The 767,769-nt window shown below is 71.3% G+C and carries 682 protein-coding genes, 12 tRNA genes, 1 other RNA gene, 20 pseudogenes and 1 riboswitch (1 of these 716 cut by a window edge); of the genes and pseudogenes, 319 read left to right on the top strand and 396 right to left on the bottom strand.

The window, feature by feature from the left end; genetic code table 11:
• Window positions 1-270: 270 nt before the first annotated feature.
• Window positions 271-771, top strand: a pseudogene (locus PJ985_RS03815) (ATP-binding cassette domain-containing protein); the annotation flags it as partial.
• 107 nt (window positions 772-878) lie between these two features.
• On the opposite strand, the gene PJ985_RS03810 reads toward PJ985_RS03815, so the two are convergent.
• Window positions 879-1,592 (bottom strand): TetR/AcrR family transcriptional regulator, encoded by a 714-nt coding sequence (locus PJ985_RS03810; protein ID WP_271682036.1) that lies wholly within the window; start codon window positions 1,590-1,592, stop codon window positions 879-881.
• Between the two features lie 92 nt (window positions 1,593-1,684).
• Between PJ985_RS03810 and PJ985_RS03805 the strand changes: the two genes are divergently transcribed.
• On the top strand, window positions 1,685-2,392 hold the full coding sequence (locus PJ985_RS03805; protein WP_271682035.1) for an NAD(P)-dependent oxidoreductase: 708 nt from the start codon (window positions 1,685-1,687) through the stop codon (window positions 2,390-2,392).
• Between the two features lie 10 nt (window positions 2,393-2,402).
• Here PJ985_RS03805 and proC read toward each other — a convergent pair whose 3' ends face one another.
• The 9 genes from proC to PJ985_RS03760 all read right to left on the bottom strand — a co-directional run bounded on the left by proC (window position 2,403) and on the right by PJ985_RS03760 (window position 11,869).
• Window positions 2,403-3,215 (bottom strand): pyrroline-5-carboxylate reductase, encoded by an 813-nt coding sequence (proC, locus tag PJ985_RS03800; protein WP_271682034.1) that lies wholly within the window; start codon window positions 3,213-3,215, stop codon window positions 2,403-2,405.
• 156 nt (window positions 3,216-3,371) lie between these two features.
• Window positions 3,372-4,028, bottom strand: coding sequence for a class F sortase (locus tag PJ985_RS03795; protein ID WP_271682033.1), 657 nt, complete (start codon window positions 4,026-4,028; stop codon window positions 3,372-3,374).
• Window positions 4,029-4,124: 96 nt separating this feature from the next.
• Window positions 4,125-4,754, bottom strand: a complete 630-nt coding sequence (locus PJ985_RS03790) for a hypothetical protein (RefSeq protein ID WP_271682032.1) — start codon at window positions 4,752-4,754, stop codon at window positions 4,125-4,127.
• 306 nt (window positions 4,755-5,060) lie between these two features.
• Window positions 5,061-7,301: an MMPL family transporter gene (locus PJ985_RS03785; RefSeq protein WP_271682031.1), complete on the bottom strand. Its 2,241-nt coding sequence runs from the start codon at window positions 7,299-7,301 to the stop codon at window positions 5,061-5,063.
• Between the two features lie 181 nt (window positions 7,302-7,482).
• Window positions 7,483-7,743: a hypothetical protein gene (locus tag PJ985_RS03780; protein WP_271682030.1), complete on the bottom strand. Its 261-nt coding sequence runs from the start codon at window positions 7,741-7,743 to the stop codon at window positions 7,483-7,485.
• 2 nt (window positions 7,744-7,745) lie between these two features.
• Complete coding sequence (locus PJ985_RS03775; protein ID WP_271682029.1) at window positions 7,746-8,168, bottom strand: ArsR/SmtB family transcription factor; 423 nt, start codon at window positions 8,166-8,168, stop codon at window positions 7,746-7,748.
• A 199-nt stretch (window positions 8,169-8,367) separates the two neighbouring features.
• Window positions 8,368-8,874, bottom strand: a complete 507-nt coding sequence (locus PJ985_RS03770; protein ID WP_271682028.1) for a hypothetical protein — start codon at window positions 8,872-8,874, stop codon at window positions 8,368-8,370.
• 92 nt (window positions 8,875-8,966) lie between these two features.
• Window positions 8,967-10,811, bottom strand: a complete 1,845-nt coding sequence (gene ilvD / locus PJ985_RS03765) for a dihydroxy-acid dehydratase (protein ID WP_271682027.1) — start codon at window positions 10,809-10,811, stop codon at window positions 8,967-8,969.
• 218 nt (window positions 10,812-11,029) lie between these two features.
• Window positions 11,030-11,869, bottom strand: coding sequence for a hypothetical protein (locus PJ985_RS03760; RefSeq protein WP_271682026.1), 840 nt, complete (start codon window positions 11,867-11,869; stop codon window positions 11,030-11,032).
• 86 nt (window positions 11,870-11,955) lie between these two features.
• On the opposite strand from PJ985_RS03760, the gene PJ985_RS03755 reads away from it, so the two are divergent.
• Window positions 11,956-12,888 carry a Ppx/GppA phosphatase family protein gene (locus PJ985_RS03755; RefSeq protein WP_271682025.1) on the top strand — a complete coding sequence of 311 codons (933 nt, stop codon included), beginning with the start codon at window positions 11,956-11,958 and terminating at the stop codon, window positions 12,886-12,888.
• A 156-nt stretch (window positions 12,889-13,044) separates the two neighbouring features.
• A complete protein-coding gene (locus PJ985_RS03750; protein ID WP_271682024.1) occupies window positions 13,045-13,869 on the top strand; it encodes a sugar phosphate isomerase/epimerase family protein in 825 nt (274 codons plus the stop codon).
• A 57-nt stretch (window positions 13,870-13,926) separates the two neighbouring features.
• Here PJ985_RS03750 and PJ985_RS03745 read toward each other — a convergent pair whose 3' ends face one another.
• Window positions 13,927-15,624, bottom strand: a complete 1,698-nt coding sequence (locus PJ985_RS03745) for a BACON domain-containing protein (RefSeq protein WP_271682091.1) — start codon at window positions 15,622-15,624, stop codon at window positions 13,927-13,929.
• 145 nt (window positions 15,625-15,769) lie between these two features.
• Between PJ985_RS03745 and radA the strand changes: the two genes are divergently transcribed.
• The 3 genes and pseudogenes from radA to PJ985_RS03730 form a co-directional block, all read left to right on the top strand.
• The gene (radA, locus tag PJ985_RS03740; RefSeq protein WP_271682023.1) at window positions 15,770-17,194 is read left to right on the top strand and encodes a DNA repair protein RadA; all 1,425 of its coding nucleotides are present in this window, start codon (window positions 15,770-15,772) and stop codon (window positions 17,192-17,194) included.
• 41 nt (window positions 17,195-17,235) lie between these two features.
• Window positions 17,236-18,354, top strand: a complete 1,119-nt coding sequence (gene disA / locus PJ985_RS03735; protein WP_271682022.1) for a DNA integrity scanning diadenylate cyclase DisA — start codon at window positions 17,236-17,238, stop codon at window positions 18,352-18,354.
• 47 nt (window positions 18,355-18,401) lie between these two features.
• Window positions 18,402-18,707 (top strand): annotated as a pseudogene (locus tag PJ985_RS03730) (mycothiol transferase); the annotation flags it as partial.
• Window positions 18,708-19,005: 298 nt separating this feature from the next.
• On the opposite strand, the gene PJ985_RS03725 reads toward PJ985_RS03730, so the two are convergent.
• Entirely contained in the window at window positions 19,006-19,854 is an 849-nt protein-coding gene (locus PJ985_RS03725) for a hypothetical protein (protein ID WP_271682021.1), read from the bottom strand.
• Between the two features lie 280 nt (window positions 19,855-20,134).
• On the opposite strand from PJ985_RS03725, the gene PJ985_RS03720 reads away from it, so the two are divergent.
• Entirely contained in the window at window positions 20,135-21,061 is a 927-nt protein-coding gene (locus PJ985_RS03720; RefSeq protein ID WP_271682020.1) for an A/G-specific adenine glycosylase, read from the top strand.
• A 153-nt stretch (window positions 21,062-21,214) separates the two neighbouring features.
• Here PJ985_RS03720 and PJ985_RS03715 read toward each other — a convergent pair whose 3' ends face one another.
• The 5 genes from PJ985_RS03715 to pip form a co-directional block, all read right to left on the bottom strand.
• Window positions 21,215-21,628, bottom strand: coding sequence for a GNAT family N-acetyltransferase (locus tag PJ985_RS03715; protein WP_271682019.1), 414 nt, complete (start codon window positions 21,626-21,628; stop codon window positions 21,215-21,217).
• A gap of 189 nt (window positions 21,629-21,817) precedes the next feature.
• Window positions 21,818-22,390, bottom strand: coding sequence for a DNA-3-methyladenine glycosylase I (locus PJ985_RS03710; protein ID WP_271682018.1), 573 nt, complete (start codon window positions 22,388-22,390; stop codon window positions 21,818-21,820).
• Window positions 22,391-22,476: 86 nt separating this feature from the next.
• Window positions 22,477-22,698 (bottom strand): hypothetical protein, encoded by a 222-nt coding sequence (locus tag PJ985_RS03705; RefSeq protein ID WP_271682017.1) that lies wholly within the window; start codon window positions 22,696-22,698, stop codon window positions 22,477-22,479.
• A gap of 135 nt (window positions 22,699-22,833) precedes the next feature.
• Complete coding sequence (locus tag PJ985_RS03700; protein ID WP_271682016.1) at window positions 22,834-23,262, bottom strand: ATP-binding protein; 429 nt, start codon at window positions 23,260-23,262, stop codon at window positions 22,834-22,836.
• A 289-nt stretch (window positions 23,263-23,551) separates the two neighbouring features.
• Window positions 23,552-24,499 (bottom strand): prolyl aminopeptidase, encoded by a 948-nt coding sequence (pip, locus tag PJ985_RS03695; protein WP_271682015.1) that lies wholly within the window; start codon window positions 24,497-24,499, stop codon window positions 23,552-23,554.
• Between the two features lie 145 nt (window positions 24,500-24,644).
• Here pip and PJ985_RS03690 point away from each other — a divergent pair, with 145 nt between their 5' ends.
• Entirely contained in the window at window positions 24,645-27,806 is a 3,162-nt protein-coding gene (locus PJ985_RS03690; protein WP_271682014.1) for an NACHT domain-containing protein, read from the top strand.
• 70 nt (window positions 27,807-27,876) lie between these two features.
• Window positions 27,877-31,029: an NACHT domain-containing protein gene (locus PJ985_RS03685; RefSeq protein ID WP_271682013.1), complete on the top strand. Its 3,153-nt coding sequence runs from the start codon at window positions 27,877-27,879 to the stop codon at window positions 31,027-31,029.
• Window positions 31,030-31,174: 145 nt separating this feature from the next.
• On the opposite strand, the gene PJ985_RS03680 is transcribed toward PJ985_RS03685, so the two are convergent.
• The 13 genes from PJ985_RS03680 to PJ985_RS03620 all read right to left on the bottom strand — a co-directional run bounded on the left by PJ985_RS03680 (window position 31,175) and on the right by PJ985_RS03620 (window position 44,136).
• Window positions 31,175-33,697, bottom strand: a complete 2,523-nt coding sequence (locus tag PJ985_RS03680) for an ATP-dependent Clp protease ATP-binding subunit (RefSeq protein WP_271682012.1) — start codon at window positions 33,695-33,697, stop codon at window positions 31,175-31,177.
• 612 nt (window positions 33,698-34,309) lie between these two features.
• Entirely contained in the window at window positions 34,310-34,645 is a 336-nt protein-coding gene (locus PJ985_RS03675; RefSeq protein WP_271682011.1) for a histone-like nucleoid-structuring protein Lsr2, read from the bottom strand.
• Between the two features lie 158 nt (window positions 34,646-34,803).
• Window positions 34,804-35,331 carry an amino-acid N-acetyltransferase gene (locus tag PJ985_RS03670; protein ID WP_271682010.1) on the bottom strand — a complete coding sequence of 176 codons (528 nt, stop codon included), beginning with the start codon at window positions 35,329-35,331 and terminating at the stop codon, window positions 34,804-34,806.
• Window positions 35,332-35,341: 10 nt separating this feature from the next.
• Window positions 35,342-35,731, bottom strand: coding sequence for a BlaI/MecI/CopY family transcriptional regulator (locus PJ985_RS03665; protein WP_271682009.1), 390 nt, complete (start codon window positions 35,729-35,731; stop codon window positions 35,342-35,344).
• Between the two features lie 276 nt (window positions 35,732-36,007).
• Window positions 36,008-36,166, bottom strand: coding sequence for a hypothetical protein (locus tag PJ985_RS03660; protein ID WP_271682008.1), 159 nt, complete (start codon window positions 36,164-36,166; stop codon window positions 36,008-36,010).
• 62 nt (window positions 36,167-36,228) lie between these two features.
• Window positions 36,229-36,426 (bottom strand): hypothetical protein, encoded by a 198-nt coding sequence (locus PJ985_RS03655; RefSeq protein ID WP_271682007.1) that lies wholly within the window; start codon window positions 36,424-36,426, stop codon window positions 36,229-36,231.
• A gap of 78 nt (window positions 36,427-36,504) precedes the next feature.
• A complete protein-coding gene (locus PJ985_RS03650) occupies window positions 36,505-37,302 on the bottom strand; it encodes a type III pantothenate kinase (RefSeq protein WP_271682006.1) in 798 nt (265 codons plus the stop codon).
• Window positions 37,302-38,411, bottom strand: coding sequence for a carboxylating nicotinate-nucleotide diphosphorylase (gene nadC, locus PJ985_RS03645; RefSeq protein ID WP_443033382.1), 1,110 nt, complete (start codon window positions 38,409-38,411; stop codon window positions 37,302-37,304). Before nadC ends, PJ985_RS03650 begins: the two co-directional genes overlap by 1 nt.
• On the bottom strand, window positions 38,412-40,124 hold the full coding sequence (locus tag PJ985_RS03640; RefSeq protein WP_271682005.1) for an L-aspartate oxidase: 1,713 nt from the start codon (window positions 40,122-40,124) through the stop codon (window positions 38,412-38,414).
• Window positions 40,121-41,026 carry a pantoate--beta-alanine ligase gene (gene panC, locus PJ985_RS03635; RefSeq protein ID WP_443033381.1) on the bottom strand — a complete coding sequence of 302 codons (906 nt, stop codon included), beginning with the start codon at window positions 41,024-41,026 and terminating at the stop codon, window positions 40,121-40,123. The genes PJ985_RS03640 and panC overlap by 4 nt, the downstream gene beginning before the upstream one ends.
• The gene (locus PJ985_RS03630; protein WP_271682004.1) at window positions 41,023-42,015 is read right to left on the bottom strand and encodes a Rossmann-like and DUF2520 domain-containing protein; all 993 of its coding nucleotides are present in this window, start codon (window positions 42,013-42,015) and stop codon (window positions 41,023-41,025) included. The genes panC and PJ985_RS03630 overlap by 4 nt, the downstream gene beginning before the upstream one ends.
• A gap of 145 nt (window positions 42,016-42,160) precedes the next feature.
• Window positions 42,161-42,835 (bottom strand): response regulator, encoded by a 675-nt coding sequence (locus tag PJ985_RS03625; RefSeq protein WP_271682003.1) that lies wholly within the window; start codon window positions 42,833-42,835, stop codon window positions 42,161-42,163.
• 71 nt (window positions 42,836-42,906) lie between these two features.
• Window positions 42,907-44,136, bottom strand: a complete 1,230-nt coding sequence (locus tag PJ985_RS03620; RefSeq protein WP_271682002.1) for a sensor histidine kinase — start codon at window positions 44,134-44,136, stop codon at window positions 42,907-42,909.
• Window positions 44,137-44,282: 146 nt separating this feature from the next.
• On the opposite strand from PJ985_RS03620, the gene PJ985_RS03615 reads away from it, so the two are divergent.
• Entirely contained in the window at window positions 44,283-45,350 is a 1,068-nt protein-coding gene (locus tag PJ985_RS03615; protein ID WP_271682001.1) for an SAM-dependent methyltransferase, read from the top strand.
• Window positions 45,351-45,366: 16 nt separating this feature from the next.
• On the opposite strand, the gene PJ985_RS03610 is transcribed toward PJ985_RS03615, so the two are convergent.
• A complete protein-coding gene (locus PJ985_RS03610; protein WP_271682000.1) occupies window positions 45,367-46,539 on the bottom strand; it encodes an NADH-quinone oxidoreductase subunit D in 1,173 nt (390 codons plus the stop codon).
• Window positions 46,540-46,692: 153 nt separating this feature from the next.
• Between PJ985_RS03610 and PJ985_RS03605 the strand changes: the two genes are divergently transcribed.
• Window positions 46,693-47,208, top strand: coding sequence for a PH domain-containing protein (locus PJ985_RS03605; protein WP_443033379.1), 516 nt, complete (start codon window positions 46,693-46,695; stop codon window positions 47,206-47,208).
• 5 nt (window positions 47,209-47,213) lie between these two features.
• Entirely contained in the window at window positions 47,214-48,866 is a 1,653-nt protein-coding gene (locus tag PJ985_RS03600; protein WP_271681999.1) for a PH domain-containing protein, read from the top strand.
• Window positions 48,867-48,910: 44 nt separating this feature from the next.
• Here the strand turns inward: PJ985_RS03600 and PJ985_RS03595 are convergent, their stop codons facing one another.
• Together PJ985_RS03595 and folP are read right to left on the bottom strand one after the other, a co-directional pair.
• Window positions 48,911-49,408, bottom strand: a complete 498-nt coding sequence (locus tag PJ985_RS03595) for a nuclear transport factor 2 family protein (protein WP_271681998.1) — start codon at window positions 49,406-49,408, stop codon at window positions 48,911-48,913.
• The gene (gene folP / locus PJ985_RS03590; protein WP_271681997.1) at window positions 49,405-50,292 is read right to left on the bottom strand and encodes a dihydropteroate synthase; all 888 of its coding nucleotides are present in this window, start codon (window positions 50,290-50,292) and stop codon (window positions 49,405-49,407) included. The genes PJ985_RS03595 and folP overlap by 4 nt, the downstream gene beginning before the upstream one ends.
• A gap of 349 nt (window positions 50,293-50,641) precedes the next feature.
• On the opposite strand from folP, the gene folB reads away from it, so the two are divergent.
• The 3 genes from folB (at window position 50,642) to PJ985_RS03575 (ending at window position 52,183) form a co-directional block, all read left to right on the top strand.
• Window positions 50,642-51,001: a dihydroneopterin aldolase gene (gene folB / locus PJ985_RS03585; RefSeq protein WP_271681996.1), complete on the top strand. Its 360-nt coding sequence runs from the start codon at window positions 50,642-50,644 to the stop codon at window positions 50,999-51,001.
• Window positions 50,998-51,609 (top strand): 2-amino-4-hydroxy-6-hydroxymethyldihydropteridine diphosphokinase, encoded by a 612-nt coding sequence (folK, locus tag PJ985_RS03580; protein WP_271681995.1) that lies wholly within the window; start codon window positions 50,998-51,000, stop codon window positions 51,607-51,609. Before folB ends, folK begins: the two co-directional genes overlap by 4 nt.
• A gap of 88 nt (window positions 51,610-51,697) precedes the next feature.
• Complete coding sequence (locus PJ985_RS03575) at window positions 51,698-52,183, top strand: DUF3180 domain-containing protein (RefSeq protein WP_271681994.1); 486 nt, start codon at window positions 51,698-51,700, stop codon at window positions 52,181-52,183.
• Between the two features lie 34 nt (window positions 52,184-52,217).
• On the opposite strand, the gene PJ985_RS03570 is transcribed toward PJ985_RS03575, so the two are convergent.
• Window positions 52,218-53,366 (bottom strand): ABC transporter ATP-binding protein, encoded by a 1,149-nt coding sequence (locus PJ985_RS03570; protein ID WP_271681993.1) that lies wholly within the window; start codon window positions 53,364-53,366, stop codon window positions 52,218-52,220.
• A gap of 41 nt (window positions 53,367-53,407) precedes the next feature.
• On the opposite strand from PJ985_RS03570, the gene PJ985_RS03565 reads away from it, so the two are divergent.
• The 4 genes from PJ985_RS03565 to PJ985_RS03550 all read left to right on the top strand — a co-directional run bounded on the left by PJ985_RS03565 (window position 53,408) and on the right by PJ985_RS03550 (window position 56,950).
• Entirely contained in the window at window positions 53,408-54,097 is a 690-nt protein-coding gene (locus tag PJ985_RS03565) for an ABC transporter permease (protein WP_271681992.1), read from the top strand.
• Window positions 54,098-54,149: 52 nt separating this feature from the next.
• On the top strand, window positions 54,150-54,920 hold the full coding sequence (locus PJ985_RS03560) for an ABC transporter permease (protein ID WP_271681991.1): 771 nt from the start codon (window positions 54,150-54,152) through the stop codon (window positions 54,918-54,920).
• A 101-nt stretch (window positions 54,921-55,021) separates the two neighbouring features.
• Complete coding sequence (locus PJ985_RS03555) at window positions 55,022-55,993, top strand: ABC transporter substrate-binding protein (RefSeq protein WP_443033378.1); 972 nt, start codon at window positions 55,022-55,024, stop codon at window positions 55,991-55,993.
• A 120-nt stretch (window positions 55,994-56,113) separates the two neighbouring features.
• Window positions 56,114-56,950, top strand: a complete 837-nt coding sequence (locus PJ985_RS03550; protein ID WP_271681990.1) for a hypothetical protein — start codon at window positions 56,114-56,116, stop codon at window positions 56,948-56,950.
• Between the two features lie 65 nt (window positions 56,951-57,015).
• On the opposite strand, the gene folE is transcribed toward PJ985_RS03550, so the two are convergent.
• The 6 genes from folE to dacB form a co-directional block, all read right to left on the bottom strand.
• Window positions 57,016-57,621 carry a GTP cyclohydrolase I FolE gene (gene folE / locus PJ985_RS03545; protein WP_271681989.1) on the bottom strand — a complete coding sequence of 202 codons (606 nt, stop codon included), beginning with the start codon at window positions 57,619-57,621 and terminating at the stop codon, window positions 57,016-57,018.
• Between the two features lie 134 nt (window positions 57,622-57,755).
• Window positions 57,756-59,819 (bottom strand): ATP-dependent zinc metalloprotease FtsH, encoded by a 2,064-nt coding sequence (gene ftsH / locus PJ985_RS03540; protein WP_271681988.1) that lies wholly within the window; start codon window positions 59,817-59,819, stop codon window positions 57,756-57,758.
• A gap of 265 nt (window positions 59,820-60,084) precedes the next feature.
• Complete coding sequence (gene hpt / locus PJ985_RS03535) at window positions 60,085-60,624, bottom strand: hypoxanthine phosphoribosyltransferase (RefSeq protein WP_271682086.1); 540 nt, start codon at window positions 60,622-60,624, stop codon at window positions 60,085-60,087.
• A 34-nt stretch (window positions 60,625-60,658) separates the two neighbouring features.
• The gene (tilS, locus tag PJ985_RS03530) at window positions 60,659-61,762 is read right to left on the bottom strand and encodes a tRNA lysidine(34) synthetase TilS (protein ID WP_271681987.1); all 1,104 of its coding nucleotides are present in this window, start codon (window positions 61,760-61,762) and stop codon (window positions 60,659-60,661) included.
• Window positions 61,763-61,937: 175 nt separating this feature from the next.
• Window positions 61,938-63,086, bottom strand: a complete 1,149-nt coding sequence (locus PJ985_RS03525) for a zinc-dependent metalloprotease (RefSeq protein ID WP_271681986.1) — start codon at window positions 63,084-63,086, stop codon at window positions 61,938-61,940.
• Between the two features lie 79 nt (window positions 63,087-63,165).
• Window positions 63,166-64,647: a D-alanyl-D-alanine carboxypeptidase/D-alanyl-D-alanine endopeptidase gene (gene dacB, locus PJ985_RS03520; RefSeq protein ID WP_271681985.1), complete on the bottom strand. Its 1,482-nt coding sequence runs from the start codon at window positions 64,645-64,647 to the stop codon at window positions 63,166-63,168.
• Window positions 64,648-64,734: 87 nt separating this feature from the next.
• On the opposite strand from dacB, the gene PJ985_RS03515 reads away from it, so the two are divergent.
• On the top strand, window positions 64,735-65,232 hold the full coding sequence (locus PJ985_RS03515; RefSeq protein ID WP_271681984.1) for an inorganic diphosphatase: 498 nt from the start codon (window positions 64,735-64,737) through the stop codon (window positions 65,230-65,232).
• Window positions 65,233-65,288: 56 nt separating this feature from the next.
• Here the strand turns inward: PJ985_RS03515 and PJ985_RS03510 are convergent, their stop codons facing one another.
• Window positions 65,289-67,052, bottom strand: a complete 1,764-nt coding sequence (locus PJ985_RS03510; RefSeq protein ID WP_271681983.1) for a threonine/serine ThrE exporter family protein — start codon at window positions 67,050-67,052, stop codon at window positions 65,289-65,291.
• A gap of 137 nt (window positions 67,053-67,189) precedes the next feature.
• On the opposite strand from PJ985_RS03510, the gene PJ985_RS03505 reads away from it, so the two are divergent.
• Window positions 67,190-68,131, top strand: a complete 942-nt coding sequence (locus PJ985_RS03505) for a DUF368 domain-containing protein (RefSeq protein WP_271681982.1) — start codon at window positions 67,190-67,192, stop codon at window positions 68,129-68,131.
• 90 nt (window positions 68,132-68,221) lie between these two features.
• Window positions 68,222-68,833 (top strand): PadR family transcriptional regulator, encoded by a 612-nt coding sequence (locus PJ985_RS03500; RefSeq protein WP_271681981.1) that lies wholly within the window; start codon window positions 68,222-68,224, stop codon window positions 68,831-68,833.
• A gap of 66 nt (window positions 68,834-68,899) precedes the next feature.
• On the opposite strand, the gene PJ985_RS03495 is transcribed toward PJ985_RS03500, so the two are convergent.
• Both PJ985_RS03495 and PJ985_RS03490 read right to left on the bottom strand, forming a co-directional pair.
• Complete coding sequence (locus PJ985_RS03495) at window positions 68,900-70,357, bottom strand: aldehyde dehydrogenase family protein (RefSeq protein ID WP_271682085.1); 1,458 nt, start codon at window positions 70,355-70,357, stop codon at window positions 68,900-68,902.
• Window positions 70,358-70,409: 52 nt separating this feature from the next.
• Window positions 70,410-71,276, bottom strand: a complete 867-nt coding sequence (locus tag PJ985_RS03490; protein WP_271682084.1) for a helix-turn-helix domain-containing protein — start codon at window positions 71,274-71,276, stop codon at window positions 70,410-70,412.
• Window positions 71,277-71,575: 299 nt separating this feature from the next.
• Here PJ985_RS03490 and PJ985_RS03485 point away from each other — a divergent pair, with 299 nt between their 5' ends.
• A complete protein-coding gene (locus PJ985_RS03485) occupies window positions 71,576-72,061 on the top strand; it encodes an ATP-binding protein (RefSeq protein ID WP_271681980.1) in 486 nt (161 codons plus the stop codon).
• A gap of 145 nt (window positions 72,062-72,206) precedes the next feature.
• Here PJ985_RS03485 and PJ985_RS03480 read toward each other — a convergent pair whose 3' ends face one another.
• From PJ985_RS03480 to rpmG, 5 genes are all read right to left on the bottom strand, one after another.
• The gene (locus PJ985_RS03480) at window positions 72,207-72,422 is read right to left on the bottom strand and encodes a DUF397 domain-containing protein (RefSeq protein WP_443033394.1); all 216 of its coding nucleotides are present in this window, start codon (window positions 72,420-72,422) and stop codon (window positions 72,207-72,209) included.
• Between the two features lie 193 nt (window positions 72,423-72,615).
• Window positions 72,616-72,852 carry a 30S ribosomal protein S18 gene (rpsR, locus tag PJ985_RS03475; RefSeq protein WP_271681978.1) on the bottom strand — a complete coding sequence of 79 codons (237 nt, stop codon included), beginning with the start codon at window positions 72,850-72,852 and terminating at the stop codon, window positions 72,616-72,618.
• Window positions 72,853-72,916: 64 nt separating this feature from the next.
• Window positions 72,917-74,059, bottom strand: coding sequence for a CobW family GTP-binding protein (locus tag PJ985_RS03470; protein ID WP_271681977.1), 1,143 nt, complete (start codon window positions 74,057-74,059; stop codon window positions 72,917-72,919).
• Complete coding sequence (locus tag PJ985_RS03465; RefSeq protein ID WP_271681976.1) at window positions 74,059-74,313, bottom strand: type B 50S ribosomal protein L31; 255 nt, start codon at window positions 74,311-74,313, stop codon at window positions 74,059-74,061. The genes PJ985_RS03470 and PJ985_RS03465 overlap by 1 nt, the downstream gene beginning before the upstream one ends.
• Before the next feature lie 9 nt (window positions 74,314-74,322).
• Entirely contained in the window at window positions 74,323-74,487 is a 165-nt protein-coding gene (gene rpmG, locus PJ985_RS03460; protein WP_271681975.1) for a 50S ribosomal protein L33, read from the bottom strand.
• A 51-nt stretch (window positions 74,488-74,538) separates the two neighbouring features.
• Here rpmG and rpmB point away from each other — a divergent pair, with 51 nt between their 5' ends.
• The 10 genes from rpmB to PJ985_RS03410 all read left to right on the top strand — a co-directional run bounded on the left by rpmB (window position 74,539) and on the right by PJ985_RS03410 (window position 82,829).
• On the top strand, window positions 74,539-74,775 hold the full coding sequence (gene rpmB / locus PJ985_RS03455) for a 50S ribosomal protein L28 (RefSeq protein ID WP_271681974.1): 237 nt from the start codon (window positions 74,539-74,541) through the stop codon (window positions 74,773-74,775).
• A complete protein-coding gene (gene rpsN, locus PJ985_RS03450; protein ID WP_271681973.1) occupies window positions 74,775-75,080 on the top strand; it encodes a 30S ribosomal protein S14 in 306 nt (101 codons plus the stop codon). The genes rpmB and rpsN overlap by 1 nt, the downstream gene beginning before the upstream one ends.
• 120 nt (window positions 75,081-75,200) lie before the next feature.
• Entirely contained in the window at window positions 75,201-76,163 is a 963-nt protein-coding gene (locus PJ985_RS03445; protein WP_271681972.1) for a DUF3048 domain-containing protein, read from the top strand.
• A 135-nt stretch (window positions 76,164-76,298) separates the two neighbouring features.
• Window positions 76,299-78,251: an ABC transporter ATP-binding protein gene (locus PJ985_RS03440; RefSeq protein ID WP_271681971.1), complete on the top strand. Its 1,953-nt coding sequence runs from the start codon at window positions 76,299-76,301 to the stop codon at window positions 78,249-78,251.
• Window positions 78,252-78,354: 103 nt separating this feature from the next.
• On the top strand, window positions 78,355-79,380 hold the full coding sequence (locus tag PJ985_RS03435; RefSeq protein WP_271681970.1) for a rod shape-determining protein: 1,026 nt from the start codon (window positions 78,355-78,357) through the stop codon (window positions 79,378-79,380).
• Between the two features lie 77 nt (window positions 79,381-79,457).
• Entirely contained in the window at window positions 79,458-79,955 is a 498-nt protein-coding gene (locus PJ985_RS03430; protein ID WP_271681969.1) for a fluoride efflux transporter FluC, read from the top strand.
• A gap of 29 nt (window positions 79,956-79,984) precedes the next feature.
• A complete protein-coding gene (crcB, locus tag PJ985_RS03425; protein ID WP_443033393.1) occupies window positions 79,985-80,329 on the top strand; it encodes a fluoride efflux transporter CrcB in 345 nt (114 codons plus the stop codon).
• Window positions 80,330-80,660: 331 nt separating this feature from the next.
• Window positions 80,661-81,041 (top strand): DUF2267 domain-containing protein, encoded by a 381-nt coding sequence (locus PJ985_RS03420; RefSeq protein ID WP_333909824.1) that lies wholly within the window; start codon window positions 80,661-80,663, stop codon window positions 81,039-81,041.
• A 109-nt stretch (window positions 81,042-81,150) separates the two neighbouring features.
• Complete coding sequence (locus PJ985_RS03415; protein WP_271681966.1) at window positions 81,151-81,573, top strand: Hsp20/alpha crystallin family protein; 423 nt, start codon at window positions 81,151-81,153, stop codon at window positions 81,571-81,573.
• A 164-nt stretch (window positions 81,574-81,737) separates the two neighbouring features.
• Complete coding sequence (locus PJ985_RS03410; RefSeq protein WP_271681965.1) at window positions 81,738-82,829, top strand: NAD-dependent epimerase/dehydratase family protein; 1,092 nt, start codon at window positions 81,738-81,740, stop codon at window positions 82,827-82,829.
• Between the two features lie 441 nt (window positions 82,830-83,270).
• Here the strand turns inward: PJ985_RS03410 and PJ985_RS03405 are convergent, their stop codons facing one another.
• Window positions 83,271-84,185, bottom strand: coding sequence for a SigB/SigF/SigG family RNA polymerase sigma factor (locus PJ985_RS03405; protein ID WP_443033376.1), 915 nt, complete (start codon window positions 84,183-84,185; stop codon window positions 83,271-83,273).
• A 259-nt stretch (window positions 84,186-84,444) separates the two neighbouring features.
• Here PJ985_RS03405 and PJ985_RS03400 point away from each other — a divergent pair, with 259 nt between their 5' ends.
• From PJ985_RS03400 to PJ985_RS03380, 5 genes are all read left to right on the top strand, one after another.
• A complete protein-coding gene (locus PJ985_RS03400; protein ID WP_271681964.1) occupies window positions 84,445-85,407 on the top strand; it encodes a TIGR03557 family F420-dependent LLM class oxidoreductase in 963 nt (320 codons plus the stop codon).
• Between the two features lie 132 nt (window positions 85,408-85,539).
• Window positions 85,540-86,424: an SDR family oxidoreductase gene (locus PJ985_RS03395; protein WP_271681963.1), complete on the top strand. Its 885-nt coding sequence runs from the start codon at window positions 85,540-85,542 to the stop codon at window positions 86,422-86,424.
• 124 nt (window positions 86,425-86,548) lie between these two features.
• On the top strand, window positions 86,549-86,902 hold the full coding sequence (locus PJ985_RS03390) for a hypothetical protein (protein ID WP_271681962.1): 354 nt from the start codon (window positions 86,549-86,551) through the stop codon (window positions 86,900-86,902).
• Between the two features lie 10 nt (window positions 86,903-86,912).
• A complete protein-coding gene (locus PJ985_RS03385) occupies window positions 86,913-87,236 on the top strand; it encodes a DUF6480 family protein (protein WP_271681961.1) in 324 nt (107 codons plus the stop codon).
• A gap of 102 nt (window positions 87,237-87,338) precedes the next feature.
• The gene (locus PJ985_RS03380; protein ID WP_271681960.1) at window positions 87,339-88,532 is read left to right on the top strand and encodes a zinc-dependent alcohol dehydrogenase; all 1,194 of its coding nucleotides are present in this window, start codon (window positions 87,339-87,341) and stop codon (window positions 88,530-88,532) included.
• 22 nt (window positions 88,533-88,554) lie between these two features.
• Here PJ985_RS03380 and PJ985_RS03375 read toward each other — a convergent pair whose 3' ends face one another.
• Window positions 88,555-88,914 (bottom strand): DUF6343 family protein, encoded by a 360-nt coding sequence (locus PJ985_RS03375; protein WP_271681959.1) that lies wholly within the window; start codon window positions 88,912-88,914, stop codon window positions 88,555-88,557.
• A gap of 105 nt (window positions 88,915-89,019) precedes the next feature.
• Window positions 89,020-90,570 (bottom strand): protein kinase domain-containing protein, encoded by a 1,551-nt coding sequence (locus PJ985_RS03370; protein WP_271681958.1) that lies wholly within the window; start codon window positions 90,568-90,570, stop codon window positions 89,020-89,022.
• 172 nt (window positions 90,571-90,742) lie between these two features.
• Here PJ985_RS03370 and PJ985_RS03365 point away from each other — a divergent pair, with 172 nt between their 5' ends.
• Entirely contained in the window at window positions 90,743-91,162 is a 420-nt protein-coding gene (locus PJ985_RS03365; protein ID WP_271681957.1) for a DoxX family protein, read from the top strand.
• A gap of 148 nt (window positions 91,163-91,310) precedes the next feature.
• Here PJ985_RS03365 and PJ985_RS03360 read toward each other — a convergent pair whose 3' ends face one another.
• From PJ985_RS03360 to PJ985_RS03340, 5 genes are all read right to left on the bottom strand, one after another.
• On the bottom strand, window positions 91,311-92,516 hold the full coding sequence (locus tag PJ985_RS03360) for a glycoside hydrolase family 6 protein (RefSeq protein ID WP_271681956.1): 1,206 nt from the start codon (window positions 92,514-92,516) through the stop codon (window positions 91,311-91,313).
• Between the two features lie 188 nt (window positions 92,517-92,704).
• Window positions 92,705-93,556 (bottom strand): fumarylacetoacetate hydrolase family protein, encoded by an 852-nt coding sequence (locus PJ985_RS03355; RefSeq protein WP_271681955.1) that lies wholly within the window; start codon window positions 93,554-93,556, stop codon window positions 92,705-92,707.
• 189 nt (window positions 93,557-93,745) lie between these two features.
• The gene (locus PJ985_RS03350; protein ID WP_271681954.1) at window positions 93,746-93,937 is read right to left on the bottom strand and encodes a hypothetical protein; all 192 of its coding nucleotides are present in this window, start codon (window positions 93,935-93,937) and stop codon (window positions 93,746-93,748) included.
• 16 nt (window positions 93,938-93,953) lie between these two features.
• Window positions 93,954-94,517 carry a hemerythrin domain-containing protein gene (locus tag PJ985_RS03345; protein ID WP_271681953.1) on the bottom strand — a complete coding sequence of 188 codons (564 nt, stop codon included), beginning with the start codon at window positions 94,515-94,517 and terminating at the stop codon, window positions 93,954-93,956.
• A 219-nt stretch (window positions 94,518-94,736) separates the two neighbouring features.
• Window positions 94,737-95,573: a UbiA family prenyltransferase gene (locus PJ985_RS03340; RefSeq protein ID WP_271681952.1), complete on the bottom strand. Its 837-nt coding sequence runs from the start codon at window positions 95,571-95,573 to the stop codon at window positions 94,737-94,739.
• A gap of 27 nt (window positions 95,574-95,600) precedes the next feature.
• Here PJ985_RS03340 and PJ985_RS03335 point away from each other — a divergent pair, with 27 nt between their 5' ends.
• From PJ985_RS03335 to PJ985_RS03325, 3 genes are read left to right on the top strand one after another with little or no spacing between them, the layout of a single operon-like run.
• Window positions 95,601-96,329 (top strand): methyltransferase domain-containing protein, encoded by a 729-nt coding sequence (locus PJ985_RS03335; protein WP_271681951.1) that lies wholly within the window; start codon window positions 95,601-95,603, stop codon window positions 96,327-96,329.
• A gap of 2 nt (window positions 96,330-96,331) precedes the next feature.
• Window positions 96,332-97,528: an acyl-CoA dehydrogenase family protein gene (locus PJ985_RS03330; protein ID WP_271681950.1), complete on the top strand. Its 1,197-nt coding sequence runs from the start codon at window positions 96,332-96,334 to the stop codon at window positions 97,526-97,528.
• The gene (locus PJ985_RS03325; RefSeq protein WP_271681949.1) at window positions 97,522-98,595 is read left to right on the top strand and encodes a type III polyketide synthase; all 1,074 of its coding nucleotides are present in this window, start codon (window positions 97,522-97,524) and stop codon (window positions 98,593-98,595) included. Before PJ985_RS03330 ends, PJ985_RS03325 begins: the two co-directional genes overlap by 7 nt.
• A gap of 96 nt (window positions 98,596-98,691) precedes the next feature.
• Here the strand turns inward: PJ985_RS03325 and PJ985_RS03320 are convergent, their stop codons facing one another.
• Window positions 98,692-99,471 carry a helix-turn-helix transcriptional regulator gene (locus tag PJ985_RS03320; RefSeq protein WP_271681948.1) on the bottom strand — a complete coding sequence of 260 codons (780 nt, stop codon included), beginning with the start codon at window positions 99,469-99,471 and terminating at the stop codon, window positions 98,692-98,694.
• Between the two features lie 763 nt (window positions 99,472-100,234).
• Between PJ985_RS03320 and PJ985_RS03315 the strand changes: the two genes are divergently transcribed.
• The 3 genes from PJ985_RS03315 (at window position 100,235) to PJ985_RS03305 (ending at window position 102,281) form a co-directional block, all read left to right on the top strand.
• Window positions 100,235-100,630, top strand: a complete 396-nt coding sequence (locus tag PJ985_RS03315; protein ID WP_271681947.1) for a thiol-disulfide oxidoreductase DCC family protein — start codon at window positions 100,235-100,237, stop codon at window positions 100,628-100,630.
• Window positions 100,631-100,836: 206 nt separating this feature from the next.
• Window positions 100,837-101,796 (top strand): aldo/keto reductase, encoded by a 960-nt coding sequence (locus PJ985_RS03310; RefSeq protein WP_271682082.1) that lies wholly within the window; start codon window positions 100,837-100,839, stop codon window positions 101,794-101,796.
• A 176-nt stretch (window positions 101,797-101,972) separates the two neighbouring features.
• Window positions 101,973-102,281 (top strand): immunity 53 family protein, encoded by a 309-nt coding sequence (locus PJ985_RS03305; RefSeq protein ID WP_271681946.1) that lies wholly within the window; start codon window positions 101,973-101,975, stop codon window positions 102,279-102,281.
• Between the two features lie 60 nt (window positions 102,282-102,341).
• On the opposite strand, the gene PJ985_RS03300 is transcribed toward PJ985_RS03305, so the two are convergent.
• Both PJ985_RS03300 and PJ985_RS03295 read right to left on the bottom strand, forming a co-directional pair.
• Window positions 102,342-102,545, bottom strand: coding sequence for a DUF397 domain-containing protein (locus PJ985_RS03300; protein ID WP_271681945.1), 204 nt, complete (start codon window positions 102,543-102,545; stop codon window positions 102,342-102,344).
• A gap of 7 nt (window positions 102,546-102,552) precedes the next feature.
• Window positions 102,553-103,347, bottom strand: a complete 795-nt coding sequence (locus tag PJ985_RS03295) for a helix-turn-helix domain-containing protein (RefSeq protein WP_271681944.1) — start codon at window positions 103,345-103,347, stop codon at window positions 102,553-102,555.
• A 334-nt stretch (window positions 103,348-103,681) separates the two neighbouring features.
• On the opposite strand from PJ985_RS03295, the gene PJ985_RS03290 reads away from it, so the two are divergent.
• Window positions 103,682-104,215, top strand: coding sequence for an ATP-binding protein (locus PJ985_RS03290; RefSeq protein ID WP_271681943.1), 534 nt, complete (start codon window positions 103,682-103,684; stop codon window positions 104,213-104,215).
• A 127-nt stretch (window positions 104,216-104,342) separates the two neighbouring features.
• Here the strand turns inward: PJ985_RS03290 and PJ985_RS03285 are convergent, their stop codons facing one another.
• From PJ985_RS03285 to PJ985_RS03250, 8 genes are all read right to left on the bottom strand, one after another.
• Window positions 104,343-105,326: an aldo/keto reductase gene (locus PJ985_RS03285; protein WP_271681942.1), complete on the bottom strand. Its 984-nt coding sequence runs from the start codon at window positions 105,324-105,326 to the stop codon at window positions 104,343-104,345.
• A gap of 91 nt (window positions 105,327-105,417) precedes the next feature.
• A complete protein-coding gene (locus PJ985_RS03280; protein ID WP_271681941.1) occupies window positions 105,418-106,566 on the bottom strand; it encodes a cytochrome P450 family protein in 1,149 nt (382 codons plus the stop codon).
• On the bottom strand, window positions 106,530-107,996 hold the full coding sequence (locus PJ985_RS03275) for a cytochrome P450 (protein WP_271681940.1): 1,467 nt from the start codon (window positions 107,994-107,996) through the stop codon (window positions 106,530-106,532). Before PJ985_RS03275 ends, PJ985_RS03280 begins: the two co-directional genes overlap by 37 nt.
• On the bottom strand, window positions 107,993-108,586 hold the full coding sequence (locus tag PJ985_RS03270; protein WP_271681939.1) for a GTP-binding protein: 594 nt from the start codon (window positions 108,584-108,586) through the stop codon (window positions 107,993-107,995). Before PJ985_RS03270 ends, PJ985_RS03275 begins: the two co-directional genes overlap by 4 nt.
• Entirely contained in the window at window positions 108,567-108,935 is a 369-nt protein-coding gene (locus PJ985_RS03265; protein WP_271681938.1) for a DUF742 domain-containing protein, read from the bottom strand. Before PJ985_RS03265 ends, PJ985_RS03270 begins: the two co-directional genes overlap by 20 nt.
• Window positions 108,932-109,336 carry a roadblock/LC7 domain-containing protein gene (locus PJ985_RS03260; RefSeq protein ID WP_271681937.1) on the bottom strand — a complete coding sequence of 135 codons (405 nt, stop codon included), beginning with the start codon at window positions 109,334-109,336 and terminating at the stop codon, window positions 108,932-108,934. Before PJ985_RS03260 ends, PJ985_RS03265 begins: the two co-directional genes overlap by 4 nt.
• A complete protein-coding gene (locus PJ985_RS03255; RefSeq protein WP_271681936.1) occupies window positions 109,333-110,733 on the bottom strand; it encodes an ATP-binding protein in 1,401 nt (466 codons plus the stop codon). Before PJ985_RS03255 ends, PJ985_RS03260 begins: the two co-directional genes overlap by 4 nt.
• 816 nt (window positions 110,734-111,549) lie before the next feature.
• Window positions 111,550-112,107 (bottom strand): YceI family protein, encoded by a 558-nt coding sequence (locus PJ985_RS03250; protein WP_271681935.1) that lies wholly within the window; start codon window positions 112,105-112,107, stop codon window positions 111,550-111,552.
• Window positions 112,108-112,202: 95 nt separating this feature from the next.
• Here PJ985_RS03250 and PJ985_RS03245 point away from each other — a divergent pair, with 95 nt between their 5' ends.
• The 3 genes from PJ985_RS03245 to PJ985_RS03235 all read left to right on the top strand — a co-directional run bounded on the left by PJ985_RS03245 (window position 112,203) and on the right by PJ985_RS03235 (window position 114,026).
• On the top strand, window positions 112,203-112,679 hold the full coding sequence (locus PJ985_RS03245) for a MarR family winged helix-turn-helix transcriptional regulator (protein WP_271681934.1): 477 nt from the start codon (window positions 112,203-112,205) through the stop codon (window positions 112,677-112,679).
• Between the two features lie 329 nt (window positions 112,680-113,008).
• Window positions 113,009-113,869, top strand: coding sequence for a PASTA domain-containing protein (locus tag PJ985_RS03240; RefSeq protein ID WP_271681933.1), 861 nt, complete (start codon window positions 113,009-113,011; stop codon window positions 113,867-113,869).
• Between the two features lie 80 nt (window positions 113,870-113,949).
• Window positions 113,950-114,026 (top strand) — tRNA-Met (locus PJ985_RS03235).
• A gap of 44 nt (window positions 114,027-114,070) precedes the next feature.
• Here PJ985_RS03235 and PJ985_RS03230 read toward each other — a convergent pair.
• The 5 genes from PJ985_RS03230 to PJ985_RS03210 all read right to left on the bottom strand — a co-directional run bounded on the left by PJ985_RS03230 (window position 114,071) and on the right by PJ985_RS03210 (window position 120,346).
• On the bottom strand, window positions 114,071-114,292 hold the full coding sequence (locus PJ985_RS03230; RefSeq protein ID WP_271681932.1) for a DUF2945 domain-containing protein: 222 nt from the start codon (window positions 114,290-114,292) through the stop codon (window positions 114,071-114,073).
• A 111-nt stretch (window positions 114,293-114,403) separates the two neighbouring features.
• A complete protein-coding gene (locus tag PJ985_RS03225) occupies window positions 114,404-116,599 on the bottom strand; it encodes a bifunctional serine/threonine-protein kinase/ABC transporter substrate-binding protein (RefSeq protein WP_271681931.1) in 2,196 nt (731 codons plus the stop codon).
• A 66-nt stretch (window positions 116,600-116,665) separates the two neighbouring features.
• The gene (locus PJ985_RS03220; RefSeq protein WP_271681930.1) at window positions 116,666-118,813 is read right to left on the bottom strand and encodes a bifunctional serine/threonine-protein kinase/ABC transporter substrate-binding protein; all 2,148 of its coding nucleotides are present in this window, start codon (window positions 118,811-118,813) and stop codon (window positions 116,666-116,668) included.
• Window positions 118,810-119,589, bottom strand: coding sequence for a hypothetical protein (locus PJ985_RS03215; protein ID WP_271681929.1), 780 nt, complete (start codon window positions 119,587-119,589; stop codon window positions 118,810-118,812). Before PJ985_RS03215 ends, PJ985_RS03220 begins: the two co-directional genes overlap by 4 nt.
• A 226-nt stretch (window positions 119,590-119,815) precedes the next feature.
• Window positions 119,816-120,346, bottom strand: coding sequence for a GNAT family N-acetyltransferase (locus PJ985_RS03210; protein WP_271681928.1), 531 nt, complete (start codon window positions 120,344-120,346; stop codon window positions 119,816-119,818).
• A 163-nt stretch (window positions 120,347-120,509) separates the two neighbouring features.
• Here PJ985_RS03210 and PJ985_RS03205 point away from each other — a divergent pair, with 163 nt between their 5' ends.
• Window positions 120,510-122,477, top strand: a complete 1,968-nt coding sequence (locus PJ985_RS03205; protein ID WP_271681927.1) for a hypothetical protein — start codon at window positions 120,510-120,512, stop codon at window positions 122,475-122,477.
• A 20-nt stretch (window positions 122,478-122,497) separates the two neighbouring features.
• Entirely contained in the window at window positions 122,498-124,048 is a 1,551-nt protein-coding gene (locus tag PJ985_RS03200; RefSeq protein WP_271681926.1) for a hypothetical protein, read from the top strand.
• Between the two features lie 101 nt (window positions 124,049-124,149).
• Here the strand turns inward: PJ985_RS03200 and PJ985_RS03195 are convergent, their stop codons facing one another.
• The 6 genes from PJ985_RS03195 to PJ985_RS03170 all read right to left on the bottom strand — a co-directional run bounded on the left by PJ985_RS03195 (window position 124,150) and on the right by PJ985_RS03170 (window position 131,983).
• Complete coding sequence (locus PJ985_RS03195) at window positions 124,150-125,334, bottom strand: ABC transporter ATP-binding protein (protein WP_271681925.1); 1,185 nt, start codon at window positions 125,332-125,334, stop codon at window positions 124,150-124,152.
• A gap of 15 nt (window positions 125,335-125,349) precedes the next feature.
• Window positions 125,350-126,192, bottom strand: coding sequence for a carbohydrate ABC transporter permease (locus tag PJ985_RS03190; RefSeq protein WP_271681924.1), 843 nt, complete (start codon window positions 126,190-126,192; stop codon window positions 125,350-125,352).
• Window positions 126,192-127,172, bottom strand: a complete 981-nt coding sequence (locus PJ985_RS03185; protein WP_443033375.1) for a carbohydrate ABC transporter permease — start codon at window positions 127,170-127,172, stop codon at window positions 126,192-126,194. The genes PJ985_RS03190 and PJ985_RS03185 overlap by 1 nt, the downstream gene beginning before the upstream one ends.
• A complete protein-coding gene (locus PJ985_RS03180) occupies window positions 127,169-128,503 on the bottom strand; it encodes an ABC transporter substrate-binding protein (RefSeq protein ID WP_271681923.1) in 1,335 nt (444 codons plus the stop codon). The genes PJ985_RS03185 and PJ985_RS03180 overlap by 4 nt, the downstream gene beginning before the upstream one ends.
• Before the next feature lie 370 nt (window positions 128,504-128,873).
• Window positions 128,874-131,093 (bottom strand): NADP-dependent isocitrate dehydrogenase, encoded by a 2,220-nt coding sequence (locus tag PJ985_RS03175; protein WP_271681922.1) that lies wholly within the window; start codon window positions 131,091-131,093, stop codon window positions 128,874-128,876.
• 215 nt (window positions 131,094-131,308) lie between these two features.
• A complete protein-coding gene (locus tag PJ985_RS03170; protein WP_271681921.1) occupies window positions 131,309-131,983 on the bottom strand; it encodes a hypothetical protein in 675 nt (224 codons plus the stop codon).
• A 413-nt stretch (window positions 131,984-132,396) separates the two neighbouring features.
• Here PJ985_RS03170 and PJ985_RS03165 point away from each other — a divergent pair, with 413 nt between their 5' ends.
• The 5 genes from PJ985_RS03165 to PJ985_RS03145 are packed head-to-tail and all read left to right on the top strand — an operon-like array spanning window position 132,397 to window position 138,094.
• A complete protein-coding gene (locus PJ985_RS03165; RefSeq protein WP_271681920.1) occupies window positions 132,397-133,683 on the top strand; it encodes a helix-turn-helix domain-containing protein in 1,287 nt (428 codons plus the stop codon).
• Window positions 133,684-133,697: 14 nt separating this feature from the next.
• Window positions 133,698-134,471 carry a toll/interleukin-1 receptor domain-containing protein gene (locus PJ985_RS03160; RefSeq protein WP_271681919.1) on the top strand — a complete coding sequence of 258 codons (774 nt, stop codon included), beginning with the start codon at window positions 133,698-133,700 and terminating at the stop codon, window positions 134,469-134,471.
• Window positions 134,468-136,462 (top strand): hypothetical protein, encoded by a 1,995-nt coding sequence (locus PJ985_RS03155; protein WP_271681918.1) that lies wholly within the window; start codon window positions 134,468-134,470, stop codon window positions 136,460-136,462. The genes PJ985_RS03160 and PJ985_RS03155 overlap by 4 nt, the downstream gene beginning before the upstream one ends.
• Entirely contained in the window at window positions 136,459-137,616 is a 1,158-nt protein-coding gene (locus PJ985_RS03150; RefSeq protein ID WP_271681917.1) for a hypothetical protein, read from the top strand. Before PJ985_RS03155 ends, PJ985_RS03150 begins: the two co-directional genes overlap by 4 nt.
• Complete coding sequence (locus tag PJ985_RS03145; protein WP_271681916.1) at window positions 137,606-138,094, top strand: hypothetical protein; 489 nt, start codon at window positions 137,606-137,608, stop codon at window positions 138,092-138,094. Before PJ985_RS03150 ends, PJ985_RS03145 begins: the two co-directional genes overlap by 11 nt.
• Before the next feature lie 74 nt (window positions 138,095-138,168).
• Here PJ985_RS03145 and PJ985_RS03140 read toward each other — a convergent pair whose 3' ends face one another.
• Complete coding sequence (locus tag PJ985_RS03140) at window positions 138,169-139,998, bottom strand: SpoIIE family protein phosphatase (protein ID WP_271682080.1); 1,830 nt, start codon at window positions 139,996-139,998, stop codon at window positions 138,169-138,171.
• A 443-nt stretch (window positions 139,999-140,441) separates the two neighbouring features.
• Between PJ985_RS03140 and PJ985_RS03135 the strand changes: the two genes are divergently transcribed.
• The gene (locus tag PJ985_RS03135; RefSeq protein WP_271681915.1) at window positions 140,442-141,398 is read left to right on the top strand and encodes a PASTA domain-containing protein; all 957 of its coding nucleotides are present in this window, start codon (window positions 140,442-140,444) and stop codon (window positions 141,396-141,398) included.
• 102 nt (window positions 141,399-141,500) lie between these two features.
• On the opposite strand, the gene PJ985_RS03130 is transcribed toward PJ985_RS03135, so the two are convergent.
• Complete coding sequence (locus PJ985_RS03130; RefSeq protein WP_271681914.1) at window positions 141,501-142,331, bottom strand: TlpA family protein disulfide reductase; 831 nt, start codon at window positions 142,329-142,331, stop codon at window positions 141,501-141,503.
• 123 nt (window positions 142,332-142,454) lie between these two features.
• Window positions 142,455-143,048 carry a TetR/AcrR family transcriptional regulator gene (locus PJ985_RS03125; protein ID WP_271681913.1) on the bottom strand — a complete coding sequence of 198 codons (594 nt, stop codon included), beginning with the start codon at window positions 143,046-143,048 and terminating at the stop codon, window positions 142,455-142,457.
• Window positions 143,049-143,211: 163 nt separating this feature from the next.
• On the opposite strand from PJ985_RS03125, the gene PJ985_RS03120 reads away from it, so the two are divergent.
• Window positions 143,212-144,447: a GTP-binding protein gene (locus PJ985_RS03120; RefSeq protein WP_271681912.1), complete on the top strand. Its 1,236-nt coding sequence runs from the start codon at window positions 143,212-143,214 to the stop codon at window positions 144,445-144,447.
• A 69-nt stretch (window positions 144,448-144,516) separates the two neighbouring features.
• On the opposite strand, the gene PJ985_RS03115 is transcribed toward PJ985_RS03120, so the two are convergent.
• Together PJ985_RS03115 and PJ985_RS03110 are read right to left on the bottom strand one after the other, a co-directional pair.
• The gene (locus PJ985_RS03115) at window positions 144,517-144,813 is read right to left on the bottom strand and encodes a hypothetical protein (RefSeq protein ID WP_271681911.1); all 297 of its coding nucleotides are present in this window, start codon (window positions 144,811-144,813) and stop codon (window positions 144,517-144,519) included.
• Window positions 144,814-144,937: 124 nt separating this feature from the next.
• Window positions 144,938-145,315 (bottom strand): DUF1330 domain-containing protein, encoded by a 378-nt coding sequence (locus tag PJ985_RS03110; RefSeq protein ID WP_271681910.1) that lies wholly within the window; start codon window positions 145,313-145,315, stop codon window positions 144,938-144,940.
• 327 nt (window positions 145,316-145,642) lie between these two features.
• Between PJ985_RS03110 and PJ985_RS03105 the strand changes: the two genes are divergently transcribed.
• Window positions 145,643-146,080: a hypothetical protein gene (locus tag PJ985_RS03105; protein WP_271681909.1), complete on the top strand. Its 438-nt coding sequence runs from the start codon at window positions 145,643-145,645 to the stop codon at window positions 146,078-146,080.
• Window positions 146,081-146,160: 80 nt separating this feature from the next.
• On the opposite strand, the gene PJ985_RS03100 is transcribed toward PJ985_RS03105, so the two are convergent.
• The gene (locus tag PJ985_RS03100; protein ID WP_271681908.1) at window positions 146,161-146,766 is read right to left on the bottom strand and encodes a helix-turn-helix domain-containing protein; all 606 of its coding nucleotides are present in this window, start codon (window positions 146,764-146,766) and stop codon (window positions 146,161-146,163) included.
• 94 nt (window positions 146,767-146,860) lie between these two features.
• Here PJ985_RS03100 and PJ985_RS03095 point away from each other — a divergent pair, with 94 nt between their 5' ends.
• Together PJ985_RS03095 and PJ985_RS03090 are read left to right on the top strand one after the other, a co-directional pair.
• The gene (locus PJ985_RS03095; protein WP_271681907.1) at window positions 146,861-147,487 is read left to right on the top strand and encodes a class I SAM-dependent methyltransferase; all 627 of its coding nucleotides are present in this window, start codon (window positions 146,861-146,863) and stop codon (window positions 147,485-147,487) included.
• 28 nt (window positions 147,488-147,515) lie between these two features.
• Complete coding sequence (locus PJ985_RS03090; RefSeq protein WP_271681906.1) at window positions 147,516-148,016, top strand: DinB family protein; 501 nt, start codon at window positions 147,516-147,518, stop codon at window positions 148,014-148,016.
• Between the two features lie 194 nt (window positions 148,017-148,210).
• On the opposite strand, the gene PJ985_RS03085 is transcribed toward PJ985_RS03090, so the two are convergent.
• Window positions 148,211-148,660, bottom strand: a complete 450-nt coding sequence (locus PJ985_RS03085) for a DUF5707 domain-containing protein (RefSeq protein WP_271681905.1) — start codon at window positions 148,658-148,660, stop codon at window positions 148,211-148,213.
• 234 nt (window positions 148,661-148,894) lie between these two features.
• On the opposite strand from PJ985_RS03085, the gene PJ985_RS03080 reads away from it, so the two are divergent.
• The 3 genes from PJ985_RS03080 to PJ985_RS03070 all read left to right on the top strand — a co-directional run bounded on the left by PJ985_RS03080 (window position 148,895) and on the right by PJ985_RS03070 (window position 152,294).
• Window positions 148,895-151,249 (top strand): sensor histidine kinase, encoded by a 2,355-nt coding sequence (locus PJ985_RS03080; RefSeq protein WP_271682079.1) that lies wholly within the window; start codon window positions 148,895-148,897, stop codon window positions 151,247-151,249.
• Window positions 151,246-151,929 carry a response regulator gene (locus PJ985_RS03075; RefSeq protein ID WP_271681904.1) on the top strand — a complete coding sequence of 228 codons (684 nt, stop codon included), beginning with the start codon at window positions 151,246-151,248 and terminating at the stop codon, window positions 151,927-151,929. The genes PJ985_RS03080 and PJ985_RS03075 overlap by 4 nt, the downstream gene beginning before the upstream one ends.
• Window positions 151,930-152,000: 71 nt before the next feature.
• Window positions 152,001-152,294 carry an SCO4225 family membrane protein gene (locus PJ985_RS03070; RefSeq protein WP_271681903.1) on the top strand — a complete coding sequence of 98 codons (294 nt, stop codon included), beginning with the start codon at window positions 152,001-152,003 and terminating at the stop codon, window positions 152,292-152,294.
• A gap of 201 nt (window positions 152,295-152,495) precedes the next feature.
• Here PJ985_RS03070 and PJ985_RS03065 read toward each other — a convergent pair whose 3' ends face one another.
• Window positions 152,496-154,016, bottom strand: coding sequence for a pectate lyase family protein (locus PJ985_RS03065; protein ID WP_271681902.1), 1,521 nt, complete (start codon window positions 154,014-154,016; stop codon window positions 152,496-152,498).
• 826 nt (window positions 154,017-154,842) lie between these two features.
• On the opposite strand from PJ985_RS03065, the gene PJ985_RS03060 reads away from it, so the two are divergent.
• Together PJ985_RS03060 and PJ985_RS03055 are read left to right on the top strand one after the other, a co-directional pair.
• Window positions 154,843-155,433: a hypothetical protein gene (locus tag PJ985_RS03060; protein ID WP_271681901.1), complete on the top strand. Its 591-nt coding sequence runs from the start codon at window positions 154,843-154,845 to the stop codon at window positions 155,431-155,433.
• A gap of 302 nt (window positions 155,434-155,735) precedes the next feature.
• The gene (locus PJ985_RS03055) at window positions 155,736-156,356 is read left to right on the top strand and encodes a hypothetical protein (RefSeq protein WP_271681900.1); all 621 of its coding nucleotides are present in this window, start codon (window positions 155,736-155,738) and stop codon (window positions 156,354-156,356) included.
• A gap of 305 nt (window positions 156,357-156,661) precedes the next feature.
• Here the strand turns inward: PJ985_RS03055 and PJ985_RS03050 are convergent, their stop codons facing one another.
• Complete coding sequence (locus PJ985_RS03050) at window positions 156,662-158,209, bottom strand: carboxylesterase/lipase family protein (protein ID WP_271681899.1); 1,548 nt, start codon at window positions 158,207-158,209, stop codon at window positions 156,662-156,664.
• Between the two features lie 410 nt (window positions 158,210-158,619).
• On the opposite strand from PJ985_RS03050, the gene PJ985_RS03045 reads away from it, so the two are divergent.
• On the top strand, window positions 158,620-158,898 hold the full coding sequence (locus PJ985_RS03045; RefSeq protein WP_271681898.1) for a hypothetical protein: 279 nt from the start codon (window positions 158,620-158,622) through the stop codon (window positions 158,896-158,898).
• On the top strand, window positions 158,895-159,287 hold the full coding sequence (locus tag PJ985_RS03040; RefSeq protein WP_271681897.1) for a type II toxin-antitoxin system VapC family toxin: 393 nt from the start codon (window positions 158,895-158,897) through the stop codon (window positions 159,285-159,287). Before PJ985_RS03045 ends, PJ985_RS03040 begins: the two co-directional genes overlap by 4 nt.
• A gap of 326 nt (window positions 159,288-159,613) precedes the next feature.
• Here the strand turns inward: PJ985_RS03040 and PJ985_RS03035 are convergent.
• The 6 genes from PJ985_RS03035 to topA form a co-directional block, all read right to left on the bottom strand.
• A tRNA-Thr gene (locus tag PJ985_RS03035) sits at window positions 159,614-159,687 on the bottom strand.
• A gap of 110 nt (window positions 159,688-159,797) precedes the next feature.
• Window positions 159,798-161,381 (bottom strand): alpha/beta hydrolase, encoded by a 1,584-nt coding sequence (locus PJ985_RS03030; RefSeq protein ID WP_271681896.1) that lies wholly within the window; start codon window positions 161,379-161,381, stop codon window positions 159,798-159,800.
• 57 nt (window positions 161,382-161,438) lie between these two features.
• Window positions 161,439-162,647, bottom strand: a complete 1,209-nt coding sequence (locus PJ985_RS03025; RefSeq protein ID WP_271681895.1) for a DNA polymerase III subunit delta' — start codon at window positions 162,645-162,647, stop codon at window positions 161,439-161,441.
• A 184-nt stretch (window positions 162,648-162,831) separates the two neighbouring features.
• Window positions 162,832-163,674, bottom strand: a complete 843-nt coding sequence (locus tag PJ985_RS03020) for a right-handed parallel beta-helix repeat-containing protein (protein ID WP_271681894.1) — start codon at window positions 163,672-163,674, stop codon at window positions 162,832-162,834.
• A 225-nt stretch (window positions 163,675-163,899) separates the two neighbouring features.
• Window positions 163,900-166,929, bottom strand: a complete 3,030-nt coding sequence (tmk, locus tag PJ985_RS03015; RefSeq protein WP_271681893.1) for a dTMP kinase — start codon at window positions 166,927-166,929, stop codon at window positions 163,900-163,902.
• 316 nt (window positions 166,930-167,245) lie between these two features.
• Window positions 167,246-170,092 carry a type I DNA topoisomerase gene (gene topA, locus PJ985_RS03010; protein ID WP_271681892.1) on the bottom strand — a complete coding sequence of 949 codons (2,847 nt, stop codon included), beginning with the start codon at window positions 170,090-170,092 and terminating at the stop codon, window positions 167,246-167,248.
• Window positions 170,093-170,360: 268 nt separating this feature from the next.
• Between topA and PJ985_RS03005 the strand changes: the two genes are divergently transcribed.
• Both PJ985_RS03005 and PJ985_RS03000 read left to right on the top strand, forming a co-directional pair.
• The gene (locus tag PJ985_RS03005) at window positions 170,361-170,744 is read left to right on the top strand and encodes a TM2 domain-containing protein (RefSeq protein WP_271681891.1); all 384 of its coding nucleotides are present in this window, start codon (window positions 170,361-170,363) and stop codon (window positions 170,742-170,744) included.
• A 45-nt stretch (window positions 170,745-170,789) separates the two neighbouring features.
• The gene (locus tag PJ985_RS03000) at window positions 170,790-171,224 is read left to right on the top strand and encodes a DUF2752 domain-containing protein (protein WP_271681890.1); all 435 of its coding nucleotides are present in this window, start codon (window positions 170,790-170,792) and stop codon (window positions 171,222-171,224) included.
• Window positions 171,225-171,267: 43 nt separating this feature from the next.
• Here the strand turns inward: PJ985_RS03000 and PJ985_RS02995 are convergent, their stop codons facing one another.
• The 5 genes from PJ985_RS02995 to bldG form a co-directional block, all read right to left on the bottom strand.
• Window positions 171,268-172,791 carry a DUF7059 domain-containing protein gene (locus PJ985_RS02995; RefSeq protein WP_271681889.1) on the bottom strand — a complete coding sequence of 508 codons (1,524 nt, stop codon included), beginning with the start codon at window positions 172,789-172,791 and terminating at the stop codon, window positions 171,268-171,270.
• Window positions 172,792-172,826: 35 nt separating this feature from the next.
• A complete protein-coding gene (locus PJ985_RS02990; protein ID WP_271681888.1) occupies window positions 172,827-173,537 on the bottom strand; it encodes a small secreted protein in 711 nt (236 codons plus the stop codon).
• A 208-nt stretch (window positions 173,538-173,745) separates the two neighbouring features.
• Window positions 173,746-176,166 carry a sodium-translocating pyrophosphatase gene (locus PJ985_RS02985; RefSeq protein ID WP_271681887.1) on the bottom strand — a complete coding sequence of 807 codons (2,421 nt, stop codon included), beginning with the start codon at window positions 176,164-176,166 and terminating at the stop codon, window positions 173,746-173,748.
• A gap of 207 nt (window positions 176,167-176,373) precedes the next feature.
• Window positions 176,374-176,784 carry an ATP-binding protein gene (locus tag PJ985_RS02980; protein WP_271681886.1) on the bottom strand — a complete coding sequence of 137 codons (411 nt, stop codon included), beginning with the start codon at window positions 176,782-176,784 and terminating at the stop codon, window positions 176,374-176,376.
• Between the two features lie 115 nt (window positions 176,785-176,899).
• A complete protein-coding gene (gene bldG, locus PJ985_RS02975; protein ID WP_271681885.1) occupies window positions 176,900-177,241 on the bottom strand; it encodes an anti-sigma factor antagonist BldG in 342 nt (113 codons plus the stop codon).
• A gap of 21 nt (window positions 177,242-177,262) precedes the next feature.
• On the opposite strand from bldG, the gene PJ985_RS02970 reads away from it, so the two are divergent.
• Complete coding sequence (locus PJ985_RS02970; protein ID WP_271681884.1) at window positions 177,263-179,881, top strand: DEAD/DEAH box helicase; 2,619 nt, start codon at window positions 177,263-177,265, stop codon at window positions 179,879-179,881.
• Here PJ985_RS02970 and PJ985_RS02965 read toward each other — a convergent pair.
• The 7 genes from PJ985_RS02965 to ssd form a co-directional block, all read right to left on the bottom strand.
• The gene (locus PJ985_RS02965) at window positions 179,802-180,176 is read right to left on the bottom strand and encodes an Rv3654c family TadE-like protein (RefSeq protein WP_271681883.1); all 375 of its coding nucleotides are present in this window, start codon (window positions 180,174-180,176) and stop codon (window positions 179,802-179,804) included. The two genes, PJ985_RS02970 and PJ985_RS02965, sit on opposite strands and share 80 nt — an antisense overlap.
• Window positions 180,160-180,501 carry a TadE family type IV pilus minor pilin gene (locus PJ985_RS02960; protein ID WP_271681882.1) on the bottom strand — a complete coding sequence of 114 codons (342 nt, stop codon included), beginning with the start codon at window positions 180,499-180,501 and terminating at the stop codon, window positions 180,160-180,162. The genes PJ985_RS02965 and PJ985_RS02960 overlap by 17 nt, the downstream gene beginning before the upstream one ends.
• Window positions 180,488-180,709: a DUF4244 domain-containing protein gene (locus PJ985_RS02955; protein ID WP_333909825.1), complete on the bottom strand. Its 222-nt coding sequence runs from the start codon at window positions 180,707-180,709 to the stop codon at window positions 180,488-180,490. Before PJ985_RS02955 ends, PJ985_RS02960 begins: the two co-directional genes overlap by 14 nt.
• A gap of 361 nt (window positions 180,710-181,070) precedes the next feature.
• Window positions 181,071-181,667 carry a type II secretion system F family protein gene (locus PJ985_RS02950; protein ID WP_271681881.1) on the bottom strand — a complete coding sequence of 199 codons (597 nt, stop codon included), beginning with the start codon at window positions 181,665-181,667 and terminating at the stop codon, window positions 181,071-181,073.
• Complete coding sequence (locus tag PJ985_RS02945; protein WP_271681880.1) at window positions 181,664-182,515, bottom strand: type II secretion system F family protein; 852 nt, start codon at window positions 182,513-182,515, stop codon at window positions 181,664-181,666. Before PJ985_RS02945 ends, PJ985_RS02950 begins: the two co-directional genes overlap by 4 nt.
• Window positions 182,512-183,756, bottom strand: coding sequence for a TadA family conjugal transfer-associated ATPase (locus tag PJ985_RS02940; RefSeq protein ID WP_271681879.1), 1,245 nt, complete (start codon window positions 183,754-183,756; stop codon window positions 182,512-182,514). Before PJ985_RS02940 ends, PJ985_RS02945 begins: the two co-directional genes overlap by 4 nt.
• Complete coding sequence (ssd, locus tag PJ985_RS02935) at window positions 183,753-184,832, bottom strand: septum site-determining protein Ssd (protein WP_271681878.1); 1,080 nt, start codon at window positions 184,830-184,832, stop codon at window positions 183,753-183,755. Before ssd ends, PJ985_RS02940 begins: the two co-directional genes overlap by 4 nt.
• A 532-nt stretch (window positions 184,833-185,364) precedes the next feature.
• Here ssd and PJ985_RS02930 point away from each other — a divergent pair.
• Window positions 185,365-186,192, top strand: a complete 828-nt coding sequence (locus tag PJ985_RS02930) for an HAD family hydrolase (protein ID WP_271681877.1) — start codon at window positions 185,365-185,367, stop codon at window positions 186,190-186,192.
• A 476-nt stretch (window positions 186,193-186,668) separates the two neighbouring features.
• On the opposite strand, the gene PJ985_RS02925 is transcribed toward PJ985_RS02930, so the two are convergent.
• Window positions 186,669-187,523, bottom strand: coding sequence for an oxidoreductase (locus tag PJ985_RS02925; RefSeq protein ID WP_271681876.1), 855 nt, complete (start codon window positions 187,521-187,523; stop codon window positions 186,669-186,671).
• Between the two features lie 105 nt (window positions 187,524-187,628).
• Here PJ985_RS02925 and PJ985_RS02920 point away from each other — a divergent pair, with 105 nt between their 5' ends.
• The 5 genes and pseudogenes from PJ985_RS02920 (at window position 187,629) to PJ985_RS02900 (ending at window position 194,473) form a co-directional block, all read left to right on the top strand.
• The gene (locus tag PJ985_RS02920; RefSeq protein WP_271681875.1) at window positions 187,629-188,636 is read left to right on the top strand and encodes an ATP-binding protein; all 1,008 of its coding nucleotides are present in this window, start codon (window positions 187,629-187,631) and stop codon (window positions 188,634-188,636) included.
• Between the two features lie 339 nt (window positions 188,637-188,975).
• Window positions 188,976-190,478 (top strand): annotated as a pseudogene (locus tag PJ985_RS02915) (SulP family inorganic anion transporter); the annotation flags it as partial.
• A 297-nt stretch (window positions 190,479-190,775) separates the two neighbouring features.
• A complete protein-coding gene (gene acs / locus PJ985_RS02910; protein WP_271681874.1) occupies window positions 190,776-192,740 on the top strand; it encodes an acetate--CoA ligase in 1,965 nt (654 codons plus the stop codon).
• Between the two features lie 345 nt (window positions 192,741-193,085).
• Window positions 193,086-193,541: a phage holin family protein gene (locus PJ985_RS02905; RefSeq protein ID WP_271681873.1), complete on the top strand. Its 456-nt coding sequence runs from the start codon at window positions 193,086-193,088 to the stop codon at window positions 193,539-193,541.
• Complete coding sequence (locus PJ985_RS02900; RefSeq protein WP_271681872.1) at window positions 193,538-194,473, top strand: alpha/beta fold hydrolase; 936 nt, start codon at window positions 193,538-193,540, stop codon at window positions 194,471-194,473. The genes PJ985_RS02905 and PJ985_RS02900 overlap by 4 nt, the downstream gene beginning before the upstream one ends.
• A gap of 445 nt (window positions 194,474-194,918) precedes the next feature.
• Here PJ985_RS02900 and PJ985_RS02890 read toward each other — a convergent pair whose 3' ends face one another.
• The 3 genes from PJ985_RS02890 to nth are packed head-to-tail and all read right to left on the bottom strand — an operon-like array spanning window position 194,919 to window position 197,779.
• Window positions 194,919-196,118 carry a MarP family serine protease gene (locus tag PJ985_RS02890; RefSeq protein ID WP_271681870.1) on the bottom strand — a complete coding sequence of 400 codons (1,200 nt, stop codon included), beginning with the start codon at window positions 196,116-196,118 and terminating at the stop codon, window positions 194,919-194,921.
• Window positions 196,119-196,130: 12 nt separating this feature from the next.
• Window positions 196,131-196,844, bottom strand: a complete 714-nt coding sequence (locus tag PJ985_RS02885; RefSeq protein WP_271681869.1) for an NUDIX hydrolase — start codon at window positions 196,842-196,844, stop codon at window positions 196,131-196,133.
• A complete protein-coding gene (nth, locus tag PJ985_RS02880) occupies window positions 196,841-197,779 on the bottom strand; it encodes an endonuclease III (RefSeq protein ID WP_271681868.1) in 939 nt (312 codons plus the stop codon). The genes PJ985_RS02885 and nth overlap by 4 nt, the downstream gene beginning before the upstream one ends.
• 149 nt (window positions 197,780-197,928) lie before the next feature.
• Between nth and PJ985_RS02875 the strand changes: the two genes are divergently transcribed.
• Window positions 197,929-198,603, top strand: a complete 675-nt coding sequence (locus tag PJ985_RS02875) for a Crp/Fnr family transcriptional regulator (protein WP_271682077.1) — start codon at window positions 197,929-197,931, stop codon at window positions 198,601-198,603.
• An 84-nt stretch (window positions 198,604-198,687) separates the two neighbouring features.
• Here the strand turns inward: PJ985_RS02875 and PJ985_RS02870 are convergent, their stop codons facing one another.
• From PJ985_RS02870 to PJ985_RS02835, 8 genes are all read right to left on the bottom strand, one after another.
• Window positions 198,688-199,539, bottom strand: a complete 852-nt coding sequence (locus tag PJ985_RS02870; RefSeq protein ID WP_271681867.1) for an MBL fold metallo-hydrolase — start codon at window positions 199,537-199,539, stop codon at window positions 198,688-198,690.
• The gene (locus PJ985_RS02865) at window positions 199,532-200,491 is read right to left on the bottom strand and encodes an NUDIX hydrolase (RefSeq protein ID WP_271681866.1); all 960 of its coding nucleotides are present in this window, start codon (window positions 200,489-200,491) and stop codon (window positions 199,532-199,534) included. Before PJ985_RS02865 ends, PJ985_RS02870 begins: the two co-directional genes overlap by 8 nt.
• Window positions 200,492-200,607: 116 nt before the next feature.
• Window positions 200,608-201,843 (bottom strand): cytochrome P450 family protein, encoded by a 1,236-nt coding sequence (locus PJ985_RS02860; protein ID WP_271681865.1) that lies wholly within the window; start codon window positions 201,841-201,843, stop codon window positions 200,608-200,610.
• Window positions 201,840-203,042 (bottom strand): cytochrome P450, encoded by a 1,203-nt coding sequence (locus tag PJ985_RS02855; RefSeq protein ID WP_271681864.1) that lies wholly within the window; start codon window positions 203,040-203,042, stop codon window positions 201,840-201,842. Before PJ985_RS02855 ends, PJ985_RS02860 begins: the two co-directional genes overlap by 4 nt.
• A complete protein-coding gene (locus PJ985_RS02850; protein WP_271681863.1) occupies window positions 203,039-203,647 on the bottom strand; it encodes a GTP-binding protein in 609 nt (202 codons plus the stop codon). The genes PJ985_RS02855 and PJ985_RS02850 overlap by 4 nt, the downstream gene beginning before the upstream one ends.
• The gene (locus tag PJ985_RS02845; RefSeq protein ID WP_271681862.1) at window positions 203,604-203,987 is read right to left on the bottom strand and encodes a DUF742 domain-containing protein; all 384 of its coding nucleotides are present in this window, start codon (window positions 203,985-203,987) and stop codon (window positions 203,604-203,606) included. The genes PJ985_RS02850 and PJ985_RS02845 overlap by 44 nt, the downstream gene beginning before the upstream one ends.
• Window positions 203,984-204,421, bottom strand: a complete 438-nt coding sequence (locus PJ985_RS02840) for a roadblock/LC7 domain-containing protein (RefSeq protein WP_271681861.1) — start codon at window positions 204,419-204,421, stop codon at window positions 203,984-203,986. Before PJ985_RS02840 ends, PJ985_RS02845 begins: the two co-directional genes overlap by 4 nt.
• Complete coding sequence (locus PJ985_RS02835; protein WP_271681860.1) at window positions 204,418-205,968, bottom strand: hypothetical protein; 1,551 nt, start codon at window positions 205,966-205,968, stop codon at window positions 204,418-204,420. The genes PJ985_RS02840 and PJ985_RS02835 overlap by 4 nt, the downstream gene beginning before the upstream one ends.
• Window positions 205,969-206,582: 614 nt before the next feature.
• On the opposite strand from PJ985_RS02835, the gene PJ985_RS02830 reads away from it, so the two are divergent.
• The gene (locus PJ985_RS02830) at window positions 206,583-206,918 is read left to right on the top strand and encodes a deoxyxylulose-5-phosphate synthase (protein ID WP_271681859.1); all 336 of its coding nucleotides are present in this window, start codon (window positions 206,583-206,585) and stop codon (window positions 206,916-206,918) included.
• A gap of 39 nt (window positions 206,919-206,957) precedes the next feature.
• On the opposite strand, the gene PJ985_RS02825 is transcribed toward PJ985_RS02830, so the two are convergent.
• Both PJ985_RS02825 and PJ985_RS02820 read right to left on the bottom strand, forming a co-directional pair.
• Window positions 206,958-207,149: a hypothetical protein gene (locus tag PJ985_RS02825; protein ID WP_271681858.1), complete on the bottom strand. Its 192-nt coding sequence runs from the start codon at window positions 207,147-207,149 to the stop codon at window positions 206,958-206,960.
• An 11-nt stretch (window positions 207,150-207,160) separates the two neighbouring features.
• On the bottom strand, window positions 207,161-208,012 hold the full coding sequence (locus tag PJ985_RS02820) for a helix-turn-helix domain-containing protein (protein ID WP_271681857.1): 852 nt from the start codon (window positions 208,010-208,012) through the stop codon (window positions 207,161-207,163).
• Between the two features lie 485 nt (window positions 208,013-208,497).
• On the opposite strand from PJ985_RS02820, the gene PJ985_RS02815 reads away from it, so the two are divergent.
• Entirely contained in the window at window positions 208,498-208,821 is a 324-nt protein-coding gene (locus PJ985_RS02815) for a hypothetical protein (RefSeq protein ID WP_271681856.1), read from the top strand.
• Window positions 208,822-209,333: 512 nt separating this feature from the next.
• Here PJ985_RS02815 and PJ985_RS02810 read toward each other — a convergent pair.
• Together PJ985_RS02810 and PJ985_RS02805 are read right to left on the bottom strand one after the other, a co-directional pair.
• Window positions 209,334-210,233: a GNAT family N-acetyltransferase gene (locus PJ985_RS02810; RefSeq protein ID WP_271681855.1), complete on the bottom strand. Its 900-nt coding sequence runs from the start codon at window positions 210,231-210,233 to the stop codon at window positions 209,334-209,336.
• Window positions 210,234-210,415: 182 nt separating this feature from the next.
• Window positions 210,416-210,677: pseudogene (locus tag PJ985_RS02805) on the bottom strand (ISL3 family transposase); the annotation flags it as partial.
• 153 nt (window positions 210,678-210,830) lie between these two features.
• On the opposite strand from PJ985_RS02805, the gene PJ985_RS02800 reads away from it, so the two are divergent.
• The 5 genes from PJ985_RS02800 to PJ985_RS02780 all read left to right on the top strand — a co-directional run bounded on the left by PJ985_RS02800 (window position 210,831) and on the right by PJ985_RS02780 (window position 219,660).
• Window positions 210,831-211,571, top strand: coding sequence for an ABC transporter ATP-binding protein (locus tag PJ985_RS02800; RefSeq protein ID WP_271682076.1), 741 nt, complete (start codon window positions 210,831-210,833; stop codon window positions 211,569-211,571).
• The gene (locus tag PJ985_RS02795) at window positions 211,568-214,102 is read left to right on the top strand and encodes an FtsX-like permease family protein (RefSeq protein WP_271681854.1); all 2,535 of its coding nucleotides are present in this window, start codon (window positions 211,568-211,570) and stop codon (window positions 214,100-214,102) included. The genes PJ985_RS02800 and PJ985_RS02795 overlap by 4 nt, the downstream gene beginning before the upstream one ends.
• 100 nt (window positions 214,103-214,202) lie before the next feature.
• Window positions 214,203-215,333, top strand: coding sequence for a sensor histidine kinase (locus tag PJ985_RS02790; protein ID WP_271681853.1), 1,131 nt, complete (start codon window positions 214,203-214,205; stop codon window positions 215,331-215,333).
• The gene (locus PJ985_RS02785) at window positions 215,330-216,031 is read left to right on the top strand and encodes a response regulator transcription factor (protein WP_271681852.1); all 702 of its coding nucleotides are present in this window, start codon (window positions 215,330-215,332) and stop codon (window positions 216,029-216,031) included. Before PJ985_RS02790 ends, PJ985_RS02785 begins: the two co-directional genes overlap by 4 nt.
• Before the next feature lie 203 nt (window positions 216,032-216,234).
• Window positions 216,235-219,660 carry a hypothetical protein gene (locus tag PJ985_RS02780; protein ID WP_271681851.1) on the top strand — a complete coding sequence of 1,142 codons (3,426 nt, stop codon included), beginning with the start codon at window positions 216,235-216,237 and terminating at the stop codon, window positions 219,658-219,660.
• A gap of 152 nt (window positions 219,661-219,812) precedes the next feature.
• Here PJ985_RS02780 and PJ985_RS02775 read toward each other — a convergent pair whose 3' ends face one another.
• On the bottom strand, window positions 219,813-220,244 hold the full coding sequence (locus tag PJ985_RS02775; RefSeq protein WP_271681850.1) for a hypothetical protein: 432 nt from the start codon (window positions 220,242-220,244) through the stop codon (window positions 219,813-219,815).
• Window positions 220,245-220,429: 185 nt separating this feature from the next.
• On the opposite strand from PJ985_RS02775, the gene PJ985_RS02770 reads away from it, so the two are divergent.
• The 4 genes and pseudogenes from PJ985_RS02770 (at window position 220,430) to PJ985_RS02760 (ending at window position 227,979) form a co-directional block, all read left to right on the top strand.
• A complete protein-coding gene (locus tag PJ985_RS02770) occupies window positions 220,430-222,487 on the top strand; it encodes a GNAT family N-acetyltransferase (RefSeq protein ID WP_271681849.1) in 2,058 nt (685 codons plus the stop codon).
• Window positions 222,484-222,966, top strand: coding sequence for an ASCH domain-containing protein (locus PJ985_RS02765; protein ID WP_271681848.1), 483 nt, complete (start codon window positions 222,484-222,486; stop codon window positions 222,964-222,966). The genes PJ985_RS02770 and PJ985_RS02765 overlap by 4 nt, the downstream gene beginning before the upstream one ends.
• Window positions 222,967-223,522: 556 nt before the next feature.
• Window positions 223,523-223,798 (top strand): annotated as a pseudogene (locus tag PJ985_RS23425) (ATP-binding protein); the annotation flags it as partial.
• A gap of 953 nt (window positions 223,799-224,751) precedes the next feature.
• Window positions 224,752-227,979, top strand: coding sequence for a hypothetical protein (locus tag PJ985_RS02760; RefSeq protein WP_271681847.1), 3,228 nt, complete (start codon window positions 224,752-224,754; stop codon window positions 227,977-227,979).
• Window positions 227,980-228,156: 177 nt separating this feature from the next.
• Here the strand turns inward: PJ985_RS02760 and PJ985_RS02755 are convergent.
• A tRNA-Pro gene (locus tag PJ985_RS02755) sits at window positions 228,157-228,230 on the bottom strand.
• A gap of 73 nt (window positions 228,231-228,303) precedes the next feature.
• Window positions 228,304-229,230 carry a metallophosphoesterase gene (locus PJ985_RS02750; RefSeq protein WP_271681846.1) on the bottom strand — a complete coding sequence of 309 codons (927 nt, stop codon included), beginning with the start codon at window positions 229,228-229,230 and terminating at the stop codon, window positions 228,304-228,306.
• Between the two features lie 217 nt (window positions 229,231-229,447).
• Between PJ985_RS02750 and PJ985_RS02745 the strand changes: the two genes are divergently transcribed.
• Both PJ985_RS02745 and PJ985_RS02740 read left to right on the top strand, forming a co-directional pair.
• Window positions 229,448-229,990, top strand: coding sequence for an antibiotic biosynthesis monooxygenase (locus PJ985_RS02745; protein WP_271681845.1), 543 nt, complete (start codon window positions 229,448-229,450; stop codon window positions 229,988-229,990).
• Between the two features lie 32 nt (window positions 229,991-230,022).
• Window positions 230,023-230,478 carry a GatB/YqeY domain-containing protein gene (locus PJ985_RS02740; protein ID WP_271681844.1) on the top strand — a complete coding sequence of 152 codons (456 nt, stop codon included), beginning with the start codon at window positions 230,023-230,025 and terminating at the stop codon, window positions 230,476-230,478.
• A 167-nt stretch (window positions 230,479-230,645) separates the two neighbouring features.
• Here PJ985_RS02740 and PJ985_RS02735 read toward each other — a convergent pair whose 3' ends face one another.
• The gene (locus PJ985_RS02735; protein WP_271681843.1) at window positions 230,646-232,898 is read right to left on the bottom strand and encodes a transglycosylase domain-containing protein; all 2,253 of its coding nucleotides are present in this window, start codon (window positions 232,896-232,898) and stop codon (window positions 230,646-230,648) included.
• 394 nt (window positions 232,899-233,292) lie between these two features.
• On the opposite strand from PJ985_RS02735, the gene PJ985_RS02730 reads away from it, so the two are divergent.
• From PJ985_RS02730 to PJ985_RS02715, 4 genes are all read left to right on the top strand, one after another.
• Entirely contained in the window at window positions 233,293-233,616 is a 324-nt protein-coding gene (locus PJ985_RS02730) for a WhiB family transcriptional regulator (RefSeq protein ID WP_271681842.1), read from the top strand.
• Between the two features lie 401 nt (window positions 233,617-234,017).
• The gene (locus PJ985_RS02725; RefSeq protein ID WP_271681841.1) at window positions 234,018-234,173 is read left to right on the top strand and encodes a hypothetical protein; all 156 of its coding nucleotides are present in this window, start codon (window positions 234,018-234,020) and stop codon (window positions 234,171-234,173) included.
• Complete coding sequence (locus PJ985_RS02720) at window positions 234,170-234,649, top strand: RidA family protein (protein WP_271681840.1); 480 nt, start codon at window positions 234,170-234,172, stop codon at window positions 234,647-234,649. Before PJ985_RS02725 ends, PJ985_RS02720 begins: the two co-directional genes overlap by 4 nt.
• A gap of 87 nt (window positions 234,650-234,736) precedes the next feature.
• The gene (locus PJ985_RS02715) at window positions 234,737-236,569 is read left to right on the top strand and encodes a S9 family peptidase (RefSeq protein ID WP_443033370.1); all 1,833 of its coding nucleotides are present in this window, start codon (window positions 234,737-234,739) and stop codon (window positions 236,567-236,569) included.
• On the opposite strand, the gene PJ985_RS02710 is transcribed toward PJ985_RS02715, so the two are convergent.
• From PJ985_RS02710 to ffs, 9 genes are all read right to left on the bottom strand, one after another.
• Window positions 236,505-237,452, bottom strand: coding sequence for an SURF1 family protein (locus PJ985_RS02710; RefSeq protein ID WP_271681839.1), 948 nt, complete (start codon window positions 237,450-237,452; stop codon window positions 236,505-236,507). The genes PJ985_RS02715 and PJ985_RS02710 overlap by 65 nt on opposite strands.
• A gap of 85 nt (window positions 237,453-237,537) precedes the next feature.
• Window positions 237,538-238,737, bottom strand: a complete 1,200-nt coding sequence (locus PJ985_RS02705) for a DUF4232 domain-containing protein (RefSeq protein ID WP_271681838.1) — start codon at window positions 238,735-238,737, stop codon at window positions 237,538-237,540.
• On the bottom strand, window positions 238,734-239,309 hold the full coding sequence (locus tag PJ985_RS02700; protein ID WP_443033369.1) for a SigE family RNA polymerase sigma factor: 576 nt from the start codon (window positions 239,307-239,309) through the stop codon (window positions 238,734-238,736). Before PJ985_RS02700 ends, PJ985_RS02705 begins: the two co-directional genes overlap by 4 nt.
• 365 nt (window positions 239,310-239,674) lie before the next feature.
• Complete coding sequence (locus tag PJ985_RS02695; protein WP_271681836.1) at window positions 239,675-240,946, bottom strand: aspartate kinase; 1,272 nt, start codon at window positions 240,944-240,946, stop codon at window positions 239,675-239,677.
• A 290-nt stretch (window positions 240,947-241,236) separates the two neighbouring features.
• A complete protein-coding gene (locus tag PJ985_RS02690) occupies window positions 241,237-241,884 on the bottom strand; it encodes a DUF5063 domain-containing protein (RefSeq protein ID WP_271682074.1) in 648 nt (215 codons plus the stop codon).
• A gap of 122 nt (window positions 241,885-242,006) precedes the next feature.
• Complete coding sequence (gene recR / locus PJ985_RS02685; protein ID WP_271681835.1) at window positions 242,007-242,606, bottom strand: recombination mediator RecR; 600 nt, start codon at window positions 242,604-242,606, stop codon at window positions 242,007-242,009.
• A gap of 82 nt (window positions 242,607-242,688) precedes the next feature.
• Window positions 242,689-243,027: a YbaB/EbfC family nucleoid-associated protein gene (locus tag PJ985_RS02680; protein ID WP_271681834.1), complete on the bottom strand. Its 339-nt coding sequence runs from the start codon at window positions 243,025-243,027 to the stop codon at window positions 242,689-242,691.
• 167 nt (window positions 243,028-243,194) lie between these two features.
• Entirely contained in the window at window positions 243,195-245,381 is a 2,187-nt protein-coding gene (locus PJ985_RS02675) for a DNA polymerase III subunit gamma and tau (protein ID WP_271681833.1), read from the bottom strand.
• 115 nt (window positions 245,382-245,496) lie between these two features.
• An RNA gene (ffs, locus tag PJ985_RS02670) (signal recognition particle sRNA small type) lies at window positions 245,497-245,595 on the bottom strand.
• 96 nt (window positions 245,596-245,691) lie between these two features.
• Here ffs and PJ985_RS02665 point away from each other — a divergent pair.
• A tRNA-Ser gene (locus PJ985_RS02665) sits at window positions 245,692-245,776 on the top strand.
• Window positions 245,777-245,841: 65 nt separating this feature from the next.
• Here the strand turns inward: PJ985_RS02665 and PJ985_RS02660 are convergent.
• The 10 genes from PJ985_RS02660 to PJ985_RS02615 all read right to left on the bottom strand — a co-directional run bounded on the left by PJ985_RS02660 (window position 245,842) and on the right by PJ985_RS02615 (window position 254,639).
• Window positions 245,842-247,122, bottom strand: a complete 1,281-nt coding sequence (locus tag PJ985_RS02660) for a tyrosine-type recombinase/integrase (RefSeq protein ID WP_271681832.1) — start codon at window positions 247,120-247,122, stop codon at window positions 245,842-245,844.
• An 80-nt stretch (window positions 247,123-247,202) separates the two neighbouring features.
• Window positions 247,203-247,436 carry a helix-turn-helix domain-containing protein gene (locus PJ985_RS02655; protein ID WP_271681831.1) on the bottom strand — a complete coding sequence of 78 codons (234 nt, stop codon included), beginning with the start codon at window positions 247,434-247,436 and terminating at the stop codon, window positions 247,203-247,205.
• A 451-nt stretch (window positions 247,437-247,887) separates the two neighbouring features.
• The gene (locus tag PJ985_RS02650; protein WP_271681830.1) at window positions 247,888-249,360 is read right to left on the bottom strand and encodes an ATP-binding protein; all 1,473 of its coding nucleotides are present in this window, start codon (window positions 249,358-249,360) and stop codon (window positions 247,888-247,890) included.
• Between the two features lie 2 nt (window positions 249,361-249,362).
• Window positions 249,363-250,217, bottom strand: coding sequence for a bifunctional DNA primase/polymerase (locus PJ985_RS02645; protein WP_271681829.1), 855 nt, complete (start codon window positions 250,215-250,217; stop codon window positions 249,363-249,365).
• A gap of 93 nt (window positions 250,218-250,310) precedes the next feature.
• Complete coding sequence (locus PJ985_RS02640; RefSeq protein ID WP_271681828.1) at window positions 250,311-250,502, bottom strand: hypothetical protein; 192 nt, start codon at window positions 250,500-250,502, stop codon at window positions 250,311-250,313.
• Entirely contained in the window at window positions 250,499-250,762 is a 264-nt protein-coding gene (locus PJ985_RS02635) for a hypothetical protein (protein WP_271681827.1), read from the bottom strand. The genes PJ985_RS02640 and PJ985_RS02635 overlap by 4 nt, the downstream gene beginning before the upstream one ends.
• Before the next feature lie 149 nt (window positions 250,763-250,911).
• Window positions 250,912-253,107 carry an FtsK/SpoIIIE domain-containing protein gene (locus tag PJ985_RS02630; RefSeq protein WP_271681826.1) on the bottom strand — a complete coding sequence of 732 codons (2,196 nt, stop codon included), beginning with the start codon at window positions 253,105-253,107 and terminating at the stop codon, window positions 250,912-250,914.
• A 214-nt stretch (window positions 253,108-253,321) separates the two neighbouring features.
• Entirely contained in the window at window positions 253,322-254,185 is an 864-nt protein-coding gene (locus tag PJ985_RS02625; RefSeq protein ID WP_271681825.1) for a DUF2637 domain-containing protein, read from the bottom strand.
• On the bottom strand, window positions 254,182-254,382 hold the full coding sequence (locus PJ985_RS02620; RefSeq protein ID WP_271681824.1) for a hypothetical protein: 201 nt from the start codon (window positions 254,380-254,382) through the stop codon (window positions 254,182-254,184). The genes PJ985_RS02625 and PJ985_RS02620 overlap by 4 nt, the downstream gene beginning before the upstream one ends.
• A complete protein-coding gene (locus PJ985_RS02615; RefSeq protein ID WP_271681823.1) occupies window positions 254,379-254,639 on the bottom strand; it encodes a hypothetical protein in 261 nt (86 codons plus the stop codon). Before PJ985_RS02615 ends, PJ985_RS02620 begins: the two co-directional genes overlap by 4 nt.
• 518 nt (window positions 254,640-255,157) lie before the next feature.
• Between PJ985_RS02615 and PJ985_RS02610 the strand changes: the two genes are divergently transcribed.
• Entirely contained in the window at window positions 255,158-255,952 is a 795-nt protein-coding gene (locus tag PJ985_RS02610) for a GntR family transcriptional regulator (protein WP_271681822.1), read from the top strand.
• Window positions 255,949-256,614: a YdcF family protein gene (locus PJ985_RS02605; protein WP_271681821.1), complete on the top strand. Its 666-nt coding sequence runs from the start codon at window positions 255,949-255,951 to the stop codon at window positions 256,612-256,614. Before PJ985_RS02610 ends, PJ985_RS02605 begins: the two co-directional genes overlap by 4 nt.
• A 271-nt stretch (window positions 256,615-256,885) precedes the next feature.
• On the opposite strand, the gene PJ985_RS02600 is transcribed toward PJ985_RS02605, so the two are convergent.
• The 5 genes from PJ985_RS02600 to PJ985_RS02580 all read right to left on the bottom strand — a co-directional run bounded on the left by PJ985_RS02600 (window position 256,886) and on the right by PJ985_RS02580 (window position 263,550).
• Window positions 256,886-258,037 (bottom strand): DNA adenine methylase, encoded by a 1,152-nt coding sequence (locus PJ985_RS02600; protein ID WP_271681820.1) that lies wholly within the window; start codon window positions 258,035-258,037, stop codon window positions 256,886-256,888.
• Between the two features lie 14 nt (window positions 258,038-258,051).
• Entirely contained in the window at window positions 258,052-259,422 is a 1,371-nt protein-coding gene (locus tag PJ985_RS02595) for a hypothetical protein (RefSeq protein ID WP_271681819.1), read from the bottom strand.
• On the bottom strand, window positions 259,412-261,520 hold the full coding sequence (locus tag PJ985_RS02590) for a helicase HerA domain-containing protein (RefSeq protein WP_271681818.1): 2,109 nt from the start codon (window positions 261,518-261,520) through the stop codon (window positions 259,412-259,414). Before PJ985_RS02590 ends, PJ985_RS02595 begins: the two co-directional genes overlap by 11 nt.
• A gap of 249 nt (window positions 261,521-261,769) precedes the next feature.
• Window positions 261,770-262,864, bottom strand: a complete 1,095-nt coding sequence (locus PJ985_RS02585; RefSeq protein ID WP_271681817.1) for a hypothetical protein — start codon at window positions 262,862-262,864, stop codon at window positions 261,770-261,772.
• Window positions 262,865-262,974: 110 nt separating this feature from the next.
• Window positions 262,975-263,550 (bottom strand): DUF4365 domain-containing protein, encoded by a 576-nt coding sequence (locus PJ985_RS02580; protein WP_271681816.1) that lies wholly within the window; start codon window positions 263,548-263,550, stop codon window positions 262,975-262,977.
• Between the two features lie 1,151 nt (window positions 263,551-264,701).
• Here PJ985_RS02580 and PJ985_RS02575 point away from each other — a divergent pair.
• On the top strand, window positions 264,702-265,559 hold the full coding sequence (locus PJ985_RS02575) for a phosphotransferase (RefSeq protein ID WP_271681815.1): 858 nt from the start codon (window positions 264,702-264,704) through the stop codon (window positions 265,557-265,559).
• On the opposite strand, the gene PJ985_RS23310 is transcribed toward PJ985_RS02575, so the two are convergent.
• From PJ985_RS23310 to PJ985_RS02560, 4 genes and pseudogenes are all read right to left on the bottom strand, one after another.
• Window positions 265,547-265,687, bottom strand: a complete 141-nt coding sequence (locus tag PJ985_RS23310) for a hypothetical protein (protein WP_333909823.1) — start codon at window positions 265,685-265,687, stop codon at window positions 265,547-265,549. The two genes, PJ985_RS02575 and PJ985_RS23310, sit on opposite strands and share 13 nt — an antisense overlap.
• 127 nt (window positions 265,688-265,814) lie before the next feature.
• A complete protein-coding gene (locus PJ985_RS02570; protein ID WP_333909822.1) occupies window positions 265,815-266,378 on the bottom strand; it encodes an aldo/keto reductase in 564 nt (187 codons plus the stop codon).
• Window positions 266,312-266,632 (bottom strand): annotated as a pseudogene (locus PJ985_RS02565) (JmjC domain-containing protein); the annotation flags it as partial. The pseudogene PJ985_RS02565 and the gene PJ985_RS02570, both read right to left, overlap by 67 nt.
• Before the next feature lie 125 nt (window positions 266,633-266,757).
• Window positions 266,758-267,615: a nuclease-related domain-containing protein gene (locus PJ985_RS02560; RefSeq protein ID WP_271681814.1), complete on the bottom strand. Its 858-nt coding sequence runs from the start codon at window positions 267,613-267,615 to the stop codon at window positions 266,758-266,760.
• A gap of 334 nt (window positions 267,616-267,949) precedes the next feature.
• Between PJ985_RS02560 and PJ985_RS02555 the strand changes: the two genes are divergently transcribed.
• Both PJ985_RS02555 and PJ985_RS02550 read left to right on the top strand, forming a co-directional pair.
• On the top strand, window positions 267,950-272,449 hold the full coding sequence (locus tag PJ985_RS02555) for an AAA domain-containing protein (protein ID WP_271681813.1): 4,500 nt from the start codon (window positions 267,950-267,952) through the stop codon (window positions 272,447-272,449).
• The gene (locus PJ985_RS02550) at window positions 272,446-273,291 is read left to right on the top strand and encodes a hypothetical protein (RefSeq protein WP_271681812.1); all 846 of its coding nucleotides are present in this window, start codon (window positions 272,446-272,448) and stop codon (window positions 273,289-273,291) included. The genes PJ985_RS02555 and PJ985_RS02550 overlap by 4 nt, the downstream gene beginning before the upstream one ends.
• 992 nt (window positions 273,292-274,283) lie before the next feature.
• Here the strand turns inward: PJ985_RS02550 and PJ985_RS02545 are convergent.
• Both PJ985_RS02545 and PJ985_RS02540 read right to left on the bottom strand, forming a co-directional pair.
• Window positions 274,284-274,697, bottom strand: a complete 414-nt coding sequence (locus PJ985_RS02545) for a DNA-binding protein (RefSeq protein ID WP_271681811.1) — start codon at window positions 274,695-274,697, stop codon at window positions 274,284-274,286.
• Window positions 274,679-274,831, bottom strand: a pseudogene (locus tag PJ985_RS02540) (hypothetical protein); the annotation flags it as partial. The pseudogene PJ985_RS02540 and the gene PJ985_RS02545, both read right to left, overlap by 19 nt.
• Window positions 274,832-275,313: 482 nt before the next feature.
• Between PJ985_RS02540 and PJ985_RS02535 the strand changes: the two are divergent.
• From PJ985_RS02535 to PJ985_RS02525, 3 genes and pseudogenes are all read left to right on the top strand, one after another.
• Complete coding sequence (locus tag PJ985_RS02535; RefSeq protein WP_271681810.1) at window positions 275,314-275,640, top strand: hypothetical protein; 327 nt, start codon at window positions 275,314-275,316, stop codon at window positions 275,638-275,640.
• A gap of 48 nt (window positions 275,641-275,688) precedes the next feature.
• A pseudogene (locus tag PJ985_RS02530) lies at window positions 275,689-275,985 on the top strand (PIN domain nuclease); the annotation flags it as partial.
• A 249-nt stretch (window positions 275,986-276,234) separates the two neighbouring features.
• Complete coding sequence (locus tag PJ985_RS02525) at window positions 276,235-276,675, top strand: hypothetical protein (RefSeq protein ID WP_271681809.1); 441 nt, start codon at window positions 276,235-276,237, stop codon at window positions 276,673-276,675.
• Between the two features lie 586 nt (window positions 276,676-277,261).
• Here the strand turns inward: PJ985_RS02525 and PJ985_RS02520 are convergent.
• Both PJ985_RS02520 and PJ985_RS02515 read right to left on the bottom strand, forming a co-directional pair.
• A pseudogene (locus PJ985_RS02520) lies at window positions 277,262-279,075 on the bottom strand (TerD family protein).
• Between the two features lie 146 nt (window positions 279,076-279,221).
• Window positions 279,222-280,031 (bottom strand): tetratricopeptide repeat protein, encoded by an 810-nt coding sequence (locus tag PJ985_RS02515; RefSeq protein ID WP_271681808.1) that lies wholly within the window; start codon window positions 280,029-280,031, stop codon window positions 279,222-279,224.
• A 168-nt stretch (window positions 280,032-280,199) separates the two neighbouring features.
• On the opposite strand from PJ985_RS02515, the pseudogene PJ985_RS02510 reads away from it, so the two are divergent.
• The 4 genes and pseudogenes from PJ985_RS02510 to PJ985_RS02495 all read left to right on the top strand — a co-directional run.
• Window positions 280,200-280,558 (top strand): annotated as a pseudogene (locus tag PJ985_RS02510) (HNH endonuclease); the annotation flags it as partial.
• A 263-nt stretch (window positions 280,559-280,821) separates the two neighbouring features.
• Window positions 280,822-281,457: a hypothetical protein gene (locus PJ985_RS02505; protein WP_271681807.1), complete on the top strand. Its 636-nt coding sequence runs from the start codon at window positions 280,822-280,824 to the stop codon at window positions 281,455-281,457.
• The gene (locus tag PJ985_RS02500) at window positions 281,454-281,900 is read left to right on the top strand and encodes a hypothetical protein (protein WP_271681806.1); all 447 of its coding nucleotides are present in this window, start codon (window positions 281,454-281,456) and stop codon (window positions 281,898-281,900) included. Before PJ985_RS02505 ends, PJ985_RS02500 begins: the two co-directional genes overlap by 4 nt.
• Window positions 281,901-282,190: 290 nt before the next feature.
• Window positions 282,191-282,544, top strand: a complete 354-nt coding sequence (locus PJ985_RS02495) for a tRNA-binding protein (protein WP_271681805.1) — start codon at window positions 282,191-282,193, stop codon at window positions 282,542-282,544.
• A gap of 54 nt (window positions 282,545-282,598) precedes the next feature.
• On the opposite strand, the gene PJ985_RS02490 is transcribed toward PJ985_RS02495, so the two are convergent.
• The gene (locus PJ985_RS02490) at window positions 282,599-283,786 is read right to left on the bottom strand and encodes an ROK family transcriptional regulator (RefSeq protein WP_271681804.1); all 1,188 of its coding nucleotides are present in this window, start codon (window positions 283,784-283,786) and stop codon (window positions 282,599-282,601) included.
• Between the two features lie 263 nt (window positions 283,787-284,049).
• Between PJ985_RS02490 and PJ985_RS02485 the strand changes: the two genes are divergently transcribed.
• From PJ985_RS02485 to PJ985_RS02455, 7 genes are all read left to right on the top strand, one after another.
• Entirely contained in the window at window positions 284,050-285,534 is a 1,485-nt protein-coding gene (locus PJ985_RS02485; protein WP_271682073.1) for a sugar ABC transporter ATP-binding protein, read from the top strand.
• On the top strand, window positions 285,531-286,619 hold the full coding sequence (locus PJ985_RS02480; protein WP_271681803.1) for an ABC transporter permease: 1,089 nt from the start codon (window positions 285,531-285,533) through the stop codon (window positions 286,617-286,619). The genes PJ985_RS02485 and PJ985_RS02480 overlap by 4 nt, the downstream gene beginning before the upstream one ends.
• A gap of 122 nt (window positions 286,620-286,741) precedes the next feature.
• On the top strand, window positions 286,742-287,806 hold the full coding sequence (locus PJ985_RS02475; protein WP_271681802.1) for a substrate-binding domain-containing protein: 1,065 nt from the start codon (window positions 286,742-286,744) through the stop codon (window positions 287,804-287,806).
• Window positions 287,807-287,846: 40 nt separating this feature from the next.
• A complete protein-coding gene (locus tag PJ985_RS02470) occupies window positions 287,847-289,124 on the top strand; it encodes a Gfo/Idh/MocA family protein (protein WP_443033366.1) in 1,278 nt (425 codons plus the stop codon).
• Window positions 289,121-290,128, top strand: a complete 1,008-nt coding sequence (locus PJ985_RS02465; protein ID WP_271681801.1) for a sugar phosphate isomerase/epimerase family protein — start codon at window positions 289,121-289,123, stop codon at window positions 290,126-290,128. Before PJ985_RS02470 ends, PJ985_RS02465 begins: the two co-directional genes overlap by 4 nt.
• A gap of 379 nt (window positions 290,129-290,507) precedes the next feature.
• Entirely contained in the window at window positions 290,508-292,088 is a 1,581-nt protein-coding gene (locus tag PJ985_RS02460; RefSeq protein ID WP_271681800.1) for a GNAT family N-acetyltransferase, read from the top strand.
• A gap of 175 nt (window positions 292,089-292,263) precedes the next feature.
• Window positions 292,264-293,220, top strand: a complete 957-nt coding sequence (locus PJ985_RS02455; protein WP_271681799.1) for a LysR family transcriptional regulator — start codon at window positions 292,264-292,266, stop codon at window positions 293,218-293,220.
• On the opposite strand, the gene PJ985_RS02450 is transcribed toward PJ985_RS02455, so the two are convergent.
• From PJ985_RS02450 to PJ985_RS02415, 8 genes are read right to left on the bottom strand one after another with little or no spacing between them, the layout of a single operon-like run.
• Window positions 293,171-294,460: a vWA domain-containing protein gene (locus PJ985_RS02450; protein WP_271681798.1), complete on the bottom strand. Its 1,290-nt coding sequence runs from the start codon at window positions 294,458-294,460 to the stop codon at window positions 293,171-293,173. The two genes, PJ985_RS02455 and PJ985_RS02450, sit on opposite strands and share 50 nt — an antisense overlap.
• On the bottom strand, window positions 294,457-295,275 hold the full coding sequence (locus tag PJ985_RS02445) for an SRPBCC family protein (RefSeq protein ID WP_271681797.1): 819 nt from the start codon (window positions 295,273-295,275) through the stop codon (window positions 294,457-294,459). The genes PJ985_RS02450 and PJ985_RS02445 overlap by 4 nt, the downstream gene beginning before the upstream one ends.
• Before the next feature lie 31 nt (window positions 295,276-295,306).
• The gene (locus PJ985_RS02440; RefSeq protein ID WP_271681796.1) at window positions 295,307-296,215 is read right to left on the bottom strand and encodes an AAA family ATPase; all 909 of its coding nucleotides are present in this window, start codon (window positions 296,213-296,215) and stop codon (window positions 295,307-295,309) included.
• Window positions 296,212-296,808, bottom strand: coding sequence for a nucleotidyltransferase family protein (locus PJ985_RS02435; RefSeq protein ID WP_271681795.1), 597 nt, complete (start codon window positions 296,806-296,808; stop codon window positions 296,212-296,214). The genes PJ985_RS02440 and PJ985_RS02435 overlap by 4 nt, the downstream gene beginning before the upstream one ends.
• Before the next feature lie 3 nt (window positions 296,809-296,811).
• Window positions 296,812-297,780, bottom strand: a complete 969-nt coding sequence (locus tag PJ985_RS02430; protein ID WP_271681794.1) for an XdhC family protein — start codon at window positions 297,778-297,780, stop codon at window positions 296,812-296,814.
• A 59-nt stretch (window positions 297,781-297,839) separates the two neighbouring features.
• Complete coding sequence (locus PJ985_RS02425) at window positions 297,840-300,236, bottom strand: aerobic carbon-monoxide dehydrogenase large subunit (protein ID WP_271681793.1); 2,397 nt, start codon at window positions 300,234-300,236, stop codon at window positions 297,840-297,842.
• Window positions 300,233-300,778 carry a (2Fe-2S)-binding protein gene (locus PJ985_RS02420; RefSeq protein ID WP_271681792.1) on the bottom strand — a complete coding sequence of 182 codons (546 nt, stop codon included), beginning with the start codon at window positions 300,776-300,778 and terminating at the stop codon, window positions 300,233-300,235. Before PJ985_RS02420 ends, PJ985_RS02425 begins: the two co-directional genes overlap by 4 nt.
• Window positions 300,779-300,780: 2 nt before the next feature.
• Window positions 300,781-301,659: an FAD binding domain-containing protein gene (locus PJ985_RS02415; RefSeq protein WP_271681791.1), complete on the bottom strand. Its 879-nt coding sequence runs from the start codon at window positions 301,657-301,659 to the stop codon at window positions 300,781-300,783.
• Between the two features lie 321 nt (window positions 301,660-301,980).
• Between PJ985_RS02415 and PJ985_RS02410 the strand changes: the two genes are divergently transcribed.
• A complete protein-coding gene (locus PJ985_RS02410; protein WP_271681790.1) occupies window positions 301,981-303,078 on the top strand; it encodes an XdhC family protein in 1,098 nt (365 codons plus the stop codon).
• Window positions 303,079-303,191: 113 nt separating this feature from the next.
• On the opposite strand, the gene PJ985_RS02405 is transcribed toward PJ985_RS02410, so the two are convergent.
• Window positions 303,192-303,653 carry a DUF3618 domain-containing protein gene (locus tag PJ985_RS02405; protein WP_271681789.1) on the bottom strand — a complete coding sequence of 154 codons (462 nt, stop codon included), beginning with the start codon at window positions 303,651-303,653 and terminating at the stop codon, window positions 303,192-303,194.
• Complete coding sequence (locus PJ985_RS02400) at window positions 303,650-304,069, bottom strand: phage holin family protein (protein ID WP_271681788.1); 420 nt, start codon at window positions 304,067-304,069, stop codon at window positions 303,650-303,652. Before PJ985_RS02400 ends, PJ985_RS02405 begins: the two co-directional genes overlap by 4 nt.
• A 324-nt stretch (window positions 304,070-304,393) precedes the next feature.
• Here PJ985_RS02400 and PJ985_RS02395 point away from each other — a divergent pair, with 324 nt between their 5' ends.
• Window positions 304,394-305,371 (top strand): glycoside hydrolase family 16 protein, encoded by a 978-nt coding sequence (locus PJ985_RS02395; protein WP_271681787.1) that lies wholly within the window; start codon window positions 304,394-304,396, stop codon window positions 305,369-305,371.
• A gap of 257 nt (window positions 305,372-305,628) precedes the next feature.
• Window positions 305,629-305,865, top strand: coding sequence for a hypothetical protein (locus PJ985_RS02390; RefSeq protein ID WP_271681786.1), 237 nt, complete (start codon window positions 305,629-305,631; stop codon window positions 305,863-305,865).
• Between the two features lie 51 nt (window positions 305,866-305,916).
• On the opposite strand, the gene PJ985_RS02385 is transcribed toward PJ985_RS02390, so the two are convergent.
• The gene (locus PJ985_RS02385; RefSeq protein WP_271681785.1) at window positions 305,917-306,327 is read right to left on the bottom strand and encodes a hypothetical protein; all 411 of its coding nucleotides are present in this window, start codon (window positions 306,325-306,327) and stop codon (window positions 305,917-305,919) included.
• Window positions 306,328-306,488: 161 nt separating this feature from the next.
• Here PJ985_RS02385 and PJ985_RS02380 point away from each other — a divergent pair, with 161 nt between their 5' ends.
• The gene (locus PJ985_RS02380) at window positions 306,489-307,187 is read left to right on the top strand and encodes a hypothetical protein (protein WP_271681784.1); all 699 of its coding nucleotides are present in this window, start codon (window positions 306,489-306,491) and stop codon (window positions 307,185-307,187) included.
• A gap of 193 nt (window positions 307,188-307,380) precedes the next feature.
• On the opposite strand, the pseudogene PJ985_RS02375 reads toward PJ985_RS02380, so the two are convergent.
• Window positions 307,381-307,526, bottom strand: a pseudogene (locus tag PJ985_RS02375) (IS21-like element helper ATPase IstB); the annotation flags it as partial.
• 109 nt (window positions 307,527-307,635) lie between these two features.
• On the opposite strand from PJ985_RS02375, the gene PJ985_RS02370 reads away from it, so the two are divergent.
• Complete coding sequence (locus tag PJ985_RS02370; RefSeq protein WP_271681783.1) at window positions 307,636-308,358, top strand: spermidine synthase; 723 nt, start codon at window positions 307,636-307,638, stop codon at window positions 308,356-308,358.
• A gap of 76 nt (window positions 308,359-308,434) precedes the next feature.
• Here PJ985_RS02370 and PJ985_RS02365 read toward each other — a convergent pair whose 3' ends face one another.
• Window positions 308,435-309,694: a lipase family protein gene (locus PJ985_RS02365; protein ID WP_271681782.1), complete on the bottom strand. Its 1,260-nt coding sequence runs from the start codon at window positions 309,692-309,694 to the stop codon at window positions 308,435-308,437.
• A 345-nt stretch (window positions 309,695-310,039) separates the two neighbouring features.
• On the opposite strand from PJ985_RS02365, the gene PJ985_RS02360 reads away from it, so the two are divergent.
• The 6 genes from PJ985_RS02360 to PJ985_RS02335 all read left to right on the top strand — a co-directional run bounded on the left by PJ985_RS02360 (window position 310,040) and on the right by PJ985_RS02335 (window position 315,687).
• Window positions 310,040-311,650, top strand: a complete 1,611-nt coding sequence (locus PJ985_RS02360) for a peptidoglycan-binding domain-containing protein (RefSeq protein ID WP_271681781.1) — start codon at window positions 310,040-310,042, stop codon at window positions 311,648-311,650.
• On the top strand, window positions 311,647-312,354 hold the full coding sequence (locus tag PJ985_RS02355) for an ABC transporter ATP-binding protein (protein WP_271681780.1): 708 nt from the start codon (window positions 311,647-311,649) through the stop codon (window positions 312,352-312,354). The genes PJ985_RS02360 and PJ985_RS02355 overlap by 4 nt, the downstream gene beginning before the upstream one ends.
• 23 nt (window positions 312,355-312,377) lie before the next feature.
• On the top strand, window positions 312,378-313,646 hold the full coding sequence (locus PJ985_RS02350; protein WP_443033390.1) for an ABC transporter permease: 1,269 nt from the start codon (window positions 312,378-312,380) through the stop codon (window positions 313,644-313,646).
• 166 nt (window positions 313,647-313,812) lie between these two features.
• A complete protein-coding gene (locus PJ985_RS02345; protein ID WP_271681779.1) occupies window positions 313,813-314,205 on the top strand; it encodes a hypothetical protein in 393 nt (130 codons plus the stop codon).
• Between the two features lie 37 nt (window positions 314,206-314,242).
• On the top strand, window positions 314,243-315,178 hold the full coding sequence (locus PJ985_RS02340) for a hypothetical protein (protein WP_271681778.1): 936 nt from the start codon (window positions 314,243-314,245) through the stop codon (window positions 315,176-315,178).
• Entirely contained in the window at window positions 315,175-315,687 is a 513-nt protein-coding gene (locus PJ985_RS02335; protein ID WP_271681777.1) for a hypothetical protein, read from the top strand. Before PJ985_RS02340 ends, PJ985_RS02335 begins: the two co-directional genes overlap by 4 nt.
• A 20-nt stretch (window positions 315,688-315,707) precedes the next feature.
• On the opposite strand, the gene PJ985_RS02330 is transcribed toward PJ985_RS02335, so the two are convergent.
• Window positions 315,708-317,021, bottom strand: a complete 1,314-nt coding sequence (locus PJ985_RS02330; protein ID WP_271681776.1) for an MFS transporter — start codon at window positions 317,019-317,021, stop codon at window positions 315,708-315,710.
• Window positions 317,018-318,382: an MBL fold metallo-hydrolase gene (locus tag PJ985_RS02325; RefSeq protein WP_271681775.1), complete on the bottom strand. Its 1,365-nt coding sequence runs from the start codon at window positions 318,380-318,382 to the stop codon at window positions 317,018-317,020. Before PJ985_RS02325 ends, PJ985_RS02330 begins: the two co-directional genes overlap by 4 nt.
• Window positions 318,383-318,469: 87 nt before the next feature.
• Here PJ985_RS02325 and PJ985_RS02320 point away from each other — a divergent pair, with 87 nt between their 5' ends.
• Both PJ985_RS02320 and PJ985_RS02315 read left to right on the top strand, forming a co-directional pair.
• Window positions 318,470-319,135, top strand: coding sequence for a metalloregulator ArsR/SmtB family transcription factor (locus PJ985_RS02320; RefSeq protein ID WP_271681774.1), 666 nt, complete (start codon window positions 318,470-318,472; stop codon window positions 319,133-319,135).
• Between the two features lie 124 nt (window positions 319,136-319,259).
• The gene (locus PJ985_RS02315) at window positions 319,260-319,856 is read left to right on the top strand and encodes a GNAT family N-acetyltransferase (protein ID WP_271681773.1); all 597 of its coding nucleotides are present in this window, start codon (window positions 319,260-319,262) and stop codon (window positions 319,854-319,856) included.
• A 61-nt stretch (window positions 319,857-319,917) separates the two neighbouring features.
• On the opposite strand, the gene PJ985_RS02310 is transcribed toward PJ985_RS02315, so the two are convergent.
• The 10 genes from PJ985_RS02310 to PJ985_RS02265 form a co-directional block, all read right to left on the bottom strand.
• Complete coding sequence (locus PJ985_RS02310) at window positions 319,918-321,519, bottom strand: ABC transporter ATP-binding protein (RefSeq protein WP_271681772.1); 1,602 nt, start codon at window positions 321,517-321,519, stop codon at window positions 319,918-319,920.
• Window positions 321,516-322,412, bottom strand: coding sequence for an ABC transporter permease (locus PJ985_RS02305; RefSeq protein ID WP_271681771.1), 897 nt, complete (start codon window positions 322,410-322,412; stop codon window positions 321,516-321,518). The genes PJ985_RS02310 and PJ985_RS02305 overlap by 4 nt, the downstream gene beginning before the upstream one ends.
• A complete protein-coding gene (locus PJ985_RS02300) occupies window positions 322,409-323,362 on the bottom strand; it encodes an ABC transporter permease (RefSeq protein ID WP_271681770.1) in 954 nt (317 codons plus the stop codon). Before PJ985_RS02300 ends, PJ985_RS02305 begins: the two co-directional genes overlap by 4 nt.
• Window positions 323,359-324,960 carry an ABC transporter substrate-binding protein gene (locus PJ985_RS02295; RefSeq protein ID WP_443033363.1) on the bottom strand — a complete coding sequence of 534 codons (1,602 nt, stop codon included), beginning with the start codon at window positions 324,958-324,960 and terminating at the stop codon, window positions 323,359-323,361. The genes PJ985_RS02300 and PJ985_RS02295 overlap by 4 nt, the downstream gene beginning before the upstream one ends.
• Before the next feature lie 232 nt (window positions 324,961-325,192).
• On the bottom strand, window positions 325,193-325,987 hold the full coding sequence (locus tag PJ985_RS02290) for a class I SAM-dependent DNA methyltransferase (protein WP_271681769.1): 795 nt from the start codon (window positions 325,985-325,987) through the stop codon (window positions 325,193-325,195).
• A complete protein-coding gene (locus tag PJ985_RS02285) occupies window positions 325,984-327,273 on the bottom strand; it encodes an MFS transporter (protein WP_271681768.1) in 1,290 nt (429 codons plus the stop codon). The genes PJ985_RS02290 and PJ985_RS02285 overlap by 4 nt, the downstream gene beginning before the upstream one ends.
• Window positions 327,270-328,370 (bottom strand): dipeptide epimerase, encoded by a 1,101-nt coding sequence (locus tag PJ985_RS02280; RefSeq protein WP_271681767.1) that lies wholly within the window; start codon window positions 328,368-328,370, stop codon window positions 327,270-327,272. The genes PJ985_RS02285 and PJ985_RS02280 overlap by 4 nt, the downstream gene beginning before the upstream one ends.
• Window positions 328,361-329,479, bottom strand: a complete 1,119-nt coding sequence (locus PJ985_RS02275) for a PLP-dependent cysteine synthase family protein (protein ID WP_271681766.1) — start codon at window positions 329,477-329,479, stop codon at window positions 328,361-328,363. The genes PJ985_RS02280 and PJ985_RS02275 overlap by 10 nt, the downstream gene beginning before the upstream one ends.
• Window positions 329,476-330,342, bottom strand: a complete 867-nt coding sequence (locus PJ985_RS02270) for a Rossmann-like domain-containing protein (RefSeq protein WP_271681765.1) — start codon at window positions 330,340-330,342, stop codon at window positions 329,476-329,478. The genes PJ985_RS02275 and PJ985_RS02270 overlap by 4 nt, the downstream gene beginning before the upstream one ends.
• Window positions 330,339-331,619, bottom strand: a complete 1,281-nt coding sequence (locus tag PJ985_RS02265; protein ID WP_271681764.1) for an ATP-grasp domain-containing protein — start codon at window positions 331,617-331,619, stop codon at window positions 330,339-330,341. Before PJ985_RS02265 ends, PJ985_RS02270 begins: the two co-directional genes overlap by 4 nt.
• Window positions 331,620-331,872: 253 nt before the next feature.
• Between PJ985_RS02265 and PJ985_RS02260 the strand changes: the two genes are divergently transcribed.
• From PJ985_RS02260 to PJ985_RS02250, 3 genes are all read left to right on the top strand, one after another.
• Complete coding sequence (locus PJ985_RS02260) at window positions 331,873-332,286, top strand: ester cyclase (RefSeq protein WP_271681763.1); 414 nt, start codon at window positions 331,873-331,875, stop codon at window positions 332,284-332,286.
• A 127-nt stretch (window positions 332,287-332,413) separates the two neighbouring features.
• Window positions 332,414-333,280, top strand: coding sequence for an AraC family transcriptional regulator (locus PJ985_RS02255; protein ID WP_271682069.1), 867 nt, complete (start codon window positions 332,414-332,416; stop codon window positions 333,278-333,280).
• Window positions 333,281-333,700: 420 nt separating this feature from the next.
• A complete protein-coding gene (locus PJ985_RS02250) occupies window positions 333,701-334,972 on the top strand; it encodes a vWA domain-containing protein (protein WP_271681762.1) in 1,272 nt (423 codons plus the stop codon).
• 109 nt (window positions 334,973-335,081) lie between these two features.
• On the opposite strand, the gene PJ985_RS02245 is transcribed toward PJ985_RS02250, so the two are convergent.
• Together PJ985_RS02245 and PJ985_RS02240 are read right to left on the bottom strand one after the other, a co-directional pair.
• Window positions 335,082-336,119, bottom strand: coding sequence for a MerR family transcriptional regulator (locus PJ985_RS02245; protein ID WP_271682068.1), 1,038 nt, complete (start codon window positions 336,117-336,119; stop codon window positions 335,082-335,084).
• Window positions 336,113-336,892 carry a HEAT repeat domain-containing protein gene (locus PJ985_RS02240; protein WP_271681761.1) on the bottom strand — a complete coding sequence of 260 codons (780 nt, stop codon included), beginning with the start codon at window positions 336,890-336,892 and terminating at the stop codon, window positions 336,113-336,115. The genes PJ985_RS02245 and PJ985_RS02240 overlap by 7 nt, the downstream gene beginning before the upstream one ends.
• A gap of 274 nt (window positions 336,893-337,166) precedes the next feature.
• On the opposite strand from PJ985_RS02240, the gene PJ985_RS02235 reads away from it, so the two are divergent.
• Window positions 337,167-339,770 (top strand): rhamnogalacturonan lyase, encoded by a 2,604-nt coding sequence (locus PJ985_RS02235; RefSeq protein WP_271681760.1) that lies wholly within the window; start codon window positions 337,167-337,169, stop codon window positions 339,768-339,770.
• A 211-nt stretch (window positions 339,771-339,981) separates the two neighbouring features.
• Window positions 339,982-340,560, top strand: coding sequence for an HhH-GPD-type base excision DNA repair protein (locus PJ985_RS02230; RefSeq protein ID WP_271681759.1), 579 nt, complete (start codon window positions 339,982-339,984; stop codon window positions 340,558-340,560).
• Between the two features lie 12 nt (window positions 340,561-340,572).
• On the opposite strand, the gene PJ985_RS02225 is transcribed toward PJ985_RS02230, so the two are convergent.
• Together PJ985_RS02225 and PJ985_RS02220 are read right to left on the bottom strand one after the other, a co-directional pair.
• Window positions 340,573-341,262, bottom strand: coding sequence for an HAD family hydrolase (locus PJ985_RS02225; RefSeq protein WP_271681758.1), 690 nt, complete (start codon window positions 341,260-341,262; stop codon window positions 340,573-340,575).
• Window positions 341,263-341,602: 340 nt separating this feature from the next.
• Window positions 341,603-342,550, bottom strand: a complete 948-nt coding sequence (locus PJ985_RS02220) for a ScbA/BarX family gamma-butyrolactone biosynthesis protein (RefSeq protein WP_271681757.1) — start codon at window positions 342,548-342,550, stop codon at window positions 341,603-341,605.
• A 102-nt stretch (window positions 342,551-342,652) separates the two neighbouring features.
• On the opposite strand from PJ985_RS02220, the gene PJ985_RS02215 reads away from it, so the two are divergent.
• The 3 genes from PJ985_RS02215 (at window position 342,653) to PJ985_RS02205 (ending at window position 345,552) form a co-directional block, all read left to right on the top strand.
• The gene (locus PJ985_RS02215) at window positions 342,653-343,306 is read left to right on the top strand and encodes a ScbR family autoregulator-binding transcription factor (protein ID WP_271681756.1); all 654 of its coding nucleotides are present in this window, start codon (window positions 342,653-342,655) and stop codon (window positions 343,304-343,306) included.
• 206 nt (window positions 343,307-343,512) lie between these two features.
• The gene (locus PJ985_RS02210) at window positions 343,513-343,887 is read left to right on the top strand and encodes an SH3 domain-containing protein (RefSeq protein ID WP_271681755.1); all 375 of its coding nucleotides are present in this window, start codon (window positions 343,513-343,515) and stop codon (window positions 343,885-343,887) included.
• Window positions 343,888-344,016: 129 nt separating this feature from the next.
• On the top strand, window positions 344,017-345,552 hold the full coding sequence (locus tag PJ985_RS02205) for an ATP-dependent DNA ligase (protein ID WP_271681754.1): 1,536 nt from the start codon (window positions 344,017-344,019) through the stop codon (window positions 345,550-345,552).
• Between the two features lie 42 nt (window positions 345,553-345,594).
• Here PJ985_RS02205 and PJ985_RS02200 read toward each other — a convergent pair whose 3' ends face one another.
• The 5 genes from PJ985_RS02200 to PJ985_RS02180 form a co-directional block, all read right to left on the bottom strand.
• Complete coding sequence (locus tag PJ985_RS02200) at window positions 345,595-346,422, bottom strand: carbohydrate ABC transporter permease (protein ID WP_271681753.1); 828 nt, start codon at window positions 346,420-346,422, stop codon at window positions 345,595-345,597.
• Window positions 346,423-346,535: 113 nt separating this feature from the next.
• Window positions 346,536-347,939, bottom strand: a complete 1,404-nt coding sequence (locus PJ985_RS02195; protein ID WP_271681752.1) for an ABC transporter permease — start codon at window positions 347,937-347,939, stop codon at window positions 346,536-346,538.
• 16 nt (window positions 347,940-347,955) lie between these two features.
• The gene (locus PJ985_RS02190; protein ID WP_271681751.1) at window positions 347,956-349,278 is read right to left on the bottom strand and encodes an ABC transporter substrate-binding protein; all 1,323 of its coding nucleotides are present in this window, start codon (window positions 349,276-349,278) and stop codon (window positions 347,956-347,958) included.
• Window positions 349,279-349,295: 17 nt separating this feature from the next.
• Entirely contained in the window at window positions 349,296-351,050 is a 1,755-nt protein-coding gene (locus PJ985_RS02185) for a glycoside hydrolase family 13 protein (protein ID WP_271681750.1), read from the bottom strand.
• Between the two features lie 260 nt (window positions 351,051-351,310).
• Complete coding sequence (locus PJ985_RS02180) at window positions 351,311-352,588, bottom strand: ABC transporter substrate-binding protein (RefSeq protein ID WP_271681749.1); 1,278 nt, start codon at window positions 352,586-352,588, stop codon at window positions 351,311-351,313.
• Between the two features lie 171 nt (window positions 352,589-352,759).
• Here PJ985_RS02180 and PJ985_RS02175 point away from each other — a divergent pair, with 171 nt between their 5' ends.
• The 3 genes from PJ985_RS02175 to PJ985_RS02165 are packed head-to-tail and all read left to right on the top strand — an operon-like array spanning window position 352,760 to window position 356,367.
• Window positions 352,760-353,266, top strand: a complete 507-nt coding sequence (locus PJ985_RS02175; RefSeq protein WP_271681748.1) for a PadR family transcriptional regulator — start codon at window positions 352,760-352,762, stop codon at window positions 353,264-353,266.
• Window positions 353,263-354,033: an ABC transporter ATP-binding protein gene (locus PJ985_RS02170; protein ID WP_271681747.1), complete on the top strand. Its 771-nt coding sequence runs from the start codon at window positions 353,263-353,265 to the stop codon at window positions 354,031-354,033. Before PJ985_RS02175 ends, PJ985_RS02170 begins: the two co-directional genes overlap by 4 nt.
• Window positions 354,034-354,039: 6 nt before the next feature.
• Window positions 354,040-356,367, top strand: a complete 2,328-nt coding sequence (locus PJ985_RS02165) for an ABC transporter permease (RefSeq protein WP_271681746.1) — start codon at window positions 354,040-354,042, stop codon at window positions 356,365-356,367.
• Window positions 356,368-356,400: 33 nt separating this feature from the next.
• Here PJ985_RS02165 and PJ985_RS02160 read toward each other — a convergent pair whose 3' ends face one another.
• Window positions 356,401-356,781, bottom strand: coding sequence for a hypothetical protein (locus tag PJ985_RS02160; protein ID WP_271681745.1), 381 nt, complete (start codon window positions 356,779-356,781; stop codon window positions 356,401-356,403).
• A 75-nt stretch (window positions 356,782-356,856) separates the two neighbouring features.
• The gene (locus PJ985_RS02155; protein ID WP_271681744.1) at window positions 356,857-357,309 is read right to left on the bottom strand and encodes a YbhB/YbcL family Raf kinase inhibitor-like protein; all 453 of its coding nucleotides are present in this window, start codon (window positions 357,307-357,309) and stop codon (window positions 356,857-356,859) included.
• An 82-nt stretch (window positions 357,310-357,391) separates the two neighbouring features.
• Between PJ985_RS02155 and PJ985_RS02150 the strand changes: the two genes are divergently transcribed.
• The 5 genes from PJ985_RS02150 to PJ985_RS02130 all read left to right on the top strand — a co-directional run bounded on the left by PJ985_RS02150 (window position 357,392) and on the right by PJ985_RS02130 (window position 359,977).
• On the top strand, window positions 357,392-358,411 hold the full coding sequence (locus PJ985_RS02150; RefSeq protein WP_271681743.1) for a ketopantoate reductase family protein: 1,020 nt from the start codon (window positions 357,392-357,394) through the stop codon (window positions 358,409-358,411).
• A gap of 125 nt (window positions 358,412-358,536) precedes the next feature.
• Window positions 358,537-358,743 carry a CsbD family protein gene (locus PJ985_RS02145; protein ID WP_271681742.1) on the top strand — a complete coding sequence of 69 codons (207 nt, stop codon included), beginning with the start codon at window positions 358,537-358,539 and terminating at the stop codon, window positions 358,741-358,743.
• A gap of 66 nt (window positions 358,744-358,809) precedes the next feature.
• Window positions 358,810-359,049 (top strand): DUF2277 domain-containing protein, encoded by a 240-nt coding sequence (locus PJ985_RS02140; RefSeq protein ID WP_271681741.1) that lies wholly within the window; start codon window positions 358,810-358,812, stop codon window positions 359,047-359,049.
• Window positions 359,050-359,090: 41 nt separating this feature from the next.
• Entirely contained in the window at window positions 359,091-359,291 is a 201-nt protein-coding gene (locus tag PJ985_RS02135) for a hypothetical protein (RefSeq protein WP_271681740.1), read from the top strand.
• A 35-nt stretch (window positions 359,292-359,326) separates the two neighbouring features.
• Window positions 359,327-359,977 (top strand): TetR/AcrR family transcriptional regulator, encoded by a 651-nt coding sequence (locus PJ985_RS02130; protein WP_271681739.1) that lies wholly within the window; start codon window positions 359,327-359,329, stop codon window positions 359,975-359,977.
• A 95-nt stretch (window positions 359,978-360,072) separates the two neighbouring features.
• Here the strand turns inward: PJ985_RS02130 and PJ985_RS02125 are convergent, their stop codons facing one another.
• Both PJ985_RS02125 and PJ985_RS02120 read right to left on the bottom strand, forming a co-directional pair.
• Window positions 360,073-360,627, bottom strand: a complete 555-nt coding sequence (locus PJ985_RS02125) for a tetratricopeptide repeat protein (protein WP_271681738.1) — start codon at window positions 360,625-360,627, stop codon at window positions 360,073-360,075.
• Window positions 360,624-362,300 (bottom strand): DUF885 domain-containing protein, encoded by a 1,677-nt coding sequence (locus tag PJ985_RS02120; protein WP_271681737.1) that lies wholly within the window; start codon window positions 362,298-362,300, stop codon window positions 360,624-360,626. Before PJ985_RS02120 ends, PJ985_RS02125 begins: the two co-directional genes overlap by 4 nt.
• Window positions 362,301-362,407: 107 nt before the next feature.
• Between PJ985_RS02120 and PJ985_RS02115 the strand changes: the two genes are divergently transcribed.
• On the top strand, window positions 362,408-365,593 hold the full coding sequence (locus tag PJ985_RS02115) for an ATP-binding protein (protein ID WP_271681736.1): 3,186 nt from the start codon (window positions 362,408-362,410) through the stop codon (window positions 365,591-365,593).
• Between the two features lie 103 nt (window positions 365,594-365,696).
• Here the strand turns inward: PJ985_RS02115 and PJ985_RS02110 are convergent, their stop codons facing one another.
• The 3 genes from PJ985_RS02110 to PJ985_RS02100 all read right to left on the bottom strand — a co-directional run bounded on the left by PJ985_RS02110 (window position 365,697) and on the right by PJ985_RS02100 (window position 368,233).
• Window positions 365,697-366,551, bottom strand: a complete 855-nt coding sequence (locus PJ985_RS02110) for an ABC transporter permease (protein ID WP_271681735.1) — start codon at window positions 366,549-366,551, stop codon at window positions 365,697-365,699.
• A complete protein-coding gene (locus PJ985_RS02105) occupies window positions 366,548-367,567 on the bottom strand; it encodes an ATP-binding cassette domain-containing protein (RefSeq protein ID WP_271681734.1) in 1,020 nt (339 codons plus the stop codon). Before PJ985_RS02105 ends, PJ985_RS02110 begins: the two co-directional genes overlap by 4 nt.
• A 72-nt stretch (window positions 367,568-367,639) precedes the next feature.
• Entirely contained in the window at window positions 367,640-368,233 is a 594-nt protein-coding gene (locus PJ985_RS02100) for an NADPH-dependent FMN reductase (protein WP_271681733.1), read from the bottom strand.
• Between the two features lie 346 nt (window positions 368,234-368,579).
• Between PJ985_RS02100 and PJ985_RS02095 the strand changes: the two genes are divergently transcribed.
• From PJ985_RS02095 to PJ985_RS02080, 4 genes are all read left to right on the top strand, one after another.
• Window positions 368,580-369,848, top strand: a complete 1,269-nt coding sequence (locus tag PJ985_RS02095) for an ice-binding family protein (protein ID WP_271681732.1) — start codon at window positions 368,580-368,582, stop codon at window positions 369,846-369,848.
• A 156-nt stretch (window positions 369,849-370,004) separates the two neighbouring features.
• Complete coding sequence (locus PJ985_RS02090; protein WP_443033362.1) at window positions 370,005-370,730, top strand: DUF5819 family protein; 726 nt, start codon at window positions 370,005-370,007, stop codon at window positions 370,728-370,730.
• The gene (locus tag PJ985_RS02085; protein WP_271681731.1) at window positions 370,717-371,859 is read left to right on the top strand and encodes an HTTM domain-containing protein; all 1,143 of its coding nucleotides are present in this window, start codon (window positions 370,717-370,719) and stop codon (window positions 371,857-371,859) included. Before PJ985_RS02090 ends, PJ985_RS02085 begins: the two co-directional genes overlap by 14 nt.
• Before the next feature lie 159 nt (window positions 371,860-372,018).
• Window positions 372,019-374,262: an ATP-binding cassette domain-containing protein gene (locus PJ985_RS02080; RefSeq protein WP_443033389.1), complete on the top strand. Its 2,244-nt coding sequence runs from the start codon at window positions 372,019-372,021 to the stop codon at window positions 374,260-374,262.
• Window positions 374,263-374,290: 28 nt separating this feature from the next.
• Here the strand turns inward: PJ985_RS02080 and PJ985_RS02075 are convergent, their stop codons facing one another.
• From PJ985_RS02075 to PJ985_RS02065, 3 genes are all read right to left on the bottom strand, one after another.
• Window positions 374,291-374,866: a flavodoxin family protein gene (locus PJ985_RS02075; protein ID WP_271681729.1), complete on the bottom strand. Its 576-nt coding sequence runs from the start codon at window positions 374,864-374,866 to the stop codon at window positions 374,291-374,293.
• A 105-nt stretch (window positions 374,867-374,971) separates the two neighbouring features.
• Window positions 374,972-376,600 (bottom strand): MFS transporter, encoded by a 1,629-nt coding sequence (locus PJ985_RS02070; protein WP_271681728.1) that lies wholly within the window; start codon window positions 376,598-376,600, stop codon window positions 374,972-374,974.
• A 163-nt stretch (window positions 376,601-376,763) separates the two neighbouring features.
• Window positions 376,764-377,762, bottom strand: a complete 999-nt coding sequence (locus PJ985_RS02065) for a GlxA family transcriptional regulator (protein WP_271681727.1) — start codon at window positions 377,760-377,762, stop codon at window positions 376,764-376,766.
• A gap of 70 nt (window positions 377,763-377,832) precedes the next feature.
• On the opposite strand from PJ985_RS02065, the gene PJ985_RS02060 reads away from it, so the two are divergent.
• Window positions 377,833-379,182, top strand: a complete 1,350-nt coding sequence (locus PJ985_RS02060; protein WP_271681726.1) for an MFS transporter — start codon at window positions 377,833-377,835, stop codon at window positions 379,180-379,182.
• On the opposite strand, the gene PJ985_RS02055 is transcribed toward PJ985_RS02060, so the two are convergent.
• Both PJ985_RS02055 and aspS read right to left on the bottom strand, forming a co-directional pair.
• Window positions 379,163-379,948 carry a class I SAM-dependent methyltransferase gene (locus PJ985_RS02055; RefSeq protein ID WP_271681725.1) on the bottom strand — a complete coding sequence of 262 codons (786 nt, stop codon included), beginning with the start codon at window positions 379,946-379,948 and terminating at the stop codon, window positions 379,163-379,165. The two genes, PJ985_RS02060 and PJ985_RS02055, sit on opposite strands and share 20 nt — an antisense overlap.
• Before the next feature lie 213 nt (window positions 379,949-380,161).
• Window positions 380,162-381,949 carry an aspartate--tRNA ligase gene (gene aspS, locus PJ985_RS02050; protein WP_271681724.1) on the bottom strand — a complete coding sequence of 596 codons (1,788 nt, stop codon included), beginning with the start codon at window positions 381,947-381,949 and terminating at the stop codon, window positions 380,162-380,164.
• Between the two features lie 118 nt (window positions 381,950-382,067).
• On the opposite strand from aspS, the gene PJ985_RS02045 reads away from it, so the two are divergent.
• Window positions 382,068-384,158, top strand: a complete 2,091-nt coding sequence (locus PJ985_RS02045) for an ATP-binding SpoIIE family protein phosphatase (protein ID WP_271681723.1) — start codon at window positions 382,068-382,070, stop codon at window positions 384,156-384,158.
• 35 nt (window positions 384,159-384,193) lie between these two features.
• Here the strand turns inward: PJ985_RS02045 and PJ985_RS02040 are convergent, their stop codons facing one another.
• Window positions 384,194-385,156: a pirin family protein gene (locus PJ985_RS02040; protein WP_271681722.1), complete on the bottom strand. Its 963-nt coding sequence runs from the start codon at window positions 385,154-385,156 to the stop codon at window positions 384,194-384,196.
• Window positions 385,157-385,262: 106 nt separating this feature from the next.
• Complete coding sequence (locus PJ985_RS02035) at window positions 385,263-385,787, bottom strand: SseB family protein (RefSeq protein ID WP_271681721.1); 525 nt, start codon at window positions 385,785-385,787, stop codon at window positions 385,263-385,265.
• A 166-nt stretch (window positions 385,788-385,953) separates the two neighbouring features.
• Here PJ985_RS02035 and PJ985_RS02030 point away from each other — a divergent pair, with 166 nt between their 5' ends.
• The 3 genes from PJ985_RS02030 (at window position 385,954) to PJ985_RS02020 (ending at window position 390,295) form a co-directional block, all read left to right on the top strand.
• Window positions 385,954-387,780, top strand: a complete 1,827-nt coding sequence (locus PJ985_RS02030; RefSeq protein ID WP_271681720.1) for an acyl-CoA dehydrogenase — start codon at window positions 385,954-385,956, stop codon at window positions 387,778-387,780.
• A 116-nt stretch (window positions 387,781-387,896) separates the two neighbouring features.
• Window positions 387,897-389,186: a M18 family aminopeptidase gene (locus tag PJ985_RS02025; protein ID WP_271681719.1), complete on the top strand. Its 1,290-nt coding sequence runs from the start codon at window positions 387,897-387,899 to the stop codon at window positions 389,184-389,186.
• Window positions 389,187-389,470: 284 nt separating this feature from the next.
• Window positions 389,471-390,295, top strand: a complete 825-nt coding sequence (locus PJ985_RS02020; RefSeq protein ID WP_271681718.1) for a maleylpyruvate isomerase family mycothiol-dependent enzyme — start codon at window positions 389,471-389,473, stop codon at window positions 390,293-390,295.
• 85 nt (window positions 390,296-390,380) lie between these two features.
• Here the strand turns inward: PJ985_RS02020 and PJ985_RS02015 are convergent, their stop codons facing one another.
• A complete protein-coding gene (locus PJ985_RS02015; protein WP_271681717.1) occupies window positions 390,381-392,045 on the bottom strand; it encodes a protein kinase domain-containing protein in 1,665 nt (554 codons plus the stop codon).
• A gap of 186 nt (window positions 392,046-392,231) precedes the next feature.
• Here PJ985_RS02015 and PJ985_RS02010 point away from each other — a divergent pair, with 186 nt between their 5' ends.
• Both PJ985_RS02010 and PJ985_RS02005 read left to right on the top strand, forming a co-directional pair.
• Window positions 392,232-393,893, top strand: coding sequence for a protein kinase domain-containing protein (locus tag PJ985_RS02010; RefSeq protein WP_271681716.1), 1,662 nt, complete (start codon window positions 392,232-392,234; stop codon window positions 393,891-393,893).
• A 72-nt stretch (window positions 393,894-393,965) separates the two neighbouring features.
• Entirely contained in the window at window positions 393,966-395,009 is a 1,044-nt protein-coding gene (locus PJ985_RS02005) for a phosphotransferase (RefSeq protein ID WP_443033388.1), read from the top strand.
• A 28-nt stretch (window positions 395,010-395,037) separates the two neighbouring features.
• Here PJ985_RS02005 and PJ985_RS02000 read toward each other — a convergent pair whose 3' ends face one another.
• Window positions 395,038-395,466, bottom strand: coding sequence for a hypothetical protein (locus PJ985_RS02000; RefSeq protein ID WP_271681714.1), 429 nt, complete (start codon window positions 395,464-395,466; stop codon window positions 395,038-395,040).
• A gap of 112 nt (window positions 395,467-395,578) precedes the next feature.
• Entirely contained in the window at window positions 395,579-396,241 is a 663-nt protein-coding gene (locus PJ985_RS01995) for a response regulator (protein ID WP_271681713.1), read from the bottom strand.
• Between the two features lie 342 nt (window positions 396,242-396,583).
• Between PJ985_RS01995 and pdhA (PJ985_RS01990) the strand changes: the two genes are divergently transcribed.
• Genes pdhA (PJ985_RS01990) through PJ985_RS01980 form a run of 3 tightly spaced genes read left to right on the top strand, consistent with a single transcriptional unit; the run spans window position 396,584 to window position 400,186 of the window.
• A complete protein-coding gene (gene pdhA, locus PJ985_RS01990; protein WP_271681712.1) occupies window positions 396,584-397,756 on the top strand; it encodes a pyruvate dehydrogenase (acetyl-transferring) E1 component subunit alpha in 1,173 nt (390 codons plus the stop codon).
• 1 nt (window position 397,757) lies between these two features.
• Window positions 397,758-398,738 (top strand): alpha-ketoacid dehydrogenase subunit beta, encoded by a 981-nt coding sequence (locus tag PJ985_RS01985; RefSeq protein WP_271681711.1) that lies wholly within the window; start codon window positions 397,758-397,760, stop codon window positions 398,736-398,738.
• A gap of 23 nt (window positions 398,739-398,761) precedes the next feature.
• Window positions 398,762-400,186, top strand: coding sequence for a dihydrolipoamide acetyltransferase family protein (locus tag PJ985_RS01980; RefSeq protein ID WP_271681710.1), 1,425 nt, complete (start codon window positions 398,762-398,764; stop codon window positions 400,184-400,186).
• 192 nt (window positions 400,187-400,378) lie between these two features.
• On the opposite strand, the gene PJ985_RS01975 is transcribed toward PJ985_RS01980, so the two are convergent.
• The 6 genes from PJ985_RS01975 to PJ985_RS01950 all read right to left on the bottom strand — a co-directional run bounded on the left by PJ985_RS01975 (window position 400,379) and on the right by PJ985_RS01950 (window position 406,817).
• Entirely contained in the window at window positions 400,379-400,954 is a 576-nt protein-coding gene (locus PJ985_RS01975) for a bacterial proteasome activator family protein (protein WP_271681709.1), read from the bottom strand.
• A gap of 21 nt (window positions 400,955-400,975) precedes the next feature.
• Window positions 400,976-403,765: an FtsX-like permease family protein gene (locus PJ985_RS01970; protein ID WP_271681708.1), complete on the bottom strand. Its 2,790-nt coding sequence runs from the start codon at window positions 403,763-403,765 to the stop codon at window positions 400,976-400,978.
• A complete protein-coding gene (locus PJ985_RS01965; protein WP_271681707.1) occupies window positions 403,762-404,496 on the bottom strand; it encodes an ABC transporter ATP-binding protein in 735 nt (244 codons plus the stop codon). Before PJ985_RS01965 ends, PJ985_RS01970 begins: the two co-directional genes overlap by 4 nt.
• On the bottom strand, window positions 404,493-405,122 hold the full coding sequence (locus PJ985_RS01960; protein ID WP_271681706.1) for a PadR family transcriptional regulator: 630 nt from the start codon (window positions 405,120-405,122) through the stop codon (window positions 404,493-404,495). Before PJ985_RS01960 ends, PJ985_RS01965 begins: the two co-directional genes overlap by 4 nt.
• A 103-nt stretch (window positions 405,123-405,225) precedes the next feature.
• Window positions 405,226-405,741, bottom strand: coding sequence for a hypothetical protein (locus PJ985_RS01955; RefSeq protein ID WP_271681705.1), 516 nt, complete (start codon window positions 405,739-405,741; stop codon window positions 405,226-405,228).
• A 98-nt stretch (window positions 405,742-405,839) separates the two neighbouring features.
• Window positions 405,840-406,817 (bottom strand): NAD(P)H-quinone oxidoreductase, encoded by a 978-nt coding sequence (locus tag PJ985_RS01950; protein ID WP_271681704.1) that lies wholly within the window; start codon window positions 406,815-406,817, stop codon window positions 405,840-405,842.
• Between the two features lie 195 nt (window positions 406,818-407,012).
• Here PJ985_RS01950 and PJ985_RS01945 point away from each other — a divergent pair, with 195 nt between their 5' ends.
• Window positions 407,013-407,900, top strand: a complete 888-nt coding sequence (locus tag PJ985_RS01945; RefSeq protein WP_271681703.1) for a helix-turn-helix domain-containing protein — start codon at window positions 407,013-407,015, stop codon at window positions 407,898-407,900.
• 9 nt (window positions 407,901-407,909) lie between these two features.
• Here the strand turns inward: PJ985_RS01945 and PJ985_RS01940 are convergent, their stop codons facing one another.
• From PJ985_RS01940 to pdhA (PJ985_RS01915), 6 genes are all read right to left on the bottom strand, one after another.
• Window positions 407,910-409,043, bottom strand: a complete 1,134-nt coding sequence (locus PJ985_RS01940) for a potassium channel family protein (RefSeq protein ID WP_271681702.1) — start codon at window positions 409,041-409,043, stop codon at window positions 407,910-407,912.
• The gene (locus PJ985_RS01935) at window positions 409,040-410,362 is read right to left on the bottom strand and encodes a molybdopterin molybdotransferase MoeA (protein WP_271681701.1); all 1,323 of its coding nucleotides are present in this window, start codon (window positions 410,360-410,362) and stop codon (window positions 409,040-409,042) included. The genes PJ985_RS01940 and PJ985_RS01935 overlap by 4 nt, the downstream gene beginning before the upstream one ends.
• A complete protein-coding gene (locus PJ985_RS01930) occupies window positions 410,359-411,261 on the bottom strand; it encodes an NTP transferase domain-containing protein (protein ID WP_271681700.1) in 903 nt (300 codons plus the stop codon). The genes PJ985_RS01935 and PJ985_RS01930 overlap by 4 nt, the downstream gene beginning before the upstream one ends.
• Before the next feature lie 167 nt (window positions 411,262-411,428).
• Window positions 411,429-412,760, bottom strand: a complete 1,332-nt coding sequence (locus PJ985_RS01925; RefSeq protein ID WP_271681699.1) for a dihydrolipoamide acetyltransferase family protein — start codon at window positions 412,758-412,760, stop codon at window positions 411,429-411,431.
• Complete coding sequence (locus PJ985_RS01920) at window positions 412,757-413,737, bottom strand: alpha-ketoacid dehydrogenase subunit beta (RefSeq protein WP_271682066.1); 981 nt, start codon at window positions 413,735-413,737, stop codon at window positions 412,757-412,759. The genes PJ985_RS01925 and PJ985_RS01920 overlap by 4 nt, the downstream gene beginning before the upstream one ends.
• 113 nt (window positions 413,738-413,850) lie before the next feature.
• On the bottom strand, window positions 413,851-414,996 hold the full coding sequence (gene pdhA, locus PJ985_RS01915; RefSeq protein WP_271682065.1) for a pyruvate dehydrogenase (acetyl-transferring) E1 component subunit alpha: 1,146 nt from the start codon (window positions 414,994-414,996) through the stop codon (window positions 413,851-413,853).
• Window positions 414,997-415,195: 199 nt separating this feature from the next.
• On the opposite strand from pdhA (PJ985_RS01915), the gene PJ985_RS01910 reads away from it, so the two are divergent.
• Window positions 415,196-415,675 carry an Lrp/AsnC family transcriptional regulator gene (locus PJ985_RS01910; protein WP_271682064.1) on the top strand — a complete coding sequence of 160 codons (480 nt, stop codon included), beginning with the start codon at window positions 415,196-415,198 and terminating at the stop codon, window positions 415,673-415,675.
• A gap of 99 nt (window positions 415,676-415,774) precedes the next feature.
• Here the strand turns inward: PJ985_RS01910 and PJ985_RS01905 are convergent, their stop codons facing one another.
• Window positions 415,775-416,377, bottom strand: coding sequence for a TetR/AcrR family transcriptional regulator (locus PJ985_RS01905; protein WP_271681698.1), 603 nt, complete (start codon window positions 416,375-416,377; stop codon window positions 415,775-415,777).
• A gap of 196 nt (window positions 416,378-416,573) precedes the next feature.
• Here PJ985_RS01905 and paaN point away from each other — a divergent pair, with 196 nt between their 5' ends.
• Complete coding sequence (paaN, locus tag PJ985_RS01900) at window positions 416,574-418,268, top strand: phenylacetic acid degradation protein PaaN (RefSeq protein ID WP_271681697.1); 1,695 nt, start codon at window positions 416,574-416,576, stop codon at window positions 418,266-418,268.
• Window positions 418,269-418,411: 143 nt separating this feature from the next.
• Here paaN and PJ985_RS01895 read toward each other — a convergent pair whose 3' ends face one another.
• From PJ985_RS01895 to PJ985_RS01885, 3 genes are all read right to left on the bottom strand, one after another.
• Window positions 418,412-419,197 carry a TrmH family RNA methyltransferase gene (locus PJ985_RS01895; RefSeq protein ID WP_271681696.1) on the bottom strand — a complete coding sequence of 262 codons (786 nt, stop codon included), beginning with the start codon at window positions 419,195-419,197 and terminating at the stop codon, window positions 418,412-418,414.
• 121 nt (window positions 419,198-419,318) lie between these two features.
• On the bottom strand, window positions 419,319-420,758 hold the full coding sequence (locus tag PJ985_RS01890) for an HTTM domain-containing protein (protein WP_443033360.1): 1,440 nt from the start codon (window positions 420,756-420,758) through the stop codon (window positions 419,319-419,321).
• On the bottom strand, window positions 420,755-421,459 hold the full coding sequence (locus PJ985_RS01885; protein ID WP_271681695.1) for a DUF5819 family protein: 705 nt from the start codon (window positions 421,457-421,459) through the stop codon (window positions 420,755-420,757). Before PJ985_RS01885 ends, PJ985_RS01890 begins: the two co-directional genes overlap by 4 nt.
• A gap of 144 nt (window positions 421,460-421,603) precedes the next feature.
• On the opposite strand from PJ985_RS01885, the gene paaA reads away from it, so the two are divergent.
• The 7 genes from paaA (at window position 421,604) to PJ985_RS01850 (ending at window position 427,445) form a co-directional block, all read left to right on the top strand.
• Window positions 421,604-422,566: a 1,2-phenylacetyl-CoA epoxidase subunit PaaA gene (paaA, locus tag PJ985_RS01880; RefSeq protein WP_271681694.1), complete on the top strand. Its 963-nt coding sequence runs from the start codon at window positions 421,604-421,606 to the stop codon at window positions 422,564-422,566.
• Complete coding sequence (paaB, locus tag PJ985_RS01875; RefSeq protein ID WP_271681693.1) at window positions 422,563-422,853, top strand: 1,2-phenylacetyl-CoA epoxidase subunit PaaB; 291 nt, start codon at window positions 422,563-422,565, stop codon at window positions 422,851-422,853. Before paaA ends, paaB begins: the two co-directional genes overlap by 4 nt.
• An 8-nt stretch (window positions 422,854-422,861) precedes the next feature.
• Entirely contained in the window at window positions 422,862-423,587 is a 726-nt protein-coding gene (gene paaC, locus PJ985_RS01870; protein ID WP_271681692.1) for a 1,2-phenylacetyl-CoA epoxidase subunit PaaC, read from the top strand.
• The gene (paaD, locus tag PJ985_RS01865) at window positions 423,584-424,213 is read left to right on the top strand and encodes a 1,2-phenylacetyl-CoA epoxidase subunit PaaD (RefSeq protein ID WP_443033359.1); all 630 of its coding nucleotides are present in this window, start codon (window positions 423,584-423,586) and stop codon (window positions 424,211-424,213) included. Before paaC ends, paaD begins: the two co-directional genes overlap by 4 nt.
• Window positions 424,214-425,275, top strand: a complete 1,062-nt coding sequence (locus PJ985_RS01860; protein ID WP_271681691.1) for a 2Fe-2S iron-sulfur cluster-binding protein — start codon at window positions 424,214-424,216, stop codon at window positions 425,273-425,275.
• 27 nt (window positions 425,276-425,302) lie between these two features.
• A complete protein-coding gene (locus tag PJ985_RS01855) occupies window positions 425,303-426,541 on the top strand; it encodes an aminotransferase class I/II-fold pyridoxal phosphate-dependent enzyme (RefSeq protein ID WP_333909821.1) in 1,239 nt (412 codons plus the stop codon).
• Window positions 426,542-426,659: 118 nt separating this feature from the next.
• On the top strand, window positions 426,660-427,445 hold the full coding sequence (locus PJ985_RS01850; protein WP_271681690.1) for a YqjF family protein: 786 nt from the start codon (window positions 426,660-426,662) through the stop codon (window positions 427,443-427,445).
• A 118-nt stretch (window positions 427,446-427,563) separates the two neighbouring features.
• Here the strand turns inward: PJ985_RS01850 and PJ985_RS01845 are convergent, their stop codons facing one another.
• From PJ985_RS01845 to PJ985_RS01805, 9 genes are all read right to left on the bottom strand, one after another.
• The gene (locus tag PJ985_RS01845; RefSeq protein WP_271681689.1) at window positions 427,564-428,427 is read right to left on the bottom strand and encodes an immunity 49 family protein; all 864 of its coding nucleotides are present in this window, start codon (window positions 428,425-428,427) and stop codon (window positions 427,564-427,566) included.
• Complete coding sequence (locus PJ985_RS01840; protein ID WP_271681688.1) at window positions 428,424-431,141, bottom strand: hypothetical protein; 2,718 nt, start codon at window positions 431,139-431,141, stop codon at window positions 428,424-428,426. The genes PJ985_RS01845 and PJ985_RS01840 overlap by 4 nt, the downstream gene beginning before the upstream one ends.
• A gap of 284 nt (window positions 431,142-431,425) precedes the next feature.
• Entirely contained in the window at window positions 431,426-432,322 is an 897-nt protein-coding gene (locus PJ985_RS01835) for an RNA polymerase sigma-70 factor (RefSeq protein ID WP_443033358.1), read from the bottom strand.
• The gene (locus tag PJ985_RS01830) at window positions 432,319-432,891 is read right to left on the bottom strand and encodes a carboxymuconolactone decarboxylase family protein (protein WP_271681686.1); all 573 of its coding nucleotides are present in this window, start codon (window positions 432,889-432,891) and stop codon (window positions 432,319-432,321) included. The genes PJ985_RS01835 and PJ985_RS01830 overlap by 4 nt, the downstream gene beginning before the upstream one ends.
• Before the next feature lie 149 nt (window positions 432,892-433,040).
• Window positions 433,041-433,805 carry a hypothetical protein gene (locus tag PJ985_RS01825; protein WP_271681685.1) on the bottom strand — a complete coding sequence of 255 codons (765 nt, stop codon included), beginning with the start codon at window positions 433,803-433,805 and terminating at the stop codon, window positions 433,041-433,043.
• Window positions 433,802-436,834 carry a hypothetical protein gene (locus tag PJ985_RS01820; RefSeq protein WP_271681684.1) on the bottom strand — a complete coding sequence of 1,011 codons (3,033 nt, stop codon included), beginning with the start codon at window positions 436,832-436,834 and terminating at the stop codon, window positions 433,802-433,804. Before PJ985_RS01820 ends, PJ985_RS01825 begins: the two co-directional genes overlap by 4 nt.
• A gap of 300 nt (window positions 436,835-437,134) precedes the next feature.
• Window positions 437,135-437,473 carry a rhodanese-like domain-containing protein gene (locus PJ985_RS01815; protein ID WP_271681683.1) on the bottom strand — a complete coding sequence of 113 codons (339 nt, stop codon included), beginning with the start codon at window positions 437,471-437,473 and terminating at the stop codon, window positions 437,135-437,137.
• A gap of 15 nt (window positions 437,474-437,488) precedes the next feature.
• Window positions 437,489-438,349, bottom strand: a complete 861-nt coding sequence (locus tag PJ985_RS01810; protein ID WP_443033357.1) for a J domain-containing protein — start codon at window positions 438,347-438,349, stop codon at window positions 437,489-437,491.
• Window positions 438,333-438,722 carry a winged helix-turn-helix transcriptional regulator gene (locus PJ985_RS01805; protein ID WP_271681681.1) on the bottom strand — a complete coding sequence of 130 codons (390 nt, stop codon included), beginning with the start codon at window positions 438,720-438,722 and terminating at the stop codon, window positions 438,333-438,335. The genes PJ985_RS01810 and PJ985_RS01805 overlap by 17 nt, the downstream gene beginning before the upstream one ends.
• Window positions 438,723-438,840: 118 nt before the next feature.
• On the opposite strand from PJ985_RS01805, the gene PJ985_RS01800 reads away from it, so the two are divergent.
• Window positions 438,841-439,491: an FMN-dependent NADH-azoreductase gene (locus PJ985_RS01800; protein WP_271681680.1), complete on the top strand. Its 651-nt coding sequence runs from the start codon at window positions 438,841-438,843 to the stop codon at window positions 439,489-439,491.
• A 127-nt stretch (window positions 439,492-439,618) separates the two neighbouring features.
• Here PJ985_RS01800 and PJ985_RS01795 read toward each other — a convergent pair whose 3' ends face one another.
• Complete coding sequence (locus PJ985_RS01795; RefSeq protein ID WP_271681679.1) at window positions 439,619-440,899, bottom strand: NAD(P)-binding domain-containing protein; 1,281 nt, start codon at window positions 440,897-440,899, stop codon at window positions 439,619-439,621.
• 208 nt (window positions 440,900-441,107) lie between these two features.
• The gene (locus tag PJ985_RS01790) at window positions 441,108-442,415 is read right to left on the bottom strand and encodes a carboxylate--amine ligase (protein WP_271681678.1); all 1,308 of its coding nucleotides are present in this window, start codon (window positions 442,413-442,415) and stop codon (window positions 441,108-441,110) included.
• 181 nt (window positions 442,416-442,596) lie between these two features.
• On the opposite strand from PJ985_RS01790, the gene PJ985_RS01785 reads away from it, so the two are divergent.
• Window positions 442,597-443,814, top strand: a complete 1,218-nt coding sequence (locus PJ985_RS01785; RefSeq protein ID WP_271681677.1) for a glycoside hydrolase family 26 protein — start codon at window positions 442,597-442,599, stop codon at window positions 443,812-443,814.
• A gap of 35 nt (window positions 443,815-443,849) precedes the next feature.
• Here the strand turns inward: PJ985_RS01785 and PJ985_RS01780 are convergent, their stop codons facing one another.
• From PJ985_RS01780 to PJ985_RS01730, 11 genes are all read right to left on the bottom strand, one after another.
• The gene (locus tag PJ985_RS01780; protein WP_271681676.1) at window positions 443,850-444,746 is read right to left on the bottom strand and encodes a hypothetical protein; all 897 of its coding nucleotides are present in this window, start codon (window positions 444,744-444,746) and stop codon (window positions 443,850-443,852) included.
• Window positions 444,747-444,754: 8 nt separating this feature from the next.
• Window positions 444,755-445,879: a glycosyltransferase gene (locus tag PJ985_RS01775; RefSeq protein ID WP_271681675.1), complete on the bottom strand. Its 1,125-nt coding sequence runs from the start codon at window positions 445,877-445,879 to the stop codon at window positions 444,755-444,757.
• Window positions 445,876-446,727, bottom strand: coding sequence for a polysaccharide deacetylase family protein (locus PJ985_RS01770; RefSeq protein ID WP_443033356.1), 852 nt, complete (start codon window positions 446,725-446,727; stop codon window positions 445,876-445,878). Before PJ985_RS01770 ends, PJ985_RS01775 begins: the two co-directional genes overlap by 4 nt.
• A complete protein-coding gene (locus tag PJ985_RS01765) occupies window positions 446,717-448,348 on the bottom strand; it encodes a lipid II flippase MurJ (RefSeq protein ID WP_271681674.1) in 1,632 nt (543 codons plus the stop codon). Before PJ985_RS01765 ends, PJ985_RS01770 begins: the two co-directional genes overlap by 11 nt.
• Window positions 448,345-449,745, bottom strand: coding sequence for an O-antigen ligase family protein (locus PJ985_RS01760; protein ID WP_271681673.1), 1,401 nt, complete (start codon window positions 449,743-449,745; stop codon window positions 448,345-448,347). Before PJ985_RS01760 ends, PJ985_RS01765 begins: the two co-directional genes overlap by 4 nt.
• Before the next feature lie 83 nt (window positions 449,746-449,828).
• The gene (locus tag PJ985_RS01755; RefSeq protein WP_271681672.1) at window positions 449,829-451,343 is read right to left on the bottom strand and encodes a sugar transferase; all 1,515 of its coding nucleotides are present in this window, start codon (window positions 451,341-451,343) and stop codon (window positions 449,829-449,831) included.
• A complete protein-coding gene (locus PJ985_RS01750) occupies window positions 451,340-452,566 on the bottom strand; it encodes a glycosyltransferase (RefSeq protein WP_271681671.1) in 1,227 nt (408 codons plus the stop codon). Before PJ985_RS01750 ends, PJ985_RS01755 begins: the two co-directional genes overlap by 4 nt.
• Before the next feature lie 22 nt (window positions 452,567-452,588).
• A complete protein-coding gene (locus tag PJ985_RS01745; RefSeq protein WP_271681670.1) occupies window positions 452,589-453,746 on the bottom strand; it encodes a DUF3344 domain-containing protein in 1,158 nt (385 codons plus the stop codon).
• Window positions 453,747-454,016: 270 nt separating this feature from the next.
• On the bottom strand, window positions 454,017-454,475 hold the full coding sequence (locus tag PJ985_RS01740; RefSeq protein ID WP_271681669.1) for a DUF4383 domain-containing protein: 459 nt from the start codon (window positions 454,473-454,475) through the stop codon (window positions 454,017-454,019).
• 265 nt (window positions 454,476-454,740) lie between these two features.
• Window positions 454,741-454,968 (bottom strand): DUF397 domain-containing protein, encoded by a 228-nt coding sequence (locus tag PJ985_RS01735; RefSeq protein ID WP_271681668.1) that lies wholly within the window; start codon window positions 454,966-454,968, stop codon window positions 454,741-454,743.
• Window positions 454,965-455,783, bottom strand: a complete 819-nt coding sequence (locus tag PJ985_RS01730; protein ID WP_271681667.1) for a helix-turn-helix domain-containing protein — start codon at window positions 455,781-455,783, stop codon at window positions 454,965-454,967. The genes PJ985_RS01735 and PJ985_RS01730 overlap by 4 nt, the downstream gene beginning before the upstream one ends.
• Window positions 455,784-455,926: 143 nt before the next feature.
• On the opposite strand from PJ985_RS01730, the gene PJ985_RS01725 reads away from it, so the two are divergent.
• The 3 genes from PJ985_RS01725 to PJ985_RS01715 all read left to right on the top strand — a co-directional run bounded on the left by PJ985_RS01725 (window position 455,927) and on the right by PJ985_RS01715 (window position 456,880).
• Window positions 455,927-456,178, top strand: coding sequence for a hypothetical protein (locus PJ985_RS01725; RefSeq protein ID WP_271681666.1), 252 nt, complete (start codon window positions 455,927-455,929; stop codon window positions 456,176-456,178).
• Window positions 456,175-456,321, top strand: coding sequence for a hypothetical protein (locus PJ985_RS01720; protein ID WP_271681665.1), 147 nt, complete (start codon window positions 456,175-456,177; stop codon window positions 456,319-456,321). Before PJ985_RS01725 ends, PJ985_RS01720 begins: the two co-directional genes overlap by 4 nt.
• 115 nt (window positions 456,322-456,436) lie before the next feature.
• Window positions 456,437-456,880, top strand: coding sequence for a hypothetical protein (locus tag PJ985_RS01715; RefSeq protein ID WP_271681664.1), 444 nt, complete (start codon window positions 456,437-456,439; stop codon window positions 456,878-456,880).
• 58 nt (window positions 456,881-456,938) lie between these two features.
• Here PJ985_RS01715 and PJ985_RS01710 read toward each other — a convergent pair whose 3' ends face one another.
• The gene (locus PJ985_RS01710; protein ID WP_271681663.1) at window positions 456,939-457,475 is read right to left on the bottom strand and encodes a DUF2087 domain-containing protein; all 537 of its coding nucleotides are present in this window, start codon (window positions 457,473-457,475) and stop codon (window positions 456,939-456,941) included.
• 306 nt (window positions 457,476-457,781) lie between these two features.
• A tRNA-Leu gene (locus tag PJ985_RS01705) sits at window positions 457,782-457,865 on the bottom strand.
• Window positions 457,866-458,227: 362 nt separating this feature from the next.
• On the opposite strand from PJ985_RS01705, the gene PJ985_RS01700 reads away from it, so the two are divergent.
• The 6 genes from PJ985_RS01700 (at window position 458,228) to pknB (ending at window position 466,174) form a co-directional block, all read left to right on the top strand.
• Entirely contained in the window at window positions 458,228-459,037 is an 810-nt protein-coding gene (locus PJ985_RS01700; protein ID WP_271681662.1) for an FhaA domain-containing protein, read from the top strand.
• Between the two features lie 10 nt (window positions 459,038-459,047).
• The gene (locus tag PJ985_RS01695) at window positions 459,048-459,551 is read left to right on the top strand and encodes an FHA domain-containing protein FhaB/FipA (protein WP_271681661.1); all 504 of its coding nucleotides are present in this window, start codon (window positions 459,048-459,050) and stop codon (window positions 459,549-459,551) included.
• Window positions 459,552-459,623: 72 nt separating this feature from the next.
• Window positions 459,624-461,084, top strand: a complete 1,461-nt coding sequence (locus PJ985_RS01690) for a PP2C family protein-serine/threonine phosphatase (RefSeq protein ID WP_271681660.1) — start codon at window positions 459,624-459,626, stop codon at window positions 461,082-461,084.
• An 11-nt stretch (window positions 461,085-461,095) separates the two neighbouring features.
• Window positions 461,096-462,517 carry an FtsW/RodA/SpoVE family cell cycle protein gene (locus PJ985_RS01685; RefSeq protein WP_271681659.1) on the top strand — a complete coding sequence of 474 codons (1,422 nt, stop codon included), beginning with the start codon at window positions 461,096-461,098 and terminating at the stop codon, window positions 462,515-462,517.
• On the top strand, window positions 462,514-463,977 hold the full coding sequence (locus PJ985_RS01680) for a peptidoglycan D,D-transpeptidase FtsI family protein (RefSeq protein ID WP_271681658.1): 1,464 nt from the start codon (window positions 462,514-462,516) through the stop codon (window positions 463,975-463,977). The genes PJ985_RS01685 and PJ985_RS01680 overlap by 4 nt, the downstream gene beginning before the upstream one ends.
• 235 nt (window positions 463,978-464,212) lie before the next feature.
• The gene (gene pknB, locus PJ985_RS01675) at window positions 464,213-466,174 is read left to right on the top strand and encodes a Stk1 family PASTA domain-containing Ser/Thr kinase (protein WP_271681657.1); all 1,962 of its coding nucleotides are present in this window, start codon (window positions 464,213-464,215) and stop codon (window positions 466,172-466,174) included.
• A gap of 146 nt (window positions 466,175-466,320) precedes the next feature.
• On the opposite strand, the gene PJ985_RS01670 is transcribed toward pknB, so the two are convergent.
• On the bottom strand, window positions 466,321-467,139 hold the full coding sequence (locus PJ985_RS01670) for a DUF5324 family protein (protein WP_443033387.1): 819 nt from the start codon (window positions 467,137-467,139) through the stop codon (window positions 466,321-466,323).
• Window positions 467,140-467,311: 172 nt separating this feature from the next.
• Between PJ985_RS01670 and PJ985_RS01665 the strand changes: the two genes are divergently transcribed.
• On the top strand, window positions 467,312-467,851 hold the full coding sequence (locus PJ985_RS01665) for a peptidylprolyl isomerase (RefSeq protein WP_271681655.1): 540 nt from the start codon (window positions 467,312-467,314) through the stop codon (window positions 467,849-467,851).
• A gap of 182 nt (window positions 467,852-468,033) precedes the next feature.
• Window positions 468,034-468,909 (top strand): rhomboid family intramembrane serine protease, encoded by an 876-nt coding sequence (locus tag PJ985_RS01660; protein WP_271681654.1) that lies wholly within the window; start codon window positions 468,034-468,036, stop codon window positions 468,907-468,909.
• 277 nt (window positions 468,910-469,186) lie between these two features.
• Here PJ985_RS01660 and crgA read toward each other — a convergent pair whose 3' ends face one another.
• A complete protein-coding gene (crgA, locus tag PJ985_RS01655; RefSeq protein WP_271681653.1) occupies window positions 469,187-469,450 on the bottom strand; it encodes a cell division protein CrgA in 264 nt (87 codons plus the stop codon).
• A gap of 103 nt (window positions 469,451-469,553) precedes the next feature.
• On the opposite strand from crgA, the gene PJ985_RS01650 reads away from it, so the two are divergent.
• From PJ985_RS01650 to PJ985_RS01630, 5 genes are all read left to right on the top strand, one after another.
• Window positions 469,554-470,291 (top strand): DUF881 domain-containing protein, encoded by a 738-nt coding sequence (locus tag PJ985_RS01650; RefSeq protein ID WP_271681652.1) that lies wholly within the window; start codon window positions 469,554-469,556, stop codon window positions 470,289-470,291.
• A gap of 121 nt (window positions 470,292-470,412) precedes the next feature.
• Complete coding sequence (locus PJ985_RS01645) at window positions 470,413-470,607, top strand: hypothetical protein (RefSeq protein WP_271681651.1); 195 nt, start codon at window positions 470,413-470,415, stop codon at window positions 470,605-470,607.
• A complete protein-coding gene (locus tag PJ985_RS01640) occupies window positions 470,607-471,278 on the top strand; it encodes an aminodeoxychorismate/anthranilate synthase component II (RefSeq protein ID WP_271681650.1) in 672 nt (223 codons plus the stop codon). Before PJ985_RS01645 ends, PJ985_RS01640 begins: the two co-directional genes overlap by 1 nt.
• Window positions 471,275-472,555, top strand: a complete 1,281-nt coding sequence (locus tag PJ985_RS01635; protein ID WP_271681649.1) for a class E sortase — start codon at window positions 471,275-471,277, stop codon at window positions 472,553-472,555. The genes PJ985_RS01640 and PJ985_RS01635 overlap by 4 nt, the downstream gene beginning before the upstream one ends.
• Window positions 472,539-473,360, top strand: a complete 822-nt coding sequence (locus tag PJ985_RS01630; protein WP_271681648.1) for a class E sortase — start codon at window positions 472,539-472,541, stop codon at window positions 473,358-473,360. Before PJ985_RS01635 ends, PJ985_RS01630 begins: the two co-directional genes overlap by 17 nt.
• Before the next feature lie 80 nt (window positions 473,361-473,440).
• Here PJ985_RS01630 and PJ985_RS01625 read toward each other — a convergent pair.
• Window positions 473,441-473,513 (bottom strand) — tRNA-Ala (locus PJ985_RS01625).
• A gap of 139 nt (window positions 473,514-473,652) precedes the next feature.
• Between PJ985_RS01625 and PJ985_RS01620 the strand changes: the two genes are divergently transcribed.
• Window positions 473,653-474,213, top strand: coding sequence for a helix-turn-helix domain-containing protein (locus tag PJ985_RS01620; RefSeq protein ID WP_271681647.1), 561 nt, complete (start codon window positions 473,653-473,655; stop codon window positions 474,211-474,213).
• A gap of 102 nt (window positions 474,214-474,315) precedes the next feature.
• Window positions 474,316-475,650 carry a serine/threonine protein kinase gene (locus PJ985_RS01615; RefSeq protein ID WP_271681646.1) on the top strand — a complete coding sequence of 445 codons (1,335 nt, stop codon included), beginning with the start codon at window positions 474,316-474,318 and terminating at the stop codon, window positions 475,648-475,650.
• On the opposite strand, the gene PJ985_RS01610 is transcribed toward PJ985_RS01615, so the two are convergent.
• The 12 genes and pseudogenes from PJ985_RS01610 to dnaA form a co-directional block, all read right to left on the bottom strand.
• Window positions 475,633-476,949: a hypothetical protein gene (locus tag PJ985_RS01610; RefSeq protein WP_271681645.1), complete on the bottom strand. Its 1,317-nt coding sequence runs from the start codon at window positions 476,947-476,949 to the stop codon at window positions 475,633-475,635. The two genes, PJ985_RS01615 and PJ985_RS01610, sit on opposite strands and share 18 nt — an antisense overlap.
• On the bottom strand, window positions 476,949-478,910 hold the full coding sequence (locus PJ985_RS01605; protein WP_271681644.1) for a vWA domain-containing protein: 1,962 nt from the start codon (window positions 478,908-478,910) through the stop codon (window positions 476,949-476,951). Before PJ985_RS01605 ends, PJ985_RS01610 begins: the two co-directional genes overlap by 1 nt.
• Window positions 478,911-479,156: 246 nt before the next feature.
• Window positions 479,157-479,294, bottom strand: coding sequence for a DLW-39 family protein (locus PJ985_RS01600; RefSeq protein WP_271681643.1), 138 nt, complete (start codon window positions 479,292-479,294; stop codon window positions 479,157-479,159).
• A 227-nt stretch (window positions 479,295-479,521) separates the two neighbouring features.
• A tRNA-Ile gene (locus PJ985_RS01595) sits at window positions 479,522-479,598 on the bottom strand.
• A gap of 70 nt (window positions 479,599-479,668) precedes the next feature.
• Window positions 479,669-480,439 carry a DUF3566 domain-containing protein gene (locus tag PJ985_RS01590; protein WP_443033353.1) on the bottom strand — a complete coding sequence of 257 codons (771 nt, stop codon included), beginning with the start codon at window positions 480,437-480,439 and terminating at the stop codon, window positions 479,669-479,671.
• A 29-nt stretch (window positions 480,440-480,468) separates the two neighbouring features.
• Complete coding sequence (gene gyrA, locus PJ985_RS01585; protein ID WP_271681641.1) at window positions 480,469-483,072, bottom strand: DNA gyrase subunit A; 2,604 nt, start codon at window positions 483,070-483,072, stop codon at window positions 480,469-480,471.
• 61 nt (window positions 483,073-483,133) lie between these two features.
• Complete coding sequence (gene gyrB / locus PJ985_RS01580; RefSeq protein WP_271682059.1) at window positions 483,134-485,188, bottom strand: DNA topoisomerase (ATP-hydrolyzing) subunit B; 2,055 nt, start codon at window positions 485,186-485,188, stop codon at window positions 483,134-483,136.
• Between the two features lie 372 nt (window positions 485,189-485,560).
• Window positions 485,561-486,097, bottom strand: coding sequence for a DUF721 domain-containing protein (locus PJ985_RS01575; RefSeq protein ID WP_271681640.1), 537 nt, complete (start codon window positions 486,095-486,097; stop codon window positions 485,561-485,563).
• Window positions 486,090-487,235, bottom strand: coding sequence for a DNA replication/repair protein RecF (recF, locus tag PJ985_RS01570; protein WP_271681639.1), 1,146 nt, complete (start codon window positions 487,233-487,235; stop codon window positions 486,090-486,092). The genes PJ985_RS01575 and recF overlap by 8 nt, the downstream gene beginning before the upstream one ends.
• A 27-nt stretch (window positions 487,236-487,262) precedes the next feature.
• Window positions 487,263-488,150: a phosphogluconate dehydrogenase (NAD(+)-dependent, decarboxylating) gene (gene gnd, locus PJ985_RS01565; protein WP_271681638.1), complete on the bottom strand. Its 888-nt coding sequence runs from the start codon at window positions 488,148-488,150 to the stop codon at window positions 487,263-487,265.
• A gap of 49 nt (window positions 488,151-488,199) precedes the next feature.
• Window positions 488,200-489,330: a DNA polymerase III subunit beta gene (gene dnaN, locus PJ985_RS01560; protein WP_271682058.1), complete on the bottom strand. Its 1,131-nt coding sequence runs from the start codon at window positions 489,328-489,330 to the stop codon at window positions 488,200-488,202.
• An 814-nt stretch (window positions 489,331-490,144) separates the two neighbouring features.
• Window positions 490,145-491,737: pseudogene (gene dnaA / locus PJ985_RS01555) on the bottom strand (chromosomal replication initiator protein DnaA); the annotation flags it as partial.
• 467 nt (window positions 491,738-492,204) lie between these two features.
• Here dnaA and rpmH point away from each other — a divergent pair.
• The 9 genes from rpmH to PJ985_RS01510 all read left to right on the top strand — a co-directional run bounded on the left by rpmH (window position 492,205) and on the right by PJ985_RS01510 (window position 498,568).
• Window positions 492,205-492,342: a 50S ribosomal protein L34 gene (rpmH, locus tag PJ985_RS01550; protein ID WP_271681636.1), complete on the top strand. Its 138-nt coding sequence runs from the start codon at window positions 492,205-492,207 to the stop codon at window positions 492,340-492,342.
• 24 nt (window positions 492,343-492,366) lie between these two features.
• Window positions 492,367-492,735 carry a ribonuclease P protein component gene (gene rnpA, locus PJ985_RS01545; RefSeq protein ID WP_271681635.1) on the top strand — a complete coding sequence of 123 codons (369 nt, stop codon included), beginning with the start codon at window positions 492,367-492,369 and terminating at the stop codon, window positions 492,733-492,735.
• Window positions 492,732-493,046 (top strand): membrane protein insertion efficiency factor YidD, encoded by a 315-nt coding sequence (gene yidD, locus PJ985_RS01540; RefSeq protein ID WP_271681634.1) that lies wholly within the window; start codon window positions 492,732-492,734, stop codon window positions 493,044-493,046. Before rnpA ends, yidD begins: the two co-directional genes overlap by 4 nt.
• 12 nt (window positions 493,047-493,058) lie before the next feature.
• Window positions 493,059-494,204 (top strand): membrane protein insertase YidC, encoded by a 1,146-nt coding sequence (gene yidC / locus PJ985_RS01535; protein WP_271682057.1) that lies wholly within the window; start codon window positions 493,059-493,061, stop codon window positions 494,202-494,204.
• Between the two features lie 20 nt (window positions 494,205-494,224).
• Entirely contained in the window at window positions 494,225-494,728 is a 504-nt protein-coding gene (locus tag PJ985_RS01530) for a Jag family protein (protein ID WP_271681633.1), read from the top strand.
• Window positions 494,725-495,450, top strand: coding sequence for a 16S rRNA (guanine(527)-N(7))-methyltransferase RsmG (gene rsmG / locus PJ985_RS01525; protein ID WP_271681632.1), 726 nt, complete (start codon window positions 494,725-494,727; stop codon window positions 495,448-495,450). Before PJ985_RS01530 ends, rsmG begins: the two co-directional genes overlap by 4 nt.
• A 285-nt stretch (window positions 495,451-495,735) precedes the next feature.
• Window positions 495,736-496,797, top strand: a complete 1,062-nt coding sequence (locus tag PJ985_RS01520; protein ID WP_271681631.1) for a ParA family protein — start codon at window positions 495,736-495,738, stop codon at window positions 496,795-496,797.
• Entirely contained in the window at window positions 496,794-497,900 is a 1,107-nt protein-coding gene (locus PJ985_RS01515) for a ParB/RepB/Spo0J family partition protein (RefSeq protein WP_271681630.1), read from the top strand. The genes PJ985_RS01520 and PJ985_RS01515 overlap by 4 nt, the downstream gene beginning before the upstream one ends.
• A 50-nt stretch (window positions 497,901-497,950) precedes the next feature.
• The gene (locus PJ985_RS01510; protein ID WP_271681629.1) at window positions 497,951-498,568 is read left to right on the top strand and encodes a GNAT family N-acetyltransferase; all 618 of its coding nucleotides are present in this window, start codon (window positions 497,951-497,953) and stop codon (window positions 498,566-498,568) included.
• 78 nt (window positions 498,569-498,646) lie between these two features.
• On the opposite strand, the gene trxA (PJ985_RS01505) is transcribed toward PJ985_RS01510, so the two are convergent.
• The 7 genes from trxA (PJ985_RS01505) to PJ985_RS01475 form a co-directional block, all read right to left on the bottom strand.
• Window positions 498,647-498,976, bottom strand: a complete 330-nt coding sequence (gene trxA / locus PJ985_RS01505) for a thioredoxin (RefSeq protein WP_271681628.1) — start codon at window positions 498,974-498,976, stop codon at window positions 498,647-498,649.
• Between the two features lie 48 nt (window positions 498,977-499,024).
• Window positions 499,025-499,981 carry a thioredoxin-disulfide reductase gene (gene trxB, locus PJ985_RS01500; RefSeq protein WP_271681627.1) on the bottom strand — a complete coding sequence of 319 codons (957 nt, stop codon included), beginning with the start codon at window positions 499,979-499,981 and terminating at the stop codon, window positions 499,025-499,027.
• A gap of 103 nt (window positions 499,982-500,084) precedes the next feature.
• A complete protein-coding gene (locus tag PJ985_RS01495; RefSeq protein WP_271681626.1) occupies window positions 500,085-500,951 on the bottom strand; it encodes an anti-sigma factor family protein in 867 nt (288 codons plus the stop codon).
• Entirely contained in the window at window positions 500,948-501,625 is a 678-nt protein-coding gene (gene sigM / locus PJ985_RS01490; RefSeq protein ID WP_271681625.1) for an RNA polymerase sigma factor SigM, read from the bottom strand. Before sigM ends, PJ985_RS01495 begins: the two co-directional genes overlap by 4 nt.
• Before the next feature lie 9 nt (window positions 501,626-501,634).
• Window positions 501,635-503,317 (bottom strand): protein kinase family protein, encoded by a 1,683-nt coding sequence (locus PJ985_RS01485; protein ID WP_271681624.1) that lies wholly within the window; start codon window positions 503,315-503,317, stop codon window positions 501,635-501,637.
• A gap of 175 nt (window positions 503,318-503,492) precedes the next feature.
• Window positions 503,493-505,667: a murein biosynthesis integral membrane protein MurJ gene (gene murJ / locus PJ985_RS01480; protein WP_271681623.1), complete on the bottom strand. Its 2,175-nt coding sequence runs from the start codon at window positions 505,665-505,667 to the stop codon at window positions 503,493-503,495.
• A gap of 33 nt (window positions 505,668-505,700) precedes the next feature.
• Window positions 505,701-507,893, bottom strand: coding sequence for a DUF6049 family protein (locus PJ985_RS01475; RefSeq protein ID WP_271681622.1), 2,193 nt, complete (start codon window positions 507,891-507,893; stop codon window positions 505,701-505,703).
• Window positions 507,894-508,091: 198 nt separating this feature from the next.
• Between PJ985_RS01475 and PJ985_RS01470 the strand changes: the two genes are divergently transcribed.
• Window positions 508,092-509,591 carry a CCA tRNA nucleotidyltransferase gene (locus PJ985_RS01470; protein ID WP_443033351.1) on the top strand — a complete coding sequence of 500 codons (1,500 nt, stop codon included), beginning with the start codon at window positions 508,092-508,094 and terminating at the stop codon, window positions 509,589-509,591.
• Between the two features lie 163 nt (window positions 509,592-509,754).
• On the opposite strand, the gene PJ985_RS01465 is transcribed toward PJ985_RS01470, so the two are convergent.
• From PJ985_RS01465 to PJ985_RS01455, 3 genes are read right to left on the bottom strand one after another with little or no spacing between them, the layout of a single operon-like run.
• A complete protein-coding gene (locus PJ985_RS01465; RefSeq protein ID WP_271681621.1) occupies window positions 509,755-511,068 on the bottom strand; it encodes an MFS transporter in 1,314 nt (437 codons plus the stop codon).
• On the bottom strand, window positions 511,065-512,549 hold the full coding sequence (locus PJ985_RS01460; RefSeq protein ID WP_271681620.1) for a glycosyltransferase family 87 protein: 1,485 nt from the start codon (window positions 512,547-512,549) through the stop codon (window positions 511,065-511,067). The genes PJ985_RS01465 and PJ985_RS01460 overlap by 4 nt, the downstream gene beginning before the upstream one ends.
• A gap of 47 nt (window positions 512,550-512,596) precedes the next feature.
• Entirely contained in the window at window positions 512,597-515,287 is a 2,691-nt protein-coding gene (locus PJ985_RS01455) for a transglycosylase domain-containing protein (RefSeq protein ID WP_271681619.1), read from the bottom strand.
• A gap of 479 nt (window positions 515,288-515,766) precedes the next feature.
• Here PJ985_RS01455 and PJ985_RS01450 point away from each other — a divergent pair, with 479 nt between their 5' ends.
• Together PJ985_RS01450 and PJ985_RS01445 are read left to right on the top strand one after the other, a co-directional pair.
• A complete protein-coding gene (locus tag PJ985_RS01450; protein ID WP_271681618.1) occupies window positions 515,767-516,375 on the top strand; it encodes a PadR family transcriptional regulator in 609 nt (202 codons plus the stop codon).
• 52 nt (window positions 516,376-516,427) lie between these two features.
• The gene (locus PJ985_RS01445) at window positions 516,428-517,510 is read left to right on the top strand and encodes an inositol-3-phosphate synthase (RefSeq protein ID WP_271681617.1); all 1,083 of its coding nucleotides are present in this window, start codon (window positions 516,428-516,430) and stop codon (window positions 517,508-517,510) included.
• 94 nt (window positions 517,511-517,604) lie between these two features.
• On the opposite strand, the gene PJ985_RS01440 is transcribed toward PJ985_RS01445, so the two are convergent.
• From PJ985_RS01440 to PJ985_RS01430, 3 genes are all read right to left on the bottom strand, one after another.
• Window positions 517,605-518,636 carry an alanine racemase gene (locus PJ985_RS01440; protein ID WP_271681616.1) on the bottom strand — a complete coding sequence of 344 codons (1,032 nt, stop codon included), beginning with the start codon at window positions 518,634-518,636 and terminating at the stop codon, window positions 517,605-517,607.
• Window positions 518,637-518,716: 80 nt separating this feature from the next.
• Window positions 518,717-519,835 (bottom strand): lipid II:glycine glycyltransferase FemX, encoded by a 1,119-nt coding sequence (locus tag PJ985_RS01435; protein WP_271681615.1) that lies wholly within the window; start codon window positions 519,833-519,835, stop codon window positions 518,717-518,719.
• A gap of 119 nt (window positions 519,836-519,954) precedes the next feature.
• Window positions 519,955-520,254: a hypothetical protein gene (locus PJ985_RS01430; RefSeq protein WP_271681614.1), complete on the bottom strand. Its 300-nt coding sequence runs from the start codon at window positions 520,252-520,254 to the stop codon at window positions 519,955-519,957.
• 232 nt (window positions 520,255-520,486) lie between these two features.
• Here PJ985_RS01430 and rpsF point away from each other — a divergent pair, with 232 nt between their 5' ends.
• The 4 genes from rpsF (at window position 520,487) to rplI (ending at window position 522,212) form a co-directional block, all read left to right on the top strand.
• Window positions 520,487-520,777, top strand: a complete 291-nt coding sequence (gene rpsF, locus PJ985_RS01425; protein WP_271681613.1) for a 30S ribosomal protein S6 — start codon at window positions 520,487-520,489, stop codon at window positions 520,775-520,777.
• A gap of 84 nt (window positions 520,778-520,861) precedes the next feature.
• A complete protein-coding gene (locus tag PJ985_RS01420) occupies window positions 520,862-521,461 on the top strand; it encodes a single-stranded DNA-binding protein (RefSeq protein WP_271681612.1) in 600 nt (199 codons plus the stop codon).
• A 45-nt stretch (window positions 521,462-521,506) separates the two neighbouring features.
• On the top strand, window positions 521,507-521,743 hold the full coding sequence (gene rpsR, locus PJ985_RS01415; RefSeq protein WP_003978893.1) for a 30S ribosomal protein S18: 237 nt from the start codon (window positions 521,507-521,509) through the stop codon (window positions 521,741-521,743).
• Between the two features lie 19 nt (window positions 521,744-521,762).
• Complete coding sequence (gene rplI / locus PJ985_RS01410; protein WP_271681611.1) at window positions 521,763-522,212, top strand: 50S ribosomal protein L9; 450 nt, start codon at window positions 521,763-521,765, stop codon at window positions 522,210-522,212.
• 126 nt (window positions 522,213-522,338) lie between these two features.
• Here the strand turns inward: rplI and PJ985_RS01405 are convergent, their stop codons facing one another.
• Window positions 522,339-523,697 (bottom strand): MATE family efflux transporter, encoded by a 1,359-nt coding sequence (locus PJ985_RS01405; RefSeq protein ID WP_271681610.1) that lies wholly within the window; start codon window positions 523,695-523,697, stop codon window positions 522,339-522,341.
• Window positions 523,698-524,149: 452 nt separating this feature from the next.
• On the opposite strand from PJ985_RS01405, the gene dnaB reads away from it, so the two are divergent.
• Window positions 524,150-525,580 carry a replicative DNA helicase gene (gene dnaB, locus PJ985_RS01400; protein WP_271681609.1) on the top strand — a complete coding sequence of 477 codons (1,431 nt, stop codon included), beginning with the start codon at window positions 524,150-524,152 and terminating at the stop codon, window positions 525,578-525,580.
• 22 nt (window positions 525,581-525,602) lie between these two features.
• Here dnaB and PJ985_RS01395 read toward each other — a convergent pair.
• A pseudogene (locus PJ985_RS01395) lies at window positions 525,603-525,938 on the bottom strand (GNAT family N-acetyltransferase); the annotation flags it as partial.
• Between the two features lie 88 nt (window positions 525,939-526,026).
• Between PJ985_RS01395 and PJ985_RS01390 the strand changes: the two are divergent.
• The 3 genes from PJ985_RS01390 to PJ985_RS01380 all read left to right on the top strand — a co-directional run bounded on the left by PJ985_RS01390 (window position 526,027) and on the right by PJ985_RS01380 (window position 527,670).
• Window positions 526,027-526,710 (top strand): maleylpyruvate isomerase N-terminal domain-containing protein, encoded by a 684-nt coding sequence (locus tag PJ985_RS01390; protein WP_271681608.1) that lies wholly within the window; start codon window positions 526,027-526,029, stop codon window positions 526,708-526,710.
• Between the two features lie 98 nt (window positions 526,711-526,808).
• A complete protein-coding gene (locus tag PJ985_RS01385) occupies window positions 526,809-527,153 on the top strand; it encodes a hypothetical protein (RefSeq protein ID WP_271681607.1) in 345 nt (114 codons plus the stop codon).
• Between the two features lie 154 nt (window positions 527,154-527,307).
• The gene (locus tag PJ985_RS01380; protein ID WP_271681606.1) at window positions 527,308-527,670 is read left to right on the top strand and encodes a DUF2332 family protein; all 363 of its coding nucleotides are present in this window, start codon (window positions 527,308-527,310) and stop codon (window positions 527,668-527,670) included.
• A 247-nt stretch (window positions 527,671-527,917) separates the two neighbouring features.
• Here PJ985_RS01380 and abc-f read toward each other — a convergent pair whose 3' ends face one another.
• Window positions 527,918-529,516, bottom strand: coding sequence for a ribosomal protection-like ABC-F family protein (gene abc-f, locus PJ985_RS01375; protein WP_271681605.1), 1,599 nt, complete (start codon window positions 529,514-529,516; stop codon window positions 527,918-527,920).
• A gap of 234 nt (window positions 529,517-529,750) precedes the next feature.
• On the opposite strand from abc-f, the gene PJ985_RS01370 reads away from it, so the two are divergent.
• Window positions 529,751-530,431 carry a helix-turn-helix domain-containing protein gene (locus PJ985_RS01370; protein ID WP_271681604.1) on the top strand — a complete coding sequence of 227 codons (681 nt, stop codon included), beginning with the start codon at window positions 529,751-529,753 and terminating at the stop codon, window positions 530,429-530,431.
• Here the strand turns inward: PJ985_RS01370 and PJ985_RS01365 are convergent.
• Together PJ985_RS01365 and PJ985_RS01360 are read right to left on the bottom strand one after the other, a co-directional pair.
• Window positions 530,415-530,816, bottom strand: a complete 402-nt coding sequence (locus PJ985_RS01365) for a VOC family protein (RefSeq protein WP_271681603.1) — start codon at window positions 530,814-530,816, stop codon at window positions 530,415-530,417. The two genes, PJ985_RS01370 and PJ985_RS01365, sit on opposite strands and share 17 nt — an antisense overlap.
• A 9-nt stretch (window positions 530,817-530,825) precedes the next feature.
• The gene (locus tag PJ985_RS01360) at window positions 530,826-531,299 is read right to left on the bottom strand and encodes a nuclear transport factor 2 family protein (protein ID WP_271681602.1); all 474 of its coding nucleotides are present in this window, start codon (window positions 531,297-531,299) and stop codon (window positions 530,826-530,828) included.
• A gap of 161 nt (window positions 531,300-531,460) precedes the next feature.
• Between PJ985_RS01360 and PJ985_RS01355 the strand changes: the two genes are divergently transcribed.
• A complete protein-coding gene (locus tag PJ985_RS01355) occupies window positions 531,461-532,840 on the top strand; it encodes a serine hydrolase domain-containing protein (protein WP_271681601.1) in 1,380 nt (459 codons plus the stop codon).
• An 18-nt stretch (window positions 532,841-532,858) separates the two neighbouring features.
• Here PJ985_RS01355 and PJ985_RS01350 read toward each other — a convergent pair whose 3' ends face one another.
• Window positions 532,859-534,580 carry a serine/threonine-protein kinase gene (locus PJ985_RS01350; RefSeq protein ID WP_271681600.1) on the bottom strand — a complete coding sequence of 574 codons (1,722 nt, stop codon included), beginning with the start codon at window positions 534,578-534,580 and terminating at the stop codon, window positions 532,859-532,861.
• 293 nt (window positions 534,581-534,873) lie between these two features.
• Here PJ985_RS01350 and PJ985_RS01345 point away from each other — a divergent pair, with 293 nt between their 5' ends.
• Both PJ985_RS01345 and PJ985_RS01340 read left to right on the top strand, forming a co-directional pair.
• Window positions 534,874-536,088, top strand: coding sequence for a globin domain-containing protein (locus PJ985_RS01345; protein ID WP_271681599.1), 1,215 nt, complete (start codon window positions 534,874-534,876; stop codon window positions 536,086-536,088).
• Between the two features lie 4 nt (window positions 536,089-536,092).
• Window positions 536,093-536,917, top strand: coding sequence for a pyridoxamine 5'-phosphate oxidase family protein (locus tag PJ985_RS01340; RefSeq protein ID WP_443033349.1), 825 nt, complete (start codon window positions 536,093-536,095; stop codon window positions 536,915-536,917).
• Between the two features lie 42 nt (window positions 536,918-536,959).
• Here PJ985_RS01340 and PJ985_RS01335 read toward each other — a convergent pair whose 3' ends face one another.
• The 3 genes from PJ985_RS01335 to PJ985_RS01325 form a co-directional block, all read right to left on the bottom strand.
• Entirely contained in the window at window positions 536,960-537,454 is a 495-nt protein-coding gene (locus tag PJ985_RS01335) for an NUDIX domain-containing protein (protein WP_271681597.1), read from the bottom strand.
• Window positions 537,455-537,725: 271 nt separating this feature from the next.
• Window positions 537,726-538,847, bottom strand: coding sequence for a cystathionine gamma-lyase (locus tag PJ985_RS01330; RefSeq protein ID WP_271681596.1), 1,122 nt, complete (start codon window positions 538,845-538,847; stop codon window positions 537,726-537,728).
• Between the two features lie 148 nt (window positions 538,848-538,995).
• On the bottom strand, window positions 538,996-539,367 hold the full coding sequence (locus PJ985_RS01325; protein WP_271681595.1) for a phage holin family protein: 372 nt from the start codon (window positions 539,365-539,367) through the stop codon (window positions 538,996-538,998).
• Window positions 539,368-539,419: 52 nt separating this feature from the next.
• Here PJ985_RS01325 and PJ985_RS01320 point away from each other — a divergent pair, with 52 nt between their 5' ends.
• Together PJ985_RS01320 and PJ985_RS01315 are read left to right on the top strand one after the other, a co-directional pair.
• Window positions 539,420-539,737, top strand: a complete 318-nt coding sequence (locus PJ985_RS01320) for a cupin domain-containing protein (protein WP_271681594.1) — start codon at window positions 539,420-539,422, stop codon at window positions 539,735-539,737.
• Window positions 539,738-539,920: 183 nt separating this feature from the next.
• Window positions 539,921-540,130, top strand: a complete 210-nt coding sequence (locus PJ985_RS01315; protein WP_271681593.1) for a DUF5326 family protein — start codon at window positions 539,921-539,923, stop codon at window positions 540,128-540,130.
• 10 nt (window positions 540,131-540,140) lie between these two features.
• Here PJ985_RS01315 and PJ985_RS01310 read toward each other — a convergent pair whose 3' ends face one another.
• Window positions 540,141-541,439: a YibE/F family protein gene (locus PJ985_RS01310; protein ID WP_271681592.1), complete on the bottom strand. Its 1,299-nt coding sequence runs from the start codon at window positions 541,437-541,439 to the stop codon at window positions 540,141-540,143.
• Between the two features lie 73 nt (window positions 541,440-541,512).
• Window positions 541,513-541,626: riboswitch (TPP riboswitch) on the top strand.
• On the opposite strand from PJ985_RS01310, the gene thiC reads away from it, so the two are divergent.
• A complete protein-coding gene (gene thiC / locus PJ985_RS01305; protein ID WP_271681591.1) occupies window positions 541,619-543,388 on the top strand; it encodes a phosphomethylpyrimidine synthase ThiC in 1,770 nt (589 codons plus the stop codon). Its footprint overlaps the riboswitch before it by 8 nt.
• A gap of 90 nt (window positions 543,389-543,478) precedes the next feature.
• On the opposite strand, the gene PJ985_RS01300 is transcribed toward thiC, so the two are convergent.
• Window positions 543,479-544,528 (bottom strand): BRO-N domain-containing protein, encoded by a 1,050-nt coding sequence (locus PJ985_RS01300; RefSeq protein ID WP_271681590.1) that lies wholly within the window; start codon window positions 544,526-544,528, stop codon window positions 543,479-543,481.
• Window positions 544,529-544,745: 217 nt separating this feature from the next.
• On the opposite strand from PJ985_RS01300, the gene PJ985_RS01295 reads away from it, so the two are divergent.
• Window positions 544,746-545,039 (top strand): MTH1187 family thiamine-binding protein, encoded by a 294-nt coding sequence (locus tag PJ985_RS01295; RefSeq protein ID WP_271681589.1) that lies wholly within the window; start codon window positions 544,746-544,748, stop codon window positions 545,037-545,039.
• Window positions 545,040-545,172: 133 nt separating this feature from the next.
• On the opposite strand, the gene PJ985_RS01290 is transcribed toward PJ985_RS01295, so the two are convergent.
• The 7 genes from PJ985_RS01290 to hisC all read right to left on the bottom strand — a co-directional run bounded on the left by PJ985_RS01290 (window position 545,173) and on the right by hisC (window position 556,098).
• Entirely contained in the window at window positions 545,173-545,427 is a 255-nt protein-coding gene (locus PJ985_RS01290; protein WP_271682055.1) for a helix-turn-helix domain-containing protein, read from the bottom strand.
• Window positions 545,428-546,043: 616 nt separating this feature from the next.
• Window positions 546,044-546,787, bottom strand: coding sequence for an SDR family NAD(P)-dependent oxidoreductase (locus PJ985_RS01285; RefSeq protein WP_271681588.1), 744 nt, complete (start codon window positions 546,785-546,787; stop codon window positions 546,044-546,046).
• Window positions 546,788-546,869: 82 nt separating this feature from the next.
• Window positions 546,870-548,570 carry a GAF domain-containing sensor histidine kinase gene (locus PJ985_RS01280; protein ID WP_271681587.1) on the bottom strand — a complete coding sequence of 567 codons (1,701 nt, stop codon included), beginning with the start codon at window positions 548,568-548,570 and terminating at the stop codon, window positions 546,870-546,872.
• Between the two features lie 65 nt (window positions 548,571-548,635).
• Window positions 548,636-552,118: a thiol reductant ABC exporter subunit CydD gene (gene cydD / locus PJ985_RS01275; protein ID WP_271681586.1), complete on the bottom strand. Its 3,483-nt coding sequence runs from the start codon at window positions 552,116-552,118 to the stop codon at window positions 548,636-548,638.
• Between the two features lie 3 nt (window positions 552,119-552,121).
• A complete protein-coding gene (gene cydB, locus PJ985_RS01270; protein WP_271681585.1) occupies window positions 552,122-553,165 on the bottom strand; it encodes a cytochrome d ubiquinol oxidase subunit II in 1,044 nt (347 codons plus the stop codon).
• Window positions 553,166-553,204: 39 nt separating this feature from the next.
• Window positions 553,205-554,716, bottom strand: coding sequence for a cytochrome ubiquinol oxidase subunit I (locus tag PJ985_RS01265; protein WP_271682054.1), 1,512 nt, complete (start codon window positions 554,714-554,716; stop codon window positions 553,205-553,207).
• A 290-nt stretch (window positions 554,717-555,006) separates the two neighbouring features.
• Entirely contained in the window at window positions 555,007-556,098 is a 1,092-nt protein-coding gene (hisC, locus tag PJ985_RS01260) for a histidinol-phosphate transaminase (RefSeq protein WP_271681584.1), read from the bottom strand.
• Between the two features lie 314 nt (window positions 556,099-556,412).
• On the opposite strand from hisC, the gene PJ985_RS01255 reads away from it, so the two are divergent.
• The 3 genes from PJ985_RS01255 (at window position 556,413) to PJ985_RS01245 (ending at window position 559,733) form a co-directional block, all read left to right on the top strand.
• On the top strand, window positions 556,413-557,528 hold the full coding sequence (locus PJ985_RS01255; RefSeq protein ID WP_271681583.1) for a LacI family DNA-binding transcriptional regulator: 1,116 nt from the start codon (window positions 556,413-556,415) through the stop codon (window positions 557,526-557,528).
• 173 nt (window positions 557,529-557,701) lie between these two features.
• Window positions 557,702-558,646, top strand: a complete 945-nt coding sequence (locus tag PJ985_RS01250) for a metallophosphoesterase (RefSeq protein ID WP_271681582.1) — start codon at window positions 557,702-557,704, stop codon at window positions 558,644-558,646.
• Window positions 558,647-558,896: 250 nt separating this feature from the next.
• Window positions 558,897-559,733, top strand: a complete 837-nt coding sequence (locus tag PJ985_RS01245; RefSeq protein ID WP_271681581.1) for a hypothetical protein — start codon at window positions 558,897-558,899, stop codon at window positions 559,731-559,733.
• Window positions 559,734-559,790: 57 nt separating this feature from the next.
• Here PJ985_RS01245 and PJ985_RS01240 read toward each other — a convergent pair whose 3' ends face one another.
• On the bottom strand, window positions 559,791-560,636 hold the full coding sequence (locus PJ985_RS01240) for a Cof-type HAD-IIB family hydrolase (protein ID WP_271681580.1): 846 nt from the start codon (window positions 560,634-560,636) through the stop codon (window positions 559,791-559,793).
• 167 nt (window positions 560,637-560,803) lie between these two features.
• Between PJ985_RS01240 and PJ985_RS01235 the strand changes: the two genes are divergently transcribed.
• The 6 genes and pseudogenes from PJ985_RS01235 (at window position 560,804) to PJ985_RS01210 (ending at window position 566,059) form a co-directional block, all read left to right on the top strand.
• Window positions 560,804-561,733, top strand: coding sequence for an LLM class flavin-dependent oxidoreductase (locus PJ985_RS01235; RefSeq protein ID WP_271681579.1), 930 nt, complete (start codon window positions 560,804-560,806; stop codon window positions 561,731-561,733).
• Between the two features lie 62 nt (window positions 561,734-561,795).
• Window positions 561,796-562,374, top strand: coding sequence for a PspA-associated protein PspAB (gene pspAB / locus PJ985_RS01230; protein WP_271681578.1), 579 nt, complete (start codon window positions 561,796-561,798; stop codon window positions 562,372-562,374).
• Window positions 562,375-562,507: 133 nt separating this feature from the next.
• Window positions 562,508-563,491, top strand: coding sequence for an ABC transporter ATP-binding protein (locus PJ985_RS01225; RefSeq protein ID WP_271681577.1), 984 nt, complete (start codon window positions 562,508-562,510; stop codon window positions 563,489-563,491).
• Window positions 563,481-564,392, top strand: a complete 912-nt coding sequence (locus tag PJ985_RS01220) for an ABC transporter permease (RefSeq protein ID WP_271681576.1) — start codon at window positions 563,481-563,483, stop codon at window positions 564,390-564,392. Before PJ985_RS01225 ends, PJ985_RS01220 begins: the two co-directional genes overlap by 11 nt.
• Before the next feature lie 68 nt (window positions 564,393-564,460).
• A pseudogene (locus PJ985_RS01215) lies at window positions 564,461-565,312 on the top strand (ABC transporter ATP-binding protein); the annotation flags it as partial.
• 24 nt (window positions 565,313-565,336) lie between these two features.
• Window positions 565,337-566,059: an ABC transporter permease subunit gene (locus PJ985_RS01210; protein WP_271681574.1), complete on the top strand. Its 723-nt coding sequence runs from the start codon at window positions 565,337-565,339 to the stop codon at window positions 566,057-566,059.
• A gap of 60 nt (window positions 566,060-566,119) precedes the next feature.
• Here the strand turns inward: PJ985_RS01210 and PJ985_RS01205 are convergent, their stop codons facing one another.
• The 9 genes from PJ985_RS01205 to PJ985_RS01165 all read right to left on the bottom strand — a co-directional run bounded on the left by PJ985_RS01205 (window position 566,120) and on the right by PJ985_RS01165 (window position 575,793).
• Complete coding sequence (locus tag PJ985_RS01205) at window positions 566,120-566,947, bottom strand: HAD family hydrolase (RefSeq protein WP_271681573.1); 828 nt, start codon at window positions 566,945-566,947, stop codon at window positions 566,120-566,122.
• Window positions 566,944-568,233, bottom strand: coding sequence for a serine--tRNA ligase (gene serS, locus PJ985_RS01200; protein WP_271681572.1), 1,290 nt, complete (start codon window positions 568,231-568,233; stop codon window positions 566,944-566,946). The genes PJ985_RS01205 and serS overlap by 4 nt, the downstream gene beginning before the upstream one ends.
• 441 nt (window positions 568,234-568,674) lie before the next feature.
• Window positions 568,675-569,616 (bottom strand): prephenate dehydratase, encoded by a 942-nt coding sequence (gene pheA, locus PJ985_RS01195; protein ID WP_271681571.1) that lies wholly within the window; start codon window positions 569,614-569,616, stop codon window positions 568,675-568,677.
• 60 nt (window positions 569,617-569,676) lie between these two features.
• Window positions 569,677-570,936 carry an iron uptake transporter deferrochelatase/peroxidase subunit gene (gene efeB / locus PJ985_RS01190; RefSeq protein ID WP_271681570.1) on the bottom strand — a complete coding sequence of 420 codons (1,260 nt, stop codon included), beginning with the start codon at window positions 570,934-570,936 and terminating at the stop codon, window positions 569,677-569,679.
• A 9-nt stretch (window positions 570,937-570,945) separates the two neighbouring features.
• A complete protein-coding gene (locus tag PJ985_RS01185; protein ID WP_271681569.1) occupies window positions 570,946-572,913 on the bottom strand; it encodes a copper resistance CopC/CopD family protein in 1,968 nt (655 codons plus the stop codon).
• Between the two features lie 3 nt (window positions 572,914-572,916).
• Window positions 572,917-573,381 (bottom strand): copper chaperone PCu(A)C, encoded by a 465-nt coding sequence (locus tag PJ985_RS01180; RefSeq protein WP_443033347.1) that lies wholly within the window; start codon window positions 573,379-573,381, stop codon window positions 572,917-572,919.
• Window positions 573,378-574,043: an SCO family protein gene (locus PJ985_RS01175; protein ID WP_271681568.1), complete on the bottom strand. Its 666-nt coding sequence runs from the start codon at window positions 574,041-574,043 to the stop codon at window positions 573,378-573,380. Before PJ985_RS01175 ends, PJ985_RS01180 begins: the two co-directional genes overlap by 4 nt.
• A gap of 186 nt (window positions 574,044-574,229) precedes the next feature.
• Window positions 574,230-574,973, bottom strand: a complete 744-nt coding sequence (locus tag PJ985_RS01170) for a YcnI family copper-binding membrane protein (protein WP_271681567.1) — start codon at window positions 574,971-574,973, stop codon at window positions 574,230-574,232.
• An 82-nt stretch (window positions 574,974-575,055) separates the two neighbouring features.
• Window positions 575,056-575,793 (bottom strand): hypothetical protein, encoded by a 738-nt coding sequence (locus tag PJ985_RS01165; protein ID WP_271681566.1) that lies wholly within the window; start codon window positions 575,791-575,793, stop codon window positions 575,056-575,058.
• Between the two features lie 304 nt (window positions 575,794-576,097).
• Between PJ985_RS01165 and PJ985_RS01160 the strand changes: the two genes are divergently transcribed.
• The gene (locus tag PJ985_RS01160; RefSeq protein WP_271682052.1) at window positions 576,098-576,532 is read left to right on the top strand and encodes an ATP-binding protein; all 435 of its coding nucleotides are present in this window, start codon (window positions 576,098-576,100) and stop codon (window positions 576,530-576,532) included.
• Window positions 576,533-576,795: 263 nt separating this feature from the next.
• Here the strand turns inward: PJ985_RS01160 and PJ985_RS01155 are convergent.
• Window positions 576,796-577,272, bottom strand: a pseudogene (locus PJ985_RS01155) (tyrosine-type recombinase/integrase); the annotation flags it as partial.
• Window positions 577,273-577,455: 183 nt separating this feature from the next.
• Here PJ985_RS01155 and PJ985_RS01150 point away from each other — a divergent pair.
• Entirely contained in the window at window positions 577,456-580,077 is a 2,622-nt protein-coding gene (locus PJ985_RS01150; RefSeq protein WP_271681565.1) for a DEAD/DEAH box helicase, read from the top strand.
• 152 nt (window positions 580,078-580,229) lie between these two features.
• Here the strand turns inward: PJ985_RS01150 and PJ985_RS01145 are convergent, their stop codons facing one another.
• From PJ985_RS01145 to PJ985_RS01115, 7 genes are all read right to left on the bottom strand, one after another.
• Window positions 580,230-581,498 carry a lanthionine synthetase C family protein gene (locus PJ985_RS01145; RefSeq protein WP_271681564.1) on the bottom strand — a complete coding sequence of 423 codons (1,269 nt, stop codon included), beginning with the start codon at window positions 581,496-581,498 and terminating at the stop codon, window positions 580,230-580,232.
• Complete coding sequence (locus PJ985_RS01140) at window positions 581,482-584,373, bottom strand: lantibiotic dehydratase (protein WP_271681563.1); 2,892 nt, start codon at window positions 584,371-584,373, stop codon at window positions 581,482-581,484. The genes PJ985_RS01145 and PJ985_RS01140 overlap by 17 nt, the downstream gene beginning before the upstream one ends.
• An 84-nt stretch (window positions 584,374-584,457) precedes the next feature.
• The gene (locus PJ985_RS01135) at window positions 584,458-584,667 is read right to left on the bottom strand and encodes a hypothetical protein (RefSeq protein ID WP_271681562.1); all 210 of its coding nucleotides are present in this window, start codon (window positions 584,665-584,667) and stop codon (window positions 584,458-584,460) included.
• Between the two features lie 104 nt (window positions 584,668-584,771).
• On the bottom strand, window positions 584,772-585,998 hold the full coding sequence (fxlM, locus tag PJ985_RS01130) for a methyltransferase, FxLD system (protein ID WP_271681561.1): 1,227 nt from the start codon (window positions 585,996-585,998) through the stop codon (window positions 584,772-584,774).
• 57 nt (window positions 585,999-586,055) lie between these two features.
• Window positions 586,056-586,562, bottom strand: coding sequence for an NUDIX domain-containing protein (locus PJ985_RS01125; RefSeq protein WP_271681560.1), 507 nt, complete (start codon window positions 586,560-586,562; stop codon window positions 586,056-586,058).
• A gap of 179 nt (window positions 586,563-586,741) precedes the next feature.
• Window positions 586,742-586,948: a hypothetical protein gene (locus PJ985_RS01120; protein WP_271681559.1), complete on the bottom strand. Its 207-nt coding sequence runs from the start codon at window positions 586,946-586,948 to the stop codon at window positions 586,742-586,744.
• Between the two features lie 20 nt (window positions 586,949-586,968).
• On the bottom strand, window positions 586,969-587,508 hold the full coding sequence (locus PJ985_RS01115; protein ID WP_333909820.1) for an ATP-binding protein: 540 nt from the start codon (window positions 587,506-587,508) through the stop codon (window positions 586,969-586,971).
• A gap of 114 nt (window positions 587,509-587,622) precedes the next feature.
• Here PJ985_RS01115 and PJ985_RS01110 point away from each other — a divergent pair, with 114 nt between their 5' ends.
• The 3 genes from PJ985_RS01110 (at window position 587,623) to PJ985_RS01100 (ending at window position 590,725) form a co-directional block, all read left to right on the top strand.
• The gene (locus PJ985_RS01110; protein WP_271681558.1) at window positions 587,623-588,891 is read left to right on the top strand and encodes a helix-turn-helix domain-containing protein; all 1,269 of its coding nucleotides are present in this window, start codon (window positions 587,623-587,625) and stop codon (window positions 588,889-588,891) included.
• Complete coding sequence (locus PJ985_RS01105; protein WP_271681557.1) at window positions 588,888-589,442, top strand: GNAT family N-acetyltransferase; 555 nt, start codon at window positions 588,888-588,890, stop codon at window positions 589,440-589,442. Before PJ985_RS01110 ends, PJ985_RS01105 begins: the two co-directional genes overlap by 4 nt.
• Window positions 589,443-589,513: 71 nt before the next feature.
• Entirely contained in the window at window positions 589,514-590,725 is a 1,212-nt protein-coding gene (locus tag PJ985_RS01100) for a hypothetical protein (RefSeq protein WP_271681556.1), read from the top strand.
• Window positions 590,726-591,379: 654 nt separating this feature from the next.
• Here the strand turns inward: PJ985_RS01100 and PJ985_RS01095 are convergent.
• The 3 genes from PJ985_RS01095 to PJ985_RS01085 all read right to left on the bottom strand — a co-directional run bounded on the left by PJ985_RS01095 (window position 591,380) and on the right by PJ985_RS01085 (window position 593,485).
• On the bottom strand, window positions 591,380-591,742 hold the full coding sequence (locus PJ985_RS01095; RefSeq protein ID WP_271681555.1) for a hypothetical protein: 363 nt from the start codon (window positions 591,740-591,742) through the stop codon (window positions 591,380-591,382).
• A gap of 236 nt (window positions 591,743-591,978) precedes the next feature.
• The gene (locus PJ985_RS01090; protein WP_271681554.1) at window positions 591,979-592,152 is read right to left on the bottom strand and encodes a hypothetical protein; all 174 of its coding nucleotides are present in this window, start codon (window positions 592,150-592,152) and stop codon (window positions 591,979-591,981) included.
• Between the two features lie 466 nt (window positions 592,153-592,618).
• Window positions 592,619-593,485, bottom strand: coding sequence for a GNAT family N-acetyltransferase (locus tag PJ985_RS01085; RefSeq protein WP_271681553.1), 867 nt, complete (start codon window positions 593,483-593,485; stop codon window positions 592,619-592,621).
• A 226-nt stretch (window positions 593,486-593,711) separates the two neighbouring features.
• Here PJ985_RS01085 and PJ985_RS01080 point away from each other — a divergent pair, with 226 nt between their 5' ends.
• On the top strand, window positions 593,712-594,590 hold the full coding sequence (locus tag PJ985_RS01080) for an LLM class flavin-dependent oxidoreductase (protein ID WP_271681552.1): 879 nt from the start codon (window positions 593,712-593,714) through the stop codon (window positions 594,588-594,590).
• Between the two features lie 78 nt (window positions 594,591-594,668).
• Here PJ985_RS01080 and PJ985_RS01075 read toward each other — a convergent pair whose 3' ends face one another.
• A complete protein-coding gene (locus PJ985_RS01075; RefSeq protein ID WP_271681551.1) occupies window positions 594,669-595,232 on the bottom strand; it encodes a GNAT family N-acetyltransferase in 564 nt (187 codons plus the stop codon).
• Window positions 595,233-595,704: 472 nt separating this feature from the next.
• Window positions 595,705-595,992 carry an SCO5918 family protein gene (locus PJ985_RS01070; RefSeq protein WP_271681550.1) on the bottom strand — a complete coding sequence of 96 codons (288 nt, stop codon included), beginning with the start codon at window positions 595,990-595,992 and terminating at the stop codon, window positions 595,705-595,707.
• A 320-nt stretch (window positions 595,993-596,312) separates the two neighbouring features.
• Between PJ985_RS01070 and PJ985_RS01065 the strand changes: the two genes are divergently transcribed.
• The gene (locus PJ985_RS01065; protein ID WP_155343844.1) at window positions 596,313-596,516 is read left to right on the top strand and encodes a cold-shock protein; all 204 of its coding nucleotides are present in this window, start codon (window positions 596,313-596,315) and stop codon (window positions 596,514-596,516) included.
• A gap of 205 nt (window positions 596,517-596,721) precedes the next feature.
• A complete protein-coding gene (locus PJ985_RS01060; RefSeq protein ID WP_271681549.1) occupies window positions 596,722-598,230 on the top strand; it encodes a DEAD/DEAH box helicase in 1,509 nt (502 codons plus the stop codon).
• A 132-nt stretch (window positions 598,231-598,362) separates the two neighbouring features.
• Here the strand turns inward: PJ985_RS01060 and PJ985_RS01055 are convergent, their stop codons facing one another.
• From PJ985_RS01055 to PJ985_RS01025, 6 genes are all read right to left on the bottom strand, one after another.
• Complete coding sequence (locus PJ985_RS01055) at window positions 598,363-599,916, bottom strand: bifunctional phosphatase PAP2/diacylglycerol kinase family protein (RefSeq protein WP_271681548.1); 1,554 nt, start codon at window positions 599,914-599,916, stop codon at window positions 598,363-598,365.
• Window positions 599,917-600,197: 281 nt separating this feature from the next.
• A complete protein-coding gene (locus PJ985_RS23305; RefSeq protein ID WP_333909819.1) occupies window positions 600,198-601,832 on the bottom strand; it encodes an RICIN domain-containing protein in 1,635 nt (544 codons plus the stop codon).
• 211 nt (window positions 601,833-602,043) lie between these two features.
• A complete protein-coding gene (locus PJ985_RS01040; RefSeq protein WP_271681547.1) occupies window positions 602,044-603,069 on the bottom strand; it encodes a hemolysin family protein in 1,026 nt (341 codons plus the stop codon).
• Window positions 603,066-604,403 carry a hemolysin family protein gene (locus PJ985_RS01035; protein ID WP_271681546.1) on the bottom strand — a complete coding sequence of 446 codons (1,338 nt, stop codon included), beginning with the start codon at window positions 604,401-604,403 and terminating at the stop codon, window positions 603,066-603,068. Before PJ985_RS01035 ends, PJ985_RS01040 begins: the two co-directional genes overlap by 4 nt.
• Before the next feature lie 351 nt (window positions 604,404-604,754).
• A complete protein-coding gene (locus PJ985_RS01030; protein WP_443033345.1) occupies window positions 604,755-606,218 on the bottom strand; it encodes an aminopeptidase P family protein in 1,464 nt (487 codons plus the stop codon).
• 157 nt (window positions 606,219-606,375) lie between these two features.
• Window positions 606,376-607,758 (bottom strand): PP2C family protein-serine/threonine phosphatase, encoded by a 1,383-nt coding sequence (locus PJ985_RS01025; RefSeq protein ID WP_443033344.1) that lies wholly within the window; start codon window positions 607,756-607,758, stop codon window positions 606,376-606,378.
• A gap of 569 nt (window positions 607,759-608,327) precedes the next feature.
• Between PJ985_RS01025 and PJ985_RS01020 the strand changes: the two genes are divergently transcribed.
• Entirely contained in the window at window positions 608,328-609,020 is a 693-nt protein-coding gene (locus PJ985_RS01020) for a bifunctional DNA primase/polymerase (RefSeq protein WP_271681543.1), read from the top strand.
• A 309-nt stretch (window positions 609,021-609,329) separates the two neighbouring features.
• Here PJ985_RS01020 and PJ985_RS01015 read toward each other — a convergent pair whose 3' ends face one another.
• From PJ985_RS01015 to PJ985_RS01005, 3 genes and pseudogenes are all read right to left on the bottom strand, one after another.
• A complete protein-coding gene (locus PJ985_RS01015; protein ID WP_271681542.1) occupies window positions 609,330-610,298 on the bottom strand; it encodes a DUF5926 family protein in 969 nt (322 codons plus the stop codon).
• A gap of 64 nt (window positions 610,299-610,362) precedes the next feature.
• A pseudogene (locus PJ985_RS01010) lies at window positions 610,363-610,851 on the bottom strand (ATP-binding protein); the annotation flags it as partial.
• A gap of 78 nt (window positions 610,852-610,929) precedes the next feature.
• On the bottom strand, window positions 610,930-611,700 hold the full coding sequence (locus PJ985_RS01005; protein ID WP_271681541.1) for a glycerophosphodiester phosphodiesterase family protein: 771 nt from the start codon (window positions 611,698-611,700) through the stop codon (window positions 610,930-610,932).
• 163 nt (window positions 611,701-611,863) lie between these two features.
• On the opposite strand from PJ985_RS01005, the gene PJ985_RS01000 reads away from it, so the two are divergent.
• The 5 genes from PJ985_RS01000 (at window position 611,864) to PJ985_RS00980 (ending at window position 617,367) form a co-directional block, all read left to right on the top strand.
• Window positions 611,864-613,357: a S1C family serine protease gene (locus PJ985_RS01000; RefSeq protein ID WP_271681540.1), complete on the top strand. Its 1,494-nt coding sequence runs from the start codon at window positions 611,864-611,866 to the stop codon at window positions 613,355-613,357.
• 82 nt (window positions 613,358-613,439) lie between these two features.
• Window positions 613,440-613,529, top strand: a tRNA-Ser gene (locus PJ985_RS00995).
• Window positions 613,530-613,728: 199 nt separating this feature from the next.
• Window positions 613,729-614,307, top strand: coding sequence for a hypothetical protein (locus PJ985_RS00990; RefSeq protein ID WP_271681539.1), 579 nt, complete (start codon window positions 613,729-613,731; stop codon window positions 614,305-614,307).
• 627 nt (window positions 614,308-614,934) lie between these two features.
• Window positions 614,935-615,504 (top strand): SigE family RNA polymerase sigma factor, encoded by a 570-nt coding sequence (locus tag PJ985_RS00985; protein ID WP_271681538.1) that lies wholly within the window; start codon window positions 614,935-614,937, stop codon window positions 615,502-615,504.
• 207 nt (window positions 615,505-615,711) lie between these two features.
• On the top strand, window positions 615,712-617,367 hold the full coding sequence (locus tag PJ985_RS00980; protein ID WP_271681537.1) for a long-chain fatty acid--CoA ligase: 1,656 nt from the start codon (window positions 615,712-615,714) through the stop codon (window positions 617,365-617,367).
• 106 nt (window positions 617,368-617,473) lie between these two features.
• Here the strand turns inward: PJ985_RS00980 and PJ985_RS00975 are convergent, their stop codons facing one another.
• Both PJ985_RS00975 and PJ985_RS00970 read right to left on the bottom strand, forming a co-directional pair.
• Window positions 617,474-620,854, bottom strand: a complete 3,381-nt coding sequence (locus PJ985_RS00975) for a response regulator (RefSeq protein WP_271681536.1) — start codon at window positions 620,852-620,854, stop codon at window positions 617,474-617,476.
• A gap of 184 nt (window positions 620,855-621,038) precedes the next feature.
• Window positions 621,039-621,449, bottom strand: a complete 411-nt coding sequence (locus tag PJ985_RS00970; protein ID WP_271681535.1) for an SSI family serine proteinase inhibitor — start codon at window positions 621,447-621,449, stop codon at window positions 621,039-621,041.
• A 198-nt stretch (window positions 621,450-621,647) separates the two neighbouring features.
• Between PJ985_RS00970 and PJ985_RS00965 the strand changes: the two genes are divergently transcribed.
• From PJ985_RS00965 to PJ985_RS00955, 3 genes are all read left to right on the top strand, one after another.
• Window positions 621,648-621,737: transfer RNA gene (locus tag PJ985_RS00965), tRNA-Ser, on the top strand.
• Between the two features lie 229 nt (window positions 621,738-621,966).
• Window positions 621,967-622,042, top strand: a tRNA-Arg gene (locus PJ985_RS00960).
• 176 nt (window positions 622,043-622,218) lie between these two features.
• Entirely contained in the window at window positions 622,219-622,407 is a 189-nt protein-coding gene (locus PJ985_RS00955; RefSeq protein ID WP_271681534.1) for a hypothetical protein, read from the top strand.
• Between the two features lie 75 nt (window positions 622,408-622,482).
• Here the strand turns inward: PJ985_RS00955 and PJ985_RS00950 are convergent, their stop codons facing one another.
• Window positions 622,483-623,775: a lectin gene (locus PJ985_RS00950; protein ID WP_271681533.1), complete on the bottom strand. Its 1,293-nt coding sequence runs from the start codon at window positions 623,773-623,775 to the stop codon at window positions 622,483-622,485.
• 267 nt (window positions 623,776-624,042) lie between these two features.
• On the opposite strand from PJ985_RS00950, the gene PJ985_RS00945 reads away from it, so the two are divergent.
• The gene (locus tag PJ985_RS00945; protein ID WP_271681532.1) at window positions 624,043-624,246 is read left to right on the top strand and encodes a hypothetical protein; all 204 of its coding nucleotides are present in this window, start codon (window positions 624,043-624,045) and stop codon (window positions 624,244-624,246) included.
• Between the two features lie 86 nt (window positions 624,247-624,332).
• On the opposite strand, the gene PJ985_RS00940 is transcribed toward PJ985_RS00945, so the two are convergent.
• The 3 genes from PJ985_RS00940 to PJ985_RS00930 form a co-directional block, all read right to left on the bottom strand.
• Entirely contained in the window at window positions 624,333-625,199 is an 867-nt protein-coding gene (locus PJ985_RS00940; protein ID WP_271681531.1) for an RNA polymerase sigma factor SigF, read from the bottom strand.
• A 204-nt stretch (window positions 625,200-625,403) separates the two neighbouring features.
• A complete protein-coding gene (locus tag PJ985_RS00935) occupies window positions 625,404-626,222 on the bottom strand; it encodes an RNA polymerase sigma factor SigF (RefSeq protein ID WP_443033343.1) in 819 nt (272 codons plus the stop codon).
• Between the two features lie 151 nt (window positions 626,223-626,373).
• Window positions 626,374-626,538: a hypothetical protein gene (locus PJ985_RS00930; protein WP_271681530.1), complete on the bottom strand. Its 165-nt coding sequence runs from the start codon at window positions 626,536-626,538 to the stop codon at window positions 626,374-626,376.
• A gap of 507 nt (window positions 626,539-627,045) precedes the next feature.
• On the opposite strand from PJ985_RS00930, the gene PJ985_RS00925 reads away from it, so the two are divergent.
• On the top strand, window positions 627,046-629,022 hold the full coding sequence (locus PJ985_RS00925) for an alkaline phosphatase (protein WP_271681529.1): 1,977 nt from the start codon (window positions 627,046-627,048) through the stop codon (window positions 629,020-629,022).
• 130 nt (window positions 629,023-629,152) lie between these two features.
• Here the strand turns inward: PJ985_RS00925 and PJ985_RS00920 are convergent.
• The 4 genes from PJ985_RS00920 to PJ985_RS00905 all read right to left on the bottom strand — a co-directional run bounded on the left by PJ985_RS00920 (window position 629,153) and on the right by PJ985_RS00905 (window position 630,565).
• Window positions 629,153-629,239, bottom strand: a tRNA-Ser gene (locus PJ985_RS00920).
• 78 nt (window positions 629,240-629,317) lie between these two features.
• On the bottom strand, window positions 629,318-629,755 hold the full coding sequence (tadA, locus tag PJ985_RS00915; protein WP_271682049.1) for a tRNA adenosine(34) deaminase TadA: 438 nt from the start codon (window positions 629,753-629,755) through the stop codon (window positions 629,318-629,320).
• Window positions 629,756-629,787: 32 nt separating this feature from the next.
• On the bottom strand, window positions 629,788-630,315 hold the full coding sequence (locus tag PJ985_RS00910; protein WP_271682048.1) for a tRNA adenosine deaminase-associated protein: 528 nt from the start codon (window positions 630,313-630,315) through the stop codon (window positions 629,788-629,790).
• 79 nt (window positions 630,316-630,394) lie between these two features.
• Window positions 630,395-630,565 (bottom strand): hypothetical protein, encoded by a 171-nt coding sequence (locus PJ985_RS00905; RefSeq protein ID WP_271681528.1) that lies wholly within the window; start codon window positions 630,563-630,565, stop codon window positions 630,395-630,397.
• A gap of 133 nt (window positions 630,566-630,698) precedes the next feature.
• Between PJ985_RS00905 and upp the strand changes: the two genes are divergently transcribed.
• Entirely contained in the window at window positions 630,699-631,331 is a 633-nt protein-coding gene (gene upp, locus PJ985_RS00900) for a uracil phosphoribosyltransferase (RefSeq protein WP_271681527.1), read from the top strand.
• Window positions 631,332-631,365: 34 nt separating this feature from the next.
• Here upp and PJ985_RS00895 read toward each other — a convergent pair whose 3' ends face one another.
• The 4 genes from PJ985_RS00895 to PJ985_RS00880 form a co-directional block, all read right to left on the bottom strand.
• Window positions 631,366-632,013 carry a LytR C-terminal domain-containing protein gene (locus PJ985_RS00895; protein WP_271681526.1) on the bottom strand — a complete coding sequence of 216 codons (648 nt, stop codon included), beginning with the start codon at window positions 632,011-632,013 and terminating at the stop codon, window positions 631,366-631,368.
• 130 nt (window positions 632,014-632,143) lie between these two features.
• The gene (locus PJ985_RS00890; RefSeq protein WP_271681525.1) at window positions 632,144-632,440 is read right to left on the bottom strand and encodes a type II toxin-antitoxin system VapB family antitoxin; all 297 of its coding nucleotides are present in this window, start codon (window positions 632,438-632,440) and stop codon (window positions 632,144-632,146) included.
• Between the two features lie 238 nt (window positions 632,441-632,678).
• A complete protein-coding gene (locus PJ985_RS00885; RefSeq protein WP_271681524.1) occupies window positions 632,679-634,259 on the bottom strand; it encodes a M28 family metallopeptidase in 1,581 nt (526 codons plus the stop codon).
• Between the two features lie 287 nt (window positions 634,260-634,546).
• The gene (locus tag PJ985_RS00880) at window positions 634,547-635,635 is read right to left on the bottom strand and encodes a MerR family transcriptional regulator (protein WP_271681523.1); all 1,089 of its coding nucleotides are present in this window, start codon (window positions 635,633-635,635) and stop codon (window positions 634,547-634,549) included.
• 129 nt (window positions 635,636-635,764) lie between these two features.
• Between PJ985_RS00880 and PJ985_RS00875 the strand changes: the two genes are divergently transcribed.
• The 5 genes from PJ985_RS00875 to PJ985_RS00855 all read left to right on the top strand — a co-directional run bounded on the left by PJ985_RS00875 (window position 635,765) and on the right by PJ985_RS00855 (window position 640,274).
• The gene (locus PJ985_RS00875) at window positions 635,765-636,388 is read left to right on the top strand and encodes an RNA polymerase sigma factor (RefSeq protein WP_443033386.1); all 624 of its coding nucleotides are present in this window, start codon (window positions 635,765-635,767) and stop codon (window positions 636,386-636,388) included.
• 134 nt (window positions 636,389-636,522) lie between these two features.
• Entirely contained in the window at window positions 636,523-637,368 is an 846-nt protein-coding gene (locus PJ985_RS00870; RefSeq protein ID WP_271681521.1) for a DUF4397 domain-containing protein, read from the top strand.
• A gap of 172 nt (window positions 637,369-637,540) precedes the next feature.
• Entirely contained in the window at window positions 637,541-638,227 is a 687-nt protein-coding gene (locus tag PJ985_RS00865) for a class F sortase (protein WP_271681520.1), read from the top strand.
• A 330-nt stretch (window positions 638,228-638,557) separates the two neighbouring features.
• Entirely contained in the window at window positions 638,558-639,445 is an 888-nt protein-coding gene (locus tag PJ985_RS00860) for a DUF3152 domain-containing protein (RefSeq protein WP_271681519.1), read from the top strand.
• A 112-nt stretch (window positions 639,446-639,557) separates the two neighbouring features.
• Window positions 639,558-640,274 (top strand): 4'-phosphopantetheinyl transferase family protein, encoded by a 717-nt coding sequence (locus PJ985_RS00855; protein ID WP_271681518.1) that lies wholly within the window; start codon window positions 639,558-639,560, stop codon window positions 640,272-640,274.
• Window positions 640,275-640,453: 179 nt separating this feature from the next.
• Here PJ985_RS00855 and PJ985_RS00850 read toward each other — a convergent pair whose 3' ends face one another.
• On the bottom strand, window positions 640,454-640,711 hold the full coding sequence (locus PJ985_RS00850) for an SHOCT domain-containing protein (protein WP_271681517.1): 258 nt from the start codon (window positions 640,709-640,711) through the stop codon (window positions 640,454-640,456).
• A gap of 229 nt (window positions 640,712-640,940) precedes the next feature.
• On the opposite strand from PJ985_RS00850, the gene PJ985_RS00845 reads away from it, so the two are divergent.
• Complete coding sequence (locus tag PJ985_RS00845; protein WP_271681516.1) at window positions 640,941-641,651, top strand: SDR family NAD(P)-dependent oxidoreductase; 711 nt, start codon at window positions 640,941-640,943, stop codon at window positions 641,649-641,651.
• 106 nt (window positions 641,652-641,757) lie between these two features.
• Here the strand turns inward: PJ985_RS00845 and PJ985_RS00840 are convergent, their stop codons facing one another.
• From PJ985_RS00840 to PJ985_RS00820, 5 genes are all read right to left on the bottom strand, one after another.
• Entirely contained in the window at window positions 641,758-643,836 is a 2,079-nt protein-coding gene (locus PJ985_RS00840; protein ID WP_271681515.1) for a hypothetical protein, read from the bottom strand.
• Window positions 643,833-647,573, bottom strand: a complete 3,741-nt coding sequence (locus tag PJ985_RS00835; RefSeq protein ID WP_271682047.1) for a vWA domain-containing protein — start codon at window positions 647,571-647,573, stop codon at window positions 643,833-643,835. Before PJ985_RS00835 ends, PJ985_RS00840 begins: the two co-directional genes overlap by 4 nt.
• Window positions 647,574-647,632: 59 nt before the next feature.
• Window positions 647,633-648,796: an ATP-binding protein gene (locus PJ985_RS00830; RefSeq protein WP_271681514.1), complete on the bottom strand. Its 1,164-nt coding sequence runs from the start codon at window positions 648,794-648,796 to the stop codon at window positions 647,633-647,635.
• Window positions 648,797-648,952: 156 nt separating this feature from the next.
• Window positions 648,953-653,863 carry a DNA-binding protein gene (locus PJ985_RS00825; protein ID WP_271681513.1) on the bottom strand — a complete coding sequence of 1,637 codons (4,911 nt, stop codon included), beginning with the start codon at window positions 653,861-653,863 and terminating at the stop codon, window positions 648,953-648,955.
• Window positions 653,860-654,726, bottom strand: coding sequence for a DUF4132 domain-containing protein (locus PJ985_RS00820; RefSeq protein ID WP_271681512.1), 867 nt, complete (start codon window positions 654,724-654,726; stop codon window positions 653,860-653,862). Before PJ985_RS00820 ends, PJ985_RS00825 begins: the two co-directional genes overlap by 4 nt.
• A gap of 274 nt (window positions 654,727-655,000) precedes the next feature.
• Here PJ985_RS00820 and PJ985_RS00815 point away from each other — a divergent pair, with 274 nt between their 5' ends.
• A complete protein-coding gene (locus PJ985_RS00815) occupies window positions 655,001-655,723 on the top strand; it encodes a restriction endonuclease (RefSeq protein WP_271681511.1) in 723 nt (240 codons plus the stop codon).
• Between the two features lie 48 nt (window positions 655,724-655,771).
• On the opposite strand, the gene PJ985_RS00810 is transcribed toward PJ985_RS00815, so the two are convergent.
• The 5 genes from PJ985_RS00810 to PJ985_RS00790 form a co-directional block, all read right to left on the bottom strand.
• On the bottom strand, window positions 655,772-656,242 hold the full coding sequence (locus PJ985_RS00810) for an NUDIX domain-containing protein (RefSeq protein WP_271681510.1): 471 nt from the start codon (window positions 656,240-656,242) through the stop codon (window positions 655,772-655,774).
• A gap of 155 nt (window positions 656,243-656,397) precedes the next feature.
• Entirely contained in the window at window positions 656,398-656,763 is a 366-nt protein-coding gene (locus PJ985_RS00805) for a PH domain-containing protein (RefSeq protein ID WP_271682046.1), read from the bottom strand.
• 90 nt (window positions 656,764-656,853) lie between these two features.
• Window positions 656,854-657,207 (bottom strand): STAS domain-containing protein, encoded by a 354-nt coding sequence (locus tag PJ985_RS00800; protein WP_271681509.1) that lies wholly within the window; start codon window positions 657,205-657,207, stop codon window positions 656,854-656,856.
• Window positions 657,204-658,493 (bottom strand): SpoIIE family protein phosphatase, encoded by a 1,290-nt coding sequence (locus tag PJ985_RS00795; RefSeq protein WP_443033342.1) that lies wholly within the window; start codon window positions 658,491-658,493, stop codon window positions 657,204-657,206. Before PJ985_RS00795 ends, PJ985_RS00800 begins: the two co-directional genes overlap by 4 nt.
• Entirely contained in the window at window positions 658,490-659,293 is an 804-nt protein-coding gene (locus tag PJ985_RS00790) for an alpha/beta fold hydrolase (RefSeq protein WP_271682045.1), read from the bottom strand. The genes PJ985_RS00795 and PJ985_RS00790 overlap by 4 nt, the downstream gene beginning before the upstream one ends.
• A gap of 488 nt (window positions 659,294-659,781) precedes the next feature.
• Here PJ985_RS00790 and PJ985_RS00785 point away from each other — a divergent pair, with 488 nt between their 5' ends.
• The 3 genes and pseudogenes from PJ985_RS00785 to PJ985_RS23415 all read left to right on the top strand — a co-directional run bounded on the left by PJ985_RS00785 (window position 659,782) and on the right by PJ985_RS23415 (window position 660,922).
• Window positions 659,782-660,006, top strand: a complete 225-nt coding sequence (locus PJ985_RS00785) for a hypothetical protein (protein ID WP_271681507.1) — start codon at window positions 659,782-659,784, stop codon at window positions 660,004-660,006.
• Between the two features lie 42 nt (window positions 660,007-660,048).
• Window positions 660,049-660,473 (top strand): annotated as a pseudogene (locus PJ985_RS23420) (IS5 family transposase).
• Window positions 660,398-660,922: an IS5 family transposase gene (locus PJ985_RS23415; protein ID WP_443033385.1), complete on the top strand. Its 525-nt coding sequence runs from the start codon at window positions 660,398-660,400 to the stop codon at window positions 660,920-660,922. The pseudogene PJ985_RS23420 and the gene PJ985_RS23415 overlap by 76 nt, the downstream one beginning before the upstream one ends.
• Before the next feature lie 21 nt (window positions 660,923-660,943).
• Here PJ985_RS23415 and PJ985_RS00775 read toward each other — a convergent pair whose 3' ends face one another.
• The 3 genes from PJ985_RS00775 to PJ985_RS00765 form a co-directional block, all read right to left on the bottom strand.
• Window positions 660,944-661,846 (bottom strand): carbohydrate ABC transporter permease, encoded by a 903-nt coding sequence (locus PJ985_RS00775; RefSeq protein ID WP_271681506.1) that lies wholly within the window; start codon window positions 661,844-661,846, stop codon window positions 660,944-660,946.
• Window positions 661,843-662,745 carry a carbohydrate ABC transporter permease gene (locus PJ985_RS00770; protein WP_271681505.1) on the bottom strand — a complete coding sequence of 301 codons (903 nt, stop codon included), beginning with the start codon at window positions 662,743-662,745 and terminating at the stop codon, window positions 661,843-661,845. The genes PJ985_RS00775 and PJ985_RS00770 overlap by 4 nt, the downstream gene beginning before the upstream one ends.
• A 127-nt stretch (window positions 662,746-662,872) precedes the next feature.
• Entirely contained in the window at window positions 662,873-664,168 is a 1,296-nt protein-coding gene (locus PJ985_RS00765) for an ABC transporter substrate-binding protein (RefSeq protein ID WP_271681504.1), read from the bottom strand.
• Window positions 664,169-664,503: 335 nt separating this feature from the next.
• On the opposite strand from PJ985_RS00765, the gene PJ985_RS00760 reads away from it, so the two are divergent.
• The 6 genes from PJ985_RS00760 to PJ985_RS00735 all read left to right on the top strand — a co-directional run bounded on the left by PJ985_RS00760 (window position 664,504) and on the right by PJ985_RS00735 (window position 671,468).
• Window positions 664,504-665,622, top strand: coding sequence for an ROK family transcriptional regulator (locus PJ985_RS00760; RefSeq protein ID WP_271681503.1), 1,119 nt, complete (start codon window positions 664,504-664,506; stop codon window positions 665,620-665,622).
• On the top strand, window positions 665,619-666,785 hold the full coding sequence (locus tag PJ985_RS00755; protein ID WP_271681502.1) for a substrate-binding domain-containing protein: 1,167 nt from the start codon (window positions 665,619-665,621) through the stop codon (window positions 666,783-666,785). Before PJ985_RS00760 ends, PJ985_RS00755 begins: the two co-directional genes overlap by 4 nt.
• Complete coding sequence (locus PJ985_RS00750; protein ID WP_271681501.1) at window positions 666,782-667,564, top strand: ATP-binding cassette domain-containing protein; 783 nt, start codon at window positions 666,782-666,784, stop codon at window positions 667,562-667,564. The genes PJ985_RS00755 and PJ985_RS00750 overlap by 4 nt, the downstream gene beginning before the upstream one ends.
• Window positions 667,561-668,781, top strand: a complete 1,221-nt coding sequence (locus PJ985_RS00745; protein WP_271681500.1) for a sugar ABC transporter permease — start codon at window positions 667,561-667,563, stop codon at window positions 668,779-668,781. Before PJ985_RS00750 ends, PJ985_RS00745 begins: the two co-directional genes overlap by 4 nt.
• Before the next feature lie 126 nt (window positions 668,782-668,907).
• Window positions 668,908-669,369 carry an NUDIX hydrolase gene (locus tag PJ985_RS00740; protein WP_271681499.1) on the top strand — a complete coding sequence of 154 codons (462 nt, stop codon included), beginning with the start codon at window positions 668,908-668,910 and terminating at the stop codon, window positions 669,367-669,369.
• A gap of 377 nt (window positions 669,370-669,746) precedes the next feature.
• Complete coding sequence (locus tag PJ985_RS00735; protein ID WP_271681498.1) at window positions 669,747-671,468, top strand: cellulase family glycosylhydrolase; 1,722 nt, start codon at window positions 669,747-669,749, stop codon at window positions 671,466-671,468.
• 345 nt (window positions 671,469-671,813) lie between these two features.
• Here PJ985_RS00735 and PJ985_RS00730 read toward each other — a convergent pair whose 3' ends face one another.
• Both PJ985_RS00730 and PJ985_RS00725 read right to left on the bottom strand, forming a co-directional pair.
• Window positions 671,814-672,500, bottom strand: coding sequence for a glycoside hydrolase family 11 protein (locus PJ985_RS00730; protein ID WP_271681497.1), 687 nt, complete (start codon window positions 672,498-672,500; stop codon window positions 671,814-671,816).
• Window positions 672,501-672,940: 440 nt separating this feature from the next.
• On the bottom strand, window positions 672,941-673,204 hold the full coding sequence (locus PJ985_RS00725; protein ID WP_271681496.1) for a hypothetical protein: 264 nt from the start codon (window positions 673,202-673,204) through the stop codon (window positions 672,941-672,943).
• 112 nt (window positions 673,205-673,316) lie between these two features.
• Here PJ985_RS00725 and PJ985_RS00720 point away from each other — a divergent pair, with 112 nt between their 5' ends.
• Window positions 673,317-673,535 (top strand): DNA-binding protein, encoded by a 219-nt coding sequence (locus tag PJ985_RS00720; protein ID WP_271681495.1) that lies wholly within the window; start codon window positions 673,317-673,319, stop codon window positions 673,533-673,535.
• Between the two features lie 135 nt (window positions 673,536-673,670).
• Here PJ985_RS00720 and PJ985_RS00715 read toward each other — a convergent pair whose 3' ends face one another.
• Entirely contained in the window at window positions 673,671-674,558 is an 888-nt protein-coding gene (locus PJ985_RS00715; RefSeq protein WP_271681494.1) for a DUF4429 domain-containing protein, read from the bottom strand.
• 201 nt (window positions 674,559-674,759) lie between these two features.
• On the bottom strand, window positions 674,760-675,296 hold the full coding sequence (locus PJ985_RS00710) for a GNAT family N-acetyltransferase (protein WP_271681493.1): 537 nt from the start codon (window positions 675,294-675,296) through the stop codon (window positions 674,760-674,762).
• 450 nt (window positions 675,297-675,746) lie between these two features.
• On the opposite strand from PJ985_RS00710, the gene PJ985_RS00705 reads away from it, so the two are divergent.
• Complete coding sequence (locus PJ985_RS00705; RefSeq protein WP_271681492.1) at window positions 675,747-676,265, top strand: hypothetical protein; 519 nt, start codon at window positions 675,747-675,749, stop codon at window positions 676,263-676,265.
• 493 nt (window positions 676,266-676,758) lie between these two features.
• On the opposite strand, the gene PJ985_RS00700 is transcribed toward PJ985_RS00705, so the two are convergent.
• Together PJ985_RS00700 and PJ985_RS00695 are read right to left on the bottom strand one after the other, a co-directional pair.
• Window positions 676,759-676,896 carry a hypothetical protein gene (locus PJ985_RS00700; RefSeq protein WP_271681491.1) on the bottom strand — a complete coding sequence of 46 codons (138 nt, stop codon included), beginning with the start codon at window positions 676,894-676,896 and terminating at the stop codon, window positions 676,759-676,761.
• 250 nt (window positions 676,897-677,146) lie between these two features.
• Window positions 677,147-678,223, bottom strand: coding sequence for a GNAT family N-acetyltransferase (locus PJ985_RS00695; RefSeq protein WP_271681490.1), 1,077 nt, complete (start codon window positions 678,221-678,223; stop codon window positions 677,147-677,149).
• 31 nt (window positions 678,224-678,254) lie between these two features.
• Here PJ985_RS00695 and PJ985_RS00690 point away from each other — a divergent pair, with 31 nt between their 5' ends.
• Window positions 678,255-678,746: a MarR family winged helix-turn-helix transcriptional regulator gene (locus tag PJ985_RS00690; RefSeq protein WP_271681489.1), complete on the top strand. Its 492-nt coding sequence runs from the start codon at window positions 678,255-678,257 to the stop codon at window positions 678,744-678,746.
• Between the two features lie 184 nt (window positions 678,747-678,930).
• Window positions 678,931-679,413 carry a hypothetical protein gene (locus PJ985_RS00685; protein ID WP_271681488.1) on the top strand — a complete coding sequence of 161 codons (483 nt, stop codon included), beginning with the start codon at window positions 678,931-678,933 and terminating at the stop codon, window positions 679,411-679,413.
• Between the two features lie 148 nt (window positions 679,414-679,561).
• Here the strand turns inward: PJ985_RS00685 and PJ985_RS00680 are convergent, their stop codons facing one another.
• On the bottom strand, window positions 679,562-680,338 hold the full coding sequence (locus PJ985_RS00680) for an SGNH/GDSL hydrolase family protein (protein ID WP_271681487.1): 777 nt from the start codon (window positions 680,336-680,338) through the stop codon (window positions 679,562-679,564).
• Window positions 680,335-680,928 carry a PadR family transcriptional regulator gene (locus tag PJ985_RS00675; protein ID WP_271681486.1) on the bottom strand — a complete coding sequence of 198 codons (594 nt, stop codon included), beginning with the start codon at window positions 680,926-680,928 and terminating at the stop codon, window positions 680,335-680,337. The genes PJ985_RS00680 and PJ985_RS00675 overlap by 4 nt, the downstream gene beginning before the upstream one ends.
• Before the next feature lie 323 nt (window positions 680,929-681,251).
• Here PJ985_RS00675 and PJ985_RS00670 point away from each other — a divergent pair, with 323 nt between their 5' ends.
• From PJ985_RS00670 to PJ985_RS00655, 4 genes and pseudogenes are all read left to right on the top strand, one after another.
• Complete coding sequence (locus PJ985_RS00670; RefSeq protein ID WP_271681485.1) at window positions 681,252-681,530, top strand: type II toxin-antitoxin system Phd/YefM family antitoxin; 279 nt, start codon at window positions 681,252-681,254, stop codon at window positions 681,528-681,530.
• Complete coding sequence (locus PJ985_RS00665; protein ID WP_271681484.1) at window positions 681,527-681,793, top strand: Txe/YoeB family addiction module toxin; 267 nt, start codon at window positions 681,527-681,529, stop codon at window positions 681,791-681,793. The genes PJ985_RS00670 and PJ985_RS00665 overlap by 4 nt, the downstream gene beginning before the upstream one ends.
• Window positions 681,794-682,288: 495 nt before the next feature.
• Window positions 682,289-682,674: pseudogene (locus tag PJ985_RS00660) on the top strand (hypothetical protein); the annotation flags it as partial.
• Window positions 682,675-683,217: 543 nt separating this feature from the next.
• Window positions 683,218-683,372: pseudogene (locus PJ985_RS00655) on the top strand (IS30 family transposase); the annotation flags it as partial.
• Window positions 683,373-683,459: 87 nt separating this feature from the next.
• Here PJ985_RS00655 and PJ985_RS00650 read toward each other — a convergent pair.
• On the bottom strand, window positions 683,460-684,851 hold the full coding sequence (locus PJ985_RS00650; protein ID WP_443033340.1) for an RICIN domain-containing protein: 1,392 nt from the start codon (window positions 684,849-684,851) through the stop codon (window positions 683,460-683,462).
• Between the two features lie 31 nt (window positions 684,852-684,882).
• Complete coding sequence (locus PJ985_RS00645; protein ID WP_271681483.1) at window positions 684,883-686,331, bottom strand: endo-1,4-beta-xylanase; 1,449 nt, start codon at window positions 686,329-686,331, stop codon at window positions 684,883-684,885.
• Window positions 686,332-687,467: 1,136 nt separating this feature from the next.
• Here PJ985_RS00645 and PJ985_RS00640 point away from each other — a divergent pair.
• Window positions 687,468-688,937, top strand: a complete 1,470-nt coding sequence (locus PJ985_RS00640; protein ID WP_271681482.1) for a non-reducing end alpha-L-arabinofuranosidase family hydrolase — start codon at window positions 687,468-687,470, stop codon at window positions 688,935-688,937.
• 170 nt (window positions 688,938-689,107) lie between these two features.
• Here the strand turns inward: PJ985_RS00640 and PJ985_RS00635 are convergent.
• Window positions 689,108-689,181, bottom strand: a tRNA-Gly gene (locus tag PJ985_RS00635).
• Window positions 689,182-689,580: 399 nt separating this feature from the next.
• On the opposite strand from PJ985_RS00635, the gene PJ985_RS00630 reads away from it, so the two are divergent.
• Both PJ985_RS00630 and trxA (PJ985_RS00625) read left to right on the top strand, forming a co-directional pair.
• Window positions 689,581-690,033: an OsmC family protein gene (locus PJ985_RS00630; RefSeq protein ID WP_271681481.1), complete on the top strand. Its 453-nt coding sequence runs from the start codon at window positions 689,581-689,583 to the stop codon at window positions 690,031-690,033.
• A gap of 92 nt (window positions 690,034-690,125) precedes the next feature.
• Window positions 690,126-690,524 carry a thioredoxin gene (trxA, locus tag PJ985_RS00625; RefSeq protein ID WP_271681480.1) on the top strand — a complete coding sequence of 133 codons (399 nt, stop codon included), beginning with the start codon at window positions 690,126-690,128 and terminating at the stop codon, window positions 690,522-690,524.
• Window positions 690,525-690,637: 113 nt separating this feature from the next.
• On the opposite strand, the gene PJ985_RS00620 is transcribed toward trxA (PJ985_RS00625), so the two are convergent.
• The 5 genes from PJ985_RS00620 to PJ985_RS00600 form a co-directional block, all read right to left on the bottom strand.
• Window positions 690,638-690,832: a hypothetical protein gene (locus PJ985_RS00620; RefSeq protein WP_271682092.1), complete on the bottom strand. Its 195-nt coding sequence runs from the start codon at window positions 690,830-690,832 to the stop codon at window positions 690,638-690,640.
• A gap of 156 nt (window positions 690,833-690,988) precedes the next feature.
• Complete coding sequence (locus tag PJ985_RS00615) at window positions 690,989-692,512, bottom strand: ricin-type beta-trefoil lectin domain protein (RefSeq protein ID WP_271681479.1); 1,524 nt, start codon at window positions 692,510-692,512, stop codon at window positions 690,989-690,991.
• 254 nt (window positions 692,513-692,766) lie between these two features.
• The gene (dcd, locus tag PJ985_RS00610; RefSeq protein WP_271681478.1) at window positions 692,767-693,342 is read right to left on the bottom strand and encodes a dCTP deaminase; all 576 of its coding nucleotides are present in this window, start codon (window positions 693,340-693,342) and stop codon (window positions 692,767-692,769) included.
• A gap of 17 nt (window positions 693,343-693,359) precedes the next feature.
• Complete coding sequence (locus tag PJ985_RS00605) at window positions 693,360-694,190, bottom strand: Yip1 family protein (protein WP_271681477.1); 831 nt, start codon at window positions 694,188-694,190, stop codon at window positions 693,360-693,362.
• A 208-nt stretch (window positions 694,191-694,398) separates the two neighbouring features.
• Entirely contained in the window at window positions 694,399-696,681 is a 2,283-nt protein-coding gene (locus PJ985_RS00600) for a (Fe-S)-binding protein (RefSeq protein ID WP_271681476.1), read from the bottom strand.
• 479 nt (window positions 696,682-697,160) lie between these two features.
• Between PJ985_RS00600 and PJ985_RS00595 the strand changes: the two genes are divergently transcribed.
• The 6 genes from PJ985_RS00595 (at window position 697,161) to PJ985_RS00570 (ending at window position 704,747) form a co-directional block, all read left to right on the top strand.
• Entirely contained in the window at window positions 697,161-697,814 is a 654-nt protein-coding gene (locus PJ985_RS00595) for a response regulator (protein WP_271681475.1), read from the top strand.
• 206 nt (window positions 697,815-698,020) lie between these two features.
• Window positions 698,021-699,889, top strand: a complete 1,869-nt coding sequence (dnaK, locus tag PJ985_RS00590; RefSeq protein ID WP_271681474.1) for a molecular chaperone DnaK — start codon at window positions 698,021-698,023, stop codon at window positions 699,887-699,889.
• Window positions 699,886-700,596, top strand: coding sequence for a nucleotide exchange factor GrpE (gene grpE, locus PJ985_RS00585; protein ID WP_271681473.1), 711 nt, complete (start codon window positions 699,886-699,888; stop codon window positions 700,594-700,596). The genes dnaK and grpE overlap by 4 nt, the downstream gene beginning before the upstream one ends.
• A 30-nt stretch (window positions 700,597-700,626) precedes the next feature.
• Window positions 700,627-701,847: a molecular chaperone DnaJ gene (gene dnaJ / locus PJ985_RS00580; RefSeq protein WP_271681472.1), complete on the top strand. Its 1,221-nt coding sequence runs from the start codon at window positions 700,627-700,629 to the stop codon at window positions 701,845-701,847.
• Window position 701,848: 1 nt separating this feature from the next.
• Window positions 701,849-702,304 carry a heat shock protein transcriptional repressor HspR gene (locus PJ985_RS00575; RefSeq protein ID WP_271681471.1) on the top strand — a complete coding sequence of 152 codons (456 nt, stop codon included), beginning with the start codon at window positions 701,849-701,851 and terminating at the stop codon, window positions 702,302-702,304.
• Between the two features lie 217 nt (window positions 702,305-702,521).
• Window positions 702,522-704,747: a molybdopterin oxidoreductase family protein gene (locus PJ985_RS00570; RefSeq protein WP_271681470.1), complete on the top strand. Its 2,226-nt coding sequence runs from the start codon at window positions 702,522-702,524 to the stop codon at window positions 704,745-704,747.
• Between the two features lie 82 nt (window positions 704,748-704,829).
• Here PJ985_RS00570 and PJ985_RS00565 read toward each other — a convergent pair whose 3' ends face one another.
• On the bottom strand, window positions 704,830-705,843 hold the full coding sequence (locus tag PJ985_RS00565; RefSeq protein ID WP_271681469.1) for an NADP-dependent oxidoreductase: 1,014 nt from the start codon (window positions 705,841-705,843) through the stop codon (window positions 704,830-704,832).
• A gap of 409 nt (window positions 705,844-706,252) precedes the next feature.
• On the opposite strand from PJ985_RS00565, the gene PJ985_RS00560 reads away from it, so the two are divergent.
• The 11 genes from PJ985_RS00560 (at window position 706,253) to PJ985_RS00510 (ending at window position 714,826) form a co-directional block, all read left to right on the top strand.
• Entirely contained in the window at window positions 706,253-706,435 is a 183-nt protein-coding gene (locus tag PJ985_RS00560; RefSeq protein WP_271681468.1) for a hypothetical protein, read from the top strand.
• A gap of 47 nt (window positions 706,436-706,482) precedes the next feature.
• Window positions 706,483-706,653, top strand: coding sequence for a hypothetical protein (locus tag PJ985_RS00555; RefSeq protein WP_271681467.1), 171 nt, complete (start codon window positions 706,483-706,485; stop codon window positions 706,651-706,653).
• Window positions 706,650-706,835 (top strand): hypothetical protein, encoded by a 186-nt coding sequence (locus PJ985_RS00550; RefSeq protein WP_271681466.1) that lies wholly within the window; start codon window positions 706,650-706,652, stop codon window positions 706,833-706,835. The genes PJ985_RS00555 and PJ985_RS00550 overlap by 4 nt, the downstream gene beginning before the upstream one ends.
• Window positions 706,836-706,906: 71 nt before the next feature.
• A complete protein-coding gene (locus tag PJ985_RS00545; RefSeq protein WP_271681465.1) occupies window positions 706,907-707,104 on the top strand; it encodes a hypothetical protein in 198 nt (65 codons plus the stop codon).
• Between the two features lie 186 nt (window positions 707,105-707,290).
• The gene (locus tag PJ985_RS00540) at window positions 707,291-709,216 is read left to right on the top strand and encodes an alpha/beta fold hydrolase (protein WP_271681464.1); all 1,926 of its coding nucleotides are present in this window, start codon (window positions 707,291-707,293) and stop codon (window positions 709,214-709,216) included.
• The gene (locus PJ985_RS00535) at window positions 709,213-709,872 is read left to right on the top strand and encodes a hypothetical protein (RefSeq protein ID WP_271681463.1); all 660 of its coding nucleotides are present in this window, start codon (window positions 709,213-709,215) and stop codon (window positions 709,870-709,872) included. The genes PJ985_RS00540 and PJ985_RS00535 overlap by 4 nt, the downstream gene beginning before the upstream one ends.
• A gap of 94 nt (window positions 709,873-709,966) precedes the next feature.
• Window positions 709,967-710,782 (top strand): class I SAM-dependent methyltransferase, encoded by an 816-nt coding sequence (locus PJ985_RS00530; protein ID WP_271681462.1) that lies wholly within the window; start codon window positions 709,967-709,969, stop codon window positions 710,780-710,782.
• Window positions 710,769-712,613, top strand: coding sequence for an ABC transporter ATP-binding protein (locus PJ985_RS00525; RefSeq protein WP_443033339.1), 1,845 nt, complete (start codon window positions 710,769-710,771; stop codon window positions 712,611-712,613). Before PJ985_RS00530 ends, PJ985_RS00525 begins: the two co-directional genes overlap by 14 nt.
• A gap of 193 nt (window positions 712,614-712,806) precedes the next feature.
• Window positions 712,807-713,007 carry a hypothetical protein gene (locus PJ985_RS00520; protein WP_271681461.1) on the top strand — a complete coding sequence of 67 codons (201 nt, stop codon included), beginning with the start codon at window positions 712,807-712,809 and terminating at the stop codon, window positions 713,005-713,007.
• A gap of 116 nt (window positions 713,008-713,123) precedes the next feature.
• Window positions 713,124-714,590, top strand: a complete 1,467-nt coding sequence (locus PJ985_RS00515) for a phytoene desaturase family protein (protein WP_271681460.1) — start codon at window positions 713,124-713,126, stop codon at window positions 714,588-714,590.
• A complete protein-coding gene (locus PJ985_RS00510; protein WP_271681459.1) occupies window positions 714,587-714,826 on the top strand; it encodes a hypothetical protein in 240 nt (79 codons plus the stop codon). Before PJ985_RS00515 ends, PJ985_RS00510 begins: the two co-directional genes overlap by 4 nt.
• 65 nt (window positions 714,827-714,891) lie before the next feature.
• Here the strand turns inward: PJ985_RS00510 and PJ985_RS00505 are convergent, their stop codons facing one another.
• Complete coding sequence (locus tag PJ985_RS00505; protein ID WP_271681458.1) at window positions 714,892-715,890, bottom strand: helix-turn-helix transcriptional regulator; 999 nt, start codon at window positions 715,888-715,890, stop codon at window positions 714,892-714,894.
• 210 nt (window positions 715,891-716,100) lie between these two features.
• Window positions 716,101-718,119, bottom strand: coding sequence for an N-acetylmuramoyl-L-alanine amidase (locus tag PJ985_RS00500; protein ID WP_271681457.1), 2,019 nt, complete (start codon window positions 718,117-718,119; stop codon window positions 716,101-716,103).
• A 281-nt stretch (window positions 718,120-718,400) separates the two neighbouring features.
• On the opposite strand from PJ985_RS00500, the gene PJ985_RS00495 reads away from it, so the two are divergent.
• Together PJ985_RS00495 and PJ985_RS00490 are read left to right on the top strand one after the other, a co-directional pair.
• A complete protein-coding gene (locus tag PJ985_RS00495) occupies window positions 718,401-719,231 on the top strand; it encodes a trypsin-like serine peptidase (RefSeq protein ID WP_271681456.1) in 831 nt (276 codons plus the stop codon).
• 171 nt (window positions 719,232-719,402) lie between these two features.
• Window positions 719,403-719,525: a hypothetical protein gene (locus PJ985_RS00490; protein WP_271681455.1), complete on the top strand. Its 123-nt coding sequence runs from the start codon at window positions 719,403-719,405 to the stop codon at window positions 719,523-719,525.
• 132 nt (window positions 719,526-719,657) lie between these two features.
• Here PJ985_RS00490 and PJ985_RS00485 read toward each other — a convergent pair whose 3' ends face one another.
• The 3 genes from PJ985_RS00485 to PJ985_RS00475 form a co-directional block, all read right to left on the bottom strand.
• Window positions 719,658-720,704: a hypothetical protein gene (locus tag PJ985_RS00485; RefSeq protein WP_271681454.1), complete on the bottom strand. Its 1,047-nt coding sequence runs from the start codon at window positions 720,702-720,704 to the stop codon at window positions 719,658-719,660.
• Window positions 720,705-721,108: 404 nt separating this feature from the next.
• Window positions 721,109-722,428, bottom strand: a complete 1,320-nt coding sequence (locus PJ985_RS00480; protein ID WP_271681453.1) for an RNA polymerase sigma factor — start codon at window positions 722,426-722,428, stop codon at window positions 721,109-721,111.
• Between the two features lies 1 nt (window position 722,429).
• Entirely contained in the window at window positions 722,430-722,780 is a 351-nt protein-coding gene (locus PJ985_RS00475; RefSeq protein ID WP_271681452.1) for a YciI family protein, read from the bottom strand.
• A gap of 245 nt (window positions 722,781-723,025) precedes the next feature.
• Between PJ985_RS00475 and PJ985_RS00470 the strand changes: the two genes are divergently transcribed.
• From PJ985_RS00470 to PJ985_RS00460, 3 genes are read left to right on the top strand one after another with little or no spacing between them, the layout of a single operon-like run.
• Window positions 723,026-723,694 carry a TetR/AcrR family transcriptional regulator gene (locus PJ985_RS00470; protein ID WP_271681451.1) on the top strand — a complete coding sequence of 223 codons (669 nt, stop codon included), beginning with the start codon at window positions 723,026-723,028 and terminating at the stop codon, window positions 723,692-723,694.
• A complete protein-coding gene (locus tag PJ985_RS00465; protein WP_271681450.1) occupies window positions 723,684-724,301 on the top strand; it encodes a hypothetical protein in 618 nt (205 codons plus the stop codon). The genes PJ985_RS00470 and PJ985_RS00465 overlap by 11 nt, the downstream gene beginning before the upstream one ends.
• Window positions 724,294-724,902 carry a GNAT family N-acetyltransferase gene (locus tag PJ985_RS00460; RefSeq protein WP_271681449.1) on the top strand — a complete coding sequence of 203 codons (609 nt, stop codon included), beginning with the start codon at window positions 724,294-724,296 and terminating at the stop codon, window positions 724,900-724,902. Before PJ985_RS00465 ends, PJ985_RS00460 begins: the two co-directional genes overlap by 8 nt.
• Before the next feature lie 153 nt (window positions 724,903-725,055).
• On the opposite strand, the gene PJ985_RS00455 is transcribed toward PJ985_RS00460, so the two are convergent.
• On the bottom strand, window positions 725,056-725,250 hold the full coding sequence (locus tag PJ985_RS00455; RefSeq protein ID WP_271681448.1) for a DUF397 domain-containing protein: 195 nt from the start codon (window positions 725,248-725,250) through the stop codon (window positions 725,056-725,058).
• Window positions 725,247-726,194 (bottom strand): helix-turn-helix domain-containing protein, encoded by a 948-nt coding sequence (locus PJ985_RS00450; RefSeq protein ID WP_333909818.1) that lies wholly within the window; start codon window positions 726,192-726,194, stop codon window positions 725,247-725,249. The genes PJ985_RS00455 and PJ985_RS00450 overlap by 4 nt, the downstream gene beginning before the upstream one ends.
• 339 nt (window positions 726,195-726,533) lie before the next feature.
• Here PJ985_RS00450 and PJ985_RS00445 point away from each other — a divergent pair, with 339 nt between their 5' ends.
• Genes PJ985_RS00445 through thpR form a run of 3 tightly spaced genes read left to right on the top strand, consistent with a single transcriptional unit; the run spans window position 726,534 to window position 727,743 of the window.
• Window positions 726,534-726,773, top strand: coding sequence for a DUF7848 domain-containing protein (locus PJ985_RS00445; RefSeq protein WP_271681447.1), 240 nt, complete (start codon window positions 726,534-726,536; stop codon window positions 726,771-726,773).
• Entirely contained in the window at window positions 726,767-727,171 is a 405-nt protein-coding gene (locus tag PJ985_RS00440; RefSeq protein WP_271681446.1) for a hypothetical protein, read from the top strand. The genes PJ985_RS00445 and PJ985_RS00440 overlap by 7 nt, the downstream gene beginning before the upstream one ends.
• Window positions 727,168-727,743 (top strand): RNA 2',3'-cyclic phosphodiesterase, encoded by a 576-nt coding sequence (gene thpR / locus PJ985_RS00435; protein WP_271681445.1) that lies wholly within the window; start codon window positions 727,168-727,170, stop codon window positions 727,741-727,743. Before PJ985_RS00440 ends, thpR begins: the two co-directional genes overlap by 4 nt.
• A gap of 49 nt (window positions 727,744-727,792) precedes the next feature.
• On the opposite strand, the gene PJ985_RS00430 is transcribed toward thpR, so the two are convergent.
• The 3 genes from PJ985_RS00430 to PJ985_RS00420 all read right to left on the bottom strand — a co-directional run bounded on the left by PJ985_RS00430 (window position 727,793) and on the right by PJ985_RS00420 (window position 730,308).
• Window positions 727,793-728,242, bottom strand: coding sequence for a pyridoxamine 5'-phosphate oxidase family protein (locus tag PJ985_RS00430; RefSeq protein ID WP_271681444.1), 450 nt, complete (start codon window positions 728,240-728,242; stop codon window positions 727,793-727,795).
• Between the two features lie 73 nt (window positions 728,243-728,315).
• Window positions 728,316-729,512, bottom strand: a complete 1,197-nt coding sequence (tgmC, locus tag PJ985_RS00425) for an ATP-grasp peptide maturase system methyltransferase (protein WP_271681443.1) — start codon at window positions 729,510-729,512, stop codon at window positions 728,316-728,318.
• 220 nt (window positions 729,513-729,732) lie between these two features.
• The gene (locus PJ985_RS00420; protein WP_271681442.1) at window positions 729,733-730,308 is read right to left on the bottom strand and encodes a Uma2 family endonuclease; all 576 of its coding nucleotides are present in this window, start codon (window positions 730,306-730,308) and stop codon (window positions 729,733-729,735) included.
• Between the two features lie 300 nt (window positions 730,309-730,608).
• Here PJ985_RS00420 and clpB point away from each other — a divergent pair, with 300 nt between their 5' ends.
• Complete coding sequence (gene clpB / locus PJ985_RS00415; protein WP_271681441.1) at window positions 730,609-733,215, top strand: ATP-dependent chaperone ClpB; 2,607 nt, start codon at window positions 730,609-730,611, stop codon at window positions 733,213-733,215.
• A gap of 45 nt (window positions 733,216-733,260) precedes the next feature.
• Complete coding sequence (locus tag PJ985_RS00410; protein ID WP_271681440.1) at window positions 733,261-733,854, top strand: YbjN domain-containing protein; 594 nt, start codon at window positions 733,261-733,263, stop codon at window positions 733,852-733,854.
• 137 nt (window positions 733,855-733,991) lie between these two features.
• On the opposite strand, the gene PJ985_RS00405 is transcribed toward PJ985_RS00410, so the two are convergent.
• The 5 genes from PJ985_RS00405 to PJ985_RS00385 form a co-directional block, all read right to left on the bottom strand.
• Window positions 733,992-735,071 (bottom strand): ABC transporter ATP-binding protein, encoded by a 1,080-nt coding sequence (locus tag PJ985_RS00405; protein ID WP_443033337.1) that lies wholly within the window; start codon window positions 735,069-735,071, stop codon window positions 733,992-733,994.
• Window positions 735,068-736,231, bottom strand: a complete 1,164-nt coding sequence (locus PJ985_RS00400; protein ID WP_271681439.1) for an ABC transporter ATP-binding protein — start codon at window positions 736,229-736,231, stop codon at window positions 735,068-735,070. The genes PJ985_RS00405 and PJ985_RS00400 overlap by 4 nt, the downstream gene beginning before the upstream one ends.
• The gene (locus tag PJ985_RS00395) at window positions 736,231-737,235 is read right to left on the bottom strand and encodes an ABC transporter permease (protein WP_271681438.1); all 1,005 of its coding nucleotides are present in this window, start codon (window positions 737,233-737,235) and stop codon (window positions 736,231-736,233) included. Before PJ985_RS00395 ends, PJ985_RS00400 begins: the two co-directional genes overlap by 1 nt.
• 13 nt (window positions 737,236-737,248) lie before the next feature.
• Window positions 737,249-738,760 carry an ABC transporter permease gene (locus PJ985_RS00390; RefSeq protein ID WP_271681437.1) on the bottom strand — a complete coding sequence of 504 codons (1,512 nt, stop codon included), beginning with the start codon at window positions 738,758-738,760 and terminating at the stop codon, window positions 737,249-737,251.
• Window positions 738,761-738,931: 171 nt separating this feature from the next.
• A complete protein-coding gene (locus PJ985_RS00385; protein WP_271681436.1) occupies window positions 738,932-740,725 on the bottom strand; it encodes an ABC transporter family substrate-binding protein in 1,794 nt (597 codons plus the stop codon).
• A 419-nt stretch (window positions 740,726-741,144) separates the two neighbouring features.
• On the opposite strand from PJ985_RS00385, the gene PJ985_RS00380 reads away from it, so the two are divergent.
• The 10 genes and pseudogenes from PJ985_RS00380 to PJ985_RS00335 all read left to right on the top strand — a co-directional run bounded on the left by PJ985_RS00380 (window position 741,145) and on the right by PJ985_RS00335 (window position 749,957).
• Window positions 741,145-741,732, top strand: a complete 588-nt coding sequence (locus tag PJ985_RS00380) for a DUF2617 family protein (RefSeq protein WP_271681435.1) — start codon at window positions 741,145-741,147, stop codon at window positions 741,730-741,732.
• A 72-nt stretch (window positions 741,733-741,804) separates the two neighbouring features.
• Window positions 741,805-742,569, top strand: a pseudogene (locus PJ985_RS00375) (spermidine synthase); the annotation flags it as partial.
• Between the two features lie 75 nt (window positions 742,570-742,644).
• Window positions 742,645-743,703 carry an SRPBCC domain-containing protein gene (locus PJ985_RS00370; RefSeq protein WP_271681434.1) on the top strand — a complete coding sequence of 353 codons (1,059 nt, stop codon included), beginning with the start codon at window positions 742,645-742,647 and terminating at the stop codon, window positions 743,701-743,703.
• Window positions 743,704-743,850: 147 nt separating this feature from the next.
• The gene (locus PJ985_RS00365; RefSeq protein WP_271681433.1) at window positions 743,851-744,675 is read left to right on the top strand and encodes an aldose epimerase family protein; all 825 of its coding nucleotides are present in this window, start codon (window positions 743,851-743,853) and stop codon (window positions 744,673-744,675) included.
• A 10-nt stretch (window positions 744,676-744,685) separates the two neighbouring features.
• Entirely contained in the window at window positions 744,686-745,222 is a 537-nt protein-coding gene (gene pyrE, locus PJ985_RS00360) for an orotate phosphoribosyltransferase (RefSeq protein WP_271681432.1), read from the top strand.
• Between the two features lie 263 nt (window positions 745,223-745,485).
• The gene (gene fbaA / locus PJ985_RS00355; RefSeq protein WP_271681431.1) at window positions 745,486-746,508 is read left to right on the top strand and encodes a class II fructose-bisphosphate aldolase; all 1,023 of its coding nucleotides are present in this window, start codon (window positions 745,486-745,488) and stop codon (window positions 746,506-746,508) included.
• Window positions 746,509-746,580: 72 nt separating this feature from the next.
• Complete coding sequence (locus tag PJ985_RS00350; RefSeq protein ID WP_271681430.1) at window positions 746,581-746,994, top strand: DUF3151 domain-containing protein; 414 nt, start codon at window positions 746,581-746,583, stop codon at window positions 746,992-746,994.
• Window positions 746,995-747,104: 110 nt separating this feature from the next.
• Window positions 747,105-747,941 carry a tryptophan 2,3-dioxygenase family protein gene (locus PJ985_RS00345; RefSeq protein ID WP_271681429.1) on the top strand — a complete coding sequence of 279 codons (837 nt, stop codon included), beginning with the start codon at window positions 747,105-747,107 and terminating at the stop codon, window positions 747,939-747,941.
• Entirely contained in the window at window positions 747,934-749,214 is a 1,281-nt protein-coding gene (gene kynU / locus PJ985_RS00340) for a kynureninase (protein ID WP_271681428.1), read from the top strand. Before PJ985_RS00345 ends, kynU begins: the two co-directional genes overlap by 8 nt.
• The gene (locus PJ985_RS00335) at window positions 749,211-749,957 is read left to right on the top strand and encodes an alpha/beta hydrolase family protein (protein ID WP_443033336.1); all 747 of its coding nucleotides are present in this window, start codon (window positions 749,211-749,213) and stop codon (window positions 749,955-749,957) included. Before kynU ends, PJ985_RS00335 begins: the two co-directional genes overlap by 4 nt.
• On the opposite strand, the gene PJ985_RS00330 is transcribed toward PJ985_RS00335, so the two are convergent.
• The 4 genes from PJ985_RS00330 to PJ985_RS00315 form a co-directional block, all read right to left on the bottom strand.
• Complete coding sequence (locus PJ985_RS00330) at window positions 749,950-750,846, bottom strand: sortase domain-containing protein (protein WP_271681427.1); 897 nt, start codon at window positions 750,844-750,846, stop codon at window positions 749,950-749,952. The genes PJ985_RS00335 and PJ985_RS00330 overlap by 8 nt on opposite strands.
• A gap of 9 nt (window positions 750,847-750,855) precedes the next feature.
• A complete protein-coding gene (locus PJ985_RS00325) occupies window positions 750,856-751,392 on the bottom strand; it encodes a hypothetical protein (RefSeq protein WP_271681426.1) in 537 nt (178 codons plus the stop codon).
• A gap of 222 nt (window positions 751,393-751,614) precedes the next feature.
• Window positions 751,615-753,285, bottom strand: coding sequence for an ABC transporter permease (locus PJ985_RS00320; protein ID WP_271681425.1), 1,671 nt, complete (start codon window positions 753,283-753,285; stop codon window positions 751,615-751,617).
• Complete coding sequence (locus PJ985_RS00315) at window positions 753,282-754,271, bottom strand: ABC transporter ATP-binding protein (protein WP_271681424.1); 990 nt, start codon at window positions 754,269-754,271, stop codon at window positions 753,282-753,284. Before PJ985_RS00315 ends, PJ985_RS00320 begins: the two co-directional genes overlap by 4 nt.
• An 82-nt stretch (window positions 754,272-754,353) precedes the next feature.
• Here PJ985_RS00315 and PJ985_RS00310 point away from each other — a divergent pair, with 82 nt between their 5' ends.
• Window positions 754,354-754,944, top strand: a complete 591-nt coding sequence (locus tag PJ985_RS00310; protein ID WP_443033334.1) for a GbsR/MarR family transcriptional regulator — start codon at window positions 754,354-754,356, stop codon at window positions 754,942-754,944.
• Here the strand turns inward: PJ985_RS00310 and PJ985_RS00305 are convergent.
• Window positions 754,888-755,685, bottom strand: coding sequence for a diacylglycerol kinase family protein (locus PJ985_RS00305; protein WP_271681423.1), 798 nt, complete (start codon window positions 755,683-755,685; stop codon window positions 754,888-754,890). The two genes, PJ985_RS00310 and PJ985_RS00305, sit on opposite strands and share 57 nt — an antisense overlap.
• 102 nt (window positions 755,686-755,787) lie before the next feature.
• On the opposite strand from PJ985_RS00305, the gene PJ985_RS00300 reads away from it, so the two are divergent.
• Window positions 755,788-757,071 carry an adenylosuccinate synthase gene (locus tag PJ985_RS00300; RefSeq protein WP_271681422.1) on the top strand — a complete coding sequence of 428 codons (1,284 nt, stop codon included), beginning with the start codon at window positions 755,788-755,790 and terminating at the stop codon, window positions 757,069-757,071.
• A gap of 141 nt (window positions 757,072-757,212) precedes the next feature.
• On the opposite strand, the gene PJ985_RS00295 is transcribed toward PJ985_RS00300, so the two are convergent.
• The 3 genes from PJ985_RS00295 to PJ985_RS00285 form a co-directional block, all read right to left on the bottom strand.
• Window positions 757,213-759,027 carry a protein kinase domain-containing protein gene (locus PJ985_RS00295; RefSeq protein ID WP_443033333.1) on the bottom strand — a complete coding sequence of 605 codons (1,815 nt, stop codon included), beginning with the start codon at window positions 759,025-759,027 and terminating at the stop codon, window positions 757,213-757,215.
• Between the two features lie 76 nt (window positions 759,028-759,103).
• Complete coding sequence (locus PJ985_RS00290) at window positions 759,104-759,577, bottom strand: MarR family winged helix-turn-helix transcriptional regulator (RefSeq protein ID WP_271681421.1); 474 nt, start codon at window positions 759,575-759,577, stop codon at window positions 759,104-759,106.
• Window positions 759,574-760,212 (bottom strand): DJ-1/PfpI family protein, encoded by a 639-nt coding sequence (locus PJ985_RS00285; protein WP_271681420.1) that lies wholly within the window; start codon window positions 760,210-760,212, stop codon window positions 759,574-759,576. The genes PJ985_RS00290 and PJ985_RS00285 overlap by 4 nt, the downstream gene beginning before the upstream one ends.
• Before the next feature lie 236 nt (window positions 760,213-760,448).
• On the opposite strand from PJ985_RS00285, the gene PJ985_RS00280 reads away from it, so the two are divergent.
• Complete coding sequence (locus tag PJ985_RS00280) at window positions 760,449-761,123, top strand: GntR family transcriptional regulator (protein WP_271681419.1); 675 nt, start codon at window positions 760,449-760,451, stop codon at window positions 761,121-761,123.
• Between the two features lie 75 nt (window positions 761,124-761,198).
• Window positions 761,199-761,849, top strand: coding sequence for a hypothetical protein (locus PJ985_RS00275; protein WP_271681418.1), 651 nt, complete (start codon window positions 761,199-761,201; stop codon window positions 761,847-761,849).
• A gap of 81 nt (window positions 761,850-761,930) precedes the next feature.
• Here the strand turns inward: PJ985_RS00275 and PJ985_RS00270 are convergent, their stop codons facing one another.
• The gene (locus PJ985_RS00270) at window positions 761,931-762,677 is read right to left on the bottom strand and encodes an SLATT domain-containing protein (protein ID WP_271681417.1); all 747 of its coding nucleotides are present in this window, start codon (window positions 762,675-762,677) and stop codon (window positions 761,931-761,933) included.
• Between the two features lie 166 nt (window positions 762,678-762,843).
• Between PJ985_RS00270 and purD the strand changes: the two genes are divergently transcribed.
• From purD to PJ985_RS00250, 4 genes are all read left to right on the top strand, one after another.
• Complete coding sequence (gene purD, locus PJ985_RS00265; protein WP_271681416.1) at window positions 762,844-764,100, top strand: phosphoribosylamine--glycine ligase; 1,257 nt, start codon at window positions 762,844-762,846, stop codon at window positions 764,098-764,100.
• Window positions 764,101-764,326: 226 nt separating this feature from the next.
• Complete coding sequence (locus PJ985_RS00260) at window positions 764,327-765,853, top strand: hypothetical protein (RefSeq protein ID WP_271681415.1); 1,527 nt, start codon at window positions 764,327-764,329, stop codon at window positions 765,851-765,853.
• 156 nt (window positions 765,854-766,009) lie between these two features.
• The gene (locus tag PJ985_RS00255; protein ID WP_271681414.1) at window positions 766,010-767,518 is read left to right on the top strand and encodes a N,N-dimethylformamidase beta subunit family domain-containing protein; all 1,509 of its coding nucleotides are present in this window, start codon (window positions 766,010-766,012) and stop codon (window positions 767,516-767,518) included.
• A 141-nt stretch (window positions 767,519-767,659) separates the two neighbouring features.
• A protein-coding gene (locus tag PJ985_RS00250; protein WP_271681413.1) for a phosphoribosylaminoimidazolesuccinocarboxamide synthase crosses the window boundary here: on the top strand, window positions 767,660-767,769 show its 5' portion. 805 nt of this gene lie beyond the right edge of the window; the window shows 110 of its 915 coding nt (coding positions 1-110); it begins with the start codon at window positions 767,660-767,662; its stop codon lies off the right edge, out of view.

The following is a 767,769-nucleotide window of genomic DNA, read 5'->3' as shown; positions in this document are numbered from 1 at the left end:
CCGGATCCTCTTATGGCGAACATATGCACGCCAAATCAGACCCGGACGGGTTCTTCTCGCAGTGAGCTGCTGCCGACCTGGGACGCGAGTACGTCACTTGGGGAACCGCGCGGGCTCCGTGGCAACTCGGGGAACCATACGGATCGGCCCCGGCCGTGTCAAACCCACTCCCGCACCGCCGCTCGGTCCATGACCGCCGATTCCAACCTGCCCTGACAGAAGCGGAGTTGCGCCGTCCCGAGCCGGGGAAACCGGTGGCCGGCGGGGTGCATCAAGATGCTGACCGGCATCCTGACGCCCAGCGGGGGCCGCATTCGCGTCGCCGGAATCGATCCGTCGCGGGAGCGGACGAAGCTGGCGCGGCGCATCGGGGTCGTCTTCGGGCAGCGCACCACCCTGTGGTGGGACCTGCCGCTGCGCGACTCCTACGCGCTGGTGCGGCGGATGTACCGGGTGCCCGAGGCCCGCTTACGGCTCAACCTGGAGCGATGCGTCGAACTGCTGGAGCTCGGCGAGCTGCTGGACGTTCCGGTGCGCCAGCTGTCCCTGGGCCAGCGCATGCGCGGCGACATCGCGGCAGCGCTGCTCCACGACCCGGACGTCCTGTACCTGGACGAGCCCACCATCGGGCTGGACGTGGTCAGCAAGGGAAAGGTGCGGCAGTTCCTGCGGGAGCTCAATGCCGAGCGCGGCACCACCGTACTGCTGACCACACACGACCTGACCGACATCGAGGAGGTGATCGCCCGGATGTACGCCGAGGGCGGCCGGAGCTGACGCCCACCGCCCGGCAGGTTCGGCGGGAGTGAGGATCGGGCGCGTTTCCCCGTCCGGAAGGGCTGTTTCGGCGTGGAAACGCGCCCTGCGAGTCCCGGGCATCAGGCATCGGTCTCTCGGACGACAGCTTCCTGTTCCCGCGTGTTCTCGTCCGGACGCAGGGCGTCGAGGATGAGGGTGAGGCCGAAGGTGAACTCCTCGGCGTAGTCATAGCCGGGCTTGAGGGCATGCTCGGTGACGAGCTCGGTCAGGTGAGGGTAGATATCGGCGGGCATCTCGCGCATGAGGGCGTCCGCCATCCCCTCCAGCTCCGTGGAGTCGCGGAACGGCAGGCTCAGCTCCTGGAGCACGAAGCCGTACAGGTAGCTGTCGATCAGTGAGACGGCGTGTGCGGCCATCGGGACGGAGAACCCTCCGGTGCGCAGCGCGCCGAGGACGGCGTCGTGGTGGCGCAGGGTCGCCGGACCGGGCCGGGCGCGGGAGTCCATCAGGGCGACAGCCCATGGATGGCGCCGGAGCACGGCACGGGCGGAGACCGCACGGTGGCGCATGGCGTTCCTCCAGTCCGTGTCGCTCGGGGGCAGGTCGATCTCGTCGAACACCGCGTCCACCATGCCGTCGAGGATGTCTTCCCGGCCGGCTACATGGTGGTAGAGGGACATCGCCTCGACGCCCAGCGGTTTGGCGATGGCCCGCATGGTGAGCGCGTCCGAGCCCTTCTCGTCCGCCACCGCCACCGCTGTGCGGATCACGCGCTCACGGCTGAGCGGGGTGCGCCCCGACCCCCCGCGTCGGACCTTTCCTCCCTCTCGCATGCGCCCCTCCTTCACTTCCCTTGACTGCCTTACGGCATAAGGTTAACGTACCTTACAACATAAGGTCAGCGGGTCGGCGAAGGAGCTGCGTCATGGTCACGGATCGCGTGCAGAAGGTCTGCATCATCGGAGCTTCGGGGAAGCTCGGGCAGTACATGGTCCGGCACGCGCTGGACCGCGGCTACGAGGTGGTCGGCGTGTGCCGGGAACGCAGCGTGCCGAAGCTGGCCGGGTTCGACGGCCGGATGACCATCGTCCCCGGGCCGACGAACGACCCGGAGGTGATCCGGCAAGCAGTCGCCGGGTGCGACGGGGTACTGACGGTGCTGGTGCCCTGGGGCGTGCGGCAGTACGCGTCGGGCACCGCGCAAGCGGTGCTCGACCACGCACGGCCGGACGCGCGCCTGGTCTTCTCCTGTGGCTGGCACATCACGCGCGACGGCAAGGACAGGTACTCGCGGACGTTCAGGGCGGGCCTGCGGATCGCCACCCGGCTGGCGAAGCTTCTCCGCTACGCCGAGATCGACGACCAGGTGGAAGCGTGCCGCCGGGTGTTCGCCAGCGACACCCGGTGGACCGTGGTGCGCGGCAGCACCCTGGAGGAGGGCGAGAGCCAGGGCCTGCCCGTGTGGAGCCGGCACGTGGGTGACCCGGTACTGGCCGGCAATCTGATGCGCAGGGTGGACTTCGCGCTGTTCATGGTGGCGGCACTCACCGACGACTCACTCGTCCGGGAGGCGCCGGCGATCGTCGGCTGCCGGACGTCCGGCGCCCTCGCCCGCGTCGGCGACCCGCACTGACGCGGCGTCCTCAGTTGCCGTCGCCGGAAGCGAGCTCCCGGCTGCGGTCGCGGGCGGCCTCCAGGGCGGCGATGAGGGCGGCCCGGACACCGTGGTTCTCCAGTTCGCGAATCGCGCTGATCGTGGTGCCCCCGGGCGAGGTGACGGCCTCGCGGAGCGTCACGGGGTGTTCCCCGGTGTCCCGGAGCATCAGCGACGCGCCGTAGGCCGCCTGCACGATCAGGTCGTGCGCCTTGTCCCGGGGCAGGCCGAGGAGGATCCCGGCGTCGGTCATCGCCTCGACGAGGAAGTAGAAGTAGGCGGGTCCCGAGCCGGAGAGCGCGGTGGCGGCGTCCTGCTGTGACTCGGGGAGGCGGAGTGTCTTGCCGACGCTGTCGAAGAGTTCCTCGGCGTGGGCCAGATCGTCCTCGGTGGCGTGCGCGCCGGCCGAGATGACCGACATGGCCTCGTCGACGAGCGCGGGGGTGTTCGGCATCGCGCGGACCACCGGGGTCCCCGGAGCGAGGCGCTGTTCGACGAACGCGGTGGTGATGCCCGCGGCCGCGCTGATCACCAGCCGGTCGGCGGGTGTGTGCGGGGCGAGCTCCTCCAGGAGGGCGGCCATGTCCTGCGGCTTGACGGTCAGGACCAGGGTGTCGGCGGCTTTGGCGGCCTCGGCGTTGCTGACGACGCGGACGCCGTGCCGGGCGCGCAGAATCTCGGCGCGCTCGGGCCGGCGGACGCTGACCAGCAGGTCGGCCACGTCCCGGCCGCCCCGCAGCAGCCCCGTGAGGAGGGCCTCGCCGATCTTTCCGGTACCGAGTACGGCGATCTTCTGGGTCATGGGGTGGCTCACCTTGTCGCGTGGGATCCGCACCGTCGCCTGGCTGAACGCGAACGGCGCAACGGGTTCGCAGCCATCCTGACACCGTCCGGGCCCCTCCTGCGGCGTCGGTCCACGGGGCGGTACGCGGGGCGCGGTTGCCCGAGTTCCGCAAGGTCAGTGTGGTCCGGCGGTTCCGGTGAGGTGGGCGTACACGACCACGTTGCCGTCGTATCCGTCGGTTCCGGAGAAGGTGCCGCCGCAGGTGATCAGACGCAGCTCGGGCCGCGAGCTGTGGCGGTAGACACGGTCGTCCGGGAAGTTGTCGCGGGGGTGGACCTCCACGGCGAAGACGGTGAAGACGGCGGTGCGGCCGTCCGCACGCTCGACTTCCACCGTGTCGCCCTTCCTGAGCGCGCCGAGGCGGAAGAACACGGCCGGTCCCTCGGCGTTGTCGACATGCCCGGTGAGGAGCGCGGTACCGGCGACTCCGGGCGGGACGCCCTCGCTGAACCAGCCGACGAGATTCGTCTCGCGCTGCGGTGGGACGGCGAGGCTGCCGTCGGGTTCGAGCCCGACGCCGGTCAGCGGGGACCGCACGCCGATGGCGGGGATGCGGAGGGCGGTGGGTGCGGCCGCGGGCAGGGCCTGCAGGGAGCCGCCGGGCAGTCCGGACGCGGGCAGGCCCGGTCCGCTGTCCAGGCGCTGGGCCGCGGAGGGCTGGGGCGGCACGGGACGGTCCCCGCCGTCCAGGAGCCAGGCGGCCAGGGTGAGGGAGGCGGCGGCCGCCGTGGTGGCGAGCGCCGCCCGGATTATCTGGGCGGTTCTTGTCATGTCGTCTCCCGGGCCGGGTTTGCTCACGGTCGGCGTCCGCGCAGCTCCCGCCGGAGGAGCTCCCGCCGGGCGGGCCTGCGGGCGGTGACTCCGCTGTCAGCAGCGCTCTCCGGCGTGCCGGCGACGCAGTACCCACACGCCGCCGATCGCCGCCGCCGCGAGGAGAGCGGAACCGCCGGCCAGGAGCGCCGTCTCCCGGTCGCCGGCGCCCTCGGCACCTCCGCGCACGCTGCCCGAGGGGGTCGCGGGTGGGTCATCCGGTTCCTGCTCGGCAGCCGGGCCGGGGGCGGCGTCGGCGTGGGGTGCCGGATGCGCGGAAGCGGGGGCGGGCGCACCGGTCGGCGGCGCGGCGGTGGTGGCCGGGGTGTCCGGGGCGGCGGCGACCCGCAGGGTGCCGGTGGCCAGCGCGCCGTCGGAGCAGGTCACGCCGATGCCGTAGTCACCGGCCGCCGCGTGCACAGGCACCCGGAACTGGCCGGTGAGCACATCGGGGCGGCTCGCGGAGCCGAGCGCGAAGGTGCCCGCGCCCACCGCGACCGCGGTTCCTTCCGCCTTCAGGTCCCCCTCGCAGAAGGCGGTCTTCACCGCGACCACGTCCCCGGGAAGGGCGGGGTCCGGATAGAGGTCGACGGTTCCGAAGTCCTGCGCCAGGGCCGGGCCGATCGAGGGTCCCAGGAAGGTCAGGCCGAGGGCGCCGGCGGCGAGAGTACGCGGTGCACGTCGCATGGGGTTCCTCCGCGGGGAGCGCAGCCACGGTGCCTTGGCGCACCGCTCGTGTCGATCTCATCGGTGACGGCCGGTTCCCGCGCGTCGAGGGCTGCCGGATCGCGGGGTCCGGTTGCCGGGCGGGCGGACCCGGCTGAGGGGCATCATGGCTGGTCACGAGGGTGTCGCGAGGACGCACGGCCCGGTCCGGAAGAGGAGGCGAACGGCCGACGCCCGAACGGCGCAGCGGGCCGGCCCGGCACGTTTCCCCGTCGCGTCGGCCCTCGGGCACGGGGAAACGCGCCCTGTCCCCGATCACCGGCCGGATCAGGTCTCGGTGGTGCCGGCCCGCTCCTGCTTCCGTTCCGGAGCCGGAGGGCGTCCGGTCCCGTCCCGGTCTTCGCCCTGGGCGCCCGGGGGCGGCAGGGGGCCGGTACGGGACAGCTCGCCGGGCCACCAGCTGCGGCGTCCGAGGTCCAGCACCGCTCCGGGCACGAGCACGGAACGGATGAGGATGGTGTCGATGAGGATGCCGATGCTGACGACGATGCCCAGCTGAGCCATGGGCACCAGCGGCAGGGTGGCGATTACTGCGAAGGTGGCCGCCAGCACGATGCCGGCGCTGGTGATCACCCCTCCGGTCGAGGTCAGTCCCGCGATCACGCCGCGTTCGTGGCCCTGGATCCGGACCTCCTCCCGTACCCGGGTCATGAGGAAGATCGTGTAGTCGATCCCCAGGGCGGTGAGGAACACGAAGCCCATCAGGGGGACGGACCAGTCGACACCGGCGAACCCGAACACGTGGGTGAACAGCAGGTACGCGGCTCCCAGCGCGGCGACGTTCGAGAGCACTGCGGCCCCCAGGAGCAGCGCGGGGGCGGTGAGGGAGCGCAGGAGCACGATCAGTACGGCGAGCACCACTGCCAGCACCGCCGGGATGACGACCTTGAGGTCGCGCTCGGAGGCCCGCTGGGTGTCCAGGAGTTCCGCGGTCGCGCCGCCCACCGCGGCGTCCGCGCCGTCGACGGAGTGCACGGCGTCACGGAGGCGTTCGACGGTGCGTTTCGCGGCTTCGCTGTCCGGCTCGTCCTCCAGGACGACGGTGAGCAGGACCGACGCGTTGTCGGCCGAACGGGCGTCCGTGGTCACGGCGGCGACCCCGGGCACCTCTTCCGCGGCGGCGGCGACCCGTGGCCCGGTGTCCGCGGCCGTGATGACTCCGGCCGGGTCGGAGGCGCCCGCGGGGTAGTGGTCGGAGATCCGCTCCTGGGCGGTCACCGACTCCGGCGCGGTGCGGAAGAGGTCGGCGTGGGTGAGCCCCAGGGTGATGCCGGTGACGCCGAGGGCGAGGCTGCCGGTCAGACCGACGGCCATCAGCCAGGACCAGCGGGGGCGGCGCGAGATCACCCGGCCGATGCGCTGCCACAGGGTGGTCCGGCTGCGGTAGGGGGTGCCGTACCGGGGAACGACCGGCCAGAAGACCCAGCGGCCGGTCGCGACGAGGAGTGCGGGCAGCAGGGTGACCAGGGCGAAGAGGGTGCAGATCGCGCCGACCGCACCGACCAGGCCGAGGGACCGGGAGGAGTTGACGTCCGCCAGGGCCAGGCAGGAAAGCCCCAGGGCGATGGTGCCGGCGGAGGCGAGCACGGCCGGGAGGCAACGGCTCAGGGCGAGGCGCATCGCGGCGTGCCGGTCCTCGTGCCGGTGGAGTTCTTCCCGGTAGCGGGCGATGAGCAGCAGGGCGTAGTCCGTTCCGACGCCGAAGACCAGGACCATGAGGATGCCTGCGCTCTGCGGGTCCACGGGAAGATTCGCGTACTCCGCGAGCAGGTAGGTGGCGGCCTGGGTGAGGACGGCGGCGAACGCGACGGCTGTCAGCGGCAGGAGCCACAGCAGTGGGCTGCGGTAGATGAGCAGGAGCAGCACGGTGACGACCAGGGCCGAGCCGGCCAGCAGCTTGGTGTCCAGGTCCTGGAAGACGGCGACGTTGTCCTGGAGGCTCGGGGAGGGGCCGCCGACGTGAGCCTCGGTGCCGGGCGGAAGGCCGGCTGCCACGAGGGCGCGGATCTCGTCCACCGTGTCGAACAGCTGGTCGTCGTGGGCGACCGGGACGACGACCATCAGCGCCTCCCCGTCCTCGGAGGGGAGGGGCGGGGGGAGCTCTTCCCCGGGTGCGGTGTGCTGCCGTGCGGCAGCGTGGTCGGCGGCGGCTTTCCGCTCTCCCTCGGGGCTCAGCTCGCCGCCCTCGGCGGCGGTGTAGACGATGACGGCCGGCATGAGCGCGTCGTCGCTGCGGAACCTCTCCAGCGCGGTGTTGTACTCCGTGGACTCCGCCGACCTCGGGAGGAAGGCGTTGGCGCTGGTGTCCTCGACCTCGCCCAGTTTGCCGGCGAGCGGGCCGAGGCTCATGGCCAGGAGCAGCCACAGCCCGAGGACGAGCGACTTGCCGCGCCGGCCGCCGGCGGCGGAGAGCCGGGAGGTGAAGCGCCGGATCCCCGAGGGGTGCTCTGCGTCGGGGATACCCGGCTCGCCCGGGGGGCGGGGGATGGGGGTGCGAGGGCCGCGCATGGTCCGGTCTCCTTTGCTGGGCAAAGCGCGTGCGGGTGTCCAGCCGCGTCTCGGCGAGGGGGTGGCGACCGTGCCTGGCCAGGTCGGGGGCGGGATAGTGGGGGTTGCTCGCCGCGGCCGGCGGTTGCCGCTGCCGGCCGCGGGTCCTGCGGCGCGCCGGATGCCGCTCCGGCGTCGGTGGTCAGCCGACCTCCCGCATCATCCGTTCCATGGCGGCGACGGAGGTGCGGGTTTCTGCCAGCTCGGTGGTGATCCGTTTCTGCTGGTCCGTGAGCTCCAGCATCAGCCGGGTGTTCTCCTGGGCGAGTTCCTGATAGCTGCGCTCGTCCTTGAGGGCGGCGCGCACCTTGACGGTGGCGAAGAGCTGCCACACGAGCACGGTGGCCAGCGTGAACACGGCGATCACGGCGACCGACGCGACGATTGCATCGGGGTAGTCCATGGCTACTCACCTTCTCCGGCGGTCCGGGGACCGCCGCTCTGGTCCGGGGTGCTCCCGGACTGCCTACCGGTCCGGGGAGGGGCTGGTCCGCGGCTCCTGGTGTCCGCGCCGAGCGTGGCCACCGCCTCGGTGATGTCCTGCGGCGTGAGGTGGAGAACGAAGGGCGCCGCCTCGACGTACTTCATGGCCTTGCCGTCCTCGGAGACCTCCATGGAGCTGGTGATCAGGCCACTGGCCTCCAGCCGCTGGAGGTGCATGTGCAGCAGCGGCCTGCTCATCCCGAGGTCGCGGGCGAGCTGGCTGATGTAGTTCCGCTCCGCCGCCAGCGCCGCGATGATCCGCAGGCGGTGCGGATTGGCGAGCGCGGCGAGCTTCTGCAGCAACTCGTCTCCGGACAGGGCCGGGGCTGACTCGCTCGCGCTCATGGCGACCGCCTTCACTTCCGTGTGTAAGAAAAAGCTGACACATGACCGACACACCCGTCAACTTTTCCTGACACATGTCAGGGTTCTCTCCGGGTCCACTCCGGGATTTCCCTGATCCGCGCGAGGACGCCCTCATGCCGCTGCCCCCTCCCGGTGTCGGGAGGGGGCAGCGGCATGAGGAAGGGCAGGTGGCCGGCGGTCAGCTCCGCCGCTTCTTGCGACGGGCGGGGTTCCCGGTGCGCTTGGAGTGCAGCCGGTCGTGCTGTTCGACTGCCGTCTCGTAGTCCCGCCGCAGCAGCTTCTCGCCCGGCGCCTCGTAGGCGCTGCGCATCGCGTAGGCGAGCAGCACACCGAGGAAGCCGATCACCTTGATGCTGCGGAAGGAGAGTTCGTCGGCGCGGCCCCGCATCGGGCGCACGTAGGAGGACCAGGTACGGGTGAAGGCCATCGAGGAGCAGATCGCGAAGGCGACGACGGCCATGATGTTCAGCCAGGCCGCGGCATCGGAGACTTGCAGGCCCGCGTAGGCGACCCGCAGCACCACCACCCCGCACACGGTCAGCAGCACGGCTCCCAGACCCAGCGCGAACCTGCGCAGGGTGTACATGCGGGAATGGTCCACCCAGCTCGTGCCGTAGAAGCGGATCGGCTCCGGCTGCGGTCGGTCGGTCGGCTCGTCGGTGACGGCCGGCGGCTCCTTACTCATGCCGTCGATTATGGCCAATGCGTTCGAGTGGCCCGCCTCCCGGTCTCCCCGCACCGACCGGTCTCCTCCGTGACCTCCCGGTGCCACGGCCCTCAGCCGCCCAGCAGGGTCACGTCGCGCACCGCGCCCTTGTCGGCGCTGGTGGCCATCGCGGCATACGCCCGGAGTGCCTGGGAGACCTTCCGGTCACGGGACACGGGGGCGTAGCGGCCACCCAGAGCCTCGCGGCGGGCGGCCAGCTCGGACGCGGAGACCTTGAGCTCGATGGTCCGTCCCGGGATGTCGATGCGGATCAGGTCGCCGTCCTCGACCAGCGCGATGGTGCCGCCGGCGGCCGCCTCGGGGGAGGCGTGGCCGATGGACAGGCCCGAGGTGCCGCCGGAGAAGCGCCCGTCCGTGACCAGCGCGCACTTCGCGCCGAGGCCGCGGCCCTTCAGGAAGGCGGTGGGGTACAGCATCTCCTGCATGCCCGGCCCTCCCTTGGGCCCCTCGTAGCGGACCACGACCACGTCCCCCTCCGACACCCGCTTGGTGAGGATGGCGTCCACCGCGTCCTCCTGGGACTCCACGACGACCGCCGGCCCCTCGAAGGTCCAGATCGACTCGTCGACGCCGGCCGTCTTCACGACACAGCCGTCCTCGGCGAGGTTGCCGTAGAGCACGGCCAGGCCGCCGTCCGCGGAGTAGGCGTGCGCGGTGTCATGGATGCAGCCGTCCGCCGCGTCGGTGTCCAGGGTGTCCCAGCGCTCGGACTGGGAGAACGCGGTCGCGGAGCGACGGCAGCCGGGGGCGGCGTGGAACATCTCCAGCGCCTCCGGGGACGGGGAGCCGCCCCGGATGTCCCAGGTCTTGAGCCACTCGTCGAGCGAGTCGGCGTGCACGGCGCGCACGTCCTCGTTGAGCAGCCCGCCACGGTGCAGCTCCCCGAGAATGGCCGGGATGCCGCCGGCCCGGTGCACGTCCTCCATGTGGTAGACGCCGTTCGGGGCGACCTTGCACAGGCACGGAACGCGCCGGGAGACGGCGTCGATGTCCGTCATGGTGAAGTCCAGGCCCGCCTCCTGCGCCGCGGCCAGCAGGTGCAGCACGGTGTTGGTGGAACCGCCCATCGCGACATCCAGCGCCATCGCGTTCTCGAACGCCGCACGCGAGGCGAGGGCACGGGGCAGGACCGTCTCGTCGTCCTGCTCGTAGCGCCGGCGCGTGATGTCCACGACCGTACGGCCGGCCGCCTCGTACAGCTCCTTGCGGGCCGTGTGGGTGGCGAGGACGGAGCCGTTGCCGGGCAGGCCCAGCCCGAGGGCTTCGACCAGGCAGTTCATGGAGTTGGCGGTGAACATGCCGGAGCAGGAGCCGCAGGTCGGACAGGCGGCTTCCTCGATGCGGGTCAGGTCCTCGTCGGAGATGGTGTCCGAGACGGCCTCGGACATGGCGTGCACCAGGTCGAGGTTGCTGCGGACCGTGCCGTCGACGAGTGTGGTCTTGCCGGCCTCCATGGGCCCGCCGGAGACGAAGACGGTGGGGATGTTCAGGCGCAGGGCGGCCATCAGCATGCCCGGGGTGATCTTGTCGCAGTTGGAGATGCAGATGAGCGCGTCGGCGCAGTGCGCCTCGGTCATGTACTCCACGGAGTCCGCGATGAGGTCCCGGGAGGGCAGGGAGTACAGCATCCCGCTGTGCCCCATGGCGATGCCGTCGTCCACCGCGATGGTGTTGAACTCGCGGGGAATGCCGCCCGCCGCCTGGATGGCGGCGGACACGATGCGGCCGACGGGCTGCAGGTGGGTGTGTCCGGGAACGAACTCGGTGAAGCTGTTCGCCACGGCGATGATCGGCTTGCCGAAGTCCTCCCGGGCTACGCCCGCGGCACGGAGCAGGGCGCGCGCGCCCGCCATGTTGCGTCCGTGGGTGACAGTGCGGGACCTCAGTGTCGCCATGCTCGCTCTCCCTGAAGATGTACCGGCCGGAAGGTGTACGGGCGGCCGGGGGGTGGGTCCGGGGGCTGAGCTTCCGAGAGTACGCCGCGGGACCGATGGGTGAAACGCACGTACCGGATGCCGAGACATGGGCATGTCGCACCGGACGGGACACCCCGCGGCGCCCCGGGCACCGTGCGGAGCAGTACCGGGGCGGGGCCGGACGGAAACCCGAGGGGTCACCCGGGGTCGGCCGGGTGCGGGGCGAGCAGCGGGAGCGGCGTGGCGCCCGGCGGTACCGCCGCGTGCGCCGCGAGGCGCTGCGCACACAGCTCCGCCAGCACCTCGTAGCCCTCCCGGCCCATCATCTCGGTCAGCTCCGGACGGTACGAGAGGTACACCGGTTCGCCCGCGCCGTGCGCGGACGGCGCCCCCGTGCACCACCAGTGCAGGTCATGGCCGCCCGAGCCCCAGCCGCGGCGGTCGTACTCCCCGATCGAGACGCACAGGACCTGGCGGCCGTCCGGCTGCTCCACCCACTCGTAGGTCCGCCGCACCGGAAGCTGCCAGCACACGTCCGGTTTCGTCTCCAGCGGTTCACGGCCTTCCTTCAGCGCCATGGTGTGCAGCGCGCAGCCCTGGCCGGCCGGAAAGCCGGGGCGGTTGAGGAAGATGCAGGCCCCGTCCACCCGGCGGGTGCGCCGGTCGCCGTCCTCGTCGGTCTCGGCCCAGCCGTCCCCGGCCTGCGCCTCGGCGTGGAACTGCCAGCTCGCGGGCGTCAGCCGGGCCGCGTGCGCGGCGACCCGCCGTTCGTCGTCCTCGTCGGAGAAATGCGCCCCCAGCGTGCAGCAGCCGTCGGTCGCCCGGCCGGCCTCGATGCCCTGGCAGCCCTGGCCGAAGATGCAGTTCCAGCGGGAGGTCAGCCAGGTCAGATCGCAGCGGAACACCTGCTCCGGGTCGGCCGGGTCGGGGAACTCCACCCAGACCCGGGCATGTTCGAGCGCCACCTCGTCGCCCGCGGCGCGCCGCTTCGCACCGTCGAGGTTTTTGACCGGCTTCGCCCTCTTCGTCTTCGCCACATGCTCAGCCTACGGGCGGGCGCGCACCGGTGCCGAACGGCGGACATCTCCTCGGACAGCCGTGGAGCGGGCTAGCGTTGGCCGGCATGAGACTCGGTGTGCTCGACGTGGGATCGAATACGGTCCACCTGCTGGTCGTGGATGCGCACCCCGGTGCGCGCCCGTTGCCGGCCTCCTCCTACAAGGCGGAGCTGCGGCTGGCGGAGCTGCTCGACGAGGCCGGAGCCATCTCTCCCGGCGGGATAGACCGGCTGGTGGTGACCGTGCAGCGGGCACTGGAGGCGGCCGAGGAACAGGGCGTGGCCGACCTCCTGCCGTTCGCCACCTCGGCGGTCCGGGAGGCCGTGAACGCCGACGCGGTGCTCGCCCGGGTCGCCGAGGAGACCGGGGTCTGCCTGCAAGTACTGTCCGGCGCGGACGAGGCGCGGCTCACCTTCCTGGCCGCCCGGCGCTGGCTGGGCTGGTCCGCCGGGCGGCTGCTGCTGTTCGACATCGGCGGCGGATCCCTGGAGATCGCCTACGGCCTCGACGAGTCGCCGGACGCCGCCGTGTCACTTCCGCTGGGGGCCGGCCGGCTCACCGCGGCCCGCCTCCCCGGCGACCCGCCGGACCTCCTGGACGTGAAGGCGCTGCGCCGCGAAGTGCGGACCGACATCGCCCGAGTGGTGGGCGAGTTCACCCGGTACGGGCACCCGGACCGGGTGGTGGCCACCTCCAAGACGTTCAAGCAGCTGGCCCGGCTCACCGGAGCGGCCCGCTCCTCCGAGGGCGAGTACGTGCGGCGGGAGCTGGAGCGGGAGGACCTGCGGGCCTGGGTTCCGAAGCTGGCGGTGATGCCTTCCCAGGAACGCGCCGGGCTGCCCGGGGTCTCGGAGGGGCGGGCCCGGCAGCTGCTGGCCGGGGCGGTCGTGGCCGAGGCCACGATGGACCTGTTCGCCGTGGAGACGCTGGAGGTCTGCCCGTGGGCGCTGCGCGAGGGCGTGATCCTGCGCCGCCTGGACCGGCTGCGTGAGGCATAGCCGTCGGGCCGTGCGGCGGGGAGTGACCCGCGCCGGGGCCGGGGCCGGGGCCGTGCGCTGCGGAGACACCCACCGCGTGCGGCACCCGGAGCAACAGTGACCGGGACGGCGCGCGGAACGCCCCGAGCGCCTACGGGCACGCCGTAGGCTTGCCGCGTGGTGCATCAGGCTTCCCTCCCGGGCGCGAAGGTCGCGCTGTCGACCGCTTCCGTGTATCCGGAGAACACCGCGGCGGCCTTCGCCATCGCCGCACGGCTCGGCTACGACGGCGTCGAGGTCATGGTGTGGACGGACCCGGTGAGCCAGGACATCGATGCGCTCCGGCGCCTGTCCGACACCCACGGCGTTCCCGTCCTTGCCGTGCACGCCCCCTGTCTCCTGATCACGCAGCGGGTGTGGTCCACCGACCCGTGGCAGAAGCTCCAGCGGTCCCGCGTGGCGGCGGAGAAGCTGGGAGCCTCCGCTGTCGTCGTGCACCCGCCGTTCCGCTGGCAGCGCTCATACGCCCGCAACTTCATCGACGGCATAGCGCGGATGGCGGACGAGACCGATGTCCGCTTCGCGGTGGAGAACATGTACCCCTGGCGGTACCGGGACCGGGAGATGCAGGCGTACGCACCTGCCTGGGACCCCACCGAGGAGGACTTCCCGCACTTCACCCTGGACCTCTCGCACACCGCCACCTCCCGCTCGGACGCGGTCCGCATGGCCACCCGGATGGGCGACCGGCTCGGGCACGTGCACCTCGCCGACGGCACCCCCTCGGGCAAGGACGAACACCTCGTGCCGGGCCGCGGCGACCAGCCCTGTGCCGAGGTGCTGCAAGCACTGGCCGCGCAGGGGTACGACGGACACGTCGTCGTCGAGGTCAACACCCGGAGCGCGGGCTCCGCCGCCCAGCGGGAAGCCGACCTGGCCGAAGCCCTGGCGTTCACCAGACGGCACCTCACTCCCCCGCTGCCCGGGCGGGAGACCCGGTGAGCGCCTCCCGCCGGTGAGCGCACCCCGCGAGCACCGCCGGCCGCCTCACAACGGTGGTCAGCTGCTCCACACCTCCGGGCCGATCCCGGGCACGGGGCCGGTCCCGGGGCCACCGAACCGGTAGCCGGGGCCGTGATCCGGCCCGGAGGCCGTACCGGTCGGACGCGGCTCCGGGTCCTCCGGCGGCGGGTCGGACGGCGGCGGGTCCGGGTCCGGAGCCGGTTCTTCGGGACCCGTGCCCTCCACCGTGATGACCGCGTCGCCCGGCCCGAGGGTGATGCGCCCGCGCCACGCCCCCGGCGGCTGCCGGTCCTGGTCCACCGTGACCGTGACCGTCGCCGTCTCACCGGGCCGCAGCGTGCCCGAGGTACCGCTGAGCCACAGCCATGAGGCGTCCGTGGCAGCGGTCCAGTGCACCGGCGACCCACCGGAGGCGGTCAGCGTGATCTGCGTGCCGTCGTCCGTGGACACCGCCTCCACCGTCAGCCGGCCCGGCCCCGGCAGCCCGGAGTCCTCCGGGTGCGGGGCCGTCGTCTCCGGGGGGCCGTCTCCCGGCGCGCCCTCCTGCTCCGCGCCCCGGCCCCCGGACGGCTCCGGGGACCGGCCCAAGCGGTCTCCGTGCCCCGCGGACGGCCCCGCGTCGTCCGCTCTCCCGTCCGGCCCCCCGGCGCTGCCAGGACTGTGGTCCGGCCCGGCACCGGTGCCGTCGCGCTCCCCCGGCCCCTGGCCGCTTCCCGCGTCCCCCTCGTGCTCCGCGGCTACCGAGGAGCCCCCCGAGGCCTCCCCGGTCACCGGGGCGCCCCGATAGGCGGCCCACAGCGCCAGCACCGGAGCTGCCAGCACCGTGGCGACCACCGTGGTCGTCACGGCCCGGCTGCGCAGCCGCTCCCTGCGCGCGGCGCGCTCCCGGTCCTCCTGCGGAAACCCGGCCCGGTCGAAGCGCGGCAGGTGCTGCGCCCGGGCCCGCAGCACGGCCAGCCGGGCCGCGTGCACCGCCTGGCGGGGAGCGCACAGCACGGCCAGCCGGGACGTTCCCGCAGAGGTGCCGGGCCAGCGCGCCGAGGCCATCGCGCGCTGCGCGGCACGGCGGCAGCCCCCGCACGCGTCCACGTGCCGCACCAGGTCACGGCGGAGGCCGGTGCTGAGCACCAGCCGGTCCCGGCCGGACCCGGCCAGCGCGACGATGCCGCGGCAACCGCCGGCCTCGACCACCGCCAGCGCGGCCCGGGTCCGCTCCACCTCGCAGGCTCCGCTGGTCAGCAGGGCCCGCGCGGCCTGGGTGGACAGCCGCAGCACCTCCGCCACCTCCGCCACCGCGAGCTGGTGACGGACCGCAAGCTCCAGCGACTCACGCTGCTCGGGGCTGGTGCCCGCCGCTTCCGGCCAGGCCAGCGCGGCCAGTTCACGGCGCCTGTGCTCCGCGTCCGGCCCGCCGGCCCGCGGGATGACCGGCCCCGGCCGGCGCTCCCGCTGCGCGGTGAGCCGGCGCAGACAGGCCCAGCGGGCCAGCGCGTACAGCCAGGGGCGGTGCAGCTCGGGATCTCCCGGGCGCCGGCCGCGTTCGTGCTGCCGCTCGGCGAGCACCAGCGCCTCGGCGAGCGCCGCGGTGGCCGCGTCGTGCTCGCACATGACGGACAGGCAGTAGGTGAACAGCCCGTCCAGGTGGCTGTCCTCGTAGGCGGGCAGGCGGACCGGGCCGTCCGGGCCGCCGCGCGAGCGGGGAGGATGCGGGGAACGCTGGAGACTGCTGGTCATCACTCCGTGACGGTAGGCGCCCGGGGCGCACCCGTCGGGGCGGCGGCGAGGAGATTCCTCCTAATGGGTGACGACGCGCGCGCGGCCGTGTCCCGGAACCGGGGTCCGGTCCGGCGGTGTCGGCACCCGGGGATAACGTCGCGGCATGGCCCGAAAAGCAGACCGCCCCTCCTACCGCTGCACCGAGTGCGGCTGGTCCCCCGCGAAGTGGCTCGGCCGGTGCGCGGAGTGCCACGCCTGGGGCACCATCGAGGAGGTCGGCGGAGCCCCCGCGGTGAAGACCACCGCGGCCTCCCGGGTGATGTCACCCGCACTGCCCATCGGGAAGGTCGACGGACGGGGGGCCACCGCGCGCGGCACCGGGGTGCCGGAGCTGGACCGGGTGCTCGGGGGCGGGCTGGTTCCGGGCGCCGTGGTGCTGTTCGCCGGCGAGCCGGGAGTCGGCAAGTCCACCCTGCTGCTGGACGTGGCGGCCAAGTCGGCCTCCCCGGAGCGGCCGACGCTGTACGTCACGGCGGAGGAGTCGGCCGGCCAGGTACGGATGCGGGCGGACCGGATCGGGGCCCTCGACGACCACCTGTACCTCGCCGCCGAGACCGACCTGTCCGCGGTGCTGGGTCAGCTCGACGTGGTGAAGCCCGGGCTTCTCGTGCTGGACTCCGTGCAGACGGTCGCCTCCCCGGAGATCGACGGCGCACCGGGCGGGGTGGCCCAGGTGCGGGAGGTGGCCGGGGCACTCATCCGGGCGTCGAAGGAGCGGGGGATGTCCACCCTGCTGGTCGGTCACGTCACCAAGGACGGCGCGATCGCCGGGCCCCGGCTGCTGGAGCACCTGGTGGACGTGGTGCTGCACTTCGAGGGCGACCGGCACGCCAGGCTGCGGATGATCCGCGGGGTGAAGAACCGGTACGGCGCCACGGACGAGGTCGGCTGCTTCGAACTGCACGACGAGGGCATCACCTCCCTCGCCGATCCGTCGGGGCTCTTCCTCACCCGCCGGGCCGAGCCGGTCCCCGGCACCTGCCTGACCGTCACCCTGGAGGGGCGCCGTCCGCTGGTGACCGAGGTGCAGTCACTGACCGTCGACAGCCAGATCCCGTCCCCGCGGCGCACCACCTCCGGCCTGGAGACCTCCCGGGTATCGATGATGCTGGCCGTCCTGGAGCAGCGGGGGCAGATCACCGCGCTCGGGAAGAACGACATCTACACCGCTACGGTGGGAGGGGTGAAGCTCTCCGAACCCGCGGCGGACCTCGCCATCGCGCTGGCCCTGGCGAGCGCCGCGAGCGACACTCCGCTGCCGAGCAATCTCGTGGCGATCGGCGAAGTGGGCCTGGCCGGGGAGGTCCGCCGGGTCACCGGGGTGCAGCGGCGGCTCGCCGAGGCGTCCCGGCTCGGCTTCACGCACGCCCTGGTACCGGCCGATTCCGGGCAGGCGCCGCCGGGCATGCGGGTGAAGGAGGTCGCCGACATCGGGGAGGCTCTGCGGGTGCTGCCGTCCGCCCCGCGCAGGTCCAAGCCGCCCGCCGCGCGGCGGGATACCGACCGGCCCGCGGAAGCACGCCGGTAGACTCATCGGGCGCAGGGCATCGACAGTCAGCGGAGGAACGCATGGCAGGCAGTGACCGGCCGGCCGGCACCGGCAGGCACGGAGCCGGAACGGACGGGCTGCTGCGTGCTTCGTTGAGCGCGATCGCTCCGGGGACGCAGTTGCGGGACGGCCTGGAGCGGGTGCTCCGCGGCAACACCGGCGGGCTGATCGTGCTCGGTGTGGACCGCACCGTGGAGTCGCTGTGCTCCGGCGGGTTCGTGCTGAACGTCGAGTTCAGCGCGACCCGGCTGCGGGAGCTGTGCAAGCTCGACGGGGCCATCGTCCTGGACCGCGAGATCACCAAGATCGTGCGGGCCGGGGTGCAGCTCGTGCCGGACGCCAGCATCCCCACCGAGGAGACCGGAACCCGGCACCGTACGGCCCAGCGGGTGTCCATCGAGACCGGCTTCCCGATCATCTCGGTCAGCCAGTCGATGCGGCTGATCGCCCTCTACGTGGACGGCCAGCGCCGGGTCCTGGAGGACTCCGGCGCCATCCTCTCCCGGGCCAACCAGGCGCTGGCGACGCTGGAACGCTACAAGCTGCGGCTCGACGAGGTGGCGGGCACCCTGTCCGCGCTGGAGATCGAGGACCTGGTCACCGTGCGGGACGTGGCCGCGGTGGCGCAGCGGCTGGAGATGGTCCGCCGGATCGCCGCCGAGATCGCCGAGTACGTCGTGGAGCTCGGCACCGACGGCAGGCTGCTGTCCCTGCAACTGGACGAGTTGATCGCCGGTGTGGAGCCGGAGCGGCAGCTGATCGTCCGGGATTATCTCCCGGAGGCCGGCGGCAAGCGGTCCCGGAAGGTGAGCACCGCGCTGTCCGATCTCGACGGGCTGACCCACCCCGAGCTGATCGAGCTCTCCATGGTGGCCCGGGCGCTGGGCTACAGCACGTCCCCGGAGACGCTGGACAGCGCGGTCTCGCCGCGCGGTTTCCGGCTGCTGGCGAAGGTCCCGCGCCTCCCCGGTGCGGTCATCGACCGGCTGGTCGACCACTTCGGCGGGCTGCAGAAGCTGCTGGCGGCCAGTGTGGACGACCTCCAGGCAGTGGACGGCGTGGGCGAGACCCGGGCCCGCTCGGTGCGCGAAGGGCTGTCCCGGCTGGCGGAGTCGTCGATTCTCGAGCGCTACGTCTGAGCCGGACACCTACCTCCCGCGAGAGGCAGGGGGAGTGCGGCGGCTGATGGGAACACGCGGACGCGACGGTCAACGAGCTTGCCCTTGATGCCCCCGGGCACGTGCCCTGGTGGTCGGAGCCTTCTCCCCACACCAACCTGTTCGCCATCATGGTCCATGTCCTCGGCGAGACCATCCGGTATGCCGGGCACGCCGGCATCCTGCGCGAGGGCGTCGATGGCCGGACCGGGGTGCGTGCCGAAAACGAGCAGCCTCTCGACGAGGAGGCCCGTGCGGCCTGCTGCGCGAAGATCGAGCAGGCTGCCAGGGGTGGCCGCGCCGACCGGCGCTTGGGGGTCTGCTCCACGACGTGACGTGATGTTCGAGCGGCATGATGCCGGTCGTGAGTGCTGATCTGTCGAAACGTCTGGTTCCTGTTGAACTCCGGGAGCTGGTTGCCCGCCGTCGTTCGCGGCTCGGCCGCAAGGTGGTGGGACCGCTCGCGGTGACGAACGGGCCGTGTTCACGGCAGTGGTGTACGTGCTGACCAGCAGCTGTGCCGGGCGGCGTCTGCCGCCGACGCCGGCACGTCCTCCGCCACCGCGCATCGCCGCTTCACGGTGTGCCGCTGGTCGCCGGCGCCCTGGAGTACAGAGGGGTGCCGCCACGGGGTCAGTCCTTGTCGAGACGGAACGAGATCGGGGTCACGGTGAAGCCGGGCAGCTCCGCCTCGGCGAGGTAGGTGGTGCCGGTGGCGGCGGCCCGGCCCCGGGAGCCGTCGCAGTCCTCCGGGGAATGCCGGCGGTCCCAGACGACGGTGTGCACAGCGGTGCCGTTCGCGGGCACCCGGAGGAGTTCCGACTCGTCACCCTTGGGGCAGCGCTGGGAGTTCCACACCTCGTCGTCGCCCTGGGAGAGCGTCAGCTCCAGTGCCCCGTGGCCGACGTCGATCCGGCAGTCCGTCCCGGACTCGTTGCGCAGGGTCAGCTGCAACTCGGGTCGCTCGCCCGGAGGATAGGCGTTCTCGGCACTGCGCAGCGAGAGGGTCAGCCGACTCGGCCGGCAGTCCGGGAGGCCCGCCACGGCGGCCCCGGCGCCGGCCTGAGCCTCCCCGGATCCGCCGCCGTCACCGGCCTCGCCGTCCTCGCTGTCCCGGCCGTCACCCTCCGGTCCGTCACCGTCGTCCGCGTCGCCGCCCGTGCCGTCCTCGCCGGAGCCGTCCCCGGACCCTCCGCCGTCGCCGTCGCCGTCCTCGTCGGCGTCCTCCTCGTCGGAATCCTCGCGCCCACCCGGCCGTTCGTCGCTGTGCGACTCCCCGTCAGTGGGACCGGGCGTCAGGGACGGCGCGGGGCCGCCGGCCGCGTCGTCCGCTCCGGATCCGGTGGAGTCGGTACCTCCGGACGTGCGGAGCGCCCAGAAGACGAGCAGCGCGAGGACGGCGAGGAGCAACAGCATGACGGCTCTCCGCCGCCAGTAGATGGAGGAGGGGAGTGGTCCGATCGGAGTGCGCAGAGATCCCACGCTGAAACCTTACGAGACGGCGGGACTGCCCCCTGGCCCTACCCACCGCTTGGCAGAGCACCGTTTGGCATCGGAGTGCGGACACGTCCGCCGGAAACGCTCACACCGCCCCGAACGGGCCCGGCGGCGGCTCCCGGGGCCGGCCGCCGGCACCCGTGTCCCACCCGGGCGGATACCCCCGAACGGCGACGCCCGGTCCGGTCACCGTCGGGTGCTGTGGCCACCGGGTGCGTGGCGCTTCCCCCGGGCCCCGGCCCGGCGTGCCAGGATCGGAACCGTTATGACTGCGACTACCGCGGCGCACCCCGCCACACCGGATGCCGAGCCGACCGCCCTCCACTCCCCCGTCATCGACTGGTTCGCGGCCCACTCCCGCGACCTGCCGTGGCGGCGGCCCGAAGCCGGGGCCTGGGGAGTCATGGTCAGCGAGTTCATGCTCCAGCAGACGCCGGTCAACCGGGTGCTGCCGGTCTACGAGCAATGGCTGGAGCGCTGGCCCCGGCCCGCCGATCTGGCCGCCGAATCTCCCGGCGAGGCCGTGCGGGCCTGGGGCCGGCTCGGCTATCCGCGCCGGGCCCTGCGGCTGCACGGCGCGGCCTCCGCCATAGCGGAACGGCACGGCGGCTCGGTGCCGACCAGCCACCACCAGCTGCTGGCGCTGCCCGGCGTCGGGGAGTACACCGCCGCGGCGGTCGCCTCCTTCGCCTACGGTCAGCGGCATCCGGTGCTGGACACCAACGTGCGGCGGGTGTTCACCCGGGCGGTCACCGGGAAGGAGTTCCCGCCGAACGCCACCACGGCCGCGGAGCGCAAGCTGGCTCGGATGCTGCTGCCCGAGGAAGACGCCACCGCGGCCCGTTGGGCGGCGGCCACGATGGAGCTCGGCGCACTGGTGTGCACCGCCCGGAAGCCGGCCTGCACGAGCTGCCCGATCGCCCGGCTGTGCGCCTGGCGGCAGGCCGGTTCCCCGCCCCACGAGGGCCCGCCGCGCCGCGCCCAGACGTACGCGGGAACGGACCGGCAGGTCCGGGGCAAGCTGCTGGCGGTGCTGAGGGAGGCCGCGGGGCCGGTCCCGCAGACCGCGCTCGACCAGGTGTGGGACGAACCGGATCAGCGGGCCCGGGCCTTGCGCGGGCTGGTCACCGACGGCCTGGCCGAACAGTTGCCGGACGGCCGTTACCGGCTGCCCGGCGCCGGCCCCCGCTGAGCACCGGTCGCCCGCCCCAGCTCACCGGGTCGTCCCGGAGCGTGCCCGCGCCTGCTCACCTGCGCGGGGGTACGCAGGGGTCCGGGCGTCGCGGGACATGGCATCGGGTGCCGTGCCTTCCGGAGGGTCGCCGGGAGGCTCGCACGCAGACCGTCACTCGAGCTCCCAGGTGAAGACGGTCGTCGGCCCGTCGTCGCTGCCTCCGGCGGACCGGTAGGTGGCCCGGGCGGCCTCGTTGTCGGTGTCGGCGGCCACCCACATGCCGTGACAGCCTCGCGTGCGGGCCAGCTCGGCCAGCGCCAGGACGAGCCCGCGGCCGATGCCCCGGCCGCGGTACTCCTCCTCGACCCCGAGCTCGTAGAGGAACATTTCCGTGCCCTGGTCCGGGTGCGTCATCTCCACACCCGTGACCATGCCGGCCGGGGTGCCTTCCACCCGGGCCACCAGCAGGTGGTGCCCGGGCTCCCGGACGAACTTCTCCGCCCAGTCCGCCCGCACCGGCCCGTCGAAGAGGGCGTCTGCCGCCATGACCCCGGCCACCGACGTCACCCGCTGTATGTCCGTCATGCTCGTCCTGTCTCCGTGCCGGCCCCCGCCGGGACCGGTGGGGGCCATGTGCTCCGCGCGCCGTTCCCGGCGGTGCGGCCGGCCAAATCTACGCCGGACCCGCCGGGAGCCGTGGCCCCGGGTGGGTGATCTCCCCGGCGGCTGCGGGCGGTTGCCCCGACGGGGCCCACCGCAGCCGGACAGGGCCGGTCACCGGGCGTGACAGTCCGCCAGGTGGTCGTTGACGAGCCCGCAGGCCTGCATCAGCGCGTAGGCGGTGGTGGGTCCGACGAAGCGGACTCCGCGCTGCTTCAGCGCCTTCGCCAGGGCGACGGACTCCGGCGTGGTGGCCGGGACGTCCGCGAGCCGGCACGGAGCCGGGCCGGCCGGCGGAGCGTGCGACCAGATCAGCTCGGTCAGCTCGCCCTCCGCCCACTGCCCGAAGAGCCGGGCGTTGCCCAGCGTGGCGTCGATCTTGGACCGGTTGCGGATGATCCGCGGATCGGCCAGCAGCCGGTCCGCGTCCGCCTCGCCGAAGGCCGCGACCTCGGCGATCCGGAAGCCGGCGAAAGCCTCGCGGAATCCTTCCCGGCGGCGCAGGATGGTCAGCCAGGACAGCCCGGACTGGAAGGCCTCCAGGCACAGCCGCTCGAACAGGGCGTCGTCCCCGCGGACCGGGCGCCCCCACTCGTCGTCGTGATACGCGCGGTAGTCGTCCTGCTCCGCGCCCCACGGGCAGCGCAGCAGGCCGTCCGGCCCGGCCACGGCCGATGAACTCTCCATGCCCGCCAGTGTGCCGCAGCCCTGTGACACCGCCCCGTCCCGGCGGACCGCCGCCGTAACCGGGGGACCGGCGCGGGAGCTGCTGGTCAGGGCACCTCGCGCAGATAGAGGGCACCGCAGGTGTGGCAGAACGGCTCCTCGGTGCTCCCCCAGGCATCGTCCGACCGGGTCTCGGCGTGCGGGGCCAGCTTCCGCCCGCACATCGCGTCGATGTCGGCGCCCCGGCTCATGTGCCAGGTCTTCACTGCTCCGCGGTCCCTCTCCCGGGCCTCGTCGTCCTCGTACTCGGCGCGCGCCACATGCTTCATCGCGGCCCACCTCCCTGTCTCCCATCCTGGCCCCCGCCGGGCCGTCCGGCGACCCGGCGGCACGGTGAGAGGGACCGCAGCCGCCCGGGCCGAAGGCGTCGCAGCCCGGGCGGGCCCGTCGGCGCCGGGCAGGCCCTACAGCCGGAACCAGACGGTCTTGCCGGGGTCGTGGAGGTGTCGGCGGATGTCCCAGGCGCGGGCACAGCAGCTGAGCAGCCGCAATCCGCGCCCGTGCTCCGCGCCGAGCGCAGCCGGCCGGTCCGGTGACGTGAGCACCCCGGGTGCCCGGTCGTGTACGAGCACGTGCAGCTCGCCGGGAGAGGTAGAGGTCCAGTAGCAGTGGAGGCCGACCGGCGGCGGGACCGGGCAGCGCAAGGAGGCAGCGACCGCGTTGCTGACCACCTCCGAGGTCAGCAGGACGGCCGTGTCGATCAGCTCCGGGTCACCCGGGACCTCGGACCCGAGGTGGGTGCGCATCGCCTCTCGGGCGTTGCGCACCCACCTCGGGTCCGAAGGGAAGAGCAGGGTGAAACCGGTCGCGGAGCGGACCGAAGCAGAATGCATGTGGTGCTCCTCAGGGGCGGGTGGGACGCGGACAGGACAGATACGGACAACGGGCACGTGACGGGACGAGTGCCACGGCAGCACCTTCTGATGCGCCGTTCGGGCCGATTTACCGACCTGCCGAGCAACGCCAGGACCAGGAGTATCACTTGGGGAAGAAGCTGTTCCCCGCGAGTACGGCACCGGGGCACAGATACCCGAAGGAGGGGGAGAGACTCGTCACTGTCCGCGACCCCCGACCTCAGCTCCCGCCCGCCCGCCGCGCCCCCGCCCGCTCGGCCGGTTCCGGCTACCGGAGGGCGAAGCGGTCGGTGGCCGCCAACAGAGCGTCTGAGATCCCGGGCGCGCCGGCGAAGTGCCCCGCCTCGTCGACGAGGACGAGCTCACCCTCCGGCCAGGCACGGACGAGTTCCCAGGGGGTGCCCAGCAGATTGCCCAGGTCCAGGGTGCCCTGGACGATGACCCCGGGGATGCCCGCCAGCCGGCCGGCCTCCCGCAGCACGATGCCCTCCTCGAGCCAGGAACCATGACTCCAGTAGTGGGTGACGAGGCGCGCGAACGCCATCCGGAACGCCGGATCCTGATACCGGAGGAACGGTTTGGGAGCGGCCGGCACGATGGCTTCCTCCCAGGCGCACCAGTCCCGCGCGGCCTTGTCCCGGACGGCGGGGTCGGGGTCGTGCAGCAGGCGACGGTAGGCGGCGGCCAGGTCGCCGTCACGCTCGGCGGCGGGCACGGCGGACCGGAAGCGCTCCCACTCCTGCGGGAACACGTGCCCCAGTCCGCGGGTGAGCAGGTCGGTTTCCGCCCGCCGGCCGGTCGCCAGCCCGGTCAGCACCAGCTCGGTCACCCGCTCCGGATACCGCTCGGCGTAGAGCAGTCCGAGTGCCGCCCCCCAGGAACCGCCGAACACCAGCCACCGGTCGATGCCCAGGCGCTGCCGCAGTTGCTCCATGTCGGCCAGGAGATGAGGGGTGGTGTTGCTGTCGAGGCAGGTGTCCGGGTCGCTCGCGTGCGGCGTGCTCCGGCCGCAGTTCCGCTGATCGAACAGCACAATGCGGTAGGCGGCCGGATCGAAACAGCGGCGCATCCCGGCGTTGCAGCCGGAGCCGGGACCGCCGTGCACGAACACGGCCGGCTTGCCCCGCGGGTTCCCGCAGACCTCCCAGTACACGAGGTTGCCGTCACCTACGTCGAGCATCCCGTGCTCGTACGGCTCGATCTCCGGATAGCTCATCCGTTCCCCGTGTTTCTGTCCGGTGTGATGGGCGGCCTGCTGTGCGGATGCCGCGACCGTCCGACCGTAGCCGGGTGGCCCGACGCGCCGCAGCGGGATTTACGATCGGTCAACGGCTTGGTGGGCGCGCGGGGTTGGGGGAGACATGGATCCGTCCGGGGTGGGGCTGCGGCTCGGCACGAGTCTGCTGACCGCGATGGCCAAGAAACTGTTCCGGCAGGACGGGCCGGGGGCCGGACTGGTGGACCGGCCCGTGCGGGTCTCCGCACTGGTGTCCTTCCGGGGCGAGCAGCGCACCCTGGCCGAGGAGGATCTCGTCCGGCTGGCCCGGGAGCTGGTGGACCGGGCGGCCCGGACCGCCGGACCGCACGACGCCCTGCCGCCCGGCGAGACCGAGCCCCTCGTCACCGCCCTTGCCCGGAGCCTGCACGGCCTGGGCGACCTGGACATGGACGACGTGCAGGCCGTCCGGCTCGGCCCGGCGGCCCTGGCGGCGGAGCTGCGCCGAGGGCAGCGGCAGCGGGGAGGCGAACAGCTCTCCGGGGACGCGGAACTCCTCCTCGATGCCCTCCTGGAGGCCGCCTGCCTGCACATCCTGCACTTCTTCACTCAGCGCTCCACCTTCGTCGCCCGGACGCTCGTCCAGCAGAGCCGGGACCTGGACACGCTGCGGGCCAGGACCGACCTGCTGCTGGAGCGGACCCCGCCGAAATCGGCCGAGAACAGCACCTTCGAGGCCCGGTACGCCGAGTACGTCGTGCGGGAGCAGAGCCGGCTCACGGTGTACGGGCTGGACCTGCGCCGAACCCGGGAGTGGAAGCTCGACGACGCCTACCTCAGCCTGGAGGCGGCCGGCCGGGAACCGGAGGCCGATGACCGGGGCAATCCCAGCGCGCTCGGCGCTCCCGCAACACCGCAGCGCGCCGACCGGGCGCTGAGCGGCCTCCCCCGGGTACTGCTGCGGGGCGGCGCGGGCTCGGGCAAGACCACACTGCTCCAGTGGCTGGCGGTGTGCGCGGCCCGGCAGGAGACCCGGCAGAGCATGCACCACCTGCTCGGCAAGGTCCCTTTCCCGCTGCCGCTGCGCACCCTGACCCGGACCGGCCGCCCGCTGCCCGCCCCGGAGGACTTCCTGTCCGCGGTGAACTGCCCGCTGGCGGGAGCGCAGCCACCCGGCTGGCCGGACCGGGTGCTGGCGGCGGGGCGGGGACTGCTGCTGGTCGACGGAATCGACGAAGTGCCGGAAGGCGAACGGGAGGAGGTCCGGCGCTGGCTGCGCCGCCTGGACACCGCGTACCCGGGCAACCTCTGGATGGTCACCGCCCGGCCGTCCGCCGTGCGGGCGGACTGGCTGGACGCCGAGAACTTCACCGAGCTGTCCATGACGCCGATGGGCAGCCGGGAGTTCGAGGCCTTCGTCCACCGCTGGCACCGGGCCGTCGGCGCGGAGCCGGAGGTCGAGCAGGCACTGCTCGACCTCGTCCGCTCCCGCCCGGATCTCAGCGCGCTGGCCACCAGCCCGCTGATGTGCGCCCTGCTCTGCGCGCTGCACCGAGAGCGCAACGGGTACCTCCCACGGGGTCGCAAGGCGCTGTACGACGCCGCGCTGGCCATGCTGCTGGAGCGCCGCGACCGGGAACGCCCCGACCCGCCGCGCGGCGCACTCGAACTCGACGCGGACACCCAGATCTCGCTGCTGCAGAAGCTCGCCCACTGGCTGATCTTCAACGGCCGTTCCGAGATGGCCGGCTCCCTGGCCGCCCGGCTCATCGGCCAGACCCTGCCCGCCCTCCACCAGGGCACCGGACTCGGCACGGGAGAGACGGTGCTCCGGCACCTGCTGGAGCGCTCCGGCGTCCTGCGGGAACCCGTCGACGGAACCGTGGACTTCGTGCACCGCACCTTCCAGGACTACCTCGGGGCGCGGGAGGTCGTCGACTGGCAGCACTTCCCGGCCCTGGTGGACAAGGCGCACCTGGACCAGTGGGAGGACGTGGTGCGCATGGCGGTCGCCCACGCGCAGCCCGCGCAGCGGGGCGAACTGCTCCAGGCACTGCTGGAGCGGGGCGACCGCGAGCCCGAGCACGCCGTGCGGCTCCACCTGCTGGCCGCCGCCTGCCTGGAGCACGCCACCCAGGTGCGGCCCGACATCCGGGAGGCCGTGCTGGCCCGCGCCGCCGACTACCTCCCGCCCCGCACCAACGACGAGGCACGGACCCTGGCCCGCACCGGCCCGGTGGTGCTGGGTCTGCTGCCGGGCCCGGAAGGGCTGGACGACGACGAGGCGGAGGCCGTGGTCGTCGCCGCCTCCCGGCTCGCCACCGACGGGGCGCTCAAGACGCTGCGTGCCTACCGGGACCACCCGTCCCTGGCGGTGCAGCGCCAGCTGGCCTACAGCTGGCACCGCTTCGACACCGGACGCTACTTCGACGAGATCGTCACCCACCTGCCGCGTGACGGCGAACTTCAGCTCCAGGCGAGCAACGCGGAGGAGCTTGCCCTGCTGGCTGAACTGCCAGGGCTGCGGCGGATCAACCTCGACGGTTCCTTCAGCGAGGAGCAGATCCGTACGGCACTGGCGCACCACCCGTTGACCGCATTGACCCTGCAAAACTGTGAGTTGCACAGCCTCTGCCTTCTCCGGGACTTCGGTGGCCTGGAGGAACTGAAGCTGACCGGGTCCTCCGCGGTCACGGACTTCACACCGCTGGCCGGGGCTCCCCTGCGTTCCCTGCTCTTCGGCTCACCGCCGGGAGCAAGAGTCAGTGGACTCGGCGCTCTCGAGACGCTGGGAGGTCTCTTCCTCCTGCCCGGCACCGAGCTGCCGTCCCTGCGCGAACTGCCACTGCGAGCTCCCTTGCGACAACTGGCCCTCCCGGATAATCCCCCCGACCTCCGCGACCTCCGGTCCTGGCCCGGCCTCACCCGTCTGTCCCTCCAGGTCGTCGAGCGACCCATTGACCCCGAAGAGTGGGGAGCCCTCGCCGGTCTGGAGCGGTTGAGGTTCCTGGCGGTCCGCCCGGTGACGTTGCGCAACCTCGCGGAGACAGGGGTTGTCCTTCCCCGGATAACGCACACTCACCTCTGGTCGACCGACCGTTCGACCCCCCTGCCCGTCGATGTGCTCGAAACGATGGCAGGCTCCCTGCCGGGCCTGACTTCATCGACTTTCACCGCCGACGCGGAGGACCTGGCGCCGCTGGCCCGGCTGGAGTCCCTCCGGTCCCTGCACATCTCCGCGCCCAGCGGCCGGGTGAACTGTCCGCCGCATGTAACGCTGACGGACCGTCCCGCCTCCCGTTACTGACTCGCCGAACCACAGGCCCCGCGTCCTGTACCCAACTCCCTGTCAGCGCACTTCGTTACGCTCGGGCTGCATGGATCCCGCACACTTCGGCTTGCGGCTGGCCTCGGGGGCCGTCGGCCCGCTGATCACACGCCTGTTCCGGCAGGACGGACCCGGCGCCGGGCTGGTGGACCAGCCCGTCCGGGTGTCCTCGCTGGTCTCCTTCGCCGGCGAGACCCGGACCCTCACCGAGCACGAGCTGCGCAAGCTGACGGGCCGGCTGGTGCAGCGGGCGGTGCAGGCCGCGGGCCCGCACGATCCCGTCGTCCCCGAGGACGAACAGGAAGCCCTCACCGGCGCCGTCGTCCGCACCCTCACCGGTCTCGGTGATCTGACCATGGACGACGCCCATGCCGTGGGGCTCGGGCACGAGCAGTTCGCCCGTCAGTTGCGCGCCCGCACCCCGGAGGCCACCCGCGCGCTCTCCGCGGACGCCGCCCGGTTCCACGACCGGCTCATCGACACCGCAAGCCTGCACATCCTCCATTTCTTCACCCAGCGCTCCACGTTCATCCCCAGCGCTCTCGTCGAGCAGACCCGCATGCTGCGGCGGCTGATCGCGCTGACCGATTCCCTGCTCGGTCAGCTGCCGCCGTCGCTCCGGGTGCAGGACCTGGAGTTCGAGGAGCGGTACGGGCGCTATCTGGTGGGCAAGCACAGCCTGCTCACCATCTACGGCATCGACCTCGACCATGCCCGGGAGTGGCCGCTGGACGCCGCCTACCTGAGTCTGGAGGCGGTGGAGCGCAGGCCCTGGCGCGGAGGAGGCGGCGGCACCCCGCCGGACGAGGACGACCAGCCGCCGGCTCCGCAGCCCGCGGAGCGGGCACTGGCCGGGCGGGAGCGGGTGCTGCTGCGTGGCGTCGCAGGCTCCGGGAAGACCACGCTGGTGCAGTGGCTCGCGGTCACCACCGCACGGCAGGAGCTCGGCGAGGGCATGCAGCATCTGCGGGGCCGGGTGCCCTTTGTGCTGCCCCTGCGGACCCTCACCCGCAGCGGGAAGGAGCTGCCGGCGCCGGCCGCCTTCCTGACCGCGGTGGGCTGCCCGCTCTCTCCGCCGCCGGGGTGGGCCGAGCGGGTGCTGAGCGCCGGGCGGGGGTTGCTGCTCATCGACGGGCTGGACGAGGTCCCGGAGCAGGAGCGGGAACACGCCCGGCGCTGGCTGCGCGAGCTGCTGCACGCCTTCCCCGGGAATCTGTGGCTGGTCACCGCGCGGCCCTCCGCGGTGCGGGAGGGCTGGCTCTCCGCCGAGGACTTCTCCGAGCTGTCGCTGACCCAGATGAGCCGGGACGATGTCGCGGCGTTCATCCGCCGGTGGCACCGTGCCGTGCGGGCGGACCCACTGTACGAGGTCAAACTGCTCGACGCGGTGCGCCTGAAGCCGGACCTCGGGCGGCTCGCCACCAACCCGCTGATGTGCGGGCTGATCTGCGCGCTGCACCGGGAGCGGCGCGGCTACTTGCCGCGCGGCCGGAAAGCGCTGTATGACGCGGCGCTGACGATGCTGCTGGAGCGCCGGGACCGCGAGCGGGACATGGGCAGCCCGAGCGGTGTGGAGCTGGACGCCGAGGCGCAGGTGCAGTTGCTGCAGAAGCTGGCGTACTGGCTGATCCGCAACGGGCGTTCGGAGATGGACCAGGAGGTCGCGGTGGGCCTGCTGGAGCGGGTGCTGCCGTCCATGCCGCATGTGGGCGCGCCGGAGTCGGCGCGGGCCGTCTACCGGCACCTGCTGGACCGGTCGGGCCTGCTGCGGGAGCCGTCCCCCGGGGCGGTGGACTTCGTGCACCGCACCTTCCAGGACTACCTGGGCGCCAAGGAGGCTGTGGAGGAGCAGGACTTCCCGCTGCTCGTGGACCACGCGCACCTCGATCAGTGGGAGGACGTCATCCGGATGGCGGTCGCCCACTGCCGGCCGGAGGAGCGCGCCCGGCTGCTCCGGGCGCTGGTGGCCCGCGGAGACGCCGACGCCGAGCAGCGGGTGCGACTGCACCTGCTCGCCATGGCCTGCCTGGAGCATGCGACGCAACTCGACCCGACGGTACGGAAGCTGGCGGAACAGCGGGCCTCGGAGGTCATGCCGCCGCGGACCCTGGGCGAGGCCGAGTCGCTGGCCGCGGTCGGCCCGGTGGCGCTGGAGTTGCTGCCGGGTCCGGAAGAGCTGACGGACGAGGAGGCCCGGGCGGTCGTGGTCACCGCCGGCCGAATCGCGACCGATGCCGCCCTGACAAAGCTGGCCCGGTTCGCCCACCACCCCGGGCGGGGCGTCCGCAATCAGCTGGCCTGGGCCTGGAACCGTTTCGACGCCACGCACTACGCGACGGAGATCATCCGCCATCTCCCGGAGGACGACAGCTGGTATCTGGTTGCCCGCACCCAGGAGGAGCTGCGGGTGTTCCACGAGGTGGTGGACCACGCCTGGCTGCATGTTCTCGGGGACTTCGACGCCGAGGACATCATGGGGGCGGTGGCCGGGAAGCGGATCACCCGGCTCAACATCCGGGACAACAGCCGGCTCACCGGCCTCTCCTGCCTGTCGGCCCTGCCTCACCTGGAGTCACTCGCGCTGGTCAACTGCCCGGCGGTCACCGACCTGCGGCCGCTCACGGGCGTCCCCGGGCTGACCCGGGTCACGTTGGAGGCCTGCCAGGGGCTGCGGAGCCTGGAGCCCCTCGACCGGGTGCGGCGACTCGACATGCTGCACCTCCGGCTGACGCAGCCCCTCGACCCGCCCGAGCGTGCCCCCTTGCACACCTTCGAGCCGCCTCCCACCGTCCCGCTGACCCGTCTGGCGGCGTGGCCCCGGCTGCGGCACCTGGCTCTGCAGTCACACCGGGCCCGGCCCTCTCCCGAGGAGTGGGACGCCGTGGCCGCCCTGCCTGAGCTGGAGTCCCTGGCCCTGACCCTGCCGCAGCTGCGGGCCCTGGAGCTCCGGGCGGAGGCCCTTCCACGGATCACTCACCTGTATCTGCACCCGCCGGACGAGGGCGCCGGGCTGGAGCGGCTGCCGCGGCTCTTCCCGGGTCTCGCACACCTGACCATGCGGCATCCGCGGCATGTGGACCTGACGCCGCTGGTGGCCCTGGGCGGGCTGCGGTCGGTGGTGATCGAGGAGGCCGAGAGCCTCCGGGGGACCGACCGGCTCGCCGGCGTGGAGCTGAGCGTGGAGCATCCCTCCCGCTACTGACCGCTGTCCCCGAGGTCCCCTGCTGTCCCGGCGGGCCCCATCCCCGCGGTTCCCGGCCGGCCCCGGAACGGGCGAACGCCCCGCCGGCCGGATGGCCGTCGGGGCGTTCGCCGCAGAGTGTACGGAGCGCGCGGGGCGCTGCCGGTCACTCCTTGTTGAGGTTGGGGCCCTTGCCTGCGGGGGCGTCCACCGGGGGGATGTCGGGGAGAGCGGCCTTCTCCTCGCCCCGGAAGGTGAACTTCTGCTCCTTGTCCTCACCCTCCACATCCACGACCACGATCTGGCCGGGCCGCAGGTCACCGAAGAGGATCTTCTCCGAGAGGATGTCCTCGATGTCCCGCTGGATGGTGCGGCGCAGCGGCCGGGCGCCGAGCAGCGGGTCGTAGCCGCGCTTGGCGAGCAGCTGCTTCGCGTCGTGGCTCAGCTCCAGTGCCATGTCGCGGTCCTTCAGACGCTCGTCCAGGTGCGCGACCATCAGGTCGACGATCTGGATGATGTCCTCCGGGGTCAGCTGGTGGAAGACCACCGTGTCGTCGACACGGTTCAGGAACTCCGGGCGGAAGTGCTGCTTCAGCTCGTCGTTGACCTTGGCCTTCATCCGCTCGTAGCCCGCGTGGACGTCGCCGGCGACGGCGAAGCCCATGTTGAAGCCCTTGGAGATGTCCCGGGTGCCGAGGTTGGTCGTCATGATGATGACGGTGTTCTTGAAGTCCACGACCCGGCCCTGGGAGTCGGTCAGCCGACCGTCCTCCAGGATCTGCAACAGGGAGTTGAAGATGTCCGGGTGGGCCTTCTCGACCTCGTCGAACAGCACGACCGAGAACGGCTTGCGGCGCACCTTCTCGGTGAGCTGGCCGCCCTCCTCGTAACCCACGTATCCGGGCGGCGAGCCGAACAGCCGGGAGACGGTGTGCTTCTCGCCGAACTCCGACATGTCCAGGGAGATGAGCGCGTCCTCGTCGCCGAAGAGGAACTCGGCGAGCGTCTTGGACAGCTCGGTCTTACCGACACCCGAGGGGCCGGCGAAGATGAACGAGCCACCGGGACGCTTCGGGTCCTTCAGGCCCGCCCTGGTACGGCGGATGGCCTGCGAGAGCGCCTTGATGGCGTCCTGCTGCCCGATGACGCGCTTGTGCAGCTCGTCCTCCATGCGCAGCAGCCGGGAGGTCTCCTCCTCGGTGAGCTTGAACACCGGGATGCCGGTGGAGACGGCCAGGACCTCGGCGATGAGCTCCTCGTCGACCTCGGCCACGACGTCCATGTCGCCGGCCTTCCACTCCTTCTCCCGCTGCGTCTTGGCGGTCAGCAGCTGCTTTTCGTCATCGCGCAGCGAAGCGGCCTTCTCGAAGTCCTGCGAGTCGATCGCGGACTCCTTCTCCCGGCGCACGTTCGCGATCTTCTCGTCGAACTCGCGAAGGTCCGGCGGTGCGGTCATCCGGCGGATCCGCATCCGGGAACCGGCTTCGTCGATCAGGTCGATCGCCTTGTCCGGCAGGAAGCGGTCCGAGACGTACCGGTCGGCCAGCTGCGCGGCCGCGACCAGGGCGGCGTCGGTGATCGAGACGCGGTGGTGCGCCTCGTACCGGTCGCGCAGGCCCTTGAGGATCTCGATGGTGTGCGGGAGCGAGGGCTCCGCGACCTGGATGGGCTGGAAGCGGCGCTCCAGCGCCGCGTCCTTCTCCAGGTGCTTGCGGTACTCGTCCAGCGTGGTGGCACCGATGGTCTGCAGCTCGCCGCGGGCCAGCATCGGCTTGAGGATGCTGGCGGCGTCGATGGCGCCTTCGGCGGCGCCGGCGCCGACCAGGGTGTGCAGCTCGTCGATGAACAGGATGATGTCGCCGCGGGTGCGGATCTCCTTGAGCACCTTCTTCAGGCGCTCCTCGAAGTCACCGCGGTACCGGGAGCCGGCGACCAGTGCGCCGAGGTCCAGGGTGTAGAGGTGCTTGTCCTTCAGGGTTTCGGGCACCTCGCCCTTGACGATGGCCTGGGCCAGCCCTTCGACGACGGCCGTCTTGCCGACGCCCGGCTCGCCGATCAGCACCGGGTTGTTCTTGGTGCGGCGGGACAGCACCTGCATGACCCGCTCGATCTCCTTCTCGCGCCCGATGACCGGGTCGAGCTTGGACTCCCGGGCGGCCTGCGTCAGGTTGCGGCCGAACTGGTCCAGGACGAGCGAGGTGGACGGCGTGCCCTCGGCGGGCGCGCCGGTGGCGGCGGTCTCCTTGCCACCGGAGTACCCCGAGAGCAGCTGGATGACCTGCTGCCGGACCCGGTTCAGGTCGGCGCCCAGCTTCACCAGGACCTGGGCTGCGACGCCCTCGCCCTCGCGAATGAGACCGAGCAGGATGTGCTCGGTGCCGATGTAGTTGTGGCCGAGCTGGAGGGCTTCGCGGAGCGACAGCTCCAGCACCTTCTTGGCCCTGGGGGTGAAGGGGATGTGGCCGGACGGGGCCTGCTGCCCCTGGCCGATGATCTCCTCCACCTGCTGGCGGACCGCCTCGAGCGAGATCCCGAGGCTCTCCAGGGCCTTAGCGGCGACACCCTCACCCTCATGGATGAGTCCCAGGAGGATGTGTTCAGTGCCGATGTAGTTGTGGTTGAGCATCCGGGCTTCTTCCTGAGCCAGGACGACAACCCGCCGCGCGCGGTCGGTGAACCTCTCGAACATCGTTAATCGCTCCTCAGAGCGGTCAGGCAGTAAGGGGTCGGTCCCCTCCCTGTCCTTCCGCAGCTTAGTCCCGCAACGGGGGACCGCTCATTCCGACTGTTACCCGCTGTTCCCGGCCTCCTGCCCGAACAGTCACAACAGTTCCAACCCGATGGTGCGAGACGATGTTCCCGCAGGCCGGACGATTTGCCTGTAAGGGCTACGCCGTCGGCGAACGCCGATGACCCACACGCCGGACCCGCTGTCACCGCCCCCTTCATCCACTTGCGAGTTACCTACCCGTCCAGGCTGACACTCCATGCGGGACAGGTCTTCCACATCCGCTATCGGCGAACGGACTTGCCTCCCGGAGGGCCGTCCGCAAGAGCTCTCGGCACGTTCCGCGACATCTCTGCGACACAGCGTAACCCGAGGGGGCCCGGCGGCGCGGGGACCCGGCACGCGACAGTCGGCCGCACATGCCTCGAGGGGCCGACCCCGCCATGGGCACGACCCCCCGTTCCAGGACACGGACGGACCGACGCGTCTCCCCGCCGGACCGCCGCCGGACGGGAACACCCGTCGCGACGGAGCCACCGGCGGGCCGCATCCGTGACGCCCGGCCGCGGCCGGTCAGGCCCCGGCGTCCTCGTAAGCCTTGCGGATCTCGGCGGGCACGCGGCCGCGGTCGTTCACCTGGAAGCCGTTCTCCTTCGCCCAGGCGCGGATCTTCGCGGTGTCCTGGCTGCCGCCGGCTGCCGCGCGGCTGCCGCGCGGGGCGCGCGCGGCACGGCCGCCGGCCCGGCGCCCGGCCTTCAGGTAAGGCTCCAGAGCACTGCGGAGCTTCTCTGCGTTGGCGGATTTGAGGTCGATCTCGTAGGTCTTTCCATCGAGCGCGAACGTAACGGTCTCGTCCGCCTCACCCCCGTCGAGGTCATCGAGGAGAAGGACCTGAACCTTCTGTGCCACTTGACTACTCCCCATTCATAGTCGCCGAATAGTTTCGCTACTGCGGGCGCAATCAAACCGCCCTTCTCAGGAAAACACAAACCCTCTGCCGGGATTGCTCTGCATCGATCCGAAGACACGATGGGATGATTCGGACATAAACCCCACCTCTCCGGCAATCAGAGATGCAACAGCATCCGACTGTTACCCAAAGTGTTAGGTTTCACTCGCTCCAGCCCGAGGAACTCGGCCACTCCCTCGTCATAGGAACGCAGCAGCTCACTGTAGACATCCCCGCCGACCGGCGTATCGCCGATCTCGACGAACCCGTGGCGGGCGAAGAACTGCACTTCGAAGGTCAGGCAGAAAATGCGGCTGACCCCCAGTTCTCGTGCAGTGTCCAGCAACTTCTCGAGTACCCGGTGCCCCACTCCCTGCCCCTGGAGAGCCGGATCGACGGCGAGCGTGCGCACCTCGGCAAGGTCCTCCCACATGACGTGCAGAGCCCCGCAGGCCACCACACGGGCGTCCGGACCGCCCTCCGCCACCCAGAACTCCTGAATGTCCTCGTAAAGGGTCACCATCGCCTTGTTGAGCAGGATCCGGTCCTTGGCGTACACCTCGATGAGCCCGCGCACTGCCGGCACATCGGTAGTCCGGGCACGGCGGACGGTGACTTCGGTTACGGCACTCTCATCTTCTGTCACGAACGAGAGGCTATCGCCCGTGATCGTCCACGTGCACTCCGGCCACATCCACCACCCGCAGCGCATCGTGCAATGCCTCGGCCTGCTCGGGGGACATCATGCTCAGGAATGCCACAAGAGCCGCCGCCGGGTTGTCGCTCTCCCCCCAGGCGTCGTGTATCAATGCGGCGGCGTAGGCAGCCCGGGTGGACACCGCCTCATAGTGATAGGCCCGTCCCTCCTGCCTCCGCCTGACCCAGCCCTTCTGATGCAGGTTGTCCAGGACTGTCATCACAGTCGTATAAGCGATCGACCGCTCTTGACGCAGATCCTCAAGAACTTCTCGGACAGTGACGGAACGGTTCCACTCCCAGACGCGGCTCATCACCGCATCTTCGAGGTCTCCCAAGGGCCGCGGCATGCGGCAACAATAACGGCGGGGGTGCGAATTGCCGGGTCACCGGGCCACCAGGCCGCGTCGCGGGCCGGTGAGCCGCCTCGACGGGCCCGGGAGCGGATGCCCCGGCCGCCGGCGGGCCCACGAGAGCGGGACGGGGCGGCGCGGCCGGGCAGAAGCCGTAGCGGCCGCGGGCCGGGCCTGCGGGCAGCCCAGGGGAAGGACACGGGGGCGGGAACAGGTGCCGGGCAAGCCGGCACGGAGGCCCCGGCCGGCGGCCGGGGCAGAAGGAAGGGGGCGCTACTTCGCCTCGGACTGCTCCGCACGGGCCATCGCCTCGGCGGCCTCGTCCTCCTTGTACTTGTTCGCCCCGCCCTGCGATTTCACGATGGTCACGATCAGCCAGGTGAAAGCCACCGCCATCACCGTCGGCGGGAAGAGTGCGGCGAGGTAGTCCATGACTTCCGTTCTCCTTGGTGCGCGTGCGTGCTCAGGCAGCAGGCACCCACCAGAGTACCGACCTACTCGTCCCCGGACCCCGGCGGATCCGGTGCCTCCGGCCGCGGATCGGCGGACGGCCGCTTGCGCCCCGGCGGAAAGACCTCCGCCGGGGTCGGCATGGGCCGCGCGGGCTTCGGCGGCTTCGCCGGGTCCTCGCGGCGCTCGCGCTCACCGTCCCGGTCGCCCTCGTCACCGTTGGTGCCATCTGACGTACGCATAGACCGAGATTAGCCATTAAACGGACAAATCGCACGAGTTCTCGGCCGGTCGGCGTGGCTGCCGCGCAGAACCCGGGCTCAGGAGCGGCCGATGTTCCTCTCGTAGACCAGCCGCAGACCGATCAGGGTCAGCCAGGGCTCGTGCTCGTCGATCGCCGAAGCCTCGCCCAGCATCATCGGCGCCAGGCCCCCGGTGGCGATGACGGTCACCGTGCCCGGATCGTCCGCGAGCTCCCGGGCCATCCGGCCCACCACGCCGTCCACCTGCCCGGCGAAGCCGTACAGGATGCCGGACTGCATCGACTCCACGGTGTTCTTCCCGATCACCTGCCGCGGGCGGGCCAGCTCAACCTTCCGCAGCTGCGCGCCGCGCAGCCCCAGCGCCTCCACCGAGATCTCGATGCCGGGAGCGATCGCCCCGCCCGCGTACTCGCCCCGCCCGGTGACGGCGTCGTACGTGGTGGCCGTTCCGAAGTCGACAACGATGCACGGGCCGCCGTACAGCTCGATCGCCGCGGCTGCGTTGATGACGCGGTCCGCCCCGACCTCCTTGGGGTTGTCCGTCATGATCGGCACCCCGGTCTTCACACCCGGCTCGACCAGGACCGCGGGGATGTCGCCGTAGTAGCGGCGGGTCACCTCGCGCAGCTCGTGCAGTACGGAGGGCACGGTGGAGCAGATGGCGATTCCGTCCACCCCGTCCCCCAGCTCGTCACCGAGCAGCGGGTGCGTGCCCATCAGGCCCTGCAGCAGCACGGCCAGCTCGTCCGCGGTGCGGCGGGCATCGGTGGAGATCCGCCAGTGCTCGACGATGTCCTCACCGTCGAAGAGCCCCAGGACCGTGTGCGTGTTGCCGACATCGATGGTGAGCAGCATCAGGCACCTTCCCCTGCGTCCCGCGCGGACAGGGGCTCCGCCTCCGGGCCGGCCCGGAGGTCCAGGCCGATGTCGAGGACCGGGGCGGAGTGGGTGAGCCCGCCGACCGCCAGGTAGTCGACGCCCGTCCCGGCGTAAGCGCGGGCGTTGCCGAGGGTCAGCCGGCCGGAGGACTCCAGGGTGGCCCGGCCGGCAACGAGCTCCACCGCCTGCCGGGTCTCCTCCGGGGTGAAGTTGTCCAGCAGGAGCAGATCCGCCCCGAGGGCGAGCACCGGCTCGATCTGGTCGAGCCGGTCCACCTCCACCTCGATGGGCGTACCGGCGCTGCCGGCTTCCTCCAGGGCGGTGCGGACCGCGGTGAACGCCTCGGCGACCCCGCCGGCCGCGAGCACGTGGTTGTCCTTGATCAGCGCGGCGTCCGACAGCGACATCCGGTGGTTGACGCCGCCCCCGCAGCGGACCGCGAACTTTTCCAGGGCGCGCAGGCCGGGGGTCGTCTTGCGGGTGTCGCGGACCTTCGCCCCGGTGCCCTCCAGCGCGTCCGCCCAGGCCCGGGTGGCGGTGGCGATACCGGACAGCCGGCCGAGCAGGTTGAGCGCGCTGCGCTCACCGGTGAGCAGGTCGCGGGTGCGGGCGGTGACTGTCAGGAGCACCTGGCCGGCGACCACCCGGTCACCGTCGGCGACGTGCCGCTCGACCTCGAACTCCTCGGTGCAGACCACCGAGAGCACCGCCTCGGCGACCCGCAGGCCGGCGACGGTGCCCGCCTCCCGGGCGGTCAGGTCAGCGGTGGCCACCGCCTCCTCGGGGACGGTGGCCACCGTGGTGACGTCCACCCCCTGGTCGAGGTCTTCCTCGATCGCCAGGTGGGCGATGTCCTCGACCTGCACCGGGTCCAGCCCGGCGGCGGCCAGCAGCTCGGCCAGCTCCGGATCGAGGCCGCACTCCAGCGGGTCGAAAGCGAAATCGTCGGCGTCACCGGCGCCGCAGCCGCAGGCGTCGCCGCAGCCGCCGTCCTGCTGCGCGGCGTCGCCGGGACGGACACCGATCGGCAGCAGACTGATCTCCACCGGCTCGGGTCGGGGCGTCTCGGGGCGGGCGGTACTCACTCAGGTCTCCTCGGGGGCGACCGCGTGGATCGGGGGGAACGCGGTCGAGTCGGTCGTGCGGATGTCGAGGGCGGGGCCCGCGCCGGAGGGGCGCAGGCCGACGATCAGGTGACGCCGCCAGACGGCATCGTCCCGCTCGGGGTGGTCCTCACGCCAGTGGCAGCCCCGGGTTTCGGTACGGTGCCGTGCGGCGGCCACCAGCACCCGGGCGACCAGGTGCAGGTTGGCCGTCTCCCAGGCGTCCGTTCCCGGCTCGGCTGGCTTGGCCGGGGTCAGGGCTTCCAGCTCCCCGGCCGCCCGGGCCAGGCTTTCCCCGGAGCGCAGCACCCCGGCGCCCCGGGTCATGATGCGCTGGATCTCACGCCGGGCCTCGGGGGCCGGCAGTGGCGGGGGCGGCAGCGCGGGCGGCGGCACGGGGACCGGCCGGGCTGCCCGGGACGGCGCGCCGTCCCGGCGGGCGGCCCGGGCGATGCGCTCGGCGAACACCAGCCCTTCCAGCAGCGAGTTGGAGGCCAGCCGGTTGGCGCCGTGCACCCCGGTGCAGGCCGCCTCGCCGCAGGCGTAGAGGCCCGGGACCGTGGTGCGGCCGTGCAGATCGGTGCGGATGCCGCCGGAGGCGTAGTGCGCGGCGGGCGAGACGGGGACCGGCTCCGTCACCGGGTCGATGCCGTGCGAGCGGCATGCCTCCAGGATGGTGGGGAAACGGTGCTCCCACATCGCCGCACCGAAGTGGCGCCCGTCCAGGTACATGTGCGCGGTGTTCTGCTCCCGCATCCGGCGCATGATGCCCTTGGCAACGATGTCGCGCGGTGCCAGCTCGCCCAGCTCGTGCTGCCCGGTCATGAAGCGGACACCGTCGGCGTCCACCAGGTGGGCGCCCTCGCCGCGCACCGCCTCGGAGATCAGCGGCTGCTGTCCCTCCGCTCCGGCACCCAGGTACAGCACCGTCGGGTGGAACTGCACGAACTCCAGGTCGGACACCTCGGCGCCGGCCCGCAGCGCGAGGGCCACGCCGTCCCCCGTGGAGACGGCCGGGTTGGTGGTGGCCGAGAAGATCTGGCCGATGCCGCCGGTGGCGAGGACCACGGCGGGGGCGTGCACCGCTCCGACGCCGTCGTGCTGGCCCTCGCCCATGACGTGCAGGGTGACGCCGGCGGTGCGGCCTTCCGCGTCCTTGAGGAGGTCCAGGGCCAGGGCATTCTCGATGGTCTCGATCCCGGCCGCCTGGACGGCTTCCACCAGCGCCCGGGAGATCTCGGCCCCGGTCGCGTCGCCGCCGGCGTGCGCGATCCGGCGGCGATGGTGGCCGCCCTCCCTGGTCAGCTCGATCTCGCCGGTCGCCGAGGTGTCGAACCTCGCGCCGCTGGCGATCAGCCGCCGCACCGCCGCGGGGCCCTCGGTGACCAGCGTCCGGACGGCCTCCTCGTCGCACAGCCCGGCGCCCGCGACCAGGGTGTCAGCGCTGTGCTGCCCGGGGGTGTCGCCGTCGCCGAGCGCCGCGGCTATCCCGCCCTGGGCCCAGCGGGTCGAGCCGTCGTCGAGCTGCGCCTTGGTCACCATGACCGTCCGCTGCCCGTCGGCGGCACAGTTCAGGGCGACGGTGAGGCCCGCCACGCCCGACCCCACGACCACCACATCGGCGTCGATCGCCCAGCTGGGGGGCGGGGCGAGCAGGGAACACGGCAGCGCGGGCGCGCCGGGAGAGCCGGTCACGAGGACGCTCCGAAGTGCAGGCGGACGTTGTCGATGAGGCGGGTGCCGTCGACGCGGGCGGCCACGGCCAGCAGTGCTTCGCCGGTGTGGTCCCCGGGGACGTCACGGAAGTCGGCCGGGTCGACCAGCGCCAGATAGTCGAGGAGCAGCGGGGGGTCGTGCGAGGCCGCGCCGTCCAGGACCTCCTGGGCGGCGGCGCGGGCAGCGGCGGGGCCCGCCGCGGAACCCGACATGCCGCCGGACACGGGGCCGGAGCGGGTGACGGCGCGGGCCGCGGACAGCGCGCGGAACAGCCCGAGTGCCGTCCGCCGGGCGGACGCGGAGAGGTAGCGGTTGCGGCTGGAGCGGGCCAGCCCGTCGTCCTCGCGGACCGTGGGCACGCCCGCGATCTCCACCGGGAAGTCGAGGTCCCGGACCATGCGGCGGATGAGCATGAGCTGCTGGGCGTCCTTCTCCCCGTACAGCGCGACATCCGGCCGGGTGAGGTGCAGCAGCTTGGCGACCACGGTCAGCATGCCGTCGAAGTGGCCGGGGCGGTGCACGCCCTCCAGGCGCTCCCCGGCCGGCCCGGCACTGATCCGCACCTCCGGTTCGCCCGCGGGGTAGATCTCCTTCCCCGCGGGGGCGAACACCAGGTCGGCGCCGGCCTCCGCGGCGAGCCGCGCGTCCTCGGACAGCGTGCGCGGATACCGGTCGAAGTCCTCCCCCGCCCCGAACTGCAGCGGGTTGACGAAGACGGTCACGACAACCTGGCCCCGGGGACCGACGCGCTGCCGGGCGGCCCGGATCAGCGAGGCGTGCCCTTCGTGCAGGGCGCCCATCGTCATCACCACGGCCCGTACGGAACCGGGTCCCCCCGCACCGGGCAGCTCGGCCGCCCGGTGCGCCACGGGCGCGCTCACCGCTCTCCCCCGTCGGGGCCGTCCGCGGGGCCGTCACCGGGACCGGGGCGAGGGCCGGTGGCTGCGTCGGCCAGCACACCCAGCAGCTCCTCGGCCAGCTCCGGCTTCAGCAGCCCGTGGTCCAGGGCCCGGTCGGCGGTGGTGCGGGCCATCGCCACGTAGCCGGCCAGTGCCTGCGGTGCGTGCGCGCGCAGCTCCGCCACGTGGGCCGCGACGGTGCCGGCGTCCCCCCGGGCGACCGGCCCGGTCAGTGCGGCGTCCCCCGAGCGGAGCGCGTTGTCCAGGGCGGCGCCGAGCAGCGGGCCGAGCATCCGGTCGGGGGCCGAGACCCCGGCGGACCGCAGCAGCTCCATGGACTGGGCGACCAGGGTGACGAGGTGGTTGGCGCCCAGTGCCAGGGCGGCGTGGTAGAGCGGGCGGGAACCCTCCGCCACCCATTCGGGCTCGCCGCCCATCTCGATGACCAGGGCCTCTGCGGCCAGTCGCAGCTCCGGCGGGGCGGTCACCCCGAAGGCGCAGCCCGCGAGCCGCTGCACGTCCACCGGGGTGCCGGTGAAGGTCATGGCCGGGTGAAGGGCCAGCGGGAGGGCACCGGCCCGGGTCGCGGGGTCGAGGACCGCCGTGCCGTACCGGCCGGAGGTGTGCGCCAGCAGCTGGCCGGGGCGGACCGCCCCGGTGCCGGCGAGCCCGGCGACGAGACCGGGCAGCGCGTCGTCGGGGACCGTGAGCAGCACCAGGTCGGCGCGGGCCAGTACTTCGGCGGGCTCGGTCATCGGCACCCCGGGCAGCATGGTGGCGGCCCGGCGCCGGGAGGTGTCCGAGACCCCGGAAGCGGCGACCGGCCGGTGGCCGGCGAGCGCGAGAGCGGCTGCCAGGGCGGGCCCGACCCGGCCGGCGCCGACGACGCCGACGGTGAGCCGGGCAGGCCGGTCCCCGGCCCGGCCGGAGGTTGCGGGGGGCGGGGTGTCAGGGGGGTGCGGTGCGTTCACAGGGCCTTCCGTTCCAGTCCGCGGGATCGGTACCGGACGTACCTCGCCATGCTACGCGCCCCGCCGGAGCCCGGGACCGGGCCTCCTGCCGGGTGGGCCGGCTGCCCGCGCGGCGGGCGCACCTGCCCGCACGAAGGCCTCCCGGCTACCCGCCGGCCTGCACCAGCCCGGTCTCGTAGGCCAGCACCACCGCCTGCACCCGGTCACGGAGGTGCAGCTTGGCGAGTATGCGGCCGACGTGGGTCTTCACCGTCGCCTCCGAGACGAAGAGCTTCCTGGCGATCTCGCCGTTGGACAGGCCCTGGGCGATGAGGGTGAGGACCTCGTGCTCGCGGTCGGTGAGCTGCTCCAGCTCGGGGTGGTCCGTCGCCCGGGTCACCGGGAGCATCGAGGCGAAGCGGTTCAGCAGCCGGCGGGTGGTGGAAGGGGCCACCACGGCGTCGCCGCTGTACACGGACCGGATCCCGGACAGCAGCTCGTCCGGCGGCACGTCCTTGAGCAGGAAGCCGGCCGCCCCGGCCTTGAGCCCGGTGAAGGCGTACTCGTCGAGATCGAAGGTGGTCAGGATGAGGACCTTCGGATTCCCGGGACCGCCCTGTCCCTCCCGGCAGATCCGGCGGGTCGCCTCGACGCCGTCGAGGCGGGGCATCCGGACGTCCATCAGCACCACGTCGACGGTGTGCGCACGCAGGACCTCCAGGGCCTCGGCGCCGTCTCCGGCCTCGGCGACGACCTCCATGTCCGGCTGGGCGGCGAGCACCATCTTGAAGCCGGTGCGCAGCAGCACCTGGTCGTCGACGAGCATGACGCGGATCGGCATGGCGGCGGTTCCTCCTGGGACGGGGACGGGGGGCGGACGGTGCGGGCCGCCGCCGGGGGCGGGGAGCGGGTTCAGCTCGGGCATCTGTCGCCGTTCAGAGGCAGGGTCGCACTGATCCGGAAGCCGCCGCCCGGCCGGGGCCCGGCTTCCAGTGCCCCGCCGACCATCCCGACCCGCTCCCGCATGCCGATGAGGCCGTGGCCCAGGCCGTCGGCCCCCCGTGCGTCGTACAGCTCACGCCCGGCCCCCCGCCCGTCGTCCTCCGCCCGTACGGTCAGCAGGTCACCGCTGTACGCGAGCCGCACCGTCGCGCCGGCCTGCGGTCCGCCGTGTTTGCGGGTGTTGGTCAGGGCCTCCTGCACGATGCGGTAGGCGGTCAGCTCCACGCCGCTGGGCAACGGCCTGGGCGTGCCCTCGATCCGGAAGTCGACGGGCAGCCCGGCGTCGCGGGCCTGGTCGATGAGCTCGGCGAGCTGCTCCACTCCGGGCTGCGGGACATACGCGCCGGTCCCGGCCGGCGGGGTCTCCCCGGTGCGCAGCACACCCAGCAGCCGCCGCATCTCGGCGAGCGCCTGGCGGCCGGTTCCGGAGATCGTGTGCAGCGCGTTCCGGGCCTGGTCGGGGGCGCTGTCGAGGACGTAGGCGGCACCGTCGGCCTGGACCACCATCACGGACACGTTGTGGGCCACGACATCGTGCAGTTCTCGCGCTATCCGGGCACGTTCGGCGGCCACCGCCATCCGGGACCGGGTTTCCCGTTCCCGCTCCAGCCGGGCGGCGCGCTCCTCCAGCTCCGCGTAGTAGGCGCGCCGGGTGCGCAGCGAGTCGCCGAGGACCCAGGCCAGCAGGAAGGTGACGGTCACCAGGACGGTGTCGAGGACGGTGGCGGCCAGGGAGCCGCCCGGCGTCTGCTCCGCCCAGCGGGCGGCGGCGACGGTCGGTGCCAGCAGGGCTGCGGCCAGGGCGTACCGGGAGGCCCAGCGCGTGGTGCGGGAGGCGACGGTGTAGATGATGATCAGGAATGCGAGGTTGCCCGGGTTGGGTGGCACGTCGGCCAGGAGCTGGAACAGCCCGACGGCGGTGGAGAGCAGCAGCATCTGGCGCGGCCACCTGCGGCGCACGGTGACCACGAGGGTGAGCGCCAGCACGGTGAGCACGGCTCCGGCCACCCAGAGCCCCGGGCGCGGGCGCTCCCCCGCCTCGACGATCACCCAGATCGCCCCCGGGCCGAGGAGCACGAACCCCCAGAAGCCGTCGACCCAGGTCGGGTGACGGCGGAGGAATTCGTAGAACCTGTTCACGTCACCCAGCGTAAACAGGGACACTGCTCGGGGGAGTCAGCCGCTGGGGCGATACACATCACCACCGGCTAGTCCTCAGGGTGGACGTCGGAGGCGGTGCCCTGCCCCGCGGGGCGCCGACGGGCCACCGCCGTACCGTGTCCCCCGTGAACCCTGTCGACCCTGTGCACCCCGAGGACTTCGGCGGGGGCACCGCCGCGACGACCTGGCGGGCGGCCGCCGAGCGTGCGCTGTACGGCCCCGGCGGCTTCTTCGTGCGGGAGTCCCCCGCCGCGCACTTCCGTACGGCCGTGCACGTCTCCCCGCTCTTCGCCGAGGCGGTGGCGAGGCTGCTGCTCCGGGTCGACGCGGCCCTCGGCCGGCCGGCGGAGCTGGCGTTGATCGACGTGGGGGCGGGCCGCGGGGAGCTGCTGCACGGGGTGCTGGACGCGCTGCCGCCCGGGGTGACCGCGCGGTTGCGGCCGTGCGCGGTGGAGCGGGCCGGACGGCCCGGCGGTCTCGATCCACGGATCGTCTGGCGGGACCGGGTGCCGGACGGGGTGGTGGGCCTGCTGTTCGCCAATGAGTGGCTGGACAACGTGCCGGTGGATGTGGTGGAGCGGGACGCGGCCGGGGTGCCCCGGTACGTCACGGTGGACGGATCGGGCCGGGAGTCGCTCGGGGCGCCGGTCGGCCGGGAGGACGCGGAGTGGCTGCGGCGCTGGTGGCCGCTGTCCCCGGAGCCGGGTTCGCGGGCGGAGCCCGGCCGGCCCCGGGATGCCGCGTGGGCTCGGGCGGCCGGCCGGGTGGCCCGCGGCCTGGCGGTGGCCGTCGATTACGCGCACCGCCGCGGGAACCGTCCGCCCTGGGGCTCACTCGCCGGCTACCGGGAAGGCAGGGCGGTGCGGCCGGTGCCCGACGGCAGCTGCGACCTGACCTGGCATGTCGCGCTGGACGCCTGCGCGGCGGCGGCGCCGGGCGGCGAGCGGGCGGTGCTGCTCCCGCAGCGGGAGGCGCTGCGGGAGCTGGGGGTGCGGGGCGGGCGTCCGCCGCTGACGCTCGCCTCGAGCGATCCGGCTGCCTATGTGCGTGCGCTCGGCCGGGCCGGGGAAGCGGCCGAGCTGACGGACCCGGCGGGGCTCGGCGGGTTCACCTGGCTGGTGCAGCCGGTGGGTGTCCCGCTTCCGCTCGGGGCGGAGGGCCCGCCGCCGGCCGTCGGCGGGATCGACAAGTGACTGCCCGGCAGTGCGCTCACTTGTCGATGTCGCCGACGACGAAGAAGAAGGAGCCGAGGATGGCGACCATGTCGGCCACCAGGGTGCCGGGCAGCAGCCGGCTCAGCACCTGGATGTTGTTGAACGACGCCGAGCGCAGCTTCAGCCGGTGCGGGGTCTTCCCGCCCTTGGAGACCAGGTAGTAGCCGTTGAGTCCCAGGGGGTTCTCGGTCCAGGCGTAGGTCGCGCCCTCCGGTGCCTTGAGCACCTTCGGGAGCCGCTGGTTCACCGGCCCGGGGGGCAGCTCGGCGAGCCGGTCGAGGCAGGCGTCGGCGAGATCCAGAGCGTTCCGGGTCTGTTCCAGCAGCACCTCGAAGCGGGCCAGGCAGTCCCCGGAGGTCCGGGTCACCACCCGCAGAGTGTCCTGGAGCTCCCCGTAAGCGAGGTACGGCTCGTCGCGCCGCAGGTCGAAGTCGACGCCGCTGGCCCTGGCGATCGGCCCGGACACCCCGTAGGCGTGCACGGTCTCCCGGTCCAGCACTCCGACGCCCTTCGTGCGCGCCCGGAACACCTCGTTGCCCAGCACCAGGTCGTCGAAGCGCCCCATCCTGCCGCGCACCGAGGCCACCGCCTGCCGGGCCCGTCCGGTCCAGCCCGCCGGCAGGTCCTCCTTCAGCCCGCCGACGCGGTTGAACATGTAGTGCATCCGGCCGCCGGAGATCTCCTCCATGACGTGCTGGAGGTCCTCACGCTCGGTGAACGCGTAGAACATCGGGGTGATACCGCCGAGCTCCAGCGGGTAGGAGCCGAGGAACATCAGGTGGTTCAGTGCCCGGTTCAGCTCGGCGAGCAGGGTGCGCAGCCAGACCGCCCGCTCCGGGACCTCCATGCCGAGCATGCGCTCGACGGCGAGCACGACACCGAGTTCGTTGGAGAACGCCGACAGCCAGTCGTGCCGGTTGGCGAGCACGATGATCTGCCGGTAGTCGCGCGCCTCGAAGAGCTTCTCCGCACCCCGGTGCATGTAGCCGACCACGGGTTCGGCATGCGAGATGCGTTCCCCGTCCAGCACCAGGCGCAGCCGCAGCACGCCGTGCGTGGAGGGATGCTGCGGGCCGATGTTGAGCACCATGTCGGTGCTCTCGGCGGCGCCGCCGACCCCGACCGTCATCTCGTTGCCTGCCGCACCCGCCGCGCTCTTCTGTGCCATGGGCGTCAGTGTGGCAGCTCCGGCACCCGCTCGGCGAGATGCCCGCGGGAACACCGGACCCCGGCCGGGAACGCCCCGTCCGGCCGGAACCAGCGGGCCCGGAAGGCCCTTACGGCCACCGGGAGTCGACCCGCAGCCCGTAAGCTCGGCACCATGGACACGGTGGCGGAAGAACCGCAGCCCAGCGGGGAGCCCGGCGCGCAGGCCGGGGAATGGCAACGCATCCAACGAGGTCTGCTGACCATGCGCCGGCTCCTGCTCGTGGTGTGGCTCGGGCCGCTGACCGTGCTGGCAGCCGCGCTGCCGCCCCTGCTCGGCGCACCGGGCTGGACGGTGGTTGCGGGGCTTCCGTGGCTGCTGCTCGTCGTCTGGGGCTGGTGGGTGCTGCAGCGGCATTACCGCTCCTGGCGCTACCTGGAGCGGGCCGACGATCTGCTGATCCACCGGGGCGTGCTCTGGAAGCAGCTCACCGTGGTGCCGTACGGGCGGATGCAGCTCGTCGAGGTCACCTCCGGGCCGCTGGAACGCAAGTTCAATCTGGCGCGGCTCCAGTTGCACACCGCGGCGGCGGCCAGTGACGCGGCGATCCCGGGGCTCGACCCGCGGGAGGCCGAGCGGCTGCGGGACCGGCTGACCGAGCTGGGCGAAGCCCGCTCAGCAGGGCTGTGAGCGGCATGCCGGGACCGGACCGGGCACACCGGACGCAAGGGGCGGACGACAGCTCCGCCCTTCCGGAGTCCGCTGAGGTCCGTGGCCCCGGGCCCGCGGACGCGGAGGGAAGTCCGGGGACCTCCGGGGGTGGCCGGGGAGACGCGCCGCACGGCGAGCCGCCGGACGTGCCGGGCGGCGAGCGGCACGATCAGCTTCCGGTTCCGGAGCAGCCGGACCCGGGGCACGCCCACCCGGAGCCCGCCGAACACGCGCTCCCGGAGCCCGCCCCGGGCGACACCGCAGGCCCCGGGCACCCGGAGCCGCTGCCCGGTGACGAGCCGCGGGAGGAGCCCGCCGACAACCGGCAGGCCTTCCCCTCCGGGCAGGGCAAGCGGCTCCACCCCGTCACCCCCTGGCGGCGCGCCTGGGCTCCGCTGGCCGGCCTGTTCGCCCTCGGCGTCCAGGACCCGGAGCGGCTGCGGGCAGCCGCCGACCTGGGCATCGGCTGGCTGCTGGTGCTCACTGCCGTGATCCTGTCGGCAGCGGCCGCCTACGGCTATCTGTCCTGGCGCGTCACCCGTTACCTGGTGACCGACACCGAGCTGCGGATCCGCACCGGGCTGCTGTTCCGCCGCACGGCGCACCTGCGGCTGGACCGTATCCAGTCCATCGATGTGACCCGGCCGCTGCTGGCCCGGGCGCTGGGTGTGGCGAAGCTGAAGATGGACGTCGTGGGCTCCGGCGACAACGACGAGCTGGCCTTCCTCGGGGACGCCGACGCCCGGCAACTGCGCGCCGAGCTGCTCGCCCGGGCAGCCGGGATCGCGCCGGAGGCCGCGCCGACCGCCGGGGAGGCCCCGGCGAACGAGCTGTACCAGGTGGAGGCGAAGACCCTGGCCTGGGCGCTGGCGCTGCTGGGCAGCGGCTGGGGCGCGCTGCTGGCCGTGCTGGTCGTCGGGCCGGTGATGTGGTTCCTGACCTCCAGCGTGTTCGCCGTGGTCGTGGTGGTCCTGCCCATCCTCGCCACCATCTGGCGCAGCACCCTGGGCGGCTTCCTGACCCAGTACGGCTGGACGGTGAGCGAGTCTCCGGACGGGCTGCGGCTGGACCACGGCCTGCTGCAGAAGGACCACGCCACGGTGCCGCCCGGCCGGGTGCAGTCGATCCGGATCGTGGAGCCGATGCTCTGGCGGCCCCGCGGCTGGGCCCGGCTGGAGCTGGAGGTCGCGGGCGCGGGGAACGAGAGCGGGCTGCTGGTGCCGGTGGCGCCGCGGGCGGTGGCGGCCGCACTGATCACGCGGATCCTGCCGGACGTGAACATCGACGAGGCGGTGGCCTCCGTGCGCTTCGCCCCGCGGCGGGCCCGCTGGGCCGTCCCGGTGTGGTGGCGCGGCTACGGCCACGGCGTCACCGACGCCGTCTTCGTGTCCCGGCACGGCAGGCTGAACCGGGTGCACACGCTGGTGCCGCACGCGAAGGTGCAGAGCGTCCGCATGACCCAGGGCCCGTGGGAGCAGCGGCTGCGGCTGGCCGACATCCATGTGGACCACGGGGCGAACGGCACGGCCACGGCCCGTCTGCAGGACGCGGGCCGGGCGGCCGATGAGGTGGCCGCCCAGGCGGACCGCTCCCGGCTGGGCCGCAGGTCCGCGGCGCCCGAGCGCTGGCTGACCTGACGGCCGCGGCTGCCGGTGGCCCGCCGGCGGCGGCCGCCGCCGCGTCAGGCGATGGGGGGCGGACCGGGCTCGCCGTCCTCGTCCGCCGCTTCGGCGCCCGGCCCGTCGTCCTCGCCGTCCTGGTCGATGAGGACCGGGGAGCCGTGGTGCGACCAGAGTTTCCAGCCGCCGTCCTCGGTGCGGCGGAAGACGTTCGTGGCCACCACCAGCCCGCCGATCAGCGGGCCGGCGGAGCCGTCGTCCTCCGCGGGGCCGCCGCTGAGGATGTTCTCCGTGCAGGTGACCAGGGCGGTGTCGCCGAGCACCGAGATCTTGACGTCCGTCAGGAAGAACTGGATGTACTCGGTGTTGGCCATGATGAGGGCGTAGGAACGCATGACCTCCGCACGGCCGCTGATGACGGGCCAGCCGGGATGCACCACACTGACCTCGTCGTCGAGCCAGCGTGCGGTCATGGCGTCCAGGTCGCCCGCCTCCAGGGCGTCGTACAGGGCGGTGTTCGCGTCCTCCACGGCCTCGATCTCCGTACGGGCCCCACTCATGCGTCTCCCTCGGTGTCGTGGGCTGCTTCGCCTGCGCTGCCGATCGCCTGGACCACCCTGACCGCGTCCGCGCTGGCCCGCACTTCGTGCACCCGCACCGCCCAGGCGCCCGCGTGCGCCGCGAGCGCGGAGACCGCGGCGGTGGCGGCGTCCCGTTCCCGGGCGGGCGGCGGTGCTTCACCCGGCCGGGCCAGCACCCGGCCCAGGAAGCGTTTGCGGGAGGCGGCCACCAGCAGCGGCCGGTCCAGTTCCCGGCGGAAGCGGTCCAGCGCGCCGAGCAGCGCCAGATCGTGGTCGGCCTGCTTGGCGAAGCCCAGGCCCGGGTCGATGATGACGCGGTCCGCGTCGACGCCTCCGGCGACGGCCTGCTCCACCGCGTCCCGCAGCTCGTCGAGCACCTCGCTCACCACGTCGGTGTAGGTGGCGCGCTCGTTCATGTCGAGGCTCCGGCCACGCCAGTGCATCACCACGAAGGGCACTCCGGCGGCGGCGACCACCGGAACCATCCCGGGATCCGCCCGGCCCCCGCTCACGTCGTTGACCAGTCGCGCCCCGGCCGCCACCGCCTGCTCGGCCACCGAGGCCCGCATGGTGTCGACGCTGACGGTCACGCCTTCGGCTGCCAGCTCCCGGACCACGGGGATCACGCGGCGCAGCTCCTCGGCCTCATCGACCCGGGAGGCGCCCGGCCGGGTGGACTCACCGCCCACGTCGACCAGGTCGGCGCCCTGGGCCACCAGCCCGAGCCCGTGTTTCACCGCCGCCGCGGGGGTGAACCACAGGCCACCGTCCGAGAACGAGTCGGGTGTGACGTTCACCACCCCCATCACCGCGCAGCGGTCCGGGAGCGGCAGGCCGGCCACGTGGCCGCGCGGGCTGTTCATGTGTCCAGGGTAGATCCTGCGCCGGGGCGGGGTACGCCTCCGCTCGCCTGCGCTGCGTCACCGCTCTCTGACGTTGAGCTGCGCGACTTCGGCAGACCACCGGGGGCGGCAGCACGGGACCCCCGTTCAGGGCTTGCGCGTCCGGGACGGCGTAGCCTTCCGGTCCGGTGGGTAGGCGCCGCCTCCGGCAGCACCGCCGTTCCGCCCGGCGCCCGCCCCCGGGCGCTCCGCAGTCTGTCTCCCGCAGGTAGATTCGCCTCACGGACAGGGACCCGGAGAATCGCCGCCGGGCCCCGGGTCCGGTGAACACACATGCCGGCGGCACCCGACCGGAAGGGAGTGACGCACAGTGGACCGGATCGCTCTGCGCGGGCTGCGGGCCCGCGGCTTCCACGGCGCGCTCCCCGAGGAACGAGCCCTGGGCCAGACCTTCCTCGTCGATCTCGTGCTGGGCCTGGACACCCGCCCGGCCGCGGAGGCCGACGATCTCACCAGAACCGTGCACTACGGCGTGGTGGCGGAGCAGGTTGTGGCCGTCGTCAGGGGAGAGCCCGTCAAGCTGATCGAGACGCTCGCTCAGCGGATCGCCGACCAGTGTCTGGTACACGAGGCGGTGCAGGAGGTCGAGGTGACGGTCCACAAGCCGCAGGCCCCGATCGCTGTTCCCTTCGAGGACGTGACCCTCACCATCAAGCGGAGCCGAGCATGAGTCCGAAACGCAGCGCCTCATCCCCCGATCCCACGGTCCAGCCGGTACCCGCTTCCGTGGTGCAGCAGGTCGACGCGGCCGACTCGACCCTGCACAACCCCAAGCGGGCCGTGCTCTCCCTCGGCAGCAACCAGGGCAACCGCCTGGACACCCTGCAGGGCGCGATCGACGCGCTGGAGGACACGCCCGGGCTGCGCGTCAAGGCGGTCTCCCCGGTGTACGAGACGGAGCCCTGGGGTGTGGAGCCGGGCAGCCAGCCGACGTACTACAACGCCGTGGTTCTGGTGAAGACCACCCTCCCGCCCTCGTCCCTGCTCGAACGGGCCCAGGCGGTCGAGGACGCGTTCGCGCGCGTGCGGGACGAGCGCTGGGGTCCGCGCACCATCGACGTGGACATCGTCTCCTATCAGGACTTCTCCTCGGACGACCCGGTGCTGACGCTGCCGCACCCGCGGGCGCACGAGCGCGCTTTCGTGCTGGTGCCGTGGCACGATGTCGAGCCGGGTGCCGAGGTGCCCGGCCACGGCCCGGTCGTGGAGCTGATGGTCGCGCTGCCCGATCAGGGCGTGACGCTGCGCGGTGACCTGAAGCTCGTCCTGCCGGACTGACACCGTCCGCCCGGCGGTGCCGGGCGAACCGGGACCCGGCAACCCTGTTGCCGGACACCGAGACACCCGAAGGGGGGCGTGCGTTGCCGTGACACACCTGCGCATCCGGACGCTGGCCGGTCTGTTCGCCGCGTCGGTGGCCCTGGCCTGGGCCGGGGCCGGTCTGTGGGACTCCGTGGGCACGCTGCCGGCCGTGCCGGTGCTGGCCCCGGTCGTGCTGGCGCTGATCGCTGCCGCGCTGCTGGCGACCGCGCTGTCGGTGCGGAGCAGGCTGCGGGCCCAGCGGGAGCGGCGGCCGGACGCCCGGGGCGTCGACCCGATCACGGCCACCCGGGCGCTGCTGTTCGGCCAGGCGTGCGCACTGGTCTCGGCGGTGGCCGCCGGCATGTACGGCGGAACGGCTCTCTTCCTGCTGCAGGAGCTGTGGGACGTCCCCAACCGGCGCGATCAGGGCATGTACGCGGGCCTGGCCGTGCTGGCGGGCCTGGCGGTGTGCGCGGCGGCGGTGTTCCTGGAACGGGTCTGCCGGCTTCCGGAGGACGACGAGGACGGACCGCTCGGCGAGGCGCTCTGATCCGGGGCCTGATGCGTCCCGGGCCCGGGGCGCATCAGGCATTCGTGACGGTCTCCAGCCGTACCGCTGCCCGGTCGATGCGCTGCGCGTCGGCGTCGATCGACCGGCGCAGCGCCTCGTGCAGCCGTGCCGGGGTCAGCACCCCGAGGAACCGGTCGCCGTCGAGCACCGCGACCCAGCCCGCGTCGTCACTCAGCATGACGCTGAACGCCCGCTTCAGCGGGGCTCCCACCGGCACCCAGTGCTCCATCCGGCGGGCGTGGTCGCGGACCTCTCCGCCGTCCGCGGTCACCGGCACCCATCCGCGCAGCGTGCCGTCCTCGTCCAGCACCACGGCCCAACGGGCGTCCTGGGCCCGCATGACACCGGCCGCCGCGGCCATCGGGTCGGCCGGCCGGACCACCGGCGGCTGTACCAGGTCCGCCTCCTCCACCGGAGTGACGGACAGCCGCTTCAGCCCTCGGTCGGTTCCCACGAAGGACGCCACGTACTCGTTGACGGGCGCGCCCAGTACCACGGCGGGCGCGTCGAGCTGCTCGATGCGCCCCTGCCCGAACACCGCGACCCGGTCGCCGAGCCGTACCGCCTCCTCCAGGTCATGGGTGACGAAGAGCACCGTCTTGCGCACCTCCGCCTGCAAGCGGAGGAACTCGCTCTGCAGGTGTTCCCGGACCACCGGGTCCACCGCGCCGAACGGTTCGTCCATGAGCAGCACCGGCGGATCCGCGGCCAGCGCCCGGGCCACCCCGACGCGCTGCCGCTGCCCGCCGGAAAGCTGGTCGGGGTACCGGCTGCCGTGCACCGCCGGGTCCAGACCGACCAGTTCCAGCAGTTCCGCGGAGCGGGCCCGGGCCTCGGCACGGGGCCGGCCGAGCAGCAGCGGGACGGTGGCGGTGTTCTCCAGCACCGTCTTGTGCGGAAACAGGCCGACCTGCTGGATGACGTAGCCGATCCGGCGCCGCAGCCGCACCGGGTCGCTGAGCGCGATGTCCGCACCGGCCAGCAGGATCCGGCCTCCGGTGGGCTCCTCCAGCCGGTTGACCAGCTTCATCGTGGTGGTCTTGCCGCAGCCCGAAGGCCCGACGAGTGTCACCAGCTCGCCCTCGGCAACCTCGAAGGACAGCCCGTCCACAGCGACGGTGCCGTCCGGATAGCGCTTGGTGACGTCCTCGAACCGCAGCATGTGCCCAGTCTGGCAGGCGCAACCCGATTAGTGTTCGGTAAGTGAGTGCGACGAGCTGCCTGGAGGCCAACGCGTGGCTGTGCCCGGAGTATGTCCGCACCCGTGGCCCCGAGCTGGTCGAGGCGACGGCGCAGCACGTGGGGATCACCGCGGCGGCGGTCGGCATCGCGACCGTGATCTCCCTGCCCCTCGCGCTGCTTGCGCGGCGCCGGGCGGCGGCCGGCCCGGTCCTCGGTCTGACCACCGTGCTGTACACGGTGCCGACGCTGGCCATGTACGCCCTGCTGGTGCCGGTGTTCGGGATCTCCGCGGCCACGGTCGTCTGCGGGCTGGTGCTCTACTCGCTGACGGTGCTGGTGCGGAACATCCTCACCGGCCTGGAGACGGTGCCCGTGGAGGTCCGGGAGGCCGCCCTGGGGATGGGGTACGGCCCCGTGCGCATGCTCTTCGGCGTGGAACTGCCCCTTGCGCTGCCGGCCCTGACGGCCGGTCTGCGGATCGCCACCGTCTCGGCGGTCTCGCTGACCACGGTCGGGGCGATCGTCGGTCACGGCGGGCTCGGCAATCTGATCTACCGTGGCATGAACAGCTACTTCAAGGCGGAGGTCCTCACCGCCTCCGTGCTGTGCGTGGTCCTCGCCGTGACCGCGGACCTGCTGCTGCTCGGACTGCAACGGCTGGCGACCCCCTGGGCCCGGCCCCGCAACCGGACCGGGGAGCCGGCCCGGTGACCGCTCAGCGCGCTGTCCCCCCGCCCGCCGCTTCCGCCGGGGGTCGAGAACGATGCAGGTGACGGAAACCGCCGCCGACGCCTGGGCCTGGCTGACCACGGCCGCGCACTGGAACGGTCCGGGCGGCGTGTGGCAACGGCTCGCTGAGCACCTGTACCTGACGGGCGTGAGTCTGGCGCTGGCCTGCCTGCTGGCACTGCCCCTCGCCCTGTGGCTGGGCCACACCGGCCGCGGCGGGGCGCTGGCCGTCAATCTCTCCAACGTCGGGCGGGCGGTGCCCACCTTCGCGGTACTGGTGCTGCTGACCCTCGGCCCGCTGGGCGCGCACGGCAACCTGCCCACCGTCATCGCCCTGGTGCTGTTCGCCGTGCCACCGCTGCTCACCAACGCCTACGTCGGGGTCCGGGAGGCGGACCGGGATGTGGTGCGGGCCGCCCGGGGGATGGGGATGTCGCCCTGGCAGCTGCTCACCCGGGTCGAACTCCCGCTGGCCTATCCCCTTCTCATGACCGGGGTGCGCACCGCGGGCGTCCAGGTGGTGGCGACCGCCACCCTCGCCGCGCTGCCGGGCGGGGGCGGTCTCGGCCGCATCATCACCGCCGGGTTCGCCACCAACCACACCGCGCAGGTGGTGGCGGGTGCGGTGCTCGTCGCCCTGTTGGCCCTGACCGTGGAGCTGACGCTCGCCCTCACACAGCGCCTGCTCGATCCGCTGCGCCGTCGCACGCCTTCCGCTCCGCCCGCCGCGGGGGCGGCCCGCCCCGGCAGCCCGGCGCCTCCCGCGGCCCGCGGGGACCGGGCCGTTCCGTCCCCGTCCGGCTGACCGTTGCCCCTCGGTGGCACGCTGCCGCACGCCACCGTTGATCCGTGTCCGACCTCTGACCACCGCAACCACCGCAATGTGAACCCCGGAGGGTGAAACCCGTGACCTCGACTGCCCGCTCCGCCCGCTCCTCCCGTGTCCGCCGCCGCGGCCGACCGGTGCTCCGCACGCTCGCCGGTGCGGTGCTCGCCCTGTCGCTGACCGCTGCCTGCGGCGGCGACGGTGACGGGGGCGGGGGGCCGACACTCACCATCGGCGGCGCCACGTTCACCGAGGCCGCCCTGATGGCCGAGCTGTACTCCGGTGTGCTGGAGGAGGCCGGGTACTCCACCGACATCGTCAGCGTCGACACGCGGGAGCTGTACGCTCCCGAGCTCGAGCGCGGCGAGATCGACGTGGTGCCCGAGTACGCGGCGACCATGGCGGAGTACCTGAACGTGCAGGAGAACGGCCAGGGCGCCGAGCTGGTCGCCTCCAGCGACGTGCAGGCGACCGTGGAGGCCCTGCGCGACCTGGCCGAACCGCGCGGACTGAAGGTGCTGGACGCGGGGGACGCCGTCAACCAGAACGCCTTCGCCGTCACCGAGGACTTCGCCGGCGAACACGGGCTGACCACTCTCAGCGACCTCGGGGCGTCCGGCCTGCCGATCCGGCTCGCCGCGGGCGACGACTGTCCCGAGCGGCCGTTCTGCCAGATCGGGCTGGAAGAGACCTACGGGATCGACATCACCGGTATCGACCCCAAGGGCGTGGGCACCGTCCAGGCCAAGCAGGCCGTCCAGGACGGCACCGACGACATGGTGCTGGTGACCACCACGGACGCCACGCTGGAGCAGTTCGGTCTGGTGCTGCTGGAGGACGACCAGGGCCTCCAGCTCGCGGACAACCTCCTGCCCGTCGTCAACGCGGACACCGCCGGGGCGCAGGACATCGCCGACGCACTCGACGCGCTGACCCGCGTCCTCACCACCGAGGACCTGATCGAGCTGAACCGCCAGGTCGACGCGGAGCGGCAGCAGCCCGGCGAGGTGGCCCGGGCGTATCTGGCGGACCAGGGCCTGACCGGCTCCTGACCGCAGCGGCCGCCGGCGGCCCCGCAGCGACCGCCGGCGGCCTTCCCGTGAGGTAACCACCTCAGAACAGTCCGCCGAACGGACTCCCGTCCGCGTCGTACATCACGGTAAGTTTCCGGCATGGCACGTGGACGTCATCGACACACACCGCTGCACCGGCGGCTGGTCCCCTCCGGTATCGGCGGCTTCGCCGTGCTCTGCGCCGCCGCCGGCTGGCTGGTGGTGGGGGACGCCGAGGCGCTGACGCTGCGCGTCCTGATTACCGTGACAGCGGGGGCCGCCGTCGCCGCCGCGGTGCTGTTGCACCAGTGGGACGTCGACGCGAGCCGCCGGGTGGCCAAGGAACGGGCCGGCCGGGCGGCGGAGTCCTGGCGGGCCGAGGAGCGGCAGGCCGAGCTGGAGGAGGCCCAGGAGCTGGTGGGCACGCTCGAGGACAAGGTGCGGGCCAAACGCCTCGAGCTGGGCCGCCTGCGCAGCGAGCACGCCGCGCTGCTGCGCCGCTACGCACACGCGGAGAACGAACGGGCCAACGCACTGGAAGGCCGCCGCCGGCTCGCGCTGGAGACGGCCTCGCAGCCCAAGGCGCTCGCCGCCCGGGCCACCGATCACCGCACGGCCGGGGGCGCCCCGACGCCGCTGACGTACCTGCAGGCGTACGAGGCGCTCGGCCGCCTTCCGCAGAGCCTGGCCCGTCAGCGCCGGGCAGCCGCACCGCAGCCGCTCCTGGGGCCGCAAGCGCCGTCCGCTCCTGCGGCCCGGCCTGCCGGACCGGGGGCGGCGCCGCTGTCCCCGGTGGCCGGCCGGGAACGGAACGGCCAGGACGCCGGCGGCTTCGACTACTTCGGCACCCACGCCGACCCGCCCGCGGACGCCCCGCCGCCACCCTCCGCTCCGCCTCCCGGCCCGTCCGAGGGTGACGCGCCCGGGACGACGTCCCAGTGGCTCACCAGCCGCTGACCGCACAGCTGACCGCCCGGGGAACGCGCCCGGTTCCCCCGGGACGTGCCGCACCTGACCGCCGCTCAGCGGGCGAGGATCAGGCTCATCGCCTCGGCCCGGGTGGTGGCGTCCCGCAGCTGACCGCGGACCGCCGACGTGGTGGTCTTGGCGCCGGGCTTGCGGATCCCGCGCACCGACATGCACATGTGCTCGGCCTCGATGACGACGATGACGCCCCGGGCCTCCAGGATGCGCAGCAGTGACTCCGCGATCTGCGTGGTGAGCCGCTCCTGGACCTGCGGGCGGCGGGCGAAGACATCGACCAGCCGGGCGATCTTGGACAGCCCGGTGATCTTTCCCGTCGCCGCCGGGATGTAACCCACGTGGGCGACGCCGTGGAAGGGCAGCAGGTGGTGCTCGCACACGCTCATGATCTCGATGTCCTTCACCAGGATCAGCTCGTCGTGCCCCAGGTCGAACGTCGTGGTCAGGACGTCCTCCGGCTTCTGCCAGAGGCCGGCCAGGATCTCCCGGTAGGACCGTGCGACGCGGGCGGGGGTGTCCCGCAGACCCTCACGGTCCGGGTCCTCACCCACCGCGATGAGGAGTTCCCGCACGGCGCTCTCCGCGCGCTTCTCATCGAACTCGCCGATGGAGCCCTCGCCTGCCAGCGTCACCGGGTCGGTCATACGGTCCTCGATCCTTCGTCTGCGTGCGGTCACGTGTTCGCACACGCGTGCGCCCCTCAGGGTAAACCTGAGGGGCGCGGCGGGCATTCCGCGGGCCGTCCCAAGGCCGCCCGGACCGGCGGCGGGGGCCCGGCTCAGTTGTCCCGGGGCCGGTCCTGCGGTGGGCGGTCGGCGGCGGGCTCGGAGTATTCCGAGGCCGGCGGGGTGTGGTCACCGGACAGCTGCTTGTCCAAGGAGGTCTTGCCCGGCTCGGAGGAGCTGCCGTTCGCCATGGTCAGCTCCTTGGACGGGAAGGTGACCGGCGGCCGGGTCGACGGGGAGCGCCGCGAGGAGCCCGTCCAGGCCGGGCGGGCCGGGCGCTTCACGACCGGCGTGAAGATCTCCGCCAGGTCGTCCTTGTTGAGGGTCTCCCGCTCGAGCAGCTCCAGCACCAGGTTGTCGAGCACGTCACGGTTCTCGACCAGGATCTCCCACGCCTCGTTGTGCGCGGTCTCGATCAGCTTCTTGACCTCTTCGTCCACCAGGCCGGCGACCTCCTCGGAGTAGTCGCGCTGATGACCCATGTCCTTGCCCATGAAGGGCTCGGAGCTGTCGGCACCGAACTTGATGGCACCGAGCCGCTCGGTCATGCCGTACTGGGTGACCATGGCCCGGGCGGTGGCGGTGGCCTTCTCGATGTCGTTCCCCGCACCCGTGGTCGGGTCGTGGAAGACCAGCTCCTCGGCCGCGCGGCCGCCCATCATGTACGCCAGCTGGTCGAGCATCTCGTTACGGGTGGTGGAGTACTTGTCCTCGGTCGGCAGCACCATGGTGTAGCCGAGTGCCCGGCCGCGGGACAGGATCGTGACCTTGTGCACCGGGTCGCTGTTCGGAGAAGCCGCCGCGACCAGGGCGTGCCCGCCCTCGTGGTACGCGGTGATCATCTTCTCCTTGTCGCTCATGATCCTGGTGCGCTTCTGCGGACCGGCCACCACCCGGTCGATCGCCTCGTCCAGGAAGTGGTTGTCGATCATCTTGGCGTCGCCGCGCGCGGCCAGCAGCGCCGCCTCGTTGAGCACGTTGTTCAGGTCGGCACCGGTGAAACCCGGAGTACGCCGGGCGACCGCCTGCAGGTCGACGTCCGGGGCGACCGGCTTGCCCTTCTGGTGAACCTTGAGGATCTCCAGCCGGCCCTGCATGTCGGGACGGTCGACGGCGATCTGCCGGTCGAAGCGGCCGGGGCGCAGCAGCGCGGGATCGAGGATGTCGGGACGGTTGGTGGCGGCGATCAGAATGACCCCGCCCTGCACGTCGAAGCCGTCCATTTCGACGAGCAGCTGGTTCAGGGTCTGCTCCCGCTCGTCGTGGCCGCCGCCCATGCCCGCTCCGCGGTGCCGTCCGACGGCGTCGATCTCGTCGACGAACACGATGGCCGGGGCGTTGGCCTTGGCCTGCTCGAAGAGGTCCCGGACCCGGGAGGCGCCGACACCGACGAACATCTCGACGAAATCGGAACCGGAGATGGAGTAGAAGGGCACGCCCGCCTCACCGGCGACGGCCCGCGCGAGGAGGGTCTTGCCGGTGCCGGGCGGACCGTACAGCAGCACGCCCTTGGGGATCTTCGCGCCGACGGCCTGGAACTTTCCGGGCTCCCGCAGGAACTCCTTGATCTCGTGGAGCTCCTCGACCGCCTCATCGGATCCGGCCACGTCGTCGAAGGTCGTCTTGGGGGTGTCCTTGGTGATGAGCTTGGCCTTGGACTTGCCGAAGTTCATCACCCGGGAGCCGCCGCCCTGCATCTGCTGCATCAGGAACAGGAAGACCAGGATGATCAGCAGGAAGGGAAGGATCGACAGCAGCATGCCCACGAACGGGTTCTGCGACTGCGGCGAGACGGTGTACCCGCCGGTCAGCTCCTCGTTCTGGTACTTCTGCTGCAGGGTGTAGGCGAGCTCGGTGCCCTGCTCCTCGATGTAGCTGGCCTGGATCTGGTCGCTGCCCTCGATCTCCTCACCGTCCTTGAGCTGCACCTTGATGCGCTGCTCATCACCGGTGGTGAGCTCGGCGGACTGCACACGGTTGTCCGCGATGGCCTGGACGACCTGGCCGGTGTCGACCGTGGTGTAGCCCTCGGAGGTGCGGAACACGTTCATGACCAGGATCACGGCGAGCACGGCCAGCGTGATCCACAAGATCGGCCCACGGAAGTAGCGCTTCACGTCTCTCCATTACGGGGCTGCGCGGCCCCGTCCCTCCTGCCACATCAAGGCACAGCCCCCGGACGGGATCTGCTGTGCGTGCGGTGTCCTCAACCCCGCCGGTGCGCGTCCGGCGCGGGAACAGCTGACTCATCGCGACGGTACCCCAGCATTGTGGCCCACGACTGCCGGGGACCGGGAACGGACCGCATACCGGCCCGCCCCTCCTGCCCTCCGCCCTGCTGCTCCAACGCCGGGCGGCGGGCGGATGTTCCTGGAGTCGCGGTCAGCCCCCGTACACGTGCGGGGCGAGGGTACCGACGAAGGGCAGGTTCCGGTACTTCTCCGCGTAGTCGAGGCCGTAACCGACCACGAACTCGCTCGGAATGTCGAAGCCCACCCAGCGCACATCGATGTCGACCTTCGCGGCCTCCGGCTTGCGGAGCAGGGTGACGACCTCCAGTGAGGCGGGCTCCCGCGAACCGAGGTTCGACAGCAGCCAGGAGAGCGTCAGCCCCGAGTCGATGATGTCCTCGACGATCAGGACGTTCCGGCTCTTGATGTCGGTGTCCAGGTCCTTCAGAATCCGGACGACGCCGGACGACTGGGTGCCCGCGCCGTAGGAGGAGACCGCCATCCAGTCCATGGTGACCGGCGTGGACAGGGCCCGCGCCAGGTCGGCCATGACCATCACCGCGCCCTTGAGGACCCCCACGACGAGCAGGTCCTTGCCCGCGTACTCCGCGTCGATCGCGGCTGCCAGCTCCGTGAGCTTGGCATCGATTTCTTCCTTGGTGATGAGCACCGACCGAAGGTCGTCGCCCATGTCCTTCTCGTGCACCCGCGCCACTCTCTGTCGGCTATCGGTCCGCCTGCTCCAGCACCAGTCTGCCACCCTGCCGTCGGGCTTCGACGCGGCCCGGCAGATTCAGCGGACGCTGGCCGCGCCAGGCGGTGATGAGACGGTCGGTCTCCTCGATGTGGCGGGCGAACAGCGAGCCGGCCGGAGCGCCCGCCGCGATGGCGGCCCGGCGGAGCACGCGGCGGCGGACCGCCGGGGGCAAGGCACCCAGCGCGGCGATGTCCAGGGCTCCGTCGGGGCCGACGACGGAGCGCTCGGCCTGCCTGGCCCAGGAGTCGAGTGCGTCCGCGTCGTCGCGGGAGAGCTGCGCGGTGCGGGCCAGCGCCTCCACCACGCCGCGGCCCAGGGCCTTCTCGAGCACCGGCAGTGCCTCGTGGCGCACCCGGGACCGGGTGTACGCGGGGTCGGTGTTGTGCGGGTCGTCCCAGACGGGCAGCTGCTGCTCCAGGCAGGCCCGGCGGGTGGTCTGCCGGTCGGTGCGCAGGAAGGGGCGGCGGTACCGCTGCGGGGCCTGCTCCCCGCCGGACAGCCCGGCGGAGACGTCGGCCATGCCGGACAGCGACCGGGTGCCGGACCCGCGGGCCAGGCCCAGCAGGACCGTTTCGGCCTGGTCGTCGCGGGTGTGGCCGAGCAGGACGGCATCGGCGCCGTGCCGCTCGGCGGCGGCGTCGAGGGCGGCGTAGCGGGCGGTGCGGGCAGCGGCTTCCGGGCCGCCGTCCCGGCCGACGGCCACGGTGACGGCCTCCGCGGGATCCAGACCGAGCGCGGTCATCCGGTCGGCGACCTCCCGGGCCCGCAGCTCCGAGCCGGACTGCAGCCCGTGGTCGACGGTGATGCCCCCGGCTCTGATGCCGAGCCGGGGGGCTTCGAAGGCAAGGGCGGAGGCGAGGGCCATGGAGTCGGCGCCGCCGGAACAGGCGGCCAGTACCAGGAGGGGCCGCCGCGCGGCCGGCGGGGCGGCTGCTCCCCGGGGGTCCGGGGAAGGGGCGTGCGGGTCGAACGGGTCGTGGGGGGGGCGCGCGGTGGTTCGGGTGTGGAGCATGTCATGCAGAACGCGGCGGACCGCCAGGCGTATCGCCGCGACCGCGGGATGGGGACCCATGTCCGAATCACTTCCTCGGGAGCATCGGGGGGCATTACTCAGCGTGTGTCGATGGTGACAGAAAAGCGGGGCTTCCTGAGCATCGCACGCCGGGTACGGGCCGACGGTCCCTCGTACGAGTGATTGTGGTGGCATTCGGGGGCCGGGCGGCCGTTCCGCGCTCCAGCCTTCGCTCCTATGCCGAGCCGGCACGCACCCGGGCGACCCAGTCCTCAGGTTTGGCGATTTCGTCCTTGGTCGGCAGTGTGTTCGGGGAGGTCCACACTTTGTTCAGACCCGCCATGCCGGCCTCGGCGACCACGGCCCGGACGAACCGCTCGCCCTCCTTGTACTGCCGGAGCTTCGCGTCCATGCCGAGAAGCTTGCGCAGCGCCCGGTCCAGGGTGCCCGCCCCCTGCTGACGGCGCCGGGTGAACTTCTCCCGGATCTCCGCCACCGTGGGGACCACCTGCGGCCCGACCCCGTCCATGACGAACTCCGCGTGCCCCTCCAGCAAGGACATCACCGCGGTGAGCCGGGCCAGAATCTCCCGCTGGCGCGGGGTCTGCACCAGCTCGACGAGGCTGCCTCCGGAGCCGTCGCCGCCTGCCGCGCGGTCCTGCGGCTCCTCGGCCTCCGAACGTCCCGCCAGCGACTGGGCGGCCTTCCGCAGGCGCTCGACCAGCGTCGCGGGATCCACGTCGGCCTCCAGCAGGAACGCCTGGATCTCGCTCTCCAAGTGGTCACGCAGCCACGGGACGGCGGTGAACTGGGTGCGGTGGGTCTCCTCGTGCAGGCAGACCCAGAGCCGGAAGTCGTGCGGCTGCACGTCCAGTTCCCGCTCGACGTGGACGATGTTCGGCGCGACGAGCAGCAGCCGGCCGCCGGGCCGGCTGCCGTCCGCGGCAGCGGGCAGCTGCGGGGAGGGCGGCGCGAAGGCCTCGTACTGGCCCAGGACGCGGGACGACAGGAAGGCCAGCAGCATCCCCACCTCGACACCGGTGACCTTGCTGCCGACGGCGGCGAGGGCCGGTCCGCCGGGCGCCGCCTCCCGGCGTTCGCGCATCTTGCCGATGAGGGGGTGGAGCAGCTCCCGGAAGCCGGCCGCGTTGGCCTTCACCCAACCGGGACGGTCGACGATCAGCACGGGGGTGTCCGCCCCGCCGGTGTCCATGCCGGTGAAGGAGCGCACGTGTTCCTGGGAGGCGGCGGCATGCCGCCGCAGCTCCGCCACCACCGCTCTGGCCTCCTCCCGGCTCGCTTCGGGGCCGGGGCGGGCCAGGCGGGTGGCGGTGGAAACCGCCAGATTCCAGTCGACCAGATCCGTACCACCGAGACGCGTCATGTCCTCAACCGTACGGTGCCCGCCACGGCTACGGATAGTGGTGACGGGGTGCGGCGGACCGGGGCGCGGGACCGGGAGGTCACCGGCAGCCGCACACCGTCAGGGCCGTGACGGCGCGGTCGAGGGCGGCCTCGGCCGCCCGGGGGGCCTGCGTTCCGTTGGCCATGAAGGAGAAGCCGAGCAGCCGCCCCTCGGCGTCGACGAGCGTGCCGGAGAGTGTGTTGACACCCGTCAGCGTGCCGGTCTTGGCGCGGACCACGCCCGCGCCGCCCTCCGCGTACCGGCCGCTGAGCGTCCCGCTGAACCCCGCGACCGGCAGGCCGGTCAGGACCGGCCGCAGCTCGGGCCGGCCGGGGTCGGCCGCGGTGGCGAGCAGCCCGGTCAGCAGCGCGGCAGTGACCCGCGCCCCCCGGTCGAGGCCGCTGCCGTCCACGATCCGCACGTCGTCCACCGCCAGCCCGAGATCCGCGAGCTGCTCGGCCGCGGCGGCTTCGATCCCGGCGAAGTCGGGGGCATGGCCGGTGGCGACGGCGGTGTGCCGGGCGAGGCTCTCGGCAAGGTCGTTGTCACTCGTGGTGAGGAACCGCTCGACCAGTGCCGAGACGGGCGCGGAGCGGTGCCCGGCCAGCCGCTCGGCGCCGGGCGGGGCGTCGCGCGGGGCGGCCGAGGCGCCCTTCACCTCGATACCGGCGTCCCCGAGGTGGCCGACGAAGTCGGCGGCGGCCCGGGCGGCGGGGTCCGCGGCCCGGGGTGCCGGGCCGTGGGTGCTGTCGTCCAGGCGGCCGGCGTTGACCATCAGCGAGGTCAGCGGAGCGATGTTGCTGTTGACACCGATGGGGTGCAGGGCCGGGCCGCTGTAGCGGTCCGCGTCATAACCGACGCCGACCGTGGCGATACCGCGGTCCGCCAGCGCGTCGGCGGTCTCCTCGGCGAGCTTCCGCAGATCGCCGGCGGTCAGCGTGGTGTCCCCGCCCCCGACCAGGACCACCCGGTCGTGCGCGCCGTCCCACACGACGCGGGTGGCGAGCCGGTGGTCCGGGCCGAGGGCCTGCAGGGCGGCGGCCCCGGTGACGAGTTTGACGCTGGAGGCGGGCGGCCTGACGGTGTCCGGGGCGGCCCCGTACAGCTGCCGGCCGGTGGTGAGGTCCACGACGGAGGCCGAGATGCCTCCCGCGAGAGCGGGGTCCCGCAGCAGCGGGTCCAGTACCTCGGCGAAGGCCCGCTGACCGGACGGGCCGTCTGCGCTGTTCGGGCCTTCCGCGCCCCCCTCGCGGTCCGCCGCGGCCGCCGCACCGTCCGCGGCGGAGGAGCCGGCCGCGGGGAGCACGGGCCCGGCGGACGGGGCGGCGGGCAGATCGTCCGGGAGCGGCTCGATGTGCGCCTCGTCACGCTCTGGGCTCACCTCGCCTGCCAGGGCCCGCTCAGCCGTACGCTGTCCCGAGTCCCAGGGTCCGGCCACGGCGACGGCTCCCGCGGTGACCGCGAGACCGGCGGCGGCGGCGCAAGCCGTCAGCCGCCACAGATCCCGGTGCCGCCGGACCGCCTCCGCCGCAGCACGCACCCTGGACCAGCCCCTTTCGCTCGTGTGTACCTGCGTGAGGGACACTTAATCACCTGTTTCCCTGTTCAGACGCTTAAGGAGCCACCCGTGGAGTTCGACGTCACCATCGAGATCCCGAAGGGTTCACGGAACAAGTACGAGGTGGACCACGAGACGGGGAAGATCCGGCTCGACCGGCATCTGTTCACCTCGACCGTGTATCCGGCCGACTACGGATTCGTGGACAACACCCTCGGCGAGGATGGCGACCCGCTGGACGCGCTGGTGCTGCTCGACGAGCCGACCTTCCCCGGCTGCCTGATCCGGTGCCGCACCATCGGCATGTTCCGGATGACCGACGAGGCGGGCGGCGACGACAAGCTGCTGTGCGTCCCGGCCGCGGACCCGCGGGTGGAGCACCTGCGGGACATCCACCACGTCAGCGAGTTCGACCGGCTGGAGATCCAGCACTTCTTCGAGGTGTACAAGGACCTGGAGCCCGGCAAGTCCGTCGAGGGTGCGAACTGGGTGGGCCGCACCGAGGCCGAGGCCGAGATCGAAGCCTCGTTCAAGCGGCTGGCGGACTCCGGCGGCGAGCACCGCTGAGCCAGGACGCGGGGGCGCGGCACCCAGCCGCACCCCCGCGGAGCGCCCCACCGGAGTCAGAATCCGCGGGTGCGTTTCGCCCCGCGCCGGCCCGTCGGCGAGGTGAGCCGGCCGGGGGATCTGATGAACAGCCGGGCGATCTCGCTGCCGAGGTTGACGCCGATCGCGATGGCCAGCGCCAGGGTCGCCGCCCGCAGCAGGTACTCACCGCCGGTGGCGACGTTGCCCTGCGCGAAGCCGAGCAGACCGAAGTAGACGGCGCTGCCCGGCAGCAGCGGGCCGATCGACGCGGTGACGTACGGCAGCGCCGAGGTGAACCGGTACCGGGCCTGCAACTGCCCGAACAGGCCGACCATTCCGGCGCCCACGGCGGTCGCGGCGAACGGCGAGAGGTTCGCGGTGTCGTGCATCGCTCCGAATATCAGCCAGGCGACGCCGCCGTTGAGGGTGGCTGCGAGCACCGTCGCCTTCTCCTGCTGGAGCAGGACGCAGAACGACAGCGAGAGCGTCATCGCCGCCAGCAGCTGCGTCACCGGCCGGGTCTGCCGCTCCACCGTCTCCGGGTTGAGGGTGACGCCGGACGTCTCCCCGATGTAAAGGATCGCCAGCACGCCCACCACGATGCCCGCGATGAGGAACATGACCTCCAGCAGGCGGGCGGAGGCGGTGAGGTAATAGCCGGTCAGCCCGTCCTGCACGCTGGCGACCAGGGCCCGCCCGGGGATCAGGGCGAACAGCCCGCCGGTGATGACCGAGGCAGCCCGGATCAGGCCCTCCCGCTCGGGCTGCACCGCGGCCAGCACCACCCCGAACGCGGCGGGGGCCATCGCGGCGGCCACGAACTGGTAGAACTCCGGGAGCCCCCGGCTGGACAGTATCCAGGCCAGCCGGTCGCCGAGGATCGCCCCGAGCGCGGCCAGGATGAAGACCAGCCAGCTGCCGCCGACCAGGACGCTCGCCGCACCGGCGAGCAGCCCGGCGGCCAGCGAAACCTGCCACTTCTTGTACGGGTGCCGGTTGCGCCGTATCGCGGCCAGCCGCCCGTATGCCTCCTCCAGGGAAACGCCGCCCGAGGTGATGTCGTCGACGAGCCGGAAGACCGCGGCGAGCCGCGTGTAGTCGGTGCCCCGGCGGCGGACCGTGCGGCCGAGCGAGACCGGGTCCTCGACGAGGGAGGGCTGGTGGGCGATGGAGATGAGGGTGAAGGTGACGTTGGCCTCGCAGCGGGCGAGGCCGTAGGCGTGCGCGATGGCGAACATCGCCGCCTCCACGTCCTCGGCGCCCTCACCACTGGCCAGCAGCAGCTCGCCGATGCGCAGCGTCAGGTCGAGGACGCGCGGCACCGGCGGGCCCGGCTCGTCGTCCTCGCCGCGTGGCACCCGCTCCGGTGCGGGCCGCTCGGCCAGCGGCAGCCGCACCATCGAACGCATCCGGTCCTGCCAGGGCGCGCTCATGGTCTGCCGCAGGGCCGGAATGCCCTCGGCCGGGGTGAAGCCGGCGGCGCTTTCCTGCGGCCCGTAACGGAACTTGCTGTGCGGCTCCTCGGGACGGCTCCGGGCCACGCCCTCGGGCACCTCGAAGCCGGACCCCGGCTGCTCCTCCTCCGGCGGCTGCACCCGCAGCCCTTCCGGAACCGCGAACTCGGAGGTCGGATGCTCCTCCTCCGGCGGCCGTATGACCGGCATCAACTGGGGAGAAGTGAACGCGCTCTGCGCCTCGTCGAACCCCCCGCGTGCGGAGTCCGAGGGCTTCGGCGCCCCCGGCTCGTCCTCCGGCTGACGCCCCGGCTGGTCACCGTTCCGCTCGCTGTCCCCAGCCACTTCTGCACTCGCTCCTTCGCCTCCGTATCCCCTGCACCGCCAACGGGTCGGCCCCGCTCGGGGGGCATCCTTGCGAAGCATAGGATGAACCCCGGCGTACCGCCCGAAGGGCACCCCGTACCGCAGGAGTGGAGACCATGGCGATGTCGGCCGAGACCCGCGGCAGCCGCGTGCTCAACGCTCTGCGGGGTTCCCTCATCGGGGCGGCTGAAGCACTTCCCGGGATCAGCGGCGGCACGGTCGCACTGATCGTCGGGGTGTACGAGCGGCTGATCGGGGGCGCCGGCCATCTCACCAGCGCGCTGCGCATCGCGGTCACCGACGTGTCCACGGGCCGCGGTGGCCGCCGGGCGCGGGAGGAGGCGATGCTGGCCGGCTGGGGGCTCCTGCTGCCGCTCGGCGCCGGGATGGTCATCGGCCTGCTGCTGAGCGCCAAGCTGCTCGCGCCGCTGGTGACCAACCACACGCAGTACGCGTACGCGGTCTTCTTCGGCCTGGTGCTGGCCTCCCTGTGGATCCCCTACACCAACTCGGGCCGGCGGTGGCTGCCCAAGCACTACGTGCTGGCGGTGGCCGTGGCGGTGGCCGCCTTCGCGCTCACCTCGATGTCCCTGGGCGGCAACGCGGACAACCCGCTGGTCGTGCTGGGCTCGGGGGCGGTGGCGATCTGCGCCCTGGTGCTGCCCGGCCTGTCGGGCTCGTTCCTGCTGCTCGCCATGGGCATGTACGAACCGACCGTGGATGCCGTCAACAACCGCGACCTGGGCTACATCGCCCTGTTCGCCTTCGGCTGCCTGGCCGGTCTGGCAATGTTCGTGAAGCTGCTGCGCTGGCTGCTGGAGAACCACCACCATCTGACGCTGGTGGTGCTGACCGGCGTGATGGCCGGTTCGCTGCGCGCCCTGTGGCCCTGGCAGGGCGACGACCCGCACGACCGCACGCTGCACGCCCCGGACGGCGGCATCCCGCTGACGCTCCTGCTGTTCCTGCTCGGCTTCGCCGTGGTCGCCACGGTGCTGGTGGCAGCCCACCGGAAGGCCCACCCGGTCCGTCGCGGCCGGCACGCCCGCGTCGGCTGACCGGCGCCACGGGATCGTCACCGACCCGGCGTCAACAGCGCTCCCGGTACGCTGAGCGCCGATTTCCCGCGCGAGAGACGGAGTGACGCCATGTCGGTCGTGCGGCTGCTGGTCCTGGGAGCGGTACGCCAGCACGGGCGTACGCACGGCTACCAGGTGCGCAACGACTTGGAGTTCTGGGGGGCACACGAGTGGTCCAGTGCCAAGCCCGGCTCCATCTACCACGCGCTGAAGCAGCTCGCCAAGCAGGGACTGCTGCTGGCTCACGAGGTCTCGCCCAGCAGCGCGGGCGGACCTCCGCGCACGGAGTACGAGGTCACGCGGGCCGGTGAGGAGGTCTATCTGGACCTGCTGCGCGACGCGCTGCGCCGGCACGACCAGAAGCCCGATCTGCTGACGGCGGGGGTCGGGCTGATCGTCGACCTGCCCCGGCAGGAGGCGATTGCCCTGCTGCGGGAACGGGTGGCGAGGCTGGAGGAGTGGCGCGAGGAGGTCGACCGGGACTGGACCCCGCAGACGGACCCGGCGGAGCCGGGGCACATCGGGGAGATCATGCGGCTGTGGGTGCACAACGCGGAGAGCGGCGCCGAGTGGACCCGGGGACTGATCGGACGGCTGGAGGACGGTGCGTACGTGATGGCCGGGGAGGGCGAGCGCAGTGTCGACGTCCTGCCCGAGGGGGTGGCGAACCCGTACGCCTGACGGCCGGCCCTTGCGCCGGGCTCCGGACAGCCGGGCCGCCCCAAGCGGCGGCCCGGCGCGCTCGGCTCAGAACGGGAAAGGGCTGCGGCCGTGCTGGACGCTGATGGTCTTGGTGGTGGTGAACGCCTCCACGGTGGCCTCGCCGTTCAGCCGGCCCACGCCGGACGACTTCTCGCCGCCGAAGGAGACGATCGGCTCGTCGGCGATCGTGGAGTCGTTGATGTGGATCATCCCGGTCCTGATCCGCTTCGCCACCCGGACGCCGCGGTCGGTGTCCGCGGTGTGCACGGCCCCACTGAGACCGTAGGGGGTGTCGTTGGCGAGGCGGACGGCCTCGTCCTCCCCCTCGAAGGGGATGATCAGCGCCACCGGGCCGAAGATCTCCTGGCCGAGGACGGCGGAGCCCTCGGGGATCCCGGTGAGCACGGTGGGCGGCACGATGTTGCCCTGGGTCTCGCCGCGCAGGAGCGCGGTGGCACCGCCCCGCACCGCCTCATCGATGAGGGTGGTGACCGCCTCGGCCTGGTTGGAGTTGATCAGCGGGCCGATGTGGGTCCCGGGGTCCGTGGGGTCACCGACCTTCAGAGTCTTCACCTTGGCGACGAACTTCTCGGTGAACTCCTTTTCCAGCCTGCGGTCGACCAGCACCCGGTTGGCCGCCATGCAGACCTGCCCCTGGTGGACGTAGCGGCTGAAGACGGCCGCGTCCACCGCGTAGTCCACGTCGGCGTCGTCCAGGACGATGAGGGCGCTGTTGCCGCCCAGCTCCAGCACGCAGCGCTTGAAGTTGGCGGCGGCGACGGTGGCCACGTGCCGGCCGACCTTGTCCGAGCCGGTGAAGGAGATGAGCTGCGGAACCGGGTGGTCGATCAGGGCGTCACCGATCTCCGCGATGTCGGTGACGACGACGTTGAGCAGACCCTTCGGCAGACCCGCGAGCTCGAAGAGCCGGGCGATCAATGAGCCGCCGGTCACCGGGGAGTTCTGGTGCGGCTTGAGCACCACCGCGTTGCCGAGGGCCAGCGCGGGGGCGACCGACTTGATGGAGAGGAAGAGCGGGAAGTTGAAGGGGGATATCACGCAGACCGTGCCCACCGGCAGCCGGTATACGCGGTTCTCCTTGCCGTCGGTCATGGAGGGCAGGATCTGCCCGACCGGGGACAGCGCCCAGTTCATGGCCTCCCGGAGCATCTCCTTGACCAGCATCAGCTCGAACCCGGCCTTCAGCCTGGTACCACCGAGCTCGGCCATGATCAGGTCGGCGATCTCCGCCTCATGCTCCTCGACCAGCTTGATCATCCGCTCGATGACCTGCCGCCGGGCGTACGGATTGGTCTCCGCCCAGGCCGGCTGGGCCCGTTCCGCCGCACGGTAGGCCTGGTCGACCTCATCGACCGTGGCGACGGTGACGGCTGCCAGCTTGTCACCGTTGTACGGGTTGAAGTCGATGATGTCCCAGGAGCCGCTGCCGGAACGCCATTCACCATCGATGTACTGCTGCGCCAGGTCCGCGAAGGAAAGCATGCCCGTCCCCATCATGTGGATTTCCCTGATGGCCGGTCATGCTACGGCGCAATTACCGAAGTTGACGAATCCTGTGGAGAAGCTCGCGAGTTTCGGACGGTGACAGAGCGGCGCCGACGATGTGGTCCATTACTTGCTGGTATTCGGCTACTTCTTCGCGCTTGTCCAGGTAGAGCGCGCTGGTCAGCTGCTCGACGTAGACGACGGCGGGAAGCTCCTGCTCGGCGAAGCGCAGGAGTGTGAACGCGCCGCTCTCCGCCGCGTGTCCGCCGTGCGCGAAGGGGACCACCTGAAGAGTGATGTGGGCCTGTTCGGAGAGGTCCGCCAGCGCCCTGAGCTGTTCGTCCATCACCTTGCGTCCTCCGTAGGGCCGGTGGAGGGCGGCCTCGTCGAGTACACAGTGGAAGGACGGCGCCCGGTCCGAGACGAGCAGCTTCTGCCGCTCCATCCGCAGGGCCACACGTCGCTCCGCCTCGTCGGCCGAGAGGTCCGTGCGGTGCCCGGAGGTGACGACGGCCCGCGCGTAGCGCTCGGTCTGCAGCAGACCGTGAATGAACTGCAGCTGGTAGGAGCAGATTTCGGAGGCGGCGGCTTCCAGGCCGACGAAGGTCTGGAACCATCCCGGCAGGACGTCGTTGTAGGTGTGCCACCAGCCGGCCAGGCTCGAACTCCGGGCGAGGCTCAGCAGCGGTTCGCGGTCGGCCTCGTCGGTGACGCCGTACAGCGTGAGCAGGTCGGCGACATCCCGCTGCTTGAAGCTCACGCGCCCCAGCTCCATCCGGCTGATCTTGGACTCGGAAGCGCGGATGGAGTATCCCGCCGCTTCGCGGGTGACCCCGCGGGATTCCCGCAGACGGCGCAGCTGGGAGCCGAGCAGGATGCGTCTCACCATGGAGCCACTGGCGTCGGCAGCGCTCACGGACCGGGCACGCTCCGACATCGGCTGTTCACTCATGCGGTCAACCTCCACTTTGGGCAGAGCGCAGTCTGCCATCTCCGGGCTCCGTTGTGTGCCCAGCCGGTTACACACGATCGATTTTTGCAGATGCACGTGCATCTGCCCTTGCATTCAGCGTGCGCCTTGGGAACGATGAGCGGACGCGCTGCTCACGTGGCGCGTTCTGCCCAACCCTGTCGTGAGCTGCCTGGCGACGACAGGGCCCCGGGGGCCGCCCCTCCCCGGGTTCTGTCACACGCGAACGCCAGGAGTGCCGCGCCATGGGATTCAAGGGAACGCCCGTGCTCGACCAGTTAGGGCAACAGTTTCCGCTCATCGATCCGCGCTCGCTGGCAGGTTCCGCGGTCATCCGGCTTCCGGGCCGCCCCGAATCCGTGCGTCGCGCCCGTGACTTCACCCGCAGCACGCTGCGGGACTGGCTGCTTCCGGAGCAGTTCGACGCGGTGGCGCTCGTGGTGTCCGAACTGGTCACCAACGCGCTGCGGCACGCGGCCGGCCCGGCGCATGCGGCAGACGGCTGCGGCCTCCCCCCGGTGGAGATGGAACTGATGCGCAGCGCACGACGACTCGTGTGCGCGGTGCAGGACGGGGAGAACTCCGTCCCGAGGATTCGTCGTGCGGACTCGGCGGCGGAGTGCGGCCGCGGGCTCCATCTCGTGGAGTGTTTCAGCGATGGCTGGGGCTGGCGTCCGCTGACGGACGGCCGGCCCGGCAAGGTGGTCTGGGCCGCCTTCCGGATCGCCTGAGCCGCCTCCGGCACGGGCCGGCGGCTCCCCCCGGGGGCGGGCACCCCTGCCCGAAGAAGTCTGGCGGGCGCGCGGCCCCGTGTGTGAGCCACGCCGTGCGCGAGGCGGGCGGGCAGGTGCGGGCGCGCCGCCGGTCGTGGAATCCTCAGGCGATGAGGTGGTCGAACTCACCTTCCTTGGCGCCGAGCAGCAGCGCCCGTACCTCACCGGGCGTGTAGACGAGCGCAGGACCGTTGGGGAAACGGGAGTTGCGCATCGCCACCTCGCCGCTCGGCAGCCTTGCAAGCTCGGCGCACTCGCCCTGGGAGTTGCTGTGGCTGCTCTTGATCCACACTGCGCCGCGCAGCTCGTAAGCGGCCATGCCGTTATGTGCCTTCTTCACAGGCGTCTCCCGGATCGTGCATGAGGCATTGCGTGGGGGTCACTGACCGAGCCGCACAGTTGCGCGGCTCAATCTCCCGCGATCATAACGCCTTCAAATGCATATGCACGCGCATCTGCACGTGCACGACGCCGGGTCGCAGCCCCGTCACCCCGGGTAGGAGGCCCGCCCTTCAGCGCGTCGCATACGGCAGCAGCGCCATTTCACGGGCGTTCTTGATCGCCCTGGCCACATCCTTCTGCTGCTGCACGGTGACCCGGGTGACCCGGCGGCTGCGGATCTTCCCCCGGTCGGAGATGAATTTCCGCAACAGCGCGGTGTCCTTGTAGTCGATATACGTGATACCCGCCGCGTCCAGCGGGTTGGGGCGATGCTTGACGGGCTTGCGTTCCTTCGGGTGTCGTGCCATGACGAAGCGCCTCCTCGGGGCGTGATCGGAAAACCGGGCCGGGCTGCGGGTCCGGGGACAGTGGTCAGGAAACGGGGTCGAGCAGCTCGTCGAAGGCCCCCGACAACGACCGCCAGGAACCCGGACCTCCCGCGTACTCGTCATCGGTGAGCACGCAGGAGTCGAGCAGCGCCCGCAGCCCTTCGGCATCCAGCCCCGGCGAGACGAAGACCAGGTGCTGCCCGCGGTCCCCGTGCTCGGGGTGCCAGTCCAGGGCGGCGGCGGCCCGGCGGACCGGGGGCACCATCTCCCAGGCCGCGTCCGGCAGGGCCGCCAGCCAGGGACCGGCGTTGTCCACGCACAGGGCTCCGCCGGCCGCGTCCCAGGAGAGCAGGGTGTCCGGCCGGTCGGCGAGCCAGAACCGGCCGCGGCTGCGCGCCGCGGCACACGCCAGGTCCTCCAGCGCGGTGTAGAGCCGGCCGGGGTGGAACGGCCGCCGGTGCTGCCAGACGAGGGTGGCGACGCCGTGCTCGTCGGCTTCCTGCGGAAGCAGGGCACAGGCCGGGTGCTGCCGGGACGCGGCAGCCTCGGGGTCGAAGCCCGCGGCGGCCAGGCGCGGGAAGTCCGGATCGTCGAGGCTGATCCGGCGGGCGGTCGGATGCAGCTGGCCGAGCAGCGCGTGGTCCGCCGGGTCGGCGGCTTCCTCCCCCTCGGCCAGCACCAGCACCGGGGCGTACTCCAGCTGGCGGGCCCAGGTGTCCCCGACCGTGCGCTGATCCGTCGCGGCGGTCGCCAGACCGGCCTCGGCAAGGTCGTCCCCGCTGCCGAGATACGCCAGCACGAGGGCGGGGTCGACGGCCGTGACCACCCCGGCCACCCGCACCCGCTCGTCCGCGTGCCTGCTGATCACCTCGGCCATCGACCGGGGCTCCACGGAGTCCCACAGCTCGACGACCGCAAGGCTGCACAGCCCGCTGCCGGCCAGCCTTTCCAGCTCGGGGACCAGGTCCTCCCGCAGCGCGCAGCAGGCGCAGTCGTTGACGAGGGGCGCGGCACCGCTGCCGGTGACGCCGGTGCTGTCCCGTACCACCCGGGTCACGGCACCGTCGGCGACCTCGGACAGGTCGTGGTGGAGGGCGAGGCTGCCGGGAACTGCGGCCAGCAGCCGGTCCACAGCGGCCCGGCGGGCGTCGGAGTGCAGCCCGGCGATGATGACAACGGGCAGCATCAGCGCCCCTCGCGCTTCCCGTAGCGCCGTTCGAACCGCTCGACCCTGCCCGCGGTGTCCAGGACGCGCTGGTTGCCGGTGTAGAAGGGGTGGCTCGCCGAGGAGACCTCGACATCGATCACGGGATAGGTGTTGCCGTCCTCCCAGTCCACGGTCCGTTCGCTGGTGGCGGTCGACCGGGTCAGGAACGCGTAGTCGGCGGCCCGGTCGCGGAAGACGACGGGCCGGTAGGCGGGATGGATGCCTGGCTTCATGGGTGTCTCCTAGCGCTCTTCGCGGAACATGACGTGCCGGCCGGCGACCGGGTCGAACTTCTTGAGCTGAAGCCGGTCCGGGTTGTTCCGGCGGTTCTTGCGGGTGACGTAGGTGTAGCCGGTACCGGCCGTGGACTTGAGTTTGATCACCGGGCGGATGTCGTTGCGGGCCATGGCGCTACTATACAGAAACGAGAATCGTTTTCATTAAGGAGGTACGCACCCGTGTCCGCCCACTGCCAGCTGACCGGCCGCAAGCCCGGTTTCGGCAACGCCATCTCGCACTCCCACCGCCGCACCAAGCGCCGGTTCAACCCCAACGTCCAGCGCAAGCGGTACTGGCTGCCCAGCGAAGGCCGCCACGTGCGGCTCACCCTCAGCACCAAGGGCATCCGGACCATCGACACGATCGGCATCGAGCGGGCCGTGGCCCGCATCCGCGACAGGGGAGGAAAGGTCTGATGGCCAAGAAGAGCAAGATTGCCAAGAACGAGCAGCGCAAGGTCGTCGTCGCCCGGTACGCCGAGCGCCGGGCCGAGCTGAAGGCCGTCATCCGCAGCCCGCAGTCCTCCCCCGAGGACCGGCAGGCCGCCGAGCGCGAACTGCGGCGCCAGCCCCGTGACGCCAGCGGCACCCGGGTCCGTAACCGGGACAGCGTGGACGGCCGGCCCCGGGGCCACTTCCGGGCCTTCGGCCTCTCCCGGGTGAACCTGCGGCAGCAGGCGCACGCCGGATATCTCCCGGGGGTGCGCAAGTCGAGCTGGTGACCGGCGTACCGCCGCCCGGACGGCGGCCGGAGGCTTCCCGGTCCGGAGAGGGCCGCACAGCCCTCTGGCCGCCGTCCGGTGCGCGTGGTCCACTGGGAAGACCTGCGAGAGGCAGAGGTGATGACGGTGTCCGGACACCGGGGACGGAGAGTGCGGGCCCTCGCCGTGCTGGGGGCAGCGTTGCTCACACTGTCGGTGGGCTGCCAGGTCGAGGACAACGGAGCACCCGACGGGCAGCATCCGTTCACCGGCGGGGCCCCCGCCTCCGGACCGGTACTCGCCGTCAAGATCGACAATGTGCGCGCCGCCCGCCCGCAGACCGGGCTGGACCAGGCGGACCTGGTGTACGTCGAACAGGTGGAATCGGGCCTGAGCAGGCTGCTCGCCGTGTACTCCGGCTCCCTTCCGGAGCACATCGGCCCGGTCCGCAGCGCCCGGGAGGCCGACCTGGAACTGCTGGAGCAGTTCGGCAGCCCCGCTCTCGGCTACTCCGGTGCCCAGTCGGCCCTGCTGCCGGACATCGCGGCGGCCCCGCTGTACCCGGTGGCGCCCGAGAACGCCCCCGGCGCGTTCGAACGCCGGCCCCAGCGCGCGGCACCGCACAACCTCTATCTGGACCCCACCGCGGTACTGGCCGCCGCACCCGACGCGGATCCCCCGCAGGACATCGGATTCCGCTTCGGTGACGCCCCCGAAGGCGGAGAGCCGACTCCGGAGTACTCCGTCGGTTTCCCCAACGCCGATTTCTCCTTCACCTGGTCCGGCCAGGAGGACCGCTGGCTGATCGGCATGGACGGCACCGCGGCGCTGACCGAGCAGGGCGACCGGCTGACGGCCGCCACCGTCGTCGTCCAGCACGTGCTCATCCGGCCCTCCGAACTGCAGGACCGCTGGGGCAACGTCACTCCCTACTCCGAGACCGTGGGCTCGGGCACAGCCCAGGTACTGCGGGACGGCCAGGCGTTCCAGGCCACCTGGGAGCGTCCCGACGCCGGCGGCGGCACGGAGTTCACCGACCCGGACGGAGAACGGCTGCCGTTCTCCGAGGGTCCGGTATGGGTCGTCCTCGCTCCCGCGGAGTGACCACGGCCACCGTGCGTTCCCCCCGGGCGTTCCCCCGGGCGCCGCGCGTTGACTTCACCTTCACTTGAAGTTCTAGGGTTACGAGGCAGTCACCCGCCGCACCCGCGTCTTCGCGTCACAGCCCTGGAGTGCCTCATGAGCATGGAGATCACCGCCTGGAACGCGCTGTACAACCAGCGCTACGCCAAGGACGACCAACGGCCGTTCTCCCGCGCGACGATCCGGCGGATCGCGGAGTTCGCCCGCCCGCACCGCCGGGAGCTCCTGCTCTTCCTGGTGCTCAGCGTCGCCACCGCACTTCTCGCGGTGGCCACCCCGGTGCTCGCCGGACGGGTGATCAACGCCATCGTGGACGACGCCGCGGTGTCCGTCGTCGTCACCCTGGCCGTGCTCATCGCCGGCATCGCGCTGGCCGAGGCCGGCATCGGACTGCTCGCCCGCTGGCTCTCCGCCCGGATCGGCGAAGGACTGATCTTCGACCTGCGCAGGGCCGTCTTCGACCACGTGCAGCAGATGCCGGTGGCGTTCTTCACCCGCACCCGCACCGGCGCTCTGGTCAGCCGGCTCAACAGCGATGTCATCGGCGCCCAGCGCGCGTTCAGCAACACCCTGTCGGGGGTGCTCAGCAACGTCGTCATGTTGCTGCTCGCCCTCGGCGTGATGCTCAGCATCTCCTGGCAGATCACCCTCCTGGCGCTGCTCCTGCTGCCCGTCTTCGTCCTCCCGGCCCGCCGGATGGGCGCCCGGCTCGCCCAGCTGTCCCGGGAGGCGGCGAACCACAACGCGGTGATGAGCACCCAGATGACCGAACGCTTCTCCGCCCCCGGAGCGACCCTGGTGAAGCTGTACGGGCGCCCCGAGGAGGAGTCCGGCGAGTTCGCCGAGCGGGCCCGCCGGGTACGGGACATCGGCGTCCGCACCGCCATGCTGCAGATGGTCTTCATCACCGCGCTGACCCTGGTCTCCGCCCTCGCCCTGGCGCTGGTCTACGGCCTCGGCGGCTTCTACGCGCTCCGCGGCTCACTGGATTCCGGCGCGGTCGTCTCGCTGGCGATGCTGCTCACCCGGCTGTACGCCCCGCTCACCTCCCTGGCGAGCGCCCGGGTGGAAATCATGAGCGCCCTGGTCAGCTTCCAGCGGGTGTTCGAGGTGCTGGACCTCACCCCGCTGATCGCCGAGAAGCCCGCCGCCCGCCCGGTTCCCGCGGGCCCGGTGTCCGTGGAGTTCGACGGGGTGGGCTTCGCCTACCCGGCGGCCGAGAAGGTCTCGCTGGCTTCCCTGGAAGAGGTCGCCACCCTGGACACCCGTGGCGGTGAACAGGTCCTGCACGACGTGTCGTTCCGCGCCGAGCCCGGACAGCTGGTGGCACTCGTCGGCTCCTCGGGGGCCGGCAAGTCCACCATCGCCCAGCTGACCCCCCGCCTGTACGACACCGACACGGGTGCGGTACGCATCGGCGGCGTGGACGTGAAGGACCTGACCGCCGCCTCGCTCCGGCAGACCCTCGGCATGGTCACCCAGGACGGACACCTCTTCCACGACTCGATCCGCGCCAACCTGCTGCTGGCCAGGCCCGAGGCGACAGAGGACGAGATCTGGGACTCGCTGCGCCGGGCCCGGCTGGAGGAGCTGGTCGTCTCGCTTCCCGACCGGCTGGACACCGTCGTCGGCGAACGCGGCTACCGCCTGTCCGGCGGCGAACGCCAGCGGCTCACCATCGCCCGGCTGCTGCTCGCGCGGCCCCGGGTCGTGATCCTCGACGAGGCGACCGCCCATCTGGACTCGACCTCCGAGGCCGCGGTCCAGGAAGCCCTGGGCGAGGCCCTGGCCGGCCGCACCTCGGTGGTGATCGCCCACCGGCTGTCCACGGTCCGGACGGCGGACCAGATCCTGGTGCTGGAAGCCGGCCGCATCGTGGAACGCGGCACCCATGAGGAGCTGCTGGCCACCGGCGGGCGGTACCAGGAGCTGTACCGGACCCAGTTCGCGGAGCCCGGGAACGGCACCCTCCCGGAGGGCACCACCGGGGGCGGCGCTCCGGACCGGGCCGCGGGCGAGACCGCCGACGGGGCGTCCGCCCTCGCCTGACACCGGCCGGTGTCCTCCGGGGCACCCCCAGCGGAGGACACCGTTCGACCGAGCGGAGTACGTGGACGAGCGGGGCCTCCCCCCGGCCCACAGGGTGATCAGTATGACCCTCAGCCTGGAAAACCTGCGCCGCTGCGGCGTTGCCGTCGACCTCGGGGCAGCGCGGACCCGCGTCTATCTGAAGCAGTCCGGACTCATCGTCGACGAGCCCTCGGTCGTCGCCGTCAACACCCGCACGCGAGGGCTCATCGCGGTGGGAACCCCCGCCGAGCGGATGGACGGACGCACTCCCGCGGCCATCCGGGTCATCCGCCCGGTCAACGGGGGGACGGTCGTCGACATCGAGATGGCCCAGCGCATGCTGCGCTCCATGGTCGGCACCCGGCTGGGCCGCTCCTGGCGGCGCAGGGTGCTGCGAGCGGCGGTGTGCGTGCCGCACAACGCCGATCCGCTCGCCCGGCGAGCCGCCTACGAGACCATGCTCGGGCTCGGAGCCCGGCGGGTCGAGCTGGTGGACGGCCTGATCACCGCGGCCCTCGGTGCCGGGCTGTCCGTGGAACAGCCCGAGGCGACCATGATCATGCAGTGCGGCGCGGCGACCACCGAGGTCGCGGTGCTCGCGCTCGGCGCGGTGGTGGCCGCCGAGAAGGTGCCGACGGGCGGGGACACCGTCGACCGGGCCCTCGTCCAGCACCTGCGCAACCAGCATGAGCTGCTGCTGCTCAGCCATGCCGTGCGGCCGCTGCATCTCGCCCTGACCGGGGCCCGGGCGGGGAGCACCGAGGTGCAGGGCCGGGACGTGGTCACCGGCAGGTCCCGGACCGTCCGCATCGACAACGAGAGCCTCCGGGCGGCCGTCCGGACCCCGGTGACCTCACTGCTCGACGCCATCCGTTCGGTGCTGCACGCGAGCCCTCCGGACCTGGTGGCGGACCTCGTCGACCGCGGCGTGGTGATGACCGGCGGCGCCGCAAGGCTTCCCGGCCTCGACCGGGCCGTCGCGGAGCACACCGGGATGCCGGTGACGGTGGCGGAGGAGCCCGCGCTGTGCGCCGTGCTCGGGCTGGGCGCCCTGCTGGAGGGCCGGGTGCACCCGCTGCGGGTGACGCCGCAGACGTCCGTGGGCTGAGCGGCCGGGACGGCCGGTGTGCGCCCGGCGCTACCCTCGGGACGAGGTGCCGCCGACCGAGTAGGAGCAGCCCGCCCATGGAAGGCCCCGCCCGGCCGACGGCCGGCGAACCGCGCGCGGCCGGCTCGCCTGCGCGCGCGGCGCGGCAGGGCAGGCGGCTTCCCGGCGGGTCCGAGGTCCCGGTCGTCGCCGCGGTCTCACTCGGCGGCGGTCTGGGGGCCGCAGCACGGTACGGTGCGACGCTGGTGTGGCCGACCGGTACCGACGGCTTTCCCTGGACCATGCTGGCGGTCAACGCACTGGGGTGCGCGCTGCTCGGGGTGCTGATGGTGCTGATCACCGAGGCGCGGACCGCGCATCCGCTGGTGCGGCCCTTCCTCGGTACCGGCGTTCTCGGCGGATTCACCACCTTCTCCCTGTTCGCCGAGGACATCGAGCGTCTCGTGGGCGGCGGTCAGGCCCGGCCGGCCCTCGCCTACCTGGGTCTGACGCTGGTGGCCGCGCTGGCGGCCGTGTGGCTCGGTGCGACGGCGGCCCGCCGGATGACCGGCGGAAGAACGGGTTCGACCCCTTGACGAACTGGCTGCTGGTGATCATCGGCGCGATGGCCGGCGCCCCGTTGCGCTACCTGACCGACCGGGCCGTGCAGCGCAGGCACGGTTCCCTCCTCCCCTGGGGCACTTTCGCCGTCAACGTCACGGGGTGCCTGGTGCTGGGGGTTCTGACGGGCGCGGTGGTGGCCGGGGCCGCCTCCTCCTCGACGCAGCTCCTGATCGGTACCGGCTTCTGCGGGGCCCTCACGACCTACTCGACGTTCTCCTACGAGACGCTGCGTCTGTTCGAGACCGGGGCCCGGCTTCTCGCCCTGGTCAATGTCCTGCTCAGTGTGGCCTCGGCCATGGCTGCGATGTATCTGGGGCTCGCCCTGTCCCAAACCCTCTGGCCCTGACCGCGACGGGAGAAGGGACATCAGGCTTCTTGAGTCGAAGCTTGTCAACTTCCCTGATCTGCGTTATATACATATGCGAGGGCATCGCACCAGGGTGGGGCGGCCCAGGAGGAAGGAGGGGCGTGGGTGCTCAGGCGTTTCCGGAGGTTCCCGTGGAAGCGGGTGGACAAAATACGCCGATCGGGCATGGTTCAGCTGCCGACGGGGACTCGGCACCCACCGGACGAGGTGCCCTCGGGAACCGGTACCGGTCCCTGTGGCGCAGCACCGGCCCTGGGGTGACGCGTGAGGCCCGACGAATGAGGAGCTGCTGATGCGGTGGAGCGAATGTGTGACACAGGTACGCGAGAACGGCGAGTACACGACCGCGCGTGAGGCCGAACGGGTCACCCGGGTCGTCCTCTCTGCCCTCGGCGGCCACCTGGCCGCACCGGAGCGCTTGGAGCTCGCGGCCCGCCTGCCGCAGGAAGCAGCCCGGATACTGACCGTCCAGGTGCCGGCCACCCAGCCACTGGGGGCCGCCGAGTTCGTCGGCAGTGTCGCGCTCCGGCTGGAGGGCGCGAGCCCGGACACCGCGCGCTGGGACGTCAGCTCCGTGCTGAGTACGGTCGCGGAGCTGGCCGGGCCGGAGCTCCTCGGCCGGATCCTCGGCCAGCTGCCGCCGGGCTACGCCCTGCTCTTCGGCCGGGCGGAGCTGCTGGCCTCCCGGTGACCCGGCCGCCCACCGCAATCCGCAAATCCGCAAATCCGCAATCCGCAATCCGCAATCCGCACAGCCGGACGATCACCTGAACCTGTCCAACGAGAGGAGACGAGCTGTGATGCTCATGCGCACCGACCCCTTCCGTGAACTCGACCGTCTCACCCAGAACCTGATGGGCACGCCCGCCCGTCCGGCAGTGATGCCGATGGACGCCCGCCGCCGCGGCGACAACTTCCTCGTGGAGTTCGACCTGCCGGGAGTCTCCCCCGACAGCATCGACCTGGACGTCGAGCGCAATGTGCTGACGGTTCGTGCGGAGCGCAAGCGGACCATCACCGAGGAGGACGAGATGGTGGCCGACGAGCGCCCCTCCGGGGTGTTCAGCCGGCAGCTCTTCCTCGGGGACACCCTCGACACCGAACGCATCGAGGCCACCTACGACGCGGGCGTGCTCACCCTGCTCATCCCGGTGGCCGAACAGGCCAAGCCTCGCAAGATCTCGGTGACCGGCAAGGACTCCCGCCAGGAGATCAGCGCCTGAGCCGGGCACCTTCCGGCTTCTGCCGCGCGCCTCGGCCCCGGACCCCGGCGGTCCGGGGCCGAGGCGCGGTTTCGGCACCTGCGCCCCGGGTAACTCGCGCGGCACCGCCCGCATGCTGCGCGCCGGGGCCGGGCGGCGGTCAACCGAGCGGAGAGGAAGACGCGATGAGCGAACCGGACGCGGCGTCCCGCGGGCTGCGGGTGGTGGTCGTCGGTGCCACCGGGAACGTGGGCAGCAGCCTGGTGCAGACCCTCTCCCAGGATTCCCGGGTGGCCTCCGTGCTGGGACTGGCCCGCCGGCTGCCCGACTGGCCACTCGATCGGACGGCGTGGGCCCGCGTCGACCTGAGCACCGGCAGCGTCGCGGAGGCCGACCTCACGGGGTACTTCCGCGCGGCGGACGCCGTGGTGCACCTGGGCTGGCTGATGCAGCCGACCCACGACCCCCTGACGACGTGGCGCACCAATGTCCTGGGGACCGTCCGCGTGCTGAACGCGGTGGCGGCGGCCGGGGTGCCCGCCCTGATTCACGCCTCCTCGGTCGGTGCGTACTCCCCCGGCCCCAAGGACCGGCCGGTCACCGAGTCCTACCCGACGCATGGTTGGCCGCAGGCCGCGTACACCCGCGAGAAGGCTTACCTGGAGCGGGTCCTCGACATCTTCGCGCGTGATCACCCCCGCACCCGGGTGGTGCGGATGCGGCCCGGCTTCATTTTCAAGCGGGAGTCAGCGATGCAGCAGCGCCGGCTGTTCATGGGTCCGCTGCTTCCGCACCGGCTGGTGCGCTCCTCGCTCCTGCCCTTCGTGCCCGACCTGCCCGGCCTGCGCCTGCAGGTGCTGCACACCAGCGATGCCGCCGATGCCTACCGGCAGGCCGTCGTCCGGGATGTGCGGGGAGCATTCAACGTGGCGGCGGGGCCGGTGGTCGACGCGGAGATGCTGGCCCGGATCCTCGGCGCCCGCACGGTGCCGGTGTACCGGCCCCTGGTGCGCGGGGCGGTGGCGGCAGCCTGGCACGCCCGCCTCCTGCCCGCTTCCCCGCAGCTTTTCGACGCCATGGTGCGGATGCCCGTCATGGACACCACCCGGGCGATGGACGAGCTGGGCTGGTCCCCCCGGTACACGGCGGAGGAGACGCTGACGGAGTTCCTGCACGGGCTCCGCGAGGGTGCCGGGATGGACACTCCGACGCTCACGGCCCGGCTGCCCGGCGGCCGGCTGAAGGAGATGGCTACGGGCGTCGGCGGGCGCGACTGAGCCGTGCTGCGGGTGCGGAGGCAGAAGCCCGGCCGCTCCCGGCGGGCGGACGGCGGGCGGCCCGGCGCTGAGTCAGCGCCGGGCCGCAGATCCGGGACCGCGAGTGGTGCCGCGGAAGGTTCAGCCCGGACGGGCGGTGAACCGCAGCACGAAATGCATCCTCGTTGAACCGGCGGCGTTCGGGCCGCACGTCGGAGGAGGCGATGAGGGAGCCGTGCGGCTGGAGCCGGGACGCCGCGCCGCGCCTTTCCCAGGTTGCGGGCGAGAAGGGCTCGTTGCTCGACGCCAGGACCAGGGCCAGGTCAGCGGGGTCGGCCACGTCGGCGGGGTCCAGCGTGAGCGGCTCGGACGCCGCCATGTCACAGTGTCGTCGGAGGGTGACACCTTCGGTGAGCTTCGGGAGCAGCACGCGGGTGGCGCTCCGGACTTCGTCAGCCGCGCTCACTCCGGGAAGCCGCTGCCTGCGACAGCCCGGTCCCTGGCTGGTTCGCGAGCCCCGGCTGTGGCATCAGCGCCTCCAGCCTGCCGGTGCGCGGTCGGATGTGTCTCGGCCTCGAGTTCGGCGTCCACCTCGGCCCGTATTCGCTCACACGTGCGACTGAGCAGCCGGGAGACGTGCATCTGCGAGATGCCGAGCTGTTCAGCGATCCGGCTCTGCGTCATTTCGCGGAAGAACCGGAGGTACAAAATGCGGCGTTCACGCTCGGGCAGCTCACGAAGTTTAGGCTTGACCGCTTCGCGGTACACGACCTGGTCGTAACCCGGCTCGGAGGATCCGAGGGTGTCGATCAGGGAGTAGCCGTCCTCGGATCCCGGAAGTTCGGCGTTGAGGGAGAGCGGACTATAACTCTCCATCGCCTGCATTCCAACTTTCACCTCGTCCTCGGTGAGTCCGCTGTGCTTCGCGATCTCCGAGATGGCCGGCGAACGGTCGTCCAGACGGTAATCGAGCTGCCTGCTCGCCGCTCGCACACGATTGCGCAACTCCTGCGTTCTCCGCGGGACGTGGAGCCCCCAGAGGTGGTCGCGGAAATGCCTCTTGACCTCCCCGACTATCGTCGGGACGGCGTAACTCTCGAAAGCGCTGCCCCGGTCCGGCTCGTAGCGGGTGACCGCCTTGACCAGGCCCAGAGCGGCCACCTGCTCCAGGTCCTCCAGCGATTCACCGCGGTCTCGGAAGGTCCGGGCCAGCCGGCCCGCCATCGGCATCCACGCGCAGACAACCCGTCGGCAAAGCTCCTCGCGCTCCGGTCCGTCCGGCAGCGCAGCTATCCGCCGGAATTCCTGCGTCGTGTCCGGAGCGTCATCGTGCGGATGCTTACCGCGCTTTGCCCGTGTACGAACAGTTGTGCTCATAGCACTCTCCCACAGCATTGAGCGTACTCGTGCAATTGCTCTGTGTGTCTGTCGCGGGAAAGCCACCACCACACCCTGACAAGGGGCCCCCGGTCGGGGGTTCGGTGCGGTCCCGCAAACCACAGTCTGATTGGGATGCCCCTCGTCAGACGCCTCAAACGGGGTTTTCCAAATGCTACTCCGGCTACTCGGCAGCCGCACGTGCTGTTCACTCCGTCGGCACGTACGGCTACAGAGGGACAGAGAGGTTCGGCATCACATGGCGACCGCGTACGGATATTTCCTGGCCAGCGAGGACTACGGGCCGCAGGAGCTGGTGGAACAGGCCCGGATGGCGGAGGAGTCAGGATTCACCTCGCTGTGGATCTCCGATCACTACCACCCGTGGATCGAAGAGCAGGGGCACAGCCCGTTCGTCTGGTCGGTCATCGGTGCGCTTTCGGCCTCCGTGACACTGCCGGTGGAGACCGCCGTCACCTGCCCCACCGTCCGGATTCATCCGGCCGTCATCGCCCAGGCCGTCGCGACCTCCGCCGTCCAGCTGAACGGCCGCTTCCGCTTCGGGGTGGGCACCGGCGAAGCGCTCAACGAGCACATCCTCGGCGACCACTGGCCGCGGGCCGCGATCCGGCAGGAAATGCTGGAGGAGGCCGTCGACATCATCCGGCGGCTTCTCACCGGCAAACGGATCAGCCACCGGGGCCGCCACTACACGGTGGAGAACGCCCGCCTCTACACCGTCCCCGACGAGCCGGTGCCCATCGACATCTCCGCCTTCGCCCCGGCCGCCACCGACCTGGCCGCCCGGATCGGCGACGGCTTCCTCACCATGGGACCCGAGTCGGACCTGGTCGAGCAGTTCCGCGCGGCCGGTGGCGGCGACAAGCCCGCGGTGACCGGTGTGAAGGTCTGTTACGAGCCCGACCGGGATGCCGCGGTGCGCACCGTGCTGCGCCGCTGGCCGAACCTGATGCTGCCGGGGGAGCTGGCCGCGATGCTGCCCGAGCCCCAGCATTTCGAGCAGGCCTGCCGCATGGTCACCGAACAGCACGTGCTCGACTCACCGATCATCGTCGGCAACGATCCCGACGAGTACGCGGAGGCACTGTCCGTCTACTCCGAGGCCGGCTTCGACCGGGTGCACATCAACCAGATCGGGGCCGACCAGCGCGGCTTCTTCGACTTCTTCCGCAGCGAGGTGCTGCCACGGCTGAACCGCTGAGGCATGCCCGGTCCCGCAAGCCGCGGCAGCCGCCATCGCCCGCTCCCCCGCTGCCCTCCCCCGGGCGGCGCCCGCCTGTTCGGCCCGCAGCCGAGCCGGGCACCACGGACACCAGCACGAGAAGGAGTGACCATGGGCCAGCCGGAGCAGCAGAACCCGGTCGATCAGTACCCCACCCCGGAGTACCCGCAGCAGCAGCAGACCCCTCCCGGGGACACCGAGAAGATGAACCCGCGTCCCGACCACGGGGAGGACTCCTACCGCGGCTGTGACCGGCTGCGGGACAGGCGGACCGTCATCACCGGAGGGGACTCGGGCATCGGCCGGGCGGTCGCCCTGGCCTTCGCCCGGGAGGGTGCCGACGTGTTGTTCACCTACCTCGAGGAGGAGCGCGCCGAGGCCGAGGAAACCACCCGGCTGGTGACGGCCGAGGGACGGCGGGCCGTCGCGCTCGCCTGCGACCTGCGGGAGGAGGACGAGTGCGACCGGGTCGTCGACCACGCCGTCGAGGAGTTCGGCGGCATCGACGTGCTGGTGAACAACGCCGCCTACCAGATGGGACAGCCCGAGAGCATCGAGGCGATCACCACCGAACAGTTCGACCGGGTGATGCGCACCAACTTCTACAGCGTGTTCTGGCTGTCCAAGAAGGCACTGCCGCACATCCCGGCCGGCGGCAGCATCATCAACACCACCTCCGTGCAGGCGTACCAGCCCAAGCCGCACCTGCTCGACTACGCGGCGACCAAGGGTGCCCTCGTCACCTTCACCCAGGGGCTCGCCGCGCACCTCATCCGCCGCGGCATCCGGGTCAACGCCGTCGCCCCCGGCCCGGTGTGGACGCCCCTCATCCCGTCGACGCTGCCGGACACCTCGGAGTTCGGCGCCCAGGCCCCGATCGGCCGGGTGGCGCAGCCGGCCGAGATGGCCCCCGCCTTCGTGTTCCTCGCCTCGCAGGAGGCGAGTTATGTGACCGCGGAAATCCTCAACGCCACCGGCGGCACCCCCCTGCCCTGACGCACGGCGCTCCGGGCGCGGCGTGACCGCCGCGCGGGGAACAGCGAAGGGCCGGTCCCGGTGCCCCGGGTGCCCCGGGTGCCCGCGGAGGTTTCCGGTCCGGCCTCCCGGGGACCCGTGGCGCATGACCACTTCCGACTCCGGCGATCTGCCGCTCCCCGACTACGACCAACTCGCCCTGGGCGAACTGGAGCACCGCATCCGCTCCCTCGCACCGGACGAACTGGAGCGACTGGCCCAGTACGAACGCGAACACGCCAATCGCACACCGGTGAACGAACGCCTCGCCGCCCGGCTCGCCGAACTGCACGCCGGCGCCGTGCCCTCGCCGGGCGGTAACCCCCGGCCCGGCCAGGCTGCCCCGACCCGGGGCACCTCCCCGGTGGACCCCTCCACCTCCCCGCAGCCCTTCTCCGCACCGCCGCACGGCTCCCCCCACCAGCGGGGGCAGCCCAAGGGCGACGACCGCAGGCCGTGAGTGAGTGACCATGAACGAACCGACCCCGGACCGGCCGGGTCCGCGCCGCACGCGGAGCGATGAGCCGCGGCCGGAGGACTCCGCAGGCTCCCCGAGACAGGGCGGGCCGAGCACCGACCCCCGCCCCGAGCACACTCCCGGCCTCGAACCGGGAGGCTCCGTGCCCCCCGGGGAAACACCCCCGTCCGAGGGGGGCATGTCCGAGACGGGACCGCAGGAAACGCACAACCCCACCCGCGGCTGGGCCGCACTGCCGTTGGCCCTGATCCTGGTGGTCAGCGCGATCTTCGTGGCGTTCTTCCTGACCTATGCCCTGCTGATCCTGATCGATTGACCGCGTGGCCCGGCTGACCCGGCCGACCGCGCCGTCGAGCGGCCGTGCCGTCCTTCCCGCCGGAACGACCTGCACAACCCGAGAGATCCGAGGTGAGCGACCGTGAAGGCAGTGGTGTGGCACGGCAAGCGCGATGTCCGGGTGGAGGAGGTGCCCGACCCACGCATCCAGGAGCCGACGGACGCCGTCATCCGCGTCACCTCCACCGGGCTGTGCGGATCGGATCTGCACCTCTACGAGGTGCTCACACCCTTCATGACCCCCGGGGACATCCTCGGCCACGAGCCGATGGGTGTGGTCGAGGAGGTCGGCAGCGAGGTGACCCGGCTCCGGCCCGGCGACCGGGTGGTCGTCCCGTTCCAGATCGCCTGCGGCTCCTGTTTCATGTGCGACCGGGGCCTGCAGACCCAGTGCGAGACGACCCAGGTCCGCGAACACGGCATGGGCGCGGCCCTGTTCGGCTACACCAAGCTGTACGGGGCGGTGCCCGGCGGTCAGGCCGAGTACCTGCGGGTGCCGCAAGCGCACTACGGGCCCGTGAAGGTGCCGGAAGAGGTGGCCGCCGACGTCCCCGACGACCGCTTCCTGTACCTCTCCGACGTCCTGCCCACCGCCTGGCAGGCCGTCGAGTACGCGTCCGTCCCCAAGGGCGGCAGCCTCGTCGTGCTGGGGCTCGGCCCCATCGGCGACATGGCCGCCCGCATCGCCCTGCACCAGGGCGCCGAGCAGGTCATCGGGGTGGACCTGGTACCCGAACGGCTCCGGAGGGCCCGGGAACGGGGCGTGGAAACGCTCGACCTCTCCGCGGACGAGGACGTGGCGGGAAAGATCCGTGACCTGACCGGTGGACGCGGCGCCGACGCCGTGATCGAGGCCGTGGGCATGGAGGCCCACGGCAGCGCGGGCGGCAGACTGCTCCAGCAGGTCGGCGGCCTGCTGCCGGACGCGCTCGCCGAGAAGGTGTTCACCCGCGCGGGCGTGGACCGGCTGTCCGCGCTGCTGCTCGCCATCGACGCCGTGCGCCGCGGCGGCACCATCTCCATCTCCGGCGTCTACGGTGGCACCGTCGACCCGCTGCCGCTGCTCACTCTGTTCGACAAGCAGATCCAGCTCCGTATGGGCCAGGCCAACGTCCGCCGCTGGGTGCCCGACATCCTGCCGCTGCTGCACGAGGACGACCCGCTGGGGGTGGAGGGCTTCGCCACCCACCACGTCCCGCTCAGCGCGGCACCCCAGGCGTACGAGAAGTTCCAGCGCAAGGAGGACGGCGCCGTCAAGGTCGTCATGCGGCCCTAGCCGGGAACCCGCCGCCCGTCCGTCAGCCGGCCCCGGTGCCGCCCTCCGGGGGCGCCCCGGGGCCACTGCCGCGTTCGCGGCGGAGGCGGCGCAGCACCACCGCCAGGTCGACGGCCGCCAGCAGGCTCAGCCCGCCGCACAGCAGGGTGAGCAGCCGGAGATCCTCGGGCCGTGGGCTGTCCCCCGCACCTGCGCCGGCCCACCAGACGGCGAACACCACGGTCGCCAGCACGAACAGCGGCAGGAACACGAGCGACAGCAGCAGCCGGACCTGAAGGTGGCTCTGTGCGGTCACCGGCTCGGTGCCGGTGCGCGGAGAGCGGCGCCCGATGAATCCGGACCGCGACCTGGGGACGGGCTCCCGCCGGGGATCGTTGCTCATGTCCGGCTCCTTCCCGATGGCGTGCCCGGCGCCCTCGCGCGGCCGTTCCGGCACGTCCCGCCCGGACAGCGGACTGCCCGGGCGACTCGCCCCCGTCCGGACAGCTCAGACGTTCACCCCGTGCGCCACGGCGATCTGTGCAAGACCACCCGGGTATCCACGGGTCACGGCGTGGAAACCCCAGCCGCTGTCGCCCCGGAACAGCTCGCCCAGGCTCACCCCGACGGCCTGCGGCGGGCCCTCCGGAAGCCGGTAGCTCAGCAGCTCCTCCCCGCTCCCGGGCTCCAGGAAGCGCAGCGTGAGATCGCGCAGCAGGGCGAAGTCGTGGCCCCGGTCCTCGCCCTCGTGAATGCTCAGTGCGAGAACGACCCGGTCCGCCCCGTCCTGCATCTGCGGGAAGCTGATCTCCAGCCGCCCTTCCTCCGGACGGTCATCGGTGTCGAGCCAGATGCTCCGGTCACCCGGGCCGATGTTGTTGTAGAAGACGAAGTGCCGGTCGCTGAGCACCTGCCCGGCGGCGTCGACGACCAGCGCACTGACATCCACCTCCGGCCGCACCTCCGCGCCCGGGGCCACGTCCCAGCCGAAGGTGACAGTGAGCCTGCCCAGCTCGGGCAGCACATCCGCCAGCCAGGCGCGCTGCCCGGAAACCACCCGCAGCGCCCGCTCGCCCTCCGGCGGCGCGGTGGCCACCGGAGCCACCCGCGGGTCGATTCGGGTCGGCGGGTACGGCGCGCCGCCGGCCGCGACCGGGTACGCGGCGACCGGCACGGGGGGCGGAACCTGCGTCGCGAGCTCGGGGCGCGGGAGCTGCCCGATCCGCTCGGCGAGCTCGGCGGCACTGCCCGGCCGCTCCTCGGGCAGCTTGGCCAGCAACGCCAGGATGAGGTCGTCCCACTCCTCGGGCAGTCCGGCGCGCAGCGCGCTGGGCGGTGCGGGGGTGTCGAGCATCTGCTGGCGCATCAGCGCGTACAGGGCCTCTGCCTGGAACGGTGGGCGGCCGGTGGCCAGCGCGTAGAGCATGCAGCCGAGGGCGTACAGGTCGCTGCGCGCCTCCACCCGGCCGGTCTCGATCTGCTCGGGGGCCATGTAGGCGGGGGTTCCGACGACCAGTCCGGTCGAGGTGAGCCTGGCGTGGTCGCCGGAGTCGGCCAGCACGGCGGCGATCCCGAAGTCCAGGACACGTACCAGACCGTCGGCACACACCATCACGTTCGCGGGCTTCAGGTCCCGGTGAACGACCCCACCGTCATGGGCCACCGCGAGCGCCCGGCAGATCTGCTCGCCCCAGCGCCCGACCTCGGCCAGTGGCGGCAGGTCGTGCGCGAGGACCTCGTCCATCGAGCGGCCGTGCAGCCGCTCCATGACGAGGTAGAGCACGTCGCGGCCCTCGACCTCCGCCTCCCCCGCGTCGTGCACGGTCACGATGAACGGGCTGCTGAGGCCGGCCAGCAACTTGGCCTCCCGGTCGAAACGCTGCTTCGCCCGGGGGTCGTGGCGCACCGCGGCGCCGCTCATGACCTTGACCGCCACCTGCCGTTCCAGCCGCAGGTCCACGGCCTCCCACACCGTGCCCATGCCGCCCTCGCCGAGCTGCTGCCCCATCCGGTACCGGCCGTCCAGCATCAGCCCGTCCATGACCGCCCCCTGTCGCACCGCTCATCCACCGGTCAGTCGGGCTCCATCCAACTGACCGGAGCACCGGCAGTCAACGCGGGGGCCTTTGCCGCCACCCGGATGCTGCCTCCGCCCACCCGCTGTAACCTCGGAAGGAGAGCACGCGGCATCCGATGACCTCTTCCGTCGACCGCGACCTGGAGACCCGATCATGGACATCCTGGTGCTTATCGGCCGCATTCTTTTCTCAGTGATCTTCCTGTCCTCAGCGGTGGGGCACTTCACACAGACCAAGCAGATGGCGGGCTACGCCCGCTCCCGCGGAGTGCCGTCCCCCGAGCTCGCCACGGTGGCCAGTGGTGTGCTGCTGGCCGTCGGCGGGCTCATGGTGCTGCTCGGCATCTGGCCGGACCTCGGTGCTCTGCTGCTCGTCCTCTTCCTGCTGCCCAGCGCGGTGCTGATGCACGCCTTCTGGAAGGAGTCCGACGCCGGAAGCAGACAGGCGGAGATGCTCCACTTCAACAAGGACATCTCGCTGGCCGGCGCGGCGCTCGCGCTCTTCGCGCTCTTCGCCTACGCGGGCAGCGATCTGGGACTGACCCTCACCGGCCCGCTGTTCAGCATGAATTGACCGGGGGTCCGCCGGCACAGCCCGGTTCGCCCGGCATGGGCCTTGCGCGGTCCGGCCGCGCCGGACGTGGAGCCGGCCGCCGCCCGCCCCGGTCAGCGGGGTGGACGGCGGCCGGAGCACGGTGCCGCGGACTGCCGTGCGGCGGGCCTCAGCGCAGGAGCGGCGGCTGGGCGTAGCGCGCCAGCTCGAGCGCCTGCTCGGGGAACCACTGGCCGGCGCCGGGGAGCACCATGCCACGCTCGGGATCCTCGGGTCCGTCGGTGCCGCGCAGGCACTCACCGTCCGACTCCCCCGGGATCTTGATCCACAGGTGCGCGTCGATCAGCGGGTCACCGGTGTCCGTCGTCGGGCGCATGCCCGCACCACGGTCCGGCGGGTTGCACCAGTCCTGGGCGTCCGGGTAGGTGTCGGCCGGGGGTGTCCACGGGCCCAGGCCGTTGCGGCTGGTGTCGGTGACGAAGGAGGGCCAGTCGGCAGGGTCGGCGGTGACGTTGCTGTCCAGCCAGTCCTGCGCCTCCTCCTGCTCCCACCACTGGTTGGGGCAGTCCTCCGGGTCCCCGCCGGCCGAGGCGTACGCGAGGCAGCCGGAGATCAGCCGCCCGTACCGGGCCAGGTCCTCGTCGGTCTGGTAGTTCGACGGGTTGAGGTAGTACCCGCGGGCGTTGTCCACGCCGCCCTCGATGAGCCGGGGCACGATGGAGTTCACGCTGTGCCAGCCGCTGTGTCCGCCGTCCAGGTACACGGTGGTACCAGGGAGAGCGCCCAGCGTGTCCACGGCGTAGTTGATCTCGTCGAAGCGGGCCGCGGTGAGCGTGCCCTCCTCGTCGTCCTGGCCGCAGTCGGAGGGCATCAGGGCCAGCGAGTCCGGCTCCAGGATGATCAGTGCCCGGCGTTTGCCGATGCCCTTGGCGACCTCGTCGACCCATTCCTGGTACTCGGCGGTGTCGGAGGCGCCGCCGTCCGAGTACTGGGCGCAGTCCCGTCCGGGCACGTTGTAGAGCGAGAGCACCGGCAGCGCGCGCTGCAGCTTGGCGGACTGCACGACCCGGCGGGCGTCCTTCCTGACGTCGTGGCCCTCCTGGCCGGTCAGCCACACGGCCTGCGGTGTGGTCACCATCCGGGTGATGAGCGCCGCGTCCTTCCACTGGCCGGCCTTGACCAGCGAGGCGATCTGCTGGAGTGCTCCGGGGTTGGCGGGCGGGATGTGCAGCCGCTCCGTGGCCTGTCCGCCCTTCCCCTTGCCCGCGCTGTCCGGGCCCGCGCCCGCGGCTGCCGCGGTGGGACCGGTGAGCAGCGCGACCGCGGCGGCACCGGCGATGACCCCTTTGATCCTCGCGCTTCTTCGACTGTGCACGTTTTCGGCTCCTGACGTCGGCGAGTTCATCAGTGGGAGCGCTCCCATTCCCGGGCCGACTCTCCAGCGGACCGCGCCGCACGTCAAGACATCCCGCAGGGTCAATTGGCGAAACCGGCATCCGGTACGGCGCCGCCGGCCGCGACCGGGGCCCGAGGGCCGGGCACCTCCGGTGGCGACGGCGCGGGTCAGTCCGCGGGCCGGCAGCGGCTCCGCTGCCGGCCGAGCCCTTCGATCTCCAGCTCGACCACGTCACCGGGCGCCAGATAGGGGAACCGCCCGGACAGCGCCACCCCCTCCGGGGTCCCGGTGTTGATGAGGTCACCGGGCTCCAGCACCAGGTACTGCGACAGCTCGTGGACCAGCTGGGCGACGCCGAAGATCATGTCGGCGGTCCGGGAATCCTGCCGGGGCTCGCCGTTCACCCAGGAGCGCAGCCGCAGGCTCTGCGGGTCGCCCGCCTCGTCCGCGGTCACCAGCTCCGGACCGAGCGGGTTGAAGGTCTCGCAGCTCTTGCCCTTGGACCACTGCCCTCCCGACTCCTCCAGCTGGAAGGCCCGCTCGGACACATCATTGCTGACCGCGTAGCCGGCGATGTGCGCGGCGGCCTCCGCCGGTGAGTTCAGGTAGCGGGCCCGACGGCCGATGACGACCGCGAGCTCCACCTCCCAATCGGTCTTCCGGGAGCCGCGCGGGATCCGGATGTCGTCCTGCGGACCGACCACGGTGTTGGGCGACTTGTAGAAGAGGATCGGCCGCTCAGGCGGCTGGGCGCCCGATTCGGCAGCGTGCGCGGCGTAATTCTGGCCGATGCACAGCACGGCCGAGGGCCGGGCGACGGGGGCGCCGGTCCGTTCCCCGGCGATGTCCGTCCGTGGCAGCCGGGACACCTCCGGCACCAGCCCTGGATCCTCGGCCAGAGCAGCCAGGAACGGGCCGTCGATGTCGTCGGTGACGGTTCGCAGGTCGTAGTGGCTGCCATCGCCGGCGGCCAGCACCGGGCGCTCCCGGCCCGGTTCGCCGATACGCATCAGACGCATGTGAGAGGTCTCCGTGTCTCCGGTGGTCCGTGGCCCCGAGGGTCACCGGGGCTCGCCCGACGATACGGCGGCCCCGCCCCGGCCGGCCCTGTGCCCTCACCGGACCGCCCCCTCACCACGTGGGCGCCCCACCGGAAGGAGGCACGGGGCCCGCCGGTCCCGTGCCTCCCGCGTCCGTGGCGGAGGTGCCTAACCCGTGAGATCCTCCCGGTTCAGACCGGCCTCCTTCATGGCGTTCTTGAGCTCCTCCCCCACCACCGGACCGGTCTCCAGCTCAGTGGTCTCCTGCTCCGGGGCGCGACCCGCTTCGGGCGCATCGGCTCTCCCACCGGCCTCGCCGGTCCTGGGGGTCTTCGGACGGTTCTCCTCGGGCGTGGTCACGACGCTTCTCCTTGGTTCAGGGCTGTTTCCCGCGGCCCGAGAGGGCATCGCGGGCCCGGTCGACGAGACCGGCCCCGGGGGCGAGCAGCTTGTTCCCGGGCGGGGTGTCCGGCGCGGACGGGTGGGGACGGGTCGGGGCCAGCTTCTTGGCCGTGCGGACCTGCTCGCCCAGCTCCTCCAGCCGCTCCGGGGAGAGCGCCGCCCGCAGCTGCGGAAACAGGTGGGCTTCCTCGTCCTCGATGTGGGCGCGGATCTCCGTCATCAGCCGGCCGATCAGATCGTCGAAGACCGGGTCATCGGCTCCGGCGCCCTCAAGGTCCTTCATGAGCTGCTCGGCTGTCGCGTGCTCCTCGATCTCCCGGTCGGCGATGCGGTCACCCTCCGGGAGGAACTCACGGGCTGCCGGGTAGACGTGCTGCTCCTCGGCGACCGAGTGCCGGACCAGCTCGATGGTGGCCTGCTCGGCGTACACCTTGCGCTGTGGATCACCCGCCGGGAGCGCCTCGATCCGCTGGAAGAGGTCCTCCACCTCGCGGTGGTCCGTGATGAGCTCGGCGACGACGTCCCCACCGTGTCCCATGATCAAGTTCCTCCTTGCTCCTGGTCCGCTTCCCGGTGCCGGAAGACCTCCCGGCACCGTCGGGCACGGCGTCCGCAGTACCCGGGGACCGGCTGCCCAAACGGCTCCGCCGCCGGTCACGGGCCAGCCCGGGGCCTCCGGCGGCATACCACGGCGAGGCGAGGACCACGGCGAGCGCCGGCGTCACGGCGTCCCCGCCGTGCCCGTACGGCGACGGCCTCAGCCGGCGGTGATGCCCGCGGAGAGCAGCAGGCCGACGTCGAGCACCGCGACGAGCAGCACCGCGCGGAACGCCGCCTGCGAGCCCCGGCGGTGCCCCAGGACCAGCCCGCCGCCCAGCAGAAGCACCGCGAGCGGGAGCGCCAGCAGCCGTCCGTCGGAGGGCGCGCCGGCCGGCCCGAGCACCAGCAGCACCGAGGCGGCCAGCACCAGCAGCGCCGCCACGACCCGGCTCGCGTACGCCCCCAGCCGGTGCGGCAGACCGTGGACACCGACGGCCGCGTCGTCCGCGAGGTCGGGAATCGCGTTGACGAAGTGCGCCGCGGAGCCCAGCAGCGCGCCCGCGGCCACCAGCCACAGCGGCGGCAGGGGTGCCTCGGGCAGGCCGAGGACCACGAAGGCGGGCAGCAGACCGAAGGAGACCGCGTAGGGCGCCACCGACAGGGCGGTGGCCTTCACCCCGAGGTCGTAAGCCCAGGCGGACACCAGGGCGAGGAGGTGGGCCACCGCGGCGAGCACCCCGGACAGCAGGGAAAGACCCACGGCGAGCAGGGCCGCGGTCACCACGGCCGCACGCACCAGCCGTGCGGGAACCCGGCCGTCGGCCACCGGCTTGTCCGGCCGGCCGGTCCGCGCGTCGCGTTCCGCGTCCACCAGGTCGTTGAGCCAGCCGACCGACAGCTGTCCGGCGAACACCGCGGCGGTCACCGCGAGCACGCCGGGGGCGTCACGGCCGGTGCCCGCCGCCAGCCCTCCGGCGACCGCGGTGACGGCCACCACGGGCAGAGGGTGCGAAGCCTGAAGGAGTGCCAGGGCCGTGTCCGGAGTACGCCGCATGAGCAGCGAGTGTGCCAGCCTGGCGGCATGCTGCGCTCCTTGCGAAGCCCGCACCCGCCCCTGCGCCCCAACGACCCCGCCCTGTACGAACACCTGGCCGATCACTGGTGGCGGCCCCGCGGCAAGTTCGCGATGCTGCACTGGCTGGCCGCCGCACGCGGCCGGCTGGTGCCGCCCGCCGGCCGGCCCGGGGCGGTACTGGTGGACCTGGGCTGCGGTGCGGGCCTGCTCGCCCCCCATCTGGCCGGGAAGGGCTACCGGCACCTCGGGGTGGACCTGTCGGAGACCGCGCTGCGCCTGGGCCGGGACCACGGCATGCAGGGCGTACAGGGTGATGTGCTCGCCGTACCCCTGGCCGACGGGTGCGCGGACGTGGTCGTCGCCGGGGAGATCCTCGAACACGTCCCCGATCTGCCGGCGGCGGTCTCCGAGGCATGCCGGCTGCTGCGGCCCGGCGGGCTGCTGGTGATCGACACGCTGGCAGACACGGCGCTGTGCCGGGGGATCGCCATCCACCTCGGGGAGCGGCTGCCGGGGATCGCTCCCCGAGGGGTGCACGACCCCGCGCTGCTGGTCGACCGCGTGGTGCTGACCCGCGAATGCGCCCGCCACGGTGTACACCTGACGATGCGGGGTATTCGCCCGTCGATGTCCGGTCTGCTCGCCTGGGCCGTGCGCCGCCGGAGCATCGTCCGCATGGTTCCGGTACCGACCACCGCGGTGCTGTTCCAGGCGCGCGGCCGCAAGGAGGACTGACGTTGTCACTGCCGACCGAACCGGCCACCGCACTGGCGCGCGCCCGCGCGCTGGCGCCACGGCTCGCCGACCGGGCCCACGACCACGACACCGCGGGATCCTTCCCCTCGGCGGACTTCACCGATCTGCGGGAGCACGGCCTGCTCGGGCTGCTGGTGCCCACCCGGCTGGGCGGCTCGGGGGCGTCGTTCGCGGACTACGCGGCCGTCGCGGCGGAGCTCGCCCGCGGCGCGGGGGCCACGGCCCTGATCTTCAACATGCACGCCTCGGTGACCGGAGCGCTGGCCCACGCCCCGGACGACCTGATCCGTCAGCTCGGGGCCGGTGACGGCTTTTTCGCCTCCCGGGACCGGCTGCTCGCCCGGGCCGCCGAGGGCGCCCTGTACGCCGTCGCCATGAGCGAACGCGGGGCAGGTTCGCGGCTGTCCCGCATCACCACGAGGTACCGCAGGACCGCCGGCGGGTTCCGGATCACCGGCAGCAAGACCTTCGTCTCCGGGGCGGGGCATGCCGACGCGTATCTCGTCGCCGCCCGGGACGCCGACGACAGCGGGAACGGGAACGGGCCCCGGATCTCCTACTTCCTGGTGCCGGCCGGTGACGGCCTGCGGGTCGAGCAGACCTGGGACTCCCTGGGCATGCGCGCCACCGGCAGCCACGATCTGCACCTCGACACCGAGGTGGAGCCCGACGCGCTGCTGGGCGGCATCGAGGGTCTCGCCGTGCCACTGGCGCAGATCATGCCGCAGTGGCTCGTCGCCAGCTATGCCGCGGTCTACGCCGGAGTCGCCCGCGCGGCGGTGCAGGCCGCCGCCGCTCACCTGCGCGACCGTGGGCTGCACGAACTGCCCGCGGTGCGCTCCCGGATGGGCCGCGCGGACGCCGCGGTGTCGGCCGCCGAGCTGGTGGTCGCCGAGGCCGCCCGGCGGGTCAGTGAGCAGCCCGGCACCCCGGAGACCAACCAGTGGGTGTGGCGGGCGAAGCTCGTGGCAGGTGACACTGCGGCCGACGTGGCCTCCCGGGTGCTGGAGGCGGCGGGTGCCTCCGCGACCCGGCGCGGGAACCCCTTGGAGCGCCTGTACCGGGACGCCCGCTGCGGGGCGTTGCAGCCGGCCACCTCCGACGTCTGTGCCGACTGGCTGGGCATCGCGGCGCTGGCCGGGGACCCCGATCAGGACTCGGAGATCCCCAGGTGGTGAGAGCAACCGTCACGGGTACGGGTGCCGCCCTGCCCCCGGTGACGGAGCAGCAGCTCCTGTGGGACCGCTACTTCAGTGACCATTTCGCGGGCAGCCGGATCGCCCGGCGGGTCTTCTCCGAGGCGGGCGTCCGACGGCGGCACACCGTCGTCGACCCGCTCGTCGAGGACCCGTCCGGCTGGTCGACCGGGCGGCGCATGCGCCGCTACGCGCAGGAAGCCCCGGCGCTGGCGCACCGGGCCGCGGAGGCCGCGCTGGCGGACGCCGGCCTGGCGGCGGAGGAACTGGGGCTGCTGACGGTCGCCTCCTGCACCGGCTACAGCACGCCCGGGCTGGACATCGGGCTGGCGGCCTCGCTCGGGCTTCGTCCCGACACCCAGCGGCTGCTGGTCGGTCACATGGGCTGTTTCGCGGCGCTTCCCGCGCTGGGCAGCACCGCCGACTTCGTCGCGGCCCGGGGCCGTCCGGCGCTGCTGGTGTGCGTGGAGCTGACCTCGCTGCACGTGCAGCCCCCGACCCGGGATCCGCAGCAGGTGGTGTCGCACGCGCTGTTCAGTGACGCGGCCGCCGCCCTGGTCGTCCAGCCGCCCGCCGTGGACCTCGGCGGGCTGGAGCTGGTGGACATCGCCGCGCTCACCGACTCCGGCAGCAGCGGGCACATGACGTGGGACGTCACCGACCTGGGGTTCCGCATGGGGCTGTCCCCCCGGGTACCCGAGGTCCTGGCCAAGCATGTCCGGCCGGTCACCGAGGAGCTGCTGGCGCGCCACGGCCTCGACATTCCCGACGTCCGGAGCTGGGCGGTGCACCCCGGAGGGCCGCGCATTCTCGACACCGTGGAGGAGCAGCTGGCGCTGCCCCCGGAGGCGCTGGCAGCCTCCCGTGCCGTGCTGGCCGAACACGGCAACTGCTCCTCCCCGACGGTGCTGCTGGTGCTGCGGGAGGTGGTTCGCCGGCCGGGCCCCGGTGAGGCGCCGGCCCCCGGCACACCCGTGGTCGCCATGGCTTTCGGGCCCGGCCTCACCCTCTACGCCGCGCTGTTCCGGGTCCGGCCGGGCGCCGGCTGACCGGGCGGGCCGGGCCCGGCCCGCCGTGGCAGGGCGCGCGGGCCGACGGGACTGAAGCCGTGTCAGAGGGTTTGCGCCGGCACAGCCTGAGGGGCACTAGCCCGACTTGGGCAGCAGGCCGAGCTCCACGGCACGGAACCCCGCCTGGAAGCGTGAGGCCGCCCCGAGAGCGCTCATGATCTCCGCGACATGCCGGCGGTAGGTGCGCAGCGACATGTCGAGCTCCGCCGCGGCCACCTCGTCGGTACGGCCGGTGCGCAGCTCTGTCAGCACCTGCTGAGCGGGGAGGCTGAGCCGGTACGGGCTGACCCCCTGGTGGACCGAGGGCGGCACCGCGGCCTGCCAGGTCCCGGCCATGAGCAGGTCCAGGGTGCGGACGGTCGCGAGGTCCTCGATGACCGAGCCGGGCCCCGCGGTCCGGTCCGGCCCGCCGAACACGAGGGCCACCCGGCTGTCCACCACGAGTGCGTCGTGGAGGTCGTCGCCCGCCACGCGGAACGCCCAGTCGGGTTCCGCCCGGACCAGGGACCGCAGCTCGTCGGTGCCCAGTGCACGGGCGGAGCACAGTGCCCGGATGACGACGCCGCGCTGTCCTGCCGCGCGCAGCAGGCTGAGCACCGTGGCGGCGTGCGGATAGGACAGCGAGTCCCCGGGCACCGAGATGCTGATGGTGTGCCGGGCCCCTCCGATCATGCCGCGGATGACCTCCAGAGCCGCTTCCTCCTCGGCCGGCAGGGGCACCAGCGAGCCGGCGGACGGGCCGTTGCGGTGCAGGGATACCGTGGATTCGATGAGCTGACGGGCCTGCAGCAGGGCGTACTCGACTTCGTCCCCGTAGGCTTGGCCGTCCCCGACAGCACATAATGACTCGTTCACGGTTCTCCCTGAGCACATGGCCTCGCAGGACGATAGGACAGCACGAGCCGCGCGAGGTCAAGGGTCGCCCTGGTTCCTCCGGTACGCGCCACGTGCCTTCCCCCACATCTCGACGACCGCCCCGGCCCGGGCCCGCCGGACCCGCGCACCGGGGCCCGGAAGCGCGGCACCGCCCACCCGCGCACACCGGCCGACGACCGTGTGCGCGAGCGAAGTCTGATCTTGGCTCCCCGGCGGTAATGAGGCCGGATGCACCGGTCGCGGTTCTCCCCGCGGCAGCAACCTGCCATCCCGGCTGCCCTCCACCCCTCCCCGAGCCCTTCTGTTCCACCCCTCGCAAGCAGCTGATGACATGCGATCACCGACGGACCCCCGGTGGCCGGATCATGCCAACACCGGAAAGGGGAGGGACCTCCTCCGGCCCTGGCCGGACCGAAAGGACACTCTCCGTACCCTCTGTACATGACAGTTTCTTGACAGGAGGTGTCCGCAAGCAATCTCGCAAGAACTTGCAACGATGCTCACGGAGTGAGCGGTGCGCGGCAGACGGCTCCCCGTCCGCCGGCCACCACCGGACGGGCGTCCTACCGCGACCGGGCGGAGGCACCGTCCCCGGCACCGCGCACGGCGCCTCCGGCCCGGTCGCGGCGAGGCTGGACGAGCCGCTGGTCCGGCACGTGCAGCGGCCCCACCGGATCCGCCGGCCGTGCCCGAGCTCCGGATGGTTCCCCGGCACCGGCACGGAGCAGGCCATCATGGAGGCATGAGACAGCGACCGGTCCTGGTGTACGACGGTGACTGCGGCTTCTGCACCACCTCCGCGCGATTCGTCGAGCGGCGCATCCGGCCCCGCGCCGAGGTGACCGCTCGGCAGTTCACTGATCTGGAGGCGCTCGGCGTGTCCCCGGAGCGGGCCGAGCACGAACTGCTGTGGGTCACCCCGACCGGCACCGTGTACGGCGGCGCACAGGCCGTGGCCAAGCTCCTGCTGAGCGGCGGGGGCGGCTGGGCCGTCGCGGGCGCACTGCTTCAGCTGCCTCCGCTGCGCTGGGCCGGGCCCCCGGCCTACCGGCTCGTGGCGGACCACCGGCAGCAGATGCCGGGCGGCACCCCCGCCTGCGCGCTGCCGACCGGCCGCCGGCCGGGCACCGCCTCCTGAGCCCCACCGACCGCGAAATCCCCAACCCCTGAGCCGTTCCGCGCCGTTGCTCCTTCCCCGGAAAAGCCCAGCTCACGAGCGCCCCGGCGCGCCGCAAGCCCCTTGTAGGATGCGGCGCGGCCACCACCGGCCGGACCCGGCCTGTCCCCCGCCCCACTGTGAGGAGCTCCGTGACCTACGTCGCCACCGAGTCGCGTTACGCCACCATGCCCTACCGCCGCACCGGTCGCAGCGGGCTCAAGCTGCCCGCCGTCTCCCTGGGCCTGTGGCACAACTTCGGCGACGCCACGCCGCTGGGTGACCAGCAGGCGATCCTGCGCCGCGCCTTCGACCTGGGGATCACCCACTTCGACCTGGCCAACAACTACGGACCGGCGCCCGGCGCCGCCGAGCGGAACTTCGGCGACCTCTTCGCCCGGGACTTCCGCCCGTACCGCGACGAGATCCTCGTCTCCACCAAGGCCGGCTACCACATGTGGGACGGCCCGTACGGCGAGTGGGGCTCCCGCAAGAACCTGCTGTCCAGCCTGGACCAGAGCCTGGGCCGGCTCCGCATGGACTACGTCGACATCTTCTACTCGCACCGGCCGGACCCGGATACCCCGCTGGAGGAGACGATGGGTGCCCTGCACTCAGCCGTCCAGCAGGGCAAGGCCCTCTACGTCGGCATCTCCAACTACTCCCCCGAGCAGACCCGGGAGGCGGCCCGGATCCTCGACGGTCTCGGCACCCCGCTGCTGATCCACCAGCCGAAGTACTCCATGTTCAACCGCTGGGTGGAGGACGGTCTGCTCGACACCCTGGACGAGATCGGCGCCGGTTCGATCGCGTACTCCCCGCTGGCACAGGGCCTGCTCACCGACCGCTACCTGACCGGCGTCCCGGAGGACTCCCGGGCGGGCGGTGCAAGCCCCTTCCTCACCCCCGAGGGGATCACCCCCGAGATGCTGGATCGGGTCCGGGCGCTCAACGGTGTCGCCGAACGGCGCGGCCAGACCCTCGCCCAGCTTGCCCTGGCCTGGGTCCTGCGCGGTGGCCGGGTGACCTCCGCGCTGGTGGGCGCCAGCAGCGTCCGGCAGCTCGAGGACAACGTCCGGGCCGTGCAGAACCTGGACCTGAACGACGCGGAGCTCCGCGAGATCGAGGCCCACCTCCGCGAAGCCTGACCGGTCGTCCCACCCGGTGGACGGAGCGCCGCCTCACGGCACTCACGACGCCCGCATGGCGCATTTCCACGTCGAAACGGCCCTCCCGCACGTGGAAATGCGCCCGATGCGACGACCCCGCCGACGACGCGCCCCGGACACAGCCCGATTGAACGCGCGAACTAGCATCTGCGTTCATGTCCGTCCCCGAACATGTCCTTGACTGGTTGCAGAGCTGGTATGCCGCCCAATGCGACGGCGGCTGGGAACACGAGTGGGGCGTGACAATCGATACGCTCGACAACCCGGGCTGGACCGTCAGGATCGATCTCGACGGGACGGAGTTGGCGGGCCGGGTGTATCCCCGGCAGTGGGTCACGCGTGGCGAGGACGACTGGGTGACGGCCTGGTCGTCCGAGAAGACGTTCCATGTCGCGTGTGGGCCCGGCAACCTGACCGAGGGGCTCACGCTGTTCCGCACCTGGGCGTCGGAAGGTGCCGTGTGAGCACGGCGACGGAGGTCTCGTTCCGCGAGCGTGACTGCGGCCCCGACGGCCCCGGAGCGGTCAGTGACCGGGGCGGGCCAGCCGGCCGGCCTTGACGCCGGCGAGCAGAGCACCGAACGCGGCCCGGTCCATGGCAACCACCTGTCCAGGATCCTCGCTCTCACGGAGGGCTATGCCCTCCCCCACGGCAGCAACCTCCACGCAGTTGTTACCGCCACCTCCGCAGAACGAGGAGCGCAGCCAGTCAGTTGCCAGGTGCTTCATCGTGCCCTCACAGGTCGCGTGCGATCGAATGGATGAAGTCCTGTGAAGCATCAGCCCTCAGGGAAGAACGCTTCATCAACTCCAGCAAGGAACGATAGTTGGCCAGCGGGGTAGGGGCGTCCGCAAAGTGGGCTCCGTAAGCACTGTCCAGCTGCACGGTGTCGAGCTGAGGAACGGGACCTTCGGCGTGCAGGATGGATTGCCCCGCCCCGTGGAAGCTTCCGGCGCTGAACGGGATGACGAACAGACTGACGTTGTCACGGTCGGCGGCTTCAGTCAGGTGCTCGAGCTGCCGACGCGCAACGTCTGGACCGCCGAACTGCATACGCAGCGCCGCTTCATGGATGATGCCTACGTACGTGACAGGGTCGTCCCGATCGATGACTCGCTGGCGGCCGAGGCGATGAGCGACACGCAGTTCCACCTCCAGGCGTGGGAGCGCTGGCACCACGAGGTCGAAGAGGGCTCGTGCGTGCGCCTCCGTCTGGAAGAGGCCGGGCAAATGGACTGTCTGCGCAGTTCGGATACCCACTGCGTAGTGCTCGATCTCGGAGACATCGAGGAAGTCATCGGGGAGCTTGCCTCGGTACTCGTCCCACCAGTGACGGACCTTCCGGCTGCTCGCCATCTCCGCCAAGGCATCGACCAGACTTGCGTCAGGACACTGGTAGTGGCGTGCGAGTTGTCGCACACGCTCCTCACTGACGCCTGTCCGTCCGACCTCGATGTTGGAAATCATGGTGCGGTCCGCGCCCAAGAGACCAGCTGCCTCCTGGATCGAAACCCCCGCCTGCTCTCGCATGCGGCGAAGTTCGGTGGCAAGCCGTCGTTGGCGACCGGTAGGTGCGTTTCGCTGGGCCATGGGACCTCTCTCGTGCGCAGTCACTCTGACAGGGGCGGACAGACAGGTCCAGCGAGTCGCCCACCAAGTCACTCGTTCGTGTACTGCGACTCACATGTGAGTCGCCCTTAGGTTAGCTTGTGACGCGTGGCACTCGCGTGATCACTGAGAGGAAGCGCACCGGTTCGTGCTGCCGCCCGCCCGGGAGGGGGCAGCGCGTCCGGCATGACACCGCTCAGCGGCAACCACCAGTGGCACTGGATCGCTTCGTCAGTAACGCACCACTGGAGGTGCCGTGCACCAGGACCCCGCAACGCAACCGCCCGCCAACGACCCGCTCCCGCTTCCGCCGCCACCGGAGCTCGCTCCGCTTCCCTTCGCTGAGCCCTGGGGCTATGAGATCCACTTTCCCCGCGACCCCCGCGGGCCACGGGTCGCGCGGATCGCTCTGCGGGCCGTCCTCGCCTCCCACGGGCTCGACGAGCTGACCGAACGGGCTGAGCTGCTGGCCACCGAGCTGGCCACCAACGCCGTGCGGCACACCGCCGGTCCGGCGTCCCTTCACCTCGACTGGACGTGCCCGGCGCTCCGCGTGAGTGTCCGCGACCGGAGTCCCGGACTCACCTTCGCCCGGGGCGGCGTCCCGGGCGGGCCGCACCCTCTTCCCCCGCAGGACGCCATCGACGGGAGAGGCCTCCTGCTGCTCGATGTCCTCGCGGACCGCTGGGACGGGTGCGCTCTCGGTGACGGCCCCTGGGGGCCGGGCGGCAAGACCATCTGGTTCGAACTGCTGTGGGAAGGCAAGCCGCCCCCGGCCCTGGCGGCCTGACCGCCCCCCACGGCTCCCGCAGAGCGCGTTTCCACGTCGAAACGGCCCTTTTCCCCGTGGAAACGCGCCCGATTCCCGCAACCCCACCCGGCCACTCCCCGGCCACCCCCGCCAGGCGGGCGGCGGCTTACCAGCGGTGGTGGATCTGGGCGCGGAAGCGGCGGTCGTACAGCTCGCGGACGCTGTCCAGGGTGGCGGCCGGCAGGGGCGGCAGGTCTGCCGCCGCAGCGTTCACCCGCGCCTGCTGCGGCGAGCGGGCGCCGGGGATGACGGTGCTGACCCCGGGCTGCTGGATGATCCAGCGCAGCGCGGTCTGCGCGGAGGTGGCTCCTTCGGGGGCAAGCGCGGAGAACTCCGCCGCCGCTTCGATGCCGGTGGCGAAGTCGACGCCGGAGAAGGTCTCGCCCTGGTCGAAGGCCTCGCCGTGCCGGTTGTAGGTGCGGTGGTCGTCCGCGGCGAACACCGTCTGCTGCGTGTAGCGGCCGGAGAGCAGGCCGGAGGCCAGCGGCACGCGGGCGATGATGCCCACCCCCGCGGCCTGCGCCGCGGGCAGCACCCGCTCCAGCGGCTTGAGACGGAACGGGTTGAAGATGATCTGAACGCTCACCGTCCCCGGGCGCGCGATGGCCGCCAGGGCCTCCTCGCAGGTCTCGACGCTGATGCCGTAGCCCTTGATGCGCTGCTCGTCCACCAGGGTGTCGAGTGCCTCGAACATCTCGTCCGAGGAGTAGACCGCGGTGGGCGGGCAGTGCAGCTGCACCAGGTCCAGGACGTCCGCTCCGAGGTTCGTGCGCGAACGGTCGGTCCAGTCACGGAAGTTGTCCAGGACGTAGTTGTCCGGGAGCTGCTCGGCCCGGCGGCCCATCTTGGTGGCGACCAGGACCTCCGCGCCGGGATTGCGGCGCAGCCAGTCGGCGATCAGCCGCTCGCTGCGCCCGTCGCCGTAGACGTCCGCGGTGTCGAAGAACGTCACCCCGGCCCCGGCCGCCGCGTCGAGGACGGCGAGGGCGTCCTGCTCCCGGACCTCTCCCCAGTCGGCACCGAGCTGCCAGGTGCCCAGCCCGACGACCGACACCTGCTGTCCTGACCGTGTGAATGCGCGCTGCTCCATGGCCGCATTCTCGCAGTGCCACTGCCCGGCGGGCGGCGGCGTCCGCGCGGTGGGACACCGCGTCGGTGCGCTGCCGCCCGGCCGGGCCGGGTCAGGCCGCCGGTGCGGCGGGGACGGCGGGGCGCAGGAGAACGGGAAGTTCCTCGTGGCCGTTGGCGATGAAGGAGGGCTGCGGGCGCAGTTGCTCCTCGTCCACGGCCAGCCGCAGGTCGGGGAAAGTACCGAAGAGGGCGCGCAGCGCGATGTCTGCTTCCATCCGGGCGAGTGCGGCGCCCAGGCAGTAGTGCGCGCCGAAGCCGAAGGCCAGGTGGTCCTTGTCCGGGCGGGTCGCGTCGAAGACGTCGGCGTCCGCGCCGTGCAGGGCGGGGTCGCGGCCTGCCGCGCCGAAGCCGAGGATGATGGGCTCGCCCTTGCGGATGACGACGCCCTCACCGAGGTCGATGTCCTCCACCGCGAAGCGAAGGGGCATGTGCATGATCGGGCCCTCGGTGCGGAGGGTCTCTTCGATCACGTCGTCCCAGGCGACCGTCCCGGTGTCCAGCAGCTTCCGCTGGTCGGGGTGGGTGAGCAGGGCGTGCGTCGCCTTGGCGATGAGGTTGACCGCGGTCTCGCTGCCCGCGCCGATCATGAGGAGCAGCGTGGAGATGAGCTGCTGCTCGTCGAGCTTCATCTCGCCGTCACGGGCGGCGATCAGGTCACTGGTCATGTCCGGGCCGGGTTCGGCGCGCTTGACCGCGACGAGCGCGGCCATGCAGGCCAGCAGGTCGTCGAAGTCCTTCTTGGCCTGCTCGGGGGAGGAGCCGGTGTGCAGGGCGGCGTCGATGCAGCGGCGGGTCTCGGGCCGCATGTGCTGCGGAACCCCGAAGAGACCGCAGATGACCTCGGTGGGAATCATGTAGGCGAAGCGGCTGCGGAGGTCCACCGCTTCGCCCGGCGGGACCTTCTCCAGGTCGCGTATCAGCCCGTCGACCAGGTCCTGCACCATGGGCCGCAGCGCTTCGGTGCGGCGGGGGGTGAACGCGGTGGAGATGAGCTTCCGCAGCCGCCGGTGTTCCTCCCCGTAGGAGGTGAACGCGCTCACCACCCGCACCCAGACGTTCAGCGGCCAGTCCTCGGGCATGTCGTCGAGCGACGGCCAGTGCTTGCGGGGGTCCCGGGAGACCCGCCGGTCACCGGCGAGCTCCCGGATCGTCTCGTGACGGGTTACCGACCACGCCTGAATATCGCCGGGAAGCTCCACCAGCGTCGCCGGCCCTTTTGCCCGGAGGCGGGCTGCTTCGGCGTGGGTATCTGTTCCTGTGGGGTCGAGGACGGGGCAGGACTCGTGTTCCATGTCGGTGCTCCTGAGGTCGGGTCGGCGTGCGAGGTCGTCGCACGTGCCGGGACAGCGGGGAAGCGCACGGGCAGAGCGGTGAGAGTGCGGTGGAAGGGGCCGGGGCGCCAGGTCAGCGCCCCGGGTTCGCAGTCGAGCTCCATGTCGGGGAGCCGGTCGAGCAGCGTCTCAATGGCGACATCGGCGATGATTCCGGCGATGTCCTGGGCGGGGCAGACATGCGGGCCGCCGCTGAACGCGAGGTGGGAGAGGTTGGCGGCGCGCTGTTCGTGGCTGGCCGCGAGCGCCGGGTCGGTGTTGGCGGCGGCGAGGGAGACCAGGACCGGCACCCCGGCCGGGATGACGAACTCCGTGCGGTCGGTCTCGTCCCGCAGCGGAAAGTCCTGGGTGGCGAAGTGGCAGCAGAAATTCGCCATCGGCGACTTGCTCCACAGCACCTCGTTGAGGGCGTCCGTGACCGTCATGCTGCCGCCCGACAGGTCGCTGCCGAAGCGGTCGTCGGTGAGCAGCATCATGGTGGCCGTGGAGATCCAGGCCGACTGCGGCACGGTTCCGGCCCCGATCAGCACGACGAGCTGGTGGACCATCTCCGTGTCGTCGAGCTCGGCGTGGTGGCTGAGCAGCCAGGAGGTCACGTCCGCCCCCGGGCTGCGGCGCTTCTCGGCCACCAGCTCGCCCAGACAGCGCGCCAGATCGATGCTGCCCTGCTGCGCTGCCGCGGGCTCGGCATCGATCATCTGACCGCAGGCGGTGGCCATCCGGACGGCGAGCTCGTCCGGGCAGCCGAACAGCTGCGTGAAGACGCGGGCCGGAAGCCGGGCGCAGTACTGGGAGACCAGGTCCGCGGTGCCCTCGGCGGCGAACTCGTCGATGAGCGCGACGGCGCTGCGCTGCACGTAGCCGCGCAGTCGGTGCGGGTTGACGCGGGCCAGCGTGTCGTCGACGGAGGCGCGCAGCCGCAGGTGTTCATGCCCGTCGGCGAACATCAGGCTCGGCCGGTAACCCAGCATGGGGACGACCTGGTTGTCCGACGGGACCCGGCCCTCCGCCAGGGCGGTCCAGCGGCGGGCGTCCTTGCTGAACTGCGGGTTGCGCAGCACTTCCAGGCAGGCGTCGTAGGCGGTCACCAGGACGGCCTCGACGCCGGGCGCGATCTCGACCCAGTGGGCCGGCCCCCGCTCGCGGAGCGCGGAGTACACGGCGTCGGGGTCAGCGGCGAACTCCGGCCCGTACAGGGCCGGGGGCCCGTCGGCGGGGAGGCCGGCACCCGGGAAGGGCTGGTGGGCGGGACAGCCCGACGGCGGCACCGGGCCGGTTTCGGAGGGCGCGGAGGTCATGACTGCTCCTGTTGGAGGGCGTACAGGTGTTGGATGAGGGCGATCAGTGCCTGCTTCGCGGAGTCGCTGTCACGGGCGTCGCAGGTGATCAGGGGGGTGCGGGGGTCGAGGTCGAGGGCCTCGCGCAGCTCTTCCTCGGGGAAGTCCGGGGTGTCGGGGAAGAGGTTGAGCGCCACCACGTAGGGGAGTTGGTGCTGCTCGACCAGCCCGAGTGCTTCGAAGGACTGGTCGAGGTACCGGGAGTCGGCGAGCACCAGGGCGCCGTACGCCCCGCGGGCCAGGTCGCGCCAGATCTGCGAGAAGCGTTCCTGGCCGGGGGTCCCGAAGAGGTACAGGGCCAGGTCGTCGGCGACGGTGAGCCGTCCGAAGTCCAGGGCGACCGTGGTGGTCTTCTTGCCCTGCACCCCGGTCAGGTCGTCGACGACCGCCCCGGCCTGGGTCATGACCTCTTCGGTGCGCAGCGGCTCGATCTCGCTGACGGTGCCTATCAGCGTGGTCTTGCCGACCCCGAAAGGGCCGACGACCAGGAGTTTCGCGGAGATCTGAACACTGTCGCGCACATAGATGCCGTCAGAGAGCCTGGAGGCCATGCAGCAACCTCCCCAGGATGTCGGCGTCGGTGAGTTCGGCGGTGCCGGGCGCCGACTCGCGGGCCCGGATGACGAGGTGACCGGTGTCCAGCAGGTCTCCGAGGAGGACCCGGGTGACCGTGAGCGGCTGCCGGAGATGGCCGGCGACCTCGACGACCGACAGGTAGCCGCCGCGGCACAGGTCGACCATGGCGCGCTGCTCCGGCCCTAACCCGGTCACGGGCTTGTCCTGAGTGGCGGTCACCATGGTGATCACGTCCAGGACATGGGTGTTGCGGCTGGGCCGAGAGCGGCCTCCGGTGATCACGAAGGACCGCACCAGGTCACCGCGTCTGCGCTGCGGCGTCATGCGCGGCTGCCGAGGTCATGACGGGGCTCGCTGGCCATCTCGCGGCCCAGCTGGGCGACGACCTCGTGCATCCGGAACGTCACCTGCTCGATGTCCACGGCCCCGGAGGTCGCGACGGACAGGAACGACTGGTCACCGGCTCTGATGGTGATGACGAAGCCGCCGGTGAACTCGACCAGGCTCTGCTGCCAGGAGTCGTCCGGGGCCCGGCAGAACATGGCCGTCGCGCTGCTGGTCGACTGCACCCCGGACAGCGCGGCGGCGATCCGGTCCGCCTGGTCCTGGCCCAGCCCGGAGGAGAAGGCCTTCACCAGGCCGTCCGCGGACACCAGGATCGCGTCGTACACCTCGGGCTGGTCCAGTACCTGCTTGAGCATCCAGGCGTCACGGTTCTCGGTCATGAGTGGGCGGGTCCCTTCGGTTCTTGGGTCTGGCTGGAACGGCGAGCCGCCTTCGCCCCGCGAAGGAAGCCGCCGAACGGCGCCGCGGACTCCTCGGGGGAGCGAGCCGGTGACGCGGGGTGGTGCGAAGCGGAGGAGAGCGGGGGCACGGGGCGTGCGCCCGCCTGCCCGGTGGCCGACGGGGTGTGCCGGGTCCGCTTGGGCAGCCCGCTGACGGTGGTGGAGCGCGGTGCGTCGCCCTGGCCGGCCCCGGCTTCGGGGGCGGCGGGAGCCGCGGACCCTGCGGGGGCCGCAGGGGCCCCTGGGTCCTGGGCAGGGGTCTGCCGGGCACCCTGGGCGGGTACCCGGGCGGCGGCCGGAGCCGCCACGGCTACCGGGGGGGCCGGCACGGGGGCGCTCTCGGTCAGCAGGGCACTGGGCAGGTTGACGACGGCCCGCACGCCGCCGAAGGGCGAGGCGGAGTCGACCGAGACGGTGAACCCGTACCGCTTGGCGAGCAGGCCGCAGACCACGAGCCCGAAACGGGGCGGGTTGCCGAGGTGGGTGATGTCGAGTGTCTCCTGGGTCAGCAGGCCGGAGAGCCGGTTCCGCTCGGAGGCGTTCAGACCGATTCCGGCGTCCTCGATGACGATGGCCAGGCCGTTGTGGGTGAGCTGGACGTGCACCTGCACGGCCGTGTTGGGGTTGGAGTAACGGGTGGCGTTCTCCAGCAGCTCCGCGAGCGCGACCACCAGGCCCTCCACCGCGCGTCCCTCGACGGCCCGGTGGTCTTCCAGCCGGGTGATCTGCACCCGCTTGTAGTCCAGGATCCGGCCGACCGCCCCGCGGACGACGTCGTACAGGGGGGTCGCGTTGTGCTGACGTCCGGGCCACGCCCGGCACGCCACGGCCATCCCGGCGGCCCGGCGGAGGATCTGGGCGTTGGTGTGGTCGACGTCCATGAGGTCCTGGATGAACGCCGGGTCGTCGTGCCGTCTGGTCATCTCCGTGATCTTCAACTGCTGGCTGTTGGCCAGGCCCTGAAGTTTGCGGGCCACGGCCAGCAGCATGGACTGGGTGGCCTGCTCGGCCTGGCTGTGCGCTTCGCCGAGAACGTGGCTGAATCCCTCCTCCGCGATGCGCAGGTGCTGGCCGAAGGACGTGCCGGACAGATCCGTGTGCCGCCACTCGTGTGGGCTGACGGGCTCCTTCCGGTCGTCCACTTCGCCGACCCGCTGGGCGACGGTGGCCGCCCAACGGCCGAGCTCCTCGTCCTGTGCCGCGATGCGCCCGTTCACCGCAGCAAGGTCATGGCGGAGAGCACGGACCCTGCGGTGGGAAACGATCAGCATCACTGCCAGTAGGAGGAGCAGGGCTGCGGCCACGAGGAAACGTGCGTCCGCAAGGTCAGAAGTCATGGGTTCCTCGTGCTGCGTCGTGCGGGCAGGGAAAGGAGAGCCGACCGCGGCGGCGGGGCTTCGCGAAGCCTATGCGGGAAGGCGAACCTAAGTGGCCGATCCCTAAAAAGGATTGGCTGATTACGTGCGCTGCATGGCCGCAATTTCGCCTCCGGGGGGTGGTCGCGTGCCCGGGAACCTGCCCGGCGCGACCCCGGACGGGGGACGGGGTACGGGGTACGGGCAACCGTCCGGCCGCTCCCCGGAATGCGCCGGACCGGAACACTCCCCGGGGTGCCGTCAGGCACCGGGACATGCCGGTTCCTTCCCTGCTCGGCTGCCGAGGTCGCCGATTCCGTAAGAGGCATCCCAGGGCCCGGACGCGTCATCAGCCCGCGTGGCAGGAAGGGCTCGCAGTCCGGGGAAAAGGTTTCTTCGCTGCGGAGAGCCGGAGAGCACGGGAGCGGGAAGCCCGCTCGCGACCCGAGAACGTCACCTCGCGGTGTACTTACCGGCACCTTTTCACCGGGTACACACGTGGTCCTCCGGGCGGGCACGGAATAGCCTTCGTCTTCCCACCGGCCGGTGGCACCACAAGCGATGCGGAGGTACCTCCGCGCAGCGGGAGGCAGCGGGGAAACTGGCCGGAACAGTTCTCAGTCTCCGGCCGTCACCCACCCGAGAAGTGCGGGGATCGGCCGGCCGGGCCGGCATATCCAGGGAAATGCACGTGCAAACGAACGCGCACACGCACGGCCGAGCCGCCGGCCGCGCCAGGAGGCGTGGCAGGCGGCTCGGGGACAGGCGGCTCGGGGACAGGCGGCCCTGGTGCCGTCGTCAGCCGGCCTTGATCGCGGAAACCTCGAACTCCAGCCCGATCTTTTCGCTGACCAGCACGCCGCCTGCTTCCAGCGGGGCGTTCCAGGTGACGCCGTAGTCCTTGCGGTTGATCGTCACCGAGCCCTCGAAACCGACGCGCAGGTTGCCGAACGGGTCAGTCGCCGCACCCTCGTAACTGAAGGGGATGGTGACCGGGTTCGTGACACCCCTGATCGTCAGGTCACCGGTCACGTCGAACTCCGCGTCCGCGGTCTGCCGGATTCCGGTGGAGACGAAGGTGATCTCCGGGTGGGACTCCATCGCCAGGAAGTCGTTGCTGCGCAGGTGCTCGTCCCGCTGACCGTTCCGGGTGTCGATGCTCGCCGCCTTGATCGCCAGCCGGACCTCCGAGCTCTCCGGGTTCGCTCCGTCGAGCCTGGCGGTGCCCTCGAACTCGTTGAACGCGCCGCGGACCTTGGTCACCATCGCGTGCCGGGCACTGAAGCCGAGGCGGGTGTGGTCCGGGTCGATGGTGTAGGTGCCGGTGAGCTGGGTGAGATCGGTCGAGGTGGTCATGAGTTTCCTCCGTGCCGGGACGTGAACTGAATGACGTGTCATCTACACACTCCAAGGTACATGACGCGTCATTTATTCCGAGTACCATGGGACCCATGAACAGCACCCGATGGCTCGACGAGGACCAACTGCGTGCCTGGCGGGCCTATCAGCGGATGCAGAGCCGTCTGGCCGCCCACCTCAACCGGCAGCTGCAGACCGACTCCGGTCTGTCACTGGCCGACTACGAAATCCTCGTGCACCTCACCGACGTCCCGGAAGGACGGCTGCGGCCGTTCGAGCTCCAGCGGAGCCTGCACTGGGAGCAGAGCCGCCTGTCCCACCACCTGACCCGGATGCAGCGACGCGGCCTCATCAGCCGCGAGGGGTGCCCGGACGACCGCCGAGGAGCGTTCATCGCCCTCACCGAGGACGGCCGCCGCGCCATCGAGGAGGCCGCACCGGGCCACGTCGAGGCCACCCGCCGGCTGTTCTTCGACCAGCTCGCCCCCGAGCAGGTGGCGCTGCTGGAGCAGCTCGCCACCACCGTCCTCCAGCGGCTCGACACCGCCGCTCCGCAGTCCGCGCCGTAACACCCGCACCGGCGCGCTACCAGGGCCGCACCGGCGCGGCATCCCCGGGCGAGGCGCAGCCGCCCCGCCGGGCGCGCCCGGCGGGGCCGCATCCGGCCCCGCTCCGCCCCTCGCCCCGGATGCGCACGTCACAGGACTACAACAGCCTGTGACAACGGGTCGCTGAATGGCCACCACTGCGGCATGGTTCCGGCCATGACCTCCCCTCCTCGACGCGGCCGGCCCTGCTGACCCCGCCTGCCGGACGGTGGTGCGCGCCCCGGCGGACGACCGAGCCGCCACCTCCTGTCGCCCCCTGCCCGTCCTCTCCTCCAGACAGGAGCCGCGCCATGCCCACCTCTCCACCGTCCGCGCACCCCCGTCGGCGGTTGCACCGGCGCACTGTCACCCCGGCCCGCGCTGCGTGGACGGTGGCGCTCGTGATGTCCCTGGCGGCCTGCGGCTCGCTCGACGCCGACCCCATGGCGTCGCCGCTGACGACGGAAACCGTGACTCCGCCCCCGGACCCGTCCACCGGCGAACCGGACTATCTGGAACTTCCTCTCGACGAGGCCCGGGCCAAGGCGCGTCTGGACGGATTCACCCCCGTCGCGCACAACGCCTCGGGGAAGAACGACGCGATCTCCTGGGCGGAGGGCGCCTGGCACGTCTGCTTCCAGGAGTTCCCGGACGCCGAGGAAGAACCGCAGTTCCCGGAAGCGGAGTCCCCGGAAGCTGAGACGGGGGGCGGGGAAGCGGAGGACCCGGCCGCACCGGAGACGGGGGAGGAGCCAGGCACGGACGGGGAGCCGGTGGCAGGGCAGGAGCCGGACGAGGAAGAGGATGCCGGCTCCTCCTCCGAGACCTTGAGCAGACCGACGTTGAACCTCGGGGTCGTCCCGATGACCGACTCCTGCCCGGACAGCCCGCAGCCCGCTGTCGAGTGGCCGGGCTTCCCGGACCTGACCGGGAAGAGCTACGCCCAGGCGGCAGCGGTGGTCCGGGCGCTCGGCGTGCAGAAGATCTCCGCGACGAGCGCCTACAGCAACGTCGACGACCCCGACGACGCGGCGAGTTGGCTGGTCTGCTTCCAGTCCCCCGAGCCGGGGAGGAAAGCCCCCTACCGGGAGGTCATGAGCGTCCGCCTGTATGTGGCGCTGTCCGGCCCTGGATGTCCCGAACGGAACGGAGCAGAGCTCCCGTCCGGATAGCCGGGTGACGGCGTGCGGGTGCCGGGCCTGCGGGCCGGTCCCCGGTGCCCCGCGGATGCCGTAGGATGATCCACACACGACGCGGGGTGGAGCAGCTCGGTAGCTCGCTGGGCTCATAACCCAGAGGTCGCAGGTTCAAATCCTGTCCCCGCTACCACGGCCCGCAGGCCCGGCACTTCGGTGCCGGGCCTGCGGCGTTTCTCAGTCGTCCCGCTTCGTCAGCGACTCCGGCCGGTGCACGGCGTCCCGTCCGGACTTGTCGCTGCGCACCCGGTACTGCGGCTCCTCCGGTGACGCGTCCACCGTGCGGCCGGCCGCCTCGGTGCGTTCGGTGATCTCTTCCTCCACCGCGCCGCTCGTCTCACCTCCGGGGCTCTTCCAGGTGACCTTGTCGCCCTTGCGGAACTTCTTCGCCTCGCTCATGGCTCTCACCTCCCGTATCAGCCATGCTCCGGCAGGGGCCCGGCCTCCGCACGCGGGCAGGGTCCGCACCTCCGGCAGGGGGCACCTCAGCTCCGGGGCTCCGGGGCCGCCTCAGCTCCGGTGCGGGCCCAGGAAACGCGGGCGGCCGTTCTCGGCCCGGTAGTGGAAAAGCCCGTGGTCCAGGTGCAGCGAGCGCTGGTGCCACCGAATGGTCTTGGTGATGCCTTCGTGGGTGATGCGCCACAGCCTGCTGCGCAGGGCGTCCCGCAGTTGCGGAGTGCCTGCCGGGCTCTCGGCCAGGCCTTCCAATCCGTGGGTGAGGAACTGCAGGGCGTCATAGGCCTCGGCCGCGTGGCGGGGGACTTCCCGCACTCCGAAATGCTCGCGGTAGGCGGTCACGAACTCCCCGGCCTCCGGGTGTGCCGCCGGGTCGACATGAGTGGCGGTGAAGGCCCAGCCCTCGGCCGCCTCCCCGGCTTCGGCGAAGAAGGCGTCCGTCATGACCGGCTCGAGCGTCACCCGTGGACCGGTGAAACCCGCCTCGTGCAGCGCACGGGCACAGGCGGCGGCACGGTGCGGGGAGTCCCCCACGAAGACCAGCCCTTCGGGCTCCGTCGCCAGCGCCACCTCCACCACGGCACCGAAGTCCTCGCTCCCGGCCTCGACCGGATGGCTGGTGGCGGTGCCCTCCGCGGGCGGCACCTGGGTCAGGCTCGCGGCCAGCCGCCGAATGCCGGGAGCCGCCGCCCGGTCCTCGACGATCGCCGTCCGGGTGCTGCGTTCCCGCTCGGTGAGGTAGGAGATCACCGCGACGGCGTACGACGACTCGTACTGCCGGAGCCGGAAGAAGCCCGGGTACCGCGTGCTGGAGACACGTGTGGTGGCGACGGAGACGGACGCCACCGGCAGCAGCGCCCCGTCGTACACCGCGAGTGCCTCCTCGGCCACGGCGTCCGCGGTCGGGCCGATCACCGCCACCACCTCCGGCCGCTGGGCGAAGTACTCAGCGGTCCGGGCGGCCAGCGCCGGGTCCCCGGCATCGTCACGGACCTCGAGGAGGAGATCGAAGGAGCGGTCCGGCCTGGCCCGGTGCTCCCGAAGCGCCAGGCGCACCCCGTGTTCCTGGGCGGCACCGTCCGGGCCGTTACCGCCGGACAGGTCGGCGTGCAGGCCGATGGTGTACTGCGGCAGGGGACCGTCCGCCCCGCCCCTTCCCCCGCCACCCGCCGCCCGGGCCCACAGGGCCGCGCCGCCCAGCGCCGCGGCACCGGCCGCCGGGACCAGCAGACCCAGCAGCCGCCGGCGGGAGGGCCGCCCGCCCGGGGCGGAGGGCTCCCCCTCCGCCGGTGCGCCGTCCGCCCGGGTCGGGTCCGGCACCGGGACGTCCAGGGCCTGCGCCGACCTCTCGGCGATGAGCCGGGGCAGCGCGGGCGGCAGCCAGCCGCCCTCCTCCGTCGCCCGGGAGCCGGAGCCGGGGACCTCCCTCGGGTCCGGGGACAGTCCGGGGCCCGCCGTGAGTTCCCGTACCCGGCCGGCGGTCGGTCTGTCGCCGGGGTCCTTGGCAAGGCAGCCGCGCAGCAGGGGCAGCAGCGCCCCGGGGGCGCCGTCGAGGTCCGCCTCCTCGTGCACCGTGCGGTACAGGACGGCTGCCGCCGCGCCACCGCCGAACGGGCGCCGGCCGGTCGCGGCGTGGGCCAGTACGCACCCGAGCGAGAAGATGTCGCTGGGCGGGCCGGTCTCCGCCGTACGGGCCTGCGCCTGCTCGGGCGAGAGGTAGCCGGGGGAGCCGACGACCACGCCCGAGGCGGTGAGCGGGACGGCCCCGACGGGCCGTGCGATGCCGAAGTCGATCAGCCGCGGACCGTCCAGGGCGAGCAGCACGTTGCCGGGTTTGACGTCCCGGTGCACCAGACCGGCGGCGTGCACCTCGGCGAGGGCCTCGGCCAGCCGGGCACCGAGGATCCGGACGGTGTGCGGCGGCAGCGGGCCGTGCGCCGCGAGGGCCTCGGCCAGGGAGGGCGCGGGGACATAGGCGGTGGCCAGCCAGGGTTCGGGGGCCTGCGGGTCGGCGGCGGTGACCGGCACCAGCCACCGGCCACGCAGCGAAGCGGCCAGCTCCGCCTCCCGGCGGAACCGGATCCGGAAACCGGGCTCGTCGGCGTATTCCGTGCGGATCAGCTTCAGGGCCACCAGCGCACCGCCGGGTGAGCGTGCGAGGTACACCACGCCCATGCCGCCCGCCCCGAGCCGGCGCAGCAGCCGGTGCCCTCCGACCCACAGCGGGTCGGAGGGCTTCAGCTCCCGCACGGCCGTGGTCCCCCGAGCGCGCCGGACCGGACGGGCCGGTGCCGGGCCGAGGCGGGCCGGGCGGGGTCAGACCGGGCCGAGGAAGGTGAAGCGGCCGTCCCGCACCTCATGGGCGAACCGGCCCTCCCCGGCGAAGTCTCCGGTGTCCGGGTCAAAGGCGAACTCCTTCGTGATGCCCGCATAGGTGCTCTCCCGCAGCAGAGGGGCGAGCGCCGCCCGGGAGGGCATCTCGCCGTCCGCCGCCGCGGCCGCCAGGTGCTGGATGACCATCCCGGCGGCGTCGTACGCCTCAGCCGCCCGGTAGCCGGGCCCCGAGCCGTGTTCCTCCCGGTAGGCGGTGCTGAACCCCTCGGCGGCCGGCAGCCCGGCGGCGTCCACGAAGGAAGCGTGGACCAGCCAGCCCTCCGCGGCGTCACCCGCCTGTTCCAGGAAGAGCGGGTCGAGCACACTCTGCGGGGCGATCCGTGGGCCGGTGAAACCGGCCGCGGCCAGTTCGCGCGCCACGGCCGCCGCCCCTTCGGGCAGACCGGCGAAGACGAAGGAGTCGATGCCCGCCTCCAGCATCTCCGTGACGACCGGCCCGAAACCCTCCGCCTCGTGCACGCCGGGCGGCACCACCCGGGGGTGCAGGACATGCCCGGCGTCGCGTGCCATCACGCTGGTCGCCAGGGCGACGGCACTGCTCTCCAGGTCCGTGGAACGGTCCTGGATGAGCCCGGGCCGCTGCACCCCGGCCTGCTCGAACAGGTGAACGCCGATGGGTACGGACAATGCCAGATCCGAGGGCCGCAGGTGCAGCAGAACCCGGCTCTGTCCACCCGGCAGGGCGACGCCGGCGAGTGAGGGGTGCCCCGGCGAGACAGCCAGCAGGGGCAGCATCGCCTCCTCGTACCTGGGCAGCGCGGCCTCTGCCTCCGGGTCGCCGGTGGGGCCGATCACGGCGAGCAGCCGGGGCTCGTCGGCCAGTTCGGACGCTGCCCCGACGGCTCGCTCCGGGCTGCCGCCGTCGTCCGCCGTCGTCACCGCGAGCTCGAAGAGCCGGTCCGGCCGGGCATTGTACTCCTCGACCGCGAGGCGCACGCCGCGCTCCTGCTCCCGGCCGCTCACCCGGCCGGGGCCGGAGAGGTCGGCATGGACGCCGATGATCCACCGGTCCGCTGCCGCGGACGGGCCGCCGGCCCCACGGAGTGAGTTCCACACCACCGCGGCTCCTCCCCCGGCGGCGAGCACCGCGGCGCCGCCCGCCGCGACGGCGAGCAGGCGGCGCCGGCCGGGCCGGGCGGTGGGCGCCACGGGCTCGGCCCGGGTGGGTTCGACGTCCGGCAGGTCCAGCATCCGGGCAGAACGCTCGGCGATCAGCAGCACCACGCTCTCGGGCAGCCAGCCGAGCGGGTCCGCCGCAGGGTCCCCGGCCAGCCGCCCGGCCAGCTCCCGCGGAGCCGGGCGCAGCTCCGGGTCCTTGGCGAGGCACTCGCGCACCAGCGGGCGCAACTCCTCGTCGAGACCCTCCAGGTCCGGCTCGTCGTGCACGGTCCGGTACAGCAGTGCGTCGGATGCGCCGGTGCCGAACGGCGGGCGCCCGGTCGCCGCGTAGGCCAGGAGGCAGCCCAGGGAGAAGACGTCACCGGCCGGCCCCGGCTCCGCGCCGCCGCCCGCGGCCAGTTCGGGGGCCAGGAAGCCGGGCGTGCCGACGACCATTCCGGCCGAGGTCAGCGCCGTGGTGGCGTCGGCGGCGCGGGCGATGCCGAAGTCGATCAGCCGCGGGCCGTCCCGGCCGAGCAGCACGTTGCCGGGCTTGACGTCCCGGTGCACCAGACCGGCCGCGTGCACCGCTTCCAGCGCGCGGGCCAGGGCCGTGCCCAGGACGCGCACGCTGCGGGCCGGCAGCGGGCCGCAGCGGGTGACCGCCTCGGCGAGGGACGGGCCCGGCACGTAGGCCGTGGCCATCCAGGGCCGCTCCGCCTCGGTGTCGGCCCCCAGCACCGGGACCGCCCACTCGCTCTCCACCCGGCGGGCGGCCGACACCTCCCGCCGGAAGCGGGCCAGGAACTCGTCGTCGTCCGCGTACTCGGCCTGGATCACCTTGACCGCCGCGAGTGCCCCGGCCTCCGTGCGGCCGAGGTAGACCACCCCCATCCCGCCCGCTCCGATCCTGCCGAGCAGCCGGTACCCGGCCACGGAGGAGGGGTCGGACGGGTGCAACTGCCCGGTCACGCGCGGTCCTCCTCGTCGGCTTCCAGCACCTGCTGGATGCGGGTCGCCATGCTTCCGGCGGCGCGCGTCCCCGCTTCGCTGATCTCCTGCGGGGTGCGGCCCTCCGCCCCCCTGGCGGAGACCGCGAAGGTGACCGGTCCCAGCCGCCCCCGGGTCCACTCGAAGGTGTGCGGGCCGCCCAGCACGTCGCTGTGGAACTCCCCGGCCTCGGTCAGGAAGTCCTCGGCGTAGTCGTTGCCCAGCGTGCCCTGGGAGAAGCCCAGCGAGAGCAGGCCCGTGACCCACTCATCCGTGCGCAGCTGCTGGTCCGGGCAGCGCAGGGCGTCCTCCACGGAACGCGCCATCTCCCATTCCGCGCCCCGGGTGTCCCGGTGCACGGTCACCACGGCCGACACCCGCACCGGCCCGGCACCGTCCTCCGCGGGGAGCTCGGCGTACCGGGTCAGGCTGGCGAGTACCCCGTCGGGGAGCGGCTCGCGCTGCCACGCGCAGTCGGCGTCGAGTACCGCCCAGCCGGCGGGATCGGTCTCGGCGGGCTCCTGCGCCACATAGTCCGGGCCGTACGCCTCGGGGTCCGCCGTGACGGCACGGACCAGCTCGACGGCTGCCGGTACGTCCTGCGGCACCCGGTCGGGATCGAGCACGAAGTCGAGCCCGCCGCCGCCCTCCGGGGCCCCGGACTCCTCGGACGCACCGGCTTCCGGGGCGTCCGGTAAGGCCCCGTCGCCGCCGGAGCATCCCGCCAGCAGCACTCCCGCCAGCACTCCGGCACACATGATCCTGCTTCTCGCGCTTCCCACGAACCCCCCACAGCACAGTGCGACGTGGTGCCGTCCCCTGCGGCACGGCCGGAAAGACTACGCGGCGACCACGGGCCCTGCACCCCACTCCCGGCGACGGCCGTCCGCAATTTGCCCCGGCACCGTACGCCCCACGGGGCCGCCGGGGCTCCCGCCCCCGGCCGGCGGAGCGACGTGAGCCGGCTCGACGCGCCGGGCGCGTTCACTCGCCGGACGGCGCCCGCGTGTCGCGCGGTCCGTCCGGAGCGCGGTACTCCAGAACATGCCCGGTCGCCGGGAACGCCTCGTTTCCCACCAGACGACCGCTCCTGGTCTCCCGGATCGTGAACCCGGCCCGCAGGTAGAAGCCGATCGCCCGCTCATTGCCGGCCAGCACCGTGGCCTCGACGCACGGGCCTCCGCGGGAGACCGCGTGCCGCAGCAGAGCGGTGCCGGCGCCCTCCCCGTACCGGGCGGGGTCCACATACAGCCAGGACACCTCGTCCTCGTCCAGCGCCACGAAACCCACCACGTCCCCGGGCCGCTCCCCCGCGGTCTCCTCGGCCACCCACACCCGGCCGTCGAACAGCCCTTCGCTCTCGTAGGTGTCCGCCAGGGACAGAAACGCCTCGGTGCCCACCGAGTCCCGCAGTTCGTCGAGCCGGGCCGCGTCATGGACACGCGACACCGCCTCCCAGTCCTCCGGCCGGTAATCCCGGATCCGCCACCGGGCCGCACGCTGATCTGCCGTCATGCCCGAACGATGACTGCCCGGCCGGGCTCACGCAACAGCATTTGTGCCGTGGCCGGCAGGCGTCCGGAAGCCGGTGCCGTACGTAACAAGTTGGTGAGAAAGCGTCAGCTTTTCGTGTCAACTCCGCCCAGCGGTAACAGGCTCAACAGTCAGGAGGGGACGCATGGCGCAGAAGAGACAGCCGGTCTTCGACCGGCAAGTGGCCATCAGGGGGGCTCACGCACTGATCCAGCCGTCCTGGCCGCTGCCTCCCGGCCGGCGACGGCCGGTCGCGGTCTTCGAGGGAGGGCACGGCAGCGGCAAGACCATACTGCTGGACACGATCGCCGCCCGGGTCGAGCAGTGGGTGCCCTACGGCCGCGTCGACTTCACCGAAACCCAGTACGACGACATTCCGCACACCCTGTCCGTGCTGGCCGGGCGGCTCGCCCGCTACCGCCCCCGCTACCGCAGGCTGCGTTTCCCCCGGCTGCTCATCGCCCTGCTCGTCCTGGAGCAGGACCTCAGCCTCCACGACTTCGAGCAGGCACGGAAGGCGGTGTCCCAGCTGCTGCGGGAACGGCGCAGCGGAAGCTGGCCGCAGCGGTTCCTGGCGGAGATCACCGGCGAGCCGATGGAGGTGGACCTGCGATGGGGCGTCATGGTCTCCGTGCTGCGGCTGCCGCTCAACACGGTCGCCGCGCTGGCGGGACACACCTTCACCAGCCGCTCCCAGCGGTGGTTCGGGCACCGGGACCGCGGGCTGAACGACCAGGCGGAGGACACGCTCGTCGAGCTGAACACCTGGGCGCGGGAAGCCCGCGAGGACCCGGACGGGCCGCGCGCCCGGGGGGCCCGGGACCGGGTGGCCGGTCTGCTGTGCGAGGCGTTCCTCGCCGACCTGCGGGACTGCCCGCGACGGGTGCACCGGCTGCAGACGCCGCTGCTGCTCCTGGACAATGTCGACACCACGTCCGGCCGGGCCTTTCTCCGGCAGTTCGTGGAAGCCGCCCCGCCGCTGGCGGCCGAGGACCGTGCCGAGCCGCTGACCGTGATCGCCACCTGCCAGGATCCGACGGCCGGCCTGGGCGAGGGCCCCGTGCTCCCGCTGGAGGACGTCGTCCGTGGCTCCGGCGGCGACTCACCCGGCGACCACCCCGCGTGGCTGCGCTACCGGCTTCCCGACCTCGACCGGGGTGACGTCCAGACGCTGATGAACAGCGCGTCCGGTCACGGCCGGGTCGACCGGCGGCTGGCCCGGCTCGTGCACGAGTTCACGGCCGGGCATCCGGCGACCGCCGGCCTGCTGACCGCTGCCGCCGCCGACCTCCCGCACCCCGCGAGCAGTGTGAGTGAGCTGCTCCGGCAGCCGCTGCCGTACGCCGGGGGGTTCCGGTCGGCGGAGGCGCCGGGAGCAGCCGGGGCCCGGACCGTCGAGGAAGGGCTGCTGCGGCTGCTGCTGCCGGCCGAGGACTCCAAGGTCGACGCGTTCGTCTCCTGCTCGGCCGCCCGTACGGCGGCCGACGGGCTGTGGCTGAGCCACCAGTCCGACCTGGTGGACGCGGCCTGGGCGGACGGCGTCCGCCGGACAGCGCCCTGGAGCCCCGGCGGCAGAGCCGGGGAGACGGTACTGCGCCGGCTGCTGCTGCGCCGGCTCGCGGTCCGCTCGCCGGCGGACCCGGCGGACTGGACGACGGTGCACCTGCGGCTGCGCGGCTTCTGCCGGAAGAACGAAGACCTGGCCGGAGAGCTGTACCACCGGCTGGCCGCCGACGACCTGACGACCGTCGCCCTGGAGTTCGCCCGGCTCCTCCCGGAGATGGCGGGCCAGGACTGGCTGGACCTGCTGCAAGCCGCCAGCGAGGCGCCGAGCAGGAGGATCGGGCGTTCCCTGGAGCAGCCCTACACCCTGTTCCACGAGCTGGTGGACGAGGCGGCCGTGGCCTCCGCCGATGTCACGACCACCCGCATCGTGCACCTCCTGGCAGCCCTGCGCATCGTCAACGACCCGTCGGGCGGCGTGGCACGGGAGTTTCTGCACACCCAGATAGCCGGCACCCTGAGCGCTCTCGCTCCGCACTCCCCGCACGGGCTGGTGGTGCTGCACCGGGCTGCCGCCGAGTACGAGCAGCAGGCGCAGTGGTGGACCTGACACGGAATGCGAGGACCCGTATGCCCCTCTCCCCCGGCCCGTCCGACGAGGCGTGGCAGAACCCTCCGCGGCGCTGGCTGCGGGTTTCCCTGCTGGTGGCGGGAGCGGGAGCGGCCGGGTTTCTCGCCTTTCTGGCCTTTGTGCTTCCGGAGCGCCTCGACTGCGGCGGCTGGGGCTCCGGGCTGACCCGGGAGGGCGGCGAGTGCGTCGGCGTCACCGACGGCTCCTACGCCTTCGCCCCGCTGGACGGGGCGGGGCCGGCCGCGGAGTTCGCTGACGTGCAGAAGCTGATCAAGGCGGAGAACGACCGGGTCGCGGCGGCGGACACCGAGTACGTCAAGGTCGGGTTGCTCGCCACGCTGACCCCGGCGGAGAACGGCCCGCTGGCTCCGCAGCGGGTGCTGCACGCCCTGCAGGGCGCCTACACGGCGCAGATGCGTGCCAACCACACGGCGGACATGGGGGACAAGCAGCCGCTGGTGCAGCTGCACCTCGCCAACGCGGGCAGCCGGCACGAGACATGGGAGCCCGCGGTGGAGCGTCTGGTGGCGATGGCCGGGGACGAGTCCCCGCTCGTCGCCGTGGTGGGCCTGTCCATCAGTACCGAGGCGAGTCAGGCGGCCGCGGAGGAGCTCGCCGCCCATGAGATCCCGATCGTCGCCTCGTCGGCGAGCGCGGACGGGCTGAACATGAGGATGCGGGACGGCATGATCCGGGTCACCGGCAGCAACACCGACTTCGTCAACGCTCTGGAGAGGCACGTGCGGGCCGCCGGCGGTGATCTGAGCCGGGCGATGCTGGTTTCCGACCGCAATGACCCGGACCTCCATGTGGCCACTCTGACCGATGCGTTCGCGCGGCTTCTGGAGCAGGAGGACGACGTCATGCCGAGGAAGTCCTTCTCCGGAACAACGCTCCGGTCGAGCGGGCCGGTAAGCCTTTTCCGGCCCATCACTGACAGCATTTGCGGCACGGGCGCCGAGATGGTGCTCTTCTCGGGACGCACCGGCGATCTGCACGCCTTCCTGGAGGCCCTGCACGTGCGGGACTGCCGGGCGCAGCAGCCGCTTTCCGTGCTCTTCGTGGAGACCGGGCCGGTGGAGGACGTGAGTGCGGCGGCGCGGCCCGACCGGCTGGAGGAGAACGGGATCACCATCGTCCAGGCGTCCGCAATGGATCCGCAGTGGTTCGGCGAGGAGGACGCCGGTTCACCGGCACCGAATGGGTTCGAGCACTTCCACCTGGCCTTCGCCGAACACGTGGGCCACCGGACGGAGGCCCAGGTCAAGGCCGCGCTGCGGGACGGTTATGCGGTGGCGAACCACGACGCGATGTACGCCGCGGTCCGGGCCATCCGGACTGGCCATGGGGAGCGCCAGGAGCGTGGGGAGCCGACGACGCCGGCCGGGGTGAGAGAGGCGCTGTTCAGACTGGAGAATGTGCAGGCGGCCAGCGGCACGCTGTCCTTCCCGGAGGAGCGTGGCGGCGACCCGGGCGGCAAGCCGCTTCCGGTGATAGAGCTCCCGGCGGGCGGGGCCGGCGGGGAGACCTACGTGACCCCGGTCCGCTGAGCGGCGGGGGCCGGCGCCGGGCGCCCCGACGCGCAGCGGGCCGGGGCGCCCCGGGACCGTACCGGCCGGCCGTCGGTCCCGGGGCGACGCGGTGAGCCGGATCAGCTCTCCCGGGTGAGGTTGCTGCCGGATTCCGGGTCGAAGATCACCAGCCGGTCGGGGTCGAACCACACGTCGAGCGGGGCGTTCTCCCGGGCCTCGGTGGCGGCGGAGAGCCGGGTGACGAGCTGGGCGACGCCTCCGGTGGGGACGTCGGCCGAGCCGGTGACGGCGGCGAGGTCGGCGAGCTGCTGGGAGTGCGCCCCCTCGCCCTCGAGTTCGAAGTAGGCGTACTTCTCCGATCCGAGGGACTCCAGCACCTCCACCTGCCCGGTGAACGTGCGGCCCTCCTCCCGGAGGTGCTCCTCCACCAGGGCGGCGTCCTCGAAGTGTTCCGGCCGGATGCCGGCGATGAGCTCATGCGGGGCGCCGGCCGCCTCCAGGTGACGGCGCAGCCGGTCGCTGAGCGGGATGACGCCTATCGGGGTGGCCAGCCGGCCGTCCTCCACCGTCACGGGCAGGAAGTTCATCGAGGGGGAGCCGATGAAGCCGGCCACGAACAGGTTGACGGGCTGTTCGTAGAGGTGCTGGGGGGATCCGATCTGCTGCACGTGCCCGGCCTGCAGGACGACGATCCGGTCGCCCAGCGTCATGGCCTCCGTCTGGTCGTGGGTGACGTAGACGGTGGTGGTGCCGAGTTGCTTCTGCAGCCGGGACAGGGAGGTGCGCATCTGGCCGCGCAGCTTGGCGTCCAGGTTGGACAGCGGCTCGTCCATCAGGAAGGCCTTCGGGCTGCGGACGATGGCGCGGCCCATCGCCACCCGCTGCCGCTGCCCGCCGGAGAGGTTGGCGGGCCGGCGGTCCAGGTGTTCCTGCAGGTCGAGTACGGCCGCGGTCTTCTCCACTTTTTCGCGCACGGTGGCGTCGGGCACCTTGGCCAGCCGCAGCGGGAAGGCCATGTTCTCGCGCACCGTCATGTGCGGGTAGAGCGCGTAGGACTGGAACACCATGGCGATGTCCCGGTCCTTCGGCGCGGCCTCGTTCATCCGGTCGCCGTCGATGCGCAGTTCGCCGTCGGTGATGTCCTCCAGCCCGGCCACCATGTTGAGCGTGGTGGACTTCCCGCAGCCGGAGGGGCCGACGAGGATGACGAATTCGCCGTCCTCGATGGTCAGGTTCACTTCGGACACCGCGAGCGCGCCGTCCGGGAAGCGCTTGGACACGTTGTCGAGCACAATCTCAGCCATGGCAGTTACCCCTTGTCAGCCCTTCACCGCGCCGGAGGTGAGCCCTGCGACGATGCGGCGCTGGAAGAAGAGCACGAACAGAACGATCGGGACGGTGATCACCACGGCCGCGGCCGAGATGGTGCCGGTCGGATCCTCGAACTGGGAGGCGCCGGTGAAGAACGACAGGGCGGCCGGCACGGTCCGCGCGCTCTCCGAGGCGGTCAGCGAGATGGCGAACAGGAAGTCGTTCCAGCAGAAGATGAACACCAGGATCGCGGAGGTGAACACGCCGGGAGCGGCCAGCGGCACGATGACCCGGCGGAACGCCTGGACGGGGGTGGCGCCGTCCATCTTGGCGGCCTTCTCCAGCTCCCAGGGGATCTCCCGGAAGAAGGCCGACAGGGTGTAGATCGCCAGCGGCAGCGCGAAGGTGATGTACGGCAGGATCAGCCCCGGCCAGGTGTCGAACAGGCCCAGTTCGCGCTCGATCTGGAACAGCGGGGTGACCAGCGAGATCTGCGGGAACATCGCGATGAGCAGGGACACCCCGATCAGCGCCCGCTTGCCGGGGAAGTCGAGCCTGGCGATGGCGTAGGCGGCCATGGTCGCGAGCACCACCGCGATGAACGTGGAGATCAGTCCGATGCCGATGGAGTTGATCAGGGCCCGGAGGAACTCGGTGGTGGAGAAGATGTCGGCGTAGTTGTCGAGGGTCCACTCGCGCGGGATGAAGTTGCCGTCGGTGATCGTCTCCTGGGTCTTGAAGGAGAGCGAGGCGATCCACAGCACGGGGAGCAGCGCGTAGATGACGACGACGGTGTTGATGAACACCCAGGTGGACTTGCGCCGGGCGAGCGGCTGCCGGTGCGCGGTCATCAACGGCCCCCTTCCCGGTCACTGCCGGGCGCGGCGGTGCCGAACAGTTTCACGAACAGGAAGGCGAAGATCGCCACCGTGAGGAAGATCAGCACCGACATCGTGGAGCCGATGCCGAGGTTCAGCCCTCTGATCAGGTTGTTGTAGGTGATCATCGAGACGGACGAGGTGTCGTTGGCCCCTCCGGTCAGCACGAAGATGTTGTCGAAGATCCGGAACGCGTCGAGCGTGCGGAACAGCAGCGCCACCAGGATCGCGGGCTTCATGACCGGCACGGTCACCTTGATGAACCGCTGCCAGCCGTTGGCCCCGTCCATCGCCGCGGCCCGGTTCAGGTCGTCGGGGACGAGCGCGAGTCCGGCCATCAGCAACAGGGCCATGAACGGCGTCGTCTTCCACACCTCGGCGAGGATGATGATCGCGATCGAGGCGGTGCGTTCGGTCAGCGGCGCGGAGTCCCCGGCGAACATCTCCGCCAGATAGCCGGTCTCGGGTGTCCATGCGTAGTACCAGGAGAACGCGGCGACGACGGTGACGATGCCGTACGGGATGAGGGTGGCGGTGCGCACCAGCCCGCGGGCCAGCAGCGTGCGGTGCATGATCAGGGCCAGCGCCATGCCCAGCACCAGTTCGATCGCCACCGAGATGACCGTGATGATCATCGTCACGCTGAAGGCCGTCCACCAGAAGTCGTTGGTGAGGACGACCACGTAGTTGTCCAGGCCGATGAACTCCCGCTGGTCGGGGAGGCGCAGGTCGTAGCTGTGCAGGGACAGCCAGATCGAGTAGAGGATCGGCCAGCCGGTGACCGCGATCATCACCAGGGCGGCCGGGGCGCACAGCAGCCAGCCGAGCCGCCGCTCGGCGCGCTTGCCCTCGCTCATCTCCTTCCGGCCGTTGCCGTTTCCGGTGCCGTTGCCGTTTCCGGGGGACGGCTCCGCCGCCTTGCCGGAGGCGGCGGGGCCGGAGGAAGTGGTCACGGAAGCACCCCCTGGGCCTGGAGCGCCGCGTCCAGTTGCTCGCGCAGTTCGTCCGCGGTCCGCTCGGGATCGATGGCCGACGGCGGGGAGAGAATCTTGGCGGTGACGGTGGAGAGGTTCTGGTAGACGGGAGTGAGCGGGCGCACCGCGGCCGTCTCGAGCGCCGCGCGGATGTCCTCCCGGGGCGGGTACTCGGTCACCATCGTCGGATTGGTCTCCGGGTCGGCGGGCTGGTCGGGGTCGAGCGGGGTCTCGTCGTCGTAGACGGAGTCGATGCTGGGCGGCAGTCCGGAGAGGAGCGCCTGGTACTTCTGGCTCTCCTCGCTGCGCAGGCACAGCGCGGCCTCGAACGCCGCGGGCTTGTTCTGCGAGTAGCTGCTGACCGCGAGGTTGTATCCGCCCGCGGTGGCGCGGCTCTCGTCGCCCTCGTTCACCACCGGGTACCTGGCCCACCGCAGGTACTCCCGCTCGTCCGGCTTCTCCTGGGCCCAGGAGGCGTACACGAAGGGCCAGTTGAACTGGAAGGCGCCCCCTCCGCCCTGGAAGGCGAGCCGCACCTCGTCCTCCTGCTGGTTGGACAGCGAAGGGTCGGTGATGCCGGAGTCGGCGATCTCCTTGAGGATGCCCAGCGCCTCGACCACGCCCTCGTCCACGATCGCCTCCGTGCCGTCCTCGGAGAGCAGTTGGCCGCCGGTCGAGGCCACCAGGCTGTTGAAGAAGACCACCAGTCCTTCGTACTGGGCACCGGTGAACAGCACCCGGTAGGGCTCGCCCTCCTCCCGCAGCCGCTGGGACATCTCGATCATCTCGTCCCAGGTCTCCGGCGGTTCGGGAGTGATGCGCTCGTCGTACCAGAGGAGCTGGACGTTGGTGTTCTTCGGTGCGCCGTAGACCTTGTCGTCCCAGGTGGCCGTCTCCAGCGGCCCCGGCAGGACGTCGCGGACGGCCTCCTCCCGGTTCTCGCCGGTCCACTCCTCGATCCAGTCGGCCTCGGCGAACTCCGGGATCCAGGTGACGTCGAGGCCCAGGATGTCCAGCCCGGAGTCCTCCGCGGCGAGCCGCCGCACCAGCTGCTCCCGCTGGCCGTCCGCGTCCCGCGGCAACTCGTGGTAGACGATGCGGTATTCACCGTCGGCTTCCTCGTTGCACCGGGCGACGACCTCCGGGAGGCTCTCCTCCGGCGAGAGGTAGAGGTTGACCACGGCGCTGCCCCCGCCGTCGGTCCCGCATCCGGCCAGCAGCCCCAGCGCCACCACCGAGGCACCGGCTGCGGCGGCGAGCCGGCGCCTCGGTGGCCGGCCGGGCCTCGTCCCTATACGCGCTTTCCCCATCGCGATCAGGCCTCCTTGCCTGCGCTCCTGCCCCGAGCAGCTCCGGCCCCGAGAACGGCCGCCACCCGGATGACGCCTGTTATGAGGCACCTTGCGTGGATATGCACCCTACGTCAAGGGAACGTGCACCGTCGGCTGCCCGGGTGCCCGTGTCGTCAGCGGGTCGGGTCCGCGGCGGGGTACCCCGCTCCGGCCGCTTCACTCCACCGGTTCTGCGCCCGGCCGGGGCGCGTGCCCGCACCCGGGAGGAGCCGGTGCCGGAGGGGGCGGGCAGGGGGCGCCGCGCACGCCGAAGGGCCCATGCTCCCTTTCGGGGAGCATGGGCCCTCGTCCGCCGCCCGGAGGCAGCGGGAGCTCGTCCTGCGGCGGCTCAGCCGAGGATGGCCAGCGCCTGACTGAACGTCTTCGACGGGCGCATGACCGCGGCGGCCTTGGCCGGGTCGGGCCGGAAGTACCCGCCGATGTCGGCCGGGGAGCCCTGCACCGCGATCAGCTCGTCGGTGATGGTCCCCTCCTGCTCGGCCAGCGTCCGGGCGAGGCTCTCGAAGAGCTTCGCCAGCTCCGTGTCCTCGGTCTGCCGGGCCAGCTCCTGGGCCCAGTACAGCGCCAGGTAGAAGTGGCTGCCGCGGTTGTCGATGCCGCCCAGCCGCCTGCTGGGCGACTTGTCCTCGTTCAGGAAGGTGGCGGTGGCGCGGTCCAGGGTGTCGGCGAGCACCTGGGCACGCGGGTTGTCCGTCGTCTGCGCGAGGTGCTCGAAGCTGACGGCGAGCGCGAGGAACTCGCCCAGGCTGTCCCAGCGCAGGTAGTTCTGCTTGACCAGCTGCTGGACGTGCTTGGGCGCGGAGCCGCCGGCCCCGGTCTCGAAGAGTCCACCGCCGTTCATGAGCGGGACGACCGACAGCATCTTCGCGCTGGTCCCCAGCTCAAGGATGGGGAACAGGTCGGTCAGGTAGTCACGCAGCACGTTGCCGGTGACCGAGATGGTGTCCTCGCCCCGGCGGATCCGCTCGAGCGAGAACGCGGTCGCCTCGACCGGCGTCATGATCTCGATCCGCAGGCCCTCGGTGTCGTGCTCGGGCAGGTACGCCTTGACCTTGGCGATGATGTTCGCGTCGTGCGCGCGGCCCTCGTCGAGCCAGAACACCGCCGGGCTGCCGGTCGCGCGGGCGCGGGTGACGGCGAGCTTGACCCAGTCCCGGACCGGCAGGTCCTTGGTCTGGCACATGCGGAAGATGTCCCCGGTGCTCACGGTCTGTTCGAGCACGGCGGTGCCCGCCTCGTCGACGACCCGCACGGTGCCCGTGGTGGGGATCTCGAAGGTCTTGTCGTGGCTGCCGTACTCCTCGGCCTTCTGCGCCATCAGGCCGACGTTCGGCACCGAGCCCATCGTCGACGGGTCGAAGGCGCCGTGCGCGCGGCAGTCGTCGATCACGACCTGGTACACACCGGCGTAGCTGCTGTCGGGCAGGACCGCCAGCGTGTCGGCCTCCTCGCCGTCCGGACCCCACATGTGGCCGGAGGTGCGGATCATGGCCGGCATGGAGGCGTCGACGATCACATCGCTCGGCACGTGCAGGTTGGTGATGCCACGGTCGGAGTCGACCATCGCCAGCTCGGGGCCCTCGCCGAGCTCCGCCTCGAAGGACGCCTTGATCGCGGCACCGTCGGGCAGCCCTTCGATCCCCTTGAGAATGCCGTCGAGCCCGTCGTTGGGGCTCAGGCCGGCCGCGGCGAGCGCCTGGCCGTGCGCGGCGAACGTCTTCGGGAAGAAGGTCCGCACCACGTGGCCGAAGATGATCGGGTCGGAGACCTTCATCATGGTGGCCTTCAGGTGCACCGAGAACAGCACGCCCTCGGACTTGGCGCGGGCCACCTGGGCGGCGAGGAACTCGCGCAGCGGTGCCACGCGCATCACGGAGGCGTCGACGATCTCGCCGGCGAGTACCGGTACCGACTCGCGCAGCACCGAGGTGCTGCCGTCGTCCCCGGCCAGCTCGATGCGCAGGGAGCCCGCCTCGGCGATGACCGCGGACTTCTCGGTGGAGCGGAAGTCGTCGGCCGTCATGTGCGCGACATTCGTCCGGGAGTCCGCGCTCCACTGACCCATCCGGTGCGGGTGCGCCTTGGCGTAGTTCTTGACGGACGCGGGGGCCCGGCGGTCGGAGTTGCCCTCGCGCAGCACCGGGTTGACGGCGCTGCCCTTGACCTTGTCGTAGCGGGCGCGGGTCTCGCGCTCCTCGTCGGTCTTCGGGTCGTCCGGGTAGTCCGGCAGCGCGTAGCCCTGCTCCTGGAGCTCGGCGACCGCGGCCTTCAGCTGGGGAATGGAAGCGGAGATGTTCGGCAGCTTGATGATGTTGGCACCAGGGGTCTTCGCGAGCTCACCGAGCTCGGCGAGTGCGTCATCGATGCGCTGGTTCTCCTCGAGACGCTCGGGGAAGCTCGCGATGATCCGCCCCGCCAGAGAGATGTCGCGGCTCTCCACGGCGACCCCAGCCGTGGAGGCGTACGCCTCCACGACAGGCAGGAAGGAATAGGTCGCCAGGGCAGGCGCCTCATCGGTGTGTGTGTAGATGATCGTCGGGTCAGTCATCGGATACTCCACTCCACGTCTGCAACATAGCTCGACATCAAGATATCTCCCGGAGGTCCCCCTGGCGAAAGGACCCCACGATCCGCGCCCCCGGCACGCCTGCCCGGGGGCGGACAGGCATGCCGACGGCGAGTGTCCCGGGGACCGGATGTTCTGGTTCCGGGACACTCGCCGCTGCGATGCGTTCCGCTGGGTCCGGCCACTGCCGGGGCGTGTCAGGCGGCCGCGGGCTCCTTGGCTTCCGTCCGGCGCCGGCCGTAGCTGACCCAGACCACGCCGCCTCCGGCGATCACCAGGGTGACGCCGATGCCGGCGAACAGGCCGGCCAGGGCCAGTCCCATCTGGAGGGCGGAGTGAGTGACGGTTCCGACGCCGAGCTCACCGAACAGTCCGTGCACGGTTCCCGTCCAGGCCATTTCCCGGGCCGGGCCCTCGATCGGGTGCTCACGGTCGAAGTCGTTCCAGTAACGGCCGTCGATGTTGAACTCGTGCGTCCCGGCCTCGAAGGTCTCACCGTTGTACTCGACGGCCTCTTCGAGCTCCACCGTGTGCGTGCCGTTCAGGACGTGGTAACCGACGGTAGCCATCTGGTACATGTACTCCGTGGCGGTGTTCACCAGCGGGTCATCGGGGTCGAGGTCCGACTCGACGACCGGGTAGCCCCAGTCCTCCTCCAGCAGCTGTCTGATGGCGTCGGCACCCTCCGTGGTACCCCGGTCGATGAGCTGCCCCTCGTCGTTGTACGTGAGGTTCACGTCCTGCACCTCGCTGAACGACTGGAGGGAGCCGTACCCGTCCTGCACCTGGGAGTAGGCGACGCCGCCGGCGACCAGGAACACCGCGCCGATCAGGCCCAGCACCACACCCAGAATCCTCAGACGTCCCGTCACGATGAGCTCCTCATATTGTCGTTCTGCGCTGTCCCCCATACCTTCGCTCCCCGGACGCTCCCGGTGGCAGGGCCGACGAGGCGCCGCCCCGGGGCCGTTGGTCCCGCCCCGGCTGCCTCACCCGGCCCCGGCCGCCGGCTTCCCCGCCGCCACCCGGGCCACCCGGCCGCTGTGGCGCCACGGTCAGCCGCTCCCGCTCCGAGCAACCGCCACGGCGACCGGCCCCCTTCCCACGCCCGCGTGATGCCGCACGCCACCGATCCGGCCCTCTCGACACACCGGGCCGTAGCGCGTTGTCTTCCGATCAGGAAACGGGAAACACCCGCATTCGCCTTGTCCATCCGGTGACAGCTGCCGCAGTCTGTCGTGCGGCACCCCTGTTCCCCCGGATGGACGGTACGGAGGTGTACGTGATGCAGCCGTCCACTGCGTTCGGACAGGAGCTTCGGAAACGGCGTCTTCTCGCCGGACTCAGCCTCACCGGTCTTTCCGGGAAGGTCCATTACAGCAAGGCCCAGTTGAGCAAGGTCGAACGCGGCCTCAAAGCCCCCAGCCGGGATCTCGCCCGTTTGTGCGATGCCACGCTCGCGGCGGACGGGGAACTTGTTTCCCTGCTCCCGGAAACTCCCGGCGCCCCCGACTTTCCAGCAACAGAAAGCATCGACGAGGAGGTATGGACGATGCAGCTGTCCGCAGAAGGCCCGAGCTGGTTCCAGCCCGTCGGCAGACGAGAGGTGGTGGCCGCCGGAGCTGCCTCGCTGATGAAACTGGGCGGCGGCACACCGAACGCTCTGCCGGGTACCGGGAGCGAACAGCTGCTGGCGGCTTCCCGCTCACTGTTCGACCACTACCGGCGGCTCGGCCAGACAGTCGGTCCCGGGTTCCTGCTCCCCGGGCTGATCGCCCAGACCCATGCGCTGCGGGAAGTCTCCGCCTCCGCCGACCCGCGCAACCGGCAGGAGCTGCTCGCCCTGGGCTCCCGCTACGCCGAGTACGTCGGATGGCTGGTCCAGGAGACGGGCGACGACCGGGCCGCCCTGTGGTGGACCCAGCGGGCCGTCGACCTCGCGACCGCCGGCGGTGACCGGACGCTTGCCGGATACGCGCTGGTGCGCCGTGCGCTGGTCACGCTGTACCGCGAGGAGGCCGGGGAGACCGTGGCGCTGGCACAGCGGGCCCAGGACGGTGCCCTGCCGCCGCGGATCCGCGGGCTGGCCGCCCAGCGGGAGGCGCAGGGGCACGCCATGGCAGGCGACCGGGACTCCTGCCTGCGCAGCCTGGACCGGGCCCGCCCCCTTCTCGCGCAACAGGCGGAATCCGGCGGCGCCCCCGTCATCGGCAGCATGCACCTGCCCGATCCCGTCGGCATGATCACGGGCTGGTGCCTGTACGACCTGGGCCGCCCCCAGGAGGCGGCAGAGGTCCTGGACCGGCAACTGGCCCAGGTGCCGTCACACGCCCTCCGCACCCAGGTCCGCTACGGGGTGCGCCGCGCGCTGGCCCACGCCGCGGCCGGGGAGATCGACCACGCCTGTGAGCTGGCCGGCCGGCTGATCGACAGCGCCACCGCGGTGAGCTCCGCGACCATCGCCGCCGATCTCCGCCGCCTCGCCCGGATCCTGTCCCGCCATCCGGGCAACCCCGCGGTGCGCGCGCTGGCACCGCGGCTCAGCACGTCCTTACCCCTCACCCTTCCGTAGAAAGGACATGTCTCATGCCCGAGGTGTTCATCAACTACCGCACCGGCGACGGAGAAAAAACAGCCGCCCTGATCGACCACGCACTCTCGCAGCGTTTCGGCGCGGACCACATCTTCCGCTGCACCCGGTCCCTCGCTCCCGGCAAGCGGTTCACCGACGAACTGCTTCCCCAGGTGCGGCGCAGCGCCCTTCTCCTGGCGGTGATCGGCCCGGAATGGATTCACTCGGCCGGGCTGCACCATCCCGACGACTGGGTCCGCCAGGAAATCCTTGCGGCGTTCGACTGCGGGCTGCCGGTCCTTCCCATCATGGAAGGACGGAAAACGGAGCGCCTGCGAAGCAGCGACCTCCCGCCCGAACTGGCACGGCTCGGTGAAGTGCAGTCGATGCGGCTGGACATGCAGAACAGTGAGGCGGATCTCGCGCGCATCGGTGACCAGGCCGCCGACTTGGTCCCCGCACTCTCCGCAGCGGACCGCACCGGCCGCGCCGACCGCAAGCCCGCACGCTCCCGCCCGGTGGGCAACTCCGCGGAGGAGGTGCACGGCACCGTGGTGCAGAGCAGGGACATCACCGGGGACGTGACCACCGGGGGCGCAAGCACGGTGGTCGAGAACAGCTCCGGTCCGGTACACACCGGCAAAGGGGACATCTACCAGAACTCCCGGCACGTCTCGGGTGGGCGGCACTACACCGGTGACGGCATGGCGAACATCGAGGGCGACAACCACGGCGGCATCCAGCACACCTTCGGCGGCTCACGCGCGCGTGAGGACAACGACCGGTGAGCGACCTCACCACCCGGGTCATCGACCCGCAGGCACCGGTGCACACGGGGAGCGGGGACCAGTACAACCTGCTCGTCCATACGCTCACCGAGGACTCCCGGGGGCGAAGCCCACGCCGGTACGCCGAGGATCAACTGCGCCTGCTGACACAGCGGTTCGTGTACCCGACCGGATTCAGCGAAGCGCGCCGGATCCTGGCCGGGACCAGCACCGTACTCCTGGACGGCGTACCGGGAAGCGGGAGAACCTCTGCCGCACGCATCCTGCTGCACGAACTCCACCGCACCACCGGGATGTTCCACGAGCTGGTGGCCGACGACCAGGACCGGTCCGTCCTGGATCCGGCACTGGTCGGGGCCGGCGACCGGCTGCTGCTGGACCTGTCGGCCGCTCAGGAGCCCCAGTGGGACGCCGTGCGGACGGAACTCTCCTCCTTCCGCGAGACAGTGCGCGATCAGGGGGCCCACCTCGTCGTCGTCATGCCGCGCCACCGGGGCGGCCGGCTGGAGGCCGACCTCAGCCCGTACCACGCGGAGATTCTGCGGCCGCCCGCAAAGGAGGTGTTGCGCCGCTACCTGCGCACCGAAGGAGTGCCGCTGGACCGGACCGACCAGCCGGCCCCGGCCCTGGACGACTTCCTGGCGGAGGAACGCCCGATGCGGGAGGTCGCACAGTTCGCCGGCTACGTCGTCAAGGCGCAAGCGGCCGGCACCTCCGGGACCGGCTTCGCCGCCTGGTGCGAGAGCGCCCGGGCAACCCTGACCGACCGCGGCCCCCAGGTCGCCCGGTGGGTCGCCGCCCTGCCGGAAGGACCGCAGCGGGCACTGCTCCTCAGCACCGCCATGCTGCACGGAGCCCACCCCGACATCGTGGACCGCGGCACCACCGTCCTGCTCCGTACGCTGAAGCACCCCGAGGACGAGCGTCCCCTGCTGGCCCGCGCCGATCTGTCCGAACGTTTCGGTGCCCTCTCCGTCGGTCTCGACCCGGCCGGCCGGGTCCGTTTCCGGGAGCTCGACCAGGACGCGGCGGTCCGGGCACACTTCTGGGACCACATGCCTGATCTGCGCCCCCACCTGTGCACCTGGGCCGGCCGTACGGTGGATCTTGCCGACCCCTTCTTCTCCCCGGCCGAGCGCGACCGGCTCGTGGAACGGCTCACGAGCCAGTACCTGCGTACCGGGCGCTGGGACGGCGTGGCGTCCCTCGCAGAACAGTGGACCGCGCCCCCCACCACGGCACGCCGCATGAGAGCGGCAGCGCAGGCACTGGTCCACGGCCTGCGCGACGAGAAACACGGCCAGCCGCTCCGGCAGAAGATCTATCACTGGTCTCTCAGCGGCCAGCTGCGCGCGGAGCTCGCGCAGGTGCTGGTGGAGGTCTGCGCCCAGGAGATCGCCGTGCACCATCCCGACCAGGCCATGGTCCGGCTCCACCACCTGGCCCACCGGGAACGCGACACCCGCCGTGCGCAGGACGCGCTCTGCCGGCTGGTGGACACGCACCACCGACTGCGTCGGCGCATGCTGTACCGGATCGCGGAGGGCCGGGAGCATGTCAGGGCGGAAGACCTGGGCCTGTTCCTGCGGATCGCCGACCCCGGGCCTCTTCACGCCTCTTGGGGAAACGGCCGTTCACTCCTGATGGAAGCGGCGGTGCGGGGCTGGCTCATCACCGGGTGGGCCAGTGTGTTCGGCGACCTCCCGGTCACCGCCTGGCAGGCACCGGCAACGCGCTGGCTCCACGCAGCGTGCGGCACGGACGGCCGGCACCGGGAACTGCTCCTCGACGTCCTGGTCGCAGGAGCCGGGCACCGGGGCGAGGTGTACGCCCGCCTGTACCGGCTCGCCCGGCAGGCGGAGCCCTCAGCGCCGGAAGGCCCCGGGCAGGGCTCCGAGATCACCGAGTTGCTGCTCAGCAAGATCTCCGCGGCGCAGGAGCTCCGCGCCCGGGCGACACCATCCCAGCCATCCAGGGAGACCGCACCGTGAGCACCGGATACAAGACCATGGCCGTCTTCGTCACCGTTCTCTCCGGCCTGCTGCTCACCATCATCGGAGTGACGGCGGAGTGGCCCCCATGGGCGTGGCCGGCGCTGGCCGTGCTGATGGCCGGCGCTCCCGCGCTGGTCCTGAAGGTGGCCGCACTGCGCCGCACCTCGCTGCCCGCCGATCTGGTTCCCTACCTGCCCGCCGTCCCGGTGGAGCGCAGGGAACAGCAGGTCGTCGACGTGGCGTTGCCGAGCCAGTGGGACGACTACGACTTCCTCTTCTCCGGCACCGTTCGGTGGTGCCCGAGGGGCACCACCGGCACGGACCCGCTCGTCAACCCGGCCGGGCTGGCGGTGGAAGCGGTCCTCGCCCGGGCCCGGACGCTCACCGAGCAGCGCGAGCCGGCCCGGGTGTCGCTCGTGCAGCACGAGCTGAGCGGCGCGCTGAGCACGATGCAGCCGGAGCCGACGGGACACCTCCAGGTCATGGCCGAGGGCATCACGCTCACGCTCACCGAGCAGGACCACGCAAGGCTGGAAACGCTCGCGGAGGTGCGCAAGGACGAGTCGCTGTGGGAGCACCGGAGGAAACACGAGCAGAGCAAGCGGCAGTACCTGGGCGAGGACGTGCTCAAAGACACCGGGAGCGCGGTGATCTGGTGGCTCGCCAAGAACGAGGACCAGGTGGAGAAGGCAGTCGGGGACATCGGCCTTCTCGCCCAGCTGACCTCCGCGGCCAACGACGCGGACATTCCCGAGCGGCTGCGGCACCTCGTTCCCGGCCAGGACCCGGCCGAGCCGGAGCAGTCCCCTGCCCCCTTCCCGGACGACGACCCCCGGGTGCCGGACCCTCGCGCTTCTGCCGCGGACCACTACGACGCGTTCCTCCGCGGCATGGGCCTGAGCGAGGGAGACGTCCGGCGGACCCTCCTGACCAAGCAGATCGCCCACTACCTCCGCACCCAGGACCGGCACGAGACCGCGGACGAGATCAGCCGGCGCTACGACCCGCCGGCCGCCCAGGCCGCCCAGGAGTGGGGCACACACCTGAACGGTACGAACGGAACAACGGTCTCCGGAGATCGGCCCTCCGCCGCCCGGCCCGCGCACGGCATCGGCCGGACGCTCTTCATGGAGGAGAAGGATGAGCAGTGAAATGGCCGCGCTGGCGGCCTCCGGGGCCACCACCCTGGTCGGGCTGATGCTCACGGACGCATGGGAGCAGGCACGGGACAGAGCCGCGCGGTTCCTCTCCCGGAACCGTGAACAGCCCGGCGGAGCCGTCGGGGCCGCAGCCGCGCTGGACACGGCACACCGCAGTCTGCTCGCCGCCCGGAACACGGCGGACGAAGCTCTCCTGAGTGGCGCCACCGCCCAATGGCGGGCGCGGCTGGAGGTCCTCCTCCGGTGTCAGCCCGGCGGTGTGCAAGGGCTGCGCGAGCTGCTCGACTCGCTGGAAGCCCTGGAGGTGCCGGCTGCCGGGCGGGAGCAACCGGGCGTCCGCAACGTGATCAGCGGGGGGATCCAGCACGGCCCCGTCATCCAGAGCGGTCACATCGGTGGCCTGACGCTCCCCTCGCCCGCGCCCCGGCAACAGGAACAGCCCCAGCACCGGCACCCGGGGGACGACTGACGCCGCACCGCACTGGCCCTCTCCTGAGGGCACGGGCAGCACATGCCCCGGACGCTCCGGCCGGGCCGGCGGGGTCACGGGCCGCTGCTGGGGTCCGTCACTTCGGGGTGCTCCTTCTGCGAGCCGGGGGCGGCCCGGTCGGGGGCGGCGGGGCTGCCTCCTCGCTGGGGAGGAGGCGGCGGCCGGGTGTCGCTCTCGGTACCGGCCCCCGCCCCCGGCAGCCGCATGACCAGCAGGGCGACGTCATCGCCGCGGGGGTCCATGCGTACGAGAAGCTCGTCGCAGAACTCGTCCACCTCCAGGCCGACCAGGGCCGCGGCATGGCGGCGCAGCTGGCCCAGGCCGACGTCGATGGGGCGGGTGCGGCTCTCCACCAGGCCGTCGGTGTAGAACAGGACGGTCGACTCCGGGGGGAGGTCCTCACGGGCGTCGGGCCAGTTCAGGCCCAGCTCCAGGGTGGCGCTCATGCCGAGCAGCGGACCGTGGCCGCCCTCCAGGTACCGGGTGGTCCCGTCGGAGGTGATCAGCAGGGGCGGGGGATGCCCGGCGTTGACCCAGTGCAGCTGCCAGGGGCCGCCCTCCTCGCCTTCCACCCGCGCGAAGACGACCGTGGCCATGGGGGCGTCACTGGTGTTCGTCATGGCCTCGTCGAGCCGGCGCATGATCACGCTGGGCGGCTCCTGGCGGTCCCAGGCCAGCGCACGCAGCATGTTGCGGACCTCGGCCATATGGGCCGCGGCCTGCAGATCGTGGCCGACCACGTCCCCGATGATCATCGTGGTGCATCCGTCGGCGAGCAGGAAGGCGTCGTACCAGTCCCCGCCCACCTCCCCGGCGCTCTGCGCGGGCTGGTACCGCGCGGCCATCCGGAGGTGGTCCACCTGGGGCAGCGGGGTGAGCAGTTGGCGCTGCATGGTCTCGGCGACGTGCCGTTGCTGGTGGTACAGCTGCGCGTTGTCCATCGCCAGCCCGGCACGGCGTCCCACGTCGGCCAGGAGGAGCAGCTCGGCGTCGTCGAAGGGCGGGGAGTCCCCGGTACGGGCCACGGTGAGCGCGCCGAACACGTGCTGGCGGGCGCGCAGCGGCACCACCACCGCGGAGTGCCCGCCGAGCCGGTCGAAGACGCTCCGGTAGGCCTCGGCGAGGAGCGAGCCGGACCGGGGATGGCAGTCCTCGGCGGTGAGCACGGCGGGGTGCCCGCTCTGCACGACACGGGACAGCGCCGACCGGGAGCTCGCCCGGAGCGGGGGAAGCGGCCCTTCCAGTGAGTCGGTCCGCTCGTTGCCCTCCGCGCTGTACACGGCGACCCGCTCCACTTCGGTGGCGTACTCGCTGTGCAGGTCGGCCGCGGCCCAGCCCGCCAGGTCCGGAACCAGCAGGCGGACCAGCCGGTGCAGCATCTTGGACACGTCCACGGTGGCGCTGATCACGGAGGAGATCTCCGCCACCATGCTCAGCCGGGTGGTCAGCTCCTCCAGCGCCGCCAGATGCGCGGCCGTCTGCTCGGCGGCGCTGCGGTGCAGGCTGAAGTCGTGGAAGACGACGACTCTCCCACTCTCCCGGCCCTCCAGCCGCAGTGGAGTGGCCGCCCAGATGATCGGCACCAGGGAGCCGTCCGCCCGGACGAAGTACTCCTCGCTACCCCACACCGCCCGGTCGTCGGCGGCTGTCGCGAGCAGCTTGCACTCCTCTCGGGGCACCGTGCCGCCGTCCGCGTCGCGGTGCAGCAGCTCGTGGGCGTCGCTGCCGATCAGCTCTGCCGCGGACCTGCCGACCAGTCGCCCGGCCCATGGGTTGGCCGAGGTGATCCGACCGGTGTGGTCGGTGGTGTAGACGCCCGCCCCGAGATCCTGGAACACGGCCGCGAAGAGGGTCCGGTCGCCCGGCTGCTCGCTTGCACTCATCATCTGGTCTCACCCCTCACTCGCGTCACGCCGGCGTCGCTTGCCGGGTCCGCTGTCCCCGGGCTCTTCTCCGCTTCCAGCTCTCCCCGATGCGGTGGGACCCGGGTGAGTCCGGCCATTCGTGCCGCCATGCTCGCACTTCTCGGGTGGGCCACGCGGGAAGGCACAGCGCACACTTCTCTCCGGACCGCCGTCCACGGCTCTCGCGTGCCGCTGCGGAAGCGGACAGGGAAGCCCACCGGTCTCCGCGGCGCTTGTGCCGCACCCCTCCGCCCACCACCGCCTCCGTGCGAAGCCGGGCGACAGCCTCGCACATCACGGACGAGCCACAGCATCACCGTTATGCCCGTACGCGGAGTTTGCGGGGTGATCTACTGCTCCTCCCCCACACCACCTCCGGCCGTCAGCCGACGGCCCGGTCCCGCACGTGGAGAGGAACCACCATGATCCGTGCCGCCCTGCCGGGCCGCGGAAGACGTGCCGCGTTAGGTGTTGCCGGCATCTTCCTGCTGGGGGCCTGCGCGACGGACACGTCCGCACAAGCCGGGGAAGCGACCCCGGCGGTCACCGTCACCGCGACGGCCACCGAGACGGCCGAACCGGAGCGAATATCCTCCCAGAAGGGCGAGCGGCTGGGTGACGCCCGGCAGGCCGCCGAGGCCGCCGGGTACACCGTCACCTCGTACGACGCCGGCAAGGGTGACGCCAAGGCGGCGAAGGGCTGGACGGTCTGCTTCGAGACCATCGGCTACGGCACCGTCGACTTCGGCGCGGTCACCGAGGGCGCGCTGTGCCCGAAGAAGGCCGGCGACGCCCTCACGTGGCCGGAGGCCCCGGACGTCACCGGCATGACGTATGCCAAGGCCGTCACCGCACTGACGAAGGCGGGCCTGGACCGGGACGGCATCAGCGTCGACTCGGCGTACGAGGACGTGACCGTCCCGGCCGGCAAGGTGGCGGACGACGGGGACAGCTACTGGGTCTGCTTCCAGTCTCTGAAGTCCGGCAGCGACATCAAGCCGGACACCGAACTCACGCTGTCCCTGGTCAAGGGCGATTCCTGCCCGTCCGCGCCGGGTACCTACCAGGACGAGACGAAGGACCCCGCCTGGACCCCTCCGCCTCCTCCGGACAGCAGCACCGGCGGTGGCTCGGACAGCGGCACGGGCGGTGGCACAGGCGGCGGGTCCACGGACGGCAGCTCCGGCGGCAGCACGGGCGGCGGCGGGTCCACCGGCGGCTGGGACGGTACCTGTGAGCTGATGTCCCCGGCCGGGAACTGTTACCGGGCAGGCCAGTTCTGCGCCAACGCACATGTCGGCCTGCACACCCACGACGCCCAGGGCACCGTCATCCACTGCAAGGTGCGGGACGACGGGCAACGCTGGAACTACCACTGAGCCGGCCGCACGGAACGGGGCGGCGCGCGGTGCCGCCGCCGTCAGTATGACCGGCCGGCCGCCGGCCGAGGGGCGTGAGCCCTGCTCGCCCGCCCCGGGCGTTCAGCGGAACGTGCCCAGCGCCAGGACCAGCGCCGCAGCCGCAGCCACCCCGAGCGTGGCTGCGGCTGCGGGGCCGCGACGGTCGGTGGGCAGGCGGGTGAAGAGGCGCGACAGCCGTCCGAGGACGGCCAGCGGCGGTGCCGCCCGCCACACGTCACGTTCGACCTGACGTCCGGCGAAACGCACCACGCCGGGCAGGTGCCCCACAGCCCGCAGGAGGGGACCGGCCATGGCTCTGCTGCGTCCGCGCCGCGGCGCGCGCCCGGCGGTGAGGTCGGCCAGCGCCGCGCGCAGCCCGGCCTCGTCGTTGGCCCAGTGGGCGCGGTAGCGGATCACGCCGGTGGGGTCGATGAGGTAGGCGGAGTTGGGTTTCGGGCTCATGGCCCGGTGCAGCCGCCCGTCGATGTCGTCCACCGCCACCTCGAACGCCACGGAGTGGTGGTCGCGCAGGTGCTCGGCGTGCGTGAGCTTCTCCGCATAGGTGCGTGGCTGGCCGAAGACCTCGCCCGGATGCGCCTCGCGGGTGTTGACCCACACGAACCGGACCCGGTCGCCGTACCGCGTGTGCAGCCGGCGCAGAACCGGTCCGGCGCTCTCGGTGACCGGGCAGGTGCGTGACCCGAATACCAGCAGCACCGGCAGCGCACCGAGATCACCGGACCGGATCCGGCCGCCGTCGAGGGTGGCCAGGTCGAAGGCCGGGACCCGGTCGCCCGGGCCGGGGGCCTGCCGGCCGAAGGTCAGGTCGTCGATGAGCAGCGAGGTGCGGAACCGCGCGAAACGGTAGGCATCAGCGGCGTGGGCTTCCGTGGTGACGGGTGACGAGGTCATTGGGTGGTTCCTCCCGGGGAATTCCTTGACCGAACAGTCAAGTTGACCGTCCGGTCAAGTCGAAGGGGTGAGGGGAAAGGGGCGAGCAGGGGTGGGTGACGGGCGCGTCGCGGGGAGCGGGGCTCAGCCCGGTGCTTGCAGCAGCATCCGCAGGTCCGCCTTGCCCTGCAGCATGAGTTCCGGGTTGTCGTAGGCCTTGGCCAGCAGGGCCAGCCCCTGCAGGTGGGCGAGCAGGCGGGTGGCGGCCTCCGCCGGGTCCACGTCCGAGTGGATCTCGCCGCGCACCTTCGCCTGACTGATCGCGTCCGTGAAGTAACCCGTCCAGGCGTTGAGTATCCGCGTAACCTGCGAGCGGGCCTCGTCGCCGTGACCGGCGAACTCGGCGGCCAGGCCGCCCAGCGGACATCCGGGCGTGACACCCCACTTCTCCCGCGCCATGGCCAGCCTCCGGGTGAAGGCGTCGATGAAGCGGTCGATGCGGGCCAGCGGTGCGACATCGTCGGCGAAGGCCTCTTCGAGCACCGCGTCCATCAGCTCCCAGTTGCGCGCCAGCACCGCGGCACCCAGGGCCTCCTTGGACGGGAAGAAGTGGTACAGGCTGCCCTTGTGCACGCCGGCCGCCCGGCAGACGCCATCCATGCTGACCTCCGACAGGGAAGCGCCATGCACAAGATCACGGGCCACCGCGACGATGCGTTCCCTGGTGTCGCTCGCCATCCCACTCCTTCACTTGACCGAACGACCAAGAACCTAGCCGTGTCTTGACCGCTCAGTCAAGACACGACCGGGGGAACCCTCCGAGAGCCCACCCCCCGTCGCCGCAATGGAAATCATTGTCAACTAAGCTTCCTGTCCCGCCCGCATTCGGAGGTTGCTCACCATGTCCGCACCCGTGCCCCCCGCGGCAGAACCGTTCACCACCGCACCGCCGGTCCCCACCAGGCTCCCGGTGACCGTTCTCTCCGGCTTCCTGGGAGCGGGCAAGACGACGCTGCTCAACCACGTCCTGACCAACCGCGAGGGCCTGCGGGTGGCGGTCATCGTCAACGACATGAGCGAGATCAACATCGATGCCGCTCTGGTGCGGGACGGCGGATCACTGTCCCGCACCGAGGAACGGCTGGTGGAGATGACCAACGGCTGCATCTGCTGCACCTTGCGGGACGACCTGCTGGAGGAGGTGGACCGGCTGGCCCGCACCGGCCGCTTCGACTACCTGCTGATCGAATCCAGCGGCATCTCCGAGCCGATGCCGGTCGCGGCGACCTTCTCGTTCCCCCGGGACGACGGAGCGACCCTGGGCGATCTGGCCCGGCTGGACACCATGGTGACGGTCGTGGACGCAGTGCACTTCCTGCCCGAGCTGGACCGCGGGGACGCGCTCACCGACCGCGGGCTCGACCAGTACGAGGAGGACGACCGCACGGTCAGCGATCTGCTGGCCGACCAGGTCGAGTTCGCGGACGTGATCGTGCTCAACAAGACGGACCTGGTCGCCACCGAGGAGGCCGACCGGCTCACCGCTACCCTGCGGCGCCTCAACCCGGCCGCCCGGGTCATCCGCTCCTCGCACGGCCGGGTGCCGGCGGCGGAGATTCTCGGCACCGGCCTGTTCGACCTCGACAAGGCGCAGCAGGCGCCCGGCTGGGTGGCCGAGCTCAACGGCGACCACGTGCCGGAGACCGAGGAGTACGGCATCTCCAGCCTCCTGTTCCGGGCGGCACGCCCGTTCCACCCCGGCCGGCTGTGGGACCTGGTCACCGAGGAGCTGGACAGCGGCCGGTTCGGCACGGTGCTGCGTTCCAAAGGCTTCTTCTGGACCGCCGCCCACCCGCAGGTGACGGGCCTGTGGTCCCAGGCCGGTTCCGTCGCACGCTTCGAGCCGTCGGGCATGCGCCGGGCCGACGGGGGCACCGAGCACGGCCAGGAGCTGGTTTTCATCGGCACCGCACTGCGACAGGACCCGCTGCGTTCCGCTCTGGAGGAGTGCCTCCTCGACGACGCCGAGTGGTCCGCCGGGCCGGACGCCTGGGCCCGCTACCCCGACCCCTTCCCGCACTGGGACACCCCGGGCCTGCACGACCACCCCCACGACCGGATGGTCACCGCCCCGTAGTGACAAGAGGCGGGGCGAAGGGCGGGCGGGCCGCGCCGTGGCCCCCGGAACCGGATCAGTGATCAGTGATCAGTGATCATCCCAGTGCCCGTCATGGGCGGCGTGCCGGTGGCCCTCGTGCAAGTAGTCGGTGTGATCGCCATGCGGCACCGCCACGTGCCCGCACCCTTCACCGTGCTGGTGCGGGTGCTCCTCGTGCACCTCGTGTTCCTCGGTCTCGCACTCATCCACGTGCGTGTCGTGAAGCCGGTGCAGATGGCCGTCATGCGCGTAGTCCACATGATCCTCGTGCGGAACGGCCACATGCCCGCAGCCCGCGCCATGCCGGTGACTGTGTTCCTGGTGCATGACATGAGTGGGAGACATGGCCCATTCCTTTCGCCGGGTTTACCACGTACCTCCATACTCGTCCGTCGGCCAGCCCGGAACAAGCAACGGCCGGTGATCGTCGGCCCCTTTTCTCGCACGCGGCGCCCGGCGGTCTTCCTCCCTACGCCTCGCGGCGGGAGGTCCAGGGGACGGTCGCCTGCAGGACGGCCTCCTCCAGAGCCTCCGCGCGAAGGCCGGTGATCGCCTGGTACTCAGGGTCGGTGACCATACGGCAGAACGTCTCCCGGCTGGGATAGCGGACGATCAGCACCGCGTCCCAGGCCTGGCCCGCTTCTGCGACCAGAGGGGTCGAGCCGTCACCCGCGTAGAGAACCTCGGCTCCGTAACGCTGCAGAAAGCCGCTCGCCTGCCGTGAGTACTCGTGGTACGAGGCGCGACCGTCACGAGCAAAGCGAAGGAGGTTGAGCATGACGACGGGCCCACCCGGGTCCTCCGCCATCAGCTGGGTGAAAGCGGTTCCTGAGGGATCGACCGCCATGCTGCTCTCCTTTTTCGTCTTCACTTCACGGTTTTCGTCATCGCCACGGGGCGGCAGCGAACCACCGAGGCCCGTCGCTCCTGGTGTCGGCAGCAGCTTAGGCGCCCGCACGCCAGCCGCATACCGTCTGGTCGGTCTCCACTTCTCCGGACATCGCAGTTCCGGGCTCGCAGTTCCGGGCACCGCAGTTCCGGACATCGCAGTCATGCACTGAGGCACTCTTGACGCGGCGTTGGCGATGAGGGCGGGAATCCGGGCGGCCTCGCACGCGTCGCCCCGGCGGGCAGCCGCCGCAACCCGCCGGTCAACGAAGGGATCACGTTCTCAGTGAGCGCCATCACGGCAGCGTCCGTCATCTTTCTCCCTCCGCTGATCCTGGCGTTGGTCGCGCTGAGCCTCTGGAAGACGGGGCGCGGCCTGGCCGCCCGCGGATGGGAACGCCCCGGGTGGTGGGTCTTCCCCGCGGTCGTGCTGGCCAGCGCGGGTTGCGTCACCTGGTACATCGGCGTCTTCTCCGGCGGTTTCGACCCCGAGGAGACCTGCCGGGAACGCGGCGTTCGTTACGACAACGCCTACCGGACGGAACACGCGCGCGAGCCGTCGCAGTGGTTCCCCCTGCGCAACAAGTGCCACGCCGGCCACGACCTGGTCCCCGCCTTCGTCAACCCGACGCTCGTCGCCGTCGCCGTGCTGCTCCCCGGCTGCGCCGCAGGGGCCGCTGCGGCGCACGCCACCGTAAGGAAGAAGCACGCGACACAGCATTGACCGGCACCGGCACCGGCACCGGCACCGGCACCGCGAGATGCCTGTCGAGGTGGACGGACACGGGCATGCAGCCCGCCGAGTCACTGCTGGGTTTCGCCGTGCGGTGACCGGCCGGGCGCCGTGCGCAGATGCGCGCGGGTGCCCTGCGGGCCGAACAGGATGAGCAGCTCGACCGTGCCACCGTCCGCGCTGCCGAGCCAGTGCGGCAGGTGGGTGTCGAACTCGGCCGCCTCGCCGGGCGACAACGTCAGGTCCCGGTCCCCGAGCAGCAGCCGCAGGCGCCCGCTGAGCACATACAGCCACTCGAAGCCCTCGTGGGTCTGCGGGGTGGGTTCGAGCGGTTCCGGCCGGGCAGGAATGATCATCTTGAAGGACTGCGTGCCGCCCGGCCGCCGGGACAGCGGAATGAAGATCATCCCGAACCGCCGGATCGGCTTCAGATGGATGCGGGGATCACCGGTGCGCGGTGCACCGACGAGGTCGTCCAGCGGAACGTTGTAGGTGCTGGCCAGCGGCAGCAGCAGCTCCAGAGTCGCCCGGCGCTGCCCGTTCTCCAGCCGGGACAGCGTGCTCTCCGACACGCCGGTCACCGCCGCGAGGTCCGCGAGGGTGATCCCTCGTTCGCGACGCAGAGCCCTCAGCCGGGGCCCCACGGAGCCGAGTACCTCGTCCGAGTCACCACTCACGGGACCATCTTGCCGGAACCGCAAGATTCCGTGCCAGGTCGCGCGGTGCGGTCAAGACTGGGACGCCCCGGCAGAAGGACCTGAGGAGGCCCCGATGAGCACCATCGACGCGGACACGTTCTGGGACGGCGTCCACGCGGCCCGGCCACCGGCCGGGGATCCGCGGCCCAACGTCCGGCTCACCGAGTCCGTCACGGGTCTGCCGCCCGGCGACGCACTGGACCTCGGCTGCGGCGACGGCGGCGATGCTCTGTGGCTCGCCCACCAGGGGTGGCGCGTCACCGCCGTCGACGTCTCGGCCGTGGCGGTCGACCGGCTCACCGGCCTCGCCCGCTCCCGCGCACTGGGCCACCGGATCACCGCCGCGCGGCACGACCTGGGGGAATCCTTCCCGCAGGGCACGTTCGACCTCATCTGTGCCCACTACCTGCACACACCCTTCGACCTGGACCGGGCGACCGTCCTGCGCACCGCCGCGCACGCGCTGCGCGGGGGTGGGCGGCTGCTGGTCGTCGACCACGGCTCGACCGCTCCGTGGTCGTGGGACCAGGACCCCGATGTCCGGTACCCGACGCCGCAGGAGGTCGCCGCGGGCATCGGCCTGGACCCGGCGACCTGGACGGTCGAGCGGGCCGCCACGACCCGCCGGACCGCGACCGGACCGGGCGGGCGCACCGCCGAGGTCACCGACCACGTCCTGATCATCCGCCGCACCGCCTGAACCGGCGCGGTTCCCGTGAGGAGGCACGATGTCCACCGTCCCCAGCCGCAGACGCCACGGCGACACCCCGCCGCCCCGGACCGGCAACAGCGAGAGCGAGGTGCTGCGCGGCTTCCTCGGCTACCTCCGGAACTCGGTCTCCGCGAAAGTCGAGGGCGCCCCCGAACCGGAGGTCCGCACCGCCGGAGTGCCGTCCGGCACGAACCTGCTCGGCCTGCTCAACCACCTCACCTTCGTCGAGCGGGCGACCTTCCTCGGCGAGCGGGTCACTGACTGGCAGGCGACCTTCCACGCCGCACCCACGGACACCGTGGCCGACGTCACCGCCCGCTACCGCAGGGCCGTCGCACAGGCGGACGACGTGCTCGACGGGTGCCCCGACCTCGGCGCACCGCTGCCCCGCGCCCGGCCGAACAGCCCCGCGCCCAGCGTCCGCTGGGCACTCACCCACCTGATCGAGGAGACCGGCCGCCACGCCGGCCACGCGGACATCCTCCGCGAACTCATCGACGGCTCCACCGGACGCTGACCTCCACATCCCTGCCGGGAAACAGCCCGGAGCGACGGGTTGCCAAGCTCCCCACCACCTTCACCGACCTGGCCACACATCACCTTGACTGCACGTCACTCCGGCCGACGGTGATGAACGCCATCGTGGATTGCTGCCTATCGGTGAGGGTTGTGGTGAGAGGACGGCTCGAAGCCGCCGGCGGACGGAGCGGATCAGTGCGTGAACGCGAATGTGGCCGCCTCGGGCAGGAACGTCGTGTCGCCGTCGTTCGCCGTGGCCAGCACCGACACGTACCACGTTCCCTCCGGTAGCTCGTCCACCTCCTGCTTCGCCACCTCCAGCTCGTAGGTGCAGTGCGATGTCTCGTCCGAGGTGCTGCGGCAGGTGGCCTCGTCCACGAGCTGAAGCTCCTCCTCGGTCGGGTCGAGCCCCCCACTCGCCGGCCACGCGATGACGTGGAGGCTGAGGATCCCCGAGTCGTCACGCACGTCCGCGGTGTACGTGAACTCCCCCGCGCCGTCCTCGGACGGAGCGAGGTAGCGGGCCGACCCGTTCGCCACGGTCGGCTCGGTGGTGGTCGAGGCCATCACGAAGCCGCCGGCAGCGATGGCACCGACGGTGACGACGCCGAAGAGGGACGGGACGAGAACGTGCTTGAACATGAGTGACCCCCGGGCCGGTTGAAGAGCTGATCTGTCGAGAAGCGTGAGAAGCCGGTGGTCGGCCGCTTTCTCGATGCGATCGAGCCTATGGTCGGGGGCACACCGCGATCCTCACGCTGCGGAATGATTGCCGTGTCGAACCGCGGGTGCAGCATCTGTAACCCAGGTAAGAGAACCGGTTCCGCCTTCAGGCGGAGGAACCCCGCTCACCTGCAGCCATAGCCTTTTCCTGTGATGACTCGAAGCGACGACCGGTTGCTCCCGCTCCTGGTGCTCTGCGCCCAGGCCGCGGCGTGGCCGGGGGCGGACCTGATCCGCGGGATCGTCCCGGCCGGCACCGCGCTTCTCGTGGCGGCGCTCGTCGCCGGACTGGTGACGGCTGCGCTCTCGCTGCGCCGTTCGAAGCCGGTGACCGTCCTCGTCCTGATTGCCGCCGCCTGTGCGCTGGGGGCCGGGCCGTTGCCCCCCGGGGCGGTGGCGGTCCTGGGAACAGCGGGCGTCGCGCTGGCTCTCTTCACCGTGGCGTGCGAACGCGACACCTTCACCGCCCTGCTGTGCCTGGGAGCACTCGCCACCTGGCAGTTTCTGCACAACCTCAGCCTGCACGGGCTCAGTGACCGGAACGGACTCGACCTCGTCCTGACAGTCGTGCTGTACGCCGCCGCGTCTGCCGCCGGACTCCTGGTGCGGCGAGCCCGTCGTGCGCGACAGGCTTCCGAACACCTGCTGAAACGAGCCGAGACCGAGCGCCACCGGCTCCCCGCGGCCGAACGGCGCCGCATGGAAAGGGAACTGCACGACGTCAGCGCCCACCATCTGACGGCCGTGGTGGTCACGGCGGGTGCGGCGCTGGGGCTGCGCGACCGTCGTCCCGAACTGGCCGGTGAAGCGCTCCGGTTCGCTGCCGAGACCGGCCGGGAGGTCACCCGGGCGCTCGGCGCGGTGCGGGCGCCGACGCCCTCCCGGGAAGAAATGCCGTCGCCCAGGGAACGGCTGCTGGGTCTGGTCACCGGGTTCTCCCAGTTGGGACAGCGGGTGGAGAGCGAGATCGACCCGCTGCCGAACGGCGCCGTCGCGGACGCGGCGTACGGCATCGTGCGCGAGTCACTGACCAACGTGGCGCGGCACGCACCCGGTGCGCCCACGACCGTGAGATGCCGGTACGGCGATGCCCGCACGGAGGTCGTGGTCACGAGCGGGGCACCACCGGCCGGATCGGCGGCGCACGCCGCAAACCTCGGCTCAGGACGCGGCCAGGGCTTCCTGCGGTCGCGGGCCCGGGAAGCGGGTGGCACCCTGACGAGCGGTCCGACCGAGGAGGGCGGCTGGGAGGTGCGTGCGGTCCTCCCCGGCCGGACCGCCGCCGCCTCGGTGGAGCGGTCCGTTCCGTGGAACTACCGCCTCGCGCAGGTGACGGCCGCTGCCGGCCTCGTCCTGCAACCCCTGCTTCCCGTGCTGGTCATCCGGGCGGATGCCGCCTCGAGCGAGCAGCAGGTGTCGGCAGGCATGCTCTTCGCCCTGCTGGCCGCGGCACAGGCGCTCGCGCTGCTGTGGCAGCGCCGGGCACCCGCTGCCACCCAGGCAGCCGTGTTGGGGCTGGCGCTGCTCTGGCCGGTGGCAATGGTCATGGGCGAGTACACCGGCTGGGTACTCCTGCCGCCCTTGCTGAGCATGATCGCCACCTGCGCTGCGGTCTCCTCCGCCGCGGTCCGCACGGCCACCACCGGCCCTCTCGACGCCGTCCCGCTCGACACCGAGAGCCGTCCGCGCGTGCCGCTGTGGGCCGGCCCGGTGGTGGCCGTGGTGGTACACGCGGCGGCCACCACAGCTGCCGTCCTGCACCGGGGCACGACCGTCCCCCTCTGGGCACTGATCGCGGGGGCGACGGCCCAGGCGGCCATGGTGATCGGCGCGGCATGGTGGGGCGGAGCCCTGCGCGGGCGCCGCGGCCGGGCCGCCCGCACCTCACAGGCCAGGCACCTCGCGGCCTGGACCGAGGAGGCCGTGCGGGACGCCTGGGCGGAGCGGCGCCGGATCGCCACCGGGCTGGAGACCACTGTGCTGGCGCGCACTGCCGACATGGTCGCGCAGGCCGAGGCGGGCCGGCTCGAAGCGGTCGCCGAACGCGCCCGCGAAGCCCTCGCCGCGATGCGGGCCCTGCTCGACACCGTCCGTGACGCGGAGACGACGCCCGCGCTGCGTCCGCAACCCACCCTGCAGGCCCTCGACCTCCTCGCCCACCAGATCCGGGCCACGGGCCGCGACGTCGAGATACTACTGACCGACCGCATACCGAGACGGCTGCCCACCACCGTGGACCTGGCTGCCTACCATGCCTGCGAAACGGTACTCGCGGCCGGCGACGAGCCCGTCGTCATGGAGCTCGACGCGGACGAAGCCGCCTTGACGATCACGGCGACCGGTGTGCCGGACCCCGTCCGGCCCGCCCTCTGTCAGCAACTCGCGGTGCGGGCCGCGGTGATCGGCGGAACTGCCACCACCAGCCCAACGGCCCGGGGCCAGGTGCGCATCCGGCTGCCGCTGACCGCGCCGGCTGTGCGCCAGGACGACGAAGAGGAACAACGATGAGCCTCAACGTGCTGGTCGTCGACGACCAAGGCATCGTACGGGCGGGGTTCGCCGCCGTGATCGACGCCGAGGAGGACATGACGGTGGTCGGCGAGGCCGCCGACGGTGCCGAAGCGGTACGGCTCGCCGAGGAACTGGCCCCCGACGTCGTCCTCATGGACGTCCGCATGCCCGGACTCGACGGAATCGCCGCCACGCGGATCATCACCGGACGCCCCCACGCACCCCGCGTCCTGGTGCTGACCACCTTCGACCTCGACGCGTACGTGTTCGACGCACTGCGTGCCGGCGCTTCCGGTTTCCTCCTCAAGGACGTCCACCCCGGTGAACTGCTCGACGGCATCCGCGTAGTGGCCGTCGGTGAAAGCGTCCTCGCCCCGTCCGCGACCCGCCGGCTCATCGGACACTACGCGTCCGGACCAGGCACCGGCCTTCCGAGCAGCAGCACCCCCCGCGAGCTGAACAGCCTGACCACCCGCGAACACAGCGTCCTCACCCTGATCGCCGCCGGGCTCACCAACCCGGAGATCGCCGAACACCTCGGCATCACCATCGGCACCGTGAAATCCCATGTCAACGCGCTGCTCCGCAAGCTCGGACTACGCGACCGGGTGCAGGCGACGATCCTCGCCTACGACCTCGGACTCGCCCACCCGAACCCGCCCCACTCCCCCGCCTGACCAGGCGCCGGCCACCACGTTCGCCGCATGCAGCAGCCGCTCCACGGCCACCATCACCCGGGAGTCCCACCATGAACGGTCCAGGCCCTTCCCTCCTCCGCCGAGTCCGCCGCAATCTCGGCGACATCACCGCCCTCATCTACCTCATCGTCTGCGCCCTCCTGCTCGGGTGGGCACTGGTGGTCGCCTCCGACGAATCCATGGGAGGTGTCATCCCGCTCCTCGCCACCGCCCCGGCCAGCATCGTGCTGCTGGTCGCCCTGCCCGAGGGCATCGCGACGTTCTTCGTCTCCATCATTTTCGGAGCACTGATCAACGCCCTGGTCATAGGCTGGTGCGCCCGCGCACTGCGCCGCGGCGCGTGACCCGATCGCCGCGCGCGTTCCGGCTCCGCAGGTCCCGGACCCGAGGGTCCGGGACCTGCGGAGCCGTCGCATCCGACCGCCACGTTCCGGGTGACCGGCGGTGGGGTGGTGAGGGGTGGCCACCACTCCGAAGCCGGGTGCGTTGCATTGCCCGGTGGGCGCATGGGGCTGCTGTTCCCGGACGGACAGTGGTGCCTGCCGCTACCCGGCGTAGGTCTCGTACTCGGCGACCCTCGGTGTGCCGGACGCGCTGATGATCTCAAAGGTGATCTTGCGCAGTGAGGTCTGGGGGAAAGTGATGACGCCCGCCCCGCTGCCGGAGGTCAGGACAGCGCCGGTGTCGTGGTTGATGACCCTCCAGGAACCGATGGTCCCCACGGAGCCTGCCGCCTCCCGGATGTTGATCCTGGAAACCGTGGTGGCCGAGCCCCACTTGATCGAGATGGACCCTGTCGAGCCGTTCGGTGACCAGTAGCTGTTCATGTCACCGTCCCGCACATCGCCGTAGCTCGTCCCACTGGCCTTGCTGGAGCCGTCGGAGCCGGCGCCGATGCTGAGGTTGTTCCCGCTGGGCGGAGTCGGCCCCGGCGGGGGGTCGGTCGGAGCCGGTGTCTGCGGGGAGCAGGCGCCGTCCGACACCTGCAGGCCCTTGTTGGCGCCTGCTGTCTGACGCACGATGTTCGGCACGCAGTCGGCACGGTCCAGGCTGTAGGAGTACGGGATGTTGACGCTGGTGTTGGACTGCGGGTTGGGACCGGCGGGGTTGTTGTCGCCGCTGCGGCTGGACCAGGTCACATTGTCGAAGGTGTTGCCGCTGACCTGCCAGTAGCCGGCCGCGCTGGTGTAGAAGGTGCCCAGCACGTCCTTGGAGTCCTTGAAGTGGTTGTTGTCCACCCTGGCACGGGCTCCGGCCCGGGAGTTGATGCCGGACATGCGGATGTTCACGAAGGAGTTGTTGTAGACGTGGGCTATGCCGCCACGCAGCAGGGGCACGCGGGAGTCGATGTTCTCGTACAGGTTGTGGTGGTACGTGATGAAGCCGTTCGAGAGGTCGCTCTCACTGGACCCGACGAGACCACCGCGGCCGGAGTTGCGCAGGATGCTGTAGGAGAGGGTCACGTACCGGGTGTTGTTCTTCAGGTCGAAGAGGCCGTCGTATCCCTCCGACTCCCCGCCGGATGCCTCCAGGGTGACGTGATCGACCCAGACGTTGCGGACATCCATCTCCATGCCGATGGCGTCACCACCGTTGGACGTGGGCGAGCCGGACTTCTTGACGTTCCGGACGGTCACGTTCTGGATGATGATGTTGTTGGCTTCCCGCACGTGGATGCCCAGCTGGTCGAAGAGGGCGCCGCGGCCGACGCCGACGAGCGTGACATTGCTGATCTGCTTGAGCTCGATCTTGTCGTCAGCGGTGTTGCAGCTGCCGCCGGACACCTTGCTGGTGTTGCCGTGGTTGATGGTCCCCTCGACCTCGATGATGATCGGGGTGCTGCTGCTGGCCCGGCTGCACAGCGCCGCATGGATCGCGGTACCCGTGGTGGCCCGCACGGTCTGCCCGCCCGCGCCGCCGGTGGTCCCGCCGTTCTGGGTCGCGTAGCCGGTGACGCCGCCGGTCGCTGCTGATGCCTTGGGCGTCGCCATGTACACACCGCCCGCGATCGCCAGAGCCATGATGGCCAGCGCCGCACAGAGTCGCATTGCGACTGTTTGTCTCATCCTCGCATCGCCTTTCGTCTTTCGTCTTTGCACGCTTGGGTGTTGCTGCTGCCGTGTCGTGGTCTCCCGGTCGTCCGGCGGACCACCGGGACGGCCGTTCCGTCACCGGCGCCGGCCCGTGCATCCCGGGCGGCGCCGGCCCGTGCATCCCGGGACGCTCGTCGAGCGTGCCCCGGGGCGGTGAACGAGCCGCAGCCGTTCGGCCGGTGAGGGTGCCTCGGGCGCGAGCCGGGTAGCCGGTCCGGGCCACGTGACCGCGGTGACGCACCTGTCTGCGCATGGACATGCGGAATCCTCCTGCCGGCGGAGGTGAGTACGGATCGAGGGGTGGGGGGCACCTCGCTCCTCCGGCATGGACCCATTACTGCAACCGCTTGCATGGGGAGCTGGCAACAGCGTTGTCTCTTGTCCGTACCCTGTCAAGACATGCAGCAGTTTCACGGCGTTCACCGAGCAGAAATGAGCGGCCTGACGACAACCGCTTGCACCTACCGGCCGCATGTCGCTCCACCTGCGGGCGAGGCGAGGCCGGGGAATGCACAGGGGCCTGTTCGACGGCCGGGGGCTCGTGTCGACGCGGTGAGGGCAGCGAGAGCGAGGAGGGTGGGCGATATACCCGAGCCCGTGAGGACAGCCCCGGAGGCCGGAGTTCTCCCTCCGCTCGCAGGACAGACCGGCGGCGTCCCGGCGAGGTACTGCTGGAACCTGCTGCCCCACAGCGTCACGCTTGACCCCACTACCTCACCCGTATCTGCCTCACCCTCACTTACGTAAATACGGCCGTATTACCTGAGAACCATCCGGCTGGTGTAGTAACATCCCGCGCATGCCGTGGATAGTTGTCATTCTCGCTGTGATAGGTGCTCTACTGGTCGTGGCAGTCGGTGCACTCGCGGGTTTCCTTCTCTATGCCCGAGGCCGGATGCGTCGAGGCTTCAAGCTGCAGCACTCGCAGCGGGAAGGGTTCCCGGAATGGGCCTCGGCGCGTGGCTTCACTTACGCCGAACTGGAGGGGGCGTCGACCGAGGAGGTGGCCGAGCACCTGCCGGTCGACGAGCTGGTCAGGCTCATGCCGATCCGCGACTTCATCGGGCCGGGAGCCACAATCACGCACCTGTGCGGCGGAATGATCAGAGGTCACGAGACGCACGTGTTCCAGTTCGCCGTGGTCGCCAATTTTCTCCAGCCGGGCGCCCTGCCCTCCGCGATATTCACCGTAGCTGCCGCGCGCCTGCCGGAGCCGACTGATTCCGCAACGGAAGAACACATCAGCGGAGATAGCCGCCGCACCCCGATCATTCACCGGCACAAGGGTTGGGTGACGTGCTACATCACGGCCCCGTTCACCCTGGAAAGCGCGAATACCGTTTGTGACGACCTGGCGGAACACCTCGACCATGCCGGCAGCAAACCCTGAGTCAACGTGATCTCCGGGAATCCCCCTACCGCGCACCGACCCGCCGACCCGGCCTGCCACGCGCGCGAGCAGGGCTCGGCAGGATGCGGGAAGCCTCTCGGCGGGGAAGGAGCCGGCCGCGTTCTCGCCCACGCGGAGAAGGCCCTTCGCCGCCGCCGCACCAGCCGTCCGGCGGGCGGACGCGATCTGCTCAGCGCGTACGGGCCCCACCCGGCTCTCCGAAGCCTCCCACTGCGATCCGACCCACCCCTTCGTCGCCGCGACGGAGCCTTCTGCCCCTCCCCCTTGCCGGAGACTCAGCGTTGAGCACCTTCACACCCCCCGCCCCGCCGTCCTACGCGGAGGCTTCTCCGCGCGTGCGCGCGGCAAAGCTCGTCACGGACGTGCTCGCACCTGCCAACCTGGTGATCGTTCTGCTTCTCGTCGTGGGCTGGCACAGCACCCACAGCGTCACCGGAGCCGGCTGGGGTCTGCTCGCCGCGTTCTTCTGCGGTGTCCTCCCGATCACCATCGTGCAGCTGGGCGTGCGGCGCGGGCGCCTGACGGACAAGCACATCCGTATCCGCAGGCAGCGCATCCTGCCGCTCGGCGCCAGCCTGCTCTCCGTCGTGGTGGGTATCGCACTCCTTCATGCGCTCCAGGCACCCCGTGATGTCAGCGCCCTCCTCATCGCCATGCTCGTCGGTCTCGCATCGACCCTGCTGGTCACGGTGTGGTGGCAGGTGTCGGTGCACAACACGGTCGCGGGCGGTACCGTCATGATCCTCATGCTGGTCTTCGGGTGGCCGGCCTCCCCCTCCGCGGTGATCGTCCTGCTGATCGGCTGGTCCCGGCGGGTACTGAAGGCGCACACCCTCGCGCAGCTCGTGTGCGGAACAGCCCTCGGCGCCGTCGCCGCTGCCGTGTTCACCTTCCTGCGCTGACCGAAGGCCCCGGCCTGCCGGGCGGCCCACCCGGATACGGCCCGCACCACCGGTGAGCAGTACACGCCGGGGCAGGCCATGGCACCCGTGGGCCCAGCCCATCGCCACGTCCCTATGGTGCAGCACGTTGCGGGACGGGACCGTCGTGGGAGCGGATGCCGATGAGGTCGCCTTCCTCCAGCGGCGGACGCACTCGGTCTTCAGGGTGTACAGCGCGCCCCGAGCGGCCGGCGCCCTCCGTCCAGCTCGACCACCTCGCTCTGCGCCCCGGCGACCGCCCCGTCCTTCTCCACAGAAGTTGGGCCTCAAGTACCGGAAAGCCCACGTGAACGGTGCCCGGCCGTCGGCCCGGGGCGCAGTAGGTCGAACCGGACGTCGCGCCACAAGGCGCGAAGGCCGGACGCGTCGCCGGCGGTCAGGTGGTCGCCGGGGACGGTCCAGGACTTGACTGGCGTGGTGTCGGCGGTGACCGCCGGCCAACCCGGTTCACCGGTGGCCGAAAAGCCGGCCCAGGAGTGGAGCATGCGGCGGGACAGGGCGCGGTCGTGGTCGTCAGGGGCACCGCCGATGAGGAAGTCGGCGCCGATAGCGTCCAGGTTGCCGAAGGCGAAGGGGATGTCCGCGGTGTGCCAGGGCCTTGCCTCTCCGCGCCTGCGGGCGAAGCGGGCCAGGTACGCCCGGCCGCCGGCCCTCGCGTGGTGCTCGGCGAGGCGGGTGGTGTACTCGCCGAAATGCGCGTCGCTGAAGATCGCGAGGTAGCGGTCGAGTACCGGGGCGCCCGGCATCAACGCACGGTAGCCGTCGACCAGGTGGACCGGGAGGTGCAGGGCTTCGGTGAAGTCCGCCAGTTCCGCTTCGGTGGTGACCTCTCGTACGGCTCCCACCGTGTGGAGGAACCAGTATTCCTCCAGCGTGTGGCACACCAGCAGGTCTACCTCCCGCGCCGCCCCGGAGGCGAGCGCGCGGAGCGGGTCCGCGGGCAGTACCTGGCCATCGACGACAGGTTGGAAGATCACGGGGTCAAAGGCGTGAATCGCCGCCACGGGGTCGGTCCCGCAGCTCGCGGTGGCCTTGTCGGAGGCGGCCACCAGCGCCTCGGGCGGCACGGACCGCAGTCCGTCCGCCGTCGGGGCAACCCCACCCTCCGCCGCGATCCGCTCGGTGACCGCCACGGCGAGTTCGACCGTGCAGAAGGCATTGGGCACGCTGTGGGCAATGGCCCGCTGGAACAGCCCCCGTGTCTGCTCCATGGCCATCAGGCAGGTCACCGAGCCTCCTCCGGAGGAGTGCCCGGCGACGGTGACGTTCCCGGGATCGCCGCCGAAGGCCGCGACGTTCTCCCGGACCCAGCGCAGCGCGGCGGCCTGGTCCAGCAGCCCGCGGTTGTCCGGAAACCCCGATACATGGCCGAAGCCCTCGAAGCCCACCCGGTAGTTGCAGCTGACCACGGCCAATCCGGCGCGGGCCAGGGCTGTTCCGTCGAAGTCGGGCTGGGCGGAGGAGCCGAAGGTGTAGGCGCCACCGTGGATCCAGAAGAACACTGGCAGCGCGCCGCCGTCCGCACGCTCGGGCACCCACACATTGACGGTGAGGATGTCCTCGTCGCCGGGGCGCCATACCGGCGCTCCGGGCAGCTCCGCCGACTGCGGGGCGATGGGGCCGAAGGCCGTGCCGTCCCGGACCTCGCCCCAGGACGGCGCCGGCTGTGGCTCCCGGAACCGGCGGGCGCCGAAAGGCGCGGCTGCGTAAGGGATACCAAGCACAGCGATGACGCCGTCGCCGGCTCCTCTGCCCCGCACACGGCCGCTCGTTGTCCGAAAGGCTGCTTCAGCACCGCATGGTTGCTCACTCATCGCGTCTCACTCTCATCATCAACACGCAACCGTGCCAACAAATTTGGCCTCCGCCAGAGACACCACAACGGGCAGATCACATGGACGATGCCCCTCACTCGCAAGGTCCTCGCTCACGTCCCTCCTGTCGAGAAGCACAGCGGTGCACACAAGCAACAGCAGCTCGGCAAGGAGCCGCCCACTTCCTCCTGGGGCGTCGCAGCCGCCTCCTCTTCGATGCCTGGGCTCGCGTACGTCGATGTGGAGCAGCTTGAGCAGGTTGGCGGTGACGACCCTGTAGGCGTTACCCAGACGCAGGACCGTGCACGGGTACCGGCCACGCTTGGCAAGGTCGTACTCCTACCTCCGATCAAGGCGCACCGCCGCAGAGTCACCCCACTCAATAACAAGAGTTTTGTTAATATGCCTCCATGGCTACCACCCACTCCCCCGCTGCCGGCGAAGGTCCCGTCCGCCCGGTCTCCGTCTCCCTCCACGAGGGCACCATCGCGGCACTCAAGGCACGCACCGGCAAGCGCGGCATGTCCGCCTACGTCGAAGCCCTCATCCAGCGCCAGCTGGAGCGCGACCGGCTGCGCGAACTCATCGAAGACGCGGAATCCGAACACGGCCCAGTCGACCAGGCAGCGATCGATGCCAAGCGAGCACTCCTGCGCGGCGACGCGGCCAGCTCGGCGGACGCAGCGTGAGTGGCACCCTCGTCCTGGACTGCGAAGGCCTGGCCAAGCTCGTACGACGCACACCCGAACTCACCGAATGGCTAGCCGCCGCCGAGGCCGAGGACATCCGCGTCATCCTCAGCTCCGTCACCCTCGTCGAAGCCCGCGACCCCAAGACCAACGAGGCCCGCTTCGACTACGCCGTCTCGCGCGTCAACATCGTCCCGCCCACCGAGACCATCGCCCGCCACGCGAGCAAACTGCTTGCCTCAGCCGGCCTGCACGGCCACAAGTACGCCCTCGACGCCCTCGTGGCCGCCACCGCACTCACCTCACCCGGCCCGGTAACCGTCTTGACCTCCGATCCCGAGGACCTCCTGATGCTGTGCGGCCCCGGCATCCGCGTGGTGAAAATCTGAACCGCGCCGCACCTCGTGGCCGAGATGTCTGCTCCGACAACATCCCTCTTCGTCATGACGCGAGGCAACAGCCTCAGTCCGTCTCGCTGAGTTCTTCGGTCCCGCCGAGAAGAACGCAGCTCAGCGCCAGCTTCGCTGAAAACTTCTTAACCAGTACGACGGTACGCGCGCGGTGCGACACCGCGCGCGTACCCCGCCGCACCCGCTCCGGTTGGATGCGCTCCCCTGGACTTGCTGGCATCAGCGGGACTGCAGAAATGATGCCTTGTCAGGGCGCGAGAAAGGGAAAAGCCAGGTCAGATGGGGTCTGACCTGGCCTTTGGGGGAGCCGCCTAGGGGAGTCGAACCCCTGACCTACGCATTACGAGTGCGTCGCTCTGGCCGACTGAGCTAAGGCGGCGGATGCTTTGCCAGCGTGGCAGGCGCAGCGCGGACAAGTCTACACAGATTCGAGGGGTGCCCCGCACGGGGTCGGAAGCGGACCCGGTGCGGGGCAGCGCGGGGCCGCTTTCAGTCGCAGGTGGTGCCGTCCTCGGGGGTGACGCCGTCGAGGAGGTAGGTGCCGACGGCGGCGTCGATGCAGGGGCTGGCGTTGTAGGCGCCGTGGCCGTCGCCCTCGTAGGTGAGGAGGACGCCGGACTCGAGCTGTTCGGCGAGGCCGACGGACCAGGCGTAGGGGGTGGCGGGGTCCCGGGTGGTGCCGATGACCAGGATGTCCGCCGCGCCCTCGGCCTCGATGCTGCGCGGGCCGCCGACCGGTTCGACGGGCCAGGCGGCGCAGAGCAGGGTGGCCCAGGCGAAGTCCCGGCCGAAGGTGGGGGACGCCTCCTCGAAGGAGGCGAGTTCCCCGCGCACGTCCTGCGGGGTGTCCAGGGCGGCCGGGTTGTCCAGGCAGCTGATGGCCGGGAACGCGAACATGATCGAGCCGTAGGAGCCGTCCTCCTCGCGGTCGTGGTACGCGTCGGAGAGCGCGAGGAGCTGGGTGCCGTCGCTGTCGTCGAGGGCGGCGGTCAGGGCCACGCGGAGGTTCTGCCACAGGTGCGGGGAGTACATGGCCTGCGCGACGCCGCTGGTGGCCAGGGACTCGGTCAGCGGCCGGTCGTCCTTGGTGGGCAGCGGGTTCTCGTCGAGTTGCTCGAAGAGGGCGCGCAGCCGTTCGGACGCCTCGTCCGGGCCGTCGTGCCCGAGCGGGCAGGCGGGCTGCCCGGCGCAGTCCTCGGCGAAGGAACGGAAGGCGGTCTCGAAGCCGCCGGCCTGCTCGCGGTCGGTCTCCAGGGTGGTCAGCCGGGGGTCGATGCCGGCGTCCAGGACGAGCCGGCCGACGCGGGAGGGGAAGAGACCGGCGTAGGTCGCGCCCAGGTAGGTGCCGTAGGAGGCTCCGTAGAAGTGGAGTTGCTCGTCGCCGAGGAGGGCGCGCAGCAGGTCGAGGTCACGGGCGGACTCGACGGTGGAGATGTGCTCCAGGAGCGGGCCGGAGCGTTCCTGGCAGCTCTGGGCGAACTCCTCGAAGGCGGTGACGAGTTCCTCGATCTCCCGGTCGTTGTCGGGGGTCCGGTCGACCTGGGTGAACTCGTCCATCTCCTCATCCGTCAGGCACTCCACGGGCTCGCTGCGGCCGGTGCCGCGCGGGTCCATGGCGACCATGTCGTAGCGCGCCCGCACCTCCTGGGGGAATCCGGTGCCCGCGTAGCCCTGGAGGTAGTCGATGGCGGAGGCGCCCGGGCCACCGGGGTTGACCAGCAGGGAGCCGATCCGCTCGCCGGGGGTGGTGGCGCGCACCCTGGCCACCGCCAGCTGGACGTCCTCCGCGGGCTGCACGTCGTCGTAGTCGAGAGGGGCGGCCAGGGTGGCGCACTGGAACCCGGCCACTCCGCAGTCCCGCCAGCTCAGGCGCTGCTCGTAGTACGGCTGGAGGTCCTCGTTGATGTCCTCCGGCAGCGCCTCCAGCACGGGCAGGACGGTGGAGGCCGTCCGATCGGAGGGGCTGCGGAGGTCGTCCGGCCGGTCCCGGGTGTCGGTGCTGCAGCCGGAGAGCAGCAGGCCGGCGGCTGCGAAGGCGACAACGGTGCGGCGGAACGGTCGTGCGGTGCGCATGGGTCCCCAGGGGCGGCAGTGGTGACGGATCCCTGGAGGCTAGCGGAAAGCGGGCGGCTATCCCGCACGCAGCGCCATGGTCATCGCCTCGATGGCCAGCAAAGGAGCGACATTGCGGTCCAATGCGGTGCGGCAGGCCAGGATGGCCTCCATGCGGCGGAGGGTTTGCTCCGGCCGGGAGCCGGCCGCCACGCGCTCCACGGCTTCGGCGCTGTGGCCGCCGGCGAAGGCCACGGTCGCACCGAGTTGCCGGGCGAGGACGTCCCGGTAAAAGCTCGTCAGGTCGGTGAGTGCCAGGTCGAGCGCGTCGCGCTGGGCGCGGGTGGAGCGGCGTTTCTGTTTGTCCTCGAGGTCTTTCATGGCCCCGGCGGTGCCGCGCGGCATCCGGCGGCCGTCCCCTCCGCCGAGGGCGGCGCGCAGCTCCTCGGTCTCCCGTTCGTCGTACTCCTCGGCCAGCTGTTTGGCGTCCTCGGTGGCGACGTCCATCAGCTCCTGGGCGGCGCGCAGGCAGCCGCCGATGTCGGAGACCCGCTCGGGGAGGAGGAGGACGGCGTCCCGGCGGGCCCGGGCACGTTCGTCGGTGGCGAGCCGCTTGGCGCGGCCGATGTGGCCCTGGGTGGCGCGGGCCGCCGCGGCGGCGACCTCGGGGTCGACGCCGTCGCGCCGGACGAGGATGTCGGCGACCGCGGAGACCGGCGGGGTGCGGAGGGAGAGGTGACGGCAGCGGGAGCGGATGGTGGGCAGCACGTCCTCGGTGGACGGTGCGCAGAGCAGCCAGACGGTGCGGGGCGCGGGCTCCTCGACGGCCTTGAGCAGGACGTTGCCGGCGCCTTCGGTGAGCCGGTCGGAGTCCTCCAGGACGATGACCTGCCAGCGTCCGACGGCCGGGGAGAGCTGGGCCCGCCGCACGAGGTCACGGGTTTCCTTGACGCCGATGGTCAGCAGGTCGGTGCGGATGACCTGGACGTCGGCGTGGGTGCCGATCAGAGCGGTGTGGCAGCCGTCGCAGAAGCCGCAGCCGGGCACGCCCCCGAGTGCGCGGTCGGGGCTGACGCACTGCAGGGCGGCGGCGAAGGCCCGGGCGGCGGTGGACCGGCCGGAGCCCGGCGGCCCGGTGAAGAGCCAGGCGTGGGTCATGGCGGAGCCGCTGAGCGCGGGTTCGGCGCCGGCGTGGACGGCGGTGATGTACTGGTCGGCGTCCCGCGCGGCGGCGCTGAGCTGCGTGACCACCCGGTCCTGCCCCACCAGGTCGTCCCAGACGGCCATCCGCCCCTCCTTCCGTCGCGCGCGTGCGGTCCATTCTGCGGCACGCGGCCGACAGTCCTTGCCGCGGTGGGCCGTGCCTCGGTGGGCTGCGGGTCCGGCCGCTCCAGGGGTGGGCGGGTGGGTGGTGCGCGACAGCCCAGAAGTTGTGCACAGGCTGTGCACAACTTCTGGGCCCGAGTGCGGATCAGGGCAGCCGGGCTGCGGTGGACGGTGGCCCGGCGGCCGGGACGGCGGGCAGCGGGGGCTGGCGGGGTGGCGCGGAGGGGACGGGACCGGGGGCCGGCCCGTCCGGGAGGATGTTGTCGCGGATGACGACTCCGGGCGCGCGGCCCCCGGAGAGGTCGGCGATGCCGAGGCGGTTTCCGCTTCCGTGGTTCTCCCGCACCGTCAGCCCGTGGGAAGCGTGGCCGAGGGCGATACCGCGGGCGTTGCGCTCGGTCAGGTTGTCCCGCACCACGGTGTGGCAGGGCGCGCAGTGCTCGAGGTGGATCCCGGCGTGCGAGTGCCCGGAGGCGTAGCTGTGCTCGATCACTCCGCGCCGGGTGTGGGTGGCCCGGACGCCGTGCCGCGCGTTGTCGTGAACGGTCAGGTAGGAGGCCCGGTAGCCGAGCAGCGGCCGTCCGGGGGTGCCGGTGAAGCGGACACCGGCCGCGGTGTGGCCACGGACGGTCAGGTTCTCCACGGTCACCTCATCGGCGGTCACGGTGACGCCGGCCCTCCGCTGCGACTGGCCGTCGATGACGACACTGTTGCGGTCCGTGCCGCGGAGCACGATCCGGGGGGTGCGGACCACGACGTCCTCCCGGTAGACGCCTTCGGCGATGAGCACCAGGTCGCCGGGGACGGCCGCGTCCACCGCCTGTTGCAGGGTCGCCGCGTCCTCGGGCACGGCGATGGTCGCCTGGTGGCCGGGCGGGCCGGGCCGGGCCTCGTTCGGCTCCGGGCTCAGGGCGCCGCAGCCGGTCACCGTAGTGGTCATCAGCACGGCGGCGAGGAGAGCGACGACAGCAGAGGGTGACAGTTCCATGACGGACAGCTGTATCGGTAGTCGGACAGGAACACCAACCGATGTCACCGTGGTGCGCGGTCCGCAACACTCGGACGGCCTCCTCGGCGGGGGCCGGCCGGGACGCGACGAAGGCCTCCGGCCGGCGGGGCTGCCCGGAGGCGGCCCGGCCGGCCGGAGGCCTTCAAGCGTGCGGCATGCCGGTACGGCGGCCCGGCGCCGCCGGGCGGCACCGGGCCGTCGGACTCAGCGCCGGCGGGCTCCGCCGGAGCCGCCCCGGCCTTCGTCCGAATCGGCGTCCGAGCCGGAGTCGGCGTCACTCCGGTCGGTCTCCCGCGGCCCCAGCAGCTCATCGGCCAGGGTGGGGAGATCGTCCAGCGGGGTCTCCTCCGCCCACTCGGGACGGGAACGGGGCCGCCGGACCTCCTCCTCGCTCACCTGAGGCAGCGGCGCAGTCTCGGACACCCCGGCACCACCGACCTGCGGCAGCACCGTGGTCTCGTCGTCGTCCGGCCCGGGGGCCACCTGCGCCCTGGGCAGCACCGCGGTCTCATCGTTGGGCGAGACCTTCGGCCGGTCGTCCTGGACCTTGGGGATCCGCACGGTGTCCGGAGCCGGATCGGCCGACGCCGGCGGCGGGGCCGGTGCGGCCGGCGGGGCCTGCTTCTTCGCCGCCTCCGCGGCGAGCCGGGCCTCCTCCGCGCGCAGCAGTGCCTCCTCGGCCTTCCGCTGCTTCTCCTTGCGGCGCTCCTCGGCCTGGGCCCGCAGCCGGGCCTCCTCCTCCGCCTCGCGCCGGCGGCGGTCCTCCTCCTCGCGTCGGAGCCGTTCCTCGGCCTCCCGGCGCCTGCGCTCCGCCTCGGCCTTCCGGCGGGCCTCCTCCGCCTGCTTGCGGGCCTCCTCGGCCTGCCGTGCCTCCTCCGCGCGGCGGGCCTCCTCGGCCTCGCGGCGCTTGCGCTCCTGCTCCTCGGCCCGGAGCCGGGCCAGCTGCTCCTGGCGCTCGCGCTCCCGCCGCTCCTCCTCTTCCTTCCGCTGGCGCTCTTCCTCGGCTTTCCGCCGGGCCTCCTCCTCAGCCTTGCGCCGGGCTTCCTCCCGGGCCCGCACCTCGGCCTCGGAGAGCGGCAGCACCTGGTCCAGGCGGTGCCGGGCGGCGGTGGTGACGGACTCCGGGTCCTGCCCGGCGTCGATCACCAGGTAGCGCGCCGGGTCGGCGGCGGCCAGCGCGAGGAATCCGGCACGCACCCGCTGGTGGAACTCCGAGGGCTCCGACTCCAGGCGGTCCGGCGCCTCGGTGAACCGCTCGCGGGCCGTCTCCGGGGACACGTCGAGCAGCACGGTCAGATGCGGCACCAGGCCGTCGGTGGCCCAGCGGGAGATCCGGGCGATCTCGGTCGGCGCCAGGTCCCGGCCCGCGCCCTGGTAGGCGACGGAGGAGTCGACGTACCGGTCGGAGATGACGACCGAGCCGCGCTTCAGGGCCGGGAGGATCACCGAGTCGACGTGCTCGGCCCGGTCGGCCGCGTACATCAGGGCCTCGGCCCGGTGCGAGAGCCCGGCGGAGGAGACGTCCAGCAGGATGGACCGCAGCCGCTGGCCTATGGCGGTGGCACCGGGCTCGCGGGTGATCACCACCTCGTGGCCCTTGCTGCGGATCCACTCGGCGAGCGCTTCGACCTGGGTGGACTTGCCGGCCCCGTCACCGCCCTCGACAGCGATGAAGAAACCACTGGCCGCTGTTGCCTGCGCGGGCCGGCTGTCGCGCACCGCCGCGGTCAGGTCCTTCAGCAGCGGGACGCCGCGCCGGTCGTCGGTGCCGCGCAGCAGCAGCGCGGCCACCGGCAGCAGCAGCGCACCGATGATCATCAGGGTGTAGGCGGCGCCCCCGTGATCGATGGCGAAGTCGCCGCGCTCGACCCGCTGCGGGCCGATCAGGGCGGCCAGGAGCGGGGCGGCGATCACGGCGAAGGGGATGACGAGGCGCAGCACCGCGTGCAGGTGCTGCGTGAGCCGCGGACGGCGGAACTCCTCGGTCTCCTGGTCCAGCAGGACGTGCCCGGTGCGGGCCGCGATGCCGGCCGTGAGACCGGTGGCGAACGCGCACAGCAGGACGGTGGCCGGGTCGGAGATCAGGCCGGTGCCGAACAGGCCGAGGCCGGTGGCCGCGACCGCCAGGGCGAGCAGCCGCCGCCGGGACAGTGCGGGCAGCACCCGGTGGGCCCAGCGGATACCGGCGGTCACGCCTCCGGTGAGGGCCAGCACCAGCAGGCCGAAGTACACCGGGCCGCCGAAGAGGTCACCGGTGTGGAGCACAGCCAGCGCGGCGGCGGCGGCGATGCCGGCGGCCGGTGCGGCGCAGCCGAGGACGAGGACCGGGACCGCTCCGGTGCGGCCCTTGTCGGGGGTGGTCCCGGCGGACGGGCGGCGCAGCCCTTCCAGCGGGGAGCGCGGGCCCGGGGTGTCGGTGTCGGGCAGTTCGAGGAAGTACAGCACCGATACGGAGGCCGCGAAGAAGCCCGCGGCGACGTAGGAGCCCAGGGCCGCCTGGTGGGTGCCGAACCAGCCGATGCCGGTGGCCAGCAAGTTGTTGACCAGGGACACCACCACCAGAGCGGCGGCCGCGAGGGGCAGGGCGACGAAGGTGCTGCGCAGCCACAGCCGCCGCAGCGCCCCGTGGTGGTCGGGCAGCGGCCGGACGGCGGCGCCCTCCGGGGGCGGAGGCGGCAGCAGGGCGGGGGCCGCGCTGTCCCTGGCGACGGTCCAGAGCCGCTCGGCGATCCCGATGAGGAAGACGCTGAGCAGCACGTAGAGGAACGCGGCGCCGGGCACCCAGTCGATCCACAGGGGCGCGGCGATCAGCACGGCGACCCGGAGGCCGTCCGCGCCGATCATCGTCCACCGGCGGTCGAGCGGGCCGGAGGCGGCGACCAGCTTGGCGACCGGTCCGAGCACCAGCAGGCCCACGAGGGAGCCGGCGGCCAGCCGGACGGCGAGCGCCACCGCGACGGCCACGGCCGCGCCTCGGTAGCCGCCGCCGAACACGGCGTCCGACGGCACACCGCCGGGCGGGACGTACAGGGCGGCCTGCACCGCGAGGAGGAGCAGGACCAGCATGGCGAGCGCGTCACCGATACTGCCGGTGAACTGGGCCTCCCACAGGCGTCGCAGCGCCGGTACGCGCAGAAGTGCGCGGGTTGCCCGGCGGCGGGAGTCCGCGGCGAGTGCCTCGTCGGTGGCGTCGCAGGCGGGGTCAACAGCCTCGTGTTGCTCTGCTCGCGTCATGTCGGCCAGCGTAACCGTCACCGATGACCCGCGAACCACCTCCCCGAACATTTGCGCTTGGGCCGGGTGGGTGAGTGCGGTGTGGCGGGTGGGACGGGTGGGGCGATCCGGCGCGTTCCGGGCTCTCCCCGCGTTCCGGCAGGCGGGAGGGCGGGAGAGCGGACGGGCAGGACAGGCGGGTAGGGCGGGACAGCGGACGGGCAGGGCGGACGGGCGGTCGGGGCCGAGGCCCCAGGACTACGGCGGCCCTCCCGGGGGCGGGGCGCGCGCCGGCCCGCCCCGCCCCCGGTGGGCGGGGCGGGGGCCGTCGGCCTGGTTACTCGGAGTCCGGCGCGGACGACTTGGCGGCGCTCGCCTTCGTCGCCCCGGCCGTCGCCTTCTTGGCGGTCGTCTTCTTGGCGGTCGTCTTCTTCGCCGCGGTCTTCTTCGCCGCGGTCTTCTTGGCGGTCGTCTTCTTCGCCGCGGCCTTCTTCGGAGCGGCCTTCTTCGCCGTCTTCTTCTTCACCGGACCCTTGGCACGCTTGTCCGCCAGCAGCTCGAAGCCCCGCTCGGGGGTGATGGTCTCCGGGTCGTCGTCGCGGCGCAGGGTGGCGTTCGTCTCCCCGTCCGTGACGTACGGGCCGAAGCGGCCGTCCTTGACGACCACGGGCTTCTCGGTCTCCGGGTCGACCCCCAGCTCCTTCAGCGGCGGCTTGGCCGCCGCCCGGCCGCGCTTCTTCGGCTGCGCGTAGATCGCCAGCGCCTCGTCCACGGTGACTGTGAAGAGCTGCTCCTCCGACTCCAGGGAGCGGGAGTCCGTGCCCTTCTTCAGGTACGGGCCGTAGCGGCCGTTCTGCGCGGTGATCTCGTCACCGCTCTCCGGGTCCACCCCGACCACCCTCGGCAGGGACAGCAGCCGCAGCGCGTCCCGCAGAGTGACGGTGTCCAGCGACATCGACTGGAACAGCGACCCGGTGCGCGGCTTGACCGCGTTCTTGCCGGTCCGGGGAGTGTCCTCGGGCAGCACCTCGGTGACGTACGGTCCGTAGCGGCCGTCCCGGGCGACGATCGGGCGCCCGGTCACGGGATCCGTGCCGAGCTCGATGTCCCCGCTCGGCTTGGCCAGCAGCTCCTTGGCCAGCTCGACGGTCAGCTCGTCCGGCGGCAGCTGGTCGGGAATGTCGGCGCGCTTCGCCTGCTCACCCTCCTGCTCGGCGGGAGCCTCGACGTACGGGCCGTAGCGGCCCACCCGCAGCATGATCCCCTCGCCGATGGGGAATGAGGAGATCTCCCGGGCATCGATCGCACCCAGGTCGTTGACCAGGTCCTTCAGCCCGCCGACGTGACCGCCGTCGCCGTTCCCGGCGTCCGCGGCGGCGTGGCCGGGGCCGTCGCCGCCCTCGCCGAAGTAGAAGCGGCGCAGCCACGGCACGGACTCCGCCTCACCGGCGGCGATGCGGTCGAGGTCGTCCTCCATCCGCGCGGTGAAGTCGTAGTCCACGAGCCGCCCGAAGTGCTGCTCGAGGAGATTGACGACGGCGAAGGACAGGAAGGACGGGACCAGCGCCGTGCCCTTCTTGAAGACGTAGCCGCGGTCCAGGATGGTGCTGATGATCGAGGCGTAGGTGGAGGGGCGCCCGATCTCCCGCTCCTCCAGCTCCTTGACCAGGGTGGCCTCGGTGTAGCGGGCCGGCGGCTTGGTGGCGTGGCCGTCGACGGACATCCCCCGGGCGCCCAGCGCGTCGCCCTCGCTGACCTGCGGCAGGCGCCGCTCCCGGTCGTCGAGCTCGGCGTTGGGGTCGTCGGAGCCCTCGACGTACGCCTTCAGGAAGCCGTGGAAGGTGATGATCTTCCCGGAGGTGCTGAACTCGCAGTCCCGGCCGTCGGCGGCCCGGCCCCCCACCTTCACGGTGACGGACTGGCCGACCGCGTCCTTCATCTGGGAGGCGACCGTGCGCTTCCAGATCAGCTCGTACAGCCGGAACTGCTCGCCGCGCAGGCCGGTCTCGGCCGGGGTGCGGAAGCGCTCCCCGGAGGGACGGATCGCCTCGTGCGCCTCCTGGGCGTTCTTCACCTTGCTGGCGTAGGAGCGGGGCTTGTCGGGCAGGTAGTCGGCGCCGTAGAGCTGGGTGACCTGGGACCGGGCGGCGGCCACCGCGGTGTCGGACAGGGTGGTGGAGTCCGTCCGCATGTAGGTGATGAAGCCGTTCTCGTACAGCCGCTGGGCCACCTGCATGGCGATCTTCGCGCCCATGCCGAGCTTGCGGGACGCCTCCTGCTGCAGGGTGGTGGTGCGGAACGGCGCGTAGGGCGAGCGACGGTAGGGCTTGGACTCGACCGAGCGGACGGCGAACTGCGTGTGCTCCAGGCCGGCGGCCAGTGCGCGGGCGCCCGCCTCGTCGAGGTGCCGCACCTGGCCGGGGTTCTTCAGCCGGCCGTCCGGACCGAAGTCGCGGCCCTGGGCGACGCGCAGGCCGTCGATTCCGGCCAGCCGCGCAGTGAACGTCTCGGGGTCGGAGCCCCGGGCGAAGGTGCCGGTGAGGTCCCAGTACTCGGCGGAGCGGAAAGCGACGCGCTCGCGCTCCCGCTCGACGACGAGACGGGTGGCCACCGACTGCACCCGGCCGGCCGACAGCCGCGGCATGACCTTCTTCCACAGCACCGGGGAAACCTCGAAGCCGTAGAGCCGGTCGAGGATGCGCCGGGTTTCCTGTGCGTCGACCAGCCGCTGGTTCAGCTCGCGGGGGTTGGCCACCGCTGCCGCGATGGCATCGCTGGTGATCTCGTGGAAAACCATCCGGCGGACCGGAACCTTGGGCTTGAGCACCTCCTGGAGGTGCCAGGCGATGGCCTCGCCCTCACGGTCCTCATCCGTGGCGAGGTAGAGCTCATCGGATTCAGCCAGCAACTGCTTGAGCTTCCTGACCTGGTCCTTCTTGTCGCTGTTGACCACGTAGAGCGGCTGGAAGCCCTCGTCGACGTTGACTCCGAGCCGTGCCCACGGCTGCCCCTTGTACTTGGTGGGCACCTCCGCGGCGTTGCTGGGCAGGTCACGGATGTGCCCGACGCTGGCCTCGACCACATAGCCGGGACCGAGGTATCCCTTGATCGTCTTCGCCTTGGCCGGCGACTCGACGATCACAAGTCGGCGTCCGCTGTTCGCGGTCTCGCTGGTCGGGGACAACTTCTCGCTCTTCTCTCCGGTGATTGTCTCGGCATTTTTCACGGTGGTCCGGTGGTGCGGAGTGTGACGCTACCTCCCGCCTCCGTGTCAAGCGGCAATGCCGGGCGCCGCTTCCGACGGTAACCCGCCGACCGCCGTTCCCGCCGCCGGATACCACTGGCAGGATGGCGGTGAGCCGGCGCGGCACCCGGCCCCGGCCGGGCGGCAGGCCCAGCTCACGCCGCTCCGGCCGGCTCCGCGCACCGGCTCACCGCTCAGGGGGAAAATCATGTCCGACGACCACACGTACCCCAACCAGCCGCACGATGATCAGCGGGGATGGGACGGTGCGCCGTACGGCACGTACTACGGCCCGCAGCCGGGATACGGCTATCCCCCGCCGGGCATGTACCGCGTCGACCCGCACGCGCCCTACGGGTACGACCCGTACGGACGGGTGTACTCCGCCAAAACGAAGCTCGTCGCCGGGCTCCTGCAGATCTTCGTCGGCACCTTCGGCACCGGCCGCTGGTACACCGGGCACTACGGACTGGCCGTCGCCCAGCTCCTCACCTGCGGCGGGTTCTTCATCTGGGCGCTGATCGACGGCATCTACCTGCTGGCCAAGGAAGGCATCACCGACTCCGACGGCCGGGTGCTGCGCACCAGCTGAGGCTGCGCGGCACCAGGAGCGAGCGACCACGGCGCGGAGGCCACGATGAGCACGTCACCAAGAACCGCACCGGGGCCCGTCGGCCGGCTCCGCAACCGGCTGTCGCACCCGGCCGTGGCCCCGCTGACCGCGCTGGCCGGGGGCCTGGCGGCAGCCGCCTACCTGCGGAGCACCAACCCGCACGAGCCGGGGCAGCTCCTGCCGCGCTGCCCCTTCAACTGGCTGACCGGCCTGCTGTGCCCGGCCTGCGGCGGCACCCGGATGGCCTACGACCTGCTGCACGGTGACGTCGCCGCGGCCTTCCAGGACAACGCGGTCCTGCTGCTCCTCGGCGTCCCGCTGGCTGCCTGGATGGTGGGCCGCTGGCTCTACGAAGGGCTGCGGGGCCGCCGTTACCGGCCGGTGCTCAGCTCACGGGGAAACGCGGTGGTGCTCGGTGTGGCGGTGGTGTGGATGCTGGCCCGCAACCTGACGGGTTGACAGATTTTTGTCCGGCCGCGCCACAGCCCCGCACGGCCGGGGCTCAGTCCACGGCGTTCAGGAAGCCCTGTTCGACGAGGCCGCGCAGCAGCTCGGGGGTCCGGTCGCGCAGCACCACCGCGTCCTCGCCGAGGAGCTGGGCGATCGCGTCGATGATCGTCCCGGCCCGGAGCGTCCCGTCGCAGCTTCCCGCCAGGCCCGCGCCGACGGTGTCCAGCGTGGTGGCGCGCATCATGCCGTGCCGGCGGCGCAGCACCACATGTTCGGGGTCCTCGGCCCCCGGGCGTCCGATCTGCTCCTGGATGACGTCTTCCGCCAGGGTGTAGCGGCACTCCAGCAGGGCCGCGTCATCGTGCGTGCGCAGGAAGTCCTGGCGGACGAAGTGCGCCCGGATCTCCGGGCCGAGCGGCTGTTCGACGGCGTGCGGCCAGTCCTCGATGATGACGGACGGCCGCGCTGCGCCGGACCTGCGCAGCGAGATCCAGCCGAAGCCGACGGCGCGGGTGCCGCGCTCGGCGAACGCGTCCAGCCACTCCTCGTACCGGGCGGCGTAGGCAGCCGGGTCCCCGCGGTGCTCACCGGCGTCGCGCAGCCACAGCTCGGTGTACTGGCTGACGTCCTGCTGCTCACGCTGCACGATCCAGGCGTCGCAGCCCGGGGGGATCCAGCCTGCCAGCCGGTCCCGCCAGTCCTCGCCCTCCAGGTGTTCCCAGTTCGCCAGCAGCTGGCAGTGTCCGCCCTCGGCGAGCAGCTCGCCGGACTGCCGCACGAGGGTGCGGCAGAGCTCGTCGCCGGTCATGCCGCCGTCCCGGTAGGTCAGCCGGTCCTCGGGGGACGGCAGCGGGGAGATCACGAACGGCGGGTTCGACACGATCAGGTCGAACGGCCCGTCGTCGGCCACGGGTTCGAACAGCGAGCCCTGACGGAGGTCGGCCTCAGGGGCGCCGGAGAGCGCGAGGGTGAGACGTGCCATCCGCAGCGCGCGGGGATTGAGGTCGGTGGCGGTCACCCGGGTGGCGTGCAGGGAGGCGTGCAGGGCCTGGATCCCGGAGCCGGTGCCCACGTCGAGGGCGCGGGCCACCGGCTCCCGGACGGTCAGCTGGGCGAGGGTGGTGGAGGCACCGCCGACTCCGAGCACGACGTCCCCGCGGGTCTCCCCGGTGGTGCGGATTCCGGCCGCGCCGCCGACCGCGCAGCCCGGGTCGGAGACGATCCACCAGTCCTGGCCGTCGGGGCCGGAGAAGGGGCGTACGTCCACGGCCGCCCGCAGCCGGTGCCCGTCGCGCACCAGCCAGCCGTCGGCCAGGGCGGGCTCCATCGGCAGCGCGGCCTTCGCCTGCTCGGGCGTGACGTCCTGCTGGAGCAGGAACAGCCGGGTCAAGGTGGCCAGGGGGCCGTCCTGACGGGTGGCGCGCAGGGCGGGCACGCTCTCGCTTCTGGCCAGGGCGGCGTAGGCGGAGGCACCGAGCAGCTCCAGCAGCCCGTCGGCGGTGAAGGAGGCAGCGAGCAGGGCGTCCCGCAGGCGTGCCGTGTCCGGACCGGGGGAAGGCAGATCAGCGATACTCACGTCTTCATTGTGACGGGCGTTCGGCAGTCCGTTCGTCAGCCGGCGCGGCCGCTGCCCTCGTCGTCGTCCTCGGCGGCGTCGTCACGGGAGGTGTCCGCGCCCGCGTCGTCGGTACGGTCCTCCGCGTCCTCGCCCCCGGCGTCCTCGCCGTCCTCGTTCCCGGCGTCCTCGTTCCCGGCGTCGTCACCGTCCCCTTCGCCGTTGCCGTCCCCGGGGACGACCGGCGCACCCTGGCACCCCTCCTGCTCCGCCATGGCGCTGCCCAGCTCGCCGGACTGCAGCCGGCTCAGCGCCTCGTCGCCGGTCTGGCTCAACTCCTCCAGCCGTCCGACCATGTCGCGCAGCCCGTCGGCGAACTCCCCCCGGTCGGAGGTGTCCAGCCCGTCGCTGGCCTCCTTGATACCCGCGTACGCCTCGGAGGTGCCGTTGAGTTCGGCGACGGCGTCCTCCCGCAGCTGCTCCCCGTCCTCCACGGGCGGGTCACCCGCCTCGTCAACGGCGGTGGCCAGGCCCGCGAAAGCATCGGAGAGATCCTGGTAGGCGGACGAGTAGACCTCCTGCACCTCAGCCGGCTCGTCCTCCCCCTCGCTGGCTTCCGCGATGGCCGCGTTGGCGGCCTGGATCTTCTGCACCTCCGGCTGCATACCGTCACAGACGTCCTCGGCCCACGCCTCGGTCCGCGCGCCGTTCTCGCCGGAGCAGCCGGCCAGGGTCAGGGCCAGCACCGCGCATCCGGACCATGCCATCGCGAGCTTCTTGTTCACCGTTTCTGGTCCCTTCGTGCCACCGGGGGGCGGGTCGCGTGCCGCCCCGGCCACCGGATGCGCGGCGGACTGCGCTGCTGTGCGAATCGCCCCCGTGCGGGAACCTACACCGGACGGCGGGCGGCGTGCACAAGGCACACCGCCCGCCGTCCTTCCGCCCGGCACACCGTGCCGGTCAGCGGAGCCGCGGTCAGGACCGGTTCGCGGCCCCGGCCGGTGAGTCGTCCCGCTCGGGGGCCGGCCCTTCGGCTTCGGTGTCGGAGTCGTCCACCGCGATGCCGCGCCGCTTGGAGGCGTACACCGCGCCGATGATGACAGCCAGGGCGAGCCCGGCGATCAGGGCGCGCAGCCCGGCGCTGGCGTCGTCACCGTAGGACAGTGTGACCACCGCCGGGGCGATGAGCAGCGCCACCAGGTTCATGACCTTCAGCAGCGGGTTGATGGACGGACCCGCGGTGTCCTTGAACGGGTCACCCACGGTGTCGCCGATGACGGTCGCCTCATGCGCGGGGCTTCCCTTGCCCCCGTGATGGCCGTCCTCGACGAGCTTCTTGGCGTTGTCCCAGGCGCCGCCGGAGTTGGCGAGGAACACGGCCATGAGGATGCCCGCGCTGATCGCCCCCGCCAGGTAGGCGCCGAGGGCGCCGACGCCCAGGCTGAAGCCGACGGCGATGGGCGCCATCACGGCGAGCAGGCCGGGGGTGGCCAGCTCCCGCAGCGAATCCTTGGTGCAGATGTCGACGACCCGGCCGTACTCGGGCTTCTCCGTGTAGTCCATGATCCCGGGACGCTCCCGGAACTGGCGGCGCACCTCGTAGACCACCGACCCGGCGGAGCGGGAAACGGCGTTGACGGCGAGTCCGGAGAACAGGAAGACCACCGAGGCACCGATGATCAGACCGAACAGGTTGTTCGGCTGCGAGATGTCCATCGACAGGGTGACGATGTCGGCCTCCACCAGCCGGACGTCCGCCACCGCTTCGGTGATGGCGTCCCGGTACGCGCCGAAGAGCGCGGCGGCGGCGAGCACCGCGGTGGAGATGGCGATGCCCTTGGTCACGGCCTTGGTGGTGTTGCCGACCGCGTCGAGGTCGGTGAGCACCTGCGCGCCCGCGCCCTCGACGTCACCGGACATCTCGGCGATGCCCTGGGCGTTGTCGGCCACCGGCCCGAAGGTGTCCATGGCGACGATGACGCCCACGGTGGTGAGCAGACCGGTGCCGGCCAGGGCCACCGCGAACAGCGCCAGCATGATGGTGCTGCCCGCCAGCAGGAAGGCCGCGTAGAGGCTGAGGCCCACCAGCAGGGCGGTGTAGACGGCGGACTCCATGCCGAGCGAGAAGCCGGACAGCACCACGGTGGCCGGTCCGGTGCGGGAGGTTTTCCCGATGTCCCGCACGGGCTTGCGACTCGGCTCGGTGAAGTAGCCGGTGAGCTGCTGGATCAGGGCGGCGAGCACAATGCCGATGGAGACGGCGATCAGTGCGAACAGCCGGGGGTCGCCGTCGTGGCCGAGGATCTCCGCACTCGCGCCCGTCAGGTCGGCGAAGCTGTTCGGCAGGGAAACGAAGGCGGCGACCGCGACCAGCACCACGGAGATGCCCGCGGAGATGAAGAACCCGCGGTTGATGGCCGTCATGCTGTTGCGGTCGGTGCGCCGGGGAGCCACCACGAAAATGCCGATCATGGCGGTGATCACGCCGATGGCGGGCACGATGAGCGGGAAGGCCAGGCCGGCGTTGCCGAATGCGACCGCACCGAGGATCAGGCTCGCGACCAGCACCACGGCGTAGGACTCGAACAGGTCCGCGGCCATGCCGGCGCAGTCGCCCACGTTGTCACCGACATTGTCGGCGATGGTGGCGGCGTTGCGCGGATCGTCCTCGGGGATGCCTTTCTCGACCTTGCCGACGAGGTCGGCACCGACGTCCGCGGCCTTGGTGAAGATGCCGCCGCCGACCCGCATGAACATGGCCAGCAGTGCGGCGCCCAGACCGAAGCCCTCCAGCACCTTGGGCGCGTCGGCGGCATAGACGAGGACCACGCAGGAGGCACCGAGCAGGCCGAGGCCGACCGTGCACATCCCGACCACGCCGCCCGTGCGGAAGGCGATCTTCATGGCCTGGTGCCGGACGGTGATGACGTCCTTGGTGGCCCCGCCCTCGGTGGACGCCGAGGGATTGGCCTCCCGGGCGGCTGCCGCCACCCGGACGTTGGCGCGGACCGCGAGCCACATTCCGATGTAGCCGGTGGCCGCGGAGAACAGCGCGCCGATCACGAAGAACAGCGAGCGGCCGATGCGTTGATTCCAGTCGTCCGCCGGCAACAGAAGGAGCAGGAAGAAAACAATGACGGCAAAGATGCTGAGCGTGCGCAACTGACGGGCGAGGTAGGCGTTGGCGCCCTCCTGCACCGCCGCCGCGATTTTCTTCATACTGTCAGTGCCCTCGCCGGCAGCCAGGACTTGCTTGGCCAGCACGACGGCGAGCGCCAGGGCCGAAGCAGCGATGACCGCGATCACGAGGACCACGATGCGGTTGCCACTCGTGAGCTCGGCGGCTAGCTCGATGGCGTGCGGATGGTCCCCAAGAGGGGTGTACGGCCCCACCATTCGTCCTCCTTGACGCTCAGGCTGATCCGAAACGGATGTGGCCGGAGTGTAGAGAGGCGCACCGGAGGAAAACAGGGGCCAGGAAGGGTAATTCACCGGCACTGATGAAGATTACCGCCGTTCGGCGGAGTTATATGATCTTCGATTGAAGATCATATCCCGGTGATTTCCCTGATCAGGGGACAGAACCCACTCCATCGGAGGGGGTCAGGACACGATGGCCGGAACAGCCGGCCACGTCATCCGGATCAAGCCACCGTGCTCGTCCGCCGTGACGTCGACATCGTCGACCAGCCCGCTGATGACGGCGAGGCCGAGCTCGTCCGCGCTGTCGGCCGCGGAACCGTCCCGGGGGGTGGGCACGGTGTGCGGCGCGTCGTCACCGACCTCGATGGTGAAAGTCTTCTCCCCCTCGGTCAGCGACACCCGCACCGGGGTTTCCAGACCGTGGAGGGCATGCAGCCCGACGGCTCTGCTGCACGCCTCGCCGACGGCGAGACGCAACTCGTCGAGCACCGACTCGTCCACTCCCGCCCGCCTGGCGACGGCCGCGGCCACCAGCCTGGCGGTCCGCACATGCTCCGGCGACGCGCTGAAGCGAAGTTCGACGGTGGCCATGCCATCCCCTTGGTCGTACCGAGACGCCGCACCCGGTCGCCGCCGGCTGTGCCGGCCGGGCGACCGGGGACGGTGGCTCTCATGTCCTGATGGTCGGATGAGTCGGTCGGACGCTTCAGTCCGTGGCCGCGACGGCCTCGTCCACCGAGTCATGGATCGGGAACACCTTCGTCAGACCCGTGATCCGGAAAATCTTGAGGATGCGCTCCTGGTTGCAGACCAGGCGCAGCGAACCCTCCTGGGCCCGCACCCGCTTGAGACCACCCACCAGGACTCCCAGACCGGTCGAGTCGAGGAAGTCGACACGCTCCATGTCCACCACCAGGTGGTGGTTGCCGTCGTTGACCAGCTCCACCAGCTGTTCACGCAACTTCGGCGCGGTATACACATCAATCTCGCCGCCTACCTCGACGACCGTTCGGTCGCCGACGGTACGGGTCGACAGGGACAGGTCCACGGATCCTCCAGCACCTAACTCATGAGCGGTCGCCCCCTGAACACCCCACCGGAGGCAGGGGACGGATCGGCAGCCGCCTGGGCATTCAATCACTTACTCACTGCCCAGCACGATGCCTTACAGCCATTGTGCCCCCGGCCAGTGACACACTCGCTGGTGATGCCCCCCGAACCAGCCCTCCCGGACTCCGGCGCGTCACCCGCTCGCGACTCCCCACGTGCCCTGTTGCGGCACCTGGGAAACACCGGGGACCGCGCGGACCGGCTGACCCACACGGAACACCTGCCCGCCCGCCCCGGCCGCACCGCCGCCTGGCCGGAAGAACTGCGGGCGGAAGTGGTGGCTGCTTTCGGTGCCGCCGGAATCGAGCTGCCCTGGGAGCACCAGGCCCGAACCGCCGCCGCCGCGCTGCGCGGCGAGTCGGTGGTGGTCGCCACCGGCACCGCCTCCGGCAAGTCCCTCGCCTACCTGGCACCGGTGTGCAGCGCCCTGCTCGACGGCTCCGCGGCCCCGAACGGGCGCGGCACCACCGCCCTCTACCTGGCCCCCACCAAGGCACTGGCAGCAGACCAGCGACGCGCCGTACGGCAGCTCACCGGACCGCTGGGCCACGCCGTGCGCCCGGCCACCTACGACGGGGACACACCGGCCGAGGCCCGGCGCTGGGCCCGGGACCACGCCAACCTGCTGCTCACCAACCCCGACATGCTGCACCGCAGCCTGCTCCCCGGGCACCGCGGCTGGTCCTCCTTCCTGCGCGCCCTGCGGTACGTCGTCATCGACGAGTGCCACGTCTACCGCGGGGTCTTCGGCTCCCACGTGGCGCAGGTGCTGCGCCGGCTGCGGCGGGTCTGCGCCCACTACGGCGCGCAGCCGGTGTTCCTGCTCGCCTCGGCGACCGTCGCCGACCCTGGCGCGTCCGGAGCCCGCCTCACCGGCGTCGAACTCACCGAGGTGACCGAGGACACCTCGCCACGCGGGGAGCTGGTCTTCGCCCTGTGGGAGCCCCCGCTCACCGAGCCCTCCGAACCGGCCGGCGGGACCGGAACGGCCGACGGGGCCGACGGAGCCGCGGGGGCCGACCGTCCCCTAGGGGAGAACGGCGCCCCGGTCCGCCGCTCGGCCGCCGCGGAGACCGCCGAGCTGCTGACCGACCTGGCCGTGCAGGGGGTGCGCACGGTCGCTTTCGTCCGCTCCCGGCGCGGCGCCGAACTCGTCTCGGTCATCGCCCAGGACCGGCTGGCGGCCGTCGACCGATCCCTCTCCGGCCGGGTGGCCGCCTACCGCGGCGGCTACCTCCCGGAGGAACGCCGCGCTCTGGAACGCGCCCTCCACAGCGGAGCACTGCTCGGTCTCGCCGCGACCTCCGCGCTGGAACTCGGCGTGGACATCGCCGGGCTGGACGCGGTACTGCTGGCCGGCTACCCCGGCACCCGGGCATCCCTGTGGCAGCAGGCCGGGCGAGCCGGGCGCCGACGGCAGGGGGCCCTTGCCGTACTGATCGCCCGCGACGACCCGCTCGACACCTACCTCGTGCACCACCCCGAGGCCCTCTTCCGGCAACCGGTGGAGGCCACCGTCCTCGACCCCGGCAACCCCTACGTGCTCGCGCCGCACCTGTGCGCGGCCGCCGCCGAGCTCCCGCTCACCGAGGCCGACCTGACCCTCTTCGACCCCGCCGCGGCCGGGCTGCTCCCGAAGCTCGAGGCCCGGGGGCTGCTGCGCAGCCGGGGCAGCGGCTGGTACTGGACACGCCGCGAGCGCCCGGCCGCGCTCGTGGACATCCGGGGGCAGGGCGGGGATCCCGTCCAGGTGGTCGAGGCGGACACCGGGCGGCTGCTCGGCACCGTCGACGCGGCGGCGGCGCACAGCGCCGTCCACGAGGGCGCCGTCCACCTGCACCAGGGCCGCAGCTACGTCGTCCGGGAACTGGACCTCAACGAGTCGGTGGCCCTGGTCGACGAGGGGAACCCGCCCTGGACCACCTGGGCCCGGGACGTCACCCGGATCTCGGTGCTGGACTCCGGGACCGAGATCCCGTGGGGAGCGGCCCGGCTGTGCCTCGGCGACGTCGAGGTCACCCACCAGGTCGTCTCGTACCTGCGGCGCAGAATCCTCACCGGCGAGGTGCTCGGGGAGACCCGGCTGGACCTCCCGCCCCGGACGCTCCGCACCCGGGCCGTGTGGTGGACGGTGACCGAGGACCAGCTGGACGCCGCCCGGATCACCCCGGCCATCCTGGCCGGGGCCCTGCACGCAGCCGAGCACGCCTCGATCGGCATGCTGCCGCTGTTCGCCACCTGCGACCGCTGGGACATCGGAGGCGTCTCCACCGCGCTCCACCCCGACACCCTGCTGCCCACGGTCTTCGTCCACGACGGCCACCCGGGCGGTGCCGGCTTCGCCGAACGGGCCTTCCACACCGCCCGGTCCTGGCTGACCGCCACCCGGGACGCCATCGCGGCCTGCGAATGCGACAGCGGCTGCCCGTCCTGCGTCCAGTCCCCCAAATGCGGCAACGGCAACGAACCCCTGCACAAACGCGGCGCCGTCCGGCTGCTCACCGAACTGCTGCGGCAGGCGGACCCGCCCGCGAACGCACCCGCACCCGGTACGGACCCGCCCTCACCTCCGCAGTGAGATCAACCACCTCCCCCCACGCCCCGTCCACCGCGCAGCGCACCACGCGGGCGCCCTGTGCCCCGGCCACCTCGCCGGCCAGAGCGCAGGCCCGCTCCGGCCCGGCCAGCGCCCGGTCGGCGCCGGCCAGTGCGGCCAGGTCCGCGGCGCCCGCCGCCCGGTGCCGGACCTCCACCACCTGGGCCAGCGCCAGCACCGCCAGGCAGGCCAGGCTGATCAGCGCCGAGCAGGCCACCGCCCACACGGTCGCGGAGCCCCGGTCGTCCCGGCGCGGGCCCTCACTGGGGCTCCGCATGCGCCACCGCCCCCGCTGCCACCCGCACCCGCAGCGGACCGGGACCCGGGGCACGGGCTGCCACCTCGACCCGGTGCAGTGAGCCGTCCCGGGAGACCCGGACTTCGGCCCCGGCCGGGGCCGAAGTCCGGGCCACCGCAAGGACGGTGTCGGCCGGTTCCCCCCGGGCCACGGCCCGGGCTCCGGCGCGCGCCGCGTCACCGCACTGGAGCTGGGCGGCCAGGGCCGCCGGCCCCCACAGCAGCATGGCGACCAGCAGCACGAGCGCGGGCACCACGCAGGCGGCCTCCGCGGTGACATAGCCGCGGTCGTCACAGCTCGGCATTGAGGGCCCGCTCGACCAGCGCCTGCAGAGCACCGGTCACGGCCCCGGAGGTGACGACCTGGTAGAGCACGGCTGCCAGAGCCGCCGCGGCGAGAGTCCCCACCGCGTACTCGGCGGTGCTCATCCCCGCATCGCCCCGGTGTGCCGCCCGGAGCCGCAGGGCGGTGAGCCGGCCGAGCCCGCGGGCCGGGCGGCCGAGGGCCCGCAGGGACCACCGCGGCTGCCAGGAGCGGGGGACGCGGCCCCGCAGGTTCCGCAAGGAGCGGATGGCACCATCCCGCAGGAACCGCAGGGGGCGGACAGCGCGGTCTCGCGAGGAGCGGGGAACCCGGGCCGCCGCACGCGGGCCCGGCGGGAGGTGGTGGGGGACGTGGACGAGGCGGCGGCTTGGCACGGAGAACCTCCAGCAGTGCGGGGTGGGGTGGGTACGGCACGGGTGCCGGTTCGGAACAAACGGGGACGCGGGAAACGGAACCGTGCGGGGCAGCGGGAGCCGGTGGCCGGGAGCACGGTTGCCGGGGGTCCGGTGACCGGAAGGCCGGTGACCGGAAGGCCGTCGGCCGGGCGGCTCACCACAGGGTGCGCAGCAGGCCGATGACCACCGGGGCGACGCCGATGAGCAGGAACGCCGGCAGGAAACACAGGCCGAGCGGGCCGGTGATGTGGACGGCAGCCCTCCGGGTGCGGATGACGGTGTCCCGGGTGCGGCGGGCACGGAACTCGGTGGCTTCCCGGCCGATCGCAGTGCCGGCCGGGACGCCGCTGGTGTCGGCGAGCTCCAGACTGCGGGCCAGCCCGGCGGCCCCCGGAAGCGCGCCGAGCCGGCCCCAGGCTGCTGACGGCTCGGCGCCCAGGCGCAGCTCCGTCACGGCCCGGCGCAGCCCTTCGGCGAGCGGCCCGTCGAGCGAGCCGCCGACGGCCGCCGCGGCCGCGGCAGGGGAGGCGCCGGTGGCCAGGCAGGCGGCAAGCAGCTCCGCCACCACGGGGAGCCGGCCGTCCGCGGCTTCCGCTTTCCGGGTGCGCGGCCACCGGATCGGGCGGGCCACGGCCGGGGACGGTCCGGGGCGGAGCCGGGTCAGCCGCCCGCGCACCCGGTGGTCGTGACGGGCGGCGGCGGCCGGCGCCAGCAGGAAGCCGGCCGCGAGGAGGACGAGGGCCACGGTCATGCGGCTGCCCGTTCGGCGGAGCGGACGATCGCCGCCACCCAGGCGAGCCCAGCCCATTCCAGGAGGGCGCCACCCACCAGGCAGGCCAGTCCGGCCGGGGAGTGCAGCAGGACCACCAGGGGCTGCACGCCCATGGCCGACCCGAGCAGCAGTCCGAACACCGGCAGTGCGGCGAGCACCAGGGCGGTGGCCCGGGGGCCGGAGAGCTGGGCCCGCAGTTCCTCCCGCTGATCACGTTCGGCACGCAGCGAGTCGGCGACCCGGTCCAGGCCGGAGGCGAGCGAGGCGCCGCCGTCGACGGCGACCTGCCAGCAGGCGGCCACCGCCCGCAGCCCTTCGGCACCGGGCTGTCCGGCGGCCTGCCGTAGCGCGGCCGGGACGTCTCCGCCGTACCGGGCGGCGGCCGTCACGGCGGCGGCGGGCGCACCGAGGTGTCTCGGGCCGGCGGCGCGCAGGGCCTGTTCGGGCTGCCGGCCGGCCCGTACCTCACCCGCCACCGCCGCGCAGAACCCGATCACGGCGTCCGCCCGCCGCGCGGCGTCCCGGGAGCCGCACCTGCCGCGCCACCAGCGCGCGGCGAGCGGTGCCAGCAGCGCGGCGGCGGCCAGCGGCAGCAGCGACCGGCCCCAGAGGGCCACCACCCCGCCGGCGGCCAGGCAGCACAGGACACTGGTGAGGGTCCCGTCTGCGCGTGAGGGCAGGCGGAGCCGCCGCCGTCCGGGTGCGGCGCCCGGCGGGAGCAGCCTGGCGGCGGGCGCGCCCGTACGTCCGCCGGTCAGCAGCCAAGCGGCTCCTCCGGCGGACAGTGCCGCCGCGCACGGGAGAAGCTGCGCTGCGGGCCCGGTCACAGCGCCGCGCCGTTCCGGGCGCAGAGCGCCGCCAGGCGCGGCCAGCCGGGCTCCCGGACGAATCCCTCGGCTGACCAGCGGGCCGCCGGGAGGGTGGTCACCAGACCGGTGTCGTCGCGGTCCAGGACGTGGATCTCGGCGATCCGCCGCCGGCCGGTGGCACGGTCCCGGACGAGGTGCACGACCAGGGACAGGGCCGCCGCCAGCTGGCTGTGCAGGGCGGCCCGGGGAAGCCCGGCGGTGCTTCCGAGCGCTTCCAGCCGGGCGGGCACATCGGCCGCAGCGTTGGCATGCAGGGTCCCACAGCCGCCGTCGTGGCCCGTGTTGAGGGCCGCCAGCAGCTCGGACGCCTCGGCGCCCCGCACCTCGCCGACCACCAGGCGGTCCGGCCGCATCCGCAGGGCCTGGCGCACCAGCTCCCGCAGGCCGATCCGTCCCGCACCCTCCTGGTTGGCGGGCCTGGCTTCCAGCCGCACCACGTGAGGATGGCCGGGCCGCAGCTCCGCGGAGTCCTCGACGAGCACGATCCGCTCCCCCGGCCCCACGAGCCCCAGCAGCGCTGCCAGGAGGGTGCTCTTCCCGGAGCCGGTGCCGCCGGTGACCAGGTAGGACAGCCGGGCCTCGAGCACGGCTCGCAGCAGCCGTTCGCCGCCCGGCGGGATCGTACCCGCCGCGGTGAGCTCCGCGAGGCTGAACGCCCGTGGCCGCACCACTCGCAGGGACAGGTACGGGTGGCCGACGGCCAGGGGCGGGAGTACCGCGTGCAGCCGGGTGCCGTCGGGCAGCCGGGCGTCCACCCAGGGGCGCGCGTCGTCCAGCCGCCGGCCCGCGGCCGAGGCCAGCCGCTGTGCGAGCCGGCGCAGGGCGGCCGCGTCGGAGAACCGCACGTCGGTCCGGCAGACCCCGGCCCCGCGGTCCACCCAGACCTCGTCGGGGCCGTTGACGAGTACGTCGGTGACGTCCGGGTCGGCGAGCAGTGGCTGCAGCGGCCCCGCGCCGACCAGTTCGGAGCGCAGGGCCCGCACCACGGACAGCACGGCGCTGTCCCCGAGGAGCCTGCCCTGTTCGCGCAGGGCCTCGGCGACCCGGGCGGGCGTGGGCTCGGCACCTTCCTCGGCCAGCCGCAGCCGGACGCTGTCGAGCAGGTCAGGAAGAGTCGCCGGAGTTTCCGGGGCAGGCGTGCGCGGGACGGAAGTGCGCGGGGAGGTAGTGCGGGCGGTGTTGGCGGACACGGGGGTCATGCGGCCACTCCCCGGCCCGGCAGCGCCCGGTGCAGCAGGGCGGAACAGAACTCCGCCAGCGGGCCGGAAGGGTCGGCGCCGGGTGGTTCCCCGGTGTCGGCAGCCGCAGGGAGGCCAGGCTCATCGGGCAGCTCCCCGGCGAGCGGCAGCCCCAGCAGCCGGCCGATCGCCTCGCCGTCCAGCGCCCCGCTGCCGGGTCCCCGGGCCACAACCCGGAGGTCACGGAGGAGAGCACCGGAGCTCTCCACGACCCGCCGCGCCGCGGCAACCGCCCGCAGCTCGGCCGGCACGACCAGCAGGCCGAGGTCGACGTGCGCCAGGGCCTCGGCGGAGGCCTCGCCCAGGGTGCGGGGGAGGTCGAGGACGACCGCACCGCCGCGGCGCCGGGCCGCGGCCAGTACGGACCGCATCGCGTCCCGGGGAAGCGGTACGGCACCGGCCGCGTCGCCCCGGTCCCAGCTGAGCAGGCTCAGCCGGCGCAGTCGCGGCAGCGACTCCTCCAGGGCGGCGGCGGGCAGGCGGCCCCGGGAGGAGGCGAACGCGGGCCAGCGCAGCCCCGGCGTGCGCTCGGCGCCGAGCAGCACGTCGAGACCGCCGCCGAGCGGGTCGCTGTCGATGAGCATCGTCCGCTGTCCGTCCCGGGCCGCGGTGACCGCGAGCGCGCAGGCCAGGGTGGAGGCACCGGCGCCGCCCCGGCCGCCGAGCACGCCGAGGGTCAGCGCCGGCCCGCCCCCGTCCTCCGCGGAGTCCGCGATGCGATCCGCCAGCCATGCCTCGTCGCCCGGCAGCTGAAGCACCTGCTCGGCCCCCAGCGCCACACCGCGGGCCCAGATCGAGTGGTCGTCGGGATCCCGCCCGACAAGCAGCACTCCGGCCCTGCGGTCCGGTGGCCGGCCGGTCTGCTGCCGGGCGGCCCAGTCGTCGCCGGCGAGCACCAGGGGTGCCCGCTGCCACTGCTCGGAGTCGACCGGAGTGCCGTGCAGCACCTCGGTTTGGGCTCCGGCCGCGGCGCAGAGCCGCAGCAGGTCGTCGAGCAGCTCTTCGTCCTCAGTGAGGATCAGGACGGATTCCGCCATGCGTGCCGTCTCCCTTCGCGATGCGCACTCCGTGACGGAAGTGCGTCGGACAGCGACGGGATTCACTGTGGCGCTTGCCGGAATTCCCTGGTGATCACTGGGGAAATCTGTGGACAGGCCGGCGGCTGGGGAAAAGTCGTTCACTCCGACGGGTGAGTTGCGGGCATGCGACGGCCGGGAAGTGGCCGTCAGGTGAACGGCGGGGAGGGACCGGCGGGGGGCCGGGGAAGGCCGGCAGGGCCGGGCACGGGGAGGCCCCGGGGGCCGGCGCGGGGCAGGGAGGCCGGCACGGGAGGGTCGGAGGCCCGAGGGTGCCGGGCAGCAGAACGCTGTCCGGATCCGGACATGCGACGACCCCCGCCGGGGGGGAGAGCGGGGGTCGTCTACCTCGGCCCGACTCGGGGGGGGAGGAGCCGGACCGGGGTGAGCACGGTCGCGAACGATCCGTGACTTCCATGGTGTACCCGAGAGCCTTCTCAGGCAAACCCACGCGCCAAGCCTACGCCGAATGGCGGCCGTTTATGCTCGGTGCGTGGAAATACTGCCGCCGCCGCGTACCGCCGCCTTCTTCGACCTGGACAAAACGGTCATCGCCAAGTCGAGCACGCTCACCTTCGGCAGATCGTTCTACCAGGGCGGTCTCATGAACCGCCGGGCCGTGCTGCGCGCCGCCTACGCGCAGTTCGTTTACCTGGTCGGAGGGACCGATCACGACCAGACCGAACGGATGCGGAAGTATCTGTCCGACTTGTGCCGGGGCTGGAACGTCCAGCAGGTCAAGGAGATCGTGGCGGAGACGATCCATGACGTGATCGACCCGATCATCTATGACGAAGCGGCCTCGCTGATCGAGCAGCACCACGCGGCGGGCCGCGATGTGGTCATCGTCAGCACCTCGGGCGCCGAGGTCGTGGAGCCGATCGGGGAACTGCTGGGCGCGGACCGGGTGGTGGCCACCCGCATGGTGGTCACGGAGGGCCGCTACACCGGCGAGATCGAGTACTACGCCTACGGCCCGGCGAAGGCGGAGGCGATCGCCCGGCTGGCCGAGTCCGAGGGATACGACCTCGAGCGCTGCTACGCCTACAGCGACTCCGTGACCGATGTGCCGATGCTGGAGGCCGTGGGGTATCCGCACACGGTGAATCCGGACCGCGGGCTGCGCCGGGAGGCCGCGGCCCGGCAATGGCCGGTACTCACCTTCAGCCGTCCGGTCCGGCTGAAGCAGCGGGTCGCCGCGCTGCCGCCCCGCCCGGCGATCGCCGCCGGCGCGGCCGTGCTCGCGGCGGTCTGCGCCGCGAGCCTGGTCTGGTACGCCAGCAGGCGCCGGAGCAGCACTGCCCGTCCGCGGCTTCCCTGAACAGCCGGGCGAGGGGCCGTGCATGGGTCGGGACGCAGGGCATGGCGCGGGCGGACGGGGGCGCGCGGCGGGGCGTAAGTAAAATCTCCGGGCTCCGCTTCCCCTTTGCCGAAGGCAGGAGTACAAAGGAGGTGAAGGCCCGCGAGACCAACGGAATCGAAGAAGGATTCCGCACAACGGCCCACGGACCTCACACATGAATACCGGGCACCCACGCGTAGCAGACCCGCGATAGGGCCGGCCGCACCAGGGAGCGGGCGAGAAGACCCCGCCCTGATCGGCTAATTTGTGCACGCCTGATAACCCGGTGGACATGTCGGGCGGTGGCGCAGCCTCGAGCGGCGCCACCGCTGCGTGTGCGCCGCCGATACCCGGCGCCCTCCCCGCAACCCGCCCCCGTGCGGCTCCGCTCCCCGGTCCGGGCGCCCGCTACGGTCCGGTCTCCGCCAGGGTCCGGCCGGATACGGGCACCGGGTTCAGGCTGCTCCTCGCTGCAGGGCCTCGCATACCGCCACCGACTCCCGGGCGCCGAGCTCCACGGCCTGCCCGCAATGAGTGAGCCAGGCAGCCATCCCGTCCGCCGTGCCGGAGGCGTAGCCCGCCAGGGCCCGCAGGTAGGCATCCCGCCCCAGCTCGGCGTGGCCGACCTCGGCCGGGGCGACGGCCTTGGGGTCCAGGCCGCTGTTGATGAGAACGATGCGCTCGGCCGTGCGGGCCACCAGACCGTTGTGCGAGCCGAACGGCCGCAGCGCCAGCAGCTCCCCGTGCACCACTGCCGCGTTCACCAGCGCGGGCGCCTGCGACCCTGCAACGATCAGCCGGCTGAGGCCGTCCAGCCGGACCGCCACCTCCTCCGCGCCGGGGAGCGGGAGGGAGGAGGGGACATCGAAGGGCTCGGTCACCGGCTCACCCGCCAGCCGGGGACGGCCGACGGTGTCCTCGGGTACCGCCCCGCCTGCCGCGACCAGGTGCAGCCGGGCGAGCACCCGCAGCGGGGAGTTCCGCCAGATGTCCAGCAGCTGGCCGGCCTCGGCGGTGAGGCGCAGCGCCGCCCCGACCGTGCGGGCCTCGTCGTCGGATCCGAAGTCACTGCGTCTGCGTACTTCTTCCAGTGCCCAGTCGGCGCCGGCCAGGGCGGCGGAGGCGCGGGCGCCGCGCAGGGCCGCCTCGCCGGTGATCTCGGAACTGCGGCGGCGCATCACCCGGTGCCCGTAGGCCCGGTCCACCGCTTTGCGGACGGCGTCCACCGCCTCGGTCACCCCGGGCAGGGCGGCGAGCGGGGCAAGCGGATCGGAAGGGCCGGAGGGACCGGCCGACGGGTTCGCCTTCATGAGTGCGCAGCCTAAGCCCGCAGGGGTGCCGGGCAGACGTCCACCTTCGAGTGGTCTTCTTCACGCCGTGCGACTCCGGCGGTCGGCTCGCCCTACGCTCTGAACATGAAGATCGGTTTCGTTGGCAAAGGGGGCAGCGGGAAGACCACGCTGTCCTCGCTTTTCGTCCGCCACCTCGCTGCCCGGGGCGTACCGGTGACCGCGGTGGACGCGGACATCAACCAGCATCTCGGCGTCGCCCTCGGCCTGGACGAGGAGGAGGCCGCCGGGCTGACCCCGATGGGCGGCAGTCTGCCGCTCATCAAGGAGTACCTGCGCGGCGACAATCCCCGGATCACCTCGCCGGAGGTGATGATCAAGACGACGCCGCCTGGCGAGGGTTCGCGGCTGATCCGGCTGAGCGAGTCCAATCCGGTCTTCGACGCCTGCGCACATACCGTTCCGCTGGAGGACGGCCAGGCACGGCTGCTGGTCACCGGCCCGTTCACCGAGGCCGATCTGGGGGTGGCGTGCTATCACTCCAAGACCGGCGCGGTCGAGCTGCTGCTCAATCACCTGGTCGACGGGCGGCACGAGTACGTGGTCGTCGACATGACGGCCGGCAGCGACTCCTTCGCCTCGGGGATGTTCACCCGCTTCGACATGACCTTTCTGGTGGCGGAGCCGACCCGCAAGGGGGTGTCCGTCTACCGGCAGTACCGGGACTACGCGCGGGACTTCGGGGTCCCGCTGCGGGTGGTGGGAAACAAGGTGCAGGACGAGGAGGACCTCGCGTTCCTGCGGTCCGAGGTGGGTGAGGACCTGCTGGTGGCCTTCGGTCACTCCGACTGGGTGCGGGCCCTGGAGCGTGGTGTGGCCCGCCCGTTCGCCGCTCTGCACGAGGAGGACCGTCAGGCTCTCCGGACCCTGCACGACACGGCCGACGCGGCCCACGCCCGGCGCGACTGGGAGCGTTACACCCAGCAGATGGTGCACTTTCACCTGAAGAACGCCGCCAGTTGGGGCAACGACAAGACCGGGGCCGACCTGGCCGCGCAGGTCGATTCCGGCTTCGTGCTGCACGAGGCCCTCGCCGGCCGGGCGGGCGCGGAGCTCAGTCCGCAGTCCGCCTGAGCGGCCCGGCCCTCCCGGTACGGCAGATCCCTCGGGGCGGCCGGCACGAAGACGCATCCCTGGCGGTTCCGTCGCACTGACGGGCGGTCAGGGGCGCGGTGCTGCCCGCACGCCTGCCGTCCCGCCACCCTGCCACCTTGCCTGGAAACGACATCTCTCGGACAGTCATTCCGTCCTACTTTGTAGACCAATAGGCGTCATACCTGCATCGGACCAGTGTGCGAGGTAATACAGAGCTTTGCCCTGCATTACCCTTCGTTTACCTACGCTTGAGCGTAGCCATAACGTCACGTTCCGCGACATGCGTCATGCCTGCCCTACGGACGGAGAGATTCACCGATGCCCACACGCGCCCCCGCGCCCGGCGCCGCACCGCACCGCAATGACCTGACGGCCTCGGTCTCGGTGTTTCTCATCGCGCTCCCGCTGGCCCTCGGCATCGCCCTGGCCACCGGTGCACCGCTGCAGGCCGGGCTCGTGGCCGCGGTCGTCGGGGGTGTGATCGCCGGGCGCCTGGGCGGCGCACCCCTGCTGGTGACCGGTCCGGCGGCCGGGCTGACCGTGGTCACCGCCGAGCTGATCCAGCTCTACGGCTGGCGCACCACCTGCGCGATCACCGTCCTGGCCGGCCTCACCCAACTGGCCCTTGCCACCCTGCGCGTGGCCCGCTCCGTACTGGTCGTCAGTCCGGCCATCGTGCACGGCATGCTCGCCGGCATCGGGATCACCATCGCGGTGGCCCAACTGCACGTCGTGCTCGGAGGCAGCCCGCACAGCACGGTGCCGGCCAACCTGGCCGCCCTCCCCGGCCAGCTGGCGAACCCGCACCCGCCGGCGGTCGTCGTGGGAGGCCTCGCCCTGGCGGTGCTGCTGATCTGGCCCCGGCTCCCCGGGCGCGGCGGCCAGTGGGTGCGCCGGGCCATGCCCGCCGCACTCGCCGCCGTCGCCCTGGCCACCGCCCTGGCCGCCACCGCGGCGCTTCAGCTCCCCCGGGTGGACCTGCCCTCCTGGAGCAGCCATGCTCTGCCCGGACAGCCCGAAGGGCCGGTGCTCGGCCTGCTCGCCGCGGTCCTGACCGTCGCCCTGGTGGCCAGCGTGGAATCACTGCTCTCCGCAGTCGCGGTCGACAAGCTGGCCGCCGAACGGCACCGGAAGGGCGGGCCGCCCGCGTCCACGGCCGACCTGGACCGGGAGCTGCGGGGTCAGGGCGCGGCCAATGTGGTCTCCGGGGCCCTGGGCGGCCTGCCGGTCACCGGGGTGGCGGTGCGCAGCGCGGCCAATGTGGCGGGCGGCGCCGTCAGCCGCTGGTCCACGATCCTGCACGGCTGCTGGCTGCTGCTCGCCACCGTGCTGCTGGTCCCGGTGCTGGAGCTGATTCCGCTGGCCGCTCTCGCGGCCCTCGTGATGGTGATCGGCATCCAGCTGGCCGGCCCCGCTCACCTGCGCACTCTTGCCCGGCACCGGGAGCTCCCGGTGTACGGCGCCACCACGGCCGGCGTGGTGCTGTTCGGCGTCCTGGAAGGGGTCGGCATCGGCATCGCCGTGGCGGTGGCGATGACCCTGCACCGGCTCACCCGCACCGTGATCACTGCCGAGGAGGAGCCGGACGGCACGTATCGCGTGCGGGCCCACGGCAGGCTGACGTTCCTGGCCGTGCCGCGGCTCAGCCGGGTGCTCGCCCACATTCCCGCCGGGGCGACCGTCACGGTGGCTGTCGACGACACCCGGATGGATCATGCGGCGCACGAGACGCTGCACGACTGGCGGTCGGCGCACCTGGGGCACGGCGGCCGGGTGATCATGGCCGGTGAACCGGCGGAACCGGCGGCGGTCCCCTCCTCCCGTGCCACGCCCGGCGCGCTGCCCACCGCGGAGAAGGCCCGCGCGGCAACGGGGACGGGCGGGGGCCGCGACCGGCCGGACGGCCGCCGGCCGACGCGGTGAAGTCCCCGACCCCGGCGAACGCTGCGGACGAATAGTTCCACCGGTCCGCCATTCAGCGCGCCCGACTGCCGCTCGGCGCGTCCCTCACCCGCTCGGCGCAATAGGTCTACACCACCGCCCCGGAAGCCCTTGTCAAAGGTCAGCCGGGCTGATGAGGTGAGCCGTGGGACACAGCTGCGCCGCAAGGGAGATGTTGTGAGCAACAAGAGCCTGGCCAACCTCATGTCGGAGGAACGGAGGTTTCCGCCCCCCGCCGAACTGGCCGCCCACGCCAACGTCACCGAGAGCGCCTACGCGGCGGCCGAGGCGGACCGGCTGGGGTTCTGGGCCGAACAGGCCCGACGCCTGAGCTGGTCCACCGAACCCACCGAGACGCTCGACTGGTCGAATCCCCCGTTCGCCAAGTGGTTCGCCGACGGCAAGCTCAATGTCGCGTACAACTGCGTGGACCGGCACGTGGAGGCCGGCAACGGCGACCGGGTGGCCGTCCACTTCGAGGGGGAGCCCGGCGACTCCCGTTCGCTCACCTACGCCGAGCTCCAGCGAGAGGTCTCCAGGGCGGCTCACGCCCTGACCGAGCTGGGCGTGAACAAGGGTGACCGGGTCGCCGTCTACCTGCCCATGATCCCGGAGGCGGTGATCGCGATGCTGGCGTGCGCCCGCATCGGAGCCCCGCACTCGGTGGTCTTCGGCGGCTTCTCCGCGGACGCCCTGGCCACCCGGATCCGGGACGCCGACGCCCGCGTCATCATCACCGCGGACGGCGGGTACCGCCGGGGCAAGGCCACCGCCCTCAAGCCGGCCGTCGACGAGGCCCTGACCCGGCCGGGCACGGAGAACGTGCGCAGTGTCCTGGTCGTGCGGCGCACCGAGCAGGACACCGACTGGACCGAGGGCCGGGACGTCTGGTGGCACGACATCGTCGACCGGCAGCCCGCGGAGCACACCCCGGAGGCGTTCGACGCCGAGCACCCGCTGTTCATCCTCTACACCTCGGGCACCACCGGTAACCCCAAGGGCATCCTGCACACCTCCGGCGGCTATCTGACCCAGACCGCGTACACCCACCATGCCGTCTTCGACCTCAAGCCGGAGTCGGACGTCTACTGGTGCACCGCGGACGTCGGGTGGGTCACCGGCCACTCGTACATCGTGTACGGCCCGCTGGCCAACGGCGCCACCAGCGTGCTCTACGAGGGCACCCCGGACTCGCCGCACAAGGGCCGGTGGTGGGAGATCGTCCAGAAGTACGGCGTCACGCTCCTCTACACGGCACCGACCGCGATCCGGGCCTGCATGAAGTGGGGCGACGACATTCCCGCCCGCTTCGACCTCTCCAGCCTGCGGATTCTGGGTTCGGTCGGCGAGCCGATCAACCCGGAGGCGTGGATCTGGTACCGGGAGAACATCGGCGCGGGCCGCACTCCGGTGGTGGACACCTGGTGGCAGACCGAGACCGGCGCCATGATGATCTCACCGCTGCCGGGCGTCACGGCCACCAAGCCGGGCTCCGCCCAAGTGCCGCTGCCGGGCATCTCGGCGACGGTCATCGACGACGAGGCCAACGAGGTGCCCGACGGCGGTGGCGGCTACCTGGTGCTCACCGAGCCGTGGCCGTCGATGCTCCGCACCATCTGGGGCGACGACCAGCGGTTCCGCGACACGTACTGGGCGCGTTTCGAGCACCGGTACTTCGCGGGGGACGGCGCCAAGAAGGACCAGGACGGCGACATCTGGCTGCTGGGCCGGGTGGACGACGTGATGCTGGTGTCCGGCCACAACATCTCCACCACGGAGGTGGAATCGGCGCTGGTCTCGCACCCGAAGGTGGCCGAGGCCGCGGTCGTGGGAGCCACCGACCCGCAGACCACGCAGTCCATCTGCGCGTTCGTCATCCTGCGCGGCACGGCCAAGGAGGACGACGGGCTGGTCGAGGAGCTGCGGGCGCACGTCTCCAAGCAGCTCGGCCCGATCGCCAAGCCGAAGCGGATCCTGCCGGTCGCCGAGCTTCCCAAGACCCGGTCCGGGAAGATCATGCGCCGCCTGCTGCGCGACGTCGCCGAGAACCGGCAGCTGGGCGACGTCACCACCCTCACCGATTCCTCCGTCATGGACCTCATCCAGACCAAGCTTCCGGGGGCGGCCAGCAGCGACGACTGACTCCGCTCCGGCCGGTGTGCCGGTCCTGAGCCCGCGAGGGGGTGCACGGCGAGAGCCGTGCACCCCCTCGGTCCGTTGTGCCACCCCACCGCTCGTACGCACGCCCCCCGCGGGCATCCCGGACCTCCCCGCAGGCGACAGCCGGAATACCATGCGCGCATGGCCGAGTTGCCGTTGAGGCATGAGACGCAAGGCCGGCGACCGGTGGTTGCCGCCGCGGGTACGCCCTCACCGGAGCAACGGCCGGGTGTCTGACTGACGGGGCTCCCTCGCGGCACTACTGTCACAACAGCACCGGCAACCAGACTCCGGGTCCACCCGGGATGCGAGGAAGAGGGATAAGCAATGAGCGCAGCCGACGAGGGCCGCAAGCTGGGGGAGTTGGTGGCCTCAGCCACCAGCGAGCTGTCCGCGCTCGTCCACGACGAGATCGCCCTGGCCAAGGCCGAGCTCAAGCAGGACGCGCAGCGGGCGGGCATCGGTGCCGCGGCCGGGATCGTGGCACTGGCCCTGCTGCTTCTGTCGCTCCCGGTGTTCAGCTTCGCCCTGGCCTATTGGCTCCACAACTGGTGGAACGTCCCGCTGGCCATCGCCTTCCTGATCGTCGGCGGCCTGTTCGTGGTGCTCGCGGGGGTGCTGGGGCTTGCCGCCAAGGTCGTGGTGGGCAAGATCTCCAAGCCGCAGCGGTCCATCGATTCGGCCAAGGACTCCATGGCGGTGCTGTCCCACGTCAAGCCGCATCCGCGGCGGACCGCCGCGCCGGAGGCGCAGGCCCGCTCCGTGTCGGACTCCGCGGTATGACCGCCGGCGGGCACTCCGAGGCACGGACCACGGTGGTCCAGCAGGACGGTCCCTGGACGCACCGGGATGTCGCCGCGAACGGCGCCCGGTTCCACATCGCCGAGATGGGCGAAGGGCCTCTGGTCCTGCTGCTGCACGGCTTTCCGCAGTTCTGGTGGGCCTGGCGGCACCAGCTCCCCGCCCTCGCCGGGGCGGGGTACCGCGCGGTCGCGATGGACCTGCGCGGGGTGGGCGGCAGTGACCGCACCCCGCGCGGCTACGACCCGGCGAATCTGGCGCTGGACGTCACCGGCGTGATCCGGTCGCTCGGGGAGCCGGACGCCGCCCTGGTCGGTCACGACCTCGGCGGTTACCTGGCGTGGACGGCCGCCGTGATGCGGCCGAAGCTGGTGCGCCGGCTGGCCGTGTCCTCCATGCCGCATCCGCGGAGCTGGCGCGCGGCGCTGCTGCGCAACCCGCGGCAGACCGCGGCAAGCTCCTACGTCTGGAACTACCAGCGGCCCTGGCTCCCGGAGCGGCACCTGGTCGCGGACGACGCGGCGGCGGTGGGGGAGCTGCTGCGGAAGTGGTCGGGGCCCCGGCAGCCCGAGCCGGAGGCCGTGGACATCTACCGCAAGGCGATGTCGATCCCCTCGACCGCGCACTGTGCGATCGAGCCCTACCGCTGGATGGTCCGCTCGATCGCCCGGCCGGACGGCGTGCAGTTCAACCGCCGGATGAAGCGGCCGGTGCAGGTGCCCACGCTGCATCTGCACGGCTCGCTGGACCCGGTGCTGCACACCCGCTCCACGGCGGGCTCCGGGGAGTACGTGGAGGCTCCGTACCGCTGGCGGCTCTTCGACGGGCTGGGGCACTTCCCTCACGAGGAGGACCCGGCCACGTTCAGCACCGAGCTGATCGAATGGCTGCGGGACCCCGAGCCGGACCGTTGAACGGTGCCCCCGGCGGACCGGCTTCCGGTCCGCCGCAGCCCCCGCACGTCCGGGCGCCGTCGCACAGCCGACGGCCGAGGCCCCCGCACGGCCGGACCCTCGAGTGCGACACATGCCCGACGCATGGGCCAATTGGCCGACCCCGGCACGATTACCGACCACACACTCCGGGCAGGGACCACAGTATGGGCTGGACTCACGACTACCGTGACGTGGCACGTCTTCGCAGCGGCAAGGGAGCCGCCGCCCGGGTGCAGAGCACCGTGCGGCTGCCCTCTCGTCGCCTGGATCCGGATTCACACACCATCGGCTTTCCGCACATCCTGCGCCGCCGCGCCCGCTGGGTGAGCACGCGGCTCAGGCATCCCAGGAGCTGAACCGTGGGGGCGGAGGCAGCTGCCTCCGCCCCCACGGACGGGCCCACACGCTCACCTCGCGCACGACCTCACATCGCGCACGACTGCGTGTCGACCGGCCGCTGCGTGGCCTGACCGCGGTCGGCGACCTCCCGCACCTCGTCGTACGTGAGGGCGTACCCGGTGTGGTCGTCGTCGAGCGACTTGGCGAAGATCACCCCGTAGACCCGGCCGTCCGGGGCCAGCAGCGGGCCGCCGGAGTTGCCCTGCCGCACAAAGGCGTGGAGCGAGTACACATCGCGGTTGACGGTGCCCCGGCGGTAGATGTCGGGCCCGTTGGCCTGGATGCGCTCGCGGACCCGGGCCGCGCGGACATCGAAGGGGCCGTTCTGCGGGAAGCCCGCGACGATGGCGTCGTCCCCGCCGGAGGCGGCTGCGTCAGCGAACTCCAGCGAGGGCGCGTCGAGCTGCGGGACGTGCAGGACCGCGACGTCGCGTTCCCAGTCGTAGAGCACGACCTCCGCGTCGTAGAGCTGCCCCTCACCGCCGATCTGCACGGTCGGCTCGTTCACCCCGCCGACCACGTGAGCGTTCGTCATGACCCGCTGGTCGCCGTAGACGAAGCCGGTGCCCTCCAGGACTTTTCCGCAGCCGGGGGCGGTTCCGGCGACCTTGACGATGGAACGGCGGGCCTCGGCCACCACCGGGCTGTTCACCAGCTCCTGGTCGGGCGCGGGGACATCGGTGATCGCCTCCTGGGTGAACGGCGCGAACACCTGCGGGAAGCCCTGCTGAGCCAGGGTCGAACTGAAGTCGCTGAACCAGGTGTCGGCGTGGTCGGGGAGCACCTGGGAGACACCCTGCAGCACCTGGGAGTTGCGAACCTCCCGGCCGACCGTCGGCAGCGTGGTGGTGGCCAGCGCCGAGCCGATGAGCCAGGCCACCAGCAGCATCGCCAGCACGTTGACCAGCGCGCCGCCGGTCGCGTCCAGTGCCCTGGCGGGGGACCAGGTGATGTACTGCCGCAGCCGGTTGCCCAGATGAGTGGTGAGGGCCTGCCCGACCGAGGCACACACGATCACGATGACGACCGCCGCGAGCACCCCTGCGGTGCCGGGCTCCGTCCCGTTGCTGACCGCCTCCCAGATCCGGGGCAGCAGGAAGACGGCGAGCAGTCCGCCACCCAGGAACCCGATGACGGACAGCACCCCGACGACGAAGCCCTGCCGGTACCCCACGACCGCGAACCAGATGGCAGCGAGCAGAAGCAGCAGGTCGAGGACGTTCATGCGGCCACCGTCTCACGCCCCGCCGGGCAACGGGATCTCCCGGGAGCGATCCCACGGCAGCTCCCACTCGGCGTGATGCAGAATCCGGTCGATCACGCCGGCGGTGAATCCCCAGACCAAGGTGTCCGCCACGGCGAAGCACGGCCCGCGGTAGCCGCTGGGGTGCACGGCGACCCCGCGGCTGGCCGGGTCGGCCAGCTCATCGACCAGGACGGTGAAGACCCGGGCGGTCTCCGCCAGGTCCACGGCCGTGACCGGTGACGGCTCGTGCCACCAGCCCAGCACGGGCGTGACGATGAAGTTGCTGAAAGGGATGTACAGCCTCGGCAGGGTGCCGAACAGGCGGACCCCCGACGGGTCGAGCCCGGTCTCCTCCTCGGCTTCGCGCAGCGCGGCGCGCAACGGCCCCACCGTGTCCGGGTCGCCGTCCTCGGGGTCCAGGGCACCTCCGGGGAACGAGGGCTGGCCCGCGTGGTTGCGCAGGCTGGAGGCGCGCTGCATGAGCAGCAGCTCCGGCCCCTGCCGGCCGTCGCCGAAGAGCACCAGGACGGCCGAGGGCCGTCCGCCCTGCTCCGGCGGGAGAAACCTGCTGAGCTGCGCGGCCTCCACCGTGCGGGACAGCTGCGCGACAGGCTCCAGCCAGGCGGGCAGCCCGTCGGGGTCGAGGGAGCAGGCGTGGGCGGCAGCCCCGGAGGCGGCCCCGGCCGCTCGCGTGCGTCCGGTCATGCGGCTCCCATCGGCGGTGCGGGGAGGCCCGGGTAGTCGGCCGGCGGCTTGAGCCGCTGGCCGGGCTTGCCCGCCATCTCGTACTTGAGCAGCTTCTTCGCCTTTTCCGGGTCGGTTTCGCCCTCACCGAAGGAAGGGCACAGCGGAGCTATCGGGCAGGCGCCGCAGGCGGGCTTGCGGCTGTGGCAGATCCGGCGGCCGTGGAAGATGGTGCGGTGGGAGAACATCGTCCAGTCCTTCTCGGGCAGGATCGCGCCGATCTCCGCCTCGACCTTTTCCGGGTCGGTCTTCTCGGTGAGCCCCCACCGGCGCACCAGCCGCCCGAAATGCGTGTCCACGGTCAGACCTGGGACGTCGAAGGCGTTGCCGAGCACCACGAACGCCGTCTTGCGCCCGACGCCGGGCAGCGACACGAGGTCCTCCAGGCGGCCCGGCACCTCTCCGCCGAAGCGGTCGCGCAGCGCCGCTGAGAGGCCGAGCAGGCTCTTGGTCTTGTTGCGGAAGAAGCCGGTCGGGCGGATCAGCTCCTCCAGGGCCGCCGGGTCGGCGGCCGCCATGTCCTCGGGAGTGGGGTACTTGGCGAACACCGCGGGGGTCGTCTGATTCACCCGCAGGTCGGTGGTCTGCGCCGACAGGACCGTCGCGACCAGGAGCTCGAAGGGGTTCTCGAAGTCGAGCTCGGGGTGGGCGTAGTAGTAGACCTCTCCCAGCTCGCGGTTGATCTTCCGTGCCCTGCGCACCACGGCCAGCCGGGATACCGGTTTCGCCGGACCCGACCGCCTCGACGCTCTGACCGACCCCTGTTCGCCCTCAGCAGAATCCCGGGTTGCGTTCACCCACTCGGCCCCTTCCCCGCGCAGCGATCGTCCGGTCGTGGGCCGCTCGGCGGCCACCCGGCCAGCGTAATTGGCCGGGCGCCCGGTTGCCCCGCTCATCCACCATTCCCGGCCCGAACAGCCCCCTGCCGGGCGCCCGGCTGTCCGGGTACGTCAAACTTGGGACTGATGGCACCGCTGCGAAGTCCGGCATGATGAGGGACACCCTCCCGCACGCCCGGCCGGCAGCCGAGAAGGAGAGAGAACTCGTGGACGACGTTCTGCGACGCGCCCCGCTCTTCGCGGCGCTCGACGATGAGCAGGCCGCAGAGCTGCGCGCCTCCATGGCTGAAACAACACTCGCCCGCGGCGACGCCCTCTTCCACGAGGGGGACCCGGGCGACCGCCTCTACGTCGTGACCGACGGCAAGGTCAAGCTGCACCGCACCTCACCGGACGGCCGGGAGAACATGCTCGCCGTGCTCGGCGCCGGCGAGCTGATCGGTGAGCTCTCGCTGTTCGATCCGGGGCCGCGCACCGCCACCGCCACCGCGCTGACCGAGTGCCGCCTGCTCGGGCTGGGCCACGGCGACCTGCAGCCCTGGCTGAACGCGCGCCCCGAGGTGGCCGGCGCCCTGCTCCGCGCCGTCGCCCGCAGGCTGCGCCGCACCAACGACAACATGTCGGACCTCGTCTTCTCGGATGTTCCCGGCCGCGTCGCCAAGGCCCTCCTCGACCTGTCCCGCCGCTTCGGCGTGCAGTCCGACGAGGGCATCCATGTCGTGCACGATCTCACCCAGGAGGAGCTTGCCCAGCTGGTGGGCGCCTCCCGGGAGACCGTCAACAAGGCACTGGCCGACTTCGCCGCCCGCGGGTGGCTGCGGCTGGAGGCCCGGGCCGTCATCCTGCTGGACATCGAACGGCTGGCCCGCCGCTCGCGCTGACCGACCGCCGCGCTGCCCGTGCGGGCCTGACCGACTCGCCCCTGACCGACCGCCCCGCCGACCGGCACGGGTCACCCGGCACTGTCACCCGGCGGGCGGCCCGTCCGGAATCAGCCCGTGCGCCCGCAAGTACGCGAGCTGCGCCCGCACCGACTGCTCCGCCGCAGGCCAGAGCACCCGGTCGACGTCGGCGTACACCCGCGCCACCACCTCCTCAGCGGTGACCAGGCCGGCTTCCACGGCCGTCTCCACCTGCGCCAGCCGCTTCGCCCGGTGCACCAGGTAGTAGTCGACGGCGCTCTGGGCGTCCTCCAGCACCGGGCCGTGACCGGGCAGCACGGTGTGCACCCCGTCGTCGGCCGTCAGCGAACGCAGCCGGCGCAGGGAGTCCAGATAGTCGCCCAGGTCGCCCTCCGGGTGACTGACCATGGTTGTCCCGCGCCCCAGCACGGTGTCCCCGGTCAGCACCGCCCGGTCAGCCATCACCTGGAAGGACAGCGAGTCAGCCGTGTGCCCCGGGGTCGGGACCACCCGCAGCTCCAGGCCGTCGACGGTGAGCACCTGGCCCGCGGACAGCCCTTCGGAGCCGAGCCGCAGCTCCGGGTCGAGCGCCCGGACGGCGCTCCCGGTCAGCTCGGCGAACCGGCCGGCGCCCTCGGCGTGGTCCGGATGGCCGTGGGTGAGCAGCGTCAGCCCGACCCGGCGGCCGGTGCGCTCCACCGCCGCCACCACGTTCCGCAGGTGCTCCTCGTGCAACGGGCCGGGGTCCACCACCACCGCCGTCCGCCCGTCCGGCTCGGCGAGGATCCAGGTGTTGGTGCCGTCCAGCGTCATCGGCGACGGGTTCGGCGCCAGCACGCAGGTGGCCCGTTCGGTGGCCGGTCCGCCGATCGTGCCGGTGCGCGGTCGCCCCGGCAGCGCCCCGGGCTCAGTCATCGGTCCGCGCCCCTTCCCCGGCCCGGGTTCCCCGGCCGGCCCGCGACCCCACCTCGTCCGTGTCCCGGGCCCGGTCCGTGGACCCGCCGCCGTCCTGTCCGGCGACCCGCTTCTCGAACTCGTCGTGACCCGGCCAGCTGAGCACCACCTGGTCCCCCTCCAGACGGGCCCGGGCGAGCACCGGTGTCAGGTCCTGGCCCGGCGCCGCTGCCAGGGCGTCTGCGACCGTCGGACAGGCCGCCAGCCGGCGCAGCGTGGCCACGGTCGGCGGCATCATGACGAGTTCCGCCCGCTGGTAGCCGGCGAGGGCCTCCCCGGGGGTGATCCACACGGTGCGGTCCGCTTCCGTGGAGGCGTTCCTGGTGCGCTGCCCGGTCGGCAGGGCCGCCACGAAGAACCAGGTGTCGAAGCGCCGGGTCTCGAACTCGGGGGTGATCCAGCGGGCCCAGCCGCCGAGCAGGTCGCTGCGCAGGACGAGAGACCGGCGGGCGAGGAACTCGGCGAACGACAGCTCCTTGGCGACCAGCGCCAGCCGGTCCCGTTCCCAGTCCTCCCCCGTCGTGTCGGCGACGATCTCCGAGGCGGACGGGCCGGCCAGCAGCACCCCCGCCTCCTCGAAGGTCTCCCGGACGGCCGCGCACACGACGCTCTGCGCCGTTGCGGTGTCCGCTCCGAGCCATGCCGCCCACACCTCCCGGTCCGGCCCGGCCCAGGCGACATCGCCCTCGTCGCGCGGGTCGACGGACCCACCGGGGTAGGCATATGCCCCGCCGGCGAACGCCATCGACGTCCGGCGACGCAGCATGTGCACCTCGGGGCCGGCCGCACCGTCCCGCAGCAGCATGACGGTGGCCGCCCGCCGCGGCACGGCCGGCACCAGCGCGCCGCTTGCCAGCGCCCGGATGCGCTCCGGCCACTCCGGGGGAAACCACTGCCCGTTCGTCGACTCCATGCCCGGATGCTACGGGCCTGCCGGAACCGCCGCTGTGCGGAACGCCACACCGGCCGCGGCGGACGACACCGGCCACGGCCGGGTCCGGCAGTCCCGTCCCAGCTCCAGTCCCCGGCTCAGTCGCCGGAGGTTCCGGGAGCCACCATCAGCCGGCCCCAGCCGTACGTCAGACAGGAGACGGTGGGCTCGGGCTCGGCGGCCAGGTGCAGCCCGGGAAAGCGCCCGAACAGGGCGGGCAGCGCGATCCGGGCTTCGAGCCGGGCGAGCGGCGCCCCGATGCAGTGATGCACGCCGTGCCCGAACGCCAGGTGGTTCTTGTCCTCGCGGGCCAGGTCGAACTGTTCGGCGTCCGGCCCGTAGTGGCCGGGGTCGGTGTTCGCCGCCAGCAGGCCCGCCAGGATCGCGTCCCCCTTGGCGATGACAGTGCCCCCGTCCAGCGGGATGTCCTCGACGGCATAGCGCAGCGGGAGGTTGGCGACCGAAGGGGCCCCGCGCAGCGTCTCCTCGATGACGTCGTCCCAGGTGTGGGTGCCGTTGCGGACGAGTTCGTGCTGGTCGGGGTGGGTCAGCAGGGCATGGGCCGCGTTCCCGATGAGGTTGACGGTGGTCTCGAACCCGGCGCCGATGACCAGCAGCAGGGTGTAGAGCAGCTCCTCCCCGCTCAGCCGGGAACCGTCCTCGTCGCTGGTGCTGATCAGCACGCTGGTCATGTCCTCGCCGGGCTGCTCGCGCTTGCGCTCGATCAACCCGCCCAGTACCACGGGTATCGCCTCGAAGGTGGCCTGCGCCTCCTCGGGGGAGAGCGTGGTGTCCATCACCCGGCCGATCAGCTCCACGGCGGACGGCCGCAGATCGTCCGGGACGCCCATCAGCCGGCAGATCACCTCCAGCGGCAGCGGGTGGGCGTAGCCCCCGATGAGATCCACTGTCCCTTCGCGGCCGGCCTCCTCCGCCATCGCGTCGAGCAGGCCGGTGGCGATCTCCTCGATGTCACCGGCCATCGCCTGGATGCGCCGGGCGGTGAACGCGGGCGCGACCAGGCGGCGCAGACGGCGGTGGTCGGCGCCGTAGGCGGTGAACATGTTGGTGACGCCGATCCACGACATCAGCCAGGAGGCTTCCGGGGGCAGCCCGGCCTGGAAGAGCGGGTAGTGCCGGCGGGGGTCCTTGGACACCCGGTCGTCGGTCAGCAGCTCCTTGAGCAGGTCGTGGCCGGTGATCGCCCAGGCGGTGACGCCGCCGGGCAGCTCGACCGGGCAGGCGGGTCCACGTCGGTGCAGTAAAGCGGTCTCGGCCCGCAGGTCCGAGCCGGCCGGGTCGAGGCGCAGCGGGGTCATGGGGGTGGTCGTCATGTCAGGCCTCCGGAGGGCGTGAAGCGGGCGGGCAGGGCGACCAGGGAGCGGTGGAAGGCGGCAGGGCGCCACTCCAGCCGGCTCCGTGGCAGGTCGGCGCGCAGGTCGGGCAGGCGGGAGACGAGGTGCTCGATCGCCGTGGTGGCGATGAGGGTGGCGGGCTGCTGTGCCGGGCAGGCGTGCGGGCCGGCCGACCAGGACAGGTGGGCGCGGGTACCGCCGCGCGGCGCTGCGCCCGGCCCTTTCGGGTCGGCACCGGCCGCCGCGAAGCTGACCATCACCAGGGCGTGCGCGGGCAGGTCCACGCCGTGGAAGTGGAGGTCCCGCCGGGGGTAGTGCACGCCGTAGTTGGCCACCGGCGTCTCGTGGCGCAGGACCTGTTCGACCGCCTCCCGGGGGGTGTGGATGCCGTCGGTCCAGGAGGCCCGGTAGCTGTCGTCGGCCAGCAGCCGCGACAGGGCGTTGGACACCAGGTTGGTCGTCGGCTCCTGGCCCGCTCCGACCGTCAGCACGAGCTGGTGAAGCGATTCTTCAGGGGTGAGCTGATGGGGGTGGTCCAGGAACCAGGAGGTGATGTCGTCCCCGCGCTGCGCGGTCTTGAGCATGAGCAGCTCACCCATGTACCGCTCGAACAGCGCGGTGGCCTCCGGGCCGGTGCCCTCCATGAGGCCGGCGAGCGCCTCGACGAGGTGCGGGGCCCGGTCATCGGCCAGCCCGAAGAGCCGGTTCATCACGTACAGGGGGATGGGCCGGCAGTACTGGCTGACCAGGTCCACCCTCCCCTCCTCGATGAACGAGTCGATGAGGAGGTCCGCGAGCTCCTGGGTCATCGTCCGCAGCCGGTGCGGCTCGATCCTGGCCAGGGAGTCGGTGACCACCTGGCGGTAGCGGGCGTGCGTCTCACCGTCGTTGAAGAGCAGGTTGGGCCGCCACCCGAGCATCCCGAGCACCGGGTGGTCCGGCGGCACGGTCTCCATCCACACCCGGGAGTCCTTCGTCCAGCTGCGGGTGTCGTGCAGGAGATCCAGCGCGGCCCGGTAGTCCAGCACCAGCCATCCGCTGATGCCGGGTGCGAGCTCGATGGGTGCGATGGCCCCGCACTCGGCGCGCATGCGCTCGTACACGGCGTACGGATCGCGCACGAACTCCTCGTCGTACAGCGGGTACGGGGTGCGCACGGGGGATACTTCGGCGGTCACGCGGCAACCTTCTGCTGGTGGGTCATGGCGTGCTGCAGCAGCTCGATCAGTGCCTCGAGTACCGACGCCGGGTCCAGGGCGCGGCAGCGGACGACGGGGGTGCCCCCGGCCAGGTCCAGGTGGTCGCGCAGGACCGGTTCGGACACCTGGGGGGAGTCCGGGAAGTCGTTGACGGCGACGATGTAGGGCAGTCCGGTCATCTCCGCCAGGTCCAGGGCGTCGAAGGACACGTCCAGGCGGCGGGTGTCCACCAGCACCAGGGCGCCCAGCGCGCCGGACGCGACGTCCCGCCACAGGCTCGCGAAGCGCTTCTGCCCACCCGTGCCGAACAGGTAGAGCACCAGGTCGTCGGAGAGTGTGCGGCGGCCGAAGTCCATCATCACGGTGGTGGTGGACTTGTCCGGCAGGTGCGCCAGGTCGTCCATCGGCCGGCCGGCCTCCGTCATCGTCTCCTCGGTGTGTGCGGGAGCTATTTCGGAGACCGACGAGATCAGCGTGGTCTTGCCGGTCCCCAGCCCTCCGCAGATGACGATCTTGACGAGGTCCTGACGCAGGTCAGGATCAAGATGCGCCGGCCGGGTCGGTTCTGAGGGCGAGGAGTCCATCAAGCACCCTTCTGAGCAGGTCGGAGTCCAGTTGGTCGGTGTGCAGGACGGGCGCCCGGGCCTCGAGCACCCCCCCGTCGATCAGGTCGGCGGCCAGCACGCGCACGGTGCCGGAGGGAAGCCCCAGGTGCGCCGCGGCCTCGGCCAGGGTCAGCGGCCCGGGAGCCAGGGCCTCCGCGAGGCGGCGCAGCGCCGGGGCGAGCACCGGGGGCACCCAGTCACCACGGCGCTGCAGGACCGTGAGCGGGTCCCGGAGCGGAGGGTGCGAGCGCGGGGTGCCCAGTCCGTTGAGTGCGGTGTAGGCCGGGACGAGCCGTCGCCGGCTTCCCGGGGACGTCACCGCTCGTCGCTCCGCGCCGGTGCGGTCAGCAGGCCGGACAGACTGCCGGCGTGCACGGTCATCCGGTGCGCGATGATGCCGATGTCGGCGTCCGGACCGGCCCACACCGCCAGGGCGATGTTGTGGCCGGTGCCCATGATGATGGCCCAGCCCCGTGGACCGCCGTCGGTGCTCGAGGTCTCCGTGATCACCTGGCTGATCGCGAGGTCCTCGGTGCCGGCCAGGGCCTGGGTGGCGGCCCGCGCGGCGGACAGCAGCCCGGCGGACATGGCCGCGGCCCGGTCCTGGTCGTCCTCCCCCAGCTCACCCGCGACCGCGGCCTTGAGGCCGTCCGTGGTCAGTATCAGTACGTGCCGCACGCCGGGCACCTCGGCGAGCAGTCTCTCCGCCACCTGGTCCAGGTGGGGCTTCATGGATTCCGACAGCTTGCTCACTGCGCCTCCTCGTCTGCGGTGTCTGCAGTGCCTGCGGTGCCTCGGTTGCCTGCGGTGCCTGCGGTGCCTGCGGTGCCTGCGGTGTTCTGGGCACGAGCGGCGTTGACCGCCCGTTGCAGGCCGCTGTAGCGCTGCCCGACGGCTTCCGGTGTCGTGCTGGGCGGGCACAGCGCGACGGCCGGCGTCGCGTCGGCGACACCGGCTTCGTCGGTGGTGGCCGAGCGACGGCGGCGACGGGGCAGGTTCATCGGCGCTTCCTCCCGGGCCGCGTCTCCGCCCGACGTGTCCGGCACGGTGCGGGGCGGTGCCGCGACGGCGGACATCGGCACCTCTTCGGGTATGAGGGCCAGCGCCGCGGTCGGCAGATGCATCACCGTGCGGATGCCGCCGTACGCGGAGGGCTCCCAGTCGATCCGCAGCCCGTGCGGGCGTGCCATGCGGCCGGCCGTCACCAGCCCGAGCCGCGGCGGGTCCCCGAGCGCGGCCAGCAGCGTCGGCTCGCCGGTGATCATGCGCCGCGCGTAGGCCAGGGCGTCCGCGTTCATCCCCAGCCCGGAGTCGTCAATGGTCACCACCGCGCCACCGGGCACCTCGTGCAGGGTGACCTGGACTCCGAGCGTGCCGGGCGAGTAGTGCGCCGCGTTGCGCAGCAGCTCGGCCAGGATGACCGCGACCGGCTCGGCGGCCGGCGCTGTCACACCCAGCCTCCGCGTCATCAGGTTGTGGGCGGTCACCCGCTCCCCGCCCTCGATCCGGGAGAGCGCCCCGGCCACCAGGTCGGGAAGGTGGCAGTCCTCGCGCACCAGCCGGGCTGTGCCCCCGGCGGCGATTCCGGCGCGCTGCAGCAGGCTGCGGCTCGTCTCATTCAGCCGGTCCGCCCGCTGCACCAGGTCGAACAGCTGCTCGTCGTGCTGGGTGCGCTCCTCCAGTTGCAGCAACAGGTCCTGCAACCGGTAGGACAGCGCCTGCCCTTCCGCGGTCACGGCCCGCACCACCGCCGCACCACCGGCGTCTCCGGCCTCCCGCCCGCGGGCCACCGCCCGGGTCGCCTGCTCCAGCACCCGCTGGCTCTGCGTGGCGCCCGCCTCCTGACCGGGGTGCAGCGGGGCGGGCACCGGTACCGGAACCTCCGGGGTGCGCGCCTGCTCCAGCGCGGCCGGCAGGCGCGCCGCGACCAGGTGCTCCAGCTCCTCCGAGAGCGCCCTGTGCGCCGCCAGAGCCGTGGCGCGTCGCGCGTCGGCCTCCGCCGCACGTGCCTCGGCCTCACCGGACCGCAGCTCGGCGGCCGCCGCCCGGGCCTCGGCGGCCTTCCAGTCCCGGCTCTGACGCTTCAGCAGCGGGGCCATCACCCCCGCGCCGAACGTCCCGGCCCCCAGCACGGCCAGGGCGACCCGGCCGACCGGCTCCATGGCCTGCGCACTGCCCAGGACCAGGAACGCCGCCCCCAGCGCCAGCACGGTCGCAGCCGCCACGGCAATACCGAACTGCGCGGTCAGGAGGGAGTTCTGTCCGCTGCGAGGCGGCTGTTGCGATGTTGAATCCGTCATTGATCCTTCACAGGGTTGTTCTGTTCCTTCGCCAAGTCGCTGACGAGACGAGGAATGGCCCGGCGCCCCGGCCCGGCGAGGTCCGACCCGAACACCGAGGCCTATCGCGTCCGTTCACCCTCCGTACTGGCCATCGGACTATCGCCGCCTCACCGGCAGCAACGGTCCGCCGGGAGCGTCCGCACGTCCGCCGGGCGCCTCGCTGCCACTGCGCGTCCGGCCACGCTGCCGGGAAGGTGCTCCGTCGCTCCACCACGGCCCAGCAGGCACGGCAAGCACACCCTCCTTGAGTCACTCTGAGTGATCATCAACGACTTGCAGCATATCCTTTCGAGTCAGGAACGGAAGAGTGAAACAACATCCAGCAATAGTCCGTTGGTCCCTACTCCAGCCGTGGGCACACCCTTTACCCGGCGGCTTCCCACAGGTGTGCACGAAGACGCACTCAGCCTCCTCGCTCCCTTCACCCCGACGCCACCGGAGACCCACCGCGCGCGGGAGGAAAGGCACGTGCGACGCGGCCCGGACACTCGTGCTCGCGGCGGGGTCAACGAGGAGCGAGCGATACGGAAACCCCGTCGCCGGTCGGCGAGGGGGGCGACTAGCCTGGCCCCATGCCGCCGCCCCCCACGAAGACTTCCTTCGTCTGCCTCCCGTGCCGGGCGTCCTACAAGCAGTTCTACCGGGGCGACCACGAACGCCGCTGCCCACAGTGCCGCCAGTTGCTGATGTATACCGGCTCGGCCTTCGAGACTCCACGTAAACGGGACAACGAGGGCTGGCGGGTGCTCTCCGTCCTGCTGCACGCCGGAATCCGCTTCCCCAAGGGCTGTTGCAGCGGTCCTGGCTACCGCCCGCGCACACTGCGGGAAGTGCGGGAACGCATGGCCCATGCCAAGGCCACGGGCGAGCCGATCGCCCAAGCGCTGGTGCGCCCGGAACTGCCGTAGCCGTCGCACGCACCCCGGCAGGCTCCCCCGCCCGGCCCGCTACAGAAGGTGGTCCGCCTTACCGGCCTTGATGTCCCGGATCAGAGTGCTCAGGGCCTCCCGGGTGTCCGTGAGGTAGCTCTCCTCCTGCCCGGCAACCGCTATGTAGGCCTGCCCCCTTGCGTCGGTGCCGATGCGGAAGCAGTTGTTGCCTTCCCCGCAGAAGGGGTCTTCCCAGTTGATCTCCGCCACGGTCGGGCTCCTCACAGGTCGTGGATGATGCCGTTGATGAGGTCGCGCGATGCCTCTGGCGACAGACTTGCGTCGTCCATCCAGTCCAGGTGAGCGCGGTACTTCGCCAGTTGCAGCTCCGCATGCAGGAACTCAGGGCCGTGGGCCGAGTCGAGTTGCACCGTGTCGAGGCGCGGTACTGGTCCTTCCGCGTAGAGCAGGGCATGCCCCGCTCCGGGGAAGCTGCCGCGTTCCAAAGGCAGTACGCGCACGAGGACGTTGTCCCGTTCGCTGGCCTCGATCAGTGACTTGAGCTGGCCCCTGGTGGTGTCGCGACCGCCGAAGAGCATGCGGACAGCCATCTCGTGCACGTATCCGACGTAGGCGACCGGGTGGTCCCGCGTCAACACGCTCTGCCGCTCCATGCGATGGGCCACGCGTACCTCCACTTCGAGGCGTGAGAGTGCGGGCAGCACTGCCGCGAAGATGCTGCGGGCGTACTCCTCGGTCTGAAGGAGGCCGGGCACATGGATCGTCTGAACGGTCTGGATCCGGGTGGCATGCCACTCCAGTTCAGCAATGTCCAGCAGACCCAGAGACAGCTTCCCCCGGTACGCGTCCCACCAGTGCGGCTGCGGTGACCCGGTGAGCTCGACCAGCGCGGACAGATAGTCCTCGTCCGCGCACTCGCAGTGGGTTGCCAGAGTGCGCAGCCGCTCAGGGCTGATGTTTCGGGTGCCCGACTCGATGTTCGAGACCTTGCCCCGATCGAGCCCGAGCAGCCCGGCAACGTACTCGGCGGTGAGGCCCGCCTCGGTCCGCATCCTCTTGATTTCCGCGCCAAGTCTGCGCTGGCGCTGAGTAGTTGTGGTGCGCGGGGGCATCGAACGCCTTTCCTCCAAGGTGCGGCCCAGTCTGCCGGGGAAAGGCACAGCTCTCCATAGGTGGCTCAGTTCCACTGGAGTGGTGGCGCGTGTACCACTTCTTGGTTTACCTTACGTGATGCGGCGCTCACGCAAAGGCGAGATCGAAGAGCATCGCGTGGGCCTGCCCGTGTCCTCCTGCCCTGGGAAGGGCGGGCCCGCGCCAGGGAGACGAGCCACTGTCTCGCCCCTCCCGTGACCGCGCCCGCACATCCGCCCGCCCCACCATCGCACCAGTCAGCGGAGTTGCCACGCCCGAAAGCGCACGCCCACCCGTTCCGGTGACACAGCACGTCACCGGCGAGACATCCCCGCGTACCCCATCCGGCTACGCTCCCCACGCCACCGCCGCGCCGTTCCTCCCTCAGATGGTCCCGAGGTTCACCCAGTGCCCGCCACCGCCCCCGGACCTGACGGAACCGTCCCCCACGAACCTCGTCTACGGGATGACACTGCCCTCAGCCCTCGGGACTCCCGACGTCGCGCAGGCGTCCGCAGAGGTCATGCTGGACGTGCACGAGGTCGAGGAGAAAGCGATCGACCCAGCGCTTCTCCTCGTGCACGCGCTCGCGGTACACGCCTGCCGCTTCACCGGAGCAGGCGAGATGATCCACCTCGGGCTCCACCGCCTGGACAACGTCCTCCAAGTCACGGTCCACGACACCCACACCACTCACACCCATCGCCGCTTGGCCGCCGCGTGTGACAAACGACGCCGGACCTCCCTCGCAGGAGTCCGCGAACTGGCGGAAGCCCACCAGGGCACGTAGGGGTTCGCAGCCGCGCACGCACCCGCCGCCGGTGTCTGCACCTGGGCCACACTCGTCCAACTGAGGTAGTAGATGCCATCGGCTGCGGCCAGGCGGGCGAACACCTCCCGCTGCAGATCTGCCTCCGGCTCGGTGGGCACGTTCCAGAGCGGATCGAACCACTCCCCAGGATCTGCACGGCCTTCTCCTGGCTGATGGACTCGTACAGGTCGGGAGTGATCAACCGCAGCCAGTACGGACCGTGCCGGGGCCCGTCCGGCAGCACTCCGCCACCCGCATAGTCGTCCCGGAACTGCTCATGCCCAATCAGTGCGGCAAGCAGCCCCTATCATCCACCGACTCTGCAGAGAAGCGGAGCTGCTTGACGTCAACCCACCGAAACCCGTGCTCCTTCGGATCCCGGACGTAGCATCGAGAGTTGATGAAGGCGTTTTCCTCGTGAGTGAGCCCGTGGTCCATGTCGCCAGCCTAGAAGGCAGGCAATGAGATCCTGCCGACTCACCGGACAGGCCCTAGGCCGCTTGGCCCGCCGGGTGGAAGTTGATGCGTTCACTGATGACGGGGAAGCCAGCCCTGGCGAAGTTCGCGGCCATGGGGAAGTTGCCTTGGTCCGTCGCTCCGCTGACGAACTCGGCGCCCTGCTCGACGAGGAAGTGGGTGCACTCCGCGAGGAGGTCGTAGGCGTAGCCGCGACCGCGCTGTTCAGGGACGACTCCGATGAAGCCGATCGTCGGGCCGGAGGGGTTGTGGGCCGGGATGTGGATGCCGGCCAGGTCACCCTCCGGCGTGTGTGCGATCTGCCACCATTCCCGTGGGGAGGGGCACCAGTGGAAGAAGTCCAGTTCTTCCTGGGCCGCCTGGTCGAGGCCGCCCTCCTCGATGGCCCTGAGCGCGTGGGCGTCCAGGGTGGCGGAGTGGATGCGGCGCAACGCGTCGAAGAACACGGTGTCGTCGGGTTCGGCGCGGAAGCGCAGGCGTCCGGGCCGCTCGGGCAGACCTCGCTCGGGGGTCCAGCGGTACACGAAGCGTTCCACCAGGAGTTCGTACCCTGCGGCCCGTGCGGCAGCGAAGCGCGCCTCGGCTCCGGCGCGCAGGGGGGTCTTTTCCCGCCAGCCGCCGGGCAGGTTGATCTCGAGTTCGACCTGCCAGGGAGCGGAGCGCAGGAGTTCGGCCCCGGCCTCCTCCTCGCCCTCGGCCACGTCGAACCAGTTGATGTTGACGGGCTCCGAGTCGTCGGGGCCGCCCCACCACGCACCGCGTGCGACGACCTCGCCGTCACGCAGGGCGACGCGCTTCCAGTCGGGGCGGAACCGGGTACGCCGGTGGCCTTCACCGGTGCCGAGGGGGTCGGGGTGTGCGTCGAAAAGATGTGCGTCGCTCGCGGAAAGCGCGCGGATGACCGTATCGGTCATGGATTCCTCCGGGATACAGGCTGCTTGGAGCGCTCCCGGTCAGAACTGACGAACCACGCCGGGATAGCGGAAGAGGGAGCGCTGGAAAGGTGTGAACCGCACGGCACTCGCCTCCTTCCATCCATCTCAGGGCGTGAAGCCACACAGTACGTGCCCTTCCGCGGGTCCGTCCACGGATTTCCGCGCCCCTTGATGGCCTCAGCGGGTCCGTGGGACGTGCCGGGTCGGCCGAAGTAGGCCAGCACGTCAGCGGCGCGCTTCTTCAGGTCCGCCTGAGGGTGGTGACCTCGCTCAGCGCGGCCGGGACTCCACGGCTGAGGGTCTCGATCAGCTGGTCATCATGGTCCGGCCGGCGGCGCGGTCGGGGTCGCGGTAGGCGGCGATGACGGCCCGGTGGACACCCCGGGTGACTCGACGGCGACGTGGCTCGTCGGCGAACAGGGCGGCATGTAGTCCCGCGCGAGTACGCGTCGCCTCCTGTGGACGGATGCGGCCGCCGGCGGCCGCCAGCATCGTGGCGGACACCAACCACTCATCGGAGGTCTCGTGTCCCCACATCCGAATTCCCCGGTCGTCGACGGGCAGTCCGGGAGCGCGCTGTCATCCCACGCTGATGACGTTGCGGCCAGGCTTGTCGGCGCAGTCAAGCGATACGGCTCCGGCCAGTCGGCCGTCGTCGCTCTCGACGACGTCACCATCGCGTTCCCGGCGGGGAAGTTCACGGCTGTGATGGGCCCGTCGGGTTCGGGAAAGTCGACGATGATGCACTGCGCCGCCGGGCTGGATCAACTGACGTCGGGCCGCGCCTTCATCGGCAACACCGATCTGTCGACCCTCGACGACCGCGAACTGACCATGCTGCGCCGAGAACGGATCGGGTTCGTGTTCCAGACGCTCAATCTCGTGGGGACCCTCACGGCCGAGGAGAACATCCGCCTGCCGTTGACGTTGTCGGGCCGCCAGCCGAGCGAGGGAGTGCTCGATCAGATCGTGTCGATGCTGCGCCTCGGTGATCGCATGCATCATCGGCCGACGGAGCTCTCGGGCGGCCAGCAACAGCGCGTCGCCATCGCCCGGGCGCTGCTCGCCCGGCCACACGTGGTGTTCGCCGACGAGCCCACCGGCAACCTCGACACCCGGTCCGGACAGGAGATCCTCGGATACCTGCGATCAGCGGTCGACGAACATCATCAGTCGATCGTGATGGTCACGCACGATCCCAACGCCGCTGCCTGGGTGGACCACGTCGTGTTCGTCGTCGACGGCAGAGTGCACGACGTGATGGATCGCCCGTCGGCCGATTCGGTGCTCGACGTGATGAAGGGCCTGGGGCGATGAGCCAGATGGTGCGGAGCGCGGCCCGGGGCGTGTTCGCGAGCCGGGGTCGGTTCCTGCTCACGGGCACGGCGATCGCACTGTCGGTGGCGTTCCTCGCCGCGACGCTGGTGCTGTCCGACTCGATGCGCGGCCGAGCGGCCAGCGATATCGCCGAAGCGTTGGCCGGAACGGACGCCGTGGTGCAGGGCGTTTCCCTCGGCGAGCCCGGCGGAGGACCGGGAGATCCCGCCAGGTCGGTTCGGCGATCGCTGGATCCCGACATCACCGAGCGCGTGGTCGCGGTCGACGGCGTCGACGGGGCCGCCTCGCAATGGGTCGGCTTCGCGAAGCTGGTCGTCGACGGATCGACGGTCGGAACCGGCACGGCGAGCGACGTCGGTCGCAACTGGGTCGCCAACCCGGCACTCAATCCGTTCCGGCTCGCGAGCGGGCGACCACCGACCGAGGTCGGAGAGATCATGATCGATCGATCGCTCGCCGACGACGCAGGCGTGGCTCCGGGTGACGTCGTACAGGTCCTGACCGCGACGGGGATGCACGAGGCGACCATCACCGGTATCGCGGCGTTCGCGTCGGCGGACGCGGCACCGCTGCAGCGAACGGTTCTGTTGGCCGACGGAGCGGTGTCAGCCTGGCTCGACACGGCGGCGCCGACCGAGGTGCTCGTCGACGTCGCGGAGGGTGCCGACCGCACCGAGGTGCTCGGCCGACTGTCGGCGGTGTCCGATGCCGATGTCGTCGACGGACCCGACTACATCCGGACGGTGCAGGACGACGCGACGTCACCGCTGCAGTTCCTGAACGTGTTCCTCCTGGCCTTCGCCGTGGTCGCATTTCTGATCGGCGTGACGATCATCTTCAACACGTTCGCGCTCACCGTCGCCCGCCGCCGGCGGGAGTCGGGACTGCTGCGTGCGATCGGTGCGGAACGACGCCAAGTGCTCGGCGGAGTGGTGATCGAGGCAGCGTTCGTCGGAACGATCGCCACGCTCGCCGGCCTCGTATGCGGGGTCGCGGGAGTGGGCGCGCTGCGCTGGGTCGTCGGACTCACCGGGGTCAGCCTGATCACCGGGCCGACGATCGTGAGCCCGACCTCGATCGCGATCGCCGCGACCGCCGGTATCGGCGCAACGATCCTCTCGGCATGGATCCCGGCTCGCCGCGCGGCGGCGACACCACCGATCGAGGCGCTGCGCGAGAGCGCGGCGGAGCCCCGGGTCGTGAGCCGAGCGCGGACTGCAAGCGGACTCGTGCTCGCCGCGGCGGCGATCGCTGGAGGAGCTGTGGCTGTGGTGGGCTCGAACCCGGTGTGGCTCATGCTCGCTGGTGCCATTGTCCCGGCGCTCGTGCTGTGCGGCCCGGCGATTGTGACGGCTTCAGCACGTGGGAGCTCTCCGGCTGCCCGCCGCGCCGCCGGTGTGTCCGGCTCTATCGCAGCGGGAAACCTGGCTGCGAGCCCCCGCCGATCGGCATCGACGGCGCTCGCGCTCATGCTCGGAATCGCCATGGTGTCGGTGTTCTCGATCTTCGCGAGCTCACTGACGAGCGCGATGGGAACGGACGTCCGTGAGGGACTGCAGGCGGACCTGGTGGTCACGTCGGCGACCCCCGACTTCTCGACGATCGACCCCACCCTGGTCGGCCGGATAGCAGCGCTGCCCGACGTCGACTCGGCAACTGCGCTGTCGATCGCCGAAGGGATCGTGGCAGGGAAAGCCGAGGCGATCGGCGGCATCGACCCGACGGCACTGCCCACCATGTACGACCTCGACCCGATCGCCGGCGACCTCGCCGATCTGAGCTCGGGAGGCGTGGCCGTGGTCGGTGACGACCCGGCGCGGCTTGGCGGAAGCCTGAAGATCGAGTTCGAACGATCGACCGTCGAAGCGCCGATCGTTGCCGTGGTCGAGAGGAGCACCGGCGGTTTCGAAGCGCCGGCGTACTTCGTCGACCATGCGACACTCGACGCCTCGGTCGGTCGTCTGCTCGATGCGCAGGTGTTCGTCGACCTCGCCGACGGAGCGGGGGCGGACACCGAGGAAGCCGTGAGCGCCCTGGTCCGGGAGGCGCCCGGGTCGTTCCTGGCGACCCGCGAAGAACACGTCGCCAGCAGCGGGAGCGAGATCGCGGCGTTCGGGTACTTCATCGACGGGATGCTCATTCTGGCGAGCTTCATCGCGCTTCTTGGAGTCGCCAACACCACGGCGCTCGCGATCAATGAACGCTCTGGAGAGATGGGGCTGCTGCGAGCGGTCGGGGCGTCTCGGCGGGAACTGCGTCGCATCGTGCGGCTCGAGGGGGCACTCCTGTCGTTTGTTGCCGCATCGATCGGTATCGCCGTCGGAGCCGGCTTCGGCTGGGCGATGATCGATGTCACTGGAGGCACGGAGATCCCGTCCATCGTCGTACCCTGGGCCCGTCTGGCAGTGACGCTGATCATCGCAGTCGCAGCGGGCGTGGTCGCTGCGGCGTGGCCCGCGTTCCGGGTCTCCCGGGTGCCTGTGCTCGAGCTGGTGAGCCGGGACCGCTGATGCGCCCCAGCACCTGGGCCGGGTGGCCCATGACCGGTCCAGGTGCAGAGACCTCCCGTGGGAGTATGCGCCCGCTGTCGGCCGCGAGGATGATAGTGCCATGACGCACACGGAGCACCGCACCGGTCGCGCCGATCTCGTTGCGCTCGTCGCCGCGTTGGCGGTGTCGATCGGCGTGTTCGTCCTCGATCCGGACGTCCTGGCCGGGCGGGAGCTCCTGGGCGTCGCGATCGCGGCCGTCGCCGCAGTGCTGCTCGTCGTCGCCGGCCGGTTCGGTCGGGTCACCGTCGTGGCGATCGGCGTGCTGACCGTCGTCACCTTCGCATGGACGGCCAGCCCGGTCGCGCTGGGACCGATGCTCGCCCTGGCGCTGTTCCGTCTCGTGCGCCGGAGCGACGATCGCTCTGTGATCTGGTTCGGATCGTTCGTCGCGGTCGTCGTCGCCGGCTTCGGGGCGCTGGCCGGTGATGACCCGTTCTGGTTCGAATGGGTCACCTACTCAGCCGTTCTCCTGCTGCCGATCGCCGCGGCCGACGCCCGTCGCTCCAACCTGCGGCGTCGAGCCGACGGATTGGAACGCCAGGTCGCCGAGCGGCTCCAGGCGGAACGCCTTCGCATCGCGTACGACCTGCACGACATCGTCGCCCATTCGCTGTCGGCGATCACCGTCCAGTCCGGCATCGCCGCCCACAGGTTCGAGCGCGATCCCGCCGCCGCTCACACTTCGCTCGTCGAGATCAACGACGCGGGCAGACGATCGCTCGACGAGCTGAGATCCCTGCTCGGGCTCCTCCGGTCCGACGAGTCGGTCCCGCTTCGCCCGGTACCGGCGGCCACCACCACCCTCAGCGAGGTCGTCGCTGCCGCCGGGCACTCGACGGAGGTCGAGGTGGTCGAGGACGGTCACTATCCTGCGGGCGTGGCGGAGAGCACCGTGGTGACGGTGCACCGCATCGTGCACGAGTGCCTGGTCAACGTCGCCCGCCACGCCGGCGACGTCCCCACGGTCGTCCGGCTCCGGCACGCAGACGGCGGCGTGCACGTCACCGTGTCGAACGAGGCCCCGGCCACCGCACGCGTCACAACGCCGGGCACCGGCATCGGTCTGGTAGCGATCCGCGAGCGCGCGGAGCTCCTCGGTGGCACCGTCCACGCCGGACCCACCGACAACGGCAGGTTCACGGTGCACGCGTTCGTGCCGTACCACATACCCGGCGGGTGGGAGGTATGACCCCTCGGCTCGACGCGCCTGCCGTGACGAGGCGCGACATCCGCGTGCTGCTCGTCGACGACCAGGAGTTGGTGCGCCGCGGGTTCGCAGCCCTGCTCGCCAACGAACCCGGCATCAAGGTCGTCGGTGAGGTCGGCGACGGCGCGCAGGCGATCGCCGAGACCTGGCGGACACGCCCCGACGTCGTGCTGATGGACATCCGCATGCCCCGCATGGACGGGCTCGACGCGACGCGAGCGATCTGCGGCGACGAACGGCTCAACGCCACCAAAGTGCTCGTGCTCACCACCTTCGCGCTCGATGAGTACGTCTACGAGGCGCTCAGATCCGGTGCCTCCGGTTTCCTGCTCAAGGACACCCCACCGCGGCTCCTGCTCGAGGCTATCGCCGCCGCCGCCGACGGTGACGTCCTCATCTCACCGGCGATGGCCAAGCGGTTGGTCGCCGACTTCGTTCGCCGGCCGATCAACCGTCCCGGCGACTCGGGTCCTCTCGATCTCCTCAGCGAGCGCGAGCGCGAAGTACTCGCCGAGGTCGCACGTGGCAAGACCAACTCCGAGATCGGCGAGTCGCTCCACATGTCGCCGCTCACGGCGAAGACGCACGTCAGTCGCATTTTCGGCAAGCTGAACGCGCGCGACCGCGTCCAGCTCGTGATCATCGGATACGAGACCGGACTCGTCAGCCTCGGCGAGTGAGCACCGCGAGCGTCGTGGCAATCGGCTCTGTCGATGTCGGCGCCGGGATCGGCCACCCACCCCGACGGCTCGGCGCTACGTGCGAGCGAACCGCCTCGCGACGCCGGGGAACGTTCCGCACGCCGAGCAGTGCACCGGCCGGGTGGGCGGGCCGCGCGAAACGGGTTGGTGCGTGGGCCCGGCGGCCCCACAGAATGGCGCACATGTCCACCGAGCTTCACAGCCCCCGCGCCGCCGTCGACGCCCTCTGCTCCTCACTCGACCCGCTCGCCTACCCCGCCCGCATGCGCGCGTTCGCCGCGTGGACGCGGGACCGTGTCCGGAACGGCGACGTCAACGGTGGACTCCGCGCACTGCTCGACGAGTTGGACACGCGCGGGCTGCACGGACGGAGGCTGGCCGTCGTCGCCGCGACGATCGGGCGGGACATCCAGTTCCTGGAGGCCCGCACCGCGGACCCCGATCCGACCGTGCGCGGCCACGCGCTGAAGTCCTCGCGTCACCTGCCGATCAGCGACGCTGCCCTGGAACGGGCCATGGACGACGCCCCGGAAACCGTACGCCGGCAGATCGCCACCGCCGTCGTCCTCGGGGGACGCACCGCTCTCGCCGAGCGGCTGATCGTGTCCCTTCGTGAGCAGTGGGGGGACGGGGAAGCCGCCCGGCTGCTGCCGGGCTGCGGGGCCGAGACCGTGGCGCGGCTGCTTCCGGAGCTCTTCCCCGCCGTGCCGCGGTGGCAGGCCCTCGGCCGCCACTGCCCGGACGTGGTGCTCGACGAGGCGGCACGTCAGCTCGCCGAGCTGCCCGAACAGTCACGCACCGACTGGTGGCAACGCCATGCGAGCGTCTTCCCGGCCACCGTGGAGGCCCGTCCGCTGCGCGTACTGGAACTGCTGGAGCGGCACTGCCCGGCCCACCTCCCCGAACCCGTGCGCGTCTGCCTGGGCCCGCTGATGAAGGCGGCCCCGGGACGGACCGTCCGGCTGATCACTGCGCCGGAGTTCCCCGTCCGCCACCCGCGGGCCCTGGTGTCCCGCACCGCTCTGAGCCGGGTCGCCCGGCTCGGGCCGCCGGAGCTCATCGACCTCGGCCGGGCCTGGAGCCACGCCCCCGACTCCCTCACGCTGCTGCTCCGCGCGCTGCCCCCGTCCCGGCGCGACGCCTTCTACGATGCCGCGACCGCCGGCCAGGACCTGAGTCACAGCACCCTCAGCAACGATCTCCTCAACGCACTGCCCCGCCGACGCGCGCAGGCCGAGGCACGGCGGATGGCCGCGCAGGCCGCCGAGCGCGGGGAACCCTGGCACACCGTTCTGGCAGCTGTCGCCCACCTGCCGGTTGCTGAGGCCAGGGCGCAACTGCTCGCCGCCACCCGCCGCCCTGCGGCGGACGACCGGGCGTGCGCGTACCCCCTGCTGATTCAGAACGCGGCCAGGTCCGGAGAAGCCGCTGCGATCGGCACGCTGCTCGAGGACCTCCAGCGGCTCCGCAACGAGCAGGATTCCGTCCGGTCATCCGCGCTCACCGCTCTTGCCGAAGTCCCGCCGATACTCTTCACCGGCGCGGACGCCACCCCGCTCACCCGCATCACCACCGATGCGATCGAGGCACGTGACAGCTCCGTGTGGACCCGGCAGGCCTTGTCCACGCTGGCATTCGCGGTGCTGCGGGAGCATGCCGCGGACAGCGAGCGGTCACCACTGGCGGGATGGGCGCTGGGCACCGTCACGCAACTCTCCGGACACACCGGAGGCGCCAACCTGGGCCGTCTGGACACCACTCTGCGCCGGGGACAGGAGTTCCAGGTCTTCGAGGCGCTCCGGCCCTGGCTGGAAGCCGGTGCGGACAACTGCGACCACTCACTGACCTTCGCGCTGGCCCGGGCTCTCGGAAAGCGCGCCCGCCGCATGCCGGAGCTCCAGGAGCTCCTGTGGCAGGCGATTCAGTTCGGCAGCGACGCCACAGTGCGCCACGCGGTGAGCCTGTGGCTCGACGACCCCTCCACCAGGGACGAACGCACCGCCCACGTGCTGCAAGTCGAACCCTCGGCCGCCGTACTGTCCCCCGTGCTGCGCACTCTGACGCACCGGCGCACGGACCTGCTGGACAGCGTCCTCGCCGACACGCCACCGTACGGGCGCTTCCTCACCCCGGGGGCCCACTGGATACCTCCTGTCGACGGCGCCCACACCTGGCTCCCGCGCCAACAGGCCGCCGCCGCCCACCTGCTGGCCCGTGCAGCGGACGACGCGTCCTTGCCCAAGCGCACGCGGGCCGGATACCTCCGGGCTGCTGCCGGCATCCCCGACCTCGGCTTCCAGATCGTCCACCGGTACCTCAACTCCCCGGACGCCGTCCTCGCTGAGGCCGCCCTCGGGGCCCTGGCCTGGACGGAACGCCCCGCCGAAGCGCTGCCGCTGCTGCTCGCGCACGCCGCGGACGACAGGGCAAGGGTTGCCCTCTACGCAGCGCACCGGGTGACCGGATTCGTCGCCCCGTCCCAGCTGGAGACGCTGCTGCGCGCCGCGCTGCTGCCGGCGAACGACGACACGCCCGCCCCCGCGGCCAAAATCACCAGCCGCAAGGAACTCGTCCGGCTCGCCGCCTCCCGGCTGCCCGTCAACATCGCCGCCGCCGTCCTCGCCGACACCTTCGACCTCCCCGGGCAGCACCCCGACGTGCAGGCAGCGTGTGTTTCCGTCGCCCCCTCACTGCTGCGCTCGCCGGCCGCCTGGAGACTGCTGGAACAAGCCGCCGACGGCCCACCGGTCACCCAGGCCGCCGTCCTGCGCATCCAGCCGTACGAGCTCCAGGCCGGTGACCGCGCTCGCTGTGCGCGGCTGGTCGGAAAGGTGTCGGACAGCGAGGACCCGCAAACCGTGCACCTGGCAACGGGTCTCCTCGCGCGCTGGTCACCGTGGTACCCGGAGGCCGCACGGCTGCTCCTGGCCAAGACCATCGACCTGGACAACCGCTCGTCCTGGCCCACGGCGGCAGCCGGACTCGTGACGCTGGCCTCCTCGGCCGAGGGTGCGGGCCCCCTGCTCGATGCACTCGCCCGGCTCGTCGCCGCCGAACCCGAGGCCTCCGCGGTTCCCCTCGATGCAGAGAGCGACCGGGACCGCCCCGCCCGGCAGCGGATCGGCCACCTGGTCGCGCGGCTGTCCGACGCCACGGACCTGCCGCGGGCCGAAGCAAGCCGGGCGGCAGCTCTCCGCGCCTCCGCACTTCTCTGCGACACCGACGACTATGTGCCCCAGGGCACGCATCTCTTCGTCATGTGCCTTGACCTCGATGCGGAACCGGCACACCTGCTCGACGCGCTGGAACACCTGGCGGGCCTCCATACCGGGCGCCCTGCCCTGGCCGCCCGCACCGCGGAGACCCTCGGCGACCGGCTCGACAGCGACCGCAACCCCGGCGACCCGTCGGTGCTGCTGCGGGCGGTCGAGCAGCTCACCGCGAACGCCGACCATGCCGCCGGCCTGCTTGCCGTCGCCCTCACCGAGGCACTGGGGGACCGCACCGGCTGGCCCCTGGACTGGCGCACCCGTCTCCGTGCTCTCCGACGCCACCCCGAGCCCGACGTCCGAGAGGCTGCCCTCACGGTGCTGACGGCAACGGAGTAGCGCGGAGAACGCCTTGCCGGATGCTGCGGGCAGCATCCGGCAAGGCGCCGTGGCCAAGCCGTCCGGTGCGCTGATCCGGGTGCGGAGCATGGCGAGCCGCACCACCCGGTGACTGGTCGCAGAGCGAGCGACGCGCTGTCCCGTTGCCGGGCTCAGACCGGACGCACAAGGTCCTTCCACCGGGCATGAACAGCCTGCCACTGCGGCACACGGCGACTGACGCCCAAGACCCACTCGCCGCTGTCGATCGCCTCGATCGCGACGTGACAGCCCTCGAACGCCTCCCGTTCGAGCCGGTTCAGGTCCGCAGGAGACCGACCGTCCACGGCCACCAGGACGCAGTCACAGACCTGGTGCAGGCGCTGCGCGAACCCTCGGAGCTCGGGCCAGGAGAAGAGGTACCCGCCTGGTCGGCCGGCCTGATCCTCGAAGTCCTCCATCGTGCTCTGCTTCGGCGCCTGGCCCATGCCGGAGAAGTGCAGCATCCGCCATGCCCATGCGTTCTCCGGCAGCGCACCGAGGACGTGGTGAAGCTGGATCACGTCGCTGTCCACCCACATGGGCAGAGAGGTCCGCTCGATCACTGCACCCCTTCCACCGGTCCGGCCGCGCGTGCTTCCATGTTCCCCGCCTCGGCGACAGCGGTAGTGCGGGGGGGGCGGCTTCCCGGACCATCCAGCAGAAGGGGGCTACCTCAGCCTGGTCGCATGGCTATGCACTGAGTGAGTGGTCGGACACACTCGGTGGAACCGACACGGAGGGGGAGTCGATGGCGATCAAGGTACTGCCGGTATCGGGAGAGCAAACCGATCTACTTGGCGCGGTCGTGGCTTTGGGGGATCGATACACCAAGTGGCTGGGGCTGCTCACGCCGCCTGCCTACCGTGCGGCTGCCGAGGACGGCGGTCTCCTCGTCGCTGTGGAAGGGGAGGAGGTTGTCGGGTACGCACTGTTCGGACTGCCGAAGCGCAGCACCCACGTGCGCCTTGCCCATCTATGCGTACCCGAGGAACACCGAGGCAAGGGCATCGCCCGTCGACTGATTCAGTCCCTTTGTGAGCGGCACCCGGAGCGGCTTGGGATCAGGGCCAGGTGTCGGCGTGACTATGACCTCAGCGGGATGTGGACCAGCCTGGGCTTTGTCCCCCTTGGTGAAGGGCTGGGCCGGGGCCGGGACCAGGCGACCCTGGACACCTGGTGGCTCGACTTTGGGCACCAGGATCTGTTCGCAGAGGTCAAGAGCGACGCCCTGCTGGTGGTAACCGTGGACCACAGCGTCTTCGCCGGTCTACGAGGTATGGGCAACGCGTCCGACGTCGCGGAGTCGCGTGCTCTGGAAGCCGGCTGGCTTGCCGACCTGATCGAGCTCGCATTCACACCGCAATTGCTGCACGACGTGCGGGATGTCGCCGATCGAACCGCGCGGCAGCATCTGCGTGCTGGGCTGCCGAGCCTTCGGCAGATTAGCCCTGACCCGGCCACCGTGACCTCCCGGCACAAACAACTCCTGGCCGCCGTGGAACAGAAGCTGCCGGAGCTGTCGCTCGACGCAAAGATGCGGAGCAGACTCAAGTACGTGGCCGAGACGTCCTGCGTCGGGCTCCAGGTTCTGGTGACCCGCGACCTGGCGCTGGCTCGTCTGGCCGACATCGCCTGGGATGTCGCCGGCGTCAGGGTGGTGGCTCCGTCCGTGGTGACCCTCCACGTCGACGAGCTGCGGCATGCTCAGCTCTATCGGCCGAAGGACCTTTTGGGCACCGCGTTCTCCGCAGGTGAAGTGGCGCCGGGCGGCGAGGGCGAGCTGGTCGTCTTTTTCGGTCAGGCGGACCGCGACGACGGATCTGCCTTCGAAGAGCAGCTCAAAGGCTTCGCCAACGATCAAGTCCTGTGGCGACGGGTACTACTGAGGGACGGAGAGCGACGCCCAGTAGCCCTGTACATCTGGGCCATGGATGGGCGGGAGCTGAACATCCCGTTGCTGCGTACCGCGACGCATCCACTCGAGGAGTCGCTCGCCCGTCAGCTACTCCTGATGCTCAAACGCCTGGGGCGGGACCACGGTGCTCAGGCCATCCGCATCACCGATCGCTCTCTCTCGCCCGCAACGCGGGCGGCGGCCGGCGCGGACGGTTTCACCGAGCACTCCGGCGACCTCATCACACTGCTTGTGGACGTCTGCGGGTCTGCCGCTGAAGTGTCCGGTGCGGCGGCCGGGATCGCGGGGCGTCTGGGGCTTGCCGTACCCGAACTGCACGCCGGGCTCCCCGCTGAAGTGGCGAGCATCGCCGAGCGTGCCTGGTGGCCTGCGAAGATCATCGACGCCGAACTACCCTCGCTCAGTGCACCCATCGAGCCCCGGTGGTCGGCCGAACTTTTCGACTTCCCCACCATGCTCGTTCCACGCGGCGAGGTACTGGGCATCAGCCGCGAGCATGTCTATTACCGCTCGCCGGGCCACCGGGGTGAAAGCGTCCCTGCCCGCCTTCTCTGGTACGTGAGCAAGGGCAGGTCGGGACCGCAGGGCCAGATGGTCATCGGCTGCTCGCGCCTGGACGAGGTGGTGATCGACGAGCCGGACACCCTCTTCTCGCGATTCGAACACCTGGGCGTATATGGTCGTGAGCAAGTCCGTGCGGTGGCCGAACCCTACGGTAGGGCGATGGCGTTGAGGTTCTCGGACACCGAACTCTTCCCGATGCCGGTGCCCCTCGGACGTTTCAAGGCGTTGGCAGAGAGTCTGGGACTACCGTTGTCGCTGATCTCGCTGTCCAAGATCAGCAACGCGCTTTTCCAGGCGGTCTACGAAGAGGGGCACCGAAAGACGTGAGCGATACGGAACGCGCAATGCTGCTGTCCGTCCACCCCCGGTTCGCGTCGGCGATCCTGGCGGGCAGCAAGACGGTGGAGATCCGGCGGCAGCGCGTGGGGGCGCCTCCCGGCACCCGCGTGCTCCTCTACGCAACTGCGCCGACCATGGCCATCGTCGGCATGGCCCACATTGCCTCCGTGCAGGTGGCTTCGCCTCGCGACGTGTGGTCCGCCAGCCGCACCCGCGCTGGGATCAGCAGGCGTGAGTACGACGCCTACATGAGCGGCGCAGCACAGGCCAGCGGCCTCACTCTTGAGCACCCCGTGACGTTCCAAGAACCAGTTCCGCTGAGCGCCCTCAGGGCCGCGGGCGCCTTTCATCCACCGCAGAGTTACCGATACCTGAAGGGGAGCGATCTGCGGCAATTGGCCGCAGCGGCGCAGACCGGTGGCGAGGAGGCCCTGCGCTGTGTGCTCAACGACGTCGTTTCGCCCTGAGGGCCACACTCATCGTGCTGTCAGGGGCCAGGTCACCCACCAGCACGGCGAGGGGTGCCTCCTCATGGTTTGCGGCGTCAAGCGCGGTCTACTTGGCGGCGAGGCCCGGATCCCAGTCCGCCTCGACCGGCCACCCGTCGAGTGGTAGCTGCGGGTTGCCCTCGGCCTGGCTGCGAGCGGCAAGGCACTGGCCGCCTCTCCACGCACGTCAGGCCCGGCCTGCTCTCTCTCAGTACCGGGCCTGGCATGTGGTTTAAGAACCTACCAAGAAGCCTACGGGTGCCCGGCTCTGGCGGAATTTCGCCGGTCAAGGTCAGGTGGATCGTCCTCAGCCCCGACGCTTGGGCTCGTCGCATGGGGAAGCGCCCTCGATAACGTCTCCCCCGGGGAGGATGTCCAGGTGAACGATGACGAGGCCCTCAACGCGGCCGTGCGAGCGCTGCTGTCGGACCCATGGACGGATCCAGGCATCAGCGTGGAGACCGTTGGGCAGGCCGCCCGCGCGGTGGAGCTACTGGACAAGGGCCTTCGGAACGGGCCCGGCGTCTTCCGTCTGATGGCCGAGGGAGGGCAAAGGGGTGCCGAGACCCTCTCGTCGGATCGGCTGCAGGTCCTGTCGGAAATGGTGCAGAACGCCGACGACATAGGGGCCAGCCAAGTCCGGTTCGTCTGGCGTCCTGAGGAGCTGCTGATTGCCCACGACGGCAAGGGCGTGCGGCTGGCCGACGTCCTGCTGCTCGGTCTGCCGTGGCTCAGCGGGAAGACCTCCGACGCGGAGGCCACTGGGCGATTCGGCATTGGGCTGGCAACCTTGCGCGCCCTCGCCACCACCTGGGAGGTGCACTGTCACCCCTTCCACGTGAGGTTCGCCGACCTCACCATCCGGGCGGTTGAACCGCTACTGGCGCCGGAGCAACTCGCGGGGCCTCAGTGGACGGTCTTCCGTATCCCGCTGGCCCCCGCCGAGCTATCCGCCTCGGAACTCTTCGAGTGGTTCGAGACCTGGAACGACAGTTCCTTGCTTTTCCTCCGGCATGTGAGGCGGGTCGAGGCCTCTGGTGACTTCCCTGATGAGCAGAGGCCCGACGAAAAGCCACCGGTGACGCTTAGGCTGAGCTGGACGGAGATCGACAGGCGAAGGCTGCCCATCGACGGTGAGGATGCGGGTGTCCGGATCCGTGAGGCCCGGACAACCAGTGGGGCATTGTGGAGGGTCTACGACGCCCAAATCGCGCCCCACGGCACCAGCACGCGTCGGCACAAGGCGGTCGGAGTCTCAATGCCGGTCGCCGTCGCGTTGCCGGTGCACGGCCCGGAGACGGGCAGTGTGCACGCGGGGCTACCAGTTGTGGAGTTGAGAGCCGCGGCCCGCGTGCACGCCCAATTCGACCCCGTCGTCAGCCGTGAAGGCTTCGCTGCCAGTCGATGGAACGACGAGCTCATCCCGCTCGTCACGGACCTCTGGGCCGCTGCCGCCCTCGATGTGCTCAGCGACGTCGAACCGTCGGCTTGGCACCTAGTCCCGCTGCCCTCACTTTCCGATCCCTCGTCACCCACTCGAATCCAGGACAGCATCCGTGCGGCGCTTATCGACCGGTCCCGCACGTGGCTGGCTTCCCGGCTCTCCCTGCCCTGCCCGGACGGGACCAAGAAGCCGCTCTCGGCGCTCGCTGTCGAGGAACCGCAACTATGGGGCGTGCTGGATGACCAGGACATCGCACGGCTCGCCGAGCTGCCGGGCACCTTTCCGCACCGCGCCCGTGACAGCGCCACCAGTGGCGTGCGGTGCTCACCGACTGGCGCGACGATGGCACCGCGGAACTCTCCGATGAAGTGCGGGTCAGTGACGCGCTTTTTTCCCTTGACAGCACCGAGTACGACATCGGGCAGACGATCCATCTCACGGCGGTCGCCATCGAGGAGGGCCTCGACTACCTGGTGCGCAACCAGCCGTGTGTCATCACAGCCGATGGCCAGCGTCTACGGCCTTCGGCAGTCGGCGTCGCATTGGCGGAGCACCAGGAAACCGAGCCACGTGGCACGGCCCCGCTCGATGCGCTGGGCATCGTCGTCAGCCTCCACGCCGACTACACGCAGGACGCACAGTTGTCCCAACCTGTCCTCGACTGGCTGCGCAGAGAGGACCTTTTGGTACGTCGCGACGACACCGCGGCCGTGCTGCGGCGAATCGGACGCATGGGACGCGCCAGCCAGCGGATCGGCGGTGAGGCGGGATGCGGGATCCAGCAGCTCGTGGCCATCCAGCGAGCCTTGGGAGAAGTGTCGGCGAAGGTACGTGAGCGACTCGGCCCCGGCATCGGACAGGCCGTACTCCTCGACGGCTACACATACGACTCCGAAGGCAACGAAAAGCCGTGCAAAGTGCAGCCCGCACACGCCTACCTCCCCCAGACACTCGAGAGCACTGACGGAGATCGTTTCGCCATCGCCGCGGGAAAGACCTCCGGTATCAGGTGGGCGCACCGCTCCTACGCACGCACTTTGCTGTCCCAAGCAGACTGCGGGTTGAGCCGCACGGCCTTCCTGCGCCTCCTCGGAGTGTCGGACACACCCCGGCTCAAGGAGGTTCAGCCAAGCTGGGAGACCAAGGAGTACGAGACGGATTCCCGGATCGGCCTCCCACGCGACAGCCAGCTGTCGCCGGCCACCCGCACGAGGGAACTGCGCCGGCTGGGCGCGTACTACACGCTGGACGACTGCATAAGTTCGGACCTGGACGCCGTGGTGCAGCACATCATCTCCGAGCAGAACCCGCAGGAGCGTAGGCGTCGTACGGCGGCCTTGCTGCAGACGTTGGGCAAGCCAGGCATGATCACATCCTCCGATCACGCGGAGGTACAGGCGGCGAAGGCGCACTACCGATGGAACGTGTGTGGCCAGACAGCAGCCCTGTGGGTCTTGCGCCTACGGGAGACCGCCTGGTTGGAGGACAGCAGCGGCACCCTTCGCACGCCGGAGGAGGTGCACTTGTGCACGCGCGACGCGAAGGCGCTTTACGGAGACGACGACCCGGGTTATCTGCACTCCTCGATCCATCAGGCCGTGTCCAATCGCATCGATGTCCTGGCGGCTCTTGGAGTGAACGGCGACCCTGATGTTCCTCAGCTGGTCAAGCGACTGCGTGAGCTACGACAGCGCTCCCCGGCTTCCGGCCCGTTGGACGACCGTCTCAGGCCCGAGGTGTATCTCGTCTATCAGGCGCTGGCAGGGCGGCTGCGCGGTCAGGCGTCGGGCACGTCCCGCATCGAGCTGCGCAAGAAGATCCGGGATGCATTCAGCGGCACCGATCTCGTCCTCACCGACCAGGGGTGGCAGCGGGCGGGAAACTGCTTCCGTGGCCGCACGATCCTGCGCGGCTTCCGGCCTTTCACCATCCCTCACCCTGAGCTGAACCCGCTCTGGGACGATCTCGGGATCGAAGAGCCGAGGCTTGAGGACCTCGCCGATGTACTGAAGGAGATCGGACAGTCCGGCACCAACCTCCAAGCGGACCAGCAACGCGTGATGCTGGAGGCGCTCAGGTCCCTTGCCGACATGGTCACCTCTGCTGAGGGCCGCGTCTCGCTCGGCCTGCGTTCCAAGCTGCGCTGGCTGCGGCTGTACACCACCCTCGGCTGGACGAAGGAGCGGCCTGTCTACGCGGTGGACCACCCCGCCATCGTGCGCACGCTCGGCGAGCGCCTGCCCGTCTGGCAGCCGGGAGGAGATCTGCAGCAATTCGTCGGCCTGCTGGGTCTCCTCAAGGTGCACAGGCTGGAGACGTCCGAAGCTTGCGTCGTCGCCCGGGACCGCGCGCGTCCTGACCGCCAGCTCACTGAGGACTTCCGGTGGGCGGTGACGAGCCTGCAGGACACCCTCGTACGCGACGAGCCGGCCGCCGCCGAGGCTTTCACCGGCTGGGCCTGGCTAATGGAGCTTGAGGTGCGAGTCTTGCCAGGACTACAGATCCGGCTGGACCTGGCCGAGGGCCACAAGACGATCGAGGTCCGGGTCGACGCACACGTCGACCCGGAAGCCAAGGCCCTCTTTCTGGCTGCCCCCGAGGCAATGCGTAGCAGGGGAGGAGGGCTGGCCGTGGCCTCCCTGTTCCCTAGCGAGCGCGCTCACGTCGGGCACCGCTGGCGTGACCTCTGGGAAGAAGGCCGACCGCAGGACGCCCTCGTCGCTCCGCTCGTCCCATCCGCTCAGCAGGATCACCAGGACCGCGAGCGTCTGGCCTCACAGTTGCGGGAGCGGAAATTGTCGCAGCCCCCAGGCCCAACGGTGCCGGTACAGACACGCGTCCCGGTGACCCCGCCCATCGGCGTCCCGTCCCCTACGCCTCCGTCGGCTCCTGTGCCCTCGCCCGCCCCTGCACCTCCGTCTGCTCCCACTCCATCCAGCACGGCGTCCCCGTCTGCCCCGCCGATGGCCGAACCCCGCAAGCTATTCTCTCTGGCCGAACTGCAGGCGCGTACCCCGCAGGCCGTCCGTACCACTACCGCGTCGCAGCCCCGTCCCACGTCCGCCTCGGGAAGGCGACGTGCCGCCTCACTGCCGCAACCGCGTGAGGGTGGGGCCGTGCCGAACGAGCGTTGTGGACCGCTTGGCTACCGGGACCAAGACAAGGAGAAGATCGTCCTGCAACTGCTGATGCGAATTCTTCACGAGCAGGGTCGGACGCTGGAGGACCAGCGAGGTCTATTGCGGTTGGGCGCGGACGCCGTCGATTCGGCAGACCACTTCTACGAGATCAAGGCACACGGTGGGGCAGAGCCCACCGAAGTCACCCTCACCAGCGCGGAGCTCATGCGAGCGCTCACGGAGGGAAGTAACTACTCGCTTGTCATCGCCTCGAACCTGGAGGAAGGCAGGGGCACTCCGACGCTCCGGATCATCTCCGATCCGTTGCGCTTCTTTGATGTCGAAGCGACGGCTGAGGTGAAGCTCAAGGGTGTGCGGGACAGCGCTGTCGAAGCGACGGTGTGGCAGTGGCCGGACTCCGGGGTGTGACAACGGGAGGTCGCGCTCGGCGTGTGGTCAAGCGGGCCTCTGGCGGGCGGGCTGATGGGAGCCAATCGGGAGCCGGATGTCGAGGTTGGCTCCCGATGGCTACCAAAGTGGCCTCTCCACGCACGTCAGGCCCGGCACTGATCTCTCAGTACCGGGCCTGACCTGGTGTTCCTTCAGTCGGGGTGGCGGGATTTGAACCCACGACCTCTTCGTCCCGAACGAAGCGCGCTGCCAAGCTGCGCCACACCCCGAAGCAACGTCGACTACTCTAGCCGACGCCCGCGTGTACGCGAAATCAGCTTTCGCCGCCGCCGACCTGCGGTCTCAGGGCCGTTCGACGAGGGTGAGCAGGGTGGCCTCCGGGGGGCAGGCGAAGCGGACCGGGGTGTAGCGGTTGGTGCCGCATCCGGCCGATACGTGCAGGTAGGAGCGGTGCCCACCGGCTTCGTGCGCGGACAGGCCGCTCACCCGCCGGGTGTCGAGATCGCAGTTGGTGACGAGCGCCCCGTAGAAGGGGATGCACAGCTGTCCGCCGTGCGTGTGCCCGGCGAGGATCAGCGGGTACCCGTCGGCGGTGAAGGAGTCGAGCACCCGGAGGTAGGGCGCGTGCACCACCGCGAGGGAGAGGTCCGCGTCCGGGTCCGGGCCGCCGGCGACCTCGGCGTAGCGGTCCCGGCGGATGTGCGGGTCGTCCAGGCCGGTGAGGGCGACCTCGACGCCGGCGGCCTTCAGCCGCCCCCGGGTGTTGGTGAGGTCCGCCCAGCCGGCCTCGTCGAAGGCGTCGCGCAGCTCCCACCAGGGGTTGCGGGGCACCCCGACGGGACGCGCGTTGCCGTTCAGGCCGTGCCGGCCGGTGGTGCGCTCCAGCAGGTACTTGGCGGGGTTGCGGAGCTGGGGGGCGTAGTAGTCGTTGGAGCCGAAGACGTAGGCGCCGGGGAACTCCATCAGCGGACCCAGTGCGTCCAGCACCTCGGGCACGCCTTCGGGGTCGGACAGGTTGTCCCCGGTGTTGATGACGAAGTCCGGGCGCAGGCCGGCGAGGGACTGCAGCCAGCGCTGCTTCTTGTGCTGGCCGCCCACCATGTGGATGTCGGAGACCTGCAGCACCCGGAGCGAGGGCGTTCCGGGCGGCAGTACCGGCACGGTCACCCGACGCAGCCGGAAGGAGCGGGCTTCCACTCCCGCGGCGTAGCCGACGACGGCGGCGCTCAGTGCGGCCAGGCCAAGGGGTACTCCGTATCGCGCGCGCATGCCTCCATGGTTCCAGAACGCCGGGGTACCGGACGCCACCGGGCTCTGCCCGGGTACCAAGGAGTCAGGACCAGGAGGAATCCGGAAGAAACCGGAGGAAGACCGGAGGAACACCGCGGGTGCTCAGGGCGCTGAACCCGGCGGGAGCGCCCGGAACCGCCAGGCCTCGGCAACGTCCGTAACCGTCCGGAACCGCAGCGAAGGAGTGACACCGCTCATGGCGTCGCAGGAGCCTGCCACCGTCGTGTTCACCTGGTATGTCACGCCGGGACGCGAGGAGGAGTTCGAGGACTGGCTGCACGGCATCACCCAGGTGGGCATCACCTACCCGGGGTCGCTGGGCTCCACCATTCTGCGGCCCCGCAGTGCGGGGGATCCGTACCACATCGTTGTCCGGTTCTCGGACACCGAGCGGCTCACGAGCTGGCTGGAGTCGGACGAACGCCGGGCCTGGCTCGATGATGTGCGCGGCAGCGCCGGCCACCACACCCAGCAGCACACCGGGCTGGAGACCTGGTTCAGCCTGCAGGGCACCGCGGTGCGGCCTCCGCCGCGCTGGAAGATGACCGTGATGACCTTTCTCGCGGTCTATCCGCTGAGCGTGCTGCTGAACTGGCTCGTCGCTCCGCATCTCCAGGACGTGCAGCTGCTGCTGCGGTCGCTGCTCTTCCCGGTCGTGGTGCCTCCGCTGCTCACGTATCTGATCATGCCGGCGTTCAGCCGGGTGTTCCGGCGCTGGCTGTACCCCTCGCAGCGCTGAGCCGCCCGGCCGCCGCCTGCCACAATGACGTCATGACCACGTTCAAGTCCCGGCTGCGGGACGACCTGACCGCAGCGATCAAGGCGCGCGACGAGTTGCGTTCCGGCACGCTCCGGATGACTCTCGCCGCCATCAGCAAGGAGGAGGTCTCGGGCAAGACGGCCCGTGAGCTCTCCGACGAGGAAGTGCAGAAGGTCATCGCGCGGGAGGCCAAGAAGCGCCGCGAGGCGGCCGAGGCCTTCGATCAGGGCGGCCGGGCCGAGTCGGCGCGGCGGGAACGGGCGGAGGGCGAGCTGCTCGCCGAGTACCTGCCGAAGCCGCTCACGGACGAGGAGCTGGACGGGCTGGTGGCGGAGGCCGTCACCGAGTCCGGGGCCGAGGGGCCGCGGGCCATGGGGGCGGTCATGAAGATCGTCAACCCGAAGGTCGCGGGCCGGGCCGACGGCGGCCGGGTGGCTGCCGCGGTGAAGAAGGCCCTGCAGGGCTGACCGAGCCGGCTGGGAGGCGCTGCGTGCCCGGCGGGAGGGGTGAGAGCTTCGGGCCCTCGCCCCTCCGGAAGCGGCCTTTCCTGAAGCGGCCTTTCCGGGAGCCACCCTTCCGGGAGCCGCGGCAGCGGGTGCCGTGGCGGCGTGAGCCGCCCGGTGCCGCGGGGTGGTCAGTCGCCCCGGCCGCGGTTGCCGTTCGGCCCGCCGTTGGCACCTCCGCTGAGGAAGTCCGGCCAGGTGTCGGGGTCCTCCCAGTCCCAGTCGCCGCCCCCGTTGGCCTGGCCGCCGGGCCTGCCGCCGCCGGGCCGGTTGTCGTCCTGGTCCTCTTCCTCGTCGTCGTCCATGTTGCCGCGCGGGACTTCTTCGTGGTTGAAGGAGGATGCCGGCACCCCGTCGAGCGCGCCGTTCATCGCTTCCTTCCAGATCGGCCCGGGCAGACCGCCACCGGTGACCTTGTCGTAGTACTGACCGCCGATGGTGATGTCGTACATGCGGAGCAGATCGCCGTCACTGCCGACCCGCACGGCGGTGGACACGTCGGGGGTGTAGCCGACGAACCAGGCGTCGTGACGGCCGTCCGTGGTGCCGGTCTTACCCGCGTTGTCGCGTCCGGTGAGCCCGGCAGCTTGGCCCGTGCCGTCCTGGACGACGCCGAGGAGCATCATGTTGATGTAGTCGGCGTTGAGCTCCGACATCACCCGGGAGCAGTCGGCCTCCGCGATGGGCAGCTCGTCGCCCTCGGCGTCCGTGACACCGGTGATGGCGACGGGGCTGCAGTAGACGCCGCGGTTGGCGAAGGTCGCGTAGGCGTTGGCCATCTGCAGCGGGGCGATGGTCTCACCGCCGAGGGTCATCGACGGGTTGACCCCCAGCGGGTCGTTGTCGCCACGCTCGACACCCATCTCCGCGGCGAGGAGAGCGGTCTCGCACATCCCCGCGTCCTGCTGGAGCATGGCGAAGTAGGTGTTCACCGAGCGGCCGAGGGCCTCGGTCATGTCCCAGGTGCCCTCCATGTCCTCCGACTCGTTCTGGAGCTCCCAGGTGTGGTCCTCGCTGTTGCCGAGCGGCTGGCCCTCGCAGTTCTGGAAGTCCCGCATGGGCAGCTCGAGCTCGTTGCCCGAGGAGTAGGTCTGGTCCGGGTTGATGCCCTTCTCCAGGGCCGCGGCGGCCGTGATGGGCTTGAAGGTGGAGCCCGGCTGGAAGCCGTACGTGCTGCCGCCCATCGCGTGGGAGACGTTGAGGTTGATCGTCGTCTGGTGCTCGTTCGGATCGTTGCCGTACGGGCGGCTCTGTGCCATGGAGAGGATGTGCCCGGTGCCCGGCTCCACCTGCACCACCGTGGCGGCGACGGAGTCGTCGGGGTTGACCCGGCTCACCGCGGCGGAGGCCGACGCGGCCTGGGCCTTGGGGCTGAGCGTGGTCCGGATCGTCATGCCGCCCAGGTCCCAGCGGGCGCGCCGCTCGGCCTCGTCGTCGCCGAAGATCTTGTTGCTGAGGAACTCCTGGCGCACGTAGTCACAGAAGAAGCCGGCGTCGTGGACGGCGGTGATGCAGCCGTTCTGCGGACGGCTGACCTCGAGCCCGAGGTCTCTCTCCCTGGCCTCCGCGGACTCCTCCGGGGTGATGTCCCCGACTTCCTCCATCCGCTGGAGAACGACGTTGCGGCGCTTCTTGGCTTCCTGTTCGTCGTTGACGGGGTCGTAGCGGCTGGGTGACTGCACCAGGCCGGCCAGCAGGGCCGCCTCGTGGAGCTCGAGATCGGCGGCCGACTTCGAGAAGTAGCGCTGGGAGGCGGCCTCGACCCCGTAGGCCTGCTGCCCGAAGAACGTGATGTTGAGGTAGTTCTCCAGGATCTGGTCCTTGGTGAGCTCCTCCTCGAGCTGGATCGCGTACTTCAGCTCGCGGATCTTGCGGCCGACGGTCTGCCGGGTCGCCTCGGCGACGGCGTCGGCGTCGTTCCCCGCCTCCTCGACGAAGACGTTCTTCACGTACTGCTGGGTGAGGGTGGAGGCTCCCTCGGAGGTGGTGCCCTCCTCGATGTTCCGGTTCAGCGCCCGGAGCACTCCGCGGAGGTCGATCGCACCGTGCTCGTAGAACCTCGCGTCCTCGATCGCGATGATGGCCTGCCGCATGTGCGGGGCGATCTCGTCGAACCCCACGACGGTACGGTTCCGGGAGTAGACGTCCGCGATCTTGCCGCCCTCGGCATCCAGGATCGTGGTCTTCTGGCTCAGCGGGGGGCGGGTGAGCTGGGTCGGGATCTCGTCGAACCCCTGGATCGTGCCCTTGGCCGCCAGGCCCAGGGCACCCACCGCGGGAAGCGCGAGCCCGGCCAGTACGGCCCCGGACAACACGCTGACCCCGAGAAACTTCGCTGCCTGCTGAGCCGTGCTCAGTCCGCCGCCAGGACGCTGCCTTCCCATGCCGGCCAGCTTACGTTCTGAAAAGCCGGACAGGGCGCCACCCGGTCACCTAAACTGACTGCGCGTCTCACACAAACGGACGACAGTCAAGCTCGCCGTCACTCTTTGGAGTGAAGTCGCTGCACCGACGTGCGGGGGGACTCCGCAGTCACACCTCCCCACCCCCGCGCCCGAATTGCGAGAAATATACCCATTGGTGGAGTGGTGACACCCACCGCCTTCTCACTCTGACGGGTGACCCCCCAACCACCCATAGTCCGAATGGGCCATTCAAGATTAGGCCCGCTGGGGGTGTTGCGCTCCGTCGACCTTCCGTAACGTCCTCAACTGGCAAGGGTGAATATGCCACTTGCCGCCGTGGGGGAGCCTCGATTCGGGAGAGGACGGCACCGGAATGGGCTGGGTAACCGACTGGAGTGCGCAGGCAGCCTGCCGCACGACGGATCCGGACGAACTGTTCGTACAAGGAGCGGCTCAGAACAGAGCCAAGGCGGTGTGCACCGGTTGCCCGGTGCGGACCGAGTGTCTCGCTGACGCACTCGACGACCGTGTCGAGTTCGGGGTCTGGGGCGGAATGACCGAGCGGGAGCGACGCGCGCTGCTGCGCCGCAGACCCACGGTCACGTCCTGGCGCCGTCTGCTGGAGACGGCCAAGTCGGAGTACGAACGCGAGATGACGAGGGAGGCGGCCCCGGAACGAACCGTGCACGTGGCCTGAGGCGACCGCGCCGGAGCCCGCGGGACCGCGTGGGCTGCCAGGGCCCTGCCGCGCACGGCGGACACCGCGGGCGGGACACGCCCGCGGCGCGACTCCGCCGGTGCGGAAGCCACAGGCCGGGGCGTCGCCGGGAGCCGGGCCGGACGACACGCGAGAGGTACCGGCCGAACGGCGGTACCGGTCCCTCGACGCGGCGCTCCGGCTCCGGCCCGGTGGCACGGCACGGGCCCGGGGCGGCGGCGCGGTACCGGAGCCCAAGCCGGATGGCGCGGCACCCGGGCCGAGTGGCGCGCCACCGGATCGGCAGCTCCACCTCCCACCGGCTCCACCTCCCACCGGCCGGACCCCGGCCCGGCCGGCACTGGGCGAGCAACCGCCGGTAAGGGATTAGAGTCAGGGCCATGACGAAGTGGGAATACGCGACCGCACCGCTGCTCATCCACGCGACGAAGCAGATTCTGGACACCTGGGGCGAGGACGGCTGGGAGCTCGTCCAGGTTGTGCCGGGGCCCAACGCCGAACAGCTCGTGGCTTACTTCAAGCGGCCCAAGCCGTGACTGGGGCCGTCGAAGCAAAGCTTGCCGAGCTGGGGCTGACGCTTCCGGAGGTGGCGGCACCGCTGGCCTCGTACGTGCCTGCCGTGCGCACCGGCCCGTACATCTACACCTCCGGGCAGCTGCCTCTGGTCCGCGGCGAATTGCCGATGACCGGGAAGGTCGGCGCGGAGGTGACCGCCGAGGAGGCCAAGGACCTGGCGCGGCTCTGCGCGCTGAACGCACTGGCCGCGGTGAAATCGGTTGCCGGAGACCTCGACCGCATTGCCCGGGTGGTGAAGGTCGTCGGTTTTGTGGCCTCAGCACCGGACTTCACCGGCCAGCCGGGCGTCATCAACGGGGCCAGCGAACTGCTGGGCGAGGTCCTCGGGGACAAGGGCGTGCACGCCCGCAGCGCCGTGGGCGTGGCGGTTCTCCCGGTCGACTCCCCCGTCGAGGTGGAGCTCCAGGTGGAACTCACGGCCGAGCCGGGCGAGTGAACACGTAAGGCAGCGGCCCGGCACCGGTCGGGGGGGCGCTCACCCGAGTGGTGCCGGGCCGGTGCGCCCGTCCCCCAGAATGGGCCCATGGCTGAGCATGCTGAGCACGTGGAAATCATGCCCGACTGGGAAAAGCGCTTTCGGGCAGCCCGCGTCGGGCTCCCCGAGTGGGCGGAGGACGCACCGGAACGTTCGCTGTTCCTCTCCAACGCGACCGGCACTTTCGAGCTGTACGTATGGGACCGGGGAACGGGAGAGCAGCGGCAGGCCACGGACCGGCCCAACGGCACCCTGGACGGGACGCTGACCCCGGACGGGGCGTGGCTGTGGTGGTTCTCCGACACCGACGGGGACGAGTTCGGCGTCTGGATGCGGCAGCCCTTCGAGGGCCCGCCGGACGAGGCGGAGGGCACCGGCGCCGACGAGCCCGCGGTCCCGGGCCTGGCGCCCGCGTACCCGGCAGGGCTGGCGCTCGGCCGGGACGGCACGGCTGTCATCGGGCGGATGACGGACGAGGACGGTTCGACCGTCCACGTGGCGCGGCCGGGCGCCGCCCCGGTGGAGATCTACCGGCACCGGCAGTCCGCCGGCGTCGGTGACCTCTCGCACGACGGCCGACTGCTCGCCCTCGAACACACGGAACACGGCGACGCGATGCACTCCGCGGTGCGGGTGGTACGGCTCGACGGTTCGCCGGTCGCCGAACTCGACGACACCCGGGGCGGCACCGAGGAGCTCGGGCTTCTCGTGCTGGGCTTCGCCCCGGTGCCCGGAGACCCCCGGTTGCTCATCGGGCATCAGCGGCGCGGCCGTTGGGAGCCGGCCCTGTGGAACCCGCTGACCGGCGACTTCCAGGAGCCGGCCATCGACCTCCCGGGGGACGTGACCGCCGAGTGGTACCCGGACGGCCGGGCGCTGCTCGTCATGCACAGCTACCGGGCCCGCAGCGAGCTGTGGCGCTACGACCTGGCCGAGCGGTCCCTCAGCCGCCTGGAGACCCCTGCGGGCACGGTATCCGGCGGGTCCGCGCGGCCGGACGGATCGGTGGAGTACCTGTGGTCCTCCGCCGCGAAGCCGCCGCAGGTCCGGTCCACCGCGGGCGGTGTCGTGCTGGATCCGCCGGGGATGACCGCCCCCGGCTCGGTCCTGGTGGAGGACCTGTGGGTGGAGGGCCCCGGAGGGCTCATCCACGCACTGGTGCAGAAGCCGGAGGGCGAGGGACCGTTCCCGACAGTGTTCGACGTCCATGGCGGGCCGACCGCGCACGACAGCGACGCCTTCGCGGCGCAGCCCGCCGCATGGGTGGACCACGGCTTCGCGGTGGTCCGGGTCAACTACCGGGGCTCCACCGGTTACGGGCGGGAGTGGACCGACGCGCTCAAGCACCGGATCGGGCTGATCGAACTGGAGGACATCGCGGCGGTCCGGGAGCAGTGCGTGTCCTCGGGCCTGTCCGACCCGGAGCGGATGGTGCTGACCGGCGGTTCCTGGGGCGGCTACCTGACGCTCCTGGGCCTGGGCGTGCAGCCGGACCTGTGGGCGGTCGGCGTCGCCGCAGTGCCCGTCGCGGACTACGTGGCCGCCTACGAGGACGAGATGGAGGGCCTGCGGGCGATGGACCGCACCATCCTGGGAGGCACCCCCGAGGAGGTGCCGGAGCGCTGGCGGGACTCGTCACCGATCACGTACGTGGACCGGGTCCGGGCACCCGTGTACATCTCGGCGGGCCTGAACGATCCGCGCTGCCCCATCCGGCAGATCGAGAACTACGTGGACCGGCTCCGGGAGCGGGGGGCGGCCCACGAGGTCTACCGCTACGACGCCGGGCACGGCTCGCTGGTGGTGGAGGAGCGGATCAAGCAGGTGGCGCTGGAGACCCAATTCGCCCTGCGGCACCTGCCGGTGAGCTCGCCGGGCTGACCGGGCGCCCCGGGCCGTCCGGACCGACGCTTCGGTCCGGACGGTCCGGGCGGTCCAGGTGCTCGGTACGGTCCGGGCGGTCAGCGGCAGGCGGTGGGCCGGCCGGACGAGGGCCGGACGGCGCGGGCTCCAGGCCCCGGGCCGCATCGTCCCGCAGCTCCGTCTCGCGGCGGAACAACCGGTACCACATGAAGATCACGAAGGCCGCGAAGACGAACCACTCGGCGGTGTAGCCGAGGTTCTGGAATGCCTTGAGGTCCAGCCCGGTGTTGGTGGGGGCAACCGCCGGTACCGCCCGCAGCGGCTCCTCAGCTGCCGCCACGGTGAGCCAGTGGTCCTCGACCTCGTACGGCAGGACGTTGATCAGAGAGGCCGCGCTGATCACCCCGAGCTGGCCGACCGGAAGGCCGCTGGGGGCGCTGACGCTTCTCGGGGACTCCGCCGCCTGCAGCGCGCCGGTGACGGTGACCTCACCGGAGGGTGGCGCGGGGACTGCCTCCGCGGCGGCCTCCCCCGGCATCCAGCCGCGCACGACCGGCACCGCGGGGCCGCCGCCCGACGGCAGCAGCGGGGTCAGGACGTAGAAGCCGCGCTCGCCGTCCACCACCCGCCGCGGGACCAGCAGCTCCTGCTCCGAGTCGTAGGAACCGGAGACCAGCGCCTGTTCTCCGACGGTGTCCGTGGTGACCGGGAGCAGGGTGTCCAGCGGCACGGCCTCCGCGGTGTCCGCCGAAGCGGCCTGCTCCTGGCGGTCCCGGTGGCTCTCGACCCGGTCCTCGAACCGGCCGAGCTGCCAGGCGCCCATCACCAGGCAGAAAGGGATCGCCAGCGCGACGAAGACGTTGATGACCCACCAGCGCGGGGTCAGCAGGAACCGGTACACGCGAGCAACGGTACTAGGGGAGTGCCGGTGGTCCGGTACCGGCCGCTGCCGAGGGCGCTGCCCGTGCCCGTGCCGCCTCTCCGGCTCAGCGTGCTGCGGCGCCGGCCTCCAGCACACCGGTGCGGTGCAGCGTGCCCGCGCATGCGCCGGGCAGCGTGAAGGAGGTGGCCCGTGGCTCGCCGGCCGCGGGGACGTAGGTGACCACCACGCCGGTCGGCTCACCGGCCCCGGGGTCCCCACTGCCCCCCTCCCCGCCGCTCCCGCTGCCGCCACTGGTCAGGCTGCCACCGCTGACAGCGCTGCCGTCGCCGTCCGTGAGGGTCTCCGAGACCGGATCACCCTCCGCGTCACCGCTGCCCCCGGTGTCGGGATCCGGAGTGGCCACGGGGTCCGCGGCGCAGCCGCCGTTCTCCCCGTCGCGGAGCGGAACCCAGGCGAACCACACCTCGTAGGACTCGCCGGGGCGGAGGATGAGCTCGGTCTGCTCCAGGTCCGCCGGCGGGAGCCGGCCGGGCCGGTCGTTCTCGGCCCGGCCGGCGACCTGCAGGCCGGCGCTTTCCGCACGGCCGCGAGGAGCCAGGGAGAACTCGTCGGCCCCCCGGATCCGGCAGGTCTCGCCCGACGTGTTGGCCACCCGTACGTAGCCGTGCACCCGGCCCTGCTCGTCGGCGTCCTCCGTCTCGGTGATCACGTCTCCGAGCTGGTCACGGCTGCAGCGGGGTGCGGCGACTCCGAGGGTGTCCCGCTCCTGAGGGGCCGTCGCCTCCTGGGAGCCCTCACCCCCCGGGGACGGCGCCGCCGTCTCCGCCGTGGGATCGTGCCCGCCCGGTTCGGTGGGCGTGCCCCCGGTGGTGTGCGAGCCCGGGCCTTCGCCGCTGCCGTCGTCCGTGGCGGGGCCGCCGGTGCCGTGGTCGGCGGAACTCTCGGAGGCCTGCGGGGCGCTGCCGCCGCCGGTCGCGGCGTGCAGCATCACCGGGGTGCCGCCGGCGAACAGCGCCACCGACACGGCGGCGCCGACCATTCGCCGCTGCCGGCGCCGGCGGCGCGCGGGCACGGCGTGCAGGAGGTGGTGCAGGGAATCGGTGGACGGCTGGATATCGCGCACCGACTGCCGCAGCAACTGCCGCAGCGCGTCCTCGTCGGCGGCGGGCGGCGGGTCGGCGTCGGCGGCGGGCGGGCCGCTTCCCCCTGCGGGAGTGGGCCCGGCATGCTCCGGCGACGGCCCGGTCGGCCCGCGGTCGGCAGAGGTGTATTCGGGCCGGCCCCCCGGATCGTGCTCGGTCATCCGCCGGCCTCCATGGCGACCCGCAGGGCGGCGATGCCACGTGACCCGTAAGCCTTGACCGAGCCGGCCGAGATGCCGAGCGTCCGGGCCACTTCAGCCTCGGTCATGTCGGCGAAGTACCGCAGCACCAGCACCTCCCGCTGCCTGCGCTGGAGACCACGCATTGCCTTGATGAGCTCGGCCCGCTCCAGCTGCTCGTAGGCGCCTTCCTCGGCGCTGGCGGCGTCCGGCATCGGCTTCGGGATCAGCTTGATGCCGAGAATGCGGCGGCGCAGCGTCGAGCGGGAAAGATTCACCACGGTCTGCCGCAGGTACGCCAGGGTCTTCTCGGGCTCACGCACCCGGCTGCGGGCGGAATGCACCCTTATGAAGGCTTCCTGGACGACATCCTCACAGGAAGCGGTGTCGTCGAGCAGCAGAGCCGCCAGCCCGAGCAGCGAACGGTAGTGGGCTTGGTAGGTCTCGGTGAGGAAGTCGACTGTGGTGCCCTCAGCCATCGCTTCCTCAGCGCCCTCGATCCGAGCGCCGACACCGGCTGTCCCGGAAGCAGGGAGTGGCGCGATCACTCGCACCCCTCCGCCGGTGCGCGACGGTGCGCGCGTGCGGCGCGGAGGAGCCACTGGGAGTTCGAGAACTTCTGCCACACCTGTTGGACACGCTTTCCCCCGCGTTGGTTGTACAGCGGCGAGAGGTTTCCGGAGTGCTCTCCGAATCCCCGCATGCGTACCGCCTACTTCCAGATGTTCTGACCGCAGCACCCCGGCCTCCCCCGTGAGGCAGAGGGCTCAACACACTCCCCGCGCCTCGGCTGGTTGCAGCAGCGACGCGGGGAGGTGAAATCGTCTCTCGGGAGCTTGGTCCGGATCAACCCGTATGGACCTACGACTTGATCACGACTGCTCCGCGACCGCCCCAAATCCCCCCGGAACGGTGCAAATCAGCGTCCGGTACCACCGTAGACGACGGCTTCCTCACTGTCCGAGTCGAGCCCGAACGCTGTGTGCACGGCACGCACCGACTCGTCCACGTCGTCCTTGCGGGTGACGACGGAGATCCGGATCTCCGAGGTGGAGATCACCTCGATGTTGACCCCGACGTCGGAGAGGGCCTGGAAGAACGTGGCGGTGACGCCGGGGTTCGTCTTCATGCCCGCGCCGACGAGCGAGATCTTGGCGATCTGGTCGTCATACCGCAGCGAGTCGAAACCGATCGCGCCCTTCCGCTTCTCCAGTGCCTCGATGGCCTTGCGGCCCTCGGTCTTCGGGAGAGTGAAGGAGATGTCGGTGAGGCCGGTGGACGCGGCGGACACGTTCTGCACCACCATGTCGATGTTGACCTCGGCGTCCGCGATGGCCCGGAAGATCGTTGCCGCCTCGCCCGGCTTGTCGGGCACCCCGACGACCGTGACCTTGGCCTCGGACGTGTCGTGGGCGACCCCCGAAATGATTGCCTGCTCCATCGGCTGGTCCCCTTCTGGCTCGTTGCTGACCCAGGTGCCCTTGAGGCCGGAGAACGACGACCGGACATGGATCGGGATCTGGTAACGGCGCGCGTACTCCACGCAGCGGTGCAGCAGCACCTTGGAACCGGAGCTCGCGAGCTCCAGCATGTCCTCGAAGGAGATCCAGTCGATCTTGCGGGCCTTCGGCACGACCCGCGGGTCGGCGGTGAAGACGCCGTCCACATCGGTGTAGATCTCACAGACCTCGGCGCCCAGCGCGGCGGCCAGCGCCACGGCGGTGGTGTCGGACCCCCCACGGCCGAGGGTGGTGATGTCCTTGCTGTCCTGGGACACGCCCTGGAACCCGGCGACGATGGCGACGTTGCCCTCGTCGACCGAGCTCTTGATCCGGCCCGGCGTGACGTCGATGATCCGCGCCTTGTTGTGCACGGAATCCGTGATGACGCCCGCCTGGCTGCCGGTGAACGACTGCGCCTCGTGTCCGAGGGATTTGATCGCCATCGCCAGCAGGGCCATGGAGATCCGCTCTCCGGCGGTCAGCAGCATGTCGAACTCGCGCCCGGACGCCACCGGGGACACCTCTTTGGCGAGATCGATCAGCTCGTCCGTCGTGTCACCCATCGCCGAGACCACGACGACCACTTGATGGCCGTTCTTCTTGGCTTCGACGATTCGCTTGGCAACGCGCTTGATGCCCTCGGCATCGGCAACGGAGGAGCCGCCGTACTTCTGCACGACAAGGCCCACGTGTGCTCGCTCCTCGAATCTCTCACTCTTCGTGACCCGTGCGGGGGTCACGATCGGTTCAGTTTACCGAGCAGGCGATTCCCGCCCTGCCGATGCCGCATCCTGAGACACCGGGCTCGTCCAGCGACGACCCCTTCCCACTGCGCGGGCGGGCACACGGAAACGTAAGAAGGGTCACAGCGGGAGCAAGGCCGCCGGGCCCCGCGGAAACGGGGCCCGGCGGCCACTGCGGCACCCGGCAGGCACGGCCCCCGCGCCGGCCGGGACGCCCTTCGCTGTGCGCCGCGGAGTCAGGGACCGACCGGCTTGAGGCCCAGCGGCTCGGCGATCTCGGCCGCCATCACTTCCCCGGCCTCCTGCTCCAGGTCGCCGTCCTCGGCCTCACTGTCCGTGTCCAGCCCGTTCAGGGCGGGCAGCGGAGTGCCGAGCCGGACGTGCGCGACGAGGGACTGCAGCGCGCGGAGCGCGGCACTCGCCGTCTGGCCCCAGTTGGACAGGTACGAGAACTGCCACCACCACAGACCCTCGCTGATCCGGCCCTCGCGGTAGTGCGTCAGGCCGTGCCGCAGGTCGGTGACGACGTCGGCGAGGTCGTCGGAGATCCGGCAGGGCACCGGGGCGCTGCGCGGAACGTACGGGTCGAAGACCTCGGAGTAGACATCGACCGGTGAGAGGAGCTCGGCCAGCTGCTCGCGCAGCCCGTCCATGTCCGGTTCCGGGCCGGTGTCGGGTTCGTAGCGTTCCTCCGGGACGATGTCCTGGTGGGCACCGAGGCGCCCACCGGCGAGCAGGATCTGCGACACCTGGAGCAGCAGGTGCGGCACCGCGCTGTCCGGGTCGTCGCCCTTGGCGACCTCCGTGACCGCGACCAGGAAGCTTTCGACCTGGTCCGCGATCTGCACGGCGAAACTCTCCGGCCCGAGGGCCGCCGGGTCCAGCGACGCCGCCCCGGTCACCACCGTCCCCACCGTCGCGGTTTCCTTCGGCACGTCATGCGTCGGCTCAACTTCAGACACAGGGCATCCGCCTCCCCACCGTTCCGCTCTCCACTTCCCTGAACCTAGACATCCAGCAGACGCCTTCCTTCGAAGGCACGCCCCAAGGTGACCTCGTCGGCGTACTCCAAATCTCCTCCGACCGGCAGACCGCTGGCCAGACGTGTGACCTTCAACCCCAGTGAACTGACCATACGTGCCAGATACGTGGCCGTGGCCTCGCCCTCCAGATTAGGGTCCGTGGCCAGGATCAGCTCGGTGACCGCGCCGTCCGCGAGCCGCGCCAGCAGTTCCCGGATCCGCAGATCGTCCGGGCCCACGCCCTCGATGGGGCTGATCGCGCCGCCCAGCACGTGGTAGCGGCCCCGGAATTCCCGGGTCCGCTCCACGGCGACGACGTCCTTGGGCTCCTCGACCACGCAGAGCACGGCCACGTCGCGCCGGGGGTCCAAGCAGATCCGGCAGCGCTCTTCCTGCGCGACGTTCCCGCACTCGGCGCAGAACCGGACCTTGGCCTTCACCTCGGTCAGGGTGTGCGCGAGCCGCCGCACATCGGCCGGCTCGGCCTGCAGGATGTGAAAGGCGATCCGCTGCGCGCTCTTGGGCCCGACGCCGGGCAGCCTGCCCAATTCGTCGATGAGGTCCTGGACCACGCCTTCGTACACGAGGTGCCTTCCGTGTCTTTACCTTGATTCAAGGGTAGTTATCCGTGCGCTCCGCTGCCTGCGGACCGCCCCGGCGCACCGCTCAGAACGGTAGCCCGGGCATACCGCCCCCGCCCAGCCCTTCGGCGAGCGGACCGAGCTTCTCCTGCGCGAGATCCTGTGCGGCGTTGTTCGCGTCACGGATGGCCGCGACGACCAGGTCCGCCAGGGTCTCGGTGTCCTCCGGATCCACCGCCTTCGGATCGATGACCAGGCCCTGCAGCTCACCGGCGCCGGTGACGGTCGCCGTGACCAGGCCACCGCCGGCGGAACCCTGCACCGACTCCTGCGCGAGCTCCTCCTGGGCCGCGGCCAGATCCTGCTGCATCTTCTGGGCCTGCTGCAGCAGCTGCTGCATGTCTGCCCCACCACCGGGAAACACGTGCACTCCTGGGCGTCGACGATGTGCGTACCTTCATGAGCCTACGGGGTCTTTCCCGCCCAGGAGAGGCGAAGGCCGGACGATTCCGGTGAACAGTGGCCCGGCAGCAGCCTCCCGCCGACCGGCCCGGCCGGCCGTCCCGGTCGGACACCGCGCCCGGTCGCGGCTCAGCCGTGGTCGATCTGCTCGATGACCGTCGCGCCCAGGCCCTCCACGAGGAGCTCCGGACCGGACAGCGCCCGCTCGTCGAGATCGGCATCGTCGTCGGCCGGGATGTCGTCCTCCGCCGCGACCGGCGGAGGTGGGCCCGGCGCCCGCGGGGAGGGCTCCGCCCCGGCGGTGCGGCCCGCCGGGTTCCTCGGCGGCGCGGGAGCGCTCTGCCACTGCGGGGCCTGAGGGGACTGCCCCTGCTGAGCGGGCTGCGCGGTGGGCGGAGCCGGCTGCGGCGCGGTGGACGGCCTCGGCGAGCCGGCGGCGGCGTCTCCACCGTCGACGACCCCCTCGATCATCCACTGTCCGCCGAACATCTCGCCGAGCGTCTGCCGAAGCACGTCCTCACTGCCACTGCTGGCGAAGCTGTCCCGGGCTCCTGCGGTGGCGAAGCCCAGCCGCAGGGCGTTCCCGTCGAGGCCGAGGACCCGGGCGTTCTGGCTGAGCAGAATCCAGCTGAACCGGCGCCGCTTCTTGACGGCCTCCAGCACCTGGTCCCAGACCGCGAGCACGCCGTGCGCGTCACCGCCGACGGAGGCCGGGGCCCGGCCAGGCGCGGGAGCCGGGGCCGCCGGCCGGCCGGCCGGCGGTGGTGACGGCGGCGGTGGCCTGCCCGGCGCGCCGGGCAGGGCCGTCGAGGGCCAGGCGCCGGGGCGGGAGGCCGGACCGGCAGGTGGGCCGTCACTCCCGGCTGCGGCAGCACCGGGGGCGGGCCCACCGGCGGGCGGGCGGGCCGCGGAAGGCCACGCGCCGGGCTGCGGCCCCGCCGCTGCGGGCGGGGCGGAGGGCGCGGCCGGGGCCTGCGGGGCGGGCGCCTGCTGAGCCGTGACCGGCTGCGGGGCGGGAGCCGGGGGGTGAGGGGGTGCGGCGGGGAGAGCGGTGACGGGGGGAGCAGGCGGCGCCGCCGGGGCTCCCGGCTGCGGCGGCGCGGCACCCGGATCGGACACGGCGGGCTGCGGCGCGGCCGACCGCAGGCCGCCGGACTGCAGGCCGCGCTCCAGCCGGTCCAGCCTGCTCTGCAGGGAGCGTTCGTCACCGTAGGCGGCGGGCAGCAGCACCCGGGCGCAGATCAGCTCCAGCTGCAGCCGGGGCGAGGTGGCCCCCCGCATCTCGGTCAGGCCCGTGTTGACCAGGTCCGCGGCCCGGCTGAGCTCGGCGGGCCCGAGGACCGAGGCCTGTGCGCTCATCCGCTCCAGTACGTCGGTCGGTGCATCGATCAGCCCTTTGTCCGCCGCGTCCGGCACAGCGGCGAGGATCACCAGGTCACGCAGCCGCTCCAGCAGGTCCGCCACGAACCGGCGCGGATCGTGGCCGCCCTCGATGACACGGTCGACCACCTCGAAGGCCGCGCCGCCGTCGCCCGAGGCAAGCGCGTCCACCACCGAGTCGAGCAGGGCACCGTCGGTGTACCCCAGCAGCGCGGTGGCCATGGGGTAGGTGACGCCGCCCTCGCCCGCTCCGGAGAGCAGCTGGTCCATCACGGACATGGAGTCCCGGACGGATCCGGCGCCGGCCCGGACGACCAGCGGGAGCACCGCGTCGTCCACCACGGTGTCCTCCCGCCCGCAGACCTCCGCGAGGTAGTCACGCAGCGTCCCCGGGGGCACCAGCCGGAAGGGATAGTGGTGGGTGCGGGACCGGATGGTTCCGATGACCTTCTCGGGCTCGGTCGTCGCGAAGATGAACTTCAGGTGCTCCGGTGGCTCCTCGACGACCTTCAGCAGGGCGTTGAACCCCGCCGGGGTGACCATGTGCGCCTCGTCGATGATGTAGATCTTGTACCGGCTGGAGGCGGGCCCGAAGAAGGCCTTCTCCCGCAGGTCCCTCGCGTCGTCCACACCTCCGTGCGAGGCGGCGTCGATCTCAATCACATCGATGGACCCGGGGCCGTTCCGCGCCAGGTCACGGCAGGACTGGCACTCCCCGCAAGGGGTGGGCGTGGGGCCCTGCTCGCAGTTCAGGCAGCGGGCGAGGATGCGGGCGCTGGTCGTCTTGCCGCAGCCGCGCGGACCGCTGAACAGGTACGCGTGGTTGACCCGGTTGTTGCGCAGGGCCTGCTGCAACGGGTCAGTGACATGCTCCTGCCCGATGACCTCGGCGAAGGTCTCGGGACGATAGCGGCGGTACAGCGCGAGGGATGACACGACACCGACGATAACGGCCCGCTCCGACATCGGTCGACGAAGCAGCCACCGGGCACCGGCGGGAGAAGATCAGGTGCGGCGGGCGCTCGGGGCGCCCGGCCGGGCGGGGTCCGGGAACGTCAACGCCCCCCACGCACCCGCCAGAGCCAACCTACCCTTGCTGCCTTCCGGCCCTGGGGGAGTTCAGTCAGATAGCGCCGCGTGAGGGGCTGCGCAAAGCCTACCCGATCGACCGGCCGCATCGGGACACCCCTCGGCCCCCCGGGAGCTGGTTCGCTAGCACTCCCCCACGTCTTGTATTGTCTCTCTCGGAGGATTCGCCTAGTGGCCTAGGGCGCACGCTTGGAAAGCGTGTTGGGGGCAACCCCTCACGAGTTCGAATCTCGTATCCTCCGCCCAGCCTCACCGGGCTGTCACGTAGGGCCCCACCGCTCAGCGGTGGGGCCCTACGTCGTTGTCCCTACGCCTCGTTGTCCTGGTCTTTGTCCACAGCGAGGTTTTCGGGCGCTCCCCAGATGGCGCGCTCGATCTTCCGGGCCGCTTCCTTGAGCATGGGATCGGTCACGTGCAGGTACCGCGCACGCATCCGTGCCGCTCCGCCCGGCTCCCAACCCATGATCTGGTCTATGACGCGATCCGGCACACCGAGCAGCATCAGCACCGTGCCGGCGGTGTGTCGGGCGTCGTGGAGACGGCCGTCCCGGACACCGGCGTCCCCCAGCAGACGCTTCCAGTCGTGGTAGTCCGTGTTCGGGCTGAGCGGCCCGCCCAACGGCTTGGTGAACACGTAAGCGGACTCGGTCCACAGGTTCCCGGCCGCAGCGCGCTCCCGGGCCTGCGTCTCCATGTGGGACCGGAGCATCACGACCAGCGGACCAGGCAGCGGCACGGCGCGACGCCCCGCCCGTGACTTCGTGTTCTTCGTCTCGCGTCGCACCTGCACCCGGCTCGGGCAGTAACCGGCCTTCCGCCCGCAGTGCGCGGCCTCGCCACACCCATGCTCGTACTTCGGCCGCAACCGATTCCGGCGCAGCTTCAGGTACTCGTTGTCCAAGTCGACATCGGACCACCGCAGTCCGAGCGTCTCTCCTTGCCGCAACCCGAGTGCCAGAGCAAGCATCCAGCGGGCACTGTTCCGGCGCTTGTTCACTTCGAGCAAGAGGCTCTGTACCTCGTCGACCGAGTAGGGCTCCACCTCCGTCTCGTCCTCTTCCATCCGGGGAGGCTTCGCCAGGGCGGCAGCGTTCTTCGCCGCGTGACCGCGTCGCACCGCTTCACCGAGAGCCGTACGGGCCGTCCGGTGGACCTGGTGAGCGGTACCCGCCTTGCTGCCGGCGCTCTGCATCCGGCGATACAGGCTTTCCAGGTGCTCGGGCTCCAGGCGATCGATTCGGTGCCGACCGATGCCCGGCACCAGGTGCACCCGCACCGCCACCTCGTATCCGGCGTACGTGTTCTCACTGACGACGGGCTTGGCGATGTTCTCGACCCAATGCTCAAGCCGCTTCGCCACCGTCCACGGCTTCCCGGGCTGACGCGCGGACCCTTCGTCGCGCTGCTTCTCCAGACGCCGGACTTCCTCCACCAGCTCTTTGCGCGTAGGGCGGGTCAGGTGTCGGCGGTACGGCGTTCCGTCGTCCTTGCAGCCCATGGGCACACGGGCGTGCCAACGTCCGTCCTTCCCCAGGTAGATGGCCGATTCGCCGTTGGCACGGCGAGTGCGCTTCTTCTCCTCTGCCATTGGCAGATCCTCCGGTCGGTGCAAGGTCGGACAAGCCCGGAGCGCCGCCCGACATTCGGGCGGCGCTCCGGAAGGTGGGATCAGGCGGCGCGCTGCTCGGCGCGTCGACGGGCGAGATAGGCGGCCGGTGCGTCGGCGGGGACGCGCCGGAGTCCGCCGATGGTCAGGGACTCCAGTTCTCCGGTGCGGATGAGGGCGTAGCAGGTCGTGCGGCCGATGCGGAGGCAGCGAGCGGCCTCTTCGACGGTCAGGAGAACAGGGGCCGGGTCGCCGATCTCAGCGAGTGACGTGGTGTCCACGGTGGCGATACTCATCGAACGGTCTCCTCAGGGAACTGTCCGTCGGTAGTAGTGGCGGGAGTTGGTGGGTGTCCGAGGCGGGGATTTCTGCGTCACCGCGTCACCTCCGTCATCCGCGTTGTCCGACCTGCTCGTTTGGGGTGACGCAGGGCGTTGGGGGTGCGTCACCGGTGACGCGGGTTGTCCGTCACCGGTGACGCGGGTGACGCGGCGTGACGCAGAGGGCAGCCGTCTGCGTCACGTCCGTCCGCGCAGGTCACCCGGCGGTTCCTCGGCCTGCGTGACGCAGGTGACGCAGGGTTCCCCTACTTGGGAAAAAGGGAGGGGTGTCCGTGGAGGTGGGTGCGCGCTCAGGCGTAAAGAAGGAGCCGCTTCGCGGCACGTCCATCACGGGCGGCGGTTCCGCCGAACAGCAAGAGGAGCACGCGTCGCCTGGTGCTCCTCTTGCTCGTACGGTCAGCGGCGGTCAGAGCACCTGTTGCTCGTGCGGAGGCGTGGCCGGGGAGCGGGTCATCTCCAGGTAGCGGCCTTCCCTGGTGCGGCCCGAGTCGATGAGAACGCCTCGGGCGGCCAGGGTCGGTTGCAGCCGCTTGAGGCGATCGGAGAGGACTTTCCCGGTGGTCGGCCAGCCCTTGGGCAGGGGACGGAAGTCCTCGCCGGTGTAGAGGCGGGTGAGGCAGTGCAGCCACTCCGTGGAGGTCATCCGCTGCGCCGCGCCCGGTTCCATGTCCGCCGCGTGCCGAAGGACGGTCTGGGCGAGCAGGTCGCCTTCGATCACATCGTCGTTGAGGTCGTCCAGACTGGCCCGGTATGCGGCCAGCGCCCCGAGTCCGGTGGCCGTGTCGATCTGCGCGCACAGGTGCGCGAAGTCCGCCATCCGCAGATCGGTGGGGGTCTCGGCCTCCGCCGCGCGAACCGTCACCGTGAGATCCAGCAGGGATCCAAGGATGACGGGCAGCACCTCGGCGTATTCCGTCCACAGTTCGGCCTCGGTGCGCCGGATCCGGGGCCGTTCCAGGCGCAACGGTAGGAGCCGTTCGGCCAGGTCGGGCCGGATGATGCCCACGTCGATGCCGGTCAGCAGCAGGGGCCGGCGGTAGCGGGCGCGGAACACGTCCCCGTCGGTGAACAAGGCGCGCTTGACGTTCTCGGCACCGGTGACGATGCAGCACAGCGCATCCGACAGATCCGGGGTCATGTGGGAGAGGTTGTCCAGGGCGGTGACCCATCCGGCCGCCACCGCTGCGATCAAGTTCTCTTCATCCTTCGGGGCTCGACGCAGGTCCCCGCTCATGCCCTCGATAACCCGCACGAGCATCCGCCCACCGGTGGACTTGCCCGCGCCCTGCGGCCCGGTGAGGAACGGCGCCGGGACCGGGACCGAGGGTCCCAGGCAGCCGATGAGCCAGGCCAAAGCCAGGCACTCGGTCTCGGCGGTGGCGAAGTTGCACAGCCGCAGCAGAGCGTCAATGCCCTTGCCGTCGCTGTCCTTGGCCGGAAGGGGCAGCTCCCCGGTGAGCTGGGTGCGCCGCCAGCACACCTCGCGGGGGTCGGGGACGGCGATGTCCCAGCCGGTGGGGTGGATGCGCACGGACAGCCCATCCGCCCGCCCCAAGTCCAGCCAGGTGGCCCCATCGTGGCCGGGGGCGACGCGGATGTGGACCGGCTGGACGTCCTCGGTCAACGCAAGGGCTTCGATCAAATCCAGTGCCTCCTTCAGGGCAGCGCCGTTGAACACGCCGATGCCGTCGCGGAACAGGCCGACCATGAGTTCCTGACGGTGGCTGCCGGTGGTGCCCTGGGAGCGGATCGGGCGGGCCACAGGATGGCCGTTGCGCTGGGCGTACACGGTGCCGTCGGCGGTGCGGAAGTAACGGAAGTTGGCTTGCGCGTAGTCGGTGATGATCTCGCGGGCCGGAGTCTTCTCCTCATCGGCCATGATCACAGTCCCAACGTCTTGCGGGCGTTGACCCACGCCTCGGTGCAGTGCCGCGGGCTCTCACCCCTGGCCTGCGCGGCGGTGAACAGCCGCGAGACGTGGGCCTCGGTCAGGCAGCCGCACCACCCGTGGGTGGACAGCACGGCCAGGAAGGTCCGGTACACGGTGGTGTGGATCGCGCTGCGGGCATCGGTGATGCGCTGCTCGGCCATGGCGATGCCACGTTCCAGATAGGTGGACGTGCGGTGGCAACACACCCCGCTCCCGGCCCGTGCGGGCATGGCGAGCGCAGGCGGCACCGGCCGGGCCGTGGACGGCTTCTTCAGCGCCAGCGCGCGCACGGTCTGCGGCAAGTCGGTCAGGGTGCCGGTGCCGGGACCGAGCCAGCGGGCATAGGCCATGGTCGACTTAATGTCCACACCGGGTCGCACCGCGTTGCGGGAGGCCATGGCGCCCCGGTAAATCCAGTGCTCCCCGCGCGTCGTTGACACCCTCCGGGTGGCGGGCAGGGTGGTACGGGCCCACGCGATGGCTTCCGCGTCGTCCAGATCCACCACGGTCAGATCGGCGCCGCCGGGGTGGCAGGCGATGGCGACCGCCCGGTGCCATGCGGCCGTCCAGGCCGGGGAGGAATGGACGGCCGGGTCGGTGGTCGCGGCGGCCCACCCGTGGCAGGGGTGGGGACAGCGGCACGGGCCCGGAACCTTCATGTTCGGCCGACCGCCGCACGCGTTGTCCGCGCACGAGGGGCAGTTGCCGAACGGGACCTTGCCCCGGCGCAGGGGCAGGACCGGCAGCCCGAGCGTGGCGCGCTCCAGCGCCACGGGCAGCAGCGCGGAACGGAGTTCATGAGTCATGCTGGAGAGACCTCCTTGGATCTGTTGGTGATCGGGGAGTGAGGGCGGCCCGAGGCTTTGGCGAGACGCGGGCCGCTCTCGTGCTTGGTGCGGTCAGTGGGTGTCGGGCAGCAGTTCGGCGAGGGTGCCGCCGAGGGTGGCCAGGCGGTGTTCGATGGCGGCCCAGGAGTCGGGGTCAATGCTCATGAGCGCGGCGATGGCAGCGGCGGTGTCCCCGGCCCGGTGGGCGGCCACGGCGTCGCGGAGTTCGCCTGCGGCCATGAGGGTGATGTGGTGGTCGGTCATCGCGGGCCCTTCCTGATGTGGGGGGTGGCGTGGTGGTGGATGCGGGCGGCCAGTTCGTAGGCGCGGCGGCCGGTACGCAGGTGTCGGCCGTTGCCGTGGCAGCGGCGGCAGGCCCGGCCGCGTGTGGGGCGTCCGCGCCGGTCGGTGCGCAGGGCGAAGCCCAGTCCATTGCACAGCCGGCAGGTGCGGAACGGGGCGACCACACACAGCAGAATGTAACCGAGAGTGACGACTAAGAGGCAGGCAAGGGTGGTGGGCACGGGTGCCTCCCGGGTGGGTTTCCGGCGAGAATCCGGGTGTGGGGGCGGTGGCCTGCTAGAAGTTAGGTCGCAGGCCACCGCCCGGTTGGGGCGCTAGCGGGGGCGCTAGTTCTAGCGGAGGGGGCCGCTAGTCCTAGCGGGGTCGAGGTTCAGTCCCGGTCGCGGTTCTGCTCACGCTCAGTCATCGCGGTGGTGATGGAGGCGCGGGTGATGCCGCGCCGGTTGGCGCCCTTACCGGCGTCGGTGGTGCCCCACACCTGGCGGGTGCGCACGCCGTGCGGCTTCAGCGCGGCGGTGAGTTGTTCGGTCTGCCACCCGGCGTAGACCTGGGGGCGGAGGGCGGCTAGGCGGGCGGCGATGGTCTCCGACCACGCCTTGTCCTCCCCGGCCTCCAGGACCGCCAGCACATCGGCCAGCACATCCGGGCCCTCATCCGGGGTCTCGGGGGCGTGTCCGGCAGCGTGGCCGGTGATGTTGCCGTACGCATCCCGCGCCGCGCGGGCGCGGGCGGCGATGGCCTTGGCGGCGGGGGCGTCGATGAAGGTGGAGGCGACGATCCTTGGGTCGTCGCCTTCACCGGCCATCCAGCAGATGCCCTTGTCGGAGCGGGCGAACATGGTGGCGCGGTAACCAGATTTGTACATGCTCTGCCCGAGCACCATGTCGTTGGCCACCTGCGACATGACCTTCAGGCAGAACCGCAACACAGCGTTGTCGGAGATGCCCTTGGGCAGGGACTTGGCGTCCGGGCGTTGGGTGCCGAACATCGCGACCATCCCCAGGGCGGGGCCGCGTTTGACCAGGTCAGTGCAGATCGCCTCCAGTTCGGCGCCGTGTTCGGGGTGCTCGAAGGCCACCTGACACTCGTCCAGCCCCACCACCACCGGGTGCAGACCCAAGGCACGGTCGTTGGCCAGTTCGGGGGTGACCTTAGATTCGGGGCAGCGGGTCAGTGGCAGGGACTTGATGACCTTGGCGCGGCGCCGCAGTTCATCACGCAGCTCCCGCAGGGAGGCCAGGACGTATTCGATGTCCTCGTCCTCCTCACCGGCACGGTAGCGGTGACACACCGGCTCCAGCGCCCGGAAGTCGCCGGTGCCCTTGAAGTCGAAGGCGTGCAGCTCCGCGCGCGGATCGAGAGCGGCGATGAGCAGCAGCAGCCGCATCAGGAAAGTCTTGCCCATGCGGGGGATGGAGCCGACGACCACCGAGGCGAACATCAGCGTCACCTCGACCTCGCGCATCCGCTGGTCGTTGCCGAAGGCCACGGGGGCGAACAGGTCCACGGTGCCCTTCTTGGCCAGCGGCCAGGCCGGGCGTCTGGTCTCGTTCATCGGCTTGTCCCCCACCCACAGCACCAACCGGCCCTCGTGCTCTCCGGGGTCGCCGGAGGGCCACACGCAGCCGAGCTTGCGCCGCAGGCCGGAGGCCAGCTCGGTGCGCTTGTCCATCACATCGTCCGGGGTCACGCCGTAGGGCAGATCCAGTTCCGCCCGGTACCCGGGTCCGTCGCGGGTGATCTCGGAGGTGAAGCGCATCCCGTTCATCTCCCCGCCCTTCTTGATGGCGGCGGTGATGCGGGGGTGGCCGATGGCGTCCAGGCCGCGCAGCACCAGCGAGGAGGTCAGCTTGGGCACCTCGGTGACCTGAACCGCGGGGCCGATCACCGGCCGGTCCCGCTCCTGACCGGCCATCCCCAACGCCGCCACCGAGACGGCAGCCACCACCGCCAGCCAACCGGGCGCGGCGATGTACAGGGCCAGCGCGCCGGCGGTGCCGAACAGCAACGCCACTGCCAGCACCAGGGAGCGCCACCGCACCCGCGAAACCCGGGTGCGGTCCAGCCGCAGATACTCGTCACTGTCCTGTGCGCTGACCGCATGGGTCCGCAACGGGGCGCTTTCGGCGTCGCTGGCCCAGCGCCAGGTGCCGCGCACCAGGCGGGCCGCCCCGACCGGGGCGCGGAAGGCCAGGCGGGCGGGGTAGATCCCGCCGATGGTGCGCAGGCCGTGGTAGGCGCACACGTACCCGGCTCGGCCACCGGCCCGCCCCAGGGTGGCGAACAGGTCCGCTCGGTGGGTAAGCCACGGCGCCAGGATCGGCCGGCGCACCTCACCACGCACCCCCGGCACGGCGAGACCGGGCGGATCCACCGGACGCGGCCCGCGTCCCTCGTTCTCCTCATCGGCGGCCGGGAGCACCGGCGGCCTCTCCTCAGTCGGGCGGAACGTCTCGGGCACCGGAGCCTGGATCGTGGGTGCGGTGGCATCGCTGGGCTTGGTCAGAGTGATGGCCGTCGGGCGCACCGGCGGCGCGGACCCGTTCACGGTCGTGGTGTCGGTCATGATGAACAAACCCTTCCTTCGGGCTCGACTCGAATGGGGGGCAGAACCCTGTGGGGCGGCCGATGCCGGGAAGCCTCAAGCCGCCCCACAGGGGGTTTCGGGGATGACGGTCAGATCGCGAAGGGCTGGACGTCGAAGAACAGGACGGCCGTGCCGGTCATCTCGGGGTGCCGACCGGCAATGTGGATGTGGCGGTGTGGAGGCAGGTGCGTGGTCAGCGCTGCTCGCCTTCCTGCTCGGTTCCAGTGACCACTTCGCGCCGCAGGGCGGCGGCGTCCCGACGGGAGAGACCGAGTTCGGTGCGCAGGCGCTCGATGGTCACCGGCCGCCCGGTCTCGGTGACCGCCCGGCGGTGCAGGGTTCGGGCCCGTCGCCGCAGTTCGGCGGGGGTCAGGGCAACCGTCTCGGTGACCACCTGGCGGGGGGTGTCGGCGGGCACCGAGGCGGTCATCTCGACCGGCCGGGGCGCGGGGCTCGGTGGCAACGTCACGGGCATCGGGCGCGGCCGGTGGTCGACCGGTACGGGGTGCTCAACGGGCATCGGCGGAACGCGGTCGATGGTCACCTCGACGTCCGACCCGGCGGTCACCAGGGGCAGCAGCCGAACCCCGGCGGGCACCACCGGTTCGCGCTTTGAGACGACCGGGGCGATGGTCACCGGGCCCGGTTCGGTGGTGGGCTGGGCGAGCCAGCGGTGGACTTGGCGCATCATCACGCCGAAAGCCAGCAGGGCGGCCGACGGCGGCACGGCGGCCACCACGTAGTCCAGCGGTTCGGCGTTGGCTCCCACGCCCCAGACGTTCAGGACGATGGAGCCACCGGCCCCGGCCACCGTCAACGCGATGGCCCACCAGTCGGTACGCCGTTGGATCGCCGCGCGCAGCATCAACAACTCGCCCGCGATGATCCCCAGATCCAGCGTCGCGGGCCACGCCCACGCCCTGGCGCCGGACAGGCCGTGTTCCTCGGCGATCTCCGCCAGGTGCGCGTAGGACAGCCAGAACGCCGCCCCGGTCAGGGCCACGATCACCACCGCCGCACCGATCACGATCAGCCGGTCCGCAGTCGAGCGGGTCATGCCGCCCACCCCACCATCCGACGGGTCCACCGGGACCCGGCGGCCAGCCCGAGAGCGAAGGACAACAGGACCGGCTGACCGGCGGCGACCACCGCCAGCGCACCGGCCACGCCGATGACGGCGGCGGCCAGCGAGGGGAAGACCCACACCAGGGCCAGCAGCACACCCCACAAGAGGAATGACTTCACCGTGTTCACGCCGCCACCCCCGCCACGAACAGCTCGGGAACCGGCGCCACGGAGGTATCCGGCAGGTGCGGCGCGATAGCCCGCAGCGCTCGGGCGTACAGGCCGGGGTCGTCGGCGAGCATGTCCCGGGCGGCGTCCAGCCGGGCCTCCCGCTCGCTCTCGCTCTCATCAGGGACACCGAGGAACAACTCAAGGTCGGTCCCCAAGGCGAGTTCCAGATGGTCCGTGACCGTGAGTGCCACATGACCGGCAACAATGTCCTTCATGGGTCGTGCTTCCCTTCACAGTGGAACGGCCTTTTGCGGCCCCGGTGGTAGGACACCGGGGCCGCGCACCGTTGTGGTTGAAGCCGTGCATTCCGGCTCCCCTCGGCCCCGCCCGTGCGAGACGGGCGGAGGAGGCAACCGGCCGCAGCCTCGAGCTGCGGAGAGTTGAAGTCGCGCTGTACATCACCCGGGCCCACGTGATCGTGGGTCCGCGTGGCCGCCTACTTGGCCGAGGAGAGGCGGCGTGATCCCCATGCAGTTGTCAAAGATCGAGTGCTTCCTTCAGCGCCGTTTCACGGGACACCTCCGGGCACCGAGGGCTCGGTAACGCAGGCCGTCTCGTCAGCGAGACGAGAGCCCCCACCGTCAGGAGGGCAGCTCAAAAAAGGCCCATCCGAGCGAATCCCCCTTGCAGTCCTAGGACTGCGGGCGACTCGGGATAACCATGCATCGCAGTCCCGAGACTGTCAACAGTCCTGGGACTGTGCTTCACTGGTCGATGTGGAAAGGAGTGCCGCATGGCGCCCAAGTGGCGAGAGCTCGCGGACCGACTGGCCGAACAGATCAGGAAGGGCGAGTACGCACCCAATGACCAGTTGCCGCAGATCAGGGAGCTGGTGGAAGCGGGCGAGGGCTCGAAGTCCACGGTCCACGCGGCCTACAGGGCGCTGGAAGCCGAAGGGCTGGTCACGTCCTCACGCGGCCACGGCACGGTCGTCCGTGAGCGGGCCCCGCTCAAGCGACTCGGCATCGCGCGGTACGACAAGGCCAAGTGGCGGGACGGCGATGAGGTGGCGTTCATCGCGGACCGTGTGGCGTCCGGACGCACCTACAAGCGAAACGAGCAGACCCAGACCGTCGGCCGTGTGCCTGCACCGGCCGTCGTCGCCCATGCGCACGGCCTACCGGAAGGCGCGGAGGTCTACGCACGTGCGCGCGTAGTCAAGGAAGGTGCGCAGCCAACACACACCTTGACTAGCTACTACCGTCCTGAGCACGTGGAAGGGACGCGCATCGTCGACCCGACACCGGGGCCTGCCGGCCGGGGTGGTGGCTTCCGTGTGCTGTACGACGCCGGATACGAGATCGACCACATGCAGGAGACACTGTTTGCTCGCATCCCCACGGCGGACGAAGTCCACCTCCTCCAGCTCGCTCCCGGCGAATGGGTGATGGAGTTGCACCGGACGACGTACACGGCCGACGGGACCGTGGTGGAGTTCGCGATCGGCGTTCACGCGGCAACGCGCTTCGCCTGGACGTACGACTTCACGGTCCCCGACTCGGCAAAAGCGGAGGGCGAGAGCAAGTGATCTCAGCGCAGGCATGGGCCGACGCCCAGCGACTCTGGGACTTTCAACAGATGGGCCATGACCCGCGCCCGTGCTCTGTCGCGATCGGCCTCGGCAGTCATGACCTCGGAGTCGCGGACACAACCGCTGATCTCTACCACCGGGGCATGATGCCGCTGATTGTCTTCACCGGGGCGACCAGCCGCACGACACAAGAGCGCATGCCGCGTGGCGAGGCCGAGCACTACCGCGAGCGGGCGAGGGAATTGGGCGTGCCGGCCGAGGCCATCCTCGTTGAGCCACGTGCCCGGAATACAGGAGAGAACATCCGTTTCTCTCGCGAACTCCTCGAAGAACACCGGACCCCCGTCTCGTCCGTCCTCCTGGTCAGCAAGCCGTACGAGGAACGACGGGCCTACGCGACCGCCCGCAAGTTGTGGCCCGAAGTGGAGTGGGTCAGCGCATCCACGCCTATGACCTTGACCGACTACGTCGACTCGATCGGAGACGCGCGCTTGGTCATCGACATGTTGACCGGTGCGCAGCAGCGACTCATGATCTATCCGCAGCAGGGATTCATGATTGAGCAGCCTACGCCAGAAGACGTGACCGCAGCGTATAAACGTCTGCGTGACGCCGGGTTCACAAGCCGACTCGTGCCAGATTCCGCAGAGCAGAAGTGACGGAAACCCTGAAGCTCTGTGAGGCCCACTGTGGTCAGTGTCAGGCCAACCAGGCGCCGCGCACACTTGCGGAGAGGTAATCAACAGTCACGTGGGATAGAGGCGCAGCGAGCCAGTTTGCTTGAAAACCGTTGAAGGGCTCTCTGCGCGTTACAAACCTCTACTGCATCAAGGCGGCTCGCTCCGCTCGCCGTGCGGCCCGGCCCCCGGGCAGGCCTGCGCTCCTGCCGCTGTGAGGGCTGGGGCGGTCGGCTCCGCACAGCAAGCTCCCTCAGACCGCGCGAATATTTTCACCCAATGGCACGCAGCGCGCAGGCAGAGTTGTGAACAACAGTTCCGCGGCACGCCCATTTTTCCCGAAACCAGCGACAGTGTATTGGAGGTCGACGAGTCTCTTTGAGATATACCAACTCTTGACTCCGATGGAATCCCGATCCTCCGAACTGGGCGTCATTCGCGACGCTGCGTACAGGCCAGGATCTTCCAAGAGACAGTCATCACGACCATAGGAAAGGATCCAGCGGTACTGAGCCTTTCGACGTAGGTACTCAGCCAACCGATAATGCTCACGCCCCTTCTCCCACCCCGAGATGTCGACACCTCGTCGCGCCACTGAATATCCGCCAGCAGGGCCGAACGAGGTGCCGTAGAGCGTATCTGATTTATCCACATACGGAGGATCGAGGTACGCCAGAACGCGATTCGGCAACAAATCTGGGTACCACTCAGCGACATCGTGAAGCGTTTCCTGCCAATCCTTACACCACACATCCACGATTCGATTCTTCGAATACAGCTCGCCAATGAATCTGATTCTTTTGGCTAGTGCATCCTTATTGAAACGACACCCGATCTTGTAACGACTCTCCTGCTTCCGGCCTCCGATAGGGCCAGCTCTACCGTGAAGGATGCCTGAAAATGTCGTTCGATTAAGGAAGAAGCACTTAACTGCGAGGTCTCGGTCATTAGCACTGCGGGGACGCCAAGATCTCCAGTAGTCCCAACGCTCAAGTGTGACCGGCTCTTCATACATCCGATCGATAAGCCACTCGGTGTCGCCAGCGGCAATCTGCCAAAATCGCGCTACTAGTGGATCTGCGTCCGCCAGAAGTACGCGATCTACAGCTCCCACAGCCGCAAGGCGGAGTGCAGTAGAGGCACCCCCGGCGAAGGGTTCAACCAACAGGCTGATCCGCCCTATTGACGGTCGAGATGCCGTTAGAAGTTCCTCGATCACTGGTACAAGACCAGATTTTGCACCTGGATACCGCAAGGGCGAAAGATACCTACTTCTAGCTGCACTCTGGTTCTCAAGTTCAAGCGGAGCCTCAGTGCGGCGAGGAAGCGGGCCAATGTGCGCCGGCGCGCTCACCGCGGACAGCGGCAACGAACCGTCTGCGCTAGGTGTCGCGACAGCCGTCATCGAAAGCTCCTCGGTCAGGTTCTAGCAGGCCTCAAGCCAAGCTTCTGCTTTGCAGCAAGACGCAAAACGTCCGTTCCAACCCCAATGGGGTAAGCCGCCTTAGAATGCGCCAGTGACACTGGGACAATGCCGTTACGATACATGGAGGAACCCGTACGGTCGATCACGTCCAGGATCGCAGGCAGGGTTGGGTAAGCGGAGGGGTGCGTTTGCCCCCCGCGATCGTCATAGGGTGGGCCCTGTCCCGGCAGGGCCGTAAAGACTACTGTGCGGCTGTCAGTGGACCTATAAATAAATTTCCGACCCCAGTAAGTCTCAGCGCCATAAGCGATAGGGTTATCCGAGTTGGTGATCGCTGAGATGACATCCGAGTCAACGGTCATGAGGTCACCCGGAGCTAGCACATTATGACGAGCCAATGCGCCTGCATAATCTACGACTGTTCCAGTCTTCTCGATTCCGCATATAAAAGGCGCGAGAGCCGCGGGTGTCCCAGACATGGATTGGAAGTACTGCAACGCCCGGCTGCGCAGCTTTGCCGGTGGCCCATAGACGGCCATCGGGCCATCCATGATGAAGAGAGTGTTCCGAAACAACTGATCGCGAGACTGCTCCCAAAGCAGGGTAGCCAGTCCGACCACGACCAGAAGCTCGACCACCTGCATGAGCCGACCTAGCGGGCTCTCATTTGAGCCGTCTTCTACGACTTCTTCGTGAATCCGCAGAACGTCTGTTGGAAACAAGCGGACTTTGCAAGCGGGGCATTCCGCCCCAGCACTTCCCACCGCAATATCCCGCTCACCACATGTTGGCTCGGGGCAGTTCACATCCAAAGAAACGGCTGGCTTACCTGGTTGACCATGAAGGAGAAACAAGAGACTCATCAGGCTCTGGTTCATCCTGTTGACTTCGATCTTCTTGCTGCGAAAAAGCGAATCCAAGCTCTCTCGCCAAGAGTCTTTGATCGATACCCCTCGTCGCACATAGGCGCCTGCAACTGGAAGGTCGTAGGAGATCAGGGCAGAGTTGACCGCTTGCCCCAAAGTAACCGGATCGACGAAGCGCTCTTGCTTCTGCTTCTCCATTGCCGTGATGTCCAGCCAGACGGCCGCCGACTGCGCATACCCATATTGGACGGAAGGCAGGCCGTCACGAACAGGAACGACCATCAGAGAACCATCCACAGCGATGGCACTGGTGATCCGACCACCAGTTGCCTCTTGCGCTGCATCATGCATGATCTTCGATTCGAGCCAAGACATGTCGCTCAGGTGTTCCGCAGGAACGTAGAAGTCTGACTTCTCGGCCATGGCCCTGACGATGGCATTCGTATGACCAAGCCGAGATGCTCGTTCGAACCCGCCAGAAACGGTCTCATACGGCACGATGCTCTCCTTCCTCGGAAAGGGGAGGGTCGCCAGCGGCTGCACGACCCTCGTTGACCAAGGCCCGGCCATACTTGTCAATGTGTACCGGGATGATGAACGGAGAAGACATGGTCTTCAGACGCACATAGCCCTTATCTTCGTGACTAATGATCGAGTCACTGAACGCCTTGAAGTCATAGAACCTGGCCAGCTCATTCACTTCGCGCGTATTGTTTAGGTGAGCCACGACCCAATTTTTCGTGTTAGCCAGCACCTGGTGGGCGACACCCGTTACTTCCTGCGTGGCATAAATCATGCCAATCTGCAACTTACTTGCCTCTTTAGCCAGGCGAACCCAGACGTCGAGGTCGTCCTTGTATTTGGCATTGGAAAAGAGATTATGGGCCTCTTCGATAACCACCTGGATCTGAGGCGGATTATCACCGGATGTGAAGACCTCAGTCTGCTTTTGCATTACATACGAGGCCAGGCTCTCCGAGAGCTTCCGCACGACACTGTCGGGACCAAGGTGAAGATCCATAATAACGACACGGCCAGAGGTTAGCTCCTCATAAACATCGCTTCTGTAATCAGAACGCGACGACGGCGTGTGGAACAGTTGCAGAGGCTTGAGTTTGGTGTAGCCGGATACTTGTCGCCCTTGGTTCTCCTGAGTATAAATCGGCAGCGCCGAACGCCACGCGTCACCTTCGACAATGGACTTCAGGCCCTCGGCTGCTTTGCCAGTAAGATCGTTGGCTTCGGAGCGCTCGATTAGCCAGTCCAGCACTGTCGTTAGAGAAGTGCGCTCGACTCCTACTTGACGCCCCGACTTAGCCCGGACCAAATGACCCTCGCCCAGCTGGTTCTGAAGCTCATCGACCAATTCCTTTCGCATGGTGACCCAAGCGCGCCAAGGCCACTTACCTTGGGGCTCCTTCATGGGAACTGGAAAGTCTGCCTGACTCAAGGCACCATAAAGAAGCAGACGCCCTCGCGTAGCGTGCGCCTTTCGCTTGGCCGCTTCTTCCGAAGTTTCCCCCACAATCGGGTTTCCTTCGAAGTCAGCCTGAACGAAGGCACGCACATAGTCAGCTGCCGCATCGACCAAAGCGGATGAGATTACACCCTTAACGGCATCCACCTGGGCTGGGTCAAAGAAGTTGAATCCTAGAGGCCGAACGTTCGGCTTATCTCCTACGGCACCGAATTTGTAGATGATGACGTGTCGCTCCCCGAGCGCAGCAAGATGAGTACCGTCCTGTGTATTCGGGTTAGCGTATTCCCCTTGAGGGTCAAAGATGAGCTGTCCGATCGGAGAATCACCCTTAGACCTACGAATCTCCGATACTGCAAATACCCTAGAGATAACAGTTTTCATTGTGTTTGACTTACCCATTCGGGTCATGCCAAACATGCCAGTCTTGTTCCCAATGAAATCGTAGACGTTTACAAAAACCGGCGCATCGTCCTGCCCAGAGGCCATAGCTCGTCGGCGAGTGGAAGAATACCGAACCGCTCCGATGCGTACATTCTCGATCTTCTCATCTCCGCCAGGCTTAATATACGAGGCGATGGCACTCAGTCCCGGACCTACAGGTTTGTAGACTCGGTACGTGGAGGTGGCGTAGAAATTGTCCACGTCGTGACCGAAATCAAGTACGAGCTTTCCATCTTTGGTCTGCTCATAGAAGGTTCCAATGATTCGACAGTCCAGCCCAGTGAACGAGATGCGATTTCGCGTGAATGGATCAATATCCAGGTCCAGTACGACCGAAGGAGATGGGCTCTCATGCCGTGACAACGCGTCGCGCAGCGCTTCTTCGCGAACCCCGAGAAGATCCCGTTCCAATGACAAAGGAGCGGTCCCTTCAACACGCAGAAGCAGCACTTCATCGTCATCACCGCCGCCAGTGCCAATCTCGCGTGCGGTAGCAAGCAGGAAAGAGAATTGTGGAATTCCCCCGGTCTCGGCCTTCCATCGGTCATGCGTAATGACAATCGCCCGATCGAAGTCCAGGGCCTGGATGGCCCCAACACGGACTGCTCGATCGTCCGCCAGCAGGACACTCTCCAGCAGCGTGCCGGCTCCTACGTGCGGGATGAGGTCAACCATGGTTCCGCCCCCCGAGGCATCTGAAGCGCTTACAGTCCGTGAGTCTAGCGCCACAGGCCGGGCCGGGGCACCCGTTCAACGAGACTGCGATCTTGGGGTTCAGCCTGGCAACCCGCCGACGTGCGGTCATGTCTGACGGCAAGTCAGGCACGCTATCAGGCGGGGTCGGTCCTGGACAGCTAAGAGCGGTCAGCGCCTCTCAGCCGATCGATTAGATGAGCAGCGCCGCGGGCCAACCTGTGATGGGCATCAGTCGCTGCTCTCGTCTGGTGGGGCGGTGCCGATCGAGGACTGCAAATCCGTGTGGTGCCGCAAGAATCTTGAGTCAACTTCGATTTCGCCTACCAGACGCCAAGCCCGCTTCTCGTAAGTGAGATCGCCGGACACGGTGAATGGTATCTTCTGTCGGTAGGCAACTATGGCCCAATCGTGATCTTCTCCAGAGACCGTTAGATGAACTGACCGCTGTTTCCCGTTCACCTCAGCAGCCAGGGTGATGGACGCAGTTTCTACTTCGTCGTCGGACGAGTCATCCCGGCTTAGTCCCTTTACTATTCCGACGAGAGTCTCACGGCGTGGAGGTTCCTCTTGCCTAACCAGGCGCTCACGCACTCGGGGAAGTTTCCCCATAACTTCTCGGTCTAGAGTGATGGTGGCCAGGCCGACATCTGGGCGAGCTTCCGCGGCGGCCCATTCAAAAGAAAGGTCTACCTGTCGTAGCTGGATGGGCTGCGCCATATCCTCCAGCGACTCCACCAGTCCAGCACTTAGGCCTGAACACCCTGGCTCTTCTAGGACGCGCTCGTCCCAATGCCGCGTCATGCGCTCGGCCGTCTCAAGTCCTCGTGCGAGTGTTTCCATTACCCTTCGCGGAAACGGAGTAACGACATCCGCTTCATCTCGATTTTCCGGAGGCGGATCTCCCAGGCGCGTGACAATGGTGAAGACGAAGCTGCCGCGCTTTGTATGCCCCAGCCGAACATCGTCTTCAAGGAAATCCTTTACTCCGGCCGGACGCCGCCCGCGGTGCGAGTGAGTTGGATCCGCCGCAGTAGTGGCGGCAGCTCGAACCATTTTGTACAGCGCTTGAAGCGTCTTCTCGGCCTGCTGGAAAGGAATTGTTCCATCAAGCATTGCCTGGTCTAGACGCACGAAAAAGAGATCCGCGCGGGTTGCCAAGACCCTCTCATGCAGCTCGACCGCATCCATTGAGTGGATGTGCCCCAGCGACACGAGGGTGTCCTCGAAACGCTTGTGGAAGTCCGCAAAGTCCTGGGCCAAGGGCAGCATGATGCGCCCCTCGACATCACCATCGGACCCGGGCAACCTCCAGATCTCGCGCACGTGGGCCTGTCGCGCCTCTAGCTCCCAATCATGCGCAGCGAGGAACTGAGAGACTGCTGGTGGACTCAGCGTGGCCGCTGCTTCACGGTAGTCACCGAAAGCTGAGGGACTCACCTGTGGCCTCCCTCGTCGTCGCCGATGGCTCTCATGATGGCAAGGAGTTGCGCAACATCAAAGAGGTTCTTCCTCGGCAAATGTACCGTTTTGGTAAGCTGTGTCGCGTTGGCGTCCTCAAACTCTGAGGCGGCCTGCCAGTACATGCGGCTCTCGGTGATGAGGCGATCTTCATCTACGGATAGCCACTTGTCCGCATCTTCGGGAAGCAGGAGAACGCCCAGGTAAGCAGGCGTATAGCGGCGTGGACGAATGAGCTTGCGATAAGGCTTCGTCTTCATAGGCCAAGTCATGTGCGTCTCGGTGAGGTACTGCTGCTGAGTAGTGCACTTCAGCTGAAGATCGAACTCAGCGCCCCAGTAGCGCTTGTAGTCAGCCGACGAGGTGATCGTGATGTCCACGCCCTCGTAGTCCGTATCGTGTGTCTTAACCGCGCATCCAGCCACGTACGCGACCATGCGGGTGTACGCCAGGCTGAAGTGCTCTTGCCGTGCTGTCATGGGCAGTTGGCCGTCCACCAGGTCACGTACGTCGCTGGGCCGCGCGTCGTTGTCTTGATCGACCGAAGCCATGAGTCTCCCCCCTGCTGCTGAAATGGCGAAGCTACTCGATCACTCACCAACTGCAAAAGGCCATGGACGAGGTGTCACCAGAACGAGCCGAGCCACCTGGACCCCCATGCCGTCGTGACTCTGAGGCCGCGCGACGGGTCCGATAGACACCCGAAGGCTGGCGCGCCACGTGGCAAACGCGAAGCCAACCGTGATCAAGCGATGTGGACTATCTGTGGACGGGCGGCACAGGAACGGGAGCTGGCGGAGCCTTGACCAGGCACGTTACCGCGATTGCATGGGGCGTCCGGAGCCGTGTGCAGGTCTGCGGTAGAGCAGCGGAGTACATCAACCGTAGCAACCCTCCCCGTCGCTCAACAGCCCTCTGGGGTCCTGCGGCAACCGGTCTGCCGCTCATTGACCGATCTGCGTAGAGGTACAGATCAGATGACGTTCTCGTTGTCCTGATCGTTGTCCAGTTCGCCGATGGACGCCACTGTCCACCGGCGTTCGCGCACGCTCTCTGACCTGCGGCGCGAACGTCCCTGAACAACCCCGAACCACCACGCGCACAGTTGGAAAGCGTGTTGGGGGCAACCCCTCACGAGTTCGAATCTCGTATCCTCCGCCCAGCCTCACCGGGCTGTCACGTAGGGCCCCACCGCTCAGCGGTGGGGCCCTACGTCGTCCCTGGTCTCAGTTCTGGTCTCAGTTGCGCGAGGCGGACAATCATGGACTCCCACGGACGGTCTCCGGCCATTGCTGCCGACGATCAGGTCATCGGGACGTTGACCGCGTCGAGACCACGATCCTCCTGCGCGACCAGATGCGGGCCGCGGCATCCCGGGGCGGCACCTCGGAGCGGACAGCAGAGAGGTCGACCACAGCCTCACTGTCGGAGGGACAAAATGGGGTGCCCAGCGGAAGCTCCGCGGCCCTGAGATCGCCCCCGGACACACGAGCGCGAACATCCCAACTGATCGCAGTGACCCAGCGGGAGATCGAAGCTGGCTACCTGTTCCGCACCAGCATTGCTCATGCGGGCGACTGTAGTGCTCGGAAACGCTCCGTCGCCACGGCTGATGCGACGGCAGCCTGGCGTGGATGCGTTCGCTGACGCCGGCCAGCTCGCCGTCCTTGCTAGCGTCCTTCCCCATAGCCAAGGAGGTCACGTGTCGTCTTCCCTGTCCGCCACGGCCCCGGTTGACCTGAGGGTTGAGCCGGTGGATGGCATTCTTGACGAGACCGAACGTGCCCTACAGACACGGCTGGACCGCGAAACGCTGCTTCGCAAGCGGCGCTCCCTCGGCGTGCGTACCGACCGCGGATCATGGGTGCGGATCGAGCGACGTCCGTTCGACAGGGTCGGCGGTCAGGGGTGGAACGGGACTGAATGTGCCGCTCTGCTGGAAGGGGTCACCATGCCCCGGTGGCACCGGGGAGTCGCGTGGCGCGATCCTGACGCGGCGGTGATGTGGCGAGTTGATGAGACGGACCTGCTGCCAGGCGCGCCGGTCGGCGGCAGCGTGCTGGCCGCCGATCCGCAGCTGCCGGACGAGTGGTGGCGGGCGCTGAACGCATCGTTGGACGCGCTGGCCGCTCAGCGCACCACGCGCGTGGCCACCCCGGACACCGTCATGATCGCCGAGAACGGTGTTGCTGCGGCCGTCCGGCGGTTCTTGCCCGAAGGTCTGGACACGGCACTGGGCCGGTGGCGGCCGGCGCATGCGGATCTCAACTGGGCGAATGTGACCGGCCCGGAGTTCTGCTTGTTCGACTGGGAGGACTGGGGCATGGCGCCGCGGGGACTGGATGCGGCATCGCTGTGGGGTAATTCCCTTGCCGTCCCGGCGCTGGCCGAGCGTGTCCGCCGGGAGCGGCGGCACGAACTGGAGAGCCGGGACGGCAAGCTGATGACGTTGTTCGTCTGCGCGAAGATCCTGGCCCCGGACGCGCATCCGGAGGATCCGCGCCTGGCACCGGCGCGTGCCATGGCGGCCCAGGTTGCGGATGATCTTCAGAAGGGCTGACGCGTCGATCGTTCACGGAGGAGCTTCCGGTAGGTGACGAGGCTGCCGGTGTCGGCCTGGTACCGCAGGGCGTCGCGCAGTTCCCGCAGGTGGGCGGGGTCATCTGTGCCGACGGCGATGCTTCCCACTCTCGGTAGCCAGTACGCTGCGCGGAAAGCCGCCTGTACGGCCAGGAGCTCGTTGTCCGTGTCTGAATGAACACCTGCGGGTCCAGCTTGCCCCAAAGGGGATCCGTGGCGCTGCCGCCAAAGGGACTCATGCCCCAGACCTGGTCCGCACCGAGGCACCACCGGGCGGCCAGGGCTTAGAACAGCCCGCATGGACCATGAGCACGCCGGGCCTGGGCACCGTGCCGTCCGCGAGCGCGGGGAGCGGGCGGGGATCCCAGGAGGAGATGCCCCAGGCCCCGCACAGTCCTGCTTCTGCCGCTGCCTCCAGGACGGTGCAAGCCTCTCCCAGCACATCCTGTGCAGCGCCCGGCGGGCCGAGGAGCGAGCTTTCCGGGTTGTGCAGGAACACCACGTCCGGAGCGCGGCCCAGGTCGCGGTTGGTCTGTTCCACGGCTGCTCGGAGCCGCTGGGGATCGAGGGAGTGTTCGGCCTGGCTGGCCGCCGGGAAGAAGCCAACCTTGGTGGAGATAGTGAAGCGGGGAAGGAGATCGCCGCCGATGCTTGCCAGGGCGGTATGGGCGGTGAAGGCGTGATAGTAGAAACTGGTGTCGATCGCGTCGATCCCGAGGTCCAGCGCGCTGGTCAGGATACGGCGCTCGTAGCGAGACCGGTGTAGCCCGAGGACAATTCGGGGGTCAGGGTCGCGCACAGGTCCTCCTCGACCAGGATCTTCGCCAGTGTCTCCACCTCGGCACCTACCGTGCGGGCGGCCTCGTCCAGATGTACGGGGTGGCCGCTCAGCAGGAGGCGGAGGCCGGGCAACGCCTTGGCTGCGAAGGTGAGCTTCTTGCCCGCGGCCACCACGACGGCCGTCTCCCCGTCCTCCTTGATCAGGGGCGGGAACTCACTGACGCAGGCCACGGCGTCCAGCGGGCCGAAGATGTCCAGGAAGGGAACGTGCCGGCCGGGAGGGGCTTTCCGGCCCGCACCGTAACGGCAAGGCATCACGCTCTGCCGCTGCCCATAGCCTTCACGGACCGGCTACCAGTTGTGTTGCGCAGAGGGCTCGTGCCGCGAGGTCGTTGCGGTCATCGACTGCCCAGCCAGGTGCGGCGACTCCGAGCTGCTGCGTAGATCCTTTCGACATCGGCAGCCACCCATACTCCTGTCGCACGCTTGAACGCGGAGAAGTCTTTGTGTCGGACCACATGCACGCCGTGGAGGGTCGGCGCGACCGTGAGTTTCTCCACGCCGACGAAGGCCAGTACGGGCCGCACGTCGACAGGAAAGCCGCAAGCCCGGGTAAGTGCCGAGGACGCCCGTCTGGCCTCGGCGCGACTCTTGCGCACATACGGGTAAGACTGGCCGCCGATCTTCACGGAATCTTCGCCCACCCAGATGCGGGCGCCACGGTGGTGCTTGGTGTTGATGCAGAAGACGCCGCCTGGGCCGATCAGCAGGTGGTCGATGTCCACATCGCGAGGCAGTGGTATCGAGTGGAGCACCCGCCAGTCCTTGCGGACGAGTCGTTCCAGCTCCGCTCCGACCTTTCGCTCTCCGGCCAGGCCCCTGCGCCATCCGTATGCCTCGGAGCGCCGGCCGAGTGGCATCGACGCCAGCAGTCTCAGAAGGCCGGGCGCCACCTCATTGAGCTTCGCGAGCATTGCCTCCCCCGGACGGTTGGCAGCGAGGTCGTCCTCGGCGGCCAGCGGAACCTGGCTGGTGCCGACCCGCGGGGGCCCAGCGTCCTGGGCTGACGTCGACCTGCTGGTACCCGCCAAGTAGGGCGCTAGGGCATCAAGCACGCGATCCCGGTAGCGCTCGTCCAGCAGGTTCAGCTTGCCGGTATCGCGATCAAGCCAAGCAAGCTTCTCCCCATCCGCGCGGTTTACGTATAGACGGTTGTGCCCATATCTCTTCCACGTGGACACGGATAACTCGCTCACACCACACCCCCGGCAAGGTCAACGCGAACATCCTGATCCATACCAACAGTGCTTTTGTGGCCACGCAAGAAGGCGTCGTTACTCATCCACCTTGCGGCCGTGCGGGTACGAGGGCGTGACAGGAGCACCTGTAGTTACCATAACGCACATATCAAGCCACTAAAGAGCATGGAAGTAGACATTTTCTCTCCTCGTGCGGCGCTAGTCGCGCTGCCACCCCATCCTGAAACGTTCGTCACCAACCGAGGGGAGAACGGTGGACGTTCCACGGCGGCATGCAGGTGACCCGGGGGTCATCGCGGCTGCGACTGGTCTTGTGAGCTTTCTACGTGAGGTGGTGCAGAACAGCACCCATCGGATTCGTGATGACCGGGACCGGTCACGCGAGCGTATGTGGCTGGCGCAGCTACCCGAGGGCGTACGCCGACCGACAGACCGGCCGGACGGGGTGCTGGTCACCCTTGATCATGTGTCGAGGGCAGTCCCACCGCCCCTTCCGGAGGTTCTGGACGGCTGGGTGGCACCGGACCGGATCGAGCACGCTGATGGAGGAGATCCGCCGCTGGCGGACGAAGGCCCGGGACGGCAGCGGGAGCGTGACGCGGACGGTCGTACGTGGTGGGAAGAAACCACGGTCCGACGAGAAGACGCGGCCGACGTGTTGCACGCGTATGGCCCATGGCTTCAGCGATGGCGCCGCTGGGCGGAACAGGAACGGGCGGACCGCTCCCTGCGTGACCAGTACGAGTTCCTCTACCGCTGGCATCAGCTGCTTTCCCAGCAGGATGACCAACAAGAACTGGTACTGGCTGTTGGGCTGCTGACCTGGAAAGACCCGAATGGCGAGTCAGTCCATCGGCATCTGCTGACCCGCCGCGTAGAAACTACGGTCGAGCGCCGCACGGCACGGCTGACAGTACGCCTCGCCTCAGAGAGCTCTCTGCGGGTCGAAGATCGGGACTTTCTCGACAGCGATGACGGTTGGGATCCCGAGCGGTCGACCGCCGTCGCCGAAGACCTGGAGGCGCGCTCACCGCACCCGCTGAGTGATGTGGTGCTTGAACAGCTGCCGCAGTGGCAGGAGCGAGCGCTGTCGCGGCCGACGGCCTTCAGCGCGGAGTGGGTACCGCCGCGTGAGCCGGAGGCCGGGGCACAACTGACGTACGCACCTGCGTTGATCATGCGGCCTCGGGACCGCAACGCACTGCTTCGCTGCTACGAGCAGATCGCCGCCAGTGTGGCGACCGAAGAGCATGCCCCGCTCGGACTTGCGCAGTTGGTGCTGCCGCTCGACAGTGAAGAGCGCGCTCAGTGGACCGGCGACGAGAAGCCGCCGCTGTTCTGCGGTGATCCGCTCTTCCCTCTGAAGACCAATGCGCAGCAGCGAGACGTCCTACGACGTCTTGAACGGGACACCGGCGTAGTGGTGCAAGGGCCGCCGGGTACTGGCAAGACCCACACGATCGCCAACCTCGTCTCGGCGCTGCTCGCGCAAGGGCAGCGGGTCCTGGTCACGAGTGCCCGCGATCAACCGTTGACAGTCCTGCGGGACAAGCTTCCGCCTTCTGTTCGTGACCTGTGCGTGCTACTGCTGAGTTCCACACGCCAGGACGGCGGCAACGAATTGGAACGCACCATCAACGCGTTGACGGACCAAGTAGCTGCCAGCGATACCGGAAGCCTGCGCACGGAAATCGACATCCTGTCCACGCAGAGAGACGGGGTGCGTGCCCGGATCACCACTCTCACGGGCGAGGTGGTCGAACTACGTGAGGCCGAGACCCGTCATCATGACGGGGTAGCGCCCGGTTATGAAGGCACGCTTGCGGCGATTGTGCAGCGTGTGCAGAACGGAGAGTCCCGACACGGTTGGATGGGCACTCTGCCTGAAGGTTCCTTTGGCACTCCGCCGTTGTCTTCGGTACAGGCGGAGGAGCTGCTGGTGCGGCTGCGTGAGGGACTCGGGCGGATCCGGGCAAGCGGCGTTCTGCCCGCACCAGATGATGTGCCGTCCGCAGAGGATGTCGCTGACGCCCTGGCCACCGCCAGCCTGACAGGCGACGGACTGTCCGAGGACGTCGTAACCATCAGGGACATCCTGGCCGGCCTGGACGTCTCAGTCACCGATCAACTGACAAACAGATTGGACGACTGCAGAACCGCGCTGCACCACCTGGGTGTACCAGCGGCACCGACCCAGTGGGCCAGCGGAGCATGGATCACGCAAGCGTTGGAGGACAGGCTGGCACGCCGCAATGTGCTGCTGTGGCAGCGGGTGGCCGCCGGAACCCCTGAACTCGACGCTGTGAGGCACAGCGTCGACAGTCTGGGGTTGAGAGAGGTCTCGCTCCCTGAAGGTCTTTCCAAAGACAGGGCGGGGCGGATGGCCAGGTCGGGCGGCGCCCTGAGAGAACACTTGGCGAGCGGCCACAAACTCCGTACCCGGATGGTTTCCAAGGTCCAGAAGGACGCCCAGGAACTACTGGACAGCTGCACGGTGGAGGGGCAGCCGCCGACGGCTCCGGAAATGCTTGACGCGGTCCTCGCGCATCTTCAGGCGCACATTACCATCGCGACGGTGGCAGGTCGCTGGGAGCAAGTCGGCGCTCCCGTACCCGACGGTCCCATCGAAGTGCGCTTGGCGGAATTGGCTGAGCGATATGCGCAGTTGGCACAGGTCGACGCCTTCGGGTCTGCGCGTGAGCGGATCGACCAACTCCTCGTCGGCAAGGGCGTGCACATCTCCCTGACCTCACGTCAGGGCTGGCAGGACTTCACTGATGCGGTGACCGCCCTTGCCGGACGGCGTGCCGCCAATGAAGCCATGGCCCGGCTTTCGGCCTGGGAGGAACAGTTGCGCACCCCGGTAGAGGGCACACACCCTGCTTCCGAGGCGCTAGCGGTCGCCCACGCCATCCGGGAGCGGGATGTTGAACGGTACGCCAAGGAGTTCGATGGTCTGGCCCTCGCATATGACCGGGAGCACCGCAGGCGGCGTTGCTCCGAGTTGATGGATAGCCTGCGGACCGCGCATCCCGTCCTGGCCGGGCTTCTGGCGGAGGATTACGACGACGCGGAATGGGACTCACGGTTCGGCGAGTTCGGTGAGGCTTGGGCATGGGCCCGGGCGGCATCATTTGTGCGAAGAAGGCGTGCTCCAGGTCTGGAACAGCGGATTGAGGGAGAGCTGGCCGAACAGGAGGAGCGGCTGGAACGGCTGACGGGTGAGCTCGCCGGAGTGATGGGCCGGTTGCACTGCCTTGAACGCATGACCCAGGCCCAGCGTTCCAGTCTGCAGGCGTACCGCTCCCACATGTCCTCGTACGGCAAGGGCAAGGGCCGGCATGCTGGCATGTTCAAGGCAGCTGCACGCGAGGCAATGCACACAGCTATGGAAGCTGTGCCGGCGTGGGTTACGCCGATCGGCCAGGTAGCCGAGATGGTCCAGGCCAAGCGTGACGCGTTTGACGTGGTGATCGTCGATGAGGCCAGCCAAGCCGGGATGGATGCCCTGTTCTTGATGTGGCTGGCCCCCCGCGTCATCGTGGTCGGCGATGACAAGCAGTGTGCGCCGTCCGTGTCCGGGATGGGGCGCACCCAGGTCATCCAGGACCGGCTCATGGCGCATCTGCCGGAAGTTCCGCTGTCACTGCGCCAGCTGTACACCTCGCACACAAATCTGTACCAGTTGTTGTCCACCTTCTTTCCGGAGGTCATTCGGCTCGGAGAACACTTCCGGTGCATGCCCGAGATCATCGCTTGGTCGTCGAAAACCTTCTACGACGACAAGCTCGTACCGCTTCGCCAGTTCGGCGGTGAGCGCCTTGAACCGCTGCTTACGCACTTCGTCGAAGGAGCCGTGACCGAGGGCCGCGAGAGCCGTCTGCGCAATCCCAAGGAGGCGGAGGCGATCGTCGACTGCCTGGCGGGGTTAGTCAAGGACCCCGCCTACCGGGACAAGACCATGGGCGTGATCGTCCTGCAAGGCCAGGGACAGATCAGGCTGCTCGACGACCTGATCAAGCAGCGGCTCTCCGCTCTGGTGCGTGAGCGCCACGGAATCCGTGTCGGCAACCCTGCCTCGTTCCAGGGCGACGAGCGGCATGTGATCCTGTTGTCGATGGTGGTCACCGAACCACCGCGTATTGCTGGAGGCCAGCGCAGTGAGCGGCAGGCTTACAACGTCGCAGCCAGCCGCGCGCAGGACCAGATGCGGCTCTTCTATTCCGTGCACCGCGGTCAATTGAAGTCCGGCGACCTGAGACTCAACCTTCTTGCCTACATGGAGAATCCACCAGCGGCGATGGCCACCGCAGACGGAATCGGGCCGGTGACGCCCGACGTACCGACTGCTCCCTTCGACTCGCTCTTCGAGCAGCAGGTCTACCTTCGAGTGAAAGAGCGGGGCTACCACGTGATTCCTCAGTTCCCAGCAGGGGACAAGCGCATCGATTTGGTGGTCGTTGGCGCACGCGGACGGCTAGCCGTGGAATGCGACGGGGACTACTACCACTCGACGCCAGAGCAAATCCGGCGGGATCAGCAGCGTGAGCGTGAACTGCAGCGTGTCGGGTGGAATTTCTGGCGGATCCGTGAGAGCGAATTTCGCTTCGACCCGAATGCCGCACTCGTCGGTCTCTGGGAAGAATTGGAGCGGCAGGGTATCCAACCGGCCAATTACAGCTGGTCGCAGACCACACGCGGCCCGCAAGGCAGCGCCTGGGCACCACTCGAACTCTCCGCGGACGACGACATCCCGGACGACGACGCCGAGGACCTGGTCAGCGCCGACCGTACCCCCGACAACCACGACACCCCGGAAGGCGAGGAATGAGTCAGCAGCCCGTCCGACCTGTCATCGGATCTCTCGACGCCAACACCCTGGAGGAGATCTCCCGCGTCATCTGCGGTGACGACCTCTATTACCGTCAGGGCTGGGAGATCGCCAAGTTCCTGAAGCACGCGGGCTGGGCCGAAGTGCCTGACTTCGAAGGTGCGTACCGGCGGGAATGGACCCTCGCCCGGCTCACCGAACGCCGCGAGGACCCCACAGAGCTGGAGAAGGTCCTGCTGCGTCTCGCGGATCCCCGGGAGTACCTGGAGGAACCTCAGCAACTCGCGGGGGTGATCTCCGCCGTAAACGCGTTCCTCGTTCATGAGGGCTTCCGCCTGGACAATCCCGGCGGACGCCCTCGCCTTGTCGCCTGTGATCCAGCACTGGCCTACCCAGGCCAACATGCACCCGCGGAGTTCAAGGCCGTGATGGCCGACGTCATCAAGGACCCACGCATGGCTAGCCTCCTCCAGCGTCGCCTCGACGAGGCCCAGACCTGCTACGCCAACGGCGCCCATGTCGCTGCGATCATCATGCTTGGCAGTCTGTTGGAAGGCGCCCTCGTGCAGGTGATCCAAGAGCGCGATCGCTCGGTCCTTGGGTCTACCGCGCCGGACAGAGCAATGCTTGATGTCCTGATCAAGGTGTGTCACCGTGCCGGCTGGATCGGAGCTGACATCGAGCGCTTCTGCCATGAACTGCGTCGGTACCGCAACTACGTCCATCCACGGGCCGAGATCAGGGAGGCCCACACCCCAGACCGCGACACGCTCAATGTGTCATGGCAGGTTGTCAGCGCTGTCCTCAACGATCTGGCGACGACCCAGCCCGGAACGACCTGACGAGCAATCCTCTCTTTCAGGGCATGGGTACCCGCCTCTGAGCTTGGCGTTTGAAGTGCGCCACCATTCGCGGGTCACTTTCCGATCTGGGGCAGATCCAGGCTCCCCCTGTCACGCCTACAAGCCGCCCACAGCTCCTCCTCCTGGCACAGTCGACAGCATCCGGCTTGTCGCGGAAGACGCGGGCGCGTCACCAGTCGCAGCTTGGGCGACGCTACGCAATGGATGTACTCGGAACGGCTCCTCGCCCTGAGCCAGCCGCACGGTGCTCCGAATGTAACCGCCATACCAGCGTGTCGAGTTGACACCTGAAGGTCTGTCAGTGGCAGCAGCTAGCTTGGAAAGTGCCTGATTTGGGCTCCCTCACCCTGATCACCCAAGGAAGATCACAAATGGCTCATGTCCGTGGTCACTACCGGAACGGTCGCTATGTCCGTCCCCATACCCGCCGCACCAAGAGCGTGACCCAGCCCCGCCGCGCATATCGCCAGCCCTCGCCCACAGGCCCCGCGACTCGGGTCCGGGGCCACTACCGCAACGGTTCCTACGTCCGTCCACACCTGCGTCGTATCAGCCCGCGCGCCGCGCGGGCAGTCGGCGGAGTCGGTCTCGTTCTCGTCGTGCTTCTCATCCTGGCCTACCTGGCCGGCGGAGTACCGGGGAGCGCAGAGAGTCGCCCGCCGATGCCCGCAGGCCAGACTGCCGACGCGCAGCTGTAGAGCGGAGCAGGCGCCGGCCAAGGTCCCGGACGGTCACTGTCCGGGACCTGCCCCGACATAGTTCTCCTCAATCTCCCACGTCCTCGCTCGGGGTCCACGGCTTATGGTCGAACGGTGGTTGCAGTTCTGGTTTCATTCAGCGGTGTGCAGGGGTGTTCAGAAGCACCCTGCTGGCGACTACACCGCAGTTCAGGACGCTCCCGCACCTCGCCGGACCCCGGACGCAGAGTTGGACGTCCGAAACTGAGGAGCGCGGGCGTCGCGGCGACGGGTTTACACGGCGACGAGGCGCACTGTGTCGCCACAGAGCTTCGTCATGTCGTCGGTGTCCGAGGTGAGCATGACGACTGGACGTCGCTGCCGCAGTGCCATCTCGGCGACGGCGGCGTCGATGGGGTATTGGTGACCATGGAGCCCAGCGTTGATCAGCATGGCCGAGGCGGCCTTGGCCTCGTCATCGCCGAGGTGCATGATCCGCACGCCGGACAGGACCCAGGCGAGCCGCGCCTTGTCGGTCCGGCGGTGCACCGCTTCGATGATGGTGAGTGCGCTGATGACCACGTCCATGCCTCGCTTGCGGGCTTCGGCGATGAGAGCGACGACGGGCTCGTGGTCACTGACGAGCTTCGACAGTCCCTCGCAGTCGAGAACGAGGGTGCCTTCGTGGCTCAGCTTGCGGCGGGCCACTGCCCCTCCTCGGCGAACACCTCATCGAAGACCCGGCACGCCCGCTGCTGCTCGTGCTCGGCAATCCGCCCCTGGCGGCGTTCGTAGTCGGCCAGATACTCGTCCAGGATCTGACCGCGCAGCTCGCGCTCCACCCCCGATGGACCGCATCTGTGACCTGCCCGGCCAACCCCGGCCTCGGGGCTGGCAGGCCGGCCGCGATGTGACCAGGCTGGACATCGATTCCTTCGTAGAAGCCGTCGTTCGGGAGCGGCCTGTCGAAGTCCACGGGTTCGCAGAGACCAGCAGACAGCGCCTCTTCCAAAGACGTGCCGTCAATGGTTTCCGCGACTTCCGTCGCAATCCGCGCGATGCCTGTTCGGCTCAGCCCGGTACCTGGCGACAGGCTTGGGTCAGCATTGGCGTCAGCCCGGTCTGCTACGGCGTTGCGCAGGGCTAGCACAACGGCCTCAGCGGGCGCAGGCAGCAGTCCAAGCCTCTGCCCTACGGCGCTGCCGGTTGCGTCGGCGGCGACACGCCAGGGCAGAACGTAGAGACTGGCGCAGCCATCGATGCCCACCAGGCTCTTCAGAGCCTCTCCGGGCTGGCTCATCTCGCGACACTTCGGGATCTTGACATGCGGCATCAGAAAATTGCCAACCAGGCGGTGGCACAGTTCCAGCAGGCATTCGACTCCGTTGCAGGGTTCCAGCCGAGAGGTTCGGCCATCGATACGGTCCTCGAATTCCTCCACACCATCGCTCAACGAGTGGAGAGCGAAACCACCGAGGGTGCAACGTTCCAAGACGGCGGCGTACCGAACCTAGCTACCGCAGTCAATCAGGGCGCAATCGGTCACCCTACAGAGGACTACCAACAGCTGGAGGGCATGATGGCGATCTCCCTGCAGTGGGATCTTGACCCGAATCGCGCCGCACGGCTTCTCGCCGAAGCCGACGGTTGAGGCGGATCAACAAGGGCACCTCGGCTGACTGCCGCTTGGTCTCAGATCCCCATTACCGAGCTGGGGTTCTTCTACAGCGCCCGGTCGGCCACCGACCGGGCACGCGGCATCGAGGACATACGAGTGATCGTCGCCTGGGTACCCGTAGACGACCGCGCCGGCCAGGTCCAGGAAGCCCTCACCAAGCAGGGGAAACACCGGAGCGCCGGAGCGGTCGACCTCGTCGTCGCCCCGACAGCTGAGCTGCAAGGGCTCACCCTGCTCCATCGCGATCACGACTTCGAGTGCATCGCCGCAACGACCGGCCAGGCCCTCCAATGGTACGGCCCGGAGCCCGGCAAGTAGCTCAGCACTGGTCGCAGTTCTGGTTGCATTCACCGGTGTGCCGGGGGTGTTCATGAGAGCCCCTCAAGGGCGGCTGAACCGCAGGTCAGGACGTTGCTGAACGCCACTGGGCCCTCGGACGCAGAGTGGGAAGCTCGTCGCCATCGACCAGCCTTACGCTGCAGTGACCAGCCCAACGAGCGATTGTGGACACTGCGCCGGCACTGTACATTCCCGCCCACGGATTGGAGTAGCTCAAGGGGGGCGGGGATGTCCGGATACGGCCGCGCGGACAGTGAATGGCAGCAGCTGGTACATACCGGTCATGGGTTCCTCGTCGAGCGCGCGACGCTGGGCAAGCTCACCTCGTACACGGAGCTCAACGTGACTCTGGCCAGGCGAACCGGCTGCCGTCCCTTCGACTTCGGGCGTGCTGACGAACGGGCCGCGATGGGGCGTCTGCTCAGACTGATCGTGGAACGAGACCAGGAGATCGCCCCCTCAGATCCGCCTGTCATGCTCTCGTCCCTGGTGAACTACCTGGGTGCCAACGACGCTGGCTCCGGCTTCTATCAGTTGGCCAAGGAGCTTCAGCTTTTGCCTATGAGCGCGTCAGCCGATGAGAAGTTCGGCTTCTGGGTCAAACAAGTGAAGCAGCTCTACGAACGCCATGGAGCTGGTCCACCGGGGGCCTGCAATAAAGCACACTGAGTCTCTGGCTGCGTGACAACGCTGACAGACAGTGGCGGACAACCGCGCACAGCCACCATGCAGCCGCCAGCGGTGGCCTGTGCCGTCGACGACGATCCGTCGGGATCCCTTGCGGACCAGTGCCCCGCGGCCACCGTCATCCGTCTCGATCAGCCCGGCGTCATCAAGGTCTTCCGTACCGACCTCGACACGGCGCTGCTCTCCAGGAGGAGCACGGCCCAGTGGCCGACAGGGAGCGCGCGGCAGCGTACAAGGAGAGGGACAATTTCGACGCTGAGCACGAGTTCCACCGTGCCACCGGAACGCACGCTGCCCATGAGACCGCGTGAGACAGCGGGCCACGGAAGGCGGACAGCCACCAGTGCCGCGTTTTCGTGCACGACTGCGAAGCCGTGTCTCTGGCCGTGCGGAGCAACCGGAAGATGATCGCCTGGCTCGACCGCGCGGCCCGCGGCCGAGCTGAGCGGGAAGATGGCAGCGGAAGGAGATGCTATCTCCAGCGATACGCTTTCCCCCACCGCACCGGTGATCGGCGGGTACTGGACCCACCGGCCGGCCGTCCCGGCCCCGGGGGCGGCCGAGGGCGTCACTCGGTGCTGACGTCCACGCCGTGGGCGCGGGCGAGCTCGGCAAGGTCGCTTTCGAAGCCCTGGCCCATGGCGCGCAGCCGCCAGCCCGGTCCGCGTCGGTAGAGCTCGGCGAGCAGCAGAGTGCGTTCGCTGGTCGCGGCGTCGAGGGTGGATTGCATCAGGGGGGCCGCGTTGGTGCCGGGGAGCACGGTGAGCTCGATCGGGCCGACCTCTCCGAAGGTGGCCCCGCCGTCCACGGCAGCGGCCACCACCACCTTGCGGGCGGCGGGTGGCATGGCGGTCACGTCCACGGTGACGGCCTGTTCCGAGGGGCCGTCGGCGGCGAGGGAGACCGTCCCGGCCGGGCTCTCCGGCTGGCCGTAGAAGACGAAGTCGGCATCGCCGGCGACCTGTTCGTCCTCGTCCACGAGGAAGGCGACGACGTCGACCGCACACCGTGCGTGCTGGGCCCAGGTGACGGAGACGGTCCATCGCGGGCTGGTCGGCGGCAGGTCGAGCACGCCACCGAGGGGAAGGACCCGGGGCGCCGCAGGGTTCGCCGGTTCCGGGGCGGTCGAGCCGCCGGGGGCCGGTTCCGTGAGCCATGCCGATTCGTGCACCGGCACCCGCAGGGCGGTGATGCGGCTCATCCGGCGGTCGCGCTCCGCGCCGGGCAGGGCGACGATGTCGGTGACGCCCGCAGAGAGATTGACGGCCGCGGCTCCGCCGTGCCGGACGATCAGCTCCCGTGCGGCGCGGGCCTCGGAGTGGTGGCCGCCCAGAACCAGCACGCGGTGGCCGCGCAACGGCCTTGCGGGAACGACCGGTTCTTCGGCCCGGGGCACCTGGGTGGGCACCTCGGACGGCCCGGGGCCGGTGGTGTCGTGGCGGACACCAGGGCCGACGCCTGCTGTGAGGAGTCGCAGGAAGGCGACCTCGTCGACGACCGGGACTCCTGCCTCGGCCGCCCGCCGGGCCTTTGCCGAGTCCGACGCCGCGTCATCGGCGACCAGCAGACCGGTGTGCCGGCTGACCGAGGTCACGACGTTGAGCCCGGCCGCTGTGGCGCACTCCCCCAGTGCCGTACGTGGCGTGCGCGTCGCCCCGGTGATGGCGACCTTCATGCCCTGCACCAGCTGACCGCCTGGTTCCCATCGCCCGGGGTTGCGGTACGGGCAAGGGATTCTGCGGGCGGGCGCTGCTGACCGGGGACTGCTCGCGCCGCTTCCGCGCTGCTGTGGCGGGCACGCAATCAGCGGCAGCCGGAGTTCGAGGCGTGCGGCGGCAGCCAGCGAGCCGCGCAGGATGCCCCCCAGCACCCGGGTGTCGTCCAGCGCGTCGTGTGCCTGCTGCTGCCGTACGCCGTAATGTGCGGCCAGGGTCGCCAGCCGAAGATCGGCCGTGGGCGGGCCGATCCTTCGGTTCAGGGCCAGCGTGCACAGGCGCCGGGAGACCGGCAACTCCACGCCGGCGCGGCTGAACTCCGCCGCCAGGAAGCCGTAGTCGAACTGGGCGTTGTGGGCGACGAGCACCCGGCCCCGAAGAAGCTCCGCGACGGGCCCGGCGATCTGCCCGAACGCGGGCGCCCCGTTCAGCCGCTTCCGGGTCAGGCCGTGGATGTGCACCGGGCCCGGATCGCAGCCAGGGCCAGGGTCGACCAGCGTGGTGAACTCCTCGCGAAATTGGCCGTCCGGTCCGACCGTGATCACCGCGAGCGACAGCACCCGGTCTTCACGGGGCGCAGCCCTGAGGTCTCGACATCCACCAGCGCCCAGTCCTGCGCGTACTCACGCAGGTCGGTTTCCTCGTTCAGTGCCGCAACCACCGTCATGGCGCGGAGTCTGCCGCTTCGGACACGGAGCGCGCCGATGATACTGCGGAACGTGTCCGTCGCGCGACACAACCGTTACCGTCGCCGTCGCCCGGTGGTTCCGGGCCCTCGCTCCGGATGCGGCGAGGCTTCTCAGGCGAGGCTTCTCAGGTTGAGGTGCGGGTGTCACCCAGAGCCGTACCGATCAGGGATTCCGCCGCCCCGGGGGTACCGGCGAGCCGCCCGGCCTCTCGGATGTCCTGCTCCGTCAGGGCCCCGGCCCGGGCCAGCTGAATCGCCTCGTGGATGCCGTCGCCGTCGCCGTGCGCAAGCATGACGAAGAACCAGCGCACCGCCTGCACCGGGTCGGGCTCGGTACCGAAGCCATCGCGATACCAGCAGGCGGCGGCGTTCATCGCCCCGGTGTGCCCGCGCTCCGCCGCGCGGACGTACCAGCACAGCGCCTCCTCGTCCCGGTCCACCGCGGACAGCCGGTCGGCGAGGACGGCACCGGCATCGACGAGACCTCCGCGGGCGGCAGCCTCCAGCATGCGCAGGGACTCCTCGGGGTCATCGGTCACCTGGGCGAGGTTGAACATGCCGCAGGTGTCCCCGCCCTGAGCGGCTGCCCGGAACAGTCCCCGTGCACGCTCGCGGTCCTCTGCGACGCCGAGAGCCCTCGCGAGCATGTGCCCGTAGAGGCGCTGACCGGCCGGGAGCCCGGCATCCGCCGCCGCGCGGGCATAGCGCACGGCCGTCGGCAGATCCGACTCGTCGAGGTACTCCAGGCAGATTCCCGCCAGCAGAGCGGCGGCCTCTGCCGACCCGCCATCCGCCAGCGGTTCGAGCTCGGCGACCACCCGGGCTGCCGACTCGCCGCTCTCCGCACTGCCTTCCGCGGCGGCCCGGAGGAAGGCGTGCCCGGCGGCCACCCAGTCGCCGGCCTCGGCAGCTCTTCGTCCCTCGTCCAGATGCATGCTCGCAACCTATGGGCTCGCCAGACATGGAATGCCCGAGGCTCTCCGTGGCTCTTCGCAGGCGGGTGGGCAGCACGGGTGCCCGTACCGCCCCCGGCCGCCCAGCTGTGATCGCCCGCGCCCACCGCTCGGGCATGGTGCGGCGTCGGCCCCCGGCGCCCGGCGCCGCACCAGTGCGCCTTCTGCGGCTATGACGGCAGGATCGGAACGGTACCGGTCGGTCTTGAGGCCGTGCACGTCCGTTGGTGGGCGTTCGACGGCCCGGACGACAGGCAACGGACTGTGCCTGTGCTCGCTGCACCACAGGCTCTTCGACCGGGGCGCCCTCGGCGTCGATGAAGGGCACCGCATTCTGGTCTCGCAGCAGTTCGTCGGCCGCAGCCCGGCAGCGCGCACACGTCACGGCGCGTGCGGGCCGTTCGCTCACAGGGCCTCGGCCGGGGGTGCGCCCGATCGCCACGGAGCACCGTGCCTGGCACACCAGCCAGGTCTTCCACGGCGTCCCGCGCCCCGCCGCCGTCGACTGATCGCCTGCCCGCGGCAGCTGACGGCTCGCCGGGTGCAGAGCCCGTTCGGCGAACGACATGAGTACAACCAGGCGCGGTGGGCACCCGGTCACCCAACGACCCGGACGTGCTCGGCCGGTTCAGCGTCATCGGTCATGCGGGAAACGGCAGTTGACTGCGGGCCCGAAAGAAGCCGACCGGCCCACGCGCAGCACCTGACGGAAGGAGATGGGAATGCCAGTGAGACAGAGCAGCGTACGAGTCGCCTACCGGAGGAGGCAGTAATGCTCACCATCGTGATCATCGTCGTCGCAGCACTCGTCATCGCGGCGGCCGCCGCCTTCTTTTTCCTGGGGCCCGAGCGGTTCGGGATCGGCCGCGGTCATGCGCTGAAGCGCCGCTTCGGACCTGAGTACGACCGTGCCGTTGCTGAGCACAACGGAGACACCAAGGCGGCCGAGCGGGCACTCGACGAGCGTGTCAAGCAGCACGGCTCCCTCACCGCGAGGCCGCTGGGTCCCGAGGCCCATGAGCGGTACACGGCACAGTGGTCCGACATCGAGCGACAGTTCGTCGACTCACCGCAGGAGGCCCTCGTCGCCGCTGACGCCCTCCTCGCACACCTGGTGAAGGACCGGGGTTTCCCGGGCGAGCAGTTCGAGGAGCAGGTCTCCGCGCTCTCCGTGCACCATGCCGGCCATGTCCACGGCTACCGCAACACGCACGCAGCCGCCCGTGGAGAGAGCGGCACCGAGGACATGCGACAGGCCCTGATCGACGCACGGGGCTTCTTCGACGCGCTGGTCACCGAGAAGCCGGCCGATGCGGACCGGCGTGGACCGCGGTCCTCTCAGAGCCGGAGCCAGGGCCACTCTCGGTGGCAACTGGGCCAACCTCAGACGAAGGGAAGCAATACATGACGTCCCACCACCCGGAACACGAACAGCAGTCCCGGACGGATGCCTCGCAGCCGCCGGTGCAGCACACCCCGGAGGCACCTGATGCCGGAGCGGTGTCCGCACGGCGTGAGACCGGCGGCGGAGCCGACGCCCCGGGAAGTGCTCACCTGTCGGGAGTGGAACTGGTCGCGCAGGGTGAGAGGGACGAGTTCAACCTGCGCCTGCAGCACGCTCTCAACCACTTCGTCGACAATCCCCTCCGGGCGGTGGAGGAAGCCGACACTGTCTTCGACGACATCACCACCAGGCTGACCGACGTCCTCGACGAACGGCGCCGACTGCTGCGTGCGAGCTGGCAGCACTCGGGCACCGAGGCGGAGACGGAGGAACTCCGGCTCGCCCTCAAGCAGTACCGGGAGCTCGCCGAGGGATTGCTGCACTCGTCGGCGCCCGCAGGCCGGTGAGGCGGTCCTCGGGCCGCTGAGACGACCACTGGCGTGGCCCGGCCGGCGGCACAGCCGGGTGAGTCACGAACCGGAAAGCAGCGGTGGCAGTGCTTTCTGTCTGTGTCCCACCGAACAGGAACGAAGGGCCCCAAGACTCCCGGGGCCCTTCGTTCGGCCGGTACGGACGGCTTGATCTCTCCTGCCCCGGGAGCCGTGCCCTGGGGCGGACCGCTGACCGGGCCGGGCGGCGACATGGGTGCGATACTGAACAGCGTCATTGTCGGACACACAGGGAAGAATCACTCAGCGTGAGCAGCGAGCAGCTCAAGCCCCGGACCGAGGCCGGTCACTTCTTCTCGACGGACATCCGGGTGGGCCGGATCCTGGAGGTCCAGGAGTTCCCGGAGGCCCGGAAGCCCGCCTACCGGTTCACGGCGGACTTCGGGCCGGCCGCCGGGGTGCTCCGCACCAGCGCCCAGGTCACCAACTACCCGATGGATGAGCTCAAGGGCCGCCTGATCATTGGTGTGATCAACCTCGGCGCCAAGCGGATCGCGGGCTTCACCAGCGAATTCCTGGTGCTCGGCTCCTACGGCTCGGACGGCACGGTCAACCTCCTGTCGCCCGAGCCGCACGCCGCCGTCGGCGACATCGTCGGCTGACCCGCCCTGCCGTGGACGTCGCACCGGCAGGGCGGTACCGGGCTCCGGGGGCGGTCAGTCGGGGAAGAGGGAGTCGGCGGGGGTGGGGCCGAGGGCGTCCTCGACGACCATGAGGGCGGCGCCGTAGATGCCGGCCCGTTCGCCGGCGCGTGACTGCACGATGCGCAGGTTCTGGGTGGCCAGGGGCAGTGACCGCTGGTACACGATCTCGCGGACGCCGGCGATCAGGTGCTCGCCGGCCTGGGACAGCGCGCCGCCGACCACGATGACCGAGGGGTTGAAGAAGCTGACGGCGGCGGCCAGCACCTCGCCGATGTCCCGGCCGGCCTGCCGGACCAGGTTGAGTGCGGTGACCGAGCCGTTGCGGGCGAGCGCGACCACGTCGCCGCTGCTGCCGGCGGGGTGGCCCAGCTCCGTCAGCCGGTGCGCGAGTGCCGCTCCGCTGGCCACCGCCTCCAGGCAGCCGACGTTGCCGCAGCGGCAAGGGACCTGCGCGCCGTCCGGGAGCCGCACGTGGCCCATGTCGCCGGCGACGCCCTGGGAGCCGCGGTGCAGTTGGCCGCCGGCGATGAGTCCGCTGCCGATGCCGGTGGCGACCTTGACGTAGATCATGTGCTGGGCCTCGGCCCAGTGGGCGCGGTGTTCGCCGATCGCCATGATGTTCACGTCGTTGTCGACCAGGGTGACGGCGCCGAGCCGCTGCCGGACGTAGCCGGGCACGTCGAAGCCGTCCCAGCCGGGCATGATCGGCGGGTTGGTGGGGCGTCCGGAGCTGTGCTCGACGGGGCCGGGCAGGCCGATGCCGATGCCGAGGAGGTCGGCCTGGGTGCGGCCGACCTGTTCCAGCAGGGCGCCGCCGAGCCGGCACAGGTCCTCCAGTACGGCCTCCGGGCCGGCCGCGATGTCGATGGGCCGGTCCTCCTCGGCCAGCACCTCGCCGGCCAGGTCGGTGAGCGCGGCGTTGACGTGGGTGGCACCGACGTCGGCGGCCAGCACCACCCGGGCCTCCGGGTTGAAGGCGTACATCGAGGGGGGCCGGCCCCCCGTGGAGGGGCCCTTGTCGGTGTGGCGCAGCAGTCCGGAGTCGAGCAGGGCGTCGATGCGCTCGGCGACGGTGGAGCGGGCCAGGCCTGACTGGGCCGCCAGTTCGGCGCGGGTGCGCGGCCGGCCGTCGCGTACGAGTTGCAGCAGGACGGCTGTGCTGGCCGCCGGTCCGGCGGGAAGCAGGCCGCTCTCCGTCATGGTGTTCCCCTTCTCCACGTGCCCTGCGAGTGCCCTGGGTCCCCCCGGCTGCCGGTGCGCGCCCCGGTTTCCGCCACCGGATGCGGATACCGAACGGTACAACGTCCGGTACTTACGTCTTCCATCCTCCACCCTTCCGGCGAATGTTGCGGAACTTTGTATTGACCTCCGGCAAAAGCCCTCCTACCTTGTCCGCCATGACAGGCACCACGCAGACGATCGAGCCGTCGGGGACACCGGCCGGCCCGGAGCCGCTGCTGACCATGCACGGCATCGTCAAGGAGTTCCCCGGTGTCCGCGCCCTCGACGGAATCGACCTGCAGGTGGTGGCCGGCGAGGTGCACTGCCTGCTCGGCCAGAACGGTGCGGGCAAGTCCACCCTGATCAAGACGCTGGCCGGAGCACACCAGCCCGACGCGGGGCGCATCCGGTGGCAGGGCCGGGAGGTACGGCTGCCCCGCCCCCAGGCCGCCCTGGATCTCGGCATCGCGACCATCTATCAGGAACTCGACCTGGTGGACGGGCTGTCGGTCGCCGAGAACATCTACCTGGGCCACGAGCGCACCCGGTGGGGGCTCACCGCCCGCACCGATACGCACACGTCCGCGGCGCGCCTGCTGCGGCGTCTCGGGCATCCCGAGATGTCGCCCGCCAAGGAGGTCGGCAGGCTGTCCTCGGCGGGCAAGCAGATCGTCTCCATGGCCCGCGCCCTCTCCCACGACGCCCGGCTGATCGTCATGGACGAGCCCTCGGCCGTCCTGGACCAGGAGGAGGTCGGCCGGCTCTTCGGGGTGATCCGGGACCTCGCGGACCAGGGCATCGCCCTCGTCTACATCTCCCACCGCCTGGAGGAGATCCGCCGCATCGGCGACCGGATCACCGTCCTGAAGGACGGCCGCACGGTGGCCACCGGCCTGGACGCCGCCTCCACCCCGACCTCCGAGGTGATCCGGCTGATGACCGGCCGGTCGCTCGACTACGTCTTCCCCGACCGAGGTGCGGTGGCGGACGACGCCGAGCCGGTCCTGGAGGTGGAAAACCTCTCGCGCCCCGGTGAGTTCGAGGAGGTGACCTTCTCGGTGCGCACCGGGGAGATCGTCGGGCTGGCCGGACTGGTCGGGTCCGGACGGTCGGAGATCCTGGAGACCGTCCACGGCGCCCGCAAGCCCGGCACCGGAACCGTCCGCGTCGGGGGCCGGACCCTTCGGCCCGGCCGGGTGGGCGCGGCCATGGCGGCCGGCATCGGCTTCTGCCCGGAGGAGCGGAAAAGCCAGGCGCTCATCCTGCCGGACCCCGTCTACCGCAACGTCACGCTCGCCAGCCTGGCCCGCTTCACCCGCCACGGTTTCCTGGACAGCGGCGCGGAGCGCCGGGCCGCCGTCCAGCACACCGCCGGGCTGGACATCCGGCCCGCCGGGGTGCTGCGCGCGGTGAAGACCCTGTCCGGCGGCAACCAGCAGAAAGTGGTGCTGGCCCGCTGGCTGCTGCGCGGCTGCCGGGTGCTGCTGCTGGACGAGCCGACCCGGGGCGTGGACGTCGGCGCCCGCACGGAGATCTACGCGCTGATCCGCGACCTGGCGGCGCAGGGTATCGCCGTCGTCGTGGTCTCCAGCGAAATCGAAGAGGTCATCGGGCTTTCCGACCGGGTCCTGGTGGTGTCCGACGGCCGGCTCGTCCACGAGAGCCCCGCCGATGAGATCGACGAGCACCGGGTGCTCGACCTGGTGATGGAAGGTGAGGCGGCGTGAGAGCCGAGACCAGAACCGAGGGCCCCGGCGGCGGGCCCGGCACCGGCCAGGACGCCGGGCCGCCGCCGGTGAAGGGCAAGGAGCCGGGGCACTCCCCCGGCCGGAGGTTCCGCAGCGGGCTCGCCGGACTGCTGTCCGGGTCCGTGGGGCGCAACCTGGGCCTGGTGATCGCACTGCTCCTGCTGTGCCTGATCGGGTTCCTCACCGCGGGCGACCGGTTCGCGAGCTTCGACAACATGATGACGGTCCTGCGGCTGGCCTCCGTGATCGGCGTGGTCAGCATCGGCATGACGTTCGTGATCACCGGTGGCGGCATCGACCTGTCCGTGGGCGCCATCGTGGCGCTGTCCACCGTCTGGGCCACCACGCTCTCCACTCAGGCCATGGCTGCCGACATCCACTGGATGATCATGGTGACGACGGCGCTGGCGGTGGGGGCGGGCTGCGGTCTGCTGAACGGCGTCCTCATCGCCTACGGCCGGATGGCGCCCTTCATCACCACGCTGGCGATGCTCGCCGCCGCCCGGGGGCTGGCCGAGATGATCTCGGAGAAGAAGACCCAGGTCGTCACCGCCTCCGGGCTGGTGGACTTCTTCGGCGGCCGGGTGCTGGGCATCCCCGTCCTGGTGATCGTGTTCGCGCTGGTGGCGGCGGGTGGCTGGGTGCTGCTCAACCGCACCTCCTTCGGCCGCCGGACGCTGGCCGTGGGCGGCAACCCGGAGGCCGCGCGGCTGGCCGGCATCAACGTCAAGCGGCACACCACCCTGCTCTACGTCCTGCTCGGCCTGGCCTGCGGCATCGCCGCCGTCATGCTGATGGCCCGCACGACCGCCGGCACCTCGACCCACGGCATGCTCTACGAACTCGACGCCATCGCCGCCGTGGTGATCGGCGGCACCTTGCTCAGCGGGGGGCGCGGCACCATCGTCGGCACCGTCTTCGGGGTGCTGATCTTCACCACGCTGACCAACGTGTTCACGCTCAACAACCTGGACACCTCCACGCAGGCCGTCGCCAAGGGCCTGATCATCGTCGTCGCGGTACTGCTCCAGCAGCGTGTCGCCGCGCGCAACGGCGTTCCGTAGCGGGCCGCCCGGCAGCCGTCACCCCGGGAGCGCCCCGCGCGTTCCCCCTCCCCTCCCCGCCTCTCCTCCCTGCCTTATCGCTTCTCCCGCCGTTCCGGCCGGAGTGAACCAAGGAGCACGCCATGCGCAGAAACTCCGGAAGACCCGCCGTCCGGGTCCTGACCCGCGTCACCCTCGTCGCCGCAGCCGCCGGCCTGGTGGTGAGCTGCACCAGCAACTCCCCCGCCGACACCGGCGAGGCCGCTGCGAGCGACGGCCAGGACAAGGCCGTCAGCGCGAACGACGACCCGGGTGACACGGTCGTCATCGGCTTCTCCGGGCCGCAGGCCGACCACGGCTGGCTGGCCGCCATCAACGCGGCCGCCGAGGCCGAGGCGGAGGAGTACTCCGACATCGAGCTGCGGGTCGCGGAGGGCACCAACGACCCCTCCGCCCAGATCAGTCACATCGAGATGTTCATCAACGAGGGCGTGGACGCCATCGTGCTGCTGCCCACCGACGGCGCGGCGCTGACCCAGGTCGCCACCCGGGCGATGGAGGCGGGCATCCCGGTGGTCAACGTCGACCGGGAGTTCTCCAGCGAGTTCGCGGCCCGCACCACCATCCTGGGGGACAACTACGGCATGGGGGTCTCGGCCGGGACGTACGCCTGCGGGCTGGTCGAGGAACACGGGCTCGGGGACGCCATGATCGCCGAGATCGCCGGCATCGATTCGCTGCCGCTGACCCAGGACCGTTCGCAGGGCTTCGCGGACGCCCTGGACGCCTGCGGGCAGGAGGTCGGCCACCGGGTGGCGGCCGAATTCACCGTGGAGTCCGGTGAGTCCACGGCGTCCAACCTGCTGCAGGCGGTCGCCGAGATCGACATCATCTGGAACCACGACGACGACCAGGGCATCGGCGTCAAGGCGGCCTTCGACAACGCCGACCGGGACGAGTTCTTCTTCATCGGGGGCGCCGGCTCGGCCAACGCCATGCGGTGGATCCAGGACGGCGAGATGGAGGCCACCGTCCTCTACCCGCCGACCCAGGCCGCCGACGGGATCCGGCTGGCCCGCCTGCTCGCCCAGGACAAGGGCATGTCCGACCTGGTGCAGGTCGAGGTCCCCCGCCGGGTGGTGCTCAACGCGCCCGTGGTCACCGCGGAGAACGTGGAGCAGTACCTCCCGCTGGGCTTCGAGTCCTGAGGCGGGACGGCACACCGATGCGCGGACGAAAGAAGAAGCGATGAGTGCGATCGGCACCACCCCCACCCGTCCGGCCGCCGGACGGCCGCCGGGCACGGCCGACATCGGCATCGGCATGATCGGCTACGGCTTCATGGGCCTGGCCCACTCCCAGGGCTGGCGCAACGCCCGCAGCTTCTTCACCCCGGCCCTCCGGCCGCGGCTGGTGGCGCTGGGCGGCCGGGACCGGGAGGCCGCCGCCGACCTGGCCGAACGGTTCGACTGGGCGTCGGTGGAGACCGACTGGCGGGCCATGATCGCCCGGGACGACATAGGCCTGATCGACATTTGCACTCCCGGCGACACCCACGCGGAGATCGCCATCGCCGCCCTGGCGGCCGGCAAGCACGTGCTGTGCGAGAAGCCGCTGGCCAACACGGTGGCGGAGGCGGAGGCGATGGCCGCTGCGGCGGCCACCGCCCGGGCCGCCGGTGTCCGTTCCATGGTGGGCTTCACCTACCGGCGGGTGCCGGCCCTCGCCCTCGCCCGCCGCCTGGTGAGCGAGGGGCGGCTGGGCGAACTGCGCCACGTCCGGGCCCAGTACCTCCAGGACTGGCTGTCCGACGCCGCCGTGCCACTGGCCTGGCGGATGCAGCGGGAGCGGGCCGGCTCGGGGGCGCTGGGTGACATCGGGGCGCACATCGTCGACCTGACCCAGTACCTCACCGGCGAGCACCTCACCGGTGTCAGCGCCCTCACCAGCACCTTCGTCACCGAGCGTCCACTGCCCGACGGCACCGGCACCGGAGCGGTGACGGTGGACGACGCCGCGGTGTTCCTGGGCCGCTTCGGGACCGGGGCGCTGGCGACGTTCGAGGCCACCCGGTACGCCACCGGGCGCAAGAACGCCATCCGCATCGAACTGAACGGCTCGGAGGGCAGCCTGGCCTTCGACTTCGAGGACATGAACGTCCTGCGGTACTACGACGGAAGGGCCGGCGGCGATCCGGGCGGCGTCCCCCTTCAGGGCTTCACCCGCATCCTGGTCACCGAGCCCGAACACCCCTACCTGGGCGCCTGGTGGCCGCCGGGGCACGTCCTTGGCTACGAGCACGGCTTCGCCCACCAGGCCGCCGACCTGCTCAACGCCCTTGCCGAAGGGGCCGACCCGGAGCCGTCGTTCGAGGACGGCCTGCGCGTGCAGCGGGCCCTGGCCGCCGTCGAGGAGAGCGCCGGCCGGGACGGCGCATGGACTCCCGTCCCGGCCCCCGCGCCGGGCGGGCCGCGACAGCCGGCACCGGAAGCCCGGGACCGGGACGAGAAGGAGATGACGTCATGAGCCGACCGGTCACCCTGTTCACCGGGCAGTGGGCGGACCTGCCGTTCCGGGAAGTGGCCCGGATGGCCGCCGACTGGGGCTACGACGGACTGGAGATCGCCTGCTGGGGCGACCACCTGGACGTCTGGCGCGCCGCCGAGGACCCCGCCTATCTCCAGTCCCGCAAGGACATCCTGGCCGAGTACGGGCTGGGGGTGTGGGCGATCTCCAACCACCTGAAGGGGCAGGCGGTCTGCGACGACCCGATCGACGCCCGCCACCGGGCCATCGTCTCCGACCGGGTCTGGGGTGACGGCGACCCCGAGGGCGTACGGCAGCGGGCCGCCGAGGAGATGAAGCACACCGCCCGGGCGGCGGCCGGGCTCGGTGTCCGCACCGTCGTCGGCTTCACCGGGTCCGCCGTCTGGAAGTACGTGGCGATGTTCCCGCCGGTGGGCCAGGAGGTCATCGACGCCGGCTACCAGGACTTCGCCGACCGCTGGAACCCGATCCTGGACGTCTTCGACGCGGAAGGGGTGCGCTTCGCGCTGGAGGTCCACCCCTCCGAGATCGCCTACGACTACTGGTCCACGGTGCGCACCCTGGAGGCGATCGGTCACCGGGAGGCGTTCGGGCTCAACTGGGACCCCAGCCACATGGTCTGGCAGGACATCGACCCGGCCGGCTTCCTGCTGGACTTCCGGGACCGGATCTACCACGTGGACTGCAAGGACACCAAGCGGAACACCGGTGACGGGCGGAACGGGCGGCTGGGCTCGCACCTGGCCTGGGGCGATCCGCGGCGGGGCTGGGACTTCGTCTCCACCGGCCGCGGGGACGTGCCGTGGGAGAAGTGCTTCCGGGTGCTCAACCACATCGGCTACGACGGCCCGGTGTCCATCGAGTGGGAGGACGCCGGCATGGACCGGCTGCGCGGAGCCCCGGAGAGCCTGGCCTACGTCCGGGACCGGCTCTTCGACCCCCCGTCCGCCTCCTTCGACGCGGCCTTCAGCACTCCGCGCTGACCGGCTCCCCGGCCGTGCGGGGCAGCGAACTCCCGTGCGCCCAGCGGGTCCCGGACGACCGGGACCCGCTGGGCGCACCGTGCTGCTCCCATGCGCCGGGGCCCACCGAGGGTGACCGCCGGCTGCGTGCCGTCACCGCGTCCGGGTGTGCACGGAGGGTGTCCAGAACCCGTGCCACCTGGGGCATTTCGGAACAAGATGCATGAACCGGGGCATGTCCGTACGGTTTTTTCAGGAGTTGTCCCTCATCTTCGCGACGGGTGCGGAGCTGAGATTCCGGTGCGGAGGTGTCGGGGGCGGTGGGGACTGCGCAGGTGGTTCGCCGCGGCGTCGCGAAGACGCGGGAGCCGTCGGGGCCGCTGAGGAGAGGTGAACGGGCATGGCTCGGATACCTGACCGGCTGGTGGAGATGTGGATCGCTGCCGGCACCGAGGGCACGGACGGACCGGATCGCCACAGGTTGACGAACGGTTCTTCCCTGCTCACCGAATGTCACCCCGCGGAACGGCCCGGCAGGGCCGCCGGAGACCAGGCGGAACCGCTGCTGCCGGGCCGCTGGATACCCGGCGGCCAGGCCGGGGGCCACCCCCCCGGCCTTCGGCACGGTGCCGCGGCAGCCGCTGGAGGGGCGAGGGCACCCGGACCGGGGGCCGCCAACCGGGACGGCCACCTGATCACCGTCGTGGTTCTGCACCTCCGTCCGGGCCACCGGCTCCGGCCGGGGACACCGCCGCCGCCCGGCCCCGTGGAGCACGTGCCCCTCCCGCCGGACGGGGCCGACCTGACGCGGCGCGGCCCTTCCGCGCTTCCTGCGTCACCAGGGCCGGGAACCGCCCCGCTGCCGGTCCCCCCGGGCGGGGAGCGGGCCGGGGACGGCGAGCCGCACCTGGCTGAGGAGTGGTATCTGTGCCCCTGCACCCCCGGCCTGCACCCGGGGGCGTTCCCGGCCGGGTGCCTCCGGCTGTGGCAGCCGCCCGTGCTCGGTCACGCACCACGCGCGTCCGCCCCGGCCACCGCTCTCCCCGCCCGACGGCCTGCCTACGGCGCCCCGCAGGCGCTGCGCGGGACCCGTCCGGCCCGGGCCGGCCCGGAACCCGCGGCCCGGATCCGGCAGAGCGATCGGCCCGCCGCAGAACTGCACCGGGCCCTGGAGACCTTCGTCGAGCAGCGACGGCACTTCGGTGACCGGGCCGACACGGCCCGGCGGGCCCTGGCGGCGGCCCGCAAGGCACGGGCCCGCCCCGGCCCGGGAGCTCCGGTCCGGGCCGAGCGCGGCCGGAGCGCCGGATCCGGCGTCACGATCCGGCTCATGGAACCGGAGGACGTGGCCTTCGTGGTGCGCGAGCACCTGCGGCACTTCCCCGAGGGGTTCTTCGCCCGGCTGGGCCCCGGCTTCCTCACCACCTACTGCCGGACGTACCTGACCAGCCCTCACGCGCGCGGCTACGTGGCGCACTCCGACGGCCGGCGGGCCGGATTCCTCGTCGGTGTACTGCAGCCCGCCGCCCACCGCGGGCACGTGCTGCACGCCCACGGACCCCAGCTGGCCGCGCGTGCCGTGGCCGCCCTGCTGCTCCGCCCGGCGCTGGCGCTGCACTTCCTGCGCACCCGGCTGGTCCGCTACGGCCGCAAGCTGCTGCCGGACGTGCGGGCCGGGCAGGCTCCGCCGGCCGAGGCCGGGACCAGTGCGGTCCTCTCCCATGTCGCGGTCACCGGACAGGCGCGGTCCCGGGGGATCGGGTCGGCGCTGATCGCGGAGTTCGTCGCCGCCGCCGAGAACTCCGGCTGTGCGTGCGTCAGCCTCGTCACCACCGCCGGGGCGTCGGGCGCCGGGGAGTACTACGAGCGGCTCGGCTGGCTGTACCGGGGAGAGAACCGCACCGCCGACGGCCGGACCCTGGCCACCTACGACCTGCCCCTGCGCCGGACGGCCGGCCGCTACCCTCGCGGCCCCGGCTGAGGGGCCGTCCGGGGGCGGGCGGTACCCGCCCTCGTCCGGGGCTTGCCCAGCGCCCGGTGGGCCTCCCGCGGCGGAACGTCGTGACCTGCCCGTGGCCTCCGGGCGGCGCCATGGGATAACTTTGGGGCCGCCGTCACGGGTGACCGATCGCTCGTGGCTCGCAGGGAGGCAGACCTTGACTCCGACGCAACTACGGGCCTTCGCCGCGACGGTGCGTCTCGGCTCGGTGAAGGCCGCAGCGGCGGACCTGTCCGTGTCCGAGGCCGCGGTCTCGATGCACATAGCCCACCTCCGCCGGGAGCTCGGCGACAAGCTGTTCTCCAGAACCGCCGCCGGGCTGGCCTTCACCCCGGGCGGGTTGCGCCTGGCCAGCCGGGCCGCGGAGATGCTGGGGCTGCAGGACCGGACGATCCTCGAGGTCAGCCAGGCCGGTTCCGGCCGCCGGCTGCTGCGGGTGGCTTCCTCGATCCTGTTCGCCGAGCACGCGGCGCCGGGACTCATCGAACTGTTCGCGGGCCGGGCCGACGACCTGGATGTCGAGCTGAGTGTGACCAGCCCCGAGAGGTTCGGCTCGCTGCTCGTGACCCGCACGGTCGATGTGGCCATCGGGCCCCGGCCGGCCGGCATCGACGACGCGATGACCTGCACGCCTTTCCTGAACTACCAGATGCTGCCGGTCATCGGGGCCGATCACCCGCTGGCCGGGGTCCGCGCGAGCACGGCCGAACTGCGCGACCAGACCTGGCTGCTGGGTCCCTCGGCGATCGGCAGGGTCGGCATGGTGCCTCTGCTCCTGCGCCGTCTCCAGGTGCCCGAGCACAACCAGCGCATCTTCCAGAGCCATGCCGCCGCGGTCGAGGAGGCCAAGCACGGGAAGGGCATCGCGCTCGCGGTGGCCTTCGCGGTCTCCAAGGATCTGGCCGGCGGGGACCTCAGGCGGCTCGACGGCCCCTTTCCGCCCGCCCGCGGCTCCTGGAACGTCCTCACTCTCGCCGAACGGAACGCCCCGCCCGTGGCCGCCGAGCTGCGGCGCTTCGTCACCACCCCCCGTGCCACCCAGGCGATGCTGCGGGGAACCGGCGTCACAGCCGGGCGGTTCCGGCCGGCCGTCCACGTGACGCTGTGGAGCTGACGGCGGGGGAGCGGCGGTGCGCAGCGCCGTGCCGGGCGCACCGGACGACCTCCGTGGTGAGCCGGAGCAGTGACGCGAAGGTGTGGGCCGGCAGCAGGGCGTCGCAGTGCGGCAGTGCCGCGGCCATGGTGCTGGTGCTCGGGACGAAGCCGGGGGCCGATGCCCGTGGGTTGAGCCAGATCACCCGGTGGGCGCGGCGGCGCAGCCTGGTCATGGCGGCGGTGAGCTGCTCCGGTGGGTCCCCGTCCCAGCCGTCCGAGCCGATGATCACGACGGCACCGCGCAGCACGCTGCCGTGGTGCGAGGTGAGCAGCGTCTGGAGGGAGGTCGCGATTCTGGTGCCGCCGAACCGGTCGACGACGCGCTCCGAGGCCTCCGCGACCGCCACGTCGGCCGAGCGGTGGGTCAGCACGGTGGTGAGGCGGGTCAGCGAGGTGGCGAAGGCGAAGACCTCCGCGTCGGCCGTGAGGGCGAGCGCCCGCATGAGGTGCAGGTAGGCGACCGCCTGGGGCTGCATCGACTGGCTGACGTCGCAGAGCATGACGACGCGGCGTGGTCGGGCCACCTGCCCGGCGCGCACGAGTCGTACGGGCTCCCATCCGGTGCGGCGGGACCGGGCCATGGTGGCGCGCACGGCGATCCGTGCGCCTCCCGGCCGGGGGGCGAACCGGCGTGAACGGCGCGTGGGCCAGTCCCGCAGCGCCGTTTCGAGCCGTCGGCCGAGCAGTGCCATCTCCTGCGGGCTGAGCTGCCCGAACGGGGTGTCCATCAGGCCGTCGAGCTCGCTCGGCAGACGTTCCGGCACGGTGAGGAGGTTGTCGTCCGAGTCGTCGGCACCGGCGACGGCGGGCGGCAGCGTCACCCAGGGCAGGCCGCCGCCGTCCTGCTCCTGCCGCGGGGCGCCGTCCACCGAGGTGTATTCGTCATCCTCACCCGCACTGTTGCCGAGGGGGTTGCGCCGGGCGTGCGGGTCGGCGGCGAGCAGGGCGTCGCCGAACACCGCCTCGAAGACGGCGTCGAACTCCGCCAGGCCGTCGTGGTCGCGGATCAGGCAGATGCGGGCGGTCCAGTACAGCGCCGTCCGGGAGGCGGGCGGCGTGCGGTCCAGAGCCCGCACGAAGTCCTGGACGGGCGTGTGACCCACCCGGACCCCGCGGGCGCGCAGGCGGCTCGCCAGCGCGACCGCGAAGGCGGCCCGGTCCACCGCGGGCAGCAGTGGCCTGCCCGGCCCTCCGCTCACCTGACGACGAGGAAGATGACCACGGCTGCCAGGACGAGGACGGCGGCGGCCCCGGGGATCAGCCTCTTGTACACGGACGATCCGGCGAGCCCCATGAGGTCGAGCGGCTCGGCCTCCGCCTGCTCCTGCCGGCGGGGGGCGGGAGCAGCCGCCTGTGCGGCGGGCTGTGCGGGGGCCGGGGCGGCCGCCGCCGTGTCCGAGGGGTCCGGCGCGGGGGCGGCGACCGGAGCGGGGGTCTCGGGGGCCTCGGGCGTCGTGCTCACCGGTGCGGGCGCGTCGGCGGCTTCCGGGGCCGGCGTCGTGGCGGGTGCCTCGGGCGCCGCTGCGGCGGCCGGGGGCGTGGCCGGGGCGGGGGTGGGGGCGGGCTCCTCGGCGGCGTGCAGTTGCGCCTCGAGGTTCTGCACGAACTGGTGGAGCAGCTTTTCGGAGATCTCCTTGATCATGCCGCTGCCGAACTGGGCGAGCTTGCCGCTGATGGTGAGGTCGGTGCGGACGGTGACGACGGTACGCGCACCGTCGGGGCGCAGCTGCGCGTCGATGAGGGCGGAGGCGTTGCCCCCTCCGCGGGAGTCCTTGCCCTTGGCGCTGATCACCATGTGGTGGTTCGCGTCGTCCTTCTCGGTGAAGGTGGCCGTGCCCGCGAACTGGCTGATGACCGGGCCGACCTTGACCTTCACCTTCCCGCTGTACACCTCGCCGTCCACGCCGGTGAGCTGGGCGCCGGGCATGCACGGAGCGAGGCCTTCCAGGTCGGTGAGCGCCTCCCAGGCGCGTTCCGCCGGGACGCTGACGGTGAATTCGTTCTCGATCTTCATGGGCTTCTCGCTTTCGTTCTGTGCTGCTCGGTCAGGGGACGGAGGGTCCGGTCCCCGGTGCCGGCTGCGGGTATCCGAGCCCGTCGAGCGCTTCGGTGACGGTGACGCGGTCGTCGGGGCTCTTCACGATGGTGCTGAGCGTGCGGAGGATGTCGTCCCGGAACAGCCGGGTGACGTCGAGGGCGGAGAGCGCGGAGACCCAGTCGATGGTCTCCGCCATGCCGGGCGCCTTGTCCATGTCGAGGGCGCGGACCCGGCCGATGAAGTCGGCGGCCGAGGTGATGAGCGGCTCGTTCGCCGCCGGTACCGAGCGGCGCAGGATGTCGACGGCCCGCTCGGGGGTGGGGAAGTCGATCCAGTGGTAGAGGCAGCGGCGTCGCAGGGCGTCGTGCAGTTCGCGGCTGCGGTTGGAGGTGAGCACGACGACCGGTGGCCGGGCGGCGGTGAAGGTGCCGAGTTCCGGGACGGTGATGGCGGACTCGCCGAGGATTTCGAACAGCAGCGCCTCGAACTCGTCGTCGGCGCGGTCGATCTCGTCGATCAGCAGCACCGGGGGCACCGGGCCCTGGTGGCGGATCGCGCGCAGCAGCGGCCGGTCCTGGAGGAATTCCTCGGTGAACAGGTCGGCGTCGGTGAGTTTTTCGCTGCGGGCTTCGGTGAGCCGGATGGCCAGGAGCTGCCGTTGGTGGTTCCACTCGTAGAGCGCTTCGCCCGCGGTCAGTCCTTCGTAGCACTGCAGCCGGATCAGCGGGGTGCCGAGGGCTTGGGCCAGCGCCTTCGCGGCACTGGTCTTGCCCACTCCGGGTTCGCCTTCGAGGAGCAGTGGCCGGTCCAGGACGGTGGCGAGGAAGAGTGCGGTCGCGGTGCCGTCGTCCAGCAGGTGACCCGCGGCGTCGAGCCGGCGGCGGACCTCGGCGGCGTCGGCGAAGAGGGCGCTCATCGGCCGGCCGCCGGGTCGGGCTCGGCCAGCAGTGCCCGGTAGTCGTCCCAGGTGTCCACGTCTCGCGGGACGGGGCGGTCCACAGGGTGCTCGGCGACCTCGAAGCGGCCCGAGTGGAGCAGTTTCCAGGCGGCCTTGTCGCCTTTGAGGGTGGCCAGTTCGCCGAAGAGGGAGCGGGCGAACCACAGGGGGTGTCCGGGGCCGTCCTGGTAGCGGCAGAGTCCGGCGGGTGCGTGGGCGGCCCGTTCGAGCAGTCCGCGCACGGCGTCGGTACCGACGCCCGGCTGGTCACCGAGCAGCAGGATGACGCCGTCGGCGCGCGGGTCGACCCGGGTGACGGCGGTGCTGAGGGAGGAGCCGCAGCCGAGGCCGTGGCCGGGTACGGTGACGGGCTCGGTGCCGGTGAGGTCGACCTGCCGGCGGACTTCGTCCTCCGCTCCGCCGAGGGCCACCAGGAGCTGTCCGAAGCCGCAGTCGCGGGCCGTGCCGAGGGAGGCGTCCAGCAGGGTGGTGCCCCGGTACGGCAGGAGCTGTTTGGGTTGTCCCAGGCGGCGGGAGGCGCCGGCGGCGAGGACGATGCCGGTGGTGAACACGGTTCAGCCCACCAGCCCTTCGGCGTGCCGGTCGCGGCAGCCGGGGTTGCAGAACCAGAGGTCTTCCCCGGCGACGGTCAGGTGCGGGGTGTCCGGCATGACGGTCACCGTCATGCCGCACACCGGGTCCGTCGCCTGCTGCGGCGCGGCGTCCGTCGGGTGACCTGCGGTGGTGCCGGGTGCGGGGGCCGCGGCCCTGGCTCCGCCGCCGCAGCCGGTGTGCTCCGGCTGCCCGGTGGTGCCCGCGCAGCCCGTCGCGGTGCCGGTCCGTACCGCGGCCACCACCTCGGCCATGATCGACAGTGCGACCTCGGAGGCCGTGCCGGCTCCGATGGCGAGGCCGGCGGGTGTGCGGACGCGGGCCCGTTCCGCCGCGTCGAGGCCGAGCTCGTCGAGGAGGGCCGCGCCCCGGCGGTGGCTGGCGACCAGTGCGATGTGCTGGACGCCGGCGTCGAGTGCGGCCCGCAGCGATTCGCTCTCGTCACGTCCCAGGCCCGCCAGGACCACCGCGGCGGTGCCTTCGGCCACGCCGCCGGGCAGGGAGCGGGCCGTCGCGTAGCCGAGTACGCCGGCGATCGCGACGACGGCGTCGGCGACGGGGGTCCGTCCGACGACCTCGATCAGGGGCGGCGGCAGCATCGGTTCCAGGAAGATTTCCAGGGCGCCCCCGGAGAGGCACGGGTTGACGACCACCTGGGCTCCGGGTGACTCGGGGAAGTCGTCGACTCCGTCGGGCAGCACCCGCAGCAGCAGGGGCCCGCCGTCGCGCAGCGCGGCCAGCGCGGCGGTGCGCACCGAGCCTTCGGCGCACACGCCGCCGACGAAACCGTCGATGGTTCCGTCCTCGAACACGATCGCCTCGTCACCGGCGCGCGCCGAGGCGGGCGCCTGGGCGCGCACCACCGTCGCGTGCACGAACGATCGTCGTTGGGACGCCAGTTCGAGTACACGGGTGGTCACCCTCTTCGACATGTCACTCCTCGGGGCAGGGCGAAGGGGCCGGGCCGGACGGGCCGGCCCGGCCGGGTGGATCAGATCGGCGGCGTGGGACGGCCCTGCATGGCGTCCCAGACCCGCGAAGGTGTCAGCGGCATGTCGGCGTGCCGGATGCCGAACGGCTTGAGCGCGTCCACCACCGCGTTGACGACGGCCGGGGGAGAGCCCACCGTCGCGGACTCACCGACGCCCTTGGCCCCGATGGGGTGGTGGGGCGACGGGGTGACGGTGAATCCCGTCTCCCAGTCCGGGCATTCCAGCGCGGTCGGGATGAGGTAGTCCATCAGCGAACCGCCCAGGCAGTTGCCGTCCTCGTCGAAGGAGATCATCTCCATCAGCGCCATGCCGACGCCGTCGGTGAGACCGCCGTGCACCTGCCCCTCGATGATCATGGGGTTGATGCGGGTGCCGCAGTCGTCCACCGCGATGAAGCGCCGCACCTTCACCTGTGCGGTGCCCGGGTCGATGTCCACCACGCAGATGTAGGCACCGTGCGGGTAGGTCAGGTTCTCCGGGTTGTAGCAGATCTGCGCCTCGAGCCCGCCTTCCAGGCCCTCGGGCAGGTCACCGGCACCGTGCGCCTTCATCGCGATGTCCTGGATGGTGACGGAGGCCGAGGGGTCGCCCTTGACGTGGAAGGACCCCTTCGCCCACTCCAGGTCGGCGACCGACACCTCCAGCATCCCGGAGGCGATGATCTTGGCCTTGTCGCGGACCTTGCGGGCCACCAGGGCGGCCGCCGCGCCGGACACCGGAGTCGAGCGGCTGCCGTAGGTGCCGAGGCCGAACGGCGTCTGGTCGGTGTCGCCGTGCACCACGTCGATGTCCTGCGGCGGGATGCCGATCTCCTCGGCGACGATCTGGGCGAACGTCGTCTCGTGGCCCTGCCCCTGGGTCTGCACCGACAGCCGCACCACGGCCTTTCCGGTGGGGTGGACTCGCAGTTCACAGCCGTCGGCCATGCCCAGGCCGAGAATGTCCATGTCCTTGCGCGGCCCGGCGCCGACTGCCTCGGTGAAGAAGCAGACGCCGATGCCCATCAGCTCGCCGCGGGCCCGCTTCTCCGCCTGCTCGGCGCGGAGTTCGTCGTAGCCGGCCAGCTCCTTCGCGAGCTCCATGGTGGGCTCGTAGTTGCCCGAGTCGTAGACCCAGCCCGTCTTGGTGGTGTACGGGAACTGCTCGGGCTGGATGAAGTTCTTCGTCCGCAGCTCGATCGGGTCCATCGCCAGCTCGTACGACAGGCAGTCCACCATCCGCTCGACCAGGTACACCGCCTCGGTGATCCGGAAGGAGCAGGCATACGCCACCCCGCCCGGCGCCTTGTTGGTGTAGACGGCCGTCATCTTGCAGTGCGCGGCCTCGATGTCGTAGCTGCCGGTGAACACCCCGAAGAACCCGGCCGGGTACTTCACCGGCGCGGCCGTGCCGTTGAACGCGCCGTGGTCGGCGAGCACATGGGTGCGGATGGCGAGAATCTTGCCGTCGGAGGTCGCCGCGATCTCGCCGCGCATGATGTAGTCGCGGGCGAAGCCGGTGCTGACCAGATTCTCGGTGCGGTCCTCCATCCACTTCACCGGCTTGCCGATGAGCAGCGAGCCGACGATCGCACAGACGTAACCGGGGTAGATCGGCACCTTGTTGCCGAAGCCGCCGCCGATGTCCGGGGCGATCACCCGGATCTTGTGCTCGGGCAGGCCGGCGACGATCGCGTACAGCGTGCGGTGCGCGTGCGGGGCCTGGGTGGTGGACCACAGGGTGAGCTTGCCGTCCACCGAGTCGAAGTCGGCGACCGCGCCGCAGGTCTCCATCGGGGCGGGGTGCACGCGCGGGTAGACGATGTCCTCGCTGACGACCACGTCGGCCCGGGCGAACACCGCGTCGGTCGCGTCGGCGTCCCCGGTCTCCCAGTCGAAGCAGTGGTTGTCGGTCTTGCCCTCGAGGTCGTCGCGGATCACCGGGGCCTCGGGCGCGAGCGCGGTGCGCACGTCCACGACCGGGTCCAGCGGCTCGTAGTCGACATCGATCAGTTCCAGCGCGTCACGGGCGGCGTAGTGGTCCTCCGCGACGACGAAGGCCACTTCCTGGCCCTGGAATCGCACCTTGTCGGTGGCGAGCACGGCCTGCACGTCGCCGGAGAGCGTCGGCATCCATGCCAGCCCCTTCTCGGCGAGCATCGCGCCGGTGACGACCAGCTTCACCTTCGGGTGCGCCTCGGCGAGGCTGGTGTCCACGGACGTGATCCGGGCGTGCGCCATCGGCGACCGCAGGATCGCCAGGTGCAGCATGCCCGGGAGCTGGACGTCGTCCACGAACCGGCCCTTGCCACGGACCAGGCGCGGGTCCTCCTTGCGCAGCATCCGGCCGTGGCCGACGGGCTTGTGGTCGTTGTCCTCGAACGCGGTGACCGGCTCCTGGCCGGAAACGAGGGTCATGAGGCGCTCCCCGGCGTGGTCGTCGGCGCGGTCTCCGGGGCGGCCGGAACGCCGTCCGCCGCAGTGGTCGTGGTGCGGGTGCCGGCTTCCTCGGCCGCGGCCCACTGAACGGACCGCACGATGGTGGAGTAGCCGGTGCAGCGGCAGATCTGGCCGGATATGGCCTCGCGGATCTCGGGCTCCGACGGGCTGGGGTTCTCGTCGAGCAGGGCCCGCGCGGTCATCATCATGCCGGGCGTGCAGAAGCCGCACTGCAGGCCGTGACACTCCATGAAACCCTTTTGCACGGGGTCCAGGGCGCCGTTCTGCTCCAGTCCTTCGACGGTGGACACCTCGTGCCCGCCGGCCATGGCGGCCAGCACCGTGCAGGACTTCACCGGCTCGCCGTCCAGCCTGACGACGCAGGTGCCGCAGTTGCTGGTGTCGCAGCCCCAGTGGGTCCCGGTCAGACCCAGATGATCCCGGAGGAAGTGGACCAGCAGCAGCCGTCCCTCGATCTCGCGGGTGACCTCTTCACCGTTGACGGTCATGGTGACCTGCATGGTCACACTCCTTGTCCGTTGATCCTGGCGACCGACGTGCGCAGTGCCCGGATGGTCAGCTCTCGTGCCAGATGACGCTTGTACTCGGCGGTGCCCCTGCGGTCGGAGACCGGATCGCAGGCGTCCGCGGCGATGGCCCCGGCCCGCGCGTACAGCTCCTCCGAGGGGGCCTCACCGCGAAGCGCCTCGGCGATGCCGGGGATGCCCGTGGTGTTGGGCCCCACGGCGGCCAGGCCGACGCGGGCGTCGGAGACGGCCCCGCCGTCCAGCCAGATCGCCGCGCCGGCCGAGACGACCGCCCAGTCACCGGCGCGCCGCTCGACCTTCTCGTAGGCGCTGGAGCCGTTCGCCCGGATCGGGAAGCGGACCTCGGTCAGCATCTCCGCGTCACCGACGGCCGTTTCGTACGGCCCCTGGTGGAACTCCTCCATGGTGACCTCGCGCTCGCCGTTCAGGCCACGGATCACGCAGGTGGCGTCGAGCGTGGTGCACACGGCCGACAGGTCCTCGGACGGGTCGGCCTGGCAGAGCGAGCCGCCCAGCGTTCCCCGGTTGCGGACCACCGGGTCGGCGATGACCCGCTCGGCGTCCCGGAAGATCGGGAACACCTCGGCCAGCGCTGCCGACTGCAGCAGCTCCCGGTGCCGGGTCATCGCCCCGATGCGGATCTGATGGGGCTCGACCGTGATGTGACCGAGCTCGTCGTGAAGATCATTGATGTCGATCAGATACTCGAAGTTGGCCAACCGGAGCTTCATCATGGGGATGAGGCTGTGACCGCCGGCCACCAGCCGTGCCGTGTCGCCCAATCTGTCCAGTAGCCCGACCGCCTGCTCGACACTGCTCACGCGCTCATATTCGAACGGCGCGGGAACCTGCATGCGTGACTCCCCTTCTCATGGGTCATCCTCGGAGTTGTCGGGGGAACTTCCCCGGGTGATTCTCCTCCGTGCGGCTGCGCATTCGCACGGGTGTCCGGGCACACTGGTCTGCGGAAGCCAGCGCTGTCAACCTCGAGTTAAGCGGTGCCTTAAGTCGTGTCACCCCAGGTCGCGCCAGGTAGAGCCAGTTGACCCCGGCCGGTCCACCGGCTTAAGCAAAGGGTTAACCTGCGATTGACACCCTGCTCACGGGCTTCCCATGCTCGGCGCCGGGGCCGGCGCGACGACCGGCTCCGTCAGGTGTTCGGGAAAGGAGCCCGCGTGCGGGACATCGCGGAGGAGATCGGCTCGTGGCGGGCGGCCGGAACGCGCTTCGCGCTGGCGAGCGTCGTCGGTGTCTGGAAGTCGGCACCGCGCCGCCCGGGTGCCGCGATGGCGGTCGCCGAGGACGGTGACGTGGTCGGCAGCATCTCCGGCGGCTGCGTCGAGGGCGCCGTGTACGAGCTGGCCGGCGAGGTGATCGCGACCGGCCGGCCGGTGCTGACGACCTACGGGGTCAGCGACGACGACGCGCTGGAGGCCGGGCTGACCTGCGGCGGCATCATCGACATCTTCGTGCGCCCGGCGGGCGGCGGACACTGGCCGGAACTGCCGGCGGTCCTGGAGTCCATCGCGGCGGGGCGCCCGGTCGCGGTCGCCACGGTGATCTCGGGGGACCCACCCCCCGAGGGCGATCTCGTGGTCACCCCGGAGGGCACCACGGGGACCCTGGGTGACCCCCGGCTGGACTCCGGTGTCGCCGAGCAGGCCCGCGGCATGCTCGCCCGCGGCACCAGCGCCGTCGTGCACGTCGGCCCCGAGGGCCAGGAGGAGGGGAACGGCCTGGCCGTCTTCGTCCAGTCCTTCGCCCCGCCGCCACGGCTGCTGGTCTTCGGCGCCATCGACTTCGCCGGAGCGGTCGCCCGGCTGGGCAAGTTCCTCGGCTACCACGTCACGGTCTGCGACGCGCGGCCGGTCTTCGCCACCCGCAAGCGGTTCCCCGAGGCCGACGAACTGGTCGTCTCCTGGCCGCACCGCTACCTGGAGGGGACCACGGTGGACGAGAACACCGTGATCTGCGTACTCACCCACGACCCCAAGTTCGACATACCGCTGCTGGAACGCGCCCTGCACACCCGGGCCGGCTACATCGGCGCGATGGGCAGCCGCCGCACCCACGACGACCGCCTGGAGCGGCTGCGTGAGGCCGGTGTCGGCGAGGAGGCACTCGCCCGCCTCTGCTCCCCCATCGGCCTGGACCTCGGCGGACGCACCCCCGAGGAGACCGCCGTGGCCATCATGTCCGAGGTGATCGCCCTCCAGCAGGGCGGCACGGGCCGCCGTCTCACGGAGATGGCGCCCCTGTCCATCCACCGCTGAGCCCGACGGGCCCGGAGGCCCCCGGACACGCCGCCGGGCCCGTGCCGCGTCCCCAAGGGTGCGGCACGGGCCCGGCGGTATCCGGCGTCACGCCCGTCGAACGGCTCCGCGGATCACTTCCTGGCACGGCGCACGAGCAGAAGCACGAGCACCGTGGCCGTCACCGCGGTCAGTATCTGCCCGCGGTACGGGGCGGCGGTGCGCAGCGCCCGGTCCGCCTTCTCCCGGACCGGCTCCGGGGTGTGCTCCCGGACCTCCGCGACCACCGAGCCGGCCACCCCGGCCAGCTGGTGCCCGGCCTGCGCGGCCTTCTCCCGGACCGGCTCGGGCGTCTTCTCCTGCGCCATCCGGAGCACCTGCCCCGCGGTGTGCTGCGCCTGGGTCCTGGCCTGCCCGGCCGCCTCCTGGACCTGGCTCCGCATCGCGTCCGCCTTCTCCCCGGCCCGGGTCTTCACGTCCGCCCGGGAGACCAGTTCCTCCACTGTCCGGCCCAGCTGCTCGCGCGTTCCCTCCACCTGCTCGCGGAGCTCCTGAGGGGTGGGGGCGGAGCCGTTCGTGTCAGAGTTTGTGGTCATCGGTGTGCTCGCTCCTTGATCTCGGCGACATCGGCTTTCACACTGTCGATCGTGCGCTCGGGCATGGGGGGCGCTGCCTGGCCGACCTGCTTCTTGCCCATCAGGGCAAGGACCGCGGCGATCACGAACAGCACGCCGGTGACGATCAGCGCGGACGCCCACACCGGCAGGGCCAGCGCCAGCAGGGCGATCGTGGTGGCCACGAGGGCCTGGAGCCCGAGGAACGCCACCAGGCCCGCTGCGCCGAACAGTCCGCCTCCGATGCCGAACCGTTTGCCCTTGTCCGTCATCTCCGCCTGCGCGAGGCGCATCTCCTCACGGACCAGCTGGGAAAGCTGCTGCGAAGCCCGGGAGACCAGCACTCCCACCGAGTCCTCCCCGGTGTCCCGCTCGCTGCGGTGATCTGAGCTGTGCACTGCTGCTCACCTGCCTTCCTTGCCTCGGCTGCCGCGAGTACCCGGGCGTGCGGCGATCATGCACCTGCCGGGAGGTCGGACGGGCGGGCCGCCGGGAACACCGGTGCCCGTGTCCGTCGACGCGCGCCCGGCTGATACCGGCCGGCTCGGCCCTCCGCACGGGCGCGGAACATTCCCGGTACCGGAAGGGCTTGACCCCCTGGTCACCGCCGTGCGAGTTTCGATGCCACTCCCGGAATGGTCCGTACCAGCGCGGGCCTCCCCCCACCCGGGAGCGCTCCCCACCTGCGGGTGCGCAGCACACCACTTCCGAGGAAGCCACTCATGTCGCCCTCCCCCACCTTGTTCCGGCGCCGTCACCGCGTCCTCTTCGGAGGCGCGGTCGCCGCTTCCCTGGCCTCCCTGTTCCTGCTCAACGCGTCCGCGTCCGCCCTGCCCCCACCCCCGGCGCTGCCGCAGGGCGTCCCCCACCCGGCCCTGGAGAACTGGGACGGACCGGCCTGGCAGCAGGACTGGCGGATACCGCACCATCCCGAACGCGTCGCGGCCCCGGTGCCGCTCCCCGAGGGTGCGGGGAACAGCGGGGTCCGCCTGACCCTTCCCGCCGGAGCGGAAGCCACCCCGGACGGCGGCGCGGAGATCGGCACCGGGGAACCGACCGGCAAGGGCTGGTACGGCGCCCGGATGAAGACCGCCGACTGCACCGGCCAGCCGGACGCCGGAGTGAAGACCGGCCTGTTCACCTACTACAAGGACCGGGAGGACCGGAACAACACCGGTATCGAGGACAACAGCGAGATCGACATCGAGTTCCTGTGCAGCGAACCGCACGTCATCCACCTCACGCTGTACACGGACTACCAGCCGCCGAGTGCCCCGGGCGGGGAGAAGCTGCGCAAGGTCAACCGCAGCATCGACCTGCGCACCGGCCGCATCATCCGTTCCGCCTGCTACAAGGAGTCCTTCGAACAGCCGCAGTGCGGACGATCGTTCGACGGCGAGCACCACCCGTCGTCCCTCCCCGCGATCGAGGGCTTCGACTCCTCGCAGGAGTACTGGGACTACGCCTTCCACTGGCACGACACCGGGGTCAACTTCTACCTCTACGACAAGACCCGCGACAACTGGCTCCAACTCTGGGACTACCGGGGCCCGCAGGACCGGGTGCCGTCGCTCGCCGGGACGTTCCGTCACAACGTCTGGTGGAACGAGGCCTGGAAGGACGAGCAGGGTGGCGGTGGCGAGCAGCCCCGGATCGACACCGAAGTGTCTGTGGACTACAGCTTCTGGCCCGGGAGCTGACGCGCTGGGCGATGCCGTCGCCGCGCTGGGAGTCCTCCGCTCGCTCGCACAGCCGCCGCCCGGGGCCGCCGAGTGGGCTGCCTGCTCCGATTCGACGTCGGACGGAGGCAGCAGCCCGCGGCGGCGTACCTCACGGGTGAGCGGCTCAACCTCGGTCCTGGCCGCCACGTAGGCGCGCGCCGCGCGGGCGAACCGCTGCTCAGCGACGGCCAAGCGGCGACTGCCTCGTCATCGGTCGGCACCCGGGCGCGTGGGGCATGCCGCGCGAGCGCTTCGTGATCTTCGACCGGTCATGCCGGGAGGCACCGTTCGATCCGGTCGACGGCCACCGCTACACCCGCGCCGGAGAGCCGGCCTGCGTTCACCCGGACAAGATCGGTCTCGTGCCCGATCGCGCCGCCGCTCCGCGCGAGCCCTTGCCCGCCGCGCCTGAACCGCCGCGTGCACGCCGCTGGTGGTGGCCGGCTTCCAGGCACCGGGTCAACGACGGGTGAGCGCAGCACGGCGGGAGCTGCGTACACGACTAGCTGAGATCAGGGGCACGGTCATGAGCAGCGCGACTGAGCAGGTCGGCGCGCGGCCGGGCGCACCGCGCGGCGTCGGTCAGCGGAGCTCGTGGGTCGGCGCCCTGTCCGCAGGGCGAAAGGCCGGTCCCAGGTTCCGTGGGCGGCGAAAGCGTGGAGTACGGGCTCGATCACGCCAGCCGCGTCGCGGGTGATGCCGTCAGGGGTGAGGGTGGCCCGGTGGCAGATCGGCCGGCCGGACTCGGTGCCGTAGTCGGCGTACTTCCCGTCGTCGTAGCGGCCGGCGGCGGCTTCGACGTCGATGAGGCCGAAGGCTTCGAGCTGGCGGTGGGTCTCGTAGGCGTCGCGGCTGAGCCCGAAGTGGCCGGCGCGTTCAGTGCCGGTGACGTACGGCTCGTCGTGGACGGGGTTCTGGTTGATGTCGAGCCACATCAGGTAGGCGACGGTCTCGCTGGGGGTCAGCAGGTTGACCCAGCCTCGGGTGAAGAACTCGGGCCCGGAAAAGTCTTAGCCCCGGCGACATGACCACAAAGGCCAGCGGTCCACCGGGGCTTCTCATCAATGACTATACCCGAATCCGAAGGAGGAACAACGTGACGCACCCTTCCCCAGCCCCCGGCGCCGGTCCGTGGGTGGAGGCCTGGCTGAGCCCGGCCCGCTTCGGGGTGTACCTGAACGAGACCGGCGGCGACCGCGCCCGCGCGCTGGAACTCTACCGGTGGAACAGCGAGCTGTCGTGCGCGGTGCTGCACGACATCGGCCACTTCGAGGTAGCGCTGCGCAACGCCTACGCCGCGGCGCTGGACGCAACCTGGTCCGGGTCCGGCCACTGGCTCGACGATCCGGCGAGCCCGCTGCGGGCCCCACTGCTGCGCACCAAGCGCGGCGGCCCGCGCGGCCCGCGGCAGGTCGACATCAACGACAAGCCCCGCCGGGCCATCGACTCCGCGCGCAGCCGGTACGGCGTCCAGGCACCGCCGGGGAAGATCATCGCGGACCTGTCGCTGGGCCTGTGGCGGTACCTGTCCTCCTCGGCGCACGAGAAGACCTTGTGGGTGCCGCACCTTCACCGGGCCTTTCCCGCGGGGACCAACCGCGGGACGGTCGACCGGAAGATCAGCGATCTGCACGGACTGCGCAACCGGGCCGCGCACTGGGAGCCGCTGCTGGCCGCGCCGCTGGCCCGCCGGATGAGCGACCTGGTGTGGGTGACCGGGCTGCTCAGTCCGGAGCTGGCCTCCTACGTCCAACATCACAGCGAGGTCGCCATGCTGCTGGCGAAGCGCCCGTGACGCCGGTGGAGGGCGCTGTCCGGTGCGATGCCCCGGGCGCGGCCTCCACCGGCGTCGCCGCGCCGTACGCCGGGCCCGTTGCAGGTCAGCGGGGGCACCGGAGGTGTTTTCGTAGGCTGCGCCCCGACGCCGGCACCGAGGTGCCGACGCGTTGAGCGGACCGCCCTTGCAGGGGCCGACCGGAAGGAGGGCGGGTGGTAGCCAGGCGGTAAGAGTCGGTGCCGGTCTCGATGATCGTGCCGTTGAAGGTCAGGCGGTCGACGATGGCCGCGCAGAGGCGGGGGGTCGGTGAAGGAAGGGAAGTTCGGCGCCGCGGCGGTCCCGTTCCATGTATCCGAGGGTCACGCCCGGAGCTGCGCACCCGCCTCCGCCGGAGACCAGGGCGCCCGGGTCTCCGGCGAGGCGCACAATGGTCCCGCCGGAGACCAGGGGCAGGAGAAGGGACCGCATGAGCGCACGTTTCGAGGAGCTCGACTGGCGCGAGACCCCGAAGGGGGCCATCAGCCTGTGGCGCCGCCGGGACCCCTCCTCGGGGGCGGAGGTGTACGAGGTGAAGCTCGACGACGAGTACCTCATGTCCAGCCTGTTCACGGCGGGGGAGATCGCCCTCGCGGAGCTCGGCCTGGCGGACCTGCCGGGCACCGGGCTGGACGTCGTCGTGGGCGGCCTCGGCCTCGGCTACACCGCCGCGACGGTGCTGCGGGACGCCCGCGTCGGCTCACTGCTGGTGATCGACGCGCTCGGAGAGGTCATCTCCTGGCACCGGCAGGGGCTGGTGCCCCTCGGCGGGGGCCTGACGGCGGACCCCCGCTGCCGACTGGTGCACGGCGATTTCTTCGCCCTGGCCGGTGGCCCGGACGGCCTCGACCCGGACACCCCGGGGCGGCTCTTCCACGCGGTCCTGGTGGACATCGACCACTCCCCGGAGCACGTCCTGCACCCGGACCACGCGCCGTTCTACGAGCCGGCCGGGCTCCGGAAGCTGGCCGGCCGGCTGCACCCGGGCGGCGTCTTCGCGCTGTGGTCGAACGACCCGCCGAGCGACCGGTTCGAGGCCGCGCTCGCCGAGGTGTTCGCGGAGTCGCAGGCGCACGTCGTCACGTTCCCCAACCCGCTGCAGGACCGTGAGGCGACCAACACCGTGTACGTCGCCCGCACTCCGCAGGCCTGATCCGGGCCCGCCCGTCGTCGCCGGTCCGGGGCCCTGCGCGGGGCCCCGGACCGGGCCCCGCGCCGGAGCACGCCGGTCAGCCGCAGGCGCCGGCGGACGGAAGCCCGGCAGGCGGCGTGGCCGGTGACGGGGTGACCGGTGACGGGGCGTCGGCGAAGCGGTCCGCCAGCCAGTCGGCCGCCGGACGCTGACCGGCGCCGATCGCCAGCAGGTGGTCGGCACCCGGCAGCGGGAGCCACTCCACGTCCGCCTGCCGCGCGCACCAGTCACGCCCCAGGTCCTCCCCCAACTGCGGGGAGACCAGGTCGTCGGCAGCGCCGTGGTAGAGGAACACCGGGTGCCGGGGCGCCACCCCGCCCAGCGACGACTCCTCCAGCCGCTGCTGCCACCGGGGGGACGTGCCGGGATCACTGACCATCAGGTCGGAGAGCCGGTAGGCGGACCCCGCCGCGAGGTTCGACTCCAGACACCCCCGGCTCAGCCGCTGGGCGAGCGCCCGGCCGGTGCGGTTCAGGTGCGGGGCGAGCCGCACGTCCGGATAGGCCGCGTCGTGCCCGATGAGCGTCATCAGCGGGAACGTCGCACCGACGCCCTCGTCCTCCCGCAGCCCGGCCGTCAGCCGGGCGGGCACTCCCCCGGCGACGCTGCCGCGGAGGTCGAGACCGGGGGCGTAGGTGTGGTGCAGTTGGGCCGCCCAGCCGGTCGCCTGCCCGCCCTGGCTGTAGCCCATGGTGCCGACCGGCGAGTCGGCGGTGATGCCGTGCGCCGCGGCCTGCGGCAGCCGCTGCGCCGCTCGCGCGATGTCCAGCACGGCGTGTCCCGCGGACCGGCCGACCGTGTAGGTGTGGGTGCCGCGGGTGCCCAGGCCCTCGTAGTCGGTGACCGCGACCGCCCAGCCACGCGCCAGCAGCAGGCTGATCAGCACACCCTCGGCGGTGGTGCCTCGGGGGAGGGTGGCGGAGGGGGCGCACCGGTCACCCATCCCCACCGTGCCGACCGCGTAACTGACCAGCGGGCGGGGCGCGTCCGGGGAGCCGGCGCCGTCGTTGGGCACCAGCACGGTCCCGGACACCAGGTTCCGCTTACCGGTGGCGGAGGTGGAGCGGTACGTGATCTTCCACGAGGTGACGTCGGCCCGTTCCGACGGGCTGGTCCGGAAGACGCTCCGCTGGACGCTGACCACGTCCCCCGCCGCCTCGGCCCGCGGCGGTGTCTTCGCCGCGGTGCCGCCGTCCCCGGCGGCCACGGCCGGCCCGCCGAAGGCGGTGGCCAGCACCGCCAGCCCGGTGACGAGGACACCGGCACGCAGCCGGGGGGACGTTCGGTCGCTGAGCATCAGGGAGGACCTCTCGGGACGGTGCCGCGCGGGGAGGGACAGCGCCAACCTAGGAGCAGGTGCGGGCACCGTGTATCGGCGAAATCGCTGGTGTCGTCCACTGATCCACCGGTGGACCGGAGCGACGCGCGCCGCCGGCACCCGGACGGCTCCGTACGTGCCGCACGCCGGAGCAGCGCCGAGCCGGAAGCGGAGAACACCCGACTCGTCGCAGGAAGTAATCTGACAGGGCTCTCCGTCCTTCGACGCCGACCGCCCCGGCGACGCACCGGGCCTGTCCGCCCTCCCGCGCCGAAGCCGTTCGCTTCGCGGCACGAAGGCCGGAATCCGACCGGAAGGAGCCCGATGAGCGCGAATGAGAAGCCGCTGGGACCTCAGCACGTCGGCACGGCCGCGGAGAGCCGGCCGGGCCGGGAAGACCAGGACGGCCGGGCCCTCACGGAACCTCCGGGCGCGACCGGCGCAGCCCCGGGGCCCGACCGCCCGGACAATCCCGGGGCTTCAGCCGAACCCGGCGGCTCCGGACTGTCCGAGCTGGCGCGGCGCAGACGCTGGGTGGCCGGGTTGGTCGTCGGGGCCGTCGCACTCGCGGCCGGCGGAGCGGGAGCGTCACAGCTCATCAAGTCCCCACAGCAGGCCGCCGCTGACGCCGCCGCACCCCCACCTTCGGTGATCACCGCGCCGGTCGAGTACCGAGTGCTGACCGATTCGGTGCTCGTGCGCGGAGAGGTGGTCCCGGGCCAGTCGGTGGACGTCACCGCGGGCGCCGCCGAAGAGGGAGCCCCCGTCGTGACGAGGCTGCCGTTATCGGCCGGAGACCCGGTGGAGGCAGGGGCGTTGCTCGCCGAGGTGTCGGGACGGCCGGTCTTCGCACTTCCCGGCGAGTTGCCGGCCTACCGCGATCTGCGCCCCGGAGCGGTGGGTGACGACGTCCGGCAGCTCCAAAAGGCGTTGTCCGGACTGGGGCACGACACCGGCGGCCACGACCCGGTCGGTGTCTTCGGTGAGGGGACGAAGCAGGCCCTCAACGCCTTCTACTCCGGGCTGGGATACGAGCCGCGGCCGGCGCTGGAGGGCGACGGCGCCGAGGTCAGGGCGGCCGAGGAGGCGGTGAAGAGCGCCGGGCGGCAGCACGAACTCGCCCGGGACGCGCTGGCCGACGCCGAAGCGGGAGGCACCGGCCCGGCGGACGGACCCACGGGTGAGCGGGAGCCCGGCAGTGGTGAAACCGCCGGCAGTGGTGCGGCCGGGACCGGCGGCGGGGATCCGCTGCGTGATCTGCGACGGCAGGCCGAGTGGGCGCGTGCGGACCTGGCAGAGGCCGAGGCCGCTCTCGCCGAGGCGAAAGCGACCGAGGGGCCGATGCTGCCGGCCGGGGAGGCGGTGTACGTGGAGGCGTTCCCGGCCCGCGTCGACACGGTCTCCGCACAGATCGGCGCCCTGGCCGCCGAGGCGCTGCTGACCGTGTCCTCCGGCGAGCTGGTGGTGCGGACCTGGCTGCCGGAACACCAGAAAGACCTGGTCCGGACCGGGCAGAACGGCGAGATCTTCTCCGAGGTGTCGCGGATCACCGTGGCGGCGGAGGTGATGTCGGTCGCTCGGACTCGCTCCACAGCGACCGGGGAGGACGGCCAGGCTTCCGGCGCGGACGGCTACCTCATGGTGGTGGAGCCGGCCGAGGAGCTGCCCGGTGAGCTCGCGGGGCAGGACGTTCGGCTCACCATCGAGGCGGCTTCCACCGAGACCCCGGAGCTCGTCGTTCCGGCCGCCGCGATCACGTCGACCGCCGGAGGCGAGACGGTCGTCACCGTTTCCGAGGAGGACGGCAGACGCCAGGTGAGGGTCACGCCCGGCACCTCCGGCGAGGGGTTCGTCGCCGTCGTCCCGGCGAGGGATGACGAGCTGTCGGCCGGCGAGCGCGTGATCACCGGAGTACCCGCGGGGCAGCGGCAATGACGCCCACCCCGCCGGTCATCGCCTTCCACGGGATCGGGCTGACCTACCCCGGGCCACCGCCGGTCACCGCGCTCCGGCCGTGCTCACTGACCGTGCGGCCCGGGGAGTTCATCACCGTGGTGGGCCCGTCGGGCTCCGGCAAGTCGACCTTCCTCCACGTCGCCGGACTGCTGGACTCCCCCACCGAGGGCCGGTACCTGCTGGACGGCATCGACACCGGCACGCTGAACGACGCGGAACGCACTGCCCTCCGTGGCCGGCGCATCGGTTTCGTCTTCCAGTCCTTTCACCTGCTGCCGCACCGCAGCGCTACGGAGAACGTCACCCTCGCCATGCTCTACACCGGGGTGCCGCCCCGGCAACGGCGGGACCGCGCCCGTGAGGCGCTGATCAGGGTAGGGCTGGGACACCGGCTGGACGCCGCGCCCACCCGGTTGTCGGGAGGGGAACGCCAGCGGGTCGCGATCGCCCGGGCACTCGTGGGCCGCCCTTCGCTGCTGCTGTGCGACGAGCCCACCGGCAACCTGGACACCGCCACCGCGTCCTCGGTCCTCGCCCTGCTCGGGGAGCTGCACGCCGAAGGCATGACCGTGGTCGTGATCACCCATGATCCGCACGTGGCCGCCCGCGGGGAGCGGACCGTGACGATCCGGGACGGACAACTCAGCGTCCCCGGTCCCGCCGCTCAGGAGGCCCGCCCGTGACGCGTGAGCACCGTCGGCCCCGGCTGCCCGGGCAGCGCCGCCGCGTCCGCGAACCGGCCGGCCCTCCCGTGATCCCGCCCTCCCGGTACCGCCCGCGCGACCTGCTGTCCGAGGCCGTGGCCGGCATGCTGCAACGGCCCGCCCGCTCGGCGCTCACCGCGCTCGGCACCGTCCTGGGCGTCGGGGCCTTCGTGGCCGTCCTCGGCCTCACGGCCACTGCCTCCGCCCAGATCGACGACCGCTTCAACGCGCTGACCGCCACCGAGGTCACCCTGGAGGATGTCGCCCGCGAGCACGAGCCGCACGCGGGTCCGGCGTTCCCCGCCGATGCCGAGGAACGGGTCGCCGAGCTCAACGGCCTGCGGCACGCCGGCGTCCACTGGACCGTCGACACGGGCACCGACCGGGGCGTGCACACCACCCCTGCCGGGCCGGGCGCCGGGCGGGGCGCCGGAGAGGATGTCCAGGTCCTCGCCGCCTCCCCCGGCGTACTGCGGGCTGCGGAGGCCACCCTCGCCCAAGGTGTGATCTTCGATCCCTGGCACGCGGAATCCGCGCAGAACGTCGCGGTGATCGGCGCCTCCACGGCAGGCCGTCTGGGCATCACCACGCTGGAGACCCACCCGGCGCTGTTCATCGACGGACAGCCCTTCACCGTCATCGGCATCCTGGACAACGTGGAGCGGAAGGCCGACCTGCTGCTCTCGGTGCTGATTCCGGCCACCACCGCGGAGAGGATCTGGGGCCCGCCCCAAGGCTCGTCCGCCCGGATGCTGCTGGCGACCGAACTGGGCGCGGCACAGCAGATCGCCCGGGAGGCACCGGTCGCGCTGCGCCCCGATCACCCCGAATACGTCAAGGCGGTCCCGCCCCCTGACCCCCGTGACCTCCGTTCCACGGTCACCGGCGACCTCCAGCAGCTCCTCCTGCTGCTGGCCGCGATCTGCCTGGTGATCGGGGCCGTGGGGATCGCCAACACGACGCTGGTGGCGGTGCTGGAACGCACCGCGGAGATCGGGCTCCGCCGCGCCCTCGGGGCCCGCAGCCGTCACATCACCGCGCAGTTCCTCACCGAGTCCGCAACCCTGGGGGCGCTCGGCGGCCTGGTCGGCACCAGCCTGGGCACCGCCACCGTCGTCACCGTCGCGGCGCTCCGCGAGTGGACCCCCGTGGTCCATCCGGTCACCCTGGCGGCCGCGCCCGTCCTCGGCCTGCTGACCGGCCTCCTCGCCGGTCTCTATCCCGCCTGGCGGGCCACCCGGATTCAGCCCGCCGAAGCACTCCGCCGCTGAGCGAGCCACCGAAACAATGACTCCCGGCCACAGAAATGGAATGCTTTCTTCCTGTTGATCGCCCTGGTAAATTCAATCCCGGTCAAATGCACGGACAAGTTGGAAGAATGCCATGCCCTACTGCACGTGGCGGCTACGGCGCAAACCATTTTTTCCTGGAGGAAGCATGAACCGCGTGACGAAACTCCTCACCGCATCGGCCGCGGCCGCCGCTCTCGCACTCGCGACCGCTCCCCCCGCCTCCGCCTACACCCCCAAGAACGGGATCCTGGAGGCAGGAGAGATGGGGTTCTGGTCCTTCGCGGGGTCCCTGGGCTCGGTGTTCGACATCCGCAGCGCCGAGAACAACTTCGCCGGGAATACCTACCGGCGAGGACCGAGCGCAGGGCAGTCGGTGAATAACAGCACGCTTTCTTACACGAACCGCGATACCTTAACCTGGTACGTCTACACCTCCTCGTTCCGGGGCGGAGTGCGCGGTTCCATTCCGAGCGGCCACCGCGGGGACGCCTCCGCGGACTTCCGCAACAACATATCTTCCGCCTACCACAATCTGTAAGAGCGGAAGCGGCAACCGAGAAGGCGAGTGACGACTGATGAGGATGCTGTACCCGGCCTGCGTGCTGGCATTGATCGGGGCGCTGGCCGGGTGCGGTGCCGCCCTTTCGGGGGAGGACACCGGCGACCGGCTCCCGGAACTGGGCGACGTGCCGCGGCTGACCGGCCCGGCCACGCCGGCGTACCCGCTGGATGAGTACCTGGCCTCGGACGAGGAGCTCCGGCTCCTGGAGCGGGCCCAGGCAACGCTGACCGAGGAGTGCATGAGCCGCTACGGCTTCGCCTACCGGGCGGAGCTGCCGCCGGCACCGCAGGAGCGGCAGAATCTGCGGTACGGGCTGGCGGACGCCCAGCACGCCGCCGAGTTCGGGTACGCGCTGTCCACCGACGGGCAGGAGCCCGCACGCCCGGAGCTGTCGCTCTCGGAGGCGGAAGAGCTCGTTCTCTTCGGGCCCGACGGCGACGATCCCTTCCCCAGCAGCTGGGAGGAAGCCACCGAGTCCGACGCGTTCGTGGAGGTGGACGGGCAGAGCATCCCGGTCGGCGGATGTCAGCGCGAGTCCTACCTGAAGCTCTACGCCCCGGTACCGGACTCCGTGGACATCATGCAGCCGCAGAGTGTGGAGCAGGAGGCCTACACCCGTTCGCTGGAGGATCCGCGAGTGCGCGAGGTGTCCGAGGAGTGGTCCGCGTGCATGGCGGAGGAGGGCTATGCGGCGGACGACCCGGTGAGCCCGCAGACCGAGCTCGGGATCGACGGACTGAGCAGCCCGGAGGCCGTCGCCGCGGCAGAGGCGGACGTCACCTGCAAGGCGGAGGTGAACCTGGTCGGCGTCTGGTATGCCGTGGAGGTCGCGTACCAGGAACGCGCGCTGGAGGAGAACGCGGAGATGCTGACGAGCGCCCGGGAGCAGCATCAGGACCGGATGCGGCTGGTCGCTGAGCTCACCGGTGCTGAGGTGGGCACGCCTTGAGGCGTCACCGGGCCGTCCCCCTCCGCCCCCGTCCCGGCCTCGCGGCAGCCCTGGCCGTGTTCCTGCTGGCGGGTTGCTCGGCGGGGCCGGACGACGGCATGACCTCCGAGGAGCGGGTGCTGGAGCATCAGCGGGAGCTGGCCGAGTGTCTGGAGGAACAAGGCGTCGCCGTTTCCGTCGAGGAGGACGGCACGGTCTCGCTGGCCCCTGGAGAGGACGCCACGGCGGAGGAGACGCAGGAAGCCAACCGGCTGTGTGCCACGCTGCTGCCTCCGCCGGACAACTCCGACGAGCTCGCCGCGGAGCGGGCGGAGGCGCTGGAGATGGGTCTGTTCTTCGCTGCCTGCATGCGGGAGAACGGCATCGAGGACTACCCGGACCCCCGCCCGGAGGCTCCTGGCGAGGGGCCGGACCGGGATCTCCTGAATGAGTTCCTGGCCCGCCCCGAGTACCGGGGCGTCGAAGCGGACTGCGAGCTGAATGTGCGCCAGGAGTACGACCTCGGCTGAGCTGAGGCCGTGGGGGACAGTCACCGTCCCCCACGGCCTGTCCCGTCCCGGCGCGGACCCCCGGTGCTCGTTTCCTCCGTTCGGGCTGCGCCCCGCGGGTGGGTCTCGCGCATCCGCACCGCGACCATCGCGCCGGTGGCCGCGGTCAGCGCGGCCACCACCCAGACGGCCGTGCTGATGCTCCAGAGGTCGGCGATCGCGCCGGCCAGGAGAGCACCGACCGCGAACCCGCCGTCCCGCCACAGCCGGTAGACGCCGACGGCCCGGGCCCGCCAGGCGGGGTGGGCGACATCGCCGACGACCGCGAGCAGGGTGGGGTAGACAAGCGCCGTGCCGATACCCAGCAGCACCTGTGCGGCGCTCCAGACCCCGAAGGTGGACCCGGCGGCCACCAGGCCGATGGCCAGTGCCTGGAGGAACATGCCCGCGGTGATCAGGTGCTTGCGGCCCACGTGATCGGACCACCATCCGGTGAGCATCTGCCCCGCGCCCCAGACGGCGGGGTAGAGAGCGGCGAGCACGCCGATCTGGGCCACGGACAGGCCCTGCAGGGCGAACAGGAGGGGGAAGAGCCCCCAGGCGAGGGCGTCGTTGAGGTTGTTGACCATTCCGGCCCAGCTGGCGGCCGACAGCGACCTGTCACCGAAACCGGTGCGCCGGGCCACCTCACCGGTGGTGAGCTGCGCGTTCGGACCCGCTGGGTGGCGGGCCGCCTCGGCCCGGGCGTGGCCCTGCGTCTCGCGGACCGCCAGGACGGACAGCCCCAGGGCCAGTGCCGCGTAGGCGGCGCCGAGCAGGAACGGTGCGGGCCGCAGGCCGGCGTGCTCGGCGATCGCGCCGGTGGCCATCGCCGTGGCGGCGACGGCGAGGTATCCGGCGGACTCGTTGAAGCCCATCGCCAGTCCCCGGCGGGCGGGGCCCACCAGGTCGATCTTCATGATGACGGTGGTGGACCAGGTCAGCCCCTGTGAGGCACCGAGCAGGACGTTGGCCGCGACGATCCAGCTCCAGCTCGGCCCCCAGGCGAGCATGGCGGGGACCGGCAGGGCGATCAGCCAGCCGGCCACCAGCACGGGCTTGCGGCCGTACCGGTCGGAGAGCGTGCCGGCCAGGAAGTTGGTGACGGCCTTGGTGGCCCCGAAGGCGAGGATGTAGGTCAGCGCGGTGGTGTAGGCGGTCAGGCCGAAGACGTCCTCGGCCAGCAGCGGCAGCACGGTGCGCTCCTGCCCGAGCATGCCGCCCACCAGCGCGTTGACGACGACCAGCAGCGTGAACTGGGCGAGGTTGGCCCGCAGCCCCAGACGTGGGCCGCCGGCCGTGACGGGGGTGGTCACGCGCCCTCCTCGAGCGGGCGGCCCGTTGCGCGGGACCAGTCGTGGGGACCGCCGGTCAGCACCGCGGGCCCGGGGGCGTCACCGCGGCCCAGCAGACTCGCGGCGGTCATGGCGCGTTCGCCGTGGCCGCACATCACCACCGATGCCCCGGTGACCGGCACGGTGTGGAGGGAGGGGGAGCCGAGCTCTGTGTGGGCCGCCCCGGGGAGGTGCCCGGCGGCGTACTCGGGCTGCTGCCGCACGTCGAGTACCGGCCGGTCGCCGATCTCTCCGGCGGTGACCAGCTCCACCGTCCGAACCGGCCCCCGGCCCTCCACCCAGGCGTCCATTCCGCCGGCCAGGTGGCCTGCCACCCGGTCGTAGCCGATCTTCGCGGCCTGCCGGCCGACGTCGTCGGCGTCCTGTCCGGGGCCGAGGACGAAGACCAGCGGTACGTCCCAGGGCAGGAGCCAGCCCAGCCAGGTGGCGAACTGCTCCCGCAGCGGCAGGGACACCGCGCCGGGCACGTGCCCCGCGGCGAAGTCCGCGACGGGACGGACGTCGACCAGCCACGCGCCCTGCCCGAGCAGTGTGCGCACGGTGCCCACGGAGAGGGGAGCGGGCCGGGGAGGGCCGTCGAGGAGGGCGGGGCCCCGGCGATTGATCTCACCGAGCCGGTCGAAGTACGCCGGCCGGGACCCCAGACTGCCGAGCAGCGCCGCGACGAAGGCGTCCTCGTCCGCTGCCGCGAGGAGCGCGTTGTGCTGCTTCTGGGCGCCGATGGTGGTGGTCCGCTCCGCGCCGGGCGGGGCGGAGCAGAACGATCCGGCGCCGTGCGTCGGCCAGACCGCTGTGCTGTCGGGCAGGGCGGTCAGCCGGCGCAGCGAGCGGTACTGGGCTCGGGCCAGCTCCTCGGTCCGGTGGGCACCGAGGAGGTCGGTCCGGGCGGCCGAGCCGACGAGGAGGGATCCGCCGGTGAAGACGCCGAGTTCGCGGCTTCCGTCCCGCAGCAGGTAGGACAGGTGCTCGTCGGTGTGCCCGGGGGTGGCCAGTGCCCGCAGGGTGAGGCCGCCGAGGTCCAGTTCGTCCCCGTCGCGCAGCGGGGTGTGCGCGAAGTCGCGGTTCCCGGCGGCGGAGGCCAGCACCGTGGCGCCCTCGTCGGACGCCAGCTGGAGTGCGCCGCTGAGGAAGTCGGCGTGCAAATGGGTGTCGGCGGCGAAGGCCACTCTCAGGCCCCGGCTGCGGGCCGCCCGGTAAAGGGCTCGCAGGTCGCGGGAGGCGTCCACCGCCAGCCCGCGTCCGTCGCCGAGATCCACCAGGTAGGCGCTGTTCCCCAGTCCTGGATCCACCAGGGTGGTCAGGTGGTCGTCGGTGAAAGTCATGGGGTGTCCTCCAGCAGGATGGGGAAGCGCGGTGGCGAGCACCGCACACATCAACCTACAATATTCCATGGATTAATGGAGGACGTTATGGGAGACCCCGCAGGCAAGGCCGCCCTCTTCGAGGCCCTGGCCCGCACCGGCAAGGCACTGGCCCACGGCAAGCGGCTCGAACTGCTCGACCTGCTGGCCCAGGGGGAGCGCAGCGTCGACGCACTTGCCAGGACCGCGGGGCTCGGCCTGACCACCGCTTCGGCCCACCTGCAAACCCTCAAGCAGGCCGGGCTGGTCTCCACCCGCCGGGAGGGGACCCGCATCCACTACCGGCTCGCCGGCCCGGACGTCCTCGCGCTGTACGCCCTGCTGCAGCGGACCGCACAGGCCCACCAGCCCGCAGCCGCACAGGCCCGCACCTCCTACCTCGGCCCGGAGGACACCGACCACCTCACCCGCGACGAGTTGCTGGCCCGCGTCCGCTCCGGCACCGCCACGGTCATCGACGTCCGCCCGGCCGAGGAGTACGCGGCCGGCCACATCCCCGGCGCACTCTCCGTTCCCCTGACCGAGCTGGAATCCCGCCTGAGCGAACTCTCCGGCACCACCGAGGTCGTCGCGTACTGCCGGGGCACCAACTGCGTACTGGCCCACGACGCCGTCCGGCTCCTGCGGTCCAGGGGCCACCACGCATTGCGGCTCATGGACGGCATGCTCGAGTGGCGCCTGGCCGAGCTCCCCGTGGAGCCCGGCGCCGCCTGAGGGGGATGACCGCACGAACGGGTGACTCCGCGACACCTGCATTGCTGCACACACCTTGCAACAGCACCTGACAATCATGTTCAGCTAGACTGGGAGTCCCATCGCCCCACTCCTAGGGACTGACATGGCCACTCAGATCGAGACTCACCCCCTGTCCCGGCGCCTCGGCCCGTACACCGTCCGCCCCGTCACCCCCGTCGACCTCGACGGCGCCCGCAGCGTCATGCTCGACACCTTCTACCGGGAGTTCTCCTACGGCTACGTGCCCGGGTGGCACGCGGACGCCGTCGACATCGAAGGCGCTTACCTGACCGACCCCCGGCATCTGCTGCTGGTGGCGGTGCGCGACGAGCAGCCCGGGGAACCCGGCGGAGCGGAGGTGGTGGCGACCACCGGCCTGCACTCCCGCGGCCCCGCCCACCCCCCGCATCCGCGGTGGATCGCCGAACGCTACCCGTCCGGCTCCACCGCCCAGCTGGTCCGCGTCTACGTCCGCCCCGCCCACCGGCGCCGAGGGCTGGCCCAGGCCATGGTCGCCATGGCGGCCGACTTCGCCGGCGGCGCCGGCTACGACAGCCTCTACCTGCACACCAACGTCAACATCCCCGGCGCACAGGGCTTCTGGGACAGCGTCGCCGAGCAGATCTGCGACGCCCGCACCACCGGCGAGCACGGCCCCGGCTTCGCCACCGTCCACTACGAGATCCCCCTGCCCTCCTGACCGATCCGCCCGGCCGCACAGCACCACCCGGACCCGTGAAGCCGGGACCCGCCGGGGCAGGTCAGGAGCTCGGGCCGGGGGTGGTGAGCACGGGCATGGCGGTGAGCAGGCTCCGGGTGAACGGATGGGCGGGGCAGGTCAGTACTCCGGCGGCCGGGCCCTGCTCCACGATGCGCCCGTCGTCGATGACGGCGATGCGGTCCGCCAGCTCGGCGGCAACCGCGAGATCGTGCGTGATCAGCACCAGACCCATGCCCTCGGCGCCCGCCGTCAGACCGGCGAGCAGCGCGAGGATGCCGCGCTGGGTGACCGGGTCCAGGCCGGAGGTGATCTCGTCGCAGAGCAGGACCCTCGGCCGGGCCAGCAGGGCCCGGGCCAGGGCCGCCCGCTGGAGCTCTCCGCCGGACAGCTCCCCGGGGCGGCGGGACGCCGTGTCCTCGCCGACCCCCACGGTGACCAGGGTTTCGAGCGCCTCCTGCCGCGCGGCGGCGGGCGGCAGGGCGCGCAGGCGGACCGCGGTGCGGGCCACCTGCTCCACCACCGGCCGGTACTCGTCGAAGGAGGACTTGGCGTCCTGGAACACGTACTGCACCGCGGCGAGCTGCTCGCGGCGGCGGTGGCGCAGGCTGCGGGGCAGCGGCTCGCCGTCCAGGACCGCGCGGCCCGACCAGCGCCGGTGCAGCCCTGCCAGGCAGCGGGCGAGGGTGGTCTTCCCCGAGCCGGAGCGTCCGACAACGGCGAGGCACTGCCCGGCGCCGAGCGTCAGCGAAGCCTCCCGGAGGACGACCGCGCCGCCGCGGCGCCGGCCGTGCCAGGCTGTCAGGCCGTCCACGCGCAGGCCGCTGTCCGGCGCGGCCCCGGCCTCCTCCGGCGGCCCGTCGGTTTCCGGCCCGTCCGGCGTTTCGGGGCGGGCAGCGGTCAGCAGCCGGGCCGTCCAGGCGTGCCGGGGGTCGGTCAGCACCTGGTCCGCCGGTCCCGCCTCGACGACCCGGCCGGCCCGCAGCACCACGACCTCGTCGGCCAGCTCCCGGACCACGTCGAGGTCATGGCTGAGCAGCACCACCGCCGCTCCCCGGGCCAGGACGGCGCGCAGCTCGTCGACGACCCGGCGCTTGGTCAGGGCGTCCTGGCCGGTGGTCGGCTCGTCCGCGACCACGACCGGCGCGCCGGACAGCAGTGCCTGGGCGAGCACGACTCGCTGCTGCTGGCCGCCGGACAGCTGGTGGGGGTAGCGGCCGAGCACCTGGCCGGGGTCGGGCAGCTGCGCCGCGCTGAGCGCGGCCCGCACCCGGGCCGCCCGCTCACGGCGGCTGCCCCCGCCCTGCCGTGCGATGTCCGCGAGCAGGGCGCCGGCCCGGCGCGCGGGGTTGAGGGCCGCGGCGGGGTTCTGCGGGACGTAACCGGCCCGGCCGGTGACGCGCACGGTGCCGCTCACTTCCGCTCCGGCCGGGTACTCGCCGAGCAGGGCCAGGCCGGTGGTGCTCTTGCCGCTGCCGGAGGCTCCGACGAGTGCGGTGCACCGCCCCGGCAGCGCGGTGAGCGAGACCCCGTCGACGAGGGTCTCCCCGTCGACCGTGACCCGCAGGTCCCGCACGGTGGCCACCGGGACGGGCGCCCCCGGCGGGTCGCTCCCCGGCGCTTCGCCCACCGGCACGTCACTCATGTCGCGCTCCGGTCCGTGGTGTCCGGCCCGGCGGCTCCGGCCTTCCGGAGGCCGGTGCCCCGGAAGGACCTGCCAAGTGCTCCGGCACGGTGTGTCCTCCTTCTTGCCAGACGGGCGTCGAACAGCAGATTGGTGCCGACGGAGAGCGCGACGATCAGCACGGCGGGGACCACCACCGCCCAGGGCTGCACGAACAGGCCGGTGCGGTTGCGGTCCACCATGACTGCCCAGTCGGCGGCGTCCGGTGCCATCCCCACGCCGAGGAAGGCCGCGGTGGCCACCAGGTACAGCGCCCCGGTGAGCCGGACGCCCGCGTCGGCGGTCAGGGTGCGCAGCATGGACCGGCCGACGTAGCCGAAGGCCATCCGGGACCAGCTCTCCCCCTGCATCCGCATGGCTTCGACGGCGGGCCGGGAAGCCGCGTCGGTACCGGCGGCACGCACGATCCGGGCCGTGTCCGGCACGTTGACCAGCGCGACGATCAGTGCGAGGCCGGCCGGGCCGGGGTTCAGCAGGGCGGCGGCCATGAGCAGGAGCAGCAGCGAGGGAATGGCCAGCACCACGTCCAGGGGCCGCATCAGCAGCTCCTCCAGCCAGGGCCGGTGGGTGAGTGCGGCGGCCAGGCCCAGGGGCACGGCGATCAGGTAGGCCAGGGCGGTGGCGGTCAGCGCGGTCAGGACGACGGACCGGCCGCCGAGCAGCACCTGCCGCCAGACGTCCCGTCCGGTGAAGTCGGTGCCCAGCCAGTGCCCGTCGCCGAGGGTGAAGGAGGTGGAGCGTGGCCCTGCCTCCCCGGCGAGCCAGGGGCCCGCCAGCGCCAGGAACAGCGGGACGACGACCAGCACGATGCCCAGTGCCGCCTGTCCGCCCGGCAGTCCGGGCCGGCGGGTCATGCCGCCACCCCCGCGCGGGGCGCGAACCGCTGCGCCACCAGGTCGGCGCCCAGGTTCAGCAGGACGGTGACGACGCCGAAGACGACCGCGAGCCCTTGGATCACCGGGACGTCGCGGGCGGCGACGGCGTCGATCAGTACGGTGCCCAGGCCGGGGATGACGAACAGCGCCTCCACGACGATCACCCCGGACAGCAGCCAGTCGCAGGTCCGGGCCAGCTGCTGGGAGGCCGGGGCCACCGCGTTCGGCAGGGCGTGGCCCCAGCGGATCCGGTGGCCCGGCACCCCGTAGCGCCGGGCTTGCGCCGCGTACGGCGAGGCCATGGCGTCGATCATGCCGGCCCGGACCAGCCGGCTGATCGAGCACACCGGCCGGACCAGCAGCACCAGTACCGGCAGCACGAGTACGGCCGGTTCGGCGAGCAGGTCGGAGCCGTGCCCGACCGCTGTCGGGGGCAGCCAGCCGAGCCGCAGCGCGAACACGGCGATGAGCAGCACGCCCATGGCGAACTCGGGGACCGCGTAGACGCCGAGCGTGGTGGCGCTGATGAAGCGGTCGGTGCGTCCGCCCTCGCGGCGGGCGGCGAGCACCCCGAGCCCCACCGAGACCGGCACCAGCAGCAGCACGGTGAGGCCGGTGAGGATCAGGGTGGGCCCGAAGGCGGCGGCCAGGTACTCGGTGACCGGGCGGCCGGACACCAGGGAGGTGCCGAGGTCGCCGCGGAACAGCCCGCCCACCCACTCGGCGAACCGCTCGCCGGCCGGCAGGTCGAGCCGCATGATCTCCCGGATGCGCGCGATGCGTTCCGGGTCCGGGTGGTCGCCGGCGAGCGCGACAGCCGCATCGCCGGGGAGCGCCTCGGTGAGCACGAAGACCAGCCCCACCACGCCCGCTGTCTGCAGAGCGCCGAGGGCCAGTCGCCGCAGCAGCCAGGAGCGGCGTTCGGTCACGCCATCCACACACCGTCGAACCGGGCCCAGTCCAGCGTGTTGGCCGGCGCCTCCTCGTCCACGCCGTGCACGTGGTTCGCCGCGGCGACGATCCAGTCGGCGAAGCCCCAGATGAGGAAGCCGCCCTCGCTGTGCAGTCGGCGCTGCATCCGCCCGTACAGCGCGGCCCGGTCGGTCTCGTCCTTCGTCGCCTGGGCCTGGTGGTAGAGGTCGTCGAAGTCGTCGTGCTGCCACTTGGTGGCGTTGGTCGGGGAATCGGTCAGCAGCCGCTGGGAGATGTGCGATTCGATGGGCATGGTGCCGGAGCGGGTGCAGGCCAGTACCCCGGAGTCCAGGGTGTCGCTCCAGTAGGTGTCCTGGTTGCCCATCGCGATCTTGACGGTGACGCCCGCACCCGCTGCCTGTTCCTTGAAGATCTCGGCGGCCTCGACGAAGCCGGTCGCCACCGGGGAGGTGTCGAGGGTGACGGTCAGGCCGTCCCCGTGGCCGGCCTCGGTCAGCAGCTCCCGGGCGCGTTCCAGGTCCTGTTCACGCTGGGGGAGGTCGTCGGCGTAGTACTGGTAGCCCTTGCCGAACAGGTCGTTGCCCGTTTCGCCGGCGCCGGACAGTGCCCCCTGCACGAGTTCCTCGCGGTCGGCGATGAGGAAGAAGGCCTCCCGTACCCGTTTGTCGTCGAAGGGCGGCCGGTCGGTCTTCATCACGAAGCCCTGCATGGCGCTGTTGGGCAGCCGCACCATCCGCACCTGTCCGCCCTCCTCGTGCGCGCGGGCGGTGGTGGGATCGAGCTCGTGGGCGTACTCGACCTGACCGCCGAGAAGAGCGTTGATGCGGGCGGACTCCTCGTTGGCGACGACGAACTCCAGCCGGTCCAGGTGTGCGGCGCCCTCCCAGTAGTCGTCGAAGCGCTCGACCACCAGGGACCGGCCGGGTTCGAAGGACACGAAGCGGAACGGCCCGGAGCCGACGGGGGCCTCATCGAAGTCCCCGGCACCGTCGGGCACGATGTAGGCGCCGAACGCGGCCAGCGTGTTGGGGAATTCGGCGTAGGGGCGCTTGAGGTGGAACTCGACGGTGCGGTCGTCGACGGCGTTGCTGGCCTCCAGGTCGATGGGCTCCAGCGAGGACTTGGCGCGGAACGCCTGGTCGGGGTCGGCGATCCGCCGGTAGCTGTACAGCACGTCCGCCGCGGTGACGGGCTCCCCGTCGTGCCAGCGGGCCTCCCGCAGGGTGACCGTCCACCGGTCCAGGGCGCCGTTCGGCTCCCAGCTCTCGGCAAGCCGGGGCTGGGCGGCCATGTCGGAGCCGAAGTCGGCGAGTTTGTCGAACAGCGCCTTGGCGCGTGCCGCGTCCGCGAACAGGTTGGTGAGGTGCGGGTCGAGCGTCTCGTTCGCTCCGCCGCCCGCGAAGGCGGCGCGCAGCGTGCCGCCGCGCTGCGGTTCGCCGTCGCCCTTCCCCGCGCTGTCGGTGGCCGCGTCGCCGCCGCTGCCGGAGGAGCAGCCGGCGAGGGCGACGGAGGCGGCCACGCCGCCGCCGATGGCCAGGACGGTCCGGCGCGCGGGCCGGTTGACGGGTCTGCCGGAGGTGCTGTGCTGATTCACGGTGCTCAGGTCCTTGATCGTCGGTGCGCGTCCAGTCGGGGAACACGCGGCGCGGTGTGACGGGGGTGCCCGGAGGGAAAAGAACGATAATCGTTTTCGGCAATGAGGCAGGAGAGTTCCGGGAAACTCGGTTCGGGGATGGTTCGATGTGATAAGCCGGGGCCGTTGCCGACCGGGCCGGGGCGCCGGGCCGGAGCACGGCGGGAAACCGACCCGTCCCGCCGCCGCACCGTCACCGGGCACCGGGTTCGGGACGGGCGACGAGGTGCAGGCGGTCGCCGTCGGCGGTCCGGCCCGGCGTCGCACCCGGACACCAGGGCGGGTCGGTCCGGGGCCCGGGGCCGTCGTGCAACTCCAGGACCTCGAACCCGGCGACGCCGAGCAGGTGGCGCAGCTCCTGCGGGAAGAGCAGCCGCCAGGCGGAGTGCTCCGTGACCGGTGGCGAGCCGTCGTCGGCGGTCCATTGCCGTCGGCGGCGCAGCAGCTGGGCGGCCCGGTCGATCCACAGCGTGGTGGTGGAGGTGTGGGTGACGCCCTGCCAGGTGAGGGAGCGGGTGCGGGGCACGTCGAGCAGTTCGGTGTTTCCCAGGAAGAAGGCGCCGTTGCGCATCTCCGCGACGAGCAGCCCGGTGGGGGCCAGGTGCCGGCGGCAGGCGGCGAGGAAGGCGGTCAGTTCCTCGTTGGTGTGGCAGTACAGCAGCGCGCTGTCCAGGCACAGCACCGCGTCGAACGTGCTGCCCAGCCGGAAGTCACGCAGGTCGGCGCGGTGGTAGTCAGGTCCCGGGTGGTGGGCTCGGGCGTGCGCCAGCATGGGCTCGGCCAGGTCGATGCCGGTCACCCGGCGGCCCGCGGCCTGCAGATGCGCGGCGTCCCGGCCGGTGCCGCAGCCGGCGTCCAGCACCCGGGGACCGGCGGCGTGCCGGTCCAGCACGTCCTCGGCCCACCGGGCGGCGAGCCGGCCGGGGTCGGGGAACTGCGCCTCGTAAAGCGCCGGGTGGTCGGTGAGGAAGTTGCCGCTGCCGGTCATGAGGCCACCTTCCGGCCCGGGGCCGGGGCAGGCTGGGCCGGTTCGGGGACCGGAAGCGCGTCGCGGCGGCGCAGCAGGGCGACTCCGGCGGCGGAGCCCAGGCCGAACGTGAGGCAGAGCACCCAGGGCAGCCAGGGCAGGCCGTGCTGTTCACCCAGGTCCATGGTCCAGCCGATGGTGGCGTTCCCGGCTGCGGCGGCGATGCCGGAGACGACGTAGAAGAGGCCGTAGTACGTGCCGGTGAGGGACTCCCGGCCGAAGGAGGGGATCAGCTCCATCACGAACGGCGAGGCCATCATGACGCCGACGTAGAGCAGCAGGGCCCCGGCAAGGACGGGCAGCAGCCGGACGGCCGCCTCACCGGCACCGTCCGGGGAGCCGGTCTCCGAGCCCGTCACCAGCAACGGCGGTACGAAGGCAAGACCCATGAGCACGAGCCCGGTGGAGATCCAGCGGCCCCGGTCACCGCGTGCCTTGAGCCGGGTGGTGATCCGCAGCTGGAGGGTGAGGGCGGCGAGCGTGCCCAGGAGGAAGATCGCACTGGCCGCTCCCGTCCAGCCGGTGGCGGTGCGGGCGCCGTCCGGGAACAGCAGGTACAGCTGGGTCTCCAGGGTGAACATGGCGGTCATGGCGAGCGCGAAGCACAGGAAGCGGCCGTTGGTGAAGACCTCACGCCAGTCGCTCAGCACCCCGGGCCGGTTGGTGCCCCCGGGTACCTCACGGGCGGGCAGGACGAGGGCCTGGGCCACGGTCAGGACGGCGAAGATCGCGGCGGCGGTGATCGCCGAGGCCCGGAAGTCGGCCAGCAGCAGAGCGGCCCCCAGCAGGGGGCCGACCAGCGCTCCGGCGGTGGCGAACACCTGGAACAGTGCGAATGCCTCGGCCTTGCGCGGCCCGGACTCCACGGAGATGTAGGCACGGACCGCCGGGTTGAACAGGGCTCCCGCCAGTCCGGTCAGCACGGCGGCGGAGAGCAGTACGGCGAAGGTGTCACCGAACGCGAAGAGCCCGAAGCCGACGGTGCGCAGCCCGCACCCGGCGATGATGACGCCGCGGGCGCCGAGCCGGTCGGCGGCCGAGCCGCCGATGAGGAACAGCCCCTGCTGGCTGAGGGTGCGCACGCCCAGGACGATGCCGATCAGGGCGGCCGACATCCCCAGGTCATCGCTCATGTGCAGGGCGAGGTACGGAATGAGCAGGTAAAAGCCGATGTTGACGCCGAACTGGTTGACCAGCAGCAGCTGCACGGCGAGCGGGAAGCCGCGGACGGCACGGATGATTTTCACGTGGGGGTTCTTCCGGTGTGTTCGGCGGTCCGGGGAGCGGACACGGGTGCTGGGGTGACGCCGAGTCCGGGGCCGGGGCCTGCCCGGACGGTTCCGTCGGCCCCGCCGATGCCCTGCCACGGGTCGTCGGCGAGCAGCAGATGACCGTCGAGGTCGGCCCAGCGGGCCCGCCGTGCCAAGTGGACGGCGGGGGCGATCCCGAGGGAGGACGCGGTGAGGCAGCCGAGCATGATGTCGGTGCCACTGCCTTCGAGGGCCCGGCAGATGCGCAGCGCCTCCTGGGCGCCGCCGCACTGGGCGAGTTTGATGTTCACGCCCTGTACCCGCCCGGCCAGCCGCAGGATGTCCTCGTAGCCGGCCGCGTCCTCGTCGGCGATGAGGGGGAGGGGTGAGCGCGCGGCGAGCCGGGCCAGGGCGTCGGGGTCCCCGGGGGCGATGGGCTGCTCGACGGCTTCGACCCCGAGGGCGGCGAAGCGCGGCAGCAGCGTCGCGGCCTGTTCCGGCGTCCAGGCGCCGTTGGGGTCCAGCAGCAGCCTGACGCCGGGGGCCGCGTCCCGCACGGCAGCGGTCCGGTCCAGGTCTTCGGCCGGGTCGGCCGTGCCGGCCTTGAGCTTGAGCAACCGGAAACCGCGGGCCGCCAGGTCACGGGCGTGTGCGGCAGCCTGTGCGGGGTCGGTGATCCCCAGGGTGCGGGCGGTCCCGGCGGACGGCGGGGTGCCGTGCGGCCCGCTCGTGCCGAGCAGCGCGTGGACCGGCCGGCCGGTGCGCTTGCCCAGCAGGTCGAGCAGGGCGGAGTCGACGGCCGCGGTGACGCCGGGCGGGAACGCGGGCGGCAGCAGCCGGCCGTCCCGCAGCGCGGCGAGTGCGCTCTCCGGGCCGTCCTGGCGGGCCAGCGCGGGAGCCGCGTGGTCATGGAGAGCCCGGACGGCCTGCTCGGCGGTCAGCCCGAGGTAGACGGAGCTGACCACCTCGCCGTGGCCGGTGTCACCGTCCTGTCCGATCCGCGCCCACACGGCGTCCCGGCGGGCCATCACGGAGCGTGAGATCCGCAGCGGGGTGCGGAGCTCCAGGCCGGTGGTGCGCACGGTCAGTTGCATGCGGGGCCCTCCTTCCCGGTGGGCGCCGGGGTCCGGCGGGTACCGAGCGGGTCGATGACGGTGCGGCAGCGGGTCCAGCCGGTCGCCTCGAAGGCCGACGGGTGCGGGATTTTCAGCGGCCGGTCGACGGGCGGACCGCCGGTGCCGGCGCCGATGCCGTGCCGGAGGCAGAAGTCGTCGTCGTAGATGGTGCCGACGTAGCGGTGCGGCCCGTCGGGGAAGACGGTGGCCACCACCGCGCCGGGCCGGGTACGGGCCGCCCAGGCCGCGACGAGGGCGACGGCGCCGGTGCTCCAGCCACCGGTGACGAAGCAGCCGCGGGCCAGCCGCCGGCAGGCGTCGACGGTCTCGTGGGGGCCGACCCAGTGCACCTCGTCGAAAATGTCGTAGCGGACGTTGCCCGGGTGGATGCTGCTGCCCAGGCCGCGCATCAGCCGCGGGCGGGCCGGCTGCCCGAAGATCGTGGAGCCGACCGAGTCGACCCCGATGACCTCGAGCCCCGGCCAGCGGCGGCGCAGCGGCCCGGTGATGCCCGCGCTGTGCCCGCCGGTGCCGACGCTGCACACCAGCACGTCCAGCTGGTCCAGCGCCTCGCCGATCTCGTCGGCCATCGCGGCGTATCCGGTGACGTTGTCCGGGTTGTTGTACTGGTCGGGCCAGTAGGCACCGGGGAGCTCCGCGAGCAGCTCGTGCAGCCGGGCCACCCGGGCCGCCTGCCATCCGCCGGAGGCCGCGGGCCGGTCCACCAACTCCAGCCGGGCGCCGTGCGCCCGCAGCAGACCGCGCACCGACGGCTCGAGTTCGGCGTCCCCGACCAGCACCACCGGGTGGCCGAACGCCTGCCCGGCGAAGGCGAGTCCGAGGCCGAGGGTGCCCGAGGTCGACTCCACGACGGGGGCTCCCGGTCGCAGCTCGCCGCGCTCCCGGGCACCGCGCAGCATGGCGACCGCGGCCCGCGCCTTCAGCCCCCCCACCCCCTGCGCCTCGAGCTTCGCCCAGAAGCCGGGGTGCGGGTGCGGCAGCGGAGCATGGATGCGTGCCATGGGGGTGCGGCCGAGGAGCGACAGCAGTTCCGGGGCGGCCGCCTGCGCGGCGGCTGCCATGGTCATGCGGTGCCCGCCGGCCGGCCGGCGCCGCCGCCCGCGGTGCTGTAGTGGTGCAGCACTCCGGGTCCTCCGTCCAGCCAGAAGAAGGGGTACGGCTCGGCGGACACCGCCGTGACGCCGGAGCCGACGAAACGGGGCAGAACGGCGCTGCCCGTCTGGGCGAAGAGGACGAGCGGCTTGGCGGTGGCGCGGGCGTGCTCCAGCAGCGGGGTGAAGGTGCCGTTTCCCAGGGTCATGCCCGAGACCAGGAGCGCGTCGCAACGGTCCAGTTCGGCGTGGGTGTCGGTGCGCACGTGTTCGCCCCACTCGGTGGAGCCGCCCTTGAGGTCGCACGGCACGTAGTCGGTGCCGCGCTCGCGCAGCTGCTCCAGCAGGGAGTTGACCACTCCGACCACCAGCACGCGGCGCACGGCGGGAGCCGGCGGCAGCAGGCTGACCACGGCCCTTGCCCGGGCCCGGGACTTGAGCAGGCTGCTGCCCGCGGGGAGCGGGACCGGGCGGGCTCCGTGCGCGGGGGTGTGCGGCAGGACATGGCTGAGGTAGGCGTCCAGGGCGGCGGTCCGCACCGCCGGCAGGGGGTGCGCGAGCAGCTGCCCGATGTCGGCGCCGACGCAACCGTCCAGCGCGTCACCCGGAAGAGCGCCGGGCTCGACCGCGCACGACCCGACCGCTTCCGCCAGCCGCAGGCTGAGCACCTCGTTGCGGTAGCCGCTCGCCCGGCCGCCATGCCGGACGGCCTGGGAGGTCAGGAAGGCGACGGAGATCCGCTGTTCCGCCGGGTCGGCCCCGTACCGCCCCTCCCGGACCCGGGAGACCAGCTCGGCGACCGAGGCCACGGCGTGCACCGCGCCGGCGGCGGCCGTCACGCGTCACCGCCTGCGGGGCCCGGGGTCGCGTAGCGGGGCCGCAGACCGGCGAGGACTGCCGCCACCCGGTCACGGGCGGCGCCCTCCTCGGCGTCCACCGCGAGGACATGGCCGAGGTAGTCGTTGTTGCTGGTGGCCGGCCGGACGGTCCGGCCGGGGTCGGCCAGCGTCAGCTCCCGGACGCCGTCGGCCGCCGCGGCCTCCTCGGCTCCGTCGAAGCCCGCCAGCTCACCGGCCTGATCGGGCAGCAGGAAGCCGACGGCGGCGCTGCGCACACCGGTGTCCCGGGGCGTCAGCGCGGGCGGGCGTCCCAGGGCGACCTCCACGGCGGCGCCGGGCAGGTCGACCCCGGTGACGTGCCGGACCAGCTCGGTGATGCGGTTGCCGGCCGGACGCGGGTTCACCTCGACGACGCGGGGGCCGCTCTCCTCCAGCTTGATCTCGGTGTGTGCGACGACGTCGTCCAGACCGAGCGCCCGGAGCGCGGCGACCGCGGTGTCGGCGGCCAGGGCGGCGGTGCGCCGGTCGAGCCCCGCGGGGAACATGTGCCCGGTCTCGATGAACGCGGGCGAGCCGCCCACGCTCTTGTCCGTCACCCCGACGACGTGACAGGCACTGCCGCGCCGCGACACGGTCTCCACACTGACCTCGGGCCCGGTGAGCAACTCCTCGAGCAGCACCGCCGGGGAGCGGCGCTGGCCTCGGGCGTTGACCGGGAAGTCGCTCAGTGCCTTGTAGGCGGCCGCCAGTTGCTGTTCGTCGGCCACCTGCCGCACGTACATGCCGGCGCACAGGTCGACCGGCTTGACCACCAGCGGGTAGCCGATCCGGGTGGCGGCCCCGGCGACGGCGGGCCAGTCCTGGCAGACGGCGTACCGCGGCCCCGGAACGTCGGCGGCCTCCAGCGCCCGACGGGTGGCGTCCTTGGAGCAGGCCGTCTCCACGGCCTGCGGCGCCGGACCGGGCAGCCCGAGGCGGTCCGCGATGCGGGCGGCCGTGGGGAGGTAGTAGTCACAGGAAGTGAGCACCCCGTCGAAGTCCAGCACGGAGTGCATCCGCTCGACGTGGTCCAGCAGGGCGGGCACGTCGTTGGTCTCGGCGGTGAGGATGTTCTCCGCCGAGAGCAGCGGGTGCGTGGCGCCCGTGGGAGCGGAGCGCAGGTAATGGTGCAGGTCCCGGGTGAGGAAGGTGAAGCGGTGCCCGGCTTCCCCGATGGCTCGCGGCAGCAGCCGGCTCATCGCCCCGACCCAGCTCTCGATGACTAACAGATGTCCCACACGGCGCCTTTCGGTGGCAGGCACGGACTCGACGGGGACAACACTAACGACAATCGTTTTCATTGTCACTGGGTGTCCGGATTCCGCCACGGACGCGGGGCGCGCACGCCGTTCGCGCGGGCACGCGCAGCGGGACGGCCCGGGCCGGCGGTGAGCCGCATCTCCCGGGCCTCCTGCCGCGCGCCCACGGCTGGGGGAGAACACGCCGTTCCGAACAATTGACCCGCCCACCGACGCGGCCGGAGGATGCCGTATGGACGACATCAGAACGCTGTACGGACGTTGGCTGTTCGACCTGTGGCACGGGGACTTCGCCGTGGCCGAGGAGATCCTCACCCCGGATTTCGTCGGGCACTGGCCCACCATGGACGTCCACGGACCGGACCGGGTGGTCGAGCAGATCCGCCAGTCGCACGAGTACTTCGGGGACATCGAGAACACCCTGGACGTCGGCCCGGTCATCGGTGACGGCATGGTCGCCGCACGCTGGACGTTCCACGGCTCCTACCGCGGGGGCGTCCCCGGTGCCTCCGTCCCGTCCGGCACCCGGATCTCCTTCGCCGGGCAGGACCTCTTCCGCCTCGTCGACGGCCGGTTCGCCGAATACTGGGTCGTCTCCGACACCCTCGGAATGATGGCCGCCCTGGGCGCCCTCGGGGACCGGTAGGGCTCCCCCTCCTCGCCGGCCGGACGCCCCGTCCCTCCTGGCGTCCACGGCCGGAACGGGCACAGGATGTCGGGTCCGGACGCGTCAGTTCTTCCTAGCGTGGTCAGCAGAAGGGAGGGGGACCGTGATCCTGGAGCAGCTGAACCGTGCCATGGAGTACCTCGAGGCACACCTTGACCGGCGGATCGAGACGGCCGAACTGGCGCGGATCGCCCGTACATCGGAGTACCACTTCCGTCGGATGTTCTCCGCACTGGCCGGTATGCCGCTGTCCGAGTACATCCGCCGCAGACGGCTCACCGTCGCGGGCGCGGAGGTGCTCGCCGGGCAGCGGACGCTGCTCGACATCGCCGTGCGGTACGGCTACGGCTCGGGCGAGGCCTTCGCCCGTGCATTCCGTGCCCTGCACGGCGTCGGCCCGGGCGAAGCCAGACGGACCGGTGCGGCACTGCGCTCCCAGGCCCGGATGTCCTTCCACCTGATCGTTGAAGGGAGCAGCATCATGCGGTACCGGATCGTGGACAGGACGGCGTTCACCGTTGTCGGGAAGAAGGCACGGGTGCCGCTCGTGCACGAGGGCGTCAACCCCGCCATCGAAGCGTTCGTGGAGAGCATCGACGAGGAGACCCTGGGACGCATCGAGGCACTGTCCGACCAGGAGCCACGCGGAATCGTCGCGGTGTCCGGCAACTTCGCCGCCGGCAGAGACGAAGGGACCGAGCTCGACTACCACCACGGAGTGGTGACCGACGCGGTCCCGCCTGCGGACCTGGACGCCCTGCGGGTCCCTGCGGGGACCTGGGCGGTGTTCGAGACCACGGGGAGATTCCCGGAGGCGCTCCAGCAAGTGTGGCGCGACGTCCACACCCAGTGGTTCCCGTCGAATCCGTACCGGACGGTCGCGGGCCCGGAGATTCTGCGCCTGCTCCTCTCCGAGGACGGAGCGGAAGCGGACGCGGAACTGTGGGTCCCGGTCGAGCGGAAGCGCGGCTGACACCCGGGAGCAGGAGTGCGACCCGGCAGGGGTGCGGCAGGCACACCCTGCCGGGAACCCCGGGCCGGCCGCCACCCCACCGGAGCGCGTGCCGCGGGCCGTGGCTCGTGGACCGAGGGACCGCCCTCGATAAGCTGACCGGCGTACAGCCCGGCACCCCGAACAAGCTGGACCGGATCACGACCCGAGACACCGTAGCCCTGCCGGTTCGAGACGTTGCGCTGAGCGACGAGAGTCCCCCGCAGGTGTACGCACGACTTCGGTACGACAACAGTGCTCGTGGCGGGCGATCCGGGAATTGCGTGTCCGGGGTGTCCGCGGGGAGACTGACGCGCGCCTCGCTTGAGGTGCGGCGACGTGCACGGAGCTGCGTTCCGGGGCCCTCGGGCCTCCGGAAACTCCGTGCGAGGGGAAGAGACAATGAAATTCAGTTTCCGCAGACTCTGGCAGTCGGTCACCGGCTCGGCGAGCACCACGGAGAACGTATCGGCGAACGAGGCGGGAGGCAGCCCGGCGCAGGACCCGAAGGCTGCGTCGTCGGGTGACGCGGCCGAGGGTCCGGTGCAGGGGTCGGCCGACAGCCCGGCGGACAGCGCAGAGGACCGCCCGGCGGCCGGAGAGACGCCCGCCGCCGAGCCGGCCGTGACGGAGCCCCCCGCCGCACCGGTGGTGGAGAAAATCGAAACCCCGGCCGCACCCGTCGTCGTGGAAGAAACCCCCGCCGCGGACACGGCCGAAGAAAAAGACGCCCCCACCGCACCGGTCGTGGAAGAAACCGAAACCCCGGCCGCACCCGTCGTCGTGGAGGAAACCCCCGCCGCGAACACGGCCGAAGAAAAAGACACCCCCACCGCACCGGTCGTGGAAGAAACCGAAACTCCCGCCGCACCGGTCGTCGTGGAGGAAACCCCCGCCGCGGACGCCCCCGAGGATTCCGCTGCTGCGGCCGAGACACCGAGCGGCCCGGATCAGGGCTCGGCGATGAGTCTGGAGGAGCTGCAGGCGAGCGCCGCCGGGCTGGTCGACCTGTACAAGGCGGCCCAGGTCTCGCTGGAGAAGACCGGGCTGGCCGGCCAGCGGGCGGCCGTCTACCTGGTACTGGACCGTTCCGGGTCGATGCGCCGGTACTACAAGGACGGCACCGTCCAGCATCTCGCGGAGCAGGCACTGGCCCTTTCGGCGAACCTGGACGACGACGGTGTGGTGCCGGTGGTGTTCTTCTCCACCGAGGTGGACGGAGTCGCCGACATCGCGCTCGGCGACTACAGCGGCCGCATAGAGGCCCTGCACAACTCGTACGGACACATGGGCCGCACGAACTACCACGTGGCGATGCAGGCCGTCATCGATCACTACAAGGCCTCCGGCGCCACCGACCCGGCCTTCGTCATCTTTCAGACCGACGGCGCACCGACCTCCCGGGCCGCCGCCGAGAGCGCCGTGTGCGAGGCCGCCGGGCTGCCGATCTTCTGGCAGTTCGTGGGCTTCGGCGAGCCCGAGTCCAAGGCTTTCGCCTTCCTGCGCAAGCTCGACGTACTGGCCGTGCCGGAGAAGCGCGTCGTCGACAACGCGGGCTTCTTCCCCGCCGGTGACGACCCCCGCGCCCTCTCCGACGCGGAGCTCTACAGCAAGCTCATGGCGGAGTTCCCGGAGTGGCTCACCGCCGCCCGACAGGCCGGCCTCATCAACTGACACCCCGGCACGGCACCCGTCCGGCGCCACGCCGGAACTTACGCCCCCGGCCCCGGCCCGAGCGGCCGGGGCCGGGGCGTACCCGACGCGGTAACGAGCTTCGCGCGGTTCAGGAATTCTCGTCGGTTCGGTCTACGGGGGAGCGCTCTCCGAGAACGCCGACGAGGGCTGAGGCAACGAGGGCGACGGCGCGGTCGTCGTCGTGTGCCAGTTGGCGCAGAACCTCCTGCGCGGTGGTTCCCCCTAGCTCGACCAGCGCCTGAGTGAGACGGATCCGCGTCGCGGAATCCGCGGTGGGCACGGCGAGTTCGTCGACCAGGGCGCTCGTGATCCGGTCCGCGCACCCGGGGTCCCGGGACAGCCTTCCCAGGACCTCAGCCGCCTCGACGTCGTTGGAGCCCTCGACCACCATGCCCACGAGCGTGGGCACGGCCGCGGTCACGCCATGCCTGCCCAGTTCCGGAGCGGCGTGCCGGCGCACCGTCATGTCCGGGTCCCCGAGGGTGTGCGTGAGCACCGCGGTCGCACCCGGAGCCTCGGGCATCCCGGCGATCGCCAGCACCGCGCGCCGCCGGATGTTGACGTCCTTCGAGTGCGTGCCGGCACTCAACGCCGCCACACCGTCGCCGCCCGCTCGGGCGAGCGCCCAGCGCAGGGCGCCTGCGACGTGGGGGTCGGATTCGGTCAGGACGGCGCCGGCCAGCAGTTCGACGGGGACCGGCACGCCCTGCGACCGGACCAGTACGGTCTGCTGCCTGCGCGCGGCGCTGGTCGAGTTGAGTTCCCGCATGAGTTCGATGATGCGCAGGACGCCCTGCCAGCCGGTGGGCGCCGACGCGTCGATCGCACGGAGCCGCTCGAGCAGTTCCTGTTCCCGCGCCAGGCGGTCCTCCGACCACCGGATGAGGTCGCTGACCAAAGCGGACGGCGTGAAGACCGGGTCCTCCAGCGCGCGCCCGACCTGCTGGAGCGAGAGCCCGAGAGACCGCAGGCTTTCCACGTGGAAGATTCTGCGGACGTCCTCGGCGGAGTACTCGCGGTAGCCACCGGTGGTGCGGCCCGTCGGCCGCACCAGCCCCAAGGCGTCGTAGTGCCGGAGCATCCGGGGGCTCACCCCGGAGTGGCGGGCCACCTCACCGATCAGCAATCCGGGCACCCTGCCGCCTTGGCGGCGTCCGCCGGCTCCGGGGTCCCGGCGGTCTCCGGTTTCCCGGTGCCTGCTGCCGCAGCAGGAGCAGCAGCGGCAGCAGCGCGTTCCAGGCCGAGCCGGACGATGCGCTTCGCCTCTTCGATGGCCGCGTCAAACCCGGTCTCCGGGTTCCGCCGGAGCATCTCGGTGGCACGGGCGTGCGCGGCCACCACCGGGTCGGGATGCTCCGATGCCTTCTCCAGGGCGGACTTGGTCACGTCGCCGAGGTCGACGAAGGCCCGGCTCAGGCTCAGCTGCACGTCACGGTCGCCACGGCCGAGCTGCCGAGCCAGTTCGGCCGCCAAGTCCCTCTTCTCGCCCTCGGGTACGAGGGCGACCGCGACGCGCCACGCGGTACGCGCGACCTCGTCGTCGGTGTCGCGCAGCATGTCGCTGGTGATCCAGGCCCACGCGCTCTTGTCGCCGATCTTGGAGAGCGTGTGCAGCGCCTGGCTGCGGGCCTGTGCGTGCTCGGAGTCGAGCTCCTGACGGATCCGGGACAGGGTGATCTCCGGCGAGAGGCGGGTCAGCGCCCAGGACAGCATGTCCTTGACGTGGAAGTCCGGCTCGACCGCGCACCGCTCGACGAGCGGGTCCAGGAGAACGGGGTCGGGGTTCGAGCCGACGGCCAGGGCCGCCTTGAGCCGGACCGAGGAGTCCTCGGCGCCCAAGGCGCTGACCACTCGGCTGTTCTGCGAGGTCGTGTTGATCGGGACCACCTCCGTACCCAAGTGAAAACCCTGCCACTGTGTCAAGGTCAAGCCCGTTACCGACCGAACGGGAAGCCGCTGGTGGTGCCCCGGGTCCCGAGTGAACGCCGGACTACCTGCTGCCTCGGACGCGGAACCGGACCGACGCGAGGTCTTGACGGCCGTGAACCGCGCTCGTACTGTCGCGCCCACTCATTGAAACGAATCAACCCCGAGTACCCCCTCACTGAAACGACTCAACACATGCTCTCGCCGTACTCCCACCGGGCTGCGACGAGGGCGGAAGGATGTCGTGATGACACCTCACGGACCCCACCCGACCACCCGGCGCCGGGCGCGGCGCCGGGTGGTCGCGCTGCTGTCACCGGTGCTGGCCGGACTTCTGGTGGCCGGCAGCGCGGCGGCACAAGAAGGCCCACTCCCCTCCGAGCGCGGCCCTTCGGGGTCCCCCGGCCAAGGGCCGGAGGCGATCCAGCTCGAACATCTGGACCGCGGATTGGTGGCGGTGGCCACCGAGGAGGGCGTGTTCCTCAGCTGGCGGCTGCTCGGCAACGAGGTCACCGGACACACCGATGAGGGCATGACCGGCGCCGACTTCCACGTGTACCGGGACGGCGAGCGGATCACGACCGTCACCGACAGCACGAACTTCCTGGACGCCGACGGGACGTCGACCGGCGAGTACCGGGTCGCGGCGGTGGTGGACGGAGCGGAGGTCGACCTCAGCGACGCCGCCACTCCGTGGGCCGACGGCCACTACGACCTGCCGCTGCAGAAGCCGGCGGACGGGGTCACCCCGGTCGGCGAGGAGTACACCTACCACGCCAACGACATCAGCGTCGGCGACGTCACCGGCGACGGCCGGTACGAGTACATCGTGAAGTGGGACCCGTCCAACTCCAAGGACGTCTCCCAGGTCGGGTACACCGGCAACGTGTACATCGACACCTACCGGTTCGACGGCACGCTGCTGCACCGTATCGACCTGGGCGTGAACATCCGTGCCGGTGCGCACTACACGCAGTTCCTCGTCTACGACTTCGACGGTGACGGCCGTGCGGAGATGATGTTCAAGACGGCGCCCGGCACCACGATCACGCGTTACGACGCGGACGGCGGCGTCGCTTCCGAGGAGTTCATCACGCTGCCGGAGGAGGACGTCGCGGCGGGCTGGTCGCACCAGGACGACTACCGGCTGAGCACCGAGGGGTACTACGAGCACATCGTGCGGATGTTCCTCGACTGGCACGAGCACCCGGAGGTCGTGGCGGGCAACTGGCCCGCCACGCTGGAGGAGGCCTTCGGTATCGAGGAGCGCCACGCGTACCCGCTGAGCCGGGAGGCCGCCGAGGATCTCGCGGACCACTTCATGGACGACTACGCCCCCGGCCGCAGCGGGCGCAACCAACTGCGGGACTTCGAGGGCTTCATCCTCGACGGGCCGGAATACCTGACGGTGTTCCACGGGGCCACCGGCGCCGAACTGGAGACGATCCGCTACAAGCCCGGCCGCGATGACGACGGGCTCCTGTGGGGCGACTACGCGATGAGCCGCATCGAGCCCGGCAACCGGGTCGACCGGTTCCTCGCCGGCGTGGCCTACGTGGACGGCACGCATCCCTCGGCGGTCTTCGCCCGCGGCTACTACACCCGTACCACGCTGGTGTCCTACCGCTGGGACGGCGAGCGGCTGACCGAGGACTGGTACGTCGACAGCGGGCACGCCCCGATGGCCAACCCGTTCAACGACGGTCCGCACGGCGTGGACGGCAGCGACCCCGAGTTCGGCACGATCACCACCCAGGGCTTCCACTCGCTCAGCGTGGCCGACGTGGACGGGGACGGGAAGCACGAGATCATCTACGGCGCGGCCACCATCGACCACGACGGATCCCTGCTGTACAGCTCGTTCGCCGAGGGGCCGCCCGAGAGCAATGTCGCCGGTGAGTCCGTGCGGCTCGGCCACGGGGACGCCCTGCATGTGGCGGACATCGATCCGTCCCGGCCCGGCCTGGAGATCTACTCCGTGCACGAGGGCGGCCCGTGGGCACCGTACGGCTTCGCGCTGCGGGACGCCGCGACCGGCGAGGTCCTGTACGGCGGATACACCGGCGTGGACACCGGCCGCGGGATGGTGGGTGACATCGACCCGGACCGGCCCGGCCTGGACACCTGGGGCTCCCACGGCGTGGGCCTGTGGTCCGCGGACGGGGAATACCTCGGGGCACAGACCCCCGGCACCAATATGAGCATCCGCTGGTCCGGCGACATGACCACCCAGATCGTCGACGGCGCCATCGACGTCACGCCGACCATCGAGGACTGGCAGCGCGGCCGGCTGCTGACCGCCGAGGGCACGCTGACCAACAACTACACCAAGGGCAACCCCTCGCTGGTGGCGGATGTCTTCGGCGACTGGCGCGAGGAGCTGCTGGTCCGCACGGAGGACAGCTCGGCGATCCGGATGTACCTCAGCACCGAGGTGACCGACCGCAAGCTGTACACCCTCATGCACGACGCGCAGTACCGGACCGGGATCGCCTGGCAGCAGACGACCTACAACCAGCCCGCGTACCCGAGCTTCTACTTCGCCTCGGACATCGACTGGTCGCAGGTTCCGCTGCCCGAGTACTGGGCGCCGGGGAGCATCGGCGCTCTGCAGGACCGGCTGACCGGGTACGTGGACAGCGGTGACGTGACGGGACCGGCCGTCAAGCGGCTGACCGCTGCGCTCGGCCAGGCCGAGCGGCACCTCGAGCGGGGGAACACCCGAGCGGCGGTCAACGCCCTCGAGCGGTTCCGCACCCAGCTGGAGAAGCAGAAGGCCGGCACGGTCTCGGAGACGGCCCGCGCCGGTCTGGCCCATCAGGCCGGGAACGTGCTCGCCATGCTGCGCTAGCCGGAGCCGGTCCTGCCGGGTGCCACGCGGCGCCCGGCAGGACCGGCTCCCTGACCCGAAGGCGGCCCGGTCGCTCGGCGACGGGGCCCTTCGGCGTCTCCGCCGACCGGGCAGGCGCTGCCATGCGGTGAGCGTGACGACGCGTTACGCCCCGTCCCGGGCGACTTCCGGTCCCCGTGCGTCCGGGCCGGGAGGAGGGGACCATGGGGACATGAACCGCACCGTGCGAATCGCCCAGCACCCGGAGGCGGACGAGCTGCTCGGCCGCAGCCCGTTGGCAGCCCTCGTCGGCATGCTCCTGGACCAGCAGGTGCCCATGGAGTGGGCCTTCACCGGCCCGTACACCCTCGCGCAGCGGCTGGGGACCGATGATCTGGACGCCCACGAGATCGCCCGCTACGAGCCGGAGGCGTTCGCCGCGCTGCTGACGGCCAAGCCCGCCGTGCACCGCTACCCCGGGGCCATGGCGAAGCGGGTGCAGCAGCTGTGCCGGCACCTGGTCGAAACGTACGACGGTGACGCGGCAGCGGTCTGGCGGGATGCCGCCGACGGCAAGGACCTCCTCGCCCGGCTGAACGCCCTCCCCGGCTTCGGCAAGCAGAAGGCGCAGATCTTCCTGGCGCTGCTGGGCAAGCAGCTCGGCGTCACCCCGGAGGGCTGGCGCGCCGCAGCGGGCCCCTATGGCGAGGAGGGCTCCTTCCGGTCGGTCGCCGACATCACCGGACCCGAGTCACTGACCCGGGTCCGCGCCTACAAGCAGGAAGCCAAGCGGGCCGCCAAGCAGCAGTGAGGGGAGGAGCCGTCAGCAGGCGACCGGCCGCTCCACACCGCCGGCCCACGCCAGCAGATCGGTGTCCGCCAGGGACTCCACCCAGAGGTCCACCAGGTCGCCGTCGTTGTCGCGCAGCCCCGGCCCCACCGCCAGGACGCGAAGACCGGCCCGGGCCGCCGCGAGCATGCCGCACACCGAGTCCTCGACGGCCAGGGTCTGGCCGGGTGGCACCCCGCAGCGCCGGGCGGCCTCCAAGTAGACGTCGGGGCGCGGCTTGGGGCGGTCGCTCCCCTCGGGAACGACGATGTGATCGAACCAGCGCAGCAGCCCGGCCTGCGTCAGGCCCGTCACGACGATGTCGCGCGGGCAGTTGCTCGCCACTGCCAGCGGCAGCGACCCGGACAGCCGCTCCACCAGCTCACGGGCGCCGGGCAGCACCGTGGGTGTGCCGGCGGTGAGCTCCCGGAAGACGTCGAGGAGTTGACCGGTGAGATGGCCGGCGAGGGCCGGGCGGCCGAGGGCGAGGGCCATGCGCCGCCCGCACTCGTCGTAGTGGAGCCCCTTGACGGCACGGGCGAAGGCGGGGTCACTGGCGGCTCCATGGGCGCGCATCACGCGCTCACGCGCCTCCTCCCAGTGTCGTTCGGAGTCAAGAAGCGTGCCGTCGCAGTCGAAGACGATCGCGCCGAGTGCCCAGGCAAGCGGGGGAGTTCGTCGCATGCTGCTCCTTTCAGTAGCGCGAGGGGAACGTTTCCGCAGCCCAGGCGCGCGTCCGTCCACGGGAGCCGTAGCTTCTCGGCCGCATCCGGCGGCTCGGGTCACGCGTTCGCCTGCCTCACCGGAGCGGGAGGAGCGGACGGTGGGATCGGCACCCGAAAGGACATAACGATCGTTATGTTACGCAGGGTGGCTCACCAAATGCAGCAAGTTACACTCGATCGAGTGAATTACCCCGTCGCGGAAGGACGCGTATTGACGCCTGGTGCGGGCTCGTCCGGCTCTTTCTCGCATATCCTTCCGAGCACGTTCCGGGAAGGACCCGTGGCGGAATCCCGCGGCGTCAGAAAAAGCGGAGTTCTCCGGTGGCGGTCACCTCGCCGCACTGCTGCACCCGGAATCGACTCGACCGGCCGGCCGGGGCCACCTCGATCCAGGCCGGCGCCTCCTTCGCGGTGAACCGGACGGCCTGGAGCCGGCAGCCGGCCGGATGCCGCAGCCGGCCGGCGCTGCGCAGCACACAGGCCTGGCGGGCGGCTTCCAGGAGCACCATCCCCGGCACATGGTCACTGGGATGGTCGTGGAAGAAGGTGTGCCGGCCGTCCGCCGGATCCACCCGCAGGGCGCCGCCCGCCGAGGCGGACAGCAGGACGTCACCGGCCGTGGGGACGCCGGCCTCCTCCGGCCGGAGGTGACGGGTGTCCGCCCACGGCACCGCGGGGTCCGCCGGCACCGGGGTGTGGAGGGCGGCGAACCGCGCGGGGCTGAGGAAGCGCGCCGTGCCGCGCGCCCGGGCGAACAGTTCCGGCCCGGCCCGGAAGCCGGCTTCGAGCCTCATCCCCCGGGGCGGGGAGCCGGGGGCCCGGGGGTCCTCAAGCCGGACTCGCACGTCGACCAGCACCTCGGTGGCGTTGAGCCGGGCGACGGGCGCCCCGGAAGGCGCCAGCGCGAAGATCAGCTCCCTGAGGGCGAAGCGGGTGTCGGGGGCGAGCGCGTAGTACCGCAACGGCAGGTAGATGCCGATCTGCCGCAGCGTCTCCACGGCGATCAGCAGATGATGCCGGTCGCCCGGCCCGAGGCCGAAGGTGCGGTGCGCGCGGGCCCACTGGGCGGCCACCTCGAACCGGCCCGGCCCGCGAGGCCGGGCATCGGTCAGGAGGACCTCGGCCACGGCCGTACGGTGCACCAGCTCGCGGGGGACCGTGCGGGACCAGCTCACCCGCCCGGCGGCCGGCCGCAGAACGGAGGAACTCCGCAGGATGTCCATACCGTTCCATGAGACGTCGATCATCACACTTGCGCATCTTTTCGCTGTGCCCGAAAGTGGTCGCCCGAACGTGGTCGCCGATTCAACTCCCCCGGGAAAACGGTGGAATGGGCAGGAAGGAACAGCGTGCAGCACCGCGCCGAAATCACCCGGCGTCTCCTGCTGAATGCCGCGGCGGAGCTCTTCGCCGAGCGGGGTTACGCCGGGACGAGCATCACGGACATCAGCCGCCGGTCCGGCCTCACCAGCGGAGCGATCTATTTCCACTACACGAGCAAGGAGCACCTGGCGCGCAGCATCATCCAGGAGCAGCTCGCCACCTGGCCCCCGCTGATCGCGCGCTACGGGTCCGCCGGAGCTCCGGCCCTGGAGTCGGTGGTGGCCCTGAGCTTCGAGGTCGCCCGCGCCTTCCGGGACGACGTCATCGTCCGGGCCGGGTCCCGCTTATGGGCAGAGCGGGCCGCCATCGGTGAGCCTCTGCCCCGCCCGTTCGAAGGGTGGATCCGCACCTTGAGCACCTTGCTGTGCCAGGCCCGGACGGAGGGCGACCTGGCCGCGCACGTGGTGCCCGAACAGGCCGCCACCGTCATCGTCTGTGCCTTCTTCGGCGTGCACACCGTCTCGGACGCGCTGGACGAACGCCGGCTGATCGAGGATCACCTCGCCCAGCTGTGGCTGATGATGCTCCCCGGCCTGCAGGGGCGCTTCGACGGAGCGTGCGTCGTGCAGCGCGTCCGCGGGCAGCAGCTGCCCGCCGGGCGGGCAGCCGGGCAGCCGTGAGGGCCCCGGGCCGGGGGCGGCCCCGCCTTCCGGCAAGACCCCCGGACGGACGCACCGTTGGGCTGAGCGGGTTGTGATGATGAACTGACCGGGTGAGGAGGTGGCACGCCAGCTGGCGCCGGTCCCGCGCACGGCTGACGGTGGAGGAGTCGATGCGGCGCCTGTCCGGGTCGCTTCCTTCCGTTCCACAAGGAGAGAAACACCTCGTGCTGAAGAACATCAAGACCACTGTCGCTGTGACCGCGGGCGCGCTGGCCCTCGGTCTCCTGGGTGCCTCCCCCGCTGTCGCCGCCGAGCACCGCGGGATGCCTGCCTCCGCGCCGGCCGCGGAGGTCGCGCACCCCCACCACCACTACGCCAAGGGCAAGGTCGTCTCCCGCATCGGAGTCAACATCCGTGCCAAGGCGACCACGCACTCCAAGGTCATCGGCGGTCTGCCCCGCGGCGCCGTGGTCAACCTGAAGTGCAAGGTCAAGGGCCAGAACGTCGCCGGAAACAACATCTGGTACCGCCTGAGCGACCGTCAGGGCTGGGTCGCTGCCCGCTACGTGAAGAACCTGAACCACGTGCGCTGGTGCTGATGCAGCACCGCTGACCATGTGGTCCCGGCTGCCCGCGCCCCTGACCGGCGCGGGCAGCCGGGCCTTTTCCATGGGTCCCGCGCGGCTGTCCGGGCTGCGTCCGGCCGGGAGCCGGGGGACCATGGAGACATGCTGCTGGCCGATCTCGCCCGGACCTCGACGGAGGTCACCGCCACCTCGTCCCGGTCCGGGAAGGTCGCGGCGCTCGCCCGGCTGTTCCGCCTCACGGACGCCGAGGAAGCCCCCGTGGTGACCACCTACCTGGCCGGGCGGCTGCCGCAGCGCCGGACCGGAGTGGGTCCGAAAGCGCTGGCCCACCGGCCTGCGCCTGCGGAGCAGCCGCGGCTCACGGTGCTCGCGGTGCACGCCGCCCTGGGCCGGATCGCCACCGTGGCGGGCAAGGGGGCGGCCGCCGAGCGCGGCCGGCTGCTGCAGGAGCTGCTCAGCGCCGCCACGGAGCGGGAGCAGCACTTCCTGCACGGGCTGCTCACCGGGGAGCTGCGGCAGGGGGCGCTGGACGCCCTCGCCGTGGAGGGTCTGGCGGCGGCGGTGGAGGCGGACCCGGGGGAGGTGCGGCGGGCGGTGATGCTGGGCGGCTCGCTGGGTGCGGTCGCGCAGGCGCTGCTGGCCCGTGGCCCGCAGGCGCTGGACGGTTTCCGGCTGGAGGTGGGGCGTCCGGTGCAGCCGATGCTCGCGCAGACCGCCCGCGATGTGGACGAGGCGATGGACCGGCTCGCGCCCTGTGTGCTGGAGGAGAAGCTGGACGGCATCCGGGTGCAGGTGCACCGGGACGGCGACCGGGTCGCTGTCCACACCCGCACGCTGGACGAGATCACCGACCGGCTGCCGGAGGTGGTGGCGGCGGCCCGCGAGCTGGCCGCGGAGCGGTTCGTGCTCGACGGGGAGGTGCTGGCGCTGGACGAGGACGGCCGGCCGCGCCCGTTCCAGGAGACCTCGGGCCGGGTCGGCTCGCGGCTGGACGTCACCGGCGCGCGGGCGTCACTGCCGCTCTCCCCGGTCTTCTTCGACCTGCTCACCGTGGACGGCCGCGACCTGCTGGAGCTGCCCACGCGGGAGCGGCACGCCGAGCTGGCCCGGATCACGCCCGCGCCGCGGCGGGTGCGCCGGCTGGAGATCGTTGACCCGGCGGAGGACGGCGCGCGCCGGGCCGCGCACGAGTTCACCGAGCAGGTGCTGGCCCGGGGCCACGAGGGGGTGCTGGTCAAGGCGCTGGACGCCCCCTATCGTGCGGGGCGGCGCGGGGCGTCCTGGCTGAAGGTGAAACCGGTGCACACCCTGGACCTGGTGGTGCTGGGAGCCGAGTGGGGTCACGGCCGACGCACCGGCACGCTGTCCAATCTGCACCTGGGGGCCCGCCTGCCGGACGGCGGCTTCGTCATGCTCGGCAAGACGTTCAAGGGGCTGACCGACACTCTGCTGGCATGGCAGACGGACCGCCTCCAGCAGCTCGCCGTCCAGGACGACGGGTGGCTGGTGACGGTCCGTCCGGAGCTGGTCGTGGAGGTGGCGCTGGACGGGGTGCAGCGGTCCTCCCGCTATCCGGCCGGGGTGACGCTGCGCTTCGCGCGGGTCCTCCGGTACCGGGAGGACAAGACCGCGGCCGAGGCGGACACGGTGGACGCCGTGCTGGCGCTGCACCGCTGAGCGCGCCGCCGTTCCGGCTGCCGGTTCCGCTGCCGTCCGGGCTCACTTCACCGATCCGGCCATCACCCCCTGCACGAAGTGCTTCTGGAAGGCGAAGAAGACCGCGACCGGCACGATCAGCGAGAGGAAGGCGCCGGGGGCCAGGATCTCGATGTTGGTGCCGAACTGCCGCATCTCGGACTGCAGCGCCACGGTGAGGGGCTGGGAGCCGACGTCCGCGAAGATCAGCGCGACCAGCATGTCGTTCCACACCCACAGGAACTGGAAGATGCCGAGGCTGGCCAGCGCCGGGCGTCCCAGCGGCAGCACCACCCGGGTGAAGATCCGCCATTCGCCGCCGCCGTCCATCCGGGCGGCTTCCAGCATCTCCTTGGGGATCTCCGCGAAGTAGTTGCGGAGCAGGAAGACGGCGAACGGCAGCCCGTAGGCGACGTGGAACAGCACGACGCCGGGGATGGTCCCGAACAGGCCGAGGCTGCCGAAGAGCTTGGCCACCGGCAGCAGGCCGATCTGGATCGGGACCACCAGCAGCCCCACCACCACCAGGAAGATCCAGTCCCGGCCGGGGAATTCCAGCCAGGCGAAGGCGTAGCCGGCCAGCGCGGCGATCACCACGACCGAGACGGTGGTCGGCACGGAGATCAGCACGGTGTTCCAGAACGCCTGGGTGATCCCGGAGTTCTGCAGGAGAGCCGTGTAGTTGTCGATGGACAGCTGGCCGGGCCGGGTGAGGGCGGTCCACCAGCCGGAGCTGGAGTTCTCCTGCTCCGAGCGGAGCGAGGAGACGAACAGCCCGAGGGCCGGGGTGATCCACACCAGGGCGATCATCGCCAGGAGGGCCTGGACGATCCCCCGGCGCAGGAAGGACATGAGCCAGGAGACCGGCCGCCGGCGGGGTCGGGGCCCGGGGGGAGGAGCGGGTCGTGTGCCGGCGGCCGGAGGAAGTGGGTTGACCGGTTCCCGTTCGATGGTGCCGTGGGAGGTCATGACTGGCTCCTGCGGAAGCGTCGGATGTTGAAGACCATGGCGGGAAGCACCAGGAGCAGGAGCAGGACCCCGAGGGCGCTGCCCAGTCCCTGGTTGTTGCCGCCGCCGAAGGAGACCAGCCACATCTGCAGGGCGAGGACGTTGGCGTCCTGTTGCACCGGCCCGGGGGCGATGATGTAGACGAGGTCGAACACTTTCATCACGTTGATGACGAGCGTCACGAAGACGACGGTCAGCACCGGCCCGAGCAGCGGCACGGTGATGCTGCGGAAGACCTGCCACTCGTTCGCGCCGTCCATCCGGGCGGCTTCCAGGGTGTCCCGGGGGAGCGAGGAGAGGCCGGCGCCGATGAGCACCATGGCGAAGCCGGTCCAGATCCACAGGTAGGCGCCGATGACGGCCGGGGTGATCAGGGCGGGCCCGAGCCAGGAGACGCCGTTCCAGGACTCGGCGAAGTTCTCGGCGGGAAGCTGCACGGTGTACTGGCCGGGCGGCAGCCCGTCGAAGGTGAAGGAACCGTCGGGCCCGGTGGTGGCCGTCGCGACGACCGTCCCGTCCTGCAGCGCCTGGACGGTCATCCGGGGCAGTCCGCTCTCGCCCTCGTCGATCCGGCCGGCTTCTCCGCCGCCGCCGGGGCTGAAGTCGAGAAAGACGATGCCGCGCAGCTCGTCCGCGGCGGCCTGCTCCTGGGCGGCGGGGAGCGCGGGCTCGGCCGTCCCGGGAAGGTCACCCGGCGGGATGCCCAGGACGGGCAGGGTCACGGTGTCGCCGTGGCCGACGGTGCCGGTGGTCGCGAAGGAGCCGTCCGGCTGCTCCTCGATGCCGGGGCCGGCCCCGTCCGCCGCGTCCTCACGGGCCCAGGCTCCCGGGTAGGGGGAGCTCTCGGTGAAGACGTCGTGGATACCGACCACCGCGGCGTTGAGGATGCCGCGGTCCGGGTCCTGCTCGTAGGCGACGCGGAAGATGATGCCGGCGGCGAGGAACGAGATCGCCATCGGCATGAACATCAGCAGCTTGAAGGCGGTGGCCCAGCGGATCTTCTCGGTGAGCACGGCGAGGATGAGGCCGAGTCCGGTGAGCAGGGCGGGGGCGATGACGACCCAGATGGTGCTGTTCCGGATGGCCTTGAGGGTGGCCGGGTCGCGGAACATCTCGGTGTAGTTCCCGACACCGACGAAGCGGTCGCCGGAGGCGTCGAAGAGGCTGCGGCCGACCGAGTAGAAGATGGGGTAGACGACCAGCGCACCGAGCAGCAGCAGGGTGGGCAGGACGAAGACCAGGGCAATGAGCCGGCGCCTGCGGAGGGCCCGGCGTCGTGGATCGCGGGGGCCGGGGGCCGGCCCGGCGCCGCCCGGGGGGACGGGCGGCACCGGGCGGGGTCCGGCAGTCGTGACAGACATGGAGAGTGGCTCGCCGTCAGCTCGTGCCGAATGCCTTGGCCGCCGCGTCCTCCAGCTCGGCGGCGATGGCCTCGGGGTCGGAGGGGTCGCGCAGGAAGTCCTGCAGCAGCTTCCACTGACCGGCGCCCGCGGTTCCGCCGAAGGCGGCGGGGGCCTGGTCGGACATGTCGAAGCGCACGGTGTCACCGGCGCCGACCAGCGAGTCGGCCATCTGGCGGGTGATGTCGTCGGCGTAGGCGTCGAGGTCCAGGCTCTGGTTGGGCGAGAGGAAGCCGCCCTCCTCGGCCCAGAGCGCGGCTGCCTCCGGGGTGGCGAGGAACTCGACGAGCGCCATGCCCGCCTCGGTGTTCTTGCCTGCCTTCAGGACCACCGCCGCGTCACCGCCGCCGACCACCGGGGCGTCACCGCCGTCGACCGGGGGGAAGGGGAAGAACTCGGCGTCCTCGCCGACGGTCTTGCCCAGCTGGTCGGAGATCAGGCCGGCCACGAAGTCACCCTCGTAGACCATGGCGGCCCTGGGGTTGTCGCCGAAGACGTTCTCCACGGACTTCGGGAAGTCGGTGCGCAGGGCTTCCTCGCCGCCGCCGGAGACCAGCTTGTCGTCGCCGAACAGCTCGCCGAGCGTGGTGAGCGCCTCGACGACGGTCTCGTCGGTCCAGGGGATGTCGTGAACGGCCAGCTTGTCGTAGTTCTCGGGGCCGGCCTGGGACAGGTAGATGTTCTCGAACCAGTCGGTGAGCGGCCAGCCGGCCTCACCGGCGACGGAGAAGGCGGGGATCCCGGACTCGGCAAGAACGTGACCGGTGTCGATCATCTCGTCGTAGGTCTCCGGTGGTGCCACACCGGCCTGATCGAAGGCGTCCGGGCTGTACCACACGGTCGACTTGTGGGAGGCCTTGAAGTAGAGGCCGTACAACGTGTTGCCGATGGTGCCGTAATCCTGCCAGACCGGCGCGAAGTGCATGGCCGCCGCCTTTTCCACCTGGTTCGACAGAGGCTCGAGCCAGTCGCTCTCGGCGAACTGCTCGAGGACCCCGACCTGCGGTACGAGCACGACGTCGGGTGCGTTGCCGCCTTCGATCCGGCTCCCAATGACGGTGGAGACATTGTCGCCGGTGGACAGAAAGCTGGTCTCGGCCCCCGTTTCCTCGGTGAAGGCGTCCAGGATCTTCTGGAAGTTCTTCTGCTCCACGCCGGTCCACACGCCGGCGACGGTGACGGACTGTCCGGAGAGCTCCTTGTCGGCGGAGTCACCCGAGCTGCCGTTGTCACCGCAGGCGGTGGCGGTCAGAGCGAGGGCGAGCACCAGGGCTCCGGTGGTGGCGGTTCGTCTCATCATGAGGTCCCTTTCAGGGATTACAGGGGGTTTTCCACGGGGTGAGCGGACAGGTCGCTGGTCCACCAGGCGGCGGTGGCACCGGGGAGGATCCCGGCGGGGCAGTCGCCGCTGGTCAACAGGGGGGTTCCGGGAACCGGCGCGGGGACCGGGGCGGTGCCGAAGTTGACGGCGCAGACAAGGCCGTCCCCGCGGGCGAAGGCGAGCACCTCGGGGGGCGACTCCAGCCAGCGGAGCGGGCCGTCGCCGAGCTGCGGGAGGCTCCGGCGCAGTTGCAGGCCGTCACGGTAGAGGTGCCAGAACGAGCGGGTGTCGGACAGTGCCCGGTCGGTGGCGTGCAGCGCGAACCACTCGGGCTGCGGCAGCCACGGCCGGGCCGACGGCTCCCCGGAGGTGAAGCCGAACGGGGAGGCGTGGCCGGACCAGGGCAGCGGCACCCGGCATCCGTCGCGCACCCGGCTGCGGCTGCCGGTGCGGTGGAAGATCGGGTCGGTGAGCACCTCGTCGGGCAGGTCGACGACCTCGGGCAGGCCGAGCTCCTCACCCTGGTAGAGGTAGGCGGCGCCGGGCAGGGCGAGCATCAGCAGGGCGGCGGCGCGGGCCCGGGCCGGGCCCAGGGTGCCGGATTCCCCGCCGGGCTCGCCGGCGTACCGGGTGACGCTCCGCACCTGATCGTGGTTGTTGAGCACCCAGGTGACGGTGGAGCCGGTGCCCGCGATGTCGGTCAGCGCCTCGGAGATGACCCGGCGGAAGTCTCCGGCGTCCCAGTCGGCGCTGAGCAGGTCGAAGAAGAACGCCTGGTGCAGTTCGTCGGGGCGGACGTACTGGGCGTGTTCGCGGGCGGTGGGCACGGACACCTCACCGACCAGGAGCCGCTCCTGGCCGTCGCGGGCGGTGTACTCCTCGCAGACGGCCCGCCAGTCACGCCACACCTGGTGCACCTCGGGCTGGTTCCAGGCGAGCGGGTTGACGGAGTCCCGGGCCCGCTCGTCGGCCGCCGGGTCGGGGGAGTCGGGGAGGTCGGGGTGCTTGTACAGGCCGGCGGCCACGTCGATGCGGAAACCGTCGACGCCACGGTTCAGCCAGCAGCGCAGCACCTCGTCGAAGGAGGCGGCGACGGCGGGCTCACGCCAGTTGAGGTCGGGCTGCTCGGGGGTGAACAGGTGGAGGTACCACTGGCCGGGGGTGCCGTCCGGGTCGGTGGTGCGGGTCCACGCGGGGCCGCCGAACATCGCGCGCCAGTTGTTGGGCGGCAGTTCGCCGTGCTCGCCGCGGCCGTCCGCGAAGTGGAAGAGGCGGCGGCTGGGGGCTCCGCGCCCGTCGGCGAGAGCGCTGCGGAACCAGGGGTGCTCACGGGAGCAGTGGTTGGGGACGATGTCGATCAGGAGCTTCATGCCCAGCCGGTGCGTGTCGGCCACCAGCCGGTCGAATTCGGCGAGGTTGCCGTACACGGGGTCCACGCCGCAGTAGTCGGCGACGTCGTAGCCGTGGTCGGCCTGCGGGGAGGGGTAGAAAGGGCTGAGCCAGATGCCGTCGACGCCCAGCTTCTTGAGGTAGGGCAGTCCGGCCCGGACTCCGGCGAGGTCGCCGATGCCGTTGCCGGTGCTGTCCAGGAAGCTGCGGATGTACACCTGGTAGATCACCGCGTCCCGCCACCAGTGCGGCGCGGACGCCTCGGGCGCGGTGCCATGGGTGGTACCGGCGGCGGGGCCGGAAGCAGGGCCGGGACCGACGGCCGACCGGGTGGCCGGCTCGGTGGACATGGGTGTGGACATGGGGTCACCGTTCTGACTCGTCCGACACGCGGCGAGGTTCACCCTCGCTGCTATGCATTCATGTTAAGTAAGCATGTCGGAGACGTGTCAACACTTCGGTGGTGACATAACTGCGCGGTAACAGGGCTTTGCCCGAGCTTGCGGAGGAATGTCCAGGCTCCCGCTGTACCTAACACGTAAGTACTGGAGGGCTCAGCATGCGAACCCGGACAGCTTCGGCCCCCGGGCGGGGCGGCAGCCGCGGCCGGGCGGCCGTCCCGTCAGCCGCGGTCGGCGATGTCCGCGAGCTCCCGGGCCAGCCGGGCCAGGGCCTCGTCGGGCGCCTCACGCAGGGCGAGCGCGTCCTGCAGCACGGCTTGCATCGCCAGGCTCACCTGGTCGTACCGAGGGCTCTTCGGCCGCGGCTCGGCCGCCAGCAGGCTCTCCCGCAGCGTCGGCAGATACGGGAAGCGGCGCACCAGCTCCGGGTCGGAATAGAGCGCCGCCCACACCGGCGGCAGCGCCCCCTCGGTGAGGACCTGCCGCTGGACCGGTTCGCCGGTCAGGTGCGCGATCAGGTCGAGGGCCGTGGCCCGGTGCCGGGAGTTGACGTTCACGGCGAGGTTCGACCCGCCGAGAACGCTGGCACCCGGCCCGTCCGGCCCGGGGAGCTGCACCGCGCCGACGCGGCCCGCGACCGGCGAATCCGGCCCGTTGGCCAACGCGTACACGTAGGGCCAGTTCCGCAGGAAGAGCAGCCGGCCGTCCTGGAAGGCCCGGCGCGACTCCTCCTCCTTGTAGGTCAGCGCCTCCTGCGGGATCCAGCCCTCCCGTACCCCCTGCACCAGGAACTCCAGCCCGGCGCGGGCCGCGGCCGAGTCCACCGTGACCTCGGCGCCCTCGTCCGCCAGCACCCGGCCCCCGGCCGAGTGCATCGCCTCCGCGGCGTTGATCACCAGCCCCTCGTACGGCAGCAACTGGCCCGCGTACCCGTCGAGGCCGTGCGCCGGCGCGACGTCCCGGGCCAGCCGGGCAAGCTCGTCCCAGGTGCGCGGCGGCTCCTCGCCGGCCTCGCGCAGGATGTCCGCGCGGTAGTAGAGCAGACCGGCGTTGGTCACATAGGGCACCGCGTGCAGCCGGCCGCCGAAGGTCGCGGTGTCCACCACCGGTGGGAGGAAGCGGTCCAGGGGGAAGCGGTCGGCGTCGAGCGGGGCGATCCATCCCGCCGCGGCGAACTCCGAGTTCCAGGCCACATCGATGTTGAGCACGTCGAAGCGGTCCTCCCCGGACCGCAGGCTCGCGACCATCTGCGCGCGCACCTCGTCGGCCGCCTCCGGCAGCTCGACCAGCGTCACCCGCTCCCCGGGCCGCAGCTCGTTCCAGTCGTCGAGCACGCGGTGCAGGTAGTCGGTCAGGTCCCCGCCCGTCACCAGGGTGATCGGGCCACGCCCGGTCGGGCTGCCCGCCGGCCCGCCGGCTCCGGCCTGACCGGCGCTGAAGCCGGTCAGCAGCACCACCAGGACGAGAAGGCCCCTACCCGTGGCTCGCGCCCACCGCATAGGTTCCTCCCTGTGCACCGATGACGGCCCACGGCGCCCGCCATCCCGAACCCTGTATACCCGTTGGGCATACGGGATACTAGGCATCGGGGCAAGGTGAGGGGCCGACCGGTCCGCAGGGGGCCAGCCGGTACCTGACACGCAGGTACCACGAAGCAGAGGGGAGCGGGCGTGCGCCTTACGCTCCTGGCACTGCTCGCCCGCGCTCCCGCGCACGGTTATGAGCTGAAACAAGACCTTGAGAAGCTCCTGGGCGCGGCGTACCCTCAGCCGAACATCGGGCAGATCTACGTCACCCTGGGGAGGCTGGAGAAGTCCGGTCTCATCGAGGGCGAGGACGTCACCCAGTCCAGCCGTCCGAACAAGCGCACCTACCGGCTCACCGAGGCCGGCCGGGAAGCGGTGGCGGCCTGGTACGAGGAGTCGACCGATGAGCCCCGGGTGCGGGACGAGTTCTTCATGAAGCTCGCCCTGGCCCCCAGGACCGGGGTCGCCGACCAGATCGCCCTGATCAACAAGCAGCGCCGGCACTATCTCAACACCATGCGGAACCTGTCGAAGCTGGCCGCGGCCGAGGACCGGGACAACCGGGTCGCGCACCTGCTGATCGAGGGCGCCATGCTGCACCTGCAGGCGGACCTGGACTGGCTGGAGCGCTGCCAGGAGGAGTTGGAATGACCCGTGAGGACCCGCCCGCAGCACCGGCGGCCCCCATAGTCCTGGCCGAGGGCCTGGTGAAGACGCACCGCGCGGAGGGAGCCGAGGCCCCCGCGGTCCGTGGTGTGGATCTGCGCGTGGAGCGCGGCGAGTTCGTCGCCATCACCGGCCCCTCGGGCGCGGGGAAGTCCACCCTGCTGCACCTGCTCGGCGGTCTCGACCGGCCGGACCGCGGCAGCATCCGGCTGGGCGGCCGCCGGGTGGACTCCTTCAGCGAGGCGCGCTGGGCGGAACTGCGCCGCCGCAACATCGGGATCGTCTTCCAGTTCTTCAACCTGGTCTCCAACCTGACCGTCGCGGACAACGTCGAGCTGCCCGCCCTGCTCGCCGGCAGCGGCACCCGGCAGGCCCGTGCCGCCCGCGAGGAGCTGCTGGCCGAACTGGGGCTGCAGGGCAAGGAACGCGCAGTCCCCGGCGAACTGTCCGGCGGTGAGCAGCAGCGGGTCGCGCTGGCCCGTGCCCTGGTCAACCACCCGAGCCTGCTGCTGGCCGACGAGCCCGCCGGGAGCCTGGACAGCAAGGGCACCCGGGAGGTGCTGCGGCTGCTGTCCCGCTTCCACCAGCGCGGCCAGACCATCGTGATGGTCACCCACGATGCCCGGATGGCCAGCGCCGCCGACCGGGTGATCAGCTTCTACGACGGCCGCATCGTCGACGACGCCCCGCTGGGCGACGGGCCGGGCGCGCGGCAGGGCGGCGTGGCCGACGTGCTCAAGTTGAGGGACTGACCGGCGGTGCGGGCCTCCGTGCGCTGGGCGCTGGCCGATCTGCGAGCTCACCGCGGCGAGAGTCTGGTCATCGTCCTCGCCACGGCCGGGATCATCACCTCCCTGCTGCTGGCCGGCGCGCTGTTCTCCTACGCCGCGAACCCCTGGCAGCGGACGTTCACCCAGTCCGAGGGCGCGCACGTCTGGATCCACACGGCGGCCGGCACCGAGGCCGAGCGGCTGGCCGGGCTGGACGGGGTGACCGCGGCCTCGGGGCCGTTCCGCACCACCCGGGCCACAGCCGAACTGCGGGGCACCCGGGCCGCGATCGAGCTGCGCTCGGCCGGCGCCGAACCGCCGGCCACCGCCCGCCCGTTGATGACCTCCGGCAGCTGGCTCACCGCCACCGCCGGGCCGGCCGGGGAAGCCCCCGGCGGCATTGTGCTGGAGAGCTCGCTGGCCGCCGCCCTGTGGGCCGGCCCCGGCGACACCGTGACCGTGCAGGGCAGCAACGGCGAGCCCCGGGCGCTGCGGGTGGCCGGCATCGCCGACACCGCGGAGCCCCGGTACCGCCGCGGCGACACCCCCGGCACCGCCTGGGTACTGCCCCCCGCGCTGGACCGCGTCGAGCCCCATTCCGAGCAGCAGGGCCAGGTCATCGGGCTGCGGCTGGACGCCCCCCAGGACACCGGCTACGCCGTTCAGCGGGCCGTCACCCTGCTCGGTTCCGACCAGGTCACCGGCGTCTCCGACTGGCAGCAGGCCCGGGCCGAGGCGGGGGCCGACGGCCGTCTTCTCGGGCTGCTGCTCGGCCTGTTCGGGCTGGGCGCACTGCTGGCCGCGGCGCTCGCCCTGGCCGGGGCCATCAGCACCCGGATCCGCGGCCATCTGCGGGACATCTCGGTCCTCAAGGCGATCGGCTTCACCCCCGGCCAGGTGGTGCGGATGTTCCTCGTGCAGCACCTGGCGTTCGCCCTGCTGGGCGTCGCGGCCGGGGCCGTCGTCACCGCCACCCTCGGCCCCCGGCTGCCCGGCCGCATCGGCGAGGCCCTGCGGCTGTGGCGGGAGCTGCCCGAGCACGCCTGGGCCCCGTTCGCCGTGACGGCCGGGTCGGTGCTGTTCATCGCCACCGCCACCGGGCTCGCCGCCTGGCGGGCCGGCCGGGTGCCGCCGGTGCCGGTGGCCCGGGCGGCGCTGCCGAGCCGGCGCCCGATGTCCCGCCCCGCGCGCCGGGCGCTGGGTCTGCGGCTGCCGCCCGCCCTGGTGCTCGGCTGGCGGGCGGCATTCCAGCGGCCCGGTCACGCCGCGGCGTCCGTGGGCCGGCTGGCCGTGCCCTTCCTGCTGATCACCGTCGCGCTCAGCACCTGGGCCACCCTGGACCGCTTCGCGCACCGGCCCGCGGAGGTGGGCCTGCCCGCCGGGCTGTCCGTGCGGGCCGAGGAACTCGGCGAGGAGGAGCTGCGCGAGCTGCTCGCCGAGCACCCCGAAGTCATCGCCGCCCACCCGGGCACCGAGACCGCAGCCCTGGTACCGGGCCAGACCGGCACCCTCACCCTGCGTGGCCTGGGCACCAGGGAGGAGCCCTACCCGTTCACGGTCGCGGAGGGCCGGGCCGCCACCGGGCCTGACGAGGCGGTGGCCGGACAGGGGCTGCTCGACCTCCTGGACGCCCGGGTCGGTGACTGGGTCCGCATGACGGTGGAGGGGCGCCCGCAGATCCTGCACATCGTCGGCCGCAGCATCGAGCCCGAGGCCGGCGGCCGGGTGATCTCCGCGACCGTCGACACCCTGCGCGAGCAGGATCCGGACCTGCAACCCGACTACTACCAGCTGGTGCTGCACCCGGAGGCCGACCGGACAGCCGTCGCCGACGCGCTGGAGAGTTCGGCCGGCGGGCTGCTCGACGTGCGCGAGGTGCCCAACCCGGCGGACGGGCTGTCCTCCGTCCGCGGCGTGATCGTCGGCCTGATCGGCGTGCTGGTGCTCATCGGCCTGGCCGGTCTGGCCACCACCACCGGCTCCACCGTCCGTGACCGGCGGAGAGACCTGCTGGCGCTCAAGGCAATCGGGCTGACCCCCCGGCAGATCATGGCGGTGATCGTCACCGGCGCAGGCTTCGTCGTGCTCGCCGCGGCCGTCGTCGGCACCACGCTGGGCAGGGTGTTCTCCTCCTGGCTGATCGACCTGCAGGGCCGCACCAGCGGCATCGGCGCGGGCATCGCCCAGCCCGCGTCCCCCGGCGTCCTCGCCCTGATGTCGCTCCTGGCAGTGGCCCTGGCGGTGGCCTTCTCCGTGGTTCCCGCCGCCCGCGCAGCCCGCCGCCGCCTCGCCGACACCCTCAGCGAAACCCTCTGAGCGCCGCCGGGCTCCCGGCAGCCGGGCCCGGCATCAGAGGCGGGCGCGAATGCCGAAGCGGGGGCCCAGGTCAGGGCTGTCGATGCCCTGAAGCTCGGTGGCCAGCCGGTGCACGGTCACCAGATCGTGCAGCATCGCCCGGGTCTCCTCCGGGGAGAGACGGGCGTTGCGCGCCACCTCCTCCAGGTGCACCGGCTCGCCGCCGTGGGCACTCTCCGCCTCCGCCAGGGCCCGGAACACCTGCTCATGGTGCGCGCTGTACCGGCCGCCCTCCGGGTGGGGAAAGCCGTCCCCGTCGTCCGGCGGCCCCGGGCGCCGGTCCCCGTCCGCGCCGGCTCCGGTGTGCTCGCCCTGCCTGCCACGGTGCCGGACCGCCGCCTGCTCGTCGTTGCCCTCCGCCTTCCTGCCCGCCATGAGCCCACTCCTCTCGTACGGATTCCTGCGCTCGCCCCCTCGCCGGTTACCGCGTTCGGGGGCATGGTGCGCGCATCAGCGCTGGTAGATGCCCTGCAGCGCGCCACCCGCAAGATGCCGGCCGTCCACGGCGGCGTGCACGTCGTCGGCCGTTGGCCTTTCCGGCAGGGAAGGCGGCCCGGCCAGGGCGTAGAGACGGAAGAAGTACCGGTGCGCCGGGTCCCCGGCGGGTGGACGCGGTCCGCCCCAGCCCAGGTCCCCGAAACCGTTGGTCCACTCCGTGCCGCCCGGCGGGGTCTCCCCGGCAGGCACCCCGGTGCTGTCCGGAGCGATGCCGGTGACCAGCCAGTGCACAAAGGTCCCGCTGGGCGCGTCCGGGTCCTCGCACAGCAGGAGCAGCTCCTGCGCCGCGTCCGGTACTCCTGACCATGCCAGCGGCGGTGAGACGTTGTCCCCGTCCCTGGCGTAGCGGCCCGGGATGGGGTCCTGGTCACTCAGCGCCGCACTGCGCAGCTCGATTCCAGCCATGGCGCCGGAGTACCCGGCGCCTTGGGATGCATGCCGGCGGGCTGCCCGCGGCCGGGATCCGGTGACGTGCCAGGATCGCGGGATGCGCTACATAGTGATCGGGGCAGGGGCCGTCGGCGGATCGATCGGCGGGCGGCTGCGGGAAAGCGGGCAGGACGTGGTGCTCGTGGCCCGGGGCGCGCACGGTGCGGCCCTGCGGGACCACGGGCTGCGACTGGCCACGCCGGACGGGGTGCTGGAGCTGCCGGGGCCGGCCGTGGACGGGCCCGAGGCCCTCGAGCTGCGACCGGACGACGTGCTGGTGCTGGCGGTGAAGACGCAGGACAGCGTGGCCGCGCTGGATGCCTGGGCGGCCCGCCCGGTGGTCGGCGGCGGCACGGCCGGGGAGGTGCTGCCGCTGGTCTGCGCGCAGAACGGGGTGGTGAACGAGCGCCTGGCGCTGCGCCGGTTCCGGCGGGTCCACGGGATGTGCGTCTGGCTGCCGTCCCAGTATCTCCGGGCGGGGACGGTGGTCGCGCCGTGCGCGCCGCTGACCGGGATGCTGCACCTGGGGCTTTTCCCGGGCGGGGTCGACGACACCGTGCGGCGGATCGCGGCGGATCTGGAGGGTGCGCGGTTCCTGGCCCCGGTGGTGCCGGACGTCATGCGGTGGAAGTACGCCAAGCTGCTGGCCAACCTCGCGAACGCCCTGGAGGCCGCGTGCGGTGAGGCCATCCGGGACGGCGAGGACGCCGGCCGCGCGCAGGAGCTGCTCGGCCGGGCGCGGACGGAGGGGACCACCGTGCTGGCGGCAGCCGGGATCGACTGGGCGACCGAGGCCGAGCTGGCGGAGGTGCGGGACGGCCGGATGGAGATGCGCCCGGTGGCCGGTGCCGAGCGGGGCGGTGGCTCCTCCTGGCAGAGCCTGATCCGGGGCACCGGTTCGATCGAGGCGGACTACCTCAACGGGGAGATCGTGCAGCTCGGCCGTCTGCACGGGGTTCCCACCCCGGTGAACGAAACCCTCCAGCGGGTGGCGAACGACTGCGCCCGCGAAGGCCGGCGTCCGGGCAGCCTGTCGGTCGCGGAGCTGACCGGTCTCGTCGATCCGGAGCGGGACTGACCGGGTCCGGCAGGTCGACGGTGGGCCGCGCGGCAGGTCGGCGGGTGCCGGCCGGATTAACCGGCGCAAAACCGGATACTCGTGCTCCGCAATGCCACCGATGACGATGGAGGGCGGGAGTCACAATGGAGTCCCACAAGGGCGAAGGCGCCATGGACAAGCTCAAGGGCAAAGCCAAGGAAGCGGCCGGTAAGGTCACCGGCGACAAGCGCAAGCAGACCGAGGGTGAGACCGACCAGGCCAAGGGCGGGTTCAAGGAGTCGGCCCAGGACATGCAGGACAAGGCCAAGGGCACCAAGGACTCGCTCTCGCCCGATGACGACAAGACCTGACGGCTCCCCGCGGCCACTGAGGACCGCGGAGCTGTGTCACTGCGGCACATGACCCACACTGGGGTCATGTGCCGCAGTATCAAGACCCTCCGCCCGCCCGTGACGCCCGAGGTGCACGACGAGGACATCCGGGCGGCAGCCCTGCAGTACGTGCGCAAGGTGTCCGGCTTCCGGGCCCCGGCCGCACACAACCAGGAGGTGTTCGACCGGGCGGTGGAGGACGTGGCCCGTGCCACGCAGCTCCTCCTGGACGGCCTCGAGGTGCGCGGCGGAGGCGCTTCTCCGCGACGCCCCCCGGTGGAGTGAGGTCTCCTCAGCGGATGTGGCGTCCGGAGAGGGCGCGGGCGATGACCGGTCGCTGGATCTCGCTGGTGCCCTCGAAGATGGTGCAGGGCTTCTCGTCACTCCGCCGCGGCGGGGCGGACGACGCCGGCGGCAAAGCCGTGGACCCTGTCCCGCAGGTCGCGCTGGTCCTGGGTGAGGCCGAGCGAAAAACCACTCGTGGCGTGGGTGTCTCCTACCTGCGCCGCCAGCCACCTTACTCATGAGTAAGGTGGCTGGCGGCGCAGGTAGGCTGGCAAAGGTGACGGACAAGCGCAGGCGACGACTCCCCCGGCAGGTACGCGAGCAGCAGATCATCGACGCCGCGGTCCGGGTCTTCTCGCAACGTGGCTACCACGCCGCAGTGGTGGACGAGATCGCTGAGCTGGCCGGTATCTCCAAGCCCATGGTCTACCTGTATCTCCACTCCAAGGAAGGCCTGTTCATCGCGTGCATCCGCCGCGAAGCGCTGCGGATGGTCACCGCCTTCCGGGAAGCCGCGGCCAGTGCGACCACCCCGGAACTCCGTTTGTGGGCCGGGCTCTCGGCGTTCTTCTCCTTCGTCACCGAGCACCGGGACAGCTGGGTGGTGCTGCACCGTCAGGCCCCCGAACTCGGCGAGGCCATCGCGGCGGAGCTGGCGCAGGCCCGCAGTTCGGTGATGGCGGAGGTGACCGGGCTGGTCCGGGACGGCATCGAGGTGGGCGGCGGAGCCGTACCGCTGGGGGACGAGGACGCGGACTTCGTCGCACATGCCCTGGTCGGGGCCGCCGACTCGCTGACCGACTGGATGAGCCGGCACCCCGGGGAGGCTGCCGACCGCATCGCGTACCGGCTGATGAACATGGTGTGGGTGGGCATGCGTGACGTGCTGCGCGGCGAGGTCTGGTCCCCTCCGGAGGACACGGCCTGAGGCTCTCGCGACGCCCGGCTCCTCCCTCGCCGCGCCGCCGCACCCGACCGCGCCCCCGGCAGCGCCCCGCCGGACCGGCGGGGCGCCGTACCCGGTCAGCGGTTGGCCGACGGGTCCGCGAGGTCACGGCGGAGCGCGCAGTACTCCAGGGTCTGCTCGGTCGAGGCGATCAGGTCCGGGTCACCCTTCTCCCGGCGGATTTCCAGCGCCTCCATGAGCAGTGTCTCCGCCACGTCCAGCTCGCCGGTGTCGATCCGGTGCTTCCCCAGGTGCTGGAGCGCGTAGTCGATCAGCTCCGGGCACCGCTCCTGCGCCAGCCGCTGCGCCTGCTCGTAGCAGGGCTCGGCACGTGCGGACTCGCCGCCGTAGCGGTAGGCGTCACCGAGGTTGATCAACGTGGCGACCAGGCGGTGCGGATGATCCTCGGCGCGGGCCAGCTCCAGCGCCTCGGTCAGCAGCCGTTTGGCCGCCGTCAGGTCACGCAGCGCCATCCGCCCGAAGCCGGGGCCGCGCAGCAGCGCCACCGTGACCTCACCGGACTGCCGCGCCCGGGCCAGCTCCCGCTCCATGGCCTGCACGGACTTCCGGTAGGCCACCGGATCCACCGGAACGACGCGCAGCTCCGCGTCGAACGTCACCTCATCGGTCACGACAACTGCCCCAGCTCGTCGGTGAGGTCGTCCAGGCCCAGGGAGCCCAGCGACAGGGCGGACATGTGCCAGGACTTCAGGTCGAAGTCCGTGCCCCGGGCTGCCCGCGCCGCCTCCCGCCCGGCCAGCCAGGCACGTTCACCCAGCTTGTAGCTGATGGCCTGGCCCGGGATGCCGAGGTAGCGGACGATTTCGGAGTCCCGGTGGGCCGGCTCCGCCGCGCTGTGCAGCGCGAAGAACTCCGCGGCCAGCGCGGGCGTCCAGACCTCACCGGGGTGGAAGCTCTCCCCGGCGGGAACGCGCAGCTTCAGGTGCATGCCGATGTCGATGACCACCCGGACCGCGCGCAGCATCTGGGCCTCCAGGTAGCCGAGCCGGTGCGCGGGGTCGGTCAGCAGCCCCAGCTCGTCCGCCAGCCGTTCGGCGTACAGCGCCCAGCCCTCGGTGGTGGCGCTGACCTTCCCGAGCGTCACCTGGTAGGTGGAGAGCCGGTCGGCGACGTACCGCCACTGGGCGAGCTGCAGATGGTGGCCCGGGACGCCCTCGTGGTACCAGGTGCTGACCAGACCCCACAGCGGGAAGCGGGTCTCGCCCATGGTCGGGAGCCAGGTGCGGCCCGGCCGGGAGAAGTCCATGGACGGAGCGGTGTAGTGCGGCGCGGCGGCGCCGCCGGGCGGGGCGATCATCGACTCCACCCGGCGGACCGGTTCGGCCAGGTCGAAGTGCGTGCCGTCCAGGTCGGCGATGGCGCGGTCCATGAACTGCTGGAGCCAGACGCGGATCGCCTCCTCGCCCTCGACCGCCTCGCCGTGCTTGTTCAGGTACTCGCCCGCGGCCCGCGGGCCGGCGCCGGGCAGCACCTTGTCCGCGGCGACGGCCATCTCGGCGGCCAGCCGGCGGACCTCCTCCCAGCCGTAGGCGTAGGCGTCCTCCAGGTCCAGGTCGGCGCCGGTCCAGGTACGGGCGAGACGGGCGTAGCGCTCCCGGCCGACCGCGTCGTCGGTACCGGCGACCGCGGGCAGGTACGTGCCGGTCAGGAAGTCCTTGAGCTCCGCGAGCGCCCGGGTGCCGGTGCGGGCGGCCTCGGTCAGCTCCGCCCGGTGCCGGTCGGGGCCGTCGGCGGTGAACGTCCCGTACCAGTCGGTGTCCAGCCAGGTGCCGAGCTGGCCGACCAGCGTCTCGGCCTGCCGGGGCGCCGCGTGCAGGCCGCGGTCCAAGCCCTCGCGCAGCGCCACCTGGTAGCCGGCGACGGCGGCCGGCACGTTCCGCAGCCGCCGGGCGACCACCGCCCAGTCCTCCTCGGTCTTCCGCGGCATCATCAGGAAGATGGTCCGCAGGTGCTGCACGGGGCAGAACAGGTTGCTGACGTTCCGCAGCCCTTCGCCCGACTCGTGCTCCGCCAGTGAGGCGGTCAGCCGCTCCCGCAGCAGCCGGGCCGCCCGCCGCTCACCGGCCGGCAGTTCACCGTTCGCGGCCACCGCGGCGTCCAGCCCGGCCAGCGTGGCCCGCTCGGCGTCGGCGAGGGCCTCGAGACCGTCGGGGGAATAGTCGGGCAGGCGGTCGGCGCCGGGCCGGATTCCCATCATCTCGGCGGTGAGCGGGTTGAGGTCGGCGATGGTGTCGACATGTTGGTCGGCGATCCGGCAGGGGGTGAGGTCATTCTCCTGGAGCATGCACTCATCTTCTCCGACCCCCGGGGGTGAGGGAAGTGCACCGGAATGCCACGCTGGACAGCAGAGGGTCCACTAGTGTCAGAGCCTTGTCCTCTAATGGTGCTGTGATGACGTCTGCGCTCATCGGGCGGGAGCACCCCGCCGCCCTGCTGCACGCCGAGATCGACCGCGCGCTGGAGAGCCACGGCGGGCTCGTACTGGTCACCGGCGAGGCCGGTATCGGCAAGACCACCCTGGTCACCGGGGCCGTCGGTGCGGCGAAACAGCGCGGCGCGCTGGTGCTGAGCGGCTCCTGCTGGGATTCGGAGAACGCCCCAGGGTACTGGCCCTGGGTCCAGGTCGTCCGCGGGCTGCGACGCGCTCTCGGTCCACCGGAGTGGGCCGCCCTGGAGGCCACCGTGGGCGGCGGGCTGTCCGTTCTGCTCGGCGAGTGCGAGAACACCGGCCCGGCGGACGGCTTCCGGATCCACGACGCGGTGACGACCGCGCTGGTGTCCGTCTGTGAGACCCGTCCCGTGGTGGTGCTGCTGGAGGATCTGCACTGGGCGGACAGCGCCTCGCTGAAGCTGCTGGAGTTCGCCACGCAGCACACCTGGTTCGAGCGGCTGCTGGTGATCGGCACCTACCGGGATGCCGAGGCCGAGGCGGACGGCCACCCGCTCCGGCCGCTCCTGCTGCCGCTGCTGGCGAAGGCCACCACCCTGACGCTGACCGGTTTGGGCCCCGAGGAGACCGGCACGCTGATGGCCCGCACCACGGGCCGTCGGCCGGATGCCGCGCTCGCCGCCCGGGTGCACCGGCTCACCGGCGGCAATCCCTTCTTCGTGGAGCAGACTGCCCGGCTGTGGCATGTCGGCAGTTCCGTGGACACCATCGCCCCCGGGGTGCGGGACGCCCTGCGGCGCCGGCTCGCCCTGCTGCCTCCGGCGGTGGCCCGGCTGCTCGCCGACGCCGCCGTGCTGGGCCGCGAGTTCGACCGGCAGTTGCTGGCCGCGACGGCCTCCAAGCCGGTCGCGCAGGTGGCGGGACTGCTGGGGCAGGCCCTGTCCGCCCGGCTGGTCGTCGCCCATGGCGGGGGCCGGTTCTCCTTCGCCCACGACCTGGTCCGTGAGGCTCTGTACGGGGGCCTGGACGAGACCGCCGCCCGCAAGCGGCACGCGGCCGTCGTCCGGGCGGTGAGCGGGGCTCCCGGGCTCGGGGCGCGGATCGTTCCGGCGGACCTGGCCGGGCACGCCTACCTGGCGGGCGGCGAGCTGGAGCCCGCGCGCACGGTCGAGCTGCTCCGGGCCGCTGCCCGGGATGCCAGGAACCGCATGGCCTTCGAGGAAGCGATCGGGCATCACCGCCGGGCCGCGGAGGTGGCCTCCGCGTCGGACGACCGGGCGCAGCAGATCATGATCGCCCTCGACCTGGGCAGCGAGCTGCAGCACAACTCCGAGACGGACCAGGCATGGCGGGCGTTCGAGGAGGCCGTCACCCTCAGCCGTGAGCTGGGGGACCCCGAGCTGCTGGCGAGGGTGACGCTGACGCTCTACCAGCAGGACACCTCCCCCGCCCGGCGGGAGCTGCGCACCGGCCTCCTCCGGGAGGCCCACACCGCGCTGATCCCCGGCCGGGCGGGCCGGGCTCCCCAGCGCCCCCTGTCCGACGACGACCTGGCCCAGGAGCTGACCATCCGGTCAGCGGTACTGGCCCGCCGCGGTGCCGACGACGATGCCCTGGCGTTCAGCCTGTGGGCCCGGCACGACGCCATCTGGGGTCTCGGCTCCGCCGCTGAGCGGGAGGCCCTGATGGACGAGCTGCTGGCCGTCGCCCGGCGCACCGGGGAGCGTTCGATGGAGTACTTCGCAGCCTCGATGCGCTGGGTGGTGCTCCTGGAGCAGGGCGATCCACGCTTCCTCACCCAGTACCAGGACTTCCTCGGGCTGACGGAGCGGACCAGCATGGCGTCGGTGGCACTCAGCTCCGCCGTCGACCGGACCATCATCTCCGCCTTCCTGGGGGATTTCGACGCCGCGGAGGCGCACCTGGCGGAGGTCGGCGCCCTCTACCACGAGCCGGAACACCCGCACTTCGCCTACCTGATGGAACAGCTGCGCTGGTCGCTCTCCCTGCATCGCGGCCGGTTCGACGACCCGGCTGAGCTGCGCCGGCTGCTGACGGCCAAGGGCTACCCCCACCCGCACCTGCTGGAGGGCATCGCGGCGCTGCACTGCGGTGATACGGAGAGCGGACTGCGGCATTTCGCGGAGGCGAGCGCCGAGGCAGCGGACTACCCTCGCGCCTTCGAGCCGCTGTGGCTGCGCCTGCAGGCACAGGGGGCCGCGGCCACCCGCGACCCGCAGCTGTGCGCACGGGTGCGCGAGCAGCTCGCCCCGTACTCGGGCCAGTGGATGGTGTCGCTCTACGGCTGCGACATCGGCGGCCCGGTCGACCTGTGTCTGGGGCTGGTCGAGGCGGCGCTGGAGCGCTGGGACGCGGCGGTGGCGGCGTTCACCGCCGCCGGGCGCTCGGCCGAACGCCTCCGGTCACGGCCCTGGTCCCTGGAGGCCCGGGCCCGGCTGGCCGAAGCGCTGCGCGCCCGTGGCGGTGACGGCGACCGGACGGCGAGCGCGGCCCTGGCCGACGAGGTGGCGGAGGAGGCGTCCGCGCTGGGCATGGCACACCTCACCGAGCGGGTGCGCCGCTCCCGCTCCGGGAGCCCCACGGCCGGGCCCCCGGCGGGGCCGGGGCCCGGGCCCGCTCCCGGCCAGGTGTTCCGCCGGGAGGGCGCGGTGTGGACCCTGACGTTCGCCGGGGAGACGGTCCACCTGCCGGACGCCAAAGGTCTGCGGGACCTGCACCTGCTGCTGGGCGTGCCGGGACAGGAGGTGCCGGCCGTACGGCTGCTGGCCCCCGAGGGCGGAGAGGTCGTGGCGGCGGCGCGGGGGCTGGGTGGCGACGACCTCCTGGACGCGGAGGCGAAATCCCAGTACAAGCGGCGGCTCACCCTGCTGGACGAGGAGATCGACCGGGCAGCACTGCTGGGGGACGACCGCCGGGCCGCGGAGTTCGACCGGGAGCGGGAAGCGCTGCTGGCGGAGCTGCGCACGGCGGCCGGTCTGGCCGGGCGCAGCCGGCGGCTGGGCGATGAGGCGGAGCGTGCCCGCAAGACGGTCACGGCCCGGATCCGCGACACTCTGCGGAAGCTCGACCGGCAGCATCCTGCCCTGGCGGCGCACCTGCGGGCCTCGGTGTCCACCGGCTCCCACTGCCGCTACCACCCGGAGCGGGCCCTCGACTGGCGGCTGTGAGCCGCGGTCCGCCCACCGTGCCCGACCCCCGGACGCGCAGGTCACCGGGCTGTGCTGACGGCCCGGTGACCTGCGTGTGAGGTGCGGAACCCTCCGCGGTGGATCACTTCCGGTTGTAGAGCCGCATGGTCATCGTGCCGAAAACCGCGATCAGCACGGCGCTGGCGGCCAGGGTCCAGGTGATCTCGCCGACGTTGACGCTGCCGGCCATGAGGTCCCGGACCGCCTCCACCAGGTGAGCGATCGGATTGACGGCGACGAAGCCCTGCAGCCAGCCCGGCATGGTCTCGGGGTCCACCAGGATGTTGCTGAGGAAGGTCAACGGGAACAGCACCATCCAGCTGACGCCCATCACTGACTTCTCCGAGCGCAGCAGCAGACCGAGCATGGTCCAGATCCAGGAGAACGCGAAGGAGAACACCACCAGCAGGCCGACGCCGGCCAGCACGCCGAGCACCCCGCCCGCCGGCCGGAAGCCGAGGACCAGCCCGACCACGAGGATCACGGCCGAGGCGATCGTGTAGCGGAAGGCGTCACCGAGCAGGTAGCCGACCATCGGGGAGGGCCGCCAGATCGGCAGGGTGCGGAAGCGGTCGAAGACCCCCTTGGAGATGTCGTTGTTGACGGACACCCCGGTGTACATGGTGGTCATCACCACGCTCATGACCATGATGCCCGGCAGCAGGAACTGCAGGTACTCGGTCGTTGATCCGGCGAGCGCTCCCCCGAACAGGTAGGTGAACATCAGCGTCATCATGATCGGGAAGGCAGTGACGTCGAACAACTGCTCGGGGACGTGCTTGATCTTCAGCATCGCCCGCCAGCCGAACGTCATCGACGTGGACAGGGCGCTCGGCCGCGGTGGCCGTTCTCCGGACGCCAGCACCTTGCCGATGCGCTCAGCGGTCGCGGGCGGAAGGGCGGTGTCGGGCTCGTGGGTCCGGGTGGCGGTGCTCATGCCGACTCCTTGACGGGCTCGTGGGCGGATGCGGGCTCGGTGGTGGACGCGGGACGGTCGGTGAGGGCCAGGAAGACCTCGTCCAGGCTCGGCCGGCCGAGGGAGAAGTCGTCCACCGTGATGGCTGACCTGGCCAGCTCGTGCAGCGCCCGGGCAGCCTGTTCGGCTGCCCCCACGTCGGACTTCTCAGCCGGCAGACGGGCCGTCAGCGCGACGGGGTCGGAGTCCAGCTGCGCCGGAGCCCCCAGGGCCTGGGACAGGACCCGCTGGGCATCGGGCCGCTGTCCCGCGTCCCGCAGCCGGACGTGCACGGCCCCCGCGCCGACCGACGCCTTCAGCTCCCCCGGGGTGCCCTCGGCGATCACCTTTCCGGTGTCGATGACGGCGATCCGGGAGGCCAGCTGGTCCGCCTCCTCCAGGTACTGCGTGGTGAGCAGCACGGTGGTGCCGCTGTCGACGATGGTCCGCACGATGTCCCAGACCTGATTGCGGCTGCGCGGGTCCAGCCCGGTGGTCGGCTCGTCGAGGAACAGCATGTCGGGGGTGTTGAGAATGCTGGCCGCGATGTCCACCCGGCGCCGCATGCCGCCCGAGTAGTTCTTGACCTGCTTGTCGGCCGCCTCGCTCAGCCCGAACGCGTCGAGCAGCTGCCCGGCCCGCTCCCGCGCGGCGGGCTTGCGGTGGCCGAGAAGACGGGCGAGCAGAATCAGGTTCTCCGCACCGGTGAGATCCTCGTCGACCGACGCGTACTGACCGGTCAGGCTGACCCGGCTGCGCACGGCGTCGGCCTCGCGCCGCACATCGTGGCCGAAGACCCGGGCCTCGCCGGCGTCCGGGCGCAGCAGGGTCGCCAGCATCTTCACCGCCGTCGTCTTGCCCGCGCCGTTGGGGCCGAGGACCCCGTACACCGTGCCGCGGGGCACCGCGAGATCGATGCCGTCCACGGCGCGGGTGTCCCCGAAGGTCTTCACCAGCCCCGAGGTCTCGACCGCCAGGCCGTTGGATGACTCGCTCATGGCCTTCCTTCTCTCATGTCGTATCGGTATCGCCGGATCGGCCTCGCAGCGGGCTGCTCGGCCGTTCGGTACTCAGGTGACGTAGGGCCGGGCAGCCCGCCCCTCGCGCAGCGCCAGACCCCACCAGCGGAGTGCGTCGAGCAGCGTGGTGGCCGCCCCTTCGGCACGCTCCGGCAGGGCGGGCGCACCTGTCTCGTCCACGGAGCCGTCCAGCAGGTCGAAGCTCACCCCGTCCCGCAGGGTGACGGCGTGCAGCTCGGTGAAGACCGACCGGAGCTGCTCCACCGCGTGCAGGCCCTGCCACAGGTAGCCGTAGGAGACGAAGCCGACCGGCTTGGTCCGCCACTCGTCGTAGCCGTAGTCGATGGCCTGCTTCAGCGAGGCAGGGAAGCTGCGGTTGTACTCGGCGGTGACCACGACGAATGCCTCGGCCGCACCTATCCGGGCGGTGAACCGCTCCATTTCGGGGGTCGCCGCACCGGGGTAGCGGTCGGGGAAGGAGAAGTCGTCAAGATCGACGACATCGACCACGAGGTCCTCGCGCTGCTTCGCCGTCCCGGCGAACCAGTTTCCGATCCCCGCACCGACGCGCCCCTCCCGCGTGCTGCCGATGAGGACAGCCACCCGCAGTGGCTCCGTGTGCTCCGTGTGCTCCGTGCGTCGCATCGGTGTTCCCCTCCGGACCGTCCGCCGTGCACTGCCTGTTCTCATCTCTGAGGCGCGAGAACCGGTCTGGCGAGCGCTGGAGCCGATCCAGCGGGCCGCGAGGAAGCCCGCTGGATCCGGCCGCTCCCGGCGCGCATCGCCCGGATTTCCCTCCCCCGGACGGCGGACCACCGTGCAGCATTCTTCATATCTTTCGTGGTGTATATGGTGGGCTTCAGCGACATGATGCAAAGTTATTCGTCATTCCGGGTACTCACCTGCCTAATCTGCCGTGGACAGGAATCGGCGTGCCGCATTTCCCCGTACCGCCGCATTCTCCATTCGCCGAGCAGGAGTTGGCTTCTCGATGACGCTGAACAATCTTGCTGTGCCGCAGCCACGCAGAACGTATGCCTGGATCGCGACCGCACTCGCTGTACTGCTCGCCGCCATCACCCTGGCGGTGACACCGACCCCGGCAAATGCCGTCGCCACCCCTGTGCCGCTCGGCACGGCGGAAAGCTTCGCGGTACTCGCCGGTCAGTCGGTCACCAATACCGGGCCTTCGGTGATCACCGGAGACGTGGGAGTGCATCCGGGTACCTCCATCACCGGCTTCCCGCCCGGTACCGTGCTCGGCACCTTCCACGTGGCGGACGCCGTGGCCGCCCAGGCGAAGAGCGACCTCGTCACGGCGTACAACAACGCCGCGGGCCAGTCCACCGACGCGCTGCTGCCGCCGGACGCCGGTGGACTGACACTGGTGCCGGGCGTCTACACCGCGCCCACCTCCCTCGGGCTCACCGGCACCCTCACCCTGGACGCGCAGGGTGACCCCAACGCGGTCTGGGTCTTCCAGGTGGGTTCGACCCTGACGACGGCGTCGGGCAGCAACGTCTCCCTCATCAACGGCGCCGACCCGTGCAACGTGTTCTGGCAGGTCGGCAGCTCGGCCACGCTCGGTACCGACTCGACCTTCGTCGGCACCATCATGGCCCTGGCCTCGATCACCGTCACCACGGGAGCGAGCATCGACGGGCGGGCCCTGGCGCGCGAGGGCTCGGTGACGCTGGACACCAACCGCATCACCCGGCCGGTGTGCAACGGAGCGACCACGGGCGAAACCACCAACGGCCTGACCACGGGCGGCCTGACCACCGGCGTGACCACCGGCGGCATCACCACCGGAGTGACCACGGGCGGCCTGACCACCGGCGTGACCACCGGCGGCATCCTCGGCGGCGCGACCAACGGCGGAACCGCGACGGGCGGGTTCGTCACCGGCGGGACCACCACCGGCGGGACGGTGACCGGAGGCACGGTGACCGGGGGCACCACCGGGGGCTTCGTGACCGGCGGAACCACGGGCGGGCCCAGTCCCGAGAAGCCCGGAAAGCCCGGGAAGCCGTGTAAACCCTGTGAGTCGGACAAGGACCACGACAAGGACCACGGGCACGACAAGGACGGCAAGCACAAGGACGGCAAGCACAAGGATCACGAGCACGGAAAGCACCACGACAAGGAGCACCACGACAAGCACCACGAGCACAAGGACCATGCGCACGGAAAGCACCACGACGAGGAGCACGGAAAGCACCAGCACTGCGAGGGAGCGGAGTGCGGGCCGAAAGAGTGACGCGGCCGGGGCGCCCCCTCGGCCCCGGGGCGAACCGGTGAGAAAGTCACCCGGGTGAGTGGCACGGCGTGCGGCGGAAAGAATTTCCGCCGCACGCCGCTCGCGAAAGCCGGAACACGGCTTCGGGCATCGGGACGGGAAAGGCCGGGTGGGATCGTGGAGAACGGCAGGGGCAGAGCAGAGGTCAAGGAGCCGCCCGGCGCCGAGCCCGCGCCGCAGGACAACGGCCCGGAAATCGCCACCGCACCTCCACCGCGCCCGGCCCCGGCCCTCGGGTGGAGAGCGGCATCAGGATCCGCCGTGGTGCTGTGCCTCGCGGTGACCCTGATCCACGTGTTCCTCGTCTTTCTCCACGTGTCACCGGCGAACGTACTGTCCGAGCGGTACGACCGGCAGATCGACGCATGGGTCATGCCGGTTTTCGAGCAGAACTGGCGTCTCTTCGCCCCGGACCCCGAGTCGGTCAATCACCAGATCTCGGCACGGACCAGGCACACCACCGCGGACGGCACCGTGCGAACCAGCGGCTGGTTCGACCTGACTGCCGTGGACCGGTCCGCGGTCGAACACCAGGTCTTCCCCAGCCACACCGCGCAGAACATGCTGCGCCGGGCATGGACCTCCTACCGCGACACGCACGGCGGGGACGACCGGGCGCACTCCGAGCGGGCCGTGATGATGCGGACCTATCTGCGCAACATCGCCGCGGACCGGGTAGCCGCTCATCGCCCCGGCGCTTTCGACGCCATCCAACTGCGCGTGGTCACCGTGCCCATCGGCGCTCCTGCCGCGGCGGGCCACTCCTCGGCGGCGGCCACCCGGGCCGCTACCGAGACCCGCCGGCTGCCGTGGTGGGAGGTGGCCCCCGATGGGAGGAACTGAGCAGTCGCCGGCCGCGGCACCCGCCCCGCCGCCCCGCACCACCGGACGCCCGGGCGCGCAGGCGCCACGACCGGCACCCGACCGCGCAGGCGCGCTGTTCGCCCTCCTGACCGACCGACCGGTCTCCCTGTACGCCGCGGCCGTGCTGCGCATCGGATACGGGTTGCTGTACCTGGTCTTCCTGCTGCGCGAGTTCCCGCACCGCGACATGATCTGGGGCCCCGGATCACCGTGGACCCCCGTGCTGGCGGAGCAGCTGTTCGACCAGACCGGGTGGGTCAGCTTCCTCACCCTCTCCGACAGCCGGGCCTACTTCGAGCTCTGCTACGCCCTGGCCGTCGTGACGGCGGCCCTCTTCATGCTGGGCTGGCGGACCCGGGCCGTGTCCGTGCTGTTCGCCGTGGTCGTGGCGTCGTTCCACTCCCGAGCCGTCTTCATGACGGACGGAGGTGACAACCTCATCCTGCTCATGGCCGTCTACCTGGTCTTCACCGCGTGCGGCCGGCGCTGGTCCCTCGATGCCCGCCGGGCCCGGCTCCGGGCGGCCGCGGGGTGCGCGACGCCTGCGTCCCCGGTGCGCCGGCGCACCGGGGAACTCCCCGGCACCGGCCGGGAAGCCCGCATCATGGTGACCACCGTGCTGCACAACTGCGCGCTGTTCGTCATCGCCGTCCAGATCTGCTTCCTCTACGCCTGTGCGGGGCTCTACAAGGTGCAGGGCAGCACCTGGGCCAACGGAACAGCCCTGCACTACGTGCTGAACCTCGAGCTCTTCCAGCCCTGGCCCGCACTGTCCCGGCTGGCCGAGGGGTACACCGTTCCGCTCGCCGCCGTCGCCTACCTGACGGTGCTGTTGCAGGTCGCTTTCCCCTTCGTCCTGTTCGGCAGGCTCAAGTACCCGGTCCTGGCGATGCTGCTCAGCATGCACGTGGGCATCGCGGTGCTCCTCGGGCTCCCGATGTTCTCCGCCGCCATGATCATCGCTGACGCCGTCTTCCTGCCCGATCGCTTCTACCGCGCGCTGGGACGGCTGGGGCGGCGTGCCGTTCGGCGGTCCGGCCTGCCGCCAGGCGCCCCCTCGCGGGAGCGGGAGACACTCGTGCCGCCGCAGCCCGGGCCGCCCGGCTGACCGCTGCGGGACGGCCGCGGAGCGGGCGGTGCGAGGGAAACTCCAGGCGGACTGTCAGAGCCACGCACTACCCTGACGGGCCCCCGACACCGTCCCGAGGAGACCCGCATGTCTGTCGCACCGTCACGCCCCGAGCCGGTACCGGCGGACAGCCACCACATGATCCAGGTGCGCGGGGCCCGGGAGAACAATCTGGCAGACGTCTCGCTCGACCTCCCGAAGCGCCGGCTGACCGTCTTCACCGGCGTCTCCGGCTCGGGGAAGTCCTCACTCGTCTTCGGCACCATCGCCGCGGAGTCGCAGCGTCTGATCAACGAGACCTACACGGCCTTCGTCCAGTCGTTCATGCCGAGTCTCGGCCGGCCCGACGTCGACGCCCTGCACAATCTGAGCGCAGCCATCGTGGTCGACCAGGAGCGGATGGGGGCCGCGTCCCGCTCCACCGTCGGAACGGCCACCGATGCCTACACGATGCTGCGGATCGTCTTCAGCCGGCTCGGCACACCGCACATCGGGACGTCGAGCGCCTTCAGCTTCAACACCGCCGAGGGCATGTGTCCCGAGTGCGAGGGGATCGGCCAGGTGTCGCAGATCGACATCGACCAGCTGGTGGACCGCGACCGCTCCCTCAACGACGGGGCGATCACCGCGCCGGGCTTCGCCGTGGGCGCCTGGTACTGGCAGATCATGGCCCAGTCCGGGCTGTACGCCCCCGACGTACCGCTGAAGGAGTTCACCCCGGCCGAGTGGGAGGACTTTCTGCACAAGCCCGCCACCAAGATCAAGGTGGGGTCGAACAACATCACCTACGAAGGCCTGGTGACCAAGGTCCAGCGGGTTCATCTCTCCAAGGACCGGGAGGCGATGCAGTCCCACATCCGGGCCTTCGTGGACCGCGCCGTGGTCTTCACCGACTGCCCCGCCTGTGACGGCACCCGGCTGAACGCCGCCGCCCTGTCCTCCACGGTGGGCGGGCTCAGCATCGCCCAGTGTTCGGCCATGCAGATCAGCGATCTGGCGGAGTTCGTGCACCGCATCGGTGACGACTCGGTCGCGCCCCTGCTGACCACACTTCGGCACACCCTGGACTCGCTGGTGGAGATCGGCCTCGGGTACCTCAGCCTGGACCGCACCTCCTCCACCCTCTCCGGAGGAGAGGCCCAGCGCGTCAAGATGGTCCGGCATCTCGGCTCGAGCCTCACGGACGTCACCTACGTCTTCGACGAGCCCACCACCGGTCTCCACCCGCACGACATCCAGCGGATGAACAGCCTCCTCCTGCGTCTGCGGGACAAGGGCAACACTGTGCTCGTCGTGGAACACAAACCCGAGGTCATCGCCATCGCCGACCATGTGGTCGACCTCGGCCCCGGAGCCGGATCGGCCGGGGGCCACATCTGTTACAGCGGTGACCTCGCAGGGCTGCGGGCCTCAGACACCCTGACCGGGCGGCACCTCGGCCACCGCGCCCGGTTGCGGGAGACCGTCCGCCCGCCACGGGGGCAGCTGACCATCGAGCGGGCCGACCTGCACAACCTCAAGGACGTCAGCGCCGAGATCCCGCTCGGCGTGCTGACCGCGGTGACCGGTGTCGCCGGATCCGGCAAGAGCTCACTGATCCACGGATACCTCGCCGGCCGGGACGGGGTGGTGGTGGCGAGCCAGACGCCGATCCGCGGCTCCCGCCGCAGCAACCCGGCCACCTACACCGGGCTGCTCGGCCCGATCCGCACCGCCTTCGCCAAAGCCAACGGGGTGAAGGCCGCCCTCTTCAGCGCGAACTCCGAGGGCGCGTGCTCCCACTGCAACGGCCTCGGGCTGGTGTACACCGACCTGGCCATGATGGCCGGGGTGGCCTCCCTCTGCGAGCAGTGCGAGGGCAAGCGCTTCACCCCGGAGGTGCTCACCTACACGCTGCGCGGCAAGAACATCAGCGAGGTCCTGACCATGTCGGTCGCCGAGGCCCGCGCGTTCTTCCCCTCCGGCCAGGCCCGCGTCATCCTCGACCGGCTCTCCGATGTCGGGCTGAGCTACCTGCGTCTGGGGCAGCCGCTGAACACGCTCTCCGGCGGGGAACGGCAGCGGCTCAAGCTCGCCATCCACATGGCGGAGAAGTCGGCGATCTACGTGCTCGACGAGCCGACGACCGGCCTGCACCTGGCCGACGTGGACCAGTTGCTGGCGCTGCTGGACCGGCTGGTGGACGACGGCAACACGGTGATCGTCATCGAGCACCACCAAGCCGTGATGGCGCACGCCGACTGGCTGATCGACCTCGGGCCCCGGGGCGGCCACGACGGCGGTCAGGTGGTCTTCACCGGCACCCCGGCCGAGCTCGTCGCCACCGGGGACACCCTCACCGCCCAGCACCTGCGCCGCTACGTGCAGGCCGACGAAGGGTGAAGCGGCTCCGCACAGCCGGCCGGGCGCATCAGCTCAGCGAAGCGCCCCACTCCTTCGCCCGGCCGGGCTCCCCTTCCCGCAGCGGACCCTCGGCATCCTGGATCACGAACCCCTCCGGGTCGGCGACCAGCGCGAAGCCGTGTCCGCGGAGCCGGCGTGCGATGCCGCGTGCCGCACCACCGGCCATCCCGGATCCCATGCGGGTGTCGAAGGCGGCGGCATGCGCACCGTTCCGGGCCTTGGGCAGGGTGTGGAACCAGTCGCGGACTCCGGGGCCTTCCGCGTCCGGCCCTTCTGCCTCCGGACCTTCCGCCCCCGGACCTTCCGCCCCCGGCTCAGGACCCTTCCCGGGCTCTCCCGGCGTGCCCTGCTTCTCGCCTGTCCGCCCCATCTTCCGCGACATCCGGGAGGTCATGCCCCGCATATGGGTCGGGCCTCCCACCACGAGGAGATCGGCGGCGGCGACACGCTCCGGGTCCGCCTCGTCCACCCGCAGGCAGTCGACCTCGGCATCCGGGTGGGCCTCCCGCACGCCCTCACTGATCGCCTCGGCGACCCGGCGCGTGTTGCCGAACAGGCTCTCGTACACGATGACGGCGTGCATGACGTCTCAGCTCCTCGTACCGGAACCTCCCGGGAAGGCCGTACGCCTTCCAGCTTAGCGCCGTGTCGGGACGCCGCCCGGGGACGCGGGGACGGCACCGGGAGCTCAGTGGGGACCGGTGACCAGCTGCGCGTCGTGGCCGGGCGGGTGGTCGCTGCCGGATGCTGCCGCCTCTCCGGCCGCCGCCGGGTCCGAGCTGGGGCGGACGTGCCGGAGGAGGGTGGCGGCGAGCACGGCCAGGAGGAGCACCAGACCTGCGGACGCCCAGCCCACGGCGACGACCCCGTCGGTGAACGCCTCGCGGGCCGGGTCGAGGAGCGCGGCGGCGAGGTCGGCCGGCAGCTCGCCGGCCACGGCCAGCGCGCCGGGCAGGGAGTCGGCCGCGACGGCCTCGGCTCCCGCCGGGAGCCCCTCGGGCAGCGCGCCGTCCGTCCGGTCCCGGTAGACGACCGCACCGAGGCTGCCCAGAGCCGCTACCCCGAGGGCCATGCCCAGCTCGGTGGCGGTCTCCGACAGGGACGACGCCGAGCCGGCCTTCTGCGGTGGTGCGGAGCCCAGTACCAGATCGGTGCCGAGCACCATCATGGGTGCCAGGCCGAGGAACGCGACGCTCACGGCGACGACCGCGGTGCCGAGGCTGTCGCCGCTGCCGACCCGGGTCAGCAGCAGGTAGCCGAGCGCCGCGACCACCAGTCCCGCGGACACCACCTGACCGGGCGGGATCCGGCGGGCCGCCACGGGCGACACCAGAGCACCGACGATCATCGTCAGGGTGCAGGGCAGCATCCACAGACCTGCCTGGAGCGGGGACAGTCCCTCGACCATCTGCAGGTACTGCACGAAGAACAGCAGCACACCGCCGGACGTCAGCACGGTGAGCAGCATGATCGCCAGCGCCGCGCCGAACGCCCGGTTGGCGAACAGCCTGAGGTCGATCAGTGGCGAGGCCAGCGTCCGCTGCCGACGGAGGAACAGCAGGCCGGAGGCGGCACCGAGCACGAGGGCCAGCAGGGGCCCGGTGGCAAGGTCCTGTTTGGCGCATTCCTTGAGTCCGTAGATCAGCGGAATCATGGCGCCCAGCGACAGCACCACGCTGATCGCGTCGATCCGGCCGGCGTCGGCGTCGCGGTACTCGGGGAGCAGGAACGGCGCGGCGATCAGCAGGACCACCATCACGGGCACGCCGAGCAGGAAGACCGAGCCCCACCAGAACCACTCCAGCAGGACCCCGCCGACGACCGGGCCGACGGCGGCACCGGCCATGAAGCAGGTCACCCACACCCCGATCGCGGTGGCCCGCTGCCGGGGGTGCGCGAACATGTTGCTGATGAGCGCCAGGGTGGAGGGCATCAGGGTGGCCCCCGCGATGCCGAGCAGCGCGCGGGTGGCGATGAGCATCTCGGGGCTGGTGGAGTATGCCGCGAGGACCGAGGCGGCGCCGAACGCGGTGGCGCCCGCCATCAGCAGCTTGCGGCGGCCGATCCGGTCCCCCAGGGTGCCCATGGTGACCAGGAATCCGGCGATCATGAAGCCGTAGATGTCGAGGATCCACAGCAGCTGGGTGCTGTCGGCCCGCAGGTCGGCGCTCAGGTGCGGGGCCGCGAGATGGAGCACGCTCATGTCCAGGGCCAGCAGCAGCGTGGGCAGAGCCAGAACGGCGAGTCCGACCCACTCCCGTCGGCCGGCCCTCGGAACGGTGCCGGGATCTGTGCCGGGCGGGGCGTGGCCGGTCATGAACATCCTTCCGGTTCTCCTGCGGCAGGGCCGCAGGCGGTGGTGGGTGAGGAGAACGGGTGGCGCGCGTCCCGGTCCCATACTGGCTGCCCGGGGTGACAACTGTCCGGTGGTTTTCGCGCGGCCGGGCGCCCGCCGCCACGTCCCCGAGGCGGCCCCGGGGTCACGCGTCGACGAGCGGCCGGCCGCGGAAGGTGTGGCGGTAGGCGGACGGGGAGACACCGAGGGTGGCCTGCAGGTGCTGACGGAGGGATGCCGCCGTGCCGAAGCCCGACTGCTCCGCGACCCGGTCGACGGACAGGTCGGTCTCCTCCAGCAGGTGCCGGGCCCGGTCCACGCGCTGCCGGGTCAGCCACTGCAGCGGTGAGATACCCGCCTCCTCCCGGAAGCGGCGGGTGAATGTCCGCACGCTCATCGACTCCTGGGCAGCCAGCTCGCGCAGAGTCAGCGGCCGGTGCAGGTGCTCCATCGCCCAGGCCCGCGCCCTGCCGGTGGAGGAGAGCTGCGGCTGCGGCACCGGCCGCAGGATGAACTGGGCCTGACCGCCCTCACGGTGCGGCGGAACGACGGTGTTCCGGGCGACGTCGTTGGCGACGGCCGCGCCGTGGTCACCCCGGATCATGTGCAGGCACAGGTCGATGCCGGCGGCGACACCCGCCGAGGTGAGGACGTCACCCTCATCGGTGTAGAGAACATCCGGGTCCAGACATACCGCGGGGTAGAGCGCGCGGAACTCCTCCGTCGCCGCCCAGTGGGTGGTGGCCCGGCGGCCGTCGAGCAGTCCGGCGGCCGCCAGGACGAAGGAGCCGGTGCAGATGGAGGCGATCCTGGCCCCCGCCCGGATGCGCCCCACCGCCTCGTCGAGAGCGGGACCGAGACTTCCGTGGGTGCGGGTCTCGTCGTGCTCGTAAGCGGCGGGGACGAACACGGTATCGGCCTCGGCCAGAGCCTCGGGCCCGTGCGGGACCTGGATCGTGAAGTCCGCGTCGGTGCGGACCCGGCCGGCCTCCAGGCCACAGGTGACGACTTCGTAGAGGGGCTGCCCGTCGGCGTCCCTGGCCTGGTTGAACAGCCGGTGGACGATGCCCAGCTCGATGGGCAGCAGGCCGTGGCGGACGAGGACGGCGACCCGGTGACGGCCGGGGTACACAAAGACAGTCATGGCCCGATTCTTGCACATGTCGTCCTTCCGGCCACTCGTGCGGCGGGTCGGGGCTCCGGAGGATCGGGGCATGACCCAGCACACCGATCTCCCCGCAGCCACCGGCCCGTTCGGCTCACGAGGGCCGGACGACAGCCCGGAGCCTCCCGGCCCGCCGCGCGGACCGGCCCGCACTCGCCCGCTCCTCGGCGGGGGCATCCCTCCCGCCTGGTGGGTCGCCGCGGTCGCCTGCCTGACGATCGTCGTCGCCGGAGCGTTCGGCACCGTGCCGGGGCTGCTGGTGGATCCGCTGCACGGGGAGTTCGACTGGTCCCGGGGGACGATCGGGCTGGCGGTCTCGGTGAACATGGTGCTCAACGGGCTGATCGCACCGTTCGCCGCGTCCCTCATGGACCGCTTCGGGATCCGCCGGGTCGTCGCCGGGGCGCTGGCCCTGCTGGTCGCGGGCGCGACCGCGACGACCGTCATGACCGCCGCCTGGCAGTTCGTGCTCGCCTGGGGTGTGCTCGTCGGCCTGGGAGCGGGCTCACTCGCCATGACCTTCGCAGCCACCCTCGCCGACCGCTGGTTCGTACGGCGGCGCGGGCTGGTGACGGGACTGCTGACCGGGGCGAGCGTCTTCGGGCAGATGGTGTTCCTGCCGGCCCTGGCCTGGGTGGTCGACCGCTGGTCCTGGCGCCCCGCGGTGGTCATCCTGGCCCTGGCCGCGCTGGCCCTGCTGCCTTCGGCCTGGCTGCTGCTGCGTGACCACCCGGCGGACCTGCGGGTGCCCGCCTACGGCGCGACCGGGCCCGCACCGCGGCCGGCGCCGGTGCCCGGCGCTGCCCACCGCGCGGTGCGAGTGCTGCTGCGGGCGGCCAGGACCGGGCCGTTCTGGCTGCTCGCCGGGACCTTCGCGATCTGCGGGGCCTCGACGAACGGCATCATGTGGACCCACTTCACCCCCGCCGCGCACGATCACGGGATGCCGGTCACCGTCGCCGCTTCCCTGCTGGCAGTGATCGGAGTGTTCTCCCTGGCGGGCACCGTCGGCGCCGGCTGGCTCACCGACCGGGCCGATCCCCGGCGGATTCTCGCCGCCGCCTACGGCCTGCGCGCCGTCTCGCTGCTCCTGCTCCCGCTGCTGATGGGTCCGGTCCCGGCGCCGGCCCTGGTGCTCTTCGCGGTGGCGTTCGGCCTGCTCGACGTGGCGACCGTGCCGCCGACGATCGCGCTCTGCCGCCAGGTTTACGGCCGGGACGGTGCCATCGTCTTCGGCTGGGTGCTCGCCGCGCACCAGGCCGGGGCGGGAGTGCTGGCCGTGGCCGGGGGTCTGGTGCGGGACCTCTCCGGCTCCTACGACCCGGTGTGGGTGGGATCCGGGGCCCTGTGCGCGGTGGCGGTCCCGCTGGTGATGATGATCAGCCGGCGCGCCGCGTGACGCGGATCTTGGACTGACCGTGCGGCAGCTTCTCCCAGTCGTCCATGAAGCGGGCTTCCAGGCCGTGCCGGCGGGCAAGGCCCAGCAAAGTCTCGGTGCGGTAGTAGAAATCCTCACCCAGCACTTGGTGCTCGGTGCCCTCCGTCCGGTCGAAGGTGAAATCGAAGAAGCCGTCCGGGGTGAGGACCCGGCCGACGTGGGACAGGCACTCCTCGATCACCCCGATCGGGGAGTGCGAGAAGACGCTGTGCGCGTGCACCACGTCGAAGTGCTCGCTGGGCAGGAAGTCCAGGGTCAGGTCGCCGGTGATCGTCAGGTGCGGCAGCTTGTCCTGCAACGCATAGGCGGTGAGGGTCTGCTTGGCGCTGATGAGGATGTCCGGCGAGATGTCGATGCCGTAGTAGTGACCGGGCTCCAGGTAGTCGATGAACCGCCACCCGGCCCGGAGGTTGCCGCAGCCGATGTCGAGCATGCGGTGCTCCGGGCTCAGACCATGGCCCTTGAGGTAGTCGAACTGCATCTCGCCCAGCGCCAGCCACCGTTCGTGGCTGCGGCTGCCGACCGCCGCCTCCGGGCTGCGCCCCGCGTCCGAGGCCATCACCGCCCGGTAGTAGGAGACATGGTCCCGGTGCTTGACCCGCAGCACGGCGTTCCGGGCGGTGCGACGCAGATAGGGCGCGACCTTGGCCGGATTGCGGACGGCATACCGGGCCTTGTGGGCGATGCTCGCCCGGTTTGCCCGGAGTTTGGTGGATCGGTCAGGCATCAGCAGTCTCCGTGAAACATCCCGTATGCGGCTGTCACCCCCACCTTGCTCCAGATGGGTGCGAACCACCAGAAGGCGCGCGCAGTGCGCAACCGTTGTTTTCCCCAGGGCGCACGCCTGCGCGGCACAGCAACAAGCGGCACAGCAGCAAGGTCCCGCCCCGGAGACCGGGGCGGGACCTTGCTGGTGCGCGGGGTGCGCGGGGTGCGCGGGCTACTTGGGTTGCGGGGGCGCCGGGGCCTTGCGGAGGGAGAGGTGCAACTCCCTCAGGCGGGATTCGTCCACCTCGCTCGGGGCGCCCATGAGCAGGTCCTGGGCGTTGCCGTTGAGCGGGAAGGCGATGGTCTCGCGGATGTTCGGCTCGTCCGCCAGCAGCATGACGATCCGGTCGATGCCGGGGGCGATGCCCCCGTGCGGCGGGGCACCGAAGGCGAAGGCCCGGAGCATCCCGCCGAACTCCCGCTCGACCTCTTCCCTGGAGTAACCGGCGATCCCGAACGCCTCGTACATCAGCTCCGGTTCGTGGTTCCGGATGGCGCCGGAGGAGAGCTCCACACCGTTGCAGACGATGTCGTACTGCCAGGCGAGGACGTCCAGCGGGTCCTTGCTCCGCAGTGCCTCGAGGCCGCCCTGCGGCATGGAGAACGGGTTGTGGGAGAACTCGATCGCGCCGGTGTCCTCGTTCTTCTCGAACATCGGGAAGTCGACGATCCAGCAGAACCGGAAGACGCCCTCCTCGAAGTGACCGGCCCGCCTGGCCGCTTCGACCCGGACCGCGCTCATGATGCGGGAGACCTCGTCGAACTCGCCCGCGCCGAAGAAGACGGCGTGGCCCGGGCCGGCGCCGAGGGCGCCGAGCAGCGCGTCGACGTTGTCCTCGGTGAGGAACTTCGCGATCGGGCCGCTCAGGACCGGCCGGTCGCCCTCGCTCTCGCCGACGCGTACCCAGGCCAGGCCCTTGGCGCCGTGCTCGACGGCGAACTCGCCCATCTGGTCGAAGAACTTGCGCGGCTGCCCGGCGGTGTCGGGGACGGCCAGCGCGCGGACGTGCTTGTCGGCGAATGCCTTGAAAGAGGAGCCCGCGAAGATCTGCGAGACGTCCACCAGCTCCAGCTTCGCGCGCAGGTCCGGCTTGTCCGTGCCGTAGCGGACCATCGCCTCCCGGAACGGGATGCGGGGGAACGGCGAGGTGACGTGCCGGCCGTTGCCGAACTCCTCGAAGAGGTCGGTCATGAGCTTCTCGATGACCTGGAAGACATCCTCCTGCTCGACGAAGCTCATCTCCATGTCGAGCTGGTAGAACTCGCCCGGCGAGCGGTCGGCGCGGGCGTCCTCGTCCCGGAAGCAGGGGGCGATCTGGAAGTAGCGGTCGAAGCCCGCGATCATCAGGAGCTGCTTGAACTGCTGCGGGGCCTGCGGGAGGGCGTAGAACTTGCCCGCGTGCAGCCGGGACGGCACCAGGAAATCCCGGGCGCCCTCCGGCGAGGTGGCGGACAGGATGGGGGTGGCCAGCTCATTGAAGCCCAGGCCGGTCATCCGCCGGCGGATCGAGGCGATCACGGCGGAGCGCAGCATGATGTTGCGGTGCATCCGCTCCTTGCGCAGGTCGAGGAAGCGGTACTCGAGCCGGCGCTCCTCGTTCACCCCGTCCTCGGCGTTGATCGTGAACGGGATCTGCTCGGCACCGCCCAGTACCTCGACCTCGCCGACCTCGACCTCGACCTCACCGGTCGGCAGCTCCGGGTTGACGTTCTCCGCGCCGCGGGCGACGACGCGGCCGTCGATCCGCACGACGCTCTCCTTGGACAAGGAGCTGAGCCGCTCGTTGACGGCGGTGTCGGGCCGGACGACCAACTGCACGATGCCGTAGTGGTCACGCAGGTCGATGAAGAGGATGCCACCCAGATTGCGGCGGTTGTGCAGCCAGCCGGACAGTCGGACGTCCTCGCCGATGTCCGCGGAACGCAGCTCGCCGCAGGTGTGGGACCGGTACCGATGCATCGCTCATCCAAGTCGTCAGGGCGGAGGGTACGAGAGGTAAGGAAACGGCGTCCCAGACTACCGCCCCGGCTCACCCCTGCTCGCCGCCCGTCACCTGGCAAGCATAAAGTGGGGCAATATGCGCACCGAGGATGTGCTGTTCGCCTCCAGGACCGGGCTGTGGCGCTGGGACCACGCCACCGGCCTGGTGTGGCTTGACGCCGTGGCGGCCGGCCTGGTGGGTCTGCCCGGGGAGGAGACCAGCATCACGGAGTCCGACGCCCGGGCCCGCATCCACGTGGAGGACTTCATCGATCTCGCCAGGATCGTGACGCTCGCCACAGCCGAGAACCGCCCCGCCGAGGGCCGGATGCGCATCGTCGACACCCATGGAACCGTGCGGCGCAGGCTACGGGTCCGGATCAGGGCACGCGGCGAGGGCAACGAGTTCGTCCTGGTCGGCACCATGGTGGAGGTGCCGGAGAAGCCGGGGAGCGGCAGCGAGGCGACGGGCGACTGGCGGCTCTCCCGGGAGGCCTTCCTGCTCGACGCCGGGCGGTCACTGGCCGAGGCACGCACCACGACAGAGGTGCTGCGGGTGGCGAGCAGCCTCGCGCTGCCCGGTTTCACCCCCAGCGGTCAGGTCGTGTTCGGGCTCGACGGGAACCGGCTGGAGGTGCTCGGGCATCACGGCTACTTCTGGAAGGGCGACAAAGGGCTCCAGCGGCTCACTGATTTCTTCCACCTGACCAGAGAGCACGAGTACCCCGCAGTCGACGCCATCCGCACCGGCCGGGCCGTCTACCTGCCGTCCCCCGGGGACTACGAACGGCGGTACCCGGGAGCCTGGGCGACCGTGCACACGTTCGGCCGGCAGGCGTGGGCCTACCTGCCGCTCACCGTGGGCGGCAGGCCCATCGGTGCCTGGATGGCTGCCTTCCCGCACAAGGTGACCTTCAGCCCGGACGAGCGTTCGGTCCTCACCACGGTCGCCCGGATGCTCGCCCAGGCGCTGGCCCGCACCCATGTCTTCGAGACGGAACGCGCCTTCTCGGAAGACCTGCAGCACACCATGCGTCCCGTGAGCAGCCCGGCAGTACCCGGTCTGGAGCTCACCGCCCGGTACGTCCCCGCCGGCGGCGGCCTGCAGGTCGGCGGCGACTGGTACGACGTGATCCCGCTGTCCTCGGGCCGGGTCGCGGTGATCATGGGTGACGTGCAGGGTCACGACGTGCGCGCCGCCGCGATCATGGCCCAGGTGCGGATCGCCCTGCGTGCCTACGCCGCGGAGGGCCACCCGCCGGACGCGGTGCTCACCCGCGCCTCCCGCTTCCTCTCGGGCATCTCGTCCCCTGACGACGAGCGCTTCGCGACCTGTCTCTACCTGGAGATCGATCCTCCCACCGGGGCCCTGAACGTCGCCCGCGCCGGCCACCCCGATCTCGCGGTCCGGGTGGAGGACGGCACCACCGCGACCCGGCCGACGGCCGGCGGGCCCCCGCTGGGCGTCCTTCCCGACTGGTCGTACCCCACCACCCGGATGGCACTGCAACCGCACGAGGTTCTGATGCTGTACACGGACGGGCTGCTGGAGACCGGGGGCCACGACGTGGACAGCGGCTGGGCCCGGCTCCACCGGGTGCTCCACACCCATCCGGCGCACACCCTCGAACTGCTGGCGGACGCGCTGATCGAGACCGTGCACGGCCCGCCGTCCCACCGCGTGCGCGGGCCGCTCACCGACCGGCGCGAGGACGACTCGGCCCTGCTGCTGATCCGCCGGAAGCAGTGGGGGGAAACCCCGCGCCGCACCGTGCTGTCCATCGACCAGGCGGAGCCGGCCCGGATCGCCGAGGCCCGGCACCAGCTGGCGGACCTGCTGCACGACTGGGCGGACCGGGAGCAGGTGGACGGTGCGGTCCTCGTGCTGTCCGAGGTGCTGACCAACGTCCTGCTGCACACCGACAGCGCCGCGCTCATGGTGGCCGAGGTCACCGGACCGCGCGGCAGCCGCCGGCTGCGGGTGGAGGTCGCCGACAGCAGCGACGACCTCCCGCACCGGCGGGAGCCGGGCGAGATGGCCTCGTCCGGACGCGGCCTGCTGCTGATGGAGGTGATCGCCGACGCCTGGGGGGTGGACCCCAGAGGGCACGGCAAGTCGACCTGGTTCGAGATGCGCGAGGGCCCGGAGCCGGAGCACCCCCCGGGCGCCGACGGCCCTCCGGGCTGATCCCCGCGCGCCCGGCGGCCCGGCCGGGGCAGTGGTCAGTCCTCGAGGCGCCGGGCCGGGATGCGGCCGAGCCGGCCCGCCTGGAAGTCGTCGAAGGCCTGTGCCAGCTCAGCCCGGTGGTTCATCACGAAGGGACCGTAGTGGGCCATCGGCTCCCGGATCGGCAGACCGCCCAGCAGCACGACGTCGAGGTTCGGCGTGTGGCCGTCCTGCTGGTCCGCCGCCCGGACGGTGAGGCTGTCACCGGCACCGAAAACGGCCGTCTGCCCGATCTCGACCGGATGCCGCTCCGGACCCGCGCTGCCGCGGCCGGCCAGGACGTAGGCCAGGGCGTTGAAGTCCCGGCGCCAGGGGAGGGTGATCTCCGCCCCCGGGCTGACCGTGGCGTGGAGAAGCACGATCGGCGTGTGGGTGGAGCCCGGGCCCCGGTGGCCGTCGAGGTCGCCGGCGATCAGCCGCAGCAGACCACCGCCGTCCGGGGTGGACAGCAGCCTGACGTTGCCGCCGCCGATGTCCTGGTAACGCGGATCGGTCATCTTGTCCTTGGCCGGGAGGTTCACCCAGAGCTGGATGCCGTGGAACAGACCCCCCTTGACGACCAGCTGCTCCGGCGGCGCCTCGATGTGCAGCAGCCCGGATCCCGCGGTCATCCACTGGGTGTCACCGTCGTTGATCACCCCGCCGCCGCCCTCGGAGTCCTGATGAACGAAGGTGCCGTCGATGAGGTAGGTGACGGTTTCGAAGCCCCGGTGCGGATGCCACGGGGTCCCCTTCGGCTCCCCCGGGGCGTAGTCCACCTCGCCCATCTGGTCCATCATGATGAACGGGTCGAGGAACTCGTACTTGATGCCGGCGAAAGCGCGCCGGACCGGGAATCCCTCGCCCTCGAAGCCGGTCGGCGCGGTACTGACCGCGAGCACCGGGCGGGCTGCCGACGGGGCGGCCGGGGCCGCCACTCGCGGCAGGGTCAGGGGGTTCTCCACGGTGATCGCAGGCATGGCACTCCTTCTCGGCTGACTGTCAGTTTAGTTGAACCGTGAACATCCAGCCGGGGTGTCCGTATTCCCCGGGCCTGCCCGGGCGGTCCGCACGACGACGGAGCCCTCAGCCGTACATCCGGCGCATCGTGTACTCGACCATCTCCTCGGCCGCCTTGGCGTCCAGCACGATCCGGTGCTCGCCCTCCATGTCGAGCGCGAAGCCGTACCCGGTCGGCAGCAGGTCGAGCACCTCCCCGCCGGTCACCGTGAAGTAGCGGGACTCCTTCCCCGCGTAGCGCCGCAACTCCTTGAGCGTGGTGAAGAGCGGAATCACCGGCTCCTGCGTGGTGTGCAGCGCCAGGAAGCCGGGATTCTCCCCCCGGGGGCAGTAGATCTTCGCGGCACAGAAGATGTCCTGGAACTCCTCCGTGGACATCGCGCCGGAGGTGTAGGCCCGCACCGCGTCGGTGAGCGAGGGCGGCGCCGACCCCTGCTGGGGCTGGGCGTACATCGGCTGCTGCTGGGCGCCGTACCCCTCCACCGGAGGCGGCTGCGTGCCGTAGGCGGGCTGCTGCCCCGGATGCTGGCCCTGCTGCCCGCCGTGCTGACCGTACTGCCCCGCGTATCCGCTCTGGTCATAGCCGTACATGTGAGGAAGCCTACTGACTACTCAGGGCCCTGCATCGCTTGCTTCTTATTACCGGTGGGTAGCATGATGGTGGTTACTTACTGATAGCTGTCTGGTCCGTCTTCCGGCCACCACCCCACATCGAGGCGCTTCGCGCCTGAATCCCAGCAGAAGTACGGAGTCGTCCATGGGGCACTACAAGTCGAATCTCCGCGACATCGAGTTCAACCTGTTCGAGGTTCTCGGTCGCGACAAGGTGTACGGCACGGGTCCGTTCGTGGAGACGGACACCGACACCGCCAAGAGCGTGCTGACGGAGATCGCACGCATGGCGGAGAACGAGTTCGCCGCGTCCTACCAGGAAGGGGACCGCAACCCGCCGGTCTTCGACCCGGAGACCAACACGGCGCCCGTTCCCGAGGCCTTCCGCAAGAGCTACCAGGCCTACATGGACGCCGAGTGGTGGCGCCTCGGCATCGGTGAGGAACTCGGCGGCACCGTGGCCCCGCGCTCGCTCCTGTGGGCCTTCGCCGAGTCCATCCTCGGCTCGAACCCGGCGATCTGGATGTACGCGTCCGGCCCCGCCTTCGCCGGCGTGCTCCAGGACGAGGGCACCGAGGAGCAGCACAAGATCGCCCAGTGCATGGTCGACAAGCAGTGGGGCTCCACCATGGTGCTGACCGAGCCGGACGCCGGCTCGGACGTCGGCGCGGGCCGGACCAAGGCGACGCGGCAGGAGGACGGCTCCTGGCACATCGAGGGTGTCAAGCGCTTCATCACGTCCGGCGAGCACGACATGTCGGAGAACATCATCCACTACGTGCTGGCCCGCCCCGAGGGCCACGGCCCGGGCACCAAGGGTCTGTCCCTCTTCGTCGTGCCGAAGTACGACTTCGACTGGGAGACCGGCGAGCTGGGCGAGCGCAACGGCGTCTACGCCACCAACGTCGAGCACAAGATGGGCCTGAAGGTCTCCAACACCTGTGAGATGACCTTCGGCGCCAACCGGCCCGCCAAGGGCTGGCTGCTGGGCGAGAAGCACGACGGCATCCGCCAGATGTTCAAGATCATCGAGTTCGCCCGGATGATGGTCGGCACGAAGGCCATCGCCACCCTCTCCACCGGCTACCTGAACGCCCTGGAGTACGCCAAGGAGCGGGTGCAGGGAGCCGACCTCACGCAGTTCGCGGACAAGAGCGCGCCGCGCGTCACCATCACCAACCACCCGGACGTGCGCCGCTCCCTGATGATGCAGAAAGCGTACGCGGAGGGCATGCGTGCCCTGGTGCTCTACACCGCCACCGTCCAGGACGAGGTGCTGATCAAGGAGGCCGCGGGCGAGGACGCCTCCGACGCAGAGGCCCTCAACGACCTGCTGCTGCCGATCGTCAAGGGCTACGGCTCCGAACGCTCCTACGAGCAGCTGGCACAGTCGCTGCAGACCCTGGGCGGCTCCGGCTACCTCCAGGAGTACCCGCTGGAGCAGTACATCCGGGACGCCAAGATCGACACCCTCTACGAGGGCACCACGGCCATCCAGGGCCAGGACTTCTTCTTCCGCAAGATCGTGCGTAACCAGGGCGCCGCGCTGAACGCCCTCTCCGGCGAGATCAAGTCGTTCCTCGCCGCGGGCACCGGCGGCGAGGAGCTGGCCGCCGCCAGGGAGTCGCTGGGCCGGGCCGCCGGTGAGCTGGAGGCCATGGTCGGCACCCTGCTCACCGCCCTCGCGGAGACCGAGAAGGACGTCAAGTCCCTCTACAAGGTCGGCCTCAACACCACCCGCTTCCTGATGGCCTCCGGTGACGTCGTGGTCGGCTACCTGCTGCTGAAGGGCGCGGCCGTCGCCGCCGCGAAGCTGCCGGACGCCTCGGACAAGGACCGCCCGTTCTACCAGGGCAAGATCGTCGCCGCGAAGCACTTCGCGGCCGAGGTGCTGCCGCACGTCGCGGTGGAGCGCGCCGCCGCCGACGGCACCGACCTGGAGATCATGGAGCTGGACGAGTCCGCCTTCTGATCCCCTGCGCCCCACCGGGCCCCTGACGCGCGGCCCCGCCTCCTTCCCCCCCCCGTCCCCCCGGGAGGCGGGGCCGCGCTCCGTGCACCGGGTGAGGTGTCCTTATGCTGAGACACATGGATGCTCCGTCCCGCTTCGACCGCGGCCACACCGATGATCTGATGGCTTACCTGGCCGCGAGCCCTTCCCCGTACCACGCGGTGGCCAACGCCGCGGCACGGCTGGAGAAGGCGGGCTTCCGGCGCGTCGAGGAGACGGACGCCTGGGACGGCGCCCCGGGCGGGAAGTACGTGCTGCGCGGCGGCGCGATCATCGCCTGGTACGTGCCGGAGGGCGCCACACCCGCCACCGGGTTCCGCATCGTCGGGGCGCACACCGACTCCCCCAACCTGCGGGTCAAGCCGCAGCCCGACACCGGCCGCCACGGATGGAAGCAGATCGCCGTCGAGGTCTACGGCGGCACGCTGCTGAACACCTGGCTGGACCGCGATCTGAGCCTTTCCGGGCGGCTGTCGCTCCGCGACGGCGGCAGCACCCTGGTGCACGTGGACCGGCCGCTGCTGCGCGTGCCGCAGCTGGCCATCCACCTCGACCGGCAGGTGAACGACGGGCTGAAGCTCGACCGTCAGCAGCACATGACCCCCGTGTGGGGGCTGGGCCGGCCGACCGGGGGTGAGCTGATCGCCTTCCTCGCGGAGGAGGCGGGCGTCGCGGCCGAGGACGTCACCGGCTGGGACCTCATGACGCACAGCGTCGAAGCACCCGCCTATCTCGGCAGGGACCGCGAGCTGGTCGCCGCCCCCCGGCTGGACAACCTGCTCTCCGTGCACGCCGGAGTCGCCGCACTCGCCGAAGCCGCCGGGGAGAAGCTCACCCACATCCCGGTGCTGGCCGCCTTCGACCACGAGGAGACCGGCAGCCAGTCCGACACCGGCGCCGACGGGCCGCTGCTCGGCTCGGTGCTGGAGCGGTCCGTCCTCGCCCGTGGCGGCTCCTTGGAGGACCGGGCCCGGGCGTACGCCGGCTCCGTCTGCCTGTCCTCGGACACCGGCCACGGGGTGCACCCCAACTACGCGGAGCGGCACGACCCGGACCACCTCCCGAGAGCGGGTGGCGGGCCGATCCTCAAGGTCAACGTCAACCAGCGGTACGCCACCGACGGCAGGGGCCGAGCGGTGTTCGCCGCCGCCTGCGAGCGGGCCGGCGTGCCGTGGCAGAGCTTCGTCTCTCACAACGCCATGCCGTGCGGCACCACGATCGGTCCGATCACCGCGGCCCGGCACGGCATCGCGACGGTGGACATCGGGGTCGCCATCCTGTCGATGCACTCCGCCCGGGAGCTGTGCGGTGCTGCCGACCCGTACCTGCTGGCGAACGCGCTGACCGCGTTCCTCACCGGGCCCTGAGCCACCGGCCCGCGGCCCCTCCGGTACGGACCCCGGCGGCCCGGACCGGAGGACGGACGAGCGGAGCCCGCAGGCCGGCGGCGGGCCGCCCGTACCCCGCCGGGGGCGGGGCCGCTCCGAGGGTTTCGCCACGTCACCGAGAAGTAACCCGGCTCCGCACCCCGGCCCCTCGAACTGACACCCCCGCGCCCCCTAGGATCTGACCTCAGAAAGCGTTCACCGGTGCCCTCACGGGGGCGTAACGTGTGAGCACTCAGCCAGCGACGAACCGCCCGAGGGGTCCAGTGACCGAACACCCGAGCCTGCAGCCGTCCATCGAGGCCTGGACCCAGTCCATCGAGGCGATATCCGAGCTCGTCTCACCCCTCGTCGAAGGTGAATGGAACCGCCCGACCGACTGCCCCGGCTGGTCCGTACGCGACCTCGTCTCGCACGTCATCGGCGGTGAGTGCGAGGCGCTCGGGGACCCCCGCCCGATCCACACACTGCCCCGTGATCTCTACCACGTCACCGACGAGACCAGCCGGTACATGGAGGTGCAGGTCGACGTCCGTCGGCACCACACCGCTCCGGAGATGACCAGCGAGCTCGAGTACACGATCATTCGGCGCTCCCGGCAGCTCCGCAACGACAAGCGGGACCCCGAGCGCACCGTCTCGAACCCGGTGTTCGGGCAGATGTCGGCCACCGACTTCATGCGCCTGCGGGCGTTCGACGTCTGGGTCCACGAGCAGGACATCCGGCGGGCCCTCGGCAAGCCGGGCAACCTGGACTCCCCGGGAGCGCAGCTCGCCCGCGACATCCTGCTCAGCCGGCTGCCGAAGGTGGTCGCCAAGGACGCGGGGGCGCCGAAGAAGTCCGCCGTCGTGTTCGACGTCAGCGGCCCGTTGGAGTTCCTCCGCACGGTCCGCGTGGACGAGGAGGGCAGGGGGTCGGTCAGCAAGAGCCCGTCACTCGGACCGGTGGTCACCCTGACCCTCGACTGGGAGACCTACGTGCGGCTGGCCTGCGGACGGGTCCGGCCGCGGAAGGTCGCCGACCGGGTCAAGATCGAGGGCGACGCCGAGCTGGCCGGCCGCATTCTGGGGAACTTCGCCGTCACACCCTGATCCCCGGCACCGCCGCGTGCGGGGCGCCGGGCCCGGCGCCGGCCCCTGGGGGCCACGGCGGCCGCGGGCGCCGTGGCGCGAGGGCTCAGCGCTCGTTGCCGGTGGAGATGGTGAGCTGGATCTTGTCCTCTTCGGGGTTGAACGGCTCGTACTTCTTCGGGGACTGATCCACCACCATGCCCTTGCCCTTGAGGACCTCGTCCTCGTACAGGTCGGGGGACTCGGCTATCCACTTCGCCTGCCGGATGCACTCCTTCACCGAAGCGAAGTGCTTGTCGTAGAAGTCGGGCATGACGATGGCGTCCGGGTGCTCGTCCTCGTTGTAGTGATCCCGGGCGTTGACGCATTCCTTGGGGTCGATGGTCTTCTCCGGGTCGCCCTCCTTGAAGCGCGGCTCCCGTTCCTGCTTGTCGTCGTCCGTCGGCTCCGGATCGTCGTCCACGTCCTCCGCGCCGCCACTCTGGCCACTGGTGTCCCCCTTGGCCTCCGGGCTGTCGTCGGAACCACCGGACAGCAGGTAGGCCATGGCGGTGCCCGCGATCAGAACGAGCGCCAGCACGCCCGCGGCCACCAGCAGCGTCATGCTCCGGTTGCCGCCGCCCTTTCCGCCGCCCGCCACCGCGGGGGCAGCGGCGGGGTTCAGGTGGTAGGGCGGCGGGGTGTGCACGCCCTGCTGCACGGCGGTGGGAGGGTGCGGGTAGCCGTAGGCCCCCGCCCCGGGCGGCGGGGAGCCCAGGGCGTACGGGGACTGCACGTGGGCTCCCGGCGGCGGGGTGGCGGCACCGTACTGCGGGAAGACGGTCTGGGAGACGGCAGCCCCGCTGGCCGCGGGCGCCGCACCGGTGATCTGCGGTGCGGTACCGGTGAGCGACCCGCTGACCCGCTCGCACTCGGTGCGCAGGGTGGCGGCGTCCGCGAAGCGCTCGTTGGGGTTCTTCCGCAGCATCCGGGCCACCAGCCCGTCCACGGCGGGCGGCACCGCGGAATTGAAGTGGGAGGGAGTCGGCGGCTCCTCCTGCACGTGCGCGTAGGCGATGGCGAGCGGCGAGTCGGCCTCGAACGGCAGCCGGCCGGTGAGCAGTTCGAACAGCATGATGCCCACGGAGTACAGGTCGGAGCGGGCGTCGACACCGCGTCCCAGGGCCTGCTCCGGGGAGAGGTACTGCGGGGTGCCGACGACCATGCCGGTCTGGGTCATGGAGGTGACGCCGGACTGCATCGCCCGCGCGATACCGAAGTCCATGACCTTGACCTCGCCGCGCTTGGTCAGCATGACGTTGCCGGGCTTGATGTCGCGGTGCACCAGACCCATCTCGTGCGACATGTCCAGCGCCGCGCACACATCCTTGATGATCTTCAGCGCCTTGTCGGCCGGCATCGCACCGTGCCGCGCGATGTCCTCGTCGAGAACATCCCGCAGCGGCCGGCCGTCGACGAACTCCATCACGATGTAGGGGACCGGGACCCCGTCGAGGATGTCCTCACCGGTGTCGAACACCGACACGATGTTGGGGTGCGTCAGTTTCGCGACCGACTGCGCCTCCCGCCGGAACCGCTCACGGAAGGAGTCCTCCTGCCCCAGCTCACCGTGCATCGTCTTGACGGCGATCTGCCGGTCCAGGACGGTGTCGTACGCGAGGTGCACCGAGGCCATCCCGCCCCTGCCGAGCAGGCTCCTGAGCTGGTAACGCCCGCCGCCCACGGCACGTCCCGTGTGGTCCGCCGGCTGTTGCGCGGCCTGATCACTCATCTGTGCTCCCCCTGTGCGGCATGCGTCGGCGCCAAGTCTGCCTCAGCGGTAGGACGCGTCAAGCTTGTTGTCCGTTCCGTGACCGGTTGCACCGAGCACCGTGACGGGACCGTCATACTCGACTTGGCAGGGTGGTACCCAACCGGGTTTGATGGCTGAGCGATACGGCGAGCATGGCGAGGAATGATGGCACAGGAGCGAGGCGCTCCGGGCTCCGGCGCGGACGAGCCCGAGGCGACCGGCACCGAGGTGCCGGACTCGCCCGAGTACTGGGGAAACAACGGTCTCGTCGGTGACGGACGGTACCGGCTGACGTACCGGCTCGGACGTGGCGGCATGGCCGAGGTCTTCGCTGCCGAGGACGTACGGCTGGGCCGCGTCGTCGCGGTGAAGCTGCTGCGGTCCGACCTGGCGGAGGACCCGGTCTCCAAGGCACGGTTCACCCGCGAGGCACAGTCCGTGGCCGGCCTGAACCACCACGCGGTCGTCGCGGTCTACGACTCCGGCGAGGAACGGTTCGCGGGCAACGTCGTGCCCTACATCGTGATGGAGCTGGTCGACGGCCGCACCATCCGGGAGCTGCTGCACGAAGCCGAGGACACCCCGGTCGACCAGGCGCTGGTCATCGTCTCCGGAGTGCTGGAAGCCCTCGCCTACAGCCACCAGCACGGCATCGTCCACCGGGACATCAAGCCGGCCAATGTCATCATCACCGACACCGGCAACGTCAAGGTCATGGACTTCGGCATCGCCCGTGCCCTGCACGGCGCGCAGAGCACCATGACACAGACCGGCATGGTCATGGGGACGCCGCAGTACCTCTCGCCCGAACAGGCCCTGGGCAAGGCGGTGGACGCGCGTTCCGACCTCTACGCGGTCGGCTGCCTGCTCTACGAGCTGCTGGCCCAGCGGCCGCCGTTCACCGGTGAGACACCGCTCTCCGTGGTCTACCAGCACGTCCAGGACACCCCGCGGCTGCCGTCCGAGATGAGCCGTAACGCACCGCCGGAGCTTGACGGCCTGGCCATGCGGTCCCTGGCGAAGGACCCGGACGACCGGTTCCAGTCCGCCGAGGAGATGCGCGGGGTCGTGCAGTACGCGCTGCGCATGCTCGCCGAGCACGGCTCGCACACCCACGGCCTGTGGAACACCGGCTCGGTCACCGCGGACACCCCGGCGATGGGGACGCCCGCCGTCGGACCGGGGCCGAACGCGACCACCGACGAGCTCCGCCCGATGCTGATGGGCAATCCGGTCGGTGACGGTGACGACGGCCGCCCCGGCTGGAAGAACGACAACCGCCTCCGCTACCTGCTGGTGGCGGTCCTCGCGCTGTTCGCGATCGGCGCCGGCGTCCTCTGGGCCAACGGCACCGGCGACGACGGCGACACCACGCCGGTGGAGGACCCCGTGCCCACGGAGACCGCTCCCGAGGAGGGCGAGGAGGAGCCGGAGGAGGAGCCGGAGGAGCCGGACGACAACAACACCGGTCCGTCCGACGATCTCTTCGACCCGAGCACCCGGGAACCTACACACGAACCTCCGTCCGACCCGGGCTACGGCACGGGCAGCGGAGGTGGCACCTCCGACGGCTCGACCGGCGGTGACAACGGTGGCAGCACCGAGGGCGACACCGACGGCAACACCGACGAGGGCACGGACGACGGCGCCGACGACGGCGCCGACGAGGGCGCGGACGAAGGCACCCCTGGCGACCCCGGGGACGGCGGCACCACCGAGGGCAACCCCACCGGCGGCGCCAACCCCGGTGGCACCGAGGGCAGCGGAGGCCCGACATCCGGTGGAACCGCGGACCTCGGCGCCACCGCCGGCAACGCCACCCCCTGACCCCGCAGGCGGCAGCCCTCAACACTCTCCGCGTCCGTCCGATGCCCTGAAGTGATCTACGATGCGGCGGTGTTGTCCACCCTCGCGCCGCCTCCTGAGCGCACCCTCACCACCTTGTTCCAGCGCTTCGGGGCCGGCGAACCGCTCGCCTGCCGACCGCTCACCGAAGGTCTGCTCAACCGGGGCTACCGGGTGGTCACCACCCGGGGCCGGTTCTTTCTCAAGCACCATCTGGACGGTGATCCCGAGGCCGTCGTGCCGCTGGCGCGGCGGCACGGGATCACCACCGCGCTCGCCGCGCTGGGACTGCCGGTGGTACCCCCGGTCGCCGACCGGGAGGGACGCACCGTGGCGGTGCTTGGCCGCGGCGGGAGTTACGCCCTGTACCCGTGGGTGGAGGGGCGGCACCGCGGCGGCGGGGAGCTGACTCCGGACGAGTGCCGGCGGCTCGGCGCGCTGCTCGGCCGGGTGCACCGCGGGCTGGAGCATGTCATCACCGGTGCCGAGGACCGGGCCGCCGGGGTGCGCTGCGCGGAGGCGGCCGACGCCGCGTCCACCCGGGAGCTGATCGAGATACTGCTGGCCCGGATCCGGCTCCGGTCACGCCGCACGGGCTTCGACGAGCTGGCCGAGCACCGGCTGCTGGAACGCCGGGAGCTGCTGCTCCGGCACGCGCACCGCAGGCCGCACCGCGCCCAGATGCCCGCCTCAGGGTGGGTGCACGGCGACTTCCACCCGCTCAATCTGCTCTACCGCCGCGAGGGCCCTGCCGAACCGGTGGCCATCATCGACTGGGACCGGCTCGGCATACGGCCGCGTGCCGAGGAGGCGGTGCGGGCCGCCGCGATCTTCTTCCTCCGGCCGGACGGCAGCCTCGACCTGACCAGGGTCCGGGCCTACGCCCGGGCCTACCGGCAGGCCACCGGAGCCCCCGGGGACGAGCTGTCAGCGGCCGTGCACCGGGTGTGGTGGGAACGCCTCAACGACTTCTGGATGCTGCGCTGGCACTATGAGCTGCGGGACACCCGGGCCGATCCGCAGTTCCCCGCCGCGGCCGCCCTGATCGTCTGGTGGACCCGGTACGCCGCCGCCGTGCGGAGCGCCTTCTGCGACTGAGCCCGCCGGGGGAGGCCCCACGGGCCGGTCAGGAGAGGTCGGCGAATCCGGGGGAGAAGCGCAGGTAGAACCCGGTGTCCGGGCCTTCCTCGTCCCCGGGCACCAGCAGAGCACGCTCGTCCGGCGCCGGGTCACAGACGCTGACCGTACCGACGAGGTGGACACCCGCCGGGCGGCCGGACGCCGCCGCTTCCTCCTCCGGCCCGGTGCCCGCGCTGCCCACACGGCCGCAGCAGGCCTGGGCCCGGTAGGCCAGCACGGTCCCGTCCAGGTACCGGCTGTCGGCCTCACCGGCGGTGACGCGCAGCAGCACGGTTTCCCCCGTCACCAGATGCCGGGCGGGCAGCACGTACGGCAGGGCGTACCGGGTCACCGCGGCGTGGCCGTGGCTGAGCGACGGCAGGACGCGCAGCGCGTCGGCCAGGCGGTCCTCGGAGGTGCTCATCGTGACGGGCATGCGTCAAGGCTGCCTCGGCAGCGCGCGTCCGCGCCCCGGGGAAAGGTCCCGGATCAGGGGACAATGGTCCCGATTGCGCGGGGGGCGGGGGCGGCCGCGGCCGGCCCGGTCGTCAGCGCTGCGGCTTTTCCGCCTGCAAGCGCGCCACGTAGGCGGCGGCCTGGGAGCGCCGTTCCATGCCCAGCTTGGCGAGCAGGCTGGAGACGTAGTTCTTGATGGTTTTCTCCGCGAGGTGCAGCCGCTCCCCGATGGCCCGGTTGGTGAGCCCTTCACCGATCAGGTCGAGAATCCGGCGCTCCTGGTCGGTGAGGTGGGCCAGCCGGTCGTCCGGCCGGCCGCCACCGTGCCGCAGGCGTTCCAGCACCTGCTGGGTGGTCACCGGGTCGAGCAGGGACTTGCCGGCGGCGACGTCACGGACCGCGCTCAGCAGGTCGTTCCCCCGGATGGCTTTGAGGACGTAGCCGGACGCCCCGGCCATGATCGCGTCGAACAGCGCCTCGTCATCCGCGAAGGAGGTCAGCATGAGGCACTTGAGCGACTCGTCCCGGGAGCGGATCTCCCGGCACACTTCGACCCCGCTGCCGTCCGGCAGCCGGACGTCGAGCAGCGCCACATCCGGGTGCGTGGCCGGGATCCGGACCAGGGCCTCGGCGGCCGTGCCGGCCTCGCCGACGACCTCGATGTCCGGCTCCATGGACAGCATCTCGTGCACGCCTCGGCGCACCACTTCGTGATCATCGAGCAGAAATACAGTAATTTTTCCGTTTTCTCCCACCTCGCCAGTGTCACACAAGGTGTTCTCCAGCGCTCTTCCCGTACCGTGGCCCGCCGGGTTACGGTGCGAGTGTCCCCTCGGCTCGCGAGCCGTGACCAGTGACGTTCCGGGCCGGCGGCAACCGCAAGCGGAAGTACTTGGATTTCCAGGTATATCCGCAGGTCAAGTGTGTTTCGCCCCGGAGTCGTTCACTGGGTACGGTGCTGGTAGCGGACCGTCGAACGGGACACTGTCACGCTCGGAGCTGTCCGCTGCGCACCCACCCCGTGCGTCGTACGGCACCGGGCGAGCCGCACTGGCCCCCCGGAGGACCCCGGGGGCCGGACCGACGGAGGAGCACACGTGACCGTGGAGAGCACTGCCGCGCGCGGCAAGCCGCGCCGCAGCAGCGGAAAGCGCGCGACCAAGAAGGCGCAGAGCGCGCCCGACGCGCAGCGGCCGGAGATGGTGCAACTGCTGACCCCGGAAGGGGAACGCGTCGAGCACCCGGACTATGCGATCGACCTCAGCGCGGACGAGCTGCGCGGTCTGTACCGGGACATGGTGCTGACCAGGCGTTTCGACGCCGAGGCGACCAACCTGCAGCGGCAGGGCGAGCTGGGGCTCTGGCCCTCGCTCCTCGGCCAGGAGGCTGCCCAGATCGGCTCGGCACGGGCCCTGCGGGAGGACGACTACGTCTTCCCCACCTACCGCGAGCACGGCGTCGCCTGGTGCCGCGGAGTGGACCCGACGATGCTGCTCGGGATGTTCCGCGGCGTGAACCACGGCGGCTGGGACCCCAACCTCAACAACTTCCACCTCTACACCATCGTGATCGGCTCCCAGGCGCTGCACGCCACCGGCTACGCGATGGGCGTGGCGAAGGACGGCGCCGACTCCTCGGTCATCGCCTACTTCGGGGACGGCGCCTCCAGCCAGGGCGACGTGTCGGAGGCCTTCACCTTCGCAGCCGTCTACAACGCCCCTGTGGTGTTCTTCTGCCAGAACAACCAGTGGGCGATCTCCGAGCCCACCGAGCGCCAGACCCGGGTGCCGCTGTACCAGCGCGCCCAGGGCTTCGGCTTCCCCGGCGTACGTGTGGACGGCAACGACGTGCTCGCCGTGCTGGCCGTCACCCGGGCGGCGGTCGAGCGCACCCGCACCGGCCAGGGCCCCATGCTCGTGGAGGCCTTCACCTACCGCATGGGCGCGCACACCACCTCCGACGACCCGACGCGGTACCGCCGCGACGAGGAGCGCGAGGCGTGGGAGGCCAAGGACCCGATCCTGCGGCTGCGCACCTACCTGGAGAAGGAGAAGATGGCCGATGCGGAGTTCTTCTCCTCACTGGAGGAGGAGAGCGACGTGATGGCCAAGCGCGTCCGGGAGGGCATCCGCACGATGCCGAACCCCGACAACATGGCGATGTTCGAGAACATCTACGCGGACGGGCACGCACTGGTCGACGAGGAGCGCGCCCGGTACGCCGAGTACAGCGCCTCCTTCGAGGACTCCGCCCACCAGGAGGGCAACTGACATGAGTGCCCAGAAGATGTCCATCGCCAAGGCCTTGAACACCTCCCTGCGGAAGGCTCTGGAGTCCGACCCCAAGGTTCTGATCATGGGAGAGGACGTCGGCAAGCTCGGCGGCGTCTTCCGGATCACCGACGGGCTGCAGAAGGACTTCGGCGAGGAACGGGTCATCGACACCCCGCTCGCCGAGTCCGGCATCATCGGCACCGCGATCGGTCTGGCCCTGCGCGGTTACCGGCCGGTCGCGGAGATCCAGTTCGACGGCTTCGTCTTTCCCGGTTACGACCAGATCGTCACCCAGCTGGCCAAGATGCACGCCCGGTCGCTGGGCAAGGTCAGGCTGCCGGTCGTCATCCGCATCCCCTACGCCGGCGGCATCGGGGCGGTGGAACACCACAGCGAGTCCCCCGAGGCCCTCTTCGCGCACGTGGCCGGCCTGAAGATCGTCTCACCCGCGACTCCCTCGGACGCCTACTGGATGCTCCAGCAGGCCATCGAGTGCGACGACCCGGTGATCTTCTTCGAGCCGAAGTCCCGGTACTGGGACAAGGGCGAGGTCGACACCTCCGCCCTCCCGTTCCCGCTGCACGGGGCCCGGGTCCTGCAGGAGGGCACCGACCTCACGCTGGCCTGTTACGGACCGACCGTGAAGACCTGCCTGCAGGTCGCCGCCACGTCCGCCGAGGAGGGCCGTTCGCTGGAGGTCGTCGACCTGCGGTCGATCTCCCCGATCGACTTCGACACCGTGCAGCAGTCGGTGGAGAAGACCGGCCGGCTCGTCATCGTGCACGAGGCCCCGGTGTTCTTCGGGTCCGGTGCGGAGGTTGCCGCCCGCATCACCGAGCGGTGCTTCTACCATCTGGAGGCACCGGTGCTGCGGGTGGGCGGTTTCCACGCCCCCTACCCGCCGGCCCGGCTGGAGGAGGAGTACCTCCCCGGTCTCGACCGGGTGCTGGACAGCGTCGACCGTGCGCTGGCGTACTGAGAAGGCTGAGGAGAGTCGTGACAATGGCTGCTGCACAGCGCTTCCGCGAGTTCAAGATGCCCGATGTGGGCGAAGGGCTCACCGAGGCGGAGATCCTCACCTGGCACGTCAAGCCCGGTGACACCGTGACCGACGGCCAGACGGTCGTCGAGGTGGAGACCGCCAAGGCCGCCGTCGAGCTGCCCATCCCCTACGACGGGGTGGTGAGCGAGCTCTTCTTCGACGAGGGCACCACCGTCGATGTCGGCACGGTGATCATCACCGTCGACACCGAACCCTCGGCCGCCGGAGCACCGGCCACGGTCGAGAAGCCCGCCGAGCCTTCCCGGCCGGCCCCGGACGAGGACGGCGAGAGCCAGGGCGAGGACAAGGGCCGTAAGCCGGTTCTCGTCGGCTACGGCGTCTCCGCCGCCTCGACGAAGCGCCGAGCGCGCAAAGCGCCCGCCGGGACAGCCGGCGGACCCACCGCGGCCCGGGCCGCCGTCCAGACCGAACTGAACGGCCGCGCCGGTGCGACGGCCGAACCCGCCGCCGCCCGGCCGCTGGCCAAGCCGCCGGTCCGGAAGCTCGCCAAGGACCTCGGGATCGATCTCGCCACGGTCACCCCGAGCGGTACCGACGGGATCATCACCCGCGAGGACGTCCACGCGGCGGCAGCCCCGGCGGAGGCCGAGATCGCCCCGACCGGTGCCCCGGCGGCACCCCCGGAGGAAGTTCCGGCTATCGAGCCGCAGTCGCTGACCGCCATCCGGGAACGACGGGTGCCGATCAAGGGCGTCCGCAAAGCCACCGCCCAGGCGATGGTCGGCAGCGCCTTCACCGCACCGCACGTCACGGAGTTCGTGACCGTGGACGTCACCCGCACCATGAAGCTCGTCCAGGAGCTGAAGCAGGACCCGTCGATGGCCGGACTGCGGGTCAACCCGCTGCTGCTGGTGGCCAGGGCCCTGCTGGTCGCCGTCCGCCGCAATCCGGACGTCAACGCGACCTGGGACGAGGAGAACCAGGAGATCGTCTACAAGGACTACATCAACCTGGGCATCGCCGCGGCGACCCCCCGCGGCCTGATCGTGCCGAACATCAAGGACGCGGGCACCAAGACGCTGCCTCAGCTTTCCGAAGCGCTCAGCTCCCTGATCAGCACGGCACGCGACGGCAGGACGTCCCCGGCCGACATGCAGGGCGGCACGGTGACGATCACCAATGTCGGAGTGTTCGGCGTCGACACCGGCACCCCGATCCTCAACCGCGGGGAGAGCGCCATCCTCGCCTTCGGCGCGGTCAAGCTCCAGCCGTGGGTGCACAAGGGCAAGGTCAAGCCGCGGCAGGTCACCACCCTGGCGCTCTCCTTCGACCACCGGCTGGTCGACGGCGAGCTGGGCTCCAAGGTGCTGGCCGACACGGCCGCCGTCCTGGAGCGCCCCAAGCGGCTCATCACCTGGGCGTAGGGCGGAGGCCGACCGGCCGGCGGACAGCGGGCCGGTCGGCAGTCGCACAGCTCGGTAAGCGGCCCCCGGGGCGCCGCGGCCACGTACGGCCGCGGCACCCCGGGGGCCGTCCGGTTCAGCAGGGCAGGAAAGGGCACGTGCGCCGAGCCGGCCCGACCGGTGCCCCGGCCGGGCCGGCTCAGCGCACGGCAGTCACAGATAAGGGCCGGACCGGGTGTCACCGCGCGGCTCCATGCCGATGCCGCCCTCCTCGGTGCCCAGCGACGCGCCCGGAGGCAGCGCCCGACGCATCTGCTCCAGCTGCGCCCGGGCCGCCATCTGCTGCGCGAACAGCGCCGTCTGAATGCCGTGGAACAGCCCTTCCAGCCAGCCGACCAGCTGCGCCTGGGCGATCCGGAGCTCCGCCTCGCTGGGCAGCGTGTCCTCGGTGAACGGAAGCGAGATCCGCTCCAGTTCCTCGATCAGCTCGGGCGCCAGGCCCTCCTCCAGCTCCTTGACGGAACTGGAGTGGATCTCCTTGAGCCTGGCGCGGCTCGCCTCGTCGAGCGGGGCGGCCTTGACCTCCTCCAGCAGCTGCTTGATCATGCTCCCGATCCGCATGACCTTCGCGGGCTGCTCCACCATCTCCGTCACCGGGAGCTCACCCCGCTCCTTCTCGCCACCTTCACCGCTCCCTTTCGGAGCGGCACTGCCGAGAGCCATCCCGTCCGGTCCGACGACCAGTACCTGCGGGCTCTCCTGCGGCGGTTCACTACTCGACTGCGTCATGACTCCATGATGCACGGCGCCTCACCCCTCCCGGCGGGCGAGCCCGATACGCGAACGGGTCAGCAGCGCCGCCAGCAGCCCGGCCACCACCGGCACCACCACGACGAGCTGCAGCATCGTGCCCCAGGGCACGGAAATGAACAGCTCCGGCATGCTTCCGTGCCCCCCGCTGCGCTCCCACCAGTGCATGTCCTCGCGGTACTGCACCAGCCTGAGGCCGACCCCCGGGATCAGCCCGGAGAGCACCCCCAGCCCCGTCCCCATCGCGGCGATCACCGCGCACTGCAGCCCGGACAGCGTCCGCCGCACCCTCGGCGGCGCACCCACCGCGGACAGGGTGGCCAGGTCGCGCTCGGAATCGGCCTGTGCCAGACCCGTGGCGATCCCCGCCGCCCCGAGCGTGACCAGACCCGCGAACAGGGCCAGTACCAGCAGCACGAGGCCCATGCTCTCCCGGTGGCCGTACTCGATGTAGGTGTCGGGCACCGGGCTCAGGTCCTTGATCGCGCCGTCGAACGCCTGCCGCTGGGCGCTGTCCGGGACCTCGCTGGTGCGGTACACCGTGCCGTAGTCCACCGTGTTCAGACCCGCCTCCGCAACGGCGGCGGGCGGCAGCAGTACGTGCAGGCCGTAGTCTCTCGCCTCCTCGTCCAGCTCGGCGAGCACCGCGGGAAAGGCAACCTCGCGATCCGGCTCCCGCTCACGGCCGTCCGCGAGCTCCTCCGCCCGATCCGCCGGTCCGAAGAACTCCAGCGTGAGCACACCGTCGTCATCGACCCTGGACCGGCTCGTGACCACCGCCTCTCCGGATTCCAGCGCACGCACCGCGTTGTCGTCCTCGATGCCCAGCGCGCGCAGCACCTCGGGCCCGCCGACGAGTACCTCCGCGCCGGGGACGTGCCTCCCACCGGCGCCCGGTGCGCACCGCCAGTCCCCGACCGCGTCGGGGGACGCTCCGTCCCGAGCGGCCCACGCCTCCTCGTACGCCTCCCAGTCGCACTCGTTCTCCGGCGGGATCCGGACGTGCATGGTGCTGCAGTGGTCCTCCCACCCCCACACCCCGCAGTCCTCGTCCCCGCCCAGGAGCCGCGCCACATCGGCCCGTTCCGCGGTTGCCAGCTCCAGCTCGGCCGCCTGCCGGACAGCGGTGAGTGCGGCCGTCTGCCCCGGCTCGTCGGCCCAGATGGAGACTCCGCCGTGCGGCAGCGAGGCCCGGTACTCCGCACGCTGCTGGGTGTCGGCTCCGGCCGTGTACGTCGCGACCGTCATGGTGCCTGCGACGGCAGCGAGCACCGCCGCCACGGCGGGAGCAGTCCTGGACCGGTTGCGGACGGCGTCCCGCAACGCGAGCCGGCCGGACAGCGGCAGCAGGCCGCCGATCCGCCCGAAGACACCGACCAGCAACGGGGTCATGGCGACCAGCCCGAGCTGCGCCACCACCGCGCCCCCGGCCACCAGGTAGATGTTGCGCAGGAACAGAGAGCCCAGCAGCGCCGTGGCACTGCCCAGGACGAACCCTGCGGCCCCCCACATCGGCAGGGTCCGGCCCGTCCTGCGGATTCCCCGGCGTCCGGTCAGCGATTCCAGGACCGGGGCCCTGGCGGAGGTGATCGCCGGGACCATCGCGGCCAGCAGGCCGGTGACCACACCCAGCAGGGCGATCGCGGTCAGTTCGAGCGGACGGAAGTCCAGTACGCCGAAGCGGCTGCCCGCGAGACTCTCCAGCCAGGGCTGGAAGGCGATCATCAGGAGGATGCCGAGGACCGTACCGACCACGGCCGCGGCAATGCCGAGGACAAGCCCGCTGGACAGCATGATGGCCCGGATGTGACGGCGGTCGCCCCCGTTCGCGCCCACCAGCCCGAGCATCCGCCGTGACCGCCGGGCCCCGACCGCGAAGGCCGGCCCGGCCAGCAGACAGACTTCCATGATCACCAGAACGAGCACGGCGCCCAGCACCGCGGCGACCTCACCATCGATCAGATCCTGCTGACTCCCCATGCCGGCGTCGGCATAGGCGGGCACCTCGCTGTCCGGCGGCGGCTGCTCGTACACCGAACGGGAGGTCACGAACCAGCCGTGAGTATTGGCCTCGACGACCTTCTCCCAGCTGACTCCCCCGTCAACGGCCAGGAGGTGATCCCGGCTGACCCGGTCGTCCTCCTCCGCGCCCCACACCGCCCCCGGCTGGACCAGCAGTTGCCAGCGGTCCAGGTTGCTCGGCAGCTCGTAGGCACCGGTGATCCGGAAGCTGCCGTCCCGGTCGGGCAGACTCAGCCGGGAGCCGACCTTCAGGCCGCTCTCCTTCAGGAACGCGTCCGTCGCGGCCACCTCACGCGGCCCGGCCGGGAATTCGCCCCGCTTCAGGGTGAAGAGGCCCTCCGTCAGGGGGTGGCCGGTGTCGGTTTCCCGGATCTCGGCTTCCAGCACACCGTGCCGGGACTGCACCTGCTTCCAGCCCTGGACGTCCACCAGCAGCTCGACGCCGCTGCCGGCGAAGAGGTCCGCCGGAGACACCGGCTCCGCCTCCGGGCCGCCACCGTCCTCCATGTACACGGAACCGCCGGTGGGCTCCTGGAGGATCGGTTCCCCACCACCCCAGTACGCGAACCGGGCGTCGGCCTGACCGAGCGTGCGGGTCAGCTCCTCCTGTGTGCTGAGCTCGGCGCTGCGCAGCGTCAGGGCGGCGGCGCTGACTCCGACGATCGGCAGCGCGATCATCGCGATGACCAGGAGGCTGCGGCCCTTGGCCCGCAGCGCGTCCCGGCGGGCTATGCGCAGGGCGGCCCGCCAGCTGTTCCACTTCTTCACTGGGAGCCCTCCTCCAACAGCAGCGAGTCCGCGGAGGAGGAGGCCGATTCGTCGACGACAACGCCGTCCCGAAGAAAGATCACCCGGTCCGCCCAGGCGGCGAACCGTGGTTCGTGCGTGACCATCACGCCGGCCGCCCCCTGGTCGCAGCGGTTACGGAGCAGCGCCAGGACGCTGTCGCCGGTCTCGGAGTCCAGGGCGCCGGTCGGTTCGTCGGCGAGCACCAGCCGGCGGTCACCGACGAGAGCGCGGGCGATCGCCACGCGCTGCTGCTGACCACCGGACATCTCGTCGGGGAAGCGGTCGGCAACCTCGGTGAGGGCGATCTCCGCCAGCGCCGCGAGGGCCTCCTTGCGGGCCTGCCGGGCGGACACGCCGTCCAGCTCCCGGGGCAGGGAGACGTTCTCCGCCGCGGTGAGGGCCGGGATGAGGTTGTAGTCCTGGAAGACGTAGCCGACGCTGGTACGGCGCACCTTGGCCTGTTCGGCCCGGGTCAGCGTGCTGAGGTCCCTCCCCTCGATGAGGACCTGACCGCTGCTGGCGGTGTCCAGACCGCCAGCAATGGTGAGCAGGGTGGACTTCCCGGAGCCGGACTGGCCCATCACCGCGACCAGCTCGCCGGTGCGGACGGTGAGGTTGATGCCGCGCAGCGCCTGCACGGCCGTGACCCCGCTCCCATGGGTCCGGGTGAGCTCGCGCAGCTCGAGAACAGGTGGGTGGGTGTGGGTCATGAGGTCCCCCGTTGGATGTGTTCGGCCACGGCACGCGCCTGCCCGGGACCGGCACCGGGCCCCTGGCCGGGAGGCGGCTCGTTCTCGGCCAGGGTGGCGGCGAGCCGTACCAGGCGTGACTCGCAGTGGTCCAGCCATCGGCTTTCCGCCTCGGCGTGGAAGATCAGCTGTTCCAGGACGAGCAGCCAGGCGATGTCGTCGCGCTGCTCGGCGCCCGTGGCGAGCGCCCGGGCCTTGAGCCGGGTGTAGTCCTGCATGGCCTTCAGCGTGTGCCGCCGCTGGGTCTGGATGATGCTCTGCACATCGATCCCGGGTGCTCCGACGGCCATGGCCAGCTTGATGGCGAGCTCGTCCCGGGACGGCTGGGTGCGGTCGACCGGGCGTGCGTACCACTCGGTCAGGTCCTGCCGGCCGGCCTCGGTGAGGGCGTAGCTCTGCTGCTTCGCGTCCCGGTCCCCCTCCGGCACGATCAGTCCGTCCCGCTCCAGGCGGCCCAGCGTGGTGTACACCTGGCCGATGTTGAGCGGCCAGGTCGATCCGGTCCGTGACTCGAATTCGGAGCGCAGCTGAGAGCCGTAACGAGGGCCGCGCTCGAGCAGGGCGAGGAGACCGTATTTGATCGACATACTGAGTATGTATACCGAGTAGGTTACCGCTCTCGCAACTCACCGGGGTCACGGAACGGCGACGCTGCGGCGCGCGGCCCACGCAGGGAGCCGGGGCGCGGGGTCAGCCCTGACGGAGCCGGACGGCGATGATGCCGAGACCCAGCCCGAGGCAGGCGAGCCCGGCACCGAAGGGAAGAACGCCCAGCACCTCACCGCCCTGCTGGGCCTGGCGCTCCCGGGCGGTCACCGGAAGGTCCCCGCCGGCGAGGTCACGCGGGCCGGCGTCCGGGCCGGCCGGCCGCTGAGGCTCCACGGACTCACCGGGCGTCGGCTCACCGGCGCCGTGCTCGTACCAGGTGCCGTCGGACTGATCCTCGAAGTGGCCGCCGGACAGCGGTGGCTCCTCCGTACCGAAGGGGTCCCATTCATCCGGGCCGTCCTGGCCATCGGACCCGTGCGGCGGGTGGCCTTCGGGGAAGCCCTCCGCGTCGTCGTACGCCCCGGGCCAGTCGGCGGTCCCCGGGACCTCGTGCCCGGGGTGACCATAGGGGTGGGGGTCGGCGGCGGAAGCGGAGGGGGGCACCACGGCGGCGGCTACCGCCGCCACGGCCACCGCGATGCCCATCCGCACTCTCACACCGACGCCCTTCGCAGGTCTCCCGACAACGTAACCAGCGTCACATACCGGCAAAGAAGCGGCATCTCGGGCTGGTCAAGCGCAACGCGCCGATCAGCTCAGCGGACCAGCAGGATCTTCCCCACGTGCTCGCCGGCCTCCAGTGCCCGGTGCGCCTCGGCCGCCTCCGCCAGCGGCACCCTGCGGTCCACCACCGGACGCAGCCGGCCGTCGGCGAGCAGCGGCCAGACATGCTCCCGCACCGCCGCCACGATGCCCGCCTTCTGCTCCGGCGGACGGCCGCGCAGCGAGGTGGCGCTGACCGAGCCCCGCTTGGTCAGCAGGGTGCCCAGGTTGAGCTCACCCTTCACCCCGCCCTGGAGCCCGATGACCACGATCCGTCCCCCGGTCGCCAGCGCCTTGATGTTGGGCGCGAGGTACTTGGCCCCGATGATGTCGAGAATGACGTCGGCTCCCGTCCCGCCGGTGGCCTTCTTCAGCTCGGCGACGAAGTCCTGCTCTCGGTAGTTGACACAGATGTCGGCGCCCAGTTCCCGGCACCGCTCCAGCTTCGCCGCACTGCCCGCCGTGACGGCCACCGTGGCCCCCACCGCCTTGGCCAGCTGGATGGCCATCGTGCCGATGCCGCTGCCGCCGCCGTGAATCAGCACCGTCTCGCCCGGCCGCAGTGACGCGACCATGAAGACGTTGGACCACACCGTGCAGGTCACCTCGGGGAGCGCGGCGGCCGTCACCAGGTCCATGCCCTGCGGTACCGGCAGCAGTTGACCGAACGGCACGCTCACCCGCTCGGCGTAACCACCGCCGCTGAGCAGCGCGCACACCGCATCGCCGACCTCCCAGCCGACGACGCCCGGCCCGAGCGCCGCGATCCGCCCGGAGCACTCCAGGCCGGGGTACGGAGAGGCGCCGGGCGGGGGGTCGTAGAACCCCTGCCGCTGCAGCACGTCAGCCCGGTTCACCGCACTGGCTGCCACCTCCACCAGCACCTCGCCGTCGCCGGGCACCGCGTCCGGCACCTCGGTCCACACCAGTGCTTCGGGGCCGCCGGGCTCAGGAATCGTGATCGCATACATGCCGCCGACGCTACTGCCCGCTCCGCCGGCACCTCACCCGCGCCGCACCGGCAGGTGTCCTCCCCGGGAGGCGGACAGGTCCAACACCCTTTCCCATGCCGCTGCGTGATGATCCGCTCACCGTTCGCGGTCACCGCCGGTAGATTGCCAGGGCCGGAAAGCTCCGGCGAGGCGCCGCTACGACGGGGGTTGAACGTGAAGGACCGAGTGGAAGAGCTGCCCGCGGACGGAGCCGCTTACTTCGGGTCCGAGGTGCGGCATGCGCGCGAGCACCTCGGCATGACCCAGGGGGAGCTGGGCGAGAGAACCCAGTACTCCGCCTCGGCGGTGGGCCTGTTCGAAAGTGGCGAGCAGCTCGCCACCGCGGAGTTCGCCGCCGGCTGCGACCAGGTCTTCGCGACCAGCGGCTTCTTCTCCCGGCTGCGGGGCCGGGTGAGCCGCCGCGGGCACCCCGACTGGTTCGTGCCGTATCTGTGGCTGGAGGCCCAGGCCGTGTCCATCCAGAACTACAGCGCCGGCCTGATCATGGGGGCGCTGCAGACCCCGGCCTACGCCCAGGCGGTCCTGCGGGCTGCCCTGCCGAGGGCGGAGGAGGAGCTGATCAAGGAAAAGGTGCAGGCCCGCATGCAGCGCCGCGAGGTGCTCAAGAAGCGGGACCCTCCGTTGCTCTGGGCCATCCTGGACGAGAGCTGTCTGCGGCGCCCGGTGGGCGGGCCCCTGGTGATGCGCGAGCAGCTCGGCCACCTGATGCGGGAGGCCGAATCTCCGCATGTCACCCTCCAGGTGCTGCCGTTCGGCAGCGGTGCTCCCGCCTCGCACACCTCGTTCGGCCTGCTGACCTTCGCCGACGAGCCGGGAATCCTGTACGAGGAATCCCTCTCCGGCGGCCGGGTGATCGACTCCTCGGCCAAGGTCGCCGAGGCGACCGCGACCTACGAGCGGTTGCGTGCCGACGCGCTCTCCCCCGACGACTCGCTCGCGTTCATCCGCCTCGCGATGGAGGAGTACGCCCACGAGCACCACGTACGGCCCCTCCTGCGCGGAGTGGGCCAGGTCCAGCTGCAGCGTCGGCAGCGCCGCTGAACCTTCCCGCTAGCGGCGGGGGATGCGCCAGGAGCCCGGACCGCGCTCGGGCTTGCCGGTGGTTCCCGGGAAGCCGCCCTTGGATGCGCCCTTCTTGGGTTCCTCACCCTTCGGGGTGCGGCGGATGACCACCACCCGGTCCTGGAGCTCCAGGACCGCAGCTTCCGGGTCGTCGTAGCCGAGCAGCCGGTGCCCGCGTATGACCGAGACGACGAGGTCCTCGCACTCGCGCGGGGAGCGGCCCGCCTCCGCCTTGGTGACCGGACGCTCCTTGAGGGTCAGTCCGGTGCCCTGCTGGATCAGGTCCTCCATCACCGCGCCCGAACTGGGGCTGATCATCGACAGGCCCAGCAGCCGGCCGACGGCCGAGGCGCTGGTGATGACGGAGTCCGCGCCCGACTGCCGCAGCAGCGGGACGTTCTCCTCCTCCCGGACCGAGGCGACGATCTTCACCGTCTTGCTCAGCTGGCGCACCGTGAGCGCGACCAGGACGGCGGTGTCGTCGCGCTGGGTGGAGATGACGACCTGCTTGGCGCGGTCCGCGCGGGCCCGCAGCAGCACGTGGCTGCGGGTGGCGTCCCCGACCACGCCCGCGTATCCGTCGGCGTTGGCCTGTTCCACGACGGTGGCGCTGGGGTCGACGATCACCAGCTGGTCCTGAGTGACGCCGGTCCGCATCAGGGTCTCGGCGGCGGAGCGGCCCTTGGTGCCGAATCCGACGATGACGGTGTGGTCACGCAAGGCTTGCCTCCAGTGGGCGATCCGCCACTGCTCACGGGTGCGTTCGGTGAGCACTTCCAGTGTCGTGCCGACCAGGATGATCAGGAAGAGTACGCGCAGCGGTGTGATGACGAAGGCCGTGATCGCCCGGGCCAGGTCGGTGACCGGGACCACGTCGCCGTATCCGGTCGTCGAGAGCGACACGGTGACGTAGTAGAACGCGTCGAGCGCGCTGACCTCGCCGTCCACGGAGTCCGTGTAGTTGTGCCGGTCGAAGTAGACGATGAGGAACGCGAGAAGCATGACCGCGGACGCGATGACCAGCCGCTTGAGCACCTGGATCAGCGGCCCCGAGACGAACCGGGGCAGGTAGACCGCGTGCGACTGGTCCTCGATGTCCTTGACAGGGGTGGAGAATCTCATGACCGGGGAAGCTCCAGGAGACGGACGTGACCGGCGGAAAGGGCTTCCCCGGAGGGCTCCGGACCGGGTGGAACGACCGCGAGCGCGGTGGCGGCGGCGATGCCGCGCAGCATGGCCGGGCCGGCGTAGCGCAGGGGTTCGGCCCGGCCCGGTGCCGGGCAGGTCACGGGCACCAGCCGGGTGTCCGCGGGGTGGCGGCGCACGGGCCCGGTGAGGGTGGCCTGGGGCTCCTCCGGAGCGCTCCGGCCGGTCAGTGCGCGCAGCAGGGGCGCGGCGAGGGTCAGGAGGCCGGAGACGGCGGCCAGCGGGTTGCCGGGCAGGCCGATCAGCGGCGGGCCGTCGGGCAGTTCGGCCAGGAGCATCGGATGGCCGGGCCGGACCGCGACGCCGTTGACGGTCAGCCGGGCTCCGAGCCGGCGCAGTGTGGGGTGGACGTGGTCGACGGGTCCGGCGGCGGTCCCCCCGGTGGTGATGATCAGGTCGGCACGGCTCGTGACGAGCGCCCGGTGCAGGGCTTCGGCGTCGTCCCCGAGGTGGCGGGTGGCGATCACGTCGGCGCCGAGCGCTGTCAGCCAGGGGCCGGCCATGGGCCCGATCGCGTCCCGGATCCGTCCCTCCTGCGGCCGTCCGCTGACCAGCAGCTCGTCACCGAGGACGAGGATGTCCACGCGCGGACGGGGCCGCACCGTCAGTTCGTCGTAGCCGGCCGCGGCGGCGAGGCCCAGCACCACGGGGGTGATCGGGGTGCCGGCGGGCAGGAGCGCGGTGCCGGAGCGGCATTCCTGGCCTCGGGTACGGATGTCGGCGCCGGGCTGCGGGTTGGGGCCGCGCAACTGTCCGCCGGTCACGGTGCCGCGTTCGCTGCGCAGCACGGCGGTGGCTCCGGCCGGCACCCGTGCGCCGGTGGCGACCGGCACGGCGTCACCGTCGGTCAGCGGGCTCGGGGCGGCATGGCCGGCCAGCACCCCGGTGCCGGGGGCGAGGTGCCAGGGGCCGGGCCCGGACACGGCCCAGCCGTCCATGGCGGAGGCGTCGAACGCGGGAAGGTCGGTGAGCGCCTCGAGCGGCTCGGCGAGCGTGTGGCCCAGTGCGCGTTCGTCGAGCGGCCGGCCGACGGGGGCCAGGGGGCGGCCGGCGGTGCGGTGCGCGACGCGGCGGGCCGCGTCCCAGCCGAGGTGACGGTGTGCGGCGTCCGGCTTCTTCCGGGCGGCCGGCGTCCGCCCCGGGGCGGAGACCGACGGCGCCGATCCGCCCGGCGTGGACGTGTCGCGGGGCGCCTCGTTGGCGAGGGCCAGCGCCTCGTCGAACGCGTCGCTCATGTCTCTTCCCGGGCCGGTGTCTGTTCCCGGGCCGGGTCCCGGTCCTGCGCGTCCTGCTGTTCCTGCTCCCAGCGGGCAGCGAGCTCACCGACCTTGCGGGCGGCCTCGGCCGCGTCGGTGCCCTTGCTGGCCAGCGCGTAGCCCATCAGGAAGGTGGTGAGCGGCGCGGCCGGGCGGGTCACCCCGTGCGCGGCGTCCCGGGCGGCGTCCAGCAGCGCGGTGGTGTCCACCTGCGGGTCGATGTCGAGTTCGGCCTTCACTGCGGCAATCCATTCGTTCAGCACAGCCCCATGTTCCCTGATGCGGGAGCGGGCCCGGTCCACGTCCGCCCAGGTGTCGCAGTCCAGGGAGTCGGCGGCCGGCACGCGGTGCAGGCGGAGGCCGGGCAGCAGCAGCCGGAGCGGCAGGTCGCGCAGGCTCCCGTGTCCGGAGGCGAGCGCGGCAAGCTCCCGGCGCAGGGCCTCCGTGCGGTAGGCGGCGGTCAGCGGCTGGTCCCGGCCCGAGGGGTCGGTGAGAAGCACGCCGTCCCGGCCGGGCGGCACCCGCAGCAGCCGCCCGGTCAGACCGGTGTCGAGAAAGGGCAGGTCGGCGGCGAGGACCAGTACGTACGGGCGGGTGACGGGCCGCAGCCCGGCGTCGAGGGCGGCGAGCGGACCGCCGCCGGGCGGCGTCTCCCGGGTCCAGGTGACGGGCCGGCCGGTGGTCCGGCGCGGGCCGACCACCACCGTGCGTCCGGCGCCCGGGCAGGCGGCCAGCACCCGGTCCAGCAAGGTGCGCCCGCCGATCCGGACGGCCGGCTTGTCGGCTCCGCCGAGCCGCCGGGCCCCGCCGCCCGCCAGCACGACCGCGTCGTACCAGGGCTCCCCGGAGGCCGGCGAGGGGTCCACGGCAGGGCTCATGCCAGAAGAATAGTGCCGGGCGACCGAGCTGCCTCCGCCACTCCCCTGCCGGAGACATCGGCCCGGCGAGCAAGCTTGCGCGGGCCCTGGCACCTGCTGTCGTCAGCCGGTGAAGTGATCCGTCCTCTTGGCCGTCAGCATGACGTGCCGCAGCCGGGCCTGAGGTCTCACAGCTCGCGGAGGAGGAGAGCGGGCTGTTCGACGCAGTCTGCGACGTACCGGAGGAAGCCGCCGGCCACGCCACCGTCGCAGACCCGGTGGTCGAAGGTCAGGGACAGCTGGACGACGTGCCGGAGCGCGATCTGTCCCTGGTGCGCCCAGGGCTTCTCGATGATGCGGCCGACGCCCAGCATGGCGGCCTCGGGGTGGTTGATGATCGGGGTCGAGCCGTCGACGCCGAACACCCCGTAGTTGTTGAGGGTGAAGGTGCCGCCGGTCAGGTCGCCGGGCGGCAGCTTGCCGGCCCTGGCGGCCTCGGTGAGCCGGGTCATCTCCTCGGTCAGCCCGGTGGCGCTGCGGCGCTGTGCGTCGCGCACCACGGGCACCATCAGGCCGCGCGCGGTCTGCGCGGCGAACCCGAGGTGCACGGCGGGCAGCCGGACGATCTCCCGCGCCCGGGTGTCGACCGTGGCGTTGAGCTCGGGGTGCCGGGCCAGTGCGGCGGTGCAGATGCGCGCCAGGAGGGCGAGCAGCGACACCTTGGGGGCGCCGGCCGTGTTCATCGCACGACGGGCGGCCAGCAGCTCGGTGGCGTCGGCGTCCACCCAGCAGGTGGCGTCGGGGATCTCGGTCCGGCTCCGGGACAGCTTCTCGGCCATCGCTCCGGCGATGCCGCGCAGCGGGATGCGCTGCTCTCCGGCGACCGGCGGCACCGCGGCGGGCGGAGCGTTCGGTGCGGGCGCCGGGCGGGCGGCCCGTTCGACGTCCGCCCGCAGGATGAGGCCGTCGGGGCCGGAGCCGCGCAGGTCGGTCAGGTTGATGCCCTGCTCGCGGGCGATCCGCCGCACGAGCGGGGAGATCACGGCCACCCGGCGCGGCCCGGTGGGTGCGGGGTGCACGGTCGGCCCGCCGGGCGGACGGGTACGGCGGCGGCGGCGCCCGGAGGCAGCGCTTGTGCCGTAGCCGACCAGGACGTTGCCCGAGCCCTCGTCGGCCGCTCCGGCGGCCGGTTTCTCCGAGGGGGACGGCTGGGCCGGGCGGCCGGCGCCCGGCGTCCCGTCGGCGGTGCCGGAGGGCGCAGGCCCGGAGGCGGCCCCCTCTGCGGCGACGGTGACCAGGGTCGACCCGACGGGCACCTCCTCGCCGGTCTCGCCGTGGCGGGCGGTGACCACACCGCCGTACGGGCAGGGCACCTCGACCTGGGCCTTCGCCGTTTCCACCTCGACGACCGGCTGGTCCACGACGACGACGTCCCCGACCTCGACGAGCCACCGGACGATCTCGGCCCCGGTCAGTCCTTCCCCGAGGTCCGGCAGGGCGAACTCGCGTACTTCGGTCATGCCGTCCACTCGCTTTCCCACTGCAGGCGGTCCACCGCGTCGAGGATCCGGTCGACGCCGGGCAGGTGATGCTTCTCCAGCATCGGCGGCGGATAGGGGATGTCGAAGCCGGCCACCCGCAGCACCGGGGCGTGCAGGTGGTGGAAGCAGCGCTCGGTGAGGCGGGCGGCGATCTCCGCGCCCGGGCCGGCGAAGCCGGTGGCCTCGTGCACGACCACGGCCCGCCCGGTGCGGCGCACCGCCGCACAGACCGTCTCGTCGTCGAAGGGGACCAGGGTGCGCAGGTCGATGACCTCCAGGTCGAGGCCGTCCTCCCGGGCGGCCTCCGCGGCCTCCAGGCAGACCGGCAGCGAGGGGCCGTAGGTGATCAGGGTCGCCGAGGTGCCGGGGCGCCGCACCACCGCCCGGCCGAACGGCTCGCTGTGCGGCGGGGCTTCCAGGTCCACGGCGTCCTTCGCCCAGTACAGCCGTTTGGGCTCCAGGAAGACGACCGGGTCGTCGGAGGCGATGGACTGCCGCAGCAGCCCGTAGGCGTCCCCGACGGTCGCCGGGGTGACGACGTGCAGGCCGGGGGTGGCCATGTAGTAGGCCTCGGAGGAGTCGCTGTGGTGCTCGACTCCGCCGATCCCGCCGCCGTAGGGGATGCGGAGGGTGATCGGCATCGGCAGCGCCCCCCGGGTGCGGTTCCGCATCCGGGAGACGTGCGAGATCAGCTGTTCGAAGGCCGGGTAGGCGAAGGCGTCGAACTGCATCTCGACGACCGGCCGCAGCCCGTACATCGCCATGCCCACCGCCGTGCCGAGAATGCCGGCCTCGGCCAGCGGGGTGTCCGCGCAGCGGTCCTCGCCGAACTCCGCGGCCAGCCCGTCGGTGATCCGGAAGACGCCGCCGAGGGCGCCCACGTCCTCGCCCATGACGTGCACGGCGGGGTCTTCGGCCATCGCGTCGCGCAGGGCCCGGTTCAGTGCCTGGGCCATGGTCGCGGGCTTGGCCGCGGGTCTGCCGGGGCCCGGCGCGGCGTCCGCCCCGGTGGTTCCGGGCGCTGCGGCGGACGTGGTCGTTCCGGCAGCGCGGCCTGCCGTGACGGTGGTCATACGGCGTCCTCCTCGGCGGTGAGTTCGGCGCGCAGCAGGGCTGCCTGTTCGCGCAGTTGCGGGGTGGGCCCGGCGTACACGTGGGCGAACAGGTCGTCCGGTGCGAGCTGCGGGTCCGCGTTCATCCGGGCCCGCAGGCCGGCCGCCATCTCCTCGGCCGCGTCAGCGGCCTGCCGGGCGCCGCGGTCGGTGAGCTGCCGGCGTTGCCGGAGCTCGCGCTCCAGGAGCACGACCGGGTCGTGGGCCCGCCATGCCTCGACCTCCTCGCCCGGCCGGTACCGGGTGGCGTCGTCGGCGTTGGTGTGCGCGTCGATGCGGTAGGTGATGGCCTCCACCAGGGTGGGGCCGCCTCCGTTCCGGGCGCGGTGCACCGCCTCGGAGAGGACCTGGTGCACGGCGGGGGCGTCGTTGCCGTCGACCAGGCGGCCGGGCATGCCGTAGCCGACCGCCTTGTGGGCGATGCTCGGAGCGGCGGTCTGCTTGGCGAGCGGCACGGAGATCGCGAAGCCGTTGTTCTGGACCAGGAAGACCACGGGCGCCTGCTGGACGGCGGCGAAGTTCAGCGCCTCGTGGAAGTCGCCCTCGGAGGTGCCGCCGTCGCCCACCAGGGCCATCGCGACCACGTCGTCACCGAGGAGCCTGGCGGCGTGGGCGAGGCCGACGGCGTGCGGCAGCTGGGTGGCGAGCGGGGTGCTCAGCGGGGCGATGCGGTGCTCGCGCGGGTCGTAGCCGGTGTGCCAGTCGCCGCGCAGCAGGGTGAGGGCCTGGACCGGGTCGAGGCCGCGGCTGACGGCGGCGAGGGTGTCGCGGTAGCTGGGGAAGAGCCAGTCGCGTTCCTCCAGGGCCATCGCGGCGGCGACCTGGCAGGCCTCCTGGCCGGTGGAGGAGGGGTACACGGCGAGCCGGCCCTGCTTGGTGAGGGCCGTGGCCTGCTGGTTGTAGCGGCGGCCGAGGACCAGCCGGCGGTACAGCTCCAGCCACAGCTCCTTGGCGGCCGGGTCCAGCCGGGTCCTGCTGCCGAGCAGCCGGTAGGGCTCGGGGTCGGGCAGCAGCGGACCGGGGTCCGTGCGCGGCTGCCAGGGGGGCGGTGCGGGGCGGGTCCCGGTGGTCTCGCGGTCTGGGGTCTGCTCCAGCACCGACATGGCGAGCACCTCCTGATAGGGGGCTGCGGGCGGGGCAGGGCTGAGCATGGGTGACCCAGCCCTCTGCCTACCGATTGTTCGGTCGCCGACGCAGTTTGGCTACAGCTGGGGTGAGCATCTGGACAACTGGCCGAGGGTGCCGTGTCATGAATGCAGAACGTCCAGAGAGGGGAGGCCGCACACCGTGCCGGACGACCAGATGACCACACCCGCGCACTCGCCGGTGCGACCTCTCGATTCCATTGACACCGCGATCGTCCGTCTGCTCAGACTCGACGGAAGGGCGTCCGTGCGCTCGGTCGCCGAGCAGGTGCACATCTCCCGCGCCAACGCCTACGGCCGGATCAACCGGCTGCTGGAGGACGGGGTGATCCGCGGCTTCAGCGCCCGGGTGGACCATGAGCGGGCCGGGCAGGGGGCCTCGGCCTACATCACCCTGAAGATCGTCCAGGACACCTGGCGCACGGTCCGCGCGAAGCTCGAACAGCTTCCCGGGGCGGCGCACATCGCCCTGGTCAGCGGGGACTTCGATGTGCTGCTGCTGGTGCACACGGCGGACAACCGGGCGCTGCGCGAGCTGGTCCTCACCCGGCTGCAGGCGATCCCCGAGGTGCTCAGCACCCGGACCCTGCTGGTGTTCGAGGAGACCGATCTGCTGCCCGGCGGCGAACCCGGCTGACCGGCGCACCGGAAGTGACCTCCGGCGCCCGGCCCGGTCCCCGCAGCCGACGCCGATCGGGACGGGAGCGCCGAACGGGACGGGAGCGCGGAACGGGCCTCAGCTCGTGGGCGGCAGCCGCAGGCCGGCGAAGGCCGTGCGGACCACGGCCTCGGCGACGTCCTCGGCCGCCGCCGTGTCCCGGCGTTGCGGCCGGTACCACTCGGCGATCGAGTTGATCATCCCGAACAGCAGCCGGGTCGCCAGCCGGACATCGATGTCGGCCCGCAGGTCACCCTCCGCCACGGCCTGCCGGAGCAGCTCGGCGACCCGCTGGTCGAACTCGCGCCGCCGCTCCAGCGCCCACCGCTCGGCGTCGGTGTTGCCGCGCACCCGCAGCAGCAGGGTGACGTAGGGCAGCCGCTCCATCAGGACCAGCGCGGTGCGCCGCGTGACGTGCTCCAGGCGGTCCACGGCCCGGCCCTCGCGGGCGGCAGGCTCCTCCAGGACGGCGAAGAGCCCGTCCAGGGCATGACTGACGGAGCGGCGCAGCAGCTCCTCCTTGCCACGGACGTGGTGATAGATGGAGGACTTGGAGATACCGGCTGCCTTGGACAGGTGCTCCATGGAGGTGCCGTCGTAGCCGCGCTCGTTGAACACCTCGACGGCCACCGCGAGGAGCGTCTGCGGGGTGTATGTGTCGCGCTTCGCCGCCGTGGTCACGGGGGAGACACCATCCTTGATCGGGACGCCCCTGCGGGAAGGGCGCGGTGACGGCCGGCTGTGCGGCGCCCGGAGGGCGGGAAGCACTCGGAGGAAACCGGCCCCGTGGCCGGCCCCCCTTGCCCCGACCGATCGTTCGGTAGCAGTATCGTCCATGCCCCGCCCGAATTCCAGCTCAACGAGGAGATCGCCGGCCATGACCCCTTCGCTCACCGTGGCGCACCTGACGGAGAAGCACCGTGACACGCTGGACACGGCGCTGGAGACCATCCGGAGCCGAGCCTACTGGTCCCCGTACCCGGAGCATCCCAAGGCCTACGGGGAGAACGGCACACTCGACGCCGGCGCCGGCCGGGCCGCGTTCGACGCGCTCCGCGACACCCCGTTCGAGCTGGACCAGCCGGGCACCGACGGCCGGACGGGCGGCGAGGTCTCACCGTACGGCTTCCCGCTCGGCGTCACCTATCCGCACCCGGACCCCGAGGTGCTGCTGCCCGCGATGCGCGAGGCGATGCCCGCCTGGCGGGACGCCGGCCCCGAGACCCGGGCCCTGGTGTGCCTGGAGATCCTCTCCCGGATCAACGCCCGCACGCACGAGTTCGCGCACGCCGTCATGCACACCTCGGGGCAGGCGTACCTGATGGCGATGCAGGCAGGTGGCCCGCACGCGCAGGACCGCGGCCTGGAGGCGGTCACCTACGCCTACGCCGAGCAGGTCCGGACCCCGCAGCGCGCCCGGTGGAGCAAGCCGCAGGGCAAGCGGGACCCGCTGGAGCTGGCGAAGGAGTTCACCGCGGTGCCGCGCGGCATCTCGCTGCTCATCGGCTGCAACACCTTCCCCACCTGGAACGGCTACCCGGGCCTCTTCGCCTCGCTGGCCACCGGCAACCCCGTGCTCGTCAAGCCGCACCCGCGCGCCGTGCTGCCGCTTGCCCTGACCGTGCGGGTCGCCCGCGAGGTGCTCGCCGAGGCGGGCTTCGACCCGAACCTGGTCGCGCTGGCCGCCGAGCGGGACGGCGAGGGCATCGCCAAGGACCTGGCGCTGCGCCCGGAGATCCGCATCATCGACTACACCGGCTCCACCGCGTTCGGGGACTGGCTGGAGACCCACGCGCGGCAGGCGCAGGTGTACACGGAGAAGGCCGGCGTCAACACCGTCGTCATCGACTCCACCGACAACTACCGCGGCATGCTCGCCAACCTGGCCTTCTCGCTCTCGCTGTACAGCGGCCAGATGTGCACGACCCCGCAGAACCTGCTCATCCCTCGCGGCGGCGTCGCCACGGACGACGGCCACAAGAGCTACGACGAGCTGGTCGCGGACCTGGCCGCCGCCGTGGACAAACTGCTCGGTGACGACGCCCGGGCGACCGCCCTGCTCGGCGCACTCGTCAGCCCCCAGGTACGCGAGCGCCTCGACGGTGCCCCCGGGCTGGGCCGGGTGGCGCTGGCCTCCCGCCCCGTCGAGCACCCCGAGTTCCCCGAGGCCACCGTCCGCACCCCGGTTGTCATCGCGCTGGACAGCGCGGACCCGGAGGCGGCCCGGACCTGCCGCGCCGAGTGCTTCGGCCCGGTGTCCTTCGCGGTGGCCGTGGACTCCACCGCCGAGGCGGTGTCCTTGCTGCGCAGCACCGTCCGCGAGCAGGGCGCCATGACCGTCGGCGGATACACCACCTCCGCCGAGGTGGAGCAGGCGCTGTCGGACGCCTGCCTGGACGAGTGCGCGCAGCTCTCGCTGAACCTCACCGGCGGGGTGTACGTCAACCAGACCTCGGCGTTCTCCGACTTCCACGGCTCCGGCGGCAACCCGGCGGCCAACGCCGCCCTGGTCGACGGCGCGTTTGTGGCGAACCGCTTCCGCACCGTGGAGATCCGCCGCGAGGTCCGCTGAGCAGGCCGCGGACCACTGAGCGGGACCAGGTCGGGCCGGGCACGTTCCACGTGAAACGTGCCCGGCCCTGACCTGGGAGGTGGCACAGCGGGTGCACCCCGCGAGCGGTTCACCCTGCGGGGCGGTTCACCCTGCGGGGCGGTTCACCCTGCGGGCGGAACACCGGCCGGGGGCCGGCCGGCCAGCCAGTGGTAGAGGGTCATGGCGACGCTGGTGGCAAGGTTGTAACTGGAAACCTGCGGGCGCATCGGCAGGGACACCAGAGTGGTGGCCCTGGCACGCAGCTCGGCGGAGAGGCCGTGGCGCTCGGAGCCGAAGGCGAGGAGCGCGTCGTCCTCCAGGGTCAGGCCGCGCAGGTCCGTGCCCTCCGGGTCCAGCGCGTACAGCGGCCCCGGAGGCAGTTCGGCGACGGAACAGCGGTCCACGACGGTGGCGAAGTGCAGGCCGGCGGCGGCCCGGAGGACTGCGGGGTGCCAGGGATCAACGGTCCCCGTGGTGAGGACCCCGGACGCCCCGCAGCCCGCCGCGACCCGGACCACCGCGCCGATGTTGCCCAGATGGCGGGGGTCGTCGAGCACCACCAGCGGCGCTGTGCGGGAAGCACCGGCCGGGCTGTCGGCCCTGCCCGGCAGCACGGGCGGCCGGACGGCCAGGGCCGCCACCCCCGTGGGGTGCGGGCGGGGCACCAGAGCGGCCAGGCCGGCGGCCGGTACCTCCGTGAGCAGCCCTTCCAGCACCGTGGTCAGGTCGGGGGCCAGCTTCCGGGCGAGGACCAGGGTGGCGTCCTTGTCGGTGCTGACCGCCAGCGGCACCTCGGCACCGAAGCGCAGCGCGTGCTTGAGCGCGTGGAAGCCGTCGAGCAGTACGGCGTCGGCGGCGAGCTGCCGCCAGCGCCCGGAGAGGGCTGCGGGGGCGGGCGGGACGGTCATCGGTGGTGGTGTCGTTCCTTGTCCGGTCGGCGGCTGCTCCTGCGACGTTACGGCTTGGACCCGCCGGTGCGGCGGCGCGACGCCGGCCGTGCCGGGTGCCCCGGACGCGCGGGCGGCCGGTTCACGGCGCCTGCGCCCACGTCGGGCGGGTGCCGGGCGCGGAGTCCGTCGTGTGGTCCACCCCGGGATCCGCCGTGGGGCCCGCACCGGCCGTGGGATCCGCCGCCGGCTCCCCGGACCCGCCGCCTCCTGCCTCCCCGCCGGGTGTTCCGCCCGGCTCCTCCGGCCCGCCCGGCCCGCCCGCGGACCCCGGCCCGTCCGGCTTCGCGGTGCCGGGCGGGGCGCCGCCCTCCCGCGGCCGGGCACCTCGGCCCAGCCGTCGCACCGGATCGGTCAGCCGCCGGACGCGCGAGCCGAGCCAGAGCAGGAACACGGTGGGCAGGAACACGACGTCCATGGCGATCATTGCCAGGGAGAAGAAGGGGAGCCCGAGCAGGACCGCGATCCCCAGGTGCTCCGCGATCATGATGGCCAGCAGGATGTTCTTCGCGCGGCGGTTGAGCAGCGCGAACGGGAAGGCGACCTGGACGAGCACGGTGCCGTAGGTCATCAGCATGACCAGCAGCCCGAAGCCGGCCAGCTTCGTCGAGATCTCCGGGAACGGCGTGAAGTAGTCGAGGTTCATCGGGTAGTAGGCGGCGGTGCCGTCCTGCCAGCGCGAGCCCTGGATCTTGTACCAGCCGGCCGTCGCGTAGATGATGCAGACCTCGACCATGATCACGAGCAGCGCCGCGTTGTGCGCCAGGTTGCCCATGATGTCGAGGACGGTCCGCGGCTCTCCCGCGTCGTACCGCTCGACCATCCACCACAGGCCGTACACCAGCCACAGGCCCCACAGGCACAGCAGCCAGACCCAGCCGCCGAGCTGATCGGCGCCGGTGCCCAGGGCCAGTACCAGGCCGGAGAGCACCCACAGCACGATGCCCACCGGATCGGCGGGATGACGTCCGGCCCGGGCCAGGCGGCGGGCGTCCAGCGACCAGACCTGCCCGCAGCGGGTGAGCACCAGGTAGATCGCCATCAGGTGGATGACGTTGTCCCCGCCGTCCCCCATGAACACGCTGCGGTTCTGCAGCGACAGCACTCCGAGCATGAACAGCACGGACATGAAGCGGGTGCGCCACCCCAGCAGCAGCCCGACGCAGGAGGCCATGGCCAGCAGGTAGACGCTCTCGAACCAGAGCGTGGAGTCCGACCACATCAGTACCGTGAAGGCCTTGTTGTCGGCCAGCAACCGCTCGGCCATGTCCCAGGCCCACGGACTGTCCGGCCCGTACAGCTCGTGCCGGTGCGGGATCTCCCGCACCAGGAAGAACAGCCAGGTGAACGCGAACCCGATGCGGACGACCGCGGTCTGGTAGGGGCCCAGTGCCCGCCCGGTGATGTGGGCGAGGCCCCGGCCGAGGGCCGCGTCGAACTTCCGGCCCAGGCCGGCGAAGGGATTCGGCGGCTCGGTGCCCGCCTGCGTGGGCGGCCCCGCCGGCCGTTCCGCGGTGGTCACCGCTCCCCCTGCCCGGCCGCGGCGCCGCCGGGCAGGTCCGCGGTGGTGACCGTCCGCCAGTCGAGCTCGCTGTGGTGGGTGCTGGTGTCGATGTCCTCGTTGCTCCAGGGCGGCGGGGCGACCCGGGTGCTCGCCGAGCGGAGCTGGATGCGCGTTGCCTCGTGCACGTCCATCACTTCACTGAGCCGGAGCAGGGCTATCCGGTGGACGTACCGCTCGGACAGTTCACCGCGCATCCCGGTGGGCTCGCCGTCGTCGTCGTGCGAGTTGGTGTAGAAGTCCCAGGCCCGGCGCAGCTCGTTCTGTGCGGTGTGGCTGGGCAGGAGGTGATGCCGGATGTTCTCGAAGTCCATCGCCGACAGGTCGATCCACTCGGTGATCTCCGTGGAGCCGTCCGCCGTCCGTATCTCGGCTCTCGCCTCCACCGCGACGTTGCGCTGCAGCGGGTTGGGAGCGAACAGCTTCCAGTTCTGCTCGAACTCGGGGTAGACGTACCCACGGATCGCCGGACCGTGCTCCTGGGTGATCGTGTTCGTCGGTGCGACGAAGAGGAACACGGCCGCCAGATGCCAGGCGGTGAACACCGTCACCACGCCCACCGCCAGGGCGATGATCAGGCGCGCCGGGACCGACAGGGCAGCGAGCCGGGCGGACGCCGTGCGCGCGGGATCCGGATCTCCGGACGGTTCGATCGGCTGCATGCTCGGCGGTCCCCCCAGGAACAGCTCTCGTCGTGACCCGAGCACGGTACCTGTCCGGGCCTGCCCTTGACACGCTCCAGCGGCAGGGATCACCATTGAACCGAACGATCGGTCGGTAGTGGCGGTGGAGAGGCAGGGCTCGGGATGACGACGGTGCTCAACCCGCAGGAAGAGCAACGTGCGGCCGATTTCGAACGGACGGTGGCCGCCGACGCGCGGATCGAACCCCGGGACTGGATGCCGGACGCCTACCGCAGCACCCTGATCCGGCAGATCGCCCAGCACGCGCACTCCGAGATCATCGGCATGCAGCCGGAGGCGAACTGGATCACCCGCGCCCCCTCACTGCGCCGCAAGGCCATCCTGATCGCCAAGGTCCAGGACGAGGCCGGGCACGGGCTGTACCTCTACAGCGCCGCCGAAACCCTCGGCGTCGGCCGCGACGAGCTGCTCGACAAGCTGCACACCGGCCGCCAGAAGTACTCCTCCATCTTCAACTACCCCACCCTGACCTGGGCCGACGTCGGTGCCATCGGCTGGCTGGTGGACGGCGCGGCCATCACCAACCAGGTCCCGCTGTGCCGCTGCTCCTACGGCCCGTACGCCCGCGCCATGGTCCGGGTGTGCAAGGAGGAGTCCTTCCACCAGCGCCAGGGCTACGAGGCGCTGCTGGCCCTCAGCCGCGGCACAGCGGCGCAGCACGAGATGGCCCAGGACGCCGTGAACCGCTGGTGGTGGCCCTCCCTCATGATGTTCGGCCCGCCCGACGACGCCTCTGCCCACTCGGCCCAGTCCATGGCCTGGAAGATCAAGCGGCATTCGAACGACGAGCTGCGGCAGCGCTTCGTCGACATCTGCGTCCCGCAGGCCGAGTCGCTCGGACTGACCCTCCCGGACCCCGACCTGCGCTGGAACGAGGAGCGCGGCCACCACGACTTCGGCCCGATCGACTGGAACGAGTTCCAGCAGGTGCTGAAGGGCAACGGCCCGTGCAACGAGCAGCGCATCAGCCGGCGCCGACAGGCGCACGAGAACGGCGCCTGGGTGCGCGAGGCAGCGGCCGCGTACGCCGCGAAGCACAGCGGACGAGAAGAGGCAGCAGCATGACCACCACCCCGGACTGGCCCCTGTGGGAGGTCTTCGTCCGCAGCCGGCGCGGACTGGCGCACACCCACGCCGGGAGCCTGCACGCCCCCGACGCGGAGATGGCGCTGCGCAACGCCCGCGACCTCTACACCCGGCGCGCCGAGGGCATCTCCCTGTGGGTCGTCCCGGCCACCGCCATCACCGCCTCCTCGCCCGACGAGAAGGACCCCTTCTTCGAGCCCGCCGGCGACAAGCCCTACCGGCACCCCACCTTCTACGAGATCCCGGAAGGGGTGCGGCACCTGTGAGCGCACCGGTGAGCCCCCCGTCCGCGGCCCTGACGCTCGGCGACGACGCCCTGGTGCTCTCGCACCGGCTGGCCCAGTGGGCCGGGCACGCCCCGGTCCTGGAGGAGGAGGTCGCGCTGGCCAACATCGCCCTCGACCTCCTCGGCCAGGCCCGCGTCCTGCTGTCCCTGGCCGGCGACGAGGACGAGCTGGCATACCTGCGCGAGGAACGCGCCTTCCGCAACGTCCAGCTGGTCGAGCAGCCGAACGGCGACTTCGCCCGCACCATCGTGCGCCAGCTGTACTTCTCCACCTACCAGGAACTGCTCCTCGGCGCGCTGGCCGCCGGACCCGGCACCGGCCCCGAGCCCCTCCGCGAACTGGCCGCCAAAGCGGTCAAGGAGGTCGCCTACCACCGCGACCACGCCACCCACTGGACGCTCCGGCTGGGCGACGGCACCCAGGAGAGCCACGACCGCGCCCAGCACGCCGTCAACGCCCTGTGGCGCTTCACCGGCGAGCTGTTCTCTCCCGTCGAAGGGCTGTCACTCGACTGGGACGGGCTGCGCACCGACTGGCTCGGCAGCATCAACGAGACGCTGACCCGGGCCACCCTCACCGTCCCCGACGGCATCCCGGACGCCGATGCCTGGACCGCGGGTGCGGGCCGCCAGGGCATCCACACCGAGTCCTTCGGCCCGATGCTGGCAGAGATGCAGCACCTGCACCGCAGCCACCCCGGAGCGTCCTGGTGAGAACCACCGACGACCCCGGCCCGCCGGGCGCGCAGACCCCGGGAACCGCCCGGACGTCCCGGGCGGCCCGGGAAGCGGAACTGCGGGAGGTGGCCGGCGCCGTCCCCGACCCCGAGCTCCCGGTCATCAGCCTCGCCGACCTCGGCGTCCTGCGGGACGTACGCCTCCTCCCGCCCCGGACGGACCAGGTGTCCGAGGTGGCCGGTCCGGCCGAGGTGGCCGAGGTGGCCGAGGTGGACCTCACCCCCACCTACACCGGCTGCCCGGCCGTCGAGACGATGGCCACCGACATCGAGAGCGCGCTGCGCGCCGCCGGCGTCGCCGAGGTGACGGTCCGTACCGTGCTCAGCCCTGCCTGGAGCACCGACGACATCACCGAGCAGGGCCGCCGCAAGCTCGCCGAAGCGGGCATCGCCCCGCCCCGGCCCACCGGCCGGCCCACCGCCGCCGGCCCGGTCCCCCTGGAGCTCGGGCCACCCCGCCACGCCCCGGCCGAGCCCGTCCGCTGCCCACAGTGCGGCTCCGCCGACACCACCCTGCTGAGCAGGTTCTCCGGCACCGCCTGCAAGGCCCTGCGCCGCTGCGAGAGCTGCCGGGAACCGTTCGACCACGTCAAGGAGCTCTGAATGTTCCACCCGCTCCGGGTGACCCGGATCGACCGGCTCACCGACGACGCGGTCGCCCTCAGCTTCGCCGTACCGGCGGAGCTGCGCGCCGCCTTCCGCTTCCTCCCCGGCCAGCACCTGACGTTCCGCCACCACGACCGCGACGGCACCGAACTGCGCCGCAACTACTCGATCTGCACCCCGGCCACCGACCCCGAGGGCCCCGCCGAGCTGACCGTCGGCGTGCGGCACATCGACGGCGGAACCTTCTCCGCGTACGCCCTCAAGGAGCTCGCCGTCGGCGACACGGTGGACGTCATGCCGCCCACCGGCCGGTTCACCCTCACCCCGCGCGAGGGCCGGTTCGCCGCCCTCGTCGGTGGCAGCGGCATCACCCCGGTGCTGTCGATGGCCGCCACCGTACTGGCGGCCGAGCCGCGATCCCGCTTCACCCTGCTGCGCAGCGACCGCTCCGCCGCGTCCACGATGTTCCTGGAGGAGCTCGCCGACCTCAAGGACCGCTACCCCGACCGCCTGCAACTGCTGCACGCCCTGTCCCGCGAGGAGCAGCAGGCCGGACTGTCCTCCGGCCGCCTCGACACCGCGCGGCTCACCACCCTCCTTCCCGCACTGCTGCCGGTCGGCGACATCGCGGGCTGGTACCTGTGCGGCCCGCTGGGCCTGATCGAGGCCGCCCGGCAGGCGCTGCGCGACCTCGGTGTTCCCCGGGACCGCGTCCACACCGAGCTGTTCCACGCCGAGGACGCCCCGGCCCCCGCCCCGGAACGCCTCACGCCGGCCGCCACCGACGCCACCGTCACCGCCACCCTGGACGGCCGGTCGGGCACCTGGCCGGTGCCGGAGGGCGAGACTCTGCTGGAGGCCGTCCTCCGCAACCGCTCCGACGCGCCGTACGCCTGCAAGGGCGGCGTCTGCGGCACCTGCCGGGCAGGCCTGGTGCGCGGCGAGGTCCGGATGGACCGCAACTTCGCCCTCGAGCCGGAGGAACTGGACGCGGGTTACGTACTAGCCTGCCAGTCGCGTCCCTTGACCCCCGAGGTCGAGCTGGACTTCGACCGCTGACCACTGACCACCGGTGACGGGAGCCGCATGCAGGCGCGGGACACGCACACCCCCGGCGGGGACGGCCCCCGGACCGGCACCGACAGCACCGGCTCCACCGGCGGGCCCGGCTCCCCGGCCGGCCCGGCGATCGGGACCTCGATCTTCACCGAGATGACCGAGCTGGCCCGTCGCACCGGATCCGTCAACCTCGGACAGGGTGTGCCCGAGCTGGACAGCCCCCCGTCGCTGCTGCGGGACGTCTCCGCCGCGGTGCTCGCCGGGAACAACCAGTACCCGCCCGCCTTCGGCTTTCCGGTGCTGCGCCAGGCGGTCGCCGCCCACCAGCACCGGCGGTACGGCCTGACCTACGAGCCGGACGGCGAGGTGCTGGTCACCACCGGGGCCACCGAGGCGCTCGCCGCCGCGTTGCTCGCCCTCACCGGCCCCGGGGACGAGGTCATCGCCTTCGACCCCTGCTACGACGCCTACCCCGCGGGCGCCCGGCTCAGCGGCGCCCGCCTGGTGCCCGTACCGCTGGCCATGGACGGCGACGGCTTCGCGCTGGACGACCACGCCCTGCGCGCCGCCGTGACCGGCCGCACCCGCGTGCTGCTCCTCAACTCCCCGCACAATCCCACGGGCAAGGTGTTCACCCCCGTCGAACTGGAGCTGATCGCCGAGGTCTGCCGGGACCACGACCTGACCGCCGTCACCGACGAGGTGTACGAACACCTGGTCTACGACGGCGCCCGGCACGTGCCGCTCGCCTCGCTGCCCGGCATGCGGGAACGGACGCTCACCGTCTCGTCGGCGGGCAAGACCTTCAACGTCACCGGCTGGAAGGTCGGCTGGGTCAGCGGCCCGGCGCCGCTGGTGGCAGCGGTGTCCTCGGTGAAGCAGTTCCTGACGTACGCCTCGGGCACCCCGTACCAGGAGGCGCTGGCCCGGATGCTCGACGACGTGGAGCCGTGGGCCGAGGAACTGCGCGGCATCCTGACCGCCAACCGGAACCTGCTCACCGAGGGCCTGACCCGGGCCGGCCTGCACACGTACCGCGCGGACGCCGGGTACTTCCTGCAGGCCGATGTGCGTCCCTGGGGCTACCGGGACGGCACCCGCTTCTGCCGCGAGCTCCCGGAGAAGGCGGGGGTGGTGGCCATCCCCACCTCCGCGTTCCAGCAGGGTGCGGACACCGCGCCCTGGCTGGTCCGCTTCTCCTTCTGCCGCCACCCCGGCTCACTTCGCCAGGCCGTCACCCAGCTGACCGCCGCCCACCCGGGCTGACCCACCCTTCTGACCACTCCTCCGCGCTCCGCAGCCGAAAGCCTGAACACCCGTGACACAGTGACCATGGGCGGGCCCTCAGGCGGGCCCTGGCCCTGCGACAGGAGGCGACACGACCGTGGACCGTGACTCCGGCGGCCTTCCGCACCCCGTGGAGCCCGTCACTCCGGAAGCACCCCGCGCGCTCCGCCGGGTGATCTTTCAGCAGTTCTGGCGCGACGCGGCCTTCCTGCACTGGTCGGTACCGCCGGAGGCAGTCGCCCCCCTGCTGCCGGCCGGCACCCGTCCGGACGTCATGGACGGGACGACGCCAGTCGGCCTGATCGGCTTCGGCATGGAGTCGCTCGGCCTCGGCGCCGGCCCACCGGTGCCGTACCTCGGGCGCTTCCCGGAAATCAACGTGCGGCTGTACAGCGTTGACCGGCTCGGCCGGCGCGGCATCGTCTTCCTCAGCCTGGACTGCCCGCGACTGCTCCCGGTGCTCACCGCCAACGCGGTCTTCGGGCTGCCGTACCGATGGGCGTCCTGCGCCCGGCACACCACCGCCGGCCGGATCGGCTACTCCGTGCGCCCCTACGCCCCCGGCCGCAGGCCGGTCTCCCGGTTCGGCGTGGCCATCGGCGACCCTCTGCCACAGCCTTCGGCGGCCGACCACTTCCTGACCGCGCGCTGGGGCCTGCACGTCCGGGCCCGGGGGCGCACCTGGTACCTGCCGAACCAGCACCGGCCATGGCCCCTGCACTCCGCGGAACTGCTGGTCTGCGACCAGGACCTGCTGCGCCGCAGCGGACTGCCGGACGGCCTGGTGGACCCGGCCGCCCCGGAGAGCGTCCTGTACTCCCCGGGCGTCCAGACCCGCTTCGGCCTGCCGGAAGCCCTGCCCTCCGAGCGGCGTCACCGGTAGACGCCCGACAAGGACTGCCGGTGCGGGCCGCGCGACCGGGCCGGGACCGGGAGCACCACATGGTGCGGATGCACCGTGCTGCTCAGGGGACCGAGAAAACCGTCGAGGCCGGACAGGTCTACGTCGGGAACTCGCCCAGCCAACTGCGCTTGAGCAGGTGCTCGGGGAGATATTCGGACTGCACATTGATCGGGTGACCGGCATCATAGGCCAGACAGGCAATGGCAAGCGGCCCGAGGGCGACGAACCCATCAACATCTGAGAGGCGGTCCTCATCCGCGGTCCAGTACTCCTTGTGCAGCTGAAGAGCCTGAACAAGCGAACTGTTGATCTGCTCAGGATCCCGCCTCACAAAGCGGTAAAAGAGATCGATAGGCGCAGAAAGGATCATGAGAAGCAGATCCCGAGGTGCTCGCGCCACAGCAGGGTCGGCACCTTCGAAAGCAGCGATCAGCTTGTCCGCCATGCCAGGACGCCCAGTCCAATAGCTTTGCAACGCATCCACCCACGAATAGATGTACTCATCGTACTCCGCACCCGAATCGCGCAGCAAAGAAAGAGGAACGCGACACAACTGACTCATACGCCCCTGATCACGACAAATAACCGCCAACCAGAATGCCGTAAGCCAATTACCCGCATCAGTGAAATACTGCGCTCCTGTCGCTGGAATAGCCCGCACCTCATGATTAATACGACATGCCACTGTCGTACCAAGCGGGGCAACAGCCGCAGCGAACAAGGCCGAACCCACTTGCATCGCAGTAACCCATGCGTCCCACGTCTCAAACTTATCTGCCGCCGGGTCTGCGATACTGTGCGCATATACTCTCGTCAAGGTACCAAGAAATGCCATATTGAACATGCCGGGCGATTCCGCGAGGACATCTACTTCACCACCAATACTCGCATCGATATCCTGCAGAAAGCGAGGCAAGTTCGCCACGTACGGGAAAACAGGACGGGCAATTTCGATTGTCACTCCAATGCACTCCTCACATCGAAATACTCCATTGAATACCCAGCATACATAACCCCGTCAGCCTCCGCTTTCACCAGGACGTAGTCCACATTCCCTGAATCAATGGCTTGGCGCAGCTCTGCACTCAGCGCATGCTCATCCACATTACCCATTGACCCACGCCTCCTCATCTTCTCGACGATGGTATCGAAGTAATAACGAGTACCTTGCTTCACGCGCTTCCCAGTGAGTCCGTAGCGCTCACCAAGAGGTGCTTCCGGTGATCCCTTTGCCTCCACCACGATATAGCGCCCAGTGACCTCATCCTTCCATATCTGGTCGAAGCTGTTGTTCCGAGGCTTTCCTTCAGTTAAAATTTCGCGAGCGTTCGGGTAGTGCTCCGGAATCGCGTGCTGCCGAGCCACCATTTCACCGAAATCCTCAACCGCCTTACTCATCCGAGTGTGTGTCGACTTGTAAACACTGTCGTATTCATCCCGCAGTCCCCGGAGCTCCGGAGTGGGGTCTTCCGCGTATGCCTGCTGCGCACTCTTCAGCTGATCCCCTGCCGCGGTGTCGGCCGTGATGGCGTCCTGGCGTTGACGTGCTGCGTGGTCGAGCTCGACAAGCTTCTCCGCGCTCACCATGGACCGGTGACCGGTGATCGGATCGGTGTACAGGTACGCTTCCGGGACGGCAGGCGGCAGGTCATGCTTGGCTATCCATCGCTGCTGACCTGTCGGATCATCAACAAGTTGCGGTAGCAGGTCACCATTCTCGTCCCTGCGGAGGACACTGTGACGGTGTCCGTCTTCCCGGTAGTACTTTTGAGCCCACTCGGTGTCCGTATTGGCTCGCTCCACCTGTCGACGGACAATCTCCTTTCCCTCCTCCGGCGTCACCCGGGCGGCTTGGCCGCTCCGGGTGTCACCACCCGCGCCGGTGTCACCGCGCTGGCCCGGTATGTGGTCCCCACCCGGCGTGGCTCCGCCGGGTCCGTCTCCGTGGAGATGACCGGCCCCGGCGGAGCCGGAGCCACCCGGCTGCGTTGCGGTGCCGCCGCCCGGTCCGTCATGTGCGGGGCCCGGCGACGACGGGCCGGGGCTGCCGCCCCTTCCTACGGCGTTCTCCGCGACGCGGCTCCCGCCGGCGGTCAGGTCACCGGCCGAGCCGGCGCCGGCGGTACCGCCGGTACCGCCGGTACCGCCGGTGGAGGGATGGTGGGCGGTGGCGCCGGGGAGGCTGTCGCCCGCCCGGGCCGTGGGGGAGCCGGGCATGTCGCCGAGGGCGGCGAAGGCCGGCGCGGGGGTCTCGGCGTGCCGGGCGGCATCGTCGGCGGAAAGGGTCGCCCGGTCACCGGCATTGAGTTCGGCGGGTATCCGGTCAGGGGTCTGTACGGTCCGGCCGTCGGGGGCATCGAGCCGGCCGTCGGGGTGCAGGGTGCTGCCGTCGGGAAGCCGGACGGTGCCGTCCTGGAGCTCGACGGCGTGGCGACCCGGAGGCAGCTCCGGTAATGCGGCGCCGGGAGGCACGGTGGTCCCGTCGGGAAGCCGCAGGGACCCGTCGGGGAGTTCGAAGCCCTTGACCGCGCCGAGGTTTCCCAGACTGCTGGTGAGGTTGCCGACCTTGGGGAGCGCGCCGAGTCCGGCGCCCACGCCACGGCCGATGTAAGTCATCGGGTCGACGGCCGCTCCGACGCGTCCGGCCGTGTGGGCGACCCTGGCAGCGGTTCCGGACGCCCCGGCGCCCTTGATCGCGGTGCCCGTCCCGGCGGTGGCAACGGTGGTGAGTACGTTGAAGCTGACCAGGCCGGCGGCGCGGGCCGGGTTCTCGCTCCAGTCGTCCCAGGCGACCATCGCCTTGCCGACTTCCACGGTGGTGTGAAGGCTGTCGTCCATCCAGTCCTTGACCGCGCCGTCCGGCATCACCCGGTGCAGAGCGTGGTTGACCGGTGAGACCACGATGGCCAGTCCGGTGGCCAGTTGGCCCAGCCCTTTCCAGGACTCCTCGAACGCCTCGGCACCCTCGAGCCCGACCAGACCGCCGAGGCCGGTCAGGGTCCCCCAGATGCCTTCGACGATGAAGCCGTCCCACACGAAGTTCTTGAAGTGATGGCCGACGTCCCAGGGGGAGCGCTTCCTCTCGACCGCCTTGCCCCAGGGTGTCTCCCCGGCCTCGGCCATGTCCTCCGTGCTCAGGCCGTACATGTGCTCGCCGCCGGAACCGTCGTCGACGGCCCACTGCGTTCCGCTCCAGATCCCGGTGATCCGGTTCGCGGCGGTGCGCTCAGCGGCCCAGAACTCGGCCACCGTGACGGAGATTTCCCGGAGCAACTCGTTGTTGCGGTCGACCTTGTCGGTGTCCTCTCTCCAGCCGTCGCCTTCCCCCAGGGTGCTGACGAACGTCTGCGCCTCGGCCTTCAGGCGGCGTAACCTGGCGACCAGGGGGCGGATCTCTGCGGCGTAGGTCTTCACCGCCGAGCTGACCGTCTCCAGGTCGGTGGCGAATTCGTCCGACCGGGTCTTGACGGGCAGCGTGCTGGCGAACAGCTGCTCCGCCTCAGGTGCCTGGTAGAACGCGGACAGCCCCTGGAAACGGCGGTGGACGGACGCGCCGATCCCCCGGATCGCTCTCGCATCCGCCCGCAGAGCCGCCTGGTCGGACTCCAGTTGCCCCAAGTCGCCGGTGAATTCAGGTATGCCGGACGGATGTATCCGCTCGATGTCCTCAGCCACGGCCGCACCGGCCCGCCGGTGACGGACTCCGGGGGATGGCGTAGCCCGCCCCCCGGCCCACCCGTCTCTCCGCCGCCTCCGCCGTCCGGCTCCGCACGCCGCCGACACCCGAAGCCAACGTGCACCAGCCTGACATCGGACCCCCCGTCCCTTTCCGTGTCCGAACCCACGCCGGGGCCCGGCGCCCCCTCCGCGCCGGGCCCCGGCGGAAGCCGGTTGCTGCGTACATGGTGCGCTACGCCACTGACACCGTAAAGTTCGCCGGTTCCGGCGCCCGGTGGTGTTCAGTCAGCTCCCGGTGCGGTGAGGTGACGGAGCTTGTCGGGATTGCGGACGACCCGGACCGCGGTGATGCGGCCGTTCCCGACCTCCAGGGCGGCGACGGTCTCCACCTCACCCCCGACGGTGACCAGGAAGCCAGGGCTGCCGTTCACATCCACCGCGGTGAGGGTCAGGTCGCCGCCGGCGCCTTCGGTCACACCGAGCAGCCAGCGGGCCACCTTTCCGGGGCCATGGATGGGGCGCAGGGCTGCGGACCGCTTTCCACCGCCGTCCGACCAGACGGTGACGTCCGGAGCGAGCAGCTCCAGCAGCCGGCTGAGGTCACCGCCGAGGCAGGCCGCGGCGAACTCACCGGTGACCCGGCGCTGTTCCTCGGCCGACGGCTCGTAACGGGGCGCGCGGGACTCCACATGCGCCTTCGCCCGGCGTGCCAGCTGCCGGACGGCGGCCTCGGAGCGGCCCACCACCCGGGCGACCTCCCGGTGCGGATAGCCGAACACCTCACGGAGGACGAACACCGCCCGCTCCAGCGGGCTCAGGCTCTCCAGCACCACCAGCATGGCGAGGGAGACGGAGTCGGCCCGCTCCACCTCGTCCGCCACGTCGGGGGCGCTGACCAGCGGCTCGGGAAGCCACGTGCCCACGTAGTGCTCACGCTGGGCGGCGGCGGAGGTCAGCCGGTTGAGGGCCAGGTTGGTTACGGTCCGCGCCAGGTAGGCGCCGGGGTGGTGCACCGTCCCGGACGCCTGACTCCACTTCAGCCAGGCGTCCTGGACCAGGTCCTCGGCGTCCGCGACGCTGCCCAGCATCCGGTAGGCGATGCCGAAGAGACGGTCCCGGTGCTCCTCGAAGACGGCGGTACGGTCCGGCACCGGGGCCGTCCTCTCCTCACGGGTCATTCCGCGACGGCCTGACCGGGCGGGCGGACCGCGCAGGACTCCGAGAAGCCCTGGCTGGTGAGCCCGACGGCACTGTTGACCCGCGAGCGGAAGTTCTCCAGGGCGACCATCACGGTCAGCTCGACGAAGGCCGGCTCACCGAGGTGCCGGATCAGCCGGGAGGTCTGCTCGTCGGTGACGGTCGGGCCGGATTCGGTCATCGCCTCGGCGTACTCCATCACCAGCTGCTCCATGTCGGTGAAGGACTCCCGGTGTTTCCTCCAGACGGGGACCTTACTGACCTTTTCCGGGGAGAGCCCCAGTTGGTCGGCGGTCCAGTGCCCGAAGTCCAGGCACCAGGAGCAGTTGATCTTCGCCGCGGTGGCCATCACGGCCAGGTGCTTCAGCTCGGGGTCCAGCTCGTTCCACCGTGACACCTTGTTCTCGAAGCCGAACACGCCGCGCAGGATCCGCGGGTGGTGACCCAGGACCAGCCCGACGTCCAGGACCTTCCCGTAGGAGCGCCGCGAGTACCACTCGAGCAGGCGCAGCAGCGGGGTGCGGGGAGGGGTGAGGGAGATGCGGGCCATGGCGGTGCCTCCTTGTCGTGCCGCCCCGTGCGGGGCGTTCACCCCTCTTGGACAGCACAGCCTCCCCGGATGTGACATCACCTCCGCGCTGCCGCTCACCCGTCTCCTCCGAAGGATCCGCCGACGCGGCGATGGCGCCCCGCCCGTGGCTACCGGCTCAGCTTTCGGATGGCTTCCTCGATGAAGGCGGCGGCTTCCCGCTCGGTGATCCGCACGTGATCGACCTCGTTGTGGCCCAGTTCGTGGCGCCGGAGGTATTCGGTCGGCTCCCAGCGCAGATTGCGGGTGAATGCCTCGTCGTATGTCCCGTCGCCCGCGATGCGGCGCCGGACGATCCCGCGCGGCCGGTCCTTCGGAAAACCCGCACCGATCTTCGCGTGGTAGGTGATCTGCCCCTCGGCGTCGAGGGCGTCGAGCGTGGCCGGTTCCAGGGTGAGGAATGGCGTGGCGCCCAGGTTGTGCTCGAAGTCTCCGAGCTGGATCGACACACCGTTCAGGTCGAGCATCTCCTCGAGGTAGAAGCCGCCGCCCCGCTCGTACATGAGGAGCAGCGGCTCGTACGGCTCGGGCAGGTCGGGGAGAGCGGTGCTCGTGCTGGCTCTCAGCGCCGCCCAGCGCACGGCGCCCCGGCAGGTCCGCTTGACCGAATCCCGGCCCACCCCGCTCCGCAGCAGCTCCTCCACCTCGGCCTCGACATCGGGTGCCGGGCGCACGTCGGGGTCGACGTACTCCGCGAGGTCGAGGAACGGCCAGGCGTCCTCGGCGCCGTACGCCCGGGCCCAGAGAGCGGCACGACGCAGATACTCCCGCATCAGCAGCGCGCGCGAGTTCGCGTGGTCGAACGCGGCACTCCAGTCGTCCCAGGTCACCGAACGCAGCCGTGCCACAACGTGCCGTGACGGATCGCCGCTCATGTCAGGTTCAGCCCTTCCGCTCGCAACTGCTGCATCACAGCCTTCATCACATCACCGATGTTGGACAGGTCATCGGCCAGGGCCACCGCCGGAGGGTCGATCCCCAGTGCGCGCTTCCAGTGGTTGAAGTGGCCCTCCACCGAATGGGGCGCCAGTTCGTGCGCGCCGATATGGTCCAGGGTCCTCGGGAACTGCCTGCTGTACGTACCGTCCTCGTCGAGACGGTAGAGACTGGGATGCTCGTCGACGTACGGCAGGCCGCTCTCCATCAGGCGGCTCTCGATGTACTCGTGTGCCATGAGGCTCCTGAACTCCTGGAGCCTCGCGGGGTCGAGCTTGCCGGCCTGCGCGTCCCGCCACAGATCGGCGATGTCGTCCCGGGGAGTGAACAGGCCCCGCCTGGTCTCTCCCGGTCCGACGGCCACCTCGTGCTGCGACCGGAACAAGTGGCTCTTGACCTGCCGGAGCACCGACTCGTCAACCCCGGTGTGCCGCGAGATCTCGGGCAGATCCACTTTGTTGGGGGTGGCCCGTACCTTTTCGTAGAACTGGCCGGCGTACTGCGACGGCTCGTCGACCCAGCCGGCACCACCCCAGCCGCCCGGCGGCCCCGCGGAGCCGTCGGCCAGCGGGCCGAGGCTGAGGGATCCCGCGTCGTGCGGCACGGGCACCTGGCCGAAGAGGTCCTGCTGCTGCGCCCTGATGGCGGCAAGGTCGTCGGGGGAGACGCCGGGCAGGCGCTCGGCCTCGTAGAGCGCGTGGCCGTCCATCTTGGCCGCGAAGCTCTCGGGGGTGTGGAACTGCACCTCGAAGATCTGGCCGGAGACCGGATCCCGCCACGTGGAGTTGATCCCCTTGTAGCCGGCCGAGTCCCAGGTGTTCTTGAACGTGACGTTCTCGTAGCCGCGGGCCTGGAGGTCGCTGACCGCCTGCTGCACACCCTGGGTGTAGTTGCTGCCGGGGATGTCGACCGTGTAGCGGATCGAATCCTTGATGTCGCCGAGCGCCTGGCCGGGCGTGACGTTGATGTCCTCCAGGAGGTCGGTCGCCAGCTTGCGCTTGAGTGAATCGTCCCCCTTGAGCCGGTATTCGAGGCCGTTCAGCTTGCCGTCGTCCACGCCCCGGGCGATGTCCTGCATCGTCTCGGTGATGCGGGGTTCGGCTTCGGTGGACCGGCGCATGAACTCGTCCGCGGCGGCGTTGACCTCGGGGTCGAGCCGCAGACCGTTCTCGCCTGCCCAGGAGCCGTCCGGCAGGTTCCCCCTCGGTGTGTCCGGCCCCGCCGCGCCGGGCACTTCCGGGCCTCCGCCTGCGGGCGGACCGCCACCATCCGCCGGTCCGTGCTCCGACGGCGCGCGGTCACCGCCGGCAGGTCCGCCCGGTTCGGTGGTGTGCCCACCGGTGGCCGCGTCGTCGACATGGTTCGCGCCGCCGGGTAGGTCACCGCCGGGGCCGGAACCGCCGGGTAGGTCACCGCCGGAACCGGAACCGGAACCGCCGGAGGGCACCTCACGGGCGCCGCCGCCCGGCGGCACGCTGCCGCCCGCCTGGGCCACGGGGCTGCCCGGAACGTCCCGTGCGCCGGCGCCGACAAGAGCGGGTTCCGGCGTGTCGCCGAGGCGTGCGGCGTCGTCGGCGCTCAGCGCCGCGCGGTCCGCGGAGGAGAGCTCGGCGGGTACCTGGTCGGGGGTCTGGGCGGTCTGCCCGGTGGGGGCGTCGAGTTGACCGTTGGGGTGCAGAGTGCTGCCGTCGGGCAGCCGTACCGTGCCGTCGGGCAGGTGCACCGCGTGCACGCCGGGAGGCAGGTCGGGCAGCGCCGCACCGGGCGGGACGGTGGTGCCGTCGGGCAGCCGCAGCGACCCGTCGGGAAGCTCGAAGCCCCTGATGCCGGTGAGGTTGCCCAGGCTACTGGTGACATCGGCCAGCTTCGGCAGTGCGCCAAGTCCTGCGGACACTCCCCGGCCGAGGTAGGTCATGGGGTCGATGGCGATCCCGACGCGTCCGGCGGCGTTGGCGACGCGGGCGGCCGTTCCGGCGCTGCTGGTGGTCTTGATCGCGGTCCCCACTCCCAGAGTGGCCACCGTGGTCAGCACGTTGAAGGTGACCAGGCCGGCCGCGCGGGCGGGGTTCTCGCTCCACTCGTCCCAGGCCAGCAGGGACTTACCCACCTCCTTGGTGGTGGTCAGGCTGTCGTCCATCCAGTCCTTGACCGGACCGTCGGGCATCAGCTGATGCGTCGCCAGGCCCACCGGAGAGCTGATCAGGGCCAGACCGGTGGCCAGCTGCCCCAGGCCCTTCCAGGACTCCTTGAACACCTCGAAGCCCTGCAGGCCGACGAGCCCTCCCAGCCCGGTCAGCGTGCCCCAGATGCCGTCGACGACGAGGCCGTCCCACACGAAGCTCTTCACGTGGTGGTGCACCTCGTACCAGCGGCGCTTCTGCTCAACCGCCTTGCCCCAGGGGGTCTCGCCCGCCTGGGCCAGCTCCTCGGTACTGACCCCGTACATGTGGTCGGCGCCGGAGCCGTCGTCCACCGCCCACCGCGTCCCGCCCCAGATGGCGATGATCTTGTTCGCGGCGGTGCGCTCGGCCGCCCAGAACTGACCCACCGTGGTGGAGATCTCGCGCACCAGCTCGTTGTTGCGCTCGACCTTGCCACCGTCGTAGCGCCAGTCGTCGTCGAGTCCGTCGACGAACGTGGTGGCCTCGGTCTTGAGCCGCCGCAGCTTCGCCACCAGGGGACGGATCTCGCCGGCGTAGGAACTCAGCGCTGAGCTGACCGTCTCCAGATCCGTGGCGAAGTCGTCCGCACGCGTCTTCACCGGCCCGGTGGTGGCGAACAGCTCCTCCGCCTCCGGAGCCTGGTAGAACGCCGACAACCCCTGGAACCGGGTGTGCACTGCCGATCCGATCCCCCGGATCGTCTCGGCGTCCGTGGAGAGATCCGCGTGGTCCTCGTCCAGCTTCACCAGATCCCCGGTGAACTCCGGCACTCCTGAGGGATCGACCCGCTCGACGTCGTCCGACATGGCTACACCGGCCCCCCGGGCCGTCCGGCGTGGCCTTCACCCCTGCCGCCGGGCCTCTCCGCCGCCTCCGCCGTCTGCCCCGGCACGCGCTCGGCCCCCGAAGCGCCGCTGTCCCATCCCGACACCTGCTGAACCCCCAAGTCCGTGACCGAACCGCCTCACTCCGGCAGATCCGGACGGCACGGCCCTGTCCCGCAGCCGCGCCGGACGCGCCGTCCCTGTACACCTACTACACGTGAGAAGGCGCCGCCCGGTTCCGTCGGGTGTGACGGGTCGCAGCGGCGGGTGCCGGCGGACGGGTCAGCGGACGAAGGGCTTCTCGGGGGTGCCGGTGAGGGGGCGGCCGGCAGCCTGCCAGGCGAGCATGCCGCCGTCCACGTTGACCGCGTCCATCCCTTGCTGCACGAGGTAGGCGGTGACCTGCGCGGAACGCCCGCCGACCTTGCACAGGACGTACAGCTTCCGGTCGCCGACCCGCTCGGTGACCTCACCGAAACGCTGGACGACCTCGCCCATGGGGATGTGCAGGGCACCTTCCGCGTGCCCGGCCGCCCACTCGTCGTGCTCACGGACGTCGAGCAGGAGCCCGTCGGCGGGGACGGCGTCAACGGTCACGGTGGGGAGCTGCGCGAAAGTCATGCTGCCGAGCCTAAGTCATGGGCCGGAGTGGGTGCCGCGCTCCTGGGCCAGCTCGCGCTCGCGGGCGGCGACCTTCTGCCGCAGGTCCTCGGCGATCTCCGCGAGCAGTGCGTCCGGGTCGTCCGGGGCCATCTTCAGCATCGAGCCGATCGCGCTCTCCTCCAGGGCCGCCGCGGCTCGGGAGAGCAGCTCCTTGCGGCGGGCCAGCCATTCCAGACGGGCGTACAGCTCCTCGGCGCGGGTGTAGGCGGGGCGTTCGGCGACCGGCCCGGCCCCCCACTCCTCGGCCAGCTTCCGCAGCGCCGCGGCGTCACCGAGGGCGTACGCCTGGTTGACCCGGGCGACGAAGGCGCCGCGGCGGGTACGTTCCGCCTCGTCGGAGGCCAGGTCGGGGTGCACCTTGCGGATCAGCTCCCGGAAGAGCTTGCGGGCCTCCTCGCCGGGGCGGACCCGGGGCGGCGGCTGCACCGGCCGCTCGGTGAGCATCGCGGCGGCATCGGCCTGGAACCCGTCGGCCTCCAGCCAGCCGTTGAACAGCTCCGAGACCTGGGGCATCGGCAGGACCAGGGACCGCGCCTCCCGGGCCCGGCGCTGGTCGGCGGGGTCGCCGGTGCGGGCCGCGACGGCTTCGGCGAGCTCCGCCTCCAGCTCCTCGAGGCGGGTGTGCAGCGGGCCGAGGCGCTCCTCGTGCAACCGGGAGAAGTTCTCGACCTCGATCCGGAAGGTTTCCACGGCGATCTCGAACTCGATCAGCGCGGTCTCCGCGGCGCGGACCGCGCGGTCGAGCCGCTGGGTCGCGGCGTCCTCGGGCTGGGGGTCTTCCGGGTTGGTCACCGGGACAGGGTACGTCCGGGACTGCTCAGCCGCGGAACTCACCGGGGCAGAAGCCGGACTCCTGCGGCAGGTGCAGCTCCGCCCACCGGGTGAGCTCGACCATTGCGGGACGCAGCCCGTGCCCGGCCTCCGTCAGCCGGTAGGTGACGCGCACCGGGGGGCCGCAGGTGACTTCCCGGACCAGGAGTCCGGCTTCGGCCAGCTCGGTCAGCCGGTCGGACAGCATGCGCTCGCTGATGCCGGAGACGCCCCGCCGCAGCTCGGCGAATCCCCGCGGGCCGTGCATGAGGGAGGCGACGACGAGTCCTGTCCACCGCTTGCCGAGCAGCTGGAACACGCGCAGCAGCCCGCTGCCGGGCCGGATCACACCCACCTCACCGCTGCCCTGCCCCGGGTCCGCCACCTCGTCTGCCATGCGCACAGCGTAGGGCAAGGAACCAAGGAGGTGAAAAAAAGTAAGCACCTGTGTTACTACTAGTTGCATACTCAACTAAAGGGGCTCGCTGTCCCGCCCGGATCCCGATGGAGACCTCATGGCCACGCTGCTGCACATCGACTCCTCCCTCAACGGTGACACCTCCGTCTCCCGTGAGGTGGCCCGGACCTACCGGGACACCTGGAAGGCGCAGCACCCCGACGGCACCGTGCTCCACCGCGACCTGGCCGCCGACCCCCTCCCGCACCTCAGCGCCCCGGCCTATTACGCGAGCTTCACCGCCCCCGAGGAGCGCACGCCCGAGCAGCGGGCCGCCTTCGCGCTGCGCGAGCAGCTCGCCCAGGAGCTGGAGCGGGCCGATGCCGTGCTGCTCGGCGCACCGCTGTACAACTACGGCATCCCCTCCACGCTGAAGGCCTGGCTCGACCACGTCATGATCATGGGCCGGACCACCGGCGCCGAAGAGCGGACCGCCGCCGGCACGCCGGTGACGGTCGTGGCCAGCCGAGGGGGCTCGTACGCACCCGGTACCCCGCAGGAGGGCAACGACTTCGCGCAGAACTACCTGCGGCACACCCTGGGCACCTGCCTCGGCCTGGAAGTGGGGTTCATCGTGCCCGAGCTGACCCTGGCCCGGACCGTTCCCGCGATGGCCGACCTGATCGACCTGTCCGACGCCTCCCGGGCCAGGGCCCACCAGGAGGCCGAGAACAGCGCCCAGGAGCTCGCCCGCAGGCTCGCCGCCTGACCCGCCGTGCCGCAGCAGCGGGCCGAAGGGCCCGCCGCTGCGGCACGGCGGCCGGGCCGGGACGCAGCGCGCGTCCCGGCCCGATCCGGCTCCAGCAGGACCCCCTGATGCCCCGCGGCGGACCGGTCTACTCAGGAGCGGGCACCCTCCGGGCCGCCGGGGTCCCCGCCCGCCCCCGTTCCGCGGCGGGCGCGGGGACACGGACCGTCCGCCGCCCGCCCAGCCGCTGCCGCACCCCGCGCACCAGGCGCCCCGCGGTGAACGTCGCCCCGTGGACGAAGCGCATCGACGGGCCGAACGACGGCGCGGCCAGCAGACCGGCGAAGAACAGACCGGGACACGAGGACTCGAACCGGGCCCCCAGCTCCGGCGCCCCGGTACCCGGCACGGTCCGCAGACCCCCGCGCAGCGACGGGTCGAGCAGCTCCAGCCGGTCCATCTCGGGCACGAACCCGGTGGCCGCGATCACGTGATCGCTCTGCAGGACGGTCGTCGCACCGCCGGCGGAGTCCAGCTCCAGCCGCACTCCCCTGGCGGACGGCGCGGCAGCCGCCGGACGCAGCCCCAATCGGACCGGCACCACCCCGTCCACCCTCTCCCGCAGCCACCAGGCCCCCGCCGGACCCAGCGCCGTCGACGCGATGTGCGCCCGCACCTGGCCGGGGAGGCGACGGACCGCCCACGGGATCTCCGACCACACCCAGCTGGGCCAGCCGGTCCCCAGCCCGGAATGCGGGTCACGCAGGGAAGCCCGCAGGCCGCGCCGCAACGGCTGCGGCGGCGCATTCCAGTTGACCGCCCCGGCGCGCACCACCACCGTGGGCCTGGCGCCCTGCTCGGCCAGCAGCGCAGCCGTCTCCAGGGCCGCCTGCCCTCCGCCGACCACCGTGACCTCCGTGTCCCGGAACCGGGAGAGATCACGGTGGTGGCTGCTGTGCGAGACGAGCCCGTCCGGCAGCCCACGCAGCGGCTCGGGCAGATGGACGAAGGGCATCACCCCCACGGCCAGTGCCACCGTTCTGCTGTAGAGCGTCTCCCCCTCCGCCGTCTCGACGCGGAAGCCGCCCGGGCAGGGCACCACCGCGGTCACCGTCAGCTCCTCGACCGGGGCGGCCAGCCGGCCGGCGAACCAGAGGCCGTAGTCGGTGAACGTCCCGATCGGCAGCGGCCTGCCGTGCTCCGACGGCAGCCCCCGGGCAGCGCAGTAACTGCCCAGCGTCCGCTCCCCTTCGGCGTCGGACAGGTTGGAGGACCACGGCTCCGACTTGAGGAACATGCCCTCGGGCATGTGATCCCGCCAGGAGGCCATGGGGCGGCCGAGGACCCGCAGGTCCAGGCCGGCGGCCGCGGCATGCGCGGCGATCGAAAGACCGTAGGGGCCGGCGCCCACCACTACCAGATCGTGCATCGGGGATTACCGCTCTCTCTCGTCGGAGACGTGGGACTCGTCGGACCCGGTCGGTCCGGGCTCGGTGCCCGCCCGGCTCGGGCCTGGAGGATTGGGGGAAGCGAAGGGCAGCCGGGGTGCGGGAAGCGGCGATGCCGCCGGGAGGAAGGCCCGGAAGGCGCCGAAACTCGTCGGCCGGCCGGCCCGCACACCGTGCGGCCGGACCGGCTCACCGCGTAGTCGTCGGTGTCAGGGGACGGGCGTCCGGCCGCTGGAACCGGGGAGCGCGCGGCGGCCTGCCGCCCGCCGCCAGCCCTTTGTGCCCGGCCCGGCGCAGCCAGTTGCCTGCCATGGCGAAGAACGGCACGGGGTCGTCGGCCGCGAACCAGGCGGTCTCCAGCCGGGACCCCGGACCGCCCCACCGGCCGGGCTGCCGGACCGGCCGGGCGTCCGGCGCACCGCCGGGGCGCGGCCTGCTGCCGGCCGACAGCAGCCAGGACACCGGGGCGTAGTTCTCCGCGACGAAGACCCGGCCCGGCAGGGGGCGGGCCGCGGGAACCGGCCGGCCGGTGAGGTCCAGGTGCAGGGCACGGACGACGTCCAGCCCCGACCGGTCCGTGAACAGCCGGAACTGCGCCCCGGGACGGGGGTTGAAATCCAGCAGGTGATAGCCCCCGGCGGCGTCCCGGCGGAAGTCCAGGTCGAGGATGCCCCGGTACCCCACATGCTGCGCCAGGCGGTGCGCGAGCAGCGTCACGGCCGGGTTGGGCAGCCAGCTGCCGGTGGCCGTCAGCCCGGCGTTCACCGGCCAGGACAGCTCCTTGCGGCCCGCCCCGCCGGCCAGGCAGCGGCCGTCGTCCCCGAAGCAGCCGTGAAAGAACCAGTCATCGCCCCGCCCGCCGGGCAGCAGCCGCTGGAACAGCAGCCGGCAGCCGGCTTCCGCACTCCGCTCGTAAAGCCGTCTCGCCTCCTCCCAGCTGGTGACGAGCGTGGTGCTGCGCAGCCCGCTACCGCGCGGCAGCACCCACGGGCGGCTCCACTTGGCCACCACGGGGAGCCCCAGCTCCCGTACCGCCCGGGCCGCCTGCGACGTGCTGCGCGGCACGACGGTGGCCGGGTGCGGCACCCCCAGCCGCTCGCAGAGCCCGGCCAGCTCCGCCTTGTCCGCCACCATCGGGGCGAGCCCGGAAGGCTGTGCGGGCAGCAGGAAGCGCCCGGCGAGCCGGTCCGCGAGCCGGTCCGCCGCGACCGCGCTCAGGTCGTCCATCGGGATCAGCACGGCAGGTCTGCCGATCTCTTCCGCCACCCGGCTCAGCACCCGCTCCAACCCGTCCTCCGACGCGACACCCCGGGGGAACGCGTGCGCCCGGAAAAGATGGCGGGAGCGGCTCACCGGGCTCCGCGGGGATTCCACGAAGGCGTGCACTTCGATACCCGCCCGGCCCAGTGATCTGACCGCCCCCAGAGAACCGTGGTGAAAAGGATTCCGATCCAGGCGCAACAGCAGCGCGGGGACCTCGGTAGCGAAGGTGGACATGGAAAAGAACCTTCCCAGGAAAGGGTGCGGGGGAGGAGCGAGCGGAGAGAGGGCTCCGCCGTACGGGCAGCGGTGTCCCCGATCGGGCTATCGCTAAGCCTTTTGGTGACTCGGGCCGGAGGTTTTCCGCTTAACGTCGGGGTAGCCCGACGGAACGATCAAGCCCTGCGAAGGAGCAGACATGCGTCACGGACGCCGCCGGCGATATACCGGTGTATGGGTCGGAGCCGCTCTCGCCGGCCTCCTCGCCGCTCTGGCGGGCTCCTTCCCCGCAGATCGCGGGCAGGCCACGGAGGACGGCCGCCCGCCCGGGTCCGGTCCGGCCGCACCGGCCGGCACCCATGTCGGTGCGTTCCTCGGCTCCGGCCCGGAGGGCGTGCGGCGGATCGCCGAGATGGAACGGTGGCTGGGCGGTACGGAGCTGCGGGCCGGGCACACCTACCTCCCCGGCGACCGCTGGTCCAACATCGAGGGACAGCCCGAGTTTCTGCGGCCCTGGACGGATTGGCGGCGCGGAAAGTCCGACCGGATGCTCGTCCTCAACGTACCGATGGCGGAACGCAACGAGGAGGGGGTGCCGGACCGTGAAGTACGGCAACTGCTGCGGTCGGGCGCCCAGGGGCGCTTCGACAAGCACTTCCGCACACTCGCGGAACGGCTGGTCGGCCTGGGCGCCCCCGACACGGTCATCGTGCTCGGCTGGGAGATGAACGGCACCACCTACACCCACCGCTGTGCCCCCGACCCCCGGGCCTGGAAGGTGTACTGGCGGCGCATCGTCGCCGCCATGCGCAGCGTCCCCGGCCAGGAGTTCCGTTTCGATTTCACGCCCAGTCGGGGGACGGACGCGATCGGCTGGACGCGGTGCTACCCCGGTGACGACGTGGTGGACATCATCGGCATGGATTCCTACGACCAACCCCCCGGAAACAGTTTCGACGACCACGTCGACCAGCCCTACGGACTGCAATTCCACGTGGATTTCGCCGCCGCCCGGGGAAAGCCCATCTCCTTCCCCGAATGGGGGCTGTTCCGCAGCGGCGACAATCCTGTTTACATGCGCCGCATGCTGGCATGGATCGCACAGCACCGACCTCTCTATCACACCATCAGTGATTACTGCCCGCACGGCGTGTGGCTGTGCAAGGAGAATCCCCGGTCCTCGGCGGTATTCCGGTCCGCCCTCTCCCGGCGGACCCGGCCGCCGGGTCCCAGGCCTGCCACGGCCCCCCGTCCCGGCGGTCCCCCGCCTCCGGATGATCCGCCGCCCACCGGCTCCGGTGAACCCCGGGAGGTCTGCTTCCCGTCCGATCCGGGCGACACGGCCCGCCGGACCACCCCGGACACCGCTCCGCGTGAGGTCTGCGTCCGGTTGGACTCCGGCTGGTGGCGCCGGTAGCCATCCGCGGCCGAGCCGGCGGGGCGGGCACCTGCTCACCGGGTGCCCGCCCGGTCCCGGCGGCCCCCCTGGGCAGGGGTTCTGCCGGCTTTGGCACCCGGCCTGGCCCGTGACTTCGCCCCGGACTTGGCGCCGGTGGCCCTGCCCCGGCCGACCGGGGCGCTGCCGGAGCTGTCGGCCCCCTCGTCACCGGCCGCGGCGGCAGCCGCCACCGCTGCCCCGGCGTCCACCCCGCCGTCCCCGGGTTGCGTCGCCACCGACGGGGCCGCACCCGGCGCGACCGAGGCCGGTTCCGGAGCGGACGGTCGACGGCCCGACGGCCGGACGAGCAGCACGAGGCAGCCCACCAGCACACCCGCACAGCCGCCCACGGCCAGGGAAAGCGGCATGCCGGCGGTCACCGGCGCCGTCGGGGGCATGGCCTCGGACAGCAGGGACAGCTCCACACCCGTCTTGGCCGTGGCCTCGTTCCCGTAGCCTGCCAGCGCCCGCGCCACGGCGTTGGCCCGGGTCGCCGCCCGGTCGGCGCGGGTGGCCGCGCCGGTGATCTCGATCATCGGCGCATCCGGAGAGGTGGCGGACCGGATACCCGAACGGAGCGTGCCACTGTCCACTCCTGCCTCGGCCTGCGCCCGGGCCAGCACCACGCCTTCGGTACTGACCCGGCCGTACGCCTGCGCGAAGCCCAGCGCCACCGCCGAGTCCGCCCGCCCGGTGGGGACGACCACCACGTAGCTGGTGGCGGCGTACTGCGGAGTGGCCAGCAGGCCGTAGGCCGCGCCGCCGGCCATCCCGAGCAGTGCGCACAGCACGGCCGGCCACCAGACGGGCAGCCGGCGCCGCGCGCGCAGCCCGGCAGCCCGGCGGCGCCACCGGCCGGCCCCGCCACGGGGCGCCCGTTGCGAGGACTCGTCCCCGAGAGTCTCGGTCATGACAGTGTTCACCTCTTCGAATCGGACCGGGCGCCGGTTGGAACGGCGCCGGTGATGCGTGCGTAGAGACCGGCGATCCGGTCGGCGGCACCGGAGATGTCGTAGCGGTGCACAGCGGGCGGCACGGGCAGCCGTCGGACGCCGGACGCCTGCTCTGCCCGCAGGGCGTCCGCCAGTTCCCGCACCCCACTGCCGACCCGGCGTGCTCCCGGAACCTCGTGCGCGGGCAGTTCGTCGACGGCCGGACAGGCGACGTGCAGCACGGGCAGGCCGGCCGCCAGGGCCTCCAGCACCGCCAGCCCGAACGCCTCCTCGGCGGAGGCGGACACGAAAACGTCCATGGCGGCCAGCAACCCGGGCACCTCCGGCTCGGAGCACTCGCCGACATCGGCCAGCCGGCCGGACATCCCCAGGCGCTCCGCCAGCAGGTGCAGGTCCGCGCGCTGGGGCCCGCCGCCGACCAGCAGCAGCCGCGCACCGGGCTGCCGGGCGACCGCCCGCAGCAGGACGTCGAAGCGCTTGTCCGGAACCAGCCGCCCCATCCCGCCGACCACGAAGGCATCGTCCGGCAGCCCGAGCCGGGCCCGCGTCGCCTGCCGGGCGACGGCGTCGAACCGGAACCGTTCGGCCTCGATGCCGTTCGGGATCAGGTGAATCCGCTCCGCGGGCACCCCCCAGGCACGCAGGCGTTCCGCGACGGTGGCCGAGACGGCCACGGTCGCCGACCCGAAGCGCTCCGTGGCCCGGTACAGCGCGCGGGTGCCCCGGCTGAGCGGGCGACCCTCGATGGTGTGCTCGCCGAGGGAGTGCTCGGTGGCCAGCACCGCCCGCACCCCTGCCGTCCGGGCGGCGATCCGCCCGTAGACACAGGCCCGGTACAGATGGGTGTGCACCACGTCGTAGCGGCCCTCGCGGATCACCCGGGTGAGCCGGGGCAGCGCCGCCACGTCCCGGTTGCCGCCCATCCCCAGGTGCGTGACGGGGATACCGTCCGCACGGAGATCGTCCGCCACCGGGCCGGGGTTGGTGAGGGTGAGCACCTCGCAGGTCACCGGCAGCCGGCGCAGCAGGGCGCGCAGCTGCCGTTCCGCCCCGCCGACCCCGAGGCCCGTGATGACGTGCAGCACCCTCACCGTACGGCTCCTGTGCTCCGGTCCGTTCCGGACGCCCCGGCCGTCGGCACGGCCGGCAGGCCACGGCGGCGCACCGGGTGCAGCAGCCGCTTCAGCCACAACCGGCCGGCCGTGTCCCGCTCGCCGACATGGACACGCGGCAGCGCGTGCCGGCCGGTCAGCGGGCCGGGGTCGATCGCACAGGCGTACCCGTAGCCGGCCGCCTGCACGGCTGCCACGGACCGGGCGTCGACCGTGCCGTAGGGGTAGCAGAAGCCGTCGACCGGAACACCCAGCACTTCCCCCAGCAGCTCCCGGCTCCGGAGGGTCTCCTCCCGCAGCGCCGTGTCATTCAGGGACGGCAGCTCCCGGTGCAGCAGACCGTGGGAGCCGATCTCCATACCGGCCGCGGCGGCGGCCCGGAGGCCGTCGGCGGTCAGCAGGGGTCGCCGCGGTCCCTCCGGGTCCCAGGCGTTGTCGCCACCGAGCCGCCCGGCCAGCACGAACACGGTGGCCGTGCAGTCGTGCCTGCGCAGCAGCGGCACGGCCTCCTCTACGAAGTCCCGGTAGCCGTCGTCGAAGGTCAGGCCCACCAGGCCGGCGCCCTGCCCGGCGGCGCGCGCCCGCAGCAGCTCGGCCACCGCGACACCGCGCAGACCGCGCCCGCGCAGCCAGCCGAGTTGCCGGTGCAGGCGCTGTGGGGAGACGGTGATCCGGTAGGGGTCCCGCTCGGGTGCGGCCACCGAGTGGTACATCAGCAACCAGGGCGGCGGGAGGCGGCGGGAGGACCGGGCCGGCCCCCGAAGCTCCCCGGCGGGCGGGTCGGCGGGCGGGTCGGCCGGCATGGCAGCGGGCGCGTCACCGGACATGGCAGAACTTCCCTCGCAGAGTGGAGAGCAACAGGGCGGCTTCCGGGACCCGGACGGCCCGGGCGGCAAGGAGAAAGACGGCCGGCACCAGCAGCGCCCCGAGGGCGGCTGTCAGCAGCGGCGGATCGAGCAGCAGCGCCATCGCCCAGCCGGCGGCCAGCGCGGCCACGGCGGCCACCACGAGGCGGCCGAGACCTGTCAGCACCCGGCGGACGTCGAGCGGGATCATCCGGGTGCCCAGCCCGCGCAGCAGCAGGAGCGCGGTGACGGAGATGCCGACGGCGTTCGCGGCCGCGATGCCGTGCACGCCCCAGAGGGGCACTGCGGCGGCTGTCGCGCCCACCGTGATGAGCAGCCCGACGGCCATCGCGGCCAGCGGGTACCACATGGGGCGCGCCCCGGAGAAGAACGGCCGCACCAGCGCCCCCACCAGGCTGTGTCCCAGGAGGCCGAGGGCGTACACCCGCATCACGGAGGCTGTCGCGGCGGTGGCCTGCTCATCGAAGGCCCCGCGCTGGAAAAGCAGTTCGATGATCTGCGGGGCGTACGCGACCACGTAGGCCGCTCCGAGCAGCACCACCACGCCCGCCAGCACCAGGTCTCGCTCCACCCGGCGCCGGGCCCGGTCGACCTGCCCGTCCGCCATCGCCCGGGCGACCAGCGGGAAGGTGACGGTGCAGATCATCAGCGACAGCACCATCGGCACCTGCGCCACCTTCTGCGCGTAGTTCAGGTGGGAGATGGCGCCCGCCGGCAGGGAGGAGGCGAAGAACCGCTCGACCAGCACCTGGGACTGCCGGCTCAGCGCGAACAGCGCGACGGGGGCGACCACGCCGAACCCCACCAGCCCGCTGACCGGCGTGGCCCGCCCCACGCGCCGGAGCCCGGAGCGCCACGGGCTCCGCCCGCGCAGCCGCAGCCGGAGCCGGAGCCGCCGCAGGAAGAACGGGAGCTGCACGAGCAGCATCAGGACGCTGCCCACCGCCACGCCGACGGCGGCGGCCCGCACCCCCCACACCGTGTGCAGGGTAAGTGAGGTCGCGATGATCCCCAGGTTGTAGACCAGGTAGATCGCCGCCGGGGGGATGAAGCTGCGGTGCGCCCGTAGCGCCGCGCTGAAGTACCCGGCGAGGCCGAAGGTGAGGACGGTGACGGCGGTCAGACGCATGCAGTCGATGGCCAGCCGCGGCTCCGTCAGACCCGGTGCGAGGACCTTGACCAGCACGGGTGCGGAGACGGCCAGCACCGCGGCCAGCACCGCCAGCGCGAGCGCCAGCCGGGGGAGCGTCGCGCGCAGCAGAGCCCGTACCGGATCATCGGGGTCCGGGCAGCCGGCGGCCGCCCGCCGGGCCAGCGCGAGGCTGAACGCCGGGATCAGCACCAGGGCCATGCCTTCTTCGATGAGCAGCGTCGCGGCGACCTCGGGCAGGGTCCACGACACCAGGAACGCGTCGGTTTCCCCGCCCGCCCCGAAGAGGTGCGCGAGCGTCTGGTCGCGCAGCAGCCCGAAGAGGGCTCCGGCTGCGGTGAGCGCCGCCGTGACCGCCGCCGCCCGGGCGATGAACCGCTCGGACGCGGCAGCCGTGACGTCCGCCCGGGTGCCGCTGGTCACCTCGCTCACCGGGCGCCCCCGTTCGCTTCGCCGGGCCGGGCCGCCTGCACCGGCACACGCCCCCCGGACCCGGACCCGGATCGCGAGACGGGGACCGGGGGCGCCGCCGCCGGCCGCGGGCCGGACCGGCCGAGGGAGGCGGGGGCCAGCGCCCACCAGGCGATGAGCCCGAACATCACGGCGGTGAGGACCGCCGAGGAACCTCCGATGTCGGAGTACAGGAAGTTGACGGTCTGCCAGATCAGCAGTCCGGCCGCGATCAGCCCGGTGTCCAGGGCCTCCCCGGCGCGGCGCCGGTCCGCGAGCCGGCGCAGCGCCCCCAGCATCAGGGCCACCCAGGCCCCGGCGAGCGCCGTGGCCCCGGCCAGACCCTGCTCGCTCAGCACGAGGAGGTACATGTTGTGCGGGGAGAGGAGCGGCTCCCGGGTGAACGCCCGCCCCGCCCCGGCGATGTCGCTGGCCGAGGAGAGCGCGACGGATGCGTGCCCGTCCCGGTGCGCCGCGAAGCCCCGCGGTCCCACGCCGGTCCACGGCTCGTCACGCCACATGCTGAGGGCCGCCGCCCACATGGCGTACCGGTCCGTCACCGACTGGTCGGGGGTCCCGGTCACCTGGGTGATGCTGCTCAGCCGTTCCGCGATCATCCCCGAGCCGATACCGGCTCCGCCCACCAGCACCACCCCCGCACAGACCACCAGGACCAGCGTCCGCACGGCCTGCCGCAGCCCGGCGAGCAGCAGCACCGCGGTGGCCGCGACGGCGGTGGCGATCCAGGCGCCCCGGCTGAACGACACGCAGAGCGGCACCAGCAGCAGCGCCGCACAGCCCAGCGCGGCGGGCCGCCACCACCGGGGCGCGGTGGCGGGCGGGGCGAGCGCCAGGCCGAGCGCGATGATGAGGCCGTAGGAGACGGCGGTCGCCATCCCCATCACGTCCAGCGGCCCGAAGGTGCCCACCGCACGGATGTCCTGGCCCATGTACGAGGCACCGGTACCGGTGACGTACTGGTGGGTGCCGACCGCGCCCTGCACCGCGGCCAGCAGGACCACGGAGACCGCCACCAGGCGGAAGTCCCGGTGCCCGCGCAACGCCACCAGGACGGCGAGCGGCACCAGGACGAACAGTTGGAGAAAGCGGAGAAAGCCGCTGAGGCTCGCCACCGGATCGTGGGAGGCGACGGTCACCACGGCGAGGGCGACCGCGAGGGCGGCCGGCACCACGGCGGCCGTTCCGCTCAGCGGCTGCCTGCGCCCGCGCAGCAGCCACACCGCGCAGACCACGACCAGCACCGCCGAGGCCATGTCCGCGGCGGACAGCCCGCCGGCCGCCCCGACGGCCGGACCGCGGTCCCCGGGCAGGCACAGCAGCAGGACCGTGGCCACCACCGGCAGCACCGGCCAGGCCACGGCCGGCCGGACCCGGCTCGGGCCGGGGGGCGCCGGCGCCGCACGGGTGGGTGGGGTGGGCGCTGCCAGGGCCGGACGCACCGTCAGCAGCCCCTGAACCGGACGCAGGACCCGGCGGTGTGCACCAGGATCCGGACGTCCTGCCACAGCGACCAGGTGTCGATGTAGTGGTTGTCGAACCGCACCCGGTCCTCGATGGACGTGTCCCCGCGCAACCCGTTCACCTGGGCGAGGCCCGTGATGCCGACGGGCATCCGGTGGCGATCCGCGTAGCCGGGGTGGTCCCGGCTGAACCGGCTGACGAAGTATGGGCGTTCGGGCCGGGGGCCGACCAGGCTCATGTCGCCCCGCAGCACGTTCCACAGCTGCGGCAGTTCGTCGAGCGAGGTCCGGCGCAGCAGGCGGCCCACGGCGCTCATCCGCCCGTCGTGCGCCACGTTCCAACGGGTCGCCGACTCCCGCTCGTCGGTCGGCCGCAGTGTGCGGAACTTCAGCATGACGAACGGCCGGCCGTGCAGGCCCACCCGCTGCTGCCGGAAGAGCACGCCGGGCCCGTCGGCCAGCCGTACCGCGCCCGCGCAGGCCAGCTGGAGGGGAGCGGTGACGGCGAGCGCCGTGACAGCCACCACCAGGTCCAGCGTCCGCTTGCCGGTACCTCCCGGACGTGGCCGGCGCGGCGGGTCGAGCCGCCGGCAGGGGTAGCCCCACAGGTGATCGTGGCGGTCGCGGTGGCAGCGGTGGGCAGGGCGGGCGCCGGGCACCGGGTCCGGGTCGAGCAGCCACACGGTGCAGCCGTACGACCACAGCAGCCGGATCAGGGCCGGGACTCGCGGCTGCGTCTCCGGCCCCTGAAGGAGCACCGCGTGCCGGACCGCGTTCTGCACCACCGCGCGAGTCACGGCGGAGGTGGACGTGAGCACCGGCAGCGGGGAGTCACCCGGGACCGGTCCCGAGGCCGGGACCGGTCCCGGCTCCGGGGACAGCCGGACCAGCCCGACCGGCCGCATTCCGTACTCGGGGTGCTCGTACAGCGCGGAGAGGACCCGCCGGCTCTCCGGCGCGGTGCCGATCACGAGGGCCGAGGCCGGCCGGCGCAGCGCGACGCGGCGCGCGTAGGCCCGCACGGCGCCCCGGGCCGGGCATGCCAGCAGCGCCTGCCCGCCCACCAGGGCGAGGAGCGTGACCATGTCGGCCGCTGCGGGCGGGTGGGCCGCGGCGAGGACGGCACAGGCCGCGCCCCAGGCCAGCGTGGCATGACCGAGCAGCCGGGGCAGTTCCTCGAGGGCGGTCACCGACAGGCCAGGACGGTAGAGGCCGCTGCCGGAGTGCAGCACGGCCAGCACCGCCAGCACCGGGAGAAGAGTGAAGGCGGCGAGCTGGAGACCGCCCGCCCACCAGGCCGCAAGGGCTGCCGCCAACGCGTCGGCGCCCAGCAGCAGGCCGGGCACCGGGGTGCGCGTCGGGCGGCGGCGAGCCGCAGGCCCGGCGGACCCGGCCTGAGCGCGGGGAGGCTGGGCGGGCAGCACCGGCGCACGGGACGGACCGGGCGCAGTCCGGGGAGGGACGGTCGGGGATGGGCTGACACTCTCCGTCGTCATCGCCGCGTGAGCTCCTTCGCTTCGCAACCGGCGGTGCGGGTGTCGGTCACCGTGCCCCCCGGCTCGCCGCCCAGCAGCTCCCGGTACAGCCCACGGACGGCCGCAGCGGTCCGCCGCACGTCGCAGAAGGCCTGCGCGTGGTCGCGGGCCTGCCTGCTCAGCGCTCCGCGGAGGCCCGGGTCGAGCAGGAGCGCGGCCAGGGCTCCGGACAGGGCCGGGAGATTCCCGGGCGGCACCAGGCAGGTGTCCGCCCGGCCGGGCGGCAGGCTTTCCCTGGCCCCGCTGACGTCGGTCACCAGCACCGGGCGGCCACAGGCCATCGCCTCCAGCGGCGCCAGAGCCATGCCCTCCCAGCGGGAGGGCTGCACCACCACATCCGCGGCCGCGTACCAGGGCAGCGGGTCGCCGGTGGCACCGGCGAACACCACGCCCGCGGGGGCCGCGGCGCGGAGGGTGGCCTGGGAGGGGCCGTCCCCGACCAGCGCGAGACGGGCCCCGGGCACCCGGGCGGTGACCTCCGGCCAGGCCCTGAGCAGGAGGTCCTGCCCCTTCTGCCGGCACAGCCGGCCCACACAGACCACCAGTGGCGCACGCTGCGGCAGCCCGTAGAGGGTCGCCAGCCCGGTACGGGCCTGCCGCCGGACGGTGCTTCCCACCGGACGGAAGCGGTCGAGGTCGACCCCGTTGCGGATCACCCGGAAGCGCGCGGACACCCCTTCCTCCCGTCCGCGCCACAGCTCGTCGTCACTGACGCAGAGGATCCGGTGCGCCCACCGGGCCGCGTGCCGTTCCCACCGCAGGGCCAGCGCGGCGGTGGGGCCGCTCACCGCTTCGAAGGACCAGGCGTGCGGCTGGAAGACCGTGGGCACCCGTCCGCGGAGAGCCAGCCGGCCGGCCAGGCCGGCCTTGGCGCTGTGCAGATGCACCAGGTCCGGCCGGACGTTCCGGACAGCCCGGGCGATTCCCGCGGTCTCCCGGGAGAGCCCGGCCCCGGGTTCCCGGGTCGCGGGCCAGGGCAGTACGTCCGCCCCGGCCGCGGCGGCGGCCGGCGGCAGCGGGCCCTCGGGCGGACACAGCACGACGGCTCGGAGGCCCTCCGCGGTCTGGTCCCGGACCAGGTCGGTGACGACCCTGGCGACCCCGCCGTCGACCGGCTGCGTGACGTGCAGCACGGTCAGCGGGCCATGGTCCCCGGGGGGATGCGGTGTGGCTTGTTTCAGCACGGTGCTCCCGGCTCCTTCGGCCTCAGCGGCGGGTAGTGATCTGCAGGAACACCACGCCCAGCTGATAGCTCTCACTGCCGGTGGTGAAGCGCAGCGCGAGGCGGTCACCGCCCGCGGCCATGGCCGGGGTGAGGTCGAGAACGTCGGAGTCGTACCCCAGGGTGTTGGTGAAGGCCGGTCGTCGGTTGACCACGTGCCGGCCGTGGTCGGCGATCGTGGAGTTCATCACGTCGTCGACCGGATTCGCGGCGTCGCCGAGCCGTACGGCCCGGCTGTCCCCGGTGCGGACGCTCAGGGAGTCGCCCCGGAGGCCGCGGTCGCCGTTGTAGGCCACTACGCCGAGGCTTCCGGAGGCGCCGCGCGGAATGGCCAGGTCCGCCACGCTCATGTCGAGGTGCTCGCGGTTGGCGGTGACCGTCTCGAAACCGTCCCGGATCACCAGGTGGCGCAGCGGCTCATCCGGGTTCTCGTAGGCGACGACCAGCGTCCATCCGCCCCATGCACCGGCCGCCGAGTGACCGCGTGCCACGTTGATCTGGGCCACGGTCCAGTAGCCGGATCCGCTGTCCCGCACCAGACGGGTGACGTCCGCGGAGGCCGAGAAGCCGTCGGTGTGCGGGGTGGTGCGGTGTCCGATGACGGTGTCCGCGAGCACTTCCTTGTACGCCCCGCCGGGCTCGGCGATCAGCACGCGTCCGTTGTCGCGGGCCGGCTTCTGCTCCCCGACGCGGAGATTGGCGCCCCAGTACAGCCGGGCGTAGGTCACCCGGGAGCCGGCCGGCATGACCAGCTCCGCACTGCTGGAGTTGTACGTGTCGCGCTGACCGTCGATGTCGATGTATGTCATCTCGCCGTCGCCGTTGCGGCCCTCGGCCCCCATCCGGGCCATGGCGCAGGGCGCGCCGGCCGGGGTTGCCGAGGATTCACAGGTGATCGAGGAGTTGGCGGCCCGCACGATGCCGCCGTGCTGGACGGCACGGAAGCGCTCGGTGAAGGCGACAGTGGGCGCCGACTTCACCGAGGACGCCGCGGGTGCCGACGGCAGCGCCACCAGCAGCAGCAGCGACGACAGCGTGCACAGTGCGGCGCGCCGGAAAGCGGTCCGGTGACGGTGGCTCCCGGCCGCTTCGCGGCGTTGCGCCGCAGTGCCGGGACGCCCCCGGACCGCCCGGGACAGCACTCCGATGACAGCACGCGATGGTGCTCCGAGAAGCACGCGACGCCCTTCGGCGCCTCGCAGGAGATTGCCCATAACCCCGCCCTCCACTCTGTATTTCTGCTTCTGCCGGGCAGTTGTGAACCTTGACAGAAAGAAATAGTGGAGGCACGCGAAACACGTGGAGCAAATTAGTGAACTAAACGATCAATTCACTAATGTATGCAGGAAAGATAGTCATTCTGCGGCTCCTGCGGACTCGCGGGGCCGGGTTTTCCCGGACCGCACCGGGCCTCAGGCGGCCCGATGACCGGTTCTCCGGGGCAGGATCAGGCCGAGGGCGATCATGCCGACGCCGAGAACGAAGTGCAGCCAGTCGTCGGCGGTGTTCACCGGGATGAAGTTGGCGTCGCTCTCGTGGTCGATGACCAGGCCGTAGATCCACAGCACCAGGTAGATCGCCCCACCGCCGATCAAGAAGATCCGGGCCGTGGAGCTCGCCCGGGACATGAGCACGCCGGCGACGCCGAAGCCGAGGTGCACGATGTTGTGCAGGATCGACACCTGGAAAATGCCCAGGAGCATGGCCTCCGACTCGTGACCGGCGAACTCCATGGTGTCGTAGTCGGTGGTGATACCGGGCACGAAGCCCAGCAAGCCCACCAGCAGGAACACCACGCCCACCAGCAGGGCCGCCAGAGAAACCGGTGACCGGCCGGTGCCGCCCCCCGACATCGGGTTGCTGTGCGCCATCGCTCTCATCTCCTGTCCACACACGGATACGGACCGTGACTGTGTACCCGGCACCCTCCTCCGAAAACAGCAAATACTCGGATATACCTCTAATAGCCCAGTGACTCCGGCGGTGCCGGATCGGGCACCGGGCACAACGAAAGGTGCCCCCGGGCAAGCGTTCGTCGCTGCCCGGAAGGCACCCTGTCCTTCCACCTGTCACCCGAGCTGTTGCGGGCTGCCCCCGCCGGCGCTCCTGCGCCGCGCCACAAGGTGGCCGGAAGTCTCAGCCGGCGTCCAGGTCGCCGCGCTTGACCGCTGTCACGAACCCGGCCCAGCCGGCAGGCGAGACCCGGAGGCTCGCCCCCTGGGGGATCTTGCTGTCACGGACAGCTACCACGCCGTGAGCTGCCGCATCCCCCGGTGCCCACTCGATGCACTGGCCACCTTCGCCACCGCTGTACGTGCTCTTGACCCACGAGATGATGGCGCCGGGCTCCGAGGTGCTGCTCATGAGGCGTATTCCTCCGCGATCTGTCGGATAAGGGTCTGTGACTCTTCCGAAGACAGAGCGGCCGCGCGCAGGCGCTCATAGGTGGTCCGGGCGCTCGCTACCGCTGTCGCTGAGTCGGACACGTGCCCCTTCTCCCTGGTCTCCGAGTACAGGACGGTTGATCCGTCCTCCCGTGTGAGCAGGGTAAACGGAAGGGAAGAGGCAGGGGCACCCGCCTTGAAGGGCAGAACTTGCATTGTGATGTGCGGAGTTGCCATTTCGCTGACCAAGTGCTCAAGCTGGCCGCGCATGACGGAACCGCCTGCGACCACCGTGCGCAACGTTGCTTCGTGCAGGATGACCCATAGCAGCGGGGGCGCTTCCCGCTCCATGATGTCCCGCCGTTGCAGGCGAGCTTCGACCCGGGTCTTGATCTGCTCATGGGTCTCACGCGGGTGGGTGGCCCGGAAGGTGCCTTCGGCATACTCCGGGGTCTGCAACACACCCATGATGAATGCGTTGCTGTAGTCCTCGATCGCGACCGCGTCCTTCTCCAGGTTCACGTACGGGATGAACCAGTCGGGGTGTCCGCGTTCGCTGACCCGGGTGTGCAGCCGGGCGAAGTATCCCGAGGTGCGGAAAAATCGATCGCAGCCCGCAGCGAACTCCGGTGAGGGCAAAGCCTTTCCGTTCTTCGCCTTGGAGACATACGGCTCCTTGTAGCCAGTGAAGTCGGCGAGCTCCCGCTGGGTGGCTCCCTGATGGTCCAGTGCCGCCGCCAGTTCGCGACCGAACCACTCCAGCCCATTCGCAGGCTCGGGTGATAGCTCGCTCATACGTACAACTTCCCTGCTTTCCAACTCGTTTGGAAACCTCCTACCCCTGTTGAGCGTACGACTCCCTGGTGATGGTGGGAGTACACAAAGTAAGTATCCGCCTCACGCGAGGGACGAACAACACTGTGTACGGAGTGGCAGGCATGACGACGACAGAGCAGGACCACGTGGTAACCGACCCGGTCGAGGACGCCGAGACGGCGTGCGACGCGTTGGAGGACGCGCTGAGGACCCTCGGCATCACGCTGCCGTCCCTGTGGGTGGATGCCGGCCCCAGCGCCCCCTTCCTCTCCTGCCACCCTCCTCTTGTGGAGCTCGGGCGCTGCAATGTGGAGACCGCCCGCGCGCTGACGGTCGCTCTCCTGGCCGGCACGGCGTCCGGGGGCACGCGGTGACGGAACAGGCACCCACCGGTGACCACGGCGAGGAAGAGACCGCGTCCGACGAGGCGCCGCCCTCACTTGCTGAGCTGCACGACCGGCTGGAGGCGCTGACCGCACTCATCACGGACCACTTCAATCTGCTGAAGGAGCGGTGATGCGCGAGCGGCGGACGGCGGACGGCGGGGTGCGGCACCGGGCCCGGAACCGGGAACGCCTCGCCTGCCGCCTGCGCGGGACCCGCCCTTCCAGCTGGATGCTCGGGGGTTGGCGATGACCGCCGTGCATGACGGCTACTGGTGCGAGGTCGTGGCCCGCAGCCCTGACGCGGCCGGTGAATGGGCCCTCGGCGGCTACGGGGCCGCTACTCCGTCCCTGGCCCTGCGGTGGCTGCGTGGTCAAGCCCGTCGCCTCTCCGATGCCCTCGACCCACTCCCGGGCCACGGCCCTTTCCCGGTGCGAAGCCTGCGGCCCGTCGCTCCGAATGCCCCGAACCCCGGGCGGGTGTTCCGTGAATGGCTCGTCGATCTCCGCTACCAGGAAACACAGTTGTCCGCCCTGCTGGACGGCCGGCACATCAGCGTCAACGCCGGGGGCCCGGACCGCGTAGGGGGAACATGTGACGCGGACGTCTACTACTCGCTGTCGTGCCGGCCGATCGCGCTCGACTTCCTGAACGACTGGAGATCGGTGACGCCCCACTACGCGGACGCGTGACGCCTCCCGCACCTCGTACCGGAACCCGGTCGGGGCGGTCGGCCGGGACGCCCCTGCGTCAGACGCGCTCGTAGGTGGTGCCGGACTCGTTTCTGCCCAGCAGCCCCTCGTCCACGAGGGCACGGCGCAGGCTCACCCAGTCGTCCAGCCATTCGCCGCAGATCGCGTTGACCTTGGCCTCGGAGTAGGCCACGCCGGGCTCGAAGGAGTCCTTCACCACGGCCAGGACCCGGCTGCGTACCTCCGCCTTCCCCGGGATGGAGGTGAGTCGGCCACGCCGGAAGTAGGAGCCCGCCCCGTCCCCGCTGCCCCGGCCGGAGAGCCTGACCTCGGCCTGGACGGCGAGCCGGAGGGCGTCGTCGAGCAGCGTGTACGTGCGCTTCTCCTTGTCGAAGGCGGCGATCCGGCCGTCCGTCAGCTTCTGCAGCGCGGCGGCAGCGGCCGGTGGGCGGAGCCTGGCCAGTTCGGCGACCTCCGTCACCGTGGTTGCCCCGAGGGCGAGGGCAGCGTAAGCGGCGCGCCGGTCGGTCTGGGCGAGGAGACCGACCACATCGCGGCAGGAGGGCGGGACGTCCTCGGCAGGGCCCGTGTTCATCGGTGTCCCTTCGGTTGTCGTTCCGGGCCCCGGTCGTCTTGGAGCCTCGGACGCCCTCATTACTACAGCGATCCGGCCCGCCGTGCACACCGGTTTGTGGTGAAAGGGCATCGGGCGCGTTTCCACGTGAAGGAGGGCCGTTCCGACGTGGAAACGCCCCCTGAGGGCGGCGACCGGACCGCACTGTGACGCGACTCACCCCTGCCCCGGACGCACGCTCCGCACACACGGAAGAACCCCCGCTCCGGAGAGATCCGGAGCGGGGGTTCCACCAATGACCTGGGAAGTTCTGCGAACTACCCGGAGTGCGCGAGGGGGGAGTTGAACCCCCACGCCCTTTCGGGCACTGGAACCTGAATCCAGCGCGTCTGCCTATTCCGCCACCCGCGCATGGGTGCTGTCGGTGAGATTCTGCCACATCCCCCGGGGCCGTTCTGCCCGGTGGCGGTGGAAGCACCTGCCGACATCCAGAAGGCTAGCACGGTCCGGCAGGGGCCCTCACCTGGCTTCCCGGCTCCCCCACGGCCAGGTATCCACAAGGTCACCACGCGGCCGCGCACATGCGGGACACTGTCCTGGGCGCTCCCTCTACCATCCTGGGGAGCGGCCCCCGGAACGCGCACGCGGGGCAGCGCAGCCCGGGAACCACTGGACGGCCTCGGGCGTGGATACGATCAGTAAGCCCTACCGCAGAGCCGCGGGGGCGCACGGCACGCGCATGACCGCCGGAAACCCGGAGAAGGAGGTGCTACATGGGAGTACTGAAGCGCTTTGAGCAACGCCTTGAGGGTCTCGTCAACGGCACCTTCGCCAAGGTGTTCAAGTCCGAGGTGCAGCCGGTGGAGATCGCGGGCGCGCTGCAGCGCGAGTGCGACAACAACGCCACCATCTGGAACCGCGAGCGGACCGTCGTACCCAACGACTTCATCGTCGACCTGAGCACCGGCGACTACGACCGGCTCGCCCCCTACTCCGGGGAGCTCGGCACCGAACTCGCCGGCATGGTCCGGGACTACGCCAAACAGCAGCGCTACACCTTCATGGGCGAGATCCAGGTCCACCTGGAGAAGTCGGAGACCCTCGACACCGGCCTGTACCGGGTCCGCAGCCGTACCCTCGCCACCAGCTCCTCCGCCGGCTCACCGGCCCCGTCCGGCTCACCGGGCACCGTCGCCGGACAGCCGGCCCCTCAGGGCCCGCCCGCCGGACCGCCGCCCCCCCTACCCTCCGGGCCGCCCCCCTCAGCTCCGCGTTACGCGGCTCCACCCGCGTACGGCACCCGCACCCGGCGCTGGGTGGAGATCAACGGCACCCGGCACCAGATCTCCCGCCCCACCCTGGTGCTGGGCCGCAGTACCGAGGCCGACGTACGGGTCGACGACCCCGGCGTCTCCCGCCGGCACTGCGAGATTCAGGCCACCGAGCCCCCTGCCGTCCGTGATCTGGGGTCCACCAACGGCATCGTGGTGGACGGACAGCACACGAAGCGCGCTACGCTCCGCGACGGCTCCCGCATCGTTGTGGGCAGCACCACTATCATCTACCGGCAAGCCGAAGGGTGAATCGGGGGCAATGTCAGAGCTGACCCTGACAGTCATGAGGCTGGGCTTTCTGGCCGTCCTGTGGCTGTTCGTCATCGTGGCCGTACAGGTCATCCGCAGTGACCTGTTCGGCACGCGGGTCACCCAGCGCACGGCTGCCCGGCCCGCCGCAGGCCCGCAGGCAGGCCGGCCGGCCCGTCGCCCCCAGCCCTCCGGGCGTGGCGGGCGGCAGCGCCGCGGTGCGCCGACCAAGCTGGTCATCACCGGCGGTTCCCTGGCCGGAACCACTGTTGCCCTGCAAGGGCAGACCATTACGCTCGGCCGGACACACGACTCGACGATCGTGCTGGACGACGACTACGCCTCGGGGCGCCACGCCAGGATCTACCCCGACCGCGACGGCCAGTGGATCGTGGAGGACCTCGGGTCCACCAACGGGACCTACCTCGATCGGGCCCGGCTCACCACCCCGACGCCGATCCGACCGGGCGCGCCGATCAGCATCGGCAAGACGGTCATCGAGCTGCGGAAGTAGGTTCCACTCCAACATGACGACCGGAGGGCGGGCACCGTGCGGAGTTCCCCCGAGCCGACAGGTGAGACGAGCATGAGTCTGGCACTGCGATTCGCGGCCGGGTCCCACACAGGAATGATCCGCGACCACAACGAGGACTCCGGATACGCCGGCCCCCGGCTGCTCGCCGTCGCCGACGGCATGGGCGGGCAGGCCGCCGGCGAAGTGGCCAGCTCCGAGGTCATCTCCACGCTCGTCCCGCTGGACGACGACGTCCCCGGTTCCGACATCCTCACCTCGCTCGACGCCTCCGTGCAGCACGCCAACGATCGACTGCGCGGAATGGTCCGGGAGGACCAGCAGCTCGACGGCATGGGCACCACCCTGACCGCCCTGCTGTGGACCGGCCAGCGGCTCGGACTCGTCCACGTCGGGGACTCCCGCGCCTACCTGCTGCGCGACGGCCTCCTCAGCCAGATCACCCAGGACCACACCTGGGTGCAGCGGCTCGTCGACGAGGGCCGGATCACGGAGGAAGAGGCCACCACCCATCCGCAGCGGTCCCTGCTGATGCGGGCGCTGGGGAGCGCCGACCACATCGAGACGGACCTCTCCGTCCGCGAGGTCCGCCCCGGGGACCGGTACCTGCTGTGCTCCGACGGGCTGTCCGGCGTCGTGAGCCACGAGACCCTCCAGGACACCCTCGGCGCCTTCGCCCCGCCGCAGGACACCATCCGGGAGCTCATCGAGCTCGCCCTCCGCGGCGGCGGCCCCGACAACATCACCTGCATCATCGCCGATGTCCTGGATGTCGACGCCGGGGAGAGCGACACCCTCGCCCAGCAACTGAACGACGCACCGCAGGTCGTCGGAGCGGTGGCCGAGAGCCAGGTCCCGAACACCGGCAGCAGCTCCCCCACCACTCCGGCGGCCCGGGCCCGGGAGCTCGGCAGGCCGGCCACCGGTGAACCCGGTTCGGACGGCTCCCACCCGCCGGGCACCTTCGGCGCGTTCACCGACGACGAGTACCTGCCCGGGCGGCCCCGGCGCCGGTGGATCAAGCGCAGCATGCTTCTGGTGCTGGCCCTCGCCGTCCTCGCCGCCGCGCTGTACGCCGGCTACCGCTGGACCCAGGACCAGTATTTCGTGGCCGCCAACGACGGCCACGTCGCCCTCTACCAGGGAGTCAGCCAGGACCTCGGACCGCTCAGCCTGAGCAACGTCCACGAGGACCACCCCGAGATCTCCCTCGAGCACCTCCCGGCCTTCCAGCGCACCCAGCTGGAGAACGCCATCTCCACCGACAGCCTCCGCGAAGCGCGCTCCAAGATCACCGAGCTGGGCGACCAGGCCGAGGCCTGCCGCCTCCTCGCCGAGCGCCAGGCCGCCCGGTCGCCCTCCCCGGAGCCCGAAGCCGCTGAGGACGACGCCGCCGACTCCGGCGAGGACACGGAGGACACGGAGGACACGGAGGACGGCGACGCGGCCGCCGCTCCCGAGCTGCCCCGCCTCTCCGAAACCCAGCAGCAGCTCGCCAGGCACTGCACGACGTAGAGGCCCGAGCCATGCGCACCGCCAGCACCTCCACCGGCAACACCGCCAGCAACACCACCGTCTCCACCAGTGGGCTCCCCAGCCGCCGCAACACCGAGCTCGCCATGCTCGTCTTCGCGGTCCTCATCACGGTTCTGGCGTACGCCAACGCCGGGCTGGCCCTGGAGAGCACCCTGCCGACGGGCATGCTCGGCTACGGCCTCGGCCTCGGGCTGATGGCCGGCACCGCCCACCTGGTGATGCGCCGCTGGGCCCCCTACGCCGACCCGCTGATGCTGCCCATCGCCACGCTGCTCAACGGCCTCGGGCTGGTCCTCATCTGGCGGCTCGACCAGGAGCCCGGCATCACCACACCCGCGCTCGGCGGGCCCATGGCGCCGAACCAGCTGCTGTGGTCGCTCCTCGGGGTCGCCCTCTTCATCGGGGTGCTGATCCTCCTGAAGGACCACCGCATCCTGCAGCGCTACACCTACATCTCCATGCTGGTGGCGCTCGCCCTGCTCGTCTCCCCGATGTTCTTCCCCCCGGTCAACGGCGCCCGCATCTGGGTCACCATCCCGGGCGTCGGCTCCCTCCAGCCCGGTGAGTTCGCCAAGATCATCATCGCGGTCTTCTTCGCCGGCTACCTGATGGTCAAGCGGGACGCGCTCGCCCTGGCCAGCCGCCGCTTCCTGGGCCTGTACCTTCCCCGCGGGCGCGACCTCGGCCCGATCCTGGCCATCTGGGCGCTCAGCCTGATGATCCTGGTCTTCGAGACGGATCTCGGCATGTCCCTGCTGTTCTTCGGGATCTTCGTGGTGATGCTCTACGTCGCCACCGAACGCACCAGCTGGATCGTCTTCGGCCTGCTGCTCTCCGGGACCGGAGCGGTCGTCGTGGCCTCCTTCAACGAACACGTCGGGGTCCGGGTCGACAACTGGCTCAACCCGCTCGCCCTCGGCGCCAACGGCGGTGTGACCGAGACCGCCCAGGCCATGTACGCCTTCGGCTCCGGCGGTCTCCTCGGAGCCGGCTTGGGGCAGGGCCACTCCCGGCTCATCGGCGGGATCGCCACCAAGAGCGACTACATTCTCGCCACCGTGGGCGAAGAGCTCGGCCTGGTCGGCCTGATGGCCGTGATCCTGCTCTACGGCCTGCTTGCGCAGCGCGGCCTCCGCACCGCCCTGGCCGCCCGCGACCCGTTCGGCAAGCTCCTGGCGGTGGGTCTCAGCAGCGTCTTCGCCATCCAGGTCTTCGTCGTGGCGGGCGGTGTCACCGGCCTCATTCCGCTCACCGGCATGACCATGCCCTTCCTGGCCCAGGGCGGCTCCTCGGTGATCGCCAACTGGGCTCTGGTCGCGATCCTGCTCCGGATCAGCGACACCGCCCGCCGACCCGCACCCACACCGGCGCCCACCACGGACGCCGAACAGACACAGGTGGTCCGAGCATGAACAAACCGATGCGGCGGGTCGCCATCTTCTGCGGCCTGCTCATTCTCGCGCTGCTCATCCGCGTCAATTACGTGCAGTTCGTCCAGGCGGACGAACTGCAGAGCGACAACAACAACCGGCGGGTGGCGATCGAGCGCTATGCCCAGCCGCGCGGCGACATCATCGTGGACGGCGAGGCCGTCACCGGTTCCGTCGAAGCCGACGGCACCGACTTCCGGTACAAGCGCACCTACACCGACGGGGAGATGTGGGCGCCGGTCACCGGTTTCGCCTCCCAGGCGTTCGGCACCACCCAACTGGAGAGCATCTACGACTCCGTCCTGACCGGTGACGACGACCGGATGTTCTTCAGCCGGACCATCGACATGCTCACCGGCAAGGAGAAGAAGGGCGGCAACGTCGTCACCACTCTCAACGCGGACGCGCAGCGCGCCGCGTTCGAGGGCCTCGGTGACAGCAAGGGCGCGGTGGCAGCCATCGACCCGCGCACCGGAGCCATCCTCGCCCTCGCCAGCACTCCCTCCTACGACCCCTCCGGCTTCGCCGGGCAGGGCAACGCGGACAGCGAGGCCTGGCAGGCGCTCCAGGAGGAGGAGAACCTCGACAAGCCCATGCTGAACCGGGCCTTGCGGGAAACCTTCCCGCCCGGCTCGACCTTCAAGGTCGTCACCGCGGCAGCGGCCCTGGAGAACGGCCTGCTGGAGATCGATCAGAAGACGGACTACGAGGTCCCCTTCCAGCTCCCGGACTCCACCAACACCGTGCCCAACTCCATCAACAACGTGGGGTGCGAGGACGCGAACATCATCGTCGGCCTCCAATGGTCCTGCAACAACATCTTCCTCGGGATCAGCGCGGATCTGGGCAACGAGAAGATGATCGAGGCCGCCGAGTCCTTCGGCTTCAACGAGGAGCACTTCGTCCCGGTCCGGGTCGTCGCCAGCTCCTATCCCGAGGACAACGCCCCGCAGAATTCCCAGGCCGGCATCGGCCAGGCCTCCAACCGGGCCACTCCGCTGGAGATGGCCATGGTCACCGCCGCGATCGCCAACGACGGCAAGCTGATGGAGCCGTACATGGTCGACCGGCTGATGGCACCGAACCTCAACGTCATCGAGCAGCACACCCCGAGCGAGCTGAGTCAGCCGCTCTCCCCGGCCAATGCGCAGGCCCTGCAGGCGGCCATGGAGACCGTGGTGGAGGAGGGCACCGGAAACCGGGCGGCCATCCCCGGCGTCTCCGTCGGCGGCAAGACCGGCACCGCCGAGCGCGGTGTGGACAACGCCGAGCGGCCCTACGCCTGGTTCATCTCCTACGCCAAGACTGATGACGGCTCCCCGGTCGCCGTCGCCGTCGTCGTCGAGGACAGCAACGCGGACGACGGCCAGGTCTCCGGCGGCGGCCTCGCCGCACCGATCGCCAAGGACGTGATGGAGGCCGTGCTCGGCAGCCAGAACTGACCCGGGCGGCATGCTGCGGCAATCGTTACAACCGCGCGCCGCTCCCGCACGTCTTACCGTGAGCCGGCCGCCATCGGCCGACTCACCGCGGTGCGATACCGGTTGGATATCGGCGGACCACCGTGAACCGGCGGGCTTGACCCCGCCGGGTAGCGTATGCCCGGGCCCCCACACGGGCCCACAGCACACCGCCTGGCCGATCCTGGGGCCGGGACGTACGGAGAGGGCTGGAATCATGGAAGAGCCGCGTCGCCTCGGCGGGCGGTACGAACTGGGCCAGGTGCTCGGCCGCGGGGGCATGGCCGAGGTTTTTCTGGCCCATGACACCCGCCTCGGCCGCACCGTCGCGGTCAAGACGCTCCGCGTCGACCTCGCCCGCGACCCCACGTTCCAGGCCCGGTTCCGCCGCGAGGCGCAGTCCGCGGCCTCGCTGAACCACCCCGCGATCGTCGCCGTCTACGACACCGGCGAGGACTACGTCGACGGCATCTCGATTCCGTACATCGTGATGGAGTACGTCGACGGCTCGACGCTGCGCGAGCTGCTGCACTCGGGCCGCAAGCTGCTGCCCGAACGCACCCTGGAGATGTGCATCGGCATCCTCCAGGCGCTGGAGTACTCGCACCGCAACGGCATCGTGCACCGCGACATCAAGCCGGCGAACGTCATGCTGACGCGCACCGGACAGGTCAAGGTCATGGACTTCGGCATCGCCCGCGCCATGGGTGACTCGGGCATGACGATGACGCAGACGGCCGCGGTGATCGGCACCGCCCAGTACCTCTCGCCCGAGCAGGCCAAGGGTGAGACGGTGGACGCCCGGTCCGACCTGTACTCCACCGGGTGCCTGCTGTACGAGCTGCTGACGGTGCGGCCGCCGTTCATCGGCGACTCCCCCGTCGCGGTCGCCTACCAGCACGTCCGCGAGGAGCCGCAGCCGCCGAGCGTGTACGACCCGGAGATCACCCCGGACACCGACGCCATCGTGCTGAAGGCACTGACCAAGGACCCGGACTACCGCTACCAGTCCGCCGATGAGATGCGCGCCGACATCGAGGCGTCCCTGGACGGCCGCCCGGTGGCCGCGGCTGCCGCCCTGGGCGCGGTGGGCTACGGCTACGACGACCGCCCCACGCAGGCCCTGCGCCCGCAGCCCGGCGGGCCGGCCACCGCGATGATGCCCGCCGCCGACGAGGGCTACGGCGGGCGCGCGGGCCGCCGGCAGAAGAAGAACAGCAACACCTCCACGATCCTGCTGGTGGTCGCCGGCATTCTGGTCCTGATCGGAGCGATCTTCATCGGCGCGGCGCTGTTCGGCAACGACCCGCCACCGAGCCAGGTGAAGGTGCCCTCCTTCGCCGGGCTGACCTTCGAGGAGGCCGAGGGTCGGGCGGACAACGGCGGTCTGGAAGCCGTGCAGGGCGACAGCAAGCCGTGCGACGAGGAGGAGGGCACGGTCTGCGAGACCGACCCGCCCGAGGGCACAGAGGTCAACGAGGGCGACGTCATCACCATGATCATGTCGGAGGGGCCGGCTGCGATCGAGGTGCCCGACGTCGTCGGTGAGGACTACGACAGCGCCCGCGGCACCCTGGAGGACGCCGGCTTCCAGGTCGACCGGGAGACCGAGGTCACCACCGAGCAGGAGGACGGAACGGTCCTGCGGCAGAGTCCCGGCGCGGGTGAGGAAGCCCAGCGGGACGACACGATCGTGCTGACGGTCGCCACCGCGCCGGACACCAAAGAGGTGACCGACGTGGTCAACCTGTCCTACGACGACGCGAAGCGCCAGCTGGAGCAGGACGGCTTCACCGTGGTCCGCCGCGACGCGGAGGACAGCCGCACGGCGAACACAGTGATCGCGCAGGAGCCCCGCGCCGGGCAGCAGCGTGAGCCGGGCACCCAGGTGGTGCTGACCGTGGCGATCCCCCCGGAGGAGGAAGAAGAGGAAGAGGAGCAGCCGGCCGAGTTCGCCCTGCCGGACTACGCCGGGCAGAACTACCGCTGGGTGCGCGAGCAGCTGAAGGGCTTCGGGATCAAGGTCGAGAGCGACGGACCTGACGGCCCCCGCGCCGTGATCGAACGCAGCGACCCGCCGGCCGGGTCGACGGTCAAGGAGGGTGACACCGTCAGGTTCTTCACCACGCGCGACGACGGCGGCAGCGGCTTCATCGGCGGCATCGGCGACGACGACTGACGCCCCGGGCAAGCGCGGAGGGGGCGGAGAACTGTGAGTTCTCCGCCCCCTCCGCGCATGTGGTCCGGAGCTTCACCGGACCGGGTCGGGCCCCGGCTCCGCCGGTGTCCCGACCGGCACAGCGCGCAGGCCGGACCTGTCCGACGCTAGGACTGTTCGCCCGTGCCGTCCCCGTTCCTGGCGCCCTTCGCCTTCTGGGCTGCGCCCTTGGCCTTCTCCGCCGCTTCCTTGGCCTTCTCCGCGGCTTCCTTGGCCTTCTGCGCGGCGAGCGCCCCAGGGCCGGTGTCCGGCTGCTCGGACTTGACCTCGTCCTCCAGCGGGGTCTTCCTGGTCTCCTCGGCGGGCGGACCGAAGTCGCTGAGCTCCGTCGGCGGCGGCGGTTCCACCAGCCAGTCCGGGTTCGTCTGCCGGTCCCACCACTTCCAGGCGACCACCGCGCCGCCTGCGAGCAGACCGGTCACCCCGATCCACTTGACGGCCCGGCCGGTCCTGGCACGCCGGCGCCGCCGGCGCACGAGGCGGTCGACCTCCTTGGCGGTGACCTCTCCCCGCAGGGCGGCCATCGCCGCGGTGGAGCGAGCGGCTGCCTCCTCGCGTGCCGGTCCGGCCGCCGCGAGGGCCTGCTCCAGCCGGGGTCCCGCAGCCGCCCGCGCCTTGTGCGCGGTGCTGCGGGTTCGCTCGGCCGCCCGGAGGGCGGCGTCCTCCATGCCGTTCGGGAAGTGCACCCCGTTCGGGAGGGTCCCGCGGGCGTGTTCGACCCGGGCTGCCAGGTGGGCGTCGTAGTGCTCCTTGGCCAGCTCGGCGGCTCGGCGGGCGTGCGGCTTGAGGTACGTACCGGCCTCCTGCGCGTACTGCCTGGCGCTGTCCTTGGCCGTCACGGCGTAGGGCCCTACCACCTCCGCCGCTTGCCGCACACTGCCTTTCACGCTGCCGCTTGCCGCGCGCACGCGTTCGTTGCGGTTCACGATCTCCTCCTTGTCGGTGGCGGTCATGTCTTGCCATCGCCCTGTCCGGTCGTACGCAAATCATGCCGGTTATGGAGCCTTCAGGCACGCGAATCGGGCATCCGGGGCACGGCGTGTCGCGGAGTCGTGGCAGGATCGGGGACCGTCATGACACGTAACTGGAAGGTAGATCGTGGCTGAGCAGCTCTACGCCACCCTGAGGACCAACCACGGCAGCATCGAGGTGCGGCTCTTCCCGAACCATGCCCCGAAGACGGTGAAGAACTTCGTCGAGCTCGCCGAGGGCACCCGCGAGTGGACCAACCCGGCAACGGGGGTGAAGTCGACCGACAAGCTGTACGACGGGACCGTGTTCCACCGGGTGATCAGCGGTTTCATGATCCATGGCGGAGACCCGCTCGGCAACGGCACCGGTGGTCCCGGGTACGAGTTCGAGGACGAGATCCACCCGGACCTCGCCTTCACCAAGCCGTACCTGCTGGCCATGGCCAACGCCGGAGCGGGCACCGGCACCAACGGGTCGCAGTTCTTCATCACCCTGGGCCCGACCACCTGGCTGACCGGGAAGCACACCATTTTCGGCGAGGTCACCGACGCAGCCGGGCAGAAGACGGTGGACGCCATCGGCGGGGTGGCCACCGACCCCCGCACCGACAAGCCGGTGCAGGACGTGGTGATCGAGTCGGTCACCATCGAGACCCGTAAGGGCTGACCCCTGCGGGAATGCACCCGGCACCCCAGTCCGTAGGATCAGGGGGCCGCGGCAGCCCGCGGCGACGTCCGCCCGGTTCCCGGGCGGACGCCCGGCCGGGTACCGTCGGCAGGCCGGGCAGCACCGCCGCCTGCCCCGACGGTGGTGCAGGGGTCCGGGCGCGGGGCAGGGGAGAGGAAGCCATGACCGAGCAGCAGGGACGGCAGCCGGGCCTGGCGGGCTGCTACCGCCACCCGGACCGGGAAACGGGAATCCGCTGCACCCGCTGCGACCGGCCGATCTGCCCGGACTGCATGATCTCCGCCTCGGTCGGCTACCAGTGCCCGCAGTGCGTCCGCGGCGCCTCGGAGGCCACCCGCGCCATGCAGCCCCGCAATCTGGCCGGTGGCACGCTGGCGAAGGACCCCCGGCTGGTGACCAAGATCCTGCTCGGCCTCAACGCGGTGATGTTCGTGACCGTGCTGGGCGGCGGTGACCAGGTGGTCCGTGATCTCGGCATGCTCGGTTACGCCGCGGCGGGCCCGTTCACCACCGAGACCATGGGGGTGGCGAGCGGCGAGTGGTACCGCATGATCACCTCCGCGTTCCTGCACCAGCAGTTCTGGCACATCGGCTTCAACATGCTGGCACTCTGGATCCTCGGGCCCAACCTGGAGGGAGCGCTCGGGCGGGCCCGCTTCCTCGCCCTGTACCTGATCTCCGCGCTGGCCGGCAGCACCCTGTCCTACCTGCTCGCCGCCCCGAACCAGCTGTCGCTGGGAGCCTCCGGCGCGATCTTCGGGCTGTTCGGTGCGACGGCCGTCCTGATGCGGCGGTTGAAGCACGACATGCGGCCGATCCTGATCCTGCTGGCCATCAACCTGGTCGTCACGTTCCTGCCCGGTCTGAACATCGCCTGGCAGGCCCATCTCGGCGGGCTGATCGCCGGCGCCGCGATCGCCTTCGGCATGGTGCACGCGCCCCGGGACAAGCGGACGCTCGTGCAGTACGGGACGTGCGGAGCCGTGCTGCTGGTGCTCGTGGTGGCATGCGTCGTGCGCACCGCCCAGTTGCTCTGAGCACGACGCGACGGGCAGCGTGGCGGGCCGCTCGCGGCACCTCCGGACGGCGGCAGAACCGGGCCGTGACCCGGCCCTGACCCCCAGTTATCCACAGGACGTGCTGGATCTTGTGCACGATGTGGATGACGGGGGCCCTGACCTGGGTCGATCCGCGTTTCCCCAGGCGAACAGGGGTGCGGCTGCCGTTCGGACTCCGAACAGCGGGTACCGCGACCACAGAGTTATCCACAGATCGTGTGATCTTACGGCGAGCTGTGGATAACTTTGGTGGACGCTATTTCCACTGGGTGGAGACCACGAAGCCCGCGGCGATGAACCCGAAACCGACCACGATGTTCCAGTTGCCGAGGGCGCCTACCGGATAGTCACCCTGAGTGATGTAGAAGACCACGATCCAGGCAAGGCCCACCAGGAACATGGCCAGCATCAGCGGGGCGACCCAGCGCCGGCCGGAGCTCAGATCGATCTTGGTCTCCGACTTCTTCTCAGGCTTCGGAGCGGAGCCGTCCTTGTTCTTGCGGATCCGGGACTTCGGCACGAGAGGCTCTCCTGTCGATGGGCTGCGGATACGCAGCGGGCACGGGGTGCGGGATAGTCCGTTAGCGTAGTGCTTCCCAGGCCGATGAAGGGAGCAGGGTGCGGTGAGCGGCTTCCGTTTCCGACCGGCACAGCTCGGCACCGCGGCGGTCTTCACCCTCGCCGGTCTGCTCTTCTGGACAAGTGGCAGCGTGTCCCAGGGCAACAACATCCGCACCGACGACTCCCTGCTCCAGATGTCCGACCTCATCCGTGACCGGGGCCGGCAGAACGCCGGGCTCGAGGCCTCCGCCGCACAGCTGCGCGCAGAGGTCCAGGCGCTGAGGGAACGCGACACCTCCGGCGACCCGGCCGTGCAGCGACGGGTCGACGAGTTGGAGGCCACCGCCGGGCTGGGTGAACTGACCGGTCCCGGGCTCACCGTGACGCTCACCGACGCCCCGCCGGACGCCGGGTTCGTCCTTCCCGGCGTGCCCGAGCCGAGCCCCAACGACCTCGTCATCCATCAGCAGGACCTGCAGGCGGTCGTGAACGCTCTGTGGGAAGGCGGCGCCGAAGGCGTCCAGGTCATGGACCAGCGGCTCATCTCCACCAGCGCCGTCCGCTGCGTCGGCAACACCCTGATCCTCCAGGGCCAGCTCTACTCCCCGCCCTACGTGGTCACCGCCGTCGGCGACCGGAGCCGGCTCCAGTCAGCCCTCAACGCCTCACCCGCCATCCAGAACTACCAGCAGTACGTGGCGGCCTACGGACTGGGCTGGAAGGTCGACGGCCACTCGTCGGTGACGATCCCGGGCTACACCGGGAGCATCGACCTGCAGCACGCCACTCCGGCGGAATGACCTGAGTCACGTTCCCCGGTGGCGGTGATCGCCGTGATGCCGTCCGCGGCCCGGGCACCGCGTCGTACTCTGGGAGCGCGCGGCTGCCGCGCGGGCGGGTAACGGAGAGGACAGCGACGGGATGTACGGCTGGATCTGGCGGCACCTGCCGGGCAACACGCTGGTGCGTTCGCTGATCTCACTGGTCCTGGTGCTCGGGGTGGTCTACCTGTTGTTCACGCACATCTTTCCCTGGGCAGAGCCCCTGCTGCCGTTCAACGACGTGACCGTCGACCAGGGTCAGGAATCCGGAGCAGGACAAGGGAGCGCCGGCTGATGCGCGCACGCATTCTCGTCGTCGACAATTACGACAGCTTCGTCTACAACCTCGTCCAGTACCTGTACCAGCTCGGCGCCGAGTGCGAAGTACTCCGCAACGACGCGGTACTGCCCGAGCAGGTGACGGAGGGCGGCTTCGACGGTGTACTGCTGTCCCCGGGCCCCGGCGCCCCGGAAGACGCCGGGGTCTGCATCGACATGGTGCGGCACTGCGCCGACACCGGTACGCCGGTGTTCGGGGTGTGCCTGGGCCTGCAAGCCATGGCAGTGGCCTACGGCGGCGTGGTGGACCGCGCACCCGAGCTCCTGCACGGCAAGACGTCTCCGGTGACCCACCGGGGCGCCGGAGTGTTCGCCGGGCTGCCCTCGCCGTTCACCGTGACCCGCTACCACTCACTCGCCGTCGCCGAGGGCACCGTGCCCGACGCGTTCGAGGTCACCGCGCGCACGCAGGTGGACGGGCCCGGCCAGGGCGTCGTGATGGGCCTGCGGCACCGCCGGCTGCCGGTGGAAGGGGTGCAGTTCCACCCCGAGTCCGTACTCACCGAGCACGGTCACCGGATGCTCGCCAACTGGCTCGCGGAGTGCGGCGACACCGCCGCGCCGGACCGCTCCCAGGGACTGGCACCGGTGGTGGGGCGGTCGGGCCGGCAGGAGCCGGCAGCGTGACCGCGGTGCGCCCGGAGCAGGGCGGGGCGGCGTGGGACTCCGGAACGGACGATCCCTACGCGGCGCCGGGTGCCTACGAAGCCGCGGTGGGTGCCCTGGACGACCCGCTGAACGACCCGCTTCCCGGCCCCTACAGCCAGGAGACCGAGGCCGCCTCGGCCGCGCAGTACGACCCGTACCCGGCCCCGCCGTACACCGGCCCCGGAGCGCCCCAGCAGCCCGGCCCCGCCCCGGCAGCCGCTCCCGACCCGTACCCGGACCCTCTGACCGCCCCGCACGAACAGCCGTACGAGCAGCTGTACGGGACACCGCACGAACAGCCGTACGGAGAGGCGGGGCACCCCTCGGAGCCTTACGGCCCGGCCGGTGCTCCCACCCCGCGGGCGGAACCGGAACCGGAGCAGCACATCCCTGCCCCGGACCCCGTCGGCCACGACCCCGAGACGCTCGCGCTGCTCCGGCCCCCCGACCTGACGGACTCCGCGAAGGCCGGCGCACCTCCCGCTCCGGCGCCGGCGGAAGGCGGCCGGGCGGCCCGCCGCCGCGCCGCCGAAGCGGCCCGCAAGGCCCGCGAGGGCACGCTGGGCAACAAGGTCGCCAACGTGGCCGGTGAGCTCATGATCACCACCGGTGTCCTGCTCATGCTGTTCGTGACCTACCAACTGTGGTGGACGAACGTCGAAGCCCGGGCGCACGTGGAGAACGAGGCCTCTTCGCTGCTCGACCGCTGGGAAGGCAACGAATCCTCCGCGGCCGAGGAGGGCGAGGACAGGGAGCCGGAGGCGTTCGCACCCGGCGAAGGCTTCGCGATCCTTTACATCCCCACCCTGGATGTCCGGGTCCCGATCGCCGAAGGTGTCGACGAGGCCGCCGTCCTCGACCGAGGGCTGGTGGGGCGCTACTCGGCGGAGGACGGCCTGCCCACCGCCCGGCCCTGGGACGACGAAGGCAACGTGGGTCTTGCCGGGCACCGCAACACGCACGGCGAGCCGTTCCGCTACATCAACCGGCTCGATCCGGGCGACCCGATCATCGTGGAGACCGAAACCACCTACTACACCTACGAAATGCGCAGCCGGCTGGACTCCACGTCCCCGTCCAACATCGCCGTGCTGGACCCGGTCCCCGAGCAGGGCGGTTTCACCGAGGCCGGCCGCTTCATCACCCTGACGACCTGCACCCCGGAGTTCACCTCCACGTACCGGCTGATCGTCTGGGGCGAGATGGTCGAGGAACGCCCCCGCGACGAAGGGAAGCCGGATGCCCTCGTCGGCTGACACCACGGATGACGAGGTGGCCGAAGTGGCCGAGGCAACCGGGCGGACCGGACCGACGGCGGCGGCCGGCGGAGCCGGGGAGGACCACCCCGCCCCGCGGCGCCCGGGCAAGGCCGGGCGACGGGTCGCCGCAGCCGTCAGCGTCTTCGGAGAGCTGCTGATCACCACCGGCCTGGTGCTCGGCCTGTTCGTCGCCTACTCGCTGTGGTGGACGAACGTCCTCGCGAACCAGGAGGCCCAGCGCGACAGCAGCGCCGTCCGGGACAGCTGGGAGCAGACGGAGGGCGGCGGGGACGACGCCGCCGCCGTGTACGACGCCGAGGACGGCATCGGCTTCCTGCACGTCCCCGCCATGGCCGAGGGCGACATCCTGATCAAGGAGGGCATCGACCTCGACACCCTCAACGGCGGAGTGGCCGGGTACTACGACGAACCCGTCCGATCGGCGATGCCCTGGGACCGCGACGGCAACTTCTCCCTGGCCGCCCACCGCGACGGCAACGGGGCCAAGTTCCACCACATCGACCGGATCGAGGAAGGCGACGCGATCGTCTTCGAGACCAGGAACACCTGGTACATCTACACCGCTTACGCGGTACTCCCCGAAACCTCCAAGTACAACGTGCGGGTGCTCGATCCGGTCCCCGAGGAATCCGGCGTCACCGAACCCGGCCGGTACATCACGCTGACCACCTGCACCCCCGTGTACAGCTCCAAGTACCGCTACGTGGTCTGGGGAGAGCTGGAACGCACCGAGCCCGTCGACGAGAACCGCACGCCGCCCGCAGAGCTGCGGGACAGCTGACCGCCGCCCGGCCCGCACAGGAGCGGCCGGGCACGACGAAGCGGCAGGACCGCCCGATGGGCGGCCCGGCCGCTGTCACGTGGAGCCTAGGAGAGTCGAACTCCTGACATCCGCCATGCAAAGACGGCGCTCTACCAACTGAGCTAAGGCCCCGTGGCCGTGAGGCCAGGAACAAGAGTACCCAATCTTCCGATGCGTTTCCGACCAGGTATCGCCCCGGGCCCTCCGGCTCCGTAGGATGACGCGCAACTTCGCGTACGTGAAGCCATCAGGGGAGACCAGGGGAGAGACCATGGAAGCAGCGCAGCAGGAGGCCACAGAGAAAGCGAGACAACAGCAGACGACCTGGTACGGGGAGCCTCTCGGCTCCCTTTTCCGCAGGCTGATCACCGATCTCGGCCTCAACCAGGCGCGGCTCGCTGTCGTTCTCGGGCTCTCTGCGCCCATGCTGTCGCAGCTGATGAGCGGCCAGCGGGCCAAGATCGGCAACCCGGCGGTCGTCCAGCGGGTCCGGGCCCTGCAGGATCTCGCCACCGAGGTGAACGCCGGCCGGGTGAGCGCCGCGGAGGCCACCGCTGCCATGGAGGACATCCGCCGTACCGCGGGGGGCAACGTGCTCGGACCGAACTCCACCGCCACCCGCTCCGGCGCCGTCGGCGTTCCCGCCAACCCCACCAAGCGCGTCGTCCGCGAGATCCAGGCCCTGCTGCGCTCGGTCTCGGACGCGACCGAGATCCAAACGGCATCGAAGCTGCTGGCCGACAGTCACCCGGAGCTGGCAGAGTTTCTCCGGGTGTACGGCATCGCCCGCACCCGGGAAGCCGTGGAGCACTACGAGCAGCACCAGAGCTGAGTTCCCGGAACGGCCGGACGGCAGGACGGACGCAACCGGGCGGCCCGGGCGGAACACCGGGCCGCCCGGCACAGGCACAAGACAAGGGGCGGACACAGCGCGATGGGCGAGATCTTCGCGGGACGGTACGAACTGATCGATCCGATCGGCCGCGGCGGCGTCGGAGCGGTCTGGCGTTCCTGGGACCACCGCCGCAAGCGCTACGTGGCGGCGAAGGTCCTGCAGCAGTCGGACGCCCACACCCTGCTGCGCTTCGTGCGGGAACAAGCGCTGCGGATCGACCACCCGCATGTGCTCGCCCCGGCGAGCTGGGCGGCCGACGACGACAAGGTCCTGTTCACCATGGACCTGATGAGCGGCGGCTCGCTGTCGCACCTCATCGGGGACTACGGGGCGCTGCCGCCGCGCTTCGTCTGCACCCTGCTCTCCCAGCTGCTGTCCGGGCTGCAGGCGGTGCACGACGAGGGGGTGGTGCACCGCGACATCAAGCCCGCGAACATCCTGCTCGAACCGACCGGTCAGGGCCGGCCGCACCTGCGGCTGTCCGACTTCGGCATCTCGATGCGCAAGGGCGAACCGCGGTTGACCGAGACCAACTACGTGGTGGGAACGCCCGGTTACTTCGCCCCGGAGCAGATGCGCGGTGCCGAGCCGGACTTCACCGCCGACCTGTACGCCGTGGGTCTGGTCGGGCTGTACCTGCTGACCGGCCGCAAGCCCGACTCGCAGGCGCTGCTGGTCGACTACGGCAACGGGGTTCCGCCCGCCCCCGAGGGCGTCCCCGCAGTCCTGTGGGAGGTGCTGGGCACCCTGCTCCAGCCCGACCCGGAGAGCCGCTTCCGCACCGCGAACGGCGCCCGCAAGGCGCTGGCCTCGGCGGCGGAGATGCTGCCGGACACCGGCCCGCAGGGCGAAACCGTCGAGGTCTTCGACCAGCTCGGCCCGCTGCCGCCCGGGTTCCGTCCGGACGGGCCGGAGCGCGGGCAGGACACCGGCACCGCCCCGCTGGCCCCGCCGTCGGCCGGCTCCCCCTCCGAAACCGGGAGCTTCCATCTGCCGCCGCCGCAGCCCTCGATGCCGGCGCCGCAGCTGCCGAGCACCCCGCCGCCCCCACCCCCCTTCGCGGGAACGGGCACCGCGGGGACGGGCACCGCCGGCACCGGCCCAACGGTCTACGAGCAGCCCACCGCCCTGTCAGCGCTCCCCCCGCAGCAGCCGGCGCCCGCCCCCGTGGGCGCGCCCGCGTCGATGGGCGGCGCGTACCCGCAGCCGGCCCCCGGCGGACCTGTCTCCACCGGACACGCCTCCACCGGACACGCTCCCGCCGGTCCGGGTCCGGCACGCAGCGCGGGACCGCCCGTCAAGGTGGCGGTCCCGCTCATGCTGCTGGCGTTCCTGCTGATCGGCTTCGGCGTCTGGTCACTGCTGACGGCCTGAGGGGGCGGCCTCCCGCCGGCCCTTCAGGTACCACGCACCCAGTACCAGCAGCAGCGCCGATCCGGCACCGATCCCGGCGAAGCCCATCAGCTGCTTGCCGTCCTGCCGGTCCGCGGACAGGTCCTCGTCGCTCCTGCCCTTCTCGGCCTGCTCCCGCTGCTCCTCGGTGACTCCGAAGCCCGCCTCCAGCGCGTCCCCCTCGTACTCCGGGGCCTCCTGGGGCTCGCCGAGCAGCTGGGTCCGCAGGGTCAGGCCGATCGGCTCCTCGGTCTCCTGGGCGATGTCCTCGTGCAGCGTGACCACCAGGTAGTGCCAGCCCGCGTACCGCATGCGTCCGATGTCGGTGTCGGAGTGGAAGCGGTTGGCATGGCTGACCCCGGGGGTCAGGCCGCTGAGGCTCGTCTGGTCGCCCGAGTACGCGGTGCTGTCGCTGATCAGCAGCCCGAGGGCCGGGTTGTACAGCTCGGCCATCAGCCCGTAGGAGACGTAGGCGAAGTCGTCCGCCCCGCTCGCGTTGGCCAGCTCCACGGTGACGGCCAGCTGCTGACCCCAGTCGACGGGCATCTTGTAGATCAGCGTCTGCCCACCCACGATGTTGTCCCGCCACACCCCGTCACCGATCGCCGGGGCGTTGCTGAAGCCGGTGCCACCGACTACGCGGGTGGCGTCACCGGCCGGGGGAGCGGGCGGCTCGGTCTCCCAGTCGCGCTCGTCGGGAACCCGCCGGTCCGGCCGGGGCACCGGCGGCTCCTCCAGGAACCGGATCTCGATCGGCCAGACCTCAGGGCTGGAGGTCGCGTCGCTTTCCCGGGTCACCTTGTACAGGTACGGCCCGGCACTCTGGCAGTCCCGGTCCGGGTCTGCGGTGCGCACCGCCCAGGCCGCGATGGGCCGGGCCCCGTTGTCCGCCTGGAACCTCGCCCGGCCGGGACCGCCGCCGCAGCGGTCACCGCTGGTGGTCACCAGCTCCACCTCGATGCCGTCCCCGTACCCCACCTTGGTACCGGGCTCGGGGGCGGCCACCGTGGCAAGGTACGCGCTGGACTCGTCGTCCAAAGCCAGCGAGTAGTACAGCGAGTCCCCCGGCTCAAGGCCGTCGGTGTAGATGCCGCCCGCGGAAATCCTGGGGGCGTCGGAGGTGCTGGCGGTGCCCTCGACCGGCTGCGCGTCCGAGGCCATTCCGTACGGCCGGGGAGTGGGCGGGGCCTCGGGTTCCTCGGCCGGGGCCGGGCCGGCCGCGGCGAGCAGCACCGCGCAGGCCCCCGCGAGCGTGCCGATCGTTCTCCGTGCGCCCACCATCACCGGTCACTCCTCGTCAGTCCGCCGCCACCATTACCGCCGTTGCCACCACTGCCACCTTCGCCGGGGCTGCCCGGGCCGGCCGGTGCGCGCCGCCGGGCCCGGGCACCCGCGAGGGCGAAGGCGAGGGCCGTGAGCAGCAGGACCGCTGCCGCGCCGCCGGCCGCGGCCAGGACCGGGCCGGTCCATCCTGCCCCGGCGCTGTCGGCGTTGTCCCCGGCCGAGACCGAATCGTCGTCGTTTTCCGTGCCCGCCTCGCCATCCTCACCCAGGACAGGTGCCTGGTGCTCGGGCCCGGAGAGCTCCGCACCGGCCACATCCACCCGGATCACCACGCCGATCGCCGCGTTCTGGGCGATCTCCACGGCTCCAGGGCCCAGCGACACGGCCAGGTAGTAGTCACCGCCGCGGCGCACCGGCCTCACCTCCGCGCCGCTCTCCCAGCGGTTGGTCCAGCTCACCGGGACAGTGCCCATGTCGACGGCCAGTTGCTCACCCCGGTACGGCCGTTCGGTGCGGAAGTCACCGCGGGCGATGGGCTGCCGGGTGGGGGAGTAGCCCCGGGTGCGGACGTAGGAGGCCGGGGGACGGCCCTCCAGCGTCGGCTCGTTGCCGAACTCCACCCGGTAGCGCAGCTGCTGACCCCACCCCACCGGCACCTTGTAGTAGCGGGTCTGGGCCGGCAGCAGCCGGTCCCGCCAGACCCCGGAGTCCAGCTCGGTGGCGTCGTTGAAGCCGGTGCCGCCGGTGATGTCCTCCGGCTCGTCCGCGGGCAGCGGGTGGTCGGCCCCCACCCGGCCGTAGTCCGGGGTGGACGCCGCGGGGCGGGAGCCCGGCTCCAGCGGCTCCTCGAGCGCGAACCGCAACTCCATCGGCCAGTGGGCCCGGTCGGAGGTCTCCGCGCTCTCCCGCGAGACGGACAGCAGGTACCGGCCCGCCTCGTCACAGGTGGCGGTACCTTCCGCGCTGGGGATGCGGCTGACGGCCTGGGTGAGGATCATCGCTCCCTCGTCGTCACCGAACCGGATGCGCTCGGTGCCGCAACGACGCGGGCTGTCCCGGGAGTCGGTGAGCTGGAGCTCCAGGGTGTCGCGGGAGTCCACCGCGACTCCGGGGTGCGGCACCGCCGTCACCGAGAAGTCGGCGGCCGAGGCGTCGTCCAGCTCCGCGGCGTACCAGCGGGTCTCCCCCGGGCCGAGGGTGTCCAGGTACTGCCCGGGCTCCAGGACCGCGGCCTCGTCACTGGAGCTGCCGCCGGAGATCTCCTCGCCCTCGAAGCGGTAACCGTCGGCCGACAGCAGCGCGGCACGCTCCAGCTCCCGGCCCAGGGCCTCACCGTCCGGCGCGTCGTAGTACGTGCCGTGCCCCGCCTCGGCGATGCACTCCAGCTCCTCGCGGCCCTCGTCACTGATCTGGAAACCGACCGTGTCGATCCGCACGTCCACGCCGTTGCCGACGAGTTCGGCGGCGACCTCGCAGGGCGGTGTCTCCTCGCAGTTGGACTCGCCGTCGGAGATCAGCAGGACCGTCTGGCGGCCGATCGCCCCGTGCGGCACCTCGGGCAGATCCTCCGCGGCCTTCTCCAGAGCCAGGCTCGTCGGCGTGTTGCCGGTCGGGCCGACCTCTCCCAGTGCCTCCTTGATCGCCTCCGGGTCCACCGCCTCGACGGGCTGCGCCAGCCGGGTGTCCGTGCAACTGCTGCTCTCGGACCCGTACAGCCGCAGCCCGGTGGGATGACCCTCCGGCAGCGCGTCCACCGCCGTCCCCAGGGCCTCCTGGGCGGCCGCCATCCGGGTGCTGCCCGTGCCGTCGTCCTCGGCCATGGAACCGGAGGCGTCCAGCACCATGATCAGACTGCTGTTGCTCCCGGCAACACCCTCACCGGTGGCCGGTGCGGCCGTGGGCGCCGCCGCCGCCGGCAGCGCTCCGAGCAGCAGCGCGGCGGCCAGTCCGCCCGCCATCACCCCCGCCGTGCCACGCCGCGGCAATGACCGCCCCTGCCCGGTGCCACTCGCGGCCGCCCTGACCGTCATGTCCGTCCCCCTGTGCTCCCTCGCGCGCTGCACACTGCTGCCAAGCACCGTATGAGTTTGCTTGCGCACACAACAAGAGCGAGGGTGTCACGGTCTCGCTACAGGCCACGCACACGTCCGGGCCCTGACCGCTGACGCGATGCGGGGCCCGGAGGTGGTGTTCTGCTGATTGCTTCAGACACCCGTGGAGCCGGTCGGCACGGAGTCGGTCGCCTCCGTCCACAGGTCCTGCTCGGCCTTGTCCGCCTGAATCTGGCGGTACACGAGCAGGCCGCCAATGGCTGCCAGTGCGACCAGGAGGAGCTTCTTCACCGCGCTACCTCGTCCTTCTTCGACATGATTGGGACCTCTGGCGCCCGATGATACCCAACGGCACGCGCATATCCGGGACACGGGCGGCCCGGGCCGGCCCAGCGGGCCGCCGCCGCACTGCCGGCCGGCCTCTCGAGCGGGACCCCGCACGGCCGCCGCACCAGCGCCGGGTGTCAACCACTGACGTCAAGACGCCCCCAGCCGCGTGCGGCTGGGGGCGTCTTGGCTGGTGGGGCTAACAGGACTTGAACCTGTGGCCTCATCCTTATCAGGGATGCGCTCTAACCATCTGAGCTATAGCCCCGTGCTGCAGGGAAAGATTAGCTCATGGGCGGCCCGGTACCCAAATCGGTTCCCGGGCCCCTCCCACCTCGCTATTCGTCCTCGGCGAGCGTCAGCTCGACCCCGCCGACAAAGCCCGCCGACAGGTTGTACATGAAGGCCCCCAGAGTGGCCAGTGCGGTGGCCAGCACCACGTCTATGGCGGCGATCAGCGCCGTGAACAGCAGCACCCGGGGAAGCGACAGGAACGCCTCAAGGTCGAAACCGCCCTCCTGCTCCGTACCGGTCGCCTCGATGATGGTGGCTCCGATGGCGGAGAACACGCCCATGGCGTCCATCACCATCCAGAGCACAGCAACGGCGATCACGGTGCAGATCCCCAGCGCGATGGACAGCAGGAAGCTGACCTTCATGACCGACCACGGGTCGGCCTTCGCCACCCGCAGCCGGGCCTTGCGCGTCCGCGGCACCGTACGGGCACCGGTACGCGGCCGGCGCACGGCCTGCCGCGGCTGCTCCGGCGAGGAGTACTTCCCGCCCGGCTGCGCACGCAACTGGGTCGTGTGGTCCGGCGCGCCACCACCCGGCTGCGGGGCGGCGCCCGAAGGCGGCGCCGGATACGCCTGCGGGGGCCGGTACTGCGACTGGTCATGACGCTCGTAGCCCTGACCGCCACCGCCCTGCGCATACGAATCCGCGGATCTGGCACTGGTCATCGTGGACCCCCCACGAGTCGTTCCTTCCCCGGGACGGTCGTCCCGGGCCCCGGTGCCAGAAGTGCTGCCGTCCGGAGGGACGGCCGGCTCGGCCGGCGGCCCGTCCTCACCGGTGCCGCCTCCACGGGCGCCCGCAGCTCCACTCACGGCAAACTCCTTGCTGCTTCCGGCCGCGATCAGTCAGTGGATTCGGCATCGGAATCCCCTGACGCAGTCACGGCCTCTACTTCCTCGGCCTCGCGACCGGCCTCGGCATTTCGTGCGATGCCGACCACGGCATCCCGCTTGCCCAGGTTGATCAGCTGGACGCCCATGGTGTCACGCCCGGTCTCCCGGACCTCGTTGACCCGCGTGCGGATCACTCCGCCGCCGAGGGTGATGGCGAGGATCTCGTCGCCGCCCTCGACCACGAGTGCCCCGACGAGGGACCCACGGTCCTCCACGATTTTGGCGGCCTTGATACCCAGACCGCCCCGGCCCTGCACCCGGTACTCGTCCACCGGCGTCCGCTTGGCGTACCCGCCGTCGGTGGCCGTGAAAACGTAGGTACCCGCCCGGACCACATTCATCGACAGCAGTTCGTCGCCCTCGCGGAAGCTCATACCCTTCACGCCGGAGGTGGCCCGGCCCATCGGACGCAGCGTCTCGTCGGTCGCGGTGAACCGGATCGACTGCGCCTTCCTGCTGATCAGCAGGAGGTCGTCATCGGAGGACACCAGCTCCGCGCCGATCAGCTCGTCGTCCCGGCCGTCGTCCATCTGCCGCAGGTTGACGGCGATGACGCCGCCGGCCCGCGGCGAGTCGTAGTCGGGCAGCGGAGTCTTCTTGACCAGGCCCGACTTCGTCGCCAGCACCAGGTAGGGCGCGGCCGCGTAGTCCCGGATCGCCAGGATCCGGGCGATCCGCTCGTCCGGCTGGAACGCCAGCAGGTTCGCCACGTGCTGTCCGCGGGCGTCCCGGCCCGCGTCCGGCAGCTCGTACGCCTTGGCCCGGTACACCCGGCCCTTGTTGGTGAAGAACAGCAGCCAGTGATGGGTGGTGGAGACGAAGAAGTGATTGACGATGTCGTCCTCCTTCAGTTTCGTGCCCCGCACCCCCTTCCCGCCGCGCTTCTGCGCCCGGTAGTCGTCGGACTTGGTGCGCTTCACATAGCCGCCACGACTGATCGTGACGACGATGTCCTCCTCGGCGATCAGGTCCTCGATGGACATGTCGCCCTCGAACGGCACCAGCTTGCTGCGCCGGTCGTCACCGAACTTCGCGACGATCGCGGCCAGTTCCTCGCTGATGATCTGCCTCTGCCGGAGCGGGGAGGCCAGGATCTGCCGGTACTCGTCGATCTTCGCCTGCAGCTCGTCGTGCTCGGCCACGATCTTCTGGCGCTCCAGCGCGGCCAGCCGGCGCAGCTGCATCTCCAGAATGGCGTTCGCCTGGATGTCGTCGATCTCCAGCAGGCCCCGCAGGCCCTCCCGGGCGACCTCGACCGTGTCACTGCGCCGGATCAGGGCGATGACCTCATCGATCGAGTCCAGGGCCTTCAGCAGGCCGCGCAGGATGTGCGCCCGCTCCTCGGCCTTGCGCAGCCGGTACTGCGTGCGGCGGACGATCACGTCGACCTGGTGCGCCACCCAGTAGCGGATGAAGGCGTCCAGCGACAGGGTCCGCGGAACGCCGTCGACCAGCGCCAGCATGTTCGCGCCGAAGTTGGTCTGCAGATCCGTGTGCTTGTACAGGTTGTTGAGGACGACCTTGGCGACGGCGTCCCGCTTGAGCACCACGACCAGCCGCTGGCCGGTGCGCGAGGACGTCTCGTCCCGCACGTCGGCGATGCCGCCGACCCGCCCTTCCTTCACCAGATCGGCGATCTTCAGCGCCAGGTTGTCCGGGTTGACCTGGTACGGCAGCTCGGTGATGACCAGGCACTGCCGGCCCTGGATCTCCTCCACCGCGACCACCGCGCGCATCGTGATCGAACCGCGCCCGGTGCGGTAGGCCTCCTCGATCCCCTTGCGGCCCACGACCAGGGCGCCGCTGGGGAAGTCCGGGCCCTTGATCCGCTCCATCAGCGCTTCGAGGAGCTCGTCCTTGTCGGCTTCCGGGTGCTCCAGGTACCACTGGGCGCCGGCCGCCACCTCCCGCAGGTTGTGCGGCGGGATGTTGGTGGCCATGCCGACCGCGATCCCGGCCGAGCCGTTGATCAGCAGGTTCGGCAGCCGGGACGGCAGGACCGTCGGCTCCTGGTTCCGGCCGTCGTAGTTGTCCTTGAAGTCGACGGTCTCCTCGTCGATGTCCCGGAGCATCTCCATGGCCAGCGGTGCCATCCGGCACTCGGTGTACCGCATGGCGGCCGCCGGGTCGTTGCCCGGCGAACCGAAGTTGCCGTTGGAGTCCACCAGCGGCATCCGCATGGACCAGGTCTGCGCCAGCCGCACCAGGGCGTCGTAGATCGAGGAGTCACCGTGCGGGTGGTAGGTGCCCATCACGTCCCCGACGACGCGGGCGCACTTGTAGTAGCCCTTTTCCGGGCGGTATCCACCGTCGTACATCGCGTACAGCACGCGGCGGTGCACCGGCTTCAGGCCGTCCCGGACATCCGGCAGCGCGCGCGAGACGATCACGCTCATCGCGTAGTCGAGGTAGGAGCGCTGCATCTCCGTCTCGAGGGTGACCGGGTCGATCCGTTGCTGCACCTCCTCCGCCAGGACCGCGATCGGGTTCTCCGCGGCGGGGATGTCTCCCACCGGGGTGCCGTCGGGGGAAGGAGTGTTGTCCTCGGCCATGCTCAGGTCCGATTCCTTTCGAGCTGCGTTGCATTACGGCCGGTGTGCGGCCCGGCGGTCCTCAGATGTCCAGGAACCGGACATCCTTGGCGTTGCGCTGGATGAAGGAGCGCCGGGCCTCCACGTCCTCCCCCATCAGGATGGAGAACAGGTCGTCCGCCGCCGCCGCGTCGTCGATCGTCACCTGGCGCAGCACCCGGCTGGTGCTGTCCATGGTGGTGATGCGCAGCTCCTCGGCGTTCATCTCACCCAGACCCTTGAACCGCTGGATCGCGTCCTCCCGGATCCGGCGGCCCTGCTCGCGGCCCAGCGCGATGAGGCTGTCCCGCTCGCGGTCCGAGTAGGCGTACTCGAAGTCGTCCCGGCCCCACTTGATCTTGAACAGCGGAGGCTGCGACAGGAAGACATGCCCGGCCTCGACCAGCGGCCGCATGAACCGGAACAGCAGCGTGAGCAGCAGCGTGTTGATGTGCTGGCCGTCGACGTCCGCGTCCGCCATCAAGATGATCTTGTGGTAGCGGAGCCGGGTGATGTCGAAGTCCTCGTGGATGCCGGTACCGAAAGCCGAGATCAGCGCCTGGACCTCGGTGTTCTGCAGCACCTTGTCGATCCGGGCCTTCTCCACGTTCAGGATCTTGCCCCGGATCGGAAGGATCGCCTGGTACTGCGGGTCGCGGCCCGACTTCGCGCTGCCGCCCGCGGAGTCGCCCTCCACGATGAAGATCTCGCACTTCGCCGGGTCGTTCGACTGGCAGTCGCTCAGCTTGCCCGGCAGCGAGGCCGTCTCCAGCAGACCCTTGCGCCGGGTGAGGTCGCGCGCCTTGCGCGCCGCTACCCGGGCAGTCGCCGCCTGGATGCTCTTGCGGACGATGTCCGCGGCCTCCGACGGGTTGCGGTCCAGCCAGTCCGTCAGGTGCTCGTGGACGATCCGCTGCACGTAGGTCTTCGCCTCGGTGTTGCCCAGCTTCGTCTTCGTCTGCCCCTCGAACTGCGGCTCGCCCAGTTTCACCGAGATGATCGCCGTCAGGCCCTCACGGATGTCCTCACCCGCCAGGTTGTCGTCCTTCTCCCGCAGCAGCTTCTTCTCGCGCGCGTAGCGGTTCATCAGACCGGTCAGGGCCGCCCGGAAGCCCTCCTCGTGGGTGCCGCCCTCATGCGTGTGAATCGTGTTCGCGAAGCTGTACACGCCCTCGGTGTACTGGGTGTTCCACTGCATCGCGATCTCGACCGACAGCATCCGCTCCTTGTCCTCGGCCTCGAGAGAGATCACCGAGGGGTGCACCGGCTCCCCCTTGCGGGAGTTCAGGTGCCGCACGAAGTCGCAGATGCCGCCCTCGTAGTGGTACGACACCTTCCGGGGCTGGTCCTCGTCCGCGCTGGACGCCGTGTCCGCACCCGCGGTCTGCTTCGCCTCTTCCCGCTCGTCCGTCAGCGAGATGGTCAGCCCCTTGTTGAGGAACGCCATCTCCTGGAAGCGCCGCGACAGCGTCTCGAAGGAGTAGTGGGTGGTCTCGAAAATCTCACCGTCGGCCCAGAAGGTGAGGCTGGTCCCGGTCTCGTCGCTCGCCTCGTTCTTCGCCAGCGGCGCCGTCGGCACACCCAGCTTGTAGTCCTGCGTCCAGCGGTAGCCGTCCCGCCACACCTCGACGGACACCTTCTGGGAGAGCGCGTTGACCACCGAGACACCCACACCGTGCAGCCCGCCGGAGACCGCGTACCCGCCGCCCCCGAACTTGCCGCCCGCGTGCAGCACCGTCAGCACGACCTCCAGGGCCGGCTTCCCCTCCGACTTGACCATGTCCACCGGAATGCCGCGGCCGTTGTCGATCACCCGGACTCCGCCGTCGGCGAGCAGCGTCACATCGATCGTGTCGGCGTGGCCGGCGAGCGCCTCGTCCACCGAGTTGTCGACGACCTCGGTCACCAGGTGGTGCAGGCCACGCTCGCCGGTCGACCCGATGTACATGCCGGGCCGTTTGCGTACGGCATCCAGACCCTCCAGCACCGTGATCGCACTGGCGTCATAGGACGTCACATCGCCCATCGGCACAGCAGCGGAGGAATTCTCGTTGAAGTTGCCGGAATCGGCCACGAAGCGCCCTTTCTGGCACAGCACGGCCCACTCCAGGCATGGAGAGCCGGCCGCGTCGTTCGACATGATCCGCAGGAAGGCGGTGGCCCCAGTCTACCGGTAGCGCCGACCGTAATGGCGGCTTGCCGGGGCCTGAGTGCGTATCTGCTGCCCTGAACCGGCATCAGCCGACTCCCCATATGGGCACCCACCCCCGGAAACGCTCACGGGGGCACTCAGGGCCTCGCGATCCCAGCGATGTCAACCGTTGAAAGTGTGACCGCCCTCACGCCCGGCAGCCCGCCGCAACGGCCCGGACCGACGCCCGGCGCCCGGGCAGCACCCGCCCTCGCGGTCCCGTGCCACGCAGAACCAGCCCGCGCCGCCGTGGGCGGAGCAGCGGGCGGACGCCGCTGCTCAGCCGTAGGTGTCCCCCGGACCGCGGCTGCCCGGCGCACGCAGCGGACCCGCACTCCGCGGGCGTCCCCCCGGCCCCTGCACGGTTATCCGCCGCACAGTCCCCTGCCCCAGCTCCTTGTTCAGCCGGGCCAGCAGCGTCGGTGCCATCCACCGCAGCTGCGTGGCCCAGACCGTAGCGTCGCACCGCACCACCAGCACCCGCGACTCCTCGTCGTAGGTCTCCGGGCGGCAGTGCTCCGCCACCTGCTCACCGACGATCTCCGGCCAGCGGCCCGTCACCCCGCCCACCGCCAGCGGCATCTCCCAGCCACGCTCCGCCTTCAGCCGCTCGACCGCGGCACCCAGCGGCAGCGGGTCCCGGCCGTCACGACCGGCACCCGACCGCAGCCCGCCCCGCCGGGCCTGCCGCTTCTGCTGCACCATCGCACCGCGGGCCCGCGCCTGCTCCTTCGCCGCCCGCAACGCCACCCGGGCCAGATCGACCCCCTCCGGCTGCTGCTTCCCCGATCCGCCGCCCGCCTGCTCCTCAGTCACGCTCGACACCCCCCGCGGCCACCGTGAACCGCACGCCCGCCAGCACGCCCGGAACGTCCTCCGCCACCGCGGCCGTCACCAGCACCTGCTCGCCCGGCGCCACCAGCTCCGCCAGCCGCTCCCTGCGCCGGGCGTCCAGCTCGGCGAAGACATCGTCCAGCACCAGCACGGGCTCGGGCCCCTCGTCCCGCAGCAGCCCGTAGGAGGCAAGCCGCAGTGCCAGCGCGAACGACCACGACTCGCCATGGCTGGCATATCCGCGCGCCGGAAGCTCACCCAGCCGCAGGCCCAGATCGTCCCGGTGCGGACCCACCAGCGTCACCCCGCGCTCGATCTCCTGCTTGCGGGCCTCGCCCAGCGCCCCGAGCAACCGCCCGTACAGGGCCTCCGCGCCCTCGGCCGCTTCCGCCGGGGGAGCATCCCCGCCCCCGTCCGCCGAGCTGCGGTACTCCAGGGCCACCGGGCCGCCCCCCGGAGCCAGCTGCTCGTACGCCTTGTCGGCCAGTGGCTGCAGCAAGGAGACCAGGGCCAGCCGCTGACCGAGCAGCTCCGCACCGACCCGTGCCAGGTGCTGGTCCCACACGTCCAGCGTCGACAGGTCCATCCCCCGGCCACCGTGCCGGCGCGCCATGGCGGCCGACTTCAGCAGCGTGTTCCGCTGCTTCAGCACCCGGTCGTAATCGGAGCGCACCCCCGCCAGCCGCGGCGCCCGTGCCGTCAGCAGCTCGTCCAGGAACCGCCGGCGCTCCCCGGGGTCCCCCTTCACGAGAGCGAGGTCCTCCGGCGCGAAGAGCACCGTCCGCAGCACCCCCAGCACATCGCGCGGGCGCACCTGTGAGGACCGGTTGATCCGCGCCCGGTTGGCCCGGCCGGGATTGAGCTCCAGCTCGATGAGCTGCTGCCGTTCCCCTTCGGTGACCGCGGCCCGCACCACCGCCCGCTCCGCGCCCCTGCGCACCAGCGGGGCATCCGAGGCGACCCGGTGGCTGCCGAGCGTCGCCAGATAGCCGACCGCCTCGACCAGGTTGGTCTTGCCCTGCCCGTTCGGCCCGAGGAACACCGAGACACCCGGCTCGAGAGGAACCTCGGCCCGCACATAGGACCGGAAGTCGGCGAGCGACAGATGCGTGACATGCACGGTGGACGCCGCCCCTTTCCCGCCGGATCAGCTCTCGGCCGGGCGGCTCTCGACCGCGTGCCCACCGAACTGGTTGCGCAGGGCGGCGATCATCTTCATCTGCGGCGAGTCGTCCTGCCGCGAGGAGAACCGGGCGAACAGCGAAGCCGTGATCGCCGGCAGCGGCACCGCGTTGTCGATAGCCGCCTCCACCGTCCAGCGGCCCTCACCGGAATCCGCCGCGTGGCCCCGCAACTGCTCCAGGTGCTCATCGCCGTCCAGCGCCCGGACCGCGAGGTCCAGCAGCCAGGACCGGATCACCGTGCCCTCCTGCCAGGAGCGGAACACCTCACGCACATCGGTGACCGGGTCCGCCGCCTCCAGCAGCTCCCAGCCCTCGGCGAAGGCCTGCATCATCGCGTACTCGATGCCGTTGTGCACCATCTTGGCGAAGTGGCCGGCCCCCACCTTGCCCGCGTGGACGGCGCCGAACTCACCCTCCGGCTTGAGCGCGTCGAAAACCGGCTGGACCCGGCCCACGTGGTCGGCCTCCCCGCCGTACATCAGCGCGTAGCCGTTCTCAAGACCCCAGACACCGCCGGACACCCCGCAGTCGACGAAGCCGATGCCCCGGGCCGCGAGCTGCTCGGCGTGCTTCTGGTCGTCCGTCCAGCGTGAGTTCCCGCCGTCCACCACGATGTCCCCGGTGCTGAGCAGCTCTGCCAGCTCGTCGATCGTCGACTGGGTGGCCTCGCCCGCGGGCACCATCACCCACACCACGCGCGGGGCCTGGAGCGTGTCGACGAGCTCCTTGAGACTGTGCACGTCCGCCCGCTCCGCGTCGCGGTCGTAGCCGACAACCGTGTGCCCCGCACGGCGGATGCGCTCGCGCATATTGCCGCCCATCTTGCCGAGGCCGATGAGACCGAGCTCCATGAGGGCTCCTTCGTGGTGATCCGTACCTGTGACCGAGCCTACGCCCCGGTCAGCCGCTGAGGCGCACGGGCATGATGAGGTACTTGTAGGTCTGGTCGGCCTCGGCGTCCACGGCCGGCTTGCCGCTCAGCAGGGCGGGCTTGGTGTGGGTGGTGAAGGCCAGCTGAGCCGCCGGGGAGTCGATGGCGCTGAGCCCTTCCAGCAGGAAGCCGGGGTTGAAGGCGATCGAGATGTCGTCCCCCTCCAGCTGGGCGTCGACCCGCTCCACAGCCTGTGCGTCATCGCTGGACCCGGCCTCCAGGGTGAGGACACCCTGCTCGAAGCTCAACCGGACCGGGGTGTTGCGTTCGGCGACCAGGGCGACCCGCTTGACGGCTTCCACGAACGGTGCCGTCTCGATCACCGCGACCGAGTTGAACTCGGTGGGGAAAAGGGTGCGGTACTTCGGGAGGTCGCCCTCCAGCAGCCGGGTGGTGGTGCGGCGGCCCGCTCCCTCGAAGCCGATCAGCCCTTCGCCGGCGCCGGACCCGGAGAGGGCGATCGACACGGACTCGCCGCCGCTGAGCGACTTGGCGGTCTCCAGCAGGGTCTTCGCGGGCACCAGTGCCACCGTCGAGATGTCGGCGGTCTCCGGCTTCCACAGGAACTCACGGACGGCGAAGCGGTACCGGTCGGTGGAGGCGAGGGTGACGTGATCGCCCTCGATCTCGATGCGTACGCCGGTGAGCACCGGCAGCGTGTCGTCACGGCCGGCCGCGATCGCCACCTGGGCGGCCGCCGCGGCGAACACCTCGCCGGGCACGGTGCCGGTGGCGCCGGGCATCTCGGGCAGCGCCGGGTACTCCTCCACCGGCAGGGTGTGCAGAGTGAACCGGGAGGATCCGCAGACCAGGCTGACCCGCACGCCGTCGGTGGAGATCTCCACCGGGCGGTTCGGCAGCGCACGGCAGATGTCGGCCAGCAGCCGTCCGGAGACCAGGACGGTGCCGTCCTCCTCGGTCTCGGCCTCGACGGAGACCCTCGCCGAGACCTCGTAGTCGAAGCCGGACAGGCTCAGCTTCCCGTCCTCCGCCTTCAGCAGCAGGCCCGCCAGGACCGGCACCGGAGGCCGGGCCGGCAGGCTGCGGGCTGCCCACGCCACCGCTTCCGCGAGCACATCGCGTTCCACCCGGATCTTCACTTCAGCCGCCTCCCGCTGTTGCTGGCTGCTCATCTGTTGCAGGCCACCAGTCTCTCGTACTCAAACGACAGTAGAGCCCTGCCGCGTCAACCCGGTGCCGCTCGACCGGACCCGGCCGGAGCGAGTTGTGCACAACCCCCACTTCGAATCGAGTCTCCCGGCTTAACTCCTTGGTCGTAGTAGTAGGGCCTGTGGAAACGGTGGATAACCTCTTTTGGCCAGGTCAGCGAGGGTTTTTTATCCACCGGCCTTGTGGGCGGAGCGGTGGACGAACGCACGGTTCCTGTGGACAGCGGCCGGCTGTGCACAGGCCGTCCCCAGGAAGGCCCGAGTTCTCAACAGGTCCGTCCCCAGATTCCGGCAGGTTCTCAACAGGCCCGGAGCGCGGCGCGTGTGACCTGATTCACTCGTGGCGGTGAGAGGGCGCGCCGCGTTGCCGAACAGTGGACAACGCTGTGGATTACCTGTGCACAACCGGCCGTTGCCTGTGGGGAGTCGGTGGACAACGGTTCCGCACCGCAGGCGGCCACGGCTCTGTCCACAGCCTGTGGACGCACCCCGTCCACACATCCACAACCATCTGAGCTGCGCGGATGCGGAAGCAGTCATGGTGCTGTGGACGAGCCTATGGACAGAATCGAGAGTGCACAGGGTGTGGACGGAGGGAATCGCCGAAAGCTGTGGAGAAACCCCGGATCCGGACCGTAATCGAACAGTGCCCTCCCGGGCGTCCCGGGAGGGCACTGTGTCGCGAAGGAGCCGGCCGCGCCCGGCCGGCGGTGACCGGCGCGGGCTGCGGCCCGCGCCCGAGCCGTCAGCGGCCGTTCTTGATGCGGTTGGTCAGCTCGGTGACCTGGTTGTAGATGGACCGGCGCTCGGCCATCAGGGCCCGGATCTTCCGGTCCGCATGCATGACAGTGGTGTGGTCCCGGTTGCCGAAGTGCTGACCGATCTTGGGCAGCGACAGGTCGGTCAGCTCCCGGCACAGGTACATCGCGATCTGCCGGGCGGTGACCAGCACGCGGCTGCGGGAGGAGCCGGCCAGGTCCTCCACCGTCAGACCGAAGTAGTCGGCGGTGGCGGCGGTGATCGCGTCGGCGGTGATCTCCGGAGTGGCGTTCTCACCGCCGGGGATCAGGTCCTTGAGCACGATCTCGGCGAGGCCCAGGTCGACGGGCTGCCGGTTGAGGCTGGCGAAGGCGGTGACCCTGATGAGCGCGCCCTCGAGCTCCCGGATGTTGCGGGAGATCCGGGAGGCGATGAACTCCAGCACCTCGGGCGGCGCGTTCAGCTGCTCCTGTACGGCCTTCTTGCGCAGAATCGCAATCCGGGTCTCCAGCTCCGGCGGCTGGACGTCGGTGATCAGGCCCCACTCGAAGCGGTTGCGCAGCCGGTCCTCCAGGGTCACCAGCTGCTTGGGCGGCCGGTCCGAGGAGAGCACGATCTGCTTGTTCGCGTTGTGCAGCGTATTGAACGTGTGGAAGAACTCCTCCTGCGTCGACTCCTTGCTCGCCAGGAACTGGATGTCGTCCACGAGCAGGATGTCCATGTCGCGGTAGCGGCGGCGGAAGGCGTCCGCCTTGCCGTCGCGGATGGAGTTGATGAACTCGTTGGTGAACTCCTCGGAGCTCACGTAGCGGACCCGGGTGCCGGGGTAGAGGCTGCGGGCGTAGTGACCGATGGCGTGCAGCAGGTGGGTCTTCCCGAGCCCGGACTCGCCGTAGATGAAGAGCGGGTTGTACGCCTTGGCCGGGGCCTCGGCGACCGCCACCGCCGCGGCGTGGGCGAAGCGGTTGGACGCGCCGATGACAAAGGTGTCGAAGAGGTACTTGGGGTTGAGCCGGGCGGTGGGCTCCCCCGGCCCGGTGGCAGGAGCCGGCTGGGCGGCGAGCGGGCCCGGCGCTCCGGTGGGAGCCGGCAGCTGCTCGTACCGGTCATAGGAGGACGGCTGCTCGTAGGCCTGCTCGTAGCTCCGGTACGGCTCGTACCGGTCGTGCCGGCCGTACCGGTCACGCTGTACGACGGGGCGGTACTCGGTGTGCGGCTGCTGCCAGCTCATCGGGCGCGGCGCCTGCGGATGGTCCGGATAGGCCGGCCGGGCGGTCGGCAGCTCCCGTCCCGCGTAGGGGTCGTGGGGGGGCTCCTGGCGGCGCGGCTCGTGAGCGACGGCATTCGGCGCCGTGGGTTCGGGCGTGGACGGCTCCGGCGGCGGATCGGTGACGGTGATCGCCAGCCGGATGGGCTGTCCGCACTCGCGGCTCAGGGCCTCGCCGATCAGCGGCGCGAGGCGCCCCTCGAGGACGCTCTTGGCGTACTCGTTCGACACACCGAGCAAGGCCGTGCCGGACACCAGCGCGAGCGGCTGGCAGTCCTGGAGCCACCGGTGGTCCTTCGCTTCCACCCCCTGCCCGTCGGCGAGCAGCGCAGTCAGTGCGCGCGGCCACACCGCGGCAAGATCTGCTGGAAGGTCAGCCACGGAGCACGCTCTCTCAGTCGCAGGAGTGGTCCCGGCACCGTTGGGCGGTGGCGGGTGTGAAGCCGGGGGCGGCCGGGAAGGACAGTCCGAGTCGATCCACGGTAGTCAGCGCGGCGTACGCACATCAAGTCATTGTCCACAGGCTGTGTACAGCGGAGGCCCCTTCCGGTTTGACCGGAAGGCCGGGCCGCGCGTACCGTTGCCCAGTCGAGTTGTCGACGGCTGCTGCCGCCTGCCTCCGATGGGCAGACACCTGATCGTGAACCTGGTTCATGAGTGGTATGCGGCGTACTGCGCATACGAGCTCCTCGTGGGTGCACGGTGACGGCCGATCGGCGCCCCGTACCTGTCCCGGCCACGTCCTGAGCCGGAACACCAAGATTTCCTGGAGCCCTCGAGTGAGCAAGCGCACCTTCCAGCCGAACAACCGGCGTCGCGCGAAGACCCACGGTTTCCGTCTGCGCATGCGGACGCGAGCCGGCCGCGCCATCATCACCAAGCGCCGCACCAAGGGCCGCAGCCGTCTGTCGGCCTGACCACCGCAACCACAGGTCCATGCAGTGCTGCCCTCCGACAACCGGCTGAGGCGGCGCGAGGACTTCGCGACCGCGGTACGCCGAGGCCGCAGGGCGGGCCGCCCGCACCTCGTCGTCCATCTGAGCAGCCGTACGGACCCGCACACAGCTGAGGAGCACCTTCCTCCGCCGCGTGCGGGTTTCGTCGTCAGCAAGGCGGTGGGAAACGCGGTGGTCCGTAACCGTGTGCAGCGAAGGCTGCGGCACCTGATACGGGACCGGCTGGACCGGGTGCCCCCCGGTAGCCTGGTCGTAGTGCGGGCTCTGCCCGGCGCGGGTACAGCCGACCACGCTCAGCTGGCCCGAGACCTCGATGCCGCTCTGGAGCGGCTGCTGGGAGGGGCATCACGGTGAAGTACCCGCTGCTGCTGCTGATCAAGCTCTACCAATGGACGATCAGTCCCCTGCTCGGCCCGGTCTGCCGCTACTACCCCTCCTGCTCCCATTACGGGTACGGTGCGATCGACCGGCACGGTGCTCTCAAAGGGACGGCTCTGACCGCCTGGCGCATTCTGCGCTGCAACCCCTGGTCACCCGGCGGGGTCGACCACGTACCTCCCCGGAAGCACCCGGTCTGGCATCAGCGAATGCGGCACCGCTTGCAGCCCCGGAATCCCCCTCGGACTTCGCCCCCGGCCGCCCACCACCATGCCCAAGGAGCCTGACTCGTGGACACGATCAACTCGATCCTCAGTCCCCTCTATTGGATTGTCTCCTGGATCATCGTCCGCTTCCACGACCTCTACAGCCTGGTCTTCAACGAAGACAGCGGCTGGGCATGGGGCCTGTCGATCGTCTCCCTGGTGATCGTGATCCGGATCGCGCTGATCCCGCTCTTCTTCAAGCAGATCAAGGCCACGCGCAACATGCAGGCGCTGCAGCCGAGGATGAAGAAGATCCAGGAACGCTACAAGAGTGACAAGCAGCGTCAGTCCGAAGAGATGATGAAGCTGTACAAGGAGACGGGCACCAACCCGCTCTCCAGCTGCCTGCCGATTCTGGCGCAGTCACCGTTCTTCATCGCGCTGTTCCAGGTGCTCAATCACATCGCCGGCAACCGAACCGTCGGTGTGCTCACCGAGGCACAGGTGGTCAGCGCCCGGGAAGCCACCATTTTCGGTGCCCCGATCGCCACCAAGTTCATGGACAACGCCGAGCGCCTCGCGGAGTTCGGCGCCTCCCTGACAGATGTCCGGGTGGTCACGGTCATCATGATCCTCATGATGTCGCTGTCGCAGTTCTACACACAGCGCCAGCTCATGATGAAGAACGTGGACCTGACGGTGAAGACGCCGTTCATGAACCAGCAGAAGATGCTCATGTACATCTTCCCGGTGCTGTTCGCGGTCTTCGGTATCAACTTCCCCGTCGGTGTCCTGATCTACTGGCTCACCACCAACGTGTGGACGCTCGGTCAGCAGATGTACGTCATCCAGCGCAACCCCACTCCCGGCAGCATCGCCTACACCCAGCGTCAGGAAAAGCTGCGGAAGAAGGGCAAGCTCAAGGAAGAGCCGGAGGAGCTGGAGACCAAGAAGTCCATCGAGGAGGCGCGCGCCCGGCGCGCCCAGCCGAAGCGGCAGAGCAAGTCCAAGCGGCAGGCAGCGGTGCCGAAGTCCGAGCAGGTGAAGAAGCCCGAAGGCCCGCAGCTGGACAAGGCCGGGAACTCACGGACGAAGAAGACCGAAGGGGCTCAGGGCAAGAAGCCTGAGCGCCCGCAGGCCAAGAAGTCGCAGGGTGCTCAGGCCAAGAAGGCCCAGGGCCCGCAGGCGAAGAAGACACCGGCCGGCAAGCCGGATCTGTCAGCGAAGACCAAGAAGTAAGAGAAGCAAGGAGTCCCACCGTGACGGACACCACCTCGGCCGATGAGGGCACCGACACCCTGTCCAGCCTGGAGCAGGAGGGTGAGATCGCGGCCGACTATCTCGAGGGGCTTCTCGACATCGCGGATCTCGACGGTGACATCGACATGGATGTCGAGGCCGACCGCGCCGCAGTGTCGGTGGTCGGGGAGGGCCCGTCCCGCGACCTGCAGAAGCTCGTCGGCCGGGACGGGGAGGTCCTGGAAGCGCTCCAGGAGCTGACCCGGCTCGCGGTCCACCGGCAGACCGGGGAGCGCAGCAGGCTGATGCTGGACATCGGGGGCTTCCGGGCCCGCAAGCGGGAGAACCTCACCGCCGTGGCCAAGGAAGCCGTGCAGCAGGTCAAGGCCGGTGGGGAGCCGGTCACGCTGGACCCGATGTCGCCGTTCGAGCGCAAGGTGGTGCATGACGCGGTCGCGGAGGCGGGCCTGCGCAGTGAGTCCGAGGGCGAGGAGCCGCAGCGCCGTGTGGTCGTCCTGCCGTGACGGACGCTGACCTCTCCGCAGAGCTTTCCGCACCGCCGGCGGTCGCGGAAGAGATCTTCGGGGCGCAGTTGCCGGCCGCGGTGCGCTACGCGGAGCTTCTGGCAGAGACCGGGGTCCGTCGTGGTCTCATCGGGCCGCGGGAGGTGCCGCGCCTGTGGGGCCGGCACCTGCTGAACTGCGCGGTCCTCTCGGAGCTGGTGCCCGAAGGAGTGACGGTCTGCGATGTCGGTTCAGGAGCGGGCCTCCCCGGCATCCCGCTGGCCCTGGTCCGCCCCGACCTGGAGATCAGCCTGCTGGAGCCACTGCTCCGCCGGACGAATTTCCTCCAGGAAGTGGTCGAGCTGCTCGGCCTGGATCATGTGACCGTGGTGCGGGGCCGTGCTGAAGAAGTGCTCGGCACCTTCAAGCCGGTCCAGGTGGTGACCGCGCGTGCGGTGGCTCCTCTCGACCGACTGGCCGGGTGGGGCGTCCCTCTGCTGCGGCCCTACGGGGAGATGCTGGCGATCAAGGGGGACACGGCCGAGCAGGAATTGAAGGCGGCCCGGGCAGCCCTGGGGAAGCTGGGAGTCGTGAAGACCTCCGTGCTCCAGGCCGGGGCCGACCTGGTGGACCCGCCCTCCACGGTGGTCCGGGTGGAGGTCGGGGAAAGCCCCGGCGGGGTGCGGTTTGCCACCAAGCGCGCCAAGGCCGCCCGGTCCGGTCCGCGGAGGCGCCGTCCCTAGAGGTGAGGCCCTGCGGCGCCCTCCGGGTGCGGCGCATGCCCGCTACTGCCCGAAATGCGGAAGTATTCCTTCTGCGGTGTGTCGCGCCGTGACCCTCGGGTCCGGCGCGACATGGTGTTTCACGTGAAACGACGCTCACTGCTGCAGGGAATCCTTGGTCGCGGCCGTGCGGCTGCTGCCCCACGCGACCGTCGTGCCCGGAGCGCTCCAGGGGGAGGCGCGGCGTCCTCGACCGAACCGGTATCCACAACTGGGCGGGGCTCGCTGGTTCGCAACCCCCCGGGCATGGCAGTCTTTGAAGCCACGAAGCCTGTGCGTGTCGAGGAGAGTGAACCATTGCGGTCCGACGCCAACTTTGCTGGGCCGACGGCCGACCCGGTCCCCGGCCCCAGATCCGAGCTCAGGGACGCTCCCGGGGGTGCGGTGGACATCGCCCACAGCGCCCCTCCACCCACCGGTGACGCTCCGGTGGGCCGTGCTGCTCAGCAGGCGGTGGAAGAGATGCACCGGGCACGGGGCTCGCTTCCCCGCCCGGAGGAGACGCGGATCATGGTCGTGGCGAACCAGAAGGGCGGTGTCGGGAAGACCACGACGACGGTGAACCTGGCTGCGGCGTTGGCGCTGCATGGTGCCCGGGTGCTGGTGATCGACCTCGATCCGCAGGGGAACGCCTCGACGGCGCTCGGCATCGATCACCATTCCGAGGTGCCTTCGATCTATGACGTCCTCGTCGAAAGCCGACCGCTGGCCGAGGTGGTCCAGCCGGTCCCGGACATCGAGGGACTGTTCTGCGCTCCGGCGACGATTGACCTGGCGGGCGCCGAGATCGAGCTGGTGTCACTGGTCGCCAGGGAGAGCCGGCTGCAGCGAGCGATCGCGGCGTACGAACAGCCGCTGGACTACATCTTCATCGACTGTCCACCCTCGCTCGGCCTGCTCACGGTGAACGCCCTGGTGGCGGGCGCCGAGGTCGCCATTCCGATCCAGTGCGAGTACTACGCGCTCGAAGGGCTGGGCCAGCTGCTGCGCAACGTCGAGCTGGTCCGGGGGCATCTCAATACCGACCTGCACGTGTCGACGATTCTGCTCACCATGTACGACGGGCGGACCAGGCTGGCCTCCCAGGTGGCGGAGGAGGTGCGGGAGCACTTCGGCAAGGAGGTACTCCGCACGAACATCCCTCGGTCGGTACGGATCTCCGAAGCACCGAGCTACGGACAGACCGTCCTCACGTATGACCCGAGCTCCAGCGGATCACTGTCCTATCTGGAGGCTGCTCGGGAGATCGCACTGCGGGGTCCGAACCCGCAACAGGAACAGCACCGGACGGTGGAGGGGACGCAGTGAGCGAACGACGCAGAGGACTCGGCCGGGGCTTGGGCGCGTTGATCCCCGCGGCTCCTACGAGCCCCGATCCGTCCCGGACGGTGATCGATGGGGAAGCGTCGACGTCCCCCAGTGCGGTCCCGGTGCTGACCCCCGAGCGTGGAGTGGCTGCTGCGAGGCTGACCGCACCGCCTGCACCGGGGGAGAACGGCGCGAGTGACCCCGCCGGTGCTGGGCAGAAGCCGTCGGCCGCGGTGGCAGGCGGTGAGGCGGCCGGAGCTCACTTCGCCGAGCTCCCGCTGGACGCGATCACGCGGAACCCCCGGCAGCCGCGTGAGGTATTCGACGAGGATGCGCTGGCCGAACTGGTCACCTCCGTCAAGGAGGTGGGGCTGCTCCAGCCGGTCGTTGTCCGCCCCCTCGGCGGAGACCAGTACGAGCTCATCATGGGTGAGCGGCGGTGGCGGGCCTGCCGGGAAGCCGGACTGGAGCACATCCCGGCCATTGTCCGAGCCACCGACGACGACCGGCTGCTTCTCGACGCTCTGCTGGAGAACCTGCACCGGGCTCAGCTCAATCCACTGGAGGAGGCGGCCGCCTACGATCAGCTGCTGCGGGACTTCGCGTGCACCCATGACGAGCTGGCCGACCGGATCGGGCGCTCACGGCCGCAGGTGTCCAACACGCTGCGGCTGCTGCGGCTCTCCCCCGCGGTGCAGCGCCGGGTGGCGGCAGGGGTGCTGTCGGCGGGGCATGCCCGGGCACTGCTGTCGGTCGATGACTCCGAGGTGCAGGACCGGCTGGCGCACCGCATCGTGGCGGAAGGGCTGTCGGTGCGTGCGGTGGAGGAGATCGTCACCCTGCAGAAGTCGTCCGGACCGGGGGCGGGGAAGGCTCGTGGGCCCCGGGCGGGCAAGCGGGTTTCGCCGGCCCTGGACGAGTTGGCCGGCCGTCTCTCGGACCGTTTCGAGACCCGGGTGAAGGTCGACCTCGGACAGAAGAAGGGCAAGCTGGTCGTGGAGTTTGCCTCGATAGAAGACCTGGAGCGCATCCTTGGCCAGTTGGCGCCGGGGGAAGGCCGCGTCCTGGAACAGCAGCTTTCCGAAGAGGGAGAGCAGGACTGAGCCCCACGCGCCACGGCATGTGAACGACGCCCCATGGATACGATGAATCCATGGGGCGTCAGCTTGTGCCACTCACCGCAGCCACTCTTCCCGACCTGCCGGCGGACTGCCGCTCGTGCGTGTTCTGGGAACTGGACCCCGTCAGGGGTGCCGCTGCGGAGCGGGCCGGGCGGCAGTCCACCGAGAAGGCTTCCTGGATCACCGCTGTCACGCTGGACTGGGGGCCGTGCGGATGGGTGGCTCAGGTGGACGGCAGTCCCGCGGGCTACATCCTGTACGCCCCTCCTGCCTATGTGCCTCGCTCCGGTGGCTTCCCCACCGGGCCGGTCTCTTCCGATGCGGTGCAGCTGATCACCGGCCGAGTGGAACCCGGTTACGAGAATGAGGGACTCGGCCGCATGCTGGTGCAGTCCATGGCCAGGGACCTGCTTCTCCGCGAGGTCCGGGCGATCGAGGTGTTCGGTGACGAGCGGTGGCAGCGGAGCGCGTGCATGCTGCCCACCGGGCATCTGCGGGCGGTGGGCTTCGAGGTGGTACGCCCGCACCCGGCGGTTCCCCGCCTCCGGATGGAGCTGAAGAGCACGGTGACCTGGCGGGCCGACGTTGAGCTGGCGCTGGACCGGCTGTTCGGACGGAAGGGCCCGGCTCCGGCTCTGGGTGCTTCCTGACATGGCGGTGGCCTGACTCGTTTCACGTGAAACGAGTCAGGCCACCGCCATGTCAGGAAGCCGGAGAGAGGGAGTGCGTCAGCCGATGAACTCGCTGAGGTCCCGCTCGATCGCGGCCTTCGGCTTGGCACCCACGATGGTCTTCACCACTTCGCCGCCCTGGTAGACGCTCATGGTGGGGATGGACATGATCCCGTACTTGGCTGCCGTCTGCGGGTTTTCGTCGATGTTGAGCTTGACGATGGTGAGCTTCTCCGCCTGCTCGGCGGCGATGGCTTCGAGAGCGGGAGCGATCTGGCGGCAGGGGCCGCACCACTCGGCCCAGAAGTCGACCAGGACGGGCTTATCGCTCTTGAGGACCTTCTCCTCGAAGTCGGCGTCGGTTGCGGTGACGGTGGCGCCAGCCATGATGGTTCTCCTTGAATGCGGGGCGGGATTCGGGTGCTGTGGGAGGGGTCAGGCGTCGACGACCTGGCTGTCGGCCAGGGCTGCGAGGTAGCGCTCGGCGTCGAGCGCGGCAGAACAGCCGGTGCCCGCAGCGGTGATCGCCTGGCGGTAGGTGTGGTCCACCACATCACCCGCTGCGAAGACGCCGGGGATCTTGGTGCGAGTCGAGGGGGCATCAACCGTCAGGTAGCCCTCCTCGTCCAGGTCCAGCTGGCCGGTGAAGAGCTCGACCCGAGGGTCGTGGCCGATGGCAACGAAGAGACCGGTGACCGGCAGCTTCGACTCCTCACCGGTGTTCGTGTTGCGGAGGACCAGGCTGGAGAGCTTCCGGTCCGTCTCGTGAAGGCCCACCACTTCACTGTTCCAGAGAAACTTGATCTTCGGGTCGGCGAAGGCACGCTCCTGCATGGCCTTGGAGGCCCGGAGGCTGTCGCGACGGTGGACGATGGTGACCGTCTTGGCGAAGCGGGAAAGGAAGGTCGCCTCCTCCATGGCGGTGTCGCCGCCACCCACCACCACGATGTCCTGGTCCCGGAAGAAGAACCCGTCACACGTGGCGCAGTAGGAGACGCCCCGACCGGAAAGCTCGTCCTCGGCCGGCAGGCCGAGCTTGCGGTGCTGGGAGCCGGTGGCCACGATGATGGCCCTGGCACGGTGCACGGTGCCCGCCGCGTCGGTGACCGTCTTGATGTCACCGCTGAGGTCGACGGCCGCCACGTCTTCCGGGAGGAGCTCGGCACCGAAGCGCTCGGCCTGGGCACGCATCTGATCCATGAGGTCGGGGCCCATGATGCCGTCACGGAAACCGGGGAAGTTCTCGACCTCGGTCGTGGTCATCAGAGCGCCACCCGCCGTCACTGCTCCTTCGAAGACGAGAGGCTTGAGCGAAGCACGTGCAGTGTAGAGGGCTGCGGTGTACCCGGCGGGTCCGGAGCCGATAATGATCACGTTGCGGACGTCGCTCACGGGATTCTTCCTTGTCTCGGGTGCCTACCCAGAACCCCGGTCGGGGCTCTCAGTTCCGTAACGGATCCTACGGCCCTGTCCATTCCCGTTGGTACGTACGCGCCTAGTTGCGCGGATAACTGTGCTGGGCCAGAATCTCGCCGGGCTCCGAGGAGGAGTCGGTGGCACAGGAGGCATCGACCACGTAGGCGTCGACCTGCTGGGGGTCCTGTGCGTGCGGCAGGACCACCAGATAGGCGGGGGTGCCTTGGTAGCTCTCCTCCCCGGCGGCCAGCGGGGTCTCACCACGGTCAATCGCTGACAGCACGCAGCCGGGGGTCATTGCTCCGGCGTCCGTCGTGGGCGCGCGGCCCTGAGTGCCGAACTCTTCCGCGGAATCCTCCTCCGCTTCGTCGTGGTGTGGCTCGGCGGAGAACTCCTCAGCTATGTCGCCGCTCCCGGAATCGGCCTCCGAGAGGAGGCGTCGCACCTGGGCGGCAAGGTGGTCCTCCTCACCTCGCGCTCCTGCCTCCGGGGAATCCTCCATCAGGGTGGCAGCAGTGGAATCCCCGCCTCCGGAGCCCTGCAGGTTCTGCAGCAGGAGGCCGCCGATGCCCAGGGCTGCGACTGCTCCGGCAGCGGCGAGCAGCAGCGGGGGCCGGAACCGGAACCGGCCGGTTTCACGTGAAACGAAGGAGGCCGGGGCGCGCATCGTTCGCTGCGGGATGTCCGTGGGAGCTGGTCGGGCCTCGGTGGCCGGAGAGCCTTCCGCGGCCAGCGCGCGGTCGATGCGCGTGCTGACGTCGTCCGGCATCCGGACGTCAGCCGACAGGGTCGCGAGCTCGCTACGGAGGGCTGCCAGGTCCGCAGCGGTGTCCGAGCACCGGGGGCAGCGGGCGAGATGGGTCTGCAGGGTTGCCGCCTCGTACGGCGGGAGCAGATCCTCTCCGAGGGCCGCGATCTCGGCGGGCTCAGGATGTGCCTCAGTCATGCGTGTCCACCTCCACCCTGCACAGCTCCGGTCTCCCCCGTACCTCTGGAAGGTGGGACGGATGTGCCTGGTGTCCGGTTCCTTGCCCCACTGTCCGGGACTGTCCCCTCCCCGGTGGTTCTGTCCGGCCGGACAGGGCCCAGCAAGGCAAGGAGCCGGGCCCGTCCCCGGGCACAACGGCTCTTCACGGTACCGACGGGCGCCTGAAGGATCCCGGCTGCCTCGGCAACGGGATATCCCTGCATGTCGACCAGGACGAGGGCCGCCCGCTGCTCGATCGGGAGCTGGTCGAGGGCGCTGCGGAGCTCTTGGCGGAGAGCCTGCCGCTCGACGGGAGCTTCGGCTGATTCGTGCGGCTCCAGGAGGTCCTCCAGCCGCTGCGGTTCCGGTAGCTGTGCCGTACGCCGGGTCTTGGCTTTGCGGGCCCTGTCCAGGCAGGCATTGACCGTGATGCGGTGGAGCCAAGTGGTGACCGCGGACTGGCCGCGGAACGTGTGGGCGGCGCGATAGGCCGACACCAGGGCGTCCTGCACGGCGTCGGCCGCCTCCTCGCGATCGCCGAGAGTCTTGATCGCTACGGACCACAGGCGGTCCCGGTGTCGGCGGACGAGCTCCCCGAAGGCATCAGGATCCCCCGCAACATGGCGGGCAAGGAGCTCCTTGTCCGGCTTCACCTTCGCTCCCTAGCTGGAAACAGTGATGTTGGCGATGCGCCCACGGTAGTTCCCGTCGGCTCCTCGCGGGAGCTCTGTGATCCAGACGAGGACGTAACGAGTGTCGACCGCTTCCTCCGCAGTCAGGGTGAGGGAATCCCCGGAGCCCTTGGTGACGAACTCGAAGTCATCCGTCCCGGAGGGCATGGTGGTCGTGGAACTCGGCGCGGCGTGGAACTCGATGTCGTGGGTGCCGAGGGCCTCGATCGTCACGGACCCGACCTGCTGAGGCTCACCCAGGTCGAGAATGAGTCCGAGCCCCGGCTTGAGGTTGCCGAAGCCGGGGCCGTAGTAGTTCTTCGTCGGCCAGAACGTCTCGGGGTCGCCGTCGATGGCGTTCAGCGCGGACTGGGGATTCTGGGAGCCGGTGCCGCCGAAAGGGTCGAAATCCTCGATCCCGTTGATCGGTACCTGCTCGCTCACCGGATCGGGATCGTTGTCCACCGATTCGGGCTGCTGCTGCGTCGATGTCTCGACCGGCGCGTCCCCTTCGAGAAGTGCGTCGGCGATCTGCCAGCTACCGAGTCCCAGGGCGGCGATCAGCAGGGCCGACACGCTCCACTTGATGGCGGCCCCGGTCTTTCCGGGCAGGGCCGGGGGCGCAGCGGGAGGAGGGGCGACCAGCCCGTTCGGTCCGGGAAACGACTGCGGTCCGAAAGTGCCCTGCTGATAGGTGGTGCGCTGATAGCCGGTGAGCAGTTCGGTGGAGGGCTCCGGAGGCTTGAGCCGGGGAATCGCGGCGACCGCTCGGGCCAGCTCCTCAGGGGTGGTGCAGGGCTGTTCCTGACTCGTGGCGGTTGCTCCGTCGTTGATGAGAGCCCGCATCGCGAGGTCCGAGAGCCCGCGGTGGACGCCGGCCCTCACCTGTTCGGGGGTGGCCAAGGACTCCCGGGAACTGCGGCTGAGGCCGGTGACTCCGGCCAGGCCGTAGGCCCCCTCGGCGTAGGGCCATCGCTGCGTAAGTGCCGCGTAGAGGAGGGCGCCGATCGCCTCGGTGTCGGTGCGCTCCGGATGGTCGGCGGTGATGCCCCGCAAAGTGGCGTCGACAGCGAGGCCGCGAATCCGGTACTGGCCGGCGCCGGTACGCAGTACGGTGCCGGGGGTGAGACGGAGATGAGCCAGCCCTTCGCGGTGAGCGGCGGTCATGGCCTGGGCCAGCTGGGTGACGAGGGCATAGGCCTCGTGCGGCTCGAGTGGTCCGTGCTGCAGCACCGTGCTCAGTGGGTCAGCATCGGGAAGCCATTCGTGAATCACGTGCACGGTGCCGTCGTGTTCGTCGGCGTCGAGGACCTGAACGAACCGCGGATCGCTGAGCAGCGCCGCTGAACGGGCGGCACTCAGCACCGCACCCGCCCGCTCGTGGGCTGCGGGCAGCACGTGCACCCCGACGGCGCGGCGCAGCTTCTCATCGACCGCCCGCCAGCTGCTGAAGCCGTCCAGGCGGGTGATGCACTCCTCGAGCCGGTAGCGTGCGGCGAGCCTGTGGCCGCTGTGCAGCTCGATGCTCTCCTGCTCGTCCGGGGTGTCCTGTCGGTCGGGGTTCCCGGTGGGCGGGACGCTGTCGCGTGACGGAGCGTCCTTCTTGGTCTCCGCGTCGGCCGGGGCGTCGTCCGAGCCTGTGGAGGGGCTCGCCGCCGTGCTGCGTTCCGACACCGTCGTTTCCGCCTCCCCGATCTCGGCCGTCGCCTCGTGACACTGCCTGCCTCAATTGTGCCGTCACCCCGTCACTCCGCACGACATGTGTGCGCGGAGCGGTCGAGGAACGCCGGGTGGCCGGGAGTGTCCTGCGGGCCTTCTTTCCATTTGTCCGGCTCGGTCCGACGGTCTGTCAGCGGCCGAGGCGGGCCCGCACCATGCCGGTGAGCACGGTCAGTTCTTCGATGCGCATCCTGCTGGCAGCGAGGTAGAAGACCGTCAGCAGGACGAGCCCGCCGCCCGCCAGGGCAACCATAGATCCGAGCATCCCGCTGCCGAGCGACAGGGTGAGGAAGTATCCGGTCAGGCCACCGAGGACGGCGGCCGGGAGAGCTGCCCCGCAGAGTCGGATGTAGGTGCGCAGCACGCGGGCGCCGTCCAGGTCGGTGCCCATCCGCCGGCGCAGCCGGCGCCCGGCGACGGCAACCCCGACGGCGTAGGCGAGGCCGTAGCTGAAGGCGATACCGGCGACCACCCAGCGGTCGGGGAGCGCCACGAAACAAACGCTGGAGAGGACGATCCAGACCGCCGACACGATGACGGTGTTGTAGAACGGAGTACGGGTGTCCTCATAGGCGTAGAACGCGCGGAGCACCACGTACTGGGCGGAGAAGGGGATCAGGCCGAGCCCGAACGCCATCAGGATATAGCCGAACGACCGGGCGCCCTCCTCACCGGCGGAGCCGAAGAGCATGGTGCACATCGGCACACCGAGCGCCACGAAGGCGAACGCCATCGGGACGATCGCCACCGCGGAGGTGCGCAGCCCGTGGGAGAGGTCGTCCCGGACGGCGAGGGTGTCCCCGTCGGCAGCGGAGCGGGAGATGCGCGGAAGGAGGGCCGCCATCACGGAGACGGTGATGATGGCCTGGGGCATCTGCCAGATGAGCAGTGCGCTGCTGTAGGCGATGAAGCCGGTACCGGGGTATCCGGCACTTTCGGCATTGTCACCGGCCCAGGTGCTGAACTGGGCGACGACGACCAGCCCGATCTGGTTGGCGAGGACGAAGAGAACGGTCCACTTGGCCAGACGCATGGCCTTGCCCATGCCGTGACCCACCCAGTCGAACCGGGGGCGGAGGCGGAAGCCGGAGGCGCGCAGGTACGGCATCATCGCGACTGCCTGCACGGTCAGTCCCAGAAGGGTGCCGACGCCCAGCAGACGCACGCCTTCGGGAGTGATGGACTCGACTCCCAGCCCGGAGGCGCGCTGGGTGCCGTAGACCCAGATGAACATGGCGAACGTGAAGATGACCACGATGTTGTTGAGGACCGGGGTCCACATCATCGGGCCGAACCGGTCACGGGCGTTCAGGATCTGCCCGAGGATCACGTGGACGCCCATGAAGAAGATCGTGGGCAGGCAGTAGCGGGCGAAGGTCACCGCCACCTCACCTGCCGCGGGGTCGTCCGCGATCTTGGCGGACATCAGCCGGATGAGGAACGGGGCAACCAGGACGGCGACCAGGACGAGGAGGGCGAGGACCACCATCGCCAGGGTGAGCAGCCGGTTGGCGTAGGCCTCACCGCCGTCCTCGTCGTCCTTCATGGCGCGGACGAGCTGGGGGACGAAGACCGAGTTCAGGCCGCCGCCGATGGTGAGGATGTAGATCATCGAGGGCAGGGCCCAGGCGATGGCGTAGGTGTCACCGAGGACAGCGGCCCCGAGCGCGGCCACGATGACCAGCTGACGGATGAAGCCGGTCAGCCGGGACACCAGGGTGCCCGCCGCCATGATGGCGCTCGATTTCAGCAGGCTGGCGGCGCGACCGGGGCGCACGGGAGGGGGAGGTGGTGCGGCCTTGGGCGCGGGCTCGGGGGGGGAGGAGCGGTGCTCCGGCGGCCGGGGGTGCGGGCCGGTCTGCGGTCCGGGGGTCTGCTGGTCGCGGTAGAGGTGGGCGAAGGCGTCGTCGTCGCGCTCGTCCTCGCTCCAGCTGGTGCGGTCCACCAAGTCGTCGACTCCGGTGTACTGGGTGGTATGGGGCGTGTCGCCGTGCGGCAGATGACGGGAGAGGGCGCCCGGCTCGGGGGCCGGGGTGGGAGCCCAGCGCCGCGGGTCCGGGGCGCGCCGGGAGACGGGGGGCTGCCGGTAGAGGGCGTCGGGGTCGGGGATACTGCCCGGTGGAGGCGGCGGGTGGGACGCGCGGTCGTAGAGGGCGTCGTTCACCGGGTCCTGGGTCAAGGGGTCCCGCTCGGCGTACGGGTCGTGCCGGTAGCTGTCCGCCAGGTAGGGGTCTGCCGGCCCGGCGGCGACCGGATCGCTGCCTCCCGGTGTCTGACCGTGCTCACGGTCGTACGGCGCTTGCATCGCTACCCCACTTCGCTGTCACCGGCCGGACTCTCAACGCTCCACCTTCTCACCCGGGCCTGCGGCGTCACCGTCTCCGCCGCCGGTGTCGGGGCCGCTCTCACCCGCTGGGGCGTCCGCCACCGCCCGCTTGCGCTGGGTGTACATCCGGATGCCCGCGAGCACCACCAGAAGCACACCGCCGGCGATCACCATCAGCACCGCCGAGGTGATGGAGGTGACGTCGGCGTGGAACCGCATCGGATCCCCGTACGGCTTGCCGTCCTGGGTGTAGAGCTGGGCCTCGAGCAGGGTGCGGCCGTTTGCCCGGGCGGTGGTGGAGAATTTCACCGATTGGCTGTGTCCTCCGCCCACCGCGATTTCCTGCGGTTCTCCGATGTCCAGGCCGAGCCTCCGGCTCGAGGTGAGCCGCAGCTCCAGGCCCTCCACGCCCTGCACCAGGTTGTTCTGCACCGTGACAGGGATCGTCGCACTGCGTCCGGACAGGGTGATGGGGGACTTCTGGATCAGCTGCACCTGCTCGGTCAGTCCGACCAGCTCGTGGTGGACGGAGGAGCGGTAGCGTGCGGCCTCCCCCGCGTGGTTCCGCCAGGAGGTGGACAGCCCGCGGTGGATGGCGTTGCCGAAGGGCGTCACGACCCGGTCCGCCCGGGTGAGGATCACCGAGAAGTCGTCCAGGACCCGTTGCGTCGCGCGGAGCGACTGGAAGGCGTCCGCGGACAGCTCCTGCTCCCGGAGACGGTCCGGGTACTGATCGGTTCCCGGCACTTCGCGGTTGGCCTCGGGGTCGGGGCCGGCCTCGGACGCCTCGGCGAGGCTGATGAACTCCACCCACTCGGCGTCGTCGCGCAGTGCGTCCAGTGCGGTGGCCATGGCCTCCACCTGGGAGGCGGAAGGCATCCGCTGCGGGGCCAGCAGGATGCTCCGCGTCCTGGAGGGCGCCTGCTCGGCGATCGAGAGCGTCTGGGCCAGCAGCTGCTGGTGGGCTCGTGAGACATTGCCCGCCCGGCTCATGTCCCCCTCGAAGAGTGTGGAGAGCTGGGCATCCGCCGCGAGCGCCGTGGTGCCACCGCCGATGGGCCGGGCGGCGGTGGGCGTGTAGGGGAGATCACCGGCGGTGCGCAGACTGTCGGTGCGCGTGATGATGTGCTGGGCGTTGGCCGAGGTGGCAACGGACACGATGGCGGGGTCGATGGCCCCTTCGACGGGCCAGGCGAAGTCGGTGTCCGGCTCCACGCCCAGCACTGTGCGAACGGTCACGTCCGCCAGATCGGTTGCTTTCTTGAGCTGTCCGAGGACACCCGGTACATCCTTGCCCTGATGGGCGAGAGAGGCCAGGTCGGGGTCACCGAAGGGCAGAGCGACCACCTCTTCCTCGGACACTGCTTCCCGTAGCTGGTGCAGCCAGGCGCGAGCCGCGTCCTGCCCCTGTCCGCGCACCGGGCCGTCGGCGCTGCGGACCCGGTACTCCTCGGTCATGGCGTCCACCGAGGCGAGGAGGTCCGGATCGATCACCCAGGTGACGGGAAGCTCGGCACCACGGGAGACGAGCTGGTGGAGCCGCCCCCCGGAGGAGATCTCGGCCAGCAGGGAGTCGTCCTTGAACAGGGGGGTCTGTTCCTCGTCGCCGTCGGTCTCCGCGGTCAGGTGGGTCCCGGAGATCAGAGGCCACAGGACGGTCAGCCGGGTGGGTTCCGGGGCGTCACTGCCGGAGTACGCACCCTCCTGCTGCCACGGAACAAGAGTGCGGCCCGCCCCGAGGACCTGGTCCCACTGGGCGGCTTCGGTCTGCCCCGTGAGGGTGACCGTCACCTGGTAGACGCCGGCCGGACCGAGGGCCAGCTCGGACACCGGAATCTGGAGGGAGAACGGGCGGGCGAGGCCGGGGGGAACGGTGGCGATGTCAGTGCTGTGCCCGCGGATCAGGCTGCCGTCCGCCGGGGTGCTGAAGCCTTCGCGCTGCATCGCTTCGTCAATGCTGTCGCGGCTGCTCAGCCGGACACCCTCGCGGGGCGACAGCGAGGCGTTGATGAGAGGCGAGGTGCCCTCGTTGGTCACGGTACCGCGGAGCGTCAGGGTGTCGCCCTTTCTCGGCGCGGAGGGACTGACGCTGGTGAGATCGACGCTCGCGGTACGCGTGCCGGTGCCGGCCTCCGCCGCCCACGCCTGCTGGCCCGGCAAGGGCACCAGCCCGGCCAGGAAGGGAAGGAGAGCAAGGAGTGCCACCAGCACCAGCCCTCGGGACCCTCGTCCACAGGAGGCCGTATCTCCCGCCTCAGCCACTCCTGAGCCCCGTTCCCTCGTGTGTCCTGTGCCGGTCGAACCTGATGCTCATGGTAACGACCGCTGAGCTGCCCGAGTGCCGCGAAGCCCAGCCGGAAAGGGGCCGTCGGGGCCGTCGGTGGACACGTACGCTGTGCTGTTGTGCCGAACGACAGGAATCACACCCACTTCGTCCCGTCCGCTCCCGAACCCGGCCCGGGCCAGGCGCTAGGAGGGGCTCAGCGGCAGGCCGTGAGCGAGCTGCTGCGCGTCGCCCCCGTCGCTGACGACCTTGCCCGCCGGTTCGAGGCGGCGGGCTTCTCTCTCGCCCTGGTAGGCGGCTCGGTGCGCGACGCGTTGCTGGGGCGCCTCGGCAATGATCTCGATTTCACCACTGACGCCAGACCCGACGAGGTGCTGGCTCTCGTGCGCCCGTGGGCGGACGCCGTGTGGGAGGTGGGGATCGCTTTCGGCACGGTCGGCTGCCGTAAGCAGCTCAGCGGGAACGGGGAGTCGCGGGACTTCCAGATCGAGATCACCACCTACCGCTCCGAGGCCTACAACCGCGACTCCCGCAAGCCGGTGGTGGCTTATGGCAACTCCATCGAAGAAGACCTCAGCAGGCGTGACTTCACCGTCAACGCGATGGCGGTGGCCTTGCCCCGCAAGGAATTCATCGACCCGCACCGCGGGCTGGAAGACCTGGCCCGGGGGGTGCTGCGCACCCCGGGGACCCCCGAGGACTCCTTCTCCGACGACCCGCTGCGCATGCTGCGGGCGGCTCGCTTCGCCGCACAGCTGGACTTCACCGTTGCCGACGACGTGGTCGCCGCCATGCGGTCGATGGCGGAGCGGATCGACATCGTGTCCGTGGAGCGGGTGCGGGACGAGCTGAACAAGCTTCTGCTGGGCAGCCACCCTCGCAAAGGTCTCTCCCTGCTGGTCGGCACAGGGCTGGCGGACCGGGTACTCCCCGAGCTCCCCGCCCTGCGCCTGGAGAGCGATGAGCATCACCGGCACAAGGACGTCTACGAGCACAGTCTGACCGTGCTCGAGCAGGCAATCGATCTGGAGGACGGCGAGCCCGACCTGGTGCTGCGTCTGGCGGCTCTCCTGCACGACATCGGGAAGCCGAAGACCCGTCGCTTCGAGAAGGACGGGCGTGTCTCCTTCCACCACCACGAGGTGGTGGGGGCGAAGCTCACCAAGTCCCGGATGACCAAGCTCAAGTACCCCAACGACCTGGTGAAGGACGTGTCGCGGCTGGTCGAGCTCCACCTGCGCTTCCACGGCTACGGCGGAGGTGAGTGGAGCGACTCGGCCGTCCGGCGCTACGTGCGCGATGCCGGCCCGTTGCTCGGCCGCCTGCACAAACTGACCCGGTCGGACTGCACCACCCGGAACAAGCGGAAGGCGCAGGCGCTCGCCCGGGCCTACGACGGCCTGGAAGCCCGCATTGCCCAGCTCCAGGAACAGGAGGAGCTGGACTCGATCCGCCCTGATCTCAACGGCAACGAGATCATGCAGATCCTCGGTGCCGGGCCCGGCCCGCAGATCGGGAAGGCATACGCCCATCTTCTCGAGTTGCGGATGGAGCACGGCCCGCTGGGACGCGAGGCGGCTGAGGCCGCACTCAAGAGCTGGTGGGCGGCTCAGGACTGAGTCATGTCGCTGCCAGGTTCGCCGTGAGCTGCCGCGACGGGGGTGCCGGACCAGAGGGCCGGCCCTCGCAGCAGATGCCTGGCAGCCACGAGGGCTGGGTGCTGTTTCACGTGAAACAGCACCCAGCCCTCGTGGCCCCCAGGCCCGTCGTGGACGGAGAGCCTCAGGAGGGGGCAGGAAAGGATGGGCCATCGGCGGCGGCCGTGGCGCGCCGGTGGTACCGGTACATCGCCAGGGCCGTCATCGCGTAGAGAACGGAGACGGTGACGACGAGGTGGACCGAACGGCCGTCCGGGGGCAGCATGACCGCTGCCAGTCCTGCCGCACCGACGAACGCGATGTTGAAGAGCATGTCGTACAGCGCGAAAACCCGGCCGCGATACACATCGTCCACCGAGGTCTGTACCACGGTGTCGGTGGTGATCTTGGCTCCCTGCGTCACGAGACCGAGCACGAAAGCCGCGATCAGCATCGGTGCAGGCTGGAACCACAGGCCCAGGGCGGGGACCAGAACAGCCGCGATGGCCGCGCAGGCGGCGAACCAGCCAAGCCGGCCCAGGTGGCCGACCGCCCAAGGCGTGATCAAAGCCGCGAAGAAGAATCCGGCACCGGACACGCCCACCGCCAGCCCCATCAGAGCCAAGCCGTCCTGCGGGCCGCCCTCGTCCCCCCAGGCATAGCGAGCAAGCATGAGGACGGTCACGAGCAGGGCGCCGTAGCAGAAGCGCATGAGGCTCATCCCGGCCAGGGCGCGGGCAGCCGGACGTCGCTCGGTCAGGTGCCGGAACCCGGCGAGCAGGCCCCGGAGCGTGCTCGCCACCGCCGCCCGCAGCTGGTGCTGGACCTCCCCGGCATCCGGCCCGAGCAGATCCTTCCGCATGCGCAGGGCGGCGCTCCCGGCGAGCAGGTACAGGACGGCCGCAAGCAGCAGCGCGAGAGCGTCCCCACCGCCCTCGGTAGGGGCGAGGAACTGCACGCCGAAGGCTGCCGCGCCCCCCACTGTCGCGGCCACCGTCCCCGCAGTCGGTGAAAGGGAGTTGGCGACCACCAGCCGTTCCGTGTCGACCACCCGGGGCAGGGAAGCGGAAAGGCCGGCCAGAATGAACCGGTTGACCGCGGTGACGGAAAGAGCGGAGAGGTAGAAGAGCCAGCTGGGCACATTGCTGAGAACCAGGGCACAGGTCGCGCCGGCGAGCACGGCCCGCAGCAGGTTTCCGTACAGCAGTACCTGCCGGCGGCGCCAGCGGTCCAGCAGGACCCCGGCCAGTGGCCCGAGGAGTGAATATGGGAGCAGCAGCACGGCCATGGCGGCTGCGATGTCGCCGGGGGTCGTCTGCTGTTCGGGTGAGAAGACGACGTAGGTGGCCAGGCCGACCTGGAAGACACCGTCGGAGAGCTGCGACAGAAGCCGGACGGCCAGCAGCTTCCGGAAACCGGGGAAGCGCAGCAGCGTGCGCAGGTCCTGGGCCACTGTCATGAGCGGGCTCGTTTCACGTGAAACGGCGCCGGCTCCACGAGCCGGTGATCCGGAAGGCCGGTACGGGGGACGGGCCGGCGGCGCAGGGTGAACCTGTCCGGAGCCCGGTCCAGGACACCGCCTCCCGGATCGTCCGAGCCGTCCCGGCGCACCATGTCGTGCTCGGGCCGGAGTACATCCCGGACGACCATCGTGCAGAGGTAGAGCGTGCCGGCCAGATGGAGCACGATAGCCAGCTGGTAGCCGCCGGCGGGCAGGCCGTGGGCCCCGCTGGTCTGGGCGAGATACATCCAGATGGACAGGAAGTAGAGCACTTCGCAGGTCTGCCAGATGAGGAAGTCACGCCATCGGGGCCGGGCGAGCACCGCGAGCGGAATGAGCCAGAGGACGTACTGCGGGGAGTACACCTTGTTGGTGAGGACGAAGACAGCGACGACGAGAAAAGCCAGCTGAGCCAGCCGGGGCCGTCGCGGGGCGGCCAGCGCGAGGAGGCCGATCGCTGCGCATCCCAGGAGCACCAGTCCGGTGGCGAGAGGGTTGACGGTCTCCGGGGGCAGGTGGAGATCGGTGCGCTGGGCGAGCACGAGCCAGAAGGAACCGAAGTCCACCGGGCGTTCCTGGCTGAAGGTGTAGAACTTCGCCCAGCCTTCCGTCGCCAGGAGCATTACCGGAAGGTTGACCGTCAGCCAGGCCCCGGTGGCTCCGGCTGCGGTGAGCGCGAAGGCCCGCAGGCGGCCCGCCCGCCAGCACAGCAGCAGCAGGGGGCCCAGCAGGAGAAGCGGGTAGAGCTTGGCGGCTGTGGCGAGACCGAGGAGAACCCCGGTGGCCAGAGGCCTCCCACGAGACCACATGAGGAGAGCGGCACAGGCCAGGGCGCCGGCGAACAGGTCCCAGTTGATCGTTGCGGTGAGAGCGAAGGCGGGGGAGAGGGCCACCAGTAGTCCGTCCCAGGGGCGGTTCCGGTGGATACGGGAGACACAGACGGCGATGATGAGGGCACAGATCAGGAGCAGTCCGGCATTGACCAGCCAGTAGATCTGTTCCGGCCGCTGGCCGGCGACTTCGCCGGGCGTCAGCCAGGCGGCCACTTCCATGAAGAGGCCGGTGAGTACCGGGTACTCCAGATACTCCATCCCGCGGGAAAGCTCTTCGGGAATGCGGTCGAAGTACGGGATGAGGCCCTCGGCGAACCCACGGGCGCCGTAGAGGTGGGGGATGTCGGAGTAGCACGCCCGGGTGTACTGGTCGGCCGGGCCGTGAAACCAGCTGCTGCGGTAGCAGGGCAGCTTCTGCACCAGGCCGAGGGCGAACATCCCGGTCATGACCAGCGTGATGATGCGTACCGGCGTCCACCAGCCGGTCCCCGGCCGGATCCGTTTGCCTGCGGGGCCGCCGATCAGCTCACTGCCGGCGGCCGCCACCTCGTCCTGCTCGGTGGGCCGTACGGGCTCTGCGGGGTGTGGGCGCCCGGAATACACCATGGCCCACATCCTGCCGTACGGCCCACGCCGGGAAGGTCACGGCGCGATCAGCCGCCCCCTCCGCCAGGGCCGCGGCTGCTGCCCCAGATGGTGTTGCCGCCGTCCCCGTCGGTGGTGCCCTCGTCCATGCCCTGGTCGGTGCCGACGTCGCCGCCTGTACCGCCGTCGGTCCCACCGGGCTGGCCGCCGTCGTTGCCCTCGTCCATCCCCTGGTCGGTGTCGTCGTCCTCACCGCAGCGACGGTCCCAGGGCGGGCAGGTGTCCGTGGGGTCGGTCTCCTCCGGCTGCGTCGGCAGCTCTTCGGGCTCCTCGGGCTCTTCGGGCTCCTCGGTCTCTTCCGGCTCCTCGGTCTCCTCGGGCTCCTCGGTCGGCGTCGGCTCCGGGCTCTCGGCCTGGCCGCCCCAGATCTTCTCGCCCACCGGGCGCGCTTCGGGGAACGAGGTAGCCGGGTCGTCCTTGGTGGCTTCCGCCATGTAGTCCACCCATACGCTGGCCGGGAAGCCGGAGCCGTAGACCTTGGGCTCCCCGCCGGTGCCGTTCATGGGGAGGAAGGCGCGCTCCTCGGGCGGCAGGTCCTCGGTGTGCGGGTAGCGGAACATGCCGATCGCAGTGGACAGGTGCGGGGTGTATCCCGCGAACCAGGCGCTGATGTTCCGGTCGGTGGTGCCGGTCTTGGCGGCGGTGGGTTTGCCGAGCGCCTGGGCGCGCTTGCCCGTGCCTTCCTCCACCACATTGACGAGCACCTCGGTGACATTGTCGGCGATCACCGAGTCGAAGGCCTGCCGGGTCTCCTTCTCATGCTCGTGCACGACCGAGCCCTCCTTCTCCACGAGCGTGACCGAGTAGGGCTCGGCCTGCACGCCGCTGGCGGCGAAGGTGGCGTAGCTGTCCGCCATCCGGATCGCGCTCGGAGTCGAGACACCGAGCGCGAACGACGGCACACTGTCGTTGTGCGGGCCGAGGCTGTCCTTGTGCAGGCCGGCGTCGATGGCGGCCTGGGCCACCCGGTCGATGCCGATGTCCATGGCCAGCTGCACGAACGGAGAGTTGGCGGACACCTCCATGGCCTTGCGCAGACTGATGTCGCCCTGCTCCTGGCCCTCGAGGTTGGGCTGCCGCCAGGAGATCTCCTCGCCGGTCTCCTCGTCCTCGCCGCGCCACTCGGTGCCGTCGTAGTGATGGATCAGCAAGCCGTCCTCACTGCTGTACACGCTTTCCGGAGAAAGCGGTGTGCGGTCGGAGTCGGGCTGGTCCGGTGGCCTGTTGGGGTCACGGACACCGTCACGCATGGCGGCGGCGAGGACGAACGGCTTGAAGATCGAGCCGACCTGCACGTCCTGGCGGTTCGCGTTGTTGACGTAGTGCTCGGTGGCGGACACGCCTCCGTAGATCGCCACGATGGCGCCGTCCCCGGGGACCACCGAGGCTCCGCCGAACTGCACGTACTTGTCCGCGTCCCGCTCCTCCGGGTCGAACTCCTCCTGGACGTTCTCGACGGCCTGCACCATCTGGTCGACCTTGTCCTGGTCGAAGGTGGTGTGGATCTGGTAGCCGCCGTCGTCCAGCTGCTGCTGGGTGAGGATCTCCTGGTCGAGGAGGTAGCGGTTGACCAGCTCCGTCATGTAGCCGATCTGGCCGCCGAGCTCGGTGGCCTTAGAGGGCTTGTTGGGCATCGGGAACTCTGTGAACTCCGCGCGCTCCGTCGCCGTCAGGTTGTTGAGCTGGACCCGGCGCTCGAGTACCCAGTCCCAGCGCTTGACGGCCCGCTCCATGTTCGCCTCGGCCGCTTCCTCACCCCGGACGCCACCGTGCGGGTCGTAGTACTCAGGGCCCTTGAGCAGTGTGGTGAGGAACGCCGACTGGCTGGCGTCGAGCTCCTCGGCGTCGATGCCGTAGTAGGCCTGCGCCGCGGCCTGGATGCCGTAGGCGCCCCGGCCGAAGTAGGAGGTGTTGAGGTACCCCGCGAGAATTTCGTCCTTCTGGACGGTGGCCCCCACCTTGACCGAGATGAGCAGTTCCTTGGCCTTGCGCTCCAGGGTCTGTTCCTGCGTCAGGTAGAGATTTTTCACGTACTGCTGGGTGATCGTCGACCCTGACTGGGTGTCTCCGCCGCGGGCCATGTTGACCACGGCCCGGCCGATGCCGATCGGGTCGACGCCCCGGTCCTCCCGGAAGGTGTGGTTCTCCGCCGAGATCGCCGCGAACTGCATGTCCTTCGGGATCTGGGTCAGGGGGATGATCTGCCGGTTGTGCTCTCCGCCTCCGGCGACCACCATCCGGCTGCCGTCCGCCCAGTAGTAGACGTTCTTCTGCTGGGTGGCCATCTTGTTCGGGTCGGGGACGTCGACCATCGCATAGGCGGCGCCGACGAGTCCCAGCATCAGCCCCATGAAGAGAATCGCCGAGCCGAGCACCTGCTTGAAGGAGGGCATCCAGCGGCGCACTCCGTACTTGCCCGCCCGGGGGTAGTCGATGAAGCGCTTCTTCTGCGGCTGCTCCGCCCGTCGTCCGCGGGCGGCCCGTCGTCCGCCGCCGACTCCCTCAGCAGCGGACGCGGCCGCGCGTCGCCTACCGCCGCTCCCGGCCGCTCGGCGAGCCTCGGAGCGGCTTCCGTAGGGGGGAGCTTCGTGCGGTGTGGCGTGTCTGCCGGCCTCCGGCGGTGGGGCGCCCCGCCGATCGGACGGCGCCGAGGCGCGGCGGCCGCGCGACTGCGGCGGCTTGCGACGGTGCTCGCTCATGGGACAGCTACTCCTCGGGCGATTTCCCAGCCCGGTGGCTGGGAAGGGCCCCCATCGGGCGCCTGCAGGCGACAGCTTCTACTTCTGGTGCCATGTGTGGCAGCTTCCATCCCCCGGGTGCGCGACCCGCGCAGGAGCCCGGGCGCACGTCACCAGGAGCAAAGACGTCGGGCTTCGCCGCATGGTTCCCGGTGATGTTCTGCACGGGGACAGACTACTCAGGGTCAAAATGCGTCATTTTCTGCCATGACGGGCAATCCGGGCGTGATTGTTCGGGTGAGCGGGGATGTGACCCCGATCACAGTGGTCGCGCTTGCTGTTCCGGCGACGGCGATCTATCGTTCTGATGTATCGAGTCGATACATCAGCTGAGTACATCAGCTCATTACATCAGCTCATTTACATCGGCTCCATGCAGTGAAGCGATACGTGACAGGGACAGGCAAGGCACACAGATGAGGACGGAGGTGGCCGCGCCCGTGAGCCGACGCTCCGGCATTCTGGAGTTCGCCGTTCTCGGCCTCCTCCGTGAGGCACCGATGCACGGTTACGAGCTGCGGAAACGGCTCAATACCTCGCTCGGGGTCTTCCGGGCGTTCAGTTACGGCTCGCTGTATCCGTGCCTGAAGACGCTCGTCGGGCAGGGATGGTTGGCCGAGGAGCCGAGCAGCCCTCCGAGTGATCCGCTGGCCGCTCCGCTGTCCGGGCGCCGGGCCAAGATCGTCTACCGGCTCACCGCGGAGGGCAAGGAACGCTTCGAGGAGCTCCTGGCCCAGACCGGCCCCGACACCTGGGAGGACGAACACTTCGGTGTTCGCTTCGCCTTCTTCGGCCAGACCACCAGGGACGTGCGGATGCGGGTCCTGGAGGGCCGCCGCAGCCGCTTGGAGGAGCGTCTCGACAAGATGCGCGCCTCCTTGGCCCGGACCCGCGAAAAGCTGGACGACTACACGCTGGAGCTGCAGCGCCACGGCATGGAGTCCGTGGAGCGCGAAGTCCGCTGGCTCAACGAGCTCATCGAGAGCGAGCGGGAAGGGCGCGACCGGGGGAACCCCCGGCCGGATCAGTCCGACGACACCACCACCTGAGGTCCCGCGAGCACGCGGGGTCTCGACCGAGAAGACCTAGGGAGCAACCGGAATGGGTTCGGTTCGCGTAGCCATCGCCGGCGTAGGAAACTGCGCCGCCTCGCTGGTACAGGGCGTCGAGTACTACAAGGACGCCGACCCGGACGGCAGGGTCCCGGGTCTCATGCATGTGCGGTTCGGCGAGTACCACGTCTCGGACATCGAGTTCGTGGCCGCCTTCGACGTCGACGCCAAGAAGGTCGGCATCGACCTTGCCGAGGCCATCGGCGCCAGCGAGAACAACACCATCAAGCTCTGTGACGTCCCGCCGTCCAATGTGACCGTTCAGCGCGGTGAGACGCACGACGGACTGGGCCGCTACTACCGCGAGACCATCGTCGAGTCGGACGAGCCGGCCGTTGACGTCACCCAGATCCTCCGGGACACCCGGGCCGACGTCCTGGTCTGCTACATGCCGGTCGGTTCCGAGGCCGCCGCGAAGTACTACGCCCAGTGCGCCATCGACGCCGGCGTCGCCTTCGTCAACGCGCTGCCGGTCTTCATCGCGGGCACCAAGGAGTGGGCCGACAAGTTCACCGAGGCCGGCGTCCCGATCATCGGCGACGACATCAAGTCGCAGGTCGGCGCCACCATCACGCACCGCGTGATGGCCAAGCTGTTCGAGGACCGCGGCGTGGTGCTGGACCGCACCATGCAGCTGAACGTCGGCGGCAACATGGACTTCAAGAACATGCTGGAGCGGGACCGGCTGGAGTCCAAGAAGATCTCCAAGACCCAGGCGGTCACCTCCCAGATCCCCGACCGGGACCTGGGCGCCGACAATGTCCACATCGGCCCCTCCGACTACGTCGCCTGGCTCGACGACCGCAAGTGGGCCTACGTCCGGCTCGAGGGCCGGGCGTTCGGTGACGCCCCGCTGAGCCTGGAGTACAAGCTCGAGGTGTGGGACTCCCCGAACTCGGCCGGCGTCATCATCGACGCCCTGCGGGCCGCGAAGATCGCCAAGGACCGCGGCATCGGCGGACCGATCCTCTCCGCCTCCTCGTACTTCATGAAGTCCCCGCCCGTGCAGTACTTCGACGACGCTGCGCGCGAGAGCGTGGAGAAGTTCATCAGCGGCGAGATCGAGCGCTGAGCACAGCCCGTCCGGCGCCGTTACCCGGATCAGGGCCCCGAGCCCCCTGTCAGGGGGCGGCGGGGCCCTGCTGCTGCCGGAAACGGCACCCGGCTCAGTACTCGATGAGCCGGTCGTACTGCGTGGTGGTGTTCCGCAAGGTGGCCTTCATCTCATCCCCCACCTGCGGTTCCTTCGCCTCGGCCGGCACGAACAGGATCGAGACCTGCATGTGTGGCGGCTCGGCGAACCAGCGCTGCTTGCCGTCCCACATGTACGGCGACAGGTTGCGGTTCACCGTGGCCAGGCCGGCCCGCGCCACGCCCTTGGCGCGCGAGGTCATCCCGTGCAGCGCCTTCGGGGCCTCCAGGCCCACGCCGTGCGACGTCCCCCCGGCCACCACCGCGAGCCAGCCGTCCCCCACGGCCTTCTGCTGCCGATAGCCGAAACGGTCCCCCTTCACCACCGGGGTCACGTCCAGCACGACGCCCCGGTACTCCGTCGCCTCGTGATCACCCAGCCACAGCCGGGTGCCGATCCGCGCCCGGAACCGGGTCTGCGGGAACTGCTGGCGCAGCCTGGCCAGCTCCGCGGCGGTCAGATGGCTGACGAACATGGTGTCCAGCGGCATTCTGGCGGCCCGCAGCCGGTCCATCCAGCCGATGACCTCCTCCACCGCGTCCGTACCGTCGGTGCGGTCCAGCGGCAGATGCAGGGCGAAACCCTCCAGCCGCACCTCCTCCAGTGCGGTCCGCAGCTTCCCGAGCTCGCCCGGGGTCACGCCGTGCCGCTTCATGGTGCTCATCACCTCGACGACCACCCGGGCGCCCACGAGCCCGTACACGCCGTCGACCGACGACGCCGTCCGCACCACCCGGTCCGGCAGCGGAACGGGCTCCTCGCCCCGGCGGTACGGCGTCAGCACCAGCAGATCCCCGCTGAACCGGTCCCGCATCGCGGCCGCCTCGTAGGTGGTGCCGACAGCCAGCATGTCCACCTCGAGCCGTGCGACCTCCTCCGCGAGCCGGTCGTGACCGAAGCCGTAACCGTTGCCCTTGCAGACGGGCACCAGTCCGGGGAAGTCCGCAAGCATCGACCGCAGGTGCGCCCGCCAGCGTTGGGTGTCGACATAAAGGGTGAGCGCCATGGCCGATGTGAACCTTTCTGCAGTCGCAGTTCTGCTGCCGGCGTCCGCCCGGGAGTGAGCGGACGTGAGGGGCGTGGGGGTCAGCGCCGCGACATGTAGATGTCGAGCGCCTTGTGCAACAGCTTATTGAGCGGGAAGTCCCACTCGCCCAGGTATTCGGCGGCTTCGCCACCGGTTCCGACCTTGAACTGGATCAACCCGAAGAGCGGGTCCGTGTCCTCCAGCGAGTCCCCGATGCCCCGCAGGTCGTAGACCTCGGCCCCCAGCGCGTGCGCGTCCCGCAGCATCTGCCACTGCATCGCGTTCGAGGGACGCACCTCCCGCTTGTGATTCGCCGAGGCGCCGTAGGAGTACCAGACGTGACCGCCGACGATCAGCATCGTCGCCGCGGCGACCACCTCCCCCTCGTGCCGGGCGAAGTACAGGCGCATCCGGTCCGGGTCCTCGGAGTTCAGCGCCTTCCACATCTGCTGGAAATAGCCCAGCGGACGCGGGCGGAACTTGTCCCGCTCCGCGGTGACCTCATACAGCTCCTGCCACACCGGCAGGTCCTCGAAACCGCCGCGGGAGACCTCCACCCCCGCCTTCTCCGCCTTCTTGATGTTCCGCCGCCACAGCTGGTTGAAGCCCTTGTGGACCTCCTCCAGCGAGCGATCCTTCAGCGGAATCTGGAAGACGTACCGCGGCTGCACGTCACCGAAGCCCGCGCCGCCGTCCTCACCCTGCTGCCAGCCCATCCGCCGCAGCCGGTCCGCCACCTCGTAAGCCCGCGGCTCCAGCTCCGTCGCCTCGACCTCCCGGAGCCGCTTGACCTCGGGATTCTGGATGCCTGCCTTGATCGCCCTGGCGTCCCAGCGGCGGATCACCACCGGCGGGCCCATCTTCACCGAGAACGCACCCTGCTGCCGCAGGTGCGCCAGCATCGGGCGCAGCCAGTCCTCCAGGTTCGGCGCGTACCAGTTGATCACCGGCCCCTCGGGCAGGTAGGCCAGGTAGCGCTTCACCTTGGGCAGCTGCCGGTACAGGACCAGGCCCACCCCGACGAGCTTCTCGTAGCTGTCGTACCAGCCCAGGGACTCCGACCGCCATTCCGACTTCACGTCCGCCCAGGCCGGGACCTGCATGTGGCTGGCCGAGGGCAGCGAGCGGATGAACGCCAGATGCTGCTCGCGACTGATCGTCCTCAGGGTCAGGCTCATACGGGGCGCTCCTCCGGCGGGCGTTCGCAGGTCTGCGCGAAGCCTACTGCGGGAGTGCGGCCCCCTTGTCTGCCGAACCCGGCACACCGGGACCCGGCCGGCTGCCGGGAGCTAACCGGCTAACCGAACAGGCCGCCGTTGGCCATCCCGAGGTAGAACGCGAGCGCCGAGGCGCCGAGGCCGATCACCAGCACGAAACGTTCGGCGGTGGTGGCCGAGACCAGCTGTCCCCATGCTCCTGTGACGATGCCCGCCAGACCGACCCATGAGGCGAGCAGGTAGAGGCCGGGAAACGCCGCGGCGAACAGCGCCACCGCTCCGAGCAGCAGGGTGCCGGCGGCCAGCGCGTTCTCCAGCGGGTGCGGGTTGCCGTCGGTGTTGAGGAAGGAGAGACGTCCTTGCTGCGTGGTGTGTGCCATGAGGCACCTCCTGGGCATGAGCCTTCTCTCACAGCCTGTGCCTCCTCCGGCCGGATTTCAACCGGGAGCGTTGTGCCAGGTAGGCTGAACCGTCCGCTCCGTGTCACCGTGCCGTCGTGCCTCACGGCACGGGCCTCAGGCCCCGGCACGTGCCGCACGGGTGCGGACCGCATCACGACCCTCCTGCCACGGATCGTCCGTGGCCGCTGAGTCCAGAGGAGGTGGGTTCTACATGCGTCACTACGAGGTGATGGTCATCCTCGACCCCGATCTCGAGGAGCGAGCTGTCTCCCCGCTGATCGAGAACTTCCTTTCTGTTGTCCGTGAGGGCGACGGGAAGGTCGAGAAGGTCGACACCTGGGGCCGTCGTCGTCTCTCGTACGAGATCAACAAGAAGCCTGAGGGCATCTACTCCGTGATCGACCTCCAGGCGGAGCCGGCGGTCGTGAAGGAACTCGACCGTCAGATGAACCTGAACGAGTCGATTCTGCGGACCAAGGTCCTTCGTCCCTCGACCCACTGAGGTCCCGGGACGCCGAGTAGCGCTGTCAGAGGCGCACGCAATCATCGCAGCACCAGCAGTTAACACCCGCCGAGAGGTTCACCCATGGCAGGCGAGACCGTCATCACGGTCGTCGGCAATCTCGTCGACGACCCCGAGCTGCGCTTCACCCCCTCCGGTGCGGCGGTCGCTAAGTTCCGCGTAGCGTCCACCCCCCGCGTCTTCGACCGTCAGACGAGCGAGTGGCGGGACGGCGAGAGCCTGTTCCTCACCTGCTCGGTCTGGCGGCAGGCGGCGGAGAACGTCGCGGAGTCCCTCACCAAGGGCACCCGCGTCATCGTCCAGGGCCGCCTCAAGCAGCGGTCGTACGAGGACCGCGAGGGCATCAAGCGCACGGTCTACGAGCTCGACGTGGACGAGGTCGGCGCCAGCCTGCGCAGTGCCACAGCCAAGGTCACCAAGACCGCGGGCCGTGGCGGAGCGCAGGGCGGCGGCTTCGGGGGCGGCGGTCAGGCCGGCGGTCAGGCGGGCGGCAACTGGGGCGGCGGCCCCGGTGGCGGCCAGCAGGGCGGCGGACCGGCCGGCGACCCGTGGGCCTCGAGCGCTCCGGCAGGTGGCGGGCAGCAGGGCGGCGGCGGTGGTGGTGGCTGGGGCGGAGGTCCCGGCGGTGGCTCCGGCGGCTACTCGGACGAGCCCCCCTTCTGAGCGGGCTCATCAGCACATACTTCTTGAACATCACTGGAGAGAGACATGGCGAAGCCGCCGGCTCGCAAGCCGAAGAAGAAGGTTTGCGTGTTCTGCAAGGAGAAGATCTCCTACGTCGACTACAAGGACACGAACCTGCTGCGGAAGTTCATTTCCGACCGTGGCAAGATCCGTGCCCGCCGGGTGACCGGCAACTGCACCCAGCACCAGCGGGACGTCGCCACGGCTGTCAAGAACAGCCGCGAGATGGCTCTGCTGCCCTACACCTCGACCGCTCGCTGAAGGAAAGGGTGACGCACACATGAAGATCATCCTGACCGGCGAGGTCTCCGGCCTCGGTACTGCCGGTGATGTCGTCGAGGTGAAGGACGGGTACGCCCGCAACTACCTTCTCCCCCGCGGTGTGGCCATCCGCTGGACCAAGGGCGGAGAGAAGGACGTCGAGCAGATCCGTCGCGGCCGCAAGATCCGCGAGATCGCCACGATCGAGCAGGCCAACGAGGTCAAGGGCCGGCTCGAGGGTGTCACTGTCCGTCTGAAGGTGCGCGCCGGTTCCGGCGGTCGCCTCTTCGGCGCGGTGACCCCGTCCGACATCGCGACCGCGGTGAAGGACGCCGGCGGGCCTGCCATCGACAAGCGCCGCATCGAGGTCGCGCAGCCGATCAAGAGCCTGGGCGCGCACCGCGTCTCGGTCCGGCTGCACCCCGAGGTCGTCGCCAAGGTCGGCGTCGAGGTCAACCCGGCCAAGTGACCGGGCACCCGGCGTCGCCGGGAGCAGCATGACGCGCGCAGGGCCGCACCCCCGACCGGGGTGCGGCCCTGCGCGCGTCATGCTGCCGGGCTGCGGCCGGATTTCTCGGCTGCCCGGCGCGGGAGCTCAGGAGCGGACCGCTCCGGTGACGATCCACCGTCCGGTGCGGGCGCGGAGCCACAGGGTCAGCAGCCGGGTGAGCATCACGAGGCCCGCGACGGTCCACCACAGACCGGCGATGCCGCCGCCCAGAACGGGAACGAGCAGCGCGACGGGGACGAAGACCGCCAGGGTCACGAGCATCGCGCCGGCGAGGTACGGTCCGTCGCCGGCGCCCATCAGCACGCCGTCGAGGATGAAGACCACCCCGGAGACCGGTGAGGTGACCGCGACGATGAGCAGCAGCGGGAGCAGCTGCTGCTGAACCTCCGGGTCGCTGGTGAAGACGCGAAGGATCAGCGGGGCCGAAGCGGCCACCAGGAGACCGAGCACCAGCCCGGCGACGATGCCCCACTGCACCATCCGGCGGCAGGCTGCCCGGGCACCGGCGGCGTCACTCGCACCGAGGTAGCGTCCGATGATCGCCTGGCCGGCGATGGCGATGGCGTCCAGGGCGAACGCCAGGAGCATCCAGACGGTGAGGGTGATCTGGTGGGCGGCGACGGAGGTGTCGCCGAGCCGGGCGGCGATGGCGGTGGCGATCAGCAGGACGGCGCGCAGCGACAGGGTGCGGATGAGCAGCGGGGCGCCTGCCCGGGCGCAGGCCCGGATGCCGGCGAGGTCCGGACGCAGGGTGGCGCCGTGCTTGCGGGCGCCGCGGATGACCACCCAGAGGTAGACGGCTGCCATGCCGCACTGGGCGAGGACGGTGCCCCAGGCCGACCCGGCGATGCCCCAGCCGAGACCGTAGATCAGCACGGCGTTGAGTCCGGCGTTGGCGGTGAAGCCGCCGAGGGCGACGTAGAGGGGCGTCCGGGTGTCCTGGAGCCCGCGCAGCACCCCGATGGCGGCGAGCACGATGAGCATGGCCGGGATGCCGAGAGTGCTGATCCGCAGGTAGGTGACGGCGTGCGGGGCGGCGGTCGCGGAGGCGCCGAAGGCATCGACGAGGGCCGGTGCGGTGGGGAGGACGACGGCGACGACGCCGAGTCCGAGCAGCGTGGCGAGCCAGATGCCGTCCACGCCCTGCCGGATGGCGGCGGGCAGGTCCTCGGCGCCGACCCGGCGGGCGACCGCGGCGGTGGTGGCGTAGGCGAGGAAGACGAAGATGTTCACGCCGGTGGTGAGCAGGGCTGCCGCAACCCCGAGGCCGGCGAGCTGGGGGGTGCCGAGGTGGCCGACCATGGCGCTGTCGGCCATGACGAACAAAGGCTCCGCGACCAGGGCTCCGAAGGCGGGCACCGCGAGCGCCAGAATCTCCCGGTCGTGCCGGCGGACGGCCCGCTTCTGCTCGCGCGACGGAGGGGGTGCGGTACGGGAGGGCATGGGGTGATCCAAACATCCACAGGTAATAGATGCAACCCCTTAGTGATCCTTACGGAGAGGGGGGAGCGGTGTGATGGTGTGCACTGCTTGCCGCGATCTCCGCGAGCGAGGCCAAGTATTTTTCGCACACAGGCCGTGGATGAAGAGTTCGCAGCTCAGGGGTGGTTTTGGCGAGGCACTGTCACATAATCCACAGCGCTGTCCCCTGCTCTGTCCACAGGAATCGGTGCTCTGTCCACAGGTAGTGGTCTGACTTCCACATAGCCTGTGGATAACTTGGTTGGCCGTCCTCCCCGGGGCCCGTACCGTAGGTCCCCGCCGGTCCCTGAGTTTCCCTGTGCCTGCCGTCGGGTCCGACGTGCCGCTCTCGGGGCCGGGCGGTCGGATGTCAGTGTCGTGCCGTAGGAAATGAGTGGTACCGCGGCGCGTGCGGAGCGGGAGGAGGTGGGTCGGTGACCGATGTGGAGCACGCTGGTTCCGCGTGGGACGAGGCCGCGGTGGCCCGCCCCCGGCGCAGCGTGGACGAGGCCTATGACGCCGTCCCCGGAGCAGCCTCCTTCGAGCGGGTCCCCCCGCAGGATCTGGACGCCGAGCAGTCGGTGCTGGGCGGCATGCTGCTGTCCAAGGACGCCATCGCGGACGTCGTGGAGGTCCTGCAGGGAAAGGACTTCTACAAGCCCGCGCACGAGACGGTCTATGCCGCGATCCTCGATCTCTACGCGAAGGGTGAGCCGGCCGACCCCATCACGGTGGCGTCCGAGCTGACGAAGCGGGGTGAGCTGGTCAAGGTCGGCGGGCCCGGCTATCTCCACACACTGGTGCAGACGGTTCCCACCGCAGCCAACGCCGAGTACTACGCCGAAATCGTGCGCGAACGGGCCGTGCTGCGCCGGCTGGTGCAGGCCGGCACCCGCATCACCCAGATGGGCTACGCAGCCGACGGCGACGTCGACGACATCGTCAACACCGCGCAGGCGGAGATCTACGCGGTCACCGAACAGCGCACCTCCGAGGACTACCTCGCGCTCGGCGAGATCATGGAGGGCGCGCTCGACGAGATCGAGGCGATCAGCAACCGCAGCGGCGAGATGACGGGGGTGCCCACCGGCTTCACCGACCTGGACTCCCTGACGAACGGCCTGCACCCGGGTCAGATGATCGTCATCGCCGCCCGGCCCGCGATGGGCAAGTCGACGCTGGCCCTCGACTTCGCCCGGGCCTGCTCGATCAAGCACAACCTGCCCAGCGTGATCTTCTCGCTGGAGATGGGCCGTAACGAGATCGCGATGCGGCTGCTGTCCGCGGAGGCCCGGGTGGCGCTGCACCACATGCGCTCCGGCAGCATGACGGACGAGGACTGGAACCGGGTCGCCCGCCAGATGACGGAGGTCAACGAGGCGCCGCTCTACATCGACGACTCCCCGAACCTGACGATGATGGAGATCCGCGCCAAGTGCCGCCGCCTGAAGCAGCGCAACGACCTGCGGCTGGTCATCATCGACTACCTCCAGCTGATGCAGGCGGGGGGTTCGCGCCGTCCGGAGTCGCGGCAGCAGGAGGTCTCGGAGATGTCCCGGAATCTCAAGCTGCTGGCGAAGGAGCTCGAGGTGCCGGTGATCGCGCTGTCCCAGCTGAACCGTGGCCCCGAGCAGCGCACCGACAAGAAGCCGATGGTGTCCGACCTGCGGGAGTCCGGCTCCATCGAGCAGGACGCCGACATGGTCATCCTGCTTCACCGCGAGGACGCCTACGAGAAGGAGTCCCCGCGCGCGGGCGAGGCCGACCTGATGGTCGCCAAGCACCGTAACGGCCCGACTGCCACCATCACCGTCGCCTTCCAGGGCCACTACTCCCGCTTCGTCAACATGTCCGGCGGCTTCTGAGCTGCTCGGCAGCCTCCGCTCATCAAGTGGCTTCGGCCCGGTGCTGGATGGTGACGACCATCTGCGGCAACACCCTGTCGGCAGTGGAGCCAGAAGGGGCGCTTCCCATGCGTACCGCCCCCATCACGCGGTAGAAGGGCTCGGCGTTCGGGTCAGCGTCGATCATGATCCGGGTGAACCCCAGCTCTCGCCCGGCAGCGACGGTGTGTTCGAACAGCAGGCGGCCGATCCCCTGACCGATGGCCTTCGGATCGACGAACATCATGCCCAGGACGCCTGTGGGCGGTTCTCCTTCGAGGGTCGTGAAGCCCAGGATGTGGCCATCCCTGTCGGCCACCATGGATCGTCGGTGGGCGACCAGGCCGGCAGCCGCGAGAAGATCGCGTCATGCAGATCGATACGGGAGCCGATGCCGCCCACAACGGCCCCAGGGATGGGGATGCGGCATGACTCCGGATCACGTGCTGGATGCGTTTCGTCTGGAGGCCGGGCAGCTCTCTCGGGCCATGGCAGGGGTGTCGGAGGCCGAGTGGCGTCTGCCGACGCGGTGTGCACCGTGGACGGTGGGCGAGTTGCTGGCGCATGTGCGGGTCGTGATCGCCCGGCTTCCCGACATGCTGACCGCACCGGCGCCGACCCGTGCGGAGGTCTCGGCGGTGGAGTACTACCGGCCCGACGGCCGATTCGCTCCGGAAAGCAACACGGCTCGGATCGTTCTGGCCCAGGCTCATGCGGCCGAGCAAGTGAGCGGCAGCGCGCGCGTCGAGGACTTCACCGCCACATGGCAGCGGGTGGACCGGCTGTGCCGGGCTGAGCCGGAAGGTCGTGTGGTGCGCACCCGGCATGGCGATCCGATGCTCCTGTCGGACTTCCTGTTGACGCGGGTGGTCGAGCTCACTCTGCACGGCCTCGACCTGGCCGACGCCCTGGGGCGCGAGCCGTGGCTGACTTCCCAGGCCGCGGGGGTGGTGCGGGATCTTCTGCTCGACCCGGAGGGCAGGACAGCGCTGGAGGAGCTGCAGTGGGGGCAGCTTCGCTTCCTGCGCAAGGCGACCGGGCGTGAGCCGATCACCAGGGAAGAGGCCCTTGACGTCGACCGCCTGGGCATCCGATGGCTCACGCTGGGGTGAGAACGTTCCCCGGCCGATGCCGGGCCCGGGCCAGTGGCGCCCGTCACCCGGGCCACGCTCTCGCGGTGGCTGTCACCGGTGACCGACATCATGGGGAGATGGCCAACCCACACCTGACTGCCGGCACCATCTGGAGGCTGCACCACGGCGACCGGGAGATAGCCCGGCTGACCGTGACCGGCACCGAGATGTTCTGGGTCTTCGCCGAAGTCGAGACCCTTTCCGGCTTCGAGGAGTTCCGTCCTGTCTTCACGGAGCAGGAGCGGGCTGTCGACGAGGAGGACTGGGACCGGGCCGACACCTGCTGTACCCGGATCCGCAGCGCGCTCACCATGACGTTCCCCGACGGCAGCCCGGTCGCCGAGTTCATGCTGCACATCCATCAGGACGGCACCGCCGGCTGGCGCTGGCACGACGAACCCTTCGACGCGGAGAGCCAGTGACCCGCTGGTTCCGGCACAGCTGAGCCAGACCCAACGGGAATCCCGCGGGTCACTGCTCCTCAGTCCCGTCACCCACCCGACATCCGAGGAGAAGAGCCGGGTCGCGGGCGTGATCCGACGCGGGCTCACGCCCTGTCGGGCCCGCCTTTGACCGGTGGCCCGTCCCTGCCATGATCGATGCAGTTCGAAGGGACGCACATGGACACCGCACAGTGGTACAGAGGCTTTGCGACCGGGGAAGCTCGCGGGCACTCCGGCGCCGCCAGCGGCCACGCCGGTGGTCTTCCACAGCGCGGTCCTCACCTACCTGCCGGCTGACGGCCGGGAGGTCTTCAGCGAGACGATGCGACGCATGCCGGGACACTGGATCTCGAATGAGGCGCCCCACGTCCTGCCGACCGTCCAGGCGCGGCTTCCGCGCCCAGCGCTGCCGGGCCGAGCGGTCTTCGCTCTGGCCCTGGACGAACAGCCGGTGGCGTTCAGCGGTCCGCACGGCCAGTCGTTGGACTGGTTCTGAGAATGCGGACGACCGGGCGACGCGGTTCGCCCACGCACTGGCTGCTCCGGCTCCGGCCAGGGTGCGGTGCTGTCCTGTCAGCCGCCGGGGCTCGCCGACTTGCGGCCTCACGCGCGCTGACGGGTGAGTTCGTCCCGCAGGCGTCCCGCAGGCGCCCCGCAGGCGTCCAGGACTCTCGGCGCCCCGCCCGCAGCGCCTGCGAACGCGGTGCCGCATCGTTGGGGATCTCGGCCGGCCGGGCGCGGCGTCACGCCTCCAGGGTGCGGACGGTGCCGGGCCAGTGGCGGCGCAGCCGGCGGTCGTGGCTGACGAGGACGACGGTTCCGGGGAACGCGGTGAGCGCGGCCTCCAGCTCCTCGACGAGGAGAAGGGAGAGGTGGTTGGTGGGTTCGTCGAGCAGCAGGATGTCGGCGGGGTCGCTGAGCAGCCGGGCCAGCGCCAGACGCTGCCGCTGGCCGGTGGACAGCGACCGCACGGGACGGACGGTCTGATCGCGGGTGAAGAGGCCGAGGGCGTGCAGGCGGGCCTCGTGCTCCTCCGGGCTGCCCGGGCGGCCGTGGGCGAAGGCCTCCCGCACGGTGTGAGCGGGGTGCGCGGGCGGCGGGTCCTGCGGGAGGTGACCGATCCGGCCGCGCCGGAAGAGGCGCCCCCGGTGGGGGAGCGGGCGGCCGGCCAGCACGTGCAGCAGGGTGGACTTGCCGGATCCGTTGGGCCCGGTGAGGAGCACCCGGTCGCCTGCCTCGACGGTGAGGGCGGTGGGAGCGAGACGGCCGGGAACTCGGAGGTCCGCAGCCGCCAGAACGGTGCCGCGCAGCGGGTGCACGGGATGCGGTGCGTAGCGGAAGCGCAGGGGCTCGGAGGGGGCGGGCGTGGGGTCGGCGAGCTTTCGGCGCAGGCGTTCCTCGGCGTTGCGCACCCGGCCCGCGAGGGACTGCTGGACGCGCCCGCCGGCCCGGTCGTAGGCCAGCTTGTTGCCGTCCTTCATGGCCCGGCCGGGGGCGACCCGCCGCGCGGTGACGGCGGCGGCCTCGCGCAGCGCCGCGATGTCGGCGCACCACTGCTGGTGTGCCCGCTGCCGGCGCCGGCGGTCGGCCGCCGTCTCGGCGAGGTAGCCGGAGTAGCCGTTGCCGTGACGCGTGACGGTGCGGCGGTCGGCGTCGACCTCCAGCAGCGCGGTGGCGAAGTGGTCGAGGAAGTCCCGGTCGTGGGAGACCGCTACGGTGGTTCCGCGGTGGGTGCGCAGGTGGTCCTCCAGCCACCCGAGGGCGCGGTCGTCGAGGTGGTTGGTGGGCTCGTCCAGCAGCAGGACCTCGGGTGCCGCGGTGAGCAGGGCGGCCAGCCGCAGGCGGGCGGCCTCCCCGCCGGACAGGCTGCCGACGGTGCGGTCCGCGGGCAGACGCCCCAGGCCGAGGCCGTGCAGGGCGCGTTCGGCGCGGGCGTCGGCGTCGTAGCCGCCGCGCAGTTCGAAGGCGGTCAGCAGCTCCCCGTAGGTGTCGAGCCCGCTCTCCTCCCCGTCTGCCATGGCGGCTTCCAGCTGCCGCATCCGTTCTTCCAGGGCGCGCAGTTCGTGCAGCGCCCGGTCGATGACGCCGCGGACGGTCAGGCCGGCGGGGAGGGCGGCGTCCTGGGGGAGGTAACCGATCCCTCCGTCGGCGGTGACGGCGACCCGGCCGTGGTCGGGCTGCTCCCGGCCGGCGAGGAGACGCAGCAGCGTGCTCTTCCCGGAGCCGTTCTCGCCGATGACGCCGGTGCGCTCACCGGGGGTGACGGAGAAACTGACGTGGTCGAGGACGAGGTGGCCGTGGTACGCCTTGGTGACGGCGCGTGCCGTGAGCTGGGCAGGCATGGGGGTACTCCGCAGTGTTCGGTACGGGCGGTTGCGCGGGGTGAACACTGCGGTGACGCACCGGTCAGCTCCTTGGGACGACGGCAGTTGCCTCTTCACGCTGGCACGGGAGAGGCCGACGGAGCAACCGGATAGCCGACGCGTCACCCGGGCAGGGGCACCGCGAGGGGGCAGCCGGTGAGAGCTGTGGTTCCGGGGGCGGGCTGCACCCGCCGCGCACGGCATGCTGGAGGCATGTACCAGGAACGTCCTTCGACGCTGGACGGCGCGGTGGTGTGGACCCGAGCCGCCGGCCCCGGTGACCGGCAGGCCCGGGTCCTGCCCGACGGGTGCATGGACCTGATCTGGAGCGACGGCCTGCTGGTCGCCGGGCCGGACACCGGCGCGCACCTGACCTCCGACCGGCCGGGCCGGAGCTACGCCGGTCTGCGCTTCGCACCCGGGACCGGGGCCGCCGTGCTCGGCGTTCCGGCGCACCTCCTGCGCGACCAGCGGGTGCCGCTCGCCGCGCTGTGGCCGGAGCGGAAGGTGCGTGAGCTGACCGAGCGAGTCGCCGCCACCGCCGATCCCGGGGCCGCGCTGGAGGCGCTGGCCGCCGGGCGGCTGCGGGAGGCGGAGCTGCCGGGGCCCTGGCGCCGCACGGCGGTGGCCGCACTCCGCGGCGGCAGCAGCGTGGCGGAGGTCGCCCGGCGCACCGGGCTCAGCGAACGGCAACTGCACCGCCGGTGCCTGCCGGTGTTCGGCTACGGACCCAAGACCCTCGGCCGGGTGCTGCGCCTGCAGCGGGCCCTGCGCCTGGCGCGTTCCGGTACCGGGGCGGCCGAGGTGGCCGCGGCGACCGGATACGCCGACCAGGCGCATCTGGCCCGTGAGGTGCGGGCGCTGGCCGGGGTGCCGCTCACGGCGCTGCGGTGAGCGGTGCGAACAGGTCGACGCTGTTGCCGTCCGGGTCGAGGACCGAGGCGTACCGCTGGCCCCAGAACGCGTCCCAGGGCTCGGCGTGCCCGCGGTACCCGGCGCCGGTCAGCTCGGCGTACTGCCGGTCCACGTCCGCGGGGTCCTCGCAGGCGAAGGCCATCACCATGCGCTGCCCGCCGCTCGGCGGGGTCCACCCGGGGTCGAAGGAGGTCACCGTCTCGACCGTGTCCCAGGCCATCCGGAGGCCGCCGGGCAACGGGGCCTCCACGTGCGGCTCCTGCTCCTGGCCTTCCGGGATCCTGATGCCGAGCCGGCGGTAGAAGGCGAGAGAAGCGGACATGTCGGCGGTGACCAGGCCGATGAGGTCGAAACGAGGAGTCATACCGGGAGGCTATTCCGGAGCCCGCCCCAGGGTCTTGAACGAATCGGACGCCCGGTGGGGCGGGCCGTCGGGGGTGCAGGCGAGGGCGACGGCGAGGCTGTCCTCGTAGACGCGGAAGCCGGTGATCAGTCCGTCCTCGACGGTCATCCACACGGCGAACGGGGACCGGAACGCCGTGCCGGTGGCCCGCACGGTGCCGCCCAGCCGCCCGGTGACGACGGCTTCCCCGTCCTCCACGATCAGGGTGGTGACCTCGGCCGTCGCCTTCTCCGGAACGGTGTGGGCGGCCAGCTCCGCGAAATGTGCGACGGCGTCGCCGCGGGTGGCACGGGGCCGGATCCAGGGCACCGCGGGATTGTCAGCGATGTGCCAGTCGAGGTGCTCGGCGAAAACCTCCCCGATGCGGTGCGGGTCACCGTCGGCGAGCCGGGCCAGGAAGTCCTGCGCGACGGCTCGGGTGCGTTCGGTGCGGCTGTCCCTCATGTCTCCTCCAGGTGCGGCTGCTGTCCGCCGAATGCTGCGGCACCGGGGGCGGGCCGTCGATGACCTCACAGGTCATGCCGGTGCGGCCGGAAGCCGGGCGGGGCCGGTGCGGCCGGAAAAGCAGTGGTGCGGGCCGGGTCCCCCGGGATATGAGGTGAGCCATGAGCGAACGCCCTCCCCCTCTGGAACTGCTCCCCGCCACCCGCCGTGCCCTGCACCGCAGCCTGGCTGTCGCTCAGGCCCGGGGGCGGGCCCCCTCGGTGGTCGCCGCGGTGGTCCGGGACGGCGGACCGGTGTGGTGCGAGGCGCGCGGCACGGTCGACGGGGAGGTCCCCGGGGCGGACACGCAGTACCGCGTCGGCAGCATCACCAAGACCTTCGTGGCCGTGCTGGTGCTGAGGCTGTGCGAGGAAGGGCTGCTGGCTCCGGGGGACCGTCTGGAGAAGCACCTTCCGGTGCCGCAGGGCGGCGGCGCCACGGTTGCCCAGCTGCTGGCGCACTCCGCCGGTCTGGCGGCGGAGGCCCGGGGGCCGTGGTGGGAGCGGACGCCGGGTGAGCTGCGGCCGGAGCTGGCGGACCTGTTCGAGGAGGGCGCGCAGAAGCACCCGGCCGGGCGCCGGCACCACTACTCCAACCCCGGTTACGCCCTGCTCGGCGCGCTGGTGGAGAAGCTGCGCGGCGGAGAGCCGTGGTTCGGGGTGCTGCGGAGAGAGGTCCTGGAGCCGCTGGGGATGACCCGCACCACGCTTCTGCCGCAGGCCCCGCACGCGACCGGCTGGGCCGTCCACCCGTACGCCGATGTTCTGCAACCCGAACCGGCGGTGGACACCGGCCGGATGGCGCCCGCCGGTCAGCTGTGGTCGACGGCTGGGGACCTGTGCCGCTTCGCCGCCTTCCTGACCGTGGGGGACGAGCGGGTGCTGGGCGCGCGGAGCCTGGCTGCGATGCGGACTCCGGCGGTGGCTCCGGAGGTCACCGACTGGGAGTCGGCGTACGGGCTGGGGATGCAGGTGACGCGCCGGGGCGGACGGACGCTGTCGGGCCACTCGGGGTCCATGCCGGGGTTCGTCGCCGGGTTGTGGACCAGCCCCGCGGAGGGCGTGGCAGGCGTCGCGATGGCGAACGCCACCTCAGGGCTGGCGGCCGCTTCCCTGGCGGCCGAACTGGTGGGGCTGGTCGCCGATCACGAGCCCGCGGTCCCGCCGGCCTGGGCTCCGATGCCGGACGCCGACCCTGAGCTGGTGGCCCTGGCCGGGCCCTGGTACTGGGGCACGCTGCCGCACGCGCTCCGGGTGCGGGCCGGGCGGGAGCTGGAGCTCGGGCCGCTGACGGGCGGAGGCCGCTCGTCCGGGTTCGATCCGGAGCCGGACGGCACCTGGACCGGCCGGGAAGGCTACTTCGCCGGCGAGACACTGCGGGTGGTGCGCCGGGACGACGGTACGGTCAGCCATCTCGACCTGTGCACCTTCGTGTTCACCCGGGAGCCGTACGACCCGGCGGCACCGGTGCCCGGCGGGACCGACCCCGGCGGCTGGCGCTGACCGGCGTGAGCGGCAGGTTCAGTCAGCCTGGCGTTCCAGGCGCTCGGGGGCGCCTATCAGCTGGTGGTCGCCCGGATCGAGAAGGAGGGTGTCGGGGTCGGAGGGGCTGAGCGTCAGCGTGTAGCTGTTGCCCTTCGGGCAGCCTCCGTCCAGCCAGGTGTGACCGCCGGTGTTCCAGGCGGACATCGCCTTGAGGTACAGCTTGTCGCCCTGGACGGCGGCGAGTTTGAGGGTCTCGGAGCAGCCGAGTTCGATACTCGGTGCCCGGTCGTCGGTGATGTTGCTGACCTGTTCGCCGAGGACGTCACCGACCGTGCCGCTCCGCAGCGTCAGCGACACCTCGAAGGGGCTGCTCATTCCGGGCTCCCCGGGACCGGTGCCCTCCCAGGTCCCCGTCCAGCGCTCCGGCAGGGCGTACGGGTCGTCGTCCTCGTCGGCGTCGCTTTCCGCCGCCTCGTCCTCCACCGTCTCGTCCTGCTCGCTGTCCGGACCGTCCTCCTGGCTGGGCCGGCCGGAGTCGCGGTCGGGGTCCGGTGCCCCTTCCCGGTTGTCGAACAGCAGCCAGCCACCGGTGGCCAGCAGGGCGGTGAGGAGAACGGCAAGGGCGTTGCGGAGGGGGGCCCGGCGGCGGGCCCTGCCCGGCACCGGAGCGGGCTCCAGGGCGGCGGGCGGGGGCACAGCCGGTGCCGGGAAGGCCGGTGCCGGGACGGGCTGGGGCGGGGCGGGGGAGCCCGGAGCCGCGGTGACGGTAGGCGGACCGGCGGCCGGTCCCGCGCCAGTGGCCGGTCCCGCGCCAGTGGCCGTGGGAGGGCCGGGCGGGGGTGCCGACCCCGGGGCGGCGGCGAGCAGTGCCTCGGCCTGCGCGGCGCGGTGCCGCAGTTCCGCGCGCAGCTCGTCGGGGAGCAGCTGAGCCCACTGGGAGGGCACGCCTGCCTGATCAGCGGCGAGGTGTTCGGCGGCGGGGCGGTCCTCGGGGTCCTTGGCCAGCAGGTGGTGCAGGAGCGGGCGGAGTTCTTCGGGGACTCCGTCGAGGAACGGCTCCTCGTGCACGACGCGGAACAGCAGAGCGTGCGTGGAGGGCAGTTCCCCGGGGTGGGTGAAGGGGCCGTGGCCGGTGGCGGCGAAGACGAGCAGGGCGGCAAGGGCGAAGAGATCGGCAGCGGGGCCCACTGTTGTCCGGCCGCTGACCTGCTCGGGTGCCAGGTATCCGGGAGAGCCGAGGACGCTGCCGGTGCTGGTGAGCCGGGCGTCGTCCACGGCGCGGGCGATGCCGAAGTCGATGAGGAGGGGGCGTTGCGGCCCCAGCAGCACGTTGGACGGTTTGAGGTCGCGGTGGATCAGCCCTTCGGCGTGCACGGCGGCCAGTGCGCGGAGCAGTTCGGCGGCGAGCTCCTGCTGCACCCGGGAGGGCAGCGGCCCGTTACGGGTGACCCATTCCTGGAGGGAGGGCGCCGGTACGTACTCGGTGGCCAGCCATTGGGCGCCGTGCGGGGCGCGGCTCCAGTCGACGACGGGAACCGTCCACGGGCTTCGTACCCGGTCGGCGTGGTGGGTCTCCCGGACGAAGCGCTCCCGGAACCCGGGGTCCCGGGTGTGCTCGGTGAGCACGGTCTTCAGGGCGAGCGGCCGGCCGCCCGGAGTGCGGGCGAGGTAGACGCGGCCCATGCCTCCCGCGCCCAGCCTGCCGAGCAGTGGGTAGCCGCCGATCTGTGGCGGGTCCTCCGGTTGCAGCACTTCCACGCCGTCCCCCTGGTGTCCGTGGCCGCAGAAAGGGTACGGGAGTTCTCGGCAGGTTCCCCGGCAGATGCGGTGTCCCGGTGCGAGGGAGAGGGCACGATTCGCTACTGCGACGGGGGTTGTGAACGAGCCGCATACCGGTATGGTCGATTCCGGTTCTGTCGGGTGGCGGGAGGAATGTCGCGTGGCACCGGGGCCGGAGGCGCTCGGAGGCCGGAGTTCCGGTCGGCCGCCCCGTCCGGGTGAGCATGCCGGGACGCGGCGCGACCGGGAGTGGATCGAGGCGAGGCAGACGCATGACCGCGACATCGGCCGGCCGTGGCCCCGGCAATGAGGGAAGCAGCGGCACCGGTCCGGGTGGCCCGGTTGTCCGGCGGGAGCCGTCGCGGGACGCGGTGCTCATCCGCCGCACGCTGGCCGAGATCCAGCCCGTGGCGGACGAGGTGACCTCGTATTTCTACGCCCTGCTGTTCGTGCGGCAGCCGGCGCTGCGGGAGTTGTTCCCGGTGTCGATGAACCTGCAGCGGGACCGGCTGCTGCGGGCGCTGCTGAAGTCCGCCGATCTCATCGACGACACTCTGCGGCTGACGGAGTACCTTTCGGGTCTCGGCCGCGGGCACCGCAAGTACGGCACCAGGCCCGAGCATTACCCCGCCGTCGGCGAGAGCCTGCTCTCCGCCCTGGAGCGCTACGCGACGCACAGCTGGGGCCCGGAGGCCGAGGCGGCGTGGGTGCGGGCCTACACGGCGATCTCCCAGACGATGATCGACGCGGCCGCCGAGGACGAGCACCGGGCGCCTGCCTGGTGGCACGCCGAGGTTGTCTCCCATGAGCAGCGGACCGCGGAGGTCGCGGTGCTGACCCTGCGGCCGGATCAGCCGTACGCGTTCACCGCGGGGCAGTACGCCGCGGTGGAGACCCCCTGGTGGCCACGGGTGTGGCGGCAGTACTCATTCGCCTCGTGTCCGCGCCCGGACGGTCTGCTGGTGTTCCACGTCAAGGCGGTTCCGGCGGGCTGGGTGTCCCGGTCCCTGGTGCACCGGGCCCGCCCGGGTGACGTCATCCGGCTGGGTCCGGCGACGGGGTCGATGACGGTGGACCACACGTCCGACAGCGGACTGCTGTGCGTGGGCGGCAGCACCGGCATCGCCCCCCTCAAAGCGTTGGTGGAGGATGTCGCGGAGCACGGCAGGCGGCGGCGGGTGGAGGTGTTCTTCGGAGCGCGCCGGAACACGGAGCTGTACGACCTGGATGCGTTCCTGGCGCTGGCGGAGCGGTATCCATGGCTCTCTGTGCGCCCGGTCGTCGCGGAGCCCGGGGGAGTCGGCGGGCTGGTCGGCCCGCTGCCGGAGGCGGTGAGCCGCTGCGGTCCCTGGCCCGAGTACGACGGGTTTCTCTCGGGACCGCCGGAGATGGTGCGCAAGGGGGTCGAGACGCTTCTTTCGACGGGCATTCCTCAGGAACGCATACGACACGACTTCGCCGGTGACCAGGTCACGGCGGGAATCTAACGGGATGACGGGTGTGAGCGGAAACGAGAACGGGCGGCGGGCGGTCCTTCCGGTGGCGGACGGCCGCCCCGGCAGCGACGGTGAGCACGCCGTTCAGCAGCAGCTGGGTGCGGAGGAGCGGGCGGGGCGCTTCTACGAGGAGCAGATGCTCGACCATCTGAACGACCGGATGCGGGAGTTCGTGGCGAGGCAGGCGATGTTCTTCCTGGCGACCTCGGACCGGCACGGCGAGTGCGACAGCACGTTCCGGGCGGGTCCGCCCGGCTTCCTCCGGGTTCTGGACGAGCGCACCCTGGTGTATCCGGAGTACCGGGGCAACGGAGTGCACGCGAGCCTGGGCAACATCGCGGAGAATCCGCACGCCGGGCTGCTGCTCATGGATTTCGACCGGGCGAGAATCGGGCTGCACATCAACGGCCGGGCCCGGGTGGTGATGGGCCCGCAGCTGCGGCTGCAGTATCCGGAGCTTCCGGAGGACCCGGCGCCAGGGCGCCGCACGGAGGTGTGGGTGCGCATTGACGTGGAGGAGGCGTACATCCACTGCGCCAAGCACATTCCGCACCTGATACCGGCTCCCAACCGTGCACCCAGGGAATGGGGGACGGACGACTACAAGCGCAAGGGCGGCGACTTCTTCGGGGCGGCGCGGGAAATGCAGGCGCGGCTCGCCGCGCAGCGCGACGGCCGGCCCGTCGAGGCGCCGGCAGCCGGACCGGCGGCACCTCCGCCGCCGGATGCCTGGCGGGAGGAAGCCTTGCGGGCGCTGGCCGAGGCCGAGCGGCGCGGGGCGGAGCCGGCTCCGTCGGGCACCGGCGGCTGGTTCGGCTGAGACGGCGGCCCGGCGGGGGCCGGGCCCGCTACCGGGACGTGATCAGCCGAGGTCGGGCGCGAGCAGGGAGAGGACGCCGGGGATGTTGCGTGTCAGGTAGTCGCTCAGGGTGCCGGGCACCAGGTCGACGGCGGTCAGCCCGGCGGGGGTGAACGGCAGCCGGACGATCTCGTACGTGCCGCACGGCGCGTCGATCTCGGGGCCGTGCCGCAGGGCTGGGTCCATGCTGGTCAGCCGGCAGACGAAGAAGTGCTGGACCTTCAGCCCGTGCGCCCCCTCCGGGACGGTGTCCACGAAGGCGGGCACCACATCGGTGACCTTGGCGCCGAGCTCCTCGAGCACCTCGCGGTGCAGGGCGTCGAGCACGGTGGGGTCGCCGGCTTCGACGCCGCCGCCGGGGGTGATCCAGTACGGGGGGAGCCCGGGTTTGCTGCGCTTGATGACCAGCATGTCCGGCGGGCGGCCCTGGTGAGCTGCGGCCTCGTCCAGCAGGATGGCGCGGGCGGTGCGCTTGACCACGGGGAGCGCTGGGGTCATGTGGGTGATGTGGCCCCGGCGGTGCCGGATCAAACCCGCGCGCCGGGATGTGCCAGGAGCACATGTGAAGTCGCTTCACTACACAGTGAGAAGCTCGGGCTTGAATTGTGATTGTGTAATGACTCTCGGTCAATTAATGTAGGTCCGGCCGGTTCGCCGGGGTACGGGTCGTTCGAGCCACGAGGGGGGAGGCTCGAACGGCCCGTCATGCGAAGACCGGCCGGGTGCGAGAGCGGCCGGGTGCGAAGCCGGCGGGCGTGACGCCGCTTGCTCACCAGGCGGCGGTGTCCAGGGCCCGTCGCAGGTCCGCCACCAGGTCCTCCGGGTCCTCCACACCGACCGAGAGCCGGATGAAGCCGTCCGGGACCGCGTCACCGCCCCATCGTCCGCGGCGCTCCGCGGTGGAACGGACGCCGCCGAAGCTGGTGGCCTCGTCCACCAGGGTGAGTGCGCTCAGGAAGCGCTCGGCGAACTCCTGGCCGGGCAGGGTGAAGGAGACGACGCAGCCGAAGCGCCGCATCTGCCGGGTGGCGAGCAGGTGCGCGGGGTCCTCCGGCAGGCCCGGATGCCGCAGCCCGGTCACCTCGGGCCGGTCCCGCAGGGCCTCGGCGACCGCCAGGGCACCGGCCGCCTGCCGGTCGGCCCGCAGCTGCAGGGTGGCCAGGCTGCGGTGCGCCAGCCAGGCCTCCATCGGGCCCGGAATGCCGCCGACCGTTTTCCGCCACCGGGCGACCGCATCCGCCCGCTCCGGGTCGCGGCAGGTCACGTAGCCGAGCAGGACATCACCGTGGCCGGTCAACCCCTTGGTGCCGCTGGCCACCGAGAAGTCCGCCCCCAGGTCCAGCGGACGCTGCCCCAGCGGGGTGGCCAGGGTGTTGTCCACGGCGACCGTGGCGCCCCGGGCGTGCGCCGCTTCGGCCAGGGCACGGATGTCGCACACCTCGAGACCAGGGTTGGACGGCGACTCGATCCACAGCAGGCGGGCGCCGTCCAGGGCCTCGAGCTGCTGCCGGCTTCCGGTCGCAGCGGTGCGGACTTCGACATCGAAACCGGTGAGCAGCTCGCGCACCCCGGCCAGCAGCTGGTAGCCGTCCGAGGGCAGCACCGCGATGTCGCCGGGCCGCAGCTGGGTGAAGAGGACCGCGGAGATGGCGGCCATCCCGGAGGCGAACGTCAGGCTGTGGGCCGGTGCGTCCGGGGACTCCAGCTCGGAGAGGGCGTCCTCCAGGGCGGTCCAGGTCGGGTTGCCGTCCCGTCCGTAGTGGTACGGCGCACCGGCCGGGTCTCCGGGCAGGTGGTAGTGGGCGGCGAACACCGGGCCGGGCAGGGCAGGGGCGTACGGCTGGGGGTCCGGCAGACCGGCCCGTACCGCACGTGTTCCGTCACCGGTCATGGCTGGCCTCTCGTCGGTGTGCGGGGACGCACCGGCACCGGGGGCCGTCCGCCGGGAGGTTTCCCGGCGGACGGCCCCCGGCCGTGCACGCCGCCAGCGTAGTCAGTGCTGCCACCGGCGGTTGTCCCCGCCTCCCGGCGGTCGGGATTCACTCCCGGTCGAGGATCATGTCCATGGCCCAGGACACGATGGAGATGATCAGGCCGCCGAGCAGGGCCGGCCAGAAGCCGTCCACCTGGAAGGCGTCGCTGGAGATCCAGCTGGTCAGCATCAGCATGAAGGCGTTGATCACCAGGGTGAACAGCCCGAGGGTGAGGATCAGGAGGGGAAGGGCGAGCAGCTTCACGATCGGCTTGACGATGAGGTTCACCAGGCCGAAGATCAGCGCGACGATGGCGAGTGTGACGGCCTTCTGGCCGGTAGTGGCGTCGGTGTCGCCGAGGGTAATGTCACCCACCAGCCACACAGCGGCGGCCAACGCGATGGCGTTGGCGAGGAACTTGAACAGGATGCTGGTCATGACAGGAGATCGTTCCAGATGACACCGGTCTCCGGGCAAGGGGCTTGAGACGATGAAGGCGTTCCGGATGGACCAGCTCGAGGCGGAGCGGCTCGCGAACGACGGTGCTTATCTGCGCTTTCTTCGCGAACGGAACATGTCGGTCGGGCTGTACGCCCTGGACGCGGGGGCGCAGGACCACCAGCAGCCGCATCAGCAGGACGAGGTGTACGTGGTGCTCAGCGGCCGGGCGTCGCTCACGGTGGGTGACGAGACGACGCTGGTGGGGCGGGGCAGCGTCGTCTATGTGCCTGCTCGGGTGCCGAACCGGTTCCACCACATCACCGAGGACTTGCGGGTGCTGGTGATCTTCTCTCCTCCGGAGAGTTGAGGCAGGGCCTCAGGGTCACGTCAGGGGCCGTTCAGGGCGAAGCCGGGGCTGTGGTTCCTCCCGGCCGCGGCGGCGGGCGCCTAGCATGGTTGATGTGATGATCAACGATCGCCCTGCTGTGCACGGAGCGGTCGTCCCCCGGAGCGGTCCCGGCTCGCCGTGGACCGGACAGGAGCCACCGTTATGAAGGAAACGTTCATGACCTTGCCGTGGTGGGTGCGGTGGATCGCCATCCCGCTGGTGGCGCTGGTGGTCTTCGGCGGGATGATCATGAGTGTCGTGGTCTGGGTGGTGGATCTGATTTTCAAGATCCTGATCTTCGTCGCGCTGGTGGCGGTGCTCATCTTCATCGTCCGCCAGTTCTCGTCCTCCTCGTCGAAGGGCGACTGGTAGCGGACCCGGGTCAGCGCTTCGCACGCCGCCGTCGGCCCCGTCCGGTGGGGGCGGGACCCTGCTGGACGCCGCGCTCCTTGTCGGCGCTCACCACGAGCGCCGCCAGCACGGTCGTGATCGGCACCGAGGCGACCAGCCCGATCGACCCCACGAAGGTCCGCACGATCTCCTCGGCGACCAGCTCACTGAAGGCCACCGTGCCGACGTCGCTCTGCGCGATGCTGAACAGCAGGAGCAACGGGAGGGCCGCACCCGCGTAGGCCAGCACGAGAGTGTTGACCACCGAGGCGATGTGATCGCGGCCGATCCGCATCCCGGCCCGGTAGATCTTGAGCCAGCTCGCCCGCGGCTCGGCCTGCTTGATCTCCCACACCGCCGACACCTGCGTGACCGTCACATCGTCCAGCACACCCAGCGACCCGATGAGGATGCCCGCCAGCAGCAGTCCGCGGATCTCGATGTCCGGATAGAGCGCGTGCACCAACCCGGTCTGGTCGCTGGTGTTGCCCGTGAGGTGCGCCCAGGCGGTGAACAGCGTGCCGAGCAGCCCGATCAGGATCAGCGAAATGAGCGTCCCCAGTACCGCCACCGAGGTTCTCGCCGTGAAGCCGTGGCACAGGTACAGCGTCACCAGCATGATCGCGCTGCCGCCGATCACCGCCACCAGCAGCGGATTGGAGCCGTGCAGGATGGCCGGCAGGATGAACAGCGTCAGAATCGCGAAGCTGGCCACCAGCCCCACCAGGGCCAGCAGCCCCCGCATCCGTCCGACCGCGACCACGGCCAGCGCGAAGACGATCCCCAGCAGCACGATGGGGAAGGTCCGTTCCACATCGGTGACGCTGTACTGCAGTTCCTCCGGCGCGTCCGGGGCGTAGGCCACCACCACTCCCTGGCCCTCGCTGTAGCGCTGCGTCGCGTCCGGCGGCACCACCTCCTCGAAGGTGCGCCCCGCGTCCGGGCCGGTGGTGACCTCCACCGTCGCCATCTCGCAGGGCCCGCTCACCCCCTGCCGGACCTGCACCCCGATATCGGCACAGGGCACCTCCAGCACCTCGGTGATCTCACCGCGCTGTGTCTCCCGGTCGAAGCCGACCCCGGTGCGTTCGCCCTCCTGGTCGGGAGCGCCGCCGGGCCACATCAGGATCAGCCCGGCGGTCACCAGGACGGCGAACGGGATCAGCACGGCGGCGATGACCCGGCGCAGATGGGACGAGACCGGGGCGGCCGGACCATGTTGATGCGTGTGGCCGTGCGGGTGGGCATCCGGCTCGAACGGGCTGTCGGAGTTCTCGCTGTGCGGGGTCACTGGAGGATCATCGCAAGACTTTCCGGGGTGGCCTGTTCATCCCGGCCGGTGTGCCGTTAGCGTGGGCACGCACATTTGCCATCGCGGGAGCTCCGAGCACGGGGCTGAGAGGGCGCTGAGACAGCTGCGCCGACCGCCGAACCTGTTACCGGGTAATGCCGGCGTAGGGAGTGGGTCTCATGACCACGCATGATGCACGCACGCGCGCGGAAAACGACACGGAGTCCGCGCGGGTCGGCTGGCACAAGGGGTATCTCAGCGGATCCCGGCCGGATCTGCGGGTTCCGGTGCGGCGGGTGCACCTCACCAACGGGGCGGACGTCACGCTCTACGACACCTCCGGGCCGTACACCGATCCCGGGATCGAGACGGACGTCCGTCGCGGTCTGACACCGTTGCGGGAGAACTGGATCATCGAGCGGGGGGACACCGAGGAGTACACCGGCCGTGAGCTGCGGCCGGAGGACGACGGAATCAAGCACACCGCCCCCCGCGGAGGTCTGCGGAACCTGGACGCCGTCTTCCCCGGCCGGCCGCGCCAGCCGCGCCGGGGACGGGACGGCCGGGCCGTGTCCCAGCTGGCGTACGCCAAGCGCGGTGAGATCACGCCGGAAATGGAGTACGTGGCCGTCCGGGAGAACGTCGCCCCGGAGTTCGTCCGGGACGAGATCGCCCTCGGCCGGGCCGTCCTCCCGGCCAACATCAACCACCCGGAGATCGAGCCGATGATCATCGGCAAGAACTTCCTGGTGAAAGTCAACGCCAACATCGGCAACTCCGCCGTCACCTCCTCCATCGAGGAGGAGGTGGACAAGATGACCTGGGCCACCCGCTGGGGCGCCGACACGGTCATGGACCTCTCCACCGGCCGCAACATCCACACCACCCGCGAGTGGGTACTGCGCAACTCCCCCGTCCCGATCGGCACCGTCCCGCTCTACCAGGCGCTGGAGAAGGTGGACGGCAAGGCGGAGGAGCTGAGCTGGGACGTCTACAAGGACACCATCATCGAGCAGGCCGAGCAGGGCGTGGACTACATGACGGTCCACGCCGGGGTGCTGCTGCGGTACGTGCCCATGACCGCCCGCCGCAAGACCGGCATCGTCTCCCGGGGCGGCTCGATCATGGCCGCCTGGTGCCTGGCGCATCACAAGGAGAGCTTCCTCTACACCCACTTCGAGGAACTCTGCGACCTGCTCAAGACCTACGACATCACCTTCTCCCTCGGTGACGGTCTGCGGCCGGGCTCCATCGCCGACGCCAACGACGAGGCGCAGTTCGCCGAACTGCGGACCCTGGGCGAGCTCAACCGGATCGCCAAGGCCCACGACGTCCAGACGATGATCGAGGGTCCGGGGCACGTCCCGATGCACAAGATCAAGGAGAACGTGGATCTCCAGCAGGAGATCTGCGACGAGGCCCCGTTCTACACCCTGGGCCCGCTCACCACCGACATCGCGCCCGCCTACGACCACATCACCTCGGGCATCGGCGCGGCGATGATCGCCTGGTGGGGCACCGCCATGCTCTGCTACGTCACCCCGAAGGAGCACCTGGGCCTGCCCGACCGGGACGACGTGAAGACCGGCGTCATCACCTACAAGATCGCCGCGCACGCCGCGGACCTCGCGAAGGGCCACCCCGGCGCCCAGGAATGGGACGACGCCCTGTCCGACGCCCGCTTCGAGTTCCGCTGGGAGGACCAGTTCAACCTGGCACTCGACCCGGACACCGCCCGGGAGTACCACGACGCGACCCTCCCGGCCGAGCCGGCGAAGACCGCGCACTTCTGCTCCATGTGCGGCCCGAAGTTCTGCTCGATGAAGATCAGTCAGGACATCCGCCGGGAGCACGGCGGGGACATGGCGGAGATCGAGGCCGGGATGGCGGAGAAATCCAAGGAGTTCGCCGAGGCAGGCAACCGCGTCTACCTGCCGCTGGCCGACTGACCCGGCCGCCGCGCCCTCCGCGCCCCCGGGACCGCTTCCGCGGCCCGGGGGCCTCGCCGGAGCGACGCCCCGCCACGGCGGGTGGGCCGTTCATGGCCGGCACGGCTCGTAGCGGACGACGTACACCGGGGCGCCCTCGGGGGAGATACCGGTCTGCCGGATCGCCTGCCGCTTGAGGAGGAACCGCAGACTGTCGTGGACACGGGCCTGCGTGAGCCCGGTCTGCTCGGCGATCTCCGCGAGGCTGTGCCCCGCCTCGCCCTCCTCCATCAGCACCGGGGCGAGAAAGGCGGCGACGGCCCAGACGTCCTCACCGGCCGACAGGCGGGAACGCCAGGCGGCCAGCAGATCGTCGGCGGTCCGGACCGCCCGGCTCGCCGCCGCGCTGGGCAGGGGCCGCTCCCGGGCCGGGGACGCGCCGATGCCGCCGCGGGAGACCAGCTCCTCCAGGGCCTCCGCGATCCGGCACATGGACCGGGCGGTGGCCTGATGGGCGGTGACCATGTCGTCCATGGCGCGGGCGTACTGCCGTTGGGTCAGCACGGCCACCTGCTGCGCCTTGGTGGCGCCCCACCGTGCCTGGTTGGCCTCCTCCTGTGCGGCGGCCGCCTTCTCGTCGCTGCGCAGCCTGCTCTCCTCCAGCCGGACGAGTGCCTCGGTGAGCTGCTGCGGCACGGCGTATGCCGGGGGAGTGCCCGGCTGCGGGGACGAGGGCTGGAGCTCGGCTTTCCGCAGACTGTAGGAACCCTCCTGCTGCACCGTCACGGCGATCTCGGTGATCCAGTTCTTGAAGGGCTCGCACTCCCTTTTCACACAGCCGTTGACCAGCCGGATCAGGCCGTGCAAATTCATCAGCACCATGGAGGTCCTGAGGCCGTGACCTGCGGAGATATGCAGTGCTTCGCGAGAAACTAGGGTGGCCACCACGCAGCGCATCGACTCGGGGACATGCCGCCTGAGGGCGTCGCTGGTGTTCACGTAGCCCAGCTGCCGGCAGATGTCCGCAGCCGGGAACCAGTGCTCGCCGCTCGGGAGCGTCAGTCTCCGGACCCGGGCTCCGGTGGCCGCGTACACGAAGTCACTGATGTCGATGGCTTCCCGCTGGACGGCATGGTCCGTCAGCACCTGCTGTTCGCTCATGGCACGCACGATAAACAGGTAAACGGTTGACATTTGGACCAGTGCAAAGAGTTCATCCTTTTGGGCAAGGGAAGAGCGTTTCTTCGCAAGGGTTGTCGACGCCCCGGGGAACCACCCCGTGCGGGACGGGACCGCCGCACGGGGGGAGGCTTCCGGGTGATCATGGCCTCAGGGCCCGAGGCGGGCCGCACCTGCCCCAGAGCACAGGAGGATTCCCATGATCGTTGCGTTTTCCGTGACGCCGATCGGCAGCGGTGAGGACGTCGGCGAAGCAGTGGCCGAAGCCGTTCGCGTCGTCCGGGACAGCGGGCTGCCGAACCGAACCGACGCCATGTTCACCAGCATCGAAGGGGAGTGGGACGAGGTCATGGACGTGGTCAAGCGGGCCGTGGACGCGGTGCACGCCCATACCGGCCGGGTCAGCCTCGTACTGAAGGCCGACCTCAGGGACGGCGTCACCGACGGGCTGACCGCGAAGGTGGAGAGTGTGGAACGGCACCTGGGCCGCTGACGGCCCTGGCCGTCCGGCGCCGCTGCGCCCCGCGGCCGCACGAAGGACCCCCGCGCCGGCGGCCGGGGCGGGGGAAGCAGTGCGGTGGAGCAGTGGTGAGTGCGACGGTGGGGTGCGGCGGTTGCGGGGCCCGTCAGCTCTTCCCCCGCAGCTCGGCGTTGACGCGCAGAGCTTCCTCGAGCTGGTCCTCAAGAATGATGATCCGGCACGCGGCTTCCAGGGAGGTGCCCTGGTCGACCAGTTCCCGGGCGCGTCCCGCCAGCCGCAGCTGATAACGGGAGTATCGGCGGTGGCCGCCGGGCGAGCGCTGCGGGTTGATCAGCTTCGCGTCGTCCAGGCTGCGCAGGAATCCCGCGGTCGTTCCGAGGATCTCCGCGGCGCGGCCCATGGTGTAGGCGGGAAAGTCGTCGTCGTCGAACTTGTCGTTCACTGTTCTGTCGGGTGTGGTCACGGGGTCTGCTGAATCCATCGCACCTTCCACGCCATCGAGGGCCCCGGTGCCGAAGCACCGGGGCCCAGGGGTTTGGGTTAACACCATGTACCGGTGGTAATACCGGTTTGTCGTATCCGCACGGCGGCCCTCGTGGGCAGAGCGTGCGGGGATCTCATGTACCTGACCGAAGACCACCTGCCAATCGATGGGACTGCGGTACCCGCTCGGTGTATCCCGACTGTGAGCGGGGGATCCGACGGCGCTTGGCCCTTCCCTTCTCTCCAGTGTCTCGATGTGTCCTCTGTTCGCGTCCGACGCCGGACCGGAACCCTCTTCCTGCTCGGCCCCGGTGCGCCCGACGGACGCTCGCCACCCGTGAGAACCCTCAGCACTGCCCGGCTCCCACGCGCGTGACGTCCTGCTCCTTACGACACGGGCAGTTCGTCATCTGCCACGTCCTGCTGACTTTCTTTCCTGTTCCGATGACAGGAACACTACCCGAGCCTCTGAGGAAAGTCTACTGCCGCCACCACAGGATTTCTCGTGCGGGCGGGACGGGTCCGCCCGGCGGTCAGTGGCCGCGCTCGGCCCCGCCATTGACCTGGATGACCTGGGAGGTGATGTGGGCGGCGGCCCGCGAGGCCAGCCAGTGCACCGTCCCGGCGACATCCCCGGGCTCACCCGAACGGCCGTTGAGCGTCTCGTCGATCCGGGCCTGCCGCCGCTCCGGCGGCATCCTGCCGCCGAAGAACTCCGTGTCGTCGATCAGGCCCGGAGCCACCACGTTGACCGTGACGCCCCGCGGGCCCAGGTCCGCCGCCAGGCCGTGTGCGTACGGGTGCAGCGCCGCCTTGCTCGCCCCGTACGCCCCTCCGGAGCCCCGGTACGCCGCGATCGAGGAAAGGAACAGCACCCGGCCGCCCGGCGACGCCAGCCGGTCCCGCAGCGCCTCGGTGAGCAGCACCGCTGTCAGCGTGTTCAGCCGGAAGTTCACCGACCAGGCGTGCGCCACGCCGGTCAGCCGGTCCGTGCTCTCCGGCCGCGGCTCCAGCCCGCCGTTCCCGCCCGCGCAGTTCACCAGCACGTCCACCGTGCCGAACTCCTCGCCGATCACCCGGGCGACCCGCGCCGCCTCCTCCGGCACCATCAGGTCGGCCGGGCACGCCACCGCGCCGTCCAGCCCGGCCGCTGCCCGCTCCAGCACTTCCGCCCGCCGGCCCACCAGGACCGTACGGTCCCCGTCCCGGGCGAAGGCCATTGCCGTCGCCAGCCCGATGCCGGTGCCACCACCACTGATCACCACTGTCCGTGCCATACCCGGAGCGTAACGTGACGGGCCGGGGCTCCGCGGGGTACTGCACCGGCGATCCCCGGCACCTCGGGGCGCGGGGCTCACCTCACAACGGGGCCTCCCAGATGACCGTCGTTCCCGCCCCGCCCGGTCCCGCGCCGAACGACACCTCCCCGCCCAGCGCCTCCGCACGCTGGGCGAGATTCCGCAGCCCGCTGCGCCTGCCCGGCTCTGCCGGCATCCCGACACCGTCGTCCGCCACGGTCAGCCGCACCGCCTCCCGTCCGTCCGGAAGCCGCACCGTGACGTCCACCACCACCTCGATCCGTGACGCCCTGGCGTGCCGCGCGGCGTTCGACAACGCCTCGCGCAGAGCCGCCACCAGATGCTGGGCGACCACCTCCCCGACCCGGGAGTCGACCGGACCGGTGAACACCACGGACGGCCGGACGCCCAGAGTGGGCACCGCCGTGGCGGTCTCCCGCAGCACCCGGGTGCGCAGCCCGGCCGGAGCCTCCTCCGGCCCCTGCTGCAGCGCGAAGATGGCCGTGCGGATCTCCTGAATGGTCGAATCCAGCTCGTCCACGGCACGGGTGAGCCGGCTCCGCGCCTCCGGCTCCACCACCGAGCGCTGCGCCCCCTCCAGCAGCATGCCGGTCGCGAACAGCCGCTGGATCACCAGGTCGTGCAGGTCCCGGGCGATCCGGTCCCGGTCCTCGTAGACCGCCAGCCGCTCCCGGCCCTGCTGCGCCTCGGCGAGCACCAGGGTCAGCGCCGCCTGCTCGGCGAACTGGGTCGCCAGTGTCCGCTCCGGCAGGGTGAACGGCGCCCCGCCGCGGTGCCGCGGCACGACCAGGGCGCCGAGCACCCGCCCGTCGCTGGCCAGCGGCAGCACCATGCTCGGCCCGAAACGTGCGGAGGCCGGTGAGACCATCCGGGGATCGGACGAGGAGTCCTCGACGAAGACCGGCTCCCCGGCGAGCAGCTGTTGGGAGATCTCGGCGCCCGCCGGCACCGAGTGGCCGATCAGCTCGCCCGGCTCGTCGGCGCTGGCGGCCACCACCTTGAGTCCGCCCTCCGGGGTCGGCACCAGCACCATCCCGGCTGCCGCGTCGGCCAGTCGACGGGCCTGCTCGGCGACCACGGCCAGGGCGTTGCCGGTGTCACCCGCGAGCAGCGAGGCGGTCAACTCAGCGCTTCCGTCCAGCCAGCGGGCCTGCTGCCGTACTGCCTCGTGCACCCGGGCGTTCCCCACGGCGATCCCCGCCTCGGCAGCCAGGACCTGAATAAGCAGCAGATCCTCCCGGGCGAAGGTGCCCTGTTCCTTCTCGGTCAGGTAGAGAGCGCCGAAGGCAGCACCGTGCACCCGGATGGGCACGCCGACCATGGAACGCATCGGCGGATGTCCCGGCGGAAAGCCGGCGAAGCGCGGATCCCGGGTCAGGTCGTCGAGCAGCAGCGGCCCACCGCCGTCCAGCAGGGTGAGGATCAGCCCTTCGCTGCCCGGCAGCCGGCCGATGCGCGCGTGCACGCTCTCGTCCACCCCGTGGGTGACGAACTCGCCCACCCCGCCGTCGTCCTTCAGCACCGCGATCGCCGCGTAGCGGGCGCCGGTCAGCTCGGCCGCGGTCCCCACGATCCGGTCGAGCAGTGCGTGGAGCTCCACGTTGCCGCCGATGGCGACCATGGCCTCCAGCAGCTGCGGGAGGCGTTCGGCCAGCTCGGGCGACAGACCGCGCAAGCTCCGGGCCGCCTCCCGGGCCGCCGTGCGGCCGGCCTCTTCCGGGGGCGGGTAACGCTCTGGCATGCCGTGAGCCTAGTGAGATACCTACGGTTTCGCGACAAACAAGGAATCTGTGGTGATTCCTGGCCTCATGGTGCCGGGACGAACCCGGCCGCCTCGCGTTCCAGCATCCCCCGGAACGGCCCCTCCGCCGCGGCCAGCTCCTGGTACGAGCCCTGCTGCACCGGCCGGCCGCCGTCCAGCACCAGGACCTCGTCGACGGCCTCCAGTCCGGCGAGCCGGTGGGTGATCAGCACCGTCGTGCGCCCTTCCGTCACCGCCAGCAGGTCCGCGGTCAGCGCGTCCGCCGTGGCCAGGTCCAGGTGCTCGGCCGGCTCGTCCAGGACCAGCACCGGGAAATCCGCCAGCAGCGCGCGGGCCAGCGCCAGCCGCTGCCGCTGCCCGCCGGACAGCCGGGCACCGTGCTCACCGACCGGCGTGTCCAGGCCCTCCGGCAGGGAGTCCACCCACGCCGTCAGCCGGGCGGCGGCCAGAGCGGCGTGCAGCTGCCCGTCCGTCGCCGAGGTCCGCGCCAGCCGCAGGTTCTCCCGCAGCGAGCTGTCGAAGAGGTGCGCGTCCTGAGCGCACAGTCCGACGGCGCGCCGGACCGTGTCGCCGTCAAGGGCGGTGGCCGGTGTCCCGCCGAGGGTGTACGTCCCGGCCTCGGGGTCCAGAAAGCGCAGCAGGCAGTGCGCCAGCGTCGTCTTGCCGGAACCGGACGGCCCGACCACCGCGACCCGGCGGCCGGCCGTGAGGTCCAGATCGATCCCCCGCAGCGCCGGCTCCGGCTGTCCCGCGTGGCGGGCGGTCAGCCCTCGCACCCTGAGCGGCAGCGGGGACGGAGGCGCGGGCGCGGGCAGCTCCGGCTCCCGGACCGGGTCCGGGGCGTCCAGCACCTCCTGCACCCGTTCGGCCGCCCGCCGGGTGCGCTGGCGGTACTGCACCGCCAGGGGCAGACCCGCCACGGCCTCGAACGCCGCGACGGACAGCAGCACGACGGTGGCGAGCCAGACGCCGTCCAGCCGGCCGTCGTGCACCGCCCCCACTCCGGACCACGCGGCCGCCGTCACGGTCAGCCCCGCGGCCAGCACGGTCAGCCCGCTGCCGAGCGCCGTGGCGGCGGCCGAACGGGCCGCGATCCCCGTCAGCGCCGCATCCGCCGCTCGCACCTCCCGCAGCCGGGCCGGCAGCGCCCCCGCCACCGTCAGCTCGGGAGTACCGGTCAGCAGGTCGACGGTCCGGGTCGCGAGCGCGCCCCGGGCCGGGGCCAGCTGCCGCTCGGTCCGGCGGGCGACCGCGCCGGTCAGCGCCGGCACCCCGATCCCCGCGGCCAGCAGCCCGGCGGCGAGCGCGGCGCCCGCGGCGGGCAGAAGCCGGCCGGTGAACGCGACCGCGGCAACCGAAGCGCAGCCCGCCACCGTGGCCGGCAGCAGCCAGCGCAGAAAGTGGTCCTGGAGGGCGTCGACATCGGTGACCACCCGGGACAGCAGATCACCTCGCCGGGCGCCGCGCAGCCCGGCCGGAGCCAGCCGTTCCAGGCGCCGGTACGCGGTGACCCGGAGATCCGCCAGGATCCGCAGCACCGCGTCATGGCTGACGAGGCGCTCCGCGTAGCGGAAGACGGCCCGGCCGATGCCGAAGGCCCGGGTCAGCGTCACGGCAACCATCAGGTACAGGATCGGAGGCTGCTCCGAGGCGCGGGAGATCAGCCAGCCGGAGACGGCCATCAGGCCGATGGTGGACAGCACGGCGGCGGTGCCGAGGGCGGCGGCGAGGGCGAGCCGTGTGCCGGGGCGGCGGTTGAGCGTGGTGGTGGGGGTGGGCCCGGGGGGCAGGGAGGAGGAGGGCGTTTCCCCTCCTCCTCCCTGCCCTGGTGCCTCCGCACCGGGGCCGGGGTCACCGGCCCGCGCGGGAGGGGGTGCGGCAGCGGCCCGGGGGGTGGCGGGGAGGGAGAGCTGGTGGGTGGTGGTGGTGAGCGGGAGAAGGGCCGGGCGGTGGGTGATGAGGATGACGGTGCGGTCGGCGGCCAGCCGCTGGAGGGAGGCCAGGACGGCGGCCTCCGTGGTGGAGTCCAGCGCGGCCGTCGGCTCGTCGAGAAGGAGGACGGGACGGTCGGCCAGGACGGCGCGGGCCAGCGCGACCCGCTGGCGCTGGCCGGCCGAGAGGCCGGCGCCGGCCTCACCGAGTTGCCGGCCGGGATCCAGGTCTCCGGCCGCCGCGTCGCGCAGCGCGGCGGCGACGGCGGCGTCATCGGCGTCGGGACGGGCCAGCCGGACGTTGTCGGCGATGGTGCCGGCGAACAGCTGGGGGTGCTGGGGGACCCAGGCGATCTGCGCGTGCCAGCTCGCCGGGTCGATCTCCGCGAGCTCCCGGCCGCCCAGCAGGATTCGGCCGGACGTCGGCTCGGCGAAGCCCAGCAGGGCGTTCAGCAGCGTGGTCTTGCCCGCCCCGGACGGCCCGGTGAGGGCGACCGTCTCGCCGGGGCGGATCGTCAGGGTCGTCTCGGGCAGCGAATCGGTGTCGCGGCCGGCGTGCCGGACGACCAGCCGGTCGAGGACCAGGGGTGCGCTGCGGGCGTCCGGGGCGGGGTGGGTTCCGCGGGCCGGGGGTTCGGTCTCCAGCACGGTGAAGACCTCGTCGGCCGCGGACAGCCCTTCGGCGGCGGCGTGGTACTGCGCTCCCACCTGGCGCAGCGGCAGGTACGCCTCCGGGGCCAGGATGAGGACGACGAGACCGGTGTGCAGGTCGAGTTCGCCGTGCACCAGCCGCATGCCGATGCCGACCGCGACGAGCGCCACCGAGATGGTGGCCAGCAGCTCCAGAGCGAAGGAGGAGAGGAAGGCGAGGCGGAGCGTGCGGAGAGTGCTGCGCCGGTAGTCGGAGGTGATGGCGCGGATGTTGTCGGCCTGCGCCTTGGCCCGGCCGAAGACCTTGAGGGTGGGCAGCCCGGCGACCACGTCCAGGAAGTGGCCGGAGAGCCGGGACAGTTGTTTCCACTGCCGGTCCATGTGTGCCTGGGTGGCCCAGCCGATGAGGATCATGAACACGGGGATGAGCGGCAGGGTGACGATGATGGTGAGGGCGGAGATCCAGTCCTCGGTGAGGATCTTGGCCAGCACGGCGACCGGGACGACGACGGCCAGGCCCAGCTGGGGGAGGTAGCGCGCGAAGTACCCGTCCAGTGCGTCCACTCCGCGGGTTGCCAGGGTGGTGAGCTCACCGGTGCGCAGGTCGGTCAGGTGGGAGGCCCGGTGCGGGGTCAGCCGGGTGGCGTGGGTGAGGAGCCGGGTGCGCAGCTCGGACTTGACGGAGGCGCTCGCCCGGTGGGCGGCGAGTTCGGTGAGCCAGGAGATCAGGGCCCGGCCGGCCGCGGTCGCGGCCAGCCAGAGCAGGGGACCGGTCAGGTCGCCGGCGTCGGCACCCTGCTGGAAGGCGCCGACCACGAGGTCGGCGAGGAGCACCGCCTGGGCGATGATCAGGACGGCGCCGGCCAGGCCCAGCGTCACCGAGGCGGCCAGGAAGCCGCGGGTGGCACGGGCGTGCCGCAGCAGGCGGGGGTCGACGGGCTTCATGGCTCAGGGGGTGGGGGCCGGCTCGGCGGCCGGGCCTTCGGGTGCGGGGTGGTCCTCGGAGAGGTGCTGGGTGCCGATCCGCTTCCGGAAGACCCAGTAGGTCCAGCCCTGGTAGAGCAGGACGACCGGGGTGGCGATCGCGGCGACCCAGGTCATGATCCCCAGGGTGTAGGGCGTGGCGGCGGCGTTCTCGACGGTGAGGTTCCAGTCGGCGCTGAGCGAGGACGGCATGACGTCCGGGAACAGCGCCAGGAACAGCATCGTGACCGTGGCCACGATCGTGAGGCCGGAGAGGGTGAACGACCAGCCCTCCCGCCCCGACTGGTTGGCCCGGAGGGCGCCGAGCAGGGCGGTGGCGGCGACGGTCATGGCGGCGAGGGTGCTCGCGTTGCCGTGATTCGTCTGGGTCCACAGCAGGAACAGCACGGCGAGCACGGCGGTCGTCAGGCCGAGCCCGGTGGCTGCGCGACGTGCCCGCAGGCGGATGTCACCGACCGTCTTCAGGGCCACGAACACGGCGCCGTGGAAGGTGAAGAGCAGCAGGGTGACCGCACCACCGAGCAGGGCGTACGGGTTCAGCAGGTCGAAGACGTTGCCCACGAACTCCTTGTCGGCGTCGATCGGCACTCCGCGGACGATGTTGGCGAAGGCGACGCCCCAGAGGAAGGCGGGCAGTACCGAGCACCAGAAGATGGCGTGTTCCCAGTTGCGCTGCCAGTGCTCCTCGGGGCGCTTGGCGCGGTACTCGAAGGCCACGCCGCGCACGATGAGGCAGAGCAGGATGAGCAGCAGCGGCAGGTAGAAGCCGGAGAAGAGGGTGGCGTACCACTCGGGGAAGGCCGCGAAGGTGGCGCCGCCCGCGGTGAGCAGCCAGACCTCGTTCCCGTCCCAGACGGGCCCGATGGTGTTGATCAGGACCCGGCGTTCCTTGCGGTTGCGGGCGAGCGTCTTCGTGAGCACCCCGACCCCGAAGTCGAAGCCCTCGAGGAAGAAGTAGCCGGTCCACAGGACGCCGATGAGGATGAACCAGACCGTGGTGAGTTCCATCGCGTGTCTCCGTCAATCCGAGTCGGGGGAGCCGTCGGCTCAGTACGAGAAGGCCATGGGGCGGTCCGGGTTGTCGCTGTCGTGGCCGCCGATCCGCGTCGGCGGGTTGCGGTCCGCGTCGGTGAGTTCCGGAGGGCCGGCCTTGACGTACTTCACGAGCAGCTTGACCTCGATCACGGCGAGGGCCGCGTACAGCAGGGTGTAGAGAGTCATGGAGGCGATGACCTCGCCCTGCGAGACGCTGGGGGACACCCCGGCCGAGGTGGGCAGGACGCCGTAGACGACCCAGGGCTGGCGGCCGGTCTCGGTGAAGATCCAGCCCCAGGCGCTGGCCACGAGCGGGAAGCCGATGGTGAGCACGGCGAGCTTCCAGTACCAGTTGCTGAGCGTGGGTCCGAGCTCCCGGTGGGAGGTGAGCGCCAGGCGGGGCACCTCCTCCTCCCCGGTGCGCAGCTCCTCGGCGATCCATCGCCGCCGGCGGGTGAGCCACAGCCCGGCGGCCCCGAGAGCCAGCGACACCATGCCGAAGCCGATCATCCAGCGGAAGCTCCAGTAGGCGAGCGGGATGTTGGGCCGGTAGTCGCCGGGCCCGTACAGCTCCTGCATGGCTTCGTTGGTGTCGTTGATGCCGGGCACCGGGTCGGAGAAGTTGTCGTGGGCCAGGAAGGACAGCAGCCCCGGCACCTCGACGGCCACCACGTTGCGGCCCTCGTCGACATCGCCGATGGCGAAGAGGGAGAAGGGAGCCGGGCCCTGCGTGTCCCACAGTGCCTCGGCGGCGGCCATCTTCATGGGCTGCTGGTCGTACATGATCTTCGCGAGCCAATCCCCGCTGACGGCCGTCAGCGCTCCTCCGGCGACCATGGTGACCAGCCCGAGCCGCAGTGAGGTGCGCATCACCGCGATGTGCCGGCGCCGCATGAGGTGGTACGCGGCGATGCCGACCATGAAGGCGCCGCCGGCCAGGAAGGCCGCGGTGATGGTGTGGAAGAACTGGGCGACCGCGGTGTTCTGGGTGAGCACCAGCATGAAGTCGGTCAGCTCGGCCCGCCCGTTCTCCTCGTTGATCGTGTAGCCGACCGGGTGCTGCATCCAGGAGTTGGCGGCGAGGATGAAGTACGCGGACAGGATGGTGCCGATCGCGACCATCCAGATGGTGGCCAGGTGGATCTTTTTCGGGAGCTTGTCCCAGCCGAAGATCCACAGCCCGATGAAGGTGGACTCGAAGAAGAACGCGATGAGCGCCTCGAAGGCGAGCGGTGCTCCGAAGACGTCACCCACGAACCGCGAGTAGTCCGACCAGTTCATGCCGAACTGGAACTCCTGCAGGATGCCGGTGACCACGCCGAGGGCGATGTTGATCAGGAAGAGCTTTCCCCAGAACTTCGTGGCCTGGAGGTACTTGTCCTTGCCGGTGCGTACCCAGGCGGTCTGCAGCCCGGCCACCAGGGAGGCGAGTGCGATCGTCAGCGGGACGAAGAGGAAGTGGTAGACGGTGGTGATGCCGAATTGCCAGCGCGCCAGTGTCTCGTCGGCCAGCGCCAGTTCCAGACCCACGGGGGCGTTCCTCTCTCCAGTGCCGTGTCCAGCTCCGGACCCACGTCCACGCACGGAATGTCACCGAGAGCATGCCGCTTGTGAATGTGAATACGTTCACAAGCAGCAGTATGAACCACACCCTCCGCCGGAGTCAGCCCCCACCCCCCTCCGGGGCGCATGAACTCCGCCACATTGCGCGGGGCCCGGCACGTGCGCCACCTGCGGGGAGGCCCTGGCCGGGGCCCCCGGGCCAGGGCCTCCCCGCAGGTGGCCGGGACCGCGCCGTCCGTGCGGCGCGGGGATCAGCGCACCGTGGCCCGGAAGTCCGCCGCCGCCTTCAGGAACAGGTCATTGGCCTCGCGCTCACCGATCGTCACGCGCACACCCTCACCGGGGAACGGCCGGACCACGACCCCCGCCGCGTCACACGCCGCCGCGAAGGCGACCGTGGCCTCCCCCAGCCGCAGCCATACGAAGTTCGCCTGCGTGGGGGGCACGGTCCAGCCCTGCGCGGTCAGCTCACCGTGCACCCGGCCGCGCTCGGCGACGAGCGTCGCGACCCGATCCAGCAGCTCCGGTTCCGCCCGCAGGGAGGCGACGGCCGCGTCCTGGGCGATCTGGCTCACGCCGAACGGCACCGCCGTCTTACGGAGCGCGGCGGCCACCGGCTCCTGCGCCACTGCGAAGCCGACTCGCAGCCCGGCCAGGCCGTACGCCTTGGAGAAGGTGCGCAGCACGCACAGGTTGGGGCGGCTGCGGTAGAGGGCGAGCCCGTCCGTCACGTCCTCGTCGCGGACGAACTCCCGGTAGGCCTCGTCGAGTACGACCAGCACATCGGCCGGGACCCGGTCCAGGAAGCGCTCCAGGTCGGCCCGGCGGATCGCGGTGCCGGTGGGGTTGTTGGGGTTGCAGACGAAGATGAGCCGGGTGCGCTCGGTGACGGCCTCGGCCATCGCGTCAAGGTCGTGCTCCTCCCCGGCGGTCAGCGGTACCTGCACGGACGTGGCGCCGGAGACCTGGGTGATGATCGGGTATGCCTCGAAGGACCGCCAGGCGTAGATCACCTCGTCCCCGGGGCCCGCGGTGGCCTGGAGGAGCTGCTGGGCCACGCCGACCGAGCCGGTGCCGGTCGCGAGGTGGGACACGGGCACCCCGAAGTGCTCCGCGAGTGCGGCCAGGAGGCCGGTGCACGCCATGTCGGGGTAACGGTTGAAGGAGCCGGCGGCCCGCACCGCGGCTTCCATGACTCCGGGCAGCGGCGGGTAGGGGTTTTCGTTGGACGACAGCTTGTACGTCACCGCGCCGGGTGCGGCGGGGCGGCCCGGCTTGTAGGTGGGGATGCCGTCGAGCGCGGGGCGCAGCCTCGGGCCCTCGGAGAACGTCGGAGTGCACATCCTCCACACTCTAGGAGGAAAGCACGTCCGGGCGTATCCCCGGCGCAGAGGGGCCTTCTCGGCGCAGTACTGGCGGAGTGCGCCGGTGGCGAGCGCATGGCGCGCCATCCCTGAACGGGTGAGTGAGACCATGTTGAAACCTAAGGCTGTGCGCCCAGGTGTTCGCTCCATGATCACCATGACCGCGCGAGATGTCCTCTCCAGCCTTCGCTTCCCAGGCCGCGCCCTGTAGTTGATCTTGCAGAAACGTCACTCCGCCCCACCCTTCGGCGGGTTCCGTGCGGGGGAGCTGCCGGGCCTACCATCAGGTCGCCATGACAGCAGCGAAGCATCAGGCGAGCCGGGAGACCGGCCGCCGCCCGGGCGGACGCGCGGGCATCCGGGACGTCGCCGCGGCGGCCGGTGTGTCCATCACGACTGTCTCCGACGCGCTCAACGGTAAGGGCCGGCTGCCCGACGCCACCCGTCACCACGTCCGCTCGGTTGCCGACCGGCTCGGGTACCGGCCCTCGGCTGCGGCCCGGACGCTGCGGACGGGCAAGTCCGGGCTGATCGGGCTCACGGTCACCACCTACGGGCAGGAACCCTTCACCTTCACGGAATTCGCCTATTTCGCCGAGATGGCCCGGGCGGCCACGTCCGCCGCGCTGGCCCGCGGATATGCCTTGGTGATCCTGCCCGCCACCTCGCAGCACCACGATTTCGACGTCTGGTCGAACGTGGCCCTGGACGGCACGATCGTGGTCGACCCCTCCGACCACGATCCGGTCGTCACCGATCTTGTCCGGCGGGGCATTCCGGTGGTCTCCGACGGCCGCCCGGCCGGCAGTCTCCCCGTCACCGGCTGGGTCGACAACGATCACGAGGCGGCGGTCCTGGACCTGCTGGACCATCTGGCCGATTCCGGCGCCCGCCGGATCGGCCTGCTGACCGGCACCGGCACGGACACCTACACCCGGCTCTCCACCTCGGCCTACCTGAGCTGGTGCGAGCGGACCGGCCAGGAGCCCGTCTACGAGGCGTATCCGGCCCATGATCCCTGTGCCGGAGCCGTCGCCGCCGACCGTCTGCTGGCCCGGCCGGACCGGCCCGACGCGGTGTACGGGCTCTACGACCCCAACGGCACCGACCTGCTCGCCGCGGCGCGTCGTTACGCGCTGCGGGTACCGGAGGATCTGCTGCTGATCTGCTGCAGCGAGTCGACCGTGTACGCGGGCACCGAGCCGCCCATCACCACGCTCTCCCTCAAGCCGGCCCGGATCGGTACCACGGTGATCCAGTTACTGATCGACGCCATCGAGGGCGCTGCCGGACGGGAGCAGGTCCGGCAGGTCATGCCGACCGAGCTGATCGTCCGGACGTCGTCGCACCGCCGGATTCGTCGGACCAGGGTCAACGCGCCACGCAAACCCCCTGCTGTTGACCGGTAGTTTCCGGCAGAATCGCCTCACAACGGATACCCCGCCGGACGCCACTGACATCCGGCACCCCCGGGTGCGGCACAGTCGGGCCCCGGCGTTCCTATGATGGGCGAACGGTACCGGGACCGGCCTCACCGGCGGGGTCCCGCAGGTGAAGGCGGCGCGTAGTGGTGGAGGGGTCGATGACTCAGGGGGCCGGCGAGGGACCCGACGCATGGCAGGGCGGGCAGGCGGGCGGTCCCGTGCCGGACGGCTACACGCCGACGGTGCCCGATCTCCCGGTGGTCAAGGGACCGGGGCCGCTCTACGTGGCCGGCGATGTGCACGGTTATCTCGACGAGTTGCGTGAGGCCTTGCGTGAGGCCGGCCTCACCGACAAGGAGGACCGCTGGGCCGCGGGAAACACCCGGCTGTGGTTCCTCGGCGATTTCACCGACCGCGGTCCCGACGGGGTGGGGGTGCTCGACCTGGTGATGCGGCTGAGCGCCGAGGCCGCAGCCGTGGGCGGGTACTGCAAGGCTCTGCTCGGCAACCACGAGCTGCTCCTGCTGGGCGCGCACCGGTTCGGGGACGCACCTGTGGAGTCCGGCGCCGGCACGGCTTCCTTCCAGGCGGCCTGGATGCTCAACGGCGGGCAGTCCAGTGACATGGAGCGGCTGAAGGATCATCACCTCCAGTGGATGGCCCGGCTGGACTCGATGGCCGTGGCCGACGACCACCTGCTCCTGCACTCCGACACGACCGCCTACCTGGACTACGGCGACACGGTGGACGACGTCAACGAGGCGATCAGCCAGGCCTTGCAGCGCAGTGACGCCGCCGAAACCTGGGAGCTGTTCCGGAAGTTCACCAAGCGCTTCGCGTTCCGCGACGAGTCGGGACCGCAGGCCGTCCGGGAACTGCTGGGCCGGTACGGCGGCTCGCGCGTCGTGCACGGCCACAGCCCCATCCCGTATCTCACCGGCGAGGGAGTCGGGGACAGCGACGACGCAGGGCCGGACGGTGCGGACGCGCCGGTGCGGGTGCGCGGCCCGCATCTGTACGCGGACGATCTGGCGATCGCCATGGACGGCGGAGTCACCATGGCCGGAAAGCTGTTGGTGGCCCGGTTGCCGCTGGGTTCCTGACAATCCTTCCGCGTGACGCGAGTGTGTCCCGCCAATTACCGGGCAAGGTGACCACAGAGGGAGTAGGTTTCGGGGAAAAGAGTGTGCCGGCGGCGTGAGGGGGCCCGGCACGCTGCGAGCGGAGATTATGCTGCCGTGCTCTGTCACAGAGCAGTGCGCGCGCTCTACTATCGGTCGTGCCCGTGGGCTCTCCGTTCACCCCGGCCGTTCGGTCGGCATTCACGGCCCTTCGGAGCATCTGGGGACGCACATGAACAGTGCTGAGTATCTGTCGCAAGAGGATCGCCCCGAGTTCGAGCGAGTCCTCGATGAAGCGTTGCGCGCGGCCCGGCGGGACCCGCGACTGGTCCCTGCCGGGGCGCGGTTCGACGCCGAGGAGCTGCGCGCGAACGCCCTCGACGCCCTCCCGCTGATCGCGGGCAGCGCGGAGGACGAGTACCGCCGGTTCGTGCTGCTGCGCGAACGGTCGCGCATGCCCGGTGGGGGCGGGACGGAACAGCAGGTGCCGGACGGCCGGGCCGGGGCCGGGCTGGTGGCGGTGGTGTCCGTGCTGCTGCCGGTGCTGGCCGGGGTCGCCGCTGCCCTCTTCCTGGCGTTCGGCTACGGGCTGCGGCTGGCCGAGACGGAGCCGGCCATCGCGGAGCCGATGCGGACCGCGGGGTGGGTCTTCGCGGTGCTGATGGCCGTCGGCATGCTGGTGGGGGGAGTGGAGCTGTGGGTCACCGCGCTGCGCAACCGTGCCACCCAGATCCCGGTCGGAGGGGCGGCGCGGGACAGCGGGAGCTCACCGGAGGAGTTGCAGCGGGCGCGTCATGAGTGGCGGCGGGCGCTGCTGGAGCGCGGTATCGCGCCGTTTCTCCGGGAAGCGCTGGCCTCGGGCGGGCCGGGGACGGATCTGCCGGAGCTTCCGCCGGGGCAGCGGTCCCGGGAGGGCCGGACTCCCCGGCTGAGCTTCTCCAGCCCGAACTTCAGCAGCCCGAGCGAAGGGCGGGGTGATGCGGGCAGCGGGCCGCGCTACAGCCATCCCCGTTTCTCCAGCCCGAAGTTCGGGACATCCTCCGACCACGACTCCGATGCGGGCAGCTGACGCGGGCTGACGGCGCGGGCCGCTGACGCGGGCGCCGCCGCTCGCGGATTCCGGCGCTCAGGCCAGCAGCGCTTCGATGACGACGGCCACGCCGTCCTCCTCGTTGGACGCGGTGTGCCGGGCGGCGGCCGCGTGAACGGCCGGATGAGCGTTGGCCATGGCGTAAGAGGTGCCGGCCCAGCTGAGCATCTCCAGGTCGTTGGGCATGTCCCCGAAGGCGACGACCTCCTCGGCCCGGATACCGAGCTCCGCGCAGTGCAGAGCCAGGGTGCTGGCCTTGCTCACGCCGGCGCAGCTGACCTCCAGCAGGGCGCTCGGGCCGGAGCGGGTGAAAGCGCCGTGCGCCCCCGCGGTCTCGCGGGCGAGGGTGAGGAAGCCGTCGGGGTCGAGCGCGGTGTGGTGGGCGAGCAGCTTCAGGATCGGCTGGTCCTCGAAGGAGACCCCGAGGAGCTTCTCCACCGGGGCGACGACCGCCGCCGGGTCGAGGTGGAAGGGCGGATAGTGCGGGTCGTAGTGGATGCCGGTGGTGCGTTCGACGGCGAAGCTCACGTCGGGGACCGTCCGGCGCAGGGCGGTCACCGCGGCGAGCGCGTTCTCGCTGGCCATCGGGTAGCAGGTGACGATCTCCCGTTCCCGGTGCAGGTCCACGACGGCCGCCCCGTTGGCGCAGATGGCGAGGCCGCGGCCGGAGACGTACGCGCCGAGGGGCCGCAACCAGCGGGCCGGGCGGCCGGTCACGAAGACGACTTCCACACCTGCCCGTTCGGCCGCGTCGAGAGCGGCGACGGTACGGTCGGAAACAGTCTTGTCGTCCCGCAGCAGGGTGCCGTCGAGGTCGGTGGCGATCAGCCTGGGCCGGACGGGTTCCGGGGGATGGGCGGGCTTCGGGGGATGGGTGTACATCACAAGCGCCATCTTGGCGCATATGCCCGCACATGTGTGCGGGGGTGTGCGCAAACGAGTCACTCGGAGAGGACCGGCCATGACCCGCAGTGGGCGGAACCCGGCCTCGGATGCCTGCTGGGGGAGTGCGGGCCCGGGCACGGACGGCCTCGCCGTAGGCTCGGCGCATGGCTGATTCCCCTCCCTGCCCACTCCGGCTGTCCACCGCGATCCTGCCCGTCCGTCCCTGGGCCAAAGGCGGCCGGGACGTCTGGCAGCGGGCGGAGGAGCTGGGCTTCCACACCGCGTACACCTACGACCACCTGTCGTGGCGGAGCTTCCGCGACGGACCGTGGTTCGCCGCGATGCCCACCCTGACCGCCGCCGCCGCCGTCACCGGACAGCTGCGACTCGGCACCCTGGTCACCTCGCCGAACTTCCGGCACCCGGTGACCCTGGCCAAGGAGCTCATCACACTCGACGACATCTCCGGCGGACGGATCACCCTGGGAATCGGCGCCGGAGGCTCGGGCTTCGACGCCACCGCTCTGGGGCACGACGCCTGGACCCCGGGAGAGCGGGCCGACCGCCTCGCCGAGTTCCTCCCGCTGCTCGCCCGCCTGCTCCGTGAGGACGGGCCGGGCGGCTTCTCCTACCGGGGCGACCACTACTCGGCGCACGAGGTGCGCAACGTGCCCGGCTGTGTCCAGCGCCCCCGGCTGCCCTTCGCCGTAGCCGCCAACGGACCGCGCGGGATGCGGCTGGCCGCGTGGCACGGCCAGTCGTGGGTCACCACCGGGGACCCTGCCACTCAGGAAGGCACGCCCGGGGAGGCATGGGCCGGACTCGAGCAGCAGCTGGACCGGCTGGCGGCCACCTGCACCGAGGCCGGACGCGACCCCGCCGACCTCGGCAAGGTGCTGCTCACCGGCTTCACCCCGCACCGCCCGCTGGAATCCCTGGACGCCTTCGTCGACTTCGCCGGCACCTGCGCCGAGCTGGGCATCACCGAGCTGGTGCTGCACTGGCCCATTCCGGACTCGCTCTTCGCCGCGGACCTCGGTGTCTTCGAGCGCATCGCCACCGAGGGACTCGCCCAGCTCACCGTCCGGCACTGACGATCCCGTCACTGCCTGCTTACGCTGGAAGGGACAGCCACCGCACGACTGGAGGAGCTGCCATGAGTTTTCTCGACGCCCTGCTCGGCCGCAGAAGGCCGGTGAGCCCCGGCCTCGACCGGCTCTCCGCGCTCACTCCGGCCGCCCGGGAGCTGGAGACCGCGACCGGCTTCGCCCCCACCGGTGCGGGAGCGGTGTGTGTCGCGACCACGGAAGGCGGCACCTTCACGCGCATCCAGGAACACCTGGAGTCGCTCCTGCACCCCGACAGGCATGTCGGGGTCCCGCCCGCCGAGCTCAGCGAGGACGACCACGGCGGGATCTGGGTCCTCGTGCACCGCAGGCCCGAGGAGGTCTCCCAGCTTGTGAGCGACCTGCGCGCGGCCATGGAGCAACTGCAGGAAGGCGGTTACGCTCCGCAGCTGCTCCATGCTTCGCTGACCTTCCGCCACCCCGACGGGCGATCGCTGGCCCTGGTGCACCTGTACCGGTACGGAACCTTCTATCCGTTCGCCCCCGAGGGTGAGGACAGCCGCGACAACCGGCTGGAACACCACGTGGCCGAGGTCCTGGGTGAGCAGCTGCCCATCGAGACGGATCTGACCCGCTGGACCGCAGTCCGGCCCGCCCCCGGCCTGTGAGACCGGCCGGCACCCGAAGAAGGACGGGGCAGCGCTCGTCCTCCCCTTACGGGGAGTGTCCGACTTCGGGACGAGGGTTCACCAGGACCGTGGGCTGACGTGAGCGGTCCGGCCGGCCGCTAGCGTCGGAAGCGTGACAGTCATCGCGACCGAAGGCCTCAGCAAGCGGTACCCACGGGTGACCGCCCTCGACCGGCTGACGGTGGACATCGGACCGGGTGTGACCGGCCTGGTGGGCGCCAACGGAGCCGGAAAATCCACCCTCATCAAACTTCTGCTCGGGCTCGCCCCCGCCACCGAGGGCAGCGCCACCGTACTCGGCAAGGACGCCGCCCGCGAGGGGGCCGCGATCCGCGAGCAGGTCGGCTACATGCCCGAGCACGACTGCCTGCCGCCGGACGTCTCGGCCACCGAGTTCGTCGTCCACATGGCCAGGATGTCCGGGCTTCCGCGCTCGTCCGCCCGGGAGCGCACCGCGGACACCCTGCGCCACGTCGGGCTCTACGAAGAGCGCTACCGGGCCATGGGCGGCTACTCCACCGGCATGAAACAGCGGGTCAAGCTCGCCCAGGCCCTGGTGCACGACCCGCAACTGGTGCTGCTCGACGAGCCGACCAACGGCCTGGACCCCGCTGGCCGGGACGACATGCTCGCGCTGATCCGGCGCATCCACGCCGACTTCGGGATCTCGGTGCTGGTGACCTCCCATCTGCTCGGAGAGCTGGAGCGCACCAGCGACCACATCGTCGTCATCGACGGCGGACGGCTGCTGCGCTCCGAATCGATCGCCGGGTTCACCCAGGCCACCGCCTCCCTGGCGGTGGAGGTCACCGACACCGACGCGCACCCCGACGGCACGCACGCCCTGCGTGCCGCCCTCGAGGGCAGCGGGCTCGCCGCGGTGCCGCAGGGCGGCCACACCCTGCTGGTCGAGGTGACCGACGACGGCACCTACGACACCGTCCGGGACGCCGTCGCGGGCCTGGGCCTCGGCCTGGTCCGCATGGAACAGCGACGGCACCGCATCGCCGAGGTGTTCCAGGACGAGGAGCAGGCACCCGGCCGGGCACCGGACGCGACGCACCAGCAGGAAGGGGGCCGCAGCGATGTCGCCTGAACCCACCACACCGGCCGACACCCCGCGCGCCGACGCCCGGATCCACAACATCGGGTACCGGCACTACGACGGCGAGCGGCTCGGCCGCCCCTACGCCCGGCGCTCGCTGTTCGTGCACTCGCTGCGCGGCGCGTACGGCATCGGCCGCTCCGCGAAGTCCAAAGTGCTGCCGTTCGCCCTGTTCGCCGTCATGTGCCTGCCGGCCATTGTGATGGTCGCCATCGCGATCACCGTCGGGATGGACGAACTGCCTTTCGCGTACACCTCCTACGCGCTGTTCATGCAGCCGATCCTCGGCCTGTACCTGGCGCTGACCGCTCCCCAGCTGGTCTCCCTCGACCTGCGCTTCCACACCATCCCGCTCTACTTCTCCCGCCCCCTCGAGCGCGTCGACTACGTCCTGGCCAAGCTCGGCGCACTGATCGGCGCCCTGCTGCTGTTCATCGGCGCACCGCTGCTGCTCATGTACGCCGGCGCGCTGCTGGGCGAGCTGAGTTTCACCGACCAGACCCGGGGCTTCGCCCAAGGGGTGGCCGGGGCAGTGGTGTTCTCCGTGCTGCACGCCGCGATAGCCCTGCTCATCGCCTCGCTCACCCCGCGCCGCGGCTTCGGGGTCGCCGCCATCATCGCGGTGCTGACGATTCCGTACTTCGCCGTCACCGCGGTGCAGGGCGTCTCGGTGAGTCAGGGAGCCACCGACGCCGTCGGATGGCTCGGCCTCGGCTCCCCCGGCACCCTGATGGACGGATTCCAGCAGTACTTCCTCGGCGGTACGTCCGAATTCCCCGACGGCTACCTGCTGACCGGCGCCGAGGCCCCGGTCTATGTCCTCGTCATCGTCGGCCTCACCGCACTCAGCGTCCTGCTGCTCCTGCGCCGTTACCGGAAGGCTGGTATCTGACCGTGGCCACGATCCGTATCGAGAACACCTCCCGCTGGTTCGGGAACGTCGTCGCCGTCAACGACATCAGCATGACCATCGGCCCCGGCGTCACCGGGCTGCTCGGCCCGAACGGCGCCGGCAAGTCCACCCTCATTCACATGATGAGCGGCTTCCTGGCACCCTCCTCGGGCAGCGTCACCCTCGACGGCGCCCCGATCTGGCAGAACGAGAGCATCTACCGCAGCGTCGGCCTCGTCCCCGAGCGGGAAGGCATGTACGACTTCCTCACCGGTGAGGAGTTCGTGGTGGCCAACGCGGAGCTGCACGGTCTGCCGGACCCCGGCCGGGCGGCGCGCGCGGCGCTGGCAACCGTCGCGATGGAGTACGCCGCGGACCGCCGCATCGCCACCTACAGCAAGGGCATGCGGCAGCGCGTCAAAATGGCCTCCGCGCTCGTCCACGAGCCGGCCGTGCTGCTGCTCGACGAGCCGTTCAACGGCATGGACCCCCGCCAGCGCATGCACCTCATGGAGCTGCTGCAGCGGATGGGCGAGGAGGGACGCACCGTGCTGTTCTCCTCCCACATCCTGGAGGAGGTCGAGCAGCTCGCCTCCCACATCGAGGTCATCGTCGCCGGCCGGCACGCCGCCTCCGGCGACTTCCGCCGGATCCGCAGGCTCATGACCGACCGGCCGCACCGCTACCTCATCCGTTCCAGCGACGACCGCGCGCTCGCCTCGGCCCTCATCGCCGATCCGAGCACCAGTGGGGTCGAGCTGGACGCGGCCGAGCACGCCCTGCGCGTGGAGGCCACCGACTTCCAGCGGTTCGCCGAACAACTGCCACTGCTCGCCCGCGCCCGCAACATCCGGCTCCTCACGGTCTCGCCCTCCGACGAGTCCCTGGAGAGCGTCTTCTCCTATCTGGTCAGCGCGTAACCAGCGCATAAGGAGCCTTTAGCGATGTATCACCACACGATCGCCCGGCTCACCGTCCGGGCTCTGCTCGGCCGGCGCCGCGCCCTCCTGCTGCTCGCGCTGCCCGCCCTCCTGCTGCTCATCGCCGTTCTGGTGCGGGCCCTGGCAGGCCCGGACGACCGGGCAGCCGCCGAAATCCTGGCCGGCTTCGCGCTGGCGGCGATGGTCCCGTTGATCGGGGTGGTCGCCGGCACCGGCGCCATCGGCCCGGAGATCGACGACGGCTCGTTCGTCTACCTGACGGCCAAGCCGGTGAAGCGGCACACCATTGTTCTCACCAAGCTGCTCGTCGCGATCGGCGTCACCACCACCTTCAGCGCGGTCCCGACCCTGCTGGCCGGCTGGATCCTCAACGGAAACAGCGGGCAGATCGCGGTCGCCTTCGCGGTCGCCGCCGCTGCCGCCTCCGTCGCCTACAGCGCGGTCTTCCTGCTGCTGGGCACCATCTCCCGCAACGCGGTCGTCTTCGGTCTGGTCTACGCGCTGATCTGGGAGACCCTGTTCGGGAGCCTGGTGCCCGGTGCCCGCACCCTCAGCATCCAGCACTGGGGGGTGGCAGTCGCCGAGCGGATCGCCGCCCCCGGCATGCACGTCTCCTCGGACGTGGCGCTGCCGACGGCGCTCATCCTGCTCACGGTGGTGACGGTGGCGGCCACCTGGTACGCGGGACAGCGGCTGCGCAGTCTCACCCTCGCGGGAGAGGAGTAACGGTCCGCCCCGGCCCGCGCGGAACCGGCCCGCGCGGGGAACCCGGGGGGCGTCGGCCGGCTAGACGAGCAGGCGTTCCAGCACTTCCGCGATGCCGTCGTGGTCGCAGCCGGTGGTGGTCTCGTCGGCCACCGCGAGCAGCTCCTCGTGGGCGTTGGCCATGGCGACGCCGTACGAGGCCCAGGCGAACATCGGGATGTCGTTCGGCATGTCCCCGAACGCGATCGCCTCGTGCGGCTTCACCGCGAGCCGGCGGGCGGCCAGCGACAGCCCGGTGGCCTTGGTCAGGCCCAGCGGCAGCAGCTCCACCGTGCCGGGGCCGGCCATGACGACCCCGACCGACCCGTTCACCAGGGCCCGCGCGGCGCGGGTCAGCTCGTCGTCGTCCAGCGAGGGGTGCCGGAGGTAGATTTTGCTGACCGGCTTCGCCCACAGCTCCTCGCGGTCGGTGAAGGGCACCACCTGCAGCGGGTTGCCGCTGTCCGGGTCCGGGACCGGGAAGCCGTCGGGATCGACCAGCACGGCGCCCTCCAGGCCGTCCTGCCCGACGGCCAGCCACAGCGGCCCGAGGTGTTCCTCGAGCTGCTGCACGGCACGCCGCGCGGTGGGCCGGTCCAGGGTCACCGAGGTCATCAGCCGGTGCTCTCCCGCGTGGTAGACCTGCGCGCCCTGCCCGCAGACGGCCAGGCCGGTGTATCCGAGGTCGTCCAGGATGTGGCGGGTCCAGGAGACTCCCCGTCCGGTGACCACCAGGTGCGCGGCGCCCGCGGCCTGGCTGGCGACGAGCGCCTCGCGGGTCCGGGGCGAGACGCTGCCGTCGCTGCGGAGCAGGGTGCCGTCGAGGTCCGTGGCGACCAGCCGGTACGGGAAGGGGGGTGCGGCGCTCACCGCGCGGCCGGCTCCAGCAGCTCACGGCCGCCGAGGTAGGGCCGCAGCAGCTCCGGCACCCGTACCGACCCGTCGGCCTGCTGGTGGTTCTCCAGGAGCGCGACGATGGTCCTCGGCACGGCGCACAGGGTGCCGTTCAGGGTGGCCAGCGGACGCACCCGGCTCTTGCCGTCACCGCTCTCCCGCATGCGGATCTGGAGCCGCCGCGCCTGGAAGGAGTCGCAGTTCGAGGCGGAGGTCAGCTCGCGGTACTTGCCCTGGGTGGGGATCCACGCCTCGCAGTCGAACTTGCGGGAGGCGGAGGCGCCCAGGTCACCGGTGGCCACGTCGATGACGCGGTACGGCAGCTCCAGTCCGCTCAGCCACTGCTTCTCCCACTCCAGCAGCCGCAGGTGCTCGGCCTCCGCGTCCGCCGGGTCGACGAAGCAGAACATCTCGACCTTGTCGAACTGGTGGACGCGGAAGATGCCCCGGGTGTCCTTGCCGTACGAGCCGGCCTCGCGGCGGAAGCAGGGCGAGAAGCCCGCATACCGCAGGGGCAGCGAGCCGGCGTCCAGAATCTCGTCCATGTGGTAGGCGGCGAGCGGCACCTCGGAGGTGCCGACCAGGTAGTAGTCGTCCTTCTCCAGGTGGTAGACGTTCTCCGCGGCCTGGCCGAGAAAGCCCGTGCCCTCCATGGCGCGTGGCTTCACCAGCGCGGGGGTGAGCATGGGGACGAACCCGGCTTCGGCCGCCTGTGCGATCGCCGCGTTGACGAGGGCGAGCTCCAGCAGTGCGCCGATGCCGGTCAGGTAGTAGAACCGCGAACCGGAGACCTTGGCGCCGCGCTCGACATCGATGGCGCCGAGGAGCTGGCCGAGCTCCAGGTGGTCCTTCGGCTCGAAGCCCTCCGCGTCGAAGTCGCGCCGCTCGCCGAGCGTCTCGCGGACGGTGAAGTCCTCCTCGCCGCCCACCGGAACCTCGGGATGCACCGGATTGCTCAGGCGGAGAAGCAACTGCTGTGTTTCCGCTGCGGCGTCGTCCTGCTCGGCATCGGCGGCTTTCACCGCTGCCGAGAGTTCGCCCGTCCTTTTCAGCAGCTCTGCCTTCTCCGCCCCCTGCGCCTTGGGAATCCGCTTGCCGAGTTGCTTCTGCTCGGAGCGCAGTTCGTCGAAACGGATACTGGAGGCGCGGCGCCGCTCGTCCGCGGAGAGCAGCGCGTCGACGAGGTCGACGTCCTCGCCTCGGGCACGCTGGGAGGCGCGGACACGGTCGGGGTCCTCACGGAGCAGGCGAAGGTCAATCACCCCACCAGGCTACCGGGACGCAGGGGCCCGGCGGGTGGAAGGCACGGCTCCGGCCGCGCAACCCGCCCGGCGGATAAACAAAGTGCAACACTATGTCTCGTTTGTCGGGAAGGTGAATTGGGCTAAGTCGCTGGTGGGGCAGGTATCCACAGGGTTTTCCACAGGCTGTCCCCACATGGTGTGGATGGCGGGGAAGTGGGTCGCGCACCCGGGTGGAACGGCGTGGCAATAGCCATTCGCGAGGGAAGCTTGCGCCCTTTCGGGGTGAATTGCCTCACCCCAAAGCGTTCATGGCCGGAATTGATGTGACGCGACGCCATCCGGGGGGGTGTGCAGCAAGGAAAGCACTCCGTCGCACATGTCCTTTATGTCCGATGAGTTCGACAACTTATACACAGCCACCCGGGGTGACCTGTGGATAACTCCTGACGATCGGCCGCCTCAGGCGCCGGGGCCGCTCGTCCGGCCGTCCAGGCAGCGCATCAGCCAGTCCGCGGCCTGCAGGAAGTCGTTGTCCGACGTGCCCGGCTGCACCGTTGGCGGCACCTGGTCCGCCCGCGGATAGGAACCCAGAAACCGTACCTCAGCGCACAGCCGCTTGAGCCCCATCAATGCCTCCCCGACCCGCCGGTCGGAGATGTGTCCCTCGCAGTCCACCTGGAAGCAGTAACGGCCCAGACCCTCGCCGGTCGGCCGGGACTCGATGCGCACCAGATTGACCCCGCAGGTCGCGAACTCCTGCAGCAGCTCCAGCAGCGCACCGGGGTGGTCCGCGCGCAGCCACAGCACCACGGACGTCTTGTCGGCACCGGTCGGGGCCGCGGGCCGGGCCGGCCGTCCCACCAGTACGAACCGGGTGGTCGCGTTCGGGGCGTCGTGGATGTCGGTGACCAGCGGTTCCAGGTCGTACGTCGCGGCCGCGAACTCCCCGGCGAACGCCGCGTCGAACCGGCCCTCCTGCACCTGCCGTGCCCCGTCCGCGTTGGACGCCGCCGATTCCCACTGGGCGTCCGGCAGGTGCTGTGCCAGCCAGCCCCGGACCTGCGGCTGCGCCACCGGGTGGCCGGTGACCGTCTTGATGCTGTCGAGCGGGGTGCCCGGCCGCACCAGCAGCGCGAAGGCGATCGGCAGCAGTACCTCGCGGTAGATCATCAGCGGCCTGCCGGAGGAGAGCTCGTCGACGGTGGCGGAGACCCCTCCCTCCACCGAGTTCTCGATCGGGACCAGCGCGCCGCCCGCCTCACCGTTGCGGACCGGGTCCAGCGCGGCGGGCACCGAGATCCTGGGAACCAGCTCCCGGGTGGCCGCTTCCGGCAGGGTGCGCAGCGCGGCTTCGGTGAAGGTGCCCTCGGGACCGAGGTAGGTGTAGCGGCTGGCTGTCATGCCGCTACGGTAGCCCGGCCGACAGGTGACGGGGCGTCGTCTCACGAGGCGGACGGCTGCTCACGGGCCCTCCAGCAGGGCCCGGCCGACGTACCCGTCCTCCTCGGCTCCGCCCGGCACGGCGAACAGCGCACCGGCCTCGTGCCGGATGAACGGCGACAGCGCGTCGCCGCGGTCCAGCTTCCGCTGCACCGGCACGAAGGCGCGCCGCGGGTCGGCCTGCCAGCAGATGAACAGCAGTCCGGCGTCCGGGGTGCCGTCCTCCCGGAATCCGTCGTGGTACGAGAACGGCCGCCGCAGCATCGCCGCGCCACCGTTCGTCTCCGGGGCGGACACCCGGGAGTGGGCGTTCGGCGCGATGACCGGGTCACCGGCGTCGGTCCGGGCGTCCAGGTCCACCGGGGTCTCCTCGTCACCACCGGTGAGCGGGGCGCCGTCGGCCTTGCGGCGGCCGATGATCCGTTCCTGCTGCGCGGGCGGCAGGTCCTCCCAGTCGTCCAGCAGCATCCGGATGCGCCGGACGACGGCGTAGGAGCCGCCGGCCATCCAGCCGGGGCCACCGTCGGCAGATACGAACACCCGTTCGGCGAAGTCGTCGTCCGTCGGCCGGGGGTTGCTGGTGCCGTCCACCTGGCCCATCAGGTTGCGGGTGGTCATGGGCCGGCGGGTGGCGCCCGGCGACCGGTTGAAGCCGGTCATCTGCCACCGGACACCGGCGGCCGTCCCGGCCTCCCGCTGGAGGGTCCGCAGCGCGTGAAAGGCGACCAGCGCGTCGTCGGAGCCGATCTGGACCCACAGATCGCCGTCGGAGCGCCGCGGGTCCAGGGCGTCGGCGGAGAAGGCGGGCAGTGGTGCGAGTGCGTCGGGCCGGGCGTGGCTGAGCCCGGTGGCGTCGAAGAAGCTGTACCCGAAGCCGAAGGTCACGGTGAGCGAGGACGGCCCGGCGTCCAGGGCGACGCCGGTGTCGTCCGCCGGACTCTCGCCCGCCATCAGCTCACCGGCGCACCGGGACCACCGGCGCAGCAGGGCGGCGGCCTCCTTGCGGCCCGCGCCGGGGGCGAGGTCGAAGGCCACCAGGTGACCGTGCGTCTGCATCGGAGTGGTGATGCCGGCCTGGTGCGGGCCGTGGAACGGCACGGCGGTGGTGCCCACGGTGGTCAGTGGCGGAGGTCCGTCCCCGGTACCGCCGGGGCGGACGAGGGCACCGCCCGCACCGCCGAGAACGGCGCCGGCCGCCCCGGCCGCCCCGGCGGTGGTCAGCAGCCGCCGGCGGCTGATCGGTGACGGCGGTGTGCGGGACGGAGGATGCTGGTCGGGCATGGTGTCACTTCAGTCGATCGGAACGGTGTCGGTCACGGAGGCCCGGTGGATCGCACCGGTCCGGATGCTCAAAGTGAGCTCCCAGTCGCCGGGGCGCGGAAGGGTGATGTCCTCGGCTGCCCAGTGTCCGGCGTCCACCAGGGCCGGCTCGAAGCGCAGCGGCCCGAGATCCTCGCCCGGCAGGGTGAAGGCGAGCTGGAGCTCCTCGGCGGGCAGCTCGACGCCGTCGTCGTCCACGGTACGGATGTGCACGGTGTTCTCTCCGGCACGGGCCGGGAGAAGGTCCACCAGGACCCGGCCGCGGCCGTCCGGACCGCCGGTGTCGTAGGGCAGCGAAAGCGAGACCGGGTTCCCCCAGTCGTCCTCCTCCGCCGCCGGGCCACCGGCAGCCGGACCGGGAGCCGCGGCCTCGGTGCGGGCGGGCGTGGTACCGGTCAGCGCCGTCGTGACGGCGAGCACGAGAACGGCGATCAAAGCCTCGGCGAGCACCGACCGGCGCAGGCCGCGGCGCTCCCCGTCCGCGTCACGGGTCCTGCGGCGCCGGACGTCCGCCACGGTCCGCTCCTGCCGGGCGAGCTGGGCGGCGCGCTCGGGGTCAACGGGGCCGCCCGCGACGAGGGCCGGCTCCGGGGCGGGGGCCGGTGGCGGCCCGGGCTCCTCGGCGGCTTCCGACGGCTGGTCGGCCAGCAGAGCCGTCCACCGCCGGGAGATCCAGGCGGCGGCCAGCAGCACCGCGATCAGGCCGGCCTTGGCGAGGAGCAGCTGCCCGTAGGCGGTGCCGGTCAGGGCGGACCATGAGCCGACCTGCCGCCAGGACTGGAAGAGGCCGGTGACGGTCAGCGCGACGACGCTGGTGAAGGCCACCGCCGAGAAGCGCCGTACGACTTCCCGGTCCACGGCGGGGCCGCGGTGGAGCAGGAGCAGCAGAGCAGCGAGCCCGCCGAACCAGCAGGCGAAGGCGAGCAGGTGGACGAGGTGGGAGGGGATCGCGAGGCCGGTCAGCGGGCCGGACGAGGCGTGCTCGGCCATGGCCCAGGTGGCGGCGAGGCCCACCGCCAGGATGCTGCCGCCGATGGCCAGCCCGTAGGTCAGGTCGCGGAGCCGTTCGTCGTCCCGGCCACTACCCGGCTCGTCCTGACCGGCGGGCCCGCCGCCCGGCTCGCCCCGGTGGACCCGCAGCCGGGCGTGGGCGCCGAAGAGCACGGCCAGGAAGAGTCCGGCAGCGGCGAGCAGCAGCAGCCGGGACACCAGAGCGGTCCCGGTGGGGGTGTCGATGACGGATCCGAGCCCGGAGCGGTCGAGGGCGTCGGAGAGCGGGCCGCCGCTCGTGTACGGGTGGCGCAGCAGCAGGAGGACGAGGGTGGACGCGGTGAGTGTGGTCCAGCCGGCGAGGACGAGCCGCTGGACGCCGGGCAGCGCGGCGCCGCCCGGCCGGCAGAGCAGCACGAAGGCGCTGCCGCCGACCAGCAGCAGGAACCCTCCGTAGGCGGCGTAGCGGCCGAGGTCGTACAGGAACTCGACCATCCCCCCGCCGTCCCCGCCGAGATCCACGGCGGTCTCGGAGGGGGCGCCGATGGAGAACGTGAAGGCGCCCGCCACGGGGTGGCTGTCGGTGGAGACGATCTGCCAGGCGACGGTGTAGGTGCCGTGGGGCAGGCCGCCCTGGAGGGGGACGCCGTGCCGGACGACTCCGTCCGAGCTGTGGTCGGTGAGCTCGCCGGTGTCGGCGCGCTCTCCCGTGGGGTCGAGGACGCGGAGGGAGTCGTCGGAGACCGCCACCTCCTCGGAGAACGTGAGGACGACGTGCTGGGGCGCGGTGTCCACCACGGCCCCCTCCTCAGGGTTGCTGCCGGTCAGCGAGGCGTGCGCGGCGGCGGGAGCGGCCGCCAGAAGCAGGGTGGCCAGGGTGGCGCCGGTCAGCAGGAGCACGGTCCACAGGGACCGGCTCGTGGGGGAGGAGGAGACAGCGGCAGACATGGGTCACTTCCCGCGGTAGGTGGCGGCTTCGACCGGGACGTCCAGGGTGATCGGATCGGATTCCTCGAAGTGCAGCTCCAGGGAGATCCGGTCACCCGGCAGGGGCTTGTGCGTGAGGTCCAGGAGCATCAGGTGATGGCCGCCGCGCCGGAGGTCGAGCGTGCCGCCGGCCGGTACCGGGAACGACTCGACGGGGCGCATGCGGTCGTCGACCGTCTCGTGCAGTTCCACGGTGGCGGCGAGATCGCTGGTCACGGCGGTGAGGGTGTCGTCGGCGCCCCCGCTGTTCCGGATGGTGAGGAAGCCGCCCGCCATGCGGGTGTCGACGGGCTCGGGGATGAAGGCGTGCTCCGCGCTGAGCGCGGGGGCGGCGTCCTCCGCGCAGCCGGTGAGCGCCGGGGAGAACGCGAGGAGGAGCACCCCGGTGAGGGCGGCGGCGGGTCGCGGCAGGCGGCGGTGCCCTGTCACGGGGTCTTCCCGGCGATCAGTAGCGGGAGGTCGCGCTCGAAGGTCTCGACGGTGGCGTCCTTGTTGTAGAGGACATGCGCCCGGTCGTCCCCGGGGAGAAAGGCGAGTACCTGGGTGCCGTGGGTGGAGATGATGTGGCCGTCCTCGTCCTCGTACGCCTCGTCGAGGTGCACACCCACGCTGCGGGCGCCCTCCTGGATCGTGGCGAAGTCACCGGTGAGGCCGACGAAGTCCGGGTCGTGACTGTCCAGCCAGGGGCCGAGCGATTCGGGCGTGTCGCGCTCAGGGTCGGAGGTGACGAACACCACCCGGAGCTCCTCGCGCTCCTCCTCGGGGAGAGAGTCAGCGGCGAGAGCGATGTTGCTCAGCGTGAGCGGGCACACGTCGGGGCAGTTGGTGTAGCCGAAGTACAGCAGGGTGGGCCGGCCCGCGGTCTCGGCGACCAGGTCGTACGGCGCGCCCGAGGTGTCGGTGAGCACGAGACCGGGCTTGGCGAAGGGCTGGTCCAGGACGGTGCCTTCCTCCTCGGAGGGGAGTTCGTCGGCGGTGCCGGCGGGGGTGCCGGCCACGCTGTCGGTGGGGCTGGTTCCGGTGCCGCAGGCCGCCAGCAGGAGGGCTGCGGCGGCCGTCGCGGCGGCGGTCTTGAGAGGGCGCAGGTGCATCAGGTGGTTCCGGGTCTTTCTGTGTTTCCCGGGGGCCGGTCGTGCCGGCGCGGTCCCGGGGTCCGCGGTGCGCGGTTGCCCGCGGGCCGGGGCTCATGCGGGGGCCGCACGAGCCCGGCCCGCCCGGGCACGGTGTGTCCCGGGCCGGGGGCCGGCACCGGACACGGGGTGGGGAAGCGGGAGAGGTCAGGCGCTGGTGCGGCGACGGCCCGCGAGCACGCCGAACGCGACACCGGCCGCGCCGACAAGGATGCCGACGCCGCCCAGCACCCGGGCCGTGGTGTCGCTGCTCCCGGCGGATCCGGCGGATCCGGTGGCCTCGGTGGCCGTCTCGCCGTGGTCCCCGGCCGGCGCCTCGTCGGCGTCGGTGTCCGCTGCGGCGGCGTCGGCGTCGTCGTGCCCGTGACCGTCGTCACCAGGGGTGAGCGTGAGAACGGCCGCCGGCTGCTCGGCGTCCTCACCCGGCTCGTCGATCCAGCGCACGACCTCACCGCTGTCGTAGGTCTGGATGGCCTTGAACACCATCCGGTCGGCGTCCTCGGGCAGACGGCCCATGGAGACCGGGAACTGCTGGAACATTCCGGGGCCGATCTCACCGCCGCTCCAGGTGATCTTGCTGGGAGCTTCGGTGATCCGGTTGCCGTGGACCTCCAGCGGTTCGTCGAGTTCGGCGGTCTCGACCTCGACGTCCCAGCCGGGGACGGGCTGCGGCATGACGGAGGCCACCGGGTACTCGGGGTCGAGAAACACCTCGACCTCGACGGTGGAGGCGTCGTCCCGCTCGTTGGGGACCTTGACATTGACGGTGCTGTAACCGCCCGCGGTGGTCTCCCGCGGGTCGATGGTCACGTGCGCGAGCGCGGGGGTGCCGAGGGCGAGCACGGCGGCGGTGGCGACGGCGGTCGCGGCGAGCAGACGGTTGCGGTTCATGACAGAGCACACTCCGGCGGAGAGGAAGGGGGGACAGGGCGCGCGACGACAGCGCACCCGTCCCCGGTCGGAGGTGGGCGCGTCAGGCCGCGAGGATCAGCTGTTCCGCCCGCTGGGGAGGGCCGCGCCGGATGACGCTGTCCGGAAGCATCGTGCCCTGGGTGACCGGAGTGGGACGGTGGTGGCCGGTGCCCGGCTGCGGGCCCGCCACCGGGACGAGGAGCAGAGGGCTGCTCAGCGCCCGGGTGAGCAGCAGGGCACGCCGCAGCACCGGCGGGATCAGCGCCCGGGGCGCTGACCGTGCCGACAGGCGGACCAGCTGCCACAGGGCTGCCTCACCGCGGCGCAGCAGCCAGCCGGCGGCCAGGGCGGCGAGGAGATGCCCCAGCAGCATGGATCCGTCGGCGAGTGAGGCCAGGCTCTCCCCGGTACCCGTCAGATGCCCGCCGGCCGGGCCGAGCCCGGCGTCGTGCCCCAGCCGGGCGGCGTCCGCGTTGCTCAGCCCGGCGGCGTGGCCGTGGCACAGGAGCGTGTCGGTGGTCTCCTGGGCCGGTCCGCCGTGCCCGGTCCGGCCGAGGCCGAACAGGGTGTGCAGCGCGAGCTGCGCGGCGGTGAGGAAGGCCGCGATGGCCGGCAGCGAGCGGCGCTCCCGCCCGGCGAGCACCGAGGTGACCAGGAAGACCAGCAGCCAGCCGGCGGCCAGTGAGCCCGGTGGCACGCCAGGGCCGGCCGCGAAGGTGTGGCCGGCTGCGGCAAGCACGACGCAGGCCGCGGCGAAGACCGCGGCCCGCAGCAGTCGCAACCCCGGGCCGGCACGCATGACCCCCACATCATCGCACCGCGGTCCCTGACCGGTGTGATCGCCCCGAAATCCGCACATCTGCTCCACAGATCACTCTGAATGGAGCATCGCTATATCGACTCTTCGGTTCAGTACATCCACCGAATGGGGGGAGTTGTGCCCACCCCACGCTTACGGTTGCCGCCGCTCGGCAATACCTGGGTGTGTCGGGCCGCGGCCGGGAGGTGTGCGTGACATCACGCATCCGCGGCTGATCAGCTGCGGCGACTCGGCCTCTCGCTGTGCCGCGCCGCGGGCGGAGAAGCTCTGGAAGGGATGCGGGATGAGCATCTGGTGGTCTCTCCAACTCCGGCGCGACGCGTCCAGCGTCCCGCTGGCCCGCCGGCTGCTGCTCGGCGCGATGGAGACGGCGGGGGTGGACGCGGACATCTCGCACGAACTCTCGGTGGCCCTGTCCGAAGCCTGCGCCAACGCCGTCCAGCACGGAGGCGACCGGTCACAGTTCTACCGGGTCACGGCCTCCATCCACGGAGACATGTGCCGCATCGAGGTCACCGACTCGGGCCCGGGGTTCCCGCCGGACGCCCCCGCCCTCCCGGCCGGTCAGGCGGACCGGGAGCACGGCCGGGGCATGCGGCTCATCGAGGCCCTCTCGGACCGGGTCCGGTTCGCCAACCAGCCCGGCAGCGGCGGCGCGGTCGTCTCCTTCGACAAGATCCTCAAATGGCGCGAAGACGCCCTCCTGCACGCCTCCTGACCCGCCCGCACCCTGCCTGACCTGCCCAGGAACCGGCCGCCCGGCCCCGCCTCGGCCGCACCCCCGGCCCCGGACCAGGCGGCCAGTGCACATGCAGTGCACACCGTTGCGGATTCCCCCTCGCCGGAGCCCTCGCCCTCACCTCCCCCCGACGCGAAGGCGGCATCGATCGCCCTCCGCGTCCGCGACTCGCTCGCCGGCATCAGATGCGTGTACGTGCGCAGCCTGAAGCCGGGGTCGGAATGCCCGAGGTACTCGGCGAGGGCTCTGATCGTCTCTCCCGCGTCCAGCAGCACGGAGGCGTACGCGTGACGGAGCGCGTGCATCCCGTCCTCCGGGGCAGCGGCGAAGCGCGGCGCCCCCTTCTCGCGCGGCGGTATCACCCCGGCCGAGACCAGGGCACGCTTCCAGTCGCCCTCGTTCAGCACGCTCCGGTGATACGCCTTGCCCTGTTCCGTGGTGAACAGCAACCGGAACCTCCGCTCCGCGCCGTCCGGCTTGGCCCACGGCAGGGCGATCTCCTTCGGCGGGTACGCCTTCATATGGGCCTTGAGAGCCCTCGCCAGTTCGTCGGGCATCGGGACGGTACGCACCCGCTCACCCTTCGGCAGCGACAAGACCATCGTGGAGCGCACCAGCTTGATCTGCCGGTTGACGCGTACCAGACGCTGCTTGGAGTCCAGGTCCTCGACCGCGACGCCGAGAACCTCGCCCTGACGCAGCCCGCACCCGAAGGCCACCTTCCCACCGCACTGGAACCGGCCCGGCAGACCAGCGATCACCGTACAGATCCGTGATGACGAGGTTGACGCGCCGGATACCGGGTGATGGATCCTGAGCCGCGAGCTCGTTGACTGGGCTCGCCGATGTAGCAAATTGGCGGCGCGCTCAGGTTTCAGTCATAGGTCCGGGTGATTTGTGGTGTGCTGTTCTATGTGGCTTTCATCATGAAAAACAGCACACCTGCGGCGGGCGCGGAGTCGCCGATGGCCCTGTTCAAGCAGTTGGAGCGTCGACCTGAGGCGCCGGACAAGCTCCATGCGCGCCAGCGAAGCGTCTTGGGCGCGTACATGGAGAAGCTCGGGAGCAAGGATCTGGCGTTCGAGATGCCCACCGGGTCGGGGAAGACCCTTGTGGGCTGCCTGATCGCGGAGTGGCGGCGTCGCAGCAAGAACGAGCGTGTGGCCTACCTGGCGCCGACCCGGCAGCTTGCCCAGCAGGCCGCCCGGTTAGCAGAGCTCTACGGCGTACCGGCGGTGGACCTGACCGGCAAGCACACGGAATGGGCTGGGACGGACCTGCGCTTCGTGCGGAAGCAGGCTGTGGCCTTCGCGACGTTCAACGCTGTGTTCAACTCCAGTCCGAAGATGGCACCGCAGGCCATCGTTCTGGACGACGCGCACGCGGCAGAGAGCCCGGTCGCTTCTACCTGGAGCGTGCGCATCGAGCGTCGCTGGGAGAGCGCGACGTATGACCAGGTCGTCGAGGTGCTCACAGGCTGCGGTGCCTTCAGCGCCGCCGTTGCAAGGCGACTGCATCACCGCACAGCGGGCCGCGTGTACCTCGCGGGCGTCGCCGAAACGACACTGGCCGCCTCGAAGCTGGAGCAGGTTCTAGAGCAGGCGCTGGTCTATAAGCCGCGGTGGCGTTTCGCCTACGAGAAGCTAGGGCACACCGGGCTGGCGGCGTGCCTGGTCTACGTGAACAGCGACGAGGTCTTCATCCGGCCGGTGGTACCTCCCACTCTGTCGCACAAGGAGTTCGAGGACGCTGCCCAGCGGATCTACATGTCAGCCACGCTCGGCACAGGCGGAGAGTTGGAGCGCGCCTTCGGACGACGGCGGATCGATCGGATCGAACTAGACCCCGTTGCTCTCGCCTCCGATGCGGAAAGCGACAACCCCGAGGAGGGCAACGGCAGGCGCTTCTTCTGCTTCCCCAGCCTCACCCCTGGCCTCGGCGACGACAGGCTTCACGGGTTCGTGCGCGAGCAGATCGACGCCTTCGGCAAGGCCCTGGTGATCGCCCGCAGCGAAAAGGAGCGCACGCAGTTGGTCAAGGTGGTGGCCCCGGTCGGCATGCCGCAGTGGGCCACGGGCGAGGCGGACGATGCTCCGGAGGAGTTCCGCGACGCCGAGCGCGGGCTGCTGGCTGCCGCCAACCGGTACGACGGGATCGACCTTCCCGGCGACACCTGTCGGCTCATCGTCATGCACGGTTGCCCGACCGGTGCTCACCTGCAAGAGCGGTTTCTCTACGAGAGCCTCGGGGCCGACACGGTACTGAACGAGCGGATCCGCACCCGACTCATCCAAGGAGCCGGAAGGGCGACCCGCGGCAGCGAGGACCGCGCGGCGATCATCATGCTCGGACGCGACCTGCAGCAGTTCTGCGCGACCCACCTGGACACCATGCCCGCCGAGATCCGCGCAGAGATCAACTTCGGCCTGGAACAGGAGGACCTCTCGGAGGCCGGACTACGGGAGGCTCTGGCTACCGTCTCCGCCGGGGGCGCCGACTGGGCCCAGGTCGACGAATTCGTCCGTGAGCGCGAACAGACCGACGACCGGCCACACCGTGTACCGGAGGGCACACCCCATTTGCAGACTGCAGCCCGATTTGAGGTCGAGGCTGCCAACGCGGCGTGGCACCACAACTGGGAAAGGGCCGTGGAACGCGCACGGAAAGCGATCGAAGCGCTCGCCGGCGGCGACAGCCACTACCGCGCGCTGTGGCAGTACCTCGCCGGGGCCTGGGCCGTCCTAGCGGCTCAAGGCGCAGGTGGGTCTCATTGGGCGGGAGTGGCGGGCCGGTCCTTCGATGACGCGCGCGTCTCCGCACAGGGGACACAGTGGCTGAGCGAGTTGAACCTCGACGCGATAGCCCTCCTCACTCCGGACAGCCAGGCTGAGGTAACCGCGCTCGACCCCCTGGACGAGTGGGTGATCGACCAAATCGCCGACCACGCGCTGCGAACCGATATGAAGCCGCTGGCGCTGGAGCAGAAGATTAGGGACGGGCTGGGGCAGACCGACAGCACCCTCTTCGAGCACGGCTTGATCGCGCTGGGCGAGCTCATGGGAGCCGAAGTCCTGCAACGCTCCTCCGCGCACTCTGAGCCCGACGCCGTGTGGATGTTCGGCGAACACTTCTGGCTCGCGATCGAGGCCAAGTCCGGGGCCACAGGCTCAAAGATCGCTTCCAGAAAGGTACGCGAGGCACTGACGCACCTGAACTACGCGGCGGGAGTAACCGATCGTGAGGTCCCCGAAGGGTCGGTGATCTTGTTCGTCACCCCCCAGACCGATGTGGCCCATGACGCCAGGCTGGTCGCGACCGGCAGGCCGTTGTTCCTGGTGACGCCCGAACCGATCCAGCAGATCGCGGAGCGAGTGCTGGCCGCCTGGGGAGCGATCCGGTCCCAAACCAGCCGGATGGAGCCCATAGATGCCCGGCCTGTCGTCGCAAACCTCCTCAGCAAGCGACAGGCTCTCCCCAGCCAGTGGCTCGCCCTGGTGACCAGCCTCCCGATCACCGTGGCATAGCGCACGGTCATCACCTCGCCAGTGCCGCCGCGCCAACGGCCACGGTGGCGGATGTCACTCCACGGGCGTAGCTGGCCCTCGGGACTGATAGGGCCACCAGCAGCTCGTCCGTTCCCACCAACCCTTTCCTGCGAGCGCGACCACGCATCATGTCATGACAGGAGGAGCAGGGAGTCCCAGGCGGTGGTGGGGTCGGAGAGTAGTCCGGTGTGGTCGGCGAGGGCGAGGGCCACCCCACCGGCGCCGGTCAGGAAGCCGGGGTTGTCGAACCGGACGCCAGCTTCGATGTGGGGGAAGCCGAAGGGGCGGTCGGGGTCGTGGAGTGCGGTGATGTGCTCGGCCGCTTGTGCCGCCACCGCCGGGTGGCCGGTTCGGGTGGCGGCTTGGAGGGTTCCGGCTGTTCCGTGGCAGAGGGTGGGGCCTTCAGTGTCCCAGGCGGTGGGCCGGCGTTCGGCAAGGCGGTCGATGGCGGTGCGTCCGGCGGTGGTCAGGGTCGGGTCTGTCAGGGCGTGGCCGGCGAGGGTGAGGGCGCGACCGATGCCGGGGGTGCCGTAGCACCAGGCGTCGCGCCTTCCGGGTGAGCGTGGGGCGACGGGGGTCGGTGGGTGGTCGAGCGTGTCGCCGCTGATGTGTGGTGGCCAGGAGCCGTCGGCGTCGCGGTGGGTGGTCAGCCAGGTGGCGGTGGTGCGAATGGCTTCTGCCTGGCCGGGGACGGTGCGGCCGGCGGTGTAGGCGATGGCGAGCAGGGCGAGCGGGCCGGCGGCGCCGTGGGAGAGGCCGGTGGTGGCGGCTCCGGAGGCATGAACGGTGACGCCGGACGGGTGGTCTTCGGCTGGCAGCCACCAGCCGGGGAGCTGGCCGTGCCGGGTGCGGAGGATGGCGGTCAAGGTGGTAAGCGTGGCGGTGAGGCCCGGTTGCGCCTGCTTGCGGTGGCCGGTGGCGTGCGCGGCGAGGAGTACGCGGCCGATGCCTGCCAAGCCCTTGATGGCGTCGTAGACCGCCCAGGGTGCGCCGGGTCTTCCCTGGGCGGTGCGCCGTTGCTGGTGAAGGGCGAGTCCTTCGGCGCGGGCGGACAGCCAGGCGGTGGCGTTGCGGGTGGTGTCGGCGTAGGAGCCGGGGTCGGGGAGGTAGGCGGTGCCGATGATGAGGGAGGCGGCGAGGGCGCCAGGGCCGGTGTGGATGCCGTCCGGTGGGGTGTTGCGGCCGAGGCGGGCTGCGGCCTCCCAGTGCTGGGCGGCGGCGGTGGCGAACTGCGGGTCGGCGCGGGCAAGACAGGCGTGTAGCAGCGCGGTTCCGGCGAGACCGTCGCAGAGGGTCGCGGCGGCCTGGGGTGTGAGGGACGCCGTGACGCGTTCGGGGTCGCGGAGGGCGTGGGCTACCGCCAGGGCCTGCCGGGCCGCTTCGTCAGTGCTGGTGGGCATGGGCGTGGAAGAGGTCGGTGGCCAGGGAGCGGGTGACCCGTTCGTGGGCGGGGTCGGGTCCGAGGAGGCGGTTGCAGTGCATATGGACCAGGTCGGAGGCACAGAGGTCGGCCACGTCGGGGTCGGTAAGGGTGGGGCGGTAGGCGGTGAGCGTCTGGTGTCGTGCAGCCATGGCGTCGGCCAGGTCTGCGGGGATGAGGGAGGCCGGGTCGGTGCGGGTTGTGCGCAGGCGGGGCCGGAGGGTTTCGCGGGCGCGGCGGTCGGCCGCGGACAGGCCGTGACCGCGCAGGGCGAGGCGGGGCTGGTCGGCCACCGTGCGGGCGATGTCCGCCGCCGATGTGGCCGCGATCAGCAGCCGGTCGGGTAGCGCGTCGGTCAGAGCAAGGCAGCGCGCGGCGAAGGCGCTGTCGGCGGCGAATACGTCCTCTGCGGCGCCGATCGCGTCGGGGCCGCCGTAACGTTCGGTCTCCGGTGCGTACGGTTCGAGCACCATTCCTCCGGCGAGATGCTCGGCGGCGAGCGTGGTGCACCAGGTGGCCAGCAGCGGGAGGACGTGGGCGGCGAGGGCCTCGGGGGCGCCGTGAACGCGGATGCGCAGATGGTCGCCGAGGGCGGGTGTGTGGTAGCGCAGCCAGAACCAGCGGTGGATGTGTTCCGTTGCAGGGGCGAGGACTTCGGGAAGCTGACGGAGCACGCTCTCCTGGTGGACGGCGGGGACCGGGAGGGCAGCGGAGAGCCACGGTCCGCCGGGCAGGTGTCTGGTGGCAGGTCCGGGACGCGGCCGGGTGCGTGGGTCGAGGTGCTGTGCCGAGGGGCCGTGGCGCCGGGTGAGGTTGATGACGAGTTCGATGACGTGTCGGCCGTGCGGCCCATCGACAGGCGCGTCGGTGGTGCCGGGTTTGCTCAGGGGTTCAGTGAGGGCTCGGGCTCCGCGTCGCACAGACCGTCGTAGGAGTTCACGGTCCTCCTCTCGCCGCAGGTCCAAAGGGATCTGCCGGTCGGACTCCTGGACCACGACGATGTCCGGCGGGGCGGGAACGGCGTCGGCGAGCCAGGCGGTCAGCGCCTTGGTCCAGGTGCGGCGGTGGGCGGGGGCATCGATCAGGTCTTCGGGGAGTCGCCACCGGGCCGGGTCGAGGATGACGCTCCGGTAGCGGACGCGGGGGGTGTACGGGGCGTACGCGGCCGGTCCCCACGACCAGGTGTGCCAGGGTCGATGTCCGGCGTGGCCGATCAGACGGAGCGTACGGGCGGCCGGGGGCAGCAGGTCGGCGGCGAGGCGGCTGAACAGCACTGGCCGGACAGGGCGTTGATGCCGGGCGGACCAGATGACCAGGTGGTGGCCGGCGGAGCCGACCAGCAGATCCTCCGGGAGCAGGTCTCCCTTGCGTGGGGGCACGCCGAGGGGGATGCGGCGCAGGGCGAATCCGGTCTCGACTGCGAGTGCGGCGGTCGGGCCGGTGCGTGGGCGGCAGACGATCTCGGCGACCATCGGTGCCCCGTCCGCCGCGTCGGTACTGCTGGGGGCGAGTTGGGGCAGCCAGGGGGCGAAGCGCCCGGCGGCCGTGCCGGCGTCCTGGGAGCCGGCGTCACAGACGGCCAGCCGCAGCTGGTCACCGTCGTGCAGCAGCCGCACGTGGATTTCGGCGGTTGCCGGTGGTTCGGCGCGGACGCCGTGCGCGAGCCGGTGCGCCAGTTCGTCGTCCACGGTGATCTCCGTCTGTCCCCGTGCGGTGGCCTGGGCCAGCAAGCGGGCGAGGAGTGCGGCGCGGCGAGGGTCGAGGTCGCCCTGGGTGGTGAGGTCGTCGGCTTGGCCGGGCGGACCGATGCCGGTAGCGGGGTCGACGACCTCCAGCAACGGCACCAGCCGGTAGCGGCCGTAGGCGCGCAGGAACTTCTCGTGGTACTCAGCGGCGGGGCTGGTGAGCTGGCTGATCTGCCAGAGGAGGCTGGCGGCTTGTGCTGTCTGTTGCCCGAGCGCGTGGGGCAGGACGAGGGAGGCGTCGGCCAGGGTGTCCGTGGTCAGGGGGCGTTCGACCGTGGCCAAGGCGTCGGCCGCGTCGCGGGCGGACCGCAGCAACGGAAGCCGCTCGGGCGTGCCGGGCGGCAGAGCGTCAGCCCCGTCGAGCAGTTCGCGCAGTCGTTCCAGATCCCGGCGCAGCGCGGCGGCGGGCGGAAGCCGCGCGAGGAGATGGCCAAGCGGATCGGCGCGTATGGAGCCGGGGAGGAGGTCGGTCAGCAGGAAGCCGGTACGGATCATCTGCCGCACGGTGGCGCGGATCGTCGCCTCATCGACCGCCTGGTAGCGGGCGGTCATCCCGCCCAGTACGCGTGCCCCCGGCGCACCGTCGCGGCAGATGTCGAGCAGCCACAGGGCCACAACAGTTGCGCGGATGCTGCTGCGTTGGGGCTTGGCGCCGGTGGATGCGGGGTGTTCGGCCTCCAGCCGGTCGCCGCGCCGACGCACCAGGTTGTTGGTGGTCAGGGTCAGAGAGAGCAGCACGTCGCCGGTGTCGAGGAGCCGGTCCGCGACGGTCGTCAGCCAGGCGGCGCTGGGCGTGGTGATCGCCCGGTGGGCCGCGCCGAGGCGCAGCACGGCCGGCTGGTCGGCGAATCTGGCGGGCGCGACGGCTGCGAAGACGCCGTGCGGGGTGGTGCGGGTGCGGGAGCGGATGTCGTAGGCGCGCCGCGTGGCCGCCGTGCGCGCGTCGTCGGCTGCGGGGGTGGCCTCGGCAGCCTGTCCCATGGCGCGGCTGGCCAGGAAAATGCCCTCGGCCAGCAGGCCGGCGCTTGCCTCCTCGGGCACGGAAACGGCCGGGCGCAGTGGGATACGCGCCAGGGCCACCGGCTGGTGGCGGAACACGCTTCGGACCATGACGCGGCTCCCGGGACGAAGGCGGTCCTGCCGGGTGCGGCGCACGCCTGGTGCGCCGCACCCGGAGGGGGAACTGGACGGCTGCTACAGGGCGCTGCACCCCAGGCCCGGCACGATGGGGCCGTCCGGGGTGGCGCAGCCGGTGGTGTGGCCGGTGGTCGGGGACTGCCCGCAGTTGTCTCCGGTGCACGGCTCCGAATCGGCAAGCGAGGGGTTGAGCAGAGACAGGTCAGTGGTGCGGGCGTCGAGATCGAAAACGTCGTCGAGGACGGATGCGGTGCTGTGTGGCGTCATGGCTGTCAGCAGCTCCTTCGCACGAAGGCAATGGTGGGATGGGTCCTCCCCGGCGCGTATGCCGGGAAGTAGCGAGGGGGCCAGGGCGGTGAGGCGGCGCGGCGTCAGGGCAGGGCGATGACGAGCCGGGAGTAGCGGTTGTCGATGACCTGCCCGGGGGCGAGCTGATCGTCCGGGGTTCCGGCCGGGTAGACACGGGCGACCGGCTCCACCGAACCCCGGTGGCCGCCGTCGTCCCAGGCACGGATACGGTCCGCGAGGCGAGCAGCGAGCCGTTCCCGTTCCGGGCCGTAGGCGTGCACGCCGAGTTCGAAGCCATCGGCCGCCGGGCGGATGGTGAGGTAGGCGAGGGTGCCGGCCTCCCAGGTGGCGGCGGCGGCGATGGTCCAACCGGACAGCCCGCGCTCCACACCCCGCGCGCTGGCGTAGATCCTCGCGCACGGCGCCAGGGTGCTGACCAGCCAGAGGTCCAGCGAGGGCAGCACGCCCTCGCTTCCCCGCAGGACCACGCCCGTCCAGACGGTGCTGCCCTGCCCGGCGGCGAGGGCGGCTCGCAGCGCCTCGCCGTCCGCCTGCTGGTCGTCGCTGAGGCCAAGCCGCACGTCGCCGTCGCTGAGGTCAATGGTGTGGCCGCCGTGGCGGTTGTCGCCCTGCATACCGACGAAGCCGCACCGGGTCTGGCCCCGGCTGACCAGGTGCCCGTCCTCGTGCTCGAAGGAGAAGACCTGGTGGATGCCGCGGAAGCTCAACGGGACCACCAGCCGACCGTTCTCGGCGAGTTGGGCAGACCAGGCCGGGGGCACGTCGGGCGCCTGGGCGGTGACGACGATGGCGTCGAAACCGCCGTCCGGCGCCAGCTCGCCCGCGCCATAGGTGCCGTCGGCGCACAGCACCGTGACCCGGTCGTCGTAGCCGGTCTGCGCCAGCAGCCTGCTCGCCCGCTCGGTCACCTCCGGGTCGATGTCGACGCTGACCACCTCGCCGTCCTTCCCGACCACTTCGGCGAGCAGGGCGGCGTTGTAGCCGCCGGACCCCAGTTCCAGTGCCCGCATGCCCGGCCCGAGTCCGGACAGCTCCAGCATCCGGGCTTGCACCCAGGGGGCGGACACCGAACTGACGGGGTGGCCGCGGTCGTTCGTCTTTGTGATCACGGCGTCGTCGGCGTACGCCTCAACCGGCGATGCCTGTGGGGCGAAGACATGGCGCGGCACCGTGCGGAAGGCGTCCGCGACGCAGTCGCGGCGGATGTCTCCCTGCTGGCGGAGCGTGTCGGCCAGGGCCTCTCGCAGGGCGGTGATGTCGGCGGCCTCGGGGGTGGTCTGGGTCGTCATTGTGCGGAGTGTAGTCACGCGATTGCTCCTGATTGCGACGTGTTTCGGCCAGGCTGGCTACGCTGCGGGGGCATGCCCGACGAGGTACGGCACACCCGGGCCGCCGTCCTGCCTGCCGGCCCCGGGGTCGGTGGCGAGGACGTTCAGGGCGGCGGTGACGCGCCACTCGGTGTACGGGGCGACCAGGCTCCGCAGCCCCACGGGCGCGACCCAACGCGCCGACGCCAGCTCCTCGTTCAGCGTGAACTGGGTGTCCGCGGCCAGCCGCCCGCCGTCGAAGACCACGTTCACGCCTTCCCGGCTGGTGCCGGCGGCGGGCATGTGGTGAACGACCAGCACGCGGCCGGGAACGATGCGCAGCCCCAGTTCCTCGCGCGCCTCCCGCTGGCACGCCACAGCGGCGGGCTCGCCCGCATGGGCGCACCCGCCGGGCAGACCCCACCGGCCCCGCCCGGCGCAGTACGTCTTCTCGACCAGCAGCACCTGCCCGTCGTCGTTGCGGAAGAGGGCCAGCGCTCCGAGGCGCCGTCCGGGAGGTGAGGTGAAGTCGGCTTCGTTGTGCACGGTCGGTCTCCTCGGTCTGTCGGTCGTAGAAGGCTGGTGCCGCTTCCTCCGGGCCGGGGAAATGGAGGTCACCGGCCCGGAGGAAGCGGGTGATGCAGGCCCGCTCGGGGGTGCGGGCCCGGCCGTTCCCTGCCGGACGTGGGACAGGCAGGGCGGCCGTCATGGGTGAATCAGACAGATCAGGAAAGCGGCGTACCGTCACGGCAGCGGCTGCCCGGAGCGGCGCGCGCAGCGCCCTGCTCGTCCGGGTCATCGGCGAACGGACGGTCGGGCGCGGAAACCGCCGCGGAAGCGGTGGCATCGCCGACATACAACACCGCGCCGATACCGACCAGATTCGCCGCGATCATGACGGCGCCGGCGAACCGGCCGTCGGCCGACGGCAACTTGCGACGGTGACGCCCACTCATCGGCAGACCACCCCCGCCGCAAGCTCGCCCCAGACGACCTTTCCCCACCGCTTGGAGTCCGTGCCCCAGCTGACGGTCAACGCCTCCACCAATGCCAGGCCGCGCCCGCGGACCTCGTCGTCACCGGCAGCACGCCGCACCGGCCGCGTGCGGGACAGGTCCACGACCGCGATCCGCACCCGGCCCGGCCCCACCCGCGTCAAGGTGACCCGGACGTGGTGGCCCCTGGCGTGCTCGACGGTGTTGGCTACCAGCTCGGTGACGACCAGCTCGCCGTCCCCGGCTATCCCATCCAGACCCCACGCGGTCAGGGCGGTGCGCACCAGCGTGCGTGCCCCTCGGGCGCTCTTCGCCGCGCGCGGCAGGGTTCTGCTGTATCTGGGTCGCTCGGTCAGTCGGACAGTGGCGGTGATGGTCATCAGGACCTCGTGGTGGTGAGCGGCGGTGGCTGCTGCTGCCCCGGCTCGGGGGCCGAGTGCGGCGTCCTCCTCTCGGTCGTCGGTGCCGTCCGGTGCGGCGGCAGGTGTCCAGTTCAACGAGCGACAGCCGGGGAGCGGGAGGAAAACCGGTCCGCCCGTGCAGTGCGGCCAACCGGAAATTTGCGGGCCGAGCGGTTCAGCGGAGCGCGATGACGTGGCTACCGTGAGGCTGTGGAGGGCAACGAAATCCTCAAGCAGCGCATGGATGACGAAGGGTTCACCCAGGCTGAGCTGGCCGAAGCCGTCAACGCCGACCTGCGGGCCGCCGGTTACGAGGGCACGGTCAGCGACCGGACGGTCCGGAACTGGCTGACCGGAAAATCCCGCTGGCCGCACCAACGGCAGCGGGCAGCCTTAGAGGCAGTATTCAACTGCCCGGTCACCGAACTGGGCTTCGTTCCCCGAGGAGACTCCTCGCGTTCGGTACCGGAGGACCCCGTGCATCGCCGCCGCTTCATAGGCGCCACCGCCGCAGCCGCCGTCGCTGCCGTCAGCGCCGCTCCCGCGTACGCCGTCCAGCCCCGCGTCGGCATGAGCGATGTGCAACGACTGCTCAGCAAGTTCGCCGTCCTCGTCGCCAGCGACCACCGCTACGGCGGCAAGCTCACCATCGAAATCCAAGCCTCCGCCCTCGCCGGCGAAGCCCTGGCCCTGCTCGCGCGCGGCACCGCCACCCAGCGGGTGCGCGGTGCTCTCTACGGCTGCGCGGCCTCCTTCACCTCCAGCGCCCTGTGGGCCGCCATCGACGGCCGCCGCTTCGACGCCGCACAGCGCCACTTCGACCGGGCGTCCAGCCTCGCCTCCATGTCCGGCGACCCCACCATCGCCTTCCGCATCTGGTCCCACGCCGGAAGCCTCTACCGCCACATGGCCCGGCCGGCGGACGCCCTCGCGGCCAACGACGTCGCCCGCCGCCTGCCGATCGCCCGCCGCGACCCCCTGTTCGCCTCCCTCGGCCACGCCCGCCACGCCGCCATCCACGGCCTCACCGGCGAACACCGCGCCGTCCGCCAGGCCCTCGGCCACGCCCAGGAAGCCCTTCAGCAGGCCCGCAGCGGCGAACAGCGCCCGGTCTGGATCAACGCCTTCTACGACCAAGCCGAACTGGAAAGCCTCGCCCTCGCCGCCTGCCTCTCCCTCGGCGCCTACGACGAGGCCGAGGCCCACGCCCACCGCAGCCTTGCCCTGCTCCGCCCCGAGATGCAGCGCTCCCGCGCCATCACCACCGCCCGCCTCGCCCACGCCCAGCTCGGCCAAGGCGACATCGAACCGGCCGTGGCCACCGCCCTGTCCATCCCCGCCGACCCCACCGGCCAGCACCCCCGCGTCACCACCATGCTCGACGACTTCGGCAACGCCCTGCGCATCGCCGCCCCGTCCAGCGAACCCGCCCGCACCTGGGACCAGTACACCCGCGCAAACCCGAGGAGCCCGCAGTGACCTCAGACGCCATCGAGCTGCGTCACGCAACCGACATCGACACCGTGTGGACCACGCTCATCGACGTCTACGCCGAGGTCCGCGCCGACCAGCTCCACCAGCCCCACTACTCCGTCGAACGCTACGGCGAACGCCTCGCCCGCCACGGCGCGGAACCAGGCTGGGAAGCCGTCATCGGCTACGACGGCGACGAACCCATCGGCTACGCCTACGTCAACACCCTCCAGCCCGACGACCGCTGGTGGAAGCGCATGACCACCCCCCTCCCCGAAGGCTGCACCGACACCCCCACCGTCGCCCTCAAAGAGATTATGCTCCGCATCCCCTGGCGCGGCACCGGCTCCGCCCGTCGCATCCACGACGAACTCCTCGCCCACCGCCCCGAGCAACAGGTCACCCTCCTGGTCAACCCCCTCAACGGCAACGGCAAGGTCAAAGCCCTCTACGAGTCCTGGGGCTACCACCAGATCAGCACTCAACAACCTTCAGCCGACGGTCCTATCCTCACAGCCATGCTGCGCGCTATTCCCAAGCCCGCACCGACCGAATAGCCAGAAGAATCACCTGCCGGACGGGCATCGCCTCATCGGGTGCCATGCCCCGAAGCTTTCGAGGAACTTTCATGCCGTACGAATCCGCTCACGACCTACCGTCTTTCATCGAGTTGAAGCAGCAACTTAAAGGGGTCAAGCTGTTTCAATTCTTGATCCCCAAAGAAAGGCGACTGAACGTCGAGGAGCTTCAAGAGCAGATCCAGCGTCTTGGCGACCTGGCAGATCGGTTCTACGTCGTACTGGGAGAGCGAAACTGGATCTTTCACGATGACCTTTCGATCACGAAAATCGAAGAGATCTTGAACGATGCACCAGACGCCGCTACCGCCGAGGCGCGTCTCATTGGCTACTACCAAAATGAGAATACGCTGAAGTTTATGATGCTCCGACTTAGGAGCATGGACGCTTTGCGCAAGCGCGAGCATCTCGTTCGGTATGCACTGGACGACTATAAGGCTGGGCGATACTACGCATGCACTCACGTACTGCTGAGCGTGATGGATGGATTCGTCAACGAATTTGAAACTGTTAGGCGTGGCCTTCACGCCAGAAAGCCCGAAGAGCTTGACGGTTGGGATAGCATCATTGGTCACCACAGAGGGCTTGCGAGGGTCCATAAGGTCTTCACAAAAGGCAGGACCAAGCCGAACGAGAACCCCGTCTATGAGCTTCATAGGAACGGAATCGTTCATGGCAGTATCCTCAACTTCAATAATGAGGTTGTTGCTACCAAGGCATGGAACTACCTGTTCGCCGTTGTTGACTGGGCGAAGGCAAAAGAGAAGGCCAGTCGGCCAAAGCCGGAGCAGCCATCGTGGGCTGATACCTTCAAAAAGATCGCCGACAATGGCCGAGTGAAGCGCGCACTTGATGAGTGGCAGCCCGAGAATCTAGGGAAGGACTCCGATGGCTTCACCAGTCACAAGGCTTACGAAGCGACCGACCGGTTTTTGACGTCCTGGAGGAATAAGAATTACGGGGGCATGGCACAGTCAGTAAATAATCGCGAGCGGGATGCTCACGGCAACGGTTTTCCTCGACTGATTAGACAAAGCTACGAAGGTTTCGACCTCGAATCCTTCGAAATCAATTTCATCGATCATCGGACTGCGGCCATTTGTGTCGTGAGCGTGAAGCTATTCATGGCTGGCGGTGAGGAAAAAGAAGGGAAACTTCGCTGGGTGTACGAGAGTCCCGATGGAGAACCAACCCCCTCATCAATGGACGGGGAGTGGCATTTGGTGCACTGGAATTACTACATGGTTGCCGGTAGGACTTGAGGTAATTCGCGAAAGCCTGGCCACGATCATGCTGTTCCCCTGGTGCGACCACCCCGCCGCATCTGCAGGCCGTAACGTTTCGCGTCTTGCTCACCATCTGGCGGCCGATGTGACGCGGTCGGCAAGTCGGAGGACGGTGGAGCCAGTCCGGTAGTCCGCGATGAGCTGCGTGGCGGTTCCTGGTCGGCGGCAGGGTTCGTCCTGCGGGAGCGTTGAGCTGGGGTCGGGAAATTTGGCGAGGAGGGCTTCGAGCGCGTCGGCAGGGTGGTTGGGTTGTAGTGGAGTGGCGCAGGGTCTGCCGCTGGGGGGAGTGCACATCTGGTGCACTCGGGGGTCGAAAACCGTGCTGACCAGTGGAAACCTGCGGAGGGGGTTTGCACTGGTCAGCGGTGGTTTTCGGGGTGAAGGGGCAGGTCAGCGGGGACCGGGGGTCATTTGATCCTCAAATGGCGCGAAGACGCCCTCCTGCACGCCTCCTGAGGCGATCACGGCCCGCTGACCTGCATCGGACGCTGTCGGCACAGTCTGACCTCGGCTGTCCCTCCGAAGAACTCCTCGACGGCGACCTCGACCGCACCGACTTGAGGGACTTCACCCTCCGCAAGCAGCTCCTCTGGGAATCCGACACCGCCACCCCCAGCGAGGTGCGCAGCGTCAGGGGACGGAGATGACAAGCCGGGAGTAGCGGTTGTCGACGACCTGCCCGGGGGCGAGCTGTTCGTCCGGGGTCCCGGCGGGGTAGACGTGGGCGACGGGTTCCACCGTGCCCCGGTGGCCGCCGTCGTCCCAGGCGCGGATGCGGTCCGCGAGGCGTGCGGCGAGACGTTCGCGGTCGGGGCCGTAGGCGTGCACGCCGAGTTCGAAGCCTTCCGCTTCCGGCCGGATGGTGAGGTAGGCGAGACTGCCGCCCTCCCAGGTGGTGGCGGCGGCGATCGTCCCTCCGGACAGCCCTCGCTCCACCCCCCGGGGGAGCTGGTGTGGATTCTCGCGCAGGGTGACAGGGTGCTGACCAGCCACAGATCCAGCGAGGGCAGTACGCCCTCGTTGCCGCGCAGGGCCACGCCCGTCCAGACGGTGCTCCGCTCCGAGGAGGCCAGCGCGGCCCGCAGCGCCTCGCCGTCCGCCTGCTGGTCGTCGTTGAGGCGGAGCCGCAGATCGCCGTCGCTGAGGTCGATGGTGTGGCCACGCGCCACTCCAAGTAAGGGGCGACCAGGCTCCGCAGTCCCACAGGCGCGCCCCAACGCGATAGCTCCTCATGGAGCGGGAACTGGGTGCCCGAAAGCCAGCAACCCGCCGTCGAGGACCACGTCCACGCCCTCCCGGTCGTCCCCGGTAGCGGCCACCGCGGTCTTCAGCTCGCCCTGGAGGACCTTCGCGCACCGCTTGCGGGCCGTGCCCCAGCACATGGTCAGCGCTTCCTGCGGCACGGCCCGCGTTGGTTGTGATCCTCGACCACCCCGGAGGGTGGTCGCCACCCGCTACGAAGGCTGGCGAGACGGAGCGGGCATCAGCTGGTTGCGATCCTCGACCACCCCGGAGGGTGGCCGCCACGGTAATTGACCTGCGGTTTTGTGCTCGCCGTGGGTGTGGTGAGCTGTTGGCCGTAGGTGCATTTCCGCCATTCCTGACATTCTGCTTCGGTGCGATCCGTGTGTCGTGTGTCCACTTGGGGTTCCGAAGCTGGTCTGGGAGTCAGAGGGTTAAGTCGTCCCGATGCGACTGTAGCTGTGCTGTGCTGCGGGTCTGGACTGTGGCGAGGCCGTTGTAGGAGGCGGTAGATCAAAGTAAGGCCGGTTCTTCGACGAAGGGCAGGACCGTGGGGACGAAGGGGCAAGCTGACAGGGCGCCTCCTGCTCGTGCCCGGGGACGGAAGCTCAACCGAGGACGCACGGCTCAGGCTTCCCGGTACCGGTCCCGGACCTCGGGGCGCTGCCGGAAGCCTGCCGACCTGTAGGTGGCGACGGCTCCGGCGTAGGAGACCGGGGTGCAGACGAGCGCGCTCGACGAGCCGAGCTCCCGGAGTGCGGCCGCCGCGGCGAGGGTGATCGCCTTGCCGTAGCCGTGACCGCGGTGTTCCGGGTGCACACCCATCGGCTCCAGCAACCCGGGCTTCCCCGGACCGGCCGACCACACCGTCACCGCCGCCACCGAGTGACCCCGGACGTCGTGGGCGACCAGGCACCGGGCGTCGGCGTACGGCGAGCCGGCCGCCATCGCGTGCCAGCGCTCGTCCGTGAAACTCACGCTGTCGAACGACGCCCGATGCACGGCGGCCCGCGCGTGCGCCCGCTCCGGCCCGATCGCCTCGATGCGCACACCCGGGTCCTCGACCGGCTCCGTGAGGTCGCGGCGCAGCGGTATCCATGGTTCGTCGGTCCGCCAGCCGTCCTCGGACAGCAGGTCCTGGACCCGTGCGTCCATGGGCGCCTCGATGTTCACCTTTCCCTCCGGCAGTACGCCGCGCTCCGGATCGGTGACGTCCTCGACCAGCTGCCGCGCCAGCTCCTCGTCCTGTTGAACGTCCGGTGCGATCGTCAGCCGCAGCAGCTCGGGGCCGTCCAGCAGTCCGGCGGCGAGAATCCGCCCGCCCCGGCTCCACGTTCGTACTGCGGCGGCTGTCGCCTCCGCCCCGAACCGCCAGAACCAGCCCAGGTCTCCCGGATGCAGTTGCATCGGCGCCCCCTCGTACTGCCACTCCCGCAGCACGTCCACCACCTCGCGCAGTCCGTCAACTCCTGGTGTGTGCAAAGCATTCGTCATGCCACCGATTCCACCTCACCGCACCGCCTGCCCGCATCAGGTTTCCGGCCGGCCGGCGCGGCGCCTGCGCGCCGGCCGAGCGCCGACAGCGGCCACGGTCGGCCACGGTCGGCCACGGCCGGAACCGGCCCGGCCCGGGCGCTCCCGTGGCGGGGGCCCGTCCGTCCGCCTACCGTCGGAAGACGGCAGGCCCTCACGGGCAGAAGGCAAGCGAAGTGGAGAACAGATGACTGTCCCGGTGTTGTTCGGCGCCAACATCGACCCCACCTGGGCCGATCCGGGGGCTCCCTTGCGGTTGGCCCGCCGGGCCGAGGAGGCCGGGCTCGACCTGGTGACGGTGCAGGACCACCCGTACCAGCGTGCGTTCTTCGACACCTGGACCCTCATCAGCCATCTGACGGCCGCCACCCAGCGGATCACGTTCGTGCCCACCGTGGCCAACCTGCCGCTGCGCCCTCCGGCCATGCTGGCCAAGGCCGTTGCCAGCCTCGACGTGCTCACCGGTGGTGGCCGGGTGCAACTGGGCCTGGGCGCGGGTGCTTTCTGGGAGGCAATCGAGGCGATGGGCGGTCCCCGGCGCAGCGGGAAAGAGGCCGCCGACGCCCTGGAGGAGGCGGTCGGGGTCATCCGGCTGATGTGGAGCGGGCAGCGGTCGGTGCGGACCACCGACCACACGTACTACTCGCTCGCCGGGACCCGCCCCGGGCCGGAACCCACCCCGGGGCTGGGGATCTGGCTGGGTGCCTACGGGCCGCGCATGCTGCGCATGACCGGCGCCCTGGCCGACGGCTGGATACCCTCGCTCGGCTTCCTCGGCCTGGACCGCCTGCCGGCCGCGGTGGCGCGGGTGAACGGGGCGGCCGAGGATGCCGGACGCGACCCGTCGGCCCTGCGCAAGGTCTACAACCTCAACGGCATGATCGGCCCGGAGTCCGGCGAGCCGTTCAAGGGCTCGGTGAGCCAGTGGACCGAGCAACTCGTGCCGCTGGTGCGGGACGTCGGCATGAACGCCTTCGTCTACTGGCCCGACGAGGATCACGAGCGGCAGCTGGCGGTCTTCGCCGACGAGGTCGTGCCCGCGGTCCGCGAGGCCCTCGACAGCTGACTGCCGGGGTGCGGCATCGGCGGCGCCCCACCCGACGGGGCCCCGCCGGTGCGGGGACGGTCACCCGGAAGAGATCGGCTACTGCGCCCAGCGGGAAGCGCGCCACTCACCCTTCAGCATGGCGTAGACGAACTCGCCGCCCCACTCCCCCTTGAAGATCTCGGACTCCACGAAATGTGCCTCCCGGCGCATCCCCACCCGCTCCATCAGCCGGTAGGAAGCATCGTTGCGCGGGTCGCAGCGTCCGATGATCCGGTGCAGCCCGAGCTGCTCGAAGCCCAGCCGCAGCATCTCCACGGAGGCTTCCGTCGCGTAGCCCCGGCCGTGGAAACCGGGGTGCATGACGTACCCGAACTCTCCCTGCTTGTTCTGCTCGCTGAGCCAGATGAGCAGCACGTAGCCGATCGCCTTGCCGTCCAGATCGACGGCGAGCAGCAGGGTGTCCCCCTCCTTGCGCAGCGCCGTCTGCTGCTGCCGGGTGGCGAGCTCCTGGGCGTTGTCCTCCCGGGTCCGCGGTTCGTTGAAGAGGTAGCGCGCCACGTCGGGCTGCGCCTCGAACTCCAGCATGTCGTCCTCGTCACGTTCCGTGAACGGCCGGAGGGTCAGGCGACTGGTCTTGATCGGCTCCGAGATCTCGATCATGGGCTCCCTTGCCGCTCCCCGTGCGTCGATCCGCGTGAACGTTCGCACACCCAACGCTACACAGACGCGTCATCCGGAATGACTGGGGGCCGGTTCGCCCGGTCGGTCCGGGCCACCACACGTGGGGCGTTACGGGGTGTGGGTGCTGATGGGGCTTCGGGCGGCCGCGGGCTTCGGCAAGCGCCGTCGCACCTCCCCGTCCGTCGCGAAGCCCGGGCGGACTGAGCGGGGAGCGACCGCGTTACGGGGCGGGAGGGCCGAACAGGTGGAGTCCGAGCCGGGGCGGAGTGCGCCGCAGCCGGGACCGGAGCCGGTGCACGGCTCACGGTCCACTGCCGGCCGGCTGCGCTCCCGTACCTGCGGGAGGAATGCCGCCGAGCGGCCGCACGGAAGAACGCGCACGGAAGTACGCGCAGGGAAGGCGCCTCGGCACCACCTGTCGGCGGGGTACGGCCGCGCGGCCGTACCGGGCTCAGAGCGTCAGGTCGATGCCGGTGGCACTGCCGCTGAGGGGGGCGGCGACAGCGGGGGCGGGGAGGATGGTGAAGCCGAGCCGGGTCATCGCGCGGGAGACCTCGGCGGCGGTGAAGTCGCGCCGGTCCTGCCGGGTGACGACCGCGCCCACCTGCTTGACGGGGTAGGTGCGCCGACCGATGCGGACCGACACGCCGGTGATGGGTTCGGGCTTGATACCGCTCATCGCCTGCTGCACCTCGCTCATGGTCAGGTCGAAGGGGTAAGCGGCGATGATGCAGCGCATGGGGCCTCAGCATGGGGAGAAGGGTGGGACCGGTGAAACCAGAGTCCCACACCCGGGCGCGCGCGGGAAGGAACGAAGGCGTAACGGGCCGGCCCCGGTGTCGCGGCCGTGTCGCACCGGGCTTGCCGACGTGTCCCCGGCAGATGTGCTACGTTGGTTTCAGTTGCAGTTTTGGTACCCATGAACTTCGTGTGCGCCTGACGGATCAACCATCAGGCGCATTTTTGTTTTTCCGGCCACTCCGGATGGGGACATTGCGGCGACACAGGAGTCCGCACAGTGCGGGTTCCCAGTAATGCCCCTATGTAGAGGAGATCAATATGGCTACCGGCACCGTGAAGTGGTTCAACGCGGAAAAGGGTTTCGGCTTCATCGAGCAGGACGGCGGCGGCGCTGACGTCTTCGCCCACTACTCGAACATCGCCGCCCAGGGCTTCCGCGAGCTCCAGGAGGGCCAGAAGGTGACGTTCGACGTCACGCAGGGCCAGAAGGGCCCGCAGGCCGAGAACATCGTCCCGGCCTGACGCCTGGACGCAGCACGTAGTTGGGGCCCGCACCTTGAGGGTGCGGGCCCCAGCCCGTGCGCCGGATCCGCATGGATCCGCCCTGGGCCCGTAGCCGGCATGGCACGGTGCCCGTATTTCACCGGCTCGTTCTTGCGATTCTCTGCCCGGCTTTGCCCGCGGAGTCTTCCCGGGCGCGTGCCGCCCCGAGGAAAGGTAAATCCGCATGGACCGCCGTACCCGTACCAGCCGCCCCGCCCGTGGGCGCCCCACCCGTTCCGCGCCCGTCAGCCGCGGCCGTAAGACTTCTTCTCCGCCGCGCGAGTTCGCACTGCCGACCGGCACCACGCCGGCCCTTCCGGCGGTTGCGGCATTCGCCGACCTGGAGATGCCGCCGGCATTGCTGGCGACGCTCACCCAGCAGGGCGTGACCGAGCCTTTCCCGATCCAGTCGGCCACCCTGCCCAATACGCTGGCCGGCCGTGACGTCCTCGGCCGTGGCCGCACGGGCTCCGGCAAGACGCTGGCCTTCGGCCTGGCGCTGCTGGCCAGGACCGCCGGCACCCGCGCCGAGCCGCGCCAGCCGCGGGCCCTGATCCTGGTGCCCACCCGGGAGCTTGCTCAGCAGGTCACCGACGCCCTTTCCCCGTACGCCCGGTCGCTGCACCTGCGCATGGCCACCGTCGTCGGCGGAATGTCCATCGGCCGGCAGGCCAACGCGCTGCGCACCGGTGTCGAGGTGGTCGTCGCGACTCCGGGGCGGCTGAAGGACCTCATCCAGCGTGGTGACTGCCGGCTGGACGAGGTGCGCATCACCGTGCTCGACGAGGCCGACCAGATGGCCGACATGGGTTTCATGCCGCAGGTCACCGCGCTCCTTCAGCAGGTGCGTGCGGACGGCCAGCGGATGCTGTTCTCCGCCACGCTGGACCGTAACGTCGACCAGCTGGTGCGCCGCTTCCTGACCGACCCGGTGGTCCACTCGGTGGACCCCTCGGCCGGCGCGGTCACCACGATGGACCACCACGTGCTGCACATCGTGACGACCGACAAGGCGACAACGACGAAGCGCATCGCGGCCCGCGAGGAGCGCGTGATCATGTTCCTCGACACCAAGCACGCGGTGGACCGGCTGACCCGGGACCTGCTGGCCAGCGGTGTCCGGGCCGCTGCGCTGCACGGCGGGAAGTCGCAGCCCCAGCGCAACCGCACGCTGGCACAGTTCAAGAGCGGCCAGCTCACCGTGCTGGTGGCGACCAACGTCGCCGCCCGCGGTATCCACATCGACGACCTCGACCTGGTCGTCAACGTGGACCCGCCCACGGACCACAAGGACTACCTGCACCGCAGCGGCCGGACGGCCCGCGCCGGTAAGTCCGGAAGTGTGGTCACGCTCGTGCTGCCGAACCAGCGCCACGGGATGGCTCGCCTGATGTCCGACGCGGGTATCACCCCCCGCACCGTCCAGGTGCACTCCAGTGACGCGGAGCTCACCCGCATCACCGGTGCGCAGGAGCCCTCCGGCGTTCCGATCACCGTGCAGGCACCGGTTGTGGAGCGCCCCCGGCGCACCTCGTCCGGCGGCGGCAGCAGCCGTGGCCAGCGCGGCCGTCCGGCCCGCTCCCGCCGCGGTGCCGGTGCGGGCTCGGGCGCCGGTGCGGGCTACGGTGCGGGCTACGGTGCCGGCTGGAGCAGCTTCTCGGAGCGTTCCGGGTCCCGCCGGAACGCCGCGTAGCACGGCCGGAGCCGTAGCGCGGCCGGATCACCCGGCGCCGGTGCGGTGACAGAGGACACAGGGGGGAAGCCCCGGAGCGGTACCCACGCGGTACCAGCGCTCCGGGGCTTCCGCCATGCCAGGGCCGCTCGGTCACCTGCCGCGCTGCTGGTACGCGGCGGTCGCCCCCGCCGCGATGGTGCGGGCGCGCTGCAGCGCCTCGCTCTCGTCCGTGGCCGGCCGGTAGACGGTGAGTGCGCCGTCGCGCTTGTCCAGGTACAGGGTGTCCGGGACGGGACCGGCCTCCCCGTCGTAGGCGAGGGCGCGGGCCTGCCGCAGCCCGGAGAGGTGCAGTCGCGGCAGCCGGGCGGCGGTGTGGACGCGGGACCGCCCCAGGGTGCCGGTCAGGGCTGAGACGACCACCCGGGTGCGGGCCAGCCGCTTGTTCGCGTCGACGGTGCGGATGTCCAGCAGCCCGTCGTCGAGCTGGGTCCGGTGCGCGGGGGCCGGTCCTTCCGGGGAGTAGAGGCTGTTCCCGGCGAAGAGCAGCCACAGCTTCTGCGGCCGGCCGTTCAACGAGATCTCCATCGGACGGGCGGTACGCAGCAGCCGCGTCAGCGAGACGGCGGCGGCCGGCCATTTGCCGATCCGGCCCTCCAGCCGTTCCCGCATCCGGACCAGGTCGGGGTACAGGCCGACGCTGAAGGTGTTGACGAAGTGCACGGTCGGGCCGGAGGCGCCGTCGGCGGGACGGGCGCGGGCCAGGTCCACGCGCACGGCCTCGCCCCGCCCGAGCGCCAGCGCGGTGTCCTCGAAGGTGCGTATCCCGGTGTCCAGGGCGAAGTGGTTCAGCGTGCCGCCGGGGAAGACGGCCAGGGGGACGCCGTGGTCGGCGGCCCGGACAGCCGCGGCGTTCACGGAGCCGTCCCCGCCGCAGATTCCCAGCACGCCGCCGTTCGCTGCCGCGTCTCGCGCCGCCCGGTCCAGGAGGTCACCGAGGTCGTCCGCCGCGGACTGCTCGATGATCTCTGCCTGCGGCAGCAGCAGGCGCAGCCGCTCGACCGGCGGGAGCAGGGGCCGGGCGCTGTCGGGCCCGGCGCTCCGGTTCACCACGGCGATCAGGCCGGCGCCCTCTTGCAGTGCCGGAGCCGCGGCGGGGTGGTGCGTCATGCGGTGGTGCTCCGGGCGGGGCGGCCACCAGCGGCAGGTGAGGGCGGCGGCCCCGAGCCCCAGTGCGACTCCGGCCACGACGTCACCGGGGTAATGCGCCCCGACGTAGACACGGGAGGCGGCGACGGCGGCGGCGACCGGCGCCACCAGCGCCCCGTGCCTGGTGGACTCCAGCGCGACGCCGGCCGCGAAGGCGGCGGCGGAGGCGGAATGGCCGGAGGGGAAGGAGTGGGTGCGGGGTGGCCGGGGGAGCCGTCGTACCGTGGGGACGGAGTCGAGAAGCGGGCGGCTGCGGCGGGTCGCGTATTTCATGACGGTGTTGGCGGTCAGTGAGGCCACGACGAGGGCGCCGATCCCGCGCCGGGCTGCCCGGCGGGCGGTGGGCCCGCCGGTCGCAGCCATGACCGCGGCGGTGCCCAGCCACAGCTTGCCGTGGTCGGCGGCGCGGGTCAGGCGCGGCAGCACCGCCATCCCGGGCAGCCGGGAGCCGGCGACCTTCTCGAACAGCCGTAGGTCGAGGTCGTGTGCCCGTCCCATGTCCTACCGCGCCTTCCTGGAGAGGTGAGGTGGTGCGCGGCCCCTTCCCGTCGTTGCGGGCACCCGGCCGGTGGCCGGGGCGCGGGCGGAACGGTGCCGTGCGGGGAAGGATCATACGGCGTCACGGGCGGAGCCGATGTGCGCCATGTGCCCGTACCCCGGTCATGGGCGGGACCGGCGCCGCGCTGAGCTGTCCCCGCCCGGGGGCAGGCGCCCACCTGGCGGAGGCCCCGACGGCCGGACATGTCCCGCCGTCGGGGCCTCCGCCCCCGGTCACCGGCTCAGCACACGTTCAGTGAGCTGTTCACGCGGGTGATGTTGCGGAAGGTGATGTTGATCCCGCAGGGGTTCTCGGTGATGGCGGAGTTCGTCACCGTCAGGTTCTGGATGGTGATGTCCCGGGTGTTGGGGAACTCCGACCGGGCGGCGATGCGGATGTCACGGTCGCGGACCGTGCCGCCCTGGGCGCCGATGTTCACGTTGTAGCAGTTCTCGACCAGGATCGCGTTGTTCCCGGTGCCGGCGATGTCGATCCGGTCGATGACCGCGCCGCCGCTCTCGGAGACGCAGAAGATGCCGCGTCCGCCGCCCCGGGCGATGACCTCGCCCACCCGGATGTTCGTGGGGTAGCTGTCCCCGACCCGCCCGTTGCGGTTCGCCATGCGGAAGGCCGCGTAGCCGGTCCCGGTTCCGGCGCCCTGGGCGTCGACCCGGGCGACTGTGGCGTTGATGGTGTCGTTGAGCAGCAGCCCCGAGTAGGCCGTGTCACGTGCCGTGACCGTGCCGATGGTCAGCCCGTCGACGCCGTACGTCTCGACGCCGTGGTTGTTGGTGCCCGAGACGTAGACGTCGTCCATCCGCACATTGGTGGTGCGGACGTTGCGGTTGCCGTGGTTGTCCACCCGGATGCCCAGGCCGCCGGACAGCCGCAGGTTGATCTGACCCAGGTGCACGTTGCTGCTGTTCTGGACGAAGATGCCGAACCATGGCCCGCCGGTGACCGTCAGGTGCGGCACGGCGACGTTCGTGACGTTCCGGGCGCGGATGACCGCGTTGCTGCCGGAGGCCGAGCCGGTGGCGTTGATCGTTCCGCAGACCTCGAGCGAGGTGTGGCTCGGCAGGTCGAGCGACTGGTTCGCCGCCATCGAGCCGGAGCCGCGCACGACCACGCGCTGCTGTGAGGTGCGGCCCGGGCTCAGGCTGTTCACCGCCGCGCGCATCGCGGCGAGCATGTCGTTACCGGTGTACACGGTGTTGTTGCCGTTGCGTGCGGTCCAGTTGCCGCCGCTCTGCACGGCTTCCGCGTGGAAGGAGCCGCCGCCGCAGTTCTGCGGGTTGTCCCCGCCGCCGCTGCCGTCGGCCGGCCGGAACGACCACTGCTGGTTGGTGCCGTTCAGGTCGGTGTACTGGGAGATGCGTGCGCCGTCGGAGGTGGAGCGTTCCCAGACGTCCAGGGCCTTGCCCGAGTGCCGGTTGATCAGGCGGTGATTGCCGCCGCCGGAGTCCTCGAAGCGGAACTGCTGGTTGGCACCGCCGAGGTCGGCCCACTGGACGATGCGGGCGCCGTCGGCTTCGCTCCAGTCCCAGACGTCCAGGACCTTTCCGGAGTGCCGGGCCTGGATCCGGTACCAGCCGCCGCCGGAGTCGAGGAACCGGAACTGCTGGTGCGCGGCGTCGGTGCGGGTGCGCTGGACGAGTTCGCCGCCGTCGCCCTGTGCGCCGCCGTCGACTTCCATGACCTTGCCGGAATGCTGGGACTGCAGCACGTAGTACGTGCCGGTGTCGATGGGCTGTGCCTGTCCGGGGGCGGCCACGAGCAGGCTCAGCAGCACCGCGCTGACGGTCGCGGTCACGGTGGCTGCCAGCCGGACGCGTCGGCGCCTTCGGTGCGGGTGTGGGGGAGGAGCGTGGGACATGCCGGGTTTCCTTTCCGCTGTCCTGCGGCCCGGCGGCGGCCCGAAGGGCGTCCGCCAGTGAAAGAGGTAAAGGAGCGCTCCCGTTTGAAACGTATCAACATGCCATGCGCGCGTCAATGTCTGCTCAGTCGCCACCCTGAACCATTCCGCGGGCGCTCCCTCCGGGCCGTCCGGTCCCGGCAGCCCACCTGCCGCCGGGACCGGCGGGCCCTCAGCCCGGCTGAGGCTGTGCCACGATCAGCCGCACCAGCAGGTCGTCCAGGCTGATCAGCCCGGTCAGCCGGCCGTCGGCATCGTGGACGACGGCAAGAGACGCCCGGTGGTGCCGCAACTGCTCCACCGCGTGGGCGATCGTGTCGTCAGCGGTGAGCCGGGGAACCGCCCGGGCCAGCGCCGCGGCCCGCACCTCACGACCCTGCGCCCGGGCCACCATGGCGTCCCGGGCGTGCACCGAACCGAGCACCTGCTGTCCCTCCCGGACCAGCAGCCGGGGGTGATCACCCGCTGCGGCGACCGCGAGAATCGTGTGCGTGTCCGCGTGCGCGGGCACCGACACGATGCTCTCGGCCGGCACCTGGAGGGCCCCGACCGGCGTCTGCGGCTCGGTCAGCGACCGGGTGATCAAACCGGAGTCCGTCTCATTGATCAGCCCGAGCCGATGGGACTCGGCCACCAGATGGGTCAGCTGCTCCCGGCTGTGCACCGAGCTGAGGTCTCCACGCGGAGTGACCCGGCACATGCGCACCACCGTGTTGCCCACCTTGTTGAGCACCCAGATGAAGGGCCGCACCACCTTGACGAGCGCACGGAACGGCGGCGCGAGCAGCATCGCCGAGCGCTCCGGGTGGGAGATCGCCCACGACTTCGGGGCCATCTCACCGACCACCATGTGGAGGAACACCACCAGCACCATGGCGAGGACGAAGGACACGCCGTAGCTGAGCTGGGTGGGCAGTCCCACGGCCAGGAACAGGGGCTCCACCCACTGGGAGACCGCGGGTTTGGTGAAACTGCCGAGCCCCAGGGTGCAGGCGGTGATGCCGAGCTGCGCCCCGGCCAGCATGAGGGACACCTCCCGCATGCCTGCCAGGGCCGAGCGCGCCCCGCGCCGGCCCTCCGCCGCGGCCTGTTCCATCCGGTGATGGCGGGCCGCCACCAGGGCGAACTCGGCGGCGACGAAGAAACCGCTGCCGATCAGCAGCGCGACCGTGATCAGTACGGTGGTCAGCGGATTCACGACGGCTGCTCCTCACGGGAGGCCGCGCTCACGCGCTCCACGCGCACTCGGTCGGGCACGTGCCGGTCCAGTGCCAGCACCTCGATGACGGCCCAGCCGCCGTCCGGCAACTCCAGGTCGAGACGATCGCCCACGACGGGGAAGCGCCCCAGCCGGTCCACCACCAGGCCCGCCACCGTCTCGAAACTGGCGTCCTCCGGCAGCCGGATCCCGATGGCCTCCGACACCTCGTCGACGCGCCGGCCGGCGTCGACCGACCAGCCGCCCGTGCTGTCGGCCACGGCGAGCTCCACGACCCGGTCGCTCTCGTCGGCGATCTCGCCCACCAGCTCCTCGGCGATGTCCTCGAGGGTGACGATGCCGCCCAGCCCTCCGTACTCGTCGATGACCACCGCGAACTCCTCGCGGCCGGCCTGCATCTGTTCGACCGCCCGTGGCAGCGGCAGGGTGTCGGGCAGCAGCAGCGCCCGACGGGCGAGCGTGCCCGCGGTGACGTGGTCCAGCCGGTCGGCGGGCAGCCGCATCAGCTCGCGCACGCCGATCACCCCGATGATGTCGTCGACCCGGTCACCGATCACCAGGTGATGGGAGTGGCCGTTCCGGCTGATCAGGTCGATGACCCCGGATGCCGGCCGGCCGGCCCGGACGTGGGCCACGTCCACCCGTGGCACCATGACCTCCCCGAGCGTCCGCTCGGAGAACTCCAGCGCGTGGTCCAGCAGATCCGCGGTGTGCTGCGGCAGCTGCCCGTGCTGGTGCGACTCCACGATCAGGTGGCCGAGGTCCTCGGCGGTCGCCCCGTGCAGCAGCTCCTGGGCCGGTTCGATACCGAGCCCGTGCAGCAGCTTGTTGGCGGCCGAATCGAACACCCGGATCACCGGGCCGGCCACCTTCAGGTACAGCAGAGTGGAGAGCGCCAGCGACTTGGCCAGCCGCTCCGGCACGGCCAGCGCCAGGTTCTTGGGCGCGAGCTCGCCGAACACCATCTGGAATGCGGTCGCCAGCACGAAGGCGATCGTCAGCGCGAGACCGCGCACCGCCGCATCCGGGACACCGGCGGTGCTCAGCACGGGGGAGAGCAGCTGGGCGATGACGGGCTCGGCGAGAAAGCCGACCACCAGACTGGTCACGGTGATGCCCAGCTGCGCGCCGGAGAGCATGAACGACAGCCGCTTCTGGACCCGCACGGCGCGAGCGGCCCGCTTGTCCCCCGCCTCGGCCTCCCGGGCCAGCGCCAGCCGGTCGGCGGCGACGTAGGCGAACTCCTGTGCGACGAAGTAGCCGTTGCCGGCGATCAGGACGAGCACGGCGAGGAGGCCGAGCGCGGCACTCATCGGACACCACCTCGCCGTGTGCCGCGGCCAGTCAAGTGCTGGCGAGGTGGTCGGGGACTGTGATCAGGCGGGTCCGACGATCGGGCGGACAACAGTGCTCCTTTCTGACGCCCGGGGCCGCTCCTCTGGAGCGGCCGGGGGCTGGGGATCCGGACAACGGTTGTGCCGGAGGGGGAGTTCCCGGATGAGGCGCACTACCCGGAATGAGCCCGCTGACACCTCGGCCACCTGCCCGGTCGCCCGGTCCGGTGACGGAGCGCGGCAGCGAACTGACGCATGGCTGCCGGTCCGTGGTCCGGCTGGAGGGGCGGGCACCGCGGGTGCCCGCCCCTCCAGTGTGCCTCGCGGCGCTCAGCCGCGCTGCAGATCCGCCATCCATGCCTCGACCTCGTCCGGCCGGCGCGGCAGCATCGCGGAGAGGTTCCGGTTGCCGTCCTCGGTCACCAGGATGTCGTCCTCGATCCGGATGCCGATCCCCCGGTACTCCTCGGGCACCGTCAGGTCGTCGGCCTGGAAGTACAGCCCCGGTTCGACCGTCAGGCACATGCCCGGCTCCAGCGTGCCGTCCGCGTAGGACTCGCGGCGGGCCGTGGCACAGTCGTGCACGTCCAGCCCGAGCATGTGCCCGGTGCCGTGCAGCGTCCAGCGGCGCTGGAGGCCGAGTTCCAGAACCCGCTCGACCGGTCCTTCCAGCAACCCCCACTCGACGAGCTTCTCGGTGAGCACCCGCTGTGCCGCCTGGTGGAAGTCGCGGTACTTCGCGCCCGGCCGCACGGCCGCGATACCGGCTTCCTGGGCCTGGAGCACCGCCTCGTAGACGGTGCGCTGCAGATCGGTGTACCGGCCGCTGATCGGCAGCGTGCGGGTGACGTCCGCCGTGTAGAGGTTCCTGGTCTCCACACCGGCGTCCAGCAGCAGCAGGTCACCGTCCCGGACCGGGCCGTCGTTACGGACCCAGTGCAGCGTCGTGGCATGCGGGCCGGCGGCACAGATGGACCCGTAGCCGACGTCGTTGCCCTCGACACGGGCCCGCAGGAAGAAGGTGCCCTCGATGTACCGCTCGGAGGTGGCCCGCGCCCGGTCCAGCACGCGTACGACATCCTCGAAACCACGGGCGGTGGCCTCGCAGGCGAAGGTCAGCTCGGCGATCTCGAAGTCGTCCTTGACCAGCCGCAGCTCGGACAGGAAGGTCTGCAGCTCGGCATCCCGCTCCGCGGTGACCTTGTCGGTGAGCGCGGCCTCGATGCCCGCGTCGTAGGAGCGGACCTGGCGGACCGGGCCGGATGCCTCCGCCAGTTTCTCCGCGACCTTACGGACGTCCTCGCAGGGCATGCCGTAGAGCTGTTCGGCTTCGGTGAGGCTGTTGCGGCGGCCGACCCACAGCTCGCCGTGGCCGTTCAGCCAGAACTCGCCGCTCTCCCGGTCCGAGCGAGGCAGCAGGTACAGCGTGGAGTCGTGACCGCTCCCGGTGGGTTCCATGACCAGGACGCCGTTCTCCGTCTGGTCGCCGGTGAGGTAGGCGTACTCCACGGAGGCACGGAAGGGGTAGTCCGTGTCGTTGGAGCGGGTCTTCAGCTTGCCGGCGGGCACCACGAGGCGCTCGCCCGGGAAGCGGGCGGAGAGCGCCGCCCGGCGGCGCGCGGTGTGCCCCGCCTGGGCGATGGGCTCCAGCCCGTGCAGCTCGGTGTCGTCCCAGCCACCCTTCATGTTCTCTGCCAGCTCGTCGGAGACGAGCGGGCTGAGGCCGTTCTTCCGCGGCTTGTTCGGCTCTTCGGGCTTGGTGTCCGGGGTCTCCGGAGTCTGCTCCTCGGCCACGTCGGTGCCTCCTCGCATGCTGACTGGACCGGTCTGGGACCGGTCTCCATCGTAGGCGCGGGGCCCTCGTCCCTGACAGGGCAGGTGGGCAGGGGCCGGCGGGCGGGCTTCCGTCCCGGCTCCGGGACCGGGACCGGGGACAGATCCCCGGCCCCGGTCAGAACCGGACGACCAGCAGCACGACGTCCTCCGGAGCGCCGTGCGGCTGCAGCGTCCCCGGCAGCACGGTGTGCAGGACGTGGTCGGCCAGCGCCTCCGGGTCGTCGCGCACGGCGGGCCCGGCTCCGGCCGCGGCCGCCTGCAGCCGGGCGAAGGCGCGGTCCATGGGTTCCCCGCTGCGCTGCAGCAGCCCTTCGGTGTAGAGCAGTACCGTTTCTCCCGGGTCGAGATCGATCTCGACGCTGGGTGCCTCCCAGCAGGCGAGCATGCCGAGCGGAGCGGACAGACTGGTCTCCGCGAACTCCGCCCTCGCCGGCCCCAGCACCAGCGGCGGGGGGTTTCCCGCGGAGGCCACGATCAGCTTGCGGGTGTGCGGCTCGGCGTACCCGAAGAGGGCGGTGGCCAGCCGGGACGGTTCGGTGACGCGCAGCAACAGCTCCAGATCGGACAGGACGGCGACCGGGTCCTCGCCCTCCATGACGGCGTAGGCCCGCAGCCCTGCCCGGAGACGTCCCATCGCGGCCACCGCGCTCGGGCCGGAGCCGGTGACGCTGCCGACGGCGAACCCGAGTGCGTCGTCCGGCAGCGGCAGGGCGTCGTAGAAGTCACCGCCGCCGCCTGGCCTGGTGTGGTGCCGTACAGCGATCCTGACGCCCGGGAGCCGGGGCAGCCGGCTCGGCAGCAGTCCTTCGTGCACGGCCTGCACAGCCGAGTGCGCCCGGGTGAGCTCCATCCGGTTCACCAGGTGCGTGGTGGCCTGACGCAGGTACAGAGCGAGCAGGTGGCGCTGTCGCTCGTCCGGCCGGCCGGGCTCGTCGTAGAGCCACACGGCGGCCCCGATCCGGCCGTGCCCGTCGGCGGTGAGCGGCAGCGCGTAGCTGGCGGCGAAGCCCAGCCGGGCGGCCACCTCCCGATGCCTGGGCGCGAGTCCCTCGTCATGGGGGATGTTGTGGTGCGCGATCTCGGTGAGCGGCTCCCCGCTGCCGGGCAGTGCGTCCAGCAGCCGGGCATAGGAGGCCGAGCTGCGGGGAACGGTCTCGATGGCGCCGAGCTCGGCATGGTCGAGTCCGAGGCCGACCAGCCGGTCCGGGCCGGTGCCGTCGGCCGGGCTCAGGGAGAGGAGACCGCGGCGCGCCCCGGCGAGGGTGGCCCCGGCGCGCAGGGTCTCCTGCAGCGCCTCGTCCAGGGTGCCCGTACGCCCCAGCCGTTCGGTGAGGTCGTGCAGGGTGGTGAGATCACAGATCCACGAGGCGAGCCGGTCGTGCACCCCGCCGGGGCCGCGGAAACCCGGCTCGGCGTCGTCGGTGGGTGCTGGAGTCTGGGGCAGGGCGGAGAGAGGCAGGTGAATTCCGGCCAGTCTCGCCATCGGTGAGCTCTTCATACGCGGCGACTCTTGTCGAGTCGGGCTTGGCGCAACGGCATTGCAAACCCCCATGTCACGTGAGTCACTGGGGGGACATTCCGCATGCACACGCGCCAGTGACGAGATCTCCTGCATGAACTGTTGAGGGGGATGATGCCCAGGTGAAGCGAACACTCGGTGTTGACAGGCCGACGCTCTGCAAGGTTGGCGAAAAAAGACGCTTGTCCGGGCTGCGCACGATCGACTGGTCCTTCCTCCACGGTCGGTAGTGCCGCAGAGACTGGGTACTCGGCCGGAGAACCACAGGACTGGTCAGGTCCTGGCGGAACGGACAGCCGGGCCCCGGCGTCCTGGCAGAAGACGGGCAAGCACGCCGCCCTGGTGCGAACAGCGCTTCAGCACAGGCGGGAGCGAGCACAAAGCGCCATCGCTCGCCACCCCTCACCCTCTGTTCATCCGGCTCACCGCGTCCCAGGCTGGGTACCACCGCGCGAACCGCTGCATACGGCGATCTGTGTTCCATGTGAGGTGACCAGCCGGTCAGCTGTGTCCCGGCCCTCAGGCACGAAGGAAAGGAACGGGCGTACATGCGCGAGACTCTCGGAAAGCTCGGAAAGCGACGCTCTCTCCTGGCCCGCCTCCTGGCGGTGGCCTCTCCCGGCCGGCCCAAGGCCGCCCGGAACGCCGCGCTGACCTGTGCGGCGTCCTGGGGGTGGCCGGTGGTGCCCGGCGTGGAGACCCGCCCGGACGGCAGCTGCGGGTGCTCCCGTCCGGGCTGTGTGGTGCCCGGCGCTCACCCCAGCATTCCCGGGCTGCTGGCGGCCACCACCGACCCTCGGATGGTGCGCTGGTGGTGGACACAGTGGCCGCAGGCCCCCCTGCTGATGGCCACCGGTGGCCGGGCGCCCTGCGCGCTCAGCCTCCCGGCGGCTGCGGGCGCCTGGGCCCTGTCGGAGCTGGACCGCCGCGGGGTGCACACAGGTCCGGTGGTCGCGACACCCACCCGCTTTCTGCTGCTGGTCGCCCCGTACGGGCTTCCGGAGCTCGGAGAGCTGCTGCACGCCCGCGACCGGGTGCCCAGTGCGCTTCGCTTCCACGGGGAGGGCGGATACGCGCTGCTGCCGTCCTCGCCTCCGGGCGGCGGCGCCGGGGTGCGCTGGGAGCGGCCTCCCGTGCCGAGCCAGGGGGGCATCGCGCTTCCTTCGGCAGCGGATCTGCTGGACGTGGCGATCGAGGCCGGCCTGAACACACCCGACACCGGAAGTCGTCTCGCCTACTGAGCGGATTCCGGCGGCACCGGCATCCGGACCGAGGCGCAACCGGGAAGGCCGGGCGGCTCGGGCCGGCGGACAGAAAAGAACCCGGCCGCTGGCGACGGGGGATGCACCAGCGACCGGGCTCACTTCAAAAGGTAACAACTCCTCGGGCTTTCGCAAATCCCACGCGCCCGCTCAGTGGCCGAAGTCCGTGCGTGAGACGCCTGTTGTGACTGGAATCACCACTCAGGGGTGCCTCCGCCGCCCTGCCGGCCCGGCTGTCCGTCGAACACCGTTGCTTTTTCTGCCTGCTGACGCTGACTCAGCCGAATCTCAGCTGAGCGTGATCTGACGGTTGGTGAGCCCGCTGCGGGCCTTCCGCTCCTCCGCGGACAGCGGAGCGGTGACCGCGAGCGCCTCGGCGAGCCGCTCGGCGAAGGCGGCGGCCGGCTTCTCGCACGCGTCCGCGTCCATGGAGCCGGGCAGGTCCCAGACCGGAACGGTCAGTCCGTGGGCGCGGAAGGAGCCGACCAGCCGGGTGCCGTCCCCGAGAGAGGAGCTCCCCGCCGCGTGCAGCCGGGCGAGGGCGTCGATCAGTGACTCCTCGGCGTGCGGCATCACCCAGCGCAGGTGGTTCTTCTCCGGTGTCCGGCACCAGTAGGCGGCGTCCACGCCGCGCAGTCGCGCGGTGGGCACGGCCGCCTCGTTGGCGCGTTCCAGCGAAGCGGCCACCTCAGCGGTGGCCTGCCCGGCGTCTTCCAGCCAGAACTCGAATCCGCTGTGCACCTCGGGCTCGAAGGCCGCGCTGAGGTCGAGAAGGTCCTGCAGCCGGGAGCCGTCGGCCGACGTGCGCTGCGCGGGCACGGGGCTGCCGGGCGCCGCGGTCAGGGCGCGCCGCAGCACATCGGCCAGGTCCCGGCTGAGGTCACCGGTCGAGGTGTCGTTCTGGAGGCCCACGAGCACGGCTCCGCTGTCGCGTCGCAGCGCCGGCCAGGCCATGGGTAGCACGGTGGCCAGGGTGACGGACGGGACGTCCGCGGGCAGCTCGTCCTTCAGCGTGAGCGCGACGGTGGCGGCGGGCACCAGCTCGCGGAGTGCCACCCAGTCGCACTCCCCGGGCAGACCCTCGAAGGGACGGCGCACCAGCTCGGTCGCGGCCTGTGCGGCGGCGCGTCCGTGGCAGGCCTTGTAGCGACGGCTGGAGCCGCAGGGGCAGGGTTCACGGGCACCGACGACGGGGATGTCCCGGCCGTCGAGCTGCGGCCTGGCGGCCTGGGTCTGGGGACGGCGCTTCTTGGCCATGACGGAACGGCTCCTGCGTCGGTGCGTACGGCGGGTCGCCGTGAGCCTAACCGCCGGTGGCCGGAAGGACGGCCCATACCGTCACGGCGCCGGACACATCGGTGTCGTGGACACCCCAGTCCCGGCAGAGCGACGTGATGATGGTGAGCCCGCGACCGCCACGTGCGGTGACCGAGGGGGTCGAGGGCCGCGGCCGGGTCGGGCCGCCCCCGTCGGTGACCGAAACCGTCACCTCTCCGGTGCTCTCGTGTCTCCACGATGCCCGGATGTGCTCGCATTCCAGCGGACGGGCATGACGGTACGAATTACTCAGCAGCTCCGAGAGAATCAGAACGGCATCGTCAATGACCGAATCCGGTACCCCGCGGTTGCGCAGCTCGCTCCGCATTCGCCGCCTTGCCGTACCCACTCCGGCCGGACCGTGGGGCACTGACATGGCCGACGACGTCGGAACCTGTTGTGTGAACACCAACGTCACCCCCGAGACCTCCTTTGCCCCACGCCAAAGGATCGATGCCCGTACGGCCGCCGACGGAAACCGGCCACGCCACATCTGTTGACTCGTTCGTAATGATCCGATACCGAGCGAATGCGCCGGAGCACGCCTTGTCAGGCTTTGGCCAAAGCCCGGTCACCCGAGCTGTTCGAGCTGCTCACGCACGGTGCGTGGGCGGTTCGTGATCACGGCGTCGACGCCCAGCCCGGCGCACAGTTCGACGTCCTGCGGCGAGTCCACGGTCCACACGTGCACCTGGTGCCCCGCCCGGTGCGCCCGCTCCACGTACCCGGGGTCCCGGCGCAGAATGCGGATGCTCGGACCGGCGATCGCCGTCCCCCGGGGGAGCCGGCCGGACCGGTACCGGGGGAGCAGGAAGCGCGTCAGATGCACCGTGGGCACGTGCGGTGCGGCGGCGTGCACCCGCTGCAGAGAGCGGGCCGAGAAGCTCATCACCCGCACCTCCCCCGGTGGACGGTGCCGGTGCAGAAGCTCCACCAGCCGCCGTTCCACCTCGCCCGCCCACCGCGTGGGGTGTTTGGTCTCGATGGCCAGCTCGACGGGGCGCTCCGTCTCCGCGAGGAGGTGCAGGAGCCGTTCCAGGGTGAGGACGGTGGTGCGTTCGGGATCCACCCGGTCCGGGGACTCGGCGGGGTCCTTCCAGGAACCGAAGTCGAGCTCGGCAAGCTGCGCGAGTTCGAGCGAGGAGACGGCGCCCCGCCCGTTGGAGGTCCGGTTGACACGGCGGTCGTGGACGCAGACCAGATGCCCGTCGGCGGTGAGGCGTACGTCGCATTCCAGGGCGTCGGCTCCGTCCTCGATCGCGGTGCGGTAGGCGGCCAGGCTGTGCTCGGGGGCGTCGTCGGAGGCCCCACGGTGCGCGATCACGGAGATGTCGGTGGTCACCGCGTCATCGTGCCATTCGCCGAGCAGTCCCCGGCCGGGTGGGGCCCCGCCCGGGATTTACGTCGGTCTGACAGCGAGTGGGGAACACTGGGGGCATATCCGTAGCGCCAGAGTGATACGGAGTTGCGTCCTTCCCTGCTGTCGTGCACCTGAGGAGAAAGCTGTGAGCACCGAGAACGAGGGAGCCGGCACCCCGGAGCAGCCGGCCGGCCACGACGGTGCCCCGGCGGCCGACCGGCATGCCGCTGACGCCGCCCGGGCCGAGCACTCCGCCGGCGGGAGCGGTGCCGACGAGAGCCGTGACGGTGCGCGGCACGGGACCGCCGGCCCTCCGGCCGGCCACGGCGGCCCGCCTCCGCCCCCGCCTCCGCACGCTCCCGCCGCCTCCCCCGAGCCTGCGTCCCCGGCCGGTGACGGAACGTCTCCGCCCCCGCCCGCCGGCCCTCCGACCGCCTCCGCTCCGGCCTACTACTCCCCGTACGGTGCGCCCCAGCAGCATGCCGCGAGCGGCACCTGGGGGGCGTACCCTCCGCCGCCCCCGCCACCCCGGAAGCGGCGCACCGGCCTGATCGCCGCCCTCGCCGTGGTGACGCTGCTCGCAGGTGGAGTGGGCGGAGGCCTCGGCTACCTGGTGGCCGAGCGCGGCGACACCTCTTCCTCCAGCACGGTCACGTCAGCCCCCGGCGAGAGCAACGTGGGGGAGCGGTCCCCCGAATCCGTGGCCGGTATCGCCGAGCAGGCGCTGCCCAGCGTGGTGACGATCCAGGCCGATGGTGACACCGAGGGCGGCACCGGCACCGGCTTCGTCTACGACGAGGAAGGGCACATCGTCACGAACAACCATGTGGTCGCCAGCGCCTCGCGCGGGGGGACGCTGACCGCCACCTTCTCGGACGGGGAGACCTACGAGGCGGAGCTCGTCGGGGGCGCGGAGGGCTACGACGTGGCGGTGCTGCGGCTGAGCGGTGCCGAGGACCGAAACCTCCAGCCGTTGCCGCTGGGCAACTCCGACGACGTGGCCGTCGGGGACACCACGGTCGCGATCGGCGCGCCGTACGGTCTGTCGGGGACGGTGACCAGCGGCATCGTCAGCGCCAAGAACCGTCCGGTGGCCGCCACCGACGGGCAGGGCGGTCGCTCGTCCTTCATGAGCGCGCTGCAGACCGACGCCTCCATCAACCCCGGCAACTCCGGCGGCCCGCTGCTGAACGCCGACGGGGCGGTGATCGGGGTGAACTCCGCGATTCAGTCGACGTCCGGCGGTCTCGGCCAGCCGGCCGGCAGCATCGGCCTCGGCTTCGCCATCCCGGTCAATCAGGCCGACCGGGTCGCCCGCGACCTCATCGAGACCGGCGAGCCGGTCTACGCGGTGATCGGCGTCTCGGTGGACATGGCCGAGAGCGGGAACGGCGCACAGGTTTCCACCGAGGGGGCCGATGACGCCGCCGTGGTCACCCCGGGCGGCCCGGCCGACGAGGCCGGGCTGGAGCCCGGCGACGTCATCGTCCGCTTCGGGGACCGGGTCATCGACAGCGGCCCCACCCTGATCAGCGAGATCTGGACCTACCAGCCGGGTGACGAGGTCGAGTTGACCTATGTGCGCGGCAGCCAGGAGACCACCGTCGAGATCACGCTGGACTCCCGCGTCGGAGACTGACCGGCGCCCACGGGGACGGGACCGCCCCAACGCGCGGAAGCCGTTACCCTATTCGCGTGCCGTCGCCACAGCGCCGGCACGGGGAGGCTTGCCCGAGCGGCCTAAGGGAACGGTCTTGAAAACCGTCGTGGCAGCGATGTCACCGTGGGTTCAAATCCCACAGCCTCCGCCACCGCGCCCCGCCGTACGGCCCCTGACCAGCAAGAACGGTGAGGGGCCGTTGCCGTGCCCGGGTCCGCAGGGACGCCGGGGCGGAACCGGGGAGGGCTGTGCGTCGTCCTCGTCGGCGTACTGTGCGGGGCACGCGAGGGCCTGGAAGCCGGGCCCGGTGGCGTCCGAGGGCTTGTGGCCTGGCAACTGAGGGAGAAAACATGCGGGTTCGGGGAGCGGTGATGGCTGCCGCGCTGCTGGTGGCGGTGGCGGGCTGCGGAAGCAGCGAGCAGGCGGAGGACGCCGCCGCGGGTGAGGACCGTGCCGTTGAGGAAGCCCAGGACGGGGAGAAGAACGGGGAGGGCGAGGAGGCGGACGCTTCCGACGGGGCGGACGAGGGAAAGTCCGATGCCGGGGACAAGGGGCCGTGCGACCTGCTGAGCGCGGAGCAGCTCGAGGAGATCCTCGGCATCCCCTTCAGCCCTGGTGAGGACCTTCAGGCCGGACCCGTCATGCAGGACTGCGTCTGGGTGGAGAGCAAGGGCGGTCAGGTCAGCCTCGGGCTCTTCACCGACGGCATGCTTCCGAACATCTCAGCGGCGCAGCACTTCGACACGCTCGGGGTCCTGGAGGGGGAAGAGGAGGTGGACGGAGTGGGGCTCCGGGCCATCGCCGACCACGAGGACGGCCGCTTCCGGGTGCTGGTGGACGGTGCGTTCATCGCCATCTTTGTGGATTCCATCCAGGGCGGCAAGCCTCATGCCCGCGAGGTGGCGGAGGCCGCCGCGGCCAACTTCTGAGGCAGCCCGCCGCATGGCTCGGCAGGACCTTCCGGGGAGCGTGACCGAAACGGTACCCGCTCACCCGATTGGCCGGCGCGGGACGGGTTACCCGTAGGCGAGCGGAAGGTGCGGGTGCGCGGTTCGGCACGCCGGTTGCGGGGTTGCGGGGCCGCGTCGCGCGCGTCGTCTCACGGAGATGGCTGCAAGGCCATGTGTACCCACCGGGAAGCATATGAAAAAACTGTTCTTCGCACTGGTAGGAAAACTGGCGATCAGTCTGGTGAGAAAGAAGGTCGCGAAGCGGGTCAGGAGGCCCTCCCGGTCGCGCAGCGACTGACGCAGATGCGTGGGAGGTACCCGGTCAGCCCGTGGACCGAGCACCGTGCGGTGGCCACTGGTACGACACATGATGCGTGTCGGACCAGTGGCCACCGCACCGGTACGCGGGGGTGGACGGCCAGGGCCGCCGGCCCGGTTCGTGCGACGATCATCAGGTATATCCCTGAGGGTCCCCTGAGGGCCGTCGCCCACCCCCCTCCACCTCTGGGGGGTGGAGGCAGCACCCCCTCTACTCCCTGGGGGGGAGAGGTCATCGCGACCTCTGGCCGATCCCGTGGAGGGGCCGCAGCTTCTACCTTGTAGAGCATGACCACGCCAGGAAGCGCCTCGACGGTGGCACCGCTGACCTTCACGACATACGTGCAGGCCCGCGGCCCGGTGCTGATGCGAACTGCCCGCTCGCTGACCGCCAATCCCAGTGATGCCGAAGACCTGCTGCAGACAGCCCTGACCAAGACCTACCTGGCGTGGGAGCGCATTGAGGACCACCGGGCGCTCGACGGATACGTCCGGCGCGCGCTGGTCAACACGCGCACCTCGCAGTGGCGCAAGCGCCGGGTCGACGAGTACGCCGTCGAGGAGCTTCCTGAGCCCGACCCCGTCGCCGGCCCGGACCCCGCGGAGCAGCAGGCGGTCCGGGAGGCGATGTGGCAGGCGGTGCAGCGGCTTCCGCCGCGCCAGCGCGCCATGGTGGTGCTGCGCTACTACGAGGACCTGAGCGAGGCCCGTACCGCCGAGGTGCTCGGGGTGTCCGTGGGCACGGTCAAGAGCGCGGTGTCCCGGGCGCTTGCCAAGCTCCGCCGGGACGCTGAGCTCGCCCAGATCGCGGACCCCGGTGTGACGGCCGCGTTCCCCGCGCGGACCGTCGCCGCCTGAAACGGCGCACCCACCCCTTCATCCCCGACGCCGCCCCCGTGGCCATTGGTTCCGGGCACCGGGCCGACCGGCCGTCCGGGAGCCCCCGTGCGTTGCCCACTTCTCGGGAAAAACGTCGGTGGGAGGTAGTGACAGACCGCTTGGTATGCCAGCACAATCACCAGAAACTTACCCTCGCGTCATGGCGCGGACATGTGGGAGGCCCTGGTGCTCAGCACAATGCAGGACGTACCGCTTCTGGTCAGCCGGATCCTGCGGCACGGAGCGACGATTCACGGTGGTTCACAGGTCACGACCTGGACCGGGGAGGGCGAGCCCCACCGCCGCTCCTTCGCCGAGGTGGGCCGGCGCTCCGCACAGCTCGCCCACGCGCTCCGGGACGAGCTCGGCATCCGGGACAGCGACCGGGTCGGCACCCTGATGTGGAACAACGCGGAGCACGTCGAGGCGTACTTCGCCATCCCCTCCATGGGCTCCGTGCTCCACACCCTCAACCTGCGGCTTCCGCCCGAGCAGCTGGCCTGGATCGTCAACCACGCCGAGGACCGGGTGATCCTGGTCAACGGCTCACTGCTGCCGCTCCTCGCGCCGCTGCTGCCGAAACTGGCGCCGGTGGAACACGTGGTCGTCGTCGGCCCCGGCGACACCTCGCTGCTCGACGGCTGCCGCCCCGCCGTCCACGAGTACGAAGCCCTGATCGCCGGCCGGCCCACCGACTACGCGTGGCCGCAGCTGGACGAGCGCAGCGCTGCCGCCATGTGCTACACCTCCGGCACCACCGGCGACCCCAAGGGCGTGGTGTACTCCCACCGCTCCATCTACCTGCACTGCATGCAGGTCAACCTCGCCGAGTCGATGAGCCTGACGGAGGCCGACACCAACCTCCCCGTCGTCCCGATGTTCCACGTCAACGCCTGGGGTCTGCCGCACGGCGCGTTCATGACGGGCGTCAACCTGCTGATGCCGGACCGCTTCCTGCAGCCCGCACCGCTCGCCGAAATGATCGAGACCGAACGGCCCACGTACGCCGCCGCCGTCCCCACCATCTGGCAGGGCCTGCTGGCCGAGCTGACCGCCAAGCCCCGCGACATCTCCTCCCTGAAGACCGTCACCATCGGCGGCTCCGCCTGCCCACCCACCCTGATGAAGGCATTCGAGGAACAGCACGGGGTCCGCGTCTGCCATGCCTGGGGCATGACGGAGACGTCCCCGCTGGGCACCATCGCGCACCCGCCGCCCGGACTCACGCCCGAGGAGGAGTGGCCGTACCGGGTCACCCAGGGCCGTTTCCCGGCCTCCGTCGAGGCACGGCTGGTCGGTCCCGACGGTGAGGTCAAGCCGTGGGACGGGGTGTCCGCCGGTGAGCTCGAGGTCCGTGGCCCGTGGATCGCGGCCGCCTACTACGGCGGTCCGGGCGAGGAGGCGCTGCGGCCCGAGGACAAGTTCAGTCCGGACGGCTGGCTGCGCACCGGCGACGTCGGCACCATCTCGCCCGACGGGTACCTGACACTCACGGACCGTGCCAAGGACGTCATCAAGTCCGGTGGGGAATGGATCTCCTCGGTGGAGCTCGAACTGCACCTGATGGCGCACCCGGCCGTCGCCGAGGCCGCCGTGGTCGCCGTCCCGGACGCGCGCTGGGGAGAACGCCCGCTGGCCACCGTGGTCCTCGCCGACGGCGAGGCGGCGACCTACGAGGAGCTGCGGGAGTTCCTGGAGAGCCGGATCGCGCGCTGGCAGCTGCCGGAGCGCTGGGCGAGGATCACCACCGTGCCGAAGACCAGCGTCGGCAAGTTCGACAAGAAGGTCCTGCGCGCCCAGTACGCCCAGGGCGAGCTGGACGTCACCGAGCTCGGCAGGTAACGCCTCCGGCAGGCGGCGCTCCGGGGCTCAGGAGCGCCGCGGGGCCGGGCCCCCGGGACACCGCCCGGAGCGGTGCACGAAAGCCCGGCCCCGCGCTTCCCGCTGGTCAGGCGGCACCGATCTTGGCCAGCAGGTCCACTATCCGGGCCTGTACCTCCTCGCTGGTGGAGCGCTCCGCGAGGAACAGCACCGTCTCGCCCGAAGCCAGCTGGGACAGCTGCGCCGGGTCCAGACCGGCCGACGTGTAGACGACGAACGGCGTGCGGTTCAGCAGGCCGTTGTCGCGCAGCCAGTCGATGATCCCGGCCCGGCGCCGTCGGACCTGATTCAGGTCCATCACCACCAGGTTGGGGCGCATCTGTGCCGCGACCTCGGCCGCCTCGCTGTCCGACACGGCGTGCGCCACCTGCATGCCGCGCCGCTCCAGGGAGCTCTGCAGGGCGCCCGCGATGGTGTGCTGCTCCTCCACCAGCAGAACCCGCGGCGGGTGCTGCTCGCTGTCCCGCGGCGCGAGAGCCTTCAGCAGCACGGCCGGGTCCGCGCCGTACGCGGCCTCCCGGCTCGCCTGGCCGAGCCCCGCGGTCACGAGGACGGGCACCTCGGCCGCGACGGCCGCCGCCCGCAGCGACTGGAGCGCGGTGCGGGTGATCGGGCCGGTCAGCGGGTCGACGAACAGCGCCGCCGGGTAGGCCGCGATCTGGGCGTCGACCTCCTCCCGGGACTGCACCAGCACCGGGCGGTATCCCCGGTCGGTGAGGGCCTGTTGGGTGGAGACATCCGGCTCCGGCCAGACCAGCAGGCGGCGCGGATTGTCCAGCGGCTCCGGCGGCAGCTCGTCGTCGGCAGGTCCGGGCAGCCGCAGCCCGCGGCCGTTCGTGACCTCCACGGCGCCGTTCGGCCCGTCCAGGTGCTCCGGCCCTTCGGCGGAGCCCTCGGCCGGGGCGCTGATGGTGAACTCCCGGCCCCGGGAAGCGGGGTGCGGGACGCTGGGCGGTGCCGGCGCGGGACGCGGGGCGTCCTCGGCCGGCGGTGTGGCGAGCTTGCGGCGCCGGCTGGGTGCCGTGCCGTGCGGCGGCGTCCCGGCCCCGGCGGGCGGACGGTTGCCCGGCCGGTGCTCGGTGAGCTGGGACACCGGGATGCCCTGGCCGAGGGTGCGCACATTGACGCCCGAGGTGCGCGCCTCCCCTCCGGCACGATCGCTGCCGGGCATCGGCAGCGCCTGGTGGGGGCGCCTGGCCGAGGGCTGCGGCGGGGCGGAGCCGTCGAGGATCGGGCTGCGAGCGACCACCACGGGGTCGGCCGGGCGGATCTCCGGCTCCTCCTCCGGAGGTCCTGCGGCGGCCTCCGCAGGGGAGGCAGCGCTCGTGGCGGGCGCCGCCGCCGGGGCGGGATGCTGCCCGGCCGGGAGTTCAGGATCCGGCTCAGGGGCCGGTTCGGAGGCCGGACCGAGCGCTATGGGCTGCTGCGCAGCCGGGCTCTCGACCGCGGGCGGTGTTTCGGGCCGGGGCTGCGGTCCCGGCTCCGGTGCGGGAGGGGGCGCGGGCGCAGGTGCGGGCCGGGGCGGTGCGGGGACGATGGACGGCGCGGTGCCGTTCTCCGCCGGACGGCCGCCCAGGGTGTCCCCTTCCGGCGCCCCGGCAGCACGCCGGCGTCTGCCGGTCGGCGGCTCGGCAGGCACTGCGGACGGGCCGGCCGGCATCGGCAGCGCGGTGCCCTCCGCGGGGGTGGCTTCCTCCGGCTGTGCCTCGTCCCCGCCCTCCGCGGAAGCCATCGCCCGCCTCCGGCGGCCGCCACCCGTCGCGGGGACGGGTACCGGCTCCGCGGGCGTCTCCTCGCCGGACTGCCTTCTGCGCCGACGGCCGGTCGGCGGCTCCTCCGGGGGAGTGTCGTGCGGTCCGGTCCCCGGAGCACCGGAAGCCGCGGCGGGTGTGCCGCCGCGCATCGGCTGCACGGGCACCGGCATCACGGTGGTCTCCCCGCCGGTGTCCCGGGCGGGCGCAACGGCGGGGGCCGGGGTGCCGTTGGCGCTGATCGGCACCTCCAGCACGTAGGCACGGCCACCGGCCGCGCCCGGCACCGCGTGGGTCTGGAGCACCCCGCCGTGCTGCCGCACGATCCCCCGCACCAAGGGCTCGTGCACCGGGTCGCCGCCGCTGTGCGGGCCGCGCACCTCGATCCGCACCACGTCCCCGCGCTGGGCGGCCGCCACCACGATCGTGGAGTCGCCCGCCGGGCCGGAGTGCGCCCTGCCGGTGGCGTCCACCCCCGCGACATCCGCCACGAGGTGGGCCAGGGCCTGGGCGAGCCGGTCCGGATCGACCTCCGCCTCGATCGGCGGCGCATGCACGGCGAACTGCGCCCGTCCCGGACCGATCAGCTCGGTCGCGCCCTCCACGCCGGCGGCGACCACGGAGTCCAGCGAGACCCGCTTCCGGGCCAGCTTCTCCCGGCCCTCGTCCAGCCGCTGGTAGCTCAGCACGTTGTCCACCAGGGTCGTCATCCGCGCGTAGCCGGCGGCGAGGTGGTGCAGCACCTGGTTGGCCTCGGGCCACAGTTGCCCCGCCGGATCGGCGGCCAGCTCGGTGAGCTCGCCGCGCAGCTGGTCGAGCGGGCCGCGCAGGCCTTCGCCCAGCACCGCGAGGAGCTGGGCGTGCCGGGCGGCGAGGGCGTCGAAGGGGCGGCGGTCGGTGAACGCCAGCACCGCGCCGACGAGCTGATCCCCGTCCCGGACCGGTGCGGTCGTCATGTTGACGGGCACCGGACGGCCGTCCTTCGTCCACAGCACCTGGCCGCGCACCCGGTGCTTGAGCCCGGACGTGAGAGTGTCGTGCAGCGGGGTCTCCTCGAACGGCAGCGGGCTGCCGTCGGGCCGCGAGTGATGCGCCAGCGGGTGCAGCTTCTCGCCGCCCAGACGGCTGGCCCGGTGGCCGAGGATCTGAGCGGCGGCCGGGTTGACGAGGACGATCCGGCCGGCGGTGTCGACGCCGACCACCCCTTCGGACGAGGCACGCAGGATCATCTCGGTCTGCCGTTGCTGGCGGACGAGCTCGGCCTCGGTGTCCAGGGCCCCCGACAGGTCCCGGACGACGAGCATCAGCAGCTCCTCCCCGTCGTGGTCGTCGGCGAAGACGGCCTCGATCGCGGAGGCGTACGGGGTGTGACCGGCCTGGAGGTTGGTGCTGGTGACCTCCACCTGCAGCTCGCGGCCGTCGGTGCGCCGGGCGACCATCCGGGTCGGCTTGGTCCGGGTGCCCGTGTCGTCGTCGGGGCGGCGCATCGAGCCGGGAATCCGGCGGGGGTCGAAGCCGGGAATGATGTCGAGGAGCCCGCGGCCGACCAAGGGCGTGCCCGGGCCCTCGAGGGTCTCCGTGGCGATCGCGTTCGCGTTGACGATGGTGCCGTTCCCGTTGACCAGCAACAGTGCGTCGGGCAAAGCATCGAGTATGGCGGCGAGGCGAGCAGCGCCTCTCGCTGGCCTGCTGCTCACGGCGTCGATTCCTCCTTCTGGCCCATGCTCTCGACGCACGTGCATACCGTCCGTACCCCCGTGCGTCTCATCGCTTTGGGGGGAGTCTACGGGCAGCGGTGGGCGGCGCGGCGGTGCGTTCATCATCCATTCTCACGCACCGCCGGACGCCGGTCTGTGGCCAGGACCACGTGGATCTTGCTTTTCAGACGTGAGGGAGTACGGGCACCAGCCGGTCCCAGCGCGCGACCTCGCAGCCGTTGGTCCGGGCGAAGGCGGCATCCACCGGTTCACCCGCCCAGGTGCCCTCGATCACGGCGGTGGCCGGGCCGCCGTGGATGTAGGTGCACAGGCTGTCCGGGGGGACAGGGCTGAAGGGGTCCTCGAGCTCGGCGAGCACGTCGCAGGCGGTCGCTGCTTCGGGGTGGTCACCGCCGGCCGGTTCGCACCGCAGGGTGTGAACCTGAGCATGCTCGGGTTCACCCGTGTCGGTGACGGTGATCGTCAGCTGATGTCCGGCTTCCGCCGCGGGGTCCTGCCCGGCGGCGCCGGGGGAGAGGGGCATGGTGGCGGCTGCTGCGGCGAGGGCCGCGGCGACGAAGGGCTCGTACAGCATGGTGGGGCATCTCCTGTGCGGTCGGGCGGAGCTCGGGGAACACGTCTGTGCCCCTCTTCCACTGCTAACGCCGCTGTAGCGCATGTGTTGCGCAACTCGACTCGACCGGCCGATCGCCGTAGGGTGACAACCGATTGGCTGCGGCCCACCGGGCTGTGGCACTATTTCCACGCACACTGCGGTTGCGCGGGTGTGCGAGGAGGCTTCGCCTAGTCTGGTCTATGGCGCCGCACTGCTAATGCGGTTTGGGGTAACCCCCCATCCCGGGTTCAAATCCCGGAGCCTCCGCTCGGTCACCGATCGCGAGCGAAGCCCTGGCACACAGTGCCGGGGCTTCCGTCGTCCCCGGGCCGCCCGCGGTGCCGTGCGCGAGGGCCCGGCTGAGCCGCAAGGCGCCGCGCTGAAGGGTGTTTCTGCAGGTCAGCGCTGGTATGGGGAATGGATTTCACCAGTCGGCCGGAGGTGCTGTAATGTTGTTCCCGCACCGCACCCCGGCAAGCGAAACGGCCGGGATCAAGCGCTCGTAGCTTAACGGATAGAGCATCTGACTACGGATCAGAAGGTTGCAGGTTCGAATCCTGCCGAGCGCACCATGTGTGATAGTGAGACAAGCCCCTCCGGGTCACTCGGGAGGGGCTTACTCATGGCCGCAAGCAGTCGTCCCGGCCGGTCTGCCCGAGGCATCTCGCCGCATCCGGACCCGCGACTGTGATCCCCGGGGGACCGGGGCGGGTCCGGAAGACTCAACCAGCGACCGTGACAGGGGACCGTGAGCAGGAGACGGTACGTGGCAAGAGGCGTGCCAGGTGGTTACCGCATCTGGGACAACAGGGGGCGTCGGTGGTGGGGGGACCACTACGAGCTCTGCCCCGACGATCTTCTGACCGAACTGAACGGTGAGGCGAACCCGGACAGGATCACGGCCCTCCTCAAGCGGTACCGAGCCCTGAAGCGGTAGGCCCTCTGGCCCGCCCGCCGCCGCAGGCCCCGCCGGTCACTCGGCGGGGCCTGCGGCGTGTGCGCGGAGCGGTGGTCAGGCGACGTTCCACTTCTGGTTGGGGGTTCCCGCGCAGGTGGAGAGCTGCACGGGGGTGCCGTTGGCCTGGTTGCTGTCGCGGACGGCCAGGCACTTGTCGGCCAGAGGGTTGACGATGTCGCGTTCCGCGCTCACCACCCACTGCTGGTTCGCGCCGCCGTGGCAGTCCCAGAGGTGGACGGTCGCGCCGTCCGCGGTGGAACGGTCGGCGATGTCCAGGCACTTGCCGAGCGCGCGCAGGGTGCCGTCGGCTTCCGCCGTCCACCGCTGGGCGTCGGTTCCGTTGCAGTCGTAGAGCTGCACCGGGGTGCCGTTGGCGTTGTTCGCCGCGGCGACGTCCAGGCACTTGCCCGCCAGGCCGGTGACCGGCCCGCCGCCGGTGCCGCCGCCGGTGTCGCCGGTGGTGACGCGCACGTAGTCGATGACGAGCTCCTGCGGGAGGACGGTGGTCTCGTCCGGGTAGCCGGGCCACTCACCGCCCACCGCGAGGTTGAGGATGAGGAAGAACGGCTTGTTGAACACCCATTCGTTGCCGCCGAGGTCGGCCGGCGTCCGGTGCTGGTACACGTTCCCGTCGACCGACCAGGTGATCGAGTCGGGTGCCCAGTCGATGGCGAAGGTGTGGAAGTCGTCGGCGAAGTGCCGGCCGCCGGGCAGGGTGTAGCCGGTCCCGATCCCCCCGCCGCCGGAGTAGCCGGGGCCGTGCAGAGTGCCGTGCACGGTGTCCGGCTCGTAGCCGACGTTCTCCATGATGTCGATCTCGCCGCTCTGCGGCCATCCGATGTCCGCGAAGTCGTCGCCGAGCATCCAGAACGCCGGCCACATGCCCTGGCCGCGCGGCACCTTGATCCGGGCCTCGACCCGGCCGTACTGCGCGGCGAACTTGCCCGCGGTGTTCAGCCGCGCCGAGGTGTACTCGCAGCGGCCGTACCAGCAGTCGTAATTCCCCGGGTTCTCCTCCCGGGCGGTGATGACCAGGTGCCCCTGGCCGTCGAGCGCGGCGTTGGCGTTGCCGGCCGTGTAGTACTGCAGCTCGTGGTTGTGGACGTTGTCACCGGTCTCCAGCTGCCACTTGCTGCTGTCCACCGGCGCACCGGCCGGCCCGGTGAAGTCGTCGAAGAAGGTGACCGCGGTGCCGGCGGCCTCCTCCGCTCCGGCGGCGGCGGGTGAGCCGGCGTCGTTCGTCCCGCCGAGCGCCGGGGAGCTGGGGGACAGCAGGGTGCAGCCGACTGCCAGCGCCGCCGCCGCGGTGAGCAGGCGGCGGGAGCGGTGTTTCCGGAAACCCTTCATGGGCTGTCACGTCCGTCTCTTGTGGGGGGACACGCTGTGCGCACCCAGCGTCGGCGGGTGCGGGGACCCACGGCAAGAGGTTGGTGCAGACCAATTGGGTTCCGGAACTCAGCGCCGCGACGGCCGGACAGCGGCCGATGGCCCGGTTCACACGCTGCGTCAGTCCCGGCGGAGACGAGCGTGCGCCGACGGCCCCGGGACCCGGGAGAGTGGCCGAAGGGCATCCTGGCTGTGCCATCGGGCGGGACATTCGCTAATGTCCCCGGCATGGCTCACAACCCCCACGCACCGCAGGGTCCGCAGGACCCCGACCCCGCGGGCAGCACGCAGATGTTCCGCGCATTCGTCGATGAGGAGGTGCCCGAGCAGCGCCGGCGCTCGGCTTCGGCAGGGCCGAGGCTCGGGGTGATCCTCGGTATCGCGCTGGGCATCACCGCGCTCGCCGCGGTGGCCTGGCTCGCCTTCAGCTGACCAGGTGGCCCCTCGCGGGGCCCTGGAAGTCCGCCCGGAGATTCTTCCGGGTCCCGGACCGGCGGTGCACCGCCGGTCCGGGGTGCTCACTCCTCGGCGGTCAGCCCGTCCCGCAGCTGAGTGAGGGTGCGGGTCAGCAGCCGGGAGACATGCATCTGGGAGATGCCGACCTCCTCGCCGATCTGTGACTGCGTCATGTTCGCGAAGAACCGCAGCATGATGATGCGCCGCTCGCGGGCGGGGAGCCTGGCGAGCAGCGGCTTGAGCGACTCCCGGTACTCCACGCCCTCCAGTGCGGCGTCCTCGTATCCGAGGCGGTCCGCCAGCGAGCCCTCGCCGCCCTCCTCCTCGGGTGAGGGGGAGTCCAGCGAACTGGCCGTGTAGGCGTTGCCGACGGCCAGCCCGTCGACCACCTCGTCCTCCGACACCCCGAGCGCGACGGCGAGCTCCGGCACGGTCGGGGAGCGGTCGAGCCGCTGGGAGAGCTCGTCGCTCGTCTTGGTCAGGGCCAGCCGCAGCTCCTGCAGCCGGCGCGGCACGCGCACCGACCAGGAGGTGTCGCGGAAGAAGCGCTTGATCTCGCCGACCACCGTCGGCATCGCGAACGTGGGGAACTCCACGCCACGCTCGCAGTCGAAGCGGTCGATGGCTTTGATGAGGCCGATGGTGCCGACCTGGACGATGTCCTCCATCGGCTCGTTGCGGCTGCGGAAGCGCGCTGCCGCATACCGTACGAGCGGGAGGTTCAGCTCGATGAGGGTGTCTCTGACGTAGCTCCGCTCCGGGCTGGACGCGTCGAGCGTGGCCAGCCGCTTGAAGAGGGAGCGGGACAGGGTGCGGGTGTCGAGGTTGTCGGACTCCGCGGGAGCTTGCGGCGCGGGAATGTGCGGCGCGGGAATGTGCGGCGTGCCGTGCGTGGTGAGCACCTTCGAGCTGCCCAGTTCTACGGACATGCCACCCCCTTGAGGTCGTGGACGGGTCGCAGCGGCACCCTCCGGACACGAGAAGAGAGAGGCACCATCTCGTGAATACCGGAACTGCCACCGCGGCAAACGCGGCTTTAGCAGAATGTCACAAGTCATCAACACGACGTAGCGTCTTGTCGATAAAACGGTACAGCGGGGGGCGCGGTTCCGACAGTGTGTCACCCCAGCGGGCTACGCTTCGAGTGGATTTGCTGCCCGTAGTCGAGCGAAACTCCGGCTCAGCAGGCGGGAGATGTGCATCTGGGAGACCCCCAGCTCAACGCTGATCTGAGACTGGGTCAGGTTGCGGTAGTAGCGGAGCAGCAGGATGCGCCGTTCCCGCTCCGGGAGCTGGACGAGCAGGTGGCGCACCAGCGCGCGGTGCTCCACTCCGGCGAGCTCCGGATCTTCGTACCCGAGCCGCTCGATCAGCCCCGGGGTGCCGTCCTCCCGCTCCTGGGAGGCCTCCAGGGAGGCGACCCGGTAGGCCCGGCCGGCTTCGAGGCTGGCCAGCACCTCTTCCTCGGGCAGGCGGAGGCGTTCCGCGATCTCGGCGGTGTTCGGTGTACGGCCGAGGGCCACCGTCAGATCCTCGGTCGCGGTGTGCACCTGCACCCACAGCTCGTGCAGCCGCCGGGGTACGTGGACGGTGCGCACGTGGTCCCGGAAGTAGCGCCTGATCTCACCGGTGATCGTCGGCATGGCGAAGGTGGGGAACTGCACGCCGCGGGCGGTGTCGAAGCGGTCAATGGCGTGGATGAGACCGATGGTGCCGACCTGGACGACGTCCTCCATCGGCTCGTTGCGGCTGCGGAAACGGAGTGCGACGTAGCGGACGAGTGGCAGGTTGGCCTCGATCAGCGCGCCGCGAACCCCCCGGTGCTCGGCGGTGCCGGGTTCCAGGTGGGTCAACTGTTCGAACAGCTCCTGGGTAAGTGCACGGGCTTCCGCGCCGCGGGACTCTCGGGTCTGCGTCGCCGCCACCTTGCGGACCACCCCTTCATTGCTCACCAACCGGCAAAAGCGGTCATAGCATCACAAGACATCACCGCTGTGTGCAAGTACCTGCTACCGCACGTGTTGGTGCCGTCGCGGAGAGCCGGAACGCGGAAAAACCCCGCGATCACGGGGTTTCGACGGGGAAAGGAGGGGGCCGACCGGGTCAGTTCACCAGTCGTGTCATGAAGTCACCGACCGCCTGGGCGGCGGAGGATATGCCTTCGAAGCCGATCTGGACGATCTCCCCGGCACGGGTGGGGGAGGTGACGATCGTGTACAGCATGAAGACGAGGAGAAGGTAGAGCGCGATCTTCTTGGCCTGTGCCATCGTCCTGCCTTCCCCCCGGGGCCTGCCCCCTGCCGTGCGGTCGGGTGAGTCTAACCAGCCGACCGGACTCCGGGGCCAGGGAGATCGGGACCAAAGACTCTGCGGCCTGGGCCCTTCGGCGACCATTGCGGGCATAGCGGGCGGGCAGGATGGAAGGCGGGTTCGAGGCCCGGCAAGGTGCTCTCGGATCCCGGACGGGTCCCCTGTGTGGTCCGGGCAGCGCTCCCCCGACGCGGTCCGGGCCGGGGCCCCGTCCCCGCGGGGGAAACGGCCTGTCCCCCCGGGCTGTTTCCCCCGCCCCGCTCGTCGTCGGGCCCGGCCCCGCCCGTCACCGGCCCGTCCCGTACACGGCCGGAGCGCTGCGGGTCACCCGGTCACGGCTCGCCGTCCGGCCCTCGGGTGCTTGCGCCGACGCACCGCCTCCCCGAACGTTGTGCGGTACCCGACAGCCCATACGTGCCCCCGGCCCGGCCCAGGGGCACCTCCGGCGGACTGGAGAGATGCCTCATGAGCAGCGAGCGGCAGCGGAACGGTCAGGACGGCGGAAGGACCGGAGGGCTCACCCGGCGGTCGTTGTTCAAGATGAGCGGTACCGGTGTGGCCGGTGTGGCCATCGCCGGGCTGGGCGCCGGAGCGGTCGCCGCCTCGGGCGGGCCGGGCTCGGGTGCGGGACCGGCCGGGCCGGTGGCCGCGGCCGCCCCGGGGCCTCTCGCCGGGCACGGGCCGCACGCCTTCACCCGCCGGTCGACGCCGTGGATTCGCGGCCGTGCGGAGCCCCGCCTCAGGATTGTGCCGCTGGACCGCGCCACTTTCCTGGCCGGCGCGCGGTTCGACCTGCGGGTGGAGGCGGCCGGCGTGGACCCGGGAACAGCCCGGATGGAGATATCCGTCGAGGGGCCCGAAGGACCCGCCCCCGTGATCATGGGTGAGCCCGAGCGCTCCAGCCCCGCTCCCGGCGTGCTCGCCGTGACCTACCGCGACCTCTGGTATCCGTACGCCGGCGAGTTCACCGTCCGGGCCGGTGTCCTCTCGGTCACCGGCAGCACGGACACCACGGTGACGCACCAGGTGATCACCGCCGAGGCGGGCGGGCGGCGCGCCAAGAACATCATCTTCTTCCTCGGGGACGGGATGGGGGCGGCAGCCGTCACCGGTGCCCGGCTGCTCTCCCGGGGCATGACCGAGGGCAAGTACCACGGACTGCTGGAAATGGACCGGATGCAGTACCGGGGCATGGTGGGGACGTCCGGCGCGGACTCCATCGCCACTGACTCGGCGAACTCCATGTCCGCGTACATGTGCGGGCACAAGGCGTCCGTGAACAGCATGGGGGTGTACGACAGCAGCGAGCCGGAACCGGACCGCCATCCGTGGGTGGAGACCATGGCGGAGCTGCTGAAGCGGGCCCGCGGGATGCGGGTGGGAGTGGTCACGACCGCGGAGATCCAGGACGCCACCCCGGCGGCCGTCTTCGCCCACACCCAGGACCGCGAGCAGTACGCGACGATCATGGACCAGGCACTCGGCGAGGAGCGGCGTCCTGATGTGCTTCTCGGCGGCGGGCTCGCCACCATGCTGCCGCGATCGGCGGAGGGCTCCGCGCGGGACGATGACCGTGACCTGGTCGCGGAGTTCGAGGAGCTCGGGTACCGCCACGTCAGCACGGCCAAGGAGCTGGAGCAGGCGGTGTCCGGGACCTCGGCACCGGAGCGGCTGCTCGGGCTGTTCCACACCGGGAACCTGGACGTGTACCTGGACCGGCAGCAGATCCGGGACCCGGACGTGCTGGGCGAGTGGGACGACCAGCCGACGCTCATGCAGATGACGCAAGCGGCGCTGCACTGCCTGCAAGGCAGCGAGAACGGCTTCTTCCTCATGGTGGAGGGGGCGTCCATCGACAAGATGCAGCATCCGCTGGACGGGACACGGGCGCTCTACGACACGATCGAGTTCGACCGGGCGATCGGGGTGGCCCGGCAGTGGGCGGAGGGCCGGGACGACACCCTGATCGTGGCCACCGCGGATCACAGTCACTCGATGAGCATCGTCGGTACCCACGACCGCCGGGCAGCGGCGGGCCGGCAGGCCAACGGTGTCTACGGCGACGCCGGGTTCCCGACCTACGCGGACGCGGACGGTGACGGCTTCCCGGACGACCCGGACCCTGACGTGCAGCTGTTCTTCGGCTGGGCGAGCCATCCCGATCACACGGACGGCTTCCGGCACCAAGAGGTGCTGCGCCAGCCGGCGCTGCTGGACGAGGACACCGGCCGGGCGGTGGCCAACCCGGGGAGGGACCCGCACGCCGAGCTGCGGACCGGCAACCTGCCGCACCCGGAGACGCACTGCGTCCACACGGTGGAGGACGTGCCGGTCTTCGCCTCCGGTCCCGGGGCGGAGCGCGTCAACGGCTTCCTCGACAACACCGAGCTGTTCTTCGTCCTGATGCACGCGCTGCAACTGGACCCGCTGCGGGAGGGCTGACGTCCCTGCGGGGGCGGTGCGGTTCGCCGGGCCCGAAGCGGGGTGGGGCAGGGAGACGGGAACTGAGACGGGAGACGTGCGCAGGGCCGGACCCTGGTGGGTCCGGCCCTGCGTTTGTGCACTTCAGCGGCGGTAGCGGTGGGATTTGAACCCACGGTGGAGTTGCCCCCACACTCGCTTTCGAGGCGAGCTCCTTCGGCCGCTCGGACACGCTACCGGGAGAGAGCTTAGCCCACGGGCCGGGCGGGGTCGAAATCGGCTGCCGCCGGGCTCGGGAGGCTGCCCGGGAGCAGCGTCACCGGCCGCGGAAGAAGTCGGTGAGCAGCGTGCCGCACTCCTGCGCGAGGACGCCGGGGACGACCTCGGGCCGGTGGTTCAGCCGCCGGTCGCGGACCACGTCCCAGAGGGAGCCGGCAGCCCCGGCCTTGGGGTCGGGAGCCCCGTACACCACCCGGTCCACCCGGGACAGCACAAGTGCTCCGGCGCACATGGTGCAGGGCTCGAGGGTGACCACCAGGGTGCAGTCGGTGAGGCGCCAGGAGCCGAGCCGGCCGGCCGCTTCCCGCAGGGCCAGTACCTCGGCGTGTGCGGTGGGGTCGCCGGTCGCCTCCCGGGCGTTCCGGCCGTGCCCCAGCGGGGTGCCGGCCGCACCGCCGGGGCCGAGCACCACCGCCCCGACGGGGACGTCACCGGTGGAGAGGGCCGCCGCGGCCTCCTTGAGCGCCCGGCGCATCGCGGGCACCCAGGGATCGCGCAGCGGATCGCTCACCGCACCGCTTCCAGCACCTCGGCACAGCCGAGCGAGTCGGCGATCTCGCCGAGCGCGTTGTCCGGGGACAGCGTCAGGACCGTGCCCGCGTCGATGCCCAGGTCCGCCATCAGCGCGGGATCGCCCAGCGGCCCGACCGGGACGCTGGCCGGCCCGTCCGGGCCGGCGGTGTCCTCGGCGGACTCGCCGTCCTCGGTGCCGTCCAGCTCGACCAGTTGGTCCAGCCGGCGCGGGTCGTCCGGCTCCCGGCCGGTCAGCTCGTCGGTGAGCAGGATCTCGCCGTACGCGCTCCGCATGGCGCGCGCGGCGTCGGAGACGAACACCCGGGGGTCTTCCTCGCCGTCCACCCGGACGAGGCCGAACCAGGCGCCCTCCTGCTCGATGCAGACGAGAACCGGTTCGTCGTCGGGTGTGGCAGCCCTGGCCAGCTCGGCCAGTTCCTCGAGGCTTTCCACGTCGTCGAGCTCAGTGTCGCTCGCTTCCCAACCGTGTTCGGTCCGCGCGAGCAGTGCCGTGAAGTACACCGTGACTCTCCCCACTCGGTCGGCAGTGCGTCCTCGCATCGTGGCAGAAAAGGGGCCGCCTGTCGGGTAACTCAGTGGTTCACCAACGGAATGTCCGCATCCGTTGGGCCTGCCGGAGCCGGGCGGTCCGGGCGCGGCGCGGACGCACCCGCTCGCGCAGGGCCTTGGCCTCGTGCAACTCGCGCAGAAATTCGGCCCGGCGGCGTCTGCGTCCGGGGTCGGGCTGTTCGGCTGTCCCGGGTTGCGGCATGTCCTCTCCCGTCGTTCCCCGTACCACTCTCCCCTGGAATTATCGTATTCGTCCACCCCTGGTACCGAGCCCCCCGTGGGGGAAGGGGATGGTCCGGAACCCGGTCCCCGGGTTGTTCGATAGTGTCCGATCCATGCGGATCCACGTCGTCGACCACCCGCTGGTGGCGCACAAGCTGTCCACGCTGCGCGATGAGCGCACCGACTCCCCGACCTTCCGGAGGCTGGCCGACGAGCTGGTCACCCTGCTGGCCTACGAGGCGACCCGGAAGGTCCGCACCGAGCAGGTGGACATCCGGACGCCGGTGACGTCCACCACGGGAGTCAGGCTCTCCCACCCGCGTCCTCTGGTCGTGCCGATCATCCGGGCCGGGCTCGGCATGCTCGACGGCATGGTGCGGCTGCTGCCGCCCGCGGAGGTCGGCTTCATAGGGATGATCCGCGATGAGTCGACGCTGCAGGCCTCGACGTACGCCAACCGGATGCCGGAGGACCTCTCGGGGCGGCAGGTGTACGTGCTGGACCCGATGCTGGCCACCGGCGGGACGCTGATCGTGGCCATCAAGGAGCTGATGGCCCGCGGCGCCGACGATGTCACGGCCATCTGCCTGCTGGCCGCGCCGGAGGGCGTGGAGCGGATGGAACGGGAGCTCGCGGGCACGCCGGTGACGGTGGTCACCGCCGCGGTGGACGAGCGGCTGAACGAGCACGGCTTCATCGTGCCGGGGCTCGGTGACGCGGGAGACCGGATGTACGGCCTGGCCTGACCGGCTGGAACGGGGCGGCCGCCGGCCGCCGCGCTCAGCAGCCGGGGGAGGGCTCCGGGGCCGGTGGCGTGTAGGCGGCCCGCAGCTCCTCGGCCGCTTCGGCCTCGGCAAGCTCCTCGAACTCGTTGCCGATGAGCAGGTCGATCTCAGCGTCCTCCCGGTCGGCGGGGCCGGTACTGGCATCCGCCAGGTGCATTCCGACCACGGTCAGCGCACCGGATTCCTGGGCCGCCTCGGAGCCGAGCAGCAGGCCCGGGGCGTCCACCGTTTCCAGGAGTTCCTCGGGGGCGTTGTCGACCTCACCGATGGTGAAGCCGCGCTCCTCCAGAGCGTCGGCGGTCATCTGCGCCAGCCCGGCGCGTGAGGTGGCGTTGTAGACGTTGACGGTGATCGTGGTGGGCTCCGGGAGCGGGACGTGCTGCGCCTGGGTGCCGACGTCCTCCGTGGCGCCGGGCTCGCAGTCCCGGTCCGCCGCGGCACTGGGCCGCTCGCCGCTGCCGTCGCCGCGGAGCATCTCGAGGATCTGCACGGTCCCGTAGGCGATGAGTGCGAGCACGGTCACGGCCCCGAGCACGGCGAAGACGGTCCTGCCGCGACGGCGCGGACGCCGCATACGGGGATAGCGGTCACCGGTGACGCGGTAGTTCTTACCGCCCATGCCGGGAGGGGTGAGCATGCTCATGAAGGCAGCGTAATCCGGGGTACCGGACTATGCCTACTGGATGATCAACGCGTGGGTGCAGGATGCCCCGAACGGAGTGTTCCGTTGCTTCCTCCGGGCCGTCGGCCCGCCCGCCGGTGCGATGTCGGTGTCAGTCGAGCTCGAGAACCCGTGCGTGCAGAACCTGGCGCTGCTGCAGCGCGGCACGTACGGCCCGGTGCAGGCCGTCCTCGAGGTAGAGGTCGCCTTGCCACCGCACGACGTGGGCGAAGAGGTCACCGTAGAAGGTGGAGTCCTCGGCGAGCAGGGTTTCCAGGTCGAGCTGGCCCTTGGTCGTGACGAGCTGGTCCAGGCGGACCGGACGTGGCGCGACGTCCGCCCACTGCCGGGTGTTCTCCCGGCCGTGGTCAGGGTAGGGCCTGCCGTTGCCGATGCGCTTGAAGATCACACGGAGAGCCTACAAGGACTGCGGCGCCGGGTGCAGCCGTCCGGCGGTCACCCGGGTGCGAGGGGGCGCATTGCCCCGGGGCGGGGACGGCGATGGCCGCGGGGTGCCCGGCAGCGGCGGTCCGGCGGCCCGGGGGTACTCGCGGACAGTCCCGCGGGCGCCGAGCCGGTCGGCTCGGCGCCCGCGGGGGCCGTGGCACGGGTGGCCGAAGGGCATCACCCGGTCAGCGGCGGGCCGGTCAGTGATCCGCCCGGTGGCCGTGTTCGTGCAGGCCACCGCTGTCCGCGGTCTCGGGGTCGGCGGGAAGGCCGTCCGGCACCGGCTTGGCCAGCGAGGCGGTGTCCCAGGCGTAGACACCGACCAGGTGAGCGATCACCTTGACGTTGACGTCCAGTGCCGTCCGGTCGACGTTGCCGATGTCGTCGCACGGCGTGTGGTAGCAGGGGTCGTAGGAGGCACCCGCCTCCCCGCCCCACAGCTCGGCCTGGGCCTCGGTCTTGACGCCCTCGGCGCCGGTGAAGGTGCCGCCCGCCGGGATGCCGACGTCGATGAAGGGGCCGTAGTCACTGCGTCCGCTGAAGGCGGTGGGACGCGGCTCCTCGCCCCGCGAGGTCATGAAGGTGTTGATGGTGTGCTCGATCTGCGCCGAGCCCTCCGGGCCTGGCGCCGACAGGCCCTCCGAGCCGTCACCGTCGTAGACGAAAAGGCCGTAGTTCGGTGAGGCGATCATGTCGAAGTTCAGGTACAGGGCGATGTTGTCCCGTTCCGTCTCCGACAGGGTGTCGACGTAGTGGTGGGCACCGAGCAGCCCGAGCTCCTCCGCCGACCACAGCGCGAACCGCACCTTGTTCTTGTGCTTGCCCTTCTTGTCGGCCTTCGCGAGCTGCAGCGCGGCCTCCAGGACCCCGGCAGAGCCCGAGCCGTTGTCGTTGATGCCGGGGCCCTCGGCGACCGAGTCCAGGTGTCCCCCGATCATCACCACGTTGGACGGGTCCCCGCCGCGGGTCTCGGCGATCACATTGGGCGTGACGCGCTCCTCGGCCAGCTCCTCGATCTCGAGGTCGACGACGACCTGCTCACCGGCCGCCAGCGCCGCGGACAGCGCCTGGCCGTCCTCCTGCGAGATGCCACCGGTCGGGACGACTCCCGCACCGGGGGCGCCGAGGGTGCCGTTCAGCGGCCCCTCCACGTTGTTGTAGATGACGGCGCCGATCGCGCCCGCCTCGGCGGCGTTGGCCTGCTTGTCCGCGAACGGGCAGGCGCCGCGCATGATCAGGGCGATGTTGCCTTCGTACGACTGGCCGTCGAAGTCCTCGGGCAGGCAGCCCGCGCCGGTCTCGGGGTTGACGGGCACCTCGACGAGTTCCGCTTCGCTGCCTCCCGCCGGGGAGTTGGCGGTGTGGGACATCAGCCGGATCTCGATGTCTCGCTCTTCGGGCGTGAGTTGCCGCAGCCGTTCGGTGATCGGCTCGCGGTAGAGAAAGTCGAAGTACTGGTAGGTGACGTCGTAGCCGGCAGCCCTCAGCGCCTTGCCGACGTAGCGTGCCGATGCCTCGTGGCCGGGCGTACCGGCGGCACGGTTGCCGTCGTTGCGGTCGGCGATGCGCTGGAACGCCTCCAGGTGCTTCCACGCACCGTCGGCGTCGGTCTTCCGGACCAGCTTCCGGGCGAGCTGCTCGCCCTTCTTGGCATCCTTGTTGCCGCCCTTCGAAGCCTGGGAGAGGTCCGCGGCGGCGGGTGCGGCACCGGGCTGGGCGACGGCGGCGGGTGCGGTGAGGAGAAGGGGAGCGGTCAGCGCGGTGGCGGCGAGGGCGGCCACGATGCCATGGTTTCTGTTGAGCGGTCGTCTCACGGGGACTGGGGTCCTTCCGGTGAAATCCGGTCAGTTCTGGCCATTGCGGCAGGGACGGGAGAACGATGCGACGGCACTGCCATGTCCGGGATCCGGACGTGCTGCCACGGGAAGGTACCGCTCAGCGAGCACGGTGGGAACAACGAGAGCAGATTCGCCTCGAGTGTTGGCCGGAATCAGCCGCTTGACAGCACGCTCGTCCGTGCGTCTGTGGGCCGGCGGTGACCCGTACGGGTTCCGGTGCTGAGGAGGCGTCAGCGCGCGGGGGCGGCTGCCGGGTCGGCGGCTGCCCTGTCCGCCCGGGCGCCCGCTCCGCGGTTGCGGTCGCAGGCCGCGCGGAGACTGGTCAGGGTGTCCCTGAGCCCGGTCGGGCGCAGTGCGCCGGGGAGAGGTGGCCGGCCGGCCCAGCCGGGACCGGCGAGCATGAGCACCGGCCGGGTGCGTGCCCCGCGGATTCCCCAGGCGACGTCACCCAGCCGGCGGGTCAGTTCCTGGTCCGCGGTGGTCCGCGACTGCGACCACAGCAGTACGGCCGTGGGCCCGGTCCTCCGCACGGCTTCCAGCAGCGCCTCGGCCGGTACGGCGGCCCCGAACATGCGGACGGGCAGGTGGCGTTGCGCCAGGCCGGCGGCCACCGCCTCGAGCGGCAGGGTGTGCTGGTCCTCCGGCGCGCAGGCCAGCAGTACCGGGGCGATCCGGGCATCCGGAACGGGCCCGGTCATCAGTCCGCGCAGCACGGTGGAGACGTGCCAGGACAGCAGGTGTTCCACCTCGACATAACGCTCTCCCGATACAGCCCACTTCAGGCCGACTGCGCGCAGGGCCGGCACGATCACTTCTTCCCAGGCGACCAGCAGTCCGTGCTCGGTGACCGCGGTCTCGAGCATCGTCTGCACCGCCGGCGCGTCGAGCCGGACGGCGGCCCGGGCGAGCCCGCGGCACTCCTGCCGGACATTGCCCAGCGCGAGGGCGTTGCCGCCGCCGGGTCGCCGCCGGGCCTTCCGGGGTGAGCCCGGAGTGTCCGGTGCGCCGGGGGTCTCCGGGCTGCCGGAGGTGTCCGGGGGTGACTCGTCCTCGGCGTGGGCGAGTGCGTGCCGGGCGGCTTCGGCCGGTGGGACGCCGGAGCCGGTCAGCCGGTTCATGAGGTCCAGGACGGCGATGTCACGCGGGGCCCAGCGCCGGTGCCGGCCGTTCTCGCGTGCGGCGGGGCCGATTCCGTAACGCCGGTCCCAGGAGCGCAGCGTGGTGGGGGCGACGCCGATCCGCCGGGCCACGGCGCCGGTGGTGAGGCCGGCAGCGTCGGAGGCGGCCGGGGTGCCGGGGACGGACGGCTGAGCGGTCATGCACTCAGCATACGACGCACAATCGATGCAAGTTGCCGGATGCGCATCCCGCTCTCACGATGAGGAAGTAGCGGTTCCGGCTCTGCCGGGCCGCTGTCACCGGGAGGAGTGATCCGCGTCGTGGATTTCGTGACTCGTCGGCCCGTTCGATCGGCGGCGCTGCCGCCCGCACCCTCCGGCTCAGGCCTCGGTACGGATGTTCTCGAGGAGCGGGGAGGGGGACCCGCGGAGGTCTGGTTCTTCGAGGACGAGAAGACCCTGGCCGCCGGCTACCGGCAGTGGGGCGGCCTGGTCCACTCCCTCGCCTACCGGGCACTGGGGGATGAGCGGGAGGCGGAGGACATCACCCAGCAGGTCTTCCTGGCGGCCTGGCGGGGGCGGCAGGGCTACCGTCCGGAGCGTGGGCCGTTCGCCGGCTGGCTGGTGGGCATCACCCGCCGCAAGATAGCGGACGCCCTCGCCGCCCGGGCCCGCCGCCGGGAGCTCATCAGAGCGGCCGGCGTCCGGCAGGAACCGTCCTCGGCCGGCACCGAGCACGCGGAGGCCGTACTGAATCGGGTGCTGGTGGCCCAGGAGCTCTCCAAGCTGCCCGAGAACCAGCAGCGCGTGCTGCGGCTGGTGTTCTTCGACGATCTGACCCAGGCGCAGGCGGCTGAGCGGACGGGGATGCCGCTCGGCACCGTCAAGAGCCATGCCCGCCGGGGGCTGCACCAGCTCCGCCGCGGCCTGGAGGCGGTGGCGGCCGACCGCTGAGTGGGAACTGCCGCCGGGTGCGCGGCACGGACCGACGAAAAAAGCCCGTCGGCACTGCATCCACCTGGAGAACATATCCGGAATATGAGGGTGAAGCTCCACATCTCCGTGGAATCACCGCAAAGGGGAATCCCATGAAGAACTCCCGCAGTGCAGCGCTCCTCGTCGCAGGCGTCGGAACGTGTGCGCTCGGCCTGTCCCTGGCTGTACCGGCCGGCGCAGCGGAACACGACGCCGACACCGCCACGGTGTCCGTCTTCCACGGCGTCCCGGGGCTCAGCGTCGATGTGTACGCCAACGGCGACGAGCTCATACCGGACTTCCAGCCCGGCACGCTGACGGATCCGCTGGACCTGGAGCCGGGCAGCTACGACCTCGAGATATTCGAGGCGGGCGCCGACCCCGATGAGGCCGACCCGGCCCTGCAGGAGACGGTCGACGTGTCCGCAGGGGACAATGCCACCGTGGTCGCCCACCTCTCCGCCGAGGGCGACCCGCAGCTCAACGCCTACGTCAACGACACGTCCCAGACAGCCGCCGGCGACGGTCGGCTGACCGTCCGCCACGTGGCCGCGGCCCCCGCGGTCGACGTCCGGGCCGGTGGCGAGCCGGTCTTCGAGGGCCTGGAGAACCCGGACGAGATCAGCGCCGACCTGCCCGCCGGAACCGTCTCGGCCGATGTCACGCTCGCCGGCACCGAGGACGTCGTGCTCGGCCCGGCCGACCTCGACATCGCCGAGGGCACCAACACCATCGTCTATGCGTGGGGCAGCGCAGAGGAGGACACGCTCGCCCTCCAGGTGCAGACGATCAGCGGTCTGCACTCCGCCCCCGACGGAGTGGACGCCGGCGAGATCGGCACCATGTCCGGCACCAACTCCACCACCGCCCTGACCGCGTGGACCGCTTCCGGTACGGCGGCTGCCGCAGCCGTGCTCGCCGGTCTGCTGGTCGTGCGCCGCCGGGCCGAACAGCACTGACCCACCGCGGCCCGTCCGCCTCCCCCACCGAGCCGCCCCGGCCCGGACGTCACGTCCGGGCCGGGGCAGGCCGTCCGGCCCTCACCCCGGTTCCCCTCGGGGCCGGACGGCCGACCACCGCGTCCGGGAACACTCCGGCCCGGCCGGCACACCGCACACCGAAGGGAGCGGCATGGCTCACCTGCGACGGCACGGATGGATCACCGTCTTCGCCCTGACCGCCCTGCTCGGCGTGCTGCTTCTGCTCGCTCTCCTGGTGCGCCCGCCGGGAGGCGCGGAACCGGAGGGGTTCGGCAGCCGGCCGGACCCGGCGCTCCAGCAGGAGCGGAACCCCACACCCGGCGGTCCCGGCAACGGCCCCTCCGCAGGAGGGCTCTCCTCGGGATCCGCCGACAGCGCTTCCGCTGCCCTGCCCGAGCCGGTCCGCCTCAGCCTGCCCCGCGTCGGCCTGGACGCCCGCATCGACCCGGTGGGGGTCGAGGCGGACGGCACGGTGGAGGTCCCGGACGACGCCGCCCGGGCGGGTTGGTACCGCTTCGGCCCGGTGCCCGGCTCGGACACCGGCTCCGCCGTGGTGGTCGGCCACGTCGACTCCCGCACCGGCGACCTCGGGGCGCTCGCGGCGCTCTACTCGGTGCGCGCCGGGGACCGGGTCACCGTGGCCCGCGAGGAGGACGAGCCGGTCCCGTACGAGGTGACCGCACGCGAAGTGCATCCCAAGGACGCGCTGCCGGACGAGATCTTCCGGCGGGACGGCAGCCCGGTGCTCACGCTCATCACCTGTACCGGGACCTTCGATCCCGAGCGGGGCGGTTATCAGAGCAATCTCGTGGTGACCGCCGTCCCCGTCGGGGAGTGAGGACCGCCGCCGGACCGTCACCGCTGCCGCCCCGCGCGGACGGCCGGCACGCACACATTCAGCCGGTCGGGTGGTGGGCGCGGTACCTTACGGGGAAATGCCTGCTTTCAGTTCTTTTCTTGATGTCTCTCCGGCATGTGACGACCCTTCCGGGGCACTCGCTGCGCTGTGCCCGGGAAATCCGCACCGTAATTTCCGGGGCACTCGAATGGAGCACTGCGACGCGGAAATCTCTTCACCCCTGCGCGGCGGCTCCTTTTCCGGCCGTATTCCGCGGGGACGGGACGTCGTCCCCGCGGTGGAGACACACGCAGGACGAGAGGGGACACGATGGACCACCGGCAGTGCGGCGGAAGCGGGACGGCGGATCGGGAGAGGCCGGGCGGCGGGGGAGCGCTGTTCCTTCCCCCGGAGGACCGGACGTTCCGCTTCCCGGAAGTTCCGGCCCGGGGAAGACGTGCGTGGCCCGGACGCGCCCCGCTCGCCCTGGGGCTGGCGCTGGTCACCGTGGGCGCACTGGTGGTGGCCGACCGGATGCTGGACGGCGGGGGCCTCGGCGGCGGTACCGGGGCGGACGAGGACACCGACGGGGACCGCGCCACCGGTCCGGGGGACCTCGACGAGGTGATGGGGGCGACGTTCCGGCTGGATCCGGACCTGGTGGGTTCGGGGACGCTGCGGCCGGTGGCGGGGAGTTCCGCGCTCACGGACCCGGAGGCGCGGACACTGGTGCGCTACCGGGTGGATGTCGAGGAAGGGCTGCCGGTCGACCCGGAGATGTTCGCAGCGGCGGTGCATCGAATACTGGGGGATGAACGAAGCTGGGGGAACAAAGGGGAGCGTGGCTTCGCCCGGGTTTCCTCGGGTGAGCACGATTTTGTGGTGACGCTGGCCAGTCCGGGGACGACGGCACAATGGTGTGCGAAGTCGGGCCTGGACACGACGGTGAGCAACGTGTCCTGTGATTCGGCGCTGACCGAGCGTCTGCTGATCAATGCCTGGCGATGGGCGCAGGGTGCGGAGAGTTATTCGGGGGATATCCGGGGGTACCGGGAGATGCTCATCAATCACGAGGTGGGCCACCGGCTGGGGTACAACCATCACGACTGTCCGGCCGAGGGCGCTCCGGCACCGGTGATGATGCAGCAGACGAAGTCCCTGACGAGCGAACGGACCGGCCACACCTGCACCGCCAACCCGTGGCCGCATCCGGGATGAGCGACACGGTGCCGTGCCTGCCGTACCGACCGGGCCTGCCGCACCGACCGGGCAGCAGGTGAAGGGGGAGGTGGCTGCCGGTCCGGACATCGGGGCCGCTTAGCCTGAGTGCGTGGACAGGGCTGTGATACGCGTTCCCGGCGAGTTCGATCCCGAGGTGCCGACCGGGCGGATCCCGCTTCCCGCCGTGGGCGAGCCGCCGCAGCTGTGGCTGGTGCGGTCCGGACCGCAGGCGGCAGCAGTGGCCAGGCTCGCTTCGGAGGTCCTGGACGCAGAGGAGAAGCGCCGGGCGGCGGCGTTCCGTCAGAGCCGGGACCGGGACTGCTATCTCGCCGCCCACCTGGCCCTGCGTCGGCTCCTCGGCGCCTGTCTGGGGACGGCGGCCGGTGCGGTCCGGCTGGTACGGGAGGCGTGTCCGGGGTGCGGGGAGCCGCACGGCCGACCGGCCGTGGCCGGGGGCGGAGTGCACTTCTCGCTGTCCCACAGCGGGAGCCTCGCCCTGCTCGCCCTCGCAGCGGTGCCGGTGGGCGTGGATGTGGAGGCAGTGCCGGAAGCCGGCACGGTGGCCGACGTCGCGCCGCAGCTGCATCCGGCGGAGGTCGAGGAGCTCGCCGCGCTGCCCGGGTCCGGGCGGCCGGCCGCCTTCGCCCGCGTGTGGGCGCGCAAGGAGGCCTACCTCAAAGGGCTCGGCATCGGGCTGGGGCGCTCGCCGGCGGAGGATTACGTAGGAACTGCCGAGAGCCCGGCGCCCGGCCCGGACGGCTGGTCCCTCGCCGACGTCGCGGTGGGTCCCGGCCACGCGGGCGCCGTCGCCCTCCGGGACCGCTGACCCGCCGCAGCCCGCCGCGGCCACCGGCCTCCGGAGGCACGAGTCCGGGCCGGCGGATGGTGTCCGGTGATCCGGGCAGTGCCGGTCCGTCCGGCGCGAGAGACGCCTGGTGGCACCGGTCCCGACGACGGCCGTCCCGCCCTGTCCCGGCGCGCGACGGCCACCCGTCCCGTACGTCGTCAGCCCGGGGTCCGCAGCGCGGTCAGGCGGCGCCGGTACTCCTCCTCCTCGATCTCGCCGCGGGCGAACCGGTCGGCGACCAGTTGCTCGGGGGAGGGGACCGCGGGCACCGCGGCGAGGCGGCGGTCGAGGCCGCGGGTCAGCGTGCGGTGGAGCAACAGGCCCGCGACGAGGATCAGGCCCGCGAAGAGAAGCATGCTGACCGACATCCCGAGCCAGCCCCAGCCGGTCATCATCCCGTGCTCGTACCTGTGCATCGTCCGCCTCATCCCTGCGGACCCGGCCGTGCGTGGCCGCGTCCCTTGCCGTCGGGTGGTGCTCCGGTCTGCTTGCCATGCTCGCGGCGTCCCCGCCTGGGCGGCAGGGGCCATGTGGTGCCCCCGCAGGGGCCTTTCAGCCCGGGGCGCGGCAGGCGGCTCACCGCCCGGCCGCGCCTGCGCGGGCGCGGCCGGGCCCGGGGGGATGCTGGTGCGTGAGGAGGCGTTCATGGAGATCGACGGTTCGCGGATTCTGGTGGCCGGGGCCACCGGGGTCATCGGCGGCGCGCTGGCCGGCGCGTGCGCGGCCCGCGGGGCCTCGGTGGCGGTGGCCGGGCGGGACGCCGAACGGCTGGCCGAGCGTGCCCGCACGCTGGGAGACTGCCCGGCCCGTCGCTTCGAGGCGTACGACCTCGACGCCTGCGCGGCGCTCGCCGGCTGGGCGCAGCGCGAGCTGGGTGGGCTGGACGCCGTGCTGACCGCTGTCGGAGTGGTGGCGTTCGGCCCGGCGGAGGAGGTGCCGGAGGCCGTGGCCGAGCACCTGTGCGCCGTCAACGCACTCGCCCCGATGGCTGTGCTGCGCGGGGCGTTGCCGTTGCTGACCGGGCCGGGCGCGGTGGCTGCCGTCACCGGCGTCGTGGTGGACCGTCCCCAGCCCGGCATGGCGGCCTACTGCGCGTCCAAGTCGGCGTTGAGCGCCTGGCTGACGGCTGTCCGCGGTGAGCAGCGCCGACGCCGGGTGGCGGTGGTCGACGCCCGGCTGCCGCACCTGGACACCGGGTTCGCCGGGCGGGCGGTCGCGGGGACGCCGCCGCCCATGCCGCGCCCGGCAGACCTGGACGCGGCGGTACGCGGCATCGTCGACGCGGTCGCCGAGGGCGCGGCCCTGGTGCTGCCCGACGGGAGCGGCGGCGTGACGGTGGAGGCCGGCAAGCACTGACCGCCGGCCCCCGCGCGTCGGCCCCGGCCCCGGCTACCGGCTACCGGGCCCCGGCTACCGGCTACCGGGCCCCGGCTATCGGCCGACCGGGCCGCACCGTCCCGTGTCAGGCCGGCTCCGCCGGGGGGTGTCCCCGGCCGGCAGGTGCCTGCGGGAGCTGCCAGGTGGCCCGGATCAGGGCCTGTTCGGCGCCGGCGAGATGCACGGCGGTGGCGAGCCAGGCAGCCGCGTACGGACCGGGGTCGCCGGTGCTGAGCCTGCCGAAGCTGTCCCGGGGGCGGTGGCCGGCCAGCGAGCTGAGGTGTGCGGCCAGCTCCGCGGCCGTCCGGAAGCCCGTACGGTGCAGCGCCGCGGAGTCGGCGCGCGGGTCACTGCCGCGTGCGGGCCCGGCGACGGCCCGCCGGCCTCCGGCGACGGCCAGTTCCACCAGGCGCCGGACCCGCCACAGCGGTGAGGAGGCGAGGGGATCGGACGATGTCCGCGTCGCTGTGTTTCCGGGAGGAGCTGTGTCTCCGGGGGGACAGCCGCCCGGCGGGGGGAGGTGCTCGCCCTGCAACCGGTCGTATCCGAGATCCGCGTAGCCCGCCCACTCCGGGGGCAGGCGCAGGGTCGCCCCGGCACCCGGCGCCGGGCCCACGGCGAGCGGGTACAGGGCGGCGGCCCGGTCGGGCACGAGCCGGGCGACCACCCGGACCCGCAGGCCGGGGCGGGACGCGAGCCGTCCGAGGTTGGCGGTGTGGGCGAGAGCGGGATGGCCGTGGGCCGGCAGCAGCCGGATCAGCGGGCCGTCGGCCGCGACCGCTGCCGTTCCGTCCCCCGTTGAGCCCTCTGCGGAGGGTCCTGGCGGTACGGCGGAACCGGGCGCGAGGGGGGACCGCAGTTCGCGGGCCAGCACGTGATCGCCCGCCGGACCCAGGATGACCAGGTCGCAGCCGACCGGTTCACGGGCGCGTCCGTCCTCGTCCGCACCGGTTTCCGGCACCGCGGTGAGCCGTTCGGTGACCGCCTCGGCCAGCGGTCGCGCGAACAGGGCGGCCAGGGGGCCGGAGGACCAGGACAGGCCGGAGAGCGGGGTGGCCCGGACACCGCGGCCGGAACCCAGGCGCCCGTTCGGCGAGACGGTCGCTCCGGTGACCAGCAGGCCGCCCCGGGCGAGCCGGCGATGGTCGAGGCCGCTCTCGCCGAGGGCGACCGGGGCGGTGGCGGCTCCGCCGGCCCGGGCCGGGCCGCCGGGCCTGACATCGGCGACGGAGTGCCAGCGCCCGTCGTCGGTGAGGAGGTGGGTGACCACCCCGGCATAGCCGGTGGCGCTGATCACCGGTTCGCGGCAGACGCCGTGCACCCGCAGGCTGCCGCCCGGACGGTAGCCGCGACGAGCGGTACCGAGCAGAGCCGGGTCGGGGTCGGCCGCCGCCAGCGGCCCGGCGGTGAGGAGCAGTTCCCGCAACGCGTCGACCAGGTCAGCCAGCCGGTGGCTGTCCTCGCGGGCCCGGGCGCTCCGCAGGCCGCGGACGGTGCGCAGGGCGGCGTCCTGGGCCCGGTGCAGGCCGGCCAGCCGGGCGCTGTGCGCGGCACGCAGCAGGTCCGCCTGGAGCACCGCCCCCGCGGCGGGCACCCCGGCCGCGAGCACTGCCGCTGCCGCCGACCACAGCCCGGCCGCCGCTTTCTGCTGTACGGGGGTGGGACCGGGGGCGACCTCGGCGCCGGGCGGCGGAGCGCCGGTGGTGCCGGTCCCGGCGGGTCCTCCGTCGGCGGCCTCACCGGTGGCGGACTCGAGCCGCGAACGGGTGCCGTCGGCCGGGGAGTCCGGGCCGGCTACCGGGACGGGCACCGTGCCGGGCCCGGCGTCGGCCGCCGGGTCCGGGCCGGCGACCGGGCAGGCCCCGAGCACCGCTGCGCGATGCAGGCAGTGGGGAGCGAGCAGGCAGGTGCACCGGGCCTGCTGGTCGGTGCTGATGGCGCCGGAGGGGCCCGGGGCCAGGGTGACCACGGCGTCCTCGCCGTAGTGAATGCTCAGCGTGCCGTCGTCGTCGGCGGCGCCGGCGGGGGCGGTCGCGCAGCGCTCGATCGCCGCGTCGAGCCGCTTGCGCAGCCGGGAGGACAGGCCCTCCACGGCTGCGGCGAACACGTCCGGGGCGACCGGCGGGAACGGAACGGCGGGGCTCTGGCCCGGCGAGGTGGTCAACGGGTTTCTCCACGGAGACGGTCGCCCACCCAGCGGGCGAGAGCGTACGGGCTGAGGGCGGCCACCGGCATGCCCGCTGCGACGAGTTGCCGGGCGACGGGCACCGAGTAGCGCGGCGTTCCCCGGTCGTCCAGCGCGGCACAGCCCATCAGCTGCGCGCCGGAGGAGACCAGCGAGCGGACCTCGTTCAGCAGGCCGCCCAGCGGCCCGCCTTCCTCGAAGTCGCTGACCACCACGACGAGAGTGCGGCTCGGCACGGTGATCAGCGAACGGGCGTGGGCGAGCCCGGCCGCGATGTGGGTGCCGCCCCCGACCCGCACCTCCAGGAGCAGTGACAGGGGGTCGCTGACCCGGTCGGTCAGGTCGATGATCTCGGTGGAGAAGGCGAGGAAATGCGTGGAGAGAGTGGGGACGCCGCCGAGGACGGCGGCGGTGAGGGCGGACCAGACGACGGATGCCTCCATCGACCCGGACACGTCCACCACCAGGATCAGCCGCCAGTCGGCCTGCTCCTTCGAGCGGGTGCGGAACACCGGGCGCTCCGGCACGACGACGGTCCGGCCGTCGTCGAGCCGCTGGGCGTGCGCGAGATTGGCCCGCAGGGTGCGGGGGAGGTCGAGCCGGCCGCCGGGCCGCCGGGTGGGACGCGGGGTGGCGACGCCGGTGAGGGCGGGCTGCAGCCGGGTCGTGAGCTCGCGGGACAGCTCGTCGACCAGCCGCCGGACCAGGGGCCGCAGCCGGGCGAGCTGTTGCTCGGGCATCCCTCCGGCCAGGGAGAGCACTGAGGTCAGCAGCTCGACCGAGGGCCGTACGGTGTCCGGGTCCAGCTCGGTGAGCACGTCCGTGCGGCCGGTTCCGGCGGCCCGGGCGAGGACTTCCTCCCGGACCTCATCCCCGAACAGGGCTTCGAGTTCCCCGGCCCAGTCACGGGCCGAGGGAAAGGAGCGTTCCCGGCCGCCGCCGCTTCCGCCGCTGCCACCGGCCCCCGTGCCGAAGTCCGCGGCGCCTTCGCCGTGGCCGGCCCCGTACAGCTCGTCCAGGGCGTGCGCGTAGCGGCGGGTCTGCTCCGGCAGCCGTTCCTCCTCCCGGCCCAGCAGCAGCCGCCACCGGTCCGCGGAGCCCAGTCGGCGCGGGTGCGGACTCGCGTGGGCCGGCCGCGCGGCGCCCGGCTCCGTGCTGGGGTCCGGGCCCGGGGTGGCAGACCCGGAGGTCCCGGCAGCGGGGGCAGCGGGGGCTGCCGCAACCTCTGCGGCCGGGGCCGCCGCGGAGGCAGGCGCTGTCTCCGGCGTGCTTGCGGCGGGCAGGCGCAGCCGGCTCACCGCGGTCGCCCCGGCGGCATCGGCGGCGGCCCACAGTGCGAGCAGCTCCGGCGGGGCGGCCGTGGTCAGGTCGGGCCGGTCGCCCAGCCGCTCGGTGACGGTGCGGAGCAGCCGGTCGCGCCCGGTCGGGGTGAGGGTGTCGAACCCGCCGCGGAGCGCGGGCAGCCGGTCCAGGAAGTCGCGGTCGCTGAGGGAGTCGACGCGGTCGAGCAGGGGGCCGAGGGCGGCGGGCGCGGCGCGGAGCAGCGGGCCGGCCGCGGTGAGCAGCCCGGTGAGCCGGCGGGTCAGGTGGTGACGGCTGTCCGGGCCGGTGGCGGTGTCGATCCATCCGGCGGCGCGCGCCCCGAGGGTGCCCGGGTCGTCGAGGTCGAGCAGGACCCGGGCTGCGAGGGCCGCGCCCTGGACGAGCGGGGAGCCGGTGCGGGCCAGGGTGGCCAGCGCTTCCTCCATCCGCAGCCCGAGCCGGTGCTCGCCGGCCTGCGCGGTCAGCGTGACCAGGGCCGCGGCGTCGTTCGGCTCGTCACTGCCGGCCAGCCCGGGCAGCGCGCGGACGGCGGCTTCGAGCAGGGTGGCGGCCAGTTCGGAGGCCTGGAGCCGGCTCGTGGGGGTGGTGCCGGGCAGGTGTTCCCGGGCCAGCGCGTCCAGCAGCTCATGGGCCTCCAGCAGTTCCGGGAGGGTGGCGGCGGACGGGAGCAGCACGGCGGTTTCACCGAGGTGGTCGGTGACCAGTTCGGGCAGGTCGCACCGGGCCGCGGCGCGCAGGCTGTGCAGGAGCTCGGCGCAGGTGGGGCCGCCGGCGGCCGAGGCCCGGCGGCCGGCTTCCCGCAGGGTGCCGGCCGCGGCCTGGGCGGCGGTGACGCCGCGGACGCCGGCCAGATCGAGCAGGGCGGCGACGGACGGGGTCCAGGCCGGCCGCCACCGGGTGGTGAGCGCGGTCGCCTCTCCGGTGCCGGCCACGTCGTCCGGCTCGGCGTAGCCCGCTCCGCAGACCTGGAGACGCCGGAGCAGGACTTCGCGCCGCCCGTCGAGGCGGGAGCGCAGCGGGTCGAGGCGCACCTCGCGCCGTTCGGGGTGGTCCGGGCAGGGCAGGCCCAGGGCGGCGAGTTCCGCTTCCACCGAGGGGCCGAGCCCGGAGCGGGGTGTTCCGGGTGCGGTGCGGCCCCGGCCGGCCCCGACGAGCACCGTTTCCAGCGCACGGGCCAGTGCCCGCCCCCGGCCGAGCGCCTCGCCCTGGCCGAGGACGGTGGTCACCGCCTCCAGCAGCTCGCCCCGGCCGGGTGCGGGCAGCTCGCGCAGCCGGGCGAGGTCGCAGGCCAGGCGCAGGGTTTCCACGGCCTCACCGGTGCCCGCGGGGTGTCCGGCCGTGCGCAGTTCGCGGCACAGGGCGGTGATCGTTCGGGCGGTCGCCTCGCGTATTCGGCCCGGATCGCCGCCCGCGGTGAGGACCGCCTGCTGCCAGCGTGGGTCACGGATGCCGGCGGGGTAGCCGGAGCGGGAGTCCAGCAGGTTGAAGGCGTACGGGACGAGCGAGGTGACGGGGGCCGGGCCGGGGCTGCCCGGCGGGGTGCCGGCCGCTCCGGAACCGCCGGACGGCTCGACGGGCGGCTCCCCGGACGGCTCACCGGGCGTCGGCCCGGCGGCGGGGGACGGCTCGGGGCCGTCGTGACCACCGGGTTCCGGTGCGGTCACCGGGGCGGGCAGGGCCGGTGCGTGGAAGGCGCCGATCACGGCGGCCACGCGGCGGCCGTCGGCCGCGGCACGGCCGAGCACGCGACGCATGTGTGCCTCGCGAGCCAGGTCGGTGGCGGGGACGGTTCCGGAGCTCTCCGCGTCCCTGCGCAGCGCCCAGCCGACTCCGAGCGCGGCGCGGCGCACCGCTTCGGGGGTGCAGCCGGGGGCGCGCACCTCGACGGCCCGGTCCCACAGGTCGTCCCCGTCCCGCCCGGTCGCGGAGGCGGCGAGCCCGTCGGCGAAGGCGGTTGCGGGGGCGGTGGGTGAGGTGGGTGCACCGGGGGGCCGGGCGCTGTCCTGGCGGGCGCTGTCGGCGGACCATCCCGGGTCGGACAGCGGGAGGTCGCAGCAGAGCACCTGCGCACCCCGCTCCCGGGCCCAGCGGATGGCGGCCAGTTCCGGGGAGAAGTCGGCGAACGGGTAGAACCCGAGGTGCCCGTCGGCACCGGCTGCGGCGAGGGCCACCGGTGCCTCCGTGCGCGGGTCGGCCAGGTGGCTGATCCACGGCTGGAAGTCGGCGGGCAGTTCGACGCAGACCACCTCGGCCTGCGCCGCGTCCAGCAGCCGGGGGACGACCGCGGCCAGGGCGGGGCTGTGGTGGCGCACCCCCAGCAGGTAGGGCCGCGTCGTGCCGGCGAGGGCCGCGACGGCGTCCCGGGGAGCGGGGGTGTCCTCCGCTGAGGGGATGCCGGCCACGGGCTGTCCGGCATGTGGTGCGGTGGCGGACGCAGCCGCCCGGTCGGCGTTCACCGCAGGTTCTCCCGCAGGTCCCAGAGGCGGCGCCACAGGGCCGAGCCGTCCTCGGCGCGGCGGCGCACGGGGCCGTCCCAGTAGCCGAGCAGCCGCCCGTGGTCGGCCGGGTCGTCCTTGCGGACGACGCCGAGCACGTGGCCGGGCACCAGGTCCAGGATGTCCCCGCCGGGCAGGTAGGCGGCGGCCACTCCGAGGGAGGCGGCGACCTGCACGGCCTCGGCGGTGGACATGACGGTGCCGGGGCGCTCCACGTCCCAGCCCTCGGCCGAACGGCCGGTGCGGAGGTCCCGGAAGATGGTGACGAGGGTGTCGAGTACCGCGTCGTCGACTCCGAACGTGGCCCCGGCGCGCTGCACGGCCGCCGTGGCCCGGCTGCTCACCAGGGCGGTCTCCGCCTCTGCGTCGGCGATGGGGTGGACGGTTTCGAAGTTGAAGCGCCGCTTGAGCGCGGCGGACATCTCCGAGACGCCGCGGTCGCGCAGGTTGGCGGTCGCGATGACACTGAAGCCGGGAACGGCGGCGATCTGCGCGTCGGGGGTGCCCGCGAGTTCGGGGACGCTGAGCCGCCGGTCGGACAGGATGGACACCAGGGCGTCCTGCACCTCCGGCAGGCAGCGGGTGATCTCCTCCACCCGGGCCACCCGGCCGGTGCGCAGGGCGGTGAGCACCGGGGAGTCGACCAGTGCCTGCGGGCTGGGGCCCCGGGCGAGGAGCAGCGCGTAGTTCCAGCCGTAGCGGAAAGCGTCCTCGGTGGTGCCGGCGGTGCCCTGCACGGTGAGGGCGCTGGTGCCGCAGATCGCGGCGGCCAGCAGTTCGGACAGCATGGACTTGGCGGTGCCGGGCTCACCGACCAGCAGCAGGCCGCGTTCTCCGGCCAGGGTGACCGCGCAGCGTTCCACCAGCGCCCGTTCGCCGATGAACTTGGGGGCGATCCGCAGGCGGCCGGGGAGCCCTGCGGCCGGTTCGGGCAGCCGCAGCGGGGCGTCGCTGCCGCAGATGAAGGTGACGACGGCGCGCGGCGTCAAGGCCCAGCCGGGTGGGCGCGGCCCGCTGTCCTGGGCGGCCAGGAAGGCGAGTTCGGTGGCGTGGTGCTCCTCGGCGAGCAGTGCCTGCCGGGGCGGCGCCGGAAGGGCGTGCGCCTGTTCCGCAAGGTTCATCGGGAGTTCCTCGGTAGAGCCGGGCCGTGGTCAGGCCGGGGTGCGGGCGTCTTGGGGTGCGGCGTCTTGGGGTGTGGGTGTGGGTGGGTGTGTGGCAGGACGGGTGCCGGGCTCCGGCAGCCGGGGACCCCGGCTGCCGGAGGGTGCCGCTCCGGCTCAGCGCCGCTTGCCGCGCCGGAGCGTGAGTGCCTGGTAGCGGGGCGAGTCGCCCTCCCGGACCTGCGTCCAGGCCCTGCGGTACAGGTCGGCGGGGGGCTCCAGGGGCACGAGCACGTCCAGCGGTTGCTCGGCGCCGGGCGGGGTGAGCAGCGACAGCTTCCACTCCTCCAGCGGGAGGCGCGGCGCTCCGAGGTCCACCCAGGCGCCGGGCAGGAACAGGGAGCGCCCGGCCCGGGCCCGGCGGGCCTGGACCACCAGGTCGGAGGCGGCCAGCTCCGCCCGCATCGCTTTCAGCCGGGCCGGTTTCGCACCCGTCCATCGGGCGGTGTTCCGGTCGGTGGGATCGGGCATCGCCAGCAGCATCAGGTAGAGCGCCGCGGTTTCCTCGCTCAGGCCGTACTCCTTGGCCACCTCCGTGACCAGGTCGGGCACGGACCGTGCGGGGTCCTGCGGCCACCAGGTGCCCTCCTTGTTCCGTGTGCCGGCCGCCGGCTCGCCCGGGTCGCCGAGGAGAGCCGCGAAGCGCGGGTCGCGGGCGGTACGGAGTGCCGTCTCGGCGGGGAAGGGCTGCTGCCCTCCGGGACGCAGGGCAGGCAGGTACGGGTCCTGGCCGGTGTCGTCCAGCAGCGCCGTGCGGATGCCCGGCGAGGGCTGATCGTCGTGGGTCGGCAGGACGACGGCGCCGTAACGCACCCAGCCCTCCCCCGTTTCGGTGGGGGCGCCCGCCACTTTGCGGAAGTCGGAAAGGGTGACGTACTGGTTGAGGTCGAGCATCAGCCCGGGATGGGCCAGCCGCTCACGCAGTGCGGTCAGCGCGGCGGGGAGCCCGGCCCGGCACGGATCGCCGGCCGGGAGCCGGTGCGCGAGCCAGGCGCACATCGTGACCGCGCCGATGAGAGTGTCGGCGGTGAAGCCGACGGCGTCCCGCTCGACGGGGGCGACCCGGTCCCCGTCGACGTGCCACTCCAGGTCCCGGCTCAGCCGCGGTTCGGCGGCGGGGTCGAGCAGCGCCGGCAGCGAACGGCCGGCCGGCCAGGACGTCCGCACCGCGCGGGCCGCCTCGGCGAGCAGTGCCTCGGGGACGGCAGCGCGGCGGCCGACCTCACGGTTCCACACCTCCGCCGCCGCGGCGGCCCGGGGGCCTTCCGTCCACAGCAGCGCCGGTTCGGCGGGCAGCAGGGCCGCTACGACGGCCTGCCGGGTCCGGGCGTCGAGGTCGCGCAGGTCGTCCCTGGCCAGAGCGGCGGCGGCCACCTTGACCCCGAGCATGGCCCGGACTTCGGCGGACAGGAAGTTCCGCTCGTAGGAGTTCCCCTGCGGAAGGCCGGCCATCACCAGAGCGGCGACGGCTTCGGGCACCCCGGTGAGCCGGGCGAACTCCTCCGCCGCTGCCGGGAACCACGGCGCCGGGCCGCGCTCCGCGTACTCGGTCAGGTACGCGCCGAGCCCGTCAGCCGCCCCGGCGTCACCGATCGGCGACGAGGACCGCACGGTGTAGGGGGCGGGGACCTCGAACCGTCCGGCCGGGTCGTGGAAGAGTGCGGTGAACTCGGTCCCCGTGCTGTCCGGCTCCTCGTGGTCCACGCAGGCGAGGAACGCGCCGTCGGCCAGCGGCAGCACCCCTCTCCAGGTGCAGGGGCTGTCGTGCGGTGTTCCGCTGAGCAGGCTGCTCTCCAGGTGCAGCCGGAAGGTGCGCCAGCGGTCGGACCCCCGCCCGGTCAGGCCCAGGGTGTTCAGCTCACGCAGCACGGCGCACAGGTGGTCCCGGTGGGGTTCCTCGGTGGCCGCCGCCGCGACCCGGAACATGAGGGCCGGGGCGGCGCCGACCACCCGGGCGCAGTTCAGACGGGTCACCGGCAGCGCCGGACCGGACGTGTGCAACCGGCCCGCCGGGCCGGGTCCGGAGCCGGCCGCTGCCGCACCGAGTGCCCGCACTTGGTGGATCAGGTCGGGGCCGCTGTCGTACGGCACCCATCCGGCGGGGACGAGCCCGTCGAGCGCGTCGGCCAGCTGCTGGTCCGTGGGGTCGTTCGGGGAGCCCTGGGCACCACCGGTGCGGGCACCGTCGAGACGCTCCGTCACCGCGTCCAGCGCGGCCTGCTGCTCGGCGGCGAACCGTGCCACGCCGGCGATGCCGGCCGCGAGGGCGTCGTCGCGCACTGCCGGAAGCACCGAGCGGACCCGTGCGGACAGCTCTTCCGTATCCGGTTTCTTCCCGCTGCCCTCGGCGCTGCCCGGCCCGGCGACCGCGTCGATCAGCGCCGCCGCGGTGTCCCGGTCGATCCGGCGCAGCGCCTCGGACCCCTGCGGGTCGCGGGGGCGCAGGAGATGCCAGTACCGCACCGGCGGGAGCACCCGGGTGCCCCGCGCGAATGCTCCCGGCGCGCCATCCGTACTCGCCTCCGCGGTGACCACGCCATCCCCGTCGACCAGACGGACCCGGAAGCCGTTCCGGACGAGGGCCCGGGGGCGCGCGTCCCCGGGGAACACCAGCGCGTGGAGCGGCATCCCGGCCCGAGGGGGCGCCGTGACGGTGTGCCCGGCCAGGTCCTCCCCACGGTGCGAACCGTCGGGCAGCCGCACCACACGCCAGCCGAGCAGACCGCCCACCGGGCGTCCGGCCGGTCTTGCCTCCGGCTCGGGGGCGGGCAGCAGCCAGCCGCTCCGGAAGGTGCTGCCCGACGGCGCCCGGAGCGTCGCCTCGGACAGGAAGCCGGGCAGGCTTGGGGGGCCGTACGTGCCGGTGGCGGGGTCGTACGCGTACCAGCCGTGGGTGTTGCCTTCCCGGTTCTCGCGCCATGCCCAGTACGAGGTGCCGTCGCTGATCAGGTTCCGTTCTGCCGGCACGGCGTTGTCCCCGCGGTGCAGGACACCTGCGCCGGTGGCCCGCCCGCCACCGGGCAACGGCAGCGTCACCGGGCCCATGTCCCCGAGCCAGTGCACCTCGGTCCCCCGCGTCCGTCCGCTGCGGCTCTCCACCGACAGCTGCCGGTCCGCGGAGGTGTGCCAGTAACCGCGCAGCACGGTGTCGCTGTGCGGCTGCGTCCAGTGGACGAGCAGCTCACCATCCACGTAGTGGAACGCGGGATCCATCCAGCGCTCGAAGTACTCGGTCCGCAGGTCGTGGGTGAGTGCCGTGCCCTCGGCACCGATCACCCGGGCCTGCCGGCTGCCCGCGACGATCAGATGCGGCCAGGCGTCCGCCACGTGCAGGTCTGTGATGTCGTTCTCCGGCACGAGGGAGGCGGCTGCCTCCTCCCACGCCGGCCAGCCCAGCTCGTCGAAGAGCCCGGCCCGCAGCGTCCGGACGAGGACCTGCGCCACATCGGCCGAGGCCGCTGCGCGCACCTCCTCGGCGGCGAGCTCCAGAATGTCGCCCGGCAGCCATGCCAGCCGGTCCAGCGCGCGCGGCAACCCCGGGAGACCGGCGACGGTCGAGGAGCGGGCGACCTCGTGCAGCCACTCGACCAGCATCGGGCGGCCACCGGGGGACGCGGCCAGTGCCCGGAGGGCCCGCTGCCCTCCCTGTCCCCGGCCGATCCGGTCGGCCCCGGACCGGAAGGCGGCCCGGAACCGGGGGTCGGCCTCCAGGGCGACCAGGTCGCGCCGGTCGTCGTCCCGGGCCCACTCCTCGAGCGCGAGACTGTTGTTCCCCGGGTCGGCGACCGGCAGGTTCAGCGCCAGCAGCAGATCCAGCAGGTGCACGTCGTCGTACGGGACGGGCAGGGCCCCGCCGGACGTGGTGAGCTCGCCCCGCAGCCGGTCGGCCATCCGTTCCACCAGCCCCGGCAGCGCGGCGCACGGGCGGCGCGACCCCCAGGTGCCCCGGAAGGTCAGGAACCGCTCCAGCCAGCCCGCGGCCCCGTCAGCGGAACACTCCCGCGCGGGCACCGTGGTGTCGCACAGGCCCGCGACCGCACCGGACTTCTCCAGGATCTCCACCCAGAGGCCGGGGAGTTCCTTGTCCCGGGACGTCGGCATCAGGTCCAGCAGCTGTCCGCGTACCGGGGGTTCGCGCCGGGCCAGCCGCACCAGTGCGCCACGGTGGGCCTTCCACCAGCCCGCCGGCGCCCGCCGGGTGGCGGGCAGCGCCAGCAGCTCGGCCAGGTACTCCTCCTCCCCGACCGCGGCGTCCTCGCCGGCTGCCCGGAGCAGCTTGCGCAGCGCGGTCGCCATGGTGGAGGACGGCGGCAGCCCGCCGGCCGTCCGCCGCAGGCAGAGGGCCCGGAACCGGCGGAGAGCCTCCGGTGCCGGCACCCGGAGGGCCAGCTCCTGCGCGTATCCCGCCAGCGCCTTCACCGGCAGCGCGCCGGCCAGCGCGAACTCCAGGAAGACCGCTTCCAGCCGGTCCTCGTCCACCCGCAGGCCGTGTTCGGTCTCGGCCAGCCGGGCCCGGGTGAACATCCGCGACGCGTACGCGAGGTTGTCCAGAGCGAGGAAGACGCGTGCGGCCTGCTCGTAGAACGTCGGCAGGAAATGCGGCACCGCTCCGGCCAGCCGGACGCCCAGCTCCAGGTAGGCGTCCCATGCCGCCCCGGGCTTGGACCGGGCCAGCCGCGCCACCCGCTCCAGCTCCGGCACCATGTCGAGGGCGTGATGACCGTCCTCGGGATGGTGCACCAGCACCCACTCCGGGAAGCCCAGGGATTGCCGCAGCCCCAGACCGACCACGGCCGGTTCCGCCGACGGCTCCAGGCCGAGGAAACCCGCGGCCAGGTCCTCCGCCGCGCCCAGCTCCTCCGCGGCCAGCCGCACCACGAGCCGGTCCGCCACCCCGGGGTGCCGGTAGGTGCGGGCGGTCAGCGGCACGGCGCGCTCGCCGGCCCCCTCGGTGCCCGGCGGCAGTACCGCTCCGGCCGTCAGCAGCTCGCCGGCGTCCGTCCGCTCCGCTTGCTGTATGTCACTCATGAGCCCTTGCTCTCCTCGACCGTGCGGCCGGCGTACAGTGCGGCGGCCATGCGCATTCCCTCGGACCAGGCCACCGGTCCGACCTCCCGCAGCGGCAGGGCGCGGCCTCCGCTGCCGTTCCAGGTCAGGCTCCCGGTCTGGATGCTCTCGTCCCCGTACGGCTCCCCGATCCACACCGCTGCCTCGATGCTGTGCCCCGCCTGCCGTATCCGGCAGGTGGCGTACCCGCCGGACACCCGGTAGCCGAGCGCGGTGGCCCGCGTCGCCAGCAGGAACCGCGAGGCGTAGGTGCCGCCCGCGAACGCGTCGACCTCGATGGCCTTCTCGGCGAGACCGTCCGGCTTGTGCCAGGTGGCACGGTGGATCTGCTCCACCGCCTGCGTCACCCCCAGGTCCGCCGCGAACTCCCGCAGCTCGTCCAGCTCGGGCAGCAGCACCGGGTGCGGCAGGGTCACGGTCTCCGGGGCCAGCCGGACCGTCTCGCCGTCCAGGTTGACCACCCGCAGCTCGCCGTCCGCGGTGGCGTCCCGCAGGAAACCGGTCTGCTCGGCGTTGTCGCCGGCCACGACCAGGTCGCGGAGCGTCAGCTGCCACGCCTCGTCCGGCCACACCCGGGCCAGGAGCCCGGTCGGGACCGGCAGCGAGGACACCATCCAGGTGTCCACCTGCGCCGTGCACGCCGCCGCGTGCCGCTGCAACCACTCGGCGAGCCGGTGCAGCCGGTCCACCTCGGGGTGCTCCCGGACGGCCTTCGGCAGCGACTTCAACTGCCGCCCCGCCGCCCGTCCCGAGGTGGCCCTCGCCACTACTCTGCCGTCCACCAGGGCGACTTCGTGTCTGTCGCCCGCTGCAAGCCAACCCATGGGTCCCCGCCCTCTGCTGTTCGGACATCAGCACAGCTCAGCCGGGACATCCCGGCTTCGCTGTGATGATGCGTGAACGCTAGCGGAGCCGTCCGACAGTGGTGCCGGGCCGACGGTCACGGTCCGGCGGGCCGGGTCGGGACCCGGGTGGCGGTCGGGACGCGGGTGGAGTCCGGGGTGAGCAACGGGCATGCTGGGAAAGCCTGTTCGGGTTTCCGGCGCCGATGCGGAAGCCAGACTCCCGGTGGGGACGGACGGGGTGGGGGGAGCGGGGATGGCGCGCACACGCGGACGCCGGTCACGCAGGCAGCGCGTCAGGACAGCGCGGAACCGGGCGGTGGCGGGAGCGGTGCTGCTCGCCTGCCTGCTGCTGTTCTGGTCGGAGGTCTGGCCGTACCTGCTGGTGGTGGCGGTGGCCGTCGGGCTCGGCGCGCTCGTCCGGTGGCTGTGGAAAACCGACCGGCTGCACCGGCTGGGCGACCGTGCCTGGCGGCGGCAGGACGCCCGGCAGGCCGCGCTGCGCAGCCTCACCTCCGCCGACATTGACGCGATGAGCGGCACCCGGTTCGAGGACCTGGTGGCCGACCTGTGCCGCCGGGACGGCTGCCGCGAGATCCAGCGGGTCGGCGGCTCCCGGGACAACGGCGTCGACATCACCGGGCGCCTGCCCGACGGGCGGCGCATGGTCGTGCAGTGCAAGCGCTACGCCCCGCACAGCGCCGTCTCCAGCGGAGCGGTACGCGACCTGATGGGGGCGCGGATCTACGCCGGGGCGGAGGTGGCGGTGCTGGTGACCACCGCCCGGTTCAGCCGTCCGGCTCAGGAGACCGCCCGGGCCGGAGACGTGGTCGCCATCCACCGCGACCTGCTGGGCCACTGGCATCACGGCACACCCCTCACCGCCCTCGCCGGACTCCGGGGCGCCGGGCAGGGCGACCTCCGGCACCTGCGCCGCTGGAAGCGCACCTACGGCAAGCAGAAGCGACCGGCGGGCTGACGCCCCGGGCGGCGCCGGGGATGCGTGGGGCCCGGGTCCTGGGCTGTGTCAGGGGGCGAGACGGCCGATGAGCCGGTCCAGGAAGACCCGCTGGCCGCTCACGAGCCTGACCCGGGCGTCCTCGGGGGAGAACCACGCCACCCGGTCGATTTCCGGGAAGGTGCGCAACACGCCCGAGCCACGGGGCCACTCCAGGGTGAAGGTCCCCGGATCGACCGCACCGGGATCGACCTGCCCCTGCACCGCCCACACCGTCACGATCTTGCCGCCCGGCTGCCGTGCCTCGCCCAACGGCAGGTACACCCCCTCCGGGGGAGGCAGCCCGAGCTCCTCCCGGAACTCGCGGCGGGCGGCATCCCGGGCCTCTTCCTCCGGGGTGTACTCCCCTTTGGGCACCGACCACGCGCCCGCGTCCCGCCGCGCCCAGAACGGGCCGCCCATGTGCCCGAGCAGCACCTCCGGGCCGCTGCCCGGGGCGACCCGGAACACCAGCAGACCCGCGCTGCGCTTCGCCGCCATACGCCCAGTCTCCACCCCCCGCCCGCCGCTGCCTCGGCACGGCAGCGCGACGCTCAGGGCGCGTCTCCACGTCGACACGCCGCGTTGTCACGGGGAAAGCGCCCGATTCGCCGGCCCTGCCCCCCCCCCGCACGGCCCACGTTCCGGGCCGGGCGTCAGCTGGTCACGAACTGCGTCATGATGGCCTGCACCTCGTAGATGTCGACGCCCTTGGTGAAGGTCTTCTGCACCGGAGTGGGGTTGCTGGAGATCCAGATCTTCAGCTCGGCGTCGAGATCGAAGGTCCCGGCGGTTTCCACCGCGAAGTGCGTGATGCTCTTGTAGGGAATGGAGTGGTACTCCACCTTCTTCCCCGTGATCCCCTGTTTGTCGATGAGGATGAGCCGGCGGTCGGTGAAGAGCATGGTGTCGCGTATCAGCAGGTAGGCGGCGTGGACCTGTTCGCCGTGGCCGAGCAGCCGCGCGTAGTCCTGCTGCGCCGCCGCCGGGTCGATGGTGTGGGCGTTGCCGAACAGCGCCATGACGGATCCCCCTGTGTGCAGCACCGTGCGAGTGTCGCACTCGGTATACCCCGGATCCGGGCCCAGGACCCCCGGCCGTGGTCCGGGGCTTCAGGGGTGGGCGGCCCGGGCGGCGGTCGCCGCATCGGCGTCCGGATAGCGTACGAAGATCTGATCCAGGCCGATGATGCCGAACACCCGTGCGGTGTTCGGTGGTACGGCAGCCAGGGCGATGTCCGCCCGGGCGGCCTTCGCGCGGTTGCGGGCGAAGAGGAAGGCCGTGATGCCGCTGGAGTCGCAGAAGGTCAGCCGGGCCAGGTCCAGGACCAGCAGCTGGCCCTGCCCCAGGGCCAGACTCTCCACGCTCCGGCGCAGGTGGGCGGCGTTGCGGTGGTCGAGGTCACCGGTGATCTCCAGGACGGGACCGGTGGCGGCGTCTCGGGTGGCGATCGTCAACTCGTTCATGTCATTTCTTTGCTCGGCGGGCCGGTGGGGTGCGCGGGGACACCGAGAGCGAGCAGAGCGGTGTCGTCGTCCAGACCGCCGGCGAAACCGGCGAGCAGGTCCGTGAGCGCGGTGATCAGTTCGTGCGGGCCGACCGGACAGAGACCGGCGGCGAAGGTGCGCAGGGCCTCGTCACCGAACAGCGCCCGGTCCTTGCCCACGCGGGCTTCGGTGAGGCCGTCGGTGTAGAGCAGCAGCGTGTCGCCCGGGCCGAGAGTCGTCCGGGCGGCGGTGAACTGCGGATCGGGCAGGATGCCGACGAGCAGCCCGCCGGGGGTGGACAGGTACGCGGCACAGCCGTCGGAGCGCAGCACCAGGGCGGGGGGATGGCCGCCGGAGGCGAGATCGACGGTGACGCCGTCCGGGCCGGGGGAGAGGATCCCGAAGACGGCCGTGCAGTAGCGGGGGTCACCCTCGGCGTACTCCTCGTGGAGCACGGTGTTGAGAGTGGTCAGCGCGGTGACCGGGTCGGGATCGTGCAGGGCGGCGGCGCGCAGGGTGTAGCGCGTCAGCGAGGTGAGGGCGGCGGCCTGCGGACCCTTGCCGCAGACATCACCGAGGAAGAACGCCCATCGCTTCCCGTCCAGCGGAAACAGGTCGTAGAAGTCGCCGCCGAGCCGGTCCGGGGAGGCGGTGTGGTAGTGGGAGGCGGCCTCCATGCCCGGAACGGCGGGCAGCGCGGCGGGCAGCAGGCTCTGCTGCAGGACCGCGAGGGCCTCCTTCAGCCGTTCCTGGCCGGCTTCCGCCCGCTTCCGCTCCTCGTCGGCGGCCTGGCGGCTGCGCAGCAGCTCGGTCTCATAGGCGCGGCGCTCGCGGGCGTCGAAGACGGTGGTGCGGATCAGCAGCGGCTCCCCGTCATCACTGGTCTTCACCACGGAGGTGAGCAGAACCGGAAGCCGGCCGCCGTCGGCCGTCCTCAGGTCCAGGGCCACGCCGCCGGCCTGGCCCTCCATGCGGAGCATGGGGGCGAAGTGCGTCTCGTAGTAGATCTTGCCGCCGACGGTGAGCAGGTCGGCGAACGTCAGGCGGCCCACCACATCCGCACGGGAGAGACCGAGCCAGTTCAGCAGCGTGGTGTTGAGCTTGGCTATGGAGCCGTCCATGAGGGTGGAGAGGTAACCGCAGGGGGCGGACTCGTAGAGGTCCTCCGGGCTGTCCTCCAGCAGTGCGGTGAACGCCGCGTCCGTGGCGGCCTCGTCCGCGTCCGCGTCCGACCGTTCGGGGTCCTGCCCCGCCCGGCACATCACCGTATCTCTCGGGCGAAGGAGGCGATCGCGGCTGAGGTCGCCTCGGGGGCGCTCAACTGGGGGCAGTGCCCGGTCGCTTCCAGTGTGACCAGCCGGCTGTCCGGGATCGTGGCCTGGACGAAGGCCCCCACCTCCCGCGGCGCGATCATGTCCTCGGTGCACTCCAGCACCAGGGTCGGTACCTTCACCGTTCGCAGATCCTCGCGGTTGTCGGCGAGGAAGGTCGCGCGGGCGAAGGTGCGGGCGACCTCCGGCGCGGTGGCGCAGAAGCTCGCGGTCAGTTCCCGGCCGAGCTCCGGCCGCTCCGGGTTGCCCATGATCACCGGTGCCATGGCGGACGACCAGCTCACATGGTTGGCCTCCAGCGATTCCAGGAGCTCTTCGATGTCCTCGGCGCTGAATCCGCCCCGGTAGTCCTCGTCGTCGAGGTAGCGCGGTGAGGGACAGATCATGGCCAGGGCGGCGAACCGCTCGGGGGCGGCAGCCGCCGCGAGCACCCCGGTCATGGCGCTGACCGAGTGCCCGACGAAGGTCACGTCGCGCAGATCGAGCTCTTCGACGATCTCGACGACGTCCCGGGCGTAACCGTCCAGTGCTGCGTAGCGTTCCTCGCTCCAGGCGGAGAGGTCGGAGCGGCCCGACCCCACGTAGTCGAACATCACCACCTGGAAGTCCTCGGCAAGGGCGGGAGCCACCAGGCGCCACATGTTCTGGTCACAGCCGAACCCGTGCGCCAGCACCAGTGGCCGGCCGCCCGGGCGGCCGGCCACCGTCACGTTGTTCCTGCTGCGGATGTCCATAAGGGACATCTTGCCACCACCGTCTCCGGGCACCGGAGGCACCCGGCCGCTCCCGCCCCGGCCGGGGCGCTTCCTCGCTGTCCCGGCACTAGTGCCGCATCAGGCAACGTTCGCCCTGGCGACGATCTTGCGTAGGCGCTCGTTGGAGGCATGCTTGTTCCGCCAGATGATGTAGCGGCGGATCATAGGGCTTGTGGAGATCGTCGCCGAACTTGGGCGGGAGCATGGGCCGCTCACTGAGGATCCACGCCGCTCAGCGGGAGAAGTCCGGCAAGGCGGAGGAGTCAGGCCCGGAGGCTCAGGTGTGGAGCCGGCGGAGGGAGGGCAGGGTGAGGCCAGGGCTGCTGCGAGGGCTGCGGTGGCCAGACGAGTAAGTCCGGTGTCCTGGGCCAGCGATGAGCTTCCACGGGCGGCGGCACGGCGCCGCAACCGCCCCGCTCCCTTCGGGCGTCCCCACCACTGGAGACCGATCGCGAAGGGATACCCGCTTGGACGTGGACCAGGGCCTCGTATGGCTCCTCCTAATCGCCCTGTTCGCCCTGTTCGCCCTGCTGTGGTGGCTGGACAGCCGTAAGACCGCCGGTATGCGGCCGTACCGGCGCCGCCGCCGGAAGTACGGGGGCGGCGAGAGCCGCGTCGACAGCCCAGGCTACGGGGGCGAAGGATCCGGCGGAGGAGGCGGGGACGGTGGCGGTGGCGGTGGGGGCGACTAGGGTCTGTTGCGAAAGTGGATCTTGATTGGCGATGATCATGGTGTGGCGCGAGGGGATCTGACGGATCGGCAGTGGGCTCAGCTGGAGCCGTTGCTGCCGACGGGGAAGAAGACGGGCAGGCCGCGGACGTGGACGCGTCGGCAGCTGATCGACGGGATACGGTGGCGGACCCGAGCGGGTGCCCCGTGGCGGACGTACCCGAGCGATACGGTCCGTGGGACCGGGTCTACGACCTGTTCCGCCGATGGCAGCGCGACGGCACCTGGAAGCGGATCCTGGAGCAACTGCAGGTCCAGGCCGACGCGCAGGGTCTGATCACCTGGGATGTGAGCGTGGATTCGACTGTCTGCCGTGGCCATCAGCACGCCGCCGGCGCGCGTAAGAGGGGGATCTGCAGCGCGAGCCGCCCGGCGGAATCGAGACCGAACCGGGCGACCATGGCCTCGGACGGTCCCGAGGTGGCCTGACCACGAAGATCCACCTCGCGACCGAGCAGGGGCAGAAGCCGCTGTCGCTGCTGATCACTGCCGGGCACCGGCACGACAGCCCGCAGTTCCAGCCTGTCCTCGAACGCATCCGCGTCCCCCGCACCGGTCCTGGACGACCGCGCACCAAACCGTCCAGGGTTCGTGCAGACAAAGCCTACGGCCCTCGCGCGAACCGCTCCTACCTGCGCAGACGCAGGATCGGATGCACCATCCCGGAGAAGGCCGACCAGGTCCGCAACCGCAAGAAGCTCGGCTCCCGAGGCGGCCGGCCGCCGGTCTTCGACAAGGAGGACTACAAGGACCGCCACGCGGTGGAGTGCGGGATCAACCGGCTGAAACACCACCGTGCGGTGGCCACGAGATACGACAAATTAGCCGTGCGCTACGAGGCGACAGTGCTGGTCGCAGCCATCAACGAGTGGCTTTGACCAGCACTTTCACAACAGACCCTAGCTCTTGACGGAGCCGGACATGAGGCCGCCGATGAAGTACTTGCCGAGGATGATGTACACCAGGAGGGTCGGCAGGGAGGCGAAGAGCGCGCCCGCCATCGAGACCCCGTAGTTCTGGAGCAGGGCGCCGTTGGCGAGGTTGTTGAGCGCGAGCGTCACGGGGCCGTTCTGGGTGGAGGAGAAGAACACCGCGAAGAGGAAGTCGTTCCATGCCGAGGTGAACTGCCAGATCAGGACGACCACGAAGCTCGGTACGGACAGCGGCAGGATGACCGACGCGTAGGTGCGCAGCATCCCGGCGCCGTCGATGCGCGCGGCCTCGACGAGTTCGTGCGGGATGGTCTGGTAGTAGTTGCGGAAGATCAGAGTCGTGATCGGGATGCCGAACACCACGTGCAGCAGGATCAGCGTCGGGACACCGCTGGGCAGTTGCAGGTCGAGGACGAGCTGGTTCAGCGGGATGATCACTGCCTGGTACGGGATGAACATCCCGAACAGGATCAGGGCGAACACGGTGTTGGCGCCGCGGAAGGACCACCGGGAGAGCACGAAGCCGTTGATGGAGCCCAGCAGGGCGGCGAGGATCGCCGACGGGACGACCATCTGGAGGGTCCGCCAGATCGCCGGGGCGAGGGCGTCCCACGCTTCTTCCCAGTTGTCCAGCGTCCAGGTGGTCGGGAGGGACCAGGCTCGCGCGGGGGACGCGTCGCCCGCGCCCTTGAAGCTCGTCACGAACAGCACGTAAACGGGGACCAGGACGAGCAGCACGAAGAAGAGCAGGCCCGCGTAGCGCAGGGTGCGGGCGAGGGTGAAGCCGCTCGGGCGCCGGGCGGGTTCCGGGCGGACCGGTTTCCCCGCGACCTCCTGTGGAGGGACCGGCTGGGCGCTGAGCGCGGTCATCGTGTCTCCTTGCGATTCGTGCGGATGAGATAGGGCACGACCACCAGGGCCACGAGAACCAGCAGGACCATTCCGACCGCGGCGGCGTTCGCGTAGTCGAAGCTCGACTTGTACACGTACATGTCGACCGCGGGGACCTTGGTCTGGTAGTTCGCCGGCTTCGAGATCGACATGATGAGGTCGAAGGATTTCAGCGACATGTGGCCGATGATGATGAGCGCGGACAGCGCGATCGGGGACACCTGCGGGAAGAGCACATGGCGGTAGAGCTGCCAGGTGGTGGTGCCGTCCATGCGGGCGGCCTCGCGCAGCTCTTCGGGGATGCCGCGGAAGCCCGCGAGGAACAGGGCCATGACGTAGCCCGACAGCTGCCAGATCGCCGGGATCGCGATGGCGGTGATGCCGTAGTCGACGTTGTTCCACCAGTTGTTCTGGAGGAAGTCGAGGCCGGTCATCTGGAACAGTCGGTTCAGGCCGGTGGCGCTCTCGCCCTGGTTGGAGTTGAGCAGCCAGCGCCACACCACACCCGAGGCGACGAAGGACACGGCCATCGGGAACAGGTAGATCGAGCGGAAGATGCCTTCGCCCTTGACGGGCCGTTCCAGCATCCAGGCCCACACGAAGCCCATGACCATGGTGCCGACCAGGAAGACCACGGTGTACAGGAACAGGTTCTTCAGCGAGTGCTGGAAGGCCTCGCTGCTGAGCAGCTCGAAGTAGTTGTCGAAGCCGACGTGTTCGGATGGCTGCTGGCCGGTGGCCTGTCCGGCGGTGTGGACGTCGGTCATCGACGTCCGGAGGTTCACGGCGATGAGCCCGTAGACGAACAGGCCCACCAGGAACAGAGATGGGGCGAGCAGAAGCAGGGGTGCTCCGGCCCTCTTGACGGATGTGATCATCGATGTCTCCCTGGAGCGCCGCGGTGCGCGGCCGGCCCGGGTGGGCCGGCGTGGCACCGCGGCGCGGTCCGGACCCGGCGCCGGCCGCGCACCGCGTGCGGGGCGGACGGCGGTGTCCCGGGAAGGGTCAGCCGGCCGTCGCGGCGGCGAGCTCGGACTGGAAGGTGTCGACGTCGGATGCGCCGGAGGTGAACTTGCTGGTGGCGTCCGAGACCGCGTTGAGGACCGCGACCGGGGCCGCGGCGCCGTGCGCCAGGGAGGAGACGATGGTGTCCTGGCCGAACGACTCGATGGCCGTCTGCTGGTACTCGGAGAACTCGTTCGGGTCGGCGTCGGTGCGGGCCGGGATGGAGCCCTTCGCCTTGTTGAACGCGGTCTGGCCCTCCAGCGAGCCGACCGTCTCCAGCCACGCCTTGGCGCCGTCCTCGTTCGGGGCGCCCACCGGCAGGGTGAAGGAGTCGGCGAGGAAGTCGAAGACGCCGTCCGTGCCGGGGACCGGGAAGGCCGTGAAGTCGGTGCCCAGGACCTTGTCCTGCTCCTCGAAGGCCGCGACCGCCCAGTCGCCCATCACGTTGAAGGCGGCCTGGCCGTCGATGACGAGCTGGGTGGCCTCGGGCCAGTCCAGTCCGTCGCGGTCGCTGTTGGTGTAGCTCATGGCCTGCTCGAAGTCCTCGAGAGCCGCGGTGACCTCGGGTCCTTCCCAGTCGGTCGAGCCGTCCCACAGCCCGGTGTAGTCGTCGGCGCCGAGGCCGGCGAGGAGGACCGTCTCCAGCAGGTGCACCTGGGTCCAGGCGGTGGCGACCGACAGTGGGGTGACGCCCGCTTCCTGCAGGGTGTCCATGTCGGCGAACCACTCGTCGAGCGAGGTGTAGTTCTTTTCCGGGTCGAGGCCGTTGTCCTCGAGCACGTCCGGGTTGGCCCACACGACGTTCGCCCGGTGGATGTTCGAGGGAACCGAGTAGATGTTGCCCTCGTGGGTCAGCAGGTCGACGAGGTCGGCCGGGAAGGCGTCCCGTAGATCGAACTCGTCGTACAGCGGTGAGACGTCCTCGAGCTGCGCGGCGTTGATGTAGTCCAGCAGCTCCAGGCCGGCGTGCGCCTGGAAGGTGTCCGGCGGGTCGCTGGCCTGGAGGCGGGACTGCAGGAGGTCCTTGGCGGCGGAGCCCGCACCGCCGGCGACGGCTCCGTTGACGAACGTGATGTCGGGGTGCTGCTCGCCGAAGACACCCACCATGGCGTCCAGGCCCGCTTTCTCGGAGCCGGCTGCCCACCAGGTGAAGACCTCGACCTCGGAGGCTGAACCGCCGCCGTCGCCGGAGCCGGTGCCACCGGCGTCGTCCGAGCCGCCGCCGCACGCCGCGAGTGTCAGGCCGGCGATGGCTGCGCCCGCCACCATCGCGCTGGTTCTGCGATTGACACGCATTCGAATCCCTACGCCTTCGTTGCCGTACCGGGGATCGGCGCGCGTGGGGGTCCCGCGCTGCCGACCGGGACGCCGGGGTGAGCCCTCGTCGTCCGGCGCCCATCAAAAGCCCGGAGCCCCCTGGAGTCAAGAAGTAAATCCAAAGAGACGTTCAACCGTTTCTTAGCATCGGGCTGTGTATGCAAGTCCGCTCCGGCGCCCCCTCCCCGCAGCCCTGAGTTCGGACTGTGTCCCTGGCGCGGGCCACGGCAGGCGGTATCCTGACCGCTGTGCGCGCTGACCGGGTGACACCGGGTTCGCAGACTTCACTACGTGAGGCCAACCGAGCCCGGATCGTGAGCGCCGTCCAGCGGCGTGGCTCGCTCACGCAGATCGAGCTGGCCGGCGTCACCGGCCTGTCCCCGGCGACCGTCTCCAACATCGTCAAGGAGCTCGCCGGCGCCGGCGTGCTGCACACCTCCCCGTCCACCCGCAGCGGACGCCGGGCCCTCCAGGTCACCCTCGCCCGCAACCTCGGCCTGGTGGCGGGGGTGCACTTCGGCACGAGGTCCTTGCGGGTCGCCCTCGCCGACGCCTCGATGCAGGTGCTCGCCGACCAGCGCATGCCCCTCGCTCCCGATCACCGCGCCGACGCCGGGCTGCGCCGTGCCGCGCTGCTGATCACGGAAATGGTCGAGTCGCTCGACGCCCGCACCGACGAGCTGCTCGCCGTGGGGGTCTGCATCCCCGCCCCGGTCGACCGCCGCACCGGCCGCATCATCACGGTGGGCATGCTGCGCGGCTGGGACGGGATCGCGGTACCGGAGATGCTCGGCGAGGAGCTGAACGTCCCGGTGACCGTCGACAACGACGCCAACCTCGGTGCCCTGGCCGAGACCCGCTTCGGCGCCGCCACCGGTCGCGATGCCGTCGCCTACCTGCGGGTCTCCCACGGGGTGGGCGGCGGACTGATCCTCGGCGGCCGGCTCCTGCACGGCCGCGCGGGGGGCGCCGGCGAGATAGGGCATGTGACGATCGACGAGAACGGCCCGATCTGCCGGTGCGGCAACCGCGGGTGCCTGGAGACCTTCGTCGGGGCCCCGGCTCTCCTCGGCATGCTCGCGGCCAGTCACGGACATCTCACGCTGCGGGACGTCATCACCCGCGCCGAGGAGGGCGATCCCGGCTGCCGACGCGTGCTGTCCGACACCGGGCAGCACCTCGGTGTCGCCGCCGCGAACCTGTGCAACCTGGTGGACCCGGAGATCATCGTGGTGGGCGGCCGGCTCGCGGAGGCGGGCGAAGTCCTCCTCGGACCGATGCGTACCGTCGTCGGGCAGCGCACCATGCCCAGTACCGCCGGCCCCGTCGAGGTCGTCGCCGCCGCGCTCGGTGCCGCGGCCGAGGTCCGCGGCGCGCTCGCGGTCGCTCTCGACACGGCCCGCCTCAGTGGCGCCCTGGGAGTGAGCGTATGACCGGTACCCACGGCCCGTCCGTGCCCCGCCACCCGCGGCGTCCCCGCACGCACGCCCGGAGCCGGGCCCGGCACCGCCTGGCCGTGCTCGGCACCGCGGCGCTTCTGCTGGCCGGAACGGCGTGCGCCCCCGGCACTCCCGGCACCGCGAACACCCCCGCGCCGGGGCCCTCCGAGGGCGCCATCGCCCTGCTGCTGCCCGAGGTGAAGACAGCAAGGTACGAGACCACGGACCGGCCCACGTTCCTCGGCGTCGTCGAACGCCGCTGCCCCACCTGCCAGGTGTTCTACGCCAACGCCGCCCAGGACGCGGCAACGCAGGCGCAGCAGGCCGAGTCGATGCTCGCCCGCGGCGCGGACGTCCTGGTGCTCGGGGCCGTGGACGCGGTGGCCGCCGAGAGCATCGTCCGGGAGGCGGAACGTCACGGCGTCCCCGTCATCGCCTACGATCGGTTCATCGCGGACGCCGACGTCGACTACTACGTCTCGTTCGACAGCGAGCTCATCGGCTACCTGCAGGGCACGGCCCTGGCGGCCGCGCTGCGGGAGCAGGGCCCCCGCCCGGACGGACGCCCTCCCGGCATCCTCCTCGTCCACGGCTCCCCGACCGACTCCAACTCCGCCGAGCTCGCCGCCGGGGTCCACCGTGCGCTCGAAGGAGAGGACATCGAGGTGCTCGCCGAGTACGACACCCCCGACTGGAGTCCGGACAAGGCCACCGACTGGGTCGAGAGCCAGCTCACCCAGCACGCCGGCCGCGTCGACGGCGTCTACGCAGCCAACGACGGCATCGCGGGCGGCGCGATCGCCGCCATGAAGGCCGCCGGGATCGACCCCGTGCCCCCCGTCACCGGGCAGGACGGCGAACTCGCCGCGGTGCAGCGCATCGTCTCCGGCGATCAGTACATGACCGTCCACAAGGCCACCATCCAGCAGGCCCGCACCGCCGCCGAGCTCGCCGTGCGCGTCCTGCGCGGCGAGACACCCCGCACCGCCGCCGTCATCGACGGTGTGCCGAGCCTGCTCCTCGCCCCCCGGGCGGTCGGGGCCACGGAGGTGCGGCGCATCATCGTCGACGGCGGGGTGCACACGGTCGACGACATCTGCACCCGTTCCTATGCCACGGCGTGCGTCCGGGCCGGCCTGCTCGAGGAGACGCCGTGAGCCCCCCGGCCACCCCCGCCACCCCGGACTCCGGCCCCGTGCTCTCGCTGCGTGGGGTGTCGAAGAACTTCGGCGGCGTACGGGCCCTGACCGCTGTCGACCTCGACGTGCACCCGCACGAGGTCCTCGCCGTCGTCGGGGACAACGGCGCAGGCAAATCGACCCTCGCCGGAGTGATCGCGGGTGTCCACCGGCCCGACGCCGGGCAGCTCCTGGTCAACGGCAGCCCCGCGACTCTCGGCTCCCCCGCAGGAGCCCGCAGCCACGGCATCGCCGCGGTCTTCCAGGACCTTGCCCTCTGCGACAACCTCGACGTCGTCGAGAACCTCTTCCTCGGGCACGAACGCACCCGCGGCGGGTTTCTCGACGAGGTCGCGATGGAACGCGAGGCCTGGGAGCTGCTCGGACAGCTGGCCACCAACGTCCCGTCCGTCCGCCTGCCGGTGCGGGAGCTGTCCGGCGGGCAGCGGCAGCTGATCGCGGTGGCCCGGGCCCTGCTCGGCGCGCCCCGCATCGTCGTCCTCGACGAGCCGACCGCCGCGCTCGGCGTCCGGCAGACCGCCGAGGTCCTCAACCTCGTCGAGCGGCTGCGCGAGCGCGGGCACGCCGTCGTCCTGATCAGCCACCAGGCAGCCGACCTGCAGGCCGTCGCTGACCGGTTCGTCGTGCTGCGCCTGGGACGGGTGGCCGGTGAGCTCGACGCCGCCGGCGTCGGGTACGAGGACCTCCTCGCCGCCATGACCGGCGCGAGCCGGCCCAGTGGCAGGAAGCACCGATGATCCCCGCATCCGCCTCTCCCCCGTTGCGCCCGCACCCCGCCGCCCACGAGAGCGACGGGCCCTGGGGACGCCTGCTGAGCCGTCTCCCCGACCGGGAGCTCGGCATGCTCCCGGTGTTCGGCGCCCTCCTCCTCATCTGGGCCGTCTTCGGCATCCTGAACCCGGCGTTCCTCTCCGCCGAGAACCTCGTCAACCTGACGCTGCAGAGCGCTCCCACCGGGGTGATCGCGCTCGGAGTCGTCCTGGTGCTGCTCGTCGGGCAGATCGACCTCTCGGTCGGCTCCGTCAGCGGGCTCGCGGCGGCCGTCGTGGCGGTCACCACCGTCCTGCGGGACTGGCCCGTCGCGGCCGGCATCCTGCTCGCCCTCGCGGTGGGCGTGTGTGTCGGCCTCGGCTACGGATTCCTCGCCACCCGGCTCGGACTGCCGAGCTTCGTGCTCACCCTCGCCGGGCTGCTCGTCTTCGCCGGCGTGCAACTGCACGTGCTCGGACCGCGGGGATCGGTCAACCTGCCCTTCGAGTCCGGGCTTGTGCGTTTCGTCCAGCAGGGCTTCCTGTCCCCACTGGCGGCCTGGCTCCTGGTGGCCGGGGTGATCGCCGCGGTGACCGCCGTCCAACTGGTCGAGCGGTCCCGGCGGGTGCGCGCCGAGCTGCCCCGGGTGAGCACGACCCGGCTGATCCTGCGCACCGCCGCGCTCGCCGCGTTGCTCAGCGCCACCGTCGCCTACCTCGGGACGGCCCGCGGCATCGGCTACTCGGTGGTTCTCTTCGTGTCGCTCGTCGTCGCGGTGGACGTGCTGCTGCGCCGGACCCGCTGGGGGCGGTCCGTGCGAGCGGTGGGCGGCGACCGGCGGTCCGCGCTTCTGATGGGGGTGTCCGTCCGGCGCGTCACGGTGTCCTGCTTCGTCGCCTGCTCGACGTTCGCCGCGCTCGGCGGGGTCCTCGCGGCCGGGCGGCTGGCCGCCGCGAACCAGGGAACGGGGGGCGCGGAAACGTACCTCACCGCCATCGCCGCCGCGGTGATCGGCGGGACGAGCCTGTACGGCGGCCGGGGCAGTGCCTGGTCCGCGCTGCTCGGAGTCCTCGTCATCACGTCCCTCTCCAGCGGCCTCACGCTCCTCAACCTGGACACCGCGACCCGCTGGATCGTCACCGGTCTCGTGCTCGTCCTGGCCCTCACCGCCGACACCCTCCTGCGCGGCCACCGCAGCCCCTGAGCCACCGCCGGTCCCGAGGCGCCCGGTGTGGCATCGTGCAGCGGAGGACTCAATCAGCGCCCCCTGACCGGCCGCGCTCCGGAGGGTGCGGCCCCACCTCGAACGAGACGGAGCCCCCGATCCCCGATGAGCAACAGCTCTGAGTGGTACGCCGCAGAAATCGGCCGCTACGTGGCCGCGGCCGTCGTCATGCGTCACGGTAAGGCGCTCGTCCTCCGTCGCAGAGCCGACGACTTCCTGGGCGGCATCTGGGAGCTTCCCAGCGGCAGGATGGATTCCGGGGAGACCATCGAGCAGGCTCTCGCCCGGGAGCTCAGGGAGGAGACGGGCCTGCGCACCCAGTCCGATCCCCGGATGATCGGTACCTTCGACTACCGGTCCAAGTCCGGCCGGAGGACCCGGCAGGTCAACTTCGTGACCACGGCGGACCGGAGCGACGTCGAGCTGACCGAGCACGACGCAGCGGAGTGGATCGACGCGGACCAGGTCGGGGACTGGCCGCTGACGGAGGAGACGCGGGGCATCCTCCGCGCCGCCTTCGCGGCAGGCGGCGAAGGGGCCGAGTCGGCAGCTCCCCGGCAGCCCTGAGCCGGACGGCCGGTCCCGGTGTTCCGGATCGGCCGTGGCTCCTGATCGCCCGGGGGCCGCCCGCCCAGTGACCGCCTGGGCCCGTGTCCGGCCGGTCCTGGCCCCCGCGGTCCCGAGTGCCGTGCGCGGCTTCTTATGCGAACGGCGTTCGACAGCTAGCATCCGTGGCGGTGGATGGGAGCGCTCCCATCCGAGTCCAGTGGAGTGCTGCGGCGGCACGAGCAGCCGGACGCCGGTCATGACGTCCGCGCGCCCGTCCGAGTCGTTCCGCCGGGGTGCGGCGACCTGCGGTCCGGCGGGTGAGAGCCGGGCCGGCGAGCTGCCCGGAACCACCGCACCGCTCCTCCTCGAAACTGATGCGATGGGAAGGGACGACTGTGAAGAGCCGTTTCAGAGCGTTCTCGACTGCCCTGACCGCGTTGGCGGTGTTCCTCGGTCTGGCTGTCCTGCCGCCCGCGGCCGGGGCCGCGGTCCCGGGGCCGGCCGCCGGGGACCCGGTGGGGACGACCGCCGCGGAGGAGGTGGTCGCCGCCATGCAGCCCGGCTGGAATCTGGGCAACACCCTCGACGCGACGGGTGAGGACGAGACGTCGTGGGGCAATCCGAGGGTCACCCGGGAACAGCTGAGGAGCATCCGGGCGCAGGGCTTCGAGAGCATCCGCATCCCGGTGACGTGGAGCCGGCATCAGGGCCCCGCCCCCTCGTACACGATCGACCCGGCGTACCTGGAGCGCGTCGAAGAGGTCGTGGGCTGGGCGCTGGACGAGGGCTTCCACGTACTGATCAACGTGCACCACGACTCGTGGCAGTGGGTCCACCACCTGCCGACCCAGTACGACACCGTGCTGGCCCGCTACACCGCGACCTGGACCCAGATCGCCGAGACCTTCCGCGACGCGCCTCCCGAGCTTCTCTTCGAGAGCATCAACGAGCCGTTCTTCGAGGGCAGCTCCGGCGAGGCGCAGGACGCAGAACTGCTGCACGAGCTGAACAGCACGTTCCACACCCTGGTGCGCGGGTCCGGCGGTGACAACGCCACCCGCCTGCTGGTCCTGTCCACGCTGCACGCGTCGCCCGAGCAGGCCCGGATGGACGAACTGCTCGACACCTTCTCCGTGCTGGACGACCCGCACCTCGTGGCGACGGTCCACTTCTACGGCTACTGGCCGTTCAGTGTGAACGTCGCCGGGCACACCCGCTTCGACGCGGCCACCCAGCAGGACCTTGTCGACACCTTCGACCGCGTCCACGACACCTTCGTCGCCGAAGGCATCCCCGTGATCATCGGCGAGTACGGGCTGCTCGGATTCGACCGGAACACCGACACCATCCAGCAGGGCGAGAAGCTGAAGTTCTTCGAGTACCTCGGCAACTACGCGCGTGAGAAGCAGCTCACCACGATGCTGTGGGACAACGGCCAGCACTTCAACCGCACCGCGCTCCGGTGGAACGACCCGAGCCTGTACCGGCAGATCAAGTCGAGCTGGACGGTGCCCTCCAGCACCGCGTCCTCCGATCAGATCTTCGTCCGCAGGTCCGGGACCCCGTCGGACGCGACGCTCACCCTGAACCTCAACGGCAACCGCCTGACCTCGCTCGTCAACGGTTCCGAGCGCCTCGTCCGGGGCCGGGACTACACCGTCCGCGGTGACCGGCTCACCCTCACGGCCGCCACCCTGGCCCGTCTCACCGCCTCGCAGGAGTACGGCGTCAACGCCGTCCTGTCCGCCCGGTTCTCCCGGGGGGTCCCGTGGGACATCCATGTCCTGACCCATGAGACCCCCGTCCTGGAGGGGGCCACCGGTACGACGGACTCCCTGGTGATCCCGACCGCTTTCCGCGGTGATCAACTGGCCACCATGGAGGCGGTGTACGCGGACGGCACCAACGCCGGCCCGCACGACTGGACGTCCTACAAGGAGTTCGGCGCCGCCTTCGCACCGGACTACGCCGCCGGCGAGATCACCCTGCCGTCCGCCTTCTTCCAGAACATCAGGGACAACGACCCGGTGACGCTCACCTTCCACTTCTGGAGCGGCGAGACCGTCACGTACACGCTCACCAGGACCGGGACCACCGTGACCGGTATCCCCGGCTGACCGACTGCGGGGGCGGGGCCCGGCGGCGCGCCGGGCCCCGCCCGTCGGCTGGAACGTCAGCCGCTGACGGTGATGTTGGAGTGAGACAACTGGATGACGGTAAGGGTGCCGAAAATTATCGGAGATTCTGCGGAGTGTCTGCGCAAGCCGGTCGGTGTTCCGTGACAGATGAGGACGTGGCCCCGCACCCCGGCCGGGGTGCACCGTGCCTCGCGGCAGCACCGTGGCGCGGCGGACCATGACCGCCGCGCCACGGGTGCGGTGTGCCGGGTCTCCCGTCGGGTGGGAGTGGTCCTGTTCCGTGCCCGGCGGGCCGAGGGGGCCTGCTCCAGGGCTGCCGGACTGTCAGCTCATCCAGATGTTGGAGTACCCGCTGCTCCGGTAGCCCTCCGTCGCCATGATCATGTAGTGGTTGAAGGTCCCCAGATTCATGCCGGCGCGGTTCCACGCATCGAAGTGTGTACCCGTGTCGATGCTCCCCTGGGGCCGCCTGCCCCGATTGACGCTCCAGTACTGGGCGAAGGTCCGCGTGCCCTCGACGGAGGGCTCGTTGTACCGCATGGTGTGGTAGATGTCGTACGTCACGCCGTTGCTGGAGACGGTGCCGCGGTGGTCACCGGTGGGCCGGTAGGTGCCGTAGTTGTCGACGATGTAGTACTCCACGAGCGGGTTCGACGTCCATCCGTAGAGACACATGTAGCTGTTGCCGGACGGGCTGTAGTTGCCCGACCAGTTCACCGTCCGGCGGCTGCCGTTGCGCCAGCCCTTGCCGCACACGAAATTTCCGGTGTTGCTCCAGTTGACGGTGTAGTTCCCGCCGGCGCCCAGGGTCATGGACACCGACCCGCCGCCGTCGGTCCAGAACGAGTAGAAGTAGCCGTCGTGGGTGCCGGTCTGATTCGTGTTGATGGTCTGGGCGTGGGCGGTGCCGGGCAGCATCAGCGCGGACGCGCCGCCCAGTGCCAGGGCGCCGGCACCCCCGATCAGGCCTCGGCGGCTCAGGGAGCGGGCGGGGGTCTTGTCCTCGTGCATGCTTCCTCCTTGTGAAGGCAGGTGGGAGGCCAGGCAAAGTGGTTCCACCCGGCCGGCCTGTGGGGGCCCGTGAGGACACCGACATGCGTCGGCGTCCTCGCAACACGGTGGGGCTGGCCGGTCGTCGTGCGCCCTCGACCGGAGAAAACGAGTCATGTGGGTGACCCGGACCGACGGCGCTGGGCGCCTGTCGGTGTCATGTCATGTTGCGGCGGGGGTGTCCGGCTGTCAACGGTTTCCGCAAAGTTACCGGGAACCTCCTGTCGACCAGTGATCCCTCTCTGTAACAAGATCCCTGTTCAGCGGTGCTGCTCAGGGCCCGGCGGCCGGAGATCGGTCGCTACAAGCCGTGCGGACATCAAGATCCGATGGAATCTCACCGAAAATTATCGGTGAGATTCCGGGCCGGGAAGGGCGGAGCGGTGGGATGAGGCCGCTCCTCAGCCTCCGGTGACGCCGTCCGCCATGTCGCGCAGCAGGTCGAGGTGCCCTCGAACCAGCGCCACACGGCTGACCACACCCGCCACGGACATCAGGGGCGAGCTCGGCAGGGGTGCCTTCCTCGCATCCTCGTCGGTCAGACCTTCGCACGTGGCCGCGAACCGTGTCCCATCGTCCTGCTGACAGAACCAGCAGAAGTATGCGGCTGCGAAGGTATGGACGAAACGCCAGGTCGACAACTGCTTAGAGGTCGCGAGAACCATGAGGCTCTTCCGCCGGGAAGTGGGGTAGCTTGACGAAAAAACCGACGACTGAGCTGAACTGCCACATGGCGCTTCAGTCCCGCTCGCTGCGCACCGACCGGAAGGAAGCCCGATGACCCGAACACCTGATGTACGTCCGGTGGGGGACCTCCCGAACGAGATCGGCAGGACTGCCGCACGCGAGCTCTCTCTCAACAGCATCACCAGCCTTGAGCAGGTGGCTGCCCGCTCGCGAAAGGAGCTGCTGGCCATTCACGGGGTCGGACCGAAGGCGATTGCCATTCTCGGTGAGGCGCTGGCCGCAAAGGGCCTCGACTACAAGGGCTCCTGAGGACTCTGCACCGAGTGGTCGAGGCACCGAGTGGTCGAGTGTGCCCGTGCTGACCGCCCTGAAGGGCGCGCCGGCACGCCGACCGGGGGGCGATTCCTGTGCCGCCGCTCTCCGTCACTGTCGCGGGCCGATCTCTCAGAAGCGTTCCAGCAGGGCCCGCTTGGCCTGCGTGAACTCTTCCTCGGTAAGCACTCCGGACGCGCGCAGTTCCCCGAGCTCCCGAAGCCGACGCAGCAGCCCGTCGTGGTCGTGCTCACGCTTTTCGCCCGGCGTGTGCGGCTCCTTCGTCAGGCGGGCCGGCTCAGCGGGCGTGCCCCCGGAGGGGTGCGGCAGCCTCGCGGAGACGGCGGCGACCATCAGCGCGCCCTGCGCGATCTCCCTCGCTTCACGTAGGCCCCACAGCACGACGGCATAGGGGTCGTGGGTCCCCTTCATGGGCACGTAGTTGCCCTTGGGTACGAAGCGCAGCGAGCCGTTCTCCCAGGTGGCCCTGGTCCACTCGACTCGCTCCAGCTCCGAGAGCGGTATCGTCCGCGGACCGGCGGACTTCTTGACCTCCTCCGCGCCCCAGTCCCACTCGATGCGCACCTGTTCGCCGTCGAAGTGCACCCTGCCGTCGGAGCCCTGGAAGACGCGGGGAACCGGCGGGCCGGGCAGCAGGTAGCGGTCGCTCGGGGTGTCCACCGGGACCTGCTCGAGCAGCAGGGCGTTGCGCACCGCGTCCGCGAGATACTCGGCGGCTCCGGCCCTGTCCTTGTCCACCTGAAGGCTGTACGGATTGGCCGCGTCCGGCAGATCCGGGGCCCCCTGGGTGAACGGGTCGGCGCCCTCGCGCATCCGCAGGCGGAGGCGCCCGCCTTTCCGGCCGGGCTCGTACGACACCCCAGCGATCGCGGCGAGCGGAATGGACACTTCGCCCATCTCGATGCGCAGTTGATGCACGCCTCGCCCCCGCCCGGGCACCAGCCGCAGAACTTCCCCGTCGAACGCCCAGGTGCCTTCCTTCTGAGTGATCTCTGCCATCCCCCGATTGTGACAGCGGCTCGCGCGGGACGCGCCGGTGTTCGCATCGTGCGGACCGCTCCACACCGAGCTGCTCCGGTGGAGCTGGACGCGGAGAACCTGGACGGTGCGGCGACACCGGGGAAGTCGCGAAGCTGATCGGAGTGGCCTGCCGCAGCTTCACAGATCAAGGATGATCGCTCCGACACCCTCCCGGCCCGCTCAGATCCGGAGACGCCATCTCACGTCGATGCCCGTCTCGCCGGGTGCTTCCGGCCCGTCCGACACCTGCACGTGCTCGAGCTCGGTGAAGCCCAAACGGCGGGCAACGGCACCACTCGCGGAATTGGCCTTGTCGTGGTGGATTTCGACGCGATCGATTCCTGGCAGCTTTCGAGCGGCCTGCACGAGGGCAGCCGCGGCCATAGTGGCCAGCCCTTTCCCCGTCCACGCGTGATGGAGCCAGTACCCGATCTCCAGACCGCCCGTTCCAATCCGGCGGTGCAGTCCGCAGCTGCCGGCCACTACTCCACCCGAGGTGATCGCGTACAGATATTCCTGCCCCGTGGCCCACTGCTCTTCGGAGTACGTCAGGAAGGCTGTTCCTTGCTTCCGGTCGTGCGTCGCTGCAAAGGGCATCCATGGCAGCAGGTGATCACGCGACTCGGTGATCACCCGATGCAGCGTGTCGATGTCGTTGACACGCCATCGGCGCAGTTCGACCCGGTCAAAACGCAGCACCTCAGCAGGCTGTCCCATGACCGGGATGTTTCCTCAGTCTCTCTGGATCGACAACGCAATAAAAAGCACCGACTGTTTGACGGGGCCTGCATGACAGGGGAGGGGGCAGCGGCTGTCCGACAGTTGTCGTAGAGCTGAATGAAGTTACCGCGTTGATCAAGGACTGGCGGAGGGGACGTAGGGGTTGAGCGGGGCGGGGAGCGCCGTGGCCGGAACAACTCCGCGAGGGTGTGCCTCCAGCCCGACGAGGTGGAAGCGCCGTGTCGCCCTCCGTCCCGAGCAACTGGTACCGGACGTGCCGCCCGCGGCCTGAGCCACCGCTGAGTATGCTCCACTATGCTCAATGCCGTTCGGTAAGTGACCGTGACGGCACAGGATTTGACCACTTGCGGGAGTGGCTTGGATGGGAACCGCCATGCGTCTTCTCGTCCCGCAAGGGCGTATCGAACGGTAACCGGAGGTGTGGGGATGAGCGGGTACAGACGTGCAGCTGTGGTGCTGGCCGCAGTGCTGCTGGGTGGATCGATGACGACGGGCACGGCCAATGCCGCGACGTCGAGTGACGTGTGCGGTTCGACGAGCACACCCGCCGGGTGGGTCGAGGTGAGGTACTGGGACAGCACTCAGTGCGGTCCGACCGGTGGCGGCATGTACAACATGAAGCGGATCACGGACACCAGCGGCGTGGGCGCCGGTGGCACGGTGTCGGCGTGCACCTACAGCCCGCGGCCGGCCGGATTCCACGTCACCAAGTACTCGTCGATCTCCGACTGCAACCGGAGCCGTGGCGGTAGCAGCGACTACCACAACCGGACCGACCTGGTGAAGCTCACCGGGCTTCCGGCTGGCAGCACCCGGACGATCTGCGGCCTGTTCGACGTTCCGGCCGGGTGGACGGTGGTCCAGCGGTCCAGGTCCATGGACTGCCAGCAGTACAAGTACGGGCTCCCGTCCAACAACAACGTGATGACCATCCGCAAGTCCTGACCCGCCCATCGGGGCGTGAACGTGACGCACCGCGTGGCCGTCGGCAGGTGAGGGCCCTGATGGGGGCACCCGGTCCTCATCAGGGCACGCAACTGACGCACGGTCCCCCTCGGTGCCTCGCCCTACGAGGAACCCCCGGGTCGCCGACCCGGGGGTTCGGTCCGGAGCGGGCGACGAGGATCGAACTCGCGCGCTCTGCCCGGTTGCCACGGTTCGGGTGGATGGGGCATCGACGCCCACAGTCCGCGGACCGGCGGAGCCCGATCGCCAGGGGCACAACAGGTCACTCGGGCAGCAGACGGAGTCATGCCGGGTCTGCGTGCCGACTTGCCTGCGCGCCTCTTGCTGACGGGGGAGTACAGGTGAGCATCGGCACCCCCGCCGCCGTTTCCACGGCCGTGCTGTCGCTGCGGCGGGCTCGGCGTTTCGCTGAGGCCGGCACGGTCGGCTCACGTTGACTGCTCGGGTACGGGCGGTGCTGCGACAGTGCCGTTCAGGCGCAGCCCGTACCGGGGAAGTCCGCTGAGGTGCGGATCATCTGCTGCTGCGGACAGCAGCGCGCGCGTTGCCGCGCCGCCCACTCGCCGCGTTCGGCGCGCCGCTCCAGCTCGACGATCTCTCTCCGCTCCATGAGGGATGTCGCGATGTGCTGCTGCGCACGGGAGTCGCCATGGCCAACTCCACTCTTGTGGCCGGCGCGACGGCCGGCACGGTGTTGCTGGTCTTCTTCGCCGGAGTGTCCGCCTTCCGCTGAACCTGCGGCTGAGCCGGACAAAGCGCTTTCCCCAGCCGGTTCGGCGTCCGCAGCCACCGCCGTGGGCGTCGGGTGGCCGGCAACCCGGTGAGAAGAGGCCTGGACGGCCGCGCCACCCGACTCCACGTCAGTCCCGTTGACCAGCAATGTCCTTGGCGCGGCAGACGGCTCCGTCAGGGCCGGCGATTGCCACCGGCCGGTATCCCTCCCGCTCGTAGAAGTCGATGTTCTGCAGGCTCTTGGCGCCGGTGAAGAGCAGGATGCGGCGGAGGTCCGGTCCGGCGGCTGTCTCGGCGGTACGCAACAGCCACCGGCCTATCCCTCGGCCGCGCAGATCGGGCACGACGGCGAGCCGGCTCAGGTGCCAGTCGGTTTCGACGGGGCGGGCCCGGACCATACCCAGCAGCCGGCCGTCGAGCCAGATGCCTGTGGCGTGCCAGCTCGCCAGCCACCCGCGCACGTCCTCCAGCGACTCGTGCAGGGCCGGTACCGCGAGGGTGTCGTTGCCCAGGGCCTCTTCCACCCAGCAGCACCGCTGCAGCACGGTGACCTCCGCGGCGTCATCCGGGGTCAGACGCCGGGCGTAGGCCCCTGGCAAGGGAGTGGACGCGGTCCCGGCTCGTGCGCGCTCGCGCATCGGCCGCAGGGCGTGGGCGACCCGGACCAGCTCGTCCACGAGGGCGACACCCGCTGTGTCGCGGGCTGCGTCCGGCCGTAGCCGCCCCTTCTCCACCGCGTCACCGATGCGGATCGCGACAGTTGCACCCAACGGGACCAAGCGCAGTGTGGTCACCACCTGCTTGGCGTGCTGGACGGAACGGGTGCCGGCCGATGTGTTGCCATAGCTGACGAAGCCGATCGGTTTCCACGCCCACTCGACGCTGAGGTAGTCCAGCGCGTTCTTGAGGGTCGACGGCATGCCGTAGTTGTACTCCGGTGTGACCACGATGAATCCGTCCGCCGCGTCCGCGATCCTGCTCCACCGGCGGGTGTGCTCATGCCGGTAGACGCCCGATGACGGATGTTCCTCTTCATCCAGGAAGGGCAGCTCCAGGTCGCCGAGGGCCACCGGTACGAGGTCGACGCCCAGTTCCTCCGCACGGGGGGTGGTCGCGTCGATCAGCCATCGGTTCACGGCAGGGCCGAGGGCGCCCGGGCGGGTGCTGCACATCAGAGCGAGAATACGAAGCCTTTTCGTTGACATGGAAACGAAACCTACGTGTTAGGTTGATTACATGTCAACGACCTCCTCGGCCGATGCCGTGCGCTGGCTGAACCCCGACGAGAACCGGGCCTGGCGCGCCTTCCGGCGGATCATGGTCACTGTCCAGACCGGCACTGTTCGCGATCTGGCCGCGATCGGTCTGTCCGAACCCGACTACGAAGTGCTGAGCACGCTGTCGGAGCGTCCCGCGCATACCAGCACGCTGGGCGAACAGGCCGACAAGATGGGCTGGTCACGCAGCCGGCTGTCCCGGCACGCGACCCGGATGGAAGCACGCGGTCTGCTGCGCCGGGCACTGGACCCGACCGACGGCCGGGGCTGCCTTCTGGTGCTCACCGCAGAAGGTTTGGACGCACTCAAGAACGCCGCACCGGCCCACGTCGAGTCAGTACGGCACCACTTCATCGACCGCCTCACCCCGGCAGACCTGGCCGCCCTCGAGCAGATCGCCCGGAGGCTGGAACAACCCCAAGGCGATGGCGATCCCGGCGAGCGACCCTGAGCTTGGGAATCACCGGTCTCTGACGCACCCCGAGGCCGCGAGAAGCCGGCCGGCACGGTCGGTTCGGCGGTGATCTCGTTGCGAACCCGGTGTCGCCCTTCGTGACCTTCCTCCCCAACTCTTCACCGCAGAGGCTTGGTTCTGCCGTAGCGTGGATCCGGTTCCTGGTTGGGAGGAGCGGATCGTGGCCGAGTCCGACAGGCGCTGGGTGACGCTGAAGGAGTGGGCTGCCGAGGTGGGTTACAGCCATGGTTACGTCGTGCATGTGATGCCGCGCCGGTATCCGGACTTTCCGGCCCCGGAGCGTCCTCGGCGCGGAATGAGCGACCAGGGCGGAGGCGGGGGCAGCGCGTGGTACGACCCGGTCAAGCTGGAACCCTTCCGCCCGCGTCGAGCTGCTCCGCTGGAGCTGGACGAGGAGGACCTGGACCGTGAGGTGACGCTGGGGGGATTCGCCAGGCTGATCGGAGTGGACGGCCGCAGCGTGTCGCAGATCAAGGACGATCGCCCCGACACCCTCCCGAACACGGTGGACGGGCAGCGGTGGTATCCGAGGGCGCGTTTCTACGCGCGCGACCTGCTGCTGATGTGGAACAGCCGGCCGGGGCAGGGGTCGGGGTCGGACAAGAGGCGTCCGCCACTTCCTTGGAGCGTCGGCGAGCAGTAGGGGTGTCCGCTACGGCAAGCACCGGCCCTGTAACGGCGAACCGGCGGCCTTTCCCCGGGAACGAGCCGTCGCCGCGCGTCGACACCGGCGGGCGTCCTTGACCGGAGCGTCCGGACACACCTGGTTCTTGCCCGGGTCGGTGCCTTGTTCATCCGCCTACCGGCAGGGGGTGGGGGCGCTTGGGAGTGCGGTGGTCGCCGGAGGAACGGCCGCGGAGGCGGCGGCCTATCCAGGGGCCGAGGAAGGTGGCTGTCCAGCGGAGTTCCGTGATCGTCGCCTGGACGCGGCCGGGCCCGGGTACGGCAGGCAGCGGCTCGGTCCAGGAGGCGTCGATGCCGGGAAGGGCGAGCGTGTGGGCGACGGCGTCCGCGATCCTCTGGTGGCCCAGCGGGCTGGCGTGGAGGCGGTCGATGCTCCAGAGGCGGGGGTCGGTGATGACGGGGTGGCCGTGGGTCTCGGCGACGAGGACGCCGTGTCGGTGGGCGGCGGCGCGGATGCGGGCGTTGAGGGCGGTGACCCGGGGGGCCAGGAAGCGGGCAAGCGGGGTGATGCGGGAGATGTCGGGGAAGGTGAGGGTGGCGACGCGGGCGCCTGAGGTGGTCAGCGCTGCGAACATCGCCTCCAGGTGGCCGGCCACCTCGTCGGCGTCGAAGCGGGGCCGGACGAGGTCGTTCATGCCGGCCACGACGGTGGCCAGATCCGGGCGCAACTCCATCGCTGGGGCGAGCTGTTCGGCATGCACCTGCCCGGCCAGGCGGCCGCGGACCGCGAGATTGGCGTAGACGAGGCCAGGGCTGGTGACCGCGAGCCGTTCGGCGAGGCGGTCGGCCCAGCCGCGCAGGCCGGTGGTGTCGTCGCCGTCGCCGACGCCCTCGGTCTGACTGTCGCCGAGGGCGACATAGCGCTGGTAGCGGCTGTCGGTCATGCGGGGTCTCCCGGGGCCTGTGGGGTGCGGTCCGTGGCGTGGGCGCGTTCGTCCAGGATGATCAGGACGCGTTCGCACCAGCGGAGGTTCTCCTCCTCGAAGGAGATGCCGCGCAGCAGAGTGAGGTAGGGGCCGATGCGGTCGGCGTGACGCAGGTGCTCGTCCTCGGTGCGGCCGTCCAGCAGCCGCTCACGCAGCCGGTGGTAGCGCTCGAGCTTGCCGCGCGCCCACTGGGCGCGCTCCTCGACGAATTCCCGGACGACCTCGGGACCGGCCTCGTCCAGGGCCTGCACCTTGATCATCAGTTCGTCCCGGATGGTGCCCGGCCTGGGAGGCTCGGCGGCGAACTTCCGCAGGGCGGCGCGCCCGGCTTCGGTGAGCGAGAAGAGCCGCTTGTCGGGGCGGCGCTCCTGCGGGACGACGCGGGCGGTGAGCAGACCTTCGGCCTCCATGCGGGTGAGCTCCCGGTAGAGCTGCTGGGGGGTGGTCATCCAGAAGTTGGCGATCGACGCGTCAAAGCCCTTCGCCAGGTCGTATCCGGATGCCTCGCCCTCCAGGAGGGCGGCCAGTACCGCGTTGCCCAGTGCCATGACGCGATACTACACAATGAGAGTAATCAATTTTGCGAGTATGGAGTCCGAGTGGTTCGCGATGCGGCGCGCTCCTCTCTGTCTCTGGCCCTGGCCCGTGATGCCGACTGCCGGGTCCCCTGTCCGTTGCCCCGCGTCGTCACCACCTCGTTGCCGTCATGAGGCCGGCACGCCCCCTCCGGCGGCGGGAGTCAGGAGGTGACCGGTCCCGGCCCGACGGCGGGAACAGTGAAGTCTCATCCCTTCCCGGTACGCTATTTCGTACGGTCCTGGTACCGTATTTCGCACCGGCAAGGGCTGGAATGGGAGAAAGAGGGACCTCGATGACGATCAGCGCCAGCGAAGCGCGCACCAACCTCTACCCGCTCATCAAGCAGGTCAACGAGGATCATGCCCCCGTCCGCATCAGCTCCAAGCAGGGCAACGCCGTGCTCATGTCCGAGGACGACTACGAAGCCTGGCAGGAAACCATGTACCTGCTGTCCACCCCCGCCAACGCCGCCCGCCTGCTGGCCGCCGTAGCCCGCGACAAGGGAGGCCAGGAACCCGCGGTCACCACCACCATGGATGAGCTGCGGAACATCACCGAGGGCACCGCGTGAGGGACATCACCTGGAGCCCGGAAGGCTGGGACGACCTCACGTACTGGATGGGCCAGGACCGCAAGACCCTGCGCCGGATCGTCCGCATCATCGAGGACATCCAGCGCACCCCGGCCGAAGGCATCGGCAAGCCGGAACCCCTCAAGGGCAACCTGTCGGGCTACTGGTCCCGGCGGATCGATGACACCCACCGCATCGTCTACCGGTTCGACGACAAAGCAGTGAAGATCCTCAAGGCCCGGTTCCACTACAGCGACCACTGAACGGGCTGCGGGCGTGTGCACGGCTTCGAGGAGACCCAGGGGGGTGCCGGCGGGCAGGCTGGTCAGCCAGTACTCGGTGGGCGTCTTGTGGCGGGTCGGCCATCTGCTGAGCAGGGTCAGCTCGGGCAGCACCCCGTCCCACGCGGCGGATCCTGCTGCCCGGGCCATCGCGTGGGTGCGCGCCGCGATACCGGCCGCCCGCACATCGCGCACCCGGAATCGTGAGCGCATGGGTCCTTTGGAGCCCTTGCGCCAGGTTGCCTGCCGGTAGGCCTTCCGGCCGGGTTCAGCGGCCGGGTTCAACGGCCAGGTCTTTCAGTGGGAACGCTTTGGTGCGGTAGCGGGAGGCGGGCTTGCGGCCGTTCCCGCTCCATGCGGGCGCGGCTGGGACCGCATCGTGCGAGTGGGCGGACTCGAGGGTTCACCGTGATCGTCACCCTCCGAGCCGCTGACCAACGGTGACCCGCCTCGACACCGCCGAGGCCGTACCCGTCACGAGAACGTGGCCGCGGCCCCGCGCCGCCCGCCCCGTGTGCGACACAGGTCACCAGCTGGGGCATCGTCTAGTACGCCTTCCCGGTCCTCAACACGCGCATCGCCGCCGACACCGGCTGGTCCATGAACGCGACCACGGCGGCGTTCTCCGGCGCCTGCTCATCTCTGCGCTGGTCGGCATCCCCCTCGGCCGTGTCCTGGACCGCCACGGCCCATGCGCCGTGATGACCTGGGGCTCCGTCCTCGCCGTCCTTGCCGCCATCCTCGCGTTGATCACCATCCCCGCTCACGCACTCGCACTGCGGGCACCCTGGCCGCCCGCACCCCCGCCGCCCAGCCACCAGGCCGACGGCACCGGCCCGGTGACCCGCAGCCGCCCGTTCCTCGGTTGCCGCGCACCATGCCCGCGACGATGGACGCCGCCGCCAGCAGTGGGAAGGGGCCCCACCAGCGGGTCAGGGCGGCGAAGGCGGGCGCCGGCCGGAGCGGCCGGCCCGTCCTCTTCTCCCTGCCGCCGAGCCCGAGGGCCCAGGCCCCGGCGGCGGGGCTGACGCCGCGTTCGATCAGCAGGGTGCCGGCCAGCCGAGCTCGCTCCGGCTGCGAGCCCCGAACCGCACCATCAGCTGCCTGACGTGCTCGCGGTAGTTGCGCTGGCTCCGGCCGGCACGGCGGGCGCACAGCTCGTCGGCCACCGGCGACGACGAGGCGCGCGACCGCCATCCGGGTGCTGTTGACCGCTTGCCGCGTGCCTCCGTTACCTCGTGGGAGCCACCAGGCGCCGGCCCCGAGCATGAGTCGGAGCGAGGTGCAGGCTGGGTGTCCCGGCGGGCTTGCTCACGACGCGTCATCATCAGCGACCGGCTGACCATCGCGACGGCACCCACGAACTGGCGGCGCCGACCACTACGGTGCGCGAACGACTGGCGCTCGGCCTGCTGCGGCAGTACTTCCCCAAGGGCACCGACCTATCGGTCCACACACGCGAGCACCTCACGGCCGTCGCCGCCGGACTCAACGGCCGCCCACGCAAACGCCCGGCTGGGAGATCCCAGCCGAGCGCCTGCACACACTGCTCGCTACCTGATCAACACGACCACGTGTTGCGACGACCCCTGGAAGCGGCCGTCCCTGACCTGGGCCTTACCTGCTGGAGCGCGCTTACTCGGGCGGCTCACTGGAACTGTGCGAAGAACCTCCAGATCTCTGTCTTGGTCCAGGTGGCGACGCCGCTTTCGTTGGGGGAGCCGTCGACCGGAGCGGGTATGTGACCTCCGTCGAACGCGGCCCACTGGACCGGGTACCCGGCACGGCAGCCCGAGTAGGTAGTGGTGATGTGCGCGCGGCTGCCCGGCGCGGGCTCGCTCGGGCTCTGGGGAGTGCAGCCGTTGTTGCTGACAAACCTGTCACGCAGGGAGCGTCCTTGCCCGATGCTGAGGACCGAGTCGCTGAGGCCGTGGATTCCGAAGTAGGCGATGGGCTGGGTGCCGCCGCTGCACCCGCTGATCTGGGCGCCGGCGATGACCGCGACGGCCCTGAATTCGTTCGCCCGGGAGCATGCGAGCGCGTAGCTCATGCCGCCGCCCCAGCTGAATCCCGTGGCGAAACGCTGTGCCGGGTTGACACAGAGGGCGTCCTCGATCCGCTGGATCATGTCGTCGACGAAGGTGATGTCCTCACCGCCCGCATTGGCCCAGCCGTTGCCGAGACCCTGGGGGGCGACGAGGATCGCGGTGTTGTCCGACTGTTCCTGTTGGCCGTAGTAGGACCAGGCGTTCCCGCTCGTTCCGCCCGAGGCGACGTCGCCGGCGGTTCCGCCTCGCCAGTGGAACGCGAAGATCAGCCGGTAGGGGTGGCTGTTGTCGTAGTTGTCGGGAACTCTGAGGATGAAGCTGCGGCTCTTGCCGCCGCTCTGGATCGTGTGCGTACCGCTTGTCAGATTCGGGGCGTTGCCGCATCCGCCCTCGCCACCGGACGACAGCTTGATCATCTGCCATTGCTGGTTGGCGCCGCCCTGGTCGGTGTGCTGGAGGACGCTGCCGCCGTCGGCGGTGGAGGCGCCCTGCACCTCCACCGCCTTGCCGCTGTTGCGGTTGATCAGCCGGATGTGGCCCGCGTCGGAGTCGGCCAGGCGGAATTGCTGGTTGGCCCCGTTGTGGTCGGTCCACTGCTGGAGCGCGGCGCCGTCGGCGGTCGAGGCGTTGGCGACGTCGAGAACCTTGTCCGAATGCCGGGCCTTGAGCCGGTAGAAGCCGTTGCCGGAGTCCACGAACTGCCATTGCTGGTTGGTTCCGTCGTGGCGTGTCCACTGCTGGAGGGCGGCGCCGTCGGCGGTCGAGACGCCGGCGACGTCCAGCGCCTTGCCGCTGTGGCGATTGACCAGGACGTACCAGGCGCCCGTGTCCACCGCGGCCGCCTCGGCGGGCGCCGGCGATCCCTGAGCGGGCGTGGTCATCACCGAGGTGAGCAGGCCGGTCGCCATGAACGCCGCCAGCACGGCGGTGAACCGGGACCACCATCGAGGTTTGCGTGGTCGGGCGGGAAGAGCCGTACCGTAGGTCTTCATCGATTCACTCCTTTGTCAGCGGCATTTCTCATCAGGCGACGGTCCATTGCTGGTTGCTGCCGTTCCAGCAGGAGTAGAGCTGGAGGAGGGCGCCGTTGCCGGAGCCTGCGGCGTCGAGGCAGAGGCCGGACTGGACGCCGACGATGGAGCCGTCGGAGTTCACCTGCCACTTCTGGTTGTCGCCGCCCCAGCAGCTGTAGATCTGGACCCTGGTGCCGTTGCCGGTGCCGCCGGCATCCAAGCACTTGTTGCCGTAGACCCTGAGCTCGCCGGCGGCGGTGTGCGTCCACTGCTGGTTGGTGCCGCCGTGGCAGTCCCACAGGTGGACCTGGGTGCCGTCGGTGGTGCTGGCGCCCGGCACATCCAGGCAGCGGCCCGAACCGACGCCCCTGATCTGCCCGTTCGGAGGGGGCTCCGACGAGCCGCCGTTGAGTGCGTTGAGGACGGCGTCGTAGGCGGGCTTCTTGCTGCCGTCGCCGTTGAACAGCAGCGGGGTGTGGTGCGATCGCCAGGAGTCGGTGTCGCGCACACCCCAGACGGTGATGCCGAGGCATCGCGCGACTGCCAGGCAGTCGTTGGTCACGTTGGCGTAGGTCGTGGGCGAGGCCCCTTGGATGTCGAGTTCGGTGACGGACACGTCGACGCCGAGAGCGGCAAAACTCTGCAGGGTGGTGCGGAAGTTGCTGTGGTAGGGGTTGCCGTCGTTGAAGTGCGCCTGGAAGCCGACGCAGTCGATCGGCACGCCGCGCTGCTTGAAGTCCCGGACCATGGCGTACATGGCCTGGGTCTTGGCCGAGTTCCAGTTCTCGACGTTGTAGTCGTTGTAGCAGAGCTTGGCGGCCGGGTCGGCGGCGCGCGCGGTGCGGAAGGCGACCTCGATCCAGTCGTTGCCGGTGCGCTGCAGGTTGGAGTCACGCCGGGCTCCGGAACCGCCGTCGGCGAAGGCCTCGTTCACGACGTCCCATTCGACGATCTTGCCCCTGTAGTGGGCCATCACGCCGTTGATGTGTTCGATCATCGCCTGGCGCAGCGCACCGCCGCTGAGGTTCTGCATCCAGGCGGGCTGCTGGGAGTGCCAGGCCAGGGTGTGGCCGCGCACCTGCTTGCCGTTCTGCACCGCCCAGTTGTAGACGCGGTCAGCGGCGGTGAAGTTGAACTGGCCCCGTTGGGGCTGGGTGGCGTCGATCTTCATCTCGTTCTCGGCCGTCACCGAGTTGAACTCGCGGTTCGCAATCGTCGTGTACGCCGAGTCGTTCAGTCTGCCCGAGGCGATGGCGACTCCGAAGTAACGACCGCTCTGCGCCGCCGCGGCTCCGAGCGTGCTCTGCGCCGCCGCGGCGCCGGGCGTGCTCTCGGCGGCGTGTGCGCCCGTCGGCGCGACCAGTGCACCGACCACCCCGAGGACGCCGACGACCAGCGCTGTCAGCAGACCGCGGAACCTCCGTCGGACGGCGGGTGGGGGAATGGCATACGAGCCCATGACTGTTCCTCCAAGGGTGGAAATCACGGAAGGACCGAAGTGCAGCGGAAGGCGTCGTCCGCTCCGACGCGGCAGACGGGCGAGGCGGGCCGGAAGCCGTGCATTGCGGGATCACCGGACACCATGGGTGCGTGAAGGGCAGCGGACTCGGCGGGACGGTGAGCGACCCCGGCGCCGGACCGTAGCGGACGACCACGGCCGCGCGTGCCGGAAACGGGTCGGTGGCGGGGTTTCGACAGAGACATGGGGGTAGTCCATCGCGGCTCAGCCGGGGGTCCGCCACGCGGCGTCCCATACCTCTCCACCTGGCGAAGAGTCAGGATGCGCTGGTGCGGACCTCACCGGATCGGAAACGGGGTGGAGCGGGTGCTGTCGTGCGCGGTTCTGCCGTGCGGTACCGACTGCTTGGGGCGCGCTGTTCGAAGGATCGAACGGTAACCGACCTGTCAGACAGGAGGATTGAGGGGTTGACGGTGTATCGTCAACCCCTCGTGCAGAAGAAATCTCCGTGTACTCCCCGAAACTTTCCGGAAGTCCGGCGAGTCGGGCGGGGAACCGCCAGACCACAGCGCCGCCGTCGGCGGATGCCGTAGGGACGGGCCCCGGCGGAAGGCTCGAATCAGCACGTCGGCGACCCCGTGCAGCCCTGAGGTGACGGGGTCCGTGCTCCGGCCGGGGCCGCACGAGGTCGAGTGCCGGCCAGGGCCGGACGTGCTCGCTCCCGCCCGAAGGGGGCGAACTGTTTGTGGACAGATCGGTGACAGGTCTTGACCGGGAGGCCCTGCGTTCCTAGCTTGTGGCGTCAAAGAGTCCGAGAAGTTTCGTAAGAATATCGGAAACCGACGCTTCCCGCCCCGGAGGTCTCTCTGGCCAACACCTCCGGACGCCTGGACCTGCCGGAAGCGTGTCCGCCCCTGGCGGTAGCCGTCACCACCGGCCTTCAGCCGGTGGGGCGGCTGAAGGCCGGAGACCTCTCTCGTCTCAGTGCACGGCGAAGTGTTCCGGCTTGAGTGCACCGCGCACCAACTCGTCGGCAATAACGGCCGCACCAGTGCCACTCCGGTCCCTGTCCCCCGGCCGGCCGATCCGCGGTTCATCGGGGTGACCTCACTCGACCCCAGAAAGGGAGGCCTCTGATGTCGTTTCACCGTCCGTCCCCGCTCCGCCCAAGACGCCTGCTCGCCGTCCTTGCGCCCTTGCTGCTCGTGGCTACCTTCCTCGGTGCCCAGCCCGCCGGCGCGGCGACCGTCGACCCCGACGCCTCGTATGTGCTGGTCAACCGCAACAGCGGCAAGGCGTTGGACGTCTACAACCGGGCGACCAACGATGGCGCCCGCATCACCCAGTGGACGAGGAACGATCAGAGCCAGCAGCAGTGGCAGTTCGTCGACTCCGGAAACGGCTACTACCGGATCAAGTCCCGCCACTCCGGCAAGGTCCTGGACGTCCACAACTGGTCCACCGCGAACGGCGGCTCGATCGTCCAGTGGGCCGACCTGAACGGCACCAACCAGCAGTGGCGGCTCGCCGACAGCTCGGATGGCTACGTGCGGTTCATTTCGCGCCACAGCAACAAGGCCCTCGAAGTGCACGGCGGGTCCACCGCGGACAACGCGAACATCGTCCAGTACGACGACTGGGGCGGAGCCAACCAGCAGTGGCGGCTCGTCAAGGTCGGCGACAGCGACCCCGGCCCGTGCGCTCTTCCGTCGACATACCGCTGGACATCAACGGGCGCGCTGGCGCAGCCCATGCCGGGGTGGGTCTCGCTCAAGGACTTCACCGTCGTCCCCTACAACGGCCAGCACCTCGTCTATGCGACGACGCACGACACAGGAACGCGCTGGGGTTCGATGAACTTCAGCCTGTTCAGTAACTGGTCGCAGATGGGGTCGGCCAACCAGAACGCGATGTCGGCTTCCACCGTCGCGCCCACGCTCTTCTACTTCGCACCGAGGAACATCTGGGTGCTCGCCTACCAGTGGGGCAGGACCTCCTTCTCCTACCGGACATCGAACGACCCCACCAACCCGAACGGCTGGTCAGCCGAGCAGGAGCTCTTCTCCGGACGCATCTCCGACTCCCCGACCGGCCCCATCGACCAGACGCTCATCGCCGACGACACGCACATGTACCTGTTCTTCGCCGGTGACAACGGCAGGATCTACCGGGCCAGCATGCCGATCGGGAACTTCCCGAGCAGCTTCGGCTCGAGCTCGACAGTGATCATGAGCGATACGACGAACAACCTCTTCGAAGCCCCGCAGGTCTACAAGCTGCAGGGCCAGAACCGCTACCTCATGATCGTCGAGGCGATCGGCTCGCAGGGCCACCGCTACTTCCGCTCGTTCACCGCCACCAGTCTGAACGGCTCGTGGACACCTCAGGCCACGACCGAGAGCAATCCCTTCGCCGGCAGGGCCAACAGCGGCGCCACTTGGACCGACGACATCAGCCACGGCGAACTGCTCCGCGCCGGCCCCGATCAGACCATGACCATCGACCCCTGCAACCTGCAGCTCCTCTACCAGGGCCGCAGCCCCAACTCCGGCGGCGACTACGGCCTCCTCCCCTACCGTCCAGGCCTGCTGACACTGCAGCGCTGACGGCGCGACCCGGCCGGGTCCGGCTCCGGCACGGAGCCGGCGTGGCGGGCTCGACGGAAGGCCGAGCCCCCGCTCGAAGAGCGGCTTCTCAGGGCACGCGGAGGGCACGGCAGGTGTCGAGAGGCCCAGACAACGGCGAAGCCCCAGGTCGGTGACCTGGGGCTTCGCCGTGGAGCGGGCGACGAGAATCGAACTCGCGCTCTGAGCTTGGGAAGCTCATGTTCTACCATTAAACTACGCCCGCGAAGAGCAACCGCGTGGATCACTCGTCGCCGGTCACTCTACCGCATGGTGGACTGCTGGTGCACGGTCGTAGCGGTGGCCCGCGGGCTTCTGATGGCCGGTGCTGCCCGGCCCTGGTCCGGCCCGCTCGACCTCACCCCGGGTCGGGTCCCCAGGTGCCTGCGGTCAGTGGCCCGAGGTGGGGGAGCAGGCCCGAGCGGCTCGTGAGGGTGGGAGTGCGGAGCAGGCGGCCCCCGGGCGCAGTCCGGGGCGGCGTCTGGCGGGAACGGGGTCGGTGAGCGGCTGCTCGGCGGTGCGGGCGGGGCCCTGTCGGCCCTCGGGGCGGGACCCTCGGCCCCTCCGGCCCGCGCGTTGCGCCGCGTCTACTTGAAGCGTGGGGACACGAGTCGAGGAGACGGTCATGACGACAACACAGCAGCCCGTGATGCTCCCGGACGGCATGACGGAGGTCGCTCCGGCCGGCCGGATCGAGGTGTCACCGGTTCTCGGGGACACCTACCGGATCCAAGTGCGCGGGCACCAGATGCTCGTCGACCAGCCGGTGGAGGACGGGGGGACGGACGCGGGGGTCACGCCGGTGGAGCTGTTCGCCGCGTCGCTCGCCTCCTGTGTCGCCTTCTACGCCGGCCGCTACCTCAAGAGGCACGGGGTCTCCAGCGAGAAGCTGCGCGTGTCGGCGGACTTCTCGATGGCCGCCGACCGCCCGGCCAGGGTGGCGGGGATCCGGGTGCGCATCGTGCCGCCGGCGGACCTGCCGGACGAGCGCCGCGCCGCTCTGCTCGCGGTCGCCTCGCACTGCACGGTGCACAACAGCCTGGTGCGGCCCCCGGACGTCGAGGTGACGCTGGACTGAGCTGCCGCGGGGGCGGGTACGCGTGCAGGAATAGGTTGCGGGTCGAGCTCGTTGCCTATACCCGTACGGGTATCTAAGGAAGGTGGATTTTCGTGGCAACGGTCGAACTGACCAAGGACAACTTCACCGACGCGGTGGCGAGCAAGGACATCGTCCTGCTGGACTTCTGGGCTTCCTGGTGCGGCCCGTGCCGCCAGTTCGCGCCGGTCTTCGAGAAGTCGGCGGAGCGTCACGACGACGTGCTCTTCGGGAAGGTCGACACGGAGGCGCAGCAGGAGCTGGCCGCCTCGTTCCAGATCTCCTCGATCCCGACGCTGATGGTGGTCCGCGATCAGGTGGTGCTCTACTCCCAGCCGGGCGCGCTGCCCGAGCAGGCGCTGGAGGACCTCATCGCCCAGGCACGGAACGTCGACATGGAGGAAGTGCGGCGTCAGATCGCCGCCGAGGAGTCGGCTCAGGGCAGCCCGGGCTCCGGAGGCCCGGCGGCCTGACGGGGTCCCCGGGGTGTGCCTCGGGACCCGTCGCCCTGCTCCGGCCGGCAGCCGGTGGCGCCTGCCGGGAGAGTGTCGGCCCGATCCTCTAATGTGGCGCTCGTCGTCCAGATTCAGGGGAGTGGCAAGCGTTGCAGACCACCGTTGTCCGGTGTGCCGATGGGCACCAGTTCAGCACCTCGCAGTTCCCGATGCAGCATCTCGGCAGTGACCGCATCGGTCCGGCGCGGTTGTTGCGGTGCCCGCGGTGTGCCCGCCTGCGCAGCGCGGTGCCGGTCGACCGGCAGTAGGAGCAGCAGCAGCAGCACACACAGCAGCAGAAGGAGTGGGCGGTAGCAGTACGGCCGTACCCCGTGGCGCCGGAAGCGCGCTGCGGGGTACGGCCGTTTTCGCGGGGGGACGCGGCTCGGGGGCGGACGGGGTCAGTGGTGGAGCGTCGGGGTCGGGGCCGGGGGCCGGGTGGTTCAGGCGAAGCGCTGCTGTGCCGAACCGTCGCAGGGCTGGAGGGTCAGCTGCCGGCCGGCCGCGGTCTGGGTGACGCACAGCGCGGGGGCCTGGGCGGGGGAGAGAGTGCCGTTGTCGAAGGTGAACTTCTGGTTCGCCGCTCCGTGGCAGTCGAAGATCTGGAGGCCGGTGCCTGCCGTGTAGCGGCTGGAGGGGACGTCCAGGCAGCGGTCGTGGCTCAGCTCACTGTGCAGGGACTGCCGCTCCGCGTCGTACCACCAGCCCTGGTTGCGTGCGCCGTGGCAGGGGTGGCCCTGCACCTCCGTGCGGTTGCGGGAGGAGGCCCGCCGGGTGTCGGCGCATTCCCCGGTCGCTTCGTTGACCAGCGGGGCGAAGTGATCGTCCCAGGCGCCCGGGTAGAGCTGGGCGGTGCCGGTGCTCGCCGGGTCGGCGCAGGAGGCTTCGGTCAGGCCGGAGGCGTGCAGCTGGGACAGGCAGGAGGCGAAGGCGCCGTGACCGCGGTAGTTGGGGTGGAAGGACTGCCGCACGGAGTTCGAGTCCGGGGGGAAGGGGTTGGACAGGTCGACGGTGAGGCCGCGGGCCCAGGTGTTGTCCATGCACACCTCGTGGCCGTGGAAGAGCCGGGAGGCGTCCAGGTAGGTGGCGTCGGCGTTCTGGGCCGCCGTGCGCATCCCCTGCTGGAAGAGCGGCACCGCCACGTCGCGGCCCCAGGCGGCGTCAGAGGTGGCGAGGGTGCAGCCGCCGGGGATCTTGCCGGGGAAGGACGGGTTGTCCTGGAAGTCGGGGCCGACCGGGCTGGGGTAGCCCAGCAGGATCAGCCGGTAGTCGTCCCGGGCGTAGCCGGCCTCGGCCATCACGGTGTGCAGGTCGGTGACGGTGGCCTCGACCTTGGGCCGCAGTCCGTCGACCCGGGCCTGCCAGCCGGGGGCGTAGACCGGGGCGCAGTTGCCCTGCCAGAGCGCGAACCAGCGGATGACGCAGTCGGTCATCACCGGGCCGAACTCGAGGTCGTCGTTGGCTCCGGCGACCAGCAGGACGGTGTCGACCCGGGTGTTGCGGGCGGCGATCGCCAGGCTGTCGCTCTGCACCAGCTCGTCGCTGTACTGCGGCGTGCCGCCGATGCGGATGTTCTCGGTGTTGGCGCCGGAGCAGGCGAAGTTGTAGGTGACGTCGGCGGGGATGTCGGTGCGGTGGATGGCCGCGTCGTACGAGCGGTGACACCAGTTGGTGGGGCCGTCCGTGGGCTCCTCGTAGTTGCCGACGCCTTCGCCGGATATCTCGCTGTCGCCGAGGGAGGCCAGGGAGACGGCCCGCTCGTCCATCGGGCGCTGCGCCGGGTCGCCGTACAGCTCGACGGCTTGGGCGGCGCGTATTTCCTCCAGCTCGGCCGACAGGGGGGTGGCCGTGGCCGTGCTCTCGTCCGCCGCGGTCCCGGCGGGTGCGCCGGTGACCAGCAGCCCCAGGGCCGCGACGGATACGACGGCGGCCCGGAACGTTCTGACTCTCTGTCCTGCGCGTGGCATGTGGGGACTCCCTCGGCGGACGGAATGGGTTACCCACGGTTTTTACTCGCAGGTAACGCGCCTGGGAATCCCCTGCGTTCCACAAATCTCGATCAGGGCATGTCACATCTCGGGGCGGGTCGGACGGCAGGGTGCAAAGCGGGGCGGGAGCAGGTGACGCGCGGGAGTGCTGGAGCAGGCAGAGGTCGCCGGTGTGCCGGTGAGGGCGGTGTCCGGACGCGTGGCGGGGCGGACGTGCGAGGGCGCCGGGCCGGTCAGACCTGGGTGCGGTGGAAGTTCAGGTAGGACCGGGAGGCCGTCGGGCCGCGCTGCCCCTGGTAGCGGGAGCCGTTCGCGCCGGTGCCGTACGGGCTTGCCGCAGGGGAGGTCAGGCGGAACATGCAGAGCTGGCCGATCTTCATGCCAGGCCACAGCTTGATCGGCAGGGTCGCCATGTTCGACAGCTCCAGCGTCACGTGCCCGGAGAAGCCCGGGTCGATGAAGCCGGCCGTCGAGTGCGTCAGCAGGCCGAGCCGCCCGAGCGAGCTCTTGCCCTCCAGCCGTGAGGCGAGGTCGTCCGGCAGGGTGATGACCTCGTAGGTGGAGGCCAGCACGAACTCTCCGGGGTGCAGGATGAACGGCTCGTCCCCGTGCGGCTCGATGGTCCGGGTCAGGTCGGGCTGCTCGATCGACGGATCGATGTGCGGGTACCGGTGGTTCTCGAACACCCGGAAGTACCGGTCCAGCCGGACATCGATACTGGACGGCTGGACCATCGACGGGTCGTAGGGATCGATCCGCACCCGCCCCGCGTCGATTTCGGTCCGGATGTCCTTGTCTGACAGAAGCACGCCTCGCAGCGTACCCGCTAGAGCGTTCCGAGCTTCACCAGCATCAGCAGTGCCAGCAGCTGCATCGCCGAGGCGGCGAGCGCCCGCGGCCAGGGGAGCTCGTGCGAGCGGCTGACCATCATGGTGAACAGCACTCCGGCGAATGCCCAGGTGGCCCAGCCCAGCACCTGGACCGGCATCGCCGCGCCGCCGAGGAACAGTGCCAGCGCCAAACGCGGGACATCGGTCAGCGTCATGATCAGCATGGCGAGGCCGACCGTCGGAGCCCAGTGGCCGTTGCCGCCGAACTGGCGGGCCAGGGTGTGCGTCACGGTGCTCAGCAGCAGCGCGCCCACGACCATCGCCACGCCGGTGAGCAGCAGGTACGGGACGACGTTCGCTGCCGTGGTGGCCAGGATCTCGTCCCGGGCGTTGTCCAGCCCGAACACGGCGACCAGGCCGTAGAGGAAGGTGACGACGAGAGCCGGGCCCCAGACCGCGTAGTCCCGCATCTGCCAGAACGTGGGGCTGGGGCGCACCAGGATGCCGGTCAGCAGTTCCTTCCAGCTCAGCCGTGGGCCCGGGGGAACGCTCAGCTCCTCCTCCGGGCCGCCCCCGCCGCCGTGGACGGTGCCCTCGCTGTACCCGGCGGGACCGCCGTACCCGGAGGAGCCGGGGTATCGGCCGGGGCCGTGGTGGTGCGGCTGCCCGTGCGGCGGCTGTCCGTGCTGCGGGGGGTACGGCGCGCCGTAGGGGTCCTGCGGTGGGTACTGCTCCCGCGGGGGGTGCCCCTGGGCGGGGCCCGGGGCGGGGTACTGCGGGGCGGCACCCGGGCGGCCCTGTTCGCGCTTCTTCCTGAATCCAGCCACGCTACGAAACTACCTCCTCACCCGCGCACTTGACTGCGGGGTGGGCCCTGATCGTCCCCTGAGAGATCCCTGAGGCGGGCCCCTGAACCCGGTCCCCGAGACCCGTGGGACCCGCAGCCGTGGGCGATGCGGCGCCGGCCGGCGGGAGGGCAGGCGGTGGCGCGGGATGCCCGGCCGGGTCCTGTCGGGCCGGCCGGGCACCGGCCCCTCAGGAGGCCGGCTCGGGTTCCGGGGAGGGTGCCGCCGGGGCCGCGTCGCCGCCGGTGCCCTCGGAGGGGGTCCGCACGGAGTCCAGCAGCAGCTGGGCCACGTCGACGACCTGAACGTCCTCGCGGGCCTCGCCGTCGTTCTTCTTGCCGTTGACCGAGTCGGTGAGCATCACCAGGCAGAACGGGCAGGCGGTGGAGACGATGTCCGGGTTGAGGGAGAGCGCCTCGTCCACCCGCTCGTTGTTGATGCGCTTGCCGATCCGCTCCTCCATCCACATCCGCGCGCCGCCGGCGCCGCAGCAGAAGCCGCGTTCCTTGTGCCGGTGCATCTCCTCGTTGCGCAGCCCGGGGACCCGCCCGATGATCTCGCGCGGCGGTGTGTAGACGTTGTTGTGCCGCCCCAGGTAGCAGGGGTCGTGGTACGTGATCAGGCCCTCGACCGGGGTGACCGGCACCAGCTTGCCCTCGTCGATGAGGTGCTGGAGCAGCTGGGTGTGGTGGATGACCTCGTAGTGGCCGCCGAGCTGCGGGTACTCGTTGGCGAGCGTGTTGAAGCAGTGCGGGCAGGTGGCGACGATCTTCTTCTTGGCCTTCTCGACGGTGACGCCCTCGTCGGCGTCCTCACCGAAGGCCATGTTCAGGGTGGTGACGTTCTGCTCGCCGAGCTGCTGGAAGAGGAACTCGTTGCCGAGCCGGCGGGCCGAGTCACCGGTGCAGGATTCCTCGCCGCCCATGATCGCGAAGTTGACGCCGGCGATGTGCAGGAGCTCCGCGAAGGCCTTGGTGGTCTTCTTGGCCCGGTCCTCGAGGGCGCCGGCGCAGCCGACCCAGTAGAGGTACTCGACCTCGGTGAGGTCTTCGACGTCCTTGCCGACGACCGGCACCTCGAAGTCGACCTCCTTGGTCCACTCCAGCCGCTTCTTCTTGGCCATGCCCCAGGGGTTGCCCTTGCGCTCCAGGTTCTTCAGCATCGTGCCGGCCTCGGAGGGGAAGGCCGACTCGATCATGACCTGGTAGCGGCGCATGTCGACGATGTGGTCGATGTGCTCGATGTCCACCGGGCACTGCTCGACGCAGGCGCCGCAGGCGGTGCAGGACCACAGCACGTCCGGGTCGATGACGCCGTTCTCCTCGGCGGTCCCGATCAGCGGGCGCTCGGCCTCGGCCAGCGCGGCGGCCGGGACGTCGGCCAGTTGCTCCGCGGTGGCCTTCTCCTCGCCCTCGGCGTTCTTGCCCCCGCCGGCCAGGAGGTAGGGGGCCTTGGCGTGCGCGTGGTCGCGCAGCGACATGATCAGCAGCTTGGGGGAGAGCGGCTTGCCGGTGTTCCAGGCGGGGCACTGCGACTGGCAGCGGCCGCACTCGGTGCAGGTGGAGAAGTCGAGCAGGCCTTTCCAGGAGAAGTGCTCGACCTGGGAGACGCCGAACTGGGTGTCCTCTCCGCTGTCGTCGTCGAAGACCGTCTCGAAGTCGATCGGCTTGCCCGCGGAGGTCATCGGCTGCAGCTCGCCGAGTGCGGTGCCGCCGTTCGCGTCCCGCTTGAACCAGATGTTGGGGAAGGCGAGGAAGCGGTGCCAGGCCACGCCCATGTCGGTGTTGAGGCCGACGGTGATCGCCCAGATCATCGACACGCTGATCTTGATCATGGCGACCAGGTAGACGAGGTTCTGCAGGGTGCCGGTGCTCAGCCCGTCGAAGGCGAGGACCAGCGGGTAGGTCACGAAGTGCGCCGCCCCGTATCCCGCTTGGGCCAGGGCGCCCTCGAGGCCGCGCAGGGTGAGGATGGCCAGGCCGATGACCAGGATGACGTACTCGACGAAGTAGCCCTGCCAGGCGGTGGAGCCGGCGAACCGCGACTTGCGGCCGGCCCGGTTGGGCAGGTTCGCCAGCCGGATGACCATCAGCGTCCCGATGCCCAGCACGGTCATCAGCGCGATGAACTCGATGAACATTTCGAACGGCAGCCAGTGCCCGAGGACCGGCAGCGAGAACTCGGCTTCGAAGAGCTGCCCGTACGCGGCGACCAGGGTGACTGCCAGGGTGAGGAAGCCGATCGCGACGAACCAGTGTGCGATACCGACGATGCCCCAGCGGTTCATCCGGGTGTGGAGCAGGAACTCCTTGGCCAGCGTCACGGTGCGCTGCTGGGGGTTGTCGGTCCTGGTGCCCGCGGGCACCGGCTGGCCGAGCTTCATATGGCGGTAGATCTGCAGGGCGGCGCGGGCGAGTAGCGCCGCGCCGACCGCTGTGAGCACCAGCGAGACGACGATCGCGGCGAGCTGCATGACGGCTCCTCGAACCAGCGGGACTGACGGGATGGCAACGGGTGGGGCGCGGTGACGACTAGAAACTACTAAGCGGTAACTTAACGGGCTTGGTCCGAGGGTACCGACTTCCGGCGCTGTCGCGCAGCCGCACCACCGGTGATCTGTATCGCTCAGGTGAGCCTCAACAGGCCGCCGGGCGCCCGGCGGCCCAGGGGGTGCCCGTCCCGGAGGTGCCGGAAAGGCCGCCGACGGATGCGGTCGACCGCCTCGGACCTGCCGGTTCTCCTGTGCACCGAAGGTAGTCGGTGTGCGCCGGGACTGGCGACTGCCGGGCGGTTTCCGTGGCCCCGCAGCCGGCCGGGGCTGCCCCGCCGCGCCGGACGCAGGCGTGGGGAGCGGGGTTGAGATACCCCATATGTGGTCATGCTGGAAATAAGCCGCGGCAGGATCGCGCCGCCCGGCGCCGCCCCGCGCGGATGAGCGGGACAGGGAGAGCAGTGACCATCAACGTGCTGATCGCCGAGAGCCGGCCGGCGGTGCGTGCCGGCTTCCGGCGGACCCTGGAGCGGGAGCCGGACATCGGGGTCGTCGCTGAGGTGCCGGACGGGCGGGCGGCGCTCGAGTCCGCCGTCCGGCTGCGCCCCGATGTCTGCCTGCTCGACGCACACATGGCCGGTCCGGACGGAATCGAGGTCACCCGCCGGCTCGCCGCGCGGCGAGGGGTGGCCGGCGCGCCGCGGACCGTCGTGGTGGCCCCCAAGGGCAGGGATGAGGCGGTGCTCGAGGCGCTCCGTGCCGGGGCCTCCGGGTTTCTGCTCCGGGACACGAGTCCGGCCCTGCTGGTCGAGGCCGTCCGGGCGGCGGACGCGGGGGAGATGCTCCTGTCGCCGGCGGTGACCGCGCGCGTGCTGGAAGGGCTTCCCGGCCGGCGGTCGGCGTCCGGCCGGGGGCACGGGTTGTCCGAGCGGGAGCTGGACGTGGTCCGGCGGGTGGCCCTCGGAGCCACCAGCAACGAGATCGCCGCCGACCTGCATCTTGCGCCGTCCACGGTGAAGAGCCACCTGGCCCGGGTGCAGAAGAAGCTGGGCGCCCGCAACCGGGTGGAGGTCGCGGCGTGGGCCTGGCGGCGCGGGTTGATGACCGCGGGCTGAGCAGGTGTTCCGGGCGCGTAGCCTGGGAGGGGCGGCGGTTATGTCGGATTTGTTCTGCTCCGGGTTCCCGGCGCCGGGGGTGGATCCACTGCTTGAGTGGGCTCATTGGATAAGAATTGAGTCAACCACGCTCAGGTCATTTGACGGCGGTCCCCTGTCGGGTGCACTCTTGAGCCAGACTTACTCAAGGCAGCTGGAGGCACGAAATGGCACGAGCGGTCGGCATCGACCTGGGCACGACGAACTCCGTCGTCAGTGTTCTCGAAGGCGGTGAGCCCACCGTCATCACCAACGCCGAGGGCGCCAGGACCACGCCGTCCGTCGTCGCCTTCGCCAAGAACGGTGAAGTGCTCGTCGGCGAGGTCGCCAAGCGCCAGGCGGTCACCAACGTGGACCGGACGATCCGGTCGGTCAAGCGCCACATGGGCACCGACTGGAAGATCACGCTGGACGGCAAGAACTTCAACCCGCAGCAGATGAGCGCCTTCATCCTGCAGAAGCTGAAGCGGGATGCCGAGGCGTACCTCGGTGAGAAGGTCGCCGACGCGGTGATCACCGTCCCGGCGTACTTCAACGACCACGAGCGGCAGGCCACCAAGGAGGCCGGTGAGATCGCGGGCCTCAACGTCCTGCGCATCGTCAACGAGCCGACCGCCGCCGCCCTCGCCTACGGGCTGGAGAAGGACGACCAGACGATCCTCGTCTTCGACCTCGGCGGCGGCACCTTCGACGTCTCGCTGCTGGAGATCGGCGACGGCGTGGTCGAGGTCAAGGCCACCAACGGTGACAACAACCTCGGTGGCGACGACTGGGACCAGCGGGTCGTGGACCACCTGGTCAAGCAGTTCCAGGGCAACCACGGCGTGGACCTGGCCAAGGACAAGATGGCCATCCAGCGGCTCCGCGAGGCCGCGGAGAAGGCCAAGATCGAGCTGTCCTCGTCCACCGAGACCACGATCAACCTGCCCTACATCACCGCCTCGGCCGAGGGCCCGCTGCACCTGGACGAGAAGCTCACCCGGGCGCAGTTCCAGCAGCTCACCTCCGACCTGCTGGAGCGCTGCAAGGCCCCGTTCCAGAACGTGATCAAGGACGCCGGTATCCAGCTGTCCGAGATCGACCACGTCGTGCTCGTCGGTGGCTCCACCCGGATGCCCGCCGTCGCCGACCTGGTCAAGCAGCTGACCGCCGGCAAGGAAGCCAACAAGAGCGTCAACCCGGACGAGGTCGTGGCCATCGGCGCCAGCCTCCAGGCCGGTGTGCTCAAGGGCGAGGTCAAGGACGTCCTGCTCCTCGACGTCACCCCGCTGTCCCTCGGTATCGAGACCAAGGGCGGCATCATGACCAAGCTGATCGAGCGCAACACCACGATCCCGACCAAGCGTTCGGAGATCTTCACCACGGCCGAGGACAACCAGCCGTCCGTGCAGATCCAGGTCTATCAGGGTGAGCGCGAGATCGCGGCGTACAACAAGAAGCTCGGGATGTTCGAGCTGACCGGCCTGCCGCCGGCCCCGCGCGGGGTTCCGCAGGTCGAGGTCACCTTCGACATCGACGCCAACGGCATCATGCACGTCTCCGCCAAGGACCTCGGTACCGGCAAGGAGCAGCGGATGACCGTGACCGGTGGCTCCGCGCTGCCGAAGGACGACATCGAGCGCATGATGCGCGATGCCGAGCAGTACGCCGACGAGGACCACCGCCGCCGTGAGGCCGCAGAGACCCGCAACCAGGCCGAGCAGCTCGTCTACACGACGGAGAACTTCCTCAAGGAGAACGCCGAGAAGGTTCCCGCCGAGGTCAAGACCGAGGTCGAGGAGGCGGTCGCCGACCTCAAGGAGAAGCTGAAGGGCGAGGACACCGCCGTCATCCGTGAGGCGTCCGAGAAGGTCGCGGCGACCAGCCAGAAGCTGGGCCAGGCGATGTACGCGGATGCCCAGGCGTCCGGTGCGGGTGCCGGGGCCGGTGCGCCGGGTGCCGAGGGCGCCGCGGGCGGCCAGGCCGGTGGCGCGGACGAAGACGTCGTCGACGCCGAGATCGTGGACGACGACAAGCCGAAGGGCGGTGCGGCGTGACTCAGGACCCGCAGGGCTTCGACAAGGAGCCTGAGGTCCCCGACGCCGAGACACCTGCCGTGGATGTTCCTTCGGAGGCCGCACCGGCCTCCGAAGGGAGCGGCGAGACTCCGGTCACCGAGGCGGGTGCCGCCGACGGGGACTCCCAGGAACTGCAGGAAGTGGCACTGACGGCGCAGCTGGACCAGGCCCGGAGTGCGCTCAACGAGCGCACTCAGGACCTCCAGCGACTCCAGGCGGAATTCCAGAACTACCGCCGCCGGGTCGAGCGCGACCGCATCGCCATGAAGGAGATGACGGTCGGGAACCTGCTGACCGAGCTCCTGCCGGTACTGGACGACATCGGTCGCGCAAGGGACCATGGCGAGCTGGTGGGTGGCTTCAAGCAGGTCGCGGAGTCGCTGGAGACGGTCGTGGCGAAGATGGGTCTGGCGCAGTTCGGCAAGGAGGGTGAGCCCTTCGACCCGACGGTGCATGAGGCCCTGATGCACAGCTACTCGCCGGACGTGACCGAGACGACGTGCGTGCAGGTCCTGCAGCCCGGCTACCGGATCGGTGACCGGACGATCCGTCCGGCGCGGGTCGGCGTGGCCGAGCCCCAGCCCGGCGCCCAGCCGGGCAAGGGTGAGGAAGAGGCCGAAGCCGGTGCCGAGGCCGAGGACAGCGCGCCGGAGAAGAAGGAGAACGGTGGCCCGGACGAGGGCTGACGTACGGCACCGGGAGGAGGGACGCCGAGGATGAGCACCAAGGACTTCATCGAGAAGGACTACTACAAGGTCCTCGGCGTCCCCAAGGACGCCACCGAGGCCGAGATCAAGAAGGCGTACCGGAAGCTGGCCCGGGAGAATCACCCCGATGCCAACACCGGTGACACCCGGGCCGAGGAGCGCTTCAAGGACGTCTCCGAGGCGTACGACGTCCTCGGCGACGCCAAGCGGCGCAAGGAGTACGACGAGGCGCGTGCCCTGTTCGGCTCCGGTGGCTTCCGTCCGGGGCCGGGTGCGGGCGGCGGCAACGGGCAGTTCAACTTCGACCTGGGGGACCTGTTCGGCGGTGCCCCGGGCGGGCCCGGTGGGCCCGGCGGGCCCGGCCCGGGTCCGGCAGGGGGTGCCGGTGGCTTCGGCGGCGGGCTCGGCGACGTGTTCGGCGGCCTGTTCAACCGCACCGGCACCGGGACCGGCACCCGCACGCAGCCCCGGCGCGGCCAGGACATCGAGTCCGAGGTGACGCTGAGCTTCACCGAGGCGGTCAACGGGGCCACTGTCCCGCTGCGGATGTCCTCCAGCGCGGCCTGCAAGAACTGCGCCGGCACCGGCGACAAGAACGGCACGCCGCGGGTGTGCCCGACCTGCGTCGGCACCGGGCAGGTCAGCCGGGGCGGTGGAGGCGGCTTCTCGCTGACCGACCCGTGCATGGACTGCAAGGGCCGCGGCCTCATCGCCGAGGACCCCTGCGCCGTGTGCCGCGGCAGCGGGCGGGCGACGAGCTCGCGCACCATGCAGGTGCGGATTCCGGCGGGTGTCGCCGACGGGCAGCGCATCCGGCTGCGCGGCAAGGGTGCCCCGGGTGAACGGGGCGGCCCGAACGGCGATCTGTACGTCGTGGTGCACGTGGACCGGCACCCGGTCTTCGGACGCCGTGGCGACAATCTCACCGTCACCGTGCCGGCGACCTTCCCGGAAGCCGCTCTCGGTGGTGAAATCAAAGTACCCACCCTGGGCGGTCCGCCGGTCACGCTGAAGCTGCCGCCCGGGACGCCCAGCGGGCGCACCCTGCGCGCCCGCGGCAAGGGCGCGGTCCGCGCGGACGGTACGCGTGGTGACCTCCTGGTCACCGTCGAGGTCACCGTCCCGCGTGACATGGGCACGAAGGCCAGGAAGGCACTGGAGGAGTACCGCAAGGCGACCGAGGGTGAGGACCCTCGGGCGGCACTGTTCGAGGCCGCGAAGGGAGACTGAGGTGGACGGCCGGCCAGGACTGGACAAGAACCCCTATCAGCTGACCGACGAGTCACCGGTCTACGTCATCTCGGTCGCCGCACAGCTCTCCGGGCTGCACCCGCAGACCCTGCGGCAGTACGACCGGCTGGGCCTGGTGTCCCCGGACCGCACCGCCGGCCGCGGGCGGCGCTACTCCGCGCGCGACATCCAGCTGCTCCGCGAGGTGCAGCGGCTGAGCCAGGACGAGGGCATCAACCTCGCCGGCATCAAGCGGATCATCGAGCTGGAGAACCAGAACGCCGTGCTGCGGGCGCAGGTGGCGGAGCTTCAGCAGACCGTGGAGAGCGCGGCCGTCGCGCTCCGGCACCGCGAGGCTCAGGTGCACGCCTCCTACCGGCGCGACCTCGTGCCGTACCAGGACGTCCGGCAGTCCTCGGCCCTGGTGGTGTGGCGCCCCGACCGCCGCCGCCGCTGAGACACCTCTTCACTCCTTCACCGCATGCCGCCTCCGGAACCGGAGGCGGCATGCGGTGTGTTCGGTTGCCCGGCGGCCGGCGGCGGCGCGGTTCCTGCGCCGGTCCGCACCCGGCTCCCCGGCCCGGGACGGTGACCCCCTGTTCGACATGCAGACCGGTCGGTATGGTGAGGCGGTCGCATCGCCGCCGATGCCGTGACCGCCCGGGAGGGTCCCGATGAGCCGAACCGCCCTGCGTATCTGTCCACTCTGCGAGGCCACCTGCGGCCTCACCCTCACCGTGGAGGACGACCTGGTCACCGGGGCCCGCGGTGACCGTGACGATGTCTTCAGCAAGGGGTTCATCTGCCCCAAGGGAGCCTCGTTCGGACAGCTCGACGCCGACCCCGACCGCTTGACCCGGCCGCTCGTGCGCCGCGACGGCCGGCTGGAGGAGGCGAGCTGGGACGAGGCGTTCGCCGCCGTCGCCGCCGCCCTGCGCCCGCTGATCGACGCACACGGCCCGGAGTCGGTCGCGGTCGTCCTCGGCAACCCCAATGTGCACACCGTCGCCGGAGCCCTCTACCCGCGAATGCTGCTGCGCGCCCTGGGCACCCCCAACCTGTACACCGCGAGCACCGTCGACCAGATGCCCAAGCACGTGTCCAGCGGCCTGCTCTTCGGCGACCCGGACGCCATTCCGGTGCCCGACCTGGACCGCACCGGTCACCTGCTGCTGCTGGGGGCCAACCCCCTGGAGTCCAACGGAAGCCTGTGCACCGCCCCCGACTTCCCCGGCAGGCTGCGGGCGCTGCGCCGTCGCGGCGGCCGGCTCACCGTCGTCGATCCGCGGCGCACCCGTACCGCGAAGCTGGCCGACGAGCACCTGGCCATCCGGCCGGGCACCGACGCGCTGCTGCTCGCCGCCCTCGTGCAGGTGCTCTTCGCCGAAGGGCTGGTCGCGCTGGACGGGCTGGAGAACCAGGTCACCGGAGTCGCCGAGGTCCGTGACGCCACGGCGGAGTTCACACCGGAAGCCGTCTCCGCCGCCTGCGAGCTGCCCGCGGACCGGATCCGGGCCCTCGCCCGGGACCTGGCCGCGGCGCCCGCCGCCGCCGTGTACGGCCGGCTCGGCAACTCCACCGTCGAGTTCGGCACGCTCACCAACTGGCTGGTGGATGTCGTGAACATCCTGACCGGCAACCTGGACCGGCCGGGCGGCGTGATGTTCCCGCTGTCCGCGACCGGCCGCGCGCCCCGCCCGGCCGGGCCCGGCCGGGGCTTCACTCTCGGGCGCCGGCACAGCCGGGTCAGCGGCCACCCGGAGGCCAAGGGGGAGTTCCCGCTCGCCGCGCTCGCCGAGGAGATCGACACCCCGGGCGACGGCCGGGTCCGGGCGGCTGTCGTCATCGCCGCCAACCCGGTGCTGTCCGCACCCGACGGCCGGCGGCTGGACGAGGCGCTGGCCGGTCTCGACTTCATGATCAGCGTCGATCCGTACCTGAACGAGACCTCCCGGCACGCCCACGTGGTGCTGCCGCCGCCCCGCCCCTCCCAGAACCCGCACTTCGACTACGCGCTCAACGCCCTGGCCGTCCGCAACCAGGCCCGCTACACCCGGGAGGCCGTCCCGCTCGCGGAGGAGCGGCCCGCGGAGAGCGAGATCCTGGCCCGGCTCATCCTGTGCGCGAGCGGCCGGGCGGGCGCCGACCCGGCGGGCGTCGACGCCATGGTGATCGACACCGTCCTCGGCAAGGCGACGGCGGATCCGCACTCGCCCGTTCACGGCCGCGAGACCGCCGAGCTGGCCGCCCGGCTGGCCGGCCGGGACGGCGCGGAACGGCGCCTGGACCTGATGCTGCGGCTCGGCCCCTACGGTGACGGTTTCGGCGCCAGGCCGGACGGCCTGAGCCTGGAGAAGCTGCTCGCCCACCCGCACGGCATCGACCTGGGCCCGCTCGAGCCCCGCCTCGGGCAGGTCCTGAACACCCGCAGCGGACGCGTCGAGCTGTACCCGGAGCCGATCGCCGCCGACCTGCCGCGGCTGCGCCGGTCCCTGGACTCCACGCCCGGCGAACTGGTCCTGGTCGGCCGCCGCCATCTGCGCTCCAACAACAGCTGGATGCACAACCTTCCCGCGCTGCGCGGCGGCAGCAACCGCTGCACCCTGCAGGTGCACCCGTCGGACGCCGCGCGGCTGGGGCTGGCGGACGGGGCGGCGGCCCGGGTGAAGGGCGAGGGCGGGGAGCTGGAGGCACCGGTGGAGGTGACCGACGCGGTCCGCAGCGGCGTGGTCAGCCTCCCGCACGGCTGGGGCCATGACCGGCCCGGGACCCGGCTCAGCGTCGCGGCCGACGAGCCGGGGGTGAACGTCAACCAGCTGCTCGACGGCACCCGGCTCGATCCGCTGTCCGGCACCGCGGTCCTCAACGGCTTCCCCGTGCGGGTGGAGCCGGCGGGCTGACGCCGCCGTCCGTCCCGCGGGCCGGGGCCGCGGGACGGACGGGGAGGGGGCAGGGGGGTGCGTCAGGGCCGCCGGGGGAGCCTCACTCCTGGTCGATCTTCAGCACCAGCTTGCCCAGGTTCTCGCCACGGAAGAGCCGCAGCAGGGTGTCGGGGAAGTCGTCCAGCCGGCCGTCGACGACGTCCACCGGCGCCCGCAGCTCCCCGGCGGCCAGCCAGTCCGCCATCTCCGCGGCGGCCTCCGGGTACCGGCCGGCGTAGTCGAAGACCACCATGCCGGTCATCGAGGCGCGGTTGACCAGGAGTGACAGGTAGTTGGCCGGCCCCTGAACGGCCTCCGTGCTGTTGTACTGGGAGATCGCGCCGCAGATCACCACCCGGGCGCCGCGGGCCAGCCGGGTGAGGACCGCGTCGAGGATGTCGCCGCCGACATTGTCGAAGTAGACGTCCACGCCCTTGGGCGCGTGCTCGCGGAGGGCCTCCCGGACGTCCTCCTCCCGGTAGTCGATCGCGGCGTCGAAGCCCAGCTCCTCGGTGAGGTACCGGCACTTGCGGGCACCGCCGGCGATGCCGACGACCCGGCAGCCCTTCAGTTTGGCGATCTGGCCCACCACGCTGCCGACCGCTCCGGCAGCGGCCGAGACCACCACCGTCTGCCCGGCCTCCGGCTTCCCGATGTCCAGCAGCCCGAAGTACGCGGTCATGCCCGTCATGCCGAGGACCCCGAGGTGGACCGGCAGCGGGGCGAGTGCCGGATCGGCCTTGGTGACGCCGCGGCCGTCGGAGACGCAGTACTGCTGGACGCCGAACCCGCCCGAGACGTACTCGCCGACGGCGAAGCCGGGGTGCCGGGAGGCAACCACCTGGCCCACCGCCCCCGCGCGCATGACCTCGCCGATCTCCACCGGGGGGATGTAGGACTTGCCGGCGTTCATCCAGCCGCGCATGGCCGGGTCCAGCGACACGTACACCACCCGCACCAGGAACTCGCCGTCCCCCGGTTCCCCCGCGGGCTCCTCGACGCGCTCCCAGTCACTGGCCCGGGGCAGACCCTCGGGGCGGGCGGCCAGTCGGAACTGGAGATTGCTGTGGCTCATCCGGAGGGCTCCTCAGCTGGGACGAAGACGAACACCGACCAGTCGGTATGGGTGCGGGTCCGAGGCTAAGCCGGATGCGCCCCGGGGGACAAGAGGCGGACGGCCGCCTCCGTCCGCCCGGGCACCCGGCCGAGGCCCCGGCACCGCTTCCGGGCACGGGCGCCGGAGGCCGGATCCGGGGACGGGCCGCATCAACGGATCCGGGCACGGGCTGCATCAAGTGGACGGGGCCGTGCAGCAAGTTGTCACGGTTCTCTCTTAGCAATTCCTTCGCGTCCTGCCACCTTTGTCTCAGCGGGGAAAACGACCCACCGGGCACACCGGAACAGAAAGCGGCGAACGCCCGGCAGTTGTCGCTCCCCGTCGCAGGAAAAACTCGGAAGCAACGAAAACAATGCAAGGAGAATCCGTGCTGGAGAACCACCTGAACCGTCGGTCCGCGGAATTCGGCGTGCTGGCCGAGGAGACCCAGGGGCACATCACCGAGCAGGGTGCACCGGTGCTGGCCACCCCCGCCGCCCTGGCCTTCACGGCCGGTGCCGCCGCGGTCGTCGGTGCCTACGTCGCGGGTCGTGGCGAGATCATCCGCTGATCGTCCGACGACACCCGCCCACCACGATCACGCACAAGGAGACCTGCATGTCACAGAGCATGACCCTGCACATCGACGACCTCGGCGCCCTGACCGAGGACTCCGAGGGCCTGCTGCCCGGGACCACCGAAGCGGTGCTCGCCACCCCGGCGGCCGTGACGCTCGCGCTCGCCGTGGCTGCCTACACGGCGGCGTCCTGCGGCAGCGAGATCCAGTGACGGCCGTCAGCGCCGCCTTCCGGCCGGTCCTTGACGACGGGCAGCTGCACGAAGGCCACGCCGGAGCCATCCCGGTCTCGGCCGCCGCGCCCCCGGTCCTGGCGATGAGCAGTGGCGGAGTGATCATCGTGACCTCCTCCTCGTCGTACTACGTCTCCGCCGCGGGCGAGCAGCCGCACTGAGCTGCACGTTCGCAGTACTGGACACCACCCGGTGGCCCGCTGTGCGGACACCACTCACAGAGAGAACACGCATGCGAGACCTCACCCTGCACATGAACCGCTCGTCCGAACTGTCGGGCGTGGACATCCAGGACCGGCACGGCCTGGTGAACACCGGCGGCACCGCGGTGCTGGCCACGCCGGCCGCCTTCATGGCGGGCATCGCGTTCGGCGCCGCCACCGTGGCGGCCTACGAGGCCGGCCGCGCCGCCGGCGAGCAGATCCGCTGACCACGCGTTCCTCCCGGCCGGCCGGCGCCGGCCGGCCGGGGCGGAACCGTCTGCTTCCGGAACACACCCGGCATCGGCTCATCCGCTGTCGCCCCGCATTGTTTCCGCGCGCGTGACCGGCCGCGCGCGGCCCTTTCTCGCCCTTTTCTCCTGCTCAGCAGATTCCGCATGTCCCGGGAGGCCACCGTGAAGCGTCTTTTCCAGAATTCCGCGGCAGTCAAAAAGGCCGCGTCGGCCCTGTTCGGGCCGATTCCCCTCAGCCGTGACCAGGCCATGGGCGCGTCCGAGCGGCTCTCCGCCGTGACCTCGCTGACCGCCGGCCTCGAATACCTCACCCATCGCGACCACATCAGGGCCGGCGGCCTGAACGACTGGGCCATCGCCCGCGACGCCTACGCCGGCCGCAGCCGCGCCACCCGCAAAGTCCTGGACCTCCTGGCCCACGACCGGACCACCACGGTGCTGCACGCGGCGCGGGTCGCCGCCTCGGCCGGGCTGCTGCTCCCCGGGAACGGGAAGTGGCGCGGGGCCGCCAACGCCTTCCTCGGCGTGAGCGGAGCCGCCCTGTACCCGCGGCACCGGTACGGCACCGACGGCGCCGACCAGGCATCCACTCTCGTGCAGACCGCCACCGGCCTGGCCCGCATGGCGCCGTCCCCGCAGGTGCAGGACGCCCTGCTGTGGTACGTCGCCCTGCAGTCGAACCTCTCCTACCTGGTCTCCGGCTGGGTCAAGCTGCTGGGCAAGGACTGGCGGGACGGCTCCGCGCTGAGCGGCGTCATGCGCACCCGGACGTACGGCCAGAAGGACGTGTGGCGGCTCACCCGGAAGTACCCGAAGTCCGCCCGCCTCCTGGCCCACGGGGTGCTGGCCCTGGAGTGTCTCTTCCCGGTGCTGTACGCCAAGGGCGGAGCGCTGACGCGCCCGGTGCTCGCCTCGGCCGCCTCCTTCCACGTCGCCAACGGCTTCGTGATGGGCCTCGGACGGTTCGCGACCTCGTTCATCGCGATGCACCCGATGGTCGCCTACACCAGCGCTCCGCGCAGCCTCCCGCCCGCCGCCGGACGGGACGACCGGATGCTCCGCGCGACGGCCGTGGTCGCCGCCGGCAGTGCGGCCGCCGCGGCGGCCGTCGCCGTGGGACGGCGGCTGCGCGCCACCGACGGCTGGCCCGGTACCCGCACTGTGACGACCCGCCACGGCAACCGGCTCGGCTACGACCCCCGGCTGACGCCGGACGGCACCGGCCCGGTGGTCGTGCTCGTCCCCGGGCTGATCTCCACCGCCGAGCACTTCTCCTGGATCACCGAGAAGCTGCTCCAGGAGAGCCGGTACGACGTGATCACCTACAACCGGGCGGGCTACGGCGCCAGCCACTATCACGGCGGCAAGCCGTTCACCCTGCAGGAGTCGGTCGACGATCTGGTGGATCTCGTCACGGCTGCCGTCCCCCGGCACCGGGACGTGGTGCTCGCCGGCCATTCCCTGGGCGGGGAGATCGCCCGGCGGGCGGCCGGACAGCTCGGTGACCGGCTGCACTCCGTCGTGTACATCGACAGCTCCCATCCGGCGGAGCTTCAGCGCTCCTCGCAGCAGAGCGACTCCGCCGAGCGGCTCAAGGGCGGACTCGGCACCTTCCTGCACAGCCTGCAGGCCGGCCTCGGCGCCCTGCTGGTGCGCCCGGAGTGGGTGCACAACCTCCCCGCGGGCGTCCGCTCCAAGGTGATGGCCCAGTACGCCGACTCCCGGATGTGGAAGGCCGGAATGCGCGAGTGGGAGGCGACGGAGAAGGAGTTCCGCGCCTTCGAGGGAGACCTCGCCCCGGTCGGCGCACATGCCCTGGTGGTCTCCGCCCAGCAGACGGTGGACCGCGACCCGGAGCAACTGCTGATGCACCAGGAGATCGCCGACGCGCACAAGGGCGGTCACCGCCTCGTCCGGACCTGCGTGGTGGAGGGCTCCGACCACGACTCACTTCTGACCAGCCCGCGGCTGGGCGGTGAGGTGGCCGCGCAGATCCTCGACTTCCTGACCGCCACCGCCACCGCCGACAGCACCACCGAGCAGACCACCGCGGCCGGCCGGGCCGCCGACCTGGAGGAGGCACGATGACCCCCGCACTGACGGCGCAAGCCGTCCGCACCGCGCAGGCCGCCGTCAAGCAGGCGGTGACCGGACCGGGAGGGTTCACCCGGGTCGCCGCCGCCGTGATGCTGGCAGGCACGCTGGCCTCGCAGCACCCCAACCCCAGCTTCGGCCGGATCTCCCGGCTGGATCTCTTCTCCGGCGCCTTCCCGAACTGGCGCTTCTTCGCGCCGAACCCGGCCCAGCACGACTTCCACTTCTTCTACCGGACCCTGAACACGGCCGGAGAGACCTCCGAGTGGCGGTCGGTGGACGTCATCGCGGGACGCAAGCCCGTGCAGTTCTTCTGGTTCCCGGGGCGCCGCCCCGAGAAGGCCGTCTTCGACGTCGGCACCGAGCTGATCACCAACCTGAGCAAGGGCTTCGCCGTCGTCACGAAGATGCCGGCCTACCGGACCCTGTGCGCCTACCTCCGGGCGGAGATCGTCCGGGCCGGCGGGCAGGACGCCAAGGGCTTCCAGTTCACCCTCGCCAGGGCGACGGGATACGACGAGTCGGAGGAGCCCGAGGTCATCTTCGTCTCCCCCTACGTCCCGATGCGGCCCGGCACACCGGCCGCCGGACCGGCCGCCCCCGTGGAACGGGCCGAGCCGGCCACCGCACCCCAAGGAGCCGCCGCATGAGCAACGCCACCCTCGCCATCTTCGTCATCGCGATCGGCACCGCCGCCGTCATCGCGTTCCACGCCGCCGGCTACCGGAAGTGAGAGGCACCGAGATGACTGCTCCCACAGAGCTGAGAACCGTGCAGGACATCGGGTACGGACGGGAGTTCGACGGCTTCTACGACCGCATCTTCCCGCAGGACGCCAACGCGGAGCGAGCGGCGGAGCAGTTGGCCGCCTGGCACCCGCAGGACGGCTCACCCACCCTGGAGTTCGGCGTGGGCACCGGCCGCATCGCCCGTCCGCTGGCCCGCCTGGCCGGGGAGGTGGTGGGCGTGGACTCCTCCCCGGAAATGCTCACCCGGCTGCGCGCCGCCGTCGCCGCCGACGACGGCCCGGGCGAGGTCACCGCGGTGCACGGCGACATCCGGGAGTACACCGACGAACGGAGCTACGGCCTGGTGTACTGCGTGTGCGCCACGCTCTCCATGCTGCTCGACCCCGCCCATCAGCAGGCGGCCATCAGCCGGGCCGCCGAACGGCTGGCCCCCGGCGGCACCCTGGTGGTGGAAACAGCGAACCGGGACGGCATGCTGGCCCTGCACGAGGGCCGGCAGCGCACCTCCTTCTTCGTGCCCTACCCGCAGCCGAACACCGGGCTCCAGACGTACTCCACGCTGCTCCCCGGCGATCAGCACCTCTGGCACGCCTCGCACATCTGGTACGAGAACGGCACTTCCCGGGTGGGCTCGGAGATGAGCCGGCTCACCAGCCCCGACGAGGTGGACGCGTACGCCGCCGTGGCCGGGCTGGAACCGGCGGGCCGTCAGGCGGACTGGGTGGGCACTCCCTACACCGCGCTCGCGCCCATGTTCATCAGCCGTTACGTCCGGCCGGGGGTGAACGGAGATGGCCGTGCCGCAGGCTGACCCCGCCGCTTCCCGCACGGACGTCCCGGGGGACGAGGCCGGGGGCGAGACCGGCACCATCAGCCGGCTCGCCCGGCGCCACCGCAGGCTGCTGCTGGCCGGCGTCCTGACCGGCATTCTCGGCGTCACGGCCACCCTGGCCCAGCCACTGGTCATCGGCGAACTGATCGAGGCGGCCGGCCTGGGCAACCCGCTCACCTGGATCATCGTGCTGCTGGCGGGGCTTTTCCTCGCGGACGCGGCACTCTCCGCCGGCCAGGCCTACCTGATCGGACGGGCCGGCGAGAACATCGTCTGCGACGCCCGGGCACACCTCGCCGGCCGCGTCATCCGCGCGGACCTCGCCCGGTTCCAGCAGCAGCGGCAGGGGGACGTGCACACGCGGCTGGTCTCCGACACCTCACTGGTGAAGATCGCTTTGTCGCACAGCCTGGCCCAGCTGATCATCAACGGTCTGATGGTCCTCGGCGGCATCGCCCTGATGGCCTGGATCGACGTGTGGCTGCTGCTGATCACCCTGGGATGTCTGGGAACGGCCAGCGTGGCCTCGCTGTGGCTCGCGAAGCGGCTGCGGGTGGTGGCGGTCGAGAACCGTGAGGACACCGGCGAGTTCGGCGCCGACCTGCAGCGAGTGCTGTCCGCGCTGACCACGGTCAAGGCGGCCCGGGCCGAGGACCGGGAGCAGGCCGGGCTTGCGGAGCTGGCCGGCCGGGCCCGGAGGTCGGGCATCCGGGTCAGCGCCTACAACGCGCTGCTGTCCCCGACCATGAACGTCGGCATGCAGATCTCGCTCGCCGCGGTCGTCGGGGCGGGAATGGCCAGGGTCGCCACCGGCTCGATGCCGGCCGCCGACCTCACCGCCTTCGTGATGTACCTGTTCTACCTGGTCTCCCCGCTGGTGCTGTTCTTCCTCGCCGTCGGCCAGTTCCAGCAGGGCCGGGCCGCCATCCAGCGGGTGGACGAGCTGGTCGGGCTGGAGCAGGAGGAGGACGGCGCGGTGGCGGGAGCCCCGCTGACCGCTCCGGACCCGGACAGCGGCCGGGCGGCGGTGGAGTTCCGCGACGTGCACTTCGCCTACGGCGAGCAGGCCACCCTGTCCGGGGTCTCGTTCACCGTGCCCGAGCGGGGCCTGACCGCCGTGGTGGGCCCCTCAGGGGCCGGCAAGACGACCGTCTTCCAGCTGATCGAGCGCTTCTACCGGGCCGGCAGCGGCCGGATCCTGGTCGACGGACGGGACATCGCCCGGCTGCCCCTGCAGGATGTGCGGGGCCGCGTCGGCTACGTGCAGCAGGACAGCGCCGCGATGCGTGGCACCCTGCGTGCCAACCTCGTGTACGCCAACCCGGAGGCCGACGAGGCGGAGATCCGCGAGGCCGTCGAAATGGCCGGGCTGACCAGCGTGGTGGACGCCCTCCCGCAGGGCCTGGACACCGAGCTGGGCGACCAGGGCAGTGGCCTGTCCGGCGGGCAGCGGCAGCGGCTGTGCATCGCCCGCGCCCTCCTCCAGCGGCCGGCCGTCATGCTGCTGGACGAGGCGACGTCCCACCTCGACTCGGACGCCGAGCAAGCTTTCCGGAACGTGCTGCGACGGGTCTCGCAGCGCTGCGCGGTGATCGCCATCGCGCACCGCATCTCCACCGTGGTCGACGCCGACCGGATCGTCGTGCTCGACGGCGGGCGGGTGCGGGACATCGGAGCCCACCAGGAGCTGATGAAGCGCGACGAGCTGTACCGCCGGCTCGCCAGCGCTCAGCTGGATGCGGGAGCCGTCCGCCCCGGCCCTGCGGACGCGGCGGCGGAAGCGCTCGAGCCGGTCCCGGCGGGCCGCTGACCGGGCAGTGCGGCCCCGGCCCGTCGACGGGCCGGGGCCGCGCCACGTGGCCGGGGCTCCCCGGCAACATGTTGCACGGGCCTGTGCAGTGTGCTGCCACCGCATTCTCTGGTTCCGGATTTCCTCACCTGGCACCTTGAGGAACACCAGTCGAGGACGCCGAAAATGCCGGAAGCTGAGGAGAGTGGGCACGATGCAGATTTCAGCAGTCGACAGAGCAACTGAAAACGAAAACCGGAACTCCGAAAACCGGGGCCACGTTTTCCCTCGACTGGGATTGCTGCTCGCGGCGGTGGTGTTCACCGCCGGCGCCGCCGGTCACGCCGCCGTGAGCTCCGCGAGCGGCTCCGCACCGGCGCCGGCCGTGGAGCTGGCCGCCAACGGCTGGCAGTGAGCGCGGGTCACGTGCCGGTCCGGCACCTCCGGTCCGGCACGTGACCCGGTGGGCGGTGGCGGCAGCGGGACGCGGCAGGAGAGACGTTCATGGGAGAGCACAGGAGGGAGGGCATCATGACCGACACGGACGTGGCCGTGGTGGGCACCGGGCCGAACGGACTGGCGGCGGGGGTGACTCTGGCGCGGGCCGGTCTGCGGGTGGAGCTGTACGAAGCGGCGGACACCATCGGCGGCGGACTGCGCGGTGCGGCGCTGTTCGACACCGACATCGAGCACGACGTCTGTGCGGCGGTGCATCCGATGGCCGCTGCTTCGCGCTTCTTCCGGGAGTTCGACCTGGCCGCGCGCGGCGTGGAACTGCTGCGCCCCGAGATCAGTTACGGGCATCCGCTGGCGGGCGGCCGGGCGGCACTGGCCTGGCGGGACCTCTCCACCACCTGTGCGGCCCTGGGACCCGACGGTGACCGCTGGCGGCGGCTGATGGAGCCACTGCTGGAGCACGGGGAGGCCGTGGTCGATCAGCTGCTGTCGGGGCAGCGGGGGCTGCCCGACCCGCGGGCCGCGCTGCTGCTGGCCCCCCGGGCACTCGCACACGGGCTGCGGGCCCGTGGCGGCGGATTCGCCGGGGAGGAGGCGCCGGCCCTGCTGGCGGGCGTCGCCGCGCACGTGATGGGGCCGCTGCCGTCCCTCCCCGGTGCGGCGGTGACGATGCTGCTCGGTCATCTCGCCCACAGCTCGGGGTGGCCGCTCCCCCGGGGCGGGAGCCGGCGCATCGCCGAAGCCCTGGCGGACGACATCACGGCGCACGGCGGGGTGTTCCACACCGGCCGTCAGGTGACGGATCTGCGCGAGCTGTCCGCGCGGACCGTGCTGCTGGACACCGCCCCCGCGGGTCTGCTGGAGCTGGCGGGGGACCGGCTGCCCCGTGGTTATGCGCGGCGGCTGGAGCGGTACCGGTACGGTCCCGCGGCCGGGAAGGCGGACTTCCTGGTGTCCGGCCCGATTCCCTGGAAGGCTCCCGGCCTGGGCCGGGCCGGGACGGTGCACCTGGGCGGTACCGCCGCGGAGATCTTCCGGCAGGAGACGGCCAACGCCCGGGGCGAGGCGGCGGGTGAGCCGTTCGTGCTGGTCGTGGACCCGGCGGTCACCGACCCGGGCCGCGCCAGGGCGGGGCGGCGCCCGGTCTGGGCATACGCGCATCTGCCTCCCGGGGACCGGCGTGACCCGGTGGCGCTCATCCGCTCCCGGATCGAGCACTACGCGCCCGGCTTCACCGACACGGTGCTGGCCGAGCGCGGTCTGTCGGGGGCCGCCTACCAGGAGTACAACCCGAACTACGTGGGCGGCGACATCGGGACCGGAGCGATCACCCTGCGGCAGAGTCTGCTGCGTCCGGTGGCGCGCTGGGACCCGTACCGCACCCCGCTGCCGGGCGTCTACCTCTGCTCCGCGGCGACTCCGCCCGGTCCGAGTGTGCACGGCATGTGCGGGTATCTGGCGGCCCGTTCGGCTCTGCGCCGGGAGTTCGGACTGGCCACCCCCGCGTTGGCTCCACCGAGCAGGGCAGTGACGGGACGATGACCGAGGTTCGGGTGGAGATCGAGGCGGACGCGCGGGCCGCGCCGGCCGCGGAGATCGCGGTGGTCCGGGTGCTCGGCCGGCTGCCCGCGGTGTGGAGCTACGGCCACGACGTGGCACCGCACCGCATCCGGCTGCGGATCTCCGCTCCGGGCGTCGCGCCCGGCATGGTGCGTGCCGCGGTGACGGCAGCCCTGGCGGATCCGGCTCTCGAGCCCTGGCGGTTGCGCGCCCACTGACAGGACGACGGGCCGCCCAAGTGGGGGCCCCGGGGGCCGCCCCGCCGCACGGGCGGGCCGGCCCCTCACACCCAGCCGCGCTCGCGTGCCATGAGCGCGGCCTGGGCACGGTTCTCGGCTCCGAGTAACTGCATCACGTCGGCGATGTGCCTCCGGTAGGTGCGCAGGGACACCCCCATGGTCCGCGCACCCGACTCATCCTTGTTCACCGTGCACATGCGGTGCAGCGCCTCGCGCTGGGCCCCGGTCAGCTCGGCGGCGGGCCGGTCGGCCGGGTCCACCAGGTCGCTGAAGTCCTCGGCGGCGTCCCAGAGCCGCTCGAACAGCGTGATGATGTTCTCCACCAGACCGCTCTCCCGGGCGCAGAGCGCGCCCCGGGACGTGTCCTTCGGGTCCACCGGAACCATGGCGGTGGACCGGTCGTAGATGAGGATCAGTTCGGAGAAGTCGTCGGCGACTCGGATCCGGGCTCCGTGGGAGGTCAGTTCCCGCAGGTAGGCAACGGTGTCGCGGTCGCTCAGGGCGACCCGGCGGACCAGGTTCCGGATGCGCACTCCGCGGCGCAGACAGCGCAGGTCCAGGGGGCGGGCGTAGCTGATGTTCTCGGGGCTGAGGGCCGTGTAGGGCTCGGCGGCCATCACTTCGGAATGGGCGAAGAAGGAGAGGTCGTCGATGCGGCTGCGCACGTGGCGAAGGTCCTCCAGCCGCTCGATGCCGGGAGCCGGGCCGCCCCACGCCTCCTGGGGGGCGCGTTCCTGCCGGAGGGCCTCCAGAATGGGGCGGGTGGAGGTCAGGTTCCGCATCTCCCGGTGGAGGTTCTCCAGCCGTTCCTCGGCGAGCCGGGCCACCGCGGTGTCCGGTTCGGTGGCCCACGCACGCTGGTCATCGCCTTGGAGCAGACGCAGGTCGCGCAGCCGGGCCAGAGCCTGTGCCGTGGTGTGGCGATCGGACCTCAGGAGCAGATGGATATCTCCCGGGGAGGTGTCCGGGTGGCGCAGAAAATGGCGGTAAATCTCCTCCTCCGTGGCGGTCAGACCGAGTACCGACATCACGTGTGTCCCCACGGTGCACCCCCGCGCTAAAACCTTGTAGCGGACGCGTCACACTTTAGGTGAGGGTCGAACATCTGTGTAGCAGTCGTACAGAAATTGTGGAGAGCCCGGGTAATTCTGCCCGGATATCTGCATTGATCCGATGAATGCGCCCGGCAATCCTGGATTGCAGGAACTCCCCTCCCGCGGGGCCGGAGGTTTCCGCGGCCCCGCGCCACGGGGTCAGTTGCGGCCGGCGCGGGTCACCTCCACGTCCTCCGCCTTGACGTAGGCGTGGCGGTGGCCGAGCTGGATCTGGTAGTACTCCTGGCCGCGCACGACCTGGTGGTTCTCCGGATCGAAGGAGACGGCCGAGTAGAACTCACCCGCGAAGGGCTGACCGCCGCGGCCGACCGCGTAGGACTGCCCGGGGGTGAAGGCGTACGGCAGCTCCTGGAAGGCCCGGACCGGGACGCCCTCGGGGTAGTCCGCCGGCTCGGGGTACGCGACGCCGTAGACGGGAACCCGGCCGAGACCGTCCCGGGGGGTGGCCACCCAGCCACGGCTGGCGACCGCCGTGGGCTGCTCCGGCGGGTGGTGGAACCAGGCCTTCTCTCCGTTGAACCAGATCGCCGTCCAGTCCCCGTCCCGGTCCGCGACCGCGAACTGCTGGCCGGTGGAGGCCCGTGCCCCGATGTCGTAGATGCTGATCCCGGACCGCCCGTCCCGGCCCGGGTGGGTCCCGATGTCGGGCACCAGGTCCGCCGAGTGGTCGGGGGCGACGTGCAGCCGCACCGCGCTGGAGCCGTGCGGTGCGCAGGGCAGCGCGGCGTCCTCCGGGGTGCAGCCGGTGTACTGCGGGCGGTGACGGTCGTAGTCCGGCCGGACAGTGATCAGCTCCGCGTCGGGTCCGGCGCTCGGTACGACCGGGGCGCCCATCAGCCGGAAGTAGTGCGCCCAGTCCCAGTACGGGCCGGGGTCGGTGTGCATGCCGGGGATGTTCGCCGGGCCGATGCCGGGCACGCTGTCGTGCCCGAGGATGTGGTGCCGGTCCAGCGGGATGCCGTGCTTCCCGGCGAGGTACTGCACCAGCCGCGCGGAGGTGCGGTACATCGCCTCCGTGTACCAGGCGTCCGGAGCGCGCAGGAAGCCCTCGTGCTCCAGGCCGATGGAGGTGGCGTTGACGTACCAGTTGCCGGCCTGCCAGGCGACGTCCCGGGCCGGGATGTGCTGGGCGATGTGACCGTCCGAGGCTTGCAGGCTGTACTGCCAGGAGGCCCAGGTCGGGTCCTGCACCAGGCCGATGGAGGGCCGGAAGTAGCCCTCCATGTCGTGGATGACCAGGTACTCGATCTTCTGTGAGCGGGGGCGGTCGGCCTTGTCGTGATTGCCGTAGCCGGTGGACCCGTCCGGGCGCTCGAACTGCTCGTAGGCTGCGGAGACCCACTCGCAGGACACCGTCCGCGGGCACTCCGTCCGGGGGTCACGCTCCGGGCGGGGCAGCCCCAGTCCGTCAGCGGTGCCGGTGCGCGGCTCCACCTCGGTCGCGGCGAGCTCGACGGTCTGGCCCTCGCCGGTGGTGTGCCGCTCACCGGTGCCGATGACCTCGTACACCTCGTCGGCGAAGGTCTCGGCGGCGTCCTGGGTGGCGGAGCCGGCGTAGGCGGCCACCGCGCCGTACCAGTCGGCGGGGTCCTCGCTCAGCGGCTGCTCCAGCTCCCGCTGCGCTGCGGCCAGCAGCGCGGCGCCGCCCTGTACGTTCGCCGCGTTGCTGGTCCGCAGCTCCTCGGGGCCGAGCCCGGTCAGCTCGGCTGCCCGGTCCAGGGTCCGGAACCGCTCCGGCAGCGCGGAGAGGTCCGGCACCCCGGACGGCTCGGGATGGTCGTCCAGCACCAGTGGCCGGCCCGCGTCGCCGCGCGGGTCCTCCTCGCCGTGCAGGTGATGGTTGTCCGCGCCCGCCTCGGTGAGCGCGGTCTGCGCGTCGGTCAGATGCATCGGACCGTAGCCACCGGTCACGCTCGCGGCGCCCCGGTGCCCGTCCCAGCGGGACTGGAGGTACGAGACGCCGAGCAGCACCTCCTCGGGGACCTGGTGGCGCTCGGCCGCGGCGCGGAAAGCCTGTTGCAGGGCGCGGGGGTCGTCGCCGGCCGCAGCGGGGCCGCCCAGCGACAGCAGGGGCAGCGCCACGGCCACCGCCGCAGCAGCTGCCGCCGCACGCACCGCGGGTTTCCCCCGTCCGGTACGGGTGTGGGGCTGTCGCACTGCGGCCTCCCAGCTTCGTCGTGTACATGCCGATACCGACCGCACCAGGGGTAGTGCTTCCGTGGGGGTGCCGTCAATGGATGCCGTCATCGACCTGAGTCAACACGGACTTCGCACGTCAGCGGCTTTTTGACGGTCTTTCGTGTGCGTCGTGTCGGGGCCTGCGGCGCGGCACTGGTCCACACCGGTGGCACGACCCGGCCGCTTTGCCAGAGCTTTACCTGCACTCGACTGGCTGACCGCCGGTGGCGAGGCGTGCGCGGTCACCACACGGTGGCGGTATGCAGAAGCCGCGAGCGGCCCTGTGCGCCGCAACCGTCAGTGCTCTTGCCGTCGCTGCCCTCGGCCTCACCACGCCGGCGGTCGCCCAACCGGTCGAGGAGGCCGTTCCCGGCACCCCCGCGGCCCCCTGGCCCACGGGCTCCATAGGAAACGTCGGAAAGCTCGTGCTCGAACTGGCGGACGGGACGATCGGCGTGTGCTCGGGCGCCGTCGTCGATGCCGCCAACGGCAGCGTGGTCGCCACCGCCGCCCACTGCGTGCAGACCCAGGAGGACCCGGCGGTCCCGCAGGACGTCTGGTTCCTCCCCGGTCTTGAGCGCGACGCCGCCGCCTACCGGGAGACCGGCTGGAAGGTCGCCTCCTTCCACCTCCCCGCCGACTGGGACATCAACCGGCAGCTGAGCGACCTCCTGCCGCACGACTACGCCTTCCTGACCCTGGAACTCCAGGACGGCCGCACGGTCCAGGAGGTGCACGGCGCCAACCGGCCCTCCTTCGAGCCGGTCCCCGAGTCCGAGCAGGTCATCACGCTCGGCTACCCGGCCGGACCCCCGTACGACGGGGAGACCCAGCACTACTGCGAAGGCCCGACGCGGGTGCTCGGCCCGGCCGATGCCGCCCCGTCCAACGTCGGCGGGCTGCTGCTGGAGAACTGCGGGCTGAACCAGGGCTCCAGCGGCGGCCCGTGGCTCCAGGGTTACGACCCGGTCACCGAGTCCGGCACGCTCGTCGCCGTCACCTCGGTGGGCTCCGGCGAGGGCGTCATACTCGGCCGCCCCTTCCCGGACGCGGCCCGCGCGCTCCTGGACCGCGCGGCGACGGCCGGCTGAGCCCCGCCCCCGGGTCACCCGGCCCGGCCTGGCACGGCCCGGCACGCCGCGCCGCGCCGCACCTGGCAACTTTCCTTCCCGCTCGAACAGTTGCACAATAAATGGGTGCCGCCGTGCGGGCGCGGCGCCCGCCCGCCGGGTGCCGGACGGACACGTGCCGTCCGGCACCCGGTGACGCGGGCTCAGGGTGGGACGAGGACGGGAGCGCCCGGAATGAGCAACGCCACCATGGTGATCTTCGCGATCGCCATCCTGCTGGCCGCCATCATCGCCCTGCGCACCTTCCGCAAATAGCCCCCCGGGACAGCCACCCTCACCGGCAGGCCCGCTCCGCGCCCCGCCCGGCACCACCCGGCCTCCTTCCGCGCCCCGGCACGCTGCATCCGGCCTCTCGGCCGTGGCCCGGCCAAGCCCGGGGCGCTGCCGTCACCGCGTCGGCTGTGCGTGCCCGGCCCGGCCGGGGCGCCGCTCGCGCCCCGCACGCAGCAGCGCCCGGATATCCGCCGCATACCGGGCCGCCTCCACCCGGGGCAGGTCCGGTGGAGGGGGCGGCTCACCCCGGCAGTCCGGGCACAGGCCGCCGGGCAGCGCCTCCGGCCTGCCCGGTGCCCGGCAAACGGTGCACTCCACAACGCGCCGCACGCGCCGGGTCGACGGCTCCGGTTCACGCCACGGTTCGGGCGGCACCTTGTCGGTCAGCCGTCGCTCGGCCATGGCCCGCGGCGAGTGCACCGAAGGGGGCAGTCCTGCCGTGAGCGCGAGCCGCATCTGCTGCTCCGTGCTCCCGCGCCGCAGCCACTCCTCGGCCAGCCTCTCCAGCGCGGCGCAGTCGGCGGCCGACAGCGTCATCCGTGGGTCAGCCTCCCCGAGCCCGGCCAGTACCCGGTACGCACGGGAACGCTCCGGTCGCGAAGGCCCCACCGCCGCCACGGCATCCCCCGCGGACCTGTCCGCGCCGCCCCGTTCCGCTGCCACCGGCCTCCCGCGCGGCACAGCGGGTCGATCCGGCCCCCGCTGCGCGGGTAGCCGGGCGGCGTGCCCGTGCGTCGCCGCCCCCGACCCCGCCGGTCCTCTGGACCGGGGCAGGGGCGGCGGCGGGGGCCTCTCCGCCTCCCGCGCCGTCACCTCCGGCCCGGCAGTCCCCTCCCCGCTGAGAAACGCCGCCCACCAGCAGTCGCTGCGCGGGGTGCGGGTGAAGTACGTGCGCGTCACCCACTGCGCCGACTCCTCCAGCCGCTCGCTCACCCGCCGCAGATGCCCGGCGGCCGACAGGCGCTTCAACGAGGTGCCGATGGCCATCTGCCCGTGCGGGAGCTGGGCCGCGAGCGTCTTGATCGAGATGTCCGCCCCGTCCGGCAGCCGGTCCACGTACCCGGCGATCGCCGCGTCCCTGGGCCGCAGACCGGCGAAGTCCGCTCTCCCGCTCGGTGCCTGACCGGGCGCCGAGCGCTTTCCGTAACCGTGCGGTGCCACCGGGTGTGCATCGGTGGGCGCAAGAGGGCTAGCATGAAGACACGCCACGAGATTTCCTGGATCTTGTCGGCCAGGCCCCCGTCGGTGCGACCAACACCGAGCGGGGGCCGAAGACTTTCTTGGACGAATCGCACGCTACGCCTCTCGCGGCCGCGTGTCCAATTCATCACACAACGTAAGAATTGCTGGCCAAAGGGGGAGGGTGGGTGGGTTCTACCGAACCCACCCGTTCCTCAGAAAGAGCACCCGGATCCCGCATCCCGACTCCCGGAACCCGAGCTCCGGGAGTGCGGCGGGCACGAATCCACGTCGCGCAGGGCGCGTTTCCACGTCGAAACGGCCCGTTCTCCCGTGGAAATGCGCCCGATCCCGGAGCGCCGGGGGACCCAGCGGGCCGGGACGGGTCAGGTGCCGGTGGTGCCGGCCGGGTCGGGCGGTTCGACCTCGGTCAGCTTGTTTCGGAGGTGGGTCCGTTCGGGTTCGGTGCCCGCCAGGCCGAGTGCTTCCCGGTAGGCCGTCGCGGCCTCGGGCAGCCGGCCGAGCCGGCGCAGCAGGTCTCCCCGGGCGGCCGGGTAGGGGTGGTGACCGCGCAGCCGTGGCTCGCCGGCCAGCTCGTCGAGCAGTGTCAGGCCCGCTTCGGGGCCGTCGCGCATGGCCACCGCCGCCGCTCGGTTGAGCTCGACCAGGGGGGACGGCGTGAGGGCGAGCAGCACGTCGTAGAGCGCGACGATCTGTGGCCAGTCGGTGGTCGCGAGGCCGGAGGCCTCGTCGTGCAGGGCCGCGATGGCGGCCTGCACGCCGTAGGGGCCGGGCGGGCCTCCGGTCAAAGCGGCGAGCACCAGGTCGCGGCCCTCCGCGATCATCGGGTGGTCCCAGCGGCCGCGGTCCTGGTCGTCGAGGAGCACGAGCTCGCCTGCCGGACCGGTGCGGGCGTCGCGTCGCGCGTGGGTCAGCAGCATCAGGGCGAGCAGCCCGGAGACCTCCCGCTCGGCGGGCAGCAGCCGGTGCAGGATCCGCGCCAGCCGGAGGGCCTCCTCGGCGAGGTCGAGCCGTTGCAGCCGAGGGCCCGAGCTGGCGGCGTAGCCCTCGGTGAAGATCGAATAGAGGACCTGGAGCACGCCGGGCAGCCGTTCCGGCAGCTCGTCGGCGCCGGGTACCCGGAACGGGATACGGGCCTCACGGATCTTCTTCTTCGCCCGCACGATCCGCTGGGCCATGGTCGCGGGCGGCACCACGAAGGCCCGCGCGACCTCGGGCGTCGTGAGACCGGCCAGGCAGCGCAGGATCAGCGCCGTACGGGCCTCTGCGGCGAGCGCGGGATGGGCGCAGGTGAAGAACATCTGCAGCCGCTCGTCGGGCAGCTCGCCGTCGGCGTCAGCGGGCGGGGCGGGGGAGGCCCGCTCCACCTCCACCTGCAGGAGGGCGAGGCGGGCGGCGTACGCCTGGTCCCGCCGCAGGCGGTCGACGGCCTTGCGCCGTGCCGTGGTCAGCAGCCAGGCGCCGGGCCTGGCCGGGACGCCCTCGACCGGCCAGTGCACCAGCGCCGCCTCGACGGCCTCGGAGGTGACCTCCTCGGCCAGGTCGAGATCGCCGAACTGACGGACGAGGGAGGCAAGCAGCCGGCCGCGTTCCTCACGGAACACCGACTCCACCGTCGGCGGGCGGGGCGACCGGCCGGGTGGCTCGACGGGTGTGTCGGGTCCGGTGGCTCCCCCGTCCCTCATGTCAGGCCCCGAAGTCGGCGATCGGCCGCACCACGACCGACCCGCTGCCGCGCGCGCCGGGACAGCGGGAAGCCCAGTCGAGCGCGACATCGAGGTCCGGTACGTCGATGACGTAGAAGCCGCCGAGCACCTCGCGGGTCTCGGCGAACGGCCCGTCCGTGACGACCCGCCTGCCGTCCTGGTCCACCCGTACCGTCGTGGCGGTGACCAGGTCCGCCAGAGATTCCCCGGAAACCAGGATCCCAGCGTCCTGCACCTCCTGGTCGTAGCTCATCCAGTCCTCGACGCTGCACTCGGCGGCTCCGCCGTTCTCGTCGACCGCACCGGCGTTGATCAGCAGCATGTACTTCATGGTCCGTCTCCTGTCAGGTCCTGTGGTTCCTCGCGCGGTGGTCGCCGCACACCATGACGACGAACGGGACGCGGCCGGATCGACACTTCTCCGGAAATTCTTCCAGGACGAGATCGCAGCCCAGGTCTCTGCTCGGTTCCGGAAGGGCTACTTCCGCTCTTGACGGCAGCCTTCCGTGCAAGGCAGACCGGACCGGGCCGAGCAGTGTACTGGCGGTACACCTTGGAAGTGTGTACTCTCGGTTCATGCCCCTTCCCCGATTCGACCGCCTCCCGGTCGAGCGCCAGGAGCTCATCCTCGGCGTGGCACGCCGTCACTTCGCCGAGCACGGCTCGGAAGCCGCCTCCTACAACAAGATCATCGAAGCCGCGGGCATCTCGAAGACCGCGGCGTACCACTACTTCGACGGCCGGGAGGACCTGCTCACCGCCGTGCTCGGCGGAGTGCTCGGGCGACTGCTCCGCGCCCTCGGCCCCTGGGTGCCCGCGCGCGACGAGGCGGAGTTCTGGTCCCGCCTCGAAGCGGGCGCAGGCGCCCTCGTCGCCCACCTGCACACGCACCCGGACGACCTGGCCCTGGCCGACGCCGCCCTCGGCCAGGCCGATGACGGGCCGTGGCGGGACTGGTTCGCCGCTCTCGTGACGGACGGACAGCGGCTGGGGGTCATCCGCACCGATGTGGACCACGGGCTGCTGGTGACGGTGACCGCAGCGGTCGTACGGGCCGCCGACTCCTGGGCACTCGCCCGCATGCGCACCGGTGCCGCCCCTCCGGCCGCCCCAGCCACGACGTCTCCCATAGCGGCGGCGGAACAAGAAGAGAGCGCGCAGCAGCTGTGGAGTCTGCTGCGCTCCATGTGGAGCGCGCCCGGGGCTGCCGGACGCGACGGGAAGGACCGCGCGGATGCGCGCTGACATCAAGATTATCTGGGACGTACCTTCCACCTCTCCCGGGCTCGCGGGGCGCCTGGAGCGGTTCATGGGACCGGGCAAGTCCCGTGCGGAGTCAGCTGTGGAGACCGGGGGACTGCTCGGCTGCGCCGCGCTCCTGGCCGCCGGAGTCGCTGCCTCGGACGCCCTGCACACGTGGTCGGTCGTCCAGATACTCGTGGTGGCCCTGGTGGGGCTGGACCTCTTCGGCGGGGTGCTCACCAACGCGACCAACGCCGCGAAGCGCTGGTACCACCGTGCCGATCCCGGGGCCCGGCGGGCCCGGCTGCTGTTCGTCAGCGCACACCTGGTCCACCTCGCGGCCGTCGGCCTCATCGTCCTGTCGGGCGACTGGGTGTGGATCCTGGGCAACAGCGCCCTGCTGCTCTGCGGGGCCGCAGCGGTGGAGTTCGCTCCGCTGCACCTCCGTCGGCCGGTGGCGATGGCGATGCTGATGGCCGCCCTCCTGGTCAACCTGTTCTGGCTTCAGGTGCCTGCCGTCCTCGGGTGGTTCGCCCCGCTGTTCTTCCTGAAGCTGCTGGTCTGCCACCTTGTTCCGGAGGCGCCCATGGAGCGGAGGCAGGATGTCTGACGAAGCCGGGCCGTGGCGGATCGACGCCGCCCCGGACCCCGTCGTCTGCGCGCGTGCCCTGGCCGCCGCCTTCGCCCGGGAGCCGGCCGTCTCGTGGATCTGCGGAGCCTCGGCGCCCGTACGGTCCCACTGGTTCGAGGCCACCCTGCGGGCCCACGCGACACTCCCCGGCGCCCGCCACCGCACCCTCCGGCACGCGGACGGCCGTCCGGTCGCCGCCGCCGTCCTCACCCCTCCCGGGGCGGCCCACACCGCCCCAACCCGTGCGGTGTGGGCCGCCCGTACCGGCTTCCGCTGCGGCCCGCGTGCCCTCGGCCGGACGCTGCGCTACCTGCACCTCGCCGAGGCCGCCACCCCCGAGGGGGCGTGGACACTGGAGTTCATCGGCGTCCTGCCCGGCATGACGGGGCGCGGCGCGGGACGTGTCCTCCTCGACCACCTGCTTGCGGACGTGCCCGCGCCCGGCGGCTTCTACCTGACCACCGCCGACCCCGCGAACGTGCCCCTCTACCGCCACTTCGGCTTCGTCCCGGTGCACCGGACGGCGCTGGGTCCGCTGGACATCACCGCCATGGCCCGCCCCGGACGCCTGAGCGAGTGACCTGTTCCGAGCGCATCGGCGGCTGAGTCGGCCGCCGGGGACCTCGTGACCGGCGCGGCAAACGCCCTCCTGCTCGGGGCGCACCGTCAGGCGGTACGCGGCATCGACGTTCTCCGGCGTGACCCACGGTCAGCGTTCGTCGTGCGAGCAGGGTCAGCGGGTGCGGCGTATTCCGTGGAGGAACGCCGTCCAGCAGGGCACGGGGACGGTGAGGTGTGGCATGGCCACATCCTTGGAGTCACGGACTCCCACTCGTCCGGCCAGGTCCGCGACTTCCACGCAGCTGCTGCCGTTGTCGCCGCTGTAGGAGGACTTGAACCAGGTGGTGTGTGACAGGTCGGATGTCATGCCGTGATCTCTCTGGCTAGTTCCGTCAGGAAGCGCGGCGTCTCATCCGGGGCGAGTGCCGCAGCCCGCAGACTGTCGAACCGGCGGGTGTGTGTCCAGACCTCGCGCTCCCGTTCCACAACAGAGACGGTGTCCCACGGGCCATCGACCTCGACAGCCGGCGGTGTGGAGGGCTCAAAGCTGAGAATCGCGAAGTCGTTCGGGCATCTGTACGACGTTGAATGCAGGGGGAGTACCTGCACCGTCACTGTGTCCGAGCGCGTGAGCCTGACGATTTCCTCGTACTGCTGCACCATGATTTCCGTACTGCCTCGCCTCCGGCGCAACGCTGCTTCGTCAAGAATGCACCAGAACTCCAAAGGGGTAGTCGCCCGAGTCAGCATCTGCTTGCGCTGCATGCGAAGCGCGATGTTCCGCTCAATGAACTCCGTGGTGGTTTCGTTGATGGGCTTGGCCGTCTCGTACAGCGCTCGGGCGTACTCGCTGGTCTGCAGGAGTCCGTGGACGAGGTTCGGCTGCCAGGCACGGATGCTGCGAGCATCGGACTCCAGCCCCACATACGTAGCCATGCCGGAAGGCATGAACGACCGGTAGGGCGTCCACCAGCCTCGCCCAAGTGACTGCCGGTGGGTGTCCAGCAGGAACTCGATGTCCCCTTCGTCAGTGACGCCGTACAGATCCAGGAGCGCTTCCAGGTCCGAGATCTTGGGCAGCCCGGCCACGCCTCGCTCAACCTTCGACAGCTTCGTTTCCGAGATGCCCACTCGCTGAGCAGCTTCCAGGACGATGAGTCCGGACTGTTCCCGCAGTCTGCGAAGCTCCCCTCCCAACTGGCGTCGCGGGATCGTCGGGCCTCGTCGTGCTGCCATCTCTTCGCCTTTCAGGATCTTCCGTAAGCCCTCGTAATGCTCCTGTCGAAGGCTGGGCTTGTCAGTCTGCCCCACAAAGTACTCTGCCTGCGCACTTGCATATGCCACTTTGTTGGAAGCTTCAGAGGAACTTTCCTTTGCTGGTTCCGTGGTGAAAGCTGAGGGTGGGCAGCCGGTCCATTGGAAGCCGGATTGCCCGCTGCCAAATTCTGCTGATCACACAATCATTTCGCTGTTCCAGGAAATGCGAAGGGAGCGGGTCGTGTCAGACGTTGACCAGCCCTCCGACGGCAAGTCGCCTCCCCCGCCCCCGTCCCCGTTCCCGTCGGCGCCGGGTCGCCGGAGCTTGCTGGAACGGCTGCGTGAGGTGAAGCGGCAGTCGGAATTCAACCGTCGTCTGAAGGGAGAGCGCGGATGAGTGCCCACACAGTGATCCGCCGTGTCGAATGGACCGTCGGGCCGGACTGTGAGCCCGGCCGGGAGCCCGACTCCTATGCCGTGGAGTGCGCGGTCTGCCTGGCGCGCTCACCACGGGAACGGGATTCCGCCACGGCGCGCGACTGGATCTTCGGGCACCTCGCCCGCCATCCGTCGCACCGCAGGTACCGGGGCATCACCCGGCAGCCGTGGCGTGCGGTGATGACGGGGTGCTGACCATCGCTCCGCGCTTTCCCGCACCTGTGCCGCTGGTCCGCCGGTCCGTGCGGTGCGTGGCCCTCGCGTACCGCCTGCAGGACGGACGTCCGTACCAGCTCGGGGCGGACATTGCCGGGTCCGCCTGGGGTGCGCTGCTGTGGCTCAGCTGGCGGACCGCGCACATCGCCGACCAGCTCGACGCCACGGCGGGCGTCCGGGCCCGGGCCGCGCTCGCGGACGGTGCCGAGCGGAACCGGGTCCTGGCCTGTCTGGCCGAGGGCAGCCCTTACGCCCTGCTGTTCTCCGATGGTTCCGTCCACTATCTGCTGTCCGCCTCGCCGGTCGGGGAGAAGGGGGAGACGGCACTCGCCGGCACCGGCACGGTGGCCCCGCGACAGGTGAGACTGGACGGGTGAGAACCTTCGCCGCTCTGCTGCTGCCTCCCCCGACCGTGGCCGCTCTGGCCGCCGTGACCGGGAAGCTGCGGACGCTGCCGGGAGCGGACCGGCTCCGCTGGACCGAGGAGGACGGGTGGCACGTCACCCTCGCCTTCTACGGCGCGACCGGGCCCGAAGTGCTGCCCGAACTGGAGACCCGACTGGCCCGGGTGGCCGGGCGCCGTGCCCCGTTCGAGGTGCGGGCGGCAGGTGGCGGGCGGTTCGGGGACCGGGTGCTGTGGGCAGGGGTGAACGGTGACCGGCAGGCGCTGTCCCGGCTGGCGGCCGGGGCCTCGGCGGCCGGCCGGAAGGCGGGCGTGGCGCACCGGGAGAGCGCCCGCCGCTTTCACCCGCACGTCACCCTCGCCCGGGCCCGCGGCCGGAGCGGCGGGCCCGACCTGGCCGCCCACGCGGCGGCCCTGGAAGACTTCGCCGGGGCACCCTGGCAGGTGACCCGGCTGGTGCTGATGCGCAGCGTCCTGCCCGACGGCCACACGCCGGGGGAGCAGCCCCGCTACACCCGCGAGGGAAGCTGGCCCCTCGGCCGCTGAGTCGCATGGCGGAGGCCGGGCCTCTGCGGCTGCCCAACCCCCGCGAGGCTCAGCGCTGCGATTCGTCGACCGGTGCGGGAGCGGGGCCGCTGAGCGAGGAGGCGCCCATGGCGCGGGTGAGGGCGATCTCCAGGACGACGCGGTCGGGGTTGGGGCGGGGCTGCCGCTCGTAGCGCTCGGCGTGCCGGGCGACAGCGTCGGCGACGGCAGCCGGGTCGGTGTTGACGGTGGCGGTGCCCTCCAGGGTGGCCCAGCGGCCCCGGTGCACCTGGCAGACCGCGACCCGCGCCCCGGCGGGGCCGGCGGCGAGCACATTGGCCACTTTGGTGCTGTGCTTGTTGGTGATGATCCGGGCCAGCCCCGCCTCCGGGTCGTAGCTGACGCCCACCGGGACGACATGCGGACTGCCGTCCGCCCGGTGGGTGGTCAGTGTGCACAGGTGGTACTCACGCCAGAAGGCCAGGAACGCAGGATCCGGACGGAGCGGGTCGATCGCCATACGTGCAGCGTAGTCGGGTGTGAGGAAGGCGGGAGCCGTCGTTCGCCCCAGGGGTCTGAGCGTGCGGGCCCGGTCAGGGCCTCGGGAGCGGCAGACTGGGCAGCTGCGGGTGCCGCACGTGCTGCTCGCGGCCGTGCACGTGCAGCCTGAAGGTCTCGGGCCCCGGCCGGCCGGCCGCGTCGTAGGCGTCCAGGACGTGTTCGATCCGTTCCCACACATGCACTGACCCACCCTCGCGTACCGCCCATGCGCCGTCGTCGGGGGTGAGGGTGGCGGCGGAGCCGGTGACGACGTCGATCAGGTGCACCACCTCGCCGACCGTGGTCATCTGCACGTCGGGCACGGCGGTCTGGGCGAGGAACCGCAGGTGGAACGCTTCCTCGGTGGCGGCCGTGATCCGCCCGGGGCTGTGCCGCGCCGGCCGGGCCTTCTCGACCACCTCTGCGGCCCAGTGAGCGGGGTTTCCGAATGCCGGTGCCGCGTGCGTGCGAGCCGTCATGAAGGACACCGTGCCGCCGAGCATCCGGCCCTCGGCGATGCCGCTCCCGGCGACAGTCAGCAGGACCCGGGCGTACCCGTAGAGCCAGCCCGACAGCGTGAGCAGTACCTTTCCACCCGGCCGGACCTGTGCGACGAGGGCCGGCGGCACCGCGCGGAACGAGCAGGTAGCCACGATCCGGTCGAAGGATGCCTCGGGCCAGTACCCGTACAGCCCGTCGGCCACCGCCAGGGTCGGGGTGTAGCCACAGCCGTGCAGCGCGCTCGCCGCATGGTCGAGCCGGTGCGGGTCCACCTCGATGCTGGTGACATCGGCGGAGCCGAGCCGTGCGCAGGCGAGCGCGGTTGAGTAGCCCGTCCCGGTGCCGATCTCCAGCACTGTGTGTCCCTCGGTGACCTCGGCGTCCGACCACATCCGTACCACCAGGGACGGCAGCGTGGACGAGGATGTCGGAGCCCCGCCGTGCCGCGTGGCGGGGTGCTTCCAGTTGGGTTCGTCGCCGTCGAACTGTGTGACGAGCGTGATGTCGGAGTGAGCGGCGGCCAGCCAGCGGCCGTGGTCGAGCTGGGCAGTGACCGGCTCCCACACCGTCAGCCCCTGCCCGTCGTGCTCTTCTGCGGGCAGGTAGAAGCCGGGCACGAACCGGTGCCTGGGCACCTGCTCCACCGCCCGCTGCCAGGCAGGATCGGCAAGGACACCCTCTTCAGTGAGGGCCTTCGCCATCGCCTTCCGTAGCCGTACGGCTTCTGTCTCGTCGGCGGGCATCGTCATGACCTGCCGCCTCCTTTCACGCTCAAGAGGTCGGTGAACGCCTCGGTGATGGCCGGCGCGTCGGGAAGCCAGCCCCATTGGCCGTTCGGATTGCACTCAAGCGCGGTCCAGTGTGCCGGGTCGTCCCCGCTTCCGGTCAGGGCGAAGTCGAAGCAGCTACCCCTTGACGCCGGCCTTGCGCTGACCCCTGCACCAGGGCGCGCCCGGACGGCCGGGACGGTCACAGCAGGTCGGTGGTGGCCAGGTCGAAGCCGAACGGGCCGGGGAGCCGGACCGGTTTGCCGAAGGGGACCGAGTGGATCTCCGTGTAGCTCCCGTCGGAGGGCTCGCTGTGCAGGGTCACGGTGGACCGCTCCCGGTCGACGAGCAGGTACAGGGGGAGGCTGCTCCTGGCGTAGCAGCTCCGCTTCTCGGCCCGGTCGCGCGCGGGGTTGCCGTTCGTGACTTCGGCGACCAGGGCCACGCCGTCGGGGTCCATCCAGACCGGGGCGTTCCGGAACAGCCGCAGCTCGCGCGGGGCGAAGGTGGCGTCGGGGACGACCCGGTTGTGCCAGTAGGAGGCGCTGCTGGGCAGGACGAGGCCTTTGTGGCCCGAGACGTCCATCGCGCTGCGGGACCGGCTGAGCACCTGGCGGATCACGGTGCTGAGGAAGTCCTCGTGTTCTCCGTCGGGCGGTGGAGTCATGACGATGTCCCCCTCGATGAGCTCTGCCCTGCGGCCCCGCGGAGTCTCCAGCCCCAGGAAGTCGTCGAGGAGGGAGTCGTCCCGGGTGCGTGGGGGCTCGTCTGTCGCCATGAGCGGCAGCTTCCTCCTCTCGTGTCCGATGACCAGGGTGGCCCCCGCACGGGTCCGGCGGCGGAGTTTCGCCAATGCCTCACCCGGAAGAGGGCGAGTCGGGGACGGTGGTGGACGGCAGTGTCCTGCGTCCGCCAGATGAGCCACCCTGCCTTGAGTGGATTCGACTCAACTTAATATATGCTGGATGTGGCAGGCGGGTGAGGTCCGCAGATCGGGGCCCGCGCACTGCCGTGTTCCCCGCAGGCCCAGCAGCACGCGACGCCCTCGCAGACGCAGGAAGAGAAGGAGTCCCGCACAGTGAACGCCGAGCTGACGAACAAGAGCCGGGACGCGATCGGTGCGGCCAACAACCGCGCCCTGACCGACGGCCACCCCGACATCACCCCCGCCCACCTGCTGCTCGCCCTGCTGGAGAGCCAGGACAACGAGAACCTCCAGGACCTGCTCTCCGCGGTGGACGCCGACCAGGCCGCCCTGCGGTCCGGCGTCGAGCGGCTGCTGGGGGCTCTGCCCAGCGTGCAGGGGGCCTCCGTCTCCAAGCCGCAGCCCAACCGCGAGCTGCTGGCCGTCATCGCCGACGCCGCGAAGCGGGCCCAGGACCTCGGCGACTCCTACGTCTCCACCGAGCACCTGCTGATCGCCCTCGCCGCCCGCGGCGGGCAGACCGCCGAGCTCCTCACCGCCCAGGGCGCCACCGACAAGAAGCTGCAGAAGGCGTTCGAGGAGACCCGTGGCGGCCGGCGGGTCACCACCGCCGACCCCGAGGGCACCTACAAGGCGCTGCAGAAGTTCGGCACCGACTTCACCGCCGCCGCCCGCGAGGGCAAGCTCGACCCGGTGATCGGCCGCGACCACGAGATCCGCCGGGTGGTGCAGGTCCTCTCCCGGCGCACCAAGAACAACCCGGTGCTCATCGGGGAGCCCGGCGTCGGCAAGACCGCCGTCGTCGAGGGCCTGGCCCAGCGCATCGTCAAGGGGGACGTCCCCGAGTCGCTGAAGAACAAGCGGCTGGTATCCCTCGACCTCAGCGCCATGGTCGCCGGAGCGAAGTACCGCGGTGAGTTCGAGGAACGCCTGAAGACCGTCCTGAGCGAGATCAGGAGCAGCGAGGGCGAGATCATCACGTTCATCGACGAGCTGCACACCGTCGTCGGGGCCGGCGCGGGCGGCGACTCCGCGATGGACGCGGGCAACATGCTCAAGCCGATGCTGGCCCGCGGCGAGCTGCGGATGGTCGGCGCCACCACGCTGGACGAGTACCGCGAGCGCATCGAGAAGGACGCGGCGCTGGAGCGCCGCTTCCAGCAGGTGCTGGTCGCCGAGCCGACGGTCGAGGACTCGATCGCCATCCTGCGCGGGCTGAAGGGCCGCTACGAGGCCCACCACAAGGTGCAGATCGCGGACGGCGCGCTGGTGGCCGCCGCCGCCCTCTCGGACCGGTACATCACCGCCCGTTTCCTTCCCGACAAGGCCATCGACCTGGTCGACGAGGCCGCTTCCCGGCTGCGGATGGAGATCGACTCCTCGCCGGTGGAGATCGACGAGCTGCAGCGCGCGGTGGACCGGCTGAAGATGGAGGAGCTCGCGCTCGCCAATGAGACGGACGAGAACTCCCTGCAGCGGCTCGAGCGGCTGCGCCGTGAGCTGGCCGACCGCGAGGAGGAGCTGCGCGGGCTGACCGCCCGCTGGGACAAGGAGAAGCAGGGCCTGAACCGTGTCGGCGAGCTGAAGGAGCGGCTGGACGAGCTGCGGGGCCGGGCCGACCGTGCCCAGCGCGACGGTGACTTCGAGGGCGCCTCCCAGCTGCTGTACGGGGAGATCCCCGCCCTGGAGCGCGAGCTGGAGGCGGCCACCGAGGCGGAGCAGGCGGTGCTGTCCGCGGAAGGTCCCCGGGACACCATGGTCAAGGAGGAGGTCGGCCCCGACGACATCGCCGACGTGGTGTCCGCCTGGACCGGTATTCCGGCCGGCCGGCTGCTGGAGGGGGAGACCGAGAAGCTGCTGCGGATGGAGGAGGAGCTGGGCCGGCGGCTGATCGGTCAGCAGGAGGCTGTCCGGGCGGTCTCCGACGCCGTCCGGCGCAGCCGTGCCGGAGTCGCCGACCCGGACCGGCCCACGGGTTCGTTCCTGTTCCTGGGCCCCACCGGGGTCGGCAAGACGGAGCTGGCGAAGGCGCTGGCCGACTTCCTCTTCGACGACGAGCGGGCCATGGTCCGTATCGACATGAGCGAGTACAGCGAGAAGCACTCGGTGGCGCGGCTGGTCGGTGCCCCTCCCGGGTACGTCGGCTACGAGGAGGGCGGTCAGCTGACCGAGGCGGTGCGCCGCCGCCCGTACACCGTGCTGCTGCTGGACGAGGTGGAGAAGGCCCACCACGAGGTGTTCGACATCCTTCTGCAGGTGCTGGACGACGGGCGGCTCACCGACGGCCAGGGCCGCACGGTGGACTTCCGGAACGTCATTCTCATCCTGACCTCGAATCTGGGGAGCCAGCATCTGCTGGATCTGACCGCGGACCGGGAGGCGCGGCGGGAGCAGGTGATGGCCGCGGTCCGGGCGGCGTTCCGTCCGGAGTTCCTGAACCGGCTGGACGACATCGTGGTCTTCGACGCGCTGAGCGGCGACGAGCTGCGCCGGATCGCCGGCCTGCAGGTCGGGACGCTGCAGCGGAGGCTCGCGGACCGGCGGCTCACCCTGGACGTCACGGAGGAGGCGCTGCAGTGGCTGGCGGTGGAGGGCAACGACCCGGCCTACGGTGCCCGGCCGCTCCGCCGGCTGGTGCAGACCGCGATCGGGGACCAGCTGGCCCGGCAGATCCTGTCCGGTCAGGTGCGCGACGGCGACACGGTACGGGTGGATGTGGAGAACGGCGGGCTTCGGCTTGCCACCCCCGCCCCCGCATGAGGGAGGATGGAGATCTCTATGCCCCCGTCCGAAGGGACCCATCCCGTGTCTGTTGACCCGTCCTCGATTCCCAACTTCGGGGGCCAGCAGAAACCGAAGCAGCAGCCCGAGCAGAAGCAGCCGACCGGGCCGGTGACGCCGAACCAGGATCTGGTCAAGCAGCTCCTGGAGCAGATGAAGCTGAAGTACGTGGTGGACAAGGAGGGCGACCTCGCGGCTCCGTGGGAGGAGTTCCGCACGTACTTCATGTTCCGGGGCGAAGAGGCGCAGCAGATCTTCTCCGTCCGGACCTTCTACGACCGGCCGCACAACATCGAGGACAAGCCTCAGCTCCTCGAGACGGTCAACGACTGGAACCGCCGTACGCTCTGGCCGAAGGTGTACACCCACACGCATGACGACGGCACGGTCCGTCTCATCGGTGAGGCACAGATGCTCATCGGTACGGGTGTCGCGCTGGAGCACTTCGTGTCCAGCACGGTCAGCTGGGTGCGCGCCTCCATCGAGTTCGACAAGTGGCTCGTGGAGACCCTCGGTCTGACCAAGGAGGCCGATGCGGCCGCCGAGGGAGCCGAGCCGGGCGAGTCCGGCGAGCCGGGCGAGCCCGGCGAGGGGAAGCCGGACACCGGCCGGAGCTGAGCTGCTCCGTCATCCGGTGGCGGTCGGCCCGCACACCCGCGGGCCGACCGCCACCGCCCGCGCCCGTGCCGTGCAGGCAACGGGTGCGGAGAAGGGCCCCGGGCGGTTGCGCGGGGCCCTTCTCGCTGCCGGACGGCTCAGGTCACCTTGGTGTCGGCCTCCGCGAAGTGGCAGGCGGAGGGGTGACCCGTACCCCGGTCCACCAGTGCCGGCTCCTCGGTGGCGCAGATGTCCTGTGCCTTCCAGCAGCGGGTCCGGAAGCGGCAGCCGCTGGGCGGGTCGATGGGGCTCGGCACGTCGCCGGTGAGGACTGTCCGCCGGCGTTCGCGTTCCTTGCGGGGGTCGGCGTGCGGGGCTGCCGACAGCAGCGCCTGGGTGTACGGGTGGGACGGCTTCTCGTACACCTCCTGGCGGGTGCCGGTCTCCACGACCTTGCCCAGGTACATGACCGCGACCCGGTCGGAGATGTGGCGCACCACCGACAGGTCGTGCGCGATGAAGACGTAGGCGAGGCCGAGCCGGTCCTGGAGGTCCTCCAGGAGGTTGACCACGCCCGCCTGCACGGACACGTCGAGCGCGGACACCGGCTCGTCGAGCACCAGCAGCTTGGGCTCCAGCGCCAGCGCGCGGGCGATGCCGATGCGCTGCCGCTGGCCACCGGAGAACTCGTGCGGGTAGCGGTTGCCGTGCTCGGGGCTCAGGCCCACCAGCTCCAGCAGCTCGGCGACCCGGGCATGGCCGCCGTTGCGCCACCGGCCGTGCACCTTCAGCGGCTCGGCGATGATGTCGTTCACCGGCAGCTTGGGGTTGAGCGAGGCCATCGGGTCCTGGAAGACCATGCCGGCGTTGCGGCGGATCTTCTGCATCTCCGTGCGCTTGAGGCCGGTGATCTCCTGGCCTTCGAAGCGCACCGAGCCCGAGGTGGGGGTGACGAGCTGCAGGATCGCCCGGCCGGTGGTGGACTTCCCGCAGCCGGATTCGCCCACCACGCCCAGGGTCTGGCCGGCGTCGACGCTGAAGGACACGCCGCTGACGGCCTGCACCTGGCCCACGACCCGGCGCAGCAGTCCTCCGCCGTGCACGGGGAAGTTGACCACCAGGTCCTCGACCGTGAGCAGCTCTTCGGAGCCGGACGATCCGGCCCGCCCCGGTCCGGCCAGGTCCTTGGACATGTCAATCGTGCCGGTGCCGGCGTTGCTGTCGGCGTCCGAAGTCATCGTCCCTCCTCCCTCTTGATCTCGGCCTCGGCGCGGAAGAACTCGGTGGCGTCCTCGGCCTCGGCCAGCTTGTCACTGTGGTGGCAGGCTGCCAGGTGGCCGTTGCCCGCCTCGACGAGCTCAGGCTCGTCCTCCCGGCAGATGTCGGTCGCCAGCGGGCAGCGGGGTGAGAACGGGCAGCCGTCCGGCATCCTGATCAGGGAGGGCGGGGTGCCGGTGATCGGCCGCAGCCGCTCGATCCGGTCGCCCTCCATGGACGGGATGGAGCCGAGCAGCCCGGCGGTGTACGGCATCCGGGGGTCGTAGAAGACCTGGTCGGTCTGCCCGACCTCCACCGGCTTGCCGGCGTACATCACCAGCGTGCTGTGCGCCATGCCGGCGATCACCCCGAGGTCGTGGGTGATCATCAGGATCGCGGCGTTGACGGCGTCCTTGACTTCGAGGAGCTTCTCCAGGATCTGTGCCTGCACCGTCACGTCGAGCGCGGTGGTCGGCTCGTCGGCGATGATCACATCGGGGTCGTTGATGATCGCCATGGCGATCATCACCCGTTGCCGCATGCCTCCGGAGAACTCGTGCGGGTAGGCCCGCAGGCGCCGCTCCGGCTGGGGGATGCCGACCAGCTCCAGCATCTCCTTGGCCTTTGCCAGGGCCTGTTTGTGGGGCACCAGGTGGTGGGCCAGCACGGCCTCGGCCAGCTGGTCGCCGATGGTGTGCACGGGGTTGAGCGAGGTCATCGGGTCCTGGAAGATCATGGCGATCTTCTTGCCGCGCAGCGCCCGCTGTTCCTTGGGCCGCATCTTCAGCAGATCCTGGCCGTGGAAGCGGATGCTGCCGTGGATCCGGGCGTTCTTGGGCAGCAGCCCCATGAGGGCCATGGAGGACACGGACTTGCCCGAGCCGGACTCACCGACGATGCCCAGCACCTCACGTGCGTGCAGGGTGTAGTTCACGCCGCGGACGGCTCTGACGGCGCCGTCGTCGGTCGGGAACTCGACGGTGAGGTCCTCGACCTCGAGGACCACGTTGTCCAGCGGCGGCTTGGAGTCCGCCAGGGTGTAGGCCGTGTGCACTTCTTCGGCTGACGTGTCGACCGTGCCCGCGGGCTCCGTGCCCACGGGCGGCGTGCTGCCGGCGTCGAGGGGTGGGTTGATGCTCATCAGTTGCGCACCCGGTTCTGTCGGGGGTCGAAGGCGTCCCGCAGTCCGTCGCCGATGAAGTTGACGGACAGGGCGATCGAGATGATGAAGGCGCCGGGCCAGTAGAACAGCCAGGGGCGGGTCATCATGGCCGAGCGGTACTCGTTGATGATCTTGCCCAGGGAGGTGTCCGGGGGCTGGACCCCGAGCCCGAGGAAGGACAGCGCGGACTCCAGCAGCACCGCGGCGGCGATCGCGAGCGTCACCGAGACGATGATGATCCCGACGACGTTCGGCAGGAGGTGCTTGAAGATGATGCGCTTGGCGGAGGTGCCGACCGAGCGGGCGGCCTCCACGAACTCCTTCTCCCGCAGGGCGAGGACTTCTCCTCGGACCAGCCGGGCGGTCTGGGTCCAGGTGACCAGGCCGAGTACCAGGCCGAGCATGACGATGCCCTTGTTGCCCCACATCACCGCGACCATCGCCGCGAACAGCAGGGTGGGAATGGTGATCATCAGGTCGGTGACCCGCATCAGGACGGCTTCGGTCTTGCCGCGGAAGTAGCCGGCGACCGCGCCGACCACGGTGCCGATGGCGGTGGCGACCACACCGACGATCACCGCGATCACCAGGGAGACCTGGGTGCCCCGCATGGTGACCGCGAAGTAGTCGCGGCCGATGTTGTCCTGCCCGAAGGGGTGCTCGCCCAGGTGCAGTCCGCCGCCGCCCAGGAAGGTGGGCCACAGCCCGAGGGTGGGCCGCCCTCCGTTGACGATGTCCGAGGTTCTGACGGGCCCCTTGTCCCACCATCCCGGGATGGGACCGGCGCCGATCGACGTCACCGCGAGAAGCACGACGAAGGTGAGAAGGAACATGCCTGCCAGCGCGCCCCGGTGCCGGAAGAACCGGCTGCGGACGAGCTGGCTCTGAGTGCGGGCTTTGACGCTCATCCCCTGCGCGGCATCGCTCGCGCCGGGTGCCTGAGGCGTCCTTCCCGCTTCCGCTGTCTGTGCTTTACGCACCATGATCAATCTCCTGTCAGGACAGCCGGATACGGGGGTCGAGGTAGGCGTAGACCACGTCCGCGACCATGTTGAAGATCACGATGGCTGCGCCTGCCACGAGGAAGAAGGCCATCACCGGGTTGGGGTCGCGCTCGTTGATACCGGTGATGAGCAGATCCCCCATAGCCCGCCAGCCGAACACGGTCTCGGTGACCACCGCGCCTCCCAGCACCGTCCCGATGTCGTACGCGACGAGGGTGGTGATGGGGATCAGGCCGTTGCGGAAGGCGTGTCTGGTGATCACGGCTCGCTCGGGCAGTCCCTTGGCCCGGGCGGTGCGCACGTAGTCCTGGTTCATCACCTCGAGCATGCTGGCCCGGCTGTACCGGCTGTAGCTGGCCAGGGAGATGAGCAGCAGCGTCATGGTGGGCAGCGCCAGGTGGCCGAAGGAGTTGAGGCCGTGCTCCCAGAAGGTGCCCTCGTAGTTGGGGGTGCTCGGGCCGATCGTGCCGATGGGGCGCCCGCGCACGCTGTCGCTGTAGTCGGCGAAGGACTGCAGCATCCGGTCGACGAAGATGACGCCGCCGGTGAACAGCCCGGTCAGCATCGCGGCGGGGATGGCCGTCCTGCGGTGCAGCACACCGCCGATGACATGGCCCAGGGCGAAGCAGACGGCCGCGGTGATGACTCCGAGCAGGAGGATGGTCCACCACTCCGGGTCTCGCAGCACCGGGCCGAGTGTCAGCGCGCAGACGACGCCGATCACGGCGGCGGCTGCCGAGGCCTTCATGGTGGCGGACCACTCGAGACCACCGAAGAGGGTGGCGAAACCGACGGCTGCGGCTCCGGCGCTGAGCGTGATCACCACGATGCCCAGGCCCGGGTCGGAGAACCATCCGGTCGCCGACAGGACGGTGAGCAGGACAGCCATGATGGCGGCCGAGCCGGCGAACGCGGTTAGGCGGGTGCGGCGGTCGCCCATGAGCAGCGAGCTGAAGACCATGCCTGTGAACACCGCGATGAGTCCGATCACCCACCAGGCGATGCTCGGATCACCGAGCCAGTTGTTGAACTCGATCGCCCCGTACTGCTTGAGCAGGGTGCCGACCCAGAAGACGGGCAGCGAGAAGCAGACGAAGGCGCCGAAGGTGACCCCGAGGTCGAGGCCGCTGTACTGCCGCAGTGCGGAGATGACGCCGATGCCGACGCCGACGACGATGGACAGGATCGTCGCGGCGAGCACCAGCTGCAGTGTCGCGCCGATGGCCCGGTCGAGCATGCCGTTGACGTCCTGGCCGGTGCGGTTCGTACCGAGGTCGCCGGTGAGCACGCTGCCGAGCCAGAGGAAGTAGCGGGCCACGACCGGTTTGTCGAGGTTCATCCGCTCGGTCCGGTCGGCGATCGCCGCCTCCCGGTCGTCCGGGGGGAGTTCCCTGAGGTCAGCCAGGGGATCTCCGAGATTGGCAGCCATGACATACACGAGCGCGGTGGCCGAGAAGAAGACCAGCACCGAGATGAAGAGCCGCCGCGCTATGAAGACAAGCATGACGCTGACTCCTGAGGTCAGGAAGGTTGCTGTACGCGGAGTGCGGGGCCGGGGGTCTGAGAGACCCCCCGGCCCCGCACTGCGTGTTCTGCCATGTCGTGCGCGTGCGGTGCGACGCAGCGGGGCTGTGTCAGCCCGCGCACGGTGGAGTGTGCGGCCAGGCCGCTCGCATCAGCTGACGCGCCACTCCGGCTGGTTCCAGACGAAGCTCGACTGGGCCGGGTTGGCGACGACGTTCTCCAGGTTGTCCTGGTAGGCCAGCAGTCCGGGGTGAGCGAACAGCGGGATGGTCACCATGTCGTCCCAGAGCATCTTCTCGACCTCGTTGATGTGGCCGGGCATGGCGTCGGGGTCCGTCTCCTCGCGGATGACGCTCAGCAGCTCGTCCATCTCGGGGTTGGAGTAGCAGCCGTTGTTGTTGCCCTTGCCCGCGGCGGAGCACTCGGCGGTGCGGAAGGTGGAGTTCCAGCCGGTCACCTGAGCCGAGCCGACCCACGCGAACATGGCCACGTCGTAGGTGTTCTGCGACAGGCCACCGTCCTCGTCGAAGAAGTTGGCCTCGAAGTACGGCTGGATGTCGAAGCCGGCCTCGTCACAGGATTCCTTGATCAGCTGCGCGGTGTCGGCGCGGCGCGCGTTGTCGGCGATGGCGCCGATCCGCACGGTGGTGCCGACCGCGTCGTTGTCCTCGAGGAGCTCGCGGGCGCCCTCGATGTCGGCCGTGGCGTACTGGTCGCCACCGCTGTAGCTGACGGCGTCGTCGTAGTGCTCCTCGAACGGCGCGACGTTACGGACGTCCTGCGGCGCGGCGTCGGGGGCGATCGGGTTGATCAGCCGCTGGACGATCTGGTCGCGCGGGACGCACTTGGCGAAGGCTTCACGGAGCTCAAGGTTGTCGGCCAGGCTGCCGCTGTCGAAGTTGAAGTCCAGGTGCTCGTAGATGTACTGGTCGAACTCAACGAGCTCCACACCGTCCATCGCGGAGATCTGCTCCTTGACGTCCGCCTCCGGCTGCGGCTGGATGATCTGCACGTCGCCGTTCTGCAGCGCCTGCGCCTGCTCGGTGCCCGGCACCAGGCGGTAGACGATCTCCTCCACGCCCGGGTCGGTGCCCCAGTACTCCTCGTTGTAGGAGATGGTGATCGTCTCGCCGGCTTCGAAGCCGCTCAGCTTGAACGGACCGGAGGACGGGACGAGGGACTCGTCGGGCAGCGAGCCCTCGAAGAGCCAGCCGGAGTTGAAGAACGCCGCGGCGTCGGCGAGGCCGTCGATGTCCTCGTCCAGGATGGCCTGGGTCATGTCGGCGACGTCGTCGAAGCCACCCTGCTCGGCCACCACGTGGGCGGGCATCATGGCGGTGTTGCCGTGGCTGGGGCCGTTGGAGTCCCAGTCGGCGAACGGCTTGTCGTAGACGAGCGTGAAGTCCTTCTCGTCGCCCTCACAGCCGGGGGACGCCACGTCCTCGATGCCACCGGTACCGATGACGGAGAAGAGCGGGGCCTCTTCGGTCTCGCCCTCGTCGTTCTCCTGCTCGGAGATCAGGTGACCGCCCTGCTGGGCCCACCAGAGCGTCACGTCGTGGCAGTCGATCGGGGTGCCGTCGGACCACACGGCGTCCGGGTTGATCGAGTACTCGACGGTGAGCGGGTCCTCGGACACCTGCTCGTAGGTGCCGAACTCCTCGTTCGGGGTGATGACCCCGTCCTCACCGAAGTACCAGAAACCAGTGGTAACCCAGTAGTTGACGATGGCATTCTTGTTGGAGTTACCGGCAGCCACGGTGTTGTTGTAGGAGTCGTACTCCTGGTCGTTCGCAACGAAGACCGTCCCGGAGGGACCGCCGCCGTTGCCACCGTTGTCGCTCGCTGCGTCGTCGCCGCCGTTGTCGCTGCTGCACGCGGAGAGGACAAGTGCCCCTCCGAGTGCTGCGGCGACCAGCTTCGACGTCTTGCCGAATCGGGTCATCTTCGGGCCTTCCGCGGTTTGAAGACTTCGGGTGTGAAGTTGCGGGAAGCTTTGCCACTCAACGGCGCTTGAACAAGTGTGCACGGGTGACCGTTGTGCAGCCGAGATGCGAATCTCTCTGAGCTGTGACCCGCGAAGTGGCATCTATGTGCGTAAATACGGACATAGGTGCAAGTCGTGTTGGCGGTAAGCGTGCATAGCCGTCCGTAATCCGGGCGGCTGCCCGCGAGGTGTCTCGCGCCACCGCACTCGCGACCCGCATGACCACCCGTAGAACACCTGTCTCCCCTGTCGCTCAGGGGACGGAAACCCATGGAATTTGGGCAAAAGCGCTGTGGTGCCGGTGTGTTCATGATTCGGTGATCTCGTATCCGGCAGGGCCGGACCACCCCTTCACTGCGGCATGCGGGAGCCGACCCATGCTCACCACCATCCGAACCGCCTACACCGACACCAGGGCCTCCGACTTGGCCTGGGCTCTCGGCCGGGAGCCGCTGCCCGCCCTGGCCACACTCGACCTGGAGTGGGAGTCCGCAGGGGTGCAGCTGCGCGTGCTCGGGGCCTCGCACCAGGTCCTGCTCGACTCCGGCGGCGCGACCTGCTCGGAAACCGTCGCCTGTCTTCCCGGCAGCCGTGCCCCGCTGCCCCTGGCGGTCTCCCGGCGGCTGGGCGACTTCGAGTACGAGTTCGCGGCGCACGTGGAAGGGCTCGGCCCCGGCTCGTTCGCCGGCCGTGCCCAGGAGCTGCTCGCCCTGGTCGCGGAACACCCGCACGGCCTCGCGGGTACCTTCCCGGGTGACCCCCACGCCTTCACGGCACTCGTGGCGCTGTACCGCGGCGGCCAGATGCAGTGGCGCACCTGGCACGCCTATCCCCAGGAGGGGCGGCTGGTCGCCACCCGCACCAGGGTCACGCTGCCCCGGGCCACCGACCGCGGTGGTCCACGCAGGGCCGCCGCCGTCCCCGGGCCCCGTGCGCAGCCGGCGAGTCCGGCCGTCCTGCCGTGAACGCCCACCCGAGAAGCCGCCACTCCCCTGAGTGACCGAAGCAATGCGCCGCGTGACGTAACGTTTCTCTTCATGACGGATGTGTCCGAGGCCCCGCCCACGGGCCCCCGTGCCCTCGCCGAGCCTCCTCCCGCGCGGCAACTGCCCGTGCCTCCCGCGGTCGGGCGCTCCCTGGTGCTGGTCGCGGTGTTCCTCTGCGCCGCCTGTGGCCTGGTGTACGAGCTGACGCTCATCGCGCTGGCGGACCACCTGGTGGGCGACACCGTCACCCAGACGTCCATCGTGCTCTCGCTGATGATTTTCGCGATGGGGATCGGCTCGCTGAGCGCCAAGCGGCTCCGTCCGCGCGCCGCCGCCGGGTTCTGCCTCATCGAGGCCGTTCTCGCCTTGGTGGGGGGCGGCTCCGCGGTCGTGCTGCACGCCTCCCACCTGCAGTTCGGCGAGGTCAGGCCGGTGCTCATCGCCTTCTCGCTGGCGATCGGGGTGCTGATCGGGATGGAAATGCCGCTGCTGATGACCCTCATCCAGCGGGTCCGCCGGCAGGACCCGTCGGGCGCGGTGGCCGACCTGTCCGCCGCCGACTACGTCGGGGCACTGCTGGGCGGGCTCGCCTTCCCCTTTCTTCTGCTCCCGATGCTCGGGCGGCTCAACGCGGCCCTGTTCACCGGCGTGATCAACGTGCTGGCCGGCGGAGCGATGGTGCTGTGGCTGTTCCGTCACGACCTGAGCCGGCGTGCCCGCTGGGTGCTGCTCACCGTCAACGGCGCTGTCATCGCCGTGCTGCTGACCACCGCCGCGCTGGCCGGACCGCTCGAACAGGCCACCGGGCGGGACATCGAGCAGCCCGGAACCGGGACGGACAATTGTGGCGCGGCAGTGCCGTGTCCGCCGCCGAATGGGTAGGCTCCGGCCATGGAGCACGAGGTCTACGTCCCGTTTTCCGCCGCCGTCGTGCGATCTGCGCTCACTCAGCCGGATCGTGTCGTCCGCTGTGTACCCGGGCTCCAGCTGGACGAGGAAGCAGATCCGGCCGCCCCGGAAGGACGGCTCCGGCTGCGTATCGGCAACTCCACCATCACCTATCGCGGCACCCTGGCCGCGAGCGCGCACGGCGAGGGCATCACGGTCGAGGGGAAGGCCAGGGAAGCCAGAGGCAGCGGCTCGATCCGCCTGGTCCTCACGGTCGTTCCGCGTCCGGTGCGGGACGGCTCCGGCGCCACCCTCGCCTTCACCGGCTCGGTCGAGGGGAGCGGCCGGATCGCCGAGTTCCCGCCCCGGCAGCGGGAGGCGGCGGCCCGGCGGCTGCTCGACCGGTTCACCGAGGCGCTGATCGGCGGGCTTCCGCAGGAGGCCACCGGGCCGCCCCCGGGATCCCCCGGCACCGGTACGGCCCCGCCGGAGGGCACCGGCATCGGCGCCCCGGACGACAACGCGCCGGTGATCCCCGGCATCCCTGCTCCGGAATCCGGCACCCCGTCCCGGACGGACTCCCCCGCCGGGCAGGGCCCGGCCGGCCCGGCAGGGGCCGAGGACGGCACCGGCAGCGGCGGCGCAGAGCCCGGCCACGATGCCGGGGAAGCGGCCGGGGCCGGGCAGCAGACCGGCGCCGGGGCGGGCCGGGAGCCTGCCGACGGCGCCCGAGATCCGCGTCCGCATCCGCAGGAGAGCGTGGTGCCCGGGCCCGAGAGCAGCGAGCCGCCCGGCACCGACGGCCCGCCGGCCTCCGCAGGCGGCGGGGAGCCCTCGGCCCCCGAGGCATCCCCGCCGGAAGCGGACGTGGCCCGTCGCACCATGATCGGGCGCAGCGCGGAAGAGGTGGACCACGCCCCGCCCCGCGGCCGGTACGCGCCCGCCCCTCCGCAAGGACCGTCCGCCGCCTCCGGGGCGGTGCTGCGCTGGGCGGCCCCTGCCGCGGCCGCCGCCGTCGCCGCTGCCGTGGTGGTCGGCCGGGTGCTCCGCCGGCGCCGGTAGCCGGTCTTCCTCCCGCCGCGGCCTGCCCCGCTCTTCCCGGGGCCGCACCGGTGACGCCGTCCGGACGCGCCCCCGCTGCCTCCACGCACCGGGTGCGCGCGGGTACCGCCCGAGCCGCGCTGGACAGTGGCTGGTTAGGGTCGGGGGGTGACGATCCATGACACCGAGCGCGTCCACCTGCGCGCCGCTGATACCGACGTGACCGTGCGCCCCGACCAGGGCGGGCGTCTCTCCTCTCTCCTGGTCGGCGGTACCGAACTGCTCCGCCAGGGGGAGAGATTCGGCTCCTTCGTGATGGTCCCCTGGTGCGGCCGGATGGACCGGGGGCAATTCCGCAACGGTGACGCGGTGCACCGCATGCCGCTCAACGCGGGGCCGCACGCCATGCACGGCACGGTGCGCACACAGAGCTGGCGCACCACCCGGACGTCCGCACGCTCGGCGGTCTTCCTCACCGAGCTCACCCCGCCCTGGCCCTGGCCCGGGACCGTGACCCAGGTGGTCGAGCTGGCCGAGGACGGTGGCAGCCTGACGCTCACCCTGGGCGTGGAGACGGCCGGGGAGTCCTTCCCGGCCCAGGCCGGCTGGCACCCCTGGTTCCTGCGACGGCTGAGCCCCGGCGGCAGCGAGGCCGAGCTGGACTTCACCGCTGCCTGGCAGGAGGAGCGGGGTGAGGACCACCTGCCGACCGGCCGCCGCATCGACCCCCTCCCCGGTCCCTGGGACGACTGCTTCGGGATGCCGGACGGGGTGGCCGCCACGGTCACCTGGCCGGGTGAGCTGGAGCTGACGGTCACCAGCAGGGCCGAGTGGGCGGTCATCTACGACGAGCAGCCCGAGGCGCTCTGCGTCGAGCCGCAGTCCGGGCCGCCGAACGGGCTGAACACGCATCCGCGGCTGGTCACCCCGATCGATCCGCTGGAAGTCGCCACCACCTGGTCCTGGCGACGGCCGGCCGCCGGCGCGGCATAGGCTCGGCCGCATGAGCGTGCGTGACGACCTGCTGCGGCAGATCAAGGACAAGGCCGTGGTGCACGGCAAGGTGACTCTCTCCTCCGGCAAGGAGGCCGACTACTACATCGATCTGCGCCGGATCACCCTGGACGGGGCAGCCGCGCCGCTGGTCGGCCGGATCATGCTGGACGCCACCAGCGAGCTGGACTTCGACGCGGTGGGCGGGCTGACGCTCGGTGCCGACCCGGTGGCCACCTCGATGCTGCACGCCGCGGCCGAGCGCGGTCGCCGGCTGGACGCTTTCGTGGTCCGCAAGGCCCAGAAGACGCACGGCATGCAGCGGAGGATCGAGGGCCCGGACATCGCCGGCCGCCGGGTGCTCGTCGTCGAGGACACCTCCACCACCGGCAATTCGCCGCTCACCGCGGTCGAGGCGGCCCGGGAGGCGGGGGCCGAGGTGGTCGCCGTCGCGGTGATCGTCGACCGGGGCGCCACCGCGGCGTTCGCGCAAGCCGGTGTGCCGTACCACCCGGTGTACGCGCTGACCGACCTGGGCCTGGACTGACCCCGGCCGGGCCGCCCGTGGCCGCAGCGGCCCGGCGCGCTGCCGCACGGGGCCGCTGAAGGCCGACCTGACCTGTGTTGATGACGCACCGTAGCGGTTTCACGTGAAACTGCCACGGTGCGTTTTCGCGGGTGTCGTGCGGGCCAGGTGGAGGAGCTGTTCCCATCTGGGAAGATGGGCGCGACGATGACGTCGATCCGTGGCTCTGGGCAGTGCGTGCACAGAGCCGGCCCGCACAAAGAACACTCCCAAGGAGCGGACAGATGCCCATCGCAACCCCCGAGGTCTACCAGGAGATGCTGGACCGGGCGAAGGCCGGAAAGTTCGCCTACCCCGCCATCAACGTGACCTCGACGCAGACCCTGCACGCGGCGCTGCGCGGCTTCGCGGAGGCGGAGAGCGACGGTATCGTCCAGATCTCCACCGGCGGGGCCGAGTTCCTGGGCGGTCAGTACAGCAAGGACATGGTCTCCGGTGCGGTCGCGCTCGCCGAGTTCGCCCACATCGTCGCCAAGAAGTACCCGGTGAACATCGCACTGCACACCGACCACTGCCCCAAGGGCAAGCTGGACGGCTACGTCCGCCCGCTGATCGCTCTCTCCAGGGAGCGCGTGGCCCGCGGGGAGAACCCGCTGTTCCAGTCGCACATGTGGGACGGCTCCGCCGAGACCCTGAAGGACAACCTGGAGATCGGCCAGGAGCTGCTCGCCGCGGCCACCGCCGCCCGGATCATCCTCGAGGTGGAGATCACGCCCACCGGCGGCGAGGAGGACGGCGTCACCCACGAGATCAACGACGAGCTGTACACCACCGTCGACGACGCGCTGCGCACCGCCGAGGCGCTCGGCCTGGGAGAGAAGGGCCGCTACCTGCTGGCCGCCTCCTTCGGCAACGTGCACGGCGTCTACAAGCCGGGCAACGTGGTCCTGCGCCCCGAGCTGCTGCGCGACCTGCAGGACGGCGTGGCCGCCAAGTTCGGCAAGCAGGAGCCGTTCGACTTCGTCTTCCACGGTGGCTCCGGCTCCACGCGGGAGGAGATCGCCACCGCCCTGGAGAACGGCGTCGTGAAGATGAACCTCGACACCGACACCCAGTACGCCTTCACCCGGCCCGTCGCGGACCACATGTTCCGCAACTACGACGGCGTGCTGAAGGTCGACGGCGAGGTCGGCGACAAGAAGACCTACGACCCGCGCACCTGGGGCAAGGCCGCCGAGGCGGGCATGGCCGAGCGGGTCACCAAGGCCTGTGCCGACCTGCGTGCCACCGGCACCAAGCTGGCCTGAGACACCGCGGCCCCGGCCCGGACACACCGGGCCGGGGCGCCGCCGCGCCGGGAGAAACGGCACACTGGACCCATGCCCACACACGAAAACCTGCTCGGGGGCCCGCCCCCGACCCATCTGCCCGACGACCCGGGGCCGCGTGAGGCGCTGGCCGCCGGCACCCCGCCGGCCGAGGTCGCCGCGAAGTACCCGGCCTCCTCACTCGCCTGGGCACAGCTCGCCGACGACGCCTACGAGGCCGGCCGTCCGGTGGAGTCCTACGCCTACGCCCGCACGGGCTACCACCGGGGGCTGGACGCCCTGCGCCGCAGCGGCTGGAAGGGGCACGGGCCGGTGCCGTTCGAGCACGAGCCGAACCGCGGCTTCCTGCGGGCGCTGCACGCCCTCGGCCGGGCCGCGCAGGCCATCGGCGAGGAGGAGGAGCACGAGCGCTGCAGCACCTTCCTCCGCGACAGCTCGCCGACCGCCGCGTCGGTCCTGAGCTGACCGCACGCAGCACCCGCAGCACCCGTAGCACCGCGCACTATCCATCCGTACCGTCCCGCCCGGCAGTGCCAGTGACCCTGGTGCTGCCGGGTTCCGCTAAGGAGACCGCAATGGCGCAGTCACCCGAGGCCGAGCCGGAAACCCCGAACCTCGACTTCCACGGCACCACCCCCTACGAGGACTACGTGCAGGCGGACGTCCTCACACACCTGCAGCACCCACTCTCCGACGACCCCGGGGAGATGGTCTTCCTCGTCACCACCCAGGTCATGGAGCTGTGGTTCACCGTGATCGTGCACGAGTGGACCACCGCCTCGGAGGCACTGCGCCGCGACGACCTGCCCACCGCACTCGCCGCCCTGCGCCGCTCCGGGTACGAGCTCACCTCGCTCAACGCCTCCTGGGAGCCGCTGGCCCACCTGACCCCCACCCAGTTCAACTCCTACCGCTCCGCGCTCGGCGAGGGTTCCGGCTTCCAGTCCGCGATGTACCGCCGGCTGGAGTTCCTGCTGGGGGAGAAGTCGGCCTCCATGCTGGTGCCGCATCGCGGGGCGCCGCGGGTGCACGCCGAGCTCGAGAAGGCGCTGGAGGAGCCCAGCCTCTACGACGAGGTGCTGGCCCACCTCGCCCGGAAGGGCCACGAGATCCCCGGCGAGGTGCTGCATCGCGACCGCACCCAGCGCTACGCGCCGCACCCGGCCGTCGAGCGGGTGTGGCAGCGGATCTACTCCGATCCCGGCGCGCACGCCGAGGAGCTGCGGCTCGGTGAGGCGCTGACCGAGGTCGCCGAGCTGGTGTGGCGCTGGCGCAACGACCACCTGGTCGCGACCCGCCGCGCGATGGGCTCCAAGACGGGAACCGGCGGCTCCGCCGGGGTGGCCTGGCTGGAGAAGCGCGCCGGCAAGAACGTCTTCCCCGAGCTGTGGACGGCCCGCAGCCATGTCTGACACCGCGTCCCAGTCCCCGATGTCCGTGCCCCCCGCCGCGCACACCCCCGGAGCCGGGCCCGGACCCCGGCCGGGCCGGGGCGCCCCCACGGCCGCGGAACTCGACGCCGCCGATGTGCTCGCCGGCCTGCGGGACGCCTTCGTCCTGGACGACACGGTCTACCTCGACGGCAACTCCCTCGGGGCGCTCCCGGCCGCGGTGCCCGGCCGGCTCGCCGAGATCGTGCGGCGCGAGTGGGGCGAGTTGCGCATCCGCTCCTGGACCGAATCCGGCTGGTGGACGGCCCCCGAGCGGGTCGGCGACCGTATCGCCCCGCTGATCGGCGCCGCACCGGGACAGGTCGTCGTCGGCGACTCCACCAGCGTGAACGTCTTCAAGGCGCTCGTCGGCGCGATCCGGCTCGCCGGCCCGGACCGGGACGAGGTGCTGGTGGATGCGGACACCTTCCCCACCGACGGCTACCTCGCCGAGTCCGCCGCCCGGATGACCGGCCGTACGCTGCGCCCGGTGCCCGCGGCGGAGCTGGCCCGGGCGGCCGGCCCGCGCACCGCCGCCGTGCTGGCCAACCACGTGGACTACCGCAGCGGCGAGCTCCACGACCTGCCCGGGATCACCGAGGCCGTGCACGGCGCGGGCGCCCTGGCGGTCTGGGACCTGTGCCACAGCGCGGGAGCCCTCCCGGTGGGGCTGGACGAGCACGGCGTGGACTTCGCGGTCGGCTGCACCTACAAGTACCTCAACGGCGGGCCCGGCGCCCCGGCGTTCCTCTACATCCGGGCGGAGCACCAGGCGGGCTTCGACTCCCCGCTGCCCGGCTGGAATTCCCACGCCGAGCCCTTCCGCATGACCGGCCGGTACACCCCGGTGGAGGGGGTCCGGCGCGGCCGGGTCGGCACCCCCGACATCCTCTCCCTGCTCGCGCTGGAGGCGGCGCTGGATGTCTGGGAGGGCGTGGATCCCGTGGTGCTGCGGGCCAAGAGCCTGGCCCTGACCGACTTCTTCCTGGACCGGGTCGCCGCCCACGTGCCGGCCGGCCTCGTGGAGTGCCTGACCCCGGCCGAGCACGCCCGGCGCGGCAGCCAGATCGCGCTCCGCTGCTCCGGAGCCGCCGCGGTGATGGCCGAACTGATCGCCCGCGGGGTGGTCGGGGACTTCCGCGAACCGGACGTGCTCCGCTTCGGTTTCACCCCGCTGTACACCTCGTTCGCCGACGTGGAGCGCGCGGCGCTGGAGTTGGGCCGGGTGCTCGCGGGCCGGGTGGACGGCCGGTGACCGGCGGGCCCGCGCCCGACTCCGGCCGGGATGCCGGAGAGCTGACGGAGCTGACCGGCCGGCGGCACGCCCGGCCGGACCGCTCGGTGCGGTACGGCGCGCACCCCTCGCAGGTCATCGACGTGTACGGGGACGGCCCGCCCCGGGTCGTCGTGCTGCACGGCGGCTTCTGGCGGGAGGCGTACGACCGCAGGCATCTGTCTCCGTTCGCTGCCGCGCTGGTGGAGCGCGGGCTGTGCGTGGCCCTGCCGGAGTACCGGCGGTCCGGAGGCGGGGGCGGCTGGCCGGAGACCTTCGACGATGTCACCGCGGCACTCGCCGCGCTGCCGGGCACCGAGCCGGTGGTGCTCGCCGGGCATTCCGCGGGGGGACACCTCGCGCTGTGGGCGGCTTCCCGGGGGTCGGAGCGGATCGGCCGCACGGTGGCGGTCGCCCCGGTCGCCGACCTGACCCGCGCGGATGAGCTGGGGCTCGGCAACGACGCGGTCGCGGAGTTCCTCGGAGCCCGGCGCCCCACCCTGCTGCCCCGGCTCGATCCCCTGCTGCTGCCGACGCCCCCCGCTCCCGTGACGCTGCTGCACGGCACCGACGATTCCCAGGTCCCGCTGGAGCTGTCCATGAACTACCAGGAGCGGCACGGCGCGCAGTTGCTGCGGCTGCCCGGGGTGGGCCACTACGCGCCGGTCACCCCGGGCACCTCCGGTTTCGCGACGCTGGCACTGGTCCTGGAACGGGTCAGCTGACCGGCCGGGTCTCCGACAGCGTGGCGTGCACGACGATGCTGGCGGCGTGGCCCCCGGGCCCGTGCCACTGGCCGCTGCTGGTGATCAGCCGCAGTTCCGGTTCACCGGCCGTCCCGTGGACCTGCTCGTCGGGGAAGTCCGCTTCGGGATGCTGCGCGAGGTGCTGGACGGTGAAGACGGCGGTGGCGCCGTCCTCCCGGTCCACCTCGATGCTGCGGCCCGGTTCGAGCGTGCCCAGCCCCGCGAAGGCGGCCGGGCCCTCGGCGGTGTCGAGATGACCGCCCAGCAGCGCGGCGCCGCGTTCGCCGGGGGCTGCCCCGCCGGTGTACCAGGCCGCCCGCATCGCGTCGTCCTCGGGCGGCACCGGAGGTCCGCCCTCGGGGGTGAGGCCGGCTCCGAACACCGCGACGTCGGTGCCGAGCCAAGGGATGCGGACCCGGACAGGTGCGGACCGGGAGAGCGGTGCGGGGGATGCCCCGTACTCCTCGGCCGTGGTGCGGGAGTCCCGGGCGCCGGCGGGCGCCGGGCCGGGGCTCTCGGCCGCGGTCTCGGCCGGTGAGGGGCCGGTCACGGGCGCCGGTGCCGTCGCCGTCAGCAGCACGCCGAGGAGTACCGTCCCGGCAGCCGCCACCGGCTCGACACGCCGGCTGCGGGCCACGAGCCGCTGCTGCCTGCTCCCCGGACCGGCGGTGGGGTCCGGAACACGCTCCGGCCGCGCCCGAACCCGGAGCGCCCGGCTGCGCGCCGGGCCTCCGCCGGGCAGCCGCAGCCTCAGCCGGGGCGCGGTGGCGGCGGCCCGGCGGAGCATGCGCGCGGTTCCGCGCAGCCCGTCCTTCACGAGCCCGGCGGTGCCCGGCGGGAACCGTCCTGTGAGCTGCCGGATCCGCACCCAGGCTCCTCAGTAGTAGTGGTTGCCCGCGGAGCGACGCCGGGAGACGAAGAGGTAGCCGACGATGCCGGTGGCCGCGAGGCTTCCGCCGACTGCCAGCGGGGCCAGGTAGCCGGGGGCGTCCGGGGTGCCGCCGAAGCCCGCCTGGGCTCCGCCGACGGGCACCGCGGCGAAGGTGAAGCTGCCGGTCTCGCCGGTGGCATCGGTGCAGGCGACGATCACCGGGAAGGTCTTACCCGTCTGGAGGCCCCGGCTCTTGATCCGGCCGGTGCCGGTCCAGCGGCCCTCGTGCGGGGTGAGGGTGACGGGCCGCTCCAGCGCCTCCGAAACCGCGTCGTCCGCGGGTTCGCAGGCCGCCGTGACGGTCACCTCGGTGCCGGGACCGCCCGCGGACGGGGAGACGTCCAGCCGCTCGGCGCCGGACGCCCCCGGGCGGTCCTCCGCGTCGAAGGCGGTCGCTGCGGCCGGGGCGGCCAGGCCGAGGAGTACCGCTGCGGCGGCGGTGCCCGCGGCCAGCCTGCCGGTTCGGGACGTGAGGGTTGTCATGGGACGGTGACCTCCGGATCGGAATGCGCACGCGTGGAGTGACGGCCTGTGCACTCCATGCGAGCAGTGCGTCACCGTCCCCGCATCCGGAGTGCGTCCCTGCGGGTGCCCGGTTGCCCCGTAAGGCGGAGCAGACGACGGGCACAGCCGGGCAGCCGGACGCCGCCTCCGGGTTCCCGGCGGGCGGGAGCCCGGAGGCGGCCGTGGTGGGCGCGCGGAGGTCTACGTGAGGTCGAGGTCCCGTCGCCGGAACCCGGTCAGCCCCAGCCACATCAGTCCGGCGGCGAACGCGGTGAGGATCAGCAGCGGAGTCCAGCTCATGGTGGCGGCCGGCAACTGCGGCACGTGCCCGAAGGCGTCCAGGTTCATCACCCACTGCGGGAAATTCAGGAGGGTGCCCAGATAGCCGATGAGGAAGGCGGCCAGCGGAATGGCCCAGGCGGCCGGGGCGGCCCGGGGAAACCAGCCGAACAGCACCATGGTGATACCGGCGGTCACCCACAGGGCAGGAGCGTAGGCCAGGGAGGCGCCGAGCAGCTTCGGCAGCAGGGAGGCGTCCCCGGTGGAGGCCCAGCCGGTCGCTCCGAGGCTGAAGCCGCCCAGGAGCATCACCAGAGTGCCGCCTGCCAGGGCGATGGCCAGGTGGCTGCCGGCCCAGTGAGCCCGGGACAGCCCGGTGGACAGCACCGGCTCGGCCCGGCCCGAGGTCTCCTCGGAGCGCGGACGCAGTCCGGCCATGACCACGTAGACCGCGGCCACGGCGGAGATCGGGGTCAGCACCATGGCGGCCACGGATTCGGCGACGGTGGCGCCGCCCAGCTGGGCGAGCGCCTCCTCCATCATGTCGATGCCCTCGATCATGGCCTCGGCCTCACCGAGGATCGACCCGTACATCGCGCCCAGGAGCAGCAGGGCGGCGGCGAAGCCGATCAGCAGTCCGCGGTGCAGCCGCAGCGCGAAGCCGATCGGCCGGCTGAGTGCCTCGGTGGCCCGGGGACTCCCCGGCCGGGTGGGGCGCAGGCCGGATCCGAGGTCGCGGCGGGTGCTGAGCGCGTACCCGACGGCGGCAGTGGCAGCGGCCAGCGCGAGGCAGAGCAGCAGCGGCCACCAGCGGTTGTCGACGAAGGCGTAGGTGCGCTGGATCCATCCGATGGGGGACAGCCAGGACATCCACTCGACGCCGCCCTCGCCGGCGGCGTCGCCCGCGGCCCGCAGCGCGTATGCCGCACCGACGGTCGCGAGTGCCATGCCCGAGGCGCCCCGGGAATGCGCGGTGATCTGTGCGGTGATCGCCGCGATGCCGGCGAAGACCAGCCCGATGGCGGTGTGGGCGGCCCCGTAGAGCAGTGCGCCTCCGGTGGTGTAACCCTCGGCCGTGAAGGTGCTGAGGGCGGCGGCGAGGAGCGCGCCGAGCACGAGGTTGGCGAGGAGGGCCACCGTCAGGGCGGCCGTCAGGTAGGCGTGCCGGCCGACGACGCTGGAGCGGACCAGCTCGGCGCGGCCGGTCTCCTCCTCGTTCCGGGTGTGCCGGGTGACGATCAGTACGCTCATCAGGGCCACCAGAACGGCCACGAAGCTGAGCATCTGGTGGCTCAGCATCGAGCCGAACTGGTAGTCGGTGAGGTAGTGGGCCGGGCCCGACATGGCCAGCCCGGCGGGGCTGTTCGTCGTTTCGGCGATGGCCTGCCGGCCGGCCGCGTCGGGGTAGGTCTCCTCGAAGCTGACCGCCGAGACCAGGGTTCCCAGGAGCAGCGCACCGATCCAGACCGGCAGACGGACGCGGTCCCGGCGCAGGGCGAAGCGGATCAGGGTGCCGGTGCCGGCCAGGGTGTTCCCGCCGCGGGGCGGTTCCGTCCGTTCCGGTTCCGTGCGGAGTGCGGTCGCGGTGCTCATCGTGTCGCTCCGTCGCCGGCGGGGTTGCTGTCCGAGCCGGTGCCGGTCCCCGCTGCCTCGACGGCCTCGGGGTGCCGGCCGGTCTCGTCCTCGAGGTGGTCGCCGTAGTGGCGCAGCATGAGCTCTTCGAGGGTGGGCGGGTGGCTGGTGAGGCTGCGGATGCCCAGGCCGCTGAGGTAGGAGACCGCGGCGTCCAGATGCCGGCCGTCGACCGCGAAGCGGACCCGGCCTCTCTCCCGGTGGATGTCGTGGACGCCTTCCAGGTCGTCGAGCCCGGTGGCAGGTGAGCCGGTCTCGGCCTCGACGGTGGTGCGGGTGAGGTGCCGCATCTCCTGGAGGGTGCCGGACTGCACGATGCGGCCGAGGCGGATGATGCTGACCCGGTCGCAGAGCTTCTCGACCTGGGCCAGGATGTGGCTGGACAGCAGGACCGTCTTTCCGGCGCGCTTCGCTTCTCCGATGACGTCCTGGAAGATGACCTCCATCAGGGGGTCGAGCCCGGCGGTGGGCTCGTCCAGCAGCAGCAGTTCGGCGTCGGAAGCCAGCGCGGAGATCAGGGCCACCTTCTGCCGGTTGCCCTTGGAGTAGGTGCGGCCCTTCTTGGTGGGGTCGAGGCCGAAGCGTTCGATGAGGGAGTCCCGGCGCTCCTGGTTCAGGCCGCCGCGCAGTCGCGCGAGGAGGTCGATGGCTTCGCCGCCGGTGAGGTTCGGCCACAGCTCGACATCACCCGGTACGTAGGCGAGCCGGCGGTGCAGCGCGACGGCATCCCGCCAGGGGTCGCCGTCGAGTACCCGCGCGGAGCCGGAGTCGGCGCGCAGCAGGCCGAGGAGGACCCGGATGGCGGTGGACTTGCCGGCGCCGTTGGGCCCGAGGAAGCCGTGCACCTCTCCCGTGCTGACCGTCATGTCGAGTCGGTCCAGAGCGCGGGTCCGGCCGAAGGTTTTCGTGAGGCCGGACACGGTGATGGCGTTGGTTGCCTGGGTCATGGTTCCCAAAATACAGTAACTTCATGATTCCGTGAATGCTGATTCCGTTCGTCGCGGCCCGGTGGTGAAGGGGCAACGGCTGGTGGGATGGGAGGATGACCGGGTGAGCCGTTCGTACGACGAAGAGACCGCCCAGTTCGTGGAGCGGTTCGCCGCCGACCTGGTCGAAGCAGGCATGCAGCGCATGGCTTCCCGGGTGCTGGCCTGCCTGCTGGCGGAGGACAGCGGGGCGCTCACCTCCGCCGAGCTCGCCGAGCGGCTCCAGGTCAGCCCGGCCGCCGTCTCGGGGGCGATCGCCTACCTCGCCCAGGTGCACATGATCACCAGGGAGCGGCAGCCCGGTTCCCGGCGGCAGCGGTACCGGCTGCACTCCCAGGTGTGGTTCGAGGCGCTCACCAACCGCGACGCGCAGCTCAACCGCTGGCAGGGCACCTTGCGGGACGGGGCGCGGGCGGTGGGCCCGGACTCGGCGGCCGGCCTGCGGCTCGAGGAGACCGCGGATTTCTTCGCCTTCCTGCAGGTCGAGATGCGGGCGGTGCTGAGCCGCTGGGAGGAACACCGCGGCCGGTCCGCGGAGCCCGGCCCGCCCCCCGAACAGGCGCGGCCGGGCACGCACTCAGCCCACGGGCACCGTCAGCCGCAGCGCGGCCGGCCGCACCTGCCAGGTCCGTGACCGCGCCGGGCCGCAGTTCACGGTGTCCGCCCGGTAGCTGAACCCGGGCCCGGTCACCGTCACCGAGCTCACCCGGGCCGTGACGGCGGCGGCGCCCGCGCTGTGCCGTACCTCCACCGCGGCGAGCCCGCCGTCGGCCGTCACCGACACCTGCACCCCCGGCTGGGCGCCGTCCGTCAGCACCTCGCCGTCCGCCTCCACCCGCAGCCGCTGAGCCGGCAGGGCCCCGGAGCCCGCCTCGGTGCTGCGGGCCGGCCGCCACCAAGGGCGTGTTCCCGGCGGTTCCGGGCCGGGCTGCGGCGCGGGAATGCCCAACGCGCCGAGCACCACCCCGCCGGCGTCGTCCACCAGCAGGTCGATCGGTCGCGCCGGACCGGAGAGCACGGCCCGGGACGCCAGAACCGCGTCCGCGGGGACCCCCAGGGACCGGATCACCGCGACCGCGGCCTCCGGCCCCACCGGCACCACCCCCAGCGGATGCTCGTCCAGTTCGCCGCTGAGGTAGAGCATCCGCACGGCCCTCAACAGGGCGCGATCACCGCCGATGATCACCACACGCCGTGACCCGCGCTGGGTCAGGGCGTGCAGCATCGCCTGCGGACGGTCCAGCACGCAGACCTTGGCCCCGGCCACAGCCGCACACAGCACGTCGCGTGCGATGCGTACCGATTCGCCATCGGCGTGCCGGGCAATCGGGTCGATGACGATGAGCACCTGTTCGCCTCCCGCACCCCGGTCCATTAAGCTCTCTGTGCAAGAGCCCCTGTCGCGATTGCGTCAGGGGTTTCGTCGATCCGGGGCAGCTTGTCAGTGAGATGCCCCGCCCGGAAGGGGTGTACGCCTGTGCCCGCACTTGTGCTGCTCGGTGCTCAGTGGGGTGACGAGGGCAAGGGGAAGGCCACCGACCTGCTCGGCGGCTCCGTCGACTATGTGGTGCGTTACCAAGGCGGCAACAACGCCGGCCACACGGTCGTCGTCGGGGACCAGAAGTACGCGCTCCACCTGCTGCCCTCCGGCATCCTCTCCCCGGAGTGCACCCCGGTCATCGGCAACGGCGTGGTCGTCAACCCCGAGGTCCTGCTCTCCGAGCTGAGCGGACTGGAGGAGCGCAGCATCGACACCTCGAAGCTGCTGCTCAGCGGGAACGCCCACCTCATCACCTCGTACCACGAGACCGTGGACAAGGTCGCCGAGCGCTTCCTCGGCAAGCGGAAGATCGGGACCACCGGCCGGGGGATCGGCCCCACCTACGCGGACAAGATCAACCGGGTCGGGATCCGGGTCCAGGACCTCTTCGACGAGTCGATCCTGCGGCAGAAGGTCGAGGCCGCCCTGGAGCACCGGAACCAGATCCTCGCCAAGCTGTACAACCGCCGGGCCATCGCCGTGGGCCAGGTCGTCGAGGAACTCCTCGGCTATGCCCAGCGCATCGAGGGCTACGTCTGCGACACCACGCTGGTCCTCAACGACGCCATCGACGAGGGCAAGGTCGTGCTCTTCGAGGGCGGTCAGGGCACCCTGCTCGACGTGGACCACGGCACCTATCCGTTCGTCACCTCCTCCAACCCCACCGCGGGCGGGGCCTGTACGGGCGCGGGCGTCGGCCCGACGAAGATCGACCGGGTCATCGGCATCCTCAAGGCCTACACGACCCGCGTCGGTGCGGGGCCGTTCCCGACCGAGCTGCTCGACGAGGACGGCGAGGCGCTGCGCCGTATCGGCGGCGAGTTCGGCGTGACCACCGGACGGGACCGGCGGTGCGGCTGGTTCGACGCGGTGATCGCCCGCTACGCGACCCGGGTGAACGGTCTGACCGACTTCTTCCTGACCAAGCTTGATGTGCTCACCGGCTGGGACCGGATCCCGGTCTGTGTCGCCTACGAGGTCGACGGCAAGCGGGTCGAGGAAATGCCGTACAACCAGAGCGACTTCCACCACGCCGTGCCGGTGTACGAGTACCTGCCCGGCTGGGCCGAGGACATCACCGGGGCGAAGACCTTCGAGGACCTGCCGAAGAACGCCCAGGCGTACGTGAAGGCGCTGGAGGAGATGTCGGGAGCCCCCATCTCCGCGATCGGGGTCGGCCCCGGCCGCGACGAGACGATCCAGATCCGTTCCTTCCTCTGACCCGTCGAGGGCCTGACCGGTCGTCTCCGCCCGGTCGCTGTCCGGGGTGTTGCTCCGGCCCGTGGTCTCCGCCGGAAGGGCCGACGCGCCCCGCCCCCGCCTGCTCCCGCCGGCCGGGGGCGGGGCGCGTCGGCCTGGCGCTCACGCCCCGTTGGCAGCCCTTGCCGCCTGCATCGCGGAGAGCCGGTGGACGAACACCATCGCGGCGACGGCGGCAAGCAGCACGGGCACGTGCAGCAATGACTCCCAGGTGACCTGGAACTTCGCGGCGGCCAGGGTCTCCGTCTCGTACCAGGTGGTCCAGGAGGGCGGCAGGTACGCCGGCACCACCACGCACAACCAGAGCAGCCACCAGAGGTCGACCACGCCCTTGCCCGGAGGCGGGTACCCGCCGGACGCGCGCCAGACGTCATCGGTGATCTGCTTGGGCAGCCAGAGCATGGCGAACGGAATGAGCCAGGCGCCGACCGCCATGGCCGGCCCGAACCGGATGCGTCCGGGTGAGAACGTCTCCGCGTTCCGCCGGGCCCGCCGGAACCAGAGCAGCCATACGACGGCGACCGTCAGCCAGAGCAGGCCGCTGAGCACGCCCAGGACATCGCTGAACGACTGCCAGGTATCGATGCGCTCGACGGCGTTCCGGTAGGACGTGGCGGACTCCATGTCCTGCAGATCGGCCAGGAGGGCGAGATGGAATGCCAGGCTGCCGACGGTGAACACCATCAGGAGGCCGAACAGCCAGTGCAGCCTTCTGGCGAAACGCTGGAGCGGCAGCACGCCGTAGGCCGACGGGGAGGACCCGTATGCCGCCGCCCCGGCCCCCTGCGGGAGGTGTGGATGCTGCCACTGCGGGGCGGGCGTCTGGTACGCCTGGCCGGCCTGGTACCCCTGGTACGGGGGTGCCCAGCCGGCTGCCTGCTGCGGGTGCGCGGTGGCGGGCGGATACGGGGCCGGTCCGCTGCCCTGACCCGCCGGAACCGGCGGCGGGGGAGTGGGCGGCAGGCCCGGACGGTCCGGGAGCGGCTGCCGGGTGTGGTCCCCGGTGTCGGACTCCGGGCCTTCGCTGTCGAGCAGCCGGACGGCGTGACGTCCGAGTTCGGCGAGGACTTCGCCGGGGAGCCAGGGGCCGGCGGGGCGGTGCTCCTCCAATTGCTGCCGGAGCACGGCGAGGGTGGGTCGGCTGTCGGGATCCTTCGTGAGGCAGTCGGCGATGAGCCGGCGCAGGGGCTCGGGTATGCCGTCGAGGAGGGGCTCCTCCTGGGCGATGCGGAACATCAGCGCGTGGCCGCCGCTGTCGGAGGTGCCGAAGGGCAGGGTGCCGGTGGTGGCGTAGGCGAGGACGGAGCCCAGGCAGAAGATGTCACTTGCCGTGGTGAGGCGTTGGCCGCGGACCTGTTCGGGCGACATGAAGCCGGGAGAGCCGACGACCGCGCCGGTGCGGGTGAGTCCGCCCGCGGTGAGGACGTCGAGGGCGCGGGCGATGCCGAAGTCGATGACGCGGGGGCCGTCGATGGTGATCAGGATGTTCGACGGCTTGAGGTCGCGGTGGATCAGCCCGGCGCTGTGGATTTCCTGGAGTGCCTGGACGAGGCCGGAGGCCAGGGTGAGCACCGTGTGTTCGGGGAGCGGACCGTAGTCGGTGTCCACCACTTGCTGGAGGGAGGGGCCGGCGATGTAGCTGGTGGCGAGCCAGGGCACGGCGGCTTCGGTGTCGGCGTCGAGGACGGCGGCCGTCCACGGGCCTGCGACGCGTCGCGCGGTGCTGATCTCCTGGGCGAAGCGGGAACGGAACTCGGGCTGAGCGGCGAAGGCGGAGCGGATGGTCTTCACCGCGACGGTACGGCCGCGTTCGGAACGGGCCAGGTAGACGCTGCCCATCCCGCCTTCACCCAGCCGCCCCACCAGCCGGTAGGCGCCGAGCCGCCGGGGGTCCTCAGGTCTCAGTGGTTCGATCAACGGTGGTTCCTCCCCCTGCCGGACAGCCCGAACCCACTGAGGATATAGATGCCCGGCAGGGCCGCGTCCCCATGGTTCAGCCGGGCCCCGGCCGCCCGCCGGGATCCTCGGCCTGCACCGACTCGAGCGCACGGCTGAGTCGTTCGAGCGAGGTGAGGACCCCCGCGAACTCCTCGCTCCCGCCCAGGGCTTCGGTCAGCCGGGCAGCGAAGTCGGCGTGCCCGGGGTCGATCCGCCGGACGATGGCCCGTCCCTGCGCGGTGGGGGCGAGCAGTTTGGCTCTCCGGTGGGCCGGGTTGGGCAGATAGGTGGCCAGCCCGTTGGCGACCAGCAGGTCGGCGACCCGCTGGACGCTCTGCCGGGTGATGCCCAGGTTCCGGGCGATACCCGAGACCGGCAGGGGCTCCCGCAGCACGGTGCCGAGCACCTGCCAGCGCGCCGCCGTCATTCCGGCGGGGCGGGCGAGCCGCTCCGACACGGACAGGAACTGCCCGTTCAGCCGGAAGACGGTCAGTGCGGTGCCGGTCAGCAACTCCTCCCGCCCGGTCATGCCGTCTGCTGCGCGGTCCGGGCGTCCTCGGCCGCGGCGACGATCTCGTAGGCGGCGGCGTCCGAGTGGGCGAAGAGCCGGAACCAGGCGTCGAGCACCGGCGGTTCGAAGCGCCCCAGCCGGCCGAAGATCTCCCGGGCGAAGGCCTCGGGGTCGGTCGGTCCGGCTGTGATGACGTCCCGGTCGGTGACCGCGTCCGCGTCCCGGTACCGGGCCCCGCCGGAGTAACCGCTCATGGCCAGCACCTCCGGAGCGGCGCCGGTGTGCGCACGGTCGTCGAGCAGCCCTTCGGCGGCCAGCCCGAACGTGGCCCCGCAGATCGCCGCGACCGGTACCCCGGCGTCCAGGAAGGTCCGCGCGGCTGCGGCGAAGGGGGCGAGAAGGCCCTCGCCCCACAGGTCGGCCCCCGGCAGGATCAACAGCGCGCTGTCCTGCGGGCGGAGTTCGTCCAGGGTCAGGTCGGGCAGCACGCGCAGCCCCCCGGCCGTGGTCACCGGCTCCGGGCCCGCCGCCACGGTCACCACGCGCCACCCGCCGGCGTTCAGCTCCGCGGTCGCGTGCCCGATCTCCCAGTCGGCCAGCGTGTCGTACACCGCCACGTGCACGGCGGGGCCGCGCGTTTTCCGGTCTTCCATGACTTCTCCCTCGTTCGTCCGGGCGCTCCCGTCCGGGCCTGCCCGCACCCGATTGACAATAGGCTGTCATTTCGACAGTATTCTGTCAACTCGGAGGGGTGTCAGCTGTCCGTCCAGCCGGACGCGGAGCAAGCGCCGGGGACACCCGAGACCGTGCGGGATCCGCAATGACCAGGAACGGGCCCCGGGACTCTGCCCTGCTCGCTGATCAGGAGCGGTGGGTAAAGTGGCGAGGCGTGATCCGACGCACCACCTTGCGGGAGCAGCTGGCCGATGCCCTGCGTGAGGAAATCCTGGCCGGGCGACTCGAGCCGAACGAGGAGCTCACGGTGCGGGAAATCGCCGAGCAGTACGGGGTCTCGGCCACTCCGGTGCGCGAAGCGCTGCTCGATCTGTCCGCCCAGGGGCTGCTCGTGGTCGCCCAGCACCGCGGCTTCCGCATCCGGAGGTTCTCGCTCACGGACTTCCGGCACATGGTGGAGGCCCGCACCCTGGTGGGTGAGGGAGTGCTGCGGCGCGGCCCGGGGCTCGAGCTGCCGGGCGGCGCACCGCAGGCATTCACCTCGATCCGCCGCCGGGCCGGTATCGCCCGGCAGGCTGCCCGGGCCGGTGAGCTGGACATCCTCATCGGCTACGACCTGCGCTTCTGGCGCGAACTCACCGCCCTGCTCGGCAACCCCTACATCGGTGACTTCCTGGACCGGCTGCGCATTCAGTGCTGGGCGTTCGCCGTCCCCCGGCTCCGCCGGGAGGCGGACCTTCGAGGGCGCCTGTGGCACGGGTACCTCGAACTGACCGACGCGGTCGAGCGCCAGGACGCCGCGGACGCGGGACAACTGCTGAGCGGCCTCCGGGTCCACGCGCTGCAGCTGGCCACCGAACTCGTCGACGGGGAACCGGAGAACCCGTGACCCACGGCAGCGCGGCCCGGCCCGTCAGGCTCTACTCTGGGGCGACCCGAGTCCTCGCGCGAGAGAGAGCCTTACGTGGCCTGTGATCTCTGGCTGGTCCCCCTCGTCGACGTGCTGTGCCACAGCCCTGACAACCCCTTCGCGGAAGAGCTCGCCGACTACGACCGGGCACTGGCCGACGCGGGCCAGCCCCCGGTGCCGGTATTCGGATACATGCCGGGAATGTCCGGGGAAGTCGCGCCGGTCGCCGGCTTCGACTACGCGGCACTGCATCTGCTGCGCCGCGCGTACCTGCTCCGGCTCAGCGGGCTGCCCGTCGACCCGGTCGACGGCCTGGACGGCGACTACCAGCAGCTCCTGGAGATGTTCGAGGGAACGGCCCAGCAGTCCCACCTCGTGTGGCACTTCGACCACGCGGGTGCCTACGTCCCGCTGGACTTCCCGCACCCGCTGGTGAACGACACCCTGCTGGCCGGCGGCGGGCCGCTGGGCTCGAGCCACGGGCTGCTGCGGGAGCTGGAGGCGGTGGCCCCTGCCCTGGACATCGACCCGGCGAACCCGCCGCCCGCCCCGGCTCCGCCCTCGCGGCCCACCCGGCTGGACGAACCGGCGGAGCTCCCCGGCCACGACCCGGGCCTGTTCGCCCGGGAGCGCCACGTATGGCAGGGCCTGCATGCCGCGGCCACCCGCAGCCTCGCCCAGGGCTCCATGATCGTCTTCTCCTGAACGAGCCGGTCAACGACACCCTCGGCGCGTTTCCACGTCGGAAGGGCCCTCCTGCCCGTGGAAACGCGCCCCGTCCGCGGTCTAGCGTGGCCCTTCCGGTGGCCGCTGACGCGGCATGCTGGGCCGGACGCCGGACTGAAGCGGGCTCCGGCCGCTCCGGGGCGGCGGGCCGGCCTCGACCCGGGCGCCCGGGGCCCCCGCCGCCTGCGTCAGCAACGCCGGCCCGGAGCCCCGGAACTCGATCATCCAGTCCGCCGTCTCGCCCCGCACCAGCTCCGTGACGTCCTCGGAGAACCGCCGCAGCACCAGCAGGCACCGCTCGGCGGCCTCACCGGCCGTGCCCTCGGCCGGGCCGAGCATCTCCCGCACGCTCTCGGCCGCCCAGTCGTACCGCATCGTGTCCAGCCGCCGCAGCACCGCCTGCCCGGTCGCCATGTCCCGCATCCATCCCGAGGAGAACCCGAACCAGCGGTCGCAGCCCACGCAGACCGCCGCGGCCAGCAGCGAGACACCGCCCCACCCGGCCACCTCACCGGCCACGCCGGTCAGCTCGAGCAGGGGCAGCAGCGCCGCCCCCGACACCCCCAGGGCGGTACCGCACCGCAGCAGCCGGGCGGCCCGGCGCTTCCGTACCCGGGCGGTGAGGTACCAGTCGGCGGTGCGCAACGCGCCGTCCTCCGCCCAGAGGTACAGCTCATGCAAACGGGTCGCGGGTTCGCCCCAGTCTCCGAGCGGGAACGGTCGGCCGAGCAGGTCCTCCCGCTTCCGGCCCCCTCCCCGACGCCCCGCGTCCGGACCTCCCTCAGGCTGCTTCTCCGGCTGACTCACCCGTCACTCCCTCGCGCTGTAAAGCATCTTCATACCGCCAGTGGAGCGGACGCGGACCGCGCTTTCGGTGAATTCCGCACGGAAGAGGTGGCCAGTCGGGTATAGGGCGTGCCACCCACTCACTCGAAAGAGTGGCTGCCGGAGCCGTCCCGATAGGCTGCCCCACGTGAGAATCCTCGTCATCGGCGGCGGCGCCCGCGAACACGCCCTGTGCCACGCACTGTCCAGCGACCCCGACGTCACGGCGCTGCACTGCGCTCCCGGCAACGCCGGGATCAGTGAGGTGGCGATGCTCCGTCCGGTGGATACCGAGGACGGGGCCGCCGTGGCCGAGCTGGCCGTCGAGCTCCGCGCCGAACTCGTCGTCATCGGCCCGGAGGCGCCGCTCGTGGCCGGCGTGGCGGACGCCGTCCGGGCCGCAGGCATCCCGGTCTTCGGGCCGTCCGCCGCCGCCGCCCGGCTCGAGGGCAGCAAGGCATTCGCCAAGGAGATCATGGCCGCCGCCGGCGTGCCCACTGCCCTCTCCTACGTCTGCACCACCCCGGAGCAGGCCGACGAGGCACTGGAAGCCTTCGGCCCCCCCTACGTCGTCAAGGACGACGGCCTCGCCGCCGGCAAGGGCGTGGTCGTCACCAGCGACCTGGCGGCCGCCCGCGCGCACGCCCGCTCCTGCGAACGCGTGGTGATCGAGGAGTTCCTCGACGGACCCGAGGTCTCCCTGTTCGCCGTCACCGACGGGGAGACCGTCGTCCCCCTGGAGCCCGCCCAGGACTTCAAGCGGGCCCACGACGGCGATGAGGGGCCCAACACCGGCGGCATGGGCGCCTACTCGCCGCTCCCCTGGGCGGAGCCCGGCCTCACCGAGGACGTCCTGCGGACCGTCCTGCAGCCCACCGTCGACGAACTCCGCCGCCGCGGCACCCCGTTCTCCGGGCTGCTCTACGCCGGCCTCGCCCTCACCGGCCGCGGCACCCGGGTCATCGAGTTCAACGCCCGCTTCGGCGACCCGGAGACCCAGGCCGTCCTGGCCCGGCTCCGCACCCCCCTCTCCGGCCTGCTGTACTCCGCCGCGACCGGGCAGCTGGCCGGCCTGGAGCCGCTGCGCTGGAGCGACGGCGCCGCCGTCACCGTCGTGCTGGCCTCCGAGGGCTACCCCACCGCGCCGCGCACCGGCGACCCGGTCGAGGGCCTGGAGGAGGTCGCCGCCCAGGACGCACCGCGCGCCTACGTGCTGCACGCCGGCACCCGGCAGGACAAGGGCGGGCACGTGGTCAGCGCCGGAGGCCGGGTGCTCTCGGTCACGGCCACCGGGCCCGACCTCGCCGAGGCCCGCGAGCACGCCTACCGCGCGCTCGGCCGGATCCGCCTCCGGGGCTCCCACTACCGCAAGGACATCGCCGCGAAAGCTGCCGAACCCTCCTGAACCACCTCCTTCTCCCGGACCGAAAACCCTCCATCGGGTGACCCTTGCGCTGTCCGGCTGACGCCCGTATCCCGCCGGACTAAGGTGCGGCGCGATCGGACCTCCGCACCTTGCGGTAGCGGAGTCCGGTGCCACAGTGGGAGAACGGGCGTCGCGGACGGCGGCCCCGGGCACCGGCGGCCGGCGCTCCGCGTCGCACCGTCACCGGCATGGCGGAGGGCCAAGCATGGGGCAGCAGAGAGCCGCACACTCCGCGCGGGATCACGCGCTGGCCGTTCTGCGGGTGCGCAACGCCGCGGTTGCCACCGCACTGCTGCCCACGGCAGCCGCTGTCCTCCTGTTGGCCGGCGGCGCCACCGGGCACCTGCCGTCCGGCTGGACCCCGCTGCGCGTCGCCGTGCTGTCCCTGGCCGTCGTGTCGCTGGTGCTGGCAGCCGCGACCGCCCTGGTCATCGTCCGCGCCCGGCCCGAGGACACTCCCACGATCGACCTCCCCGAGCGGGCCGCCCCGGCCCTGCACGGGCTGATACGCGACCTCGCCGCCCGGCTCGACGTCCCGGCCCCGACCGGTCTGGCCCTCACCCCCGACTGCGACAGCTGGCTCGAGGAGCGCTCCGGGCGCCCCGGGAGCGCCGCCGGGCCGGTCCTGGTCATCGGCTCGCCCTTCCTGTGGTGGATGCGGGTCGGGGAGTTGCGGGCCCTGCTGGCCCCGGTGGTCGCCGGTACCGGACCCTCCGCGCACCCCGACATCGCCGCGGCCCGCCGGTCGGTGCGCAACCTGGACGCCACCGCGGCCCTCGAAGGGGACACGGCCGCCCTGCGGCACCCGGTCCGGGCCCTCGCCGGCCGGCTCGCCCGCGTGCTGCTCCGCCACGCCGGACCGCACGCCACTCGGATGGAGCGCGGAGTGGCCGCCGCCGCGTCCGCCCGGGCCCGGGCAGTGGACTACGGAACCAGGGTCGTCGCCCAGGAGCAGGTCGGCCTCGCGTACGCCGGCTGGGACCGGCTCCTCACCCGGGTCGCACTCCCCGCCTGGCGCGCCGGCCGCTGGCCCCGGCGGCTGAACGCCGGGGTGGTCGCCGCCCTCACCGAGCTGTCCCGCCGCGACCGGCTCGCCGAGAGCTTCACCTCCCGGCTGGGCGAGCGCCCGGCCTGCGACCTCCTGGAGGAACCCGGCGCGGTCGACGAGGAGATTTCCCGGCTGGCGGCCCGGCTCTTCCACGGTTCTCCGGCCCGAGGCAGCGACTGGGAGCCGGTGGACTGGCCCGCCTATCCCCAGGAGGTCGTCGACCGGATCTGGCGGGAGCGGGCCGCCCGGCTCTTCTCCGCGCTGGACGCCACCGGCCACCCCACGCTGAGCCGGGTCCTTCAACTGCTGGGCGAGGCCGCGGCGGAGGGCGGCACCGACAGCCTCGCGGCCCGGGTCGAGGCGGCCCACGCCCGGTCCGGAGCCGTGCCCGTGAGCCCGTTCACCACGCCGCCTCTGGCCTTCCCGCTCCAGCCGGCCCGCAGCGGCCGCGACCTCCTCGTCGAGCACATCGCCGCCGCGGTCTGCTGCGCCACCGCCGACGCCACCGCCGCCGCCCCCGGCCTGGACTGGCTGGACGGCCCGGTCCTCGTCACCGACGGGGAGCGCTGCAAGGACCTCACCGCCCCGGTGTCCAGCCTGGTCGAGGACGGGGACGGCCGGCCGCTGCGCAACTGGCTGGCCGACGCCGGTGTGCCGCCGGACAAGCTCGTCAGGCTGGTCTGACCGCCCCTCCGGGCCCGCCGGCGAACCCTGCCGGGCACGGAGTCCGGCTCCCGGGGCACACCCCACCGCGCACCATTCACAACGAACGGTGACCACGTGTTCGCCACATGTGATGTCCTGTTCGACGAGAGGGGCCGACGAGGGAGGGGAGTCACGGTGGAGAGGGAGCACAACCGGCGCTGGGAATCGGGGGCACTCGCGCACGCGGTCTCGGACCCCTTCGGTCAGGGGCCGGTGCCCTGGCTCCGGGGCAGTGAGCACTACTTCGACGACACCGGGCAGGTCGTCCCCTGGTACGTGGACCCGGTGCCGGGTGGATGCGGCCCGTCCGAAGCCGGTGCTGCCGCGGGCCGCTCCGGCGAGGGGGCCGCCGCAGGCCCACGCCAGGCCGACGACGTGCACTGCCAGATCAAGGGCTTCACCCCGAACGGGACGGTCGCGCCCGGCGAGCCCCTCGACTTCCGGGTGACGGTCGACCCCCCGCAGGAGTTCACCGTCGACATCTACCGCATCGGGCACTACGCCGGGGACGGTGCCCAGCTGCTGATCAGCAGCCCGCAGCTGATGGGCTCGCGGCAGCCCGCCCCGCTGGTCGCCGGCCGCACCGTCTCCTGCCACCACTGGTGGCTGTCCTGGCGGCTGCCGGTGCCGCAGACCTGGCAGCCCGGCGCCCACGTCGCGGTGCTCACCACCGCCGACGGCCGGCACCGGTCGCACGTGCCGTTCACCGTCCGGGACGACCGGCCCGCCGACCTGCTGCTGCTGCTGCCGGACGTCACCTGGCAGGCGTACAACCTCTTCCCGGAGGACGGCCGCACCGGTGCCAGCCTCTACCACGCCTGGGGCGACAGCGGTCAGCTGCTGGGCGAGGAGGACGCCGCCGTGACCGTGTGCTTCGACCGCCCCTACGCGGGCGCCGGCCTCCCGCTGCACGTCGGACACGCCTACGACTTCATCCGCTGGGCCGAGCGCTACGGCTACGACCTCTCCTACGCCACCGCCCGTGACCTGCACGCGGGCCGGATCGATCCGGCCCGCTACCGGGGGTTCGTCTTTCCCGGTCACGACGAGTACTGGTCGGTGCCGATGCGCCGCGCCGCCGAACGCGCCAGAGACCTCGGCACCTCACTGGTCTTCCTGTCGGCCAACACCATGTACTGGCAGGTCGAGCTGAACCCCCTGCCCTCGGGCGACCCGGACCGGCTGCTCAGCTGCCACAAGCGGCAGGGTCCCGGCCGGTCCGCGCTCTGGCGCGACCAGGGGGCGCCCGAGCAGCAACTCCTGGGTCTGCAGTACGCGGGCCGGGTGCCGCATCCACACCCCCTGGTGGCGCGCAACGCCGACCACTGGCTGTGGGAGTCCACCGGGGTTCACGAGGGCGATGAGCTGCCGGGGCTGGTGGCGGGGGAGGCCGACCGGTACTTTCCCCGCACCTCGCTGCCGGCCTACGAGAGCCGGATCCTGCTGGCCCACTCCCCGTACCGGGACGAGGCGGGCGCGGCACGCCACCAGGAGACCTCGCTGTACCGGGCACCCAGCGGCGCCTGGGTGTTCAGCTCGGGCACCTTCGCGTGGTCCCCCGCCCTGGACCGGCCGCAGCACGCCGACCCCCGCATCCAGAAGGCCACCGCGAACCTCCTGGACCGCATCTGCAAGCGCGGCTGACCTCCTTCCCGGGGCTGCCGGTTCCGCTCCGGGGAACGGCTCGGGGGCGCCGCGACACCCCGGCTCCCCGACCCTGGGGAGGTGAGCGGGCACCGCTACCGGGACAATTGGTGGTTCCGTACCTACCCCCAGGGAGCTGCTGTGCCCGGATTTGTGGAAAAGCCCGAGCCCGTGGAGGTTCCCGGGCTGGAGCACCTGCACACCGGGAAGGTGCGCGACCTCTACCGGAACGCCGAGGGCGATCTGGTGAT

The organism is Streptomyces sp. ACA25, from assembly GCF_028200735.1.
GTDB lineage: Bacteria > Actinomycetota > Actinomycetes > Streptomycetales > Streptomycetaceae > Streptomyces.
Note: the sequence above shows the minus strand (reverse complement) of the source record. Positions and strands in the feature narration are given on the sequence as shown.

Coding starts and splice junctions, on each gene's coding strand:
- PJ985_RS01910 (WP_271682064.1), top strand. CDS start 415,196: ATGACCACACCCGCGCACTCGCCGGTGCGACCTCTCGATTCCATTGAC.
- PJ985_RS02420 (WP_271681792.1), bottom strand. CDS start 300,778: ATGCAGGTCACCATGACCGTCAACGGTGAAGAGGTCACCCGCGAGATC.
- PJ985_RS00745 (WP_271681500.1), top strand. CDS start 667,561: ATGATCCCCGCATCCGCCTCTCCCCCGTTGCGCCCGCACCCCGCCGCC.
- folK (WP_271681995.1), top strand. CDS start 50,998: ATGAGTCCGAAACGCAGCGCCTCATCCCCCGATCCCACGGTCCAGCCG.
- PJ985_RS00325 (WP_271681426.1), bottom strand. CDS start 751,392: ATGACAACCCTCACGTCCCGAACCGGCAGGCTGGCCGCGGGCACCGCC.
- PJ985_RS02075 (WP_271681729.1), bottom strand. CDS start 374,866: ATGCACGCCGTCATCGTGTACGAGAGCCTGTTCGGCAACACGCGCCGG.
- ilvD (WP_271682027.1), bottom strand. CDS start 10,811: ATGGCGACACTGAGGTCCCGCACTGTCACCCACGGACGCAACATGGCG.
- PJ985_RS01420 (WP_271681612.1), top strand. CDS start 520,862: ATGGCAGGCGAGACCGTCATCACGGTCGTCGGCAATCTCGTCGACGAC.
- PJ985_RS02885 (WP_271681869.1), bottom strand. CDS start 196,844: ATGACCGGACGCACGCGAGCGGCCGGGGCCGCCTCCGGGGCTGCCGCC.
- PJ985_RS01170 (WP_271681567.1), bottom strand. CDS start 574,973: ATGAACCGCAACCGTCTGCTCGCCGCGACCGCCGTCGCCACCGCCGCC.
- tadA (WP_271682049.1), bottom strand. CDS start 629,755: ATGCGCCGGGCGCTCAAGGAGGCCGCGGCGGCCCTCTCCACCGGTGAC.
- PJ985_RS02110 (WP_271681735.1), bottom strand. CDS start 366,551: ATGAGCACCGCCACCCGGACCCACGAGCCCGACACCGCCCTTCCGCCC.
- PJ985_RS02485 (WP_271682073.1), top strand. CDS start 284,050: ATGCACGGCATCGTCAAGGAGTTCCCCGGTGTCCGCGCCCTCGACGGA.
- PJ985_RS00740 (WP_271681499.1), top strand. CDS start 668,908: ATGAGCAACAGCTCTGAGTGGTACGCCGCAGAAATCGGCCGCTACGTG.
- PJ985_RS02865 (WP_271681866.1), bottom strand. CDS start 200,491: ATGGAGTCGACGAACGGGCAGTGGTTTCCCCCGGAGTGGCCGGAGCGC.
- PJ985_RS02325 (WP_271681775.1), bottom strand. CDS start 318,382: ATGACTTTCACCGACGACCACCTGACCACCCTGGTGGATCCAGGACTG.
- PJ985_RS03435 (WP_271681970.1), top strand. CDS start 78,355: ATGACCCTCAGCCTGGAAAACCTGCGCCGCTGCGGCGTTGCCGTCGAC.
- PJ985_RS01960 (WP_271681706.1), bottom strand. CDS start 405,122: ATGTCGATCAAATACGGTCTCCTCGCCCTGCTCGAGCGCGGCCCTCGT.
- PJ985_RS01135 (WP_271681562.1), bottom strand. CDS start 584,667: ATGACGCCACACAGCACCGCATCCGTCCTCGACGACGTTTTCGATCTC.
- PJ985_RS00985 (WP_271681538.1), top strand. CDS start 614,935: ATGACCACGCCAGGAAGCGCCTCGACGGTGGCACCGCTGACCTTCACG.
- PJ985_RS03255 (WP_271681936.1), bottom strand. CDS start 110,733: ATGACTTCTGACCTTGCGGACGCACGTTTCCTCGTGGCCGCAGCCCTG.
- PJ985_RS03095 (WP_271681907.1), top strand. CDS start 146,861: ATGAGCACCATCGACGCGGACACGTTCTGGGACGGCGTCCACGCGGCC.
- PJ985_RS03180 (WP_271681923.1), bottom strand. CDS start 128,503: ATGGGGAAAGCGCGTATAGGGACGAGGCCCGGCCGGCCACCGAGGCGC.
- PJ985_RS02950 (WP_271681881.1), bottom strand. CDS start 181,667: ATGACCGTGGCCCTCGTCCTCCTCGCGGCCGGCTTCCTGCTGGCGCCG.
- PJ985_RS02745 (WP_271681845.1), top strand. CDS start 229,448: ATGGCGTCGCAGGAGCCTGCCACCGTCGTGTTCACCTGGTATGTCACG.
- PJ985_RS02405 (WP_271681789.1), bottom strand. CDS start 303,653: ATGACCACAAACTCTGACACGAACGGCTCCGCCCCCACCCCTCAGGAG.
- kynU (WP_271681428.1), top strand. CDS start 747,934: ATGTCTGACACCGCGTCCCAGTCCCCGATGTCCGTGCCCCCCGCCGCG.
- PJ985_RS03810 (WP_271682036.1), bottom strand. CDS start 1,592: ATGCGAGAGGGAGGAAAGGTCCGACGCGGGGGGTCGGGGCGCACCCCG.
- PJ985_RS01740 (WP_271681669.1), bottom strand. CDS start 454,475: ATGGCGCACAGCAACCCGATGTCGGGGGGCGGCACCGGCCGGTCACCG.
- PJ985_RS03625 (WP_271682003.1), bottom strand. CDS start 42,835: ATGCCGATCCGCGTCATGCTCGTCGACGACCAGGTGCTGCTGCGCACC.
- PJ985_RS01255 (WP_271681583.1), top strand. CDS start 556,413: ATGACAGCAGCGAAGCATCAGGCGAGCCGGGAGACCGGCCGCCGCCCG.
- PJ985_RS03600 (WP_271681999.1), top strand. CDS start 47,214: ATGCCGGGACCGGACCGGGCACACCGGACGCAAGGGGCGGACGACAGC.
- PJ985_RS03165 (WP_271681920.1), top strand. CDS start 132,397: ATGCAGCCGTCCACTGCGTTCGGACAGGAGCTTCGGAAACGGCGTCTT.
- PJ985_RS00630 (WP_271681481.1), top strand. CDS start 689,581: ATGACGACAACACAGCAGCCCGTGATGCTCCCGGACGGCATGACGGAG.
- PJ985_RS01520 (WP_271681631.1), top strand. CDS start 495,736: ATGGCAGTCTTTGAAGCCACGAAGCCTGTGCGTGTCGAGGAGAGTGAA.
- PJ985_RS03065 (WP_271681902.1), bottom strand. CDS start 154,016: ATGAGACAAACAGTCGCAATGCGACTCTGTGCGGCGCTGGCCATCATG.
- hpt (WP_271682086.1), bottom strand. CDS start 60,624: ATGGGCGACGACCTTCGGTCGGTGCTCATCACCAAGGAAGAAATCGAT.
- PJ985_RS03190 (WP_271681924.1), bottom strand. CDS start 126,192: ATGACCGCGCACCGGCAGCCGCTCGCCCGGCGCAAGTCCACCTGGGTG.
- PJ985_RS02985 (WP_271681887.1), bottom strand. CDS start 176,166: ATGGTGGGGCCGTACACCCCTCTTGGGGACCATCCGCACGCCATCGAG.
- PJ985_RS01075 (WP_271681551.1), bottom strand. CDS start 595,232: ATGATCGAGATCTCGGAGCCGATCAAGACCAGTCGCCTGACCCTCCGG.
- PJ985_RS02610 (WP_271681822.1), top strand. CDS start 255,158: ATGGCGCCCAAGTGGCGAGAGCTCGCGGACCGACTGGCCGAACAGATC.
- PJ985_RS03485 (WP_271681980.1), top strand. CDS start 71,576: ATGGGATTCAAGGGAACGCCCGTGCTCGACCAGTTAGGGCAACAGTTT.
- radA (WP_271682023.1), top strand. CDS start 15,770: ATGGCCCGAAAAGCAGACCGCCCCTCCTACCGCTGCACCGAGTGCGGC.
- PJ985_RS00290 (WP_271681421.1), bottom strand. CDS start 759,577: ATGACCGGGCGGGAGGAGTTGCTGACCGGCACCGCACTGACCGTCTTC.
- PJ985_RS02225 (WP_271681758.1), bottom strand. CDS start 341,262: ATGCGACGAACTCCCCCGCTTGCCTGGGCACTCGGCGCGATCGTCTTC.
- PJ985_RS00650 (WP_443033340.1), bottom strand. CDS start 684,851: ATGAAGACCTACGGTACGGCTCTTCCCGCCCGACCACGCAAACCTCGA.
- PJ985_RS01795 (WP_271681679.1), bottom strand. CDS start 440,899: ATGCACGATCTGGTAGTGGTGGGCGCCGGCCCCTACGGTCTTTCGATC.
- PJ985_RS01285 (WP_271681588.1), bottom strand. CDS start 546,787: ATGGCACGGACAGTGGTGATCAGTGGTGGTGGCACCGGCATCGGGCTG.
- PJ985_RS02385 (WP_271681785.1), bottom strand. CDS start 306,327: ATGTGGCTCGACATCAACCAGAACCCCGTCCACGACGAGCCGTACGTC.
- PJ985_RS03430 (WP_271681969.1), top strand. CDS start 79,458: ATGGAAGGCCCCGCCCGGCCGACGGCCGGCGAACCGCGCGCGGCCGGC.
- PJ985_RS01820 (WP_271681684.1), bottom strand. CDS start 436,834: ATGTCGGACGACGTCGAGCGGGTCGATCCCTCAGGAGTGCCGGAGTTC.
- PJ985_RS00715 (WP_271681494.1), bottom strand. CDS start 674,558: ATGGCAGAGATCACTCAGAAGGAAGGCACCTGGGCGTTCGACGGGGAA.
- PJ985_RS02170 (WP_271681747.1), top strand. CDS start 353,263: ATGACCCGTGAGGACCCGCCCGCAGCACCGGCGGCCCCCATAGTCCTG.
- PJ985_RS02650 (WP_271681830.1), bottom strand. CDS start 249,360: ATGGCCGATGAGGAGAAGACTCCGGCCCGCGAGATCATCACCGACTAC.
- PJ985_RS03610 (WP_271682000.1), bottom strand. CDS start 46,539: ATGGCACAGAAGAGCGCGGCGGGTGCGGCAGGCAACGAGATGACGGTC.
- PJ985_RS03195 (WP_271681925.1), bottom strand. CDS start 125,334: ATGGCTGAGATTGTGCTCGACAACGTGTCCAAGCGCTTCCCGGACGGC.
- PJ985_RS03075 (WP_271681904.1), top strand. CDS start 151,246: ATGAGCCTCAACGTGCTGGTCGTCGACGACCAAGGCATCGTACGGGCG.
- gyrA (WP_271681641.1), bottom strand. CDS start 483,072: ATGGCCGAGGACAACACTCCTTCCCCCGACGGCACCCCGGTGGGAGAC.
- PJ985_RS02735 (WP_271681843.1), bottom strand. CDS start 232,898: ATGGGAAGGCAGCGTCCTGGCGGCGGACTGAGCACGGCTCAGCAGGCA.
- PJ985_RS01715 (WP_271681664.1), top strand. CDS start 456,437: ATGACCGCCGTGCATGACGGCTACTGGTGCGAGGTCGTGGCCCGCAGC.
- PJ985_RS02185 (WP_271681750.1), bottom strand. CDS start 351,050: ATGTCCACACCCATGTCCACCGAGCCGGCCACCCGGTCGGCCGTCGGT.
- PJ985_RS02000 (WP_271681714.1), bottom strand. CDS start 395,466: ATGCCCGTCACGATGAGCACCTCCGAGGACCGCCTGGCCGACGCGCTG.
- PJ985_RS01015 (WP_271681542.1), bottom strand. CDS start 610,298: ATGGCCAAGAAGCGCCGTCCCCAGACCCAGGCCGCCAGGCCGCAGCTC.
- PJ985_RS02905 (WP_271681873.1), top strand. CDS start 193,086: ATGAGCGCAGCCGACGAGGGCCGCAAGCTGGGGGAGTTGGTGGCCTCA.
- PJ985_RS03690 (WP_271682014.1), top strand. CDS start 24,645: ATGGATCCGTCCGGGGTGGGGCTGCGGCTCGGCACGAGTCTGCTGACC.
- PJ985_RS01975 (WP_271681709.1), bottom strand. CDS start 400,954: ATGACGCAGTCGAGTAGTGAACCGCCGCAGGAGAGCCCGCAGGTACTG.
- PJ985_RS03685 (WP_271682013.1), top strand. CDS start 27,877: ATGGATCCCGCACACTTCGGCTTGCGGCTGGCCTCGGGGGCCGTCGGC.
- nth (WP_271681868.1), bottom strand. CDS start 197,779: ATGAGCGGGGCAACCGGGCGCCCGGCCAATTACGCTGGCCGGGTGGCC.
- PJ985_RS01690 (WP_271681660.1), top strand. CDS start 459,624: ATGAGTCTGGCACTGCGATTCGCGGCCGGGTCCCACACAGGAATGATC.
- PJ985_RS02010 (WP_271681716.1), top strand. CDS start 392,232: ATGGCACAGGAGCGAGGCGCTCCGGGCTCCGGCGCGGACGAGCCCGAG.
- PJ985_RS01800 (WP_271681680.1), top strand. CDS start 438,841: ATGGCCACGCTGCTGCACATCGACTCCTCCCTCAACGGTGACACCTCC.
- PJ985_RS03710 (WP_271682018.1), bottom strand. CDS start 22,390: ATGGAGAGTTCATCGGCCGTGGCCGGGCCGGACGGCCTGCTGCGCTGC.
- PJ985_RS01815 (WP_271681683.1), bottom strand. CDS start 437,473: ATGACTTTCGCGCAGCTCCCCACCGTGACCGTTGACGCCGTCCCCGCC.
- proC (WP_271682034.1), bottom strand. CDS start 3,215: ATGACCCAGAAGATCGCCGTACTCGGTACCGGAAAGATCGGCGAGGCC.
- PJ985_RS02390 (WP_271681786.1), top strand. CDS start 305,629: ATGCCGCGCGAGCGCTTCGTGATCTTCGACCGGTCATGCCGGGAGGCA.
- PJ985_RS03215 (WP_271681929.1), bottom strand. CDS start 119,589: ATGTGTGCCGGAGTGCTGGCGGGAGTGCTGCTGGCGGGATGCTCCGGC.
- PJ985_RS00690 (WP_271681489.1), top strand. CDS start 678,255: ATGTCAACGACCTCCTCGGCCGATGCCGTGCGCTGGCTGAACCCCGAC.
- PJ985_RS02220 (WP_271681757.1), bottom strand. CDS start 342,550: ATGATCGACGTCTCATGGAACGGTATGGACATCCTGCGGAGTTCCTCC.
- PJ985_RS01605 (WP_271681644.1), bottom strand. CDS start 478,910: ATGGCGGGCGGACTGGCCGCCGCGCTGCTGCTCGGAGCGCTGCCGGCG.
- PJ985_RS03000 (WP_271681890.1), top strand. CDS start 170,790: ATGAGCACGTCACCAAGAACCGCACCGGGGCCCGTCGGCCGGCTCCGC.
- PJ985_RS03090 (WP_271681906.1), top strand. CDS start 147,516: ATGTCCACCGTCCCCAGCCGCAGACGCCACGGCGACACCCCGCCGCCC.
- PJ985_RS01440 (WP_271681616.1), bottom strand. CDS start 518,636: ATGGCGCTCACCCTTTATGTCGACACCCAACGCTGGCGGGCGCACCTG.
- PJ985_RS03270 (WP_271681939.1), bottom strand. CDS start 108,586: ATGGCCTCCAGGCTCTCTGACGGCATCTATGTGCGCGACAGTGTTCAG.
- PJ985_RS02415 (WP_271681791.1), bottom strand. CDS start 301,659: ATGCAGGTTCCCGCGCCGTTCGAATATGAGCGCGTGAGCAGTGTCGAG.
- PJ985_RS03550 (WP_271681990.1), top strand. CDS start 56,114: ATGGCACGTGGACGTCATCGACACACACCGCTGCACCGGCGGCTGGTC.
- PJ985_RS02135 (WP_271681740.1), top strand. CDS start 359,091: ATGACCGGTCGCTGGATCTCGCTGGTGCCCTCGAAGATGGTGCAGGGC.
- PJ985_RS01610 (WP_271681645.1), bottom strand. CDS start 476,949: ATGGTGGGCGCACGGAGAACGATCGGCACGCTCGCGGGGGCCTGCGCG.
- PJ985_RS00640 (WP_271681482.1), top strand. CDS start 687,468: ATGTCGTTTCACCGTCCGTCCCCGCTCCGCCCAAGACGCCTGCTCGCC.
- PJ985_RS03120 (WP_271681912.1), top strand. CDS start 143,212: ATGTCCGCACCCGTGCCCCCCGCGGCAGAACCGTTCACCACCGCACCG.
- PJ985_RS03715 (WP_271682019.1), bottom strand. CDS start 21,628: ATGACGGACATACAGCGGGTGACGTCGGTGGCCGGGGTCATGGCGGCA.
- PJ985_RS01445 (WP_271681617.1), top strand. CDS start 516,428: ATGGGTTCGGTTCGCGTAGCCATCGCCGGCGTAGGAAACTGCGCCGCC.
- tgmC (WP_271681443.1), bottom strand. CDS start 729,512: ATGACGATGCCCGCCGACGAGACAGAAGCCGTACGGCTACGGAAGGCG.
- PJ985_RS01885 (WP_271681695.1), bottom strand. CDS start 421,459: ATGCAGCCGATCGAACCGTCCGGAGATCCGGATCCCGCGCGCACGGCG.
- PJ985_RS01925 (WP_271681699.1), bottom strand. CDS start 412,760: ATGACCGAAGTACGCGAGTTCGCCCTGCCGGACCTCGGGGAAGGACTG.
- PJ985_RS03680 (WP_271682012.1), bottom strand. CDS start 33,697: ATGTTCGAGAGGTTCACCGACCGCGCGCGGCGGGTTGTCGTCCTGGCT.
- PJ985_RS00940 (WP_271681531.1), bottom strand. CDS start 625,199: ATGTCCGTAGAACTGGGCAGCTCGAAGGTGCTCACCACGCACGGCACG.
- PJ985_RS01295 (WP_271681589.1), top strand. CDS start 544,746: ATGATCGTTGCGTTTTCCGTGACGCCGATCGGCAGCGGTGAGGACGTC.
- PJ985_RS01345 (WP_271681599.1), top strand. CDS start 534,874: ATGACCGCGACATCGGCCGGCCGTGGCCCCGGCAATGAGGGAAGCAGC.
- tilS (WP_271681987.1), bottom strand. CDS start 61,762: ATGGGTCCCCATCCCGCGGTCGCGGCGATACGCCTGGCGGTCCGCCGC.
- aspS (WP_271681724.1), bottom strand. CDS start 381,949: ATGCATCGGTACCGGTCCCACACCTGCGGCGAGCTGCGTTCCGCGGAC.
- PJ985_RS00945 (WP_271681532.1), top strand. CDS start 624,043: ATGGCTCACAACCCCCACGCACCGCAGGGTCCGCAGGACCCCGACCCC.
- PJ985_RS01025 (WP_443033344.1), bottom strand. CDS start 607,758: ATGAAGAGCTCACCGATGGCGAGACTGGCCGGAATTCACCTGCCTCTC.
- PJ985_RS02430 (WP_271681794.1), bottom strand. CDS start 297,780: ATGTCGAAGAGGGTGACCACCCGTGTACTCGAACTGGCGTCCCAACGA.
- PJ985_RS02250 (WP_271681762.1), top strand. CDS start 333,701: ATGAAATTCAGTTTCCGCAGACTCTGGCAGTCGGTCACCGGCTCGGCG.
- PJ985_RS00380 (WP_271681435.1), top strand. CDS start 741,145: ATGCTCACCACCATCCGAACCGCCTACACCGACACCAGGGCCTCCGAC.
- rpsR (WP_271681978.1), bottom strand. CDS start 72,852: ATGGCACGACACCCGAAGGAACGCAAGCCCGTCAAGCATCGCCCCAAC.
- PJ985_RS03805 (WP_271682035.1), top strand. CDS start 1,685: ATGGTCACGGATCGCGTGCAGAAGGTCTGCATCATCGGAGCTTCGGGG.
- PJ985_RS02340 (WP_271681778.1), top strand. CDS start 314,243: ATGAGGATGCTGTACCCGGCCTGCGTGCTGGCATTGATCGGGGCGCTG.
- PJ985_RS03745 (WP_271682091.1), bottom strand. CDS start 15,624: ATGACCAGCAGTCTCCAGCGTTCCCCGCATCCTCCCCGCTCGCGCGGC.
- PJ985_RS03445 (WP_271681972.1), top strand. CDS start 75,201: ATGACGGTGTCCGGACACCGGGGACGGAGAGTGCGGGCCCTCGCCGTG.
- PJ985_RS01980 (WP_271681710.1), top strand. CDS start 398,762: ATGGCTGCTGCACAGCGCTTCCGCGAGTTCAAGATGCCCGATGTGGGC.
- PJ985_RS00535 (WP_271681463.1), top strand. CDS start 709,213: ATGACCCCCGCACTGACGGCGCAAGCCGTCCGCACCGCGCAGGCCGCC.
- PJ985_RS02195 (WP_271681752.1), bottom strand. CDS start 347,939: ATGTCTGTCACGACTGCCGGACCCCGCCCGGTGCCGCCCGTCCCCCCG.
- PJ985_RS00990 (WP_271681539.1), top strand. CDS start 613,729: ATGCGGGTTCGGGGAGCGGTGATGGCTGCCGCGCTGCTGGTGGCGGTG.
- PJ985_RS00455 (WP_271681448.1), bottom strand. CDS start 725,250: ATGACATCCGACCTGTCACACACCACCTGGTTCAAGTCCTCCTACAGC.
- dnaK (WP_271681474.1), top strand. CDS start 698,021: ATGGCACGAGCGGTCGGCATCGACCTGGGCACGACGAACTCCGTCGTC.
- PJ985_RS00720 (WP_271681495.1), top strand. CDS start 673,317: ATGACCCGAACACCTGATGTACGTCCGGTGGGGGACCTCCCGAACGAG.
- PJ985_RS02940 (WP_271681879.1), bottom strand. CDS start 183,756: ATGACCCCCGTGTCCGCCAACACCGCCCGCACTACCTCCCCGCGCACT.
- PJ985_RS02045 (WP_271681723.1), top strand. CDS start 382,068: ATGCGCACCGAGGATGTGCTGTTCGCCTCCAGGACCGGGCTGTGGCGC.
- PJ985_RS01315 (WP_271681593.1), top strand. CDS start 539,921: ATGAAGGAAACGTTCATGACCTTGCCGTGGTGGGTGCGGTGGATCGCC.
- PJ985_RS00480 (WP_271681453.1), bottom strand. CDS start 722,428: ATGAGGGACGGGGGAGCCACCGGACCCGACACACCCGTCGAGCCACCC.
- PJ985_RS03140 (WP_271682080.1), bottom strand. CDS start 139,998: ATGAGTGCAAGCGAGCAGCCGGGCGACCGGACCCTCTTCGCGGCCGTG.
- PJ985_RS01165 (WP_271681566.1), bottom strand. CDS start 575,793: ATGCGTGCCGGCCCGGGGTTGCGACTGCTGCGGGCCGCGGTCTTCGCC.
- PJ985_RS03770 (WP_271682028.1), bottom strand. CDS start 8,874: ATGAGTAAGGAGCCGCCGGCCGTCACCGACGAGCCGACCGACCGACCG.
- fbaA (WP_271681431.1), top strand. CDS start 745,486: ATGCCCATCGCAACCCCCGAGGTCTACCAGGAGATGCTGGACCGGGCG.
- PJ985_RS03570 (WP_271681993.1), bottom strand. CDS start 53,366: ATGCTGCGGTTCGAGGACGTCACCAAGCGCTATCCGGACGGCACCGTC.
- PJ985_RS02580 (WP_271681816.1), bottom strand. CDS start 263,550: ATGGCTTCGGTCGATCAAGACAACGACGCGCGGCCCAGCGACGTACGT.
- PJ985_RS03200 (WP_271681926.1), top strand. CDS start 122,498: ATGCCCCTCTCCCCCGGCCCGTCCGACGAGGCGTGGCAGAACCCTCCG.
- PJ985_RS00675 (WP_271681486.1), bottom strand. CDS start 680,928: ATGGCACTGGGCAACGCGGTACTGGCCGCCCTCCTGGAGGGCGAGGCA.
- PJ985_RS01725 (WP_271681666.1), top strand. CDS start 455,927: ATGACGACGACAGAGCAGGACCACGTGGTAACCGACCCGGTCGAGGAC.
- pdhA (WP_271682065.1), bottom strand. CDS start 414,996: ATGTCGGTGCTGGAGCAGACCCCAGACCGCGAGACCACCGGGACCCGC.
- PJ985_RS03410 (WP_271681965.1), top strand. CDS start 81,738: ATGAGCGAACCGGACGCGGCGTCCCGCGGGCTGCGGGTGGTGGTCGTC.
- PJ985_RS01360 (WP_271681602.1), bottom strand. CDS start 531,299: ATGAGGGACAGCCGCACCGAACGCACCCGAGCCGTCGCGCAGGACTTC.
- PJ985_RS00830 (WP_271681514.1), bottom strand. CDS start 648,796: ATGAACCTTGCGGAACAGGCGCACGCCCTTCCGGCGCCGCCCCGGCAG.
- PJ985_RS03025 (WP_271681895.1), bottom strand. CDS start 162,647: ATGGCCGTCTGGGACGACCTGGTGGGGCAGGACCGGGTGGTCACGCAG.
- PJ985_RS03375 (WP_271681959.1), bottom strand. CDS start 88,914: ATGAGCAACGATCCCCGGCGGGAGCCCGTCCCCAGGTCGCGGTCCGGA.
- PJ985_RS03315 (WP_271681947.1), top strand. CDS start 100,235: ATGAGACAGCGACCGGTCCTGGTGTACGACGGTGACTGCGGCTTCTGC.
- PJ985_RS02660 (WP_271681832.1), bottom strand. CDS start 247,122: ATGGCAGAGGAGAAGAAGCGCACTCGCCGTGCCAACGGCGAATCGGCC.
- PJ985_RS03275 (WP_271681940.1), bottom strand. CDS start 107,996: ATGACCTCCGCGCCCTCCGAAACCGGCCCGGTGCCGCCGTCGGGCTGT.
- rpsF (WP_271681613.1), top strand. CDS start 520,487: ATGCGTCACTACGAGGTGATGGTCATCCTCGACCCCGATCTCGAGGAG.
- PJ985_RS01920 (WP_271682066.1), bottom strand. CDS start 413,737: ATGGCCCAGGCACTGAACCGGGCCCTGCGCGACGCGATGGCCGAAGAC.
- PJ985_RS03125 (WP_271681913.1), bottom strand. CDS start 143,048: ATGGCGAGCGACACCAGGGAACGCATCGTCGCGGTGGCCCGTGATCTT.
- PJ985_RS01465 (WP_271681621.1), bottom strand. CDS start 511,068: ATGACAGTGGCCCAGGACCTGCGCACGCTGCTGCGCTTCCCCGGTTTC.
- PJ985_RS01825 (WP_271681685.1), bottom strand. CDS start 433,805: ATGAGCGGCGATCCGTCACGGCACGTTGTGGCACGGCTGCGTTCGGTG.
- PJ985_RS02355 (WP_271681780.1), top strand. CDS start 311,647: ATGACGCCCACCCCGCCGGTCATCGCCTTCCACGGGATCGGGCTGACC.
- PJ985_RS00600 (WP_271681476.1), bottom strand. CDS start 696,681: ATGCAGCTCGCCGCGATCGTCGTCTCGCTGGTGCTCACAGCGGTCGGC.
- PJ985_RS03700 (WP_271682016.1), bottom strand. CDS start 23,262: ATGCATTCTGCTTCGGTCCGCTCCGCGACCGGTTTCACCCTGCTCTTC.
- PJ985_RS02920 (WP_271681875.1), top strand. CDS start 187,629: ATGAAGATCGGTTTCGTTGGCAAAGGGGGCAGCGGGAAGACCACGCTG.
- PJ985_RS03385 (WP_271681961.1), top strand. CDS start 86,913: ATGAACGAACCGACCCCGGACCGGCCGGGTCCGCGCCGCACGCGGAGC.
- PJ985_RS02190 (WP_271681751.1), bottom strand. CDS start 349,278: ATGATGAGACGAACCGCCACCACCGGAGCCCTGGTGCTCGCCCTCGCT.
- PJ985_RS01390 (WP_271681608.1), top strand. CDS start 526,027: ATGACTCCGGATCACGTGCTGGATGCGTTTCGTCTGGAGGCCGGGCAG.
- PJ985_RS01860 (WP_271681691.1), top strand. CDS start 424,214: ATGTTCCACCCGCTCCGGGTGACCCGGATCGACCGGCTCACCGACGAC.
- PJ985_RS02925 (WP_271681876.1), bottom strand. CDS start 187,523: ATGAAGGCGAACCCGTCGGCCGGTCCCTCCGGCCCTTCCGATCCGCTT.
- PJ985_RS03605 (WP_443033379.1), top strand. CDS start 46,693: ATGGACACGGTGGCGGAAGAACCGCAGCCCAGCGGGGAGCCCGGCGCG.
- PJ985_RS03110 (WP_271681910.1), bottom strand. CDS start 145,315: ATGGCGGTCGATCCCTCAGGAACCGCTTTCACCCAGCTGATGGCGGAG.
- PJ985_RS01055 (WP_271681548.1), bottom strand. CDS start 599,916: ATGGGACGGGCACACGACCTCGACCTACGGCTGTTCGAGAAGGTCGCC.
- PJ985_RS01495 (WP_271681626.1), bottom strand. CDS start 500,951: ATGACTGAGGCACATCCTGAGCCCGCCGAGATCGCGGCCCTCGGAGAG.
- ssd (WP_271681878.1), bottom strand. CDS start 184,832: ATGGCGGAATCCGTCCTGATCCTCACTGAGGACGAAGAGCTGCTCGAC.
- PJ985_RS03665 (WP_271682009.1), bottom strand. CDS start 35,731: ATGCCGCGGCCCTTGGGAGACCTCGAAGATGCGGTGATGAGCCGCGTC.
- PJ985_RS02515 (WP_271681808.1), bottom strand. CDS start 280,031: ATGCATCTGGACGAGGGACGAAGAGCTGCCGAGGCCGGCGACTGGGTG.
- PJ985_RS00815 (WP_271681511.1), top strand. CDS start 655,001: ATGGCGCGCACACGCGGACGCCGGTCACGCAGGCAGCGCGTCAGGACA.
- PJ985_RS01325 (WP_271681595.1), bottom strand. CDS start 539,367: ATGACCAGCATCCTGTTCAAGTTCCTCGCCAACGCCATCGCGTTGGCC.
- PJ985_RS02780 (WP_271681851.1), top strand. CDS start 216,235: ATGTCCACCGAGCTTCACAGCCCCCGCGCCGCCGTCGACGCCCTCTGC.
- PJ985_RS00670 (WP_271681485.1), top strand. CDS start 681,252: ATGACGATCAGCGCCAGCGAAGCGCGCACCAACCTCTACCCGCTCATC.
- PJ985_RS00765 (WP_271681504.1), bottom strand. CDS start 664,168: ATGCGTGTCAATCGCAGAACCAGCGCGATGGTGGCGGGCGCAGCCATC.
- PJ985_RS03295 (WP_271681944.1), bottom strand. CDS start 103,347: ATGCGAGAGCAGGCGGGGGTTTCGATCCAGGAGGCAGCTGGTCTCTTG.
- PJ985_RS00570 (WP_271681470.1), top strand. CDS start 702,522: ATGAGCCGAACCGCCCTGCGTATCTGTCCACTCTGCGAGGCCACCTGC.
- PJ985_RS00465 (WP_271681450.1), top strand. CDS start 723,684: ATGCGCGCTGACATCAAGATTATCTGGGACGTACCTTCCACCTCTCCC.
- PJ985_RS00860 (WP_271681519.1), top strand. CDS start 638,558: ATGGACCACCGGCAGTGCGGCGGAAGCGGGACGGCGGATCGGGAGAGG.
- PJ985_RS02145 (WP_271681742.1), top strand. CDS start 358,537: ATGGAGTCCCACAAGGGCGAAGGCGCCATGGACAAGCTCAAGGGCAAA.
- PJ985_RS01035 (WP_271681546.1), bottom strand. CDS start 604,403: ATGAGTGCCGCGCTCGGCCTCCTCGCCGTGCTCGTCCTGATCGCCGGC.
- PJ985_RS02600 (WP_271681820.1), bottom strand. CDS start 258,037: ATGACGGCTGTCGCGACACCTAGCGCAGACGGTTCGTTGCCGCTGTCC.
- PJ985_RS01070 (WP_271681550.1), bottom strand. CDS start 595,992: ATGCGCTGCATCATCGCCGCTTACCCCTTCGACCTGACCATGAGCGAG.
- PJ985_RS01985 (WP_271681711.1), top strand. CDS start 397,758: ATGAGTGCCCAGAAGATGTCCATCGCCAAGGCCTTGAACACCTCCCTG.
- PJ985_RS00970 (WP_271681535.1), bottom strand. CDS start 621,449: ATGCTGTACGAGCCCTTCGTCGCCGCGGCCCTCGCCGCAGCAGCCGCC.
- PJ985_RS00545 (WP_271681465.1), top strand. CDS start 706,907: ATGCGAGACCTCACCCTGCACATGAACCGCTCGTCCGAACTGTCGGGC.
- cydB (WP_271681585.1), bottom strand. CDS start 553,165: ATGGAACTCACCACGGTCTGGTTCATCCTCATCGGCGTCCTGTGGACC.
- PJ985_RS02180 (WP_271681749.1), bottom strand. CDS start 352,588: ATGCGGTGGGCGCGAGCCACGGGTAGGGGCCTTCTCGTCCTGGTGGTG.
- PJ985_RS03145 (WP_271681916.1), top strand. CDS start 137,606: ATGAGCAGTGAAATGGCCGCGCTGGCGGCCTCCGGGGCCACCACCCTG.
- PJ985_RS02890 (WP_271681870.1), bottom strand. CDS start 196,118: ATGAACGTCCTCGACCTGCTGCTTCTGCTCGCTGCCATCTGGTTCGCG.
- PJ985_RS03650 (WP_271682006.1), bottom strand. CDS start 37,302: ATGCTGCTCACCATCGATGTCGGCAACACGCACACGGTCCTGGGGCTC.
- PJ985_RS03440 (WP_271681971.1), top strand. CDS start 76,299: ATGAGCATGGAGATCACCGCCTGGAACGCGCTGTACAACCAGCGCTAC.
- PJ985_RS01060 (WP_271681549.1), top strand. CDS start 596,722: ATGGACCGCCGTACCCGTACCAGCCGCCCCGCCCGTGGGCGCCCCACC.
- PJ985_RS02155 (WP_271681744.1), bottom strand. CDS start 357,309: ATGGCTGGAATCGAGCTGCGCAGTGCGGCGCTGAGTGACCAGGACCCC.
- cydD (WP_271681586.1), bottom strand. CDS start 552,118: ATGAAGCCCGTCGACCCCCGCCTGCTGCGGCACGCCCGTGCCACCCGC.
- PJ985_RS00790 (WP_271682045.1), bottom strand. CDS start 659,293: ATGGACATCCGCAGCAGGAACAACGTGACGGTGGCCGGCCGCCCGGGC.
- PJ985_RS03005 (WP_271681891.1), top strand. CDS start 170,361: ATGTCCGACGACCACACGTACCCCAACCAGCCGCACGATGATCAGCGG.
- PJ985_RS01460 (WP_271681620.1), bottom strand. CDS start 512,549: ATGGTGTATTCCGGGCGCCCACACCCCGCAGAGCCCGTACGGCCCACC.
- PJ985_RS00695 (WP_271681490.1), bottom strand. CDS start 678,223: ATGTCAACGAAAAGGCTTCGTATTCTCGCTCTGATGTGCAGCACCCGC.
- PJ985_RS02870 (WP_271681867.1), bottom strand. CDS start 199,539: ATGACTGAGCCCGGGGCGCTGCCGGGGCGACCGCGCACCGGCACGATC.
- PJ985_RS03505 (WP_271681982.1), top strand. CDS start 67,190: ATGGCGATGTCGGCCGAGACCCGCGGCAGCCGCGTGCTCAACGCTCTG.
- PJ985_RS02820 (WP_271681857.1), bottom strand. CDS start 208,012: ATGCCCCCGCGCACCACAACTACTCAGCGCCAGCGCAGACTTGGCGCG.
- pspAB (WP_271681578.1), top strand. CDS start 561,796: ATGAGTTTTCTCGACGCCCTGCTCGGCCGCAGAAGGCCGGTGAGCCCC.
- PJ985_RS02305 (WP_271681771.1), bottom strand. CDS start 322,412: ATGACCCGCCGGCCCGGACTGCCGGGCGGACAGGCGGCACTGGGCATC.
- PJ985_RS02705 (WP_271681838.1), bottom strand. CDS start 238,737: ATGACCGAGCACGATCCGGGGGGCCGGCCCGAATACACCTCTGCCGAC.
- PJ985_RS01700 (WP_271681662.1), top strand. CDS start 458,228: ATGGGAGTACTGAAGCGCTTTGAGCAACGCCTTGAGGGTCTCGTCAAC.
- PJ985_RS01770 (WP_443033356.1), bottom strand. CDS start 446,727: ATGTCCGGTGACGCGCCCGCTGCCATGCCGGCCGACCCGCCCGCCGAC.
- PJ985_RS03400 (WP_271681964.1), top strand. CDS start 84,445: ATGGCGACCGCGTACGGATATTTCCTGGCCAGCGAGGACTACGGGCCG.
- PJ985_RS02150 (WP_271681743.1), top strand. CDS start 357,392: ATGCGCTACATAGTGATCGGGGCAGGGGCCGTCGGCGGATCGATCGGC.
- PJ985_RS02105 (WP_271681734.1), bottom strand. CDS start 367,567: ATGAGCGAGTCATCCAACGGCCTGGCGGTCGAGACCTCGGGGCTGGTG.
- PJ985_RS00530 (WP_271681462.1), top strand. CDS start 709,967: ATGACTGCTCCCACAGAGCTGAGAACCGTGCAGGACATCGGGTACGGA.
- PJ985_RS01330 (WP_271681596.1), bottom strand. CDS start 538,847: ATGACCGGTGACGGAACACGTGCGGTACGGGCCGGTCTGCCGGACCCC.
- PJ985_RS00775 (WP_271681506.1), bottom strand. CDS start 661,846: ATGACCGCGCTCAGCGCCCAGCCGGTCCCTCCACAGGAGGTCGCGGGG.
- PJ985_RS02640 (WP_271681828.1), bottom strand. CDS start 250,502: ATGACCGACCACCACATCACCCTCATGGCCGCAGGCGAACTCCGCGAC.
- PJ985_RS00850 (WP_271681517.1), bottom strand. CDS start 640,711: ATGCACAGGTACGAGCACGGGATGATGACCGGCTGGGGCTGGCTCGGG.
- PJ985_RS01020 (WP_271681543.1), top strand. CDS start 608,328: ATGCGCGAGACTCTCGGAAAGCTCGGAAAGCGACGCTCTCTCCTGGCC.
- PJ985_RS01405 (WP_271681610.1), bottom strand. CDS start 523,697: ATGCCCTCCCGTACCGCACCCCCTCCGTCGCGCGAGCAGAAGCGGGCC.
- PJ985_RS02835 (WP_271681860.1), bottom strand. CDS start 205,968: ATGACGGATTCAACATCGCAACAGCCGCCTCGCAGCGGACAGAACTCC.
- paaA (WP_271681694.1), top strand. CDS start 421,604: ATGACGACGGTGCTCAACCCGCAGGAAGAGCAACGTGCGGCCGATTTC.
- PJ985_RS00710 (WP_271681493.1), bottom strand. CDS start 675,296: ATGGGACAGCCTGCTGAGGTGCTGCGTTTTGACCGGGTCGAACTGCGC.
- PJ985_RS03495 (WP_271682085.1), bottom strand. CDS start 70,357: ATGCTTTCCTTCGCGGACCTGGCGCAGCAGTACATCGATGGTGAATGG.
- PJ985_RS03465 (WP_271681976.1), bottom strand. CDS start 74,313: ATGAAGCCAGGCATCCATCCCGCCTACCGGCCCGTCGTCTTCCGCGAC.
- PJ985_RS01785 (WP_271681677.1), top strand. CDS start 442,597: ATGCGTCACGGACGCCGCCGGCGATATACCGGTGTATGGGTCGGAGCC.
- PJ985_RS02095 (WP_271681732.1), top strand. CDS start 368,580: ATGACGCTGAACAATCTTGCTGTGCCGCAGCCACGCAGAACGTATGCC.
- PJ985_RS00305 (WP_271681423.1), bottom strand. CDS start 755,685: ATGGACCGGGGTGCGGGAGGCGAACAGGTGCTCATCGTCATCGACCCG.
- PJ985_RS01100 (WP_271681556.1), top strand. CDS start 589,514: ATGCCGTACGAATCCGCTCACGACCTACCGTCTTTCATCGAGTTGAAG.
- PJ985_RS01280 (WP_271681587.1), bottom strand. CDS start 548,570: ATGCCAGAGCGTTACCCGCCCCCGGAAGAGGCCGGCCGCACGGCGGCC.
- PJ985_RS01780 (WP_271681676.1), bottom strand. CDS start 444,746: ATGACCGAGACTCTCGGGGACGAGTCCTCGCAACGGGCGCCCCGTGGC.
- PJ985_RS00825 (WP_271681513.1), bottom strand. CDS start 653,863: ATGAGTGACATACAGCAAGCGGAGCGGACGGACGCCGGCGAGCTGCTG.
- PJ985_RS01300 (WP_271681590.1), bottom strand. CDS start 544,528: ATGAGCGAACAGCAGGTGCTGACGGACCATGCCGTCCAGCGGGAAGCC.
- pyrE (WP_271681432.1), top strand. CDS start 744,686: ATGAGCGTGCGTGACGACCTGCTGCGGCAGATCAAGGACAAGGCCGTG.
- PJ985_RS00285 (WP_271681420.1), bottom strand. CDS start 760,212: ATGGAAGACCGGAAAACGCGCGGCCCCGCCGTGCACGTGGCGGTGTAC.
- PJ985_RS03405 (WP_443033376.1), bottom strand. CDS start 84,185: ATGAGCACAACTGTTCGTACACGGGCAAAGCGCGGTAAGCATCCGCAC.
- PJ985_RS02315 (WP_271681773.1), top strand. CDS start 319,260: ATGGCCACTCAGATCGAGACTCACCCCCTGTCCCGGCGCCTCGGCCCG.
- PJ985_RS01355 (WP_271681601.1), top strand. CDS start 531,461: ATGAGCGAACGCCCTCCCCCTCTGGAACTGCTCCCCGCCACCCGCCGT.
- folP (WP_271681997.1), bottom strand. CDS start 50,292: ATGAACAGCCCGCGCGGCCACGTGGCCGGCCTGCCGCTCCCGGACCGC.
- PJ985_RS01680 (WP_271681658.1), top strand. CDS start 462,514: ATGAACAAACCGATGCGGCGGGTCGCCATCTTCTGCGGCCTGCTCATT.
- PJ985_RS02200 (WP_271681753.1), bottom strand. CDS start 346,422: ATGTCCTTCCTGCGCCGGGGGATCGTCCAGGCCCTCCTGGCGATGATC.
- trxA (WP_271681628.1), bottom strand. CDS start 498,976: ATGGCTGGCGCCACCGTCACCGCAACCGACGCCGACTTCGAGGAGAAG.
- PJ985_RS02395 (WP_271681787.1), top strand. CDS start 304,394: ATGTCGCCCTCCCCCACCTTGTTCCGGCGCCGTCACCGCGTCCTCTTC.
- PJ985_RS02535 (WP_271681810.1), top strand. CDS start 275,314: ATGCGGCATCAGAAAATTGCCAACCAGGCGGTGGCACAGTTCCAGCAG.
- PJ985_RS00510 (WP_271681459.1), top strand. CDS start 714,587: ATGACCGAGGTTCGGGTGGAGATCGAGGCGGACGCGCGGGCCGCGCCG.
- PJ985_RS00845 (WP_271681516.1), top strand. CDS start 640,941: ATGGAGATCGACGGTTCGCGGATTCTGGTGGCCGGGGCCACCGGGGTC.
- PJ985_RS01080 (WP_271681552.1), top strand. CDS start 593,712: ATGACTGTCCCGGTGTTGTTCGGCGCCAACATCGACCCCACCTGGGCC.
- thiC (WP_271681591.1), top strand. CDS start 541,619: ATGACCACGCATGATGCACGCACGCGCGCGGAAAACGACACGGAGTCC.
- PJ985_RS00770 (WP_271681505.1), bottom strand. CDS start 662,745: ATGATCACATCCGTCAAGAGGGCCGGAGCACCCCTGCTTCTGCTCGCC.
- PJ985_RS02280 (WP_271681767.1), bottom strand. CDS start 328,370: ATGCAACTGACCGTGCGCACCACCGGCCTGGAGCTCCGCACCCCGCTG.
- PJ985_RS02790 (WP_271681853.1), top strand. CDS start 214,203: ATGACGCACACGGAGCACCGCACCGGTCGCGCCGATCTCGTTGCGCTC.
- pknB (WP_271681657.1), top strand. CDS start 464,213: ATGGAAGAGCCGCGTCGCCTCGGCGGGCGGTACGAACTGGGCCAGGTG.
- PJ985_RS02320 (WP_271681774.1), top strand. CDS start 318,470: ATGGGAGACCCCGCAGGCAAGGCCGCCCTCTTCGAGGCCCTGGCCCGC.
- rplI (WP_271681611.1), top strand. CDS start 521,763: ATGAAGATCATCCTGACCGGCGAGGTCTCCGGCCTCGGTACTGCCGGT.
- PJ985_RS03130 (WP_271681914.1), bottom strand. CDS start 142,331: ATGACCTCGTCACCCGTCACCACGGAAGCCCACGCCGCTGATGCCTAC.
- PJ985_RS02040 (WP_271681722.1), bottom strand. CDS start 385,156: ATGCCTGCGATCACCGTGGAGAACCCCCTGACCCTGCCGCGAGTGGCG.
- PJ985_RS03160 (WP_271681919.1), top strand. CDS start 133,698: ATGCCCGAGGTGTTCATCAACTACCGCACCGGCGACGGAGAAAAAACA.
- PJ985_RS02140 (WP_271681741.1), top strand. CDS start 358,810: ATGTGCCGCAGTATCAAGACCCTCCGCCCGCCCGTGACGCCCGAGGTG.
- PJ985_RS02630 (WP_271681826.1), bottom strand. CDS start 253,107: ATGACCGACACCACGACCGTGAACGGGTCCGCGCCGCCGGTGCGCCCG.
- PJ985_RS01385 (WP_271681607.1), top strand. CDS start 526,809: ATGGCCAACCCACACCTGACTGCCGGCACCATCTGGAGGCTGCACCAC.
- PJ985_RS02990 (WP_271681888.1), bottom strand. CDS start 173,537: ATGGCATGGTCCGGATGCGCGGTGCTGGCCCTGACCCTGGCCGGCTGC.
- PJ985_RS03070 (WP_271681903.1), top strand. CDS start 152,001: ATGAACGGTCCAGGCCCTTCCCTCCTCCGCCGAGTCCGCCGCAATCTC.
- PJ985_RS00805 (WP_271682046.1), bottom strand. CDS start 656,763: ATGGCGCTGTTCGGCAACGCCCACACCATCGACCCGGCGGCGGCGCAG.
- PJ985_RS01645 (WP_271681651.1), top strand. CDS start 470,413: ATGTACGGCTGGATCTGGCGGCACCTGCCGGGCAACACGCTGGTGCGT.
- PJ985_RS03365 (WP_271681957.1), top strand. CDS start 90,743: ATGGACATCCTGGTGCTTATCGGCCGCATTCTTTTCTCAGTGATCTTC.
- PJ985_RS01140 (WP_271681563.1), bottom strand. CDS start 584,373: ATGGTCCGAAGCGTGTTCCGCCACCAGCCGGTGGCCCTGGCGCGTATC.
- PJ985_RS03775 (WP_271682029.1), bottom strand. CDS start 8,168: ATGAGCGCGAGCGAGTCAGCCCCGGCCCTGTCCGGAGACGAGTTGCTG.
- PJ985_RS03250 (WP_271681935.1), bottom strand. CDS start 112,107: ATGACCACCTCGACCGATCTCACCCAGCTCACCGGCACCTACACCATC.
- PJ985_RS03050 (WP_271681899.1), bottom strand. CDS start 158,209: ATGAGTGAGCAACCATGCGGTGCTGAAGCAGCCTTTCGGACAACGAGC.
- PJ985_RS01620 (WP_271681647.1), top strand. CDS start 473,653: ATGGAAGCAGCGCAGCAGGAGGCCACAGAGAAAGCGAGACAACAGCAG.
- PJ985_RS02465 (WP_271681801.1), top strand. CDS start 289,121: ATGAGCCGACCGGTCACCCTGTTCACCGGGCAGTGGGCGGACCTGCCG.
- PJ985_RS00615 (WP_271681479.1), bottom strand. CDS start 692,512: ATGCCACGCGCAGGACAGAGAGTCAGAACGTTCCGGGCCGCCGTCGTA.
- PJ985_RS00520 (WP_271681461.1), top strand. CDS start 712,807: ATGCAGATTTCAGCAGTCGACAGAGCAACTGAAAACGAAAACCGGAAC.
- rpmG (WP_271681975.1), bottom strand. CDS start 74,487: ATGGCCCGCAACGACATCCGCCCGGTGATCAAACTCAAGTCCACGGCC.
- PJ985_RS02525 (WP_271681809.1), top strand. CDS start 276,235: ATGTCCGGATACGGCCGCGCGGACAGTGAATGGCAGCAGCTGGTACAT.
- PJ985_RS02505 (WP_271681807.1), top strand. CDS start 280,822: ATGCTCACCATCGTGATCATCGTCGTCGCAGCACTCGTCATCGCGGCG.
- PJ985_RS01290 (WP_271682055.1), bottom strand. CDS start 545,427: ATGGGCCGCGCCGCGGAGATCCTCGGAACGACCGCGGGATTCCTGCGC.
- PJ985_RS00460 (WP_271681449.1), top strand. CDS start 724,294: ATGTCTGACGAAGCCGGGCCGTGGCGGATCGACGCCGCCCCGGACCCC.
- PJ985_RS02290 (WP_271681769.1), bottom strand. CDS start 325,987: ATGACCGGCAGCGGCAACTTCCTCACCGACCACCCGGCGCTTTACGAG.
- PJ985_RS02440 (WP_271681796.1), bottom strand. CDS start 296,215: ATGAGCGCCCTCTTCGCCGACGCCGCCGAGGTCCGCCGCCGGCTCGAC.
- PJ985_RS03660 (WP_271682008.1), bottom strand. CDS start 36,166: ATGGACTACCTCGCCGCACTCTTCCCGCCGACGGTGATGGCGGTGGCT.
- PJ985_RS03790 (WP_271682032.1), bottom strand. CDS start 4,754: ATGCGACGTGCACCGCGTACTCTCGCCGCCGGCGCCCTCGGCCTGACC.
- PJ985_RS03260 (WP_271681937.1), bottom strand. CDS start 109,336: ATGACCGAGAACCGTGACGCCTGGATGCTCAAGCAGGTACTGGACCAG.
- PJ985_RS02960 (WP_271681882.1), bottom strand. CDS start 180,501: ATGCCGAGCTGTGACGACCGCGGCTATGTCACCGCGGAGGCCGCCTGC.
- PJ985_RS01065 (WP_155343844.1), top strand. CDS start 596,313: ATGGCTACCGGCACCGTGAAGTGGTTCAACGCGGAAAAGGGTTTCGGC.
- PJ985_RS01430 (WP_271681614.1), bottom strand. CDS start 520,254: ATGGCACACACCACGCAGCAAGGACGTCTCTCCTTCCTCAACACCGAC.
- PJ985_RS00700 (WP_271681491.1), bottom strand. CDS start 676,896: ATGGAGCGGAGAGAGATCGTCGAGCTGGAGCGGCGCGCCGAACGCGGC.
- PJ985_RS02030 (WP_271681720.1), top strand. CDS start 385,954: ATGGGGCACTACAAGTCGAATCTCCGCGACATCGAGTTCAACCTGTTC.
- PJ985_RS01175 (WP_271681568.1), bottom strand. CDS start 574,043: ATGCACCTGCGCCCTCTCAAGACCGCCGCCGCGACGGCCGCCGCAGCC.
- PJ985_RS01340 (WP_443033349.1), top strand. CDS start 536,093: ATGACGGGTGTGAGCGGAAACGAGAACGGGCGGCGGGCGGTCCTTCCG.
- PJ985_RS01695 (WP_271681661.1), top strand. CDS start 459,048: ATGTCAGAGCTGACCCTGACAGTCATGAGGCTGGGCTTTCTGGCCGTC.
- PJ985_RS03755 (WP_271682025.1), top strand. CDS start 11,956: ATGAGACTCGGTGTGCTCGACGTGGGATCGAATACGGTCCACCTGCTG.
- PJ985_RS02115 (WP_271681736.1), top strand. CDS start 362,408: ATGACGTCTGCGCTCATCGGGCGGGAGCACCCCGCCGCCCTGCTGCAC.
- PJ985_RS00950 (WP_271681533.1), bottom strand. CDS start 623,775: ATGAAGGGTTTCCGGAAACACCGCTCCCGCCGCCTGCTCACCGCGGCG.
- PJ985_RS01510 (WP_271681629.1), top strand. CDS start 497,951: ATGGGGCGTCAGCTTGTGCCACTCACCGCAGCCACTCTTCCCGACCTG.
- PJ985_RS01185 (WP_271681569.1), bottom strand. CDS start 572,913: ATGTCTGCCGCTGTCTCCTCCTCCCCCACGAGCCGGTCCCTGTGGACC.
- PJ985_RS02730 (WP_271681842.1), top strand. CDS start 233,293: ATGGGCTGGGTAACCGACTGGAGTGCGCAGGCAGCCTGCCGCACGACG.
- PJ985_RS02625 (WP_271681825.1), bottom strand. CDS start 254,185: ATGACCCGCTCGACTGCGGACCGGCTGATCGTGATCGGTGCGGCGGTG.
- PJ985_RS01730 (WP_271681667.1), bottom strand. CDS start 455,783: ATGAGCGAGCTATCACCCGAGCCTGCGAATGGGCTGGAGTGGTTCGGT.
- PJ985_RS01630 (WP_271681648.1), top strand. CDS start 472,539: ATGCCCTCGTCGGCTGACACCACGGATGACGAGGTGGCCGAAGTGGCC.
- PJ985_RS03135 (WP_271681915.1), top strand. CDS start 140,442: ATGATCCGTGCCGCCCTGCCGGGCCGCGGAAGACGTGCCGCGTTAGGT.
- PJ985_RS03205 (WP_271681927.1), top strand. CDS start 120,510: ATGGCGCAGAAGAGACAGCCGGTCTTCGACCGGCAAGTGGCCATCAGG.
- PJ985_RS02550 (WP_271681812.1), top strand. CDS start 272,446: ATGAGTCAGCAGCCCGTCCGACCTGTCATCGGATCTCTCGACGCCAAC.
- PJ985_RS03390 (WP_271681962.1), top strand. CDS start 86,549: ATGACCACTTCCGACTCCGGCGATCTGCCGCTCCCCGACTACGACCAA.
- PJ985_RS02080 (WP_443033389.1), top strand. CDS start 372,019: ATGATCCAGGTGCGCGGGGCCCGGGAGAACAATCTGGCAGACGTCTCG.
- PJ985_RS03230 (WP_271681932.1), bottom strand. CDS start 114,292: ATGAGCGAGGCGAAGAAGTTCCGCAAGGGCGACAAGGTCACCTGGAAG.
- PJ985_RS03305 (WP_271681946.1), top strand. CDS start 101,973: ATGTCCGTCCCCGAACATGTCCTTGACTGGTTGCAGAGCTGGTATGCC.
- PJ985_RS03115 (WP_271681911.1), bottom strand. CDS start 144,813: ATGTCTCCCACTCATGTCATGCACCAGGAACACAGTCACCGGCATGGC.
- PJ985_RS03245 (WP_271681934.1), top strand. CDS start 112,203: ATGAACAGCACCCGATGGCTCGACGAGGACCAACTGCGTGCCTGGCGG.
- PJ985_RS03060 (WP_271681901.1), top strand. CDS start 154,843: ATGCCGTGGATAGTTGTCATTCTCGCTGTGATAGGTGCTCTACTGGTC.
- PJ985_RS02205 (WP_271681754.1), top strand. CDS start 344,017: ATGCTGCTGGCCGATCTCGCCCGGACCTCGACGGAGGTCACCGCCACC.
- PJ985_RS03655 (WP_271682007.1), bottom strand. CDS start 36,426: ATGCGTACGTCAGATGGCACCAACGGTGACGAGGGCGACCGGGACGGT.
- PJ985_RS02500 (WP_271681806.1), top strand. CDS start 281,454: ATGACGTCCCACCACCCGGAACACGAACAGCAGTCCCGGACGGATGCC.
- dnaJ (WP_271681472.1), top strand. CDS start 700,627: ATGAGCACCAAGGACTTCATCGAGAAGGACTACTACAAGGTCCTCGGC.
- PJ985_RS02035 (WP_271681721.1), bottom strand. CDS start 385,787: ATGTACGGCTATGACCAGAGCGGATACGCGGGGCAGTACGGTCAGCAC.
- PJ985_RS01660 (WP_271681654.1), top strand. CDS start 468,034: ATGACCGAGCAGCAGGGACGGCAGCCGGGCCTGGCGGGCTGCTACCGC.
- PJ985_RS01245 (WP_271681581.1), top strand. CDS start 558,897: ATGAACAGTGCTGAGTATCTGTCGCAAGAGGATCGCCCCGAGTTCGAG.
- paaN (WP_271681697.1), top strand. CDS start 416,574: ATGACCCCTTCGCTCACCGTGGCGCACCTGACGGAGAAGCACCGTGAC.
- PJ985_RS03080 (WP_271682079.1), top strand. CDS start 148,895: ATGACTCGAAGCGACGACCGGTTGCTCCCGCTCCTGGTGCTCTGCGCC.
- PJ985_RS03795 (WP_271682033.1), bottom strand. CDS start 4,028: ATGACAAGAACCGCCCAGATAATCCGGGCGGCGCTCGCCACCACGGCG.
- PJ985_RS00725 (WP_271681496.1), bottom strand. CDS start 673,204: ATGGTTCTCGCGACCTCTAAGCAGTTGTCGACCTGGCGTTTCGTCCAT.
- PJ985_RS00260 (WP_271681415.1), top strand. CDS start 764,327: ATGGGGCAGCAGAGAGCCGCACACTCCGCGCGGGATCACGCGCTGGCC.
- PJ985_RS02830 (WP_271681859.1), top strand. CDS start 206,583: ATGCCGCCGCCCCCCACGAAGACTTCCTTCGTCTGCCTCCCGTGCCGG.
- PJ985_RS03560 (WP_271681991.1), top strand. CDS start 54,150: ATGCAGGTGACGGAAACCGCCGCCGACGCCTGGGCCTGGCTGACCACG.
- PJ985_RS00515 (WP_271681460.1), top strand. CDS start 713,124: ATGACCGACACGGACGTGGCCGTGGTGGGCACCGGGCCGAACGGACTG.
- pheA (WP_271681571.1), bottom strand. CDS start 569,616: ATGACAGCCAGCCGCTACACCTACCTCGGTCCCGAGGGCACCTTCACC.
- PJ985_RS00820 (WP_271681512.1), bottom strand. CDS start 654,726: ATGGGTTGGCTTGCAGCGGGCGACAGACACGAAGTCGCCCTGGTGGAC.
- PJ985_RS03780 (WP_271682030.1), bottom strand. CDS start 7,743: ATGGACTACCCCGATGCAATCGTCGCGTCGGTCGCCGTGATCGCCGTG.
- PJ985_RS02085 (WP_271681731.1), top strand. CDS start 370,717: ATGGGAGGAACTGAGCAGTCGCCGGCCGCGGCACCCGCCCCGCCGCCC.
- PJ985_RS01640 (WP_271681650.1), top strand. CDS start 470,607: ATGCGCGCACGCATTCTCGTCGTCGACAATTACGACAGCTTCGTCTAC.
- PJ985_RS03020 (WP_271681894.1), bottom strand. CDS start 163,674: ATGGAACTGTCACCCTCTGCTGTCGTCGCTCTCCTCGCCGCCGTGCTG.
- PJ985_RS02070 (WP_271681728.1), bottom strand. CDS start 376,600: ATGACCGGCCACGCCCCGCCCGGCACAGATCCCGGCACCGTTCCGAGG.
- PJ985_RS02120 (WP_271681737.1), bottom strand. CDS start 362,300: ATGCTCCAGGAGAATGACCTCACCCCCTGCCGGATCGCCGACCAACAT.
- PJ985_RS02850 (WP_271681863.1), bottom strand. CDS start 203,647: ATGGACTCCTCGCCCTCAGAACCGACCCGGCCGGCGCATCTTGATCCT.
- PJ985_RS02475 (WP_271681802.1), top strand. CDS start 286,742: ATGCGCAGAAACTCCGGAAGACCCGCCGTCCGGGTCCTGACCCGCGTC.
- PJ985_RS00315 (WP_271681424.1), bottom strand. CDS start 754,271: ATGACCCAGGCAACCAACGCCATCACCGTGTCCGGCCTCACGAAAACC.
- PJ985_RS00495 (WP_271681456.1), top strand. CDS start 718,401: ATGCAGAAGCCGCGAGCGGCCCTGTGCGCCGCAACCGTCAGTGCTCTT.
- PJ985_RS01950 (WP_271681704.1), bottom strand. CDS start 406,817: ATGTATGCGATCACGATTCCTGAGCCCGGCGGCCCCGAAGCACTGGTG.
- pip (WP_271682015.1), bottom strand. CDS start 24,499: ATGAGCTATCCGGAGATCGAGCCGTACGAGCACGGGATGCTCGACGTA.
- PJ985_RS01755 (WP_271681672.1), bottom strand. CDS start 451,343: ATGACGACGGAGAGTGTCAGCCCATCCCCGACCGTCCCTCCCCGGACT.
- PJ985_RS02015 (WP_271681717.1), bottom strand. CDS start 392,045: ATGAGTGATCAGGCCGCGCAACAGCCGGCGGACCACACGGGACGTGCC.
- PJ985_RS02770 (WP_271681849.1), top strand. CDS start 220,430: ATGGCGATCAAGGTACTGCCGGTATCGGGAGAGCAAACCGATCTACTT.
- PJ985_RS02460 (WP_271681800.1), top strand. CDS start 290,508: ATGGCTCGGATACCTGACCGGCTGGTGGAGATGTGGATCGCTGCCGGC.
- PJ985_RS01940 (WP_271681702.1), bottom strand. CDS start 409,043: ATGAGATTCTCCACCCCTGTCAAGGACATCGAGGACCAGTCGCACGCG.
- PJ985_RS02965 (WP_271681883.1), bottom strand. CDS start 180,176: ATGCGGAGCCCCAGTGAGGGCCCGCGCCGGGACGACCGGGGCTCCGCG.
- PJ985_RS02160 (WP_271681745.1), bottom strand. CDS start 356,781: ATGGCGGGCAGGAAGGCGGAGGGCAACGACGAGCAGGCGGCGGTCCGG.
- PJ985_RS03310 (WP_271682082.1), top strand. CDS start 100,837: ATGCCCTACCGCCGCACCGGTCGCAGCGGGCTCAAGCTGCCCGCCGTC.
- PJ985_RS00645 (WP_271681483.1), bottom strand. CDS start 686,331: ATGGGCTCGTATGCCATTCCCCCACCCGCCGTCCGACGGAGGTTCCGC.
- PJ985_RS01735 (WP_271681668.1), bottom strand. CDS start 454,968: ATGAGCAGCACCTCGGAGCCCGGCGCCATCATCTCGTGGGTCAAGAGC.
- PJ985_RS02715 (WP_443033370.1), top strand. CDS start 234,737: ATGGCTGAGCATGCTGAGCACGTGGAAATCATGCCCGACTGGGAAAAG.
- PJ985_RS03525 (WP_271681986.1), bottom strand. CDS start 63,086: ATGACGCGTCTCGGTGGTACGGATCTGGTCGACTGGAATCTGGCGGTT.
- PJ985_RS03300 (WP_271681945.1), bottom strand. CDS start 102,545: ATGAAGCACCTGGCAACTGACTGGCTGCGCTCCTCGTTCTGCGGAGGT.
- PJ985_RS01240 (WP_271681580.1), bottom strand. CDS start 560,636: ATGTACACCCATCCCCCGAAGCCCGCCCATCCCCCGGAACCCGTCCGG.
- PJ985_RS03470 (WP_271681977.1), bottom strand. CDS start 74,059: ATGCTGCCCGTTGTCATCATCGCCGGGCTGCACTCCGACGCCCGCCGG.
- PJ985_RS00680 (WP_271681487.1), bottom strand. CDS start 680,338: ATGACCGACAGCCGCTACCAGCGCTATGTCGCCCTCGGCGACAGTCAG.
- PJ985_RS01335 (WP_271681597.1), bottom strand. CDS start 537,454: ATGACCCCAGCGCTCCCCGTGGTCAAGCGCACCGCCCGCGCCATCCTG.
- PJ985_RS03345 (WP_271681953.1), bottom strand. CDS start 94,517: ATGGGACACGGTGGGGACGTCGTCGCCGAGCTCATCACGGACCACCGC.
- PJ985_RS02645 (WP_271681829.1), bottom strand. CDS start 250,217: ATGACTCATGAACTCCGTTCCGCGCTGCTGCCCGTGGCGCTGGAGCGC.
- PJ985_RS01935 (WP_271681701.1), bottom strand. CDS start 410,362: ATGAGCGACGCGTTCGACGAGGCGCTGGCCCTCGCCAACGAGGCGCCC.
- PJ985_RS00800 (WP_271681509.1), bottom strand. CDS start 657,207: ATGAACGAGTTGACGATCGCCACCCGAGACGCCGCCACCGGTCCCGTC.
- PJ985_RS02860 (WP_271681865.1), bottom strand. CDS start 201,843: ATGACGACCACCCCCATGACCCCGCTGCGCCTCGACCCGGCCGGCTCG.
- PJ985_RS02490 (WP_271681804.1), bottom strand. CDS start 283,786: ATGACGGAGAGCGGCCTGCTTCCCGCCGGACCGGCGGCCAGCACAGCC.
- PJ985_RS02655 (WP_271681831.1), bottom strand. CDS start 247,436: ATGAGTATCGCCACCGTGGACACCACGTCACTCGCTGAGATCGGCGAC.
- PJ985_RS02365 (WP_271681782.1), bottom strand. CDS start 309,694: ATGCTCAGCGACCGAACGTCCCCCCGGCTGCGTGCCGGTGTCCTCGTC.
- PJ985_RS03395 (WP_271681963.1), top strand. CDS start 85,540: ATGGGCCAGCCGGAGCAGCAGAACCCGGTCGATCAGTACCCCACCCCG.
- PJ985_RS02425 (WP_271681793.1), bottom strand. CDS start 300,236: ATGACCCTCGTTTCCGGCCAGGAGCCGGTCACCGCGTTCGAGGACAAC.
- PJ985_RS01370 (WP_271681604.1), top strand. CDS start 529,751: ATGTACCAGGAACGTCCTTCGACGCTGGACGGCGCGGTGGTGTGGACC.
- PJ985_RS00730 (WP_271681497.1), bottom strand. CDS start 672,500: ATGCACGAGGACAAGACCCCCGCCCGCTCCCTGAGCCGCCGAGGCCTG.
- PJ985_RS02970 (WP_271681884.1), top strand. CDS start 177,263: ATGAGCGGTCGCCCCCTGAACACCCCACCGGAGGCAGGGGACGGATCG.
- PJ985_RS01435 (WP_271681615.1), bottom strand. CDS start 519,835: ATGAGCCTGACCCTGAGGACGATCAGTCGCGAGCAGCATCTGGCGTTC.
- PJ985_RS03720 (WP_271682020.1), top strand. CDS start 20,135: ATGACTGCGACTACCGCGGCGCACCCCGCCACACCGGATGCCGAGCCG.
- PJ985_RS03265 (WP_271681938.1), bottom strand. CDS start 108,935: ATGACGCCGCAGCGCAGACGCGGTGACCTGGTGCGGTCCTTCGTGATC.
- PJ985_RS00565 (WP_271681469.1), bottom strand. CDS start 705,843: ATGAGCCACAGCAATCTCCAGTTCCGACTGGCCGCCCGCCCCGAGGGT.
- PJ985_RS00755 (WP_271681502.1), top strand. CDS start 665,619: ATGACCGGTACCCACGGCCCGTCCGTGCCCCGCCACCCGCGGCGTCCC.
- PJ985_RS01250 (WP_271681582.1), top strand. CDS start 557,702: ATGACTCAGGGGGCCGGCGAGGGACCCGACGCATGGCAGGGCGGGCAG.
- PJ985_RS02230 (WP_271681759.1), top strand. CDS start 339,982: ATGAACCGCACCGTGCGAATCGCCCAGCACCCGGAGGCGGACGAGCTG.
- PJ985_RS00880 (WP_271681523.1), bottom strand. CDS start 635,635: ATGACCGCTCAGCCGTCCGTCCCCGGCACCCCGGCCGCCTCCGACGCT.
- PJ985_RS03340 (WP_271681952.1), bottom strand. CDS start 95,573: ATGCGGCGTACTCCGGACACGGCCCTGGCACTCCTTCAGGCTTCGCAC.
- PJ985_RS00445 (WP_271681447.1), top strand. CDS start 726,534: ATGAGTGCCCACACAGTGATCCGCCGTGTCGAATGGACCGTCGGGCCG.
- PJ985_RS01615 (WP_271681646.1), top strand. CDS start 474,316: ATGGGCGAGATCTTCGCGGGACGGTACGAACTGATCGATCCGATCGGC.
- PJ985_RS03595 (WP_271681998.1), bottom strand. CDS start 49,408: ATGAGTGGGGCCCGTACGGAGATCGAGGCCGTGGAGGACGCGAACACC.
- PJ985_RS00705 (WP_271681492.1), top strand. CDS start 675,747: ATGAGCGGGTACAGACGTGCAGCTGTGGTGCTGGCCGCAGTGCTGCTG.
- PJ985_RS01085 (WP_271681553.1), bottom strand. CDS start 593,485: ATGACGAATGCTTTGCACACACCAGGAGTTGACGGACTGCGCGAGGTG.
- PJ985_RS00865 (WP_271681520.1), top strand. CDS start 637,541: ATGGCTCACCTGCGACGGCACGGATGGATCACCGTCTTCGCCCTGACC.
- PJ985_RS00370 (WP_271681434.1), top strand. CDS start 742,645: ATGGAGCACGAGGTCTACGTCCCGTTTTCCGCCGCCGTCGTGCGATCT.
- PJ985_RS03240 (WP_271681933.1), top strand. CDS start 113,009: ATGCCCACCTCTCCACCGTCCGCGCACCCCCGTCGGCGGTTGCACCGG.
- abc-f (WP_271681605.1), bottom strand. CDS start 529,516: ATGCCTGCCCAGCTCACGGCACGCGCCGTCACCAAGGCGTACCACGGC.
- PJ985_RS02815 (WP_271681856.1), top strand. CDS start 208,498: ATGACACTGCCCTCAGCCCTCGGGACTCCCGACGTCGCGCAGGCGTCC.
- PJ985_RS00810 (WP_271681510.1), bottom strand. CDS start 656,242: ATGGCGGCGAAGCGCAGCGCGGGTCTGCTGGTGTTCCGGGTCGCCCCG.
- PJ985_RS01365 (WP_271681603.1), bottom strand. CDS start 530,816: ATGACTCCTCGTTTCGACCTCATCGGCCTGGTCACCGCCGACATGTCC.
- PJ985_RS02310 (WP_271681772.1), bottom strand. CDS start 321,519: ATGAGTGACGTGCCGGTGGGCGAAGCGCCGGGGAGCGACCCGCCGGGG.
- hisC (WP_271681584.1), bottom strand. CDS start 556,098: ATGTGCACTCCGACGTTCTCCGAGGGCCCGAGGCTGCGCCCCGCGCTC.
- PJ985_RS00555 (WP_271681467.1), top strand. CDS start 706,483: ATGTCACAGAGCATGACCCTGCACATCGACGACCTCGGCGCCCTGACC.
- PJ985_RS00895 (WP_271681526.1), bottom strand. CDS start 632,013: ATGAGCATGCTCACCCCTCCCGGCATGGGCGGTAAGAACTACCGCGTC.
- murJ (WP_271681623.1), bottom strand. CDS start 505,667: ATGCAAGCGCCGTACGACCGTGAGCACGGTCAGACACCGGGAGGCAGC.
- PJ985_RS01835 (WP_443033358.1), bottom strand. CDS start 432,322: ATGACCCGTGAGGAGAGGACGGCCCCGGTGCCGGACCGTACCGCCGTC.
- PJ985_RS01895 (WP_271681696.1), bottom strand. CDS start 419,197: ATGACCGTCCCGCCCGCCCCCGCAGCCCTCTCCGGGCGCTGGCGGCAG.
- PJ985_RS01710 (WP_271681663.1), bottom strand. CDS start 457,475: ATGAACACGGGCCCTGCCGAGGACGTCCCGCCCTCCTGCCGCGATGTG.
- PJ985_RS23305 (WP_333909819.1), bottom strand. CDS start 601,832: ATGTCCCACGCTCCTCCCCCACACCCGCACCGAAGGCGCCGACGCGTC.
- gnd (WP_271681638.1), bottom strand. CDS start 488,150: ATGGAGCTCGGTCTCATCGGCCTCGGCAAGATGGGCGGCAATATGCGC.
- PJ985_RS01930 (WP_271681700.1), bottom strand. CDS start 411,261: ATGAGCCCTGCCGTGGACCCCTCGCCGGCCTCCGGGGAGCCCTGGTAC.
- PJ985_RS01455 (WP_271681619.1), bottom strand. CDS start 515,287: ATGAGCGAGCACCGTCGCAAGCCGCCGCAGTCGCGCGGCCGCCGCGCC.
- folE (WP_271681989.1), bottom strand. CDS start 57,621: ATGACCGACCCGGTGACGCTGGCAGGCGAGGGCTCCATCGGCGAGTTC.
- PJ985_RS03705 (WP_271682017.1), bottom strand. CDS start 22,698: ATGAAGCATGTGGCGCGCGCCGAGTACGAGGACGACGAGGCCCGGGAG.
- upp (WP_271681527.1), top strand. CDS start 630,699: ATGCGGATCCACGTCGTCGACCACCCGCTGGTGGCGCACAAGCTGTCC.
- PJ985_RS02725 (WP_271681841.1), top strand. CDS start 234,018: ATGACGAAGTGGGAATACGCGACCGCACCGCTGCTCATCCACGCGACG.
- PJ985_RS00390 (WP_271681437.1), bottom strand. CDS start 738,760: ATGCTTGTCTTCATAGCGCGGCGGCTCTTCATCTCGGTGCTGGTCTTC.
- PJ985_RS03480 (WP_443033394.1), bottom strand. CDS start 72,422: ATGGCCGCTTACGAGCTGCGCGGCGCAGTGTGGATCAAGAGCAGCCAC.
- PJ985_RS00405 (WP_443033337.1), bottom strand. CDS start 735,071: ATGACTTCGGACGCCGACAGCAACGCCGGCACCGGCACGATTGACATG.
- PJ985_RS01830 (WP_271681686.1), bottom strand. CDS start 432,891: ATGGCCCGCATCTCCCTCACCCCTCCCCGCACCCCGCTGCTGCGCCTG.
- PJ985_RS03045 (WP_271681898.1), top strand. CDS start 158,620: ATGGCTACCACCCACTCCCCCGCTGCCGGCGAAGGTCCCGTCCGCCCG.
- disA (WP_271682022.1), top strand. CDS start 17,236: ATGGCAGGCAGTGACCGGCCGGCCGGCACCGGCAGGCACGGAGCCGGA.
- PJ985_RS00470 (WP_271681451.1), top strand. CDS start 723,026: ATGCCCCTTCCCCGATTCGACCGCCTCCCGGTCGAGCGCCAGGAGCTC.
- PJ985_RS02025 (WP_271681719.1), top strand. CDS start 387,897: ATGGATGCTCCGTCCCGCTTCGACCGCGGCCACACCGATGATCTGATG.
- PJ985_RS03415 (WP_271681966.1), top strand. CDS start 81,151: ATGCTCATGCGCACCGACCCCTTCCGTGAACTCGACCGTCTCACCCAG.
- PJ985_RS03355 (WP_271681955.1), bottom strand. CDS start 93,556: ATGCGTCTGATGCGTATCGGCGAACCGGGCCGGGAGCGCCCGGTGCTG.
- PJ985_RS03030 (WP_271681896.1), bottom strand. CDS start 161,381: ATGCGCACCGCACGACCGTTCCGCCGCACCGTTGTCGCCTTCGCAGCC.
- PJ985_RS02750 (WP_271681846.1), bottom strand. CDS start 229,230: ATGCGCGCGCGATACGGAGTACCCCTTGGCCTGGCCGCACTGAGCGCC.
- PJ985_RS02470 (WP_443033366.1), top strand. CDS start 287,847: ATGAGTGCGATCGGCACCACCCCCACCCGTCCGGCCGCCGGACGGCCG.
- PJ985_RS02100 (WP_271681733.1), bottom strand. CDS start 368,233: ATGCGACGCACGGAGCACACGGAGCACACGGAGCCACTGCGGGTGGCT.
- PJ985_RS00350 (WP_271681430.1), top strand. CDS start 746,581: ATGCCCACACACGAAAACCTGCTCGGGGGCCCGCCCCCGACCCATCTG.
- PJ985_RS02900 (WP_271681872.1), top strand. CDS start 193,538: ATGACCGCCGGCGGGCACTCCGAGGCACGGACCACGGTGGTCCAGCAG.
- rpsN (WP_271681973.1), top strand. CDS start 74,775: ATGGCCAAGAAGAGCAAGATTGCCAAGAACGAGCAGCGCAAGGTCGTC.
- PJ985_RS00400 (WP_271681439.1), bottom strand. CDS start 736,231: ATGAGCATCAACCCACCCCTCGACGCCGGCAGCACGCCGCCCGTGGGC.
- PJ985_RS02590 (WP_271681818.1), bottom strand. CDS start 261,520: ATGGTTGACCTCATCCCGCACGTAGGAGCCGGCACGCTGCTGGAGAGT.
- PJ985_RS01145 (WP_271681564.1), bottom strand. CDS start 581,498: ATGCCCACCAGCACTGACGAAGCGGCCCGGCAGGCCCTGGCGGTAGCC.
- PJ985_RS03175 (WP_271681922.1), bottom strand. CDS start 131,093: ATGACTGACCCGACGATCATCTACACACACACCGATGAGGCGCCTGCC.
- PJ985_RS03085 (WP_271681905.1), bottom strand. CDS start 148,660: ATGTTCAAGCACGTTCTCGTCCCGTCCCTCTTCGGCGTCGTCACCGTC.
- PJ985_RS02445 (WP_271681797.1), bottom strand. CDS start 295,275: ATGAAGATCGAGAACGAATTCACCGTCAGCGTCCCGGCGGAACGCGCC.
- PJ985_RS02345 (WP_271681779.1), top strand. CDS start 313,813: ATGAACCGCGTGACGAAACTCCTCACCGCATCGGCCGCGGCCGCCGCT.
- PJ985_RS00345 (WP_271681429.1), top strand. CDS start 747,105: ATGGCGCAGTCACCCGAGGCCGAGCCGGAAACCCCGAACCTCGACTTC.
- PJ985_RS03210 (WP_271681928.1), bottom strand. CDS start 120,346: ATGACGGCAGATCAGCGTGCGGCCCGGTGGCGGATCCGGGATTACCGG.
- PJ985_RS02260 (WP_271681763.1), top strand. CDS start 331,873: ATGGACGACATCAGAACGCTGTACGGACGTTGGCTGTTCGACCTGTGG.
- PJ985_RS02055 (WP_271681725.1), bottom strand. CDS start 379,948: ATGCCTGACCGATCCACCAAACTCCGGGCAAACCGGGCGAGCATCGCC.
- PJ985_RS00905 (WP_271681528.1), bottom strand. CDS start 630,565: ATGCCGCAACCCGGGACAGCCGAACAGCCCGACCCCGGACGCAGACGC.
- PJ985_RS01220 (WP_271681576.1), top strand. CDS start 563,481: ATGTCGCCTGAACCCACCACACCGGCCGACACCCCGCGCGCCGACGCC.
- PJ985_RS00420 (WP_271681442.1), bottom strand. CDS start 730,308: ATGGCGACAGACGAGCCCCCACGCACCCGGGACGACTCCCTCCTCGAC.
- PJ985_RS00930 (WP_271681530.1), bottom strand. CDS start 626,538: ATGGCACAGGCCAAGAAGATCGCGCTCTACCTTCTCCTCGTCTTCATG.
- PJ985_RS02060 (WP_271681726.1), top strand. CDS start 377,833: ATGACCCAGCACACCGATCTCCCCGCAGCCACCGGCCCGTTCGGCTCA.
- PJ985_RS02740 (WP_271681844.1), top strand. CDS start 230,023: ATGACCACGTTCAAGTCCCGGCTGCGGGACGACCTGACCGCAGCGATC.
- PJ985_RS00385 (WP_271681436.1), bottom strand. CDS start 740,725: ATGACCCGATTCGGCAAGACGTCGAAGCTGGTCGCCGCAGCACTCGGA.
- rpsR (WP_003978893.1), top strand. CDS start 521,507: ATGGCGAAGCCGCCGGCTCGCAAGCCGAAGAAGAAGGTTTGCGTGTTC.
- PJ985_RS01805 (WP_271681681.1), bottom strand. CDS start 438,722: ATGGCAGACGAGGTGGCGGACCCGGGGCAGGGCAGCGGTGAGGTGGGT.
- tmk (WP_271681893.1), bottom strand. CDS start 166,929: ATGACGCGAGCAGAGCAACACGAGGCTGTTGACCCCGCCTGCGACGCC.
- fxlM (WP_271681561.1), bottom strand. CDS start 585,998: ATGACGACCCAGACCACCCCCGAGGCCGCCGACATCACCGCCCTGCGA.
- PJ985_RS02785 (WP_271681852.1), top strand. CDS start 215,330: ATGACCCCTCGGCTCGACGCGCCTGCCGTGACGAGGCGCGACATCCGC.
- PJ985_RS02795 (WP_271681854.1), top strand. CDS start 211,568: ATGAGCCAGATGGTGCGGAGCGCGGCCCGGGGCGTGTTCGCGAGCCGG.
- PJ985_RS02065 (WP_271681727.1), bottom strand. CDS start 377,762: ATGACTGTCTTTGTGTACCCCGGCCGTCACCGGGTCGCCGTCCTCGTC.
- PJ985_RS03500 (WP_271681981.1), top strand. CDS start 68,222: ATGTCGGTCGTGCGGCTGCTGGTCCTGGGAGCGGTACGCCAGCACGGG.
- PJ985_RS00395 (WP_271681438.1), bottom strand. CDS start 737,235: ATGGTGCGTAAAGCACAGACAGCGGAAGCGGGAAGGACGCCTCAGGCA.
- PJ985_RS00430 (WP_271681444.1), bottom strand. CDS start 728,242: ATGGCGATCGACCCGCTCCGTCCGGATCCTGCGTTCCTGGCCTTCTGG.
- PJ985_RS01160 (WP_271682052.1), top strand. CDS start 576,098: ATGAGCATCTGGTGGTCTCTCCAACTCCGGCGCGACGCGTCCAGCGTC.
- PJ985_RS02980 (WP_271681886.1), bottom strand. CDS start 176,784: ATGGCCACCGTCGAACTTCGCTTCAGCGCGTCGCCGGAGCATGTGCGG.
- PJ985_RS01320 (WP_271681594.1), top strand. CDS start 539,420: ATGAAGGCGTTCCGGATGGACCAGCTCGAGGCGGAGCGGCTCGCGAAC.
- PJ985_RS01965 (WP_271681707.1), bottom strand. CDS start 404,496: ATGACCCACACCCACCCACCTGTTCTCGAGCTGCGCGAGCTCACCCGG.
- PJ985_RS02810 (WP_271681855.1), bottom strand. CDS start 210,233: ATGACCGATACGGTCATCCGCGCGCTTTCCGCGAGCGACGCACATCTT.
- efeB (WP_271681570.1), bottom strand. CDS start 570,936: ATGCCCGACCAGCATCCTCCGTCCCGCACACCGCCGTCACCGATCAGC.
- PJ985_RS02615 (WP_271681823.1), bottom strand. CDS start 254,639: ATGAAGGACATTGTTGCCGGTCATGTGGCACTCACGGTCACGGACCAT.
- PJ985_RS00925 (WP_271681529.1), top strand. CDS start 627,046: ATGAGCAGCGAGCGGCAGCGGAACGGTCAGGACGGCGGAAGGACCGGA.
- PJ985_RS01685 (WP_271681659.1), top strand. CDS start 461,096: ATGCGCACCGCCAGCACCTCCACCGGCAACACCGCCAGCAACACCACC.
- PJ985_RS00475 (WP_271681452.1), bottom strand. CDS start 722,780: ATGAAGTACATGCTGCTGATCAACGCCGGTGCGGTCGACGAGAACGGC.
- PJ985_RS00320 (WP_271681425.1), bottom strand. CDS start 753,285: ATGAGCACCGCGACCGCACTCCGCACGGAACCGGAACGGACGGAACCG.
- PJ985_RS00870 (WP_271681521.1), top strand. CDS start 636,523: ATGAAGAACTCCCGCAGTGCAGCGCTCCTCGTCGCAGGCGTCGGAACG.
- PJ985_RS02275 (WP_271681766.1), bottom strand. CDS start 329,479: ATGACCATGGCAGCCGCCGCGCAGGCGGCCGCCCCGGAACTGCTGTCG.
- PJ985_RS02370 (WP_271681783.1), top strand. CDS start 307,636: ATGAGCGCACGTTTCGAGGAGCTCGACTGGCGCGAGACCCCGAAGGGG.
- crcB (WP_443033393.1), top strand. CDS start 79,985: ATGGCCGGCGCCCCGTTGCGCTACCTGACCGACCGGGCCGTGCAGCGC.
- PJ985_RS01855 (WP_333909821.1), top strand. CDS start 425,303: ATGCAGGCGCGGGACACGCACACCCCCGGCGGGGACGGCCCCCGGACC.
- PJ985_RS02360 (WP_271681781.1), top strand. CDS start 310,040: ATGAGCGCGAATGAGAAGCCGCTGGGACCTCAGCACGTCGGCACGGCC.
- PJ985_RS02235 (WP_271681760.1), top strand. CDS start 337,167: ATGACACCTCACGGACCCCACCCGACCACCCGGCGCCGGGCGCGGCGC.
- PJ985_RS03285 (WP_271681942.1), bottom strand. CDS start 105,326: ATGGAGCAGCGCGCATTCACACGGTCAGGACAGCAGGTGTCGGTCGTC.
- PJ985_RS01210 (WP_271681574.1), top strand. CDS start 565,337: ATGTATCACCACACGATCGCCCGGCTCACCGTCCGGGCTCTGCTCGGC.
- PJ985_RS01790 (WP_271681678.1), bottom strand. CDS start 442,415: ATGTCCACCTTCGCTACCGAGGTCCCCGCGCTGCTGTTGCGCCTGGAT.
- paaB (WP_271681693.1), top strand. CDS start 422,563: ATGACCACCACCCCGGACTGGCCCCTGTGGGAGGTCTTCGTCCGCAGC.
- PJ985_RS01235 (WP_271681579.1), top strand. CDS start 560,804: ATGGCTGATTCCCCTCCCTGCCCACTCCGGCTGTCCACCGCGATCCTG.
- PJ985_RS03785 (WP_271682031.1), bottom strand. CDS start 7,301: ATGCGCGGCCCTCGCACCCCCATCCCCCGCCCCCCGGGCGAGCCGGGT.
- PJ985_RS03335 (WP_271681951.1), top strand. CDS start 95,601: ATGCTGCGCTCCTTGCGAAGCCCGCACCCGCCCCTGCGCCCCAACGAC.